The organism is Aquimarina penaris, from assembly GCF_040786285.1.
Lineage (GTDB): Bacteria > Bacteroidota > Bacteroidia > Flavobacteriales > Flavobacteriaceae > Aquimarina.
The window spans coordinates 692,059-1,614,804 of record NZ_JBFMKQ010000001.1 but is presented as its reverse complement, the minus strand read 5'-3'; the positions used below and the strand labels follow the sequence as shown (position 1 = coordinate 1,614,804).

Below are 922,746 nucleotides of genomic sequence, written 5' to 3'. Positions count from 1 at the left end.
CTTTTGAGCCTTGGTGATTGGAGTAATCATTATCATTATTATACATAGTACTGTTCTCATCTTTAATGTGTTTCTATTGTTGTTCTAGTAATCCGTCTGTGATCCATTTATCTACTAATTGTCTTATTTGGGGGGTAAGTAAACCATTAGGAGGCATGGGGTTGGTTGCATCATTCATACGCGCTACCAGCCCATTGTTTAATGCTGCATTTTTAGTATTACTATAGGTACTAAGATCTAACCCTGCATTAGGTGCAGGACCACCATGGCATGTAATACAGAAATTATTCATAATACTTTGGACATCGGATTCGTAGGTCACTATTCGTGTAACTGGTGGTAATTCTTCTGCTACACTCTCCTCTATGATAGCGGTAGTACAACTTTGGCCAATAAGAATTATAATGGCTAAAAATGTGGTTTTATACATATCCATATATTTAATTTTGAACAGTTATGTTGTTTATGGTTACTTCTGCTTGTTGCTCTGGTAGGATGGTGATCATTTGTCTGGGATGAGTTATGTCTCCTTCAGAAATAAATCCATCACCATTTATATCTGCAGTAACATTTATATAGTAAGTACCAGGATGTAAATAGGTCACAAAAAATTGATTCTCTCCCTGAGATAGTGATGGAAATAATAATACACTATTAAATGCATCTTGATCAGTAACAAAAATCCCACTCTCATCGGTAAGTGCCTGTTTTGATAATTGTATTAAAAGTGTTTGGTTTTCTATGGTAACATTTCTTTGGATATTAATAGTTAAATATCCTAAGTGAGAATGCTCATCTATTCTATATGGATCTCCAGATTCTTGTGCCAAACTAAACACGTCTCCATTATCTTCCGCTTGTGCCAAAAAGGTAGCAGACTTAGCTTTGCTATCTCCCGGATTTATATAAAGGTTTTCCTCTACAAATCCGTTAGAAAAATCTACTGCAGGAGTATTTTGAGGAAAACCTACAGTCGTTGCAGCCGTTTGTGCCAAATCCAGATTCATTTTCTTTCCTTTAAAAGTCATATGTCGTGATGGAGGCACTATGATTCCCAATCGGCTGGTATAGGCATTCCAGTAGAGGCTATCTTGCTTAAACCGCAACTCCATATACATCACACCTATACCGCCTTTTGCATCAACTAATCGAAAATATTTGCCGTTTTCATCATTTCGTATACTATCTAACACAAAATAGCTTGTCCTATATATACCATTAAGCAATCCACCATTACGAGCCATAATAGTTCGGGTATTTTTAAAGTCGGTGACAAAAAAAGAAGTAAGCAGATTTCCAGCAGATCCTCCTTCAAATATGCCATGGATTTGGGATGGTGCGTTGGCTCGATAGTCGAAAGCAAACCAATCATAATCATCGGCAATAACACGGTTTTTACCTACCCAATGTCCCTGCATTTTTTCCAGAAGATCAAAACCTTCAGTATTTATATCAATAGGTTTTACTTCAGAAGATATGGGAACAGTTGGGTCTGTAGGGCTTGTAGTTCCCGCTATATTTCTGATATCGTCTGGGGTACATCTTGTAAACACAAATACAAGAAGACCAAAGCCTATAATTTGATAGATTCTATTCATATATTTTTTTATTATTAATTTTTCTAATCCAGATTTCTTTTAAAGGTTTGTTGACGAGATAAGTAGTCACTTCCAAACTATCCTGACTTATAACTTTAATATTAGGATAGTTTGTTTCGGTATTAGTAGCACCAGAAACAGCATCTATGTATCTGTTTTCTTTTTCTTTCAAATCAGAAAATAAATACTGAGGTGTCTGTCCATCATATTGATATGCTGTTGTGTCGTCATTGTAATACAAAACCTTGGCTTTTATTTTTCCATCATCTTCAACAATTTCATACGTAGCTCTATAAAAATTGCTCTCTAAGCTCCAGGCACCTAGTAATTGATTTTTCTTACCAGAGCATGAGAAAAGTAGTATGATCACCATACAACTGGTTATATATTTTTGAATTTGATTTTTCATAACGGGACAAAACTATGAGGCTCATAGGGTATATTTTTTGACCTATATCAAAATCATCTTTTTTGAAATCTTATTTCATTTTGATATAGATCAAAGACAATTCTACTTGCTTCATATAAGTTTGTCTCATAAAAATTTAAACTATGAAAAAACTGATGCAACGTTGGGAACTAGAAAAACCTTTTGACCTGATTATTATACTTTTTGTATTTGCTATTACAGGATCTTCATCTATAGCAATTGTAAGGCCAGCACTAAAATTGATGGGGCTTACCCTTGATAATCTAAATACATTTGTATACTATCCCTTATCAATTATCCTCAGTTTTATTGGATACCAAGTGTTTTTGGTTTTTTACGGTTGGTTATTTGGGCAATTCAAATTTTTCTGGTCTATGGAAAAAAAGATGTTGACTCGATTTGGCATCAAAATTTAGTATCTTTTAGGATCGTTTTAGACAAAACCATTAACCATGAATAAGTCTCAAAGATTAAGGAACCCAAATACACCTTCTGCAAAAACTACAAGATCAAACAGCCCTACAAAATGGCGAACAATTATAGCATTAATCTTAATGTATGTTGCCATTATAATGGATTGGCAATGGGCGTGGGGAATTCTATTTCTACTATGGGTAATCCCGGATTTGGTATCAGGCACCACTTATTTTATTGAGCCCATTGATAGAACAACTAACCCGTTTTTATACTGGGTAATTATCATCAGTTGGATTCTCATGGCCTTGTATTCTATATCAGTACTTTTTATAGATTATGACCAATTCTATTATTAAGGTGAAGAAATGGAAAACCATATTTGCTCTTACCCTTATGGGACCAGCCATTTATTTTAACTGGGGATGGTTTTGGGCCCTTTTTATTTTTCTGGGGTTGATTCATGTGGTTAGAAGCGGGGAGATTCATTTTGTAGAATCTGTAACCAAAAAAGAAACTCCAAAACTCTATTGGTTTATGATTATCATCTGGTCATTGCTTGCTTTATATTCGATGGTACTATATCTCAATTTTTGATATAAGTCAAAAGAGAAGTGAAAAATGATATAGAAATTTGCATCAATACTATACTAAAAATGAGAGTATCAAATACAATACTAATATTTCTAATCGGATTTACACTACTTTCTTGTTCGAGTAAAGACAAGATTGTTGGTATTTGGGAAGTACATAACGAATACAATCAAGCCACTTATGAAATTGTGCATTCTCGAGGTAAATTTTATGGAAAAATGCATCAATATACCGATGGAAAAACCCAATACCACGGAAACAATAAAAAAGAGGACTATTTTATTTCGGATATTGAAAATAAAAACGGAGAATACAAAAACGGAAAGATGCACTTTCCTGATAATCGCACGAGCAACATTTCTTTTGTTTTAAAAGATGATAATACATTAGAAGTTAGCATGATGTATGAAGGAGAGCCTTATACAGAAATTTGGAAAAGAAAAGGAACAAAAGACGCTATAACTATAGATATGGTACAGACAGAAGATAACACTTCTATTTTCTCAAAAAAGGTTTCTAATAAAAACAATACTTCAGATTCTGTAATGACAGTAACCGAAGAAAAAAAATCATTCAAACCTCAACCCAAAACACAAAGTTTAGAGAACAATATTGTTGGCGTTTGGGATGTAAAAACCGATTACTATCAAGCTATTTATGAAATAGAAAAAAATAAAGAAAAATTTATCGGAAAAGTGCATTACTATAACGACGGTACTACCGAATATAAAGGTAAAAACAAAAAAGAAGATTACTTTTTATCTAATGTAACATTCAAAGATGGACAATATAGGGATGGTAAAATGTATTTACCCGACGGAAGCTATTATCAAGTCATCTTCACAGTAAAAGATGAAAACACTTTAGAGGCAAAAATGACCATCGAAGGGCAACAGTATACAGAAACTTGGACCCGAAATATAACTTATAAATAATGTATTATGAGTAAAAAAAATATGATGCATACACTACCTGTTGAAGCATACACTTCTCAAGAATGGCTAGATCTTGAAATGAAACATATATTCAGCAATACCTGGCAATTTGCAGGGCTTGCAGAAGATGTTCTTAATCCCGGAGACTACATTTCCGTACAAGCCGGGTTAAATAATATCTTTATTGTTAAAGGTCGAGATAACCGGCTTAGGGCTTTTCATAATATGTGTCGCCATAGAGGGACACAACTGCTTCGTGCGGTAGGGAAAGCCAAAAAGGCGATTACCTGCCCATATCATGATTGGACATACGATCTTGAAGGAAAACTAATTAGTCTTCCTAAAAAAGATGAGGAGTTTCCTCAACTTGACAAACCTTTACACGAATGTGGTTTAAACTTACACGAAGCATCTGTAGATATTTTTAAAGGAATGCTTTTTGTACATCCAGATAAAGATGCACCAAGTATTATGGAGTTTTTTGGGGAGGTTGAACCTTATTTAGGCCCACATGTTGTTGAAGAATTGGTAGAATTTCAGGAAAAAGAAGGAGAACCTTTTTATATAAAAGAAATAAAGGCAAACTGGAAAATTATCGTTGAAAATTATATTGATCATTATCATCTTGCACATCTACACGAAGGCACTTTAAATATGTATGATCATGCCAAAGCAGAATTTGGTTGGGCTGGCCCTCATTATTGGTTTTATGAACCATTGGTGCCCGATTATGCTAAAGACGTAAAAAATGCTGCACCTTATCCCTTGATTGATTCGGTACCCGAGGATAAAATTGGAGCCTATGTGCCCTGGCTATTTCCGAACATTGGTATTACCGAAGGAGAAAGTGCCTGGAATACTTTTCATGTAACTCCATTGGCACCAGACAGAACCTTAGTGGTCATCCGATCTAAAACAATGAATGTTAGTGAATGGGAATATACCAAACAATATACTAAATCTTCTATGCATAAAATCTGGCAACATTATGGCAATAAGGGGAAATATGAAGGAGATCCCAGTGACCCGATGGCATCTGGTGATTTTATGGCAGAAGATGTATATGCCTGTGAACAACAACAAAAGTCATTACAATCACCAATGTTTAGCGTTGGCGCTCAAGCACAAAGAGGTGAGTTTGCGGTGAGTAAATTTCAAAGTGTTGTAAAAGAATGGATCGAAAAACATAAGAATGATGAGTAAATTTTATCCTTTAAAAGTTATTAATGCTAAAAAAGAAACTTCAGACTCAACTTCGGTTACATTTGATGTCCCTTATGAGTTATATGAAACTTTTAATTATAAACCAGGGCAATATCTTACCTTAAAGTTTAATTTAAAAGGAGAAGAAGTTCGTCGTTCCTATTCTTTATGTAGTAGTCCTACTATAGAAGAACCTTTGCGAATTGGTGTAAAAAGAGTAAAAGATGGTTTGGTATCTAATCATATCAATGACGATCTTAAACCTGGAGATATTATTGAAGTAATGCCCCCAGATGGACGATTTTATGCCACAGTTGAACAAGACAATTACAAAACCTATTATCTTTTTGCTGCTGGTAGTGGAATCACTCCTATTATTTCCATTCTAAAAACAATTTTAACAACAGAGTCCCATAGTTTTGTTCATATGATTTTTGGAAACCGAAGCCAAGAAACTATTATGTTTAATGAAGAGCTTAATCAACTACAAGAAAGGTATAAAGACAGGTTTGTTTTGATTCACACACTGAGCAGACCAAAAAGCAGTTGGAGTGATTTATGGAAAAGCTCTAATGAAACATCATTTAGGAAAGGTCGAGTAGATACCCAAGCAGTATCATGGTTTATTAATGAATACCCCCCTTATGCTCAAAATACAGAGTATTATATCTGTGGACCAGGGACTATGATTGAAAATACTAAAAATGCTCTTAAATCTATTGATGTCCCTAACGAACGTATTTTCATAGAAAGCTTTGGAGGAGTTAACTCTAATGATACTACAGAAGGTGTTGAAAATGCAAAGCTAAAAGCTAAGCTTAATGGTCAAAATATACAGATAACCATTCCAAAAGGAAAAACGGTTTTACGCACGCTTATTGATGCCGGGAAAGAACCCCCTTATTCATGCGAAGGCGGGGTGTGTTCTACCTGCATGTGCAAGCTTACCAAGGGTAAAGTGCATATGAAAAATAATCTGGCTCTTGATGATGATGAGGTGAAACAAGGCTATATCTTAAGCTGTCAGAGTATACCTATTTCTGAAGAAATCGAAATAGTTTATAATTAAAATATATTATGATTTTATAAATCTATTAAAAACGATTAAGCTCAGAATACAAATAATAAACTATAATGTAATCTTTTTCATACGTAACTAATAAGTAATTTTTGATCTACAGAACCGCTAAATTATTGAATTTCAAATAATTAAATACACATCAGCACATTTTTAAAACTTATAAAAAATCCTTGTAAAAGACTCACTTACAGGGGTTAAAATTTAAAAGTAGCAGAAACAGGATTAACTCCCTATGGTCGTTGGACCTTAAAGGGAAGCTTGCACAAAGAAAACCAATGATGCTGTGCATCATCTCTTTTTATACCCTACAATCTTTGATGCAGAGCATCAGATTTTCGGGTATAAAAAAACCAGATACTTTCGTATCTGGTTTTCTTCGTAGCGGGAACAGGACTCCCTTCGACTCGTACCTCGCTCAGGATAAACTTCTCGTCCTGTCAAGTCTTATTAAAATATTAGCAATAAAAAAAGCTTCAGAAAATTTCTGAAGCTTTTACTTAGTAGCGGGAACAGGACTCGAACCTGTGACCTTCGGGTTATGAGCCCGACGAGCTGCCTACTGCTCTATCCCGCGATATATGATTTGTAACTTACTTGTCTTTTCAAACTTCGAGTTATGAGCTCGACAAATTACTTATCATTCCTTGCGGACGGCAAATATACAACCATTTTTATGTTATGCAATACTATTTTTATTAAAAAAATCAAAAATAACGCAATGAGTTAATACTGAATATTTTATACCTATTGTTCTATGCTAATCGCTTCAAAAGATAGTAATTCTTGCTCTTCAAACCTTGGGTGCAGCTCAATAGGGTTGCAGCATACCTCGCAATCTTCTACATATATCTGATACGTAACAGACGGATCTAAAAGCATAGATATTTCTTCCCAGCAATATGGGCATTGAAAAAAGTGTTCGAACATAACTTCTTAAAAATAACGAATAAAAAAGACACTTCGACAGGTACACCCTGAGTATGTTGAAGGGTTCAGTGTGTACAAAAAGTTACATTTAAAATTCTACATTAAGCAACTGTCCTGTAAGCTGTAAGAGCTGTAATTCGGCAATTTTTGCATCGTATTTTGCACCATTTTTATTGGTCTCTGCCAAAATTAAGTTAATCTGTGCTTGTCTAAACTCAATAGAAGTAATCTGCCCAAGCTTAAAACGTTCTTGAGAACGTTCAAAATTGTTTTGATTCGTAATTACATTCTGTTGCTGGATCTTATATACCTTCAGTCTATTTATATAATTCCCTAAGGCATTAGCAATATCTCTCTGCACTTCTTTTGCTACCTGGGCCTTTACAATTTCTTGATTATCTAAAGCTATTTTTGCATTTTTTACTCTTGTTATTGTATTTCCACCATCAAAAAGATTCCAGGTAAGACTTACTCCGGCACTTAACGTATAGGTATCGGCAACATTGCCAGGAAAAAAAGCTGAGGGTGGGTTTCGGTTTTCATTCCAGCCATAAGACCCCGTAAGCCCCACGCTTGGTAAATATCCAGATTTGCTCACTTTAATATCATATTCACTAATCTGTATATTACTTTCATTTTGTAGTAATGTTACATTATTCTCTATAGATTTTTCTACATATTCATCTAAGGCAAGTTTTGGAATAAACTTTACAATAGTATCTACTTCAAATTCATTCTCTAGCTCATTATCGAGAATTACATTAAGATCTCTTTTGGTATTTCTTAATTGCTGTTTTGCATTTAATAAATTAATACTATCATTGGCTACATCTACTTGTGCATTAAGCACATTCAATTTTGTATTTTGACCATATTCAAACTGATAATTAGACCTTGAAACACGTTCTTGAGAAATTTGTAACGTTTCTTCTAAAATTTCTATATTCTCTGATAACCTCGCCACTTCATAATACACAGAAAACAACTGCAATATTGTATTTTCTATTGTTTCTCGAGCTTGTAATTCGGTAAGGTTGTATTGTTCTTTGAGCCGCTTATAATTATAAAATCGCCCTAAACCATCAAATAACGTATAACTAAGGTTTAAGGATGCATTATATCGTTGTGTTTCGGCATCGATTATCTCTATATCTGGTCGCGGGCGAGTAATGGTATCTGTGGTTCCTTCAACTGGTACTCTTTCTGTAGCTCCCGGAAAAGAAGTATTACTATTTGCAGATTGGTAATTGGCTCCTGCATTAGCTACCAATGAGGGTAAATAGCCAGAGTTAAGGATTCCTTTATTATTTTTGGCAACCTCTATAGTATTCGTGGCAATAAGTACTCCAAAGTTTTTCTCCAAAGTTAACCGTATAGCCTCACTTTTTGTTAATTGCTGTGCAATTACATGATCAGAGATCAAAGGCAAAAATAACATCAATGTTATATATCTATACCTGCAGTTCTTCTGCTTGCTCTTCATATTCTGAATTTTGTTCTTTAATAGCCCGTTCTACTTCTTCTTTAGTAATTTTGTTTCCGGTAATTAACCATTTGGTGCCGACCTTAAAATTATTACTAAAAGATAAAAATAACGGTAGCATTAATAAAGTAAGTACAGTTGCAAAACCAATCCCATAGGCTATAGAAATTGCCATAGGCTTTAAAAACTGTGCTTGTCTGCTTTTTTCTAATAACAAAGGCGCTAATCCTGCAATAGTGGTTAATGAAGTAAGAAATATAGCTCTAAAACGTGATCGTCCTGCCTCGTATAATGCATCATTAAATGTAAGCCCTTGTCTAAGATAACTGTTGAATTTTTCTATCAATACCAATCCATCGTTAACCATAATACCAATAAGCGCAATAATTCCCAGGGCAGATAATATATTGATCGAAAAACCATGTATAAAATGCCCCCAAGCTACCGCAGTTAAGCTAAATGGTATTAATAATAACAGCAATAAAGGTTGACTATAACTTCTAAACGTAAATGCTATGGTGATATAGATCAAGAAAAATACAATGGGAAATACAACTCCTGCAGATTTTGATATTTTTGAAGCCTCACGATTTTGACCTTCAAAAGAAGCTGTTATTGTTGGGTATTTTGCCTGTAAATCTGGCATTACAATCGTTCTGATTTCATCTAAAATATCGGTAGCACTTTGACTAGGATCTTTTAAATCTGAAGATATCTGAATTTCTCTTTGTCCTTCTAGGTGATTAATCGCTTCATCTCCCCGTTCTATAGTATAGTTTGCGATCTCTTTTAACGGAATTTTATCCCCAGTCAAGGTAGCAATTCGCATCTCATCTAAATCATTAATTGAAGATCTATTCTCTCGGTCATAACGCACCCAAACCCTGATTTCATCCTGTCCTCTCTGAAATCGTTGTGCTTGTACTCCAAAAAAACCTGCCCGTACTTGATTCATTACGCTACGCAGATCTAATCCAAGTAAATAAGCATTTTCTTTAAGTTCTAAGCGAATTTCTTTAATCCCAGCCGGATCATTATCAGCCACATCTTTTAATCTTGGGTCGTCTTCTAAAATCTTTTTTAGTTCAGTTTTTGCGGCTTTCAACTCTTGGATATTATTACTCAATAAGGATACAGACACAGGGCTTCCTCCAAAATTACCTCCTGATCCAAAAATTAATCGCTCTGTACCGAAAACAGGCCCCACTTTTTCTCGTAAACGATTAGCAACCAAGGCAGAATTTATAGCATCGGGACGCTCTTCTCCTGGTAACATATTAATATTTAACGACGCACTAGAAGAAGCATTAATATTTTTTATAATATTCTCAAAAAGTTCCTTGCCTTCATATTCCTCATCTTTCAAAAATTCTTCAGTTAGTTCTTTATTTACAATCCATGCTTTTTCCTCAATCATTGAAATAATAGAGTCAGTAACTTTTTCATTAGTTCCGTTAGGCATGCCTAAATCAACTTGCACTCTATCACTTGCTATCCTTGGAAAAAGTGTAACTCCAATCACCCCACCTCCAATCGAACCGATAGTAAGTATAAGAGCTGCAGCAAAAAAAGCAAATGTTAATACCTTATTTTTTATAGTAAATAACAATGCCGGGCTGTACATTTTATCACGAAGCCATTTCATGATCTTGTCCCCAAACGCATTGATATATCGCATTTTTGAAAAAAAGTTAGCAATACTGCCTTTAGGAACATCATTTTTTCTTGCTCTTAATGCTTTAGAATGTGCTAAATGCGCAGGAAGAATAATCAAGGCTTCTACTAAAGAGACCACTAGCGTAAGAATCACAATGGTTGAAACTTCGCCAAAAAACTCTCCGATTCTTCCATCCAAAAATAAGAATGTCGAGAATGCAAGTATTGTTGTTACAATTGCCGAAACTATAGGTGGTATTACCTCCATAGTACCGTCAATTGCCGCTTGAACCGGGCTCTTACCTTTTTCGTAATGTTGATAAATATTCTCGGCAATTACAATACCATCATCGACCAAAATACCGATCACAATAATCATCCCAAATAACGACAACACATTAATGGTTACATCAAATTGACCAGCAAAAATAAACATCCCCAAAAAAGCTACGGGCAATCCAAAAGCTACCCAAAACGCTAATCGGGTATTAAGAAACAGGGATAAAAAGGTCAGTACCAGAATCATCCCAATAATAGCATTTTCGGTAAGCAAAGCTGTTCTTTGATTTAATGTAATAGACAAATCACGAACTACATTAAGCTGAACGTTGTTATACTTTTGATTAAACTCCTCTATATATACTTTCACCTTATCGGCAGACGATATTAAGTCTTCATTATTGGTACTGGTCACTGTAATATTAACAGAGAGATCTTCATTGAAATAAGAAGCATTTGGAGTTTCAGAAAACCGATCTCTTACTTTGGCTACATCTTTTAATCGTACTACCCTACCTGATGGGTCGGCTCTTACAATCAAATTTGATAGTTCATCTCCATAATACGATCTATTATTAGCTCTTATTAGGTATTCTTCTGCACTGGTTTTTATATTTCCACCGGTAACCAGAATATTTGCATTGCCCACTGCTTGGGCGACTTCATTAAAACTTAGATTATAAGCAAGTAAATTATTCTCATCGACAGCTATCTCTATTTCTTCTTCCGGATATCCCGAAATACTGATTTGAGAAATCCCATCAATAGCACGAAGATCATTCTCGATCTGTCTCCCTATTTGTTTCAAGGTTGCTAAGGGTATATCGTTTCCGCTCACAGCAAAACTAATCGTTTGCCTTATTTCTTCGCGCTTAGCCACAATCAAAGGCTCCATACCGATAGGAAATGAAGGTACGCGGTCTACAGCGTTTTTTACTTCTAAAAGCATGAAATCTATATCTTCATCTTTCGTAATTTCTACGGTAATGGTCCCACTATTTTCCTGTGAGGTAGATGTTACTCGATCTACCCCTTCGAGGCCTTTAAGATTATCTTCTATCTTAAGCACCACTCCTTCTTCAATTTCTTGAGGAGAAGCCCCGGGGTACGTAACATTTATATTTATGATTTTGGAATCTACAAGAGGAAAAAACGAAGATTTTAAGGACAATGCCCCTACAATCCCAAAAACGAAAAATGCAAGCACAATGACGTTAACTGCTACATGATACTTAATAAAATATGCGATTACCTTTCTCATTATTGTGCCGCATTTCGATTAGATTGATCTGCAGTTCCTGTTTTTTTTGAGCCATACACAGAAATTAACATTCCGGCATATGCCCCAGGAACACTTTTAGACAGGATTACGGTCTCGTTTGGCACTCCTTTTAGCACAACTTTTTTATCCGAAAAGTACACCGGGTTTACATCAACGACATCTAAAATACTATCCCTTACTACAAAAATTTTATTGCCTTCCTGAAGTAAACTACGATCAATTTCGATGGCATTTTCTTCTTTCTTGGCATCTAAATTCGCTTCAAGATACATTCCTTCTTTAAGTGAAGGTTCTGCCACTTCTATAAATGCAGTTATTGTTTGGGTCGCTTGATCTACCCTACTATTAATTCTGGTTACAATCCCTGTGTATGTTTTGGTTTTGTTAAGGTTCGTAAGTTCAACTGATTTACCTATACGCAAAAGATCCCCATACTCCTTACCAATTGCTACCTGCATTTCATACACATCGGTGTCAATATATTCACCCAATTTTTGTCCTTGACGAATTAAAGTACCTTCATTCACTAAGGCTTCTGTAAGTACACCTTCAAAAGGAGCCGAAATAGTATACTTTGCCAAACGTTGTTCTAGATTTTTTACATTGTAGTATGTCGTATAAATATTTCTTCCCGTAATGAAGTATTTTTCTTTTTCTGAAGTAGTTTCGGGTAACTTAGGAGTCACCTTGTTCATATCAAAATTATTAAGATAACTTTGCCATTTATCATAAATCTCTGGATAATCTAATCGCAGATCTGGCATGATCGAAGTAACAAGGTTATACAAATTGCTTTTGGCTGATTGTACACTTGCATAATACTCTGAAGCATCAATACGTATTAATGCTTGTCCTTTTTTATATTTCTGCCCTGTTTTAAACAATTTAGATCCGCCTTTAAAAATCCCTTGAACTTCGGCATATAACTCTAGCCTTCTTTTTGCAGTTAAATTACCATTCGCTGCGATTTGAATTGAGATAGTTTCATTCTTTATCGTATCTACAAAAACAGTTTTAATTACCTTGGTTGGCCTGGGCTTGGGCCTGGTTTTACTATCTATTATTTTTTTAGCAAAAAATACAGCTCCTGCAATTAGTAACAATCCCAGAATAGAAAGTATTATGTTTCTCATACAAGCAATTTTGTTTAGGCTTTTGTCAAAAAATACCTACACAAAACTATCAACAACAAGACTAGTTTGCCGTTAAAAAACTCATAAAAGTTAATCTGCACTTTTTACCAATCTACCAAAACAAAAAAAACATCTACCAGGTAGATGTTTTTTGCTATTAAAATATGTAATCAAATACTATTATTCTTCTGCAATTTCTACAATCTTAGCTTTTATTTTTTTCAAGGTACCGATTAGATTCTCGATCTCTTCCTCTGTGAGACTTTCCTGAACGGCAGGAACCAAATCATACATAATTGGTCTTACTTTCTCAATAACCTCTTTACCATGATCAGTTAGAAAAATACGATTAACTCTTCTATCGTTTTCATCACTTTTTCGTTCCACAAGATTTTTACTTTCCATTGTATTGACTAGTCGAGTCATAGAAGTTTTATCTCTATGGGTAATGAAGGCCAAGTCATTTTGAGGCTGTCCATCATTTACATGTAACCGTTTTAATACACTCCATTGCTCTTTAGAAAGGTCTAACCCGTTCTCACCAAATGCTTTTTGGACTAAAAATCCAAAATCATAGTGAATCTTACCTACCCAAGATAATGCGTGGGCATTTAGATCGATGGCTTTTGTATTATTCATAAACACTTATTATTTAGTTTTCTGACACAAAAATATCTATAAAATTTTAGTTGTACCTGCTGCTAACGATAAAAATATCACAAAAGTATCCTACGGTTTTTAACTTAACATTAAGGTAACAAATAGCCATTTCAGAAATCCTTAAAAAAAGAATTGATCAAATAACAATAGTATAATTTGAGCGTGAAATATTGATGAATTTTTCAAAAAACCTCCTTTTTGCTACCCATTTGTTATCGAATCAATTTCTTCCTGAATTTTTTCCCAATTACCCATTAACGTTTCTAATTCGTCCTTTTTTGCCTGGTATTTATCAAAAAAATCAGGTTGTGCTATTGTTTTATCATAATCAATAACCAATTCTGTATCTATTTCTTTAATTTCTCTTTCGAGTTTATTGATTTTAGATTCTATGTTACTTAATCTATTATTTAACGATTTAAGCTTCTTCTGATCTTCATACGATTGCTTTGCCGTCTCTTTAGTTTCTAAAACCGATGACTTGGTTTGCTTATCTTTCTTTTCGATTTCCCGAAGATCACTAACTCTTCTTTCTTCTAGATAGAAATTTATATCTCCCAGATATTCTTTAATTTTTTTATTTTTAAACTCATACACTGTATTGGTCAAGCCTTGTAAAAAATCCCTATCATGAGATACTAAAATTAGGGTTCCTTCAAAATTCCCTAAAGCCCCTTTAAGCACATTCTTTGATTTAATATCCAAATGATTTGTTGGCTCATCCATTATTAATACATTAAATGGCTGTAAGAGTAGCTTACAGAGTGCTAATCGATTTCGTTCTCCTCCAGAAAGTACTTTTACTTTTTTATCAACTTCGTCTCCTCTAAATAAGAACGACCCTAACATGTCGCGAACTCTACTTCGGGTTTTTTCATTTGCCGCATTGATCATCGTATCATGAACAGTTAATTCACCATCCAAATATTCTGACTGGTTCTGCGCAAAATAACCGATCTGTACATTATGACCTAACTTAAGCTCGCCTGTATAAGGCACTTCATTATTTATCATTTTTGCTAAAGTAGACTTACCTTGACCATTCTGACCTACAAATGCAATTTTTGAGCCTCGTTCAACTAATAAATTAATCCCACTTAAAATTTCTTTATCCCCATAGCTTTTACCCGTATTTTTTGCTTCGACAACCACCTTTCCTGGCTGTACGCTTATCGGGAAATTAATATTCATTACAGCATTATCATCCTCATCTACTTCTATTCTCTCGACCTTATCTAACTTCTTGATTAAAGATTGCGCCATAGAAGCCTTAGAGGCTTTAGCTCTAAATTTTTCAATAAGCTTTTCGGTTTGTTCGATTTGTTTAGATTGGTTTTTTTGTGTGGCCAGTTGCTGCTCTCGTAACTCTTTGCGAAGCACCAAATATTTAGAATATGGTTTATTATAATCATAGATACGCCCCAGAGAAATTTCTATAGTTCTATTGGTAACATTATCCAAAAACATCTTATCATGAGACACAATAACCACAATACCTGCATAATTTTTCAGGAAGTTTTCTAACCAAATAATAGATTCTATATCAAGGTGGTTTGTTGGCTCATCTAGTAATAGGATATCATTATTTTGCAATAATAATTTAGCCAGTTCAATTCGCATACGCCAACCTCCCGAAAATGTATCGGTTAGATTATTAAACACTTCTCTTTCGAATCCAAGTCCTTGTAAGACTCTTTCTGCTTCACCTTGATAGTTGTACCCTCCTAGAATCTCATAATGATGCGTAAGATCACTTAAATCGGTAATAAGTTGATTATATCCATCACTTTCATAATCTGTACGTTCTGCTAATTGAGCATTGATGGCGTCTATTTTGCGCTCGGTATCTTTAATTTCTATAAAAGCCTCGTAAGCTTCTTCAAGTACTGTACGGCCTTGTATAAAATCGATATCCTGTTTTAGAAAACCGATCTTTACTTCTTTATCCATGGCAATTTGCCCAGAATCTGGCTCTTGCTCTTTTGACAAAATTTTAAGCATCGTAGATTTCCCTGCTCCATTCTTTCCTACCAATCCTACGCGATCTCCTGGAGTTAACATAAAGGTTATCTCTTCAAAAAGATACTCCCCTCCAAACGAAATCGACAAGTTATGTATGTTTAACATCTGCTTTAGAATATTTTGTGCAAAGATGATTAATTTTGTGCTAGCAAAAAAGCCACTTATGAACTTCTTAAAAGGAACTAAAATTTATAGCATTTTTACAGGAAGTTGCCCTGTATGCCAACAAGAAAGTATGTATGAAGAATCTAATCCCTATAAATTAAGTCAGACCTTAAAAATGCAGGAACGTTGTAGCCATTGCAGCACCAAATATAAAATGGAACCTTCTTTTTTTTATGGTGCTATGTATGTGAGCTATCCAGTAGGGATTGCATTTGCCGTTGCTGCTTTTGTGATTAGTTATTTGCTGCTTAACTTAAACTTAGTAGTAACTTTTCTAGTCATCGCAGGAACAATGATTCTTTTTTTACCTGTTATTTTAAGGTTATCCAGAAATATCTGGATCAATTTCTTTTTGCATTACGATAAAAAGAGAAGTTTATCTTAATTTTTCAAACCGCTTAATATCAATTTCCTCATCCAAAGGAGTATCATTTTGGATGTGATAATATAAATTTTCACTAACCGACGGACCGATTAATATTCCGCGGCTACCCAATCCATTAAGAATATGAACATTTTGATAACTAGGATGTGTCCCTACCAATGGTCTTCGATCTCTTACTGTGGGTCTAATTCCCGCAACTTGATCTATAATTTCATATTCGACCTTTAAAAAACGTTCTAATTTTTCTTTTAACTCTACTTTTGCAGCACTGGTTGTTTGTGAAGATTTATCTTGGTTATTATAGGTTGCACCAACCTTATACAGGTCATTCCCTAACGGAATAATAAATATGGAAGATTTTACCGCTTCTTTTAACTTTAAATCAATAGATTTAATAATAATATATTCGCCCTTATTCCCCACTAGTGGCAAATAATTGAAAAACGGATTGTCTTTAAGCCCGAACCCTTCAGCAAAGACAATATTTTTAGCCTTTATCCCTTTATACTCAATATGAGTATTTTTTATACTTATTTTATCATGCTCAAAAGATTCATTGACCAGACCTTTCTTTTTGTCGATGTATTGTAAATAGGATGACAACATTTTTTCTATCGCAATCTTACCTGTCTTTTTTACCGCTCCGTATCGATAAGGAATTTCTAAAGCAGGGTTTCTATTTTCTATGAGTTCTGAAGAAAGAAACTGATCTAAAATAGGTTTATCACAAGCTTCAAACCAAGTATTTTGTTCTTCTATAGAATTAAATCTCCTATATATAGGAAGCTCAAAAACCAGCTGTTCCTGAAGCTTAGCTTCTATAGACTTATAAAAAGGCACTGCTTTATGTAGTTGTTCTAAAGATTGCCATGCAGCCGTAAAACGTTTTAATACAACTGGGTTATAAAGTCCTCCGGCCACCCTGGAGGATTTATGGGAATAATTCTCAAATACAATATAAGAGTTACTGTTATTATCTAGATGTTCAACAAACGACAATCCCGATAATCCAAACCCAACAATAATATAATCTAGCATGGTCCAAAAATAGCAAAACGCCCGGCGAATTGCCGGGCGTTTGTATATAATTATTTATCTACAGAGTTTAGTAACTCCACATATCCATCTCAAAATTTCGGATACTTTCTTTAATTCTTTCACTCTCCAGAAGCTGCATCAAAGCGTTGTCTACGATATAATCATTAATCGAACGGTCACCTTGTTCATTATCTTCTTTATAAATCACAGAATTAAAGCGTCTTGCATTAAGTATATGATCCAAAGTAAAAGGCATTGAAGTATTTCTTCTATTAAAAGCCGATGAATTATGAAGAATCTCTCTTACATCTGGATACCATACCCAGAATAAAGCAACCATATCCGGCTCATCGTCATCAATAAAGTTAACATCCGGAGCTACAGGAGCCAATCCAAGCATTCTGTATCTTAATTCTCCTTGACGCTTATCAAAATACCAATATCCTCTTATTTTATATTCTGCAATATCAGCAGAAGAAATATCTCTTCTGTTAATATACTGAGGATCTACAGTCTCTCCTGCGTTATACTGCTCATATCCTAAATCTGTAGTGTCAATTTTAGACATTGTAGACTCTAGGTCTTGAAATGTACGAGTTTCTGTAAAATATGAATCTGAATAAATATTCTTAATCTTTCCGCTTTTGATATTTGCCACCAACACATCATATAGTGATCGACGATTTACGCCAATATTATTAGTATCAATAGGGTAATACAGCGGGAAATTTATACGCTCATCAAGATCAATAGTCTCCCATGTAGTCTTTGCCCATAATACATCACGCTTATCAACATAACCATATTCTAAAGGATGGTCATTATCATATAGGATCTGCTCTGCCGTCTTCTTACCTATATCATCTGGCGTATCAGCATTTAAAACGTTGGTCTGACCATATGAAATAATCGAAACGAATAGACCTAAAACGGTTAATATAAAATTTCTCAAATTCATAACTAATTAATTTATTTTTAATTTGTTAACTCAACAATAACTGGAGATATTTTCTTCAACTTATATCCAGCATTAGTAGTTAACTGTGCTTTTATATCAATAATCTGTACAGACGAACCTCGTTTAGCCTTACGTAAAGCAGATTTCGCTTTAGAATCTAATCTACCTCTACGAACACTAACTGTTGGTTGTCCTTCAACTTTAAATTTAAATCCAGTTACCTTTAGTTTAATATCAAAATCAAAGTCAGGTAAAATAGCTCCAATAGATGAAATCTCTAATGCATTTCTAGCCATTTTGATAGATCCATCCTCACCACGTACAGTTCCTACTGGTCTTGGAATATCTTTGATTCTAAATTTCTTACTGTCACTTACTACAGTACCATTTGCAAGCTTACCACTTACTTTGATTGCTACTTCACGTGATTTAACGGTAGTAACATTCATCATGTATTTACCAGCACCTCCAACTTTTCTTAAACCAGGAGCTTTAGCATTTACATTAGGTACACCTGGAATAGAAATTGTCATTGGGTTATTAACACCACGATAAACCACATTCATTTTATCTGCAGATATTACAGCAGAATTTGGTCTAGGAATTACGGTATAAGAACTTTTGATTGGAATTTTTACAATAGAATCACCTTCTTTAAATTCAAGTTCACCGGCAACATCTCTTTCACCAACATTACCTGCAGGGAAATCAAGCATAATTTGTCCGTTTTGTACTTCTGTCTGCTCTTTACCGTTAACCATAACTTTAGTTGGCTTAAGTGTAGCGTCAAATCGTCCAAGAACAATTCTACCTTTAAACTTCTCTCCACTAAAGAAAGCTGTTTTATCGGCTACTACAATTGCCTCATAGTTACTAAATGAAAGTTCAGATGCTTGTTGTCCTGCTAATAAAGCAGAAAGCACTTTACTCTCTGTAGTTTTAACATCAGCTTGCATTTGAGTAAGCTTAGTTAACGTTGCAACTAATGGAAAACCTTCAAAGTTGTAGTTTAACCATTTTTTATTTACTCCTGATCTATCCTTTACATCATCAGTAGAGAAAGTTTTTATAACATCATTAGCAACTGATGCATCAACTTCTTTTACTTCTTTAATTGCTGCGGATACACCATCTCTATATTTTGAAACATTGTCAAGAAATTCCTGAGCTCCAGGGGTAACTTTACCTCCTGCAAAAAACTTTTGATCCAAAGTTGTAGACTTATCCATAGCCTCATAATCAGTAGGATCACTTAAATCTGCAATAATTTCAGATTTGACCTTATCAAGATAAGCGTTAAACTCGTTAGACAAAACACTGATTTGATCTGCCTTTTCTTTTAATGGTGTATATTTTTCTGGCTGTTCTGCAACTTTTTCTGCAAGACCAGTCATAAATGAATTATTACGTTCTGTAGAGATTACATTTGATTCTGCCAGCTTTTCGTTCATTAAACCGAATGCTGATAATACCTCTTTTGACATATTTAATGCCATCATCGCGATGAAAACCAGGTACATCAGGTTAATCATCTTCTGCCTTGGGGATAATTTTCCTCCTGCCATATTCTTCTTAGATTTTGGTAGTTATTATAAAATATTTACTTAAGAGTTAACTAGCTTCTATTCATTGCTGTTAACATACCACCATATACTCCATTAAGAGAAGAAAGGTTACTTGTAAGGCTTTCCATCTGCTGTTTAAGCTGTTGAGCATTGTTCGCTATAGCCTGATTAGCTTCTACTTGAGATGCAGAAGATTCTAGCTGTACCTTATAAAGACTATTCAAAGATTCTAATTGAGCAGCAGCTTTTGACATCTCTTCACTATATTTCTTTTGACCTTGAATAGAATCAATAGTTGGCGAAATACCTTTTGCAGCTCCTTCAAAATTACGAATACTCTCTCCAAGACTACTCATAAGTGATGAATCTACTCTAGCTTCTTTTAACATTTCATCTAATTTTTTAGACAATAATCCTTCTGGAGTAGCTTCTCTATCTTTTTTATCTTTTTTATTTCCTCCTGCTAATTCTGGGTAAACTAAAGACCAATCTACTTCATCATCTACTGGTTCGAATGCAGAAACTGTAAATACGAAAGCTTCTGTAATTAGACCAATAATAAGCATTTGATTACCAAATGGCCAGTGCATAATTTTAAAAAGTGCACCTAATATTACAACGGCCGCTCCTAGACCGTATACCATGTTCATTAATTTTTTGCTTGCTTTTGAATTTGCCATAATAAATTTGTTTTGTTTTGTTTTTTAAATCTAAATTTTAAAAAAAAGGGTTAGTAATTAAGTTGATAGAATTTTGGGACTTATTTTTGATTCTGAGTATTATCTTCACCAGTCACGTCAGTACCCATATAGTCCTGAACGGTTCTAAATCCAATATAACTCCTAGCAGAATCTGCATATTCGTAATCTCTGGTACTTACTTGTAGGAAATAAGCAACATCTTTCCAGGATCCACCACGCACAACTTTACGCTTATTATCATCATCATTAACATTTGGGTTCATTGATGAAACGTATTCATATGCTGAGGGATCATATGATGACTGTACCCACTCTGAAACATTACCTGCCATATTATATAAGTTATAATCATTTGGCTCAAATGTTTTGGCTTCTACAGTATATAAAAAGTTATCTGCTGCATAGTTTCCTCTAAGAGGTTTGAAGTTTGCCAAGAAACAACCTCGGTCGTTTAGTGCATAAGGACCACCCCATGGGTAAGTCGCTGATTCTAGACCTCCTCTAGCAGCATACTCCCATTCTGCTTCTGTAGGTAGTCTAAAATAGTTCACGAATTCTTTACCTTTTTTCTTTTGGAATGTGTTTTTTTCTATGGTTCTCCATCTGCAGAAAGCTTTAGCTTGTTCCCAAGAAACTCCAACTACAGGATAATCGTCGTATGCGCTATGCCAAAAATAGTCATTGTGCATAGGCTCATTATATGAATAATTAAAATCTTTAATCCAAACCGTAGTATCAGGATATACTTTAATCACTTCTTCTTTTACAAAATCTTTTCTTCCACCTTTTCTTGCTCTAGCTGCAGCTTGAATATCCATCCAAGTAAATCTAAACTCGAACTTACTAACATCTAAAGTACGTCTTCCATTATAGGATTCTTCTAATGGAATATACATGGTATCCATAACTTCAGCATAAAACTCATCAGGATAATCCTCGATATCCCACTCGATATCCATATCCTTATTAAGAGCTCTACCTTCGTAACCGGTTTCTCCTGTACCACTATAGTTGTCGTACATATATTTTTCGTAAACTGACATGTCTTCGGTATCTGCATCTAAGAATGCATATTCGCCGATACCATCATCACCAGGGGCCTTACCTAACTCATCAGCCATAATAGCAAGTCTCATTCGGATTACAGAATCACGAACCCAATTAACAAATTGTCTATACTCACTATTGGTGATTTCGGTTTCATCCATATAAAATGAACGAACGGTAACCATCTTGGTAGGTGCGTTTGCTAACGCTGCTTTGTCATCATCCGACTTACCCATAATGAACGATCCTCCGGGGATGAGGGCCATTCCATATGGCTTTTGTGGGTGCCATTTTTTTCCTTGTGCTCCGGTCAATTCTCCGCGGCTTCCGCCTCCACAACTGTAGAGCATTGCTAAAATAGCAAAGAGTGATACAAATTTCTTCATAACGTGTTTTAGGTTAAGATCTTCTAGATTTAAGGACGTAAACCTATTTATTTATTTCCAGAAAAACAATTTTTTTCTAAAAAAAACCTTAAATCTACCTAATAAAAATGTTAAACTTCGTTTTTTCGTTTTGCCTTATACCATCTTTCAGGTATTTCTTGATTACAAGCACGCTCATAATCGTTGTATGTGCAAGGTAATAACGTATGTCTTTGCAATTTATTATTGCCAGATGAAATAAATGGTATTTCTATCCACCATCTTCCTGTTTTGGCACTCTTATAAAAGGACAATATTTCATCTTCTACAGGAACATTATAATGTAATGTACTTTTTAAATTTTTTATATTAAGTTCATTAGACCTATAATTTACTCCTTCTATAAAATACCAAATGATTTGAGCAATCAACATGGACAAGGCTTCTTCATTTTTGAAATTTTTAAACTCATAAATCCCAAAACTCTTTACCTTATCACTTATTCCTGCATAACGCGATATGGCGCATATTTCTCTTCCATCAAAACCATTGGGAGAAGACACCAATCCATTCATACTGGTATAATCCATAACTCCCAGATCTATCGACACAATATCTGCATCTCGCATAATGGGCTCTACAATAGTCACATCTGAAATCACCTCCCCTAGACGATAGGCATCAAAATATAATTTCTCGATAAGATCTATTTCTTCTTGCGGGTTAAAATAAGTCTGATACCCTATATTACTATAATTAAACAAATTATAAGGTTGCTCTACAATAATTTTACCCACAAACGAAGTATTGGTTATCGGTTCTGAAGAATTCCCTAAATCAAATCTATGATCAACATTAGCCAGATTCACCATTTGTTCTAATATATCGAAAGACCTATATTGTGCATATACCAAATCCTGACTACCCCCTATAATTATCGGAATAATATTTCCTTGTAATAAAGTAGACAAAACTTCTTGAACCAAATAATAGGTATCACTAACTTCATTACCTGGAGTAACATCTCCCAAATCAATTATAGTACTCCCCCAATTTCCCGGATAAAGTTCATAGAGAGATTTTCGTACGGTGTCAAAATTCAATTTCTCACCTAGAAAATTAACATCATTCCTATTTTCCTGAATACCCAGAATAGCAATATCTACTTTTTCTAAGTCAGGAACCCCATTCTCTGCTGTGTGGATTTTGATTTGTTTTCCTAGCGAGTGATCAGAAAGTAACTTGGTATGCGCTGCTACTAAATCACTTACCGGTGCAAGAAATTCGAAAGACATGTATTATTTCTTTTTAGTAGTAGGTTTCTTTTTAGCAGTGGTTTTCTTTTTTGTTGCCTTTTTCTTAGGAGCATTCTTTTCGATAAGGTCTTTTACTTTTTCGAGTGTTAGCTTAGTAGCATCAACTGTTTTAGGCAATTCTATTTTAACCTTACCTTTTATGATATTACTTCTCCCCCATCTAGCTTTTTCTACACGAATACCTTCTTCTTCCCAATTATGAATAACCTTATCAATCTCTTTCTGTTTCTTTTCTTCTATTAAAGTAACAATATCATCATCTGACAAGTTATCAAAGTCATACTTCTTGTTTACATTAATGAACATGTTATTCCATTTAATAAAAGGCCCAAATCGCCCTTTACCTTTTTGAACAGGAAGATTTTCATACATATATATAGGAGCATCTGCTTTTTCTTTTGCATCTATTAGCTCAATCGCTCTATCTAAAGAGGTATTGAGCGGGTCTTCACCTTTCTCTAAAGAAACAAACTTATCACCAAACTTAACATAGGGTCCAAAACGACCATTATTAACGACAATAGTTTCTCCTTTATATGCTCCTAATTCTTTTGGCAATTGAAATAAATCCATTGCTTCTTCAAAAGTAATCCCACTTAATGTTTGTCCGGGTGGTAAACTAGCGAACTTTGGTTTATCCTCGTCATCGGCAGTACCTATCTGTACCATGGGTCCAAATTTACCTAAACGAACACTCACTGGTTTTCCCGATACTGGATCTTCCCCAAGAATACGCTCACCCACTTCTCGTTCTGCATTCTGCGATACATCTTCTACTCTAGGATGAAATTCATCATAGAACTCTTTCATTACATGTGTCCAATCTTCTTGGCCTTCGGCTATCTCATCAAAATCTTGCTCTACCTTAGCCGTAAAATTATAATCTAAAATTGAAGAAAAGTGATTTACAAGAAAATCATTAACTACCATTCCAACATCGGTAGGAATCAGTTTTCCTTTATCACTTCCAACTTTTTCTGATAATGTTTTTTCATTTACTGCATCTCCAGAAAGGATCATCTGCACGTATTTACGCATCTCACCTTCTTTAGCTCCTTTCTCTACATAATTTCTATTCTGGATTGTCGATATAGTAGGCGCATAAGTAGATGGTCTACCTATCCCCAATTCTTCTAGTTTTTTAACCAAGGCCGCTTCAGTATATCTACTTGGCGGTCTTGTAAATCGCTCTGTTGCCGAAATATATTTATTGAACAAACTTTCATGAACCTTCATTGCCGGAAGAATTCCTTCTTGTTCTTCATCTTCATCATCATTACCCTCTAAATACACTTTTAGAAACCCTTCAAACTTTATTACTTCTCCGTTTGCAGTGAACTGTTCTTTATGTGTATTCGCATCAATTTTTACATTCGTTCTTTCTAACCTGGCGTCACTCATTTGAGAAGCAATAGCTCGTTTCCAGATTAATTCATATAACCGTTGTTGGTCATAATCAACATTTACAGTATGTCTTGAAAAATCTGTTGGACGTATGGCTTCGTGAGCTTCTTGCGCTCCTTTTGATTTACCTTTATATTGTCTAGGGTTGCTATACTCATTCCCGTAGGCCGAATCAATCTCTGTCTTGGCACTGTTTTGAGCCTCGGTAGATAAATTTACACTATCTGTTCTCATGTAAGTAATCAATCCTGCTTCATACAATCGTTGCGCCATGGTCATGGTTTTACTTACAGAAAAATATAATTTCCTAGAAGCTTCTTGTTGTAATGTCGATGTTGTAAATGGCGGAGCTGGTGATTTTTTAGCTGGTTTTGTAGAAAGATCTGCCACTTTAAAAGAGGCCCCTACATTAGTATTTAAAAAAGCCTCTGCTTCTTTTTTTGTTTTGAAATTTTTTGGAAGTTTTGCTTTAAATGATTTTCCTGCTTCATTTGAAAACTCTGCATCAATTCTATAAGAACCTTCTGGCACAAACCCTAAAATATCACGTTCTCGCTCTACTATTAATCGTACCGAAACAGATTGAACTCTTCCTGCAGATAATCCTCCTTTTACTTTTCGCCAAAGTACAGGAGACAACTCATACCCAACCAAACGATCTAAAACACGTCTTGCCTGCTGAGCATTCACAAGATTATAATCTATAGAGCGCGGATTCTCTATAGCTTTAAGAATTGCATTTTTAGTGATCTCATGAAAAACGATTCTACGAGTCCTTTTTTCATCTAATTTAAGAGTCTCTGCAAGGTGCCAGGCAATAGCCTCCCCTTCTCGATCCTCATCACTAGCAAGCCATACCATCTCTGCTTTCTTAGAAAGATCTTTCAGTTTTTTTACTACATCCTTTTTATCTTTAGAGACAATATATTTAGGTTTAAAGTCTCCATCAACATCAACCCCCAGTTCTTTAGAAGGTAAATCTGCAATGTGCCCAAAACTGGATGCAACTGTGTAATCTTTTCCAAGAAATTTTTCTATCGTTTTTGCCTTAGCAGGTGACTCTACAATCACTAAATTCTTAGCCATAGTCCTATAATTTCTGACCACAAAAGTATATCAATTTTTTGATATCGAGATTCTTTATCAAAAAATTAGTTCAAAAAAAACCTGCAGAATAGCAGGCTTAAAAAAATTATTTTATAAATAATGTGTCTTTTTCTAATTCATTATCATCAAAACCTATTGATTCTTTATATAAATAATATATAGGTAGATAAACAAAAGCTGCGGTAAAAAACACCCCAATAAAGCACAACATCATACCAACTAACTGAGCTAGCATAGAAGAAACAAAAATTAACCCAAAAGCGATCAGCCATATTTTGTTCCCTAGTTTGAAACTCGCTTTTATTAAGTCAGAAGTACCAAGATCGGGATTAAAGGCAAATATGACTCCCAATAATTGCAAAGGAACCATTACATATAGAATCGGAAAGTAACACAATAATGTAGCTAACAATGCAATACCAAATGATGATATAGCTATAGCAAATAGTTTCCCTAGATACTTCCCTTTAAAAAACATAAAATAACCAGAACTTTCGGAAAACCCTAAATCAACCTGTCTGCATACTCTATAAAAATGTGCCATGATCCCTAATTGAAATGCAGTTGCAATCATCGACATGATTATAACCAATACTATAAACAATATCATTAAACCAACAGATAGACCTTCATACTGATTATTATAATCCTCAAAATCGCCTCCATAACTATTTTCAAGCCCCGATATTCCTGCAATAGCAAAAATTGGAATATACATCACAACAAACAACGGAATCATGATCACCATAGAAATAAGTAAGTGCACAAACCCCTGAACCCATACTTTTTTAAAAAGGGCTATACTTTTATTAAATATATCTCCAAAATCTACAGGAGAACTATTTTCAATCTTTTCAAAGAGGTTATCTGACATCGTATATATGTTTTTATGGGTTGGAAAAGTCAAATATAGATTTTTTCAGAAAATAAAACCCTGCCACTTTGTCATAAATCGTATTAAAAGGTATCTTTGCACATTATTTGCCCTCAATCATTAAGGAATTATTTTTTTATGGAGAAGATTATAGATGAGAACATGCAAGGACAACCTCTTGCACTTGATCAAAAGAAAGAAAATAAACGAAAACTTTTTATCGAGAGCTATGGTTGCCAAATGAATTTTAGTGATAGTGAAATTGTAGCTTCAATTTTAGCTAAAGAAGGTTTTAATACTACCCAAAATCTCGAGGACGCAGATTTAGTACTAGTCAACACATGTTCTATTAGAGAGAAAGCAGAACAAACGGTTAGAAAGCGATTAGAAAAATATAACGCTGTTAAAAAAATCAATCCAGGAATGAAGGTGGGTGTCCTAGGATGTATGGCAGAGCGATTAAAAAGTAAATTCCTTGAAGAAGAAAAGATTGTTGATCTTGTTGTCGGGCCAGATGCCTATAAAGACCTTCCTAATTTAATCGAAGAAGTAGATGCAGGTCATAATGCCGTTAATGTAATCCTGTCTAAAGAAGAAACGTATGGCGACATCTCCCCTGTGCGTTTGCAAAGCAATGGTGTATCTGCTTTTGTTTCTATAACGAGAGGTTGCGATAATATGTGCACATTTTGCGTAGTACCCTTTACCAGAGGTAGAGAACGTAGCCGGGATCCGCAAAGTATATTAAAAGAAATTGATGACCTGGTAAATCAAAATTATAAAGAAATTACATTACTGGGCCAAAATGTAGATAGTTATTTGTGGTATGGAGGTGGTCTAAAGAAGGATTTTGAAAAGGCCTCTGATTTCCAAAAAGCCACAGCAGTAGATTTTGCAAAACTGCTGGATATGACTGCAGAAAGACATCCAAAATTACGTATTCGTTTTTCTACATCTAATCCGCAAGATATGACATTAGATGTGATTGAAGTTATGGCAAAACATAAAAATATTTGTAAGCACATTCATCTACCTATACAAAGTGGAAGTGATAGAATTCTAAAGGAAATGAATCGTTTGCATACACGCCAAGAATATATTGATTTGGTGGATAATATTAAAAAGTTAATTCCGGACTGTTCAATTACCCAGGACATGATTATTGGTTTTCCTACAGAAACTGAGGAAGACCATCAGGACACATTATCTCTTTTAGAACATATAAAATATGAGCATGGCTATATGTATGCATATTCTGAAAGACCCGGCACGTTAGCAGAACGAAAATTAGAAGATGATGTTCCCGAGGAAGTCAAAAAAAGAAGACTGGCAGAAGTTATAGCATTACAAAGAAAGCACTGTGCCTATAGACACCAGAGTTATATCGGGCAAACTTTTGAAGTGCTCATCGAAAAAGAATCAAAAAAATCAGACCAACACTGGAGCGGAAGAACCACAAAGAACATTGTAGCTATATTCTCAAAAGGGGACTATAAAATAGGTGATTTCGTGATGGTTCGTATCAACGAATGTACCAGCGCAACTTTGCTTGGCGAAGTGGTTGGATATTCTGATAATAACTAACTCTATTGCATATTTATAAACAAAAACCTAACTATACGCATAAATAAATGGAATCAGTTCAAGCCACAAAACAACGATTTGGAATTATAGGAAACGACCTTAAGCTAAACCGTGCGGTAGAAAAAGCTATCCAGGTAGCCCCTACAGATATCTCGGTTTTAGTAACCGGAGAAAGTGGAGTTGGTAAAGAAAGTATTCCAAAAATTATACATTCATTATCTCATCGCAAACACGGTAAATATATCGCCGTAAACTGTGGCGCAATTCCCGAAGGAACTATAGATAGTGAGCTTTTTGGACATGAGAAAGGAGCTTTTACAGGAGCTACACAAACCCGAAGCGGTTATTTTGAAGTTGCCGATGGCGGAACCATATTTCTTGATGAAGTAGGAGAACTACCCCTAACCACGCAAGTGCGTCTATTAAGAGTCTTAGAAAATGGCGAATTTATTAAAGTAGGTTCTTCTAAAGTTCAAAAAACAGATGTTCGTATTGTAGCTGCAACCAATGTAAATATGTTTGAAGCTATCAAAAAAGAAAAATTTAGAGAAGACCTATATTATCGTTTAAGCACTGTAGAAATTCTTCTCCCTCCACTAAGAGACCGCAAAGATGACATTCATCTCTTGTTTAGAAAATTTGCATCTGATTTTGCTACCAAATATAAAATGCCCACTATTCGCCTAACAGATGATGCCATATCGCTATTAGAAAAATACCATTGGAGTGGTAATATCAGACAATTACGCAACATAGCAGAGCAAATCTCAGTCCTTGAACAAAACAGAACCATTACCGCTGTTACATTACACGGATATTTACCCAATATTGGAAGTAACTTACCTGCAGTAATTTCTTCTGATAAAAAAGAAAGTGATTTTGCGAATGAAAGAGAGATCTTATACAAAGTCCTTTTTGATATGAAAAGCGACCTTAATGATCTTAAAAAACTAACCATGGAGCTTATGCAAAGTGGTAATTCACAGCAAGTACAAAAAGATCATGAAGGATTGATTAGAAAGATCTATAAAGAAGATAAAGAAGAAGAGGAAATACCGTTTGAAGAAACCGTAAATTCAACCACCGAAGTATTACAAATATCACCACAAAGTACACTACCTAAAAAAGAGGATGATAAGTATTTTTTTGCTGAAGAAATTGAAGAAGAAGAGACATTGTCCTTACAGGATAAAGAACTAGAATTAATCAAAAAATCGCTAGAGCGACATAGAGGAAAACGAAAAGCTGCAGCAGAAGAGTTAGGAATTAGTGAGCGTACCTTGTATAGAAAAATCAAACAATACGACCTTTAGTCTGGTTTGAAATTTGAAAAAAAAGTACTTTATTAGTTAGCGTATCAAAAATTATATAGAAAATTGATGAATAAATTAAAGCATATTATAATTGGACTAATTACACTGGTATTACTTCAAGGATGTGGTGCATATTCTTTTAGCGGAATATCTATTTCTCCTGATACTAAAACATTTCAGGTAAACTTTTTTCAAAATCAATCCCCAAGAATTTTTCCTGGAGCAGATCAAACGTTTACAAATCAATTACAAGATTTAATACTTAACCAAACCAATCTTAGTTTAACCACATCTAGTGGAGATATTGTATATGAAGGTGAAATAGTACAAGACTATGTTTCTCCCAATACGGCTACCTCAGAAATTACTGCGGCTCAAAACCGATTAACCATAGCTGTTAACATGAGATTTTATGATGCTAAAGATTCTTCTCAGGATCTAGAGCAACGGTTTTCTTTTTTCTTTGATTACCCAGCTGATCGATCAGAAAATGCTATACGAGACGAAGCATTACAGGTTATTTTTGAACGAATTACTCAGGATATATTTAATGCCACTTTAGCTAGATGGTAATCTGGGCAAGCACAATAAATTAAAAGTATATTGAACACAAAAGAGCTAACATATTTACTTCAAAATCCAACAGGATTAAATAAGGACCAGACAAATTCTCTGGAAAAAATATCCCGTGAATTTCCTTATTTTCAATCCATTAAACCTTTGATCTTAAAAGGGTTAAAAGATCAAGACAGTTTTCGATACAATCAAGAACTAAAAACAACTGCAGCCTACACCGCAGACCGTAGTGTTTTATTCGACTTTATTACTTCGGATATTTTTAACAAAAAAAGTACTACTTCAAAAACGAAAAAGAAACTGAAATCCGATATACATGTCATTGATCCAGAGGAAATAAAAACACTCCCTAGAATGGCCATGGACGATGCAGTAAGAATGAAAATGAAAGAAGCCGAAGATGTTTTAGACCCTTCTTTATTTTTGGCTAGAAAAGAAGAAAGTACACTACGACAAGTAGAAATTGCCGAATCCACATCAAATCAACCCAAAAACCCTTCAGAAGACCCTAAAACCCCAGAAGAAGAATTGCGAATTGGCACTCCTTTGGATTTTAATAAAAAAGAAACGCATTCTTTTGCCGAATGGCTAAAATTAAGCTCGGTACAACCCTTAAATCCAGAACCAAAAACTTCAGTTTCCGAAACAGAAAAGAAAGAAGAAAGAGACCAAACAAATTCGCTACAACAAAAAGATAAGTTTGAGCTTATCGACGAATTTATTGCGAACAATCCTAAGATAAAACCTGCATCCAAAAATACTCCTGCTCGCAATCTTGCTAAAGAAAATCAGATCCCAGCAGATGAGTTAATGACCGAAACATTAGCTCGGGTATACCTGGCTCAAAAAAACTATAAAAAGGCAATTCAAGCTTATAACATATTAATTTTGAAAAATCCCGAAAAAAGTGGTTTCTTTGCAGACCAAATTCGAGCAATAAAAAAATTACAAGAAAATAAATAATATATATAATGACAACGTTTTCAATCTTTTTAATACTAATCGTTATCGTATCCTTTTTACTGGTAGTAGTAATTATGGTACAAAATCCTAAAGGAGGAGGATTATCTTCTTCTTTCGGTGGTGGCGGAACACAACAACTAGGTGGTGTAAAAAAGACAACAGACTTTTTAGATAAAAGTACCTGGACTCTGGCAACACTATTACTCGTATTGATCTTACTTTCTAACATTGATTTAATGAGCGGAGACTCTGTTCAGGAATCAAAAGTAAATACAGAAGATGTACAAGTTGAAGTTCCCGAAACTCCAGCTACAGATGATACCAATCAAGAGTAATATCTTTTGAAATGATAATAAAAAATGCCGACTTGTCATACAGTCGGCATTTTTTATTTCAATTTGTCAGGATCAAATCACTGGCACAATTTCTGAAATACACAGCATCATAATATTTCATTTTAATTTTATAATAAAAACTAATCATAATGGGAGTAAATATTAAACCTCTTTCGGATCGTGTGGTTGTTGAACCACTTCCCGCTGAAACACAAACAGCATCTGGATTATATATTCCTGATTCGGCTCAGGAAAAACAACAAAAAGGAAAAGTAGCTGCAGTTGGTAATGGTAAAAAAGATCACGATATGACTGTAAAAGTTGGTGACACTGTACTTTACGGTAAATATGCCGGAACTGAGTTAAAATTAGACGGAAAAGACTATTTAATCATGCGTGAGGATGATATCCTTGCTATTGTTTAAAGATCTGTTAAGTCGAAACGCAAATCAATTTAAACTTAAATTCAAAAACATTCTGCTTTTGCAGAAATGAAAAAAATAAAATTTATTATGGCAAAAGATATAAAATTTGACATAGAAGCCCGTGACGGAATTAAACGCGGTGTAGATGCATTAGCCAATGCAGTAAAAGTAACATTAGGACCTAAAGGACGTAATGTAATCATAAGCAAATCTTTTGGTGCTCCTACGGTAACTAAAGATGGTGTTTCTGTTGCAAAAGAAGTAGAGTTAGAAGATGCTCTTGAAAACATGGGAGCGCAAATGGTAAAAGAAGTTGCTTCTAAAACTAATGATCTTGCTGGTGACGGTACTACAACAGCTACCGTATTAGCGCAAGCTATCGTTAAAGAAGGACTAAAAAATGTAGCAGCTGGTGCTAACCCAATGGATCTTAAGCGTGGTATTGATAAGGCAGTAACTGCTATCACAGAAGACTTGGCAAAGCAAACTAAAGAAGTAGGAGATTCTTCTGATAAAATCAAACAAGTAGCGGCTATCTCTGCTAACAATGATGGAACTATTGGTGATCTTATTGCTCAGGCTTTTGAAAAAGTAGGAAAAGAAGGTGTAATCACGGTAGAGGAAGCAAAAGGAACTGATACGCATGTAGACATCGTAGAAGGAATGCAATTTGACAGAGGATACCTTTCTCCATATTTTGTGACCAATAGTGAAAAAATGACTGCAGATCTTGAGACTCCATATATATTATTATATGATAAAAAGATCTCTGCAATGAAAGATCTTCTTCCTGTTCTTGAGCCCGTTGCTCAAACTGGAAAACCTCTTTTGATCATTGCAGAAGATGTTGACGGAGAAGCTTTAGCTACACTAGTAGTTAACAAATTACGTGGTGCACTAAAAATTGCTGCTGTTAAAGCTCCTGGTTTTGGAGACAGACGTAAAGCAATGTTAGAAGATATCGCTATTTTAACGGGAGGTACAGTAATCTCTGAAGAGCGCGGATTTACTCTTGAAAACACTACAATAGAGCACTTAGGTACTGCAGAAAAAGTAGCAATTGATAAAGACAATACTACTGTAGTTAATGGTTCCGGAGAAGAGGAACTGATCAAAAATAGAGTAAACCAGATCAAAGCACAGATCGAAACTACTACTTCTGATTACGATAAAGAAAAATTACAGGAGCGTTTAGCTAAGTTAGCTGGAGGTGTTGCTGTACTTTATGTTGGTGCTGCTTCTGAGGTAGAAATGAAAGAAAAGAAAGATCGTGTAGATGATGCATTACATGCAACTCGTGCCGCTGTAGAAGAAGGTATCGTTGCTGGTGGTGGTGTTGCATTGGTTAGAGCTAAATCTGTTCTAGATAAAGTAAAAACAGAAAATGCGGACGAAGTAACAGGTGTACAAATTGTAAACCGTGCTATAGAGTCTCCTTTAAGAACGATTGTTGAAAATGCAGGTGGAGAAGGATCTGTTGTCATCGCTAAAGTTCTTGAAGGTAAAGGTGATTTTGGATATGATGCAAAATCTGAAACCTATGTAGATATGCTTAAAGCGGGGATCATCGATCCTAAAAAAGTAACACGTATCGCTCTTGAAAATGCTGCATCTGTATCGGGAATGATTTTAACTACAGAATGTTCTTTAACAGATATTAAAGAAGATACTCCTGCCGCAGGAGGTGGAATGCCACCAATGGGCGGAGGTATGCCAGGAATGATGTAATGGCGAATCGCCATAGATAAAATTTAGCAAGTTTACGAAACAACAATTTGCTAAGAATATAAAAACCTCATCTTGAAATTTCAAGATGGGGTTTTTTTTAAAATCATTTTTGATTAAGAATGTTGCTTTACAATATCCTCAACCAAAGTTGCAGTTCGTTTATATTTTTCTTTTGCAATCAATCGTTTAGGAGGAGCCATACGCACATCACAATCTTTCAACGAACAAGATTCACAGGTAACTCCTACCTTTACTTTTGGAATCTTTGAATCATTAACAAAACTGATCTTTTTTTCTAATGCAGGAGAGATTAAAAAACCAATCCCAATACTACGATAGTAATCTTTCCTAAACGGGTCTTTGGTTGCTGAAGTAAATACCAAATATTGTTGATCAGAATCTGTATAATCAGAGATCTGAATATTAAAAGCATATTCTAAATCTTCATTCGCTGTTCGCTGTAATGTTTTTATAGCCATCCAACGTCTACAGTAGTGTTCATTAATCTCATTAGCGTGGGGTTGTTGTTGATGAGTAATATGTAGTTCTTTAACTAAATTGAACCTATCAGCACCTTTTCTATGTGTAAATCTCAAGAAAAACACATTCTGCATCCCAAAATCCTTTGGTAAAACATTCGTCAAACGCTGATAAAAAGACTCGGGAGAAGCGTTATATAGATTCATAATCTTATGAAACGTTTTCTCAGAAAATCGTTTCATTGCAAAAAGTTCTTTTAGATGATCTCTAAGGTGATTTTTAGGTATAATTAGCGCTCCAGCAAAGTAAGAAGCATAAAAATTATGTAATACCTCTTCAAAATTATCATATCGTATCCAGGTAAACGTATAAGGCCTTTCGGTTATATTCATGAATTGATACCCCAATTCCTTGGCATAAATAAATGTTTTTTGTGCCTCACCTACCCTATCAGACAACAACAATGTTTTTGTTGAAGGAACAAATACCGACCTTAGATTATCAAGTTCTTCTTGTTTTGGGATTCCTTCTGTATTGATGGTATATCCGTATTCTTCTTTTAGAATCTCTTCTAATTCAACCGAAGATATTTTTCCGTTTAAATCCAACTGATAAGAATTAGCACATCGAATCACATGGTCTTCTAGATCCTTAAAAAAATTATTATGGGCTTCTTGATAAGATCGCAAAGAAGCGAGATAAAAACCTTCTCGGCTCATATTGTAATGTTGTGCAATCTCTATTATAGTACTTATAAATGCATTTACCTTAGAGGGAGCATTAGCGATGATATCAATTAAATCGCTCTGTTGTATCCCGAACAACTCTAATGGAATTTCGTCTAATATTCCTGATTGCAATATTTCACCTATCGGAGCCAGGTTTTTATCCAATTTCAAAGACACTAATTGGTCATAAGGAACCTCTAATGTCTCTGCCAGTTTAATTATTTTATCTGTTTTTGGATACTTTTTCCCTTTTTCTATTTCATTTAAATACGACTTAGATAACCCGCTTAGTTTAGATAGCCCAAAAAGCGACAATTCCTTTTCTGTTCGTATTTGTTTGATTTTCAGACCAAAAATTAGTCTTATATATTCTTCTGCTATTGCCATAATTTCAAAAGTAACCATTTTTGCGTAAATGACGAAAAAATAAAATATTCACATTTAGCGAACGTTCGCTTGTTTTATAAAAAACTTTTTTATAATATTGTTCACTCAAAACGATATAGTTATGGAAACACAGACAAACCTTAGCCAAAAAATCAGCTTCACAAAAGAAGTTAGAAACTACCATCCAGAAATTTTAACCGATGGAGCGCTTACTTTCTTAGAGGCTTTGCAAGATCGTTTTAATAAAAGACGATTAGCACTTTTAGAAAACCGCGAGTGCCAGCAACAATTGTTTGATTTGGGAACGTATCCTTCTTTTCCAGAAAACACAAAAGAAATTCGCAATAGCGAATGGTCTGCTGCTCCTATTCCCGAAGACCTACAAGATCGTAGAGTCGAGATTACAGGGCCTGTCGATAGAAAGATGGTCATTAACGCCTTAAACTCTGGAGCCAAAACTTTTATGGCCGATTTTGAGGATAGCAATGCCCCGCTTTGGGAAAACTGTTTACAAGGACAGAAAAACCTTAAAGATGCCGTCAACAAAACTATTTCGTTTTACAATCCAAAAAGAGACAAAACCTATCAGCTTAAAGAAAGAACTGCTACATTAATTGTTCGCCCTAGAGGTTTACATCTTAATGAAAAGCATCTTTTAATAAAAGAACAAGAAATGAGTGCGTCTCTATTTGATTTTGCATTGTACTTATTTCATAATAACGAACAATTAAAAGAAAATGGAACCGGAGCGTATTATTACCTTCCAAAACTAGAACACTTTACTGAAGCTATCTGGTGGAATGATGTAATTGATTTCTCTGAAGAATACCTTGGCATAGAGCCAGGAAGTGTTAAGGTTACCGTTTTAGTAGAAACCATAACTGCAAGTTTTCAACTAGATGAAATCATTTATGCCTTAAAAGATCATATCGTAGGATTAAACTGCGGGAGATGGGATTATATCTTTAGTTATATCAAAAAGCTAAGAAACCATACTGGTTTTGTTGTACCAGATCGTGCTCAGGTAACCATGACCAGCCCATTTATGGATGCTTATAGCAAACTAGTAATCCAAAGATGCCATAAAAGAAACATCTTAGCGATTGGTGGTATGGCAGCACAAATTCCTATCAAAGAAGATGAAGAGCGTAATGCAGTTGCCTTTGCAAAAGTAAAAGCAGACAAAGAGCGTGAAGTAAAAAATGGTCACGATGGTACATGGGTAGCACACCCGGGGTTAGTAAAATTGGCATTGCAGGTTTTTGACAAACACATGCCTACTCCTAATCAAATGAATGTAAAACGAAATGATATCACTATTACCGAAGAAAATCTTCTTGCGATTCCGGAAGGTACAATCACCCAAAAAGGAATTCAGGAAAATATCAATGTGGGAATTCATTATATCGCCAATTGGCTTAGCGGAAACGGTGCTGTGGCATTATACAACTTAATGGAGGATGCGGCTACCGCAGAGATTAGCCGTACTCAATTATGGCAATGGTTAAAAAATGAAGTAACCCTAGAGGATGGAAGAATTTTAGACCAATCACTTTTTGATTCTTTATTCGAAAATGAACTAAGAATTATTGAAGAACAAGTAGGAGGTCAACTTTTTGAAACAGACAATTATCAGAACGCAATTTCAATTTTCAAAGAGTTAGTGATTTCAGAAGAATTCGAAGAATTTTTAACCACCAGTGCATATCAATATTTATAACAAATAAAAAACAATTCTAATTTTTTCCGATTTTATAATTGTGCTCAAAAGCGGCACCTGCATTATGTAGGTGTCGTTTTTTTATTCCTCTAAAATCAAATAAACATAATCAAACATCTCTTTGGATTTAATGATTCTAAAACAATACTTTTGTACAACTCTAAAAAACCTCTAGCAAATCATCAATATCAATGAACGTCACACAAGACATTTCTAAAAAGACCAACTGGAATTTACTCACTCTTATAACATTTAGATTTTTTTTTATTTATCTTATTTTTAACGTTTTACAAAAAATCAGTTATTATATACCTGCCATTTTAGGGGCTGATGACATCTATTTCTTCATAAATAAACTAAATCAATTGTGTTTCTGGGTTGCAAAAAACATTCTTAACATAGATCAAGAACTACAAGTTACCTTTAATGGTAGTGGTGATACAACTGTTAATTATATTTTTCAACTTATCACCATAACGATAACAATACTGGCCACAGCTATTTGGAGTCTTTTAGATTTTAGAAGAAAAGAATACAATCAATTATTTATATCTCTAAGAGTATTGGTACGGTATTTTCTCGTATTAACTATGTTTCTCTATGGGTTTGCTAAAGTGCTTACCCTTCAATTCTCAGAATTAAGCAATTTTGATTTAATCAAAACCTTTGGAGATTCATCTCCTATGGGCTTACTATGGGGTTTCATGGAATACAGTAATACATATACCCGGTTCTCTGGTATTGTAGAAATTTTTGCCGGAATCTTATTACTTTTTAGAAAAACTGTTGTACTGGGAGCCTTACTTCTAATAGCCATAATGCTTAATGTTTTTATGATGAATATAAGCTATGATATCCCCGTGAAATTATATAGTATTATACTTTTCATCATGGGTATTTTTATACTAGTTCCAGACATAAAGCGCACGATGCAGTTCTTTGTTCTAAACAAAACGGTTCAACCAAAAGCTATAAAGCCCTATTTTTCAAAACAAAAATTCAAAACCGCTGCCGTGATAATTAAAAGTTTAGTGGCCTGTTTTTTATTATTCTCAAGCATTAACTTTTTTATAAAAAGACAGCAAAAAAGAGATCAAAAGGCTCCAAAACCTCTTTTGTATGGCATTTATGAAGTTGAAGAATTTATAAAAAACAAAGATACGCTTCTACCTTTAACTACAGACACCATTAGGTGGAAACGATTGATTATTGATAAACAACATAGTGGAGTACAAACTATGGACGAAAAAATAACCCATTTTAAAGAGGAAACAGATACTGTATCAAAAACACTATCCCTTATTTCTTTCAAAGACAGCACTAACATTCAAAATCTCTCATATAGACTAAAAGATGGTCTCTATGTTTTTGAAAGCATCTATAAATCTGATACCTTAAAAATAGAAGCAAAAAAGAAAGAACGAGAAGAATTTTTATTGATTAACAGAGGTTTTCATTGGATAACTGAACGTCCATTTAATAAATAAAATCAATCACAATCCCACTTAAAATCTGAAATCCTATATTTTTTTTCTGATTGATAATTATAATGCCACCATTCGGTTCGAATGGTTTTAAAACCATGTTTTTGCATAGTTTCACGTAGTAGTTTTCGGTTTGCAAGCACTATTTTAGAGTGCTTACTATAAGAATGATGAGCTTCTTTGCCAAAATGGTCAAAATTTGTACCCATATCCACTGCAGAGCCATCTAGTTTTACAAGGGTTAAATCCAAAGCAGCTCCTTTGTTATGTATAGATCCTCCTTTAGGGTCTGCTACATATCCTGGGTTTGGAAATATTTTCCACATTTTTTTCTGCACACTATGTGGGCGATAACAATCAAAAAACTTTATTCTATACCCCTTTGCCATAAAATCTTTATTCGCTTTTATAATTGCTTCTGCAACATTTTTACGTACGTAACATCTGGCACAAGAGTATACTTTTTCTTTCAGAAAATTATCTGAGGTTGCATATTTCATATCCAAAACAAAATCATTGGATACAGTCTCTATATTCACAAAATCATCTCCTTTTATTACACTTTGGGTAATTTTATTTCCAGAAGACATCTCGATAGAGTCTTTTTTTCTATATAATCTTTGTTCAACCTTATCTCCTTTTAATCGTAATGCCTTAGATTTTTCTATAAGCATTATGGTAGTACTGCCGGGGCTTGAAATTAACTTAGCGTCGCTACATGAAAAAAACAGCATAGAAAACACTAACACCGCCAATTTTTTCTCAATCATACTTTTCTTTGTTTTTATTTCAATATATTCTTTATGCTTCCACATTTAAGCATTTTATTTCCAAAATATGGATTTCTTATCTCCTTAGAATCCGACAACCAATACCCTCCTTCTCCATCAAATGCCATAGGGCAAAATTGCATATACACCACTCCCGATTTTATTTCAGTTTTGTTAATCAACTTTTCAACTTCACTTGTTAGAGTAACAAAGAAATCTCGTTGTTTCGCAATATCCTTAGTTAAAGAAATAAGCTTTAAGGTTGCTTTTAATTGCTCCTTTTCTTTAGAAGGATCGATTACAGCTTCTAGTTTTTTTGACTCGGCTTGCACAGTTTCACTATCAGAATTTACTAATGCATCTTTAATCGTTAGATAAAGATTATAAATCTCCTGAGTTTCTTCATCTAAAAATTCAACCTTTGCACTAGAATCTATTTGATTAAGATCAATATTTTCAGTATTGGTTTCGGCATCAATCTTTTTATTCTTATTACATGAAACAACTGTAATTGTGATTAATACGATCATCAATTTACAAAACTTTCTTATTCCTTTCAAAATCTACTATTTTTATTATTCAACCTCTATTTGGTCAACAAATTTAACCTATATACTAAACAATTACTAACTGTGCTTTCTTTTTAAAGGTCTTTTTTAACAAAACAATACCATTGTAAATAGAAGGTTGTTAGAATTATTTTAAATATTTTTGCCGGAAAAATTGTTGGAATGCCATTAGAAGAATTAAAACCAAAAGTAATTAACATACTCGAAAACAAAGAGCAATCTATAACAGATAGACTTTATGAGATATGTAAATTACTGAAGGACAATGTTAGTTATTATGATTGGGTAGGTTTTTATTTTAAGAATGAAGACAAGGAAGAATTAAAACTTCGTACATATGTAGGTGCAGCAACTGATCATGAAATAATTCCATTTGGAAAAGGTATTTGCGGTCAGGTAGCTATTTCTAATGAAAACTTTGTGGTTCCCGATGTACAAGCCCAGGATAATTACATTGCATGTAGCATTAATGTTAAATCTGAAATCGTGGTCCCTCTATTTAAAAATGGAGAAAATATTGGGCAAATTGATATTGACTCTGATACTGCAGATCCTTTTACTGAAAAAGACGAAAGATTTTTAGAATTTGTAAATCAAGAGGTTGCAAAAATTATTTAGAAAACTCAATTATAACCCCAAAGTATAATGATGATCACTTTGTGATTTTATAGTCGCAGCAGCTTGTTCTGCTGTGATATCTCTTTGTGGATTTGCAAACATTTCATACCCTACCATGAACTTTTTTATCGTAGAGGATCGTAAGAGCGGTGGATAAAAAGACATGTGCATATGCCACTCTTTATGCTCTAACCCATCTGTAGGAGCTTGATGAATTCCTGCCGAATAAGGAAATGAAGTTTTAAATATATTATCATACTTCGTTGTAAGTTTCTTAATTATATCGGCAAAGCTTTTTACTTCTTGGGTAGTTAATTGGTTAATATTTTGCACTTTTCTTCTCGGAATAATCATCGTTTCATACGGCCATATAGCCCAATAAGGTACCAGAGACACAAAATGTTTGTTTTCAATCAAAACCCTCTCATTTAACTCTAATTCTTGTTGAAGATACGATGCTAAAAGTGATGTATTGTGTTTATTCCAATACTCCTGCTGTTGCTTAGTTTTTTTTATAATCTCTTCAGGAATTGAACGTTGTGCCCATATTTGTCCGTGAGGGTGCGGATTGCTACACCCCATTATCTCACCTTTGTTTTCAAAAATCTGTACATAATTAATATCACGAATCATTCCTAAAGAAGCGAATTCTTCCTGCCAGAGATCTATTACTAAAACAATTTCTTCTGTTTTCATAACGGGCAACGTAAGAGCATGATTGGGCGAAAAGCAAATCACTTTGCATATTCCACTTTCAGATTCTGCTTTTAACAAACCATCTTCAAACTTAGTTTCGGGAACATCTCTTAATAAAGCAGAGAAATCGTTAACAAATGAAATTGGGATCGTATACTTTGGATTTACTTCTCCACTAGCCCTTGTGTTTCCTGGACATAAGTAACAATCTTGGTCATAATCTATCTTGGAAAACATAGCGGGTTTTTCATTTTTTCCTTGCCAAGGTCTTTTAGTTCTATGGGGAGAAACCAAAACCCATTCGCCGGTAAGGATATTAAATCTTCTATGTGGATCATTATTAAAATCTTTCATAATTTACTGTATTGAAGTTCCTTGGCTAGGAACTGTAATAAATGAAGTCAAATCGATATCAAATTGGTTTTTATAGGCTTTCTTTACAGTACGTAAATAATCATCAATGCTATCTTTGTGAATTAGATTTATAGTGCATCCACCAAATCCACCACCCATCATTCTTGAGCCAATAACCTGATCATTATTTTCTGAAAAATCCACCAGGAAATCTAATTCTTCGCAGCTTACCTCATACTGATTTTGCAACCCTCGATGAGATTGATACATGAGTTCTCCAAAACGTTTCAGGTCTCCGCTCTTAAGGGATTTTGAAGCCTGTAGCACTCTTTCATTTTCTTCAATAACATAAGACGCTCTTTCAAAAAGTGTAGTCGATATACTATCTTTAAATTCATTTAACATCTTCTTAGTTATATCTCTTAGAGAGTATACTTCTTTGTATTCTGACGCAATCACTTTAACCACCTCCTCACATTCGTTTCTACGTGTATTATATTCGCTTGACGCAAGGCTATGGGCTACATTGGTATTCAATAATACTATTTTAAAGGGTTCAAAATGAGCATCAATTAAGGTGTAAGATTGGTTTTCACAATCCAGAAGAATCACTTTTTGATCTTCACTCATTACTGAAGCGAATTGATCCATAATACCACACTTAGTCCCGACATAGGCATGCTCTGCCCTTTGAGATAATTCAACTAACTCAATCTTAGACAATTCTAGATTAAAAATTTCATTAAGCCCATAGGCTAAGCCACATTCTATAGCCGCAGAAGAACTAACACCAGCTCCAATAGGTAATTCACTTTTAATAATACAATGAAACCCTTTTAACCGATTGGTGATTTTTAACAATTCATTGATTACCCCAAGAATATAATTCTCCCATTCTACCTCGCTCACTTTTATTGTATTTAAATCAAAATGAAGCATTTTATCATAGGACATACTATATACACTACATTGTGTTTCAGTATTATTTTTCTCAAACGAAAAAACAATCTTTTTATCTATTGCCGTTGGTAACACAAAACCATTATTATAATCTGTATGTTCACCGATAAAATTGATTCTTCCTGGCGATAAAACAATCAGTTCTTCCTTAAAATTAGTAATAAAACTATTATGATTTTCACTATTCATTTTACCCTTCATCACACCTTAATTACTTATAAACAGATTATTAGTTCCCTTCTTATCCTACAAATATAATAAATGTAAAAAATACGTTTATTATGAAAAGACTACTTTTTTTTCCTTATTTTGTTACAAGAACCTTTTTTCTAAAAAACTCACGATATACAATACATGGATTCATATGGTAATAAGGATAAATTTTATGTAGCAGTGGACTGCATTATTTTTGGTTTTGATAACGGAAAATTAAAACTGCTTGTTTTTAATCGAAAAATAGAGCCCTTTAGAAATTCGTTATCATTAATCGGAAGTTTTGTAAAAATTGGTGAGAGTGTTTCTGAAGCTTCGGTAAGAATTTTGAAAGAATTCACAGGATTAGAAAATGTATATATGAAAGAACTAAAAACGTATGGTTCTGTGGATAGAGATCCCGGGTACAGGTGTCTATCTGTTGCCCAATATGCATTGATTCGAATAAATGATGATATTAATGCATTAATCGAAGAAAAGGGAGCTAAATGGATTGATATTGAAAAAACACCTCAGTTAATTTTAGATCATAATCAAATGGTCGAAGATGCATTAATTAGGATTAGAAAAATTGCTCGATACAAACCAGTGGGTTTTGAGTTGTTACCAATGAAATTTACCATTCCGAAACTGCAAACGTTATACGAAGCGATATACCAAAGAAAATTAGACTCTCGAAATTTTAGAAAAAAAATCCTTTCTTTTGACGTAATTATCAAACTGGAGGAAAAAGACAGGGTTAGCTCAAAAAAAGGAGCTTATTTATATCAATTTGATCATCATAAGTATAAAAAATTACAAAAATCCGGGTACAATTTCGAAGTATAGTATAATTGAAAGCTATATTTGTTTAAAAAGACATATACATTATGTTATCACTTTTAGAGAAAATCTATAACCTACAAGATATACATACCCTATCAAAACATGAACAAATAGTTCTTGGTATCATAGAAGCAATAGATTCTGATATCCTGAAAGTGGGTGACAAACTTCCGTCTATAAACGAAATGGTAGCAGAAATTGGGTATGCCAGAAAAACATTTGTAAAAGCATATACCGAGTTAAAAGAAAGAGGGTTAGTTGAGTCTAAAAACCTAAAAGGGTATTACATAATTAGTAAAGAAACCAAAGTTACCTTAAAAGTAGCTTTAATCTTATTTGCCTTTCATAGTTTTCAGGAAGATTTCTACAATACTTTCAGAAAAAAACTCGGAAAAAAGTATCATATTGATATTTTTTTTCATCACAATAATCTCACACTTTTTAAAACAATAATGGATAACATTTCACGAAGGTACGGCATGTATGTTATCGCACCAATACAAGAAAGTGAAGTAATCCCTCTTCTAAAAGAAATACCTTCAGATCGATTATTAGTGATTGATCGACACCTTAAAATGCCAAAAGATTATTCATATATAACACAAGAGTTTGAAGAGGTAACATACAGTAAGCTTGTAGAACTTTTACCCCAAATAAAAAAATACAATACTTTTGTATTATTCTACAAAGAAAATACAGATCTACCTATTGAAATATTATATGCATTTAATCGCTTTATAAAAGACTATGCTATTAATGGCAAAGTTGTAGGGGACTATGAATCTGATATACTGAAAAAAGGAACCGTTTATTTTTCGATCAGCGATACACATCTATGGCAAGTCTTAAAAGACGCTCGTAAAATGGAATATCGTATTGGTTCGGATATTGGCATCATTGCCCATGATGATAATATTGTAAAAGAGATAGCTTTTGGGGGTATCACTACCATTTCTACAGATTTTGAAATTATGGCCAAAGAAGCTGCAACTTTTGTTATAGAAAGAAATCCTGTGCAAGAAATTATTCCTACCTACCTAAGGCAAAGAAACTCACTATAATTATTTCGACTGTCGGTAAATTCACTTTAACGATACTACTAATACTTTCATCAAAAAGCAACCTATTTTTAGTTGATTTTTCCTACTCTCTACAAAGTGGATATGTTAAAATATCATAATTTTTTAACATTTATATCTCATTATTCTTATTTTAATAGAGATAATTGTAAATTTTTATGAAATAATACTTTACATTTGCAAAGTAGCATAGTGTATCATAGCATATATAGATTCTTTACAGGGCTTTATCTAAAGAATTAAAACTTTATCAATAAACACAAATCATATGGATCAAAAAACATTCACTGGCTTTATGATGTTTTTGTTTGGGCTTATCACAACGGTGTACTCCCAACAAACAATTTCTGGGACAGTTACCGAAACTCAAGGACCATTACCCGGAGTAAACATCATTGTAAAGGGAACTCAAAATGGTACAACAACAGATTTTGATGGTAAGTATACCTTATCTAATGTAGCCAACGATGCAATCTTGGTCTTTAGCTTTATTGGCTTTTTGACACAAGAAGTTTCAGTTAACTCGCAGTCTACTATCAATGTAGTCCTGCAAGAAGATGCAGCCGCGTTAGATGAAATAATCGTGGTTGGGTACGGTACTCAAACAAAACGCGAAGTAACAGGAGCAATTTCTCAGATTAAATCCAAAGATATAGCTCAAGTAGTAGTCGCTAATCCTACAGCCGCTTTACAAGGTAAACTCGCCGGGGTTCAGGTCGAAAGTGCAGGTGGTGCACCAGGTAGTGCGACCAATGTATTTGTGCGAGGAGTTAGTTCTTTAACGAATTCTTTCCCCTTATACGTAATAGATGGAACTGTTGTAGATGATATTGTTTTCCTTAATCCTAAAGATATTGTCGACTTGCAAGTACTAAAAGATGCTACTTCTGCAGCGATTTATGGATCGAGAGCAGCGAATGGTGTCATTATTGTTACTACTAATCGAGGTAAAAAAAATAGCTCCCCCACTGTCAATATTGATATTAGAGGCGGCATAAATACACAAGCGAAGAAATTAGACTTATTAAGTGGTCCAGAATATATTCGGTTTTTAAATCAAAGAAGAATTAACGATGGTCTAGCAGGTGATATTGCAGACCCCGGTATTGATACCGATTTTCAGGATTTAACGATCAATTCTGGTGCAATTCAGGATTATGGTTTCAATATTTCTGGAGGTAATGATGATTCTTCATATTTCTTTTCTTCAAATTACTATAACGAAGAAGGACTCCTAATTAGTGAAGATTTCCAGAGAATAAATGCACGTTTAAACAGTCAATTTCAAATTGGAAAATTTAAGATTCAGGAATCCTTTGCTTTTGCAGAAAATTCATTCACTCAAAACCAGGCTTTTGGAAACCAAGGACCAACTTTACCCATCTTAAACGCATTCAACCCAAATAATGAAGGTGGTTTTGAAGCCGTAGACGGAGATATTTATAGCGGCGTAGGGGGAACAAATAAATTTGCTCAGGCCAACTTATTAGATGACGAAAATACAGAGCTTAATCTATTAGGTAATATTAATATAGAATATGAAATTATTGATGGTTTAAAAGCAAAAGTAAATTTAGGGGTTGATTATAAAAATATTTACCGAAATACTTTTCTTCCAACCTTTTTCCAAAGCCTTACCGATGCCAGTAATAATCTAAATGAAGCAAATGATTTAACAGAAGTGCGCGCAGAAATTTTATCAACCAATGTAGAACCCACCCTTAATTATAAGAAAACTTTTGGTGAACATGGCGTGGATGTTCTTGTTGGGGGAGCTCGACAAGAAGTAGATAGCAATACATTAGCCATATACGCTCAAGGGTTGCCTAGCAATACGATTAGAAACATTGGGAATTTTACCGATCAGGTAGAAAATACAGGAGGTGGTAATTTTATCTCCCGTCTATTTTCTTATTACGCCAGAGTAAATTATAAATTTAAGGATCGGTATTTATTTACAGGAATTTATCGAAGGGATGCAACCTCTCGATTTTCATCAGAAAATGATTTAAATGTAATTAAGGTTCCTTCATTTTCTTTGGGATGGGTAGTGAGTGAAGAAGATTTCTGGCCACAAGACGGGTTAGTTAACACCCTAAAACTGAGAGGTGGTTATGGAGAATTAGGTTCTCAAAACATAGGGGATTATGTATATCAATCTGTTCTTAATCCAACTTCTAATGTTGCTTTCGCTGGCGGTCTTAACCAAGGTTTTTCGATTACCTCTTTGGTTGATGAAAATATAAGTTTCGAGACCTCTACAACGATAAATTTTGGTGCAGATCTTACCATGCTTGACAGATCGATAAAACTAAGTTTAGATTATTTTAGCAGAGACAATGACGACGTGTTATTAGCTGTTGATATTCCTTCTACTACCGGTTCAGGAGATCCGGTCGTTCAAAATGCAGCATCAATAAACAATAAAGGGTTTGAATTAGAAGCCAGCTATAGTTACGATACCGAAAGTGATTTTAAATTTGATATTGGGGTAAATTTTGCAGCAATAACAAACGAATTAACCTCGGCTCCTAACCCTATTCTCGGGCCAATTATTAATGAAGAGCAAACTAGAGTAAATCAATTTGAAGAAGGAGAACCTCTAGGCTTTTTCTTTGGATTTGAAACCGATGGTATTTATAATAGCCAAGCAGAGATTGATAATGATCCATTCTTAGCCAACGACCCAGACAGAAGAGCATTACTGCAACCTGGTGACTTTAGAAGAGTAGACACTAATGGAGATGGAAGAATTGATGAAACAGACAGAACCAATCTCGGGGATCCTACGCCAGATTTTACTTATGGGATCAACTTTACAGGTACCTATAAAAAATTTGACTTCGGTTTGTTTTTTAACGGGGTTCAGGGTAGTGAAATTTATAATGTAACCAAATTCTTTGGAGTGTTCTTTGCCGATGATAACAAATTTGGACTGGTACGAGATGCTTATACACCTGCTAATCCTAATACCGATATTCCAAGAGTATCAAATTTAGATCCAGCAGGGAATCAACTTCCTTCTGATTTCTTTGTAGAAGATGGTTCATTCTTTCGACTTAAAACACTAGAAATTGGCTATGATTTAACCGATGTTATAGGTTCAAACTGGGTTAAGAGTGGAAGAGTGTTCTTCAACATGCAAAATGTTTTTGTCATCACAAGTTATTCGGGATATGATCCAGAAATTGGTTCTACATCTGGTGCTCAAGCCGATGCAGATACTGGTTTCTTTGGTTTTAGAGGCGTAACTAACCCTATTTTGGGTAGAGGGTTAGATGTTAGGGCACAACCTAGACCAAGAACATTTATTATGGGAGTCCAGTTTTCTTTCTAAGAAAAGAAAAACACACAAACAATAAAGTATATAGTTATGAAAATAAAAAAATATTTTTTTGCGATCACAATCTTAATAGGCTTAGTGTTGACTATAAATGGTTGTAATGAAGATCAATTAGAACTAACAAATCCAAATACAGTTGCCGAGCCTGATTTTTTTCAGAATGCCGCTGATTTTAGATTGGCTGTAAACGGAATGTATCATCCTATAACAGCTGTATTCTTCTGGGGAAGAGTTATACACACTGGTCCATTATTGCGCTCCGATGCATTTAATATTGTTCCTTTTGGACAAAATACAACCATGTCCACCTTGCAGGGGCAACCTGGAGTTGCAAGATGGTCCTCAGATATGTTTCCGCAATTATACCAGACCATATTTAGGGCAAATACAATTATTGAAAAGATCAACAGCACTAATGTCCCTAACGAAGAAGACCGAAATGAAATTTTAGGGCAAGCTTATTTTATTAGAGCTTTTGCAAATTGGTATCTTGTAAATTTATGGGGTAATGTGCCTTTAGTCTTAAAAACTCCCGACCCGCAAAACAGTCAAGATTTTTTTCCTCCTCAGTCTAATCCTACAGAAATCAATGCTGCCATTATTAGTGATCTCACTAAAGCTTCAGAAATGCTTCCCGATTCATGGTCTGCAGAGGAAAAAGGAAGACCCACGGCAGGTTCGGCACTGGCATTACGTGGAAAAACCTATTTATATACAAAAGATTACCCAAAAGCTATAACAGATCTAACTGCCGTGACTACAAACTTTAGTTATCAATTATTAGCTGCAGGACAATATGAAGAAAATTTCAGTACCGTAAATGAGAATAATGCCGAGTCTGTTTTTGAGCTTCAATTCTTAGGACAAGCTAATTTTATTTGGGGTTCTGATATTCCAGGAACTGGTACTCAGGGCAATTATTTTATTGATTATGCTCCGCCAGAATTAAGCCCGGATAATGGTCATTTTATCAATCCACATATATTACAAGTTTTTGAAGATAATGGTGATACGGTAAGAAGAAATGCAACTATTGCTTTTGATTACCCAGGGGCTACAGGTTACGGTGGAATACCTTTTACAGAGGATTTTGCAAAAGATATTGAACTAGCCAATACTATCTCGCTACCCGATGGGTCTGTTGGGGTACCTGCATTATTTACAAAAAAATATGCAGGTTTTGATCAGGGTGTTAGAGATCAAATCCCGGTATTAGGTAACACAGTTGGCAATAACTGGAGAATTATACGATATGCAGATGTCCTATTAATGCTTGCAGAAGCGCTTAACGAAGATAACAAAACCGCACAGGCTATTCCTTTTATTAATCAGGTTAGAGAACGTGCCTTAATTGCTCCACTTGCATTAACTCTGGATAAAGCACAAGTAGAACAAGCCATTATTGATGAACGTATTATGGAGTTAACGGGAGAAGGACATCGTTTCTTTGATTTGGTTCGTTGGGGTATCGCCGGTGATATATTAGGATCTGGTTCAACCGTTGCCGCAGGTCGTCATCCAAAATCATTAGCAGGATCCACTGCGGTCTTTACTGTTGGACAAGATGAACTATTATGGATCCCGGTACCAGAGCTACAGGCAAATCCTGACAACCTAAGACAAAACCCCGGATACTAAGTAATAACATATAGAGAGAATTGTTTGATTGTTTGCAATTCTTTTTGTTTTAGCTACCAAGCAAATCTAAAGGTTTGCTTGGTGTTAAAATCACTTAATTATAAGATTATTGAAAAAATCATTCTACTATATCATCCTAATCATAGGATTATCTAATTGTAAACAAGAAGGTGAAAAAAATTATCTTTTCACATATGTCTCACCATCTATCTCTAATATAGATTTCAAAAATACTATCGAAGAAAACGATAAAATCAATGTAATTGATTTTCAATATTGTTATAATGGAGGTGGTGTAGGTATTGGTGATTTTAATAACGACGATTTGCCCGATATTGTTTTTACAGGTAACCAGGTTTCTAGTAAAATCTACCTTAATCAAGGTAACATGAAATTTAAAGACATTTCTCTGTTATCTAATTTCGAGACAAAAGCTTGGATTACAGGAATAAGTATAGTTGATATAAATGCTGATGGGCTTGATGACATCTACCTTAATGTCGGTGGATCGGATTGTAAAAATGACTGCAAAAATCTATTATTTATAAACCAAGGAGCTGATCTTAAGGGTATTCCGACTTTTACCGAAAAGGCTTCTGTCTATGGTTTAGATGATGGTAATTATAGCCAACAAACAGTCTTTTTTGATTATGACCAGGATGGAGACCTCGATGCGTATATAGTTCATAATGGTAATACCAATAGAGATAGAAACACCCCCATACCTAAAAAGTATTTTCCAGATCATTTAGGTGATTATTTACTTGAAAACAAAGCCGAAAAAAATTCAACTCACACCTATTTTACAAATGTATCTGATAGCTTAGGCATAATTCACAAAGGGTTTGGCTTAGGTGTTACTATAAATGACCTCAACAATGATAATCTACCAGACATCTATGTAAGTAACGATTTCATAACCAATGATTTAATATATATCAACAAGGGCAAAGACGCAACCAAAAAACATACAGGTTTTGATGAGATGAATCATCAGATTGTATCCAAACAAACATATAATGCAATGGGTGTGGATATGGCAGACATTAATAATGATCAGCTGCCCGATATTATAGTCGTAGATATGTTACCTAATGATTATGAACGTCAAAAGAAAATGCTAGGTTTCAACAATTATGACAAGTTTTTACTCTCTCAAAAAAATGGATATACTCCACAATATGTTCATAACACCCTACAGATCCATAATGGGTTTATCGAAGATAAAATCATACCAACCTCTGAAATTGGATATGCGGCTGGTATTGCAAGTACAGATTGGAGCTGGGCTCCATTGATTGCAGATTATGATAATGACGGCAATAAAGACCTCTATATCACCAATGGTTATGTAAAAGATATCACAGACCTGGATTTTATTAATTACTCGGATCAAAACAACACTTTTGGTACTCCAGAAACTCGAAAAGAGAAACTTAAAAGTTTTGTAAATGAACTCCCAGGAATACAACTTACCAATGTCATGTATCAAAACAAAGGAGAAAACACTTTTATGGATGTTTCTTCAACATGGTTTGAAGAGCTAACCTCCTATTCTAATGGTGCTGCCTACGCTGATCTTGATCTTGATGGTGATTTAGATTTAATTGTTAATAACATCAATAATCCTGCATTTATTCTGGAAAACCATACTTCAGAAAACAACAAAAACTACCTAAGAGTAAAATTAGAAGGAATACAAAAAAACAGAAAAGCCATTGGCGCAAAAGTGATCATCTGGGAAAGCAAACAAAAACAGATCCAATACCAGTCGGTCATTAAAGGATATTTGTCATCTGTAGAACCCATCTTACATTTTGGCGTTACTTCTAAGCGCATTGATTCTCTAAAAGTAATTTGGCCAGATGGAGCTATCACGGTAAAGAAAAACATTAATGCTAATCAAGTTGTATCTATACCCTACAAGCAATTCGAAATAGAAGATTTTATTATTGAAGCTCAAAAAACATTCGTAAAAGACCACAAAACCCTTCGTTATCTTCATCAGGAGAATTTTCATAATGAGTATACATACCAATCTTTATTACCTCATCAATTTAATTCGAATGGACCCTGCATAATTTCTGCTAATACAAATCATCAAACAGGTGACGAGATTTTTATCGGTGGGAGTAAGGGGAAACCTGGTCAACTTTTTTCGCAAGACGACAAAGGAACCTATGAGGTAATTCAGGAATTTGACACCCAATTTGAGGATACGGCAAGCTTGTTTTTTGATATAGAAAATGATGGTGACCTGGATTTATACATAGGAAGTGGAGGTACAGATTCTGGAAATCGTTCTGATTTCCTGCAAGACCGAATTTATATCAATGATGGAAATGGAAACTTTACTATTTCATCAGAAAATATTCTTTCAAAAAATCATATTAATACAACTTGTGTTGTACAGAATGATATAGATCTTGATGGATATACAGAACTTTTTATTGGTGGAGGCGTAATTCCTGGAAAATATCCATTGGCAATGCCCAGCTATATCCTAAATAATGATAATGGAAAGCTATCAATAAATACAGATATCAACTTTTCGCATCCCGGAATTTTAACCGATGCTACTTGGGCAGATGTTGTTAATAACGGAAAGAAAGAACTTATAGTGGTAGGCCACTGGATGCCCATAACTATTTACAATATTGAAAAAGATAATGCCACAAAAGTTCCAATTAAATGGCTAAACCAAGAGGGAGACATCATAAAAATTTCTGGTTGGTGGAACAGCATAAGTGCTCATGATTTTGACAACGATGGAGATATAGATCTTATCGCAGGAAATCAAGGTGTTAATGGTTTTATTAAGCCTGTTTTTGACCAACCAGTCTATGTTTACAAAGAAGATTATGATAACAATGGAAGCATCGATCCTATTCTTGCTCAATATTTTGATACTTCTACGGGAATTTCTTTAAAACCTGTACACACCCGCGATGACATTATGAAACAATTGGTTCTTTTAAAAAAGAAATACGGCACTTATAACGAATTTGCTCAAGCTTCTTTTAAGGAGTTATTAAATATTTCAGATCTCGATCAACAAACACTGAGTGCCGATCTTTTTGAATCAATATATGCAGAGAACATTGGTAATAACACCTTCGTTGTTCATTATTTACCTAATGCATGTCAGCTTTCACCTATCAATGATTTCCTGGTTAAAGATTTCGATCTTGATGGATTTAAAGATGTTTTGGCAGTTGGAAATAATTATACTGCAGAAGCTAATTACGGAAGACACGATGCGATGATTGGTATTTACCTTAAGGGATCCAACAATGGTTTTATTTCTATTAAAAATCAAGAAAGTGGGTTTATAGTCCCTAAACAATCTAATCATATTATTTCTATCCAAAATAAAGATAAAGAACCCCTGATCATGGCGACACAAAACAATGATAGTTTATGTGTTTTTAAAATTAGAAATTAAAAAAATACTGTTTTAGCAAATTAATAAACTAGCTGTAACAGAATGAATAAAACTTTGCTGAATGAAGAATATAATTACTCATAACATTGAAGTTATAGGTAAGACTGAAGCTTTTGATGTAGCCATCACTTTAAACTCAGAAAGTGATGGAGTATCGATTTATGATATTAAATTTTCTGCTGATCCTTATTTCAACCCTCATCCAATTACGTTACGATGGAAAATTCCTGCTGTTAACATAAAAGGAGTATGGAAACCCACTACAGATTTTTCAAAAAGAATTATGGATGACTGGGAATTAGATCATATGGAGTCTAGGATTTCGGTTGATTCTCCGGTTATTTCACTTTTTGGACATGATGATAGCAACATCCTTACTTTTGCATGTTCGGATCCTATAAATGCTACAAAACTCAATGCACTCTACCGCGAGGAGGATAATCATGTATATTGTCATATTTCTTTTTTTATTGAAAGACATCATAAAATAAATAACCATACAGTACAATTACGTATTGATCAAAACGAGCACCATTTTTCAAGATCTTTACATAATGTTAGTTGGTGGTGGAGTAATTTTAAAAATCTAGAACCCATAAAAACTCCTAATCTGGCTAAAGTTCCTGTATATTCTACATGGTATCAATTTCACCAAAAACTAGACCCAGAAGAACTAATTAAAGAATGTAAAATAGCTTCGAAACTAGGGTATGAATTAATTATTATAGATGATGGTTGGCAAACCATTGATGAAAACAGAGGGTATGATTTTACAGGAGACTGGTTTCCTGAAAGAATACCAGACATGAAAAATTTTGTAGATACAATTCACCAGACCGGTATGAAATTGGCCTTATGGTACTCGGTTCCTTTTTGTGGGAAAAAATCAGAGGCATACAAGAAATTTAAAGGTAAATTCCTTACAGAAGAACATCGCTGGGCTCCGGTATTTGACCCAAGATATCCCGAAGTAAGAGAACATCTTATAAATCTATACATACAAGCACTAAACTATTGGCAGATCGATGGTTTCAAACTCGATTTCATAGACGAATTTAAAGTATACCCTAATACCATACTAACCAAAGAAGATGGAAGAGATTTCTCATCGGTAAATTTAGCTGTAGATCGTTTAATGACAGACATTGTGGCGTCTCTACACACCATTAATCCGCAAGTCGTGATCGAGTTTAGACAAAAATACACTGGTCCGGCCATGCGCAAATACGGCAATATGTTTAGAGCTTTTGATTGTCCTGGCGATGCCACTATGAATAGAGTTCGCATTACCGACATTAAAATGTTATCCGGTAATACCGCAGTGCATAGTGATATGTTTACATATCATCATGATGAACCTATTGAAATTAAAGCTTTACAAATGGTGAACACTTTATTTGGTGTACCTCAACTTTCTGTCGTATTACAAAAGGCTACAAAAGATGAGTTGTCTATGATTCGCTTTTATACGAAATATTGGAAAACGAATGCTAATACTTTTTTAAACGGAAAGTTCATCCCACAAAGACCCTTAGCTAATTACCCAATACTTAAGTCATCTTCGGATAGTTTAACCATTATAGGATTGTTTGACAATTATATTATTGATTTCAAAGAAGAAACCGATCGAATTGATATTATTAATGGGCAGATGAGTCAAAAAGTAGTATTGAGCAGCACTAACAATTATGGCGCCTATCACTGCTCTATATATAACTGTATGGGAGAAAAAGTCAAAGAATCCGAAGTAATGATTCTTATTGGAGTCGTTCAAATCAAAGTACCAGTTTGTGGCTTGATAAGATTGAAAAAAAACACTAATACTTAGATATGGGACATGAAATAAGCACAATCGACATAAGTGTAATAGCAATTTACTTCATTGCAGTTATGGGCATTGGATTATATGTCGCTCGAGGAACAAAAACAGGTGAAGACCTATTCCTTGGTGGTAGATCATTTGGTTGGGGTTTAATAGGATTATCCCTTTTTGCTTCTAATATATCTACCTCCACAATTATTGGTTTATCAGGGGCGGCATATAGCTCTGGGATCGTTCAATCTGTATACGAATGGATGACAGGTATCCCTCTGATTATTGCAGCTCTGATATTCATACCCTTATATTTAAAATCCAAAATAACAACCATCCCAGAGTTTTTAGAACTTCGTTTTGACAGAAGATCCAGAACTTTCTTTTCGGCAATAACCATATTTACTAGTATTGTAGTTGACACTGCTGGAGGACTATATGCCGGGGCGATAGTTTTGCAAGCATTTTTTCCAAACCTTGTGATTTGGCAAACCTGCCTGGTTCTAGCAATTTTTGCAGGATTATACACCGCATTTGGAGGATTAAAAGCTGTGGTGTACACAGATGCCATTCAGGCTGTAATATTAATCCTGGGATGCTCTATTTTGTCCTATATGTTATTTGCAAAACTAGACTTTTCCTGGGACAATGTTTTAGCTGCAGCTCCAGAAGGGCACTTATCCATTATCAGACCTGCAAATGATGAATCCTTACCATGGCCTGGATTAATAATGGCTGTTCCTATACTTGGGTTTTGGTACTGGACCACAAATCAATACATTGTACAGCGTATCCTTGGAGCCAAAAATATTCAAAATGCCCGGTGGGGAGTAATTTTAGCTAGTTTTCTCAAAATAATACCTTTGTTTATAATGGTTATTCCCGGGACTATGGCAATAGGCCTCTTTCCAGGATTAGAAAATCCGGATCAGGTATTTCCTACTACTGTAATGAATGTACTGCCCGTTGGATTAATAGGTTTAGTACTGGCTGGATTAATCTCTGCAATTATGTCTAGTGTAGACTCAACATTAAATTCGGCTTCTACATTGGTTGTTATCGATTTTATAAAAGCCAAAAAACCTGAGCTTACTGAAAAAGAAATTGTAAAATATGGTAGAATAACCACTGTGGTATTAATGATAATTGCCGCTGTATGGGCTCCTATGATTGTTAACTTTGGAGGAATATGGGTGTACCTACAGCAGATGTTCTCAATTATTGTACCTCCCATCGCTGTTCTCTTTTTGGTAGGAGTCTTCTATAAGCGAGGAAATGGTAATGGTGCATTTTGGACTTTGATTTTGGGTACACTAGGAGGAGCTTTACTATTTGTTCTTGGTCAGGTAGAAATATGGCCTTTGCATTACACGTATAATGTAGGAATTATGGTGCTAATTAGCACTATACTTTTTATTGTCATCAGTAACTTAAGCCCAGCACCAGATATAGATAAGATCAAGGCATATACATTTAGAAAAGAATTACTAGATAATGAAAACAAAGTGGTTTGGTACAAGGATTACAGATACCATGTGGTTTTGTTACTTGTTGTTATAGGTGTTCTAATGATTAAATTCTGGTAAAATGGTAATTAAGTCTTTAGGATAACTTTTCTATTTCTCTATCAATTGTATACATTTGTGATAGATATTTATTTAGGGTCTTAATAGCATAATCTAGAAAACAAAAAACAATGAAAATACTGGTAACTGGAGGATTGGGGTTTATAGGTTCTCATACAGTAGTAGAACTACAAAATAAGGGTTATACGGTGGTTATAATTGACAACTGTTCTAATTCATCTCCTGATGTACTCAAAGGAATACATTCAATTACTGGAAAAAATCCCATTTTTGAGCAGTTTGACCTTAGAGAAAAAGAGAAGGTAAAAGATTTTTTTAAACGTCATCATGATATTGAAGGTGTAATTCATTTTGCAGCCTCTAAAGCAGTTGGTGAGAGTGTAGAAAACCCTCTACTTTATTATGAAAATAATCTATCTACATTAGTATACATTTTACAACAGTTATCTGATAAAAGATCTGCAAATTTTATTTTTAGTTCTTCATGTACAGTGTATGGACAAGCTGATGAATTACCAATCACAGAAAATGCACCTGTAAAGGCAGCAGAGTCTCCTTATGGAAACACAAAACAGATCGGTGAAGAAATTATTAGAGACACGTGTAAAGTAAATAAAAACCTAAAAGCTATATCCCTTCGATATTTTAACCCAACTGGTGCTCACCCATCTGCAGAAATTGGAGAATTGCCTATAGGAGTACCACAAAATCTTATCCCGTTCATCACACAAACTGCCATTGGGCTAAGAGAAAAACTATCTGTTTTTGGCAATGATTATCCAACTCCTGATGGTACATGTATTAGAGATTATATTCATGTGGTTGATCTTGCACAGGCTCATGTAGTTGCCCTGCAACGCTTACTCGAAGATAAAAATAGTTCGAATTATGAGGTATTTAATGTAGGTACTGGTACTGGTAGTACTGTTTTAGAAGTAATTCAATCCTTTGAAAAAGTGTCTGATCAAAAACTAAATTATCAAATTGTTGGAAGAAGAGAAGGTGATATTACTGCAGCCTATGCCGATACGACCAAAGCAAATGAAGAATTAGGGTGGAAAGCAAAAAGTAGCTTGGATGATTCTCTAAGCTCTGCATGGAAATGGGAGCAGAAAGTGAGGAGTTAAAAACATCGCTTAATTTTTAACATAAAAGGATGGATATTGAAAACGAAATCCTCTAAAAAAATCAAGTGAGTAATTGCTCAAAAAAGCCTCCGATCTGTTGTTTTGTATCCACAAAATGCATCTCTAAAATCCATTGTCTTTTATTTCCTTTGGCATCTGGTAAAAACATATCATTATGATTTTCGGGATGAACGTAAAGATCAAAGTTTCCTGGCTCTAGTTTTTCATGCGGAAATTCTCCTATAAGATGACCTGCTATTTCTCCTCCGAAAACCCATCCGTATTCTTCGGCCTTTTTAATCGAATATTGAAATAACCCGGCTGCTGTTAAGCTCGTATGCTTATGAAACCATTCTTTTGTTTCCTGCCAGGCTCGTTCGATATCGTTTTTCAGTTTATGTTTATAAGGGTCATTACCTATAACATAAGTTCTTCCTAAATCGGCTTCCCAGCCTTCAATAATAGGTCCAAAATCAAAAAACAAAATATCATCATCTTCTATCATTAAATTAGGAGGGTTTTCTTTATAGGGTGATAAAGTATTTCCTCCGCTTCGCACTATTCTTTTATGCCAATGCTTTTCTATTCCAAAGAGTTCTCTAGCTACATCATAAATTTCGGTGTTAAGTTGGCGTTCTGATTTTCCTGATGCAATTAAGTTTCGGTCTTCAACAATTTTAAATAATTGAAGTGCTATTTCTTCTGCCTCGATCAATTTTGCTTTATCTGCGGACATAGTTTTTTGTTTATTATTCTAAAAAGATACTTTAGAGGTAGTATATAAACAAAAAATCCTGAAGAATTATCTTCAGGATTTTCTGTTTTCTTATATATGCTAACTTCTAGTAAAACTTAGCTCTTTTATCTTCTATTTCTGCAGCCTCTTTAAGAGCCTCAAAAACTTTAGAATTAACTACGTTAGCTTGAGCTTTAGAAGCTTGAGCAGCATAGCTAATATAGGTATCTAATCCACTAGCTGGTGTTTTCTTAGTTACTTCTACAACATATACTCCATTATTACCTACAATCGGATTTGAAACACCTCCGACTTCGAGAGCAAAAGCAGTTCCTATCACTTTTGGCTCTGTACCAGCCCCACTAATTGTTGGCGTTTTCATATTTAATGCAGAAGCTGTTTTTACTACTTGAGCTTGATTCTTAGCAATATCTTCAACAGATTTTGCTGAAATCTTACTCTTTAGCATTTCTGCCTTCTTTTCATTGATTAAAATTGTCTTAACAGATGCACTTGCATCTTTAACAGACATGGTTCCTTTACTTGCTTTTGCAGTTAATTGTACTACAGCATATCCTTCTGGAACATCAAAACGTTTTACGTCACCAACTTCTGACTCTTCATTAAAAGCCCATTGTACTATTGCTCTTCTAGCACCTAATCCCGGAATATTCTCATCAAGTTCTTTGATTTTATTTACCGGACGAACTGTTAATTCATTTTCTTTAGATACTTCTTCAAAATCTTTGTCTTTTGCAGCAATCTGAAACTTCGTCGTCTCTGTAAAAATAGTATTAATGGTTTTTTCGCTAGGCTCTATTTTACGGGCTACTGTAGCTACTTTTATAGCCTTTTGTTCATTTTTCTGATCTTCAATATGTATTACATGATATCCAAATTGTGTTTCTACAACTCCCATATCACCTGTTTTATTTTCAAAACAGTAATCATTAAATGCAGGAACCATAGCACCAGGAACAAAATACCCTAAATCTCCACCTTTATCCTTATTAGAATTGTCTGCAGAAAATTCTGGTGCTAACACTGAAAATTTACTCTTATCGTTTTTAACAACATTTACAATACTATCAGCTAATGTTTTTGCTTCTTCTTTAGTTCTTTTTAAATCTCCTGCAGTTCTAAGACCTTCCCATGAGATTAAAATATGACTTGCTTTAACAGAATCCGGCAATTGCTTTTGTGCAACCACTCTAGAGATTTTAATGTATTCTCCATCTTTATATGGGCCAAATACTCCTCCTACTGCTATATTATATAATGTATCTGCAACTGCAGTTGGCAAATCTTTTTTAAATTTAAATCGATCATCGAATTTTATTCCAGAATTCTCATTTACAAATTCTTCTACGTTTTCTACATTTCTAAATCCAGAAACAGAATCTGTTGCGTTTGTTGATTTATTGAATTCTGCTCTGTCATTTAATAGAGAGGCAACTTCTGCTTTTATCTGATCTTCATCTTCCTGGCTTGGCGTTTCACTAAACATCACATAGCGAATACTCCTTGATGCTTCTCCTACATACTGGCTTGCATGCTTATCTATGTAAGATTGGATTTCGGCATCTGCTACTTTTATCTCTTCATCTTTAATACTAGAAAATGGTAACTGAACATATTTTATATCCACATTATCATTTTCTATTTTATATGCTAATTCACCTTCTTTTAAGGTAGATCCTACACCAGCTTTTATCATATTAAGGTAGGTCTCTTCTATAGCTCCTTTACTTATAGAAACTTCATAATCCAACCACTGTTGGTAAGCTTGTGGAGATGTAGCCTGTATATTTGCTACATATTCCTGCATCTTTGCTTTATCAAAAACTCCTGCTTCATTCTGAAATGTTGGATTATTTGCTAGAGATTCTTCTAATAATTGGTTTACTTGCTCTTCTCCAATCGTAATACCAAGTTCTTCAAATTGTTCTTCGAAAACAGCTTGGCGCACTTCTTGGTTCCATACATAATTCACTGCCTGAATACTAGACCCGCTTGTTCCAAAATTTCTTGAAGCTGCTTCTACTTTTCTTGCAAAATCTGTTCTATCAATATCTTTTCCATTTATCGTAGCTATTGTATTTTCTGCTTTTTGAGAAATAGCCCCTCCATTACGAATCAAATCCCCTATTACAAATGAGAAAAGTGCTAATGCAATAATCACAATTAAAAAAACGGAACGCTGTCTGATTTTATTTAAAACTGCCATGGTGTATTATAATTTATTCAAAATATAGTGGGCGAAAATACCATTTTATTGCAATAATACCAATTAAAAATCTCAAAGTCTTATGAAGTTTTTTTGCATTTGGTTTTTATTACAGAATAGAACTCTTTTTAAAACTCGATTTTTGTAGATTTTTGCAGTTCTTTTTGACTTACAACACCATATACAATCAAAAACTGAGCAATTGCATATGTACTCATAATCCATATATTCCCTAAAGGTAATGCTTCATAAAACTTATCTATCGCCAAGAGACTATCGGAAAGCATAAAAAACAGAGAACCCGCAAATACCAGAATATAACTTGTTCTTGATACATGTTTTGATCGTAGGTAAGATACATTAGACATTAATAAGATTACCACCATATATATTACAACAGGGATTAACATTTCTCCTAAACCTGGATAAAGTAGATAAAACAACCCTACCCCATATACTATAGTAAACAACAAGAACAATCGGTTCTTATACGCTCCTCGGTTTTTAAGGAAAGTTACTATATACATTATATGAGCAAGTAGAAACATTATCAATCCCATCATAAAAAAAAGCTGGGATATGTGTGTAAATAATAACAAAACATCCCCTGCTAACGAAAATAACAAAGCCAACCCTATGATTCGGAATGTAAAACGATTTAATCTCTTCTTAACTACTAAAAGAAAAATGATCAGTGAACCCAAAATCGCAGGTTTTGTAAAATATCTTAAATACAAATAAGAATCATGACTACTGCATATAAGATCACTAATCACGATGATTGTATATAACACTATAAAAACGATGATGTTTTGATCTAGTATGTTTTTACTCATCATTTAAAACATAAATTAATCCTCGGAAGTAATCATTAATTCGACAATCTCGATTTTGGTATTAGAAGTTTCAATAATGATAATTTTGAAAGTATCAATAATTACTTCATCTCCTTTTTGAGGAATCTCCTCTGTATGATTTACAATCATCCCACCAAGGGTTTCATAATTTTCGCCTTCTGGGAGATCTAACTTATATCCTTCGTTAATATAGTCTACTTCTAATCGTGCAGAAAAACGAAAGTGCTTTTCTGCTAATTGCTCTTCTATAAGAGCAACAGAATCATGTTCATCTTCAATTTCTCCAAAAAGTTCTTCTATAATATCCTCTACGGTAATAATCCCACTTGTCCCTCCATACTCATCGATAACCACCGCAATGCTTTTATGTTTTTTGGTCAAAAGATTAAGCACATCCTTTACAAACATAGTTTCGGGAATAAAAATAACTGGCAAAAGAATTGACCTAAGAGATTTAGGTTTTTTGAACAATTCAAAAGAATGCACATATCCTACAATATCATCAATAGTACCATTAAACACAATGACTTTGGATAGGCCGGTATCGATAAACAATGTACTTACTTCTTCAATAGATTGTGATTTTTCTACTGCAACTATTTCGGTTCTTGGTATCATTACCTCTCTGGACTTTACATCAGAAAAATCCAAGGCATTCTGAAAAATTTGAATCTCACTATCTACCTCATCATGCTCTTCTACGGTTTCCATTTGTTCACTTATATAATCCCCTAACTCTGTTTTACTAAAAGCAAGCTGCACCTCATCACCGTCTGTTTTAAAAAACTTTTTCAAAACAAAATCAGACACCCAAATTACAAATGTCGAAATTGGAGAAAATATCAGGTAAAAAACATAGGCCGGAAATGAAAATGCTTTTAAAAGTGTATTAGAATAAATCTGAAAAAAAACTTTAGGTAAAAATTCTGCTGTAATTAATATTATAATCGTTGAGATTAACGTCTGCACCAAAAGATTTAAATCTGTAAGAATATAGTCTAATAGCCAAAGCCCTGAAGGAACAGAGGAGAGAAATAAGTTCATTAATAATTCTCCCATAAAAAATCCATAGACTACTAAGGCAATATTATTACCCACTAGCATTGTGGCAATAAATTTAGATGGCTTTTTTGTTAGCCTGGTAAGAATATTCGCTAAAAATCCTCCTTGTTTTTTCTCAATTTCGATATGAATTTTATTGGAAGAAACGTAGGCTATCTCCATTCCAGAGAAAAAAGCAGAAAGAATAAGAGAAATTAAAATAACAAAGATTTGTAATTCCATGAATTATTTCTTGTTATTTGCTTCGAATTTTTTTCTAAAGTTTCTTTTAAAGAAGTACATAAAAACTGCTATTCCTGCGAAAAGAAGATAAAGAATACCTCTTCCTCCTTCTTGCCCCCATTCTGTATAAGCTTGGTAGATAAAAAAGAGCATAATAGCCAAATAGGCAAATTCAAAAAATTTAAATACTTTCATTTTTAGTATTAGATTATTCTTCAATAAAAATCAATCCATCATTACTTCGTGAATTCAAGATAGTAAAATCTTGATTAGCATCAAAACCATCAGCTTCGTTAATATTACCATCTGACATGTAACTTTTATACGGATAATCGGTAAACACCCAATTAATGATTTTATCCCAATATAATTGCTCTGCCTGTAAATGTGTACTATCGGCTGTTAGGATATCAACATTCCCTCTCATATCTATTAAGCCTGTTTGCTGGTAGGATATGGCATAATCTGAAGTCACTACACTTACTCTTCCCTCTTTGTCTATAATATCCAATACAATACCTTCTGGGAATTCATGATACCCAAATGATTTATTTGTGTAATCTAGTACTTTAGGAGTTTTAAGTACGGCAGTAAGTCTTCCAGAATCTGTGTATTTAAGATTTACTTCATAAGCCTCCGCAATTGGTGCTTCTTCAGAAATTAAATACCCTTGAGATTTCGATTTTTTTGATTGACAAGAAAAAAACATTGTCACGGCAAATACCGTGACAATGTTTAGTAATATATTATATTTTTTGCGTTGCATTATAGCTTTGGCACTCTAACCGTTTCACCAATCCAGCATGCAATACTTACAGAAGTAATCCCTGGATTGTTAAAAATATCTGTCTTTGATGGAGCTTTTGCTTTGTAATTTGCAGCAAATTTAGCGGCAGTAGATTTTAAACTTGGATCTACTTTTCCTGCTCTTCGAGCATAATTTTCTGCTAACCAATACACAGCTCTTTTGCTAAACACATCAGTTCCACAGTTATTAGCACTACCAGCAACCATGCTAGCAATTCTAAGATAACAAACTCCCATAGATGGCTTGTATTTTAACGCCTTTCTGTAATACGATCTTGCTTTTCCTTTGCTTCCTTGCTTTTTCATTACTTCACCAATCTTGAAGTACACTTTTGCTTTATCACTTCCCTTGGTTTCTAACTCTGCAGATTGATTGAAATACTTTAATGCAGTTGTTGTTTTTCTGTCTTTTAAAGCTAAAATACCTAAATAATATGCAGATTTTGCAGAAGGTTCAGCTTTGTGTAATGCCTCTACTAACTTGAAAAATAATGGATCATCTGTACAATCTTTAGACGACATTCTTCCTGCTGCACCTTTTAGCCAATTGATATCTGCTTTTTTAGCATCGAATTGACCAGTGTATAGAGGTATTAAGTTTTTACAATCTGCTAATTCTCCTAATTTTTGGTTTACTCCTGATTTCACTTTACTATAATTTGATAATATTATAGTAGATCTTTTAAGAGTTTTCTTTTCCTTATTTGATAATGCTGTACCAGACTCTTCTTTTACAGTAAGCTCTGATATAGTTTTTGCCTTATTACTTTCTTCATCTTCAATCTTTTCAATTACTTCATCATAAAGATCAAACACCCTTTGAAGCTCTTTTTTACCTTCTCCATGTAGGTCTACTAAAAGAGAGAAATATGTATACACATTTTTAGGATTTTTAACGTTAGCCTTATCCTCTGTCCATGCTTTTTTAAATTCTGCAAATTGGGTTTCTTTTGTACCTATTTTATTATCGTGCATTAACTGCCCAATATTAGCATGCATATCCCCTATTTTTGTTTTTCCAGGGAAATACTGAAACCTCTCCTTCCACAATGAAATTTTTTCATTGGCAAGCTTCGCTTTATCGGCAGCGGTTGCTTTCTTATACTTTGCTTCTAGTAGTTTTTGTCCAAATTGATAGGTCGCAACACTATATGTAGGGCATTCTTTCCTTACTTTCCATAAAGGTTCTTCTGCCGCGTCATAATTCTTTACCTTAGCATGCTCATAGGCAATTGAAGCCGTAGTAGCACAATCTGTAGCCTGAGCACTCATAGTTGTAGTACTCAAAACCAATCCTGTTGCTATAATAGTTAAAACTTTAGTATTCATAGCTGTAATTATTGTAGTTAATTAAATTTTATTTTTCTAAACCATTTATCATTTAATGATAAACCTATTGAGACATTAAAAAATTCTTCTTTAATCAATCCGAAATCCGTTGTCCCTCGCTGTCCATATTCAAAACCTATATTTAGATTAGAGAATAATCTACCAACAGGTAGTCCTACTCCAAAAGACATGCCAAACTCATCAATAGAGTTTCCATCGATAAGCAAACCGGTCTCTTCATATCTAAATCCTGCTCTATAAACTATTCGACTAACATAGCTAGTTAGCGAATTATATTTAGGGAGATAGTACCCTCCTAATTTAAATTTTGACGCACTTTTATACTCAATATTATCTTCGCTAAATAATGCGTTTGTAAATTTCCCCGAATCCATGTATACATACTCTGCTCCAACAAACCATTTTTTGTTTTCTCCAATCCCACTTCCAAATTTAAATTCGGAAGGTAGATCTATATCTTGATCCTCAACTAATACATCCTGTCGTTCTACAACACCTTCTTGACCATTGTCATTAATCACTACCGTAGCAAGCTCTCTAGTGTTTTCTGATGTTAATTCAAATGATGGTGTTGATACAATTGAAGCAGATAGTTCTAATTTTTCTGTTAGCATAGTTTTATACACTACTCCTAACGATAGACTAAATGCCGACAAATCCGAGTTGGTAATCTCTCTGGTATCAAATTGCACATTCGACCTCCTCAATATAGCCTTATTTTCAATATTTCCAAAGTTATAATTAAAATCTACACCTACGCTTAGATTCTTGTTAACTTTAACTCCTGCAGCTAAAAAAACCTTATTTAACCCTCCTTTACCGGTAAATTGTCGTTCTACATCAGCAACACTAGTATCATTAAGTTCATATCCAACCGATGTAAGGGGAACAATTCCAAATCCAAATCCAAATTTACCTGCAGGGATACCAACCGCTAAATAATCTAACGTAGCATTGTCTCCAGAAGACGATTCATTAGCATTCTTAATCTTATAATTGTTGTACGTTGCACCTACTGTATATGCGGTAAGCCTTAATTCTCCAAAAGATGCTGGGTTTTGAAGATTTAAATGAATACTATCAGTTAAAACACTCAATCCTCCCATCGACCTGTTTTCTACCGTTCCTTTGAACTTCTGAATTCCTATTCCATAAAAAGAATACGGTGAGGAAGTCCCTTCTTGAGCATTAGATGTTGTAGCAACAACTACCAATACGATTACTAAAATCTTCTTTATCATTTATTATTATTAAAAGCTAAAATGTGGTTTAAACCTTCCAATAAAAAATTGGAAGTGGCAAATATGCTATTTTTTAATCTTTTAGACAAAAAATGTGCATCTCCTCCGGTTAAAATAACTGTTAAATCAGGATAAATGTTGCAATAATCTTCAATTACTCCATTTATTTCATGTAAAATCCCTTGTATTACTCCAGAATGAATAGCTTCTTCTGTACTATTACCAATAAGATTTTTAGGTGCTTTTATCTCTAACAAAGGTAATTTTGCTGTAAAATCATTTAGACTACGATATCTTAATTTAATTCCTGGTGCTATAGATCCGCCCAGGTATTCTTCTTTTTTATTTTTAAAATCATATGTAATACAAGTTCCTGCATCAATAACAAGAGTATCTTTTCCAGGAAACTGACTAACAGCAGCGGTAACCAATGCCAATCTATCTATCCCAAGTGTTTGCGGAGTCTCGTAAAGATTTTTGAAGGGCAGTGCAACTAAATGATCAATAATGAGTGTATTAAAAGAGTTTTTAATATGTTCTATAGTATCCTCTTGTAAATTTGAAACAGAAGAGATTACAGCGTCGGTTACTGAAGGATATTCTGTTTTCACCTTCTGTATTACCTCTTTAAAATCAACCTGTTGAAAACTATTTTTATATAGAATTTTTGATTTATCAAAAACCCCAATCTTCGTATATGTATTCCCTACGTCTATGACAAGATTCATGTCTTTCTTTATAAGCTGCAAAAGTACAAAACGATTTTTTTAATTTTTTCTTTTGATCATTAAAAAAAGCGTTCTATATTTGCATCCGCTTACAGCAAGGTGCCTTAGCTCAGTTGGTAGAGCAAAGGACTGAAAATCCTTGTGTCCCTGGTTCGATTCCTGGAGGCACCACCTTGAAAACCCGAACAAATTGTTCGGGTTTTTTGTTTACTTATAGATTGCTCTGAATTACGAATCCATCTTTTTTAATTTAATAAAAAGTAAAGCCTGTCTGTACCATGTACAAACAGGCTTCAAGGTTAAAAAACCTAGATAGTAAACCATTCAGAAAGAGGGTTAATTTTAACTATACCTATTCTAAGAAACGAGTTTTACAAGCTATTGCCGCACTATACTTTAAGGTCATCGCGCGTTGCAATTTAGCATGTTTTACAAATTTCAAACCTTCTTCTGAGTTACCATCCTTTTCTAATAATACAGTTGCCTGAGCCTCTAACTGTTCAGCTTTTTGCAATTTCTTCTGGATAATCCAGTTTAATTCATCAATATCTGTCGTCATCTTATTTCTGGTAACTATTACATCTTCAGTAGTAATTGATGCTACTGATGTATTCGTCGTAAATCCAAATAATAGTATTGTTCCTAAGCATAAAATTGCATTTTTCATGGTATTTTTTTATATAATTAAACACTTGTTTTCTTTAACTTATCTGCATGCATTCCTCTTAATTTTGACAATTTTGGAGCAATCACAACTTTACAATATCCTTGACTCTGGTTATTTCTATAATATTCCTGATGTTCTTTTTCAGCTTCATAAAAAACATCCAGATGACTTATCTCTGTAACTATAGGATCATCATAATACGGAGCAATTTCTTTTACTACTACCTCTGCAATCCCTTTTTGCTGTTCGTTATGATAATAAATCACAGAACGGTATTGAGTTCCTTGATCCGCACCTTGACGGTTTAATGTTGTAGGATCATGATTAGTCATAAAAATCACAAGTATCTCTTCATATGAAATTATCATTGGGTCATAAGTAACCTGAACTACTTCTGCATGTCCTGTTAAACCAGAACAGACTTCTCTATATGTTGGTTTTCCAGGGGTATTTCCTCCAGTATACCCAGAAATAACCTTTGTTACTCCTTCTATTTCTTGAAAAACCGCCTCGATGCACCAAAAACATCCACCTCCTAATGTTGCTATATCTAATTTTTTATTGTTCATCATTTATCCTTTCTATTTGTATTGATACAGAGTTTATACAATATCGTAACCCACTAGGTTCCGGTCCATCAGGGAATACATGACCTAAATGGGCATCACAAGTATTACACAACACTTCGACTCTAGTCATCCCAAATGATGTATCCTTATTGTACTTAATAGCGTTTGTTTGTATTGGTTGTGTAAAACTTGGCCAACCACTACCAGAGCCAAACTTAATAGTAGAATCAAACAAAGGTTGATCACAACAAATACAGCTATAATGTCCTTTATCAAAAATACTACACAAAGCTCCGCTATGTGGCAACTCTGTTCCTTTGTTCCGAGTAATTCTAAATTGCTCTGGAGTCAATAAATCTCTCCACTCTTTGTCACTTTTTTCTACTCTTCTGCTGGGCTTTGGATTTCCATTTACAGAAAAACTAATTACATCTTTCCAGGTAATCATAACTTATCTCCTTTTAGTTTAGATTTAAATTTTATGCAAAGTTATGGTAGCAACTACCTTTTGACTATATACATAACACCTTAGAAATTGTATTTTTTCCTTTAATTATCCAAGCTTTAAAAACATCTATTACTGTACTGTTATACATTTAGAAATCATATCCCAAATGTATTCCCGAAAAAAATCTAAATTCTTCTCCAATAAGTGTTCCTACTAATGGTCCCGCATGAAACTCTCCTATTTTAAAATTAAACTCAGATTCAATATATCCAGTTACTTCAAGATCTTTTTCTGAATTAGGAATAGAAAAACTTGGTCCAAAATTAACCGTCAAAAAATGACTTGGTTTATAACTGGTTAATCCTGCTATTTCATGTCCAACAGTATCTTCTTCTTCAAATATTAATGTATATCCGACTCCAAATGCCCATTGATGAGATGTCCAATACGTCAAATGAATTTCTGTAGATGGGTCAAATAGTTCTTCTTTTGGAGTATACATCACCAACCCTGAAACTACTAGTTCTAATCCAGGTTCTTTTTCTTGAGCTCTTGTATTTAATATTAAAAAGAAGAAACATATCATTAAAAAAGAGGTAGATTTCTTTAAGATATAGATTCTTCTCATCATCTATTTGATTTTATTATTCCAATTCTGGAAAGCATCTTCTTTTCCATATTCCAAAAGAATTTATGCTGTCCTAACAGTGTGCCAATAACCACCAAAAGAATTTGATATAGCACAAACATTAATCCAATACGTACTGTCCAGAACACAAAAGGGTTTGTAGTATCGCTTGATACTCCAATATATTTTAGAATTGGTTTTGCCATCAATACTGACAGAGAACCATTTATCGTAAATACAAGAAGTATCATGATCAACTGAAAATTGGACTTTATATTCCATCGTTGTTTTAATTTTTTCATGGTTTTTTAGCATAAAACAACCCCTAAAAAAATAGTATGTCAACAAATTAATCATAGGGGTTGTCATTAGATGAGTTTATGTTCGTTATTAAAATCAAAAAGCACTGAATAATCATAATAATTCAGTAAAACAAACATTAGATTAGCGTTTCGCAGAATTTTCTGGAACCACCACTTTTCCTGCATTTTTTGCTGCTACTAATACAGGGTAATGTTGTGTAAACACAAAATCATCTTTCGCACTAGCAGCATGGCACGCATTACAATCCTTAGTTTTAAAAGGTATTGCTTTATCTTTTAGATTCTCTCCTTTAGGGTTGGTAAAGCTATAGTATGCCCAATTACCTGGTTCATTAGCAAAATGTTCGCTACTTTTAATAGTAGCTTCTAATCCTATGAATTCTCCCATAAAATAGCCATTACCGCTAACAGCAGCTTTTGTACCTACGCTTACAAGTTCCTTAACCAAGATGGTTCCATCTCTCCACGTTCCGTGCTCTTTCCAGTAATCATAACTTACTGGATCGATATACACATTATGAAATTCTGGGAAGGCTGCTTTTCCGTTGTTCATATCATTAGGTGTTAAGGGAGTACCTACATACACCCAACTTCTATAATCTGTTGGACGTACAAGTTCTCCTCCACTAATGGTGAAAAATGTAGCGTTTCCATACCCTTGATCCCCAGTATTACAGGAGGACAAAACACTTATTGCTATGAGTATTAAAAAAAAGTTACGTTTCATTTTTAGTATATTTTATAGTTAGTTATTTAGTTCTGAAAAGGAAAAGCTGTTCTCACCATATCTTTGTTCCCGCCAATATTATGACAGCTTATACAGCCTACAACTCCATTTCCCATCGCTGCAATTGCATTAGGATCTTTAGTACTGGTAACTTCATACCAGAACCAGCCTTTGCCGTCTTCTGTACCTTCTTGCGTTTTTGCCATAACGGCCCATCCCGAAAGTACCCCTTTGGCATCAAACATTTCTTTTACAATGACAGCACCCATAGGATGTTCATCTTTATTTTGTGCTAAAGAACTTGCTATCGCATCATTCATATATACTTTAACAGGAAGTCCAATTTGTGTATGTGGTCCTAATGATGAATGTTTCTCTTTCTCCTGAGTTTTAAATTCTTGATATTTTTTTGAAGATAAATACTCAAAAAGACCTTCTTTATCTAAAGGAATTCCGATATCTAAATTTTCTGGAGTAGGAGCTGTTGGGTCCCACTGACTGACTTCTTTCACGACGGGCTTATTACGTTTTGAACTATTCTCAGGAGTTTCTAAACCAACTCCTTTGGCTGCTCGTAATACAGGGTAATGCTGTGTAAAAACGAAATCATCCTTTGCACTGGCTGCATGACATCCATTACACTGATTAGTTTTAAACGCTGTAGCTTTGTCTTTTAAATCTCCTCCTTCTGGATTAGAAAAACTATAATAGGCCCAATTACCTGGTTCATCCGGGAAATGCTCGCTGCTCTTAATCGTAGCTTCAAGTCCTATAAATTTTCCCATAAAATACCCGCTCCCACTAACGGCAGCTTTGGTTCCTACACTTACTAATTCTTTTACCAAGATTGTCCCTTCTCTCCACGTTCCATTTTTTTTCCAGTATTTATAGCTTACAGGGTCTATGTACACATTATGAAATTCCGGAAAAGCAGCCTTTCCATTATTCATATCATTAGGTGTTGTTGGTGTTCCTACATAAATCCAACTTCTATAGTTTGTCGGCCGAACAAGCTCACCTCCTTTAATGGTAAAAAAAGTTGCATTCTCATATCCTTTATCCTCATTATTGCACGAGGAGAGAGTGACAATAACTATGCATGATAGTACTAAGATAAATTTGTATTTCATTTTCTAGATTTAGTTATGTTAGTGATTAGTTATTATATGATTGTGCCTATATATTAGGTCGTTTTTCCATGTATTCACAATATGATGTTTACTAAAATCGATTATGTTATTTTTGTTTTTGGTGACTAAAAAAATATTATAAGACAACCTATCTTCTGAATATTTAACATCAACAATCTTGAATTGCAAAATCTGCATATAATTCAACGTCTGTAAAAGCATATTCATCCCTATTATCTTTTTATTGGTTTTTATACTTTTATTTAAAATCACCTCTACACTCTCATCATAATATTTAGCCACCAGATCATGAATGTTTCTGGATAATAACAATGAAAGAAAATGATTTACTATATTTTGTGACATTTACTCAAAATTATCTATTGCTTTAACAATTTTATTGGACATTTTTCTTTTTCTCACACACTCTTTTATTGAATTCTCTATATTCTCTGGAAGTCATTCCGGTGTTTTTTTTAAAGAATCGTGCGAAGTAAGCCGGGTCATTAAAGCCTACATCAAAACAAATCGTTTTAGCTGTTTTATCTGTATATAAAAGTTGGCGCTTAACCTCTATGAGTATCCTGTTTTTAATAAATTCATGAGGAGGCATAATGCCAAGCCCATGAAATTTCTCTGAAATATATTTAGGTGTGGTAGTCAGGTTTTTTGAATAAAAAGACATTTCATGATACATCTTATAATACTTATGTACCAGGCTTATGAAACTATAAACAAGCATTAAATTATGATCATTTGGGTTACCTGTTAGAACTGGACACAAGCTCGAAATCTCTGATAGTATTTTCGGGAGTTTATCTGAGTTGTTATTACGATCTGTTACTTGCGCTAATTCTGCATATAATTCCCTGATTTTTTGAAATGTAACTTCATTTAGCTCAAAACAGTTCCTTACATTCCCAAAAGTGTGAATAAAATCACTACTTTCCACTATGTCAAAATCATTTGGCACTGTAACCACCTTACATACAGTATACTCATGAATTTCCAGAATTTCCTCTGGGCAAAGAAACATCAGATAATGACCGTTGAGTTTTTTATGCTCAAAATTGACAACTATATCTCCATAATGCTCAATCCAAACAATACTATATAATTCATCAAATGATATAGTTACAGGAGTATCCTTATATATGTGAAGGTTTATTCTTTGATATTTATTCCAATTAGATGTTGAGTTAGTTAGCATGGTACATCGTTATTGATTTGCGATGTAAACTTAGCCGAGGTGCCTTATTTAGGAAATGTAGATTGTTCTGTTTTGTTTGTATATTCTACCCATACTTCCTTTGAAGGCTTGATTTTTTAAATTCGATTGGACTGGATCCTACTTGATTTTTAAAAAACTTAGAAAAATGCGCTGGTTCCTTATATCCCAATTCATAAGCTATTTCTGTAGAAGTTTTATCCGAAAATAACAAGAGACGTTTGGCTTCTAAGAGGATACGTTCATTAATAAATGTAAGAGCCGTTTTATCACTATATTTTTTAAATAAATTAGAAAGAGTTTTTGGTGTTTTATTAAGCATATAAGCATAATCAGACACGAGATGTTTTTCTTTAAAGTGTTTTTCTACTAAAATATTGAAGTTTCTTATGATATCCATCTTCTCATTTTCTAGTGTTGGTTGCGGTATGTTTTTCCTAATCAATCTAGTAGATTTTATTAACAACCTCTTGAGCAGTACTCGTAACATCTCTCCTTGAATATGATCCCTTATTTCAAACTCTTCTCTAAAAAAATAATATAGCATTTTAAAACTTTCTTGTTCTTTTTTATCTAAAGAAACAACTGGAGGTAAAGAAGACCCAAAAAACAAAAAACCATTACATGAAACTTCTTTATCGTGATCTCTAACACAATAAAACTCTCTATTAAAAACGAAAGACATAATACCTCTTTGGCCTATCTCAATTTCGAGAATATTGAGTGGTGTACAAAAGATAACCTGATTATGCTTAAGTTCGATTTTATAGCCATCAACAACTATTAGAACATCATTATCTTTTGCCCAAATAATTTTATATAGATTGTCTTTTTTTAGTAATTTTTGAGAGGAAGCACAATTAAAATCAGTTAAATTAAAAATACTTTCTTCTAATTGACTTGTAAAATGAAAATTCATAATATTAGTTGTTTTACCTGAAACAAAAGTTTGTAAAAATAGTATTCATTGTTAACTACTGCCAAATCAAAAACGGTTTGATGCTTTTACGCAAAACACGATTTTTAAAATAACTACCTGATTCTGTTTTAATTACACCTGGACCTACATGAAAAACTAATTCTATTCTCATATTCTTACCATAAAAACAATTTATATTTATAACATCTCCAAAAAATAAAAATGCTTTTTTGTCAACAGTTTTGTCTTGCTTCATAGGGAAAGTACAATAAAGCATAATCAACTTTACATTTCTTCGAAGTATGAGCTAAATAATCTTTTTAAAAATATAGAAGCTAATGAAACAAGTTCAAAAAATATTGACCTTTTTATTTGCAAGTTTCCTAGTAAAAAAGAAGGATTAACACAGAAAATGTAAGAATCTCTATAATTGATAAAAACTTCAACTCAATATTCAAGCATTAAAATAGCAATTATTTTATAAGATATAAAAGTAACCGTTGTGCATTTAGGGTGATTATGATGAAAAAAGTGTCAAATACACAACAAGTTAAAAGTAATCTAATTTTTATTATCCAGTATAACTAAATGACTTGTAAATTCAACTTTTTAGATTTCATAACGACCCATTAAATTTCTGATGATTGAATTACAATCCTGCATCAAAAAGTTCGATTTGATTCTTAGAGACCCCACCTTGAAAGCCCGAATGGTTTGTTTGGGTTTTTTGTTCTTAAACTCAAAAAAATAACAGCAAAGTTATTACAGCAAAAATAATACTTCATCTTTCGCTTGACAATCAACTTCATTTGCTTGAAAAACAGGATCTTTTTATAATATTTTCTCAATTCTCGATTTTAAACCTGGCAGAACGTCTGTCTTGAACCATTCATTTTTTGCTTGCCAAATATTATTACGTGGAGAAGGGTGTGGTAACACAAAAAACTTTGGCAAATACTCTTTGTAGTTTTTAACAGTTTCTGTCAATGTTTTCTTAGATTTACTTCCCAAGTAATAGTCTTGAGCATACTTACCTATCAATACTATAAGCTCGGGCTTTTCAACAGTATTTAATAGCACATTATGCCATTTAGGAGCACATTCTTTGGTTGGAGGATTATCCCCAGATTTACCTCGCCCGGGATAACAAAAACCCATTGGGATGAGTCCTATTTTTTTAACGTTATAAAAGGTAGTAGTATCAATATCCATCCATTTTCTTAAATTCTCACCACTTTTATCATCCCAAGGAACTCCTGTTTTGTGAACAACAGCACCTGGTGCTTGACCAATTATTAGTATTTTACTTTTAGGATGTGCTGCAACAATAGGCCTTGGCCCAAGAGGTAAATTCTTTTCACATATTTTACAACTCTTTATCTCTAATAATAATTCATTCATATTTCTCTAAATTTTAGAAAGCCTAACCTACACAAATTACCATTAGTTTAATCTCGTTGTTGGTATCTATCACTTTCTGAATTGAATAAAGCGTTTGATTAAATTCTATATATTCTCCGTTTCGAGGTTTTGTCCTTACCATAAGTACTCCTATTTGCTCTTTGCTTTGATTTTCAATTATAATCACTTTCATTATTTATTTCAGTTTATAAACCGCACTCTACCTTGCTATAATATTGACTGAGGTCTAGTTTTTATTATAAAATTCTTTAAGTCAATCAAAGCATTTGGAGGAAGTAAAACCCCGGATCCTACCAGAATCAATTCCTGGGCTTTTTCATAAAGCTTGTATTCGATATTTGGTTTTTTTAAAATCTAACACCTTGGTTGTCAAAATATACGTTTACAACAACACTATACACAATAACAACCTATATCTAAAACACCTAAGCACATCAATCATAGGATTGATATGCCTGGCAACATAATCCCTAAAAATTCTACATATTTAGGTTTTAACTTTCGTATCATATAGCAGAAATTAAATTGCCATTTCTGGCTTATGCATACTAACTACCGATAGTACGGCAGCACCATTAACCCAATAGTAATACGCATCAATTCCTTCGAATGAAAAAATAAAAGGAGCGATAATAAACACTATCGCAACCAAAAAATCAACAATCAAGTGAATTCGATAAGACACCACACGAAATGCTCCTAGGTGATGATCAGTTAATAGTGTTAAAATAAATGCTGCGATTCCTGTAGCTACAGAAAGTTGTAATGCAAGTGGGTTAGAACTACCTAATCCCAGTAAAAAAGGGAGAACTATTAATGCAATAGCAACAGGGTAATCTAAAAAGGCGTGTATTCTTTTGGTTATGAATTTCATGATTTTAAAATTTTAAATTATTATTATTTTAGTGAATTATTATATGTCAAAAATGATGGATAATCACTACTTATACGCTACAAAAAAATTACTTCTTATTGTACTTTTTGTTTAAAAAGAAGAGGGTAATAAAAAGTGCAAACTATTAGGTTTGCACTTTTTTGTTACTTAATCTGCACAAATATTAATTATGTGTCTTACTTAATTTATTCCAGTTTTTATCTGCCACACTCTTTAGTTTACTATGATTATTTTCTGCCAACCATAATTGTTTTGCGTCCAATTCTACATTATTCAAATACAAATAGTATTTTCCATCTTTAACAATAAATTTAGTTGGATCTACTCTAAACTTTGCCCCTGCGTATGTACCAAATGCGCAGAAACCACCGTATTGAGGCAAGTATTTTGCAGGGTTTTTGTCAAAAGCTGCCTTTTGCTCTGCTGAAGTAAGGTAGTATACCACTTTTTGATATTCAGATTTGTATGCTTTATTTCCTCTTTGAGCTAGTCCTAAATCTAAATACGATACAGGACTATAACCAGCGAGTGCGATATTACTATTATCTATATTGTTAGCCATTTTATCTTGTGCAGATAAAGTCGTTGCTAATAAAAATGTTACTAATACTAAGGATGATTTTAAAATTTTCATTTTTGTTTTTTTTAATTATTATTTTAAGTTTTAATTTTTTTCTAATTACTCTGCGTTGAAATATTCTTCTTGAATTACTTTTCCTTCGCTATTCCAAATTCTACGAATGATTTCATGCCAGTAGATTTTACTACCATCTTTCATATCGAAATCAAATGTAAATTCTGAAGCAGAAACGTTTCCATCAACAATTGAGTGATGATGTGTTATGCCATTTACATTAGCAATAGCACCGGCAAAACCTTCCATTTTTGCAACCATTTCTGGTTTTCCATTTGTTGCGCCATTTCCGTAGTCTGAGGTGTTGGCGTCATCTGCAAAAAATTCTTTTACAGCATCTACAATAGCTCCTTGACTCACTATTGCATCCATTTTTGTTACTTGATCTTTAATATTCATCTTTTTATTTTTTTAGTGAATTAATACACTACAAAGATGAAGGATAAGAGAAGAGTAGATAGTACAAAAAAAGTACTATAAATTGTACTTTTTAAATTTGAAATCGGTTGGAGTTACACCAGAGTAGTGTTTAAAGAATCTTGAAAAATGATTAGGTTCTTCGAAACCAAGAGTTCTAGAAATGTGCGTAATGTTTTCGCCATTAATAAGCATAAGCTTAGCCGTATTAATAATTTCTAATCGAATTAACTGTCCAAGAGAAACATTCATTTTCGATTGTACTTTTTTTGCTAATGTTTTTATAGACATATTCATCTTATCAGCATAAAATCCTAGAGACCTCTCTTGTGTATGGTATTCTTTAAGAAGTGCTATAATGTCTTGGGTAAATAAGTCTCTATTTTTAAAATCAAAATTTTCACGAAATTGTTTAGGAGTATCACCCGTGGCATTTTTAAATACACGATTAAAATACGCATCGTCTTTATAACCTAATTGATAAGAAATTTCTTGAATACTTTTATCTGTAAATGCTATTTCTTTTTGACTTTCGATAAGTTTTTTGGCGCTCATTAAATTTTTAACCGACAACCCAATTTTATCTTTGATCAATGTTTGAGCATTATAACCTCTTTGATTAATAAGTTCCGCTAAATCACGATTAGTTAAGGAGTTTGAATATTCCTTGTCTATGATTTCTTTTGCGTCAAAGATTATTTGATATTCTTCTTTGTTGGCCTTAAAAGGGTTTTGCCAATACCATTGTTTTGAAGATATATCTATGATATTTGCAGAATTTTCGGCAAGTACAGATTCTGAAAGGAACTTTTTACAGTCATCACATTCCTCTAAATCAATGTATCCCAAAGAAATTAAATGCTTAAATAATACGCGAACTTCATCATTGTAAAATTTATTTTCGTCAGAAAACTCTATTTTTCTCACTAAAAAACTATCCGATAAGAATTTTATATATTGTCCTTTCTCTAAAAAAATCCCCTTTTGTTGCCAGTCATAATAAGTATTAAAATCAACTTGTATACTCCCTTCTCCTGATAGAATGTGAATAAGAGTATGCTTTTCTATCTGGTAGACTTTATTAATTTCTGGTGAGAATTTTTCGACGTGCAATGTTCTAAAAAAATTAAAAATTAATAGCTTTCTAAAGTAAGAAAATACAGTTAAAATTTCTAATGTTAATCGACTTATTTACTACTGATAGCGGTTCTATTTTTGATCTCTAATCTCTTATATATTCTGGTTTGTTTAATTCATTATCGCCAGTAATTATTTGCAGCAGAAATGGTTTGAAAATTAATAGCTATAACATGCGAAGCTGCTGTAAGATCAGAAGCGTTATTCGCATATTCTTGTCTTAATCGCTTTAAAACTTCCATATCGGGTTGCGTAGATTTAACTCCCATTCTAGAAAGTCTTATTGCTAATTCGAACCCTTCCTGAGGCGTTTCTGTAATTAAACTCGTTAACCATATTTCTTTTTGTTCCATGATTTCTGGGTTTTGTTTGTTCTATTTAAAAAAAACGTAAAGACTTGTATCAAATTAAGTTTAAAACTGTGATAACTATGCTAAACACTACACTAACGATAAGAAGATTAAAGCTTATTTTAGGCTTCTGTTGTGATAGAATTGCACCATTATAAAACATGCACATGATTGTTACTATAAATAGTTGGATCATTTGTAGCATCGAATTTCCATTCATTAATATAAACATTGCAGCTACAGACCCTATACAACTTTGTCCGATAATTGCCAGCGGTGAATATCCTATAATTCCTTTTTTATACTCCTCTAAATAATTTTGATAAATTTTCATATTACTTTTTTTTTAAAACTGAAGCCAAATAGCTCTAGTTGTTTAAATTGTTTAATTACTATATTGTATTATTGCTATGGCCTATGTCGCCAAATAGCCAAATATTGGCTTGTTGCCATTTTTCTTGCTGCATCTTTTGCTCTTTGCGCTAATTTCCCTTCATATAGAGCATCTATTGTACTAAACCACAGTTGTAACCATTTTCCAAAATGAACTTGATCCATAGTATGATTTAAATTTTTGTCTACATTTCGATGCGCTTGTACTGGGTTACCTTTAAAAGAGACAACTCCAAATAATGCAGTAACCCAAAAATCTGTAAGCTTCTCTAGATGTGCAGGCCATTGTTCTTCTAACAGATGATCGTTAAATATTGGACCCAGTAACTCATCTTTTCTAATTGCTCTGTAAAAAGTTGATACCAATACAAAAACATCATCCCTATTGCGTATTTCTTTCATTTTTTAGAATATTTTCTTCAGTTCCGAAGTCACGGTGTTCTGCGATGATTCAGAATTTAATTTGTCTTTTTTAAGGCAATAGATCGTTTCTTGTATAGCAAACCAGCAGAAATAAAATATCCCTATAGAAAATAGAATATCTCCTATCATTCTTAGCCATTTCAACGTTTGTACTGTGGGTGAATACAACAACTCAGCATCTCTGGCAAAAGAGTATCCTTTAGTAATAGAAGTGTAAGCTTGGATAATCCCTACAGGAAGTAAACTAAGTACTACCATGGTGATTAGTCCTATGTTTAAGAACCAAAAAGCTCGTTTTAGTTTTACGGTATCCCATACTCTATTAGAATAAAATCGCAAGCATATAATAATGAATCCCATACCTAGCATACCGTAGACTCCAAAAAGTGCTGTATGTGCATGAACTGCGGTGGTGTTTAACCCTTGGATATAGTATAATGCGATAGGAGGATTGATAAGAAATCCAAATACACCTGCTCCAACCATATTCCAAAATGCCACAGCGATAAAGAAAAATATAGGCCATTTGTATTTTTGCATCCATTGGTTAGATTTCAATAAATTCCAATTCTCTCTTATTTCAAATCCCATTAGAGTAAGCGGTACTACTTCTAAAGCGCTAAAAGTAGCTCCCAAAGCAATAGCTTGAACAGGAGTACCAGAATAGTATAAATGATGAAGTGTACCAATGATACCTCCTGCTAAAAATATAGTGGCAGATGCAATAGAAGCTTTGCCGGCAGTTTTAGCAGAAAGGATTTTCATTTTTAAGAATACAAATGCTATAATTACTGTTGCGAAAACTTCAAAGAAACCTTCTACCCATAAATGTACCAGCCACCATCTCCAATAATTAATTACGGGTAAACTACTATTCTCACCATACATTAATCCAGAGAAGAAAAACATACCTATAGCAATAACCGATATTAACAGTATGATCAATAAATGTTTAGCATCATCATTTTTTCTGATACCAAAAAGCACATGTCTACCTACCATAATCACCCATAAAACCAATCCAACAGCAAGAAAAAGCTGCCAGAATCTACCTAAATCCATATATTCATAGCCTTGATGACCAAAGAAAAAGTTGGTGGTTAGATCTAAAAACTGATGCACTCCTAACCACTCGCCAAGCATTGAGCCCAATACGATAATGAGCAATGCAATGAAGAGAAAATTGATTCCGAAAACCTGAAATTTCATTTCTTTACCACTAATCATTGGGGCTAAAAACAATCCTGTAGCCAACCAGGTTGCTGCTATCCAAAATACCGCTAGTTGTGTATGCCAAGTTCTGGTTATCGAGTAGGGTAAAATACTTGCCAGGTCAACCCCAAAAAAAGCTTGACCTTCTACTGTATAATGAACCGTTAAAATCCCCAGAACAATTTGTAATCCGATGAGTAGAGAGATGACAATAAAGTACTTTAATACTGATTTTTGAGACCTTGTTAATACGATTTTAGTAAGTGGATCTTTATCTGGATATACTAAAGCTTCTCCTTTTTCGTGATTTCTAACATAATAATAGACAAGTATGCCAATAAACAATAACAACAATACTACAGAAAATCCAGACCAAATTTGTGAATCTGGTGTAATGGTATTGTCAATTAATGGTTCATGAGGCCAATTAGAAGTATATGTATATTGCTTGTCTGGTCTGTTTGTACTTGCAGCCCAAGAAGTCCAAAATAGAAATGCATTTAACTGTGCTAGTTTTTTTGTATCGACCAATGCACCCTCTGGGATAGCATATTGTTCATGACCTTCAGAAAAGATAGTAGCATAATACGCCGAATTATTTTTTATGGCTTCAAATCGCGCAGCTGATACGGTAATACTCTGATCGGAAGCCTTATAGGTATTTGTTTTTACATTTTTAATTAGTCTAGCCTTTATTGCTGCCTTTTTTTCTACCTCTAAACTTTCATAACTAGTATTAAAATCTTTTTGTGCCCATGCATTTAGCATAAACACCGCTTCTTTATGTATCCAATCTGCGGTCCAATCGGGAGCTACATAACTACCATGCCCCCATATGGATCCTACTTCCATTCCTCCAATCGATTCCCAAACATTTTGACCTGTTTGAATATCATTTTTAGCAAATACAACTTCTTGGGTTTCTTCAACAATAACTAACTCTGGTATAGGTGGTTGGGTTTGGTAGATTTCTGTTCCGACCCATATTAATGCAATAAATGATAGTATTACTACACTGGAAAATCCAATCCAAATTTTCTTCATTTCTATATTTTTAAATGGTTAAGGTTGCTTAGATTAAATTTTTAACTCTGTCTGTAGTATCCATATTAGAAATCGATAATCTAACAATACAGTCATCTATACACCTTAGATCATGAGGTACATTCTCATCTAATGCGATTAAGTCTCCCTTTTTAAGAAGTTGTTTCTCACTATTAACACCAAAATCAATTGTTCCTTCGAATATTTCAATAACTATAGGAAAGGGAGCTTTGTGTTCTTTCATTACTTGCCCTTTTTTCATAACAATTCTTATTTCTTTTGAAGTTTTTGTTTTTAGCAAAACCGTTATAGCGGGTTTATCTTCTTTGTATATCAAGTTTTCTGTAAGAGATCCTATATTCATAATTTTAATTTTAAAAGTTATTCGATTGATTTTTCCTCATAGGAAAAAGTTTATTCCCGTAAATAAATAGGCTTATTATTTTTACTATCTCCAATACCACATACCACAGGTGTAGTCTGCTTTTAGGCACATCTATTCCTTTAATTATTAAATCTGCGCGATGATCTAATGCAGGCAGTAGCCATAATGTTTGTATACTTAAAATGAGTAGTGGGATTAAAAAGAACACAGAAATAAAAATTTTTCCTCTATTCTTTGAAAAAAATAGAAGTATCCCTACAAGTATGGCGCAAACGATTTCTACTTTATTAAGTGCATTAAAAACTAATTGCCCTATTCCCAAACCTAGATTGGTGGTAATCCCGGGTGCTTGAAACTTTAACCAAGCTTCCATAAAGCTTATAGCACAAACAAAACCTATCCAAATAAAAGTGACTGCTATCGCGTATTTATGTTGATTTATATTTTTCATAAAAGATTAAAAGATCTTTTTATCCTTTTTATAATTAAATTTTTTTATCGTTTTAGTATTGTTGATTCTAAATTCATATCATTAGCAATAGATTTTAGCGATGTACTCTCTAACATATCCCGAAGGCTGTCTCTTATTTCAATGAATTTGAAATGTAGCGGACACGGAGAACTGGCATCACACTGTTTTAACCCTAGTCCGCATCCTGTATAGATTGAATCTCCATCTAAGACACTAACGACTTCGCTTAGTTTTGTTTCCATTTTAGCTTCTTCTATTGTAAATCCTCCGTAGGGACCTTTTATTGATTTCACAATATCATTGCGTGTAAGCTGTTGCAAAATTTTAGCTGTAAAAGCTTGAGGAGAATTTATTTCTTCTGAAATAGTACTTAAACTCACTTTATTATCCTGAGTTGTTTGTTGAGCGATAAAAATCACCGCTCTAAGACCATATTCACAAGACTTTGAAAACATATATAAACTATTTATGCCACAAAGCTATGTAATTTTTTTATAACGGACAAATATATCCTTTATAAAAAATATTCCAAAACCCAATATTAAAAAGTTAGATACTATTCTTAGAAATCTTATCTAAAAAAACCCGAACAACATGTTCGGGTTTTTATTTTTTCACTTTAAACGCTAAAATCGTTAACTACTTGATGGGTTCGAAAAAATAATTAAGATTTAATGAGGAGGCTTTGTTGGACATCCTGAGGTACCCGAATTACCAAACCAATTATGATCTTTTCCTCCTTTTATCGCATTGTTGTTATTTAGTTTTGCAACCTGCCATTTTTCTAACGTTAGTGTATTAGAAGTCTGTGTATTTTTTTGGTTTTTCATTACGTCAAAATTATTAATAGGTTTTGTTTAAATATAACCAAAAAACTACTGTAAAAATGTAATTGTTCTCCGATTTTATAAATCATGACTCTAAGAAAAACTATGAATCCATTTAATCAACGCTAATCATTACGATTTTCGATTTGTTTAATAAAATAAGAAGGATAAATACCTGTTTTTTTGTAAAATGCCAATGAAAAAGATTGAGCGGTATTAAAACCTACCTCAGAGGCAATTGTTTTGATCGTATATGCTCTAAACTTTTTCTCATTAGTCAACCTATCTAAGGCAACTTCAATTTTTAGGTCATTCAAATAATTAGCAAAATTGATCTGCTTGGTTTCATTAATTATTTTTGATAAATAACTGCTATTTGTATTTAATTCTTTAGCCAAACTATTTAGGGTGTACTTTTCTTTCAAAAACTTTTTTGATTGTTCAAAAGCTTCTAATCTTTCCAAAACCTCCTTTACTAATTCTTCTGGCAAATTTGTGTTCTTGGTTGCTAGTTTTAGCTGTTCATCATGAGTGTTTTTAGAGCCATTATTTTTTTGATTTATTAGAGATTGAAATCTTTTTTTATAAATCAAATTTTTTCTAACAACAAAAAAAACTATCGCCATTAAGAGTAACGTAATCCCCGTAAAGACAATAATAAGTTTTTTTGAAGAAAATTTACTACGATTTAATTTATCAATTAATTGATTTTTTTCATCTAAAAGCTCTTTGGATTCATAATCTCTTATAATTTTATTTGATAAGGATTTATAATTATACTCTAATATACTATCAAACTTTAATAAGGAATTAATATATTTTAACTGGTTTTTGTCATCATTCTTAGATTTATAATATGCTACTAAAACATTATATGTGTCTATTAATTCGGGAGTAACATCTTCAATCTCGTTAAGAATAGTATCTACTTTTTTAAAATAATAAATGCCATTAATAGTATTATTTAATTCAATTAGGGATTTACCTATATAATAATTACAAATAGCAATTCCTTTTTTATCCTGTTCTTTAGAAGCTGTGAATTGTTTTTCTGCTTTTGATAAGCTATCAATGGCTGATCTATATTTTTTTTGGAAATAAAAATTAACACCTGATTGAAAAACAAACAGGTAATACATGTTTAAGTCATTCGTTTTTAAGGTTTCTTTAATTCCTTCATTAATATAAATTTCGGCAGAATCTAGCTTGCCATTATAAGTGTAAGCTTCTGAAAGGGCATACAAGCCTTTATTGTATCGTATATGATCATATTTTAATTTTTTTTCAGAAATATATTTAACGTAATCTCTAAACACTTCTAGAGCCTCTTCTCTTTCTCCCAATTGATTTTTTAATAACCCTATGTTAAATTTTAGCGTTAGATATTGCAACTCATTTCCACTCTTCTTTGCATACCCTGTAGCTATAAGATACTGCTCAAAAGCTTGTTTGTAGTTACTTTGTAAAAAAAAGATATTTCCCTTTAAGATATAAGCCGATCCCGGGTACTCCTTATCGCCAAGGTTTTTAGTGAGAGTCACGATACTGTCGATATAGCTCATTGCATACTTTTCAGATTGATTAGAGGCCAAAAGATAATATCCTTCAGCCATCTTTATAGTATCTGTTTTTTGTTTAGCCTGATGAAGAAAAGCTATCGCATAAATGTTAGCTAAATTGGGATTGTTTTCATTTTCTTGAAACTTATCTTTCAGTTCTTGATAAGTTTTCACTTTTAAAGAATCATGAGGTATTTCAGCATTATTATTTTGAGCAAGACATGTATAATAACTGCTCATTAATACTGTGATAATACAATACAATAAAATTTTATTCATACTATATTTTTAAATGGTTCTTAGGTGTTAACATAATGGTGATCTACCTAAGTATTACTAGTATAAGCAAGATATCAAAATAATACTTCCTTACTAAAAAAAATAGTAATAAACCTAACGTTTTTAGAGTATACAACTGGGAGCAATACTAAACATTAAGTCGATTATTGCCTTTTATAAAATTCATTCGCAATATTCTAAAACTAGGAATTTAATACTTCCTGATATTTATAAATCTATGCTACATATTTATAAATATCAAGAACAACACCTTGTTTTTGGTATGTTCTTCTCCCTAGATTTGAAACTGTTAAGCCAACTAACTTGATTTCTATATCAATTATAATCCGACATAAACACAACATCATAACTAAAAAATAGTATTGCGAAATAAACAGGCGGAAACCGAAAAGCCTTTGATAGAGTAAGTAACCTTTAAACCTAATAATTATGAAAAAAGTTTTCACATTAATCATTTTAAGTCTTGTAATGTTTTCTTGTAGTAAAGAAGACATTGCAATAGAAGAAGCCACTGCAGTAGAGTTAACAGAATCTAAAACAATTGTATATAAAGGTATTTCCTATACTGTTCAGATAAATCAACAGGGAGAAATTGATAAAACTGGTCTTAACGAAGATCTAATTAAAGCAATTTCATCTAGTCATGTTGTTGAATTAAGTGATGAAAATACTATGTATCTATATGATCAAATAGCCGAGGTTAATACATTAATTAAAGCAAAAACTTCTTCACTATCTAGCAAAAGCGGGGTGGTAAACGAAAAATCTGGAGTAGCTAAAAGTACAGGTTACCAACACGAAAATTATCGAGGATTTCCTTTGGGAGGTACAGGTAACTTTGCATACCCTAGCTTAAGACCACATGGATTTAATGATCTGATTTCTTCTGCAATTGTAACAAATTTTAGTGCTGGAGGATATCTAGCTCAGTATTTCGAACATGATAATTATCGAGGAAGAATATATACACTAATACTTGCTCCTGGAGAAGTTAAATACAACCCAAACCTGAGATCGGTTGGTATGCATGACAAAACTTCTAGCATGGTAGGTAGATATCTTTAATAAGGATAAGGATGTTTCTGGGGGTACTGAATCATCTATGTTATACTTATTTGAGAGCAATCTCCTTAAAATCCGAACAAATTTTGTTCGGATTTTTTGTTGTTAACACTTCTACATAATATTGGTAGTTATGAATAAGTTATTATTTTTACCGAGCAAATCTATACTATGACGTATTACAAAGCCCTATTGCTAGGTATATTAATAACACTAACTACTTATACTGTTTATTCGCAAGATACCGAAAACACTAGCGATTCTCAAGAAACCAAGGATAGTCTGAATATAAAGGATTCGCAAAACAAGATGACGATTTGGCAAATGATGAAATATGATGGTGCATCCGTATATGGCGGTGTAAAACATGTGTATACCAATCCTATACGATGGAAAGGAAAAGATTGGCTTACCTTTGGAGGGATCATGGCCGGAAATGCTATTTTACTGGCAGTTGATGAACCTGCAAATGATGTCTTTGCAAAACAAGGAGATGGCGTTCCTGATCTTATAAAAGAGGCTGGGTTTCGTTTTGGAAAACCTCTTTTAAACTATGGTTTAACAAGTAGTGTTTACACTCTAGGGTTGCTAACAAAAAATGAAAAAATAAGAAAAACTGGTGTGCTTCTTATTGCATCGGCCACCGCTGGTGGGCTACTTCAAACGGTAAGTAAAACTTTAGTAGGTCGTGCCCGACCTCTAACAGGTGAAGGTAATCTTAGTTTTAAATTTAACTCGAGTGAAGCGGGCTTCCATTCTTTTCCTTCAGGACATGCAATTCTATCATTTACCACCGCCCATGCATTTGCAAAACAGTTTGATAACTTGTTTGTAAAAGGAGGTATTTATGCCCTTGGAATGATTACTCCAGTATCTCGTCTTTGGGATGGTGCTCATTGGTTAACCGATGTAACCCTTGGTCTTGTGATGAGTGTTGTTATTGTAGATAGCGTTGACAATTATCTAAAAAAAGATAAGCGTTACGTTTATGGCAATAAAAAGAATAAAATCAGATGGAATCTACGTGTGGGTGCTAATCAAATTGGAGTAGTCGGCAGATTTTAAATCAAAATATTGTATACTTTATTCAATCTCTTTTTCATAATATGTAGTTGCATCCTCTAGTAAAAGATCCAAATAATCATTTTCAGCCTTAAGGCGTGTTTCATCCCAGTTTAAATATTTTATAAGGTCTTCCTGTACTAATGATCGGTATTTATGTACACTATCAATATCAAAATAAAGCCTACCTGTTCTTCTAACAAAGAAATCAGCTAAACCATTCGTCATTTCGTGATGCGCACTATACCAAAGTTCGGCTCGTATTAGCTTTTCTGCCATAGAATCATTTAGAAAATAATTTACTTTATCAATAATGATGTCGGCTTGTTTACCATAGGTCGAGGCTAAGTACCAGCCATAATATGGATCTTCAATTTGTAACTCTTTGAGCTGTTGAGTAATCTGATTTAAATATTCATTTACCTCTGTTGTATCTTTAAGTGGTGTACTGGTTAATGGTATCTGTTGCGTATATGATTTAGAAAAGGTATCTCTTCTTTTTGCACTCATTGTCTTGAGTACCGTATCAATTACTCGTTGTGCCATTTTGCGATATCCGGTAAGTTTACCCCCGGCAATTGATATTAATCCCGTTTTTGATACGAAAATTTCATCTTTTCTTGATAGCTCTGAAGGATCTTTTCCATCCTCATGAATCAATGGTCGTAAACCTGCCCAATTAGATTCTATATCCTCATTAGTAAGTTCTAAACTAGGAAACATATGATTTACTGCTTTAAGTAAATACGAAGCATCATCTTGTGTAGCCACCACTCGATTTAGGTTGGAATTATAGTTGGTATCGGTAGTACCAACATAAGTTGCTCTACCTCTTGGGATAGCAAAAATCATTCTCCCGTCTGGTACATCAAAATAAATGGATTGTGTTAGTGGAAATCGTTTTCTTGAAAACACCAAATGCACTCCTTTTGTTAAGTGAAGATGTTTACTGTTCATTGAATGATCCTTCTCCCGCAATAAATCTACCCAAGGTCCGGCTGCAGAAACATAATTTCTTGATTTTACAGTAAAGGCCTTTTTAGTATTATGATCTATACATTGTAAACTTTTAATCTTATCATCATCACCATAATTAAAAGTAGTCATCTCACAATAATTGATAATATTAGCTCCAAAAGAAGCAGCTTTCTTTAATAATTCTATAGTAAGCCGTGCATCATCTGTTCTATATTCTGCATAATACCCCCCTCCAGTTAATCCACTTTTATTAAGCAAGGGTTCTTTTGCCAGAGTCTCATTTACGCTAAGCATTTTTCGTTTATCATCACCTTCTACATTAGCCAGAAAATCATATACTTTTAATCCAATAGATGCCATAACTTTACCATATGTTCCTCCTTCGATTAACGGGAGTAACATTTTTTCAGGAACTACGAGATGCGGAGCAAGTTTATGCACAGTAGCTCGCTCGCTACCAGACTCTTTTACCAAACCAATTTCCATTTGTTTTAAGTATCGTAATCCCCCATGAATGAGTTTGGTAGATTTATTACTGGTTCCTGATGCAAAATCATTTTTCTCAATTAAACAAACTTTCAAACCTCTAGAGGCAGCGTCTAAAACTATTCCAGCACCAGTAACCCCTCCTCCTATAACAACTAGGTCATATTTTTCATTTCTTGCTCTATGAAGTTGCTCACGACGGTCTAAAACAGAGAAACGAACCGGCCCTTCCTCTTTTACCGATAGCATATTTTTATTTACTGTTTTGGTACGAGCTACAGCAAGCTGCCAGCCCACATATTTCCTGTTTCGCTCATATTCTGCAATTTTAGGTTTAAAAACAGTATCGATAGCTCTTATTTTCGAAATATCCTTTTTGGTCCATACTCCTGCTTTAATTCCTGCTAGAAAAGCTGCACCCATAGCAGTTACTTCTAACATTTTTGGACGATCCACATCTACATTAAGAATATCAGCCTGAAATTGCATCAAATAATTATTTGCAGATGCTCCTCCATCAACCTTAAGTTCTTTCATTTGTTTTCCACTATCCTCAACCATTGCTTCAAGCACATCACGTGTTTGGTATGCCAAAGCTTCTACAGTAGCTTTAATAATTTCATTTTTACCAGAATTTAACGTAAGCCCATAGATGGCCCCTTTGGCCTCCATATCCCAATGCGGTGCTCCTAATCCTGCAAATGCAGGTACTACATACAGGTCTTCTGAAGAATTTGTAGATGTACATATGGCCTCTGTTTCTGCTGCATTATCGATAACCTGAAGCTTATCGCGCAACCATTGTATCGATGCTCCACCAACAAAAATACTTCCTTCTAATGCATATTTTATGGTATCCTCTGGCAAACTACAGCACAATGTGGTTAGCAAACCATTTTTAGATCTATATGGTTTCTTTCCAGTATTCAGCAACATAAAACAACCTGTACCATATGTATTTTTGGCAATTCCCGATGTATACCCTCCTTGTCCAAACAAAGAGGCTTGTTGATCTCCTGCCACTCCATAAATTGGGATATCATGACCCTCATAATTAATGTTCCCAAAATCTGAAGAAGAACATTGCACCTCTGGAAGAACAGATTTAGGAATATCCAGAGCATTTAACAGTTTTTGATCCCAATCCAGGTCAATAATATTATAAAGTAGGGTTCTAGACACATTAGAATGATCTGTTACATGTTTTGCGCCATTAGTAAATTTCCAGATTAACCAGGTATCTATAGTACCAAATAAGAGCTCTCCTTTTGAAGCCTTTTCTCTCGCTCCTTCTACATGATCAAGAATCCATTTTAGCTTAGTTCCAGAAAAATAAGAATCGATCACCAATCCAGTATTTTTAGATACATACTCACTTAATCCTAAAGATTTAAGGTTCTCACAAATTTTGGTGGTTCGCTTATCCAACCAAACTATAGCATTATATATGGGTATACCCGTATTCTTATCCCAAACCACAGTAGTTTCACGCTGATTTGTTATACCTATACCGGCGATTTCTTTACTAGATATCCCTGATTTTGAAAGGACTTCATTAAAAACCTCCTCTTGATGTGTAAAAATCTCTTGCGGATCGTGTTCTACCCAACCAGGTTTTGGGTAATACTGTGTTAATTCTTTCTGGGCAACACCACAGATCTCACCAGAATTGTTAAAAATTATTGCCCTTGTACTTGTAGTCCCTTGATCGAATGCTATGATATATTTTTTAGCCATATCTTACTATTTTCAGGTAATGATCTTTATTGAAGTGAAATTCTTATTAAAACTCCTAAAAAAACAATGTAAAACTTAAATAAAACACTGATTACTTACAAATATCCAAAGTATTAACACAATAGAAAAACTAATCTTCATTTAAAAAAAATGTAATCGTTTGTATTATTGTTTATCTAAGTTATATCCAATTTTGAACGTTTTTTACTCAAACTTGAATGATTTATATTCAACGTCGAGTATTTTTTACTCAAGCTTGAGTGTTTTTTACTCAAGCTTGAGTGTTTTTCATTCAAACTTGAGTGTTTTTTACTCAAGATCGAGTGTATTTTGCTCAACGTTGAGTATTTTTTACTCTCGCTTGAGTCATTTACATTCAAAATCCAGTATTTTACACTCTCGACTATATCCCTAATGCTCAATAATAGGAAGAAAGACTTCTGCTTTCCATTCTAGTTCATTTCCTCCGTGCATTGGATCGTTATAAAAAATTTCTAAGGGTTTTATCTCTACCGAAATATTATTTGCAGTTGCATGTTCTAATAGCACAAACCAAGCTTCATCACTAGTTCTATAATTTCCGTAATAGGTTGCCTTTAACGCTTTTTTAGAAGCTATTTTGGTATGGTTTATCTTTGAGTCCACCGGAAGAGAATCATTATAGACTATCGGAAAACCAAAATCCAGATCTATTACATCCTCTTCCTGATTCCAATTCTTGATTTTCACATAAGGAAAACCACTTTTTCTCACATTTCTTTCTACTAATTTTGGGTACAGATAACTATTATGTGTCATCATTTCTTCGGCCTTTCTTTTCCGTGTAATTTTTGAAGAAACAGAAAGTGTTTCCATGGCTGGTATATCAGTTTCACCTTCTACAATTACTTTAAAAGTATTTGTATATCCCTTTAGTTTTTTTCTGAAATTTATTAAATCTTCTTTTACTAATTGCACCATAGCTGAAGATCCCACTAAGACCTGTAACCGGTTTCGAATAGAGTGCTCTTTTGATAGTATTCCTACCCTGATTTTAGTAATGGTATCCTGTATTCTTTTAAAATGCCAATCTAAAATAACTTTCTCATTATTAATACTAACTTCTTGAGTAAGATTAGAGGTATTGATTATATGATCTTTCTTTGCATTGTGCAAACCAGATCCTATTTTTTTTACCTGATGGTAAACTCCTTGTGGCGCAAAATTTGCTTTGAAAGTAATTTCATAATCATATTTTTTGATCAACAAATACCAAATAGTCAGACCCAAAATCATGACCAAAATTACAACTACTATTTTCTTCATTATAAGAACGTATTACTAACTGTGCTTTACTTGTTGGTATTCATTTGAAGTTTCTTGACAACAAAATTTCCTAATTCACGGCCTTGGTCTAATCCTAAATCTATGGCTGCACGATAATGAATCCCCCCATATAATCTACTAATTGCGGCTTCATTGGCCGCAGCATTAAATGATCTAAAAGAACGAATAGGTAACCCATATTGTAACTCTGTATCATCATTAAATGCAAAATTATCCCCAAAAATTTCTGTTAAAACTGTAGATGCAGCTCCCGATACTACAGAATGCCCGCTTGTATATTCTGGAAAAGGCGGAGTTTGTAAAACAGGTTCCCAATTTTCATCAATATGTTGATTGATTAATGTTTCTGGGCGAATTAAATTACTTCGATATTTTTCATCCCAACAACTAATAAAAGCATCTGCTATAGCAATAGATGTTTTTGTGTATGCATACACGGTTCTAGCAAAATCGGCTTCTGTTTTTTTACAGGCTATTTTGCAAATCCCAATCCAATGCGCTCCTGGTGTAATCTTTTTGGTAGCAAACATAAGATGTCCTTTATGTGTAGAAACATATGGATTGCAATCCCAAAATTGTGCTATTTCAAGTTTTTCTGAGGTTTCTCCCTCTTCCTTAATTTTAACACCTACTTCATAAGTCTCTACAAGTTCCTTATAAAATGCAGATTCCTTTTCTAACGAAAAATCCGGATGTTTTGAAGGTGTAAATTGCGATGCAGAATCTATAATAAAGGGCCTGATTTCTCTCCAATGGGGTTCGATACCATCCATATAATCTGGCGGGGTAGGCTGCCATCTCCCCGGATCATCTGTATTTACCGAAAATTTTGGCATCGTACGGGTTTGCGCATAATTATCCTTAGATAACCAATCTTTTATATGTTTTGCAACTAATAACCCATAGGTTTTAGAGCTATTAAAGCTACTTTCATTAATTTTTCCCCAAGAATTGTATAAACTATCTCTATAGGTCTCAATTTTGTCTTCAGAAAAAACAAGTTCTTTACCTACCTCTAAATAGGCCACTAAAGCCGCAACTTTAAAATTGACCGCCTGAGTTGTATCTGCCAAAGGCACCTGTTTCAACCCATGTAATTGACCCGATAGTGTTTTATATTGGTCGTTTTCTTGACAGATGATTTCATATGCTGCAATATTGGGATAATTATAAATTCTACTCGCAACTGGGGGAGAAAATATATCATGAACCATTACCCCTGTTAATATATCTAATGACCTGTGATAATCATCTTGAGTGATTTCAATTTCTTTTCCTTCCTTTCTGCAAGAAGAAATAGAAAAAACGAACCCTACAACTAGTATCGATAAACACGTTTTATTCATAAATCTCATAAATCTCAGCTTTTTCATTGTTTATGGTAACAAGTAAATACTCTTTATTGATAAAATTAATAATATTTAATCCTCTTATGGCCTTTTTAGTAAGGTTAATATGTAATTCATTAGCCTTAATCACAACATTGTCTTTCTGAAGCACTGCACCACCAAAGCCATCTAATCTTCCATGATAAGGAATGACTCCAAAATAATTTCCAGCCATTAATACTTCTTCTTGCCCATCTTTATTAAAATCATGCTTTAACATTTCGGTGATTGGTGCAACTTGAAGTGTTTCTTTAAAAGGAATAAAATTAAATCTTCCGTTTTCATTTTTGAGATACCCCGATGCCAATTGATGTACTTCGAACAACGTTGCTTGATGTAGCGCCTCTTTTCCTAAAATTTCTTCGATTGTTCTTCCTGCAAAAGAAGTATAATTGGTAAACTTTTTCTTTAGGAAATTTAACTGATTTGATAATTCATCTAATCCCAAAACGGTATAGTACTCACCATTTTTAGGAAGCGCAATAATAGTTTCGGTTTTTTGATTATCATCAAAATCTGCATAGTACATTTTAAGAGGAAAATCGTCTGAAGCTTTAAATTTAGTATTCAACCCAAAATTTCCTAACAAATAATCAAGATCTCCATCATTATCGATATCAAACTCCTGAACCGATTGCCATAATCCATTGAGTTTTTCGTTTACAACTGTACTTGTGATATCGATTAAATTTCCTTTATCGTTTTTGAAAAAATGAGGTGACATCCACTCACCTATAACTATCAAATCTTTTATAGCATCCCCATCAAAATCACTCCAAATCGCATCGGTTACCATTCCCACTTTCTGAAGTGCTGTATTCTCTTTTATGCTGAATTTACCTTTATCATTAATTAGGAGGTGCGAATTCGGGATTTTTCCGAAATCATTAGATACTGCATATGCCCCTATAAAAAGATCTAAATCTCCATCTTGATCTATATCATAAGGTTTAATCACTGATTCGTGCTCGAAAAGCTCTGGAAACTCGAGTTTTTTTAATTCCGAATCAGAAAAACTATATAACCTGTCTGTTAGCTCTTTTGAAGAACCATAATATTCTCCTCCAGAAGACGCTACCAATAAATCATTTTTGTTGTCATTATTAAAATCTTCAATAACTGCGGTAACGTCCTCCTTTAATCTATCGGCATAAAGAGCATCAATTTCTTGCTCTTCAAAACCTTTTGAAGTTTGATAAAATATTCTAGATGCTTCATTTTTTGAGCTTCCGAAGAAGATATCCTCTTTTTCATCTCCATTAAGGTCTCTCACCACAGTTGCAGGTCCTTTATCCGAAATTTTATACGGAATCAATTTTTGACGGTTAAAATCTGTATAATTATTCTCTTTATGAATAAAATCAAGACCCGGGAGGCTATCTAACTTAGTAAACCATCCTTTTGATTTAGGAAATAGTTTATTATAGTCTACAGGATCCCTTTTATGTAATACTTTAATAGTTAGCGTTTGATTCGTTTCGATATTTTCTGCGACCTGTATTGTATTATCCGGCCAGATAATTTTTAGAGAATCTATTACTTTCTCATCCCCATATCCAAAATGTAGTATGGCTTCTGAAGATGATTGAAACCCACGACTGGTAAATAATTGTTTGTATTGCTGCACTCCATTATGATAGGATATCGCTTTAGTACCGATTCCAAATGTATTTGGTTTCCTAAAATTAAACTTAAGTTTTAGGTAATTTGATTTTTCATTCGTTTGATTTCTGTATATGGCTGCCTTGTTATTTATAGTATTGGTTACTAGATCGAGATCTCCATCATTATCTAAATCTGCATAAGCACTCCCAGTGGCTATACTTATATCCTTTGGCAACCATGTAGCCGATCGATTAATGAATTGAATACCTTTGGTACCCTGAAAAATATAATTTTGAACTGCTCCTGATGGCATGATATCTAATGCATCATGATCTATCAACTTTGTTTTAGTCAATTTATCCTTGATCTTTTCATTAGAAATGTATTTGATAAAATCTAAATCATTGGGGCGTTTAGGAATCCCATTAGAGACAAAAACATCTTGCTCCCCGTCTTGGTTATAATCAGCAAATAAGGCACTCCAACTCCAATCTGTTGTAGCAACACCGCCAAGCAATGCTGTCTCTGTATAATAATGTCCTTCTTGATTTATCTGAAGCATATTTCGGGCATATTGATAATGATACCCCAATCGATTGATTCTCATATTCAGCATATCTAAGGTTTCATCACCAGCTGATGCTTTGAGTACTTTTTCATCCTCTGGAGTCATATCCAAAGTCAAAATATCGGGATACCCATCATGATTAATATCAGCAACATCACTCCCCATCGAAAAACGGCTTACATGTCCAAACTTTTCTTTAAGTTGCTCATCAAAGGTTCCATCACCATTATTGATGTAATAATAATCATCTTCATGAAAATCATTGCTCACATAGATATCTGTAAACCCATCATTATTAAAATCAGCGGTTGCAATCCCCAGGCCATATCCATTAGCTCCTCCAAAAATCCCAGCCTCTTCACTTACATCTTTAAATCGCTCTCCATCATTGCGAAGTAGTTTATCACCGCTCTCATTACTCCTATTAGTACGTAAGGATGCATTACCAAAAGAATTTTGTGTATGAATAGCATGATTGAGCAAATACATATCCAGATCTCCATCGTTATCATAATCAAAGAAACTAGCCGAAGTAGAAAAGTTCTGGAAATCTAAGCCATATGATTTTGCTTTTTCGGTAAAAGTACCATCACCATTATTGATAAATAACTCATTTTTCCCTTTAAGATTTTGAAGTCCAACAACCGCACAAACATAGATATCAAGAAAACCATCACCATTTACATCGGCCATTGTAGTACCAGTGTTCCAATCAGAGTTTCCAGATATCCCTGCTGCCATTGTAATATCCTCGAATTGAAAGTTTCCTTTATTGCGATACAATGTGTTTTTTCCCTGGTTTGATGTAAAAAAAACATCTACCAAATCATCATTATCGATATCACCAACAGCAACTCCTGCACCATTATAGAAATATAAATAATCAAGGATATTTAATTCTTCTGTCGGATTCAAAGTATTCTGAAAAGTAATACTCGTAATTTCTGAAGTGACTTTCTCAAACAATTCACCTTGATGTAGTTTTTGTTTACTACAACCCGATAAAAGGGCCAGCCCAATAATTACTACTATGATTGTGTTTTTAGTCATTATATTGTATTCTAAATAGAAGGTTATTTCTTCAATTTAAAAATCTTTGGCTCTTCGTTATTAATACCTGTAATCAAATACTTCTCTCCAGATTTATTTTTCATCCATTGCATTGCCCGCACCTCTTCGGTTACAGTGAACCCTGTTGCTTTCTGATCAGTATAATTTCCTTTTCCATCACTCAACAGAACATTACCCTTACTTGCATCCAATCTAGAAAATTGCGGTTTAAAATTGTAGTTATTCCCCGCTACAATAAGATCTAAAACCCCATCATTATTAAAGTCTTCGGTTTCTATATCACAAATACAAGATAGTTGTACTTCTTGTGGTAGTTCTTTAACATCAAAACTTCCTTTCCCATCATTATATGCGACCAAACTCGCAAAATTATTTACTGTTTTTACAGTTGTATTTTGCAACACCTCAGCAGAAAACAACTCATCCATGGATTTGGTAGCATATTCAGAAAATTTGAGGTTTTGTTTTTTCAAAGAATTGATCTGCCCCGTTAGTTCATTTCTTAAATGTATAGGAATATCTTTCTTATTCATTGTTTGGGTAATAATCTGTTCGACAGTTCCATTATCATCAAAATCATTGATAAACATTTTAATAGGAGATTCATCACTAGCCTGGTACATTGCATTTAATCCTCGATTGCCAAGTACTAAATCAATATCTCCATCCTGATCGAGATCTTTGGCTTCAGCGGTATTAAACCAACCCGATATATCCTCTAAATTAGTTGATAGTGGGGTTACTCCTGCACCAGTATTCTTAAATATCTTAGGAGACATCCATTCTCCAACTATAATCAAATCCCTTTTTTTATCCCCATCGATATCCTGCCACACAGCATCGGTTACCATGCCCACTGTTTTTATATCAGAAGCCTTCTCATTAGTAACATCTCTAAAATTACCCTTTCCATCATTTTCCATAAGATAACTTTGTGGTGAAACACCGTACATTCCCACTATACTTTGGCTACCAATGAAGAGATCTATATCTCCATCCTGATCATAATCGTATGGTGCAATTACGGCTATATTGGTATTTGTAGGAAGAATTATATTTCCTCGTGAAAAATCCCCTTTCCCATCATTAATATAATATCGCACCCCTGTTCTTGCTCCTTTAAAATTACCTCCAGAACCAATAACCAGATCAAGGTCCTGATCTCCATCAATATCTTCAAAAATAGCTGCCGTATCTTCGAAAAACTCTTCAGTTTCAAATGATGCGAGCTTTAATGCTCCATGTACACTTTGCAAATAAAGCTTTCCGGTTTGCTTAAATGCTCCCCCTATAAAAATGTCCTCATTTCCGTCATTATTAACATCGCCAATGGCTAAAGCTGGTCCTTCTCGAGATTGCATTTTGTAAATTAATCCTTCATAATCAAAATCTACATATGCATCTTCTTTATGCGAAGCTATTGGATGCATTATTGCTTCAAAATAGGGTTCTCTTTTAATATCTTTATTTATATAATCTCGAGTAGCATCCTTTTGATCCAATACTACCAAAGAATTTAGCGTAATATCTTTTATAATCCTGGTTTTACCAGTTGGAAATATTACTTGTAAAGAATCTACTATTTGATTTTTACCTAACCCTATTGTCATGGTGTACTCTATAGAAGATTGAAAACCTCTTGATGGAATTAGCTCTTGCCTTAGTATTTTATCTTTAGAAAATAGTTCAATACTACTACCTATACCAAATGTGTTTTTACCCGCCCCCTTAATCCTAACTTTTAAATAATTGTTTTGCTCGCGCTCACTATTATTTTGGTAAATAGAAACCGGCATATTAAAATTATTGACAATTAGATCTAGATCTCCATCATTATCCAGATCTCCATATGCAGATCCATTTGAAAATGTAGGTTCCTCAAATCCCCAATTTGTGGTAGTATCAGAAAATGTAAGGTCTCCATTATTTTTAAAGGCATAATTAGGAATAGGAGTAGATGGCATTTTATTAATAATCGAGTCAACTTCTTCTTTTTTACCTGTTAAGGTCATTTTCTGAATAATATCATTGGCAAAAAAGTTCATGAAATCCTGATTCGTAAGGTCATGATAAATCCCATTACTCACATAAATATCACGATACCCGTCATTATCCATATCAAATAGTAATGCTCCCCAACTCCAGTCTGTTTTTGCTACCCCGCTATAAAAAGCGATTTCAGAAAAGGTATTATCACCATTATTAAGTTGTAATGAATTCTGCATGTATTGATTATGGAAATCTCTACTTTTCTTCAATTTATACACATCATAACTCTCAAAAGAGCTTGTTTCTTTGAGGCGTTGATCGCTCTCTGGCAACATATCGGTAACAAAAATCTCGGGATATCCATCGTTATTCATATCTGCCATATCTGCTCCCATGGATGATATACTTAGATGCTGCATCCAATCTTTTATTTCTTCGGAAAACGTTCCGTCCCCTTTATTTATATAGAGGTAATCTCTTTCATAAAAATCATTAGACACATAAATATCCGGCAGCCTATCATTATTGATATCGCCAATAGTTACTCCTAGTCCAAATCCAATAAGACTACCATATATTCCTGCCGTTTCGCTAACATCATTAAAAACACCATCGTCATTTCTAAGTAACTTATCTCCTCCTCCTTTTAAAATCTCAGGAATATTCCAATCCTTAGCCCTAAGATTACGCTTATTTACATACCCCAAACTACTTACGGGGATAAAACTATTATTTAAAAGATAAACATCCAGATCACCATCACCATCATAGTCAAAAAAAGCAGCATGCGTTGTAAATCCACTATCGGCTAGATTATACTCGGCAGCTTTTTCGGTAAATGTTATGGTTCCTGAGCTTGTCGAAGGACCATTATTAATGAAAAGTTCATTTTTTTGATCATCTCCTTCGACATTACCAGCATTACACACATAGATATCTAATAACCCATCTGCATTAATATCGACCATAACCACTCCTGTAGACCATGCATTTTTACCTGTAGTTTTTGAAGAAGTAGAAATATCATCGAATTGGAAGTCTCCTTTATTAAGATATAATTTGTTTTCTTTTCGGTTGGCGGTAAGATATACATCCGGTAATCCATCATTATTAATATCGCCAATGGCTACACCTCCACCATTATAAAAATTACGATATTTAAATATATTGAAATCCTTTTCGTTATGTACCTGATTGATAAAATCAATATTTGTAATTGAAGGATCCAACTTGGTAAATAATGTACTTTTATTCTTGGCCTTATTGTTTTCGGATTGTTCTTCACCACAAGAAATAAGGGTGAATACTATAAAACAACAATAGATCAACTTATTCATCATTACTTTTTGTTTTTTTGACGACCTGAAGGCTATCATTATTAATCCCGAATAATAGATATTCTTCTTCTTTTATTTTAATCTTTTTAATAGATCGTACAGCTCCTTTTATACTAAAGTTAGATTGCCTACAATTTTGAAAACTACCCTTTTGATCATTTAATAAAACGACTCCAAATGATGCATCTAATCTACTTAACTGGGTATTGATTTCATAAGTGTTTCCACCCAGAATTATATCAGGATATTCATCATAATTTATATCATCGATCAAAATATCATGTACTGAAGAAATCTGAGCTTCCCATGGTAACTCATGTGCTACATAACTAAGATTGCCTGTATTCTCGAAATATAAGGTGCTTAATGTATAGACTTCTTTTTTTTCTGCCTGATTAATTTTTGATTTTGAAAAGTAATCATGAAAATCAGCCTTAGCAAAGGCAGTATATGACAAGTGTTTTTTATTTAATTGCGGGATTTGTTTTACTAATTCATCTTTGGTTGCTATTGGAGTTTCTGTTCCTTTATAAAAATAAGTTACTATAGGGTCGATTTTACCATTATCATCAAAATCATTGAGATATAATCGTATAGGCTCTTGTTCTGAAGCTGTCAGCCTACTATTTAATCCCCAATTACCTGCAATAATATCCAGATCGCCATCATTATCCATATCACTAACTTCTATAGCATTCCACCAACCATTAGTGCTGTTTAACGAAGAATTACTCTGTTTTTTAAAATTCCCCTTACCATCATTGATCATTATTGTAATAGGCATGTAATGCCCTGCCAAAACTAAGTCGTCGAATGTATCATTATTCACATCAATAAATTTTGCATCATACACCTGACCGATAGTATATAATTCATCTGCAGCAATTGAAGTAATCTCTTCAAATATGCCCTCTCCATTGTTTTTGAAAATATAGTTTTTCGAGTTGACCCCATATTTTCCAGCTTCACCATTACTTCCAATAAAAATATCCATATCCCCATCATGATCTATATCTGATGTTTTCACTGTAGACGCATTCATAACGATATCGGGAAAAGCATCCTGCTTTTTTACAAAAACACCTTTTTCATTAATAAATAACCCTGGAGCACTTTGATAATCCGAATGATTTTCATTCCCACCATATACCGCTAGTACATCCAAATCGGTATCACCATCTGCATCAAAAAAATATTGATCGACATCCTCAAAGCGTTTATCCAGTTCAAAACTTGGTTGCTTGCTATTGACAAAACTACCACTTGCTTGCTGTAAAAGTAGTGTTCCTGTTTTAAACCTTCCCCCTGGTATAAAAACATCTTCTAATCCGTCTTTATTTATATCTATAACGCTTACATGAGGCCCTTCATTAGAACTAGCATAGGGAGCTAAAGGTTCGGTATTAAAATCTTTGGTTTCATAATCCTGATGCTTAAATTTTAAATCAATAACATCATCCTTTAGCAGAGCCGAATCCTCTTCTTTAGTTTCCATATGTGCTATTTCTTTATCTCTTTCGAGATAAATCAATTGATTAGCTTCTACATTCTTATGAACGGATATAAATCCATCTGGCCAATCAATTTTTATGGAGTCAATTTTAGTTTCATCCCCCAATCCAAAATGTACTCTAGAAGAAACCGAGGACAAATACCCTTTGGTTGTATAAATCTCAGATACTTGGACATTTTTTTTAGTGTAAACGGACACTTTAGTACCGATTGCATTGCGGTTATCTTTACTTCCTTTACATTTTAGCTGCAAATAATTATTATGAACTGCCAGTTGATCTGACTTGTTTTCATATATAAAAGCGTTTTCATTAATGTTATTGGTTATAATATCCAAGTCTCCATCATTATCTAAATCTGCATATACCGCACCATTACTATAGGAAGTTATATTGTCTAACCAAGTATTGGATACATCTTCAAAAGTTAAATCTCCTTGATTTCGATAGAAATAATTCTCAGTCTTTTTGCTCGGTAATTCATTGATCAATGCCAGATCTTCTTTTGTCATACCTTGATCTATTCTTTTTTGAATATTATCATTAGCTATGAAACTTATAAAATCCATATCATTGGTAGCTCCTTTAATTCCATTGGAAATAAAAACATCTTTATAACCGTCATTGTCATAATCTGCTATAAGCGGTGCCCAACTCCATTCTGTAGCGGCGATTCCCGAATAAAATGCTATTTCACTAAAATTAGCATTACCCCGATTAAGCTGTAATGCATTTTGCATGTATTGTGGTTGATATCCGTTCTTTAGGTATTGATTATAAATTGAAAAACCATATTCTGTACCCGAGGATTTATAAGTAGCCAGATCTTCGGGAAGCATATCCAATGATAAAATGTCAGAGAGTCCATCGTTATTGAGATCTGCGATATCTACCCCCATAGAAAAATGCGATGTGTGTTGAATATTTCTCTGGTTGTTTGTAATTAATTCTTTGAAGGTCCCATCTTTTTGATTTATATATAAATAATCGTTTTCGAAAAAATCATTCCCTATATAAATATCTGGGTACCCATCATTATTAACATCACTTGTTGCGATTCCTAATCCATATCCTATTGCTCCTTGAAAAATCCCTGTTTCGGTAGAAACATTTTTATACGTACCCTTATCGTTGCGGTATAACCGATCTCCAGAAAGTGAGTCTACTTGATTTCGTTTTGTCCCCCTGCCATAGGTTCTATTAGGGTGTACCGAATGATTTAATAAATACATATCTAAATCTCCATCAAGATCGTAATCAAAAAAACTAGCTTGTGTAGAAAAGCTTGAAATATCCAAATGATATGCTGCCGCATTTTCTTTAAAAATAGGTATGCCTTTTTTATCTGCTCCTTGATTTATAAAAAGTTTATTTTTCCCAGTTATACCTCTATAATTAGAAACTTTACATACATAAATATCCTGTAATCCGTCATTATTAATATCGACTACGGTTACCCCTGTAGACCAACCCTTTGTATCTTTTAAAACTTCAGGTGTTACTTCTTTAAATTGAAGGTTTTCTTGATTTATATATAATTGATTTTCGCCTTGATTAGAAATGATATATATATCTTCAAACTTATCATTATTAAAATCTCCAACAGCCACTCCTGCTCCGTTATAATAATAGAGGTATCTAAGAATATTAAGCTCGGGAGTATCTTTTAATTCATTAGTAAATAAAACTCCCGAATAACTAGCTGGCACTATAGAAAATAGGTTTGGTCTTGTTTCTTTATTACAAGAAATAGAAAGTATCAAAGTTAGTATACAAATACTTATATCTCTGCAAGCTTTTCTCAACTCAAAGTATATTTTTCTTAAAGATAGTATTATAATAATTCAATTAATAGAGCCCTTCAAAAATAGAAGGGCTCCGCTCTAACACTTTAAATTTGGTTATATATTAATAACCAGGATTTTGAGTTAAATTAGTATTTGATAATAATGCTGTTTCGGGGATAGGAAATAATACTCTAAAATCGTCTGTACTATCTTTTAGCCCCCAGGTTTCAGCAAACTTACCAAAACGTATCTGGTCATTACGTCTCCAAAATTCACCATACAGCTCTCTACCTCTTTCGTTTAATAGATCTTGTTCTGATAATGATGTAAGAGGAGAAGCGTTTCTAATCATTCTAAGGTTATTTACTAAAGTTAAAGCATCCTCTCCAGAAGTACCACCTCTCAGAATTGCTTCGGCTTTCATTAAATGAGCATCTGCATATCGGAAAACGATTTGATGTCCTGCAAACTCTCCATTTACCGGGTGGTATTTTATCACTCTAACCCCTGTGCGTTCATTATTACCTACAAGGCCTGGAAAATCTTTAGTGAACACTAAAGGGTTTCCTGGTCTATCATTTAAAGGTGCTCCTGTCTCATCATATTGCTGACCGATCAAGAATCCAAAACCAATCCCAAGATTTGAACCATCTGTAGGTACAAAACCTCTTCTTTCTTCTTGTCCACTTCCTGGTACATTTATATTAGGATCCCCTTCAAAAAGATCATAAAATTCTGCCAGAGTAGACCACCCGTTCCAACCACCACCGGTATTGTCAGGTGCATTTTGGTTATAATGTAGAGTATTCCACATTCTATTACCAACGCTAGATGTCGTATAAAAAATTGTCTCGTTATCCACATCAGACGTAAAAATGTCAAAATACCCTGTTTCCAATCCAAAACCATCTACGGCTATTGCATCAACTAACTCAACTACTTTGGTCATATCGGCTGCAGCTGGCGCTCCTCCGATGTAAATATGTTTATTTAAATACAACTTTGCCAAAAGATGATTTACCGCTGCTTTAGAAGCAATAGAAGTAGTCACTCCAGGGCCTGTTGCAGGAAGATCAGCTAATGCCTCTGTAAGATCTGCAATAATAAAATCAAGTGCTTCCGCTCTGCTCATAACCATAGGATTAACATCAGGACCATCATCTGGGCTTCTAAAAGGAGCAACACCATACATATCCATAACCCAAAACATGCTGTATGCTCTTATAAACTTTGCTTCTGCAACCTCTTGATCTGTAGCATTACTTCTGTCATCTATAACCAGTGTAGAGTTAAACACTAACCTATTAAGGCTATTCCAGCTGTTTAAAACATAAGGATGTATAGAACTCCAAGTATGTGCATGAAGCTGTCTCCAGGTTCCATTATCTCCCCAATCTGTACCCCTGGTTGGTACTAAAAGTTCATCACTTGTAACTTCATTTAGCGCATATAAATCTTCTTGAGTTTCTACAATGCTTCTAAGCGATCCATACAACCCATTTAGTGAAGATTCTACATCGCTAACCCCCGTAAATTCGGTTTCTGAGTCAGAAATTTGGGAATCTGATTCCTCAATTTCTAAATCTGTACAAGAAATTACCAATACAATTGATAATATTCCTAACAGAAATGATTTTAATAGCTCTTTTTTCATGATCATTTTTTTTAAAATTTAGCATTTAATCCAAACGTATACGTTCTAGGTCTAGGAAAGGCTGTGTAATCTATTCCTGCGGTTGGTAAATTATTAAGTGAGTTAGTAGGACTTACACTTACCTCTGGATCTATACCGCTATAGTCGGTAATCACGAATAAGTTTTGTCCATTCACATACAATCTTAGTGATTTAAATACACCATCTCCTTTAAGCGGTACATTGTATCCTAAAGTAGCATTTTGCAAACGCAAAAAGTCTCCACTTTCTAAAAAACGAGTCGATACATCAGGAGCATTAGCCTGAGATTCACCATTACCAATTACATCGGTTGTTACATTTCGTCCTCCACCAATACTACCGGCAGTAAAAAATGCATTCGCAGTATTATTATAAATATAATGGCCAAATTGACCCGCCAAGAATACTGATAAATCCCAATTTTTATATTTAGCACTTGTCGAAAGCCCTACATTAATATCTGGTAATGCACTTTTGCCTACTAATTCTTGAATATCTCCATTAGGATAAATAGATTGTCCGTCTGCATCAAATCCTCCAAATTCACGTAAGAAATAAGAAAACAAAGGCTGATCATTAATTAAAATTTGCGAAAATGCTCTAGATAATCCTTGACCGAATATTTGACCTGCAGGAATCTGCCCTTCAAAATTCTGTAATTCATTTTTATTGTATGCAATGTTAAACCCAACATTCCAGTTTACCTCTTCTTGCTGAATAATATCATAATTAATAGCAAACTCGACACCTTCGTTTATTACATTACCATCTACATTGGTAAATGTAAAAGGCTGTGGAGCAGGTTGTGCAGATTGTACTCTTAATAATAGATCTTGTGTATCTTTTCTATATATATCCAAACTACCATTAAGACGATCTCCCATAAAACCAAAATCAATACCTACATTTATTTGACTAGTTTCCTCCCACTTAAGGTCATTATTAGCAAAAGATACTTGAGAAGTTCCTGGAACATTGATTTCACCTCCGTTACCTATAGTTATTGGATCTCCATTTCCATCTAAAGAGTCAAATCGCTCTCTGGTTACAAAATTCCCAAAACCAAGACCATCTTGATTACCTGTAATTCCAAATCCAACTCTAAATTTTAACGTTGAAAATGTTTCTGGAATAAAATCTTCTTGATCTAATTTCCAGGCAAATGCACCCGACGGGAAATAACCGTATTCATTATTGGATCCAAATCTAGAGGAACCATCAGCTCTCACTGTAGCTGTTAATAAATATTTATCATACAGAGAATAATTTGCTCTCAAAAAATAAGACTGTAACTCATCTGTAAAATCAAAAGTATCGGTAAAAATCGAACGCACAGCAATATTTGTAGGTGCAGAAAAACTTTCGGCACGAGATATTTCGGGTACAATTCTATTAACAACTGCACCTGCAAAGGGATCTCCTCCATCGATTATTTGATCTGAAACTGCATATTGCTGAAAAGGGCCTGATATTGAAGCTTCTATTCTATCTGCCGAAGTTTCAAGAGCTGCTACCATCTGATTTAGATCTGTTGTATTAAATCCAAAACCATTAACATTTCTTCCTTCTCTAGAAAAGTCTTGAAATGAATATCCTACAAGTACAGAAAAATTAGAGTTTTCAAATTCTTTCTCATAATTTACGGTAAAATCTAACAACCTATTAGTAACATCAACTTCATTATACGTTCCTCTACCGTTACCTGGAGTTCCGTTTTGAAGTCCCGTAATGTCACCAGAGATCGCACTTCCTCTTGATGATTCAGAATCATCATATCCTAAATTAACTTTTGCTCTTAATCCTTCTATTATAGTATACTCGGCAGAACCATTTAGTAAAACACGATTTGTATTGGTTATACTTTGACTAAATGCTAATAGCGCTGAAGGGTTTATATTAGCTCCTCCTGGCACAAAATTAGGGTCAGATGGCCAAGTTGGGTTTGCACTATAAGCTGCTCCTAATAAATCTCCCTGAAACCCTGCGTTATCACCAATCGGTGGTGCTTCATCATTTACTCGTGATAGGGTTCCTTGAATATTTATTTTCAATTTTTCATCAAGGAAGCGATGCGTTGCATTGATTCTTCCTGTTATTCTTTCTAGTGAACTTTTCTCCACTACACCAAATTGTTTTCCATAACCAAATGACGCTCTTACATTACCACCATTATAACTCTTGGAATAAGATAAGTTTTGTTGTTGTGATGCCGCTTTTCTGGTAATTATATCTTGCCAATCTGTATCACTACCAAAATCTTGTCCATCTGCATCACCTCCAAAGCTTTCTACTGCAGATAAATATTGAGATCTATTTAATAAATCAAACTCTTCTGCTGGTTTGGCTATACTTAGCGTTGAAGAAAATTCGAATACTCCTTTACCAGAACCTCTACCACTTTTTGTAGTAATAATTACAACTCCGTTCGCTCCTCTAGATCCATAAATTGCGGTGGCCGACGCATCTTTTAAGATACTCACACTTTCTATATCACTAGGATTAATAAAGTTTAATGGATTTCTGGCAGAGCTGGACCCCGCACCTATATTAGAACCTGCAGCGGCGGTATCATCACCTGCCAATGGTACTCCATCCACTACAAATAGCGGATTATTATTTGATCTCACAGAACTGGTACCTCTAATTCTGAGCGCCACACCTGCACCAGGTTCTCCACTTGCCTGCGTAATTTGCACACCAGCAGTTTTACCCTGAATTAATTCTTCTGGAGAGGCAATGACCCCTTGATTAAAATCCTCTGTACTTACCACTGCAACGGCACCCGTAGCATCTTTAACCGATTGTGTCCCGTACCCGATTACCACAACGGCTTCTAACTCTGCAGCATCTTCCTGCATAGTTACATTTATTGTGGTTTGTCCTCCTACCGAGATTTCTTGTGCCTTGAAGCCAACAAAGCTAAATACTAAAATAGCATCTTCGGCTACATTATCTAGCGTATAGTTTCCATCAAAGTCAGAAACTGCTCCATTACTTGTTCCCCTTACAAGAACATTTACTCCTGGAATTGGCCCTCCGGTGTCCGAAATCACCCCCGAAACCGTAATCTGGGCAGATATCATACTCCCTGATAAAAATACCAGTAAGAATATGATTTTTTTAAGTATTATACATTTCATAATATAGTGTTTGATTTTAATGTGAATTGTTTCGCTGTTTATCTGTTTATTATTTTTTACAATAAAAAAGTGTACTTTGTTTTTGTTAGTAACAATGGAGCATCTATGTCTTTTTACCACATTCGACTAATTCTGTAACTATAAACCAATATTTCAAAACAAAAAGTTACAAAAAAAATAGATGCCCCAACTGTTACACCTTAGGGAAGTTTTTATCACAAAAACTCCTCTGCTAACAAACAAAAACTATTTTCACTTTCTACAGTATTCATATTTGTCAATTATTTTTATTTCTCTAATTTTAGAACAACGCCTTGATACGGCTTAAGATGAACATATTTTTCATCTATATCCAGACTATCATAATTATTTATCAATATTTTTGTCTTGCTAATTTTTTTAGAAACATCGACCTCTTCCCTTACATTTTTAAAATTTAACAATACCATAATTTCTTCGCCTCCAAGCACTTTCTTGTACACATACAGGCTTGGATTATTAAATTCTAATTCTTCAAAATCCCCATACACAAAAACATCATTTTGTTTTCTTATTTTTAAAAGATTTCTATAAAAATTTAATATAGAATCTGAATCATTATCCTGTTTTGCTACATTAATTTTTTTATAATTCGGATTTACTTTTAGCCAAGGGTTCGAGTTAGAAAAACCGCCATTTATCTCATCATTCCATTGCACAGGAGTTCTGGCATTATCTCTACCTTCTTTATTAATCATTTCTAGTGCTAACTCATTTGAAAATCTTTTCGTTTCTAAATTTTCACTATAAAAATTTAAAGATTGGATATCTCTCACGTCTTCAACAGATTCAAGAGTTATATTTGTCATCCCTATTTCATCTCCTTGATAAATATTTAATGTGCCATTTTGAGTTGCTTGCATAACGAGTAACATTTTGGCTGATGCCGACCAATACTCTTTATCATCTCCAAACCTAGAGACCATTCGCGCGAAATCATGATTACCCATTGCATTGGCTAACCATCCTTTTTCATGTACTGCGTCTCTCCATCTTTTATATATTTGTTTTAGGTTTATCAAATCAAAAGGTGAAGATTCTTCAAACTTTCCATTAACAATAACACATTCTAGAATATCAAAATGATATAACATGTCTAGCTCTTTGCGATCATAATCAATATATAAGTTTGCATTTTCATGATTAATTCCTACTCCTTCTGCAAGAGAAAATGCATCATAGTGATTAATCACTTTTTCGTTCATCTCTTTTAAATATTCATGAAGCTTAGGTCCATTGGCATATACATCTTCAATGATTTTTCTAAACCCTACATCTGGTGCATCCGGATATCCATTTCGTTTTGAAATTAACGGAATAACATCCATTCTAAAACCATCAACACCTTTATCCAACCAAAACCTCATGGCATCATATATTTCTTCTCTTACCTTAGGATTCTCCCAATTAAGGTCTGGTTGTTTTTTTGTAAAAAGATGCAAATAATACTCTCCTGATATCGAGTCATATTCCCATGCACTTCCTCCAAAAAAAGATTTCCAATTATTTGGTGGCCCTCCGTCTGCAGAAGGTTTTCCCCAATGAAAATAATCTCTGTAAGGATTGTCCTTCGATTTTTTTGCTTCTTCGAACCACATATGCTCATCAGAACAATGATTTGCTACCAAATCTAAAACCAATCGCATTCCTTTATCATGCGTTTTTTGAAGTAACTCATCAAAATCCTTCATAGTTCCAAATTCTGGCATGATCGCACAATAATCACTTATATCATATCCATTATCGTCGTTTGGTGAGCTAAAAATTGGACTTAACCATAGTATATCTACGTTAAGACTTTGCAAATAATCTAGTTTCTCTATAATTCCTCTCAAATCCCCGATACCATCGCCATTACTATCATTAAAACTTCGCGGGTAGATTTGATAAATAGTTCCTTTCTTGAACCAAGACAGTTCCATGCAATTCAGATTTAAAAATTAGAATAACTTTATATTTAATCTCCTTACTGCATTTCAAATAATGTTTATATTTATAGCTAAACATTATTTATCCTAAATTAGCGTAATCATATAATATCTTGAACGAAGGTGTCTTTTGGGGAGGACATTACAAGAATATTAATTTTAAGTAGGTAATTTATTAATTGTTCAAAATTCAATTATATATATTACAAATTACTAAACTATTCACATAACTGTAAAGCAATACTCCCATTTAAAAAAATGCAAACGTTTGTATTATTATATTTTTAACAAAAATGATGTTTTAATAATAATTTTTTAACGTTATACTGAATGTCTTTAAAAAAAAGAAGGGTAAAACTTGAAGATATAGCTAGAAAACTTAACATTTCTATTGCAACTGTTTCAAGAGCTTTAGACGATAATCCTCGAGTAAAATTGAGTACTAGAGAAAAAGTTTTTAAAATGGCAAAAGTGATGGGGTATATGCCCAATCAAATTGCTAAGAGTTTAAGTTCGGGAAAAACTAACATTATTGGGGTCATAATTCCGAGATATGACGAACCTTTCTTTATAGAAGTTTGCAGAGGAATTGATGATTATGCACGAGAGCATAATTACAAAATACTTATTAGTTCTTCGAGAAACTCATTTGAGTTTGAGAGAGATAATCTTATTGCTTTTGAACGTGGTTTAGTAGATGGGATCATTCTATCTCCTACTCATGAAACCGAAATGTTTACCCATATTAGAAGTGTTATCGATAAAGGGATCCCTGTGGTTTTATTTGATAATATCAGAGAAGAAGTTCAAGGTGCAGATCATGTTCTTATAGATGATGATAAGGCGTCGTTTAAGGCTGTAGAATTTTTAATACAAAAAGGCCAAAAGAATATAGCATTTATTGGCGGTATTATAGAGAAGAAAGTTTTTCAAGATCGCTATAAAGGTTATATAAATGCAATGAAAAAATATAACATCCCTATCCAAAAAGAATTAATTCTTCATTGCAAATCATTAGATAGGGCATATGAAGATGTCGAAATACAAAATTTTTTTAACAACATCCCTATAAAACCAGATGCGGTTTTCGCATGTACAGATAATTATGGCTTACTCACTATGAAAACACTTCTTAAGTTAGATTATAAAATCCCAAAAGATATCTCTGTCATTGGTTTTGGAGATTTAGGCCTAGGAGAAGTATTTGTTCCTTCTATGACATGTATAGCTCAACCCACCTATGAAATGGGGCAAAAAGCAGCAGAATTATTAATAGAACAGCTTAATGAAGCTAACGATATAGATCATCCTAAAAAAGTAATAAAATTAAAAACCGAATTAGTCTTGAGGGATAGTACCTAAGTTACTAAACAACCTAAACATGTTTGATCGATGGTTCTAGTCTGTAGAATCTCTTATTATTAATGAGGTTTTAACTACCTCTGTTTTTGTTTTCTGATGCTCCTCAAAATTATCTAAATGATTTACTAAAATGCGAGCCGCTTTTGCGCCTAAGTCTTCGGCATGTTGAGAGACCGTAGTTAACTTAGGGTATGAATGTTGAGATAACAAACCATCTGTAAAGCCTATTACCGAAACTTCTTCTGGGATTTTATATCCTAGTTTATGTGACATATTAATAGTAATTGCAGCGGCTGTTTCGTCTAAACCTAAGACCGCATCTATGTCATTATTTTTAAGAAATTTTTCTATTTCATTTTCAAAAGTATTGGCATCTTTAATAGCTAATTCTATCAAAGACACGGTATCATTTTTATCTGTAACTTCTCTAGCTCCTTCTAATCTTAGCTTAGCAACACTTAAACCACTGATCGTTGTAATTATAGCAATCCGACTACACCCTGTATCGATAAGATATTGGATAGCATTTCTTGAGGCTACTTTATCATCTACAATAACTTTATCACAATCAATCTCATCACTAACTCTATCAAACATAACCACAGGAACATTGTCTCTTTTTAAATCTTGATAATGATCAAATTTATTAAGAACCTGAGTTTCTTGACTTAAAGCTACTATAAAACCATCTACGCTGCTATAATTAAGCATTTCTACATATTCAACTTCTTTTTTATAGGATTCATTAGTAATACAGGTAACGATTTTATATCCACTTTTTGAAGCTTCTTGCTCTATTCCAAATAAAGCTTTAGCAAAGAAATGATTTAGGATTTCGGGTAATATAACCCCAATGGTTTTGGTTTTATTACTCTTTAAACTTACTGCCAATGCATTGGGCTTATAGTTATAAAAACTAGCAAGTTCATGAACCCGATTGATCGTTTTTTGACTGATCTCAGGGTCATTTTTTAATGACTTTGACACTGTAGAAATTGATAAATTTAATTCCTTTGCAAGTTGTTTAAGGGTAACTTTTTTCCTCATAACCTCAATTTTGGCATTTCTTATTTAAGACTAAAAGAATATTAATCAAATCTTCTTTGGAGTCTAAAATAAGCTTTTTTCTTAATCTACACCTGCTAATGACTACACTTTACATACTTATATCGCTAAACAACCTATTTCTTTTGAGAACACATTCATTTTAAGACATTAGAATCCTATTTTTTAAAGGAAAAATTTGCTTCGAGTGATGTCTTAGAGCTTCCACCTATAAAAACTTTAAATTCTCCAGGTTCGGCTTCCCATTTTTTATTAACCGTATAAAACTGAATGATTTCCTCATTGATAGTAAAAGATATGGTTTTACTTTCTCGAGCTTCAAGTTCGATTAACTCAAATCCTTTCAATTCCTTTATGGGGCGGGTTATGCTTCCTACCAGATCTCGAATATACAATTGCACTACTTCTTTACCTTTTCTTTTGCCAGTATTAGTTACAGTCACCGAAATGGTAATCGCATTTCCTGTAGAAAAAGATGGGGCACTCACTTCTAAATTTTTATATTCGAAAGAAGTATAACTTAACCCGTGCCCAAACGGGAACAAAGCATCATTCTTTTCATCGGTATAATGAGACCAAAATACCATATCATTTACATTAGTAGGTCTTCCTGTATTCTTACTATTATAATAAAGAGGTACCTGACCTACACTACGTGGAAACGAAACCGGTAATTTACCTGAGGGGTTATAATCTCCAAATAAAACATCGGCAATAGCATTACCAGATTCTGATCCTAAATGCCAGGTTTCGAGTATGGCGGGGGCTTTTTTTGCAACATCGGTTATGACAAGGGGGCGACCATTCATTAAAACAACAACAATATTTTTATTTACGGCATGCACAGCTTCAAAAAGCTTTTGTTGTGGCATCGTAAGTGCTATATTTACCTGACTTCTACCTTCTCCCGACTGAAAAGCCTCTTCACCAAGGGCTAAAACAACCACTTCGGCTTCTTTTGCAATATGTACAGCCTTTTCAATTCCTGCTAAATCCTCTCGATTTATCTCTAATTCTAGCACAAAATTTCGTTCTCCAACTCCAATTGCAACTCCTTTTTCATATAAGATTTTTACCGTTTTATCAACCGTAGCTTTTACCCCTTCGAGAAGTGAAACCGCAGAGTTTGCGGTGGCCATAGCTCTCCAGCTACCAATGGGTGAGTCTTTATCATCTGCCAAAGCCCCAATAATGGCAATACTTTGTATATCTTTTTTAAGAGGTAGTACCTCATTATCATTCTTAAGCAATACAATAGATTTTTTGGCTACATCTCTAGAAGCTTCTAAATTCTCTTTAGTATAGATATCATTTTTTTCTCGAGCTACATCACAATATTTATAAGGATCGTCAAAAAGTCCCAATTTATATTTTATTCGCAATATTCGTCTGGCTGCGTCGTCAATTAATTTTTCATCTACCTTACCTTCTTGTACTAATTGTTCTAACCCTATCTCATAAGCCCTTCCTTCCATATCCATATCACAACCAGCCGTGATAGCTCGCTCGGCTGCATGAACATTATCTACCGCATATCCATGTGATATCATTTCTGTGATAGAGGCAAAATCAGAAACCATAAATCCATCCCAATCCCAAGATTTTTTTAGCATATCGCGTTGCAACTCTTTATGTCCGGTAGCGGGTATCCCATCAACTTCATTAAAAGCATTCATCATGGTTGCGACACCAGCTTTTACTGCAGCTTTAAACGGAGGCAGAACAGCATTATGAAGTTCATATTCTCCTATACTTACTGTATTATACTCTCTTCCTCCTTCTGCAAGCCCATACGCGGCAAAATGCTTAGCACAAGCTGCCAATGTTGTGTTTTTAGAAAGATCATCTCCTTGAAATCCCTGAACCCTTGCTACGGCTATTTTAGACCCTAAAAAAGGATCTTCGCCAGCACCTTCCATAATTCTACCCCAACGGGCATCTCTCGAAATATCAACCATTGGCCCATAGGCCCAATTAATTCCAGAAGCTGTTGCTTCTTTGGCCGCAATAGAAGATGATTTTTTTATAGCTTCGAGATCCCAACTTGCACTTTCTCCCAATGGAATAGGAAAAATTGTTTTAAATCCATGTATAACATCATAGCCAAAGAGTAAAGGTATTTTTAAGCGAGAATTCTTAATTACGGTCTCCTGTAGTTCTTTAGTTCCAGCTACAGAAGTAACATTAAGCATTCCGCCTACTTCACCATTCTTAAGTTTCTCATATTTTTCTTTATTTCCTATATCAGACGGTGGACCTGTAACATCCCAACTTCCACTGTACAAAACTAGCTGCCCTATTTTTTCCTTAAGAGTCATTAAAGACAATAGAGAATCTATCTTTTTTTCTATCATATCACTTTTTATAGTTACAGGTATTTGAAAAGTTACAGAATTCTGAGAAAATAGATTCACCGAATTAAACAAAAGTAGAGCTCAAAAAAATGCAAGCGTTTGTATTATTGAATTTTCATAAAAAATGATGTTTTGGTAACATTTTTCTTGTGTTTTCGTCAGAACAGTATCTCCAAAAATTCAGATACAACGTTCTAAAATCCCAATAGAAGTAATTTAATGAGTAAAAAAATGATAAAAAAAACCTAATAATTGCACTTTGTCTTTTATTTTACCCACATATTAAAGACTTTAGTCTTTTTTAATCAAAAAAACACTTTTTATTGTAAGCTTTACTACATTAAACACGACATATATAATTATGTCTGTAACTAAAAACAATACAGAAACATGTCTAAAACATATTATGACCCTGCTGACCTAAGAAAATTTGGAAAAATCACAGAATGGAGTGAAGAGTTGGGTACAAAATTTTTCGATTATTACGGAAAAGTATTTGAAGAAGGAGCGCTTACCGCCCGTGAAAAATCTTTAATTGCTCTAGCCGTAGCCCATACCGAACAATGTCCTTACTGTATAGATGCATATACAAAAGACACTTTACAAAGAGGTATTACTAAAGAAGAAATGATGGAAGCCATACATGTAGGTGCTGCAATCAAAAGCGGAGCTACTTTGGTACATGGTGTTATGATGATGAATAAGGTGAACAAACTGGAAATGTAAGCAAGCTGTTGGAAGGGTGAAAACCTTACAAATAGTTTATCCCAATGCATAAGATTCACATGATAAAACAAAGTACTAATCCCACAAAGTTTGGGATCTAATTGAACAAAGGAAGATGTCTGAAGCTAGAACAAAACAATCTCTACATAAACGCAATGACCAGTTAGCAGATGCCAACAGACAGTTGGAAATCTTAAATAACGGAATTTTTGCAAATGGTGAATTACCCAAATTTGCCGATAAAATTGCAGAAATAGGTCATTCCTCTTTACGTCCAAATAAACTAGAAATCCTACAGATCAATGTTGGATATATGTGTAACCAAGTTTGCGAGCATTGCCATGTAGATGCAGGTCCTGATAGAAAGGAAATCATGACTAAGGAAACCATGCAACAATGTTTAGAGGTTATCAAAAAAACAGGAGCTCATACCCTGGATCTAACAGGAGGTGCCCCAGAAATGAATCCGAATTTTAGATGGTTTGTAGAAGAGGCAAGTAAAGCAGGAATTAAAGATTTTATAGTTAGAAGTAACCTAACCATTATTAGAGCAAATAAAAAATATTACGACCTCCCTGATTTTTTCAAAAAACACAACGTGCATGTAGTTTCTTCTATGCCACATTGGACCAGAGGAAAAACCGACAAACAACGAGGTGATGGTGTTTTTGATAAATCTATAAAAGCTTTACAAGAACTTAACGACCGTGGATATGGTATGCCAGATAGTGACCTAAGGTTAGATTTGGTGTATAACCCATCGGGAGCCTTTCTTCCTGGTGATCAAGCCTCTATGGAAAAAGATTTCAAGAAGGCATTATTAGAGGACTTCAACATACAGTTTCATAACCTTTTTGCGATTACCAATTTACCTATTAGTAGATTTTTGGATTATCTAATCGCTTCAGAAAACTATGAAGATTATATGTATGCGCTTGTAGAAGCCTATAATCCTAGTGCTGTTGCTAATGTAATGTGTACCAATACTATTTCTATAAGTTGGGACGGATGGTTATATGACTGTGACTTCAATCAAATGCTTGGCCTTAAAGTTGCCAGCAAAGTGAAACATATTAGTGAGTATAATGAAGAATTACTTCAGAATAGAAATATAATAATTTCGCAACATTGTTATGGTTGTACGGCAGGAGCAGGAAGTAGTTGTCAAGGAACAGTAGCTTAATGAAGATTAAAATATGCTACATATTTTTAGTTATTACTCATTTTAGCGTTGCTCAAAACTCGCTAGATGAGCTATTGGATCATTACAATAATGAAAGTATCCCCTATATCTCGGTTACAGCATTAAAAGATATTCAGGATGAAGTACTCATACTTGATGCACGAGAAAAAGTCGAATTTAATGTAAGCCATCTTAAGGGCGCTCAATTTGTAGGGTATAATGATTTTCAAATCACGTCTGTCATCAAACAAAATATTTCCAAAAACGACACCATTGTGGTCTACTGTAGTCTAGGCGTTCGGTCTGAAGATATCTCCGAAAAACTTAAAGGCGAAGGATATATCAACGTTTACAATCTTTATGGTGGTATTTTTGAATGGAAAAATAAAAATTATACGGTGGTAAATTCTAAAGAAGAAATAACCGAAGAAGTACATGCTTGTTCTAAGCAATGGGCAAAATGGTTACGAAAAGGAAAAAAAGTATACTCAAATTGAAAGAAAAAAATTTACTTATGATCTTTACCCGAAATCCAGAATTGGGTAAATGCAAAACGCGTCTTGCCGCAACTGTTGGAGAACAAACAGCTCTGGATATTTATACCTTTTTACTAGAGCATACTGTAGCCATCACCAAAAACCTTAAAACAACCAAAGAAGTACATTACTCTGTAAAGGTAAGAGATAACGATTTATGGAGTTCTGAAATCTATGATAAGAAACAACAGTTTGGAGATGATCTGGGACAAAAAATGGAACATGCTTTTGACTCAGGTTTCAAAAAAGGGTATCAAAATATCATCATTATTGGTAGTGACATGTATGACTTAAATCAAAAAGATCTAGAAAATGCATTTTTGGCATTGCAATCCCATGACTATGTAATTGGACCTGCAGAAGACGGAGGATATTACTTATTTGGAATGAAATCCTTAAATTCACAAGTTTTTAAAAATAAAAACTGGGGTACAGAAACTGTACTGCAGAATACATTGAAAGATTTAAAAAAAGAAAATATAAAACTATTAGAAGAACGTAATGATGTTGATTATTATGAAGATATTAAAGACATCGACGCTTTTCAAAAATTTTTAAGCTAATAAAACAACATGATCAAATACATAGAAGAAACAACAGAATTTCTGCAAGAAAAAGGGTTTAACAAGCCCGAAATAGGAATTATACTAGGAACCGGATTGGGACAATTAATAAATGAGGTTGAAATTATTAAGGAAATAAGTTATAACCATATCCCAAATTTTCCAACGGCAACTGTAGAATTTCATAAAGGAAAGTTAATCTATGGTAAACTAGAAGGCAAAATCGTTGTGGTTATGCAAGGACGTTTTCATTTATATGAAGGATACTCGCTTCAGGATGTAACCTATCCTGTACGAATAATGCATAAACTAGGTATTAAAACATTATTGGTATCTAATGCATCTGGAGCGGTTAATTTAAACTTTAAAAAAGGGGAATTGATGCTTATTGATGACCATATTAATCTGCAAGGAGGGTCTCCCCTGGCTTTTAAAGGAGTAGAACAATTAGGAACTCGATTTACAGACATGAGCGCTCCATATGATCAAAAAATCAATGCTCAACTAGAAACCATTGCCAAAGAGAAAAACATTAACCTGCATAAGGGAGTTTATGCTTCGGTATTAGGGCCACAATTAGAAACAAGAGCAGAGTATCGCTATCTCAAAACTATCGGAGCAGATGCCGTTGGGATGAGCACAGTACCCGAGGTTATTGTGGCTAATCATCTTAATCTTCCGGTAGCAGCTGTATCGGTTCTTACAGACGAATGTGATCCCGAGAACTTAAAACCTATAGATATAGATGAAATCATTGCACTGGCAGGAAAAGCTGAGCCCGAAATGATTACGCTGTTCAAAGAAGTTATAAAATTACTTTAAAAACGAATTCTGAAAGTTATACCTTAACTTTTCGACTACATTATTTATAACCCAATAATACCTTATATTTCCACTTTAGAAGGAAAGAATAAAATCAATTTATGAGCTATTTAGATACTACTCACGATGTGTATAAAGAAGCAGCATTAACCCCAGATGTAGGGTTATGTTGTACTACGAATCCTATTTGGGAGCTACCAGGCCTTAAAATTCCTAAAATCATGCAGGAAATGAATTATGGCTGTGGTAGTACGGTAAATGCAAGAGATTTAACGAATAATCCAAAAGTCTTATACGTTGGTGTAGGTGGCGGAATGGAATTGCTACAGTTCTCATATTTCTCTCGTCAAAAAAGTGGCGTTATTGGCATCGATGTTGTACAAGAAATGCTGGATGCTTCTCATAAAAACTTTAAAGAAGCCGAAGCTCAAAACGATTGGTTTAAGAGTGAATATGTTGATCTTAGGTTTGGCGACGCACTTAATCTTCCTGTTGAAGACAATAGTATAGATGTTGCTGCGCAAAACTGTTTATTCAACATATTTAAAGCAGAAGATCTTAAAAAAGCCATCGAAGAAATGTATCGCGTACTAAAGCCTCACGGAAGACTAGTTATGAGTGATCCTACTTGTGAGCAACCTATGAACGACACCCTTCGAAACGATGAACGTTTAAGAGCATTATGCCTGAGCGGAAGTCTACCTATTGCCGAATATGTAAAAGCATTAACCGACGTAGGTTTCGGAACTATAGAAATTAGGGCGCGTAAACCATATCGAATTCTTGATCCAAAGAACTACGCTACCGATGAATTAATCTATATCGAATCTATCGAGGTTGCGGCTATCAAAGATCCAATGCCAAAGGATGGGCCATGTATCTTTACTGGTAAAGCAGCCATTTATTTTGGCGATGAGGACTATTTTGATGATAAAAAAGGGCATGTATTACTAAAAAATCAACCTATTGCGGTTTGTGATAAAACTGCCGGTGCTTTAGCCGATCTAGGTAGAGATGATATCTTTATTAGCGAATCTACGTATCACTATGACGGTGGTGGATGCTGTTAATAACAGTAATCAACAATATATAATTCTAAAGTCGAGAGCAACTATGTGTTCTCGACTTTTTTATTTCATTCTCTGATGATTCAATAATAAATACTGTAAGGTAACTTCATATACAACGTCGAATTATGAGTACTTAAATTTCAGAAAATATATGATTTTGGTTCTTCTTTTTATTGCTGCTTGTTTTTTAGCCTATAGTAATGGTGCAAATGATAACTTTAAAGGTGTTGCCACACTCTTCGGAAGCGGAACCACAAATTATAAAAAAGCGATAAATTGGGCTACTATAACCACATTCTCCGGTTCTATTGCTGCCATCTTTTTGGCAGAAGAACTGGTTAAAAACTTCTCAGGAAAAGGATTAGTCCCCAACGAATTAATTACCATGCCGGTTTTTGCCATCTCAATTGCTCTGGGAGCTGCTATCACTGTTTTTATCGCTACAAGGGTTGGTATGCCCATATCAACAACTCATAGTTTGGTGGGTTCACTTTTTGGAGCAGGAGTGATGGCCATTGGCGTAGAGTTTAACTTTATTAAGCTGGGCAAAACATTTTTAATGCCTCTTGTTGTAAGTCCGTTGATGGCTGCCATACTAAGTTTAATAGCTTATGTAATATTTAGGTACGTCCGGAAAAAACTAAAAATCACAAAAAATAGCGGTATTTATATTAATGAAGAACAGAAGACAGATTCACTAACTGTTTCTGCCCATACGATGACCGCAAATACAACCACCAAGGTATCAACTTCAATAAAACCTACCACAGTTGAAACATATAGTGGAGAACTATTTGGTATTACTTCTCAAAAAATATTAGACAGCTTGCATTTCTTAAGTGCCGGGGTAGTTAGTTTTGCCCGAGGCCTTAATGACACCCCTAAAATTGTGGGATTATTACTCATCATTAATACGCTGGATATACAATGGGGAATGATAGCCGTTGCTATTACTATGGCACTGGGTGGGCTTATGAATGCCACGAAAGTAGGAGTTATAATGAGTAAAAAAATAACACCCATGAATTCTGGACAAGGATTTACTGCAAATATGATCACAGGTTTATTAGTGACCACTGCAAGTATCCATGGGTTACCTGTTTCGACCACACACGTCTCTGTAGGTTCTATTTTTGGAATTGGTACCGTTACTAAAAAAGCAAACCCTAAAATGATTTCCAAAATATTGTTGTCCTGGGTGCTTACGCTTCCTATAGCAGCTGTTATAAGTGGTTTACTATTTCTGTTACTTAAAAATATAGTGTAATCGATCAACACAAATTTGAGACTCTCTTAATCAGAAAACCCATAACTCTATTAGAATCAATTAATTACTATCTTTAGAAAGCCAATCATTTTAAAGAATAGTAACATGAACAGAAGACAATGGTTAAAATCTACCTCCTTAGGAGGAAGTTTAGTAGTATTCGGAGGATTAGAACTTGCCAATGCCCTTACTGCAGAAGAAATCGAAAAATTTAATCCAAGACCTCTTTCAAAACTCATTCGATTAAGCTCTAATGAAAATCCTTATGGGCCTTCAGAAAAAGTAAGACAATCTATCATATCGGCTTTTGAGCATGGTTGTCGATACCCATATGCTTATGCAGATGAATTGGCAGAGGTTTTAGCCAAAAAAGAAGGGGTAACTAAAGATCATATTATTATTTGTGGTGGCTCAACAGAGGGTTTAAAAATTACCGGACTTACTTTTGCAGCAAACGGTGGCGAAATCATTGCAGGAAAACCTACATTTTTGGCAATGATGTCTTATGCACAACAATGGGGGGCAACTGTAAATTGGGTTCCTGTTGGAAACGACAAAGGATACGATATGGATGAAATCGAAAAACGAATTTCATCAAAAACTAAATTAGTCTTTCTTTGTAACCCCAATAACCCTACTTCTACGATACTACCTTCAGAAAAACTTCTGGATTTTTGTAATGCCATAAGTAATAAAACTATCTTATTTAGTGACGAAGCCTATTATGATTATATCGATGAACCTAATTACCCATCTATGGTTGAGCTTGTTAAACAAGAAAAAGATGTAATTGTTTCCCGAACATTTTCTAAAGTATATGGTATGGCTGGTTTGCGCATAGGGTATTTGGTTGCAAAACCAGCATTAACACAACAATTGCGAAAAAACATGGTAGCATATAGTAATGTTCTTGCCATTGCCGCTGCCAAAGAAGCATTAAATGACAAAGAATTCTATACGTTTAGCTTGCAAAAAACTCGAGAAGCAAAAGATTTGATCTATAAAACGCTAAACGCATTAAAGTTGTCTTATGTGAAATCTGATACTAACTTCATTTTCTTTAAATCAGGAAAAGATATAAGTATTCTTCATAAAGAAATGATGAATAAAGGAATCTTAATAGGACGCCCATTCCCTCCATTTTTTGATTGGTGTAGAATAAGTACCGGAACTATTGAAGAAGTAACTCTTTTTACGCAAGCGCTATCTTCTATTTATAATTAAGCTCCCAATTCATTAATGTTTTCAAAGCAAATTAGGATCAAAAAAAGCACTACAAAATATATTTATTCTTGTATATCCTACATTTTCACTCCTAAAAACGACTAATCTTTGGGAAATTTCACAAGTATCATATTGTTAAAGATTTTACATAATTATTGATTTTTTAAGAAGTATTTTCCTACTAAACTGCATAAAAAATGTATTACGTCTGTTTTTTTTGTATATTACGGATTCTTACCAACTTATTTTATTACTAACCTCAAAAAATTCTTAACAAAATGAAACCCCTTAAAACCCCTCATTTTATTTTAGCCTTTCTCCTATGCGCTACTTTTTACGCCCAGGAAAAAGTTGATCATTCTTCATGGGATCAAATTTTAATTCTTAATGTATTAGACAACGGAATGGTGGACTATGATGGTGTTACTAAAGATGTTGCCGTGTTTTATGACTATTTTAGACACCTCTGCAAAATAGCCCCAAAAGAAAACTGGACTAATGAAGAGAAATTAGCCTACTGGCTCAATGTTTACAATGCTACTGCAATGAAAATGATCATTGACGAATATCCTGTAGCATCAATAAATGATCTAGAAAACCCCTGGAAACGTAAAGTATTTAAAACTCAAGGTGTTCGCTACAGTTTAGATGATATAGAACATGGTATCTTAAGAAAATTTGGGGATCCCAGAATCCATTTTTTACTTAATTGCGGATCCATGTCATCTCCCAGATTATGGAATAGAGCATATACAAGCGAAAATATTAATGAAGCTCTTGAAGAAAGAACAAGAGAGTTTATTAACGACCCGCAAAGAAATCAGATTACTTCGAGTACCGTTAAAATTTCACAAGTATTTGAATGGTATAAAGAGGATTTTGAAAGTTATGATATAGATGTAGCCGATTTTATAAATCAATATGCTACTGTTAAGATAAATAAAATATCAAAAAATAGCTATATCACATATGATTGGAGCTTGAATAAAAAAAGTGAAACTACGCCTATTACAAGTAACCATTAAATCATATACTACAAGAATATAATTATAACTGATTACAATTAGAGTACAACTCATACCGAACTAACATTTAGAAAATAGACGGTAGTTCGGTACGAGTTTATCTATACTATCCTTATCTTCTAAAACTTTTTGGACATTGCCTTTCTAAACTCATACAATACTAAAAACATAGAGCACCATAACGGACTCATATTGGTTTTAAGTTTCTTTCCTTTAGAAAAACGAATTAATTGTCGGGCATAAAAACCTCCTTCGGCAGAGTCTTCAAATTGTTTCATTCCTGTGCGCAACACAAGATTCTCTAGATTGGGTATATCTCCATTTAGAAATGCAGGGATATCTTCTCGATTGGTAATAAATGGTCGTCCCATACCGATTAAATCTACTTCTCCGTTTTTTAAAACTTCATTACAGAAATCATAGGATCTAAAACCACCAGTAATCATTAAAGGTAATGTACTTATCGTTCTTACTTTTTTAGCAAAATCAATAAAATAGGCTTCTCTTCTTTTTGTACTTTCTTTTACCTCGGCTCCTTCTTCATTCAGAATAAAGAAAGCAAGTTTTTCGTAGGTCCCGCCAGAAATCTCTAATAGATCTATCTTTTCTTTATCGAGCATTTTTACCACCTCTAGTGATTCTTCTTCTGTAAATCCTCCTCTCTGAAAATCTGCAGAATTTAGTTTCACTGCTATTGGGAAATCTGCACCCACTTCTTTTCTAACTTCTTTAATAATAGTGAGCAGTAAACGACTACGATTTTCGATACTTCCTCCCCATTTATCGGTTCTGATATTAGTTCTTGGGGATAAAAACTGGCTTAACAAATACCCATGAGCAGAATGAATCTGTACTCCTGTAAATCCAGCATTTTTTGCCATCCTTGCAGCTTTTACAAAACCATGAATCACATTTTGGATATCGTCTTCGGTCATGGCCTTTGGTTTCCCAAAAAGCCCCATTTTTTGCAATTGTACTTCAGAAGGAGCCAATGGTCTATTGGTTCCAAATCTGTTGGTTTGCCTTCCCGAATGTGAAATCTGTACCCATACATGATTACCATTAGACTTTGATGACTGGGCCCAGGAGCTTAGTTTAGGCAACATATTTTCGTCATCAAAACATACATTCCCGGCAGATTCTAAATGCTTTCGATCAATAACAACATTTCCCGTTATTAATAAACCTGCTCCGGTATCAGACCAATCTTTATATAATCGTTCATGACCTTTTGTAGGTTCCAAATTTTTATTGCTAATACGTTCTGTCATAGCAGACTTAACGAGTCTGTTTTTTAACGTTACACCACACGGCAAGTTTAATTCTGTACTAATCATAGTTAAATAGTTCGATTGCAATGATACACAATCCTTATATATTGTACAATCAAAAGCCATTTCCCAATTGTTAAAAAAAGGAATACTCCTTTCCTCCTTTTGATTAAAAAATACGGTTTAACCGCAAAATTTGCGTTTTATCGGTTATTTTAACTATTTTACTCCTAAAAACACAAGGAAATTATTACTTTTAATGAATTTCAAAACACAAAATTTAGACGTCAAATGGTAACTACAAAAAAATACAAGTCAATACTGCCTCTGTTTTTACTTGCCCTATTTTGTTTTATAGGTACTGCCCAAAACACACTAGATCACTCTGTGTGGGATCAAATTCTTATCCTTAATGTGTCTGAAGATGGCAAGGTGAACTATGAAGGCGTTATGAAAGACAGTCCTTTATTTTATAAATATTTTAGATCTTTATCAGCAAATCCCCCTACCGACCAATGGTCTCAACAAGAAACATTAGCCTATTGGGTGAATGCTTATAATTCTATTGCTGTAAAAATGATTATCGATAATTACCCGGTAAAAAATATCAATGAACTGCATGATCCCTGGAATCAAAAATTCTTCAGAATTAAGGATAAACGCTATAGTCTTGATGATATAGAGCATAAGATTTTAAGAAAAATGGGGGATCCCAGAATTCATTTTTTAATCAACTGTGCTTCTACTTCTTCTCCGAAGCTTATGAACATGGCCTATACCGCTGCCAATATAGAACAAGCCCTGGAGAAATGTACAAGAGATTTTATTAATGATCCTACAAAAAATATAATTACCGAAGATAAAGTTAGTATCTCACAAATCTTTGAATGGTACAAAGATGACTTTAATAAAGGTGATGTTGCCGAATTTATAAATCGATATTCTAACGTTCAGATTAAAAAAGTGCCAAAAAAAGGGTACATGGTATACAATTGGGATCTTAACGAGCAGTAATGTACCTGGATTTCATAAATTGTAACGCTAAGAATAATCTTATCGTTATTTTTACGGTGTGGAGAACTATATAGAAATCATAAAAAACTCGTATTTGGGGTATTGGAATTACCTCAAAAATGAAATCTTTTTTCAAAATTCTTGGGACAACTTTTTCTATGGTCTAATTATCGTTTCTTTTGTAGTGTGGATACTCGAAATTGCGTTTCCGTGGAGAAAAAATCAACCCCGGTTTCGAAAAGATTTCTGGTTAGATACATTCTATATGTTTTTTAATTTCTTTCTGCTCAACCTCATCGTTTTAATAGCATTATCTAATATCGCAGCTGCTTTTTTTAATGATATTCTTGGTGTTTTAGGAATCTCAATCTCAACATTTCAACTTTTTGATGTAGATGCACTACCCAAAGTAGTAGGCCTTATGATTTTCTTCATTGTAAGTGATTTTACACAATGGAACACGCATCGCTTATTGCATCGAATTCCTTTTTTATGGAATTTTCATAAAGTACATCACTCGGTAAAAGAAATGGGATTTGCAGCACACCTTCGATATCACTGGATGGAGCCCGTAGTTTATAAATCGTTACTATATATTCCTATCGCCATTATCGGTGGATTTGATGCCCAGGATGTGGCCATTGTGCATTTCTTTGCTCTAATTATCGGGCACCTAAACCATGCAAATCTAGGTTGGGATTACGGAGTTTTAAAATACATATTCAATAATCCTAAAATGCATATCTGGCATCATGCTAAGGATTTACCCGATCACAAAAAATATGGCGCGAATTTTGGTCTTACCCTAAGTATATGGGATTATGTGTTTAAAACAAACCATATCCCGAAAGATGGAAGAGATATCGAACTTGGATTTGAAGGTGACGAAGATTTTCCGCAGGATTTTATACAACAGGAAATATATCCTGTTAAACTAAAGAAGTAATTACGTAGCATGAAGAACCTACTTATTATAGCATCTATTTGTTTATTTTTTGCCTGCGGCGGAAGTAAAAATGTAGTGCAGCATGCCCCAAAAACTACAACTACAGAGTATACTACCCCCGAGGAAAATACAGAGACTCCAAAAATTGTAGCTCCTATAGAAGAAAAGGCACCAGAACCTAAAACCGAAGAAGAGCCTCCTAAACCCAAAGCAGCAGCAGAAAAAGAAGAAGAAGAAGAAAAACCAAAAACGGTTTCAAAAGCATTAAGCCACCAACCCTGGAACACACTATTAGCAAAACATGTATCTGCCGATGGTATTGTAAACTATAAAGGTTTTAAACAAGATCGTGCACAATTTAGAACGTATCTCAAAGCATTAGAACAAAATGCACCCGGCAAGACTGCATCTAAAGCCGATAAACTTGCCTATTGGATGAATGTCTACAATGCCTTTACTATAAAATTAATCATCGATAAGTATCCTATAAAGAGTATTAAAGATATTGCAGATCCATGGGATTTGAGGTTTTTTAAAATAGGAACTACATGGTATACCCTAAATGATATAGAACACAGAATTCTTAGAAAAATGAACGATCCTAGAATTCACTTTGGTATTAATTGTGCTTCATTTTCTTGCCCTCCACTACTTAATAAAGCATTTACAGCACAAAATGTAGATCAAGAGCTCGAAAAACTCGCCATTGCTTTTATCAATGATCCCAAAAGGAATACAATTACTGCCGAGAAGATCGAAATCTCGAAAATATTCTCTTGGTTTGGTAAAGATTTTAAAAAAGAAGGATCCTTGATCGACTTTTTGAATAAGTATTCGAACATTGTAATTAATACCGATGCTAAAAAGAGTTTTAAAGCCTACGACTGGAGCTTAAATGAGTAGTTTATTCTTTATCATACCTTCAAAAATGACGTAAAAAACATAAGTCGATGTAAGAAAATTTACGTCAGTCTGAGTGATTTTCGATAGAAAATTGCACTTCGACAGGCTCAGCAGAACTATCGAAGACAAGTGAATTTTCAATCAAAAGCCTAATTTCGATACAATTTTTCTTCTGTCATCTCGAGCGTAGTCGAGAGGTCACTATGAAAAATCACTCAATTTGACGGCTTTTTTTAATCAATTCCTTAGATCGAACTCAGGTTTAAAAGAGAATTTTTTTCCTTAAAAATTAAGCTAATCATACTTTTTAAGTGTTAAAATTTCTGTAAAAATCGACAAGAAGTTATGGTGAAATATCTTCACGTATATTTTAATCAATTAGAACATAAATAGCTGTTTTTTAACATATTACAAACATGTGTTGAAAAATAATCACACCTTCATTTGTTGGTATGCCTTTTTTCTTTTAGAAAATTTATGTCATTGTATTTGTAAGGTCATTTCTCGATTGTCAACTAAATACCCAAATCAAGAATACAATCATAAATCAAATACTAACCGTTCAAAAAAATAATAATTATGAAAGCTCCAAAACTTATACTTCTTCTACTTGCTGTTCTATTCATAAATCAACTTCAATCACAAAGTAAATTTAATCATAGCGTTTGGGATCAAGCCCTACTTCTAAATGTATCTGAAGATGGAAAAGTAGATTATAATGGTTTTATGAGAGATAGTTCTCAACTCTATCAATATTTTAGACAACTTTCAGAAAATCCACCTCAAGAAGATTGGACCAGAGAAGAAAAACTAGCCTATTGGATTAATGCCTATAATGCCTATACGATAAAATTGGTTATTGATAGTTATCCTTTAAAGAGTATTAAAGATCTTAAAGATCCTTGGGATAAGAAATTCTTCAAAATTGATGGAGTATGGCATAGCCTGGGTGAGCTTGAGCACAAAATTATAAGAAAGTTTGGTGATCCAAGAATTCACTTTGCCGTTAACTGCGCTTCGATTTCTTGTCCTGTAGTATGGAACAGAGCCTACACTGCAGATAATCTACACGAGGCATTAGATCAACAAACCGAAAAATTTATTAATGATCCAGTTCGAAATACAATCACCAATACAGAAGTAAGTGTTTCTAAAATATTTACCTGGTACAAAAAAGATTTTAAGGTAAATGGCGGAGATGTAAAAGACTTTATCAACCGATATGCAAAAGTAAAAATTTCGAATCAGCCTAAAAAAGGGTATAAAGAATACAATTGGTTATTAAATGAGCAAGCTGTGGTAACTCCGGCCTTTGTACTCGACTAAATCATAAAAGGGTATGATTGAAGCTTAAATCTGTACATTTACAGCCAAATTATAATATCCCAAAATTGAAAATATCAATTATCATCCCGATACTTAACGAAGCAGCTACCATGGGTACGCTGCTTTCGCACTTAATTAATAATGCGATCACCCAGGATCATCTTGAAGAGATTATCGTAGTCGATGGGGGCAGTACCGATGGATCACGAGAGGTGGTGGAGACCTTATCCCGAAACGAAAAAACAACGATCAGATATATCACTTCAGAAAAAGGTAGGGCCGTACAACTTAATACAGGCGCTCAATGCGCGAAAGGAGAAATTCTATACTTCCTACATGCCGATTCTTTACCCCCCTTGCATTATGACCAATATATTATCGATGAAGTAAAAAAAGGCAATACTGCAGGTTGTTTTAGGATGAAATTTGATTCTAATCATCCCTGGTTACGTTTTCTGGGATGGTTAACACAGTTTGAAAGTAAGCGTTGTCGCGGCGGAGATCAAAGTCAGTTTATTACCAAACGGTTATTTGAAGAAATCAATGGGTATGACGAAGCGTATATTGTGTACGAAGATAATGATCTGGTAGATCGACTTTTTGCCATTGATCAATTTGTGATCATCCCTAAATATGTGATCACCTCGGCCAGAAAATATAGAGAAGTTGGGGTCTGGACCCTACAGTATCATTTTTTAAACATCCATATGCGCAGATGGATGGGAGCATCGTCTGAGGACTTGTATCGGTATTATAAAGAGAAGGTGGTTTCTTAAATCTTATTCTACCTATCTTTAACCTATGCAACTTCATATACATATAGATCGGGATATCTTAAAGGAATTTAGTGACCAATTAGGTGCCCAGATTGTTGAAAACAAATTTATTATTCCAGAAAAATGGGGAGTGGGTACTGCCGAAAAAATATCTTTTGACGGAGATATTGAACTCATATCCATGCAATTTGCATTACATCAACCAATACAAACACAATCCAAAAACCCCGACAACAGTCCTTATTTTTTATTAAACATCAATCTATCAGAAAAATCTGTAGATAAAACGGTAAATGGCGCGTATATAGAAATACAACGTAATCAACCCTCTGGAATGTTATTTTACAAACCAGGAACTTCTGTTTCTAGTATAAGCCCGGTTGGAGTTCCTTTTACTATTCTTTTGGTACGATTTCCTAAAATGATGATACAGCGGTATCTCGAAGAAAAAGAAGAATTTAGTCATATATCACATGTAATCTCTTCGAGTAGTTTAATCTATGAAGACCTTGATCTTGATTCTGAAAATTATCTTAGAAAGATACTATCATCAACCAATCGTTTTCAAAAACATGCCCATCTACTTAGTTTCTTAGGAATTTTTATTAAAAAACTTGGAAAGCGTTCTCCTCTTAAAAACTCTGAGAACATTAATTCAGAAGATCTAAAAACACTCTTCATGGTTGCCGGTAAACTTCGTGATCCTTTTATGTCTAACATGTCTACGAATGAAGATCTCGCAAAACTATCTGCAATGAGTTTAACCAAATTTAAAAATGTGTTTAAACAAGTTTTCGGGACTTCACCCTATCAATATCATTTACAAGCAAAAATGCAATATGCATACCGAGAGTTAATACAGGGATCACAAACGATCTCTGAGGTGAGTTATCAACTTGGGTATTCACATCCTTCCAAATTTACCATCGCTTTTAAGAAACAGTTTCATATGCTCCCTTCAGAAATTCGAGCATAATGCCCTTTAGGGATAAGAGATTGTCTTTTTGAGGTAATTACTTCGGTGTTTCCCATATTACTTTTGATCAAAAAAAGGACTATGACTATTTTTGTAACAGGAGGATCGGGCTTTGTAGGTCAAAACATAATTCCGATATTAATTGAAAAAGGACATACCATTTACGCATTGGCCAGAAGCGAAAAATCTGCTAAAAAAGTCGAAGAATTAGGTGCGATTTCGGTACTAGACAACTTGGTTTCCCTTTCAAAAAACACAGAAGAAGCCTTATCATATTGCGATTGCGTAGTACATTCGGCCGCATATATGAACTTTACATATGATACTAAAACTTTTTATGATATCAATGTAAAAGCTACCGAACATCTACTTTCTTTATCTAAAGAAAACGGAGTTCACAAGTTTATATATATCAGCGCTGCTCCGGTAATCGCGGGTTCGCCTATTATCAATGCAAAAGAGATTGATGCCGGTTTCGAACTACCAAAAGCACTTTATCCCAAAACAAAAGCCATTGCAGAAAGAAAAGTACTTGCCGAGAATTCAAAATCATTTACGACCATTTCATTACGCCCTCCGGCTATATGGGGGAATAATAATCACCATTATGAAGAAATTTTTGCCAGGGCAATAGAAGGAAAATGGAAATGGTTGGGCAAAGGAGACCAAATACTTTCTACAATTCATATAAAAAATCTGGGAAATGCAATTTTAGCATCCTTAGTTTCCGAAAAGGGCGGAGAGGCATACTTTGTGACCGATGGAGAACGAAGGCCCATGAGAGATTTCTTTACCGCAATCCTAAGATCACAGGGGATCAATCCCGGGGATAAAAGTATACCGTTGCCCGTTGCTTCTTTTTTGGCGAATACTATAGATATTATTTGGAAAACATTTCGATTAAAATCAAAACCACCCGTAGCGCCTATTATGATTCGATTAATGGGACGAGAATTTTCTGTAGATGATAGCAAAGCAAGAAGAGAGTTAGGCTATGTAAATGCCCTATCAATCAAAGAAGGAATCGATGAATTGTATAAAGACGCATGATTTAATTTTGTAAACATTCTGACCGAAAATCACTACTTTTAGTAAAAACCCGCATTTAAAATAATTATTTCTTTAGATTTTTGTGCCTTATGAAAGTAGTACCGCATGTATTCTACCAACATCCCAACATAGAGAAAGTCTTGGTTGATGGGCTTTCTTGTGTGGTCATAAAAAAGGTGAAACAAGTAGATTTACAGAATGAACGTTACCTGGCAGCTCACGCCTTGACTTTGGTTTTAAATGGGTCTTTACAGGTCGAAAAACCTAATGGAGAACTAACCATAGTTCACAAAAATCAAATGATCCTTTTACCAAAAGGATTGTATATGATCACTGATATTATCCCCAAAAATGAATCTTTTGAAGCCATAGTTTTCTTCTTTGATGAAGAAATCACCGATGAGTTTCTGATGAATTTTGAAACCACAAAACCAGAGATTGATGCAGAAACTATACTCATCGATTATGATCAAAACCTCAGGTTGTTTGTTGACACCCTCATTACGCTATATCGCGGAAAACATCAAAACCAGTTTACCAAACCTAAATTGCTAGAATTTCTTCATCTCATCAGTATTTCTGATCAAGGAAAAGCGTTTATAAACAGGCTTCAGTCTCTAAAACATAGAGAGCCTAAGAATATCAAAATGTTTATGACAGAACATTTTGATAAACCTCTTGACATAGAAGACTATGCCTATCTCACGGGTAGAAGTATTTCTACGTTTAGAAGAGATTTTAAATCTAAATTTAATATATCTCCTAAAAAATGGTTGATCGAAAAACGGTTAGAAAAAGCAACCCGCTTACTCAAAGAAAAAAATGATTCGGTGACCAGCATAGCATTACAGGTAGGTTATGAAAACTCTTCACATTTTAGTAAAGCTTTTCAGCAAAGGTTCGACATTTCTCCCAAAAAATTCCAGATTCATCATAGAAAGAATATGTTGATCTAATGTTTTGACCGAAAAACACACGTTTTTGCTTTTCTGAAAACTTCATATACTACTAAACATGGACATTTGTATATACTTTAAAATATACAAAAATGAAAACAATAGGATGTATCGGACTCGGAATTATGGGTAGCCGCATGGCGGCTAATCTTCAAAAAGCAGGGTATGCACTAATCGTACATAATAGAACAAAAGAAAAAGCACAGGAGCTTATCGATAATGGTGCTATTTGGGCCAACTCTGTCAAAGAAGTTGGAGAAAAATCAGACGTTGTGATTACCATGCTTTCTACCCCCGAAGTAGTTAAAGAAATAGCGCTGGGAGAAAACGGGTTGCTTAGCGGAATGAGAAAAAAATCTCTTTGGATCAACTGCAGCACCATAAACCCATCTTTTACAAAAGAGATGGAATTCTTATCAAAAGAATCTCAAGTACGTTATCTAGATGCTCCCGTAGCTGGTACCAAAGGGCCTGCAGAACAGGGTGAATTACTATTTCTGGTTGGTGGTGATCACAAAGATGTTGAAGAAGTTTCTCCTCTTTTTGATATCATGGGTAAAAAAACATTACATCTGGGCAATATAGGGCAAGGAGCCGCTATGAAGATGCTTATTAATCAGCTTTTGGGCCAATCTATGGTTGCCTTTGCTGAAGCATTAGTAATGGGTGAAGCCATGGGATTAGCAAAAGAAACGCTATTTAATGTACTGCTCAACACCCCTGTTGTAGCTCCGGTAATGACTGCTATACGACCCAAACTCGAGAATAATAATTACGAACCAAATTTTCCATTACAATGGATACAAAAAGACCTGCATCTATCGAGCATTTCGGCTTATGAAAATGGAGTGGCTACCCCTAACCTAAACGCTACTAAAGAAATTTTTGCACAAGCCAAACAACAAGGGTTTGGAGGACAAGATTTTACAGCAGTCTATGAGTTTTTGAAGGGTAGAACATAAGATACATACAAAAAGGGGTTCACTGCAATAGTGAACCCCCTTTTTTAAAATTGCTATTGTGGTTATTTAATGTTATTCTTTTTCAAGAATTTAAGAATATAGTTGGCAATTTCTTTTCCTTTTTCTTCCAAAGCAAAGTGCCCTGTATCCAATAAATGAAACTCTAAGTTTTTGAGATCTTTTTTATAAGGATGTGCTCCTGATGCTGGAAAGATATGATCGTTTTTACCCCAAACGATTAATGTTGGTGGTTGGTGCTCTCTTAAATAGTGTTGCCATTTTGGGTACAAAGTGATATTGGTTCTATAATCGTAAAACATGGCTAACTGGATTTCGTTATTTTCTTTGCGGTTGATATGTCGTAAGTCGATTTCCCAATTATCTGGGCTAATCTTGCTTACATCTTTTACGCCATGGGTATATTGCCATTTTAAACCATCTATACTATGAAAACCTTCTAGAGCTTTCCCATTTTCTAGAGAGGGGTTCTTCCAATATTTCTTAAGAGGGTTCCAAAAATCTGTAATCCCTTCTTCATAAGCATTTCCGTTTTGAACAATTAGCGATTCGATACGTTCTGGATATTTAGAGGCAATTCTAAATCCAACCGGAGCACCGTAATCCATAAGATATACACTAAACTTCTGTACCTCTAGTTTTGCCAAGAAACCTTCTATAATAGTGGCCATATTATCAAAGGTATACTCAAACTCAGACATAGGTGGTTGTTCAGATCTTCCGTATCCGGGGTAATCTGGCGCCAAAACATGATAATCATCAGCTAGATCTACTATCAAATTACGAAACATGTGAGATGATGTAGGATACCCATGTAATAACAAAATAGTAGGTTTACTCTTTGAACCCGCTTCTCTATAAAATATATCCAATCCGTTTACTTCGACTGTTTTATACGTCGTTGATATGTCTAATGATTCTGTTACGTTTCTATTTGTCTCCTTGGTTTCGGTAAACGAATAGGTGGTTAACGTTATCATTACTAATGCTACAGTACTTAATGTGATTTTTAATGTTCTCATGATTTCAAGTTTTAATTGCTTTATTTATTTAATTACCGAACGTTCGGTAAAATATTGTTTCAAAAAAATAGTTATGTGTTATATAGGTTTCTTATTTCGTTGATGGTGGATACAAAAATGGTATGATCAGACATTGCATTAGCGACCACCAAGCTTCCTTGTACTTTAATCAAAATGTCTTTTGCCTTTTTGGTAGCTTGTTCCTTATCAAATCCAAAATCTAATCCTAGCTTTGTAAAGTGCATAATCCATTGGCTCATTGTTTTTTTTATTTCTTCTCCAAAAATTTGCATTCCAGACTCCATGGATAGTGCTCTCAAAATACAGGTATCTTCTCCATCGTTATACAATTCGCTAATCATTGCTAAACTTTTATCTAAACGCTCGATAGGTGATACCTCTTTTTTATCTAGTATAGGATATAAATTCTCCTGTAGCCAATCTGAAGAATATGATAATACTGCTAATCCAATCTCTTTTTTACCTTCTGGAAAACGATGATACAGGCTTGCTTTTTTGAGACCTGCCCCTTCTGCTAATTCATTAAGGCTTGCCCCTTCATAGCCTTTGTCTCTAAACACCTTAAACAGGCCTTCTATTAATTGTTTATCTTCTACTTTAACTGGTCTCATAATGGCACAAATATAACATTAAATAGTTTTTTACCAAACGTTCGGTAATTAATTAACTTGATTTTAACTATTTCGTTTGTTTTTAGTATTTGCTCACTATAGATGTGGGTGCTATTTTATAGGGTTTTGTGTGTTGTAGTGGTGAGAAGGATCGTTTGCTATAGAAACTTCTGTATCGCCACTAGTCGTGAGACTAGTGGTAGCGAGGGATTTAGTTCTTACTAGCTATTTTTTATATACGTTATTATGTGCTTTTTAATATTTCAATGTTATTCTTTCTAATTATATCATCTATAGGGACTCCTAATGCTTTGTGAAGTTCCAACTCATCTATAAAAATTCCATCATAAAAATCTTGATCAATCGATTGAAAAAATGTCTTACTGAATTTATAGAGTAATAGATTAGAAATAAAATCAAAATAATTTCTTGGTTCTCTAATATTTTCTATGAATTTTTCGATATAGTTTTCCTCAATTATGCCATCTAAATTATCAAGTGTTTTTATATTTAAAGTGTTTAGATTAGCTATCATCTCTATTTCTTCATGTTTATCGCGACTATCCTCTATTGAACCATTTTCCAGATATTTACTTAATCTATTTTTAAGATATGAATTTAAAGTAGTTGAATTAATTTCAATGTTTAACTGACCTGTTTTATTGCCTTCTTCAACTTGACTAGAAATATTATCAATGGTATTTGCAATTGAATTGAATTCTCTATCAGCAAGTTCTAAAGCTCCAGCAAGTACAGTAAATCTTCTTTTGATTTCCTCAGGCAACTGACCTGAAAATTTATAATTTCTATCATGTTCTATTTCAGCCCATGCATGTTGAAGAATAGTCCTGATTTGTACTTCAAATTTCATATTCTTAAATTTCTTATACTCAGGAAGTTTTAATCTATCATTCTTTAATTCAGCAACAAAGTGTACAGATTGATATCCAACCCTATCAATTCCTAATTCCATTTTCTTATTGATACTGTTTTTTATGTCGATTTTGAATGATTTTTTTACAATGGAACTAATGATTTCGACATCAGATTCGACATAAGTAATAATTCTTATTCCTGTTAAATCATGAATTTCATTTTTTGGTTCTTTATAGGATTTCTTAGAAATTTTAGTGTCAAAAGAATCAATATCTTTGGTTCTTGAATAGATATTGTGAATGTTTATGTCACTTTCTTCAATTAATTCAATAAGTATGCTTTCTATTTTACTAGTAAGTTTTTTGAAAACAGGTCTTTTTTCAATGTACCAATTTCTTATTTCTTGTTTTTTAGTTGTATCCATTCTTTTTTAATTGCACATAACGTCTCTTATATGATGCGTTTGCATCCTGTAGGGTGCATATGCATTATACAAATTGTTAGGTGGCGGATTTTTTAATTATGTTAGTGGAATAATAATCAGCAGTATTCAAAATTTCATCAAAAGTCAAAATTTCAATATTGTTTAAGCTATTCCTTAATTTGGTAAAATCACGTTCAATATATTCCAATTGCTTTTTAGTTAATTTTTTATTCGTTTTTACGAGATTTTCCTTTGATGAAATTATGATAATTCCCCTTGGCCTATGAATATTCTTGCTGAGGATTGATTTCTTTAATTCATCTTGAATGTCAGTTTCAGTTTTAAATTTTTCCCTTATTAACGCATCAGAGTAATTCATTGTTTGAATGATTGCCTTGCTCAAATCACCAGAAAATGCATAGTTTTTATGTGATTTATCGTAAATCAATGCTGGGAGTAAATGATGTTTGATTTCAATAATATCAACTCCCCAATAATGGTTAATTCCTAAAAAGTCAGGATACTTTTTTTCAAGGTCAATCTCAAATTGAATTTTGGGATAAATCTTTCTATAAGAGAAAATAAGGTATAGTAGATATTTTTCAAAGTAAGTCTGCCATATATTTTCGAGTTGTTTTATTTCTTTTCCGTCTTTTCCAACAATCTTTTTAATTACTCTTTTGGCTTTTTCGGTTTTAATATCGTTTCTTCCAATGGTTAGAATTTCTCTTCCAATTTTAACAATATCCTGAAGTTTTTCTTTTATAAAATACTCATCTAACCCTCTTAAAAACTCATTATCAAACACTTCGTGTTTAATTAGCTTCTCTGTAAGTTGTTGAACGGATTGAATATCAGTCTCATTTAGATATTTTTTAAACTCTTCTGGTTTTTCTTTTTTGTCAATATTGAATCGATTAATTAGAAAGTTAAACTCTCCTTTGGCAATGGAAGTGGTTCTCTTAGTTGTTTTACCTTTGAAATCAGTTTTTCGTTCATTTACAAGGTATCTCAAAGCTGACGTACGATACGAATTTGCACGATTATTAATACTTTTTGCAACGGAGAGCATTTTTTGGTACTTCTCAATTGATATAGTATATGAACCTTTATACAGTCTAAACTTATCTTTGTCAGCAGTTAGTTTAATTTTCTTTACAGATTTGGTATCTATTTGCAAGAAATCTTTCAATATTGAATAATAGTTTATTTGAACTTTTCTAATAAAGAGTTCGGTAAAACCTTCAAAATCGACAGGAAATTCAATCTTCTTTAATTCATTATATCTGTCAATATATTTTTTCTCATTTTGGTCAAATCGTTTGAGAGCAACTATATACGTGTTTTTTGTCTTTGTCACTATTATCTCTTCTGAGGACTCGTGAATAAAATTGTCGTCTTTCAGTATTACTTCTTCAAGTTCAAGACTTTCTATGTATTCTTCAAATTTCATCTGGTTCTATTCTGACACCTAACAATTGTATACTAGTAATTGCTAGTATCTTATTTATAGTATACATCTCAAACCTATCACAACAAAAACAAGATTCTTTGTGTAAAACCACAGTAGTATAAGATTACTTATCCGCTTCAGGCGGATCGTAATGACATATCTTATTTATAATAGTGCTGTAGGTCTGCACGAGCTAAGCTAAAGAATAAAAGCGTGCGATGTTTACGGGTTTCCGTAGGGTAGTGTATTTTTTTGGTGCGTGGGTAGGAAGTTATAGTAAAGAAAACAGTAATTAACTTTAGAGAATTGGGCTAGGGGTTTTTATAGGAGCCATGGTTAGCTACTGCGGTATTGGTAATGATTTTCTTGAATTTGTGTAACATCCATAATCCAACTAGTGCTCTCATTATCGGTTGATAAATGATACTGAAGTATTCAATAAATTGTCCTACAGATTCAGATTTCCAAAATTCATTCCCAAAGGCAGCTAAGTTGCCAATACCCCAAATCAGCAATAAATAGGCAAGTGCGCGATCCATCCTATTGCTTCCGAGTAGACTAAGTCCATAACATATATTTCCCAAGGCAAATGCCACAATGAACAAACCAAAAAGAGCATACCCTATTAAACCTGCGTGGTCCATATTGAGTTGAATCATCTCTCGCATGGCAAGATCATCGGCTTCGAGGTAAGATCTGCGCAGATTGTTCAAGTAAAAGAAAACAAACATCTGCCGAAAGATTTCGGTAAATGAAAATACAGTAAAGAATACAAAACCTAAAATTGTAAATCCTCGACTCTTTTTAAACTGAATCAATAAGAAACCTAACATGGCAATTAATACAAATAGACAGTGTACCATTACCCAGAATTTACTCGCGATGTATTTTGAATTTTCGAATAGTCTAATCCGCTCATCAAAACTCAACTCGCCTAAATCGAATAGATTAGAGTGAATTCCGAGTGTCGTAATTACAGATAGGAAGCAGCAGGTAATTGCGAATATTAAGAATTTATGATATTGAGTACTACTCACCATGATTTGTTTAGTATTAGGCGTTATACAAAAATAAATATTTTGTTCAAGATAAGGTTGCTGCCAACAATTCTATACTAACAATTGCTATTATCTTATGTATAGTATACATCTCAAACCTATCACAACAACCACAAGCAAGCTTGTGTACAACCACAGTAGTATAAGATTACTTCTCCGCCTCAGGCGGATCGTAATGACAAACTCTGTTGTTTTTTAATGGCTAGTATAGGTATGCACTACTAAGGTAAAGAATTAAAGCGTGCGGTACTTAAGGCTTTTTATGGGACACGGTGATAGTTGCAGTTTTTATTTTTTCTTTAAATATATCTGTTTTTCATTCCAATCAGAAAGTACAAATGCGACAGTTATCCATAGTCCAATAGCTATTAAGAGATAATAATTGAAAAGAGCTGTTCCTTCTTGAGAAATATTGAAGATAAAAAATGTAAATGCAGTTAGAGTAGCATGCATAATCATTGGTGGTATTAAGCTGTTTGCTCTGTCATAAAGCCAAACCATTATTATGCGTGTTGGTATCAACCCAGCATAATGGAAAAAGAATCCAGGTAAAAATTTTCCCAAAACTAAATTCCCATAAGTATCGCCACATCCCCAAATAACTGGTAGAAAGTGCCATGCTCCCCATAAAAGACCTATAAAACAACCTGTTTTTAAAATCCCATATCTTTCTTTTAGGTTTGGGGCTGCAAAACCAGACCAACCCAGTTCTTCTAATAAACCACCACCAATAATTCCGTATATCAATCCACTTACAATTAAAGTGACTTTGTTTTCAGTAGAAAAAATATTTGGAATATATGCATCTGAAAACTGGTATAGTATGAATAGAGAAAGTCCTGAAAGAATTGGTATCGTTAAAATAGCAATTAAATACAATTTAGCGTCTAATCTCCAATTCGTTAATTTTTTAAACAGTTCTTTAAACCCCTTTTTTCCTTTTATTACAGCAAGTAGTAAAAAACTTGCGATCACAGGACCCAACAAATATGGAATCATTGCTATAGGTAATAATCTATCAAATTGTGTTGGCGTTGCCGGAATCCCAGTCTGATTAGTCACAATAAAAATTCCACTCCATGAAATAATAAATGTTAGGATAAAGAAGAGCTTAACTGGATTTCTTTTTATATAAGCTTTCATGATTTTGGTTTTTTCCAAATTGCCACTAACGTCTCTTGTATGGTGCGTTTGCTTCCCGAAGGGAGCAAATGAACTATACAAACTGTTAGCATTAGTTTTTTATTTGCATAACTTCATTTCCAGTTGTTTCCATTATCATATCCGAGTATTCTTTTTCGGCTGGTTTTAGTTTTGGTATTTCGAATGCTAAATCACTTATATTTTCTTTAGAATAATCAACTAATATCATTCTAAATTCTATCATTTTGTTTAAAGATTTATTTATCTGTGTAGGATATGATTTTGTTAAAGTCAAGATTTCATTCAGGTACTCGAAATTATGAGATTTAAATAAGTCAGGATCAATTTTTAAGAATTCATCATCATAAAAGTATGTTTCTTTTCCTAAACCATTCCAATCAAGAGTTATAGACTTACATTTTTTTTCCATAATTGTTACTAATGAATCATTTCGAATAATTTTAGGTCTTTCAAATTCCATTTTTGTAGAACTATAGTTTTTTGCGTCTGCAATTAACACATATTCAAAACCTTTGTCAAAAGTGTATATTTTATTCACATCCGATTTATATACAATCCTTTTAGAGTTACTCGAATTCACAAGCTTTTCGTAATTCCCATTTTTTATATTTATAACTATGGTATCATAATATTCTCCAGACTTTTTCATATGCTCAATCATATCATTTTCTGAAATTCCTTTCATTTTTATATTGAACTCAATTTTGTAGGTTAGTTTCCCTTCGAATGTTTGCCCGTAAGAATATGTAGTGAGGATTGATATTATTAAAATAAGTATTTTATTCATTTTGGTCTTATTAATGCTAACAATAAGATAATAGCAATTGCTATTATCTTATTTATATTTTAATAACGATACTTTATGATCTCATCACAATAATCTCATCTTCATAATGACGGCTTGCAAAATAAAATAAAATAGCGGATATGATGCTTGTCGCAAAAGTGACCGTAAAGGCCCATCTCAAAGCATCAGCCCCTAAAATAGGTGTTAAATAATCACTTAACATTCCAATTACAAGAGGGCCTAGTCCTAATCCAAGCGCATTAAGAATAAAAAATAAAACTGCAGAAGAAAACGCTCTCATTTTGGCAGGAACTAAACTATGTGTAATTGCAATAGCTGGCCCCAAATATACACCACTCAAAAAATAACTCACCGTTAGCAGTCCAATTACAAAATTTAGATTTTCTCCAAAGAATATATAAAAGTAAGTAAGGATACTTATCACTATAGCGATAGCAGGAATCCAACAATACCATTTAATACCCCGAGTTTGGAATTTGTCAGTTATATATCCACCTGAGAAGGTTCCTAGAGCACCAAAAAAAGCTGCAATTAAACCTAAGGTAATTCCAATTTTATCCAAGGGCATACCATGTGTTCGACTTAAGAATGGTGGCAACCAATTTCCGATCCCATAACTACCAAATGCGGTCAAGCCACTAGCCAATGCAACAAAAACAAAAGTTTTACTCTTGAAAAGAGTGCTAATTACTGTTCTGATGGGAATGTCCTCTTTTGAGGAAGTATTATTGTCAGTTAACCCTTTAATAGGCTCCTTGACCGTAAAATAAAGTAAGATAGCATATAAAATACCTGGAATACCCAAGGATAAGAGGGCTATTCTCCAACCATAATTTGCTGCCACTAACCCACCAATAATAAATCCTAGTCCTATTCCGATATAAACTCCAGTTGAGTAAATGGAAAGTGCAGTGGCTCGTTTTTCAGGTTCGTAATAATCAGAAATAATGGAATGTGCAGGAGGGCTTCCACCAGCTTCTCCTACTCCAACACCGATTCTTGCAAGTAAAAGGTGAGTAAAATTTTGTGCCATTCCTGACAATGCCGTCATAGCACTCCAAAATATCAATGAAAATGAAACTACATTTTTACGATTATTTTTATCTGCATATCTCGCAATTGGTAATCCAAGTATTACGTAAAGTGCTGCAAAAGCCAAACCGGTTAGAAGCCCAAGTTGTGTATCACTCAATCCTAAATCAGCTTTGATGGGTTCTTGTAAAATGACCAAAACTTGCCGATCAATAAAATTAAAGGCATAGACTCCGGTTAATGTAAAAAGTACATATCTCCGGTAGGCTGGAGTGAAATGTTTTGAGGTTGATGAGGACATATTTTATTTAAATAAATTTAGTGTTCTTCAAATCAAATTCTGTTTTACCGAAAGGCTTTACAGTTTTTATGGTTAAAAAATCATGTACTCCAATTTTCACCCATGCTAAAGTTACCATTTTTTTGTATTCATATTTCACTTTTTTTATCAGCTTGGTCAGATGTTTTTAAATAAAAGGAAAAATGGAAACGAAATTCATTGCATATTTTTATCACTTTAAAATACAGAATTTTTTATTTCTCCTTTTTAAATTGAACTTTCGATATATCAAACTTTTGTTTTTATTTCGAATTTTCATATAGATCAACCGTATGATATGCAATTGTAGTACTTATAATGGAGATCAATATGGCTACTAGTGAGGCTACGCCTTTTTATAGGAACCATGGTTAGGCACTAGCGTTTATTTATTATTATACAAAGTTTTATGTGGGTCGGTCGAAAATTTTTCAGTTAATAGATTCCATAGGTCAGTATACCCATCATCATATCCCAGAGCCCAAATCCCAACACCCGCTATGTTATTGTTTTTTATCCAATCGTATTTAATTGATAATGATTTTACATCTTCAAAAAATAGCTGTCTATATTGGTCCGTACTGTCTTTAAGAACGATATAACTTGAAGCACTTTTGGGGTCAAATTGTATTGGGATATGTAAAGAATCAATATACAATTTTCGTATTGATTTATAGGGTGGATGAGATTTGAATTTTGTTACTTCTGTGCCTATTTCAGCATTTTTGGTATACCATTCTGCTCCGTAATACGGTAATCCAATAATTAACTTGCTTAGATCAACGCCCTTATTCTTATAGTAATTCACCGAGGTTTCTAGACCATTTCCAAATTTCTTGCTGTTTTTAAAAGGGGTTACAGGCCCGGTAGTTTTGCTAAACCTTCCGTAATAATCATATCCCATTAAGGTGTAAAAATCTATATAGGGATTAATGGCATCGATATCAAAAATATCATTCCAGTCTGTAGCGTAAAGACACAACGAAATCATATAATTAGGATTATCTTGTTTTAAGCTTTTTGAAATCTGAAGGATAAATTTTGTGAAACTATCTTTATTTTTTTTAGATACTCCTTCAAAATCAATATTCACACCATCGGCAGATCTAAGAGCAAGTAAACTGGATAGGCTGTCTATTAGTGTCTTTTGAGCCTTTGGATTTTCCAGGAAGACAGCATTATTTTTTCTTCCAAAATTAGATACCGAAAAAAATATCTTACAACCTTTGGCTTTTGCACTATCAATTAAAGCAGTGGTTTTCCATTGATGAATACTTTTATAACTGCCAGTTTCTGGTTGGACAGCGTACGAAAAATATGAAAGGCCCCATAACATGGAAAAATTATAATTTTTATACGAAGAACCATTAGAATAAAGATGCCACCCAAATGTGCGGTAATCTGGATCAACTTTGCCTTTTTTATGACGTATTTGTTGATGAGAACTATGATTTAGGCTATCCCATTGCTGCTCGGTTGTAAAATTAAAATCTCCAAATGTTTTTTCATGTAAATGACGTTGACTTATAAATTCGCTGCTGTCTACCGGGACAATTGGACTTTTATCCTTAGTATCCTTGTGGCATCCTATGCATAAGAGTAACGAAACGGTCGTAATTAAGAATATTTTCATCTAATATTGTATAATGGTTTAGCTACACTGCATTTTAATGCAGTTTAAGTTTTGTTGGTATTCGTTTTTCTGAACACAAAAGATATAAGCCTTGGAATTTCTTTTTCAGATGTATCGTCAAACCATTCATTTATTTCTATTAATTGAAAGCCATTATTTTCGGCATTGTCAACATAATCAGAAATATGATGTCTAAAGACCTTTAACTCCTCAACTCCACTTTCAGTCTCGAATTTTGCTTTACTCCCTGCATATTGTTTGAAAGGATGTAATTCGCTTATAAAGAAAATCCCATTTTCGATAAGCTTTTGATTTGCCTGATTAAAAATAGGATTCAGATCATCAATGTGCTCAAGAGTAAGGCTTGAAGTTACCAGGTCTACATATTGATTTTCGATTTCCCACTCTTCGTTAAGATCTGCTCTTTTAAATTGAACTCTACTATCGATTATTTTCTCTTTGGCAACATTTAACATTGCCTCAGAGAAATCAAGCCCGATTACTTGCTCAGCTTTTTTCAATAACCAGCTAGTATTCTTTCCTGTTCCACATCCTAGTTCCAACACATGTTTAAACTTATATTTCGACAACGTCTCAATAGTCGCTTTTATGTCTAAATCACGAGTCTTATTTTCATTCGTATCGTATTGCTCAGCCCAAGAATTATATGCTTTTTCTATACTCATTCCTATTTCTTCTCAATTAATGCTAACGTTTTGTGTATGGCCTCGTTGCGAATCTCGATCAACTAATTTAGCAAAAGACTATATTTTTAGCTTAAAAAGCCTTTTGCAATATCGTCTACAACATTATAGTAAGTATCCCATTTACCATAAACTTCTAACGCCCATTTTCGTATTAAATCTTTGGATATTGCCTCATTAGTAGATTTTTCTTTAATATCCGTGGTTGTAATTTTCCCTCTTTCAAGGGTTTTTGGTGGAATTAAATACTCATCTTGTTTATCAGTCTTATATGTATTCAAATAATCGCTCAGTTTTGGCGACAATCTATACGTCCACTTAATATTATATTTAAAAATCAAATGTAATCTTGAAAGATGGAAATGATTATTCCATCTACCATGTATTTCTGGGTGTTGCAACGTGTGTGCATCAACAATCAGGAATCTGTATATATGGTTTTCGGTTTTTGAGAAATCAACGTTTTGAAATCCAAGATTGAAAATTTCTAAACATTCGTGAATTCCCCTTTTAGTATTAGCACCGCAAAACTGACACTTTCCAACATCTATAAGTGTAATTCCATTTTTCTCTGCGAAATCAATATAATCTTGCATGGTCTTTTTCGCTTGTTACTAACGGTCCCGTGCAAACGCTCGTTTTAATGCCGTTATATATTGTTACGCACAGGCTTTATAGCTCGTTCTCTTTTAAATCTTTAGCTAAACTTGCAATTTTCAGTCTTTTATTCCGCTTTACATATTCTAAATCCGATACATTGTCAATCATTAACTGACGGTTATAATAATTTATATGTTCAAAAACTGCGAAAAGATTGGCCAAAATCCCCCATAAAATTAAGTTTTCAGGTATAATTTGCCAGTCATTTTGATACAATTGAATTACAAATATTATTGGAATAAGACCAATTAATATCAAATTTAATTTTTTAGAATTCCTGAAAATATCTAAGTTTTTCTCTTGATTGAAGGGCTTGTTTATCAATCTGTATAACTTTAATTTCCAATAGTGTTGACCTTGAATTAATATTATTATACAGACTAAAATTCCATATAAAAGAAAAAATATATCTACAAATGAATTTTTAAGGATGAGATAAAATAATATCGCAGGGAAAGTCACAAAAGCGTGAAATCTTTCCATAGGATAATAACTCTTCAATCTTTTAATCAGTTTTTGTTTACTCATATTAATTTTCAGTTTGCACCTAACGTTTAATATATGTATCGTAGCGGAGCAAAATGTTACCTAACCATCGACATTTTCTGCGCGGATTTTATACATTATTCAGCTATAAAAGCACTGCACCATAATAAATAAGCTAGAATTAGCAATAAACTATATACGGTGCTAGCAATAGTATTATTCTATTGAATGTGCTTTTCTGAAATAATTAGATTAAAATTAAACACTTTAACAATCCGCTTATTAAATCACATTAGATTTCTAAAAGCTTTCGCATATATTTTATCCGAGTCCTTTTTATTTTTTTTAGGAATAAGGATATGTGTTTTTGTTATCACATTGGCATCATTTCCATCAACACCTGTACCTCTAGTTTCATCAGTAAAGCAAATATTTATTTCATTATCTACTTTTTCTATATGTATGTTTTTTATGTAATTAAAAGTTTTTAAAACGAAATAATTATTCGTCAAAATTAATCCATATTTAAAACATTGGACTTCCTTAATCTTACAGTTTATAGCATTCAAAAGAGGATAAATTATAAAAACATACACATTAAGCCCCCAAAAAAGTGAAATCATCAAGAGATTATATCCAACAGCCAAAGCGAATTTCCCATCATTTTTCAGGTTATAACCTAAAATTATTAAAGTAATTGAAAGTAATAAAATCACTATTGAAATAATAGAGTTTTTTTTAATCTTTTTCTTTAAAATCTTCTTTATAAAGTTATTCCATTCCTTTTGTTCATATTCAAACTTTAATATGGGTTCAAGTCTTTTTTCAATAATATCTGAAATAAAAATTCGCTTACTATGTTCGAAGATTAATTTTATAAATAAGATTGCTAATTGTCCATATATAAAAGCATATAAATAGTAATGTATCTCTAAATTCTGGATTGCTATGTAACCAATAGAAGCTAAAAGTGGAGTAAATAAAAAAATAAGTATAATAACTTTGATAAAAGAGAAAGTTACATTGTCTTGATATGTTTTATCCATTAATCTTTTATATTATTGCTAATGTTCGTACTAAATTCAGCCTTAGTGTCGTTGCTTAAGGAGTGTTGTCTGCTGTTTTATTTTAATTTTTTCTTTTCTACATCAAGATAAAGCTGTTCTACCTTATCTCTTGCCCATGGTGTTTTTCTTAAAAAGGTAAGACTAGATTTAATCGAAGGGTCATTTTTAAAGCAATTGATGTTAATTTTCATTGCTAATTTTTCCCAACCATAGTGTTCTACTAACAACTCTAGTATTGTGATCAATTTTACCCCGTGCATGGGGTTATTGGGTTGTTCTTTTTGGTGGTTATTTTCTTTATCCATTACTGCGCTAATTACTCTTGTTTATACTAGGTTTTAATGCCGGTTTATATATTTTGGCGATTGTTTTACAATATTTTTCTAGAATTCACCCCTGCTGCAGACAAGATTAATTTACAAGATTCTAAAAAACTTTGAATCCCTCTTTTTTTGGTTTTAAAACTGGGAGACCACACATTATAGGTTATAGAACTAGAATATCCACCAAACTCAATACTACACGAATAACCATCTACTGCATTTTCTGGGAATAATCTTGATATTTCTGTTGGTTGAATTTTTACAATCGAATTTACGATATTGTCAAATTCATTGAATGTCAATTCATAAATGTGAGAGGAATATTTTTCGGATGGTTTACGTTTGCTAATAATTAAGGAATCTTCTTTAGTTTTTGCATTCTCTAATGCTATTTCAACAGCTTTCTTCTCAGCATAATCTTTCATTGTCATTTTATCAATGTAAACCTGCATTATTACGTCATCTTGAGTTTTATTAATTATAATATCAAGTTTACTAATCTTTGGATTTACCAAAACACCAGGAGCTGTATAATTAAAAACGATTTTATTTATCCCTTCTTGACTTAGCAAGTGTTGCTGTATTAGAGATACTCCTAAAATCACTATAATTAATTTTAACTTTATTTTCATCGGATCAAAGTATTGTTAGTTTAGTATAAACGGTCGTTTTAATGCCGGTTATATATTGTTGGTGATAGAATTTTATTTTAAAAAAACGATTCTCGGTACAATTTTTCTTCTGTCATCTCGAGCGTAGTCGAGAGGTCACTATGAAAAATCACTCAAATTGACGTTTTTTTGATTGGTAACTTCCAAAATGCACAACAGAACAGGTGTTTTTATCTGATTCACTACCATCTTATATCATTTTAGCTAATATCTCTTTCATCATTTTTGCCGCTAAAAAGGCCGTCATATTTTGAAAATCTCTATTTGGATTATATTCTACAATATCTGCTCCTATAACCTCTGCATCTATATTCTGAATTAAATCAATAACTTGTCTTGAAGACAGGCCTCCGGGTTCGTGATGAGAAACTCCAGGTGCAAAAGCAGGATCAAATCCATCCATATCCAAAGAGATGTATAATGGGTTTTCGAATTCGAGCTTCATTGATGGATCAAAATCCTTCATTTGATATATATCTACATTAAATTTTTCTGCCTGCTTGGCCTGATGTGTATTGAGTGTTCTTATTCCTACCTGAACCAACGTAACTGCAAATCCATTTTCCATAATTCTTGCAAATGGACAAGCGTGAGAATATGGGTCTCCTTCAAAGTTATCGTATAGATCAGAATGTGCATCAATCTGAAGAATATCGAGTTTGGGATATTTATGATGATGGGCTTTAATAATTGGAAATGTAATGGAGTGGTCTCCTCCTAGTGTAAAGATTTTTCGGTTTAGATTAAGATGATTTGCTGTGATCTCTTCGATATCAAAATATTCCGAAATCTCAAAATCTCCCTTATCTTCAATAACATCGTTTTCTATAGAAACTCCATTTTCGGCAAACAGGTTTAATGAACCAGAATGTAACGCTTCTCTAATGAGTAGCGGAGCAAGTTTAGGGCCTTTTTGGTACGATGATTTTTCATCAAATTGTATTCCTTGGACAATTATTCCTTTCATTTGGTTTATGTATTATACTAGAGAATAGGTAAAGTATGACCATTTAAAGAGTCGTATCACATAAATAATGAACGATTCGTTTTCTTCTATGCATTTTGTTTTAACCACTCACTTCTTCGTTTATCCGGAAGGTGTTTAATCACAAAATCTTCAAATAATGCATCAAATCCATCCCCATCTGGAGAAGCAGCGGTCAATCCCACCATTACAGGTACGTTATCGGGAAAGTAGGCTAGCCTCATTACAGTGAAATCTGTATTGTCTAATGAGTATTTTATTTCTATAGCATCCAATCTTCGTGTAACCTTAAGCCAAACCGAAGCTGGTTTTTGTTTTAACTCAACCATACTCCAATCACTATTTTGATGAGTAACAACTGCACTTAAATTGATTCTTTGGTTTACATATTCTACACCAGTTTTAATCCAAGTTTTTTTGTCTATCCTTATCATTATTCCCATTTGGTCGAACCTACTTTTATACGCACCCGTTATTTTTACGTTCAATTCGAATTCTCCACCCATCATAGAATAATAAAAAGGACCATCGTCTACAGTAAAACCATAGTGGGTTTTTCTCCAGAAATCTGTATTAGGTGTTACATACATAGATAATGAAGTATCATTAATTATTTTCCATATATCTGGTTCATTAAACCATTGCATCTTTTTCATCATTTGCATTTTTGACTTCTCAAATTGTCGTAGGTTTACTTACCTAATACACATCTATATACCCACACTAAGGTAATTATATCTTAATTATTACCCCTGTGTATTTTGGTAAATATTGTAAAAAAGCGTTAGTTCGAGTGTTTCGTTGTAATGACCTCTCGACTTCGCTCGAGATGACAGAAGACAAAATGCCCGCCTGCCGGATGGGTAGGTATCGACCCTTCGACAAGCTCAGAATGACGATGTATTTTTTGTACAAACTCTGTCCTTGATAGCTCTGCTGAGCTTGTCGAAGTACACTTCTTTCTTCGGTCAAAGCACTCGAATTGACAAATTTTGGATAAAAAAAGACAAAATACACTATGAGTTAATTATGAGCTATTAACTAATCTCTAAAAATACTGCCCGATCCCGAACACGAAACCGTTGGTAGCGTCTTCGGTAACGCCATAGCCATAGTCTATTCTAAAAATGGCATTAAAGATCTTTTTGTGCATAAAGCGTAGCCCTACACCGGGATACAATCTAAAGTTTTGTGAATCGCCAAAGTCACCAAAGTCACCACCGGGATTCCTCCAACTCCCCCCATCTACAAAGACATTGCTTTGCAATACAAACCAATCTTTTTCGTACAAAGTATGGCGATATTCGGTATTAAGTACAATCACCCCCGTACCGCGGTCAATCACGTTACCCACACCTCTAATGTTTAGATTGTTATCTACTGCAAAGGGTGCAAAAGGAGATTCATCATTGCTTGCTAGCCCAAATCGCAGTCGCGAGGCCCAATTGCCTTTTTTACCTACCCTATGGTAGTACAAAAAGTCGTTCCACCAGATAAAAAAATCGGGTAAGACATCTTCAGTACTAATTACATACTGAGTGTTGAGGATGCTTTGAAATCCAGAGACATACTGGTAGTCATAATTTAAATTATTATACTCATAAATGAGTTTATATAGTAGTTTATTTACATCAAAGTCCTGTGGTACACTAGGGTCTGTTACTCCTTCTTTGTATTCATAATCTTCATTAAAATAATTGATCCCTAATTCGATTCGATTTTGCAAATTAAACTGGTACAGCCCCAAGATTTCGTAAGAGGTATTGTTATATTTGTAGTCTGCCGTTCCATTTTCAAGAAATACGGGTTCTTCGGTGGTGATATTGCTATAATTAAGAGCTAATCCCGCTCTTTTTCCAAACAAAAAAGGTGCCCGTATGTTTCCCATATACGAGGGATAAATATCATTTTGGTAGATCCCCCCAACTGTAATATTTCTTCCTAATAAATTAAACTCATATAGACCAAGTCTAAAAGCAAATTCATCATCGTTGGTGGTATATACATTAGCAGAGGGAATAATGGTAAAGTTTTCTTCGACTCCGTATACTACTTCATAGCCGTCTTCTTTTTCGTTCACCTGGTAATAGGCATGAGCAATCGATGGTAATCTTTTGAGTCTTTTAACATCCTTTTCAATCAGTAATGAGTCCAGTGCCTCACCTTTTTTAAGGCTAGTAAGCTTGATTAAAGCCGAAGTTTTGGTCTTGTTATTTCCTTGCACAAGGATATCGGTAATAACCATGTCTTGTGCTAAAGTAATGCCGGTTATAAGCAGGATAATAAGAGTAAGGGTTATTTTCATTATTGTGTTGAGTAAAATTCTTTTATTAATTTTTCTGAGGGTTTATTCTGAATAGTAAACCTATTGTTGTCCTTTCCTCCTACTTCATCATGATTATGAAACCATTTCCAAAGAAAACCACCAGCAAACCAAGGCTCCTGCCAAAATTCATGATATAAAGCGGTCAATGCATTCTCTTGTGCTTTTAGATCAACATTACCATTGGCTCTACCAGAATCCCAGGGCTCTTTTCCTGTATAATGAACACTGCGATACCCATACTCGGTAAACAACACAGGTTTCTTTACTTTGTTATGCAGAGCAATAATATCGCTCTTATGCTTTTGCCAACCTTGTTGTAACTCTTCTATGGTAGGGGTCTGGCTTTCTGATACCGGAAAATAAGCATCAATCCCTACATAGTCCAGTTGGTTCCAAAACGGTGCTTTATCAAACTGATCCCAATTTTCTGCATACGTCAAATTTCCTGTGTACACGGCTCTAACTTTCTGAATGAGCTGACTCCAATATAGAGGTCTAGTCTGCACGAACGTATGCAACTCGGTACCGATACAAAAAATCGGAACTTTCATTTCTTTTGCTAATTGGGCATATAGCATTATAAATTCTTCGTACGATTTTTCTAAAACTTTCCAATCCTCTTCAGAATTCATTTTAATGTTACCGGTAAACTCTCCTTGCCAAACCCAAATCTGAGGTTTTAGCATTACCTTTATGCCTCTTTCGTTTAGCAATTCGATGGTTCTTTTGGCTCCGTCTCTTCGTTCTCCCCACCATTGCCTTTCGATATTAAAAACCACCTTGGGAGCTTCTAGATTTCGTACAAATCCAAAAGGCATTACTGCAGCCCAATTGGCATTAACTTCTATCACCGGTTCTATGGCCTTTGCAGTAATTTCTTTAGGAGAACCTACAAAACTAACCCCATTTATCTTAGGTTGCTGTCCAGAACAATTGAAAAAAATGATACTAATACACAGTAGAAAAACCTTTTTCATTTTATTTTTTACTGCTGAAAATACAATTTTATTAGAATACCGCTCTTAATCCTATATTAAATGTTTCACCTAAACCGGTATTATCACCATCTACAAAGTTGGTATATAAGGCTTCTATATTAAGCTCATTGGTTAGTTGGTATTTAGCCCCTCCACCTAGTGCTGTGAAATTTTGGTCAAAATCATTTCCCAGATCTATTAACTCAGAATGCTGAGCCAAAGCTAACACTGTAAATTTAGAACTCGGAAAGTAGCTAAAAAATACTCCAGGAGTAAGTCTAAGGCTATTGTTTGCAAAGCTATCTTCTTCTTCACCAAAGTTTAATTCAGAATTAAGTTCTCCGAAGATTTGAAATTTATTACCAGGAAATGTATGATCGTAGAAAAATCTATTTTGCCAGATATATCCATCTTGATCCAGGAAAACCCCATTTTCAGATTCGTTATCCACTAACGGGATGAAAAAAGAACTTTGTACAGAAAAATTATTGACACTTTTAAGAGGTACAAACTTTACAGAAGGAGCAAATGATGTAAACCCAGAACGAGCAGTACCACTTTCACCATCAAACTTAAATACATCTAATGCATCACGATCTGCAACTACATTGGATCTAAACTCTAAAATAACTCCCAGATTCCATCGCTTATTATTTCCTATTCCTGTATATGCCTCGACAGTAGATGTAAAAAATGTTTGTCTAGGTTCGCCTCCTTCACTAAATGTGCTTTCGGTTTGTGTATACAAGTTATTAAACCACTTAATATCATATTGTCCTTTCCCAATTAATTTAGATGGTGTTAAGGTTTGGATTACTGATCCTTGATCCTCTTCCTGATCCTGTGCAAAGCCAACAACTAAAACAAAAAGACTAATTGCTGTTACTATTATTTTTTTGATTTCCATGTTTGTGATTTTTATTTGCATAAGCCACCCATAAAGTTTTCTTTTTGAGAACACTCTTGCAATATGAATTAATGTTTAAAAAATTATTTGATTTGATTTAGACTCCAGTCATAAGGATAATAAGACACTTTAGCATCTGAAGATATTTTCTCTTTTCTGAATTTATTTACGAAGTCTACTTCTGATCCGTTATGAGTAAAATCAACTTTATACCATTCAAAAATTTGCGATAGCTGCACCTTTTTTCCTTTAACCCTAATAAATTTAGGATTATTAAGTGCCTTTGTTGTCTGGCGTTGTAATTGACTTTCTAAACTTGAAGGTGTATATGCAGATGATATTATTGGCGGACATCCTAACCCTGCGCACACTAACACAAAGTGAAAGCGAGCTTCTTTAGGGAAATTTTTTCGAAGTATCTTATTTTCTAAATCATTAAGCGTCGTTACTTTTCCTCCTAAATCATAAGTGGTTTTATCAAAAAACCCTTTAATATTTAATGGTGATTTAATTGGATATTTGTTTACTACTCCTTTGATCACAGCCAGGTTATAAGCATTAATATAAAAAGCTTGAAACGTCTTAGGGTTGTTTTTTGAGACACGTATCTTCGAGGCCATATCTAACAACGTATTCAAAGATGATGGATCTTTCTTAATAGCGCTGTATTTTACTTTTCCGTTAGATACATAGGTATTAAAAAAAGCATCTGCCTGAGTAAAAAATTCTGCCGTACTCTGAGAAAAACCCATTTGGTTGGAGAGCATTATTAAGATGATTAGTACCTTTTTCATAATATATCTTTTACCAGCTCCAATCTAGAAACTGAATTCAATGTATTTTTTTAAAATTGTTAAAATTTACCTCGGTAATGGGCATTCAGTCGAACGGCAAATCGGCAACTTACAAACTATTTTATATTTTATTTACTCAAATCAAAAAGAACAATCTTGTTCGAAAAATATACTTATCCTTACAAAAAGTAATAGCTTTTAGACTGATTCTAAATTAATTCAAACATATAAGTTCTTATATTTATGTTCGACTTACTGACAGAGGTATTCACTTCTTAGTAAATAATTGACAATCAACAATCATCTTTTATGGAACACATTGTAATTATCGGAAATGGAATTTCAGGGGTTACCGCTGCAAGACATATCCGCAAAATGTCAGACAAAAAAATCACTATTGTTTCTGCAGAAACTGATTATTTCTTTTCCCGCACAGCATTGATGTATGTATATATGGGGCATATGAAATTTGAACATACACAACCCTACGAAAACTGGTTTTGGAAAAAGAACAATATCGAACTTAAGAGTGGTTATGTATCCAAAGTAAATCATGAAGCTAATGAATTGGTCTTCACCAATGGTGAAACCTTAGGGTATGATAAATTAATCATAGCCGTAGGTTCTAAACCTAATAAATTTGGATGGCCAGGCCAGGATTTAGACGGAGTGATGGGTATGTATCATAAACAAGACCTTGAAAATCTAGAAAAACACGCCCCTAATAATAAGGTATGTAAACGCGCTGTAGTTGTTGGCGGGGGATTAATTGGTATTGAATTAGTCGAAATGTTACATTCTAGAGATATCCCGGTAACCTTTCTTGTACGAGAAAAAAGTTTTTGGAACGTAGTTTTGCCTGCCGGCGAAAGTGGAATGATTAATAGACATATTAAAAATCACCACATCGATCTACGATTAGGAGTAAACCTAAAAGAAATAATTGCTGATGAAAATGGCAAAGCTAAAGGAGTTGTTATACAAGAAACAGGTGAAGTAATTGATTGTGATGTAGTAGGGCTAACACCAGGAGTGTCTCCTAATATAGATTTCTTAAAAGATTCTGGTATCGAATTAGGTCGAGGAGTAAAAGTGAATCGATTTCTCGAAACCAATATCCCAAACATATATGCCATCGGTGATTGTGCCGAGCAACATGAGGCTATCGGTCTTCGCCGTCCAATAGAAGCCGTTTGGTATACAGGACGTATGATGGGAGAAACTGTTGCCCAAACCATATGCGGCAATAAAATTGAATATAAACCCGGACATTGGTTTAATAGTGCAAAATTTATGGATATCGAATATCAGACCTATGGTTGGGTATTTGGTCAACCCAAAGAATACGAGCAACAGTTCCATTGGATACACGAAGACGATACCAAGTGCATCACAGTATCCTATCATAAAGAAACTCGAGATTTTTTAGGTATAAATACCTTCGGAATTAGAATGCGCCATGAAGTTTTTGATCGATGGTTGACCGAAAAAAGAGATGTAGATTTTGTTATACAACATCTGGCCGAAGCAAATTTTGATCCAGAATTCTATTCGGTGTATGAGTCTGATATACTTACAGCCTTTAAAAAATCACAACTTCAAACTGCATAAAAACAATACTAAAAACTTTGCAGGTTATAAAAATCTGTGAGGTCTGAAAAAAAGATAAAAAAATGAGTAATAAATTAAATCATAGCATGTCTCTTGCCAACCCCGAGGCCAAAGGGATTTCGACAAAGCAAAAAATAGCATTGGCAATCGGTTTAGTTGGGCTTTTTATTTTGGCCTTGGCCTTATTAAATACCAATCTCCCAAATCAAGGAGCATTTTTAACGGTGTCTTTAGGATTAATTACAGTGGGCACAATTTGGTATACCAATGATGCCTACCTGACTAAGTTAGAAGGAATCAAAAATGATCAAGTTTGGTTTAAGTCCATATCCTCTCGTGGGGTCTTAGGATGGCTTACCGGAGTTGGATTAACAACATTCTATATTGTCCTGTATTTTTATGCTGATCTATTGGGCTTGGGAACCAATGGTGAAGCAAATACAGGGTTAGTAGCATTATTTGATCCGTTAAGTAAGTTATTAAGTGGTAACCCCGCTAGCCAATGGTTTGTTTATGGAACTTTATATACCATTGCCATTATTGCTTTTGGATATAAATTTATCCTAAAATACAGACATAACCGATATCAACAAATTCGTACGGTTTCTGTTATGTTTTTTCAATTAGGGTTTGCTTTTCTGATCCCTGAATTTATGGCCAGACTAAATTCTGACACCTTTAAACTTCCGTATTACGATTTAAAAAATGTTTGGCCTCTTAATTACTATAACTTCGAGCAATACAGAATTGACGAATTTATTAATGCCGGCAACATTGGATTAGGGTTATTAATTTTTGGAGTCGCTTCAATTTTTATTATTACTCCGATTCTTACGTACAAGTTCGGAAAAAGATGGTATTGTTCCTGGGTTTGTGGTTGCGGGGGCTTAGCCGAAACTGCTGGGGATTCGTTTAGACAATTATCCAGTAAAAAATTGAGTGCCTGGAAACTTGAGCGTTGGTTGATCCATACCGTGCTAGTATTTGCTGTAGTAATGACCACAGCGGTCGTGTATACGTACCTGGGATATGATCCTAATAAGTATTGGCTTACCAAAGATGTATTTTTAATGAGTGTCGCCGGATTTCTTACATTCATTTTTGCTGGAGTAATGATCTTTAAAAGAAAAGAATTAGGTAAAGATGCTCGCTATGGAGCCATTGGATACTTTGTGGTAATCATGTTATTAATTGGTATTCATGTATTTGGTGATGCTGGTAAGATTTTCTTCCTTAAAGCTGAAACGCTTAGATCATCTTATGGATTTTTGATTGGATCCATATTCTCTGGAGTTATTGGTACTGGTTTTTATCCCATTTTAGGTAACAGAGCCTGGTGCCGTTTTGGTTGCCCTATGGCGGCAATTCTTGGTTTTCAACAACGATTATTCTCAAAATTTAGAATCACAACCAATGGTGGGCAATGTATCTCTTGTGGTAATTGTTCTACCTATTGTGAAATGGGAATCGATGTTCGCGCTTATGCCCAGAAAGGTGAAAACATTGTGAGATCAAGTTGTGTTGGATGCGGTATTTGTTCTGCTGTTTGCCCAAGAGGAGTTTTGAAATTAGAAAATGACAAACTAGATGGAAGAATAAGTTCTAATGAGATCTTATTAGGAAACGATGTAGATCTTATGGATTATGTAAATAAAAAATAGATTTTATTTTAAATATAAGATAGAGATTTTATGCTATCATAAAAGTGGCTGTTTATAACCATATAGACAGTCTCTTTTATTTTTGAACATACATCAGCTATTAATTCGCTTGTTATGAGAAATAAAAAATGTATTTAATTCCTTTAGATTAAGTATAAAGCAAAGTTTTAATTAAGAAGCTATGTCTATTGGAAAACTCATATATATGGTGGTTCCTTTATTGCATTCGCTTTGTATTTCAAAAGTTCCGTTTTGCTTTTCTACCAATTTTTTTGAAATACTCAACCCGAAACCACTTCCTTGTTCATTATCGGTGCCTACCGTAGATTCATTTTTATCATTTACAAGAAGTTTTTGAATCCTATTATCGCAAATACCTACACCTTTATCAACAATCGCAATCTTTACTTGTTGCTCTTCTTTTTGAGAATTTACTGTAATATGAGAACCTCTATGCGAAAACTTTATAGCATTGGCTATTAGATTTCTCATCACAGTTTCCATCATTGTAGGATTAATTGTAAGTTCAAGATCATCTGGTATCTCATTAATTAAGTTGACACCCTTTCTTTTTCCACTTAAATCAGAAAATTCAAAGACTCTCTCGACTATTGTACTTACGGATTGCTTTTCTAATGATACTTCATATTGATGTTGATAAGAATTTCCCCATTTCAGCAAATCTTCTAAAAGCTGATTTCCTTTATCTGCAGATTCTTTTAACAACTCTCTTATTTTCTTTCTTTCATATTCATCTTCTACTTCATCTATCATTTCGACCAAGGACTTAAGCTGAAAAAATGGTGTTCTTAAATCGTGACCAATAATTCTAAAAAGTTGATCCTTTGCACGATTCATTTTCTTAAGTTCTTCATTTTTCTCTTTGATGAGAATGTTAGCCTCCTTTAGTTTTTGAGCTAACTTTACAAAAGCACTTTGGCTGGCATATGACATAACTCCAGCCCCACATACAATCATACCATGATAAATAAATTTATCAATAGGATACTCACTACCCACGGTAAAAAAACAAAAAAGAACATAAAAGAAATTAAAAATCAATAAATTCTTTACTTGCTTATAGTGCATAAGCATTAGCAAGGATAAAATCATTTCTGATTGCAAAAATACTGGTTCAAACTTAAAACCGGGATCAAAACGTCCTATAATTACGGTAGCCATTATAGCTCCCACAATAGAATAAATTGGCACCGAGAATAAGTTTGACTTGCTCATTAAAGAATATCGATAACCTATATATCCTAATATCATAAGGCTAATAACGACAATGTCTCTTATAAAATAGTAACTAAATCCTCCTTCTAGATATTCGTTTAAAGCATGAATGCATGTACCTGGCATTATAATGAATAACACAGGGGTAAGTACTGTATCGAACTTAAAAAGCTTAGACTTTTTTTTCATGTATAACATTTACTATTTGTTGTAAGCTTTGTTCTATGAATACATTAAGCAATGAAAGTGTAAAAAGGAATGCAATTTAACAAAAATTAAATGAAAAGAAAGAAAAAGATTACTTTTTAATGCAAGAAACTAAATTAAATACGTTTTAATGCATAAATACATCGTTAAAATACGTTTTTTAAACATCAACTGTCTTCACTTCATATCAATGTACTCTTATTAATCATACATTGATTTCCTTAACCTAGAGTAATAAATAGAAGATTCTTTTTATCAGTTTATATATTCTACTTAAAAAATTAATTTTAGTGTTAGTTATAAATCATATCTTCGTCTAAAGCACTGTATAAACCCCACCATTATGATTCTAAAGGTATTCATTATATTCATCACATTTTCTTTTTCGGGATATCCAATCACTTCAGAAAAAGAATATCACTATGAATATTATACCAATGGAACTCTAAAGGCAGAAGGCTGGAAAATTGGAGAAACTAAAGTTGATTTTTGGCATTTCTATCATGATAACGGAAATATATCACACGAAGGTCATTTCAAAAACAATAAAAAAAGTGGTTATTGGTATTTTTATTCCACAAAAGGAAAATTACTAAAAGAAGGTCATTTTGTAAGCGATAAAGCCGAAAAATGGTGGATTATTTACGATATTGCCACCGGAATTACCAGAAAATATCAGTACAAAAACAATAAGAAAGAAGGATATTGCTTATTGTACAAAAACAATAAACTTTTTAAAGCTGAAAGATACATCAACAATCAAAAAACGGGTGAATGGACAGATATCTTTAGTTTTAAAAGGGACAACCCTAATGCCTCCCTATAAATGCCTCCCACAATAAACGTTATTATACCTGCTTTTAATGAAGAAGAGTCTATCGCTCATGTAATTAAAGACATCCCTGATATAGTGTCTGAGATAATTGTAGTAAGTAACAATTCTACAGATCATACCGAGGAGGTAGCAAAAAAAGCAGGAGCTACTGTTTTACAAGAAAAACAAAAAGGATATGGATATGCATGTTTGAAAGGGATGGAGTACATAGCAGCAAAAGATCATAAGCCCGATATTGTTGTTTTTCTGGATGGAGATTATAGTGATTATCCCGAAGAGCTTACCTCTATTGTTGCTCCGATAATAAATGATAATATTGATTTAGTAATAGGATCAAGAGTAAAAGAACGGCGTGAATTAGGCTCTATGACTTTTCCTCAAATATTTGGTAATTGGCTAGCAACCAACCTTATGAAGCTTTTTTTTAATGCAAAATTTACAGATCTCGGCCCTTTTAGAGCCATCAAATATACTACCTTATTGGCCTTAGAAATGACCGATAAAACGTATGGCTGGACTATAGAGATGCAATTAAAAGTAATACGAAGGAAATATACATATATCGAGGTCCCAGTATCTTACAAAAGGAGAATAGGTGTCTCAAAAGTTTCAGGAACCATAAAAGGTGCTATATTTGCAGGCGTTAAGATTTTAAGTTGGATTTTTAAATATAGCCTTAAATAATGGATGTTGCTATCATCATAACCTACACATTAGCCCTACTCATCATATTTATGTATAGTTTGGCTCAACTGAATCTGCTTGTTAATTACTTGAAATCCCGAAAGGAACCTGACAATTCACCTACTTTTGATTTTTCGAAACAAGAAGAGATTCCGTATGTAACAATTCAGTTACCCGTATATAATGAATTATATGTAATGGATCGTTTACTCGATAACATTGCTGAATTAGAGTACCCCAAAGATAAATTAGAGATACAAGTATTAGATGATTCTACAGATGAATCTGTGGTCACTACCGCTGCTCATATCAAAAAACTTCAAAAAACCGGTTTAGATATCCAGCACATATGCCGTGAGGACAGGACTGGATTTAAAGCTGGAGCTCTAAAAGAAGGATTAAAGATTGCCAAAGGACAATATGTTGCCATTTTTGATGCCGATTTCCTTCCAGGCAAAAAATGGTTGCTACAAACCATTCCTTATTTCAAAGATGAAAACATAGGTGTGGTACAAACCCGATGGGGGCATATTAACAGAGATTATTCTATGCTTACCAAAATCCAGGCATTTGCATTGGATTTCCACTTTACAATGGAGCAAGTAGGCCGTAATTATAAAGACCATTTCATTAATTTTAATGGTACTGCTGGTGTTTGGAGAAAAAAATGTATCGAGGATGCAGGAAACTGGCAAGGAGATACCCTTACCGAGGATCTTGATTTGAGCTACCGTGCACAGCTAAAAAAATGGAAGTTCAAGTACCTTGAAGAAGTCGAAACTCCCGCAGAATTGCCTGTTGTTATTAGCGCGGCAAGATCACAACAATTTAGGTGGAACAAAGGTGCTGCCGAAAATTTCCAAAAATTGTATTGGAAATTACTTAGAGACAAATCTGTCCCTTTTAAGACTAAATTTCATAGTTTCTTTCATTTATTGAATAGTAGTATGTTCCTATTAGTATTATTGGTGGCTGTATTAAGTGTACCCGTAATGTATATTAAGAACAGTAACCCAATGTTTAGTTGGTATTTTAACGTTATTGCCTTTTTTGCATTAAGTACCGTTATATTTTTCTTTTGTTATTGGCATACGTTTAAAAAAATACATGGAAAAGGATTCTGGAATTTTATGGAATACATAAAGATGTTCTTCACATTTTTCTCTATTGCAATGGGATTCTCTGTACACAACTCTATGGCGGTTTTAGAAGGACATTTTGGAAAGAAAAGCGAATTTGTTCGTACTCCAAAATTTAACGTTAGCACCTTAAAAGATTCCTGGAAAGGGAATAAATATGTAAGCAAAAATATTTCGGGAAACACCATTATAGAAGCCTTATTAATGGGGTATTTTGGTTTCGCATTATATAGTGCTTTTAAACTACAGGATTTTGGTCTGTTCTTGTTTCATATTATGTTGTTTTTAGGATTTGCGTTTGTATTCTTTAAATCGGTTACCTCTAAATTATAATGTTACAGCTGTGGAAATATCATAAATTTTCCATACTCCTTATTGTTATAGGTATACTCTTTTATTGGAGTTTCGCTTTTGAGCTAGAACGAACTGATTTTACTAAGATGATCGCCCTTTGGGTTGGATTATTTATCATCGCGTATAAAATTATACAGTCGAATCCAAATAATTGGAAACTCCTTGCTGCTGCGGCTTTATTATTTCGCATCGTATTTCTATTTGCTATTCCAAACCTTTCTCAAGACTTTTATCGATTTATTTGGGATGGGCGCATGCTCCTAGAAGGGTTTAACCCATACCTTTCTTTACCAGAAGTTTGGGTAGCCCAAGGTAATGCTCCTATTGCCCAAGCTCAGGAATTATATAATGGTATGGGGCAACTAAATGGAAGTCATTATACCAATTACCCTCCTATAAGTCAGTTTTGCTACTTTATTGCTGCAATATTTGCCAGTAAAAGTATTTTGGGATCTGCAATGGTATTTAGAGTGCTTATTATTTTGGCTGATGTGGGTACTTTTTTCTTCGGAAGAAAGCTATTACAAGCACTCAAGCTTCCTGAAAAAAACATCTTTTGGTATATCCTGAACCCTTTTATTATTATAGAACTTACCGGAAACCTTCATTTTGAAGCGGTAATGGTATTTTTTATCATTTGGTCATTATACCTACTACATAAAGGATATTGGTATTGGGCAGCCGTTATTTTAGCACTTTCGGTCTCTGTGAAGCTTATTCCTTTATTATTTTTACCTTTATTTTTCCAAAAGTTTGTTCTGGGTGAACAAAAAGGCTTGGACAAACATAGTCTTACGTTAAGATTACCAAAATTAATAGGGTTTTACAGCCTTGTTCTTATTACGGTTTTTCTAACCTTTGCACCTTTCCTTTCGGGAGAATTTTTTCATAATTTCAAAAGAACAATTACACTCTGGTTCCAGAATTTTGAATTTAACGCCAGTATTTTCTATATCATTCGATGGATAGGGTATCAAATCGTAGGATGGAACGTTATTGAAACCGCTGGTAAGATTCTACCCCTTGTAACCATGACCATTTTAATGGGGTTAACTTTCTTCAGAAAAAATAAAACTACACCACAACTAATCGCCGCAATGGTTTTGGGTATATGCGTCTATTACTTTTTGTCAACTACCATACATCCCTGGTATATTGCTGTGCCGTTATCGCTTTGTGTGTTTACCAATTATAAATTCCCTATTGCCTGGTCATTTATGGTGATCCTTAGCTACACAGCATACCTTCATCCCGATTTTAAAGAAAACCTGTGGATGGTGGGATTAGAATATGCAGTTGTATTTGTTATTTTTAGTAGAGAAATTTTAAAGAACGTTCAAAAGACAACCCCTCTATCAAGTGAAAAACTCTAGCCGTAAAATACGTTTTATTCTGCCTCTATTTTTTCTAATTCATTACTTCTCATTTTCTCAGAATGCACAAACGATCACTGGTGAATTACAAGGAAAATGGTTAATGTGTAAAAATGATCCTGTACTGGAACATTGCATTACTTGTCCTAATAGTCAAAGATGTGACTATCAAATCCAAATAAAAGGAGAAGAGTATATACTACATAAAGAAAACAAAAAAGTTGATGATGGTAAATTTGAAATAGAACATAATCACGATCAGATATACACCGCCTTTTTTTACTCTTCGCTAAGCGATGAAATCTTTGAAGTACTTGACGTTAATACCATCTTACTATATAGAAATCCTAATGGGGAATTTTTCTTTTACATGAAACATAAAGAACATGGTCAAAGACAGTGCTCTTTAAAAAGAATAACTCAAAACAAAAAAACTACATCATCTTCAAATTAATCACTTCTTGCTCGGTAAGTATGCGCCAATGGCCACGAGGCAAGTCTTTTTTAGTTAACCCACCAAATATAACTCGATCTAATTTGATCACATCATATTTAAGATGTTCAAAAAGTTTGGTGATAATATTATTCTTTGCAGATTGCAGTTGTACCCCAATTTCGTTTTTAGCAGCACCTTCTATATAACTAATTTCATCTACTTGGATAAACCCTTCCTGGAGTTTCATTCCTTTCTGAATTTTCTCAAGGTCTTCGAACTTTAAATTACGATCCAGTTCTACATGGAATATTTTACGAACTCCACTTTTATGGTGGGTTAGTTTTTTTTCTAAATCTACATCATTAGTAAACAATAATAATCCAGTAGTGTTACGCTCTAACCTACCTACGGGTTTAAGGGGGTGTTTTGAAGCATTAGACACTAAATCCATTACCGTTCTAGTTTTCTCAGGACTAGTGCTGGTTACAAAACCTTTGGGTTTATTAAGAAGTACATATTCTTTTTTGTGCGGAGTAATGAGTCTACCATCAAATTTTACCTCATCGGTTAATTTTACCTTATACCCCATCTCGGTAACTGGTTTCCCATTCACCCATACACTACCCGTTTGGATGTATAAATCTGCTTCTCTTCTAGAACAAACTCCAGAGTTAGCCACAAATTTATTGAGTCTTATCTCATCAGAATTGGAGATCTTTTTTGGTCCTTGATTAGTTTTTTTTGCAGGTGCAATACTTCGACCAAAAGATTTGCTTTTTGATTTTCCACTTCTTTTTCCTCCTTTGGAATTATCTTCGCGACTCATATCTAAAATTTTCCGCAAAGATAGTTGATTCCTGCATAGGTTCAACAACTATTATTCATCAAACCTAATAGTACTCTGTCGCCTCCTGTTTACGTGTAATTGTGTAACATCAGGTCTTGAATAATGTCCAACAGGATCAAAATTTTGACGCTCTTGCAATACCCGGTTAAAGTCTAGAGTTGCAACCAATAACTCTTCTTTATGCAAAACTGGCTCAAGGATCCATTCTCCATCAGGTCCTGCAATACAGGAGCCTCCATTTCCTAAAACATCTGGTGCTTTCTTTAAAATTTCATCTAGATGTGGTGTAGTGGTTGGAAAATCTTCTTTTCTCATCAAACTAGAAACCGAAATCACATACGAACGGGATTCTCTGGCAATAAAACGGGTAATATCTTTTGTGTTATAATCACTGCCAGGCCACACAGCAATATGCAAATTTTCTCCCTGACCATATAATGCAGCTCTAGGCAATGGCATCCAATTCTCCCAACAATTTAACCCCCCAACCGTAAATGCTTTTAGAGGATGCACAAGCAATCCATTGCCATCACCTGGTGACCAAGTTAGTCGCTCTTCGTAGGTAGGTTGTAACTTTCTATGTACTGATTTAATTTCGCCCATTTGATCAATATATACTAAGGATGCATACAAGCTATGTCCACCTCGATCCAATGGCCGCTCTATAATCCCTAAATACATAGCCATATTATACTTAGCGGCAAGATCACATATAGAATCAAGATCTCCTTTTTCGATTACAATAGCATTCTGAGCATAATGTGCATGAATTTCTTTTTGAACCGTACTATTAAACTTTGCTCCGTTAGTAAGTTCTATCCAGAAGGGATACCCAGGTAAGAGTGCTTCTCCAAAAACAATTAATTCAGCCTTTTTTAAAGCCGCTTCTTTGATTGAGTTTTCAATCTTTTTAAGTGTAGCATCTTTATCTAACCATACCGGTGAAATCTGTGCCAATGCTACTGTCAATAATTGATCTTTCATAAAAAAGTATTAATAATTAAGTTCTTAAAACTACAAAAGCATATGTATAGATGTAGCTGCTTTGTTTTTTACCACAGAATTCTATCTAAAATCAAATTTACATCGATTAATATGATACTGAAAGCTCCAAAAACTATGATTAGTTTTAGAATATTATGCAACCATACATAATGTATCTTTAGTTTAGAAATCCATAGTGCTATCAAGAATACAAAAAGCAATGCCAGACACACATAAAAATATAGGTACATAAATCCTATTTCATACCTGGTCAATAATAAATACACTGGTATTCCTGAAGCTAGAATCAATGCACTTATTATCTTTTTTGAAGATAGTTCTCCATAAACCACAGGAATAGTTTTATAGTTTTGAGCCATATCCCCTTTCAGATTTTCTAAATCCTTTGCCATTTCTCTTATCATCAACATTAAAAATAGAAATGTGGCATGCACAAAAATGACCTCATCAAAATTTTTATAATAAATAAAAACGGCAAAAAATGGTGTTATAGCTAGTATTGATGCTACTGTATTTCCAATAATTGGATATTTTTTCAATTTATGAGAATAGAACCAGATCGCAAAAATATACACTGAGAAAAAAAGCACAGCCCTAAAGGATACGTAACTAGCAAATACTACAGACAAAAAATTCAGGATAAAATACCCTGTAAGTTTGGTTTGCTGACTTACCAAACGGTCGAGCATTGTTTTTTGTGGCCGATTAATTAGATCTTTCTCCCTATCATAAAAATTATTAATAATATACCCGGCGGCAATAACTCCTGCAGATGCTAATACAATAACCAACAAATTTGGATCGAGAATTACATTACGCAATCTAATGTGTGGTGCTAAAATAAAGATAGAAGTAAAATATTGAGCCAGTACAATGATAAGAATATTATACCCTCGTACAACAGAAAATAAACTCAATAGCTTGAGTAGAATGAGCTTATTTTTTCTGGTAAGCATAGCCTGCTTATTAGAAATTATAGACTACTTCTAACTTATAGTCTTTAAGCGAAGCTTGTGCTTTATCAAAATCTTGTGTAAACCCTAAAATATAACCACCTCCTCCAGAGCCGCATAGTTTAAGATAATAGTCATTGGTTTCTATACCTTTCTTCCATAGCTTATGAAACTGCTTTGGAATCATCGGTTTAAAGTTATCTAAAACGACGTGAGAAAGCTCTTTTATATTTGAAAACAAAGATTTAACGTCTCCTTGTAAGAAATCATCAACACAGGCATCTGTATATTTTACAAATTGGGTTTTAAGCATATTTCGGAAACCTTCTTGCTTCATACTTTCCATAAAAATACTAACCATAGGAGCAGTTTCACCTACGATACCACTATCTAATAAAAAAACGGCACCTTTTTTATTTTCTACACTTTGAGAAGGAATACCTGCCGGTTCGATATTATCTTTAGAATGAATAAGAATCGGAAGACTTAGATAACTATTTAATGGATCCAAACCTGAACTACTACCATGGAAAAAAGACTCCATCAACCCAAAAATTTCTTTAAGCTTAATAAGTTTATCGCGGGTAAGATTTTCTAAAACAGTAATCTTGTCATCGGCATACTTATCATAAATTGCAGCTACCAAAGCACCACTACTTCCTACACCATATCCTTGAGGTATGCTACTGTCAAAATACATTCCTGAATGTATATCGGCATTTAGTTTTTCAAAGTCAAACTTCACCACTCCTTTATCTTGAATTTCTTCAAGGTACTTAGCAAAATTTCTAAGGTTGTTATTCGATTTTATAGCTTCCTGATCAGGAGTTTCGGATACTTTTAGTGCTCCTTTAAAAAAATTATAAGGTATAGAAAGACCTTTAGAATCTTTTATAATACCATATTCTCCAAACAAAAGTATTTTAGAATAAAATAGTGGTCCCTTCATTGTTTCTCTTGTGGTTATATCTAATTTGTATCCCTTATTAGGATAAAGTTACAATAATTCTGCACCCAATCCTATTTTGTCGCAAATATACTGCCCATTCTGACAATACGCAACTAACTCACTGGTAATGAAATCTAAAACCTGTTCTTTTTCAGAATCTGGATATAATAGATGCACATTAGCTCCTGCATCTAATGTAAAACATAATTTAGAACCTGTTTTTTTACGATATTCCCATACTTTATTTATTACCGATAAGGTATTTGGTTTCATTAAGATGAAGTAAGGTAATGATGTCATCATCATCGCATGTAATGTTAAAGCTTCACTTTCTACTACCTCGATAAAAGTATCCAAATCTCCCGAAATCAAAATATCTTTTAATTTAGTAAGATTGTCTGCCGCTTGCTTAAATCGCTCTTGAGCAAATGGATGCCCATGCATTAAGTCATGGCCAACAGTACTACTTACTTGCTTTTCTCCTTTATCTACTAATAAAATAGTATCCTGATAATTTTCAAAATGATGATGAATTGTATGTGGGAATTTAATTGCAAAAGCATCACTACTCCCTTCTATATTATGATGACCCCCCCAAACAGTAATTGGGCCTTCTAAACTTCTGCAAGCACTTCCTGATCCTAATCTAGCCAAGAATGATGTCTTTTTTAGAAGTTCTATATCCGAAATATCTGGATTAATTTTTCTCTCTAGTTGCATTAGGCAATATGCCAAAGCACTCATCCCACTAGCCGAAGATGCAATCCCGCTACTATGCGGAAATGTATTGCTGGTTTCTATAGTAAATGTATACCGCTTTAAAAAAGGTAGATATTCCTCGATTCTTTCAAAAAAACTTTGAATCTTAGGTTTAAAATCCGCTTTTGGTTTTCCTTCAAATAATAAGTCAAAATCAAAATCATTTGACACTACATTTCGCTTTTTGTACGATAAACTTGTAATCGTTTTGCACGTATCAAGCGTAAAACTAATTGAAGCATTTTCAGGAAGTTGCACTGGTCTTTTACCCCAGTATTTTACAAGTGCAATATTACTTGGAGCAGCGCAAGTTATTTTTCCTTCATTAGGTAAGCCCGAAATTTCGGGTGAGATAAACTGAGGATAATCCTTCATAAAACAAACAATTTTGAACAAAGATAAGTGCTGTATCATATTTAAAGCGTATTGTAGTAAAAATAAATTGCTATTTTAGTACTGCACTAAATCATTTTGATGAAAAAAAAGTTATTTCGCATAGGTATTGCGGTATTATTATGTCTATTAACTGGGTTTTTGAGCAGTATCGCTACTCAAACTTCTATAGATACATGGTATGTAACTTTAAATAAACCTTCTTTTACTCCTCCTAGTTGGATTTTTGCTCCAGTCTGGGTAATTTTATACATTATGATGGGAGTTGCTGCAGGAATTGTTTGGAGCAAAGGTTTTTATCATAAATGGGTGAAAACTGCGTTATATCATTTTGGGTTTCAATTGTTACTCAATGCTGCGTGGTCCATATTTTTCTTTGGATTGCAAAATCCATTAATCGCTTTGCTGGATATAATAGCCCTATTTATCCTATTGATGTTTACGATTAGATGGTTTAAAGTTGTAAACACTACTGCCGCTTACCTACTTATCCCTTATATTGTTTGGGTTGCTTTTGCGACTGCATTGAATTTTAGCATATGGCAACTAAATTAAACCAAGAATAAGGAATATCATTTTATGAGTAAAAAAGCCATAGTCTTACAGACTACTTTAGAATTAATAACTAAACAAGGTATCGGAGCCACTTCTCTTTCTCAGATTATCAAAGAATCAGGTGTAGCCAATGGTACCGTATATCATCATTTTAAAAATAAAGAAGAAATTATTACAGAATTGTACCTAATGCTTACTCAGGATTTTGGTACTGTGGTCATGCGAAATATCCCAGAGGATGACATCAAAAAACAATTCACAGTCATGTGGTTAAATCTGTTTTATTATTTTGTAAATAATCCAATTGCTTTTGTTTTTTCTGAACAAATTGCTCGTTCTCCAGAAATACCACAATCATTAAAAGATCAAGCCAGACAATATTATAATGATATCGAGCAATTTTTTAAAGAAGGGGTTCGACAAAAGATCTTTAAATCATACAATACTTTGGTTATGGAAGAACTATTCTTTGGCAATGTGGTATCTATTGTAAAAATTCATGAAAATGAAACCGTAAAACTGCAGGAAAAACACATTAATCAAGCTATTGAAATTTCGTGGAGAGGTTTTTTAAAGGATTCAACAATTATTTAGGTGAATGCCATTTACAAATTGAAATTACTACAATAAAACACTTAAAAGTACTATAAGAAAGTCCTGCTATGCAGTGAGGCGTATTGCACTTAAGTTGCTAGTTCCTTTTAATAAGCATTTTGAGTTCCTTCTCCCTGGAGGGCATTACACAGTAATGAGCCAGCTGGAGCAAAGGGCTTAGGATGATGGGATTTTTATATTGAAAACCCTCATCTTAATCCTCTCCCAAGGGGAGAGGAGACATAATTCTAATACTACCATACAACTAACAACTAACAACTAAATGTTAATTAAACACAATATTTACACAGGACTCCTTATAGAGATCCTTAAGAACAATCTCTATCGCTTTTCTGGCATTATCCCCTCTTCCTATTTCTCCTCCTTTAAATTTTATTTTTCCAGTACTTCTATCCCAATAAAACTCATTACTATTTGTTTTTATAATTCGTTTATTCCCTTTTGTAGTGACCTGAAAAGCATCAAACTCCTGGCTATATTCTAACCCAGAAGGAAAGTATACTTCGGTTACAAATTTCGTAGAACCTTTTTCATACACATAGCATACACATTCGCCAATATCTTTTGCTTCAGAAACTCGAATCATATTATTTTGTACAATCTTCCATTCTCCATTTACCACAATCGCAACTACATCCATCAACATAGTTCCTTTTTCAGCAAGCTTTTTGTCAATATAGGATTCAAAATTAATAACCGCCGAAATAATACCTGCTCTTTCTTTTTGTGTCTGAAAAACAACTTTATCCAGGCTAAGCTTAAATCTGTAATTATTATCATCAATAATATCGTCTAATTGTGAAGAAATATCTTTTTTATCATAATTCTTTCTCACTAAAGTTCCCGATAAGTTTACATACACCGTGTTTCCGCTATATTTTTCGTCAAACATCTCTAGTACATCTTCTTTTTTTGTTCCCTCGGTTAGTGCATTCATTTTATTGATATAATCCATCAATAGCTTTTTGATAGGATCCTTATCATTAAAGGCGTATGAGTGGTGCAATCCGCTAAATAAAAATGTAAAAACAAGAAGGAGAGTAATTTTTTTCATAGTTAATGAGGTATTAGTTAAACCCTATTAAGATACAAAAATTTCTGAAGAATAGCTAGACCAGCTATACTATTTATTATGTTAACTTACTTAATTCCAGTAATTTAATTACTGTTTTAAGGTTTCTGGTGGTAGCATTACACTTCAGCTTTTTTTCGAAGAAATTGTTAGTAAGCTTAGTCTTTCCGTAGCCTTTGGCAGCATAAAAGTATACTACTTTGTCGGTAATTTTAAATTTCTCTTCTTCATAATCTTTAGCCATAAGTTCTACCACCGCTTCTTGATCAGGAGATGCAGATAACAAAGTAAAGTACATCTTTTTATCCTCAATTTCTCCATTTAGAAGGCCTTCAGAAAATGTATTCTTCTGATAAATATCCTTTAATGTTTCTGGAGTGAGGAGCAGTACAGGAACATCAAACCCAAATTTTGTTGAAATCCCTTTCTTTATTTGATCTGATAGTATCTGTGTATTTGTATTTTTACTTTTAAAAACAATGTTTCCGCTTTGAATATAAGTAGTAACAGAAGTAAGGCCTAAATCTTCAAGCATCCCCTTAAGATCTATCATTTTAATCTTTTTTTGGCCGCTTACATTAATTCCTCGTAATAGTGCTATGTATGTTTTCATGTTTGAAATTTATCTTAAAAACATCTTTTGATAAGCTAAGACGTAATTGCTTGCGCTGCAATAAAGGCTCCGGTCCATGCATTCTGAAAATTGAAGCCTCCAGTAATTGCATCAATATTTAACACCTCTCCTGCAAAGTACAAATTCTGATATTTTTTACTTTCGAAAGTTTTGAAATTCACTTCTTTGAGATTAACTCCACCTGCAGTAACAAATTCTTCTTTAAAAGTGCTTTTTCCATGTACTTCAAAAACACCTTGAGTAAGTTGTTCTGACAAGGAATGAAGCTGAACTTTATTTGTATCTGCCCAACGTGTATCTTTTTTAATCCCCGAAGCTAGTACTAAACTTTGCCAAAGTCTTTTAGGAAGTTCGAACTGAGTGTATTTATAAACGTGCTGTTTGGGGTTCTTATTTTTTAACTCCTTAAGCGCTTCGAGAATCTCTTGTGTGGTATAATGTTGAAGCCAATTTACCTTAATTTTAAAAGTATATTCGAATGCGTTTAATTCTATTGCTCCCCAAGCAGAAAGTTTTAGGATTGCAGGGCCACTCATTCCCCAATGCGTAATTAGCAAAGGACCTTCGCTAAATAGCTTTGAGTTCATAACTCTTACCGAAGCATTTGTAACTACCCCTGGTAAGTCCCTAATTCTAGTATCTTTTATATTAAAGGTAAATAATGAAGGTACAGCAGCGATCGTATCATGCCCTTGTTCACTCAGTAATTTCCATACTTTAGGGTTGCTCCCTGTAGCTATCATTAATTTTGTGGTCGTAAAATCACCTTGACTGGTCTCTACCTTCCATTGACTGTTTTGAGTATAAAAGTTTTTAACAGAATGACTAGTTAATACATCTATCCCTAATCGACTCGTTTCTGATAAAAAGCAATCGATGATCGTTTCAGATGAATCTGATACAGGAAATATCCTGCCGTCATCTTCTATCTTCAACGCAACCCCACGACGATCAAACCACTCCATTGTGTCACCCGTCATGAAAGTATGAAAAGGGCCTTTAAGTTCTTTTTCTCCTCTAGGGTAATTTTTACTTAATTCATTAGGTATAAATTCTGCATGAGTCACATTACAGCGACCACCACCCGATACACGTACCTTAGACAAGACTTCTTTACCTCGTTCTAAAATTGCAATTTTTAAATTCGTGTCATTCTCGGCAACATTGATTGCTGTAAAAAACCCAGCGGCTCCTCCACCGATAACAATTAAATCATAATTCATTTTGCAAAATTCGGAAAATCTGTAATGATACCCTCAACATTATATGATTTTGATTGGTTAATCAACACTTCTTCATTTACGGTCCATACATAAACTTGATATCCTTGTTGATTAGCCAGATCAACCTCATCTTTGGTCAAAGAAATTATTGGTGGATGAATAGAAAATGCTTTGAGTTCTTTGGCAACCGGTAAGACCCGTGTAATATTTTCTTCAGTCAGCACACCTAACTTAAATTTCGAAGTCAGCTTTTTTATTTGAAATAGTTGCGAATGATCAAAGCTAGATATAATGAAATCATCATAATCCCATCCCGAATTTTTGATATATTTTTCTAAAAGTTTTATAGTCGGCAGCGCTGTACCAATTCCTTTTAATTCGATATTGAGCATGCATTTTGCATCTATCAGATCCAGAACGTGGTCTAATAAAGGAATCGTATACCCCTCTATAGTTCTAAACTTTTTTAAGGCCGACCAGGTATATTCTGATACTTTACCCTTCCCATTAGTGGTTCTTTGCAACGTGTCATCATGAATAACAACTAGCTCACCTGATTTACAGCGATGTATATCGATCTCGATGCCAGCAACACCATGTGCAAGAGCTTCTGCAATAGATTCTAATGTATTTTCTGCCACTAATCCAGCGGCTCCACGATGTCCAAATACTTTCATGGTTGTCGTTTTATAAGGTTCTTTACTCTTCTTAAGTGGTTTTACGCCCTTTCTGATATACTTTAGACTACCCAATGGGTGGTACATTACTGTTTTTAGATGGTCTTGAAGTATTTCTAACCTACTGTTAACTGTCTCGAAGGGTTATTAAACTGATTCGAATCGGTTCTGAACCCTTTATAATGGGTAACGAACCTCTTTTAGACAATAAATCACCTATACGAACCACTTACACAACCGGTTCGAACAGGTATAGAACCTCTTATAAACAGTATTGAATAGGTTCGAATAGATAAAAGACCACCCAGAAGGGGTTTCGAACCTGGTTAGGGGTGGTTCTGAACCACCCCCTATTTAGATTTATTTTTATGATTATAATTTATTTGAAGGCTGAAAAACCTGTGATATCCATTCCGGTAATCAATAGATGAATATCATGAGTACCTTCATAAGTGATTACACTCTCTAGGTTCATCATATGTCGCATGATACTATACTCACCGGTGATTCCCATACCGCCAAGAATTTGTCTTGCTTCTCTTGCAATTTTAATGGCCATATCTACATTATTACGTTTTGCCATAGAGATTTGGGCCGAGGTAGCTTTACCTTCGTTACGCAATACCCCTAATCGCCAAGCCATTAATTGTGCCTTGGTAATTTCGGTAATCATTTCTGCCAGTTTCTTTTGTTGCAATTGTGTGGCTCCTATTGGTTTATCAAATTGGATACGTTCTTTTGCATATCGTAAAGCTGTATCATAGCAATCCATCGCTGCACCAATCGCTCCCCAGGCAATACCATAACGTGCAGAATCCAAGCAACCTAATGGTGCTCCTAATCCACTTTTATTAGGTAGCAAGTTCTCTTTTGGCACTTTTACATTATCAAAAATTAGCTCTCCTGTAGCAGATGCGCGCAAGGACCATTTATTGTGTGTTTCTGGAGTAGAGAATCCTTCCATTCCTCGTTCTACTACAAGCCCATGAATTCTTCCTTCTTCATTTTTAGCCCAAACCACTGCCACATCTGCAAAGGGTGCATTTGATATCCAAAGTTTAGCACCATTAAGCAAATAATGGTCCCCTTTATCTTTAAAATTAGTAGTCATTCCTGCTGGATTAGACCCATGATCAGGTTCTGTAAGCCCAAAACATCCCATAAACTCACCAGATGCTAATTTTGGAAGGTATTTTTTTCGTTGTTCTTCGTTACCGTATTTCCAGATGGGATACATTACCAAAGAAGATTGTACCGATGATGTAGATCGCACACCTGAGTCACCTCGTTCAATCTCTTGCATAATCAATCCATAACTAATCTGATCAAGCCCCGCACCTCCATATTCTTCTGGAATATAAGGCCCAAACGCACCAATCTCTGCTAAACCTTTAATGATTTGATTTGGAAATTCTGCCCGTTGTGCATATTCTTCTATAATTGGAGAAACTTCGCGCTTAACCCAACTGCGGGCTGCGTCACGAACTAGTTTATGCTCGTCAGAAAGTAATTCATCTATATTATAATAATCGGGAGCTTCGAAAAGATCTGGCTTCATTTGGTATATGTCTTTAAAGTATTATCAAAATTATCGCACTTTTGCGCTTAACAAATGTAATTAATGGAAAAAGAGCAAGCAATTTTTTTCACATTTTTAAAAACATCGATCATTTATTGCAAATAAACTGAAGTAAGACGATCAAGAATATATTCTACCCCCATTACCTTAATAGAAACGAATAAATTCACTAAAATCTGTGTATAAATTCCGCATTTCAACCTTTTTTTCTACATAAGATCTTGTTAATAAAGTACATTCCTTTACACCGAAAATAGATTCAAAATACTGTAAATCAAGTTTTTATGTTCTATTTCAGCTCTTACTATCCTCTCTGGCATAATTATTCCAAAGTATGATATGTAACAAAATGTAAATCTTAAAAAGAAACACAAAATGAAAAATTTATTTGTATTACCAGTATTAGCTTTTGGATTATTAGTAGGAACTCAAGGGATCAACGCACAAGAAGTAGCCTCAACAGATAATACTGAAATCACTACACCAATTCAAGATAAATATATAGATCTGGCAGTAGAAAACTTGCCTCAAAAAGTTATTGACGCAGTTGCTAAAGATTTTGCTGGTGCAACAATAGAAAAAGCTGGTGCTAAAGAGGATGCTTCTGAGTTTATGTTAGTATTAAAGCAAGGAGAAAAAACGATGGAAGTTTATTGTGATGCAGATGGAAACTGGATCAAGAAGTAAATTTTGATTGATAACAAGTAAGAGTCTTAATTTATACTGTAATAAATTAAACTTTGTAGAGTGATTGAATTTCGAAAAGGAGGGTTTGATGATAACCTTCCTTTTCATTTTAGTAGTAAAAACCAACCATAAACCAAAGGTTTTCTATTTTCTTCCCTTGAATATTATTTTTTTTACTTTTATAGCCAGATAAATCTTCATCCCGTGGCTACTAAAAACTCAATTACTGCACATTTTTATTCAAGGTTAATTAGCAAAAAAAATGTCAAGACTTTAACACTATTACTACTTGTCTTAAATACGTTACATTTTTATGGCCAGAAAAAATCTCCTGCAGATTTTGGATACAAACATGTAACAACAGTATATAAAACAGATACTATTGATCTGATTATAAAATCCAAAAAAGGAGAGGAGTTACAAAAAAAACCTATTTTTATTTTCATTCAAGACACATTACCATCACCGCTAATTACGCATGATGGCAAGAGTCATTTTCCTCCCTATCCATTTTCTTCAAAAATTCTTGAAGAAGAGTATCATATCATTACGATAAACAAACCTGGACTACCCGTAATTAGTCTTTTTAAAGATTTAGGAAAACAGTACCGATATATAGACAAATCAACAGGCCAACTTCCTAAAGAGTACCTTCAAAACAATAATTTAGAATATTATGTAAATAGCCATAATGCTGTCATAAAATTTTTAAAAAAACAAGATTGGGTAGATTACTCGAGAATTATAGTAGTCGGTCATGGCCAACAAGGTAGCTCTATAGCCATCAAACTTGCAGTAACCAACTCTGATATATCACATGTAATTTATTCGGGAGGAATACCTTATTATTCTAAAATACTTTCTGAAATTCGAGAAGAAAGGCGCATTTTAAGTCATAGGGAATTGAAACCTCTTATAAAGGATAGTATTCATAAAACAGCTGTAACACACTTTGATGATTGGATTAACGCTACAGATCAGACAAAGCAGTCCAAAGATAATCGACAAAAAAATTTACTTTCTTTTTCTGAAAACCTGAATACTAGTTTTAAAAAACTACATATTCCGATTCTTGTGAGTTATGGTGCCAGGGATATTGTGAGTCCTTTTAATGATCTTCTTAGAACCGAAATGATCAAGGATCATAAAAACAATGTAGAGTTTAGAGCTTATGATGGGCTAGGAGCAAATTATTTTCCATTCGAAAAAGGCGAGTTTTATCCCATGCTTGAATACTGGGATTTAGTCGTTGAGGATTGGAAAAAATGGTTATCCAAGGAATAAAACAAGACTCGTCGTAAAAAAACTGCTAATCTATACAAAGTAAACCATCTAGAATACTGTTACATTTTTATATAAAAATCTTTGGTAAGATTTATATATTCTTGTGTATAAGCATGTCTTGAATTTTCTATAATCAGCTCATCTATTTCGCATGCTGTTTGATCAAAACCAAATAAAAGCAGGCTTCTCTTAATCTCTGAAGTTGAATTACCTCTAACTCTCGTGATTTTTTTAGGAAACAACCCTACTTGTTCTGCAATACCAACAACTCGTTTCTCTTCTTTATACGGAATAACAATTGCTAATTGCCCTGTATCAGACAACAATTTGGAAGCCCCGACCAGTAAATGTTCGAATGGCAGTGCATCTTCAAATCTTGCCATATCACGTTGGGCATCTTTACTCTTATAATCTTCAGAATAAAATGGAGGATTACTGATCAACACATCATATTGATCATCAATTTCTTCAAAAAATTCCTGAAACGAAGCATGATAACAAAACAATCGATCTCCCCAGGGTGATGTTTCAAAATTATCTACAGCTTCCTCATATGCTTCTGTATCTATCTCTAAAGCATCTATGATCTCTGCATTAGATCGTTGGGCTACCATTAAGGCAATTACTCCTGTTCCGGTACCTATATCCAGAATTGAATTTACATTCTCATCTATGGGCACCCATGCCCCTAACAATACTCCATCGGTACCAATTTTCATGGCGCAGCGGTCTTGTTCAACAGTAAATTGTTTGAATTTGAAAGGTTTGCTCATTATAAGTAAAGATCAATCAAACCTTCTGGAGTAGTTACGACAACTTGCTTTGTTTCTCGATCTATTTTTTCGATAAATTCGTCATTCATAGGGATAAGGATCTCAATACCTTTGCGATCAATTTCGAATAATGCCTGGGCAGTCGAGTCGTTAATAGATTTGATAATACCTACTTCTCCATAAGCAGTATCTATAATTGTAAAGCCAATTACTTCGTGGAAATAAAACTGATCCCCTTCTAATTTTGGCAATAATGTGAGTGGAAGATAAATTTCGGCCTTCATAAGATCATCTGCATCTTCCTCGGTATCTACATCTTCAAATTTTACTCTAAGTAAATCACTCTTGTGAAGCGAAGCTTTGTCAATAAAAAATGGAACCAGGTTATTGTTGTAGTCAACAAATACTGATTCCATTTTTACATAACTTTCGGGTTCATCGGTGTCCAATTTAATCAACACCTCGCCCTTAAAACTAAATTTACTTACGATTTTACCTAGATAGAAGCATTCTTCTTTCTTCATCGTCAATAATGCAACTATTCTTCCTCGTTGCTAGCTTCTGGAGTTACTTCTTCTGTTGCAGCTTCTGCTTCAGGTGCTTCTACCGCATCTGCCTCTTCGGTCGTTTCTGCCTCAGCTTCTACTTCTTCTGCATTTGCAGCAGCAGCATCAGCTTCACGTTTAGCATTCACTTCTTTTTCAGCTTCAAGAGCTTTTGCTTTAGCAGCTGCATCAGCTTTCGCTAATGCTTCTTTCTTAGCACCAACAGCTCCTTCTTTTTGAGATAACCAAGCTTCAAATTTTTCTTTAGCTTGCTCTTCTGTTAAAGCTCCTTTTCTTACTCCACCTTCAAGGTGATTTTTAAGCATAGCTCCTTTGTAAGATAAAATTGCTCTTGCAGTATCGGTAGGTTGTGCTCCATTCTGTAACCATTTTACAGCTCCATCAACATCAAGGTCAACGCTAGCCGGGTTTACATTAGGATTATAAGTACCTAATTTTTCAAGGTATCTACCATCTCTTTTTGATCTAGCATCTGCTGCTACGATCCAGTAAAAAGGTTTCCCTTTTTTACCGTGTCTCTGTAATCTAATTTTAACAGGCATAAAAATTAATTTTTGGGTACACGACCCTGTTTATAATTAAGGGCGCAAAGATACTTATTTTAAATTGAAATAGAATCAATAATTCTAAAAGTTTATTCCTGAAAATTAATAGGTTGCGTTTCTAAAAGTATGTATCGATCATATTTTGAAGAATATTTGAGGAAAAAACCATAGAATTCACCTACTAATCATAGAAAAAAACTACATTTTGTGTATTTCATCGATTAAATGTGCATTTTTTCGATGAAATAATTGTTTTCTTGAGATTTTCATTTTATGTTTGTAGTCATAAATAACCTACGGATTATCCGTAATTTTTTTATAAAGCCCCAAGCCTATGATTAAAACTACTACTCTATTAGCAGTTTTCTGCTTTATTTTTACTTCTTGTTCCACTGATATCGAAATCAATAATCCTGCACTTCAGGCAAAAATTGATGGAGAAGTTTTCACGTCTTCAATTAAAAGAGCTGTCATCTATGAAGATGGGACATTAGTAATCTCTGGATCTGCAGATGACAAATCAATAAGTTTCACTACTTCGGCAACAAAAGTTGGTACCTATAAAATGGCGCAACAATCTGTTAACACGGTAAGCTTCAAAAAAAATCAAGAAGAATTTACTGCCAAAGAAGGTGAAACTGATGGTACAGTAAATATTACAGAAATTCATAACAATGAGATTTCTGGGAATTTTTACTTTAATGACCTAAAAGATGACAATGGAAATAGCATGAACTTTAGTGATGGATGGTTTTACAGAATTCCTTTAGAAAACGGAGTTATCGAAGAGGAAGTAATTACTCCAGAAATCAACCCATGTCTATTAAATGCGTCTTTAACAGCACTTGTAAACGGCACCGAAATGATAACTGATAATCATTCTGCTGAAATATTTGGTGTAGAAAATGTATCTATACTCATCAAAGCCACTAATGAAGAAGGAGAAATCTCTATGGTGTTTCCGTCAAACATTACTACAGGAGGTTATTCTCTAACGGGATCAGGTGATTATAGTGCTACATACACATCGTCAAATAATAAATCCTCTGCATTATCAGGAACACTTACTATTACTAGTCACGATGCAGTAACAAAATGTATTAGCGGAAGCTTCGATTTTGAAACCAGAAGTGGCGTACAAATATCACAAGGTATATTTGAATTTGGCTATTAAAAAACCATAACTCAACTTAACCATGAAAAGTGCTCATTTATCTAAATGAGCACTTTTTAATTATTAAAAACGAAAGCTTTGAATATTTTTCTTTCGACGTAAAAGGATTTTTGCTTTTCGCCTAAATTTAGATAATCCCCATTTCTCAAATATGTTAGCTACCTAACATTTTCGCGTTTTCATCCTTCTTTGTAAATGCTTTCATTATGTTAATTAATTCCTAATAATTTAGTAAAACATTTGTTTATACCATAAAAATACTTGTTTCACTTTCATCATAAACCCCTATATATCAGTACTTTTATTGATTATTCTTCAAAAATCATTTATAAATTTTACTGATGCTACAAACTTTTATTTTGTAAGCACGAATTACTACTGTCGTCTGAACCTATATCAAAACTTAAATATTAGCTTTTGAAACCTAAAGATGATTGGCCGATTGTTTTTTTAAAGTCACAAAAATTTAAAAAATGAAAACATGAAAAATTTAAAAACAATACTCTTAGCCCTATTTGTAGCTTCAATATTTACAGCGTGTAGTAATGATGATGCTATAGTAACAGAAGATCAACCAGTAGCAGAAGAGGCAGACGCAAAATCTTTTCAGTCTTTTAGAGCCTTAAAAGAAGCTAAAATACTATTAAGCAGTATTCGAAGAGATGGAGGAACACCTTACAATGTATTTAACCCAGCACTTCGTTTTACAGCAGCACAGAATGTATTTTTACCCAGTGTATTAGGTATAGATTATCGAATAGATAGATCAGAAGTTCCCGCTGGACCTACAGCTAGATTTCCTATGTTTCAAGGATGGGAAACTTTGCCCGATGGAAACCGTAGAAAAGGTTATTATGTAATCACCGAAGCATCCAATAGAATAATGGCTAAAAAATTAGGGGTTATTTTTTCTCCCAGAATGGCGGCATCAATAGGCTCAGGAGGCGAGCAAAAGGGATATTTTACTCGTAGAGGAAGACTCGTTTTTGAAGGATCTGTAGATTTTTCACCAAAAAGATCTTTAGTCCCCGGAGCAACATCAGGTGATGGATTATTATTTGGTTTCCCACCGGCAGAGGTGAATCCCGGAGCTATAGCAAGTCCAGAATGGTCTTCTTATGTGGTATTACCTAGTGGAGTTGTAATTAATGCACAAATGGTAGCCAACAGTACGGGTATTCACGATAGAATTCCTAATCCGGATGGAAATGGACCTGCTCAGGAAGATGATTTAAACAATCCAAACCTTGCTATTGATCAAGCATCTGTGGTAATGCAGCTATTAGATGGGTGGCAAGATGGTAGACCATATTACTTTCATATTGTAACAGATACTTCCGATCCAGGGCCGGCTACTATCGAATTAGGAGTATTTGCACCAAGATTAGCTAATTTACCAACATTTGGATTATTCCCGGGAGGTTCTATGTTACCTTTTAGTCCGACTGCTAATGGTAGAACGACAGATACAGATGGTCTTGGAGTACAAGGTTTAAATTCGGCTTCCTTAAGTGATCGACAAGTACAGGATCCAACAAATACGTTTCCGATTGATCCAAGAGATACAAGGTATGCTCCTATGTGGGATGCACATATCACTGAATTTACTGTTCCTGAATCTGAGCGTCCAATCCTACAAAGCTTTGATCAAATAAATGAGCTTTTGGCAGATGGTATTTTAATTCCTTTTAGAGGGAATGCAAATCCGAGTCCTTTAGCAAATTCATTATCTGATTTGTTAACTGCAACAGGGGCAATTATTAACTGCCCAGTAATTACACAACCTTCAGCAAGTGTTATAGGCACTCAAATCGGATCACCTCGTAATAAGTAATAAGTACTTAAAAAAAGTAAATTAAAATAGAAAGCTTAGAAGCATTACATGTTTCTAAGCTTTTTTATTTCTAGACTATAAATACTATTACCACCTCAAAAAAGAATGCAATATCATATGTTAAAATAAAATGGTTAATAATTCTGGATAACTTTTGGGAAACAGAACCTATGATTTTCTGTATTTTTGAAAGTCTTTTGTAAGGGATAAATTTCTTGAAACACCTCTTTTTATGTACTTAATTTTTGATACCGAAACCACCGGATTACCTAAGCGTTGGGATGCTCCTATTAGCGATACCGATAATTGGCCCAGATGTATACAAATTGCATGGCAATTGCACGATGAGATGGGTAATTGTATTGAGCATCAGGATTACCTGGTAAAGCCTGATGGTTTTAATATCCCCTATGATGCAGAGAAGATTCATGGTATTTCTACCGAACTGGCAGATCACGATGGTATTACTCTAGAAGAGGTTCTTGAGAAATTTAATATTGCTTTATCAAAAACGAAGTTTGTTGTTGGTCAAAATGTAGGCTTTGACGTAAATATCATGGGAGCCGAGTTTTATCGTTTAGGATTAGAAAACAATTTACAAGAGTTACCTGTTCTTGATACCTGTACCGAGGTTACTGCAGAGCTTTGTAAAATTCCCGGAGGTCGAGGTGGTAAGTTTAAGCTTCCTACACTTACCGAATTGCATGAATATTTATTTGATAATGCCTTTGGCGAAGCGCACAACGCAACAGCCGATGTTGAAGCCACTACTCGTTGTTTCTTCGAGCTTATACGTAAGCAAATATTTACACTTGAAGAACTTGATGTACAGCCAGATTATTTTCAGAATTTTAAAGAGGTAAACCCCGAGCCAATACAGCTGATAGGATTAAAACATATTAATCTTAAGAAAGCTTCCGAAAAAATACAGCAAGAACTTACAAAAGGGCAAACTTCGGATTTATCTCAGCAAGAAATCGATCAAAATATTGCCGCTCTTGATGAAATAAGTTTTGCACATTTACATAATCATACTCAATTTTCGGTATTACAATCAACCACTAGTATCCCAGACCTGGTTAAAGTGGCTGCCCAACATAAAATGAAAGCAGTTGCCATGACCGATCATGCCAACATGATGGGAGCTTTTCATTTTGTGCAAGCTGTTTCTAATCACAATAAAAGTGTAGAAGCTGCAAATGCTGAAGCCATCGAAAACGGACAAGAACCAGAAGGTGTAGCAATGAAACCTATTGTAGGTTGTGAGTTCTTTGTTTGTGAAAATCATAAAGATAAATCCCGAAAAGACAACGGCTATCAAATTGTAATGCTTGCCAAAAACAAAAACGGATATCACAACCTGGCCAAAATGTCTTCTACTGCCTTTGTAGATGGTTTTTACTACCTCCCCAGAATAGATAAAGAAATTGTAAAGCAATATAAAGAAGATATTATAGTATTAACCGGTAATTTATACGGCGAAGTCCCGAGTAAAGTGCTAAATATTGGTGAAAAACAAGCAGAAGAAGCATTGCAATGGTGGCATCAAGAATTTGGAGACGATCTCTATATCGAGATTATGAGGCATAACCAGGAGGATGAAAATAGAGTAAACCCCGTATTGCTAAATTTAGCTAAGAAATACAACATTAAAACTGTTGCTACCAATAATACCTATTACTGCGAAAAGAAAGATGCTAATGCCCATGACATTTTATTATGTGTAAAAGATGGAGAAAAACAAGCTACCCCGATAGGTCGCGGAAGAGGGTATCGATATGGCTTGCCTAATCAAGAATATTATTTTAAGTCTCAAGAAGAGATGAAAAATCTTTTTAAAGATTTACCAGAAGCCATTATAAATGTTCAAGAAATTGTAGACAAAATCGAGCCCTTTGTTCTTGCAAGAGATGTATTATTACCAGCTTTTGATATCCCCGAAGAATTTCAGTTTGAAGAAGACACCGTTGATGGAGGAAAACGCGGGGAGAATAAATACCTAAGACATATCACCTATGAAGGTGCGAAAAAACGATATGGCGAAATCACTCCAGAGATTGATGAACGTCTCGATTTTGAATTGAAAGTTATCGAAAAAACAGGGTATCCGGGGTACTTTCTAATTGTTGAAGACTTTATTCGTGCCGCTCGTGATATGGATGTATCTGTAGGTCCTGGTCGGGGATCGGCTGCTGGATCGGCGGTAGCGTATTGTCTATGGATTACGAATCTAGATCCTATAAAGTATGACCTGCTTTTTGAGCGTTTCTTAAATCCAGACCGTGTGAGCATGCCTGATATCGATATTGACTTTGATGATGAAGGGCGTAGTCGTGTAATGGATTATGTAATCGAAAAATATGGATCCAACCAGGTAGCACAGATTATTACATACGGTACCATGGCCGCAAAATCATCAATACGTGATACTGCCCGAGTACTCGACCTACCTCTGGGTGATGCAGATCGCATTGCCAAACTGATACCCAATATGTCTAAACTTGGGAAAATTTTTGGTGTGGATGAAGCTACACTAAAGAAAAAATTTAGAAGCGATGAGTTAGAAAAAGTGAATGAGCTTCTAAACATTGCCGAAGGTAGTGATCTCGAAGCCGAAACTTTAAACCAGGCAAGAGTATTAGAAGGATCAGTTCGAAACACAGGTATTCATGCCTGTGGTGTAATTATCACACCAGATGATATTACAAAGTTTGTTCCTGTAGCCTTAGCAAAAGATTCAGACATGTACTGTACCCAGTTTGACAACTCGGTAGTAGAAAATGCAGGGCTGTTAAAAATGGATTTTCTGGGGCTTAAAACGTTGACCTTAATCAAGGATACCGTAAAAATTGTTAAAGCCAAGCATGGTGTAGAACTAGATCCCGAGAATTTTCCACTTGATGATGAAGAAACCTATGCACTCTTCCAGAGAGGTGAAACGGTTGGGGTGTTTCAATATGAATCTCCTGGGATGCAGAAATACATGAAAGAGCTTAAACCTACGGTTTTTGCCGATCTTATTGCTATGAATGCTCTGTATCGCCCCGGACCGTTAGAATACATACCGAGTTTCATTAACAGAAAACATGGTACCGAAGAAATCATCTATGACCTCGAAGCTTGTGAAGAATACTTGAAAGAAACCTACGGAATTACAGTATACCAAGAGCAAGTGATGCTACTCTCTCAAAAACTGGCCGATTTTACTAAAGGTGAAGCAGATGTATTGCGTAAAGCAATGGGTAAAAAACAAAAGGCAGTTCTTGATAAAATGAAACCTAAATTTATCTCTCAAGCCTCTGCAAAAGGACATGCCGAGGATAAATTAGAAAAAATCTGGAAAGACTGGGAAGCCTTTGCTGCTTATGCTTTTAATAAATCTCACTCTACTTGTTATGCATGGATAGCCTATCAAACGGCTTATTTAAAAGCTCATTATCCCGCAGAATATATGGCAGCCGTACTTTCTAATAACATGAATGATATTAAACAGGTTACTTTCTTTATGGAGGAATGTAAGCGCATGAAATTAGACGTATTGGGGCCCGACGTAAATGAATCCTATCGTAAATTCTCGGTGAATAAAGATGGGGCAGTACGTTTTGGAATGGGCGCCATTAAAGGTGTAGGTACCGGAGCCGTAGCCACTATTGTTGAAAACCGAAAAGAAGATGGGCCATATCGATCCATTTTTGACATGGCAAAGCGTATCGACCTAAGAGCAGCTAATAAAAAAGCTTTCGAAAGTCTTGCTTTGGCTGGGGGTTTTGATTCTTTTACAGAAACACACAGAGGTCAATATTTTCATAGAGAAGGAGATGATATTACTTTTCTTGAAAAAGCCATGAAATATGGTTCTAAATACCAGGAAAATGAAAACTCATCCCAGGTAAGTCTTTTTGGCGAGGCTAGTGATGTTCAAATTCCTGAGCCCGTAGTACCTCCTTGCGAGGAGTGGGGCACTATGGAAAAACTGGCAAGAGAAAAAGAAGTCGTTGGGATATACCTATCAGGACATCCTCTTGATGATTTTAAATATGAAATGAAATATTTTTGCAACGGGACTCTTTTAAATTTTGCAGATTTAGAAAACAATTTAAATCGTGAAATCTCTTTTGGTGGTGTAATTACGGGTGTTGAACATCGTACTTCTAAAAATGGAAAGGGATGGGCTACATTTACTATAGAAGACTACAACACTGCTCATGAATTTAGAATTTTTGGAGAAGAATATCTAAAACACAGACCGTTCTTGGTGCAAAGTACCTTTGTATATGCCAAAGCTTTTGTAAAAGAAGGGTGGGTAAACCGTGACACTGGTAAAAAAGGAGATCCAAGAATTCAATTCAATAGTTTTCAGCTATTACACGATGTGATGGAAACTTATGCCAAAAAATTGACCATTCAATTAGATATTAATAATCTTTCTGACTCAAGAATTGATGGTTTAAAAGAACTTTTGACAGAACACTCCGGAAATCACACTTTAAATTTTGTGATCTATGAAATGGCAGAACAATTAAAACTTCATATGCCAAGTAGAAAACAAAAAGTTAATATTTCTCAGGAACTGCTAGTAGCTCTAGAAAATGAATCTGTGTATTATAAATTGAATTAAAAAGAATATACCTTATCTAATTACATTATATTGGTACTAAGATTCATTTTCTATGCAAAAAAAAATAATCTATACAGTACTTCTATTAGTTGTTATCATTGGTTTTTTTAGCTATTTTTTATTTTCTTCAGAAGATACAAATAGTGATTATGTTGCTGTTACTCCAATAGCTGTACACAATAATGGTATGGAGTTTATAGATTCTTCGGCATGCGTAGAATGTCATAAGCAGATTGTTGAGGACCATTTGAAAACTGCACATTTTAATTCATTTCAACCTGCTAACGCAAACACGATCAAAGGGAATTTTGAAGATGGTAAAAATAGTTTTAAACTTAATGACAAAGTAGTCTTTAAAATGGTTGCCAAGGATAGTGGGTTTTATCAAGAACCTGTCATTAATAATCAAAACACCCCTTTTTATTCAGCCAAAATGGATATTGTGGTTGGCTCAGGAACCAAAGGGCAATCTTATTTAATGTGGAACAATAATAACCTTTTTCAATTACAGGCTTCTTTTTTTACACCTACCGATAGTTGGATCAACAGCCCAGGAGCTCCAGATCAACTTGCACCTGCAAGACCTGTGATTGAACGCTGTTTGGAATGCCACACGACCTATGCACAAAACCTATCAGGAAGCAAAAAAGGCAATCAATTTCACAAAAAGAATATTGTTTACGGTATCGATTGCCAACGTTGTCATGGCCCGGTCACCGATCATATAGCATATCATAAACAAAATCCCGAGGAGAAAACCGCTAAACACATTTTAAAATACAGTTCTTTATCCAGACAACAACGACTAGATGCCTGTGCATTATGCCACTCTGGTTTACGTATTAAAACTACAGAACGAGCTTTTACATTTATGACGGGTGATTCTTTAGGAAACTTTTCTTTTCCGGATTATGACAAAACTAGCCTTGCCGATTTAGATGTTCACGGAAATCAATACGGATTACTAAAAGCTAGCGAATGCTTCAAAAAAAGTACCCTTTTAGATTGTTCTTCATGCCATAATCCTCACAAAAAAGAGAGAGGAGAATTTTCTTCTTTTAATCAAAAATGTATGAACTGCCATAATTCATTAAGTAACCCCATAGTTTGTGCCGGGGACAAAGCCGAAATGCAGCAAATGAATAATAACTGTGTGCAATGCCATATGCCTTTGGTCAATAGCAAAGCGATGAAAATCCAAATCACTGAAGAGGAAGAAGTCGCTGTTAAAGTAAGAACACATTTTATCGGAATTTACAACCAACAAAATTCAAAAGAATCCGGTAATTAATCAAAGAAACTACGTGCCCAGTTTTCGGCTTCATCCAGAGAAGTAAAGAAGGTAAATGCTTCATTCCATAATGGTTGCTCTTGTAAAGCTCTTTTTATTTCGTCGGGATTACTAGAAACAATGGCAAACCCAATCATATTCTTCAAGATTTTCTCTTTATAGACATTTAAATCTATATCGTGTGGAAATTTCCTATGCGTAATGAATATAAAATTCTTTCCATTATAATAATCTTCCAGGTGTTTAGTGATTTCTCCAGCGGTTTCTATAGTAACAGCAGAACCATCATGCATTACCAAGATCGCATGAGATTCCTTAAAAGTAAGATTGCAGTATGGTAGTTGGATTTCTTTTATCATGGTTGATGTACTCCTACAAATATAATGTTAATTTTATTTCAACCACTTCATCTTATGTATAGAATTTATTACTATTATTGTTTTTTTCCGGGTTTGTATTAGATATGAGTTTCATTATATAATTTGATTTATTACATTGGTATCAGAAAATCAAATGATTCTATAACTAAAAGAAATATTAGGACTGTAAGCTTTCGAAGAATTATTGACTAATTTTGTGAATATTAAAATAAATAAGAATTTTAAATAGAATAACTATGGCACTAGAAATAACAGATGCTACCTTTGATGAAGTAGTACTTAAAAGTGACAAACCAGTATTAGTTGATTTTTGGGCAGCTTGGTGTGGTCCTTGTCGAATGGTAGGTCCTATCATCGAACAAATTAGCGAAGAATATAATGGAAAAGCTGTTGTTGGTAAAGTTGATGTTGATGCAAACCAGGAATTCGCTGCAAAATATGGAGTACGAAATATTCCAACTGTTTTGGTTTTCCAAAATGGAGAAGTTGTTGGGCGTCAGGTAGGAGTTTCTCCTAAAAATGTATATGCAGATGCTTTAGATTCTCTTTTATAAAAAACTGAAGATAAGAAATAAGGAAAAGGCTTGACATTAATGTTGAGCCTTTTTTTGTTGATACTATATTTTAATATGTATCTTTCACATTAAAAGTTCTCTTCTTTATTGAAGATATTTTGAGAAGGATTATGGATATTCAAAATGAAAAAAATAAAACCGGAGGGTTTACAAATTTAGAACTGTTAGCCAAACAAGTGGTAGAAGGTTTTATTTCTGGCATGCATAAAAGTCCATTTCATGGTTTTTCTGCAGAATTTGCCGAGCATAAAGTATATAATAACGGTGAGAGCACTAAGCATATCGACTGGAAACTCTATGCCAAAACGGATAAACTTTTTACTAAAAGATACGAAGAAGAAACAAATTTAAGGTGTCATATAATTATTGACAACTCTTCTTCTATGCATTACCCAAAAGCAAAAGAGCATCATTTAGGTTCTTTAAATAAAATTAGTTTTTCGGTACTTGCCACTGCTTGTTTAATGAATATCCTAAAAAAACAACGAGATGCTATTGGCCTGAGTATTTATAGTGATCAATATGATTATTATGCTCCAGAAAAAGGCAGTGAAAGACATCATCAAATGCTGTTAAGCAGGCTTAATGAGTCGATCACTAATACAGCAAGTACTAAAAATACGGATACCTTTAAATTTCTACATTTAATTGCAGAAAAGATACACCGTAGATCATTGATTTTTTTATTTACCGATATGTTTCAGGCCACTTCTAGCCCTGATAAATTGTTTGAGGCTCTAAGGCATCTTAAATACAATAAACACGAGGTTATCTTGTTTCATACCTTTGATAGCGAAAAAGAATTGAATTTTGATTTTAGTAACCGTCCAACTCGATTTGTTGATGTAGAAACGGGTGAGTATATTAATGTTTATGCAGATACTATTAAAGATAATTACCAAAAAGCAGTTTCTTCATATTTTTATGATTTAAAAATGAAATGTGCTCAATATGGAATTAAGTACGTAGAGGCCGATACTAGAAAAGATTTCGATAAAATTTTGACTACTTATCTGGTTGAAAGACAGAAATTTGCTTAATCTATGATATTTAAATTCAAAAAAAATAAAAAAAATATTTGCGGGTAATAAAATGAGGTGTATATTTGCATCCGCAATAAGGCCTTGGTCTGGTAGTTCAGTTGGTTAGAATACCTGCCTGTCACGCAGGGGGTCGCGGGTTCGAGTCCCGTCCAGACCGCAAGATTGCTAAAGCTTCAATACTCATTGAAGCTTTTTTTAGCAGTTAAAAATGTTGTGTTGTCTCACGCTTGTCGTGAGTGGTTTAGTAGTAAACCAATGAGAAGCTTTTCCATATAAATCTGGAGAGGCTTTTTTTAATTTAGGGAAATAAAAAAAGCCCTGTTTGTTTTAAACAGGGCTGTACAATATTATATTCCTTTAATTAATTCTTAAAAGAAGTTTTATCTTCTGGAGCAATATCAGACTTTAAATGCTTTGCAAAAAAGCCCATCATACTCTTATACAACTCTATTCGATTCTTTTCATGTCCAAACCCATGGCCCTCATCATACTTAACCATATATGGAACATCAAAACCTCTTTTTCTTAGATTAACAACAATCTGATCTGATTCATTAATATTTACACGCGGATCATTTGCGCCTTGAACAACAAAAAGTGGTTTTGTAATTTTATCGACATTAAGTGCCGGAGAAACTTCTTTCATGATTTTCTGATCTTCGGGATCATTTTCGTCATACCATTGCTCATATACTTGTGCCAGATATGGTTTCCAATATGGCGGAAAAGATTTGAAAAAAGTGAATAAATTAGATACTCCTACATAATCGACACCGCACTGATACAAATCAGGAGTTTTAACCAAGCTCCCCAAAGTTGCTAATCCACCATAACTACCCCCATAGATAGCAATATGATTTTCATCGATAAGCCCTAAAGATTTTACATGTTTTACTCCATCTTCGAGATCATCAAGCATCTTGCGGCCAATCTGTTTGCTACCGGCTAAATAAAATTTCTTTCCATACCCCCCAGATCCTCGATAATTGATTTGCAATGTTGCATACCCTCTACTAGCGAACAATTGTGTCTCGGGATTAAAACCCCAATAATCTCTTGGTCCATAAGGACCTCCATGAGGATTTACAATTAGAGGAACCTTTTTTCCTGTTGTTGCTTCTTTTGGGATGGTTAAATATCCATATAATGTAAGCCCATCTCTTGATTTAAATGTAATAGGCCTCATCTCTGCCATATTCTCTTCTTTAAGCCGAGGCATCAAGTTCATGATTTCTTTAAAGCTGTCTTTTTTTGTGTCATATAGATAATACACTCCATATAACTTGTCACTGTCTACATATAACAAATACTTATCTTCTTCATCTGTTTTATTGGCAATAGAAAAGTCTTTATCTCCAAATTGTTGCTTAAATTTTTGATGTAGTTTTTTATACGTCTCACTTACAGGAACGACAACACTTTTTTCTCCAGTGTAATCATAATAATCTGTTTCATATCCTCGTTTACGAGAACGACTCATACCATCTACATCAAATACAGGATTACTAAAAACTTTTTTTAGAGTTTCTTTTTTGGCCAGATCATAAAGAATAATCTCATCTGTATCATTGTTCAAATTACTCATCACAAAAGCATCATGAGGATACTCTGTAGTATAATCAAAACCAAGAATACTGAAATTATCTTTCCAGGTCGTGGTGAGAATTTTTTCAAAAGATTTATCCTTGGATATTCTATAGTAAAGGGAGTAGTTGGTTCCGTTTTCTTGCTGGCTATATGCTCGTAACACTCCTTCTTTATCAAAATTATACCCAGCAATTGGATTTTGAACATCTTTATTTTCATACAGCTTTTCTAACTCTCCGGTGTTAATATTTATCTTATAGGGCTCAAATATCTGTTGATTATCTTTATTCATGGTAATAATCATATATTGAGGTTGTTCTTTTAGCATTGATAAAATATCTACTCGAACACCATCAAAAGGGGTAAGATCTTTTGTATTGGCCCCATCTAAATCTACTGCAAACAGGTGATAATTCTCATCTCCTCCTTGGTCCATAACATAGATTAAGCGATTGTTATTTGCCCAACCATACCCCCGAATAAGCTCTTCTTTTTCGTCGATAACTCTTTTAATCTCTCCTGTCTCTGTGTTCTTAACATAGACATGACGTTTACTCTCACTATCCTTTTCACGATAAGAAAAATACATCCCGTTTGGTGAGAATTGAAAAGAAGACTGTTTTGGTCTTTCAAAATAATCTTGAACCGCATACGCAAAGCTCCCTTTTTCTTGATCTGCCAGCACTTTAAGTTCTTCTTTTGAAGATGCCAAGGAGGGATCTCCTGGTAAACTATCTTTTTTTGCTTGACCAGTAATACCTTGTGCGGTAATAGCCACTAAAATGGTTAAAAAATAAATTTTCATGATTTGATGATTTGATTGAATATATATGTTAAACTAATTTTAATTATATGTTTTACAATTACTTAGAAATCGTGCATGATACTTCGATTCTCTAAAACAACTTATCCCAATTGTCCCAAACCGTACTAACAAATAAAAATAAGAAAGCCACTGATACGATAAACTTTAGAAAAGTACCTGCTAAAAAACCAATAAATGATCCAAAGGCAGCTTTTAAAGCCTTAGATGAATCACTACTATTATTAATAATTTCGCCAATAAATGCTCCTGCAAATGGGCCAATAATAATCCCAAATGGCCCCATGAATATAAGTCCTAAGATAAGCCCTATTGAGCTGCCGACCATCCCATATGTTGTGCCTCCGAACTTTTTAGTTCCCAAAGCAGGAACTATATAATCCAATGCCCAAACCAGGATAGAAATACCTAAAGTAATTCCTAAAAAGGTCCAATCTTGCGGAATAGCATTGGTCAAATGAAGAATTAGTAATCCAATCCAGGCAGTAAATGGCCCTGGCAATACAGGCAGAAAACTCCCAATAATACCTAAAAGACAAAACAATAAACCAATTATTAATAAGGCAATATCCATGTTTTTTTATTTATATGACGATACTATTTCTGATTTGTTACGTACATATGGATTATTACTATGCCATAATTCTTAATATACAAACGCTGTTATAAGGCATAGTATATCTTTTCGATAGCAAACATACCATTTTTTTCAACTAAAAAATTAGTTTAAACTAAATATTTAGTTATATTTGCTTTCTCAAACTAAAAATTTAGTTCTTACATTCTATTCTATGAAACAACTTACTAAAGCCGAAGAAGAGGTTATGCAATTGTTATGGAAGCTCGATGAAGCAAATGTAGCTTCAATTATTGAAGAAATGCCTGACCCCAAACCAGCTTACAATACCATTTCAACAATTATTCGAATTTTAGAAAACAAAGAATTTGTGTCTCATCGCAAAGTTGGAAAAGGATACATCTACTTCCCTTTAGTAAAGAAAGAAGAATACAGCAGTCAATCTCTTAATAAGCTAATGAATAACTACTTTAATGGATCTTTTAGAAATATGGTTTCCTTTTTTGTGAAAAAGAACGATATGGATATCAAAGACCTTGAACAAATTTTAAAAGAACTAGATAACGAAAATTAATTATCATGCTCCACTACCTACTACAAACCCTGATATTTCAGGTGCTTTTTTTGGCACTTTATGATCTATTTCATAAAAAAGACACTTTTTTTTCATGGAATAGACTATACCTGCTTATCACTCCCATTTTAGCATTAATTCTTCCATTTATAAAAATAGAAGCTTTTAATACAGCTGCTTCGCAAATTTATGTTTCACGTGTAGAAGAGATCATATCAATATCCTCACAAAACCTTGCAGAAATTGGCACAACTGGGTCTGCAGACAACCCCACAAATTGGTGGTTAATACTATATCTTGTTGGAGCCGGAATAAGTCTTTTTATATTAATTCTTAAGTTTTACAAGCTTAACGTTATGAAGGCTTTTTCTTTTACATCTACTATAAAAAATAAAAAAATCGTTACGCTGCCAAATAGTACTCAAGCCTTTTCATTTTGGAATACTATTTACCTGGGTGATGGATTAAGTGAAGAAGAAAAAAAGCAAATTCTTATTCATGAAATAGTACATGTAGATCAAAAACACTCGCTAGATCAGTTATATTTTGAGCTTTTAAAAGTTATACTATGGTGGAATCCATTAATCTATATCAATCAATCCAGAGTAACCGTTTTACATGAGTATCTCGCCGATGCAGCGGTGATATCATCTATAAATAAGAAAAACTATATCCAACAATTATTGAATGCAACTTTTCAAACTCAGGAAGTTACATTCGTCAATCAATTTTTTAATCAATCCTTAATCAAAAAACGAATAATTATGTTACAAAAATCCAAATCTAAATCAATTTCAAAATTTAAGTATTTATTATTGATTCCGGCCATTACAGGAATACTAACCTATACTTCTTGTAGTAATGCATCAAATCAATCGGCTAATAATCAAACCGAAAGTTTAAAGAGTAATGAAAATATGGACATCTCTGAGCATTTAAAAAGCGGAGAACCCAAATGTCCTAATCAGAATTCTGAATACGACAGAAACCTTGACAATTATTTAAAAGTAAGCAACGGGAAAAATTCTGAAGTAATTCTTGATTTCATTTTGACAGAAACCTCTAAAAAAGTAAGAACAGTATTTATAGCTGCAAATACTACTCAATTTATTAGAAACATCCCAGAAGGCAAATACAAACTTCATATTGCTTACGGTAATGATTATGCAGAAAAAACTGTAGATGGACTATGTAAAGCTTACTTTAAAAATGAAAAACTTAAAGAAGTTGGTAACGACGTACTCGATTTTAACATAGTAAAAACAGATAGAGGTTTGAATGTACCTTCTTATAATATAACTCTTGATCTAACAGATGAAGATCTTAAAGATCATGATCATTCTTAATTTAATACATAGATATAGTTAAAATTAAAAGAGGGTTACCTGTGCTGGTAACCCTCTTTTTGGTTAATTAGTGATGATTAGATTATTCTTTGATCATTATGATTTTAGTGGTTTTTTGACCATCAAAAACATGTACTACATAATACCCAGATGGTAAATCGTTTACATCTACCAAGCTTCGATTGTCGTTTAATACCACTTCTTTTTGTAAGATTCCTATAGAATTAAAAATCCGAACTCTTGAACCTTTTGATACTCCTGATATTTTTATCCAATCAATTGCTGGGTTTGGATAGATACTAGTTTTATTAGCATCATCTTTTGTATCAATAACAGCATTATTACGCTGTACCGATGTACTGGTATACGTAATCACTAACTGAGGCGGAGTATTATTCCCATTTTCCTTAGACGCAAGAGCAAAGTCATTCCCAGAAGTCATGTTAAGTACAAGCGATAACTTATTACCTGATATTGACCCAACACCTAAATCCACTGTTTTTGTATTGCCGATGCCATAGGTAGTATTCATATTACCTAATAATACTCCTACAGAAGGCTTATTGCTGTTTGATAAGTTACTTTCTGTCCAGTTATTAGAAGTTCCTTTGTTTACATTAAGGTTACCATTGCCTGGATCAGAGTTAACTGTAAATTTCAGTTCTGCTTTGGATATTGTTCCATTTATTGAAGAAAGATCATACATTAAGTATCCAGTTCTTCTGTTCTGTTCTACTCTTACAATTTCACTATTGTAACGTGATGAACCTTGTAAATAAGCATCATGAATAGGAGATAAAACCACAGTTTGCACACTAGGTGTTGCCGATTTTATGGCAATTATTTTATCTATATTAAATAAATAACCAGATTGACCTTTATACACTAATCTTAGTGTTTTCTCTCCAGTTGTAAGTGAAACTTTTACGGTATATTTCTTATAATTATGCCACTGTCCTGTTACCGGAAGAGATACAGAACCTACCATTTTGCCTGCTTCGATAATTTCGACTTGTCCGCCTTTGCCGGCACTAGATGCATAAAACTCAAAAGTATACTCTCCGCTTGATTCTATAGTAACATTATACTCTGTATAATCTCCATTTTTAATATACCCTAGGTTTTTACCAGAAGTTCCAGGCGTATTTTCGATACGCACACTTCCTGATTTTGCCGTATAACTTTCTGCTTCAAAATTACCAGGAATATTAATAGCATCTGTTGGAGGAGGTGTATCTTCTTCTATTTTAACACTTACGCCTTGAGAAGTGGTAACTGCTCCATCGTTATCCGTTGCCTTTGCGGTTATCGTATAGTTTCCGGTAGTAGCAATAGTAGTCGTTGTTTCGTACGGAGCAACATTTTCGGTTGCTACTAAATTTCCGTTTACAAAAAATTCTACTTTGGCAATAGTACCATCACTATCTGATGCGGTAGCAGTCAATGGTATTGTGGCTCCTGGCTGGTATACTGCTCCATTGGCAGGAGAAGTCATCCCAACTTGTGGCACACTATTTTCATCCCCACAATCTACTAATACCTCAGCAGGACCTGCTCCGGTTGGTTTAGTATACGCCTTAGATAACACAAATTTATCCATCTCAAACCCATCTTCTCTCATAGAAAATGAAATGGTATGTACCCCTGCACTTGGCACATTTATGAATATCTTTTGTGCTTCACCGCAGTGATTGGCTCCAGTACGTTGTTTACTTTCCCAGGTCCATTGATTTTTACCTGCGCACCATTGCATTCTGTTTCCAGATGCTGGCCATGTTCCATCAATCCCTACATGTACTCCATTATCTTCAGATCCTGTAGAATACGCTCTTACCCAAACAAAATATTTACCTGGTGTAGTAAACTTTACTTTATAATTTACAATTGTCATTTGACCTGCAGTATTGCTAAAATTCTCTCCAGCAATTAATGGATCACCATGAGTGACTCTTGTATCGGGTAGTATTTCTAAATATCCATTGCCACTTGCGCCATTCGAATGATCTGGATCTGGATCTGGAGTGGGTGTTGATCCACTTCCATCAAGTACATACCATTTTCTTTTACCCGTTTTAGATTGACTTGCGAAATGCTCTGCTTCTACGGCAACAATACCATTTTGTTCTAAAGCAGCACATTGATCAGGTTCTCCTCCACCTCCATTATCTTTCTTCTTAATTAATGCAACCCAATCATTATTATCAGGAGCAGACAAATTACCTCCTAATGTCGTTTTAGCGGTTAAATTACCTCCAGAACGTGGATTATACCATTGCACATCATAGTTCCCATTACCTGAAGGTAAATTAAGTCCGGTTGAACCTCCATTAGGCCTGTATACCGCATATATTTCTCCTGCCTTGGCTAATACATAATCATTCCCATCAGAGGTAACCCCATCTGAAGATACCATATTGGTTACATTATTAAGTAAATAAGTATTGAAAAACTGCAGGGCCTTTGATGCATCAGAATATTTACGATCTCTTGATCTATGATTTTGAGCCGATAGATCGGTTTCACCAGTTTGGTAACCATAGTAATATTCTACACCGGTTCCACCAGCCATAAGCGTACCCCAAAGTACTTTATGTCTAACAAGCTTATCCTCCTTTCCGTCTTGATCCACACCGATATTAGCACTCCCTTGTTCATCATTGGCAACTACCCATTTCTTACCCGCATTACGAGATTTTTCTAACCACCTTTTTACATCATTGTGCACTTTATTCTTGTCTGTCTGAACAGAAGCACCTGTAAGCACCGAATTATTCCCTAAAAGTGGATTGTATCTTTGATCCTGCTGATTAGGATATGTGTGGATTACGATGTGATGATCATAAGGATCTACCTGTTTAATATAGCTTGCCGTGCTTTTAACTACATTATCTGGTAGAGTAGTTTCTTCTGAAAGGTTCCAGTTTAGGGCTAAATGATGCCCAAAACGAGCGATTAATTCACGATAATACAATTTTCTTTGTCTACCAAAACCATTGTTATCCATTATATTATCATTCTCGGTTTCCAGAGTTTTGAAATGCATAAACATTCCTTTCTTGTCTGCATATTCAAACACTTTTTCCCATTGGGCCAATTTAGACACATCAAATCTATCTTTATGCACTCCCTGGTTCCATTGTTGTCCGTCGTTATATCCATTATACGTACTTTCATTAACTTTCAATAGATGCGGAAATACATTCTCATCATCTCCATGTAAGCTTAATGTTAAGAAAGAAAAAGCATTTAATCCTTTATTAGAAAGGTATCGTACAACTCCCAATAGTTCAGTTCCTTTTCCTCCATTCCAGGTATAATTGCTTGCTTCTGAAGCCAAATAATCCTGCTGATGAGGATTCCAGGATTTACGACGATTCCCTCTATTTGGTGTAGCATCAAAATCTACATAAGCCAATGTGTTTTCAGGAGCATCTGCTCCAGCTTTTACAAACCAATTCCCATTTGGATTGTTTGGGTTAGTCCCGGTATATCGTAGGTAATGTTCTCCTACATATCGTAACATCCCTTTATTTTTGGCTCTATGATCTCTTCCTCCTTTATCAGATTCTGAGACAGAAAACGATCCTGATTTCCCATCCATAAATCCGGCACCAGATCCTCCGCCATTGATAGCCACATTAGATCCTTTTTTAAATGATGCTGTCCAACTCCAGGTTCCTGGTTGCTCTGGTGCAAAATGCACCCGCCATTTGTTACCAGAAGTACAGCTATTATTTTCTGCATTCCCACATGCAGCATAATACCCAGGGACTTTGTAACTTCTATTACTCCCTTGATGTGTAAATGTAACTTCTAGTCTAAAATCTGAAAACGGATTAGGGTTTGCCGTTTCAGAAGTACTGGGGCCATTAAAGGTCAAACTGACCTTATGCCATCTTTTTAATTCTCCTTCGGGGGTTTGGGCATTTGACACTAGCCCGAAAAGGAAAAATGCAATTAAAAAATTGAGTTTTGTAAGTTTCATAATTAAAAATTAATTCTAGTTAAACGTATATTTATGTGTTAGTAAATTCCCATTATGTATTAAATACAAGCCAACTAGGGGTAGAAAAAGAAGGTGCCGCCACCTCTTATTTATTATTTATCGGTTAATAACTATTTTTTCTGATTTAAGGCATGTCATGAATACCTTTATGATTGTTATTGCTTTCATTTTTGTGTATTTATTAGTTAGCAGGTTATACAAAACTGCTTTATTGCTATCTTTATTTATTTTTTAATATTCGTTTTATCGTAGTTTGCTCGCCTTGTTGAATTCTCAAGAAATAGATTCCAGATTCTATCTGATCCGTTGTAATTTCTAATTGCTTGATATCCTGGTACACTTCTTTCGAGAATATTATTCTACCATTGATATCAACAAGTGTAATGGTTCCATTCTTTAATGATTTAGGACTACTTACAGTTACATAACCGATAAAAGGATTAGGAAATGTTTCAATTCGAGATACACTTATGGCATCAAGAGCTTTGATATTATTCTCACATCGTGGAGGAGTAGTAATATTGCTAAAATAAATGGTAAAATCTCTATCTTTTGATACCAAAACAAAGCTATCTCCATCTTTTGCCGCAAAGTAAGAACCATCGAGATTCGCAAAACCACTTCCAGAAAATGTAACATCTGGTTGAGCCGAATTGAAACTCTGACTTGCAATACTTGCATTAAGATCTACCCACCAATTCGGTGTACCATTATTCGTATTCATTGAAAACTGCCACAATCCATTATTAGTGAGGTCCCAATTCATAGTAAAGTTGGTAACATTACTTAGATCAGGTCCTTCGGTTCCGATTACATGTATTTCCGAATATGGAACATTGGCAATTGTTGGTAGAGGATTTGCTAAAGGTGTTCCGAAATCACAACCATTTCCTCCAGGTATTGGATCATCAATTCTAATGTTCTGAGTTGTTGTATCCGAAATCCCATCAAGGTTTGACACAGTAAGGCTTACAATATATTCACCAGCAACTGTATATTCATGAGATACAACAGAACCTGAACTCATTGTAGTATCTCCAAAATCCCACGTATATGTTAATGTACTACCATCTGATATTGTTGAACCAGATCCATCAAAATTAACTATAGCTGGTGCAGTAGCAATAGTAACATCTGCTACAATATTGGCAGTAGCTACTGGCGCAGAAGGTTCTGTCACAGTTATCGTTACTATTTCTGAAATATCGGCAATTGATCCATCGCTTATCGTAAGAGTTGCCGCATAGGATCCCGCTTGAGTATACGTATGCGATGGGTTTTCTTCGTTGCTAGTTGTTCCATCACCAAAGTCCCAATTGTACGTTATAACTGCATTAGCTGGATAAATTGATGATGAAGCATCAAAACTAACCAGTAAAGGAGTATTTCCTGCAATTGGTGTAGCTATAAAGTTAGCTTCTAACACTGGTGTGGGGTTACTAACGGTAATAGTAACACTACTGGTATCTGTATTACCGTTACCATCGTTTACAGTTAGTACTGCTTCATAAGTACCTGCCCGTTGATAAGTTTGTAAAGTTGTTACTCCGGTGGCTATTTCACCATTTCCAAAGTCCCAACTGTAGGTTAACGCGTCTCCATCTGAGTCTGTAGAGCCAGAGGCATCAAAATTAACCTGAAGCGGAGCAAATCCTTGTGCAACATCAGTAGAAATACTAGCAGTTGGTTTTGCATTTGTATCAGGAATACTATCTGTAGGCTCAATTCCCCAAACTAAATTTCCTTTATAATAAAGGGTAATCAGCACATGAGGTGTTAATACTGTTTTTCCTGGATCATATGAAAAATCATTTGTTTGATTTTGAGTTTGATATCCCGAAAGATGTAACCTTGTTTGAATTATACCAGTTTTCCCGTTAGCTGATAAACTACCCGAAGCTGCTGTAAATCCAAGCTCGAGGTAATTATGCGTATTAATTGCATTGAAAGAAGTAGTAGTCCCTGATACAGCAGCGTAATCTATATTAGCAACCATAGGGATATCACTTTCGGGTGTAAACCAATATCTAATTTTAAAATCTGAAAGCGATACTGCTTGGCTAGCACCATTTACGATTTGAAAAATCGGTTTTAATTCTGCTGTTGAAGCCCCAGAACTATCATCTCTATATTCTACGCTATAAGGGCTATCTGGAAGATCGTTAAGTCGTTTATCAACGGTAAAGATTATCTCGGCAGGCTCTCCGAATAATGTACCATCAGCATTAGCCAATGCCATTTTAATAGTATGCTCACCTTCGGATAAATTAGTAACCGGAATTGGTTCTACTTTAAAAATTGATCCTGTTTCAACTCCATCTATAAAATACTTTACATGTTGACCTCCTAGAGAAATATCCCATTTTACGACTGAGAATTGGATATTAAAATCTGGTCCTACGAGCCCGCCGTTAGTAGGGGATTTAATCATTACCGTAGGATCCTGAGGTAAAGGATCATTTGTTACAATAACGGTAATGGTTTCTCCTAGGTCTGTTGGAGAATTATCACTACGCTCCATTTGCAATGTCAACTCATGAGGCCCTTCGGTTAAAGATGTAGGATCTGTAAGTACTCCACCACTAGTAACTAAACCTCTATCTTGCCCATCAATTCTAAATCTAAGCTTGTATTGTTGTGATGGTATTGACCATCCTTCAGTTTTAAATTTGATCTCTAACGGTGTGTTTACTAACTCTCCATCTAATGGGGACTCAAAAAATACATCCGGTAGAGATCCAATTGGTGTCGTTGCATCACCTCCATGGAGTGTCCATAATACAGCAGCATCAAACATCTTCAATCCTTCATCTGTTAGTAAATGCATAAACTGATCTCTGAGAGGAAAAGCAACCCTTCTTGACGGAATCGCTAGACTTGCTTCGTATCCAAATAAAATGGGTGATGTCCCAGCTTTGGCAATTACAATGGCTTCTGTTGTTGGATTTCCAAAAGGTAAACTTTGTGTTAGAGAATACAACACTGTACTTGCTCCTACGCCAGCTGCCATAGGATGGGTGGGATCTGAAACCGTGATAGTAGAAAATCCATCTTGCGTAAATCCAAATCCTGTATTTAATTCACCGACTGTTAGCCTTAATTTTCCATACATAAAAGGATTCCAGGTCATTAGAGGTACTCTGGCCGCTTCAAGATCATTTCCTAATTCTCTGGGATCTACTGTTGAGGACACCAAAACCATATCAAATGGATTTGCCGATTGCGGACTGGTTGCTTCTTCATCAGAAAACAAGGTAATCGCAAATCCTAACTTTTGTTCTAAACGTGATTTGATACGCTGATCTTCTGAAGTCAAATTATTCTTATCTCCAACTACAAACATCACCTTAATTGTATTCTTATATTTTATACTTATTTCTGGTGTAATAGATGCTGTTTTACCATTATTATAAAATACTTTAGCAGAAATGGTATATGTTTTCCAGATGATTGGTACCCATGAAGACTCGAAAGGTATAGCAGTTACTTCTTCAACTAAGGCATTATCCACATAATATTCAACCTTAGTAATACCCTCTATATTAGTTTCTACACTTAATTTTATAGGATCAGCTTTATCAATAGCTGTACCGTCTGCAGGTGATGCTATTTTTAGTATTTGCCCTGATATTGGTGCTTCTTCTGAACCATCAATTTGCTTAAGATATGCTTCTAACTGTTTCATCTGCATAGCACTTAATGTAGAAGTAACACCATGAGCATTATTGGCATTATGATTTGTAAAAACGTCTGCCAAAGTCTTAGCCGATCCATCATGCAAATAAGGTCCTGTTGCCCATACATCTTTTATTGTTGGGACATCTAGTGCAAGTAATTTTTTCCCTAAACGGCCACCACTATTTGATGTAATTGTTCCTACATCATGCATTTTTCCTGTTTGACTATCGGTAAAAGCCTCTCCACTATGACATGATGCACATTTTAAATCTGCAAATAACGATTTCCCCGCGGCACCATCTGCAGTTAAACTTCCATTTGCATTACGATATGGACTAGGATCAAATTTATTTAATGATTCGATATAGGCCGCTAAGGCATCCAAATCTGCTGATTTTCCTTTTTTAGGATCTCCCAGAGATAAGGCTGTAGTACCTTTATTAAAATCGGCATCACTCATAAATCCTTGCCCATTAAAATGGAAACGAATATCATTTTCGAAATCCTGAACCTCATCAAAATTAGCACTCCAATGTACTCTACCATGACCTGTACCTGCTCTACCTACTAAGGAAATCGTGTTTCGTAGTCCTTCTCCTCTATCTGTAAAATCCCATGTACGACCATCTTGGGTGCCATCACTATGACAACTTACACAACTAATATATCCATCGGTCCCCATTCTCAAATCTGAAGCATCATAGAATATTTGCTTTCCTTTAAGTACGACTGGACTTAATGTCTCTGTACTAACCGTCGTAATGGTTGCTATAGTTTTTAGTGTATTACTTCCTGTTTTGATCATATCTGAAGCATCAAAAACAGAGATACTACGATCCATGAAGTTTTTTACAAAAACACGATCAGTAGTTGGATCTATAGCCAAGCCTTGCGGTGCTTTACCTACATCTTTCTTTAATAGTTCTAATCCTCTTTTGGGATCGATCACAACGATTCTATTATTGCCTTGCATGGTCACAAAAAGGTAATTACCTGTTGGACTATACAATGCCGAAGATGGCTGCCCATGGTTATCTATATCTAATCTTTTGGTAAGTTCTTCTTGACTGGTTGTTAAGTTAATTGAAGAAATTGCTGTACGAACTGCATTATCAAAAGTTAATGGTTTCCCATCTCTTGCAAGTCCTCTAAGAATATTATCTTTTTTGGCTACTGACCAGGCTGATGTATTATCTGGATGAATCGTTATCCCGGCTACATAATTAGGTAACCCTCTACCTTCGTTCCCGTTATCCACCGTAAAGTCATCTAATGCAAGCAGAATTGTTGTATTAAGTGTGAACGTATTTAGATTTACTTCCCAAACTTGTCCAGCTGAATCAGGAGAAATAAATCGCGTAACCAGCAGTTTATTTCCATCACTCGTAATTGCCAATGCACGAGGTGTTGGACCAACATCCAGCGTTGTTTTTATGGTATTTGTTACCGGGGACACTTCCATTATTTGCCCTGATCCAAATGCAGATACAAATCCTCTACTCCCATCTGGTGTAAATACAATACCATATGGATTTGATCCTCTTGGTAGTACTATTTTGGTTGCTAATGAGCCATCTGTATTCAATATATATACCTCATCAGAATCCCGGCATGTTACCCATGCTTTTCCTATACTATCCAGAGCGATATTAACCGGATCTTTACCGACAGGAACTTCTTTAATAATATTTAGGTTATCTGCATTTACAAGAGTAACTGTATTGTTATCAGGGTTAACAGACCAAACGATTCTATTTGCAGAATCAACAGTTATTGGACCCGATTGAGTAGGTTTATCCGAAGGTAAAACTCCTACCACAACAATAGATTGAGAACCTACAATAAATCCTCCGTTATTATCTGAAACCTGAACTTGAACTAAGTAATTACCTGCTTCAGTATAAGTATGTGATGCTGTTTTTCCTATCCATGCGGTTTTTGGTGAACCGTCTCCAAAATCCCATCGATATGTAAGTGTATTTCCATCTGCATCAGTAGCATTTGCTGTAAAATCTATTGCAGTATTTATGGTTACAGGAGATGGAACACTTAGATCTATTCCTGTAACTTCTGGAGATTGGTTAGAAGCATCTCCTCCCGTAGTAAAATAAAAGATATATTCTTCCATTCCGTTACCTACGGCATCTTTAATTCCTCCTTCAACAAATTTAACTTCGTAAGTAGTATTAGGTAATAGTGCTTCTTTTGGAGCATAATTAATTACCTGGTATGAGGTCGTAGTTACATCTCCTTTAATAGGATTTCCTCCTAAAGGGCTAACTTGTATAGTTTTATCATTTAGCGTAAGATCGTTTAAGGTTTCGTTAATTACAAAACCTAGTGTAGTTGTTTGCGGTTGATTTATGGCTCCTGCAACAGGAAAATGATGCCCAACAGTTGGTGGTTTAGTATCCAATCCATCCTGATGTGCAAAGATTGAAGTTTTATCATCTCCACTTGCTACGAGAATATGCCCAATTGGCATCCATTGGTTATCTATAAATTGAAGTGTTTCATCACTCGATGGAGGAAAGAATTCTTGTTCGATCTCCATTTTTTCAAAATTAAATTTTACTCCTCTATCAAATCTTCCTGAGAAACCGTATTCATCCTGAAAAATCATATAACGCCCTAAAGTAATTTGATCAGAGTGTAAACTGAAGCCTCTTTTCACATGGGTAGGATCACTAATATCAAATCCAACCAAAGCATCTGGACCTTGATTACCACTCATAAATACGAGGTAATTTCTCCATAATTGGATCCCTGTACTGTATTGTTCATGTGGGATGTCGCCTCCAAAAGATCCTAGAAACTTAATATTATTAGGGTCTCCAAAATCAAAAACACTTATATCTCCTGTTTGTGGAGCATAAAAAACATAATTACCTACACGCACTACCACATCTGGTAAAGAAACCGTAGCAGGGATATCATCTACCTGTACTCCAGTTCTCATGTCAAAAACCCTGCTTCCATCTATAGTATGCGGGAATGTTTCGAGGTTATCAAAATTTGATTGACCGTCTTTTACTGTAAATAATATATCTGAAGAAGTTACCGGTTTTCTATCCAGCATATTAGAAAGATCAAGATATTTATACCCGGTTCCTTGTACTTCTGGTACAGAGTATTCTCTATAAAAGAGATCTCCTCCTAGTTTCCACCATCGGTGACCATTATTAGCAGCCTCACTAAACTGTACTCTTTTTGGTGCTGTAGGGTTTGAAAAATCCCAAACACTTGTTCCTGCCTGACCATTCATAAAAAAATAATTACGGTGGTAGGTACTAATTCTATCTCCTTCTGGGAAATTAGCCAGAAATGTTCCTGCGGGCCAGGTTTGTGTGGTCATTTGAGGGCCAGCGGTTCCATCATAAATTTGAGTAACTGATTTTACTACGAGTCCTAAAGAAATAAAAGTAGCAATTGCATATAATATCAAAAGATTATTTCTTTTAATATAAGCACGCCAACATTTCTTGTTATGTGTTGGTTCCATTATAAGTGATGAGTTTGTGTTTATGTTTACTTTTCTTTTTTTTAAAGAAAATGTGAGTTCATAAATTATGGGATGAAAAAGAAGGAAGCTAGTATACAAAAGCCATAGATTCCTTCATATATCAATATGTTTATAAGATTATTTTTTTATAATTTGTTTTGTTTCAGTTTTTTTATTTTGATATAATTTCACAAAATATAGCCCCGATATAAGATCCGAAGTATTAAGTTCTATTTGCTTTACTTTAGATTGAACATTAACGGTTCTTAGTACTCTTCCGGTTATATCAACTAAATTGATTCTTGCTCCGTTAAGAAGGTTTTTTCCACTAATCACTAATTTGTCTTGAACTGGATTTGGAAATGTTTTTACGCTCAAACCAGTTAACGATGACTGTCCTTGTGGTAATCCTTCGCAAGTAGGAGCTGTAGTATTATTACTGAAATAAATAGTAAAACCGCCAGTTACAGAAACTAACGCAAAATTACCTCCGTCTTGCGTAGCATAATAAGATCCATCTAGGTTAGGAAATCCTGTTCCTGAAAGTGTAATACCTGGTTGTGCCGTATTAAAGTTTTGACTAGTGATATTAGTTAGTAGATTATTCCACCAACTTGGAGTACCATTATTAGTATTCATAGAGAATTGCCATAATCCATTATTCTCTAAATCCCAATTAATTGTAAAGTTGGTTACATTACTTAAATCTGGTCCTCCTGTTCCTAAAACATGAATTTGAGTATAAGGAACATTAGCTATAGTTGGTAATGGAGTTGCCAAAGGCGCTCCAAAACTACAATCACCTCCTCCTGTAGTTGGCTCTGTAATTGTGATTATCTGCGTTGCAGTATCAGAAATTCCATCAGTATTTGAAGCCGTTAACGTAACTGTATAATCCCCTGCAATTGTATACTCATGCCCAATGGTAACTCCTTCTCCGGAAGAACCGTCTCCAAAACCCCATGTATATGTCAATGCACTTCCGTCTGATATTGTAGAACCTGAAGCATCAAAGTTTATTGTTGCCGGCGCGACAGCAGTCGTAACATCTGCATTAATATTTGCGGTGACTATTACTGTAGTATTAGGATCATTAACCGTTACACTTATTGTCTCTGAATCATTTAATTGACCGTCACTTACGGTTAGTGTTACCTGATATGTTCCTTGCTGGTTAAATAGGTGTGATATTGCACTTCCAGTGGCAGAGGTATTATCTCCAAAATCCCATGCATATGTTAATGTATCGCCATCTGGGTCAGAAGACATTGATGCATCAAACTGAACAGTTAGAGGAGCATCTCCAGTTGTTATATCTGTCCCAAATCTGGCTACCGGAGGAAGATTTGCAGTACCGCCAACAACATTAGGGATTAATGGAGCAAAATGTGGTTTTAACACATCCATTTTCCATTGATTTACAGATGACCAATCATCTTGTAAAATACCTCCTGTATCACCAGAATTAGGATTCATACTCCAAAATGTCCAGGAATAAATATCTCCCATGAACCCCGTAAATTCGGTAAACCATGTAAATGCTATACCTCCAAAGGCATCTTGGTTTTTGATTCCGAATTCTCCTATAAATAGTGGAGACGTTCCCTCTTCATATAAATAGTGAAAATTATCTTTCCATATTCCTGGCATATTTTGTGGAAAATTAGCAGCAGTAAACCAATCCTGTGGCGCCACTTCTGGTCCATACTCATGTGCAGAATACATCAATTTACTTGGGTCAGACAATTGAATAGGATATTTCTTTGCTCCCATGAGTTGTCCTCCCCACCAATATGAATTTCCTTCGAACTCTCCAACACCTTCTACAATAATCAAAACATTAGGATTTGCTTGTAGAACAGCATTACCACAACGTTCTGCAGCTTTGTTCCAATCGGTAGCAGGGTTACTATTACCCCAGGATGATCCGTGAGGTTCATTATTAAGATCCATACCTACTACAGCAGAAAAAGCTTTGTATCGATCGGCCATAAAAACCCAGTCATTAATCCATCTTTCTTCAGAATATTCTGCAGTGTACCAGAACTTTTCATTTAAAAAACCATCAGCGGCTCTAGAATGATTATCTAGAACTATTTTAATATCATTATCCTGGCACCATCGCACCAAAATATCCATTAATTCGATGGGTTTAGTAACTTTAGCTTCTTCTTCATTCATGGGAGACACTCCTGTGTATGAATCTGTACCGTAAGAGTTAATTTTAATTGTTTTACCTGGATCTAACATTTCATTACACCAAGGGACACGTATTGTATTAAATCCTAGATCTTTGATTTGTTGTAATACACTTTTCATATCACGAGACCATATCCCATGAGGAAAATATGTTTGTGTTTCGAACCCAAACCAGTTAACACCGGTTAGGCGTACTTCTTTTCCTTGAACATCGAATAATTTATTTCCTTGAACAGTTAAGAAATTCTGTTGTTGCGCAGATATTTTGGTAACAAAACTAAAAACCAATAGTGTCACTAATAACGTAAATGACCGCTTTATGTTTGTGATTGTATTTTTCATCTCATTCTTATAAGTTAAAAGAGAGAGGTAAAAAACCTCTCTCTTTTGTTTATTAAAAAACTATCTATTTACTATTACTTTTCTTCTCAATATTTCATTTGTAGTTGTATTCAGGATTTCCAAAACATAGATTCCTGAGGGTAAACCTTCTACAGAAACACGAGCTTGCATCTGCTGACTATTTCTTAAATTTTTAGATCTAACCACATTACCTGTTAAATCCATTAATCGCATTCTAATCTGAGTAATTTTAGTACTACTCTTTTTATTGTTCTTAGCAGATATATTAATAAAGCTTGTTGCAGGGTTAGGACTTACTAACGCATCAAATTGAGGTTGTGCTATAGCAGTAGTTGCAGTAGTATTTCCAAAGAAGAAACCATATTCTGCATTAGCTAAAGCTACTTCGATCTGTGCCCAACTTCTGTGGTAACGTTGTGTGAAATCCTGTCCAGAATTATACGCTGCCTCAAGTCTGGCAAAATCTGGGTCCTCTTTATACTTAGAGCGAATGTCTAAAAATGACACTCCCGGTTGTATTAGATCTCCATTAGACATTGTACCTGTAAAACCTTGTGGGATATGTACTTCTTCTTCAAAGATTCTTTTAAAATCTCCTCTAACTTCGGGAGATGACACCCCTTTTTCATCTCTGTATGTAACCCACATTCTGTCTAACACTTCTTTAGCTAAGTCACGTGCTGCAACATCTAGTGTAGCATGCTTCTCGGTTGCTGCTGCGTAGTAAATAAGTGCCTTTGCCATAGAAGCAGCAACACCCAAATCCTGACTATAATTCACAACTCTTACGCTAAGATCGTTATTACTTCCTGGGTTAGCAGGGTTCCAGGTATCTGGCTCACCAGACCATTCTAATGTGGCAGGAATTTCGAAATCATCAGCTCCTATAAGCCTTACTTCACTTTTTACCCAATCAGTCCATTTATCCATAAGATTTTTGGCCATTGGGTCATTGGTAATATAGTAGTATTCGGCTACCCTTTCCATAGACCAGGCTTGCCATCCAAACCATGTTCCACTTCCTGGATCGTGATATACAGGATCCGTATCAAATGCCATATCATAGAATGTAGATTTACCTGCAGGATATGCACTATAATCGCCATTCCAGCTATTGGTAGCACCACCAGCAATAGCCCCTTCTTTAGACTGTAGCCAAGTATAGAATTCCATTTGTCTTTTTAGACTTTCGGCCCAATCTCTTTCTCCATTTTGAGATTTTGGTTTTAATTCATTCACCTGTGTAAGGGCGTATGCTGCAACTGGATTTTGGTATCCAAAGTGACAGTGACTAGAACTTATTCTAAATGCCCACGGAGAAGCAGTATCTGCAGATCCACCCCAAGACATATACCATGACATTAAATAATGTGCACTGTCATATCCTGTTCCTGCTCCACTAGTCGAACTTTGTACTCCAAGTGGTTTAAAGTATTTATCAAACATTGAGAGTCTTAAGAAATCTCCCATTTTAGATGCTTTGTCTAGATCCAAGCTTCCTAAACTAGCGCCTTGTTCTTTTGCATATACTTGCGCCCAATACATTGCCTGTACTGCTCTTGCATCTGCATCAGGAGCACTAGTATACCTCCATTGTTTAGCATAACTCTGATCTTCAATAAAGATGGGTAAAAATCCATTTGTTCCTCCCCAGTTAAAGCTTTCCCATGATGGGTGTGGTACTGTTTCAAATACAGATTCTTGTTCTCCTCTTTGGAATGTATTAATATATGAAGGTGTACTTACACCATCTCCTCTATTTCCGTATCCGTAGAAATTATCATTATCTAACAGCCAGTGCATCTGATAGATATCAGGACCATACGTTGCTGTTAAATCCGGTGAAATTGGATCTGAACCTACCGGAGCACTAAAATTAAGAGGTGCCGGATAGTTACTTGGTAACGGAAACTCACTAGCATATGCTGCCGGCGAAGCTGGATTATACGCCGCATTTGTTGGTTGATCTGCTTTTGTAGGAATGATAAATTGTTCTATCTTATTCCATACATCATTTAATGGTTTCCAATCTTTGGTAATTCGACCATTCATTACTTCAAGCCATAACCAGTATGAATATAACTCACTTGTTGACTCGTGTCCATGATCTGGTGCTTCTACAATTAGCGATTCTATTGAATGGTGTGGAGATCCATCTGCACTAAAATACCCATTGGCAGGATCATAGAACTCATTTCTAATCTCAATAAAACGATCGATATATTCATTTTCTCCTGTTGGTGGATTAATTATAATGTCTCCATCTATTGCTTTAATTGTTACTTTAGCTTGATCTTCTCCTCCATTTCCGTCTGTTACAGTTAAAGTAACTTCATATTCACCAATAGCGGTATAGGTATTCTCTGGAGTAACGCCACTACCTGTAGTATTATCTCCAAAATCCCAACTATAAGTGAGTGTATCCCCGTCTGCATCTGTAGACGCAGAGGCATCAAAAGTTACTACTAATGGAGCTTCTCCAGAAGCTGGAGTTGCAGAAATATTTGCAACAGGATTTGTATTGGCTGGTCCTCCGCAATCAGGAGCATTGGTTAACGTACTAAAATAGATTGTAAACCCACCCGTCTTTGATACCAAAACAAAATTATCACTGTCGATAGTTACCCAATAAGAACCATCTAAACCTGTGAATCCTGATCCTGTGATTGTTATTTCGGGTTGAGTGCTATTAAAATTCTGAGTAATTTTTGGCAATAAATCAACATACCAATTAGGGGCACCGTTGTTTGTATTCATCGAGAACTGATATAATCCATTATTAGTCAGGTCCCAATTAATTGTAAATATCGTTACATTATCCAGGCTTGGTCCTCCGTTTCCTAAAACATGAATGTTTTCGAATGCTGAATTAATAGCAGGTAATGCTGTTGCTATTGGCGTATTAAAAGTACAATCTCCTCCGGTTGAAACAGGATTTCTTACTACTTCAATACTATTTGAAAGATCAAAATCTCCTGATAAGCCAGAAATACTTCCTTCGGCTACAAGACCAGTAATTGTTCCATTATAACTCACACTATAAATAAAACAGCTTCCTACTCCGGCTCCATCAAAATCAACTGCTTCTGGTGTAGTTGGTAATCCCAAAATTTTACCCTGAGCATCGGTGATGATCCACTGACTTGTTTCACCTATATTACCGGTAATTGTTACTCCTGAAACATTATCTGCAATACCATCACCTACGGTAAATACAAATGGGCCTCCTGCAATCACACCTCCATCAACAGTTGGAGTTGTTATAACAGGATTTCTTACTACTTCAATACTATTAGAAAGATCAAATGTTCCTGACAAACCAGAAATATTTTCATTAGCTGCAAGACCAGCAATTACTCCATCGTAACTTACATTATAAATAAAACAGCTTCCTACTCCGGCTCCATCAAAATCTACTGCTTCTGGTGTAGCTGGTAATCCCAGAATTTTACCCTGAGCATCGGTGATGATCCACTGACTTGTTTCACCTATATTACCGGTAATTGTTACTCCTGAAACATTATCTGCAATACCATCGCCTACGGTAAATACAAATGGACCTCCTGCAATTGTACCTCCATTTACAGAAGGAGTTGTTACACCACAATCAGGAGCTGTAGCAGTACTACTAAAATAGATGGTAAAACCTCCGGTTTGAGATACCAATACAAAATTACCGTTATCTACGGTCGCCCAATAAGTTCCATCTAAACCAGTAAATCCAGATCCTGTAATTGTAATTGCAGGTTCTGTGGCATTAAAGTTTTGTGTAACTTTAGGTAAGAAGTCATTCCACCAACTAGGAATACCATTATTAGTATTCATTGAGAATTGATACAGTCCATTATTGGTTAAATCCCAATTGATATTAAAATTGGTAACATTATCCAGGTTTGGACCACCATCTCCTAATACAAAAATATTGGTGAATTCTGAGTTTATTGACGGTAAGGCATCTGCTGTTGGAGTTCCGAAAGCACAACTTACGCTACCATCTGTAGCTGTTATAATCGTTGTTTCTGAACTACTTCCAACTGAATTGGTAACCGTAAGAGTAACAGTATATGTTCCTACTTGAGTGAAAGAAGTAGAAGCGGTAACTCCTGTAGCTGTTAATCCATTTCCGAAATCCCAAGAATAAGATAAAGTACCTCCTGTTGGGTCTGTAGAAGCTGACGCATCAAAAGAAACATCAAAAGGAATGATTCCAGAATCAGTACTAGCAGTAAAACTTGCCACTGGACTTCCATCGGTAACATTAATTATTGTTGTTTTTGTTCCTGTTTTACTTCCGTCACTAACTGTTAATGTTGCAGTAAATTCACCAACTGTAGCATATTGATGATCTACAGTTACTCCCACACCTGTTGTTCCGTCTCCGAAGTCCCAAGTATAAGTAAGTGTATCTCCGTTCTCATCTGAAGATGTTGATCCATCAAAACTAACTGTTACAGGAGCAATTCCGGTTGTTGGGGTAGCTGTAAAATTTGCAATAGGTGCAACATTTCCATCGATCACCGTAATAGTTTTGTTAACCTCGGTCGATAGGTTTTGTCCGTCACTTACAGTAAGAGTTACCAGATAAGATCCAATTGCAGAATATGTAATCACAGCATCGGCTGTTGATGCTGTTTCGCCATTTCCAAAATTCCAATTATAGGACAATGCATCTCCATTTGGATCTGAGGATGCCGATGCATCAAACTGCACATCTAATGGTGCAATTCCAGATTCTGGAGTCGCTGTAAATGAGGCTGTCGGAGTATTTCCTCCGTCTGGTTCTTTACCAAATACCAATACTCCATTATCATATACTGGAATGTTAATACTTTCTACAGCGCCATTACTTAATCCTTGTGCTGACCAATCATTAGTAGTATCATAAGGTACTCCATTAGCTACTCTAATATTGATCTGTGTCTCGGTTCTAAATGCAGGATCACCTATTGGCTCAATTGAAGGGAGGTTCGTAACTTCAGCATAGTATACACTTCCTCCTGCGGGTTTAATTGCCATTGTAGCACCACCTCCTATACCATTAAGTGAAATATCATAATCGGCAATAGTTTTTCCATCAGCAATACCCTCGGCTATATCAAAATAATATCGATAACTCAATTTATCGGTTACTCTAGCCGGCCAAGCAGTCCTGTTTTGTACATTTATGCTAATAGTAGTTCCGAAAGCATTATTACTATTAAATTTTGAGAACGAACGAATTTCGGCTCTTGAAGGAACTTCAGGGACTGGGAAATTAGCAAGTGGATTTCCTCCAAACTTACCATACATTCTAGCCAGAACTCCGGTAATACAAGCATTATAATCACAAGCTACTTCATTAGCAATAAACTCTCCTCGATCATCTTCAAAATTATCATTTCCAGGTTCCTTAGGACCTCCTACAACTGCTCCATACAGGATATGACTAGCTGCAGTTGGAGGACCACTATCACTGTTAGTCCAGTTACCACTATTACCTCTATGGTGTGGATCATTAGCAGGATTATTTCCAAAACCATTCATAAAACTTCTATTAATTGGATTATCTCCTAATGCATAGTCTACCATTCTTTTTGCAAAACCAGTATATCTAGCTTGTTTAACTGGATCTGTAGTCACTTTATCTGCATAAATAAGTGCTAATAAAGATTGATTTGAAGAATATCTAATGGTTCCCCATGGACGTAAATGCGGAAGACCTCCTGGTGTTGTAGGAACTGATTCTCCATTTACATTATGAGCAAAGTAATCCAGATTGCGCTCAATATCCTGTACATATCTATCTTTTCCTGTAATTTGCGCCAATAATAGATAACACCCATACGCTTTATCATCCCAGGAAAAAGCTTCTTTATATTTAGAAGTTGCACTCTGACCTTCTTTCTGCAAATTATCATATTCTGCTTCTGCCTTTGTTAGGTACTGCGGATCATTTGTTGCTTTATACATCCAAATCGCTCCCCAAACAATCTCATCATTATAGCTACTAAAAGATCTATAGAAACCAGCTGCATCGGTAATAGAATTAGAATATTCATCTCTAAATTGATCTGCAAAATCATATAATTCTTTTGCATGTGAAACCAAGATTGCGCTATATGCAGGATCATCATCTTTTAACAGAATACTAACCGCTGCCATGGCTGCTGCAGTTTCTGCAGCTAGGTCCGATCCAGGGTTTGCCTCATCTATTTTGTAAGAAGGACGTTCTCTGGGATATACCTCTGGAGAACCCCACCATCCATGATCTATTCCTCCATTACCAACTTGGCCCCATAATTCATTTGGTGCTGTATGGCATTTTATAAAGTAATCGGTGACAAATCGAAGGTTTCTTTTAAGAATCTCTAATTGCCCACTGTTTCGATAAGCATCTTCAAATTCAATACCCCCCCAAGCTAAGGCTGTTACACTGAACGCCATGGGGAAATTAAATTTAACGTGATCTCCGGCATCAAACCAACCTCCATTAAGGTCTAGCCCAACATCGGATCCATCTTCTGTGGTAGCATCTCCTCTCCAACTTACTCTATTCCAATCTGGCAACTTACCTGACTGCTGAACTTCGTAGAAAAAAAGCGATTTTTGTAGCGCTTCTCCATAATTAAACTGTGCACTTAGATTTGCCCAGCATAAATACAGTAATAGTACTGTGGTTAATTTCATAATGTTTTTCATGATATGCGTGGTTTTAATTTAGTTTCATTGAAATTATTTGGATTTTTTTGAATTTTAGGGTGTCTGTCAGGCACTAACAAACTCAATAACTATGATTGCCGTTCAGACACCCATCTCCATCCTTATTCTATTACAAACTTTGTTCTTATTCCTTTTTCGGTATGTAAAAAATAGATTCCACTTGGTAGTTCATCTATTTGTAAAGAATTACCGTTTAATTTTGCTGTGATTACTACCTTCCCATAAAAATCTAACACCTTCACTCTAGTATTTGATTGTACACCTTGAACACGAATTACTTCGGAGGCAGGATTTGGATATAGATCAATTTTGTTTTCTTTGGAAGCTTCAGTAGTTACACTTCGACTACCAGATGATAGTGTTATATTCCATTTTTGATTATTGTTATTAGTACTATATCCCCATGTATGCACATTGGCATTAATTGCCCCAGCTGCTCTATCCAAAGCTACATTCTGACAATGCACAGGTTTAAAGGAATATACATTCCCATTCTTTATAACTTTCCACTTTTGATGATTACCACCGGCACTTGTATAGGTCGCCACATTATTACCGTTACCGCATTGGGCATAAGGCACTTCTAAAAACCTATTAGTTCCTTTATTTTTTATAGTATACAGATTATCTCCTAGGTGGGTAAAAATCCAACGTTGATCATCATAACTTCCAGGATCATGCATTCTGGCACTATGATTCTCTAAACCTCTGGATAAAAGTCGTTGATCATTTTGACTAGAAGTAATAAAATAAGTGCCATTGGTAATTAATTGCTCTGTAGAAGGAGGAGTTATCACTTCTACAATAGTTACATTGGTAATCGCATCTGTATCCAAAGCTTGTTGCCAATTGGTTCCTATAGGACGAATATGGGATTTATAAGCATATCCATTTCCTGCAGTAGGAAGGGAAGGTAAACTTACAGTGATTGATTTAATACCAGAGCCTTCACTAACCCGTTCTACTTTGCTAGCTATCCATGTATTGTTTTTCCAAAAGCTTACTAGAATTTCACGATCAACAGATGCAGAATATTGCATATTAAAAGTGTACGATCTTGCTGGATTTATTGTAGTTGAAGGGTTTTTAAAAGTTATTTCATCATTGAATATCGTAGCATCTTCTACAACAACATTATCGATCTGATCTCTATCAATAGCTTCTCTCCAAGTCGTACCCATGGGTCTAATATGTGTCTTATACATATATCCAGGTCCTGTAGTAGGTAAAGCTGGTAAAGTAACTGTAATCGACTTTGTACCCTTTCCTTTGACCACTATTTCCTTTTGCTGTGCAATCCAACTGGTAGCAGACCAAAATTCTACAACTATTTCTCTATTATCTGATGCTTCATAATCAATATTGAAGGTATAACTGGTTTGAGGAGCAATAGTAGTTGGAGCATTTTTAAATCCTACTTTGTCTACTCCTCCATTTCCATTATCATCGACCAATTTATATGACCGTACCCAATCGTAATATGTGGTACGATTAGCAGCAGAATCGTTCATCCCGTCTTGTCCTGCTTTTGGTGGATTCCAATCATATGTTTCTACTACCATACGTAGATACATTGGCAAATCAAAATCTGCTGGAGGGGTAATTGTATTTACAAGTTTTCCGTCTAAATAAAATAGTACTTCGTTTTTATTTTTCCACCATACGCCATAGGTATGATAGCCCTGCCAGGATTGACGGCCAAGTTCTGCTTTGCCCCCTTTTTGTCCGACCGGTGTACTGTTACAATTGGTATTTCTACTATGTGTATTCGAATTCATACTTTTGATCATCGTATTAATCCAATTAGCATTACCAGAATTAACCCCAACGGTTTCAGTAATATCCAATTCTGTTGTTCTTATATCACAGCCAGAACCTTCATTTTTTTTATTAATAAGCCAAAAAGTTGAAGACATAAAAGTTTTATTAGCTTTCATTCGTGCTTCATAGTAACCATATAGATTTTTTATTTTTGATCTTACCAGTCCTCCATTATGAGTCCATCCATTGGATGGGTTTGATTTTTTAGAGGCTGAAATTTTAAGGTTCCCACCTGAAACAGATACCGATGATTCTTCAAACCTAGCGGGTCGTCTACCTTCCCATTGAGGAGAATTTATTGCCCATTTGGCAGTATTAAGAGAGGTTCCATTAAATTCATCTGAAAGTTCATTTATTTTTTCCCATTTTTTACCATTCGGAGGAGTTGGGGTTTGAGCATTTAAATAGGTTATTGCGACACAAAAAATCAGTATCGAAAATAGATTTTTCATACAATTCATGATAGGGTTATTTTTGATTTATTGGTAATTAATTTTACAACGGATTAAGATCCCCTGAGTTTTCAGGCAATCAAAATTGAGCATCCTTTAGTAACATAGAGTGACTATGTCAGATACACATACGATAAATACAAGACGATTGAAAATTTGTTAATCGAAGAGTTCTGGGCAATGAAGTATGCCTAAGTAGTAATGTTTTCATAATTGAGTTTGCGTTAGTTTGTGTAAAGCCGATTTTTGACGATCAAATCAAAAAATCATATATTTTATTTATTCATATAGATTATTATTAAAATTTTAGCGTTAACTATATCAATAAAGTTCATGTATTAAAACGAGTAAATCTGCTTTTATCAAGGGTACATTAGGTGTACATTGGATAAAAAAAGAATACAAACAGCGTACTATTTTTTATTTTAAACCTTAGCATAAAATAATACTAACTAACCCCATTTAATGTGAAATATTTAGCCTACTGGATTCTTGCATTTACACTACTGCAAAACCCCAATCCCTCATTTTGCCAAGGCTCACGGGATTCTAAAAATCAAATTAAATATATTGACAGCTTATTTGAAATTGCCAAAAAAGATCTTATAGGAAATGGAGATTTATTAAAGGAATTGATAACATTATCTCAAAACATAAATTATCCAAAGGGAGAATTACGAGGATATGTCAATCTGGGAATTTATTATACCAACAACTCTATGATCGACAGTGCCAATATTGTTTATGGTAGTGGTGAAAAACTTATAAAACAACATCCAGATTTAGAATATGCGCTGGCTTATATTTATAATAACAAGGCTTCTATTTTGAGTAACCAAGAGCTACATTATCAAGCTTTGAAATATTATCACAAAGCACATAAAATAAATATAAAACAGGAAGACAAAAAGTCAACTCTTATTACCAAAATGAATATGCTAATTTGTCATTTGGCCCTAGGTGAGCCGGATAAAGTTTTGGCCTATGCAAAAGAGTTATTAGATGACCCGACTGTTATTAATCAGGAAGACCTAAAATACCAGCTATACACTAATCTGGCTAGTGCATATTTTGATAAAAAAGAATATGGAAAAGCAATCAACTGGTGGAATGCTAATTTAGAAAGCATTCAAAACTCAGAAAAAAAAGGGGAAATAAGTTACTTGATCACCTCAATTGCCGAAGCATACAGAAACATTGGGGATTATGAAATTGCATTAGAAAAAGCGCTAGAAGCAAAGAAAATAATAAATAACAAACCCGAATTAAGCGCATATGCAGCAACAAATGCTTTGGTATTGGGTAAAATATACAACTCATTGGATAATCTAGAAGAATCCATTCTACATTTTAAGAATGTAATTCTTCAAAACCCAGACAATGCAATAGATATAGCCTTCTCGTATAAAAATCTTGGAGCAATATATCAAAAAATGGAATCCTGGGATAATTCGGTAGGTTATTACCAAAAATATGGTACTCTAATCGACAGTCTTTATCATCGTCGAAATGAAGATATTTCGAAAATATCTGAAGGAAAAATACAGTTGATTGAAGAAGAATATAAAAATGATCTTTTAACCAAAGACAACGACATTTTAATCTACAAAACCGAAAAACAAGAACTATATATCATTTCTCTTGCCATTGGGTTTTTAAGTCTTTCATTTGTACTATTGTCTATAATCCTTTATAGAAAATACAACAAAAGTGAACAGCAGATAGAGTTGTTAAAAGAAAACGAAAAAAAGATTCTAGAAAATCATTTACAAAGGAGAGAAGAAGAGTTTTTGGCAACAATGATATCGGTAAATGAAAGGTTAAATAAGCTTTCGTACATAAAAAAGAATTTATCTTCGGCTATAAAATATAATAATAGAGAAGAGATGATAGAGGTAGATAAAAGATTAGAACGCTTTATCTCTTCTACGTCTGATCTTACCGTTTTAAAAGATCGCATAGAATCACAATACCCAGGAATAACGGCTCAAATAAATACTTCTTTTCCCGAATTATCAACGAATGATATAAGACATTGCCTTTTAATGAAACTCAATTTGTCTATTAAAGAATCTGCTCAATTACTAAGCGTTTCTACGCATGCTATCAAAATGGCAAGAAAACGACTAAAGAAAAAAATGAATATCCCCGAAGATGTTTCTTTGAAAGATCATTTGCAAAACAAAATTGCATAATTTTCATTAGTTACTATTTGAAAATCAGTTTTCATGCTCTAAAAATTTTATGTAGCTTGGCAATCCGAAATTGTTTATGGATCATGAATCAGAGAAAATTGTATATCGGGTTATTAGCTTTTACCTTGCTTTCCTGTGATGGCTTTATTCTTAAGAAAGAGAACAAAGAGGAAATTGTAAAAGAAGGGTTAGACAAACTTAATTGGAATGAAGTTGAACAGCCCCCACTATTCGAAATCTGTAAAGAAAAACCCGAAGAAGAGCTGGAGCAATGTTTTCAAAACACAATAACAAAGCATATTCAAGATTATCTTGCGCAATATATCATTAAAATAAAACAACCTGTTAATGATACGATTTGGGTTCCTCTATTAATTACAAAAGACAGTAAAATCATTTTAGAAGATTTTGAACTGCCAAGTACTATCGAAATAGAGATCCCAAATTTAAAAGACACACTTGCAAAAGGAATCGAAACACTACCAAAAATAGAGCCTGCCCATACACGAAGCACCCCTGTAACTGCGCGTTATAAACTACCTATTGTAATTAGAATAGAGTAAGCCTATTGCTTAGTTTGATTTATGTAGCTTTGTAATACAAAAAATCCAATCTTGAGCGACGAAAAAATTATATTAGGTATCGACCCAGGTACAACTATTATGGGGTTTGGGCTTATCAAAGTTCAAAATAAAAAAATGTCTTTTTTACAGTTAAACGAACTTCAATTGGGTAAATATGATGATCATTATCTAAAATTGAAACTCATTTTTGAACGTACCATAGAACTTATCGACACCTATCATCCCGATGAAATTGCGATCGAAGCTCCTTTTTTTGGCAAGAATGTACAATCTATGCTAAAATTAGGTAGAGCCCAGGGGGTCGCAATGGCAGCTGGGTTAAGTCGAGAAGTACCAATTACCGAATACTCTCCGAAAAAAATCAAAATGGCAATAACAGGTAGTGGTAATGCCAGTAAGGAACAAGTTGCCAAAATGCTTCAAAGTTTGTTAAAAATCAAAACATTGCCTAAAAATCTGGATTCGACTGATGGATTGGCTGCTGCAGTTTGTCATTTTTATAATATGGGGCGAGCAGACATTGTGGGTAAGAGTTATAGCGGTTGGGCCGCTTTTGTAAAACAAAATGAGAAGAGAGTCAAAAAATAATGTTTAAAATCTAAGATCATCAGCGGTATTTATATTCATATCCCCTTCTGCAAGCAAGCATGTCATTATTGCGATTTTCATTTTTCGACTTCGATGAAGAAAAAAGATGAAATGGTTATCGCACTATGTAATGAAATTAAATTAAGATCTTCTGAAATAGCTAATCATAAAACTATTCATACGATTTATTTTGGCGGAGGAACACCATCTGTGTTATCTATTAACGAACTGTCATTTATTATTGAAACCGTTTATAAAAACTATACCGTATCCAAAGAGGTCGAAATAACCCTCGAAGCAAACCCCGATGATCTCACGAAAGAAAAAATTGAAGCACTGGCTGTAAGTCAAGTTAATCGCTTAAGCATTGGTATTCAGTCTTTTTTTGAAGAAGACCTTAAACTCATGAATAGAGCTCATAACGCCCAAGAGGCCATGAATTGCTTATCCCTTGTTACTCGATATTTTGATAATATTTCGATTGATTTGATTTACGGTATTCCCAACATGTCTATAGAACGCTGGAAACAAAACATTCAACTCGCTCTGGATTCTGGAGTTCCTCATATTTCGTGTTATGCGTTAACGGTTGAGCCTAACACTGCTTTGCCCAAGCTAATCGAAAAAGGAGAAATCGCTCCGGTGGATGATGTTCTGGCTCAAAAACATTTCGAAATTTTGGTAGAAACTTTAGAAAATGAAAGTTTTTCCCATTATGAATTGTCGAATTTTGGTAAAGAAGGATTCTTCAGTAAAAATAATACGGCATATTGGCAAGGTAAACACTACCTGGGGATTGGCCCTTCTGCGCATTCTTATAATGGAAAACAACGCAGTTGGAATATCAAAAATAATGCAAAGTACATTCAGGCATTAGCGCAAAATGAACTTCCGAAGGAAATTGAAAACTTAACCGTTACCGATCAATATAACGAATATGTTATGACTGGATTGCGAACAATTTGGGGAGTTTCTCTGCAAAAAATAGAACAAGATTTTGGAAAAAAATACAAGAAGTATCTTCTACAACAAGCACAAAAACATTTAGAAGAACATCTTTTATTTTTGGATGATAACACGATACAAGTGACCAAAAAAGGAAAATTTTTGAGCGATGGTATTGCAAGTGACCTTTTCTTAGTAAATTTAGAGTGATTTTGATATTAAAAAGGGGTTATGCAAGAAAAATATGACATTATTGGGGTTAATTATAATACCACCAGAAAAGCAGATCCTTATCTTTTTAATCGACTACGGTCTCTATTGAATCCAACTCCCAAAGAAATGTATCTTGATATTGGATGTGGAACGGGTAATTATACTTCAGAATTTGCCAAAAAAGGATATCAATTTATTGGCATTGATCCCTCGGATAAGATGCTTGAAAAGGCAAAAAATCAGCATGATGCTATAACCTGGAAAATTGGGAAAGCCGAAAAAATAGAACTGGCCTCAGATAGTGTTAACGGAATCATTGCAAGCCTGACACTTCATCATTGGCAAGATCTTAATCAAGGTTTCAAAGAATTAAACAGAATATTAAAACCTAATGGTACTACTGTAATTTTCACCTCAACTCCTACTCAAATGAGGGGGTACTGGCTTAATCACTACTTCCCAAAAATGATGACCGATTCCTTAATTCAAATGCCTGCATATAACGATATCAAATCGAGCCTAGAAAGAAATAATTTAAGAATAAAGGATACCGAAAAATACTTTATTCAGCCTGACTTACAAGACCTTTTTCTCTATTCTGGAAAACATAACCCTTCTCTATATCTACAACCCAAAGTGCGACAAGGAATATCATCTTTCTCATCTTTGGCCAATACAGAAGAAGTTGAACAAGGGTTAAAAGCATTACACAAAGATATTGCTTCGGGAAAGATTAAGACTATCATCAAAAAATATGAAAATACAGAGGGAGATTATCTTTTTATAACTGTCAAAAAAGCGTGATACTATTTTATGATTACCACTTTAGAATATAACAAGGCATCCTATACAATCGACCTATCCAAACCTTTAGATATATCTATCCCTTTAAGAGCTTCCGAAGAAAATGTAAACGCATGGTATATCGATGCTCCAAAAATAGAACCTGTAACGAATGGAGATTGGATAGGAAAAGTTTCTGAAGGTGCTTCGACAAATTTCAACAATATAACATTTAATCCACATGGTCATGGTACGCATACCGAATGTGTAGGACATATTACCAACGAGTTTTATAGCATCAATGATTGTTTGAAACAATTCTTTTTTATAGCCGAAGTCATTACTATTCGGCCCAAAAAACAGGGAGATGATTTTGTGATTACTAAAACACAAATAAAAGATGCGATTATTTCTAAAAACAACGAAGCTTTGGTGATAAGAACATTGCCAAATAAAGAAGATAAACTAAACACGCAGTATTCGCATTCTAATTGGGCATATCTAACCGAAGAAGCGGCTGCATATATCAGAGAATTAAACATCGATCATTTATTAATTGATCTGCCGTCTGTAGACAAAGAAAAAGACAATGGTAAATTATTAGCACATAAAGCATTCTGGAATTACCCTGAAGCAATACGTTATCAGGCCACTATTACAGAATTGATTTATGTTGAAAACAAAATCGAGGATGGCACTTATGTTTTGAATCTTCAAATCGCTTCCTTTGTAAACGATGCGACCCCTAGTAAGCCTATTTTATATGAAATAATGAAATAATGAAAATAACATTACAACTTGAAGAAATTGCAATGCTTGGACTGGGTATATATTTATTTAGTTTACTATCGTATCCCTGGTGGTTGTTTCTTGCTTTGTTTTTAGTTCCCGATATTGGAATGCTAGGTTACGTTTTCAACAATAAAACCGGAGCATTTATCTATAATATATTTCATCATAAAGGATTGGCAATTTTAGTGTATTTAATAGGTATGTATATATCCAATGAAATGCTTCAACTTTTTGGAATTATTCTTTTTGCACATTCATCCTTTGATAGACTTCTTGGATATGGCTTGAAATACGAAAAAGGTTTTAAATTTACACATCTTGGTGAAATAGGAAAAACGAATTAGAATGGAATTATTGTTTATAGGACTTTTGGGAGGTGCCCTTTTAGCTTACTTTATCTTTGCAAGATTTAGTGCCGTAAAAAACAAGTCTGCCATAAAAACTCAATCGACAGTTCTTATGGAAAAAATCAAAAGTGTTTGTAAACTGGTAACAGTTGAAGGAGATTTTGCCGAGATTTATCATTATGAAAGTGTAAAAGAAAAGTTTTTTAATCTACTTACAGGAACCAAAAAAGCATTGATTCTAATCGATGCTAAAGCCTATGTTGGCTTTGATTTATCTAAAGTGAAGTTAGAAAGTGATACTAAGAAAAAACGTATTATTCTTACTCATTTTCCGAAACCAAAACTCTTAACCATCGAAACCGATTTTAAGTATTACGATAAAAAAGAAGGCTGGCTTAATCCCTTTACATCTTCTGATCTTACAGAGCTTAACAAAGAAGCCAAACAATTTATCAAAGATAAAATCCCACAAAGCGGTTTAATGGAATCGGCCAAACATGAAGCATTAACAGCCATTTCTTTAATGGAAACCCTGGCAGCATCTATCGGATGGACATTAGACTATTCTGCATTGGAGCTCGACAACAATAACAAAGACACAAAAGAGTTAGAATACTAATGAATGTTGAAACGTATAGAGAATATTGTCTGGCAAAAAAAGGAGTTACAGAGGAGTTTCCTTTTGATGAGACCACATTGGTGTTTAAAGTAATGGGAAAAATGTTTGCCTTAACAGGACTTGACAGAATTCCTTTTAGTGTAAATCTAAAATGTGATCCTGATCGAGCTACAGAACTTCGTGAATACCATCCCGAAATTACTCCTGGATACCACATGAGTAAAATACATTGGAATACTGTTAACTTTTCTGGCACTTTGGCGACTGATATGTTATTAGAATTGATTGATCATTCTTATGACCTGGTAGTGAACAGTCTAACCAAAAAGCTAAAGCAAGAATTAGAAAATCTTTGATTTTTATATGAATAACCCTCATCAATATTATAGAGAACAAATATCTCTACATACTACATCTTTAAAAAAAGTAAAACGTCAGTTAGCTGTTTCAAGTACAGTACGATTATTAGTTTTCCTTGCCTCTATTATAATACTATACTTTGGCTACCCCAATACTCAAATCATAATGGGTAGTATCGTATTAGGTAGTATTGCTTTTATTTTTCTGGTAACTAGACACAGTAATCTGACCTATACTAAAGACAAGCTAACAAAACTTATACAAATTAATCAATTAGAGTTAGCTGTTTTTAAAGATGATATCAGTACTCTTAATGCCGGAAAAGAATTTATAGATCCATCACATACCTATAGTCATGATATAGATTTGTTTGGTCATAAGTCTTTCTTTCAGTATGCGAATCGCACAGCTACTCTGGCTGGAAAAAACAAATTAGCTTCAATTCTTACCGCTAATTCAATTCTAGATATTGAACAAAAGCAAGGTGCCATAAAAAACCTAACCAAGCTCCCCGAATGGCGACAAGAATTTAGCGCTGTTGCATCTTTGGTAACTGTATCGGTTTCTATTTCTGTAATCCAAAAATGGTTTCAAAATTATACATCATGGGTTCCCAAAATGATGAAGATTCTCCCTTTTGTTTTTTCAGGAATCTCAGTAGTTATGCTGATATTGCTATTTCTAAATAGCATTACATTTAATATGTCCCTAATCTGGCTTTTTATAGGCCTTGGTGTTACTGGGACGCAAATTAAAAAGATTAATGTACTATATCGCGAATCCAATCTGGTAAAAGATACCTTTGAACAATATTACAAGCTTGTAGACAAAATTGAGAATACCGATTTTGATTCTCCTTTTTTACAAGAAAAGCAGCAATTAGTCATTAACGAAAAAGAAAAAGCTTCAACTATTCTAAAACAATTCGCCAGTATTCTTAATGCTTTTGATCAGCGCAATAATATGCTGTTTGGTGTCTTTGCTAATGGATTAATGTTATGGGATATTCTTCAAAGTTACCGTATCGAACAATGGATTACAAAAAATCAAGATAAAGTAGAGCAATGGTTTGAAGTTATTGCTTTTTTTGATGCATACAATTCATTAGGAAATTTCGCTTTCAATCATCCGGATTACGTATATCCAAATATTTCATCAGAAAATATCATAATAAAAGCAGAAAAACTGGGGCATCCAATGCTTTCTAATCAAAAAAGAATAGATAATGATATTACTATTGCCCGAGAACAATTCTTTATCATAACCGGAGCTAATATGGCGGGTAAAAGTACTTTTTTACGTACTGTAGCACTCCAGATAGTTATGTCTAATATAGGATTACCTGTTTGCGCAAAATCCTGCGAATATCGCCCTATGAAGTTAATCTCTAGCATGCGTACTTCAGATTCGCTTAGCGATGAAGCTTCCTATTTCTTTTCAGAACTTACTCAACTCAAAAAGATTGTAGATAAACTCGAAGATGATGAGTATTTTATTATCCTGGATGAAATTCTAAAAGGCACTAATAGTAAGGACAAAGCTGCCGGTTCTCGTAAATTTGTAGAAAAATTAGTAGCCGCCAAAGCTACAGGAATTATTGCTACTCACGATCTAAGTCTATGCGAAATCGCATCAGACTTACCCCAGGTTAAGAATCGATTTTTTGATGCCCAAATTATTAATGATGAGCTTTATTTTGATTATAAATTTAAAGATGGTATTTGCCAGAATATGAATGCTTCTTTCTTACTGGAGAAGATGGGGATTGTATAAATCTTTTCTGAATTTAGATGGAGTAACTCCTTTTATCTTCTTAAATTTTCTATTAAAATTAGAGACATTCTTAAACCCACTAGAGTATGAAGCCTCGGCTATTGTTATATCCGGCTCTTTTGAGATAATTTGACATGCATTTTCAATCCGTACTTCGGTCAAAAACTGAAAAAAAGTTTTATTCGTACGTTGTTTAAAATATCTACAAAAAGCATTGGGAGTCATATTAGCAATGTTAGACACTTCTTGTAAGCTTATATCACCGTAAAAACCATTCATAACAAATTGAAAAACGTTTGCCATTCGTTTTCCTTCATTATCGGTATAATTATTCTTTGTAATTGAAGAAGATATAGTTTTGATCGTGGCCTTACTTAGCAATTTCAAAACCTGTAAAAAAATCATTAAACGATCTAATCTGTTTTTATGCTTTAATAGCATAAAAAATTGCTCTTTTAACTGGTTTTTTTCTGAAATAACCTTTACTCCATACGATAGGCTATTAAAAAAATTAGACAAATCATTAAACTCAGATAATTCAAAAAAGCCTTTGCCAAATGATTTTTCAGTAAAAAAAATTGAAACCATATAAGATCTTGTGGATGATGGAGCACTTTTTAAAACATGAGGAATCTGGCTTCCAAAAACTAAGATGTCATCTGTTGTATAATTGGTAATCGTATCCCCAACAATTAAACTCCCTTCCCCGGATACAATAAGAGATATTTGAACCTCTTCATGTTGATGAAATTTATCATAAAAAATAGCGCCCTTATCTTCCTGTACAATGAGAGTATCGGTAGACGATTTTGGTATTTTAAATGGTAAAGCTTTCATAAAACTATACCAATATTACTCAATTAATTAATATAATTATATCTTAAAGGTAAAATAGTATCACAATTAGGTAATTTACAGATATTTTACCCTTTTTATTCACAATATCTTTGACCAAAACATGAAATATGGTAATACATTGGGAAGGCGTAATGCCTGCAGTGACTACAAAATTCACTGATCAAGACACTTTAGACCTCAAAATGTTCGAGGTAAATATTAATGCACAATTAGAAGCTGGCGTACATGGTATTATATTAGGTGGAACCTTAGGTGAGGCCAGCACATTAAGTGATGAAGAAAAAAGAATTCTGGTAAGAACCACAGTCAAAATTGTTAAAAACAAAGTCCCTGTTATTATCAATATTGCAGAGCAAACTACCAAAGGAGCAATTGAAGCTGCAAAAAAAGCCAAAGAGGATGGAGCTAGTGGTTTAATGATGCTTCCACCTATGCGATACAAAGCTGGAGATAGAGAAACGGTAACCTACTTTAAGGAAGTTGCCAAAAGTACAGATCTGCCTATTATGATTTACAACAATCCTGTGGACTATAAAATTGAAGTAACTCTAGACATGTTCGAAGAGTTATTACAATTTGACAATATACAAGCAGTAAAGGAGTCCACCAGGGATATTTCTAATGTAACCCGAATTAAAAATAGATTCGGAGATCGATTAAAAATCTTATCCGGAGTAGATACTCTTGCTTTAGAGAGTTTACTAATGGGTGCCGATGGTTGGGTAGCTGGATTAGTAGATGCTTTCCCAGCAGAAACCGTAGCCATTTATGAACTTCAAAAAGCAGGAAGAATCAAAGAAGCTCTAGAAATTTATCGTTGGTTTTTACCGTTGCTAGAGTTAGACATAAATGCTAAATTAGTACAGAATATAAAATTGGCAGAGGTAGCTACAGGAATCGGTACCGAAAATGTTCGCGCACCAAGATTACCGTTGGTTGGAGAAGAACGCAAAAAGGTATTAGAGATTATCGAAAACGGGCTAAAAACCAGGCCAATTTTACCAGATTATAAAACCTTGAATTAATTCATTGACTTACTTTCACATTAAATCACTAAGACCATGATTACGGGTAAAAATTATATAGGAAATCAACTTTCTGCTAAAGGAAACAAGGCTTATAAAACGTTTAATCCTAAGTTGAATATTGAAAATGAACATATTTTTTATGAAGCTTCTGCAGAAGAAATAGAAAAAGCCGTTACATTGGCTTCTGAAGCTTTTAAAACGTTCAAAAATATTTCTGGAGCAAAAAAAGCAGCGTTTCTAAATGCTATCGCAGATGAAATTCTGGCATTAGACGACATTTTAATTAAAGCATATATTTCTGAGACTGGCCTACCCCAAGGAAGAGCAAAAGGAGAACGCGGTAGAACCATTGGTCAACTGCGAATGTTTGCAGAATTAGTAGCCGAAGGCTCTTGGGTTGAGGCGACTATAGATACTGCCGATTTAGAAAGAACCCCAATTCCTAAACAGGATATCAGAAAAATGTTGGTGCCATTAGGGCCCGTAGTTGTATTTGGCGCAAGTAATTTTCCTTTAGCATATTCTACTGCCGGTGGTGATACTGCTGCTGCATTTGCTGCAGGATGTCCTGTGATCGTAAAATCACACCCAATGCATGCTGGGACGGGAGAGCTAGTAGCTTCTGCAATTCATAGAGCTGCTCAAAAAACAGGAATGCCAGATGGAGTATTTTCTAATCTAAATAGCGCCGGAATTGATGTTGGTGTACAATTAGTAAAACATCCTAAAGTAAAAGCAGTAGGTTTTACAGGAAGTATTCGTGGAGGTAGAGCATTGTTTGACTTAGCATCTCAACGACCAGAACCGATACCCGTATTTGCAGAAATGGGAAGTGTAAACCCGGTGATTCTTTTACCCGAAGCAACCAAAAATCAAGGAGAGGCTTTGGCAAAAACTTATGCTAAATCTATCACACTAGGAACTGGGCAGTTTTGTACCAATCCAGGTTTAATTATAGGAATTAAAGGAGAAGCTTTAGATAATTTTATTGATATCCTTTCTTACGAAATTGTCAAAATCGAACCTTCTTGCATGTTGCATCCAAATATCATTGGTAATTATGAAAGAAACAGATCTACGGCATTACAACAAAGAGGCATCAGCATTACTGCCGAATATGATGGCGATATAATGATAAATCATGCCAGGCAAACGGTTACCAAAGTAGAAGGAAAAACGTTTTTAGAAAACACGACCTTACATCAAGAAATATTTGGACCATTTTCTATGGTAGTACAATGTTCAACTGCAAAGGAGTTAGAAACTATTATCTCGAACCTAGAAGGGCAGCTTACGGGTACTATCCTCGCAGAAAATGAAGAGGCTTCAACATATAATTCAGTAATTGAAGCACTACAAAATCGAGTAGGAAGAATCATTTTTAATGGTGTTCCTACGGGCGTAGAAGTCTGCCCTGCAATGTTACATGGCGGCCCTTATCCTGCTTCTACAGACAGTAGATTTACCGCGGTTGGGATTCATTCTATCAAACGTTGGGTGCGACCATTTAGCTATCAAAGCTGGCCTAATGATTTATTACCAGATGAGCTTAAAGATGAAAATCCATTAGGTATTTCGAGATTGGTAGATGGCAATCATAGTCAACGCAAAATCTAGATATAATCATACTAAATTCTAATAGCTACAAGAAATGAAAATCGTCAACATTATTGGGGTCATCATCTTACTCTTAAGTTTTAGTTGTACAGAAAAAAGTATAGAAAAAACTGCTGCAGATCGCCTTCAGGAAATCATTACTGAAACTGATGACCGTGAAGGATATGATGAAGACAAATACCCTTTAGGTCTTTTCACAAAAGAATACTACCAACAAGAAGCTGATTTTGCAAAAGAAAAAATAGAAGAACTAAAGAATATTGATGCAAACCAACTCAAAGAGACCGATAAAATATCTTTGGAGCTATTAGAATTCACTTTACAACAAACTATCGATTTTTATGTCTTCGAGCGCTATCTAAATCCTTTATTATCGGATTCTGGTTTTCATAGCAATCTCAACTATATGGTGAGACCATTTACCAATTATGATCAGGTTAAAAAGTACCTAAACAAGCTTAGTGCAATACCTGTATTTGTTGATCAGCATTTTGTAAACCTAAGAGAAGGGCTTAAAAAAGGAGTTTCGCAACCAAAAGTTATTTTTGAGGGATATGAATCTACTTATAATGATCATATTGTAGACAATATAGAGGAAAGTTACTTTTATACTCCTTTTAAAAATTTGCCAGAATCTATACATCAACCTCAAAAGGATTCAATAATTAGTGCTGCAAAAGAGATTATAGAAAGCAAAGTAGTCCCAGAATTTAAAAGAATAAAAACATTTTTTGAAACTGAATACTTACCAAAAACAAGAACAACTATAGGGGTGTCTCAAACTCCTAATGGAGAAGCTTACTATCAAAATAGAATCAACTTTTATACTACTAGTACAAGCTATACAGCAGATGATATTCACAATATAGGATTAAAAGAAGTTGCCAGGATAAAAGCGCAAATGGAGCAAATCATAAAGGAGCTTAACTTTAAAGGTAGTTTTGCTGATTTTTTAAAATTTCTTCGTACCGACGAGCAATTTTATGCTAAAACTCCGGAAGAATTACTAATGATCGCCCGAGATATGGCAAAACGAGCCGATGAGCAATTACCACGGTTCTTTAAGACATTACCCCGAAAACCATATGGCGTAGCTCCAGTTCCAGACGCTATTGCACCTAAATATACTGGTGGTCGATATGTAGGAACAGAAGCCGATAGCGATGAACCTGGTTATTATTGGGTAAATACCTATGATCTAAAAAGCAGAACATTGTATACGTTACCATCACTAACAGTACATGAAGCTGTTCCTGGTCATCACTTACAAGGCAGTTTAAATAACGAGTTAGGCGATAGTATTCCGCAGTTTAGAAAAGATTTATATTTATCGGCATACGGAGAAGGCTGGGGATTATACTCAGAGTTTTTGGCAGAAGAAATGGGAATGTATACCACACCATATGAGCACTTCGGAAAATTAACTTATGAAATGTGGCGAGCTTGTCGACTGGTAGTCGATACAGGAATTCATGCAAAAGGATGGACACGTGATCAGGTTGTTGATTTTATGGCTTCAAATACCGCTTTATCATTGCATGAGGTACATACAGAAACTGATCGATATATTTCTTGGCCAGGACAAGCATTATCCTATAAAATCGGAGAATTAAAAATCAGAGAACTTCGTAAAAAAGCCAAAGTAGAGTTAGGAAGCAAATTCGATATCCGAGAGTTTCACGAAATCATTCTGGAACAAGGAACAGTAACGCTTTCAATTTTAGAAAACAGAATCAACACCTATATCGAAGAGACAAAGAATGGCTAGTAACACCTATACATGTATTGATGCACATACCTGCGGAAACCCAGTGAGAGTAGTGACCACAGGCCGCCCAAATCTTATCGGAAAAACGATGAGTGAAAAACGTCAACATTTCATTAGAGAATATGATTGGATTAGAACAGGATTAATGTATGAACCTCGCGGACATGATATGATGAGTGGTAGTTTCTTGTTCGAACCACATGACCCCAAGAATGATTTTGCTATTTTATTTATAGAAACATCTGGTTGTTTACCCATGTGCGGTCATGGCACTATAGGTACTATCACCATTGCGGTTGAGGAAGGGTTAATACAACCCAAAATTCCGGGAAAAATCAAAATGGAAGCACCGGCTGGCTTAGTAGAAATCGAATATCAACAAACCGATAAAAAAGTAGATTGGGTAAAACTTAAAAATGTAAAATCTTACCTCGCTGCAGAAGGATTAACTATTGATTGTCCTGACCTAGGAGAAATCATTTTTGATGTTGCCTACGGCGGAAATTATTATGCTATTGTTGATCCACAAGAAAATTTTAGTGGGATACAGGATTTTACTGCCGGGAAATTAATTCAATATTCTCAAGTAGTTCGAGAACGTATCAACAAAAAATACCCCGATCTTTTTATCCATCCCGAAAACGAGACGATAAGAGATGTTAGCCATATATTATGGACAGGAGATCCGATTGATCCCACCTCATCGGGGAGAAATGCTGTTTTTTACGGAGAAAAAGCAATAGATCGGTCCCCTTGTGGAACAGGAACTTCTGCACGAATGGCTCAATTATATGCAAAAGAAAAATTGAAAAAAGGAGATGAATTTATTCATGAAAGTTTTATAGGAAGTAAATTTATAGGGAGAATTGAAAAAGAAACCAAATTAGGAGATAAAAAAGCTATTGTACCTAGTATCCAGGGATGGGCAAAAGTGTATGGGTATAACACGATCATTATTGATGACAAAGATGATCCATACGCTCATGGGTTTCAGGTGATATAGATGATGAATGTTTTAATGATGTAGTGAATGAATTAAAATAGTTTTAACAGCCAGAAAGAATACATCACTTAATTAAAAGTATTATTGCATAAAATCAACCAATATGTATTTAGAGCTTTTTTGCCAAAATCCGTCAATTCGAGTGATTCGACCTTGGGAGAAGTGTATCGAGAATAGGATTATTGGTAAAAAAAGCTATTCTCGATAGCTCTGCTGAGCCTGTCGAAGTACATTTTGTCTTCATTTCATTGCAACAAAATACTTGAATTGACGCTTTTATGTGGTAATTTTCTTAAATACACAACCGGTCAAACCATTGTTTCATTAAAACAGTAAGCAATTGAAAAAAGTAATCATCATCGGAGGAGGAATCATTGGGCTTTGCTCTGCATATTATTTACATAAAGAAGGGCATCAAGTAACTATAATCGATCAATCTACAATGGATTTTGGAGCTTCGTATGTTAACGCAGGATATCTAACACCAAGTCATATTATCCCTTTAGCTGCACCTGGTGTTATGAAAAAAGGTTTAAAATGGATGTTTAACCCATCTAGCCCTTTGTTTATTAAACCTCGTCTTAATGCAGATTTCTTGCGTTGGTCATGGGCATTTAACAAATCTTGCTCGGTAAACAATGTAGAACGTAGTATTACCGCCATTAAGGATATTAATATCATGGGAAGGGATTTGTATTCTGAAATCAAACAAGAGGAAGGGTTTAATTTTCAATTAGAACGAAAAGGGTTGTTAATGCTTTGCCAGACCGAAAAAATGCTTGAAGAAGAAGTGAGTGTGGCTAAAATTGCCCAAAAAGAAGGATTACCAGTACGAGAACTTTCATTAGATGAGTTAAAAGAAATAGAACCTAATGTGCAATGTAACGCCAAAGGAGCTGTACATTATGAATGTGATGGCCATACTACTCCCCAGCTATTTATGGAGGAAATGAAAGCATATTTGAAAGCTTCCGGAGTTATCTTTCAAATAAATGAAAAGGTACATGATATCACAGTTGAAAGTAAAAAAATAATAGCTGTTCAAACCAAAAACAAAATATACAAAGCTGATGAGTTTGTGCTAGCTGCTGGATCCTGGTCTAATCTATTAAGTAAAAAATTAGGAATTAAACTATTGCTGGAAGCTGGAAAAGGGTATCGGATTAATTCTGAAAGGAATTTAGGGATAACCATGCCTACCATATTAGCCGAAGCTAAAGTTGCTATCACGCCTATGCAAGGGTTTACAAGATTTGCAGGCACTATGGAAATTGCAGGAATTAATCATAAGGTTAATAAAGTACGTGTTGAAGCTATTGCCAATGCAACACATAAATACTATCCAGATATTGAACTCTCTAAACAAGAAAAAGACGATGCTGCTTGTGGTTTAAGACCCGTTTCTCCAGATGGAATGGCATATATTGGTAAATCAGGCACATGTAAAAACCTGACTATCGCAACGGGACATGCCATGATGGGATGGAGTATGGGGCCATCTACTGGGAAACTAGTATCAGAAATTATCTCGGATAAAAAAACATCTCTAAACCTCGATGCCTTTCATCCCGATCGAAGGTTTTAGACACTAGCTGTGCTGTCATTCCGGCGTAGGCCGGAATCCACAACACATAAAATTAAATATTTTAGATCCCAGCCAGCAGCTGGGATAATAATCGTTACAATATTCCGGTTTGTCTTTTATAAAAAGCATCTTGCTGTTTTTTCATCATCTCTCGTGCAATTTTCTTCTTGTAGGCGTATAACTCTTCTTCCTCGGTAAGATCACCATAAACTCTATCATTAATAGTATGATCGGTATCTAATAGCACTCTACGTTGCCCTTCTTTTTGAGCAACCCAGGTTTTTACCTCACCTTCTATATCGTCTAGTTTAAAATCATATTCCCCTTTTGGAGCTAATAGTTTTGCAAAAATCGGAGACGTTTCAATAGCCAAAAACAATAAAAAGATAAAGAATGAAGGCAACCATGGTAATTCATTTAATGCCGTTACTCTAGCCATTAATCCATCAAAATTATCAATTATGGGTTGCGAAGTGACTACTTGGTTTTCATATTCGGCTGTTAATTGTACTTTTTGGGTTTCTAATGCTGCAATCTTATCTGCATTTGTCTTTTTTAAGCCAACCAGCTCTGTCAAAGAAGCATCATGCTTTTCCCGTTTTTCTTTATATACAGGTCCTTTTCCGAGGATTTCTGTTCCTTTACGGCCTTCGGCTTCTGCAATATAGGTATCGTACAAAGTATTAACCTCTGTTTCTTTAGCCGTCACTTCTTGTTTTAATGAAGTAATTTCAGAATCTATTCCAGTAATTACAGGGGTATATTGTGTAGCGATCTGTTCCTTATTGGCAAGCGTAAAATCATTCTTTTGTTCGAGTAATACGCGATCAATTTCTTTCTCAAAAATCTTTAACTCTAAAGGTTTTGAAATCACCACAGCAATAATTATTGCCAGTATTATCCTTGGAGAAGCTTGTAAAAGTTCATCGATAAAGCTATCCTTTTTCTTAATGGTAGATACAATAAATCGGTCTAAATTGAAGATTAACACTCCCCAAATCATTCCAAAAAATACGGCACTAAAATAATTATCAAATACGGTATACAAAGCATAACTTGCCGCAATAAAGGCCATCACTGCAGTAAAGAATACTGTGGCTCCTATACCTACATATTTGTTCTGTTCTCCATTAGAACTATCTACCAAAATATCGGCATCTGCTCCGGAGCATAAAATAAAAAAACGTTTTAACATGATCTAAGGGTTTTGATTGACAATAGATTTATAACGCTGATTTACAGCGAAATGTTGTATAAAAAAACTCCCCGAAGGGAGTTTTGGCTATTATAAATTATCAAATAATCGATTGTGTATCAATTTCTTTCTTTTTCAGCTTTCTTTCTTGCTTTTTCTCTTTTTTTTCTGGCTTTTTCCATTTCCTTGCGTGCTTCTTTTCTAGCCGCTTCGGCAGCTTTACGAGCTTCTTTTCTAATTTTTTGAGTGTCTTCTAAAACCTCTCGACGCACTTTCTCTGCCTGTTTTCGCGCTTCCTCGGCAGCAGCTCTTGCCTCTTCTCTTATTTTATCTCTATGCAGCATTACTTCTTCTCTGGCAATTCTGGCTTCATGGATTGCCATTTCTCTTACTTTCTCGGCCTCTAGTCTAGACATTTCTGCATGTCTCATAGCTAAATCTCTTTGCCTATGAGATTTGTCATGTGCTCTATGTGCAGTTTCCATTGCAAGTGCTCTGGCGTGCTCGGCGGCCTCTCTAGCGTGTTCTGCTTGTTCTCTTGCCATATACACATGTCGCATTGTCTCTTCTTGTCTTCTCTGTGCTTCTTCTCTAGCCATAGCTCCTGCTTGTACTGCCACTTCTCTAGCTTGATCTGCTTCAATTCGTGCTTCTTCTATATATTCTTCTATTTCATCAATTTCTACATCAGGATATACAGGTGGAGAAGGTGTTTTTGGCGGTGCAGGGGATATAATAACATCCTTTTCTACTTTTACATTAGGTGCTGGAGGTGGAGAAGGGATAACATCCATTTCTATATTTGGAATCTCGGGTATTGGCGGCGCAGGCGGAATTAAATCATGGCCATCTGGGTTGGCATTATATAATCGTGTTTTTCTATATTCATCGTTAAGTTTTTCGACAAATCCATCGTCTGATTCTAAAATCTGAATATCAAACTGAAATTCGGTAAGCTCATTGTCTTTCCATTGTTTTGTCTTCTCGTCAATAACACTTGCAAAATTTGCTAAGGTTGTAGCTGTACCATTTAGGGTAATTTGCTCATTTTTAACTCGAATTTTAATTTTTTTATCAGGGTGCGTATCCTGAATCGTTTTAGTATAATTTATACTTTTTTGCTGTGCCACTATTTCATTATTAAATAATAGCATACAGCCTAATAAAATAGGTAAGAGCAGCAGCAGTCTTGCTGCTGCTCTTGTTTTAGAAAATTGTTTTGACATCATAACGATTCGTTTTTTAGTTAATGAATAATTAATAGGACTCGATAACTCAACTTGATTAGAGTTGTTTGGATAGGTAACGAGCAGGTTCATGTAGTTTTGTAAAGAAAATTGACGCTTAAGAACAGTTTGGTCTGCTAAAAACTCATGATTTAATTTAATGGATTTCTTAATCCAGAATAATAAAGGATTAAACCAAAACAGTATTTGCAACATTTCAACAAATAATATATCTAATGTATGTTTTTGTATAACATGTGTTTTCTCATGAAGCAATACCTCTTTGGGTATGTTTTTTTCTTGGTATTCTTTTTTAGGCAAGAAAATGTATTTCAAAAAGGTGTGAGGAACGAATGTATCACTGACTAAGACATTAATATGTGAAGATTCTTTCAATCGTTCATTAGTATTAATTTTTTGAGTTAAGTTTTTAATATTTTTAATAAATCGAAAGCCAAAAATCAAGACACCAATACCATATATACTCCACAATAGTAGAGAAAGATAATCTATTGATGGTGTAACCACAGGAACCTGCTCAGACATAATCACAGGCACAGCTAACGGTGCTTCTATTATTTCTGGTTCTACCGAGATATTAGTGGTATATGTAAAGGTAATTAACGGAATAGTACATGCAAAAACCAAGCTAAAGAGCAGATAAAATCTTTTTGTGTAATGCATATTCTCTCGCTCTAAAAAAAGTATATAGAACCCCCATAGGAGTAACATGCAGAGAGACGATTTTACTAAATACGCTATCATTGTTTTTGCTTTTTAATTTGTTGATCTACTATCTTTTTGAGTTCTTCTAATTCTGATGTTGACATATTAGTTTCAGAAGTGAAAAACGAAGCAAATTGCGATGTTGAGTCGTTAAAAAAGTTCTTGATTATACCATTTACATGTTTAGAAAAATAGTCTGTCTTTTTTACCAAAGGATAGTACTCTCTTGATTTACCATAAAGCTTATAATCAATAAAACCTTTATCCTTCATTCTTTTGAGCAATGTAGCCACAGTAGTGGTAGCAGGTTTGGGTTCTGGGAACGCATCAAGGAGGTCTTTCATAAATCCTTTCTCTAGTTTCCAGAGATATTTCATGAGTTGTTCTTCGGCTTTTGATAACTGCATTGCTCTACTTAATTAGAATTAACTCTACAAATGTAGAATAAAAATTTATATTTTCAAATAATTACTAAAAAAATAACCTCAAAAGCTGTATAAAGCCCTTGAGGTTAACATACCTGATTTTAATTTAAAATCTACATAACTTACTGAAATACAGTTATTGTATTTCCTTCTCCACTTTGAATTATTGTTGTAGAAAGCATGTCTCCATTTTGAGAAATTATAAAACTATTGTTTTCTCCAAGCTGCGTATTATTTATCATATTGGTATTTCCTATTTGGGTAGTTTCGCTATAATTACCCATCCCATTTTGTATAGTTAGTACGTTATTTTCGTTACCGGTTTGGGTTTGAGATATCGTACTCCCCTGGCTAACAAAACCATCATTACCTTGTATTGCTTGAGCAATATTGGACTCTCCCGAAGACTGGGTTTGTCTTGAAACATTGGTAAACCCATCTTGAGTACTTATAGCAATATTTCCTACACCTCCTGATTGTGTTGTTTCTACTATATTTTCTGCTCCATTTTGGGTTTGTTCTATAACATTGCTCCCAAATTGGGTTGCTGTTGCTTGATTTTCAATACCCGATTGAGATTGTAGTATTGAAGAGAAAAAACCAGATTGATTGGCAACTACATTATTACGACCTCCGTCTTGACTTTGTTCTATAGTATTAGATGTACCATTTTCTTGGTTAATAAAAGCAAAATTACTAAGTCCATTTTGAGTTTGTCTAATTCTTGAATTAGAATCTGTAGTTCTTGCAGAAACTACATTTCTTTCTCCTGTTTGAGTTTGAAAACCATCGGTCTCACTTCCAAAAACAATAAAAGAAGCAGAGTTTTCGAAACCATCTTGTTGTTGTGAAATATTACCTCCAAAAATATTTGTTTCTGCATAAGCAGAGTTATCAAAACCATCTTGTTCTTGAAAGATTGAAGCAATTCCTGCTTGACCATTTTGTACTGCTCTTACCATATTATTGGTCCCTTTTTGAGTTTGACCAATTAAAGCATATTCACCTGTTTGCTGTGCAACGGCATCATTAAACTCTCCTAACTGAGTTTGGGTAATACTACCTCCAAAATCCTGAATGGCATTAGCTGTATTAAAGAATCCTTCTTGTTCTTGTTCTATACTATTAAAGGTAAGTGCAAATTGATTTGCATTTGCTTGATTGCTTATCCCCGATTGAATTTGAATTATACTATTCTCAAAATCTGCCGTTTGAAGCGCATCTGCGTTATTAGACTCTCCTGTTTGAGTTTGAACAATACTATTACTAATAGCATCAATATCGGCGAGAGAACTTTGTATTGCGATAGCACGATTTAGATCTCCTGTTTGAGTTTGAATAATACGATATGATCCGCCAAATTTTTGACTTGCCGTTGCTTCATTAGCATTACCGTTTTGCATCTGTACGATTTCGTTACCGAATTTAATAGTGTTAGACGGATCAGAATCAGAATTAGGATTTGTGCCTTGACTCGCAATTGCAGTATTACCCGACCCATTTTGGTTTTGTTCTATAGTATTTTCAGAAACATCAATATTCTGAATCGCTTGCGCAGCATTAAACTCACCGCTTTGCACAGTACTTATGCTATTCTTATTCCCTTCTTGTACTTGAGATATACTATTACTATCATTATTAAAAACATCATTGATTTGCAAAGCTTCTACTCTATTTTCTATTCCTGTTTGGGTTTGTACAATAGTATTTAAGATCCCTTCCTGAGTACTGACCGCTGTATTTACAAATCCAGATTGAATAGTCTCTACTGTATTCTCTGTTCCGTTTTGGGTTTGTTCTATCACACCATTTCCTGACTGTGTAGCTATTGCATTATTTAATACACCTATTTGGGTTTGTAGTAGTGTAGAAAAGGTACTGTTTTGATTAGCCGTAGCGGTATTAAGGTCTCCTTGTTGTGTTTGTTCAACATTATTAGATCCTCCAAAATTTTGATTGATTAGAACTATATTCCCTGCTCCATTTTGGTTTTGTCGTATTCTAGAATTAGAATCTGAACTTGCCGCGGTTGCTTGATTAGAATCTCCTATTTGTACTTGAGAACCATCAGTTTCGCCGCCAAAAACGATAAAATTTGCTGAATTACCTATCCCGTCTTGTTGTTGTGATAAATTACCTCCAAAACCTGCTGATTCTGCTGTTGCAACATTTAAATCTCCTATTTGAGTTTGAAAAATAGCGGCAATCCCTTGTTCACCATTCTGCATTGCGTTTGCAGTATTACCCATTCCATTTTGGGTTTGCCCAATTTGCGCATTTTCTCCTGACTGAGTAGCAAAAGCACTATTAGAATCTCCTATTTGATTTTGTATTAAATCATTGAGAGATCCTCCTGTTTGAGATGCGTCTACGGTATTTAAAATCCCTTCTTGATTCTGCCTAATTATATTACCATTTACTGTATTCCCTTGATCTGCCCTTGCACTATTTCGATCCCCTGTTTGATTCTGAAAAGCTTGATTAAATTCTCCTTTTTGTTGTACAAATGCACTATTCTCATTCCCCAATTGGATTTGAGTGATAAAACCATCACCAATAATATCTCCTTCGGTGCCTTGTATGACTTCTATCGTGTTATCATCTCCATCTTGATTGATCACTAAAGAATTTCGCACCCCTTCCTGGGAAATTTCTATAACATTATCAATACCAGACTGATTAACATCTGTAACATTAGTTTGGGCATACGTACATGCCACACTGATTAGCGCTAAAACGCTTAGCATTGTTTTTTTCATTGTAGAGTTTTTATGGTTAAAAATTTGATTTTCATTAATTCGAATTCATCAAATCAATGTTTAACATGAAATTTTTGAGATAAGTATAAAAGGGGGTAACCTCAATAAAACTACAATTTTAAAAAAGTAATATGTAGGTGTAATTTTACATTTTCGATAAAAGAAGCTGTGCGTCTATCTTAATGTAGGATGTTTCATTCAGTATCATCGTACAATGATATGAATGAGAAGAAAATACCCTGATCTACGATCAGGGTACTATTAATTAACTATTTGTTCAGTTCTGTAAAATATTTATAAAAAAGAGGGATGGTTTCTATGCCTTTTAGATAATTCCATATTCCAAAATGTTCATTTGGTGAGTGTATTGCATCACTATCTAATCCAAACCCCATAAGGATCGTTTTACTTTTCAATTCCTTTTCGAATAAAGAAACTATAGGAATACTACCACCACTACGCTGTGGGATAGGAGTTTTACCAAAACTATCCTGATATGCTTTACTAGCAGCCTGATATCCAATATTATCTATTGGAGTTACATATCCTTGTCCGCCATGATGTGGTGTTACTTTTACTGTAACTGCGTCTGGGGCCATGTTTTCAAAATGTGTTTTGAACAATTCTGTAATTTCTTCCCAGTCTTGGTTGGGCACTAGGCGCATCGATATTTTTGCATAGGCTTTACTGGCAATAACGGTCTTTGCTCCTTCTCCTGTGTACCCACCCCATATTCCGTTTACATCTAATGTTGGTCGAATAGAATTACGTTCATTCGTAGTATATCCTTCTTCTCCATATACCGCGTTAATATCTAATGATTTTTTATATGCATCAAGAGAAAATGGTGCTTTTGCCATTTGCGTTCGCTCATCGTTTGATAAATTCTCAACTTTATCATAAAAACCAGGAATCGTAATATGATTGTTCTCGTCATGCAAAGATGCAATCATTTTGGTGAGAATATTGATCGGGTTTGCAACTGCGCCTCCATAAAGTCCACTATGCAGATCTCTGTTTGGTCCGGTGACTTCGACCTCTACATAACTTAAACCACGCAATCCTGTTGTAATCGAAGGAACATCCTTGGCAATCATCCCGGTATCACTAATCAAAATTACATCATTAGCCAGCTTCTCCTGATTGCGTTCTAAAAACCAGCCGAGGCTTTTACTTCCAACCTCTTCTTCGCCTTCGATCATAAATTTTACATTGCATGGCAATTGCCCAGTTTTTGTCATAATCTCCAAGGCTTTGACGTGCATATACATTTGTCCTTTATCATCACATGATCCACGTGCAAAAATTGCCCCTTCGGGATGAATTTCTGTGTTTTTGATTACAGGTTCAAACGGTGGACTATCCCAAAGATCTATTGGATCTGGCGGTTGCACATCATAGTGCCCGTATACTAAGACCGTAGGAAGGTTCTTATCAATAATTTTCTCTCCGTAAACAATAGGATACCCAGGAGTCTCGCATATTTCGACCTGATCACAACCCGCATCTTTAAGGCTTTTAAGTACTTCGTTAGCCGTTTTTATAACATCATCTTTATAGGCAGTATCTGCACTAACCGATGGAATTTTAAGTAGTTCAATAAGCTCGTTTATAAATCGATCTTTGTGCTCTTGAACATAAGTATTTATATTTTGCATGAATCTGAGTTAATTTAGGCTTAAAAGTACTAAAAGTTTATATTTTTTAAGAAGGTTGTTTTTATTTTAAAACTATTGTTTATATTTGCACCCGCTTACTAATAAAAGTGAGTGTTTTTGTACTAAGTCCTAAGTGGTACAAAATTCAAAATGCGGGCGTGGTGGAATTGGTAGACACGCTAGACTTAGGATCTAGTGCCGCGAGGTGTGAGAGTTCGAGTCTCTCCGCCCGCACCGAACTAAAAAGCTTCTCTTAATCGAGAGGCTTTTTTTGTATGCAAAATCTTGATGTTATTTGGGAGAAACGAGAAGTTTATCCTGAGCCACGTAGGAGTCGAAGGGAATCTCTTCGCTCGCACAGTAAAACAAAAAGCCGAATCACGCGATTCGGCTTTTTTATTTGAATTAAATCATTGATACGGTTTTCTATTCATGATGGTCCTCACCTCCAAAAGGTTTTAAAATAATCCCTATACTAAATATAAATCCATCGGTTGGAGCATAAATCTCGGAAAATGTAGGGTTATTGTGGGGCGGTAACACCAATGGCGAAAATCTGCTTTGCCTTCTATCGGTAAAGTTTTCAAAATTTACAAAAGTGCTTCCCCATTTAAAATTGCGCATGGCCAATAACCCCATAGTCACAAAATCTGTTGTTTTTATCCCATTTGATAGTAGCTGTGTTCCTGTATAATAGGTTTCATACCCTATTCTCCATTTTGAAGTTTCATACATTACTACACTACCGCCATTGTGCTTTGCTGTAAGTGGTTTTTGAGGATTACCTGGTAAATAATTTAATCTGGTATCGATAAGCGCATAATTTAAAAACCATCTAAAATCTTTATAGGTAAACTTGATATTGGTTTCTGCACCTTTACTTATGATATCTCCCTCTGCATTTTCAAACTGAAATAAACCTGCACTATTATTAGTATTTAATAATAAGCCATCGCGAATTGCGGTAACATAAAATAACTGATTTATAGAGAATCCTATTTCATCTGTTAATTGGGTTTGGTAATTAAAATCCAAATTAACACCATAGGAACGTTCTGCTTCTAAAGCATCTTTATCGATTGGCTGTACATCTCTAAAATTAACAAACTCTGCTTCTTCGGTAAAAATATCGGGGATTTTATATCCTAAACCACCCCCTATTCTACTTGTAAAAGAGCTATTGGATTTGTATAGTAATGAAACTCTTGGTAAAGCAAAGAATCCCCAATCCTGAGCATAATCTGTTCTTAGCCCAGTTTCTAAAATCCAATGCTCTGAAAAATCATATATATTATTGACAAATAATCCATAGGTAATATCGTTTTGATCTCTCTCAATAGATTGAGAATCTTCATCAAATGATACAGAATATAGGTTGGCACCCAATACCCAATCGGCTTTCTCTCCACGCTTTTGATATGTAGCTTCGGTAAATGTATTCCATTGGCTCCCCTCAAACGTAAGATCAGGTATCGTTAGATTTCTATCAAAATAGGCTACACTATTTTTAACAGTAACAGATTGTTGATCATCTATTTTAGTTTCAAATACTGCCTGAGAACTTAACCGTTTCGAAATGTTCTCTTCGGTATACTGATGAATACCATTTTCCCCATCTTCTATCTTTGAAACATCCCCTCCTTTTCTATCATCATAGGTACCGTTAAGACCAAACCATAATGTGGTATTTTTTGATGGGTAATAAAAGAGTTTAGGGTTAATAGTAACCGATTTCGTTTCTGGTAAATTACTAAAACCATCATCTTCTGGATCATATACTTTTTGGTAATGTCCAGAGCCATATAATGCCCAGCCCCATTTATTTTTACGCTCTGCATAAAAAGTATTAAAAGTACTTCCTAAGGCTTGCGTTTGGGTAAACATAATATCTAACTGTGGATCTTCTTTTGGTGTTTTTGAAACCATATTTACCAATCCTGCAATAGCGCCCCCACCATAAAGTGTAGAAGAACTTCCTTTTATAATTTCAAATTGTTTAAGATCTACAGGTGGAATTTGTAATATGCTTAATCCACTAGAAAAACCACCATATAATGGAAAACCGTCTCTTAATAACTGAGTGTATCTACCGTCTAATCCCTGGATCCTGATATTGGTATTACCACTACTCAATGATGTTTGTTGCATTTGTATACCTGTACTCTCTCTTAACACCATGGCAATGTTTGATGCATTCATTGCTACTTTTTCGCCTAATTCTTCTGCGCCAATGAACTCAATCCGTGTTGGAATTCTTTTTATGGTTCTTGTACTTCGGGTAGATTGTAAAACAATAGCATCCAAAGTATTTGCACTTTCTTTAAGATAAAAAACCAACGGATCTTTTAGGGGTACTTGTATCGATTGTTCTACTTCCTCATATCCAACAAAAGAAATCATTACACTATATTCTCCTTTGGATATACCTTCTATTCGGGCTATCCCATCAATATCTGTAATCGCACCTTTTTCTAAAGATTTGATATATACAGATGCACCTGGTAATGCTTCTTTTTCTGTTAAGACTTTAATTTCTATAGTATTTGTTTCGATTGAATCCTGTGCAACGCTCTGTTGAGATAGTAAAACACAAAGTAATGCGATACCCCACAGGCTTACATTTTGTATATTCATTTAATGAGTAATTTAATTGATAAAAAATAATTGAAACACAGTATGTTTCTTTATGTATTAACCAATTAATTGAGGTGGTTGTAATATAGGGAGTGCTATATCTTTAATAATTCCTTCGTTATGAGAGAAAATCTTAGAAGAAATATAAGCTAATTGTGTTTCAAATTGTACAATATTAAAATTAATCACATGCACATGGCAACAATGACATTGACAAAACGGGGAACATTGATCAGATCCATTATGATCATAGTCAATATCCAAATTTTGAGAAATTTCAGCTTGAACATCATCAATATCGGAATATGCATCTTCGCACGGAACAAAATTAAGTGCAAAAAAATATAATGATAATATGATAGTTAAGAATTTCATGGTGCAAAGATAAAAGAAATACACCTTATGACGTCTTATTTTTTAATATCCTGCAAAAGTTTAGTGGCATTTTGCTTATGGCTTTTTTTATTTGTCATACTTCAAAAAACGTAATTGGTGGGTAAGATTTTGCTATTTCCAGAACACTATGTAGATCAACATCAATTAAATACTATAGGCGAAAACCGAAAAGCCTTTAACAGAGTAGGCATTATAAAAAAGTATATATCATGAAAAAATCTGAAAATTCAAAACTGTCATTAGACAAAGTTTCAATTACAAAACTAGACAACATGAACACTATTAAAGGTGGAAATTTAATCCCTGAAACAGGTACCCATTTCCAACAACAATATAGCTTAACAATACTTACCAACCCTTCCCGCTACTAAACAAGGAACGCATATATTACTTATACATAATAACCAGATAACTCTAAGCTTACAAATCCCAGGGTATCATAAATACAAAAACGGCTACAGGTTTATATCTGTAGCTGTTTTTTTAGCATAACATTTCTTCTGGATAACATAATAGAACCAAATCTTAACATACCTTAAGATTATTATCATGATTAGGGAATAAATATTGATGCAAGTATAGTAATAAAAATGCCCAACTACTTAACAACTCCCTAAATTGAACTACCATGTTCTCATTTAAAAAAAACTCCAAAAAAACATTGATCGAGATCGATGATTTGTATAAAAAGGTCATTTCTAAACTCCCTAATCCAAATCGTATAAATTATTGTGAATCCTTAATATATAGATCTAAAAAGGATTTGTTGACTACAAAATGTAGAATTAAAAAAAGGAAACTAAAAAAACTCTTAAAAGTGACCAAAAATGAAATAAAAAGATTGGAAAACGATTTTACTATTTTCTTGTAATTGATGAAGGCTAACTTTCAAATATTCTAAAAAAGAATGAATTTCTATCCTAAATTCATTTTATCTTTACATGCACAACGAAAATTAGCTCATGACATCTGTAGAACAAGCCATTCGACTCGTAAATAAGTACACAAAAACCACAGAAAAAACTACTACTATTGCTGTATCAGCATCTATAGGATCTGTGTTAGCAAAAGACATCGTATCTCCTATCAATATGCCTCCATTTAGACAATCGGCTATGGATGGCTATGCTTTGGGTTCTGTAGAAGAGAAATCGTTTTCCCTGGTTGGCGAAGTACAAGCTGGTGATAATACCGATCCAAATATTGCAAAAGGAGAAGCCATTCGAATTTTTACAGGGGCTCCTGTACCTTCTGGTGCAAAAGCCGTTGTAATGCAAGAAAAAGTCATTATCGATAATAACACAGTTGTTTTGCAAGAGGCAGCTTCGCTAGACTCAAATATCCGCCCCGAAGGTGAACAAATAAAAAAAGGTGAAATCGCACTAGCTAAAGGAACTGTAATCACACCTGCTGGGATAGGGTATTTGGCAACTTTGGGGATTACTCATGTCGAAGTGTACCAAAAACCCTCTATTGCCATTATTGCAACAGGAAATGAATTAATCCCCCCTGGGCAATCCTTACAACACGGTCAGATTTATGAAAGTAATTCTGTGATGCTATCCACAGCACTTAATGCTTCTGGGTTTTCTAACATTGAATTTTATAAAGTTGAAGACGAATATAACGCTACCAAAACCATCCTAGAAAAAGCACTACAAGAGTATGACGTAGTTTTGATTTCTGGTGGGATATCGGTAGGAGATTATGATTTTGCTGGTAAGGCACTTCGTGATATAGGAGTTGAAGAAATCTTTTACAAAGTGAAACAAAAACCAGGAAAACCACTCTTCTTTGCCGAAAAAGATAACACTACCATATTCGCATTACCCGGTAATCCTGCTTCATCACTAAGTTGTTTTTATATTTATGTAATTCCGGCATTGCTCAAAATCTCGGGATACGCAGAGAATAGTTTACCACGAAGTACAGCTATTTCAGATGGTACCTACATTAAAAAAGGAGAACGAGCAGAGTTCTTAAAAGCAACTGTAAAAGATCAAAAAGTTACTATTTTAGATGGCCAGGCGTCTTCAATGCTTCGGTCTTTTGCACTAGCAAATGTTATTGTATATCTCCCAGAAGAAGTTACCGAGGTTGGCCCTGGTGATGCTTTACAGATCATTAATTTGCCATAAAAAAGGTGAAAGATGATAATTATCATCAAATAATCTAGTTTCAAAATCTTTATTTGCTAAAATTTAGATAAAGAAAATCTAACCTAAGAAAATCGTTGTATCTTTAAAAACCAAACGGTAATCATGGGCTATAAAATTAAGAGTAGAATCTGGATAGAATCTGAAGACGGAGTATTCCTGGGTGAAGGAAGAGTTCGTTTGTTAAAAGCAATAGCAAAAACAGGTTCTTTGAGCAAAGCAGCAAGTACTTTAGAAATGTCTTATAAAAAAGCATGGAATCTACTCGATAGCATGAACAAAACTGCCCAAGAGCCTTTGGTAATTACATCTACCGGTGGAAAAGGCGGTGGCGGTGCCTCTCTTACGATTTATGGAGAGAAGGTAATAAAAACCTTTGATACTATTAATCAAAAATGTTGGGAATTTTTAGACCATGAGTTACAACAAATTTCTCTTTAAGCTCCTTTATTTTTAAAATGAATGAAGAAAAAAATATAACCGGAATTATACTGGCTGGAGGCAAAAGCTCCAGAATGAAAAGTGAAAAAGGACTTGTACTACTTGATGATAAGCCTTTTATTCAACATATCATCGAAGCGATTCGACCATTAGTATCACAACTTGTTATAGTCAGCGGTAATTCGGATTATGATGTATTTGGAATCAAAAGAGTTGAAGATATTATACCAGAATCTGGCCCGATAGCGGGATTGCATTCGGGATTAACCTATTCAACCACAGAAAATAATTTGGTAGTAAGTTGCGATGTCCCATTGGTTACTACTTCATTTTTAAAACAGTTATTGCAAAATGAAAAAGAAGATCATGATATCATTCAGTTTGAGGTCGAAGGAAAAACAATGCCGTTAATCGCTGTCTATAAAAAAAGGTGTACAGAAAAATGCCTGGAACTGCTTACTAAGGGCGAGAGGCGTTTACGTATGCTCATGCATGAACTACAGGTAAAAACAATTCCTGTTTCAGAAAAAGAACAATACCTGACTACAAATATTAATACCATTGAAGATTTAAAAGCAATTAGGGATGCAATTGACCATTAAATATTTTGGAATGTTGGCCGAAGCCACAACAATTACCGAAGAACAATTCTATACTGAAAGCTGTTCTGTGTCTGAGTTACTGAAAAAATTGAGAACCCAATACCCAGAATTAGGCAAAAAAGATTTTAAAGTGGCTATTAATCAACAATTGGTAGATCATAGCTATGTTATTAATACCGAAGCAGAAATTGCATTATTACCTCCTTTTGCAGGAGGATAATTAAAAATAAAATGAAATCAAGCAATCGATATAACAGACAAATTATACTGCCAGAGATAGGTGAATCTGGTCAGGAAAAACTTAATGCATCCAAAGTATTGGTTATAGGAGCAGGTGGATTGGGGTGCCCAGTTTTGCAATACCTTACTGCAGCTGGTATTGGCACTCTTGGCATTATTGATTTTGATGTAGTAGAGGCTTCTAACCTGCATCGCCAGGTGTTGTACGGTGATAATTCTTTGGGGAAAAACAAATCTTTGGCAGCCAAAGCCAGGCTTACAGACCTCAACCCTTCAATAATGATCAATGCATATCCAGAGAAACTAACCACAAAGAATGCATTGACTCTTTTTTCTGAATATGACATTATTGTTGACGGGACTGATAATTTTTCTACTCGATATTTGGTGAATGATGCTTGTGTAATTACAGACAAACCTCTGGTATATGCTGCTATTTTTAAGTATCAAGGTCAAGTATCTGTATTTAATTATCAAAATGGTCCTTCTTATCGGTGCCTTTTCCCCGATCCTCCAAAAGCAGGAAGCGTTCCTTCTTGTGCCGAGATCGGAGTTTTAGGCGTATTGCCCGGCATTATAGGGAGCATGCAGGCTAATGAAGTATTAAAAATAATTTTAAATCTAGGTAATGTCCTTAACGGGAAACTCTTGATGTATGATAGTCTAACAGCGCAATCTTCGTCATTTTCTATTAACCGCGTTTCCTCTGAAATATCAAAAGTGCTTGCTTCTGCAAAAAACTTTGAAACTATAGATTATGATCTTTTTTGTGGTATCAAACAAGTTTCTGAAATTACGGCAAAAGATGTATTCCTGTTAGAAGAGGTCCAGTTTATTGATGTTCGAGAAGCTTATGAACAACCAAAAATCGAAAACCTGAACCCTAGTGGTATTCCTTTGGGTAATCTTCAACAGCAAATAAATGATCTAGATAAAGAAAAAGAAACCATAGTGTTTTGTCAATCAGGTATTCGAAGTAAAAAAGCGGTAGAAATTCTTTTAGCCAATGGGTTTGAAAATGTATCACATGTAAAAGGAGGAGCTGTTGCAATTTCTGAATACCAAATGTTAAAAGAAGTTTAGAATTTATATATGGAAAAAAAGAAACCAAAAAACGTATTTAAACAAGGTGCCATTTCATCAGAATTTATTGGTGAATCTATTGCAAAGCATCAAACTAAAACTAGTATTGGAGCTCATAATATCTTTTTAGGTCAAGTACGTGCCGATGAGATTGATGGTAAAATTATTACCGCAATCGATTATACCGCTTATGAAGAAATGGCGAATCAAAAGTTTCATGAAATCAGAGAAGCTACATTCGATAAATTTGACCTTACTTGTATGCATATTTATCATAGTTTAGGAAGAGTAAATGCTGGAGAAATTTGCCTGTTTGTTTTTGTGTCATCCCCAAGAAGAAAGGTAGTTTTTGAAGCATTAGAATATGTTGTAGAAGCGATCAAAGCAGACGTTCCTGTTTTTGGAAAAGAAGTTTTCGAAGATCAAACGCATCAATGGAAACAAAATAGTTAAGAAAATACCAATTTGTCATTCCGGCGTAGGCTGGAATCCAAAACGAATATGATATATGTACTATGGATCCCAGTCTTCACTGGGATGACAACATAGAAATATAAATAAATGTTATTTAAAATACATGGTAGACATCACACATAAAGCATCTACACTAAGAGTAGCCACTGCACAAGCAGTGGTAAAAGTAAGCAAACCCGAAACTATCGATGCCATACAAAAAGGAACTGTACCCAAAGGAGATGTATTTGCAATGAGTAAAGCAGCCGGACTACTTGGTGTAAAAAAAACACCCGACTTGTTACCAGATTGCCACCCTTTACCTATCGAATATACAGGTATTGATTATAAAATTGAAGGTTTAGATATTACAGTATTGGTGACCATAAAAACGATATATAAAACCGGTGTAGAAGTCGAAGCTATGCATGGTGCAAGTGTAGTGGCCTTAAATATGTATGATATGCTTAAACCCATTGACAAAGGGGTAGAGATTCATCATATTAAATTACTTGAGAAAAAAGGGGGGAAATCAGACTATAAAGATAAATTTAGAAGAGACCTTCAGGCAGCTGTTATTGTATGTTCTGATACTATTTCTGAAGGGAAAAAAGAAGATAAAGCAGGAAAAGCCATTATTGCAAAATTAGAAAACTGCGAAGTAGGCATTTTGGATTACATCATTATTCCTGATGAAGTAGAAATCATTCAGGAAAAAGCGAAGCAGTATCAAGAACAAGGAGCCGATTTGATCATTTACACCGGAGGTACAGGCTTATCAAAACGTGATGTAACTCCGGAAGCTATAAAACCTCTTTTAGACAGAACAATACCCGGTATCGAAGAAGCAATTCGCAAATATGGCCAGGATCGTATGCCCTATGCCATGTTATCCAGAAGTGTAGTGGGAACGATCAAAAATACTTTAGTAATGGCACTCCCCGGATCTACCAACGGAGCCAAAGAATCGATGGAAGCTATTTTTCCTGAAGTACTGCATGTATTTAGAATTTTAAAAGGAGCGAGACATGACTAAATCCAACATACTTACAGATACATTTGGCAGAAAACACAATTATCTTCGTATTTCGCTTACAGAACGTTGTAATCTTCGCTGCACGTATTGCATGCCGGCAGATGGGATTCAGCTATCTCCCAAGGCACATATCATGACCTATGAAGAGATCTACACTATCGCCAAAGAATTTGTGGATCATGGTGTTACAAAAATTCGCTTAACAGGCGGCGAACCATTAATCCGTAAAGATGCCGCTCAGATTATAGAAAAACTCGCTTCGCTACCGATACAACTTACCTTAACCACTAATGGTGTTATCGTAGATAAGTTTATCGATCTTTTTAAGAAATGTGGCATCAAAACCCTGAATGTAAGCCTAGATTCCCTGGATGCTACGAAAAATAAAGAAATCACAAGAAGAAATTATTTTGATAAAGTGTACCAAAACATTCTGCTGCTGGTGAAAGAAGGGTTTCATGTAAAGGTAAATTGTGTTTTAATGAAGGGCTTCAATGATAATGAGATTATTGATTTTATTAATTTAAGTAAAAACCTACCCTTGCATGTAAGGTTTATAGAATTTATGCCTTTTGATGGTAACCAATGGAATATGGATAAACTGGTTTCGCTAAAAGAAATCCTTTCCGAAGTGAATTCAAACTTCAAAAAAAATGAAATCATAAAACTAAAAGATGCTCCTAATGATACTACCAAAAGTTATCAAATAAAAGGATATCAAGGTACATTTGCCATCATAAGCTCGGTGACTAATCCTTTTTGCGATGGCTGTAATAGAATTCGTCTTACTGCAAATGGGCAAATCAAAAATTGTTTATTTTCTTCAAAAGAATCAGATTTACTAACACCACTTAGAGAAGGAAAACCCATATCCCCTATCATTCAAAAAACTATTCAGTCTAAATTTAAAATTCGTAGTGGGATGGATACTATAGACAAATTCAAAAAAATAGATGGTCATAATAATCGAAGTATGATTACAATAGGAGGGTAAATTACACTATTTCACAATACAAACAGAATTCACATTTCCTTTGCCGTCATACTCTTTTACGGTATTATCGGGATCCAGTATCCATTTGTTATCTACGATGTACTTATAATGATATTTCCCTCCAGAAAGCATAAGGGTATCTACCCAGCCGCTTTTGGTTTTGGTCATTTTACACTCATTCTCTGACCAATTATTAAATGACCCCGTTAGAATTACTTCTTGTGCCTCTAAATTACCATTAAGTATAAACTCTTTAGGAGCTTTAATATCTATAAAGGAGTTATATTCGTTAAATTCGTTTCTCTTTTTTAAAGGGTTATCAGGATCTTCAATCCAATCCCCATCGACAATAAATTTATATTCGTATTCTCCCGGTTTTATCTTTAGAGTTATTGTCCAACAATCTTCGGCCTTGGTCATTCTAAATAGATTTTCATTCCATTTATTAAAACTACCACTTAGCACTACTTTTCTTGCCTTAGTATGGCCATTAAGTGTAAAAGTAATATTGCCTTCTTTGTCGGGATAAGCCATATACATTTTTAGATTATAGGCGGGTAATGCATGTCCGTTCTTAAAAGCTCTAACAGCATTACTATATTCTTTGGCAGGTTCTGCCCAATAGGCATTGTTGATCACAAATTTAAATTCCCAGGAGAACTCATCGGTAAAATCACTTAGTTTTTTTCTCAATTCATATCGGTTCTCATCAATCTTGGTCATATTCCAGTTATTCTTTGACCAATTATTAAACTCCCCGGCAACTACCACTCTTTTTATATCCAGATCCTCAAAATCAAATACATTCCTAAACTTATCTGCAGTGGCAATTTTATAGTCTCTCTTATCAAAGGTAAAGATTAGCTCATCGCCTTCTATTCTATATCCTTTAAAAGGTTCGGTTTGAGCAAAAGAATGACTGCTTGCAAAAGCAAGTACAAAAATAAAGCTATATAGTATTGTTCTACTCAATTTCGTAATATTGGGTAATCTACAAAGTAAAGCTTTTCTTTTTGATAATTGATAATTGTTCTTTTTTGTCGAAAAAATTCGTATCCCAAAACACCATCCAAATCAGTCCCAAAAGCTTCATTCATCTTATTTAAATTGGTCAATATTGTATTCATAGGTCCAAAATAAACTGTTTCACTTAGTCTTACACGATACAATTTTCCTGCCATAACTTCGATCTTGTTATTACTAGCTCCTAATAATACCAATCGTTTCTTTGGATAAAAGTATTTGAGTGTTTTTTTTCTTAGTTTTTTATTTATTTGATTAAACTCGGCGGCAGTATCTAATCCAAATTTTACGTGTTGATCTCCAATATACCCTTCTATAACAATCGTGTGGGTTTTCAATCTAAAATCAACACTATCTATAATTTTTTCAGCATAGACATTCTGGTCTAACTTAACTCCAAATCTATCAACCTTGGTTAAAGTAATTTGATTTAGATGCATATCTACAAATACTTCATAGTCTCTTAAAACACTATATCCTATAATTCCCAACAAGTGCATTTTTTTTGCCTTCTCGATATGGGATAAATCAACGATATCTGAAATTTGATTTTTCAGATTAAAATTTCGTAATATAAATTCTTTTACATGTTGCTCAAATGTATCGTCCATCACGGCTATAACACCCGAGGTTTGCTTTCTTTTGGTAAAAAAATGATCTCTTTGCGGAAAATGCACTTCGTTTAACATCAATGTTTCTGATCCCGTATCAATTATGAAACTCCCTTTTTTATCATGCAGTTCGGCCTCTACAACAATTAAGTGATCGACAAGTTTAAAAGGAATTCGAGCAGTATATTCATTAAGAATCTCGGCTTTGGGAAATATAATACTAGTTTCTGAAGAGAAAATCCAAGACACATTATCACTTGCTATAGCTGCAGTATTACAAATCAAATACAGTACTATGAATGATAGAATCTTCCCCATGTTGAATAAGACCTTCTCCCATACAGTATGTTACACTTTTTGTATGTTTTATCGCTAATTTTAATATAAGATTAAGAAAGTGCACCTCCTATGCAGTATGATAAATATCATTGTTATCCTATTGGATCTGGGCTAATTTTAAGGATATAAAAACAGTACAAAATGAAAAATATCCTGCTTCCAACCGATTTTTCTGATAATGCGAAGAATGCTATATACTTTGCCATGGAGTTTTTTAAGAACGAACTCTGCACTTTTCATCTTCTTAATGTTCAGAAAGCATCCAATTATACTACAGATGATCTCATGGTGGCTCCGGCAAATACGTCGATCCATCAATCGGTAATTAGCGAAGCAAAAAAGAAACTTACTCTTATTATTGAAGATTTAAAATCGGAATATTCAGATCAAAACTATACGTTTCATTCAATAACAGATTATGACCTCTTTACAGATGCTATAAGACAAGCCGTAAAATCCAAAAGTATTGATCTCATTGTTATGGGAACCAATGGTGCTACCGGTGCTTCTGAGGTAGTGTTTGGAAGCAATACATTAAATGTTATTCGAAAAATAGATTGTCCAACAATCGCAATACCCCAAGGATATTCCTATAAAAACCCAAAAATTGTCTTATTTGCTATTGATTATAGAGATCACTTTACCACAGAAGGTATAGAACCCTTAATGGATACCATAACAAAACATAAGTCTTCATTACGTATACTTAAAATTAAAGAAGATGAAACCGTTACTGTTGCAGAATTTGATGATAAAAAACATATGAAAGAATTCTTTAAAGAAATCAATCATACTTTTCATTCTATAATTAATGTACCTACAGCTTTGGCCATTAACAGTTTTGTACAGATCATGGATGTAGATATGACCGCAATGTTTATCAAAAGAGAAACATTTATGGAGCGTTTTTTTAAGGGATCCGAGACTTCAAAAATTAGTTATGGAACCCGAGTCCCCTTATTGATCATGCATAATTAATGTGATCAAAAACCTTTTAGGGCTTATGATACTTTTTGTTTTCCTTACTCTTTACATCCTAATTGGAATTTTTATTATTTTCAGGTTGCTATTAAATGGCATGCGCCCTACAAAAACCCTGGCATGGGTACTTGCAGTGTTTACAATACCAGTTGGTGGGATATTATTATACTTGATGTTAGGTCGAAATAGAAGAAAAAATAAGCTATATAGGCTTAAACGTACTCCCAAAATCATCAATTACATTGAAAAAACTTTAGATCAATACCCATCAATTACCGAAGAGGAATATACAGAACATCATAAAATTATTTCTCTAATTACCAGAAACTCATACTTTGCCCCAAGCACAGGAAATGATTTAAAACTACTTAAAAATGGTGAAGTTACTTTTCAAGCGATATTCAATGCTTTAGAACAAGCTAAACATTTCATCCATTTAGAATATTACATTTTTGAAGAAGGTGAGCTATCAAAAAGCCTTTTTGAGCTTTTTCAAAAAAAGGTAAAAACCGGTGTGAAAATACGTATTCTTTATGATGGTATTGGGAGTATATCATTAAGCAAAAGGTATATTAAAAAACTTAAGCAAATAGGTGTAGAAATTCATAAGTTTCTGCCCATACGATTTGGTAAGTTTTTATCATCAATAAACTACAGAAACCATCGTAAAATTATTGTAATCGATGATAAAATTGCCTTTACAGGAGGTATAAACGTATCTGATAAATATGTTAAAGGTGATCTTAATCTAGGAACCTGGCATGACATGCATCTACAACTTAAAGGTCCTATTGTGCATAGTCTACAAGCTATTTTCGCAATGGATTGGTATTTGGTAAGTACCGATGATAAAATTTTAGAAACTTCATACTTTCATCCTCATCAAAAAGCAGAGGGATCTACAGCTCAAATTGTACATAGTGGTCCAGATTCAGATTTTTCTGCCACTCAGCAGATGTATTTCTCTATCATTAATGAAGCCAAAGACTATGTATATATTACGAATCCTTATATTATTCCAGGAGAATCTATTCTCGATGCCTTAAAGGTAGCATCATTAAGTGGAGTCGATGTGAGATTATTACTTTCAGACAATTCAGATAGTAAAATTGTGCGATGGTGTGTTCGCTCTTATTTTGAAAGATTGCTGCAGGCCGGAGTAAAAATTTACTTATTCTCTGAAGGGTTTTTGCACAGTAAAACTATTGTAGCCGATGATACCGTATCCTCTGTTGGGACTACCAATCTGGATATTCGAAGTTTTGAACAAAACTATGAAGTGAATGCCGTGGTATATGATGATTCTTTTGCAATAGCTTTAAAAAATGATTTTTTAAATGATTGTAATCAAAGTATTCGGTTAAACTATAATACTTTTGTACAACGACCGTGGCAGGATAAACTAAAAGAAGGTATCGCCAAGATATTTAGCCCGGTTTTATAATATGTAAGCGATGGAAAAATCAAAGAACATTGGGTTAGTTTTGTCGGGAGGGGGTTTTAAAGGTGTTGCACATATTGGCGCAATACAGGCTTTTGAAGAAGCCAAAATAATCCCTAAGTATGTTTCTGGCACTAGCGCCGGGGCTATTGTAGGCTCTTTATATGCAGGTGGGTATTCTCCCGAAGAGATTAAGAGTTTTTTCAAAAAAACTCCAATATTCAAATTCAATCGATTCACCAGAAAAAAAGCTGGTTTTTTAGATTCAGAAAAGTTTCAGGACGATCTTGAAACCTTTTTTCCTGATAATTCATTCGAAGCCTTACAGAAAAAACTATGCATAACAGCCACAAATCTAGTCGAAGGCACCACAAAAGTATTTAGTACGGGAGAGCTTATTAAACCGATATTAGCTTCAGCAGCATTTCCTGGTGTTTTTACTCCTGTATTGATCGGCGGAGAATTATATGCAGACGGTGGAATCCTAGATAACTTTCCATTAGAACCATTAAAGAAAAAATGTGACTTCATTATTGGCATTGACGTATCTCCTATAAAAAAACCAAAGATTACAGATTTTAAGCACTCATATAATGTAATGCAACGTGCCTACTATCTTAGAGCAATGCCCAATGCCGAAGTAAAATTTAAACAATGTGATATTGTAGTACAGCCAAAAAAGTTGGTTAATTATGGTATCTTCAATAGTAGCAGTTTAGAAAAAGTATATGACCTGGGTTATCAAGAAGCAAAAACGCAAATTGAACTGTTTCTAAAAAATGAAGAAAAATGATCGAAGAGATAAAAAAAAACTACGGCAGCCTTTTTGAAAACGAACTACTCGAAGAAATTAATCAAGTAGGTACTTTTAAAGAAGTTCCTGAAGGTTTTGAGCTAATCAAAACAGGAAGTTATATAAAATCAATGCCTTTAATTATTAGTGGTGCGATAAAAATACTACGGGAAGATAATGATGGTGATGAGTTATTGTTATACTTTTTAGAACGAGGAGATACTTGTGCAATGACATTATCTTGTTGCTTGGGAAATCATAAAAGTGAGATTAAAGCAATTGCCGAAACTGATGCTAAGCTGATCATGGTGCCTATTGAAAAAATGGAGGAATGGACCACAAAATATAAATCCTGGAGAAACTTTGTGTTTGATAGTTATCACAAACGATTAATAGAGGCCATAGAAACTATAGATAGTATCGCTTTTCTAAAAATGGACGATCGATTACTAAAATATCTTACAGAGAAGACAAAGGTTAACCAAGATACGATTATCAATAACACACATCAAGAAATAGCCTATGACCTTCATACTTCTAGAGTCGTAATTTCTAGATTACTTAAAAAACTTGAGCAAGATGGTAGAGTTAAACTAAATAGAAATAATATCGAGGTCATTCATATGTAGTCTTATGTAACAAATGTTACTGCAATACCTGTTTCCCAAAGTTATTTTTGGCAAAAAAGTAATTGATGGAAATAACAGAAATTCTAGGATACTCTGGAGCACTATGTATAGGAGTTGTACTAGGTTTAATTGGTGGTGGTGGCTCTATACTTACGGTTCCCGTATTTGTTTACCTTATGCATATCAATCCAATAACTGCAACAGCATACTCATTGTTTGTGGTAGGAGTTTCGGCTCTTGTGGGTACAGTTAATAATGTAAGAAAAGAGTTGGTGGATCTACGCACTGCATTTGTTTTTGCTATACCTGCATTTATATCGGTGTACACCACCAGAAAATACCTTGTTCCTGCTATTCCAGATACGCTTTTTAGTATTCAGGGATTTATAATTACCAAGAGCATCGGGATAATGATCTTTTTTGCAATCATTATGCTCCTGGCTTCAATTTCTATGATAAAAAACAACAAAAAAGATATTGAAATAGAGACCAAAGTAGTATATAACTATCCTTTGATCGTGATCGAAGGTTTTGTTGTTGGTGTTTTAACTGGGATCGTTGGTGCCGGTGGAGGGTTTCTAATCATTCCTGCATTGGTTTTGATGGCAAAATTACCTATGAAAAAAGCGGTGGCTACTTCATTGTTAATCATCGCGATTAAATCTCTTATTGGGTTTATAGGTGATATAGAAAACCTGGAAATAGAATGGAACTTTCTATTGATTTTTACTACCATTTCTGTAATCGGAATTTTTATAGGAATGTATTTATCAAACTACATCGAAGGTAAAAAGTTAGAAAAGGGTTTTGGATGGTTTGTTTTGGCCATGGGTATTTATATAATTATTAAAGAAGTAACTTAAATCAAGGTTTGTAACAATTGTTACTGTATTGAAATAATAATTGCCTTATTTTTGGCAAATAAATAATAAACAAATAGTATTTCTTCTCAAAAATAGAAAATACGTAAAGAATAGAATAAATGAAAATAGAACAAATATATACAGGATGCCTTGCACAAGGAGCATATTATATAGAAAGTAAAGGTGAAGTTGCTATTATAGACCCCTTGAGAGAAGTAAAGCCATACATAGAAAAGGCACAAGAAGATCATGCCAAAATCAAATATATTTTTGAAACGCATTTTCATGCCGATTTTGTGAGTGGTCATGTGACTTTGGCAAAAGAAACTGGTGCCGATATAATATTTGGCCCACAAGCGAATCCTTCTTTTGAAGCTGTTATTGCAAACGATGGTCAAGAATTCAGGCTCGGAGACATAACCATCATAGCTATGCATACTCCTGGCCATACCATGGAAAGTACAACGTATCTTCTTAGAGATACAGACGGAAAAGATCATGCGATCTTTAGTGGTGATACCCTATTTTTAGGAGATGTGGGACGCCCTGATCTTGCTCAGAAAGCAGCTCATATGACACAAGAACAACTAGCCGAAACACTCTTTGATAGCTTACGTGATAAAATTATGCCTTTGGCTGATGATGTAATTGTATATCCCGCTCATGGAGCTGGTTCTGCATGTGGTAAAAACATGATGAAGGAAACGGTAGATACCTTGGGAAATCAGAAGAAAATGAATTATGCACTTCGCGCAGATATGACTAAGGCAGAATTTGTAAAAGAAGTTACCGATGGATTGCTACCTCCTCCATTATATTTTCCGCTTAATGTGAAAATGAACAAAGAAGGATACGCCGATATTGATGAAATTCTTGAACGTGGAGGAAAACCTTTATCTCCAGAAGATTTTGAAGCAATAGCCAATGAAACCGGTGCTGTAGTATTAGATGTAAGACATCAAAATGAGTATGTAAAAGAACATATTCCCAGATCTATATTTATAGGAATTGGAGGAGATTTTGCTCCTTGGGTAGGAGCACTGATTGCCGATGTAAAGCAACCAATTCTTTTAGTAGCACCAGAAGGACGTGTCGAAGAAACCATTACACGGTTATCACGTGTAGGATTTGACAACACTTTGGGATACTTAGAAGGAGGATTCGAAGCCTGGAAAAAAGCAAGTAAAGACTACGATAGTTTAACATCTATATCGGCTTCAGAATTTAAAAATGTTCTCGACAAAGAAGAAGTTCCCGTTTTTGATGTACGTAAGGAAAGTGAATTCGTTGCAGAACACCTCGACAAAGCAATCAATTCTCCTTTAAGTTTTATTAATGATTACTTATCAGAATTTCCAGAAGATAAAACCTTTTATGTGCATTGTGCAGGTGGATACCGTTCTGTAATCGCCGCATCTATTTTAAAAAATCGTGGTATTCACAACTTAATCGATGTTGCTGGTGGTTTTAAGGATATTAAAGAAGTAGGTGTCCAAACCACAGATTATGTGTGCCCTTCTACCCTAAAATAAGTTCAATCAAGGATACAATGGAAGATTTTAATCACAAAACTCATTGGGAAACAGTATATAAAAATAAAGATCTCAAAGACGTTAGTTGGTATCAGAAAATACCTAAAACGTCTTTGAGTTTTATAAAGTATTTCGAACTTCCTAAAACTGCAAAAATAATTGATATTGGAGGTGGTGATAGTTTTTTGGTAGATCATTTACTTGATTTAGGATATAAAGATATTACTGTACTTGATATTTCTGAAACAGCCTTGAATAAAGCTAAAAAAAGATTAGGAAGCGATGCGAAAAATATAAAATGGATCGTAGCCAATATTGCCCATTTTAAACCTACCGAAAAGTATGATATCTGGCATGATCGCGCAACATTTCATTTTTTGAATAAAAAAGAAGAAATCAATAGTTATTTAGATACGATACAGCATAGTATAACTGCAGGAGGAGCTTTGATCATCGGAGCTTTTTCTGAAGATGGCCCTACAAAATGTAGTGGGATTGACATCACTCAATATTCTAAAAAATCTATGAATGATATTATGAAAAATCATTTTGAAAAAGAAAAATGTACCTATGTAGATCATAATACTCCTTTTGATACTACTCAAAAATTTGTCTTCTGCGGATTTAGAAAAAAATAGTTATGTAACATATGTTACTGACTAGCATTTATAAATTTAATTACTTCGCCCCAAAATATTATTTATGAATTGGATTTATGACCCCTGGCCTTGGTATGTTTCTGGACCATTAATAACACTAGTGATGTTTTTATTACTAATGATTGGCAAAAGATTTGGCATGTCGTCTAATCTAAAAACCATGTGTACGATTTGTGGTGCTGGTAAAACGTCTAACTTTTTCAGGTTTGACTGGAAAGCACAACGTTGGAATCTAATTGTAGTTTTGGGGGTAATCATTGGCGGATATATTGCTACTAATTTTTTATCAACAGACACCACGGTAGCTCTAAACACAACTGTAATTACTGATCTACAATCCAAAGGTTTCGAAAGTGCAGGAAATGCATATATGCCAGACTTGTTGTTCTCTAATGAAGTCTTTACCAATCCTAAAGGTTTACTTCTGTTAATAATTGGAGGTGTACTAGTAGGTTTTGGAGCAAGATATGCAGGTGGATGTACATCCGGACATGCAATATCCGGATTAAGTGATCTACAATTACAGTCACTTATAGCAGTGATTGGTTTTTTTATTGGTGGTTTAGTTATGATCCATCTTATTTTTCCCTTAATTTTTTAAAAGTATGCGCTCAATTATATATTTAGGTATTGGTATTTTCTTCGGAATTGTTTTATTCAAATCTGAAGCTGCTTCCTGGTTTAGAATTTATGAAATGTTTCAGTTTGCATCTTTTCACATGTATGGAATCATTGGTTCTGCGGTGGGATTGGGTATTATTGTAATCCAACTCATCAAAAAATATAAAATGAAATCTTTTTATGGCGAACATATTACAATTGATCCTAAGAATAAGGGGCTTAGCCGATATATACTAGGCGGAATCATTTTTGGGTTAGGCTGGGCTCTTGCTGGCGCCTGTCCAGGACCTATGTTTGTTTTACTAGGATCTGGATATATGCCAATTATCATCGTAATCTTAGCCTCTGTTCTGGGTACGTTCCTGTATGGATTGGTAAAAGATAAACTACCCCACTAATTCTTTTTGTGTAAGTTCATTTGTACCGGATCCTTGTTGTTGCCAGCAGTTGATATTGTAAAAAGTAGTTTCTGCAATATTAGTAAGAGCTTCTTTGGTTGCAAAGGCCTGATGTGGAGTAAGTAATACATTTGGCAAATTGATCAAGCTTTGCAAGAAAGTATCCTTTGGTTTATTTTTAGAATGATCATAGAAAAAGACTCCACTTTCATGCTCATATACATCTGTACCATATCCAACAATTCTTTTTAATTCTAATGCCTGTATGATATCTTCGGTACATACAACTCCTCCTCTGGCCACATTAATAAGTATGGCATCTTTTTTCATATGTTGAATCACATCTTTATTTATCATATGATGTGTTTGGGTAGTAAGTGGGATACTCAAAAAGATGATATCAGATTGCTTACATAAATTTTTTAGATTTACATAAGAGGCATCATAGTTCTCCTTTATCTTATGGTCTTCACAAATATCATAAACAATGATCTTGCAACCAAAACCGTGCATTATCCTGGTGATTACCTTTCCTATTCTGCCTGTTCCGATAATCCCTACTGTTTTTTTATTGAGATCAAAGCCAACAAGATTACTCAATGAAAAATTGTAATTGCTTACTTGTTCATTAGATTGAATTAATTTACGATTTAAAGCCAATAAAAGAGCCACTGCATGCTCGGCTATAGCATGTGGTGAATACCCTGCAACGTTGGCCACTTTAATTCCTAGTTTTTTTGCCATTACAAGATTTACATTATCATATCCTGTGGAGCGAAGTGTAATATATCTGATTCCAAAGTCCTTCAACCTCTCTAAAACTACCGATGATGCATCATCTGCAGAAAAAATAGAAATTATATCAAAACCTAATGCCAATCTAGCAGTTTTTAAAGTTAACCTCTCTGGTATATACTTGATTTGATGCCCTGCACTATTTGCTTTTTCAAGAAAAGGAATTTCAAAATCCTTAGCACTATATATCAAGATCTTCATCTGTAAGTTCTTCTATGATTAATAATTGTTGCCCCTTTAGTGCCCAAATCACTACTTTCACATAGTCATTCACGGCTTTTTTGGTATTTTCTGGTTCAGTGATATCAATAGATCCTTTCCAAATTAATTCCTTCTCTTTTTCTGGGCAAATACAGTATAATGATGATTCTGCATGAAAAACCTGATACTCTTCATAGTAATCTTCATCATGATATATTTCCTGGTTTTCATAATAATCTTCCTTAAAACTCTTAAACGTTTTATCAAGATTTCTATACGCTTTTACCACGGTCACCTTATCCTCAACTCCCACTACTTTTGAAAGTAAAATAGCATCAAAACCTTGTTCAATCAATTGTTCTTCCAGTGCCATCAATTCTTCTTCAGTTCTGGGTGAAGTAGTGAATTTTTCCTGAAAGAAACCAAGACTTTTTATCGCATTAACCCCGCTTTTTTTTAATTCTCCTGCCAATTTCTTCTCAAATATTTTTCGATTACCTTCATCAGGAGTAATACCAATAACCAAAACTTTTTGAGCTTCAAAAGTGTCAATATCAGGATTCTTCCAATTTTCAACCAATTCGCTAGAGGTACAGCTATAAAATAGCCCTGCAATAAATAACAAAAACAGATAGGGTTTGTTCATGATTTCTAGGTTTATTTAATTATTTTATCTAATCGTTTTACCAAAACATTAGTGTAATGAGATGTTTTTTCTATAATTGATTCTCCGGATATCACATCTACATCTTCCAAAGCAATATTACTGCTTCCTACTGTAGAGAGAATGATAAGTTTATCCAATTGATCCGGATAGTTTTTAATAAACTTCTTTACATTACGCGGTGGGCTGCCATACTCCCAGGAATTAATAATAAGTAAGGCATCCCATTTATCTATATTTACTGTAAACAGGGTGTATACATCTATTACTTTAAAATAAATAGTGTCTTTTTCATAATGCCGTAAAACTCCTTGCACCAATGAATCTTTGAATTTACTGCCTTGTGAAGCTATCAATACTTTGGTTTCTAAATTAGGATTATTAACCTCGAAAGGGATTACGGTATCCATAGAGTAGGTATACTCATACCACCCCCAAAATACTGCAAAGAGTACAATGGCAGAACCCACAACTAGTATAAGAATACGTTTCATGGGAATGTCTTAATTGAGTAATCGTTTTTGTTTACCTTGTTTCATTATGGTTTTGATCAACTCAAAAATCTTTCTTTTTGTATCCTTATAGTTATTAAGATATTGACTAACTTTTATTACCAACGCACGGTGATCTTCTTTATATTGTTTTTCTTCGACCGGTTGATCTTTTCCATCCACTAATATGGTGAGTGCATTATGATGATTGATTATTTCTTTTAGTAATGGTTCTAAACCTTTTCTCTCTTCTGCTAAATCATTAACCACCTTTTTACTTTTTTCAAAAATTTTTTCCGAAATAAGTTGTAGTGCGTAATTCTCCATAAGGTCATCCAAAAAATGCTGTTCATCTTTGATGAATTTGAGTTCAGAAACCCAGGTTAGTGCGGCCTCATGTAACTCGTCGGGACTTTGCCACTCTACATACTTTACGTTTGGTTCTTTTGCTTTCATAACTTTTAATTTTAAAAGAAAAGGCAGAAAAAATTACCCCCATTTTTCTGCCCTTCCTTATGGTTTAAGCTATATCAATCACTCTCTTTGGTGGTTCTTTAGAATCTTCTCTTTTTAGAAGATTAAGTGTAAGAATTCCGTCTTTGTACGTAGCTTTAACCTTTTCGTTTTGATCTACACTGCTTGGCAATTGTAGCTTTCTGTCAAACGAGCTATAATTGAATTCTCTGCGCATATAATTCTCCTCTTCTTCTACCTCTTCTTTGCTGCTTTTTGCGCAAATGTGCAGAATGTCATCCTCTATCGTTACTTCGATATCTTTTTTTGAAAAACCAGGAACCGCAAGTTCTATGTCGAAATCATCCTTGTTTTCTTTGACATTCATTGCCGGAAGATTTTTATCTCTTATAAAAAAATCATCTGCAAAAAAATCATCGGTATCCAACCAGCTAGGAACCCTATCATTGATCCAGGGAAATCTGTTTTTATTAAATTTAATTATTGACATAATGTTATGGTTTATTAGAGTTATTAATTCATTTATACTTCTAAAATTAAGGTGTCTAAAGGCTGATAAAAATGATAATTATCAGTTTAGCTGTATTTTAACTTTACTCGATTATCCAGATTTAAATGCTCCGAGACTTGCCCCGAGGTAGTTTACTTCTTTTTCTTTTTCAGGATGTTACCTGTATAATTGAAAATGTTGGCTTTTAGTTTCCTGAAGTTTTTAAAGAAATCATCGAATGTTATTTTCATCAACTCATGCTCCTGATAGTAGGAATGATCATAAGAAATAAAATCAAATTCTAACATTCCACCCAGTACACTTTCATGTTTTCTGATACTTTGGTTAATGTTCTGTATTTCTTTTTCTGCTATTGTGATTTGTTCTTTATACTCTTGTAATCGTTCAAAGAGATTAGGTGTATTTGGTTCAAACACATAAGCATTAAGTAGTTGATTAATAAAGTGAATTTCTCCCTTAATAAATTGAAGACTGGATTTCCAGTCTAAGGTTTCTAGATGAATTTCTTTGAGTTCTTTTTCTAACGAAGGTTTTGCTGCAGTTTTCATTTTTATTGGCTTTAAGGCTGAAGAGTAATATACCTTAATACAAGGACTAAAAAAATGATAATTATCAGGTTATACGTGTTTTTTTAAGCCAATCTGGATCTAAAATTTATCCTCCTTATTACACTATAGCCTCTCCCGGGAGATATTTTTGTATTCTCCACATAAAAAAGTGAATACGAAGCACTTTTTTGACTGTCCCGGACTATAATAAACTCTTCCCGCCGATCATAATACTGCTCCCGGCAATGGCATACCCTTTCCTGGGAGTTATTTTATACTCCCCGGAAGGGGCTTAATAGCTCCCAGGACATTATTTTCCTGTCCCGGGAGCTCAATTACCTTTCCTGGCATAAAAATTCCTGTCCCGGTCATCAGGACAGGAATTTTTACTTCTAAAACTGTTTCTTCTCTACAAGGAAATCTTTTCTAGGAGCAAGGACGATAATCTATACTCCTAGGATATCAAAAAAGTCAAACCAGGATTTCAACGACTTCATACAATTTTGGAATATGAACCCTCCAACGATATGTATCTTGTATTTTTACCCGTAATGTGTCGGCGGCAGTAGCTTCGCCATGAATTAAAAAGACTTTTTCTGGTATGTTTTTGATCTCACTCATCCAGTCTAACAATTCTTGTTGATCTGCATGGGCAGATAAGCTTTCAATCTGATGAATTTTTGCGTTAACGGGATAATATTTTCCGAATAACTTAATCTCATGAGCGCCTTCTTGCAATAATCTTCCTCGGGTTCCTTCGGCCTGAAACCCTACCAACACTACATCTGTTGAATTATTGTCTATAAGCTGTTTTAGATAGGTAAGCACTCTGCCTCCTGTAACCATACCACTACCTGCAATCACAATCTTAGGACGTGGATTATCAATTACCTCCCAGGTTTCTCTATATGAGGTAACGATGTTAATGTGATTGCAAATCGCATGATATTCATTCATGGGTACCTTATGCCATCCCGGAAAGTGTTCAAAAACGGATAATACATTATTGCCCATTGGACTGTCGACATAAATCGGAATATTGGGGATGCGGTTTTTTTGATATAATTTCCACAATAAATACATTAGCATTTGTAATCTCTCTACGGCAAAAGAAGGGATTATCAAAGTACCTTTTTGATAGAGAGTATGGTTGATGAGTTCAATCAATTTTTCTTCGACATTTTCATTGGGGTGTAGTTTGTTACCATACGTACTTTCAACAAAAAGGTAATCTGCCCATTTTGGCTTTTCGGGAGGATTAAGAAGTACATCATCATTGCGACCTAAATCTCCAGAAAACACAAAAATTTTACCATACAATTCTAATTCTATAAATGTAGACCCTATAATATGCCCATTATATCTGTACCTGTATTGGATGTCCTTAGATAGAGAAATCCAGGTATCCTTTTCTTGACTTTTAAAATACCGTATTGTCTTTTCGGCATCTTTTTCGGTATAAAACGGTAACGCAGGATTATGTTTTGAGTATCCTTCTTTATTGGCTCTTTCTGCTTCTTCTTCATGTATTTTTGCACTATCGCTTAGAATAATTTCGGTGATGGCCAAAGTTGGTGCTGTTCCTACAATATCTCCTATAAAACCTTGCTTGATCAACCTTGGTAAGTATCCCGTATGATCTAAATGTCCATGTGTGAGTAATACTACATCAATTGCAGATACATCTATAGGTAAATCCTTCCAGTTTAATTGTCGAAGTTCTTTAACACCCTGAAACATTCCGCAATCGATCAGTATATTTTTCTGGGGCGTTTCTATATAAAATTTTGACCCGGTAACGGTATGCGATGCCCCTAGAAAATGAATTTTAATCGTTGGCATAAGAATTTGATTTATGCGTTACACAACATTTCAATTTCATGTAGAATCTTTTGCTTTCGTTGCTCTGAAATTCCTAAATGATCCAGATAAAATACATCGTCTATTAACTGCATACATAACACAACATCTCGGCTTAACAAAAACTGTTTTTCACGATTGGTTAATAGTGTTGACACAGTAATCGGATATAATCCCAAACGATCTATTCTGTCTTTAAGCCCATCACCCCTTGGGTGGTCCCAACTTAGTAAATACAACCCTGCACATTCTCCGTATCGAATTGCATCTTTGGTAAAACGTGTATTGGTTACCACCCATCCTTCATCAGGAGTCATATCCCCATCGTTTTGTTCTCGATTAAGAGTAATTATATCTTGATATCTAGAATGAATGTACAGCGGAACTTTTACATTACAATTTCGCCCCTCTTCACTATGAAACTTACATTCTATCACCAGGTATTGACCATTTTTTCTAGCTACAACATCTACTTCATGAGAAACACATTTTCCTTTAATAATTTGTCCAACCTGTACAGCGTACCCAGAATATTGAAATATTGCCGCCACAAAGCGTTCGAATGGAAAACCAGTTGGTCCTAGCTCATAAATTGATTTTTTAAGTTTATACTTTGAAGCAAAAATCGATTTATTCTTTTTTAATAAAGCAAAAGCTCGATTGTAAATTTCTTTGGTAGAAATCCCCTGATACAATTCATCACGAACTATGTTTAAAATTTGTTCAATTAGGGTGTTCTCTGCACCGCTTCGTTTTAAAGAATTACGAAGTTTATGGAGTGAAAACTTAACCTTTTCTCCAGAAGATTTTATGACCTCAAAACTCTGGTTTTGCATGAGATTATATTTATAACGAAACAACTCCACCTGCTGGAGGCAGAGCTGTTTGCACATAACTTAACTTAGAACTATTAAAATATCATCAAACCACATATCTAAAGGATACCCTGCTTGTGCTTTTTAAAATATTCTCTTACCAAAGCTTTTGTTTGGTTTTCTGTCATACTATCTGCTTTAAAGACACCTGCTATTTTATTACTAATATCTCTATGCTTCTCATTTACTTCTTTATTAAACTTCTCTCCGGTTTCTGCTGGTCCAAAAATCGCAACTTTATCTGCGCTTTTTATATATGAAACAACCTCTGCAAAATAAACTCTAAACTGGTTTTTTTCACGTTCTAGATATTTACTATCCTGCACTACATCTTGTGGTCCTCCCTTAAACCGAGTCCCAGATCCACCATGAATACGAAAGTCTTCAATATTTGATAAAACCGTAATTATATCTTCCCCATCTTCTTTTACCGTAATAATATGGGCTTTTTCTTTGTCCATCCAAATTCCTATATTCTTATTCATCTTTTTTATTTTTAATTTCTCAAATCGTGTAATGCTAATACCGGCACCTTAGAATATCGCCCTAAACTCTTAACCATGGGTCTAGAAAATATACTACCAAAGAAACTATGCTTTCTATTAAAAAAAGTGATCATATCACTTTCTCTGCTTTCTACAAAACAGCGTACTGCAGATTGCGGATCAACATTGCTTAGTGTATGAAATGTATGTGGTAATCCACCAAAAATTTCACTAAGCAATTTTTTATTATTCTCTTGTTCTTTATCCAGAGGATCTCCATCTGATGCATATAAAACTCGAATTGCTGCATCACTCATTTTAGAAGCTTCAATGATATCCTGAAGCTCACGATGTTTAAAATTCATTCTATAATTGGTAGGAAACACAATCTCTTTAAGTTCATTATAACTAGCTTCTTCTGGTATAGCCATAACCGGACAGTTTCTGGATTTTTCCATAACCATAACGGTATTACTTCCAAAGATCACATCTCTCGCGTCTGTAGATCCTTTTGTTCCCATAATAATCATCTGAATATCTTCTTTGTCTACAAAATCTTTGATAGCGTCTAATAAGCTATTAAACCGAGACACCATAAAGAATTTATGATTAGGATTATCATCTCTAAAAGCTAATCGTTCAAGAATTTTGCCCAGGCCTTTTTCGGATTTTTCTTTGGCTTCTTCGTAAATCTTTTCTCCCGGTTCTGGCACCATCATACTTTCTAAAGCATAACCCGTTGCATTAAATGTATTAAGCACATAAAAATCACAGATTTCATTTTTATAAAGTTCTAAGGCATATTGAATAGCATTCCATGAATTTCTTGAGAAATCAGTGGGTAATAAAATCTTCTTTTTCATGAGTCAAATTTTAAAAGTTTATGTTTGATAAATGTACAAGTATGTTCGAGCCATAACAATGATAATTATCAGCTCGCCGTAGGGATTACCAAAAATGGTATCGTAGCCCTAAAGCCTACTTTTTTTACCACTGATGCATGGGTCATGCTTTCTATTAAACTATATCTATAGCGCAACATAGTTAGCATGTTAATGTTCATTTTGTCGATAAACGTATTGATTACTTCGGCTTTACCATTAGACTTTGATACCCAGTGCATACTATATTCAAAATCCTTAAAATGCTCTTTAATTTTCTTGAAATTATGTTCTTGTACTTCGTCCAGTTTTTCATCTTCATGGATATGCATAATTCTGATTTTTGATCCAAATAATGACGCTATTTCTAAAAGTGGCCCTAATTCTTCTTTACTATAAAAACGTCTGAAATCTGTTGCGAAAGCAATTTCGACAGGTTTTTCAAAATCGAACTCATTAGGAACAGAGAGCACCGAGCAATTTCTGATTTTCTGAATTACTTTTACGGTATTGCTTCCTATAAAGATTTCTTTGATTCCGCTTGCTCCTTTTGTTCCCATAACCACAAGGTCAATATTTTTATTCTTTATGGTCTTATTAATTGTATCTGGCAGATCTTTAGAAACCGAGACGGTCTCAAATGTATGATTAAAGTCCTCTGTTTCTCTTACAATAGCATGCAGAGTTTCGGTTAGTTTGTCTTGCGACTCATTTCTCATTCGCTGATACAGAAGATCTCCTTTACTTGTATCAACCCTACTGGTCAAAACCGGGGTGTTTACATCAAAAGTGTTTAAGATATAAAACTGGCAATCCTGATTTTGGAATAAACGGGTTGCATAGAAAAGTGCACTATACGCATTATTTGAAAAATCGGTGGGGACAAGTATTCGTTTCATCACTTTTGACTTTTATAAGTTAGTACAAATGGTTTTTATATTGAATGTTCCTTAGTAATAGCGGTCTTAAGAGTTTCTTCGAAATTAAATTCATCAGGGACAGCAAGTACTGGACAACATTTAATTTTTTGAATTACATTAGAGGTGGTGCTCCCTATAAAAAACCCTTTGGCTCCTGTAGCGCCTTTGGTACCCATCACAATAAGATCTATACCTTTATTCTTCACTGTTTTTTCTATAGTTTCCAGTAGTTTTTCAGTAGTTGATATAATCTCGAAAGAATGATCATAATCTTCGGTATCTCTAACTATAGTATGAAGCACCTCTGTTAACTTTTCTTTAGATTCATTGATTACTTGTTGATCTCCTTTACCACCTATAATTGCTGAATCTGGATCTAGAGTATTCAAAATATGAAATCGACATGGTTCATTCTTAAACAAACGAGTAGCATAGTAAAGAGCACTATAAGCATTGTCCGAAAAATCGGTAGGAACTAGTATATTTTTCATGATTTTGGTTTTATGAATTATATAAACAAAACTATTTCCAAAACATGACTAATACTATGACAATTCTCAGTTATCAGAAGGAATAACTAAAAAAGGAATAGAGGTATGAAATGTAAGTTTTTTGATAACTGCCTCTCTGGTTAATCGCTCAATAAAACTATGCTCATAATTAATCATTGCCAGAATATCTATATCCAGTTCTTCTATAAATGCCTGGATGGCTTTTTCTAAAGTAGAGAACTCCTGAATCACATGAAAGTCATACTTAACCGTTTTAAAACACTGTTCTAATGTAGTAGAGTTATGGTGCTGAATTTTATTTAACTGAGGTTTATCATACACATGCACCATTCTTACAGTTGCATTCTGACTCTTGGCTAGACTAACTATGGGTCTTATTTCGGATTTATAATACACTCTTTCGAAGTCTGTAGCAAAGGCAATTGCCGAAATTTCTTCAAAAAATGATTCATCTGGCACGACCAAAATCGGACAATCATCTATATGTCTTATAACTTTTTGTGTATTGCTTCCTAAAAAAATTTCTTTGGCTCCGGTGGCACCTTTCGTGCCTATAATAATCATATCAAAATGATCATTTTCTACAACTTCTTCCATTACTTTTATAAAAGTCCCTGATTTTGAAATAGTCTTGAAAACATGAGCAGAATCTGGTGCAGAATTACCAATATCGTCTAGTATCATTTTTAACCCTTCTTTTGACTCTTTTTTAAAGATATCATATAAATGTCCTACCTTTTGAGAACTCTGAGTGGTTAACAACTGCATCGGTTTTAACTCATGGGTATTCAAAATATGAAACTCACAAGGAATATCCTTGTACAACTCCATGGCATATAATATCGTATTCCATGCATTATCAGAAAAATCAGTGGGAATCAGAATTCGTTTCATTTGCTTTGTGTTTTTTAAGTCTAATGCATTTTCTTTTCTGAAGGAATGACTAGAAATGGGATGTTAGTATGATATGCTATTTGATTGATTACTGGCTTAAAAAGAAGGTTTTCAAAAAATGAATGTTTATTATGGATCATGATCAATAAGTTAATTTTATATTTTTTCTGAAAATCCTCTACAGCTTCTAGTACATCTACCCCTTCTGCTATATGAAACACATGAGCATTTCCTTTAAAGTATTCATCCAAAAAGTTCTTTACTTTTTCTTGTTCATCATTTAACGGAACTCCGTAGTAAGCATTTAAAATATTAAGCCGACATACATGCTTATCGCAGATCTCCTTCACAAAAGGTAAAAAAGGATTATTAGTACTAAGGTTATAATCTGTAGGAAATAATATATCCTTTGGCTCTTCATATTCGAACCCAGAAGGGACTGCAATAACAGGGCATTTCACCTTTTTAATTGTATACATTGTATGTGTTCCTATAAAAACTTCTTTAGCACCTGTAGCGCCTTTGGTTCCCATCACCAGCAGATCAATATTATACTTTTCTATTACTTCGTGTATCTCACCTATTAAAGTATTAAAAGCCGATATTCGCACAAAGTCATGTTTTGAGTTATTAAACTCTTTTTTGATCTTTTCTTCTGTGCGTTCTATATCCCTTTTTGAATTTATCATACCTACATCCTCCATTCCATACAACGTGGGGTTTTCGATAAGATATCCCGCATGATATGATACCGGAGTGAATGTATTAAGTAAATAAAAAGTCGTTTGATCATTCTTAAAAAATTGCACTGCATATCTAATTGCATTGTATGCATTATCTGAAAAATCGGTGGGTAACAATATGCGTTTCATAGCTACATAATTTTAGTATCGTTGTAAATTTTGCATGACTAAAAAAGGAATCTTAATATGTAATCCAATTTTGTCAATTGTAGATTGATATAATATATTTTCAAGATAAGAATGCCTGGAGTTTATCATGACCAGAAAATCTATTTCATGTTTCTTTATAAATTCATTTATAGCACTTGTAAGATCTTCTGCATCAACAGTATGAAACATTAACTCTGACTCTGATAAGGCTGCAGATAGAAAATTCTTATTATCCTCCTGTCTAATAGAAAGTGTATCATATTTTGAAATATATAACAAGTTAATCCTGGATCTAAAACTCTTAGTCACGGTGTATAATAATTTTAGCTCTCTTCGTTTAAAAGGCAATAGATAATCTGTAGGAAATAAAACATTTTTGGGTTGTTGAGTGTAAGAATAACCACTTGGGATAGCTAAAACCGGGCATTTTACATATTTAAGTACCTGCAGCGTGTTACTCCCAAAACTTAAGCTTCGATCATTCCTCTTACCTTTGGTACCCATAACCACAATATCTATGTTTTCCATATCAACCAAGTCATTGACCTCATCTACCAAAGTTCCAAATGCAGCTTGTATTTTATATGTATGCCTGGGGTTAGGTGATATCTGATGTATTTCTTCTAATATTGTAGTTAATTGATCATCAGAATTTTTATGTACTGTTTCTTTTAATTCATCAAAAACCTCACGAGAAACTAAGGTATTATGATCGTATACTTCATCTGCATACGCGTGTATGATAAAAAACTCACTTTGCTCATATTTAAAAAATTCAACAGCATAACGTATAGCATTCATTGCATTTTCTGAAAAATCTGTAGGGATTACTATTTTTCTCATCACTTAACCATTATTATGTGTACACTCAAAACTATAACATGACCACAGGAGAAACTATGATTTTTGTCAGCTAAACATTAGATTTTGGGTAATCATTAGGAGTATTTAATGCAAAAAATATTTACCTTGAAAATAAAAAAGATGAAGATTTCTGCTATATCAATGGTTTTTATAACCTCTGTAATATTACTACTAATTACTATCATGGCGGTAATGAATATCGAGTTCGGCATTGTGTTTTATCTTACTTGTTTCGGTCAAATCACGGTAGTCATAATGATATATAAAGTACTTAAAGACAAGTACACTACTGATAAAACATTTGAAGATTTCTATGAAGATCACCCTGTAAGAAAGGAAGATTTCTAAAAAATAAAAGACTCATCATCAGATTATTGAATAATGAGCCTTTTTTTAGAATTAAATAATCAGGATGTATTTAATTACCGCTATATTTTTGAAAATTGAGTCTCGTTTTTAGTATTTCTAATAGTTGAATTCATCACCAACTCGGGTATAACCAAAAATGGAACTTGTGTATGAAAAGCCACCCTTTTTACAATAGGTTCTTTTGTCAATTTTTCGATAAAACTATGTTTATACTGCAACATAGCTAATAGATATATATCCAATTCTTCGATAAAAAGTTTAAGCGATTTTGAAACAGAATTACTTTTTGTTAATGTATGTTGATAATACTTAACTCCATCAAAGTATTTTTGTAACATGTTTAAGTTAAACCTTTGTTCTTGTGTTAAAGGCCCGTCTTCCTGTTGTACATATGCTATTCGTATAGTTGCGTTAAATGATTTGGCTAAATCTATCAAAGGCAACAATTCATTCTTGCTATAAAATCGTTTAAAATCAGTAGCAAAAGCAATTTCAGAAGGAGTTACAAAATCCGAACCTTCAGGTATTGCCAGAACAGGACAATCCTTTGCCGATTTTATAACACGAACTGTATTACTTCCTAAAAAAACTTCTTGAGCTCCCGTAGCTCCTTTTGTGCCCATTATAATGAGGCTAATAGCTTCTTTTTCTACAATATTTTTAACCTCTGTGGCCAATAAATTAAATGAAGTAATACTACTGTATTGATGTTTTGGATTCGGAATTTCTTCTTGAATTCTAGACTCCAGCCGATTAAGTTCGCTTAAAGAATGAGCTCTTGAAGCATCTTCAAAACCTACATCTACCGGGATGCCTTCGACTGGCGAAAAAAATACCGGAGTATATACATTTAATAAAAAAAAGGTGCATTCAAAATCCTTAAAAAGCCTAGTGGCATATAGAATTGCATTCCATGCATTTTCAGAAAAGTCCGTTGGTATTAAAATTTTTTTCATCGCACCTATGGTATTGAAGTGATGTGCCAAACTAAATCGTCAGCCTTAAGATAACTATGATATTTATCATATTATATGATCTTACACTTTTTCATTTTTGTATCAAATGAATTAGCGTTATGACGAAATCGACTTGTTTCCACTGTGGAAACGATTGCGGTAAAACAATAATTAATTTTGATCAAAAAACATTCTGCTGTAATGGGTGTAAAACTGTATATGATATTTTTTCGTCTCACGATTTATCCTGCTATTATGATCTACAGTCTGCTCCTGGAGCCATTCCTGAAGAAATTAAGGGAAAGTACGATTATCTCGATACTACTGCTATTGCTGAAAAACTGATCGAATTTGACGATGGTAATACCCAAATCGTTACGTTATATATTCCTCATATACATTGTAGTTCGTGCATTTGGATCTTAGAAAATTTGCATAAGCTTCTACCAGCAATACGTATTTCTCAAGTTAATTTTCCTAAAAAGACAGTGCGTATTACTTTTAATACTGAAGAAACCTCCCTAAAGGAAATAGTTACATTGTTAAGCGCAATAGGGTATGAACCTTATATCAGTCTTGAAGATTATTCAACAGGAAAAAAAGAGATTAATCGAAGCCTCATCTATAAGCTTGGTATTGCGGGTTTTGCTTTTGGTAATGTGATGTTTTTATCCTTTCCAGAATATTTTGAAGTATCAGAATACTGGTTAGAGCAATACAAACATGTTTTTCGATGGTTGATGTTTGCCTTTTCACTACCCGTTGTATGTTATGCCGCTCAGGACTATTTTATTTCGGCATATAAGGGATTACGATCAAAAATATTGAATATTGATGTCCCAATCGCTTTAGGAATCTTGGTGCTTTTTTTAAGAAGTACTACAGAAATTATTTTTGACTGGGGAACTGGTTTTTTTGATAGTCTTACGGGATTGGTATTCTTTTTATTATTAGGAAAGTTTTTTCAGCAAAAAACCTATTCATTTTTGTCTTTCGAGAGAGATTATAAATCGTACTTTCCAATTGCAGTAACCAAAATTTCAGATCCAAAATATAAAAAAGAAGAAGCCATTCAGGTTTATGATATCAAAAAAGGTGATCGATTGCTCATTAGAAATGAAGAGTTAATTCCCGTGGATGCTATTCTTATAGAAGGCAACGCTCAAATTGATTATAGCTTTGTTACCGGCGAAAGTGAATCTGTTTTCAAAACATCTGGTGATAAACTTTTTGCCGGTGGACGACAACAGTACGGGGCAATTGAGATCGAAGCTCTAAAATCAGTAGAACAAAGTTACCTTACCCAATTATGGAGTAATGATGTATTTAACAAAGACAAGTCAACATCCTTTACAAACCTAACAGATACGATTAGTAAATATTTTACCATTGTCATTTTGTGCATTGCAATATTGGCGACCTCTTTTTGGTTATTAGTAGATGCCACAAAGGCTATTAATGTATTTACTGCTGTTCTCATTATAGCTTGCCCTTGTGCATTAGCATTAGCCAGACCCTTTGCCCTAGGCAATATCCTTAGAATTTTTGGAAAAAATAAATTCTATCTTAAAAATGCCGATGTAATTGAAAAATTGGCCCAAACCGATACTATAATTTTCGACAAAACAGGTACCATAACGACTAACAACAAAAGTAAGATCGAATATCAAGGCTTAGCACTTACTCATGAAGAAGAGTCTCTATTAAAAAATACACTTCGTTCTTCAAACCACCCTTTAAGTAGAGCTCTTTATGATGTACTAACCGAATACAATATCCAAACATTAGATGAGTATAAGGAGTATGTCGGAAAAGGGATTGAGGCCAAATCGGCAAAAAATGCCATCAAAATTGGGTCATCAAGTTTCGCAGGAAACGGAAAAACTTTAGGAGCATTAAATACAACTGTACATATTACTACCAATAATGAATATAAAGGCCAATACATTTTTTATAACCAATATCGAAACGGAGTAAAGAAAGTATTTGATAGCTTATCAAAGCTATATAGCCTGTCTATTCTATCTGGTGACAACGAAGGTGAAAAAGCCTATCTAGAAAAAATACTCCCCAAAAATACTTCTTTTCAGTTCAATCAAAAACCTGAGAATAAGTTAGAATACATTAAATCAATACAACAAAAAAATCAAAAAGTAGTCATGATCGGTGATGGGCTTAATGATGCGGGTGCCCTGGCTCAAAGTGATGTTGGTATTGCTATTTCAGAAAATGTAAATGTATTTTCTCCCGCATGTGATGCAATATTAGATGCCACAAAGTTTGATGCCATATCGGCATATCTTAAGGCATCAAAAAATGCTATAAAAATCATAAAATCAAGTTTTGCCTTATCCTTTTTATATAATCTTATAGGGTTATATTTCGCAGTTACCGGTCAATTATCGCCAATTATTGCAGCGATACTTATGCCTTTAAGTTCTATATCGATTGTTGCATACGTTACCATATTAACAAACTGGTCAAGTAGAAAGTTAATCCTTTGAACATGAGCTCCCCAAACGATCATAACCCAATACAGCATTTCCAAAGGTGGTTTCAAGAAGTCGATATTGCACATCCCGAGGATGAAGCTAATGCAATGCTTCTATCGACAATAGGGATAGATGGTTTTCCGAAAAGTAGAATTGTACTATTAAAACGTTTCACCTGGGAAGGATTTATTTTTTTTACCAATTATAATAGCGAAAAAGGTAGAGCAATAGCAGTAAACAATAATGCCTCTATCTCTTTTAATTGGGTAGCATCAAAACGAGAAATTCTTATTTCAGGAAAGGTAGAAAAAATTGCAAAAAACTTATCTGAAGGATACTTTAAGTCTCGCCCCGAAGGAAGTAAATTAAGCACTTGGATATCTAAACAAAGTGAAGTAATTTCTTCTAGAAAAATTCTTGAAGATCGTCTCAAGTATTACGAAACTAAATTCAAAAACAAAAACATTCCAAAACCAGAATATTGGGGTGGGTACATTATAAAACCCAATCTCATGGAATTTATAAAGCATGATCCTTTGGTGGGCTTGAGTCAAATTACAAAATATGTACTCCAACCAGATTATAGTTGGTCAAAACAAATCTACTTTCGGTAGCGTTAGCTCTCTGGGTAAGGAGAAAACAAATCCAATACCATTTGCACTATTTCAGTATTATAGAATAAATAGGCAAGAATGACCCCTAAGCATATGATGATCATTGCTACAAGTATCTTCTTTCTCAAATTAATTTTATTTGAGTTGGCTTTCATAGTTTAAAACTTTAAGAGGTTAAAACATCTGTAAAACTCTTAAAGAAATACTAAATAAAAACTGATAAATATCATATTATTCGTAATTTAATAAGGTAACATTTGTATTCACTAATTCATATTATAACTTCTATGAAAGTATTCAAATATTTACCTGTTCTATTTTTAATTCTTTTTACTACAGACTTATTTGCTCAATTAACTGTTGACGCCGATCTACGATCGAGATTTGAATATCGACATGGGTTTAACAACCTATTTCCTGATGATGCAGATCCTGCAGCATTTGTTACCCAGCGTTCACGACTCAATTTTGGGTACAAACAAGAAAGACTGAAGCTCTTTATTAGTGTTCAGGATGTGAGTACTTGGGGTGATACGCGCCAGATATTAATTAATGATGGCAATGATTCTTTTTCGTTGTTTCAAGCTTGGGGGCAAATATTTCTTGATCAAAACTGGTCCCTCAAAGCAGGGCGGCAAGTCATTTCATACGACGACCAACGTATTTTTGGTGGGCTCGACTGGGCTATGCAAGGCCGTTTTCATGACGCAGCATTGATTAAGTATGAAAAAGATACATTCAAGGCAGATATAGGAGCTGCTTTCAGTCAGGAAGGACAACCCAATGAAGGAACATCATTTAATATACAGGGATTCTTTACTTACAAAGCCATGCAGTATGGATATCTCAAAAAGAACTGGGAAAAAAGCTCAGCAAGCTTTTTATTTCTTAATACAGGGTTTCAAAAATTTACAGGGGTTAACAATGATGAACCCGATGGAGTTTTCTACAGACAAACTACCGGTTCTTATTTTACATTCCCGGTAAGCGACGTTAATTTTGCTGGTAGCGCCTATTATCAATTCGGAAAAGCAGATGCTGATACAGATCTAAGCGCATATCAGGTTTCATTGGAAGCTACATACAAGCCGGGAAAAATTCTATACGGTTTAGGAATTGAACTTCTAAGCGGTACAGATCAAGATGGTGATGACAAAAACAAATCTTTCTTCCCATTATATGGTACTAATCATAAATTTAATGGATATATGGATTACTTCTATGTAGGTAATCATGCAAATAATGTAGGTTTAAATGATGTATATGCAAAACTGGTTTTTACTACCGGAGAGAAATCTAATTTGCTTCTTAAAGGACATTACTTTATGGCCAATGCAGATCTAACTGCCGATGAAGATAAATATCTAGGAACAGAAGTAGATGTTGTATTTACTCAAAAAATAATAAAAAACGTAAAATTGAATCTAGGGTATTCGCACATGTTTGCTTCAGAAAGCATGAGCCTGGTTAAAGGAGGTAGACCTCACGACAATACCAACAACTGGGGGTGGGCTCGGTTGATTATTAACCCAAATCTTTTTACCACAGATTTCAAAAAAAATGAAGAAAAATCCATACCTTAAGTACATGGATTTGAAGCAATTATCTTTGAACAAGTACACTGTATTTGTTTTTCAAAGAAGGAAACAAAATACCTATTCAAAATTAGATCATAAGAAGCTTTAAACAGAGAAAATATGCCAATCAAAAGTTACCTAGCTCATCCACACAACGGCAAAAAAAATGAACTCATTCAGGCATTATCGGCAATAGATCAATGTGAGGTCGTGGCTGCTCAGAATAAAGAGGTTCTTGTTTTAGTTACCGAAACTGAAAATACGACTGAAGAGGATATCCTAAAAGAAAAACTTGAAACTATAGACAGTCTAAAACTACTGGCCCTTGTTTCTGGATTTAACACACCAAAAAACAACTAACACCATGTATACCTCGCAAACCAATAGAAGAAGTTTTATTAAAAAAATGGCAATGTTGTCTGCAATGACGGCAGCTGCAACTATGTTTCCAGGAATACTATTTGCAGATGAGCAGGAAAAAGGAATACCAAATAGTGCAAACTTAGATTGGAAAAAAGGTCCATGTAGATTTTGTGGTGTTGGGTGTGGTATTTTGGTAGGTACCGAAAATGGAAAAGCAGTCGCTGTAAAAGGAGATCCTAACAGCTCTGTAAACAAAGGATTACTTTGTGTAAAAGGATATCATCAAACCATGTGTATTCAATCAAAAGATAGACTAACTCATGCTCTGGTAAAGAAAAATGGTCAATATGTTAAAACCCCAATTAATGAGGCTTTGGACATTGTTGCCAATAAGATGAAAGAAACTATTGAGAAACATGGTAAAGATGCGGTAGCCATGTATACCTCTGGACAATCAACAATACCCGAAGGGTATGTTGCGTCTAAATTAATGAAAGGTGCTATTGGTACAAACAATCTGGATTGTAATGCTCGGTTATGCATGGCTAGTGCCGTAGCTGGTTTTTTAACCTCTTTTGGGGCCGATGAACCTATGGGTTGTTATGATGATATCGACCATGCGGATTATTTTATAACCTGGGGAAATAATATGGCAGAAATGCACCCTGTATTATTCTCTAGAATGTTAGAACAAAAAAGTAGAAGAGGTGCTAAAATTATTGATTTTGCCACGCGTACAACACGTTCTAGTACGGCCTCTGATAAATCTATATTATTCGAACCTCAAACTGACTTGGCTGTTGCTAATGCCATTTGCTATGAAATCATTCATAATGGATGGGTAAATACATCCTTTGTAGAAAAACATTGCAACTTCAGTAAAGGGTTAACCAATATGGGATATGGTCTTGAAGATAATTACAAATTTAAGGACAAGCCCTCAACAATAGATTTTAAAGCGTATAAAAAATTCTTAGAAGAGTATACTCCAGAAAAGGTTGCCAAATACTCCAAAGTATCTGTAAAAGATATCAAATATTTGGCCGCTATATACGGAAACCCAAATAAAAAAGTAGTTTCCTACTGGTGCATGGGTATGAATCAACATACCCGAGGAACATGGATGAACAATTTAGTGTATAATATTCATCTACTTACAGGGAAAATTTCACAACCGGGAAACGGACCATTTTCATTAACAGGTCAACCCTCTGCATGTGGTACAGCAAGAGAAGTAGGTACTTTTACACATAAGTTGCCCAAAGGAGTGGTTATGAATGAAAAGCATAGACGCTTGGCAGCAAAAATATGGAAAGTACCTTACGAACGTATTCCTGCTAAACCAACATATCATGCTACAGAAATGTTTAGAGCAGTCGATCGTGGAGATATTAAATTTATTTGGACACAAGTAACAAATCCACTGGTTTCATTGCCTAAAACAAGTCGTTATCGTCCTGGTATGGAAAAAGACTCTTGTTTTGTGGTTGTTTCAGACGTTTTTCCAACACCAACATCTGATGTTGCTGATGTAATTTTACCAGCATCATGGCACATAGAAAAAAGTGGATTATACGGAAACTCGGAGCGAAGAACGCAACATTGGGATAAAATGGTAGAGGGTCCAGGAGAAACAACTCCAGACGCATGGATGACCATCGAAGTTGCAAAACGAATGGGTTATGGTGATTTATTTCCTTACAGTGAAGAAAATCATGTTGAAGAAATTTATAACGAATACAGACAGTTTCATGAAGGAGCAAAACATGGGATGGCTCCATTAGAAGTTCTAAAGAAGGAATCCGGAGTAATCTGGCCCTATGTAGATGGAAAATCCACGCAATGGCGCTTTAATGCAAAATATGACCCTGCATGTTCTAATGGTGAAGATTTTCATTTCTATGGAAAACCTGACGGTAAAGCCGTGATTTGGCAACGCCCATATGAACCCGCTCCTGAAATCCCAGATGCAACATACCCTTTTTGGCTCAATACAGGAAGAGTTATCGAACATTGGCATACAGGTTCTATGACACGTAGGATTCCTGTATTGCATAAAGCGATGCCAAGTGCCTATGCAGAGTTTCATCCCGAAGATGCAAAAGCATTAGGGATTAGAAATGGAGAAAATATAAAAATAACTTCACGTAGAGGGTCATGCACATTACCTGCATCCATAAATGAAAGAGGTTTACCTACCAAAGGTCAGGTTTTTGTCCCCTTCTTTGATGAAAACATGATGATTAATGACGTTACTCTAGATGCTTTTTGTCCGATTTCTAAAGAACCAGACTATAAAAAATGTGCTGTTAAAGTCGAAAAAGTGTAGGTTATGAAAAAGAGACTAGGTATCATATCATTGTTCACACTTTTATTCATTGCATTTATAGCGATCTGGAATTATAGCTATAAAAAAGGATTAGAAGAAGCATATATCCCAATTGAAGCTACAGTTCCCGTTTCTGTGATTCCTTCAGAAAAAGGAGTGTTTACGCGTTCAGAATTTGCTATAGAATATCTTAATATGCCTGTTGATGAAGCTCATCAACGCAGTCTAGACACATATTATAATAATAGAGCATACCCAGGAGCCCCACCCAGTATTCCTCATCCTTTGCTTAAAGGTGAAAGAGGTGTAGGAGGAACTGCTTGTTTACAATGCCATCAAAATGGAGGGTTTGTAGAAAAATTTAATGCTTATACTCCTGTAACTCCACATCCCGAGTTAATTAATTGTCGGCAATGTCACGTAGCTCAAAAAGTCGAAACCCTTTTTACCGCTGCAAATTTTGCAAAACTAAACGCTCCCAAAGTAGGTGTAAATAACGCTTTACCTGGTAGCCCCCCGATGATGCCACATGATATTCAAATGAGAGAGAACTGTTTGTCCTGTCATGCAGGTCCAGCTGCACCAAAAGAGATTAGAGTTACACATCCCGAAAGAATAAACTGTCGTCAATGTCACGTACCCGATACTCGTGAATATGTAGATGTAGAAATTTTTACAAGAACTAATAGCCGTCAAAATGACTAAAAAAAATTATATATATATACTAGGCTGTACTTTCATGGTTACACTTTTTTCCTGTAAGCATGGCGAAGGCGAATATCATAACATCACCGACAAAATAGAGGCTGAAAGTAAAAATTATCATGGTACGTCGATGTCTTCAGAACAACTTCTGGAAGGAATCGAAACCATAGAAATCACCGAAGGCGAACATAGTTTTTTAATCCCAGAAAGGAAAGGCCAAATAACGTCATATGCCTGTACCGAATGTCACACAAAACCATTACATGAATTACAAAATAAAGAAGATGCAAAAAAAGCACATTGGGATATTAAATTGGCACATGCAAATTTAAATACAATGAACTGCATAACATGTCATAATGGGGACGACATGGATAATTTAAAAAGCCTAACAGGTAAGACAATCGATTTCAACAGAAGCTATAAATTATGTAGTCAATGCCATAGCAAACAGTTTGAAGATTGGAAAGGCGGAGCGCATGGTAAAAAAGTAGCAGGTTGGGCACCACCTAGAGCCTCAATGACCTGCGTAAATTGTCATAACCCACATCAACCTGGTTTTGAAACCAGATGGCCGGCAAGGTTTAATAGTCAAAAAGTTAAAGAAAGAGAATAGTTAATATCATCTATAGTACTTATGAGCGATCAAAATAATAAAAAATGGTTTTCACTAAACCTCGGAAATTTTAAAAGTGAATCTTCTGGTACTTGTGGCTGCGGAAAAACTTCTGGAGGATGTGGTTCTCATACTAATGATCAACTTAGTGATGAGGATTTTGATGCTGCTGTAGATACTGCTATTGGTGAAGAACGAAAAAAAGATGGTTTTGATCAAGTTTTTGATGTACAAATGGATCGTCGTACTGCATTTAGGAAATTAACTGCAAGTTTACTGATCGGTGCCGGAGCTGTAAGTACATCATGCAGTGTTACCACTGGAGAAGACACTAAAGAAAAAGCACAAATAGACTGGGAAGAACAATTCAAGGGCAACTATAAATTAATGACTGATGAGGAACGAAATGCTACTGTAGAACGATTGGTTCGCTCCTATCAACTTCGGAAGAAGAAAAATATTAAAATGTCTTCTAAAGATGCCGAAAAAGATGTGCTCTTTGGTTATGCATTTAATATTTCAAAATGTCAAGGATATATGGATTGTGTAAGTGCTTGTGTCGAAGAAAATAATCAAGACCGAAATTCACAAATGGAATATATCCGTATCCATGAAATGAAAGATGGAAAAGGTTTTAAGTTTGATGAAGCCGATGATAACTACTACCACGAAGTTCCTGCTGAAGGACACTTTTATATGGGAACCCAGTGTTTTCATTGCGATAACCCTCCATGTGTAGATGTTTGTCCTGTGCAAGCTACCTGGAGAGAAGATGATGGATTAGTAGTCATCGATTATGATTGGTGCGTAGGTTGCAGATACTGTATGGCCGCTTGCCCTTATGATGGGAGGCGATTTAACTGGAGTACCCCAGAGGTTCCCGAAGAAGAAATAAATAAAAACCAGCATTACCTGGGAAATCGTATGCGCAAAAAGGGTGTAATGGAAAAATGTACATTTTGTGTACAGCGATCCAGGGCTGGTAAAAACCCAGCCTGCGTCGATGCTTGTCCGACCGGAGCAAGAATTTTTGGAAATTTGTTAGATCCCAATAGTACCATACGCTGGGTACTGGAGAATAAAAAAGTGTTTAGACTAAAAGAAGATCTGGGTACAGAACCAAAGTTCTGGTATTTCATGGATTAATCTAATTGAGTTTAAATTAAAATATTGAAAAAACGTCAATTCGAGTATTTTTTAGTAATGAAATGGAGAAAAAATGTATCGAGAATAGTTTTCGAGCAAAAATCACTATTCTCGATACAATCCTCCTACCGTCGGATCACTCGAATTGACGTGATTTTATTAGCACCCAGAAGTTAACAGAATAAGTGCACCGATGAATGATATATTTATAACGTAATCAAGATGAGAAGACTTAAAGTTTTTAGAAGTTTAGTAATAGATAGTTTAGATACTATTACTCAAGGATCAAAAAAATATCACATCTGGATGGCTTTTTTGACATTTGTGATGCTGGTAGGAATGTATTGCTATTCTGTTCAGTTAGAATATGGTTTAAGTGCCACCGGAATGACCGATAGGGTAAGTTGGGGGTTATATATTTCTAATTTCACTTTTTTGGTTGGCGTGGCCGCTGCTGCGGTGATGTTGGTAATGCCTACTTATGTTCTAAAAGATATCGATTTTAAGCAAGCCGTACTCATTGGTGAAGGACTAGCAGTTGCAGCGCTTATTATGTGTTTAGCATTTGTTGTAGCCGATATGGGTGGACCATCGGTACTTTGGCATATGATACCAGGAATCGGAGTATTTAACTTTCCTGCTTCTATGCTTACATGGGATGTTCTTGTTCTTAACGGATATTTGTTTTTAAACATTTCCATTCCGTTTTATATTCTTTTTAGACGTTACCAAGGAAAAGTTCCAAATCCCAAAATATATGTTCCCGGAGCAATTTTGTCAGTTTTCTGGGCAGTAGCGATCCATTTGGTCACTGCATTTTTATATCAGGGATTACAAGCCAGACCTTTCTGGAATAATGCCCTGTTAGGACCACGTTTTTTGGCATCAGCATTTGCTGCAGGTCCTGCATTAATTATTTTGGTTTTAGCAGTTATCAGAACATTTACAGAATTTAGAATTGAAGACAAAACGATTAAAAAAATAGGCATGATCGTTACGGTAGCTGCACAGATCAACCTTATTATGTTAGTTTCTGAACTATTCAAAGAATTTTATGCTCCTACACATCATAGTGAAAGTGCCTATTACCTGTTTTTTGGATTACACGGTAAAACTGCATTATTGCCATGGATCTGGACCGCAATTCCGTTAAACGTCTTGGCAACTGTCCTACTTACTTTTGGTAAATTACGCAACAACCTTAAAGTACTTTATTTTTGTTGTTTCATTTTATTTATAGCCATTTGGATAGAAAAGGGATTTGGTTTAATTGTACCCGGTTTTATTCCAGGGCCTTATGGAAAAATTGCTGAATATACTCCAACAGGTATCGAGATAGGTGTAACCCTGGGGATTTGGGCACTAGGTGCATTTGTATTTACTATACTGGCAAAAACTGCAATCAAAATTGAAACCGGGAAACTTCGTTTCAAAACCAAATAGATTCTTTCTACGAATAGTATTCCTAAACAAAACCTGACAAAAGTCATTTTTTAAGAAATCGTTGTCTCATACTTTTGGCTCTTAATCAAAGTAAGTATGGGTGTAATATATGTACTCTTAACGATTAGCATTATTGTCGCAATTATCTTTTTTGTAGCGTTTATCTTTTCTGTTAGAAATGGTCAATATGATGATGTCTACACTCCTTCTATACGAATGCTTTTTGATGATGAACTCGTAAAAAAAAGCAAAGAAAAATCTTCAGTATCTACTAAAACTAAACAATCATAAATATGGAAATGGAACAATTCTATTACGATAATAAAATCGTAAAAAAATTCTTATACGCCACTATGCTCTGGGGTATTGTGGGAATGTCGGTAGGTCTTCTATTGGCTTTTATGTTTTTATTTCCTAATCTAACTGATGGAATTTCCTGGTTAAGTTTTGGCCGACTAAGACCATTGCATACCAATGCAGTTATTTTTGCTTTCGTTGGTAACGCCATTTTTGCCGGTGTATATTATTCTACACAGCGATTATTAAAAACGCGTATGTTTAGCGACAAACTTAGTAACATTAATTTCTGGGTATGGCAATTGATTATTGTGGGGGCGGCGATAACACTTCCTTTAGGGTATACCACTTCAAAAGAGTATGCAGAATTAGAATGGCCTTTTGATATTGCAATTGCTATTATTTGGGTAGTTTTTGGATGGAACCTCATTGGTACAATCTTAAAACGAAGACAACGTCATCTCTATGTAGCCATTTGGTTTTATCTCGCAACTTTTGTTACGGTAGCTGTACTTCACATATTTAATAGCCTTGAACTTCCAGTTAGTGCTTTAAAAAGTTATTCTGTGTATGCAGGAGTTCAAGATGCACTGGTGCAATGGTGGTATGGGCATAATGCAGTGGCTTTTTTCCTTACTACTCCTTTCTTAGGATTAATGTATTACTTTATTCCGAAGGCAGCCAACAGACCGGTGTATTCTTATCGATTATCTATTGTTCACTTCTGGTCATTAATTTTTATTTACATCTGGGCTGGACCTCACCACCTGCTATATTCTACTCTACCTGATTGGGCACAGAATCTTGGGGTGGCATTTTCGATTATGTTAATTGCTCCTTCATGGGGAGGGATGATCAATGGTCTGCTAACCCTACGAGGCGCATGGGATAAAGTTCGTACTGATCCTGTGTTAAAATTCATGGTTGTAGCTATCACCGGTTATGGTATGGCAACTTTTGAAGGACCAATGCTATCCTTAAAAAATGTAAATGCTATTGCACACTTTAGTGATTGGATCATCGCCCATGTTCATGTGGGTGCCCTGGCCTGGAATGGGTTTCTAACCTTCGGAATGGTCTATTGGCTAGTACCAAGGCTTACCAAAACAAAATTATGGTCAACAGGACTTGCAAACGTGCATTTCTGGATTGGTACCCTAGGTATTATTATGTATGCATTACCCATGTATGTTGCTGGTTTTGTACAAGCATCAATGTGGAAACAATTTAATCCCGATGGAAGTCTGGTATACGGTAATTTCTTAGAAACCGTAAATGAAATCATCCCAATGTACTGGATGCGGGCTATTGGAGGAAGCATGTATATCCTGGGAGCTTTTGTGATGTTATATAACATTATTAAAACTATACGAAGTGGTAGTACGGTAACTGATGAACTAGCAGAAGCAGCTTCACTTCAAAAAGTAACGAAATTTCGAACGGCAAAAGAAGGATACCACACCTGGTTAGAAAGAAGACCTGTTAAACTTACGATTTTCGCTACTATTGCTATTCTTATTGGTGGTGCAGTACAGATTATTCCAACATTAATGATCGATTCTAACATCCCTACAATTACTAGTGTAAAACCATATACACCTCTTGAGTTGGAAGGAAGAGATTTGTATATAAGAGAAAGTTGCGTGTCATGTCACTCGCAAATGATACGTCCTTTCCGTAGTGAGGTAGAGCGTTATGGAGAATACTCTAAAGCAGGAGAATACGTGTATGATCATCCTTTCTTATGGGGAAGTAAACGTACTGGGCCAGATCTAATGCGAATCGGTGGTAAATACTCTGATAACTGGCATCTCAATCACTTTTATGACCCACAAAGCACCTCATCTGGATCCATAATGCCTAGTTATAAATGGTTAATTCAAAATGAGCTAGATCGATCACTAACAGAAACCAAAATGGAGGCTATGGTATCACTTGGAGTACCTTATACTCCCGAAGAAATAGCCAAAGCGCAACAATGGATGGATGAACAAGCCACGGAAATTGAGAAAAATCTGTACGATGATCCTGATTTTGCAAAAACCTATGAAGCAGACAAAAAGTATGCAAAAGATAATGGGTTAGATTTTGTTGAAATGCGGAACAGAGAAGTAGTGGCTTTAATAGCCTATATCCAAAGATTAGGAACCGATATTAAGGTTAAAAACGAAGAAACTTTAGTTGAAAATAAAGAATAAAAGTTATGCTAAAATTTGTTAAAGGCCATATGGAAAGTATTGAAGGCGTAGAGATTTATCCTATGATCTCTCTACTCATTTTTTTCATCTTCTTTGCAGTCCTGTTTTGGTGGGTATTTACTGCAAAAAAAGAACATATAAAAGAAGTGAGCCAAATTCCATTAGAAAACGAAAACGAAACTGACTTATGAGAAGTACTGCATCATACTTAAGAGTGCTTGCCTTTTTGGGTATTGCCTATATTTTATTAGAAGTAACTGTAGCATCAGGAGAACAATCTGCATTTATAACTCAACCCATAACCTGGTTGGTTTTGGGAATGGTTTTATTATTTGCAATAACCTTAGAAATCAGTTTTGAAGCCTTTCGCAACATACTATTTCGTTCATTAAAACCTGATGCTCAGGAACGGTATCTTTTGGCAGAAAAAACCAGAAAAAAGAACCAGTTCAAATGGTTCTGGGATATCTATCTAAAATTATTGGATAGTAAACCTGTTGGCGAAGAAGAAGAGATCATTCTTGATCATAATTATGATGGTATCAAAGAGCTGGATAACAATCTTCCGCCTTGGTGGGTATATGGCTTTTATGCAACCATCATATTCGGAGTAATATACTTAGCTCGTTTTCATGTTTTCAACGATTATACTCAGGCAGAGGAATATGAAACCGAAGTAGCTGAAGCTAAAATTGCCATTGAGGAATACAAAAAAACAGCTAAAGATCTGGTAGATATAAATACGGTTACGCTATTAACCGAATCATCTGATATTAGCGCAGGAAAAGGAATTTTTACAACCAATTGTGTTGCATGTCATAAAGCAGATGGTGGCGGTGGTATTGGACCTAACCTAACCGATAAATATTGGATTCTTGGAGGTGGAATAAAAAATGTGTTCCGTACAATTTCTGAAGGAGGACGAGATGGAAAAGGGATGGTAGCCTGGAAACAAACCCTGAAACCAGCCGAAATGGCTCAAGTAGCAAGTTATGTAATCACTTTGGGTGGTACTACTCCTGCAGAACCTAAAGAAGCCCAGGGTGAGATCTGGGTGGATCCAGATGCACCAAAGAAAGAAACCCCTGCAGAAGAAGTTCCAGAAACGGTTACTGATTCGACAGCTGTGGTTATGAATGAATAACAAAAAACGAAGCCTAATTGGAAACACCAACAAACGAAAAATTCAGAGATTCTATTGGCACCATAAATGAAGAAGGAAAACGTGCCTGGGTGTATCCAAAAAAACCTAATGGTAAGTTGTACACCTATCGTAAATGGGTAAGTTATGCATTATTACTATTTCTATTTTCGGCACCTTTTATAAAAATCAACGGAAATCAGTTCTTACTATTCAATGTACTAGAAAGGCGTTTCAATATTTTCGGAGCTCCATTTTGGCCGCAGGATTTTCATCTGTTTGTGATTTCCATGATTATTGGAGTAGTGTTTGTGATTTTATTTACTGTTGCATTCGGAAGAATCTTTTGTGGTTGGATATGCCCACAAACGATTTTTATGGAAATGGTTTTCCGAAGAATAGAATATTGGATAGAAGGTGATCGTGGAAAACAAATACGCCTTGACAAACAATCCTGGAATACCGAAAAGATAAGAAAACGAGTTACCAAATGGATTATATTCTTTATCATATCTTTCCTTATCGCCAACGTATTTCTTGCCTACCTAATTGGCAGTGATCAACTGGTTAGATATATATTTGACGGACCATTTAAGCATGTGAGCACGTTAATCTCACTCTTCATATTTACGGCTGTTTTTTATTTTGTCTTTGCCTGGTTCAGAGAACAGGTGTGTATTATTGCATGTCCCTATGGACGTTTACAAGGAGTACTACTGGATTCAAAATCAATCGTGGTGGCTTATGATTATAAACGTGGAGAAAAAGAAGCCGGAAGAGCCAAATTTAAGAAAAATGAGGATCGCCCATCTACAGGAAAAGGAGATTGCATTGACTGCTTTCAATGTGTGCATGTCTGCCCTACAGGGATTGATATTCGTAATGGTACACAGTTAGAGTGTGTAAACTGTACAGCATGTATTGATGCATGTGATCATATGATGGAAAGTGTACATCTTCCTAAAGGATTAATACGATATGCAAGTGAAGAGAATATTGCCAAGAAAGCAAAATTCAAGTTTTCACCCAGATTAAAAGGATATAGTGCTGTTTTAGTGATCTTAACTGGTATTTTTCTGGGAATGTCATTTTTAAGAAATGATGTCGAAGCTAATATTCTAAGATTACCCGGGCAACTATATGAACGAAAAGCTGATAACATCATTAGCAACGTATATACCTATAAACTGGTAAACAAAACTACTGATACCATTGAAGATATTCATTTTGAATTATTATCACACAAAGGAAAAATTGAATTAGTAACTCATAAAAACTTTGCTGTCCCAAAACAAGGACTTGCCGAGGGAACATTATTTATAGAGATTAATGGCGCCGCTCTTAAAGGAGATAAAGATCGATTAAAAATAGGAGTGTATAGTAATGATAAATTAATTGAAACTACTACTACAGCCTTTCTTGGACCAAGAACGTATAGATAAACACGTCAGTCCAAGTGATCTTACTGTAGGAAGATTGTATCGAGAACAGTGATTTTTGATCCATAAAATAGAACTAAAAACTTTATTATGAAAATAAACTGGGGAACAGCTATTGTACTGGTATTTATAGGATTTATCTCCTTCATAATGTACTTTGTTATAAAAATGAATCTAAATGAACAATTCTCTCACGATTTAGTAACAGAGGAATATTATAAAGAAGAACTCGCATTTCAGAAAGAAATCGATGCCGAGAAAAATGCAAAAGCTTTAAAAAACAATATCGTTGTTAAAAGCACCGAGAATGGACTATTGATTACGTTTCCACAAGATAAAAATTACACCTCTATTTCCGGAACAATATCGTTATACAGACCATCAAACAAAAAACTGGATTTCGAGATTCCTATTGCTCTTGACAGCTCAACGTTAATCATATCCAGCGATCGTCTATTAGAAGGTCGTTGGGACATCAAAATTGATTGGAAGTATGAAAATACAGCATATTTATTTAAAAAATCATTCGTCTATTAAATGTTGGTATCTGCAATCATATTAGGACTGCTGGGCAGTTTTCACTGCATAGGAATGTGTGGGCCTATTGCATTTATGCTGCCCGTTGGGCGTTCTAATAGCACCCAGAAATTCTTTCAGATATTCTTATATCATTTTGGTCGTTTATTGGCCTACTGTATCATTGGTTTATTCTTCGGGATGATAGGAAAAAGCCTTAACATTTTTGGGTTACAGCAAACCTTATCTATTGTAGTCGGAATAGTAATGATTATTCTAATTTTAATTCCGCATCAGACTCTTAATAGATACAACTTTTCAAAACCGATATATAAAATAATCTCTAAAGTGAAAAATGCTTTAGGTATAGCACTAAAAAAGAAAACACCGGATACTTTTCTTACCATTGGTTTCTTAAACGGATTTTTACCCTGTGGTTTGGTATATATGGCCGTTTTTGGAGCCATCGCATCTAGTCATATTCTCGAAGGTGGTCTATATATGCTTTTTTTCGGGTTAGGAACTATACCCCTAATGACGACGGCAGTATATGCAGGAAACTTTTTGACTGTAAAAACTAGAAAGCACATCCAGAAAGCAATCCCAGTATTTATAGTTATAATTGGTGTATTATTTATTGTACGTGGTATGGGGTTAGGTATTCCATATCTCTCTCCAAAACCTGTTACCGAGCTGGTTTCGGCAGATTTTGAGTGTCATTAATTAAATTTCACTAAATTAAACTGACTAAACAGTCATAGAAAACAAAGTAGTTTCGGGTTTGTTACGCTGTAACCTTAAATCAAAAGCCATACAGATATTACGAACAAATGGCCGTCCTTTTTCTGTAACTTGTATATCGTGGTCATGTATAATCAACAGTTCATCTGCTTGTAGTTCTCTCAAATTCTGTAAAACCTCTGGTAACTCCTTAAAATATAATTCATTATCCTTCCAGTCGGTTTTAAAATGACACATTAGATTTAAGATATGTTTTCTAATAATCTCGTCCTCTTTGGTTAACATATGGCCTCTATACACTGGGATAATATTTTCATGAACCAGGTGTTGGTACTCTTCTATATTTTTGACATTTTGAGCAAAACCATACCAACTATCGCTAATCGCAGATACTCCCAAGCCAATCATCATTTGAGTTTTGGATGCCGTATATCCCATAAAATTACGATGCAGGGTTTGGTTTTGCATAGAAGTATACAAGGAGTCGTTTTGTAAACTAAAATGATCCATTCCAATCTCGACGTAACCTACTTCAAATAATAACTTCTTGCCCGTCTCATATTGTTTTCGTTTTTGCTCTGCGGTTGGCAAATCTGAATCATTGAATCCTCGTTGTCCATTACCTTTTTGCCACGGCACATGTGCATAACTATAAAATGCCAATCGATCGGGCATTAATTCTTTTGTTTTCAAAATAGTTTCAATAACGGCTTCTTGGGTTTGAAAGGGTAATCCAAAAATGATATCGTGTCCGATCGAAGTAAAACCAATCTCTCGTGCAGTTTCGGTTACATATTTTACATTTTCAAAAGGTTGTATACGATGAATTGCTTTTTGAACCGTTGCATTATAGTCTTGTACTCCAAAACTTACTCGTCTAAAACCAACATCGTACAATGCTTGCAAATGCTCCCTAGTTGTATTATTAGGATGCCCTTCAAAACTAAGTTCATAATTCTCTGCTTTTTCAGAAAATCTAAAAATCCCATTAATCAAATAATGTAAATTCTCTGGAGAAAAAAAAGTGGGTGTCCCTCCTCCTAAATGCAACTCTTTTATTTTGGGTTTAGTTTCGAATAGATCTAGATATAACTGCCATTCTTTTAAAACTGTATTTAGGTATGGGATTTCAACCTCATGTCGTTTGGTAATACGCTTGTTGCATCCACAAAAGGTGCACATGCTTTCACAAAACGGAAGATGAATATATATGCTTATACCTTCAGAATCATTACTTTCTATACATGATCGTTGAACAGACTTTGTCCAATCTTTTAGTGAAAAAGTATTGATATCCCAATAGGGAACAGTTGGGTAACTGGTGTATCGTGGTCCGGGAATGTTGTATTTATGAACTAGGCTTGTGCACATTTAATTTGTTTTTAAGTCATTTGTTTATAGTCTAACTCTTTCGTCAGGTCGAGTATCTCCAACTTGCTTGGGGATGTATCGAGACCAACTATAGAACTCTAAACTGTATCTCGATACGCTACGCACTCGATGTGACGCTTATGAGAATCACTCATGCAATACCAAAAAAGGAATATCTGTATGATAGCTTATTTTTTCAACGGTAGGATGAAACAAAATACGTTGAAAAAAATTGAGATTCTTAGCAACCATCATGATCATATCTATATCTCTGCTTTCTACAAAACATTGCACAGCTTCTTCGATATTAGGGTTAGACAGGAAATGAAAACTATGTTCTATATCATCTTCGAGATAGTCGTTCAAGTAATCTTTGTTCTTTTTTTGTAAATCAGTAAGTTCTTGATCTTTTTTAGCAATATGTAGTACCCTTAAAGCTGCATCATTCTTGGTGAGAATATTGGTAATGGTATCTAATACTCTACTCCTGTAATAAATATTATAGTCTGTTGGAAATGCAATTTCCTTAGGTGTCGAATACGCAGCTTTTTCAGGAATTACCAACACCGGGCACTTTACTTTGGTAATGACATCGCCGGTATTACTCCCTATGGTTTTCTCTTTAAGACCAGAAGCTCCTTTGGTGCCCATTACAATAAAATCAATATGTTTCTCTTCTATTTGTTTTCTAATTGCATCTACAAAGAAGATATATTCGTTAATTGTAAAAAACTGGTGCTTAGTATTTAATGGTAATTTCTCAATTCTCTTGAGCAATATTTGCATTTGTTCCTTCCCGCTATGAGTAATTTTTTCTAAAATGGTATCTTTTGATCCATAAAAAGAGTTTCCTCCTATCATTTCGTCAATATGAGAAACGTGCAAAAGATAAAAAGTACATTCTGTATTTTTTAAAAATGATAGTGCATATGATATGGCATTCCACGAATTTTCAGAAAAATCTGTCGGAATCAGGATGTTTTTCATCTTAAATACTTTCTAATATAACAAATGTATTAGGATGCTAAGATGTAAAGAATGACAAAAATCAGTTTATCTATTTTATTCTATCAATTGAAGACCTGATAGATTCAAAATTTTAATATTACGTCCTTCGATTTCTATGAGTCCGTCTTTTTTAAAACTGGATAATGTACGTATTAAACTTTCTGTTGCAATACCCGCAACACTAGCTAAATCATTTCGAGATATTTTAATACTTTCTTCGGGTTTTTTGTTTAGTACTTCGGCAAATTGAAGGATTGTCTGTGCAGTTTTCTTGCGTACAGAACTATACGCCATTTGCAATAATTGCTCTTTAATTTCTGACAAATTATCGGTAAGTAATTCCATTAATTCCAGAGAGATGTTTTTGCTTTTTTCAAGAATATCTTTCAAATTATTTTTTGACATTCCAGCGATCTCAATATTTTCAACTGCAGTTGCCGATTCTTGATAAGGTGTATTGTCGACAAACGAGGTAAAACCTAAAAAATCATCGGCCTTATACAGTGCGGTAATTAATTCTTTACCACTCTCATCCATCTTATGAGTCTTTACAACTCCTTTTAAAATCAAATATACCTTGTTAGAATGTTCTCCTTCCTTATAAATCAATTCTCCCTTCTGATATTCAGAAATCTCACCATGATCATCAAAGAAGTTCTTAAGTTCGTTAAGGTTTCTAAGTGTATCTTCATGTTGATTTTCTTCTGATTGTTCAATTTTCTCCTGGAAAATTTTAGAAATTAATTGTGCTTTAGCCAAACGACTCTCTATAGCGCTTAATAAATCATCTTCTTCAAATGGTTTGGTGAGATAATCATCTGCTCCCAGATCCATTCCTTTTCTTATTTCTTTATGTTCTGTCTTAGCTGATAAAAAAATGAAAGGTATTTGACTTGTGACTTTATCATAGGATAACGCTTCCAAAACACCATAACCATCTACTTCGGGCATCATGATATCACAAATGATGATGTCGGGCTTTTCTTCTTTGGCTTTAGTAATGCCTGTTTTTCCGTTTGGCGATGTAATTACTCTGTAATCAGAAAGTTCTAAAAGTTCGGCAGTATTTTCTCTTAACGCTACATCGTCTTCAATTAATAAAACAGTCTTCATTATTATTGGTGATTATTGGCTATTGGTATTTGAACTTCGAAAGTTGAACCTTCGTTTTCTTCACTTGTAAAAGTAATAGTCCCGCCCAGATTTTCCAAATGACTTTTCACAATGTTTAACCCAATCCCCGTTCCTTGATCCAACAACGCATTTTCTGCTCTAAAATAACGCTTAAAAATAAATTCCTGTTCTTTTTCTGGGATACCAATCCCCTTGTCAATAATTCTAAAAGTAAGGGCATCATTTTTAAAACTAACATACAAATCTATAGTGGTGTTCTCTCCAGAATATTTTATAGCATTATGAATAAGGTTTGACAACACTAGTTCTAAGATTTTTTCATCAAATTCTATTGTATAATCATCTATATCGCTTGGATAATTTATTCTCTGTCCATCTTTAAGCAACATATTAGCATTGTATACGACTTCATTAATAACCTTACTAAGCGGAAAAGTAGTAAACTTATAAGTTGCCTTACCTGTTTCTAAACGTTCGATAGATAAGAAATCATTAAGAATATTGTCTAAATATTTTACTTTATTCTTAATAGTATCAAGATGTTTAACTCTTTTATCCTGTTGTTGTTCCTTAGCATATTTACCTACAAGTGTTGCTGAAGTAAGAATACCGCTTAGCGGAGTTTTAAACTCATGTGAAACCAGAGACAAGAACTTTGTTTTTAACTCATTAAGATCTCGTTCCTTTTTTAAAGATTCTTTTGTTTTGGCTTCGGCTTCCTTACGTCGTTCTACTTCCTTCTCTAATGTATTGACAGTTTTTTTAAGTTCTTTGGTACGGTTTTCAACCGTTTTTTCAAGCTTTTCTGTATAATTTTTTCTATCAGTAATATCAAGAATAATCGCCACAAATACAGGAGCATCACCCAGATGCGATAACTGAAGATGGACCTCGACCGGGTAGATGGTGCCATCTTTGCGTTGATGCACAGTCTCAAACTCTAGTTTTTCTACTTTTTTCTGGAGTAAATCCTCAAGAAGTTTCCTGAATTGGGCCTCTGTATACTGCGGTTTTATGTCAACAGGAGTTATTTGCTTAAGTTCTTCTAGAGTATATCCTATATTTCTCAAAGCGCCACGATTAACATCAATAAAATTTAAGGATGTAGTATCGAATATAAAGATTTCATTAAGGGATTCATCAAAAATTGTTGCCCAGTGCCTTAGCTCTTGCTCTGCTTTTTTGCGTTCTGTGATATCCATAACCAATGCCATTACAAAGGTCTTTCCATATATTTCAAAAGGACTTAACCCTGCTTCTACCGGAAAAGCTTTACCGCATTTCCGAACTCCACTAATATCTCTTCCCCTGCCCATCTGACGCTTCTCACTATGCTTTAAAAAACTTTTGAAATGGCCTCCGTGATTTCCACGATATTGTTGTGGAATTAAAACATTTAATGGCTGTCCTTTTAATTCGCCTCTTTCATAACCAAACATTGTTTCTGCACCACTATTCGTGGCTACAATGGTCTGATTTTCATCTACAATAACAACCCCTTCCGAAATTGCTTCGGCAAGAATGTCAAATGTATTTTCGTTGGTAAATGGCATAAATACAGGTTCGTCTATATTAAATTTATGGTCATAATACTAGAGTATAATCTTATGTGGTTGAAGACTCAGCATATTCCTACAAATGTACAAGAAAAACCTACAAATAATGATATTGGTCATTTATTATTAGTACCTCTTTGGATACTTTAACCAAAAATTATGAATCATGAAAGGAGTCTTAAATTTAGGGAAGCTTTTTAAAGTAACTATTGAAATTCACTGGACATTTGTTTTCATTTTAGCCTGGGTAATATTTTTGGAATTAAAGGCCGGTGGAACCCTACAAAATGCCTTAATGAGTACTATTTTTATTCTCTTATTATTTGTTTGTGTGGTGTTTCATGAATTTGGTCATATCCTAACTGCCAGAAAATTTGGAGTAACTACCAAAAAAATAACATTACTACCTATTGGCGGTGTTGCTTCTATGGATACTATCCCCGAAAACCCAAGACAAGAGTTATTGATTGCCTTAGCAGGGCCGGCAGTAAATATTGCTATAGCGATGTTTCTGCTTTTATTTGTTCGAGTATCATTTTTCTTTGACCAGGATCCCAATCAATTAGAAAGCACGTTAAGTCATGTTACCGCTCAAAACCTAATAATTTACCTTTTCTTTGCCAACATAGCACTTGCTATATTTAATTTTATCCCAGCATTTCCTATGGATGGTGGTCGTGTGCTTAGAGCTATCCTTGCTATGAAAATGGATCGGGTTACCGCCACTAATATCGCCTCAGGAATCGGTCAGTTTCTTGCTTTAGTTTTTGTAATTATCGGGATTCTTTATAATCCTTTTTTAGTAATCATAGGCTTGTTCATTTATTTTGGTGCCTACGGCGAAAGTAAAATGGTACGACAATTAGCATTACTAAAAGGCCATAAAATAAGTGAAGCCATGCTTACTAATATTTCTGTCCTAAAACCAGATAATACTATCGAGGATGTTATCGAATTATTACTATCAGGAACCGAAAAAAACTTTATAGTCGTACAAGAATCAAAAACTGCAGGTATACTATATCATAGAGATATTATAAAAAACTCTAAGAACAAAAACTTACGTATAAAAGATGTAATGTCTACATCGTTTAAATCAATTGACCAACATGCAGATTTAAAGGATATTTTTAAATTAATCAATACAGAAAAAAACGATTTTTTTGCTGTCACCAATAATGACAAATTAGTAGGAGCAATAGATCTCACCAATTTAACCGAATTTATGCTAATCCAGGCGAGCCTGATTGCCAAATAATACTGTGTTTATATCAATTCAACTGATTTATGTCATAAAAATCCTCGACATAGCTTAGTACATTTATCTTACGAATCGATAATTTAATATCATGAATACAACTCAAAACATAGGAATTACATTTTATCAAAATCTAGGAAAGTTATTCTATGCGATTGCTGCTTCTGATAAAGTTGTTCGCCCATCAGAATATGAATCATTGCGAAAAATTGTAAAGTCAGAATGGATGAAATTAGATGATGTAGAAGATGATTTTGGTGTTGATGCAGCTTTTCAGATCGAGATCGTTTTTGATTGGCTCGACCACGAAGAGCTAAATGCCGAAGAGTCCTTTAGTCAATTTGAATCTTACTTCAAAGAAAATAAATTTCGCTTTACAGATAAACTAAAACAACTGGTTTGGAGTACTTGCAACGCAATTGCTGGAGCTTTTTCTGGTAAAAACAAATCAGAATTGATGATGCTAGGTCGGTTGAAATTGATTTTTGAAAAATAACACCTAATTCTCAATAAAAACATGGAGTTTATTGATTACTATAAAATACTAGGTGTTTCTAAAAATGCTTCGGAAGCTGATATCAAAAAAGCATATCGAAAATTAGCCCGAAAATATCATCCGGACCTCAATCCTAATGATAAGAAAGCAGAACAAAAGTTTAAAGAAATCAATGAAGCCAATGAAGTATTAAGCGATCCCGAAAATCGTAAAAAATACGATCAGTATGGTAAAGACTGGAAACATGCCGAGGAGTTTGAAAAAGCACGACAATCACAAGGGCAATATAGCGGTTCGGGTAGACAACAGCAGTCTTATGAAGACTTTTCTCAAGGGGATTTCTCTGATTTCTTCGAATCTATGTTTGGTGGTGCAGGAAGAAGTTATAGTCGAGGTCAAGTAAAATATCGAGGCCAAGATTTTAATGCAGAGTTACACCTTGACTTAATGGATGTTTATTCGTCTCATAAAAGAACACTCACTGTTAACGGGAAAAATATTAGAATTACTATTCCCGCAGGAGTAGAAAATGGGCAAACCATCAAAATCAAAGGTCATGGTGGACCAGGAATCGGCGGTGGCCCAAAAGGTGATCTGTATATCACCTTTGTTATAGAAAACAGAACACAATTTAGACGAGATAAAAGCGACCTGTATTTAAATAAAGAAATTGAACTATATACTGCAGTTTTAGGTGGAGAAATAACGATTGATACACTTGACGGAAAAGTGAAACTAAATGTAAAACCCGAAACTCAGAATGGCACAAAAGTAAAGCTAAAAGGAAAAGGGTTCCCAGTGTATAAAAAGGAAGGTCTCTTTGGAGATTTATACATCACCTACACCATAAAAATGCCCAAAAACCTTTCTCAAAAACAAAAGGAATTATTTAGAGAATTATCCAAACTTTAAATATCGTGTAATGACCAAAGAACATCTCATACCTGCTAAAGAATTTTGTGTAAATCACCAAATAGAATTATCTTTCATCAACTCCTTACATGATTTTGGATTAATTGAAATTATTAGTATTCAACAAACTGCATTTTTAAATCCAGAAGAACTTCCTAAACTAGAGCAAATTTTACTTTTCCATCAGGAGTTAGAGATTAATCTTGAAGGAGTCGAAGTAATTATACACTTGCTAGAGCGAGTTCATAAAATTCAACATGAAGTGAATACCCTAAGAAACAGATTGGACTTATATGAAAATCTTTAATTTAAAATTTCATCTCAACTGATTCTTATCATATTTTCATGTCAAAATCTCTATTACATTTAGTATGTAAAACATATAAAGACATGCCTCGACCAAAAACCAAGGATGAATTAGTTAACCTAAGCAACAAGAACTACAATACGTTATTAGATTTGGTTACTTCTTTTCCCGAAGAACAATTAAATCAGGAGTTTCCCAATGGTTACCTCAATAGAAATATTAGAGATGTATTAGCACATCTTCACCATTGGCACTTAATGATGCTAGACTGGTATAACATAGGCATGACCGGAAATAAACCCGACATGCCTGCAAAAGGACATACCTGGAAAACAACTCCGGATCTTAATAGAGAAATTCAAAAGAAATATAGTCAAACAGAAGTAAGTGTAGTAAAAAAAGCACTTCAAAACTCATTTGATGAATTGCAAAAAATAATTAACCATCATACTGAAGAAGAGCTGTTTGAAAAGCGAAGATTTAAATGGACAGGAACAACTTCATTGGCCTCGTATCTTATTTCTGCGACTTCAAGCCACTATGATTGGGCAAATAAATTAATAAAGAAATGTATGAAAACAGTTCACAAAACAAAGTAATTATTCATTTCTATCGATATATAATATCAAAAAAAACACCATGAAAACACTAATAATCAGTTGTCTTATTTTCTTAAGTTGTATTGCTTGTAAAAACGAGACATCACCTCAAAAAGTTTCTGATTCGAAAGAGGTAGAAACAGAACAACAAATAGATCAACCCGTACAAGATACCGTAGTCGTTTTCTCTGAAGAAAGCCTGGAACTTAATCAAGAGAAAACAAAATCTATTAAGCGAGAAAAGTTAATTAAAACTGAAGATGATAAGGTTCAATTACAGAAATTAGTAGTATCAAAAGAGTTTTACAAAGAAGAAGATCTCTACGTATTAGACTATAAATATCCTTATCTCAATGAGAAAATCGATCAAGGATATTCTGTATTCAATACTTTTATTAAAGAGAACTATTTAAATATTGAAAAAACTGAAAATCAAATTCTAGAAGACAAAGAACTACTTTGTGACACACTAAAAATCAATAGATTTAGAGACAAGAGAACTATTGACTACAAGATTTATAATGTAAAAAATGATCTAATTAGTGTAGTACTATATAAAGAGAATTATTACTCTGGTATGTTGTATTCTACTTACTTATTTGATTGTGTTAATTTTGATCTTCAGAAACACGATTTTATCTATTTTAATGATCTTTTTGAAAAAGGGGCAGAGCAAGAAATATTCAAAACTATAAATACTATTATAAAGGAAAATATCCAATCTGGTGAATTATATTATGAATGCTGGGAACTATCTGAAGGAGATTTTAAAGCTTATAAAAACAATTTTGTTGTAAATGATGATGTTATCGAATTCTATTTTGATGATTGTGTAATCTGTCCTTCTTACACGGGAACATATTCTATAGAAATTCCGATAAAGAAAATTATGCATTTGCTTAAGAAATATAATAACTCGCCTATAATAAGTTAAACCTAAAACAGTGCTTTCTAAATCCATTGTTTTAATTTAGTGATATCGAAATTATAGAACTCTAAACGAACTTATGAAAGATAGCTTTAATAATATTATAAATTCAGAAACACCTGTGTTGGTTGATTTTTTTGCCGATTGGTGTGGCCCTTGTAAAGTGCTTGCTCCAATTCTAAAACAGGTTAAAGATGAATTGCATGAAAGTATCAAGATTGTAAAAATTGATGTGGATAAAAACCAACCCTTAGCCGCAAAATATCAGGTTAGAGGTGTCCCTACCATGATATTGTTTAAAGAAGGGAAACAGCTCTGGCGACAATCTGGAGTATTACAGAAAAATGATATTATTGAAGTAATTAATTCATACCAGTAGTTATGTTACTAAATACATATATAGACCATACCCTACTAAAAGCCGATGCTACTGTTGATGATATCAAAAAACTTTGCACAGAAGCTAAAGAACATGATTTTTATGCGGTTTGTGTAAATGGTTATTATGTTGCATTGGCAGATAGTGAATTAATGCATACTGATATAAAAGTTGCTGCCGTGGTAGGGTTTCCGCTTGGGGCTATGTTAGCTCGAGCCAAAGTATTCGAAGCTCAACAATGTATTGATCAGGGAGCCGATGAAATTGACATGGTTATTAATATAGGTTTATTAAAATCGGGATATTACAAAATTGTAGAAGACGAAATTAGAGCCCTTAAAAAAGCAATCGGAGATAACGTGCTAAAAGTGATTTTCGAAAATTGTTATCTCACCGATGAAGAGAAAAGAATTGCCTGTACATTATCTTTAAACGCCGGAGCAGATTTTATAAAAACCTCTACCGGATTTGGTACGGGTGGTGCTACTCTTGAAGACGTAAAACTAATGAAAAACGAAGTAAAAGATCATGTAAAAATAAAAGCTTCAGGAGGTATTAGAGATGTAGAAACAGCAAAACAATACATTAATCTGGGGGTTTCAAGAATAGGTACCTCATCTGGGATTCCCATAGTAACTTCATACTAGACCGTTATAAATTGAATGTGTAAAATTTAGATATGAATGAAATTACTTTTTCAGAGCATGATACAAAAGTAAGCAGTATTATAAGTAGGCAGTGACTGCATACTAAAAACTGCTTATTGTTAGTAAACTACCTCGGGGCAAACCCGCGAGGCATTGGTTGGAAAATAATTTTGATTTCGAGGCAAGCCTCGGAGCATTTAAATCTCGATTATCGAGTAAAATTTTTAGAACCTTAAAATTAAGTATCTAGTTTTTTAACTTCAATTGAAATCAATAAAAAATGAGTGTACACATCGCTGCAAAACAAGGAGAAATTGCTGAAACCGTTTTATTACCAGGGGATCCGCTACGTGCCAAATGGATCGCAGAAACTTTTTTAAAAAACCCATTTTGCTATAATGAAATCAGAGGAATGTTTGGCTATACCGGAACGTATAACGGCAAACGTGTTTCGGTGCAAGGAACTGGGATGGGAATCCCATCTGCGCTCATTTATTGTCATGAACTCATTAATGATTATGGAGTAAAAAACCTGATTCGCGTGGGTTCTGCAGGGTCCTATCAAAAAGATGTACACATTAGGGATATCGTCATTGCCATGGCAGCTTCGGCTACTTCGGGGATTAATAACTCTAGGTTTATTAATGCTGATTATTCTCCTACAGCTAATTTTGAGTTATTTATGAAAGCTACTCGATATGCAGAGGATAATAACATTACGATAAAAGCCGGAAACGTTTTATCCTCTGATGAATTCTATGAAGATGATCCTGATTCTTATAAGCACTGGGCAGATTTTGGTATATTATGTGTAGAAATGGAAGCCGCGGGATTATATACCATTGCGGCAAAGTTTAATGTAAAAGCTTTAGCGATTTTAACCATTTCTGATTCTTTAGTAACTGGAGAAAGAACATCTTCAGAAGAACGAGAAACTACCTTTAGCAATATGATTAAAATAGCATTATCTACATTATAACCTGAGTTCAACATAAGTTTATACTTGACCAAAAGCCGTCAAATTGAGTGATTTTTCATAATGAAATGGAGAAAAATTGTATCGAAATTAGGCTTTTAAGCCAAAATTAATTGTTTTCGATACATTTTTGCCATCGCAAAACACTCTGACATAATTTTGTTATCTCAAACTCAGGTTTATAGAGTTCTTATATTTTAAACGTCATCACAGGTTTATTGGCATGATTTGCGATATCCTCGCCTATACTTCCACTAAAGAAATGCGCCAATCCACGACGTCCATGCGTAGGGATTGCAATAATATCGGCATCTATTTTTTTACTATAATTAAACACTCCGCTTTCTACGGTATAATCACTATAGTAAACTACCTTATCATGCATCTCAAGGTTACCAGAATCTGCTTTAAAAAGAAAATCTTTTACTCTTTCTTCCATTTGATCAGAATTTTTAAACCTCTCTCCTGGTAGATTTACATACAATAAATGAATATTAGCTCCTAGCGATTCGAATAATTTCATGGCATTGTGATAAGATCGCAGGTTCTCAATTTTAAAATCACAAGCAAATACAACTTCTTTCATCTTGAAATCTTCTCCCGGGTTTTTTATCACTAATACCGGAATATCTGAAGTACGAACAACTTTTTCTGTATTCGAGCCTATAAATACTTCTTCTCTCAAACCAGTCGTTCCGTGAGATCCCATTATAATCAGGTCTGCATCATTTTCATGTGCTACTTCATTAACTTCACTAAAAATTTTATAATTCTGTACAGTTTCGCTAAGCTTAATTCCTTTTAGATAATCTCTATCTAAAAAAGTTTCAAACCTCTTTTCTGCAAGTTTCATATAATATAGTGCTTCTGCAACTTCCTGGCCTTCATTTTTGGTTAATACGGCCTCAGACAATCCAAGCATATGCAAGACTATAATCTCAGCATCTTGTTGTTTTGCAATAATGGCTGCTACTTGCAATGCGTATTCTGAATATTCTGAAAAGTCTACAGGGACAAGAATTTTTTTCATGGTTTCTTCGATTTTATGATATCAAAATTAGAAGATGTTGTCACCAATTAATATGATAATTATCATAACAATCCTAAAGTAAAGCCTATAACTTTATATATCAATTTTTTAAATCAAATTAAAAACCTATCGATCATGGCACTTAATTTTAATAAATATGCAAAAGAAGCTAATACCTTTTTAAAGGAATATGCCGAAGAAATGAACCTTGAGAATAATCATGGAAAAGCTGGACGTATTTTATCTGCCATTTTACATGGATTAAGAGAAATTATTTCTGTGGAAGAGTCTTTACAATTGGTTGCTCAACTCCCTATGTTTTTAAAAGCTGTGTATGTTAATGGATGGACAATCAAAACAAAAAAAAATAAAATAAAACATATAGAGCAATTTATTGATTTAGTTCGATCCTATGATGGGGTTACCTCTATCTATGATTTCGAATCTAATGAAATTGCCGAACATTATATTCAAACCACATTTTTTGTGTTGCGAAAATATATTTCTCCAGGAGAGATGCAGGATATCAGAGATGAATTACCAAAAAACCTGAAACACATTATTTTTGATAAGTTGTTTTTCTAGAATGTTCTTGAGATTCCTAAACCAATAGCAATATAATTTAGATCTAAATCGATGCTTACACTCTCAGTTTCGAGGTTTCTGGCTACTGAGCGAAATCTTAACTCTGGTCTTAGACTCCATTTGTCATCTAATCTCATTTCTATGCCTATACCTAGTTGCCACCCAAAACCATACCCTGTATCGGCAATACTATTTTCGTCATTATTTTCTACTTCGATATGATTATAGACAACACCCACTCTTACCAGATATGAAAGAGAAGGTTCTGCCAAAGGATATATGAATTGTAAACCCAAAGTATATCCTGTTTCTTCAAAATCAACATTTGTACTGGTAAAAGAATCTTCTTCTTGAAATTGATTCCATCCTAAGCCGACATATCCCGAAAGATGTGGCATGAAACGATACGCTGCAGTACCTTCAAATCCGAAACCGACAGCTATATCGATATTTCCCAAATCCTGAGTCGCGAAGTTAAGCCCTGGCCTGAATTCTACAGACCATCGATCTTGACCAAAAGAAATCATTGGAAACAGCAATAAAATCAAATATAAAACAGGAGTCTTTATTATTTTCACAGCTTTTTTTTACCTATTTTTATCTAGTATTGGTTCTAACCTTGCCACAATCTTATGCACAAAATCAGGAGCTTCTTCGAGATTAGACTCTCCTGTGATTGCATCAACTTCGCTCATCATATAGGTGCCATTTCCAGAAGTTGTCATTACTATCATTTTATTTTTATGATCTAATGATCGTTCTACAAATTGCCTCACAACATAAGGTGGTTTCCAATTTTCCCAGGTGTGTATTAGTACAATCGCGGTATAATTTTCGGGTTGCACTTCGGTCAAAGAAGAAACATCAATTACTTTAATAAATATAGAATCTGGCTTGTAATGATTCACTATTGAATTGGTGATTGTATCTTTAAATTCACTTCCCTGGGTAGCAATTAGAAGTTTTTGTGTCAACTCCTTTGAGTTTACCTCAAATTGCTGGGCTTCTTCCATAGAATATTCGTATTTGTACCATGTTGCCCAAAGAAATAATATGATAACAACAGATACAATGATTAGCATTACTTTTCCGAATCGTTTCATTTTAATACGTTTTACTAATTTTTTACTAAAAATATTGAACAATAATTCAGAAAAATATGATAATTATCACGTGCTCAACAAGGTCTATTTTCTTTTAATCAATTGGTAATGAAGAGCTCTTGTGTTGTATTACGAACTGGCAATATTTGCTCATATTGCATTTGAAAAATAATGGCATCTACATAGTCTTCTATTTGCAGTTCTACGAGCTGGTAGTCATAGATATCCAAACACATCCCCCAGGATAATGAAATTTCTTTTTTATTAATCGTATAGATATCAGTTTCTAAATGATACACCTTATAAACACCGAAATATCCTTCGGTATCTTCTCTCTTCTCTTCTACCCCTGTTACTGCTGTAATCATAAAGCCATCATACCCTTTTTTTGATATGATTGTGATTAATGAATTCAATTCCTCTTCAGCTTTTTCTATTGTAGTAAAAATAACAGGAGAAATAATAGCACTTTGATATGCATTAATTTGGTAGGCCATTAGTCTTTCTTTCATTTCTTTTTCAAAAGTATTACGAGCTTTTATATTATCTGTTAACCCAATTATGACCATCTTTTTAGGTAAAAAATCCATGATTTTTTCATCTTTCTCTTTATAAATATTTGTTGTTTTGATTGGCGCATAAGCAATCCCGACAATATTAAATAAAAGAAATAGGCTAATTAATCTTCTCATAAATCAACATTTGAGAGTTAATGTAGCAGGATGTCATACGATTTGCTATGATCTTTATCATACTCTTTGGATTAGATAAATCCCCGACGTTTAGATGAAGTTTTTTAAATTGAAAAACCAGTGCTGGAAGATAATACACGTTTTAATTCATTAGTTGTGGTTGGGTCTATAAGATTTAAAGCTCTAACATTACATAATTCTTCAACCATTTTTCTTCCTGCAAGTGTATTCGTAGAAACCCCGGTGACAATATCCGGCACAATATCAAAAGCTTTCATTAGTCCATATACTGCATAAGGATCTGAGGCACTCAAAACAACACATTTAATCTGTTCTCGTATAGCATTAATAGCAATGTCCCCATTATAAGGTTCTAAAGGTGATGCCCCTATTTCGATAATTGCTACATCTGCTTTTTGTAATGCTATTTTACTTAACAATTGACGGAGTTTAAGTTGATATTCTTCTCTGGGATAAATAGAGGAAGGTAATCCTACATCTACAAAATCCATAACAGCATCTGCTCCCACGTCTTTAACAGCTAATATGTCCTTAAAGCGGCCAGCTCCCGTAAGTTTTGCTCCCACTACTTTTAATCCGGCTAGTTTAAAAAGGTTAGTAACAATTCTAGCAGACGTTGTCTTACCAGCAGACATTGAAGTCCCCACAAATAGAACTACAGGGGTTTCAAAAGGAACCTCTTCGACATGTTCTATACAGCTATTCATTGTTAGTTTTTCTTCCCCTCTAAAGGCATGAGCCGTATAGATGACCTTCATCATATTAGGAATAAACGCAGATTTAGAAGTCATCTTACCCAACAATCCAGCTCCTGTTAATACATCCATTTTAAGATCCTTTTCTACTTTTTTCCAAGTTCCTGTGGCTTCCAGTGTTGCAAAACGTTCCCCTAGAGCTCCGACAATAGATTCTCCTCCTATTACACCGCGCATTCTTCCATTAGGAAGCTCAAGACTTAATCTATTACTGCCTGCATCCAGAATTTTACAGATTATATAATCTCCCGTTTCCCATTGATCTTTTGGTAACTGTTTTAACTCAAAACCTTTTTCTTGAAGATCGGAAATTCGTGTAAGGGAAGTATAAATATATCTATGCTTCATGACTTAATGATTTAAAGGTTTTGTCAACAATAATAAGGTTAGCAATGCTGTTCTCTCTATCAATTTATCTCGTAAAATATATTCATGTAAAGCATGCGCCCCATCACCAGGTGTGCCCAATCCATCAAGTGTGGCTGTAAACTGGCTGGTTGTATTTGCATCAGAACCACCTCCCGCCGTGGCTTCATCTAACTCAAGCCCTAAAAGTTTTCCTTTTTGTTCCGCTATCTTCCATAATGCTTGATTACGACTTGTTTTCTGCATAGGGGGTCTGCCTATCCTTCCTTCGATGTATAGCTCTATATCCTGAAGATTTGGTTTTAAGGCTTTAATCTTACTGGTTATGTATTCTCCATCAGTTTTATTTAATACTCTAACATCTACTATTGCCTTACTTTCGGGGGCAATCATGTTGGGTGATATCCCTCCTTCAATCATTCCTACATTTACTGTAATTCCCTTTTCAATATTGTTCATTGCATAGAGTTTCTGTACTTGATGAGATAACTCTACGATAGCATTGATTCCCTTAGTAGGGTCTAAACCTGCATGGGCAGCTTTTCCTTTTACGGTAATAGTAAAACGCCCTATACCTTTTCTTGCAGTTTTTAATTTTCCGTCTAAACCAAGTGGAGGTTCCAACACATAGGCTCTTGATGAAATCTTGGCCAACCTTTTGATCATATTTGTAGATTCTTTGCTGCCTATCTCCTCATCAGAATTGATTAAAACAACCGGAGTTACAGATATATCTAAAGACAATTCTTTAATGGCCCGTAATGCAAAAACAATTTGTGTTAAACCAACTTTCATATCATAGATTCCCGGACCTTTAATTGTTTTGTTTTTATACGATATAGGCATTTCGGCCAGTGTATCTATTGGCCAAACTGTATCACAATGTCCTATTAAAAGTTGTAATGGAAGTTGCTTCACTCTATTTGCTGGTTTTATATAAAGATACCCTCCAGTTTTCTTTCCCAAAACATGTACCGAATGGTAGCCAATCTTTTCAAACTCTTCTTTTAAAAAATCAATAATTTTATGTTGTGATGTAACAGAATAGGAAGGGGATTCTATAGTTACTAAATTTTCTAGGAAAATCAACATTTCATCCTCGCAACGAGTAAGGTAACTTTGTATCATATTTGCTATGTCTACATCACTTTTCATCGCGAGAAATCCTTTGGAAACGGAAAATTGAATGTTTCTGCCACTTTTGCAAAACGGCCATCTGCCAAGTACGCCAGTAACGGATGTTTGACAAGCTGCTCCCGCTCATCTTTTTCAGAAACTTTTAAATAATCCGGATGCACAGATGCTGCTCGAATCTTACCCGTAATAATACTATTGCTATCAAATCCATCAATAATTTTAAACAATTCGCACTCTAGATGAAGATACGAATCGGTTACCAACAATGCATCTATGGTCTGAGCCCTTATCGTGGGTAACACACCTACTATTTGATCTGATTTCGAAATACTTTCAATTCTGGGCGAAGCACTTATAGAAGCTAAGAGTATCTGGTTTGGTAAAGGAAAACTTACCGAGAACTCCCTACTTTGTATTACATTTTGATAGGTACCATGTCTTGGAGTGCACACAAAACCGAAGTAATTGTCAAAGCCAATTGGCATTACCATATGCTTTGGAGCCATATCATACCCTTCTTTCTCTTTGGTTCCTACAATTACCAAAGGTGCTATGGTGAAAAAATGATCCCAAATAGGATCTAAAACATCTAATGGTATATGTTCTTTTTGCTCCGACATCTTATAATATCTCGTATCTCATCAAGGTACAAAAGGGTAATGTTTTAAGAACTGATTTTTATCAGCTTATAACAGTTTGAAAGCGAACAAAGAACAACAACTATTAGCTGACCAATATCATTTTATAATGACATAGTTATTAATACATTGACTAGTACAACCAAAACCTTAAACAAAATGAAAACACTAGTACTATTGCTTTTACTTCTGTTACCTGTGTTCAGCTTTGCTCAATTTGAAGCAGAAGAAGAAGTTACAATCTCAGAAGAACAAAATGATGATGTATATCTTACTGGAGGGAAAGTAAAAATAAATGCCAAAGTAGATGGAGATTTAGTTACCGCCGGAGGGAATATTATGTCTACAGATTCTATACAACAAGATTTGATAGCTGCCGGAGGGGAAATTATGATCAAAGGATATATAGCAGACGATATCCGTACAGCGGGTGGCCGTCTCACCATTGATGCTGAAGTTGGTGATGATCTTGTTGCCGCAGGAGGAGAAATTAGTATAACCGATCAAACAGTAATCCATGGCAATCTTATTTCTTGTGGAGGTGATTTGGATATTGATGGCGAAATAAAAGGTTTAGCTAAAGTTTGTGGAGGTAATTTGACCCTAAATGGAAAAATTGCTAAGGAAGCTACATTTTATGGAGGAAAAGTAATCATTAATGGCGAATTACGAGGCCCCACCAAAATCGTGGCAGAAACCATTGAAATTGGAGATAATGCAAAATTCTATGCAGATGTTGAATATTGGGTTGAAAATCGTGAGGTTGATTTTAAAAATTCGCTTATAAAAACTTCGGCAACATTCAATAAAGATTTAGCAATGGACGATCATCAAGCTTCTTGGAAATTTTTGGGAATAACCGCATTAGGATTCTGGATATTCTATATTTTCTCTGCCCTTTTAATCCTTTTATTATTTAATCTATTGTTTAAAAATTGGTTTGCTAAAGCGATTGTTAATTTAGATGAAAATATCCTCAAAAGCCTCGGATATGGTATCGCTTATCTAATTGGTATACCATTATTGATATTAATAACACTTATAATTATCATCGGAATTCCGATTGGACTCTTCTTAACCACTCTATATGCATTCAGCATATTATTTGGGCATTTGGTAGTAGCATTACTAATCGCTCATTATCTAAATAGAAGAAACGAGAAAAGCTGGAATTTATGGACCATCGTTTTTTTGGCACTGGCTATTGCCATAGTGATTCGATTATTCACTTTTATACCCATACTGGGAGGGATTATTTCTTTCTTAATCATTGCCATTGCCTATGGCGCAATAATAATGACAGTAATACAGCACAAAGCCTATTTAAAACTAAGCACTTAAAAACATAGAAGATGATACTAAAAGATAACCCTAAACCAGTTGCAATTCGAATTGGCAATATTGTCTTGCAAGGTAATCTTACTGTGCCCAAAAACGCTATTGGAATTGTAATTTTCTCTCACGGCAGTGGTAGTAGTAGATTGAGTCCAAGGAACAACTATGTAGCAACGATATTACAACAAAAAGGACTGGCTACGTTGTTGTTTGACCTTTTAACTGAACAAGAGGATTCTGTTTATCAAAACAGATTTAATATCGGTTTATTAACCGAGCGATTAATTGATGTTACCACTTGGATTAAAAATTATTCTGAAACCAAAGGACTTTCTATCGGATATTTTGGAGCAAGTACCGGAGCCGCATCAGCTTTAAGAGCAGCTGCCTTTTTTGGTAACGATATTAGCGCTGTCGTATCTAGAGGTGGCCGACCGGATTTGGCCATAAAAGAACTACACAAAGTAACCGCCTCAACCTTATTGATTGTGGGGGGCTGGGATGATATCGTGATTCAATTAAATGAAAAAGCTTATCAAAAATTAAACTGTAATCGAGAATTAAAAATTATACCAGAGGCTTCACATCTTTTTGAAGAACCAGGAAAACTTGAAGAAGCAGCTAATATGGCTGCCGGTTGGTTTGAAAAAGAACTATCCCATAAGTATGAATAATATGTTTAAAAATAGAACAGAAGCAGGTTTTCAATTAGCAGAAAAATTACTGCACTTTAAAGATAAAGATGTCGTAGTGTTGGCCATACCAAGAGGAGGCTTACCTCTTGGCACGGTTGTCGCAAAAGCATTGAATGCACCTTTAGACGTTGCGCTAACCAAAAAAATTGGACATCCATATAATAAAGAGTACGCTATAGGAGCCATAAGTTTGGATAGTAGAGTTTTAAGTACCCCAATCGAAGCGCCTAAGGAGTACATTGAAGAAGAAACAAAACGAATACGAGAAGTTTTACGGCGCAGAAGAGATCAATATTATAAAAATACACAGCCACAAGATGTAAAAAATAAAATAGTCGTTATTGTTGATGATGGAATCGCAACTGGGAATACGATTCTGGCTACTATTGCACTGGTATCCAAGATGAGTCCGGCTCATATTGTTGTAGCAATTCCGGTAGCACCACAATCCGCAATTGAGAAACTAAAAAACTCTCCTTATGTAAATGAGATGATTTGTCTACAAACACCTCATAACTTTAAAGCGGTGGGACAGTTTTATGACGAATTTTATACAGTTAGCGATGAAAAAGCCATTCGAATACTTGAAGAATGTAATCAAAATGCTGCATAATGTAGTAACAAAAAGCACAAGACCATTTTTATTTTTTATAATTTTAGCATTCCAATTAAATAGAGATGCTGAAGCATTATAACATTACTGCAAAAGGAAAAGTTCAAGGCGTTTGGTACAGAAAAAGTACTCAGGAAAAGGCCAACGAGATTGGAATAAAGGGTTTTGTAAAAAACCAATCCGATGGCAGCGTTTATATCGAAGCCGAAGGAAATGAAGATCAGCTCAAATCCTTATTAGAATGGTGCGCTCAAGGTCCTCAATTCGCGATAGTCGAAGATGTTTCTTTTACAAGGGGAGACATTCGATCTTTTGAACAATTTGACATTTTGCATTAAACCAAAAACCTCAGAGACTTTTTATAATTTTAAAATGCTTTAATACGCGTAAAGCTCTTAATGTATTCCAACGACTCCGTTTTCCCGCTTTTTCCATGTCGAAATGAGTTTTCCCCGGGTGTTTTGCTTGCACGTTCCAAGTTCCATCTATATTCCTCTTTTTCATCAAGATATCAAGAGCTGGCTGCATTCTTTCATCCCATTTTGTGTTCGAATATTGAAAATAATCTAAAGCACTCAGAATATCATATCGCCATCTTCTTGGGTAACTCAATTTCAGAAAATCCTTATTAATTATCTTTCCGGTTTTATCTGAAATATAAAGCTGATGAAGTAATAAAAACTCTTTGGATGATTGTATTGAATCCTTCACTTCTTGTAATCTATATAAATATCTATTGCGTTCATATTCTGTAAAACCTTCTAAAACAGATAGCGTGGTATGTAATGAACTATGTCTTGCTCCAGAGCGATTTGATCTACAATTAAAACCGCCATCGATCATCAACTCTTGTAATAAACTATCAACAACAGACTTTAATAGGTTCTTATCTGCCTTAAAATAGCTGGCATAATTTAAAAACATTCCATTAACACAAACATCACTTCTTTTCGCTTTTGGAAGAATTCCCCCATCATCGGCTTTACATTCTTTCAATATCTTATCGATAGCTTCTTTTATAAGCTTATTATTTGGCGAAATACATAGGTTTCGAAGATCGAGAATAGTATAATGTGAAGACATCCATTTTGGTTGATAAAAAGCCTTCCCCCAATGACCTTCTGGATTCCTTTTTGACAAGAATTTTGCTCCCCAACCTTCATGAGCAATACGCCTTTGTAAGTCAGTGGATTCTAAAGATAATAAATCTCTAAATACTTGGTATTGTATTGAAATATCTCCTTTTAGTAACCATTGTATGATCTCTTCATCACTCATTTATTCACTATTCTATTTTTTAAAACCGATAAAATGTAAAAGAATATCAATCAATATACCATGACTGTTATCATACTTCTTAAAATACTTCTATCATGACATTAATCATTTTATTCCCCTCAAACAGGTAGTATTTTTAAGACTATAATTCTTAAAATAACCTAACAATGAAAAGCATTCTTATTGTAACAACAATGTTAATGATGCTCCCTTTTATGGGATCGTCACAAAGTATAGAAGATATAGATGAAGTGACTTCTTTTCATGAAGAGCTGGCGGCCATAAGAAAAGCTGAAAAATGGGCTTTTATCAATACAAAAGGTGATATCGTAATCGATTATAGAGAGGATTTGGTAAAACCCAAAACAGATGCCTCAATACCCTATCCTTATTTTAGTGATGGAAGATGCCTTATCAAAAAAATGAAAGATGGCATTCTTTATTACGGATATATGGATACCACCGGTAAAACGGTAATTGAACCCCAATACCTGAGTGCCATTCCTTTTCATAAAGGACATGCTATCGTATTAAAAATTGTAAAAGAAGAACTAGGAAAAAATGACTTACTCGATAAAAATGTGGTCTCGTATAGCTACGACGAAGTGGTTATAGACCCTAAAGGAGCTATTAAAGCACATTTAGCAGGGCCAGAGCATTTGATTTTTACTAAAGAAAAGTTGAAAAAACGCCCCACGATTCAATCTTACTTCTTATCCCCTAATCTGATAGTTGCCAAAACCAAAAGTAAACATTGGAAAATATATGCATTAGATACATCTTCTAATTAATCTAAAAACGACAAAAAATGGAACGATTAAAAGACAAAGTAGCTATTATTACCGGTGGAGCTCAAGGCATAGGAAAAACCACAGCCAAATTATTTCTGGATCACGGTGCAAAAGTGATGCTTGTTGATATTGCAGAAAACGAATTGAAAACTACTGTGCAAGAGTTTGATACACCAAATGTAGCCTATTGTGTTGCAGATGTATCCAAAACCAAAGATGTACAGCATTATGTTGCTGAAACACTTTCGAATTTTGGTACGATTGATATCTTTTTTAATAATGCCGGTATCGAAGGTAAAGTATCTCCCATTAGCGAGTACCCCGAGGCTATTTTTGATCAAATTATTGCCGTAAATCTAAAGGGTGTGTGGATGGGATGCCAGTATGTTATTCCGAAAATGACCGATGGCGGAAGTGTAATCATCACATCCTCGGTCGCAGGATTAAAAGGATATAAAGGTTTAGGTGCTTATGTAGCCAGTAAACATGCCGAGGTTGGTATTATGCGAACCGCTGCATTAGAATTTGCAGATCGACATATAAGAGTAAATTCTATACATCCCGGGCCGGTACATACCCGGATGATGCGATCTATTGAAAAAGATATTTCTAGAGAAAACCCCATCGAAGCCCAAAAAGGTTTTGAAGCCATTATTCCTTTTGAAAGATATGCCGAACCCAAAGAAATTGGAGAACTCGTGCTATTTCTTGCTTCTGATGAAAGCCAATATATTACAGGAACCACACAAGTAATTGATGGAGGAATGATTGCAGTGTAAACACATTAAAAACATCTTATAAAATTAAAAATTATGGAAACAACAGAAATAGAAATGAATATCATGCCTCGAATAGGAGATGATGCCCCAGATTTTGAAACTATTACTACTCATGGAAATCTTAAATTCTCTGAATTTGCAGAAGGCAAATGGGTAGTTCTATTTTCGCATCCTGCAGATTTTACACCCGTTTGTACTACAGAGTTAAGTGGTTTTGCAAAAAGAAAGCAAGAGTTTGAAGCCTTAAACACCAAACTCATTGGGTTAAGCATTGATAGTATACACTCACATCTGGCCTGGGTAAATAATGTACATGAAAAAACCGGAGTCTATCTCGACTTTCCGATCATTGCAGATATCGATATGAAGGTTGCCAAATTATATGGGATGCTACAACCTAACGAAAGCGAAACTGCGGCAGTACGAGCTGTGTTTTTTATTGATCCATACCTGAAGATCCGACTTATTATGTACTATCCCTTAAACGTAGGACGTAATATGAATGAAATCCTGAGAGTCCTTGAGGCACTGCAGGTTTCTGATAAACATAAAGTAGCCATGCCTTTGGATTGGAAAAAAGGAGATAAAGTAATCGTCCCGCCTCCAAAGACTTTAGAAGAAATGGAGGATAGAATCCAGGATGATTCTTGTGAAAAAGTTGACTTCTATCTTGCCCGAAAGGATTTACAATTAAACTAATGAAAATTAATAAGTTTTTTATCGTATTACTTCTAATCGTTAGTACTTGGACTCTAGAAAGCTGCGGCCCCGTAGTTATTTCTTCAAGACCCGATACCCCACCACCTGCCTGGTTCTATCCTAATAGAGTCGAGGTGGTGAGATATGTATACTTTCCTGATTACAATATCTACTATGATATCTCTTTACGGAATTACATTTATTTTGAGAATAATGTCTGGATTACGATAGATGTGCTTCCTGTTCGTTATCGACATGTCAACCTAAACAGGTCCCGGTATGTAAGAATACGAGATTTTAGAGGAGATAATATTAGTAGTTACCATAGTACCAATAGATATTATAACCCTAGCAGAAGTACACGCAGTAGATATGACAATAGAAGCAGGTCTGATAGAAACAGAAGTACAAGAAATAATACATCTACTAGAGACAGAAATACCAGCACCAGAAATAGAAGTACTACAACAAGAAGTAGAAGTACACGATCAAGAGATAGTATAAACTAATACTTGATGCTTTACCAAAATTTCATTGTCCTCGATAATCTGAATTTTGAATTAAAAAAGTAATTTATCTTTAAACCTGAGTTCGATCTAAGGAATTGATTAAAAAAAGCCGTCAAATTGAGTGATTTTTCATAGTGAAACGAAGAAAAATTGTATCGAAATTAGGCTTTTGATTGAAAATTCACTTGTCTTCGATACAATTTTCTATCGAAAATCACTCTGACTGACGTAAATTTTCTTAAGTCGAACTCAAGTTTTAAGTTTCATGCCTCATCAATTTCATAATCTCTTTTTGTATGTGGTACATGTGTTATAATTATAATCGCAACACCTAGCATAGAATAGACAAAGTGTGCTATATCAAAGCTTTTTATAAAGAAAAGTTGCATGTTTATCCACAATATTAGTAATAAACCAACGTAGTAAGAAAAGGTCCAGGCCCAATGGTAATTTTTATACAGATTGATTTTCTCTACCATCGAGAAGTGCTTCTTTTTTATTAATCCATATAATACAATCCCGGGAAATACTCCTAAAACAAGAAATAAAAACAGCCCTGGGATTAAAAAATCAGAAAAGGGAGAATACTGAAGCAACTTGATGGGTAATCCAAGCTTTTCTCCAGAAGGGTCTATAATCATTAACGCTCCTGCAGGAACGGCACTAATTACCTGAAATAATATTAACAACATTAAGATATAGGTAGAGATTGACCGTTTCATTTTTTTATAATTTTGATGCCATTATAGCTTTTAATATTTAATATCAAGAGGTAACATTTTTGCACATTCTACCAACATTTTCATATCATTTAATCCAATATGAGCTGGATAAAATTTTCTTTCCGCATTCAATTGTTTTATTTCTTTATACAACAAATCAGGATTGGCATTTGCTGTTTTTTCAAGGGTGTTATAACCCGCTTCGTAAAGAACGTAGGCAAAGGTGTGATTTACCCATCGGATTCTGGAGAGATCGGTTAACTTCGTAAGTCTTAGAATTTCTGTATTGCTAATTCCCGTTTGTTTAGAAAGTTGTGCTCTATCCTCTTGAGTGATTACTTTTTCAAATAGATGACGCGTATTTTTAATCCCCTTTTTTTCTAATTTCGATATAATTTCTTCTGAAGTTTCAGGAAAATCTTTGATCCTATTGGGTTTTCTAATATATCCGTTAATCATTCTTCGTACTACGTTAAGGTACGGTTCTGGCAAACCACTATGTTTAGAGAACTCTAGAAGTTGATCTTTGCGCTTCAGTATTTTTTGTAGCTCCTGGAGGTTATGAATCCCTTGTTTTTTTATAGTACCCAGATGCTCTATATTTTCTTTCAACATCGTCCAGCTAGGTATAAGATGAGAAGATTCTATGATATCCTTATACTCTTCGATACTAATTTTTGATACATCTATATCATACCCCATGGTTTATCTGGTTTGTTTATCATTGCAAAGCGTAGAAACCTCATTCAGTTAAATTCACAACAACTCGTTTCAATTTATATCTTACCTTTTCGGCAATTTCAATCAAATATTCATTTTCTACGGCAACCATAGAAGCTGCAGGATCTACTACTGACACTTCTATTTTTCCTTTTTCCTTTTCCTGAATGATCACATTACATGGAAGCATCGTTCCTATTTTGTCTTCGACTTGCAGAGCTTCATAAGCAAAAGGTGGATTGCAAGCACCTAAAATGGTATAGTTGCAAAAATCTACATCCAATTTTTTCTTTAACGTGGCTTTCATATCTATCTCTGTCAATACTCCGAAACCCTCATTTTTAAGTTCATGAATTACCTTTTCTGTAGCTTCGCTAAATGATACTCCTTTTAGGGTGGTGTTAAAATAATAGCTCATTTTTTTCAGTTTATATCATTGTAATATTTCCTTTTTAATAGCATAGGTCTCAAGAATTTTTTGATAAGTTTCATGCAGTTTGAAGGTTTTTAAATCATCGGGAGTCACCTTATATATCGAACTCTTTTGCTCCTCGTATGTTGGTAGTTTCAGGATCTCAAATTCTATGATTGCTTGCGGCTCATACGTTGCCAATTTTTTTAACTGCTTTGCAATTTTTTCATTTTGTGTCTCTCGCCCACTACAAAGTGTGATAAACGAATAGTTTTTTAAGTAGGTTTTATTTTTCCTGACAAATGTTTTCATGGGGTTAGCAATTAGATAGTTCCATATAGGGGCCATCAACAGGATATGATCATACTGCCCCCAAGGTATTGAGAGTTCGTTAATCCTAGGAAAACGATTAAAAAGCATGTCTAACATAATCTTAAACATCCCGCGTTTTTTGGGTTCTGTAATCTGTAATACATCTGCGCCCAGATCCTTGCCTAAAGTGTCGGCCAACGCTTTATTATTGCCCGTAAACGAAAAATAAACGATTAGTGTTTTCATAGTCTTCTTGTTTTGCCAGTACACCATTAAAAGTCAGGCTAAATTTCGTTAAGTATTAGGGTAAAAAAAATGATATCGATCAGTCTGAGATAGTTATTCTGTATGAAGTAATCGGGTTTCTTTAATAATATGACTATGATCATATTATTACTAATCATTGAAATGTACTTTAGTTCTACCTCGAAAATCAAGCTATGATTCCAGAATTGTTAATGTCTTGTAGATGTTCGAGGTTTGGGAGCCATTAAATAATTCTTCAACATTAAAAATTAGATGTCATGAAAGCATTAAAGTTTAAAAAATCGAAAATCGCAATTGCACTATTAAGTTTTGTGTTGTCTCTAACGATGAGTGCCCAAATAGGAGGATGGAATCCCGAACTAGAAAATGAGGCTAAAGAAGCGCTGCAAACAATGATCAAAAAAACACCTAAACTCCAGTCTTTTTGTGATCAATCTTATGGATATGCTGTATTTCCGAGAGTTACAAAAGCTGCCATAACCGTTGGTGGTGCAATTGGCAACGGCATTGTGTATAAAAACCACAAGGTTGTTGGGACTTCAAAATTGAAACAAGCATCATTTGGTTTGCAATTTGGAGGACAACAATACAGTGAGGTTATTTTCTTTGAAAATCAGGAATACTTTGAACGTTTTACGAATGGAAAATTAAAGTTTGACGCTCAGGCATCGGCTGTAATTTTAAAAGAAGGAGCTTCAGTTGATGTTGCGTATCAAGAGGGTGTAGCAGTATTTACATCGACTAAAGGCGGGGTAATGATTGAGGCCTCTATCGGTGGCCAACATTTTAAGTACAAGCCAAAAACTAATCAATGAAAAATTAAAAACTGATGAAAAAATTAATACTAGTGGGTCTATGTGCCATCGTAACCATACTCAATGCAAACGCACAAGAGGAATTGGAAAGAACAACACCTGAGTTTGAGGTTAAAGTGATAACAAGTGTAGAGTCTATAGTCCCGCTTGGTTTAGGTCGTTCACGACTCATTTCTGCAAATGTAGAAAGGGATTACAAAGAATTCTCATCAGAACAAACCGAAGAAGATAATACTCGAAATAAATCAAAACGAAAAGATATTCGTGTCAAGGATTTTGAAGAAACTAAATTACTTAATTTCTATAATGTTGGAGGTATACGCTTTCAGAATATTGCTGCCAATGATGCAGTAATATCATCAAAGTTAACCTCGATGTTAGCAGATGGCTGGGATTTGATATTTGTTACCAGTGCCGTAGAAAGTGATGCCGGCGAAACCGATGAACAAGGAATATTTATAACACGATATATTTTTAAAAGGCAATTATAAGCGTTTGCTATTTATCATCATATTGTGCGGATTTGAACCTTAAGTCCGTGAACCTGATGACGCGGAATTATAACCCGATGACACGGATTTGTAATCCGTGAATCTAGTCTGCCGTTACCCCACCCGGAAAATTATTTTAAAAAAATTAGGCAAATGTGGAAAGCCGTAATAAAATGCGGGTTGGATTGTTGATCTTTATGGGTATAAAAAATATATAGTTACTTTTTGTCATTATATTTCGAATATTTGGGATATATAATTACCATGGTAACTATATCCAATTGTTAGCGAAAATAGAAATTAAAATATGCGTATCAGAAAAATAGAGTTAGAAAATCATCCAATACTAAATAATTTAAAATTAGATTTTACGGATAAAGATGGTAATTCAATAGATACAATTATTTTAGCTGGAGAAAATGGTACTGGAAAAACTTCTATTCTTGATCTTTTGTATGAGTTTTCTATGTTCAAGCTAAATGGAGAGAAACGAAATGAAAAAAGAACATTTGAGATAGAATTATCTAAAGAAGAGCTAGAAGCCATATCTTACTTTGAGAATATAAAATACAATTTTAAAGATGGTTTTTTAGACAATATTCTCACCTTTGTCTTTGATTTTAATATCTCAGGAACTTGGAATCATATAAAAGTTGAATTTACAGACTCTAAAAACCAAAGAAAAACAATAACAGGAAATTTTCTTCACGAACCTGAAATTAGATCAAAATTACGATGCATATATTCAGACGTAGAAATAAACTATACTCCAAAAGAAATAAGGTCAGTAACTGCAAAAGATTTAGATCAAGACAAAGGAACAAGTTATAAGTCTGATGGTAACCTAGCGACAGAAATAACACAACTTCTCGTTGACATACAAGCTGTAGATTCGCAAGAGTTTTCTCAATGGGCAAAACAAAATATAGGTTCGAAAATTGACGATTCGAAAATTGACAAAAGAATTAAAAGGTTTACCAAAGCTTTTGAAACTATTTTTCCTTCAAAACAGTTTTTAGGAATTCAAAATATAAATAACCAAAAGCAAGTTTTATTCCAAGAAGATGAGAAAATTATGTCAATCGATCAATTAAGTTCGGGAGAAAAACAAATAGTATTTCGAGGTGGTTTCCTTCTAAAGGATAAAGAAACAAATGTTGGCTCCATATTTTTAATTGATGAACCAGAAATTAGTTTACACCCGAAATGGCAAATTGAAATACTAAACTTTTATAAAAATATAATTAATTCTGGACAAGAAGATGATCCTCAGCTTTTTGTTGCAACCCATTCTCCTTTCATAATTCATAATCCAAACAGAAGAAACGATAAGGTAATTATATTAACTAAAACTGGAAAAGGCATAATTTCCACTCTTAAAAAGCCCGAATTTTATTCGTGGACAAATAGCAAAATTGTTAAAGAAGCTTTTCAAATTGACTTCAACTATGTCAATGAGAGAAATAAACTTTTTGTAGAAGGAGAAACGGATGAAAAGTATCTGAATAAAACAATTGAAATATTTAAACTACAAAAGAAATTAAGCTTTGATATTTCTTGGATAGGTAGAATTAATGAAAAAGGTAATGTAGAATTTACTGGTGATACGGCATTGAATCACGCTAAATCCTTTTTTGTAGCAAACTCAGATATCATTAAATCCAAAATAGTTCTTTATTATGATAGTGATACAAATAAACCAGAAGAAAACTACAATAATCTTTTCATAAGAAAAATGCCTAAGAATGATCTCAATAAAACATTTAAAATAGGAATAGAAAATTTATTAACACTTCCTAAGGATATTAAAATTTCGGATTTTTATTCAGATACAATAAAAACAGATGACTATGGTGCCGAAAGTATTATTAGAAAGCTAAACAAAACTAAGCTATGTAAATGGATTTGTGATGAATGCGATGAGTCGACACAAAAACAAATCTTAATGAAATTAGAACCTTTATTACTTAAATTAAATAAAGAAATTAAATAAAAACTTTCGCTAACATTTTGTATAGTGCATATGCACCCTTTGGGATGCAAACACACCATACAAGAGACGTTGTAAGTAATACTGAAAAACATAAAACTTATGGAATCAAAATCTTGGAAATCACTTGGAATTATTAGTACACTTCTTCTAATTGCAATTTCGGTTTTCCAAATTGTAGATTGGATAAATGATAATCAGGAAAAAGTAAAAGCAAATTATAGCACATCGGATTATTATATTCCAAAATATCTTGAAGATAAATATGATTGGTCCAAAATCTATGGATTAGAAGATAGAATAAATAAAATAATTCTTAACGAAATAGATGAAAATGAAACTTCGAATTTGACAGATACAATTCTTAAAATTATTAATTCGGAATTCTATGATTCTTTTTTGGACCAAGTATATGGCCTAAATGTTACTGAGTTAAACATAGAAAGTAATTCAAAAAAAACGGTTAAAGAACTAAGTATAGATGTTGATTCAAAAGGCTATTATCAAATTTATACTCAAGATGAAAAAGTGAATTTCTCTTCTTTTAACCATATTGTAGAACTGGAAGATTTAAGACCTAATAATTCGATAAAGGTAATTTTATGGACTACTGATGGGTACTATTTTGACGATGATATAATCATCAATTATAAAGATGGTCATACTTCAGCAAATAAATTAGTGAAAATGTCTGGAACTATTGTATTCATTGACAGATTTAAGGTTCCTATAAGTTTTTTTTTAGTGAGTGTTCTTATGATTATTGTTGCATTTCCTTTTGAAAAAAACAATAAAAAACCAAGGGTTAAGAAAAAGAATCGAACTGAAAAAGACTAAAAAGAACTACTTACAACATTATATATGAAATCAGAGCAAAATTTAATGTTGGATCAAAAGGTAATTTCCCTTTTGCGATAGCGCCAAATTTTTGTAAATTGAATAAGAAATAAAATTGCGCACCTGCCTGCCATTCGCCAGGTAGGCAGGGATAGATCAATTGGTTCAGGCTCATTTGCCTTGCTCCGATTCATGTATTTGGCGTTTAGCGGTAATTTCCCTCATAAAAAACTCTATTGATTTCTTAAGATAACGGATAAAACTTCTTTATTCTTACTCATAATTAATTACCTGTGTTTAGTTTATGTTAAGGACTAAAAGACCCCCTTCTTTATCAAGAATTATTTTTCCGTAGGAGTTATTTCTAACTCTTTAACCAAATACCGCATAGCACTACCTTCAATTGAACTATTTTTTTTAATTACTTCTAAAGGGTAATATTTTTCTAAAACTTCTGGTATACTAAAAGTAGGGTGATATTTACACTTGATTTTATCAGTTACAAATATTTCATATATGGTTTTATACCTTAAGCTATCGCCATATTTACTCAATAAACTTTCCGATCTAGGAAAAATTTCAAGAGGATCGATAAGGGTATTCATATAATTACTTTCGAATTCTACTACTACTTTGAAACAATCATACCCATGAATAATCTTTTTGTGTTCCCTATATTCTTTTACATCTAAGGTTTCATAATTTTCCTTTGGTCTATAGCTAAAAGCGATAGAGGCATCTCTAACCAGAGAAGAATCTTTTAAAATGTAGTATGTTTGCTCTCCATCTTTTCTATTAATAACAGTAACTTTATTATTGCTTAATTCCAAAGAGTTTTGGCTTTGATATTTTATTATCGAGTCTTGAAAAGTATAAGTATGTTTTAATTGTATGCCTTTAGTTTTTCTAGGGTCAAGAGCTAATTGTATGGAAGAAATTATTTTTGTTTTTATAGAATCATTCTTTTTAATGGAATCAGATAATTTACCCCCGCTAAACTCTACTAAATAATCTTTAACAGCTCTTATTAGTGTTGGGGTCCTTGCTTGCAAAGAAGAATCTAACTTTTGTTTATTGGTAGTTATTCGATCTTGTATAACAACCATTTTTCCGTTAAGAGGAATTATTTGTTCAGATTGTGCTCTTGCTTTTATAAAAAAAACTAAGCAACTTAAAAGAAATAAATGTTTCATAATTAAATATTAATATACCAGGCTATTCTTACATAGCCTGGTATTTAGAACTACTTGATAATTTTGCTTATTGTGGTCTCCTTATAACCTTCCGAAAACTATCTTGATTTTGGACTGTAAAAGGTTTTCAATATCCTTAATAAACTCTTCTTTAAATTTCGGCCAATTCCAGAAAATGAGGCCTAGATTTCCAAAACCCCAGTTTGGTTCGAAAACGTATTCAGTGATTGACGTTGTATTATTACAATTAGTGCATGTAAACTGACCTTTATTGGGATCGGAATACCATAAGTCAACAGCATCAATCCAATTGTTATCAATGATGTTAAAAGAACACTCTGGACATTTGATTCGTTCTAATTCATTTCCGCCATTATCAAAGACCTGTCTTTTTGTAACAATATTTAATTTATTGTTTTCCAGATTCAAAAAGACGCTTTCATTTTCTACAACTACAGATGGAGCATTTTCTCCAGGAGAATCATCACTAGTTATTATCTTTCTTTTAATTAATTCCTCATGAATAATTTTTGAAAACTGATCTACTTCGTTTTGATCAATTTTAATTGGAACTAATGTAATAAAGGTGTCACTCATTTTTTTTTATTTTGGCGTATGTATCAAAATTATATTAATATCATTCAAATCTTCAAACAAAAATTCAACAGCCCTTTTCACTTCTTCAAATTCAAAATGCCATTCGATTGGATTACCTCCAGCTGCATTAATTTGCCTTCTTGCTTGTTCTATAAGTGCCTGTCCACCGGTTGCACTGTTTGCAAAAAAAGGCTTAAACCTTCCTGTAGCAGAATCGACAAAATTTCGCATCTGTGACTTGGCATCACCTAAAACACCATCTTTTAATGCATCAAATTTAACATTATTTAATTTAAAACTCTCATTCCATTTTCTGCCACTTATAAACTCTTGATAAGCTTTCGCAGCATCACTCATGGATTCATTGGTTACTATCCATTCCCCTTTTGCTATAGTTCTCAAATATTGTGCTAAAATCTCCTTTGTTACAATTCCTCCTCCTCTTGCAGCCAGAAAAGCGCCACCACCCCGACTAGGTGCAAGAATTGCCATGATATCAAGGATACCTATTCCTGTATTTAAAAGGTCCGCCCCAATGCCTTGTTCATAAGTAATTTTGAATTCTCCATTCACCATTATTACCTGGAAAAGGTTACCAAGTTCTGAAGTGCTTATGTTGTCGGGAACCTGTATTCCTCGGAGCTTCGTTAAAATGCTTCGAATAGCTGCTCCTTCGACTATATCGGGGTTTTGATATTCAAAGACTCTTGAGAGAATTGTGTAAAGTTGATCCGATGCAACTGAGAAAAGCCCAGGACCATACGCATACATCAATTCAACATCGGGCGATATATTACAAGGTGGATCAGGACAAAGTCCAGAAGTAGGGCCTACCTCGGATGGTAAGGCATTTGAATTTAGATAAGGATTAAAATCGAAAGAAGAATTTGTGTTTAACGATGTCAATACATCGTTAGTGAACTGTTGTGCTAAGTTGTTATTTGCATTTGAAGTTGCAAAAGATGCTAATTCCCTTGCCAAATCACGTACATTCACTGGAATTTGTCCATTAACTTCAGTATTGCTCACAAAAGTGTTTAATGATTGGGCTAAGTTCACATTCGTGATCAACAAATTTTCCTGTGCATCATTAAGTTGTAAACTTTGCGAAAGATTATAAACTCTAGCTAAATGCTCAAAATCAAATAGGTCAATAGCAGGGCCGATAAGTGCTTCTATAGCCGATACACCTGATGGAGAAGAATATACTTCAGGTATCCTCATGTTATTATTCCATAGTGCAGCACCCATGTTCCAAGCAAACTCAATATCTACACGCTGAACAAAAAAGTCAGATGCTCCGGGTGTTGGTTTTACTTGCCAGGGCAATTTTCTAAAATTAAACATACGCCCGACAAGTTCATCAGGAAGTGTCGTTGGAAAAAGCATGTTATTGTCTCCAAACATTCTTCGGATTATAGCCCCTTTTAATTTTAAGTCTGCGACTTTGGAGTCATCAAACAATTCTGCTAAAATATTTCCAATCCCTTTAAATCCTAATGCTGACCCTGTGCCAAACGATACTCCTAATTCTTTATCTGTACTATTCTGAAATCTTGCTTCCCGACCTATCGAAGCAAAAGCCCCTTGAGCGGGATTAAAAGCTTGATTATCTAAATGCCTGTCTGTAATCTGCTTGACTATATTAAAAGCATCTTCTTTAAAACGACTATTTGAAAAATAATCTTCTATTTCTTTTTCTAACTCTGGCTTTGTATTAATAAAAGAATATCTCTCTTCTCCAAGTGAAACCAGTGAATATGGTTTTAATGCCTCGGCATTGGTTTCAGATGGATAGCTAATAGGATTAGAAGTCCCTAATTGTGTTGCCCAAACATCAATAAATGTTGCATATTGATCTGAGTTGACAGGCCACCTATTAGGGCCTATAGACCAAAATAAAGATAGATCTGTCGGGCCGGGTAAAGTACTTGATATTAAATACTTCGCCATTAATTTTACCTTATCAAGATGATTTAAGCTGTTGTAATGAGCCACATAGTCTTTAATAATCTGCTCTCTTACGAAAGAAGGTGTTTTTCTTAGTTCCTCAATTCCATTAATAATCTTTGTTTGTGTGTTTAGCCCTTGTTCTATCGTGAACAAGTTAACACCAATAGAATTTAAGTGTTGTTGTGCGGCAGTACTGGATAAATCTGTAAATTTAATTCCTTGCCCGACATTGGTTTTTAAGTCTCCAAAAACAGAAGGGGACGGTGTTGTAAAATCTAGGCTATATTGTGTAACCTCTCTTTCATAATGCAAGTCTCTTTTAGCACTATTAAATTGACTGTTTAAGCCTTGATACGTGCTTTTTCGAGATTTCAACATTAGGTCAATCCTTTGGTCTGTGGTTATATGATTAAACCACGCAATTTGTGCAAATGCAAAATTCGGAAAAGTTTCGTTTAATCGTTCTTCAATCTGTTGTTTGAAAATTACTTCACGAGTGGATAACCAAACAGCAAACTGTTCGGCTTGTATTTGCTCTAGTATAGCATGGTGCCTGTCATAGTCCGCAGGAAATGTACAACTACAATCAAAAAGCAAATTTCCTGTATCTTTAGTTATGTCGTCGCTTTTGGCGATTTGAAATTGTGCAAAAGTATTGTTTGATAATAAGCATACCAATGCTATTATCCATATTTTATATATTGATTTCATTATATCTATATTAAAAGATTAGGCTATATTTTTACGATCGTTTTGTTGTAGATTTCCCCGTTAATAGTGATGCGTACAACATAAACACCGCTAGACAAAGAAGAGGAGTTGATTTTGTAATTTTGATCACCTTCTTGTTGGTATTGCTCTTTGGCAACATCAATTCTTTGATTAGCGTATAAGTCATACACTTCAACTCTAACGGTTGCAGCCTTTTTTAAGGTATATGTTAATGTAAATTGATTGCTAACGGGGTTAGGGTATACTGTAGCAAAGTTATCATCATACTTTACAGGGGAAATTGGATCTAAACGACTTACATCAGATTCCTCTTGTAGTAGAAATATAAAATTTGTGGTTTTTTCATTCCAATCGGTTACGGTTGATTTTGTCGTGGCTAAAATATATGGCACTTCTGACGCATTTTTCTTCCATAACTTAATTTCTTCAAATTGAATGGTTATATTTTCGTTTTCTGGGTGGCTAGGATATAGTGCTTTTACAGGAACGTTAATTTCTCCTCCATGCACTCTATTTTGACCAGAACGATGATACAACGTATCTTCTGCATACAAGCCATTTTCTCCTTCTATTAAAACCCCTGCTGTGCCAGAGTAGGTCTTTTTTAACGTTAAAGTAATAGGCAAGGTTCTTCTAATTCGTTGCTTTTCCCAATCATACTCTATTAATTTACCAACTAAAGGAATATTTGGTGTCACCCAAAGGTTAAAGCCAAAAGGAGTATGACCGGACTGGTTTATTGCTTCTAATTCTTGACTAGTTAGTATAGGATCATCTTTTGGTACTGTAGATAATAAATGTTCTAATAATACCTTACTGTTTGGGATATCGTTCTGCTGTAAAATGTCTATTGCCTTGTTTTTGTCTATTTCAACTCCAAAACCAAAATAATAACAAATAGCCAACCAATGTTTTGCCATTGGATAGCTACTTTCATTAAAGTAGTTAATGGCTTGCGCGTAGTTTGCAACACCGTTTAAGGCTTTCATTTTATAGTAGCCAACGGCAAATTTACCCACAGAGTCAACGCTTTGAATCCTATTATACCAATAGTGTGACATTTGATAGTCTGTTACGCCAGTATTACCTAACCAATCTATACCGCGCCCGATTTTCCATAAAAGTCCCAATCTACGCGCAGCGTTTATACTGCCTTGATTTGCTGCTTGATCTATTAAGGTAAAACCGTCAAAATCTGTGTTTTCTGGTTTTTCGCTATCCATTGTTAGTAACCCTTTCATGTATTTTAATTCGATGTCTAGAGGGTCATTACAAGAGCTTAACGACTCTAAGATTTGGTCTTTTAATTTAACATCTAAGTCATCGACAAACTTAAAATAAATTTTGGCAATCGCGATTTTTTCTTCGCAAGTGCGCTCTGTGATCTGAAATGCATATCCATGATGCATCGTGAATAAGGCAAACAAGAGCAGCCTAAAAAGATTTGATTTGTTCATTTTTATTTGTTTTAAAAGTTAAAATATGTGAATAAGAATCTCTGTACAGCAAAGTTTGATAGTCTAAGCTATATACTAATGGCATAGGCTAAAAAGCCCTACAAAGCCATTTTTATTAAAAAATTATAGAGTATGGCGCCCTACTCAATAACTATAATGATAGGTGTCGTTTATGAAATGCTAGCCTATATGAATTAGGCAGTTTGAATTTTGGTTGATCATACTATTTGGTTTAAGGTTTATTAGACATTTGATATACAATATTAAAACATGCCAGTTTCATTTTTCGGGACTGAGAGTTTCGTTTATGTTAAACTATTGTTAATCAATAAAAAAGCATAAGTAGGTATTGATCGATTTGGGGAGGGGTTAGGGGGCACTCAAAAAATTAATACTTAATTCATGTTTACATCACAGTACTGTTTATTTTCTTGGTAGAGCATATATATTCTAGCATATATCATTATTTCTTGTGGTTTATCATTTAAGAGGCGATACATAAATTCTCCAATTTCAATATTCAAAACTTTTAGTATGCCATATAACACATGTGGAGGTATATTGTTTATATCATCTGGTAGCATAGTATTATTTATAAGACATCTCTTTACTACTTATATAATGATATAATAGTGCCTAAAGCATTTCTAATTAGTGGTGATCTTTACGCCCAACATAAAGGCTTTCCCATATTTATTCGCTCTACTAATAATTTTGAATTTCTAATTGTTCTTACTACATCATGAACAGGTGTACCTCTTAGGTAAGATTCCTCTATCCAATTGCGTAATAAAAGTGCATAACCCTTGTATTTATAAACGCATAAGTCGAAAAGTTTAGGATCAATTAGCAAATAGCTACATACTTTTTTTTCAAAAATTTCTATTCGGCTTTTTTTTGAAGTTGATTTTACAATGGCTTTCATATTTCACATTTTTAGAAACTGATATGTTTTTGATCCAAATGTAACCATGATCAAACCTGAAAAGCAACATGTATTTGTTCGCTTTCCATGAAACCGAAGTAATAAATTTAGTTTTCTAGTTCCTTAATAAAATCTGAGGGATACTTACCGGTCTTTTTGTAAAAAGCTTTAGAAAATGCATTGGCTGTATTAAAACCTACTTCTTCGGCGATAGCTTTGATTGTGTAATTAGAATATTTTTTATCTTTCTGAAATTGATCTATAAAGTAGTCAATTCTAAGATCATTTATATATTGCGTAAAGGTTTTTTCTTTGTGCAGATTAACTACTTTGGAAAGATATTTACTATTAGTATTTAGTTCTAAAGCAACATGGTTTAAATTAATTTCCCTATTAACAAATTTTTTAGATTCTTCAAAACTCTTCAAATTGGAAAGGATTTTGTCTATAATATCATCAGAGATTTTATTTTGAGTGATATTTGTTTTTATACTTGATATTGTCTTTTTAATAAAATCTAGTTGATCCTTATAATCTGATTTCAATAAGTTAATATACTTTGAAATCCTATAAAAAATAATTACCGATATTGCACAGATAAATAGGGTTAAAAATATATATGCCAATAAATTGTAATTGACATCTGGAATAAAAACCCAGGTAAAGTAAAAGATAGCCGAAACAAAAGGTGATATCAAAGAATACTGCAAATAACGCTGTATGACTCTATATTTACTAGAGTCATTAGCAACCGATACGGTCATTAAAATTCCTATCACTAAAAACAGCACGGACAAATGAACACCAAGAGAATATAAAAAGGTGTGAACACTTGTGAAACCAAAAATCTTTTCTTCTAAAACCTCATGTTTAACAAAAGAATGTACAAAAGGCAAAACCCCACTCGTAAGAATAAATAAGAACCCTAATTTTTCAATAAGAAGTAATGATAAGGTAGAATTCTTGACTTTTAAGTTCAGATTAGTTTCCTGATTGCCCTCCAAGGGCTTCAACATCTTCTTTTTCGATTGACTTAAATTCGATTCCTGTTTCATTTTCTAATTCGCTTTTTTCACAGCTAACAAGAAACGCAATAAAACACACACTCAAGATTAATAATACAAACCTTCTCATTTCTCTAAACATTTTAAAAGTTAGTATTATAAATCTATATATAATTTATAATTAATCTATCAGAAAAAATGTGTTTGTGGGGTGTATGAGTGTAAAGTGTAGAGTTTATCTACCTTTCATAATTAATTGCTTAGTTACCAAACAAAGTAAAGCAATTTTGTTAAGATTTATTTACGGCTTTTCCTCATATTTTTTTCTAAACACAAAACACACATTTCTAAACATTTTGTTTGCATAAAAAATTAGTCGCTACACTTTTTTAAATCACATAAGCCATAATGATGGTTTTCGATTTGTTGATTAGCAGGATACATTCCATAAACGCCTTGCTTCTCTTAGGTATACTGTTGCGCTTTGTCTAGCCCCTATCGCCTACAATAGATTGCACTCTGCGCTTGACTACCATACCCATGCGCGGATATAAAAAAGCAACGCGCGTAGCCAGGTAGACTACGCGCGTTTAGGGTTGTACCATGCGCGGGTATAGGATGCTAGTGCGCGCCACGCGCGCCACCAAACCTATCGCGCGCGCCAATAGCCACAAGCCTTGTATTATCGTTTATATCGGCTGATATATCCTTTATATCGTTCGGGGTTTTTTCTAAACACATATTTACCTGTGTCTTTAACCTCGTCTATTACTTCTTTTAGATGGATATAGGCCCTATCTCGCAATTCTTTGGCTTTAGAGTTGTCTAACGTAGCCCCGTTTGCTTTGGCTAATAAGTCGGCAAGCTCGTCTGATTGTTGCTCTGCCAAGTCAAGACGGGTGACGTCATATTTTATCGCTATAAGCTCTGGGGTGTTGGCTTTACCCAGTACACTAATATCCATAAGATCCTGGATCATATCGGCATCTCCCTCGCCATTCGCAATAGCACGTACACGGGCTAATAGATCAGGACGTTTACGAAATGCAAATCGTAGATCTGCTAACAAGTCATTCCTAAATTCATAAGCCTTTGGGGATTTTTCTTTCCAGGCTTTAGCGGCTTCTTCTTGATTATACCGCTCTTTCATCCACAGGGCTTGTGCGTATCGACAGGCTCCCGTGCGAATGGGTAGATCCAGTACATTTTTGTTCCAGTCTAACCCCGTACCTACAAGAGCCTTTTTATCCTCTTGAACCCAAACAAACAAGTTCTCGGCTTCTTGCAGATAGTTATCTATAGGGTTTTTGGGAGGTTTTACCAATTCTTGTGATAGGTTTTCTAATACGGTTAACTTTAGGTCATAATTTTCTTTAGACATTTTACTATGTTTTTTGTAATTGAGAGCTGTTTGCTTTCTTATATACAGGCTCGCCAATATGTTGTTAATAATGTGCAAGAATAATACATCCCAGTTTCATTTTTCGGGACTGGGTGGTTGCAAAATGTTAAAGTTTACGAATGGCTTCTCTTTTGGTAATGAATGTTTTTTTACTTACAAAAACTAACCCAAATCATTGTATTTTCTTAGAAGCCCCCAGTTGGTGACAAAATGTTAATTTCACCCCCTTGTATGTGGTTTAGACTATGCTTATTAACACCAAATAATATAATCTGGCTTTTTTATAGAATAGTATTACATTTATATAAGAAATAATAGCAATTGCTATTATATAATTGTTATAGTCCATTCTATGAAGATACTACAACTAACAATATTATTCATCTTGATAGGTCTAATTCCGCTAAGTTCTCAGGAATTAGGATACATCAATGATTCTGATGGATATACTAACTTAAGGCTAGAACCATCTGGAAAATCAAATATTATTGGAGTAATTTTATCTGGACAAGAATTTAAGTATTATGCTGACGATAACTCTGATTGGTGGAAAGTTGATTTTAAATTCCGAACCGGTTTTATGCATAAATCAAGAATTAAAGACTTTAACAAAGTAAAAACAGAGATTGGACAATTCTTCCAAGATTTTCATTCAACTAATAAAAATAATGCTGAATATGGGGAAGTGAATAATGAAAAATTGTTTTTACTTACGCAAAAATACCCCTTAGCTACATTAAAAGCATTTTGTGAACAGCCAAAGGGAATTCAAGTATTCCTTATTTCGAAATATGAATCGCCGATTCATGATGGGATTGATTTACAATTGATTTATTCTAGACTAATTAGTATAAATTCAACTTGTTCGGATACTTTTAAAATCAAAGATGCATTAAAAATTGCGGCAAAGAATATTGGATTAACAATAATTGAATCTGATATAAACTTTACTAAAATTCCAGAATATAATAAGCCAAAAAAGAAACTTTGGAGTGTTAATAAGATTTTCGCAGGAAAGATAAACGGAAAATCAATTATTTACTACCTTAATCATCCAGAAATAGATAGATTTTCAAAAATGTATTATCAAGGGCAGTTTAAACTCTCTGATAATAAAGAGACTTTTAAATTTCTTGACTCTGTGATGACCCAAAACGATGACACAAGACCATTTTATTTTTATATTTTTAACAATGTTTTGAGTGTATCTGATGGAGCATTATCGGAATATGTAGCAGAAACTTGCTTGGATTACTTCAAAAAAAATACCTGTGAATTTATGGCGTATGACCAAAATCCAGAAATTAAAATTCACATAGATATATGGACTGATTTTATAGGGTGGCAATTATACACTAAATCTGAATTTGATAAATTTATAGTTCTTATTGATGAAAAAATTAATAAAAGATGTCTTGATCATATAAGTGACTGGAAAAATTTAAAAGAATTGATAAGAAGTAAACTGGATGAATAAAAACGGACTATAACAACACCTATGCGATAATGCGGAGTTTAGGTTTAATCGAAAAGTCATTGCTTATTTAGTAGATCGCCAAAGTATTAAATTTAGTATTTTTAAAAAAGATAAAAACAAAACATAAACTTTGGCTAAGTGCTAGATCGAAAACCAGTGATTTTCTCCTTCCGCACTACGCATAGCTAAACGTTACCTGCAATTAGAAAATAATGAATCCAGAAGAATTTATTAAATCATATGAAAGAGCTTTAGGAACTCAAGATTGGAACGTAGTTGAGCATTTAGTTTCCGAAAATGTAAGTGTTACCTTTTCTAATGGAACGATTCACATTGGAAAAGAAAATGTTCAAAAAGCATTTGAGAAAAATTTTTCTTTAATTAAGAATGAAAAATACACTGTTGAAAATATTAAATGGTTAGTAAAAGATAAAAAATATGCTGTCTATTTATTCGAATTTAATTGGACTGGAATTATAGATGGAAAATCTGTATCAGGAAATGGAATTGGGACATCTGTTTTAATAAAAGAAAATACTAGATGGAAATTATTGACTGAACATTTGGGAAGAAAACCAGATTGAATTTGAATAGAAAAAGCAGATAACAAAGACGTGTATAGCTCATTGCAGCTGAATTCCTTAAACAGAATTTCTTGTAATTTGCTATCTTTCGGATACAGCGGAAAAGTCCATTGGACATTTTCCACAACGAGCCATAGCCTAACCGTTATGAGCAAGGAAAAAACCATATTTACCCCTTCTCTAACCTGGCAAAACCAACTGATTTTCGATAAATATCAGGCGACACTCCAACTTTCTTTTTAAATAGACGACTAAAATAGAATTCGTCCTGATACCCTAATGAGGCAGCAATTATTTGTACTGATTTTGATGTTAGATAGAGTTCCCTTTTTGCTTCAACAATAATTCGATTAACGATTAAGTTTGATGTTGTCTGATTGAGGTATTTCTTTACAACTCCTCCTAGTGTTTTCGAACTAACACATAATTTTTCAGCATATTCCTTTGGGGAATGCATAGTACAAAAATTGCCATTTATCAAATCCACTAAATCTTGTAATAATTCAGTTTGTCTATTTCCATGTTTGTTTAAGCTCTCTAGATCAAACGATTTTTTTTGTCGTACAGATTCTATCAGAAACACTTTCAAGAAAGCGACCAAGACTTCATGCTGAGCCAAAAAATTTCTCTCCATTTCTTTGGAAATATGATTTATAAGGCTTGAAAAAATTTCTCCTTCAATGACTTTTAAAAATGGTAATCCACTAAAATTATGAAACAGTATCCCTTCTGTTTCAATTTCATTCTGATGCCTGTAGGTACAGAAAAAATCAGGATGAAAATTTAGGAGTATACCTGAACAATTTGATTCGGAGGTTAGCATAAATGGCTGATATGGAGAAATGAAAACCATATATTCTCCTTCAAGTTGATGCCGTGAAAAGTCTGTCTGAAGCGTTAGTTTCTCACCATTAATTAAAATAATCGAATAGTAGTTTTTTCTTTGAATGTGATCAAACTGTGAAAGATCATTAAACCGCTCAAGCCGAAATGCCAATTCACTATTTTGTTTATTTATAATTATTTGTGCCATAAATCTTGTAACTATTTTATTGGTATTTTGAGCGAAAACCAAAATTGGTAGAAGTTGAACTCAACTCCTACCAAGATACTTGAATTATTTTGAAGCTAAAATATCTATCATTTGGATAGAAGATGCTTCGAAACCTTCTAAAATTAAAGGAGCATTTTGCATAAGTGCTTCTGCGACTTTGCCATTAAGATGTGCATCTCGTCCTTTGTCATCTGCAAAAGTATCAAATATAGCATAAGTGTCTTCCGCAATTTGAAAAGCATACCAAGATACTGTTTCTGGCTCATTCTTAACCAGTTGCTGACCTGCAAGAAGAAAACTTTCAACATCTGCTGATTTACCGGCATTAGCCTTCATAATAACCAGTAGTCCTTTGTTCTCCTGTCCTTTCTTGAATTCAGAAGCAGTCAAATCGACAGCTTGAATATGGACATTTACATCGAAGTCCACTAAAAGGTCTCCTGCATTTGCTAAAAGAGCTTTCGCTACCTCACCAGATAAATGGGCTTGTCTGCCTTCTTCAGCTTCGAAAGTATCATAAATTCCGAAAGTATTTTCATTAATTTGAAAGGCATACCATGATTGAGTTAATGGTTCTTGATTGACCAATGACAACCCACCTAATAAGAAGTCTTTTACAGCTTGCTCTTTTCCTGATTGAGCTTTCATTGTTACTAATAATCCGATTATTTCTTTAGTTGATTCTTTCATGTTGTTTGTTTTTATTTGTGAAATTGATTGAAATGAAATTCCTAGAATACATACTAGGAACATTAATGTTAAAGGAACTTTCTTTGTCATGATTAATTGTCTTTTTTATTACACTACAAAGTTGCGAACTATAGAAAGGTTGTGGAATGGATATTAATCCATTTAGCATGGACAATTTTCCCTTGATTAAGAAAGACATAGACAACCATGCTCATAGCAACGTATATAAAGAATTGCATTTTGAATGAAGCAATAAACAGTAGAAAAGAGGTTAGGTTATAGCCTTATAAGAGGTATTGCGGCATACAAAATGCTATAAAATATCACCCACACCCCTGCAGGAGCTATTTGTATAGTATATAACGAGCTCTCGCACCCCTGCGAGAGCTATTTACATATCTGATAATTAGCGTTTTATGTAAAAAAGAGAGGTAATCCCCCAAGAACCTATTTCTAGTACCCAGATGACGCAGGTTTGTAACCTCTATACCTAGTCTGCCGTTACCTCTACCGGATTTGCAAATATGAACGATCAACAAATTGTTGATTTTTGAAAGTATATCTATGTTACTATACACTATATTTATACTTATAATTATAAACGAGTATAAACGGTAGTATACGTAATACGTATACACAGTTGTTGTCATTAATTTGAAGGTAAATAAATGATTAAAGAAAATTCGGGAAAAATATTCAGATTTAAACTTGACCATAATTTAGGATTCGGATTTGCCGAAATCTATGACTTTACGGATATTTCAGAATTTGATGGAAGATTAATCTATGTTTTCAACTTAATTGATAAAGAGGAAAAGTCCAAATACGATTTAAAAGAGATAATAGAATCTGGAATCTCATTAGGTCCAATAAGGAGTGTTAGTTTTCCAGGAACAAGAGGTAAATATGCTTCAAAATATATAGGACAAAGAACCGATTTACTGATTAATAAAATTCCTAAAACGAAAGAATTCCAAGGCATCCTAATAAATGAAACTAATTGGAATAATTTAACAAAATGGTACCGCTCAGATAAATTTGAACAGCTTGATTCTAGATTTATGAATTATAGTGAATTGAGAAATTTGGAAACTCGAACTTTAAGTTCAATTTCTGGAATTTCAACAAAATTTACCATGAAAAAAATCATAGATGAGAACAAAAAGGTCTCGGACTTTTACGATTTAAGTCAAAGAGGAAATTTGAATTTATTTGTACAACTAATAAACACTTACTATCCGATTGAGATAACTGAAAAACTATTGTCATCGGAAATAAAAAACTAATGACAACATCATATATGTGATCATAGCAGCTAAGTGATGAATCGAATGGTTGTTCTATTTTTGGTAAAGCGCAATGCTTGCAAAAAAGGAAAAAGTAGCAACCAATGCGCAGAAAAAGTCGATGGCTTGGTAACATTTTGCCTTGCTACGACACATATATTAAACGTTATGCACAAGCAGAAAAAATGAAAAAATTAATCTTCTTATCATTACTTATCGTTAATATTTCTTTCGCTCAATCGAATGAAAAGTTTTTGATGGACTTTCTACTAGAGGATAAACTCAAACCTGACAATGTTCTATCAAACTATAATCAATTTGATTATACCAATTTATGGTCCCAAACTAAAAATCATAAGGTTTTAGGAATTATTGGATCTGACCATCAACGAATTAAAGTAAAGTTAATATCTATTAAGAAAGACTCTACGAATCCAAATAAATATTTAGTTTCAGGTAAATCTATAGTTAAAGGAACTATATGTGATTTTACAGGAATAATAACTTTGGAAGAAATAAAAGAAGTTGAGAAATTACATTTCGGAGTTGATAATAAATATCAAAATAAAGGAATTAAATCACAAGGAATTCTTATCGCGAATTACGAGTTCAAAGAAAATAAAAATCAGAAACATAGTGGGATTTTTAAAGGTCAATTCTACTCTAAATGGTATTTGAGTTCTGAAGACCAAATTGAATATGACAAAATTCAATCAATCGCGGACGGATATTCCAACAATGCATTTATTGGAATTTGGAAAAGTTATAAAACAGGAAAGAAAAAAATATGTAATTGGGCGGACTACAGAGTCCCGAAAGCAAATCAAGATTTTGATGTAGGAGCGGGTGAATTCTCGCCAAGCAAAAAATATCACGAAAAAGGTTGGGAAAATTATCAAAAGGCTTGGTTATACGGAAATCAACAAGCTAAAAATGTTGAACTCAAAGAATGGTGGAAGTAAAGCCTATGCATAATATCATATATAAAATCAGAGCAAAGTTTAGTGCTAGATCCAAAGATAATTTCCTTTTTGCGATGGCGCTAGATTTTTATAAATTAATAAAGAAATAAAAATGCGCAAATAGATCAATTGGTTTAGGCTTGCTTGCCTTGCTCCGATTCATATATTTGGCGTTGCCAGTAATATGACCGATCACATTCTAAATATAATAATTTCATTTTTGTTCGTTGGATTAGTTTCCTGTTCACCAATAAAGAAAACATATTCAGTTAAAGAAGTGAAACATGAACCTTATTTTTGGGGAGAGATTAAAGAAAATAATTTAACAGGAATTGCTGATACTACAATTGTCTCTATACATGGGAATGTAAGTGACTTTGGGTCCGCTGCTGAAAATATTGAATTGAACTTTATTAATAAGAATCAAAACAAAACGTATAAAACAATAACTAACTTTTATGGAGACTTTCAATTAAATATACCTAATGGAATATATAAAATACAGATAGAAAAATCTGAATTTAAAACATTAGAATTTGACGATTTGAGTTTTAAACCTGGAGAATTACGCGAATTGAAAGTTTATACAGAATCAGGTGCAGAATACGTAGGATATGAAACAATCTTTAAGAACAAAAGAGCGTATAAAAAATATAAAAAAGAGTACGAAAAAAATAATACTACCGGCAACAAAGTGTATAATTAATTGCTTGTTGTTAGCCTACTTACAAAAACCCTCGCAACTAGTCATACACAAACACGTTAGCGATTATGAAAATAACAATTATAATTACATCTCTTTTCTTTATCCTTACTAGCTGTAGTAATCAAAAAAGAAAGATTGATTCTAATGAATTCGATAAGGTAGCTTCATTGAGTAATTGGCAAATTTCTTCAGCGAAGAATTTGGTGAACAATAAAGGCTTGTTAAATGTTGAAAGTATTTTGTATGATAAGGCTAATCAGGTTTTTTATGCCACCAATGGAATACATTATAAAGTAGGAGAAAATGGATTTATTTCTAAAATATCCAAAAACGGGGATCTCTTAGAATTAAAATGGATAACAGGCCTTAATAGGCCCACTGGAATGGCAATTCACAATTCTATTTTATATGTTGCCGACGTTAACTCCCTGGTCTTAATCAACACTAAAACCGGAAAAATCATTGAGCGGTTTTTAGAACCAACAGCCAATTCTGGTTTAAATGATGTTGCAATAAATAAAAAAGGAGAAATATATGTTTCTGCTTCATTTATTCATTCTATTTTAAAATTGAATAAGGGAAGACTGGAAATATGGTTAAAAGAGGAGGAAAAACTCAAATGGGCCAATGGACTGATTGCTGAAGATAAGCAAATAGTTGTGGCAGGCTTAGACCTTAGCTCGATTAACATCGATTCTAAACAGGTCACCAGGATTGCATTGAATTCTTCAGTTAAAGATTTTGATGGAATAGCACCCGATGGATTGGGAGGATATTTTTTGACAACTGTTGAAAACAGTAGCCTCTTCTATTTTGACGGGCAAAATAGCATCTACAAGTTGATGGAAGATTCTGCTTATTTCGGAGATATAACATTCAATTCTAATCTCAAAAAATTATACGCCCCAAGAGGAGAAAAAACAACTTCCGAATTTTTCATAACCGAGTTTAAAATGGAACAGCGATCACTAACAAAAAATAAACCTCATTAAAATGAGCGTTTATTCAACCCGTTACCCAAAATATGAAAAAACTAACGTATAAAATAAAGAGGATATTAGATTTCGTAGGCTATTTTTTATTACACTAATGATTGGGGTATTAATTGGATTGATCCAGATGGTAAAATAACCCAATTGAAATTAAAAAAATAAAACGTTTTACAAGAATATACCCAGTGTTTATAGCCCTCCGAGATTCTACGACATCATACACGAACATGTTACTACTATTATCATAAAAAAACAGAAACAGGTAGACCTTCACCTACCTGTTTCCTTCCGAAGAAATTAATTTTATTCTATAGTTTTATAATCTTAAATATTCAATTTATTGCTAAATATGGAAGTCAGACTATTTCACTAAAAAACATATTCAATTTCTTCGATTCGGTTTTTACCACATTGCTATAACAAAAACCTATTTTTTAATTAATAATACAAAGAATCATTTTTTAACTATAAGCGCTAAAGTAGCTTGTTTATAATTCAAAAAATATGACGAATATCAGTTTTTGAAGTAGTGTATGTTAAAATTTCAATTACTATCAATAATCACTCTTTTACATATAAGGTTTCATTTCCCTTTTTCGTTTTTTGAGCTGTCTTTCTACATCACTAAGCGTTTCTTTAAATGCTAACTCAAAATTTTTCTCGTTTGATGTAGCATATATCTTGGGCCCTGGTATGCTCAACTCGAGATCACATATTTTTCCATTTCCTTTAGGGTCGTTTTCTTTTTTAAAAAATACATCGGTTTTGATGATCCAATCATATTTTTTGTAAAATTTTTCTAGTTTTTCATGTACATAATCTTCCATAGTCTCGCTCGTAGGCATTTGTACAAATTGAATATTGGTTTTCATACTTAAAATTTAATGTTTAGTTCGCAATAGCAGTCCTTAAGGATTCTGCTTTATTAATATTATCTATTCCTTTGAGTAGTGCGTCTGGATTAAACGAAATACTATCAATCCCTGCTTTTACCAAAAAAGAAGCGTACTCCGGAAAATCACTAGGTGCCTGACCACATAGCCCTATTTTTTTACCTGTATAATTAGCTTTTTCAATGGCCAGACCAATCATCTTTTTTGTAGCCGGGTCATTCTCATCAAAAATAGAAGCCATTAACTCTGAATCTCTATCTATTCCCAGTGTTAATTGAGTAAGATCATTAGAACCTATTGAAAATCCATCAAAAATTTTAGCAAATTCTTCGGCCAATATTACATTACTTGGGATTTCTGACATTACATAAATTTCCAGACCGTTCTCTCCTCTTTTTAATCCATTGTTTGCCATAATTTCGATCACTTTCTTACCTTCATTTACAGTTCTGCAGAATGGGATCATTATTTTCACATTGGTAAGCCCCATTTCTTGTCTTACTTTTTTGATTGCTTCACACTCTAATCTAAAACCATCTTTATATAAATCGCTATAATATCTTGAAGCTCCCCTGAAACCAAGCATTGGGTTTTCTTCTTTAGGCTCAAATTGATCTCCCCCTATGAGATTAGCATACTCATTGGTTTTAAAATCACTCATCCTAACAATTACTTCTTTTGGATAAAACGCTGCTGCCATAGTAGCAATTCCATAGGCAAGCTGATCTACAAAATAGTCTTCCTTATTTGAATAATTCTCGGTTAATTCTTCTATACGAGTTCTAATCTGATTGTCTTTAATCTGATCAAATTTAACCAAAGCCATAGGATGTACTTTTATGGTGCGAGCAATAATAAATTCCATTCGCAATAATCCAATACCATCATTGGGATAAAATGAAAGTTGAAATGCTCTTTCGGGATCCGAAAGGATTAACTTAGCTTCTATATGCGGGAGCTTAATACGGCTGAAATCAATTTTCTCTTCTATAAAAGACAATGCTCCAATATACACGTAACCCGTTTTACCTTCTGCACAAGAAATCGTAATGGTTTCTCCTTCTTTGATGCCTTGTGTGGCACAATTGGTTCCAACAATAGCGGGAACTCCTAGTTCTCTTGCAACAATAGCTGCATGACTTGTCCTCCCGCCTCGATTGGTAACTATGGCCCCGGCTTTTTTTAATAAAGGATCCCAATCCGGACTGGTCACATCGGTTATGATTATATCTCCTTCTTGTAATTTATAAGATTCTTTTGGAGATTTTAGTATTCTGGCGGTTCCTATGGCAATACCATTTCCTATTGCATTTCCTACAGCAAGCACTTCACTTTTTTCTTTTAATCGATACTCTATGTGAATATTTTTTCTTTTTGAATGATGCACCGTTTCCGGTCTTGCCTGAGTGATAAAAAGTTCATTAGTGATTCCGTCCTTTGCCCATTCAATATCCATAGGTTTTTGATAATGTTTCTCAATTTCTAATGACCATTTAGCCAAAGTAGTAACTTCGATATCGGATAATACAAATTGTTTCTGTTTAGTCAAATCTGTATCTATGTTCACCGTAGACGAGTGTCCTTCAGACTCTGAGTAGATCATTGTTTTCTCTTTATCTCCCAATTTCTTTTGTACAATCGCCTTTTTACCTTGTTCAAGAGTTGGTTTAAACACATAAAATTCATCGGGGTTAATAGTTCCTTGTACAATATTTTCTCCTAATCCCCATACTCCAGAAATGTGAATTATATCTTTAAACCCCGATTCTGGTTCGATGGTAAATCCAACACCAGAACATGCCATGTCTGATCGTACCATTTTCTGTACTCCAACAGACAATGCAATCTCATGATGTAAAAACTCTTTGTCTTCTCGATATTTGATTACTCGATTTGTATATAAAGACGCGAAGCATTCTTTAACAGCATGAAGTAGTTTTTCCCTTCCTTTTACATTTAGAAATGTATCATGTTGGCCCGCAAAACTAGCATTAGGTAAATCTTCTGCGGTTGCACTGCTTCTTACAGCTACAGCAATCTCATCATTATCACCTAACTCAGAATAAGCATTAATTAAAGCCTTCGAAAAATCTTCAGAAAAACTTCCTCCCAAAATAAGTTCTCGAGCCATTAGACCAATTTCACTAAGGTTTGAAAAATTCTTTCTATCGAGTCCTTTCAAAAGATTCTTCAACGGTTCTTCGAGGCAGTTCTCTTTCAGAAACAACCAAAAAGCATTTGCAGTAGTTGCAAATCCATTGGGGACAAGAACTCCTTTTGACGATAATTCGGTATACATTTCACCTAATGAAGCATTTTTACCTCCAACCAATGCTATATCATTGATCGTAATTTCTTCAAACTTCATGATAAATTTGCCCATTGTTAAACATTTTTAAAATTAATATGGTACTAAGCCATAGGCCATATTTAATAAGAATACACCTATTAGAAACAAGAGAACATATATTAGTTGCACCAATTTTACATTACTAACCTCAAGCAATTTTGTCGTGGGCACAGGAAAAGTAAAAAGAGCCAATCCTATACCTAATGCTATCCACCCAATTGCTGTGATGATAAATTTCCAGTTGGGTTCCCAAACGTTGTGAAAAAGAATCGTAAGCAATCCAATAATGATCCCTACAAAGGAGGTAATAATCAGAAATTTTTGATCCTTTAAGTCATCAAAAATCTGTTTAATACGAGTGGGGTTAAAACTTAGTATAAAGAAAAATATAATAAGGTACCACCCCCAAAACTTTGCTAAAAAAATAGAGACATCCATATCTTTTCATTTTTTAAAACTTACTCAAAAATAACCGCTATCATTCATTTTAAATATGATAAATATCATTCCGAAAATCAGTGCTTTCATAGAAATTTGAAGAAAAAGAACACCGATGTATAAGCAAGTATTAAGGATGCTTTTTTTGATCATTTTTGTATCCTGTTCGAATAATCAACAAAAAATTCTCCCTGCAATTACTGATATTACAGAATCAGTATATTCTTCGGTTACTATCCAACCAGATAGCTTGTATCAAGTATATGCGGCCGTAAATGGAATTTTGGATGAAAACCTTGTAGAGGAAGGTGATATTATCAAAAAAGAGAAACCCATCCTTCAGATCATTAATAGTAACCCTAAGTTAAATACCGAAAATGCAAAGTTATCGCTTGATTTGGCAGAAAAAAATTATACCGGTAGCGCGGCAATCTTAAGTAGTATTGAAGAAGAGATAAAAGCAGCCACATTAAAGATGACCAATGACTCTATCAATTATTGCCGACAAAAAAATCTTTGGGATCAACAAATTGGTTCGAAAGTAGAATATGATACCAAAAAACTGGCTTTCGAGCTTTCTGCCAATGCCATGGATCTCCTTAAAAACAAATATGACAGAACTAAAGAAGAACTACAAACACAACTGAAACAAGCAGAAAATAATTATAAAACTTCGCTTATCACTACAAAAGATTTTACAGTTAATAGCAAAATTAACGGCAAGATCTACGCACTGTATAAGAATCCCGGCGAGATTGTTAATACTATGGAGCCTTTGGCTGCTATAGGAAGTGCAACCGTTTTTGTAATCGAAATGTTAGTAGATGAAGTTGATATCGTACAATTAAAAAAAGGTCAAAAAGCAATCATCACTTTGGATGCATATAATGGTGAGGTATTTACTGCAAGAGTGAATAAAATTTATCCTAAAAAAGATGAACGCAATCAAACATTTATGGTCGAAGCTCTTTTTGATCAAAGCCCCAAAGTTTTGTATCCCGGATTATCAGGAGAAGCCAATATTATGATTGATAACAAAAAGAAGGTGCTTACCATTCCCAAGCAATATCTTATTGATGATAACAAGGTAAAAACGGACAACGGAATTGTCACAATAGTGATTGGGTTACAAAGTATGGACACTGTAGAAGTGGTATCTGGAATCACAAAAGAAACCTGGATTTATAAACCCGACTGAATACATCCATTAACTAAAAATAAACAAGTTTAAAAAAAGTATACTGATTTTTTAATAAAAATATACAGGTCGGCAGTTTGCAGTACACAGTATAAAAAACTATACACTGTCTACTGAAAACCGTTTACTGAATAAAAACTTCTATAAGTACTGATACATGATCAACTGGAAAGTCATATTAAACATTGCGAAAACCCATTTGCTTACCAAAATCAAGCAGACGGCTACCGCTGCGCTGGGAGTAACATTTGGCATTGGTGCCTATATTACCTTGGTATGTTTTATGACAGGTCTTAATGCCATGTTGGATGATTTAATCCTTAATGTGACTCCCCATATTCATATTTTTAATGAAATTGAACCTTCGAAAAAACAACCTGTTGATTTGTATGCCGAGCTTCAAAATACATTTAATGTTGTACACTCTATAAAGCCTAAGCAAAGCCAGAAAAGGATTCATAATGCACTTCCTATAATTAAATATTTAAATAAAGATCCCCAGGTTCGAGGTGCTATCCCTCAAATAAAAGAGCAAATTTTTTATATCGCTGGTTCTATCGAGCTGGGAGGCAATTTAACCGGTATTGATGTAATGCAGGAGGTCGAGCTTTTTAATTTCAAAGATTATATTGTTAAAGGAACTCCACAAGCTTTAAAAAATAACGATAATGGTATTTTACTGGGCGCTGGTGTTGCAGAAAAGATGTCATTAGATATCGGTGATCGTGTACAAGTAAGTACGATTAAAGGAGATATTTTCCCACTAAAAATAGTTGGAATATATCAAAGCGGAATTGCAGATATAGATAATATTCAAAGTTTTGCTAATGTAAAGACCGTACAACGTATTCTGGGTCAAGCCGAAAATTATATTACAGATATAAACGTGAAATTACATGATATTGAATATGCTATTCCTTTATCCAAAAAAATTGAACAGCAATTTAAACTAAAAGCTATAGATATTAAGACTGCAAATGCCCAGTTTGAAACCGGAACAACCATTAGAAATCTAATCACCTATTCTGTTTCGATTACGTTACTCATTGTGGCAGGTTTTGGGATTTATAATATCTTAAACATGCTTATTTATGAAAAGATGAATGATATTGCCATCCTTAAGGCTACAGGGTTTTCTGGTAAAGATGTTCAGCTTATTTTTATGAGTCAGGCTATGATTATAGGCATAGTTGGTGGAGTTTTAGGATTATTGATTGGTCTTATGCTATCTCATTTTATTGGTAGCTTACCTTTTGAGACTGAAGCACTACCCACAATCACAACGTACCCAATCAATCATAATCCTAATTTTTATATGATTGGTATTTCGTTTGCCATGATTTCTACATTTTTGGCGGGGTATTTACCTTCTCGAAAAGCAAAAAAAATAGATCCCGTTAAAATCATCAGAGGTCAATAAACAATACTATGAAAACAGTTCTTGAGGCAAAAAACATCAACAAATACTTTAAAAAACCGGTACTTTTTCATGTGCTTAAAGACATTAGTTTTAAAGTAAATCAAGGAGAATTTGCATCGATAATGGGTAAATCAGGTTGTGGTAAATCTACTTTGCTATACATTTTATCTACTATGGATACTGATTATGAAGGTGACTTATATCTGAACAATGAACTTGTTACCGGACAAGAAAGAGAGAAGCTTTCATACATCCGTAATAAACATATTGGTTTTGTATTTCAGTTTCATTATTTATTGTCTGAATTCTCTGTACTGGAAAATGTAATGCTTCCGGCAAAAAAACTTGGTGAAAAATCGCTAGATGAAATTGAACATCATGCTATGGAAAGACTTCAGGTTTTGGAAATAGATCATTTAGCAAAAAAGCGAGCTTCGAGAATATCGGGGGGAGAAAAACAACGCGTTGCTATTGCCAGAGCATTAATTAATGATCCTGCAATTATTATGGGAGATGAACCTACAGGAAATTTGGATAGCTACAATTCTGATAATGTTTTTAATATTTTCAAGCAACTAAGTGACGAACAAGGGCTATCTCTACTCGTGGTTACTCATGATATTGATTTTGCAGAAAAAACAGATCGAATTATCGAAATGGGAGATGGTCGAATCATAAGCTAACTCTTCAAAAAAAATAAGGAATTAACAACAACTAAGTAATAGCATATGAATTTGACTTATTAAAACTTAATAAAGGGATGTCGGTATGTGATTCTATCTGTTTTACCAAATCCCGATGAAATAGTTTTTTAAATATTCCTTGATCTTCTCTTTCAAGCATCACTACAAGATCGGCTTTAATATCATGTACATACGCATTTAACTTTTCGTAAATATTGTCGGAAATCACCAGCTTAAACTCTATATTTTTATAGTTCACCTTTTGTAAAACCATTTCTTTAAACCAGGCCATTTTACTTTTTTCATCATCATTATCTTTTGCCGAAATATGCAGAACGCTAATCTTTGATTCAAAAGGTTGAGCCACTTCTATTAACCTGTCAATAGCACGAATATCACTTTCTTCAAAATCTGTAGCATATACGATCGTTTTTATTTGTTCGGTATTGAAATTATTTGGCACCACCAGAAGCGGACATATACTCTTTGTAATAAGTTCTTTGGCAATATCACCGGTCAAAACACCACGATTGCTATGTTTATCCTTCATACCGATAATAAGCATATCCACCTGTAACTCTTTTGTTTTTGCAAGAATTCCATCGGTAATCGATAAATTTTTAACAACTTCTATTCGTACATTGGTTTCACTTGATGTAGTACCCAAGTGTTTCTTACAATATGCTTTTAAGATATCATGTTGCTCTTCAAAAGCATTTCTTTCTATTTGCTGTAAAGAACGTATCATACTTGTGCCGGGAAATGAAGGAATATCAAACACATGTAATACAATCAAATCTGCTTGTAATTTAGTACTAAGATTGTAAGCATACTGCAAAGCAGCTATTGAATGCTCAGAACAATCGGTGGGATAAAGAATAGTTTTCATGACTTCTGAATATTTAGAATCAATACAAGAAAGGATATCATTTTAAACACGGACAAAGCATGACATAAGTCATTTATTATCAATAGGTCATAACATAAATTTAAAAATCATAAAGCACCTAAAAGTTACGAATAAAGAAGTAAAAAATCAATTAAAATGACACTAACAATACTAGGAGGAATTATAATATTACTATTGATTATCGTCATCGCTGGAATAACATCTTTTAATAGTAGTGTTGAAAAAGAAAAAACTGCCCTTTTCTCTTCAAACAAAATTATAGACGAAAAGATCACAGAAAAAGATCTTGAAGCATTTCCAGATGTAATGAAAAACTATCTGATCAAAGTCAGAGTAGTTGGAAAACCAAAATACTGCAATATAGTTTTCAAACAAAAGGGGAAAATTAAGACAGATCCAAAAAAGAACTGGTTACCGTTTACTGCTACGCAATATATGTCGTCTAAAAACCCTGGTTTTATCTGGAAAGCCACAAGCCTACCCATGTTAATTAGAGATAAATATGCTAATCATAAAGGAGAAGTAAAGGTCAGTTTATTGGGATTGAGAAATTTGATAGTATTCTCTGGGTCTAAAGTTGATCAAAGCTCTTTAGGGCGATATCTTGGAGAACTCATCTGGTTTCCCATGGGTTTTTTGGATCCGGATATCTCCTGGGAGGTAATAAATTCGAAAACTATTAAAGCCAATATAACGAAAGATAATTTAACGTTGATCGGGTATTTTTATCTTGATGAAAATGGAATGATCAATTCGTTTAAAACAAAAAGATATCGAGATACATTATTAGAGGATTTTATAGGAGAATTGGGAGAATATAAGGACTACAACGGTCTATTAGTCCCCAATACAATGACCGCAATTTGGGATCTTAAAGAAGGAAAACTGGAATATTTTAAAGCTGATATTATCGATTACAGATTAGAGAACATTATCCATTGAATATATGAATGTTAGCAGTGTTTTAACTAAGACTAATCCTCTTTTATCGTATCTTCTAAAGCATAATTAGTTGGCAATACTGCTACTAAGAATCTTAAATATATCGGTTATGGGTACTTCAGAAAAATTGATTGCTAAAATTAATGAGTTAACGACTAATATAGAAACCAATTATCCCGAAATTTATCATTTCATTGAAGAACAACCTATCACAATTCCGTCGAGTGATCATTTCGAAACTAATGAGAAAGCTTTGCAGGATTATCTAAATAGCCTTAGTCAATTGCTGAGTCATCATAAAAAAACACATAAGAAAAATTGATCTATTACTAATAACATGGGAGAGATAGCCACATCCGACAGACAAATTACATTGTTCTATAGTTCTAAATCTGTAAGAGCAAAGCAGACCTTGGCCTATGCTAAAGCTGAAGGCTGGCCAATCCAAGAAATTGATATCCTAAAAACACCCTTAACCGGAACACAAATTGCCGAACTTGCTGGTAGATTAAATCTAGAAATTAAAGATTTGGTCAATCAAGATCATCCTGCTTATAAATCTCATTTCGAACCTCATGATTTTTCTTCTAACGACTGGATAAAAATGATACAACACAATCCAGAGATCATGAAACAACCTATAGCTCTAAGAGGAGATATCACCATCCTAGTTGAAACTCCCACGGATATCATCAAAATTTGAATACCCTAAATTCCTAAACCATAAGTAATCAAAAATCTTTCTTTCTTGATTTTCTATATATATTGAATACAGGTAAAATAACCCAAATACAAAGTACAAATATGGATAGTACTATTCCTAAATTGGTGCCGAAGAACTTTTGAAAAACAGCACCTGTATAACCTAGTAGAGCAGAAATATCTAACTTCAATAAGATGAGGATCCTAGATAAATCTATAGGGTTTATCATCGTAGCAGCTAATGAAAATTTATCAAGAGGATAGGATTCAAACACAATCAATGACATTAAAAATAAACCGTCATAGATTACTGCTAGAAACAACCAAAGAAGAATTGCATAGCCGAACCCTTTGATTTTGTTTTCGTTATACAAAGCAATATTAAATGCTAAAGCAGTAAATATGAGTGTTAAAAAAGCACCTGTTACCAGAAGTAATGAGAAATCCCATATCGCATTAGATTGAAAGAGCCCATAAAATACAAATGGGAGTCCTAAACCAACAATTAGACTCATAGACAGCGAAAATGCCACACCAAGATACTGACCCAAAAAGATCGAAGATCGCTTTACCGGTTGAGCCAACAGAAGTTCTGTAAATTCTTTGGAATTATAATAATACATGACTCCAAAAATTGTACTGATTAGCGGTACCAATATAATAATAACGTTCATTAATGTAATCACCGCCTTGGATAAGCTATTATTGAGGAAAAGTAAGATTAATCCCAATAACAGATAAAAGAAAAAGTATACATAACTCCATCGGCTGCGTATAAGATCATAAAAACTGTATTTTAATATTTTAAACATTGTTTTGAGTTAAAATAGTGGCGATGGCGTGTTCTAAATTTTGTTGCATAGTTTGTTCTTTCAAAGTATTTATGTTTCCTTTAAAATAGACTTTCCCTTCGAGTAAGAAAACGATCTCATCTGCCATTTCTTCAACAAAACTCATGATATGTGAGGTAATTACTATAGTCTTACCATTCGCTTTTTCTTCTCTAATAAGTTTCTTAAGATTGATCAATGCTATTGGATCTAAGCCCGATGTAGGTTCATCTAGAATGATTAAGGGGCTATCGACCATAAATGCCAACAACAGATTCACCTTTTGTTTAGTGCCTCCAGAAAGGTTCCCCAATTTCTTATCTAAAAAAGATTCTAGCTGAAAGCTCTTAATTAATCGTTGATCATTACAAGAGACATTGCGTAAATCTTTAATCATACTTATAAGCTCCTTAACTGATAGATTACCTGGAAAATTGGCTATTTGTGGTAAATAATCTATGTCTTTACGATATGCCCAATTGTTTTTGATAGATACTCCCTGTACAGAAATATTTCCTTTATTAGGTATAACCATTCCCAGTACACATTTTATTAAAGTTGTCTTTCCAGATCCATTGGGTCCTAGCACTGCAAAAACACCTCCTTCAGAAATGTTTAAATCCACCCCATTAAGCACCTGATTCTTGCCAAAATGTTTATATAAATTTTCAATTATAATCATTATATTTTCTTCATTAGAGGAGTAGTATCCATTAGATTATCTGGTGTAAAGACTGGCGAAACCTTTTCAGAAAAATCAATAATATCGATGAATAAGCTTCTCAGTAAAATAATAGTCTCGGGAGTACGGTTTACGATATATGAAAATAATTTTACTGGGCGATAAGGTATATCCCCAATACCATCTTTATTTAAATCATATCCAGTATAATTACTCCAATAATTATTACTGAATTGGTTATCGTTAAGTTTGCTATTATAGGAAACATCAAAGGAATTATACAGAAAATTATTATTGAAAAATTTGTTGGCATAGCATGCTCCACGAACTTTGATCGCCCAACCATTACTTATAAAATTGTTATTGCTATACTGAATTCGATTGGCGCCTTCTATATTAATTCCGGTGGTATTTTCTTCAAAAGTATTTCCAATGATCTTAGCATCATTTATTTCTTTCAATAGTAGTCCATAGGATGTTGTTCCCCAATTTTTTTTAAACACATTATTAGACATCTGTATATGTTTTGAAAACATTACTGCCACTCCCGCTCCATTGTTCTCAAAAGTATTTTTTTCATATATATCGTTATTCGAAAACATGAAGTGTAATCCGTAACGTAAATTGTTTGTACTACTATTATTTTTTATAATGCAATGATTTGCAAATTCAAGGTAAATACCATCTCGTACATGGGTAATAATGTTATTTTCTATAACCACATTTTTGGAGTACCAAAGTTGAATCCCATTGCCAGAGTTATATTCTTCTTTGGCATCACCAACAATCTTGTTATGGAAGACCTTACCATAGCTAGATTTTTCGAGGTAAATCCCAAAGAATAGCTTTTCTAGTACTAAATTTTTGATTACGAAATTTTTACTTTTAACTACTCTAACTGCTGCATAATCTTCAGTATAGCTGGTTCCTACGTTAATAATAAACAAACCATCTACGACGACACTATCTGAAGTAATTCGTATAATCTCTCCTTTTGATTCTCCATCAATTATAGGATAGTCCTCACCAACTAGTGTGACAGGTTTATTGATCACCAGATTATGTTCTTTGTATGTCCCTTTTTTTACCAAAATCGTGTCATTTTCTTTTGCAGCATTGATCCCCTGTTTAATTGTTGAAAATTCACAAGATTTACACACTATGATTTGTGATGCATTCACAAAACTTGAAAACAACGAAAAAACTGTCACTACTATTTTAAAGATGATTTTAATCATATCTATTTCATCTAATGATTAAAAGTTTAGAATTTATTTTTGCGATTACTCGCAAAGAAAAAGTAGCAGAGCAATCGATATGTTTTTATTGATTTAATCGGTTTAAAATTTCTTCCCATGAATATATTTCCCCTTCTTTTTCAACTCGAACCCTTTCGGCTTCGGTTTTGGCCTTAAATGCGGTTAAAAATTCTCCCATGGGACTAGGAACACTCTCAGAGACAAAAAAACTAGCCTTGGTAGCATCAATAAGCTCTTCGGGATTTTCGTAATGGTTGGTAAGGTATTTGGCAACGGTTTCGTCGTTAATTTCTTTGTTGTAATTAATCATACACTCTACAGCATCAAACTTAAAAACTTTTCCTTTTTTTGTGACAATTTCTGCTGCATGAATCTTATCAACGATTGTCATTCTACAGAAATGACAACTATCAAAACCATATTTTATCGCTTGTGGTTTAGTACTACAAGCCAGGAACAGTAATACAACCATTATTAACTTTATATAGCAGCCTCTTTCCATTTTTTACTGGTTTTTGAATGTTTACCATATTCTTTTCTCCCTATAAAAAATGCTATAAAAGAAAGAAACATCCCCATCGCTAAAAAATAGGCTCCTAACCTTGGATAGGAATTCGCTCTAAAGTTTAAGATATCTTTTGATCCAAATAATGGAGGTTGAAATCCCATTGCGGTACCATCTGGATTAGTAAATTTCATGATCGCCTTTGGGTCAAGGTTATGACCATAATCGTGTTCCCAAAGGTAAAAATCATATAAGCCGGCACCACTTAAAATCACCATTAGTATAAACCACCCTAAAAACCATTTATAATTTGCTTTAATGCCTATTATTAGACCTATTACGGTCGTTATCAATATTCCTATCGGAAATATTTTAAATTCAGGAATAGCTTCAGGAATATATTTCATACCCACATAATGGTTCATCAAGTTAATATTCTTAATATCATGAGGGTTAGCATCTGCAAAATCGTTAATATAGATATCCATCCCTAACGGAGTTGGATATTGCGGTGCTTCTAATGTTATGTTCCAAAGAGGAAAGGCAAAAAGTAATAGGGGTAATAGTGCACCCGTTATCATCAATATTCGTGATTTTTTTTTCATAATCAAAAGTTTATTTCTTAACTAAAGAGGGAGAAAATTCTCCCTCTTTTTTTATAGAAAACACTATTAATCTTCACCTAAAGACCAAGACAATTTAATATCAGATGATGCTGGAGATACTCTAACATATCCTTGCATCTCCTGATGTAAGGCCGAACAGAAATCTGTACAATAAAATGGCCAAACACCTACTTGTTTAGGTTGCCATACAAAGGTTTCTGTTTGTCCGGGCATAATTAGTAATTCTGAAGTATTTGCCCCTATCATACTAATACCATGAGGTACATCGTAGTCTTGTTCTAAATTAGTAACATGAAAGTAGACTTTATCTCCCACCTTAATTCCTTCAATGTTATCCGGGTTAAAGTGGCTGCGGATCATGGTCATATAGACATGTACTTCATTCCCATTTCGAACAATTTTAATATCGGCATCAGATTTAGTTACATGCTTATGCTTATTTTCTTCGAGTTTAAAGATTTTTTTGGAGCGTTTTTTTACAATATCTGCTGCAATTCCTGCGGCATAATGTGGTTCTCCGATAGTTGGAAAATCCAATAATAACTCCATTTTTTCACCTGTAATGTCATACAGTTGTGCTGATTGCGTAACTTCTGGCCCAGTGGGGAGGTAGCGATCTTTGGTTATTTTGTTCATCGCTACGGCATATTTTCCAAAGGGTTTTCTTGAATTTCCCCCAGGAATCATAATATGTCCAACAGAATAATACGTTGGTTTTCGGTCAATAACTTCCCAAGTCCCTAACTTCCATTTAACTACTTCAGAAGAGATAAAGAAAGTAGTATATCCATTTCCTTGACCATCGAACTCTGTATGTAATGGCCCCAAGCCGGCTTGTGAAACTGTTCCTGCCAATACATCTTCGAACTTCAGGATTGGAATCCCATATACTTCACCATCAAACTTTTTATTTTCAATAGCATCTAGCATTTTACTGAATGAATGCACCGTTAAATCCGCAGAAAGTTTTCCGTTTCCAACAATATATTCCCCAGAAGGGTCTACATCACAACCATGAGGAGACTTTGGTGTTGGTAATAAATATACCAATCCTGGTAATTCTGAAGCATCTAGGATACGAACTTCTTTTTTCATTGTTGAAGTCGCTGTATGTGTATTATCATCATACACATTATGAGCATAATTGGCTGGCATGGTTTTAAATTTACCTTCTTTGATATACTCCTCAGCTTTTTTCCAGTTTATTGCGGCGATAAAATCTTTATCATTTTGTGAGGCATTCACCTCCATCAACGTATGTGATTCTTCAGAATTATAGGTAGAAAAGAAAAACCAACCATGAGAGGCACCTCTACCAGGGTGTGCCAAATCATAATCAAATCCTGGCATTAAAATTTGAAACGACAAATCCATATGTCCTTCTTTTGGATCTACGCTGATAAAAGATAAAGAACCTTTAAAGTTACCTTTGTACTCTTTAATAGGGATGTCCTTTTGAGGGATGGGTACAGAAAATCGTGTTCCGGCAACTACATATTCAGTGTTTTCTGTTACAAAAGCTGAACTATGGTTACCCCCGCTATTTGGAATTTCTATGATTTCGGTAGTTTCAAAAGTGGTTAAATCAATCTTAGCGATACGCGGTGTATTATTACCATTGATAAATACCCAGCGACCGTCTAATTCACCATTTGTTTGTGAAATATCGGGATGGTGAGAGTCATCCCAAGGAATAAATCCATGAGACGTATTAAGCATTGGTTTGGTCTCTTCGTTATATCCCCATGCTTTCTCAGGATCCTGAGAAAATACGGGAATTACCTTAAACAAGCGCCCCGAAGGAAGCCCGTATACTGATAGTTGTCCACTAAACCCTCCCGAAACAAAGGCATAATACTCATCGTGCTCTCCTGGAGCCACATATACCTTTTCGGCAACATTGGAGGCTAGCGCTCCATTTTTACCCTCTTGATCTCTGTTACAACTGCTAAATGCAATGACAACGATCAAAGAGGCACATACTATTTTATATATATGTTTCATCTGTTTATATTTTTTGATTATTTAATTTGTTGGAGGTAATAATACCTTGTCAATAACATGTACAATACCGTTACCAGCAGGAATACTTGCAATTATCTTTGCTTCACCTATAAAAACATCTTCACCTTTTACAGATATCACGGCATCATTTCCGTTAGATTGTCCTAACTTTTTGAACTTTTTTAAAAAATCTTTAGAATAATTCCCTGGAGTAACGTGATACTTTAGAATATTGGCCAGGGTTTCTTTATTTTCTGGTTTCAATAAATCTTCTACTGTACCTTCGGGTAATGCTTCAAATGCGGCATTGGTCGGGGCAAAAACCATCAATGGTCCTGCATTTACCAGGGCATTCTCTAAATCGGCAGCTTGAACAGCTGTTACCAATGTGGTATGATCTTTAGACCCAATCGCAATATTTAAAACATTGGGTCTCGACTCGTCATCTTTTATAAAGGCCTGACCTTGTTTTTCTGTCTTTTCAGATGTTACTTCAGTAGTTTCCGAATTTGACTTGTCTTTTTTGCCTTCAGTTTTACATCCTGCTAGGGAAACAAAGAACAGTAAGGTCAAAAAAATATGTGTTATTGTTTTCATTGTGTGACAATTTAGTTTTCTTCTTTTAAGGTTCTGAAATATTCCAGGATAGCTCTTGCCTCATCTTCTACCAGACTTTGATTTGCCATTGGTGAACCGTTGTGCTCTACTAATAACTCCTTAGCAAGTGGGTCTTCTTTAACCATTTCTTCAGGGTTAAGAATCATATTCATTATCCATTCGGGGGTTCTTCTTTCAAGAATTCCGGTAGGAGCCGGGCCTATAAATTTTTTGTGAGGCTTATGACAAGCTCCACATTTTACTTTAAAAAGTTCCTGTCCCTTTTTGACCATATTTTGATCAATGTTTTCTGATAATACAAGCGTTTTGATTGGTCCAACACCCTTATTTACAAGATCCACCCGTTTTGATGGTGGAATAGCATTACTGGTGGTAGTTTTTTTGGTTTCTGTAGTGGTGGTTTTTTTAGTTTGAATAGTAATTTTCTCTTTTTTCTCTTCTTCTTTACCTCCACAGCTTACGAGGAATAGCAAAGAAAATACACTAACTAACTTTATTATGACATTCATTGGATGTGTTGTTTACAAATTTGCTTAAATGTAGACACCAACAATGAAGTAAAATATGATATATATCAGTGTTTTTATACTCGCTGAGCGACAGGAAAACCATCGTTAAAACTATCATAGTTGAAGAAATTATAAATCATCTTCACAGGTATTCCGTAAAAAATATGGTTTGAAAAATTCCCTTCAAAAGAAAATAGTAGTTATTTGGATAAAATCACAATAGTTTTTCTAATCATTAATACCCCACTTTTTTCTTTAATGAAGGCACTTCCCATTTGATCATTTCTTTCAAGAATTCATCTACTTTCTCCACAATCAATTTTTCGGTAATAGATTCTGGAGTATACTGACCAAATTCTACTACATTATTTTCATGAGTTACATTTTCAATCTCCGGATACATCATAAAAACATATATGTCTCCATTATATGCTTGTGAGAAAATCAGAGCCCCTCCTGGTAAAAACTGATATGCCGGAATCAAATTGGTGCAATCTATCATTTCTGGAGGAAAAGAGTCAAAAGTAATATTGACCGCTTCATTATTATGTATCCAACTTAATTCCTGAACCTTCCACCCAATATCATATTGTTTTACAGCAGCTTGCAATGTTTTTATAAGTAGGTTTTTGGTTTTATTTTTCCAAAGTACCCGCTTATCTACTACAGTCTTTATAGAGTTTGTATAATCGATTATACGCTCTTCTAAATGTTCAATTTTCATGATCTGATATTTTAGATTTTTCTTTTTTCTTCTCCATTTTCTTAAAATATCCTCTGAACAGGAAATTATGTTTCAGAGCTTCCATATTTTGATTAAATCGATCGGTCCCTTCTTTAATACTATTCATCGTAGAGTCTATATTTTTAACCAAGACAGGATTGTTTGCTAAATAATTTAGAGCTCCTTTACCTTCTTTAATATCTTTTACCACTATATTGAGATCTTCACTTACTGCAGTAATCTCGACACTTGATTGTTCTAGGTTACCTATTATAGCTTTCATTTTTTGTCCTGATATACTATCATTTAAGAGCACTCCCGCTACACTTTCATTTTGATTGATTGATGAAATGATAGTAGTAAGCTCTGTAATTGCTTGTGATGCTCCTGCACTGGCTTTTCTTAATTCATAAATGGTTAATTTAAGATCTCTGGCCATTATAGAATCATTAATTAGTAACCCAAGAGTCCCTTTACCCTCGATAATTTCGGTTGTGATTTTTAATAAGTCAGCTGTTAACAACGCTGCATTTTCATTGGTTACATTTAAGGTAGTTAGCATGTCATCGGTACCTATTTTACTAAATGATTGGATCGTATCTCCCGAAAGTACAGGAGGTTTTTTACCATCTCTTGGGATAATATTGACAATCATATTACCTACCAAACCGTCAGAACTAATGGTAGCAACCGCATCTTTTTTAATATGTTTTCCTACACTTTCTCGTATAAGCATTTCTACTATGATTTGAGTATCATTGATCATCTTAATTTTGCTTACAGTCCCTACATTTATCCCTGAATATCTTACATTATTACCTAACTCTAACCCATTGACATTGGTAAATTGGGTCATAATCCTAACATTACTCCCAAAAAGATTCTGGCGGTTTCCGATAGAATACAATGCTGCAATAAGAAGCATAGTTCCCAACACAACAAAAACCCCTAGTTTTAGTTTTTGTGAAGCTGATTTTTTTATAGTAACCATAGTCTATGTTTTTCTAATGTTTAAAAAAAGCCTTTACCTGAGGATCATTTGATCTAATTAACTCTTCATACGTACCTTGTGCATAATTAATCCCATCCACCAGTAAAATAATCCTGTTAGAAATCACCCGTGCACAATCCACATCATGAGTAATGATTAAAGATGATGTTCCGTATTTTTTCTGTATGCTTCGCATAAGCTGTATAATTTCTTTGGCAGTAATTGGGTCTAATCCTGTTGTTGGCTCATCATACAAGATGATTTTAGGTTTAAGAATTAGTGCTCTGGCCAATGCCACTCGTCGTTGCATACCCCCAGAGAGTTCTGCAGGCATTAGATCAATCGCATCTGTCAACCCTACATTTTCTAGTGCCTCTACAACCAATGTTTCTGTATGTTCTGTCATCTTCAATTTTTTCTTATGCCGACGCAGTGGAAACTCCAGGTTTTCTCGAACAGTCATAGAATCGTATAATGCACTTCCTTGAAATAAAAATCCTATTTCGGTGCGTAAAAGATCTAATTCGGTCTGTCCTAAAACTGTAATATCTTGACTTCTTATTCTAATGCTGCCACTATCTGCCTGCATTAAACCCACTAGACATTTAATCATTACCGATTTTCCAGAACCTGACTTACCCATCACAACCAGGTTTTCTCCTTCAAATAATTGTAAACTAAAGCCATTGAGCACATGATTATCGCCAAAACTTTTCTGAAGATCTTTGATCTCTAATACTGGTGCTATTTTGTTTTTAGTTTCCATTACATTTCATTCTCATTTATAAAAAAGTACTAGTTATATTTCAAAAAATATATCTGCTAGAAACACGGCTATAAAGTCGATAACAAATAATAACATCGAGGTATACACCACTGCCGAATTAGAAGCTTCTCCCACTCCTGCAGTTCCCTTCTTACAGTGATATCCTTTATAACACCCTACTAATCCAATAGCAAACCCGAAAAAAAATGATTTAATCGTGGCAGGAATGATATCGCTATACTCTATAGCATCAAAAACCTGATTAAAATATAGTTGAAAGGATACTGCGCCTTTCAAATTCTCAACGATGGCAGAACCAAACAGTGCAATTGCATCTCCAAAAATGATTAATATTGGCAGCATTAATGTAGTGGCTACAATGCGAGTAATCACGAGATATTTAAAAGGGTTTGTTCCTGATACCTCCATGGCATCAATTTGTTCTGTAACTCTCATCGAACCGAGTTCGGCTCCGATTCCCGATCCAATTCTTCCTGCACAAATCAAAGCTGTAATTACCGGGCCAATTTCTCTTACTATTGAGATCCCCACCATTGAGGGCATCCAGGATTCGGCACCAAATTCCATTAAGGTAGGACGAGATTGAAGTGTAAATACTAATCCTAAGATAAATCCGGTAACTCCTACCAAAAGTAATGATCGATTACCCATGTGGTAGCACTGTCTAAGTAATTCCTGAAACTCGAATGGTCTAATAAACACCTCTCTCAAAAAACGTCCTGCAAAAAATGACAAGTCGCCAACCTCTGTAAAAAAAGCCTTTGTTCTTTCTACTATTCGAAGTGATTGAGTCATAGCTAGTATACTTCTTAAGTTATTCAAATATAGAAGTAGCTTTTTCTAATAAAAATGACATTAATCAGGTGTATCAACTGTCTATACTGATATTTATCATAGTATGATCAATGAAACTTTGATAGATTTAGCTGTTAAAATCCAAACCATGAAAACAACGGTAGCAATACAAAACTTAAAATGCAGTGGTTGCGAGAGCACCATTGCCAAGAAACTACATACTCTAGAAGGTATAAAGGATATATCTGTAAATACTGATGATTGCACAATTTCTTTTAGTTACGAGACCCAAGACGGTATTGAAACTGTAGAAAAAGAGCTTACGAAATTAGGATACCCCATTGAAGGGGATAAAAACAACCTAAGCAGAAAAGCCAAATCCTATATCAGTTGTGCTATTGGGAGGCTTAATAAATAATAGTATTTAGCATCTTAATAGCGTAACCATGCAAGAAACAGCAAAAAAAGGAGCTTCGTCTAACGCAGTTTACGGTTTGGGATTTGTAGGAGCCGTAATCTATTTTATTAGCCATGCTACAGGATTTTGGATAGGAGTTCTAGGTGTTTTAAAAGCCATAGTCTGGCCCGCAATACTGGTATATGAAGTGTTCAAATTTATAAAAGCCTAAATAATGACTCCCGAAACAACCATAAAAAGTAGCACGAATTATTTTCAGCAATTCCCATCAATAGAAATTGATAATCACATTTGGTTTATTGCCAACGATGTTATCAATATTTTAGAATTAAAAGAAGACACTATAGAGATTATGAAGACATTGGATGATGAAGAATGTTTTTCTAAAAGGTTGACTAGAAATGGGCAGCGTCAATTTGTAGATCTTATTTCAGAAAGTGGATTATATGCCTTACTCTTTAGAAGTAATACTAAAATTGCTAGAAAATTCAGGAAATGGGTTACCAATCAAGTACTTCCACTAATTAGGGTTAGGGGGTATTATTCTACTAAACGGTTTGAGATTCCTAATTATGTTCTTAGATTTAATGATAATTGGAATCGCGTGGAACCTGGCTACTTCTCTGTGCTAAGTGAACTTTTTATTCGATTGTATGGACGTTTTGAGCAAATAGGTTATATTTTACCTGACAAAGCTTTAGACGGAAAAGAAATGAGACCAGATATTAGTGTATCGCTTCATTTTGACAAGTATATTGAGGAAAAATTCCCTCAGTACAATCGAGAATTTAAAACATACCTTCATGTACTACCCCATGGAAGAGAAATAGAAGTAAAACAATATAGCAATCATCTACTCCCAATATTTATTGAATATATAGATACGTATTGGCTCCCACAACATGCATATGATTATTTTGAAAAAAGAGATAAAACTGCTTTAAAATATTTGCCAAAACTAATAAAATTATGAGTTCGATTCCAATTCCTAAAATAAAAAACATTAAAAAAGGCCACTCTAAAAAAGAGTGGCCTTTATATTTTACGTTGGTAATTTTTAATACCAACCTCTTACATTATATGTAACTGATTTTGGTTGGTTTTTACCATAAGCAACACCTACATCTCTAGCAGCTTTGATAGCACTTTTCTTCAGATCAAGTACTTTTAACTGATATTTCCAATCTCTATCACTTAGATCTTTTACTCTTGCTGCTATTTTAGCATACAACGATTTAACCTGACCATAACAAGCTCCTTGAGGTTCTACCGATGATAAGATAATTCCAGCTTCGTTAGCTGCATTTATATCTTGATTTGCAGCCCAGATAGCAGATGCTTCTGCTAATTTCTGCTTACAATCTCTATCGATACTTTTCTTATAAAGAACCCCGATTTTTGACTTCACTTTATTAAAACATGTACTTGCTTCGGGTACATTCGTTAATAGAACCAAAGCTTCTTCAAACTCGTTCTGAGCTTCTAATGCAGCAGCTTGCTTAAGGATGTTACTACAGTTATTATTATAGTATTCTATAATTTTTTCCTTTCCTTTTTCAACAAACTCTAAAACTTCAGGGTTTTTAGGACTCAGTCTTTTTATCGCAGAAATATAGGCCTTGTTTTCGTTAGTCCCTACTCCTTTTAATTCTATAGATTGGCTTGCAAACAACGTTCCTGACACACCATCTCCTATATATAATGTTACATTTAGATTTAATGCTGTCTTGGGTGGAGCAGTAGGAGTAATATCCTTACTTACTACACTAATATTTGGTGCCAATACAAATCTAGAATTATACACATTATTACTAATTCCATTTTTAGTAATTATCTGTGTTAATCGATTAAGTAACATTTTTTTGGCAGAAGCTGGGATACCCTCAACTTGCTGTGGCACATATGCCGCTAATGTAATACCGTCACTACTTTTCTTTTCTTGTGCAACCAAAGACGTTACCACAAAAAATAATGCTATATATATTATTTTTTTCATAATTGTATTTTTTATTTCCCTCCTAATATGATAGTTGCTCTACCTAAACCTTTCATAACAAGCTTGTTCGGAATTGCATACGGTTCAGATTTAAGCATTTTGCTCAGACCTTTAACAAATCGTCGTGCATCTATTGCTCTACCTTTATCATTAAAAAGAGGAATTCTTACCTGCTCAAACAATGCCATATCTTCTGTCATATCAGTAGTATTAAATCTACCTTTAACAGCATTATCTGCCAACCAATCTTCAATAATCACGCCTAATTCTTCATCATCATCACCATATTCAGACTCTAGATCACCATCCCAATCATCCCATTTCTGGATTCTTACGATGATTTCACGTCCATTTTCAAACATATCATCAAAATGTGTTTGTAATGATCCTGTAAAGGTATCCATGTGTGATAATACTGCTTCAGATAATAATACCGGTACTTCTGCAGAAAAAGAAGGAGCTCCTGTACCTGTAGCTGTTGCAATTTGCTTATCGGTATACGCATCTAACCCTTGTAAGTTAAAAGTAACCGATTTTTTTGGCCCTGTTCTGTTTATAGTCCAGGTTAATTGCATAATAATATCGGCCTTTGCTACTTTTTTAAGTGCATCTATTGGGCTTTCGCTTACACCACTTCCTGTTTCTTTTGAAGAACGCATGTTATCCTCTGCAGCATTAGACTCTAATGTTTTTATTGCAGACTCCATATTCTTAAGAGGAAAACCTCTATCGGCCATCATACCGTTGATCTGACTGATTACTTGAAGTACTTCAGCATTTTCTTGAAAAGCTCTTTTATAATCAGGTACTTTTACAGTGGTTCCTTGATTATCAAAATTAAGCATATATCCATTTTGATTACACCAAACATCACTTGGTACAACCATAAGTGTAGGTTTTTTTGCTTGACTGTATCCAAATGATAGGGTAAGCATAAAAATTCCTATAAGTAGTATGTTTTTTTTCATTTTTTGTGTCTTTTATAAATTAAAATCCAGAGCTTAATGATCTAATTATTCCTTCAGACTCTAATCTTTTTCTTAGTTGATCTGTCGCTACGTTTACAACAACTCCAATTTTATATTCTCTTTTACTTACTTTTAAGCGATCACCAGGTGCAATATTACCATCTGCAGCGGCGGTTACATATTTCCTAAATTCGCCTTCATCGCTAAAAAAGGTTTCAAAAAAGTCTGCGTGATCGTTTTCTACTCCAGGGTTTTTTACTAATGGTTTAAAAGGAGTACAACCGTTTCCTCCACCAGCATATCCTTTAAAAACGATACCGTGTACAGCATTTTTCATTGCCTGAGCTATAGCAAATTTTGGGTTTTTTGAATAGGACCACACCTTTACAAGTTTAGAACCTTGTTTAGCAATACCTTCGCACTCTACATCATATCTCCATGCTTTGGTATCCTCATTTGCTAATCTCTTTTTTCTTTGCGCGTTGGCATTAAAACTAAAACATAAAAGTAATAGCATTACCAATCCAATCTTTGTGATGAATTTATTCATAATATAACGTTTGATTTTTTTAGTTAATTTGTCTGATCAACATTCCTGAGTAAAAGTTTTTACCTCCTTTAAACAATGTATATTCTTTAACTTCTTCTGTAGATTCTTTTTCTTCTCCCGCCATAAAACGGTTATCCCAAATTTGCTTTTTATCAACCTTGATAACACCTTGTCTTTTGTAAAAAGTTTTACCATTTTTGTCGATCGTCTGCTCTAAAACTTCATACTTATCACCACCTTCTAATCCTTCTTTAAGTCCGATCTTTGCAGATAGCGGATCACCACTTATTAATGGAGTTTTGGTTCTAAATACTTCATATTTTCTTTGCAGTTTTGCAATTACAGCATCTACTGCTTTTACTGTTGCAATAGCTACTAGTTCTTCTTCACTCTTTTTAGTAAACACAGTACTTTGCAAATCTGCCCAAGCTACTTCTGTTCCAACTAGTTCTATTTTGAAAATATTTGAATCATCAAACGCTTTCTTTCTTGCTTCATCAAAATTAGCATCATCTGTCCAATAATCGTTATAAAAAATTGCTGCCATTTCCTCATTCCAAACTAGCTTATATAGATGAGAAGTTGTTTTGATTACATATCCTTTTCCTGCAACATCAAGAGCGTTACCTGCTAATTTAGATCCAAGGCCAGATTTTCCCATTAAACCACCAGCTAATGCTAATCCTTGTTTTGCTTTTTGTGCAACTTCTTCTTTGCTTATGTATTTAAAATCGTTAACAACCACGAATGTGTTGTTTATTAATTCTTCTCCTGCATCTGCTAATAGAGACAAACCTCTCTCGCTACTCTTAGCGATCTTTACATCTAGTTCTGTAGCATTATAGGATCCTCTTTCTGAAATTAAATCCATATTAAAGCCTCCTTTTTCACTTCTATTAAACCATTTTGCAACTACGGCTTTAGCAACACTATTTTCTGTAAAATACTTTTCTATTGCAACTTTTTGGGCTTCTTTTTGCTCAGCTTTTGATAATGATTCATCATATACTTTCTCAACAGTTCTTCCGTCGATATTGTGATCATTAAATTTTTCGGGAATCTGTGCATCAGTAAATGCTTGTTGAATAACGTCTGCAAATTTTCTGTTCTCGTCTGTCACCATAAGGGTAAATAATGAACTTCTTCTGTAGACAGCATCTGTAGGTTTTTCTTGACCATAGCTGTTCAATGTGCTAACTGATACTAGTAAGCATAGTAATAATTTTTTCATAGGTTAAATTAAAGGGTTAAAAGATTATTATTGATTGTATTAATAATGAATATGTGCCTCATTTTTAGACACAAAGACTGCAAAAGTAAGTAAAAAGATGTTAACATTCTTGATTTGTATTAACAAATTTTTAAACGATGAAGTACAATTATAAACGATGAATGGATTTTATTGAAGGTTTTTTCTTACTTTTACATTACTTTACTTCAAAAGCATTATGACTACAAAACACATACAATACTGATAATCAGATTGGTATAAAACTTATTGTTAAATCAGTATTACACCCTACTTATATTAAGGTTTTACCATAGTTGTAAAACAATTCATACAACAATTTCCATTAAAAATCCTGTAAAATAGTAGTTCGTTATTTTTTTGAAACAAAACTTTAAATATTTGGCTGAACTAACTATAGAGAATAAAATATATCATGTAGTATTGTATATTTACTAAAAACTTGGTGTATGTCTTCTCAATCCCGGCTGGATCGTGCTTATAAAAATGCAAAAGTAATTCCGTTTGATGATAGTTCTAAGTTTATACTTTTTAGTGACTGCCATCGTGGCGATAATAGTTTTGCAGATGAATTTGCTAATAATAGGAATATTTATTTTCATGCGCTACAACATTATTATAAAGAAGGATTTACCTATTGTGAATTAGGAGATGGAGACGAGTTATGGGAGAACCTTAGTTTTAATATGATTCTAAGAGCACATAAAAACATATATGAATTACTTCAGTTATTTTATAATGAGGACAGGTTAGAAATGATCTGGGGAAATCATGATATGGTATATAGAAATCCAAAATATGTAAAAAAACACCTTAGTCATTATCTAGATCATAAAACGGGTAAAGAAGTTCCTCTTTTTCCTAACATAAAATATGAAGAGGCTATCCTCTTAAAGCATAAAAACACAAAACAAGAGCTTTTTCTTTTGCATGGGCATCAAGCAGATTTTATGAATTATAACGGATGGAGAATCCATAGATTTTTGGTTCGTGTCTTATGGAAACCTTTGCAGGTTATTGGCATCTCTGACCCCACTAGTCCTGCACAAAATTTTAAAGAAACCATTCGAATAGAGCGTAGAATCAAAAAATGGATTGCAAACAATAAGAATCTATTCACTATAATGGGGCATACACATCGCCCTAGATTTCCTGAAGCAGGAGGGTTAAACCTCTTTAATGATGGTAGCTGTGTACACCCAAGATGTATTACCGGGATTGAGATAGAAAATGGAAATATTACCCTTATTAAATGGCAAATTTCGACTACTGAAGATGGTACACTTAAGATTGTTAAAATTCCTTTGGAAGGACCTACAAAATTAACTGATTTTATTTCTAAAGAATAAATAGAACTACTCTACATTCAACACTTCTTCAATCTGAGGTGCATACTTTTTGATGGTCATTTCTACACCGGATTTTAATGTCATCTGGTTCACACTGCACCCTACACAAGCTCCTTCTAACTGAACCTTTACTCTTTTGTCATCTTCAATAGAAACTAAAGAAATATTACCTCCGTCACTTTCTAAAAAAGGTCTAATCTCATCTAACGCCTTTTCAACGTTTACTCTTAATTCTTCAGAAGTCATATTCTATTTTTTTACTGCAGAACACCCTGCCATTGTTGTTATTTTAATTGCTTCGGTAGGTGGTAAATTTTCGTTTCTATTTACTACTTCCTGTACTACATTTCTAGTTAATTCCTCGAACGCTTTTTCGGTAGGAGTTGCGGTTTGCAAAGCTGCCGGTCTACCCACATCACCAGCTTCACGAATACTTTGTACTAAAGGAATTTCTCCTAAAAATGGAACTTCGATATCCTCTGCAAGGTTCTTGGCTCCTTCTTTACCAAAGATATAATATCTATTATTAGGAAGCTCATCTGGAGTAAAATACGCCATGTTTTCTACAATCCCCAGCACTGGCACATTAATACTATCCTGCTGAAACATTGCCACACCTTTTCTAGCATCTGCCAATGCCACATTTTGCGGAGTACTAACAACCACAGCTCCAGTTATTGGTAATGACTGCATAATCGATAAATGAATATCTCCTGTTCCCGGAGGTAGGTCAATTAACATAAAATCAAGTTCTCCCCAAGCGGCATCAAAGATCATTTGATTTAATGCTTTTGCAGCCATTGGTCCTCTCCAAACCACAGCTTGGTTAGGTTGTGTAAAAAACCCTATCGATAAAATCTTTACTCCATAATTTTCTATAGGTTTCATTTTAGATTTATCTCCAACCTTAACAGAAAGTGGTCTTTCTCGTTCTACATCAAACATAATCGGAGCCGATGGGCCATAAATATCTGCATCCAAAAGCCCTACCTTAAAGCCCATTTTGGCTAATGTAACAGCTAAATTGGATGTTACCGTAGATTTACCCACGCCTCCTTTACCAGAAGCAACGGCAATAATATTAGATATCCCCGGAATAGCTTTTCCTTTGATTTCATTTTTCTGGGGTTGAGCTGCTGGTGCTTCAACCTTGATATTTACTTTTATTTTTGCTTTCTCATATACTTTTTCATGAATCACTTTCATCACATCTACTTCTGCTCGTTTACGTATATGTAATGCTGGTGTAGATAACACCAAATCTACAACGACCTCATCTCCAAAAGTAATTACATTTTTTACAGCACCACTCTCTACCATATTCTTTCCTTCTCCGGCAACAGTAATCTCTTCTAGTGCTTTAAGTATCTCAGATTTTTCTAGCTTCATGCGTATTTTTTCTTTTTCTAACTAATCAATAATCTAGATTGATTCTAAATGCAAAGATAGGTCGAAAAGTTAAGATTATAAAGCTCTAAAATCGAAATGATTTATAACAGTATCGCTATTTGTAATATGTGAGTATTTGTAAATTTTTCAAAAATTAGGAAATAATGGGATATCTAAAGATTTCTATAACTCCTGCATAGGATCCCAAAACACTTTTTCAAAATTTTGTATTTGATTATCTACTACTTCTATCCCTTCACTTTCTAGAAGTTGTTGCATTAAATTGGTTCCTTGAAAATGGTGTTTCCCGGTTAAAATTCCTTTACGATTAACCACACGATGTGCAGGTACATCCTCGCGACCATCACAAGCATTCATTGCCCAGCCTACCATGCGGGCACTACGAGCAGCTCCTAGATATTTGGCTATTGACCCATAAGAGGTTACTCTGCCATGCGGTATCTGTCTGGCAACTTTATAGACTCTATCGAAGAAATTTGCGTCATCTTTTTTTACTCCCATGTATAAATTATTCTTGCTAAAGTAATGATTACCAAAATCAGCATTAATATGCCCATAAAATAATTAGTATACTTGGTGATCGATGTCGTCTTTTTTTCAATCTTCAGAAAGGAGAACACATAAAAATAGAGCGTTACAAATGTTCCGGCTCCTGCTGCTATGGCAAAGACAGTAATTCGTATGGCATCATATTCTATTTTACCGCTAACACTCATCCCCGCAGCTATGGCTACAAAATAGGGGATAGGTAATACATTAATCGCTGATATGATCATCCCCTTAAAAAAACTTCGGGTACCTCTGTTTCTATATACTTTAATCTTTGTTCCTCTTTGTTTTGCTTTAGTAAAAAAATAAATTGCCATGAGAAAAAAGATGACTGCTCCCGTACGAAGTAGAATATTTTTCACAAATGGGTTAAAGAAAATATATTTAGCCAAAAGAATGGCAACAAGTGCCTGACATAAGACAACTATTGAAGCTCCTATCGCCACTAGAATTCCGTTTTTTTTACCTCTTTCGAGACAAGTTCTAGCAACTGTCATATTTACCAATCCAGGAGGGATCACCCCTACTAGTGATGCAAAAAAAGTGACTAAAAACAGTTTGGTAGTTTCCAAAATAACGACTCCGATTACACGATCCTAAACTGGATGTAAGTTATTGGTTTATTTTTTTCTAAATATTGTTTTTCATAAAAAGTTTGAATTGCAGTCACCACCTCTGGGGATCCTTCATTATGATAGACATTATGATTGGCATATAACACTTCATGACCTTCTCCATGTAATAATCCTAAGGTGTATCCATGCATAAATTCACTATCTGTTTTGAGGTGTATAATTCCGTCTGATTTAAGGATCTTTTTGTAGCGTTGTAAGAACGTTGTATTGGTCATTCTATGCTTTGTACGTTTATATTTTATTTGTGGATCAGGAAATGTAATCCAAATCTCATCAACCTCTTCTGCTTCAAAAATATGATCCACCAACTCTATTTGCGTTCTGATAAAACCTACATTATTCATTTTTTCCTCGATCGCGGTTTTAGCACCACGCCAAAAACGTGCTCCTTTAATATCAATTCCTATAAAGTTTTTATCTGGATATTTTTCGGCAAGACCCACCGTATATTCTCCTTTTCCACAACCTAATTCGAGTACTATTGGGTTTTGATTTTTGAAGAATTTATCATTCCATTTTCCTTTATACCCATGAGTATTATTAAGTACTTCCTCACGAGTAGGTTCTACTACGTTATCAAAGGTTTTATTCTCGTTAAATCGTTTTAACTTATTCTTACTTCCCACTAATTCTCGATATTTCTTATTTACTAGTCTTAAGGATTACTATTGTGTTACATGAATTCTATATTTCTTTATTAGAAAAACGACTATTACAACACTATACTTAAAGATAATTTTTTGGTAAAATTAAGGAAATATACGGACACAGAAATAGGATTAACTTTATTATTATGATGAAATAGCTAATCACTTTAACAACCTAAAAACTAGAACATTTGGATAGAAAAGTACTTGTAGCCCCTCTTAATTGGGGATTAGGACACGCAACTCGTTGTATACCTATCATTAATGCGTTAATAAGTAAAGGGATTACACCTGTTATTGCTTCAGATGGAGCTGCGCTTTCATTACTAAAAAAGGAGTACCCAGAATTACAAACCAAAGTACTTCCTTCCTATAACATTGAATATTCGAAAAAAGCCAGCAATTTTAAAATAAAAATGCTATTAAACAGTCCAAAGATTGCACATGCCATTAGTGCAGAAAAAAAGGCTATAAAAAAACTTATTGAAGAGGAGGACTACTGTGGTATTATCTCGGATAATAGAATGGGCGTACGACACAAAAGTATTCCTTCGGTCTTTATTACCCATCAACTTACTATTCTTAGTGGTAAAACAACTTCGTTTAGCACAAAACTGCATAACAAATACATCAAGAAATTTGATGTATGTTGGGTACCTGATATGGCAGATGACCCTAATCTAAGTGGTGAGTTAGGTCACCCTAAAAAAAGTAATATTCCTGTTACGTATTTAGGCCCCTTGAGTAGGTTTGAACATCAAATTATACCTAAGCGATATGATATCATGGTATTACTTTCTGGACCAGAACCACAACGCACCTTATTAGAACAAAAATTGTTTCAGGAATTTGAACAAAGTGATAAAAAAATAGTGTTTGTAAGAGGTGTTATTGAGGATACACACAAAACATATGTAAAGAACAATATTACAATCCATAATTATTTAACGGGGAAGGATTTAGAAAACACTATAAACAGTAGTAATCTTATTATTTCAAGATCTGGTTACACCACTGTAATGGATCTTGCTAAGTTGAAGAAAAAAGCATTTTTTATCCCTACGCCGGGGCAATTTGAGCAGGAATATCTTGCGCAACGCTTAACGACAAATAAATTAGTGCCGAGCTGTACTCAAAATGAATTCACTTTAAAAAAACTTAGAGACTTAAATGCATATCGAGGATTAAGTAGTTTTAGTACTGATGTCGACTACGGGAAACTTTTTCACTTTTTCCAGCGTAAATGAAAATTCACTCCCAACACGATAATCACTTTCAACATATATACGTTCATGATGCGCTTCGATGATATGTTTCACAATTGCTAACCCAAGACCTGAGCCTCCTTCTTTACGAGATCCGCTTTTGTCTACGCGATAAAAACGTTCGAATAATCTTGGAATATGAGCTTGCGCAATACCTTCTCCGTTATCGGTTACTCTAACGATTGTTTTATTACGAATTAGATCTTCGATACTTACCTCTGTAGTACCGTCTTCTTTTCCGTATTTAATAGAGTTTACAATCAGATTCGAGAGCACTTGTTGTATGCGTTCTTTATCGGCATGCACTAGTATGGGTTCTGCATAATTCATATCAAACGTAAGTGCAATATTTTTCTTAGCTGCTTTCATTTCAAAAAGATCAAATACACTTTGCACCAATTCTACAATGTCAAAATTCGTATAGTTAAGGTTAAGGTCACCGACCTCTAATTTGGTGATCATATCAAGATCATTTACAATATAAATCAATCGCTCTACCCCTTTATTGGCACGATTAAGGTATTTGTCCAAAATTACCGGGTCGTTCATTGCGCCATCCAAAAGGGTAAGAATATACCCTTGCACGGTAAATAGAGGGGTTTTTAGCTCATGAGACACATTACCCATAAACTCTTTACGATAATCTTCTCTGATTTTTAAGGTTTCTATCTCTGTTTTTCGTTGTTGCGCGAATTTCTCAACTTCTTTGATCAGAGTTCTCATATCTGTGGTTACAGGTGTATCTTCGACGGTATTTACATCCAACATTTCGATATCATCATAGATTTTACGTACTCTGCGATAAATAAACCGCTCTACTCTATACTGAATGATGAAAAAACAAATTGTATAGCACACCAACACAAAACCAATTATGAATACTGGGTTGAGTATTGATTGAGCATATAAAAAAACGCTCAATGCGAGCGTTAATACTATGGTTATGTATAGAGACGACAGGTATGCAAACCTATACGACTTCTTAAAGTTTTCTGCCATTTATACCACAAACTTATATCCTACTCCTTTGATCGTTTTAAAGCTATTGTCACCTATCTTTTCTCTTAATTTTCTGATATGAACATCGATAGTACGACCACCTACAATAACCTCGTTACCCCAAACCTTATCAAGAATATCTTCTCGCTTAAACACCTTTCCTGGCTTGGAGGCCAATAAAGATAATAATTCGAACTCTTTTCTAGGTAATACGATCTCTTTTTTGTCTTTTACGATCTTATATTCATCTCGATTAATCACCAAGCTTCCAATCTTTACCACGTTATCCGAAGAATCCTCTTCTTTTAATCTGCGGAGCAAGGCCTTTACTTTGCTTACCAAGACTTTTGGGCGAATTGGTTTAGTAATATAATCATCTGCTCCTGCATCAAATCCTGCTACCTGAGAATAATCTTCTCCCCTTGCAGTAAGAAACGTAATGATGGTATTTTGTAAATCAGGTAGTTTACGAATTTGTTCGCAAGCTTCAATACCATCCATCTCTGGCATCATCACATCCAGAATGATCAAATGTGGTTTTTTCTTTTTAGCAATTTTTACTGCTTCGACCCCGTTTTCTGCCGTAAGAACATGATATCCTTCTGCAGTAAGATTATAGCCTACTATTTCTAGAATATCCGGTTCATCGTCTACCAATAATATAGTAATATCTTTTTTGTTCATTTTCTTTTGAATTATATCACTTGTGTAAATATACTATGTTACTATGAAAGTTTTCGCAACTATAAAGCTAGGAAACAATAAACTAACATAAAAATCTTATAAGGATAACGTTCTCTTAACGTAGACTCTATTTTTCAAAATCAAAAAAAGGCCAAATAGTTTCCTATCTGGCCTTCAATAATTATGCACTATTGAGATCTTTATTGATTATCTCTATATGTGGTTAACAAGTTCATAGTTGCGGTAATCAGATCTTTGGTCTCTAACAGCAACCCAAAATATAAGGTAGTATTTTTAGGGCTGCTTTCTTCTGTTCTAGTTCTTGCAACTTGTTTGTCAATTTTCTGATTTACTCTATTGAATAATTCTTGTTTTTCATCGATAATTGCATCAATACGGTCAAATTCTCTATCGCTAAAAGCTTTCTTAATTTTTCCAAACAACTCATTCAATTGCTCTTCAATTTCTTTTAGATCTTTGATCTGGTTAAATCGAAGTTTTTTATGATTATTATTTACGTGTTTATGACTTGCCTTTGTAATGTACTCGAGTGATTGTGACATGTCCTGTAGGTATCCTAAAATATTGATATAAAAATTACTTGCTCCTACACTAGATTCATCTAAATTTTTAATGAAATAGAAGATATTATCTCTAAGATCTTCAACTTCGGCATCTAATTTGGCAATACCCTTTTTACCTTTCTTTAAGGCAGGCAAATCGTATTTTACTAAACTATCTACGGCGTTTGCATAAATTTTGTTTCCTCTATTTACGAAAGATTTGATATTATCTGCACTTTCTTCAATAACGCCTTGAATAGAACTGCTCTCAGAACTTTTAAGACTATCTTCTGCTTTATCTGCCTTTACTCTTTTTCTGTAGTTTATAGTATTTCTTGCTAAAAGTAATATAGCTACAAGTAATAATACTGCAACCATTGCAGGTCCACCAAGATTAATCAAAAATGCTACAGCAGCAGCGGCGATAAATGCACTGATTGCGGTCATAAACCATCCAGCAATCACATTTAACACTCCAGCTACACGATATACAGCACTTTCTGTTCCCCATGCTCTATCTGCCAACGAGGTACCCATTGCCACCATAAAGGTCACATAGGTTGTAGAAAGTGGTAATTTCATAGAAGTTGCTATAGAAATCAAAATTCCTGCAACTACAAGATTCACTGCCGCTCGTACCATATCAAAAGCTGGCATCTGATATGTCTTATCCTTTGGTAAATCTATAACTGGCTTGGTAAATTGTTTTTCTATAAATTCCATTGCAGGCTTTGGAGTAATCGCAGCAAGTCCCTGAGATATCAACACTGTACCTCTTACAACCCCTCTTGATAAGAAATTAGGTTTAAAACGTTCTTTAGCTTCTCCTTCTCTGGAAAGGTTAATTTCTGTATCGGCAACATATCGTGCTTTTTTTGAAAGCCATAATGTCAATACCATAATTCCTCCTGCGAGGAACAATAACAATACTGGTGTTTCGCTTTTTTTAGCCAGAACATCCATCGAAAACTCTGCGGCCGGAACACCAGAAACTGCCCAAGCTTCATATGATTGCCATCCAGCAATAGGAACACCAATAAAGTTTACCAAATCATTACCTGAAAAGGCCAATGCTAATCCAAAAGTACCTACAATAATGATCAGCTTATATATATTGACTTTAAGGAAGTTCACCAACACATATGATAATGCTGACCATACTACGAAACCTACTGCTACAATCTGTAGTACATTTGTTTCAAGAAATCCTCTCAATGTCAATTTCATTGTACCGGCATTAGCATCTATTTTATAAAAATCTTTTTGTGCTTTTGCTAGTTCTTTAACACTTTCATATGCAGTCCCCAAATATTCATTTGCCCAATTCAACAATCCTTCTGCACCTCCACTATATACAACATCAACTACAGCTTTTGCATAATTGGTTCCTTTGATTCCCTTCATGAAAATAAAGTATAGTAAAGCGGTTAATGCTATACCTCCGAACAAAGCACCTACCCACTTGGCTTTCTTTTCAAAATTATAGGACAATAACAGACGAGTAACAAATTGTACTATGGCTCCTACAGAAAAGGCAATAACTACAGATAGCAATATTCCACTAATAATTTCTCCTGCTTTTTTGGTATTGATATAATTCCCTAAGTCAGTAAAAGACAATCCTTGATCTGCTCCAATTTTGATCAGGGCTATACATACTGCCGCTCCCAAAAGGTTAAATACAATGGATACCGTTGTTGAAGTTGGCATACCTAACGTATTAAAAAAGTCGAGGAGTAATATATCAGTGATCATCACCGCCATAAAGATGATCATGATCTCATCAAAATAGAATTCTCCAGGGTTAAATATACCTTTTCGTGCTACTTCCATCAATCCACTAGAAAAAATGGCTCCAGCTGCAATACCAACACTGGCAACAATCATAATAGTCCTAAAAGACACTGCTTTAGAACCGATAGCAGAATTCAAGAAGTTAACTGCATCATTACTAACTCCGACTACAAGGTCTGCAATTGCAAGTACTGCAAGTGCAACAACCATTAATAAATAAATATTATCCATTACATTTTTTGTTTAAAGTGCAAATATTATAATCAATTCCCAGCTTAATGTTATCAAACTGTTATGTATTTATCTAATGTTTAGAAATGTATATCAAATTGTAACCTATATGCTAACCCGCTACCATCACCATCTTGTGTAGTATAGCTTATATCTGACTGAACTTTTAAATTATGCCCAGCAATATATTTTGAAACCCCTAGAGTATATTGTTCTTCAAGACTTCTTCCTACAACCTCGTCAAAATTAAGGTTAGTATAACGTCCTGCTACTTCCCAGTTGGTTTTAAACAAATATCCAGCCTGTAGATTTATAGCATTACCTACCTGAACAATATCACCTGTTGGTGTACCATCTTCTTCTACTGCGATTGCTTCTTCTGCATCTCTATCGGCAAATTCTCCCATAAATGAAAAACCTTTGTATTTGAATACAGCATCAACAAATATTGTAGAGATATTAGTTTCATAAAAACCTGTACTGGTTTCCATGTATGATCCCTGGTTACTTCTATCCTTAACTGCATCTGCATTAAAATCATAAGTAGCCGCCAACATTAATTTAGGGGTTTGCTCTCTCTTTAGATCTCCTCCTTTGTAATCTCCTTTACTCTTAAATTTTCCAAAAGGTAATAACTCTATTCTTCCTGTATACTCATGACCACCTAAGTTTCCGGTAGTAATATTTCTACCTTCACCTTGTGAAACCGCTAGTACTTCTCTAACCAGAAATTTATCTGTTAGTTTAAAATGGTGTCTTAATTGCACACCAAGATCACGATCAATATTAAATCTACTGTTTAATCTTGATCGATCCACTAATTGTAAGTTTGCTGAAGAAACTACACGCTCTACGTTACCTGGTAATTTTGTTTGACCAGCCCAAAGGGTGAAATTTTTATAGAAATTCCATTTGATAACCGCGTCAAGGATATAACGAGGTGCATTATTTGTAAATTCTGAAGCTCCTGAAATATCTCTATTAGATAATCCCAGTTCAATTTTATATTTAAGTTTTGGACTATAAGCAAAACCATCAAATTTTAAACGTGCTCTTCTTACCAGAAAATTAGATTCAGGTCGGCTGTAATCACCATCATTGATGTCCCAACCCGTTGTAGAAAGGAATTGCATTCTCGTTGCAAATTTCATGCTCCATGAGCTGTCTTTAGCAACAACGTTTAGAATTCCTTTTCCAAATTTGGTCTCAGTAGTTTCCTGAGCATTTACAAAGCAAAGCGTAAATAAGACTAACGCCGTAAGTGTAATCTTTAATTTCATAACCGATACTAGTTTTTGTCGCTGCAAAGAACCAATACCTATGTTAAGTTAATGTTATCTTAATGTTTTTTAATAATTATTTTAAAACGACCTTTTTTTTAACTATTTATGCAATACCAAATCGATTTCTAAATTACCAAAATCGATTCGTTCTTTTTTCATTTTACTGCCTTAGTCATACTTTCCATAGCTAAGGCTATGCAAAGTATTCCTAGCGTTGTAAAACATAAAAAATAACTTTGTCTTTATTAGGCAATTTAGAAATCGATTTGGTATAAAAGCAAAAAAGGCTGACCAAAATTGGTCAGCCCAGTATTTCAAAAATCTAAGTCGACAAAAACTAATACGATTTTTTGAAATTACTATTTGTCATACGACTCGTCAAAAATATTTCTTTTGACGAGTTTTTATGTTATGAGAACTTTAAGCAATCGTTAAAAATAGTTCTATATAAGAGCTAACAAATACCCCAGGATTGATCCTCCAAGTACAACCCACATAGCATTTACCTTTTTTATACCGAATATTATGACCACGCTTAACAAAGCAATCATTATAGATTTCCAATCGGTTAATGTATCTAAAGACATCACATATAGTACTGATAACATTATCCCTACTGCAGCAATATTTACAGAATCCAAAAAGTAGCTTAGCACTTTAGATGTTCTCATTTTAGGCACCAAAGGATTAAGAAGTAGGACAAAAAGAAAAGAGGGAAGAAAAATTCCTATAGTAGCAGCCACTGCCCCCCAAAAACCAGCTAATTGATAACCTATGAAGGTGGCGGTAGACAAAACAGGCCCAGGTGTGAATTGGCCCACTGCAATTGCATCTATCAATTCTGGTCTTGTTAACCAACCCTTAGTCACCAGCTCTGCATCAAGATAAGCAAACAATACATAACCACTACCATATAAAATAGCACCTACTTTTATAAAGGTCCAAAACACTTTAAGTGACGATAGTTTCATCAGGGTGGCTGTCGAAATATTGAATAGAAAAAAAGGTGCAATAGATTTAGGAGTAGTAGTGATTAATCTAGATTTAGAATAGAAATATACTGTTCCCAAAAGACCACCACTTAATAATGCGGTAATTTCGTTTATACCCAAAAGACTAGTAATCAAAACTAGAACCCCAATAACACCAATCTCCCAGCTTTTTAAAGCTTTCTTTCCTAATTTCATAATTGCTGAAGCAATGATTGCTAATACAGCTGGTTTGATACCAAAAATAAAAGGAGTAACTTCTGGTAATTGGCCATACGAGGTATAAAACCATGCCAATATCCCAGTAATAACTACTGCGGGAAAAACAAAACATACCCCTGCAACAAATAAACCAGGAACTCCAGCTCGCTCATGACCACAATGCATAACCATCTCTGTCGAGTTAGGCCCTGGGATTAAGTTTGTTGCTCCGATAAGGTCCAAAAAATGTTGTCTATTCATCCATTTTCTTTTCTGAACGATCTCATCTTCCATCATAGCAATATGAGCAGCAGGCCCACCAAAAGCAATACAACCAAGTCTAAAGAAAACAGTTGCAACCTCTATTAGTTTATTATTCTTATTCATTCAAGTATTACCTTTCTTATTAGAATTAAGTTGATCAAAAATATAAATATAATAGGAACACATACATCTCGAAAGAGTAAACAAACGAACAAATCAAAATCTGCTTAATAAATTGATAATCAAGGTAATGTGTTTTTAATGTTAATTTAATGTTACGTAAACGTTGTTTGAATGTAAAATAAATAGTATTTTTATACTATAAGTCGACATCCTCAAATAACATTAAACATTTAGAAAACATGAAAAAGATACTATTAGCAATGGCCATTTTATTTTCGGCGACTTTAATGGCACAGGATGTAAAACCTACTTTCGAAAAACAAGGAGACGCAATAAAAGGAACTTTCTTTCATGAAAATGGAGAAGTTCGCCAACAGGGATTCTATAACAAAGAAGGTAAGCTTCACGGTGTATGGAAATCCTATGACGTAACAGGAAAGAAAATTGCCATGGGTCGATACAACAATGGAGTAAAAACTGGAAAATGGTTTTTTTGGGCTGCAGATAAATTATCTGAAGTGAATTATTCAGATAATCAAATTGCAGATGTAACTACATGGTCTAATAAAGACAATGTCGTAGTTAATTACGAGAATTAGATTATAATCAACACATATAAACGGGAACACCTCAACATTTTGAGGTGTTTTTTGTTTTTAAAAAGCGCCCTTCTTTTCTGTAATTCGATTTTTGCAAATTAAAAAGTCTTAATATTCCTTTTACACTACCACTTCAGAAACATTTTCTTAACATTCGATTCTTCAACTTTGATAAACACAGCAAAACACATCTCTATTCATTTTCAGCATTTTAAGGCTTCTCCTTAAATAAAAATACGTTATTAATTATACTAGCATGAGACAAATACGGATAACATTTAGCTAACATTATAATCATCAATACTTAATTTTTGAATAACACTCATTTAACACTTCTCTTCGTTCTTTGCCTCGGAATTTGAGAACAAACTAAATGAGAAAAATTGTTATACTAGTTGCGTTATTTGTTGTTGGGATACTTAGCGCACAAGAAACCGGATCAATAACAGGTACTTTGCTTGACAAAGAAGCTGGAGATCAACCTTTACCTTTTGCTAATGTAATCATTAAAGGCACTACCAAGGGAACCACTACAGATTTTGATGGATTATACACTCTAGACAATGTAGAGCCAGGTACATATACAATAGAGTTTAGCTTTGTAGGATACGAAACTATTGACGTTAAAGATGTAGTTGTTACCCCTAATCAAGCAACAACAGTTAATTCTTCTATTGGTGCTAGCGCTGCTGCATTAGATGAAGTAGTTATTAAAACCACTACAAAAAAAGAATCTGAAGCTGCTATTTTATTAGAACAAAAAAATGCAGTGACTATTCAACAAAAGATCGGCGCACAAGAACTTGCAAAAAAAGGAGTAAGTGATGTTGCAACAGGGCTTACTAAAGCAACTGGTATTTCTAGACAAAGCGACAAATTATATGTTCGTGGTTTAGGAGATCGTTATAATAATGCATATTTAAATGGCTTACCAATCCCCTCATTAAATCCTAAATTAAAGCTTATTGATCTTGGGATTTTTCCAACCGATATTGTAGAGAATCTTGGGATTTTTAAAACGTATTCCCCAGATATTTATGGAGATTTTGCAGGAGCAAGTGTAAACATTGATACCAAAGACCGCCCAGGGAAAGGATTTCTAGAGCTTGGTTTTAATTCTGGTGTAAACTCCAACGCAGTTGGCAATGATTTCTTCTTATTAAATGGAGGAAGGTATGATGACTGGGGACTGGATGATGGATCCAGAAGAGTGCCAATCTTCTTAGATATCCCCAATTATAACTATGTAAGTACCGATATTGATCATTACCCATTTGATACTTCTTTTAATCCTGAAAAAAGATTTAACGCTCCTGATGGAGGTGCAAGTATTACAGGAGGAAAAACTTTTGTAATAGCCGACGAGAAAAAACTAGATGTATTGTTTACAGGATCTTTTAGCCAAAATCACAGAACCGCTCTGGATGGTAATCAAGCTGCTTTCAACTCTCAGGGAGAAAGTATTACAGGCTTAGGAAACTTTAAAAAAGTAGATCGTTACCAATATAATACGAATACTACCTTATTAGGAAGTATAGGATATCGTTGGAATAGTAAGAACAAAATCCTTGCGACCTCATTATTTGTAAACGATACTCAGGATGAACTCAGAGAATTTACCGATGGGGTAAGTAGTGAAGATACTGATGTAGGTATTCGATTAAGAAGAGGTACTTACGAGCAAAACAATCTTTTTACTCAGCAACTTATTGGTGAACATAAATTTAAAGAAGGCACTTACCAACTTGATTGGGGAGTAGCCTATAACAAAGCTCAAGGTTTAATCCCAGATAGACGTCAATTAGTATTTACCGAATTACAAAACGGAAACTTAGTTTTAGGAAACCGTACAAGTCCTGATCTGGCAAACAACCAACGTTTCTATCAGGAATTAAATGAAAACGATTATTCAGGAAAGTTAGATTTCGACATTAATTTTGGTAAAGATGAGGACGATATCTTCAAAAACAAACTTACCGTTGGTTTGGCCGCTAGATCAAAGGATCGAGATTTCGAATCTAACCAGTTAAACTATAATTTAAACAATTTTAGAAATACTAATGTTGATTTTAACGACCCAGATGCTTTATTAAATGAAGCCAATTTCCTAAGCGGTGAATATGTTGTTTTAGAAAACCTGAATACCACCAGAATCTATGAAGCGGATTTATTAACCCTTGCAGGGTATGCAAATTTACAATATGCTTTATCCAATAAATTAACCTTTAACGGAGGTATTCGTACAGAGCTGTTTGAGCAAAATGTATTTTATAGAGAGCAGCAGGATTTGGAAACTTCTCCTTTTCGAACACAAAAGATTGAAGAAACATTCATTCTGCCTAGTATTAGTTTGAAGTATGTAGTAAACCCAAAATCAAACCTTCGTTTTGCAGCAAGTAAAACAGTTACATTACCCAAGTTTACCGAAGTTGCTCCTTTCCTAGATGAAGATGTGACTGAATCAACATTGGGTAATCCAATCCTTAAAAACTCTGACAACTATAATGTAGATCTTAAATGGGAATATTTCCCAGAGCAAGCTGGCGAGCTACTTGCGGCGACTTTGTTTGGTAAATATATAGATAAGCCTATAGAAAAAGTATTTGTTGCATCGGCATCCAACGTAAATACTTTCGTTAATTCTGATAATGCCATAATTTTTGGAGTCGAATTAGAATTTAGAAAAAATCTTGGTAATCTTTTCAAACTAGAAGAAACCGTTTGGAATAATCTTAATTTTGGTGTGAATGCTACTTTGATGCATACACAAGTAGAAATTGACCCTACAATTACTACGTTTAACGGGTCTAATATTGCTCCTACCAATACAGAAAGACAATTACAAGGTGCTTCTCCTTTCCTAATAAATGCAGATTTAGCCTATTCTAAAGAATTCGAAAAACACAAAATCACTTCGGCTGTAGACTTCAACATTTTTGGAGATCGAGTATACTCCGCAGGAGGTAATGGTGTAGGTGACATCTTTGAAAGAGGATTTGGCGTATTAAACTTCAATTTTAAAGATGAAATAGGGGATCATGTAGAAATAAGCTTCAAAGCAAAAAATTTATTAAACCCATCAATTGAGAGATACCAGGATCAAGAAGATCTAAATCAGGAATTTACCACCTATAAATTCGATAATGGTATCAATTTTAGTCTTGGGGTAACATTTAAATTATAAAAAAGTAAACAACACAATTAATTATTTATAGCGATGAAAACTAAAAATTTATTTACCGGAATAATCATGGGTGCTGCAATACTGTTTAACGCATGTACCGTTCAAGAAGATAATATCGGAGATGTTATTATAAATCCGAATGGTGGAGGAAGTACTAACGGAACTATTATTCTTGAAGGCCAAATAACCGAAGATCTTAACTTAACTCCAGATGAAGTCTACGAATTAAGAGGAGGTGTATCTGTTGTTGACGGTGTAACTCTAACTATTGAAGCTGGTACACGAATTATTGCCGGTGACGTAGGTGGGGTATTCTCTTACTTGGCTATCGAACAAGGAGCAAAAATCATTGCAGAAGGTACATCAGCCCAACCCATCGTATTTACTTCAAATAAATCTACACCAAACCCCGGTGATTGGGGAGGACTTTTGCTGGCAGGTAGAGCACCTATCAATAGAGGCACTACAGCTACTACAGAGGTAGCTAACCTTACCTATGGCGGAACTGACGCTACGGACAATTCTGGTATATTACGTTATGTACGTTTGGAATATACTGGTGGAAAAATTAATGATGATGCAGAATATAATGGACTTTCATTATACGGTGTTGGTAATGGAACCACGTTAGAATACATCCAAGCTTTTAATGGAAATGATGATGGAATTGAATTCTTTGGTGGAACGGTAGATTTAAAATACGCTATCGTAACCGGTGCTGGTGATGATTCTTTTGACTGGACAGATGGATGGGTAGGAAATGGTCAGTTCTGGATTGCACAACAAACTTCTGCTGCAGGTGATAAAGGAATCGAAGCAGACAACTTATCTTCTGCTCCCGATGCAGCACCATTCTCTAACCCAACGCTTTCTAACATTACATTAATTGGTGCGGAAGATGGAGATGGTGAAAACAAAGGAATCGAGTTTAGAGCAGGAACCAAAGTAACCATGTACAACACCATCATCAAAGCATTTCCAGGAAAAGGAATCGAAGTTGATGATGATCAAACATTAATCAACTTGAATAATAACGAGGTAATTGTTAGAAATTCGATTATCGATAATGTAAATTCATTTGACTTAGATCATGGTGGTGCCACTGTAGACCTTGCAAATTTTGCAACATTCAATAACTTCACTTTAGATGGTTCTAAAGCTCCTTTTAACAACACTGGCGCTTCAATTCCTGTAGATTTTGAAATCAATGGTTTAACGGGAACTTATGAGTTTACAATTGCCGTTGATGGTGTAGATAACTTTGATCCTTCTACCTTAGGAACATTTTTTGAAGCCGCTAATTATGTGGGTGCTTTACGAGATGGAGACACTTGGACATCTGGTTGGACTCGTTTATAAGTCAACCAAAATCTTACAAAAAAAAGGCTGCCAGTTGGCAGCCTTTAATTATTATTAACAACTATAAAACAATAAATAATATGTCTAAATTGAGGTGTCATTTACAACAAAACCCCAACTAATTTGTGTACAATAATAATTAGTATCAGTTTCATTTTTCGAAACTCAGAAAAAACTTCTTTTATCCTTTCTATTTAATGAACATATAATTGTTGGTTATACCTTCATCTCTTTCCATGTTCCTTTTCTAAACCAGATGATCCCAATTATGGCAATCAGAATTTCGGCAAAAGTAATGGCCAGAAATACACCCATGGCACCCCAATCAAAAACTAAGGCCGCCAGATAAGCAAATGGTAATTGAAACATCCAAAAGCAAAAGAAATTAATAATAGTTGGTGTTAGAGTATCTCCTGCACCATTAAAAGATTGTATAATGACCATGCCATAGGCATAAAAAACATATCCAGCTGCAATTACCCTTAAACTTAGAGCTCCATATTCTATCACCATAGCCTCATCGCTAAAAATTTTAATGATCATTTCGGCAAAAAATAAATAGAAAATTGATACTGCAACCATAAACCAGGCATTGTACTTACCTGTTTTCCAGACTGATTGCTCAGCACGTTCTGGTTTTTGTGCTCCCAAATTTTGACCAACCAATGTAGCAGCAGCATTACTCATCCCCCAAGAAGGCATTAAAGTGAACATTAATACTCTAATCGCTATGGTATATCCTGCCAACACTTCGCTACCAAATTCTGCCATGATTCGCATTAAAAATACCCAGCTTGATGTACCTATGATAAATTGGCCAATTCCTCCAAGTGAAACTTTAATAAGATTAAACATGGTCCCAGCACGAAAAACAATATCCCTGAAAGCGATTTTAATTTTACTCCAGCCATAAAAAAGAATCAATAACTGAAAAATAACAGCACTTCCTCTTCCTATAGTTGTAGCAATAGCCGCTCCCTGAACACCAAAGGCAGGAATTGGGCCGAATCCAAATATAAACATGGGATCCAGGATTATGTTTAATACATTCGAAAAGATCAATACTCGCATAGCGACCGAAGCATCTCCTGCTCCTCGAAAAATAGCGTTGATCAAAAACAAAAGCATAATGGTAACATTACCTCCCAACAACACTTGTGTATACCCATAACCATCGGCAATTAGATCAGGTTCGGCACCCATAAGCCCTAGAATTTCTTTAGGAAATAATATCCCTATAACACTGATTATTGCGGCTACTGCAATACCCAAGAGAATAGATTGTACAGCCGTTTGAGAAGCTCCCTCGATATCCTGTTCGCCTACTCTGCGAGCAACAATTGCAGTCACCCCCATACTAAGACCAATGGCAACAGCATATACCAAAGTAAGAACAGATTCTGTTAAACCAACAGTGGCAATGGCGTTAGCGCCCAAACTAGAAACGTAATATGCATCTACAAGAAAGAATACCGACTCCATCATCATTTCAAGTACCATAGGAACAGAAAGCATAAAAATTGCTCTGCGAATACTACCAGATGTAAATTCTTGTTCTTTTCCTGAAATTGCAATTTTAAAATAAGAAAATAAACGAGTAAGTGTAAGTTTATTTTGAGTCATGATGTAAAAATTATGAAATTAAATAAAAGAAACGAGATAACTAAAGAAGGTATCCTTAGCTTCTAAATCGCGGGGTAAGTGTGTGCACAATTATGTACATAATTCTTTATAATTTCATAATGAAACAAATATGCGGCATTATTTTTGAATTTCAAAACTATTTAAGGAATAAAAAACCGTACCTTGGCTACGGAAACAACCTTAAAATCAATATTTAACACAAAAGCACTTCGATTTCTGATACTGTTTTAATTAAATATTGTATCTTTAACGTCCCAAAATAATGATATATGAAAAAAATCTACTTGCTGTTTATATTTATTGGTTTAGTCTGCTTGTCCTTTTCTTCGGGTATCCAAGCACAATCAAATACAGTTCAAAAACAGGATTCTAAAGACATAAAGATAGAACAACTTCGTATTTTCCCTAACCCAATGTCAGAGGGAAGTGTTTTATATATTACTTCTAAATTAGGGCTAACAAAACAAGTTTCTATTTATTCGGTTTTAGGTAAAAGGATACATTTTAAAGTTTTAGTTGGCAAAAAATTAGATATTAGCCACCTGAAATCTGGAGTTTATATTGTTAAGGTAAAAGAAGGCGATAAGGAAGCTACGAAAAAACTTATTATCAAAAATTAATATAAGTTTTTCTTAGATCACCTTTTCCTTTTCACTTCGCAGTACTTCATTTTCAAAATAGCTACTGTTTTTTATACCTTTGTTCAACTAATTTGTTGAACTAATTTTATGCTGTCAGATACTATATTCTCCATTCAAAACGATTCTGATTTTGAGAAGGCAGCGATACGAGTATTTAACCACCAGTACATTAATAACAATTTTTATCAAAGATTCTGTAATCTTCTTGGGGTTACAAAAGCTTCAATAAAATCTAGCAAAGACATTCCCTATCTTCCTATTGAGTTTTTTAAACAAGAAAAAATAGTAAGCACCCCTTATTCAATAGATAAAGTTTTTACCAGTAGCGGTACAACTGGCAACATAACCAGTAAGCACTATGTTAAAGATCTAACTATTTATGAAAAAAGCTTTAGAAAAGGGTTTGAGTATTTTTATGGAGATATTAGCGAGTATATTGTACTGGCATTACTTCCGTCTTATTTAGAGAGAGATGGGTCTTCTTTGGTTTACATGGCAGAAAAATTGATTAAAGACAGTAATCATCCTGACAGTGGGTTTTACCTATATGATATAGAAAAATTGGTCGAAACACTTCGAAAAAACGCTATTAAGGATAAAAAAATATTGCTTCTTGGGGTTTCTTTTGCTTTATTAGATCTTGTTGAAAATTATGACATACAGCTAAATGACACAACCATCATCATGGAAACTGGCGGCATGAAAGGACGAAGAAAAGAAATGATCCGTGAAGAATTACATCAAATACTTAAAAATGGATTTGGTGTTACGCAAATACATAGCGAATATGGTATGACCGAACTATTATCGCAAGCATATTCTAAAGGAAATGGTCTTTTTTATTGTCCTCCGTGGATGAGAATATCAATTAGAAACCCAGAAGATCCTCTTTCGTATTTGGGTAATAATAAAACAGGAGGGGTTACTATTATTGACCTGGCTAATATAAATTCTTGTTCATTTATAGCCACACAAGATTTGGGTAAAATTCATGAGAATGGAAGTTTTGAAATTTTAGGAAGATTTGATCATAGTGATATAAGAGGATGTAATTTAATGGCTTTATAAGTATGGCAAAGAAAAAAGGGGCAGGTTGTTTTTCATTTCTGGCTATTGTATTAGTTTCTGTCATAGGCGGCAGTTTTATAAAAGGTTTTTTACCTGTTTCTACATTTACATCTTTTGCTATAACACTACTTACCCTTTCTTTTATAATGGGGAGGTCAAAAAACACAGAAAACAGCAAATTCTCATGGAGCTATATACTATATAGCACTTTTTTCTTAGTAGTACTTTCAGGGTTACGTTATATGATTTCAAATATCCCTACATCAGAAGAGGTTATAAAATCTGATATTTCTGAAAACATTTATCAGGAAACTATTTTTGAAAAAGGCGATTCTATACGATTATTAAGTCAAAACAGACGTTGGAACGACAACTATGGAAACTCGTTTGAAGGTAATTTTTCGGTACGTGAAAAAGATTATGTATCCTCGAAAAAAGAGTATTTTAATAGTGCGCAATCATACCGTCGATTACCCTGGGGAGACCTTTATCAACATCTAGCTACAACAGATACCCCCAGACTTGATCTAATCCTCAAAAAACTTAAAGAAATAAAAAGCACCAATACTCTTAATCAATTTGAGTTTGCCGATATGGTGGTTACATTTATACAGGATATTCCGTACTCTTTTGTTTTTGAAAACCCTTGCCAATCTGCAGATCAATACGAAGAATCTATTCGAGTTATATTAGAATCTTGCCCGGATTGCTGTATTGGTAATATTCCTCATGGGATACAAAACCCTGTTGGATTTATGGGTAATTTAAAAGGTGATTGTGACACTAGAACGGTTATTATTTACGCTATTCTAAGTTATTTTGGATATGATGTGGCAATCCTGAATAGCGACTATTACAGACATTCTATCTTAGGGCTTAATATCCCAAGTAAAGGAATTTACAAACTACATAATGGTAAACGATATTACATCTGGGAAACCACTAATAAATACTTTACATTAGGTACTATGCCAAACAACTTTAAGAATATTAATCATTGGTATATAGTACTAACAAATACTTAAAAATATGCAAACCAAACTATTAACCCTCGCTTTTATAGAAATAGCACTAGCTATTTTTGTTTCTGTATTAATATTATTTATATCCTTTAAGATTCTTCAGAAAGTATTCTTTAAGAATATTTCTATTAGGGAAGATAATATAGCGTTCTCAATTTTTTCGGCAGGAATAATTTTATCCATTGGGATTATCCTTAGCGAAATTATTCCTTCTATTACCAATATGGTTAGGTTATCTATGTCCGACGGAAATGAAATTACATTAGCTACCATTATTCAATATTCTGGACTATATCTTTTTATTGGATTTGTTTTCGCGATACTAATTAATACATGTGTTTTCTTACTTTTTTCGGCGCTTACAAAGGGCGTAAACGAGTTTAAAGATATTCAACAAAATAACATTGCCACGGCTATAGTGGTCACGGCTACTCTACTATCCATTACGTTAATTGCCAAAGACAGTATTAGTTTGTTAATCAGTGCATTGATCCCATATCCTGAAACCACAAATTTTCTTCTGTAACCTACTAAATATCTTATATTTATGTTAAAATTGTAATGATCGGAAGTTTTTCACGTCTTAATAGAAAACACTGGTATACAAAACATAAATATGAGAGAAAAACTGACAGTATTATTTCTTGTTTTTGTAGCAACATTAAGTGCTCAACAGCATGATTATAATACCAAGAAAAGTTTTGTTGCAGAGGGATATGATGTTACCGAATATTTTGGTAATAAAGCAGTGAAGGGTGATAGTAGATTTGTAGCTACATATGATAATGTAAACTATAAATTTGCCAGCCAGAAAAACTTAGAAAAGTTTAATAGCAATCCCAAGAAATTTATCCCACAATATGGTGGATACTGTGCATATGCTGTGGCAGTTAATAGTGAAAAAGTAGATATTAACCCTAAAACTTTTGAAGTAAGAGATGGTAAATTATATTTATTTTATAATTCCTGGGGGGTTAATACATTAGATAAATGGATAGAAGAGGATGCAGAACAATTGCAAACAAAAGCAGATACGAATTGGGAAAAAATTAAAATAAAACGATAATACAGTTGCATCGAACTGTATTGAATGCTAAGTTTTTTCAATAATTGATTGGTTAGTTGACAAAGCCTACTAAGAGTAATTTCTGGTAGGCTTTGTTTTTTTGGTTAAGAATTTGTTTTGCTTTAAATCAGCCAGCTCATTTCTGTCATTCCGGCGTAGGCCGGAATGACAAGTTGTACGAATAAATATGATCAAATGACTCTAATCACGAAATAATTCTTCTTCCCACGTTGCAATAAGACAAACTGCTTATTAATTAAATCTTTATCTGATATCGAAAAACTGTCCGTAACTTTTTCTTTATTTACCGAAATAGAATTCTCTTTTAGAGCACGTCTTGCCTCACCATTAGATTTTAGAAAACCTGTTTGTTCTGCCAGTGCTCCTATAATATCTAAACCATTTGCAATTGCATCTTTTGACACCTCGGCTTGTGGTACGCCATCGAAAACATCTAAGAACGTTGCTTCATCCAGATCCTTAAGATCCGCAGATGTAGATTTCCCAAACAGAATTGCCGATGCTTTAATGGCATTATCCAAATCCTCTTGAGAATGCACAATAACAGTGACCTCATCTGCCAGTCTTTTTTGTAGGATTCGCAAATGCGGAGCTTCTTTATGTTCGACAACCAGACCTTCTATCTCTTCTTTGCTTAAAAATGTAAAAATCTTTATGTATTTCTCTGCATCTTCATCACTGGTATTTAACCAATACTGATAGAATTTGTATGGCGACGTTCGTTTAGCATCGAGCCACACATTTCCACCTTCAGATTTTCCGAATTTAGATCCGTCAGATTTTGTAATTAATGGGCATGTTAATGCATATCCTTTACCACCACCTATTCTTCTAATCAGTTCGGTTCCTGTGGTAATATTTCCCCATTGATCACTACCACCCATTTGTAGCGTACAACCATGCTCTCTATACAAATGCAAGAAATCATATCCTTGCACTAATTGATATGTAAACTCTGTAAACGACATCCCATCTGTTGATTCTGAAGAAATACGATTCTTTACAGAGTCTTTGGCCATCATATAATTTACCGTAATATGTTTCCCTACATCTCTAATAAACTCGAGGAATGAAAAATCTTTCATCCAATCATAGTTATTTACCAATACCGCAGCGTTAGATGCATCACTTTCAAAATCTAAAAATCTCGATAATTGAGCTTTTATCGCTTCCTGATTATGTCTGAGGGTTTTCTCATCCAAAAGGTTACGCTCTGCAGATTTCCCAGACGGGTCCCCAATCATCCCGGTAGCTCCTCCTACTAACGCAAAAGGCTTATGACCTGCTCTTTGGTAATGTGCTAATAACATAATCGGCACCAGGTTACCTATGTGTAATGAATCTGCAGTAGGATCAAACCCTACATAAGCTGCTCTCATTTGTTCTAGTAGGTATTCTTCGGTCCCTGGCATTGCATCATGCAACATACCTCTCCACTGTAGCTCTTCTATAAAATTCTTGGTCATTTTTATTGGCATTGAATTAAGACGCGACAAAGATAAAAATCTGGTTAATATGGAACTATCAATACAGCAGAAATCCTAAATATGTTTACTTTAGTACTACAGAACACACATTATGATATTAGTTACAGGAGCAACAGGTTTAGTAGGGACTCATTTGCTGGTTAAGCTTACGCAAGAAAAACAAGCGATACGAGCCTTATATCGATCAGAATCTAAAAAAGAACACGCCAAAAAAATGTTTTCTTATTATTTGCCTGAAAAAGAAAATCTGTTCGAAACTATAGAATGGGTTAAAACTACAATTAATGATGTCCCAGAGTTATCTGAAGCTTTTAAAGGAGTAACACATGTATATCATTGCGCCGCAAAAATTAGCTTTAATCCATCTCATTATAAAAAATTACGAAAAGTGAATATCGAAGGCACTGCTAATATCGTAAACCTTTGTTTGATTCATAAAGTAAAGAAACTGTGTCATGTAAGCTCTATTGCTACTTTAGAAGAAGATCCTTCTGTATCTTATATTGACGAAACTGCAGAATGGAATCCCGAAACTCAAAAATCGGTATATGCCATTACAAAATATGGAGCCGAAATGGAAGTCTGGAGAGGTTCTCAAGAAGGTCTTACCACAGTGATTGTTAATCCAGGGATTATTATCGGCCCTGGTTTTTATGGTGGTGGTAGCGGATTTCTATTTAAAAGAATCTATGCAGGAATGAAATACTATACTACCGGAGCTACTGGATATATAGCCATAGATGATGTAATCAATATCATGCATCAGCTCATGATCGGTAATTATAGTAATGAAAGATATATCCTGGTTAGTGAAAATTTAAGTTATAAAGAAGCCTTTGATATGATTGCAACCGCCTTAAAAAAGCCGATTCCTACAAAGAAAGCTTCTTCTTTTTTATTAAAATTCGCTTATCATATCCAAAGAATAAGTCACTATATCTTTAGAACCAAACGCTCAATATTTAAATCCTCTATACGAAGCGCTCTTTCTACTTCATATTATAAAAATGATAAAATCAAAAACGAATTGAAGTACGAATTCACTAAGGTAGATGGCGCCATAAAAAAAACTGCTACTGCTTTTTTAAACGAGGTTTAAGTCTTTTCTGTTTTGCCGTTTCTATATTCTTATCTATAGCTTCTAACTCGGAAATGATGAGTTTATCTTTCGTTTGTAGCGTGTCTTTACTTTTCACAATAGAATCTTCTATCTTTTTAATAGAGTCTTCTTCTTTTTTTAATTTTTCAAATGCATCTCGGGACTTTTCCAAATTACCTTTTACACGCTTAAAAATTTCTTCATACGTTTCTAGTTGATCTGCATACCATCTATTATTCTCTGCAAAAATAACGCTGTCGATTCCATGTTTTTTAAGAATGTACGCTTCGGGGTTGATTTTTTTCTGCTCAAACACTTTTCTATGAGAAGATTTGGCTGCCTTTACAAAAGCAATATCTGTAAGAATTTCAACCATGCGATCTTCCTCTATCAAAACCTTTGGCTCAGAAGCTTTTTCAATGCTTTGACAAGCAAATAAAAACAGAACTAATATACTGTATTTTATATTTTTAATCATCTATCAAAAGTTAATCGTTGCGCATGCTTCGTATCATTAAAGGTAAAGTTTTCATATGCCAAACTTCCGTTAACAAAAGTATGTGTTATTCTTGATTTAAAGGTAGTATCTTCAAAAGGAGACCAACCACATTTATACGCTATATTATCTTTAGTTACTGTCCAGGGAGCATTTAGATCTACCAAAACAGCATCGGCAAAATATCCTTCTTTTATATACCCTCTTTTTTCAACCTGAAATAAGATTGCTGGATTATGGCACATTTTCTCAACAATCTTTTCTAGACTAATTTTACCCTGGTGATAAAACTCTAACATCGCAGGAAGCGCATGTTGCACCAATGGCCCTCCAGAAGGTGCTTTGGTATACACATTGTCTTTTTCTTCGATTGTATGTGGTGCATGATCTGTAGCTATCACATCTAATTTATCCTCTAATAATGCCTGAAACAAAGCTTCACGATCGTTAGCGGTTTTTACCGCAGGATTCCATTTAATCAAGGTTCCTTTACGCTTATAATCTGCATCAGAAAACCATAAATGATGAATACAAACTTCGGCAGTTATTTTCTTTTCTTTTAAAGGTATATCATTCCTGAATAAATCTAACTCCTTTGCCGTAGAGAGGTGAAAAACATGCAATCTAGCTCCAGTTTTTTTAGCGAGTTCAACAGCTTTTGATGATGACAAATAACATGCTTCTTCACTCCTAATAATTGGGTGAAGCTCTATGGGGATATCTTCTCCATATTGAGCCTTATATTTTGCCGTATTGTCCCTAACCGTCCGTTCATCTTCACAATGTACCGAAATCAAAAGGTCTGTAGATGCAAATATTTTCTCTAAAACCTCAGGCTTATCAACAAGCATATCTCCGGTAGAAGATCCAAGAAACAGCTTTAAACCTGCTACATTTTTCTTATCTACTTTACTTATTTCCTCTAGATTATCATTGGTCCCTCCAAACATAAAGGAATAGTTAGCATAACTGGTTTTTGCTGCTATTTCAAATTTTTCTTCTAACTTTTCTATCGTAGTTGTTTGGGGTACCGTATTAGGCATTTCTATAAATGAGGTAATCCCTCCGGCAATAGCTGCTCTAGATTCTGTTGCAATGTTCGCTTTGTGGGTTAAGCCAGGTTCTCTAAAATGCACCTGATCATCGATTACCCCAGGGATTAGGTATTTACCTTCTGCATCAATGATCTGTACATTCGCAGATTTTGCACTTATATGCGATGCTATTTCTTTAAAGATGCCATTTTCTATATAAATGTCACCATTAAAAATTGTTCCTTCATTAACAATGTTTGCGTTTTTAATAAGTACATTATTCATATCTCATAACTTTTAAATAAGCTCTTAAACTTCATTTTTATAACCCCAAAAACTGCTTCAGAAATAATTCCTTTGCTCATTTTTGAAGTGCCACGGGTTCTGTCTGTAAAGACTACCGGTATTTCTTTTATTTTAAATTTCAATAAATAGGCTTTAAATTTCATTTCGATCTGAAAAGCATATCCGACAAATCGAATTTTTTCAAGATTTATACTTTCTAACACCTCTCTTTTATAACAGATAAATCCTGCAGTTGTGTCATGAATATCCATTCCGGTTATAAAACGAACATATTTTGAGGCTAACCATGATAATAAAACTCTACTCATTGGCCAGTTAACAACATTTACTCCTGTAACATATCTCGATCCTATAGCAACGTGCGAAGAGCCTTTAGCACAAGCATTATATAATCGTATTAGATCATTGGGATTATGCGAAAAATCTGCATCCATCTCAAAAATATACTCGTAAGAACGTTCTAAAGCCCATCTAAAACCGGCAATATATGCCGTACCCAGGCCCAATTTACCTTCTCGGCGAAGCAAAAAAAGGCTTTCGGTATATTCTAATTGTAATTCTTCTACCTTAGAGGCGGTAGCATCTGGAGAATTATCATCTACTATCAAAATGTGGAAATTACGTTGCAGCGAAAATACATTCTTAATGATACGCTCAACATTTTCAATTTCATTATAGGTAGGAATGATAACTAAGGCATCTGCCATCTATACTATTTTTCAAGCAAATATAACCAAATAATCATTCCTACCTATAATGAAAAACCTGTGGTTCTCTCTATAGATTATAAATGAGTGGTTTAAAATGTATTCCTGTTAATAATATCCAGATCCACACATTTTTTTTGCTTTTATTCGTTAATAGATTGTAATTTTATCATCAATAACTCATGGAATTCATTACGCGCGAAATAACATCGACCAATTGGCTCACAATTTTGATTGTGTTTTGCCTTGTCTTATTAGCCATAGCTAAAGGCATTAACGCTTTACGATTTTATGATTTCGTAGCACTTTTTAGTAATAACAAGTATATTATTTCTTATCAGAAACCAAATAAGCTTTCCTCTTTGTTTAATGTTGTTTTACTGCTTTTACAAATTACCTCGGTATCTTTATTTATATATATATGTTTTGATGTTTTCGAATGGCGGGCAACACCCATTGAGATTACTTTATATTTTAAAATTTCAATACTCTACACGGTAATTATTATCTGTAAATTATTAATTGAAAAAATTGTAGCTACTATTTTTTCAATTGATGCTATAATAGATGAATACCTATTTTATAAAGTATCCTATCGCAATTTTATAGGACTACTACTATTGCCAATAAATATTATATTTATATATTCTATACAACCCTCAAAAATTGCTTTTATAATATTGTTTGCAGCGATTGTGGTTCTTAACATTATTGTACTTATTTCTTTCTACCGAAAAAATGAAAATACTATTTTGAACCATATGTTTTATTTTATTTTGTATCTTTGCGCACTTGAAATCGCGCCTTATCTTATATTGTACAAGCTCGTTTAGTACTAAGATAGGAACGTAAGAAAAGAATATATATGAAAGTGAAAACAATTTTGGTCTCTCAACCAGAGCCTAAAGTAGAAAATTCACCTTATTTTGATCTAGAGGAAAGGGAAAAAGTAAAAATTGACTTTATTCCATTTATTCATGTGGAGGGGGTTGATGCAAAGGAAGTAAGATTACAAAAAGTGGATTTATCACAATACACCGCTATTATTCTTACTAGCCGCAATTCTGTTGATCATTTTTTTAGAATCGCAGAAGAAATGCGTTTCAAAGTTCCTGATACACTGAAGTATTTTTGTCAAAGTGAGGCGGTAGCATATTATTTGCAAAAATATGTGGTATACCGAAAAAGAAAAATATATGTAGGAAAGCGTACTTTTCAGGAGTTATCACCACTTATTAAGAAGTATAAAAACGAAAAGTTTTTATTACCATCATCAGATAAACTAAAACCTTTAATTCCTGATACTTTGGATAGTCTTAAAGTAGATTGGAAACAAGGTGTTTTTTATAAAACTGTAGTGAGTGATCTTTCTAACTTAAGAGATGTGTTTTACGATATATTGGTTTTCTTTAGCCCATCAGGAATACAGTCTCTTTTTGAAAACTTTCCTGATTTTAAGCAAAACGATACTAGAATAGCTGTTTTTGGTAATTCTACGGTTAAAGCGGCCGAGGAGCATGATCTAACTGTTGATATACAGGCACCAACTCCAGAAACGCCATCAATGACTATGGCACTTCAGAAGTATATTAAAGAAGCAAATAAAAAGTAAATAGCATTACTTTTATTTATATAAAACAACAAGGCCAGAAATTTAAATTTCTGGCCTTGTTGTTTTATAAAGAATACTCTTCTTAAAAAGAATATCGCTGAGGTCCTCCTCGTCTGATTTCTTCGTTTGCATACGCTTCGAATTTCTTAAAATTCTCTCTAAACGCGTTTGTTAACTTAAATGCTGTTGTATAGTATTTCTCATCATCATTCCAGGTAGCTCTAGGACTTAAAACACTATCAGGAACCCCTGGACATGTTCTAGGTTGTGCTACTCCAAATACAGAATGAATATGATAATCATCATAAGAATATAATCCTAAATCACCATTAAGCACGGCCTGGATCATAGCTCTTGTATACTTTAGCTTAATTCGGGTTCCTACGCCATAAGGCCCACCAGTCCAACCGGTATTAACCAACCACACATTTACTCCTGTGTCTTTCATTTTTTTGATCAGCATCTCTGCATATTCTGCAGGATGTAAAGGCATAAATGGCGCTCCAAAACAAGCCGAAAAAGAAGGCTGAGGCTCTACAACTCCCGCTTCGGTACCAGCCACTTTTGCTGTATATCCTGATATAAAATGATATGCCGCCTGACTAGGTGTTAGTTTAGAGATCGGTGGTATTACACCAAATGCATCTGCCGTTAAAAAGAATATATTTTTCGGGTTTTTACCAATCGAAGATTCCTGGATATTTGCAATGTGATTAATTGGATAACTTACTCTTGTATTTTGAGTAATTGATGTATCTGCAAAATCTACCTCATCATTATCTTTGATGATTACATTTTCTAGAATTGCACCTTTTTTGATGGCCCCATATATTTCTGGCTCTTTTTCTTGAGCGAGGTCAATTACTTTTGCGTAGCATCCCCCTTCAAAATTAAATATGGTATTTTCTTTGGTCCAACCATGTTCGTCATCACCAATTAATCTACGATTAGGATCTGTAGACAGGGTGGTTTTACCAGTTCCCGAAAGTCCGAAGAATATTGCAGTATCACCCTCTTCTCCCACATTAGCAGAACAGTGCATAGGAAAACAATCTCGTTCTACAGGAAGAATGAAATTTAATGCCGAAAAGATTCCTTTTTTAATCTCTCCAGTATATCCCGTACCTCCAATAAGAGCAATTTTTCTATCAAAGTTTAAAATCGCAAAATTATGTTGTCGCGTGCCATCAGTTTTGGCATCAGCCATAAAACCAGGAGCATTGATAACTGTCCATTCTGGATCAAAACCCTTCAATTCTTCATCTGTAGGTCTCAAAAACATGTTATAAGCAAACATATTAGACCAAGGATATTCATTGATAACTCTTATATTCAGTCTATATTCAGGATCAGAACAGGCATAGCTATCCCTTACAAATATTTCTTTCCCAGATAAGTATTTTGTTACTTTATCATATAATGCATCAAATTTTTGGGAGTCAAAAGGTAGATTAATGTCGCCCCACCACACCTTATCTTTTGTGATATGATCTTTCACAATAAAGCGATCCATAGGAGATCGACCAGTAAATTCACCTGTATTAATTGCTAGGGCACCAGATTTAGTAATTTTTCCTTGGCCTTTTTGCACTGCCTCTTTCTCTAGATCTTCTGGAGATAATTGGTAGCGCAGTGTAGCATTTTCAATACCGTAATGCTTTAACGAAAACGTTTTCGTAGTTGGATACAGTGGTTCCATAAAAATATGTTGTGTTTTGTTATGTACGTGCAAAATTATAAATAATAATTACACTAACCGTCAAAAAATCACTTAATCTTAACCAACGAAATAATAAAGAAAATCCATCCGAAAATTAACAAAAAACCTCCCAAAGGCGTAACAAAACCAATACTTGACAAAGAAATCCCTAACGCATCATCAATTGTCAAAAGGTATATTGACCCAGAAAAAAGGGGTATTCCCCCCATAAAGAAATAAAAAATTCGCTTCTTGGATTTGGGGCTTATACCATTCATATTCCCCAAAATAATGCAAACAATTGCATGGTACATTTGATATCGCACTCCCGTTTTAAATGAATCTATACTTTTGGCATCTACTAACTTCTCTAATCCATGCGCACCAAAGGCTCCTAAAAGTACAGCCAACAGCGCCAAAACAGCACCAGTAATCAAAATTGTTTTATTAATCCCTGTATTCTCCATAATTGATTATATCTTATTGTAGATTTTATGTTTTAGACACATTTTTTAAAAAAAGATAATTAATCCCATAAATTTGAGAGCTTACTTTTTACTGTATTTACTACATTCGTATCAAAGTTATCAAAATATCAGGAGGTATGCGAAAGATTCTAGTTATTGGTGCAGGTAAATCTACTGCTGTCTTAATTAAATATTTTCAGGATAAATCTATTTCTGAAAATCTTCATATAACCATTGGGGATATCTCTATTGAAAATGCCATGACACTTGCTAACAAGCATCCAAACACCGAAGCCCTGGTATTGGATGTTTTTGATAAAGATTCCAGGGAAAAAGCGATTCAAAAAGCAGATATCGTAGTATCAATGCTTCCAGCTCGATTTCATATTGAGGTAGCCAAAGATTGTTTACAGTTTAATAAGTGCATGGTTACCGCTTCTTATGTAAGCCCAGAAATGCAAGAACTTGACAAAAAAGTTCGTGAGAAAGGGCTGGTTTTTATGAATGAAATAGGAGTAGATCCCGGGATTGATCATATGAGTGCCATGCAGGTTATAGATCGTATACGAGACAAGGGAGGTAAAATAATATTATTTGAATCTTTTACAGGGGGTCTGGTAGCACCCGAAAGTGACACTAACCTATGGAATTATAAGTTTACATGGAATCCTCGTAATGTTGTAGTTGCCGGGCAAGGAGGAGCCGCAGAGTTTCTTCAGGAAGGAACCTATAAATATATTCCGTATCATAAACTATTTAGAAGAACAGAGTTTCTAGAGGTTGAAGGATATGGACGTTTTGAGGCATACGCCAATCGTAATTCTTTAAAATATCAAAATATTTATGGCTTAGACGATATTTTAACCCTATATCGAGGAACCATTAGAAGGGTTGGGTTTTCAAGGGCATGGAACACCTTTGTACAGCTGGGTATGACCGCTGATGATTACACCATGGTAAATTCTGAAAACATGAGTTATCGTGATTTCATAAATTCGTTTTTAGCATATTCACCTACAGATTCGGCAGAGTTAAAACTTAGACATTACCTCAAAATCGATCAGGATGATATTATGTGGGATAAACTTTTAGAATTGGATCTTTTTAATCCCAATAAAAAAGTAGGGATCCCTAATGCAACACCTGCGCAAATCCTTCAGAAAATCTTAATGGATAAATGGACTCTCGACCATGGTGATAAAGATATGATTGTGATGTATCATAAATTTGGTTATGAACTTGATGGAAAACGTAAACAGATCGACGCCACTATGGTAAGCACTGGAGAAGATCAAACCTATACAGCAATGGCAAGAACTGTAGGCTTACCTGTAGCAATGGCCGCACTAGGCATTCTTAATAAAAAAATTACTACTACTGGTGTTCAGATCCCTATTCAAAAAGAAGTATACGAACCTATACTTAAAGAATTAGAAGAGTATGGTATCATTTTTAATGAAAAAGAACGCGAATACCTAGGATATAATCCCGACGGCGTAAAAGGGTAAAGTGAATTACGAATGTTGATCTAAGAAGTACAATTTTTAACAGGTTATAACTTGTTGTTATACTCATATAGACTAGACTAGAATCTATTTCATTAGTAGCAGTAATGCCGGGTTGATTTTTTTTAACGCTAAGGCTCTATACTTCAAAAGTAATATTATAGTACCCATCCAAGCACAACCCTTCGTAGAATTCATTTGGTCGTTTCTGGTGGCATTTCACCTCCAAAACCATACGGTTTTCATAATTATTAGTATTTTTATATTTCAATTATAAAGCATAAGCTTTATTTTTGTTGACATATGTAATCTTATAAGGAATGAAAGGCGAAAACAATAACTTAAAAATAGATGGTATTGATAAAGAGATTCTGCGTAATCTTATGGAAGATGCCAGAAGACCAATTCTGGAGATTGCAAGAAAGGTGGGCATATCTGGTGCTGCTATTCATCAACGACTTCGTAAGCTTGAAGCATCTGGACTTATTGCCGGGTCAAAGTTTATAATTGACCCTAAAGTACTTGGATATAAAACCATGGCCTTTGTAGGTGTTTTTTTAGATAAAGCGGTAAGTAATCCAAAAGCAGTAAAACAGCTTAAAGATATTCCTGAAGTGATTGAATGCCATTACACTACAGGAAATTGGTCTATTTTTATTAAAATACTATGTAGAGATAACGAGCATTTAATGAATGTTCTAAACAAGGATATTCAAGCTATAGAAGGAGTTTCCAGAACCGAAACTTTTATATCACTGGATCAGCAAATAGATCGACAGATTAAGATTTAAACAAATAAACCTCACAGGTTTTGTACTTTGATAAGCTCAGTAACCAACTCGTGAGGTGTGTCCTATTCTTTTGACAAAAATTAATCTCTTCTTCCTAAGAAAATTGAAATAAAATACAGTAATGTAGCCAATGATCCTAAAGCTGCAACTAAATAGGTGCGTGCTGCCCATTTTAAAGCATCTTTTGCTCCAGCATGCTCCTCACCGGTAACCATATTATTATTTTCTAACCAGGCCAATGCTCTATTACTAGCATCATATTCTACAGGTAACGTAATCATACTAAAAAATGTAGTTACTGCAAATAGTAAGATCCCAACCAAGAAAACCGTATTACCAAATACCATCCCTGATGCAGACAAAACTAAACCAGCCATAATTACTATATTAGAAAGTTTGCTCGAAATCCCTACCGCAGGTACAATCTTAGATCGCATCGTTAACCAACTATAGGCTTTAGCATGTTGTACGGCATGACCGCACTCATGTGCAGCAACGGCCGCCGCTGCAGCATTACGCTGACTGTATACACCTTCACTAAGGTTTACTGTTTTTTTAATTGGATTATAATGATCTGTAAGCATTCCTGCTACAGAAATCACTTCAACATCATGGATTCCATTATCCCGCAACATCTTAGTTGCAATCTCTGCTCCACTCATTCCATTTTGCAGATGTAGATTCGAATATTTCTTAAACTTACTTTTAAGTTTATTACTCACATACGAGCTTACCAAAAATATGACCCCTGCAATGATATAATATCCCATCATAACTATATACTTTTTATGCTTGTTAAATTTACAATATAAAATACAAAAACCTCGCCATAATGACGAGGTCTTTGATTAAATAAACTTGAGTTAGCCTTTAAATCGAGTTTATTTTAAATATGTATTAACATCTTCTAACGGAAGGCCGAAAGCCTCTGATATTGCAGGATACACAACATCTCCATTAATGACATTTAATCCTTTTTTAAGCGGCTCATTCTCTGCACAAGCAGTTCTCCAACCTTTATTTGCCAGTTGTACTGCATATGGCAAAGTGACATTAGTTAATGCCAAAGTTGACGTATAAGGTACAGCTCCTGGCATATTAGCCACAGAGTAATGCACTACATCATCTATAATATACACCGGATCCTGATGGGTTGTGGGTTTTGTAGTTTCAAAACAACCTCCTTGATCTACAGCTACATCCACCAACACAGTTCCTGGACGCATATCGGTAAGCATATCGCGAGTGATTAATTTTGGCGCCTTAGCACCCGGTATCAATACTCCTCCAACAATAAGATCTGATGTTTTGATATGTTTACGAATTGTATATTCATTTGAATACTCAGTATTTACATTGGCTGGCATTACATCATCAAGATAACGCATACGCTTTACACTAATATCAAGGATAGTAACATCTGCACCCATACCAGCAGCCATTTTTGCAGCTTGCGTACCTACAACTCCTCCTCCAAGTACAAGTACTTTAGCCGGAGCTACACCGGGAACACCTCCAAGAAGAATTCCTCTTCCTTTTAAAGGTTTTTCTAAATATTTTGCTCCTTGTTGTATAGACATTCTACCCGCTACTTCGCTCATTGGCGTTAATAATGGTAAACTACGATCAGGATCCTCTACCGTTTCATAAGAAACACATACAGAACCACTATTGATCATTGCTTTTGTTAACACCTCGCTAGAAGCAAAGTGAAAATATGTAAACAGTAATTGATCTTTTTTGATCAAAGCATATTCTGGTTCAATAGGTTCCTTAACCTTAATAATCATTTCTGCGGTTTGGTACACCTCTTCGATGGTAGGTAAAATTTTACCTCCAGCAGAGATATACTCATCATCATTAAAACCACTCTGCAGACCAGCATTTTGCTGAATGAAAACAGTGTGACCATGTCTAACGAGTTCCATAGTACCGGCAGGGGTTACACCTACTCGGTTCTCGTTATTTTTGATTTCCTTAGGAACACCAATTATCATATTCTTATTTTTTTGTCGAAAATAGCTGTTTTTATGAAATAAACCAATAAATCGTATTCAAAAAATATTGTATCGATAATTTTAAGGGATTATAATAGAAATTGTTAAAAAACGATAAACCTGAAGAGTTTATGTTAGTTTTTATATCGATACTTAAAATACAACAGCAGAAAACCTGAAATTGCTGTTATAAAATTAGCTAAAATAATTGGAAAACTGCTTATCAAAAACCCATAAATCAACCAACATAGCACTCCTGAAACAAAAATTAACAACATACTTAAGGATAAACTATCTGTAGATTTTGTTTTCCAGGTTTTATAGACTTGGGGTAGAAATGCAGCAGTGGTTAAAACAGCTGCTATAAGTCCAAGGATTTCTGTTGGGTTGATCATATTACTATCTTTAAGAAGAATAGAACTTAAATTGCATCAGTTTGATTGTTTTTGCAGTAGCAAAAATGTATCGAAAACAAGCTATTTTTACTTAAAAGCCTAATCTCGATACAATTTTTCTTCTGTCACCTCGAGTGTAGTCGAGAGGTCATTTCGAAAAACCACTCGATTTGACGGTTTTATTTTTTAATACATCTCCTCTACGCTTTACCCTACCACATTCACAATCTTACCAGGTACTACGATTACCTTTTTAGGTGCTCGACCATCAAGTTGTTGTTTTGTTTTTTCATGAGCCATCACCGCAGCTTCAATTTCTTCTTTGCTTAAATCCAAAGACAACTCTAACATAAAACGCATTTTGCCATTAAACGAAATCGGATATTGCTTGGTACTTTCTACCAAGTGTTTCTCGTCAAACACAGGAAAAGTGGCAGTAGCGACAGACTCATTATGCCCAAGTTTTTGCCAAAGTTCTTCAGCAATATGTGGTGCATATGGCGAAATTAATACCAATAACGGCTCAAGGATTGCTCTAGCGTTACATTTTTGAGCCGTCAACTCATTTACCGCAATCATAAAGGTACTTACCGATGTATTGAATGAGAAATTCTCGATATCCTCTTCTACCTTTTTAATGGTTTTATGTAATGTCTTGAGATCATCTTTTGTGGGTTCGGTTTCGCTTACGCTGAAAACACCCTCCTTACCTCCCTCAAGGGAGGAATGATATAGTTTCCATAATTTTTTAAGAAACGAATGCACCCCCGTAATCCCAGCTGTGTTCCAGGGTTTTGCTTGTTCTAATGGACCCAGAAACATCTCATACAAACGTAAGCTATCTGCCCCATACTGCTCACAAATACCATCTGGGTTGACAACATTGTATTTGGATTTGGACATTTTTTCTACTTCGCGATTAGTGACATACTCACCGTCTTCATTAAGAATGAAGGTTGCATCCTTAACAAAACTAAATATCGGGTCCTTAATTAACGCTTCGATATCTAAGTTATCTGTAAGACCTTTTAAATAATCAATATTGACTCTAAAAGGAGTAAATGTACCATCAAAATCTTCCCCAACATACTTAACATTAAAACCCTTTTCTTTATACTCTTGAACAATTTTATCTACAATTTCACTTGTAATCTCATCTAACTCGTGTTTCTTACCTTTTTCGTATGAGTCTTTCGGGATTACAAACTTTTTATTTGGTATTATTCCTTTCTTAACTGAATCCGCCATGTCAGATACTTTTTCATAAGAAAAAGCTGGTCCAAAACCATATGCAAAAGCACTTGTACCCAAAATCATCCCTTGGTTAATCAGCTTTTTAAAAGGTTCTTCTACCGGAAGAAATCCTCTATCATATAAAAACTTCACCCAAAAACGAGAATATAGCAAGTGCCCAGTAGCATGCTCGCTTCCTCCTATATATAAGTCTACATTTTGCCAGTATTGCATTGCTTCCGCGGAAGCGAATTCGTTCTCATTACTCGCATCCATATATCTAAACAAGTACCATGAGCTCCCTGCCCAACCCGGCATCGTATTTAATTCTAGTGGGTGAATATTAACGTTATCAATATCCTCATTTTTTGCCAACTCACCCTTGAGGGTGTCCCATGCCCAAACATCGGCACGTCCTAATGGCGGCTCCCCGGTTTCGGTTGGTAAATATTTTTCAACTTCTGGTAATGCAATAGGTAAATGTGCTACATCGATCATCTGCGGCATTCCATCAACATAATATACCGGGAAAGGCTCCCCCCAATAGCGCTGACGGCTAAAAACCGCATCGCGTAATCTATAGTTTATTTTACCTTCTCCCTGACCTAGTTGTTCTAATTCATAAATAGCTCTTTTTGTCGCTTTCTTATAATTTAAACCATTTAAGAAATCAGAATTTCCGATCACGGTATTTTCCTTATCGGCAAAAGCTTCTTCAGAAATATCGATTCCTTCAAAAATATTGGTAATCGGGATATTAAAATGCTTTGCAAAATCGTAATCACGTTGATCTCCGCATGGCACAGCCATTACAGCTCCAGTGCCATATCCAGCCAACACATAGTCACCAATCCATATCGGCACAGGCTCTTTGGTAAACGGGTGCTCGGCATATGCCCCGGTAAATATCCCACTTATGGTTTTTACATCGGCCATACGTTCGCGCTCACTGCGCTTTGCTGTGGCCTCTATATAAGCATCTATCTCGGCTTTTTGTTCTGGTGTGGTAATTTTTTGAACTAATTCGTGCTCTGGAGCCAAAGTCATAAATGTTGCTCCAAAGATTGTATCTGGTCGGGTTGTAAATACCTCAATTGTTTCATTATGCTCTTTAACCTTAAAAGTGACGCTTGCTCCCTCAGAACGTCCTATCCAATTAGTTTGTGAATCTTTTAAAGGTTGTGGCCAATCGATTGTATTGAGTCCATCAAGTAAACGCTGTGCATAGGCAGAGATACGCATACTCCATTGAGTCATCTTTTTACGAATCACAGGATATCCACCACGTTCTGAAACTCCGTTTACAATCTCATCATTAGCTAATACGGTTCCCAGTTGTGGGCACCAATTTACTTCGGTTTCTGCTAAATAGGTTAGCCTGTATTTTAGTAATACTTCTTGTTTTTCTTTAGATGAAAAGTTATTCCAATTCTCTGCTGTAAATTCGGTGATGTCTTCATCGCAAACAGCACTTACTTTTGTATTTCCTTCTAAAGCAAAAACTGCCTCTAGCTCATCAATAGTTCTTGCTTTATTAGCTTGGTTGTCATACCACGAATTGAAAAGCTCAATAAAGATCCACTGGGTCCATTTATAAAACTTAGGATCGCTGGTTCTTACCTCACGACTCCAATCAAAAGAGAATCCTATTTTATCTAATTGCTCACGATAACGAGCAATGTTTTCTTTGGTAGTAATAGCAGGATGCTGTCCTGTTTGGATAGCATATTGCTCTGCCGGTAACCCAAAAGAGTCATACCCTTGTGGATGCAGTACATTAAATCCTTTATGGCGTTTATAACGTGCATAAATATCACTGGCAATATATCCTAGCGGATGACCTACATGTAATCCCGCACCCGATGGGTAAGGAAACATATCCAATACATAATACTTTGGTTTATCACTTTCGTTTTGCGCTTTAAACGTCTCGTTTTCTGCCCAATATTTTTGCCATCTGGCTTCAATGGTATTAAAATCGTAGCTCATTCATCTAAAATTAAGACCGCAAATTTACTAAAACCTTCAGGATAGTACAGCAACATCTTAGGTTAATTGTTTGCTATGATTGTAAAAAGTAAAGTTCTGCTGTCTTTTAATCTAAAAGGTTCGGAAGTACCTTTTTTAGTCTTCGAAGAACCAAAAAGCATCTTCGAAGATGCTTTTTGGTTAAAATTTTAACCTTTGAGGTTCTTTTTATACCCTTTCTACTTATAATTTTAACCTTTGAAGTGCTTTTTATATGCAATTAGGTTCTTAATAGAAGTTAAATGGTTATAATTTGAAGTTATTTCATTTGAATAACAAAGACTTATTTTCGCGCTTTAACTTCCATAGGTTGTAAACAACTGTAAACAAAAGTATTTGCAGGAGTGGGAATTCCCAGTTTTTTACCTTCTTTGACTATAAAACCGTTCAAATTATCTAATTCTGAAGCTCTGCCCTCTATAATATCTCGCTGTGTTGATGCGGTAGAATCATAAGGTTGTTTGCCAATAAAAAACATAATGCTATTGACAAGGTCTTTTGGTAATGCAACTCCTTTTGCTTTACCCACCTCATAAATCTCGGTTGCCGTTTGTTCTAATATCTTTTTGATTCGTGGATTTTCATACATTTCGCCGATAGTGGCTCTGGTTAACGCACCTAGACCACTTACCGTAGCAATAAACATAAACTTGCTCCAGATATCTACATAAATATCTTTTGAAATGACATTGCTAAATCCGGCTTTATCAAATACCTCTTTTACCTTCTGTAAGCGATCGGTGATACTCTTATCTGTTTCCCCAAAAACCACTTCGGGAGGGTGGCCAAAATGAGAAATTACTCCCGGAGCCTCTATTTTACTATAAATTTTACATAGCCCTCCCAACACATGCTTTGCATCTAAAACAGAAAGCAATTTTTCTGCATTATCAGCACCATTCTGTAAAGGAATCACGATAGTTTCATCTTTTAGAATAGGTTTGATCAATGCTGCTGCTTCGGGAACTTGCCAAGACTTTGTACAAATTAAAATCAGATCTGCTTTTTCTACCTCATCAATAGTATTGGTTGCCAGAAACGGACGTGTAACAAAATCCCCATCTATACTTCGTACTTGTAATCCGTTTTGTATAATAGCTTCTAGATGTTTTCCTCTGGCGACCAGAGTAACTTTTTGACCTGAATAAGAAATTTTTCCTCCAAAATACCCTCCAACACCTCCTACACCAATAATGACTGTATGCATATTTTAAACTATTTTATAAACAAGAATCTCTTCAAGTATACGTTATTCCTATAGAAACAAAAGTTAATGAAAACACAAAATAAAGAGATCCCGTTCTACAATGGGATGTATTAAGCTTTACTTATTTCAAAATGCTAAAGCATTTAAAATAGGAGTCTCATTAAACTTTATTATTTTTACGCAAAAATCAAATTATCTATGAGCTCATCTTTCGAAAAATATCAAAAACGACGACTAATTTCTTCTTATTTCTCTGTAGTTATTAGTATTTCGTTAGTGTTATTTTTATTGGGCTTATTAGGCTTATTGGTTTTAAACACTAAAAAAGTTGCAGATCATTTTAAGGAAAAAATTGCGCTCACCATTTACTTAAAAGATACCGCTAAAGATGTAGAGATAAAACAGCTCGAAAAAACATTAGCACTTGCAGAATATACAAAATCAACCACTTTTATCTCTAAGGACGAAGCTGCCGAAGAGCATAGTAAGGATATTGGGGAAAATTTTATGGATTTTCTAGGATATAACCCACTCCAAAACTCAATTGATGTCTATCTAAAAGCTGATTATGTTGCCCCAGATAAAATAGAAGAAATTTCTACTTCGATCACAAAAAAGAATTTTGTAGACGAAGTAATTTATGATAAACCTTTGATTTCTTTGTTAAATGATAATATTAAAAGAATTAGCTTTTGGGTATTATTAATTAGCGGAGTTTTTACATTTATTGCAGTCTTACTTATCAATAGTTCAATACGATTATCTGTATACTCTAAAAGGTTTATAATAAAAACCATGCAAATGGTAGGTGCCACCAAGAAGTTTATTCGTAAGCCTTTTGTATGGAAAAGTGTCCGCCTGGGCATGATTGGTGCTATTGTAGCTTTAATTGGAGTAGCAATTGTATTATACTATCTCAACAAGACATTTCCAGAATTGGCTCTGCTTGAAGACGAAATCCTACTTATTATCTTGTTTTTAGGTGTTTTTGGAATTGGAGTATTAATTACCTGGATAAGCACATTTTTTGCTACACAACGATTTTTAAATCTTAGAACAGACGAACTGTATTATTAATAAATTTTATGGGGCCAATAGAATGGAATGTCGATCCTGAGATTGCAAAGTTATTTGGAACTTTTCCTTTAAAATACTACGGAATACTTTTTGTTTTGGGCTTGTTACTTGGCTACGAGGTGGTAAAACGCATCTATAAATCAGAAAACATCTCTGTTGAAAATCTCGAAAAATTATCTACCTATCTATTTATTGGTATACTAGTAGGCGCACGTTTAGGGCATTGCCTCTTTTATGATTTCGCTTATTTTTCTGAGCATCCTCTGGAAATATTTTTACCATTTCAGATTGTTGATGGAAATTGGCATTTTACTGGCTTTGCAGGGTTAGCAAGTCATGGAGGAAGTATTGGAGCAATATTAGCAATCATAATCTACAGTTTACGCAGTAAAACATCTTTGCTTTGGATACTAGACCGCGTAGCAATAGGAGCACCTGTAACAGGAGCATTTATACGATTTGGAAACTTTATGAATTCTGAGATCTACGGAAAACCAACCCAAGGAAACTACGGTGTTATCTTTATGAAAGACGATTTGATCCCAAGACATCCCACACAACTATATGAAGCTTTTTCATACCTGATGATTTTTGGATTGTTATGGTATCTCTACAAAAAGACTAATGTAAAAAATAATCAAGGTGTTATCTTTGGAGTATTATTAGCTACCCTTTTTTCGGCAAGGTTACTATTAGAGGTTTTCAAAGAAAATCAAGTTGCTTTTGAAGATGGTATGACACTAAATATGGGGCAATTATTAAGTATTCCTTTTATCCTTATCGGAATAGCATTAATAATAATCGGTACGAAGAAAATTAAATTTACAAATTGATCCTATGGGTAAAATTGGGAAAATATGGTTTTTGATCGTTTTTATACTATTTATAGTATTTATATCTGTTGTTATTCAGACTTTTCGCCCAGTACGTAATGTGCAGCCAGATGATGTGATAGAAATTACTGGTAGAGTAATTGATATTAAAGAAGCTCCAGGTTTTGATATCGTAATCAGTCTAGAAAATGATGATCATTATTACTATATCAATCGGGGATTACAATATGATTTAACTATAGAACAACTAAGCACCGACATTCTAAACAAACGGGTTACTTTGTATGCTATTAAAAGATGGACTATCTTTACCCGCGATGGCAATATGGGACATGTGTCCAAACTAATGATCAGCAATGATGTCATCTATAATGAAATAAATAACGATACCCATGAAAAAACAAACGAATAAAAACGTTTCACATACCCCTGATTTTGTTTTCGGAAAAAAGAACTATATAGTCATGGTTATAGGGATTGCTGTAATTGCTTTAGGTTTTATTCTTATGGCAGGTGGAGGAAGTGATGATCCCAATGTTTTTAATCCAGATATCTATAGCTTTAGAAGGATACGACTTGCGCCAACTATAGTTTTGATTGGATTTGGGATTGAAGTTTATGCTATCCTACTTAATCCAAACAAGAAGAAAAAGCAGTAATTCAACAATTTATCTTTCGGTAGTTTTATATTTGCATCAATTTTAAGAAAATCCTGCATACTACATGGAAATTATTGATGCTATCATTTTAGGTATTGTACAAGGCCTCACAGAATTCTTGCCAGTTTCTTCTAGTGGACATCTAGAATTAGGCAAGGCTATTTTAGGAGATAAAAGTGTCCCTGAAGAGTCTTTGCTCTTTACCGTAGTTTTACATTTTGCTACAGCATTAAGTACCATTGTAGTCTTTAGGAAGGATATTTTTAGAATTCTAACGGGTTTGTTGAAATTTAAAAAGAATGAAGAAAGCCTTTTTTCTCTAAAAATCATCATCTCTATGATCCCTGCGGTAGTTGTAGGTTTATTCTTTGAAGAGCAGCTAGAACAACTTTTTGGAGGCAATATCATGTTTGTTGGTTTTATGTTACTAATCACCGCAGCATTACTATGGTTTGCCGATAAAGCTAAAAGCACCCGAAAACCTGTTAGTTGTACTAATGCACTTGTAATTGGTATTGCACAAGCCATTGCAATGTTACCAGGTATTTCTAGAAGTGGTGCCACGATCTCTACCTCTGTTTTATTAGGGAATGACAAAACCAAAGCCGCTCGATTTTCATTTTTAATGGTTATCCCTTTAATATTCGGAAAAATAGCCAAAGACATTCTTAGCGGCGAACTCTCCTTTTCATCAGAAAACAGTATTCCTATAGCAATTGGTTTTGTCGCAGCATTTATTTCTGGCCTTTTCGCATGCACATGGATGATTTCTTTGGTGAAAAAGAGTAAGTTAACTTATTTTGCCGTATATTGTATTGTTGTTGGCTTATTAGCCATCAGCTTTGGTTTTATTAAATAGTAGCCCCATATTATGCTAACCGAACAAGACTATAAAGACGGTCAAATTCTTTTGATCGATAAGCCACTGCAATGGACATCTTTCCAGGTTGTAAACAAACTTCGTTGGCTTATTCGTAAAAATTTTGGTATCAAAAAAATTAAAGTAGGACATGCTGGCACCTTAGATCCGTTGGCATCAGGTTTACTTATTATTTGTACAGGAAAATTTACAAAACGCATTCAGGAGTTTCAAGGACAACTCAAAGAATATACTGGAACCATAACACTGGGAGCTACTACGCCTTCTTATGATCTTGAGACCGAAATCGATCAAACATTTTCAATCGATCATATTTCAAATGACACTATTAAAGCTGCGACTTCTCATTTTATTGGAGAAATAGAACAATACCCTCCCGTTTTTTCTGCATTAAAGAAAGATGGTAAGCGCTTATATGAATATGCCCGAGAAGGAGAAGAAGTAACAATCGAAGCGCGCAAAATAACAATTAACGAATTTGAAATTACGCGAATACAATTACCCGAAGTAGATTTTAGGGTCGTTTGTAGCAAAGGAACATATATCCGATCTCTAGCACATGATTTTGGTAAAATTTTAAAAAGTGGGGCTCATTTAACTGCGTTAAGAAGAACAAAAATAGGAACGTTTATGGTTGACGATGCTATTTCTATTCAATCTTTTGAAAGTCAGTTGCAAACAAAAATTGAAACTGCATAAAATAATGTAGAATAAAAGTAGTTATAGAAACCTATGGAATTTATAGAAAAGCATAAAGCCCTGATTATCACGTCAATGTTGATGGGAATCTTTGTTCTAAGCTTATACAACATCAATATGATGAATAAAAAGCAAGAACAAGCAGAAATTTTAATGGAAATCCCTGAAGAATTTCTAATGGATGAAGAAGAGGAGCAACCCGAAGAAGAAATTGCTCAAGAAGATCGACAACTGGATAATGCCAGAAGAACACACTCGGCATTTAATGAAGATTTTGAAGATCACAAAGAGTTCGAAGAACGAATCAAATCCTTAACCGAGACTGAAGAGCTTGCTAAAAATGAAGAAACTCCAGAGGAGGAAATTGCTATAGAAGAAGATATTAAGAAAGAAGAAACTAAGCCAGAACCAGAAGAAAGCAACAACAGAAACAGTTCTCTTACCTTTAGTTTAAAAGACCGAAAATCTATTGATTTACCCAATCCTGTTTATACTTGTAATGGAAGCGGTAAAGTCGTTGTAAAAATCAAGGTAAACAAGAACGGCTATGTAATCGGCACAAAAGTTGACAAAAAGAGTTCAACTACACGAAATGAATGTCTTTTTGACAATGCTATGGATTACGCTAGACAAGCCTTGTTTTCTCGTTCAACTACTGAAGAACAAGAAGGATCAATAACATATTACTTTAATTATGGAGGGTAATATATTGCTACAGAATCTCTAACAGATCTTCGGCTATATTTACTCCTTTATCCTTATTGTACCACAGCTGCAAGTCCTCTTTGAATTGTGCATCAAGGCCACCATGTTGCTCTTTATATTCAGCTACCATTTGCGTAGCAACAGATGGTCTGGGGCCCCAAGAGTTTACTACTTTTTTATTTTGAGTATCATATACAAGTAATTTAGGAATCGCCTTCCCCCCATTAGTAAGGAAATTATTCATTAACTCATCATGATCATCTCTAGAAATAATCTTTAAATCAATACCTTGATTAAGTTCTGCAAGCTTATTAATCATAGGTAAGGATTGTGCTGCATCGCCACACCATCCCTCGGTCAATACCAACCAAGTTACTTTTGTGCTTGCATTTGCAAAAGCTTCTTTAACAGATTCATTAATTTTTAGGGTTTTATCCAAACGTTTCATTCTGCGATCATTGAGCATGCTATAATTTGTTAATGCTTCAGATTGCTCATGCCCGGTAGATTTGTTTTCTGTTAATAAACTACTTACTAATCCTTTATACTCCTGATATGTATAAGCATCCGAGATGCCTTGTTCGATTAATTCGGTTACTGTGATTGTAGTACTTTCCATATTTCCTTTCATAAATGTTATGATATAAGACGTTAATTATTTTTAAAACTTACGAACTTCTGTTTTCATCTCAGAATAAGCATAGTATAACGATTCAATCCCGATTGTGGGTATTACATGCTACGCGAATTCAATAGTATTGCCAAAAAACAATAAAAATAAACAGATGAATGTAATATATTTATATCTCAAAACTCAGACTATGACAAAAATCAGATGCGGATGGTGCGTAGGAGATTCTTTATACGAATCTTATCACGATACCGAATGGGGTACGCCCTTACATGATGAGCAACTTTTATTTGAATTCTTGGTTTTAGAAACTTTTCAGGCGGGATTAAGTTGGATTACCATTCTGCGGAAAAGAGATAATTTCAGAGTAGCCTTTGATAATTTCGATTATAAAGTAGTTGCTAAATATACCGAAGCTAAAAAAGAAGAATTATTACAAAATGCGGGTATTATTCGTAATAAACTAAAGGTGAATTCTGCTATATCCAATGCCCAAAACTTTATGAAAATTCAGGAAGAGTTCGGTAGTTTTGATACCTATATCTGGAGTTTTGTTGATGGAAAGCCTATCAAAAATAGTTGGAAACATCATAAAGATTGTCCCGCCACAACAGAGATTTCGGATTTAATAAGTAAAGATTTAAAAAAGCGAGGTTTTAAGTTTGTTGGTTCTACCGTAATCTATGCTTTTATGCAAGCCATTGGGATGGTAAATGATCATACAGTAGATTGTTTTAGGTATACTCAGGTTTAATTTCTACAACTTTACTCCAAAAGATAAATCTCCCGCATCTCCCAACCCTGGAACTATATAACTCTTACTGCTTAATTCGTCATCAATTGCAGCGATCCATAGATGTGTGTCTTCAGGAAATACTTCTTTTGCATAGGCTACTCCTTGTTTTGAACCAATAACCGAAACGATATGTATTTGCTTAGGAGTACCGTGTTCTTTCATCGCTCTAAAGGTATTTTCAAGAGTTTTACCCGTTGCTAACATGGGATCAGCCAATACTAATGTTTTATCCTGTAATGACGGGGCTGCCAAATAATTTACAACAACCTCAAAATCATCATTATCATTTTTATGATCTCTGTACGCTGATATAAATGCGTTTTCGGCATTATCAAAATAATTTAAAAGACCTTGATGCAATGGAAGACCCGCTCTAAGAATCGAACATAAAACAAGTTCTTTTTTAGGAACTAGAATCTTTTTACTTCCCAAAGGAGTTTGAACCGTTTTGGTTTCATGTTCTAAAGTTTTACTTAATTCGTAGCTTATAATTTCACCAATACGTTCAATATTTTTTCTAAATCGCATGGCGTCTTTCTGTATCTCGATATCTCTAAGTTCTAGAACAAATTGATTTAAAATTGAATTTCCTAACTCTAGGTTATGAACGGTCATAAAAAGTATGTTTTACATCACCTAAACATGATGCTGATTATTTTTTCAAAAATTCTAAAAATGTTGCTCTTGGTATTTCTTTAGCGCCCAAACTAGCCAAATGATCAGTATACACTTGACAATCTATTAATTTGACTTCTTTTTCTTCTAACCACTGCACTAATTTAATAAAACCAAATTTAGATGCATTACTCACTTTAGTAAACATACTTTCGCCACAAAATACTTTTTTATCTTCTAACCATACTCCATACAGCCCCCCTACCAAATTAGAATTTTCCCAAACTTCTACAGAAACAGCATAACCTAATGTATGTAATTTTTTATAGGCATTCTTCATGTCATTAGTAATCCAGGTACCATATTGCTCTGGTCGTTTGATCTCTGCACAATGCTCTATAACACTTTCAAAATCCTGATTAAACGTAACTTCAAATTTATTTTTTCGAAGTATCTGCCGCATGCTTTTGCTTACTTTGAGTTCTTGCGGAAATAACACCATTCTAGGATCTGGACTAAACCACAGGATTACCTCACCCTCATTATACCAGGGGAAAATCCCATTATAATAGGCTACTAAAAGCCTATCTTGAGATAAGTCTCCTCCTATTGCTAATAGCCCATCAGCATCAGCATAGGTAACCGGAGGGAATTGTATGGAATCTGTAAGAATGAACAAAATATGTTTAATACTATTTCTACAACGTTAAATATCAATCAGTTGTTTGAATTCACCAAAAAAATCGCAATCTTTGTTAAGACCTTTTAAGATAAATTTTGTTCATCATTGCTTTTTTGAATTTTATTAAAAGGTTAATCTAAAACCACAATATGAAAAGTCCGATAGTTTAGTATCGGACTTTTTACTTTTACACTTAGACAAGCTCAGTGTCACATCTATAGTTCTTGATTTACTTAAAAAGGTAAATCGTCGTGCTCTTCTTTAGAGAAATCCGTTGCGGGTTCAAAAGCGTCTGCTGGTGGAGTTGGAGGAGGAGTAGAACCTCCTGTAGCTGCAGGCTGTAAACTTTCAATTCTCCATCCTTGGATAGAATTAAAATATTTTGTCTCTCCTTGTGGATTTACCCACTCACGGCCTCTTAAATTAATACTAATTTTTACGTCCTGCCCTACCTGAAAAGTGTTTAATAAATCACATTTATCCTGAACAAACTCTACCATAATATGTTGCGGATATTGTTCCTCTGTAGTGACAACAATTTCTCTCTTTCTAAAACCATTGTTTCCAAAAGTTTGTGTCTCACCGACCATCTTTACTTTACCTTGTACTTCCATTGTATTATTATTTTGCTGCTAATATGTTCCATGCTGTATTTATATCATCCTGATCTAAATACTGCTTTGCAAATTTATGAATTTCTATCTGGTTAGCCTGCTGAATTTTATCCTTAATATCATCATGTTTATTAACAAACGCCAAAGCATCTCCATTTTCGGGTATTCCTTCAACATTAGCCAACTTACCTAAATCATTTCCGGTAAAAATAGTGCTATTTTTTATATCTTCTGGTAAAGAATCTACACCAATCCCTATTGTACTTAATGGTTTAGGAACCTCAAATAGTCCTTTATTAGCTCTGCTATACCAATTACCCCCCATACGAGCCACCTGATCTATTTTATACTGGTCGATTCTATCATTTTCATCTAAAACATCTTCATTGATATGCATTAGAAGCACCTCACAAATGATAAGATTTCCGGCGCCTCCTTCATTTCCCATCGGGATAATTTCATTTACCTTACACTCAAACTGTACTGGTGATTCTCCTACCCGATACGCCTTCACTTTTTCTGAAGGTACCATACTAAGTCCAGATTTTTCAAATTCATTAATTCCATCGGGATATTCGGTACTCGATAATGACATTTGCTGTACAATATCATAATTCACAATATTGATCACAACTTCCTTGGTTGATCGAGCATTCTCTAGTGTATGCTTCGTAGTATTATCTCTAACTCTTCTTGCTGGAGAAAAAATAAGAATTGGTGGATTAGCGCTAAATACATTAAAAAAACTAAATGGCGACAAATTAGGATTGCCATTTATATCTATGGTACTTGCAAAAGCAATAGGTCTCGGACCAATAGCCCCAAGCAAAAAACCATGCAATTTTCCTGTAGAAACCTCTGAAGGGTCGATTGTAATCATAATTTGTTTTATATTGAACAAAGATAACTAAACTTTGGCCTCTTGATCATCGCTAAATTTCGATTTAGTAATCTATTTTATAAACAATAAAATCGTTTTAAAACGTTTATATTTAAGTTTTAGTTAACAGATCTATATGAATTTTTCTGATGAGCGTAATTTTCCGAGCTATTTCATTGTCCTAGCTGTTATAGTGATCACTCTTCTTGCTTTGTGGAATACTTCATTATTCCTGCAGCGATTAAAAGATGATGAACGTACCAAAATTGAAATATGGGCTCAATCTCAAAAAGCGTTAAATAGTGAACAATCTGATGATTACCTAGAGTTATCTATAATTATAGGTTCTACCAACAGGTCTATCCCTATTATTATTACTGATTCTAAAGGTGATTTTGTTCGTGATTCTAATGGAAAGCCAGACCCTAGTTATTTTCAAAATCTATCAGAAAGTGTTATTAATGATGAAGAAAAGTTAAGGTCGTATCTTAATAAACTAAAGTCTGATAACAAACCTATAGAGTTGGATTTAAAAGATACTTCTCAGTATATCTATTACGGAAATTCGGATATTTTGAACAAATTAAAATATTACCCTATCGCCATAGCGTTACTTATTTTTTTATTAATTGGTGTTATTTATTTCTTTTTTACTACCTCTAAAGCCAGCGAACAAAACAAGCTCTGGGCTGGTATGGCTAAAGAAACTGCCCATCAAATCGGAACTCCGTTATCTTCTTTAGTAGGCTGGAATGAAATCCTAAAATCCGAAAATGTAAATCCCGAATATATTACTGAAATAGAAAAGGATATCGAAAGACTAAAGGTAATTACAGAGCGTTTTTCTAAAATAGGATCGATCCCTAATCTTGAAGAAGTAGACATTGTAGAGGAAACAAGAAATGCATATACCTACCTGCAATCCAGGAGCTCTAAATTGATTCATTTTTCTCTTGATTTACCCGAAAGACCAATATATGTATCTATAAACCCACAATTATATAGCTGGACCATAGAAAATCTTGTAAAAAATGCTATTGATGCTATGCGTGGTAAAGGAGATGTCAAAATTGACCTTACAGATGATGCAAAACGAGTATTTATTAGAATTAAAGATACAGGAAAGGGTATTCCGAAAAGTAGGTTTACTAAAATCTTCGAACCTGGCTACACTTCTAAAAGTCGTGGTTGGGGATTGGGATTATCATTAGCCAAAAGAATTATAGAGGAATATCATCTCGGAAAGATTAAAGTACTACGATCAGAAATTGATAAAGGCACTACTTTTCAAATCACATTTCGTAAATCTGGCGCTACCGTATAACAATATTTTTTTCGACACGTTATACTACATATCAAATCTCAAAAAGTGAAAACCGAATACATCACCCTAAAGGAAGCCCCACTAAATAATAATTGTCCAGAATGCTATTCTACAAATGGTATGATCCTTTCTTTTAAGCAAAAGAGGCTAAAATCTAAGCTTCTGATCAAAACCAAAGGAAATGTTATTGAAAGTATTAACTGCAATACGTGTGAAAATCAAATTTTTCCGGGACAATGGACCCAGGATATAGAGCGGGTATACGAATATCACAGAAAAACTATAACTTCTGCTCCATCTTCAATTCGGTTTACTGGATTGACCTATTTACTAATTATAGTAATGTTATTAATGGCTGGTGCTGGATATATTTATTTAAATTACCCCGACCTTTTGGGGCTAAATGCTTAGTATTAATATCGTGACATGATTTGGCGTAGTTCGTCTGTAACCAGAAAAGTTTTATCGGTATTAAAATCAAAGCATACGGCAATATCGTGACCTTCGGCACATAGAGTACCTTCATCATTATATAATTTATGATATAATCCGAAACTCGAATTTTTAACAAAGGCTACTTTTGTTTTTATCAGCACATTTCCGGGGAAAAATAATGGATGTTTAAAATCACATTTTGTAGAAACTAACATAGGTCCTTTTTTTGTTTCGGCATATAGCTTTGCCAATCCGGTAACCTCCCAGAACTGAACCCGAGCACTTTGCATGTATTTCATAAAATTTACGTTATTTACATGCTGATACGTATCCATTTCACTCCAATCAATCCGAAGGGTTAAGGATAATTTGAAATCTGAATCCTCCTTCATATATTATAAATTCGATCGAATATCGGATGCTAAAGCTTCAAACTCTTCATTAGACATAGAAATTTTATGCTGAAAAGTCATTTCTTTCATGTTATTTAACGGAATCAGGTGAACATGGACATGAGGAACCTCGAGCCCAATAACAGCTATTCCGACACGTTTACAAGAAATTGTTTTTTCTAAAGCCTTGGCAACTTTACGAGAAAATCGCATTAATTCTAGGTATGTGTTTTCTTCTAAATCAAACACTTTATCTTCTTCTTTTTTAGGAATACAAAGTGTATGCCCTTTTGCATTTGGGTTAATATCCAAAAAGGCAAAGAAATTCTCATCCTCGGCAATTTTATACGATGGAATTTCACCATTAATAATTTTAGTGAACAGGGTAGACATTCTTTAAATTTTAGTTGGTGTATATATCCTCGAAATATAATCTATTTATCTGTAAGTGAAAACCATAAAAAGCCTTTTTTGAAAATTCAAAAAAGGCTTTTACTATACTTTAAAAATTACTTTACTTATTCTCGGGTAATTTCTACAATATCAAACTTCATAATACCATTAGGAACTTGGATTTCGGCTATTTCGCCAACACTTTTACCCAAAAGGCCTTTTCCAATTGGAGAATCCACAGATATTTTTCCAGTTTTAAGATCAGCCTCACTTTGGGCTACCAATTTATATGTCATCTCGGCCCCATTGGTTTGATTCTTGATTTTTACCATAGAATGAATTAACACTTTAGATGTATCCAATTGAGATTCATCAATTAATCGGGCATTTGCCAGGGTTTCTTCTAGTTTAGAAATTCTCATCTCCAACAATCCCTGGGCTTCTTTTGCAGCATCATACTCTGCATTTTCACTTAAATCCCCTTTGTCACGTGCTTCAGCTATTGCTTGAGAAGCCTTAGGACGCTCTATATCTTTTAGTTGATTTAGCTCGTCTCGTAATTTTTTTAGCCCCTCTGCAGTGTAATAAGATACTTTGCTCATAACTTCATCGTTTATATAAATACAAAAAATCCCATAGGTATGGGATTCGTTATCCAAAGATAACAAAAATTTTACGGAAGACCACAAATTTACGTAATTTGGTCGCACATATTTATGTTATGAAAAAGGCAATTTTTTTACTACTTATTCTATTGATTTCATCTTGTAAAGATGATGATACCATTCAGGCTAACCCATTCTTACCTAATGTAGGTGTTAATTTTAGTCTTAATCTTAATTTACCACAGTATAATAGTCTCAAATTTCCAGGGGGTGTTTTTGTAGATCGAACAGATGGCCGGGGTATACGAGGAGTAATTATTTATAATCTAAATGATGACCAGTTTTTTGCTTATGAGTTAAGTGACCCTAATATTGTTCCCAGTGATTGTTCTGCGCTTGGGGTAGTAGGAACCATCGCTTCTTCAGAATGTGGTAATGATAATACCTATGACATTGCCTCATTTGGGCAGCAAATTAAAGGAGAAGGAGGTTTGCCTCTTTTTCCCTATAGAGCTGTAAAAACCGGTAATACAATATCTGTTTCGAATTAAACAATTCTGTACTTATCGTTTTAAGTTAATTTGTAAATTGCCAGTTATGGGCCCAATCCTTCCATACTACATCTAGGCCTTTATTTTTTAACATTTCTACCACATCTTCTGTTGATCGCTCATCAGAAATTTCGAACTGTTCTAAAGATTGCGGTTCTACTACATATCCTCCCGGGTTTGTCTTTGATGCTGCACTTATAGATGTAATCCCTAAGTTGACTATATTTTCTCTAAACATTTCACTCTCTCGTGTGGACATAGATAATTCTACATCTTCATCTAATAACCTGTAGGCACATATTAGCTGCACTAAATCAGAATCTGTCATGGCTACTTTTGGTTCTAAACCACCACTATGTGGTCTTAATCTCGGAAAAGAGATCGAATATTTTGTTTTCCAGTATGTTTTCTGCAGATATTGTAAGTGTAATGCCGTAAAGAAACTATCTGCTCTCCAATCTTCTAAACCAAAAAGAGCTCCTAGCCCTATTTTGTGTATTCCTGCACGGCCCAATCGATCCGGAGTTTCTAATCGATAATCAAAATTAGATTTTTTCCCTTTAGGGTGATGTTTTTTATATTCCTCTCGATGATATGTTTCTTGATATACCAATACTGCATATAAGCCACTTTCTTTTAGTACTTCATAGTCTGGCAGATCTAGTGGTTGTACTTCTATGGTGATATTGGCAAATTTTGATTGTATGAGTTGTATGGCATTATTAATATAATCCACTCCAACAATTTTATTGGCTTCTCCAGTCACCAGAAGAATATGATCGTAACCCTTAGATTTTAGAAAATCAACCTCTTTCAAAATCTCTCTATCGGTTAATGTCCTTCTCGGAATTTTATTCGTCATACTAAATCCGCAATAGGTACATATATTCTGACACTCATTGCTCAAGTACATGGGTGCATACATCTGTATCGTATTCCCAAAACGTTTTTTAGTAATCTGGCTACTCATTTGTGCCATTTGTTCTAAAAATGGTTGCGCAGCAGGAGAAATTAATGCTTTAAAATCTTCGATATCTCTTTTGGATTTGGACATCGCGTGAATCACATCAATCTCTGTTTTTGAAAGAATGTCAGACAATGTTTCATTCCAATCGTATTGTTCGAATATGTTTTTGAAGGATTTATTTTGGGTATTAGGTATCGGGTATTGGGTATCAGCCATTATGCAATTGCTTTAATCAAATTAAACAACATCTTTCTTATCACTACTACTTGATTCAATAAATCATTTGCTTGCTTTTCACTTAAATAATTCAAATCTTTAAAATTCCTCATAGTTATGGGTCTTAGTTTTACGATAGTATCTGATACCTGATAGCAGAAACCATTTTTAACTTTTAGTTAAAAATGATGTTAACGGGCTACTAGCCTCTGCATGTTGATTAATCGGAGCTAATTTTGCATTATACGCCATACGACCTGCTTCTACAGCCATTTTAAATGCTTCTGCCATCTTAATAGGTTGCTGAGATACTGCAATAGCCGTATTTACTAATACCGCATCTGCGCCAATCTCCATGGCATGGGCGGCATGAGATGGGCTTCCAATACCGGCATCTACTATAACAGGAACATTACTTTGATCTATAATGATTTCTAAAAACTCTAATGTTTTTAATCCTTTATTACTTCCTATTGGTGCGCCTAATGGCATCACACATTGTGCTCCAACTTCCTCTAACCGCTTACATAAAACAGGATCTGCGTGAATATAAGGCATTACCACAAAGCCAAGTTTTACCAATTGCTCTGCAGCTTTTAATGTTTCTATAGGATCCGGCAATAAATATTTAGGATCTGGGTGAATCTCCAATTTTATCCAATTAGTTTCTAGAGCTTCTCTAGCCAATTGAGCGGCAAAAATGGCTTCATTAGCATCCCGAACTCCAGAGGTATTTGGCAATAAATTGATTCTTGGATGCTCTAAATGGTTTAAAACATCATCATTCTCATTAGTAACATCGACTCGTTTTAACGCGACAGTAATCAATTCACTCTCTGAAGTGAGTAAGGTATCTCTCATTACTTGAGATGAACTAAATTTTCCTGTGCCTGTAAATAATCGTGACGAAAATTCTTTATCTGCAATTTTTAATGTATCCATTTGTTTGAGCTTTTGATTTAAGACTGACTAGCCATATGCTTTTTAATATTTTGAATTTTTTCTTCTAAATCTTCCTGATTAGTGAGCATTCCTGAGATTGCAACTCCTGAAACCCCTATTTGTATAAGATCTTTTATATCTGATTCGATAATTCCTCCAATAGCTATAATTGGTATTTCTGAATTTTGTGTTCTGAATTCTGAAACTATATTTTGACACCCATCAACACCTAATATTGGACTTAGTTTTTTTTTAGTTTTTGTATACCTAAATGGGCCAAGACCTATATAATCAACACCATCTTCGCTATGTTGTATACAATCTTCTATGGTATTTGCTGTACCACCAATGATAAAATTATCCCCCAGAATCCTGCGAGCTTCATTAGGGTTCATATCATTTAATCCTAAATGAATACCATCTGCCATAGCGGCTTTAGCTACCCCTACATTATCATTAATAATCATAATCGTATTATATTGATCGCAAATCTCTCTACATTGCATAGCACTATTTAAATACGTCGCCATATCTGTATCTTTAAGACGTAATTGAATCCATCGACCTCCTGCTTCACAAACTTCTCTAATATTCTTGAGATGTTCCTTTGGAGTTGCTCCCTGAGAAATATATTGTAAACTAATATCCTTCATATCTTACATTTCTAAATTCTATGATACCCTAATAAACTTGTATTAGAGCTCAATACTTTTTCGGTATATCTTTTCCCTCTATAACAAGCTTTTAATAAAGGAAACCCTAATGCTAAATATGCTGTGATTGCTGAGGAAAGTACACAACCGCTTCCGTGTTTTTCTGAATTCTTTTGACCTTTTGGGTTCAGAACAAAATATCCTCCATTTTTGGTAAACAATTCATCTTTTCCGACAGCTTCTTTTCGATGTCCTCCTTTTAGAAATACATTGGTTTTAGCACTTATAAATTTTATCGTCTCCTCTATAGTTTTATCCGGATATAACTTTTCTATTTCTTGATAGTTTGGTGTAAGCAGGTAGATTTTATTTAAAACTTCATCAAACTGGTTCTCAATACAATCCCGATTAAAATCGGGAGCACTCGAACTGACGTTTGAATTACAAAAGTTGAAATCAGAGCTTGATTTTAGTATTGGATCTAGAACAATCTTTATTTTAGCATTCTTTTTTAATAAAAGATCAATGATCTCATTCAATACTTTCCAATTTTGTACAATTCCGATTTTTACAAAATTTATGTCGAAACGGTCAAACAGTATTTCAATTTGGTTTTTGATCACCTCAACATCTGTCCAATGACACGCTTTGAATTCAATATCATTCTGAATCGTATTTGCCATAGACACTGCCAGCCCATAACATTTTAGGGCTTCAAAAGTTTTAATATCCGCTGTGAATCCGGCACCACTCGAAGGATCAAACCCTGCTATTGTAAGTATATTTGGGCGAATTTTCATAAATTATTTGGCTTTTAGTACCTTACTATGAGCTTCTTTTATTTTTAAAAAACTTTTTAATGAATCCTCTATATTCCATATTCCGCCTAATACGCCCACTCCTTTAAATCCAAGATCAAATGTTGCTTGTAATGTGTTTTCATTGATTCCACCCATTCCGATTACCACCTCATCGAGATCGTTGACATCAAACCCTTTTCCTGTATAACCAGCTTTAGAAATTGAACCAAAAACAGGGCTTAATAACACATATTCAAAATCGGCACCACAAGTGACAATATCTTCCTTAGAGTGAAATGAACTGGTGACCGAAAAACCTTTGTTTTTATATACTTTCACGGTTACATCGAGTGCATCTTCTAAATCTAGTCGAGCTTGTTCTTGTAAATGTATACCTCGCAGTTTATATTCCATTGTCAACTCAGGAAACTGATGCGTCATAATTCGATTATGATATTTTCGATCTATTTGATCTAATAATGCACGATATCCATCAATAGTAAAACCAGGTTTGCGCAAGTGTACTATTTCTAAACCGGCATCGAACAAATCATTGATCTGTTGCGCTTCATTTTCTAATGCTTTTTCTGAAGTAAGTACAATGATCATAGTGTATATTTTAGCAGTTCGCTCCTGCCAATTAGTCTTTATTTTTAGCCCCGATTGAAGCGGCATCCTTTTTTGTAGTCATCCTGAGCTTGTCAAAGGACTACAAAAAAGATATAGCGGAAAGCGGGAAACAGCTCCAATTAATACAGCGTACATTATTAGAACAGATTCCAGCCTTCGCTGGAATGACAATTTATAAATAAACTTCGCTTCCTTTTTCTTTAAACTCTTCTGCTTTTTCCTGCATTCCTGTTTCCAGTGCTTTCTGATCGTCTAACTCTTTTTTAGCAGCATACTCTCGTACTTCTTGAGATATTTTCATAGAACAAAATTTTGGGCCACACATGCTACAAAAATGCGCAATTTTAGCACCTTCGGCCGGTAGCGTTTCATCATGATATTCTCTAGCTCTTTCGGGATCCAAAGCCAGGTTAAATTGATCTTCCCAACGAAACTCAAAACGTGCTTTACTTAATGCATCGTCTCTATGCTGTGCTCCTGGGTGTCCTTTTGCTAAATCTGCTGCATGTGCCGCAAGCTTATAAGTAATTACGCCTACACGCACATCTTCTTTATTAGGTAATCCTAGGTGTTCTTTTGGTGTTACATAACACAACATAGCTGTACCATACCATCCGATCATTGCTGCCCCAATCCCCGAAGTTATATGATCATATCCTGGTGCTATGTCTGTGGTTAGAGGTCCCAAGGTATAAAAAGGAGCTTCGCCACAAGCCTCTAATTGTTTATCCATATTAGCTTTGATCATATGCATAGGCACATGCCCAGGGCCTTCGATAAAGGTTTGCACATCGTGTTTCCATGCTATTTTGGTTAACTCTCCCAACGTTTCTAATTCTGCAAACTGTGCCTCATCATTTGCATCTGCAATACACCCAGGTCGTAGTCCATCACCAAGTGAAAAGGCTACATCATAAGCTTTCATAATTTCACAAATCTCTTCAAAATGGGTGTATAAAAAACTTTCTTTATGATGAGCAAGACACCATTTAGCCATAATTGATCCTCCGCGAGATACAATACCTGTGATACGTTTAGCTGTCATAGGCACATACGCTAATCGTACCCCTGCATGGATCGTAAAATAATCTACCCCTTGCTCTGCTTGCTCGATTAATGTATCTCTAAATATCTCCCAGGTAAGGTCTTCGGCTTTACCATTTACTTTTTCTAATGCTTGATAGATGGGTACTGTCCCAATAGGTACTGGTGAGTTGCGTATGATCCACTCTCGGGTTTCATGAATATTATTTCCTGTAGAAAGATCCATAATATTATCGGCTCCCCATCGACAGGCCCAAACTGCTTTTTCTACCTCTTCTTCTATACTTGATGTTGTAGCCGAATTCCCAATATTAGCATTAATCTTTACCAAGAAATTACGCCCTAAGATCATAGGTTCTGCTTCTGGGTGATTAATATTAGATGGGATTACTGCTCTACCTCTGGCTACTTCATCCCTTACAAACTCTGGTGTGATCACATCGGGAATACTAGCGCCAAAATCTTGCCCTGGATGCTGCTTAGACAAACGTTTTGTTTCTTGTAGTTTTTGATTTTCTCGAATAGCTACATATTCCATTTCGGGAGTGATGACCCCTTTTTTGGCATAATACATTTGCGAAACATTCTTTCCTGCTTTAGCACGTTTTGGCTTGTGCAAGTGATTAAAACGCAAATGATCTAAATTAGCATCGCTTAATCTCTGGTTACAATATTCTGAAGAAAAACCATCCAGCTCTTCAACATCTCCACGATCTAAAACCCATTGCTCACGAATTCGCTCTATCCCATCATGCACATTAATCTCTTTTAAAGGATCTGTATATGGCCCACTGGTATCGTATACCGTTACGGGTTCATTAGGTGTTTTTTTACTTGTGAAGCTATCTGTGGTATCCTCTAAAGTAATCTCACGCATGGCCACATTAATTTGTGGATTTAGCTTTCCTGGTACATAGATTTTTTTTGAGTTTGGAAATGGCGTAGTAGAAATTACATTTTCTTGTGGTGCGGTATCTTTTTTCTTCATGGTATTATATTTGAGTTTTTAGCGATTTGTTTGTTGCTTTGATTCTTATGTTAATCATCCTCCTTGTGTAGCCTGAATAATGGTTACTCGATCTTCTTTTTGCAAAAATATCGTGCTCCATTTCTCTTTAGAAACGACTTCATTATTAATAGCAATAGCAATCCCATTGGATACAATATTTAATTGCTCTAACAAGCCTTCTATCGAACTGTGATCTGAAATTGATTGTAATTGATTGTTAACGTTTATGGTCATCTTTTTTCGAATTAAATCCATAAACTTTAGGTAGTAATTACCTATTTGAAGAAGAAAAACCACATACGGTATACGATGTGATATTAACTTTTCCCTTCGTCGGTACTAACCGTATCAGGTTCAAAGGGTATTTCTCAGATTCCGCTTTTGCGGAAACACCCCTAAAGTTTATGATATAAAAGTAATGAAACTTATATATAAAAAGAGGCTAAAATTAATTTTAACCTCTTTTTATTACTTAAAATTTAAGTGTTGCTCCTAGTAAGAAATTAATTCCTGCCTGTGGATAGAATCCTGCTCCCTCGACAGTAGTAACCGTACCAGGATTAGAAAAATCATCATCGAATGTGAAAAAGTATCCGTTAGACACGTATTCCTCATCAAAAATATTATTTACTAAACCCGTAAGCACAATAGACTTAAACACCGGGATGTTCTTGATTTCATATACTATATTAAAATCGTTGATAAAGAAACTATCTAATTTTGAAGTTTCACTATCGATATTACCCATATACTGCTCTCCTACAAACTTAGAAAGAAATCCAAGCTGAAGATCCTTAACAGGTTGATAGACGAACATATTACCTGCAACAATATTAGGTGAATATGAGATGTTTGTATCTCCTAGGTTTACTAAACTTCCATCTCTTGAGGTAACAAAATCTTTATTTTTATTGGTGCTTAATGATACATTAGGCTTTACTATAAATTTATCTGAGAGCGTAATATCTGCATCAATTTCGATACCTAAGCGATAGCTTTCTCCACTGGTAGCTCGTATGGGTGCTCCTACATCATCCAGCGCACCGGTTAATACTAATTGATCTCTATACCACATATAATATAGGTTGGCATTAACCACTGTTTTTTTCTTAGCAAATCTCCATCCTAACTCTATATCATTCAGTCTTTCTGCGGTATTAATACCGTTCTCAAAATCACTTCTTCTAGGTTCTCTATTAGCTCTGGCATAAGATGCATATAATTGATTTGCGGTGTTAACCTGATACGTTGCTCCTAATTTTGGATTAAAGAAATCATAGTTTTCATCAACTTCAAGTAGCACCCGGTCTGAGGTATCTCCTGTAGTTTCATATCCTACAAATCGTCCCTGAAGGTCTAAAAATGCACTCCACTTATCATTAACTCTATAGGTAGTCTTCCCAAAAATGGTAACTTCATTTTTTGTACCATTCCCAAAATAATAGTTATCTCTAATTTCAGAACCACCTGCATTTTGAGCCCAAATCACCTCGCCAAAATGATCTCCATCATAATGACTGTAGAACGCACCAAAATCTACATCCAAATTTGTGTTTTTATAATTAGCCGAAGCATTAACTACATAAAAATCATTGTCTAACCATCTACGACGAATCAAATCTGTGGTATTAATTGTTTCTCCACCAAGTACTATAGGAGTAAAATCGTAATCTGCAAAATCTTCATCTTCTTTATATTGTTCGAAAAATCCTCTTCCATAAGTATAATTTAAACCTAAATTTGTTGACCAATTGTTGTTATATTTTTGGTTCCAATGTAATTGATAATGATCTTGCTTATAATCATCTACCTCATTATCATAGAAACGAGTATTTCCATTTTCATCGGTATATTGCCCAGCAGGATTAAAAGTGCGGTCAGTTTCTAGTGTCTCCTGATCAATCCCAAACCAAGATTGATACGTAACCTCGTGCCCTCCAAAAGTAACCGCCTTTATCAAGGTGTTGTCATCAACATAAGATCCTTGCAAAAAGTATGATTTAAGATCTGAAGATGCACGATCGACATAACCATCTGAGGCAATAGCAGATAAACGACCCGCAATCTCAATATTCTCATTAATTAATCCAGTACTAAATTTCACATTATGTCTTCTGGTACCAAAAGAACCAAATGAGTTTGAAATTTCTGCATTAGCGATTTCAGAAACGGCATCTGTTAATAGGTTTAAGCTAGCGCCAAACGCTCCAGAACCATTTGTTGAAGTTCCAACGCCGCGTTGTAATTGTAAATTTTCTATTGAAGAGGCAAAATCAGGTAAATTTACCCAAAACGTACCCTGGCTTTCTGCATCATTGAATGGGATACCATTTAAGGTTACATTTACTCTTGAAGCATCACTACCTCTTACTCTAATATAGGTATATCCAATCCCCGTTCCTGCGTCGGTGGTAGTCACCACACCGGGTAGATAATTTAATAAAATAGGGATATCCTGACCAAGATTACGCTCTGCCAACTCTTCTTTGGATAGATTAGAGTGTGTAATAGGTGAATCGGCATCAACTCGAACAGATTTTACCAAAACCTCATCAAGTTTTTCAATACTTCCGGGTATCGCATCTTTTTGTTCTTGCTGAGCCAACATGTTTATACTCAGCAGAAAAAGTAAAAGATAAAATAATACATTTTTCATTCGTAAATGATTTATTACGAATAAAAGGGGTAATTACTCTACTATTAAAATTAATTTGATTTAAAGTTTGTACCAATTTAACGGTACATTTTTTGTTTTCCCTTAATTAATAACATCTACAAGGATATTATCAACTTTGGCTGTCCCTTGGCAGCATTACCTGCCCAGGTTCATCGGGTATGATCTCAGCCTTTTGAAGTTACACGTGATAAGTCTTAAATTTTGAGCTATACAACTCAACATTTTGAACTTAAAACTCAAAACTGCAAAAAAGCACCCCTTTGAGATTTCGAGGCAAAAGTAACATGTTTTATTGATTTATTGTAACTTTATTATACATAAAACAATGCTTCCTCGGTTTTTAAGTTATAGCATTAGGTGAATAAGGAAATGAAGAATACAAAAAGATCCGTTACATATAAAATCATTGCTGGTTATCTTTTAGCCGGTGTACTAGCTGTGACGGCTTTTTGGGTAATTTACCGACAACTAAACAACTACACTCAAATCACCGAAATCAAAAACGAAAATAACGAAAAACTCTTCCTTGTTGGTGAGACCATAACCGGATTATATGAAGCAGAGAGTTTAACGAGAAATATCATTCAAACCTCGGATGTAAGCAAGTTCAGTATCTACAAAGCAAAAATAGATACCATACTAAAAACAATCAATAAGGTTTCTGAAATATCTGATGACACCTTGCAAACCAGAAAAATTGATAGTATTAAATATCTTATTGATAGTAAAAACAAAAACCTTGAAGAACTCGTAAAAATTTATGAGCAGCGCAAGCAAAAAGGATTGTATGAAACGGCTATAAATGAATTAAAAAAGGTAAATAAAAGTTTTGGAGGGTATGAAAACTATGATCAAAGATTCAAAAACTATGATCCCCGCACCAAAAGAGCACTTGTTGATATCTTAGAATATACTAAGAAAGACAACGCCAAGCGCTTAACAAATCAAACTGTAGATTCTTTAGCCAGTTCAGTAAAACAAGTGCTTGCCGAGCTTGAACAAAAAGACAAACGATATAAGCGAGAAATCTCTATCAAAGAGGATAATCTTCTTAAAAATGATCAAATTATCACAAAACAGCTAAGAGATTTACTTGCTTCTATAGATTTAAATGAAAGAAATCAATACTACAAGAGATTACAGGCCTCTAATCAAGTACTAAACAAAACATCTAATATTATTGTCGTTATTGCTGCCATTAGCTTGTTGATCGCTATTATTTTTCTTTATCTAATTACAAAAGATATTTCTAAAAGTCAGAAATATCGTAATGAACTCGAAACAGAAAAAACCTATACAGAATCTCTTTTAAAAACTCGTGAGTCTATAATTAATACAGTTACTCATGATTTACGCTCTCCATTAAACACCGTAATAGGATATTCGGATTTATTAGAAAGAACAGGGTTAAATAGCAAACAAAAACATTACTTGGGACATCTAAAAAAATCTTCGGATTACATCCTTCATTTAGTAAATGATCTTCTGGATCTATCAAAATTAGAGGCAGGTAGAATGGTTATTGAAAATCTTCCGTTTTCTCCTAAAAAGCTCATAGAAAACACTATTTCTAGTGTAATCCCTATAAATGATAAAAAAAATCTTGATATACAAATTATCACAGATGAGCAATTAAAGAAGCAATATTTAAGTGACCCCTTCAGAATTAAACAGATATTGACCAATCTGGTTAATAATGCATATAAATTTACTGATGAGGGGTCAATAACCATCGAAAGTGAAATTATCGAGAATGGCTTATCAGAAAAGCAATTAGTAATATCTGTAAGCGATACAGGCATTGGGATAACCAAAGAGCAGCAACGTCATATATTTGAGGAATTTTCTCAGGGTGATGATGATACCGAAAAACGATATGGTGGTTTTGGCCTTGGATTAGCAATTACCAAAAGAATAATTAAACTTCTGGATGGAAAAATCGAGTTGCAAAGTGAGCTTAATGAGGGGAGTAAATTTACTTTTTATATTCCTATTCAACTTTCTCATTTATCAGCTCCCGAAGAGGAAAATGAAATTTTAGAAATACAGAGTTTTTTTAATAAAAAGATCTTGATTGTAGATGATGACCCTAGTCAATTATCATTAACCAGTGAAGTTGCCTCGTTAGCCGGTTTATCATATGATGTTTGTAAAAATGGCTTGGATGCCTTTTCTCGTTTACAAACGAATACCTATGATCTTGTTCTAACCGATATTCAAATGCCAAAGATGGATGGTTTTGAACTTTTAGAAGCTATAAAAAGCAAAACTAATCAGACAGATTTACCTGTAATTGCATTATCAGGTCGAACTGATATTTCGTTTTTAGAATACCAGCAAGCCGGATTTGCAGGTAGTTTACGCAAACCATATGCTCCAAAGGAATTAATAGATCTTATTGCCGAAATTCTTCGCGTTGATTTAATTGATTATGAAAATGTAACTATAAATGATAATGCAAATGAAGAATATTCGCTAAATGATCTAATGCTTTTTGCACATGGCGATTCTGATTCTCTATATGCTATCTTAGACACCTTCTATGAAAGTACTATCGAAAATTTAGATGAGTTAAAAAAGAAGGTCGAAAAAAAAGAAATACCCCATATAAAAAGGATTGCACATAAAATGCTACCCATGTTTAAGCAGATAAAAGCAAAAGAAGTAATACCAATACTCCAAAAATTGGAACATCCTGATCAATATAATCTTAATAAAAAATCAATACTAAAATTAACCGAGGATGGAATTATTAAAATAGAAACCCTTATAAGTAAACTCAAAGTAGAAAATTAAAGACTAATATCATATTGCTTTAATTTATTATACAAAGTCTTTCGATCTATTGAAAGCATCCTGGCCGCTTTTGCTTTGTTTCCATTTGCTTTTTCTAAGGCATCCAAAATTAACTCCTGCTCGTTTTGGTTTTTAAACAGCCCATATGTTTGTTTAGCATTGTGAGATGCATATGCAACATCATTTGGTAACACTTCTAATGTAATCATTTCACTTTGAGAAAGAAGAACAGAGCGTTTTACTATATTTTTTAACTCTCTTAAGTTACCAGGCCAATCATACTTTTTAAATGCCTCTAACACTTCATCGGTAAATCCAACTACATGTTTTTCTAATTCTACATTCGATTCTTCAAGAAAATGATTGGCAAAAAGCATTAAATCTTCTATTCTATCTCTTAAAGGAGGCACCTTAATCGAAAACTCATTTAGTCTGTGGTATAAGTCTTCTCTAAACTCTCCTTCTTTCACGGCATGACTAAGATCTTCATTGGTAGCAACAATTACCCTAATATCCACTTCTATTTCTTTATTGCTTCCTACAGGTTTAATTTTTCTTTCCTGAAGTGCGCGTAATAACTGAACTTGCAGTTCGTAACTTAGGTTCCCGATTTCATCCAGAAATAATGTTCCTCCATTTGCAGCTTCAAAATGGCCCACTTTATCATTTACTGCACCTGTAAAAGATCCTTTTATGTGACCAAAAAATTCGCTAGAAGCTATTTCCTTAGGGATTGCCCCACAATCTACTGCAACAAAAGGCTTATCTGCCCTTTTACTTGCTTTATGTATACTGCTTGCTACGTATTCTTTCCCTGTTCCACTATCTCCAATAACCAATACCGACATACGTGTTGGAGCTACTAATGCAACATATTCGTTTAGTTTTTTGGAAGCATCACTTACACCTTTTACAAAAGAATCACTAGTATCATGTACATTTGAAACAGTTGTAACCTTCTTTTTAGTAGTTATATCAGAAACACTGCCTTTAAGCGCTTTTTCTATAGTATGTAATATAGTATCCGGATTAAATGGTTTAGAAACATAATCAAATGCACCTTGCTTAATAGCATTTACAGCCATATTAATCTCGGCATAGCCTGTCATAATTATTACCTGTGTATTTGGATTGTTTTTAAGAATCTCATCTAACAAAGTAATACCATCTGTATCTGGCAACCTTACATCTGCAAGTACGACATCAAATGTACTCTCTTTAATATGAGGAATAGCTTCATTACCAGAAAATGCAGTAAAAACCTCATAGTCCTTCTTTTGCAAAAAGGTCTTTAGCATTGTACAAAAAGCCACATCATCTTCAACAATAAGTATTTTAGACATATCTAATAATTAATTACCTAAAAAGAGCTATGCTATAAAATTACAATTTTAAACCACTTAGGTCGAATAAAAACATAAAAAAAGAGACCCTTGGGAGTGAGTCTCTTTTTTAGCACTAAACAACTTTATATCGTTCTTGGTTGCAAAACGATATCCTTTTTCTACCCCTAGATTTAAGATTTATTGTCGTTTGGCTTTATCCATTTGCCATTAGCGCTTGCAAATACAACTTTTATGTTATTGTTTTTATCGTTTAAGATAATCTTATATGAATTATCTTTAGAAATATATGCTTTAACAATCCTAAACTCCTCATAATCTTTGGCAGCAATCTCTTGGACAGTTATAGGCAATTCTACAATATTGATTTCAGTATACTCTTGTAACTCATACTCGTAATCTCCATATTCAAAATTATCATTATATGCTAATTCGTTTTGAGCTACTACACCCTGAGCCGAAAAGATACTTACTACAATCATTATTATCATTTGTAACTTTTTCATTGGGTTACTGGTAAAATTATTTCTACATATAGTTAATAGTAATAATTGTTCCAAAGGAAGTAAGCTGCTAATATAATATGTAAATATCTGATTATCAAATGTTTGAATTTTTTATGTTATAAATTAAAAGCTTGAAAAAACGTGGAATACCCACAAAAGTGTAGAAATACTACACGTTTTTGTAAGCAAATTATGACTTATAAGAGAGGTTTTCTGCGGTTTACCTTCTTTGTTGCTTGCTTTTGTTTATTTTCTAACCGTTTTTTTATGGTCGCTTTAGAAGGTTTTGTTGCTTTCCTTTTTTTAGGTACGTAGAGGTTAGCTTTTAGGATATCTAAAAGTCTTTTGATGACTAATTCTTTATTTCTATGTTGGCTTCTACTGTCTCCACATTGTAATAATAAAGCACCAGATTTAGTAATCCTGGAAGATAACTTTTGAGTAATAATTAATTTTTCATCATCTGTAAGTCCAACAGAGTTCATAACATCAAAACTAAGCTCAATTTTTGATGATACTTTATTGACATGTTGTCCACCAGCTCCAGAACTTCGAACTGCTTTAAATTTTAACTCATTTAAGATAACAGAAGTATTCACGAAAAAAGAGTTACCTGGTGAGCCGATTTCAATAAATCATTAACTGTTTTTACCGGATTAAAAGTAGTGAGTGGTACTTCTACAAAAACACTGATCCAATTTGCCATTGCTCCGTTCCATAAACCTGGGAGCTCTAAGGCTTTTAATACATCACCATTCATGGTTTTTTTGGTAATAAATCCTGCTTCGGGATCAACAAACTCGAGTAAGTTAAATTTGTTCCCGTGGTAATCACGTACTCCACACACTAAATCCACCGGATTAAAATGTGTTGCACTTTCGAGAATCTCTTGTTGCCTTCGATCTCTTTTATTAATTTGTGGTGTTTCTATAATTTGAAGTACTAATCTTCCGTTCTCTCTTTTTATCCAGAAAGGACCTCCTCCTGGTTCACCTTCGTTAATAACCATTCCACAAACACGGATTGGTCTATTTAAAGATTGTCGCAAAAATTGCAGTTTATATTTATCCGAGAATTTATCAAAATCTAATGGCAACCTTACATTAAGCTGTTGAACCAAGAACTTTTTAATATCTTTTAGTTCGGCTTCGGTTGGGTTTTTTTGATCTATTGCATTCAATATTCTAAATACCTCATCCTGTATTTCTATTAATTTACCTGCCAATACTTTCTTATATCCTGAAACTTCATCTTGATATTTGCGAACTACCACATTATCTATATTTTTTATATATACAATATCTGCATCGAGATCATCCAGGTTTTCTATTAAAGCACCATGTCCTCCAGGTCGAAATACTAATGATCCGTCTTCTTTTCTAAAAGGTTCATTATCTTCGGTTACTGCAATGGTATCTGTCTCTGGTTTTTGAAAAGAATACGTTATACTAAAATTGGTATTCGTTTTTTGTTCTACTTTTTTCTTAATTCTTTCAAACTCTTCCTTAAAACCCTCTAAATGTTCTTTAGAAATCGTGAAATGTAATTCAGACTCTCCTTTGTCATTTGTATTATAACCAGCAGCTTCGTATAGGTGTTCTTCAAAAGAGGTAGCTATGCTATTCGTATATTTATGAAAAGGAAGTAAACCTTTAGGGAAATCCCCATAATTCAATCCTTTTTCTTTTAGCATCATTTCAACAAAAATGTAGAGTTGTCTCCCTTCTGATAAGGACTCAAATTTAGGGTAGACAAGCTTTACTTTTTCCATCACTATATCGTAGAACGGAAATTTTTCTAACCCAATTAAAAATAGACGTATTGCATTTGCTTTTTCATGATTGGTATAAGAATTTAGGCTTTCTTTCTCGCAATCATAATTGTCTAAAAACCTAAATAAGTCTTTAAACATACGCGTTGCTGCACCAGAAGCTGGAACAAATTTTATAGTTGTAAGGTCAGATAATTTTGAATCATACAACTTAGTGAGTTCAGATTGATAATGCTCAGAGAACTTAAGAATTCCATTATCAAAGGTTGCCGCACTCCTTAAAGCAACAAAAGGAATCTCATTTTTAAAAGTTTCTATTTGCGAGAGCACTTTATCGACAGTTAATCCTTTGGATTTGATCAACTTAATATCTTTATCGGTTATATTCACTTTTTTGTTTTATTAATTGGTCAATAATGGTGATCGTTTTTTTTAAACGAGACACTTTATCTCCTTTTATAACTACATAGGGAAGATTATGTTTTTCGAGTGATTCTTTAAATCGTAAAAATACTCTCTCTCGCTCTGTAGGTTTATCTCTTAAATCATCAGGGATCCAAGGAGTATCAATATAGGTTAAAAGATACAAATCATAAACGTTTTCTAATGAAAATTTATTCAAGACTTCAGGAACCGTTTCATTATAATATATTTCTGAATATACTTTTAACTCTAAAAGATTTGTATCGCTAAACAAGATCTTATTCGCCTTTTTAGACATTTCATTTTCTAGTTTCATTTGCCCTTGAGCAATAGGAAGCAGGTCATCATACGAACAAGTTTCTTTGGTTTTATCCCACTTGTCCTGAAGGTACTCTCGCATATACTCTGGGACCCATTGCGTATCATAATGTGCGGCCAATTGTTTAGACAACGTAGTTTTGCCTGTAGATTCTGGACCAAACAATACAACTTTTATACAGTCGCCAGGTTTTTGTCTAAGCTTTTCTTCCATGCTAAATATCCAAAAATTGCCATAATGGTAAACAAGATATATTGAAAACTTGTAAATGTAAATCCTTTATAAAAATATAAGGGTACAGAAATTATATCCCCAACAATCCAAAAAATCCAATTTTCAATTTTTCTTCTTGCCATCAGCCACATTCCAACAAAAAATATCGCTGTAGTTAAGGTATCTACATAGGCAGTCCAATCGTTCCATTTATCAAAAGTAATATAAACTACATAAACAAAAATCAGGGTTGCTATAAAGATCGAAACTTCAATTATTTTTTCAATTGAAGTCGTTCTAGAAATTGGAGTAACACGAGTTTCATCGATCTTTCGAGTCCATACGTACCAGCCGTAAATACTCATAATAAAATAATATGCATTAATCATCATATCCCCCAATAATGCCCATTTTAAAAGTAAGTATACATAGATTGCTGTACTTACAATCCCTGTTGGATATACCCAAATCTTATTAAACCAAGCAAAAAATACACTGGCAATACCAAATAAAACTGCAATAACCTCTAATGTTATATGCAACGTTGAGTATTCTGCATATTGTCCAAAGAAAAAATCAAAAATTTGGCTCATAATCGCTTCTGTTGCTTTTTACCATTTTCATATGCACCAAAACATGCTCCATATCATTAAACGCTTTTTTAATTTCTTTAGTTAGAAAAGGCATCACCTTATCATAATCTCCATAAACCTGTGTACTTAATGGGTTCTCTAAAACGGTAAATTCTGAAACTCTTAATCGTTTTATAAATCGAATAATATGATCTTCAAAATCACTTTGAAGCGGGGTAAGGGTGAGTTCTATGGATACTTGCATGAATGTAAAATTATGGTTTTTGAAATACGAAATTAAATATATTACAAAGAAGGTAAAGCATATACACAAGTAAAACCTTCAAACTCAATAAAAGCCAAATCGTAGTGAGTAATTTCATCTTCATAATTAATCGCTCCAAAAAGAAATGGATACTCTAATGAAAAAGCAGGGACATAAACATGCTGCTTAAAACTTAACCCTGCAGTTGCATATAACTTGTATAAAGATTCTTTGGCTCCCCAAATCACAGTTAACGCTCTAGTTTTGTCAAGTTTTTGTTCTTCTAAATAGCCGTTTTCTCCTTCATTTACGAACTTATGAGCGATTCTATGAATCTTATCACGCTGTTTTTCGATATCTATCCCTACAGGATGATCACTGATTATTATTGCCGCAAACACATAAGAATGTGAAATAGAAATCTGTTTTCCATCCTTAAGATGTGGTTTTCCAAACTCATCGTAATATAAATCATGATCGGTATACCCTTGTATTGCCAAAAGATGTCTTACACTCATAAAACCTCTGCGATGCATATCGGATTTCATACCAGAGACTCTATCTTTGCAATGCTCGGTTAATTCTACTCCTTCACAAAGTAATTTATAAGACTCTTCGATCTTCCAAATCAACACATTAGTATTTTCGTCTACTGCTATAGTTTTGTATAGAGGCATTTATTTTCTTAAAGTTATTACGTATCTTTGCAAACTGAAAATCGAGGGATATTACCTTATTTTCATAAAACGAATTTAGAACAATTTAGTGCCAAATACCAGAACGCACTTCATAAACATAAAATAAATCTTATGAGTACAAAAACAGTACCTTATGTTCCTTTCAAGGTAAAAGACATTTCATTAGCTGCCTGGGGAAGAAAAGAAATCGAATTAGCTGAAGCAGAAATGCCTGGACTAATGTCTCTTCGAGAAGAATATAAAGATGAGCAACCTCTTAAAGGTGCGCGTATTGCTGGTTGTTTGCATATGACGATTCAAACCGCAGTATTAATTGAAACATTACAAGCTCTTGGAGCAGAAGTTACCTGGAGTTCTTGTAATATTTTCTCTACTCAGGATCAGGCAGCTGCAGCAATCGCGCAAGCAGGTACTCCGGTATACGCATGGAAAGATATGACAGAGGAAGAATTTGATTGGTGTATCGAGCAAACTTTATTCTTTGGCGAAGATCGTAAGCCATTAAACATGATTCTTGATGATGGTGGAGATCTTACCAATATGGTACTAGATAGATATCCAGAATTATCTGCCGGAATTAAAGGATTATCTGAGGAAACAACAACAGGTGTTCACCGTTTATACGAACGTGTAAAAAACGAAACATTAACAATGCCTGCTATTAACGTTAACGATTCTGTGACTAAATCCAAATTTGATAACAAATATGGATGTAAGGAAAGTGCCGTAGATGCTATTCGTCGTGCAACAGATATTATGCTAGCAGGAAAACGAGTAACAGTTTGTGGTTATGGTGATGTTGGTAAAGGTACTGCAGCCTCTTTTAAAGGTGCAGGAAGTATTGTTACTGTAACTGAAATTGATCCTATTTGTGCTTTACAAGCAGCCATGGACGGTTTTGAAGTGAAAAAATTAGAAACTGTTATCGGAAATACTGATATCGTTATTACTACAACCGGTAATAAAGACATTGTTCAAAGTCATCATTTTGAAGCTTTAAAAGACAAATCAATTGTATGTAATATTGGGCATTTTGATAATGAAATCGATATGGCGTGGTTAAACAAAAATCACGGACATACTAAAGACACTATTAAACCTCAAGTGGATAAATACAACGTAAACGGAAATGATATTATCATTCTTGCCGAAGGTCGTTTAGTAAACTTAGGTTGTGCAACAGGTCACCCAAGTTTTGTAATGAGTAATTCATTTACAAATCAAACTTTAGCACAAATTGAACTTTGGAAAAACAGCGAGAAATACAATAATGACGTATATATGCTACCAAAACATCTTGATGAAAAAGTAGCAAAATTGCACTTAGCAAAAATTGGAGTTGAGTTAACTGAACTTCGCAACGATCAAGCAGAATATATTGGTGTAACTGTTGAAGGGCCATTTAAACCTGAACATTACAGATATTAAATCAGACAGCTGGCGTTCTTAGATTTTGGGTCGCTTCGCTTTTTAGAATATATAATAAACCCTTTGCAAAATGCAAGGGGTTTATTTTTGATATCGCAATTATTATTTCTTTTTCTTAAAAATATAACTCATCCAAACAGGGTCATTTTCTTCAGAAACTACAGACTGTCTATCAACAAACTCCCAATTGGCAGTATTCATAAAATTTAATAAATCTGAAGTGTTTTCTAATTTTTCTAACTGTTTGATTGTTATTTGCTTCCCTTCCAGAGATTGTTGCTCTTCAACTTTTATTCGTTTTACTTTACCGCTATTATTTACTTTTTGAATTACTATAATCTCCAGATAATCATATTTTGGTATATCCTGCGAAACAGCTTCGACAGTTATAAACAATAAAAAGAGAGTACACCATAGGGTATTAATCATTGAAATTTTCATAGTTTTTATTCGATTTATGATTTTGGTATAGTAAATTTAGACAATTGGTTTAATCTAATTTAAAATGAAGTTACTTTTTATATTGTTGTGTTTACTGCTTTCTTTGAACAATTATGGGCAAAATAATACTCAGATACTTAAAGACATAAGACAGAAATATAACATGATTACAGAATTACTTGAACAAGACAATCTTGAAGAAGTAGCTGTAAGAAGTGATTGCAATGATAGTGGACAGATTAATGCATCTTTACATTTTTACTATAATGAAAGCAAGCTGGTATATATGAATTATGAATATCGTGAAGGACATAGCAATAATATCTATCATTATTATCTATGGGATAACAAATTAATTTTTTATTTAGCAGAATACGCATCTTGGACATGGGATTATGAATGTACACCAAGTGAACAAGGCTTTACTAATGAGATATGGACCTATGAGGAACACCGTGTATATTTTAATGATCGAACTGCGACAAAGTGCTTATACAAAACGTATGAAGAAAAATCGGTTGATCAACCTTATGAAGGGCCGCACGGATTATCTGATACTATAAAAAATGAAGAGATAGATTGCAACAGAGATTCAATAAAAGAAATTATTAAAACATATCTTCAATTAGCAAGCTCTAAAGATGGTACTACTGTAGATATTTGTAATATCCTTAATTAATTGATAAGATAGCTTAAAAAGAAAAGCCTTTCCTATAATAGAAAGGCTTTTCATTGCTTGTATATTTTTAAAATATTTAGTTAGCTTCGGCTAATAAACAATTTTCATATAACGCTATTTTATTTTGAATTAATGCCAAACCTTCGCTTCTTGATGCCATAGGATCAATTTTTATTTTTCCTCCATCTGGCATGTGCATAACATAAAATCCATTTTCAAAAGATGATAACTTTAGTACTTCTCCATTAGGTTTTATAGCACTCCATGATTTTTGAGATGGGCTATATACCAGGTCTAATTTTTCACCTTTTCTGTCGCCTTCGATTACTTTAATTTGTAATCTATTTTTAGTGGCAATCATTTCAAAAGTGTTTCCTTCTTTTTCTATAATCTGCGTTTCAATATCTCCTTCATTCATCGCTATAGGATTAGAGCCACTCCAGAATTCTATTACATTAAAAATGAGTACATCACCAACAAAAAACAATCCATAAACAGGTATAATATTAAATACCCAAAAAATGAGGTTGTCTAAAAATTTGCTACTGGTTAATCCATCATTCCAATCTCTTAATCCATTAAATGCAGAAAAAGATCCCAGGCAACTAGAAAATAAGACCGATGCCGATAATAAAGTACATACTGTTAGTTTTTTCATAATTGTAAATTTTAAGATTCCCTTAAATTTATAATTACTTTTTTTAACATTTGAATTTTTATAATTTAATTATGAAGAAATGAGTATTACTTTGAAAGAAAAGTAAAAAACCCTTTTCAATATTGAAAAGGGTTTTTATATATTACAAAGGAAAGATCCTGCTATGCTTCAAAAGGAACTATTGAAACATAAGACTTATTGTCTTTCTTTTTAGTAAACTTTACCATACCATCCACTTTAGCGTGTAATGTATGATCTTTACCAGCGTATACGTTTTCACCTGGTTTGTGTGCTGTACCTCTTTGTCTAACAATGATGTTACCAGCCACGGCAGCTTGTCCACCAAATATCTTTACACCTAAGCGTTTCGATTCTGATTCTCTACCGTTTTTCGAACTACCAACTCCTTTTTTATGAGCCATTTTCTTTCGGTTTTATGCCTGTCTGCCGACAGGTAGATTATTAAATAACAGGGAAATCCCTGCTGACTTTTTTATTTTCCTTGTAAAGCTTCGATTAATTCTGCTTTCTTCATTGAAGAAATTCCAGAAATTCCTTTTGCTTTCGCCATTTCTTTCAACTCAGCAACTGTTTTAGCACTTAAGTCTTCAGTTTTTGCTTTTGGCTTAGCAGTTTCTTTAGCTTTAGTTTCTGCTTTTGGAGCAGAAGCTTTCACTTCTTTTTCTGCTTTTGGAGCTGCTTTCTTAGCGGCTGCCTTTGGAGCGGCTTTTTTAGCTCCAGAAGTTACAATGCTTTCAATTACGATTTCTGTAAGAGATTGACGGTGACCATTTTTAACACGGTATCCTTTACGTCTCTTTTTCTTGAAAACAATAACTTTATCACCTTTTAGGTGTCTCGTGATTTTTGCTCCTACTTGAGCTCCATCTATAGCTGGGGCGCCTAAAGTAACATTATCTCCATCTGCTGCAAGAAGAACTTTATCAAAAGAAACTTTATCTCCTTCTTCTCCTGCTAAACGATGAACAAATACTTTTTGGTCTTTTGCAACCTTAAATTGCTGCCCTGCTATCTCTACAATTGCGTACATAGCGTAACGTTTAATTAATTAGTTTTTAAATAAAAGAACTACACCTAGTTTTTCGATAGGCGGGTGCAAATATACTGCTAATTAATTAAAAGACAAATATTTTAAGCCTCTACAGGGGGAGAATTATGATTTTTTTTTGGATTCCAACTTTCTTTGAATAATTGCATGAAAGATAAGGTAAGTACAAATGTGGTTGCAAAACCCATAATTGCAGCAATAAATACAACAATACCTACACCTACATGATAATGAGAGCTCCAATTAGCTAACATTTCTGGCAAAAAGTTAGTATTAATATTGGTTACATAAATGGCAAAGAAAATTGTAAAAATGATAGTTGCATTAAATCCTGTGAAAAGACCCGCCATAAATCCTTTTTGATAATTAAAGTCGCCTCCTTTCTCTTTTTTATAATTTTTCATCGCACTATATAACCCAAGAGCTACAATAACACCATTACCTAAACTAAAAACGGGATTTGTTTGCACGCCTATTAAAGAAAGAATTAAAAAATATGCAATAAGACCTATGGCGATTAATACTCCATACTTAATAGGAATAGCAAAATTTTTCATAATTTTCTCTTTAAGATTCTTACTTAAAAGTATGAAAATTAAGGATTTATTAACCTTAAAAGGTTGTTAATTTATCGCTAAGAGAGTTTTTATCCTTTATCTATTTTTATTGGTAAGAGACACTCCAAAAATGATAACGCCAGACGCCAACAACTGGTATAATGAAAATTTTTCTCCATCCCATAAGCCCCAAATCAATGCAATAATAGGCATAGTATAGGTAACAGAACTTGCAAATACTGGTGTGCTTATCTGTACGAGCTTGTTAAACATTATCTTAGCAATACCTGTACCAACAACGGCCAATATTGCCATATATATGATGCTAATTTGTACAATTTCATCCGAGGTTATCTGCAATGCGAAAAAATCAGAAAAATAAAGCACAATCAATGCCGGAATAATGAGCACTATAAAATTACCATTGGCAATCGCCATTGGCGAGATATGCTGCAAATATCGTTTAATGATATTTACATTAATCCCATAACCAAAGGTGGCAATAATAACTAAAAAAGCATATCCATAATTTTGGTCTGGGTTGATAATTGATCCTTCCCAAATTAATCCTACGCTTCCAATCAATCCAACAATTACACCTGTTAGTTGATTCTTATTAAAGCGAATTGAAAACAGTATAATCCCCAAAACAAACGTAATCAAAGGAGTCAATGAATTAAGTATCGATGTAATCCCACTATCGATTTCTGTTTCGGCAAAGGCAAATAAAAAAGCCGGAATAAAGGTTCCTACAAAAGCAGAAATAGTAATCCATTTCCATTCATTTCCCTTAATCGTTTTTATACTTCTAAATCCTATTGAAAACAAGAATATAGCAGCAAATGTTGTTCTTAATGCTCCCAATTGCATTGGAGTTAGGCCAATAAGTGATTTTTTGATTAGAATAAATGAACTACCCCATACCAATGATAGTATCACCAGATATATCCATTTTAGCTTCGTATTTTGCATTTCCCTTTATTAAAGTGCAAAAGTGATAAAATTATAAATGTGCAAGACAATTTTAGAAGAAAATTAACTACTTAGCAAAAAGCTATTCTTTCCAATGAAGTGTTTCTATAAGGTGCTTTATATCATTGCGCAAATAATTTGCTGCTGGCAATATAGAATCATAGTTAGGTTTTACCTTAAAATATATAGAACCCACCAAAAAATGATCAAGACTATCTGTAGCATAAAACTGAGAAGGAGAAGCAGCATCACCAGATACCTTATAAATCATCCCGTACACCTTTTTTTCAGCATTGACATATTCTTCTGGTTTAATTGCGTCTGCCTTGATAAAATGCTCCTGGGTGAGGTTTTGGGCATCCCTTAAAAGTGAATCAAGGTTATTATGCACCCTATAGTAAGAAAGATATAAGGTTGCCTTCATATTACTATATTCTAGATTGTACCAACACGCTCTGTTTCTTTTGGCTTTTTGAAGCTTTGAGAGTTCGTTTTTCTCAAAAGAATAAGGACAAGGTAGCGACACCTCTTTGTAATCTGGAGTTGGATAACTTAACCTTAGCATTCCTTCAGGCTTAGGAAGAATCTCTCCCTTGCACGAAAAGAATAATGCAGTGCTAACTAATAAAAGGAGTCTAAGTATTTTTTTCATTAATGGTTAATTTGACTTGCTTTATTCTTTTATTATCTAATGATTCGACCTTAAACAAATATTTGTCTAATGTAATCGTTTCTCCTCGTTTTGGAAAACTTCCTGAAATTTCTAACAAAAGACCAGCTATAGTTTCTGCTTCTCCTTTGTGGTTTTCAAAAATATCATTGTTTTCGAGTTGTAAGACTTTATAAAAATCTTTTAAGGCCGTTCTTCCTTCAAAAACATAATTATTATCATCTAATTTTGAAAAAATCAGATCTTCATCATCAAACTCATCACTAATGTCACCAACAATTTCTTCGATAATATCCTCAAGAGAAATTAACCCACTCGTACCTCCATATTCATCTACTACAATGGCTAAGTGGTTCTTTTTGTCTTTAAAATCATTTAATAAATCATCTAACTTTTTATTCTCTGGCACAAAATACGGTGCTCTAAGCAAGCTCATCCAGTCAAAATCAGTCTTATTAACATATGGTAAAAGGTCTTTTACATACAAAATACCTGTTACCTTGTCAATACTTTCTTCATAAACCGGAATTCGAGAATATCCATTGGTTATGATTTCGGGAAGAATTTCTGTATACGATGATTCACAGTTAAGGGCAAAAATGTCAATTCGAGGCCTCATCACTTGTTTGGTGTCTGTATTTCCGAAAGACACAATACCTTCGAGTATTTTTTTCTCTTCTACAGTAGTATCCTTATCTGATGTTAATTCTAATGCTTGTGATAATTGATCAACACTTAGGTTAGATTTCTGTTTTCCCAGTCGATTATGAATTCCTATCGTTACTTTTCGCATAGGTAGGCTAATTGGTGTGATCATCCAATCTAATACACCAAGAGGTCTGGCCATGAACTTAGCAAATTTCACCTTGTTTCTACTTGCATATATTTTAGGTAAAATTTCTCCAAAAAGCAAGATCAAAAATGCTGCAACCCCTACTTCTACGACAAATCTTACATTAATCCAGCCTAACCAAACATAATCAAGATTTCTAAAATAGACTTCCCCAAGAGCATCAAAAAGCAAAACTATAGCAATATTGATAAAATTATTAGCTACTAATATTGTGGCTAGCAATTTTTTAGGGTTGCTTAGTAGTTTTGTAACAATTCTAAGGTTTTTAGATGAATTTTCTTCATCCTTAAGATCTGTTGGAGTTAATGAAAATAAAGCCACTTCGCTACCGGATATAAGTGCTGAAAAAATTAGCAATACGATGAGCAACACTAAATTAATCGTTTGTGCAATATCAAATACTAATAACGAAATAAATAAAGGTTCAGGATCAGGGTCCAAATTGTATTGGTTTAGTTAAACATATCAGAACGGAAGATCATCTTCTTCTGTGTCTGGTGATACCGGGGTAACCGGCTTTGGATTATCCTCTGGAGTACTTGCCTGTGGCTTGTCTTGAGGAATAGTCCCAGAGGATTGCGGCTCATTTTTAGGAGTAAGAAAAGTAAAATCTGTACATTGTATCTCTGTGCTGTACCTATCCTTACCTTGCTCATCTTGCCATTTTCTGGTTTTAAGACGACCTTCGATATAAATTTTATCTCCTTTATTAAGGTACTTTTCGCAAATTTCTGCGGCCTTATTTCTTACTACAATATTATGCCACTCTGTAGTGGTTACTCTCTCATTCGTGCTCTTATTAACGTAAGAGTCATTAGTTGCCAAGGGGAACCTTCCAATGCACCCACCACCTTCAAACCAATGCATCTTTACCTCATCACCCGTGTGCCCTATAAGCATTACTTTATTTAGTGTTCCAGACATAATTATTCTTAATTTAAAGTTGCAAAGAAATAATAAATCATAGAGAATAACGCTATCTCTAGTATCTTATTTCTTATCGACTTTGTTTATAGTAAATGTAATAAAAAAATGACAAAGATATCATTCTAAACCTACCCTTAACGCATACATTAAACAATTAAAATTAATTTAGTTCTCGCTTCCTCTACAAGAAGATCACCTTTAATTAATCTGTTTGGATGCGAATTTTGAAATTAGCGTCTCACCGAAAAAAATCATCTATAAAATTACCTAATAAAATAGGTACTGGATACTTGTGCGCATCTGTAAAATCAATAACTTTTTGGGGAACCACAAGCTTAGGAGGCGTATCCACTTTCACAATATAAAACCTGGTATACAAATGCTGATGAGATAACTTATGAACTATTGGTTCTTTTTTATAGGGCGTAATCTCATACTCAGAACCATTTAACATTTCTTGAAATACAGTGTTAGAAGCTATTGTATCTGTATCATTTTTTTCTCCTTCTATTAACGGAAATTCATACAACCCTTTCCAGATTCCATTCCCCATTCGCTGTTGTAGTATGGTTTGATTACCATTAATAGAGTATACTAAATAATTAAAATATCTTATTTTAACTTTCAGTTTTTTGGTTTTTACAGGCAAATCTTCAATCCATCCATTTTTTAGACTTTCACAACCATCATTAAGAGGACATACTATACAATAAGGAGTCTTCGGCTTGCATTGCAATGCTCCGAACTCCATAATTGCCTGATTATAATCGGCAGGTTCTTCATGATCCATCAATTCTACAGCCAATTCTTTAAACTCTCGTATTCCTTTTGTACTATTAATTGGAGTTTTAATCCCAAAATACCTAGATAACACTCGATATACATTTCCATCTACCACAGGAACCGCTTCACTGTAACAGATAGACGCTATTGCACTGGCTGTATAATCCCCAACCCCTTTCAATTTTAATAAATCCTTATAAGTAGAAGGAAAAACACCGTCTAACTCATTAGCCACATACTTCGCTGTTGTATGTAGGTTTCTCGCCCTTGAATAATACCCTAATCCCTGCCACAATTTTAGAACTTCATCCTCAGTAGCATTAGCCAAATCAAATACTGAAGGAAAAGCATTAATAAATGACAAATAATAGGGCAATCCTTGCGCCACTCTGGTCTGTTGAAGTATAATTTCACTCAGCCAAATGTGGTAAGGATTTTTAGTTTCTCTCCATGGCATCATTCTTTTGTTTTGTAAGTACCACGTAATGAGTTTTTTAGAAAATTTCATAACAAAATTATAAGTTTTGTAAAATTAAATGTTTAAAGATGATAATTTCATCTTAAGTATTGATATTTTGGATTTTAAATTCTTATATTTGCCCCCTTGAAAATTTAAAAACCCCTAAATAGGAATTATAATGACTAAAGCAGATATTGTAGCAAGAATTTCAGAAAAGCTAGGAATTGAAAAAGGAGATGTTCAGGCAACTGTTGAAACATTTATGGAAGAAGTAAAAAACTCTCTAGAGAGTGGAGATAATGTTTACCTAAGAGGATTTGGTAGCTTTATCATCAAAACTAGAGCAGAGAAAACTGGACGTAATATTTCTAAAAATACTACGATAAAGATCCCTGCACATAACATACCGGCATTTAAGCCTGCAAAAGTTTTTGTAGAAGGTGTAAAAACTAATGTAGAAGTAAAATAATATAATAACAATAAATAAACAATTACACTATGCCAAGTGGTAAAAAACGTAAAAGACACAAGGTAGCTACGCACAAGCGTAAAAAGAGAAGAAGAGCCAACCGCCACAAGAAAAAGTAGTTTTCTAACTACTTTTTTTGGTTAAAAAGTTAAGTTCTTTGAAATCGAAATATGGCCTAATATACTACCTATATCGAGGCTTTATTTCAATGGAATTACATAAATTCCTGTGAAAAAATTGTATAATCCATCTGTCTCGATAAGTTATCGAGGTGGATAAAAATCTTATCAGAGTGAACAAAGAATTGATCATTAGATCTGGTTCCTCTACAGATTTTGCCTTATTAAAAGATGGAAAACTAATTGAATTACATAAGGAAGAAGATGATAGTAATTTTTCGGTAGGTGATATTTTTATCGCTAAAATCAGAAAATCTGTCCCAGGTTTAAACGCTGCATTTGTTAATGTAGGATATGAAAAAGATGCATTTTTGCATTATCATGACCTCGGCCCTCAAGTATCTTCTTTACTTAAATTCATTAAACGTGTAAGCACAGGTAAATTAAAAAATTATTCTCTTAAGGATTTTCCTATAGAGAACGATATTGATAAACACGGTACTATTACCAATGTGTTAAAATCAAATCAATCACTACTTGTACAGATAGTGAAGGAACCCATATCTACCAAAGGCCCTCGAATTAGCTCTGAGCTTTCGATTGCAGGAAGATATATTGTTTTAGTCCCTTTTTCTAACCGAATTTCTATTTCTCAAAAAATAGAATCTTCTGAAGAAAAGGAACGTTTAAAAAGACTTGTAAAAAGTATAAAACCTAAAGGTTTCGGAATTATTGTACGTACAGTAGCAGAAGGCAAAAAAGTAGCAGAACTAGACAAAGATTTGCAAAATCTAATCGGAAGATGGCAAAGCATGTGCAAAAAATTGTACAAAGCACATCATCCGTCAAAAGTATTAGGCGAAATGAATAGAGCATCCTCTATATTAAGAGATGTTTTTAATGACTCCTTTACTTCTATCGTCGTTGATGACGAAGATTTACGCAACAGAATTAAAGAGTATCTGCAAGAAATTGCACCCAAAAAAGAATCAATTGTAAAACTTCATGATCCTAAAGTACCAATTTTTGAAAAACATGGTATTGAACGGCAAATCAAAACGAGTTTTGGCAAGACGGTATCAATGAGTAAGGGCGCTTATTTAGTTATTGAGCATACAGAAGCTATGCACGTAATTGATGTAAATAGCGGTAACCGGTCTAACAAAGCCAAAAACCAGGAAGATACTGCACTCGAAGTTAATTTAATCAGTGCATCTGAAGTAGCACGCCAACTACGTCTTAGAGATATGGGTGGTATTATCGTAGTCGACTTTATAGACATGAATAATGCCGATAACCGTAGAACGCTCTTCAATCATTTACGAGAAGAGATGAAAGACGATAGGGCGAAACATAAAATTTTACCGCCAAGTAAATTTGGCTTGATTCAAATCACGCGACAACGCGTACGACCTGAAATGAATATCAAAACCCGTGAGGAAGATCCTAACGGAATAAATGGCGAAGTTGAGGCGCCTATAGTTTTGGTAGAAAAAATAAAGGTCGAATTAGAAAAATTAATTAAAAAAGACCATAAAAAGATAACGCTTAGTGCGCATCCTTTTATTGCAGCTTTTTTAACAAAAGGATTTCCATCCACCCGATCCAAGTGGTTTTTTGACCACAAAAGATGGGTTAAGATTGTACCTAGAGACGCTTACACGTATTTAGAATATCATTTTCACGATAAAAATGGTGAATTGATAAAGTAAAAGATAAAAACCCGGTTCTTAATAGAACCGGGTTTTTTGTTTTTATACATCTCCTCTATATTCTATCCGGTCAAAAATTATCAAAAAAATCCCCCAGTCTCAAAAAATGAAACTGGTATAACTTATCCTTGTATTGTAAATGACCAATTCATTTATATGTGTAGTTAACCATTACGGTAGCAAAAGAACCAATTTATTATAGAAAACCTAGGGGTAGGCGAAATCAAAATTGGATCCTGATGCAGTAATGATATCCATTAATTTGGTTAGTTGAGTTTACGAATTCCCCTACCTCTTGCGTAGGGGAGTTTTTAATACGCTTTGCTAAAATTGATATGCCAAAGTAGTCACACACAACAAAAAGGTTTCTATCTTTGTTTACAACATGTATACATCACCCAAGCAATCTATAACTCTTACAGAAGCGATCAAGAAAATGGAGCGCTACTGTGCCTATCAAGAAAGATGTCACAAGGATATAGAAGACAAGTTGAATACAATGAAGTTGATCCCAGAAGCCAAAGAGAAAATTATCTTACACCTTTTAGACTATAATTTTCTTAATGAAGAACGATTCGCAAAAAGCTTTGCCCGAGGAAAATTTAATATAAAAAAATGGGGGAAACAGCGAATCATAAGAGAGTTAAAATATAGAGGGATCTCGGAGTACAATTTAAAGACAGCATTAAAAGAAATTTCAGAAAAAGACTACCTGGATACCTTTCACCAACTTGCTGAGAAAAAGTATAATACAATTAAAGAAACAAATAAAAACAAAAAGCGAAAGAAACTAGCGGACTATCTTTTATATAGAGGCTGGGAAACTAATTTAGTGTATGAAAAAGTGAATGAACTTATTTCTTTTTAATTAAAAACCATTTATTTTATTGGTTTTAGAAATTGCTTTTGCATTTCTGTACTCCATCCATTTTTGCCCTCCTACTTTTCGCATAGCATTATCCAAATATCGCATTATAAAGACATTATAAGTCGCTTCAGTAAAATTACTCATCTTTTTAGCCACAGAACGTATACTCATAGAGAATCCGGGTGTTAAATATGTCATCTGGTGCCAATATCCTTCTGGCATATATAATGTTTCTCCATGCTTTAAATTTGCAATATACCCTTTAGCTTTTTTTAAAGCTGGCCATTTCTCAAAATCAGGATTTGTATAGTCTATTTCTTCATGGGAAATCAATGTATGTGGTACTTTGTATAGGTATTTAGTTTCAGAAGGAGGAAATAAAATACATTGTTTTTCTCCCTGAAAGTGAAAATGAAGAATATTTGCCAAATCTATATCATAATGCATATATACTTTAGCACCAATCCCTCCAAAAAACAAAAATGGAAATTTCTTCATGAATTTTAATCCTAAATCCGGATATCCGAAATCAACCTGAAGCTCTGGTACTTCTTTAAGCAAATTATATAGGAAAATTCGGTAATTGGTAGGTTCATTATTAAGTAAGTCTATATATTCCCCCATTCTCATACTGGTATGAGCCTCGTTAAACTTACGTGATGATGAAAAGCGCCTATCATCGTATAGAGGTACCGTTTTATCTCCGGCAAGCTTATTAATATAACACAAACTCCATTTATGATAAGCCGGCCAATCTTCTATCAAGCGTTCAATTACCGCCGGTTTTTGCAATGCAACATATTTCCTTAGAAATTCTTCTTTGGTAATAGTTTCTACTCTTGGTATTTGCTCTAAATTTAATTTCATAGACCATGAAAATAATTTTAAAACCTTATCGTATCAAAAAAGCCAGTCGTTATGCTTTTATTTATCTGCAACAACTCCTTTAGCCTTTTGCTTAGCACTTTCATTTCTCTCGATAGTATGGTCGGGTCTTGACCATTTTGGTTTTTCTCCCAGAGGTTCAAATTTCGAATCTTTGGCTTCAATAGTATCTGGTTGTGCCTTTTTAACGAATGGTTTTTGTGGCTGAAGACCCAACATCTTAAACATCTCCATATCTTCACTCACATCTGGATTAGGAGTAGTAAGTAATTTATCTCCGGCAAAAATAGAATTTGCACCAGCAAAGAAACACATTGCTTGTCCTTCTCTACTCATTTCTGTTCTTCCAGCCGATAAACGTACTTGAGTTTTTGGCATGATGATTCTGGTCGTAGCCACCATTCTGATCATATCCCATATAGCCACAGGTTTTTCCTCTTCCATAGGTGTACCTTCTACTGCAACTAATGCATTTATAGGCACAGATTCTGGTTGTGGGTTTAATTTTGATAGCGCTACCAACATTCCGGCACGATCTTCAACGTTTTCTCCCATACCAATAATACCACCACTACAAACAGTTACATTAGTTTTACGAACATTATCAATAGTTTGTAAACGATCTTCATATCCTCGGGTAGAGATTACTTCTTTATAATATTCTTCTGAAGTGTCTAAATTATGGTTATAGGCATATAATCCAGCTTCGGCAAGACGTTGTGCTTGGTTTTCGGTAATCATCCCAAGTGTACAACATACCTCCATATCTAATTTATTGATGGTACGAACCATCTCTAAAACATTGTCAAATTCTTGTCCGTCTTTAACATTACGCCATGCTGCTCCCATACATACTCTAGAACTTCCTGAGGCTTTAGCACGCAATGCCTGAGCTTTTACTTGTTGCACACTCATTAGATCATTTCCTTCAATATCTGTATGATAACGGGCTGCCTGAGGGCAATATCCGCAATCCTCTGGACATCCTCCTGTTTTTATTGATAACAGGGTAGATACTTGCACTGTATTAGGATCATGATACTCGCGATGAATGGTAGCTGCTTCATAAAGCAAATCCATTAAGGGTTTATTATAGATATCTAAAATCTCTTGCTTTGTCCAATCGTGTCTAATAACGCTCATAAAATAAGGTATGTGAATCATCAAAAGTAATTGTTTCCATTTAAAAAACACAAATTACAAAGATCAAATTCACCTATTTTTAGTTACAATTTATACTTAATTATGTTAATTTACGTGTTTGATTCTAGCAAAATACTAACCGCATTTCCACCAAAACCCACAGCATTTATAATAATCTTATTTAATTTTTGAGGAATCGTTTTATATTCTACAAATGGAACCGGTACGAATTCTTGATGTTGTAACATTAAAATCGCCAGTTCGAGACTCAAAATTCCGCTAGCGCCAAAGGTATGACCTATTTTCCATTTATTAGTAGTTAAAGCAGGGATAGCGTTCCCAAAAACTGCTTTTATAGCATTGTATTCTGCCAAATCGCCTTTTACTGTTCCTGGAGCATGCATTACAATCGCATCTATTTCATCTATTGAAATTTCTCCTAATGCCATTTTCATAGATTTTTGAAAACAATCAGCATCTGTAGATATAGAAATATTATGTTTCAAAGGTTCTGTTGCATACCCTATTCCTTTTATTATAGCTAATGCATTTTCTTGATACCCTTTTTCTAAACAGGCAATTGCGGCTCCTTCTCCGAGAAACATAGAATTTCTATTTTTCTCTAAATTCATTGCCTGGCAAGGGTATTTTGATTCGCTATCTGAAGCATAAATCTTTAATGCCTTCATTTGTGCTATCGTAAATGGTGTTAATGGAGCCTCACTTCCGCCTACCAAAAATTTATCAGCTAAACCAGATTGCAACCAAGCAACACCGTTAAGCACGGCATGCAATGCTGTCGAACAAGTAATCGAATGGCTAATCACAGGACCATTAGTTTGTAAATCATGGGCAATCCATGATGAAATATTTCCTAGAGTAGTGGTAGGCGAACTTAGTGTTGATGATTTACCATGTTCAAGAAATTCTTCATGGTATTTTTCAAAAAGTCCCGTGGCTCCTCGTGAGGAACCAATATTAATCCCAAAATCATTGTCATTACCCCATTTGGCTATATCAATAGCTTTCCTTGCGGCATACATTCCAAAAAGCACAGAATCATCCAAAGATTCATATTGATGAGTCTCTGCTCTCAATTTGGCAATGATTTGCTTTACCTCTGGGCTAAGCGTAGCTATTGGTGTTTGCTCCCCACCAAAATCTTTAAAAGAAATACAATGATGTTGATCTTTGTACCTTTTCCATATCTCTTCAGATGAAATTCCTAATGAGGAAATAGAAGAAATCCCTGTTATTGATATAGTTTGCTGCAATTTTTAAGTTTTGGCAAATGTACTAGTTTGTTGAATAAATATTATGTTTTTTGCAATACTTTAAAAATATATTCTTCGTAACAAAAAACAAATTTTGGATACCTATCTTTAAAGCAAACTATTTCAACAACTATGAATAATCATACACAACATAAAAGTTGGTTTAGCCGAAATTGGGGTTGGGCAGTCCCTCTTGGAGGTTGCCTTACCATCATTGTCTTATTTTTTGTATTTCTCGGCTCTGTTATATTTGGAGTTAACGAATTAATAACACAGTCTGTTCCTCATCAAGATGCTCTAGTAAAGGTAAATGAAGATGAATATATAGTAGATATATTAGGCGAACCTATAGAAACAAATGGTATCATGAATGGTAATCTGTCTTATAAAAACAATGTGGGTTCTGCAGATATTTCTATCCCTATAAAAGGACCAAATGGAGAAGCACAATTGTATGTAGTGGGAACCAAACAAAATGATCAGTGGTCATATACAGAAATGTATGTTATTATTTCTGAAACCGATGAACAGATTGATTTGTTGGGGTATGAACAGAACGATCAATAACTTATATTGTTTCTAGCAAATCTACAATCACATCATAAATAGTGTTCAATTGCCCTTCTGTAATTACATAAGGAGCTAAAATATAAATCGTACTCCCTAATGGTCTTAAAAAGATCCCATGCTCTATAAAATGATTAAAAATCTCATACCTTTTTTTACCATATCGATCCATATCGATGTTAAGATCTAAAGCATATATAATCCCTTTTTGCCGAGTCGATTTTACCTTAGGATGATCTTTGATTTTATTATTAAACTGCTCATGCGATTTAATTATCCTCTGAATGTTGTTTTGGATTTCTTCAGAATGTAATAATTCTATCCCTGCAATGGCTACAGCACATGCAATTGGGTTAGCAGAGTAGGTGTGTGCATGAAAAAAGGCTTTGCCTACAGAATCATCCAGAAATGCATCATAAACCTCTTGTGTACAACTGGTGACTGCCATGGGTACAAATCCTGCTGTAAGCGCCTTGGACATAGAAATAATATCGGGTTTTGTTTCTATATAATCAGATGCAAAGTTTTTACCCGTTTTACCAAAACCAGTCATCACCTCATCGGCGATAGTAATAACAGTATTCTTTTTGCAAATATTTAGGATTTGATCCAGGTATTTTGCTTCAAACATGTGCATTGCATTAGCTCCTTGCACTAAGGGTTCATAAATAAACGCAGCTACATTATCGGTTTCTATAATTGAATGTAACCCCTGTAGAACACTTTCAATATTTTCTGAATTAGGAGTCGGAATTCGTTTTACATCAATAAAAAAATCTTCAAAAGGGCCATTATAGACCGAAAGACCAGAGGCAGACATGGCACCAAAAGTATCACCATGAAAACCATCCTCAAATGCTATAATCGTATTTCTTTTCTCCCCTTTATTAAAATGGTACTGCAATGCCATTTTGATTCCTACCTCATTTGCTGTAGATCCATTATCAGAAAAAAATATTTTTTCCTGATTACTAGGGAGCATTTTAATTAACTCTTCGGATAACCGAATGGCCGGTTCATGTGTAAACCCTGAAAACACAATTTGATCCAATTGCTGCATCTGTTGTTGTGCCTTAGTAAGAATATGATCATTACAATGTCCATACATAGCCGTATACCACGAAGAAATACCATCGATATACGCTGTACCATCTTCTCCATATAAATAGACTCCCTTTGCTTTAATAATTGGTAATGCCTCTGGATGAATTTTATGCTGCGTTAATGGATGCCAAAGGTGTTTTTTATCTCTTTCTTTTAAAGTCATAATTATATTCATTCGCGAGGGCAAAAATCTTATTAAGTTTAACCCTGTGTATCATATGGATTCCGGCCTACATTTCTACGAGCTCAATGTGGCACACCGGAATTACAAATTAAAACGATTCTAACGTATCTTTAAACAATTCTGCATACTCTTTAACTACGACTTTATCAAAATAAGGTTCATTATTAATTCTACCTATCACTTGAATTCCTGTCATTTTTTTGATAATGTCTTCGGTAGTTTTGTGCTCTTCTCCATTAAAAATGATCGCAGGATTGTATCCTTTATTTTTCAAAATCTCTAAGGTCATCAAAGTATGGTTAATACTTCCTAAATAATGTCTAGATACTACAATAACCTTATACTCTGACTTTATAATATCTACTATAGTTTCGGTATTATTTAGAGGCACCAACAAGCCTCCTGCGCCTTCAATTACTAAATTATTATCCGTTTCCGGAAGAATAATTTTATCGATGTTAATAGTTATTTCATCAATTTCTGCAGCGGCGTGCGGACTCATCGGAGTATGTAATGCATAACTATTGTTATGAAAATGTGATTTTGGATTAGATACTAGTCGCTTAACTTTGTCGGTGTCAGAAAATTCTAAATCTCCTGCTTGTATAGGTTTAAAATAATCTGCTTGCAATGCTTCGACCACGATTGCTGAAGCAATTGTTTTTCCAACTTCGGTTCCTATTCCTGTAATGAATATTTTTTTCATAAGCCTCTTAGCAATGCTTCGTTTTTTTATTTTGAAACAAAGGTAGCCAACAACTCTAAAACTTCGCTAATTTCCTCTTTAGAATTAAAACTATGAAGGCAAAAACGCAATCGTTCTTTACCTTTTGGCACTGTAGGTGATAAAATAGGTTTTACATCGAATCCTAGTTCTTTAATTTTGGTAGCAATATTTTTTACATTTTCATTACCAGAAACAATACAACAATGTATTGCAGAATTACTTTCAATAAATCTAGATTTTAGATTTGTAGTTTCTATTTTTTTATTGAAAAACTGTATATTTTGGTGTAGTTTTTCAATTTCAGTTGTACTTTGTAATTCTTGGTAAGCCGATTGGATTGTGGCCAATGAATGTGGTGGCAATCCGGTAGTGTAGATAAAACTTCTGGCAAAATTTACCAAAAAGCCTTTTAATTTTTCTGATCCTAAAATCACTGCTCCGTGACACCCTAACGCCTTACCAAAGGTATTGATCCTTGCAAATACTTGATTTTCTAACCCAAGTTGCTGAAGCAGCCCCACACCTTTCTCTCCCAAGATTCCGGTAGCATGGGCTTCGTCTACAACTAGGTAATACCCATTGGATTCGCAAAAATCAACAAAACCTTTAAGATCAGGCGAATCTCCATCCATAGAGAAAACTGATTCGGTTACAACATATATTTCTTTGTCATTGTTGTTTATATTTCGACTACGCTCAATGTGCCAGCGAAGATTTTCTAAATCATTATGTGCAAATTTATACGCTTTTGCATTACTCATTTGGATTCCGTCCCGAATCGAGGCATGGATCAATTCATCATAAAAAATCAAATCCCCTCTTTGAGGCACCGAAGAAAAAAAGCCAACATTAGCATCATATCCAGAATTAAAGATCAATGACGCTTCGGTATTATGAAAATCAGCGAGTATTTTCTCTGTTTTTGTATATAATTTATGATTGCCAGACAATAGACGAGAACCTGTTGCTCCATTTTGATATATTTTTTTTTCAATCAATAATTGATGTGACCTATCGAAAATTATGCTTGATGACGCAAAGCCCAGGTAATCATTAGATGAAAAATCGACCAGGTTGTTTTGCTCTGAAAGTTTTCGCAAAGCACTACTTTCTTTACGTTGATCTACTTTTTTTGTCAGTTTGTTAGGAAATGTTTTCAATCCTTTTGCTTTATTTATCTTTACAAAGATAGACAATGCATTAACTTTATTGAGGCATCTTTAAGTATCCATATCAGAATGAAAAAGATTGACTACACCTGCACATCTACTATTGATGAATTAGAGCAAATTATCCAGCTTCAACATCATAACTTACCTTCTTCAATTTCTATCACCGAAAAACAAAAAGAAGGCTTTGTAACCGTACAACATGACCTGGATATTTTAAAAAGAATGAATGACCTACAGCCTCATATCATAGCAAAAGATGACGACAATGTTGTTGGGTACGCCTTATCAATGGTTAAAGATTTTAAAAATGACATCGAGGTTTTAAAGCCCATGTTTGACAAAATAGACAGGCAAATAGGTGATAAAATATCGTATGTTGTTATGGGCCAAATATGCATTGACAAAGCCTATCGAAAACAAGGAATATTTAAGGGGCTATATCATAAAATGAGAGATGAATTAAAGTCGAAGTACAACCTACTCATTACAGAAGTCGCTGCAAACAATAATCGTTCATTACAAGCACACTATACTGTAGGATTTACAGATTTGCTTGTATATGATGCTAAAGGTATTACCTGGCACATAGTGCAATGGGATTGGAAATAATATACGTAATCAAAATTCTGCAAAACGCTGATCATTAAGAAAATCATCATCTGTTAACGTTTTTAGAAACGCTATGATTTGTTGTTTTTCTATATCTGTCATTGGTATCCCAACAACACTACCACTTTCATCCTTAAACATTGGATCTAAGGTTTCTGAATCTACCATACCGTCGCTGTAGTGATTTAAAACATCGTCTAATGTTGTAAATCTACCGTCATGCATGTACGGAAACGTAAGTTCAATATTTCTTAGGCTTGGTACCTTGAATTTTTGCATATCTGCTTCAAATCCTGTTACGCGTTTTCTTCCAATATCGTTATACTGCGGGTCTACAGCAAGTCCATTGTTACGATATGACTGATCTGTAAAAAGTGTTCCAGAGTGACAAGAAGCACATTTTGCATTAAAAAGATCGAAACCTGCTTTTTCATCATCGGTAAAAACAGAACCTTCATTTCTTTCTATCTTATCATATTTAGAATTAGCAGAAACCATCATGATCATAAATTGAGAAAGGGCTTTGAGCATATTCTCAGAATTAATTTTTTGATCTTCGAATGCTTCGGCAAATAGTTTTACGTATTCTGGTTCATCTTCTAATTTTTTAAGAATACTGTTAAAGGTTTCATTCATTTCTACCTCTGCAGTAATAGGTACAATAGGTTGCAAATCTAAATGCATTACGGCACCATCCCATGTAAATTCTTTCATAAATGCCATGTTATGTAATGGCTGCGCATTACGTGTACCTAAAGCACCGTCTACACCATGACTAACAATATGAGTATGATGAGTAAACGCAAAATCTTGTATATGACAAAACCCACAGGATATTACACCATCGGATGCTAGTTTACCTTCATAAAACAGTTTTTTCCCTAATTCGAATCCTTTTTCGGTAGGGGGATTGAGTGAAACGTTATAACTAGGTTCGGGAAAATTTGCCGGAACCGTAAATTCTAACTTAGCATTTTCAATCTCTTCTTCTGGAGGTGTAATAGAAACATAATCATCCTTTTCGGAGCTGCATGAAGCTCCAAAAAGGATAACTATTATGTAGTATGCGATTAATTTCAACGTTATTTTAATTAGTAACACCAGTTACGCTAAACATGGTGCTTATGTTTTTAGCAATTATTGGAGCATTTATAGGATCTACCTGTACATTACTTGCTTTATCTAAAGAGTGTGTGTTTGTGCTATCAAAAATCTTTGCTACATCAACATTTATTGCCACCTCTGGTGATGATGATTCTGCTATGGTTAATGCTTCAGGCAACTCTACTGTTATTTCTTGATAATTATCTAATGTAGCTCCATGACTCCCCACATGAATTATAAAAGGTTCATCGATTTTTGGACCAAATGTAAATGTTCCTTCAAATTTAAGGAATTTATATCCAGCCGACCAAGACCATAACATCCCATTATCTTCTGCAGTAGGAATAAAATCAGCCATACCCGACTCAAATGGGTATTTAGATGCCTCTACTCCAAAACCAAATCTAATTTTAGTATATTCTCCAGCGTTTATGTCCGAAAGACTAATTTTTTGACTTGCTACTACTTCTTGATTAATTACAAAGTAGCTTCGATCTACTGGATATATAAACTCTTCGCCATTGGCTTTAATTAAAACAATATTACTTATGATATATTTTAATTCAGAAATGGTATACTCTTCATTACTTTGATTGGTATATGAATCTGTACCTAATTCGATACCGGTATTATTAATTGTGTTTTTAAAATCAAGTGCAACAGTACCAAATGTTTCTGGTGGTGTAATAGCATTATCATCATCATCTTTACATGATATTACACTTATTACGATTGCTAAAAAGATATATATTATTTTTTTCATTGTGTGTTTATTATTTGTATTTAATAATTAATGCGTCTTTGGATCCTTTATTGTTTGGGATATCAAAGTCACTACTTTCAGAGTTACCTACAATCACTATTTTTTGGTCACTAGTTTCTATACAACCTTCTCCAAATTCTGCGAGGCTACCTCCACTAACCGTTTTCCATTGTATTTCTCCATTACTGTTGATGATCACGCTCAAAGCATCACTTTGCCCTCTGTTTTGTGTTATATCAACATTACTACTTCTTGAATTACCGGTAATGATATAATTTCCATTTTGCATTTTAGAGATACTTCTACCTGTGTCAAATTCGGTGCCTCCTATAGATTTTTCCCAAATTAGATTACCATTTCCATCTATTTGGATTACCCAAAGATCTGCATTTCCTTTAGCTTTAGAAATATCACCATCTTGGCTTCTTGAATCTCCTACGATAAGAAATTTTCCGTCTCCACTATCAGCAATGGCATAACCTACATCAATCTCGGATCCGCCAAATGATTTTTGCCATAGCTTAGTGCCTTCGGCATTAATTTTTACTGCCCAAAAGTCATAACTTCCTTTACTATCGGTAATATCAAAATCGACACTCTCTGAAGAGCCTATCATTAAAAAGCCTCCATCTTGAGTTTGAACAGCATCATAGCTTCGATCATTATTGGTTCCACCATAATAGCGTCGCCATTCTTTTTCTCCCATGGCATCAAGTTTAATCCCCCAGAATTCTCCTACTCCATGTCTTTGTGAACTACTTCGATTATCATTACCATCACCGCCACTTGCTGTTACATCAAGAAATCCGGTTATAAAATATCCACCATCTTGTGTTTGCACAACAGAAAATGCTCTATCAATACCAGAGAATCCAAAACTCTTTTCCCAAAGTATATTTCCTTCGGAATCCAGTTTTACAATCCAATAGTCTTGCAGGCCGGCATTTGCCGCCACATCTTCGTCTAAACTTCGGCTATATCCTACTAGTGCGTATCCTCCATCGGTAGTGTTGATAATTTTTTCGGCTCTATCATCTGCAGAGCCTCCATAGGTTTTACTCCATAAAACACTTCCGCTTTTCGAGATTTTTAACACCCAATAATCACTATCGGTAGCAGTTTTATCGGTAATCTCTCCATCAATACTTTGTGTATATCCAGCAAGAACATAAGCCCCATCACTAGCCTCAACTAGTGATAAAGCATTATCTTCATTAGTTCCTCCGAAGGTTTTAACCCAGTCAATCTGGTCATCGACTTCCTGAACAGGATCTGGATCTGGCTCGCTAACTGGATTTTGTGCTTCATTATCATCACTGCTACATCCCGTAACTAGCATTGAAGAAACAAATAACCAAAGTAAAGCGTACTTAGAAAATTTCATTTTTTTAAATCTTTATTTGTTTTATCCTTATTTCTTGACAAAACGACTTGATAAAACTTTATTATCGGTAACAATTCTTAAGAAATATGCACCCGATTTTAAACTATTTACATCTATAGTATTAATAACGGTACCTTCTTTTATCAATTGCCCTAAGAAGTTTCTAATTTCAAAATTTGCAGATTTATTAATCGAAGGGGATATATTAATAGCTTCAGTAACCGGATTAGGGTAAATAATTAATTTCACCTTATTCTGCACAGCCGCTGTACTATTTACTGTACTATCACTAGTAATCGAAATATCATCAATTGCTATATCGGCTTGCCAGGTAGATCCTGTTACTCTATTGAATCTTAATTTTAATGCACCACCCGTATATTGAGAGATATTAAGATTAATCGTGTTCCACGAATTTCCTTGATTACCTGTCTGACTCCATATGCTTGTCCAGGAAGCTCCATCATCTGATGATGCTTCAACCGCTATACTTCCCATATCGGTAGCACCAAACATGTGGTAAGCAAATGAGAATGTTGCAGAAGATGCACTACTAAGATCAAAACAAGGTGATATTAATATTGCTTGCTTATTGGGATATCCTGTTCCGTTTCCTGAGGCTTCTACATAAACATAATAGGTGCCTTGATCTGCACTTGCTGGTCCCGTATTTCTGGAAGGAGTTCCATTAGAATCTACTGTCCAATCTATATCATCTGCCAATGACTGTGTCCATGAGCCTAAGGTATTTTCAAATCCTTGGTTGTAAGGAAAGGAAGATATACCACCTGTACATGCGTTTCCTCCTGGGCCTCCATCATCGGTTATATTAACTATATAATCTTCAACTTCTCCATATTGAAATGATTCGCATGATGTTGGGATCCCGTTATATTTCATTGAAACCCTCATCCTGGTTGATCCAAGCGCTGCATTTGAAGGGATGGTAAATGTTCCTGCTACAGGAGTATTTCTGGTGGCACTTTGCGACCATACTTGCTCTCCGGAATCTGCAAAATCTCCATCTTGATTGTAATCAATCCACACGCTATACCCTTCGCTATATATTGTACCAGTCCATGTTGGAGTAATAGTAATTGTATTTGCACTTGCTTTTGCCAGATTGGTCGTTATGTTACTATAAAAAACATATCCTCCAGAAGAAGCTCCTGTACTATTATTTATGGAACCTAATGATACGTTACTAATGTATTCATCAGAAACATTGTTTCCATTAGAATCACAATAATTTAATTGTACGGCTATGGTTGTGAAATTGATAGAGCTACTATATTGAGAAGTACTACCTCCTGAGCATTTACTTCTTACCTGAGCCTCATACTGAGTCGTTGGTGAAAGTCCAGAAATGGTATATGAAGTTCCTGAAACCTGGGCAGTAGTCCATGAAGAAGTGCCTGCAACACGATATCTAACATCATACGTTGCTCCAGCAACCGGGTTCCAACTTATAGTAGCATCTGTTGACCCTACATTAGAAGCTGAAACCGATGTTGGTGTAGTAGCTTGACATACAACGGGAGTACTTTGTTTCACTAAGAAAAACCCGCCTTCGATATCACTGATCACTATATTTCCACTATTAAAATAAGGATAAACATTCCAAACACCATTAAATGCTGCTCCATTACTAGATGGATAGGTGTCAAAAGAACCTATCTCTGTAATATTTTTATTACCTATATCAGAAATGTCTATCACTCTAATACCTGCTCTATAATTAGCCAGGTAGAATTTATCTCCTTTTACATATCCATTATGATCTATGGCAGCTGTAGGACCTGTATAAGTCATATGCTCTTTAGGGTTATTTAAATCCAGAAAATCAAAGATTACTGTCCTGGTATTAAAACCTACTCCTTGTTCATCGGTTTCGTCGCCCAGTATAAAATATCTCATATCTTCGGTAAACCATCCCTGGTGTGTATATCCTACATCAGAATATTTTATAGTGGATAGTGTAACCGGGTTAGCTTTATCAGTAATATCGGCTATTACGACTTCGATCTCGTTACTACCAATTAGTATTTCTCTACCCGAATACGTAGCATCAGGACCCGTATAGGTTACTACCTGGGCATCATGAGTATATGCTCTTTGTCCGCCAGATAGAAATCCACCGGCATTAATTGGGTTTTTAGGATCTTGAATATTAATAAAAAGAGGACCTCCTCTGTATGGTCCAGAATTTCTTTGTGCACCAACAACATATGCATAGCCGGTGTCTTCGTTAATTACAATATTATGGGCATTCCCAAATTCTGTATATCGAGTATCGGCGGTAAATGTTTGAGGTGGGTTTGATACATTACGTAGTCGAGTAAGATCAAAAACCTGCATTCCATGACCAGAAGCTTCACTTACAATAAAAGCATGATCTTTATATACTTTTACATCTCGCCAGGAGCTATTACTCGTAGCTGTCGGTAATTTACCCAGATAAACCGGATTAGTTGGATTAGATATGTCTATAAATGCGGTTCCGTTATTAAGACCAATAAGTGCGTATTCATTTCCGTTAGTAGGATCTGTCCATCCCCAGCTATCATTACCAGCGCCTGCGCTCATCTGAGATAGCGTAATTTGAGACATTAAATCGTAATCATTACAGGGAAAAGAACCAGCCAATCCATTTTGACATGGGGTCTGGGAATAGGAAAACACTGCTATAAATAGCAGTATAAGAGTAGTAGTTAGATTTTTCATTGAGTTTGTGTTTTAAGAGTTAGCTAAGAAACTAGTTTTATGTCATACTTTAACAGTTTAAAATTCAAATAATTAACTAATTTATCGATTTTATTTTTGGTATTTAATAAATATTTGGTGGGGTAGTCAATTTTTTAACGTTTTTTAACAATTTTAACGTTTTTTAGCATATGAACCACCCTTTACAAAAGGTGATCTTTGTTAAAAATAGAATGAGGTGATGAATGAGGTTGAGCTGTATTTCGATTCAACCTAATAAGAATAGAAAATTTAGTTGCATTTACGGAGCACTAGCATGAATTAACAAGAGTCCTTTTTGGATATCACTAATCACGATATTACCACTTTCAAAATAAGGATATACATTCCATACACCATCAAAACTTGCACTGTCGCTAGTGGGGTATGTATCAAAAAAGCCTATTTCAGTAATATTTTTGTTTTCGATATCAGAAATATCTATTACTCGCACACCGGCTCTGTAATTAGCGAGATAAAATGTACTTCCTTTTACATATCCATTATGATCTATGGCAGGTGTTGGACCAGTATACGTAAAATGCTCTTTAGGGTTATCAAGATCTGTAAGGTCGAAAATAATGGTTCGGGTATTAAAACCTATTCCTTGCTCATCGGTTTCGTCTCCTAGTATAAAATACTTCATGTCTTCGGTAAACCATCCTTGATGTGTATATCCTACATCAGAATATTTGATAGTAGATATCGTTGTAGGATTATCTTTATCTGTAACATCAGCAATTACTATTTCTATTTCATTACTACCGATAAGAATTTCTTTATCTGTATAATCGACGTCGGGTCCCTGGTAGTTTATAACTTGTGCATCATGACTATACGCTCTTTGTCCTCCCGATAAAAATCCTCCTGCTGCGGTAGGGTTTTTAGGATCCTGTATATTAATAAACACTGGCCCTCCTTGATACATTCCCAATCTATCCGTTCCTACGGCATATGCAAAACCAGAATCTTCATTAATCACAATATTGTGTGCACTTCCAAAATCAGTGAAACGGAAATCTGCATCAAATGTTAATGGTGGATTAGCAACATCACGAAGTCTTGTGAGGTCAAAAACCTGCATCCCATGCCCTGGGGCTTCACTTACAATAAAAGCGTGATTTAAGTAGACTTTAACATCCCTCCAAGGGCTATTTACAGTTGCTGTAGGCAGTTTTCCTAGATATATAGGGGTGTCTGGAGTAGAAATATCAATAAATGCTGTACCATTATCCAGCCCCATAATGGCATATTCTTTTCCATCAACCGGGTCTGTCCATCCCCAACTATCATTTCCTTCTCCAGCACTCATAGTGCTTAAAGGAATTCTAGAAACCAAATCAAATCCACTACAAGGATAAATTCCTCCTGCTATACCATTCTCACAAAGATTAGAAGCAGGATTAGTGGGATCTATAGGGTTAGAACCTGTATCAGTAGGGTCAAAATTACTATCATCATCGCTACTACAACCTAATAGCCCTATTAGTAATAAAAACAAACATGCGGTATTTAAATACTTTTTCATGATAATGGGATATCTATCAAAAATACCAAACTTTTTGGGGTTTTGTTATGAAAAACAAAATTTTATAGGATATTTCTTACCTTATTAAGGAATTTAAACCCTAACTTAAGTAAGTTGATACCATAAAAAAAGGCCAAAAATTGGCCTTTAAAATATTAGTATAGCTTATACTTTGTAGTTACTCGATCTCTAAATAAGGGTTGTATATATAGGTTTTGCTAAAATCACCAAGCCCATTAAAGTATTCATCAACCAGATGTGCAGGGTAATAGGCCATTCCACCTTTTAGCAGGCCTTGACTATCTCCGCCATCTTTATCGTCCTAGTTCCATGGAGCATTGGCAGAACCGTTACTAACAAAAAACACCTTCAAAATTGAAGGTGTTTTTTGTTTTTATAAAAGAATAATTGTTTAGTCTGCTAAAACAATCACTTTATTATCTTTCATTTCAATAGTTCCAGAGTTTATTGGAAGTAATGTTGTTCCATTTTCTCCTTTGGCAAATTTATCTGCAACTTCTTCATCTAAATTCATATCTCCATACACTTTTACATTTCCTTTTGCCAGCAAAGAAATAATAGGTGCGTGATTATCTAACATCTGAAACTCTCCATCGACTCCTGGCACTGCAACCGAAGTTACCTCACCACTAAATAATACTGCTTCTGGAGTTACTATTTCTAAATACATACTTTTAATAGTTTGCAGTATTCAGTATCAGTTTGCAGTACTGATTACTGCTACTGCTTACTGGATACTAATTTACGCTTCAGCTAACATTTTCTCACCAGCCTCGATAGCTTCTTCGATTGTTCCTTTAAGGTTAAATGCTGCTTCTGGCAAGTGATCTAATTCACCATCCATAATCATAGTAAAGGCTTTGATCGTATCTTTGATATCTACTAAACATCCCGGGATACCCGTAAATTGCTCTGCTACGTGGAATGGCTGAGATAAGAAACGTTGTACACGACGTGCACGTCCTACCGCTAATTTATCTTCTTCAGATAATTCTTCCATACCAAGGATAGCAATAATATCTTGTAATTCTTTATAACGTTGTAATAACTCTTTTACTCGTTGTGCACAATTATAGTGCTCATCTCCCAGAATATCTGCTGTAAGAATTCTTGAAGTAGAATCTAATGGATCCACTGCTGGGTAAATACCAAGCTCTGCAATTTTACGAGATAATACGGTTGTTGCATCCAAGTGAGCAAATGTTGTTGCTGGTGCTGGATCCGTTAAATCATCTGCAGGTACATAAACTGCTTGTACAGATGTAATAGATCCTTTCTTTGTAGAAGTAATACGTTCTTGCATCACACCCATTTCTGTTGCTAATGTAGGTTGGTACCCTACCGCAGATGGCATACGACCAAGTAGTGCTGATACCTCAGAACCTGCTTGTGTAAAACGGAAGATATTATCTACGAAGAAAAGTACGTCTTTTCCTTGTCCGTCTCCAGCTCCATCACGGAAATATTCTGCAATCGTAAGACCAGAAAGTGCAACACGAGCACGTGCTCCTGGTGGCTCATTCATTTGTCCGAATACGAATGTAGCTTTAGATTCTTTCATTACGTTTTTATCAACCTTAGAAAGATCCCATCCTCCTTCTTCCATAGAATGCATAAAATCATCACCATATTTGATAATTCCAGACTCTAACATCTCACGAAGAAGGTCATTTCCTTCACGAGTTCTTTCTCCTACTCCTGCAAATACAGAAAGACCACCGTGACCTTTTGCAATATTATTAATTAACTCCTGAATTAATACTGTTTTACCTACTCCGGCACCACCAAATAATCCAATTTTACCTCCTTTTGCGTAAGGCTCGATAAGGTCGATTACTTTAATCCCTGTAAATAAAACTTCTGTAGAAGTTGATAAATCTTCAAATTTAGGTGCTTGACGGTGAATAGGAAGACCATCTTTTCCTTCTTTCGGAAGATCTCCAAGACCATCAATTGCATCTCCAATTACATTAAATAGACGTCCGTACACATCCCCACCAATTGGCATTTGGATTGGAGCTCCAGTTCCAACAACTTCCATTCCTCTGCTTAATCCATCACTGGAATCCATTGCGATAGTACGCACAGTATCTTCACCAATGTGAGACTGAACCTCTAACACTATTTTACTACCGTCTGTTTTGTTAATTTCTAACGAATCATAAATTTTTGGTAATTCGGTACCCGCTACGAATTCTACATCGATAACCGGACCTACAATTTGAGATACTTTACCTGTAACTTTAGACATTATATAACTATTTAATGTTTAGTATTTAACTATATTAAAAAGAGATGTATTCTATGATATTGAATACGACCTTTTTTCAGGCTGCAAATATAGTCTTTTAAAATGAAAAAAATAACTCATTTTCTTTTGTTTTTTTTTAGACAAGAAATACATGTTTTTGCAGTCTCTTTTTATAGTCAAAATACTGTAATACAATATAACAGAAGTTACTTTTTGATTTAGTAGGTAACAGGAATGCATTTCTTTTTGTTTACACTCTTATGAAATCTAAAGATGCACTTATATCCTGCCACATAGGTTGAAATTGAAAATATCCAGCAATAGGGAAGCCAAGTTCTGCTCGTGTTTTCATTGCTGTTTCATGATCTATCTCAATTAATTTATCGCCTGTTTGCATTGCAAGTAACTGTGCCTGACAGCTACGTTCCATAGTAATAAACCACCAAGCGGCCTCATCTATTGAGTGCCCAACAGTAATTAAACCATGATTTTGAAGTATTGCAGCTTTGTTATCATCAAGAGCTTTGGCAATTCTTTTACCTTCTTCAAGCTCGTTTACAATCCCAGAATAGTCATTAAATAAGGCGTGATCCTTATAAAAAGCGCATGCGTCTTGAGTAATTGGTGAAAGTTCTCTTCCAAGTGTCGAAAATGTTTTGCCGTATACTGAGTGTGCATGAGCAGCAGCTACCACATCTGGTCTTGCCTCATGCACCTGAGAGTGAATTGCAAAGGCAGCCCTATTCAATGGAAGTTTTCCTTCTACAACATTGCCATTATGATCAACAAGCAATAGGTCTGATGGCTTAATTAGATTGAATGAGAGTCCGAAAGGATTTACCCAAAAATGGTCTTTATACTCTGGGTCTCGAACAGTAATGTGCCCAGCTACACCTTCAGAAAAGCCAAATTTACCAAATATTCTAAAAGCTCCTGTGAGCTTCTTTTTTAGATATTCTCTTTCTTGTTTTACATCTTCAAATTTTGGGGGTAACGGAATATTTTCAGGAAACATCTCTAAAGGAGGGTTAGGTACTGCCATGATTTTATTTTTTAAAAATTGTATTTGTTTTTCTATTTTTAAAATGAACTATCTCTTGATATTCATCATATCCTTTTTTAGTAAGGTACGGGGACAAAATCCCCCATAAAGCCTCAATAGGGGAGTCCTTTAATAAAGCACTGTTTTTTTTATCAATTAGTGCAGTACTTGTGGTCCAAAAGGTACTTACCATCCAAAGATTATGAATAACAATGTTATAATCTATTCGATCACTCTCTGCTAGCAATCTACCTGATGCAATAAAGTGATCTACCAGTTTTCTTGCATCTGCAAATCTCTCTTTTGTAGCGGTTTTATACCCATCCATAATAGAAGGATACTCTACTATAAGGTATGATATGTCTAGAAAAAAAAAGCTGTACCGCTGCTGGATAGCATAGAATTTTCTGAACATTTCTTCAAAATGATCTAAAGTAACATATTGCCCTTTAGGCATGATATCAACAGAGTTATTTATAATTTCTTTCTGAATAGCAGATAGCAAAATCTCCTTCTTTTTAAAATGATACGTAAAATTACCAGGGCTTATACCTATAGCATTTGCTATATCCATAATGCTCACATTAAAAAATCCTTTTTTGTTAAAAAGAATAACTGCATGTTTAATGATTTCTGACTTTGTATCTGCCATAATAATAGAATGTACAGTATATACGTACTAATTAATTTTATATTTTAGTATAAATATACTAATTTTTAGAAATTGTCCAAATAAAAGAATCATTAATTTTTGTATTTTTACTCAAAAGGAAAGTAATGGAAACGTACGCAACTGCATTAAGTTATGCGATTCCTGGATTTATACTTCTTATCTTGATAGAGTATTTTGTTAGCCGATTTAAAGGAATACCGGTTAATGAAGCCATGGATACGATATCAAGCTTAAGTTCTGGTATAACAGACTCATTAAGAAGTCTTACAGGTCTCGCTATAATTATTATAAGTTATGATTGGCTAGTAGATAAAATGGCCTTAATTGAAATTAAATCATCTGTTTTGGTGTATTTTTTAACTTTTATAGGCTTAGATTTTGTAGGCTATTGGTCACACCGTTTTAATCATACCATAAATTTATTCTGGAACCGGCATATCATACATCATAGTAGTGAAGAGTTTAATTTAGCTTGTGCTCTACGACAAAGTGTTTCGGCTATAATTTCTATTTATTTCTTTTTATATATCCCATTAGCTTTATTGGGTATTCCTGCAGAGGTTGTAGCATTAATTGCTCCTATTCATTTGTTTGCTCAGTTTTGGTATCATACTCGGTTGGTAAATAAAATGGGGATTTTAGAACACATCCTCGTTACGCCGTCTCATCACAGGGTACATCATGCCATTAACAATGAGTATTTGGATAAAAACTACTCCCAGATATTTATTTTTTGGGATAAACTTTTTGGAACCTTTCAGGAAGAAATTCCAGAAAAACCTCCTGTATATGGTGTAAAAAAACCCGTAAACACCTGGAATCCTTTTTTGATCAATTTTATGCATGCATGGGGAATACTAAAAGATGCATGGAGGACAAAAAACTGGTGGGACAAGATAAGAATATGGTACATGCCAACAGGATGGAGGCCAGATGATGTAAAAGAAAAATACCCTATTCATATTATCACAGATCCCTATACCAGAGAGAAATATAAAACTGAGAGTTCGTTATTCCTAAAACTATGGTCATGGATACAATTAACAGCCACTCTGGTTTTAATGTACTATTTATTGATCAGTTTTGGTGATCTCGAATTTATTCAAATTATTAAATACGCTATTTTTTTAGCTATTTCAATTTTTGCATACACCTCTTTAATGGATCGCCATATTATTTCGATATATGCCGAGGTTATTAAGGTAGGGATCGGATTGTTTCTCATTACTACAGAGAATGGTTGGTTCGGGATAGACTCCTTATTAAATGGAGCGTCTTATACAATTATTGCGTATCTGATTGTTTCACTCGCATTCACTATCTATTTTCAATTTATAGAAAGGAAATATATACCTCAAACTACTCAAGAAATTGTATAAAAAAGCCCATTTGATATATCAAATGGGCTTTTAGAATGTTTTATTTTCTACCGAAGTAACGGCGAATAAAAAGTTGGGTAATCAGCCGCTTTTACCATTGGTAAGGTAGAACCATAAGTGGTATTAATTGCTTCAGAGGCAGCATTAGCCAAAAATGAATAACCTCTAGCTGTTGGATGTACTCCATCTAAAGAAAATAAGCCACCAAACACTAAATTGCCCTGTATTAAGAATTCATCATATTGAATTCCTCCTTCAGAAACCTCATTTAAGAATCCATTAGCATCTACAAAGGCTAAACCTTCTTGTTGTACAGCAGCATCTATAACTGCATTAAATGCTGTTGTAGCTGTAGCTATTTCTTCTTGTTCTTCTGGGGTTAAGACCCACTTATCAGCTAAAGGAATTGCAACTCCATTTGTAGTTAATGGGTTTCCTGGGACAACCTGAGTTCCGATAAAACTACTTGCAGGCAGTACTAAAAGGTCATCGGCAGTAGCTTGTCTGATTGGCACCAAGGCCATATTTATACCTGTCAAATCTGTTAAATCTTCATCTAAGATAACCACAGCGTTTCCTTCTCCTGCTACGAACGTGATCGTTCTTTTTGCAATTTCGAGATCTGCTTCTTCTTGTGTTATCGCACCATTACCTACCAAAAAGGCAAAAGCCCCTACAATACCTGCATTATAAGCAGCATAGGCTCCATTTACCCCAGCAGCAGTTGCTGCATCTAACGGAATAGGATTATGAGGAACTGTTGTAAAATGTGCTATAGATGTTACATCTGGAATATTAAAAACTACCCCTTTTGCTCCGCCTGAAGTCAAGGTGGAGACTAATGTATTATATACGTTAGTAAAGGTTCCTATATCGGTAATAGGATCTGCCATGCCCGGATCTGATTCTCCACCGGATAGCGCATACCCTAACACATCATTATTACCAATCCACAACGAGAAAAATGTTGGGTTTTGTGCCATCGCATCTTCTAACACAGTAGATGTAGCACTAGAAGCTATTCTTGCATAATATGGATTTGCTGTTCCCACTGGTACTCCAGCCACATCTCCATATCCCGGAGCTACGAGGTGAAAACTTTTAGCTCCTGGTATACCCATATTATTAAAAGAACCAGTTAACGGACTTGTAATATCTGTAGTGGGGTTTTCTGCTTCGAAATCTGTTGGCGGAACAATTCCTAACGGTGTTGGACCAGATAAATTTGGTGGCTCAGGGTCTGGATCACTATAAAAATAGAGTCTTGGCCCTTGAATTTGAGTTCCTCCTAACAACACCCCTCCTATATTATCATTCATTAAAGGTTGTGTGAACTCTCCACCTCCTGCTTTAGCAAATTGTTGAGCTAAAATCTTGGGATAAGAATCTTCTTGTCCTGCTATAAACAAGGCTCCATCTGTAAAACCTGCAGTTAAAGAGTTTCCTAAAGCAACAAATTTTGAGAAATCTGCAGTTCCTGAGGTAATTGCCACTTCTGCCTCTGTTACAGGAGCATCATCGTCTGATTCGCAACCTATAAACCCAAAAACCAGTAGGATTAGCAGCCATTTATATTGAGTATTCATTTGTTTTATTTTTATTTATTTTTTAATTGTCAAATGGAATTCGCATAATGATCATTTTCTACTACTACACTCAAGAATTTTAATTATGCTCATCTCATATCTTAATTTCTTTGTTATAATCTTTATTATAAATTATTAATTGATAAACCTATGTAATATTGAGATCCTATGAATCCAGTACCAAATGCTGTAAAATATTCATCACCGCCAATATTAGTTGCCCCTGCTTTTAGGGTAGTTTTCAATTTTGGAATTTTATAATTTACCTGTGCATCAAAGACAGAAAAAGAAGGAACATCTCCATTTCCAAATGAAGCTTCCCAGAAATAATCATCACTCCATCTAAAGCTTGTATTAAATCCAAAGTTTTTAAACAAGTCTGTATGACCAAAAGTTGCTTTCACTTTATGCTCTGGTGTATTAAAACTAGCCATAAAATCAGGATCATCTTCTTCATCAAAATCTTGTTTTGCATACGTGTAATTCGCCCCAAGGTCAAAATCCATAGGCAACTTAACATTAACTCCTATAGTGGCTCCATAGGATTTTATATCGACATTAGAATTCGTGTATGCCTGGTAAATTCTAAAATCATCGTTTTGTAACGCCAATAATGATAAACTTTGATCTCCCACCTGACCATAGTATGGAACGATAACGTTTTGTTGAGAAATGAAATCACTATATTGATTAAAATAACCACTTACATCAATAATAAATTTATCTACCTTACCACGATATCCAAGTTCAAAGGCAAGAATTTTTTCTGGATCAACAGTACTTGCAGTAGAGGCTTGTGGAGCTCCATTTTGTACCGAACTGGCTGAAAAAGAATTTTCGTAAGCAGATCTACCTACTATAGTAACTGTATTGGAGCCCAGAATACTTCGGCCTTCACCACTAACGTCATCAAATGTTCTAACATCTCTATCTAAATTATCTTCTGCAGAACCTACTAATACAGCTCTACCTACATCTAATCCAATATAAAGATCCTGGGTAGTCGGGTTTCGGAATCCTGTTTGCACAGAAGCACGAATATTATGATTTCTATCCTGACCTACTGTATATCCTAATGATAATCTAGGTGAAAAATTACCATCAAACAGTTCTGATTTATCGTAACGTACCGAAGCAGTTACTTTTGCTCTATCGTCTGCAAATTTCTTTTGAACCTGGGTGTATATCCCAAATTCTGAATAGCGAATTGGGCCATCAATATCTGTAAATATAGTACCCGAAGAATTTAATTTATACTCTCTAAAAGATCCTCCGACTTGAATATCAGCAAAATCACCAGTAATATGACTAAAATTGTAGTTTACATCTGCGTGCTTTAGCTGGGTAGCATCCTGAAATTTGGATCCCGTAGCTAAATCAGGGTCAGAAATAACTTGATTAAATGCATTGGTAAATCCAACTGTACCAGGAAGCAAACGCCCGGTATCGGCTACTTGTCTGGCTTGTGCATGAGCAGCTTCTGGTAATAGCCCTGCTAAAGTAGCTTGAACAAATGTTCCTGCATATTCTCCAAACCAAGTTTGATCATCTTTCCATGATCTATTAATGTTAATTCCCGTAAATCTAGAATCATAAGAATCTCCAGCACTTTCGGCTGTAATATAACCTCTTACAAAAAAGTTGTCATTCTTAACCTCTAATTTATGTTGCTGTAAAAAGAAATTACGAATAGAATATCTATTTGCACCTTGATAAATAGTTGTTCCACTACCTGCTTTTCCTAGATATATAATTTCAAAGTCATTAGCAAAAGGTCTATAATGTAGTGCAGCATCAAACTTGATACTTTTTGCCTCGTAATTATTTAAATCACTTTCTAAATATCCTGTTCTACTTACGTTTGAGTCTGGTAATAAGTTTTCAGCACCAGCAGGAAGTATCCCTCTATCTACTAATACTTCACCGACTCCTCTAATATTAGTACTTACTTCATCTCCATAAACATTAAGCCCATCATAATCAGGGTCTAGTCTAGTACCAGTAACCTGATTATCAGAAACATCTACTGTACTCGTTGCAAACCAATCTGTACCTCTTAGATAAGCGAAGTTGGCTTTGGCTGCAAATTTATCAGAAAATGCATGTGCTACTCTTATACCATAATCATAATATTCGTTGTCTCCAGCCGCTTCTTGCGAGGTAATACCTCCTTTGGCATATGCACTAATACCTTGATGATCAAAAGGGCTTTTACTGGTCATAAACAAAATACCATTAAAAGCGTTGGCACCATATAGAGCAGATGATGCTCCAGGTAATAGTTCTATACTATTAACATCTAATTCTGTCATACCGATAAGGTTACCAATAACAAAATTAAGAGCAGGAGAGGTATTATCCATCCCATCTATTAATTGTACAAAACGTGTATTAGCAAATGTTGCGAAACCTCTGGTATTTACAGATTTAAAGGTTAAACTGTTCGTATTAATATCTACTCCCTTTAAAGCTTCAAGTCCTCCATAAAAATCAGCGGCAGGAGTTGCTTTGATCTTTTTAATATCAAAACGCTCCACACTTACAGGAGATTCAAAAATACGTTCTGGTGTTCTTGAGGCAGATACAATTACCTCATCAAGTTCTGTCCCTTCTTTTAATACAATGTTTAAATCGCTTGTATCAGAAGAAATCACAACCGAGGTGGCCTCAAAACCTATACTAGTAACATTAATAGTAAAAGGTGGTGATTGTTCGACAGTCAAAGAAAAAAGACCATCAAAATCTGTGACAGTACCTACTCCAGCATTCTTTAGTGCTATGTTTGCCCCGGGGATAGGTTGATCACTGTCGTCTACCACCTTACCCTTAATTGTTGTTTGCGCAGTAGCGATAACACCTACTAACAGCATTACCACTAATGTAATTTTTCTCATGCCCCAATATTTTATAGTTATGAGAACAATATACGTTTTTTTATGAATTTTTTAATAAATATGTTAAACCTTTGTTTTTTTACAAGCCAAAAAACTTTAAAATAGCGGTATTGATAATTTAGGCTACGAGTAACTTTATAGTGTTTTAAAAACAAAAAACCTGTCTGATAAATCAGACAGGTTTAAAACATGTGTTAAAAGATTAACGTATTGTCTTATAGATTATTAAAAATCAATCCTACATAATATTGAGAACCTATGAATCCTGAACCAATTGCAGTAAAGTATTCATCTCCTACTAAGTTATTTGCACCAACTTTTAATTTCGCCTTAAGAGAAGGAATTCTATAATTGATCTGAGCATTAATTACGGTATATGAAGGAATTTCTCCACTACCAAAATCAGCATCCCAGAAATAATCATCACTCCAAATACCATCAACACTAAAACCAAAGTTTTCAAATAAATCATCTTTACCTATAGATGCTTTTGCTTTGTGCTTTGGTGTGTTAAACGCACTTCTAAAATTCGGATCATCATTTTGATCAAAATCTTGGTCTGCAAACGTATAGTTTACTCCTAAATCAAAACCATTAACCTGAGTAGTAACTCCTGCTATAAAACCATAAGAATTGATATCAACATCAGAATTCGTAGAAGCAACAAATACTTTTCTAGTTTGAATATCTGAAATTGCAAGTAAAGCCGCTTGTTGTTCTGCAGGTGTACCATTAACATTACCAACTCCAGGAACAACAACGTTCTCGTTAGCAATAAAATCCTGATACTGGTTATAATACACACTACCGTCTAAGATTACTGATCCAAACTGTGCTCTATATCCTACCTCGTATGCTGTAATCTTTTCTGGCTGTACAATATCAATATTAGCAGGAGTTGGAGCACCTGCTTGCACAGAACTTAACGAGTATGAGTTTTCGTAAGCATCTCTACCAGTTATTGTATTACCTGAAGGGTCGGTTATCACATATCTGTCTAAGTTATCAGGAGCAGAACCTACTAAAGAATTTGCACCAATATCTAAACCAATATATAAATCCTGTGTTGTAGGATTTCTAAATCCTGTTTGGAATGAAGCACGAAGGTTACGCGTTTTATTAGGACCAAAAGTATAACTTACAGATACCCTTGGTGAAAAATTACCATCAAATAACTGAGATTTATCGTAACGTACAGATCCCGTAAGTTTTAATCTTTCTTCATTTAATAGTTTCTTCTGAATCTGTGTATATACACCATATTCTGAATATTTGATTGGCCCATCAACATCTGTAAATACAGTACCAAAAGAGTTTAGCTTATATTCTCTAAAAGATCCTCCGACCTGAATATCAGCAAAATCTCCGGTAACATGACTAAAATTATAGTTTGCATCTGCATGTCTAAAATTAGATTCATCCTGAAATCTAGAACCTTCGGTTAGATCTGGATTTGAAGTTACTTTATTAAAAGCTTGTTCAAACTCTGGCGTACCAGGGATTAAACGCCCAGTATCTGCAACTCCTCTTGCAACTAAATGAGATTGTTCTTCTGATCCTGTTGCTGCCAATGCCTGAAGGTAAGCTCCTGCATATTCGCCAAACCATTGGTTATCACTCTTCCATACTCTGTTAAGGTTAATACCTGTAAATCTTATATCATAAGAGTCTCCAGCATCTGAATCTGTAATATATCCTCTTACAAAGAAGTTATCATTTTTTATCTCTAATTTATGCTGCTGTAAAAAGAAATTACGTAATGAAGTTCTGTTTGCATCTTGAGTTACTGTAGTACCTCTACCTAATTTACCATTATAGATAATCTCAAAATCATCTGCAAATGGACGGTAGTGTAATGATGTATCAAACTTTAAACTTTCTGCCGTGTTATCACTAAGGTCTGCTTCTGTATATCCTGTTCTACTTACAAGTGTATTTGGTAAAAAACTTGCTGAAGTTGCGTCTAAAGCTCCAACAGCCACTAATTGTTGACCAACTCTATCTAAAGTTTGAGCAACAACATCTCCATATACATTCAATCCATCATATCCTGGATCTAATCTGGTTGCACCAGGATTGTTTAAGTCTTGTAAATCAGCCGCTAGCCAATCTGTACCATTTAAAAAGGTGAAATTTACTTTAGCTGCAAACTTATCTGAAAAAGCGTGTGCCATTCTGATACCAACATCATAAAACTCATTATCACCAGCCGCTTCCTGAGAAGTAATTCCTCCTTTAGCATAGGCACTTATACCTTGGTGATCAAAAGGGTTTTTACTATTCATGAAAAGTATACCGTTAAATGCATTCGCACCATATAATGCAGAAGATGCACCAGGTAATAATTCTATATTGTTAACATCAAGCTCACTCATACCTACTAAGTTTCCTAAAACGAAATTTAATATAGGAGCTGTATTTTCCATACCATCGACTAGCTGTACAAAACGTGTATTTGCAAATGTTGCAAAACCTCTAGTATTAACAGATTTAAGTACTAAACTATTCGTATTAATATCTACACCTTTTATGGTTTCTAAACCTCCATAAAAATCTGCAGCTGTAGAATTCTTGATTTGCTTAATACCAAAACGCTCAATACTTACAGGTGATTCGAATAATCTTTCTGGTGCTCTAGAAGCAGAAATTACTAACTCATCTAAGAAAGTAATATCCTCTAAAACAATTGTAATATCTTTTGTGTCTGATGTAACAACAGTTGTAGTAGGGTCAAAACCAATACTTGTTGCTTCTAATGTAAATGGATAATCCTTATCTGTTGTTAAAGAAAAATTTCCGTCAAAATCAGAAATCGTAGTAACATCGGTCCCCTTTACTGTAATACTAACGCCAGGGATTGGTTCATCAAAACCATCTATAACCCTACCGTTTACTACATTTTGCGAAACACCGATAGCGCCAACAAAAAGCATTAAAACTAGTGTAATTGTTTTCATAAGTAGATTAATTTTTAAAATTAAAATTAGTGAATTATTATGCAAGCATAATTAAATTTTAACATTTGGGAAGCAAAATTAAACCTTTTTAGCTAAAAACAAAGAAAAAGTGCGTTTTATCGTAAAAAAATGTTCTTTACCGAATCTTTTTTGTTTAGAATTAAAAAAAAAGCTTCAAATTCCCTAACATTATTTTTAAGCAAAAACCTGATTTTTACATACTTACACATAAAGCTAAGCAAAATAATCTAGATTTAACCAATTAATCTACATCACGTACTAATATAGTGTGAAAACCGTAAATGTCATTAAACCCTACTATTTACGCAGAACAACACATCATATGTATATAGAAAAAATCGCCAATTAAAACATCTATTACTATTGTTACCACAAAAAAAGAGTGCCTTTCACAAGCACTCTTTTTTGATTCCTTTAATAAATAAATAATTATTCTACTGTTACAGATTTAGCTAGATTTCTTGGTTGATCTACATTTTTATCAAGCATTACAGCTATATGATAGGATAACAACTGTAATGGTATTGTGGTAAGCAGCGGTGTCAAAAACTCTTCGATTTCAGGTATTTCAATTACATGATCCGCAAGACCTTTTACAGTAACATCTCCTTCAGTGACAATTCCTATAATCTTTCCTTTCCTCGACTTGATTTCCTGTATATTACTTACTACTTTCTCGTAATGTCCTTTTTTAGTAGCGATTACTACCACTGGCATATGCTCATCAATAAGTGCAATAGGCCCGTGTTTCATCTCAGCCGCAGGATATCCTTCGGCGTGGATATAAGATATTTCTTTAAGTTTTAATGCTCCTTCTAACGCAACAGGGAAATTATAACCTCTACCTAAATACAAGAAATTTTTTGCATTTTTATAAGTCTCCGCTATAAATTTTATGTGTTCATTAGATTCTAATGCCTGTTTTACTTTTTCAGGAACTCTTTCTAATTCCTGCAAATAATAATGAAAATCACTATTAGTTATGGTTCCTTTTCTTTCTGCTAGTTTTAAAGCAATTAAGGACAGTACTGTTATCTGAGTAGTAAATGCCTTGGTCGAAGCAACTCCAATTTCTGGCCCTGCATGAGTGTAGGCTCCGGCATGTGTCTCTCTTGAAATAGAAGACCCTACCACATTGCATACTCCAAATACAAAAGCACCTCTTTCTTTAGCAAGTTTAATCGCGGCCATAGTATCTGCAGTTTCACCACTTTGCGATATTGCAATTACAACATCATCCTGGTGTATTACAGGGTTTCGGTATCTGAACTCTGAAGCATACTCTACCTCGACAGGAATACGCACTAATTCTTCAAAAATATATTCTGCAACCAAACCGGCATGCCAAGAAGTACCGCAAGCAATGATTAAAATACGTTTTGCATTAAGAAGTTTTGCCAAATTATCATCAATCCCAGCCATTTTTATGATCCCCTCTGCAACTCTCATCCTACCTCTATACGTATCGCTAATAGCATTAGGTTGTTCATAGATCTCCTTTAACATAAAGTGATCATAACCCCCTTTTTCTATTTGCTCTAAATTAATTTGTAACTCTTGCAAGTATGGATCTACCGAACTATCATCTTTAATCTTTCTTACCTTAACTTCCTTATTTCTTCTAATAATGGCCATCTCACCATCTTCAAGATATATTGCATTATTAGTATATTCAATGAAGGGTGAAGCGTCAGAAGCTATAAAAAATTCATCTTCTCCCACTCCAATAGCTAAAGGGCTACCTAATCTCGCAACTACAATCTCATCAGGTTTTTGTTTATCAAAAACGGCAATTGCATATGCTCCTACTGTTTGATTTAAAGCTATTTGCACCGCCTTACCTAGCTTTACATTCTCTTTAGTTTTTACATCTTCAATTAAATTAACCAATACTTCTGTATCTGTTTCTGATGTAAAATTATACCCTCTTTTTAGTAATTCTTTGCGAAGTGATTCATAATTTTCTATAATTCCATTATGAATAATAACCAGATTTCCTGAATTGGAGTAATGTGGGTGCGAATTCACATCGTTAGGCACACCGTGCGTTGCCCATCTGGTGTGTCCTATACCTATTGTTCCTTCGGTACTTATTTCTTTTGTTAATCTTTCTTCAAGATCTGCTACCTTACCTTTGGTTTTTGACAGCTTGATGTCCTTGCCATCATAAAGAGCAATTCCTGCTGAGTCATACCCCCGATACTCTAATCTTTTTAATCCTTTTAACACAATTGGATAAGCTTCTCTATATCCTATGTACCCTACTATCCCGCACATAATTTTAAGTTTTAAGTGTTGTTTGTTAGTTGTCCTTTGATGCTGTATATAAAATCTCCAGTTTCAATTGTTTTGCCTCTGGAACATTGTTCGTGTTTCCATAAAGGATTGTTCCTTCATGAGAAATTATTGACGAGGTGGGGATGATCTCATCATTTTTTAAAGGGGTATCTCCGAATGTGCTTACTGTACTATTTACGTTTTGAGAAACAGATAATCCAAGTTTTACATTATCTACTTCTTCTTCATCCAATAAGGTGATCATATATTGTGTTAGTCTTATTTTATAAAACTCTCCTTTTTCATCAGAATCGCGACTAATTCTTCCTAAATGATTTGTAATTGAATTTACTGGATCATCATCACTACGTGTTGCATCAGAACCATAATCAATAAGAGGTTGCCCAGTCTCTACATTAAAGATATAAATTCTTTCTGGTTCGGCATCCCCCGATGCTACATTACCTTGGTCAACATATACCTTGATACTAGCCTCGTTAACCAACCAATCTTGTGCTCTAATAAAATCTAATTCAGTTTTATCATTAGCAGTAATGGTTGCAGGAGTATCTTTAAAAATTGGGTTGCCATTCTCATCTAACACAAAATTTCCGTTTCCATCGGTTTCTACATATCTGTTAAATAAATCAAGTACGGCAAATGAACCATCTCCTCCTTTTAAAAACAAATTAGGCTCTCCATTAATCGAATCTTGATCTTTTAAGTAGTCGGCTGCAATAGATGCATTAATATCTGTTGTTATCGAATTTATAATATTACTTGCAAATCCTAGGTCACGAGTTCCCTTTTCTCTAATGGTTTCGGTAGTATCACCATCTTCATCTTCATCTTGTGTATCTACTTTATCAAAAGTATAATGAAGGGTTATAGTACCGCCTCGCATATTAAAATACGCTAAACTTCCATTACCACTTGTTGGGGCTTCTACTTTAAAATAGATTCCTCTAAAATAATTTAGAAAATTATTAAGATTACTTAATTCTGTACTACCACTTTTATCTAAAAATTGTGCCTTGAACTTATCTCTAATTTCGTCTGAAAACTTCACTCTTAGTCTTGGCGTAACTCTAGTAGAATCTATTACAGCTCCATTATTATTTTCATCCTTAACATCCAAAACGATTTCTGAAGCCGATGGTACATATGAGTCCGTAGTATATAACAGATTTTCTACTTTCTCTATTGCCGATCCAAAACTCTGGATATCATTAGAATAATACCTCTGACTTTCTGTAGAGAGCGGATCAACATTTCTTAAAAAATAATCAGATTGAAATATGGATAGTTTAATAGGTTGATTTCCATAAATCGAATCCAATGTATATGTATTTCTAGTGACCTGATTTTGATCGTTAGTTTGAGTATCTGTAAGTGTACTGAAATATGGTAAATTAAGAACCACACTGTCTAAAACTGCATTGCTTTCAAAAGCTATAGGAAATATAAGCGGCTGCACTTGAGATAATATAGAATAAACAGATTCACCATACACCGGATCATTATACACCCCCAATATATTAGCATGAAAATTAACTTGGGTACCCTGTACAGAGCTGATCAAGCTATTTGTTTGTACTCTTTCAAACTTTTTATTGAAAGCAATTGGTTTAGAAAGGTATTGCTTATCCTCAAAATTAACATCTCCTAAAATTTCACTTCCAACCGAATTAAAATCATCATCACAGGATACAATTGTAAAAACAATAGCTACTATAGCTAATATTTTTGTTACTACGTTTATCAATTTCATCAATTTTTGTCTATTCTTTTTTAATAGTCATACTTAGGTATCTCTAAGTACGAGAACGGAATTCGCATACTAATTATTTCTAAGCACATCTAAATTTTTAGACATACTCATTTCATAAATAATTAACTTTGCTTACACCAAAACCTCTGTCTCATAGAAGGCTTCATAGGCATCTGCAAATTCATCTGGTTTTTTATATTCTAAAACGGGTTGGTCTATACTTTTAAGATGTTTTGTAAGCTCATCTGGAATTTCTTCAGAACCTACAATGATTGCATCAGAATTATCTACAGCTACCTTCATAAGATTAACATATGTTGGTTTGGCTAGATCACTGATTTTTCCTTCTTCAATTCCATCAAATTTCACTTTCCCCATCATATTCTTATCCAGTGTACCTTCATAACCGCCACCATATACCGAAGTTACAATCTTACTATGGCCAAAAAGTGGCTCGTTAGCATAATAGTGTTTCAAATATAAAGGCAAAAGAGAAGCTAACCATCCATGCACGTGAATCACATCTGGAGACCAGTTTAACTTTTTAACTGTTTCGATAACACCTTTAGCAAAAAAAATTGCTCGTTCATCGTTATCTGGGAACAAATTACCCTCTTCATCAGTTAATGTTGCCTTCCTTTTAAAATAATCCTCATTATCAATAAAGTAAACTTGCATCCTTTCTTTAGGAATAGAAGCTACCTTTATAATAAGGGGCATATCTAAATCATTAATCACTAAATTCATACCCGAAAGACGAATCACTTCATGCAACTGGTGTCTTCTTTCATTAATATTGCCATATCTAGGCATGAAAATTCTTATTTGACCGCCTTTATTATTTACCATTCTTGGTGCTTCAAAAGACATGGATGAAATTTCGGTCTCTGGCAGGTAGGGTATTACTTCTGATGATACATACAATATCCTCTTATCTTTCATATAGTCGATACTTTTGTCGTCCTCCTTTTGGAATTAATTTTGCAAAATTACGAAAATTTATGCAGTCTGCCAGTAATATCTTATTTTTGCACCCCTTTAAGTTTCATAGTGATGCAAGTACATGACAAAAGACTAGACATAACAACAAGTGTTGCAACTTTCAAAAAACAAAAAAAAACCATTGGTTTTGTGCCTACTATGGGCGCTTTACACAAAGGACACCTTGCATTAGTAGAACGTGCATTTAAAGAAAATGAAGTGGTTATCGTGAGTATTTTTGTTAATCCAACTCAATTTAATGCCACAGAAGATTTAGTAAATTATCCCAGAACTTTAGATTCTGATGTTAAACTTTTGTCAGAATTATCAAAAGAGATTATTGTATTTGCTCCAACAGCCAATGAGGTTTATGGTGATCGAACCGAATCTATTAATTATAACTTTAAAGGCCTTGAAAATGAAATGGAAGGGAAATTTAGGCCAGGGCATTTTGATGGAGTAGGAACAGTGTTAAAGCATTTATTTACGATAGTATCCCCGACAAGAGCATATTTTGGAGAAAAAGATTTTCAGCAGCTGCAGATTGTTAAAAAGTTAGTTGAAATTGAAAAGATGTCAGTACAAATAATCGGTTGTCCGATATACAGAAAAGAAAGCGGTTTAGCGTTAAGTTCCAGAAATAAAAGACTTAGCGAGAACCAACGTGCTGCTTCGCCTCTAATTTATAAAACATTAAAACAGGTAAGAAAAGACTTTGGCACAAAAAGTGCTAATGTCTTAAGTGAATGGGTATCAGAGCAGTTTGCAAACAATACCGAGCTAGAGCTGGAATATTTTGAAATTGCAAAGGTTTCTGATTTAAAATCCATAAAAAGAAAACAAAAAGATACTAAATATCGAGCATTTATTGCCGTATTTGCAGGAAAAATAAGACTTATAGATAACATTGCCCTAAACTAAAAATAACTAACTTTGTAACATGCTTGTACACGTAGTAAAATCAAAAATTCATCGCGTTAAAGTCACCGGTGCCGACCTAAACTATATAGGCAGCATAACCATTGATCAAGATCTAATGGATGCCGCTAATATTATTGAAGGCGAAAAAGTACAGATTGTAAATAATAATAATGGTGAGCGACTAGAGACCTATGCTATTCCTGGACCTAGAAATAGCGGAGAAATCACTTTAAATGGAGCTGCTGCAAGAAAAGTAGCAAAAGGAGATGTGCTAATATTAATTACATATGCTATGATGGATATTGAAGTTGCAAAAAACTTCAAACCAAAACTTCTTTTCCCAAATGAGGAAAACAATCTATTAAAATAAAAAGTGAACGCTAAACTTGTAAAGTTTCTAAAAATTATACTCCCACTAGCCCTGGGAGTTTTTTTAATTTGGTATTCTATTGCTTCTGCTACACCCGAAGAACGACAAAAAACACTTCAATATGTTTCTGAAGCTGATCCAAAATGGATTATTATCTCTGTTTTAATGGGTATTGCGTCTCATCTTTCGAGAGCATATCGTTGGAAATTTTTGCTAGAACCCTTGGGATATTCGATCAAATTATCCAATAGTTACATGGCTGTTATGGCGGGATATCTATGCAATATGGGTATTCCCAGATCGGGAGAAATTCTTAGAGGGGGTACAATTTCGACTTACGAAAGAATACCATTTAAAAAAGCTTTTGGAACCATTATTTCTGAACGGGTTATTGATTCTGTAATGCTTTTATCAATCATTGCTATTACATTATTATTTCAGTCAGAACTTCTATTGTCTTACTTACAAGAAAAAATAGCAAGCCCGATTATTACCCTTATTCTTCTGGTGGGATTGATAATTTTTGGAGTTTTATTTCTAAGAGTTCTAAAAAATTCAAGTAACCCAATACTAGTCAAAATTCGTAATTTCGGGAATGGGATTTTAGAAGGAATTAAAAGTATTTCAAAAATAAAACAAAGAAGCGCCTTTATTTTCCATACTTTTCTTATTTGGATATTATATGTTGCCATGTTTTATGTTATCAAATTTACTGTTCCTGAAACTGCACATTTATCTATAGGGCCTATGCTTGCAACTTTTGTAGCCGGATCTATTGCTATGTCTACAACTAATGGTGGGATTGGAGCTTTCCCAATAGCTACAGCAGCAATATTATTGCTTTTTAATATAGACAAGCCAGCAGGAGAAGCTTTTGGCTGGATCTTATGGGGATCTCAAACCGCAATAAATATAGTTGTTGGTGCGTTATCGTTTTTATTCCTTCCTATTTTAAACAGAGAGAAATAATTTATATATTGTTCGGTGCTTAACCATAATCACATACTTATGAAAAAAATTGGAATATTTATAATAGCATTCGTATTTTCTACTACAGGATATGCTCAAGTTATTTATGAGTCCTTCAGATCTATAAAATTAGATCAGAACAGAGAGTTAAAAATTCAGCTTCCTCGTAATTACAAGAAAAATGTTAAAAAAACATATCCGCTAATCGTTGTTCTTGATGGAGACTACTTATTCGAACCTGTGGTCGGAAATGTTGATTACTTTTCTTACTGGGAAGATATGCCCGAATCCATTGTCGTTGGAATCAACCAACGAAAAACCAGAGAGGATGATTGTAGATATGATGTAGCAGAGTATCTTCCGTCACAAAAAGGCGCAGAATTTTTTGAATTTATAGGCCAGGAACTCGTTCCTTATCTTAATAACACATATCGTACTGCTCAGTTAAAAATTATTGTTGGGCATGATTATACCGCCAACTTCATCAATTACTTTTTATTTAAAGACAATCCGATTTTTCAAGGATATATCTGTCTAAGCCCAGAATTTGGACCACCTATGGGAGAACGTATTGAAAATGTATTAAGTACATCGGCGGATATTTGGTACTATCTTGCCACGGCAACAAATGATGCCGATAACATTAAAAAAAATCTTGTGGCATTAGACGAAAAGCTGCAAGCTATAGAGAACCCAGAAACGCATTATTTCTTTGATAATTTTGAAGAATCATCACATTATACACTTGTAGGAAGAGGAATTCCAAAAGCACTAGAGGCTATTTTTGAAATGTATCGTCCTATAAGCAAAAAAACGTATAAAGAAGTGCTTCTTACCTTAGAAGATTCTTCTCCATACGATTACCTAGTTGATATGTACAGAACTACAGAGCAACTTTATGGGATAAAACGCCAGATACGCGTCAATGACTTTATCGCAGTATCTACAGCTATCGAAAAAAATGAAAACTGGTCAGAGCTGGAACCCTTAGGTAAGCTAGCCATAAAAGAACATCCCGATACGATGTTAGGACATTATTATCTGGGGATGTTTTATGAGCAAACAGGAGAACCTAAAAAAGCAATGAGATCCTACGAAAATGGTTTTCAGCTTTCAGAAGTTGCTTTTCTAACAAAAGACTATATGCTTGATAAAGTAAATAAGATCAAAGAAGATTTTGGTTGGTAAGCTATCCAGTAACCATGAATATAAAAGACCCTTTTTTAGGGTCTTTTTTTATGCAAACTGTTTTAGTTTTGCATCTAAATAATAGTATTTTTACACTTCAACTTTTTTTATGGCTAAAACCAAAACTGTTTTTTTCTGTCAGAACTGCGGAGCGCAATATGCCAAATGGCAAGGACAATGCACATCATGTAAAGAATGGAATACCATTGCCGAAGAAGTCGTTCAAAAAGCAGAGAAGAGCGATTGGAAAAGTACTTCGTCTTCGCCTGCATCAAGTAAAGTTGCTAAACCCCTGCGAATTTCAGAAATTGATACAAGTCAGGAAGCCAGATACAATACAGATGATGTAGAACTTAATCGTGTTCTTGGTGGTGGGTTAGTCCCGGGTTCATTAACATTGTTAGGAGGAGAACCTGGTATAGGAAAAAGTACACTTTTACTACAAATCAGCCTTAAATTACCCTATAAAACACTGTATGTTTCTGGAGAAGAGAGCCAGAAGCAAATTAAAATGCGTGCAGAACGTATACAATCTAAAACAGATAATTGTCTAATTCTTACTGAAACCAAAACTCAGAATATTTTTAGACAAATTGAAGCTACAGAACCCGATATTGTGATCATAGATTCAATCCAGACCTTGCACAGTGATTATATAGAAAGTAGTGCAGGGAGTATTTCGCAAATCAGAGAATGTACCACAGAATTAATCAAATTTGCTAAAGAAACCGCAACTCCGGTACTTCTTATTGGCCATATCACCAAAGATGGTAACATTGCCGGCCCGAAAATCCTGGAGCATATGGTAGATACTGTATTGCAGTTTGAAGGTGATCGCAACCATGTATATCGAATTTTACGAGCTTTAAAAAATCGTTTTGGTTCTACTTCAGAACTTGGGATCTATGAGATGCAAGGAAGCGGCTTACGCGAAGTAAATAATCCCAGCGAAATTCTAATTTCTAAAAAAGATGAAGAGTTAAGTGGTACTGCTATCGCTTCTACTCTAGAAGGCATGCGCCCATTAATGATAGAAATACAAGCCTTAGTAAGTACGGCAGTATACGGAACACCGCAGCGCAGCGCAACTGGATACAACCTAAAACGTCTCAATATGGTTCTCGCTGTTTTAGAAAAACGAGCAGGTTTTAGGCTAGGAGCTAAGGATGTTTTTTTAAATATCACAGGTGGAATATCAGTCGATGATCCTGCTATTGATCTTGCCGTAGTTACCGCCATATTATCTTCTAGTGAAGATATTCCTATCCCTAAAGATTATTGTTTTGCTGCCGAAGTTGGTCTGGCAGGAGAAATACGGCCTGTAACCAAAGTAGAACAACGAATACAAGAAGCAGAGAAACTAGGTTTCTCTACTATCTTTGTATCTAAGTACAATAAGATCTCTTTACAAAACACTCAAATTAAGGTACAATTAGTAGCCAAAATCGAAGATGTTGTAGAATATTTGTTTGGGTAAATAATATAATGTGAATTAAAAAGAATATTTGCGTCAGTCAGAGTGATTTTCGATAGAAAATAGTATCGAAGACAAGTAAATATTCTTTGTAACTCCTACTAATTTACGGTGCAGGATTCGGAATATTTTCATGAACGGCTTCGATCTCTTTTAAAATTTCACTAGAAAGTGTAACATGAATACTGCCAATATTTTCTTTTAATTGATCCAAAGATGTTGCTCCAATAATTGTACTCGTTACAAAAGGGCGATCATTAACAAATGCTAACGCCATTTGAGTTAAACTAAGCCCATGTTTTTTAGCAATGTCATTATAAGCTCTAGTTGCTTTATAACTATTCTCTTTCATATAACGATTGTAATTTGGAAACAGATCTACTCTAGAGTTTTTAGGAATTTCTTCTAAATATTTACCCGTTAACATGCCAAAACCAAGAGGAGAGTATGGTAAATGCCCTATATTTTCACGATGAAGCACCTCTGTTAACCCTATTTCATCTTTTCGGTTTAACAAATTATATGGATTCTGAATCGTGATCATTTTTGCTGCTCCCTTCCGGGCTTCTTCAGCATAACGCATTACCCCATAAGCCGTTTCATTAGATACTCCTATTTGTCTTATTTTACCTTCTTTTATAAAACCCTCTAAATGATGAAGCACTTCAGCAAAATTATCTGTCCAGGCATCATTCTCGTCATGAGTATAACCTAGCTTACCAAAATAGTTGGTTTGTCGTTCTGGCCAATGCAATTGGTATAAGTCAATATAATCTGTCTGTAACCGTTGCAGGCTTTTATGTATAGCGTCTTCGATTTCAGTTTTAGTAAACTTACCACTTCTAATATGTGCAGTAAATGGAGCCGGTCCAACAATCTTAGATGCAACCACCACTTCATTTCTTTTTCCAGTTTTTTTAAGCCAGGTACCTATAATTTTTTCTGTACTCCCTTGTGTTTCTTTTTTTGAAGGAACAGAATACAACTCTGCGGTATCAATAAAATTAATCCCTTGTTCTATAGCATATTCTATTTGCTCGTGCCCTTCAGCCTCGGTGTTTTGCTCGCCCCAAGTCATACTTCCAAGGCATATTTTACTTACTTTAATATCTGTATTAGGTAATGTAGTATACTTCATATTGTAGTACTCTAGTTGTTTAGTCGATTAATGTCGTCAAAAGTAGAAACTCTTCGATTAAACTAATGTAAAAATTATCATAATAAATTAAATCAAACCATCCTGTATTGTACCCAAAATTGTGGAATATATCTACAATTGGTCATATTATATCTACAATTCCCAAAAAAGAAGTATTCAAAACAAATATTGTAAGCAAATGATAATCAAGACTTTATGCTGTTTTTGATTGTACTTCATCATTTGGAATAATTATTTCTATATACACTCTAGGTATTCAAACCAGATAAAGTACTAGGGGTATGGTATGGTTTGATCCTAATAAAAGGGTAATGACTGACTACCCTTATTTTAACCTTAAAAAGAGCTTCTATGTGATGAGAAGCTCTTTTTTATTACTATTATAGTGATCTTTTAAAATGAAATGAAGAAAAATTGTATCATCCCTTCATCAAACTCGGTATGAAAATTTTCGTCAGTCAGAGTGATTTTCGATAGAAAATTGTATCGAAGACAAGAAAATTTTCTTAGCTCGATTTCACTTTTTTTAGTATTACCCTATAATTTACTTTTAGAAATACGTAGTACATAAAAACGGACACGACTACCCCATTGCCGTATCCGTTTCTCACAACTAACCAACCTAAAAAATTAATTCCTCCAACATCCAACAATTTAATTTTAATAGGTATATACCCAAAAGTAAAATGTTATTACGTTTTATAGAAGGAAGAATGAGTAAACGGTAATTTTGAGTTAGGGAAACCTTATTTTAAAATATTATTCGGCATAAATGATATTTGCATCTTTGATATAATGATCTAACAGATATGTAACAAGGTTGAAGTTTTTCTGCGCCCGATCCAATATCCAAGCATCAGAACTTATCACAACTTGATTGCATGCTGCCAGTACTTTATCTGGATTATTCACCAAATCGATCGCCCAGGGGAAGTTATTTTGTTCTGCCATCTCACGAAGTATCGTTTTTAGCCTGCCACTATTAGAAACCGGGGCATCAAAATACCAGTGTACCGATGGTACTTCTAATGTAGTAAGAACATTTCCTATCATTAAAATCACTTCTTCTGTTTTGCGAACCCGTTTATACGTGCCGTGCACCCCCGATACATCTCGATAATACCCATCCAGGCCTTTAAAGATGTAGGCACCCGATAAAGCACTCTCGAGAATAATTAGCAAATTAAACCCATCTATCGCTACATCCCGACCTTTTAATTGCTCGGGGAATAGGGTTGTTTTTTTTCGCAATGTGATCTGTTGCTCGCTAGCACTCATGCCTTGCAATGCTTTTTGTTGTCTGGCATTAAGTTTATAACGATTACCCACTGATTGTATTGATGATTTTTCGGCAAAACCACGAGAAAGTAAGTAGCACATATCTTTGGCTGCTTCTTTTATTTTTTGCTGCATTTTTGGATCCCCAAATAGGCGATCATCACTAGCTTCTTTTCCTCGGTTGCGTGTGGGCATTTTGATTTGATAAAAAATGGATTGAGCATTAAAAAATTACTTGTCACCCAGGCTTGTCGAAGGGGCGATACATTTTTTCTAATGTCATCTCGAGCACAGTCGAGAGGTCATTTTGAAAAATCACTCAATTTAACGGCTTTTACTAAATATACTATGAAATGTAACTATTTATAAACAAAAAAAGCGCTTATCGCGCTACTCTTATGACATGGGCAGTATTTCTACCACTCTACAATAAACTTTTTTGGTCCACCCATTTAGATGGCCTCGGTTGTTACCGATTAGTAATCCTCTTTTCACATTTTTGCCTTTGACAATATGTGTAAAACAGCTACCTCTTACTTTACAAAAAACAATATCTCCTGTTTTACAATCTTCCCAACTAATGGGTTCTAATATCACAGGTTGTTTTGATTTAAGAATAGGCAACATAGAATTACCGGGTTCTTTGGAGACGATTGTCTCACCATTCAATAGTTTTTGAATTTTCCAATTCATAATCATAGTTTTTAATTAAACATAAATTCAAAAACTATGGAGTATGGTTCTACCAAAGAACGTGCGCATAACGCGTGGTAAAGATATACATTTTATAAGAACTTAAGCTATACTCGGATTGGAATAGTAGGAGAGGTTGCGTTTTTAGCCGATATATTTGTGCAACACCACTTGTGACTCGAATTTACTCGATAATCGAGATTTAAGCGCCCCAAGGCTTTCCTCGAAATCTAAATTATTTTCCAATCGAATACCTCAAGGGCTTGCCCCAAGGTAGTTTACCAGAATATGGAAACAGTCTGTGCTATTCCTCCTTATTCACTTTTTTGGTGATCCCGCATTTTCTCCGCACAGTTCTTTCGGCGAGGGCTGCGGCATTTCTGGCATGATCCTCGGCGCCTCCGTCTTTAACGATCCCATTATATACTGTTTGGTTTTCTATAAGACCACCTAGGACACAAACAAACCCCGGGCTGTCTTTACCCTTGTAAGGATGCTTTTTTTTGGGTTTTGCGATCAACTCCCCGAATAAGCGATCTTTTAATACTTTATCTTTTTGGACTTCTAGCACCAATTTATTCAGGATATTTTGATCTTCTGGATACATATCATTCACTTTATCCATGGCATTGGCATACTCATCATTAGTGAAACTAAAATAGTTATAGATATCAAAGTAGTTGTTATCTCCTTGCTCATCCTCCTGCACCTCTTCTTCACTTTGTGTTTCTTCTTCGTTCTGGTACTCTTCTTCGCTTTCCTGGCTCACTCCTTTGAACACGGTTACTAGTACTAGTATAAAAATGGATAGCCTTTTCATTTGTTCTATTGTTTTAGATTAATGGGGTATTATAAACGTCTAGCAACGTACTTTTGTTATCTGTTTTTCTATTATTATGTTTTTTTAACCAAAAATCCGTCAATTCGAGTGCTTCGACTCAAGGAGAAGAGTATCGAGCCCTTCGTCAAGCTCAGGATGACAAGGGTTATTTGTTAAAAAAAGCTATTCTCGATACATTTTGACTCCATTTCATTACGACAAAACACTCGAATTGACGCTTTTTTGTGGTATTTTTCTTAAATACATAACGGATCCTTATATAAAAACAGTATATTTTTTCGCTATATGCATAATTAAGAATTTTATTTTTGTTTACTACATTCTTGGCATACTTTTATTTGTTTCTCTACTCCTATAGCTTCACTGGGATTAGTAAATGCTTCAAACCATTTTAAAACCACAGGTCTTCTATAATAGGTATATAGCTATTAATTTTATTACCCTTCGACAGGCATTCTATAATATTATCAATATTAACCCTATCACTTGTCATCCCGCACTTGATCCGGGATCCAGATTAGAATACGTAATTTCGAATTCTTGCCAAAGTTTATAGTGAGCTAAGACGCAGTACAGGAATGACAAGGTTTTTGTAAGAAAGTTTACTTGTCTTCGATACAATTTTCTGTCGAAAATCAGACTGACGTAAATTTTCTTACATCGAACTGACATTATTTTATGAATTACGTTTCCTTTTTCTATACCTAAACACAATCAAGCACAAAATCCCTAACCCTAACACCCAATACCACCATGTATGATCACTAAACGGTATAGCAGCGGCATCTCCTACCAGATAAAATCCTCCCCAATAAAAAGGATGAGTACGATTAATATCGGCGGTTTTTAAATATTGAAGTTTGGCTTGTTGTAAGGCTTTGGCTTTGTTCATGCCTTCTTTTAGATTGGTATAGAAGTATTTCATGAGCTCGGGTGTGGTTTGATCCGATACCTCCCAGCTTGTGAGTAGTAAACTTTTTGTCCCGGCGTATTGAAACGCAGTACCCAAACTCATAATCCCTTCCCCTTTGGCGATTTTACCAGATCCCGTGTTACAGGCACTCAGTACTGTAAGTTCGGCAGGGATATCTAGAGCAAACAGCTCATGACCGTATAGTAGATTGTCTTCTATAGTGTCTTTGCTTTTGGTAAAATAAAGTTTAGAATTCTCTGGTCGCTCATTATCCACCTCGCCATGCAATGCCAGGTGAAGAATATTATATTGACTGGCATTTTTCTTAAAATTGGCCTCTATCGCCTCAGACCCGAAGTAGTATTGCCCATCGATAATCTCGGCAATGGCTTTGATTTCTTTTCGGGTTCCTGGCAAGTCATCTCCGGCATCACGCAATGTTGCCAAACTCATGGTTTTGGTATCAACAACACTAGTGCTGTCTGTAAACGAAAACGCTAGACATTCTTCTTGTTTTTTAGATTTTTGAGTGTCTTTATTATTGGTAAACAAGAGGTTTGCAGAGTTGGCATAACTAATGGCATAGTTATTTAGCAAATACGGCAAATCTTTGGGGTTATTAGAGTCTTTATTTTGAGTAAGCAAAAGCTCAACATTAAGATGCCAAAGTGGTCCATCGGGGATGATGATGAGTTCATCTCCCACCAATTGATCGGCTATAGGATCGATAAGCTCGTTATACAATTGATGAGATGATGCTTTAAAATTACCTACATGTTTTGAGGTGATGGCCTCTCTAAAAGTTTCTACTTTTTTAGTAAGATCAGTGGTTGCTAATTCTTGTACGGCAATCTTGTTTTTAGAGATCGTAAATGCATAGGTGATGCTGTCGGATGTAAAAAACTCAAGCAAGGTAGTACGCTCATTAAGTTGTTGTTGGAGTTTACTTACCGATACAATATCATTTTTATGCTTTAATTGATAGTATTTAGGGTAGTTTTTTTCTAAGATATCGGTTAAAGAATCCTGTTTACGATTAATATCAAAGAGTTTGTTTTCGTATTGGGTGATCTTCGATGAGTCAGTATCTTTTTCTGAAAGCTCCTCTGTGACCTTAGATTGATAGAATGCTTTATTGAGTCGTAGTTCTTTCTCTGATGTCACAAGATTGGTAGGTAATCCTGTAAAGTTTTTAGCATTAGCATCATTTAAGAGTTCTTTTAACGTATTAGCTTTACTTTTCTCGGCATAATAAAAGGCTTTTTCTAAAGCGTGTTGATCATTTTCTGTATCGTATACTAACAGTTGCGCTTCAATTGCCCCTTGATAGACTTCTTTGGCTTGTTTGGCAAAGGTTACTTTATCTTGATAATTGGTAAACGTTTGTCGAATATGGTTGATTAGTATATCTGATCTCTTATATATTTCAATACTCTTATTAAGATCGCCTATTGAATCATCTTTTACATATTTCGATTTTAGCACCATAGCTTTTCCTTGGAATGTTTCTAGCAGTAATTTAAGGTCATAATATTGATTGGGATCAAAATTCTGATTAACTCCTAAGTGGTTAGTATTTTTTGTATTAGCCATTATTGCTTTATCAAAAAAAACAATCGATTTTTGATAATTTTTTTGTTTATCATAAGCCGTTGCCACTTGATTTAATGCTTGTAAAGCAAGAGGGTTTTGTTTTTCTGAGTTTTGTAAAACACCTAAAGCTTTCTGATAATAAAATAAGGCATCAACATACATTTTCTTTTCAAAGTAGAGATTACCTATGCTTATATATGATCTTGAAATTTCAGGATTATCTTTTTCAAAGATGCTATTATTTATTTCTAAAGCTTTTTGATGATATATTAATGCTTTATCAAAATCTTTTGTACTTATATAAATACTACCAATATTACCATATAAGATTGCAATATCTGCATGATTTTCATCATATACTGCTTCTAAAATATCTAAAGCTTTGCTATAATACTCTAATGCTTTTTCGTATTTCTCTTTGCCTTCATAAGCAAAGCCAAAGTTCCAGTAACATGCAGCAATATTTGGATGTCTCTCCTCAAACATTTTTAATGCTAGGTCCAAACTTTTTCCACAATATTGCAATGCTTCATCATATCTTCCTATTCTCGATAAAAGAGGGGTCAGGTTATTATATGACACAAATAGTGGATATGTACTTTCTTTTTCAATAAAAATCAGTGATGCTCTTTCGAAATAATCCAAAGCCTTATCATTATGATTTAAACGGTCATAAGTAATTCCAATGTTAACATAGCTATAACCCACATATATATCATTTCTTCCTGATTTTTTGATCGTTATATCTAAATCTTTTTTAAGATATTCTAAAGCTTTGTCGCATTCCCCCAGATAATTATAAGTATTTCCTATATTGTTATAATCATTACTTGTTTTTGGATGTTCTGGTCCAAAAATTTTCAAATTAATAGCTAATGATTTTTTTAGAAAATATAGTGCTTTCTCATATTTCGCAATATTTCTATGAAATATCCCTAAGTTACTATATGATACTGCAATATCGTAATGTATTTCTGGAAGAATCTTTCTTTTGATCTTAAGGGATTTCTCATAATTTGTTAAAGCTTTGTCATACTTAGACATCCATAAATAATAAGCTCCAATATTATCATAAGCAGCTGCTCTTTCTCTAGTATTCTTTGCCAAGTTACTAGTACTTATCTCCAAAACCTTTTTAGCACTATAGAATGACTCTTTAAGTTTTCTATTTCGGTATTGATTCATAGAAATACTATTATAACAACTAGCAACCTTTTCCCAAGCTTCAGCTTTTTCATAAATAGCTAATGCCTTTTGAAAAAATTCAATAGACTCCTTATGTTTTTTATCTGTTTGTAAAGAATCTGCAGTCTTAAAATATTGCGAAGCCAACAGGGTATCATTTTCAACCTGTGCATGAATAACATTCGATGAGATCATAAAAAGGATAATCCAGAAAGAAGGGGTTAGAAAAAGTGATGGTAATGGTTTCATAAAAGAGCTTTAATTAAAAAAACAATATAGTTGTTACTTTATCACGCACAAAGTTGTATCTCTTTAAGGAGAAGTGTACCGCGCTAAAAAATTAGATCATCTAAAAAGCATGTTTTTTTTAGATGATTCTTGGGTAGGATTAATATCAAAGATACAGGTTTATATCATTTTATTACTTATTTTTTTCCCTTTACCCTTGCATATGTATTACAGGTTTGATACTGAGTCTGTCTAAGCAAATTCTGAATAAAATGACCTTCGATAGGCCTGTGCTGAGCTAAGTCGAGGTACTCAGGTTGATACGTATTTTCATTACTATCAATCATAAAAAATTTAATCTTGCCGTTTCCAGGGCAAGACAAGTACTATGAAAGTGTAATTAGAATTGACGAGAGATCCACTTTGGAATGCGTTATTATGGATTCCAGCTTACATTTCGACAAGCTCAATGTGACACGCTGGAATGACAATATAAAAAAGTCAACTTAAGTTGACTTTTTTATATATCAGATATAGCTTCTTCTAATTCAACTGTCCTTCTTTAAGATCGGTAATGTCTTTTTGCATTAACCTGTCAATCAGGGTTTGATACATCTCCTTAGGTAATCCACATGCAATTAAATAATCTTTCATCAAATCTTCTTCTTCCTTTTCAATAGATCCATCAGCCAGTAATACTACGGCTGCTTGCGCTAAAATATTGATTAAGGTTTCAGAAGAAAGTTCGTTTCTTGCTTCATTTAAATAATTAAATACTTGATTATCCTTATTTGCATGTTCTTTTATGGTGTTGTGTACTGCCATGAGATCCTCTTTCATTTCAGGAAACCCTTCGATTGCATCCATAATCTCACGCTCTTCTTCGGGAGCAAAATCTCCGTCGATAATCGACATATGAGTCATCGATGCCACCAATGCCTTGGCAAAAACCGATTGCGCTCGTTTCTGGTTTTCGTTAATCTCGTCTTGAGATTGCTGTAAAATCGTTTTTATACTTTCGTTATAGGCACTTTTACAACTATCGCATTCATAAAAGCGATCTACCACATCCAGAGGGATTGTTGGAATAAAAAATAGGGTAAACCATCGGCGATACAGTTTATTGACCAGGTTTCCATTATTGCAATTAGGGCATGCGTTTGATAATACAGGACTTTCTTTTACGGTGTGTTTTAGTCCTCTTGTTCCGAAGATAATAAACATAATAGGTTAATTTTTATAGATTTAGGTGGTTTAAAGATAGAATAATAATCTAAAATTCCTAATAATATGAATAATCAGGGCCGTTACGTCGACTTTTTCTTATTGTTAGCCAGAATACTTCCACTTCGCTTAGCATGTGCCTATCTATGACTACTACATCTTTCGTTTTCAATTTCACTTCGACAAGCTCAGTGTGACAAATGCTAATGTTCCTTCTCCTTGGAGGGCATTGCATTGCAATGAGCCAGCCGAAGAATTGAGTTAAGATGAGGAGGTTTTCACAACAAAAACCCTCGCCTTAATCCTCTCCCAGAGGGAGAGGAGACATCATTAAGATAAATGGAGATGTACTGAAACTGAGATTACAAAATAAAACCATAATAACTCAACGGATTACTTCGTCGCTCGCTCCTCGTAATGACTTTCCGGTTTGTCATTGCGAATGAAATGAAGTAATGTATTTATGAAAAAAATAAACTTTAAATTATCTTCTATATATATCATTTTTTTCAGAACTTTATAGTACCCAAAAGTTTAGCCTAAAATTCTTGGCACACTTTTTGGTTTTTATCAAATAAATTGAGTATTTTGACTCGATTTTTAAGGTTATTTTAACAATAAAATACATTTTATCACGTTAGCTAACCGGTGTAATTAACCTATAAACTTTTAATACATTATTTAACACCCAAACATTATGAAAAAATTATTTCTACTTCTATTCGTGCTAGGCGCAGGATTATCTACTCAGGCTCAAGCTACAGACAATTTAGGTCAAGATTGGGCTGAAAGCATTGAACAGTATACGGAATTATATAGTTTAGCCACTGAGATAAGTAAAAGAACAGATAAAGTAATTGCTAATGGAAATATAATTTCGATCATTAAGGACAATGGAACTACCTCTTTCCAAAGAAAAAGAGATCAATCTGTTCCTGTTGAATTCTATGATTTTATTCTTCTTACTTCCACCGGTAGAAAGATTCCTTTAAACAAAGGACAAACCGAGAAAGTAATTGAAAAGTTTGATGTTGTTTTGAAAAAAGTAAAAGCTAGTATTGATGTAGATAATACTAAAGCTATTGATGACATCTTAAATACTTTATAAAAAGTATATAACTATATCAAAATATAAAAAATAGCGGCCAAATGGCCGCTATTTTTTTAACTACTACTTCTTAGTTATATATCGTTTAGCAACTTAGAAATCTCATCCAACTTAGGCGTTAAGATCACCTCAATACGTCGGTTTTTGCTTTTCCCTCCGTTTGTTTCATTACTGGCTACAGGAGCAAACTCTCCTCTACCGGCAGCAGTTAGATTCTGCGGGTCGATTTGTTTATTCTGTAACAAGATGTTTACAATAGCCGTTGCTCTTTTGGTCGATAAATCCCAGTTCCCCGATAATTGCGCATTGCCCGTATAAGGATCATCATCGGTATGGCCTTCGATCAATACCGCGATATCTGTATTTTGCCCTAGTACTTTTCCTAATTGTTTTACTGCCTTTTGTCCTTGTACTCCTACGGCCCAGCTACCCGATTCGAATAAGAGCTTATTTTCCATAGAGATATACACTTTGCCATTGCGCTCTTCTACGGTAAGGCCTTTCCCTTCAAAATTACGCAGAGCTTTGGATATGGCCGTTTTAAGTGCTCTCATTTTGGCATCCTTTGCGGCAATCAATCCTTCTAGCTCATTTACTCGTTGCGATCTAGAATCGAGATCTCTTTGTAGTTTATCTAAACGGGTACGTTCTGCAGCCAAGGCTCGTTCTTTTTCTTCGAGCTTGCCTAACAACTCTCTGTTTTTTTTGCTATTGGCAGCAATGGCAGCAGAGCTGTTTTTCTCTAATGCATCATACGAATCTTTTATGTTTTCGTAATTAGCCTGAGCAGCATTATATTTTCCTTCCAGATTATCTCTTTCGGCTTTGAGTTTTTGATATTCGGCTTCTAATTGCGCCAATGCTTTTTTATCGGCATCGTTAGCTTTTTTTAACGCAGCAAATTTATCGTTGGTCTTACGATATTTGCGTTTAAGGCTAGCATATTTTCCTTCTAATTCTTTATGCACTTTAGAAGATACGCATGAGGTCATTAATGTTCCTGCAAGTGCAAGTAATGCGATTTTTTTAATCATTTTATGGGGTTTTTATATGAAATTGAAGTTCCTTCTCCTTGGAGGGCATTGCATTGCAATGAGCCAGCCGAAGAATTGGGTTAGGATGAGGGTGTTTTTACATTAAAAACCCTCACCTTAATCCTCTCCCAGAGGGAGAGGAAACTGGAATTAAATTATTTATATTTTTTATTCTATTCTTCTTTTTTATTGGCACCCTGAGCGGAGCCGAAGGGTATCAATGAAAAAGAAATTTAGGTTGTTACATCTCCAATTCTACAACAATCGGACAATGATCACTATGTTTTGCATCTGATAAGATAACGGCTCTTTTTAATTTATCGTGTAAGGGTTGGGCAACCATCCCATAATCCAAACGCCATCCTTTATTATTGGCTCTGGCATTGGCCCTGTAACTCCACCACGAATAATTATGGGGTTCTTTATTAAAATGTCTGAAAGAATCTATAAACCCACTCTTCATAAAATTACCGATCCACTCGCGTTCTACAGGCAAAAATCCAGATACATTTTTATTACGAACGGGATCATGAATATCTATCGCTTCATGGCAGATATTATAATCTCCTAAGATCACCAGGTTGGGGTGTTTTTGCTTCAGTGTATTAACATACTCCTGAAAATCGGCCATATACTTCAGCTTGTGTTCTAATCGATCTATATTGGTTCCGCTAGGTAAATACATACTCATTACAGAAACCCCGTTAAAATCGGCTCTTAGATTACGCCCTTCAAAATCCATGTAATCTATCCCGGTTCCGTACTCGACATGATCAGGGGCTGTTTTAGACAAAATTGCTACCCCGCTATACCCTTTTTTCTGGGCACTAAACCAATAATTATGAGAATAACCAGCCTCGGCAAACACATTAAGATCTAATTGGTCTTGGTTTGCTTTTATTTCCTGAAGACAAATTACATCTGGATCTGCTTGTTGTAACCATTCTATAAACCCTTTGTTTAAGGCTGCTCTAATTCCGTTTACGTTATAGGAAATGATTTTCATTGAAGTATAGATTTTTAATTTTTAGTAAAAATAAAATATCCTGCTATTCTTTCGTTATTAAATACAAGATAAACGTTATGATGTTGCAAAAATATTCTGAATATGAAGGCAACAAACACCATGTATTTCAATTAATTTTTATGATCTTTAATGTAAACAATCACAAATCATGAAAACAATGCTTCTTAAAACCGCTTGCTTTATTCTTATACTTAGCACTCTCAATTGCTCCTCTTCGCAAAAAGCAGGCGCCAAAGACACCTCTGAAACTACGAATGTTCAAGACATATCTTCAAAAGAAATGAAAGAAAAAGGGTTTAGTAAAGGCACAATAGTAGCACATAAATCTGAAGGCTGCCCTTTTATTTTAAACGTCGAAGCGTATAAAGACAATTTAGACCCTATCAATCTAAATGATTTTTTTAAAAGTGATGAAGTCCCTAAACTAGTATGGGTAAAATATGCTAATCTTAGAATGCCCAGTCGATGCAACGACGCAAGACCTGTTTCTATACTAGAAATCAATACTCGTAACGAATAAGTTATACCATTTACAATAAAAGAAAATCAGCATAGTCATAGCTATGGTTAAATTTTATTCTGAAACAGATGCGAAAAAGAGTGTTTTATTACTGTAAATTCAAAGTGTAAATGGTATTACTGAACAATAAATTTAGTAGACGCATTCTTGCTATTCTTATCCCCTATACGAACAAAATAAATTCCTGTACTGGCATAGGACATATCTAATTCGTATACAAATCTACCGTCGGCATTCTTTTCTACAAAATTAGAAACAATGACCTGACCAGTCATCGTAAAAACTCTAAGTCTTTCTCGTTGTTGTGCATTAGGATCACTCATAGTAATCAAAAACTGCTTATTTGGTCGATTAACCACAATCAAATCTAAAACTGCAGGTAGATTATCACCAATATTTACGGTATAATCATGGGTGGTACCAAACTGCATAGGTACACAAGGGTCGTTAAGGTCGTCTTTGGTATTTTCTTGCGTATCTCCGGCACGTATTCTAAGAAGGTGAGTTCCTGTTGTAGCATTCTCGCCAAGAGAAAAAACGAAACTCTGATCTGTATTTTCTTTTCTAATTACCTCATTGCTTAATACTCGTTCTGCATCTTCAAAGATTCCGTTGTCATTAAAATCAATCCATAACGACATTTGTTCTATATCATCTCTGGCAAATCCTGATTGAACCGTTATGCTATATAATCCAATAGGGCCATCGAGATTAATGACCAAATTTGTAAAATCTTCGTATCCAGAATTACATGATATTAATGTATTAGAGATATTAGATAGCGTAAATGAAGTAATCCCATCGCCTTGCAGGATACAGTTTGAAACAGGAAAACACGACTGGTGTTCTATTTCTCTAACAATAACATCATTTTCGGTATTTTCATCATTTGCTAAAGCCGTACCTATCTGAAAAGTATAGTTGCTAAAAGCTAATAAATCGGCTGTAGTAGTAAATGTATACTCCGCAGATTCTCCTGGTTCAATTGTTCCTGTAAAAACTTCATTTATTGTTGCTTCATTATCAAGAATATAAAATACAGGAATATTAGATTGAGGTAATACCCCAAAATTCTGAATCGTAATACTGATGGATTCATTAGAAGAAATTCCTGATCCCGTTACAGGAGAAACCAATGCCACCACCCCTACATCATTTTGAAATAAACCAGACACTTCTATGGTAACACAATCATTTTCGGGTACACTATCTGTGGTTAAGTTAGTTTCTGCAGTGATCAAGAAACGACTTTCTAAGGTAAGATCTGCCGGAGTACTAAATATATAAGATATCGTTTCTCCTGCATTTATGGGCCCAGGAAAAATTTCATTTACAATAGGGCCTCCGTTTATCGAATAACTAATCGGAATATTGCTCTGACTCGACGTTCCAAAATTTTGAATAGTAACTTCAATTTCTTCAGTAGTGGTAAAAATTTTATTCAGAGGATTATCAATACTTACTACTCCAACATCATTAGTTACATCTTCGGCAACTTTAAAAACTCCGACAATATCTCTGGCATTATCGCCCGACGCTTCAAAATATTCTGCAATATGCCAGAATGTGGCATCATCTAAAGGATCTATAGTAAGGTGTGCATAGTCTCCATATCGTTTACCATTATTGCGTTGTGCATCGGTTCCTATTTGGATTGTTTGTTCGGTAATAGTCATGGTCCCAAGAGGGTCATTGGCTAGTCTACCTGTATATCGAATTGAAGCAAAACTATCTGCGGTTGCCCCATCGGCAATTGTACCCATAGTGGTATATCCCATACCAATGTTTCCGAAAACATCCATAGCCATACTAGCACACCATGCACTTTTCCCATCGGGAGAAATGTAAGTGCCTTCTTGATGAATTGCCCATGGCTGGCCATCTCCATTTTGTCGTAGTTCGTACCATCGTATCCCGGCAACGTTATCTATATCACCCCCTGATCCATCGGTTCTATCATCAATATCAATCACAAAATTAAGCACCACAGCATTGTAACTACAGAATCTTCGGTAATTAGTGGCATACATAACAGCACCTTGTAGTGCATCGATATCTTGTCCACCCGTACCGGGTTGGGGCAGGTTCCCAAAATCACCTCCATCAAAAGTTGAATCAAATGGGGTTACCGCCAATTCTTCGGCTTCGGCAATTGTCGAATTATCAGGATTGATCCAATCTACATTAATGGTCCATAGTTTTAATTCATCTCCTCCTACAGGAACATCTGCCCATCCATCATCTTGATAATATATAATTTTTGCATCTCCGGTTGGAGGCAATACTTTTCCTGTAGCATTAAATGAAGCCGGGCTATAAAAATTGTCAATTTTTGCTCCTGGTAAAGGAAAACCAACCATTTGTGCACTTTCTTCGCCTGCTAACATTTTTTCTCTTTCGATAACATATACCACCTCACTCGTTTCTTGTGAGAATTGATCTTTATTCGCGGTAATGTAATATCCGTCTGACCAGATAGAAAACTTGGTGTAATCAGGAAAAGTCCCGGTATTAAATCGATAGGTAAACCAACCATCATTTACAGGGTCTGGACCTTGGGATACAGCCACAAGGAATCCATTTGGAGTACTACTAAACTCTGTAATTACAAATCTATCTGCAAAATTATCGTAAAACACAATGGGATCGCCTTCGGTTTCTCCCGGAAAAATATTGGCTAAAGATGTCGAAGGCACTAACACAACACCATTTCTATCATGAATGGCAAAAGCAGAGTTTTTGGCACTAACATAATGATTAGGCCCAATTGCTCCTGTGGGATCTGAAGGAGCTTCGATTCTCGAATTTACTTCAAATACTTGAGAAGGTGCTTTACCCACTCTAAAATTCTGAGCACTTTTTTGTTTTGCTAATAAAGGGTCTTTACCTCTAGGCAGGCCTTTGCCGGGCACATGCTTATTACCATCGGTTCTTCTGTATTCTTTACCACCAGCACGAGGCGTTTCTGGAATTAGTTTTTTACCTCTTATCGAAGTCACTTCTCTCATATATGCAGCCGAAGTAATAAGGGTGGCTTTATTGATTTCCTTTTTTTGGGAAAAACCAACCGTACCAGAAAATAAAACGACAACAACTAAAATCTTTTTCAGCATCATGTATGAAGAATTATAATGAGTATGTAGCCCGTACTTTTTCACTAAAGTACAATTAAACTTCAAAATACAAATAACAATCAAATAGTTATTCTTATATATGAATATAAAAAGCTGCACAATACTTATCATGCAGCTTTTTATTCTCTCTATTACAAGTAGAGCCTATTCTTATAACAGAATACGTTCTATTATTATTTTAACCAATATTCTGCGTCAGTTTTTTCTGAAATCAACGATTTTAATTCGGTAATAGGAACTCGTTTTTGCTCCATAGTATCTCTATCTCGAATAGTAACCGTTTGATCATTTATAGTATCGTGATCTATGGTAATACAAAATGGGGTTCCATTAGCATCTTGTCTTCTATAACGTCGCCCGATAGCATCTTTTTCATCGTAGATCACATTAAATTTCCATTTTAGGTCTTCTACAATTTTCTGAGCAATTTCTGGCAAACCATCTTTTTTAACTAACGGAAGTATTGCCGCTTTTACAGGAGCTACTACTGCAGGCAATTTTAGTACAACTCTGCTTGTTCCGTCTTCTAATTCTTCATCTTGTAGTGCAGTAGAAAATACAGCTAAGAACATTCGATCCAACCCAACTGAAGTCTCTACGACATATGGCACATAGCTTTCTTGTAGTTCGGGATCAAAGAATTGTAGTTTTTTACCCGAAAATTCTTCATGTGCCTTAAGATCAAAATCTGTTCTGGAATGAATCCCTTCTAGTTCTTTAAATCCAAAAGGAAAATTAAACTCTATATCTGCTGCTGCATTTGCATAATGCGCTAATTTATCATGATCATGAAAACGGTAATTTTCCTTTCCTAATCCCAGGGATGTATGCCAATTTAATCGAGTTTCTTTCCAATACTCGTACCATTTCATTTCTTCTCCAGGACGAACAAAAAATTGCATCTCCATTTGCTCAAACTCACGCATTCTAAAAATAAACTGGCGTGCTACGATTTCATTTCTAAATGCTTTACCTGTTTGAGCTATCCCAAATGGGATTTTCATACGTCCCGTCTTCTGAACGTTAAGGAAGTTTACAAATATTCCTTGTGCAGTTTCGGGCCTTAAATAAAGATCCATGGCAGATTCTGCCGAAGCCCCTAGTTTTGTCCCAAACATAAGATTAAACTGGCGTACATCGGTCCAGTTTTTGGATCCTGTTTCGGGATCTGCAATTCCTAATTCTTCGATTAGTGCTTTTACATCTGCAAGATCTTCGTTTTCTAATGATTTACCCATTCGCTTAAGTACCTCATCCCTTTGACCAAGGTATTTTATCACTCTTGGGTTGGTAGATACAAACTGGGCTTCATCGAAATCATCCCCAAAGCGTTTTTTAGCTTTGGCTACTTCTTTTTGAGCCTTTAGGTTTAATTTCTCGGCATAATCTTCGATAAGCACATCGGCTCTATATCTTTTTTTAGAATCCTTATTATCGATAAGAGGGTCATTAAAGGCATCAACATGTCCAGAAGCTTTCCAGGTGGTAGGGTGCATAAAAATTGCCGAGTCTAGCCCCACTATATTTTGGTGCATATTGACCATGCTTTTCCACCAATACTCTCGTATATTTTTTTTAAGTTCTACTCCATTTTGACCATAATCATACACTGCACTTAGTCCGTCATAAATTTCACTAGAACCAAAAATGTACCCATACTCTTTAGCATGGGCTATAACTTTCTTAAATTTATCTTCTTGTTTTGCCATTCTATTTATTCTCTTTCTAAAAATGTTGTGTCATTTTTTTAATTGGACACCTATTTTTTAAAATTGGTTTCGCAAAAATAGTTGAATTAAAATGAATTGGAAATGAATTTACTCAATTAATAGCACTAGCATGTAATTTCTGATAAAAGCATAAAAAAACCGCCATACTAATTAAAGATATGGCGGTTCTATTGTATTATAAAAGAATTATTTCAATTCAAACTGTGTATTAGAAACCATTCTAGGTCCAGAGAAAACGTTTACTACATAATTTCCTTTCACTAATTCTCCTTCGGCTGTATCAACAAGAACACAAACGTCTAAAGCTTCATTCTCATAAAATACTTTGTTACGACCACTATACGTAAGTATAGCATCATCAAAGTTTACAGAAACTTTATCTCCGATAAGATTATTTTCTGGGTTAATTACCTGAACAAAAAGTTCTTTATCTCCTTTTTCGGTAAGCTTGTTTGGCGAAAGAGTAAAACATACTCTTACCTTTTGTGCCTTACTTGCCTTTGAAGAAGTTGAGATTTTACCACTATTACGTACACGCACACCTTCTGCTTTTATATTAGATGCTGTTAGTGCAGAACCTCTTTCTACGATTTCGGCTAGTTGTGCATTTTGTGTTTGTAAAGAATCAGAAAAAATAATTCTCTGATTTAATGCTACAGAAGTACTATCTAAATCTGTTGCTAATTGCGTGTTTGCTGTAGTTAAACTATCAGCAAGTTTAAATAATCTTTCGCGTTCTTTTTTAAGTTTTCCTACCTCTCTTCTGTATCGAGATATTAAAGCCAAATTAGCGTCATTGTCTTTTACACTATCCAATAACACTACGATACGTTCTTTTGCTTTAAGCAAATGATCGTCCATTACTTCGTTTAAAGCAATAGCATTGTCATACTTTGTGATCAATTCTCCTAATTCGCTTTCAATAAGATCCTTTTCTTGTTGCAAAATTGCTTTATTTTGCTTCTCTTCGTTGTAAAACTTATACGTAAATATCCCTAAGATAAGTAATAGTGCTCCTAGAACACCAATCAGGATTTTAAGGGTTAAGTTATTGTTTTGAGTCGTCATAATATTTAATTTCTAATTTTTGATGGTTATTTTCAATAGCTAAATATAATAATTAATGTTAATCCGCCTAATAAAATGCTAAGAGACTTAGCTTACTTATTTTTTCCTACATACTGTGCTGCCTGTGACAGCCCATTATATAAGAACGAAAGGTTACTATGTACCTCATGTAGACACGAGCTCCCTTTGGGCAATTTTCATAACGTAAACGCAAAAAAAATTGAAAAAGTATTTTATGGTCGTATCAAAATTGAAAATGCAACCTCTTTATTTGTCTTTCAGAAAGATGGGCTGGTGCAAAATTTAATCCATAATCTAAAATACAGAGGAAGACAAGAAATAGGAGAGGAACTTGGTAAATGGCTAGGGGAAGAATTAGTTCAAGTATCTGATTATCAATTAATTGACTATGTTTTACCTGTGCCTTTACATAGAAAAAGGCTTTTAGAAAGAGGGTATAACCAGGTAGAAAAATTTGGAATTGAAATCGCAAAAAAGCTAAATGCCAAGTATATTGATTATATATTAAAAAAAATTTCTTACAATCAAAAACAATCCAAACGAGGAAGAGGTACGAGATGGGTAAACACCTCTGAAACATATGGCATACAAGATGAGTCTTTACTTGTAAATGCCCATATTTTATTGGTAGACGATATTGTTACTACCGGGGCTACTTTAGAAGCTTGTGTACAAGCATTACAATCTATTCCCGGCATTAAAATAAGCATTGCAACGATGGCCATAACAGAATAGATTGAAATTTTTAATAGGATTTTGTTAAAAAGCAGAATTAACCTATCTGCCGACATAGGTAGGTTCAACAGAGGATATCAAGAATCTACTTTAGGTAGACTTTTATATAGAGTTTCGTTAAGTTTTTTTGTTTTTTAATATAGTTGTTTCTTTGTGTCTTAAAATTGTTTGAAGAAATATGAACAAAAAATTAAATATGCTATTGGTTACTCTAATGCTACTAGTTCTGGTAATTGGTTGTGCAAAAAAAGGATCAATAAGCGGTGGACCTAAGGATGAAACACCTCCTGAGTTTATAAAAGCTACACCTCCTGATTTCTCTACAAATTTTAATAGTGATGAAATACGAATTTATTTTGATGAATATATTACACTAAAAGATCCTCAAAAACAGATTATCATCTCTCCCCCTATGGATCCAAAGCCAACCATTACACCTCTAGGAGGGGCAAGTAAATTTATAAAGATTAAATTTTTAGATACATTATTAGAGAACACAACCTATAGTATCAATTTTGGTGAAAGTGTTGTAGATAACAACGAGGGCAATCCTAATGCTTTTTATAGATATGTATTCTCTACCGGAAATTTTCTTGATTCTTTAAGTATAAAAGGGACTGTAGCCGATGCCATACAAAAAGAAGTGGATCCAAATATTACAGTTGCTTTGTACGAGATTAACGAAGACTATAATGATTCTCTGATCTATACTACAGTGCCAAGATACATTACTAACACACTAGACACGACAGTTTTTAGCTTGCATAATTTAAAAGAAGGGAAATACAAACTTATTGCATTAAAAGATGCTTCAAATAATTACACATATGAACCCAAGCTTGATAAAATTGGGTTTTATGAAGAAATTGTGACACTTCCTGCAGATACTGCCAAAGTTTTTAATATCAATATATCTAAGGAGGTTTTGGATTTTAAAGCGATTAAACCGAAACAAGTTTCGAAAAATGAATTTGTCTTTCCGTTTGAAGGAGATGCAGAAAATATGAAAATAAAATTGCTTAGCCAGGCACCCGATGGTTTTGAAACCACTACGTTGCCTGATAAAGAAAAAGACACATTGCATTATTGGTTCAGACCTTTTTTTAAAGCAGATTCGCTAATTTTTGAAGTAACGAATTCAAAAAATTATCAAGATACTTTGATTACCCGATTTAAAGATCAGTATAAAGACTCTTTACAACTTACATCAGAATATAGGTCCACTTTACCGTTAAATAAACAGTTTACCTTTTCAGCTGGTACTCCATTAGATAGTATTAATGAAAAGCATATTACACTTATAGATAAAGATACTATTGCCGTTCCTTTCTCGGTGGCGTTAGATCAAACTAAAAATGAAGCACAAATTATTTTCGAAAAGACTGAAAATAATGCCTATAACTTAACATTTTTACCCGAAGCAATTACCGATTTTATAGGTAATGTTAATGACACCATATCATTTAATTTCAGAACAAGAAAATTAGCAGACTATGGCACCATCTTTCTTACGCTACAAAATGTTGAAAATTATCCTGTTTTGGTTCAGGTTACCAATGAAAAAGAAGAAGTTATCTTAGAAAAAATCTCTAAAAACCAAGAAACATTAGTATTTGATTATCTTGAACCAGCCAAATATCTTATTAGAGTTATTGATGATACTAATAATAATGGCAAATGGGATCCTGGTAATTTCTTGCAAAACATACAACCCGAAGTCGTGCGCTATTTTCCAGAATCTGTTGATGTAAGAGCGAATTGGGAGATAAAACAGACTTTTATTTTAGAGTAGTCTACATCGTATACTTCCTCTCCTTGGGGAGAAGGAACTTTATATTGAAATATCTATTTAAACACAAATTTATCTCTATCATCTAAGAAAGGTAATTTCCTTCTTATTTCTTCAATATGGGATTTATCCAGAGTGGCATACAAAATTGCTTCTTTTTCGATAGGGTTTTCTTTTATCATAGAATCACCCAAGACATTATACACGGCAGAATGGCCATTATATTCGTATCCTTTGCCATCTAATCCAACGCGATTTACACCAATACAGTAGCACATATTTTCGATAGCTCTGGCTTTTAGTAATGTATCCCAAGCATTAATTCTGGGTTTAGGCCAACTGGCTACATATAATAAAACATCATATTCTGACGTATTTCTTGCCCAAACCGGAAATCTAAGATCGTAGCATACCTGTAGTTTAATTTTCCAACCCTTGTATTCAATAATTACCTCATTAACCCCGGCGGTAAATACCTCTTGTTCTTTTGCCAAAGTAAACAACTGATGTTTATCATATGTATGATATTTACCGTTAGGTAGCATAAAAATTAAACGGTTGTAATAGTTGCCGTTTTCCTGTATGATAATGCTTCCGGTAATGGCACAATCTTTTTCTTTTGCCATTTCTTTCAACCATTGCACAGTATCTCCATCCATAGTTTCGGCTACCTCGGGGGCATTCATAGTGAATCCTGTATTGAACATTTCTGGCAACACAATAAGGCTTACTTTTTTAGAAATGGCTCTTATTTTTTCAGTAAATGCAGTACGATTCTCTTTAGGATTTTCCCAAACCAAATCAGGTTGAACCAGTGCTATGTCTAAAGTCGAATTCATAGGTTAAAAATAGTAAAATCTATGCATTGAGAACAACTTAATATTACAAAGAATATTTTTCGATAATTGCATCTAAATCTCTTTCTTCTTTAAGATAAATAGGCAAATGAAACGCATCTAATTTTTTTAAGGTTCTCAATAATGCAACTTGCTCATCGGTGGTTAGGCAACCACTAACCATTTTTGCCGCTTTATGGGCTTCAGAATAAGCCTTTATCACATTTTCTTCACCTTTTTTGGTTAATCGCAAAAGTCTACCTCTCTTGTCATCTGGATTTTGGAATTGTTCAATTATCTCATTTTTTAGTAAACGCTTAATAACTTCCATTCCCGAAGACTTGTCATAAGCCATTTTTCTAATTAAATCCGTCTTTCCTATCGAACTTGATCTGTGAAGAATAGCAGTAAAGGCAAAATCCATATCAGTAGCAAATGGTAAATCAACCAGCGCCGATTTAATATATGTGTTAGAATATCTACTCATTCTACCAATATATGCAGCCAATTCTGCTTCGATACTATGACCTGTTAGCTCATACTCCTCAGTTACAACTTTATCATCTAAATGTTTAGATAGCCAATTTGCAAATGATTTTATAGTGATATCCTTATCTAGCCTACCTTTTATAAACTCCCCTGTAAGATCAATTACTTCTTTTATTAATCCATAAATCTTCATTAAAACTACTTTTTAACACTAAATTAAAATAATTTATTATTATATAATACTTTTTTGTTTAATATTTGCACAATTATTTTAAACAAAACGCTTTAAATCATTAAAAACCTATAATTATGAATATCAAAAATACTGTTTTCGTACTTTTCTTGATACTTGTTTCTAATATGTACGCACAAGTCTACGGAGAATTATCCGGAAATGTTACCGACCAAACTGGCCAACCTGTATTAGGTGCTTCTGTTTTTCTTGAAGATGAAGAAAAAGGAGCACAAACTGATTTTGATGGCAACTATCGCATCGAAAACATCACACCTGGATCCTATAATTTAATTGTTAGCTATGTAGGGTTTGAAACACAAACCAAATTCAATGTAATTGTAAAATCAAAAGGAACATTACCTAGTAATTTTGTATTAAAGGAATCTACAGAGGCCCTAGATGAAGTAGTTATTAGTAATGCAAACAAAATAAGTAGACCCAAAGAAACTCCTTTATCTACACAATCCTTATCGGCGGTAGAAATTGCTACGTACCCAGGAAGTAATAATGATGTGGTACAAGTTGCACAAACACTCCCTGGCGTTTCTCCATCTATTGGAGGTTTTCGCAACGATTTGATCATACGTGGTGGTGCACCCAACGAAACTGTTTATTATTTAGACGGAATGGAAGTGCCAAATATTAATCATTTTAGCACTCAAGGAAGTGCAGGTGGTCCCGTAGGACTTATTAACGTATCATTTATTGATAATGTTACCTTATCTACCTCGGCTTTTGGGGCACAGTATGACAATCCTCTTTCGGGAGTATTGCAATTTAGTCAGCGTACAGGGAATAGCAGAGATCTTAGCGGTAATTTTCGCGTAAGTGCAAGTGAAGCCGCTATTACATTAGAGGGGCCTCTTTTTAAAGGTACGAACGAAGAAGCAAAAACTACTTTTTTAGTATCTGCCAGACGTAGTTATCTTCAATTTTTATTTGAAGCGATAGGACTTCCTTTCCGACCAAATTATTGGGATTATCAGTACAAAGTAAACCATAAAATCAATGCCTATAACGAGATAAACTTTATTGGTTTAGGATCTATCGATGATTTCTCTGTAGAAGCACCTGAAGACTTTGATGCAGAGCAGCAAGCCCAATTAGAACAAGCTCCTTTCATAAATCAGCGCACTAATGCCATTGGTTTATCTTGGAAAAATCGTTTTAAAGACGGATCAGGATTTATGGAAACAACAATAAGCAATAATATATTGATTAATGAATTTACAAGATATGAAGACCCAGAAAATGAAGCAGGAGTAATTTTTAGCAATGATGCTACCGAATCTGAAACTAAATTGCGATACCAATTAACAAAATTCTTTGGTGATTGGAAACTGACTACGGGTTTTAATACACAATACTCTGATTATAGCAATGAAACTGTAAATCTTACAGATAACAACATATTTAATACTGAAATTGATTTTTTTAAGTACGGAGTGTTCGCCAATATGACTAATTCATTTTTTAATGATAAACTAGACTTATCTTTCGGTTTTAGAGTGGATGATGATAGCTTTACAGAAGATAACAATATCCTATCTACATTTTCTCCCAGATTATCTTTATCCTATGAATTTAAAGAAAATTGGAGGTTAAATGGATCTATAGGAAGATACTATAAATTACCACCCTATACGATTTTAGGATTTAGAAACAACAGCAATGTCCTTGTCAATCAGGATGCAGATTATACCATAAGTGATCATTACGTCTTAGGGCTACAGCATTATTTTGGTCCTTCATCAAGTATTTCTTTAGAAGGTTTTTACAAGCAATATGATGATTATCCGGTTTCTGTCTTAGATGGTGTATCTCTTGCAAATAAAGGTGGTGGTTTTGAAGTATTAGGAAGTGAAGATGTCGCCACAGTAGGTCAAGGTAGAAGCTATGGTGCAGAACTTCAATTTCAACAAAAGCTTTCTAATAATTTCTATGGGATCTTTGCCTATACTTGGTTTTATAGTGAGTTTACAGGCTTTGACCGTGATAATTATTTGCCTTCTGTATGGGATAGTCGTCATCTCATCTCATTCACAGGCGGATATAAATTAAAGAAAAACTGGGAAATAAGTGCGCGATACCGTTTTGCAGGAAACACACCTTTTGTACCTACTGATCTAGACGCTACTCTTGCAAATTATCCAGAAATTATTTTAGATTATGACCGTTTAGGTGAAGAAAAGTTAGATATATTTAGTCAACTTGATTTGCGTATTGACAAAAAATGGAACTTTGAAAAGTTATCGTTAAATGTATTTGTAGAAGCTCAAAATATCTTAGGACAAGCAACCCCCGAGCCCACTCAATATGGACTTAACAGGAGCACAAACGGGCAGGTTATAGAACCCAGAAGTCTAACTGCAATCGAAACAGAAACAGGGCAAATTATACCAAGTATCGGAATTGTAATAGATTTTTAGGAGGGTAAGTACTATATAGTTTCATTATATCTGCTGTCTAGCAGAATGTATCTGGTCGATTTTGGATGCATTTTCAATACTTTTTTGCGAAAAAATCAAAGACTTTGTTAAAAATCCCGATTCAACAAACATTTATTTTATATCACGCTTCAATTTGGTCTCTCTTTTTCAATAAAATCCTTATTTTCGCAGACCTAATAGAAAGAATGATCAAATGAGCACGAAGTTTCCTGAATATAAAGGACTTGACTTACCCAAAGTAGCCGATGAAATCTTAGGTTTCTGGCAAGAAAATAACATTTTTGAAAAAAGTGTTAGTGACCGTGACGGAGCAGAACCTTATGTGTTTTTTGAAGGACCTCCTTCAGCAAATGGATTACCTGGTATTCACCATGTAATGGCTCGTGCTATTAAAGATATTTTTTGCCGATACAAAACTCAAAAAGGGTTTCAGGTAAAACGTAAAGCCGGATGGGATACCCATGGGCTTCCTGTAGAACTTGGTGTAGAGAAAGAGCTAGGAATTACCAAAGAAGATATCGGGAAAAAAATTACTGTAGAAGAATATAACGAAGCCTGTAAAAAGGCTGTAATGCGTTATACAGATATCTGGAATGATCTTACCCAAAAAATAGGATACTGGGTAGATATGGAGGATCCATACATTACGTACAAGTCCAAATATATGGAGAGTGTATGGTGGTTACTTTCAGAAATCTACAAAAAAGGATTACTGTATAAAGGGTATACCATCCAGCCGTATTCTCCTAAAGCGGGTACGGGCTTAAGTTCTCATGAGCTTAATCAACCAGGAACGTATCAGGATGTTACAGATACCACAGTTGTGGCACAATTTAAAGCTAAACAAGATACCTTACCTTCATTTCTAAAAGAGGTAGCAGGAGAAATTTATTTCTTAGCCTGGACAACAACACCATGGACCTTACCCTCGAATACAGCATTAACTGTTGGATCCAAAATTGATTATGTTGTTGTTAAAACATTTAACCAATATACTTTTGAGCCAATTAATGTAATTCTTGCTAAAAATTTGGTTGGAAAACAATTCGCAGGAAAGTTTACTCAAGTTGAAACGGAAGCAGAATTAGATACTTTCAAAGAAGGAGACAAAAAAGTACCATATTTCATCTTAAAGGAATGTAAAGGAGCTGATTTAGTAGAGATTCGTTATGAGCAGTTAATGAATTTTGCTCAACCCTATCATCATCCCGAAAATGCATTTAGAATTATCACAGGGGATTTTGTAACTACCGAAGATGGTACCGGTATTGTACATACGGCCCCAACTTTTGGTGCAGATGATGCCATGGTTGCAAAACAAGCTACACCAGAAGTTCCGGCACTATTAGTAAAAGACGACAATGATAACCTGGTTCCATTAGTTGATCTTCAAGGAAGATTTACAAAGCATATGGGTGAATTTGCAGGGAAATATGTTAAGAATGAGTACTACGATGATGGTGCAGCTCCCGAAAAATCTGTAGATGTAGAAATTGCTATACAACTCAAAATAGAAAATAAAGCTTTTAAGGTTGAAAAATATGTGCACAGTTATCCAAACTGTTGGCGAACTGATAAGCCCGTACTTTATTACCCGCTTGATTCCTGGTTTATAAAAGTGACCGATTTTAAAGATCGCATGCACGAACTTAATCTGGGTATTAACTGGAAACCAAAAGCTACCGGTGAAGGACGCTTCGGGAATTGGCTAGCAAATGCTAACGATTGGAATTTATCCCGATCTCGTTTTTGGGGTATTCCACTACCGATCTGGAGAACCGAAGACGGTAAAGAAGAATTGATTATTGGTTCTGTAAAAGAACTAAAATCAGAGATGACTAAGGCAGTTGAAGCTGGAGTACTCGAAGCCGATATTTTTGCCGATTTTGAGATTGGTAATATGACCGAGGAAAACTATGATAAGATTGATCTTCATAAAAATGTGGTTGATAAAATTACGCTAGTCTCTTCATCAGGAAAACCAATGAAACGAGAAAGTGATCTTATCGATGTATGGTTTGACTCTGGGTCTATGCCGTATGCGCAATGGCATTATCCTTTCGAGAATAAAGAAAAGGTAGAGTCTGGAGCTGGTAAAGCAGATTTTATTGCAGAGGGTGTAGATCAAACACGTGGTTGGTTCTATACGTTGCATGCTATAGCTACCATGATTTTTGATGATGTAGCCTATAAAAATGTAGTTTCTAACGGGCTTGTGTTAGATAAAAACGGGCTAAAAATGTCTAAAAGGCTTGGTAATGCCGTAGATCCATTCGAGACCCTAAAAGCATATGGCCCAGATGCAACAAGGTGGTATATGATCAGTAATGCCAATCCGTGGGATAACTTAAAATTTGATTCTGACGGAATTGCCGAAGTGCGACGTAAGTTTTTTGGTACGTTATACAACACATATTCGTTCTTTACTTTATATTCTAATATCGATAATTTCACCTATTCTGAAGCCGATATCCCACTGGCAAAACGCCCAGAGATAGATCGTTGGATTCTGAGTGAGCTGCATACATTGATAAAAAATGTAGACGAATATTATAATGATTATGAACCTACCAAAGCAACCCGGGCTATTTCAGATTTTGTACAAGAAAATCTAAGTAACTGGTTCGTACGTTTAAGTAGAAGAAGATTCTGGAAAGGTGATTATCAAGAGGATAAAATATCTGCATATCAGACCTTATATACCTGTATGCTTACCGTTGCTAAATTAGGAGCTCCTGTAGCACCATTCTTTATGGATCGACTATATAAAGACTTGATAGCAGGAACAGAAAAAGAGATTTTTGAAAGTGTTCATCTGGCACATTTCCCAGAGTATAACGAAGCCTTTGTAGATAAAGCTTTAGAACACAAGATGCAAAAAGCACAAACCATCTCTTCGTTAGTACTGTCTTTACGTCAAAAAGAGAAGATTAAAGTTCGTCAACCATTGCAGCGCATTATGATCCCAGTGCTTAATGATGCAGATAAAAACGAAATAAATGATATTGCAGAGCTTGTAAAAAGTGAAGTAAATGTTAAAGAAATAGAGCTTATTGACGATGCTTCGGGCATATTAGTGAAACAGATTAAGCCTAATTTTAAAGCATTAGGACCTCGTTTCGGGAAAGATATGAAATTGATTGCCAATAAGATACAAGAGTTTGACCAGGAAACTATAAAAATTCTTGAACAAACAGGTCGTTTTGATTTAGAAATTAATAATAAAATTATTACATTAGAAACCGGAGATGTAGAGATCAGCTCTCAAGATATAGAGGGTTGGTTAGTTGCTAATTCAGGTTCATTAACAGTAGCATTAGATGTTACAATAACTCCAGAGCTAAAAAAAGAGGGAATAGCCAGAGAACTTGTAAATCGAATTCAGAATATTCGTAAGGATAGTGGATTTGAAGTGACAGATAAAATACAGATTGTTTTTCAGAAAAATGAAACTGTTCAAGAAGCGGTTGCAACTAACGAAACATACATCAAAAACGAAACCTTAACCGAGACAATTGAATTTGCAAAGGACATAATAAACGGCACAGAAATTGCGTTTGATGACATTGCAACCCAATTGATAATAAAAAAACATTAAGAATATGGCAGAAGATGTAAAAGTAAGGTATAGCGATGCTGATTTGGAAAAATTCAGAGAGATTATCGTTGATAAAATGGAAAAAGCGCAAAAAGATTTGGAATTACTTCAGAGTTCGTATAAGAACGATGGAAATAACGGTACAGATGATACTTCTCCAACCTTTAAAGCCTTTGAAGAAGGAAGTGAAACCATGTCTAAAGAAGCAAACACGCAATTAGCTATTCGACAGGAGAAATTTGTACGTGATTTAAAGAATGCATTACTGCGCATTGAAAACAAAACGTATGGTATTTGTCGTGTAACAGGTAAACTAATTAACCCAGAACGTTTAAAATTGGTTCCCCATGCAACACTAAGCATAGAAGCTAAAAACATGCAGAGCTAAAAAGTAAAGTAAACAATCGTCTATAAATTATACTAGACCTTACAGATGTTAACATCTGTAAGGTCTTTTTTTATATTTCTTTAAAGACTCTAAATACCATCCCCCCTATATAAAATTCTATAAGCAAGTCACATAAGTGTTTATAAAACAAAATAAAATACTATTTTTGTCCGTCGTTGCTTTTATTACCTATGCAAACCAATAATTTATGTCCTTAAAAAAATCCATTATAGTTATAATTTTAGTCTTATTGATTGATCAAATCACTAAAATTTATATCAAAACTCATTTCACATTACATGAAGAAGCTCCTGTTTTTAGTTGGTTTAGAATTGTATTTGTAGAAAACAAAGGAATGGCATGGGGTTTTGAGCTTCCTGGGAGCTATGGGAAATTAGTACTTACGCTGTTTAGATTGGTAGCTATAACAGGAATTGGTTATTGGCTTTATGATTCGGTTCGTAAAAACAGTCCAATGATACTTACCTTTTGCATTGCATTAATCTTTGCAGGTGCATTTGGAAACATTATTGATTCGATATTATATGGAGTTCTTTTTGACGCCAGTACTAATATCAATGTAGCAAGTTTTTTACCTGATAATGGAGGATACGAAAGCTTATTCTATGGTAAGGTGGTCGATATGATTCAATTTACGTTTTATGATGATATTTTACCAGAATGGATACCCTTTTTTGGAGGAAAACATTTTTCTTTCTTTGACCCTGTGTTTAATATTGCCGACTCTGCAATTAGTGTAGGTGTATTTTTACTTATCATTTTTAACAAGAAAGCATTTCCTAAAAAGGAATTGACAGATTTAGCTTAGTACTCGTACAAAATCATTTAACTTAATTGGTTTCGCAAGATAATCCGATACTACATCGATCGATTTTGCCCGTTCAATATCTTTTGAATTAATAGAAGAACTTACCACATAGAGATCTATAGTATCACGTACTTCATTCCTGATTTTTGAAAATTCACTTAGAAATTCCCACCCGTCCATTATAGGCATATTAATATCGAGAAAAATTACCTGGGGGACCTCTACTTGTGTATCATTGTGTATAGATTCCTGAAAAAAATCTAAAGCTTCTTTGCCATTATTGAAGACTAATATGGATTCTGATAATCTTTTTAGTTCAATAATTTTGCTAACTAAATTGATGTAGATGTTATCATCATCAATAATACAAACACTCTCTATATTTTGGGGCATTTTTTAGGGGTAAAGAATTATAAGTACCTAATATAGGATAAACTATTCTTGAATGCAAGAAATGTTAATTAATTCTTAAAATGATACGTTTCTAGTGGCGTGACACAAAGGTCGAGACGTATATCTGTGGGTAAAACTTCTTCGATCTTCTCTTCTCCAGAGAAAAGAGAAAGTCCAACTTTTATGGTTTCTGAACTACATTTGCTTAGGAATTTGTCATAAAATCCTTTTCCGTAACCCACACGATGCCCATGCAAATCAAATGCCAAAAGAGGTACAAAGACCACCTCGATTTTATCTTCGGGAATAGGTATTCCTTCTGTTGGCTCAGGAATTCCCCATGCATTTATTTCTAATTTTGTGGTATCGGTAAGCAAAATATGCTCTAAAGAATTCTCTTTGAAATCACTCTTTGGCACAATGACATTCTTATCTTTTCCTTGTAGTATGTGTAGAATAAACTCGGTGTTGATCTCTTTTTGTTTTTGTATTGGTAAAAAAATATGGTAATATGATTTTTCCCAAATCGGTAATTGAAGCGATTGATTCGCAATATCCATACTTAAATTATCGATTTCAATTTCACTTAAATCAGATCTGAGGTTCTTATATTTTTCTCGAAGTTCTTTCTTATTCATTTACCAGTTCTTTAGTAATCCTAAAAATAGCATCACCTTTATACACTATTGGAGACTCATTTACATTAATAATATACCCCTCGTTATTCGCTTTAACCACATGCCTCATCTTACCATAAGGATCTGTTATTGTAGCTAAGATTTCACCTTTTTTTACATGCTTCCCAACAGGAATTTTAATGTGTAATAGTCCACTAAATCGAGCACGCATCCACATACTTTTTTTAATAACAATACTATTACTATCCGGAATCGGTGTTACAAAATCAGAGTGTAGCATATTCAAATAATTAAGGATACGCATCGTGCCCTGCACTCCCTCTACTGCAATTTCTTTACTACTATTTTGCGATTTTCCTCCTTCGAACAACAAGATGTCGATTTCTTTCTTTGCACAAGCTGCACGATAGGAACCATCTAGATTTTTAGACAAAAGCATAAAAGGTGCATTAAAAATCTTGGCTAACCCCACAAGTCTTTCGTTCTTAGGATCAACTCTTATATGAGGAGCATTAAACCTACTCGCTCCACCAGTATGAAAATCTAAACAAAAATCAGCTACAGGAAGAATTTCATTTATAAATTGATGGGCAAAACGGCTCGCCAGGGAACCATTTTTAGTCCCGGGAAAAACCCTGTTCAAATCTCTACCATCCGGAAAAAAGCGATCCATACTCAAAAAACCAAACACATTTAGAACAGGAATACAAATAATACTGCCTTTTTCAGGTTTATTTATGTTTTTGGCAATGATTTGTCGTACTACCTCGACTCCATTGATTTCATCTCCATGAATACCTGCGGTAATAAGTACGGTGGGTCCGGGAATTTTGGATCTTTCTATAATTATTGGTATTTCTACCTTTGTTGAAGTATATAACTTTGCAATATTAAAATTAATCGTTGTACTTGTCCCTGGTAAAACTTCTTTACCTAGAATATTAAGGATATTATCTTCGTTGATTTTTGTCATATGTATTACAAACTCCGTTCTATATAACGTATGATGGTTTTAGCGATATCTTTTCCAGTAGCACTTTCTATTCCTTCTAATCCTGGAGAAGAATTCACTTCCAAAATAAGAGGCCCTCTATCACTTTGTAATAAATCCACTCCAGCGACTCCCATTTTTAAAGCTTTAGCAGCCAGTATAGCTGCCTGTTCTTCATGCCTACTAAGGCGGATCACTTTGGCCGTGCCTCCTCTATGCAAGTTAGATCTAAACTCTCCTTCTTTTCCTTGTCTTTTCATAGCTCCCACTACTTCACCATCTACAACCAAAGCCCTTATATCCGACCCTTTAGCTTCACGAATAAACTCTTGTACAATTACCCTGGCTTGTAATCCGTTAAAAGCTTCTAATACAGATTCTGCGGCGGTTTTGGTCTCTGCCAATACTACACCTAATCCTTGAGTTCCTTCTAGAAGTTTAATAATTAATGGAGCTCCCCCGACATGCGATATCACCTCAGAGACATCTTTAGAGTAATTCGTAAAAACCGTTTTTGGAAGCCCTAACCCTGCCTTAGACAGTATTTGTAAACTTCTTAACTTATCCCTGGATTGTATGAGTGCTTGCGACTTAAGTGTTGTAAATACATTCATCATTTCAAATTGCCTTACAACAGCGGTTCCATAAAAGGTTGTTGAGGCACCAATCCTGGGAATCACAGCATCTACATGATCTAGTTTTTTACCACGGTAGTATATCTCTGGTTTTTGTCTTTCGATTACAATATCACAATTCAATGGATCAATTACCTGTACATTATGTTTGCGTTTTACAGCGGCTTGAACCAACGCATTAGTAGAATACAAACTCGCACTTCGCGACAATATTTTTATATTCATTCTGGCTTTTGATTATACGACTGGTTTTCTGATTGAGGGTCGACTAAAAATTTTCCACTTAAAAATTTACGCCCAAGTAATACGGGAAAACGCATATCATCGCGAGGAGATAATGTAAGGGTTATTGGATACGTTTGATCAAATAATATAATTTGAGTTTTTATGGCATATCTTACTTCTACTTTTCCTGAATTACTTTTTACAGCAGAAATATCATAATTCTTGAATGTAAACTTTTTACCATTGTATTCTGGATGGGTAGCATCCAGAAAACTACACTGCAAGGTTTGATCCGTTTCTCTAATATCAACACAATGGATTGATGACGCATAAACTCCTGTATCCATCTTGGTGTCGATATCCTTTAATTCTAAAACAGGAAAATCTGCTTTATCAGTTCTGCCAATTATTTTCTTTTCTTTTTCCAAAAAATATATTGATATTCGAACTACTAAAGTAAGAAAAATCATAATGCCTTGTATGTTATACCCTCTTTTTAACCAAACAACAGCATAACATTAAGATTTAACAAAATTTAAACCTCCTATATATATACCCAAATTAAGGTAAACCCTTAACTTTACCTTTGGAATATGGAACAAGCCTCTTTAGACATACAAATTAAAACATTGCCAACAAGCCCCGGAGTTTATCAGTACTATGACAAAGATGATAAATTACTATATATAGGTAAGGCCAAAAATCTAAAGAAAAGAGTCGCTTCTTATTTTACCAAAAGTCACGACAACTATAAGACTAAGGTTTTGGTAAAAAAAATCTGTGCAGTACGACATATTGTTGTTGAAACTGAAACCGATGCTTTATTATTAGAAAATAATCTTATTAAAAAGCATCAACCCAGATTTAACGTAATGCTAAAGGATGATAAAACGTATCCCTGGATTTGCATCAAAAAAGAGCGTTTTCCTAGAGTTTTTCCTACTCGAAACTTAATTAAAGATGGATCAGAATATTATGGCCCTTATACAAATTTCAAGACGGTACATACTCTATTAGATTTAATCAAGGGGTTATATCAACTTAGAACGTGCACTTATGATTTGTCTCAAGAAAAAATAAACAATGGCAAATATAAGGTCTGTCTCGAATACCATTTAGGTAATTGCAAAGGCCCTTGTGAAGGATTGCAAGAAGAAAATGAATACAACGAAAACCTAGAAGCCATTCGGCAAATTGTAAAGGGTAATTTTAAAGATTCTTTGAATCGTTTTAGAAAACAAATGTCTGATCATGCAGAAAAAATGGAGTTTGAAGATGCACAGCGTATTAAAGAAAAAATTGAAATTCTAGAAAATTATCAGGCTAAATCCACCGTTGTTAACCCCAAAATAAGCAACGTCGATGTATTTTCAATCATATCCGATGAATCGTATGGCTACGTCAATTTTTTACAACTATCCTATGGCGCTATTATAAGATCTCATACTACAGAAATTAAAAAGAAATTAGAAGAATCTGATAAAGAGCTTCTTGAGCTGGCTATTATTGACCTACGTCAGCGTTTCGGATCTAAATCAAAGGAAATATTCGTTCCTTTTAAAGTAAATGTAGGCGAAGGACTAAAGATTACAATTCCGCAACTAGGTGATAAAAAGAAAATCGTAGACTTATCCCTGAGAAATGCAAAATATTATAGACAAGAACGCTTCAAACAGATCAAGATTATTGATCCTGATCGACATGTAAAACGTTTGATGGCGCAAATGAAAAAAGATCTTCGATTACCAGAAGAACCCAGACATATTGAGTGTTTTGATAACTCTAATATCCAGGGAACTAATCCCGTAGCAGCATGTGTAGTTTTTAAAAATGCGAAACCCAGCAAGAAAGAATATAGAAAATTTAATATAAAAACAGTTGAAGGTGCAAATGACTTTGCTTCTATGGAAGAGGTAGTCTATAGAAGATATAAACGTTTATTGGATGAAGAACAACCGCTACCCCAACTTATTATTGTTGATGGTGGAAAAGGGCAACTCTCATCAGGATTAAAAGCCTTGGATGATCTTAAATTAAGAGGCAAGATTACAATTATCGGTATTGCAAAAAGGTTAGAAGAAATTTATTATCCTGGAGACTCTATACCATTATATTTGGATAAAAAATCCGAAACCTTAAAAGTAGTACAACATCTGCGAAATGAAGCTCATAGATTTGGGATTACTTTTCATAGGCAAAAAAGAAGTAAATCGGCATTGGATACAGAGCTTGACTCTATCCCAGGAATTGGTGAAAAAACCGTAATAGAGTTATTAAAAAATTTCAGATCTGTAAGAAGAATTCGTGAAGCATCAAAAGAGGAGTTAGCTCAAGTAGTGGGCGATTCGCGCGCAACCAAAGTATTTAATTATTATCTTTCTAAAAAAGATTAATTGTAGCTATGAATTACATCATAAAGACTTTTTTGATCAAGGTATTACTTATGATTATATTCTTTGCGCCACAACTACTATCATCACAAGAAAAAGAACATACAGAAACACATGACGATCCGCCGGCTACAGAAGATGTTAAAGTAGGGCTAGTATTAAGTGGCGGTGGCGCAAAAGGATTAGCACATATCGGTGCTTTAAAAGTAATAGAAGAAGCGGGTATACGAATTGATTATATTGGCGGAACAAGTATGGGAGCAATTATAGGAGCGTTGTATGCTTCGGGGTATAGAGCCCAAGAACTTGATTCTATTTTTAGATCTGTAGATTTTGATACATTTATACAAGATCAGATACCAAGGGATGCCAAAACTTTTTATGAACGTGATGATTCTGAAAAATATGCGGTAAGCCTACCTTTTGATAAGTTTAAAATTGGACTACCCAAAGGATTATCAAAAGGGCAAAATTTTTATAATCAATTTTCGAGATATACTGATCATGTAAATCACATTCATGATTTTGACAAACTGCCCATACCATTCTTCTGTATGTCTACAAATATTGAAACGGGCAAACAAGTCCTGTTGGACAAAGGGTATCTTCCTGAAGCTGTTTCTGCTAGTGGAGCACTACCCTCGATATTTAGCCCTGTAGAGCTAAATGGAGTTTTGATGACAGATGGCGGGGTTTCTAATAATTTTCCGGTAAAAGAAATTAAAGATAAAGGTGCCGAAATTGTAATCGGAATCGATGTGCAGGATAGCCTAATGTCTGGAGATCAATTAAATTCTGTAGATAATATTCTCCTACAGATTAGCAACTTTAGAACATATAATGCGATGAAGGATAAGATTCCTGAAACCGATATCCATATCAAACCTCAAATAATGGAGTTTTCGGTAATGTCATTTGATCAGGCTGATAAAATTATTGCTAGTGGAGAAAAAGCAGCTTCAGTAAATTACGAAAAACTAAAAAAAGTGGCTAGCCGTCAAAAACCATCAAAACCAAAATCTATACTCGTCAAAAATGCCGAAACTCTATTCATCAATAGTTTAGTTATTACTGGTAATAATAGATATACCAGGGCGTATATCAGAGGTAAATTAAAGCTTAAAGTTCCAAGAGTCACCACCTATGAAAAATTAAATGAGGGTATTAATAACCTATCTGCAACAGGAAATTTTGATAGGGTAAGTCATCGATTAGTAGATAAAAAAGAAGGAGGAAAAGAGTTACTACTTAATGTAAAAGAAAGTGACAACAAAATGTTATTGCGTTTTGCATTACATTATGACAATTTGTATCAAACCGCTGCTTTGGTAAATGTTACAAGAAAAAGTTTGTTCTTTAATAATGATGTTCTTTCGGCAGAGGCAGCTCTTGGAGATAATATTCGCTATAATGTGGATTATTATATAGATAAGGGTTTTTATTGGAGTACTGGATTAAAATATAGCTACACCAACTTTACAAAAGCTATCGATTTTGATTTTATTGGACAATTTGGAGAAATCCCAGACCTTGATATTAATACCATTGATGTCGATTATACCGACTTAAACGCCCAAGTATATGCAGAAACACTCTTAAGTCAAACCTTTTCTGTTGGATTAGGAGCCGAATATAAAAGACTTAGAATTATCTCTGAGACTTTTGGACAAGATGAAAATGCGGTTCCCGGTACTGTTTTTGATGATAGTGATTATTGGAGTGCCTATGGATATTTTAAATTGGACACCTATGATAATAAATATTTCCCCAAGAAGGGGTTATTATTCGAGGGAGATATTCATTCTTATCTTTTTTCGTCTAATTTTACAGAAACATTTAATGAATTTTCTATCGCCAAAGCCCAATTAGGCTATGCAATGCCACTATCACATAAACTATCGTTAAATCTTAGTGCACAAGCAGGAACCAAAATCGGAAACGCTTCTCTTAATTCTCTGGATTTTCTTCTTGGGGGGTTTGGAGCCAGAACTATTAATAATTTTATCCCATTTTATGGATATGATTTTTTAGGAATTACCGGAAGAAGCTTTGCAAAAGCATTAGTGACTTTTGATTATGAGATATTTAAAAAAAATCACATTAATGCATCAGCAAATTTTGCGAATGTGGGTAATAAGTTATTTAGTACCGGAAGATGGTTCGAAAGCCCCGAGTTTTCGGGATATGCAATTGGATATGGTCTGGAGACTTTTGCCGGCCCTGTACAGGTTAAATATTCATTCTCACCCGAGTTAGATCAAGGTATCTGGTACTTTAGTGTTGGTTTTTGGTTTTAAATTTCTTTATGTAAGCCGAATATAAAACGACAAAGATTCTTGTTTTTTAAACTCCTGAATCAATGTTCTTTATTCTTTTTCTCTCCCAACTTTTCTCTTTTTTAATAGAAATATTTCCGATATTTGTAGTATTATGAGCTTGTTTTGGCACGATTTATTATTACTATTACATTACCTTATCAAACGTAATCCCGAATAAGGCAGATTATCTTTCATAATAGTTTTGAAGAAATAATCATTTATTATCAAATTTTACAACATCATGCCTTTTTATCACACTCTGGGGAAAATACCACCTAAACGCCATACCATCTTTAAAAAACCAGATGGCAGTCTTTACTATGAACAATTATTTGGCACTATTGGCTTTGATGGTATGTCTACTAACATGTATCATTGCCAAAGGCCTACACAGGTAAAAGAAATCAAAGGAAACTACAATGTAGCTCCAAAAATTGCAATAGAAAATAACATTAAGTCCTATCGCTTTCATGGTTTTAAAGTTGCTCCCGAAAAAGACTACTTAGAAAGTAGAAAAAATGTACTTACCAATAGTGATGTAAGTATTATTTTATCTTCTCCACAAGAATCAACATCCGATTATTTTTATAAAAACACCGATGCCGATGAATTAATTTTTGTTCATCGTGGTAGCGGAAAATTTAGAAGCCATTTAGGAAATCTGGATTTTAAATACGGTGATTATATCTTAATCCCAAGAGGAACCATCTACAAGCTTGATTTTGATACTAAAGATAATCGTTTATTTATTGTAGAATCAAGAAGACCAATATATACACCCAAAAGATATCGTAATTGGTTTGGGCAACTCTTAGAGCATTCTCCATTTTGTGAACGCGATCTTAGAGCCCCATATGAACTAGAAACCAATGATGAAAAAGGAGATTTCTTGATTAAGGTGAAAAAGCAAGGCGAAATATTCGATATGATCTATGCCACTCATCCATTTGATGTGGTAGGTTACGATGGATTTAATTTTCCATATGCATTTTCGATACATGATTTTGAACCTATAACCGGAAGAGTACACCAACCCCCTCCAGTACATCAAACTTTTGAGACCGATGCTTTTGTGGTTTGTTCATTTGTACCCAGATTGTATGACTATCATCCCGAGGCTATTCCGGCACCTTATAATCATAGCAATATTGATAGCGACGAAGTGCTGTACTATGTTGATGGGGATTTTATGAGTAGAAATGATATTGATGCAGGTCATATTTCATTGCATCCCGCAGGAATACCCCACGGGCCGCATCCTGGAGCGACAGAAAGAAGTATTGGTAAAACCAAAACCGATGAACTCGCTGTTATGGTGGATACTTTTAAACCTCTTATGGTTACCGAAGAAGCTATGAAAATAGCCGATGACGATTATCATAAATCTTGGTTAGAATAGTCAATTGCAAAATGTGCGAACGAGAAGATTAGAAATTAATTTATAGATAATGCTTAATTACAGAAAAGATATTACCGCACATCTAAGAGCTATGTGGTAACGCCGATACGTAATGATCATTCTTTTAGCAATACACTAAAAGCAGTTTTTATTTTCTCATTTTCTAATTAATACATTAACTAATTTAAAAAAATATGTCAGCCAATATAACACCTCAGGATTTAGAAAAAGTAGTTCCACAAGCAGAAGATTTTTTACCTCTGTTAGGAACCGATTATGTAGAACTCTATGTAGGCAATGCCAAACAAGCAGCGTATTATTATCAAACCGCATGGGGATTTCAACCTATTGCTTATGCAGGGTTAGAAACAGGCCGTAAGGATAGTGTTTCTTATGTACTTCAACAAGATAAAATCAGACTAGTACTTACCTCTCCTCTTCAACCCGACGGTGACATTAATAAACATATCAATGCTCACGGAGATGGTGTAAAAGTAGTTGCATTATGGGTGGATGATGCCACCAAAAGTTACGAAGAAACCATAAAACGTGGTGCAGAATCATATATGAAACCAAAAACCGAAGAAGATAAAGACGGAAGTGTCGTATTTTCTGGAATCCACACTTATGGAGAAACGGTCCACATTTTTGTTGAACGAAAAAATTATAACGGAGTATTCTTACCAGGTTATATGCCTTGGAATAAACCCTACAAAACAGAAGATACAGGTTTAAAGTTTATAGACCATATGGTAGGGAATGTAGGGTGGAATGAAATGAACAAATGGTGTGAGTTTTACGCCAAAGTTATGGGGTTTGCACAATTAGTATCTTTTGACGATAAAGACATTTCGACAGAATATACAGCTTTGATGAGTAAGGTAATGAGTAATGGTAATGGTCGTATTAAATTTCCTATAAACGAGCCGGCCGAAGGAAGAAAAAAATCCCAGATTGAAGAATATATTGATTTCTATAATGGTGCCGGAGTACAACATATGGCATTATCAACAGATAATATAATCGAAACCGTTTCTCAACTTCAAAATCGAGGAGTAGATTTTCTTACCGTTCCTGCTAGTTATTATGAGACCGTTTTGGACCGCGTTGGAGAAATTGATGAAGATCTTGCTCCGCTTAAAGAATTAGGAATCTTAATTGATCGTGATGACGAAGGGTATCTTCTTCAGATTTTTACTAAACCCGTTCTGGATCGCCCAACCATGTTTTTTGAAATCATACAACGTAAAGGAGCACAATCCTTCGGAAAAGGTAATTTTAAAGCATTATTTGAAGCTATCGAACGAGAACAAGAACAGCGAGGAACCCTTTAAAAAGAAAATAATTTCGACTTTTAAAGATTCTGAACCAGAATGTTAATATCTTATATAAATTGAAATATTATGATTATTTACACAAGTTTTTGTTAAAATTCATAATAAAAAAACGTTTTCGGTTGATAATTATTCAAAAAAAGTTGATATTTGCCCGTATAAGCGGAGTGGTTACTGCTTATATCTAAAACAATAATTATTCTCATAATTTAAGTTTTTAGTTGGTTAATAAAAGTAAAAAAGAGAGCTGTGGTGGCTCTCTTTTTTGTTTATATTTTAATATTTTGATAACACTTTCATTTTTATCTCTTTACATTAAATAGTACTTTTGGAATAGAAATTGTAATTATATAGAAAATTATATGTTTATCTATTATAAGCAAAGCCCTAAATTATGAGAAAGTTTATTTCAATATTGCTTTTATCAATCATATCGATTACTGTTTCTGCTCAAGAAAATCACAAAGCATTTGATGCTGGAGAGTGGTTTAGATTTAGAATACACTACGGCATGTTTACAGCAAGCTATGCAACATTAGAAGTTAAAGACGATACCATAAATGATATCCCTGTTCATCATGTAATTGGAACAGGAAAATCCTCTGGGATTTTAAGTTTGTTTTTTAAGGTTGAAGATTACTATGAAACCTATATAGATAAAAATGAAGTAAGGCCTTATCGATTTATTCGTAAAATAAATGAAGGAGGTCATACCAAAGACATAGAAATTAACTTTGATCATCAAAAAAGTGAAGCTTTAGTCTTCAATAAAAAATACAATACAAAAAATAAATTTCAAATCAAGCCTGGTGTACAAGACATGATGTCTTCTTTCTACTACCTGCGTAATAGCATTGAAACATCTTCATTAAAGAAAGGAGATGAACAATTTGTAAATATGTTTTTTGACAATGAAAATTATCCTTTTAAGTTAAAATTTCTAGGTCGAGAGGTTATTAGAACTAAAATGGGTAAAATTGCATGTTTAAAATTTAGGCCATATGTGATGGCAGATAGAATCTTTAAAGAAGAAGAAAGTATGACGGTTTGGGTTAGTGATGACGACAACCGTATGCCAGTACGAATAAAAGCCGATATATTAGTAGGCTCTATTAAAGCAGATTTAGATGCATTTAAGGGCCTTAAGCATCCTTTTAAAATTCTAGTAGATTAAATGAACCAACCTATTAAACCTGAAATTGCTGAAAAAATACAGCAATTAGAAAGAAAATTCAAAAATTCGGGCCAAGATCTAGGATCATACTTAGATGGTCTACTTCATGATAAATATCTCACGTATTGGGATTATATTCACTTAGATACCTTACTTAGTTTACAAATACCAAGAACTCATTTTCCTGATGAAGAGATTTTTATAACCTATCATCAGATCACAGAGTTGTATTTTAAACTCATCATACATGAGCTAAAGCAAATTATTGATGATAAACTACAAACAGCCAAATTTTTTACTGCAAAACTAGATCGTGTTAATCGTTATTTTAGGGTGTTGATTAATTCTTTTGATGTCATGATCAAAGGAATGGATAGAGACCAATTCTTAAAATACAGGATGTCTCTTCTTCCTGCAAGTGGATTTCAATCCGTGCAATTTCGGCTTATAGAAATTTATGCTACTCCTTTGGCACACCTTGTTAATCCTAAAGAAAAGGGGCAGTTTTCTGAACAGGATTCCCTTGAAGAAGTATTTGAGCATTTATATTGGAAATCTGGTGCTACCGATCGAGAAACCGGAGAAAAAACACTTACCCTCAAACAATTCGAGTATCGCTATACACCAAGGATGATGCGTATTGCGAATCAAGTCAAGAATAGTACAATTTTCCATAAATATCTTGAGTTACCAGAAAAAGAGCAAAATAATGTGCACCTTATCGAAGCATTACGTACTTTTGACACCAATGTGAATATTAATTGGTTATTAATGCATATGGGTGCTGCCTATAGGTATCTCAATAAAGAAAAGGGTGAAGTTTTAGCCACTGGAGGTACGAATTGGAAAAAATTTCTACCCCCTAGTTTTCAAAGGATTATGTTTTTTCCTAATCTTTGGAGTGAAGAAGAAAAAGAAAACTGGGGTCAGCAATGGGTTACTCATCAATTTAATGCCAGAAAATAAAATAGTCGTCAGTTGAAGCAAATAAGTTACATGCTACTTATAGCAGTAGTAGCATTTTCATGTCAAAAGGAAAAAAAAGAAGCAAAGGTAATTATTCCCGAAAATATTAAGGAAGAAAAAGCACCTCCTGTAGTTAAAGAATTTGGGTACATTCTCGATCATTTTAATGTAGTCAAAGACACCATAAAACCAGGAGACAGTTTTGGCGCCATTATGGATACTCATGGGATAAGCAGATCTCGAGTCTTTGAGATCACTACTAAAATTAAAGACACCTTTAATGTTGCCAGGATTATGGCAGGTAAGCCATACATGCTTCTTAAATCCAAAGATACTACAGAAAAAGCGCAGGTATTCGTATATCAAAATAACAAGATAGACTATACCGTAATTGATTTTAGAGATAGTATTATTGCGCAAAAAAGAAAAAAACCAGTAAAATTAGTTGAAAAAACTGCTTCTGGAATCATCAATAGCAGTTTAATGCAAACATTTGATGATTTAGATCTTAATTTTCTGGTCGCCTACAACATGGCAGATATTTACGCCTGGACTATAGATTTTACAAGACTTCAGGCAGGAGATCGATTTAAAGTAGTCTATACCGAAAAGTTTATCGATGACACTATTCCGGCAGGAATTGATCAGATTAAAGCAACCTATTTTGAGCATGTAGGCAAACCTATTTATGCATTTAGATTTGTTGATGATTCTATACATGGGTCTATAGACTATTTTGATGAAGAAGCCAATAACTTGCGTAGAGCATTTCTTACGGCTCCTGTCAAATTCAGTAGGATTTCTTCGAGATATAATCTTAGACGTAGAATCAAATATTATGGCAACAAAATAAGACCGCATAGAGGAACCGACTTCGCTGCACCCATAGGCACTCCTATTTTAGCTACTGCAGATGGTATTGTAACAAAATCAGAACGTAGAGGAGGTAATGGTAAATATGTAAAAATACGACATAATGCGACCTATGACACCCAATACCTGCACATGAGCAGACAGGCTGTAAAAGTAGGGCAGTTTGTAAAACAAGGAGATGTCATTGGCTACATCGGTATGACCGGTAATACCGCGGGCCCCCATGTGTGCTATAGATTCTGGAAAAACGGAAGAGAAGTTGATCCATTTAAACAAGATCTTCCAGCCTCAAAACCTCTGTCGGATAGTCTTAGACCCAAGTTTTATAAATATATAGAACCTATAAAAACCGAATTAGACAGTATCCCATTTAAACCACAAGAAACTATTTTATAACCATGACATTACCAGCTATTAACCCCACCACCACAAAAGCCTGGGAAGCATTAAAATCCCACTTTGAGAATATTAAAGACGTACATCTCAAAGACCTATTTACAAAACATACCAATAGAGCAAATACACTGTCCATTTCATGGAACGATTTTTATGTGGATTATTCTAAAAATAGAATAGATGAAACCACTAAGAAATTGTTAGTTGATCTTGCTAAAGAAGTAAAACTAGACGAAGCTATACAACAGTATTTTGGTGGAAGCATAATTAATGAAACCGAAGAGCGAGCTGTATTACACTCTGCCCTTAGGGCTCCATCAAACCATACCGTTACTGTAGATGGTAAAAATGTAATTCCTGAAGTTACTGCTGTAAAAGAAAAAATAAAAAGGTTTAGCGACCAGATTATCTCTGGTAGCCTAACAGGACATACCGGTAAAGCGTTTACCGATATTGTAAATATAGGTATTGGTGGATCAGACCTTGGTCCAGCAATGATTACTGAATCCTTAGAATTCTATAAAAATCATCTTAATGTGCATTTTATCTCTAACGTAGATGGAGATCACGTACATCAAAACTTAAAAGGTTTAGACCCAGAAACTACATTGTTTGTTGTAGTTTCTAAAACATTTTCTACCCAAGAAACACTATCTAATGCTACCACAGCCAGAAATTGGTTTGTACAGCATGCCCCAAAAGAAGCTGTAAGTAAACATTTTGTGGCGGTATCGAGTAACATCCCTAATGTCACCAATTTTGGTATTGCCGAAGATAACATATTCCCACTATGGGATTGGGTCGGTGGTCGTTTCTCGTTATGGAGTGCCGTAGGATTGTCTATTAGCCTTTCTGTAGGGTATGAAAACTTCGAAACCTTACTAGAAGGAGCACACGAAATGGATGAGCATTTCAAAAACACTGCTTTTGAAGAAAACATACCCGTCATTTTAGGAATGCTAAGCATATGGTATAACAATTTCTTTAATGCCGAAAGCGAAGCTATTATACCCTACTCTCAGTATCTACATAGATTACCTGCGTATTTGCAACAGGGAATTATGGAAAGTAATGGAAAAAGCGTAGATCGTAATGGCGATCCTGTAGACTATCAAACCGGTACTATTATATGGGGAGAACCTGGTACGAATGCACAACATGCTTTCTTTCAGTTAATTCATCAGGGAACCAAACTGATTCCGGCAGAATTTATTGGTTTTAAACATTCTTTATTCGAAGATCAAGATCATCAGGATAAGTTAATGGCTAATTTCTTTGCGCAAACAGAAGCATTAATGAACGGAAAGACAGAAGCTGAAGTTCTTGATGAACTAAAATCAAAAAACCTTTCAGAAGAAAAATTAAAGCAACTTACTCCTTTTAAAATCTTTGATGGTAACAAACCCACAACAACGCTTCTTATTGATAAACTTACCCCTAAGAGTTTGGGAGCATTAGTATCAATGTATGAACAGCGTATTTTTGTACAAGGTATAGTTTGGAATATCTTTAGTTATGATCAATGGGGAGTAGAATTAGGCAAACAATTGGCCACAAAAATTTTATCAGAAATTAATACGACTCAAGTGTCTGATCACGATTCTTCGACTCAAGCACTTTTAAAACGATATTTAAATTAATCCAAATTACATAAAACTTCCCTCGATTTTCTATAATCGAGGGAAACATTTGTAGTATTAATCAGAGGTTTGATCCTGCAATCTTGAAATCAATTCTCCCACCTTTATAGTACATATTGTTAATCTTTTGACTACTTTTTTTTCTTCTTGTTACGCTGTTTGAAGTATTCAAAAAATCTTCAATTTTTTTATCAACAACGTCAAAACCTTCTAATTAACTCAATATTAACATATTAAAGGGTTAATAGGTATTTTCCTCATAATTTTTTGTTAAAACTCTTAACGTTAATTTAATGTTAGATCCTTTAAAGTGTCGTTCTTTTGCACGGATTTTTAATTAACTCAATTAGCTTAGAATGAAAAACATCAAACTTTTGTTTGTTGCTATACTTTTGATCTTGGTAGGGAAAACCCATGGTCAAGAGGCGGCAACGAACTCAATTAAGGGAAAAGTAGTTGATAATCAAGGTGTACCTTTACCGGGAGCCAATGTTATCGAAAAAGGAACATCAAACGGGTCTTTAACAGATTTTGATGGGATGTTCGAAGTAGCAACAACAAGTGATAATGGAATACTTGTCATTTCTTATGTTGGTTTTGGAAATAAGGAAATAACATACTCTGCTTCGACGAAAGATTTAGGAACTATTATGTTAGGTTCTGGTTCTGTAGGATTAGAAGAAGTTATGATCGTAGCTTCTGTAGCAGTAGACAGAAAAACACCTGTAGCTGTTTCTACAATTAAAGCAGATGATATTGAATTGAAATTAGGAACACAAGAATTTCCTGAGGTTCTAAAATCTACACCGGGTGTATATGCTACCAAAGCGGGTGGTGGATTTGGAGATGCCGAAACAAGAATAAGAGGTTTTGATTCGCAGAATGTTGCTGTAATGATAAACGGTATTCCTGTAAATGATATGGAAAACGGAAGAGTGTTCTGGAGTAACTGGGCAGGACTATCTGATGTTACAAGTTCTATGCAGGTACAAAGAGGTCTTGGAGCTTCAAAAGTAGCAGTGCCGTCTATTGGAGGTACTATCAACGTTATTACTAAAACAACTGACGTTGAAAAAGGTGGAAACGTAAGAATGTCTATCGCTAATGACGGATATCAAAAATATGGTTTCAAATTATCAACCGGATTAATGGATAATGGATTTGCAGCTACAGTATTAGCATCACGAACTTTTGGTAATGGGTATGTAGATGGGACTGAATTTAATTCTGTTTCATATTTTGCAAACATTTCTAAAGAAATTAACGACAGACATACTTTGGCTTTTACTGTTTTTGGTGCTAAACAAAGACATGGACAAAGACAATCAAGAAGTGCTATCCAGGATTATAGAGATAGTGAAAGCGGTAGAAAGTATAACCCGGATTGGGGATACAAGAATGGAGAAGTTACACATATCGAGGATAACTTTTATCATAAACCACAAATGTCATTGAACCACTATTGGGATATTTCTGACAAAACCTCATTATCTAATGTAGCCTACTTTTCTACTGGTACCGGTGGTGGTGGTGGAACTGCTGGTGACGACAGAGATAAACTAACCGGTAATTTTAATGGTGTTAGTTATAGAAGAGGAAGCTTTGGCCCAGTAGATATAGACAGAATTGTTGATGAAAATATTGCCAATGGCGCTAATGGATCTTCGGCTATATTAAGAGCATCAAGAAATGACCATACATGGTACGGATTGTTATCTACCTTAAAAACAGACCTAACAGAGAGTTTAACATTATTAGGTGGTGTAGATTTAAGACACTATAGAGGAAGACACTTTCAGGAAGTTACAGATCTATTAGGAGGACAATTTTTCTTAAGTGATGATGATGTAAACAATCCAAACAATGCGGCCCAAGTAGGTGATAAAATTAATTTCAACAACGATGGTATCGTAGATTGGGCTGGATTATTTACTCAATTAGAATATTCTAAAGATAACTTATCTGCTTTCTTATCTCTAGCAGGATCAAATACTTCGTACAAGAGAGTAGACTTTTTTAATAAATTAGACAGTGACCCAACACAAGAAACAGATCGTGTTGATTTTACGGGGTACAGTGTAAAAGGAGGAGTTAATTATAATTTTGATAGTTATCAAAATGTTTTTGCTAACATAGGATACTTCGAGCGTGCTCCTGATTTCAGATCTGTATGGCCAACATTTGACAATGATGAAGTTAATGATGATGCAGAAAATCAAAAGATTTTTAGTGCAGAACTAGGATATGGTGTTAGAACCGAAAAATTCTCTGCAAACATTAATGTATATAGAACCGAGTGGAATGATAGAACAGAGGTAGTTAGGTTCCAACAGCCTGATGGCTCACAAGCTTTTGCAAACTTATTAGGAGTAAATGCATTGCACCAAGGTGTAGAATTTGATTTTAAATACAAACCATTTGATTTTCTAACCTTTACAGGAATGGTTTCTGTTGGAGATTGGAAATGGCAAGAAAACATTACTGATGTTGATATTATCAACGAAGATCAGGATGTTGTATCGACCGTAGATATTTTTATCGAAAAAATTCCTGTTGCTGATGCTGCACAAACCACATCTGCTCTGGGCGTTCAATACAAATTCTTATCTAAAACAACACTTACTTTAGATTATAACTACTACGACAGATTATATGCAGATTTCGATCCTAGTGATAGAAATGAGGCAGATGCATTAGACCCATGGGAACTTCCAAGTTATAGCCTATTTGATGCTGCGTTAAGACACAGCTTTAAAATTGGTTCGCTTGATGCTACTATTACCGGAAGAGTAAATAATGTATTCGATACCGAATATATTTCTGATGCTCAGGATAGCGATGGTACAGCAGCAGGAGCTAGTGTTTGGTTTGGTTATGGTAGAACCTTTAGTGTTGGGACTAAGATCAATTTTTAAGAACAGTAAATACCTAGAAAAAATGAAAAAATTAATATATATATTAGCATTTGTAGGAATAGCTACTATTTCTTGTGAACCCTTAGAAGAAACGTATGAAGAGCTGGATCAAGCCGTAAATAATGCTATTGTAGGTGAAGCAGATTATACGCTTACCACCGAAGATTACGAAGCATTAGAATTGTCCTTTGAAAACTTTAGCTCTATCGAGGAAGCTAAAGCCTTAATCCCTGCATTACTAGCTCAAAAATATCCAGTATGGGGAGATAAATCATCTGCAAATGTTGCTTTTAATTTAAATGCTCCAATAGTAGTAGAAGACTACACAGTGGCTAAAAGTGACTATGATGCATTAATTGCTTCTGAAGATCTTAAAGGCGCATATTTAGCAGGTAATTCTGATATCAATGCCCTACTTGCATACAAATACCCGCAAAGTGAAGCAGGTTCTTATGTTAGGTTATCGTACAAAACAATTTCAGAGCAAATAGCTTATACATTAACAGATGATGATTATGATCTGGTAGGAAATGGGCGATTTAATAATTTTGATATCCGACCAGGAAGAGGTGAAGAAGATATTGCCGTTAGAATTGATAAAATTTCTCAGATATTACTTAATAATTTTTCTGAAACTGTATCGAATCAGAAATATTTGGTGACTTATGCCGCTTTTAATGGTTCTAATGTAGATTTAGAAATATTGGTAACCTATAATGGGACCGCTTATGAAGCTGCAGCCACAGACTATACTTTAGTAGATAGTGATTACGCAGCAATCGTTACTGGGCTTGGTTCTACATATCCTGATGCAACATCTAGTATGGATCGGTTTGGTAATTTTGAAAGAAGATCTGGGGAAGCAGCATATTGGTCTGATGCCATGATAACTGAAGCTATAACTGTTGTGTTAAACAACAACTATCCCGCTGCAGAAGAAGGAAGCCAATACAGTATTACATATTCAATTTATGATGGTGAATCTGGTGAGGAAACTGTTTTCTTTGAATACGCTGGTGGTGCTTTTAATGCGCTTACAGAATTAAAAGTTGAGCTTGCCATTAAAGACGAAACTAAAATATATACGTTAACTACAGAGTGGGACATTCCTTTTACATTAGCAGAAGAGGATTACACTGCTATGGAGCAAAGATTCTCGAACTTTTCTGACGAAGACGTTGCGTTTTACAACATTGCCATCTTCTTAAAATCTAAATTTCAATTTGCGAGAGAAAATGACATGATCGCAGTGGCTTATAATTTTTATGACGGTTCAACGAATGAGCGATATACTAATTTTGTTTTTGATGGAAATGCGTTTAACGCAATCCCTAGCGTAATTGTAGAAACTATCAAATTTGGAGTTAAAAATGGTGTCTGGGTGCCAGACAACACTATTAAATATGCCTTAACTGGAGATGACTATGCCGTAGTAGTAGCAGAACTTACCGGAGTTGCAGGATTCGAAGAACAAGTATCAAACTTAGATCGATTTGGTAATTTTAATCGCAATGGCGGAAGTACCAACTGGGATGATGACCAAATATTAGCGGCTATTAATGCCGTTTTACTTAAGAACTATCCAGGTGCCGAAGAAGATCAACAATTTGTAGTTACATATAGTATATATAATGGTAGTACAACAACTGAAGAAATCAGTGTTATACTTAAAAATGGTGAATACGTTTTAAATAACGATAACTAGTTTGTTGTTTTCTACCTATAAAGGTAAAACCCATTCCTCTTTTTTAGAGCGGAATGGGTTTTTACATAATTTTTTCCTGTGAGATTACCCACCTCTATAACGGTGGTAATAACCAACATGATTATGGGTAAATCTCACTTGAATATTAAAAAAACCAAATGAAAAAGATAATATATTTTTTGAGTTTTAGTTTGATCCTTTTAGGATGTAGCGAGGATGAAATTGCTAATCAAACTAATGAAAATGCAGAGCAAGACCTTCCCATTGCTATTGATGATGAAGTAATGACAATCCTGGATACCGAAATTATCCTGGCTGATTTATTAGCAAATGATACCATATTTGAGTTCGGAAGAATTACTTCTTTTGATGCTCTCACAGAAAAAGAAGGAAAGATTGTAGACAATAGAAACAAAACATTAACCTATACACCGCCTTCAGGTTTTACGGGTATTGATACCTTTACGTATACGTTATGTGACAATAAACTTCCTGCAAATTGCTCAACAGCAACGGTAACCATAGAAGTTCGAAAATCAGCTACGCCAGTATTAGTAGACGATGTTATTGATGTAGAAGAAAATACTGAAATTATAATCAATACTCTTTTAGAAAATGATGTAGATGTGGTTGAAGGGATTCTTATTTCTTCAATAGATGGTTTAACAACCACAGGTACTATAGTCTTAAACAACGATGGTACAATAACCTATACTCCAGCCGATTCATTTACAGGTGATGATACCTTTACCTATACAGTTTGTAATGATGAAGAAAAGCTTTTTTGTGATACCGCAACAGTGACCTTAAGAGTATCAGATCAGGGATCTCCTAGCGCTATGGATGATACCGTAAACGGAGTGCAAAATACAGCTGTTGTGTTTAGTAATCTCTTAGACAACGATACGGTAATTGATAATGCAGCTATTTCATCAGTTGATGATACTGCAGCTTCCGGAAGTGTTGTGCTTAATAATGATGGAACCGTAACCTATACTCCGCAAGCAAATTTTACGGGTAGCGATACCTTTAGGTATACGCTTTGCGATAACGATACTCCGGATCCTTCTTGTGCAACAGCCACTGTTACAGTTACGATATTAGAGAAAGTATCCTTTAGTATTCCTATGGCATTAGCTACATATTATCAAGACGTTCTTTTTACAACAGATGCAGATTTTACATTACAGGAAATTAAGGATATCACTACCGAGTCGCACACTACGATACTTTCGTATGGTCAACGACATAATTATCTCTATAATGCCGATGAAGATGAAAGCAATGCAGATAACGTAGTATTAATGTATAGCGGAGAAAGTAGATATTGGGAAGAATATACCTCGGGTAGTAATTCGTACTCTCCTCAAACCTTTAATACAGAGCATATATTCCCTCAATCGAGGTTAGACAATTCTACAGCTGTGGGTGACTTACATCACCTTAGAGCTTGTGATGCTAGTGTTAACTCGCAAAGAAGTAATTTCCCTTTTGCAAATGGATCAGGGGCATATCAATTAATCAACGGTGATTCGTGGTATCCTGGTGATGACTGGAGAGGTGATGTAGCCAGAATGATTATGTATGTACATGTTCGCTATGGCGATTCTTTTGATAAAGTTGGTAATCTTGCTTTATTCCTTGAATGGAATGCAGCCGACCCCGTTTCATCTTTCGAAAGACAACGTAATAACATTTTTGAAAGCGCTCAGGGAAATAGAAATCCATTTATCGATAATCCATATTTGGCAACACTTATATGGGGTGGTGCCGCAGCAGAAAACACCTGGAGTGTCCCATAATATATAAATACTTAAAAAAAGCTGTTTAAAATTTTAAACAGCTTTTTTTATTTAAATAGAGATTCTCTCTAAATTTACACAATACCTTTCCGGTTTTTCTTGTCCCACCCATCATATCTTAGAACAGTCATACCATTTTATTAACAGCTTAAGGTGTATAAGAATTAGAAGTCGTAGTTTTTTTTCTAATTGCTAATTCTTCAAAATCCTAATAAAGTGTGTTGTTCACAGAATTTACTTTCAAAAAGGATCTTTCCTAATCATCATGTAAAATCAAAATTTGTTAATAAGTCAGGTACCAAGAGTACAAATTCAGCCTCTTAAACGTTAATTTTTTAACATTTAATTTTCACATAATTCTTACCTTTACTTAACTTTAAGATAAGCTTAAGTTGCAACAGGATTAGTTCTTTTGTACGAATCAATTAACACAAATTATATTATAATGAAAAAGATTACATTTTTATTTGTTGTAATCCTTATAGCAGTCGTTGGGGAAACGCATGCTCAAGGGGTAGTAACAGGAACAGTATTCGATAGTGAGTCAAACGCTCCATTACCAGGAGCAAACGTAATTCAATTACGAACCTCTAACGGAGCAACTACAGATTTTGATGGTAAATTTTCTCTTAAGGTAGATAGTCCTACTGGAACCATCAACGTGTCTTATGTAGGATTTGGATCTAAAAACATCGATTATGATGTGACTAATGGAGATCAAGACCTAGGTACTATTACATTAAATTTAGATAACTCTCTTGAAGAGATTATCATTGTAGGTACAGGTGTTATCGATTTAGCAGATGATAGAAAAACACCTATTGCCGTTTCTACTATTAGAGCACAAGAAATTCAGGAAAAAGCCGCAGGTAATGTAGAAGTTGCAGAAATAATCAAAAGTACGCCTTCAGTTTTCATAGCTAACCAAACTGGTTTTGGTGATGGTGCTTTATTCGTAAGAGGTTTTGATGATACGAATACTGCTATCCTATTAAACGGTCAACCGATCAACTCTCAAGAAGATGGACGTGTATTTTGGTCAAACTGGGCAGGAATTACTGATATTGCTAATGCCGTACAGGTACAGCGTGGTTTAGGATCTTCTAAGTTAGCCATATCTTCTGTTGGTGGTACGGTAAATATCGTAATGAAAGCTGCAGACAGAAAAAAAGGTGGGTCTGCTAGATTTTTAGGAGGTAACGATAGTTATATGAAGGGTACTTTATCTTACGATACTGGAATGAACGAAAAAGGTTGGGCATTCTCAGTATTAGTGGATCATTGGCAAGCGCATAGAAAATGGGCTGAAGGTACTTTTGGACAAGGACAAAACTACTTCTTTGCTGTTGGATATAAACCAAATGAAGAGCATAACTTTAACTTCTTAATTACGGGAGCTCCTCAAGTTCATGGTAACAGATGGTCTCAAAATGATGAAATCATTGCCGCCAACCCAAGGTTTAACCAACATTGGGGATATACTGAAGATTTTAGCGCTAATGTAGGAAGCAATGGACAATTTACTTCAGGAATAGAAACAGAGGTAGGAAACTATTATCATAAACCGGTCACCAACCTTAACTGGGATTGGACGATCAATGATAAATCTAGCCTTTCTTCTGTATTGTATGCATCTTGGGGTCGCGGTGGGTCGATCGGGCAAAGAGGGCAAAGAGCTCTTAGAACTGAAGATCCTGATGGAGATGAGGGCCCATTAAGAGGACAAGTCGATTTTTACAACATTGAACAACGTAACCTTGCTGTACCTGGAGGAATAGGTGTTAATGCACCTAGTTCAAGAGATGCAATAGGATATATAAGAAGAAATTCTGTGAATAACCACCAATGGTATGGGTTGATTTCTAACTTTAATACAGAATTAACTGAAAAATTATCATGGAATGTCGGAGTTGATTTTAGATTATACCGTGGAGATCACTTTAGACAAATTACAGATTTTCATGGCCTTCAGGGTTGGTCTAATGATAGACCTGATGGAGGTATCGTAACTGAAACTTATGACTCTAACCCATGGGCTGCTTTGTTTAATTTTGCCGATGAGGATCAACGTATTGATTTTGATTATTCTGAAAACATCAACTATCAAGGTTTATTTTCTCAGATAGAATATGCCGGTGATAAGTTTAGTGCTTTCTTTCAAGGGGCAGTTTCTAATCAATCTTTTAAAAGAGAAGAAAGATTTTTTGATCCAGGAGATTCTGATTTAGTAAATAAAATTGGATATAACCTTAAAGGTGGTTTTGGGTATACTATTGAAAATGCACACACTTTATATCTTAATGCCGGATTTTATTCAAGACAACCATTCCTTGATAATCTTTTCCAAAACAGAAGAGTATCAAATGCTTTTGTTCAGCCCGAATTAGATAATGAAGACATTACCGGTGTTGAATTAGGGTATCGTTTTAAGATGAATGCCTTACAAATTAATTTTAACGCCTACTATACGAATTGGGATAACCGTGTAATTTTATCAAGTGGAACTTTAGATCTTAATCCGGTTCCTACCGATACACCAGACGATGATACTAATATAAATATCTTCGATAGAGGTGTTAATCAAGTTCATACCGGTGCCGAGGTAGAATTTGTATATAATGCAACTAGCTGGATGGATCTAAAAGGATATCTTTCTGGTGGTTCTTGGAAATTTAATGGTGAAATAACCAAAGAAGAATATAATGATGACACCAATCAGTTGATTTCATCGGAAGCGGGTCTTGACTTAAATGGGGTAAAGGTGGATACCGCTCCTCAATTTACTGCTGGCCTTGGTACTAAAGTGAATGTGATGAAAGGGCTTGTTGTTGATGCCAATATTAATTATTATGCAAACCACTACTTAGATGATCCAGACAGTAGAGGTTTACAAACAAAAAATGTTGGGAAAATTAAGCCTTATTCACTTACTGATGTAGGTTTAACATATAACTTCAAATTTGACACAAGTAAACTTGTATTCAGGGCTAATGTATTTAATGTTTTTGATGAAGTAAGACAGCAGTCTACTGATGATTTCGGATTCTTATATACCAACGGTGTGACTTTTAATGGATCGTTGAGCTATAAGTTCTAAACTTTATTAGCGTTAAAATATCAAAACCCTCTCATTCAATTGAATGAGAGGGTTTTCTTTTTTCGAATCTGTAGTACTGAATTTGATTTTAAAAACTAATCTACAATCGTTCTGGATTGTTGGTATTCGTTATAAAACTCAACGTTGGTAAATTTATAACGTAACAGTAATGGATCGATAATCTCTCGTAATAAACGATTGGCCTCATTTACATGACCTTTCAACGTTTTCTTAGTAGCATTGATCTTTGCCTGGCGTTGCCGTGTAACCCCCACCAAAGGAGCATATTCATCTAATGTGGTCTGAAAATCTTCTACTTCAGATTCGGTAACCCCATAATCAGAAGTAAAGGTGTGTTGTAATGGCACAATTGTGTCGGCCATTATACTGGCATAGGTAACCAATTCGGTTTCTTTAAGGCGTTCTAAACCAGACTTACTGGTGATCAGAGTCCCCTTTAATGTTTCATTTTTAGTAAGTGATGCATGAGCGGTAAGTGCTCCTGATAACATCAATGTTTTTTGTTCTACAGCAGAACGAATTTGATTTTTGTCCCGGGTTTGTCCCTTGGTATTTAGAGAAGCTTCTTTATCTAAAAGGCTAATGGCCTTTACTTCGCTATCGAAATTGGTTTTAGTTTCAGCAAATTTTGGATTTCCACTCCATATCGAAGTGTTGTTTTCCAAAGTATTTTTTACTGCAATAAACATCCGGTAATACTTTACTTCTTCTTGGTTCATTTGTGTGAATTTATAAGTTTTAAAAGTTTGAAGTCACAAACCTACATCAAATAACAATATGATTTTCTGGGGATTAAACCCCTTTTTGATGCAGAGGTTTCCGACAATTTGGGTTTGAGGTTATTATGTGAATAATGGATAACATTAAATACGTCTCTTCAAGTTTTTTGTGAAAAATTTCTGTCGAGAAGTAAATTCTAATCGAAATTTTCTTGTTTTCGATACACCAAATCATAGATTTGGCACTCAAACTGACGAAAATTTCTTATCCAGCATTCACACTAACTATATTTTAACGTGAGTTCTATATAACTTAAAGTATAATTAAAAGCCGTCAGATTGAGTGATTTTTCGTAGTGAAGCGCAGAAAAATTGTATCGAAATCAGGCTTTTAGACGAAAATCACGCCAGCCCTAGTACTTCAACAAGTCTTGTCATCTTGTAAGACACCCGATTTGTATTGCTATGCCCTCTAAGTACATTGTGGCCCACTCGATCTTCATTGTTACGAACGTCGAGCGTATTGTTATCTTCCTGAAACGCATTGTAACACGTCTGAATGACATTGTTACAGACCGGAAGTGCATTGTAAGGCACTTAACTGACATTGTTACAAACCACAAGTGTATTGTTGTATACCTGTTGGTTATTGATACGTACCGATAGGATATTGTTAGATCCTTGATCCTTATTGTACGTCTATTACTTTTAATATTCACGCCAACTTTTGTCATCCCCGCGTGCCACATTGAGCTCTTCGATAAACTCAGGACAGGCTTGTCGAAATGCAGGAATGACAGTATTTGTGTATGACACCCTCACCCCAGCCCTCTCCCTCAATGGAGAGGGAGCATAAAAATTACTCTACTACAATCTTTCTCAATGCTCTTCCGTAAGGGGTTTCTAATACGATAGCATAGATCCTGTGGATAATCCTGAAAGATCAAAGGGGATACTATACTATTGCATCTTAAAATATCATCCTATCATCAAACACTCATCCCAGGTAGTTTCAAAATCAGAGAGATAAAACAAGATGGCTAAACCAATTCCAGCAATACCCGTTAGAAAATTAATTTCATTTTCCCATTTGTTATCCTTTCCCTGCCATTGCTTATACCCTGCATATCCATCTTCAAAAGTACCCATTGCTATACCCTGTTCTATCCAATGAGTTGCAGCTTCTTTAAAAGTACTATCATTAGTTTCTCGGTATAGTCTGCCAAAAATTTGTGCATTACCATATGATCCGTGACATAATCCTGCATCTTTAACTGAAGATTGCACCATCGTTTTTCTATTAGCAGCGTGTTTTAAAATTCGTATGGCCGTTTCATGTAATTGATCATCTTTTAAGGTTTTTGCAGCACGCCTTAAAGTAAGTCCTACTCCCAAATCACCATAACACCAGGCTAATCTGCTATCCCTGCCTCTATGCGCATCGATAACATTATTTGGAAATAATGAGAAAGCATCCTTATCGGAGTTCTCAAAACTTTTTACATAAGAGACTCCCCCTTTGAGTAACGACTCTACAGAATTTCGAAATTCTTCAAATTCATGCAAACGAGAAAGAAAATTTATAATACTGGGTATCCCATGAGATAAGCTAAAGTTATATTCTGGCTCTTCCGTCTTTTTATGTAACACAAGAGGCCATTTAAGGCCGTGCTTGTCTTTTTCTGATAATTCTTCAAGCTCAGAGACTAATGCTAATAAATAATCTGTATATCGTTCTTTAAGCGTATCCGATTTTGTATTTTTAAATCTTTTCAGAAAATAAAACCCATACCCAATCGCTCCGTGTAAAAAATCATAATTGCCATTCTTTATATCGGCAATCATAATACCATAAAGATATTCATCTAAATCAGCTAGTAACTCATCTGTATTAAGTTCAATAAAGTCTTCTTCTACCAAATGATCGAGCACCCATCCTGCACCCGCCATCCCGGTGCAATATGTTGGTACATTGTATCCACTATTAATACGATGTACAGATTCGTTAAGTATTTCTACTCCGGCATCAAAATAAGTATCTGTTCCTTTATATTTTGAATAGTAAAAATGGAAAAGAGACATCCCCGAAATCCCGGACAAAACTCCCACTTGTACATTTTCTTGATAGTGATCTTTAAGGAGACCATGTATCGTTTCTAACTGTTTTTCTAACCTCTCTTTGTAATCTGAATTTATTTGCACGTCTTTTGGTTTCAAAATAATTTTAAATTTAATCAGATAAATACGTACAACAAGAAATCCTGGTTGTTTTTTTATTCATTATACTTACCTTTGAGAAAAACAAACACATCATTATGTACGAAGCTATTCAAATCGTTCACTCATACTGGGCTTATCTGGTATTGCTTGTTGTAACACTAGCCACAATTAACGCTCTTGCAGGTTTTTTTAGCAAGCGAGAATATGCCCCAAAAGACTTTAGAGTTTCTTTATTTGCACTTATCGTTTCGCATATTCAATTGTTAATTGGTATTATTATCTTCTTTGTGTCTCCTCTTGTGGTTTGGTTCTCTGGAACTCATAAAATGGGAGAGATCATGAAAGATGCCACATTGCGACTCTATAATGTAGAGCACCCGATGATGATGATCCTAATGATCGTATTTATCACTATGGGATACTCTAAACATAAAAAGAAACTGACTTCTACTCCAAAATTTAAGATGTTGGCTATTTTTTATACTATAGCATGGATCCTTATGTTATCTAGAATTCCTTGGGCTCAATGGTTTTAAAGAAATAACTGTAGAGCACTATGTCTATGCCACACTCAGCTTGTCTAAGTGCCATACACCGTTAACACCAATTTTCTAGCACCACCATAATCTCTGTGTTCACAAAGATAGATGCCTTGCCAGGTGCCAAGATTTGGTTTCCCATTGGTAATAGGGATGTGTACCGATGCTCCCATTAAAGAGGCTTTAATATGAGCGGGCATATCATCAGGTCCTTCGTAGGTATGAATATAGTATGGTGCATTTTCAGGAACCATAACATTCATATGGCTTTCAAAATCTTGGCGCACTGTAGGATCTGCATTTTCGTTGATCGTAAGACTAGCCGAAGTGTGTTTGATAAACACCTGTAGTTGACCCACCTTAACCTCTTTGATTTCGGGTAGGGCAGATAACACCTCATCGGTAATCAAATGAAATCCTCTTTTCTGAGGAGCTAGTTGTATTTCTTTTTGGAAGAATTTCATACACCTTGTCATTCCAGCGTAGGCTGGAATCTATTTTTTTTTACAACTAAGATAACCTTACAATTTTATTAATCACTGTAATTAACAGTTTGGATTCCAGCCTACGCTGGAATGACAATAAATTTCTCTAATTTAATACAAATTTCACAGTCTTAACATATCTAGTTCTGGTGAACTATATACCTTTGTTTACAAATTAATACTTACTATGGATTTATCTCAAATAAAACTTGTCGCAACAGATATGGATGGTACACTTCTTAATTCTAGAGGAGAGGTAAGTCAATCCTTCTATTACCTATTCGACGAACTAAGAGAATTAGGAGTTACTTTTGTTGCCGCAAGCGGAAGGCAGTATTACAGCATTATAGATAAATTAAAACCCATAAAAGATGATATTTTTGTTATTGCAGAGAACGGAGCATTGACCATGCGGCAAGACAAAGAACTACAAACTACCGTAATTGACCGTGAAACGTACCTCGAATTGTTGGAGATTACTAAAACACTAAAAGGATCACAAATTATTCTTTGTGGTCGCAAAAAAGGATATATCGAAGATTACGGACAAGATTTTATCAATATGTTTACCGAGTTCTATGATCGCTATGAAATTGTAGAAGATCTTGCCGAGGTAACCGATGATTTATATTTAAAAATTGCTATTTGCAATCAAAAAGGATCAGAGAAATATTTATATCCTGCATTAAAACATCTAGAAAATCGCCTAAAAGTGAAAGTATCGGGAGAGGTTTGGCTAGACTTATCTCACAATCTTGCCAATAAAGGGTATGCGTTACAGCAATTGCAAAATACTCATAATATACTACCGGAAGAAACTATGGTTTTTGGAGATTATAATAACGATCTCGAAATGATGAGTAGGGCTACCTATAGTTTTGCTATGCAAAATGCGCATCCTAATGTAAAAGCAGTTGCCAATTACACCACCAAAAGTAATAATGAAAATGGTGTAGAATATATGTTACGAAAAATGATCGAAGCAAAGAAATCAGTAAACAGTTAATAGTATGTAGTTTGCAGTTACTGCAGACGTGACTGCCTACTGCAAACATAAGACTTAATCATTCAGCTTCAGTACAGCCATAAATGCTTCCTGAGGAATCTCTACATTACCTACCTGACGCATACGTTTTTTACCCTTTTTCTGTTTCTCCAATAATTTCCGTTTACGAGAAATATCACCTCCATAACATTTGGCCGTCACATCCTTACGCAATGCTTTTACGGTCTCACGAGCAATAAATTTAGCTCCAATGGCTGCCTGAATCGGAATATCAAATTGCTGACGCGGAATCAATTCTTTTAACTTTTCACAGATCTTTTTACCAATATCATAGGCATTGTCTTTATGTAGTAATGCAGATAATGCATCTACAATATTGCCATTTAGTAATATATCTACCTTTACTAGTTTAGAAGAACGTAAACCAATCGGAGTATAATCAAAAGAAGCATATCCTTTAGATACCGTTTTAAGACGATCATAAAAATCAAAAACAATCTCGGCCAATGGCATATCAAAAGTAAGCTCTACACGTTCGGTAGTAAGATAGGTTTGATTCGTGATCTCACCACGTTTCTCGATACATAATGACATTACAGATCCTACAAAGTCGGATTTGGTAATAATAGTTGCCTTAATATAGGGTTCTTCTACACGGTTCATAGAAGAAGGATCCGGTAAGTCAGACGGATTGTTTACAATAATAATATCATCTGGATTCTTGTGGGTAAATGCATGATACGATACGTTAGGTACCGTAGTAATCACCGTCATATTAAATTCTCGCTCTAATCGTTCCTGGATGATTTCCATGTGTAACATTCCTAAGAATCCACATCGAAACCCAAACCCTAATGCCGCAGAACTCTCTGGCACAAAAACCAAAGAAGCATCATTAAGCTGAAGTTTTTCCATAGAGCTTCGAAGTTCTTCGTAATCCTCGGTATCTACAGGATAAATACCAGCAAATACCATCGGTTTTACATCTTCAAAACCTGCAATCGCATTTTGAGTTGGTGTCTTGGCATCGGTAATTGTATCCCCCACTTTTACTTCGCGAGCATCTTTAATACCAGTGATCAAATATCCAACATCACCCGTTTTTATTTCTTTTTTAGGTTCCTGATTTAATTTTAATGTCCCCACCTCATCAGCAGAATAGCTCTTGCCGGTGGCTACAAACTTGATTTGTTGTCCTTTTTTGATCTCACCATTCACCACTTTAAAATAGGTTTCTACTCCTCGAAACGAATTATAAACCGAATCAAAAATCAGTGCTTGTAAAGGTTCATCAGGATTACCACTAGGAGCAGGAATACGTTCTATTATTGCCGTTAGAATTTCTTCAATCCCTATTCCCGTTTTAGCACTAGCCGGGATTACTTCTTCTGCATCACATCCTAAAAGATCAACGATATCATCGGTCACTTCTTCGGGGTTTGCACTTGGTAAATCCACCTTGTTCAATACCGGGATAATCTCCAGATCATTCTCCAGCGCCAGGTATAAGTTAGAAATTGTTTGTGCTTGTATACTTTGTGCTGCATCAACAATTAACAAAGCTCCCTCACATGCCGCAATAGAACGAGAAACTTCATAAGAAAAATCTACATGGCCTGGGGTATCAATAAGATTAAGGATATAGTCTTCACCTTTGTAGGTATATTCCATCTGGATTGCATGACTCTTGATGGTAATCCCACGTTCACGCTCCAGATCCATACTATCTAATAGTTGTGCCTGTGCTTCACGAGCGGTTACCGATCCTGTAAAATCCAACAATCGATCTGCCAGGGTACTTTTACCGTGATCAATATGTGCAATGATGCAAAAATTTCTAATGTTCTTCATTCTATTTTTTTTGGCGGGCTTAATCGGGCTATTCGCTGTATCTTTTTTCTTTGGCAAAAACCCTTCGACTACGCTTTGGGTGCCAAAGAAAAAAGGATGTCGCTTCTATCCCTGCCCGAATATATTCTTCAGGCTGGCCAATCCGTTACATTCGACTCAACTGAGTCAAAATCATTTAGTCTGCAAATATAATCGATTTTAGAAGGTTTATATCATTACTTTCTTATTATTTAAATCAATATGGTTTTACAAAAATTAGACCTCACAGGTCTTAGAGACCTGTGAGGTCTAAAAGAATTCGTATTTTTGACAAAAAAATACTGCTTTGGCTAAGATAGGAGACATAGATGTAGGAGAATTTCCGTTACTACTTGCACCCATGGAGGATGTGAGTGATCCACCATTTAGAGCATTGTGTAAAGAACAAGGTGCCGATGTGGTGTATACCGAGTTTATTTCGAGCGAAGGATTGATTCGTGATGCTGCTAAAAGCGTAATGAAACTAGATATTTACGAAAAAGAACGCCCTGTTGGGATCCAGATCTTTGGAGCCAACCTGGATTCTATGCTAAAATCTGTAGAGATCGTAGAAGCGTCCGGACCTGATATTATAGATATCAATTTTGGTTGCCCGGTGAAGAAAGTGGTGAGTAAAGGTGCCGGAGCTGGTATTCTTAAAGATATCGATCTTATGGTGTCGCTTACCAAAGCGATGGTAGAGCATACTAAATTACCGGTTACCGTAAAAACCCGATTGGGTTGGGATCATGATTCTATAAAAATTGTAGAAGTTGCCGAGCGAATACAAGATGTAGGCGCCAAAGCCATTTCGATACATGGCCGCACCCGAGCACAAATGTATAAAGGTAATGCCGATTGGAGACCTATTGCCGAGGTTAAGAACAACCCCAGAATGCATATTCCTGTATTTGGCAATGGGGATGTAGACACTCCCGAACGTGCCAAAGAAATGCGTGATCAATATGGATTGGATGGTGCTATGATTGGTCGCGCCAGTATTGGATATCCGTGGTTTTTTAACGAGGTAAAACATTATTTTAAAACGGGTGAGCATTTGCCTCCTCCCACCATAGAAGAACGAGTAATCGCAGCCCGAAGACACTTACAAATGGCTATTGATTGGAAAGGCGAAAAACTTGGCGTATTCGAAACACGTAGGCATTATACGAACTATTTTAAAGGCATCCCACATTTTAAGGAATACCGAATGAAAATGGTGACCAGCGATCATCCCGAGGATGTTTTTGCTGCCTTCGACGAAGTACAGTCTACATTCTCGGGCTTTGAGTTTGTGTGATTAGTTGATAACATCTCGTTTTATATCTCTTTTGAATGAATATTAAAAAAATAATACATTCTGTTGAGCATAGACCTTGGAAAATACCAGATAGAAACTGGAAATTTTATCAGGAATGGAATAATGCAGTATTCTTACACTGGCAAGTTGACTATCATGAATTAAGAAAGTTTGTTCCTGATGTTCTAGAAATAGATACTTTTGAAGGAAACCCTTGGGTTTCTGTAGTTGCATTTTCTATGGAAAAAATAAGACCCCATTACCTGCCTTATTTTCCTCCTATATCAAACTTTGATGAGATTAATATTAGAACATATATTAAATCAAAACATAAAACAGGGGTATACTTTTTGAGTATTGAAGGTGGAAATAAAATTTCGTGTAAAATAGCAAAAGGGATGTCTGGACTTCCTTACCGATATTCTAAAATGAATCGCACTCAGCAGATTTATACGTCAAAAAATTCAGGATTTGGGGACTCTCTTAAAATTGAATATACGTGTAAAGAAAAAGTAAACGCCACAACTCATCTCGACAAATGGTTAACAGAAAGATATGCTCTTTTTCAGGATTATAAAGATGTAATACATGAATTTGAAATACACCATATCGAATGGCCAATACAAGCACTCGAAATTAAAAAGTTATCGATTGACTATTCCAGATTTGGCACTCTGATTTCTGAAGTCCCGGACAAAACTCATTATTCTAAAGGAGTTCAGGTTATTGCCTGGGGAAAAGAAATACTGCATCCTTGAAATATAGGAGAAGTATAAGGGATTTGAGTTTACGTAAAGTTAGTGTGTAGTCTTTAACGGGTAATTGATCGTATCTAATTTTCGTGTATAGTCATCTATATATTCCCTCCTCGAGGAGGGTTAGGGAGGTGTCGCGTGAGGGATAGGAACTAGCTACCGTGTAGCGTGTATAGCCCGACCCGAAGTGTAACGTAGGGGCACGCCCAAATCTCATAAAAAATTCTAATGCAGGGCTAGTTCCAAAAAAATTGTACCTCCCTGTTGCAAATTATCTCATCACTATAATAATCCATCTTAAAATCATGCTTCCATTGGTATCGCCAATCTACAATACTTAATGTACTAAACACGATACAGAATCCGAAAAGCAACAAAAAGCCTCCCCATATCTTAGAAGCGAATTTATTTATCGGGATTTTTAAGCGTTTAATCCCGGCTTGAAGAACATATAGGATTACAGTCCAAAAAAGCATATTTCCTATACAACCCAATATGTATAACTCACCAGATAAAGAGTTTACCCAGGCATTATTTGTTCTATAAATAAAAGGGAAACCATAAAAATCGGGGCCTCCATCCTCGTATTGACATGTATATCTAAAAGAAACAAGGTCTAAAAAAACTAAAGCCGGGCTAAAAAACAAACTCCACAATACTTGTCTCATAGCGGCTTCATTTACTCAACTAATTTCTGATTAATTCTGCTGGATGCCAATAGTGAAGCTATAAAACCAATGATAGTGATCGTTAAAAAAACAACAACAAAACTTACTGCTGTAATGCGAGTAGGGTATGGCAATGATGGTGTAATCATCAACAGCCCAAATTGTTGTTGCAACACGATTAGGATAAACCCTAATAGCAATCCTAATAGCGTTCCTATTATGGTCATTAATGAACCTTGAAACAAAAATATCTTTCTAATATTTGGCAAAGAAGCTCCTACATTGTAGAGTGTCTTTACATTGTTTTTCTTATCAATTATCATCATGATAATCGCTCCGGCAACATTAAACAGGGCGATAATGGCAATCAACGTAATCACCAGGTAAGAAACCAGGTTTTCTGTATTGAGCATCTTGTATAAGGTATCATTGAGCTGCACTCTGTTTTTTATAATTACCTGTTGGTCAAAAATAGATTGAAGCTCCTGCACAATTACTTCTTCAGTCGCCTGAGGAGATAATTTAAGTTCTATGTGTGTTACCTTATCTTGTGGTAATTCGAGCAAAGTACGCGCTAGACCAATGGTAGAAAAAATATATTTTTGATCCAGTTCTTCATTTACACTATAGATACCAATATTAACGGCCTTTTCGGATCTAAATCCTTTAGAAGGATCGTTCGGAATGCCTTTTCCGGGTTTTACAACATAGATACTAAGAAGATTGGTATAGGCTTGTTCTACACCCATGCTTAGCTCTCTGCAGATTCCATTACCGGCAACTACCTGAAAATCATTATTTTTTATCCAATCTCCATAGGCTAAAATACTATCTGTCTGGATCACTTTATGGTAATTAACATCTACTCCTTTGATGTAGGCTGTTTTTTGTTTATCTCTAAACTCTAAGAAAACACGCTCTTCAACAATTTCAGAAAAATGGGCAACTCCTTCTAATTGACCCAGTTTTTTCTTTTGTGTATCATCGAAGGTAAATGTTTTTCCGCTTGACGGAAAAATTTTAAGATCCGGATCAAAATATGAAGAAAACTGAAGGCTAAAATCCTTAAGTCCTGCAAATCCAGATAACACTAAAAATAATGCCATTGCACCTATCACCACTCCCGAAGCTGCTATACCCGTAATGATATTAATTGCATTGCTGCTTCCCGGAGAAAACAAGTACCGCTTGGCGATGTATAAAGAGAAGTTCAAATTTTTATTTTGTGATAAAGATAAAAGAAATTGCTTGTATCCTTCACTACTTTACCAAAGTAAACCCATGGCGCCTATTTCTTTTTACGCTTTTCGAGAAGATCTGGGTTCTGGAGGGGGTTTTCTTCTCCTTTTACTGCTTTTTCGATATTCGAAATATACTCTAGAGAGTCATCAATAAAATAGGATATTTCTGGCATACGACGCAGTTGATTTTTGGTACGCTGCGCGACTTGGTGCTTGATTTGTGATTTTACAGCATTGACCTCTTTTAATACATTCTCTCCCTCTTCATGCGGGAATACGCTCATATATACTTTGGCAATCGATAAATCTGTAGTTACGCTCACTTTGGTCACAGAAACTAAAATCCCATGTACTCCAGCTTCACGTAATGCATGCTGTATTACATCGGCAACATCGCGCTGTAATACTCCTGCAATTTTTTTCTGTCTATTTGTTTCCATGGTGCAAAAATACATATTAATTGTACTTTTACGACATAGAGACAAAAGTATATTATGAAATGAGCCATAACAACTAAGTTGTAGTCAACTGAAATGTTCTATGGCAAATTTCATGCTTGTGCTGAGCATAGTCGAAGTATGACAGCTAAAAACAATTAAATAAAACGAACAGATGAATCATATTAATAAAATAGAACATCTGGGTATTGCGGTAAAAGATATTGATCGTGCCAATGCCTTATATGAAAAACTTTTGGGTGTACCCCCTTACAAGCAAGAAAAAGTAGAGAGCGAAGCAGTGATCACATCTTTTTTTAAGGTTGGCGAAAGCAAAATAGAATTGCTCGCCAGCACTAAAGAAGACGGACCTATCGGGAAATTTATTGCTAAAAAGGGTGAAGGTATACACCATATTGCTTTTGATGTAGATGATATCGAAAAGGAATTGGACCGATTAGAAAAAGAAGGATTTCAGCTTATTAATAAAACTCCAAAACCAGGTGCCGATAATAAATTAGTTGCTTTTATACATCCTAAAAGCACCAATGGCGTCTTGGTAGAATTGTGCCAGGAAAAACCAAAATAAGAGTATCAAATAAAACATAGGTTTTACATGCCCCTCACCCTCTTCAAAATGGGATTAAAGTACTTCTGGTTGTAAAGAATTTTGGATAATTAAAATTATAAAGAAAATGTTTGGCGTGTTTATATCAAATCCTTAAATTTGCCCTCCGTTTTAGGCTCCATAGCTCAGCTGGTTACCTACCTACCTGGCGGTAACGGCAGGCAGGGAGCACCAACATAACATAGTAATTATGTATGTTTACGTTCTTAGGAGTTTAAAAGATGACCGTTTTTATGTAGGTATGTCTCAAGATGTTGACAAACGTTTAAAAGAACATAACTTAGGAAAAACGCAAAGTACAAAAGGGTATCGTCCTTGGGAAATTATCCTAATCGAAGAATACCCAGATAGAATCACTGCTCGAAAAAGAGAAAAGTATCTGAAAAGTGGATATGGAAAACAGTGGTTAAAAAATAAATACAAACAGGTCCCATAGCTCAGCTGGTTAGAGCACCTGACTCATAATCAGGGGGTCCTTGGTTCGAGCCCAAGTGGGACCACTTTGTAAATCAAAGAGTTACGATAACAAAATTTCGTAACTCTTTTTGTTTTTAGACAATTCTTGAAAAATTTGCTCGGTTTAATACATGCTAACTTGCGTAGTTTGCCGAAATGTGGTTATGATTTGCTAGGATCATGTATCGTCTGTTGCTTTTTTATTTATGAAAATGTAAGTAATTAATGAAATGCTTATAACACTCATAATAATTATTCCGAGCTTTATAGAAAATAATGGGTTGCTATACAAGTTATCATTAAATAACCCTGCTATATAAGAGAAAAATCGAGTAGGAATAAATGCTAAACTGGTAACTATTGCTAGATACTTAGGGTTGGTATATTGAGTTAATATTGAATAAATTATTGGCGCAATATGAATTTCTGAAATACTTAATAATAGTAATGATATTAGATAGAGTATTAGATGTTGTTCTGAAGGGGTTTCAGGAATAAAAAAGAGTACTCCAAAAGAAATCGCGCCAAATAGAAATCCAATTGTCAGTTTAATAAATTGGTTATTATAAAAAAAGGACCAAACAATGATCCCAATAATGCTTATTGGAATAAGAAAAACTGAGTTTAAGGATGACCAAAGACTTTTTGAGATATTTAAAGTTGAAACTTCCCGAAACTTTATCTCTAGGTCATAAAACCTAATACCAGATATTTCGTAAACCGTCCAAAACAAAGCAACCAGAACAAATGCAGTTAAAACTTTTAATATTTTTTGAGTAATATGAGTGTCTTTTTCTACTATTTGTATGTTATCGGTTTCCTTGGAGATTAGTAGAAAAATTATTGAAATCAACATTAGTATTCCAGCTACTATAAATCCGTAGTTCCACCAATATTTTTCGCCCAAATATCCAATTAGAATAGTGCCTATAAAGGCTCCAATATTTACAGCTAAATAAAATATTGTAAATCCTGAATCCAAAAGTTTGGTCTTGCTTAAATAGAGTTGTCCAAAAAGAGAAATCATATTAGGCGTATAAAACCCTCCACCTATTACAACAAGAACAATTCCAATATACAATCCTGTCATTGAAGGTATACAAAAACTAAAAGCACCCATGGCCTGTAAAATACCACCTAGAATTATTGATTTTTTATTTCCAATAATTAAATCCCCAAACAAAGCTCCTAGTATCTGTGAAAAAACAATTGAAGCCGTAAGCCAGCCATAAACACTTAAAGCTTCTTCTGTTGGCATTTTTAAGCTTTCTCCGATCATATAAAGGACCAGTAATGAGCGTAATCCGTAATACGAAGCTCTCTCAAATAGTCTTGAACATGCGTATATAAAAGTGTATTGGTTATGTGTTTGATTTAATATTCTTTCCATTTAATTTTGTTTGCAATTACTTACAGCCCTAGTGGCATGTGTTGTGGCAGGGCAAATTGTTGTCAAAAATTGACATACCTATTTTGATTTTACATTTTTTGATCTTGATTGGTTATAATTCCATGTTTAGAATCAATTGTTTCCTTGAAGTCTACTATATCTGATTTGGGATCTCGTAAAGTACTTCATTACTAAAATATAGAGTTAATCTCCTAAATAGGGCCTTTCATGAGCTAGTAATAAATCTTTAGCAAGATTTCTCCATTTTAGAGGAGCCTTTGATCCCGAAATGATATAACCCACGGCATACATATGACCTTTAAAATAAAGTTGTTGCCTCTTAATAATACTTTCTGCGGTTTTATAATTATCTGATGTAACAGCTTTAATAAAATCATTAAGATCTTTTAAAGTTACTCCCATAGTTTCTATGTCGCTTTCATATCTTGAATAATTCTTATTCTCCAAAATATCAAAAGCTAATGAATACCAAATGGTAGAATCATTAATTCCATCTTCAGTTTTCATATCTCTAGCTTTCTCCTTAAGTTCTTCAGAAACACCTTCTGATACCGCTAAAAAACGAAGTATATATGACGTATTAGCCTGATAATCTTTTAGAAAGTCATATGATTCTGTTAATTTCCCTTGTGTTTTCAGTACATGTGCATAACCAAGATCACCACTTACTTTACCTATTAAACCATTATCTATTTGCAAATAATAATCCAGGTCACTTGAAGTAAATTTTAGTTCTTTTTCTATCAATTCAGTACTCGCCATTCTTCGAACCTTTTCTGCATGAATAGCTAATGTTCCTTTTAATCCATTAATCGTTCCTGCAGTATTAAAAGCATTTAAACTTTTTTCCCATTCTTCATTTCGAGCATAAATAAATGCTGAGGCATATGCCAGCCAAGGGTGTTTATGCCACTTTTCATGGCCTTTAACAAATGTATTGTCTTGATATTCGGAATCTCCTAAACATCTAGTGTTCAAATAATATAGATCAGCATCCTCAGAATTCTGGGCAAAAGATTCACTTATTTGTTTACATATTTTATCTCTTTCTTCATCGGTGCTAATATCCATCTTTGCCCTTTTTGACACCATATCATTTCCAGTTCTAGAAATTCGCTGATCAAGAACAACTCGAGGATTGTCTGAGTAGGTCAATAAATTTATCCAAGTCAATATATTATCGCTTTCTGATGAATCCCATCTAACATGAGTTTCAATTAAGTTTTTCATTTCAATTGAATCTTTCACCACCGAAAGCATATCATATGGCGCAATATCGCTATAAGCAACAAGAACATCTTTTTTAGATCCTTCAGAAGCTCTATCTGGTGGGGTTGTTAGAACATAATCCGCACTACTACTTAACCATTTACCTGCACCAATATTTCTATTGTTTGGAACACCACCAAAACTATTTCCATAATAAACAGTGTATTCTAAGAAAACTCCTGCGCTTGCAATATTATAAATAAACTCTTGCCCTGGGGAGCCTGTGGTTCCTCTGAAATTTTCAATTTCTTCTCCGGTAGAACTTTTGGTGATAATATTATAATCTGTGTTATAATCTATTGAAATAGATTTATTCGAATTCGATAGTATTTTCAACTTACCCACTCCAACCACATCTACAACAACATCAGTTCCTAAACCATTATAAACCGTTAAATTTCCAGACTGCGTAAAGCTACCTAAAAATAATGCTCCCCCTACCAATAGGATAGATACAGCAAACTTTGTTGTAGCTCCAAACAAACCTTCTCCCATCATAAATCGATCCCAGAATTTTAACTTTCTTTGGATAGGTCTTTCTGTTCCAGGCGTCAGTAATTTATAGGATTCAGGTGTTTTAATCTCTGTAGAGAAGTGCCTAGAAATTGGTGTCTTATTCAAAAAAGATTCTCTTATATACTCCTCAACATCTAACAAGTGTTCTAGCGACGAATTTCTCAAAAAATTGAGGCCTTTTAATGCTACATTAGCCCAACCTTCAATAACTTTAGACCATTCATTAATGTTTTCTTTCGTAGGAGATTCTAATTTGAATTCTTCAAAGAAATCCGAATAACTGTCCTTATCTGAATTTCCTAAAAGCTCTTTATTTAATTGAATGTTTTTACTTTCTTGAAACGCAGATCGAATTGATTTGAAATAGTCACGACCCACATCTAAAATATTAACAAGCTCATCTGAACTCACATTACCATCTGCCAATGATATTGAAAGGACATTATTGTACTTAGTAGAAGCGTCGTTAATATCTGCTATTGAGTGCTCCGAATAATGCACAAGGGCACTTAGAGATTTTAAATACTGTGCCAAACTATCGTTATGCATTAATGCTACTTTATGATGAACCGAACGGCAGAGTGTATCGTGTGCTTTTAAGTCATCTATGATTGCTGTTTCCTCTTGCTCTAGTTTCTTAATAACTTCACTTACATCTTTTCTTTTAATTTTCTCTCCTCTATGCCATATTTCTCTTTTTTCAATAGTTATAACTTCATTGAATATCGCTTCTAACGAAGCGATTTCTTCATTGATCTCTTTAAAGGTTTCTAATTTTTCTGCAAGTTGCTTTCCATATATTAAATCAAACTTTGAAACTAGATTACTCTCTTTTATATCTTGAGAATACATTTCTTCGATATTCTTGAAATTAATGGTAACGAAGCGATTCAAAAAGTTCGAATTATATTTTGGATTCAGGAAAGTCCAATCAAAGAATCTCGTATTCTGAAATTCTAACGACGCCTCATCAGTTATCATTTCCGTTTTCGCTCCACTTGTCGCAATAAGCTTTGCAGTCATTTCTAACTCATACTTTCTAGAATCTGATAACAGGTCCTCTGCTGGTCTGTCATCTATTTCGGCAGAAATGTATGTTTTTTTTGCATTCGCTTCTCTATCCTTATCAGCGGGATGTGTAGACCACATCTTTGGAGGATTATATGCTCTATTACCAAATACTCTATTTGACCCAGGGCTGTTAGTAACAACTTCTGGCGATTTGCCATAAGAAGGTTCATTTAGTACCCAGGACATTTTTTTTATATAATTGGTTTGTAATTCATATAAATTATAGATTGCTTTTCCGTCATTTAACTTCTCGTCAACAGCAGCTATAGCCTGATCATATGCTTCATCAGCGGCTTGTAATCTGGATAATGCATGAATCAAAGCATCACTACCCGTTAAAGAAACTGCGACTAAGTCTGCCTGAAATTCCATTTCTCTTGACAATGCTCTTTGAGCTATGGTTACAATACTAAAACAAGTTTCGATTAACGAACGTACAGCCCAAACCAATATAGATAAAATCCATCCTATCCAAGATATACGAATATCAATGCTCGATATACCAGCCAAAAATTTATCAAATATATCTCTCTTATTAATAATTTGAACGGCTATTTGCTGTGCTACATAAACGTATCGGCCTAACAACATAGATCGCTGTGCAAAATGACCAAATTCATGTGCCAGTACCGCTTTTAATTCTCCTAAGCTTAAAACATTCATAAGACCTAATCCTATCTCTAAGTTTTTTTTAGAAGGTATTATCAAATTGATGATAGAAAGATCATAGGATACACTTGCATTTACTCTTGGTGAAAGAAAAACTTTATGAGGCCTTGGTGCACCAGCTTCATCTGCTAATTTGTGTAAATAATCAAAAAGTAATGGTTCTTCCTTTTGTGTGACATATTTTTCTAAAGGATTCTTTTCTTTCTTATTAAAAATAAAAAGAGACTTAATCATAAATAAACAAAGAAAAGCATATCCTCCCGCCAATACATAGTGCCAAAATGTATCTCCATCTAGAAATGAGTAGTATGCTAATCGACCAAACCAGATTATCAAAACAACGTAAACAATAACAAAAAATAATAATCCTAAAATAGACAACCAAACATGTTTTTTAAACGAAGAAGTTGGGTTAGTAAAGCCTTCAGGAATATTTTGAGGGCCTTTTGAATATAAACTTGTCATATTAATCTTGTTTATTGATCAGCAAATAGAAATTTCAAATTAAGCGAAAAATTGCGAATTGAAAACAATTAGCACTAGCTCTATTAAATACTATAAACTATTTATCAATTATTTTTAATAAAAAATTAAGGCAAATGTAAAGCATCTCAGTTTCAAAAAATGACACTGAGATGTTTTTTAAAAAAACATAAATTCAATATCTCCTAATACTCTCTTGATATTTAGCAATTTCTCTACCATCGGGTTGGCCTTTCTACAACTTTTATCTATGCTCAACTTCTCTTTTATCATTACCCCTTCTCATTCTTTTCTACTTTTTATTTTATATTTGAAATTTAAAATCCTCCTATACCGAAGTATAGAAGGATTTAGGGAATTGCAAAAAATCAGCTAATTGCCGAAAAAAATTAAGGGGTAATGTACCGCCTTGTAATCCGTTTTTCTTCCTTGCCATAGTCCTACCCACGCTCGAATAGAAAAACGGATCTTCCCATAATATAACCATGTCTAAAGTTATACTACGCTTTACGTATTATAGGGCAATATTAGAGTATCCTAGTTTCATTTTTCGGGACTGAGAATTTTTTTTTCAAAAAAAATTATAGCTGTCATCAGCATTAACTTTATGCCTTTCTTATTAGCAGCTCATTAGAGGGCAACTCTCTTGTAAAAAAACCAATCGTAAACCCTACTGCTTGTTCATATACAAAGCTTTGGATGCTAAAATCGTATTCTATGGGAGCATCCAATTGTTTCATTACTTTGATAATACGGTAAAGCTTGGTTTTTGAGATCCCTAGTCTGTAGGCTAATTCATCTGGCGATCCTGTAGCCTGCATTCGAATCAATTGATCGATTCGCTCTATAAGCTTAATCTGTTTAATAATAACATTCATAATTCTTTCCTTTACTTAATACTTCTATTAATCAATATTTACTTGTGGGGTACATAGGTGTATGTCAGGAAAAAAATAGTTGTTACCTTGATTGTTACTTTTTTTTGAAAATGCTTAAAAAATTGTCCTTTGCAAGCTATTAGTCATTCTGTTTTTATAGAATGAGATTTAAAAATGTTCTGTGCTACTTGAAATTATAAGCTCGAAGTCTCCTCTCCCTCTGGGAGAGGATTAAGGTGAGGGGGTATTACGTTAAATCCCCTCATTACTGAAACAAGTTCAGCACTGGCTCTAACCTTCTCCCCAAGGAGAAGGAACTGTAATCACTTAAACTTATGTTGGTATAAAACCTTACTCTGTTAATGCGTTTAGCAATCGAACCGCATTATCTTTATACACCCCTTTATATTCGATAATTTCTTCGAGGATTTCTTTGGTTTTTTGGGTGTTTTTTAATTTCAAATAGGCCAGAGACAGATACCATCTCGAAGCTTCGTAGTATTTACTTGTGTTCAGGATATTTTCGAATTGAAGTATAGCGCTTTGTTCTTGATCGGTATTTAGGTAACTAGTACCAAGGTATACGCCAAGTTCTTTTTGACCTACAAGATTGGTGTCTTTTTCGAGCGCTTTAACTACTTTACCATACGCTCCTTTATTGTAGTTGTTCATAACACTTTGTAAAGCAGTATTCTGCTCTCCCCGAGTGATGTCTTCTGCCGGAAAAGGAACGTAGTGGGCCGCATATAAATTACGTAGTTCATCTGTGGTATCGATCGTATTCCATAATAATGTCCCCACACCTAATAACACAACAATGGTAGCTGCAATTCGTAATGGTGAGGAAAATAGGGTTTTAGTGAAAGAAGATTCTTCTTTTTTAACCTCTTTACTCACTTTTATCAGTTTTTCTTTAATCTCTAAAGTCTCTTGATCACTTAGCGTATGGTGTATGGCTTTATGTTTTGCAACTTCTTTTTGTAGCTCAGAATCATCAGCCATTTCGTTCTCAAAGATGACGACCTCATCAGCAGATAATCTGTTTGTAAGATACCTTTCTATTTTTTCAAATATTTCTGGTGTTCTTTCCATAAGCCCTATTTGTTTTCAGAAGTTAGTTGCAACTCCTTGTATATTGGATCCTGCTCGATCATTTCGATCAGGTGTTTTTTACATTCAAACTTCTTCTTTCGGGTATACCCTTCGGCATATCCTGTGATTTCTGCAATCTCTTTCATGCTTTTGCCCTCAAAAAGTAACTGCAATACTTCGCGACACGTATCGCTTAGGTTAACAAAATGTTTACGATACACATGTTCACGTTCTTTATCTTCTATTTCTTTTAAGATAGAAGCTTCTATTATTTGGGTATCCTCTGGTATCTCTTCTGTAACCACTAGTTTTCTGTTTTTGCGCAATCTGTTTCTCCAAATATTTTTAGACACTCCATAAAAATAGGTAGACAAAGGTGATCGAAGCTCTAACGAACCTGTTTTTAATTTTTGATATATAAACACAAATGCATCCTGAAAAACATCCTCGACATCATCCTCGTTACCCGAGTTTTTTAGGATATACTGTCGTATATACTTGCGATTTTTTTTATAAAACGCTCTAAACACAGCCTCATCGCCGGCAACAATACCTTCTATAATGTTTTGATCATCGGTGTTACTCATAAGTGTATGTAGGCTCTTAAAAGATTGTTACCTTGTATAAGTGTTAATGTAACCATAAAAGTAACATTTTTAGTTTCTTTGCTATACACATTAAAGGAGAACTGTTAAAAAAGATATCTACAACTCTATAAGCCTATGAAAACACGAAAAATTATAATACTGCTAGTAATTATTGTTGGGTTTTTTACCTATTCAACAAATGCCCAGGTTGCGACTGATACGTTGTTGGCTTCTCAATATTATAAAAAGGCAGATTCATTTTTAGAAGATAGAAAGTTGGACAGTTCTATCGTATATTTTAAAAAAGCATTACCTGTTTACCAAAAGGCTAAAGCTTGGGACAGAGTGGCTGGTTGTTACAACAAAATTGCGTCGAGCCAAAGATATAATAGTAAGTATAAAGAAGTCCTGTTGAATACAGAAAAGGCTTTAAAAATTAGCTCTCAGTATTTAAAAAATAATAATAGAGAAGAAGCATATGCTTATGATAATCTAGCATTATATCATGAACATAGCACCTCTGATTTTAACAATGCATCTATTTATTTTAAAAAAGCATTACAAGTTCGTAACAAGATGTCACCTAAAAATCACGAAGATATTGCTTTATCTTTCATTAGAATGGGAGATTTAGATCTTAGACAAGGATTTATGGAAAATGCGTTAGAAAATTTTAATAAATCTTTGACAACATTAATAGACGCTTTTGGCGAACATAATGCTATCACGTGGGATTCATATGAAAGAATTGGTAAGGTATATAGAGAGTTGGGTAAGTTTAATGAAGCTTTAACTAATTATGAAAAGGCATTAGAAGTCACAAGAAAGAATTTCGGAGAAAATCACCCCAAAACTGCCTATATGTATTCTACCTTAGGTGTTACCTATCGTGCAATAGCGGATTATATAAAATCAGAATTTTATCTAAAAAAAGCATTAGAATCTAGGGTTAAATTCTATGGAGAAAAAAATAGAAGTGTAGCGTTCTCTTATTACTCTTTAGGAATATTAAATAAAAATATTGGCAAATACGAATTGTCAATTAATTATTTTTCAAAGGCGCTCAAATTATTTATAGAATTACTTGGGGAAAATAGCACTCAAGTTGCCAACACTTATTATGGTTTAGGCTTGTTCTTTCTTGAAAAAGATTCAAATAATATTGCTTTAGAATATTTTCAAAAAAGCGTTTCGATATTTAAACAAAAAAACAAAAATCATCCAAGCCTTTGCGTTGCTTACAATGCTATTGGAAACTGTTTTAAAAATACTGGATCTTATGAGCAATCTTTAGAATATTTTAACATGTCTCTCACTCTTGCTACCTTAATTTATGGAAAAGAAAATTTTAGAGTTGGTTCGGCTTATCAAAATATTGGATTCGTTTATAAAGAATTGGAGAACTACGATGAAGCTCTTACTTTTTTAGAGAAAGGAACACTTATTATGAAAAATAGTTTTGAAACAAACCATCATAAAATTACAATGGGATATCGTAATATTGGTAATATTCTAAAAATAAAAGGAAAATATCAGGAGTCCTTACAGTATTTTCAAAAAGCTTTAAATACTCAGATTAATAAAAATGATGATACTGCATATACTTTTGATCAAATTGCCTTATTAAACCAAGAAATTGGCGAATATGGTGAAGCTTTGGAATTCTTTGAAAATTCTTTGAAAATACGTCAAAAACTATTTGGTATTAATAATTCATTAGTTGCCAAATCATATAATCTAATAGCTAACTTTTTTTTAGAGCGGAAATTATATCAAAAAGCATTAATAAATTATGACAAAGCTATAATATCTAATACTAAACTTGATACTCTTAAAAATAACTTAACCAACCTAAATCAATATTATAATAATATAGTCTTATTGACTACACTTCAAGGTCAAGCCAAAACCAATAAAAAAATATACCTAAAAAGTAATGATTTAGCCTATCTTAAAAATGCGATCAGCATCTACCAAAAAGAAGATGCCCTAATCAATACTATAAGACAAAGTTTTACCAACTATCAAGATAAAGTAACCTTTGCTAAACAAGCTAAAGAAGTATATCAAAGAGCGATTGAGGCACAATTACTATGGTATGAGGCAGAAAATGATCAACAGGCTCTAGAAAAAGCCTTTTATTATGCTGAGAGAAGTAAAGCCAATGCCTTAAAAGAAATGCTAGCCGCATCAAATGCCAAAAACTTTACAGGCCTCTCTACCGATCTTATCACTTTAGAAAAAGAACTTAGAATTAATAAAGCCTTTTATCAATCTAAAGTCACAGAGGAACATTCAGAAAAAGATGCGGATTCATCGAAGATCACCCAATACGAAAACAAACTCTTTGAGATCAATCGAAGACAGGATTCGTTAACCGAGGTGTTAGAAAAAAACTACCCTAAATACTACCAATTAAAATATCAAAATGATATTGTATCGGTAGGTAAGCTTCAGCAACAACTTAATGAGCGTACTACCGTAGTAGAATTTTTTACGTCCGATAGTATCACCTATGCCTTTACTATTACTAAAAACACAATTGCTATAAAAGAATTAGCAACTCCTAGCTTAGAAAAAAAAGTAGAACAGTTTAGAGATGCTATCACCTCAAAACATGTGGGCGATTTTAAAGCATCGGCTCATCAATTGTATCAACAACTCATTGCTCCTATAGCCGATCAATTTGTGGGAGATGAGTTAATCATCATCCCTGATGGACCACTATGGCATCTTAATGTTGAGCTATTGCTTACTCAAAATAAAGACTCTAATAATCCTAAAGATTTGCCGTATTTGCTTCATGATTATGCGATTAGTTATGCCAACTCAGCAAACCTGTTGTTTACCAATCATAAAGACGCTCAAAAATCTAAAAAACAAGAAGAATGTTTGGCCTTTTCATTTACAGATAGCACTAGCGTTGTTGATACCAAAACCATGAGTTTGGCAACATTGCGTGATGCCGGAGATGACTTGCCAGGAACCCGAAAAGAAATCAAAGCTATTGCCGAGATTATCAATGGACAATATTACTTCGGGTCTGAAGCCATAGAGGTCAATTTTAAGAAAAATGCAGGTCAATATAATATTCTACACCTGGCATTGCATGGCGAGGTAGATAACGAACGACCAGAGAATTCTAGGCTCTATTTTACCAAAAGCAAAGATACTATAGAAGACAATTTGCTATATGGTCATGAGCTGTTTGCTCTAGATATCCCTGCAGAGCTTACGGTACTGAGTGCCTGTAACACGGGATCAGGTAAAATCGCCAAAGGAGAAGGGATTATGAGTTTGGGTACTGCGTTTCAGTATGCTGGGACAAAAAGTTTACTCTTAACCAGTTGGGAGGTATCGGATCAAACCACACCAGAACTCATGAAATACTTCTATACCAACCTTAAAGCAGGGATGAATAAGGCGAAAGCGTTACAGCAAGCTAAACTACAATATTTAAAAACCGCCGATATTAATCGTACTCATCCTTTTTATTGGGGTGGATTTTATCTGGTGGGGGATGCTGCTGCTATACCGTTTAGTGATTATACTTGGTGGTATTGGGTATTAGGATTGGTGCTATTTGGGATTTTGTTTCTGGCTATGTTTTGGTTTAGGAAGAGAAAACACGATTCATAAATACGTCTTACAAAATGGATCCCAGATCAAGTCTGGGATGACAGTTTAGATTTCTGATTTTATTTAAAAAAGCGTCACTTCGAGTGATTTTTCGCAATAAAATGGAGAAAAATTGTATCGAGAAGAGCTTTTGAATATAAAAATTTACTAGTCTTCGATAGTCCTGCTGAGCGTGTCGAAGTACAATTCCGATTACCATCGGAATCACTCAGACCGACGTAAATTTTCTTTAAACACCAAACTACACCAACTTAATATCTTCCTTGAACAACATATGAATATACTCGGCATGTAAATTCGCATTTTCTTTACTCTCTAAACAATGAAACAATAAATGAATCAGTCCATAATCGCCAAGGCTATCTCTATACTCGTGTCTTTCTTTATTTTTTACCCACATGATAAAAGAGCATAAATGACCTATCTCTCCTATTTTTTGAGGATCCTTTAAACATTCGCGAAACGCATCTAACTCCATCAAAGCATACTCATTATACTTTCGTTTACAAAAATTATAATCAAAGCTATGCTTATAGGATTGCAGCTTTCGGTTTTGTATTTCATAGTTAATACCACTCATAACATTAAGATTCATTTGCATTAGGTACTTTATCATCATAGTCATCTACTTGAGGCTAGCATATATTTTGCAAAACACATGCCAAGACTTTAAAAAACTTCCTTAATAAAAAGCTAAAAACTCTTAAATTTTAAAGAAACTATGAAGTATACTGATTTGGAATAATTCCATAACAAAAATACAAAATTTGGAATAATTCCAAAAATTTATTTTGTACTTAGTGTCATAATTTTCAACTGCATATTAGATATCCATATGCCTTTCGGCTTATCAAAACGCCCTTAAAACCTGGGTTCGATATAACGTTCAAATTAATCAAAATCCTTGTCATCCTGAGCTTGTCGAAGGGTCGATACAGTTTTTCTCCATTTCATTATGAAAAATCACTCAATTTAACGGCTTTTGTACTAAAATTACTTGTTTTCGATACATTTTTGCTATCACAAAAACACTCAAACCGACGTAATTTTCTTATGTCAAACTCAGGTTTCGAGGCTTTATCCAGCGAAAACACAAAAGCATTTAATACGTTGACCTACAAATAAGTAACTTATGTTTTTCTTTACTCTTGTTAATAAAACCTAATAAGTTTATTTTCAAAAAAAGAGTTTGCCTATTACATTTACTTCAGAATTTGATACAATCTGGTATGTTTTTTGGGGAAAGAACTATCGGAATGAAAAATTGGGAAATACAAATCAAATTATAAATTATGCAGTATAAAGTAATTGATGCAAAAAGCCAGTATTTTGGCAAAGTATTGGATTTCGAATCCTGCTCTACATTGAGTGATTTAGGAGGAGTACTCTTAAAAATAGGAAGAAACAGAGTTTCACTGTTTAAATTTAATGAAGTAGAAATGGTATAACTACCTTTCTGCTTCTTTCTCTACCCCACTCTTAGTACTTTCTACTTATTTTAAGATTAGAATACAATACATATCGTTAACAACATGAAACGATTATCCATATATGTAGTATGCCTATTCTGGATGAGCAGTAGTTGCCAGAACCAGGTAGCTATTGAGGATATTAATGTGATTCCTGTTACGTCTATAAAAGATCAGAAATATGCAGATGTATTTTCAATATTGGATGGAGTCTGGAAGGGACAATTCTTAATCTTTGAAGATCAAAAGCGCGTACCAAAAAACGAAATTGATCTAAAAAACATTGCTTCTACCAGCCTACAAAAAGAAGGGTTGCAACAAGTAAACAGCATCAATGTAGAGCAGATATATACTTCAGAAAATCCTTTTTTTCAAAGAGTGACTATTACCGATAGCTATCCAGATACCGGGCAAAAAATTGTAAGTAAAGGCGTAAATAAAATTCAAGAGGGTCGCATGTGGTGTGTCGTACAAAAACCCGATGAAATGGTTATTCATAAAGGTAATACCGAAGGAGAAAATACGATTATATGGTGGAGAAATGAAAAATCTCCTCAGAGAATAGAATATTTTAAAGAAACGGTTTCGAAAGACTTTTACGAAATCATTGGATGGGGATATTATCAAGGCGACGACACAAAACTATCTCCCAAACTTTGGTTTTATGCCAAGTATGAACGGCAAAACAAAGACTAATTAAACCATATCTCTCAACCCTATAAAGATCTAATACTAAAAAAACGGTGTCACTTCGAGTGATTTTTGAAGAAAATTGTATCGAGAAGGTTTCAAAAACGAAAATTTACTTGTCTTCAATAGTCCTGCTGAGCATATCGAAGTACAATCCCAACTATCATTGGGATCACTCAGACTGACGTAAATTTTCTTATCTGTTATTCAGATTTCTTCTACCCCAACTCCGTAATACGTTTCACATACTTACCAATTACATCAAATTCTAAGTTAACCACGGTACCTTCTCTAAAGGTGTTAAAATTAGTATGCTCATATGTAAAAGGAATAATTGCTACACTAAATTCATTTTTTTTAGAATTTACTACCGTTAAACTTACCCCATTAACAGTAATCGATCCTTTTTCTATAGTGATATTACTTAATCCCGGATCATAGTTAAAGGTAAAATACCAACTGCCATCGGCTTCAGAAACAGCCGTACACACCGCCGTTTGATCTACATGACCCTGTACAATATGCCCATCTAACCGAGCTCCTAGTTTCATCCCGCGCTCAAGATTTACCATGCTCCCTTCTACGAGATCCTTAAGATTGGTCTTATCTAATGTCTCCTTAATCGCTGTTACGGTATACGTATCATCTTCAATAGAAACTACGGTAAGGCATACTCCATTATGTGCTACGCTTTGATCAATTTTTAATTCTGAAGTAAAATTTGAACGCACTGTAATATCCAGATTTTCCTGATCTGTTTTTAAAGATGCAATTGTTCCTAATTCTTCGATGATTCCTGTGAACATAAATGCGAATTATTTAGTTAAATTTGTGGTCTTAAAGTTTGAGATCTTTTTAATTCCTTCGGAATTAGGTTTCAAAAATACTGATAAAGGAATTTATATAATGAAGAAAGAAGAAAAAATAAGAATAGGAATTTCTATAGGAGATCTTAATGGCATAGGAAGCGAAGTAGTGCTCAAAACGTTTGAAGATTCTCGAATGCTGGATTTTTGCACTCCTGTGATTTTTGCATCTGTAAAAATTCTTTCTTTTCTCAAAAAACAATACAACATCAAAAGTAGTCTGCACGGTATTGATAAAACCTCCCAGATTTTAGATGGTAAAATTAACGTGCTTAATGTGTGGAAAGAAGCAGTAGAGCTTAATTTTGGCAAAGAAGATGAGAAAATTGGCAACTATGCTATTAAATCACTTAAAGCGGCAACACAAGCACTCAAAAATAATGAAATAGATATCTTAGTTACTGCGCCTATAAATAAGCGTAGCATACAGTCTGATGAATTTAAATTTCCTGGTCATACCGATTATCTGAATCAGGAATTAGAAGGCAACAGTCTTATGTTCATGATTACCGATGACCTCAAAGTAGGCTTACTTACAGATCACGTAGCTGTAAAAGATATTGCCGATAGTATTACACCAGAATTAATAGAAGAAAAAGTAAACACCATATATGATTCTTTAAAACAAGATTTCGGAATATCGAAACCAAAAATTGCTGTATTAGGAATTAATCCGCATAGTGGAGATCATGGTGTCATTGGCAAAGAAGACGAAGACGTATTAAAACCAACGATCAAAAAAATTAATGAATCCGGTAAATTGGTGTATGGCCCCTATGCGGCAGATAGTTTCTTTGGATCGAATACCTACAAAGCTTTTGATGCTATTGTGGCCTCGTATCATGATCAGGGACTAATCCCGTTCAAAACCTTGTCTTTTGGCAAAGGTGTGAATTATACCGCAGGACTTGCTAAAGTACGTACGTCTCCAGATCATGGGACAGCGTTCGAAATAGCGGGAAAAAATCAAGCAGATCCTAGCTCTTTTAAGGAAGCCATTTTTTCGGCATTAAAGATTTATAAAAACAGAAATCAATATGCCGAGATTACCAAAAATCCATTAAAAAAACAACCCCGTAAACCTCAGAAAAAGGCATGAGGTGTGGGGTATGAGGTATTAAGATCATTACTCAAACCTGAAGCCTCAAACCTCAAACCAAATAAAACACTAACAATCTGATATAATTTTGTTTACAAAAAGGGTTTGATAATGATTTTTTTTTATCTTTGCACCCGCCTTTACCAAATTGGTAGGCACTTGAAACTGATGATGAAATGAAACAACTTAAAGAGTATACCATTCCTTTTGTTGGGCTGAAGCAAGGATTACACCAGTTTGAGTATGATGTTGATAATACGTTCTTTGAACATTTTGAGTATGACGAATTTAATGCATCTGCAGTAAGAGTAGATCTGGAGTTTAACAAAAAAACAACGATGTTCGAACTTCAGTTTAAAGCTTCTGGAACTGTAAATGTAAATTGTGATCTCACTAACGAACCTTTTGACTTGCCTATCGAAAATGAAATTTTTCTGGTAGTAAAGTTTGGTGATGAATATAATGATGAGAACGAAGAGCTTTTAATATTACCACACGGTGATTACGAAGTGAACGTTCAGCAATATATTTATGAGCTTATTGTTTTAGCTATACCTTCAAAAAGAGTTCATCCTGGTGTAGAAGACGGAACGTTAGAATCAGACATACTCGAAAGATTAGACGAACTAAGTCCAAGAGAAAAAACAATAGAAAATACCAATGAGGAAACAGATCCGCGTTGGGACAAATTAAAAAATTTATTAAACGATAAATAATAGCTAAGCAATGGCACATCCTAAGAGAAAAATATCGAAAACCAGAAGAGACAAAAGAAGAACTCATTATAAAGCTACTGTACCACAAATTGCTACAGATCCTACTACAGGAGAAGCACATTTGTATCACAGAGCACACTGGCACGAAGGTAAACTATACTATCGTGGTCAAATCGTGATCGATAATACAGAAGAAGTGGCATAAGCCCACTGTTAAAATTTCATATAAAACTCTCACAAAAGTGAGAGTTTTTTTGTTTTTAGTTGAATATGTGTCAAAATCCCGTTATTTTGCGCCATATTTGTATATAATTTAGTAATTTCGACGACATTTTTGCACAATAGTTCGCGACACTAAAACTAAGACATGAGTAAAATCACAGCCGCTATCACAGCTGTTGGCGCATACGTGCCAGACTATGTGTTAACCAATAAGATTTTAGAAACTATGGTTGACACAAACGACGAATGGATTACCACTCGTACAGGTATAAAAGAACGCAGAATACTAAAAGAAGAGGGCAAAGGAAGTTCTTTCTTAGGTATTAAGGCGGCAGAAGATTTAATCGCTAAAAAAAATCTTGATCCAAAAGAGATTGATATGGTGATTTTTGCTACTGCAACTCCTGACCTTCCTGTTGCTGCAAACGCAGCATTTGCAGCTTCAAAAATAGGTGCCGTTAATGCATTTTCTTATGACTTACAAGCTGCTTGTTCCAGTTTTTTATACGGGATGTCTACGGCAGCTAGTTATATAGAATCTGGGAGATACAAGAAAATATTACTTATAGGAGCAGATAAAATGTCTTCTATTATTGATTATACCGATCGTGCTACCTGTATCATTTTTGGAGATGGTGGTGGAGCCGTACTTTTTGAACCTAACGAAGATGGTTATGGATTACAAGATGAGTATCTACGTACAGACGGTATAGGAAGAGAATTCTTAAAAATCGAAGCTGGTGGTTCTATACTGCCTCCTTCAGAAGAAACTGTAGCGAAAAAACAACATTTTGTGCAACAAGACGGAAAAACTGTATTTAAGTATGCCGTTTCTAATATGGCAGATGCCAGCACAAAAATTCTGGAACGTAATAATATGACCGGAAATGACGTAAATTGGCTCATTGCACATCAAGCCAACAAACGTATTATTGACGCTACAGCAAATAGAATGGGGTTAGACGAGGATAAAGTTCTTATGAATATCCAAAGATATGGTAACACAACTTCTGCTACGATACCTCTATTATTACACGATTACGAAAAACAACTCAAAAAAGGAGATAACATTGTATTTGCCTCATTTGGAGGAGGCTTTACATGGGGTTCTATTTATTTAAAATGGGCCTATAATTCCTAAACAACTAAACACACAATACCCAATATTATGGATTTAAAAGAAATTCAGAATTTGATTAAATTCGTAGCCAAATCAGGGGCTAGCGAAGTAAAGTTAGAGATGGATGACGTTAAAATCACCATCAAAACCGGAGGAGAAGACAGTAAAGAAACAACTTTTGTGCAACAGATACCTGTAGGCACAGCAGTTCCTCCTCAACCTGTTGCACCAGCACCAGTTGCACCGACTACACCGGCTGCTCCTGTAGCTGCAGCCGAGAGTTCATCATCAGATGACAACTCAAAATACATAACGATCAAATCTCCTATAATAGGAACTCTATACAGGAAACCATCACCAGATAAACCTACTTTTGTAGAGGTAGGCGATTCTATAAAAGAAGGAGATGTACTTTGTATTATAGAAGCAATGAAACTTTTTAACGAAATCGAGAGTGAAGTTTCTGGTAAGATTGTAAAAGTATTGGTGGATGAGGCCTCTCCAGTAGAGTTTGATCAACCATTATTCTTAGTAGACCCATCATAATTAATCTCAAAATTTCAAATCCCAAATTCCAGAGATCTTAGAAAATTGGAATTTGTTTTTTGGATATTGTAATTTTTAAAAAGTTATGTTTAAAAAAATTCTAATTGCAAATAGAGGTGAGATTGCGATGCGAGTAATCAGAACCTGCAAAGAAATGGGCATAAAGACTGTGGCTGTATACTCTACTGCAGATGCAGAGAGTTTACATGTTCGTTTTGCAGACGAAGCCGTTTGTATAGGACCAGCGCCTAGTAACGAATCCTACCTGAAAATGTCTAATATTATTGCTGCTGCAGAAATTACAAACGCAGATGCAATACATCCAGGATATGGTTTCTTATCAGAAAATGCAAAATTCTCGAAGATCTGCGAAGAACACGAAATAAAGTTCATCGGTGCGAGTGCAGAAATGATAGACAGGATGGGAGATAAAGCCTCTGCTAAATCCACTATGATCGAAGCTGGTGTACCTTGTGTACCAGGAAGTGAAGGTGTAATTCCGGATTTTGAAACGTGTAAAAAAGTGGCTATAGAAACTGGTTACCCGGTAATGCTTAAGGCCAGTGCCGGTGGTGGTGGAAAAGGTATGCGTGCAGTTTGGAAAGAAGAAGACCTGCAAAATGCCTGGGAATCTGCCAGACAAGAAAGTAAAGCTGCCTTTGGGAATGATGATATGTACATGGAAAAACTCATCGAAGAACCTCGTCATATCGAAATCCAAGTTGTTGGCGATAGCAACGGTAGAGCCTGTCACTTATCAGAGAGAGATTGTTCTGTACAGCGTAGACACCAAAAATTAACAGAAGAAACCCCTTCTCCGTTCATGACCGATGAGTTGAGAGAAAAAATGGGTGCAGCAGCAGTAAAAGCTGCCGAATATATCAAATATGAAGGAGCAGGTACGGTAGAGTTCTTAGTAGATAAACACCGTAACTTCTACTTTATGGAAATGAATACCCGTATACAAGTAGAACACCCTATTACAGAACAGGTTGTAGACTATGATTTGATCAGAGAGCAAATTCTGGTCGCTGCGGGAGTGCCAATTTCTGGTAAAAACTATGTTCCGCAACTACATTCTATAGAGTGTAGAATCAATGCCGAGGATCCTTATAAGGATTTTAGACCTTCACCAGGTAAAATTACCAATTTACATATCCCGGGAGGTCATGGTGTACGAGTAGACACTCATGTATACAGTGGATATACCATTCCTCCAAATTATGACTCGATGATTGCTAAATTGATTACTACTGCACAAACACGTGAAGAAGCAATCAACAAGATGAAAAGAGCATTAGATGAGTTTGTAGTAGAAGGAATAAAAACTACGGTTCCTTTTCATAGACAATTAATGGATCATCCAGATTATGTTTCAGGTAATTATACTACCAAGTTTATGGAAGATTTCGAAATGAAAGAACCCGAAGACTAAACCACAAAAAATATAAGCCTCAGTAATGAGGCTTTTTTGTATATATCACTTAGATTTGAGGTAAGCATCTTTTTAAACAAAAAATGAATTTAAGTTATTGGGAACATAAATCCTGGCTATCAAATATCGATTTTACCATTGTTGGTAGTGGTATTGTTGGGCTTTCGTGTGCTCTACGATTAAAAGAAAAACTCCCTACGGCCAGCATCCTTGTTCTAGAACGTGGAATACTTCCCAACGGAGCGAGTACCAAAAATGCTGGATTTGCTTGCTTTGGAAGTTTGTCTGAAATACTGGAAGACCTCAACACTCATACAGAAGAAGAAGTTGTGCAACTTGTTCAAAAAAGACATCAGGGACTTCAGCAACTACGAAAAAATCTCGGGGACCATAGCATTGATTATTTGCAATTGGGAGGGTATGAACTTTTTACACAAGAGGATGAAGAGCTATATGCTACATGTCTTTCAAAAAAAGAAGAAATCAATCAGTTATTAAAACCGGTATTTAATGATGATGTCTTCATTCTAAATAAAAACACCTTCAACTTTAAAAATATTCAACCTCAATATATTGTAAATCAGTTTGAAGGACAGATTGATACCGGTAAAATGATGCAAGCTTTATTACACAAGGCACAGGAGCTCGGTATTAAGATATTAAATAATTGCACCGTTCAGGAAATTAATGATCTTAACAATACAGTCGAAATAAAAACAGATCATTTTACGTTTTCTTCTCATAAAGTAATGATCGCTACTAATGGTTTTGCTTCGCAATTAGGTATTAACCAGGTACAACCCGCCAGAGCGCAGGTGTTAATAACCAAGCCTATTAACAATTTGCATATTAAGGGTACTTTTCACCTGGATAAAGGCTATTATTATTTTAGGAATATAGATCAAAGAATCCTTTTCGGTGGAGGTAGAAATCTTGACTTTAAGGCCGAAGAAACTACAGAATTAGCACAAACCGAATTGGTGCAACAAAAATTAAATGAAATTTTGCATGATGTAATTTTACCTGATACTAATTTCGAAATTGAACATCGATGGAGTGGAATTATGGGTGTAGGAAATCAGAAAAAACCCGTGGTTAAGCAAATATCAAACAACGTCTTTTGTGGTGTACGCCTAGGCGGAATGGGTGTTGCGATAGGAAGCCTTGTTGGCACGGAATTAGCAGATCTATTATAGATAAATCTGTATAGAGGTATGATAAAAATTCTTCGCATTTTATTGAAAAGTTGGATTGCTTTTATGATACTTGCTCCTATTTGGGTGATGAGTTATACATGGATAGATGTGCCCGCTACACCCCTAATGGGAATTCGTAAACTTCAATCCAAACAAAAACATACCCTTCAACATCATTGGGTGCCATTGTCACAGATTTCTAAGAATTTACAATTAGCCGTGATTTGTAGTGAAGATCAGCGATTCTTAGAACATGAAGGTTTTGATAAAAAAGCGATTGAAAAAGCACTAGCAGAACATAAAGCTGGGAAACGACTTCGCGGAGCCAGCACCATCTCACAACAAACCGCTAAAAATGTTTTTTTATGGCCACATCGCAGCTGGATACGTAAAGGACTCGAAAGTTATTTTACCTTTCTAATAGAATCTTTTTGGAGTAAAGAACGCATTCTCGAAATCTATTTGAATAGTATCGAAATGGGTAATGGGATTTATGGGGCAGAAGCTGCAGCACAATTTTGGTTTAATAAATCGGCATTAGATCTCAATCGGGATGAAGCTGCTGCACTCGCTTCAATTTTACCCAATCCAAGAAAGTTTTTGGCTACTCCCGCTTCTGATTATACTCAAAAAAGAAAAGAATGGATCTTTATACAAATGCATAATTATGGTACTTTAGTATTCGATAAGGAACAACAAAATGAATACAACGAATAGTAAACAAGAATTACTTAACCAATGCAAAAGTTATGTGAACCAACGACTACAACGTATTCAAGACACAATTTCAGATATTCAAGAATCTCTAACCTCAGAAACCAAGAGTACTGCTGGTGATAAACACGAAACAGGCAGAGCAATGCTACAATTAGAACGAGAAAAAGCAGGGCAACAATTGGCCGAAGTGCAAAAGTTACAGGAAATTTTAGCCAAAATTGATATCTCATCTTGTTCAGAACATGTTCGGTTGGGGAGTTTAGTTGCTACCTCGCGAGGCAATTATTTTCTTAGTATTTCGGCAGGTAAGATTCTTGTTAAAAATGAGTGGTATTATGCCATTGCCACTAATTCACCCATTGGTAAACTAATGTTAGGAAAAACTATAGGAAGTGAATTTAGTTTTAATGGGGGAAAAATTAAAATAGTAAAAATAATATAGTCTAAAACAGTAAACCTTTTGGCATACAAAAATGATTTTAAGTAAATTGCCAATTCATAAATCATCATTACCATGCAGAAGTTTTTTGTACTCACCCTTATAGGAATATTGTTTTTTTCGTGTAAACCGTATGAGAATACTAAAATCAGAAAAAACCAGATCACCTATGAAGATTTTAGGGCAGATCAAAGACTATATCCTACCGATGATGGTCTTATAAAGTATATTGACAAAGGAAAAGGACCTGCTATTTTGCTGCTTCATGGCGTACCTACATCGGGTTGGTTGTACCGCAAAATGATCGATCCATTGGTTGCTAAAGGATATCGAGTGATCGTTCCGGATATGTTGGGTTATGGATCTAGTGATTCACCAGAGGGTTTTGAGATTTACAATGCAGAAAATCACGCCAAACGCATATTGCAACTTATGGAAGCTCTGGGTATCGAAAACTGGTCTCATGTAATGCATGACGCTGGTGGATTATGGACCTGGGAATTGATGAAACAGGCTCCTGATAAAATTGAAAAACTAATCGTACTTAATACCATTATTTATGAAGATGGGTTTTATCCACCAGTAAGAATGAAACCAGGAGGACTGGCCAAAACTGCTATGTGGGCGTATCGAAATGGAGTTACAACCAATACCTTATTAAAAAAACTATTCGAAGAAGGGCTTAAAGAAAATACGCTTAACGTATTAGATGTAGAAGGCTATAAAACCCCTTTGCTTGAGGGTAAAACATATGCCATGTACTACTTTTTTAGTCAAACGTGTAATGAGTTGCCCGACTACTCAGACGTTTTTGAAAATGTAAATATTCCGGTTTCGGTAATATGGGGTATTCATGACACAATGTTACAATGGCCTCCACAAGAAAATAGAGTGGCAAGAGCCTTAAAAGTAAACTCTGAAGATATACATTTTGTAGATGAAAAACATTTTATCCAGGAAACAAAAGCAAAAGAAATCACGTATAAAATCTTGGATTTTTTAAATAGGTAGTGGTTTTATTGAGAATTGTAAGCATTACTATTGAACTTAATTTAGGCATAGACCTTTAATCCAGTTTTGTAATTCTACTTTTAAGATCGTTTCATTAATTAATTCCTGAATTTGATCTAGCTCATCCTTACTTACTGCAAGATCTATTTTATCTGAAGGAGTTCTTAATAACAATGATCTGCAGTTTTTAGGATCTTTACAATCTGCACAACATTGAGACTGCATGGTGATCGCACAAAAGTCTGAAAAATCCTTGAGTTCACTTAGATTGAGTAAAAATCCAATATCTCTAAAAACCAATTGAACTTTGGGTATAGCGTCTCGCATTTCTCTTTTCCAAAAGAAAGATATCCCCACTTTATTACTGTATATTTTATCAATAGCGTTCATTCTGAGTCTATTTTAACATCAAAAATAACAACTATTTATAATAAATCTAAATAAAAATAAGTTAAATAATATCTTTTAGTTTTAATTGAAGAGATAGAGTACCATTCCATTCGTTTTCATCTATGGTATACGCAGCTTTAAATTGTTTATTTTTCCCGATTAGATCATGTTTAGAGCCTAGCCCAAACCCTATTGCCCCAATAGTAGTATTATTTTTTTGTACTGCACATTTTAAATGTTTTTCATCTGCTCCTACACACTTACCATATCCCGTATCTGTTAGACCTTCGGTCATAAAAATTGGTGTCATATTTCCTGGTCCAAAAGGAGCAAATTGTTTAAGAATACGATAGAACTTTGGTGTGATCTGTTCTAATTCTATAGCAAAATCGACAGATATTTCAGGAATTAGTAGTTGCTTATCAATTGTCGCAGAGACTACTTCTTCAAATTTTTGTTTAAATGGTTCATATTGCTCCTCTTGCAAGGTTAATCCTGCCGCATATTTATGTCCTCCAAATTGTTCTATATGATCCGAGCAGGCTTCTAAAGCATTATACACATCAAAACCTTTAACAGATCTAGCAGAAGCAGCCAATTTTTTGCCACTTTTAGTAAAAACCAATGTTGGGCGATAATACGTTTCGGTTAATCTTGAAGCTACAATACCTATAACTCCTTTATGCCAATTTTCTTGATACACTACCGTAGTATGTCTTTCCTCTTCCTTATTATCTTGTATTTGTCCTAAGGCTTCTAGGGTAATACTTTTATCAGCGTCTTTTCGGTCACTATTATAGAGTTCAATTTCTGAAGCATAGTGTAATGCCGTTTCAAAATTTTCTTCGGTTAAAAGATTAACGGCATGTAGGCCATGTTTCATTCTTCCGGCGGCATTAATCCTAGGCGCAATAATAAATACCAAATCTGTAATAGTAAGTACTTCTTTTTTTACTTGCGACAGCATCGCTTTAAACCCAATTCTTGGGTTTGCATTTATCACCTGAAGCCCAAAATATGCTAGTGTTCGGTTTTCTCCTGTAATTGGTACAATATCTGCTCCTATTGCGGTAGCCACCAAATCTAAATAGGGTAACAAATCATCTATAGTTTGGTTTTGATGATGAGCCAACCCTTGAATCAATTTAAATCCTACCCCACACCCGCATAATTCTTTATAAGGATATTCGCAATCTTCTCGTTTTGGATCCAAGACGGCAACAGCATCTGGGATCTCATCTCCTGGGCGGTGGTGATCACAAATGATAAAATCAATTCCTTTTGATTTAGCATAGGCAACTTTTTCGACGGCTTTAATTCCACAATCTAAAGCAATAATTAGACTGATATCATTATCATGAGCATAATCAATACCCATATACGAAACACCATATCCCTCATCATACCGATCGGGAATATACGTAGCAACTTGTGGAGATAATGTTTTTAGATATGAAGACATCAATGCTACCGACGTAGTCCCATCTACATCATAATCACCATATACCATGATATTTTCGCCATTAGCAATTGCTTTTTTAATTCGAGATACTGCTTTATCCATATCTCTCATTAAAAAAGGATCATGTAAGTCTTCTAGAGAAGGTCTGAAGAATTTTTTGGCCTGATCATACGTCTCAATACCTCTTTGGACCAAAAGCTCAGCGATTAAATGATCTACATTAAGGGATTTTGCCAACTCATGTGTTATTGTGCTGTTTACTTTAGGTTTTAGTGTCCACCTCATTCTTATGATATATTCCAATATTAAAAAATCCAAAGTACAAAAAACATCTTGACCTCTCTAGATTTGATATTAGTTTTGTATTTTGCTTTGCCAAAAATTTTACATTTAAACTCAAAAAATCACATACACATGCCATTAGTTACTCCATTGTCTGCTGATCATGATCCAAAGACCAGAGAATTAGCAGAATTTTTTAATGAAACCTTAGGTTTTTGTCCAAATTCGGTGCTTACTATGCAACGAAGACCAGCTATTTCTAAAGCCTTTATTAATCTTAATAAGGCTGTTATGGCTAATGAGGGTCGAGTAACTTCGGCTTTAAAACGCATGATTGCATGGGTAAGCAGTAATGCAACCGGATGTAGATATTGCCAGGCACATGCCATTCGTGCCGCAGAACGATATGGTGCAGAACAAGAGCAATTAGATAACATATGGGAATATAAAACACACCCTGCTTTTAGTGATGCAGAACGAGCGGCATTGGATTTTTCGTTAGCCGCATCGGTAATTCCTAATGCAGTAGACAATACCATTAAAGAGGAATTATATAAATACTGGAATGAAGGTGAAATTGTAGAAATGCTAGGTGTAATTTCTTTATTTGGATACCTTAACCGATGGAATGACTCTATGGGTACAACAGTAGAAGAAGGTGCCATAGAATCTGGTGAGCAATACCTTGGTAAACATGGTTGGGAGAAAGGGAAACATGTTTAGTATTTATAGAATATAAAATATAGACTTCACAGGTTTTATGCTTCGATAAACACGGCAACCAGCCTGTGAGGTTGTTTTAATTATAATTTGATAAACTTAAACAGCAATAATCTTTTCTTTAACGGCTTTAATGATTAATCCCGCTGTATTTTTTACCCCTAATTTGCTCATTAAATTTTTTCGATGCCCCTCGATAGTTCTTACACTTAGAAAAAGTTTTTCTGCGATTTCTGCCGTGGTCAATTCTTGCGTTACGAGTTCTAGTACTTCTAATTCTCTAGAGGTAAGATGGTAATTTTTACCTATTGTAGGAGGTTTGGTAACCTTATGCTTAAGTCCTTTTAATAGAGCTTCAGAAACAAAAGGATTAAAATAAAACCCTTTCTCATATACCGATCTAATGGCCTCCTCTAATTCAACCTGATTGGTGTCTTTTAATAGATAACCATTCGCTCCTACTTCCATCAAATAAGAAATCATTCTTTCTTCTTTATGCATTGTTAAAATTATAATTTTGAGGTCTGGATACATTTCTTGTAATTTTAAAGTCGTATCGACCCCATTCATGTCTTCCATCTCTAAATCCAACAAAATCACATCTGGCACTTCATTATTAAGTTTTGTTAAAAGGTCTCTGCCACTAATTGCTTCTAAAACCAATGAGATATCCGGCATTTTATTTAATAAAGATTTTATCCCTTCGCGAAACAAATTATGATCATCAATTAACCCTAGTTTTATAGTTTCCATAATGGATATGTTTTTAGTTTTTAGTGTCTTTTTTAAGGAATTTCGAGTTGAATTTTCATTCCTGAAGCTTTTTCAAGAAAGAATATATTTCCTGACAGCACTGATAATCTACTTTCTATATTCTTAAGACCTATTCCTTTTTGATACGGTAGTTTTTCTTGATCCAATCCTTTTCCATCATCTTCATATAGTATAATCAACACATCCTTCTTGTTTTTTAATTCAATTTTTATTGTTGACGCTTCTGCGTGCTTTAATGTATTGGTAATTAATTCCTGAATGATACGATATAGGTTAAGTTCTTTTGATTTAGCCGTTGTTTTTGTGGTATTATTTTTAAAATAAACTTTAATTTTTCTTGAATCATTTATGGTTTGTGCCAAACTATGTATGGCTTCAATCAACCCCAATTTCTCTAAAACTACCGGTCTTAAATCCTGCGAAATACTTCGTACATTTTGAATCATGTCATCTAAAAAAGCACTCATTTTTTCGGTGATGCCTTTTAATTCATCAGGAGGAATTTCGGGTGTTATTTGTCCGAAATACAATTTAGTTGTGGTTAACATGGCTCCCACATCATCATGTAGTTCTTTTGCTATTCTGTTTCTTTCTTCCTCTTGACTAGTAATTGATGTTTTTAAGAGTTCTTTTTGATAATCAGATTCAACTTTTTGATGTTTCTTTTGTTGTGCCAGTAACCTTCTTTGGTATATGATAAAGAATATAATCACCGATAGGGATAGTAGAAAAATAACCACCATACCAATGATTACAATCTTTAATGTAATAGCTTCTTCGGATTCACCCATATAGCAACGATATAAAAAATAATAAGTACTATGTTTACAATGGCATGAAGCCCCCATACCATATGACTTGCTTCATTATTTCCTTTGAACAGATTATTATTAATAAAAAACAGGATTAAATTACTAGAAAAATAAATCAAAAACCCAGAATTGATCCAAAACATGGGATTGGTTTCTAGCGATGTATACTTTATTTCTTTAAGCAAGGTATAGAAGTAACTTAAAGCAAAAAATATAACAAGTAACCCTAAAAGGGTAGTCACATTAGAATTGAAGGCATATAGATCTTGAAAAAACAAGGTGTTGATGATTGCAAAAAATGTGAAACCTATGCCTAAAAAAACAAAAAAATACTTCGAAAACGTCTTTGATAATTCTGCCTTATAAATATTAACAATCAACAAAAATTCGACAACAGCATAAAAATGATACAGTGGTAAATTATTTAATTTTTGATACCAAAAAATATTAGCAACAAATTCTACTATAAAAACTGCTATAAGTAGGTATAGCAGTTTTATCTGTACTTTATTTAATGACTTCAATTTAAATACAGCTAATACTAATGGAATTACCACTATAAAAGATGAAATCAATCGTAAGCTATAAAATAGGTCTTTACTCATCTGTATCTAAAATATGTATTATTGCACACACGTAGGTGGACACGGACTAGAATATTCTGCGTAAGTCTCACCATTATTAGACTCTAATATTCCTCTTAGATTTATCGTATTTTCGGACAGTAAGGGTCTAACACCTAATACCGGAGTAAAAGAAATCATATCTCTCTTACCAAATTTGTTCATATCAATACCTGGGTAGAGTGTAATGGCTTCAATATCTTTTTCTGAATCTTTGATGGTTTTAGCAATATCATCAAATTCAAAATATTCTACCCGCACAATTGATTCTGGATCACTCTCATATTTTTTACCCCAGCAATGGAAAAGATCGTCTATTAAATGCACCTCAGACTCGCTCCAATTTTTCCAGACCATATCTTTAAAAATTTTAGGGACAGGAGAATCTCCAAAACGCGGTTCTTCTTCAGAGACAGGAGATAATTCAAAAACCATATCAGTATCATCGTTAATTTGTATATATGGACAACACGTGATCTTATTTTTATTCTTTTTTTCTACGGCTAAGTAAATCTTAATGCTTTCAATTTCCTTTCTAATTTCATTAAAACCAACTATATCTAACAATTCAAAATGAATAACCCGGTCGTATTGTGCTGTCTTCTTATTAAAGCAATGAAAATGATTTGCTAATTTTAGAACATCTTCTTTGCACCATCGTTCTCTGTTATCTTTAAAATCGCTTACCGTAACTTTTTTCTTTTTTTTTGTGATTGTGTTTCCCATTTGTGTGTATTTAAAGGTTTATTAATGACTATTAAAGGTAACCAAAAAACACTTTTATAGCTAACAATGAAGCAATTAACAGGTAATAACCTCTATCAAACACGTATTTACCACATCTCTCTATTTTGAGCTAAATCTTGTCTTCTGAAAACTTATCTACATAGTGATAGGATAGTAATACAGTTGAAAAACTGTAAAAAAGTTAATCGTTATTTTTTTAAGTAATACTTATAACTTTTATACAGTAGTATAATAGTTATAATAAGAATTAATATCGCCCACATCCAATAAGTACCTGGTAGATGGGCAGCGATCATTTGCGTATCTGAGTATTGAATTCTTCCATCTCGTTCAAATTGTTTTGTAAACAGATATCCTATTTGTAGATATGTACTTAATACACACTGGGTGCCTAAAAATAAGAGCGTAAAGGCCTCTAACCTTCTTACTCTAAGAATAGCAATAAAAAACAAAATGGCTGCAAATACGCTTAAGATGACCAAGGCTAACAACTCATGAATCCATATGCATAATGATAGTACGATAATAACTAATAGTAACCATAAAGTAATTTTAGAAGTAATGCGATTTCTTGCAGAAGCAATAAGTATCGCTCCAGAGATAGCTGGACCCAATAATCCTCCTGCAGAAGTGATCGCTCTGGCGATATGGTAATCAAGATAGCTAAAAGAAACGTTGGAATACGCTACTCCTCCACCATTATCATAAATCTCTAAATAGTAAAATTTTCCTCCTAGAAGTAATGCCGTAAGTCCATGACCCATTTCATGAAACCAAGTACCCAGTAGTAACAACGGATACTGTATAATTCCAAAATACGGTAATTGCCAAAGCAAAAAAACAAGAAGACTGGTTCCTATAATGGCAAGTAATGGTTTCTTTTTCAAATGATTTAAATTTATAAGCTTGCTTAACGTTTCAATAACAGCATTTAAACCAAATTATTATTGAAGGTAGAGATATCTTATTCGTAATCAATACATTATTTTACACTAAAATCTCCCTCATTTTTTGTTGAAGAACAGGTACTACTTCAATATCAAACCAAGGATTTTTGGTTAGCCAAAAACGATTCCTGGGAGAAGGGTGTGGTAATGGTAAATATTTTGGCAGATACTCATGATATGTTTTCACGGTTTCTGTCAAAGAACTTTTTACCAATTGTTTTAGGTAGTATTTTTGAGCATATTGCCCTATTAAAATAATCAGTTCGAGCGAGAGCATATGATCAAATAATGGTTGGTGCCATAAAGGAGCACATTCTGGTCTTGGTGGTAAATCTCCGCTTTTTCCTTTTCCCGGATAACAAAAGCCCATAGGCACAATAGCTATTTTGGTTTCATCATAAAATAAATCATCAGTAATATCCAGCCATTTTCTTAATTGTTTTCCACTAGCATCATCCCAAGGAACCCCAGAATTATGAACTTTCGTACCCGGAGCCTGCCCGATAATAACAATTTTGGCATTTGGATGTGCAGAAACTACTGGTCTTGGACCTAATAGTAAATGTGCCTTGCATACATCACATGCTCTAATGTCTGAAAGTAGTTTATCCATTACTTCTTTTTACCTTCAACAATAATCACAATCTCACCTTTGGGTGGTTTATTTTCAAAATGTTGTACAACTTCTTCTGCAGTTCCTCGTATAGTTTCTTCGTAGAGTTTGCTTAATTCTCTTGATACCGAAACCTGACGGTCAGCTCCAAAATACGTTACAAAACTTCCTAACGTCTTTACAAGTTTATGCGGAGATTCATAAAAAATCATTGTTCTGGTTTCTTCTGCCAACAATTTTAGACGAGTTTGCCTTCCTTTTTTTACCGGTAAAAATCCTTCGAAAACAAACTTATCATTAGGCAACCCACTATTGACCAAGGCTGGCACAAAAGCTGTAGCTCCAGGAAGACATTCTACAGTTATATTTTGTTCTACACAGGCTCTGGTAAGCAAAAATCCCGGATCGCTAATGGCGGGAGTTCCTGCATCACTTATTAGGGCGATTGTTTCTCCACTTTGTAGACGCTGAACTATACGATCAACCATTTTATGTTCATTATGCATATGATGACTTTGCATAGAAGTAGCAATTTCAAAATGTTTTAATAATTTCCCACTGGTACGGGTATCTTCAGCAAGGATCAGATCAACCTCTTTTAAAACTTTGATGGCTCTAAAGGTCATATCTTCAAGGTTTCCAATTGGTGTGGGAACAAGGTATAATTTAGACATATTTGATATTAAAAACCGAAAGTATGACTTTCGGCAAAAGAAACGATAATAAGGGTTTATAAAACTATTAAGGCCTTACTTTTTTACCTACAAAGTATGATGTCAATAGAAAAACTAATCCGATGAAAGCTCCTCCCCATTCTCCATCGCCAGCCTGCTGGTGTGCAAAAAAAGCCATTACAAAATTAAAGAAAAAACCTGCATATGCCCACTCTTTTAATTTCTTCCATTTGTTTAATAAAATAACGGTAATCCCAGATAATTTTAAAACGGCTAATGGGTAAACAACATAACCAGGATAATTGAATGACGTGAATGTTTGTACAATTTCTTCATGATTAAAAAAATACATCCCTGATGAGAATAACATTAACAATGTTAACAATCCTGTAGCAATCCAATAAATAATTTTCATATGCTTGATTTTTAATATTTAGTTCTCAAATTTACTACTCACTATATCCATAAATCGCTCTTCATATTCTTCTTTACCTTGCCAATCATTATAATCGGGCTTTACCATAGTTAAGATAAACTCTTGTACTTCATTTTTACTTCTTAATGTACTCAATTGAGATAGTACGCGATTATAATCTGGTGCACTCCCTTCAAAAAGATATTTTATAAACGCTAATCTGTCGTTTAATCCAATATGGATATCTTTTCGTAACTGATCGTTAAGAGATTTAGGCTTTTCATCATCCGTTTTGTCAAATATTTCTGGGCTTGAAGAAGCGGGAACAAAAAGATCCTCGGTAACTCTGGCATTGATCCCTTCAATAATAAGTTCTGGTTTATTTTCAACATCGGGAACATGCTCTTCTTTTTGTTCTTTATTTATAACTGGTTCTGCTGGTTTCTCAATTTCAGGTTTTTCTTCAACAACGATAGGTGCTTTAGGCTCAATAATCTCTTTAATTCTTTGTTCTAACTCTTTTAATTGATTTGATTCCTGATTTTCTAGAGCAGTTCTTACCTGCCCAATGGTAGGTTGTGGTCCTGCAAAATGAGATTCTGAAAAATTAAGTATTGTTAACTTTTCATAAAGTTGTCTGGATTCTTCTTGCAATTGAGCCAGTGAAGATTTATCTATGCCTTGTAATATTCGATGAGCAATACTTATAAGTTCGGCTTCTAATTTCTTCTTCATAACTTTCTTATTCGTTTATAATACTGCTTTTTGTTTTTTAATAAATTTACCCATCCTAATGTGAGGATAAGGGATTTCTTTTAATTTATTCTGAAAAATACAAAATGTTTCTCGAAAATACGGTAAATCATAAAGAGCAATTTGGGTGGATAGAGGTAATCTGTGGTTCTATGTTTTCGGGTAAAACTGAAGAATTAATACGCAGATTAAAGCGTGCACAATTTGCAAAACAAAAGGTCGAAATATTTAAACCCGCTGTCGATGTTAGATATGATGATGAGATGGTAGTTTCTCATGATGCTAATGAAATTCGTTCTACTCCTGTTCCAGCAGCAGCAAATATTAGAATTCTTGCAGACACATGTGATGTGGTAGGAATTGATGAAGCTCAATTTTTTGATGATGAGATTGTATCTGTTTGCAACGATTTGGCCAACAAAGGGATTCGTGTGATCGTAGCTGGATTGGATATGGATTTTAAAGGCAACCCATTCGGACCAATGCCTGCGCTAATGGCCACCGCAGAATATGTGACCAAAGTACATGCGGTGTGTACCAGAACTGGTAACCTGGCACAATTTAGCTACAGAAAATCAGAAAAAGACGACCTTGTTTTACTCGGAGAAACTGAAGAGTATGAACCTCTAAGTCGAGCTGCATACTATAAAGCAACACTAAAAGAAAAAGTTAGAGAGATAGAAGTCAAAGATCCTAAAGAGGTTTCCAAAAATTCTGATACACAAAATGAGTAAAGCAAAAGAGACCATCCTAGAAATTAACCTTGCTCACCTTACTCATAACTTTAATTATTTAAAAAGTAAGCTGCAACCTGGTGTTAAAATATTATCTGTAGTAAAAGCTTCGGGTTATGGTAGTGATGCTACAGTTATTGCAAAACATTTGGAAAAAATAGGAGTAGATTATTTTGCCGTAGCTTATGCTTCTGAAGGTATCGTACTTAGAGAGGCAGGGATAAAAACACCTATTTTGGTCTTGCACCCGCAACCTGTGAGCTTTCAAAATATAATTGAATATCGATTAGAGCCAAGTTTATATAGCTCTAGAACGCTTAGAAAATTTATTGCCACACTTACTTCGAATAATCAAAAAGATTATCCTGTACATATTAAATTTAATAGCGGTCTAAACCGTATTGGTTTTGATGAAATTGATGTAGATCATATCACAGATCAACTATCTAAAACAGATACTGTACATGTGGTTTCACTGCTTTCTCATCTTGCTGCCAGCGAAGATCATACCGAAAGAGAATTTACAATTGAACAAATTAATACTTTTAAAAAAACTGCAGAAAGTTTAATTCGTACCTTAGGGTATGCCCCGATACTTCATCAATCCAATACTTCTGGTATTCTTAACTACCCTGAAGCACATTTTGATATGGTGCGTACCGGTATTGGCTTGTACGGTTATGGCAACGAAGCAAAATATGATGCTCAATTGCGACCCGTGGCTTCATTAAAGTCGGTAATCTCACAAATTCATAGTTTAGAACCCGGCGAATCCTTAGGATATAACAGAGCATTTATTGCTTCGAGTTTTACTAAGACTGCTACTATTCCTATTGGTCATGCAGACGGTATTAGTAGACAATATGGTAACAAAAATGGGTTTGTTATTATCAATCATAAACGCGCTTATATTCTTGGTAATGTTTGTATGGATATGATCATGGTAGATGTTACAGATATTGATTGCAATGAAGGAGATGAAGTAATTATTTTTGATGCAAAATCAAATGCTGCAAAAGTAGCAGAACGTTCTGGAACGATTTCTTACGAATTACTTACCGCAATATCACCAAGAGTAAAACGTCTCGTTATCGATGATAATTGATTTTTATCGAAAATCCTCATGCAATATACATTGCATCTTTAATGAATTCTTTAATTTTTGTTAAATTAGAGGTATACTAATCATCAAAATTTAAAAATTGTATGGGATTTTTTAAAGATTTTAAATCCTTCCTGTTAAAGGGAGATATCATAAACCTTGCTACTGCGGTTATTGTAGGTGGAGCATTCGGAAAAATTGTAGCATCATTTACTAATGATGTTTTAATGCCACCTATTGGTCTGCTGCTAGGAAAGGTAAATTTTACAGATCTTAAATTTCAGCTTACTGAGGCTTCTGTTACTGAAGCAGGAGAAGCCATTGCTCCAGTAACTATAAACTACGGATCTTTTGTACAAACAGTGATCGATTTTGTAATTATTGGGTTCTGTATCTTTATGGTGTTAAAAGCTTATGAAAGAAGTCAGAAAAAAGAGGAAGAAGCTCCTGCTGCTCCAGCCGGACCTACTCAAGAAGAGTTACTTATTGAGATTCGAGATGAATTGAAAAAACAAAATAAATAGAACATTTATCTATAGCTACCGCTATACTACATATTCTAACTAAACCGCCCAATTAAGGGCGGTTCTCTTTTATGTTTTGTTTATTATTTAACAATTTATACTAATTTCTATATTTTTTGTGTAAAATTTGTCACACTGAAAATATTCCTCACTTTTGCTGGAATTTAAAAGAGTTTATCCGATTTTTGCAGTACGCAAAAGTATCAAACAAGTAAAAACGATGAAAGTAGCTGTTGTAGGTGCTACCGGCCTGGTAGGAACCGTAATGTTAAAAGTATTAGAAGAAAGAAATTTTCCTGTAACCGAATTAATTCCTGTTGCATCAGAAAGATCAATTGGTAAAAAAATTACATATAAAGATAAAGAATTTTCTGTGGTTGGACTTTCTACTGCTATAAAGATGAAACCTGATGTAGCGCTATTTTCTGCTGGCGGGAGTACATCGCTAGAATGGGCTCCAAAATTTGCAGAAGCAGGGATAACAGTTATTGATAATTCATCTGCTTGGAGAATGGATCCAACGAAGAAACTAGTGGTTCCAGAGATTAATGCAAAAGCTTTATCTGCAGATGATAAAATTATTGCCAACCCAAACTGTTCGACCATACAATTAGTTATGGCTTTAGGACCATTACATGATTCATATAAAATCAAACGCGCCGTAATTTCAACATACCAATCAATAACGGGTACTGGTGTAAAAGCAGTACAGCAATTAGAAAACGAGTATGCTGGAGAAAAAGGTGAAATGGCGTATCCTTATCCAATACACCGCAATGCTATACCTCATTGTGATGTGTTTCAGGAAAATGGATATACCAAAGAAGAGATGAAACTGGTCAATGAAACACAAAAGATTCTTGATGATCGTACTATAGCCGTTACAGCTACAGCAATACGAATTCCTGTAGTCGGTGGGCATAGTGAAAGTGTAAATCTTGAATTCGAACATGAATATAATGAGAATGACGTAAGAAAAGTTCTAAATGAAACTCCAGGGGTTACTGTACAAGATAATCCAGATACAAATACCTACCCAATGCCTATCTATGCAGAAGGTAAAAATGACGTTTTTGTAGGACGTATTCGAAGAGATCACTCTAGAGAAAATGCCTTAAATATGTGGATCGTTGCCGATAATCTACGTAAAGGAGCCGCAACAAATGCTGTTCAAATAGGCGAATATCTGGTAGAAAACCAACTAATCGGCTAAAATAACCAACCAAAAATGACACCCTTGTTATCCTAGTGATAGCAGGGGTATTTTTGTTTTATATACCTAGTATTATAAAAGATACGCTGTAAGGTTTTTAACATTTTCCCCTCTAATACATCAAAATAATCGCAAAAAAATATAAAAAATGAACAAATTAATTGTAGTACTAAGAATATTGCTGGGAGTGATGTTAATCGTTTTCGGACTTAATAAATTTATTGAATTTTTACCAGCAATCGAGTTTGCTAATCCAGATGCAGGAGTTTTGTTTGGTGCTTTGGCAGGTAGTTACATTATGAAAACCGTTGCCCTTGTCGAAATAATTGCAGGACTACTATTAGTAATTAACAAATCTGTACCTTTTGCTTTGGTATTACTAGCTCCTATTTCTGTAAACATTGTGCTATTCCATGCTACTCTGGACCCTGCAGGAATAGCCCCCGGAGCCTTTGTATTCCTTGTCAACTCTTTCTTAATATTTAAAAACTGGGGCAATTATAAAACTCTTTTTTAAGTCCAAAATTTTTCGTTTCTTAGAGAAAATTCTGACTGCTCTTGTATATTAATCCTACATGTTGCTAAACCCCAAAGCAACATTCAAGAAACCCATTTTTCTTGATCAGATTATATAGAGCAGTCTTTTTTTATATTTTCTTTAGCATTTAGAGTGGCTTCTTTTGATAGATTTGTGAAATATTCTAATGAGTTATATTATGAAAAATACACTCTTTGTGCTATCTGCACTATTACTAGTGGTAGCTTGCAAAAATGAACCTAAAGAAGTCACCAACAAAATTAGCATTGAATTGAATTATCCCGAAACTAAAAAAGTAGATACAACCAACACTTATTTTGGCAACAAAGTAAAAGACCCATATCGTTGGCTAGAAGATGATCGAAGTGAAGAGACAGAAAACTGGGTAACTTCTCAAAACAAAACTACTTTTGGGTATTTAGAAAAGATCCCTTTTAGAAAAGATCTAAAAAAACGCTTATCAACCCTTTGGAATTATGAAAAAGTAGGTTCTCCCTTTAAAGAAGGAGATTATACCTACTTCTACAAGAATGATGGACTTCAAAACCAATATGTGATCTATCGCTTTAAAAATGAAGGAGATGAACCCGAAGTATTTCTTGACCCAAATACATTTAGCAAAGACGGAACTACATCTCTGGGTAGTGTAAATTTTTCTAAAGATGGAAAGCTAGTAGCATACTCTATTTCTGAAGGCGGTAGTGACTGGCGTAAAGTAATTGTTAAAAATACAGAAACCAAAGAAAGTGTAGGTGACACCATAGTAGATTTAAAGTTCTCAGGCATGTCATGGAGAGGTAATGAAGGGTTTTACTATTCTAGCTATGATAAACCTGAAGGTAGTGAGCTTTCTGCTAAAACCGATCAACACAAAGTATATTTTCATAAACTAGGAACTTCGCAAAAAGATGATGAGTTAGTTTTTGGCGGCACTCCAGAAGAAAAACATAGATATGTTTTTGGAAACGTAACAGAAGATGGTCGATATCTAACTATTAGCGCCAGCACATCTACCTCTGGAAACAAACTATTTATTAAAGATCTTACACAACCTGATAGTAAACTCCTTACCATTTTAAATCACACAGATAGCGATAGTTATGTTATAGACAATATAGACTCTAAATTGTATATTGTTACTAACCTTAATGCTCCTAATCAAAAAATAGTAACTGTAGATGCGGCAAACCCAGCTCCAGAAAACTGGAAAGATCTTATCCCAGAGACAGAAAATGTTCTCAGTCCGAATAAAGGTGGAGGATATTTCTTTGCAGAATATATGGTGGATGCTGTTTCTAAAGTTTTACAATATGATTATAGTGGGAAACTAATTCGAGAGATTGAATTACCTGGTGTAGGAAGCGCTAACGGATTTGGGGCCAAAAAAGATGAAAAAGAACTGTATTATTCATTTACAAATTACAAAACTCCAACCAGTATTTATAAGTATACGATGGCTGACGGAACATCTGAATTGTATCGTAAGCCAAAAATAGATTTCGATCCAGAGAATTACGAAAGCAAACAAGTATTTTATACCTCAAAAGACGGTACTAAGATACCTATGATCATTACTCACAAAAAAGGAGTTGAATTAAATGGAAAAAACCCAACTATATTATATGGTTATGGAGGGTTTAATATCAGTTTAACCCCAAATTTTGGTATCGCTAATGCTGTATGGATGGAACAAGGCGGAGTATACGCTGTACCCAACCTAAGAGGAGGCGGAGAATATGGTAAAAAATGGCATGATGCTGGTACCAAAATGCAGAAACAAAATGTATTTGATGATTTTATTGCTGCGGCAGAATATCTAATAGAAAACAAATATACTTCTAGCGATTACCTTGCAATACGTGGTGGGTCTAACGGAGGCTTACTGGTTGGAGCAACAATGACTCAACGACCAGATCTGATAAAAGTGGCCTTACCGGCAGTTGGTGTACTAGACATGTTACGATATCACACTTTTACTGCTGGTGCAGGATGGGCATATGATTATGGAACAGCAGAAGAAAGTAAAGAAATGTTTGAATACCTAAAAGGATATTCTCCCGTGCATAATGTAAAAGAAGATGTAGCATATCCGGCTACTTTAGTAACAACGGGAGATCATGATGACAGAGTAGTTCCGGCTCATTCTTTTAAGTTTGCAGCAGAGCTTCAGGATAAACAATCAGGTAACAATCCTACTCTAATAAGAATAGAAACTAAAGCTGGTCATGGTGCAGGAACACCAGTTAGCAAAACCATAGAACAGTATGCCGATATTTTTGGTTTTACGCTATTTAATATGGGATATGAAGTATTGCCAGAAAAAGTTACTGAAGAGGTAAAAGGATAAGTTAGGTTTTCTCTTTACAAACAATATTCAAGTACCTAAGAATATAAAAAGATCGCAAACCTTAGGTTTGCGATCTTTTTATATTTAATTAATGCTTTTTACCTGTTTAAAACCCATAGTTTACTCCAAGTCCAAATACTTCTCTGATCTGAAAAGCTCCAATAGCATTATCATCATAAATAGCTTGAAAAGTTAAATTTGTAGACAAATATTTGTTGATAGTCATTACAATATTTGCTGTATAATCTATATCCACATTTTGAGGATCTTCTAAGTAATTAGCATATAGATTTAAAATATTTTCCATAGATACATTTTTCATAATCTCAAACTTGGCATATGCATTAAGAGCAGCACCAAATTCAAAACGAGTCGTCTCATTAGCTTCAACTCCAAAATATCCACCAGCATCATTAAAAGCCATAATAGCAGCTTGACTGTTTCCAACATCTGTAAAATCTCCATCAACAAATATTAGTCTGGCAGTAGCTGGAGCAACATTCACTTTTAAATTATCACTTTTTTTCCATAATATTCCTGGCCCCGCTTGTAAATATGCAGGAGAAAAAATATGTGTTGTTTCTTCTCTTGTTTCTCTTGATCCTATTACATCTCCTGTTGCTGGGTTTACAATTGATTCTTCCCCAAATACATATCCAGGAGCAAATTGTGTTCTAAAATTTAAAAAGAATGAGTAGTACCAAAGAGATTCTTTGATTTGCTTACCCACCAAAGAATTAAATTCAAAACGATCATTGGTTTTTCGTGTAAACTCTTGATCTTTAAGTTTGGTTAAACCATAATCTGCTAGAATTTTATTATCCCAGGTGATATCGCCTTTACGATAATTAAAGTCATACGATATAGACAAGTTTCCTGCAATGTTAGAGGTTCCTCCTCCTAGCCATTCGGCATTAAAAGCAGATTGGTTAAACAAAAAACTTATGTTTCCTGCTCTAGTCCATCCCTCTTTTGGGGCTTCTTCTTTTTTTTCTTCTTCTTGGGCGAATGTAATAGTAGCCACAAATAGTAGCACTACAGTTAGAAGTGTTTTTTTCATGTGATAGATAGTTTTAAGTAATTTAATCAGATAATTATCTTAGTCAAGAGAGGGGTAGCACCATTGTATTTTAAAATTCAATAGTATAACTTAACCAAAATAAATATTCTTTTAATCATTTATATATTTATGATGGCAAATATATTTTAAGTAACGTTTTTTATGTTAAAAAGAGGGCCTGTTACCGGTTTTTTTCGATAAAAAACAACATTTATAGACTAAGAACTTATTTTCGTTTGTATAGAGGAACAGAAGAACACGCTTCTCCATACATAATACTTTTGGCAACTGGTTGTAATTTTTGAAGTAAAGAGATATAAGCTCCTTCGGGAACAGGTTTGTTAGCACAGCCTTTGATAATAAGAAGTTTGTCTTGATATACAGAAACATCAAGATCATTTATGATTTCGTTAAAGACAATAGTTTCAAGGGTATCTAAAGACCCTACAGCCACTTTTTTAGCAAATGGGGATAAGGCACTAGTAATTAAAAGGTATGCCCAACCCGGGATAATAGCATCTGTAGAACAGCTTAGCGCCACATATTTATCCTGATATTGGCTCCAATCATGATCTGCAACATACTTTCTAAAGTCTTTTTCACGCAGAAGTAATCCTTCAAAAAGCCAATCTTTGATATCAAAGAGTATACGACTCCCTTCTGGGTAATACTCTTCTAAATCAAAAGTAATCAGGTTTTTATTATTAGCAACTCTATTTACTATCTCTTCGGCCATTACTTATATCCTATTTTTTCTGATAATTCTATTTTGCTTTTGGCAAAATTTCCGGTTCCAAAACCAATCTCCTTGCCATCTTCATTATACAAAGTAGACTCTGCTACGAAAATGTTTTTGGACTTAAATTTTACTTTCCCTACAGACGTAATAATTCCTTTATCTGCAGGTCTCAACAGGTTGATATTAAACGATGTTGTAAGTACAAAAACATCTTCAACTATAGAGTTTACTGCGAAAAAGGCAGCATCATCTAACAATTTAAAATATACAGAACCATGAATTGCTCCCAGAGCATGAAAGTACTTTTCTGATATTTCAAGTCCGATTTGAGCTATTCCTTCAGAGATTTTGACGGTAGTTGTATCAAATATCTCAGTATTGATATTCGCTTGCAAATACATTCTTTCTAATTTATCAAAATGCTCCTTGTTCATTTTTCTACACAACGAATTTTAATATTACAACATTCCCAGCTCTAATTTTGCTTCTTCACTCATTAAATCTTGAGACCAAGGTGGGTCAAAAGTAAGTTCCATTTCTACATCATTTACGGCATTCAGAGATTTTACTTTCTCCTGGATCTCTTGTGGTAATGATTCTGCAACAGGGCAATTAGGAGAAGTAAGTGTCATTAAGATCTTTACATCATAATCCTCATTGACAAATACGTCATAAATTAGACCTAGTTCGTATATATCTACAGGGATCTCTGGATCATATATAGTCTTAAGCACTCCTACAATCTTTTCTCCCAGCTCGTTTGTATCTATAACAGTTTCACTCATATTTATATTTTAGTCTACTTCGACAGGCTTAACCTGACAAAAATGATTAATTTAATTGTGTTTGATAAGCAATAGCATACATTTTTAGTTGCTTAATCATGCTTACTAAACCATTAGCTCGTGTTGGAGACAAATGCTCTTTTAAGCCAATTTGATCAATAAAATCAGTATTGGCATCAATAATGTCTTTGGGGTGTTGTGCAGAAAAAACTCGAATCAAAATAGCAATGATACCTTTAGTGATAATAGCATCACTATCTGCTGTAAAGTCTATTTTGTCATCTTTCATTTCTGCGTGTACCCACACCTTACTTTGACAACCTTTGATAATATTATCGTCTGTCTTATACTTTTCTTCTATAAGTGGAAGGGATTTTCCTAACTCGATCATATATTCATATCGCTGCATCCAATCATCAAACATGCTAAATTCATCAACAATCTCTTCCTGAATTTCTTGTATAGTCATTACTTACAAATTTTGGACAAAAGTACAACAACAAATGAGCATAATCAAGGTTTTAAGAACGAACCTAAATCCATACTACGCCAATGCTATTGTACTATAAAAAAACAATAAATAACGCAGATCAATTGATGCTATTCAATACTTTCTGCCAATGATAGTATAGTAGTAACTAATTGTTCTATTTCTTTTGGAGGATTACCATGATCAAAACCGACCGAAGTGTAGATACTATCTCCCGAAGTAATTTTTAGCTGAGCATGCAAGGCACGGTCTGAAGCCCTTTTGTCGGTTGGAGCAGCAAGATTCTTGATTTTTTCAAGTTGAATATTTTCGAGAAGTGAAAGAACCGTATCCCAATCTTTTTTTGAGCATTTTCTGGAGTTTATTTCGTTTAGACTTCTGTCTTTTGTTTTTTCAATAACATCTTTATTAATTTTAACTTGAAAAAAAGAACCCCTTGTACTGGCTTCATACACTATACTCTGTACATTCTCTTGTTGTGATTGTATTGAATGAGCAATACTTCGGCTTACCATTTGATCTTTTTCTTTAGATAGTATTTTAACCAACGTATAGTGTAAAGAAGAACCGTCTTCAGGTGGGTTTTCAATTTGATTTACTACTATTTCTAATTCGTAGGTATACCCTTCTTCATAATCAAAACCTTCAATAGTATCATAGAAATAGGTCCAATCATTAGCTATATTTTCTTTATATAACATACATTTTTGAGGAGCTACCCCTTCACAATCCACAAGATGACCCCCAATAAAGACTCGTTTTGTTTCTTGACATGCGGAAAACAAAACCATCACACTTAGTACTAAAATCAACTTGCTCATGGGTTTTCTCTTTTGTTTAAAAATATCGAAAAAATAAAATCAGACGACATAACTATTGGATTTGTTTTACAAAACTTGCTCTAGGGCCTCCATCTGCAAAAACAGCTCTCATCCTATCTTTTTGACCCAGAGTAAACATATACATGCAGTTATCATCCACATAATCCATATAATTCATGGTCATATCATTAGAATTACAACGAACTGTTGGATATGTTGGACAACCATAATTAGGTCCATCTGATACAGGAGTATCTTCAACAAAGTCGTCTCTCGAGCAGTTGCCATCGCCCCAAATATGTCTTAGGTTTAACCAATGTCCGACTTCATGAGTAGTAGTTCTACCATGATCAAAAGGAGCAGAAACTGATCCTTCTGTTCCAAAAAACTGAGGAGAAATAACAATTCCATCGGTTGAAGGTTCATCACCAGGAAACTGAGCGTATCCCAGAACTCCACCACCAATATTACAAACCCAGATATTTAAATTCTTTGACGGGTCTATGATATTCGAACCTCCATTAGAAGAAAATTTCATTAAATCGTTGGTTCCCCATTCGGTTCGGGTAGAAGCAACTCTTATTATGGTATCTAGTTTGAAACGCACACTGATATCTGCAGCTAAATCGGAAAATTCTTCAGGAATTTGGGAAATATCGGTATTAGCTTTTGTAAAGTCCTGGTTTAAAACCTTAATCTGCGAAAGAATCTGTTCATTACAAATATTTTCTTCTTTTTTGCTATAAATCACATGCACAACTGTTGGAATAACAATAGTATCTAAATCAGCTATTTTTTCACTTTTTCTAAGCTCGATGAAAGCCTTACATTGCTTTTCTATAGCCTCCATTCTAGATTTTAGTTTTGGTCTTTGAGCTATATGTTTTTCCAAAACTTCCATGGTACCACACCTTTTATTAGCATCATTATTTGTAGGTTTATATAAAGTTTTAGCCGTTTCGGCATCCATACATTCTGGATTGTTATCTGTACTTTTCTTAGCAGGGCAACCTAAAAACAAAAATATCGAGAGAATTATGCCCGGAATTACAAACTTTTTCATTTTTATGAGTATTAGAATATATACGAAAAAACACCTTATTTTTATATTCAACAGAAATAAAAACATTATTTAACAGTTTGATTAACAAACTATTAACGCATCTGCATTGATAATACAATTTAGTGATTTATGGGCTGTAATCAAATAAAATGAGGGAGTAAAAACTCCCTCACCTTAATAACACTTTAATACAAACGCAACTAGTATTGATACTACTTTTTAATCACTACTTTTTTAGTGACAATCGTACCATCAACATAGATTTTTATCAAATAATGACCTCTTTTTACTCCCGAAACATCAACTTGAGATGTACTTGAGGTAGAGATAAGTTTTCCGAATTGACTGTAAAGCTCAACTTTATGCACTTTTTGATTGTTAGACGTTTTAACACTCAATGTCTTATTGGCAGGGTTTGGAAACACAGTTAAATTAATCTCTGTAGTTTCTTGTACCCAGGCATTACCGCAATTATTTTCAAAAGTAATATCATCTGAGTTTGTGATATCAGATACAAATTGTTGTTGTGCAGCAACATCTCCTTTTAGTTTGTAATCAAGCCAAGGGTTTAAGAATTGAAATGTAATAGCTTGTTGTTGAGTTCGTGATATTTGAATACCGCTTGATGCACTATTTTCTCCAAAGTCACAAAAAAAGTTACTATTTGCATAGTAACAATGAGCACCACCTTCTATATTTATAAAGTATTTACAATCTGACCCCAAATTATCATAAATTGGTATATGATTCTCTTCAGGAGGGGTTACTCCATCACTGCTTCCAGAAAATACAATAGACTCTGCAGTAACATTAGTAGCTGGTGTTAAGGTGTCAAATCGTAATAATGCCGGTGCAAAAGTAACCAGCGTTTCCACATCTGTTAGAGAAGCGGCAACAACTGCTGCACCTCCACCCATAGAATGGCCTATTAGAGCGCTTTTATCATCTACTAGCCCGAATAGAACAGAGTTCGAATTGTTGTTTTCATTCTGGATTGCTTCTACCATAAAAGCAAGATCCCTAGAAAACGCTTCGTGATTAGCGAAGAATGAACCTTCTGTATTCACAAAAACTACAATATAACCTCGAGGAACCAAAGTGTCATAAAAGTTCTGATAGGCACTAGAACCCATTACAAAACCATGCCCTAGAACAACTACAGGAAAAGATTCCTGCACTGCTTGTGCTTGGCTTGTTCTATTCACTTTAGGGTAATAAATTCTTGCATTTACTCTTCGATTACGTCGGTCTGCATCTCTGAAGGTTTTAGAGCTTGAACTAACATCATAGTCTTGAGCAATACCGCTGCAAACTAGAAAAAAAATTGACAGAATACTTAATAGTACTGTTTTCATAATATATTTATTTTTGGTTAACATGAATGTGTTAAAGTTATCCTGAAAAAAGGTTTTTTGCAAGAATAATCTAATATATTTTACTATTATGCCAATTGATTTAGTCATTATTGACTTGTTTTCAAAATACTGATAATTAGATATTTATTGTCGATTTGCTGATTATTGTTGGGATGAGATAGGATTAAGGGTGAATTTTTTCATGTAAAAAAACATGATTCTCAAATACGCGATTTCTTACCCACTTTGGCACACAAAAACTCCATCAAATCTGTTAAGAAAGGATACTTATCAAAGCAGCTATTTCAAGTTAAGAAAAAATTAAGTGTTTACTATTTATTCTGTAATCGTAGAATTTAATACACTTATATCGGTATCTGCATGCCCAGAAATCCCTGGATAGGAAGGATACCATGAGCCCCCCACATTATTTTGAATGGTAGAATCATTAATGATAACATTTCCGGTATGGTCATTAGTAACAAAGAAGATAGCTGCACCAAAATCATTTACCTCATTCGCTTCTATTTTAGACCCTAAAAGAGTAAGTGTCATCGTATTTCCATCATTATAAATAGCTCCACCGCTTCCTCCTCCCAAAGTTCCTGGTTGGCTTGGGTTGCCACCGCTACCAATAGCACGATTATGCGAAAAAAGGCTATTTATAATTGTCCACGAGACTCCTATACTACTAATGGCTCCGCCATTTGACCCAGAGTTTCCTAAGTTTTCTCTGCCTCCAAAAGTACTATTGACTACAAATACAGGTTGGTTATTATATTGACTAAATACTCGTATAGCTCCCCCGCCCACATCTGGACCAACGCTAGCACATGTGTTATTAAAAAAACGACAATTTACTACTTTAAAACGCCCCCCGCGAACCCAAATGGCACCTCCACCGTCATATTCTGTTTCATTAGTAGAGTTCCCATTGGCAAATGTAATGTTCTGCACTGTAAGCCTTGGGTTATCTTGATTTTGACAATGATCTGTGGTCCATACCTGATTTGGATCACAGGTATTCATATAGAGAATCCTTGTTTGATTATTGCCGCTCAAGGTTATCAATCCACCACCATCAATAACCACATTTGTATTGGCATCATTAAATATTTTGGCGGGTTCGTTAAGTACTATTGTTATTGGATCTGATCCGCAATTAAATACAATTTTACCCCCTTTAGCGACAGCATCAATAAAAACCTGACCAGTACAACTCTCGGGAGTACCATCACCAACTACTGTATCCGGATTAGAAACATCTTCGAGTGATGCTTCTATAGGTACCGGAAAACTCCCATCTGGGTTTCCTGCCGGGATACCATCAAATGGATTTTCAAGGGGATTATCGATAGTTACCGTACCGTTATCATTATCATCGCTACTACAGGATACTAAAAGAATTATTGAAAATAGAAATGTATAATATTTTGGAAAAAGACGTTGTATTTTCATATTTGGGGAATCTGGTTACGTTGTAAAATCAAGAACGAAGTTTAATAACAGTTATTGTTTTTTAACTTGTTCTTATTCAATGCAATATACTCACCGATGCAACTTTACTACACTTCTGTTTTTTTCAAATCCATAATACACCTAAAAACCTTCAGCTTTTGAGTACTTCACTTGCCTAAGAAAGCATCATTTTAGCCCTTTTAACAGCTTCAACTAAGGCATCTATCTCTTCTTTGGTGTTGTAAAATGAAAAAGAAGCTCTTATGGTCCCAGGTATTTTATAAAAATCCATAATGGGTTGGGCACAATGATGCCCCGTACGCACTGCAATTCCTAATTTGTCTACAATGGTTCCTACATCATAAGGGTGTATATTTTCTAAGTTGAAAGAAATTACCGAAGTCTTATTTTTAGATGTTCCATAGATTTTTAATCCTTCGATCTCTAATAACTTTTTTGTGCCATACTCGAGTAGTTCATTCTCATAACTGGCGATGTTATCAAAACCAATACTGTTCATATAATCCAAAGCAGCACCAAAGGCGATACCACCACAGATATTAGGGGTCCCTGCTTCAAATTTATGAGGAAGTCCTGCATAGGTAGTTTTTTCGAAAGTTACTTGATCAATCATCTCGCCACCCCCTTGGTATGGTGGAAGCTTATTAAGCCATTCTTCTTTTCCGTAAAGTAAACCTACTCCTGTAGGACCACAAAGTTTGTGTGCAGATGCAACATAAAAATCCACATCTAAAGCCTGAACATCTGGCTTTACATGAGGGCAGGATTGTGCACCATCAATCAATACAGCGGCTCCCACTTTGTGAGCTTTTTCAATAATTTCTTCAATCGGGTTTATAGTTCCCAAGGCGTTAGAAATATGATTTACAAAAACAAGCTTGGTTTTGTCTGAAAGTAAAGTATCATACACATCCATCAACAATTCTCCGTCCTCATTCATTGGGATCACTTTAAGTACCGCCCCTGTGCGATCACAAAGCATTTGCCATGGAACAATATTAGAGTGATGCTCTAAAGCAGAAACTATAATCTCATCACCTTTAGAAAGAAAGTTCGTAAAGCCTGTGGCAACAATATTGATGCTGTGAGTGGTTCCCGATGTGAGAATAATCTCGTGAGTATATTGGGCATTAAAGTGTTCTTGTACTTTCTTTCTGGCAATCTCATAGGCATCTGTAGCCTCTTGTGATAAGGTATGAACACCGCGATGAATATTAGCATTATAATTACTATAGTAATCTACAATAGCATTAATTACCACTTGTGGGGTTTGAGATGTGGCAGCGTTATCAAAATATACCAGAGTCTTTCCGTTTACTTCTCTTTTAAGAATCGGAAAATCTTCTCTAATTTTATGTACATCGAGCATAGTAATTTCTTTCTGCAAAAGTACTAAGTATTTCTAATTAGGATTGTTTATTTTTAGATTGGTTTAACCTTTTTTCTTATGAAGCGATTTAAAAAAACTATAGGTATTACATTCATTGTTCTATTTGTTGCAATTTGTATTGCCGTTCCTCTAAATTATCCAAAACTTGCCATAATAACAGGCTATTCTGCAAAGAACATGAACTCATCTGTTTTTGTTGGGAATAGAAGTATGGAATTTACAGATACCTATGACAATAATTTTGCTCCGGTTCATTTAGCAGATGATGTGGTAAGTGTGAAAGAAAAAACATCTGTTGCCTCTGTTTTTGGGTTAAAAGAAAGAAAAGCGATTTATCGCGAAGGATTAGGAAGTGTTCTAATTAATGAAGATTTTGATGAAAACTCTCCTGTTTTAGTTCCTAATAGAATTAAAATAGAAACCGGATTATCGTATCCTTATGGAGAATTACCACAAAAAGATACCGTTTTTAATACTATTGATTATGATAAAGTAAATAGAACCGTTGCCTCCATTTTTGATGCTAATGAAGAAAATAAAAAGAAAACAAGGGCTGTTCTAGTCCTATACAAAGATCAGATTATTGCAGAGAAATATATAAACCCGTTGGATAAAAACTCTAGATTATTAGGGTGGTCAATGACTAAAAGTGTTCTAGGAACTATTTATGGAGTGTTACAGAAACAAGGTGCTATTGATATTTACAATCATGCACCTATTTCGGCATGGAAAAATGATGAAAGAAAGGAAATTACAATCAACAATTTGTTACAAATGAATTGTGGTTTGGCCTGGGATGAGGATTATGGTTCTATTTCAGACGCTACAAAAATGTTATATATAGATAAGGATATGACTACTGCCCAAATTCATAAAAAAGCAATTCATAAGCCTAATGAGTATTGGTATTATTCATCTGGCGTTTCTAATTTGTTGTCGGGAATACTGAGAAAGCAGTTTTCTACCTATCAAGAATATCTGGATTATCCTTATCGTGAGTTTATTGATAAGATCGGAATGAACTCTATGCTTCTAGAAACAGACATGGCTGGTAATTATGTAGGGTCTTCATATGCGTGGGCAACAGTACGAGATTGGGGTAAGTTTGGTTTGCTGTATTTGCATAAGGGAAACTGGAATGGAACACAGATTTTTGATCCTCAATGGGTAGATTATGTAACCACGCCAAGCCCCACATCAGAGGGTGATTATGGTGGCCATTTTTGGTTAAATGCAGGAGGATTTTATCCCGATGCACCCAGGGATATGTTTTCTGCAAATGGTTTTCAGGGGCAACGGGTGTTCATTATCCCTTCAAAAGATGTAGTTATTGTACGTTTTGGATTGATTGGAGATGCAGGTGTGGATTTTAATACTTTTCTGAAAGATATTGTTAGTGCTGTGGAATAAAAAAAGGCCTCACAGTTTTTTACAACTTGTGAGGCCTTCGCTTTTATATTCTCTTATATATTACAAATCAAAACCAATATTTACATTAAGTTTATTGGCTATAAGTTTGTTAATTCTACTTTTTAATTGAGGTATTTTTACACTTTCTAATACATTATTTGCAAAAGCATACATTAATAGTGCCTTGGCTTCTTTCTCACCAATACCACGGGATCTCATATAAAATAAAGCATTATCATCTAACTGCCCTATAGTACAACCATGAGAACATTTTACATCATCTGCAAAAATTTCTAATTGTGGTTTTGAGTTAATCGTTGCTTTGTCACTTAATAAAATATTATTATTAGACTGAAAAGCATTTGTTTTCTGAGCTTCTTTATTTACGATAATTTTTCCATTAAAAACACCTGTTGCTTTTTCATCAAAAATACCTTTATAGTCCTGATGGCTCTCACAATTGGGTTCTGTATGATGTACTAATGTATTATGATCGACATGTTGTTTGCCTTCTAAAATGGTTATCCCATTAAGAATAGAGTCAATTCCTTCTCCTTTTTGATAAAAATTCAGGTTGTTTCTGGTGATATTGCCTCCAAAAGCAAAAGTATGTACAGATGCTACACTTTGTGCTTGTTGCTCTATATAAGTATTATCTACCAGTGAAGCATTCTCGTTATCATTCTGGATCTTATAATAATCAACGATAGCTCTTTTATCTACAAAAATTTCGGTAACAGAATTCGTTAATACTGGATTATCCGTAAGACTTTGATGACGCTCAATAATCTGAACATGTGAGTTTTCTTCAACAACAATCAAATTACGAGGCTGTAGCATCTGGGCCGATTCTTTCCCTGTAGAAAAATGGATAATCTGTATGGGCTTATCTGCCAATTTATTTTTTGAAATATAGATATATGCTCCTTCTCTAGAAAACGCCGTATTTAAAGAAGTAAGACCATCTTGTTTTGCTATTTTATTGAAATAATTATCAATAACAGCTTTATATTTATCATGAGTTAATGCAGAAGACATTAAACATACGTCTATCTTATCATGGGTAGTTTCTGATAGGTGCGAAGAATACTTTCCGTCTATAAACACGATCTTATAGGTATCAAGATCATGAATAAAGTACTTTTTAATATCCTTAAACTCTAATGCATTTTCCTCATCAGGAAAAATACTATAATCGTGTTTTAGTATCGCATTAAGAGAAGTATATTTCCAGGCTTCTTCTTTTTTGGTTGGGAACCCTTTTTCTTCAAATACCTTAATGGCTTGACTTCGGATATCATGAACAGGAGCATCAATATCTACTGTGTTCTCAAAAGCCAAAAAAGAAGATACTAATTTATCTTTCAATTCCATAACTATGCGTTTATCTCTTCCTTAATCCAGTCATATCCTTTTTCCTCTAACTCAAGAGCTAGTTCTTTGTTGCCAGATTTCACAATTTTACCGTCATACAATACGTGTACAAAATCAGGAACAATATGCTCTAGCAGTCTCTGATAATGTGTAATTACAACAATGGCATTATCTTGACTTTTAAGTTTGTTTACTCCATTAGCAACAATTCTCAAAGCATCAATGTCTAGACCAGAATCTGTTTCATCTAGAATAGCCAATTTGGGTTCCATCATAGCCATCTGAAAGATTTCATTTCGTTTTTTCTCACCTCCAGAAAACCCTTCGTTTAGGGAGCGGGATAAAAATTTACGATCAATTTCTAGCAGTTCAGATTTTTCGCGAATTTTTTTCAACATATCCTTAGCGGGCATTTCTTCTAGGCCCTGTGCTTTTCGGGTTTCGTTGATCGCGGTTTTCATGAAATTTGTTACGGTAACACCTGGGATTTCTACTGGATATTGAAATGAAAGAAAAACACCTTTGTGAGCACGCTCTTCGGCTGCTAATTCTTCAATATCTTCTCCTTCTAAAAGAATTCCTCCTCCACTAACTTCATAATCCTCTTTACCTGCAATAATATTAGCCAAGGTACTTTTTCCTGCACCGTTTGGACCCATTATAGCATGGATTTCTCCTGCTTTTACATTTAAGTTAAGACCTTTTAGAATTTCTTTTCCTTCTACACTAGCGTGTAAATCCTTTATTTCTAACATGCTGCACAATTCTTTTATCTCTACGCTAAGTGAGATATATTTATGTATTATTTTTCTTTATTTTCACCTTCATTTGAGCTTTCTTCTGTGTCAGAAGATTTTATTTTTGTTGGCAGCTCTGATGTTGGTGCACTTACTCCTATAATTTCTTTTATCTCTATGATTTCTTCCCAACCTTGTTCGGGGTTTGGTTTAATAACTCCTTTTATAACTACAGGAACCATATCATATTCCTCTCTTTGAAGAGGCGCTACTTTCTGGGCTAATTCGCGAGTAATTTCGTCAATTACTACTCCATAAATAAAATCTTTTCCTTTTATAACTGCTGCATCATCAATAAGAATAAATTCACCTCGAATTAGGTCTGGGTCCTCATTTTTGTTTTCGGTTTTACAACAAAAAAGTATAAGGCTTAGGGCAATGAGAAGAAATGGTTGTTTCATTAATGTCGATTTGATGTTTATTAGTTATCCAACAGAACCTTCAAGAGAAATTTCTAAAAGTTTTTGGGCTTCTACAGCAAACTCCATAGGTAATTTATTCAACACTTCTTTACTAAATCCATTAACAATCAAAGCAATAGCCTTTTCGGTATCAATACCGCGTTGATTACAGTAAAAAATTTGATCTTCACCTATTTTACTTGTAGTAGCTTCATGTTCTATTTGAGCTGTTTTGTTTTTTGCTTCTATATAAGGAAACGTATGCGCGCCACATTCATTGCCCATCAATAGCGAATCACACTGTGAAAAATTACGTGCATTTGTAGCTCTGCTGTTTATTTGTACCAATCCTCGATAGCTATTTTGTGATTGTCCAGCAGAAATACCTTTAGAAATGATCGTACTTTTGGTGTTTTTACCCAAGTGAATCATTTTTGTACCGGTATCTGCCTGTTGAAAATTATTAGTCACCGCTATAGAATAAAATTCTCCTACAGAGTTATCTCCTTTAAGCACGCAAGATGGATATTTCCAGGTTACTGCCGATCCGGTTTCAACCTGAGTCCAAGAAATTTTAGCATTAGTTTCACAAATTCCTCGTTTAGTTACAAAATTATAAACACCACCTTTACCTTCGGCATTACCAGGATACCAGTTTTGTACGGTAGAATATTTTATTTCGGCATCATCTAATGCAATTAATTCGACAACAGCCGCATGCAATTGGTTTTCGTCACGAGAAGGAGCTGTACACCCTTCGAGATAACTTACATAACTACCTTGATCCGCAATAACCAATGTGCGTTCGAACTGACCAGTACCTGCCTGATTAATTCTAAAATATGTCGATAATTCCATTGGGCAACGAACTCCCTTTGGAATATAACAGAAAGAACCATCACTAAAAACAGCAGAATTTAATGCGGCATAAAAATTATCTTTCCGAGGAACAACGCTTCCGATATACTTTTTAACCAATTCGGGATGTTCTTGAATGGCTTCAGAAATTGAACAAAATATAATGCCTTTTTCTGCAAGTGTTTCTTTAAAAGTAGTGGCCACAGATACAGAATCCATTACAATATCAACAGCAACTCCAGCCAATTTCTTTTGCTCATCTAAAGAAATTCCGAGCTTTTTAAAAGTCTCTAACAACTCGGGATCAACCTCATCAATACTATTGTATTTTGGTTTCTTATTTGGAGCAGAATAGTAAGAAATATTCTGAAAATTAGGTTTTTCATATCTTACATTTGCCCATTCGGGCTCTTCCATCTGTTCCCAGGCTCGAAAAGCCTCTAATCTCCATTCTGTCATCCATTCGGGCTCTTCTTTTTTCTTAGAAATTGCACGAACTATATCTTCATTAAGACCCACAGGAAAAGTATCAGATTCTATATCAGTATAAAATCCGTACTCATATTCTTTGGTTTCTAATTCTTTCTTTAAGTCGTCTTCAGTATATGCCATCTTCTTTATCCCAAAAAAGTTAATTTGGGACCTCTTTTTTTATCAATTAAAGTGAAAAACTTTCTCCGCAACCGCAAGTTCTGCTTGCATTGGGGTTATTAAATACAAAACCAGTACCATTTAAACCTCCCGAATATTCTAAGGTTGTCCCGATGAGGTATAGGAAACTTTTCTTATCAATAATGATTTTTACACCATTATCTTCAAAGACTTTGTCTCCTTCTTCTTGCGTTTTGTCAAACTTTAAATCATAAGATAAACCAGAGCATCCGCCGCTTTTTACCCCTACCCGAACATAATCGGTAGTGGCATTATATCCATCTTCACTCATCAATTCAATGACCTTATTTTTTGCTATGTCTGATACCTTAATCATACTTCTTTATAAATAGATTAATTCTAAATGAAATGCAAATATACTACATAAGTAGATTTTATACACAAAACCTAACATTAATCTAACATATATATAAATAGATAAAAGCTATAAAACATATAATGACCTCTTGAAACAAGGTCAATTAATTATGATCAACTACCTTTGCAAAATGATTGAAGATAAAAATACATCGAAGACACAGATATCCGAATTGGGAGAATTTGGACTTATTACTCATTTGACTAAAAATTTTGAGATAAAACAAAAAACCACCAACTTAGGAATCGGAGATGATGCAGCAGTTTTAGATTTTGAAAATAAAAAGTGTATTCTAACCACCGATTTACTAATTGAAGGAGTACATTTTGACCTTGCTTATGTTCCTTTAAAACATTTAGGATATAAAGCAGTTATGGTAAACTTATCTGATGTATATGCTATGAATGCAACAGCGAGTCAGATTACCATTTCTATTGCAGTATCAAACAGGTTTCCTTTGGAGGCCTTAGAAGAATTATATGCAGGAATTGAAACCGCGGCCAAGATTTATAATGTAGATGTGGTAGGAGGAGATACAACATCATCAACCACCGGGTTAATTATTAGTATTACTGCTGTTGGCTATGCAGATAAAGAAGACCTAGTGTATCGTAACGGTGCCAAAGAAAATGACCTTTTAGTGGTTACTGGTGATCTTGGTGCGGCATATATGGGGTTACAGATTCTCGAAAGAGAAAAGCAAGTATTTGAAGTAAATCCTAATTCGCAACCAGACCTGGATCAATACTCCTATCTTATTGAAAGACAACTTAAGCCCGAAGCAAGAAAAGACATATCAGGGCTCCTTAAAGCACTAGAAGTACAACCAACAAGTATGATTGATATAAGCGATGGATTGTCGTCTGAAGTAATACATCTTTGTACGCAATCTAAAGTTGGAGTAAATTTATATGAAGAAAAAATACCTTTGGATCCTGCGGTGATCTCTGTTTGCGAAGAGTTTAAATTGAATAGCACCACGGTAGCTCTAAATGGTGGAGAAGACTACGAGTTGTTATTTACAATCAGACAAGAAGACTATCCTAAAATTAAAGCGAATCCGAACCTTACCGTTATTGGACATATAACTGATAAGAAAAGTGGGATAGGATTAGTTACAAGAGCAAATGAAAAAATAGAATTACAGGCTCAAGGTTGGAATCCGATCAAAGAATAACTAAGAGGCAGCTTGAAATTGAGTTTTAGCTTTACTTCTTTCTATCTTTTTAGCATGTACTGAAGCCAAAGCATTATTAATTTCCTTTAATTTAGGGGTCATTACTTCTAATCTCCCTCTGCTATTCGTTGTAGCTTGTTCACCACAATGTGCACATGTATATTCTTTTATATGATGAGTAACATCTTTAGAAAGAAGATAATCGTGACCAAATAAGGAGCAGTAAATTTTTGAGAAAGAAAAGGTGGAGTTTGGGGTAGATTTTTTCATTTTTTTCGGGGGTATTAGTTCATAGACGAGCGTTATAAGTTCATTATCAACACAATAATAATGTTTTTTTTGCAATCGACAATCTTTTTGTAAGAAAAATTTGTCTTTTTGCATCGATTTTTAACTAAAAAAGGGCTTTTTATAGCTTCTTAAGCCAATAAAAGTGTATTTCATCTATAATATTCTAGGTTTTTTCTCTTTAGTTTGCCTTAAAAATATTTGTAATTCTGATAGAAATTCTTCTTTATTTTCTATGTAAGACATATGTCCCCCGTCTAGGGTAATTAGATTTGTTTTACATTGCTCTGCTTCTTTGATGTTTTGAGCATAATCCAGTACCGGATCTAATTGTCCGGCAAAGATTATTTTAGGCACTTTAAGGTTTTTTAAAATAGCCGTTCTGTCTTTTCGAGTTTTCATACCTTCTAAAGCTGAGATAATTCCTTGTAAAGGGGTTTTTGAAGCTTGATTTTTAATCTGCTTTATTTCATTAACAAACTTAGACTGGTTCTTTTCTGCAAATAGATTTGCTATTGCCATACTCGTATATGCATTGGGGTTTTTCTTTACAATATCTATAGCTCGAGTACGATTTATTTTTCGTTCTTCACTATCCGGAAAAGATGTAGAATTAAGCAACGCTAATCCCAAAACTATATTAGGAAAAAGATCTGCAAAAGCCAATGCTGCATACCCTCCCATTGAATGACCGATTAAAGTTGTTTTAGAAATTTTTAAATGATCTAAAACGGCTTTTACAGCAAGAGCCATATCTTCCATAGAGTGAATATATCCTAAACATTCGGTATCACCATGACCTAGCAAATCAATAGAAATACAATGATAATACTTCGAAGAAAGGAGAATAGTTTCTTCCCACATGGTAGAATTCTCTAAAAACCCATGTAGAAAAACCACTGGAACCCCTTTTCCTACTGTATTATAATTTATTTTGACCCCTTTGTATGATAATATCATTTTGAAATTTTATTTTTAGGCACATAAACCTAACTAAATGAGATTTAATAAAGAAACTTTCGTTGCGGGATTTGCATTATTTTCTATGTTTTTTGGAGCAGGTAATCTCATGTTACCACCGCTTCTTGGTTTTAAAGCAGGAGATGTATGGTTTCAGGTTACAATAGGTTTTGCTGTTTCTGCTGTGATTATCCCATTGTTAGGGATCGTTGCACATGCTAGATTACAAGGTACGATGTTGGATTTTGCGAAAAAAGTATCGCCTACCTTCAGTCTCATTTATTGCCTGTTAGTATATATCATTTCAATTACATTACCATCACCCAGAACGGCTTCTGTGACACATGAGATGGCAATACAACCTTTTTTCGGCACAAGTGCCTGGTTGACAAGTAGTATTTATTTTGCACTGGTCTTACTTTTTGTAATTAATCGATCCAGGATTCTAGGGTTATTGGGTAAATTTCTTTCTCCTATTATATTTATTGTGGTTATTAGTATTATTTGTATCGGAATTTTCTCAACGCAAGCTCCGATAAGCCCTACAGATTTTCAAACTCCGGTTATTCATGGATTGCTCGAAGGATACCAAACTTTTGATGCCATAGGTGCCGTTGTAGTAGGTGGTGTAATTATAATCTCTCTAAAGATTAAGGGAAAAGATAATTTTCAGGAAAATAGAAAATTGATTATAAAATCCGGCATTGTAGCGGGGATAGGTCTATTAATGATTTATACGGGAATGATTTATACAGGTGCTATGTATAATACACAATTTGATAGTGGCATTGCTCGTACAGAATTACTTTCGGGAATAAGTTTAAAAACGTTGGGAAATATCGGGAATGTGTTTTTGAGCGTATTGGTTGGATTGGCTTGTTTTACAACGGCGGTGGGTATTGTAACTGGTACTGCCGATTTTATGAAAGGAGTATTTGGGAATTCTCAAAAAGTATATCTATTTACGGCAATTATTGGTTGTATCTTAGGTGTTTTAATGGGGCAATTTGATGTGCATTATATTATTGATGTAGCAGTCCCGGCTTTAATGTTAATTTACCCTATTACCATTGTTTTAATACTTCTAAATGTTTTACCGGATACGTTTACTTCGCCTTTGGTTTTTAGAGCTGTTGTTATTGCTACAGTTATATTTAGTATCCCTGATTTTTTAGGTTCATTAGGGATGCAAGAAACCGTTGCTCCTGTTTTAGAAGTTCTTCCTTTTGGAAATTACAGCCTTGCCTGGTTGTTACCAGCAATTATAGTTTTTATAGTAATGAATATTTATTTATTGATGAAGTCAGGTGCGAAACAAAATTGACAACATTTTACAATCTATTGCCTTGATTTTTGTCCTAATCGATAATACTGCCGCCATCCTTTAAAGACTTCCTTGACTTGCAGCCCCTTCTTCCCTGCTTCTATGGTTCTTTTTATTAATGCTCTTCCTTGAGGGGATTTTAAATCTATGGAGTGGGAAGGCAAATTTTGGTATGCCGGAGGTTTTAAGGCTTTACCTAGTTTTTTAGTGTCAGTATCTGAAAATGCTTTATTTTGATCATAAAAATCTTTACCATCTGCAACTATTCTTTCCTGATTATATGCTTTGGTTTCATCTGTTATATCATATAAAACACCATATCTAGAATTGTCCTTCATAAAAGATACTTGGCCTTTCTCAAATTGTACAGCATGTTCTAGCTCATGAGTAATAAGGTTGGTAGACCCTACATTAACTATGATCTTATCTGAAGTAGCATCATAATGAACGCCTCCTTCCTGATTTTTTCCAGATCTTGACACTACATAAATTTGATCAGCTTTTTCAAGCCTTTCTATGTCTTTAAGCATAGATTTATAATCGTTTATTAACTGATTCCCCGTTTTTTTATTGATATAGTCCTTTTTAATAAAGTTTTTAAGGTTACTGATTCTTTGGCTAAGTTCGTTTTTATACTGTGTAACCATTTTGTGAGGATCTTCAATAAGGGCTCCTGTAGGATCAATAAAGTTTAAGGGATTATTGGCCACATAAGAATAAGGTGAGATTGAATAATAAGTTTCACTTGCAGGATCAATATTAACAAATCGAGCCATCGAGGAGTCATATTGTCTGAGCATATAGTCATACCAATTCAAATCAAAAGTCTCATTGTGTTCTTTTCCGTTATATCCGTAATGATGTTTTCTTCCTCTGATAATTGTATTGGGTTGTTGCAATTGAAGTCCGAAAGGATAATAATCTTTTACTTCTTTTATTTCTTCGAAAGGACTGACCTGTCCATTAGCATCATAGTCTATAAATGATAACCTTATATTTCCTAAATGATCTTTATATTGATAAGTATACAAAAAAGATTCACTGTTTTTGGGCTCAGCATATCCTTCCTGAAAAACCAAAAATTGAAGGTTTTCCTGGTCATAGACCACATCTGTTATATAATTTCTATTTTGTATGAGTTGACCGCTTGCATCATAGACTTTTTGAGCAAGCTTTTCTCCGACAGAGGTATACATAAATACTATTTCTCTGCCATCACTATAAGTAATGGTCTCAGGAAGGTTTAGGATATTAAATTCAATAGATCTAATGTTTTTGTTATCGTCACTAATTATATTTCCATTAGTATCATAATGGTGAGGTTTAGAAACTTGGCACCACACATTAGTTTTTTGAAAAAAAATGCTGAACAAAAATATAAGAACAAAAATTTTCACGTATCCCTCTGATTATTGTTTATATTTAATATCTGTCAATTTTTTTAATGGTTCATTTTCTGGAAGGTTTTTTAGCTCTTTGGCAGCACCGGGAAATAGTCTCTTCAATGTACTTTTTGATGTACGTATGTTGACCCTAACTTTTAGATAATTTTTATAGAGATATCTTGACTCTTTGTCGTTGGGGCCTTTTACTTCCATTCTTCCCACCCAAGGAGCCGTAATGTGTTTGATATCTCTACCTGGGAAGGTTTTTTTAAAGGACTCAGGAGAGAAGGCATATTGAGCTCTATATGCATCTGCTTCATCATGAAGATCACTTAGTAAAGAGTTTCCTTTTTCTTTGTCGAAGAAAATTTCTCCAGTTTCATACTGTCCACCATGAGTTAATTCATGAACAAAATTCTCGGTATCTTCATATGAAATGACTATCTCATCAGAATCCTTATCATAACGGGTGGTCCCTACTTGACCTTTGGTTTCATCTATTCTATAAACCTGACTACTTTGTTCTAACAGATCCATAGTAGCAAGAGAGGTGCTTAGTGCAGCATTACGGTACTCCAATTCAGCAATCTTTTTTTTATTCGCCTTAGTTGGTTTGGTGTTTTTGAGTGTTTTTTGCACTTCTGTTCTTTCTGCTAGAATTGCATTTTTTTGTGTATTCCAATCTTTCAAACTTCCTTCTGCTATTTGCATTCCATCGGGGTCTATAAATCTAATTGGATTGTTGGCAACATAGCTATAAGTAGAAAGGTCTATATAATTTTCGGCTAACGGATCTATTCCATTCCATCTTGCCAGTGTAGCATCATACATTCGAGCTCCGAAATCATGCCAATCTAAATCAAAAACCGGCTGTTCTTCTTTTCCATTAAAACCATATGGATGGGCACGTCCACTTATAAGATTATTTTCTTTTTGATGTCTTAATCCAAAAGGATAGTAGTCTTTTGTTTCCTTTATTTCAGCATTATTGTGACCCTGCCCAAAAGACAATCGAATATTACCCAGATGATCCAGGTGGTGGTATGTATACTCAAATTCTCCTAAAGGATTCTGTTCTGTATACCCCTGAGAGTGGTTAAAGAATTCCAATTGATTGTTAATATATACAATGTTCTTTAGATAGTTTTTGTTTTGCTCTAAACTACTATCTGCCCGATGTGCTTTTTGCGAAAGTTTTATTCCTGCAGCAGAATACGTATATTCAATTTTTCGACCATCTTCAAAAATTATAGTTTTAGGAAGATTAAGTATATTATATGTAATTGATGATATAGCTTTGTTTGAATCAGACATCATATTTCCGTTAGCATCGTAGTTATAACTTCTAGAATGTTGTGCTTCAGCCAAGAAAACACTTGAATATAATATAAGAAAGATACTGGTTAGATAGATCTTTTTACTCGTCATAGCACTTATAAATTGAATTTTGAAAAACATTACTCTATCCCATTAATGATTGCTTTTTTTGATTTGCCCTTTACCGTTCCTTTAATATTTTTAATTGGTGTCTTTGATCTTTTCTGGGTTTCGCTCCAAGCTTTAAAAATAGGAGAGACAATCTCATCAACATGACGTTGTTCTACATTACCATCTGGTTCTGCCATAATACTATTTTCAGAACCGGGATTTACCGTTCTGGTTTTTACTTTTTTTGTTATTTGTTCTCCATTTTCAATAATCTTGACTTCCGATTTAACTACTTTATACTCATCTTCCAAACCTAATGTATGGCCAAACTCATGGGCCGCTGGATTTGTGTCTGAATTAAGTAGGTATTTAAGATTTAGAACCATACTTTTTCCTTTAATTGTATATCCTTTCATTTCTGGGTCATGTAGTTGATGTGCTTCCAGGACCTCTATAAAGTTTGCAGCATTTTCATCAAAAGTGGGTGTGTTTATTTTTACATTAACAGATTTGCCCGTTCTGGGGTTGGTCGTTTTTAAATTGCCACCATATTTTTTGGAAATCTGGTTAGAAATTAACTGTTGAATTTGTTTTTTTGAAACACCATATTTTTTTTGAATTTTCTTAAAATTGCCTTTTAGCGAAAAACTACTTTGCAAGGTGATTGTATTACTATTCATAGCAAACTCGCTATCCCTACCATCGGGGTCAACCATATTAATGGGATTGTTAAGAACATAGTTATAAGGCGAATACAAAACGTACTTTTCTGAGAGAGGATCCAAATTCATCCAGCGCCCAATCGTTGGGTCATAATTTCTGGCTCCAAAATCTGACCAATTCAATCCAAAAACATGTAACTCTTCTTTGCCTCCAAAACCGTAATTATGATCCCGGCCTCTTATAATAGTATTCGCTATTTGATGTTTTAGACCAAATGGATAATATGAGTTTTGTTCTCTGATCTCATTATGAGTAATTATACCATTCTCGTTATCATCGGCATACGATATTTGGATATTTCCTAAATGATCTTTGTGTTGATATACATATTGATATGCTCCCAAAGTTTTAGGTTCTAGATAGCCTGCTAGCTGGTCTATGAACTCAATGGCATTATTGGTATATGTAATGTCAATTAGGTAATCTTTGTTTTGTACTAAGTCGTTATCAACCTGATACGTTTGCTGAGAAAGTTTTTTGCCATTTGCAGCGTAGGTTGTTACAATTTTTCTTCCATCAGAAAAAAGGATTTCTTCTGGTAGGTTGAGGACATTATAAATTATGGATGTGATGTCTTTATCATCATCTTTGGTAAGGTTTCCGTTCTGGTCATACTGATATTGAGACTGACTGAAACCAATTAGAACGAAAATGAAATAGAAAAGAAAAAAAAGTTTCATAGACTGTCAGAGTTTTTGATCTTCGTTAGTATCATTATTATTTCGAATGTTTTGCATTATTTGCTCCAAAATCTCAAAACTTGGAGGTAATGTAGAGGTAGGTCCATTGGTTCTAATTCTTTTACCTCTATGGCTTTTTCTGGTAGGCTGTCCTTTTTTCACTTCTTTATTAGCTTCTGCAGTTTTTTGTTCTCCAGAATTAACGATTATTTGTTCATATATGTAGCTGTAATCTCCTCCTTTTTTTTGGAGAATATTCTGATATATTTCAGGGAAAAACATTCGCAAAACCCAATGACCTGCTTCATGCTCTAGTACTGTTGCAGGAGAAAGAACAGCACCAGTTTCTGTAAGAAGGCCTCCATTGGGATCCCAGTAGATAGTTCTTGCTTCCTTCATAACTTCACCGCGATAAAATTCTCGATGATGACTATACTTACTGCCATGTTCGTATGTAGAGCTCAAATAGTTTGTTTGATCAATTGATTCCCCACCTACTTCTCTAATATTTACTGTCTCCTTGGCATGGGCAGCCGTTTTAAGAAAATTTCCACCTCCATTCTTTACATTATATTGATAGGCACTTATTACTTGTTGTACATACTGGTCATTGGGGATATCTTTAGGTTGTCCTCCCTTGTATATATAAAATTTTTCCTGTCCATTTTCTTGATAAAATATTCTTAGATCCTTACCATCGGGGTCATTAAATAATAAAGGGTTATTGGTAACATAATTATAAGGGGACTGGCCATAATATTTTTCAGAGAGTTGATCGATCCCATTCCATCTTGCTATGGCCGGATCATACATTCTAGCACCGTGATCATTCCAGTCTAAACCAAAAGCTTTGATTTCTTCTTTACCTCCAAATCCGTAATTATGTTGTCGCCCTCTAATAACAATACCAGATTGTTGCCATTGCAAACCAAAGGGATAGTAGTTTTTTTCTTCTTTTACTAAATCTGCACTCCCATCACCATTGCTGTCTGAAAAAGAAGTTCTTATATTACCTACCTGATCTTTGTGTTGATAAGTGTAAGAAAATTGATTGTTTTGTGGTTCTACATACCCTTCTGAAGTATTAATATATTCTAATTGATCAGAGGTATATACAATGTTGTTGATGTAGTCTTTTTTAGCCTGTATACTTCCACCAGATTGGATAGTTTTTTGGCTTATTTTTTTACCATCAGTACTATAAGTATTGATGATTTTTCTTCCATCGGAAAAAATAATTTCTTTGGGTAAATTCAAGACGTTATATGCTATGGATACAATATTTTTATTGTCATCCTCTATTAGATTTCCATTTGGGTCATATTGATATTCAGATTGACAATATCCTTTGATGAATAGCATCTGGAAACAAATAAGTACTGCAAAAAATAATTTATTGTTTTTTTCCATTCAAGTATTTTTCTCTTCCTCCTCGGTCATGCCATTCATGCATTAATTGCAAATGAAATCTCATCAACTTTTCTAGTCCTTTAGACATATTTGGATCATTAGATGTTGCGCTTTGAGTTCGCATACCGTACCCTCTATGATTTTTTCGTGATACCTTGCCATTGGTTATTTCTCCATTTGCTTTGGCAGTAAGTTGTTCAGCAAATAAAATAGTTAACATTTCCATTAGGTTACTATATTCTGCGCTAAATTTTATGCTTTTCAAAAATTGGTACAGATCAAAATAATTCATGGCTAGCCAAACATGAAAAGCCTCATGTTCTAATATGGTTGCTGGTGAAAGCACATTTCCATTCGTTGTCAAAAATCCTTTATTTGGATCCCAGTCTATAATCCCTTCAAGAAATATTTGAGTACCTTGTATTCTAGCCTTCTTTATCCTTGCAAAGCTTTTATTACCTAAAAAACTAGAGGAAACCTGACGGATATCAACCGATTCATCAGATTTGGCCAAACTCTTTAAAAATTCTCCCCCTCCGTTTTTAATATTATGTTGATGTACGGTAAGTACTTGTTTAACAAATTTGTTGTTTGGCACATCTTTTGGCTTTCCACCTTTATAAGAATAGAATTTTTCTACTCCATTTTCTACATAATATATCCTCAGTTCTTTACCGTTAGGATCATTAAATGTAATTGGGTTATCTGCAACATAATTGTAAGGTGACCAACGATAATATTTTTCGGAGAGTTGATCAATCCCATTCCATCTTGCTATAGCAGGATCATACATCCTGGCACCATGATCGTTCCAGTCTAAACCAAAGGCATTGATCTCTTCCTTGCCACCATACCCATATGCATGTTTTCGGCCTCTAATAACAGTACCTGATTGCTGCCATTGCAATCCAAAGGGATAGTAGTTTTTTTCTTCTTTTACTAAATCTGCACTCCCATCACCATTGCCGTCTGAAAAAGAAGTTCTTATATTACCTACCTGATCTTTGTGTTGATAAGTGTAAGAAAATTGATTGTTTTGTGGTTCTACATACCCTTCTGAAGTATTAATATATTCTAATTGATCAGAGGCATACACAATATTCTCTAAGAAATCTTTTTTAGCTTGTGTACTTCCATCAGATTGGATGATTTTTTGGCTTATTTTTTTACCATCTGCACTATAAGTATTGATGATTTTTCTTCCATCGGAAAAAATAACTTCTTCAGGTAAATTCAAGACGTTGTATGTTATGGATACAATGTTTTTATTGTCATCCTCTATTAGATTTCCATTTGAATCATAGGTATATTGATCATTCTGAGAAAACCCATAATACCAAAACAAGGTAAAAAATAAGGCCACTATGCTTGTTTTTTTAATCATTGTCTTTTATCAAGATCTAGTTGTTTTTCTCGGGCTTTTTGGATTTGCATGCGAACATTCGGATCACTTGGTTTTCTAGAGGTTGGTCCTTGGGTTCTTACGTCTTTTACTGTAGCCGATGGATTTGCCCTTATTTTATCAGTATCACCACGTTTTAGCTCACCATTATGTTCTGCTGCTCTCAATTTATCAGGATCTTTAACGTCTTTATTCTTTTCTTTGGCATAAATGGTTACTACTTCTCCGGCTAAATGTTCCAGGTTTGTTGCTGGGGATATGACAGTATTATCCAGTTGATCGTCAGAAGAAGAGATCAGGGTACCGCCATTGGGATCCCACTCAATCGAATGTTCTTTGCTATTTGTGCTTCGTACTACCTTGCTTTTGTTTTTGTATGTTTTATCTTTACCTGAGCTTGGGTCATTAACCTGGTTAGCGTTGAATATATGTACATTAAGATTTCTGGATCCTACGAGGTGATCCAATATTTGCCCTCCACCATTTTTACGATTATATTCTATAGCACTCAAAGTTTGACGTACAAATTTATTATTAGGCACATTTTTGGGTTTACCGCCTTTATATATAAAAACCTCTTCCAATCCATTTTCCATGTAATGAATTATACCGTCTTTTCCATCAGGATCAGTAAATAGTATTGGATTCCCTGCTACATAATTATAGGGTGACCAGCCATAATATTTTTCGGCTAGCTGGTCGATACCGTTCCATTTGGCTATTGCCGGATCATACATTCTGGCACCATGATCATTCCAATCGAGCCCAAAGGCTTTGATCTCTTCTTTTCCGCCATATCCATAATTATGTTTTCGACCCCGAATAACCGAATTGAGCTGTTGCCATTGCAATCCAAAAGGATAGTAGTTTTTCTCTTGTTTTACTACATCTACATGACCATCTCTATTAGAATCTGAAAAAGAAGTTCTTATGTTGCCTACCTGATCTTTGTGTTGATAAGTGTAAGAAAATTGATTGTTTTGTGGTTCTACATACCCTTCAGAAGTATTAATATATTCTAATTGACCTGAAGAATAAACAACATTATCCAGATAGTCTTTCTTATTATCTGGGTTACCATCTTGCAGAATAGTTTCCTGGGTAAGTTTTTTGCCATCGGCAGCATACCTATACACTATTTTCCTTCCATCGTCAAATAAGATCTTTTCAGGAAGGTTGAGGACGTTATATTCTATATTTGTAATCTCTTTATACTGATCCATGATCAAGTTTCCATTAGGGTCATATTGATAATCGTCTGACCCACTTTGTGCGAAAATTAATGTTGGAAAAACTACAACTACTATTAATATCTTGATACTTATGTTTTGCATATACTGGTTTTATTATTAATTAGTGATCGTTACCCCCTCCAGGGATTATTGGAGGTCCTTCATTAGGATCAGGGGGCAGAGAACCACCATCATTTGAGTTCCCAATAACCTTAAAGCCAATAGACGCATCACCTAAATCGTTAACCGAGATTAATTGATTTCCAGAATATTCATACTGAAGATCATCAATTACCCCAACACTGTTATTGATCAGTCCTTTTCTAAGCAGATGTAGAATATTTCCGTTTTTGTCATAGTTAATTCCAGTGTCACCTGCAATACCCACATATCCTCCTACATTATATAATCCATTTTTGCTTGGGTTTGTGATGTTTCTATAATGTGCAGTTTTTAAACGATTCATGGGGTCATAGGTATAGGTATATGATTGTTCTTCGTTTTGCTCTGCACTACGCCACTTTATCGCAGAAATATTTCGATTATAACTAGGCGTATTTCCTAACTCAGTATTACTTTGATTATATAAAAGTTCCATTCCGAAAAGGTCATTATCATCGTCATTGTTTTCTGGGTTTATAGCTAATTGCGGGTTGTTTATAGATTTGAGCCAACCTCTAATATTATATCGGTAATCTATACTTTGTAAGAAATTCTGTCCGTTATTAGTAGAGTGTAGATTTTTCTCAATGAGTTGGCCTATTTCATTATACTTGTTTTCAGATAACAATATTCTGTCGCCATTATTTATAGTATGATAAGTGCGAAGCTCTAGACCCTGATGATCATAGGTATACTCTTTATGAATTGTTAATTGATTATCTAATGCTATATGCGTTCTAAAATCTTCAAGAACATTGCCTATAAAATCAAATTGGGTTGTATATCTGTCTGAACCCCCTAAATGATTGGTTGAAGTCGTTTGTACTAATCGATACTTTGAATCGTAAAAGTTGACATTGTACAAATACTCATCTGTCCCTAATATGTTAATCTTAGTTCCTGTTATTTGACCTCTGGGAGATTCAAGAGGATCATCTACATCAATTTCGGGTACAAAAACACTAATAATTGCCGAACCTCCCCAGACAGGATTGGTTTTGAAATTATAGTTATCATAATACGTAACCGACAACACTTTGTCATTAGAATTCAGTCTAGGATATGACATATTGGTATACCCGTGAGACAATGAATGTGATCCTAGGTTTTCAAATCTAATGTGGGGAGCAAAAGTAGCAGCATTAAAAAAGTTATCTACTTGCTCCTGAACGGTATTTCGGTCCCCATTAATCGTGGTAATACCACTTAATACAGGCCGATCAAAAATATCATATTTTGTAAAACTCCATTGATTATTAGTTCGTTGATTTCCGTCTTGAGAAAAGGTCAATCTATCCCATCGATCATATACCATGACCATCATATCGGCTCCTGGAAGTTTTTTAACAATATTCCTGCCTCGATAGTCAAACTCATATTGATAACATTCTCGGTTTAACACTTCCTGGGTTATTATTTTTGGGTATGTATTACTTAATGCTTCTGAAGTTAGAGGAGGGATTACATTTGTTATTCTTCCGAAAGAATCATACACATAATAAGTACGGGCCCATCTTGTGGTTCCATCTTCCATTTCGTCCATGATTTTTCTTCCGAGTTTATCAATGTATGTAATTTTAGTATTGCCACTTTCGTCTTTAATTTGATTTACAGTTAAGGAGTTTTCGGAGTAAGGTTGATTACTAATTAAACCTTCAGGACCTTTTTTCCATAAGGCAATATCATCTGAGGCTGTATTACTTCGATATAAATAACGAATGGTATGATCAGTACCTAATTGCCAATCTTCTCCTTGCGCTCCTTGCTCTATAGTTCGATTTAGTGGCGAGGGTTCAAATTTTGTGTCGGCCCATGGGGTGGAAGTATTTGCAACTTTATCATTGACGTTTTGATAAAACTGAAATTGAGGGCTCGAAGAGGTATTTTGTATGTCAATATCTTTATAAGAACCGCTTCCGTAATTACTTACGTAGGGTAAATATTTCTTATACTGTCTTCCAAACTGATCATATATTGTGTGATTGACCAGATCCTTTTTTTGTTGAGAGTTTTGTTTGCTAACCGATTGAAGATTACGCCCCATAGCATCCAAATAGTTGGTATTCACTCTTACATCATCAACAGGAGCAGAAATTACAGATTGAGTAGATGTAAAACCTTCTTTTTGTGTAGTATATGCCCTTACATAATTTATGAGATCACTATTTCTAAATATTTGAACGGGTCTAGTTAATCTAGATATCCCTCCTTCTAAAATAATTCTAACACTGTAGACTCCGGGAGATGTTACAGAATACGTTCTAAGATTAGCCCCTGGGATTGGCGAATTATCTTTATACCACGTATAATTTGGGTATACATTATGGACTGTCAAATCAACTACATTATGCCCATCTGATAAAATAAAATCTCCATCCTGTAGGATCGCAGGTGGTTGATATACAAAAATTACTCTGCTATCAGAATTATTACAGTTACTATCAGAGTAATTATATACAATTGCGTTACTAGAGCCTGCATCAGATGGGTTAAACATAGGTCCATTACCTATTACTCCAGGGCCACTCCAAGATTTATTAATGACACTAGGGTTAGTGTTATCATTCGAGAGATCATACAAACCACTATCGCTAAACAAACCTATGTTAGGTCCTGCATCATCTACCGGTAAGCTTTTTACCGTTATTTTACGAGTGTCAGATTTTGAACATCCATATTCATTAGTATATCGATAGGTCAAGGTATGGGCTCCAGATCCGGCTGAATTTGGGTTAAATCTATACCCTGAAGATGTATTTATAATACCATTTCCGCTCCAAGCACCTCCATCTGGAATCCCAGAAAGGGATAGTCGCGGAGTGTTTAAGCACATGGCGAGGTCACTACCAGCATTTACTACTTGTGGAATAGGAAAAGAACGTGTGACTACCAATCTTTTAGTGCTTTCTCTTCCGTTTTTTACATAGCTTACTCTATATCGCTTTTCAAGAATAGGATTAATACCATTAGTAAACGTTACGTTATAAGTAGCACCATTTTTTATAAAGGTGTTATTTTCACGATACCATTTGTAGGTGCTCCCAGATGGTGCTCCATAGGCCTCGACTGTTATGGTTCCAAAACCACAAATAGTAGTGTTACGTACAGATGGTGGCGGTGGCGGTGGTTCTGGAGCCACAATATTTATTGCTAGCTGGGCAGTACCACTATTAGGTGAAGAAAATTTTACCAGACCAGACCTAGGGGAGTTTGACCAATTTACTCGTACTCTATTTCCGGATAAAAGATTATAAGATATATCTCCGTCAATTTGCCAATTACCCCCAAAAGGAGTTGTCCCAGGTATAGGGGTAAAAGTATATATGTGGGAACTACCTGTTGTTACAGTTGAGTTTCCAGACATACTTTGCGCACTTAGAGAGACTATGGATACTAAAAAAAGTATCAAAGCGATACCCAAAGTAAAGGTATGAGATATAGTTGCTTGTTTAATATTTTTCATGTCTAACCAGTTAGTTTTGTTTAAAATTGTATTCGTAGTACTCAATGATATTTTTATCCAGATCTCTAATCGTCTTAAGTCTTTCTTGATCGTCGTAAGAAAAGTAAGAGGTAATATTATTAGGATCAGTAATTGATGTAATCCCTACCAATGGATCATGAGTGTATGATGTCATTTGAGCTCCTTTGGGGTATACTCTTATTTCATCTAATCCATTAGCGCCATTATGAGTTATTTCGGGATTGTATGGCTTTTCTTCCTGAATCTGCCATTTTCCGCTTTTATAAAACCAGTATGTCATGACTAAATCACTTCCTTGTGGCCTTAGCTCTTGAGGAATGGTATACGATGATCCATTATGATATTTAACACCTGTTCCCCCAGAGCCAAGCACTCCATTTTCCTCAAAACTGGTGTAATAAACCTGACTGGGTTGTGCACCTATTACTTGTGCAACAGGAAGAGTACCTTTATTATTCCAGATATAGGCTATTGACGAGCCATACAGTTGAGATTGTTGTAACAGATTGCCAAACTGATCATATTTACCGAAGATAAAACGAGACTCATATACACTATTGGCTATAGCGTAGGGGTCTGTAGTAACCAGTATTGGTTCAGCTATTTTTGTAGTATATATTTGATGCGGCTGGATATGATTCTCAAAAAGATCATATTCTGTTTTTTGAGCAGATAACAAATATAGTGCTCCACCCCCAGGTTCTTCTAGCGTTAATTTTTCTAAAGGAGAACCTATAAGGTGCCTGTCTTTCATCTCATCAATTACGGTTGTTGTTCCTGTGGCATAGTCTAATGGGTATTTGTATTGGGTAATGATTTTCTTTCCCTCACTTTCGGTAGTGGATTCCTGTATGAGCTGTTTATGATAATAGTCCGGATTAGGTTTTGAATAATAATCAAGAGGGTTAGGTTCTGTTTTATACACATACTCCGTTAGCTTTTTAAGGGGTTGATTATACGTATCTCCAAAATATGTGATTTCTTCGGTTCTAATAAGTTTACTAAAACCCAATACAGTATAATATAGTCCCAAAATAAGTCGTTCTGGATCCTTGGGGCCTTCTAACTCGGGATTAGCAGAAGGTCTTTTCCATCCTATTTTTAATCCTCTGTTTCGTTTTTCACGATACTGATAAGTATGATTGAGTTCATGAACCAGATTGCCCAGATGGTTATAGTCTTCTTGTTTTTTTAGTAATCCTCTTTTGTAATCGTTACTTACCGCAGGAGGAAAAGGTGTTTTATCAGATCGAATGTCCTGTATGGTATATGGGGAAGAAAAATAATGAATAGATTTCCAATTTTCACCGGATTCTCCGTGTATTACCGAGACTTGTCTATACCCAACCTGACTTCCCTGGGTAGTTCCCAGTGCTGTTCGATTTTGGGCAGATCTAATAAGCTTTGTATTACACTCTGGGGCGGCATAATCGCAAAACATCTGTTCTGTTTGGTATTTTTTTATTGTTTCTAGTAAAGAACCTGTAGACTTTATTCTTCCGTCTTCTACCATTCTATATTCATATTGAATGACTTTATTAGGATTTCCAAATCCGTATGACCGCTCTATCTTTGCTATACGAGAACCTCCACCTACTGCAATGACAGGGGCATCTACAGTATTGGGTACTTTCCAGGCGACATTCATTGTGATTTTCTCCCATAAGTCGTCAATGGTACCATTTGGAACTCTAGTAGTGGCCACCAAAGTAAGTTTACCTACAGCCGAATCGGGAATGTTGACCTCAAATTTACTTATAACATACGGAGCTCCGCTATTATCTTTTCCCGGAAAACTGGGTTGCGAAACAAAAATCTCTGTACCTTCTTCATCTATTATACTTACTCTTGGATGTTGTCGCACACCTCCAAAATTATTATTAATAAATCGGGTAGTAATTTCTGCTCTAAGAGGAATCCAGTGTTCAGGAATATCTATACGTTCTTCTTTTCTGTTATTGGATCCGGGGTCCGGTTGAGAATTTGGAACACTGACCGCTTTGGTTGTTTCACTCCAATCGGTTTCTGTATCAAAAACTTCGTTATTTTGAATAAAACTATAGTCATGTGGTTCAAAAGTAAATTCATCAATTCCTCCTGTTGGGTAGATTATCCTTTTAATCATTCCATTGGTTATTTTAGAGGGATTTGGTGAACGGTTTGCTCCAGATAAGGTTTGACCCCTATACTTTGTTTCGGGCACAAGAGTTTGTGCATTTCTGTCATTATAGAACCCCCAATGATCCTGTTTATAAGAGTTCGTATGTGGCAATCTTCCTTCATACTCAAATTTGTAAGGAGGAATTGAGTTATTTGCCGATTTTTTTTGAAGTGATGATAGAGTTAATCGGTTAATAGAATCATCATTATTATAATAAGACAATTTCCATTGATCTACTTCCTTATTGTTGTTGTTTGTTACCATTATAGTGCCCAGAGGATAAAGTGGTGAGCTTTGGCCATTCTCAATACCAGGATCCGTACGTCTTCGAGTAGTATCTTCTAAAAAATCTATTGTAGTTTGCCCAGAAGATGTAGTAATTTTTCGTAGGTATTTCCCATTGATTTCTGTAGTTATCTCCTGATCACCTTGTGTTGATCCAGCCTGTAATGAGCCATCTGCATTAAGATTATGTGTTATGGTAGCCATAGCTTTTATGGTAGTCTTTTGTACATAGGGGCCATATTCAAAAAAAATATGACCCTCTGTATTGGGGTTGTACATTTCTGTAAGAAACCAACTTTGAGGAACCTCCAAATCATTTAAAATCGAATTACAAAGATCACTTAGACTAAATGGCTGCCTATTTATTTGAGTTTCTTGTGTATTAAAGATGTATTTAACACCATTAGGCATCGTTAATTCCCAGCCCGATATATAATTTGCTTCTTTCGGTTCTAATCCAACAGGCTTCACTTTTATGTTATGTTCTGAAGAAATGATAATAGTACCATGCCAGTCAAATTGAAAACTTCCTGTAAACCCGGAAACATTGAAGTAAAAGAGATCTGGCTCTGCATCCCAACAACCATCAGCCAATTTTTTAAACACCTCATATCTATCTTGCAAAGGTGTAGTACGCCAATATGTTTCAATACAATCTTCCGTACTGTCCTCACATTGGGGTTTTAAGAATTCTGCCCGTGCTAAAAAACCTTGTAAGGTACCATTATAGAATTCATCTGGCAATCCCCTAAGACTTCGTGTGACGACTCCACCAGCGTTTAGACTCCATCCCATACCTGTTCTGGGAGCTACTGTTTGAACTTTATGTGCAGAAGCGTGATGGTTTAGCGATATAGGTAATGCTAGCCCCCGTTCATTAATAGTATATATTGGAATACTGATATTTGGGGTTCCCGAGTATAAGCCTACAGGAGTGTCTTCATATTTTGCCAATTGTGCTGCCTCTGGAGAGGGTGGTATTACCGTTACTTTAAAAGGTTCTTGTTTCTGTGCAATTGCCAAACAAAAAAATAATTGTAAAGCCACTATGCAATAGTTGATTTTTTTCATTTGAATAAAATGATATATGTTATAAAATTAGTTTTAGGGTTTAATAATGGATTATCAAACCTTTGAATAGAGTAATGTTTAATAAGAAATCAGTGTTCATCTCTTTTTTGAAAAACATGGATATAGAAAGACATGAAGTAGTATTAATTTGTTTAATTGAAGATTTCATTGTGATCGGTCATTTATAGGTTTTAATTCTCAAATTTAAATTGACAACAACGTATCGAGGTATCGGTTTCTTGAATATTCAAAAAAATGGGACTAGTATACTAGGTGTGAATATTTGTTTGTGATTTTCAGAATGAGACATTTATGAATTTGTTTACCGCTAAACATAAAAACCCAAAACAGCGTAACAATTTTTATTCATTAGTAGTTTTTCCCTATCTCTTTTCAAGAATATAGAAGAGGAGGTTTTACCCATAAATCAAGACACAATTATAAAACTAATGGAGTACCATGGAAAGATTAGCCAGACAGTTTGGAAACATAAGAGCATTAACAGAAAACCAGTTAAACAACCTTACTTTGTTTACTAAGAATGGGTTGAGAAATCCTAATCTGGTAAGATATGCCCCCGTTACAATAAATTCTGGATTTTGTTTCCCCAATAATGATCCGATATCCAGAGTAGATTTGGGATATGATTAATTCAAAGTAGCAATCCACCAAGTATTCCCAAAAGGGTCTTGAAAACCAGCTCCTCGAGAGCCATGATCCTCTTGCATGGGTTCCATTAATGATTTTGCTCCAGCTTCTATAGCCTGGTAGTATGTATGATCGGTATCTTGCACATACACATACATGGATCCTGGATGAGCTGGATAGTTTTTAGTAGCCTCTGCAAGAAGAATTGTACTATCTCCAATCTTAATTTCAGAATGTTGTATTCTTTGATCGGTATCGAGTTTACGAATCATTTCTTGAGCATTAAAGATTTTACGGATGAAATCAATAAAGTCTTCGGCTTCTTTGACTACTAAATATGGCATGGCTTGTTGATGCCCGGCGGTAATTTTCATTCGTTGCATAGCCCCTAAAAAGAATTTTAGTTTGTAACGCAATATTTTATAAAAATATTCTATGAATTCGTAGAAATAAAATAAAAAGATCTCACGGGTTTTGAAAACCTGTGAGATCCATTATCTTAACATATTACAAGTCAGACTTATGCCTGATTCATGAGTTCTTCAATTTCTTCGGCTTCAATAGGGATATTGGCCATCAAATTAAATGGTTCTCCCTTTTCTTGTATCACCACATCATCTTCTAATCGAACACCAAACCCTTCATCCGGGATATAGATTCCTGGTTCTACAGTAAAAATCATATTGGCTTGCATAGGTTCTGTTAGAATACCATAGTCATGGGTGTCTAATCCTATATGATGAGAGGTACCGTGCATAAAGTATTTTTTATATGCTGGCCATTCTGGATCTTCATTTTGCACATCGACTTTATCGATAAGTCCTAACCCTATCAATTCTGAAGTCATAATTTTTCCAACCTCAACATGATAATCTTCCCAGATCGTTCCCGGAACTAACATTTTGGTAGCTTCATTTTTAACTCGCAACACTGCATCATATACCTCTCGTTGTCTTTTGGTATATTGTCCAGAAACAGGAATAGTACGAGATAAATCACTCGAATAATTTGCATATTCTGCTGCAATATCCATTAAAATTAAATCCCCAGCTTTGCATTGTTGATTGTTTTCAATATAGTGTAGTACGTTGGCATTGTTACCACTAGCAATAATAGGTGTATAGGCAAACCCTTTAGACCTGTTATTGATAAATTCATGTAATAATTCGGCTTCAATATTATACTCCCAAACCCCAGGTTTTACAAAACCTAAGAGCCTGCGAAACCCTTTTTCGGTAATAGTACAAGCGGTCTGCATAAGATCTATTTCTATTTGATCTTTTACAGAGCGTAATCGTTGTAAAATAGGGTTGCTTTTGGCTACAGAGTGAGCAGGATATTTATGTTTCCACCATTTGGTAAAACGGTCCTCTCGAGTTTCGGTCTCTACATTTGATCTGTAATGCTCATTGGTATTTACATATACCGTATCACATTGAGTCATGATTTCGAAGAAAACCTTTTCTAAATCCTGAAGCCAATACACTGTTTTAATTCCTGATACTTCAAAAGCCCGTTCTTTAGTTAATTTTTCGCCTTCCCAAATGGCAATTAGCTCGCTTGTTTCTTTTAAAAACAGAATTTCACGATGTTTTTCTTTGGGAGCATCTGGAAAAAGTAACAAAATACTCTCTTCCTGATCTACACCACTTAAATAAAAAATATCCCGATGTTGCTCAAAAGGCATCGTACTATCTGCACTAACCGGATAAATATCATTGCTGTTAAACACAGCAATACTATTAGGTTTCATTTGTGCAATAAAGTTTTTTCGGTTTTTGATAAAAAGATTGCTATCTATTTGGTGGTATTTCATCGGTTTAGATTTATTGTTGTAAAGTAGTTATATGAAATATGTACTATTATTAAAACACCTAATTATAGGGTTTTTCAAAAATACTAAAGCCAAAAGGATGTATTGTTAAACAATATCTAAAAATTTTGAGGTTGGTATTACAATATATACTTTGAGCCCACTAAAGATCATCAAAAATGAAAATATTCACTTCGACTTTATTTCTTTTATTTTTTTATTCACTTGTTTTTTCTCAACAGCCCGCTACTAATGCCGAAGCAATTCAAAAAGGATTGCTAAAAAAACAGCAAATGGTAACAACTTCATTGGTAAAAAATGTTTCTTTCGAAAACATCGGGCCTTCGGTAATGAGTGGTCGTGTAGTCGATATTGATGTAAATCCAAAAAACACTACAGAGTTTTATGTGGCCTATGCTTCTGGAGGGTTATGGCACACAGTAAATAACGGAACCACATTTGAACCCATATTAGATTCGGCTACAACAATTAATGTAGGTGATATTGCTGTAGATTGGAAAAACAATATCATTTGGGTTGGAACCGGAGAAAATAATTCGTCGAGATCATCGTATGCAGGGATTGGTATTCTAAAATCTACCGATAACGGGAAAACATGGGAAAACGTTGGATTACCTGATTCTCATCATATTGGTCGTATTATAATTAATCCCGATAACCCAAATGAAGTAGTTGTGGGGGTTGTTGGGCATTTATACTCTTTTAATGAGGAACGTGGAATATACAAAACCACAGATGGAGGCGCCACTTGGAAAAAAACATTGTTTATTAATAATCAGACCGGAATTATTGATCTGTCTTATACTCCAGGTAATTTTAATACCATGTATGCTGCTGCATGGGATAAAGATCGCAAAGCATGGAATTTTAAAGGAAACGGAACCGGGTCAGGGATTTATAAAAGTGTTGATGCAGGAAACACCTGGGAAAAGATTACCATTGAAGGAAATGGTTTTCCTACGGGAGAAGGTATTGGAAGAATTGGTTTGGCGGTTTTTGATGAAAATACGATCTATGCCGTGCACGATAATCAATTTAGAAGAAAGAAAAGTGACAATGAAAAAGATAAGGATAGACTAACCAAAGAAGATTTTAAAACAATGTCTGCTCAATCTTTTTTGAATATTGACGACAAAAAATTAAATGCATTTCTTAAAACCCATGATTTTCAAGAAAAATATAGAGCAGATAATGTTAAGAATCTTGTTAGAGGAGGTACAGTAAGACCAGAAGACCTAGCCAAGTATCTTGAAAATGTAAATTCAGTGTTTTTTGACACTCCTGTAATTGGTGCCGAAGTATATAGAAGCGATAATGGAGGTACCTCATGGACAAAAACACATATGGAGTATTTGGATGATATATTTTTTAGCTACGGATATTATTTTGCCCAAATACAGGTAAATCCTAATAATAAGGATCACATCTATATCTCGGGAGTGCCCATTTTAAAATCTAAAGATGGAGGTAAAACTTTTGTAAGCATTAATGGAAAAAATGTTCACGCAGATCATCATGCACTGTGGATCAATGCTCAAAACCCTAATCATCTGGTAAATGGTAATGATGGAGGTGTAAATATTTCATACGATGATGGGGAGAATTGGATAAAAGCCAATCAACCTAATGTAGGGCAATTTTATGCTATCAATGTCGATAACGAAGACCCATATAATGTATATGGTGGATTACAGGATAATGGTGTTTGGGTAGGGTCACATAATGCTAAAGAAGATAATGCATGGCACCAAAGTGGACATTATCCCTGGAAAAATATTATGGGTGGAGACGGAATGCAAATTATGATCGATAATCGCAACACAAATATCGTATATACCGGATATCAGTTTGGAAATTATTATAGATTAAATCGTGCTATAAACGAGCGAACCTATATACAGCCCAAACATGAACTAGGAGAATCTCCTTATCGATTTAACTGGCAAACACCTATACTGCTCTCTTCTCACAATCAAGATATCCTATATATGGGCGGAAACAAGCTAATGCGATCTATGAATCAAGGGGAGGATTGGACAGTAATCTCTAAAGATTTAACCTTGGGAGGTAAAAAAGGAAATGTAGCATATGGAACGCTAACCAACATTTCAGAGTCTCCATTTCAGTTTGGATTGCTATATACCGGTAGTGATGATGGATTGGTGTATGTAACTAAAAACTCCGGAGGAAGTTGGACCAAAATCTCAGATTCTTTCCCTAAAGATTTATGGGTGTCTAGAGTGATTGCTTCTTCTCATAAAAAAGAAAGAGTTTATGTTACTTTAAATGGCTATCGCTGGGACGATTTTACACCATATGTGTATGTAAGCGAGGATAATGGACAAAGCTGGGCATCTATCGCAAATAACCTACCTCTATCACCAGTAAATGTTATTAAAGAGGATCCTAAAAATGAAAAAGTAGTGTACCTGGGAACAGATAATGGTACCTATGTTTCATTAGATAGAGGAAAGACCTGGCAAGCATTTTCTAAAGGTTTGCCCAATGTAGCGATACATGATATCGTAATTCAGCCAGAAGCCAATGATTTATTACTAGGTACACATGGCAGAAGCATCTATAAAACTAATATTGAAACGCTACAAGTACTCGATGATGAAATCATGAACAAAAATCTTCATGTTTTTAACACAAAGGCTATTCAATGGTCTGATAAATGGGGTGATACCTGGAGTAAATGGATTATACCAGATATGCTACCATCAACAACGCTTAAATTCTATAGCAAAACTGCGGGAGAGTTTTCTATAAAAATTACAACAAAGAATGATAAAACGCTTCAGGAATTTTCTGTTCAAGGAGATCAAGGACTTAATTATGTAGACTATGATCTTACCATTACCGAAAACGGAAAAACTATTTTAGAAAAAGAATATGAGGAAGAAGAAATTTCAAAACGGAAAAACGGAAAATATTATCTTCCGGTTGGAGAATATTATATACAAGTTTCGACAAGAAAACTCATTGAAAAAACTTCTTTTGAAGTAAAGTAATTTTTCTATTTATAGAAAACACAAAGGAGTCCCGGTTTTTTGAATATTCAAAAAACCGGGACTCCTGTTGTAATATAGCTCTTTATGTTTGTCATGATTAATTTATAAACATAAAACAATGAAAGTAATGACAATTGTAATGAGGAGTATGGTAATACTATTGTTATCGGCATTTATTTTTTCTTGCTCTGATGGTGAAGATGGTGCTATAGGACCCGTTGGTCCACAAGGAGAACAAGGTGCAGATGGCCAAGAAGGTACAGATGGTCAAAATGGAGCCGATGGAGCTACTGGTGAAACAGGGTCTGCTAATGTGATTTATTCGGATTGGTTTAATTCTAATTTCCCTAATAATAATAATGTTACTGGTACAACCGCTACATTTAGCATTACTGTACCAGAGATAGATAATACAGCAATACCTAGTACTGGTGTAATTTTAGTATATGGTAGAAACACAAGTCCCGGAGGGTCAAACATATACATGCTTCCAGCAGAGGTAGCTCTAGGTCGTAATGAGAGATATTCTTTTTTTGTTACAATTTCTATAAGTATTCCAACAAACTTAACAATTCAAGTAGATGGTATTAATGGAGACACAGACCCAATAGGTATTCCTCTTTTAGACCAATATAGGTACATTATGATCCCGGGAGGAGTACCCGGAGAAAAAAGCAGATCAATATCAGAGTATAAAAATATGTCCTACCAAGAAATCACGACATTATTTAATATACCAGAGTAAGAATTCATAAAAAGTTGTTTTTACAACAAGTCCCATTTTATTGAATATTCAATAAAATGGGACTTGTTATTTGTAAGATGTCCTAGGTTTACAGGTCAATTTTTAAACACAGATTATGCAATGGTGGTATCACAAACTCATGAAATATTATCATATAACACTTTTCATCTTTATCGGTCTTACCGCGCAAAGCCAGCAAACAAAAGATGCGTTTGATATTAAATCCATAAAGGAGGCAGGTATTCCTCCTACACAACATTATGAATGGGATAGAGACCTAGGGCTTTCTAAACCAAAAGGAATGCAACAACACCCAAATGGATTATTATATATTGCTTGTGAAGAAGGAATTGCAGAATTTGACGGATCCAGATGGGAATTAATATATAGAGAAGACAAAATTTCTAACTTCAGAATTTCAGATGATGGTTTAATATATATAATCACTTCTAAGGATTTTGGGGTTCTAAAAAAAAATACATCCGGAAAATATCTGTTTACATCTCTTTTTCCAAATTCGAATGATAAAAGAGAAAATCTAGGGTATGCCAGAGCCTGTTTTATTATAAAAAATAGCGTTTATTTTATATATTCTAAGTTTATTTTTCAGTTGAAGAACCAACAGGTTTTCTCATATGAAACCGATGGATTCATTATGAGTAGTTTCAAAATAGATGATACGATATATATTCATGATGCATCTTCCAAGGTTTTTACATTCAAAAATGGAGCGTATACATTGGTAGAAGGAACAGAGCAACTGTCAAAAAAAGTATTTGTTATAGGCACAAAAATAGGCAGTAAACTTCTAATCGGAGACAATTTGGGGCAATTTTATATGTATAGTAATAATAAATTGACCCCACAATTCAAGGTTCCTGAAGACATAGGTTTTAAGCCTATGTTATTTTTGCCATTAGATAACCACCGAATTGCAATAGCCACAAAAAGTAAAGGGCTACTTATATATAGTGTTGAAGGAGAGTTACTTTGTGTTTTGAATAGATCAAAGGGTTTATTGTCTAATAAGATCAAGAATTTTTTTCTCGATAAGGATAAGAATTTATGGGTGTTATACAAGGAGGGGGTTAGTAAAGTTGAAATCTTTTCTCCCTTTTCTTTTTATAATGACAAGAACGGTGTTAATGAGCAAATCGAATTTATTACAGAACATCATGAAAAGATTTATTTTGCTTCTGGTAATAATGTATATGAAATCAATGAGAAACAAGAAAACATACTTAAAAATCAAAAAATTAAAAACATACTTACCGCACAAAATGTTTATGTTTTCTCATATAATGATGTCCTCTTATTAACTTCTGCAGAAGGGTTGTATGCCTATAAAAACAATACGCTAAGTAAGCTTACAGACTCTTCATGTGTTTTTATAATTAAATCAGATGTACACGAAAATATACTTTATGTTTCGGGAGACAAAGGCATAGACGTATATACCGACTTGGGTAGCGACGTACCTCTAACTCGAAGATTTAGAAAATTTTCAGAAATCGTATTTTCAAAACCCCCAATGCCAGGGCTGAATACTGATTTTATGGAAAGTAAAAATGGAGATCTATTGGTTAATCTCAATTTTAGAGAGATTATTAAGATAAAAATTAAATCTATATTTCCTTTTCAATACACTCAGGAGTTTATGGATCTTCCTGTAAATGGTATTATCATTTTATACTCCTTAAGTGGTGAACCGGTTTTACTAATAGATGGTTCGCTATATAAATACAATATTGATACAGGTAAATTAGAAGAGCACTGTATAAACAGGGAGATAAAAAAATTAGACCTCAAACCTTATTTTATTGTTCAGAAAGATAGTCTATCAGACATTGTAATTAGTAGAGGGGTTAGGGGCAAAACAGTTTTGTTGAAAGAGAATTCTAAAGGTGATTACATCACCAAAAGGCCTTTTAAAAGATTTCCTGAATTCATTTCCTCTTATATTTTTCAAGATTCTAAAGGGATTCTATGGTTCGGAGGAGAACAAGGGGTAACCAGGTTTAATCCAAAATTAGCAAAGCAGACCAGGATTACCAATAAAGTTTTTGTGCGAGATTTTGGAATTTCAAACAAGGACTCTCTAATTTTTAAAGGAATAATAACAAATCATGATCATGTCCCCAAACTTGCTTATTCTGATAATTCTATAAAGTTAAAATATGCCTTTCCGGATTATAGCAATACTGAAAACAATCGCTTTAAGTTCATGTTAGAAGGGTTTAATAAGAAATGGTCGAATTGGACCTTTAACTCTGAAAAAGAATTTAATAATCTATCTGAAGGGACATATCGATTAAAAATAAAAGCCAAAAATGCATATGATCAAGAAAGCGCTACATCTTTTTTCACCTTTACTATATTGCCTCCCTGGTATAGGACCTGGTGGGTTTATCTGCTATATCTAATTGGGTTTGTCGGTTTTGTGACTATTGTTGTTATTTGGCGTTCTTCAAAACTTAAAAAAGAAAAAGAAAAACTTGAAACTACTATAAAAGAACGTACACAAGAAATTATAGAAAAAAATAAGCAGTTAGAAATTCAGGCAACAAAACTTAAAGAAATGGATAAGGTAAAATCTCGTTTCTTTGCCAATATTTCTCACGAATTCAGAACTCCCATTACCTTGATAAAAGGACCCGTTCAAGAATTCATTGATAATCATAACAAAGAGTTTGAGCTTACCAAAGCAAAAATGGTGAGCCGTAATGCAGATCGATTATTACAATTAGTAAATCAACTTCTAGATCTCTCAAAACTAGATGCAGGAAATCTGAAGTTAGAGGCCGAAGAAGCCGATCTTAATCACTTTTTAAGATCCTTAGGTTCTGCCTTTAATTCTTATGCAGACCAGAGAAATATCTCTTATGATATCGCTATTAGTCAAAATACATTAATAACGAGTTTTGATAAAGATAAAGTAGAAAAGATTGTGAGTAACCTCCTTTCAAATGCTTTTAAGTATACTCCAGATAACGGAGAAGTTAAATTCTCCTGTTCGAATGAAAATAATAAAATCAAAATTATAGTCTCTGATACAGGAATAGGAATCTCTAAAGAAAAACTATCCTATATTTTTGATCGGTTTTATCAGGTAGATGCTTCAGAAACAAGAGATCAGGAAGGAACAGGTATTGGGCTAGCTTTGGTTAAAGAACTTGTTGAACTTAACAAAGGAGTTATACATGTAACTAGTACTCCAGAACAAGGAACGGCTTTTACAGTACTACTACCATTGCCTTATATAAAACAAAATATAAAAACCCACCGCTACAATACAATTGGATTTACTATAAAGGATGATAATACTTTATTAAAGAACAATAATGATCAATCTAGTATTAAAGATGTTCCTATTATTCTTGTGGTAGAAGATAACAATGATATGAGAAAGTATATCATTGACTACTTAAAGAGTGAATTTCGAATTTTAGAAGCAGCTGATGGTCGTATAGGATTAGAAATTTCACAAAATGAAGTTCCTGATTTAATTATCAGTGATGTGATGATGCCAAAACTGGATGGTATATCCATGTGTAAACAATTAAAAGAAGATGAAAGAACAAGCCATATACCCATTGTAATGTTAACCGCAAAAGCAGAGCAACAAGACAAGCTTTTAGGTTTGGATATTGGTGTTGATGATTATTTAGTAAAACCATTTGATAACAATGAACTAAAGGCAAGAGTAAATAACCTGATAGAGCAGCGAAACCAATTACGAAAATTATATAGTCGACAGGTTATTTTAGAACCCAAACAAGTAATTATTAAACCTAAAGAAGAAGTTTTTTTAGAAAAAGTAATTGAATGTATAGAATTAAACCTATCAGACGATGGATTTGGGGTTCCGCAAATGCAAGAAATGTTATTGCTAAGCAAAACACAACTTCATCGAAAAATGAAAGCATTAACCGATATGGCTCCAGGTGAGTTTTTGCGTAATTATAGATTAAAAATAGCGGCACAGCTTCTAGCTCAGCAAAGCGACAATATAAGTCAAGTGGCCTATTCGGTAGGGTTTAATAGTGTGTCTTATTTTGCTAAATGTTTTAAGGTTTTTTATAGAGTTTCTCCATCAGAATATATAAAACTACAGATCCAAAATAAATCAAATTAGATATAAATAAACTTTTCTAAAATCAATGATAAAATCTTTTAGTTTTTGAAAAAGTAATATAACCACATGACAAACAAACTCATTATCCAATCTTATTTTTAGGTTACTTTTTAATAGTTTTTATATATTAATACTGCTTAACTAAGCTTATGAAATATTATACACTTATATTTTTTGTTTTAATAAGCCTCTTTTTGCACGCCCAGAAGATAAATCAAGAATTTGATTTAAATGAAGAAAGACAAGTTGGGGTTCCTCCTATACAAAACTACTCCTCTCAGGATTATATCGCAGGATCACAAAATTTTGCCGTTACCAAAAGTAATAATGGCTTAATGTATTTTGGCAACAGTAATGGATTATTAGAGTATGACGGCGTGTCCTGGAGAATTTTTCGTATGCAAAATACTGGGGCTGTTAGAGCTTTAGCAAAAACTGAAAATAATGAAATCTATGTAGGAGGATATAATGAATTGGGATATTTGAAATCAGATACCAAGGGCCAATTACAATTTGTTTCATTAAAAAAGTATCTTGATATAGATGACCAAGATTTTCAGAGTGTAATTAATATAAGTATTCTTGATGGTACTATCTTCTTTCAATGTAAAGAGAAACTACTGCTTTGGAAGAATAATAAATTTAGAGTCATTAGCACCAAAACTAAATTCAATCTATCCAAAGTGATTAATAATGAATTATACATTGTTGAATCAAACTGGGTGATCAAGAAATGGGTAAATGATACTTTTGAGACCTTAACCAGTGTATCACACCTTATAGATAAACAGATAACAGATCTATTACCCTATAAAACAGATGAATTGCTGGTACTTTCTCAATACAAAGGTTTATTTATTCTTAAAGAAAACAATTTGTATCCCTTTGGAGGTAGCGTTGATAAATACCTTAAAGAAAACGTTGGGATTAAAGGAATAAAATTAAATAACGGACTATACTCCTTCGCTACAAGGACAGGTGGGATTATAGTAATGGATAATTACGGGAGAGTAATACAGGTTTTGGATAAATCTGATGGTTTATTGGATAATACCATTCATGCCCAATTAGAAGGTCAAAAAGGAAGCTTATGGCTGGCTGCTAATAATGGGATTTCAAGAGTAGAATTACTATCTCCATATTCAATTTATGATAATAGACATGGGTTAGATGGATTTGTAAATAGAATATACCGGCATAAAGGTCAATTGTATGTCGCCAATTATAATGGTGTATTCTTTTTGGAAAAGAATACAAAGAAGAAAAAAAATGTATTTAAACCTATAAGAGGTATAAATTCTCAGGCATTTTATTTCCTACCCTTAGGAGATACTTTGATAGCCGCCTCACGAAATGGAGTGGATTTTATTGTTGATCATAAAGTTGTGAAGCGATTTGATTATCTGGGTTCTGCTCTGCTAAGATCAAAATTAGACAACCATCGCATATACCTTGGACTCAACAACGGATTAGCATCGATAAAATATGAAGATGGCAAATGGAAAGATGATGGTAGAATAAATGGTATCAAAGGTGATATTCGAAAAATAGTAGAAGATGATAATGGAGATTTATGGTTAGAATCCCAAGATGATGGTTTTTTGAAAGTAGATATGTCTATGGCGCATAGCAACAAAAATTTTCATAACCCAGTAGTGAAACTTTTTACAACAAATAAAGAGTTGCCTAAAGGAATATGGTTTTTACACGAAGTAAGAGGAGAACCTTTGTTTTCTATCGGCAGAAAACCATACAAATATGATAGTCTAATAGATAGTATTATCCCAAATCCTGCTTTGGGTCGATTATTTGGGCTAAAAAGGCAAATATCTGTTAAGAAGGAAGATGAAAAAGGAAATATATGGATGTGGGCTCAATTGGGAGATGATGAATTCAGGTCTCGAGTTGTCGCGATCAAGCAACATGACGATAGCTATATAATTAAAAAAATACACGATGAGCATACTCCTAAACCATTGGGGATATCTCTTTTGCCAGAAGACAATGGGATTGTTTGGTATGGTGGTAATGCAGGAATCGTTCGTCACGATATCAATAGCGATAACTATTATAAAAAGGATTTTAATTCGCATATTCGCAGGATAACCACCAATAAGGATTCTTTAATATTTGGAGGCACAAAAGTTGCAGGTTCTGATGTTTTTCTTCCCTTTCGATCAAATCAATTTCGAATTGAATTTTCGGCTACAAGTTTTGATGATGAATCCAAAAATATGTATCAATTTTATTTGGACGGTTTTGATAAAGATTGGTCACAATGGACTCATGAAACAAAAAAAGATTATACTAATATTCCTGAAGGCAATTATACTTTTAAGGTTCGTGCAAAAAATATTTATGGGCATCTAGGCAAAGAAGATAGTTATTACTTTACTATTCTTCCTCCTTGGTATCGAACCTGGTGGGCCTATCTATTATATGTAATCGGTGCAATTGTTTTTGTATCGATGGTCGTAAAATGGTATTCATCAAAATTACAAAAGGAGAAAGAAAAACTTGAAACTACTATAAAAGAACGTACACAAGAAATTATAGAAAAAAATAAGCAGTTAGAAATTCAGGCAACAAAACTTAAAGAAATGGATAAGGTAAAATCTCGTTTCTTTGCCAATATTTCTCACGAATTCAGAACTCCCATTACCTTGATAAAAGGACCAATAAAAGAGTTTATAGATAGTAACTCGGATAGATTAGATTTGAGTAAATTAACAATAGTTGAACGTAGTGCAGATCGATTACTAGAATTAGTAAATCAACTTCTAGATCTCTCAAAACTAGATGCAGGAAATCTGAAGTTAGAGACCGAAGAAGCCGATCTTAATCACTTTTTAAGATCCTTGGGTTCTGCCTTTAATTCTTATGCAGACCAGAGAAATATATCTTATACTGTCGCTATTAGTCAAAATGCATTAATAACGAGTTTTGATAAAGATAAAGTAGAAAAGATTGTGAGTAACCTCCTTTCTAATGCTTTTAAGTATACCCCAGATAACGGAGAAGTTAAATTCTCCTGTTCGAATGAAAATAATAAAATCAAAATTATAGTCTCTGATACAGGAATAGGAATCTCTAAAGAAAAATTACCCTATATCTTTGATCGGTTTTATCAGGTGGATGCATCAGAAACAAGAGATCAAGAAGGAACAGGTATTGGGCTAGCTTTGGTAAAAGAACTTGTAAAGCTTAATAAAGGAATTATACATGTGGCTAGCGCAACAAAACAAGGAACAGCTTTTACAGTACTATTACCGTTGCCTTATATAAAAGAAGGTATAGAAAATCTTGATCATGATACTATTGGATCGACAACCGAGAGCATTAAGACTTTATTAGAGCACAATGATGATCAATCTTTTGTTAAAGATGCGCCTATTATTCTTGTGGTTGAAGATAATAATGATATGAGAAAGTATATCATTGACTACTTAAAGAGTGAATTTCGAATTTTAGAAGCAGCTGATGGTCGTATAGGATTAGAAATTTCACAAAATGAAGTCCCTGATTTAATTATCAGTGATGTGATGATGCCAAAACTAGATGGTATATCCATGTGTAAACAATTAAAAGAAGATGAAAGAACAAGCCATATACCCATTGTAATGTTAACCGCAAAAGCAGAGCAACAAGACAAGCTTTTAGGTTTGGATATTGGTGTTGATGATTATTTGGTAAAACCATTTGATAACAATGAACTAAAGGCAAGAGTAAATAACCTGATAGAGCAGCGAAACCAATTACGAAAATTATATAGTCGACAGGTTACTTTAGAACCCAAACAAGTAATTATTAAACCTAAAGAAGAAGTTTTTTTAGAAAAAGTAATTGAATGTATAGAATTAAACCTATCAGACGATGGATTTGGGGTTCCGCAAATGCAAGAAATGTTATTGCTAAGCAAAACACAACTTCATCGAAAAATGAAAGCATTAACTGATATGGCTCCAGGTGAGTTTTTGCGTAATTATAGATTAAAAATAGCGGCACAGTTAATTTGCAAAAACAAAGACAGTATAAGTCAAATAGCATATTCAGTTGGGTTTAATAGTGTGTCGTATTTTACTAGATGTTTTAAATCACTTTTTGGAGCTACACCCACCGAATTTGTAAAAGAACAATCCCAAAAAGAATAAGAGAACAGAAGTAACTATTCCAAATTATTTCTTCTAAGGCACTTTAGGAACTATAATTATAGTTTTTGGAACTATCCTGATACTGCCTAAAACTATTCGGTAATACTTTTATACTATACGTTTTTCTAGGTGCCCGAGTATGCATGAAACCTTTATTAACCTATACACTCTATTATTCACAAAGGATTTTTTATTACTCACTATTATGCGCCTTGGTTTAACAAATAAAAGGAAGTTTTTTTCTGATGTTGAATATTAAAATAATAATGCTATGTACACACATAATGCTCATTTTAATAATTTTATTACGCTACTTAAGACTGAAAAAATTCATTTAAATCCAGCATTGAATCTTGATATTGTTGCAGACAAGCTTAATATAAGTGCCAATTATTTATCTCAAATCATTAACAAGAATACCGGAAAAACATTTTGCGAAATAATTGGCAAGCTTAGAGTTGATGAAATCAAGCAAATGCTGGATAATAATCAATATGAAAAATATACCTTACTTTCTATTGGTCTTGAAGCTGGGTTTAATTCTAAATCAGTATTCTACAGAACATTCAAAAAGTTTACCAGAATGACACCTTCAGAATATAAAGAAAAACTGGTGTATAGTATGTGATTGGGCAATAGAAAAAGATTCTTTTTTTGCTATATCCAAAAGAAACCCGAACAGAAAATAATAAGGACTGCACTTATAATTTAAACCCTGTGACAATTAATTATCACAGGGTTTAAAGTAATTAAAAACATAGGGCAACAAAGGGGTAATTTTCGTATTCCGTTTAAAAAATGCCTTACCTACTTATTGTCCACAACATATTTTTACAAAAAATCAAGGAGATGTCTGCGTATTATCTAACCTCATAAACAAATTGATCTGTTTATGAGTAAATAGGTTTCCTGTTGTAGAAGTACCTATACCTCCCCCAATAATTTTTGCTAATGCCTTTTTTTCAATTGTTTTAAGAGTTGATTTCATAAAAAAAAGATTTTTGTGTTTATTTATGTATTGAAAGTATAAAAAACGTAGAACTTCAAAAAATTATACATGTCCCATCTTTTTGAATTAAACTACTTACAGCTAAAGCATTAAGCCTTGATGCATTAACGGATTGAATAGATACTTGTCCCTACAAATTGACATTTGTGTTGTCTTTTAATTTATATTAGAGGCAATTAAAAAACTCGTATTATGACCCTTACCATGAGCATTCCGGCATTGCTGTTTCCTGCAATATCTCTAACTATGTTAGCATATAACGCAAGATATTTGGCTATTGCCGCATTGATCAGGCAATTGCACAAAGAATATTTAGATTCAAAATCTAAAAACATAAGACTACAAATCACAAATCTTCGAAAAAGACTATGGTTGATTAGAAATATGCAGGCCATAGCAATTATTAGCTTTCTTACCAGCGTGATCACCATGTTTTTGTTATATGTAGAGCAAAACAATTGGGCTAATATTGTATTTGGGATTAGTTTATTTTGCCTTATGATTTCGCTTTTTTTATCATTTATCGAAGTTCAGATTTCTACCAAAGCCTTGTCAATCAGACTAGATAGAATTGAAGAGAATACCTAAGAAATTCTTATCTTGTTTGTTTAATTATTCTTTAATGCTTCAGAATGAACTTTTTAACAATGTAATACAGGATTTCAATGCAGGATATTGGGAGTTATATGGTGATCCCGATAGAGAAGTTTGGTCAGAAAAATTCTATGATACCATAGGGTATTCAAAAGAAGAATTATCCTCAACTCTTGACTATTTTTTGGGACATTTACTTCATAAAGAAGATGTAGATGTATTTAGAGACAATTTTCTCAACTATAGAAAGAATAGTATAAATTTTAAACAGCATATTAGAATTCTTTCAAAACAAGGAGAGTACAAACTGTTTAGATGTGCTACGAATGATGAATTACCTGTAAACATAAAATCTGAAGTTAATCTTATCTTTTTTTTCGAAATAAAGTTAGAGCCAGAGCAAAATATTACGAAAGACAATTTCTACTATAAAGAAACTGCCCAAATGACCGCCACAGGTAGCTGGTATGTAGACTTTCATAAAAGGAAAAGTTATTGGGATTTTGAAACCAGAAGAATTCTAGAATACCCAGATGATTACATCCCTTCTCTTAAAGATTCTGCCATTTATTATGCAGAAGACTCCAGACAACAAGCGGCAGACTTGTTTTTTAATTGTGCAATGGTGGGCACACCTTTTAATACCGAAATCAAAATGGTTACGGCTAACAAAAGAGTATTTTGGGTAAGAGCAATAGGAAAACCGGTATACAATGAAAACAAAGAGATTATAGGAATACGAGGTGTTTTTCAAGACATAGATGATATAAAAACTAAAGAATTAAGGCTTCAAAAATCTATAGATATAATAGCTTCTCAGAATTCTAGGTTATTTAACTTTGCGCATATCGTATCGCATAACTTAAGATCCCATACCAGCAATTTATCGTTACTGGTTCAACTCATAGAAGGCATCGATAACCCAGAAGAAAAAATTGCGCTAATAGATGAAATCAAACAAATATCCTCTAGTCTAAATACAACTATCGAACACCTTAATGAGATCGTTACTATCCATACCAATAGACATGAGGAAAGAAAGCTGGTTAAATTTCAGAATGCTTTAAATCTAGTTATTAATGGTATAGGCCGAATGGTTTCTAAAAGCAAGGCTAAAATCGAAGCTAATTTTAAAGAATTTGAAGAAATTAAATACATTCCTGCATATTTAGAGAGTATTCTATTAAACCTCATAACGAATGCTATTAAATATAAACACCCAGATAGAGATCCAGTTATACACATTACTACATATATCGAAGGAAATAATCGATATTTAAAGGTTTCGGATAATGGAAAAGGAATAGACATGAAGCTATTTGGAGATAAAATATTCGGAATGTATAAGACCTTTCATTACAATAAGGATGCCGTTGGAATAGGATTGTTTTTAACCAAAAACCAGATAGAGTCATTAAATGGTAAAATTACCGTAGAAAGTGAAGTTGATACAGGAACTACATTTATAGTTGAATTTTAAAAAACTAACATCCCCGCAAAATGAGTCACAAAATTGGATTAGCATGCATCATTGATGACGATAGTATGTATGTGAATCTTGTAAAAAAGATTATCGAAGCAAAAAATCTTTGCCAAAATTTAATGGTATTTCAAAACGGAAAAGATGCCCTTAATTATTTTGAAGCAATTCTTACCAACTTAGATCAAACTGCAATACCCGAGATTATCTTTTTAGATTTAAACATGCCAGTCATGGACGGATGGGAATTTCTAGAGAATTTTATTAAAATCAAAAATAATTTCGGAAAAACAATTACCCTTTATATAGTAAGTTCATCTATCAATCCCGTTGATGTAGAAAGAGCAAAAAACATTAACTCTGTTAAGGATTATCTTATAAAACCAGTTACAATAAAAGACTTAGAGTCTATATTTTTAAATGAATCAACATAAAAAAAGACCTCACAAAATGAGGTCTTTTTTATTTTTTTGTGACACTATTAGATTTGCGACACACGAAGCGTGTTTACCATCCCTTTGGCAGTAATAGGCATAGCAGCAAGGTTAATTAGCATATCTCCTTGTTCTACGAATCCACGATCCATTGCAATTTTATTGATATCCTCTACAGTTTCATCAGTACTTACAAATTTATCATAGAAAAGAGCCTTTACACCCCACAACAAACTTAATTGAGAAAGTATTCTTTTATTACTCGTAAATACTAAAATATGTGCATCCGGTCTCCATGCAGAGATCTGAAATGCAGTATATCCACTATTGGTTAATGTACATATGGCTTTAGCATTAATATCATTAGCCATATGAGCCGCGTGATAACAAATAGATTTTGTAATAAATCTGTTTGTTCTTATGTGCGGAGGGTTTTGAGGCACGTTTATGAGCTCAGAATTTTCTACACTACTAATAATCTTAGTCATAGTTTCGATTACCTGTACTGGATATTTTCCAACAGAAGTTTCTCCAGATAGCATCACTGCATCTGCCCCATCCATTACAGAATTAGCCACGTCATTTACCTCTGCACGTGTTGGCGTAAGGCTATCGATCATGGTCTCCATCATTTGCGTAGCAATAATAACCGGTATTCTGGCCGTTTTAGCTCTAAGAACCAGTTTTTTCTGGATAAGAGGAACTTCTTGCGCCGGGATCTCTACTCCCAAATCTCCTCTCGCCACCATTAGCCCATCACAATAGGCTACAATTTTATCAATATTTTCTACCCCTTCAGGTTTTTCAATCTTAGCAATAATAGGAATTTTATGCTCGCTATGCTCTTTGATCAAGTCTTGAAGTTGCATTAAATCCTGAGCGTGGCGCACAAAAGATAATGCTATCCAATCCACTTCCTGTTGGCACGCAAAAATGGCATCGTTTACATCCTTTTCTGTTAGTGCAGGTAAAGAAATATTAGTATTAGGTAGATTCACTCCTTTTTTAGACTTTAGAGGGCCTCCTTGTATTACTTTGGCTTTAACGGTGTCTTTGTTATTTGAAGAAACTACTTCAAAAATCAATTTACCATCATCTAATAATATTCTTTCTCCCGCTTTTACATCTTTCGGAAAGCTTTCATAATTCATATATACCTTTTCCTTCGTCCCTTCAAAAGGTTCTCCGGTAACAAAGTTGATAGAATCACCATCATTTACAATGACATCACCTTTCATAACACCTACCCTAAGTTTAGGTCCTTGTAAATCACCTAATATTGCAGCATTATATCCATGTTTTTCGCTAAGTTCTCTAATGATTTTTACTCGCTCTTTTACATCATCATAATCAGCATGCGAGAAATTTATTCTAAACACATTTACACCTGCTTCGAGCATTTTTTTTAACACTTCTTTGCTACTTGTTGCAGGTCCTAGTGTGGCAACTATTTTGGTTCTTTTACGTTTTGGCATTATTCGAATATTAAGTTGTTCTTTGATTTTAATACTGCATATTCTACAGGATATGCAGTAATAATTTGTGAAACAGAAAGCATTTGGGTTAGTAATACTTTACTTGAAAAATTTGACGCTTCGGTTTCTATTTTTAAGAAATAATCTACTTTTTTTAGTTCTGGGATTAAATATTTTATAGCATACGTATTTTCTGTACTCATAAATAATCCTTCAGGAACAGGTTTTTTAGGCTCTGTTTTTGCACTAAACTTGTTTCCTAAAAGACTATATGTATTGTATTGAAAATGATCGTTATATTGATACAGCGGAAAACTTGCCTTGAGATCATCATATTCAAAATTAATATCTTCTTTTTTTCTGAAAAGCTGCAAATTCAAATTCTTATTTAGCAAAAATGCCAATCTGTATGAAGCTATCGAACTGTGAATGGCAATTAGTTCATAATTATCATCATCTAGGGTATCTAAAACTAATTTCTGAATAGTCACGTTACGATTTTTTTTTTCAGAATTAACCCGAAATATACAAATAAAATCATCTAACGACTTTAATTAAATCTAAAGATATTTCACGAAAACGATTGAGTTAGTATCTTTTAGCTATAAAAAATCCTGGTTTTCTATTGAAGTAAATATTTTGACCTTTTTTACAGAAAAAAATCTAATCTTTTGGAGTATTTATTTTGGATTGAAAAGCAAAATAAGCTCTTTTCGAAGCTTTTTCTTCGGCCTTTTTCTTAGAAGTTGCTCTTGCTTTTGCCACTACTTTATCATCTATCCATAGTTTTACAGCAAAATGTTTCATTTCATCTTTACCTGTATCCTCATAGATTTCATAGCTAAAGACTTTCTTTACTTTTTGGCACCACTCTATCAATAAACTCTTATAACTAATCACCTGTCCTTCGAGACTCTCTATATCAACATAAGGGTCAATTACAGCTTCATGAATGAATCGCTCGCAATAAACAAAACCTCGATCCAGGTATATCGCACCTATTAAGGCCTCAAAAAGGTTTCCGTGTATATTGATACCAAATTGGGATTTAGGAATATTGGTTCTTACCAATTCAATTAGTTTAAGATCTTTTCCCAACTCATTTAAATGCTTACGACTTACTACTTTAGCTCGCATTTTTGTAAGATATCCTTCATTACCATCGGGCACTTTTTTGAATAAATGTGCTGCAATAACGCTACTTAACATAGCGTCTCCTAAAAATTCTAATCTTTCGTAGTTAAGAGCATTTCCTTTTTTGTCTTTTAGATTTAGTGACCTGTGTGTAAATGCTTTTTCGTAGGGCTTGATGTTTTTTGGTTTAAATCCTAAAATTTTTTGAATTTTAGAAAAAAAATTCCCGTCCTTTTCAGAGCGGGAATTTAATATGTTTCGAATAACATTCATTATTCGTCTAATTTTTTAAATAATACACAAGCATTATGACCTCCGAAACCAAAAGTATTACTCATTGCATAAGTAATATCACGCTTTTGGGCTTTGTTTAAGGTTAAATTCAACGAAGAATCTATGTTCTCATCCACAGTAGTGTGGTTGATTGTTGGGGGCACTGTATTGTGTCGCATAGCCAAAATCGAAGCGATTGCCTCTATAGCTCCTGCAGCACCAAGTAAGTGACCTGTCATAGATTTTGTTGAATTAATATTGATGTTGGGTGTATGATTTCCAAAAACTTTGGTAATTGCTTTCAATTCTGCTACATCTCCCAAAGGTGTGGAGGTGCCGTGAGTGTTTATAGCATCTACTTGTTCTGGTTCTACGCCTGCATCTCTCAAACAATTAAGCATTACACGCTCTACACCTATTCCGTCTGGATGAGGAGCTGTCATGTGATATGCATCACTAGACATCCCACCGCCAACAACTTCGGCATAGATTTTTGCACCACGCGCTTTAGCATGTTCATATTCTTCAAGAATAAGTGCTCCACCACCTTCACCCAATACAAAACCATCTCTGGTCGCATCAAAGGGTCTAGAAGCAGTTTCTGGACTTTCATTTCTTGTAGATAAAGCATGCATAGCATTAAATCCTCCCATACCTGCAATAGTAACTGCAGCTTCACTTCCTCCTGTAATAATGATATCACAATGTCCTAAACGAATATAGTTTAGAGCATCAATCATTGCATTTGCAGAGGACGCACAAGCAGAAACAGTAGTATAGTTAGGACCCATAAAACCATTTCGAATAGAAATATGTCCAGGAGCAATGTCGGCGATCATTTTCGGGATAAAGAAAGGATTGAAACGTGGTGTTCCATTCCCATTGGCATAACCAATTACTTCTTCCTGAAAAGTTTCTATTCCTCCGATGCCTGCTCCCCAGATCACACCAACTCTAAACTTATCAACCTTCTCAAGGTCAATAGCAGCATCTTTTATTGCTTCTTCAGAAGAAACAATGGCGTACTGCGCAAATTTATCGAGCTTACGTGCTTCCTTTCTATCAAAATAGTCTGTGGAAATGTAATTCTTGATTTCGCAAGCAAATTTAGTCTTGAAATTTTCGGTATCGAAATAGGTAATGGGAGCGCAACCGCTCTTACCACTTACCAGTCCATCCCAATATTCATCAATATTGTTACCGATAGGTGTTAACGCACCTAATCCGGTGACTACAACTCGCTTAAGATTCATACTTTGTTGTGAAGTTATTACTTTGCGTCTTCAATATAAGATATTGCTTGACCCACTGTTGCAATGTTCTCAGCTTGGTCATCTGGAATCTGAATATCGAATTCCTTTTCGAATTCCATAATCAATTCTACGGTGTCTAGCGAATCTGCTCCCAGGTCATTTGTGAAGCTTGCTTCGTTTACAACCTCGTTTTCGTCTACACCTAATTTGTCAACGATTATCGCTTTTACTCTTGATGCAATGTCTGACATAATTTTTAATTTTAATTTTTAATTTAGGAGGCAAAAATAAAAAACTTTATTTTAAAACCCCATAATCCCGCAAAAATGTATTTGTGTTTTTATCAAATATAGGGAAGAAATGGCTTTTTTGCTGCCTAAAACTGAATAATAATTATTTTTTTTGTGCTCTCTAATTAACAACTTTATCATATTATGAAGCGTATCGTAATTTTTGCTTCCGGCTCTGGTACCAATGCCGAAAACATTATTAAATACTTCCATGAACGAAAAATTGCCGAGGTAACACATGTGTTCTCTAACAACCTGCGTGCCAAAGTCTTAAAACGTGCTCATGACCTGAAAGTAAAGGCATTACACTTTGACAAAGAGTCATTTTATGTCACTAATGACGTATTAAATGTTTTAAAAGATGCCCAACCAGACTTAATTGTACTCGCTGGATTTCTATGGATTTTTCCGAAAAAAATTATTGATGTCTTTCCGAATAAGGTCATAAACATTCACCCCGCATTATTGCCAAAATATGGCGGAAAAGGAATGTATGGGCATCATGTACACGAAGCCGTTGTTAGAAATAAAGAAAAAGAAAGTGGGATTACTATTCATTATGTAAATGAACATTATGATGAAGGAGCCATTATTTTTCAGGCCAAAACGGCAGTACAAGAAGAAGATTCTGCCGAAGATGTTGCCAAAGCAATTCATCAACTAGAATATAAAAATTTTCCGATCGTTATAGAAAAGCTTCTGTTTTCTGAAGAAAAAAGTAATGAGTAGAGAGAAGTATTAAGAAATTCAAAACCTAAACGTTTAATTCAAAGATAAATTTCAGTTTCTCCCCCTTTGGGAGAGATGTCCACAGAACAGAGAGGGTTAACACAACAACAAACTTTGAACTAGAAACTAAAAGATGGCAAAAAAAGAAAAATTTTATGTAGTTTGGGAAGGTCACCGACCTGGAATTTATACCAAATGGGATGATTGCAAGGCTGCTGTAAAAGGATATGCAAGTGCAAAATATAAATCTTTCGACTCTTTTGATGTCGCTAAAAAGGCATATAATGGAGATTATGAAGATTATAAAGGCAAAAGCAAACCCAAAAAAACACTTACTGCAGAGCAATTATCTAAAATAGGTGAACCTAACCTATATTCTATTGCTGTAGATGCAGCATCTAGTGGCAACCCTGGTAAAATGGAATATCGTGGCGTGGATACACAAACCGAAAAACAATTATTTCATCAAGGCCCTTTTGCACAAGGAACGAATAACATAGGAGAATTTTTGGCATTGGTTCATGGTTTGGCCCATCTAAAAAAGAAAAACAGCGATCGTATCATTTACTCCGATTCTAAAATTGCTATAGGATGGGTAAAACAAAAAACGTGTAGAACCAAGCTAAAAAGAAGTGCAAAAAATGCAGCAATGTTCGAATTAGTCGACCGAGCCATACAATGGTTAAAGACAAATACATACACTACAAAAATTGTAAAATGGGAAACTAAAGCCTGGGGAGAAATTCCTGCAGATTTTGGAAGGAAATAAGTGTTGTAATAATCCTCTTACTACTTAAAAGTAAAACGTATATTTGCAAAAAAATTATTACGCTATTTTATGAGTAAATTACTTATTGTAGGCACTGTAGCCTTTGATGCTATTGAAACTCCTTTCGGAAAAACAGACAAGATATTAGGTGGAGCAGCAACGTATATTGGTCTTTCTGCAGCAAATTTTAATATTTCTTCGGCAATTGTTTCTGTAGTTGGAGACGATTTTCCTGAAGCTGACCTTAAAATGCTTCAACAAAAAAATATTGATACAACTGCTGTTGAAATTGTAAAAGGAGGAAAAACTTTTTTCTGGAGTGGTAAATATCATAATGATCTTAACTCAAGAGATACTTTAGATACGCAACTCAATGTATTAGCAGATTTCAACCCTGTAGTTCCCGAGAGTTATAAGGATGCCGAGATTGTGATGCTTGGTAACCTTCATCCATTGGTACAACTTAGTGTTCTTGAACAAATGTCTACTACACCAAAACTAGCGATATTAGATACTATGAATTTTTGGATGGAAGATGCATTTATTGAAGATCTTCGTAAGGTGATTACAAAAGTAGATGTAATTACTATTAATGATGAAGAAGCTCGACAATTAAGTGGGGAATATTCATTAGTAAAAGCAGCTAGAGTTATCGAAAAGATGGGACCAAAATATGTGGTCATTAAAAAGGGAGAGCACGGAGCGTTATTATTTCATGAAGATCAAATTTTCTTTGCCCCTGCGTTACCATTAGAAGAAGTATTTGATCCAACAGGTGCGGGAGATACTTTTGCAGGTGGATTTGCAGGTTATTTAACAAAGACAGAAGACATTTCTTTTGAGAACATGAAAAACGCCATTATCCATGGTTCAAATTTAGCCTCTTTTTGCGTAGAAAAGTTTGGAACGGAACGAATGGAGAACCTTAACAGGGACGAAGTGCAAAAAAGGCTTCAACAATTTAAAGAATTAACACAATTTGAAATAGAATTGTCTTGATATAAAATTTAGCCTTGAAACTTTATGTTTTGAGGCTTTTTTAATTATGGTTTACCCGAATACAACACGAACTTAGAATTTTGGAATACAATGAGTGATGCGTTAAAACATGAATGCGGTATCGCATTTATTAGACTATTAAAACCATTAGAATACTACAAAGAGAAGTATGGAAGTGCATTTTATGGAGTAAATAAAATGTATTTAATGATGGAAAAACAACACAATCGCGGGCAAGATGGTGCGGGTTTTGCTAGTATAAAACTAGACACCCCCCCAGGAGAACGATATATTAGCAGAGTTCGCTCTAGCGAGTCGCAACCCATACAAGATATTTTTTCTCAAATTAACGATAGGATTAATAAAGAATTAGTTGATCATCCAGAATATGCCGATGATGTCGAGCTACAAAAAAAGAACATACCCTATATCGGAGAAGTGCTTCTAGGTCATGTGCGCTATGGAACTTTTGGCAAAAATAGTGTAGAGAGTGTTCACCCATTCTTGAGACAGAATAACTGGATGCATCGTAACCTAATTGTTGCGGGGAATTTTAATATGACCAATAATGATGTTTTGTTTGATAATCTGGTTCGCCTTGGTCAGCATCCTAAAGATAAGGTTGATACGGTTACCGTAATGGAAAAGATTGGTCATTTTCTTGACTCTGAAGTGGCAAAACTTTATAAACAACTTAAAAAAGAAGGATTTAATAAAATTGACGCCTCGCCTAAAATTGTAGAACGATTAAATGTGGCTAAAATCTTAAGAAAGTCATCAAGAGACTGGGATGGAGGCTATGCAATGGCAGGTATGCTGGGACACGGAGATGCATTTGTACTAAGAGACCCTGCAGGAATAAGACCTACATACTACTACAAGGATGATGAGGTTGTCGTTGTTGCATCAGAAAGACCAGTCATACAGACAGTGTTTAATGTTCCTTTTGATGAGGTTAAGGAGTTAAATCCCGGAAAAGCGATTATAGTTAAAAAGAACGGAGAAACTTCTATAAAGAAAATTATTGAGCCCTTAGAACGAAAAGCGTGCTCTTTTGAGAGAATTTATTTTTCTAGAGGAAGTGATGCAGAAATTTATGAAGAAAGAAAAAACCTTGGACGATTGCTCATGCCTCAGGTTTTAGAAGAAATTAATCATGATACCGTAAATACCGTTTTTTCTTTTATCCCTAATACTGCCGAAACCTCTTTCTACGGAATGGTTGAAGCAGCCCAGGATGAGCTTAATAAACAAAAAAACGAAAAAATACTTTCTGAAAAAGAAACATTAACAGACGAGCGTCTTTCAGAAATCCTTTCTTCTAGATTAAGAACCGAAAAAATCGCAATAAAAGATGCGAAGCTTCGTACCTTTATAACAGAAGATAGCAGTAGAGATGATTTAGTTGCTCACGTTTATGATGTAACATATGGCGTTGTGAGACAAGAAGATAGTCTTGTTATTATTGATGATAGTATTGTAAGAGGAACAACCCTAAAAAAGAGTATTATCAAAATGATGGATCGACTTAACCCAAAGAAGATCGTTGTTGTCTCCTCTGCTCCACAAATTCGATATCCCGATTGTTATGGAATAGATATGGCCAGGCTAGAAGGTCTAGTTGCTTTTAAAGCAACATTAGAACTCTTAAAAGAAAACGGAAACTACGATTTGGTAGAGCAGGTATATGAAAAATGTAAAGCACAAGAAAATTTAGCAGATGTCGATGTGCAAAATTTTGTAAAAGAGCTTTATGATGGGTTTACTGATCAAGAAATAAGTGATAAAATAGCTGAATTATTAAGCGATAAAACAGTAAATGCCGAAGTAAAAATCATATATCAAACGGTAGAAAACCTACATCTGGCCTGCCCTAAGAACCTTGGAGACTGGTATTTTACAGGGGATTACCCCACAGCAGGAGGAAACAGAGTAGTGAATAAAGCTTTTATAAACTTCTATGAAGGCAAAAATGAAAGAGCCTATTAAAAAGTAAAAATAAATTGCTGTTAAAAATGGTTAATTTGTGTAGTTCAACAATTATTTTGACCTTTCATCTAAAACATTTTTTCACAATGAAATAACGCTTTATATTAGCAAAGCCATAGCATAAGTAGGTTAAGTTCATGGTAGATTTGGGGCAAAAAAAGGTGGTTTTTCCACCTTTTTTTATTTTATGACATTTCGTAATTTATCTATATAAAAAGAGTCGCAAAATTGCGACTCTTTTATTTTTATTAGAGAAAATTATTTGTTTTTATTTTCCTTGTGCATATCTACTTGATACCTCGTTCCAATCGATTACATTAAAAAATGCTGTAATATAATCCGGACGACGGTTTTGATAATTTAGATAGTATGCATGCTCCCATACATCCAATGCAAGAATAGGAGTGCCACCACAACCAGTACCTGGCATTAATGGATTATCTTGATTAGGTGTAGAGCAAATCTCTACTTTCCCTCCTTGATGTACACATAACCAAGCCCATCCCGAACCAAATCTTGTACCGGCAGCACTAGAGTAAGCATCTTTAAAAGCATCAAAAGAACCATAAGCAGCATTAATAGCATCTGCAAGCTCGCCTGTTGGCTTTCCGCCTCCATTAGGAGACATAACTTCCCAAAATAAATTGTGGTTGTAATACCCTCCACCATTATTTCTTACTGCCGTATTCGTTTTATCAAGATTAATTAGGATGTTCTCTATAGTTTTACCTTCAAGATCAGTTCCTTCTATGGCAGCATTTAGCTTATTCGTATAACCAGCATGATGTTTATCATGATGAATTTCCATGGTACGAGCATCTATATGGGGTTCTAACGCATCAAATGCGTAGTTTAACTTTGGTAATTCGAATGACATATGTTATTTATTTGATTAATAAAAAATGAAAATGACACCAAATTTAACAATTAGAACGGTGAATAAAAATTAATAATTGTTATAAATTAATTAAAACAAGTGTGGGCGTTGAATGGGCTTTCCATTGGTTTTATTTATATCTCTAAATGCCATAAAAATGACAGCTTTTAGTATTTTAGTAAAAAAATAATTTGAATTCTCATACCGCTTTTACCATATATAGTGCTGCTGCAGGGGCAGGAAAAACATATACCCTGGTAAAAGCATACTTAATTACTTTATTAGAAGGAGAGTTTAAAGATGCCTACAAAAATATTTTGGCAATTACCTTTACGAATAAGGCGGTTGCCGAAATGAAAACTAGAGTTATAGAGAACTTAGTTGCTATTAGCAAACCCAGTACGCCTTCAAAATATCAGGACTTATTAAACGAACTGGTCATAGAGACTAAAATACCCGAGCCAAAATTAAAGCAAAAAGCGCTTAGGGTTCTAAGAAGTATTCTACACAACTATGCTTCTTTTGATATCGTTACTATCGACACCTTTACACATAGAGTGATTAGAACCTTTGCGCACGATTTAGGAATTCCTATGAATTTTGAAATCGAAATGGATACCGAGGTACTCATCGAAGAGGCAGTTGATGCCCTGGTGGCAAAAATTGGTTTAGATCAGGAAATTACTAAACTAATCGTTGATTTTGCAATTAGCAAGCTTGAAGAAGATAAAAGCTGGGACATAACTATAGAATTAAATAAAGTTGCAAAGCTTTTATTTAGCGAAAACGACAGAGAACATGTTAATAAACTTTCAAGCAAGAGTATAAAGGATTTTGAACAGTTACATCTTACTATTTCTCAAAAAATCACCGAAAGCAAGATATTCATTATGTCAAGGTCAAACACGATACTTGAATTGATTGATAGCAAAGGGCTTACCGAGACTGATTTTAAAGGTGGGTATATTACTAAACACTTTCAAAAATTAATAAACGGAGAAACTCAGATCAATTTCAAAAGAGCTAAATGGACTCAAGAAATAGAAACTACGGCTTTTTATAATAAAACGTTGGAGGATTACAAAAAAGAACTAATAGATACAATTAGGCCATTAATAGAAGAGACATTTCTAGCTACTAAAAATGAAATAACCCAAATACAGTTCTTTCAGAATATTATAAAAAACCTAACACCTCTTTCTGTACTCAACGCGATTAACAAAGAATTGGTCGAAATCAAAAAAGAAAGAAGAATTTTATTGATTTCTGAGTTTAATACCATTATAAGTAATGCCGTTCAGGATCAACCTGCACCTTTTATTTATGAAAGATTAGGAGAACGATACAGAGATTACTTTATTGATGAGTTTCAGGATACTTCAGAATTGCAATGGAATAACTTAGTACCACTTATTGACAATGCGATGGCTACAGAAACCTTAACTGGAAAAAAAGGTCAACTCACCATTGTTGGTGATGCAAAACAAGCAATTTATAGATGGCGAGGAGGAAAAGCCGAACAATTTATCAACTTATCTTTGGATAAAAATCCTTTTTCTGTGAAGCAGAAGCAAGTGCTAAATCTACCGCGAAATTATCGCAGTCATGAGGAAATAGTTGCATTTAATAATAATCTGTTTACTTTTTTATCTCATGATTTTAGTAACCAAAAGCATCAGGAACTCTATCGTGCCGGTAATCAACAAGAAGTGAATTCCAAAAAGGGTGGATATATTAATCTATCATTCATCAATGCAAAAAATGTAGCCGAAGAACATGAAATTTATCCACATAAAGTTTATGAAACCATCATAGAGCTTACAGAAAAAGGATATCATTTAAACGAAATTTGTATTCTGGTAAGAAAGCAAAGAGAAGGGGCCGTGATTGCTGATTTTCTTAGCGAGAAAGGACTTTCTATAATTTCATCAGAAACTCTGTTGATTAAAAATGCTCCAGAGGTAGCATTTATTATAGACTTAATCACTTGGTATGCACAACCAGAAGACCTACTAGCAAAAACCAATATGTTGCATTTTCTGGCAGATCGGTTCTCTATCCATGAGCAACATTCATTTCTACAAAAAATGATTTTTGCCGATCAGAAAACATTTTCATTAGCATTGAAAGACTTTAGCATTGATTTTAGTCTTACTACATTAGCAACAAAACCACTCTATGATGCTATAGAATATATTATTAGTAGCTTTAAACTTGCCCATACCACTCCGGCATATATACAGTTTTTTTTAGATGAAGTATTTGGGTACACACAAAAACATACAGGAAATATCCTAGGTTTTCTTTCCTATTGGAATACCAAAAAAGAAAAGTTAAGCATTGTTGCTCCTAATACCGAAGGAGCTATTCAGATCATTACAATTCACAAAGCCAAAGGGTTAGAGTATACTTGTGTGATTTATCCATATGCTAATATCGACATATACGAAGAGATAGATCCTAAGACATGGTTATCCATTGATAAAGAGAATTATAATGGTTTTGAAGAAGTTTTTATTAACTATAATAAGACGATATCAGAATATAATAATGATGCCGAAAGTATTGTTATAAACAAGCAAGCGCAATTAGAACTAGATAAATTTAATCTTTTATATGTAGCATTAACGAGAGCCATAGAACAGCTATACATCATCTCTAAATTAGAATTAAATTCGAAAGGTGAAAGTAATCCAAATAAGTTTTCAGGGAAATTAATCAATTACCTAAAGCATTTAGATCAATGGAATCCCGAAAAAACCGAATATACATTTGGCTCCTCGGCAAGACCCGAAATCACAAGATCTGATACATCACTCAAAGAAAATGTTATAAAGCTTTCACAATTTGATGATTCATCAAAAAAATATAGTGTGCATATTATAACCCATTCGGGTAAATTATGGGATACTGCTCAAAAAAGTGCTATAGAAAAAGGAAACATAATGCATGATCTTATGGCTTCAATATATACGCATAACGATGTACAGATAGTACTTGATGAAGCTCTTATATCTGGAGAAATTACGGTTTCAGAAAAAGAAATACTTGCTAACGAAATAAAAAGTGTGGTTGAACATCCACAACTTTTTCAATATTATTCTATGGGTAATACGGTCTATAATGAAAGAGATATTATGTCTAACGGAAGGTTATTTAGACCCGATAGAGTGGTCATTGACAAAAACAGTAACATCACTATAATAGACTATAAAACTGGCAGTAATAGTGCTTTACACACAAAACAGATACAAGAATATGCCGATATTCTTAACGATATGGGACACACCATACAGGATAAAATCCTGATTTATTTTAACGAAAATATTACGTTAAAATATATATGAATAATTAATCATTTTCACAATTACTAAAAGAATTTTAAGGATAAAAGGTATTTTTATCTTATAATTGTACCATAATTGTTGAGATAAATACTATAATTTTTCTCTGAAGCAGTCACAATCATCTATTTTTTTGGGTTTAAAAAGCTACATGAAAAAACTTTAAGACCCCTGAAAACAGCGATATTTACTGGCCTGTTAAGAAAATTTTATTAGATTTGTCTTTGACAGTTATGTTTAACATATTACATTTGCTCTAATTAACACTTAAAAATTAAATTATTGAATATGAAACATCTTAGCAGATTTTTAGCGGCTTCGTTATTTGTACTGGGACTTAGTACAGCGAATGCACAAGATGAGAACAATCCTTGGGCGGTTTCTATAGGCATTAATGCCGTTGACATCTTTCCTACTGGGGGAGACCTTATTACTCAGGGAGAAATTTTCGACGAATTTTTTAATGCTAATGACCACTGGAATATCCTTCCATCTGTTTCCAAATTATCTGTAGGTAGATATATTGGTGATGGTTTTACTTTTACAGTTTCTGGGTCGGTTAACAAAATAGAGAATGCAGGAGAGCTTCCTGACGGAACTCAAGTTGCCGCAGATGACTTATCGTATTATGCTGCAGATGGTACAATTGGGTATAGCCTTAAAAACGTGCTTAAAACAGGTTGGTTTGACCCTTACTTAGGTATTGGTGGTGGATATACTTGGGTTGACGAAGTAGGTACTGGAACATTAAACGGTTCTTTAGGAATTAACCTTTGGATGACCGAAAATCTTGCATTTAACCTTCAAACAACATACAAGCATGTGTTCGAAGACTACGAAGTAAACAACTATCCTCCTACTCATTTCCAACACTCTGCTGGACTTACTTTCGCATTCGGAGGTAAAGATACTGATGGTGATGGTATATATGACAAAGATGATGAATGTCCAGATGTTCCTGGTTTAAAGGAATTCAACGGATGTCCTGATACTGACGGTGACGGAATCACTGATGCTAAAGATGACTGTCCTGATACTGCAGGTACTGCAGAATTTAACGGATGTCCTGATACTGATGGTGACGGTGTTGCTGATCCTAAAGATGAGTGTCCTACTGTAGCTGGATTGCCAGCACTTAATGGATGTCCTGATGCTGATGGTGACGGAATCACTGACGCTAAAGATGAGTGTCCTAATGAAGCTGGACCTGCTGCTAACAACGGATGTCCTTACCAAGATAAAGATGGTGACGGTGTATTAGATAAAGACGATAACTGTCCTGATGTTGCCGGAACTGTTGCTAACAATGGTTGTCCAGAAGTAACTGAAGAAGTACAAAAAACTCTTAATGAGTATGCTGCACAAGTATTATTTGATTCTGGTAAATCTAGTATCAAAGAAGCATCTAGCAAGGTACTTGGTGATATCATCGCAATCTTAAAAGAGTACCCTACTGCTAAGTTTACTGTAGAAGGTCATACTGATAGTGCTGGTAGTGCAAAACTTAACCAGAGATTATCTGACTCTAGAGCTAATGCTGTTAAGACGTACTTAACTGAAAACGGTGTAGATCAGTTTAGATTATCTGCTGTTGGTTACGGAGAAGATAGACCAATCGCTACTAACAAAAATAGAGCTGGTAGAGCTAAAAACAGACGTGTAGAGATTAACTTAGTGAAAGAATAAGTTAACCCTCAACAATAAATACTAAAAACGTCCCGATAATATCGGGACGTTTTTTATTTTTAGAAAGTAGAACAATCATTAAACATTAATGATTATTAGATTTTAAACGCTTGAAAAGTTTTCTAAAAGAAGTATTAATAGAGTTAGATGATAAGGCAGAAAATATTAGTGATCTAATTTTTCTGGTTCCTAGTAAAAGAGCGGGCCTTTTTCTTAAGAAAGAGCTTTTAGAGCTATATCCCAATCAAACGCTTTTTGCCCCAGTAATACTTAGTATAGAAGAATTTATCACTCAAATATCGGGATTACAACAAGTAGACAATGTTCAGACATTGTTCGAATTTTATGAAACCTACCTAAATACATATCCTCATCTAGAAAAAGAAGATTTCGAAACGTTTAGTAATTGGGCTCAAACTCTAATCTATGATTTTAATGAAATCGATAGATATTGTATAGATCATAAACCCTTTTTTGCATATCTATCGGGCATACAAGATTTAAATCATTGGTATTTACAAAAAGAGAAGACAGATCTCGTCAAAAATTATATTACATTTTGGGAAAGCTTACTAGAGTATTATACAAATTTTAAAAATAGACTTCTAAGCAAAAAAATAGGGTATCAGGGGCTGTTATACAGAAAAGCAGCAGAGGATATACAATCCTACATAAAAAGCGAAAAGCGAAAACATGTCTTAGTAGGGTTTAATGCCTTAAATAATGCCGAACAATTAATTTTTCAATCACTTTTAGAGGCTGGAATAGGTATTGCTTTTTGGGATTCAGATCAGTTTTTTATAGACAACCCTTATCATGAGGCTTCTCTGTTCTTAAGAACCTATAAAAATCAGTGGGAGTATTATAAAACAAAACCATTTCAATGGATTAAAGACAATTTTTCTAAGCAAAAAAACATAAAGCTTATTGGGGTTCCTAAAAATATCGGACAAGCAAAATTTATTGGTAAAATCCTAACATCTATTCCACAGAAAGAAATGCAGAAAACGGCTTTAGTGTTAGCAGATGAAACATTATTGCAACCCATACTTCATTCTTTACCCAATACAGTAGAATCGCTAAATATAACTATGGGACTTCCTCTAAAAGAAGTTCCTTTAGCATCCTTTTTCGAACAACTATTTAGCCTTCATAAAAATCCCAACCCTAAAGGATTATATTATAAATCAGTACTAGAGGTATTACATAGTCTTCCTGCGCATCGATTACTTGGTGTTACATCAACTACGTTAATTACTACAATATCTAGAGAAAACAGAGTCTTTTTAACGTTAGAAAAACTACAAGAACATGCGACAGAAAAAGAAAAAGAAGTACTTAGGTTAGTCTTTGAAGCTTGGAAAAATACAACTACGGCATTAAACAACTGTAGTAAGATAATACACCTGCTTAAGCAAAGTATTGACAAAGAGAAAAACGCATTAGAACTAGAGTATGTATATCATTTTCATGTGATTTTTAATAAACTTTTCACACTGCACAGTACTTATCAATATCTAAATAGTTTAGCAACCCTACATAGGTTGTATAAAGATATTTTAATGACCGAAACTTTAGATTTTTCTGGTCAGCCTTTTAGTGGATTACAACTCATGGGAATGTTGGAGTCCCGTTGTTTAGATTTTGAAACAGTTATTATATCATCTGTAAACGAAGGCGTTTTACCAGCTGGCAAAAGTATAAATTCTTTTATACCCTATGATTTAAAAAGAGCCTACAACCTACCCACTTATAAAGAAAAAGATGCTATCTATACGTATCATTTTTATCGTCTAATACAAAGAGCAAAAAATGTATATTTAATTTACAACACCGAAAATGAAGGAGTAGGCGGAGGAGAAAAAAGTAGATTTCTACTACAATTAGATATCGATAAGAGACCCAATCATATCTTAGAAAAATATACGGTTTCCTCAGAGGTACCACAATTAAAAAGTAAGCTCTTACACATTAAGAAAAATAAAGATGTTGTATCAAAACTAAAAGAACTAGGTGCTCACGGATTATCACCATCGGCTTTAACCACCTATATTAGGAATCCAATTGATTTCTATTACAAATATGTATTAGGAATCAAAGAAACGGATACGGTTGAAGAAACTATTGCCGCTAACACCTTAGGAACAGTAATCCATAATACCCTAGAAACATTCTATAAACCCTTAGAAAATACTTTTCTAACTATCGATGTACTTAAGAAAATGAGTACTCAGATAGATTCTGAAATTCGATATCAGTTCAAAAAAGAATATTCAACATTAGATATCACACAAGGCAAGAATCTTTTGATTTTTGAAGTTGCCAAACGTTATATTCAAAATTTTCTAAAATCTGAAGAAAAATTAGTGAGAAGTGGAGCTCAGCTAAAAATTTTAGCTATAGAAAGTAACCTTAAAACTCAAATACATATCCCTGAGCTTGATTTTCCCATACATATCAAAGGAAAAGTAGATCGCATAGATGAGCTAAATGGTCAATTAAGAGTCGTAGATTACAAAACAGGAAGAGTATCCCGTAGCGATGTCGTTATTATGGATTGGGATGTAATTACCCAAGATTATAAATACAGTAAAGTAATTCAAGTCTTGGCTTATGCCTATATGCAGTATAATGAAAACCCAAATTCAACATCTCTCCTTGCAGGTATAATTTCATTTAAAAACCTTAAAGAAGGGTTTCTTCAATTCGGAACAAAAGAGTCTGTTAGAGGTAAAGCTAAACATGAAATTACCCATGAAGTGTTTGAGCAATATATATTACAATTAAAACAATTAATCCTTGAAATTTATAGTATTCAAACTCCGTTTATAGAAAAAGAAGTATAATCATGATCACCATCAATAAAAATATAATCCTCAAAGGACGGCACCAAAAACCCATTCTAACAGATGTTTTTTATTCTAAAAATCAGAAACGAAAACCCATTGTAATTTTTTGTCATGGTTATAAAGGGTTTAAAGATTGGGGTGCCTGGGACCTGGTGGCAGAAGCCTTTGCTAATGCAGGGTTTTTCTTTATGAAATTTAATTTTTCGCATAACGGAGGAACCGCAGAGCGACCTATAGATTTTCCAGATCTTGAAGCTTTTGGGAACAATAATTTTATCAAAGAATTAGACGATCTCGAAACGGTTTTGGATTGGATTACTTCCAGTGATTTTCAATTTAAAGATCAAATTGACAGCAACAAAATCGTATTGATTGGTCATTCTCGTGGGGGTGGTATTGCAACCATTAAAGCTGCAGAAGACAGTAGAATAACCAAACTGATCACCTGGGCTGGGGTTTCAGATTACAAAAACCGATTCCCAATAGGAGAGGATTTCAAAACATGGAAAAAAGATGGCGTTTATTTCATTGAAAATGGAAGAACTAAGCAACAAATGCCACATTATTTCCAGTTTTATACTTCATTTATCGAAAATGAAGAACGGTTAACGATTTCTAAAGCAGTAAAACATGTCGATATCCCCCATTTGATCATTCATGGCACAGACGATCCAACAGTTAATCTAAAAGAAGCAGAAAATCTTCATCAGTGGAATCTCGAAAGTGAATTATTTTTAATAGAAGGTGCAAATCATGTATTTGGGGCAAAACATCCTTGGGAGGACATAAATTTATCCGAAGATCTTAATGCAATAACACAAAAATCTATCGAATTTGCAATACTTTAACACTAAAGAATAGGTCATAACATAATTTTTCTCCTTTTTTTTTGTTTATTTGTTATCATGAAGTCAAACAGACATATCATAGCTTCTATATTTCTTGCCATGTTTTGTATATTACAATTGGCAGATATACATATGCTGAGCCATGATTCTGGTGATGCAGATTGCCAGATATGTTTACTTTCTTCTGAGAAACAAGATGATGGATTTTTAGGTACAGAGATCGTAAAAACTCCCTGTATAATTTCAATTCCTGCAGATATTGTTCGAAGCAATTATGAACAAAACTATTTTGATTCTCAGATAAACTACTCACTTCAAAATAAAGCCCCTCCTACGGCTTAATTACAATTTGTTTTTTTATAACCAGTCCCTACACTAGTATTATTACATTATACTAGATTATTCTATTTTTCAATGAAAAGATTCGCTTTAATTACAGTGTATCTTTTAGGAGTAACTTTTTCATTAGCACAAGAGTGCAATAAGACACTTACCGGAAAGGTAATTGATTTTCATGATGGAGTCCCTCTAAAAGGCGCTAAAATTACATTCAACGATCAAATGATTGTTACAGATACAGAAGGTAACTATACCATTACTAATTTATGTGCAATATCATATGCATTTACAATCTCACACGAAGATTGTAATTCGCAGGTGGTTACTATTGATGTCTCTAAAGTAAATACACAAGATTTTTACTTAGAACATCATTATACGGATTTAGATCAGGTGGATGTGGCATCTTCTTCTCAACGTAAAACAACCAACAGTCAAACTGAAGAAAAACTGAATCGCAAACAATTAGAACTGTACAGTAGTTTATCTATTGGGGATGCATTAAAAGAAATTTCTGGGGTCAATACCCTAACATCTGGGAATACCATTGTTAAACCAGTGATCCAGGGATTACATAGTAGTAGGATCGTAATTTTAAATAACGGTGTTCGGCAAGAGGATCAGGAGTGGGGCGAAGAACATGCTCCAAATATAGATATTAACGCGTTTAATGAGCTTAGAGTCATTAAAGGTGCAGGCGCGCTTCAATATGGAGGAAATGCAATTGGTGGAGTAATTATTGCCGAAAACAAATTAACAAGCTTACGAGATACCATTTTTGGAAATACCCAATTGGCCGGTAGCACTAATGGCAGAGGAGGTAGTGCAAACACTGCTCTTAATATTGGGTTTAAAAATGGATGGGGAGCCAAAGTACAAGGAACGGTCAAATACTTTGGAGATAGTGAAGCACCTGATTATATACTAAGTAATACTGGCCATAGAGAACAAAGTTTCTCAACGACATATGGATATAACAACTTTTTATATGGCTTTGAAGGGTATTATAGTTTTTATAATGCTACTCAAGGTATATTGCGATCATCACACATTGGTAATGTTGGTGATTTAGTTAGAGCTATTAATAATGATCAGCCTTTAATTATTAATGATTTTACCTACGATATTAATGCTCCTAAACAAGAAACACAACATCATTTAGCAAAGCTGAAATTTTATAATCGTTTCAAAAACCTTGGAAAATTAAATCTTCAATATTCTTTTCAATATAACAACAGGAAAGAATTTGATATTAGAAGAGGGGATGATCGGGATAAACCAAGCCTGGATTTAGAACTGTTAACCCATGGTTTAGAAGGATCTTTTTTATTTGATGCCAACGATAGTTTTAAAAAGAACATTGGCTTTCAACTCGCATATCAAACTAACACACCAAATGCAGATACAGGAGTAAGACGATTAATCCCGGATTATAAAAAAACAAGTGCAGGAATTTTTGCTATTACAGAATTTGACATTAGTACTACTATTACTGCTGATGCAGGTATTCGATATGATTTTGTAAATATAGATGCTAAAAAATTCTATGAAAAAGAATTTTGGAATGATCGAGGGTATACTATAGAGTTCGCAGACCTTATCATTGCCGATGAAGGAGATCAATGGCTAACCAATCCTAATTTTGATTATAATGCACTATCAGCATCTGCAGGAATTAATTATACCTATGGTAACAAAAACTCGATTTTATTTAATGTATCATATGCCAATCGCGCTCCTAATCCGGTAGAATTATTTAGTGATGGTCTACACCACAGTGCAGCAATAATTGAATTAGGTGATCTTCGGTTTGATCAAGAAAGTGCGTTGAAATTTTCTTTAACCAGCGAGCATGAAAACATGTTTGACTTAGGAAACTTAAAAGTATCTCCTTACCTAAGTCTTATCGATAATTTTATATTACTAGAACCTACAGGAGTAGATTTTACGATACGGGGGTCTTTTCCGATTTGGGAGTACAGACAGACCAATGCAATACTTTATGGTATTGATATAGATTATGGTCTGGATATTACTAAAACATTAAAATTTAGCACTGGATTTTCTTATATCTATGGTCAGGATACCAATGCCAATGAAGCATTAATCAACATGCCTGCACCTAATTTTAGATCTCAACTTGTATACGATAAAGAAAATTGGAATATACGATTAACTAATACTTCTGTATTGAAACAAAATAGGTTTCCTGATAATGACTTTGAAACAAGTTTTATTCGAAATAATGTAGAAGTAACAGAGCAAGTACTTATTTCAGAGCCTCCGTCTGGATATAGCCTTTTTGACCTTTCTGGATCCTATGCATTTGAAATATGGAATCCCAAAGACCTTGTTGTAGGAGCAAGCATAACAAACCTACTTGACGTCTCATATAGAGATTATCTAAACCGACAGCGTTTTTACGCAGACAACATTGGAAGAAACTTTACACTTAATATAAATTTTAAATTTTAATGCAATGAAAAAAGGAATTCTTAAACTATTAAGCATCATTTTTGTCGTTTCTATGTTAACTTCATGTAGTGATGATGATGACAATCCTATAGTAATTAATGAAGAAGAAACCATCACAACCGTAAAATTAAGCGTTACTGAATCGGGTACTACTACAGTACAAGAGTACGAGTGGACCGAATCCAGTCAAGATGATGTAACCTTAAAAGCTAATACTTCTTATAATATCAAAATACAATTTTTAGATGAATCAAATCCGAATGATGTAGAAGATATAACAGAAGAAGTAATCGCCGAAAAAGATGAGCATTTCGTTTTTTATCAAACCACAGTAAGTGGATTGACATTTGATAATGCTTCAGATGACACCATAGATACTAATAATATAGCTATTAATATCTCGACAGATTGGTCGGCAGGTGATGCAGCCACCGGAGTTATAAAAACTTTTTTAATTCATGAACCTACTTCAAAAACCGGAAACACAAGAGATGATTTTGGAGGAGAAACCGATATCGAAGTAGATTTTAATGTAACAGTACAATAAGAAAACCTTACAATTGAAACATCATCGTTATTTTGTATTTATGTTGAGTTTAGATAACGTGTAGTTTATTTCAATTTTATTCCCCCGGGGAAATATTTTCTCGGGGGATATTAAAGGGATATTTTATTTCAATAATAAAGACGAGTTAATCATTATTTGGTATAAATTTTGATGAGTTTACAATAAAATAACACCTCTGTTGCCAATTTTGGCGTAAAAGCGCTGAGAATATGGTGTTAAAAAACCAAAAATTCCCCGAAAAATGAAGTGTAAATTGATTTTCAATGAGTTAAACACAGTGATTTTACTAGGGCGTTATGGGATTATTAAATATGAATTAACATCTAAAAAACACTAAAATATTAGAGAGATACCGCTTATATTCGCGACATACAATCTGATCGCAATAAACAATAAAATTGAAACAATCATAATTAGTATAAGTTGAGTTTGTGTTAAATACTACTACTAAGTTTCAATTAAGACCCCCGGGAGTAGTTACCCGGGGGTTGTTTTTTTAAAACTGATCGTCAATATCTTACAATCTCAAAAAGTGGTGTTTTTACCACTTCTGTATTCGGTATAGTATTCGTTACAACCGATAAAAAATCAACAAAAATGCTTGTTAAATAATACATCAAAACTAGTTTATTTTTATCTTTTTCTTTGAAAACTGATTTAATATTTCACTTTTTAATTAGTATTCTTAATTCATTAATTGTATTTCAAACAGATTTATTTTTTTAATTTTGTATCTAACTTATTTAATCTTATTTACTTATCCATTCCCTTTGAATTCTTTTTAAGTTAGAATTTGCTTCTTTCATTTTTATAAATATATTTGTAACCACTGCACAAGGTTGAACAATATGGTTATAGATAATTATTTTACATTGTCCGAAGCATCTGATTTAATAGGGAAAAGTAAGGAAACCCTAAGAAGATGGGATAAAGAGGGTAAGCTGAAAGCTGATAGAGAACCCGTAAGCGGTTATAGGATTTACAAGAAAGAAAGAATTCAAGAATTACTTAAAGGCTTCTTAGATAAAGATATTGATGAAGAAATTTCAAATCGCGTAGAACCTCAAAAAGACTACAGTGTTTTAGAATTATTTGCAGGAGCTGGAGGTTTGGCCATTGGTCTTGAAAAATCCGGCTTAAAATGTGTTGCCCTAAACGAAATAGATAAATGGGCTTGTCAAACATTACGTAAAAACAGACCTAATTGGAAAGTACTTGAAGGGGATATTAAATCTTTTGATTTTTCAGAGTATAATGGGAAAGTGGATGTTGTAACAGGGGGGTTCCCTTGTCAAGCATTTAGTTATGCAGGAAAAAAACTAGGGTTTAAAGATGCAAGAGGAACTTTATTTTACGAGTTCGCAAAAGCTGTAAAACAAGTTAACCCTCCTATTTGTATTGGAGAAAATGTTAGAGGATTATTGAGTCATGATAATGGCAAGACCTTAGAAGGAATGATTTCAATTTTGGATGAAATAGGTTATAGAGCAATGCCTGTACAAGTTCTTAAAGCTATTAACTACAAAGTACCCCAAAAAAGAGAAAGGTTAATATTAGTTGGTATAAGAAAAGATATTGGTATTGATTATGAATATCCAAAACCCTCTAAAAAAATATACAACCTAAAAGATGCCTTAAAGAAAGGAGAATTATTTAATACTAAAGTACCTAAGTCTGATGGGGCAAAATATCCCCAAAGAAAGAAAGAAATACTGGATTTAGTACCTCCAAAAGGATATTGGAGAGATTTACCAGTTGAAATTCAAAAGGAATATATGGGAGGTAGCTTCTATTTAGGAGGTGGCAAAACTGGAATGGCAAGAAGAATAGGGTGGGATGAACCCTCCTTAACACTTACATGTAGCCCAGCACAAAAGCAAACTGAACGTTGTCACCCGGAAGAAACACGTCCTTTTACAGTTAGGGAATATGCTAGAATTCAAACTTTTCCTGATAAATGGAAGTTCGAAGGCTCTATTGCACAACAATATAAACAAATAGGAAATGCCGTTCCTGTGAATTTAGGAAGAGAGATAGGTTACTCTATTATAAAATTCCTTAATCAATATTATAAATTCTCAAAACCTAAGTAGTAACTATAGTTTTCAAATGTGATTTGGTCTAAAATACTCCTTTCTGTTTCTTCGGTCTTTTGTTTTATTTCAGAGAGAGCAGATTTATTTGACGCAATATTTTCTTCATTTTCTTTAAGAAAATCCGAAATAGCTTTAGGTAAACACTTATAAAGTTCGAAAAGAGCATCATCTTCTCCCGTAAGAAGTGCATAAAATTGATCTCCAGAAACCTTATATACTCGACTATGACTATACTCTTTTCCGTTAATTTCTGAAAACCATTTTTCATTAAAGCTACTTTTTGCTAAAACTTGTACCCAATAGCATTTGGCTTCTTTATAATTATCTGCATATTTGGCCAGTTTTTGAAATAAGCTTTCCGCAGAACTACTATTCATTGTATTATGCTTATTTTTAATATCAGCAAACAACGTATCGTCTTCAGCCTTAATATCGAAACCACTTAAATTTCCTATTTCATAACCATCAATTCCTCCTAAAACTTCTTCATGAAACGTACCAATAGAATTATTAATTGATTTATCTATTTGTCTCATGATTTCAGTTTTTATAATAGTCTCTTCATCCGTTCCATTGAACTTAGAATCAAAAGTAAGTTTAATTGTGTCAATTTTATTTTTGTAAAACTTGGTTTTATTAATATTCTGCTTAGCCCTTACATAAGAGCTGTATAAATTAGAAATACATCTTATTAAATGTTCATCAGATACAAAGTTTACATATTTATTTGCCATGTTATTGTTGTTGGTTAATTATTGCTAAATTAAAATATTCTTATCTTTTAGAGGAATACTTAGTCAAATACTTAAATTCCAATGACAGATTAATTTCCGCACTATGAATTATAAACAATATGACAAAGACGGTAATGAGATAAACCATCAAGATCTACAGGCTAAAAAACAATGGTGCAAGGACGGAGAAGCTATAGAAGAAGTCTTTGTAAAAAAATTTGGACGTCAATTATCCCTTAAAATCAATCCTGATAAGGTTTCTAATCCTTATGCCCCTGACTTAATTCTTTCTGGTGGGGGGTTGGCAGATTTAAAAACCCAAAACACTCCTTTTTTTAAAGCCAGTACTAAATACAGTATTGATTCAACTTTTGCAGTAGTTTTCAACAGGAAAGATGCTATAAGATATTACCGAAAATATAGGGACATTGTCATATATTTTTGGATAGAATGGCATTCCATAAAATTTGTCATGGAAAATTATACTAAAGAAGTTAAATATATTAATGGTGTGTGGAGAATTGAGTTTAAAAACTTAATACCATTACTTAAAAAAGCACCTTTACATGAATATATACAAAGAAAAAATGATACTAAAGGTAATGCAAAGTCTAGCTTTGTTTTGGATATAAGAAGCCCAGAATTCGAAAGATTAATTTAAGTTTTGGATATATTCAACAACTTCAGAAACACATTTTTCTATATCTTTTTTGATTTCATGCTCCCAAAATCGAAAAACCTTAAATCCCATTTTTTTAAGTCTAAAATTGTTTTCTTTATCCCTTTGCATATTTCTTTCAATTTTAGGTATCCAGAAATTTCTATTAGACTTTATTTTCTTTTTTTTCTCTTCCCAATTATGACCATGCCAGAACTCACCATCAATAAACACTACAAACTTTTTTGATTTATTTGAAATATCTGGTTTTCCCGGCAACCCTTTATAATCTATTCTAAATCTTACTCCCTGTCTAAAAAGCTCCTTCCTAAGTGACAACTCGGGTTTTGTGTTTTTACTTTTAATTTTTGACATATGGGCACTTCTCTGCGCAGTAGTATAAAATCCTTCGGATTCTTTAAAACGCGGTACTTTGATTTTATCTTCATTACTTTCCATAAACCATGGATTTGATAACTAAATCTATAAAATATATACTTCTTATGGCCTCTCTTTTATACAAAACACACTACCTCCTATTCCTATGCCTCCTAACATCAACCACATTAAAAATCTTAGCCACATCTTTTAAGTGTACTTCAAAATCCTCATAATAATCATTTAAAGAGTGGAGGGTAAGTTTTCCTTTCTCTACATCATGATTTACAATTCTCTTTAAAAGAATGCCTTCAGTTTTGTGAACAATCACAAAATCCCATTTGTCAATATGTAATTTACTACTCCAAAAGTCTTGTCGTACCTCACGGCAAAGAATAAGATCACTTTCAAGGTAGCTTTCATAACTCGCATTATCCATGGAGTCACCTTTTACCTCAAAGAATAAATAGTTGCCCTTATATTCTCTATCGGCCAAATACGGCATTTTGGGTAACTCACCTATATAAATATCATCCTCAAATCCATTTAAATACCCTGCATAGGCATATTGATTCACCAAAGGAATCATCATTACATTAGCATTTATAGGGTTGATGGGTGTAGCATCACTTTTGGATTCGATATTCTGGATCATTTGAGCAGCATCATTGTCAAGTTCAATATTTTGAACTAATGCTAATAATTCCAAAGGAGGCACTTCCAAAACGTTTGATATATTTAAGAATGCCTCTAGCGTTATAGGGGTTTTGCCTTTCATGTAATTGAAAAGAGTTCCCTTCTTAATTCCTGTTTCTTCTATTAAATCCTTGATTAGCTTACCTTTTTGATCGGCTATCTCTTTGATTTTCTGTAAGTCCATTCTATAAAAGTTAAAATTTCGAACTCAACTATTTAAAGTTCAAAATATTGTGTTTTTAGATTCGAGTTATCATCAAAATTATTTTAAAAGTTCAATATTTTAAACTATTTTTGCAATCAAATCTGATCAAAGATACAAAAAAATGAACTTAAAAAGATTTTAAAGCCTTTTAAATTCAATAAAATTGCATTTCTATACCCCGTTTGCTAGAAATGTTGAAAATTTTGAACTAAACAACCAAAAAAGCAAAATCAACTATTGGTAGCCGAAGCAATATTTCCCATTGTAGAATCTCTGTCTAAAGACGAGCAATTAAAACTTTTTCAAAAGCTTGAAAAGGATTTAAAATCTATGGAGATTCGTAGAGCACCAAAAAAAATGACGGCAAAACAACAACGCAAAGCCGAGCGTATAAAATGGCTAAAACAAAATATCTTTTATCCACCTAAATAGTAATCCTTTAATACAAGAAGCCAATGAAGTACAAATCAACATCCAAAAAGACACTTGCCCAAGCCTACAGCGTAACAGACAAAACTTTTGCAAACTGGATCAAACCTTTTGAAAAACAAATAGGAGAATATCGCTCACGATGCTACACCCCAAAACAAATAGAAACTATCACCTCTCTGTTAGGAATGCCAGAACATTCTAATTTAATCTGCTCATAAAAGCTTATATCTCCTTCTTACTTTTCTAAAAATCCTTTAAAAAATCAAAAACCGATAGCTGTGCTATCGGTTTTTTTATACCCCATCGTTTCTTTTTATGTCTAATGATGCTCAAAACTCTACTGGTTTGATACTACATCAACCTCTATATAGATTAAATGTTGACTAAAATAGGCTTTGAACAAACAAAGTTAGGTCAATAATCATGCAATCATTCCTTTTCAAATATAATTTTGGATTTATTGAGCTCAAACATCTCATCAAGGATTTCCTTTTCTGTAATAGAAGTTACTTCTTGAATTGTTTTAAAGATGGGGTAAAATTCTGTTTCGTTCCTAATACTAATAGATTTAGACTCATTTACATAAAGATTCCAAAATCCATCAGTATAGTTTTCATATAATTTGTCATTTAGTTTATACTTAGGGTTGAAATAATATTTCCCTCTGAATATTTGAAAAAAAGAATCTGAATCGGTTGGTTGATAATTAATAGTTATAGATTCACACATTTCATTCAGAATCTCTCTCTTATCATCTGAATTTCTTTTGAATTCAATAAGTTTATCTTTTTCATTAGCAAACTTAACTTTAGTAATGGTGTCGGAATTTTCAAATTCGGTATATGTATATCCTTCATTTAGCATAACCATTATTTTCATCCATCCAAGTTCACCAGTAGCATGATAAATCATTATATATCGATCTTCTTGCACATACGCAGAAAACGATTTTCCCATTTCTTTTTCCAAATAGCTTACAGGAATATTTTTGTTAAGAGGTTCATATTCTATTTTATATTGTAATTCCCCTTCAAAATACTCTTGTCCAAAAATATTGGAGATAAATAGAAGGACTAGGGCAGTTTGAAATTTTAAAATTTTATGCATATTAATTTAGATAATTATTCATTCTATTTAAGGGTTGTAATGTTTATTTTAACTCCTACCGTACTTTACTTATTTTCTTTTAGCCTTCGTTTAGTTATAGTAAGATAAATTTTTGCCAAATTTGTCAAAGGGTTTTGATTTTGGTTCTGATCTATTATTTCTTCATAAAGTGGAATTGCAGATTTATAATCCTCTTCTAACTCATGAGCCATAGCTAAAAAAAACATCGCATGGATATGTATTGGATTTTTTTCAAGACAGGAGACTAAATCTGATTTCGCCTTGCTAACATTTCCAAGCCCAAGCTCATAAGCCCCTCTTTGAAATAATAAGTTAGTTTTCCAGTAACTTTTTTCGATTAAATTTGTAAGAGAATCAACTTTTTGTTCAGTAATACCTTTTCCAAGATTGATTAACATAATCTCGCGAGCTTTAGAAAAATAAGTATAATAAGCATCACAGTTATTAATCATTGGTTCTAGAATTTTATTAAACATCCTTTTTCCAAGTTCATAACCAAGTTTATTAACATGCTCATATGTGTATTCAGATGAAGTAGAATCAACGTCCTTATATAATAATAATTCTAATTCAGGTTTATACTTTTTCATTGAAAGATCGTGACAAATATCGAAAAATTTTATATCGAAGTTTTTTCTATTAAGATCTTCATTTTCTTCAAAACAATTGCATATATCTACTGAAATCTTATCGAAAAGTTCTTGTCCAGTACTAAAATTATAAACAAGAAAAATAAAATATAAAAATCTTTTCATGTACTTTAAATTACTAACCATAATTATTCTTCGCTCCAAATGTATTTAAAACTGACAAAAGTATTATAAAACCAGACAATTATCTTTCAAACCATTCTAAATAGCTTAAACCTCTCCTTTATATTACAACAATCTCCTTCCCCTTTTAATCCTCCCTAATACTCCCTAACCCGAAAGCACCCTCTCTCATAGGCGCATCTTTGCCCTATGAAAAATACACGACTACTTATCTCTATATTGATTCTTGCTCCTCTAGGTGTAACAGGGTGGCATATTTATAAAAAGATACGCCATGCTAAACGCCTAACTATCGGAGTAGAAAAATTTAAGCTTTTAAACCTATCTCTAGCCCCTGCAAGTAATATTGTTCTGTCACTTGATAACTTCAGTCCATCCACCTTTACCATCTCCCAAATCAAAGTGGATGCTTATACCGAGGACGGACAACTACTGGCAGAACAAGCAGCACCGCTAGCACAGCCCCTGGCCTTGCAACCTAACCAAAATAGTATCCTGCCTTTGTCCTATACTATTACTCCACAAGTGGTCATCTCTGCTTTACAAAGCATTGGCGGGCTGTCTAGTGTCGCTGCTAATTTTTTAACCACCGGAAAATACGGGCTTCCTATAGTCCTAAGAGGCTTTGTCGAAGCCGAATCTATACAAATACCTATTGAAAAAACCTTAATTATTTAACCTATGAATACACTGTATAACATTATGATTCCCATTCTTTTTAGTGGCCTTATTGGTATCCTCGGATACTTTTTAAAGACCATCCATGCCGAAGTAAAACAACTGATTAAAGAACTCACAGAGTACACTAACGAACTACGTGCCTTGATTCGTGGAATACAAGTGCAGATCGATAAAGGTATCGAAGCCGATATCCGTGAGATCAAAAGCGACATCAAGCACCTGTATCGCAAATCGAACGCTAACGCGGAAGACCTTGTAAAGTATGCCGCTGATAAACCGAAAGAAAACAACTATGATGCAACAACTCAAAAACACTCTTGAAGATATTATAACTCCCGAAGATTACAAAGGGTTTAGAAAAACTATCAAGGACAACGCAAACCTAAACGATACCCTTGAAACTATGCAAAGAATTGCATTTCGGGATTTTACGCAGGTGGAAGCCTTAGCGGTAAAGCTGGAAGGAGCTTCGGTAGCAGAAACTTCTGAAAACATCTGGAACTATCTACGGGAGAATACCCGATACAAATTAGATCAAGAAGGTATTGAAGAATTACGCACCCCTGCCCGAAGCCTGGTTGATGGCCAAAAAGGAATTACCAATCCTAGTTTCGGAATTGACTGTGATGATTACACTATACTCATCAGTGCGTTGCTTTTAAACCTAGGAATTACTCATGATTATAGAGTTGTCGCATATAAGGAGCCAGGTAAATTCCAGCATATCTATCCGGTAGCCTTTGATGAAAGCGGAAAAGCTTTTGTAATCGATGTCGTACCCGAAATCCCACATTTTAATTATGAAGAACAACCCATTATAGACTTAAAAACAATTTCTATGGAATTACATGAACTCTCGGGGGTCGACCCCGATGTTATGGAGGAAAGCGAATTTCCCGTAACCGAGGAAGAAATCCAACAAGATTTCTTTGAAGAAATGAATGATCCCTTCCCGTTAGAAGGTATCGAAGATGATTATGAAGACCTGCTTTTGGAAAGCAATTTCCTTTCCGGTTTTGAAGAAGTCCACGTTGAAGAAGAAGCTGACATTGTGCTACAAGGAGCTTCAGACACCGTTGCACTTTTAGAACGTGGCATCCTTGCAGAAGTCAACAAGGCGCGACAAGCTCTACTTGATGAACGACAACAACCTACTGTATTAAGCCAACTCGTGAATGTGACTAAAGAATTGCAGCTTGTAGATGATGTCATGCAATCCTGGGAAGATTCAGAAGATCGAAATACAGCACTCCTATCTGCTATTCGGTCTGGTAGCCAATATGCCAACTTCTTTCGTGCCATCAAAGAAAGTCTTGATCGATTGGATAATGAATCCTTAAGTGGTTTTGATGATGAACTAGATCAACCTTTGTATCTGGCCAGAGTACCCAATAACGAAGATTTACTATTGGATGTTTTGGAAGATGAAGACGATGAAGATTTGGAAGGTTTGGGTAATATGGATTATGATGACTTTGACGACTTCGATGATATGGATATCGAACCTAACCTGAGTGGTTTCTTTAAAAAGGTATTCCGTAAGATTGGAAAAGGCATCAAAAAAGTGGTCAAGGCTGTAGTGCGTTTCAATCCTGCTACCCTTGTCATGCGAGGAGCAATCATTTTAGTACTTAAACTTAACTTATTTAAATTTTCCCAAAAACTAATCTATGGTTACTTGACCGAGGCCCAAGCTAAGCAACAAGGCTTAGACCTTAATGAATGGCGTAAGCTGGTAGACAAAAAGAACAAAGCCGAACGTTTCTTTAAAAAGATCGGAGGCCGTGGGAGCAAATTCAGAAAAGCGATTGTACGTGGTAAAGCAGCCAAGAAAACAGGTTTGCGCCTAAATGGGCTTGGAGCCGTTGCTACAGGTAGTACAGCAGCAGCAAGTGGGTTTATTGTCTTTGTCAAAAAGCTATTGAAAAACATTAACCCTGCTAAACTTTTTAAAAAAGTAAAAGATAAAATCTTGGCCAAACGCAAGCCTGCCAGACCTGTTTCTGTGCCTGCCACAGTGAGAAGGCCTTCTTTTCCTTCTAGACAACCATCACCTAAGCCCGCAAGGTTTACTCCATCCAGAAGAGATTTTGTTCCTACATCACAAACAGCAAGTACTACTACCCTTAGCTCTAAAGAAGGGTTTATAAATAAGGTAAAGCACTTTCTAGGTACTCATAAAAAGAAGGTGGTCTTTTTCGGAATCGGGTTATCTGTAATTGCAGTGATCTTTTATAACAAGCGAAAAAAGAAGAAAAAACGATCATTGGCAGGAATCAAAGCTGCCAAAACCAGAGCACGAAACCGTAGAAAATTAGCAAGTTCTTCTGCTACAAAAAGAAGACGTACTACGCCTGTAAGGAGAAAAACCACTGTGACAAGGAAACGTAGTACAACTCCAAGATTAACTGCTAAAACACCTGTACGTCGCGTTCGCAAAGTAGCTGCAAAAGCTGTAAGTGGAACACGAGGGCGAAAAAAGTCAAATGCTTCACGGTTAAGAGCCATGCACACCAAAGCCAAACAATTACAAAAAACACATCCTAAAACCAAATACAGTACCCTTTTAAAACGGGCTGCCAAACAGATATAACAACACTAATTTTTAAACCTGAATACAATGAACGATTTAACAAACGATGAAATTATTTTAGCCGGACTTGGAGAAGTTGGACGAGGGCGAAACGGAAGATTAAGCCGTGTACGTCATGCTGTAAAAAATGAGATCGGGGCTTCCCGATTTAGAAGGCATTTTCTAGACCGCGTACACAAACTACCTCGTCAGCTACAACAGGATTTGATCCGTGGAAAAGCACAAATATCTGATGCGCCTTACTATGCAACCAATGAACTGAAAGGAACACGCTCTGAACTAATTAAACTTTCTACTTCAGAAAAATTAGGAATGACCAATATTGATAACGGAAAGCTCAACAAAGATCGATACCTGACCTTGTCTGGTATTCGATTACTTTTTGATAAAGATAGTATCGAAGGGTGTTTTACTGATCCTTTTCCGGCTGATCTCTTAAATGGAGAATGGGAACTAGAACTAAACGGACAAAAGGTATTTGAAAAGCAACCAATTCGTAAATTCTTTGATGGTTTTTATGGATATAACACCATCAAACCTTTTGGGTTGTATATGCTGAATAACCCTAAGATTATTAACCCACAAACACCGATTGAATTTAATGTCAATCTTCCTAATGAAGTTAAAGGCTTTTTAAAAGTCTTCCTTGAAGGAACATCGGTATATAACTTCTAACCATTTCTTAACCTCAAAGTTACTGTCTCAAGTTTTCCCCAAGACAGGAGACAGTAGCTTTTAAAATTTCACTCTATGAAAGATTACAACAACCTATTAAAAGCAGAGCTAATAGAACTTCTACAAAAAAGGGATACAGAAATTGTTACACTCGAAAACCAAAAGTTAGCATTAGAACAAGATAAAAACACCTATGCTACCAAGATTCAGAACTTAGAAAAGGAGCTTCAACAATGCCAGGATACTACAGGTGATATCAATACGGCAGATCAATTAATTGAGGCCGTATTGTGTTTGCCTGAAGATGAAGTACATGCATTACCCGCTTTATTAAGAACTACCAATAAAGGTATAGAAGCCTTCACTGCTTTTACTTATGGATCATTATCATGTATTTCGGATGGACCAGATACAGGAAATCCGGACAACCCATTCCCTTGTGAAGGCCAAATTCCAACGATATTAAGCTAACATCTTATGAAATCAAAAATCCAATTAATAGAAGTGATCGTCCCTGAAGCCGGAAGTCAGCTTCGTATATCCGAAGATTTGGATATAGGATACAAACATCTTAAAGGTCTCGCTATTTTGAGCAGTATTGGTACAGGTCATGTACTTCGTTCTTTTACGCTTTCTGGTGCCGAATTATTTCCTAAAAACTTTGAAGTGGAGTTTTTGCAAAGCAGTGCACATGTAGCTCCTAAAGAACGCTTTTTTCCTCTTATGGAAATTGCTGATGGTAAAAAGATAGAACTGGAATATACAGACAGCGGCAAAGCTGAATCCTACCCTTATACTTTCAAACTCTATATGCTACTTGCCAATGAATAACAGCAAATTAAAAATAACTCGAATTGTAGGGGAAGTTCTTGGGCCTTTAGAGCGTAAAACCTTCAGGTATGTTTTAGGTAATAACAGTAAACAAATGGCCGGGATATTGTCCACCAATAACACTGTATTATCCATAAGTTTTTGTAATGGATCAGATGTCGAGATCAATAGCCTTGAAACCCTTAGAACAGATCCGATACAGCTACCACCATTTAAACGAATACTGAAATGGGAACAAGATCTAACCGAATGTAGAGTACTCACTGGAAGCATTGAGAATGCACTATCCAAATCACAAACCGTAAGCCTATACCTAATCACTTTTAATACCCAAAACGATGAAAAGTAACGACACCCTACTAAATAGAATAATTGAAGCAGACGAAAAACAGAATCATAGACTTCCCAAACTGATCACCGATGAGCGAATATCAAACCCTACCTCTATCAAAGTAGGTATTAATGAAGTGGTGTATTTACATTATTTCCGATCCAATTATTACAACTTTTCTGTGGAAATTACCACACTTACTGAAGCCTTGAAACTGGATCGTAAAAACACCCAATACAATGCCAGTAATACAATACTTCGAGCAGTATCGGATATCAAGTTCAACACGAATACTAAACACGATTTCTATGTTCAACTTTTAAGAATTCAGTACTAATATGAAGAAAGTGAAAAACTACATCCCCCCAGAACTGGCTAAAAAGAAAATTGCCCGTTACAAGTACTGGAATATCAAAGATGAAAGCGGAATAAGCATTACTTCTTCAGAAGATAGCGAAGACGGACGAAGTTTTGCAGAAATTCTAGATCGGATCATTAGTGATAATGTAGATGCTGAAGTTCAGGTAAAGTTTGGAGTAAACGAACAATCTTCAAGACAGAACGCTCCTATTTTTATCAGAATCAATGAAACTATAGAGTGGGTAGAACCTGAAGATGATGAATCCATAAAGATCAATGGCATACCTCATAAAGTGGATAAAAATGGCAACGTGAATATTAATCTAAGTACCCCTGCACCTGAGGCGCAAATTTTAGAACCGCAGACCGATGTGATCCGTCAGGAAATGGAAATGCAATTGGAAGGGTTACGTAAAGAGAGTGAACTTAAAGAACAACGCTTTCAGGCTGAGCTACACAACCAACTGGCAGAACAGACCTTGAAATTTAAGGAAATGATGCTTGCTGATCGGGAAGCAAGGATTACAGAACGTGAACAAAATTTAGCACAACAAGAAGCCGTACTCGAAGAAAAAAGTACCGAAATGAGTGATGAATTAAAGGGATATGTAAAACTAATTCCTTCTACTCTGGGAACTGTGGTCTCCGAGTGGATCAAAAGTAATCCTTTTGCAAAAACCAGTACTGGATTAGGAGCCACAGATACACCCAAAAAAGAACCCAAATCACGTAACAAAGTACAGTTTTCTATCACGCCTGAGCCTGAAAATGAAATTGCAGATGACTTTACTGAAGACATAGCAGGTATGAAAGAGCACTTAGAATCAGATGATCTTGATATTGAAAATCAAGATGAGCAAGCTATTGAAGAAAATGACAAACCCTTAGAAAATGACACCTATGAAAACATTTAATATCAACCTAAATATAGAAGCAACAGACCAGCATGAACTGGAAGCCAAACTTCAAGCTTTTCAGGATTTACAAGATCATTTAGATCACGAAGATTTTATAGCAGCTACCGAGATCATCGTAGAACACCCTGAGATTGTAGAATTCATAAAAGAAGTCATCCCTGAGGACGGAGAAGAACTAGGCATGACTGATTATATCGGAATTGCCAGAAAAGCATTTCAACGCTTTGCAGCTGCATAAAGTATCTCGTGGTATTTAGCATAAAAAACGAAACAATGAACCCATTAGTAATAGCACAGGCAGCAAATGCCACAAAATCATTTTTAATCAACCGGAAAGTCCAGATTGCCATACTGATTATCATTCTGTACTTCATCTTTAAAAAAAAGATTAAGCGGCTAATCCATACTATCCGTCAGCGCAAATTCGACAAAAATGAAGCACGAGATGTAAATCAACTCGCACAACAATATCGTTCTGCATCTAACCCTTCCGGTATTTCCTGGATGATTAATATGGATGGAACCAATGAAGAAGAGATTGAACGCTTGGGATACCAAACCAAAGGACAATTACAACCCATTGCGGATGCCTATCGCCTAAAATTTGATGAGTCATTAAGCGATAGGCTACGCAAAGAACTAAGCCCAGAAGACTTTCAAGATTGGAGAAACATTGTTGATTAGGGAGTCAATGACTCCCTTTATTTAGGATTATATGACTATTAAATACACCTCTAATAAAAATGCTAACATCATATTACTGATCATGTTTGTCTTGCTTATTGTGATCGCCTATAAAAAACGGAAAAACCTAAAATCCCTAACAATGGATACTATACATTTTATAAAAGAAAAAACTTGGGATATCATATCCGATCGAAGAATCAACACCCTGCACCCTCTTATCAGGTCAAAGGCAAAAGAATTTATCATTCGAGCCGAGAAGGAATTAGGGATAAAACTACGGGTAACATCTGCCCTTAGAACTTGGCAAGAACAAACCCGATTATATAATCAAGGAAGATCTGTTCCAGGTAGTAAGGTGACCAACGCGAAAGCTGGTGAAAGTTATCATAATTATGGATTAGCTTTTGACGTAGTAGAAATCAAAAACGGTAAAGCCATCTGGAATAATCCAAACTGGGAAAAGATAGGAGTACTTGGAAAATCATTAGGTTTTGAATGGGGTGGAGATTGGGTAAGCTTAGTAGATAAACCTCATTTTCAAATGAGATTTAGGAAACATCATACTGAACTCGCCCAATTATATCATTCAGGACAAAGAAATGGAGTGTATATACTATTAACCTAAATAAGCTTTAAGATGAAATTAAAAAATATTAGAAAATTTTTCCCAGTAACGAAAAATGAAACTGGGATTTTCTAACATTGCATAAGAAAACTAAAAAACCATAAGGAAACTATGAGGAAAACCGTAACATTTGAAAAAAAACATCACTTTTTTGTGTTGTTGATCCGATTTACAAAACGTCATAACGAAAAGTTGAAAACACAGGGGGTTTTTCCCCCCATGCGTTTTAAAAATTAGCATTAGTTTTGCCGCTTTGTTTTAAAGAAACCTCAAAATAAATCACATATATGAACCATTCAGTATTACGCTATGTATATCTAGTACTTAGCTTTCTATTCATTCAAACTACCATCGCCCAATCGGGTTTTTACGGAGGCTACGGCACTGCCATAACGGCTGCTCCCACAGCTGCCAAAGCTACTAAAGCCAGTGGTGCCAGTGTAGATCTTACCACTGGTGCTGTACAACATGCAGTACCGATCTATACCATCAAACAAAATGGAGTAAGCTGGCCTGTAGGTCTTCAATACCGTTATACCGGTCTAAAGGTGATGGAAGAACCTTCACCTATTGGACTAGGTTGGAGTATGATCGCTACCGGGATGATCTCTCGTGAGGTACGAGGATTGCCCGATGACCATCCTAAAGGATACCATGGGGCAGAACGACTAAAAGATAGTATACTGGATCCCTATTATCATTTTGATCCTAACAATAGCCCGGGTACTGGTGGTAAACAAGTCATGAAAGAGCATCACGCGTACTTATTAGCCAATGGTATGGTAGATGGTGAACCAGATCTTTTTAAAGTAAATGCCGGAGCCTTAAATTTCTCGTTTAAGATCGGGATTAATGGGCAACCCGTACTCTTATCCCACCATAATGTACAGGTCAACTTTGGTTGGGATCAAATCGAAGTGATCGATGCCGAAGGGGTGAAATACATTTTTGCTGCCAAAGAGATCTTTGATCCGTATGAACCTACTATGCTCTTCCTTCCTTTAGGGGGAGTAAATCCTGTAGCAAATGCAGATTATAAAACCTACCCACGTAGTTGGTACTTAACCAATATACAACCCGCCAACACTACCCAGCAGATTACTTTTGAGTACCAAAACCAAACCGATAGGGTTAAGGCTTTTGTCTCTAAAGCCTATTCGCTTAAATCAAGAGCATCTGAGTTTTTGTTTGATCAGGATTTTGAAGGAGATGATCCTAAGACAGATCCTTATATCTATCCTCATATACGTATGGATGTGGATATTACCACACCGATACTCACCAAAATCAACTTTGCCGAAGGGTCTTTAAATTTTACCATTAAACCCGGTACTTCAGGAGCATATCAACAATATAATCGTATTACACTTACCGATTTTCATAACAATACGATTAACAAATACGATTTGTTCACGCAGCGATCAAGACGTTTACTTACCGAGATCAAAAAGAATGATCAGTTAGAGGTTCGGTTTGACTATTATGATCAGAATGATCCATATGACATTCCTGATTTTGATTTTGATAAAGAAGAAATTACTTCGGGGATGGATAAATGGGGATATTATGCAGGAAGACAATTATTTTCGAATGAAAGTGATCCCGTAATAGTTGACAATCCAATTTTTAGAGGAACCGTGCAAGGTGCTTTAAAAACCATTACGGGTAAAGGTGGAGGACAAACTCAAATTGAATATGAATTGAATTCGTATTATGAAGGATATGGAGGTATTCGGGTGCATAGCATTGAAAATTGTGGAGGAGTCACTAGTGCATGTACCAAAAAAGAGTATGACTATAGCAAAGATGAGCTAGGCTCTAGTGCCCAAATCAATTCAGTGGTTCGCAATGCAAACAGTGGAGATTATGTGGGCCCTGCCAAACCTATTTATTATGCACAGGTGAGTGAGCGAATCGTATCCTCAGATCCTACTAAAGAGATCCACAACGGACGAACGGTCTATACCTTTGAAGCTCCAGAGGTGTTTGAGAATATCGAGGACTTTAGCGATTCGGTGGGCCATAATGCGATCCCAAAAGGAGAAGTAGAAGGTGATATCCGAATCAAATCAGTCCGCACCTATAAACATATCGATGGTAATCCACAACCCACAGAACAATTGCTTACCGAACAGCGCTATGAGTATGTACCGGTGCAGATGGATAGAGATGCATTCGGACATTCATTAGATCCTAATTATCCCTATGGGCTTAGAGTACGTTCTGGTACAGGGATTAAAAGCGATATGCCATTGAATGAATATTTTCAAAGACGACTCGATGAAGGTTCAATACCCTACCTTGGGCTTCCTTATTTAATGTATGATTTCCGAGAGTATTACCTTAACCGTACTCAATCAGAGTATCAGGAATATACCGTAGAATTGATTCGTAGAAGTGGAGTGCTGGAGGGAACTTATTTACACCGAGTTTTAACAGAATTTACCAAAGGCGTAGGTACGTTTGCAGATGATGAAAATAAACGGTACTACATACAAACCTATAAAGAAACTAATATACAACCGCTACAAAAGCGAGTGATCAGCCGAACCTACTCGGATATCGATCCTACGCAATATTCAGAAAGTACTACAGAATATCTGTATGATGATTATCACCAAATGATCGGACAAACCCAAACTAATTCTAAAGGGGAAATACAGAAATCGAACTATTACTATCCGTATCATCCCGATATTAATGATACCCAATTGGTAAGTGCACATCGTATGGCCTCGCCAGTAAAGACGGAAACCTTTATCGGGCCTAAAAAACAAGCGACGGCCGTGGTGAATTTTAATACAACAGACACAGGATATTATTTACCATCAGTGATACAAGGTGCTAAAGAAGGTGCCCCACTCAAGGACCAAACCATATATCACCAGTATGATGCCAAAGGAAATCCATTAGAAGTCTCCCAAGGTAAAGGCCCACACACGGTCTATATCTGGGGCTATAACGATCTATACCCGATTGCTAAGATCGGTAATGCCACCTATGACCAGGTATCGGGATATGTTGCCGACCTTAAAGCAAAATCCAATGCTGATACCGATCGTACTTTAGAGTATACCGGGACAGAAGGTGCCCTGCGACAAGCCTTGGATGCCTTGCGCGATGCCTTGCCTAATGCCATTATAACCACCTATACCTATGATCCGCTGATTGGGCTCACCAGTACAACCGATCCTAGGGGGTACACGACCTATACCGAATATGATGGGTTGTATCGTTTACTACATACACGAGACGCCGAGCATAATATTATTAACAAATATTATTATAACGATAGCGGGATACAATATGATCCTATAGTTTCTAGTATCACATCAGATAAAAACTGGATGTATACCAATACCAGTATGCAAATACAGTCTACTTCTACTGGAGGATCAGGGCGTTATGCATATCAATGGGAGGTTGCCAAACCTGGTAGTGCCACACAGTATTTTACTACCAAGGATATTACCCTGAGTGCAGGAAGTGCAGAAGGTATGGCTACTGTAAAATTTACGGTAACCGATATCATTACCAGTAAAACCAAGGTGGTGAACAAGTCGATTAGTATTTATCCACCGCTTTCGGGATCGGCTGGTCAAATTTCAAGACCTGCGAATCTTGCGGTTAAGAATACGGCTTCGTTTAACATCACCCCAAGTGGTGGCTCAGGAAGCTTTACCTATAGTTGGACCATTAGTGGGCGTGCGGCTACTTATACCAGTAGTCAAAAATCGTTTGGTCTCTATATGAATTACAACTATTACGGTAATGTAAACATACAATGTGTGGTACGGGATACTAAGACTGGTGATGCTAAAACGATCTCTACAACAATGAATGTACATGATAGTTTTTGGACAGCTTCTATTGCCACCAGGCGCCATAGCTCACCAAGCGGAACCAAAAAATTAGAACTATTGGCCAAAGCAGGAGGTGGCTCCGGTAGTTATAACTATAAATGGTATGTCAACGGAAGTTATAAAGGAAACTCGTCTAGCTTGTTTACTACGCTGAGATGTAGCGGTCCGAGATCGGAAACTGTAAAATGTATTATCACCGATAACATCACTGGCAATAATCCCTCTACGACCAGAACTTTTAGTATAGGAGACTCAGAATGTAGTAGCTCTGGCGGAGGTGGCGGCAATGGAGGTGGAATCGGGATTTCACAACCTGATAACAACCAATAACCTAAGCCTACAAAGAGATGAAACAAAGACATAAAACATATACCTTGATGAATACCATAATCAAAAACACACTATATATCATAGGGCTGCTGTTTACGATAAGCACTACCTATGCCCAGGGATTAGTCCCGTCTGAGGATCAAAACTATGTCATGGCAGTACAGGCACAAGCGCCTTTTACTACGGCCAATGCCTTAGAGACGGCACCCGAAGATCAAAAAATACAAACCATCACCTATTACGATGGATTGGGTAGACCCATACAGCAAAATGCCATCAATGCCTCGACAGGTAATAAGGATATCATTTCTCATATCGAGTATGACGGCTTGGGTAGACAAACCAAACAGTATTTACCTTTTGAAGCTACAGGAGTACCCGGTAGCTATAGAACTGTAGATATTCATCAGGATATCAACGCCTATTACCAAAACAAGTATCCCGATGATTTTGCTGGAGTACCGGTAGAAGAGGTGAACGCTTATAGCGAGACCATTCTGGAAGCCTCTCCGCTTAATCGGGTAGAAGAACAAGCGGCACCGGGTAGGGCTTGGGAATATAAACGCCATAGAGACCCAGTATATGCCAGTTTTCCAACAGACATGGTCTATACTAAGGCTTGGCCGGCTACAGAGTTTTTTAATATCCCAGGGCCAGTGTCAACCACAGGGCTAATTGATTTAGAGGATCATGTTGGAGTTACGGTAAACAATGCAGAACTTAAGTTATGGATGTGGGCCAAACCTGAACTAGGGTTCGAGGCATTGCCGATAGGGAAGCTTAGAAAACTGGATATCTACCCTGAAATCGAATTTGCAGATTTAGGACAGTTGACCGATGTAAACGATATCCTTGTCGATTACAAAGTGAGTATCGAAAACAATTATCTTACCGTTACACCAATAAGTGGTACTCCAAGACCTTTAACGAATGGAGTAAAGATCAGAAGTACTTATGACCTTAGTCATATACAATATATCAAAGAGTATAACGAATATGTGACCAACGAACATACCGTAAAATCAGCATATGGTCTTAACAAAGCCGCTGAAGTATTACGTTTTGATGTGGTGATGACGGGTGGTGTTCCTACATTGGTATCTAATGGTACTTATGCAGCAGGACAGCTAAGCAAAAGTATCGTTAAAAACGAAAACTGGACCGCTACCGATGGCAAGAACAAAACCGCAGAGAGCTTTACTGATAAAAATGGTAGAGTAGTTTTAACTAGAAGTTACAATAGTTCCTCCCCCTCTTCAGGGGGAGGTGCCGCAGGCGGAGGGGGTATAGACACCTATAATGTCTACGACGACTACGGCAATCTTACTTTTGTGATCCCAACGAAGGTAAATACTACCGATGGGATCTCTGCCGAAGAACTTAGCGAACTCATCTACCAATACCGATATGATGAGCGTAACCGCTTGATCGAAAAGAAAGACCCAGGCAAAGGGCGGGAGTATATCGTGTATAACGAGCTTGACCAACCCGTATTGACCCAAGATGAGATCATGAATGCAAAGGGCCAATGGTTGTTTACGAAGTATGATGGCTTAGGTAGAGGTGCTTATAGCGGGATGTATACCGATACTAGCGAAAGAATAGACTTGCAGCAGAAAGTGGATACATTGACTACTCCTCTATGGGAGCAACGAGGTGCTGCAACCGATATAGCGGGAACTATAGTGTACTATACGAATACAGCATTCCCAACCGCTAATATCGAGCTGCATAGCATTAGTTATTATGATGATTATAACTTTGATATCCCAACCGAGCTTGCTAATCCGGGCACAGTCTATGGTGAACCTATAACTAACCGTACTAAAACTTTACCCACCGGGGACAAAATACGCGTGCTAGACACTAATGATTGGACCACTACGGTTACCTATTATGATAAAAAAGCACGACCGGTATATGCAGCCAGCAAAAATGAGTATCTTAGTACTCTAGATATTGCAAAAACTCAATTAGACTTTGCAGGCAAAGTGATCCAAAGTACTAGCACTCATACCAAAGGCAATAATATGACCATAGTAACCATCGATAGGTTTACCTATGATCATATGGGGAGAGTGCTCATGCAAACCCAAAAGATCAATGATCAAGCCGAAGAAGTAATCGCTAGTAACGAGTATGATAATCTTGGGCAATTGGTTGCCAAAAATGTTGGAGGTGGGTTACAACATGTAGATTACAAAACAAACATACGCGGTTGGTTAACCGCGATTAATGATGGCGATACCGCTAATGGGGATTTGTTTGGTTATAAAATTGACTACAATACCGTTGCAAACTCATTGTATAATGGAAATATCTCCAAAACTTCATGGAAATCTGCTAACGATAATGTAACCAGAAGTTATGCGTATAGTTATGATGCCCTCAACCGACTCACCAGTGCGATTAGTAATGACGGCAAGTACGACTTAAGCAGTATTACCTACGATACTATGGGTAATATCCAATCATTACGTAGAAAAGGACATATAGATGCTAATGCCACGACTTTTGGGGAGATGGATAAATTATCCTATACCTATGAGGCTACAGGGCATAAATTACTAAGTGTAACTGATGCTGGTAATACTACTTTTGGATTTAAAGATGGTAATACTGTAGGCAATGATTATGAATATAATGATAATGGTAGTATCACCGTAGATAAAAATAAAGGGATTATTGATATTACATATAATCACTTAGACCTGCCGGTAGAAATCGTTTTTGATAGCATTACGCCCAAAAAGATCAATTATATTTATGATGCTGCAGGAAGCAAACTAAAAAAGATCCTTAACGATAGCGGTACCATTACGACTACCGAATATGCTGCAGCACAGTATAAAAATGGGCAGCTAGAGTTTATGGGGCAACCTGAAGGGTATGTAGAACTTGTTGGTAGTACCTCGAGCGGAGCTGAAAGGTATCAATACATATACCAGTTTGCAGACCATTTAGGGAATATCAGACTCTCGTATTCTGATAAGAATAACGATGGTAGCATTACAACAGAGGAGATTATAGAAGAAAACAACTATTATCCTTTTGGGCTGCAACAAAAAAGACCCAATATCCCTGTCAATGGTAGATCACATGCATACCGATATAACAATACTGAATTAGAAGAAGGTTTAGGACTTGACTGGTATGAGATGCCGCTGAGATCGTTTGATCCGACGATTGCTCGTTGGAATCGTGTTGATCCCATAACTCACCATACACTATCTACCTATAATACCTTTGCTAACAATCCTATATACTATAATGATCCTAGTGGAGGAAGTCATAGTACTATAAAAGAAGGACGATGGATGAGTGCCAGAGAATACACTTTAGATAGTAGTGGTACTATAAGTTATAATTGGAATAGTGGTCAATATGAAGATGGTAATGGAAATGCTGTTGGTTTTGGAACTGCTTTAGCTTCTGTGGGAATCTCTATTGATACAAATAAAAATAGTGGATTATCTGGACTTGCTATGTTAAATAGTGCTTTATCAGAGTTTGGGCTTTCTGCTACAAGTGCTAGAAAAAGAAAAGTAACAATGGCAACCAGAGATATAGAAGATCTTGGTTTTCTAGCCGACTGCCCAAAATGCCCTAAAGTAAGTAATTATGATTTAGAAGGTTATTGGGAACTAGGGTGGACTAGGGTAACGACCACAGATGGTAATGGTAATTATAGACACTATTATAAAGATGGGTCTATTGAAGAAACTACCACTTCGGGTTGGCAAAAAGAGTTACAAGATGTAACTGGGCTACTTTTGATTAATTCTGTCGGAAATGTTTTTAAACTTTTTTCTAGGGCAGATGATGCTATAAATGTAACCAAAGGTGGTGTGAAATTTAGTAATTCAGCTAAAGCTGCAGCTAGTAGGTTAGGTTTTGATCCTTCTGATATTGCTATTGTAAATGGACAAGCCGATATACCTATAATTTGGAGTGAAAAATTCAATTCTGTAGATATTGATTTAGTAGCTAAAACTTTACGATCTGCTGGAGCTAATACCATAAGAGTAAATTCTGGACCAATTACAAATACAAACCTTCGGGTTTTCTTAAATAAATTATTTGTAGCTGGAAGAACTTATAAAGGATTTAGAATAATACGAACTAATAATTTAAACAATATGTTTATATTAGAAAAAGGTTTATAAGATGAGAATGCAAATATTGGAAGCCAGAATTAAGCGTAATAATTTTATTGGGTTAGCTGGTAAATTTTATAGAGATAATAAATCATCTTTTATTGAAAAGTTGAATAAAGGTGATAATAATGCTCTTATAGCAATAGAAAGAGAGGATGGCGTACATACCGCTTTAGGAAAGGAATATGTTTATTATTTAACCGAGCAAGGTGTTAAAGGTAAACTTTGTTATGATGATTTTTTAAAAATTTTAAGATCAAGAACATTAAATTCCGGTAAAAAAGGTTCATATGAGTTTATTAAAGTAAATGAACAAGATTCTATATGGGTAATTGATGCTCCAACTATGAATGCAATTTGGAATACGGCTATGTTAATACATGGTAGTAAGTAGCCGGCTTTTTTTGGAGCTGCAAAGGCTAACTTTCATGTGTATGTTGTAATAACCTGAAATTTCAGAAATAGCAATTTGGAATATATATATATTTGAATGTAGGTAATAATTAAATTATAGAACTTAAGTCAATTATGATGGAAATCAAGCATGCTATAATAGGATTTTTGGTAACATTAATTTCTTTATTTGGACTCTACAAGTTATCTTATGGATACCTCTATAAAAATGTACAATTAAAAGAAAATGTTGAAGTTTCATTAGGTCGTACACCTGATATTATTGATACAATTATTTTTTTCTTTTTGGTAGCTTTATGTTTAATCGGATTTATTTTGTTTATAATAAGTTTAATAAAAGCAATTAAAAACAATACTTCCCCCCCTGCTGGGTCCTAGTATGTGCTACTGCTAGTTTTCAACTAGTAGCGGTATGAGTAAATAAAAGAGAGAGCCAGTTACATTTATGTAGCTGGTTTTTTTATTATGCTAGTTTTTGTATTGCTACTTCTACAACTATTTTATAAAAAAGAATTAAACAAAAAAGAAATTTATACTGTATTTTATATATCATAAATCAATTAAAAATGGAATCAGTTAAACAAATGTTGGCAGATATATTTTCTATTATGCCACAAGTCATAGACTTCTACAAGAATGATGACAAATACAAAATACTATTAGAAATCTTAAATAAAAAAGACTATTGGAATAGTGATATCCCTTACCCCACTCTCAAAGAATTAGAAATTAAAACCGGTATGTCTACTTATAAATTAAGAAGGGAAATAAAAGAAATTTATGAAGGTCTTTTTCATTATGAAACTGGTTGTATATTTGATTTCCCGAATACAGAAATATTATTCTATGTTGAGTTTTTAAAAAAATCCACCCATTTTAGATGTAATAACCTAACTTATTTACCTAGAGTTGGTGAAAACATTTCATTATATTTCTTGAGAGCTAAACTTGAATTAAGTCATTTTTATGTAAACGACGTAGAGCATTCCTTTAAAAATAACAAGCATACCATTGATATTTGGCTCATTGGAGGAACTTCTAACTCTTGCTGACATTATAACTCGATAGCTCGTATTTGCAATCCGAGATGTATTAAATAGCACTATAACCACAATATTTTAAAAAATGTTGTGGTTATATCATATTTCACCTATTACACTCTAAATTTTACATTATTTCTATTTTAATTTAAATGAAATGGAGCGAGCGAACTCTGAAATAAGATCGATCCATTTATAATCCAATTTTCGGTCATATTTATAAAATTTTTGAAGAGTCCCTTTTGGGATTCCTAATTCTCTTTCTATGGCAGATAGGTTCAGAAAATGATAATTACTCATTATCCATCGTTCAATTTGATTTCTTTTGTCCTTATTTTCCCTTTTAGTGGTATCGCCTGTTTTACTTAAAATTTCCCAAGAATCTTTTAATACTTCCTGAAGATGATACATCTTAGCTAATTCATCCTCAGAAATATTCAGATGATGTTGTATTTTAAAACGATAGGCTTGGGAATGTATCCACTGTTTTTGAGGTTCTTTCAGTGAAATTCCTTGGGAAATCGTATTAATAACATCCAGATAATTTTGATCAAATATTGTTCGTGTTTTACCAATCCTCCAATCATAATTTAATTTTACTGTAGCGTCATCCAATTTTTTGATTTGCCATTTCGTTAATCTGGAAGTTGTAGTATGGCTTAGTTTTTTACGTTGCTCTAAAAACCACACACTATGAGCAGGAGTAAGTTTCCTCTTCTCTTGTAGAAGATTATAAATGGTATCTGTAACAGTTACAAACTTTAGTGCATTCCTACATTCAAGCCCTCTAAAATCATTAGTAATTTGGTCTAATAAGCTTGTGATTTCAGAAGATTTTTCTGGAATACGTTCAGACCGAGAATATCCTAAAGTCTCCATGAAAATTTGAATCGACCATTTCTGTTGATTAGTTAGTTTATGTCCTTCTTTTATATATCTTCTAATAGGTTGTATATAATCGATGAATTTGCGTGTTGTTTTGGATTGTTTCCAATCATAGCCTAAAAAAGGAATGAGACTATCTACCAATTGAATATTTTGTTTGGAAATGGCGGAAGGGTTTCTTTGATACTTTCTTTTTATCATTATAAGCCATTCATTATAGGTGTTAGGGATTGGCTTTTTCTCTGAAAGAAGCTGTTTAATTTTGAATACTTGATGACGCGTATATGCTGTAGAAGTTCTAGATTCATACCAAGGATATCCAAGCAAAGGAGTCAAAGCATCTAATTTTTTAAGGCTCTTATCCGATAATAATTTTGTGATATGTCGTTTATTATATCTATATCGCTGCTCACGAATCCATCCTAATTGTTTTTGGGTTAAGTCATGGTTATTCTCCAATACTCTTAGAACGGATTGAAGTTTTTTGTCAAAATTTGTTTGTCGCTTTGTTTTGTTTTGGGCCATATCCGAGTACATGTTATTTCAATAATTCAGACCAATCATCAATCTTATAATACCCTATTTCTCGTAAGTAATCTCTGGTAATTTTATTGTTTTTATGTAAGGTGATACTTCTTACAAAATCCAATGCTTTTTCTTCAAAGTTGGGTTCTTTCTTTTCCTTAAGCTCATTCACTTTTTCAACAAATAACTTTCCTATTGCCGCATGTCGAAAAGAGTATACTGTATAATCATTTGAAAACTTATACTTATCCTTTATTTTCTTTTTGAATAATTCCCCAAAATAGCTTCTCTTATAAATTGTTTGTATATTCCAAATACCAGGCTTTTCAAATCTGGTAAAGACGTCAAACTCTTCATCCACATTTTCAAGATCAAGTTTAGCATAAAACTCATTATAGAGGACATCTGGTATTTGTTTGTAATACTCTCCTGTTTTAGTATTAGATTCTATAAGGCGATCTTTTAGGTTTACATTTCTAACTTTAATTCGCATTACCTCAATAGGCCTGAACAAACCATGATATACATGAGAACAATAATAATATAACCATTTATCCTCTTTTTTTAAGTGTTCAAAAATAGTAGTGATCTCCTCCATAGTAAAGGCTTTGTTCTTTTTTGGAGTAGTTCTTTCTTTGCTAATGTTCTTTATAAAATTTCGTATAACAAGTTCATTATCTTCTAAAACAGTAAATAAAGCACTAAGAATAGTTTTGACATTATTTCTATTGCGAGCACTTGTTTTAGTAAGGATGCCATTCAAGAATTCAACCACATGTTTCTTTTCAATGTTTTTAATCTCTACAGATGCCAGTCCCTTCTTTTCAAGAAATTGGATAAAATGTGATGCTCGATTTTCATAATCTGCATAAGTGGTAGGGGAAATAATATTTTTTTTAATGGATAATGCAAATTCAATAGCTTCTTTTGCCGTGACTTTTTTGGAATGTTCTTTATCTTGATATGGAGAGTATCCTTGTTTTAAAAGTTCTAAAACATCATCTCGTAGTTCATTTAAAACAAGTAATCGCTCACGCTTAGTTTTATAATCTTTATTAATGTTATAGTATATAGGAGGTTGTCTTTTCATTTCTCCAGTATGCGGATTCCTGAAATTGTAGTACACATACCATCGTTTAGACAGGTCGTAATCCTTGCCTCCATGATAGATTTTTGGGTCTGTGTAGTTTTTCACTCTGTATTCGGTAGCGTATTCGCTACGCAATTTACCTAAAATTGATGCCATAAAAAAATCCTTCTTATAGTGCATCTTTGCTGGCTTTTTATCAAGTAACGAGAGGTGAAATCAGATAGTAACCTTCGGGGTAGTTACCCGGGGGTTGTTTTTTAATAATAATCTGCAATTCTTCTAAAAATCCTGATTGCTTTTTAATATCAGAGTACAGTCCTCACTACTTTTTGCAACCTAAAGCTTGTTTATACTAAATTTATCATCCTTTTAGGTTGTATATACGTCGAGCAGCTACAATAAAAAAGTACTTTATAATGGCTAAAAGTTTGTTTGTATTCTAGAGTTTATGTAGAATAAAATTTATGAGCATATTCGGTTGGAGTTCTATTAAAGTGCTTCTTAAAGTTTTTTGAAAAGTACTTTGGATCTTTAAAACCTACTTTATAACTTATTTCAGAAACACTCAACTCCCCTAGCTCTAAAAGTTCTGATGCTCTTTGCATTCTAATAGAATTAATAAACTCTTTTGGTGTTAAATTGGTCCATTCTTTTATTTTAACAAAGAGCATTGTTCTACTTAACCCAAGTTCTGTACTAAAATAAGGTATATCAAATGATGGATTATCAATATTATCTTCGATAATATTGATTGCTTTTTGCCTAAGATTCTCCTCTACAGAGCTAATAGTATCATTTTCTGATTTTGAATTCTCTTTTGAAAACTTATTCTTAAGTCTATTTGTGGCATTATAAAGGTTCTTTACTACCAATAAGAACTCTTTTACATTAAAAGGTTTTTCGATATAGGCATCGGCACCAGATTCTAATCCTTGGTGTTTATGCGGTAATGATGACTTGGAGGTAAGTAGAATGATAGGGATATGGCTTGTACGACTATCATTTTTTAGTTTTGAACAAAGAACTGTTCCTTCCATGATAGGCATAATTACATCACTCACAATCATATCGGGCAGGATTCTACGTGCCTTTTTTAATCCGTCTCTCCCATTGTTCGCTTGTATTACAGTATAATCTTTTTTCAGAAATTCTACTACAAAATCTCTAAACTCATCATTATCCTCTACAACGAGAATAGTCGGCTTATCTTCTTTTTTTGGTGCACTATCAAATTCAGTTCTTTCAAAACGTCCCAATTGATTAAGCTGGTCTTGATAAGAAAAAAGCTCTTCGTGTAGAGAATGTTCCTTAACAATTTCGCGATCATTTAAATGATCTCTACCAACTTTTAGCACTATGGTAAATTTAGTTCCTTCACCTTCTTTACTTTCTACCAAAATTTCACCTTTATGAAGCTCTATAGCCTTTTTTGCAATAAACAATCCAATCCCGCTTCCTTGGTTAAAATGCTTTTGATATTCTATTTCACTAGCAGTTTCATAATATTTTTCGAAGATTTTATCCATAAAATCAGAATCAATTCCCTTACCGTTATCAGATATTTCGATAAGTGCATTTTCATTTTTTTGATAAATCTCAACCTTTATTTTACCTCCTTTTGGTGTGTATTTAAATGCATTTGATAAGATATTAAAAAATACTTTCTCTAATTTATTTTGATCGAAATACACTTGTATTTCTTCTGTACTGTTTTCGAAAGAATAACAGTAGTTTCCAATATTAGCATACTCTTTAAAAGAATAGAATACTTCTTTTAAAAAGGGAACTAGATTTTCTTTTTTGGCTTGTAGCTTATAATGTTTGTTTTCAAATGTTCTAAAATCCAATAACTGATTGGTAAGCTTTAGTAATTGACTGGCATTACGCTCTATAATAAGTAAACTTTTATACATTTCTCTATTTCCAGAGTAGTTTTCAATTAGTTGTTGAAGTGGAGCAAGTATAAGCGTTAATGGAGTTCTAAAATCATGTGAGATGTTTGTGAAAAAATCCAGTTTTGATTTATTTATTTCTTCCTGTTTATTTTTTGCTATACGCTCGGATTTTAGTTTTCCTGCAAGGACAATTTTTGCTTTTATGTTTGCAAATATCTGGTATAGTATTAATGAAATGATCAAAAAATAAATAAGAAAAGCAAGAGGTGTTTTCCATAGTGCGGCTTTTACTACTATAGTAAGTGTTGTTGGTTTTTCGCTCCATGCTTCACTATTATTGGCGTTTTTTACTTCAAATGTATATGAACCTGGTTTTTGTATGGTATAACTCGCTTCATGGTTTTTGGTAAATTTCCAATCATTATTTAATCCAACTAATCGATAGGCGTATCGATTATTAGTACCGTTTATATAATTAGGGATTGCAAAATTCAAAGAGAATGTGGATTCATTGTGTTTTAGTACAATTTTATCCATAAACGAGATACTTTTGTCAAGATTTTCGCCATTAATTTTTAATCCTGTCAAAATAACATTAGACTCGTAATCGCTTTTTTGAAGTTCTAAAGGATTAAAAAAAGAAACTCCTTTTACCCCTCCAAAATATAGATTTGCATTACGCCCTTTTAAATAAGAATTATTGATAAACTCATTTCCTAAAAATCCTTCGGTTTGATTGTAGATGATCGATTTTTCGGTTTTAGGGTTATATCTCACCATCCCCAGGTTACTACTTATCCATACATTATTTTGGTTATCTTCGACAATGCTATAGGCAGTGATAAGATTTGTGTTTAGCAGGTTTAGGTTGACCTGTTCAAAAATGCTATTATTTAGTTTAAGAATTCCGCGCTCTTTGGTGCCAACAAAAATCTGATCTTTACTGTCTTGATAAATGCATATGATATTTTGTCCGTATGCCTTTTCATTTTCGAAAAGAAATCTTTCCACAATAGGATATTCGGCATTGATTTGTTCGGTTGTAACCTTATTTAGTCCCTTGTCGGTACCAATCCATAGATTATAATTGCTATCTGTAAAAATACATCGAACCCTATTATTACTTAAAGAGTTATTGTCAGAAGCACGATGCCTAATAAAATTAATTTTTTTTGACAAAAGATTGTATACTATTACCCCTTTGCCAAAAGTTCCTATGATAAGATTATTATCGATTTTTGTAATAGAATATACCCCAAGATCGAGTAATAAAGTATTTAATTTTTTATGAGCAGATGAATCGAAAGATTTAGTAGTAATATTGAAACATTTGATACCATTTTTTAGAGTTCCAACCCATAAGTCTTGCCCATCTAATAATAAAGATTTGACATTGGTGTCTGATAATTTAGTATTTAACGCTTCCGTTAATTCATGACAGGTTTTACCATTATTATGAACAACGGTAACTCCATTACCTTCTGTTCCAATATAAAGTGTTCCTTTTACATCTTCAACTAACGAACTTACCACTCCTAATTGATATGCTTGATCTCCTTTGGTTTTATATAATGTGTGGAAATTATTATTGTAAATGTCCCACAAATTTACACCTCCATAATACGTGCCGATCCATACCGATCCATTATCATCTGTGAAGATTTCTTTAATACTGTTTTTACTTAAACTTTTTGGGTTACCAGGTTGATGGACTATCTTAATTATTCTATCATCTTTCTTTTTTATGTAAAGCCCGTTATAGGTTCCTATCCATAAATTGGTATTGTGATCATATTCTAATCTTCGTATATCAGAACTAAGAATTGTGGTATTATCATTATATTTCTTTATCCTTTTATTCTTTTTATTAAAAAGAAGAAGGCCTTGATGCTTTGTTCCAATCCATAAATTACCTTTTAGATCTTCATTAATCGCTTGTACAAATAATGTAGAAGAAGTTGTAATATTTTCAAATTTCAAGTTAAAAATATCTTTACCAATAACTTTATGAATCCCCATAGACGTACCTATCCAGATAACCTCATTTTCATCTTGAAAAATTTCAATGATAAAATTAGTAGTTAATCCAATTGGATCGATGTCATTTTTTCTATACCCTATTAATTTTTCTTTCTGTTGATCATAAATAAATAACCCTTCAGAAGTAGCAAACCATATTGTTTTGTCTTTCATTTGCCTTATTCTGCGAACAGAACGATGCGATATAGTGCTTTTTTCTGAAGAGTGTAAATATCTTTTAAAACTTTCTGTTCTGGGATCAAAACGATTTAAACCATTATGCGTCCCTACCCAAACAAAACCTTCGCTATCTTCTTGTATTGATAAAATATCATTGTTACTTAAAGAAGTAGAGTCTGTCGAGATATTTCGGTAGACTATGATTTCTTCACCATCATACTTATTAAGTCCGTCACGAGTACCAATCCACATTTGACCAAACTGATCTTGTTCTATGGCTACCGTAGTACTTTGTGATAATCCTTCGGAGACTGAGAAATGAATAAAATTATTGAAATTAGATTCTTGAGCAAAAGCAAAAAGATGTATCAAAAATACAAATAGTGTTATTGCTCTTTTCATATTTGGGGTGCAGGTATGATTAGTTAATTATAAATATAACGCTAATTTGACAGATTATTATGACATCATGAAGTATGATTATCTCATTTTTTGTTTAAAAATGGATATAATCAAATAAACAAAAGTGTTAAAAAACATTAATTAAACTATTTGATATTCAAATACTTGAACAAAAACACTCCATGAATCGGACTTTTATAACCTCTTTAATCCTTAACATTGTTTCGAAAATTAATTACAGCTACCCCTTGTAATTAACTTTTAAATTGATAGTATAATCAGAACAGTTGGGAGAAATAAGTAATAACGTAAAAACACAAACCTTATGAAAACTATGAAAACCCCAAAGTCTGTAAAAATTCATTTATAGCACAAATTTATTTGTTGCACGCCTAGAAGATCCAGTTTCCTCTTTCATGATCTATAAGGTGATTGCTTTATTTTATTTTTTGCGTATTCGGTAATTAGCATCATATCGCTTTCTACTAATACCTATTATTTAGAATCAAAACGATAATATTTCAAGAGTTGGAATATATTATTGGATCAGATCTATTATTATAATTTATAACAAATCACAAACTCAAAACATCATGAAAATGAAAGTACACTACTTTTATAGCCTAAAGCCTGCTGTTAAAGCATTATTATTTGTTTTTTTAATATCCTGTTTTACTATGTCTGCACAATCAGTCGTACAAAAACATGGTAGATTAAGAGTAAATGGCAACAAAATTGTAAATAAAAACAATGTCCCTACAAGTCTTGCAGGGAATAGTTTGTTTTGGAGTAATGCCGGTGATACATCAGACTTTTATAATGCCGAAACGGTTAGTCATTTAGCTAGCGACTGGAATAGCTCGATTATAAGAGTAGCTATGGGGGTTAAAGAAACTTGGGACGGAGGAACCGGTTATATTGATAGCCCCGTGGCTCAAAAAAATAAGATTAGAAAAGTAATAGACGCTGCTATTGCTAACGGAATCTATGTAATAATAGATTGGCACACTCACGAAGCAGAGCGCTATGAGGCAGAAGCTGTAGATTTCTTCACAGAAATGGCAGATCTGTATGGAGATAAAGACAATATCATTTATGAAATTTATAATGAACCTATCGGACAGTCTTGGTCTGAAATCAAGTCGTATGCAAACGCTGTAATTGCAGGGATACGATCAAAAGATCCTGATAACTTGATTATTGTTGGGTCATCTACATGGTCTCAAGATGTGGATATTGCTTCAAACGATCCTATAAATGATAGTAATACAGCATACACATTACATTTTTATGCGGGTACGCATAGTCAAGGTTTAAGAAATAAAGCAATCACTGCAATGAATAATGGGGTAGCTATATTTGCTACAGAATGGGGGTCTGTTAATGCCGATGGTAATGGTTCATCAAATGTTGCTGAAACCGAAAAATGGATGGAATTCTTCAAAGAGCATAGCATAAGCCATGTTAATTGGGCCATTAGTGATAAAAATGAAGGAGCTTCGTCGGTACAAAGTGGAGCTGGAGTTTCAGGTCTGCAAAGTAACCAACTTACCGACACCGGTGAGTTCATCAAAAACATTATTAAAAATTGGTCAGAGGGAGACACAAATCCTCCTAATCCCGGTGGAACAATCAATTGTAGCACTGTAGAATGTATTCTAAACGCAATGAGAAACGCAAAACCCGGAGATGAAATTATTGTAGCATCAGGGACGTATGTGGCACCAGAGAAGGTATCAATCGGTGGAAGAGCCGCTCGTTTTCTATCTCAAAAAGATGGAACTTCTTCTAAGCCAATTATCATTCGCGGAAAAAACCCATCGAACCCACCAATTCTTAAAGGACCTGATAACCGGTATGATGGATATGTCATGAGAATTATGGGTGATTATTGGAAAATTGAAGATCTAATCCTAGAGGAAGGGTCTAAAGGGTTGGTATTCGATAATGCTAATCACGGAATCATTGAAAATGTTGTAGTTCGTGAACTAGGAGAAGAAGGAATTCACCTAAGAGATGGGTCAAGTAATAACCTGGTAAAAAACTGTAAAGTGTACAATACAGGAATTAAAAAACCAGGTATTGGCGAAGGATTATATGTAGGATCTGATAAAGGGCAACATGATGAATATGACAGAGACTGTAACAATAACACAATAGATGGTTGTATCGTTGGACCCAATGTTACTGCCGAAGGTGTAGATGTTAAAGAAGGAACTAAAAATACAATCATTAGAAATTGTACCTTTTCTGCCAAAGGAATATCAGGAGAAAATAGCGCAGATGCATTTATAGATCTAAAAGGTGCCTATGGTTTTGTATACAACAATACTTTTAATCTAGATGGCTCTAATGTCATAAATGCAGGGGTAGATTTCCTGGATAGAGGAACTGGGTATAATACAGGATACCGAAATGCAATTTTTAATAACACCTTTAATCTTGAAGGTAGAGGATCAGAAATTCAGACCGCTAGAAAGAAACAAGGCAGTCCTTCAGAAATTCATGTTTGGGATAATACCAGAAATCCTAATACACCAGATTTCCCTATTAGTGATGGTACTACAGGTTTTGTAACACTATCTTGCCCTAGTTGGAATATTATTCCTTGTGAAGGAGGAGGAAATAATCAAGCACCAAGTGTTTCAATCACCTCTCCTTCAAATGAAGACGAATTTACTGCAGGTTCTTCTATTGTTATAAAGGCTAATGCTTCAGATACCGACGGAACTGTAGTCAAGGTAGAGTTCTTCAGCAATACTAATAAAATAGGTGAAGATACCTCGTCACCCTACCAATATACAATTGCAAATGCTGTAGCAGGAACTTATAGATTAACAACAAAAGCTATCGATGATGATGGGGCCGATACATCTTCTCAAGAAATACGTATCACCGTACAAGAAGAACCGGCAGGGGGTTGCACCGGTAACGGAAGTCCCATCACATCACGTATTCAGGCAGAAGATTATTGCGATATGCAAGGAATCAGAACTCAAAACACATCAGATGTCGGTGGTGGACTTAATGTAGGATGGATTGATACCGGAGATTTTATGGAATATAGAATTAATATCCCAGAAACTTCTGAATATGAAATCGCCTATAGAGTGGCCAGTAGGTATAGCAGTGGTGAAGTAGATATAAGAGTAAATAATTCATCATTAGGCAAGACGGCAATTCCGAATACGGGAGGTTGGCAAAACTGGAGAACTATAAAAACCAAAGTAAATCTTTCTACCGGTAGTCAAACAGTACAATTGTATGCCTCTGGCCCTAGATGGAACATCAACTGGTTTACACTTACCAAAGTAGATGGACCAGGTAATCCAAATCCCGATGGTTGTAGTTTTGGTACCCCAATACAAAATGCTTTACCAGCTTTTGATAAAGCCTCTTTCAATAATGTGCATATCCTTGGAAATAATGGTCCTGATTTTTCTAACTTCAGAAGGTTTAGAATCAACTGGAATCCAAGTCAAAATGGATTATATCAGTTCGCTATTAATACTAATAATGGTGTGCCTGGCTACTATGTAGACTTAAGAAACTTTATGGATTATAGGTTCAACACTAGCAACCCCGATATCTCTATTTCTAATTCTGGATTTACAGGATTAGATGGAGAATATTGGGTAGCAAAAGACAATGATAATTTTGTAATGGTCTCTAAAGATAAAGGGTTTACAATTTACTTTAGTAATGCTACTACTGCACCAAATTGTAACAACCGACAGCCTAATTCAACATTAGACATGAAAACTACTAGTGCAAAAATATATCCTAATCCTGTTGAAGGTAACAAACTTACAATTTCAAATATTTCTCAACCAAACACCACAATTGAAATCAAGGATATTCAAGGAAAAACTGTTATACGTCAATCAATTCTTGGTACTAGTGCTACTGTTGATATTTCGGTTTTAGAAGCCGGTTTATATGTCGTTATTCTAAGAGGATATAAATTCAAAGAAACATCTCAACTTATAAAGAAGTAATATCAATTAAACATCTTTAAAAAACCGGGCAAATGTATTTTGCCCGGTTACTATAACTAAACTCCCAAAATATGAAACTTTTCACACAAAGAAACCTGATTTCAGTGGTTTCGCTATTCGTAACAATTACTTTTTTTGCCCAAAATCCTATATATCAAAATGATTTTGATCATTTATCTACAGGGCAATACAATGAAGAAGAAATGAAAGAAGCCCTTGGTGCACATTTTTGCAAAGGTGCCGATGAAGGAAGGATATCCATTTCTGAATATCAAGGCAGAGGAAATGTGCTAAAAGTAAAATATCCCAAGGGAAAAGTAAAAACCAATGATAGCGGTATGCACACCAAAGTATATTGGGATAACTATGCATCTTTTGATGAATTATATTTTAGTTATCAAGTCTATATCCCTCAAGATTTTGAATTTCGAGCAGGTGCTAAATTGCCGGGATTAGCATACCAAACCCGAGACCAAAATATGTCTCTACGGTTAATGTGGAGAAAAGATGGACTTTTAGAATTTTATAATCATTTTGAAACCAGACCAACATGGGACGGTTGGACTGCTTCTGTAAACTGGAGTTTATTAGATCCTTATGACGAACGAGGAGGACCTCAACCCGATCAGGTTAAACTTAAAAAAGGGGCCTGGAATCACATCGAAGTATTTCATAAACTAAATACTCCGGGTAAAAATAACGGTATCATGCGCGGTTGGTTTAATGGCCAACTTGCAATTGACATCACTGATAATGGCGATTATCGTCAAAACGGCGAAGGTAATATCGGTATAAATAACATTTATTTATCTACCTTTTTTGGAGGAAGTAGTAACGATTATAAGCCTACCAAAGATCTATATGCATATTTTGATGATTTTATAGTCTCAAAGACAAGAATAGGAGATAATACCGGAGACGGTACAGATCAATCATTCAAAGTTTCTTTCAAAACTCCAGCAGAAGATCTTACCGTACAAGAAGGATACGACCTCGAAATAGAAGTTGATGCAAAAGATAACAATGGATCTATAAAAGAAGTAAAGTTATATATCAATAATTCTTTTGTTAGAAGAGAACGTAGATTTCCTTACACCTGGGGGCATCAAGGATCGCCAAACCCTAATGAGTTAAATGGTCTTTCATCGGGTGTGTATACCATCAAAGCGGTAGCTACTAATAGTAAGGGTAAGACTAAAGAAACATCGTTCAAACTAACCGTTAAAACCAATAGCACTTGCTCATTTGTACTTCCAGATACCAAAGGACTCGAACCCTTAGACAATGTTCTCTATAACTATGTACATATTACAGGAGCCGAGAGTCCAGGTTTTATGAGAAATTTTGTGAACTTTTCTGCTAAATGGAATCCCAAATACGATGCGTTATTCAAGTTTGCCCTTCAAACTAATAATGGTACTCCCGATTGGTATGTAGATTTTAGTAAAACTGCAACATTTCAACTTAAAGAAACCAATCCAGAAATTACATTGAGAAACACCGGTTTTGAAGGACTTGATGGAAGTTATTGGGTAACCATGCAAAATGAAGAATTGGTTTTAAAATCTAAGCATAGCCAAAAACTTCTTTGTTTTAGTAATTCGGCAAAGCCTCCTGCTTGTATGAGAGGAAAAAGTCAACAGGTAATCACTGTGCATAATTCTCAAAGACTCGTATTAGATCAAAATCCTATAAAAGATATTCTTTCTATAAAAGATTTACCAACATCAGCATATCGAGTAGATGTATATTCCCTTAACGGAAATATTATTCATTCTGAATCCATTTCAGCAAAACAATCTCACCTCGATGTGAACGTGAATGAATTACCTAATGGTATTTATTTCTTACAGGTTCATGCTCGTCATCAGGAAGCACTTAAGACAAAATTTGTGAAAAACGAATAATTTCCGAAGGTTATTAAAATGACTTACATAATCGATAAAACTGTCTTGTCGTCAACTCGATAATTAAAACAAGATTTATTAAGCAATAATAAAAATTTCAAAAATATTAACTAACACAAACGAACAATGAAAGCTACAATGAAAATCCCAAAATTAATCTTGAAAGAAAAGATTATTTATAAGCAGGATAGAAATAAGAATGTTTTTATACTATCACTAATAATAATAAGTATTTTACTTCTTTTTAACCATCAACGTACTTTTGCTCAATGTAATACGATCATTGATGTCGATTTTAATAATTGGAATAACAGGCGATACTCTATTGCAGATATAAAAAGTGACTTTAACAATAAAGTAAAGCCTTGGACTGCATCTACCTATAGAGGAGTAAAAGGTCCCGGTGCTTCGAGTAATTTGATAGAAAACACTCCGCAGGAGACTAGAATTGTCAATAAAACTTTGCGAGCACAGTACTTAAAGAATGATGCCTCGGGTAGATCAGGTGGTTTTCTGTTTGATCCCTATTTTGATAGTGTAGAAGAAGCTTATCTAGAATATAAAGTAAAATTTGATGATAATTTCTTCTGGGCTACAGGAGGTAAATTGCCAGGCTTGGGAGGTTCGACAAGTGGTGTTAATAATGAAAGTACAGGTCGTGGATCCATTCCATCCGGATGTAAATACAATACAAATGGATGGTCTGCACGTTTGATGTGGCGAAGAAATAGAGCGCAAACTAATGCGCCTTACCTTATTTTGTATAGCTACTTTGCCGAGAAGCAAAATGGGCAACCAAGAAAGGATGGAGATTGTGGAGATGGTAAAAGAATTTATTCTAACCTGAAGGACAACAAGTGGTATACCATCCGTCAATATATCAAAATGAACACGCCAGGGCAAAGAAACGGTAAGGTGATTATGTGGATCGATGGAGTAGAAACGTATCGCGATAATAATGCCAAAATTCGGAACTCTGGAAAAGGCAACTTAAAGATCAATGCCTTGATTATGAATACATATCGAGGAGGGAAAAGAACAGACCCAGTTTGGCATTCACCAAGAACGGAATATACTTTTTTCGACGATTTTAAAGTATGGACAGGATGCGGTAATCCATCTGGAGGAGCTAATAAACCTCCTACAGTTTCTATTACAAGCCCTAATCAAGCAAGTTACACTGTCGGAAGTGATGTCTCGGTAAAAATCAATGCTAACGACCCAGATGGTAGCATCACAAAACACGAAGTTTTTGTAAATGGAAATTTGGTTGATACCGACGGGGCTAATTATACACCACACCCAATAGCTAATCTGCAAGAAGGTAATTACACTGTTAAAGTTGTAGTAACGGATAATGATGGCGCTAAAAGTGAAGCTACCAAAAGTTTTACTGTGGGTAACTCTAATGGCGGAGGAGATACTGGTGGAGAAGGAGAAAATTGTGTAGCCGTAGAAAGAAATGGTGTGGTAGCCGTAGAGGCAGAAGATTTTACAAGTCAATCAAAAACTTCTAAAAGAAAATGGTACGTACAAAACGGAAGTACTAATACTCCGAACCCAGATCCTGATGGTCCACATGCGGGTTCTTCTAGTAAAAGGAAATATATAGAAATACTACCAGATACTCGAGTAACTCATGATGATCAGTTAATTAGAGGAGAAAATTTTTCAGAAAACCCTGGCGAGTTAGGTGTCCTTGATTATAAAATCAAATTTACCACCCCTGGTAGATATTATGTTTGGGTAAGAGCATATTCTACGGGTAGCGAAGATAATGGTGTTCATGTAGGTCTTAATGGTAATTGGCCAGCGTCTGGTAAAAAGATGCAATGGTGCCAGGGGAAGAATCAGTGGACCTGGGAGAGTAAGCAAAGAACCGATGCAAATCATTGTGGAGAGGAAAGAAAGATATATTTAGACATTCCATCTGCTGGGGTTCATACAGTATCATTTTCTATGAGAGAAGATGGTTTTGAATTCGATAAGTTTGTGTTATCAAAAGCGTACACCAAACCATCGGGAGATGGCCCAGCTACAGAACTAGCAGATTGTTCAGATGGTGGTGGAGACAATAATACTGGTGCTTCTATTACAGGCGAACGAAAAAAATGGCACAAAGTTACCTTAACTTTTAATGGACCAAATTCTTCTGAAACTGCGAATGACAATCCGTTTCTGAACTATCGTTTAAATGTAACGTTTACGCATCAAAGTGGTTCACCATCTTACGTTGTACCTGGGTATTATGCTGCCGATGGAAATGCAGCTCAGACATCTGCAACTAGCGGTAACAAATGGAGAGCTCATTTTGCTCCAGATAAAACAGGAACTTGGAATTATAAAGTTTCATTTAGAAAAGGAAATAACGTTGCAGTCAATGATGGAGTCAATGCGGGGAATGTTGCAGGATTTATGAATGGAGAGACCGGATCATTTAATATTGCCGCTTCAAATAAAACCGGTAGAGACTTCAGAGCAAAAGGACGTTTACAATATGTAGGTGAACATTATTTACGTTTTGCTGAGACTGGTGAATATATGATCAAACAAGGACCTGATTCTCCAGAGAATTTATTTGCGTATGATGATTTTGACAATACTCCTAATTCGGGTAATCGAAGAAAAAACTTTAATCCTCATAAAGGAGATTGGAATAGTGGAGACCCTACTTGGAAAAGTGGCAAAGGAAAAGGATTAATCGGAGCCGTAAATTATATCGCTAGCGAAGGATTAAACTCGATGTCTTTCCTTACCATGAATATCAATGGAGATGATAAAAATGTATACCCATATACAACCAGTAATCAACGTACACGGATAGATGTTTCAAAACTAGCACAATGGGCGATTGTTATTGAGCACATGCAGAATAATGGGGTTTTTGCACATTTCAAAACGCAAGAAACAGAAAATGAAACATTACTGGATAACGGCAATACAGGCACACAACGTAAATTATATTATCGCGAGCTAATTGCAAGATTTGGTCATAATCTGGCACTAAACTGGAACTTAGGAGAAGAAAATGGTGGCGGACCGCAAGCAGTAGATCAATCACCTGCTCAGGAAAGAGCAATGGCAGAATATTTTTATAAAAATGACCCCTATCGTCACCACGTGGTTATCCATAAACATCCCAATGATTTTCCTGAATATTTGCTGGGGAATCAATCAAAACTTACCGGTTTTTCATTACAAACTAATCAAACAAATTTTAGTAGTGTTTTTGGGAAGGTAAAAGAAGGGATTGATAAATCCAGAAATGAAGGAAAAAAATGGGCAATCGCTTGTGATGAACCAGGTGATGCCCGTCAGGCACTTCGCCCTGATAATAATGCTGGAAATTCACACACCGACGGAAGAAAAAATGCACTGTGGGGTACGTTACTTGCCGGTGGATGGGGTAATGAGTGGTATTTTGGATATGAGCAAGCACATTCAGATCTTTCACTACAGGATTTTAGAAGTCGTGATAAATGGTGGGACTATGCACGTTATGCGATCCGATTCTTTGATATAGCAGATCTTCCATTAACACAAATGCGAAATAATAATTCATTGTCTTCTAACAATAACGACTATTGCTATGCAAAACAAGGAGAAGCCTATGTAGTGTACCTGAAGAATGGAGGTTCTACCAATCTAAATCTAAATGGACAAAGCGAAAGGTTTACCGTAAAATGGTATGATCCTCGCAATGGTGGTAACCTAAGAAATGGTTCTGTAACCAGTATTAGTGGCGGCGGAAACAGATCTATAGGGAATGCTCCCAATAATGGTGGTAAAGATTGGGTAATACTAATTACTAAAGAAGGTTCTAATCCAGGCGGAAATACGCCTCCTTCTGTTTCATTAACTAATCCTTCTCAAAACAATCAGGAATATCAATTAGGCGAAACGATCTCCTTAAGTGCTAATGCATCAGATTCTGAAGGAAGTATAGAAAAAGTAAACTTCAAGATTAACGGTTCGTATTTTAAACAAGATAGAACTGCTCCTTATACTGTATCTTGGACACCAACAGTAGCGGGAACGTATACAATTGGAGCCAGAGCCTTCGAAGCGTCACAGCAAGGACTTGCTACAGAAGTATCAAGAACAGTAGTTATAAAAGATATGACTGCTGGTCAGTCACCAGAGGTCTCTTTTATAACACCTTCTGGAAATATAACAGTACAAGAAGGTTATGATATAGAGATTGAAGCCAATGCCACAGATGCAGACGGAACGATAAACAATATCAAATTGTATATCAACAATACGCTGGTACGACAAGAAAGTATAGCTCCATATACCTGGGGACATGAAGGATCACCTAATCCACAAGAAGTTAACGGGCTTTCTGCAGGAGTATATACTTTCAAAGCAGTAGCAACCGATAATGATGGTAATACAGGTGAAAACACCTTTATGCTAACCGTACAAAGTACTGATGGAGGTGGTGATACTGGGAATTGTTCTTTCGGAACGCCGATTGAAAATGGTATTCCTGCGATGGATAATGTGTCCTATAGCGATGTTCATGTTTTAGGACAAGGAGGTCCAAGTCTTAGCAATTTTAGAGAATTTTCAATCAATTGGAATCCTACCTATAACGGGCTTTACAAATTCGCAATCAACACCGATAATGGAGTTCCAAATTGGTATGTAGATTTCTCGGATACTATGAGTTTTCAGTTAAAAAATGCTCAACCCGAAGTGACATTATCGAATACTGGCTTTAATGGATTAGATGGAGCTTACTGGGTGGCTAAAGATGGAGATAATTTTGTGTTAGTATCTAAAGATCGAGGATTTACACTTTACTTTAGTAACTCTTCTCAAGCCCCTTTGTGTGCGAATCGACAAAGCAAGATTTCTTTTTCAAAAGAAAACGCTCAAAATATAGTGCTGCACCCTAACCCGGTTAAGAGTGATGTTTTATCTATTGGAGGACTCGAAAATCAGGAAGTATCCATACAAGTATTTAGTTTAATCGGTAGAAGAGTTTTGCTTAAAAATGCAAAAGGAGTAGCCGTTTATCAATTACCTGTACAAGGATTAGAAGCCGGGAGTTATATTTTAAATATAAGAGGAAATGGTATTAATACATCATTGCACTTTATTAAAGAATAGCCTTCAGAATTAATCAAAAAGATGTAAAGCTAGCCTCTCAATTTTTCATGCGAGGGGTTGGTTAACCATGTAGTTTTAAACCAATAAAAAAGTCTCGTTGGGGAGCGAGACTTTTTCTATATTTAAGTTAAGGGACACTTTAATTCTAAGGGTAAAAAACCTCTAATGCAATCAACGCTTTTACAAAGAGGTTTTTTAACAAAATGTATTAAGGGCAAATAAAATCTTTGGTATTACTAAACACCAAGAGTTAAAAACTCTCGAATCAAGAAGTATGTTAAAAACATACAATACGATATAATAAAGGCTCCACCTAGTAACATTTTATCTTTCAACATATTTTTAGTTTTATACATTGTTTTGTTTTTAACAACTACTTGTATTAATAGAACAACTAACTATTAAAAACTCCTTTTTTATTTTTTGCTTTTTTTTATTTCAACCAATAAAAGTCGTTTGTTTCTACAATTTACAGGAATAAAATATATTTGTACTAAATGGAAAATATAGAGTATTGTATTTTAGTTTTGCACGTTGTTCTTCAATAAAAATCCACCTGTATTCAATGGAATTATACAAAACCCTTCTTGAAATTATCTCTGCTGTATTAATCCTCATTGCTTTTGAATTGTTGAATAGGAAGAAACTTAAAGGATATTCGATAATGGCAATCGGTCAGTTTTTAGCTATGGTCATTTGTTTATTTGCAAACCTATGGTTTCTAGGTTTTATGCATTTTATAAACTTCCTTTTAATGCTTAGAGGTTACTTTAAGTGGAGAAAACAAGAAATATAAACACTTTTTAGTTTAAAAAGACAGATATACTTGTGGTTCTGAAAAAGCAAAAAGCCTACAAGTAGCATGTAGGCCTATTTCTATTTGTGGAGAAGATGGGACTCGAACCCACGACCTCTTGACTGCCAGTCAAACGCTCTAGCCAGCTGAGCTACATCCCCATTACAGTGATGTCAAAAATACTCTTTTTTCTTAAAGTTTATTTAAAAATCTAGTAGAATACTAGCTGTGGGTATTAACTGCAGCATAAAGTTAGTATTTTTGGCCTTTACCTAAAAATATGATTCGTAAAGCTTTACCTTCTGATCTAGATGCTATTCATAAACTAACACAAACCTGTGCAAAAGCAATGATAGCTAATGGTATTTATCAATGGAACGAGCACTACCCAACCCTAGAACGTTTTCAAAAGGATATCGAATTAGAAGAGTTATATGTTTTCGAAGAAATAAGTATTAGAGGGATCATCGTTTTAACCAAACAAATAGACGAAGAATATATTCCCATACAATGGCTAACAGAAAACAAAAATAATATATATGTTCATCGTTTGGCTGTTGATCCAACCTATTGGGGACAAGGATATGCGCAACGGTTAATGGATTTTGCTGAAGATTTTGCCAAAAAGAATTTATATCAATCGGTAAGATTGGATACTTTTAGTCAAAATAAACGCAATCAAAAGTTTTATGAAACCCGTGGATATCAAAGATTAGGAGAAATTTTTTTTCCAAAACAAAGTGACCACTCTTTTTATTGCTATGAGCTGCTAATATGAGTACAATTATAAGTTTTAAAAATATAAACAAATTAGCGGTACCTGCTATTATCTCTGGTATTGCAGAACCTATTTTATCAGCCACCGATACAGCGGTAGTGGGTAATATACCGGTGAACGGAACAGAATCTTTAGCAGCTGTGGGGATAGTGGGTACATTTCTTTCGATGTTGATTTGGATTTTAGCTCAAACACGAAGCGCTATTTCTGCTATTATATCACAATATTTAGGAGCAGGAAAATTAGAAGAAGTACAGGCCTTGCCCGCTCAGGCAATCCTATTTAACCTAGGTTTGAGTTTTGTTATTTTATTGACTACAGTTCCATTTATTGAACCAATATTTAAGTTGCTTAATGCAGAGGGCACTGTACTGGAATATTGTATTTCGTATTACCAAATCAGAGTTTGGGGATTTCCGTTGTCCCTTTTTGTGTTTGCTGTTTTCGGCATCTTTAGAGGGTTACAAAATACATTTTGGCCCATGGTAGTAGCATTAATTGGTGTAGGAATCAACGTTGGGCTTGATTTTGCGCTGGTCTATGGTATTAAAGGAATTATTGACCCTATGAATCTAGAAGGAGCTGCCTGGGCTAGTCTTATTTCGCAAGTTGTAATGGCAATTTTGGCATTTGTATTCTTACTAAAAAAGACAAATGTATCCTTAAAATTAAGAAAACCATGGCACCCAGAAATGAACCGTTTTTTGATAATGAGTGGTAATCTTTTTATTCGATCATTAGCTCTTAATATTACTATAATTTTAGCGGTTCGTGAAGCTGCTGCAATAGGAACAAATTATGTCGCCGCGCATACCATTGCTATGCAGCTGTGGTTATTCTCGGCGTTTTTTATCGATGGTTATGGTAGTGCTGGCAATATTTTGGGAGGAAAACTGTTGGGGGCCAAAGATTTTACCAACTTAGTAAGACTAGCAAAAAAAGTAACTTTATATGGAGTTGTTGTAGCTGTTATTTTAGGTATGGCAGCATTAATAAAACCTGAAATCCTTGGTCGAATATTTACAAAAGATCAAAGCGTGTTGATGATTTTTTCAGGTTTTTTCTATTTAGTAGTCATCACTCTTCCTGTTAATGCTGTTGCTTTTGTTGGTGATGGTTTGTTTAAAGGACTTGGCGAAACAGGGTATTTACGAAATGTATTATTAGGATCAACTTTTTTAGGGTTTCTTCCTGCATTGTTTATTTCGCGTTACTTTGATTTGGGATTACATGGTATCTGGATTGCAATCACAGTTTGGATGCTTGTGCGCAGTGGATCTTTGGTAATAAAATTCAGGAACAAGTATATTCCTTTATCTTCCTAAGGTTAAAATTTTTATAACCACTATAAGCGTTAATAAATACATTGACCCAATCAAAATCTCTAATCTATATTTTGTTATATACTTCTTCATCATATTTCAAAGGTACATATACTTGATTTACAATAAAATACGTATGGGTACGTATTTATGAATGTTATTTCTTTAAAAATATACCGGGCAACTATACCCCCCATGTTACCCGGCATCCCAACTACATTTATTAATAAGATTTCGATGTAAGAATAAACAAGTCAATGAATACTTTATATTACATCAAACTAACTCGTTTTTGATTGACGTAAACACATCTCTTTAGATGTACCGTATAGTTATTCTGTGAAATATTTATAAAACTCTGCCAATGCTGCAAGTAAAAAAATTACAGCAATGATTTTTGCGGTAATAATATACCCCTTAACTCCAAATATAGCTTTAAAGATTTTTATAAACCCAGTAGCTGACTCATCAGATGCGCTTTTAGCCATTCCGAACCATGCTATTAATGCTATTATTAGTAGAATAATTCCTCCTATCATATTTACTTGTTTTTTAATTTAAAATCGATCAACTTATATAAAGAAAGAATTAAAAACACCTGATCTAGCTAGTAAGATCCCTGCAACTCCTAAACCAACCCAAATCGCTTTATAGGTCATTTTGGTTTTTGACATAATTAGTTTTAATCGTTGTTCTTTTACCTTCCATTCTTCGGGAGTAAGGGTGTATCCTGGTACTATAATCATACCTATACTTGCACCTACAATAAAAGGCCCTATTGCCAAAATTCGAAATGTTGTCCCAATTTCATTTAATGTTGATAAATAAAACCAGCTTATACTTACTCCAATAATTAAGAATATGATTCCAAATAATCTTGCGTTTCTCATAATTAGTGTTATTGTTTAATTGTTTGTTTTATTAGCAAATTTCTTATCCTAAGGTTTTTAAGAAAACAAAAATACTCGGCAAACCAACAGCTTATGTTGTCAAAAACTTATAATTTTCTATATCATCAGGTTTATGCAATTATTTTATTTCAAAAAAATACCGGATAACTCCTAACCCCTTTGTTATCCGGTATTTTATCAAACTTCACTCAATCATTGCTTACTTTACGTTCTCACAAGCAATTTTTCCATTTCCTGCTACTCCTCTTGTCAGTCTAGTTGCCTTATAGTATTTCAAGTTCTTTTGATACCCAGATCCAGTATATTCCTGAATGAATTTTGTGGTATCATATCTGCAAACTCCATCTGTTCCTTTTCTTACCGCACGAGCAGTAACGGTTCTACCTATAATAGCACCAGTATAACTATGATGTTCGATATTCCAATCGTTAGAAAGAACTACAGCATGGTAATAATCGTTGTTATATCCTTCTCGATTATTTAATACTGATATAACTTCTTTAGCGCGAACAGAGGTTTGCATTTTACCAGGTTTGGGTAAGAATACTTTCTTAAGTTCTTCATTATTTTCATCGGCCCAAGCTTTTCTTACTTTAGTTTCAAAGAATTCTTTTACCCACTTTTTCTTTTCTTCTACTTCTTTTTTCGAAGATTTCCCTTTTACTTTTTTAAATATAATTAGTGATTCTACCTCGGGAGTTTCTCGTGATCCTGATTTGTAATTAAATGCCAAAATATCTCCATCATCTTCGATGACAACAAATTCAAATTCTGTCACGTTGCCCTCTGCTTCATAATAGTTTGGCAATTCGGGATAGTTTCTTATTAATTTGTCTAGCTCTTTATAACGTCCAGAAAGCACATCACCTACATTATAATTTATGGTAAACTCATCAGTATTACAACAGCCCGTAACTACTGCCGAACCTATTTTATGCTCTCTCCATTTGGGATCTTTATCGTGCGGGTTGCCTGCAAAATATTTTTCTTGTGCAGTACTTGATTGTATAAATAACACTATTGTAATAATTGCGATTGAGGTTAGTAATTTTCTTGTTTTCATTTTTAATTTATTTTTGGGTTATTTTTTTAGATTATCCTAGTTACTATCGACAAATAGCTTTATCATCCTTTCTAATTGTAGTTCCCGTGTTTTCGAGATCACAAACTTCTTGGGGTATCGTTGTAAGTGGATTAAATCGTATTTCTAAGAAGTTAAGACTTGTAATATTTCCCAATTCCGCAGGAATTGAGGTCAAGCGATTATTTGATACGTTTAAGGTAAAAAGACTATTTAAGTTGCCAATTTCTGCTGGAAGTGTTGGTAAACTATTTTGAGATAATAACAAAACTTCCAAATTTATTAAACTACCAATTTCTGAAGGAATTGAGGTTAGTAGGTTTCTAGATAAGGATAAACTCTTCAATTTGATTAGTTTAAAAACAAAAGCTGGTATAGCGCTTAGTTTTTGTTTGTTTGAGCTTCCTATTAGGCTAAGGCTCGTCAAATTTGTAAGATTTTCCATCTCCGAGGGTAGCGAAGTGAACTGGTTTTGACCAAGCACTAAAGAAGTTAGGTTTTTCAAGTTTCCTATTTCTTTTGGAACAGAAGTTATTAGGTTATCACCTAAGAATAAGTCGTTTAAAGCTATAAGTTCGCCAATTTCTGAAGGAATTGTAGTAATCTGGTTTTGTTGCATCCATAGGGTTTCCAACAATGTAAGATTACCAATTTCTGAAGGTAAATTAGTGATGCGGTTGTCAAATGCTAAAAAGCTTGTTAATTTTGTTAAATTACCAATAGTTACAGGAAGGCTTGTTATTTTATTTCGAGATACCCACAACCTTTCTAATAGTACAAGGTTGCCAATTTCTGAAGGCATTTCTTCAAAATTATTCCCATCAACAATCAATGCTTTTACTGCCGTTAATTCACCTATTTCTTTAGGTAGTTTAATAAGTTGCTTATCACGAAGAATCAATTCGACTACCTTTCTTTCGAGATTAAAGCGTACACCCTCCCAACCATTCATATCCTGATCCTGAATATTCCATGAAAGTAGACCCGGATTTGCCTCGTAAAAAGCTTTTAGGGCTAAATAGTCTTTTGAAGGGGTTTTGCAGATAGCTGTGTCATCTTTTTTAATCTCTGTTCCTGAGTTTTCTAGATCACAAACCTTTTGAGGAACTATTTTTAATTCTGAATTGTCATAAAAATGAAGAAATCTTAATGACGTTAGGTTTCCTATTTCACTCGGTAAGCTAACTAGTTTATTGTCATAAACATATAACTCCTCAAGATTGGTTAGGTTTCCTATTTCTGTGGGAATAACGCGTAATGAATTCTCTTCGATATAAAGCTCTGTAAGTGTACTTAGGTTTCCTATTTCTACAGGAATTTCGGTAAGTAAATTATTTCTTAAGACAAGCAGTCTAATTTTAGAAAGCTCTTGTATTTCTGTGGGTATTGATTCAATAAGATTATTATTTAAAAAGAAATCTTCCAAATTAATAAGCTTTCCTATCTCTACAGGGATCGAAGATAATTTGTTGAAATGTATATATAACTTACTAAGGTTGGTCAAATTTCCTATCTCTAATGGTATAAGTTCGATAGTATTAAAACTTAAGTTTAAAGATGTAAGCGAAGAGAGGTTACCTATCTCTGAAGGGATATTTGTCAAATCGTTATTTTCTAGCCTTAGCGTTTCAAGTTGATTTAGTCTTTTAATTTCAACAGGTATAGAAGAAATCTGATTGTTTGGTAGTACTAAAGCCTTAAGATGAATTAAAATTCCTATTTCTTGTGGCAAGGTTTCTATTCCCTTGTCTACCATAGCTAAAATTACAACTCTATCATCCTCTACGGTAACTCCTTCCCAGTTGGATATATCATTTTGCGAGACATCCCAATCTAATGTATTGTTTGGATTTGCATTGTAAATGGCTATCAAAGCATCACGCTCTGTCATTTGCAAAACTGTTACTACCACTTCATATTCCTGAGTGGTGCCATCTTCGGCCATAACCGTATAGATAACTGGACCTGAAAAATCTTGTTCTTCATCAATATTAGGTGTAATACCCGCTTTTTCTGAAACTGTTATATTTGGTTTTAAATTTTTAACCGAGCTTCCAAAAGGAAAAGTAGCTTCGATTTTTTTTGTTTCTTCGTTAATGGTAGCAATAATGTCAATGTCTAAGTCTTCATTTTCTGATGTCAAAAAATTAAACTCTGTAATCTGTTTTTGATTGCTTAGGGTAACTCCTCCTGCATCATCATCTTTACTACACGAAGTAAATGCTAATGCTAGTACTACAAGTAATTTTAAATAATTTTTCATGGGTTCTTACTTATTTTGGGTTTACGTTTACTACTATGTTCTCTTCTATTGAGTTTCTTACCCCTAAAACATTTAATTTTTTTGTGAGAATTTTGAAAGCGCAAAACTATAAGACATTCCTAAACAGTAGGTTGTCAAAAACCGATGACTTTTATGTTACATGGGTAATTAATCACAATTGGCTTCTTTATACCCTAAAGTGTTGAAGAATGAATTGTTAGTATCTTGAAAAGACGGAATAGCACTATTTTGACTAAAGTTGGTAGAGCTCACCTGGTCTGTGTTTAACCCATTTTGGATATAATGCTCATTAATTGTATTGCTCACAGAATTATTATTAAGCATTATTGGCATCTCATCGGTAGCCACCTCAACCAAAGCTGTATTTCCATTTTGGATCGTTACATTAGAGATTTCTACAGGATTATCGGGAATGGTAGAATCGGGGTATCGTATTGCGAATTTACCCAGAAAGATGCTACTTTTTTGGGCATTATAAATAGCTCCATTTTTTATTTTGAAGTCTTTAGTAAAAGCAATAATTGGATATTCTCCTGCATTAACAAACACAAAATTTTCTAATGATCCGCTAGAGTTCCCCACCTGAAACATATTCATCTGTGCCCCGGTTTCATTATTAAGACCAGAACCAATAAGGGTTAGGTTAGCGGCTTTATATTGTAATGCATTAGATACCTGTATACATTCTCTCCCCGAATCTTTAACATATACGTTGGTAATTTCTACCTTTTTGGTAAGGTGATAAATGTTGTAGGTATTACCAATATAGATGGCCTCATTCGAGGGTTCATCGAAATAGCAGTTTTTTACAATAGCATATTCTTGCACAAAATTAGCATACCGATCGGGATCCTTTTCGCCCACTCCCAGGTAAGGTACTTTAATGCTCACACTGGCTACACCATTGCCATTAGAGGCTCTAGAGCCCTTAATAAACCTACAATTGGCCACCAGCATACTATTGGTCCACTCATGTGTATGGATTTGCATTTCTCTAAATTCGATCCCGTGGCATTTGGCAGAATTATTATTTCCTTGGATGTGAATAAATGCACTTTCCATAAATCGCCATGAAAAACTTACATTATTTCCTTGGTCTCTATAATATCTCGGGTTGACCACTACATCTCCTGTGGGTGCATTCTTAATCGTTATAGGACGATCTATGGTACCTTTACAATTTTTAAATACCACTTCTCCGTGAATACCAGGTTGCAAGATTAAGTTGCTCCCAGGTTCTATATTTTCTATACGTTGAAATGCCTTGGGATAAATCAAAATTTCTTTACCTGCAACAATAACCTTTACCACATAAGATTCTGTAGAACCATCGAGTGCAGTAACCGAATAATTAACTGTATTGGTAAAATCTTGTGTGGTATCACTGCCAGGACTTACTGAAGCGCCCACTATAGTCGAAATTTTGGGTGTTAGGGCATCTATAGCGGTGCCATAAGGTACTATAGCGGTAATCGTTTTTTCGGATTCATTAATATCTGCATGAATATCGTCTTGTAACCCATCATTTTGATTGGCCATAAAAACAAAAGAAATGATTTGTTTATCAGATTCTTGAGCCTCAGCAATCATCACTTCATATTCTTGTGTAGAACCATCTTCTGCTATAACTTTATAAAATACCGGAGTTGTAAAATCTTGTGCAACTCCAGTATCAGGGGTAACCTTGGATTTTTCAGAAACAGTAATATTGGGTTGCAATGAAGTGCGTTTTGTTCCGAAAGGAACTGTTACAGCAATTTGTTTTGCCGCTTCATTAATATTGGCCACCAAATCCTCATCTAATGCATCATTTTCTGACGATGAAAAAATAAACTCGGTGATTTGCTTAGCATTGCTTTTAATAACCTGCTTCTCGATGTCATCTTTGACGCAAGAACATATACATAGCGTAAAGACTAACAATAGCTGTATGTAGTTTTTCATGATCATTTTGATTTAGGGTTGATGTATTATATATCTAAAATGAACAAATAAAGGTTAGAATTGAGGTTTTGATTTCTGGAACCCTTATATCAATTTCTGAATCAGAGCGTTGGGTTTCTAAATCATAATGCAACCAATAAAAAAGACTGCCCTTTTAGGCAGCCTTCTATTGCATCATTTATTCTAATCATCTGTACCAACGATACGTATTTACGCGCAAGGAGAATTTCTTGATAATGCACATAACCCTCCTGGTCCAAAAGCAAAAGCTCCCCATTCACCACCACATTGCAGGCATTCTTCTTCGGTTCTTGGGTAATAATTACCAAACCCTCCTTGAATAGCCTTTTGGTCTTTTCTGTTTATGGTTTTCGCTCCTTCTAAATTTAAAATGTTTTTTAGCATGTTTTTGTTTTTTAAATATTTATCAATGATTCATTGTCAAAGTACGTATTGTTTCTAATCATAACCCATCTCAACTTCTGAATCATGATTCTTACTTTCTAAACTTCTTTTTTCTATTTCTAAAGCGAATCAAAACTTTGTTTCTATATAAATAAAGAATAATTGCAAATTACTCAACAATGACATTTTTGTTTTAATTAATTTGTGATTTCCTGAGAGGATAGCCCATAGTATATTTTAAAGGATATTTTAGTTTAAAATCTGGGGCTTTTTCTAACCCCAACAATCCTTTTACAAAATCAGATTACAAATCCGGCTTATGGAATTATAATCTTGAGATATATCAAGATTTGGTTTATGCGTTATCCTGAATAAATAACACAAAAAAACAACTGTAGGTTTGTATCTACAGTTGTTTCCTTATTTAGAATACGCTCAGATATACAAATGTGAGTTGTCTTATTTAAAAATCAATTTGTTCTGTTTATTGCTTTGTTGAATCTACCCATATCCCTTTGTAATCTTAACTGTCCCTGCCTTCCTAAGTATTCTCTATTGTCTGAAGCAAAAAAGCTAGATATATAATCTCCAACTATTTGACCTGCATAGGGTGCAATGGCATTATTATAAATATCAACCGTGTCATCAGGATCCGTTAAATCAAAATTTTGTAAATATAGATCTAGAGCGTTGTATATGATACCAACAGCTCTTTGTGCCTCTTTTACATCTTTGAATAAGCCTTCGGTATGTAATATTGACTCATGTGTAATATTAGATGTTGCTCTGCCGTCAGAAAAGCCTTTTACTAATTCTACTGTATATTTTGCCAGTGTTTCTTGTCTTGTTGGATTACTATCCAATGCTTCCATAACAGCAGCTGAATACCCTAAACCTTTAGTAAGAGGTTTTAAAAAGAACCTATTGGCATTGCCATAATTTAATGTTCCTGTAGGACGATAACCATCATTATAATAACCCTTTTCAAACCAATTAAAAGCTTTAGATGTTGCTTTCGAAACAGGTGGTCTTATAACTTTGGCTGTGGTTTCAAGAGCAGACTGATTACGCCAGTTTGAAGTCGCATCAATAACAGAAAGCCCTACACCAACCCAACCCAATGCACTTGTTGCGATTTCTTTATAAACATTAGCGGCTATTCTTTCTGCAGTAGTAAAGTATTTAATGTTAATCTGCCCATGACTTCCTCTATATACATAAATAGGATTAGTTGATGGTTTAGGCTTTTTCCCATCGGGATCACTAAAAAATATTGGATTATTAAATGTATAATTATACGGCGAATATCTGCGCATTTGTTCTGCCAGAGGATCCAAGTTCATCCATCGACCTAATGCAGGATCATAATTTCGTGCTGTAATGTCGATCCAATCCAGGCCTAACTCATTTTGTTCTTCTTTGCCTCCAAAACCATATTGATGATCTTGCCCTGTTACAACATTGTTATATCCTTTATGCTTTAGACCAAAGGGGTAATAGTTATTTTCTTCGCGAATTTCTTGTTGGGTAACTGCTCCATCTTTATTATCATCACTATAACTTAGGCGAATGTTATCTAAATGGTCTTTGTATTGATAAATGTAATCAAACCCACCTGTAGTATTGGGCTCAATATATCCTTCGGGGTGGTTAAAGAATTTTAATTCATTGTTTTTATATATATAATTACCAGCATATGCTGTAGTACTAGTAGTATTCTGGTCAATAACCCTTTTAGACACCTTTATTCCAGATGCAGTATACATATATTCTATGTATTTATTTACCTCTGCAAAAGTAACTTTTGTGGGTAAATTAAGATGATTATATTGAATATTGGTAATACGTTTATTTCTGTCTTTTATCATATTGCCATTCTCATCGTAGACATAATCGTTATCGGGGTTGGCACCCTCTTTAAATCCATAATTATCATTACCGGTATCAACAACTTTAGACAATTTGTTACCTTGATCATACGAATAATATAAACGATCCATATTAGCAAAACTTACTCCATTTTGCCAACCTGTACGAGTAAGTCTTAAAATGTTGCCGTTCTTGTCGTAATTTACATCGGTAAGATTATATTTTCCGGAATTATGAATTCCTTTTGTAATCCTGTTTAAAGCATCATATGTATATGAATATTGCATCTTTACATTATCATTAGCCGTTTTCCATTCAGTTTGTGAAATATTGCCATTATATAGAGGAGTTGTTGTACCTGTGGGATCATTATAATTGATTTTATATGCAAAAAGATCTTCGCCCAGGGTATCGGGATCATTAATTTGGGTTAACCAACCCCTGATATTATATTTGTAGCTTACATCTTGAAGGTTGTTACCCACTTTTTTTGCAATTAATTTTCCTAATTCGTCATATTCATTCTGTACAATAAACTCCTCTGGTTGATTATTGATTTTTTGAGTTTGTGAAATCAACCTCCTCATATGATCATAAGTAAACTTATCCTTAGTAATTAAAGCAGGATTTGTATGTAGTTTATGAGAGGTTTTGGCCTCCAATATTTTGCCAGCAAAATCTACTTTATAACTAGTATGATCTATAGTTTTGAGGTAGTCATTTTTTTGATAACTATAAATTAATCTTGCCTTATTATCATAATAATTTACAGTTGTAATCCACTCATTGGTCCCCAAAACACGTACTTTACTTCCGGTAGGTAATGTTTTAGGATTATTACTTACGGCCTGATTATATATAGTGTTTGGATTATCTCCTCCAGATAAATCAAAATTATAATCATCATAATAATTGATGGTATGGATCTCAAGAAAATCTTGAGGAAAAGCCACTAAAGTATAATACATCAATGTACCTTTTCTTTCTTCTCCCGGATAAATTCTACTTTCATGTTGTATGTTGTAATCCTCTGAAAAGTCTTGCCAAAATTCTCTTCCGGGTATCTGATGATGAAATATACCTGTGTAAGCAACTCTACCAAAGGCATCGTATTTGGTAAATAACCACTTGTTTTCGGCCCTTAGATTGGAGTCCTGAAACATGATGGGCTTATCGAGTTTGTTATAAATAATGTATTCCCACCCTTTTCCGGGTATCTTTTTTTCGACTAATCTATTTTTAATGTCATACTTATATTGATAACATAATTCGGCAAGCTCACCGTTTGATACCCCATCTGAGATTATTGCTTTTGGAGGAATGACATAGATTAAATTTCCGTATTTATCATAAACATAGTAGGTATCATGGGTAATATTATTATTGTAAGTACGAGTTAAAATGACCTGCCCTTGCTTATCTGTAAATTCCTCTATAGTATTATTTTTAGGATATTGCTGCCCTGGTTGCCAGTTTTCATTTTTGGTGATTGTCTTATATAACTCGCTAGTAGCATAAAACCCGTTTTTTTCTAGAGTTGGACTAAACGAAGTATCTCCACTTTGATACGTAACTTTAAAATTTACTACACTATTGGCACTATTTGTTGCATAAACAATTTTGGTGGTATGATCAGTGTCTTTAATTCTGTTGACTTTCCATGGTGTTCCTGGAGCTCCTTTTTCAAATACTCGGTTTAATGGAGAAGATTCATAAACGGTTTCAGTATATGGATTGGTAGTGTTTTCATACTTCGACGTGTTGTAAAACGAATTAATTCGATCCACAGAGTTAGAATAGAAGGCTCCATTTCGAGAAGATGAAGAAGCAAATGGTAAATATTGTTTATTTTGCCTTCCAAACTGATCATAGGCTTTGTGTAATATAATGTCTTCTTTATTTCCTCCCGATCTAACTGCGATAGATTGTTTGGCACTTCCTAAACCATTAGCATAATCAACGGTAATTATTTTATCATCATCTTTGATTCCAACTTTCACGTTAAAGTTTCCATTTGCATTAGTTGGGGGGTCCGGGATGATTGGCTTTTTATAAAACACCAAATACTTGTTTTCGATTTTAGCACCATAGGGTGTGCTATTTCCGTCTCTGTCAGTAATGTCACCTAGCACAGTATTGGGTATTGGATATTGTGTACCGCTTAACTGTTTAATCTGTCCCAGTTTTAAACTGCATGTAGAAGACCAGCCTCCACTGAATCTAAGTTTAATACGATTGTGTTGTATGGTTAGTTCACCACTTGCACCACCGCCACCGCCATTAGAACAGTCAATAATGTCTGACCCACTAAGTTCTAGGTTGTAAATAATTGGTGCAGATATATTTGTTTCAATAAGAGTGTTAACACCAGTAATATTAATACTGTTTGAACCTGGATTTCCTGTATAATAAAAAATCAGATAATTATTTTCGATTTTAGCGCGGTACGCTGTTTTTAAGTCATCATAAGTTTTGATCACGCCCAGCTCCATATCCTCAATAGGCCTTGTGTTTATATAGGTAATTTCTCCTAGTTTTAGATCGCAATTCGACCAGGATCCTGAGAACACTATACTTAATTTGTTCTTTTTTATAGATATTCTTCCACTACTGCCTCCTCCTCCTCCTGGTACACATTTGTGAATATCGCTTCCAAAATAAGTCTCATAATTATTTATGGTTGTTCCTTCAAGCTGAGTCGTAAATACGTTACTAACACTATTGACATAAATCGGAGAATAGAATACTAAATAACCATCTTCTATCTTAGCGAAATACCCCGTATCTTCTTGATTACTGTTTTTAATTGCACCTAATTCTGTATCAGGAAGAGATTCGGGAGTGGTGTTTAGTTTCTTAATTCTACCAACTCTTAGTCTACTGGATGAAGACCAGGATCCACTAAAATTAAAGGTTAAAACTCCATCTTTTATTTTAATCGATCCACTTGCACCACCCTGAGTACCGGATGGACTCCAAAAAATATCCGAACTATCTAAATATATGGTATAATCATTTATATATCTTTTATTAGAGGTTTCTGTTTGATAGCTTATTGTTTTAATATAGTTTTCTGTTTGTGTTTGCCCAATACACAGTAATGGAAGAACAAAGGATAACATAGTTATTATTTTTTTCATAATGATGGCATTAATTTTTAGATGTGTTTTGAGTAAAAGAAGATTTATTGTGCACTAATATGCCATTAGCAAAGAAATTATGATTCTTACTCACTTTATCCAGGTTATAAGTAGTGATCTCTTTCTCTATTTCTTTGTGATCTACTAATTTGATTTCTTTGAGTGTTTTATTATCAGATTGATATAACAACACCGTGTCACCAGTTTCAATCTGTTGTACATCAAGATCATAGTTCTTTTTGGTTAATTTTGGTTGGTATGAAGCCCACCCTTTGCCTTTTACATAATAAGGGTGATCATAGGTATTGGTGTTTTTAACACCGTTCTCAAATTCAAAAATCACCATTTTATGATGAATAGGCGAGACCACATTCTCTACCTCTCCAATCTCTTGTTTTTTAGTTTTAAGATTATAGGTAAGTACTTTGTCTCCAATCTTCACCTCCTCAATGTTTTTGGTTGTTTTGTCTGCCATTTGAATTTTGGTACCTGCGATAAAACAGGAAGGGATGTCAAAGTCATCGCCACCACCTCCACTACATGGCAAGGCTTGTGTGTGATTAAAATCAAAGATTTTTTCTATGAAATCTCCATTTGCATCGGTTACTTTAAGTGTTACTCTGGCAATATCACAACCTGTTCTGGTAATAAAATTGATGTCGCTTCCGGTGATATATTTTGTCGAAGCAAAATTTGGATCTAACCCTGTCCATTCATACTTATATTTTCCCACACCTCCCTTTGCTGCAGCAGTAAGCGACATAATAAATATACTTCGTGCTGCATTTTGAGGTACTTCCCATTCCTCTCCTTTCACAGCATTAAGCTGTAACGGCTCATTATTAATACTAATGTTTAGTTTTCTTTTATAATTATATTCCTGCTCCGATATTAAATTTCCATAATCATCTTTTACATTAATCAATCGATTAAATCCATCATATTCATACCTAGTAGTGATTTCTTTTTCGTTGGTAGCTTTTTCGATTCCTACTAAAGGTTGGTATAAATAGGTGTGTATTTGGGCATTTGGGAGTTGATTCCTCAGTTTTTTAAGCTCCAGTTCTAAATCGCTATTAGACATTGATTGTAAATAGTCTAAATTCTCAACATTTAATGCCGTCAAAATCTCTGAATATGTTACGCCTAAAACTTCAGCAATTTTACGCTCATAGTTGTACCCCCAGAGCGCTGAAATTGGTGTCCCATTTGGTCGTGAATGCTCTACTAAATTTCCTTTTTTGTCATACTTGTGTAATATCTTTTTTACTTCTAAGGGCCCCGTTCCTTTTGACATTGATGTATGTGCGGGTAAAAGTTTACCATCTCCAAAGTCACCATATGTTGTATGCTCCTGAGTTAACAACTCATCGTTTTCAAAATGCTTTATTCCTATCGGTGTAAGGATATTATATTCTGATAATTTGCCTGTAGGGGATGAAGGGTCTACGTCGCTATCAAAAGGATATATATATTTTTCTTTAATTGTGTTTACATTATTGATAACGGTCTTTTTTTCTTTTAGCAACGGACGTTCTGTATCATATATAAATGAATTCATATTTGTTACATTTCCTCCCTCAAGATGCTCTGTGATTTTTGTACTGCTAAGCGTATAACTTTCAGATAAGAGATCAGAAGTAAATTTGGTATAAGGGTGACCTTCGCCAATATCAAAACGACTTCGGATATCGGCTTTACCAATTATTGATGAAACCGATTTTTCTTGATAAGCATTATGATTATATTGATTAATGGTTTGTTTTATAAGATTGTGATTATCGTCGTAAACAAAAGAGTTTAATAGCTTTCCTCTTTTAATATCCATATCTTGATAAATTAGCGGATAAAATCCATCATTTATCTTTTTTTGGATATCCTCAGGTTTTGGAGCGCAACATCTAATCCCTTGACTAATGGTAAAATTTTCATCATATATATTAGGATGACTGCTCGCGCTGGAATATTCATTGTATATAAAGCCATTACCTTCTTCTTCAATTTTTACACTTAAATATCCGACCAGGGATCCGTTTGTTGTTGGCATAGATAAAGATTCTTGGTTTACAACTACATTTTTTCCTTCGTCTGTAACATAATCTCTATCTACTATATACCATGGTAGACCGGCAATTCGTCCGGAGGTAGTTGTTGCATGTTCATACGTATAGTTTATTTTTTGTTCTTTTTGCCCATTGCTGTCAAACATGGTTTGAGACTTAATTCTAAGCCCACCTCCTTTAACCTGAGTATTTTTGAATCTGAATGAGTTTAGTTCGTAGTCTAATGTCATAGCTCCTCCTGTGGGGTAGGTAATTTTTTTCAGAATACCCGCTTTAGCATAGGTTTCATTAGCCACTAGGGTCGCTGTACCGTTTAGAACACTATAGCCAGAAAGCGGAAATGGGAGGTATGAATCTTTTTTTTGACCCGCTTTATAGTATATACGTGGAATATAGTTGGTTAGAGGTACATTATGATTGCCATTATAATACCCTGTAAAATCTTGATTGTTAGAATAGCGTTTAGGCAGTGTAGTAGTGTTATATGAAAATCTATAGCCCGGGAGTACGTTTCCGTCCTGGTCAAAAAAATTAATCTCTTGAAGTTTTAGGCGTAAACATTGGGGCTCATTGCAATTGCTTGCCCCTCTAAAATAATCGTGTTCAAAAACAACGCCTTTGATGAGATTACCGTTATTGTTTTTTACTTCGATTTTTTTCAATCTACGTGCACTGGGTATATCTTGTCTTAGATCATTGCAATAGTAAAATAAGACCTCCCCTTCTGGAAAGACAATTTTATCAATAACCTTTTGTTTATGATAACTATGCGGTATGTTGGTTTGCGATACCCTGTTTCCGTTTTTGTATTGTCGAACAATTCGCCTTTCGCTATCAACAATAAAATCATCTGCATAATAAAACTTAACAGACCTTTTGCTTATTGGGCTGGTAATAGAAGAAGTGTGTACAGCTGAATAAGAGTCTAGTTTCATATATTTTTTCCATGAGGTATAAAAAGGAGCGCTTTCAAAATAACCTTTCAACTCTTCTTCGGTAAGGTATGGGTACCATTGGACATTAACCAGGTCATTGGTCATATCACCGTCTTTTAACGGAATAGAAAAAATTGCATCATACTCTCGGTCTTTAAAATCATACACAAAACCTTGTGGCGAGGTTATTTTAAAGTTTATGATATTGTTTTCTATTTGTTCTCGCCCAGCTTCATCCTGAAAAGGGCTATAGATAATAGACCCCGTTTTGGTTAACTCAAGAGCTTTACCACCACCACCTGCATGGTTAAACTTGGTCGTTAAGCCCGGAACAGCTACATAAAATAAATCTGCTTCTGTATCTAAGTTTTGGATAGGAACATTGTATTCGTCCCAGTGTAATGTCTGAAACAACCCTCTTAAGTAACCATACTCCAGGTAGACTCTCATTTGTTTTTCCTGATTATATTTAGATGTGGATGCCAGATCCGGTAAACCAAGGATTTGTTTTGATATTAGGCCGCCGGTATTTAGAGACCAGTTGAGCCCCACTCGTGAGGAGGCGGTGTTTATTTTTACACCTCTAGTATCATATGAAAGAGAAATGGGAATTTCTAATCCATCAAGATTAATGGTATATATAGGTATAGTAATGTTTGCACTACCGGTGTATTCATTCATTGGAAAGTAGTTAGCATTCATAAATGCAGTAACATCGGGAGACTTAAGAGGTTGTATATCTTGTGATTTTGCGCCTAAAAAAACAAAAAGTAGTAAGAAGTTAATTATTAATTGCTTCATGTTGGATTGATTTCTGTGAAAATTGAGCATAAATCTCTCTATATCAATCCTTATAAGGGCAGGGTAGTTTTTGAAACCACGCTATAGGTTTCTGAAATTAAGTTTTGGACTTCTAAACATGAGTAGACTATCGACTGATAACTTAAAAGAAAGAGCAGGTTTAGTTTGAACAAAAGAATTGTTGATCAAATTTTCTTGAGGAACTATGAATAATTATCGTGATACTCCTATAGCATAAGCCAAAGACATTGATCCATTAGAAGATGAGGATCCATATATCTTTTTTAAGCACTTTAGGCCCTGCCAAACCATGTTATGAATACTAATACGAGTACAATAACTCTGCTTGTCATTTTTTATGCTGCTCTATAATTAGCTGGCGAGCAACCATATGTTTTCTTAAATAATTTACTAAACGATGCTAGGTCGGGAAAATCCAAAATATCGGCAATTTCTGAAATATTGATATGGCCTATATCAATATAATCTTTGGCCTTTCTCATTTTTAGACTAATTGCATATTGATGAGGGGTTTTACCAAAAACCTTTTTGAATGAGTTATACAAATGATACTCAGACAAAGCTGCAGCTTGCGAGAGGTCTTCAATAGTTATTTTACGTTCAGCATTATCATGAATATATTCATAAGCAACCAAAAGCCTTTTTAAAACTTCAATTTTTGTAGAAGCTTTGGTGGCCACGATTTGATCTGCCATGCGGTATGCCCTAAACTGATCTTGATAAATAGCCTGTAATACCTCTATAGTAAGTTCTTGAGGGTTGAGGTACTCGTAGTTGCTCGTAAGACTCTGTTGGTGGATTTGTTTTAATAACCTTCCGGAAGGATAGTGATCAGCATTGTATATCTTTTCTATAAAAAAAGATTTTTGCTCTATTTTCTCTAGGGGTACACTAAGCAATTGTTCTTCTGAAGCAAAAGCAAAGAAGTTAAATTTTGCAATAAGATCATCAGAAATAGCAAAACTAAGTACATCAATATAATCTTCACTTTTATTGAAATATTCCCAACCATAACTTGGATTGGAAACGATGAACTTATTTCCATCAACTTTTACCTTTTTGTCTTTTACAACAAGATCTCCAACACCTTCTTTGAAATAGATGATTGTTAAACTGTTTTCATTGTATCCATAATATGGTAATTGCGTTTTAAAACGCATCATGAAGTTATCATTCCTATTAAACTGAGGAGGTAAAGGGCCTCGTTTTTTAGAAAAATGATTGTAATATATGTCTTTGTATTCCTGCATTACTGGGGCGAATTAATGAGAAACTTTTGAATCAGCAAATTGCTAACTCACTGATTTAAAGCAGCAAATATACTATTTTTTAACAAAATTTAACATTTTGAGCTTAAAAAATTGTAAAAATGTATTTCTAAGATCAATATGGCTGGTCTTAATCAAGATCTATAGATGTATTTTAGTATTAATAATACATGAGTTCAAGAAACTCTTCACGTTTTTCTTTTGAAATAGAAACAGCAAGTTCATTTTCCATAACGATATATGCTCCATCTTTTTTTATGAATTGTTTTATATGATTTAAGTTGATTAAAAAAGAGCGATGAGGGCGAAAAAACAGGGGTTTGTTCTTCATTAAATTGTCAAAATGCTTAAGAGGCTTGCTTATTAGAATTACTCCTTTTGATTTTGAATGTACTTTTGTGTACATCCCATCCGCTTCAAAGCAAATAATGTCGTCTACCGTGAGAAAAAGAATACCATCACGTACCGGAAGGGCTATTTTATTAATAAAATTTGAAGCGTGGTTTAATTGATCATTACGTTCTTTTCTTTCATTTTTGCTTGCAACTAACTGTACTACCATTGTATACTTCTTTTTTTAAGATATAGTTCTACTATTTACGAGGTATTATTAATACAGTTATATAATTGCCTATTTTCTTACCCCTATTTATATTATTTAGAAGGTGTTTAGAGAAAGTAAACTACCTCGGAACAAGCCCGCAAGGCATTGGTTGGAAAATAATTTTGATTTCGAGGCAAGCCTCGGAGCATTTAAATCTCGATTATCGAGTAAACATTTCAGAAACTTAGGGTTTCTGATGTTATAAAAAAAGGCGGATAGATTAATTAGTAAGGATATGGGTCTATTTTTCAAATACTAACAAATAGAATTATTATGGTATACAAAACCATTAAAAGCACCCCTATTTTTAATCTGTGTTTTTCGAAGAATTGTTCTAACATATGTTAAATATAAATCAAGTTGATTAGTTACTATTCAAAATCCACTCTGTAGTTATTATTAGTTTTTAACACAAAATCAACACATTAGCTCCCAGAGATAAATAGTTAATAAGATATTAACTATTTTTATGCGAAAAAAGCAATCATAATGACATCAAGAACTAGCGGAAGTTTATATACTCATATCGAAAATAACATTGCAACCGTAGAGTTTGGGCATCCAGCCAGTAATTCGTTTCCATCAGAATTATTGGCAAGATTGACTAAAGCCCTCGATCAATTATCTGTTGATAACTCTGTACATGTTATTATTTTGAAGTCTGAAGGTGATCGCGCATTTTGTGCTGGTGCCTCTTTTGATGAATTGGTAGCAATAACTAATCTTCAACAGGGTAAATATTTCTTCTCTGGGTTTGCTAATGTGATTAATGCAATGCGCAAATGCAAAAAACCTATTATAGGTAGAATACAAGGAAAAACTGTAGGAGGTGGTGTAGGGTTGGCATCAGCATGTGATTATTGTTTAGCTACAGAAGCCGCATCGGTAAAATTAAGTGAACTTACTATTGGTATTGGTCCTTTTGTTATCGAACCTGCTGTGTCTCGAAAAATAGGACTCGCCGCATTTGAAGCCTTGGCTTGGGATGCATCACAATGGAAAAACGCTTATTGGGCCAAAGAGAAAGGATTGTTTTCTCGAGTTTTTCCTAATATCCCAGAATTAGACAAAGAAATACAACTATTTGCAGAAAATTTATCAAGTTATAACCCAACAGCGTTGCAACAAATGAAAAAAGCTACATGGCAAGGAACTGATCATTGGGATGAGTTGCTAATAGAACGGGCAGCAATTTCTGGAGAATTGGTGCTTTCAGAATTTACTAAACAAGCATTAGAAAAATTTAAGAAATAGAACGTAATCTTCCGTAACTTTGCAAAAATTACAACGTAAAGTATGAGTAATATACGAATCACCAAACAGTTCTCTTTTGAAACGGGCCATGCCTTATATGGTTATGATGGTAAGTGTAGAAATGTACACGGGCATAGCTATAAATTAAGCGTTACGGTCATTGGTAGCCCTATCACAGATACATCACATGTAAAATTGGGTATGGTTATCGATTTTGGTGACCTCAAAAAAATCGTTAAAGAAGATATAGAAGATGTGTTTGATCATGCTACAGTATTTAATAAAAACACGCCGCACATCGAATTAGCCAAAGAGCTTCAAGAAAGAGGGCATAATGTGATTTTAGTAGATTATCAACCCACTAGCGAAAATATGGTCATCGACTTTGCGAAGAAAATCAAAGCTAGACTACCAGAAAATATCAAACTACACTCTTTAAAACTTCAGGAAACTGAAACATCTTACGCAGAGTGGTATGCCTCAGATAACAAATAAATCTCATAGATCAGATAGACTTATGAGGTGCTATTGTTTTATTATCTTTACTTCCAAATTAGCACTATGAATCTTCCGGAAGGGAAAAAAATATACTTTGCCAGCGATAACCACCTGGGTGCTCCTACTTCAGAAAAGAGTTTTCCCAGAGAGCAAAAATTTGTACGATGGTTAGATGAGGTTAAAAAAGATGCCGCAGCCATTTTTTTGCTTGGTGATCTTTTTGATTTTTGGTTTGAGTATAAAACTGTAGTACCTAAAGGATTTACAAGAACTTTGGGTAAATTGGCAGAGATTACAGATTCTGGAATCCCTGTATATTATTTTGTAGGCAATCATGATCTGTGGATGAATGGATATTTTGAAGAAGAGCTTAATATCCCTGTATATCACACCCCTCAGGAATTTACCTTTAATACAACTACTTTTTTTATAGGTCATGGAGATGGATTAGGCCCTGGTGATAAAGGCTATAAACGAATGAAAAAAGTCTTTACTAATCCATTTGCCAAATGGTTATATAGATGGTTGCATCCGGATTTAGGAGTAAAATTGGCACAATATCTTTCGGTAAAAAACAAGTTAATCTCTGGTGATGAAGATGTTACTTTTCTTGGTGAGGACAATGAATGGCTAGTACAATATTGCAAAAAAAAGCTTGAAGATAAACATAGGGATCATTTTGTATTTGGACACCGCCATTTACCCATGGAAATTGAATTAAATGAAAAATCTCGATATACCAATTTAGGAGATTGGATTATACATTACACCTATGCCGTTTTTGATGGAAAGGAGATGAAATTAAATAAATACGAATAGAGCAGCGCTATCAAACAAAAAGTAAAGCAGAAACACAAAGGTGTTTCTGCTTTACTTTTTATGAATATTACAATTGGATTACTCAATCATAATTTGTTTAACAATCGTGTTTTTTCCTAATGTGATTTTTACTAAATACAGCCCATTTGTTTTAACAGAACTTCTTAAACTGTCTAAAGGAATTGATATGGTACCCGCTCTTAAAACACCTAAACTACGTTGGACAATACTTTTTCCATTTAAATCCATAATTTCTATCGAAGAAAGAACGTCTTGAGGTAGTGTAACTTGAACACTAACATCATTTCCTTTAATAACTGGATTGGGATATACGCTAACATGTTGCACCGCAAAAGATGTACCGTTTAGTGTGTTAAGATTACCCACATTAAGATCTTTAATGATAAATTTTTCCCAGGATCCAATCGCATTTCTATTACAGAAAACCCCCATATCTCTACCATTTTCATGACTTACATACTTGCCATTATTCCCTTTGATAGCATACAAATCACCTCCCAGAGGTTCTAATATGAATTTTTCCCAGGATCCTACAGCATTACGATTACAGTTCATCGCTTTATTTCCATTTTCTGAACTCACATATTTACCATTATTCCCTTTAAAGCTAACCGTTCCGTTACCGGCAGATTGTACTGTAAATTGTTCTCCTGTTCCTACTGTATTACGATTGGCTCGCATGGATCTGGATCCTCCTTCAGAGCTTACATATTTATTAATGCTTTGTCCTTTGATTGTAACACCTTCACCATTGTTTCCTCCTCCATTATCATCTACAATAATAGTTATGGTTTTGGTAGTTATATTTCCCTTTTTATCAGTCGCTTCTGCTTTGAGAGTATAAGTGCCTATACTTAAATTCTTAAGCTTTTCATCTTGATTGTTCTGGTTCCACTCATATGGGTTTACGTTTTCTTGTCTAATGAAAGAATTATTGATATATAGCTTTACGTTACTTACTCCATCATTATCTGTAGCTTTAACATCAACTGTAATCGTTGCAGGAGCTTGATAAGAAGCGTTATTTAATGGACTATTAAAAGATGTGTTGGGACCATTATTGTCACCTCCTCCTGTATCTCCTCCAAATCTTGGCCTGCCTTCTAACCAATTCATATCCCATTTTGGCCCAATCTGATTACATCCCGATGGTCCCAAATCTGTACGCCCCGGACATCCGGTTTCATCTGGAGCATCATTAGCAGGTCCATTTCCACATTGTATATCATTATACGGAGCATCACCATTTTGAAACGCTCTAAACAAAGGGTGCTTTTTTAATTCATCACAGATGTCAATAATCTTAAAAGGGGCGCCATTAATGGCTACAGTTTTAGTGCCAATCCCATGATCAAAGTTGCTAGAATTACACCAACAAAAACCATTGGCTGCGAAACTATCGGTCCATCCTGGATGTCGTGGGTTCCATTGTTGTGAAAAAATACTGTTAACAGAAAATAGGGTAACCAAGAGGGTTAACACAATCAGTTTACGTTTCATAATACTACTTTTGATGATTAGTGAATTAGTTAAAAGTTATGGTATTACGATAACGTAGATTATATGGCTAACTAAGGGTACATTAAGCATACATTATGCAATAAAAGAATACATAAAGCATACTTTTAAGTAATCATAAAAATAAATCGTACTGCTTAATTCTTATCGTTTATTCTGGATAGTGCTTCAGGGGTAACCTGAACTCCGATCATTTCTGGAGATTTTAGTTTAGCAGGGTGCTCAAAAAAGATAATTGTATTGTTAAAAACAGCTTCAATCAAATAATGACTTCCTTTAAAATACGCGTTTTTAACCCTGGCTTTTAGCTTTGACTCTGCATCTACTTTTAGTTCATGAGGATAGATAAGTATTGTAGAGTCATCATTTGAATTAGTAAACAAAGAAATTTGTATTTCATTTACTTCACCAAAAAGAGAAGCCACATAATAATTTGATGGGTTTTTATACAATTTAATGGTGTCTTCTTTGGTCATAATTTCGCCTTGTTTGATCACAATTGTTTCGTTTGTAAAAGATAAAACATCTGTTTTGTCATGGGTAGCGGTTATGCTCGTAATGTTGTTTCGGTTTAAATATCTAAACAGGTTTCTTCGTAACGAATTTCTTCTAAAGTTGTCAATGTTATGAAAAGGTTCATCAAGCAATAATAATTCGGGCCTTTTGGCAAGCGCTTTGGCCAAAGCAACTCTTTGTTTTTGACCTCCACTTAGGTTTTCTACTTTGGTATTGGCAAACTCTATCATCTCTACGATTTCAAGCAATTCTTGTACGCGACCTTGCTTTAATTCTAGTTCAAAATTAGAGAGATATTGACCAATGTTTTCGGCCACACTACGATAGGGTTGTAACTCAAAACCTTGAGAAATATATTTCATATGCTCATGACCAGGAACGAGGTTATAATCTGGTCCCAAAAGTTCTTCTTTTTCCCAAAACAATGCTCCTTCTTTACTTTGTAAAAGCCCGTAAATGACCTTAAGCAAGGTACTTTTTCCGCAACCACTAGCTCCAATTAGCGCAACATGTTGCCCTCTTTTAATAGAGAAACTTATATTTTTTAATACTGGTTGTGTATCGTAAGCAAAAGAAACATTCTGGATTGTAAGCATACTCAAATATATTGAACTTTCTTATAAAAAAAGCTATCTAGAAAATTTGATTTTTCAGCCTCCTAAATTAACGTGTAAGATGCTCTAGAAACCAAGGTAATTAACCTAATTATTAAGATGTTCCCGACCATTCTTTTTTCATGTGAAACTCATATTGATCTTCTCCGGTTATTTTAAAACCGATTCGCTCATAAAGATATCGTGCCGGATTTTCTTTTAGCACCTTCAAAGTCACACTTTTATTTTTCGATTGTGCCTTAGAAATTACATCATTTGCTATGCCTTTTCCTATGTCCATCCCTTGATACTGTGGTAAAATCTGGAGCTGCACTATTTCTATACTGTTTTGTGTCTCTAAACACTTTAAAACTCCTATTCTTTCTGAAGAATTTATTAGTATCTGAGTCGCTTCAAAAAAATCGTGAGCCCTAGCAACATGTTCTTCATCAGATAAATAAATTCCTGCTTTTTCTAGATGTTTAACCATGGTTAATTTTCTTAGATCGAGTAAAAAATTCTTATCTGTTTCTTTTGCTTTTACTAATTCTATTTTCATTTTTTCACAATCAAAATTATTAGCGATTTACGAATATAATCTAATTCATTGAAATCTGTTGTTTCATCATTTGATAAAGCAAAAAGCATCTCTTATCTTTGTGCCCTACCTCTGCAATAAAGATCAAATGAGCAGGTTTTTTTTAACCGTATTTCTATTTTCTTTTGTAATAAATCTTTCTGGGCAAGAAGAGAAAAGTAAGGCTATGTCTGCTGAAGATTCTATAAAAAAAGCCGTAACAGATTCTTTAAAGTTATCACTTAAAAACCTCATCAAAAATAAGCCTGTAGATATTAGCATAAAAGTATTAGAAGAAACCCTTAATGAGATAAAACCAAAACCAAAAGAGAAAAAAGAAGAAGAAAAGGATGGTTGGAGGACTAAAGGCCAGTTTTCTTTACTATTCAACCAATCCGCCTTTAATTTTGATTGGCAAGGGGGTGGAACCTCTAATGTATCTGGTAATAGTTCTGTAAAATATAATTTCAATTATAAAAGAAAAAGCTTTTCCTGGGAAAACAAAATCAATGCAGATTATGGTTTATCGTTTTTGAAAGACGAGGATTTTGCCAGAAAAACAGATGATCGAATCGAAATTAATAGCCGAATTGGGCAACGTATTGGAGAAAGTAATTGGAACTATTCATTTTTTGCGAATTTTTTATCCCAGTTTGATAAAGGGTTTCGTTTTGAAACTGACCCAGACACTGATGAAACCATACGTATCGAAGAAACTCATTTTTTCTCTCCTGCATTTATACAAGCTGGTCCAGGGTTGCTTTGGAAAAAAAGCGATGATCTTACTATTAACATTGCACCAGTTACCTCTCGTATGATCTTTGTTGACAAAGAGTTTACGAATGTCGAAGGGTATATAGATGGGGATTACTTTGGGGTTGATGCTGGAGAAAGTACTCGATTTGAATTTGGTGGGGCAATTGCTGCAAATATTAAATTTTCTGTAAGTGAAAACTTTACCATAGAAAATATCCTGAATTTATATTCAAACTATATTGAAGACCCGGCTAATATCGATTTAGATTATACACTCAACATAAATCTTCAGGTAAACCGCTATATTTCCAGCAGCTTTATATTTCAGAGCATTTATGATGATAATGCTACTGCGGCGTTTCAAATACGACAAGTTTTAGGTATTGGCCTTGATTATAAATTTTAATCTTACTCTTCTACAATTTCGGGATATAAAAAGTTGTTATACGGAAACCGCGTTACATGGATATCTCTTACCTCTTTATATACTCTTTTTCTAAACTCTTCGATATTTTCTTTATTTATTGCCGAAATAAACAAGGCACTATCCCCTATTCTGTTCATCCAGGTATGTTTCCATTCTTCGAGTGTATAATGTGCCTTGGTTTTTTCTGTGGTCAAATCATCAGCTTCAATCACTTCATGGGTATAGGCATCAATTTTATTAAAAACCATGATCGATCGCTTATCTGTGCAATCAATCTCTCCAAGTATTTTGTTTACTGATGCTATATGATCCTCGAATTGAGGGTGAGAAATATCTACTACATGCAATAGCAGATCAGCCTCTCTTACCTCATCTAGTGTGCTTTTAAAGCTTTCTACCAATTGTGTTGGAAGTTTTCTTATAAAACCTACGGTATCACTAAGTAAAAACGGAAGGTTGCCAATAACCACTTTTCGTACTGTGGTATCCAACGTTGCAAAAAGTTTATTCTCGGCAAATACCTTACTCTTAGCAACGACATTCATCAATGTAGATTTTCCCACATTAGTATATCCCACTAGTGCAACGCGAACCAATTTACCTCGATTGCCTCGCTGTGTTGCCATTTGCTTGTCAATGGTTAGTAGTTTCTTTTTCAACAAAGAAATTCGATCTCTTACAATACGGCGGTCAGTTTCAATTTCGGTTTCACCCGGACCACGCATTCCTATACCTCCTCGTTGTCTTTCTAAGTGAGTCCATAAACCCGTAAGACGTGGTAATAAATATTGATATTGTGCTAGTTCTACTTGTGTTCTGGCATAGCTTGTTTGTGCACGTTGCGCAAAAATATCTAGAATTAGATTGGTTCTATCGATGATTTTTGCTTTTAGGGTTCGCTCTATATTACGAAGCTGTCCTGGAGATAATTCATCATCAAAAACAACGGTTCCGATTTCATTTTCTTCAACATATATCCTAACCTCTTCTAGCTTACCTGTTCCTATAAATGTCTTAGAATTAGGGATGTCCATTCTTTGAGTAAATCTCTTCACCACTTCACCTCCTGCAGTGTAAGTAAGAAACTCTAACTCATCCAAAAACTCATTTAACTTCTCTTCGTCCTGGGTTTTGGTTATGATTCCTATTAGTACTGTTTTCTCGTATGCTATTTCCTTCTGTTCTAACATTAAATAAGATTATCTTCTATGCCTTAATTTACTATATTGTGCCTTTAATCAGGTGTACAAAAGTACAATAATTATACACTCAGAATTGAATAGCATTAAGGGTTTATTATAAAATTATATACTATGGCTAACAAATTTTATTTCCGTAAAAAAAATACTAATCATTTTACGGTAGCATTTTACAACCTCGAAAACCTATTTGACACCACAGACGATCCTTATACACTGGATAATGACTTCTTACCTGATTCTGAAAAACGATGGAACCGCAAAAGATATGAGAAAAAAATCTTCAAATTAGGCACAGCAATTTCTAATATTGGTTTCTCTAAAACCGGTAAAGCTCCTGTATTGGTTGGTGTAGCAGAAGTAGAAAACAAGAGAGTTCTCGAAAACCTGATTGACTCTAAACATTTAAAAAATAAAAACTACGGTATTGTTCATTATGATTCTCCGGATGAAAGAGGTATTGATGTTGGATTACTTTATCAAAAAGAATATTTTGAAGTTACGCATTCAGAAAACATTCCGGTTTTGGTGGATAGCCAAAAAGGAGATCGGGATTATACCCGCGATATTTTATGGGTTACTGGTAATTTAAACAAAGAAGAGATTCACATCTTAGTAAATCACTGGCCATCAAGACGAGATGGAGCAGAACTTACCTCATATAAGCGTGTAGTAGCTGCAGAAAAAAATCGTGAAATAATTAGCAGAATTACCTCACATAACGCAGATGCAAAAATTATCATCATGGGTGATTTTAATGATGATCCTTCTAGCCAAAGTATTAAAGAGTTGGTTCAAAATGATCTTTTTAATCCTATGGAACGATTGCTTACTCGATATAGTGGTAGTACCAATTATAGAAGTCAGTGGAACTTGTTTGACCAAATTATCTTTAGCCATAATTTCCATAAATATGAAAAGGGGAAGCATTGTTTTTCTGACGCATCAATCTTTGATGATGATTTTCTTAAAATATACAAAGGACGCTACAAAGGAAATCCATTTAGAACCTACGTCGGAAAAAAATACACCGGAGGATACAGTGATCACTTTCCGGTGTATATGCGATTGCAGTTACATTAAAAAAGAATACTACCTTTTTTAATTTGATCCCACGTCTCCAGGAGGGTTGCTTGGTTGCTTTAGGGCAATTCTACCCACCCCATAACCGTTGTTTGCAGAGTCGTATCTAGAGTCCCATGTATCCCATCCATTGGTAGAGTTGTTATCTAATGACCCGGCAGGATTAATAACAGGTTCTAAAAGTGAACCCCCCGAATAACTACTTTCATTTCCCGGCTGCATCAGTTTGGTCATATCTACTTTAAACTTATTAAACACCCATTTGTCTTTTCCCTTTAGGCTAATTGATGCTGAACTTAATTCAACCCAACGCAAAGATTGATCAAATGTAATGTCAATACCATAATAATCGGTTTTTCCTTTTTCTCGATCATTACCTGGATTGTTTAAATATACCGTCCAGTGATGCCAACCCGTATTTGTGCGAAAACGAACTGTAGACTTTACAGCTCCGTCTGTGCCATCATATTTACCGTTTCCGGTTCTGGTTGTTATTCTATATACCCAATTTTTTGTAGATCTTTTACTAAAGTCGTTTTCTTTAAGGTAATATTCTTCAACTGCTTTATTAAATAGTGCAGAAGCTTCTTCCTCGCTTACATCAGCGTCAAAACTCATGTGTAAAAAAGGTTTCACGGTTTTTGTAACTACTTCTTCTGTGGTTTCGATGGTATTAATCTCCGTATCTACTTCAGATTTTTCACATGATGTAATGACTATAGTACATGCCGCTATTAATACATACTTTTTAAAATTGTTTAGTGTTTTCATTTAGTTGTAAGAGTTTATTTAAATTATTTAATATGTGTGAACTATTAAATAAATATAACCCAACCTCTTTCGGTTTCTTAACACCAATTGACAGAACACCTTTTTGAATTGATAAAAAATAGATTTCAATTGATAGCATAATAATTCGAGAAAACCTATCGGTTATATATAGACGAAATGAATACAAAAAAGGGCTGAATTTCAATTAAAATTCAGCCCTCTACATAAGTGTTTATTGATTAATGAGTGCGCTTCAAAATTTTAATTTGCCATATCCCCCTCTTTTTCGGTAGCTGTCCCAACAACTAGCACAAGTATTGTCCAACCAAACATTAGGAAAAGTATATATGTTTGTTGCACCAGTTGCAGCTACAGTTTGATCTTCTGTGATCATGTAGGTGTGAAATTGTTTTAGAAACCAGTCGTCGGTTCCTTGTAATTGAATTGTTGACGAACTTATATGTACCCAGCTAACCGCTTTGCCTGGCAAAAAGGTTTTAAAAAGATAATAATCCCACTTACCCAATTCTCGTTCATCAATCGATGGATAATCCAAAATAATATTTTTAGCAGCATGCGCTCCTTTGTTGGTACTAAAATATACAGAAGCTCGTACTGGGCCATCGGTACCGTTGTTAGATTGAGTACCCGTAAGCGTTGCTATTCGATAAAACCACTCTGTACTTAACCCCTTGTTTTGATTTTTGTTTTTTAGTTTGTATTCTGCTATCGCCTTATTAAATCTAGCTGAGGCCTCTTCTTCGGTTAAATTGCCATCAAAACTTAGGTGCAACAATGGTTTTACTGATTCTTCTTCTATAAAAATATCATCTTTAACAAAAGCTTCTCTGTCATTAGTGTTTATAAATTCTGCTTCTCCGTCTGGTTGTTCACATGATGTTATTAACAAAACACATACAATAACCCACAAAAAAACTCCAAAATCCCCCAATTTTTTCATTTTCCCTCTAATTAAATTAATTCTATTATTTAAAAATGGCCAGAATTATAATTCTGTTGTCATTTCTAATAAAACAAATTTAATCTCTTGATAATCAGAATAAAAGAGTCTAAAATCCCAATTTAGTGGGGGTTGTTTTACCCTTTTTAGCCAGGGGTTGTTTTCAGAATCTTAGATTCTTTGAAGTTTTTAGTCCTATAAACCCCTGATTTATAAAGGCCTCTGAGGAAAAATGTTAATTTGTTGATGTTTTTTTAACATAAGTAGGGTGCAAGAATGGTTCTAATGCCATACCTTGAGCTACGCAAAAAATCACACAAACAAACTAATTGTCATGAAATTAAAATTACTTTTAATTCCATTTGTCATTTCATGTTTTATGGGGGCTCAAAATGGAATTGCGCAGTCAGTGTTTATCAACGAAATACACTATGATAATGCAAGTGCAGACGTAGATGAAGCTGTCGAAATCGCTGGATCGGCAGGAACGGATCTTACCAACTGGAGTATTGTTTTGTATAACGGATCAAACGGTTCGGTATATAATACCATTGCTCTTTCAGGAAATATTCCTGATCAACAAAACGGTTTTGGAACTGTTGTAGACACTCTTGCTACAAACGGTTTGCAAAATGGTGCACCAGACGGAATCGCTCTGGTGGATAACAATAATGCTGTTATTCAATTTTTAAGTTACGAAGGTTCTTTTACTGCAACAGATGGGCCTGCATCGGGATTAACTAGTACAGACATTGGGGTCTCTGAGTCTAGTAGTACTCCTGTTGGTGCCTCTTTACAATTATCTGGAGCAGGCACTACAGCTGCAGAATTTACCTGGGAAGTTGCAACAGCTAATACGTATAGTCAGGTAAACACCAATCAATTTTTCGGAACACCAGTAATTTTTCCGGTAATCAACGAATTTGTATTTAACCACACGGGGTCAGACACAGATGAGTTTGTAGAAATAAAAGCTGGTATAGAAGCAGATCTAAGCGAGTATTGGATAATAGAAATCGATGGAGATAGCAACTCTGCTGGTACTATCGACGAAGTAATTCAACTAGGTACAACAGATGTTAACGGGTATTTTACAACGCCTTTTGGTAGCAATGTTTACGAAAATGGTACCGTAACCTTACTTTTAGTTAAGAATTTTACGGGTGCTCTTGGGCAAGACCTCGATGCAGATGATAATGGTACTTTTGATACAACACCATGGGAAGCAATTACCGATGATATAGGAGTAAATGATGGTGGCGCTACAGATCAAAACTATGCTACAGTTACTTTACTACAGTCTTTTGACGGAAGCACATTTACCGTGGGCGGAGCTTCAAGGTTTCCTAACGGACAAGATACAGATGCTGTAACAGATTGGACAAGAAATGACTTTGATGGAAGTGGATTGCCAAGTTTTCCTGTAGCAGTTGCAGAACCTGGAGAAGCAGTAAACACGCCTAACAGAGAAAATGTGGTTGTTGAGGATACAGGCGGAGAAGATGCTGTATTGCTTATCAATGAAATTGATGCCGATACAGAAGGATCAGATGTTTTAGAGTTTGTAGAGCTATTTGACGGCGGAGTAGGAAATACTGCTCTTGACGGACATATCCTTGTGTTTTATAACGGATCCAACAATCAAAGTTATGCGACTTACGACCTTACCGGATTTACCACAAATGCTAATGGATATTTTGTAGCAGGTAATGCAGACGTACCTAATGTTTCTATCACCTTCCCAGGAAATGGATTACAGAACGGAGCAGATGCTGTTGCATTATATAAGACAGATGCTGCTAGTTTCCCTAACGGAACGGCAGTAACCACAGATAATCTTATAGATGCTATCGTGTATGACACAAATGATAGCGATGATGTAGAATTATTAGTATTGTTAAATGAAGGAGAACCACAAGTTAACGAAGATGATAAAGGTGATAAGAATTTCCACTCTGTACAGCGTTTCCCAAATGGATCTGGGGGGTTAAGAAATACATCAACCTATACACAAGCAATTGCTACTCCAGGAGCTGCTAATACAAATGCTACAGAAATCGTAAACCTTATTATTAATGAGTTAGATGCCGACACCCAAGGATCTGATGCTTTAGAGTTTGTAGAACTATATGACGGTGGAACCGGAAATACATCGCTAAACGGATACGTATTGGTAAACTATAACGGAAACAATAACACTAGCTATAATGCTTTCGATTTAGATGGTTTTTCTACCAATGCCGAAGGATACTTCGTAATCGGTAATGCAGACGTTGCTAATGTTGATCTTGTAGTACCTGGAAACTCTTTTCAGAATGGAGCAGATGCAGTAGTATTGTATTTTGGAGATGCTACAAGTTTTCCTAACGGAACGGCTATTACTACTGATAACATAATTGATGCTATTGTATATGATACTAACGATGCTGATGATCTGGAGTTATTGGTATTATTAAATGCAGATCAACCACAGCTAAACGAAGATGCAAACGGAAGTAAAGACAGTGAATCTTTGCAACGTGTTCCTAACGGACAAGGTGGTGCTCGTAACACAAGTACTTATGTAGCCAAAGCTCCTACTCCGGGTGCTGATAATGATGGAGTGATTGTAACTCCGGGTGAGCCAATCACCATCGCCGAAGCTAGAGCTGCTGCAGAGGGTACTCCTGTAACTATTGCAGGAGTATTAACAGTAACCGACGCCTTTAATGGTCCTGCATTTATTCAGGATGCAACAGGTGGGATTGCTGTTTTTGATGAGCAAGTACAAGCTAATGCCGCTCTAAAAGTTGGAGATTCTATTACTGTAACGGGTGTTAGAGCTGCTTTTAATGATCAGGTTCAGCTTAACGGTGTAGTTGAGGTGGTAAACAATGGGCTTCCTCAGAACCCCATTACTCCTTTAGAAATTACTCTTACAGAACTTGCTAATCACCCTGGTGAATTGGTTCGTGTGCTTAATACTACATTCCCTAATCCAGGAGATCTTTTATTCGGAAACTCGAATTTTACACTTACCGATGCAAGCGGAAATGGAGAGTTGCGTGTTGATAACGATGTAGCTTCTGTCGTAGGAAAGGCACAGCCTGTTACTTGTCCAGAAGTTACTGGTGTAGTGGGTCGTTTTAGAGAATTCTTCCAATTATTACCCAGAGCATCTGAAGATATTCCTTGTGCAGTAGAGTTTATTCCTCCTGGGGATACCGTAGGTTTCCCTAAAGAAGATACTTTTGATGTAGTAGCCTGGAATATTGAGTGGTTTGGAGATGAAAATAACTCTCCTGTAGGGCAAAACCCAATGTCTGATGCTATCCAAAGAGATAGTACAGCAACAGTACTTCAAAAATTAAAAGCAGATGTGTATGCTGTAGAAGAAATTGCAGATGATGTATTATTTGCCGAATTGGTGGCGCAACTACCAGGGTATGATTATATCTTATCTGATGCAACCTCTAATCCTGGCGGAACTCCACCTTTCCAAAAGTTAGGATTTATCTATAATACAGAAACCGTTTCTGTAGTAAATACAAGAGCAATGTTTACTTCTATTCACCCATTATACAATGGTGGTGATGACTCTGCTATTTTGGATTATCCAAATGCGACGTCTCGTTTTTTCGCTAGCGGAAGATTACCATTTTTAATGACCGCAGACGTAACTATAAATGGGGTAACAGAGCGTATCGATCTTGTTGCTTTACATGCACGAGCTAATAGTGGTAATGACGCCCAAGGTCGTTATGACATGCGTAAGTATGATGTAGAGGTACTTAAGGATTCGTTAGACGTTAATTTTGCGAATAACAAAGTTATTTTACTGGGAGATTATAATGATGATGTTGATGAAACTGTGGCAGATATTCCTTCAACTATTTCTAGTTTCCAGGAGTATGTAAATGATTCACTTAATTATAATATCGTATCATCTGCATTAAGTGAAGCAGGACTGCGTTCTTTTGTGTTTAGAGAAAATATGATTGATCACATTGCTGTTACTAATGAGCTTAATGAGGCCTATATCGAAAACTCTGTGACTGTTCACTACGAGGTATACGATGCGGATTATGCATTTACCACATCGGATCACTTCCCGGTTTCTGCACGATTTTTATTAGAGCCAGAATTTGTTGATAACGAATGTATGGGAGGATCTGTTGTTTCTTTTGATCAAGGAAAAAGAAGAGACGGAAGATTAATACCAAGATATAGAAGTAATCCTGAACGTGCTATAGGTACACCTAGAGAAAGGAGGTTCCTTAATTTTGTGAGTCTAGGTTTTGGAGGATCAATAACAATAGAGCTTAACAATGAGATTTTTGACAATGCAGACACCAATGAATTTGCCATATTCGAATCTACAGGGTTCTTTGATAATGTTTCTTGTGATTATTTCCCAGAATCTGCCGAAGTATTTGCTTCACAAGATGGGGTAGAGTTTGTTTCTTTAGGAACGACTTGCCAAGATGGCGAATTTGATCTTGCAGCGGGTAACTTACGTTCTGCTAAATATATTAAAGTTGTTGATATTAGTGATAAAAACGTTTTTCCTTGGTTTGCAGATGGATATGATTTAGATGCTATTGTATGTCTAGAAAATGGAGAATCTATTGTAGCCAAAGAAGCTGCAGTATATGCAGAAAACCCAACAGGTCTAGAAAGTGAATTAATGGACGAAAAACTGGGTTCAGAAGAGATAAACGTATCCGTTTCTCCTAACCCTGTTACAAGTTATCTTTCTGTTGATTTTAATGCATTCTCTGGAAATGATGTAGATATTTCTGTGACCAATGTAACCGGTCAAACGGTTTATGCGCAAACCATTCGACTAAATGTTGGTCAATCAAAATTATCCATCGATATGAGTCGTTATGCAAGAGGTTTTTATGTGGTTCGTGTAACTGATACAAAAGGAGCTTTTAGCACACAACAAAAAATTATTAAACAGTAATTCTTGTTTAAGCAAGAATACAACATAAAAAAAGGCTGGATAATTAAATCCAGCCTTTTTTCTTTTTTACTTCTTGTTATTTTCGAGTTCGCGTTGTTTTCTTTTCTGTTCGCGTTCTCGTTTTCTTAGTTCTCTTTTTATTTTTCTAACTTCTTTTTTCGACAATGGTTTAGTCACTGTCTTCTTTTTAGTCTTTTTTGTGACTACAGCGGTATTTTTTGTTTCCGCTTTTTTGGTTGTGGTTTCAGTTTCTTTCTTCTTTTCGCCACATGCGACTATTGCTATTAAAAAAAGCCCTAGCAATACCCACTTTTTTAACGTTTGCATAATACAACATTTTTGATTTGTACTATCTATTAAACGTAATATCGCAATAATTGTTTTATGTCATTGGTAGACCCCAGTTTTATTGGGTGTTTGGACCTCAAGGGTTTTATTTTAAACTTATTTCCCTGTAATCTTAACATTATCAATATGATATCGAGTAGTAGCTCTGGGGTCACCACCTACATATCTAAAACCTATTCTTGCGTTACCTTCTATACAAGATATACCCATAGGTCCTGAACTGATGAAATCACCAAAAGCATTTAATGGTGCTCTGGGGATAATTGCATCAAGTTTTTCCCAAGATGTTGATCCTACATCACCAGTAAAATTATTGGTAATAAAAACTTCTAGAATATTACCGTTATCATAGCCTGCCTGTAGATCAAAATTTAGAGTTTCGCCTGTTGTCATACTTAAGTCAATTTCTGGAGTTATTAACCAAACTTCATACAGGCTTTCTTTTGATCTAAAGCCTGTGATCTGCGCATATTGATTTCCCGCAAAGTCCCCTATTTTGTAAATAAGCTTACCGCTTGTGGTATTCGTATTAACCCACCCTTTTTCTTCAAGATCTTTAGTTTTTAAGTCTGTAAAACTTTCTTCAAACAATACCGTTGATCCATTTTCTGTTGATGGGCATTCTAAAACAATGGGGTCACAGCGGGTTTCTGTATCAAATACTAACCCAGTTGGGTCATTAAGCACTAGATTATATGTATCTCCTTCAAAATTTTTAGTTAAAATACCCTCGAAACTTCCTTGTTGTACTGGTAATTTGAGACCTCTAAAATCAGAAAAGGTGCTTGTACTAAGTAATATTGATCTCCCTGTTTCGCAGCTTTCTAAGATACGTTCTCCATCAAATTCATCATTCGATTCTGCGGCAAACGTAAATGTGTTACTCTCTTGTACAATGTTTTTATTAAACTGAATGTTGTTTACTCTAATATATAGGTTTAAAAGTGTATCGGTAAAATCTTCAAAAGACAATACTAGTGGAGTAATAGTGGCTATCTCTGTAGATCGAATAACCACCTCATCTATAGAAAATGAAGGAACTGCTCCAACATCATTTCCTTCAGAAACACCTAATGTGGCAACACCGTTTTGCATACCTAAAGACAATCCATCTAACTTTATATATACTTTCCGGCCAAACTCATATTTTGTAAATAGCGGACTATTATCTATTAATACTCGTATTCCTGATTGTGGGTTTTCGCTCTTATCCTGAAGTATTAATTCTTTAAAAAAATTACCTGCTTTATCACTAGATATTACATAACCTAGTATAAAATTATCTGTGTTTTCAAAAACCACTTTTGCGTTTTCGCCTTCCTTTTCTAGCTCTTGTCCTAAAATCCCAAGTAGGGCATCAATTGATATTACTGTACCTTCAACCTCTTGTTCTTGAACAATTACTTCTGGTGTTTCGAAATCTTCTTCTGGAGCACAGCTAAAAATTACACTCACTATGGTTAGAAGAAATAAACCCTTTTTTATCTTATTTTTAGTCTTCATATTTTAGTTCTTTATTGAATAGTAAACCTGTCAGGTCTTATTAAGATTTGTGTTTTGATTAAAATCGTACATAAACATTTACGTAGTAAGAAGTACCAAGCCCATAAAAATATTTCGATCCAAAAACTGGGGTTTCTCGTCGTGATTCTTCTAGAGTTCTTCTGTAATTTGCATTTCTGGTTTGTTCAAAACCTCCCGTTCTATATTTTTGATTAAAAATATTGCTTATTGAAGCAAAAAAACCAACATAATAGCTGCCAACTCTCCAGGATTTACCTCCAATAGCATTCACTATAAAATAATCGTCAAACTGTTCTTGTTTTAAAAGATCCTTCGCAATATTTTCATCATAATCATTAAAAGGAAGCCCATCACTGTCTTGGTAAAAATTCGATGTTCTGGCAAAAGGACTGATGTTGATATACCCATTAGAAAAATAATTTGTAGTTGTCCCAAACCACCAAAAATCTGGATCACGATATTCGAAACCTAGTTGTGCAGCATTTTGTGGTCCTCCAGAAAGATGATATCCCTCTAATGCAGATTTTCCGAAGTTTCGTATGCCTTCGAAATTTGTAAAAGCCTCACTAGTGCTCGTTAAAGTTAGGTCGGGGTTGTTGTTATAAATAAAGTTACCGAATCCTGCGGCGGCTTTTAGTTTGATTGTTGGGGTGATTTGGTATTCGATTCCTAATTCTCCTCCAACGTATAGCTTATCTATATCGGTAAGTATTTCCTGAACAAATCCTGTGTCTGATCCAGAGATGGCTTGGGTAAAGAAGAATGAAATGTTGGTAGCATCCTCGATTTTGGTATAATATCCCGTTGCCCTGGCCTTTATTGTCGAAGAACGAAATACATAACTAACATCTGCAGATTGGATTTTTTCACTTTCTTGATTTCCCTCCAATATCTCTGCTACTGTGATGTTGTTTTGTCTTGCATTTACAAAAGCATTGCGAATTGTTGGTGCCTTAGTAAAATATGTTCCCTGTATCCCAATAGAATTACGTCCATTGATTTTAAGGGTTGCTCCCCCTTTTGCACCATAATTTGTAAAATCAATTGGTGTACTCTTTCCAAAAGATTCTTTTCCGGGAAAATATCCATTTTCAAAAAGTCCGTTTCTTTGATATGAGATTTGAGAAACATTTGCCCCTAGGAAAAAATCAATTGTGTTAAACGTAAACTGCCCTTGAACAAACCCATCTAATGTATTTGCTTCAATTTCATAATTATAATCATACCGATCACCCTCCCCCACAATACGATTTGGGTGTTGCAGATCGCTTTGTGCTCTATTTGCCGCCTCTTCTGGTGTCTGTTCATTACCCGATAAAGCAAATAAATCGACATCCAAAAAACCTGTGCCTCCCAGAAGATCTTTTACCTCTGCAAAATTTTCACTTTTTAACCGCCTATAGTTGATGGTTGAATTTAATGAAACGTGTTTGCTTATTTGGCTATTTAGAATCACATTCCCGACCAATTGAGTGTCGTCTGTTCTATCTTCATATAAAATATAAGTGGCATTATTGCCCTGCTGCCTGTTTTGTTGATTGGTCTGCACTAATTCGTCCCAGGAGATCTGACCATCATCGATAAGTGTCTGCTGAGCTAAAAAAGCATTTTGATAGTCAAGTGGAGTTGGATTAGGGTCGGCTAAAAAGGAGCTCGGTAAATTATCAGGATGTGCCGGATTGGTGGCTACACTCCTACCACCACCAACATAAATTTGTTGGTTATTAGGCCCTAATATCTGATCACCCCCTCCAGTATCGATTCTACTGTTTCCAGTTTTTCCGGTTTGTAATGCGATATTAGTATTTAAGCTTGTGTTTTTTGTTATATCCCAGTAATGATTGAGCATTATAACAGGTTCTTCGATACTCCTTTCCCTAGAATTTCTTTTTTTGCCGTCTTGATACCCCCAATTAGGGTTATAGGTGTTTCCTTTGATGTTATAAACCTCCTCTGTTATTGCGGTAGACTTACCACGTCTGTTTGGGGTATAAAATCCCGTTAGATTGAGGCTATGCTTTTTGTTCAATTTCTTTTCAACAGAAACAAAAAAAGAGTTTGAATCATATAATGTACCCTCAATAAACCCTTCGTTTCCATATCTACGAGATAGTGATAATGAAAAAGCCCAACCTTTTAATGTTTGGCCAGAGTTATACGTTCCCATTACCCTTCCTTGATAACTTCTGTTTGAAGTAGCATAAGACACTCTACCTCCTTTTCGATACTTTGAGGCTCTCATAATGATGTTTGACGTGCCTAAAAGATCCCCAAATGTATAATCGTTTTGTGAAATTCCCTGAGAAAATTCCTGGTTGCGTTGCACATCATTTAATCCTCCCCAATTACTCCATTGTGGCCTTCCATTAAAAAACTTATTCATTTCAACTCCATTAATTAGCACTTTTCCATTTTCATTTCCGAGGCCACGTGGACGAAAAAAGGTGGCGCTAAAATCAAATGCTGCAGCATTAAGAAACACATCTCGGTTTGCATAAAGTAATGCGGCCATATTGTAAGACACATCGCTATTTTCATCTAGTTCGGTGTCAGAAAGGCTAATAACCCCAATCTGTTTTTGCTCTGTATTGAAGTCGAATTTTAAGTCAATCTTATTGAGATCTAATAGTTTTCCTTCATTAATTACGACGGGAAATTGTTTTGTAACATATCCTTGCCCTGATATAATAAGAATCTGCTCCCCTAGAGGTAAGGTTGTATTTTTAAAATCAAATTCACCTTTATTATTGGTTATGGTAACTACGTTTGATCTTTTAACCTGTATTTTGATATCCTGAAGCCCTTGACTAGTGATTATATCTACGATTTTTCCTTTTAGTTTCGTTTGTTGGGCATTTAGCATAAGTGTACTACAAAAGAAAATCAGGATCACATATTTTGGGTTAAAATCATAATAAGTCATATTAATTGTTGCATGAAAGTTTATAGAGGACAAGAATAGAAAATCCCAGTTTCATTTTTCGGAACTAGGATTTTTTATCATTGTAATTGATTTTAATAGGCACGAAATCAATTAAGTTTTTGAGTTTTTTCTCCCTGGATTATTGTGTTACATAAATAAATGATGATGAGCCGACAGAAACATCCCCCTAACCCCCTTCAAAGGGGGAATTATTATCCCCTTGAGGGGATTATAGGGGTGTTTTTGACTCTTATTAATATTTGTATGCCCTTACGAAAAAGAACCATTAAAAATTTAAAAAATTGGTTGCTAATAAATTGATATTAAAAAGAATAATCTTATGACCTTAAAACATTCCTGTATCCTTTCTTTCTTTTTACTTTCTTCTTTTGTTTTTTCTCAAGAAAAGAAGGAATATCAGGTGAATACTATTGCATTTTATAATCTCGAAAACCTTTTTGACCCCGAAGATGATCCTATAACTTTTGATGATGACAGAACCCCTAAAGGTAAAGATCATTGGACTTATGAAGTGTATAGAGATAAAATTAAAAACATGGCCCAGGTTATTTCTAAAATAGGAACCGATGTGGCTAAAAATCCGCCAGCTATCTTAGGGGTTGCAGAGATAGAAAACCGAAAAGTATTAGAAGATCTTGTTAATGAAGAAGTGCTCTTGCCAAAAGATTATGGTATTGTTCAATTTGATTCACCAGACAGAAGAGGAATTGATGTAGGGTTGCTCTATCAAAAATCTTTATTTAAACCTAAAAACAAAAGTGTACACGAATTGGTCATTTATGATCACAATAGTGCTAAGCGCGTATATACCCGAGACCAATTGTTGGTGAGTGGTTATTTAGACGGAGATCTTATTCATATTATTGTTAATCACTGGCCTTCGCGAAGAGGTGGAGAAGCACGGAGCCGATATAAAAGAAATAAGGCAGCCTCGCTTACTAAAAAAATTATGGATTCTCTTTTTGCTATTGATCCATATGCAAAAATCATTGCAATGGGCGATTTTAATGACAATCCACAAAATACAAGTATAAAAAAGATATTGGCTGCAAAGTCTAATAGACAAAAGGTGATGTTAAAAGAACTCTATAATCCCATGGCAAAACTTGCCAAAAAAGGAATTGGCTCTTTGGCCTGGGCAGATCGCTGGAGTTTATTTGATCAGATCATTGTGTCTAAAGCATTTCTTCGAAACGATTACACTACATACCAATATTATAAAGCGGGTGTGTTTAATGCACATTATTTAACGACTTCAAAAGGTAAATATAAAGGCTATCCTTTTCGTAGTTTTTCTAACGGTTCTTACACGGGAGGATACAGTGATCATTATCCAGTATATTTATACGTGATCAAAGAAAAAAGGTGACCAATACAATGATCACCTTTATGTTTTTATTGTTTGAGTATAAACTATTCTAGATACAACTAGAAAGTTCTACATATCGCTCAAAAGGAATTTCTAAATCTCTTTCGCCGATAAAAGCGTTTCCGTTTTCGCCTCTGCACACTTCTTCATTTACACCGCTATTGGTACAGATTAAACAGACTCTACCTGCAAAAGTACAGTCTCCTAATACATTTAATTCTGATCTTAATCCTTTTATAACATCCGCATCTAAATAACAACTATTGTTTAAGTTGTTTTCTATTGCTGTCTTATAGGCTTCACAAGTAGCTGTGGTGCTGTTTTCTGTATATTTAAGCAACGCATCTGCCAGAACTAAGTCTCCTGCACTACAATCAAAACTATCCTCATCGCTTTTGCAGCCAGTAAATCCCAGGGTTAGGACACATACGGCCACACACATAAGTTTTTTCATAGTCATTTTATTTTGGGTTAAGTAGGGTCAAAAATAAGAAAATTAAGGTCTTATGCCTCATTCGATGCTAAAAAAACGTATGATATGACTTAAAACCGACCTTTTTATCAACGTTATTTAATGTCTTCGATATCAATAGGTTTACCAATATAAGCCAAAAAACTATTCTCTTCTATCTGTTCTATTTCTTCACTAAACGAAGAAATTATTCGAATATTTTTATTAGGGTCTTTTATAAACAAAGGGATAATGTCTTTATCTTCTTTAGTGAGCTCTATAAGGTTTTTGTAATGTTTTTTATTTTTTATTTTTATTTCCTGAATTCCAGGGTATCGCTCAGCTAATTCAATAAGTTTAAAATAATCGTCGGTATGAGAAAACAACCCTTCTTGTGGGTTGTTTTTGGGATTTTTCATTTCCTCAGAAGTTATCAACCTAAATGAGCCGTTTTCTCCAAATTGATTTTTAAATTTTTCTATAGCGTATTTATTAATATCACTATTAGCCGTTAGTGCCATTAGATATCCCATGTCACTTAGCTCAATGTTGTCTTTGAGTTGGTCTCCGTATATATTGCCTACAATTGCTTCTAATCCCAGGTCTTTGGCTTTATTGATATTGCTTCTATTATTATCTACAAGCACCACATGCCTGTTATTGTTTTTTAGGTATGCAGCTATTAACCTTGAAACCTTTGAAGAGCCAATAATTAAAATTCCTTCTGATTTGTTAAGAAATACACCCACTAGTTTGGCAAAATATCGTGCAGTTGTAGCATTTAGTAAAACGGTTCCCAGCACAATCATAAATACTAATGGCGTAATATATTCTGCTCCTGGTTCTCCGGTCTTATACAATTTTAATCCAAAAAGAGAAGCGATCCCTGCGGCTACAATACCTCTTGGACCGACCCAGCTAATGAATAATTTTTCAGTGGTTTTAAGTTCTGATCCCATTGCGCTCAAAAATACTCCTAACGGTCTAATGATAAGTACTACTATTGCAAAGAGCAGTACAGCCTGCCAATTATATACCAATTTTAGGTCTTCGATGTTGATGTTTGCAGCCAGAAGAATAAATAATATTGAGATCAAAAGCACGCTCAAAGATTCTTTAAAATATAAGATCTCACTAAGGTTGGGAAGGTTAATATTTCCTAAAACCATCCCCATAATAACCACAGAGAGTAATCCAGATTCATGCGCAAAAACATCTGATAACACAAAAACGCCTAATACTGCAGCCAATGTAACCACATTAAGCAGATAGTGCGGAACAATTTTTCTTTTGATCACAAACGCCAAACCATGAGCAAAGGTGAATCCAAAGGTGAATCCAAAAAGTATAATCTTAGTAAACTCGATTAAAGCTGTTCCTGTAAATTGACCACCATCTCCCGCTTGAATAAATTCAAAAACCAAAACCGCAACCAGTGCTCCAATCGGGTCAATTAAAATCCCCTCCCATTTTAAAACAGCCGAAACATCTTTTTTAAGAGGTATGTTTCTTAAAATTGGTGTAATCACTGTTGGACCCGTTACTATAATCAATGAAGAAAATAGGAAAGAAATAGGCCAGCTTAAGTCAAAAATAAAATGAGCGGCCAAACCTGCTCCAAAAAACGTAACAACCACAGCCACAGTAATTAATTTTATAATCACAGGCCCTACATTAAGGATTTCACTTCTCCTTAAGGTTAGTCCACCTTCAAAAAGAATAATGCCAATCGCCAGAGATACAAAATAGAAAAGACTTTCGCCAGGGAAAAGGCCCTCTACTCCATTCCAGATGGGTTGTATGAGCTTGGTGCCATCACTTGTAAACAATGTTGCAAATGGACCCACCAAAAGTCCTATTAAAATTAAAGGTAATATCGCAGGGATTTTAAATTTCCATGCAACCCACTGAGCTAAGATTCCTAGTATAATAATTCCTGCTAGTTCTAACATACTTCATTATAATCAAAATTACAGTTAAGAAAGATCGTAATTTTTTTTTAACATAATCAAAATAACATCTATTTCTTAAAGAAGCTAGTTCACTTTTTTTAATATACAAAGCTACCTTTAACCGTAAGTAGATGATATTATAATTAGTATAACAATCCGTATTAAATTGATTATTGTGGTTTATTTCAAAAAATTAAGTTTATCTTCTGCCTCTTAAATTATAAGAAAACAAAGGTCTTGAGCGAATTATTCAATCATAAATTTAGTACAATCCTTATTGGTGTTGCTTTTTCCCCTAATCTAAAAAACAATATTTTTGAAGCCATGAGAATGGTGGATTTTTTTGATTCTAAATTAATTCTTGTTCATGTTGGAGAAAAAACACATGACAAGGAAAATCAAATAAAGAAGTTGATTGCTGGGTTTTCTGAAGACGATGACGACAAGGTAAAATTGATATGGAAACAAGGAGACCCTGTAGAGGTGATCATCAATACTGCCAAAGACAATAATGCCGACCTTATTATACTAGGTGCTATACCTAGAGAGGATTTTCTCAAGTTTTATATTGGGTCGATAGCCCGAAAAATTACTCGAAACGCCCATTGTTCTGTTTTACTTCTTATTAAGCCTTCAGAAGATTTGCGCCCTTGCAATCATATCGTGGTCAATGGCCTTGAGGATGAAAAGACCAAACAAACCATTTTTGATTCTCTGGAAGTAGCACAAAACTTAGGCGCACATAAAATTACAATCGTAGACGAAATTTCTCAGCAAGAAGTACATGTAGTTGTTGAGGACGATCAATCTCTCTTAAAAGACACATTGATAAAAGAACAGTTAACAAAAAGTAAAGAACAAAGGGTTTATGATATCCTTAAAGAGGTTCCCGAAACACTCAAAAAAGGCGTTTTGGTAAAAACACAATCCATTTTTGGAAAAAGAGGGTATTCTATTGGACATTATGCTAAAGTTGTTGGAGCCGATTTATTAATCATGAGCGCTCCTGAAAAAACCACATTCTGGGATCGTATTTTTCCTCATGACCTCGAACACATATTATCAGAATTACCTACAGATGTTTTAATTATGCGATAAATGGAAGAGACAAAGAACAAAACATCCAATTTTATTTCTCAATTACCGAAGAATGTGTTTTCGGGCTTTGTGGTATCACTAATTGCTTTACCACTAGGACTTGGGCTTGCACTAGCATCTGAAGCCCCTCCTATTTCCGGAATCATTGCTGCAGTGGTTGGTGGGATAATTGTATCTATCTTTGGTGGGTCTAATGTAACCATAACAGGTCCCGGAAATGGATTGGTGGTTGTTTTGCTGGGTGCTATTACCACACTTGCCAATGGTGATTTATATCAAGGTTATATTTTTACCTTAGCCGCAATTATATGCTCTGGTGCCTTAATGATTGTTATTGGACAGTTACGCTTAGGGATTCTTAGTGACTTTTTCCCATCTTCTGCAATCCAAGGAATGCTGGCGGCAATTGGAATAAGTATTTTTGCAAAGCAGTTTCATGTAATGCTGGCCAACACGGGCATCAAGGGGGATACACTTTCTTTACTAGCAGATATACCAGGTAGTGTTTCATCATTATTTACTTCGGGGCAAAACCATATTGTTATCGCCGCAATTGTGGGTGTGTTAAGCCTTTTTATTATGGTTTTTTATGGCAAAATTCGCAATAAATATTTTCAATTAGTTCCGGCCCCTATGTGGATTGTTCTTTTGGTCATAGGGCTAAGTTATTATTACGAGTTTTTCTCGAAGGACCAATATCCTATTAGCGCAGAACTTTTAGTTAAGATACCTAATGATGTGTTTTCAAATATTCCAGCTCCTGATTTTGCATTAGTACTGGATCCAAAATTTATTGGGGTTGTTATTGCTATTACATTAATTTCTAGTATCGAATCTTTATTAAGTATTAAGGCCGTAGACAAGCTGGATCCGTTTAAAAGAAGGTCTAATGTAAACAAAGATCTAACGGCTCTTGGTCTTGCTTCAATTGCCAGTGGTTTTGTAGGTGGGCTTAATGTGGTTACCGTTATTGCCAGAAGTTCTGTAAATGTAAATAATGGGGGTATGAACAGATCTGCTAACTTTTTTCATTCTGTATTCCTAATCTTATTTGTTCTATTGTTTCAGGATCAACTTAGACGAATACCGCTTACCGCTTTAGCAGCAATCTTGGTGTACACTGGTTATAAGCTGGCCGCTCCAAAAAATTTAAAGGATATTGCAAAAATCGGTAAAGAACAGGTGCTTATTTTTTTTGCTACTATTGTCGCGACCATTACTACCAATTTAATAACCGGAATTCTTATAGGAATCCTTGCCACCATAGTTATACACTTTATACTCAATAAAAGTGTGATGTTTTTTATACGAAACATTTTTAAACCCAACGTACTTATGTTTAAAGAGGGTGGTAATGGCACTTATTTTATAAGCGTAAAGGGGTTTTCGAGCTTTATGAATTACACACACTTAAAAAGGAAGTTAGACACTATTCCCGAAAGTAAGGACGCTATTATAGATTTTTCTCTTTGCAGTTTTGTAGATTATACCGTACAAGAAAGTCTTTTAGGATATCAAGACGCCTTTACCCGAAAAGGTGGGTCTTTTGAAATCACAGGCTTAGATATCCATGGTGCTTCGTCAGAACACCCTCTGGCAGTACGAAGTTTAATTCCGTTTTCAAAAAAAATCAAAACAGGATCTAAGTCAAACCTTACCAAAAGACAAAAAGATTTACAGACTATTGCAACTGATTTTTCATGGAATTATGATTCGAAAAAGGAGTATAATACGTCATATTTAACCGACTTTGTTTTCTTTAAAACCAAAAGAGTTAATTATATAAGCAATTCTATTTTTGATCCTAAGTCGATTTTTAAAATTTCGGATGTAGAATTTTCTGAAGGTGAGTTTATTGCCAGATCTTTAGTAAGAACAACAATCCTGACTATAAAACTAAAAAAAGAAGTTCCTAAATTTACACTAGACCGAGAGGGTTTATTAGAGTTTGTATATAAATTTGCTGGTTTTAAAGATATTCAGGTCGAAGGACACTCTGATTTTTCTAAACGATTTTTTCTTTTGGGCGAAAATCCCGAAAAAATTCGACTGTTTTTTATCGATGAATTGGTGTTGTTTTTTGAGAGTAACCCTTACTATCATATAGAATGTAATGGCAACTCTTTATTGTTACTAAGAAAAGAGCGTTTGGCAAGTGTAAAAGAAGTAAAAGCACTTTTAGATTATGGAACTCGTCTTGAAAAGATTGTGTCTGATATTCAATATGGTGAAATAGTGTTAAAAAGTCCAAAAATTAAATCTTGATCCTTCTCTTTTTTTCTATTTTGCAAAGATTTTGATAAATTATGAACTTATATCCTGTAAAGGCCGGAAATTTTAAACTAGATGGTGGTGCCATGTTTGGTGTCGTGCCTAAGGTTTTATGGAATAAAACAAATCCTGCAGACGAAAAAAACTTGATTGATATCGCGGCAAGATGTCTGCTTATTGAAGACGGCGATAAACTTATTCTTATCGACTCTGGGATGGGAGACAAACAATCTGAAAAATTCTTTAGCTATTATTCTCTCTGGGGAAATGATAGCTTAGATAAGTCGCTGAAGGAAATAGGGTTTCATCGAAATGATATAACCGATGTTTTTATCACCCATCTTCACTTTGATCATTGTGGCGGTGTGGTGCAATGGAATGATGCCAAAACAGGTTACGAATTGGCGTTTAAAAATGCCAGAATATGGAGTAATGAAGAACACTGGCAATGGGCAGTAACCCCTAATGCCAGAGAAAAGGCTTCTTTTCTAAAGGAAAATATTATTCCGATTCAGGAAAGTGGGCAATTAAACTTTGTTTCCAGAACAGAGAATGCGTTCCAAAAAAATTCAGAATTGGGGTTTGGCGTACTCTTTGCAGATGGACATACAGAAAAACAAATGATTCCGCATATAGAATATAAAAACAAGACTATAGTTTTTATGGCAGATTTATTACCAACTGCCGGTCATATACCCTTGCCCTATGTAATGGGGTATGATACAAGGCCTCTATTGACCTTAGATGAAAAAAAACTGTTTCTGGATAATGCGGCAACGAATGGTTGGTATTTATTCTTAGAACACGATGCTCATAATGAAATAATAACAGTACAACATACAGAAAAAGGCGTTAGACTTAAAGAAGTTTTTACATGCCATGAAATATTTAATTAAAATTAAACCCGAAAATGAATTTCTCATCAAATAAAATCCTTATCACTGTTGCTTCGTCAATGATTCTTGCAAGTTGCGGAGCTCCAGTAATTGTTTCTACTCCGATAGAAAATATAGATTCTATTCCATTAAAAAATATAGATTTAACAGATTCTCAGCTAAAAAACTGGGGTTCGAGTGACTTAGTTTCTGATACAATCCCCGGAATGAGTGTAGATAAGGCGTATAATGAACTTATAAAAAACAGGAAAGGACAAACCATAATCGTTGGGGTAATTGATAGTGGTGTGGATATAGAACATGAAGATCTTGATGGAGTCGTTTGGACCAACCCTAAAGAAATTAAAGGCAATGGTAAAGACGATGACAATAATGGATATGTAGACGATATTCATGGGTGGAATTTTCTAGGAGACTCTGATGATGAAAACCTGGAGTATGTTAGAATTATTAAAAAATTAAAACCGAAGTACGTTGGCAAAAACCTTGCTTCTGTAGCAGAGGGGGATCGAGATGAATACCAGCAGTATATAGAAGCTAAGGCAGAATTTGAAAAAGAATATCAAGAAGCGGCAGGAAACAAAATGCAATATGAACAAATCCTGCAACAATCTAAAGTTTCTCATAAGGCTATTGTTGATGCTATAGGAAAAGAAGATTACACAAGCCAGGAGCTTTTAACGGTAGAAGCAAAAACTCCAGAAATGCAACAACATATTGCATTTCTTTCTCAGATGTTTGGATTTTTAGATCCAGGTGATACAATTCCTGATTTTATTAAAAACCTGAAAGAAGGAGTTGAGCATTTTACAGAACAACTTAATTATAATCTTAATCCAGATTTTGACGGAAGAACGGCTGTTGGGGACAATGTTGATGATATCACAAATACAAAATACGGCGATAACAAAGTGATGGGTCCTGATCCTAAGAAAAAAGGTATAAAACACGGAACCCATGTTGCGGGAATTATAGCGGCAGAGAGAAATAATGGAAAAGGAATGAATGGTGTGGCCCAAAATGTAAAAATAATGGCAATACGCGCAGTTCCTAATGGTGATGAATACGATAAGGATATTGCACTCGCCATACGATATGCTGTAAACAATGGGGCCAAAGTAATTAACACTAGTTTCGGAAAATATTATAGCACCCATCCAGAATGGGTTAGAGAGGCTATTCAATACGCTGCATCAAAAGATGTGCTTATTGTTAATGCAGCAGGAAATGAAGGTATAGATCTTGATCAAAAACCAGTGTACCCAAATGATCAAACCGATAATGGTACAGAAATAGCAAACAATTTCATCACTATTGGTGCATTGAATTATAAATATGGGTCTGATTTGGTAGCTGATTTTTCTAATTATGGAAAAAGTAATGTAGACGCCTTTGCTCCTGGGGTTAAAATATGGGCAACAACTCCGAACAACTCGTATGAGTATTTACAGGGTACTTCGATGGCGTCGCCTGCGGTTGCGGGAGTAGCTGCACTAATACGATCATACTATCCAAAACTAAAAGCTTCTCAAGTAAAGCAAATTCTTATGGATAGTGGATTAAGTACCAAAGCCACGGTAAACATAGGTACCGATATGCCAAGTATATCTTCTTTTTCTGAATTATCTAAATCAGGAAAAATGGTGAACCTTTACAACGCCCTTATTATGGCAGATAAATTATCTAAGTAACTTATAGTATTATGTTTAAAAAAATTGCTTTAGCGCTTTTCTTTGTTGGGACCAGTATGGTTGCACAAAACAACACGCCATATTGGCAACAACATGTAGATTACAAGATGAATGTTGACATGAATGTTGAAAATTTTCAATACACAGGAACACAAGAATTAATCTATACAAACAACTCACCAGACACCTTAACTCAGGTTTTTTATCATCTATATTTTAACGCATTTCAACCAGGAAGTGAGATGGACGTTCGTTCTCAAAACCTCCCGGATCCAGACCCAAGGGTATTAAGTAGAATTAGTGTATTAACTCCTGAAGAAATCGGATATTTAAAAGTTTCTTCTTTAACACAAAACGGAGCACCTTTGACATATGATGTATCGGGTACTGTTCTAGAAGTAAATCTAAGCAAACCCATTGCTCCGAAGGAAAAGGTGACTTTTTCGATGAAATTTAATGGTCAAGTACCTAAACAAATACGTCGTTCTGGGCGTAATAGCAAAGAAGGTGTGGCACTATCAATGACACAATGGTACCCAAAGATGGCAGAATATGATTTTGAAGGATGGCATGCTCATCCGTATATCGCCAGAGAGTTTCACGGCGTTTGGGGTAATTTTGATGTTACGATCAATATCGACAAAAATTACATTTTAGGTGGTACCGGATACCTTCAAAACCCTGATGAAATTGGCTATGGTTATCAAAAATCTAATACTGAAGTGAAAAAGAAAGGAAAAACTCTTTCATGGCACTTTAAAGCCCCTAACGTTCATGATTTTACATGGGCGGCAGATCCAGATTATATTCATGATGTGCTAAAAATGCCTAATGGTCCCACTTTACATTTTTTATATAAAAACAATGAAGAGATCATTGATAATTGGAAAGACCTGCAGTCAAAAACCGCAGAACTGATGAGCTATTTTAGTGAAAAAATAGGCAAATACCCGTATGATCAATACTCTGTAATCCAAGGTGGAGATGGAGGTATGGAATATGCTATGTGTACCTTGATTACTGGTGAACGAAGTTTTGAAAGCCTCGTTGGAGTTACAGCCCATGAAATGGCTCACGCCTGGTTTCAGCACATACTTGCAAATAACGAATCTAAGCATGAATGGATGGATGAAGGTTTTACCAGCTATATTTCTACACTTGCCATGAATGAAGTAATGAAACAAAACAACCCAAACTCCTTAAAAGGAATGTATCAGGGGTATTTTCAATTGGCTACTTCGGGTATAGAGCAGCCACAAACTACTCAAGCCGATCGCTATAGCCATAATGCTGCATACGGTGCTTCTGCATATGCTAAAGGAGCCGTTTTTCTATCACAATTAGGATATGTCATTGGAGAAGACAATCTAGCTAAAACTATACGAAAATATTTTGATGAATGGAAGTTTAAGCATCCTACACCCAACAGTATAAAAAGGGTTGCAGAAAAGGTTTCGGGTATACAATTGGATTGGTATTTAACCGATTGGACCCAAACAACAAACACTATTGATTACGGAATTAAAGAGGTTACAGCAAGTAGTAATAAAACAAAAATAACCTTAGAACGCATTGGATTAATGCCTATGCCTATAGATCTTTATGTAGAATATAGCGATGGCTCGATAGAGTCTTTTTACATGCCCTTGAGAATGATGAGAGGAGTAAAAGAAAATCCTATTCCTTCAATAAAAAGAACCGTTTTACCAGATTGGTCGTGGACCAACCCCACCTATGTTTTTGATCTCGATAAACCAAAATCTGAAATAAAATCTATCAAAATTGATATTACCAATGTAATGGCCGACATCAACCCAAGTAATAATAGTTACACCATGTAATTTCAAGTTTTGAAAACGTAATCGCCGGCTTTAAAAAAATTTTAAGGCCGGTTTTTTTATAATTTGTTGTATAATACATCTTATTACTACATTTAATGCTGAATGAAGGCAACTTTTAATAAAAAAGAAAGACTAAAAAGTAAAAAAGAAATAGAACTACTCTTTTCAGAAGGAAAATCTATTTCAAAGTATCCTGTACGCCTGGTATATAGAAAATCTACTTTGGAAGAAGGAGTTACAGTTAAAGCTGGAGTTTCTGTGAGTAAACGCAATTTTAAAAATGCAACGGATCGCAATCGTATAAAACGTTTATTGCGTGAAAGTTATAGAAAAAATAAGTATATTGTATCCAACACTACTCATCCATTCACTTTTATGTTTTTATATTCGGGTAAAGAAATGCCAGAGTATTCTTTAATCGAATCTAAAATAAAAGTAATATTACAAACCTTTGTTAAACAAGAGGTGGCATCAAAATAATGCCAGGTTTTTGATCGTATTTTAAATAGTTACCCATGAAGAAGAGAATTGTCTATCCCGTTATTGCCGTTGTTATACTCTTATCAACCGTAAGTTTTAAATCTGACTTTTTTGAGATTGCTAAACAGATTGAAATTTTTACCACGATGTTTAAAGAATTAAACATGAATTATGTGGATGAAACCAATCCTGCAGAACTAATGGATACAGCCATTAAAGCCATGTTAGATGATTTGGATCCCTATACAAAATATTGGAACGAACAAGATGTAGAAGCTTCAAAAATACGCAATGCCGGAGAGTATACCGGTATTGGGGCGTCTGTAAAAACGATAAAAGATAAGATCATTATCATGGAGCCTTACAAAGATTATCCTGCCGATAAGGCTGGTCTAAAGGCTGGTGATGAAATTATTCAAATTGGTGATATAAAGGTTGTTGATTTCAAAGAAGATGCGGGAGAGCTTCTTAAGGGGGCTAGTGGGACTAAAGTGGATATTATATACAAAAGACAAGGAGAAACTAAAACCACTGTGCTTACAAGGGAAGAAATTGAGGTTGATGCTGTACCTTTTTATACATTACTCGACGACAATACTGGATATATTGTTTTATCAAAATTTAATAGTAAAGCCTCTACCGAAACTATTGATGCGCTAAAAGACTTAAAGGCCAAAGGTGCCGACAAGTTAATTCTTGATTTAAGAGGTAATCCGGGAGGTTTATTAAGCGAAGCTATAAATGTTACAAACATCTTTGTTCCTAAAGGAGAATTGATCACTACTACGAAATCAGTCGTAAAAAAATACAACAAAGAATATTTTACAAAAAAAGATCCCGTAGACATGCAAATTCCTTTAGTGGTATTGGTAAATGGAAGAAGTGCATCTGCAAGTGAAATTGTAGCCGGAGGTATCCAGGACTTAGACAGGGGTGTTGTTATAGGTGCCAGAAGTTTTGGTAAAGGGCTCGTACAACGGCCTAAAAAACTAACGTATGGTACTCAATTAAAAATTACAATTTCTAGATATTATACCCCTAGTGGTCGTTGTATCCAGGCTTTGGATTATTGGAACCGTGATCAAAATAACAAAGCAGTTAGAATTAACGAAAAAGATTTTAAAGCCTATAAAACAAAAAACGGAAGAACTGTTTATGATGGCGGGGGAATACAGCCTGATATTGAATTAGAGACTTCAAAATTTAGTAAAATTACTACCGCCTTGTTAAAATCTGATGCCATTTTTGGATATGGAACCCAATATTATTATTCTCATCAATTAAAAGACCCAGAAGATTTTAAATTCACAGACAGTGATTATGAAGATTTTAAATCTTTTGTAAAACAAAGTGATTTTAGTTTTGAAACTGAAACCGAAAAATCATTCAAGAAATCTTTAGAAATTGCCAAAAAGGAAAAGCTAGATTCGGATATTTCGTCAAATTATAATGCTCTTCTTGCTTCAATAAAGACTTCTAAAGAAAAAGCATTGGACACGCATAGAAAAGAGATCGTTAATCAACTTACCGATGAAATTATTAAGCGATATTTCTATAAAGAAGGACTGTACAACTACTATGTAAAAAACAATCCAGAAGTAAATAAAGCACAAGAAATTCTTAATAACAAAAACAAGTATCAAGAGGTTTTAAAATAAAAGCAATCAATTAAGATATCTTGTAAAGTCTAAGATGATTAATATTGCACCGAAAATTATCGTGATTATTGGGAAAACCAAAATAATATAAGCTATTTTTTTTGTTGTTGCTGATTTCGTTAAAAACCCGGTAATAAGCATAACCACTCCTGTAATCAGGCTTCCTGAAAACAAAATAATGAATATTGCTATTCCAAGAAAAATCAAAAAATTACCTAACATGTTTATGCTGTTTTTCTAAGCTCGGTTTTTATTTTGTTTACTATAAACAACCCTATTGAAAATGTCGTCATACTTCCAAACACTACTATGGCGAACATGGTAAAAAACATCCCTATGATATAGTGCTCTCTAAAAAAATCCTCTTCTACATTAATACTGTTACCACTTAGACTTGGCGCGTCATTTCCAAACACACAAAGCGCAATAAAAGTTACTATCCACAAAACAATATTTACTCCAAATGAGAAATTTGCTGATAATGACAGTATGTTCTTCTTTCCTGCATTAATTTCTTTTTCTATATTATTTCCAAAATAATACAGAACGCCAACAAAAGCTATGTTCATAATAATGAATGGGATCGTAAATACATCTAAAACAAAAATAATCACTATTGAGAAATAAAGAAGCGGCGTAAAAAACGGTACAACAATTAGTATTAAATAAAAGATTGTAAAAATCCCAAAACCATATTTTACTGCTAGTTTACCACCTAGGCTTAATTTTTCTATAAACTCATCAAACATGCCGATGTATAGTTATCGGGTTAATACTTCTTTTATCATAGCAATATGTGGTATACCATCTTCGAGGTACTCCTCTCCTGTTTGTGTAAACCCATGAGATTCATAAAACCTTTTTAAATAGGTTTGCGCAGATATTTTTATAGTATTTGTTTTATATAGATCCTTAATAGCCTTAATACTTTCTTTTATAAGGTCATGGCCATAACCATATTGTCTTTCTGGTTTAGAAACCACTACTCTACCGATGCTTGCGTTTTCGAAATAATCACCGGCATTAAACAGTCTCGTGTATGCTATTACCTCATTGTTTTTATATCCTATGACGTGTATTGCTTTTTGGTCTTTATCGTCTATATCCTGATACACACAATCTTGCTCTACGACAAATACCTCTGCGCGTAAGCGCAAAATTTTATATAGTTCTAATGCAGAAATGTCTTTAAAACGCTTTACTTCAAACCTAACACTCATCTTGTTTAATCTTGTACTATTATATCTTTGTTGTCCTTTTTTCCGAATTCTGGTTGCAAAGTAACGTGGTTTATTCCAAATTTTTCATGCAACAGGTCTTCAATGTCATGCAATATTTCTCCAAATTCTGACACCTGAATGTTACTGTTAAAATCGATATGGGCTTCTAAATGTGTTTCTTCTTCATTAAGTTGCCACACATGCACATGGTGTATACTTTTTACCTTTGGTAAAGCATTTATACTCTGTACTATATTTTTTACTTCGATAGTGTCGGGAGTATATAACATTAGTATTTTAAATGATCTTTTTAATAAATCATAACCCACTATGATTAAATAAACAGCTATAGCAAAGGTTAATACACTATCTACCCAAAAAATTTCATAAAACTTCATTAATAATCCACCAACCAAAACGGCCACAGAAGCCATTAAATCTGTAATCAAATGCAAATATGCCGATCGCATATTCATATTTACTTTACTATCTCTTCTTAACAACAAAACACTTAACCCATTACCTAAAATGGCAATTCCTGAAAGAATAATCACAATTTTTGCACTTATCTCTTGTGGGTCTTGTAACCGCTCTATAGCTTCAATGATTAAAATAATTGCAATAACCATTAACGAAGCGGCGTTTATAAACGCTGCCATAATCTCTGCTCGTTTAAACCCAAAAGTTCTTTTGATTGATGCTTCTCTTTTTGCTAATCGATTAGCAAAATAACTAACAATTAAAGAAAGTACATCGCTAAAGTTATGTAGTGCATCAGATAATAAAGAAAGACTACCTGATACCAAACCCCCTATTACCTGGGCTACGGTAATTCCAATATTTAAAAATATAGAAAACAACAAATTACGCCCCGTAAGTTTTTGGTGACTATGTGAGTGATTATGGGCGTGATTATGAGCCATAAATTATACGCACATTGGTATTTTGTTTACTCTGTTTTGATGACGACCACCTTCAAATTCGGTATTTAAAAATGTTTTAACCATTTCTAATGCTTGAGGAGACGATGTAAATCTTGCGGGGATACATATAATATTAGCATTATTATGTAGTCTTGTTAATTCTGTAATCTCTTTTGTCCAGCATAGTCCTGCACGAACAGTTTTGTATTTGTTTGCGGTCATAGCAACACCGTTACCGCTTCCGCAAATTAAAATCCCAAAATCTACATTTTGCGTATCTACATCTTTTGCAACCGGATGTACAAAATCTGGATAATCTACACTGCTTTCTTCGTTGGTTCCATAATTATTAACCTCTATTCCTTCAGATTTTAAGTACTCCACAATAGCAAACTTATAAGCTGTTCCTGCGTGATCATTTCCTATGGCTATTCTCATTGTTTTTGTTGATTTTGTTATTTAAACAAAGATACTTTAATCTAAAAAAGTAAACTCCAAAATATCAATAATTTAACCCAGTATTGCGCGAATGTTAATAACTACTAGCCTTCTGTTAACAGACTCTGTGAATAAATAGTTCTTAAAATTCAGAAAGTTTTTTTGGTCGTCTTACATTTTATTAGAATACAAATGTTCGTAGAACAAATCAAAATTTAAACGTCTCAATTTTTGGCTAAGTTTTCAAGTGTTAGACTTATGTTATAAACTACGGTTTTACCGTAAAAATATTAATATTTTTATGTGTTTATTAGCTATTAACAACTGTTAATTAAACTTTACTTTTAGAACATTTTCAAGCGATTACCTCTTTAATATCCTGTTCATATTTTTCTGAAAATTCAATCTAACTACAAAACAAAACAAAATCTAAAAAAGTTATACCGCTATGAACACTACATCATAATCACTATTATTAATTTTAAATTTAAAAAAAGAAAAAAGATATATTTAATATATGTTGAAAACTGTATTTAATAAGAAAAAGAATTTATACAATTCTTAGATGAGGATTTGTATTTAAATTATCTATAATCTGAAGTACCTTTTGTTTATCTCTTTGATGAACTTTTAGATTAATACCTCCTAGCGCATTTGAGTAAAAAGGAAAAACACCAACCATAGTTTCATTTTCGAAAAAATAGGAAATACCTTCTTGATCTAGAAGAAGTTTTAATATAGTATACTCGTGGGGATAGGTGTATGTTTTTATGACAATAAAATCTTTCATTATATTATTTCCTAATAGTATAGTTACCTAAATATACAAAATAAGAAGTAATGATTAGAATGATTAGTGGTATCAACAAAATAAACTAATTAATTTGTGTAGCTTCACGATCAAATTTTCCAGAACCTTGTACCTCAGATTCTTCTATACTCTCTTTCTTATTATCTATAGTATTATTTATATATAGGGTAAAAGAATATATACCAAATAAAAATATAAGGATAAAGAATATGATGATTTTGTGTATTTTTTTGACTTTCTCCATATCGTAAACTAAATATGTAACGATTAAAAGCTAATCCTAGTGCATTAAAATTAAGTAAATTTTAAGAAAAACAATCCATTTTGTTATGAATTATAGATTGTAATTGATTGATTTACAGATAATGTATTTTTAAGCTATTAAACAGATATACTTTTTTAATATTAATAAAAGTTTAAACTATAAATTACAAATGTTAAAAGATAAACTGTACTTTTATCAGATATTATATAATTGATATTAATGAAAAGAAAGAGTAGAAGAGGAAAAAAGTCCCCAAAAATTGAGAATATCACCCAAGGAATACTTAAAATATTAAAATCCGAACCCAATACAACTTTTAATTATAAACAAATAGCTGCTAAATTTGGAGTAAACGATGCAAGTAGCAGAAATCAAATTATTAAAAAGCTATCTCAACTAGCTGCTAAAAAGCAAATTGAAGAAGTTGGAAGAGGAAAATTTAAGATCGTACCTAATATAAATACGTATACTGGTATTCTGGATATAACATCGAAAGGATCTGGATATGTGATTGTACAAGATCTTGATGATGATATTTTTGTTCCTAATAATAATTTAAATAAAGCGTTGCATGGAGATGAGGTAGAGGTTTATATATACCGCAGAAAACGACGAGGTAAAAGTGAAGGGGAAATCACAAGAGTTATTACTCGAAAAAGAGAAGAATTTGTTGGTGTTATAGAGATTCAGAAGAATTACGCTTTTGTAAGTATACAGGATCCTAAAATGTATACCGATGTGTTTGTGCCTAAAAATAAAATTGGAAAAGCAGAAGATGGAGACAAAGTACTGGTAAAATTAGAAGATTGGCCAGAAAAAGCAGATTCTCCTTTTGGTAAAGTAGTTAAAGTTTTAGGTAAACCAGGGGAACACAATACCGAAATTCATTCGATTTTAGCACAATATGGCTTACCTTATGAGTTTCCTGAAGAGGTAGAAGAATATGCTAATACATTAGATACATCTATCCAAGAATCCGAAATCAAGAATCGTAGAGATATGAGAAAAACGCTCACGTTTACGATTGATCCCAAGGATGCTAAGGATTTTGATGATGCATTATCATTTCAAGTTTTAGAAAATGGAAATTATGAAATAGGGATTCATATTGCAGATGTGTCTCATTATGTAAAGCCAGGTACAATACTGGACGATGAAGCCTATGAAAGAGCCACATCGGTATATCTTGTTGATAGAGTAGTACCTATGTTACCCGAAGTTTTATCGAATAATGCATGTTCGTTACGACCGCACGAAGAAAAATATACATTTTCTGCAGTTTTCGAATTAAATGATAAAGCCGAGATCAAAGATCAATGGTTTGGTAGAACGGTTACCTATTCTGATGCTCGTTTTGCATATGAAGAAGCACAACACATCATAGAAACTAAAGAAAATGTAATTCCTGCCGAGATTTCGCTTACCGGAAAAACATATAAAGCCGATCAAAAAATAGCCGATGCAACTTTAAAATTAGATGAATTAGCTAAGATTATGCGCAGAAAAAGGATGGGAGAAGGTGCTATTTCTTTTGATAAAGTTGAAGTAAAATTTAGTTTAAACGAAAAAAGCGAGCCTGTAGGAGTGTTTTTTAAGACGTCTAAGGACGCAAACAAACTTATTGAGGAGTTTATGTTACTTGCTAATAAAAAGGTTGCAGAATTCATCGGAAAACAAAATCCAAAGAAAACGTTTATTTATAGAGTGCATGACGAACCAAATGATGAGAAATTAGCAGCATTGCAAAATATAATCGGACGTTTTGGTTATAAACTTGATTTAAGAGATCGTAAAACCACAACCCAATCACTTAATGGATTGTTAAAAGATGTTCAAGGTAAGAAAGAACAAAATTTAGTAGATACATTAGCGATACGCAGTATGAGCAAAGCAGAATATACAACTCATAATATTGGACATTATGGATTAGCTTTTGATTATTATTCGCATTTTACTTCACCAATTAGACGATATCCAGATGTTATGGCACATCGTTTGTTACAACATTATCTGGATAAAGGAAAATCGGTTGCAGAAGAAGAATATGAAGAAAAATGCAACCATAGTAGTAGTATGGAAAACCTTGCCGCCAGTGCAGAACGTGATTCGATTAAATTTATGCAGATTAAATTTATGAAAGATCATGAAGATGAACAATTTCTAGGAGTAATTTCTGGAGTTACAGAATGGGGGGTTTATGTAGAAATAATAAGCAATAAATGCGAAGGTATGATTCGTCTAAAAGATATGAGTGATGATCACTATGTTTTTGACCAGGATGAATATGCAGTAATAGGTCAGAATTCAAAAAAAGTATATCAATTAGGGGATGAGGTTTATGTAAAAGTAAAGAATGCAGATCTTGTAAAACGACATTTAGATTTTACGTTGCTCGGAAGTAAAAAAGACATGGAATAATCTTAAGAAAGCAGCGTTTTATACTATAGAACATAGCTCTTAATTTAAAAAGATTAAACACATGAAAAATATAATTATAATAGTATTTCTTTTTGCATTTTCTATTTCACATTCACAGCAAAAACTTAGTAAAGAACTTAGTGGATTTGATGTGGTTAAGGTGTTTGATAGAATTCAGGTAAAATTAGTAAAAGCTCCATGGAGCAGAGTCGATATTTCAGGTATAAATAGAGATAAAGTGGTTATTGTTGAAAGCAATAATGTATTGAAAATAAAAATGTCTTTAGATAATATTTGGGATAACGACAACAATACTAAGGTCATCGTTTATTATAAAAATCTTAGAAGTATTGATGCAAATGAAGGATCAAAAGTTATTGTTGAAGATACTCTTGAAGAAGAATTTCTAGATGTAAGAGCTCAAGAAGGAGCTATAATTGAAGCATCAATAGCCACAAAAAAACTGTTCAGTAAATCAGTAACAGGAGGAGAGGTATACCTTACAGGAACAGCCACAGAACAGGAAGTTATTATTAATTCTGGAGGTAAATATCTATCTCAAGATCTTAAAACAAAATATACACAGGTTAAAATAAGTGCAGGAGGTATTGCCGAAGTTAATGCACAAGAGTACATAAAAGCTAACACCAATGCAGGAGGAACCATAAAAATTTATGGGAATCCTAAAACGATGGATACCCAAAAACTTTTAGGTGGAAAAATTATAGAGGTTAACTAAGTGTTTTTTTTAACTTTGTAACAAACATGCTTAGATCAAATGCTTCAAGACGCCCAGGCTGCCATACCCTTAGGATTTTTATTAGCCTTTTTAATTGGTCCTGTTTTTTTTGTACTTCTAGAAACGGCTGCAATTAAAGGTTTTAGAGCAGCTTTAGCTGTGGATTTAGGTGTAATTTTAGCAGATGTTGTATTTATTCTAATCGCTTACTTTAGTACCAACAAAATTTTAGAAAAAATAAAAGATGATCCTGCATTGTTCATCTTTGGTGGAATGTTATTATCAACCTACGGTATGATTTCTTTTATTCAAGAAAGAAAAAATTACAATAAAGTACGAGATACTTCAGTAGAAATCATCAATAAACACAACTACTTAATGCTCTTTATTAAAGGGTTTTTACTTAATTTCATAAATATCGGGGTATTAGGATTTTGGTTAAGTATTATTATAGTTATAGGACCACAATTAGACATGAATACCAATAGGATTATGTATTTCTTTTCGGTGGTTTTAGGAACCTATTTGTTTATCGATGTTTTTAAAATGTTATTAGCAAAGCGACTTAAAAAGAATCTTACACCTAAAAGAACATATATGACAAAGAGAGTAATCAGTATAATGATGATCGTTTTTGGTGTGTTTCTTATTCTAAAAGGAGTGCTGCCAGATGCTATGGAGCAAAGAATACAAGATAAAATCGAAAAAATAACTCCAGAATCTAAGTTTAAATAAAAAATCCTGTAATTAATTACAGGATTTTTTGAGGTGTCGAGCGGATTCGAACCGCTGTAGATGGTGTTGCAGACCACTGCCTAGCCACTCGGCCACGACACCAGTTTTTTGGTTGGAAGGCAAATGTAAAAAAATTTATGAGTATATCTCAAATGATTTTACATTAAAACCAAATTCATTTACTTTTAAGAGTACAAATTAACGTTTCTTACTCCTTGTAATGGTTACCATCTCTACATTACCACCAATTGGTGGATTAATTTTAGAAACATCGATGATTGCCTTATCAACTAACGGTAATTCATCGAATATTCGAACTAAAATACGCTCTGCAGCATGTTCAAGTAGTTTAGAGCGAATAGCCATTTCTTCTTTTACAATATGATTAAGATGAACATAATCTACAGTATCTGCTAAACGATCAGATAATGCAGAGGTAGATAAATCAGCCTTAATTTTAAGATCTACCCTATAATCAGAACCTATTTTCTTTTCTTCTACAAGGCATCCATGATAGGCATAAACCTTAATATTCTTTAGTTTAATTAAACCCACAGAATTTTTTAACAAAGGTATGAAGAATCTTTGTTATAGATATAAGGGATAAACCCCCTTTTTTAATCAATATAGGCTATGAATGCATAGAGGTATAAAAAGAACTGTTCATTGTTTCTCAAGATTAGAATTTTAGTAGTTTTGTAGTTCATTTAATTTATGATGTCAGAAGAAAAAAAATCACTCAATTTTATTGAGAACATTGTTGAAGAAGACCTTGCAAAAGGAATGAATAAAGAAGACTTGCGTTTTCGTTTTCCTCCAGAACCTAATGGATATTTACACATAGGGCATACAAAGGCGATAGGCATAAGTTTTGGTTTAGGACTTAGATATAATGCTCCTGTAAATTTACGTTTTGATGATACTAATCCAGCCAAAGAAGAGCAGGAGTATGTAGACGCTATTAAAGAAGATATTACCTGGTTGGGATATCAATGGGATAGAGAATGTTATTCTTCTGATTATTTTCAACAACTTTATGATTGGACGGTTCAATTAATTAAAGATGGAAAAGCGTATGTAGATTCTCAATCGGCAGAGGCCATTGCAGAGCAAAAAGGAACAACAACAGAACCAGGAACAAATAGCCCATACAGAGATCGATCTATCCAAGAAAACCTGGATTTATTTCAAAGAATGAAAGACGGAGAGTTTAATGAGGGTGAACATGTTGTTAGGGCTAAGATAGATATGGCAGATCCAAACATGTTAATGCGTGATCCATTAATGTATAGGATTCTTAAAAAAACGCATCATAGAACTGGCGATACCTGGTGTATTTACCCAATGTATGATTGGACACATGGCGAGAGTGATTATATTGAAAGCATTTCTCATTCATTATGTTCATTAGAATTTAAACCACATAGAAAACTCTATGATTGGTTTTTAGATCAAATATATAGCGCTAACACACGCCCTAAGCAAAGAGAATTTGCACGTCTTAATCTAAGTTACACCATAATGAGTAAACGTAAATTACTCAAGTTGGTAGAAGAGAGGATTGTATCTGGATGGGATGATCCCAGAATGCCTACAATTTCGGGATTAAGAAGAAGAGGATATACACCAGCATCTCTAAGAAAATTTGTTGAAACTGTAGGAGTGGCAAAGCGAGAAAATGTTATTGATGTATCTTTATTAGAGTTCTGTGTTCGTGAGGATCTTAATAAAACAGCACCAAGAGTAATGGCGGTTTTAGAACCTGTTAAGCTCGTAATTACAAATTATCCCAAGGGAGAAGAAGAGTGGTTAGATGCCGAAAACAATCCGGAAGATGAAGAGGCGGGATCAAGAAAAGTACCTTTCTCGGGTGAATTGTACATAGAAAGAGAAGATTTTAAAGAAGAAGCCGGACGAAAGTTCTTCAGGTTAACTTTGGGGAAAGAAGTTCGTCTTAAAAACGCTTATATTATTAAAGGTGAAGAGGTAATAAAAGATGCAGAAGGAAACATCACCGAAATTCGCTGTACATATGATCCAAAAAGTAGATCGGGTAGCGGTACTTCAGAATCTAAACGAAATGTAAAAGGCACATTACATTGGGTTTCTATGTCACAGGCTATTCCTGTAGAAGTTAGAATCTATGATCGATTATTTAAAGATGAAGCACCAGACGGCCATAAGGATAAAGACTTTATGGAGTTTATAAATCCCGATTCTTTAAAAGTGATTACGGGTTATGTAGAACCTAGTCTTAAAAACGTTACACCTTTAGAACAATTTCAGTTTCAAAGACTTGGGTATTTTAATGTAGATTTGGATAGTAAGGAAGATAAGTTGGTCTTTAATAAAACAGTGGGTTTACGAGACACCTGGGCTAAGCAAAAACCTGCACCCGCACAACAAGGCGGAAGTAAACCACAGCAAAATCAACAAAAAAAGGCGCCTGCAATCGAAGAAATCAAAAGAGCGGGTAAGAAGTATACAAATTTACCAGAAGAGAAGAGAGCGGCGCTTAAAAAGAAAATTCAGGAAGCTGCTAAGAGTGTTGATATCGAAGAATTAATACCATTGTTTGGAACAGCGATTAAAAAGGCTGGGACCCGAATCTCTACCATGATCGCTTTAGATATTGTTTTAGAAAATAAAGGATTACAACCAGATGACTCTGCTCAAGACTTTATTAAGATAGCCCTTGATGATAAAAATGAATTGTTAAGAGAAGAAGCCGCTGTATTAAAGTCTAAGTATAACTTATAATTATTTTACATAAAATCGGTATATAAAAAACCTCGTAAACATTAGTCTACGAGGTTTTTTTGGTATAATTAAATACTATATATTTTAATTATCTGCTATATGCTCATCTAACGGAATTTCAATTTCTGTATCGAACTTAGGAAATATTTGCTTCGTCTGTGGATCATCTAAAAGTTTATTAGATTCTACAAAATACCATTGTTCTTTTCTTTTGTCATAAAATCCAAATAAAGAACTTTTTAGAGTAACAGGCCTGCCACTAAAGCTCATTTTAATGGTATTTTTAACCAAACAGCGGTATTCTTTACTTTCTTTTTTAATATCAGTAACCTCGTCTACTTCAGAGCTGATAATTTTTATATTTTGAGCATCCATGGTTCTGAAAATTTCATCCATGGTATCCATTAATTCTTTCTCTCCATATTCTTTAAAAATACTTGGGTGCGTATATTTTAATATGGTGCTTAAATTTCTGTCGATTGATGCTTGAGAAGTTGCTTTTGCATCTCTAAGAGCAAATTCTTTTAGTGTGTCTATGTTTTGCGAAAAAACACTTCCCGAAATAAACAGGAGGAGTAATAAGTAATTTTTCATGGGACTGACTTTTTTGTAAAGATAGCTATTTTAATTATAAATGTTCTTTATATGTACAGGGCGAGCATAAATTTTAACTATAATAAACGGCTTTTTTGGGTGTTTTTTAAGAGCTTTAAAAAAAACAGCAATATAATTTGATGTTAATTCAAATTACATATCGTTAGAGGGGTTAATTTTACGTTTTTTGAAAAAAACAGCTGTTTTTGATTTTTTGTAGTACTAAAAATTCGAAAAAGAAAAACCTGATCAAGTTTAATGATCAGGTTTTTTCTAAATATCAATTTTTCTTATTTATTGTCTGGTTTTTTTCCAAGCCCCTTTTTAAGATTTTGTCTTTTCATTTCTTCTCCAATTTGGTTTGAAGCTGTAAAGGATGCAATCATGTTATTTAACATATCACTTCCTGCTTGTGGAGAGTTAGGTAAAAGTATTAAATTACTATTTGTTTCTTCTCCAATAGATTGTAAAGTATCATAATGTTGTGTTACTACAATTAATGCAGAAGCCTCTTGAGAATTGATACCTACATTGTTTAGCACATCAACACTTTCTTCAAGTCCACGAGCAATTTCTCTACGTTGATCGGCGATCCCTTGTCCTTGTAATCTTTTACTTTCGGCTTCGGCACGTGCCTTGGCAACGATTTTAATTCGTTCAGCTTCAGCTTCATATTCTGCTGCTACTTTTTCTCTTTCAGCTGCATTAATACGATTCATAGCTTCTTTTACCTGCAAATCTGGATCGATATCGGTAACCAATGTTTTAATGATATCATATCCATAATTTACCATAGCCTCATTAAGTTCTTGTTTTACTGCAATGGCTATATCATCTTTACGCTCAAAAACATCATCCAATTTCATTTTTGGCACTTCGGCACGAACAACATCGAATACATAAGAAGTAATTTGATCATGTGGATTTTCTAGTTTGTAGAAAGCATCATAAACCTTTTGTTTTATTACCTGAAATTGAACAGAAATTTTAAGACGAACAAAAACATCATCTTTAGTTTTGGTTTCTACAAGTACATCGAGTTGTTGAATTTTGAGATTAATACGCCCAACAATACGATCAAAGACAGGGATTTTAAAATGTAATCCAGAGTTACGTGTACTCAAAAATTTACCAAACCGTTCTACGATAGCAGAAGTTTGTTGCCTCACAGTAAATATTCCCGATAATAGGATAAAAAACCCAAATATAAATAGTGGTATTAAATAAAAGCCCATTGTTTTTTGTTTATAAGTTAATAATATGAAATGAATGTACTAATTAATTGTAAATGATCCGCTTTATTTTGAAAGAGTTATCATAGCTGTATATGTGTTGGCTAAAATTGATACAGAAACCACCTCCCAACCAGCTTTCGAAAATTTATTTAATGTTTCCTCCATTTTTATTCTTAACTTTTCTGAAGACCAATTTTCTGTTATCCTGATAACTTTATATTCTTTAGGCATAGCTGATAACTTTAGTTTGTATTTTATCAGTACCGTTTTTTGAATAAACGTTACAATGTTCAGAAACTAAAATACCATTATTCTCTACTGAATAATGGTATTTTATTAATGATATGGTAATGGTGATTAATTTTTTTCAATTGCATTTTCGATTCTTCGTATGGTTTCTTCTTTACCAACCAATGAAGCAATTTCGAACAAATCCGGCCCCTGTAAAGAACCTACTAAAGCGATACGCAATGGCATCATAATTTTACCAAAGCCTATTTCTTTTCCGGTGATCCAACCCTTTACAATATTAGAAACGTTATCTGCAGAAAAATCGGTAATGTCTAAAAGTATTCTTGTGAGTTCATACATTAAATTTGATGTGTCTGCTTTCCATGCTTTTTTCACAGATTTTTCATCATATTCGCTAGGTGACATAAAATAGAAGTGACTAAGATTCCATAAATCATGAACAAAAGTTGCGCGTTCTTTTACAGAATCAACAATAGTCTTAATGGGTAGAGTAGTCGATATTTTTTTCTCAGATAGTATTATTTCAAATTGTTTTGACAACAACTCGGTATCAGTTTTTTGCAAATGCTGTTGCTGAAACCATTTTGTTTTTTCTGGATCAAATTTTGCGCCAGCCTTATTTACACGTTTTAGATCAAACTCATTGATAAGCTCTTCTAAAGAAAACAATTCTTGTTCAGTTCCTGGGTTCCAACCTAAAAAGGCTAGCATGTTAATAACCGCTTCAGGCATGTAACCATCTTCTTTATATCCAGAAGAGATGTCACTGGTTTTGGGATCAACCCACTGCAAAGGAAATACCGGAAAACCCATTTTATCACCATCTCTTTTGCTTAATTTTCCTTTACCTACCGGTTTCAAAATTAAAGGTAAATGTGCAAAACTTGGAGAATCCCAACCTAAGGCGCGATATAATAATACATGTAAAGCAAGAGAAGGCAACCACTCTTCGCCACGAATGACATGAGTAATTTCCATAAGATGATCATCAACTATATTGGCAAGGTGATAGGTTGGCATCCCATCACTCTTAAATAGTATTTTGTCGTCTAGTACGTTGGTGTCAATTTTTACCTCACCTCGAATTTCATCAACAAGGTTTAGGGTTTCATCTTTGGGTGATTTAAATCGAATAACGAATGGATCACCAGAGCTTAACTTATCGTCAACTTCCTTTGGAGTAAGAGATAAAGAGTTGGTGAGTTTTTCTCTGTTGTGCCAATTATAAATAAATGTTTTTCCTTTGGCCTCATGATCTTTTCTATGAAAATCTAAATTCTCGGGAGTATCAAACGCATAATATGCGAAACCGGTTTTAATTAATTGGTCTGCATATTCTTTATACAAATGTTTACGCTCACTTTGTCGATAGGGTCCAAAACCACCATCTTTTCCTGGTCCCTCATCATATGGAATGTTACACCAATCCAGTGCGTTTTTGATATAGTCTTCAGCACCTTCTACATATCTATTTTGGTCGGTGTCTTCAATCCTTAGCACAAACGTACCATTGTTTTTTTTCGCAAAAAGATAATTAAATAAAGCTGTTCTTACTCCTCCTATATGCAGAGGTCCGGTTGGACTGGGAGCAAAGCGTACCCTAATGTTTTTGGCCATGATGATGTGTTTGACTTTTAAAAAGTTTTAAAAATAGATGGCAAAGATACAATCTTAAATATGCTATTAAAATGATTATTAGGCTTAAGCTGTTAATTTTTAATAAGCAATTGAGGAGCAATGCCTTGAATTATAATAAATATAACAATTCTATTGAAAATAAAATTGTAGTTTTAGAGGTTGATGAAAAATAAAGGTTGGTTATGGATAATTTTGAGTTTATAAAAAATGAGCTTCAAAAGTTTATTAAGAAATATTATATCAATGAATTAATCAAAGGGGGAATTCTATTCTTTGCAATTGGTGTATTGTATTTTTTAATTACACTTCTAATAGAAAATTTTTTATGGCTTAATAGTGTAGGAAGAACCATTTTGTTTTGGTTGTTCATTGTTGTTGAAACAGGATTATTTATTCGATTTATCGCTATACCCATTGCAAGACTTTTACAGTTAGCAGAAGGAATTGATTACAAAAGAGCATCGAGAATAATTGGAGATCATTTTACTGAAGTTAACGACAAATTATTAAACCTTTTGCAGCTAAGTGAAAATGAAAACTCCTCTTCTTTACTTTTAGCAAGTATAGAGCAAAAATCAAGAGAATTAAAACCTGTACCATTTAGACTTGCGATCAATTTTAAGAAAAACGCAAAGTATTTAAAGTATGCTGCGTTACCAGTAGGAATATTTATTATACTTTTTGTTTTCAATAAGACGAGTTGGATTTCTGATAGCTATAATAGGGTGGTTAATTATCAAGTGGCCTATGAACCACCAGCACCATTTCAATTTTTTATAGTTAACAAGGATTTGAATGCCTATGAGAATAAAGACTTCATTCTTAAAGTACGAACCGCGGGAGATGTATTGCCCGATAATGCAACAATAACCTATAATAACGAAGTTTATTTTTTGCAAAACACGGGTGTAGGAGAGTTTGAATATGTATTTAACCAACCCAAAGAGTCATTAGAATTTGTCATAGATGCTAATGAGGTTCGTTCGATTCCTTATGAACTTTCGGTCGTACCTATTCCGGCATTATTAGATTTTGAAATGCAATTGGATTATCCTGCATATACAAGAAAAAAAGATGAAACTATAAAAAGCTCTGGTAATGCGACCATACCCGAAGGAACAAAAGTTACTTGGTTGGTAAATACTAGAAATACGGATATGGTAGAACTAAAAACGAAAGACTCTATTATTTCTTTGAAACAAAAAAATACAGAATTTTCTTACAAAACAAACATATATTCTAATTGGGATTATGAGATTACAACATCGAATAAGAACGTTAAGGATTATGACAATCTATCATTTAATCTAAATGTGATCAAAGATCAATATCCCGAATTGAATTTAAAATCTGAAAAGGATTCAATAGACAATCAAACGGTTTATTTTTTTGGAAGAATTAGTGACGACTATGGATTAAGTAAATTAAGATTGGTGTATTACCCTGTCAGTAATTCTGAAGACAAAAGAATAAAAAAATTACCATTAAATCAAGCAACTTTTGATGAATTTATTTATGCATTTCCGGATCGCCTCGAACTTCAAAACGGTATTGATTATGAGTTCTATTTTGAGGTTTTTGATAATGATGTTATTCATAATTATAAGAGTACAAAAAGCCAAGTTTTCAATTTTAGAAAATTAACCCAAGACGAACGAGAGGATAAACTTTTACAAAAACAGAACGAAACCATTTCCGGTTTAAATAAATCGCTTGATAAGTTTAAGGAACAAGAGGACGAATTAAAAAGCCTAAGTAAACTTCAAAAAGAAAAGAAGCAACTTGATTTTAATGATAAGAAAAAACTTGAAGATTTTCTAAAACGCCAAAAACAACAAGAAAAAATGATGCAAGATTTTTCTAAAAAACTAAAGGAGAACCTCAATCAATTTGAAGAGAAAGAAGAGGAACCATTTAAAGATGCCCTTAAAGAAAGATTAGAAAGAAATGAAGAGCGCCTTAAAAAAAACGAAAAACTTTTAGATGAAATTCAGAAGCTAGCAGATAAGATTCAAAAAGAGGAGTTGACCAAAAAACTCGATGAACTTGGAAAAGAAAATAAAAACCTAAAGAAGAACTTAGAACAACTTTTGGAACTCACAAAGAGGTTTTATGTAATTGAAAAGCATGAAAAACTTGTTGAAAAATTAGATGATTTATCGGAAAAACAAGAAGAATTGTCTGAAAAAAACGAAGAAGAAAACAGCAAAGAGAAACAAGAAGAATTGAATAAGGAGTTTGAGGATTTTCAAAAAGAGATGGATGAACTTAGAAAGCAAAATGAAGATCTTAAGAAGCCAATGAGTCTTGATCAAAAAAAGGAAGACGAACAAGAGATAAAAAAAGAACAAGAAAAGGCTAGCGATAATTTAGAGAAGCAAAACAAACAAGAAGCGAAAAAGAACCAGAAGAGTGCTGCTCAAAAAATGAAGCAAATGAGCAAGGGGATGCAAATGCAAATGCAGATGGCAGGTGGAGAACAACAACAAGAAGACATGAAAATGTTAAGGCAGATCCTGGACAACCTGGTTGATTTTTCTATAGAACAAGAAGGTCTAATGAAAGAGTTTAAGAAGATTGATATTGATAACCCAACGTATTCTTTTAAGCTCAAGGATCAAAGTGTGCTCAGAGAAAACTTTATCCACATAGATGACAGTCTTTATGCTCTTGCAATGCGCACACCACAAATATCTGAGGATGTCACTAAGAAGCTAACAGATATAGAATTCAATATTAATAAGTCATTAGAAAGGCTGGCCGAAAATCAAATTGTACAGGGGTCGGCGAACCAACAATATACAATTACAGGATCAAATGATTTGGCCTATTTGTTAAGCAGAACATTAGATCAAATGCAAAACAGCATGTCTGCATCGGGGAAAGGAAAAGGCGGATCAAACGAGTTTCAGCTGCCGGACATAATTAAGAAGCAAGAGGAGTTAAATGACAAAATGGAAAAGGGAATGGAGAAAGGAAATAAAGAAGGTCAGAAAAAAGGGGAGCAGAATGAAGGAAAAAAGGGCGAAGGAAAAGATGGTAATGAAGGCGAACAAAAAGGAGAAAAAGGCGAAAAGAGAAATGGAGAAGGGCAGGGACAACAAGGGGAATCAGAACAACAAAACGAAGACATAAACGGGGAGTTGTATGAAATATATAAGCAACAACAAGAACTTAGAAATGCGTTAGCCGACAAAATAAAAAAGGAAGGAAAGGATAAAGGAACAGGAAGTGATTTGCTTAAAAGAATGGAACAAGTGGAAGATGAATTATTAGAGAAAGGCTTCAATCAAAGAACACTTGGTAGAATGTTAGAGCTAAAGCACGAGCTGCTAAAATTAGAAGACGCAACATTACAACAAGGAGAGGAAGAGCGTCGAGAAAGCAAAACAAACCAAACACAGTTTGAGAACGAAAACAAAGAGAGATTAGACAAGGCAAAACAATATTTCAATACTACTGAAATATTAAACAGACAAGTATTACCTTTGCGGCAAAATTATAAGAGAAAAGTACAAGAGTATTTTAAAAAGAACAATGATTAATTTCTTTTACGAAACAAAGGTTGAGGCGTTAGATGAGGCTAGTCTTATTTCATGGATCGGCGTGGTGATTTTGTCTGAAAACAAGACAGAGGGTGAGATCAATTTTATCATGTGTGATGATGATTACTTACTTCAGATTAACCAAGTTTTTTTGGATCATGACACCTATACAGACATTATAAGTTTTGATAACACGATCGGAAATCAACTACATGGTGATATATTTATTTCAGTAGAAAGGGTGGTAGACAACGCAAAGATTTATGGTGTTTCTGTTGATGAAGAAATGCGACGAGTTTTGATTCATGGTGTTTTGCACTTGTGTGGATACAAAGACAAAACAGATGAAGAGGAAAAGCTTATGAGACAAAAAGAAAACGAAAAATTAGAATTGTTCCACGTGGAACAATGATGAGCAAGAAATGATTTTGTTCCACGTGGAACAAAATTTTATCCCAAAAAGTTTAATGTTCCACGTGGAACAATGGAGTAGAAATTATGTTTGAAAATGAGTATGATGTAATTGTGGTAGGTGCAGGACATGCAGGAAGTGAAGCTGCCGCTTCGGCCGCAAACTTAGGATGCAGCACTTTGCTGATCACAATGAACTTGCAAAACATTGCACAAATGAGTTGTAATCCTGCCATGGGCGGAATTGCAAAAGGACAGATTGTTCGTGAGATTGATGCGCTTGGTGGTTATAGTGGTATTGTAAGCGATCGAACGGCAATTCAATTTAAGATGTTGAACAAATCAAAGGGTCCTGCAATGTGGAGTCCAAGAGTGCAGAGTGATCGAATGCGCTTTGCCGAGGAGTGGAGATTGCTGTTAGAACAAACCCCTAATCTTGATTTTTATCAAGAAATGGTGAGTGGTCTTTTAGTTGAAAATGGAGAAGTAAAGGGTGTAAGAACGTCACTGGGAATTGAAATAAAATCAAAGACGGTAGTGTTAACCAACGGAACTTTTTTGAATGGATTAATACACATTGGAGACAAACAATTTGGAGGAGGTAGAGCAGGAGAAAAAGCCGCCACCGGAATCACAGAGCAACTAATGGGTTTTGGTTTTGATGCAGGAAGAATGAAAACCGGAACACCTCCTAGGGTTGACGGAAGGTCGTTGGATTTTTCTAAAATGATAGAACAACCAGGAGATGATAACCCTGAAAAATTTAGTTATACAGATTTAACAAAACCACTTAAAGAACAAAGATCATGTTACATGACGTATACTTCTTTAGAGGTACATGATTTGTTACGCGAAGGCTTTGATCGTTCGCCAATGTTTAACGGAAGAATAAAAAGTATAGGTCCAAGATATTGCCCTTCTATAGAAGATAAGATTAATAGATTTGCAGACAAGGATAGACATCAACTTTTTGTGGAACCCGAGGGTTGGAACACAGTAGAGGTATATGTAAATGGATTCTCTACTTCGTTACCAGAAGATGTTCAATTCAAAGCATTAAAATCTGTAGTAGGTTTTGAAAATGTAAAATTCTTTAGACCTGGTTATGCAATCGAGTATGATTATTTTCCGCCAACACAATTAACACACACCTTAGAAACGAAATTAGTTTCTGGTTTGTTTTTTGCGGGACAAATTAATGGAACAACAGGATATGAAGAGGCAGCTTCTCAAGGTTTAATGGCAGGCATAAATGCTGCACAAAAAGTTAAAGAAGAGGAAGAATTTATTCTTAAAAGAAGCGAAGCTTATATTGGGGTATTGATTGACGACTTAATTACAAAAGGAACTGAAGAGCCTTATCGAATGTTTACCTCTAGAGCAGAATACAGAACATTATTAAGACAGGATAATGCAGACTTTAGATTAACACCTCAGTCGCATAAAATTGGTTTGGCTTCTGATGAAAGATTGAGAAGAATGGAAAAGAAAGAAAAACAAGCAAATGCTTTTGTTCAGTTTTTTAAAGACACCAGCGTTTCACCAGAGGAGGCAAATCCTGTTTTAGAGTCTAAGAATTCTTCACGAGTTAATCAAAGTGGTAAAATGTTTAAGTTGTTTTCAAGACCTCAAATTGCTCTTGAGGATGTTAGACGTTTTGAAAAAGTTAAATCTTATATCGAAGAACATAATCTAGATAAAGAAGTTTTAGAACAAACCGAAATTCAAGTTAAATATTCTGGATACATTGAAAAAGAAAGAAACAATGCTGATAAGCTTAATCGATTAGAGAACATAAAAATCCCGAAAGATTTTGATTACACAAAGTTAAAATCATTGTCATTTGAAGCTTGCGAAAAGATGTCCAAAATTCGACCAGCAACAATTTCTCAGGCATCAAGAATTAGTGGTGTATCACCAAGTGATATTTCTGTGCTTTTAGTTTATATGGGAAGGTAATGGATAGTGTAGTTTGTAAACAAGAACGAGCTCTTAAAGGCAAAATTCTTTCGGTGTTTATTTTGGTATTTTCTGTTTTCTTTTTGTTTACCACTTCAGAACCTCTTTTTTCTAGAATAATTTTATTGGGCGTTTCTTTATTTGTTTTTGGTTTTTCGGTATCCTATAAAATTAATATGGACTTTAATAATCAAAAACTTTTTTCTGTTTTTGGAATTACCATTTTCAAAACAAAACTAAAATTAGAATACCCAGAGTATATTTCAGTTTTTTCTGCCTCTTATAGTTTGAATAATGAATGGGGTTCTGTTGCCGCAATCGGAACCAAAGAAAGACATGATAAAGTTGTTGTTCGTTTTTTTACAGGAAACAAAAACTTTACACTATATACAACAGAGAATTATCAAGTAGCATTAGATAAAGCAAATGCACTAAGCGAACTATTAGGAATAGAAATTTACAATACAGTTGAAAAATAGTTCCACGTGGAACATTTTGAAGTTTTCTGTTTTTTTATATAAAGACAATAGTAAAAAAGAAGATTGTTTTAAGTCACCTATTAAAGAGTAATGAACAAAACACAAGATTTAGATTTTTTTATCGAATGTAAAGATTTCACAGTTTCCGGAAAAAAATTTCAATTACTTCATGATGATCAATTAGAAATGTTGATTACGACTCCAAAACCAAATGATTCGGATTTGGGCATGTATTATCAAAGTGAAGATTACATTTCTCATACCGATTCAAAACGATCTCTTTTTGAAAAACTCTACCATATTGTAAAAACCTATTCGCTAAACAAAAAGATTACGCTAATTACAAAACTTAACAGGAACACCGGAGAATTGTTAGATATTGGAGCAGGCACTGGAGACTTTTTAGCTTTAGCCCAAAAAAAGGGTTGGAGGACTAAAGGAATAGAACCAAATGATCATGCAAAAAAATTAGCCAAACAAAAAGGAGTTGATTTAGAATCTGAATCTAATAAATTTGATTCAGAGCAATTTGATATAATTACCATGTGGCATGTTTTAGAACACATATCAGGTTTAGAAAATCAAATAAAAGAATTAAATCGACTTTTAAAGCCCGGCGGCCATATTGTTGTTGCGGTTCCTAATTTTAAATCTTATGATGCGCAATATTATAAATCGTTTTGGGCAGCATATGATGTACCCAGACACCTTTGGCATTTTTCTAAAAAAGCAATTCGCATACTTTTTGAGAATGAAGGTTTGTATTTAGAAAAAACTCTTCCGATGAGATTTGATTCATTTTATGTGTCTCTTTTATCTGAAAAGTACAAAACAGGAAAAATGAATTTTTTTAAGGCTTTTTGGATTGGACTACGCTCTAATATAAAAGGAAGACAAACCCAAGAGTTCTCTTCACACATTTATATACTTAAAAAGTAGTATTTCGTTTTTTAAACACACTTTCTTGTGTTTTGTAAATAATCCTATCCCAATACCAGCCCTTTTAGCCGAAAAGGGCTTAAAAGGCTTTATTTTGGCTTGTTTTTAATAGTTTTTTCATATAACAACACGAAAAACTATTGTTTTTTATTATAGTCTGTTATTTTGATAAAATATATTGAATAACATCAAGTGAACTTTGATATTTTTGCCCAGAACTAAATTTTTGAAAAATGAGAAAATTTTTATGGATTGCAATTTCAGGTTTAATTCTGATGTCATGTAATCAACAAACTGAAAAAACCGGTTTTGTAAATAACACCAAAGTTGTTTCTGATTATAAAGAAATGAAAGTGGCACAAGAAAAATGGACTAAGCGTAACAATGAAGTAAGAGCAGAGCTAGAAGAAAAAGCAAAGCAATTTCAGATTGAAGTGCAAGGATATCAGAACATCATGAAATCTATGTCTAAGACAAATAGAGAGAAGAAAGAGCAAGAATTAATGGGTAAGCAGCAATCATTGCAAAGAGAACAGCAAGCTAAAATGCAAGAAATCCAACAAGGAAGCCAAGTCGAAATAGACTCTATTATTAATAAAGTAAAAAGTTATATAGAAGATTACGGTAAGAAAAATGGATATACATATATCTATGGAGATACAGAAGCCAGTAATATACTTTATGGTAAAGAAGAACTTGACCTTACAGATAAGATTCTTAAAGAGCTAAACGGAGGAGAAGATACTACTGCTACAGAAGCTAAAGAATAGATCTTTTTCTTTTAAATTTTAAACCCCCAACAGACTTCCTGTTGGGGGTTGTTTTTTTGGAATAGTAATGAGTTGAAAAAAGCATAATTTTAACATTTTGAAAGCTTTTTTCTTACAGAAAAAAATAAACGCATTTTAACACTTTGTCGGGAAAAGTTGCTTTTTTTAGGTGATTTAATTCTTGTAAAAAGTGCCAAAATATGCACTAATCGTCTCTTTTTTTTCTGTTTTTTCTGTTTTTTCTATAAAAAATTGGGGAGATATACACCTTATATGGGAACTCTACTTAATTTTTTAAACCAGTCCAACAGTCTGATTAACAAAATTTTATGTATATTGAAATGTTTTTTGAAAATGTTTTCGTTTCAATTTAAATTAGATAACATCAAGAGAGTCAGAAAATTATTACAAAAAAAACTTAAATTTTAGTTTGATATATATATTTAATTTATAATTTTATGTCTTGGTAAAAAATATATTAACAACATTATTAACAAGCGCCCCAAATCGCAGAGTTAATATCGAATATTCACCTTGATTTTAAGCGTGATTTATGAAGAATAAACTTAACCTCATATCGTCATTTGCTATCGTTGCAACGCTCTTGTTTTTTTCTTCAAAGAGCGCTGCTCAAGAAATTTCTGCGCCATTGTTTTCTCTTAATGGGTCTACCACAGCAATACCAAGACTTTGTGTAAATCAAAACACGCCAAATAGAGAGGCTGAAGCGACTTATGAAACTGGAGCTGTTTTAGTTACAGGAACAGAATTCGTCTTAGAATTATCAGATTCAGATGGTGTTTTTGCTGATCCAGCTTTAGAATTATCACGTTTTACTACTAGCGTTGCTATCCCTCCGGGTGGTGATATCGTCTTCCCTTCTTTTGAAGTTCCTAAGGATCTTGCGGGCGAAAATTATGGATTAAGAGTTAGAGCAATATTGACAGATGGAGGAGCTGATATTTTAAGTGCGGTTAACGAAGGAAACGCAATTTACTTTTTTGATTTTTCTCAAGGAGTTACTTTAACCGGATCAAACATTGAAGCAAACACAGTTGCTTTATGTGAAGGAGAATCAGCCACTTTAACGGCTTTGCCTGATAATTTTCCAGAATATGTATGGACCCGTAATGGTTCAGTAATTTCTGGAGAATCTGGACCAATCTTAGAAAATGTAGATCAAACAGGAACCTATGTGGTTCAGGTTAATTTTGGAAGCTGTAATGGTGATTTTAATTTTGATACAGCACAAGTAGAGGTGATCGACTTCAATACAAGCACGGTAAGAATCAACGAATCTTCTCCTCAACAATTTTGTCCTAGTGATGTTAAAATATTGACTACAAGTGTAACCGATCCAGGGTTTACTTATGAGTGGTTTAGAGATGGAGAATTGGTGCCTGAACTTACGGGTCCTACAGCAATTTTACCCGAAAGTAATTTTGGAGGAATTTATACGGTAACCGTAACAGGAACACCAACATGCGCAATAACAACAGATCCGGTAGAGGTCATTAATCTGGGGTCGGATATTCTCACACAACCCCCTCCTCAAATAATGATATTGCCTACACAGCCCACACTCACCCTGGCAATAACGACCAACGCCCCGCCCTCCGGTAGTACGGTTCAATGGTTTAGAAATGGCATAAGTTTTCAAGCGCAGCTCCCGATCACAGATTCGAGAGCTTTGTCTATTGAAGTATCTGACCCAGGTGTGTATGTAGCCAGTGTGTTTGCGAATGACTCGTGTATGGATACTCTTACAGCGACAACCGAAGTGTTTGAGCCTGTTGGCTTTAGAGCGGTCATCACAACACTTTTAAGCTGTGAGGATGATGCGGGTAATCTGGGATTAGAAAATTTATTCGGAATAACATCCACAGGAGTAGAAGTGCCAATTACTTTAGAACAATATTCTTTCTTTGATTTCGAATGGTTTTTAGAAGGCCAATCTACAGGTGTTACAGAGAATGTTTTTCCAGTTACAGGTGCCAATGTAGGTGAAACCTATGTCTTAGAGGTAACCCTTAGGGGAGATTCTACTTTTGCCACAGCCGTATCTAATGAGTTAACAGTCGAATTACTATCCGCGGGCGTACAAATTGTGCCTTCGTTATCATTCCTTCCGGTAGGCAGCACAATTACACTAAGCGCCCCGCAAAGCTCAACATATACCTATGAGTGGTTTATTGTGGTGGATGGCCAAAATCAACTAGCGCAAAACGGAGTAAATATTGTTACCGGACAAGGCACTGATACCATAGAAATTAATGCTACCGGACAATATTTTGTAAGAATAACGTTGTTGGATTGTGTGATTGATTCAGAACTTATTACAATTACAAATAGCCCACCGGGTGTGTCTGAAATAATCCCTAATGTGGTAACACCATTTAGTAGTAGTGGACAAAATGATTCTTGGGTGTTGCCTGATTCTCTATCAAGGCAGCAAGATGTAGAGGTTACAATATATGATTTAAATGGTGGAGTCGATTTTAAGACCGTTAACTACCAGGATGACTGGCCGTTAACGACCTCAAAATCTGGTGGAAGAAGCCCCATATATTATTATATAATAACAAAAAATAATTCCGTAGTCAGAAAAGGTTCGATAACGGTAATGAGATAAATTTATGGTAAGAAGATTACTTTTATTAATGATATGTTTGTCCTTTAACCTTGCCAAAGGACAAGAGGAAAGTACTACTGTGTTTGGAGTACTTCCTACAGATATCCCTACCCATAATTTGGTAAAATATAACCGTTTTTACTTTAACCCTACTTTTTCTCTGGTACGCGAAAACAAAAAATCCATTAACGTATATAGTAAAATACAGTGGGCTGGATTTAATGATAATCCACAAACATATCTTATTAACTACACCTCTAATTTTGATGAAAGAATGGGGGTTTCTATAGGTTTACATCAACAAAACGAAGGAATTTATAGATATTTTGGAGGTACAGCAAACTACTCTTATAATGTAGAATTAGATCGAGATATGAACCTTACTTTTGGGATGAACCTGTCATATTCTCAAAGCGGAATTAAATCTAATATAGATGCTGCAGAAAACACTTTGAATAATGGGCAGATCATCCTTTCTGATGATGTAATTCTTAACTACCAAAACAGCTCTGTTTTTGTATTAACTCCTGGAATTAACTTTAACTATGCCGAATTCGACGTTGGGGTTTCAGTGGTAAATTTGGCCGCATATAATTTAACCGCTAGTGAATTGTTAACAGATAACATGGCCTTTAATGGTCATGTAATGTACACTAGACCTTTAGAAAGACGATCAGATAAAACAATCCGAGGTATGGCTTATGCTACAATGCTGCCGGATTCGGGTTCAGAAGTAGAATTAGAATCAAACTCCAATCTTAGATATGGGGGTAATGTAATACTTGAACTTCCTGAACTAGGGTGGGCACAAGCAGGATATAATAGTTTCTATGGAGCTTCTGTTGGTATTGGAGGAAATATTAATTCAAATGTTTCGATTGGATATACCTATGAAATGGGATTAGGAAATACAGGCGACTTTGGTTCAACACACGAAGTGGGGTTAGCATATAATTTTGAAACTGAAAAACCAAGAAGACGAAGTAAAGGAACAAAATCAAGTACCCAAAAAGCATACGAAGCCAGAGATTCAGAAATTAGAAGATTGAAGAAAGAAATTCTGGAACAAAACAAAATAATAAGAGAATTACAAGACGATCAAGGAGAATCTAAGAGTGATGCCCAAAGAGCGATGAGTGAATTAGAGAGATCTATCGCCGAGGCTAAAGAAAGAGAATCTAAAGCGGCAAGTGAACTCGAATTAAAACGAGAAGAAGAGGTTAAATTATTAAATAAACAAGCCGAAGAAGAAGAGCGATTAAGAGCTCAAATGAAGTTAGAGGCTGAAATGGCTGAAAAGCAAGCAGAGGAAGAGCGATTAGCGGCAGAAAAGAAACTGCAACAGGAAATCGCTGAGCAAGAAGCTGCCGGACAGAAAACAGAAGAGGAACAAATTGCTGCAGAAGAAGCAATAAGAGAAGCCGAGGCCGCTAAAGAGCAAGCCGAAGAAGAAGCAAAATTAGCTGCACAAAAGCAATTGGAAATAGAGATAGCCGAGAAGAAAGCTGAAGAAGAACGATTGGCTGCACAAAAAGAAATAGAGCGTGTTGAAGCTGAGAAAAAGGCTGAGGAAGAGCGATTAGCTGCACAAAAAGAAATAGAGCGTGTAGAAACACAAAAGATAGATGAAGCTGCAGAGGCTGCACGATTAGCAGAAGAACAAAGACTGGCTGCTGAAGCTGCAGAGGCTGCACGATTAGCCGAAGAGCAAAGATTGGCTGCTGAAGCTGCAGAGGCTGCACGATTAGCCGAAGAGCAAAGATTGGCTGCTGAAGCTGCCGAGGCCGCACGATTAGCTGAAGAGCAAAGATTGGCTGCTGAAGCTGCCGAGGCTGCACGATTAGCCGAAGAGCAAAGATTAGCTGCTGAAGCTGCAGAGGCCGCACGATTAGCCGAAGAGCAAAGATTAGCTGCTGAAGCTGCCGAGGCCGCACGATTAGCAGAGGAACAAAGGTTGGCTGCTGAAGCTGCAGAGGCTGCACGATTAGCTGAAGAGCAAAGATTGGCTGCTGAAGCTGCCGAGGCCGCACGATTAGCTGAAGAGCAAAGATTGGCTGCTGAAGCTGCAGAGGCTGCACGATTAGCTGAAGAGCAAAGGTTGGCTGCTGAAGCTGCAGAGGCTGCACGATTAGCAGAGGAACAAAGATTGGCTGCTGAAGCTGCAGAGGCTGCACGATTAGCAGAGGAACAAAGATTGGCTGCTGAAGCTGCAGAGGCTGCACGATTAGCCGAAGAAGAAAGAAAGAGACAAGAAGCGGCCGCTGCTGCTAGTCAAGAAAAAGAAGAAGGGCTTGATGAAATCAAAAAAGAACTAGACAACAACAGTCGAGTTTCTAATAAAATATTTGCCCGTAGAGATTCCTTATTAACCACTAGTCTAAATGTAGATAAGCGTGAATTTAGTAAGTTACTAGAATCTCTTGTTAATATGAATGATGATGCCGAAGAAGCCAAAGGTTCTGATCCTACAAGTTCTAAAAAGCTTAGTGCAAGCAATAGGTTTGTAAAGTTTGCTGATGCAACGAGACCAGAGGCTCAAATAGCAACCAAGTTTATACCAGGTTATCCAGAAGGATATTACCTCATTGGTAATGTGTTTAAGGGTGGAGAGTATGCTAACAAGTTTACTACCACACTAAAAGATTTAGGATTTAATGATTCTAAAATTATCCTTAATCCTGAGAATCAGTTCCAATATGTTTCTGTAGAAAGCTATACGAACAAAGAAGAAGCTGTGCAGAAATACCTAAGTAGTATTGATAATAGGTATTATGGAGATATGTGGATACTACATATTGCCAAGAGTAGAGTAGAATCTTATAAAAAGCTATTACAGGAAACGAAGTTAATAACAGATACAGTTAAAGACGACACGGTATTAACAGAAAGCCTGTCTTATATCGGTGGACATAATATTGAAAATGGATATTACTTAATTACAAATATTTTCAAAAGAGAAAATTATTTCGAAAGAGGAATGGAGAAGCTTAAATCTCAAGGATTACAGCCTCAATATTTTAGAAATCCGAAAGACAACTATATATATGTATACCTGAAGAAATTTGATAGCCTTGATGATGCTAAACAGAGTTTATTCTCTAATGTGAATAATTCCTATGGTGGAGATCTATATATATTGAAGATACAGTAACTAGAATGACCCAAAATAAAACACTAAATACTCAGCTTATGAAAACCAAAATACACATCAAAATTGTATTGGCGATGTTGGTTTTAATCGCCAGTAACATAAGCAACACATATGCTCAGGTAGCTTTTGATACAGTACCTAATAGTACTTTAAGAATTAATGGAGAGCTTAAAATCATTGCTAACAGTATAGTTGGTTTAAATCAAAACATAACAAATGGTTGTAGAACCGGAGGCGGTACAGACTTTGTACCTAATGATGATTACGATGGCGGTTGTTGGAATAACAGTTATAATGACACTAATTTTAGGAGGACATTTGGATATATAGATGTTGATGGTGATGCATTTGGAACCACCTTTAGTTCTAGTAGTGCAACTTTAGATATTAGGCCACCTGCTGCAGCACAATGTGAAAGGATTGCCTATGCAGGTTTATATTGGGCGGCGTCCTATTTTGGAGATTTAGACGGTGATGATGATGCTATATATACAGGATTGCCTTTACCAGATAATAGGCCAGATTATAGAACCATAAAATTGAGGCACGAAAGTCAGGCTGGTTATACAACCATTACTGCAGCACAAACCCAGGTTCTTTATGATGGATACCGTAACACCGCAACCAACGCCAGCGATGTGGCTGCGATTGATATGCCTTATGTGTGTTACGCCGATGTAACTACTATTTTACAGGGCTTAGCAGATCCACAGGGTGAGTATACCGTTGCAGATATGCGTGCTTCTATAGGTAAGGCCCCATTAAACTCTAATGGTATCTCAGGGGGTTGGGTATTGGTAGTGGCTTATGAAGACCCTCAATTGTCGGCAAAATATATTAGTACAACGAATGGATATTTGGTAATTGCTCCAGGAGATCCGGCAAGAACATTTGATTATTCAAATTTTGAGACTTTACCAGCACCGCTTCCTGTTCGTGCAAGGTACGCAATCGCAACCTTAGAAGGAGATCAACCGTTTACGGGTGATGTCTTTCAGGTACAAAATACTGGGGGTACTCAAACCGATATTTTTACTACACCAGCGAATCCAGCCGGGAACTTTTTCGATAGTTCTATTACTGTAGATGGAAATTATGTAACAAACAGAAATCCAGCTTCAGAAAACACACTTGGTTTTGATGCTGATATTTTTGATATTCCAAATCCGGGAAATACGGTTATTGGAAACAATCAAACCTCTGCACAGTTTACTACCACTTCTGCAGGTGATGCATATAGTGTGTTTTTTAGTTCTTTTCAAATAGAAGTTATTGAACCAGAATTAACGGTAACTAAAAGAGTATTAGATATAAATGGTATAGATATTACTGGAGATCCGGTAAATTTTGCCGATCAACTGTTTTATGAACTCACCATAGAAAACCAAGGAAACGAAGACATAACAACAGCCACGATTCGAGATGTGTTGCCTGCTAATGTAGATTTTACATTAGGTAGTATAACTACAAGTAATCCAGGAATAACGGCAATTCCTACACCAGACAACAGACAGATAGATATCACGATTAACGACAACTTAGTTGTTCGTAGCGGAGGAGTGCATACTGTTCGTTTTGGAGTAAGCGTGGTGGCTACTTGTGCAGACTTAAGAGATGCATGTTCTAATCAAATTAATAACGTAGCAATTTCTACATATACAGGAGTTGAATCTGGTATCACTAAATCGGGAGAAGAAAGTATTTTAGAACAGGATGCTTGTCGATTTGATGTCGCAGGATCATCAAATGTATTAGTAAATGATGGGATCTGTTTTACCGAGTCGCAGCCTGCGTTTATTTGTACAGGATCCTTAACATTAACAGCCGGTGCAGGATTTACCAATTATTCTTGGGAAAACACGGCTAATCCTGGTGTTGTAATAGGCACCAATCAAACATTAGATGTTACCGTTGCAGGAACGTATCAAGTGACTAAAACTGGAGCGGCAGGTTGTCAAGACGGTATCGAAACTTTTGTGGTAGATGCGTTTAATACTGTTGACAACCCACTAGTGAATATTGTTAATGTTGATCTTGCTACTAACCCTAGTGTTAATGGTAATATAAGAACTTGTCCAGTAACAGGAGATGATTTACCTGAAGTATTTTTATGTGGAGCTGGTACAACATTAGATATAGATTCTGGATTTACTACGGCTACGGCCATCGAGTGGCAAAGACTCGATCCGGCAGCTTGTCCTACAGTTATAAGAGATGAAAACTGTCCTACAACAGACGCCGGTTGTGATGGTGATTGGGTAACTGTTGGTACTGGAATTAATTTCACACTTGCTCAAGCAGGAGAATATAGAATTAATGCTACTTTTGATAGTAATTGTACAATACCATTTTATTTTAATGCTTTTCAAAACAACTTTGACCCTGATCTGGTTGTTGTGGAGCAAATTATTTGTGGTAATCCTGGTACTTTACGAGTTCAAAACTCATCAAATCAATACGAATATCAACTAATTTCACCATCAGGGGCTACAACGGCATATCAACTTTCAGCTGAGTTTAATGGATTAACAGAAGTTGGAACGTATTTTGTTAATGTTCGTCAAACGGGTGGACTTCCAACGGCATGTACTTTCCAGGACAGTGTATTCTTAGACGAATTAGACGCTAATGAGATTGTGACACCTTTTTCACCACTATGTCCAGGTGATAGGGGTCGAATAGAGATTACAGTTACAGATTCTCAAATTAATTATACCTATATAATAAACAATACAGCAGGAACATATAATGATACCGAAGGTCCAACAACGCTTCCTAATCATATATTTAATGGTCTTAATCCGGATACATATGATGTACAAGTAATTTCTGCAGACGGTAGTTGTTCTGAAGTATACCAGGTAACGATTGATCCCGCAGCTACATTTTCGGCAACAATTGCCTTAATAGAAGACTTGCATTGTAACCCGGATTATCAACCTAATCCAAACCTTAACGATCCAACACATCCTGATTTTGATCCAACGGCACCGCCATTCGATCCAGATCGCGATATAGCAATTTATGAAGTAACGGTTACAGGAGGTACAGGAACTCCACCAAGCTTTGCGTTTAATAACCAAATGGATTTTCTGGGAACTAACCTTTTACCAGAACCAGGAACAACATATCGATTTAGAGCAACTACAGCAGGTAGTTACCCCGTGTATGTATCTGATAATGCTACCAATTGTGTAGTATTTGCAGGCTCTGTGGATGTTACAGATTATGTGCCTGTGGAGGCTACTGCAACTCCTACAAACCCTACGTGTAACTCAGATCTTGGAGCAATAGTAGTTACTATTACTGCAGGTTTTGCTGAAGGTCCATTTACATATATTTTAAACCTAGGGACTCCTTCAGAAGTAAGAATTGGCCCAAGTAATAATACGACAGAAACGTTTAACAATGTTGATCCTACAGTATCCCATACGGTTACTGTAGAAGATCAATTTGGTTGTGATTTTACAGTGACACCAGATGTAACTTTTACCACTCCAGGTGAAATAGTTGCCACAATAGATGATAATTTTAGATTATTGAGTTGTACAGCTACTCCAGATGCACAAGTACAAGTAACAGCAATTGCTGGTGGTTCTGGTAGTTATGAGTGGAGCTTAAATCCGGCGGGTCCGTTTACTGCAGTTGGAGCAATTCCTTTCACCATAGATTTTCCAAGTGCTGGTTCTTTCACTTTATATGTTAGAGATCAAGCAGGGACTTGTGTTGAGAGCTTCCCAATTACGATAGATCCACTTTTAGAAGTTGATAGCGTTACCATTACACCAGGTGATCAAGATTGTTCTAATCAAACAGTAGACGTTGTGGTTTCGGCCTTACCGGTACTTACAGCACCTACAGTTTATGAATTTAGTATTACACCAGACCCTGCCACAGGAGCAGCGGCCACTGGTAGCACGGTATTTAGTACTACAACCAACTATACATTTACTAATGGAGTATCGTATACGGTAACTGCCAGACGAAGTGATAGTGAATGTACAAATACAGGTAATTTTACAGGAACAGCTGTTCCTGAAATAGATATCACAAGTGCTGTACAAGACAGGCCAGTAACTTGTGTAGGCGATAATGATGGAGCCTTTACCTTTACTGTGGGTAATAGTGCTTCTTTTGATTATACAATTCAGGGGCCAGCACCTAGCACAACAGTAATAGCAAGTGCAACTGGGGTTGTTACCACCTCTGTTACAATTCAGAGCCCAGCAACACCTTTAGTAGCCGGTACGTATACGATTACCGTTACAGATACTAGCTTAGCTTCAGGAAATTGTACTGATACAGCAACCGTAGATATCACAGAACCAGCAACACCATTGAGCTTTACAACAGATGTTGATTCTGCAGATTGTGGTAACCCTACAGGTATCATAACCGTTAATGCTGTCGGTGGACGAGGAGGATATCAATATGAATTAAGAGACGCTGCAGGTGTTGCAGTTTTAGTTGCTTACCAGGCAAGTAATGTGTTTAACAACTTGACTCCTGCGACCTATACAGTTTTTGTACGAGATAATAGCGATCCTACGCTAGCCTGTGAGGTTGATCAACAGGTAGTGATGCCAGTGACAGGCCCACCTACTTTAGCGCTAGATACAGGTGGAGACGAATGTTATACTCCGGCAGATCCTGCTACGCAGTGGATCGTCATTTCACCAACAGAAACACCGGTAGGGCCATTTACATATAGTCTTAATGGAGGAGCACCGGTTGCGGTTGCATTTTTAGCATCACCACCAGCACCAAACGCTACTACTTTTGAGATTCCTAATTTAGCACCTGGAGCTTATACGGTTACAGTTACCAATACAGCAAGCACATGTGCATCTGCTCCAATTAATTTTACGATTAATCCAGAATTAACAATAACTGCTAATTTAACCAAAGACTTAACATGTGCACCAACTCCAGATGCAACAATAGAGTTTACTGCAACAGGTGGAGATGGAGCTTATACTTTTGATGTTATTGATGTAGGTACTGGAGGAGTTTTTAGTGCTAATGTTACATCGCCTGTTTCTATAAACACTGGAGGAACATATCAAATTAGAGTTACTGATGGCGAGGGTTGTATTGCCTTATCAAACGAAATTATAGTAACTCCTTATATACCATTAGCTGCTACTGCAGTCCCAACAGATCCAGACTGTCCAGGAGATGGCGGTTCTATTTTGGTGACTGTTACCGCAGGAGATGGGCCATTTACCTATATTCTTGATGGAACCACGACAGTAGGTCCAACAGGAGTAACGACAAATAACTTTACTAATGTAGGCGTAGGACCGCATACTATTACCATTACCGATGGTGATGGGTGCGATATAACACCTGTTTTAAATGCCACAATTACAGCACCGACACCTATATCTGCAGATATTGCTGTTTCAGATTATCGTTGTGATGCCAGTGGATCAAGCACAACACCTCAATTAGCAGTAATAACTATTTCAAATCCCGCAAACGGTAATGGTAGTTATGAATATAGTATAGATGGGGTTGATTTTACGAATACGACAGGAGTATTTAATAACTTAACTGATGGGACATATACCTTATTCATTCAAGATACAGACACAAGAGCTTGTCCTGTAAATTTAGGATCGCGAACAATAGACCCTTTACAGGAAGTTACAGACTTAACTTTTGTTCAGACACAGGTGCAGTGTCCTGCACTTACATCTGATGTTACACTAACAGCTACAGGAAGTAACGGCGCTGTTAGTTTTGAATTTAGAATAGCTGCTCCGGCAGCAAATGTAACAGCATTTGGCCCAGGAAGCACATTTCCTAACTTACCAGCCGGAACCACATATACCTTTGAAGCAATAACAACTACAGATGGATGTATATATTCTGAAGATTATACAGTACCTAATGTGGCTCCTATAGCAGTTTCGGGAACAGTAACTGCAGAGCCTACTTGTAATGGAGATACTGATGCAGCATTATCTTTTAATGTTACTGGGATAGATTTAACATCGACTACCTATAGCTATACTGTTACAGGTGGTACAATAGTAGGATCTATTACTGGTGGTCCGATTAATACTACTCCTACGCCAATACCTGGCTTAGGTGCAGGAACATACGATATTGTTGTTACCGATGATACTACAAATTGTCCTGCAACGACACAAGTGGTTATAACAGAACCTGCAGTTTTATCATTTACAGCAACGCCTTCAATTGCTGATTGTAATGCACTAAATGGAACAATTACAGTTACTGCTTCTGGCGGTAGAGGTGGATATCAATATGAGCTAAGAGACAATCTTGGTGCTGTATTGGTTGCATATCAAAATAATAATGTGTTTACAGGTTTAGCTGGGGGAACTCCTCCAACACCTATTACATATATAGTTGCAGTTAGAGATACAAATGATCCAACAACAGCTTGTGAGGCACCTACTCAAAATGTAGATCTTTTCCAGGCACCGCCAATAACTCTTGCATTAACTGAAGGAGGAGATCAGTGTTATACCAATGCTGATCCGGCTACACAATGGGTAACCATTACAGGTGGAGTAGCTCCATATACATACAGCTTGGATGGTGGAGTACCAGTTGCAGTTGATTTTACAATACCCGTCGGATTACCTGCTAATACTTTCGAAATACCAAACCTTACTCCAAGAAATTCGGGAAGTAATTATAGTGTAGTGGTATCAGATGATAATGGTTGTACTTCAGGAGCGATTACTTTTGAGATCCAAGATGAGCTTATTGTTACAGCTACGAGATTAAAGAACATTGATTGTTCTGCTACACCAGATGCACAAATAGACATAGTAGTTACAGGAGGAAATGGAGCCACTTCGTTAGAGGTTAGTTTCAACGGAGGTGCTTTTGCAGCTTACGCCGGCCCTATTCCTTTTACCACAACAACGCCTGGTGACTACCAATTTAGAGTTACGGATACCGCAACTCCACCAACGGTTGCTTGTACTGATCTTTCAGATGTGATCACTATTGATCCTGCTCCGAATCCAGCAGTATTAGCCCCAACAGTAACAGATGCTACTTGTCCGGGCTTGGCAGACGGATCGGTAACAGTTAATATAGACAATACGATAGGTACGCCTCCATATATGATCAATTTTAATGGTTTAGGATTTTCACCTCAAACTACCTATGGTGGTTTAGTAGGTGACGCTCCTTCAGTGGATCCATTAGGTAGAGAGTATATCTATGTTGTAATGGATGGTAAAGGCTGTACAACAACATTTAGTGCATTTGTTTTCGAACCAGAACCTTTTACCTTTACAAGAGTTGAAACCGATATTACATGTGGTGTTGGAGGAAATGTTCTTGGTAATGTTGTATATAGTGCCATTGCCGGTGGAACACCAGATTATACATATACCTTATTAAATATCGATGATACACCTGCAACCACAACTTCTCCTAATCCAGTAGGACCTACTTCTGCAACGACAGTTACTTTTGCAGATCTTGATTTTGGAGATTATAAACTAAGAATTGTAGACGATAATGGTTGTGTTACTGAAGATCCTTTTAATATAGCAACTCCTGCAATTTTTTCTATTGCTGCATCAACCACAGGATCGTGTCTTGATGGAGTTACTGCTTCTATCTCCGTATCTGGAGGTACAGGGCCTTTTGAAATTAGAGAATACCCAAGTGGTGTCTTTGGAGCATTGAATGCTTTACCTGTGACAAGTGGAACCCCTTTTGAACGTAATCATCAATTTCTTAACTTACCGTTTGGTACACCATTTAGTTTTGAAGTAAGAGATACATCAACGGGATGTACCGATATAAGAACATTGGCCCCACCACCAAACCCGGTAGGAACAGTTAGTATTACAGGAACAGAAACCAATGTAACCTGTAATGGCGCAGATGATGGCTTATTTACTTTTGATGTTAATGATTATCAAGGAACCGAGCTAACGTATAATGTGTTTAGAACCACTGATTTAGCTACAGATATTATTGTTAGTGAAGGACTTACATTTGATGCTCCAGGTGGAAATCCTCAAACAGTTGTACCACCAGGACCAGATAGTGGAGTGGTAAGAGGTTTTGGACCAGGAGAATATTTGTTAAGAGTAACTGAAACAGACGGAGGTGTAGTTACACCATGTAACTCATCGGTGATATTTACAATTACAGAACCCACAATACTTGATTTAAGTTTAGGAACACCTACAGTTGCAAACTGTAATACGGTGGCACAGGTTGTTGCTAATGGTATCGGTGGCGTGCCACCATATCAATATGCTGCAGTACCGGCAGGCGATCCTGCTCCAAATCCTGCAACCGACTATTCAACAAATAATGTATTAGATCTAAATCCAGGTGCGGTAGCTCCTTTCCAATTAGACTGGGATATTTATGTGATAGACGATCGTTGTAGTACTCCTGTTACAAGACCTGTAATGATTACTCGTACGGCAGATCCACAATTTACAGTAGTACCAGCATTTGTAGATAATGCCTGTATTTTTAATAATAACTATACATTTACAGTACAAGCCACAGGAGAAAGCCAGTTAGAATTTGGTATAGACGATGGTGATACTGGAACTGCAGACAGTCCCATATTTGTTGCCGGGGCTTCGTTAGGTGGTAATTTGTATGAATATACATATACGGTTACTGGTCCAAGTATAGACGAATATACATTAACAGTAAGAGATATAAATGGTTGTGAGGATGCAGATAGAATGATTGTATACCCAGAACTTATTGTTGATGCCAACTTTATAGCGCCTGATCCAACATGTTTAGCAGATGATGGAACTATTGAAGTTACGGTAACCGGAGGGTCTGGTTTTGCTACTAATTTTGCAAACTTTACATTTACCCTTACGGGTACAGATAGTAGTGGTACTCCAATCGTACCTATAGTACAAACGGGTGCCATATTAGGTATTCCTGCTGCTACATTTAATAATGTTACTGCAGGTACATATACAGTAGAAGTTAGAGACCTTACCATAGGCCCTGCAGCACCTGCTCCAGGAGGATGTGCCGTGACCGATGATGTGTCAAGACCAATACCAACAGAACCAGTATTAGACCCACCAACGATTACAGATGTAAGTTGTAATGGAGGTAGTGATGGTTCTATATTAGTTAACATACAGGCCGGTACAGATACCGATGGACCATTTACCTATGAATTATGGCAAGGACCTACTGGAACGGGTATATTATTACTTACACAACCTAGCGATCCATTATTTGATAATCTTGCAGATATTTCTTTAAACCCAGCGCCAGGGAATGTTTATGGTATTCGTATCATATCAGATTCTGGGTGTGAGGATGCCATTGAAAACATTACTGTACCAAGTCCTTTAGCATTAACAGCAAGTGCAACAGCAAGTGCTTACGGGTGTGATGCTTCTAATAATGATATATTGCCTAATATTACCGTTGATATTTTAAATGGTACGCCACCATATAGAATAACGTATACAGGACCATTATCTGGAACAAACATAGCGGTTACGGGTGCTCAATATGTAATTGATGCCGATGTAGCAGGAACCTATGTGATCACTGTGTTAGACTCAAATAATTGTTCATTTACTATTGTTCCGGATACGGTGATTCCGGTTTTCCCAATCATGACGGATCCGACAGTAACCAGAGATGCTCTCGGTCCTAATGGAGGAGTAATTTCTTGTACAAATGATGAAACGGTCACTGTATCAATTACAGGAGGAACGGGCCCATTTGATTTTGTAGAAATAAATGGTAATACTACTACACCTGTGTCTCAGCTAGGAATAGCTGCAGGAACAGATGACAATCCAGGTACAGTTGCTGTTGAAGCAAACGCTACCAATGTGACATTCGCATTACCAGATCCTGGGTCTTATATATTTAGAATTACAGATACAGGAACGGGATGTTTTATTGATACACCTCCTTACGAAATTGCTCCTTTTGACACTATAGAAGCTACTATAGTTCTAGGTAATAATGCTTCTTGTAATACCACTCCACCAACAACAGATGGATCAGTAGACTTAACAGTTACTGGGTATACGGGAACATATGATTATGTGGCTACCAATACCACTACTGGCGCAACGGTTAATAGTGTAGGTGAGAATACTGCCTCAGGAACAATTAATATTCCTGGATTAGGAGCGGGTAATATCGTAGTTACAGTAACAGCTACACAAACACCGTTCTGTGATGACGATTCTAATGCGATAACTATTACCCAACCAGCTCCATTAACACTAGATCTTGTAAGTGCCATAGCACCGGATTGTAATAATCCATTATCAGTAGTTACAATGGATGCAAATGGAGGAGTAGGCCCTTATGAGTATGCTGCGGTTGCAGGAACACTTGTTCCTGGTCCACCACCAGCTACACCAGGGGTATTCCCATTATCGGATACATTTAGTTTAGATCCAGGTCCAGGACCGGTGTTTGTATTAGATTGGGTGATTTTTGTACGAGATGCTAATGGGTGTATAACTCCTAGGCAAATCGTTATACCGCCACCAACTCCAGCACCAACTATAGACACTATAGATCCGTTTGTAGATGACGCGTGTGTTTTTGATAATGTTTATGAATTTACGGTAACGGCAACGAGTAATGTTACGATTCCACCGGGAACAGGAACATTGACATTCTCTTTAGATGGAGGAGCTCAAGTAGCAGGTACATCTACAGGGGTTAATACTGCCACTGTAGACTTTACAGTAAGTGGTCCAGGAACCTATTCTGTAGTTGCTTTTGATGAGAATGGATGTCCATCATTACCAAGAACGATTACAGTTTTCCCAGAGTTATCAGTAACGGCTACCATTACAGATCCGACGTGTAGAGATAATGATGCTACGATAATAGCGACAGTAACAGGAGGTTCTGATTTTGTTGCTAACCCTGGTAATTTCACTTTCGATTTGGTTGATGCCGGCACCGGTATTTCTATTGTTGGAGTGACACAAACACCAGGTCCAGGAGCAAATCAGCTTACGTTTAGCAGTACTGTTGTCGGAACAAACGGTATATTCCCAGGAGACTATAGAGTAGAAGTAACTGATAGTGCAATTAACACTGCACCAGGGTGTACGGCTACCGACGAGGTTACCGTACCGACGTTTGTTGATCCAATACCTTCAGCAACTGTTACAGATGTATTATGTTTTGGAGGAGATGATGGTACCATTTTAATTGAATTAGATCCTACGGCAGATGATAATCCGCCTTATACATACGAGTTATTTGTTTATGATCCATCGCCTACGGCGACAGGAGCTTCAGTAGCTGGCCCTCAGGCAAGTCCGTTATTCAATAATACAATAGCGCCAATACCAGCAGGTCAGTATGAGGTTGTTGTTACTTCTGGTACAGGATGTACAGCCACAGTAGAGCCAATAGATGTTGGTCAGCCATTAGCAGCACTCAATGTTGTCCCTTCACAGACACCATATAGTTGTGATGGTTCTAATGATTCTGTATTCCCAGTGATTACCTTAACCATTAGTGGCGGTACATCACCTTATGATGTTTCTTATATAGGACCATCTACTTCGGGTACAGAAACCGATGTAGCTGATGCAAATGCAGGATTACCAGATGTTCAGTATGAGATTGACGCTCCGGTTGATGGTACATACACCATTACAGTTACCGATAATAATAATTGTGTGTTTACGACTTTTGATGTTATTGTACCACCATTTGCGATCATGACAGATCCTACAATAACCAGAGATACCTTAGGTCCTAATGGAGGGGTGATTTCTTGTAATAATGATGAAACGGTTATTGTTTCGATTACTGGAGGAACAGGACCATTTGATTTTGTAGAAATCAGTGGAAGCGGTACCACACCGGTACCTTCTCAGTTAAATGTAGCTGCAGGAACAGATGATAATCCTGGTACAGTTGCTGTTGAAGCGAATGCTACCAATGTAGTATTTAGTTTACCAAGTGTAGGATCGTATGTGTTTAGAATTACCGATACAGGAACAGGGTGTTTTATAGATACTCCTTCGTATGATATTGTAGAGTTTGATACCATTGAAGCTGAGATCACTTTAGGAAATGATGTGAGTTGCTTTAATACGATCCCACCAGATGGATCCGTAAACTTAATTGTTACAGGATACACAGGAGCGTATACGTATGTGGTTACAAACACTACTACAGGTACTGTAAGTTTACCTGCACCAGGTGACACCACAACCGATCCACCAACAGGACTAAATATCCCAGGATTAGAAGCAGGTAACATAGTCGTTACCGTAACAGCTACACTAACCCCATTCTGTACTGATGATTCTAATGTAGTTGCGATTACCTTACCAGCAGAACTTCGAGTTACTGCGAATCAAATACGAGAAGAAAGTTGTAACCCACCAATCCCTGGAGGAGATGATGCCTTAATAGAAGCGGTAGGAGAAGGTGGAGTTCCAGCTCCAGGAGGTTTAGAATACCAGTTAGAAACTGCAGGAGGAGTAATATTAGCACCATTTAGTACTGATCCAAGATTTGGAGATTTAGGATTAGATGGTGGCATTGCACCTGCAGGTATAGATTATGTGGTAAGAGTTAGAGATAGCAGAGGTTGTGATGCAACAGATACGATCAATATCCAACCACCAGCTCAATTAGTGCTAGATCCAATTGCTAATATTACATTGGATTGTGCTGATAGTGAGGATGGAATAATTACAGCAAGAGTGACAGGTGGTCAAGGTGTAGGCACATATTTCTTTGCCTTAACGTTACCAGATGGTACGCAAAATACGGCTGTCAATAATGGTACAGATACATTCATGTGGGATGATCTAAAACCAGGGACTTATGTTGTTACGGTTTCTGATAATTTAACGTGTGAGGACACAGCAACAGTTATTATTGATACACCGCCAGCAGTAACAATAGATGTTAATGCTACCGGAATAAGCTGTTTGACTGCTAATCCAAATAACATCCAAGTAATCCCAGGTGGTGGAATTGGAGCACCATATGAATTTGGAGTTAGTAATAATGGAGGTCCAATTACATGGCAAGCTAGTGATACATTTGCTGGTTTACCAGCAGGAAATTACGATTTCTATGTTAGAGATGGTAACATGTGTGAGTCTCCGGCTTCAAATACGATACAGGTTAGAAACCCTGATCCATTTGTAGTAACCTTAGACCTTAGTAATGACTTTATTGTGTGTTTCAGCGAACCAACAGGTTCTATTGATGCAACAGCGACAGGGGGTCTAGGTAATTATGGATATCGTGTAGAAGGTACTGACTACCTAGGTAATGTGGTTGAACTTCCTGGTCCAGTTGGTTCTGGAAATACGCAAACTACAAGTTTCTTTGGTGACTTATTAGCGGGAAGCTATACCTATACTACAACGAGTGGAGATTGTGTAGATGATGTTCAAAACTTTGTTATAGATCAACCAATAGAATTCCAAATAGATGTAGATGAGACACCGATCTCTTGTAATGGAGAAACAGATGGTAGTATTCGTGTATCTATAAGAGTAATTACTCCTCCTGGTACTCCTGGAGGAACTGCACCATATTTCTATTCATTATATGATAGTGCAGGAAATGCTGTATTTACGTTCTTAGAAGATGATATAGATGGTCTACCGGCAGAACACACGTTCACAGACTTACCGGCTGACATTTATCGTGTAGAAGTAGAAGATTTTAACGGTTGTCCTAGAGAAGAGTTGAATGTTGAAATTATCGAACCAGCTCCTATTGATGCAATAGTAACAGCGACAACACCAGAAGATTGTGCTGGAGATATGAATGGTACAGCAACAATATCAATTTCTGGAGGATTGCAACCACTACCACCAGCTAGTCCAGAATATTACTGGAGTATTGATGGAGTAAATTATCAATTGGTTGCCGACCCAGCAAACTTGTTTATCGATAATCTTCCAGGAGGAACGACCACCTTGTTTATTAGAGATTCTCAGAATAGCGCAAACTGTCAAGGTGCATTTAACATAGATATTACACCTGGTGTAGTACTTGAAGCTGAGCTAGAACCAAGCTTAGTATGTCCTGAGTTTGATTATAGCGACCCTATGAATCCTGTAATGACAAGCGAAGAGCAATACTTTGTGACATTCAATGTAGGTGAGCTGTCTGAGGAATCAGGTGTTATTTATACTCTTAATGGTATCAACGGAACACCGAACCCAGCTAACAATACAGGGGTTGATCAAACTTTTGAGGTTACTCCTGGTGAGTATGAAGGATTTATGGAATTCCAGATGTGTAGAAGAAGTATTGGAACTGTTGAGGTCTTAAATTATGATCCTTTAACGACCCCGGTTGCACAAATGACTAATAATCCGCAAGATCCTAATGAGTATCAAATTATTGTAAGCGGAGGAAGACAGTTTGATAGAGAACCAAACTATGCATACTATTTTGTGAGATTAGAAGATGGTATGACAATTAATGATTTAGATCCATTAGACTACACAGAATTAGCAGGAAACATTTTTGTAATACGAGAGACTGGAGATTATGTATTACGAGTGGTAGATGCAGCAGGATGTGAAACCCTGGTTGTTCAAACCCTTACGTATATTAATATTCGTATCCCGAACTACTTTACACCTGATAATCCAAATGGTAATCCAGATGAGCGATTCTGGTATCCAAGACAGATTACACCTAATGCAGATGATCCATTCTTCTTTGAAAACATGGAAGTAATGATATTTGATCGATACGGTAGAATGTTGGCAGAGTTTAAAGGAGATCAACAAGGATGGGCCGGTCTTTACCAAGGAAAAGAACTTCCTTCTGGAGATTACTGGTATACAATAATCCTTAATGATGTTGATAATAGAGAGTTTACAGGCCACTTTACATTATATAGATAATATATAGGCACTAAGTGAGTTATAAAACTGTATGGTTAAGGACACAGAAAGAGAAAAGTTAATGATCTGTAATTTTAAATGTTAGATGAAGAAATATATTATCATATTTAGTCTATTTGCAAGCTATTGCACTTTTGCACAAGAGTTTTTTGCTCCTGTACAAAACCAGTATATTGCAGATAACCCATATTTAATATCCTCTGCATATGCAGGTGTAGGAGATTGTTGGCAGGTTAGAGCTTCTGGTTTTGAGCAATGGGTAAGTATTGAAGATTCACCAGGTACTCAATCATTATCTATAGATGGTAGAATATCTGACCGCTCTGGAGTAGGAGCTATATTATTTAATGACCAGAATGGATTTACTACCCAAAGAGGAATACAGTTGTCTTTTGCTCACCATTTAACATTGAGCGAATATAACAATCAGTATTTATCATTTGGTATTAGTTATAAATTTACCCAATTTGGTATTGATACTTCAGAGTTTAATAATGGTGATCCTGATAATCCATTTAACCCTGGATTAGCAGACATAAGTGTTAATGATTCTAACTTTGATATTGCACTTCTATATCGTATCGGAAGATTCTTTTTAAGTGCTAATGCTGTAAACTTATTACAGAAGCAGATAGATGACTTTAACCCTACAGAACCATCTCAGATACAAAATTATTATTTATATACTGGGTATACTTTTTATCACAGATTTAGTGATATTGAAGTAGAACCTTCTATTTTGTATCAAAACTTTGCAGGAGATGGGCGTTCAACTACAGATATTAACCTAAAAGTGCGAAAAATGCACCGAGGGGATTATTATTGGGCAGGAATAAGCGTAAGATCGTTGGTGGATCAAGACTTTAAACCTCTTTCTGTATCTCCTATGATAGGAATTAAAAAATCTAACTTTTATGTAGCGTATGGGTACCAGGTTAATGTAAACGAGGTATTAGAACCAAGTACAGCGGCAGGGTCTCATATGATTACTTTAGGATTAGACTTTGGTTGTCGACAGAGTAAATGTGGATGTACATACTAAGAGTAAGTATAGAATATATAAAACAAAAAGAGCTTCTAATACAGAAGCTCTTTTTGTTTTTACCTTTCCCTTCGGCTATAAGGTAATCACGTACAATCCAAATATAGCCACAATAAAGTAACAGGTGATCGTTAAAGCACCTTGATAGTCTTTAGCCACTCTTTGTCCAAAAAGAAGCATTAAGAGCGTTAAACATGCTAAAAACATCCCTATAATTGCGTAATAGGTTGTACCATCTATAATCAATTGATAAATACCCATAATACAGCAAATAGCCGTTACGATCTCTATAATTAAAATAATAGAAAGAAGAAGAGGAACCATTTTACCCATAAACGTTGTAGCAAAATGTTCTTTTAACCAACCAAGATTTCCTTCCCAATCTACTATTTTATCAATACCGGATTGTAAAAAAGTAATCAGTAAAAATAACAGAATAGTTATTGATACTATATGAGGCATAAAATTATCCATGTGCAATGGTTTTTAGTTTAGTGTATTAAATTAAATATAGTTAAGGCTTAAGAATCGACAAACTCTAAATTACTGACTTTTTTTATGAAGTAAGCGAGTAAGCTTTATAGAAAGGTCAGTAAGAATGATTTTGGCATTACCATTTCGTTCGATATGATAAGCCGCTTCCTGAAGCTCGTTGCAGATATCCATAATATTCGCACCATGAACAAAGGGAGCAAATTTTTCTAATTTAAAACCTGCAGTATTAGGTTCCAAAAACACCAAATCCTGTGCACCATAATTAAGCAACATAGCTTGTCTAAAAAAATCCAGGCAATATTTTAAGAATTTTTTTTGTGTTTCTCTTCCGGTACCTGCAATAGATTCGCTCCAGGTGATTAAGTCGTTTACGGCAGATTTGTTTCCTTTTGCCTTAAAAGCAGTACGAACCCATTGTATAAACCAATCTTCGAACTGATCATCTCCACCATCATGATGTAATAAATGTAGTGCTTTGCTATAATCACCATTGGCTTGGTGTGCTATTTTTAAAGCCTCACTTTCCAATACGTTTTCATTTTTTAGAAGAGCATCTTTAATGACTTGTTCTCCTAAAGAAGGAAAATGTAAAGCCTGGCACCTCGACCTAATGGTTTGTATAAGACGCTCTTCATCTTCGGTAATGAGAATAAATATAGTTTTATCGGGTGGTTCTTCAATTAGTTTTAGAAGCTTATTAGAGGCTGCAATATTCATTTTATCTGCCATCCAGATAAGCATTACCTTATACCCGCCTTCATAACTTTTCAGCGAAAGCTTTTTTACAATTTCTAAGGCCTCATCTACGCCAATCTGCCCTTGCTTTTTTTCAATCCCCAAAGAAAGATACCAATCAAAAATACTTCCGTAAGGGTTTTCTTTTACAAAAGCCCTCCATTCTTCAGCAAACTGATCCGAAGTAGGATGTTTTTTTACCTTATCATTTACAGCCACGGGATACACAAAATGAAGATCAGGGTGGGCAAGATGATCAAACTTAACATTACAAGCAGAATTACCCGCGACATTCTCTCCATTTTGATTTTGACACAAAATATATTGCGCATAAGCAATCGCCATCGGCAACGTTCCACTTCCGTTAGGACCCACAAAAAGTTGTGCATGAGGTATTCTATTACGATCAGCACTAGTGGTTAAATAACTCTTAATATGTTTAAGGCCTAAAATTTCTGAAAAAAGCATGAACAAATATAAAAAGAAGTATGAGGTATGTGGTAGGATTTATAATTAACTTAAATTTCTAGTTATTCATTTATATCAGAATAATTGTTTCCTCTCCTCTTAGGAGAGGATTAAGGTGAGGGTTTTTCACATCAAAAACCCCTCATCCTAACCTTCTCCTCAAGGAGAAGGAACTTTCAAATATCAAATTAAACGAAACTAGAAATTTAAGTTGATTTGCACTATCATTTTTTTATCAAAAAAGTACTTTTTCTAAAAAATCAATAAAAGTGAAAAATTACTATCGTTTTCGTAGATTTTTTCTGCGCTTTCTCAATGTTTTTAACGAAATAGGATTATTTTCGTTTGCTCAATATCAATACAGCAACATGAAATTAGCCATTGTAATTAAATAAAGCCTTATTGGGCATTATTTTGGCGAATTCCATCTGACAATTGAAAAAAATAATAAGACCAGATGAAAACAATCAATGATTTTAATTTTGAAAATAAAAAAGCACTAATTCGAGTAGATTTTAATGTGCCCTTAAATGAAAAGTTTGAGGTAACAGATGATACAAGAATTCAAGCTGCAAAACCTACTATTATTAAAATTTTAGAAGACGGCGGAAGCGCAGTTTTAATGTCTCACCTTGGTCGACCAAAAGGTGTACAGGATGAGTTTTCTTTAAGGCATATCGAAAATGCAGTTGCTAATGTTCTAGGGGTTGAGGTAAAGTATGTAGCTAATTGTGTTGGGCAAGAAGCCGAAGATGCGGTTGCTGCTTTACAACCAGGAGAAGTTATTTTGTTAGAAAACTTAAGATTTCATCCTGCTGAGACAGCAGGAGATGTTGGTTTTGCAGAACAGTTATCCAAATTGGGAGATATTTATGTAAACGATGCTTTTGGTACGGCTCATAGAGCACATGCATCAACTACAATTGTTGCTCAGTTTTTTTCAGAGAAAAAATGCTTTGGTAGCTTGTTAGCAAAAGAAATAGAGAGTATTGATAAAGTTTTGCGTAGTGGAGAGAAACCTATTACCGCTGTTTTAGGAGGATCAAAAGTATCTTCAAAAATCACGATCATTGAAAACATTTTAGATAAAATAGACCATCTAATTGTCGGGGGAGGTATGACCTATACTTTTATTAAGGCTCAAGGTGGGCAAATAGGGGATTCTATCTGCGAGGATGACAAACAAGAATTGGCATTAGAGATTCTTAAAAAAGCTTCAGAAAAAGGAGTGCAAGTACATCTTCCGGTTGATGTGTTGGGAGCAGATGCTTTTGATAATAATGCAAATACTAAGGTAGTGCCCGTTAATGCCATTCCGGATGGATGGCAAGGATTAGATGCTGGCCCAGAAACCTTAACGAACTTTCATGAGGTGATTTTAAAATCAAAAACTATATTATGGAATGGACCTTTGGGTGTATTTGAAATGGAAAATTTTGCTAAAGGAACAATAGCTCTAGGACATTCTATTGCCGAGGCAACCGAAAATGGAGCCTTTTCTCTTGTGGGAGGTGGAGATTCGGTGGCTGCAGTTAAGCAGTTTGGTTTTGGAGATAAAGTAAGCTATGTTTCGACAGGAGGAGGAGCTATGTTAGAAAGCCTGGAAGGTAAAACACTACCAGGAATTGCAGCAATAGAAAAATAAAAGCAAACAAAGTTGTAAGAAAACCAACATTTTTTGTAAGAATTTTAAAAAACCGGTTCGTTTGACCGGTTTTTTTACGTTTTTAACACATTGATCTTTTGCATTTTAGAAAAAAAATGCGATTTTCGCTGCTGTACTGTTGATAACCTGTTAAAAACCGTGCAAATAGCCCCAAAATTTTCTTAGAATTAAAAAGTAAACGCATTTGTAACATGAACAAGTATTGCACATTATTTCTTTCTTTTCTGTTGGCTTCATTTTCATTGATGGGACAGAAAGCATACAACCCAAGTGAGACTAAAGAAAATTTAAGTAACAAAACACCAGAATTAACCCAAAATACTGTTCAGGTAGTCGACACCACAACAGTCATTAAAACCACGGGCGAATTGCAAGAAACCACAATAACATCTACAAGTGTAAAAGACACCACCCTTTATCTGGCGAATGATTATCCAAAGATGTCAAAATTAGATTCTCTTTGGAAACAAGAATTATACAACTCTTCGCTTTTTGATACGATACAAAAATCGATAGCAGAGTTAACCTATGAACCAGTAGAGTATATAGATTTACCTACCGATACCCTAAAAGCAAGGCTAAAAGAACTAAATGCCAGAACCCCTTTTAATGTAGAGTACAATCCGTCTTTAGAGAGTGTAATAAAAAATTATTTAAAAAACCGTCATGAGCATTTAGAGCGGTTAATGGCGCTTAGTAAATTTTATTTTCCATTGTTTGAGCAAGAATTAGACAATCAAAATATTCCGTTAGAGATAAAATACCTCGCCATCGTCGAATCGGCTTTAAAGCCAAGAGCAAAATCCAGAGTTGGAGCTACAGGATTATGGCAATTTATGTTCGGTACTGGTAAAATGTTCGGATTAGAGGTAAGTTCATATGTAGATGAGCGCATGGATCCGATTATGGCGACCAAAGCTGCTTGTCAATATCTATCTAATCTATATAAAGTATTTGGAGATTGGGATCTAGCTTTGGCATCCTATAATTCGGGACCCGGTAATGTGACTAAAGCGATTAGGCGTAGTGGTGGGCAAACAAATTATTGGAATATAAGACACAATCTTCCTAGAGAGACAGCGGGATACTTGCCAGCCTTTTTGGCTACAATGTATATTTTTGAATATGCAGATAAGCACAATTTTAAACCAAGAACACCAGAGTTTGCATACTTTGAAACCGATACCATACGAGTAAAGCAAATGATTACGCTCGATCAGGTTTCTGAATATATGAATATTGATATTGAAGAATTACAGTTCTTAAATCCTTCATATAAATTAGATATTATTCCATTTATCAAAGACGAAGACTATGTTTTGCGATTACCTCTCGATAAGATAGGACCTTTTGTAGCTAATGAAGACAAAGTGTATACTCTGGCTAAAGCCGAATTTGATAAACGAGAAAAACCACTTCCTAAGTATTTTGAAGCCAACGACAGAATTCGATATCGAGTACGTAGTGGTGATTTTTTAGGAAAAATTGCAAGAAGATATGGTGTTAGGGTGAGCAGTATAAAAAAATGGAATGGTTTACGAAGTAATAATCTTAGAATTGGGCAGCGCCTTACCATTTATCCTCGTAGACCTGTAGTGAATAAGCCACAAAGCACAAAACCGAAGGTATCAAAGGCAGTGGCAAGTACTTCAGAAATGTATACAGTGAAATCTGGGGACACGTTGTGGAGTATTTCACAAAAATTTAAAGGCGTTTCTGTCGAAAATCTTAAAATTTGGAACGATATTAGCGGTAGCGGTATAAAACCAGGTATGAAACTGAAGCTTTCTAAGTCATAACCGCAAATATTCGTTGTATGAAAAAACTATCACTAGCTATTATTGGCCTGTTTTGTATTCTTAGTTGTACAGAAACAAAAAAAGATAAGAGTCAAAAATTTCAGGGAGCCATGGCTCATTCTGTAGGTAAAATTAATGAGTTATCTGTTGTTATTGATAATGAAGTATGGAAAGGAAGTTTGGGAGATACGATTCGCAAATATTTTGGAGCCGAAGTGCCAGGATTACCCCAAGAAGAACCTTTGTTCTCAATGCGCCAGATGCCGGTAGCAGCATTTTCTGGTTTGGCACGAAAAAACAGAACCTTCCTTTGGATCAATAAAGGGAAAAACAACAACTTTACTCTTTTAGAGAACAAGTATGCCACACCACAATTGGGGGCAGTCTTTTCAGGAACCGAAAATGAGATCATTGCTTTCATAAAAGAAAATCATGAAACAATCGTTTCAAAATTTAAGCGTATAGAAACGAGGGAAAAACAAGCTCGAATAAAAAAATCTCTTGAGAAAATTCCGCAGTTAAAAGAAAAATTGGGTGTTAACATAAATATACCTTCGGCATATCGTGTAGCTATAGAAGAAGATAAGTTTTTTTGGATCCGAAAAGATATTCCTCACGGAAGCATGAATCTAATGGTCTATGAATTACCATTAGGCACTGTTTCAAAAGATTCTAATACTATTGGTAGTATTATTAAAATGAGAGATTCTATAGGTAAATTAAAGATTCCGGCTTCAGAAACAGGAACGGGTAAATTTATTACAGAAGAAGCCTATGCCCCCTATCTTTATGAAACAAAGTTAGATGGTAGATTTACCTTTGAGACTAAAGGAACCTGGGAGATAAAAGATAGATTTATGGCAGGACCTTTTGTAAATTATGTAATTGAGGACACTCCAAATAACAGATTGATGGTGTTAGAAGGTTTTGTGTTTGCCCCTTCGGTATATAAAAGAGATAACATGTTTGAACTCGAAGCAATTATCAAGACCATTAGGTTCGAATAATAGTATATTACTCGTTGTGAATTATGAAAGAAATGTTAAGAAAAAGCGTCAATTCGAGTAATTTTTCAGAATGAAATGGAGAAAAATTGTATCGAGAATAGCTTTTTGGATCCAAAATCCTATTCTTGATAGCTCTGCTGAGCCAGTCGAAGTACACATCTTCCTTCGGTCGAAGCACTCGAATTGACGAATTTTGAATGAAAAAAATCAAGATACAAACAGATCGTATATTACTCTTGCGATAGAAACAAATACCAAGTCTTATTTTTACCATTCTTGTATTTTGAGCTCTTATTTCAGAACAAACTTTGACCAGAATACATTCTTAATGAAGCTTGTAAGGTTATATGATGCAGAATTGTAGAAAACTTTTTGGTCTGGTATAAAATAATCTTTTCAAATTGGCATTATATTTAGCGATTCTAAAAGTAAATTTATGAATACCGTTTCCTATATCGCTAAACATCTTCCGATTTCAGAAAAACAAATAACCAAAACTGTTTCTTTGTTGGATGATGGGGCTACTATTCCATTTATTTCGAGATACCGTAAAGAGATGACAGGTGATCTCGACGAGGTAGCTATTGGTGAAATCGTAAAGTACAAATTGGCTTTTGAAGCCCTTCAAAAAAGAAAAGAAAGTGTTCTTTCGGCAATCAAAGAACAGGAAGCCTTAACCCCAGAACTGCAAAAGAAGATAGAAACTGCAGAAACTCTTACTCAGGTAGAGGATCTTTATTTACCATATAAGAAAAAGAGAAAAACAAAAGCTACTGCTGCAAGAGAGCAAGGTCTTGAGCCCCTGGCAAAGATCATCATACAGCAAAGAGAAGAAGAGGTACTTTTTGTGGCTTCGCAATACCTAAATGATACGATCCTAAACGAAGAGTTGGCGCTGCAAGGAGCCAGAGACATTATTGCAGAGTGGATTAATGAAGATGAAAAAATTAGAAAGAGATTGCGAAGATTATACGAGCGAAAAGCAACGATAGCTTCGGCAGTAATCAAAACCAAAAAAGACGATGACGAAGCCCAGAAATACCAACAGTATTTTGATTGGGATGAACCATTACACAAATGCCCTTCGCATCGATTATTAGCAATTTTAAGAGCAGAGAATGAAAAAATTGTAAGGGTTAAGATCACAGTTCCAGAAGGAGATGCGTTAGATATTATAGATGATGTAATGATCAAAACAAATATCGAAGCGTGTACAGATCATATGTTTTTAGCGATTTCTGATGCCTATAAACGATTACTATCGCCAGCAATTTCAACCGAAATATTAAATCAGGCAAAAGAAAAAGCCGATGACAATGCGATCAAAGTATTTGCGCAAAACTTAAAACAGCTTTTATTAGCTTCTCCTCTGGGTCAAAAAAGAGTACTGGCATTAGATCCTGGATTTAAATCGGGTTGTAAAGTGGTTTGTTTGGACAAACAAGGAGATCTTTTGCATAATGAGAATATATATCCACATCCACCACAACGAGAAACTACAGTAGCTATAAAAAAGATACGTTCTCTTGTAAATGCATATAAAATAGAAGCAATAGCCATAGGAAACGGAACCGCTGCCAGGGAAACTGAAGCTTTTATAAAGAAAATACCTTTTGAAAACCCTATCCAGGTGTTTATGGTAAACGAAAGTGGGGCGTCTGTATATTCGGCCTCTAAAATAGCTAGAGCCGAGTTTCCGAACTATGATGTAACAGTGCGCGGCGCAGTTTCTATTGGTAGACGATTGGCCGACCCCTTAGCCGAACTGGTGAAAATCGACCCAAAGTCGATAGGAGTAGGGCAATATCAACACGATGTAGATCAGTCCAAGCTTAGAAATGAATTAGATACAGTAGTGATGAGTTGTGTAAATAGTGTGGGGATTAACGTAAATACAGCAAGTGTACCTTTGTTAAGTTATGTTTCTGGTATTGGAGAAAAGCTAGCCGAAAACATTGTAGCATACAGATCAGAAAATGGAGCGTTACAATCTCGTGAAGAACTTAAAAAAGTACCAAGACTAGGAGGTAAAGCATATGAACAAGCGGCAGCATTTCTTAGAATTACTAGCCCTAAAAACCCATTAGATAATTCGGCAGTACATCCAGAACGATATACGTTGGTTTCTGCGATGGCAAAAGATGCAGGTGTTCCTCTTCATGAATTGATAGGAAACAAAGAGGCCATAAAAAAGATCAAACTACAAAGCTATATTACAGATGAGGTTGGACTTCCTACGTTAACCGATATTGTTAAGGAATTAGAAAAACCAGGAGTGGATCCAAGAAAAAAAGTTACTGTTTTCGAATTCGACCCTAATGTGAAAACTATAGCAGATATAAAATCTGGTATGAAACTACCAGGAATCGTAAACAACATTACAAATTTTGGTTGTTTTGTGGATATAGGAGTGAAAGAAAGCGGACTGATCCATATCTCAAAACTGGCAAATGAATATATAAGTGATGTAAATGCCGTGGTTCAATTACATCAACATCTCATGGTTACAGTACTAGATGTTGATCTAAACAGAAAGAGAATCCAACTATCACTTATAGATTAGATATTTCATAATCTTTATAAACTCCTCGCCTTTTTTAGGCGGGGAGATACTAAAGATGTAAGTAGAAATAAAAATGAGTAGCAGATCAGCAATGTTATTGCTGAGAATGGTAGTCATACATAGCTTTTTAATTAAAAGGGATTAACTTTTGCATGATGATACATTAGATTTAACACCTAAAATGGCATTAAACTGCTTGACTTCACGTTTATGAAATTGAAAGAATTTACGTAGAAAAAAAACGAATCTATTTTTCGGCTGTTTCATGGCTATATGATTTTAGTTATACTGTATAAGTATAGCTAAGTATCAAAATATCACACCTATTTATGATTTTTTTATTTTAAAGAAGTAGTGACCTATGTTTTAGATGTAGATGTAACAAAAAACCCAACTCATACGAGTTGGGTTTGATTTATACATTTGATTACAAAAATTACTTTTTCTCATCAATTTTAGGATCCTCTTCTTCTTTCGATGCATCCTTAAATTCTTTTATACCGCTACCAAGGCCTCTCATTAATTCGGGGATTTTCTTTCCTCCAAATAAAAGCAATACAATGGCTACAATTAAGGCAATTTGCCATGGGCCAATCATTCCTAAAAATATACTTAATGACATCATGATCTAAACTATTAGAGTGCAAAGTTAGTAAGAATAATGTTAATACCATTTTTAAACTGTTAAAAACAAGTGTGGGCAATGTTATTTTTTGATTATTCAAACGATTTATTAATCGTTTGCGTTATATTCTTTAATTACAAGAATATGTATATTTGCGATTAATATACTTTTTTTGATATCATTTATGGTATACGATGTAATCTATGGCTAAAAAGAAAAAAGAACAAAAGAGAATTGCCAGAAAGCTGCTTAATAAGTATCGTTTGGTTATCCTTAATGAAGATACTTTTGAAGAGAGAATATCCTTTAAGCTAAACAGGCTTAATGTTTTCGTATTGGTTACAATCACTTCGATAGTTTTGGTAGCAGGAACCACCTTTTTAATTGCTTTTACCCCATTAAGGGAATATATCCCGGGATACTCTTCGACATCACTAAATCTGAAAGCAACTCAATTAGTTGCGACTACGGATTCGTTAGAGTCCAGAATTACCATAAATCAAGAATATTATAAGTCGATTAAAAAAGTACTTACGGGAGATGTTAAAACAGTAGAATTTGATATTGATTCTGCCGTACAGGCCCAAAAAATCAATCCCGAAGAGATAGATTTGGCGCCTTCTGAGCAGGACATTCAACTTAGAGAAGAAGTATCCAAAGAAGACAAGTACAGTTTGTTCGAAAGCGAAAAATCAAGTACAGATTTCTCACTATTTCCACCCGTAAAAGGAAGCATTACTTCTGGATATAGTGTAAATGAGAAACACTACGGTATAGATGTTGCCGTTCCTAAAGATACACCAGTAAAGGCCGCTTCTTCGGGCACGGTAATTTTTGCCGAATGGACTGCAGAAACCGGCCACGTAATCATAGTTAAGCACAATAACAACCTTCTTACAGTGTATAAACATAATGCATCTCTTGCAAAACAGCAGGGAGAACAGGTAAAATCTGGAGAAGTAATTGCCACTGCTGGTTCTACAGGAGAACTATCTACAGGGCCCCATTTACATTTTGAGTTATGGAGAGATGGATATCCTACAGACCCATCTAACTTTATTGATTTTGAACAATAATTATCTATGTCTATAAAAGCATTCGGTGCTAAGATTTTTGCCAAACGCATTCGCAAAAGAATTAATAAATGGGCATCACATCCGGTAAAAACGCAAGAACGTGTTTTTAAAAACCTCATAGAGAGTGCCAGAGATACAGCATTCGGTATAGATCATAATTTTAAAGAGGTAAAAACCTTTTCAGATTTTGCTAAGAATGTTCCCATACGAGATTATGAAGAATTAAAACCATATGTGAACCGAGTGGTTGACGGAGAGAAAGATATATTATGGCCAGGAAAACCATTATATTTTGCCAAAACTTCAGGAACCACAAGTGGAGCAAAATATATACCACTCACCAAGGATTCTATACCCACCCATATCAGAGCCGCTCGCAATGCAATATTATGCTATATTGAAGAATCGGGAAAAACTGATTTTGTAGATGGTAGTATGATATTCCTACAAGGGAGCCCAGAACTTAGTGAGCAAAATGGTGTAAAATTGGGTAGACTATCAGGAATAGTGGCACACTACGTACCAAAGTATCTACAAAAAAACCGGATGCCAAGCTTGGAGACCAATTGTATAGAAGACTGGGAACAAAAAGTAGATGCCATTGTTGAAGAGACGGTAGATAAAAACATGACGGTGATTAGTGGTATTCCACCATGGGTACAGATGTATTTTGAAAAACTTCAGCAAAAAACAAATAAAACCATAGGAGAACTCTTCAAAGGATTTGAGTTGTTTATTTATGGAGGTGTGAACTTTGAACCCTACAAAAGTACTTTCGAAAAACTTATTGGAAGAAAAGTGGCGAGTATAGAATTATATCCTGCTTCTGAAGGTTTCTTTGCTTTTCAGGATAAACAGAATGAAAAAGGGATGTTGCTGCAATTGGATTCGGGTATGTTTTATGAATTTGTAAAGGCAGATGAGTTTTTTGAAGAAACCCCCAAGCGATTAACTATCGGCGAAGTAGAAAAAGGAGTTAATTATGTGATGTTGGTTTCTACTACCGCAGGATTGTGGGCGTATAATGTAGGCGATACCGTAATGTTTACTAGTACTTCTCCATACAGAGTTGTAGTATCAGGAAGGATAAAGCACTTTATTTCGGCTTTTGGAGAACATGTCATCGGAAAAGAAGTCGAAGTAGCACTTAAAAACGGGGCAGAAGCAAATGGAGTATTAATTAACGATTTTACAGTAGCACCACAGGTGAATCCAGATGATTCAGAATTGCCTTATCACGAGTGGTTTATAGAATTTAGTGAAACGCCCAAGGACATCGAAACACTAGCATTAGCAATAGACAATTCGCTTCGAAAACAGAATTCTTATTATGATGATTTGATAGAAGGAAAGATTCTGAGAACCCTAAAAATAAAGGCTGTTCCAAAAGATGGATTTAAGAATTATATGAAATCTATAGGTAAGTTAGGAGGGCAAAATAAACTACCAAGACTTTCTAATGACAGAAATATTGCAGATGCACTTTCTGCAATGATCAACAAATAATAGGAATTGAATTTAAATCTTCGGTTAGTATACTTATATTTGCTAGGAAAAATTTATGGCAAATCGTATACTACAAGGAAGAACAAGGGCTCAAGAGAGTTCGAGCGCAATAGAACGCATGTACATCACTATGCGTCATCTTTTCAATAGAGGTTTTTATAAACCCATGGGTGTCTCTGGCGAAACTCTTAGAGAAGCTTTGCTTACGCTACGCCCCGAAATTTATGGTTCTGTTGCAGAAGAAAAAGTAGAACTTAATGGTTTACTTTATGTTATAGATCGTTTACCTTTTGGTATAGAAGAGTGCAGATATATAAATCTCACAAGTGAAGAAGGATATAAAAACTCTCATTTTAAAGCGATAGTTCCGCCTAAGAGACGTAGAAACTGTTATCGTATCGACGAAGAACAGATGAATATAGAGATCACTCGTGGACGCTCTGAAATTTATGACATCCTTACGCACCTCACATTTCTGTTTATAGAATCGCATAAGATTATGAATCGTGTGGTGATTAATGAGCAAGGTAATGTAACTCGTGATTGGCAAAAACTTGAAAAAGCGGTGTTAACCACCAAGAAAGAGTTGACCAAGGCCGAAAGAGAAGTGGCATTAACGCATACTGCAAATATATTGGGACGCACTTTTGAAGAAGTATCTTCAATTTACAGCGATTTCTCATGCCCAGAAAATAAAGAGCGGTTTTTACACATTATTTATTGGTTAGGTAAGTTAGCGATAGACGAATCAATAGAGGACCAAAAACGTATAGTAACCTTTAGTCCCGTCTTAAGAGAAAGGTTAGGGCACCATATTCATGGTGAAATATGGGCAAACGCGATCAAGAACAGATTAGAAGAACTAAACTTGTTTGATAGGCCAATTCACATTATCAGTGCAAACATGCATAGCGTAATGAATGCTTTATATGCGCCTATTGCATTAAAAACAGAACTAAAGAATAAGGACACTTTTGATATTTATGAGTCATTAAGTGATAACAAAAATGACAAGCTAAGAGCAAGAGTTGAGAAGTTAGCGTTGCAAAAAGGAATGACATATATAGAAGATCAAAGTGGCGCAAATATTAATGTTCAACTGTTTGATACTGCTAAATATACAGAAGGGGAGTATGCTAGTTTAATTGCCGATTTAGAAGATAAGGATAAACCGGTTATCATTGTAATGGATTATGCATTTGGTGAACAAGCATATGAAACTATGGATGAACTATTGAAACCTTACTCAGTGGTTCAGGGAAGTAAAACTCATATGGATGTTAAATCAGTCTCTATTATGGGAAAAGCAGGTATTCTCGAAGGAGGAAAAGGAGATATTATGATTCCTTCTGCTCATGTTTTTGAGGGCACAGCCGATAATTACCCGTTTAAAAACCAATTAAAAAAGAGAGATCTAGAAGGCAGTGGGATCGACATCTACGATGGAGCTATGATCACCGTTTTAGGTACTTCTCTACAAAACAGAGATATTTTAAAGTTCTTTCATGATTCTACATGGAATGTGATTGGGCTAGAAATGGAAGGCGCTCATTACCAAAAAGCAATACAATCTGCATCAAAACTAAGAGGAAGTATAAGTCCTAAGGTCAAAGTACGCTATGCATACTATGCATCAGATAACCCGCTAGAGACAGGAAGCACACTGGCCTCGGGAGGATTAGGTACTACAGGAGTAAAACCTACATACCTTATTACCGAAAAAATAATCGAACAAATATTTAAAGAAAGATAATATTATGAGTAATGAAAATTACAACAATGAGATAAATCTTATGGAGATTTTTAAGATGATTAAAGAATCATTTAGAAAACTTCTTAAGCATATTATTTCTGTAATACTATTTTATAAGAAAAAGGCTGTTTTATTTATCGTTTTATTAGTTATAGGGACTGGGATCGGTTATTTCCTGGACAACTACCGGGGTTCATCTATGAGTTATGCTCAAGAAATTATTATTGAACCAAAATATAATAGTACCAAGTACATATATGATCTTATAAATGAGTTAGAGGATAATTTCGAGGATAATGCTTTACTAAATAAGATCGGAATCAGTGAAGAAAACATAAAGAATATTAAAAAAATAACCATAGAGCCTATAATAAAAGGAACCGATGTGCTTGATAATTTACAGCACCGCTATGAGGATAGGGAGTTCTTTAAGGACGTAATGAATGCATATGATGAAAACCAGGTAGAAGAAGAAAAGTTTAGAGATTTTTATAAACATCACAGACTAGTTTTCGACTATAAAAATAAAAGTGATGCAAACGATAAGATAACCGAGTCGATTTTAAAATACATTAGATCAAACATCTATTATAACGAAATAATAACGGTTACTCTAAAGCAGAAACAAGCTAACTTAGAGCAAAATAAAAAGACCTTACAGTTTATAGAGGAATATTTAACCAATCTAAGTAATAATCCACTCAAAGCCGAAAAAGGAACAATGATAATTTCTAATAATAATAAAGAAGAATTACCAACAGTTTCGGTAGCTTCTTTATTACAAAAAAAAGAACTTTTGCTGGAGTTAATTAATGAGCAAGAAAGAACTATACTTCTTGATAAAGATTTGTTTTCTTTTGTGCATTACGGAGATATTATTAAAACCAAAAAGAAAATCGTAAATCGTAAATTGTTCAGTATACCATTGCTTCTTTTTGGATTGGTTTCTTTATTTTTCTTTTTTAATTACCTACTTAAACAGATGAATGAATTTGCAAATAATGCATAAAAAGAATTTGTGATCCGAAAAAGCATCTCAAAATTGGGTGGAGAAAAATTTATGATAAAAAACCAACTTAATACATTGTAAAAGCTATCAATTACAGTAATTACAAAATTATAATTGATTTAGATCCTTGATGGGTTCAATTGTTAGAAAAAATAGTTGTCTGTGTTAAAAAATCTTAAAATCACAAAGGTCCAAAACTTCTCGAGTTTATAGAATTGTTAAGTTTTTACAAATAAACAATACATCTTCATTTTTTGAGTTTTTTTTCGTTAATTTACACCCAATTCTTTTAAAGATTAAAAGAAAATCCTAAATCATTTTTAGGAGAAATACAAATATTTGTATTTCGTAATTGACGTTTTTCCTACCCTATCGTCAAAAAAACATGTTTCATAGATTCTCGAAGAATACGATACAGTTTATAGCATTATATGCTTTCTGAATCTATTGCATTCTTGTATATCTATTTTTTTTATAAAATTCATTTTAAATCCTCGGTAACAGAGTTCTTTAAAATGAAATGAACCTACACAGATGAAAGAAAATAACCCTGAAGAAATCGACTTAGGACAGTTGTTTACATTGATTGGAGATGCTTTTAATACATTTCTTAAGCGTATAAGTATCGCCTTTAAATACATCTTGCACCTTTTTATCCTGTTTCTAAAATTTCTAAGACTTCACTTTTTAAAATTTTCAATTGCAGTACTTATAGGTTTAGCCATAGGTGGTTATTGGGACTATAAATCTCAGCCCGTATTCAGATCTTCAATGATTATAGAACCTAATTTTAACAGTGCCCAACAATTGTATAATAATATTGAGTTTTATAATCAATTAGCACAGCAGAAAGATCATGAAACCCTTGCTGATGCGCTACATATTAATGAAATAGAAGCGCTCACTATTAAAAGAATGAGCATAGAATCATTTTCAGATCAAACACAAAGAATAAAACAATTTAGTGCGTTTATAAGTGAATTGGATTCGATATCTCAAAAGCAAGTAGATTACAACGATTTTTTGCAAAATTTCAATAACATAAATGCAAAATTTCATAAAATTAAAATTGAAGCAACATCACCCGAAATTGCAAAAAAATGCCAAAAAGCTATTGTTACATCTATAGAAAATAATGAATACTTCACACTACAGAAAAAGATAAACGATCGTAATATTGCTCTTAAGGATTCGGTTATAGTAATGCAACAGGGAGAAATTAATGAATTACAAGCGTTTTATAAAAAAGTAAAAATACTCGAGGCCCAAAAACCGCAAGGGAGTACAAGTATTAATCTAGCCGACAACCAACAAGATCAAATGTCGGAGATCGAATTATTAAATCAAGCAAGCAAATTGAAAGATGAAAAAATTGAACTTAATAATGAAAAAGCGAATACAAAAAATACGATTAATATTATTTCTGAATTTCCGAATAAAGGAGTTTTAGTAGATGATTTTTTAAATAAAAAATTGGTGTTATTGCCCATTGTATTTTCTGCTATTTTATTTTTGATCTTAATACTTCTTCGATTAAATTCATATTTGAAGAATTATGAAAAGGAAAGAATATAAATAACACATTAAAATGATATGCCATCAATTTATACATTATTTGCACAGAAAAAACAATGTATAGCTTAAAAGCAAGGGATTATCTTTATCATATAATTAAACGGAGTATACAAAACACTTTGATTTTAAAAAACATAATTTAGCTTGCTAATATTACTTTTCGATTAAAGTGTATGAAGAATTATTGTCTAATACTTTAAATTAAACTAAAAAAAACAGATAATTAGCCTATTTTTGCAGGAAACACAAGTAGTTTCTGAAAACTAAACAATAAACTGTAATATTTTTCTTAGTACGTTAAAAAAGAGCCAGAAGAGAATATGAAAAACATCTTAATTACGGGTGGTGCAGGATTCATAGGGTCAAATTACATAAACTTTAAATCAAAAGATTATGATTTGAAGCTTATTAACCTTGATAAATTGACTTATGCGGCAGATCTGGATAATATTGAAGAAAACAATAACATCAATTATTTTTTTATCAAAGGAGATATCTGCGATTGGAATTTAGTTAAAAATATTTTTGCTGAACACAAAATTAATACCGTTGTTCATTTTGCTGCAGAATCTCATGTTGATAATTCTATCTCTGGTCCAAAAGAATTTGTAGACACTAATATTGTGGGGACATTTAATTTACTTCAGGCAGCTTATCAAACATGGATGGATGGTCCAAATCAAATCAAATCAGAATTTGAGTACGCTCGTTTTCTGCATATTTCTACAGATGAAGTATATGGTACTTTAGGGAAAACAGGGCTTTTTACAGAGGAAACCCCTTATGCTCCCAATAGTCCATATAGTGCTTCCAAAGCATCTTCAGATATGTTAGTTCGAAGTTATTTTCACACCTATGGATTACCAGTATTAACAACAAACTGTTCTAATAACTACGGACCAAGACAGCATGATGAAAAACTAATCCCTACGATTATTAGAAAGGCATTAAAAGAAGAAGAAATACCCATTTATGGTGATGGCAAAAACATAAGAGATTGGTTATATGTTTTAGACCATTGCAAAGGAATAGATTTGGTGCTTAAGAATGGGCGATTAGGAGAAACCTATAACATTGGGGGCAAAAATGAAAGAGAAAATATTTATATTGCTACTAAAATATGCGAAATTTTAGACGCTATTAACCCAAGAACCAACCGTAACTCATACAAAGATCTTATAACTTATGTTACCGATAGACCAGGCCATGATTTCAGGTATGCAATTGATGCTTCTAAAATCGAAAATGAGTTAGACTGGAAAGCTGAAGAAAATTTTGAAACAGGAATTGAAAAAACAATTCATTGGTATCTAAAAAAATATAACAACTAACTATTATTTTCCCGTTAAAGGAAATAAGAGGGTGTCTCTCTCAATAATTCATTTAAAGAATGAAAGGTATAATTTTAGCAGGAGGTTCTGGAACAAGATTGCATCCCCTAACATTGGCCGTTAGTAAACAGTTAATGCCGGTCTATGATAAACCAATGATCTATTATCCCCTCTCTAGTTTAATGTGGTCAGGGATAAGAGAAATTATGATAATTTCCACACCACATGATTTGCCATTGTTTGAAAAACTATTAGGTGACGGAAAGAAATTTGGTTGCAGATTTGAATACGCTGTGCAAGAAAACCCAAACGGGCTTGCAGAAGCATTTATAATAGGTGCAGATTTTATAGGTGATGATAAAGTAGCATTGATCTTAGGAGATAATATTTTTTATGGAACAGGCTTAGCAAAGCTTTTACAAGCTAATAATGATCCAGATGGAGGAATAATATATGCCTATCATGTTCATGATCCAGAACGTTATGGAGTAGTTGAATTTGACGATAAAGGAAAAGCCATATCTATTGAAGAAAAACCTCAACAGCCTAAATCAAACTATGCAGTACCCGGAATATATTTTTATGATAATAATGTGGTAGATATAGCCAAAAATATAAAGCCTAGTCATAGAGGAGAATTAGAAATTACAGATGTAAACAAGGTATATCTCGAAAAAAACAAACTAAATGTGAGTATTTTGGATAGAGGAACAGCGTGGTTAGATACAGGTACGTTTAATTCTTTAATGCAAGCATCTCAATTTGTACAAGTAATAGAAGAGCGTCAAGGACTAAAGATTGGAGCAATAGAAGAGGTAGCATTTAGAATGGGTTATATTTCTAAAGACAAATTAAAAGAATTAGCAAAACCTCTTATCAAGAGTGGATATGGTAAACACCTGATGAGCATTTTAGAGGACTAAATATGATAGCAAAAGAAACAAAGCTTAAAGGATGTTTTATTGTAGAGCCAACAATTTTTAAAGATGAAAGAGGCTACTTTTTTGAAAGCTTTAATCAAAATAAGTTTAATGAACTCATAGCTCAAGAAGTTAACTTTGTACAAGACAACCAGTCTTTTTCAACAAAAGGGGTGATAAGGGCATTGCATTACCAATTGGGAGAACATGCACAAGCTAAATTGGTAAGAGTGCTGCAAGGAAGAGTATTAGATGTTGCTGTTGATTTACGTAAAGATTCTCCTACTTATAAAGAACATATAGCTATAGAATTATCAGAAGACAATAAAAAACAACTATATATCCCTAGAGGTTTCGCACATGGTTTTGTAGTATTAAGTGATACGGCCAATTTTTTCTATAAGTGTGATAATTTTTACAATAAAGAAGCTGAAGGAGGAATAATATACAGTGATGAAGACTTAAAAATCGATTGGAAATTGAGTAATAAAGAACTCATTGTTTCAGAAAAGGATGCAATATTGCCAACGTTAAGAAATGCAAAATTATGATTTCGATACTAGTAACGGGAGCAAATGGGCAAATGGGTAAATGCCTTCAGGATGTGGCAAAAAATAATCAAAACATTGAATGGGTTTTTAAAACATCTAGAGAATTTGATATAACCAACAAGTCCAGTATTCAAAGCCTTTTTAAACAAAAAAAGTTTGACTATTTGATCAATTGTGCGGCTTATACAGCTGTAGATAAAGCAGAAACCGAAACTGAAAAAGCATTCCGAATAAATGCGGAAGCAGTAAAATATTTAGCAGAAGCATGTAAGCTAACAAACACCAAATTAATACATATTTCTACAGATTTTGTTTTCGACGGAACAAAAAACACACCATATACAGAGAAAGATGAACCTAATCCAATAAACGTGTATGGAGCGTCTAAGTTAAAGGGAGAGCAGTATGTCCAGGAGATTTTAGAACGGTTTTATATCATAAGAACTTCTTGGTTATATTCAGAGCATGGTCATAATTTTTTTAAAACAATTGTAAGAAAATCAGAAACCGAAAAAGAACTTACGATTACAACTTCTGAAACAGGAACTCCTACAAATGCTAATGATTTAGCTAAATTTATATTCGAAATAATACTTGATGATAATCATAACTACGGGGTTTATCACTATAGCAATCAAGGGGAAGCAACATGGTATGATTTTACAAAAGAGATTCTAAGATTTCTTGGAAAACTTAAAACTATAACTCTTAAAAAAACCGATAATTACCCTACTTTTGCAAAGAGGCCTAAATACAGCGTTTTAAGTAAAGAAAAAACAATCAAAATTTTTCAAACCAATATTTTAGATTGGAACTCTTCCCTATTCCTAATTGATGAACCCAAGGAATAAAAAGATTAAAAAATAAGCAAAACTTTAGAAACCAGATGAACATATTAAAGCTAATAGGAAGAAAACAGGAGTTATTTTCTACAGATATCGCAGAAAAAGAGTCTGAATTAAAAAACATAGTTTCTTCTTCATCTTTTTTAGTTATTGGTGGTTCGGGATCCATAGGCCAAGCCGTCACAAAAGAGATCTTTAAAAGAAACCCAAGAAAACTACATGTGATCGATATTAGTGAAAACAACTTGGTCGAGTTAGTAAGAGATATTAGAAGTTCTTTTGGGTATATAGATGGAGATTTTAGAACTTTTGCCTTAGACATCGGGTCCCTGGAGTATGATGCTTTTATAGAAGCAGATGGAAAATACGATTATGTTCTTAACTTATCTGCACTAAAGCATGTGAGAAGTGAAAAAGACCCTTATACTTTGATGAGGATGATCGACGTGAATATTTTCAATACCGAGAAAACATTACTTCAATCTATTAAGAAAGGGACCAAAAAATATTTTTGTGTATCTACAGATAAAGCGGCTAATCCTGTTAACATGATGGGAGCCTCAAAGCGAATCATGGAAATGTATTTGATGAGAAGAAGCAAGGATATAAAGATTTCTACCGCACGCTTCGCTAACGTAGCATTCTCAGACGGATCATTACTTCATGGATTTGATCAAAGAATAAAGAAAAAACAACCAATTGTAGCTCCTAATGATATTAAAAGATACTTTGTAATACCAAAAGAATCCGGAGAGCTTTGTTTGATGTCTTGTATTTTTGGTAATAATAGGGATATATTTTTTCCTAAACTAAGTGAGAACCTTGATCTAATTTCCTTTGCTGATATTGCAGTAAAATATCTCGAAGAACTTGGGTATGAACCCTATTTATGTAAAGATGAAGAAGAGGCCAGAAAACTTGTAGAAGTATTACCTCAACAAAAAAAGTGGCCGTGTTTGTTTGCTTCAAGCGATACCACAGGAGAAAAGGATTTTGAGGAATTTTTTACCGATAAAGAAACATTAGACATGGATAGGTTTCAAAACCTTGGAATCATAAAAAATGATCTAGATTTTGACAATGAACGATTAGATTTCTTTACAAATAAAATCCAGACTTTGAAGAATAATAAAAAGTGGGACAAGAAAGATATAGTTGATCTTTTTTTCAAAATGATACCTGATTTTGGACATAAAGAAACGGGTAAATATTTAGATAGTAAAATGTAAATATATGTATCAAGAGTTTATATCCTTTACTCAAAAAACCTTTAATACCAAAGAATTTATTCCGCTTCATGCGCCAATATTTATGGGCAATGAGAAAAAATATTTGAATGAATGTATTGATTCTACATTTGTTTCGAGTGTAGGAAAGTTTGTTGATCAATTTGAATTAGAAGTGGCCAAATTTACAGGAGCAAAACATGCTATTGCAACCTCAAATGGTACAGCTGCCCTTCATATAGCATTGTTAATGTCTGGAGTTGAACGAAATGATGAGGTAATTACCCAACCATTAACCTTTATCGCTACGGTTAATGCAATGAGTTATATAGGAGCGTGCCCGATTTTTGTAGATGTAGACAAAGAAACCCTTGGTTTATCTCCAGAAAAACTGGAACACTTCTTAGTACAGAATACAGAAATAGTAAATGGAGAATGTATAAATAAGACCACAAAGAGAAGGATAAAAGCTGTAGTTCCTATGCACACCTTCGGGTTAGCGACAAGAATTGACGAAATTATATCGGTTTGTAATAGGTATAATATAGCTGTAGTTGAAGACGCAGCCGAATCATTAGGGAGCTATTATAAAGGACAACATACAGGTACCTTTGGTTTGCTTGGAGCATTCAGTTTTAATGGAAACAAAACGATTACCACCGGGGGGGGAGGAATGTTAATCACCAATGATGATGATATTGCTAAAAAAGCTAAACATATAACCACTACAGCAAAAATACCTCATCCTTGGGATTATGAGCATGATATGATAGCTTATAATTATCGCCTACCCAATATTAATGCTGCGTTAGGGTGTGCCCAGATGGAAGAACTTCCTCTTATTTTAGAAAAGAAAAGAGAATTATCAAACCAATACGAGGCATTTTTTAGTGACAAATCATTATATTATATCGTAGAGCCAGAAAATTCTGTTTCTAACTATTGGTTAAATGCCATTCTATTAGAAAATCTAGAAGAAAGAAATAGCTTTCTTAAGGAAACTAATGATAATGGTGTGATGACAAGACCTATTTGGAAATTAATGAATAGCTTGTCAATGTTTAAAAGTGAACAAACCGGAAATCTAGAAAATGCTGAATGGTTTGAAGAACGTGTAGTAAATATACCTAGTAGCGTCATATTATGAAACCACTATACATTGTAGGAGCAGGCGGAGCCGCAAAAGAGGTTTTTTTGTTGATTAAAGAAATTAATCAAGTAAACAAAGTTTATGATTTTAAAGGTTTTATTGATGTTGAAGTTCAGAAATCTTTGAAAATAGGAAATGTAGAACATAATACCATTATAGAATCTGATTTTTTAAGGGAGACCCATGACGAAGTTTTAATTGTTTTTGGTTTAGGAGATGCAAGCAGAATAAAAAAAATAGTTGAGTTATATCAACGAAATCCGAATTTTGAATTCCCAAACCTAATTCATCCCAATGTAATATTAGACGAAAGTATATCTTTGGGAATTGGCAATATAATAACCACTAAATGTGTTTTTACGGTAGACATTTCACTTGCATCTTTTAACTATATTAATAGAGGAGTGCATATAGGGCATGATACTAAAATAGGTTCATATAATGTTGTAAACCCGTGTGCAGTAATTTCTGGGGGAGTAGTAATTAATAACGAAAATTTGATAGGTACCAATGCAACTATTTTACAATACCTAAGCATTGGGTCTAAAAATAAAATAGGTGCTGGTGCTGTGGTTACCAAAGATGTAATCGATAACAGTTGTATGATTGGAGTACCAGCAAAGGAAAAAAGATAATGAGAAAAACACTAATCATAGCTGAAGCCGGGGTAAACCATAATGGTAATATTGATTTGGCGAAGCAATTAATAGATGCAGCAGCGGCGGCAGGCGTAGATTATGTTAAATTTCAGACGTTTAACTCTAAAAAACTAGTGAGTAAAAATGCCGAAAAAGCTTCATATCAAAAAGAAAATACTGGCAACACTTCAGAATCACAGCTTGCAATGCTCAAAAAGCTTGAACTTAGTCAAGAAATGCACCATGAGTTGATAGCATATTGTAAGTCTAAAAACATCAAATTTTTATCAACTGGCTTTGATTTAGAAAGTATTGATTTTTTAAATGAATTAAATATAGATTTATTTAAAATACCATCAGGAGAAATCACTAATTTACCCTACTTAAGAAAAATAGGTGGTCTTGGTAAACCGATCATAATTTCTACAGGTATGGCCGACACAAATGAAATCGAGGAGGCCATTAATGTTTTGGTACAAGAGGGAGCAGATATGGCAAGTATTACTGTATTACATTGTAATACTGAATACCCTACACCAATGGGAGACGTTAACCTTAAAGCTATGAATACTATAGCAGAGACCTTTAATGTACCGATTGGTTATTCTGATCACACATTGGGAATTGAAATACCTATAGCAGCGGTTGCACTTGGTGCTACTGTTATTGAAAAACACTTCACTTTAGATAAAACAATGGAAGGCCCGGATCATAAAGCTTCTTTAGAGCCAGCTGAGTTAAAAGCAATGGTAACAGGTATTAGAAATATCGAAGAAGCATTAGGTCACGGCAGAAAAGAACCAAGTAGTAGTGAGAAAAAAAATAAAGAGGTAGCCAGAAAAAGTATCGTTGCAAAAACATCAATAAAACAAGGTGATGTTTTTAATACTGAAAATATAACTGTTAAACGACCAGGCACAGGAATTTCTCCTATGCTTTGGGACACCATTATTGGTAAACGCGCGACAAAGAATTACGAAGAAGATGATCTAATATGAGAATAGCCATATTAACCAGCTCAAGAGCTGATTACGGGATTTATTTACCTCTTTTAGATACAATAAAAGAGGATCCCTTTTTTGAATTAGAAATTATAGCATTTGGAACTCATTTATCCAAGTTTCATGGCCATACTATTGATAATATTGTAAAAGATAAGTATAGAAAAATCCATAAAATAAGTTCATTACTTACTAATGATGATGAGTTGGCTATTGCAACGTCATATGGCTTAACAGTTTTGAAGTTTTCAGATTTTTGGGATAAAAACAAGTATGATTTGGTCATGTGCCTGGGAGATCGTTTTGAAATGAGTGCTGCTGTTCAGGCCGGAATTCCTTTTGGTGTAAAATTTGCCCATATTCATGGTGGCGAAACAACATTGGGTGCAATAGACAATACATATAGACATCAAATTACATTAGCTTCTTCTCTTCATTTTGTTGCTACAGAAGAGTACAAGGATAAAATTACCCAGTTAACCGGATCAAATCAAGATATTTATGTCACAGGTGCGCTAAGTTTAGATGAGGTCATGAATTATAAACCCATAGAAAGAGAAACTTTTTATAAAAAATTCGACCTAAAACAAGAGCCTTATGCATTAGTTACGTTTCACCCAGAAACAGTTTCTGTATCTAAGAATAGCGATTATGCAGCCGAAATGAAAGAAGCATTGGAGGAAGCATTAAAATTAGTAAACCTTGTAATTACTATGCCTAATGCCGATACGCAGGGCACAATGTATCGAGAACGCATATATGAACTGAAGGATAAATACCCGGAAAGAGTAGTATTAATTGAAAACTTTGGAAAAATTAATTACTTTTCTGCTATGTGGTATGCAGAATTGTTATTGGGAAATACTTCCAGTGGTATTATAGAGGCAGCTTCTTTTAAAAAATATGTTATCAATGTAGGAGATCGACAAAAAGGGCGTTCGCAAAGCAAGAATGTATTAAATGTTACATTTGATTCAAAAGACATAGTACACCAAATACGACAATGCCTCAAAAACGGCAAGTATTTGGGAGATAATAGATACTATAAAGGAGGAGCTTCTGAAAGTATTATTAGTAGAATTAAAGAATTGAATCAGAATACATAAAATAGCCAAAAACACACTATAAAATATAAAAAATAAATGCCAAAAAGTAACTACATTATCTCTAATACACTGACAATTAAAGAGACTCTTAAAAAGTTGAATGAGTCTGAAGGTAGAACACTTTTTGTGTTAGATCAGAATAAAAAATTGATAGGAAGCGTGTCTGATGGAGATGTACGAAGAGCTTTATTGCGAGGAATAAACATAGAAGATACTGTTGTAGAGGTTGCCAATAAAAATGTTAGATTTATTAAGCAAAATGAAATTGATAAGGACAAAATAAACTCGCTCAAAGAAGAACTGATCTCATTAATTCCTATTGTAAATACCGAAGGCAAAGTAATTTCTATCGTAGATCTATCTAAGAAGAGAACCTTACTTCCAATTGATGCAGTAATTATGGCTGGAGGAAAAGGAACCAGACTTAAGCCCTTGACGTTAAAAACTCCAAAACCACTCTTAAAAGTTGGAGACAAACCCATTATAGAATACAATATTGATAGATTATCTGTTTTTGGAATCAACCATCTTAATATTTCAATAAATTATCTAGGAGAACAATTGGTGAATTATTTTGGAGATGGGAAAAACAAAGAGATTTCGATCAAATATATCGAAGAGGAAAAACCATTAGGAACAATAGGCTCTTTAAAACTAATTGATACTTTTCATAATGATTATATCCTTGTCATGAACTCGGATCTTTTGACGAATATTGATTTTGAAGACATGTATAACGAATTCATGAATAAAGAGGGCGATATGATTGTGGCTACAGTTCCGTATAAGATAAACATTCCTTATGGAGTTGTGGAGACAAAAGATAATTACGTGGTTGACCTTAAAGAAAAACCAACGTATACCTATTATTCGAATGCCGGAATTTACATATTTAAAAAAGAATGCCTTACTCATGTTCCAGAAGGAGAGTTTTTTAATGCCACAGATTTAATAGATAAATTATTAGAGACCAACCAAAAGGTGATTAATTACCCAATATTAGGATATTGGCTGGATATTGGTAAGCACGAAGATTTTGAAAAAGCACAAAATGATATTAAACATATTAAATTTTAATTTAAGGAATCTATGAGACCATTGGTTGTCATACCAGCTCGAGGAGGAAGTAAAGGTATACCTAAAAAAAATATTAAATTATTAAATGGTAAACCATTAATCGCTTATGCGATAGAAATGGCTTTAGAAGTGTTCCCTAAAGACGATATTTGTGTAAGTACTGATAATGATGAAATAGCACTAGAAGCCGAAAAAGCAGGACTTGAAATTCTATTCAAAAGACCAAAGGAATTAGCAACCGATACCGCAGGAACACAAGAAGTTTTGCTTCATGCAATCGATTTTTATGAAAAAAAGGATAACACCTATGATACTTTGGTTTTGCTGCAACCCACTTCTCCTTTTCGTAAATCAAAGCACCTTAAAGAAGCATTAGAATTATATTCTTCAGATCTTGATATGGTAGTTTCGGTAAAAGAATCTAAAGGTAATCCTTATTATAATCTATTTGAAGAAGAAAATGGGCTGTTAAAAAAATCCAAGAAAGGTCAATATGTTAGAAGGCAAGATGTGCCAAAAGTATACGAATATAATGGAGCAATCTATATTATTAATATTAAGTCATTGAAAAACAATACTATTTCATCTTTTAGTAAAGTAAAAAAGTATGTAATGGATGAAATATCCTCGATGGACCTAGACAATCATTTGGATTGGAAAATATGTGAATTATTAATTAAAGAAGAATCAATTAAAATATGAATACAGTTAGATGTATCGCACGTTTAGATGTTAAAGGCCCAAATTTGGTTAAGGGAATTCATCTGGAAGGATTAAGAGTTTTGGGTAGACCAGAAGTCTTTAGCGAATATTATTATAAACAAGGGGCAGATGAATTATTCTATCAAGATGTAGTAGCGAGTTTATACGAAAGAAATGGCCTTCATGACTTGATTTCTAAAGTGGCTAAATTTAGTTTTATACCCTTAACAGTAGGTGGTGGTATACGAAGTATTGAAGACATAAAACAAATGTTAAAAGCAGGAGCAGATAAGGTGGCAATTAATACCGCTGCCATCAAAAACCCAGATTTGATTTCTGAAGCCGCTACCGTATTTGGTTCATCAACCATTGTAGTTGCCATTGAAGCATCAAAACAAAGTGATGGTTCGTATTTGGCGTATACAGATAATGGAAGAGAACACACAGGTGTCGACGCAATACAATGGGCAGAACAAGTGGCAGAGCTCGGGGCTGGTGAAATAGTGGTAACATCAATTGATAATGAAGGAACAGGAGTTGGGTTTGATAATGAATTAACTAAAAAAATATCTACAAAAGTTTCGGTACCGGTAATTGCCCATGGAGGAGCTGGAAAATTAAATCATATAAATGAAACTATAGAGGCTAAGGCTAACGCGTTGGCTTTTGCCTCGGTATTACATTATGACTATTTGGCTAATAACAAATCTTCGGCTTCTGAAGAAGAAGGAAACACCGAGTTTTTGAAAAAGAACATGTCTTTCAATAAAATTAGCCCATTTAGTATCAAAGACATCAAAAATCATATGCATATTAATAATATTCCCTGTAGAACGTTATGAAAAAGAAGGACGATTTTAAGTTAACAATTATTGATTACGGGTCAAGCAATTTATACAGTGTAATCAACGCCTGCAAAACTTTTGGGATAGACCCCGTGGTTTCAAACGACCATGCTATAATTAAAAGTTCTGATGCCGTTATTTTACCAGGAGTTGGAGCATTTAATGAAGCTATGTCTAGTCTTGAGAAATTAGATTTAATAGAACCAATTAAGGAATTTGTTCATTCAGGCAAACCATTCATGGGGATATGTCTTGGTTTACACCTTTTGTTTGAACGTAGCGAAGAGTTTGGAGATACAAAAGGATTAGGTTTAGTAAAAGGAAGTATCAAAAAGTTCCCTTCAGATAAAGAACAAAACCTTAAAGTTCCGCAAATAGCCTGGAACAAAATAAATAGTGTAAATAACAACAATTGGGAGAAGTCCCCCTTTGCTACAATTCAAGAGGGTACCTTCATGTATTTTGTACATTCATTTTATGCCGATGCAGAGGATCCTGAGGTTATACTTTCAGAAACCGAATATAATAATGTTACTTATTGCTCATCAATTCTAAAAAACAATATCTTTGCCACTCAATTTCATCCTGAAAAAAGTGGTGATTTAGGATTAGAAATCTATAAAAACTGGTTTAGTAATATAATACAATAAGATATGAATAGTTTTGATGTTCCTATGGAAGAACGTATAAAAAGAGGTTGGTATGATGCAGATAAATCAAATTTAAAAGAAGAATTACCAGCTTTTTACGGATTACCATCAGAAGTTAAATTCTGTACCAAGTGTGCAATGTCTAATCAAAGACCCACATCTGCTGTAGAATTTAAACATACAAAAGACAGTAAGAAAACCACTATGAACTTTGATGAACAAGGAGTTTGTGATGCATGTAGAACTGCCGAGAAGAAAGAAAATATTGATTGGGATAAAAGAGAGCAGGAACTAGTTAAATTATTAGATAAATACAGAAGAACAGACGGAGGATATGATTGCCTTGTTCCCGGAAGTGGAGGAAAAGACAGTGCATATCAGGCACACGTTCTAAAGTATAAATACGGAATGAACCCTTTAACTATAACCTGGCCACCAATATTGTATACCGAATACGGATATGAGAACTGGAAAAACTGGATAGATAAAGGAGGATTTGATAATTACTCTTTTCGAAGAAATGGTAGTGTGATGAAATTATTGACTAAACTGTCTATAGAAAATTTATTCCACCCATTTCAAACCTTTATTCTAGGGCAAAAGAATTTAGCACCTAAATTTGCTGCAAAATTTGATATTCCGTTAATTTTTTATGGAGAAAATGAAGCAGAGTATGGTAACCCAATTGCAGATAATAGTACTTCTTTAAGAGATAAGTCGTATTATAGTTTTAATAATATTGATGAAATCTATCTTGGTGGATTATCAGTTAAAGACATTCAAGATAAGCATGATGTACGACTGTCTGATTTAATGTCTTTTTTCCCACCCACAGAAAAAGAACTGGAAAACAAAGATATTGAAGTACATTACCTTGGATATTATTTAAAATGGACCCCACAAGAGGTGTATTATTATGCTACCGAGAATACAGGGTTTAAAGCAAGACCTTTTAGAACTCAAGGTACATACAGTAAGTATAACAGTATCGATGATAAAATAGATGATTTACATTATTATACTACATATATAAAGTTTGGTATTGGTAGAGCTACATATGATGCCTCTCAAGAAATAAGAAATAAGCATATCACTCGTGAAGAAGGACAAGCACTGGTGAGACGTTTTGATGGAGAATTTCCAGATAAGTATTTTAGTAATATTATGGAATATATTGATCTTGGAGAAGATGAGTTTTTTGAACTGTCTGATAAGTTTAGATCACCACATTTATGGGCTAATGTAGACGGAGAGTGGAAATTGAGGCATAATATTAATAAAACAGGGGTTAATGATTAAATTATAAGCCCAAGTAATACTGGTGATATTATTAATAAGCTATAACTCGAGCATGTTTACTTTTAAAAACATGCTTGTGTTTTTTAAAAAAGGTGGTCGAATTACTAGAATGAAGCCCTTATTACCTGGTATAATTAATATTGGAAATATTGAATAATTTTAAACTTCAATTATTAAATCGTAAAGATTGGAACTTCAGAGAAGTTGTAGAGGTAATCTTAAAAAACTTACCTATTGCTTTTGCTTTTCTTTTACCAATAAGTCAAAATCTTTCTACAATTTGTTTACCGATTTGGGTTGCTTTCTCTTTATTCAACATCAAGTTTAAAAAGCTAACTATAAATAAAGCACACTTTATACCTATATTGTATTATGCTTTGTTGATGCTTTCTTTTCTCTATTCAGATAAAATTATACCTAGATATTTCGAATATCGAATGTCTTTAATAGTCATTCCTATACTATGTATTATTAATAAAGATATCATCTTTGAACAACGAAAAAAAATCCTATCCTTTTTTGTTTATGGATGTTTAGCAGCCGTTTTGATTTGTTTTATTAATGCGTTTTACAACGCTATCCATTTTACCGAAGAGGGTGTACGTTTTTCGTCTAAAATCTTAGAAGAATTCTCCTTATCCAATTCGATTCTGTATGGAGGAAATCATTTTTTTGCAACCAACTTCTCAATATTACATCAAACGGTTTATTTTTCAATGTATCTAACGTTTGCTGCACTTATTGTTATAGAGGTTCCTTTTACGAAGCGAATTGTTAATTGGGGTTTAATAAGCGTTTTTGTGATAGCTGTTATTTGTGTGCTAAATAGAGCTTCGTATTTGGTCTTTTTCATTTTAGGATTTTTTCTAATCATCAGAAAAATAAAATCAACACACTTTAAGCTTTTATCAATAGTATTAGTAATGGCAAGCGCAACGATTGTTTATAATTATAATCCTAGAATTAAAAGAAACATAAACAATATTAAAACGTTTCTAAACAATGAAGATCAGAGTTTATCAAAAAGAAACGAGCTTATTAATAATATTGACCAAAGAGTATTATTATGGAACGAGTCGATAGAGCTTATCAAAACTAATCTTTTTTTTGGTTTAGGCTTAGGAGATGTTGAAGATGAATTAAATGCTCGTTTTAAGGAGAAAAAACTTGACCTTTTAATAGGTTTAAACTCACATAATCAATATTTACAAACTTTAATCGAATTTGGATTAATAGGGTTTTCTTTATTACTGCTATTATTTTATTATGTATATCGAAATTCGCCAGAGGTGTACACGAACATCATTGGAATTAGTTTTATTATTATAGTTGGAATAAATTTTATGTTTGAATCTATGCTTAGTCGATATTCGGGACTTTCATTTATAGTGTTTTTTTATTGTGTTCTAACAAATTTTAAAAAAAGAAGTATATCCTAAATATACACTAAACTTAATAAACATTGTGCTAAAAAAAATTCTCACATTTTCATCTTCCTACGTTGCGATAGAAGCATTGCAAAAAGGAGTCATGTTTTTTTTGATGTCTCTTTTTACGCATCACATGACAACCGAAGAGTATGGGATTATTTCTTCTGCCTTGATGATTATACAAGTTTTGGCTATTGTTTTTTCACTTTCAACTACTGCATCGATATCAAGGTATTATTTTAAGTTTTACGAGAATAAGGATGACCTCAAGGATTTTTTAGGAACCAGTTTCTTATTCATCTTAGTAATAGGTTTATTTTTTCTATTGCTTTTTCTGATTTTTGGAAAGTTTATTTTTCAATGGATATTTCCAGAGATACCCTATTACCCAATAATGATATGGGTTTTTTTACTGTGTGTTTTGCAGCCATTTAACATGGCATATTTAGGCTTATTAAAGTCTCAATTAAAATTAAAAAAATATTCTATACTCTATTCAGTCTATTATGTTTTACAATTTGCCTTAATGGCAATTACAATTCTTGTAGAGAACATGAAGCACGAAGGCTATATTTTATCATTACTGCTTTCTAATATTGTTTTTATGTTAATTGTAAGCGTGTTTTTGATAAAAGAAATTAACTTTTGTATAAAAAAGGAATACCTGAAGTTATCACTACAGTATTCACTATCCTTTATTCCTGCAGAGATATTTGCCGTTGTAAATGCATTAATTGATCGGTTTTTTATTCTTAGTTTACTTACTTTATCTGCACTAGGGATATATCATATAGCCATTCAGATAGGTGCAATTATAGTATTAATAACAAGAGCTTTAAATTATGCATATTTGCCACATTTCATGAAAATTTATGAAAGTGGAAAAAAGGATTTTTCTGAAATATATAAATTTGCAGACCTTTCTGTGCTTATAACAGTACTTATTACTGGATACCTTTCTATTGTTAGCCCTTATTTCATTGAGTATTTTTTAGATAAAAGCTATATAGACGCAAAGAACGTTGTAGTATATATTAACTTCCTGTACGCCCTTAATAGTGTGTTTTTTATTAATGTAAATGTGTTATCCTTAACTCCTAAATTGGTACGATCAAAAACGATAGTATTAATTTTTGGCGGGATAATTAATTTTTTATTGAATTATATATTAATTAAGCAATATGACTTGATAGGAGCGGCAATTGCAACACTTGCAGGTTTTATTATTACGAATCTTTTATTAGGATATTGGGTTAAATTGAAAACGACATTTACCTTTAAAAGCTTTAAAAACTTGTTTTTCATTGTACTGTCTATGTTATGTACGGTTTTTATACTTCGTTTTTCTAGTGGCTATATAATCCTTGATTTGGTATTAATGCTTGCATCATTTACAATATTTAGTGTACTAATATTTGGTTATATTCATCGGTTAAACCCGTTAAACCTAATTAAAATCAAATTTTAAAAATGCATATTAATGAAATAGAAGATGTAATTTTCAAGATCGAAAAAGAGAATGAAGTCGCTTTAGGAAATTATAAAGAATGGGCTCTTATCAGGAATAGGTTATATATGAACTTGCTCAAACCTCTTGATTTAGGTATAAAAACTAAAAAAGAAAGAATACTAAGCACATTTTTTTTTCAAAATTTATTTTATGGTCTTCGCAAATGGTTTAAGCGTTATGACGTTTTAGTATTTACACATAATGAAAACAGAAGACTTGTTGAAGAAAAATATTTTGATAGAGTATTAGATGGGCTTATCGATAAAGCAGAAAGAAAAAGCACATTGTTTATTACACTTACAGACAAATCCTTTATTAAGCAAAAAGAATTATACTCTGCAAATGTAGTTTCTCAACTGATTTTAGACATTTTTGCATATATCTTATTTATAGTTAGCCCTAAAAGAACAAATAGAGGTACCGAAATTCAGGAAATAGTAAAAAAATATGGGATAACCATTGATCAACAAAAAGAACTTAGGCTTTTTAAAGCATATTATAGGTTTTATAAGTTGTTTTTAAAGGTGTACCGACCCAAAAAGATTTTTGTGAGTACATATTATTCCGCTACAAGAAATTATATGATTAAAGCGGCAAATGATCTGGGTATTCCAACCATAGAAGGACAACATGGATATATAGGTAATGCACACCCATCATATAATTGTGATATAGCACTTGATACATCTTATATTCCGTCTCAGTTATGGGTATTTTCAGAGTTTGATAAAAATGTTCTCGAACGAAGAGGTGTATATACTCAAGATCAAATAAAAGTAAAAGGAAATGCCTATTTAGATTATATTAAATCTGAAGGCAAAAAACAAAAGCCCGAAATAATAGAGCGTATTGCAAAGTATAAAAAAGTGGTCGGAGTTTCATTACAAATACCAATGGAAGGTCAACTTATACCATTTGTAATAGAGGCTGCTAATTTGGATCCATCGATTTTATATATTCTTATTCCAAGAAAATGGAATGAAAGATATGAGGAGATCGACCTGCCAGCTAATGTTGTTTTTTCTAAAAAAAATGGATTTTATGATGTTGTTGTATGGTGTACTCATCATTCTACAGTATTCTCTTCTACAGCTTTCGAGGCTAATTATTTCGGAATTCCTAACATATTAATCGATATCGATGGATTGGCAACGAGATATTTTGGAGTATTTTTTGAAAAACAAAATATAGTGAATGATAAAAGAGAATTTATTAATCTAATTTTGCCTCATAATAAAAGTTAATCGTATTGAGATATTTAAGTAAAAATATAGTAAGTACATCTATAACATTGTTTTTGCTTTTGTTTTTGTTTTTTCCATTGGGGATACCAAAAATGGAGTTTGTAAAGACATATATGCTTCTTACCGTGTTTTTGGGCCTTATTTTCATATCCTTTATTAAAATCCAAAAATTATATGAATACGAAATTATTTGGCTATTATTATTATTCTATCTAGCGCTTACTATTGTCTATTCTGATGATTATACCGTGGCAATTAAAGCAATTATTGGTGAGGTCATTCTCATAGTATTCTATTTTTTGTATAGATTCTTTTTGAATGAAATAGGAATTGACAGATATACTAAGATATTGACCTCGTTAGGAAAATGGTATTTAATTGTAGCACTCCTTTTGTATTTTTTAGGGTTTTATTTTTATTACCTAAAAGGGATTCGTACAATGCCGCTGTTTTATACAGATCAAGAATACAGGGTGCTAGGAGCAATGTTTAATAAATGGACAGGCATGCCAAGATTGGTAGGTCCGGGATTTGGTGTAGATTCGTTTAATTGGATGAGCTCCTTTTTTATTATAGTTTTTTGGATAAACAAAAATTATAAATGGCTCATTATTGGAGTTATTTGTTCTTTATTAACTTTTTCTATAACCTTTTTATTAGTGTTAGCCTTGGTTATAGTTTATTTCATAATTAAAAAAGGGAAACTATTTTCAATGCTCATGGCACTGGCACCAGTAGTAGGAATTGTATTTTATTATTACAAAACAAACGACTGGTTTAATAATATAATCGAATCCAGGATTACCTCTGCTCAATCCGGAACAGGAAGATTTGATATATGGAGTTTTATATTTGAAAAAATTTGGGAAAGACCTTTTTTCGGGCACGGCATCAATCAATTAAAAGTGCATTTAGAGACCTATTCGGATAAATCTATTCGTTCTGCTCATAATACACTAATAGAAATCTTTTTTAACTCGGGTATTATAGGTGTTTTCTTATATGTAATTTTTATTCTTGGTTTTTATTTGGCATGCTATAATGTCGATAGAAAAAACGGAAGCATTTATTTTAGAGTTCTTTTTTTGTGCTACTTTGTTTTTTCTATGGCAAATACGAGTATTTATAATTTTTCAACCTTATTATTCTTTAGTTTTGTATTCCTTTATACACACACCAATCATTTAAAAAAAGCAGAGCAAAATGAAAACTAGAATATATACATATCGAAAGATAAATTTTTTATTTAAAGTTCTTTTGTTGAGTACTATTACATTATTAGTGTGGAATTGTAGTAGTGATGATGATAACCAAAAACCATTACTTAATATTATTAGCCCGGAGAATAATCTTACTGTAATCGAAGGTGATATTATAGAGATCCAAGTACAGGCAAACGACCCTGATGGTTTAATAGAAAATGTTTCGATAAGTTATAATGGAGAGACTATCTCCGAAGCTTTAGTACCTCCATATAATTTTACCTTTGATACTTCAGGGCTAACTGCAGGTGAACACGAAATTATTGCAATTGTACAAGATAATAATAACTTAACCAATGTAGCCTCTTTACTAATAACAGTTATAGCTAATCAACAACCAACTCTTAAAATTCTTTCACCAGAAAATAACTTTACTGTAAATAGAAAAGAGAAGATTGAAATAAAAACCGAAGCAAATGACGCCGACGGTTCGATAGAAAAAGTTTCGTTACAAGTTGATGGTAATTTAGTAGATGAGGTATTCGCGGCCCCCTATACATTTGTATACGATACGTCTGATTTGTCTGAGGGTGTGCATACAATTGAAGTAATTGCAACGGACAATAAGGAGTTGAGTAATTCAGAATCTATAAATATTATGATCATAACAGATCCACCTTCTTTTATGTCAAATGTTTCTTTTATTGGTACAACGCTTGTTAGAATTGATGGTTTAGTAGAATCTTACGGAAATCCTGAATTAGAAAAACGCTATTTTGGAATTTGTTGGAATGAAACCGGATCCCCTACAATTAACGACAATTTAGGTGAGATAGGGTTTGAAATTTATAATGTTATTGATAATAGCGGTAATGAAGATGTTTTTCATTCAAAAATCAAAGGGCTTAAGTTAGGAACAAAATATTATGTAAGATGTTATGCCGAATCACCATACACAAATGAAATATATTATGGTGAAGAAATGAGTTTTACTACTGCAAATTCTTACGTTTCTGATTCAGGGACTTTCGTAGATAGTAGAGACTCTAATATATATAAGTGGATAAAAGTTGGTGATAAAATATGGATGGCAGAAAATCTGAAATATTTAGAAGCTGCTACTGCAATTATAAATTATAATGACCCAGATCCAGGGGATTCATGTAATATCATTTTTGATCATAATGCGGCAGCACAAAATGAAAATTACCAAAATTATGGGTGTTTGTATAAAGGGAACGGCACTACTACTAGTAATTATTTACCTCCTTCGGGATGGCACGTGGCTAACAGTAGTGAGTGGAATGATTTATTAGATTATGTAGGAGGTGCTGAGATTGCAGGCACTATTTTAAAGAGTGAAGACGGATGGGACCCTCCTGGCTCACCAAGCACTAATCTTTCAGGTTTTTCTGTTCTTCCAGGAGGATACAGATCTTTTTTGTATTGTTCTTATACCGATAATGCTGGCAGTTTAGGAAAAACAGCTTCGTTTTACACTTCATCAAATAGACTTGTAGGTCGGGAAAGCGAAAGAGTATATTATACTTTTAATCATGATTCTGAATCAGTTGTTTTAGGATCTTCGGATGTATATGACGAATTAGTCCATAAAGAACTATATTATATTAGATGTGTCAAAGATGCTAATTAATATATTTTGTAAAACCTCATGAAGATTAATATTTAAGAAAAAGAATGGCAAAAATACTATTGACCACTAAGAATGACATTTGTGACGAAATTAAAAACAATGTTTTTAAATACAATGAAATTATAGAGGATAATTTTTTGTTACTATCATTTAAAAAATTAAATGTAGATAACGAGAATTTTGCGGCTTTTGCTAATGGGGATTTTATTGTTTCTGCAGGCACATTGATCTATGATGAGGTCATAGGTAATAAAGCATTAGAAAACATATATCAGGACTATAATGGAAAACCAGATAGCGTAAGAAAAAAAATTATAGGTAACTATACACTTGTAATAAAAAAGAAAAACAAAATTCATGTATTTGTAGATGAAAACTCAATACATGATCTTTATTATAAAGTTGATGAATCCAAATACACTCTTGGTACGTCCTTATATGATGTCGCTATAACCGAATTAGAGACGATTTCGGTTAGTAAAAATAAACTAGCAGAACTTTGTGCTCAATATTCAATAATAGGCCAAGAAACGTTTTATAATGAGATTAACAGGTTGCAGGCTAACCAAATAGTGGTTATTGATTGCCAAACCAATGTAGTAGAAATAAAAGAGGTAACTAATCATGTAGAAGCTCTTGATTTGAGTACTATTGAGGAATATCTCGATTATACGGTGAATCAAATGGATATATGCGGTAAGGCTCTTGCAAAAAACTTCAGGAAATTTGGTATTTCAATGACCGGAGGGCTAGATTCCCGAATTATATTATCTATCTTTTTAAAACATAATATTAGCCCCAAACTATATTACGGCGTAGGAAATAATTCTATAACCAATACCAAAAGTGGTGACCTTGTTGTTAATCAAAAGCTTTCAGAAAAATATGACCTGACTCTAAAAGTAATGGATTGGGATCATCCAGATCCTATAGATGCTAATTGGAATGCACTATTAAAAAAGTATGGGTTTTTGTCTGAAGTATATGCTGGAGCTAATATTTTTTCTGAATTCGAGAATATCGATGTAGATTTTATTGAATATGGATATTTCGGAGAACCTTTTAGGAATGTAGATTGGATAGAGAATAAGAAAAAAGGTAGCTTTAGTTTAGACCATTTTTTAGATGATTTTTATATCAATACATCAGCCAGATGCCTTGTCGATGATTTTGATGCGTATAAAGATGGAATCCGAAAAAGTTTTATCAAAGTTTGCCAACAAAATAACCTGGATTACAATAAATTAACCTTAGAGAATTTTCAGGTTTTACATAATGAATATCGCAAGAATGCAGATAAGATTATGCTAAACTTATCGAACCTTTTTTGCTATTCTGCAAGTGTTTTATCACAGAAAAGGTTTACCAATATATCAGAATCTTTACCCAAAAATTATAAGAACAATGCCAGTTTTATACTAAGACTTCTGGATAAACTACACCCTGATATTTTAGAAACAGAATTTTTCTCACACACTAAATCCTGGATATTTAAAAGAGAAAATTTCGAACTAAAAAGAAAAGATGTAATAAAACTGGATAAGATTGTGGGGGTCATTAGAAAATTGAATATTAACACCACATTTCTTGAAAAAATATACGGATCCCTGCGTAAAAACAAGGAATCTGAAGAGGTTAAAAACAGAGAAGCGCTAAGAAATTTTTTAAAAGAAAAAACTCCTCAGGTCAATTTAGATGAAATTACACAAATAGGCCTACTGGCTAAATACACGCATAATAGTTATATGATTTCAAAAACTATTAAAAAGTAAGAATTTTTATAACTAGCTACAGGTCATTTTTCTCAATAAGCGCAAATTAATTTTTAGTACATTTGTGCAATACAAAGTTTGATCCTACCCATTAAATTAAACTCTTTATTTATGAATAGTAGATTAAAATATGTATTCCTTTTTGCCATTATTCTAACCTTGTTTAATTGTGCAGATGATGATGGAAATCAAAAACCTATAGTTAAGATTCTCTCCCCTGAAAATGGAGAAACTTTCAATGTCAAAGAATTAGTTGATATAGAAGTTGAAGCAGATGATTTAGATGGATCAATAGAAAAAGTTTCATTTTATGTTAATGACCAATTGGTAAAGGAACTTATAAAGAAGCCTTATGCTATAAACGTTGATACATCTAGGTTTCTTGCAGGGACTATTGAAATTACAGTTATTGCTGCAGATAACAACGGACAAACATCTGCTCAGGTGATAGATATAAATACCAAAGTAGACCCACCTACTGTGAAAATGTCTATGTCTCTTGTTGGAACTTCATTTGCTAGCGTTGAGGGGGTAGTAGAGTCCTTTGGAACACCCGAATTACGTCCTGAATTTAATACGTACTATGGAATTTGCTGGAATGAAAGTGGAGCTCCTACAATAAATGATAATGCGACCCATTTATCTTTTAAAGTTACTTCATTTCCCACTACTATTACTAATGATTTTTCTGCAAGTATGAAGGGTCTTAAACTAGGAACAAAATATTTTGTTAGGAGTTATACTACCTCTCCTTGGACAACGGAAGTGTTTTATGGTGAAGAAATGAGTTTTACTACCAAAGATTCCTATGTTTCCGATTCTGGGACTTTTACGGATTCCAGGGACGGAAATCAGTATAAATGGGTAAAAATTGGTAATCAAACATGGATGGCAGAAAATGTAAGATATCTAGAAAGTGCAGCGGCCATTATAGATTATGATGATCCAGATCCAACCGATCCTTGTAATAATATTTTTGATAAAGAAGCAGCTATTCGTAATGAGAATTATATAAAATATGGTTGTTTATATAGACCAGACCTCCGTAATGTAGCTCCTCCAGGATGGCACGTTGCAAGTATGGATGAATGGAGTGAGTTGATAAATTATGTAGGAGGTGGTCAAGTTGCTGGAGCTATTTTGAAAAGTAGGGATGGTTGGGGAGCTTCTGATACTCCAGGAACAGATCTTGCCAATTTTTCTGTCCAGCCAGGTGGTCAAAGGTGGTATTTATTTTGTTCTTTTGGAGAGGGAACTAGTCCGGGCAATACTACTTCATTTTGGACTACATCCAATGTTACCGTGGGGCGTGACCAAGAAAGAGTTTATTATAGATTTGATCATGATTCGGAATCCGCTTTTGTTGGCAGTCAATATATTGATGAATCGGGACAAAAAGGTCTTTACTATATTCGATGCGTAAAAAATACTAATTAATAATCTTGGCTAGAAACAGGAGTAATTAAGCAGTCACGCTATATAAAGTTTAAATCAACAATAATATCTTTCCCAAAATAAAAAGTATCTTTGCACTTTTAATTACATATGAAGAAAGAATTAAAATTTGCCATCGTAGGTTGTGGTAGAATAGGTAACAGACATGCAGGTCATATCAACAATAATGGCACGCTAAAAGCAGTTTGTGATATAGAGTTTGATAAAGCAGAAATATTGGCAAAAGAATATGATGCTACACCATACGCTTCTGTAGAAGAAATGTTATCTAATGAACAAGATATTGATTTAGTGGCAATTTGTACTCCAAATGGCCTGCATGCAGAGCATTCAATTCAATCTTTAAAAGCTGGTTTTCATGTCCTTTGTGAAAAACCTATGGCTATAAACGTGTATGACTGCGGAGAGATGATAAAAATTGCAGAACGAGCCAATAAACGATTAATGATTGTAAAACAGAATCGATTTAATCCACCGGTCGAAGCTGTTAAAAAAATAATTGACGAAGGTAAACTGGGCAAAATATATTCGGCACAATTAAATTGTTTCTGGAACAGAAACCCAGATTATTATAAAAATTCCTGGAAAGGAACTTTAGACCTCGATGGAGGAACACTATATACACAATTTAGTCATTTTATAGATTTGTTATATTGGATTGTAGGAGATGTAAAAAATGTTGAAGCCTTTGGAGGAAATTTTCATCACCAGGGGATAACAGAATTTGATGATAATGGTGCCATTGCATTAGAATTCTATAATGGTGCAATAGGTACTATAAACTATACTGTAAACAGTCATGGTAAAAACATGGAAGGATCTCTAACTATTTTTGGAGAAAAAGGAACAGTAAAGATAGGGGGGCAGTATCTTAATGAGCTAGAATATCAAAATATCGAAGGCTACAAGGTAGAGAATTTACCCGAAGGAAATACGGCTAATAATTATGGACAATACCAAGGATCAATGTCTAACCACGACAAGGTGTATGAAAATGTAGTAGAAGTATTAACCAACGATGGGGTAATTTCTGCAAATGGTTTCGAAGGGTTAAAAACTGTGGAGATCATTGATAAAATATATCAAAAAATCACAGACCGAAACAAAAGTGTATAAGCATCTTAAAATAGGAATAGTCGATTGCAAATTCGGTGAAAACGTAAAAGTAGTTGAACCCGTAAATATGTACGGGTGCACAATAGGAAGTAATTGCTTTATAGGACCCTTTGTAGAGATACAAAAAAAAGTGAATATAGGATCAAACACCAAAGTTCAGTCACATTCTTTCATTTGTGAACTCGTTGATATTGGCGATAATTGTTTTATAGGTCATGGTGTAATGTTTATAAATGACTTGTTTAGCGAAGGAGGACCGGCAGGAGGAGATCAATCCAAATGGAAATCAACGCTAATCGGCAATAATGTTTCTATAGGATCAAACGCCACCATACTGCCCATTAAAATTTGTGACAATGTAGTAATAGGAGCGGGATCAGTAGTTACAAAAAATATAGAAGAGCCAGGTGTTTATGCCGGAAATCCAGCAAAAAAAATTAGATAAGAGCATGATAAAATTTCTTGATTTACAACATCAGTATAAAACCATAAAAAATGATATAGATGCTGCCATCCAAAATATCATTTCAAGTTCTGCTTTTATTGGTGGAGAAGAAATAAAAAAGCTTGAAAAAAACTTTGCTTCTTTTCAAAATTCAAAATACTGCATAGGAGTCGCTAATGGAACAGATGCAATAGAAATCGCGATCGAAGCACTTGATCTTCCTCCTAATTCAGAAATTATTGTTCCGGCTAATAGTTTTATCGCGAGTTCAGAAGCAGTAACAAGATCTGGGCATAAAGTGGTTTTCTGTGATTGCAATCTTGAGAACTACACCATTTCTATCCAAAGCTTGAAGGAAGTAATTACCGAAAAAACAAAAGCAATTATTGCCGTTCATCTGTATGGTCATCCATGTGATATGGGTGCGCTTATAGAAATTGCCAAAGAACATGATCTAAAAATATTAGAAGATTGTGCACAAGCCCACGGAGCAGAATACAACGGAAAAAGAATAGGTGCAATTGGAGATATCGGAACCTTTAGTTTTTATCCAGGAAAGAATCTTGGTGCTTACGGAGATGCGGGTGCAATTGTGACGAATAATGAAGAACTAGCAATCAAATGTAAAATGATTGCTAATCATGGAAGAATAGAAAAGTATAATCATATTTTTGAAGGTAGAAATAGTCGATTAGACAATCTACAGGCAGCCATATTAAATGTAAAACTGAAACATTTAGAAGAGTGGACAAATCAACGCATAAAAATAGCAGATTTTTATCTCGAAAACTTAAAAGAAGTTAAGCAGATTATACTCCCTAAACGATCAGAATGGGCAAGACAGGTATATCATTTATTTGTGATCAGGACGGATAGAAGAGAAGAACTAAAATCATATTTATCAGAACAAAATATCCAAACCGGAATCCATTACCCAATTGCTTTGCCAAAGTTAAAAGCATATGATTATATAGGGAAAGCGCAAGCAGACTTTAATGCCAATAATACAGACCATCTGCTTTTGAGTTTGCCAATTGGCGAACATCTTACTATAGAGGATGCTAAAAAAGTAGTTGAAGCTATCAAAAACTTTTTTTCATAGAGATGAAATATGATGTTACCATTGTTGGTTCGGGTATTGTAGGGCTTTCAGTAGCTTATAATTTGTCCAAAGAGTCACCAGGACTTAAAATAGCCGTTTTAGAAAAAGAAGGCACAATCGCATCACACCAAACAGGACATAATAGTGGTGTAATTCATTCTGGTATTTATTATAAACCGGGAAGTGAAAAATCAATAAACTGTAAAAAAGGATATGATCTCCTTCTAGCGTTTTGTAAAGCACAAGATATTTATCATGAAATTTGTGGGAAAATTATTGTTGCAACAGACAGCAATGAAGAAAAAAAACTACAAGACATTTATGATAGAGGAACCCAAAATGGCCTCAAAGGCTTAAAGATTTTAAACGAAAAGGAACTTAAAGAAAAAGAACCCCATGTGCAGGGAACAAAAGGTATTTTTGTTCCTCAAGCGGGAATAGTGGATTATAAAAAAGTATCCAAAAGGCTTTTCGAAATAAGTAAAGAAAATGGAGTAGACTTTTTTTTTAATAAAAAAGTGACGGCCATAAAAAAAGAAAACAACGGTTCTAGTCTGGTGACTACGAATAAGACTATTTCTACAAAGTTTTTGGTGAATTGTGCGGGGCTATATTCGGACAAAATTGCAAAAATGGATGGTGTTGATTTAAATGCCAAAATCATTCCTTTTAGAGGAGAATATTATTTGTTAAAAGACGAAAAAGCTAAATTGGTGAACAATTTAATTTATCCCGTTCCTGATCCTAATTTTCCTTTTTTGGGAGTTCATTTCACAAGAAGAATCAATGGAAAAGTAGACGCTGGACCTAATGCAGTGCTTGCTTTTAAAAGGGAAGGGTATACTAAATCTGATATCGATTTAATGGAGTTTCTAGAGAGTATTTCTTACCTTGGTTTCATTAAAGTAGCATTAAAATACTGGAAAGTAGGTGCCTATGAAATGTATCGATCGTTTTCGAAAAAAGCTTTTGTTAAATCCCTGCAAAAATTAATTCCCAATATACAAGAAGACGATTTGATTGTTGGTGAGGCTGGAGTTAGAGCACAATTATGTGATGGAAAAGGTAATTTGGTGGATGATTTTTTAATTAAGCCTACTAAAAATGGAGTGCATGTAGTTAATGCACCTTCACCCGCTGCAACTTCATCACTTAATATAGGCAAAGAAATAACTAAAAGAGTATTAGAATCATTGTAGATGAAAAATATTTGGATCATAAATCAATACATTACAAGCCCAGATATTGAAGGAGAGGGATATAGACACTATTATATTGCTAAGCATTTAAAAAAGACAGAGAAGTATAATACACTTTTGATCACATCTTCTTTTTCGCATGCTCCTTATAGACACAACAAAATTAAAGGCTTATATAAGTTTGTAAACAAAGATATTAGGACCCTAATTTTAAAAGGAAGTACATATAAAAAATCACATGGAATTGGAAGAATTTTGAGCTGGATCATATTTTCTATAAACTTGTGTTTAGTTCCTTTTATTTCTAAAAAGAAGGTTCCTAAACCAGATATAATTGTATTGTCATCTCTTCCTTTGTTACCAGTGTTAAATATCGTGATTTTCAGAAAGTTGTTTTATTCAAAAACTAAATTTGTTTTTGAGGTCAGAGATTTGTGGCCTCTTTCAGCAATAGAATTAGGTAATTATTCTGATAAGAATATTTTCATGAAGTTTTTGGCTTATTTAGAGAAGCTTTCGTATTCAAAAGCCGATAGTATAATCTCAGTTATTCCAAGAGCAGATCTACACATTAAGAACGTTTTAGGTCATCAAAACTTTAATTATCGTTGGATCACTAATGGATTTGAACTTCCGAATGAGAAAGAAGATAAAATAGAGGATATATTTGAAGAAAAAATCGATAGTGCTACTTTTAATATTGGCTATGCAGGAACTTTAGTGATTGCAAACCCTTTGGATACTATAATAAAAGTAGTATCACGACTTAAAGACGAGAATATTCATTTTTATGTTTTAGGGGGTGGGCCAGAAAAAGAAAGACTTTTGGAAGAAACTAAGAATTTTGATAATATTCATTTTCTAGATAGAGTTCCCAAGCAATTTGTAAGGCTGTTTTTATCCAAAATGGATGTTTTGTTTATGGGCAAAGGAACAAAAGACACAAAGATTTATGATTTTGGAACATCGCAATTAAAAACATTCGATTATTTCTATGCCAAAAAACCGATAATCCAAATGTTAGCATCGAATGAAAATCCTGTTACGTACTCTAATTCGGGTTATGTTGTGCCTCCAGAAGACGAAGAGGCTTTAAAAAATAAAATCCTTTATTTTAAGAGCTTATCTCATGAAAACCGACTACAGTATGGTGAGAGAGGATACGAATATTTGATAGAAAATTGCACATATGACAAAATTAGTAATACTTTTGATAAGGTATTTGATGATTTATAAGTAATTCTTAATATGTAATTAGCGCGCATTTTTTTGAAAACAACTCTAATTTATTCTTAAATTATGGTTTTATCTTATGTCCATAAGGAGTTGTGACTTTAAAAGATTATTTTTGAACAATTTTAGAACAAAAATGGCATAACTCTAAATAAATCCAGTATTTAAATATGGATATAGGCGGTGTTGTGAAAACATTTAATTAATGAATAGAGTATTTACACTCAATGTAATAGAAAGAAAGTTATTTCTATTTATAGGGGACTTAGCAATCGTTTTTTTTTATTTGTACTTGCTTATAAATAGAACTTTGAAAGGCACTTTTGATCAAGAAAAGCACGGTCTTACTATTTATATTATTGGTGTAATTCTTTTTTCGATAATTGCCTATGTAATTGATATATATAATTTAGAAAGAGCATCAAAACCTATTACCATTTTTAGACTATCACTTGTAGTTGGGGTATTGTATTCTTTCTCCGTTTTCTTTCTTACTATTCTATTGATTAATACAACGGTAAGCAGGCCTTATTTGGTAGTTTTCTTAGCACTAATGCCATTTTCACTTACAGCATGGCGAATTATATGCTCTAATTTTTTTATTTCTCAGCCGTTTTTAAAGAACACAATTTTTATTTACGAAGAAACTTTTGAAGAATTCAAAGAAAACAACATCGCTAATGTCGAAGGAATTAAAAACTCCAATGGGTATAAGGTTAAGTTAAGTGTTTCTACCAATCACGAAACGTTTACCAAAAACCCAGAGCGTCTAAATAAAGTAATGGATAAAATTGATACTGTAATTATAAGGATTAAAGATTATCAAAATATGCCAGTAGAAGTGGAGAAGTTTTTAACCAGAGCAATGTATTTTGGTAAAGAGGTTTTTACATTCACTTCTTTTTATGAGTCTACTTATGAGGCATTACCCTTAAATTTATTGGGAAACAATTTTTACGAAGTATTACATTTAAAAAACAAAAGATCTCACTACATCCAAAAATTATTTACAAAACTTGTAGATATTATCTTATGTCTTTTTGTAGGGCTAATTTTCGTTATAGTGGTTCCTTTTGTATCCTTTTTCAACTTTTTTTTAAATAAAGGCCCCCTATTTTATATTCAAAAAAGAATAGGAAGAAAAGGAAAAGAATTTAATATATATAAATTCAGATCCATGGTAGTAGATGCCGAAAAATCAGGAGCTAAAATGGCAACAAATAATGATGCCAGAGTAACTCCTTTCGGAAAGATTCTAAGAAAGTTTAGAATAGATGAATTACCTCAAATTATCTCTGTAATTAATGGAGATATGAGCTTTATAGGACCTCGCCCAGAAAGAAAGATTTTTGTTGATCAATTAGACAAAATGAATCCATTCTATTCTGTTAGACATGTTGTTAAACCAGGAATAACAGGTTGGGCCCAGGTTAAATATAAGTACGGAGAAAACCTTGAGGATTCTATAAAGAAATTAGAGTACGATCTTTATTACATAAAAAATAGATCTGTAACGCTCGATATAAGAATTTTATTTAAAACAATAACAACTATCTTGTTTTCAAGAGGTGTATAAAAAATAAATGTTAAATGAAAATATCTGTAATAGGGACTGGATATGTTGGTCTAGTAACAGGAACATGTTTAGCCGAAACCGGTAATGAAGTTATTTGCGTAGATATAGATGAAGAAAAAGTGAAGAAAATGCGTAATGGAGAGGTTCCGATATATGAGCCTCATCTGGATGTACTTTTCGAAAGAAATATCAATGCTGGCAGATTAAATTTTACAACTTCACTTGAAGAAGGTCTACAGCATGGTCAAATTATATTTTTGGCATTACCAACCCCAGAAGATGAGGATGGATCAGCCGATTTATCATATGTTCTTGGAGTTGCAGATGATATAGGGAAGTTAATGCAGGAATATAAGGTGATTGTAGATAAAAGTACAGTGCCAGTAGGAACTGCCGAAAAAGTTAATGAAGTAATTTTAAAAAATGCTAAATGTGATTTTGATGTAGTCTCTAATCCAGAATTTCTGCGAGAAGGTTTTGCCGTAGACGATTTCCTTAAACCAGAACGAATAGTGGTGGGGTCGAGTTCCGAAAGGGCAACAGAGCTTATGAAAAAATTATATAAACCATATGTAAGATCGGGTAACCCGATAATTATTATGGATGAAAAGTCTGCCGAACTTACCAAGTACGCTGCAAACTCTTTTCTGGCGACCAAAATTACTTTTATGAATGAAATTGCAAATTATTGTGAAAAAGTGGGGGCCGATGTAAGCAAAGTGAGAATTGGTATGGGAACAGATTCAAGAATTGGTAAACGTTTCTTGTTTCCAGGGATTGGATATGGAGGATCATGTTTTCCCAAAGATGTAAAGGCGCTTCATAAGTCAGGGAAAGATGATAATTATGATTTTAAAATTTTGGAATCTGTTATTGATGTTAATGCAACTCAAAAATTAGCGCTACTACCAAAAATTAAAAAACACTTTAAGGATAATCTTAAAGGAAAAACTTTTGCAATTTGGGGGCTAGCCTTTAAACCAGAAACTGACGATATTAGAGAAGCACCTGCGTTAGACATAATAAATGAACTGTTAAATGAGGGAGCAAAAATTAAAGCATTTGATCCAGAAGCAATGGATAATGTAGCTCGTAAATATGGAGATAAAATAGAGTTTTCGAAAACTATGTATGATGCTTTACATGGCACCGATGCATTAATTATTTGTACCGAGTGGAGTATCTTTAGAACACCTGACTTTGATAAAATCAAAGATAGTTTAACCAATAACGTTATCTTTGACGGTAGAAATCTCTATGATATTCAGGATATAGAAAATGAAAGAATTTCATATTTCTCTATCGGAAGAAAAGATGTAAAAATATAAGATGCAGAAAGTTCTAATTACAGGAGCAGCAGGGTTTTTGGGATCACATCTTTGTGATCGATTTATTAAAGATGGATTTGAGGTAATAGGAATGGATAATCTTATTACTGGAGATCTTAAAAACATTGAACATTTATTCAAACATAAACATTTTGAATTCTACAATCACGATGTAACCAAATTTGTTCATGTTCCGGGGAAATTAGATTATATTCTTCATTTCGCATCACCGGCTAGTCCAATTGATTATCTTAAGATTCCCATTCAAACCTTAAAAGTAGGATCACTTGGAACTCATAATTTATTGGGTCTGGCAAAAGAAAAAAAAGCAAGAATCTTAATTGCCTCTACAAGTGAAGTATATGGTGACCCTTTAGTACATCCACAGACAGAAGACTATTATGGCAATGTAAATACCATAGGACCGCGAGGAGTATATGACGAAGCAAAACGATTTCAAGAATCAATCACTATGGCATATCACACCTATCATGGGGTCGAAACAAGAATAGTACGCATTTTTAATACCTATGGTCCAAGAATGAGATTAAACGATGGAAGAGTTGTGCCAGCTTTTATTGGACAGGCATTGCGTGGCGAAGATCTTACTATTTTTGGAGATGGGTTGCAAACTCGCTCTTTTTGTTTTGTAGATGACCAAGTCGAAGGGATTTGTAAATTACTTTTTAGTGATTATATATATCCCGTAAATATTGGCAACCCAGACGAAATTACGATCAAAGATTTTGCAGAAGAAATTATAAAACTTACCGGAACCGAACAAAAGGTGATTTACAAAGATTTACCTGTTAACGACCCTCTTCAAAGACAACCAGATATTTCTAGAGCAAAAGAAATTTTAGATTGGGAGCCTAGAGTTGATAGAACAGAAGGAATGAAAAAAACACTGGAGTATTTTAAAGGGTTTTCTCAGGAAGAACTTCAAAAAAGTGAACATAGAGATTTTTCTTAAAAAGAAGGTTGTATTAGAATTTTTCATGCATACTTATACGGTTTTGATAGATTCTTCTGTAAAATATTTGACAATAAAAAGTATTATAATATTTTAAAAGGTAATAGAACTTAATGTTTTAGGTATTGATATAAAAAAGATGAATAAGTCTAAACTAAATCTGTGATATCAAGCAAAATAACATCCAGAATTACCAGAATGCTTTATATAGAGGAAAGCGACATGGTGTTAACTATTTTTTGGAATAGTCTTTATGCCGCCTTTTTTCTATTACCATTGGGAATTAATCTTTCTACCCCTTTTTTTATCATCTCAATTATCCTTGGTATAGTTAATATTGTTCGATCTAATAAGAAACAAGTTTTAGACAACAAAGCATTACTATTATTCCCGATATACTTTATGGTAATGTTGATTAGCTTAACCTATACTGATAATATATCAGACGGAATAAATTTAATACAACGATCATTATCATTATTCTTCTTTCCATTAATTTTTTTATATGTCAAAGAAGATGCTGCAGCGGTAAAAAAATTATTTGAATTTTTGCTTCTTGGATTACTTATATCTTTTTTCATAAACTTTTTTATTGCCTTATATAACTGCATACAAATTATAAAAGATGCAATTATTTTTGAAAGCTCTTTAGAAACTATTTCTTTAATTTTAAGTGCTTTTTCTCATGGTTGGAATTATTTTATAGGAGCAGAGTTTTCTACATTAGTAAACCCCAATTATGTTTCGCTTTATATTCTTCTGGTTTTAAGCTATTATCTAAAAAAGAAACTTCAATCCAGAAAACAAGTACTTGTTGTAATTATCCTGTTTTTATACCTTTTTTTATTGGCTTCTATAGCTGCATATTTAATTTTAGCTATCATGTGTTTATTGCTAATTTTTAGTATTTCAGACAAGAGTAAGAAATATACAATGGCAATAGTATTTCTTCTAGGGATCATCGTGTTTTTAAAGAATCCTCGTGTTTTTGATTTTTATTCAAATGTGACAAAACTTGAAGCAAGCCCAAAAATTGATAATACAGCAGTAGAAAAATCAAGATTACTTACTTGGCATGCTAGTATCAAATTAATACAAGAAGCTCCTCTGTTTGGATATGGGATAGGAGATACCAATGAAGTCTTAATGGAAAAATATAAACAATTGAATTATTTTCATAATTATAACAACCAATATAATGCTCATAACCAATTTCTTCAAACATTTTTGCAAACAGGCATTGTAGGGTTTGGGGTCTTAATAAATATCTTTATTTTATTAGCAATTAGAATGAATAGAAGTAAAAACGAATTTTCTGTTTTTCTGATCCTATTTATCTCTCTTTTTTTCGAATCTATGCTGGTGAGATTTAATGGTATTGTGTTTTTGTCTATCATAATTCCGTTGTTACTAAAAAAGAGAAGTATATTAAGCAGTAGAATTATTCGTAATGAATCTGTTGCTAATGAAAATCTTTAAGCAGAGAGATAAGAATATACTCGGCCGTTGACAGATAGAACTGCTAACAATCCTCAGTTTTTGTTAAAACCATATAAAACCCTCCCATAACTACCCAAATCATCTCTATGATGGGTTTGTCTATTTATAGTATTATACTATCGATTCCGAAAATGTTACGTTAGAACTCAAGTTTTTATTATAAACCATTAGCTATACAAAGACGAATGAACTATTTTTGAGCGCATAAAATTCAAGCTATATTAAATCATGAATATTTTAGTACTGGGATCCGGAGGTAGAGAGCATACATTTGCCTATAAAATTGCACAAAGTGAATTGTGTAGCACATTATTCGTAGCACCTGGTAATGCAGGTACAGCTAACATCGCTACCAATGTGCCCATATCTGTTACAGATTTCTCTGCAATTAAAAGTCTTGTAGTAAAAGAAAACATCAAGATGGTTGTCGTAGGACCAGAAGATCCGCTCGTACAAGGAATCTCAGATTACTTTGCCAAAGATGATCAACTAAAAAATGTTGTGGTTATAGGGCCGTCTAAAGAAGGAGCTCAACTAGAAGGAAGCAAAGAGTATGCTAAGGAGTTTTTGTTTAGACATAATATTCCTACCGCGGCATATCAAAGCTTTACTGCAGCAACTGTAGATGACGGCAAGCAGTTTTTAGAAACGCTTAATGCGCCATACGTGCTTAAAGCAGATGGTCTGGCTGCTGGAAAAGGAGTTTTGATACTTCAGGATATAGAAGAAGCCAAAAGTGAGCTTGAAAATATGCTAACGAATAAAAAATTTGGCGCTGCCAGTGAAAAAGTAGTAATCGAAGAATTTCTTGACGGTATAGAACTTAGTGTTTTTGTTCTTACCGATGGTAAAAACTATGTGACCTTGCCAACTGCCAAAGATTATAAACGAATAGGAGAAGGAGATACCGGTCTTAATACAGGAGGTATGGGGGCGATCTCACCAGTACCTTTTGCCGATGAGGTATTTATGAGAAAGATCGAAGAGCAGATTGTTAAACCAACAGTAGAAGGATTGATACAAGAAAATATCGACTACAAAGGCTTCATTTTTATTGGTCTGATCAAAGTAGGTGATGACCCCAAAGTAATCGAATATAATGTGCGTATGGGTGATCCCGAGACTGAAGCGGTATTACCAAGAGTAAAAACAGATTTAGTTACATTGTTTCAGCACGTTGGAGATCAATCACTAGATAAAGTTGATTTAGAAATTGATCAAAGGAGTGCGACAACTGTAATGACAGTTTCTGGAGGGTACCCCGAAGCTTATGAAAAGGGAAAAGAAATTACAGGCATTGATTCGATCTCAGACGCTATAGTTTTTCATGCAGGAACAAAACTCGAAGGAGACAAAGTAGTTACAAATGGAGGTAGAGTAATAGCAATAACGTCGTTTGATGAAGATTTCAAGAAGGCGTTAAAAAACTCGTATGAAAATATAGAAAAATTACATTTTGATAAGATGTATTATAGAAAAGATCTTGGATTCGATTTATAATCTTTAACCCAAATAAGAAAACAAAAAACTCGCATACTGATAAAGTGTGCGAGTTTTTTGTTTAATATATGGAAATAGAAAGACCTATTCTAAAAACGAATGTGCTTTAGGGTCTCTATCTTCCTCATTGTTATCATTAAATTTCTTTAACTCTTTCATCCAATAGAAAAAAGCAACAAAACCAATAGCCATAAATAACCAATTTACAATATTAGCAGCAGTCCAGCTTTCTAACTCTAATGCTCTTAGCGCATCTAACGGAGCAAACAATACATCTACAAAAAGTGATTCGATAGCTTCAAAAAATTCTTTCATAATTCAAAAAATATGATTGGCAATAAAAAGTTTAAAAATGAGTCTAAAAACTTTTTATACATTAGTTTAATAATTATCCAAAACAATATCATAATATTGTTTGACGCAAAAATATAAAAAATAGTAGTGTTATCAAGCTTTTTTAGTAAATCAAAACCCATTAATTACATTATCGTGGCATTGTACATGCTTATCCTTATCGGGTTGGCGTATTACAAAAAAGGGTTTGTTGTAGAAATTAGTTCTGTATTGCTGTTTATAGGAGCGGTTTTGCTATACATTTTACCCATGTTAATGCTACATTTCATTGCCCAAAGAAATGATCTTACTAATAAAGGTACACATACCATACTTATGTATGCTTTTCTAACAGGAATGTTACCTTATTCGTTAGTTAGTTTTCCTATTTTAATAGCTAATGCTTTTTTAATATTAGCATTATGGAATTTGTTGCTCTTAAGAAATGAAAAGCATATAAAGGCTAAAATTTTGAATACTTCTATATATATTGGGATAGCGTCGTTAGCATATTTTTGGAGTATTGGGTTTTTAGTGCTTGTTTTTTCGGCCATATTTTATTTTGAGCCTAAAAACTATAGAAATTGGATTATTCCGATTATTGGTCTATTGATAGTGTATCTATTTGCAAATTGTTTTACATTGTTATTTTATGATTCGTTTTTTAGTTTTTATGAGTATATAGCTCCTGTTTCGTTTTCATTTCAAGATTATTTTATAGAAGATCAACTGTTTTCGGTAGGCATTTTGTCGATTTGCATTTTGTTTTTTCTATCTATTTTCTTACTTAAATTTAGCCGAAAGGCGGCAAACATAAAACCTATACTAAGGCTCATCATTGTGTGTTTAATACTTGCTATTGGTATCGTTATTATATCACCTCAAAAGAATACATCCGAATTGTTTTTTATTGCAACACCTCTTGCAATTATTGGCACTACGTATCTCGAAATGGAATATCACCAATTGGCTAAAGAGATCAATATTTGGATATTTCTTTTACTTCCGTTTACGATTTTATTATTTTAATTTATGGTTGATTCGTGTAAATAATAACCCTGTTTTTTACAAATATGGATCTTACAAGGATATGCTAAATACTATTGCAAAATATAATACCTTTGTACCTCTTAGAAAATAAGGTTATCTCTTCATAGGGTAAAACTATAAAGTCTTATGAAACATAGAAAAGTTAAAAAAAATAGAAAAAACAATAGCATATATGTTTACCAATAAAGCAAACACCATTTTTAAAGAAGTTATAGATAAATACCACATCATCGATAGTGTAGATCAAGAATTCTCAAACCCATATGATAGTACGTCACAAGCGATAGAACATTTATTATATCGCAAATGTTGGATAGATACTGTACAATGGCATTATGAGGACATCATTCGCGATCCACAAATCGACCCTGTAGGGGCATTGAAGTTAAAGAGGCAAATAGATGCTTCTAACCAGGATCGAACAGATATGGTAGAGTATATAGATAGTTATTTTTTAGAAGAATATAAAAATGTAACACCAAAAGCTAATGCTACTATCAATACAGAAAGCCCCGCTTGGGGAGTAGATAGGCTATCGATTTTAGCGCTAAAAGTGTACCATATGCATCAGGAAACTGTTCGAGAAGGAGCAACAGATACCCATAAAGCTGCATGCCAGAAAAAACTAGATGTGTTATTAGAACAAAGAGTAGATTTATCCACTGCTATTGATACGTTGTTAAGTGATATCGAAAAAGGAGATAAATACATGAAAGTCTACAAGCAGATGAAAATGTATAATGACGATGAATTAAATCCAGTACTACGTGGCGAAAAATAACATCGATGGACTCAAACAACCAGAAAAAAATATTCTGGTTGTTCGTCTTTCGGCAATGGGAGATGTTGCTATGACAGTCCCCGTATTAAGAACATTTAGAGCCGCCTATCCAGATGTAAAGCTTACGGTACTTACAAGAAAATTTTTTGAACCCATGTTTTCTGGGATTGATAATCTAGAGGTATACCATGCAGATGTTGATAGAAAACATAAGGGAATATTAGGACTTACCCGATTGGCTAATGAACTCTATAAATTGGGAGTTAATGCTATTGCAGATTTGCATAATGTGCTAAGATCGAATGTTTTAAAAAGCCTTTTGTCTTTAAAAGGAATTAAAGCGGTACAGATAGACAAAGGAAGAACAGAAAAGAAAGCGCTTACACGATCACAAAACAAGGTGTTTACACAACTTAAAACTACACACCAACGATACGCAGATGTTTTTGATGCTTTAGGATATCCAATAGACCTCAGTACCCATGTATTTCCTAAAAAACTACCGCTTACACCTAATATCCTTTCTCTAACTCAAAATTCTACTAAGAAATGGTTAGGGATCGCTCCTTTTGCACAATATGAAAGTAAAACCTATCCCTTAGAATTAATGGTTGAGGTTATCGAAGAACTTGATAAAGGTGATCAGTTCGAGATTTTTCTTTTCGGAGGTGGAAAACGAGAAACCGATATTCTTAATAACATCAGCAGTAAGTATAATAATGTAACTAATGTAGCAGGTAAATTACCTTTTGTAGATGAACTAAAATTAATTGGCAATCTTGATGCTATGCTATCTATGGATAGTGGTAATTCGCACCTTGCTGCAATGTATGGAGTGCCAACCATCACATTATGGGGAGTAACGCATCCCTTTGCTGGCTTTATGCCGTTTAGACAACCTATAGAGAATGCTATTTTACCTAATCTGGCTAAATATGATCAAATCCCAACTTCGATTTACGGAAATAAGTTTCCATCAGGATATGAGAAAGTGATGTATACCATCAAACCAGAAACTGTAGTACAGGCACTACTTAAACTATAATTTATAACTGTAGGGCATCCTGAGCGAAGTCGAAGGGTGTTTATTAACTTATTACCCTATTATTAAACATCATCAAAATCAATCTTGATCGATGTAGATGTAGGATGTGCTTGGCACGCCAGGATTAACCCTTCTGCCAGTTCGCCATCGGTTAGAATACTGTTTTTTTCCATTACTGCCGTACCTTCAGTGATTTTGCAAATACAAGAACTACATACTCCGCCCTGACAAGAATACGGTGCGTCTATATCTTCATCAAGAGCAGCATCAAGAATAGTCTTCTTTTGATCCATAGAGAAGTTAAACTCCTCGTCATCAACAAGAATAGTAATCTGTGTTTTTCCTTCTAGATTAGCATCAATTTCAACCTCTTCTGTACTACTGGTAAACAGCTCAAAATGAATAGTATTTTTGGCAACACCATTTTCTATCAGAATATCAGTTACTGTGTTGATCATGTCCTCGGGACCGCACAGATAAAAATCACTAAAAGCAGTCTCCTTAAACTTGTTCTTCAACACATAATTTACCGTAGATTTTTCGATCCTACCAAAATGTGCATTATCTTCCTGACTTCTGCTGTACACAAATTCTATAAACAAACGATCCGAGTAGGTTGACTGAAGCTCTAAAAGCTCTTCGCGAAATATGGTTTCATCAGAAGTTTTATTTCCATAAACTAAAACAAAACGGCTATTAGGTTCTTCTTCTAGTGTGGCTTTAATCATACTCATTATGGGAGTAATACCACTTCCTGCTGCAAAAGCTGCATATGTATTACTAGCTCCAGCATTAGTTTTGAGAAGAAAGTTTCCTTCTGGAGGATGAACTTCTAAAACATCACCATTAGAAAGGGTATTATTGGCAATCACAGAGAATGTTCCGTTTTCTACTTCTTTTACAGCAACTTTTAGGGTATTACTTTTAGGAGAACTACAGATAGAGTACGCTCTACGAAGTTCTTTTCCATTAATCTCAGTCTTAATAGTGATATATTGACCGGGAATAAAAGAGTAGGTATGTTCTAGTTCTGAAGGTACTTCAAACTCTATTGAAACAGCCTTAGATGTTTCTCTGTTTATATGCTTTATAGCTAGTTTATGAAAATCAGGCATTACTGTATTTTTGGCAAAAATAATAAATGCTGAAAGAGCAAAAAGGTTTTAAGATAAATTTATTGTAGAGAACTTAAAAGAACATTGAGAAAGTCATGTTTGTGGAGAAAAAAGGGTTAACCGCCTGTTTTTTAATGAAAGAAATGTATTTTTACGACGTACATCATATTTTTGTGTACAAAAAATACACTAAAAAGCTTTTTTTTTAGTTATCACACTTATAAATTATCAGGTTTGGGAAGAAAAATATCACAAATTACGTTGGTATTATTTTTGGCTATTTTAGGATTTTCTTGTTCTCGTAAAAAAGACAAATTCGTAAATCGTGCCTGGCACGATGTGACTACAAAAAATAATACGCTGTATAATGGCCGATTAGCTTATGATCAAGGCCAGGAGGATATTATACAATCCTATAAAGACAATTTCTGGGAACTACTTCCGATCGAGAGAATGATTGTAAGTGAAGATGTAAGACTGCCTAACGAAGTATTAAACCAGAATTTTGATAAAGCCGAAGAAAAAGCTGTAAAAGCAATACAAAAACACACGATGCTTATTGATGGTAGGGAGCGAAACCCTAAAATTGATGAAGCTTTTTTATTACTTGGTAAATCAAGATATTTCGAACAACGATTTATTCCCGCACTAGAAGCATTTAATTATATCTTATATAAATATCCTACCAGTAACACAATTAACCATGCTAAAGTATGGAGAGCTAAAGCCAATCTTAGGCTGGATAATAATGAAAAAGCTATTGAGGATTTAACAAGAATGATTGAGCAGGAGTATATGAAACCTCAGGATTATGCCGATGCAGTTGCCATGATGGCTCAAGCCTATGTAAATCTCAAAAGAAAAGATTCTGCGGTTACGTATATTAATAAAGCAGCGGTGCATACCAAGAAATTTGAGGAAAAAGGAAGATATCTCTACATAAAAGGGCAATTGTTAAATCAATTAGGGTATAAAGACAGTGCTAATTATGCTTTTGATCAGGTCATAGATTTGAATAGAAGAACTCCCAGAAGATATCTAATGAATGCGTATATGGCCAAAGCGCGAAATTTTGATTATGAAAGAGGAAATAAAGAAGAGTTTCTTGAACTTTTGTCAAAGCTTGAAAAAAATCGAGAAAACAGACCTTTTCTTGATAAAATATACAATCAAAAGGCGGTTTATTTTAAAACATTAGATTCTATTGATATAGCTGTAGAATTTTATAATAAATCGTTACGCACAAAATCTGAGGATAAGTATTTAGAATCTCTTAATTACTATACTCTCGGGGATATTAATTTTGACAGAAAAGAATATGCTACATCAGGAGCTTATTATGATAGTACGCTTCAGCGAATGGTGGTTGATTCTAAACGATATAGAGTCTTAAAGAAAAAGCGAGACAACCTCGATGATGTAATTTTGTATGAAGGGATAGCTAATGTAAACGACAGTATACTTAATGTTGTTGCAATGTCGCCAGAAGAGAGGTTAGCGTATTATTCTGAATATACAGAAAAAATAAAAGCCAAGGCCATAGCGGTAGAGAAAGCGGCAGAAATTGCCAGAATAAAAGAGCAGCTACCTATTGAGCAACGATTTAAACAACCAGGTAGTCCTGGTGCTAATACAGACAAAGGCCCAAATACTGGAGCGGTATTTTATTTCTATAACCAAACCACAGTGGCTTACGGTAAGACAGCTTTTAAAAGAACATATGGTAACAGGGAGCTACAGGATAACTGGAGAGTTTCAAGTATTTCTAACCCAAAAGCTTTTTCGTCAGAAGTTGTAGAAGAAAAAGAAGAATATTCTATTGATACCGATCCTACTTTTGATCCACAAACTTATATTGCTCAGCTTCCTACCGATGAGGCGGTTATAGATAGCTTAAAAACCGACCGTAACTTTGCATATTATCAACTAGGTGTGATTTATAAAGAAAAGTTTCAAGAGTATGGTTTAGCGGTAGATAAATTTGAGAATTTACTACAAAGTAATCCCGAAGAGCGTTTGATTATTCCGTCTAAATATAATTTATACAAGATTTACCTAGCTCAAGGAGATGTTACAAACTCTAGTACATACAAGCAAAGTATCATTAACAATCATCCCGAATCAAGATATGCTAAAATTCTTCAAAACCCTGATGAAGCGTTAAAAGATGATGAAAATAGCCCTAAGGCAATGTACAATAGATTGTATAAGGACTTTCAGGATCAGAAATATGCGTCTGTTATTGAAGAAAGTGATGAGTTAATTACAAAATTTGGAGGTGAAGACGATTTTCTACCCAAATTTGAGCTTTTAAAAGCACAGGCAATAGGTCGTTATCGAGGATTCGAAGCCTATCAAGAAGCACTTAATTACGTTTCGCTTAATTACCCTCAAAGCCCAGAAGGTAAGAAAGCACAAGTTATGTATCAGGTTACCATTCCGCAGATAAGAAATAGCGCTTTCATAGAAAATATGGATGAAGAAGAAAACCATAAACTGATTTATACTTTTTCTACATTTGGTAATAATCAAGCTCAAGATCTTAAAGAACATATAGAGAATGTAGCTAAAGAATTACGATATGAGAAAATGAAAGTTTCTTTGGATGTGTATACTAAAGATCAACAGTTTGTAGTTGTACATACTAAGAGAAGCAGGTTAGGAGCAGAAGGTTTTGGTGAGTTATTATCATTAGGTAAGACCGAAGATACCCGAGGAGTAGACCTAACGCGATGGAACAGAAAGAAAAAATATTATAAAAAAATAGAAGCAGCTTATTTTACAATAGCATCTCCTAACTATAGAATTATTCAGATTCATAAAAATCTGGAGAACTATAAAGAATATAAACAACCAAAAGAAGAATCAGGACAATAAATAATTAACTTAAACCCCCTTATATATTATGTTTTCAGACAACAAAAAAGGAAGAGACCAAGGCATGACCGACTTCTCTCGTAATCAAAACAAAATCTCCGAAGGAACCAAAATCGTTGGTGATATTATTTCTGAGGGAGGTTTTAGAATAGAAGGTACTATCGAAGGAACATTTAAAACTAGCGGTAAGGTAGTTGTAGGGTCTTCAGGATTTATTAAAGGCACGCTAGAGTGCTCTGATGCAGATTTCGAAGGAAAGTTCTCAGGAACTCTTAATGTATCAAATACACTATCGCTAAAGCCAACAGCACATATCGAAGGCGAAGTTACCGTAGGTAAATTAGCAGTTGAGCCCGGGGCAAACTTTAACGCATCATGTAACATGAAAGGTGGAGTAAAATCTTTAGGCAAGCCAAGTGAGCAAAAGCCAGGACAACAACCACAATCAGGATCAACAGCACAAGGACAAGGGAAATCGGCTTAAAAACTTGATTTTTATTTTAGTAAGGCTTTTTATTAACTTAGATAGTCGATATATTTATATACATAAATAAGTGTATTATGAAAATACTTAACAAAAATCAGTTAAAGACTATTAATGGTGGTTCTGGTCACGGTGTCGGAGGTGGAACGGGAGAAACAAGAAGAAGAGAAATTTCATCTTGGTGGATTAACCTTGATGAGGTAAGGGCTGCACATTCTGGCCATGGTATTGGAGATGGAACAGGACAAAGACCCAGGTAAAAATAAAAATCACCTTAGAAAATACGCTGCCCTTACAGGAATAGCATTTCAGATGGGAGCTACCATTTTTCTATGTGCTTACGCCGGAAAAAAACTAGATGAGTATTATGAGTTGGAAAAACAATGGTTCACTATGGGCCTTGTTCTTTTCGGAGTAACTGCTTCTATATATCTGGTCATTAAACAATTAAATCGCATTAACAAGTCTGATCATTAAATTATATTCGTACAATTTAGTGTGAATTTATACTTGATTTGTTTTGTATAAGTAAAAGGTTTTTCTAAATAATGGGCAAAAGCTTATTTCGTTTTTTATTTCTCTTCTCTATTGTCATTGTTAGTAGTTATTTGATCCATACAGGTGTAATAAATACTTTTGCTATTAACAGGAATATCAATATAATTAACCTGTCATATATCTTCAATGGGATATTTACTCTGGTGTTTACATCAGCGATAATATTGGTTAGCAAAAAGTACAAAGATCAGCTTGGTTTTATTTTTATGGCAGGAAGTCTTGTAAAAATCGGACTTTTTATTGCCATAAGTAAACTTAGCGGATTTGAAATCAGTAAAAGTGTTTTTGCAGATTTCTTTATCGCCTACTCAATCTGTTTAATCTTAGAGGTATACTTCGTTTCGAGAATATTGAATTCTCTTAAATAATTGATTTTCAGTAAATTAAATATTTAAAAATAATCTCGAACTTATTTAACTAAAATAGTTTAAGAATCTAACATAATTATGTACATTTGCACCCAAATTTAGGAACCGAAATTTTACGTGTAATGCAAAAACGTACTGTAGTTAAAATTTTATTGATTTTTACTTTGGTTTTCACCACTTCAAATCTATTCGCAAAAGAATCAGGAAAAGAAGTGGAAGGAGACTTAAAAACAGAGATTAAAGAGTTTATTGATCATCACCTTCAAGATTCACACGATTTTACATTATTTTCTGATGAGGAGACTGGGAAGCATTATGGGTTTCCGTTACCTGTTATCCTTTGGGATGGTGGGTTAAAGGTTTTTTCTTCTTCTAAATTTCACCACGGCGAAACAGTTGCCCAGGTAGATGGTAACTACTATAAGCTATACCACAGCAAGATTTACAAAACTGATGCCGAGGGGACTATTACATATGACGAAGATCATCATGCTACAAACGCCAAACCTTTGGATTTTTCGATTACCAAAAATGTAGTGAGCATGCTATTAATAGGTTTGCTAATGTTCTTCATGTTTAGTAACCTTGCCAAGTCATATAAAAAGAACAATGGTATTCCAACAGGAGTTGGTCGTTTCTTAGAGCCATTGGTGCTTTTTGTTAGAGACGAGATTGCGATACCAAATATTGGAGAAAAGAAGTATAAAAAATACATGAGCTTTTTGTTGACTATCTTTTTCTTCATCTGGTTCTTGAATCTTTTAGGAATGACTCCTTTGGCAGTTAATGTTACCGGAAATATTGCTGTAACATTTGCTTTGGCACTGCTTACTTTTTTAATCACGAATTTGACAGCTAACAAAAACTATTGGGGCCACATCTTTTGGATGCCTGGTGTACCAACATTTATGAAAGTGGTTTTAGCACCGATAGAATTATTGGGTGTTTTTATTAAGCCATTTTCACTAATGATTCGTTTATATGCCAACATGACTGCAGGTCACGTGGTATTAATGAGTATCGTTGGGATGATGTTCTTATTTAAGAGCTGGATTGGTAGCCCATTATCTTTTGGTTTAGCATTTGCACTATCATTATTAGAATTATTGGTAGCGGCATTACAAGCATATATATTTACGATGTTGTCTGCACTATACTTTGGTATGGCAAACGAAGAGGCACATCATTAACGATAATTGTTTAATTTTTTTAATACTTTATTATGGAAGGTTTAAATTATGTAGGAGCTGGTTTGATTGTTATCGGTGCTGGTTTAGGTATTGGTAGAATCGGTGGTCAGGCAATGGAAGCTATTGCTCGTCAACCAGAAGCTTCAGGAAAAATCCAAACTGCTATGCTTATTGCAGCAGCACTTATTGAAGGTATTGGATTTGCTGCCTTATTCGCAGCTTAATTTACAAGTAATAGCTGCAACGGTTGGTTGCAGCTATTACTAAGTTTTAAAATTAGACAACAAAGAAAATAACATAATTAGTTATGGATAAGTTAATAAATGATTTTTCGTTCGGTCTGTTTTTCTGGCAGATATTACTTTTTGTAGGATTGTTATTGGTACTAAGAAAGTTTGCATGGAAACCTATCCTTGATGCCGTGAATAATCGTGAAGAAGGGATCAAAAATGCATTAGAATCTGCAGAAGCAGCTAAGAAAGAAATGCAAAACCTTCAGGCTGATAATGAGCGAATCTTAAATGAAGCAAGGGCAGAACGCGATGGAATGCTTAAAGAAGCAAAACAGCTTAAAGAAAACATGATCGCTGATGCAAAATCTGAAGCTCAAGCTGAAGCTGATAAGATTGTAGCACAAGCACAAGCAACTATCGCTAGCGAAAAGAAAGCTGCCATAGCAGATCTTAAGAGCCAGGTGGCTGGTCTTTCTGTAGAGATTGCAGAAAAAGTAGTAAGAAAAGAATTAGATAACAAAGGCAAGCAACTAGAGTTGGTAGAGTCTATGTTAGGAGATGTTACTTTAAAATAATCATACATGAGTAGAGCAGCAATACGTTATGCTAAGGCAGTTTTGAGTTTAGCTCAAGACAAAAAAGCCACTGAAGATGTTCAGAAAGACATGCAAAGTATTATCGCTACCACAGAGGGTAGCGCTGAGCTCAGAATGGTATTAAATAGCCCGTTGATTAAAAGTGAGGTAAAACTCGCTTCATTACGCGAGATTTTCAAAAATACAGGGGATATTACTCAAAAGCTTTTTGATACCCTGATAGAGAATAAAAGAGTAGAGCTATTACCTAATGTTGCTAAACAATACATTGTTTTGTTTGATCAGTTAAACAACATTCAGGTAGCAAAAGTGACCACGGCTGTTCCATTGGATAAGGCGTTAAGTGCAAAAGTGTCGACGAAGATTAAAGAGCTTACAGGAAACGAAGCGACGATAGAGAATATTATCGATGAAAATATCATCGGTGGATTTATTCTTAGAGTAGGTGATTTACAATACAACGCAAGTATTGCCAATAAGCTTACCAATTTAAAAAGAGAATTAAGTAATTAAAATTACTTTATTATAATAAATATTAATAATAAGAGAATGAGTAGTAAAGCTTATTCTTCTAAATTACTATAAAATGGCAGAAGTGAACCCTGCTGAAGTATCAGCAATATTAAAACAACAATTATCTGGGTTTGAAGCAACAGCTTCATTAGAAGAGGTAGGTACCGTATTACAGGTGGGTGATGGTATCGCTCGTGTATACGGATTATCTAATGCTCAATATGGAGAATTAGTACAGTTCGATTCTGGATTAGAAGGTATCGTACTTAACCTTGAAGAGGATAATGTTGGGGTAGTACTTTTAGGATCTTCTATAGATGTAAAAGAAGGTGCAACAGTAAAACGTACTCAGCGTATCGCATCTATCAATGTTGGAGAAGGAATCGTAGGTCGAGTAGTGGATACCTTAGGTAACCCTATCGATGGAAAAGGTCCTATTGAAGGCGAAACTTTCGAAATGCCATTAGAGCGTAAAGCTCCTGGTGTAGTTTTCCGTCAACCGGTAAATGAGCCATTACAAACAGGGATCAAGTCTATCGATGCCATGGTACCAATTGGGCGTGGACAGCGTGAGTTGGTAATTGGTGACCGTCAGACTGGTAAAACAACAGTTTGTATCGATACAATCCTTAACCAAAAAGAATTTTATGATGCTGGCGAGCCGGTATACTGTATTTATGTTGCCATTGGGCAAAAAGCATCTACAGTAGCCTTGATCGCTAAAGTATTAGAAGATAAAGGAGCAATGGCATATACGACTATCGTAGCAGCTAACGCTTCTGATCCTGCTCCAATGCAGGTATATGCTCCATTTGCTGGTGCAGCGATCGGAGAGTATTTTAGAGATACAGGTCGTCCTGCTTTGATCATTTATGATGATTTATCTAAGCAAGCGGTAGCATATCGTGAGGTATCATTATTATTACGTCGTCCACCGGGTCGTGAGGCATACCCTGGAGATGTATTTTACCTTCACTCAAGATTATTAGAGCGTTCTGCAAAAGTTATTGCAGATGATAAGATTGCTAAGGATATGAATGATCTTCCTGATTCTTTGAAAGATAAAGTAAAAGGAGGAGGTTCTTTAACAGCACTTCCAATAATCGAAACACAAGCAGGAGACGTTTCTGCATATATCCCAACCAACGTAATTTCGATTACAGATGGTCAGATATTCTTAACTTCAGATTTATTTAACTCTGGTGTTCGTCCGGCAATTAACGTAGGTATTTCGGTATCACGTGTGGGTGGATCTGCACAGATTAAATCAATGAAGAAGGTGGCAGGTACATTAAAACTTGATCAGGCGCAGTTCCGTGAATTAGAAGCATTTGCTAAGTTTGGTTCTGATCTTGATGCAGCTACCTTAAATGTAATCGAAAAAGGGAAACGTAACGTTGAAATCCTTAAACAAGCACAAAATGATCCTTATACCGTAGAAGATCAAATCGCGATCATCTATGCAGGTTCTAAAAACTTGTTAAGAGACGTTCCTGTAAACAAAATAAAAGAATTCGAAAGCGACTTCATAGAATATCTTAATGCTAAGCATAGAGATACACTAGATACGCTTAAGGCTGGAAAACTAACAGACGAGGTAACCGATGTGTTACTATCTGCTTGTAAAGAGATTTCAGCAAAATATAAAAATTAGTATTGAGTACAGTGTGTAGCATATGCTACACACTGTACTTCATAAAGTTTAATATTAGAAAGGTATTGACCAAGAAAGTACTCACTACTAACTACTCAATACTCAATACTAAGAAAAATGGCAAACTTAAAAGAATTACGTAGTAGAATTACCTCTGTATCCTCAACGATGCAAATCACCAGTGCCATGAAAATGGTATCGGCCGCAAAGTTGAATAAGGCACAACAGGCAATTACTGCAATGCGTCCTTATGCAGATAAACTTACCGAGTTATTGCAAAGCCTTAGTGCTTCTCTTGAAGGAGATAGTGCAAGTGCCTATGCAGAACAACGCGAGGTAAATAAAGTATTGGTTGTTGCGATTGCTTCTAATCGTGGTTTGGCCGGAGCTTTTAACAATAATATTGTTAAAGGGGTTAGAGCATTATACGAAGACGAATATGCAGGAAAACAAGTAGATTTTGTTACCATTGGTAAAAAAGTTAATGATGTAGTTGCTAAAACGCATACCGTTGTTGCTAATAAAAGTGAAGTATTTGATGACCTTACTTTTGCTAATGTTGCTGCTATCGCCGAAGAATTGATGCAGTTATTTACAAACGGATCTTATGATAAGATTGTGATTGTATATAACAAATTTAAAAATGCAGCTACACAAGATGTTACCACAGAGCAGTTTTTACCAATCGTTCCGGTAGAAAATGCTACAGCAACTAATGTAGATTATATTTTTGAGCCAGCTAAAGAAGAAATTGTAGAGCAATTAATTCCTAAGTCACTTAAGACGCAATTATATAAGGCAATTCGTGATTCATTTGCATCAGAGCACGGTGCACGTATGACTGCAATGCATAAAGCAACCGATAATGCTACCGAACTTAGAGATGCACTTAAGTTGTCATATAACAAAGCAAGACAAGCTGCAATTACCAATGAAATCCTTGAGATTGTTGGTGGTGCAGAAGCTTTGAATAACTAGAGAATTATTTTTAAATATATAAAGCCTCATAAGGAAACTTATGAGGCTTTCCTTTTGTCTAAAAAGGGTTATACCGGATATATTTATAGAAGAAGATAATGTAACTATTATTTAACTCAATTAAGGATGATTTATATCTAACTTTAAGATTAATATTAACCTTAATAAATATATTATGAACTCAATTTTCAAGTTTTTAGGAGTACTCTTGTGCTCTTTGTTGCTCGTTTCCTGTGAAACTAATGAAGAAGAGCTATTACAAAACAGATCAGAACAAATTGTTGACTTAAAAAGTAAACCAATTATTGTTGCTCGTCAAAATGATTGTACCATTTCAGTAAACAATGCAAACCCTATTGCATCTGCAGGTGAGACCCGTACGTTTACAGTTTCGCATACCATTTTGGGTAACCCATCAATACAATGGTCAATATTGAATGGTGCATATACTCAAATCTTAGGTTCGACCACTTCCAGTACCTTTACAGTGCGGTTTAATGCGGGTTTTGAAGAAGCTACCATTAGAGTGGTTGTGGATGGTAATTCGAATGATTGTGATCTTAGAATGACAGTTACTTCAATTGGGGGTGATCCTTGTCCTAACCCACCAACACCAGCACCAATATATTCTGAATTCGGAACTCCTGTTCCTGCAGGATATATTCAAGGAAACCTGGGTAGTAATCAGATATGTACAACTACAATCAATAATACATTATCTGTTCCTTTCGATTCTTGTGATTCCTACTCATGGTCTATAAGTCCGGGAGGCAATCAAGGAGGTATTTTTCCAAGTGGAAATTCTGCAGTAGTTATCATAAATACCCCTGGAACCTATAGAGTAACTCTGGTAACTTCTAATGATAAAGGTTCAAGAACAGAGCTATTTCTCTTATATGCCCAAAACTGTAATGGTTTAGGTGGAGGAGGATTCTAAATATCTAGCATCATTAACGTATAAAGCCCCGTAAGTTTTCTTATGGGGCTTTTTCTTTTCTATCTTTATGACCGTTGAAAAATAATAGGAGTATTACCTTTGGCATTAGTTTTGAACGCTAATAGAAGAGAAAAGCTTTAAAATATGATGAATTTTAAAATGATGATTACTAAAATAGCGATACTACTAGTGATACTTGCTTCATTTACACAATGCGCTACTAGTCAAAACGTAGATAAAAAAGCACCAATAGTTATTAAAGATCCATATTTTCAGAAATGGGTAGCGGGACTAGAAGGAGCAGGTTCAGGTTTTACGTTATTTATTCCGGTTGAAGAAGACGCTAATATAGTATTAAACTATGCTTATTTTAGAGGTAAAAAGGTCGATTTGAAGCTTAATAATGAATCTATTTATGTAGGTCGTTATACTAACCCCAACACAAACAGAAGTTTGATTATGAGTGATGATCCAAAAGAAGAATTTAAAAACAAAGCACCTATAATCGAAGAAAAAATTCCTTTTCAGTTAACGGTTAACGAATGTATTATTGCATTTACAAAAAATAATAAAGAAGGCTTTTTTAAAACAGAGGATGTATCAGAAAAAAAAGTTAAGGCAATGCCCATGCGAAGAAGACAATAAAAATTGTATTTTTAGCACCACAATTATATCTTGAGTTGAGCGTATTTCAGAAACTCTTTAAGCAAACTTTTATCTACGGACTAGCGACTGTACTTCCCAGAATGCTGTCTTTTTTGCTTGTTTTAATACATACGAAGTATCTCGATGGTCCAGTAGCATATGGTCGAGTATCTATTTTATTTGCCTGGATCATAGTATTCAATGTTATTTTAGCGTATGGGATGGAAACCTCTTTTTTTAGGTTTTTAAACCTCGATCAATACAAAAATAAAGTAACAAGCACTTCGGCAATATCCATAGTCATTTCTACATTGATTTTTGGAATCTTTGCCTTTATGGGGCAAAGTCAAGTTGCTTCAATTATTGCAATAGACGCAGAGTTTTTAACTTATGTAATCTGGATTTTAATTTTAGATGCTTTGGTCATTATTCCTTTTGCAAATTTAAGAGCCCAGGAAAGGCCAATACGATATTCTGTTGTAAAGATCATTAATGTCATCATATTCGCTTCTCTAAATGTATTTTTTCTGGTATTTCTTGGTGATTTTTCAAAGAAGATAGAATGGTTACAGGCACTATATATCGAAGATTTTAAAATTCAATATATTTTTATATCTAACGTAGTTGCCAGTGCAGTGACATTGTTATTGATGCTTCCTTTTTATTTTAAAATTAATTATCAATTTGATAAGGGGCTATGGCAAAAAATGATGGTCTATGGTACTCCAATCTTAATTGCAGGTCTGGCGTTTGCGATTAATGAACATTTTGATAAGATATTATTAGAATGGGTCATAGGAGGTAAAGAAGGTCTTTTTGATTCTGGAGCCTATGCGGCATGTTACAAATTAGCCCTATTCATGACATTGTTTGCAACGGCTTTTCGAATGGGGGTAGAACCCTTCTTTTTTAGTCATGCCAAAGAAAAAGATGCGCCCAAAACCTATGCGATTATAACAAAGTATTTTGTGATTTTTGGATCCTTCATACTCATTGTCGTTATTACTTTCTCAGAGTTTTTAAAGGAATTCATGATTAAAAACCCAGAGTATTGGGAGGCCATGGTTGTGGTGCCTATAATTTTGTTAGCTAATCTATGTTTAGGAATATATCATAATCTTTCGGTTTGGTATAAGGTTACAGATAGAACTAAGTTTGGGGCATATATTTCTATAATAGGAGCGATGATTACATTAGTAGTCAATCTTGTATTGATTCCGAAATATAGTTATGTTGGATCGGCAATTGCGACATTAGCTGCTTATGGTTCGATGATGCTTATATCATGGTATTTTGGAAGAAAGTATTACCCCATTCCGTATAACCTGAAGAAGATAGGAGGGTACCTTGCATTATCAATTGGTTTTTCGATATTGTCTTTTTATGTCTTCGACAGCAATTATTTGATTTCTATCCCGTTGTTACTGGTGTTTTTAGTAATTTTGTATGCTTCAGAAAAAAGGGAGTTAAAACAAATTTTAAAAAAATAAACACTCATATAGCTTGAGTATTATAGTTAAATATGCAAATTAAAATCATTAACAGATCATCACATGATCTTCCTCATTACGAAACAATTGCTTCTGCAGGAATGGACCTTAGAGCAAATATTACAGAACCGGTAACATTGAAACCTTTAGAAAGAGCAATTATCAAAACAGGGTTATTCATGGAGTTACCTGTTGGATATGAAGCACAAGTTAGACCACGTAGTGGGTTGGCTGCTAAAAAAGGAATCACAGTACTTAATGCGCCAGGAACCATAGATGCAGATTATCGAGGAGAAGTAGGAGTGATTTTAGTCAATCTGTCTACCCAGGATTTTGTAGTCGAAAATGGAGAGCGTGTAGCGCAAATGGTCATTGCAAAGCATGAACGTGCCGAGTGGAAAGAAGTAACCGAATTATCCGAGACCTCTAGAGGCGAAGGAGGATTTGGTAGTACTGGAGTTAAATAATCAAAAATAAAAACCAACTAAATTATATGAAAATCATTGTACCCATGGCAGGAAGAGGTTCTAGACTAAGACCTCATACACTCACAGTCCCTAAACCCTTAATTCCGGTAGCCGGAAAACCAATTGTACATCGATTAGTGTCTGATATTGCAAAGGTGTTGGGAGAGCCTGTAGAAGAGATTGCATTTATACTAGGTGATCCTGCTTTTTTTGGTGATGATGTAGTATCTAGTTTAACCGAATTAGCAGAAGGTTTAGGAGCTAAAGCGTCTATTTATAGACAAGATCAACCATTGGGTACGGGTCATGCTATTATGTGCGCCAAAGAGTCATTATCAGGACCTGCAGTAATTGCTTATGCAGATACCTTGATTAGAGCAGATTTTAATTTAGATAAAGAAGCAGATGCTGTAATTTGGGTAAAACAAGTAGATCAACCAGAAGCATATGGTGTAGTAAAACTGAATGATAAAAGTGAAATTGTAGAATTAGTAGAGAAACCGCAAGAATTTGTATCTGATTTAGCAGTGATAGGAATCTATTATTTTAAAGATGTTGCTGTACTAAAGAATGAACTACAAGTGGTGCTAGATAACAATATCATAAATGGAGGAGAGTACCAAATCAACGATGGTATTAAAAGAATGATGGCCGATGGAAAAGTTTTTGTAACCGGAAAAGTTGATGAATGGATGGACTGCGGAAACAAAAACGTTACTGTTGAAACCAATTCTAGGATGCTAGGTTTTTTACAAAAAGATGGAGCAAATTTAATTAGTAAAACCCTTATCCAGGAAAATGCTACTATAATCCCTCCTTGTTATATTGGAGAAGAAGTAACGTTACGAAATGCAACAGTAGGGCCTAATGTTTCAATTGGCAATGGGTGTACTATAGAAGACTCTAGCATTAAAAATAGCTTAATTCAGACCCAAACTGTCGTAAAAAATGCTAACTTAGACAATGCTATGATTGGAAATAATGCCATCTACGACGGAAATTTTACAACAGTGAGTATAGGAGACTATTCGGTTTTAGAATAATTCGTGATGAGGGAACAACTTCGTAGAGTTTTATGATTAAATATTGGAAACATACAAGCCTTTTATGTCTATTTCTTGTAATGGGAAACTATATGTCTATTTCTCAAGAAATAGAACCCAAGCAGGAAGTAAATATTGATGATTTGGGCAATGTTTCAGATGAGTTTCAGGAAAACTTTTTTGAGGCACTAAAACAAAAGGCAATTACCAATCATGATAAAGCAATTGAAGCCTTGCAAAAGTGTATAGCAATTGATCCTACACCTAATTATTTGTATTTAGAGTTAGGAAAAAATTACCTTGAACTTAAATTATACAAGCAGGCAGAAGATAATTTTAATAAAGTACGCAGCAAAGAGAAACCTAACAACAGGTATGTTTTAGAATTATTGTTCGAATCCTATTTTAAGCAAAGTAAATACAAAGAATCAATAGAAATCGTCGAGAAACTAGTGGATTATAATCCTATGTTTAAGGAGCAATTGGCGAATCTATATTTTCATGAGAAACGATATGATGATGCTTTAACCGCTATCGATGAATTAAACGAAGAGTTTGGTAGAGATCAATACCGTGATAGTTTACGAAAAAGGATCTCCTCAAAAATTACCAATCCTAATAATCAGATTGCCAGGTTAGAAAATACTATTAATGAGAAACCTAAGGTAGAGCAAAATTACTTGAACCTAATTTATCTTTATAGTCAGGGTAATCAAAAGGATAAAGCATATAAAACAGCGAAACTACTCCTAAAGGAAAAGCCAAAGTCAGAACTCGTTCATCTTGCTCTATATAAATTTTATTTAGAGGATAATAAGACGGATGAGGCAATTAGGTCTATGAAGATTACTCTAAAAAGCAATGAGATAGAGATCGAATCTAAGTATAAAGTAGTCAATGATTTTTTACTCTTTCTAGATAAAAACCCGCAATATGAATCTCAATTATCAGAAATTGTAACCTTACTTTCTGCTGGTGAGAATAATGCAAAAGTACTTACCGAACTAGGGCATTACTATTATAAAAAAGATCAAAAGGAACAAGCCCTCAATTTTTACGAAAGAGGCATCAAAAGTAATGCTAACGACTTTGGGTTGCTCAAAAGAATTTTACTCTTACAATTGGATTTAAAACGATATGAGAAAGCCGAGATTGGAAGTAAATTAGCGTTAGAAATGTATCCCGCACAACCTATCTTCTATTTAATAAATGGCGTGTCATTAATTAATATAGAAAAATCAAAAGAAGCTATAGAAACACTTACACTTGGGATAGACTATATCATAGATGATCTAAAAATGGAATCTGATTTTTATACACAAATCAGTGAAGCATATCAAAAACTTGGGAATATCGAAAAAGCTTCAGAATATAAACAAAAAGTAATTCAACTTCAGAAAAAATCATAACGATTAATGAATAAAATATTATATCTACTATGCTTTTCTTTGATGGTACTAAACTCCTGTAAAGGTACTAAAGCTGTTAGCGAATCCGGAATCAAAAAACTGAGTGCAGAAAAGGTTATTGCCAATCACTACAATCGATCCTTTAATTTTGAAACACTTAATACCAAAGTAAAGGTAAAATATGATGATGGTAAACAATCATTTAGTCCTAATGCTACGCTTCGGTTTGAGAAAGATAAAATCATTTGGATAAGTGTTAAGATGTTAGGGATTACCTTGGCTAAAGCATTGATTACCCCAGAAAAAGTGAGTTATTACGAAAAAATCAACAATACATACTTTGATGGCGATTTTAAAGTGTTAAGTGAGTGGTTAGGCACAGAGGATCTCGATTTTGATAAAGTTCAGCAAATGCTTCTGGGTCAGGCGTTGTTTAATTTAAGAGAAGATAAATATAAATCGTCGATTACAGATAAGGTATATCAACTTCGACCTAAGGCAGAAATTGCTCTGTTCGAGCGCTTGTTTTTAATACATCCTGATAGTTTTAAAATGGCTTCTCAGCAATTAAAACAGCCCATAGAAAATAGAAACCTAGCAATCAATTATCAAAGTTATCAAAAAGTAGGAAATCAAGAGTTTCCCAAAGAAATTTACATAGAAGCATTGCAAGGAAAAGATAAAACATCAATCGGTATAGAATATAGACAGGTTGATTACAATGCTAAGGTAAGTTTTCCGTTTAAGATACCATCAGGATATAAGGAGGTCACCATTCAATGAAAGTAGTACAGCTTACATATTTAATTAGTTTATTGTTGATTTGTACTTCTTCTTTTGCTCAAAGTTCAAAACAACAACAATTAGAAGAAGAAAGACAACGTCTTAGGAACGAAATTGAGCAAATGAAACAATTACGAGCAGATAACAAGCTTAAAGAGCGTTCTGTTCTGGATGAAGTAGAAGCAATTAATGCACAAATTAACACCCGTCAAAACCTTATAAAAATTACTAATCAACAAGCTAATTTGTTGACCAGAGAAATCAATACAAATCACAAGAAAATAGACGTATATCGCAAAGAGCTAAAAGTGCTTAGAGAAGACTATGCCAGAATGATTAAAAAATCATACAAAAGCAACTCTCACCAGAGCAGGATAATGTTCTTACTTTCATCTTCTGATTTTGCACAGGCCTATAAGCGATTGCAATACATGAAACAGTACAATGAACATCGCAAAGAGCAGGCTATTCGAATAGAAAGTAATACACAACAACTCCAGCAACTAAATAGAGATTTATCTACACAAAAAGAAGATAAGCAAACCCTTATTGCCGAAAATCGTGAAGCACAACAAAAGCTTCAGGAAGAGAAGAAAGAGCAGAGGGTTTTAATGGCTTCTATTCGTAAGAAACAAGGAACATACACCAAACAAATTAAGCAAAAAGAAAAGCAAGCCAATGCGATTGATAAGGCGATCGAGAAGTTAATTAGAGAAGCCATTGCTAAAGCCAATAAGAAAGCCGGTAAAAAAGTAACAAAAAAAGGTTCTGCCACTACATTTGCATTAACGGCCGAAGCAAAAGTATTAGCAGATAATTTTACATCTAACAAAGGAAAATTACCCTGGCCCGTTGGTACTGGTAGAATAACCAAGAAATTTGGCCGTCAGCCGCACCCTACGCTCCCTAATATTCAAATCAACAGTAGTGGTGTAGAAATCGAAACCAGGGCAGGAGAGAAGGCCAGAGCAATTTTTGAGGGAGAAGTGATCGCTATCCAAAAGCTAAAAGGGGCCAGTCGTTTGGTGCAAATACGACATGGTAACTTTATCACTACCTATTATAATATTGAGAATATTTTGGTAAAAGAGGGCCAGAAAGTAACCACAAAACAATCCATTGGGCAGGTGCGTACTAATCCAACTACGGGTAGGGCGATTATGAAGTTTCTAATCTATCAAAATGCCAAACGATTAAATCCACAAACATGGATTTATAGGATGTAGTAATAAGATCAATTGTATGCGCAGAAAGAAAATTCTGAAAGTTATAGGCTATATAATTCTTATCCCAGTACTGGTTATTGCTGCTATGGCGGGTTATATTTATTATCAATATCAAGGTAAATACCCGGTTGATAAAAATAAACACCCTTTCAACATTGGGCACGTAAACCTTGAAAAAGCATTATTTACAGAAGGTTTTGAAATGTGTGACGATAAACACTTGCTAGGATATTACCATAGTTCTGCTCCTAGAATATATAGAGAAAACAAATTAGCCTTTGTACAAAAGATTAGGGGTAGTTATAAGAACAAGAACTACCAAGATACGGGATATCTTAATCTTAGGTTTCATATCAATTGCGAAGGTAAGGTGGGTAATGTCGAAGTTAATGAATTGGATACAGATATGAGGATTTCTAACCTTACCGATAGCTTGGTTAATCAATTGGTAGAATTAAGTATCAAAGAAGATAACTGGCAAGTAGAAAAGGAAAAGTATGAGACTACTCATAACCATTACATGTATTTACTATTTAAAATTGAAAATGGAAACATTGCTGAGATACTTCCTTAGTTTTTTTATGGGTCTGATTCTGATTTCATGTAGTAAAAATCATGATGACTTATCTGTAGCTCAAAGAAGAGAGCTTTCAAAAGAGATGTATCAAGAAGAAGTGTCAAAACACGGATTTGATGGTCCTTTTCAGGGAACTCCCATTGGGATGACATTATTAGATGATATTCTGGCATTAGATTCTACAAATTGTGAGGCGTTAAGAGCCTATTCTGTACCTTATCTCAAAAGAGGAATACCACACAAGTGGAAACGGTGGTTTGATAAGGCCGTGGAGTGTGATCCTAAAATGTGGCAGCCATGGAGAGGGTACTTATACCTATGGTTTTATAGAGATTATAAAAGGGCAATAGATGACTTTAATGCAAGTGATACACTCACTCCAAACTTTATAGACTCTCCCCAGGGACATAGTGTTGATTATTGGAGAGGTATCGCATATTTAGGACTAAAGGATTACACTAATTCGATACGTTATTTTGATACTCATATAGCCACGGTGACTAAAGATTCTGGAGAAGATTGGGTAGAGCCTAGCGCATTCTTATATTTGGGTATAGTACACTTTGAAAATTCGAACCTGGAGAAAGCAAATTTAAATATTGATAAGGCACTTCAATACTATCAAAATGTATCGGCCGATAGTCATTATTATAAGGCTTTGTTACAGGCACGCAATAAAGCCCATGCTGAGGCATTGATTTCAGTAAATAAAGCTATTGAAAATTACAACCAGGGATATTATAGTAAAAGAGATTATGTAGAAGAAATTCGGCAAATATACCCTCAACAACTAGAAAGCTTGAGGAATGCTATATCGGATAGTATCTCCAGGAATAAATAAGAAATTATTAAAGCTGATTCAAATTAAATCAGCCTTCTTAAATGTATACATATGAATTGTAAGAATTGTAAAAAGAATTTACCAACGAAAACTAAGTTTTGCGATGAATGTGGAGCAAAAGTAATCGAGAAACGAATAACATTTAAGAACATGGTGTCCGATCTTTTTATCAATGCTCTTGGTTGGGATAATAGGTATTTTGTTACGATCAGAAATCTTATTGGTGCTCCTCATATCCTTTTTAAAGAATACATTAACGGAACAAGAAAAAAATACGTAAACCCATTTGGTTTCTTTGCTATAGGTGCCGCAATCTCGTTATTAGTTTTCAATCAGTTTTCTGAAGATTACCTTAGTCTGACTAGAGAGATAAATAAGAAGCAAATGGAAGCGATGAACGATGTTATACAACCTGATACGAAGAATGATGAAAGCTTGTCTGATAGTGTAAAAGTAGTAGACCAAAATGAGTTATTAAAGGAACAGCTAGAACGAGGAGGGAAAATTCAGAAAGCAATATTGAAGTACTATAATTTGTTTTCTTTCATGCTTTTACCTTTTTATACTATAATTGCCTATCTAACATTCTGGAAACCCTATAATTATGGTGAACACCTTATTATTAACGCCTATATTCAAGGGGTAACTTTTCTTTCTACCACTATTTTCTTTTTACTTAGCTTAGTTACTACACCGAGTGTTTTCTCTTTGGGAATTTTAACGGTCGTAGGGTATTATACCTATGCTTATTCCAGGTTTTATAATTTATCTGTAGGAAAAGCCCTTTTAAAAGTACTCCGATTTTTTGCGATTTTGCTTTTAATGTTTATCGTTTTAATGATTTTATCAGTCATCATTGGGATAATAATCGGTCTGTTCAAATAAGGATTAAACTAATAATTCTTATTTATTTGAATCAAGCCCTTTAAACCTGTATATGTAATAAGGAGCATGCTTGGCAATGTGCTTTTTGCTCTGGAGCATCTGGTTTGGGATATCACTATCTGCAAGGTAAAAAGTACCGTCATTGGTCATTGATAATCCATCTGCCCAACGTATTCTTTCATCTTTAATTAATGTGAAACCTTTTCTCTCTGGAGTAACAACATAAACTCCTTGATGTTCTATATCGGTGATGTAAACATTACCATTAAAATCTGTTCGAATACCGTCACTTAATGGTTTGTCGGCTACACGTTCTACTGCGGTTGAAATTTCTTCATCCGACCTGGTAAAGTCTGTGATGATTTCAGTTGAAACTCTAAATAGACCACTGTGTCCCATCGGAGCGTAGTAAATGTATTTTCCATCACGGCTAAAATCAATACCATCAATACCGGTTAATAAATCGATGACACCTCCAAAAAAGCGCATTTTTTTAGCCGGTGTAACCGGAACATAACCTTCATGCTGTACACTTGGATGATTTTCTAATTGATTTTTGCTTTCTCCGGTTTCGAGATTGTACATAGCTATACTTGGTTTCTTGCCAAAAAAACTCACATTGGCAACCGCGAGATATTTTCCATCAGCAGAAACAGAAAGATCATTAAAAAAGGATAATTTTTTAGCAATATCATTAGGAAAAGTATAGTCATGAACAATTTGATTTGTCGCCAAATCAAAAGCGACCACTTTTACAGGATCAAATCCATGATTACCATGATCGATAACCCATAATCGATGCTGTTGATCAGTAAAAACGCCTAAAATAGTATTGAATTTTTCCTGAAATGCTTCATTGGGATACGGAACTGCCTTACCATCAATAATTTCCATAAGCTTGTTAGTTTCTGGGCGGCTTTCGGGATGAATGGTAAAGAATACCCTGGTAGTCTGAGTAGTATCTTTACTTGCTGCTACATTACCAATGGGCTCTTCAAAGGCGATAACTTGCTCTAATTGAGAGCTGTTATAATGAGCCTGGGTAGAGATATTTTGATATTCTTGTCCGCCACCATAGCGCAGGCGAAAAAAAAGAGCCAACAATAGAACTAAACCTACTATGGTTACAATAAGGGATATGAGAATTTTTTTTCTTTTCATTACGTATAATGAATTTTTATTCACTATAAATATAACAAAAATTGAGAAAGCTTTTTTACGCTTGCTTTAATTTATGACAGTTTTAAGGAATTATGATGATGTAAAAAGAGCTTTTAATTCTGTTGCATCATCTGGTTTCATCTTACCAGCGAGTACTAAACTAAGTTGTTTACGACGCAATGCAGCATCATAACGTTCTTTTTCCAGAGCGGTTTCTGGTTTAATAGGGGGCACGCTAACGGGGTTTCCACTTTCATTAACGGCAACAAAGGTATAAATGGCCTCATTAGCTTTGGTTTTGTCTCCGCTTTGTCGGTCTTCTACCCAAACATCAATATAAACTTCCATAGAGGATCTAAACGCTCTTGAAACTTTTGCTTCAACGGTCACGACACTACCTAATGGGATAGCTTTATTAAATGCCACATGATTAACCGAAGCCGTCACTACGATTCTTCGAGAATGTCTACCTGCTGCAATTCCTGCAGCGCGATCCATACGAGCCAAAAGCTCTCCTCCGAATAAATTATTAAGAGGATTGGTTTCTCCTGTTAGGACTAAATCTGTTAAAGTGGTACAAGATTCTGAAGGATGTCTGGCTTCCATGTGATACTAAATTTTGGCAAAGATAATCACGTAAAAACAACTTACACTATACAGTTGGATAAAAGTGTTTTAGGCTAAAAAGCTTTGCATTGCAGATTTGCACATATTTTCTTTCAAAAAATGTGAATGCCTAACTTAAATCATAAGAAACGTTAGTAAAAATAGAATGTAATGTGATTTTCTTTGAAAGAAAAATTTTAATAGATTATAGTTCCTCTACCAGTAACCAAGCTTTCGAGCTTTGTTCTTTCTTAATTTTTCGCAATGCTCTTAATGCCTCTAATCGATCATTATAGCTTTCGTAAACTACTTGATGCAATCCATATTTGTTGATCCCAACAAGTCGGGCATCAAAACCTTTATCTTTAAGTCTTCTTACTTTTTTATCAGCGTTAGATGCAATTCTAAAAGCGCCTGCTACGATATGATATTTTCCTGTTACAGTTTCTGTTTCAGTATAAGAATCTGTATTAGTTTCTTCCTCTTCTTTTATAAGATTTAGGCTAATAGCTGGTAGCGGATTAGAGATCTCAAATGTGGCCTCCTGTATTTTGTTTTCGATTTCCTGATTTGCTTGTTGCCATTCCTTGTGGTTATAACTAATCGTATTGTCGCTAATTTGTTTCAATCCAAAAAAGCCACCAATTCCTATAACAATAGCTGCGGCTGCTGCGTATTGTAAATAAGGGCGTTCTCTACGTTTTTCGGGAGTAAATGTTAAAGGGATCGTCTCTTCAATGGCTTCGACCTCTTCTTTATATACCTCACGCTTTATTTCGACTTGGCGGTTGATTGCCGGAGAAACAAAAGAAGATAAACCAAAAGACTCTGTAAGGTAATTTACTTCTTGCAATGGTTCAAATTGCAATGTGTTTTCTACTGAAGTATAAAATGCACCTATACGATCTAATTCTATACGTTTACCTTGTGATATCTTCTCATTAAGAGATAAGACATAACGTTGAATTTTGGCTACAGCATCAGTGTATGATATATCTTCTGCTACAGCAAGATAATTTGCTAACAGGCCATCGTTATTTTTCAATTGGCTATTAAAAGATATCAGCTTCTTGGGAGGGTAAAACGAATTAGTAGTTTCTTGTATGATTGCAGGTTGACGCCTTGTTAAAAACGCACCAAAACCTGGTAGGATTACACATTCGTATCTATATAATAATTCGCTTATGTATTTGGCTGTAGTATTCATTTCCCCTTCTAAAATATGCTGCGTGTACAGTGTGTGGTTATTAACTCAAAGGTATAAAAAAATGAAGGTCATCAAAACTATGAGCACCGAATTTATCAACAGTTTCTATTTTTTTTGTTTCTTGTACTGACTTATAAAGCATTACATGACCATCGAAAAACTAATTGCATTACTTACGCTTAAAAAAGTACCTAATTTAGGGGATAACTCTATCAAAAAACTAATCCGAGAAGTAGGCTCTGCAGAAGAAGTTCTTAAAGAAAAAGTTAGTAACTTATTAAAAATCGATGGTATCGGAACCGTAAAAATTAAAGATCTACACAATCCCGAACATCGAAAAGCAGCAGAAAACGAACTGCGTTTTATCGAAGAGAATCATATAAAGTATTGGGCGTATGATCAACCAGATTATCCCGAAAAATTAAAACATTGTATTGACAGCCCAGTAGTATTATTTAGCTCCGGAAATATTGATTTGCAACACAAAAAAATACTAAGCATTGTAGGGACACGACAAGTAACTAGTTATGGCGTGCAATTTTGTGAAGAACTCATCGAAACCCTGGCTCCAATCAATCCTGTTATTGTATCCGGTTTTGCTTATGGGGTAGATATCACTGCTCAGCGCGCCGCTGTAAAACATAATCTACAAACGGTAGGTTGTTTGGCGCATGGTTTAAATCAAATATATCCCAAGGCACATAAAAAATATGTTGCTCAGATCGAAGAAAACGGTGGGTTTTTTACTGATTTTTGGAGCACAGATACCTTTGATCGCAAAAATTTCCTGGGGCGTAATCGTATTATTGCCGGACTTAGTGAAGCTACCGTGGTGATCGAAAGTGCCGATAAGGGTGGATCACTGGTGACTGCAGATATTGCTAATTCATATAATCGTGATGTGTTTGCAGTGCCTGGTAGAGCCCATGACCCTTTGAGCAAAGGGTGTAATATGCTCATCAAAACACAGCGTGCTCATATGCTAACCAGTGCTGCCGATTTGATTTATATGCTTAATTGGGAGCTAGAAGAAAAAGAACAACCGACGGTGCAGAAAAAACTATTTGTAGAACTGGAAGGAGACGAGAAAAAAATCTACAATTTTTTGAATACTAACGGAAAAGAATTGCTCGATGTGATTGCTTTGCAATGCAAAATCCCAACATTTAAAGTGGCTTCAGTTTTATTGAATATGGAATTGAAAGGCGTAATAAAACCTTTACCAGGAAAGTTATTTGAAGTGGTTTAAGAAGTTTATTTATAAAAAAACTGCTCCTTGATGATTTTATCATCCACTACTTCATAAACTATAATTTCGTCAATAGATACATTCTGATTGTTTGCCAGAGTTACATCGGTAATCATGTGCACACTAAAGTGATTCTTACTCACCAAAGGTTCTGAGATTTCAAAACGATTCCATTTTTTGATGTTTGACAAAAATTGCTTTTCTTTTTGAATCATGGCCTCTAAGCCTGATACCGATCGCTCTTTAAACATTTCAGGTTCCTGGTTTATTGCATCTTTAGAAAAGAGTTGTTCCTGAGCTTCTAGAAACTTTTTTTGCCTCAATAAATTGACAAGTGTATGGGCTATTTTTTTAACTTCTACCATTTCATTATTATTTATACTTACACGATTCTTTTTAAATAAAGTTCTCTTTCCAATAATTGGGATAGTCGTTTTACAACGATATTTCGGGTACGATTATTTAACTTGCCATGTTCATCAATTTGGTTACTTACGTTAGATATAGGAAGATTTTTGGTCATAATAAAAAGACCCATATGCTGTAGAATGGCAGCAAAATGATTTAGTCCCATCAAATTGCCTGCTCTGCCTTCTGCCGTACCTATAAGTGCGGCTTTTTTGTTTGAAAAAGTCATTTCGAGATTCTGTGTAGAAACAAGATCAATGAACAATTTTAAAACTCCGGGAAAACTTCCATTATACTCTGGTATAACAAATATAAATAGTCGCGCTGGCATCAAATAAGAAACACTTATTTTTTGAATAGAGAAAGGTTGTTGTTCATAAGAATTTGAAGTAATCGAAGAAAAGTCTATGTCACTTAAAGAAAGTATTTTCACTTCTTCCTCAGTAAGTTTCATGAGTTCTGAATGAATATTATTTGCGATTTTTGATGTTTTACTATCTACTCTATTGGTTCCTGCAATTATTGTAATCATGTGTTGTTTTTTTGTTTGAAATACTTTGGCTTCCATATTAAGTTCCCGAAGATGATCTTAAATCGATCTTTCCAGGTTTGGCATCGTTTTACATCCTTCCAAATGTTTTTGTATTCAATAAAATTGATGGTAATCGGGTTGTTCGAATTAATATTTTTTGTTAAACCGTACACTACTTTTTCTTCTTCTCTTTGAAAGGTTCCGAATACCTTATCCCAAAGTATAAGAATACCACCGTAGTTTTTATCAAGATATTTGCGGTTGGATCCATGATGAACTCTATGTACCGACGGGGTATTAAAAATCTCATCGAGCCAACCTAGTTTAACAATATGTTCGGTATGGATCCAGGTTTGGTATTGGGCTACAAAAACTAAAGATATGATGGCTTGGAAAGGATTAAACCCAATAATAATCATAGGAATCAGAAAAACCCACTCTATAGCGCTTTCAATAATACTTAAACGCATAGAAATTGTAAGGTTGTAATCTTCAGAAGAGTGATGTACACTGTGGTTTGCCCATAAAATTCGATGCTCATGCTCGATACGATGCATCCAATAATAGGTGAAGTCAGCGGCCAATAAACTTAGTGCCCAGGTCCACCCACTCATTGGGATTTCTAACGGAGTCATGTGATAAAATGGTAAGAGACAAATAAGCCCAATAGAACCAAAAATAGTTTTCTCTAACAATTGCCCGAGAAAGAAGATAATGATATTGGCTCCGGTATCTTTCCATCGCCTTTCTTTTGAGGTAAAAAGATCAAGTAAAAGCTCGAAAGTTATTAGAGAAATGTTGATGATAAAGAAATATCCAACATACGTTAATATATTCGAGGTTTCAAAAAGTACAATAATTTCGTTTACGTTCATTCTAGTGTTATTTTTTATTTGGGAAAAAGTATAAAAACCAGAAGAACCATAATAGATTCAGGAGATCCCATAAAGATCCCTGATTTTGAAAATAATCAATTACATATTGAAATTTATAGAAACCTACGAATCCTAAAATCCCTAAGTACCAATGTTTTTGAAATGTAATATTGCTCATGTTTCTGGTTTATGAGGCAAAAATAATCTCAATACAGGTTGCATTGTTTGTCCATTTTGGACATTCTACTATTGAATAGGAATATATATTTCGGTAAGTAATTCTTCTGGGGGAGTATCTTCGTCATCGTTTAGAAAAAACTCTAAAGTTGGCTTATCTTCTAGTTCTAGGGGTATATCGGTTAACCAATTAGAGTAGATATAATCATAGGTTACTAACGAATCTTCGTGACTACCTTTGTGAAGAAACTTGGCATATTTCTGTGGGGGTATAGTCTTGGTTCTAAAGAGCCCTTTTACTTCGAATTTTAGCGGTGTTTCTAGTACAATGCCCGCATTATATCTGCAATGTACATTATCTGTAATTTCATCGTCATCCAATATCTCTGCAAGGAATATGCTATCATCATTTATCAATTTGTTTTTGAATGCATATTTCATAAGCTGATCCCAGACTTGTTTTATGGCTTTAATATCTTCAAAAGAACCTTGATAGGTTAGGTATAAAATGTCGAGGTTAGGTAACTCTTCGATTTCAAATGTTGGAGAAGGTTTTTGAGTACTTAGATTTGGAGCTATTGTTTTTTGAAATAGTTGTTGCTTCAGTTCTTGTGTTTCTCTAAATTGAGAAGGAGAACAATTAAACTGGTTTTTAAAAGCTTTACTAAAGGCAGCAATATCACTATACCCAACTTCAAAAGCAATATCCGATATAGTGTTTTCAGAATATTTAAGGTACTGCGCGGCTTTCTCCAATTTTACTCTTTTAATATATTTTCCTATGGTTTCATGATGCAATGCAAGAAATATGCGATTGATGTTTCTGTAGGAATAAAAAGAAACCTCTTCGATATCTTTGATGGTAATATCCTCTTTGAATTTTTGATCTAAAAATCCTAATAACGACTTATACCTATCTAATTGTGTAGGATTACCCATGAATTTATCTTTTATGAAAGATACAAATCAAATAACAGAACTGTATTGTTCATTTTGGACAATTTTATATGAATACAACCTGTTTTTAAGCCCAAAGCAGATATTCTAAAGATACTTAGACTTGATGCTGTACTATACTATCATTTTTTAAAATTGAATATTATAACGAGAATCTGTATCAACTACTTTTTCATTTGCTCCAAAAACTCACCCATTTTTTGGTGAACTACCTGGATCGCTTTTAATGGACGAATCATCACTTTGATGTCTTTCAGTTTTCCATCTTGATCAAAAGTAAGCATATCAACACCTTCAACCGTAACGCCATTAATCTCTGTGGTAAACTCTAAAATGCTATGTTCATTACTGCTCACTTCTCTCATGTATTTAAAATGCTCATTAGCAATAATACTGGCTGCTGCGGTAAGGTATATACCCACAATTTTCTTTCCTTTTTGAGGTGTCCATACTACTGGAGAATGTAAGACCGCATCATCTGCAATAAGTTCGCCTAGCCTGGATACATCTCTATTCGACACAAATTGATGCCATAAGGCAAGCCCTTTTTGATTATTCATGATTTGTTGTTTTTATTTTATAGAAATGTATAAATCTACAATAAATATCTTTCTGTAAAAGAAACCCACTTCGTTTTCAAAACGAAGTGGGTTTTTATAGGATGGTTGGATAAAATTAGTGCAGATCAAAACGATCTAATTGCATTACCTTGCTCCAGGCATCTACAAAATCTTTTACAAACTTCTCTTTTGTATCATGGCTTGCATACACCTCGGCCAATGCTCTTAACTCAGAGTTAGAACCAAAAATAAGATCTGCGCGTGTTGCGGTCCATTTCACCTCATTGGTTGTTCTATCTCTTCCTTCAAACTCTTCTTGTTTTTCTGAAGTAGCTTTCCAGACAGTATTCATGTCTAAGAGATTAACAAAAAAATCATTCGTTAAAGTTTCTGGGCTTTTTGTGAGAGCTCCACGTTTAGAATTATCATAATTGGTATTCAAAACACGCATCCCTCCAAGAAGAACTGTCATTTCTGGTATTGTTAATGTGAGTAATTGCGCTTTGTCTACCAACAGCTCTTCTGTTGTTAAGGTGTATTTTGTTTTAAGATAATTTCTAAACCCATCTGCCATAGGCTCGAGTACTGCCATTGAACTTGTATCTGTTTGTTCTTGCAAAGCATCCATACGGCCGGGAGTAAAAGGAACTTTAATAGGATACCCTGCTTTTTTAGCGGCTTCTTCTACAGCCGCAGATCCTCCTAATACAATCAGATCCGCCATAGATATTTTTTTGCCTTTGGCACTAAAATCACTTTGAATTTTTTCTAAAACAGTCAATACTTTATTCAATTGTTTAGGGTTATTGACTTCCCAGTTTTTTTGAGGTTCTAATCGAATACGAGACCCATTGGCACCACCTCTTCTATCAGAGTCACGAAAGGTGGATGCAGAAGCCCATGCGGTAGATACTAATTCACCAATGGTAAGATTCGAATTTAAGATGTTTGATTTCAAATCTGCAATATCTTGTGCTGATGCTAATTCGTGATCGACTGTCGGAATTGGGTCTTGCCAAAGAAATTCTTCTTTTGGAATTTCGGGCCCTATATATGTAGTTCGCGGTCCCATATCTCTATGCGTTAGTTTAAACCATGCACGGGCAAATGCCTTATTGAAAGCTTCAGGATTTTCTAAAAAATTTCTTGAAATTTTTTCATAAGCAGGATCAAATCGTAACGAAAGATCGGTAGTTAACATTGTTGGTTTATGTCTCTTTTCTGAATCAAAAGCATCCGGAAATATTTCTCCAGAATCTTTAGCGACCCATTGATGAGCTCCACCAGGACTTTTTGTTAACTCCCACTCAAAATTAAATAAATTAGCAAAGAAGGTGTTATTCCATTGGGTAGGTGTTGCAGTCCAGATTACTTCTAAACCAGAGGTAATTGCATCTTTACCTTTTCCTGAGCCATAATCACTTTTCCAACCTAAACCTTGTTCTTCAATACTCGCAGCTTCTGGCGAAGCACCCAGGTGAGAACCAGGAGCAGCGCCATGCGTTTTACCCAGCGTATGCCCTCCCGCGATAAGCGCTACGGTTTCTTCGTCGTTCATTCCCATTCGTCCAAACGTTTCTCGTATATCTATGGCCGCAGCAACGGGATCTGGATTGCCATTCGGACCTTCTGGATTAACATATATAAGTCCCATTTGCACAGCGGCAAGGGGTTTTTCGAGCTCACGCTCTCCTGTATATCGTTCATCATCTAGCATCTTCGATTCTGAACCCCAATATACATTACTGGCTGGTTCCCAAACGTCTTCTCTACCACCGGCAAAACCAATAGTTTTGAAACCCATGGATTCGAAAGCAACATTGCCGGCAAGGATCATTAAATCTGCCCATGAGATTTTGCTTCCATATTTTTGTTTGATGGGCCAAAGAAGTCTTCTGGCTTTATCCAAATTGCCATTATCTGGCCAGCTATTGAGCGGTGCAAAACGTTGTTGCCCCTCACGGGAGCCACCACGACCATCACCTGTTCTATAGGTACCGGCACTGTGCCATGCCATACGAATAAATAATCCACCATAATGTCCATAATCTGCAGGCCACCAGTCTTGTGAATCTGTCATTAACTTAGTCAAGTCTTCTTTTAAAGCCTCGTAATCCAGGCTATTAAATTTTTGTGCGTAATTAAAATCCTCGTCCATTGGATTGGACTTAGAAGAATGCTGCCGAAGCACACTTAAATCGAGTTGATTAGGCCACCAATCTCTGTTGGTTTTACCATCATTACTTACATTAAGACCGCCAGAGGGCCCTTCTGAAGAGAAACCGAAAGGACATTTCCCTTTTTTGGTCGTATCGCCAGTTACTTCATTTTGATTGCAACCTGTTAAGAGAATCAGAGCAAAAGCTAAGGGAATTAAGAGTTTGTTTTTCATTTGTGTAATTTTTAGGTTTAATAAGCAATTTTATTGTTGGTCCTTAAAGTTAACTGTATTTTTTTGCAGATAAAAATGGATAGTATTTATAAAATTATAGTTGAATAGATGATATCTATTCATTGTTATATAAGGCATCTAAGAAAATTATATTGCGAGTAAAGATTTTGTAAACGCTATACTTGTCTAAATCACTTTATTAATAAGTAGACAAGAAAAAAATAGTAGTTGTTATGAAGCTGGAAGGTTTACTTAGGTTTTTCATAGTACATACGTATTTAAGTTAGTATCTCAAATCTAATACTATAAGTACATGTAATTTGTTAGTTATCTAACATCTCGCGCTGAGGTAATCGTGTTATGTTTATATGTGATTTACTACTTTGATAGGTTTTTAGGAGATAACCATTTAATTCAGTCAAAATTATGGGACTCACGACTACTATTTCACGGCTACAAAACCAACAAAGAAAAATCACAAAGTTGCTTTTATACATTGCTGTAAGCCTTTTTTTACTCATTAAGCGGGGACTTAGAATTTAAAACTCAATGTTGGAGCTATGTAGAAAGTGTTTTCTGAATTGCCTGATGCTTTAATAAATTGGCCCGCGATGAAATAAGAGCTCCTTAAATCAAAAGAGATAGTACGATTGATCTCATAAGATACTTGTAAACCAAATACATCTCCAATATGTTTTGTGCGAATGCCATTTGCTTCACGAGTTAAAAAGCGGGGTGGAGTGTAAAGACCATCATTTGATTGGGTTCTATAAAAGAAGGCGTAGTCCATGTAAATTGTTAAACCTTCTAAAGGATAAAAAGTGAAGTTCGGATGTAGGCTTGTGATATTTGCAGGCGTATTTACTGCAGCGAGACTGTAAATCGCAGGATTAACGAATATTGGATTAAATGTTCCTATTTTTCCATCTTCAACACGTTGATCACCGCTCGACCAGTCTGCTTTGATTCCTAGTTTAGGTTTCCAGCCATTTTTGACAATCGTGTATTTCCAGTCAGTTTCTATGTTATAAGCAAAAATATCGCTATTGTCAAGTTTACCCAATTGTATGATTATTTCGGTATTGTAGGATAATCGACCTTTAGTGCTAAATGATCTAGCTCCAAAGGAATGTCTAGTTTCTTCACCTAAAACATCATTGAAGCGCGAGGAGTTAGCATGAAAGCCAAAGTAGTACAGGTCTAGTTTACCTCTGTCTCCTAGAAAAGGTCGTCTATAGTACACTCCCCAAAAAATAGGATTTGATGTATCACTTTTAAAAATATTGGATGTATTGTCAAAACTGAAAGGAGCAATAGTGACTTCTTTTCCATAAAGTAGGTCGATAGACGAGTTGTTTTTTTGAATTATAATTCTTGCCATATCAAAAGACCTTCTCATATTAGGTCCTTCTCTTATACCTACAATCCGAGAAGCTCCATATCCAATTTCTTGTCTTCCAAGCCTAACGGTTGCCGTAAAGCCAGAAGAATTGATAGGTTTCCACTCCAAAAAACCTTGATGGAGATCAATTTCATCAGATTCGAGAATTATATCTTCATTACCTGTCACATAACCACTGTATAGTTCACCAAAAAGACGAAACTTAGTACTTAGCGTTAAAGAGGTATGTAAATTAACTCTTTGAGAATAATAGGTCAGGTCCCTGTCAGTATAATTCTCGTTCGTGTAATGTTCGGCTCTTGCACGGTATTCACCACCCAATGTAAGAAAAACATTATTTTCTCTATTGATGGTGATTAGTTTAAGAGGTTGGAGAAAAATCATGTTTTTCTCTATTGAGTCTAAGTATAAGTAAGACTCTTCAGCTCTTAAAGTGCCAATGGGAGGAAAGCTCTGGATTTCCTTTTCTTCCTCTTGTCCGAGTGCGTTCCAAGGCAAACAAAACACAAGAATGATCAATATGCCAAAAAATTTAGTCACAATAATATACTGGTTTAGAATAACGAAGAAGAAGTTAATACGGTGTAGGATCATAAGATCAGTACTATGCGAAAACCAAAATACTGATCTCATCATCCATATTAATACCCTTTTTTACAGGTTAGAAGCCACTGAATTTTTAGTTTTAAAATGCGCTACAAAACTCAAAATGATAGCTGCTGAAGAGACCAAGGTCATGACCGTTCCTGGAACGAAATGCACAAAGCCTCCTAAATCTAGAAAAATGAAGTATCCTAAATCAGTTAAACCACCAGCAATAGCTGCCAGGAAGATGGCATTTTTATTACCCTTCCAGATATAAAATGCGCAAATAAGCGTTACAGTACCTACCCAAAGAAGATTAAAGCCGTGTTGGCCAATTACTGCTCCCGCAGCATCGGGATAAGTCATTTGCAGAGTCTCAGGGTCAACAGCATCCGCTATTCCACCTATTGCTCCGCTTATATCACCAGATGTAATAAAATAGATGGTCATGATACCTGCAAACATATGTACTAAACCCCAAATGATCCATAATACTGTTGATATTTTAAAAAAAGTCTTGTAATTCATAGTAAATTATATTTGATTAATATGTTCTTGAAATTTGTGTAACTCTGACTCAAAATTCCGAGCATGATTTTCTTCTATTATTTTATTGTCTTTGAAATAATGATTGAATGAGGGTAAGACATAGCTCGCAAGGATATTAGCTCCAAAAGCTGGAAATAAGTATAGTGAAACTTTCATCACGTAGTTTCTTTCTTTTTTTGAAGGAGAGGTAGAAAGAAGAAACATAGGCTTGCCGCTCCAGATATTCATGCCATCAATCCTTGAAATCCAGTCCCATAAATTTTTAAATGCACTGGTATAAAGGCCATTATACTCTGCTAGTGAAATGATTATGGCATCGGATTCTTTGATGAATTTCGAAAATCTAATTGCATTGTCGGGAATGCCTGATTTTTTTTCTAAATCAATTGAATAAATAGGTAATTCAAAATCATTTAGATCAAGAATAATTACTTCTGTATTTATTAATTTGTTAGCTGCAAATTGAGCAAATTGCTTATTGATGGATTGTTTGCTATTTGAAGCCCCAAAGGCAATAACATTTTTAGTCATTACTCTATATTTTGTTTAAGAGCAAATGTCTAGCTTACAAAAATGCTTTGCATTATGATTTCATAAGAAATAAAAAAAGCTAATCTTTTTGTAGATGCTTTGATTTAGCAGCGCTCAAAGTTTCAGGGTTAACACCAATATATGAAGCGATCATTCGCTGAGGTACCCGCTGAGTTATATCGGGATATGTTTGAACAAAATATTCGTAACGTTCAATAGCATTTGTACTGATTAGCATTAAAACTCGTTTTTGTAGTGAGTTTAATCTTTTTGTAAAAGCAACTACATTCTGTCTTTCTCTTTCAATGTCTTTTTGTAGAACAATTACTTTTGAATCTTCTAAAGCGTCTATAAATAGATCTGCAGGTGAGTCTGGGTTACAGTTGTCTGCTATTACCCAAGATTCTGGAGCAAACATGAATATATTTTCTTTACCATTTTTATCGATAGAATAACTTCTTAGTAAACCAGATTTGACATGGTAAACTTTTGTGTTTAGTTCACCACTTCGTTGCAATATCTCTCCTTTTTTTATTGATAACTCTTTCAAAATTTTAATTTTTCGATGGCATAAAGCGGTTTGTGTATGGTTAGTTACGGAAAATCAGTTGTAATTTTCCGACGTAGGACGAAGTTAATTAATTCAAGTGAATTTTCGGCGAGGAAATTTCATTGCAATTACTTATAGCATCGATGAAAAAGCAGTAAGTCTTTTAGTATGTCTTCGGATCCAGAACAATATTACAAAATAACGCAGGTGGTCTACCCTTAGGTAGAATCATATTAATAGCAAGTGAGCCGTTCTATTATAATTTATAATCATACAGATGCCCATAGCGACTCTTCAAATAGTTGATCATATATAGGATGCGGAGCAAGTTATATTAAAAGAAAAAAGTGGTTTAAGTAAAAAAGAAAATATTAATTAACTTTAGAGAACTGGACTAGTACTTTTAATAGGATACCTTATTGAACACCGTTCACAGCTTTATTAACCTTTTCAACAAACCAACAACTATTCTTCTGTGAAACGCTCTTATAATAAAAAAATAGAAGCGTCCTAAGGCATTATGGTATTTTACTAAGGTCGTTAGGTGAATTCTTCTATTATGTCCTTCTTCGTTTTCAAATACAGAAATCCTAAAATCTAAATGTTTATCATTCTCTGCAGTGATAATTTCATTATCACTTCTGTCTATAACAGTAAAGTAAACTGCTCTAGAGCCTACAGGATAATGATTCGCAATGTGTCTACGATCCTTATAACCACCTTTGTCTAAACCAAAAAGACTAAATATTGTGTTTCTTATACCCATTAATAGGTTAGCCCATTCAGGTGTTTGAAAAATGATAGTTGTTATGCTATCTAAGCTATCATTTGTTTGTGTAACTACAGAAAAAGAATCACAATAATGGTAATTGTTAAAACCCTTTGATATGATTGAATTTTTTGGGACTACATGTGTCCTGGTGATCTTTTTCATGTGATCTTTTTCTAATTGCAATTCACTTACATGTTGGCGCAGGACTAAATAATCACCTGATTTACAGGACGTCTAAGAGATTTCGGAAGTTCTGTTCCATATCCAAACCGAATTAATAGATCGGTTCTTCGATTTCCGATATTCAAGTAATTTGCCAATTGATCCCGTACTTTTGGGACTTCAACAGCTTGATTAACAAACGAATGTTTTAATCCTAATGCAGTAGCTTGTAATGCAAAGCGTTGGTAACACCTTCCTACCTTTATCCAATGGTCAATATCATCTTGTTCAGAAACAAAAGCGATGACACCCGCCGAACTTCTTATCTGGTCTCTGTATTTATCATTTTCGGTTTTTTCTTTAAAGGCTAAGTCAAAAAATAGTCTACCAACAAAACTTGGAAAAGTAGGATTCCCCGAAGTAGCAGTATAAAGCCCATCACCATGTTTCATGGCTGAATATGGATTAAATCGTAACCAATCCTTAAGCTCTTTTACAAAAGCTTGATCTCGCATTTGATCTGTATTTCCTTCTACGACAAACTCAAGAATTGCCTCTAAATCGGTTTTATTTGTAAATATCTGACTAGAGATGCCAGTCTCTTGTCCGATAGCTTCTAATACCTTGAGTTGTTCGGGTGATGCTTTCGTGCTATCATAGGTGGCTCTTGTACACTGTCTTTTAGGAATAGCGAAGAATAAGTTAGATTGGTCTGAAGAAGTAGGCTCAAAATCTATTTGAATTACTTCATCTGAGCCACTATGAATTGAAATATTAGCCTCTAAACCAAATGCTCTAGCGGCATGTACAATATTTTCTGCAGCACACCCTAGGCTTGCATAAAGATGATGGTCATCTGGATCTACGGCTGAACACCGTCTAGTAAAATCGGGAGAGATAGTAATTTTCTTATTACCAATTTTGAAATGCCAGGGTTGTGTATTATGGCTGTTAGCTGCTAATGTCGCATATCTAACTAGTTCAAACATTAGTGAAGTATTAGAGTTATTTAAATTACTAGAATGCCTCCAAGTATCAATAATTCTCTCTTCATATTTCAGATTTTGGTAACTATCGTTTAAAAAATAGGTTAATCCGCCTACAGCTATAGTTCCCATTCCAGCTATGGTTATGAATTTTCGCCTTTTCATCGTTAATAGAATCTCTAATAAAAATACTCTTAGAGACTTCACTAAACAATGATTTAAATCAGCAAAAAAGTTGAATTATGGTTTTTAGTTCAGGATGTAAATTGTAATGGCATGCAACAACTGTGTATATAAGGTTACACTGGATACACCTTTTTTTGCTTCAAACCCATACTATGCAGTACGGCATTTAGTTTAAGAGAAGAAGATATGCCAGTAATAGTATAATATTACTAATAAAGAACCTATGCTTAGACTTAACTATGGGCAAGTAGGATTAAATCACTCCTGCACAAACCTTTAATCGTAGTATCTTTTTTACCGACTGGATAACTTGTTTGTTATAATCTTTATCAGTTTCAATTTCTACCAGGATAGATTTCATGGTTTCTTCTTCGTCTTTTGGCATTAAGATCATATCACAACCGGCTTTGGAGGCAAGTAGAGGTGCATTATCCAAAATGGTAACGGCTTTCATGATATTTAAAGCATCAGAAACTATAATGCCCTCAAAACACATCCCGTCTTTTAATAAATCGGTAATAATTCTTCTTGAACAGCTCGAAGGCAACCCATTGGTTCCGAATGTATTATTATTCACTACAGTAATATGAGCAATCATAATGGATAATACACCATCTGCAATAATGGGTTTATAATTATCAACTTCTTGCAATGGACCATCAATATATACGCTTTGTTTATGGGTATCTCCTTTAACCAAGCCATGGCCGGGAAAATGCTTAGCTGTGGCAATAATCCCACCTTCTTGTGTACATTTTATAAAGCGATTTGCCAGATTGATTACAGAGTCTTTATTATTGCCATAGCTTCGAGATTTAATGGCTTCGTTACCGGGACTAATATCCAGAACAGGTGCAAAATTATGATGTACACCAATATCTTTGAGTTCCTTGTTAATGATATTGACTACCGCATCTGATTGAGCAGTGGTTTTAATATCAATCGTTTTCCCTACATCTTGTGCCCCTTTAATTCTGCTGGCAAATAGACTAGGTTCTGCATCCATACTAAAAATGAGCGGTAGTGTTTTATTTTTTTCTGAAATCGTATTGAGATCATCAATCGTTTCGGTATGCGTTTTTTTACTTCCCTTTAAAAAAACAACTCCACCAATAATATCGTCTTCTGCGAGTTTTTTTACGACGGCCTCAGGTTTCCCTAATTCCCCAGTACAGCTAATGATCATTTGGGCAATTCTCTGTTTTTGTGATAAGCTGTTATAAATAGAGTCTACAGTATGATCTAATGCAGGATTATCGGTATAAAAATCATCTAGACTGAATTTTTTGTCTTGGGCTTGAACAAATAGACTGAGGAATAAAGATACTATAAGTGCTAAAGGTAATTTTTGTTGGGATAAAAACTTAAAATATAACATGTACGTTCTAGATTTTTTTAAAATTCCCTCTCCTTGGGGAGAGGGCTAGGGTGAGGGGAATTGGAAAAACACCCTCACCTTAATCCTCTCCCTCAAGGGAGAGGAGACTTATTACTATTTTTTTTAACAATTTAACATGCAATAGGCACACCATCTAGTTGTCCCCATTCACTCCAGGAACCATCATAAACTGATACATTATCATATCCAGCCAGGTTGGCCGCTAACATAATAATACATGCCGTGATCCCGGATCCGCAGGTAAAGATCAGTTTTTTATTTTCAATATTAAAATCGTCAAGAACTTCTTTTAATTCACCTACCGGAAGTAGATGACCATCTCGTACTATTTTGGTATAATGTAAATTCATAGAATTTGGAATATGCCCTCCTTTAAGACTTGCTCTGGGTTCGGGTTCCTGAGCAGTAAATCTTCCGGGTGATCGTGCATCGAGAATTAAAGTGTTTTTATTGTTCATCTCTGCAAGGATAGATTTTGAATCTGTAGTAAGATCTTGATCAAACATAGCTTTAAAATCCCCTCGTTCTGTTGGATTAGAGCTATTATCCATGGTTTCACAAGGCATATTAGCACCTTTCCAGGCAGGTAATCCACCATCGAGTACAGCAATATTTTCATGCCCCATGGTTTTAAACATCCACCATACTCTGGGACTAGAGTATATTCCTAATTGATCATAGACTACGATTTTATGGTGATTGCTAATCCCTATATTTCTGCAGGCTTCAGAAAAAGCCTCAGGAGTAGGTAACATATTTGGGATATCTGTAGTGGTATCAGAAAATGCCTTTTTAATATCAAAAAACCGAGCATTTTTTATCTGAAGGTTAGCGCTTTTTGCTTCTTTAGTTGAGGTCACTTTCTTAATTGTGGCGTCTAAAACGATCAAATCCGGATGATCCAGATGTTCTGAAAGCCATGATACAGAGACCAGAGGTTGTGTGAATTTTAATGGTTTCATCGATGAGCTTTAAAGAATTAAGAAGCCATAAATTTATCGAGCATTCTGTTGGTTTGTTGAATCAGTTTTTTCTTAAAAAACCCAGTACCACCAAGTAACTTACCTTTCCATCCCATGGCTTGAGAAGCCCATCGATGTAGATTAAAATGATCAATATGTTTTATGATTTTACCATCTTTAAATTCAAACTTGGCATCAATGATATTATGAACAGAATTTCCTGTTTTACTAAAATTATACCAGGCCTCCCAGTGTGCAGATCCGGTATGCTCATTGGCTTCAACTTGTGAAAATTCGACTTTAAAATTAGTCGCATTTTTACAAAGCATTCGCCACATGCTTTTCGCTCGTTCTCCTTTTAGTTTTCCAAACCCCGGATCTTCAAAAACAATGTCATCATGATAACACGATACCATTTTATCAGGGTTTAGTTCACTCAAACCAGTATAGAATGTTTCGATAAGTTGCTTCATAGAATTAATATAAAATAAGAGCTATGAAGATAAGGATAATTAATCTAGCTTATCGGCTAGTTTCTTAAATACTTCTTTTGGGTTTTTATTTTCATATAAAACATCATGCACAGCATCTATAATTGGTGTTCTGGTAGTTGTGGTAGCATCAAGTTCGTAGGCAGTTTTTGCGGCATAATATCCCTCGGCAACCATGTTCATTTCCATCTGGGCGCTTTTTACGGTATATCCTTTTCCGATCATATTACCAAACATTCGATTACGGGAAAAAATAGAATATCCGGTTACCAATAAATCTCCTAAATAGGCAGAGTTATTAATGTTTCGTTTCATTTTATGCACTTTTTTAATGAAACGCTTCATTTCACGAATGGCATTACTCATTAAAACACTCTGGAAATTATCACCATATCCAAGACCGTGAGCAATACCGGCAGCAACAGAATATATGTTCTTAAGAACAGCTGCATACTCGGTACCAATAATGTCATCACTGGTTTTGCATTTGATATAGTAACTGCTTAAACGATCAGCCATAATTTTGGCTTTTTCTTCATCATTAGAAGCAATGGTAAGATAAGAAAGACGTTCCAGTGCAACTTCTTCTGCATGGCAAGGCCCCGTAATTACACCTATGTTATTAAATGGAATCTTATATTCGTCGTGAAAATGCTCTCCTACAATAAGGCCGGTTTCGGGAACAATACCTTTTATTGCCGAAAAAATTACTTTATCTTGTAATGAAGCCGTAAGTTTTTCTAGTTCACTGTGCAAAAAAGCAGAAGGAATGGCAAAAATCAAATAATCGGCATACTCGACTGCCTCATTAATATCATTAGTAAGCTTTAGTTGTTCTAGCTTAAACTCAACCGAACTTAGATAATTAGGATTGTGTTGTTGCCTTTTTAGATGCTCAAGAGCATATACACTTCGCATATACCAACCCACTTCATCAAGGTTTTCGGTAAGCATTTTTACAATAGCTGTAGCCCAACTACCTCCACCCAGAACTGCAAATTTTAGTTTTTTTTCCATAAAAAAGATTGTGGCTTCAAAAATAAGTAAAATCCGACTCAAAATAAAAATCTGATAATCAGTTTATTATAAGTTTGGCACGTGTTTTGGTTTCAGGTATTTGAAATTGAAAAGACACAGCTTATGAAGACTTTAAAATTACTTTCGATCATTTTTTTAGGTTCAATCGTATTAACCTCTTGTGTAGCAGAGGTTGTTATCGAAGAAGATGTATATATCGAAGAACCTGTTGTTACATTAAATGAAGTATTAAATACGTATGAAATCTGGTATGTAGATATCGAGCGTACAAAAGGAAGTGGAGAGGTTCCCTTTTTACAAAAAGCGTTCACGGTTTCTTTCAAAAATGGAGCGTTTTATGCCAATAATAATTTGGTAGGAATGGGGAGTAATGGTAGTGGTTTTGGATTAGATGTTGGTTATTATGATACCTACCGAACAGAAGTAGATATCAATCATGATATTGATGGGATATATAGACTTGCAGTAACACAACTTTCTAGTAATGAAATAGAATTGTATGATGGAGTTACCAACACGAGTTATTATTTGATTGGATATCAGAGAAGCACTTTTGATTATGACAGAGTGTTTTATGACAATATTCATTACTTTCTTCAGGAATATGAAACATGGGAAAAAGTATATACCAGTGAGTATGGAGTGCTAAATGAGTTTGATAATGAAAACTATTTGAAGTTTCTGTACTACGGTTCTGGAGATAATTTTAATAGCTCTGAGGATCAAAACGGAATTCCTATTGATGATATTATTTATGATTATGTTGGTCATTATGAGGTCTATGACATTGCAGATAATTTTTATAGGAAAACTTTAACACTTGATTATAGCTTTTTGGACAATGAATTCTTTGAGTTATCCGTTATTAATGACAGTGAAATAGAATTATTCCATCCAACATCTGGCACAGTATATCAGTTTAAGGGAAGAGGACACTTATTATTCAAGAGTTCTAAAAACGGTAAAACAGTCCAGAATGAAACAAAAAGAATTAAAAAAGCTGATCTTAAATTAAGAAAGCTTTCAAAATAAAAAGTAAGGTAGCACTTTACAACACAAATTTTTTGGTTGGTTATTTAGTTGGGAATCGCTCTACAAGAGAAATCTTGTTTGAGCGATTTCTTTTTTAGGCGACCTCTTTACAATGTAGAGAAAACAATCTTGACTACATTTTTAGTAAGTATTTGATATTCAGATGTTAATTTTCGAAAAATTAAGAGTTAGGGTATAATATTTCTTAACTTTAAGTACTCTAACAAATCCAATCTATATTATGCTGAAAAAAATTTTAAACATCGACAATGCCAAAGAACTAAGTAAGAATGAGCAAAAATTGGTAAAAGGAGGATTTATTCCGATTTTTGATGATTGTTGCACTTGTATTTTTAGACCTGGCAATAGCCCTTTTCCTATCTTAATTACACAATCGTGCTCTATTCCTTGTCCAACAGATGGGAGTTTAGAATATGAAGACACGGGTTGTTAATTTTTTATACAAGCGAACGTAGGTTCGCTTTCTTTCATCAGTTTAACAGTTTGGCTTAACTTAAAGTATAGTCAAAAGCCGTCGGATTGAGTGATTTTTAATAGAGAAACAAAGAAAAATTGTATCGAAATTAGGCTTTTGAGTGAAAACCCCTTGTTTTTCTATAGTGCTGCTGAGGGTGTCGAAGTACATTTTTACTACCGCTAATTTAAAATCAAGATTACTTCAGTTTTTAGAAAGTTTTCTTTGCAATTTCTTACTTTTATATTCCTTAAAAAGTAATATATGGCAATTAGAAAACCATTCAATCTTAATCAATGGATTGAAGAAAATAGGGATACACTCAAACCACCAGTAGGAAATAAAAATTTATATAAAGAAGCCGGAGATTATATTGTGATGATTGTGGCAGGGCCGAATGCCAGAAAGGATTACCACTATAATGAAACCGAAGAACTTTTTTATCAATTAGAGGGTACTATCGAAGTACATATACAAGAAGATGGAGAAAAGAAAACCATGGCTCTTGGCCCAGGAGATATGTACTTGCATCCTGCCAAAGTACCACATTCTCCTGTTCGGCATGAAGGATCCATTGGTTTGGTGATCGAAAGAAAAAGAGTAGACCTCGAAGCCGAAGATGGATTACTTTGGTTTTGTGACAATTGCAATCATAAGTTACACGAAGTATATTTTAAATTACATGATATTGAAAAAGATTTCTTAGGACATTTCAAAACCTTCTATGGTAATAAAGATCTAAGAACTTGTAATAATTGTGGCACCGAGATGTCAACAGACCAACGATTTGTATCTGAAAAATAATACGAAATTGATTTTAGTGTTCAAAATTAAATAAGTAGCCCATGTCTAGTTTAGTGCGAATTCATATTCTTTCAAAAAAAGAAAATACACTTGAAGTTGAAATAGAAATTATACATCCGGATGAACATCCTATACGAGATGATTTTAGTTATGCTTTTCAAATCATTTTAGAACAGTTTACAAATATCGAGGATGAGTATATCTATAATGCTGGCTGGCAACATTATCCTATCTCACAAGAAGAGGCTAATAGTTTAATCACTGAAGAGCTAAGGGCAGAACTTAACCCATTAAAAGAATTTTGTTATGGTCAATCTATAGATATTACAGAGGAAGAATATAAAAGTGTTGAAAATCAGGGAGATTGGAATTATAAAGGAGAGGATATTACATCCATGGGTATCGAAGATGAAACCAGATATCACATTACATTAAAACCAAAGTATTCGGATTTTTGTAAAGAGATAGAAAAATATATTGAATCGGTAGAAGTTTTGGATCACACAAATTACCCGCACTGGTTTGATCGCCTGGATGCCTGGCTGGAATATAAAGAAACATGGGATTTTCCTGAAGAAGCATACGAAATTCATAAAGACGAACCCAATCCCATTTATACTTTGAAAATTGCATTTAAACAACCACATATCATTTCTCACATTATTGAAGGCTCGCAATGGGAATCTGCAGCCTTTTCTTTTGAAGGGTATTATGCAAAAGACCATATTCCGAAGTATACAAAAAACAGAAAATTACTGATAGAATCTTTAGAGATCAAAGCAGAACCTCTAGAGCAAGAGTTAACAAATTGGTGGAATGCGTTATCCGATACTTGGAAACATATATTACAAATAAACCTTCATATACAAAGACATGAACTTTTTAATAGTTTGGTTACTCGATGTTTGGGGATGGTTACTTCAGCATATTTTAAGAATAACTACGCTGATGTAGTTTTCGGATCACCAACCATACATGATTTACAAGAAATGACCCAAATGAAAGCTCTTTTTGCTTCAAGTGTGGGTTTGAATACTTTAGAGCCTATCAAAATGCTTAAAGGATTACATCTTGTTGAGTTAGAATCAAATGATTTTGAAGATGTTACACCTTTAAGAGAATTGAAAAATCTTCAATACTTAAATTTGTACTCATGCTATAAAATGTCTAGAGTTAATGTAGCTTTATCAAATTTAAAAGAACTAAAATATCTTTATGTTGATCCAAAAACGCAAGAAGATATTAATGTAATTACAGATTTGGATAAGTTAAGAGAGTTACATTTTTTTGCAGAATTTGAAATGGATGCTAAAGCATTTGTCAACCTTAAAAACCTGCAGAAAATAAGTGGTTATTCTGAAGGAGTAACCGACGATAGCATGCCAATTCTAAAAGAAATGCTTGGTAGAGAAATAGATATTAAATGGGAGTTAGGAGAGACCGGAGAAATGTTACAACCAGACTAAGTCAAATCTGTTTACAAAAATTAGATTTATTGCTAAATTGATTTTTTAACCCCATAATTTTTAAAAATTCGTTCAAAATTAACTTTAGAATCGTTCAAAATTTAATTTATCTGCAAAACACTGTATCTTTACCTTTTTAAAAAGTAATAAACATCATGGCAACAACAATAGTAGATTTCGGAATTCAGGAAGCGCTTAAACAGTTAGGGGTTTCTGATCACAATAAAGGAACTTCAACGGGTGCAAATTGGTTTTCTTCTCAAGAAACAATTTCATCATACTCACCAGTAGATGGTGAATTAATTGGTAAAGTAGAAACCACTTCGGCAGCAGATTATGAAAAAGTAATTCAGACCGCATCAGAAGCGTTCAAGTCATGGAGAGTAATGCCTGCTCCTTTGCGTGGAGAAATTGTAAGACAATTTGGTGAGGAATTAAGAAAATTAAAAGAGCCACTTGGTAAATTAGTTTCTTACGAAATGGGTAAATCGTATCAAGAAGGTTTAGGAGAAGTACAAGAGATGATCGATATCTGTGATTTTGCTGTTGGATTATCAAGACAATTACATGGGTTAACCATGCACTCAGAGCGCCCGGGTCATAGAATGTACGAACAGTATCATCCACTAGGGATTGTAGGGATTATTTCGGCATTTAATTTTCCCGTAGCCGTTTGGGCATGGAACACTGCATTAGCATGGATTTGTGGAGATGTTTGTGTTTGGAAACCAAGTGAAAAAACGCCACTTTGTGGAGTTGCTTGTCAGAACATTATTGCCAAAGTATTAAAAGAAAATAATCTTCCCGAAGGAATTTCTTGTCTAATTAACGGAGATTACAAAGTAGGAGAGATGATGACCATAGATAAACGTGTTCCTTTAGTTTCGGCAACAGGATCGACTCGCATGGGTAAAATTGTAGCCGCTACCGTAGGGCAGCGTCTTGGTAAATCACTTCTAGAATTAGGAGGAAATAATGCCATTATTGTGACTCCTGATGCAGATATTAAAATGACCGTAATCGGAGCCGTTTTTGGAGCCGTAGGAACAGCAGGACAACGTTGTACATCGACACGTAGGTTGATTATTCATGAATCTATTTATGATAAAGTGAAGAAAGCAGTAGTAGATGCTTATGGGCAGTTAAGAATAGGTAATCCGTTAGATGAGAACAATCATGTAGGACCACTTATTGATACCGATGCTGTAAAAGGATATCAAAATGCATTAGAAAAAGTAGTAGAAGAAGGTGGAAATATAGTAGTGGAAGGTGCAGTACTATCAGGTGAAGGTTATGAAAGCGGCTGCTATGTAAAACCGGCTATTGCTGAAGCTGATAATTCTTTTAAAATCGTACAGCATGAAACCTTTGCGCCTGTATTATATCTTTTAAAGTATAGTGGTGATGTAGAAAATGCGATCGATACTCAAAATGGTGTTGCACAGGGATTATCTTCTGCAATTATGACGAACAACTTAAGAGAAGCAGAACGTTTCTTATCTCATGCAGGATCTGATTGTGGTATTGCCAATGTGAATATTGGTACTTCTGGTGCCGAGATTGGCGGTGCTTTTGGAGGTGAAAAAGAAACCGGCGGGGGTCGAGAATCTGGATCAGATGCCTGGAAAGTGTATATGAGACGCCAAACCAATACGATAAATTATACCACAGAATTACCATTGGCCCAAGGAATCAAATTTGATTTGTAGACCAGTAGTTTTCTTATAAAATAGTTAAAAGCATCCCATCTTGGGGTGCTTTTTTTGTTGAATAGGTTCTATTATGTAACTTTCTGAAAACTAATAGGCTTATTATGAAAAGAAGAGATTTTGCAAAGAAATTGGGGGTTAGCGCAGGAGTATTAAGTGTTTCCGGAATGTATGCATGTACTAATGAAACAAAAAAAGATACACCTAATGTCAAAGAAGAATGTCCATCTGTATTTAAAGTAACTTCAGAACTATCAAAACGAATGTATGATAAAGCTCTAGAAATTACTAAAGCAAAGGTCCGGGGAGGAGATACCGAGGTGTTTTTTAAAAAACCATTTATTGATGCCGCGTTTTCTCAGAATATCTTTCTTTGGGATACCTGTTTTATGGTTTGCTTTGCAAAATATCACTTAGATGAACTGCCAGTATACCAAGCACTTGATAATTTTTATGATCAGATAGAAGAAGATGGGTATATCTGCAGAGAATATCGTGAAGATGGATCACCACTTTGGTCAAAAGATCACCCTGTTTCTATAAACCCTCCACTATTAGCATTTGCCGAGCTAGAGATGTATTCGGTTACAAAAGACAAAGAACGGCTAAAGAAAGTATACCCTATTCTAAAAAAGAACTTCGAGTTTTTAGTAAACACTTATCAGATGGATGATCATCTATTTTATGCCGATACTCTAGGCATGGGGATGGATAATATCCAGCGTTATCCAGAGGGATGGGATAATGATGGTAATGGTATGACCCATCATGAATTAGGTGAAAAATTAGAACAAATGAGTGCTCCCGGAGCGGTAAAGCTGAACACATTTATCGCTGAATACCCTACAACCTTACAAGGCGTTTGGAACAAGCAAGGCAGGTTAGTAGACTTCTCTTGCCAGATGGCAATGCTTGCCGATCAACTCAAAACAATGGCTCAAGCTATAGATGAATCTAAGGATGTAAAGGGGTATTCTAAGGTTCATGAGAATATCGCCAAGGCAATTAATGAATTATGTTGGAATGAAGAAGATCAGATTTACTATGATTTAGGCTTCGGAAAACAAATTCCTCGAAAACATATTGGGATGTATTGGGCCTTATTAGGAAAGGTGGTTCCCGACGAAAGAATGGAATCATTTTTAGCGCATCTTGAAAACCCAAAGGAGTTCGGAAGACGTACACCATTACCGGCACTATCGGCTGACGATATAGATTATAGAGGTTGGGGAGATTATTGGCGAGGTGGAGTATGGGCACCTACCTCATATATGGTTCTAAAAGGGTTAACAGTTTGCGGGCAACATGATTTGGCAAAACGATTAGCAAAAAAGACATATAATTCTATCGCCGAGGTTTTTGAAGCTACAGGTACTTTTTGGGAGAACTATTCCCCGGATTTGGTTGCTTATGGTATGCCCGCTAAGAAAGATTTTTGTGGATGGACAGCCTTAATTCCTATTGCGGTGTATAAAGAATACATTGCCTAAAAAGTTAAAAAAACGCAACCTTATCGTATAAAATGCATCGTTTATACAAGTAGTAATGCATTATTTATAGATAGATGAAGAAATTTATTTTTGTTAGTTTAGTACTTATTTGTTGGGCTTGTAATAATGATGATGATAAGACCGAAGACCCTGTTTTTTGTACACAAGAAGCGCGTCCCGGGTTAGAAATCACGGTAAAAGATGCATCAGATGGGATGTTTTTGGTCGAGGGTGTTGAGGTGGTTATTACCGATGGAGACTATAAAGAAACGTTAGAAGGTTTTACAGGATCAAACACCTTTTTTGGAGCTTACGAGCGTACAGGAACATATATTGTAGTGGTAAGTAAAAATAATTATCAAACCAAAACAAGTGGCCCTATAGTGGTGGATAAGGATATCTGCCATGTGATCACCCAAAATATTGAGGTTTTGTTGGAGAAAAACTAATTTTTAACATTAAATAAAAGGGAAGGAAATTAATTTCCTTCCCTTTTTCTATTTCGCAATATTATTGCTTATAGTTATACTCTATTTTTTCAAGAAGTTTGTTGTTTAGATCAGAGGTTTCAATCAATCTATTGAAATTATCATATTTGTAGTTCATCTCTTCTTGTCGTTGATCAATTTTTGTAATCAGTTTTCCTTGCACATCATAAATACTAACCTCGATCATTGCCTCTGGAAGCTTATCGTATAATTTTAATAACTCTGATTTCAAACTCAAATCATCAAGGTTTTGAAGAGAGCTCATAGTAATATCAAGATTATTAATAACGTTATCATATCTTACATTAGATAGTGTAGCAATAGGGTATTTATAATTAGATCCAAATAAGATAGAATTATATTGACCTTTGCCATTTGATGTTTCTATTATCTGTCCATAGTCATTCATTTTAGATACATTATGTGTTTTTCTTAATGATGAAGAGGAATTACCTGACCACGTTTCTGAAGCATATATTTTATTGTTTGAATCTTTAACCCAAATTGTTTTATTGACCAAGGTTTCTTTTCCATCTACTTTATTAATAATTTCATAAGGTTGGTTTATGAAGTTCTCATCTTTCATAAAAGGATATTCCTCATATGCATATTTAGTGATTGTTTCTTCAATTTCTCCCATACTGTTAGTATGTTTGACACTAACAGGTAAAACATAGGGTTTAAGAGCATATGTAGTTTCGATTTCATCTAATAATATTCCTCCTTCAAAATAGAGTCTACTATATTGTCTTTCTAATTTAATGGTATAACTTTTTGAAAATTCATCAAATTTTCGCCAATTATTAATCTTTAAGCTTACTGTACTCCCGTCTTGGTCTAGAATCTTTTCTTGAGTTAATAAACCTGCCATTTGAAGATCATTTACTCCATTATTATACTTTTTCTCTATTTTACCTATAGGAGAAGGAGTACCATAGTATCCTATATTATTTATGGCAACATCTCCGTAATAGGTTATATCATTATTTGGAGTACTGTTTGGAGTGTCATAAGAATAAGTAGTTGCTCTTATTTCTCCACGACCATCATTTATTTCAACAATATTAACAACAATATCTCTTACGTCATTATTAACTTTATCATCTATAAAACGATATAAATTAGGAGAATTTGAAGTTTTTGATCTTATAAATAAGGATTTCGAACTCATTATAGGAGTTCTGCCAGCAAATTTACTTGGGCCACTGAATAAATAATGGGATTTATTACCTAGATTAATATTGGTCATTTGATCTGTTGTTTTATCAACATAATATAATAATCCCTGATTGTCAGAAATATCGGATTCCGAGGCACCTTCTAGCTCAACAAATGCATGTTGATTACCATTGGTATGTGTAAAAATATTATCAGTTGGTAATGTACTATTTAAGGTAGGCCAGATAGTAGTATTTGAGAGTTTATAAATTTTATTACGTAATACTAAAAAATCTTTTGTAGCACCTGATTTACCTCCTCCATCAGAGCTAAAAAAGTTATTGACTTCCCATAAGTCTAAATTGGCATTATAAGCTGCAAAACCAGAATATCTGCTGCCATTATCACTAATACTATAGGTCATAAAATCTTCTCCATATGATGGATAACTACCATTGGGATGTAAAAAATCTTTAACATTCCAGCCAACGCCATTAAATCGTGCAAACTTTATAGGTTTTTGATATAGCCAACTTTGAAGTATAAACATTCCGCTATAGGTAGGAACAATTGGATTGGCATCGTTATGTCTGCCTAAAACATCATCAGGAGTCAATACATTATAATTTTTATCCCATCGAATAAAAAACTCTGAATTATGATCTGCTACAAAACCACTCATAGCATTATCAGGATAGAAATAACTATCTTTTTCAATTTTAGAAAGAATAGGGTTTGCTATGGCTGACCATGATTTACTTTCCCATCTATTTTCTAGATTTAAATAATGAATATAATAGCGATCCTTATATCGAACTCCGGTAATGTAATCTTCTCTGGTCAAAGAAGGAATCCCTGTTCCTAATCCTCCTCTATCTAAGACCAAAATGTAATTATTAGCTGCTGAATAATGAAAATAAGACAGAGAACCATCGTTTGGCGTTCTCTGATCAATTACATTATGTGCCCAAATGTTTTTGTTGCTATTCCACGTAAATGTGTGCAATGCTGAGCTAACTCCATCGGCCAACGCAACAAAATTGTCTCCTGATATAAATGCAGTATCAGATTCTTCAACCGTATTTAATGAAAAAATATCTGTGCTATCATACGAACTACGGACCCAGGAAGTTCCTGTTGATTTTAGGTGAAACAAATCTACTTTAGTATTATCACCATTACCATCCATATATAAAAATCCATAAAAATCTTTACCAAATACAGCATGAAAATTTTGTAACCATGTATTCCCGTTTGGATAATCATCACGTATTAAATAAGGTAAAGTAAATGCACTCTGTTCCCAACCTTGACCATTCCACCATTGTCTGATTACCTTAAATTGATGTTTGCCATTACTTACTGGGTTTTGTGATTTTAATAATGTTAGCGTATAATTTTCTTTGGTAGCAATAGCATAAAAGTTGAACCCCACATTAGTAGGAGAAGTGCCTACATAATTATTGGGAGTATTGTTAAATAAAAGTTTGTTTTTATATTTATAAGTAACCGACCCGCCTGTTGGATAGGTTATTGTTTTAATGCCTCCCTTAAATGTTCCAGAAGTGTAATACTCAAATTTTTGACTTGGTAAAAATTCTCCGTTGGCATTTTCTTGTGCGATATTAGCAAGGTATCTTTTTTTATCAGTTGATGAATTGTTATTAATCAAAGAATATGTGAAATTGTAGTTGTATATCAGATTATTATCACTGTTATAGCTTGCTATGCTCTGTAAAAATCTTTTTTCATAACGTTCCTGATAAGCATCTGGCTCTATTTTTTCTTGATGAGGCTCATAAAATTCGCTAGGATCTTTATCTCCATAGGTGAGAACAACGTTTTCTCCTGTTGAAGAAATAATTTTCTTTAAATAAGCAGCTTCAGTTTGTGATACTCCACCTACGGTACTCTCTTGTTTTTCATATTCAAAACGTATATTATTGTTCCATTGGTCTCTTATCGTAGATAAATTCCATACAATGGTCTCTCTACTACGTCCAGGCTGATTAGAGTTACCTATCCAATTGCCCCAACCAACTAAATTTTCTCTTGCATTAGCGTTTACACCGTACAAATAATCTGCACCTTCATCATTAGTTATTATCCAAAAATCAAGAGGGATTTCAGTAAGAAGACCGTTTACAAAATCTTTTGAAGCTTTATAGTATTTAATTTTCCATGGAACAAAGTTTTCTGCTTGAAACTCCCATATAATATTTCCAGTTTCAAAAACCCCAAGTTCATTTCTGCGTATACAATGTAGTTTGGTGCTTTTATCTGTGCTTTGTAGATAAAATTCATCATCTTCTCTGGTTGTTGTGTTTTTATTGTCAACCACTACTCTAGGTACATTAAGCCCAAATCCAACTCCTACTTCACTTGTAGAGTTATATTTATTAGTATTAGACCCTTCATCAAAAGCCAGATTTCCATTATAGTTTAATGAAAGGTCATAATATACTGTTCTAGATGTTATTTTTGTAATTGGCACAGGGAAATTAACTTTTCCTGTTGGTTCATTGATAGAACTTTGTACAAACCCCTCTATGTTTTGTCCAGAATTAAATGATGATTTTTGAGGAGTTACAATATCTATAGTTTCTTGAGCAACAACAAATGATGATGCTAATATGAGGAATGATATAAGGATTTTTTTCATTATTATCTTATTATATAAAAATGTGATTTGTTCTAATTTGTAGTACTATCAATATAGTACATCGTATCTCTAGAGATTTTCGGTTCAATTTGATTAATAGGAATAGTTATGTTTTTTACTTGTAAAGAAAAATAGCTGTGTTCGGGATATTTTAAAAAACTTTCAAAATAATCAGGTGCCAAAGCCCCCCTTTTTATGCTAATTAAACAAAGACTATCTTTATTAACCGATGAATTGCATTTTTTAGTTATTGTAGAAATAGAGTCTAGTATACTTTTAATTGTTTTTCTATTTCTTGATACTCCCTCTAATTTTGCAATATATCTTCCTACTTTTTCTTTCCTTTCTCCGGATTTATAAGCTTCTTTAATCATTGTTGAATCCATGATTACGGATAAAGATTTTGAGTAGAAGTCGTCAAAATTTTTCAGCATATAATTTTTGTCTTCAATTTTTTGTCCAAATGAAGATATATTGCAAATAAAAATTATGATTAGAGTCAGTTTTTTCCTTAGCATAATAAATGGCTATTTTAGAACGGCTTAAAAAGATGATTTTCGAAAGTCCTTCTTATATTAGTCTTAAATCCCTCTAATACTGGAGCTTCTCGAGCAAAAGGAGATTGACTTTCGGGTCTCATATTATACTCAAACTGGCCCATACTCATTTTAAGAAATAAAGCTTTATCATCTGAATCTGCAAAATAATGCTCGCCTTTCCAATTAATGATGTGTGAGTTGCGAGCACTAAAAGGAGTAAGCTCAAAATCATCTGGATGTGTTGGGAATGCTAAATATTTTTTGTTGACATGAAAATGAAAGTCCGCAACGACATTGTCTGGGGCAAGAGGAAATTGTACTTTATTTACTTCTCCGAATGTAATATAGCCAACATCAAGTCCACCTTTCTTATTTGCTACAAAATATCCACCACCTTCTCTATTTCTTGAAAAACTCCTTTGACCTGTGGCCATAAATTTTTGATAACCACTTCTACTCACATTACCATACTCTCTTGGACCATTTAAGTAGTCTTGGTAATAAATTTCTTGCATAACATGATAGCTAGCTAATGATAGAGCGCCCGATGTACCAGCAGAGGTTAAAATCTCTCCAAAGTTACCTCCATCTATCCCTTCTTGTATTCCTCCAGAAATTGCACCCCCAGAAAAAGCTCCAATACCACCACCAATATAGGCTCCGGCTAAGCTTCCAATTGCATCACTGGCTACACCCTCAAAAACTCCATTGCCTTGTATCAAATTAGTAGAAGCAGTAGAAGCAACAGAACTGCTAACTGCAGCCAAAGTACCTGCATAGGCAATACCTGTAGTAGAAATTAATCCACCAGTTACAAAGGCAGCTCCGGCCGCAAAACCGGCAGTACCTGCACCTTGTGTAAATGCTCCTACAGATTGAAAAAAGTCACCTCCATTTTTTGCTGTAGAAATAGAAGAATATAAACCACCGATAACTGCAACTGCGGCTACGATAATAGCTCCAATAGTAATAGCTTCCTCTCCATTAGGATCTACCAAAAGAATAGGATTATTACCCATTGCCAAATATGGACTACTAAATTGATTTTGTGGATCCGGAGTGAACCATCTACCAATATTAGAATCATACATACGTGATCCAAAATCATATAATCCGATATTGTTATCTAACTGTAATTCTTTTCCTTGAAATTTATAATTATAATTTGAAGCTATAGAGGCATTAAATTCACCTTCCAGGATACTTCCCATAGGGTAGTAGTTGCTATTTGATAAAATCTCATCTGAAGTAATGATTCCATCTGCATTAGCATCATTATATGTTACTCTATTATTGCCTAAATGATCTGAATATATGTATGTGTATTTAAAATCATTATTATCTTTAAAGACATATCCTTCTGACGAAGGGAAAAATTGTAATTGCCCTTGCTGATACTGAAAACTACCTATATATTCGGTTTCTGTAGTACTATTGCCTTCTACATATACTTTTGATAGTTTTCTTCCTGAAGCATCATAGATAAAACGAATACTTTTGTTATTCAAAAAAGTAACCTTTTCTACAAGATTCATATGGTTATATTCTATAAGGCTTATTCCTTTGTTAAGGTCCTTAATTAGATTACCATTATCGTCATATTCATAATCATCACCAGAGGTGTTACCATCTATAAAACCAGCTGTTTTATCTCCGGTATCTGTTATTGCCATTAATTGATTACTTCTTTCTCCGTAAGTATAGGTTAAGTAATCTAATTGCTTAAAGTCTGGGTCAGCAGGGTTTCCAGCACCACTAAGTCCTTTACGATTTAGATAAGTGATATTACCATTTTTATCATATTTAATGTTATGAACCTCATATTTATAAGTGGATACCCTACCCAATATATCGCCAGATAGGTAACTAGCATCAGTTAATTGATCAAGTGCATTAAAATTATAAGCATAAGATTGTTTTAGATTATCATACTTAGACCTCCATATTGTTTGAGAAATGTTGCCATTGAATAATGATTTTGCATCTACTACATCACCTCCTTCTATGGGTTCGTTATAATTAAGTTTATAGGCAAATAAATTATTACCAATATTATCAACATCATTAATTTCTTTTAACCAACTTCTTATATTGTATTTGTATGCGATATTTTGAAGTGAATTATTAGAATTACCAGAAACTTTTCCTCCAACATTTTTAGTATCTATAAGACCTAACTCCGTATAATTATTAGTAAACAAATGCTCTACTGCCTGATCATTGATTTTTTGATATTGTGATTTTACACGTTCTGATTTATCATATTCATGTGTGTCAACAATAGTAATCAAATCAGAATTAGTCACTCTTTTGTGTTTAGTTAAACTTCTTTCTAATTTTCCTCTAAAATCTAGTTTACTATCAGTAGAAGTATACCCTCCTAAATGATTTTTTTCATATAATCTAACTCTTCTTCCTTTCTCATCATAATAGCTATATGTTTTAGACCAGGAGTTTTCCCCAATCGTTTTAGACCAATTAGCAGTAAGTAAGCTTTTAGTTTTATTTGTAACTGCTTGTCCATCTATTATAGATGGAGTTACTGGTTTATCTGAATCAGTAAAACTATAATCATCATAATAATTAATAGATAGTAACTCGGCAAAACCAGTGATTGGAAAAGCAGTATTACTATAGCTAATGGCCGTGCCTAATATCAAAGTTGTTTCAATACTTCTATTTTCAATATTTGATTTGTTAGATGAGGTATTAATAAAAGTATCTACTTCAGCTTGTAAATCATTTCTTGATTTAGTACTAGAATATTTACCGCTGTAGGTAACTCTTCCAAATGCATCATATTTTGTAAATAACCAGAGGTTATCTTTTCTAATATTAGCATCTTGAACCAGAATCTGACGATCTAATTGGTCATATATTATATACTCCCAGCCTTTACCTGGAGATTTTTGTTCTATTTTACGATTGTACTGATCATATTTATACTGATAACATAATTGATCTAATACATCGGGATCGAATTTAACATAGTTTGCCTCTAGATCTACTGTAAGTGTCTTGATTAATTCATAAACGCCGTCACTGCCTTCAATATAGAGATAGCCATTTTTGATAGACACATCATAGTTGGGAGAACTGCCGTTACCTGTATTGCCGATATACATATCAGGTAAATTGGTACGTGTTCCATATCTGCCGTTTCTCATTTTTTGGCCAGGATCTAGTACCAAATCAAACGCAACGGTTAATCTATTACCAACCAAAGAGAACTGTGCTCCACCTCTACTGTTAGGGCCTCGAGTACCTTTGATGGTTAAAAAACTGCCATTTGTGATGAACTGATCAAATTCTGTATACGAAAAAGGAACAGGATCAATAGGAACTGCTTTGGGTGTAATTATATAGGTTAACCTCCCTAGATCATCATAGACATAGTTTGTAGTTAGTTTTTCAAAGCCTGAACTTCCAGAATTATTATATGTGATTTCTGAAACTTTCCTTCCATTTTTATCGGTAAATACCTTAATCGTATTTAACCCTCCATCGGTTGTAGGGTTCCAATTTTCATTCTTGACCGTGTTTTTTGTCAATTCATTTGCACTATAATATGAATTTACAAAAGCACCATCTTCATTAATGTCATATTTTTTAACATCAAATGCATTATTGGTTTCATACTCATACTTAGTGGTATGATCAGAATCGCTAGTTGCAGATAATTGCCAGTCATTACCCGGTGCTGCAGATTCTAAGACTCTGCTTATAAGAGAATTCTCAAATCGCTGTTGTGCAAATGGATTGTTGTCACCATATTTATCCTGATAGTAAGCGTTGATTTGTAATACAGGATTAGTAACTAAACTACCAGTATTTTGAGTAGTTGGTAATGGTAAATATGTCTTTTCAGTTCTTCCGAATTGATCATATTCATAATGATGTACAACATCATTTCCCATAGGGTTATCTTTTATTGAAATATCTTGGATAGGTCTTCCTAATCCATCGTAATAAATAACGTGTTCTTTTACATCTTTATCGTCAGAAACCATAGAATCATCAGTCAGTTCTTTTAAATATACCTTGGTATAAATGTAATTCTCGTTACTTAGTTGGACAGGAGTATATGGGCAATTGTTTTCAGGGCTTGCAAAATCTGGGCAGCTATCCTGGTTGTTTGATACATATCCATTAGGTTGAGTACAACTTGATCTGCTAGTATTTGGATCGCCAAGGCCATCACCATCAGTATCGGCATACCATGTTGGAGATATGTTTACAGAGGGGTCATTGTCATCACAATCAAAAACAGGTTGTAATCTTGGATCATTAGCGTTAATATAATTAGACCCTGGCGATGAACATGATTTTATAAGGACAGCTGGACCAGTAGGACCTCCAGGAAATGGAGGAAACGTTGGCGTTTGAGTTAAATTAGGTCGTGCTTTATAAAAATCTCCATCGGCATCCAGATGCCAAGTATCTGGTTCGCCTATAGAAGCATTTGTGTCATCACAATCAGAGGAGTCTTCAACTATTGATAATGTAGGGTCAAATACACATAGAAATATTGAATTATTAGGGTTTCCTAAACCATCTCCATCTAGATCATAATAGTAGGCCTGACCTCCTAAGTTGACATTAGGGTTAGTGTCATCACAATCAAGATTGTTAGTTACCAATTGAGTGATTCCATCAGGTATTTCAATACAATTAGCACTGGCATCACCGTAGCCATCGCCATCTAAATCGGGATAATAGCAAGTAGATGGGGGTGGTGGCAAGGGGACTAGAAGCCCTTGGCTAAAGGAAGCAGTGAAACTTAAAAAAAACATTACAATCATTAATTTTTTCATGCGAGAGAGTTTTAAGAATGATTAGAAAAATTAAGATCAATAACTATTTACTAAGCTTCTATGAGGCTTGAATTGTTATTGTTCCTTTTAAGCAATAGTAAAGAATAGTAGTCTCATTTTATGAGACTACTATTTTCAAACGAACAATTTTTAATGAGTAAGTGTAGTAAGAGAAGTTACTTGCTTTTTAATTTATGGTCGTTAAATAATTAATAGAAAGATATGATGTGAGTGGTGTGTACCCCATAACAAACTACATATTAGATAACCAAAGCAATGCCAAAGTTATCGTTATAATAAACAGAACAAAAAAGAAGATTTTTCAGAAAGAATAAGATCTTTTACCGGATATGGTTCTAGTTTGGCCATGGATAAAGAAATTATACTTCTTTCCCGAATAAGCATATAGCACTCATCAAAATATGCTTAAACGTTTGTTTACTTAGACTCATATCTTATATCATGAACCCGTTGTGTATCTCCATCAATATCACGCTTGGCCCATGAGGATGCAATTTTTTCGGCTTCTCTAGAGATAAATAAAAGTACTTAACACACTACCTCAACAAATCATAAAACATCTACTAACATGCTGTGTTTATTATACTAGCCGAATAAGGGAACTCAACTACCAGGATTTGGAACTCCTGTTATAATCCTTCTAATCAATTTATGATACCATTGTGTTTTTATTAGTAATCTAAAAACACAAGCAATGAAAAATTTACTTTTATCATTTATTTTATTAGGAG

General features: G+C 34.4%; 795 protein-coding genes, 7 tRNA genes and 1 riboswitch (2 of these 803 cut by a window edge). Of the genes, 393 read left to right on the top strand and 409 right to left on the bottom strand.

Features of this window, described 5'->3' with window-relative positions:
• The 4 genes in view from ABW637_RS06790 to ABW637_RS06775 are tightly spaced (at most 13 nt apart) and all read right to left on the bottom strand, a layout consistent with a single transcriptional unit that may run on beyond the window.
• Positions 1 to 60, bottom strand: partial view of a YceI family protein gene (locus tag ABW637_RS06790; RefSeq protein WP_367583888.1) — the 5' end (the start) only. It extends 486 nt beyond the left edge of the window; the window shows 60 of its 546 coding nt (coding positions 1-60); it begins with the start codon at positions 58 to 60; the stop codon falls past the left edge of the window.
• A gap of 13 nt (positions 61 to 73) precedes the next feature.
• On the bottom strand, positions 74 to 436 hold the full coding sequence (locus ABW637_RS06785; protein ID WP_367583887.1) for a cytochrome c family protein: 363 nt from the start codon (positions 434 to 436) through the stop codon (positions 74 to 76).
• 4 nt (positions 437 to 440) lie between these two features.
• Complete coding sequence (locus ABW637_RS06780) at positions 441 to 1,598, bottom strand: hypothetical protein (RefSeq protein ID WP_367583886.1); 1,158 nt, start codon at positions 1,596 to 1,598, stop codon at positions 441 to 443.
• Positions 1,591 to 2,007: a hypothetical protein gene (locus tag ABW637_RS06775; RefSeq protein WP_367583885.1), complete on the bottom strand. Its 417-nt coding sequence runs from the start codon at positions 2,005 to 2,007 to the stop codon at positions 1,591 to 1,593. Before ABW637_RS06775 ends, ABW637_RS06780 begins: the two co-directional genes overlap by 8 nt.
• A gap of 143 nt (positions 2,008 to 2,150) precedes the next feature.
• Between ABW637_RS06775 and ABW637_RS06770 the strand changes: the two genes are divergently transcribed.
• Genes ABW637_RS06770 through ABW637_RS06745 form a run of 6 tightly spaced genes read left to right on the top strand, consistent with a single transcriptional unit; the run spans position 2,151 to position 6,243 of the window.
• Positions 2,151 to 2,444: a DUF6787 family protein gene (locus ABW637_RS06770; protein ID WP_367583884.1), complete on the top strand. Its 294-nt coding sequence runs from the start codon at positions 2,151 to 2,153 to the stop codon at positions 2,442 to 2,444.
• Between the two features lie 36 nt (positions 2,445 to 2,480).
• Positions 2,481 to 2,801 carry a hypothetical protein gene (locus ABW637_RS06765; RefSeq protein WP_367583883.1) on the top strand — a complete coding sequence of 107 codons (321 nt, stop codon included), beginning with the start codon at positions 2,481 to 2,483 and terminating at the stop codon, positions 2,799 to 2,801.
• Positions 2,782 to 3,039, top strand: coding sequence for a hypothetical protein (locus ABW637_RS06760; protein WP_367583882.1), 258 nt, complete (start codon positions 2,782 to 2,784; stop codon positions 3,037 to 3,039). The genes ABW637_RS06765 and ABW637_RS06760 overlap by 20 nt, the downstream gene beginning before the upstream one ends.
• A 59-nt stretch (positions 3,040 to 3,098) precedes the next feature.
• Complete coding sequence (locus tag ABW637_RS06755; RefSeq protein WP_367583881.1) at positions 3,099 to 3,971, top strand: DUF2147 domain-containing protein; 873 nt, start codon at positions 3,099 to 3,101, stop codon at positions 3,969 to 3,971.
• A gap of 6 nt (positions 3,972 to 3,977) precedes the next feature.
• The gene (locus ABW637_RS06750) at positions 3,978 to 5,174 is read left to right on the top strand and encodes an aromatic ring-hydroxylating oxygenase subunit alpha (RefSeq protein ID WP_367583880.1); all 1,197 of its coding nucleotides are present in this window, start codon (positions 3,978 to 3,980) and stop codon (positions 5,172 to 5,174) included.
• The gene (locus ABW637_RS06745; protein WP_367583879.1) at positions 5,164 to 6,243 is read left to right on the top strand and encodes a 2Fe-2S iron-sulfur cluster-binding protein; all 1,080 of its coding nucleotides are present in this window, start codon (positions 5,164 to 5,166) and stop codon (positions 6,241 to 6,243) included. Before ABW637_RS06750 ends, ABW637_RS06745 begins: the two co-directional genes overlap by 11 nt.
• A gap of 513 nt (positions 6,244 to 6,756) precedes the next feature.
• On the opposite strand, the gene ABW637_RS06740 is transcribed toward ABW637_RS06745, so the two are convergent.
• From ABW637_RS06740 to ABW637_RS06710, 7 genes are all read right to left on the bottom strand, one after another.
• Positions 6,757 to 6,829: transfer RNA gene (locus tag ABW637_RS06740), tRNA-Met, on the bottom strand.
• A gap of 170 nt (positions 6,830 to 6,999) precedes the next feature.
• Entirely contained in the window at positions 7,000 to 7,182 is a 183-nt protein-coding gene (locus tag ABW637_RS06735; RefSeq protein ID WP_367583878.1) for a CPXCG motif-containing cysteine-rich protein, read from the bottom strand.
• A gap of 88 nt (positions 7,183 to 7,270) precedes the next feature.
• On the bottom strand, positions 7,271 to 8,665 hold the full coding sequence (locus tag ABW637_RS06730; RefSeq protein ID WP_445012714.1) for a TolC family protein: 1,395 nt from the start codon (positions 8,663 to 8,665) through the stop codon (positions 7,271 to 7,273).
• Entirely contained in the window at positions 8,634 to 11,861 is a 3,228-nt protein-coding gene (locus ABW637_RS06725; protein ID WP_367583877.1) for an efflux RND transporter permease subunit, read from the bottom strand. Before ABW637_RS06725 ends, ABW637_RS06730 begins: the two co-directional genes overlap by 32 nt.
• Entirely contained in the window at positions 11,861 to 13,015 is a 1,155-nt protein-coding gene (locus tag ABW637_RS06720; RefSeq protein WP_367583876.1) for an efflux RND transporter periplasmic adaptor subunit, read from the bottom strand. The genes ABW637_RS06725 and ABW637_RS06720 overlap by 1 nt, the downstream gene beginning before the upstream one ends.
• Before the next feature lie 180 nt (positions 13,016 to 13,195).
• Entirely contained in the window at positions 13,196 to 13,654 is a 459-nt protein-coding gene (locus tag ABW637_RS06715; RefSeq protein WP_367583875.1) for a MarR family winged helix-turn-helix transcriptional regulator, read from the bottom strand.
• A 222-nt stretch (positions 13,655 to 13,876) separates the two neighbouring features.
• A complete protein-coding gene (locus ABW637_RS06710; protein WP_367583874.1) occupies positions 13,877 to 15,802 on the bottom strand; it encodes an ABC-F family ATP-binding cassette domain-containing protein in 1,926 nt (641 codons plus the stop codon).
• A gap of 58 nt (positions 15,803 to 15,860) precedes the next feature.
• Here ABW637_RS06710 and ABW637_RS06705 point away from each other — a divergent pair, with 58 nt between their 5' ends.
• A complete protein-coding gene (locus ABW637_RS06705; protein WP_367583873.1) occupies positions 15,861 to 16,247 on the top strand; it encodes a DUF983 domain-containing protein in 387 nt (128 codons plus the stop codon).
• Here ABW637_RS06705 and ABW637_RS06700 read toward each other — a convergent pair.
• The 8 genes from ABW637_RS06700 to ABW637_RS06665 form a co-directional block, all read right to left on the bottom strand.
• Positions 16,239 to 17,285, bottom strand: a complete 1,047-nt coding sequence (locus ABW637_RS06700; RefSeq protein ID WP_367583872.1) for an NAD(P)/FAD-dependent oxidoreductase — start codon at positions 17,283 to 17,285, stop codon at positions 16,239 to 16,241. The genes ABW637_RS06705 and ABW637_RS06700 overlap by 9 nt on opposite strands.
• A gap of 67 nt (positions 17,286 to 17,352) precedes the next feature.
• Positions 17,353 to 18,243, bottom strand: a complete 891-nt coding sequence (gene porN, locus ABW637_RS06695) for a type IX secretion system ring subunit PorN/GldN (protein WP_367583871.1) — start codon at positions 18,241 to 18,243, stop codon at positions 17,353 to 17,355.
• 17 nt (positions 18,244 to 18,260) lie between these two features.
• The gene (gene porM, locus ABW637_RS06690) at positions 18,261 to 19,808 is read right to left on the bottom strand and encodes a type IX secretion system motor protein PorM/GldM (protein WP_367583870.1); all 1,548 of its coding nucleotides are present in this window, start codon (positions 19,806 to 19,808) and stop codon (positions 18,261 to 18,263) included.
• Positions 19,809 to 19,858: 50 nt separating this feature from the next.
• Positions 19,859 to 20,488 (bottom strand): type IX secretion system motor protein PorL/GldL, encoded by a 630-nt coding sequence (gene porL, locus ABW637_RS06685; RefSeq protein ID WP_367583869.1) that lies wholly within the window; start codon positions 20,486 to 20,488, stop codon positions 19,859 to 19,861.
• A gap of 80 nt (positions 20,489 to 20,568) precedes the next feature.
• The gene (porK, locus tag ABW637_RS06680; RefSeq protein WP_367583868.1) at positions 20,569 to 21,942 is read right to left on the bottom strand and encodes a T9SS ring complex lipoprotein PorK/GldK; all 1,374 of its coding nucleotides are present in this window, start codon (positions 21,940 to 21,942) and stop codon (positions 20,569 to 20,571) included.
• Between the two features lie 110 nt (positions 21,943 to 22,052).
• Complete coding sequence (locus tag ABW637_RS06675; RefSeq protein WP_367583867.1) at positions 22,053 to 23,216, bottom strand: formimidoylglutamase; 1,164 nt, start codon at positions 23,214 to 23,216, stop codon at positions 22,053 to 22,055.
• Between the two features lie 3 nt (positions 23,217 to 23,219).
• A complete protein-coding gene (gene topA, locus ABW637_RS06670; RefSeq protein ID WP_367583866.1) occupies positions 23,220 to 25,727 on the bottom strand; it encodes a type I DNA topoisomerase in 2,508 nt (835 codons plus the stop codon).
• Between the two features lie 106 nt (positions 25,728 to 25,833).
• Positions 25,834 to 26,622 carry a hypothetical protein gene (locus ABW637_RS06665; protein WP_367583865.1) on the bottom strand — a complete coding sequence of 263 codons (789 nt, stop codon included), beginning with the start codon at positions 26,620 to 26,622 and terminating at the stop codon, positions 25,834 to 25,836.
• Between the two features lie 138 nt (positions 26,623 to 26,760).
• Between ABW637_RS06665 and miaB the strand changes: the two genes are divergently transcribed.
• From miaB to groL, 7 genes are all read left to right on the top strand, one after another.
• Entirely contained in the window at positions 26,761 to 28,206 is a 1,446-nt protein-coding gene (gene miaB / locus ABW637_RS06660; protein ID WP_367583864.1) for a tRNA (N6-isopentenyl adenosine(37)-C2)-methylthiotransferase MiaB, read from the top strand.
• Between the two features lie 47 nt (positions 28,207 to 28,253).
• Positions 28,254 to 29,519, top strand: coding sequence for a sigma-54 interaction domain-containing protein (locus ABW637_RS06655; protein ID WP_367583863.1), 1,266 nt, complete (start codon positions 28,254 to 28,256; stop codon positions 29,517 to 29,519).
• Positions 29,520 to 29,585: 66 nt separating this feature from the next.
• Positions 29,586 to 30,092, top strand: a complete 507-nt coding sequence (locus tag ABW637_RS06650) for an LptE family protein (protein ID WP_367583862.1) — start codon at positions 29,586 to 29,588, stop codon at positions 30,090 to 30,092.
• A gap of 30 nt (positions 30,093 to 30,122) precedes the next feature.
• Positions 30,123 to 31,058: a DUF8458 domain-containing protein gene (locus tag ABW637_RS06645; protein WP_367583861.1), complete on the top strand. Its 936-nt coding sequence runs from the start codon at positions 30,123 to 30,125 to the stop codon at positions 31,056 to 31,058.
• A gap of 8 nt (positions 31,059 to 31,066) precedes the next feature.
• Positions 31,067 to 31,393 carry a preprotein translocase subunit SecG gene (secG, locus tag ABW637_RS06640; RefSeq protein ID WP_367583860.1) on the top strand — a complete coding sequence of 109 codons (327 nt, stop codon included), beginning with the start codon at positions 31,067 to 31,069 and terminating at the stop codon, positions 31,391 to 31,393.
• 149 nt (positions 31,394 to 31,542) lie between these two features.
• A complete protein-coding gene (locus tag ABW637_RS06635) occupies positions 31,543 to 31,818 on the top strand; it encodes a co-chaperone GroES (RefSeq protein ID WP_367583859.1) in 276 nt (91 codons plus the stop codon).
• 87 nt (positions 31,819 to 31,905) lie between these two features.
• Entirely contained in the window at positions 31,906 to 33,546 is a 1,641-nt protein-coding gene (gene groL / locus ABW637_RS06630; protein ID WP_367583858.1) for a chaperonin GroEL, read from the top strand.
• Between the two features lie 113 nt (positions 33,547 to 33,659).
• Here the strand turns inward: groL and ABW637_RS06625 are convergent, their stop codons facing one another.
• Positions 33,660 to 35,135, bottom strand: a complete 1,476-nt coding sequence (locus tag ABW637_RS06625; RefSeq protein ID WP_367584458.1) for a helix-turn-helix domain-containing protein — start codon at positions 35,133 to 35,135, stop codon at positions 33,660 to 33,662.
• Between the two features lie 127 nt (positions 35,136 to 35,262).
• On the opposite strand from ABW637_RS06625, the gene aceB reads away from it, so the two are divergent.
• Positions 35,263 to 36,861 carry a malate synthase A gene (gene aceB / locus ABW637_RS06620; RefSeq protein WP_367583857.1) on the top strand — a complete coding sequence of 533 codons (1,599 nt, stop codon included), beginning with the start codon at positions 35,263 to 35,265 and terminating at the stop codon, positions 36,859 to 36,861.
• A 191-nt stretch (positions 36,862 to 37,052) separates the two neighbouring features.
• On the top strand, positions 37,053 to 38,348 hold the full coding sequence (locus tag ABW637_RS06615; protein WP_367583856.1) for a hypothetical protein: 1,296 nt from the start codon (positions 37,053 to 37,055) through the stop codon (positions 38,346 to 38,348).
• Positions 38,349 to 38,350: 2 nt separating this feature from the next.
• Here ABW637_RS06615 and ABW637_RS06610 read toward each other — a convergent pair whose 3' ends face one another.
• Both ABW637_RS06610 and ABW637_RS06605 read right to left on the bottom strand, forming a co-directional pair.
• A complete protein-coding gene (locus ABW637_RS06610; protein WP_367583855.1) occupies positions 38,351 to 39,115 on the bottom strand; it encodes a M15 family metallopeptidase in 765 nt (254 codons plus the stop codon).
• A 14-nt stretch (positions 39,116 to 39,129) separates the two neighbouring features.
• Positions 39,130 to 39,675 carry a DUF3347 domain-containing protein gene (locus ABW637_RS06605; protein ID WP_367583854.1) on the bottom strand — a complete coding sequence of 182 codons (546 nt, stop codon included), beginning with the start codon at positions 39,673 to 39,675 and terminating at the stop codon, positions 39,130 to 39,132.
• Between the two features lie 171 nt (positions 39,676 to 39,846).
• On the opposite strand from ABW637_RS06605, the gene ABW637_RS06600 reads away from it, so the two are divergent.
• Positions 39,847 to 40,302 (top strand): XrtF-associated fRMsr-like GAF protein, encoded by a 456-nt coding sequence (locus ABW637_RS06600; protein WP_367583853.1) that lies wholly within the window; start codon positions 39,847 to 39,849, stop codon positions 40,300 to 40,302.
• Positions 40,303 to 40,311: 9 nt separating this feature from the next.
• Here ABW637_RS06600 and ABW637_RS06595 read toward each other — a convergent pair whose 3' ends face one another.
• Both ABW637_RS06595 and galK read right to left on the bottom strand, forming a co-directional pair.
• Positions 40,312 to 41,352, bottom strand: a complete 1,041-nt coding sequence (locus ABW637_RS06595) for a UDP-glucose--hexose-1-phosphate uridylyltransferase (RefSeq protein WP_367583852.1) — start codon at positions 41,350 to 41,352, stop codon at positions 40,312 to 40,314.
• A 3-nt stretch (positions 41,353 to 41,355) separates the two neighbouring features.
• Positions 41,356 to 42,501, bottom strand: coding sequence for a galactokinase (gene galK, locus ABW637_RS06590; protein WP_367583851.1), 1,146 nt, complete (start codon positions 42,499 to 42,501; stop codon positions 41,356 to 41,358).
• Between the two features lie 165 nt (positions 42,502 to 42,666).
• On the opposite strand from galK, the gene ABW637_RS06585 reads away from it, so the two are divergent.
• From ABW637_RS06585 to galE, 8 genes are all read left to right on the top strand, one after another.
• Entirely contained in the window at positions 42,667 to 43,353 is a 687-nt protein-coding gene (locus tag ABW637_RS06585) for an NUDIX hydrolase (protein WP_367583850.1), read from the top strand.
• A 41-nt stretch (positions 43,354 to 43,394) separates the two neighbouring features.
• Positions 43,395 to 44,411 carry a GntR family transcriptional regulator gene (locus ABW637_RS06580; protein WP_367583849.1) on the top strand — a complete coding sequence of 339 codons (1,017 nt, stop codon included), beginning with the start codon at positions 43,395 to 43,397 and terminating at the stop codon, positions 44,409 to 44,411.
• Positions 44,412 to 44,697: 286 nt separating this feature from the next.
• A complete protein-coding gene (locus ABW637_RS06575) occupies positions 44,698 to 47,766 on the top strand; it encodes a SusC/RagA family TonB-linked outer membrane protein (protein ID WP_367583848.1) in 3,069 nt (1,022 codons plus the stop codon).
• A 36-nt stretch (positions 47,767 to 47,802) separates the two neighbouring features.
• Positions 47,803 to 49,410: a RagB/SusD family nutrient uptake outer membrane protein gene (locus ABW637_RS06570; RefSeq protein ID WP_367583847.1), complete on the top strand. Its 1,608-nt coding sequence runs from the start codon at positions 47,803 to 47,805 to the stop codon at positions 49,408 to 49,410.
• A 109-nt stretch (positions 49,411 to 49,519) separates the two neighbouring features.
• Positions 49,520 to 52,855, top strand: a complete 3,336-nt coding sequence (locus ABW637_RS06565; RefSeq protein WP_367583846.1) for a CRTAC1 family protein — start codon at positions 49,520 to 49,522, stop codon at positions 52,853 to 52,855.
• Between the two features lie 61 nt (positions 52,856 to 52,916).
• On the top strand, positions 52,917 to 54,683 hold the full coding sequence (locus tag ABW637_RS06560; protein ID WP_367583845.1) for a glycoside hydrolase family 36 protein: 1,767 nt from the start codon (positions 52,917 to 52,919) through the stop codon (positions 54,681 to 54,683).
• A gap of 2 nt (positions 54,684 to 54,685) precedes the next feature.
• Positions 54,686 to 56,254 (top strand): sodium:solute symporter, encoded by a 1,569-nt coding sequence (locus tag ABW637_RS06555; RefSeq protein ID WP_367583844.1) that lies wholly within the window; start codon positions 54,686 to 54,688, stop codon positions 56,252 to 56,254.
• Positions 56,255 to 56,364: 110 nt separating this feature from the next.
• Positions 56,365 to 57,381, top strand: a complete 1,017-nt coding sequence (gene galE, locus ABW637_RS06550; RefSeq protein ID WP_367583843.1) for a UDP-glucose 4-epimerase GalE — start codon at positions 56,365 to 56,367, stop codon at positions 57,379 to 57,381.
• Positions 57,382 to 57,442: 61 nt separating this feature from the next.
• Here the strand turns inward: galE and ABW637_RS06545 are convergent, their stop codons facing one another.
• From ABW637_RS06545 to ABW637_RS06505, 9 genes are all read right to left on the bottom strand, one after another.
• Positions 57,443 to 58,117 (bottom strand): M24 family metallopeptidase, encoded by a 675-nt coding sequence (locus tag ABW637_RS06545; protein ID WP_367583842.1) that lies wholly within the window; start codon positions 58,115 to 58,117, stop codon positions 57,443 to 57,445.
• Between the two features lie 106 nt (positions 58,118 to 58,223).
• Positions 58,224 to 60,344, bottom strand: coding sequence for a peptidylprolyl isomerase (locus tag ABW637_RS06540; protein WP_367583841.1), 2,121 nt, complete (start codon positions 60,342 to 60,344; stop codon positions 58,224 to 58,226).
• A gap of 128 nt (positions 60,345 to 60,472) precedes the next feature.
• Complete coding sequence (locus ABW637_RS06535; protein WP_367584457.1) at positions 60,473 to 61,180, bottom strand: lysoplasmalogenase; 708 nt, start codon at positions 61,178 to 61,180, stop codon at positions 60,473 to 60,475.
• A 15-nt stretch (positions 61,181 to 61,195) separates the two neighbouring features.
• Positions 61,196 to 62,485 (bottom strand): hemolysin family protein, encoded by a 1,290-nt coding sequence (locus tag ABW637_RS06530; RefSeq protein ID WP_367583840.1) that lies wholly within the window; start codon positions 62,483 to 62,485, stop codon positions 61,196 to 61,198.
• A gap of 3 nt (positions 62,486 to 62,488) precedes the next feature.
• The gene (locus ABW637_RS06525; RefSeq protein WP_367583839.1) at positions 62,489 to 62,680 is read right to left on the bottom strand and encodes a hypothetical protein; all 192 of its coding nucleotides are present in this window, start codon (positions 62,678 to 62,680) and stop codon (positions 62,489 to 62,491) included.
• A gap of 13 nt (positions 62,681 to 62,693) precedes the next feature.
• Positions 62,694 to 63,251, bottom strand: coding sequence for an LPS export ABC transporter periplasmic protein LptC (lptC, locus tag ABW637_RS06520; protein WP_367583838.1), 558 nt, complete (start codon positions 63,249 to 63,251; stop codon positions 62,694 to 62,696).
• Complete coding sequence (locus ABW637_RS06515) at positions 63,251 to 64,621, bottom strand: tetratricopeptide repeat protein (RefSeq protein WP_367583837.1); 1,371 nt, start codon at positions 64,619 to 64,621, stop codon at positions 63,251 to 63,253. Before ABW637_RS06515 ends, lptC begins: the two co-directional genes overlap by 1 nt.
• Before the next feature lie 17 nt (positions 64,622 to 64,638).
• A complete protein-coding gene (gene bamG / locus ABW637_RS06510; protein ID WP_367583836.1) occupies positions 64,639 to 65,883 on the bottom strand; it encodes a BamG family beta-barrel-assembly machinery protein in 1,245 nt (414 codons plus the stop codon).
• Complete coding sequence (locus ABW637_RS06505; protein WP_367583835.1) at positions 65,880 to 66,611, bottom strand: type III pantothenate kinase; 732 nt, start codon at positions 66,609 to 66,611, stop codon at positions 65,880 to 65,882. The genes bamG and ABW637_RS06505 overlap by 4 nt, the downstream gene beginning before the upstream one ends.
• Positions 66,612 to 66,709: 98 nt before the next feature.
• On the opposite strand from ABW637_RS06505, the gene ABW637_RS06500 reads away from it, so the two are divergent.
• Positions 66,710 to 66,782 (top strand) — tRNA-Phe (locus tag ABW637_RS06500).
• Between the two features lie 181 nt (positions 66,783 to 66,963).
• Here ABW637_RS06500 and ABW637_RS06495 read toward each other — a convergent pair.
• The 26 genes from ABW637_RS06495 to ABW637_RS06370 form a co-directional block, all read right to left on the bottom strand.
• Entirely contained in the window at positions 66,964 to 67,278 is a 315-nt protein-coding gene (locus ABW637_RS06495; RefSeq protein WP_367583834.1) for a hypothetical protein, read from the bottom strand.
• 17 nt (positions 67,279 to 67,295) lie between these two features.
• The gene (gene msrA / locus ABW637_RS06490; RefSeq protein ID WP_367584456.1) at positions 67,296 to 67,847 is read right to left on the bottom strand and encodes a peptide-methionine (S)-S-oxide reductase MsrA; all 552 of its coding nucleotides are present in this window, start codon (positions 67,845 to 67,847) and stop codon (positions 67,296 to 67,298) included.
• Positions 67,837 to 68,295, bottom strand: coding sequence for a peptide-methionine (R)-S-oxide reductase MsrB (gene msrB, locus ABW637_RS06485; RefSeq protein WP_367583833.1), 459 nt, complete (start codon positions 68,293 to 68,295; stop codon positions 67,837 to 67,839). The genes msrA and msrB overlap by 11 nt, the downstream gene beginning before the upstream one ends.
• A 148-nt stretch (positions 68,296 to 68,443) precedes the next feature.
• Positions 68,444 to 68,926 (bottom strand): hypothetical protein, encoded by a 483-nt coding sequence (locus tag ABW637_RS06480; protein ID WP_367583832.1) that lies wholly within the window; start codon positions 68,924 to 68,926, stop codon positions 68,444 to 68,446.
• A complete protein-coding gene (locus ABW637_RS06475; RefSeq protein WP_367583830.1) occupies positions 68,923 to 69,225 on the bottom strand; it encodes a DUF6787 family protein in 303 nt (100 codons plus the stop codon). Before ABW637_RS06475 ends, ABW637_RS06480 begins: the two co-directional genes overlap by 4 nt.
• A 142-nt stretch (positions 69,226 to 69,367) precedes the next feature.
• On the bottom strand, positions 69,368 to 69,973 hold the full coding sequence (locus ABW637_RS06470) for a cytochrome P460 family protein (RefSeq protein WP_367583829.1): 606 nt from the start codon (positions 69,971 to 69,973) through the stop codon (positions 69,368 to 69,370).
• 26 nt (positions 69,974 to 69,999) lie between these two features.
• Positions 70,000 to 71,103: a cytochrome P460 family protein gene (locus tag ABW637_RS06465; RefSeq protein WP_367583828.1), complete on the bottom strand. Its 1,104-nt coding sequence runs from the start codon at positions 71,101 to 71,103 to the stop codon at positions 70,000 to 70,002.
• Between the two features lie 18 nt (positions 71,104 to 71,121).
• Entirely contained in the window at positions 71,122 to 71,469 is a 348-nt protein-coding gene (locus ABW637_RS06460) for a hypothetical protein (protein WP_367583827.1), read from the bottom strand.
• A 31-nt stretch (positions 71,470 to 71,500) separates the two neighbouring features.
• Positions 71,501 to 72,313, bottom strand: coding sequence for a helix-turn-helix domain-containing protein (locus ABW637_RS06455; protein WP_367583826.1), 813 nt, complete (start codon positions 72,311 to 72,313; stop codon positions 71,501 to 71,503).
• Positions 72,314 to 72,398: 85 nt separating this feature from the next.
• Positions 72,399 to 73,250: a helix-turn-helix domain-containing protein gene (locus ABW637_RS06450; protein ID WP_367583825.1), complete on the bottom strand. Its 852-nt coding sequence runs from the start codon at positions 73,248 to 73,250 to the stop codon at positions 72,399 to 72,401.
• Between the two features lie 55 nt (positions 73,251 to 73,305).
• The gene (locus ABW637_RS06445) at positions 73,306 to 73,506 is read right to left on the bottom strand and encodes a hypothetical protein (RefSeq protein ID WP_367583824.1); all 201 of its coding nucleotides are present in this window, start codon (positions 73,504 to 73,506) and stop codon (positions 73,306 to 73,308) included.
• Positions 73,507 to 74,081: 575 nt separating this feature from the next.
• Positions 74,082 to 74,651 (bottom strand): uracil-DNA glycosylase family protein, encoded by a 570-nt coding sequence (locus tag ABW637_RS06440; protein WP_367583823.1) that lies wholly within the window; start codon positions 74,649 to 74,651, stop codon positions 74,082 to 74,084.
• 22 nt (positions 74,652 to 74,673) lie between these two features.
• Positions 74,674 to 74,844 carry a hypothetical protein gene (locus ABW637_RS06435; RefSeq protein WP_367583822.1) on the bottom strand — a complete coding sequence of 57 codons (171 nt, stop codon included), beginning with the start codon at positions 74,842 to 74,844 and terminating at the stop codon, positions 74,674 to 74,676.
• A gap of 348 nt (positions 74,845 to 75,192) precedes the next feature.
• Positions 75,193 to 75,546, bottom strand: coding sequence for a hypothetical protein (locus ABW637_RS06430; protein ID WP_367583821.1), 354 nt, complete (start codon positions 75,544 to 75,546; stop codon positions 75,193 to 75,195).
• A 184-nt stretch (positions 75,547 to 75,730) separates the two neighbouring features.
• The gene (locus ABW637_RS06425; RefSeq protein WP_367583820.1) at positions 75,731 to 76,201 is read right to left on the bottom strand and encodes a YHS domain-containing (seleno)protein; all 471 of its coding nucleotides are present in this window, start codon (positions 76,199 to 76,201) and stop codon (positions 75,731 to 75,733) included.
• A gap of 45 nt (positions 76,202 to 76,246) precedes the next feature.
• Positions 76,247 to 76,600, bottom strand: coding sequence for a nuclear transport factor 2 family protein (locus ABW637_RS06420; RefSeq protein WP_367583819.1), 354 nt, complete (start codon positions 76,598 to 76,600; stop codon positions 76,247 to 76,249).
• A gap of 75 nt (positions 76,601 to 76,675) precedes the next feature.
• Entirely contained in the window at positions 76,676 to 77,731 is a 1,056-nt protein-coding gene (locus tag ABW637_RS06415) for a helix-turn-helix domain-containing protein (protein ID WP_367583818.1), read from the bottom strand.
• Between the two features lie 143 nt (positions 77,732 to 77,874).
• Complete coding sequence (locus ABW637_RS06410; RefSeq protein WP_367583817.1) at positions 77,875 to 78,108, bottom strand: hexameric tyrosine-coordinated heme protein; 234 nt, start codon at positions 78,106 to 78,108, stop codon at positions 77,875 to 77,877.
• A 49-nt stretch (positions 78,109 to 78,157) separates the two neighbouring features.
• Entirely contained in the window at positions 78,158 to 78,439 is a 282-nt protein-coding gene (locus ABW637_RS06405; protein ID WP_367583816.1) for a hypothetical protein, read from the bottom strand.
• 74 nt (positions 78,440 to 78,513) lie between these two features.
• Entirely contained in the window at positions 78,514 to 78,900 is a 387-nt protein-coding gene (locus tag ABW637_RS06400; protein ID WP_367583815.1) for a group III truncated hemoglobin, read from the bottom strand.
• Between the two features lie 3 nt (positions 78,901 to 78,903).
• On the bottom strand, positions 78,904 to 81,177 hold the full coding sequence (locus tag ABW637_RS06395; protein WP_367583814.1) for a nitric-oxide reductase large subunit: 2,274 nt from the start codon (positions 81,175 to 81,177) through the stop codon (positions 78,904 to 78,906).
• A gap of 28 nt (positions 81,178 to 81,205) precedes the next feature.
• Positions 81,206 to 81,541 carry a cupin domain-containing protein gene (locus tag ABW637_RS06390; RefSeq protein ID WP_367583813.1) on the bottom strand — a complete coding sequence of 112 codons (336 nt, stop codon included), beginning with the start codon at positions 81,539 to 81,541 and terminating at the stop codon, positions 81,206 to 81,208.
• 10 nt (positions 81,542 to 81,551) lie between these two features.
• Positions 81,552 to 82,013: a hypothetical protein gene (locus tag ABW637_RS06385; protein WP_367583812.1), complete on the bottom strand. Its 462-nt coding sequence runs from the start codon at positions 82,011 to 82,013 to the stop codon at positions 81,552 to 81,554.
• Positions 82,014 to 82,057: 44 nt separating this feature from the next.
• Positions 82,058 to 82,489 (bottom strand): RrF2 family transcriptional regulator, encoded by a 432-nt coding sequence (locus ABW637_RS06380; protein WP_367583811.1) that lies wholly within the window; start codon positions 82,487 to 82,489, stop codon positions 82,058 to 82,060.
• A gap of 216 nt (positions 82,490 to 82,705) precedes the next feature.
• On the bottom strand, positions 82,706 to 82,864 hold the full coding sequence (locus ABW637_RS06375; RefSeq protein WP_367583810.1) for a hypothetical protein: 159 nt from the start codon (positions 82,862 to 82,864) through the stop codon (positions 82,706 to 82,708).
• Positions 82,865 to 82,986: 122 nt separating this feature from the next.
• Positions 82,987 to 84,699, bottom strand: coding sequence for a helix-turn-helix domain-containing protein (locus tag ABW637_RS06370; RefSeq protein WP_367583809.1), 1,713 nt, complete (start codon positions 84,697 to 84,699; stop codon positions 82,987 to 82,989).
• Positions 84,700 to 85,149: 450 nt separating this feature from the next.
• Here ABW637_RS06370 and ABW637_RS06365 point away from each other — a divergent pair, with 450 nt between their 5' ends.
• Positions 85,150 to 85,785 (top strand): beta/gamma crystallin family protein, encoded by a 636-nt coding sequence (locus tag ABW637_RS06365; protein WP_367583808.1) that lies wholly within the window; start codon positions 85,150 to 85,152, stop codon positions 85,783 to 85,785.
• A gap of 168 nt (positions 85,786 to 85,953) precedes the next feature.
• The gene (locus tag ABW637_RS06360) at positions 85,954 to 86,847 is read left to right on the top strand and encodes a phosphatase PAP2 family protein (protein ID WP_367583807.1); all 894 of its coding nucleotides are present in this window, start codon (positions 85,954 to 85,956) and stop codon (positions 86,845 to 86,847) included.
• Between the two features lie 18 nt (positions 86,848 to 86,865).
• On the opposite strand, the gene glpK is transcribed toward ABW637_RS06360, so the two are convergent.
• From glpK to ABW637_RS06315, 9 genes are all read right to left on the bottom strand, one after another.
• Positions 86,866 to 90,045: a glycerol kinase GlpK gene (gene glpK / locus ABW637_RS06355; protein ID WP_367583806.1), complete on the bottom strand. Its 3,180-nt coding sequence runs from the start codon at positions 90,043 to 90,045 to the stop codon at positions 86,866 to 86,868.
• A gap of 411 nt (positions 90,046 to 90,456) precedes the next feature.
• Positions 90,457 to 91,350 (bottom strand): GyrI-like domain-containing protein, encoded by an 894-nt coding sequence (locus ABW637_RS06350; RefSeq protein WP_367583805.1) that lies wholly within the window; start codon positions 91,348 to 91,350, stop codon positions 90,457 to 90,459.
• 26 nt (positions 91,351 to 91,376) lie between these two features.
• Positions 91,377 to 92,744 (bottom strand): vanadium-dependent haloperoxidase, encoded by a 1,368-nt coding sequence (locus ABW637_RS06345; protein WP_445012713.1) that lies wholly within the window; start codon positions 92,742 to 92,744, stop codon positions 91,377 to 91,379.
• On the bottom strand, positions 92,710 to 95,982 hold the full coding sequence (locus ABW637_RS06340; RefSeq protein WP_367583804.1) for a VCBS repeat-containing protein: 3,273 nt from the start codon (positions 95,980 to 95,982) through the stop codon (positions 92,710 to 92,712). The genes ABW637_RS06345 and ABW637_RS06340 overlap by 35 nt, the downstream gene beginning before the upstream one ends.
• A 23-nt stretch (positions 95,983 to 96,005) precedes the next feature.
• Complete coding sequence (locus ABW637_RS06335) at positions 96,006 to 99,332, bottom strand: VCBS repeat-containing protein (protein WP_367583802.1); 3,327 nt, start codon at positions 99,330 to 99,332, stop codon at positions 96,006 to 96,008.
• A complete protein-coding gene (locus tag ABW637_RS06330; RefSeq protein ID WP_367583801.1) occupies positions 99,322 to 102,645 on the bottom strand; it encodes a VCBS repeat-containing protein in 3,324 nt (1,107 codons plus the stop codon). The genes ABW637_RS06335 and ABW637_RS06330 overlap by 11 nt, the downstream gene beginning before the upstream one ends.
• Before the next feature lie 103 nt (positions 102,646 to 102,748).
• Positions 102,749 to 104,281, bottom strand: coding sequence for a RagB/SusD family nutrient uptake outer membrane protein (locus ABW637_RS06325; protein ID WP_367583800.1), 1,533 nt, complete (start codon positions 104,279 to 104,281; stop codon positions 102,749 to 102,751).
• 11 nt (positions 104,282 to 104,292) lie between these two features.
• Complete coding sequence (locus tag ABW637_RS06320) at positions 104,293 to 107,442, bottom strand: SusC/RagA family TonB-linked outer membrane protein (protein WP_367583799.1); 3,150 nt, start codon at positions 107,440 to 107,442, stop codon at positions 104,293 to 104,295.
• Between the two features lie 287 nt (positions 107,443 to 107,729).
• Positions 107,730 to 109,403 carry a glycoside hydrolase family 13 protein gene (locus ABW637_RS06315; protein ID WP_367583798.1) on the bottom strand — a complete coding sequence of 558 codons (1,674 nt, stop codon included), beginning with the start codon at positions 109,401 to 109,403 and terminating at the stop codon, positions 107,730 to 107,732.
• Positions 109,404 to 109,739: 336 nt separating this feature from the next.
• On the opposite strand from ABW637_RS06315, the gene ABW637_RS06310 reads away from it, so the two are divergent.
• Positions 109,740 to 110,771: a LacI family DNA-binding transcriptional regulator gene (locus ABW637_RS06310; RefSeq protein WP_367583797.1), complete on the top strand. Its 1,032-nt coding sequence runs from the start codon at positions 109,740 to 109,742 to the stop codon at positions 110,769 to 110,771.
• Positions 110,772 to 110,807: 36 nt separating this feature from the next.
• Here ABW637_RS06310 and ABW637_RS06305 read toward each other — a convergent pair whose 3' ends face one another.
• Complete coding sequence (locus ABW637_RS06305; protein ID WP_367583796.1) at positions 110,808 to 111,818, bottom strand: LacI family DNA-binding transcriptional regulator; 1,011 nt, start codon at positions 111,816 to 111,818, stop codon at positions 110,808 to 110,810.
• Between the two features lie 176 nt (positions 111,819 to 111,994).
• Positions 111,995 to 114,190 (bottom strand): beta-glucosidase BglX, encoded by a 2,196-nt coding sequence (gene bglX / locus ABW637_RS06300; RefSeq protein ID WP_367583795.1) that lies wholly within the window; start codon positions 114,188 to 114,190, stop codon positions 111,995 to 111,997.
• A 390-nt stretch (positions 114,191 to 114,580) separates the two neighbouring features.
• Here bglX and ABW637_RS06295 point away from each other — a divergent pair, with 390 nt between their 5' ends.
• The 9 genes from ABW637_RS06295 to ABW637_RS06255 all read left to right on the top strand — a co-directional run bounded on the left by ABW637_RS06295 (position 114,581) and on the right by ABW637_RS06255 (position 122,606).
• Positions 114,581 to 114,916, top strand: coding sequence for an arsenosugar biosynthesis-associated peroxidase-like protein (locus ABW637_RS06295; RefSeq protein ID WP_367583794.1), 336 nt, complete (start codon positions 114,581 to 114,583; stop codon positions 114,914 to 114,916).
• Positions 114,917 to 115,031: 115 nt separating this feature from the next.
• Positions 115,032 to 116,099, top strand: a complete 1,068-nt coding sequence (gene arsS, locus ABW637_RS06290) for an arsenosugar biosynthesis radical SAM (seleno)protein ArsS (protein WP_367583793.1) — start codon at positions 115,032 to 115,034, stop codon at positions 116,097 to 116,099.
• Entirely contained in the window at positions 116,099 to 116,596 is a 498-nt protein-coding gene (locus ABW637_RS06285) for a rhodanese-like domain-containing protein (protein WP_367583792.1), read from the top strand. Before arsS ends, ABW637_RS06285 begins: the two co-directional genes overlap by 1 nt.
• Positions 116,560 to 117,198 (top strand): TIGR04282 family arsenosugar biosynthesis glycosyltransferase, encoded by a 639-nt coding sequence (locus ABW637_RS06280; protein ID WP_367583791.1) that lies wholly within the window; start codon positions 116,560 to 116,562, stop codon positions 117,196 to 117,198. Before ABW637_RS06285 ends, ABW637_RS06280 begins: the two co-directional genes overlap by 37 nt.
• 9 nt (positions 117,199 to 117,207) lie before the next feature.
• Positions 117,208 to 118,020 carry a purine-nucleoside phosphorylase gene (locus ABW637_RS06275; protein ID WP_367583790.1) on the top strand — a complete coding sequence of 271 codons (813 nt, stop codon included), beginning with the start codon at positions 117,208 to 117,210 and terminating at the stop codon, positions 118,018 to 118,020.
• 101 nt (positions 118,021 to 118,121) lie between these two features.
• Positions 118,122 to 119,090: an arsenosugar biosynthesis arsenite methyltransferase ArsM gene (arsM, locus tag ABW637_RS06270; protein ID WP_367583789.1), complete on the top strand. Its 969-nt coding sequence runs from the start codon at positions 118,122 to 118,124 to the stop codon at positions 119,088 to 119,090.
• 151 nt (positions 119,091 to 119,241) lie between these two features.
• A complete protein-coding gene (locus tag ABW637_RS06265) occupies positions 119,242 to 120,357 on the top strand; it encodes an inorganic phosphate transporter (protein WP_367583788.1) in 1,116 nt (371 codons plus the stop codon).
• A 105-nt stretch (positions 120,358 to 120,462) separates the two neighbouring features.
• The gene (locus tag ABW637_RS06260) at positions 120,463 to 121,581 is read left to right on the top strand and encodes a pyridoxal phosphate-dependent aminotransferase (protein WP_367583787.1); all 1,119 of its coding nucleotides are present in this window, start codon (positions 120,463 to 120,465) and stop codon (positions 121,579 to 121,581) included.
• Between the two features lie 278 nt (positions 121,582 to 121,859).
• Positions 121,860 to 122,606, top strand: coding sequence for a DUF547 domain-containing protein (locus tag ABW637_RS06255; RefSeq protein WP_367583786.1), 747 nt, complete (start codon positions 121,860 to 121,862; stop codon positions 122,604 to 122,606).
• 119 nt (positions 122,607 to 122,725) lie between these two features.
• Here ABW637_RS06255 and ABW637_RS06250 read toward each other — a convergent pair whose 3' ends face one another.
• Complete coding sequence (locus ABW637_RS06250) at positions 122,726 to 123,943, bottom strand: NADH:flavin oxidoreductase/NADH oxidase family protein (RefSeq protein ID WP_367583785.1); 1,218 nt, start codon at positions 123,941 to 123,943, stop codon at positions 122,726 to 122,728.
• Between the two features lie 225 nt (positions 123,944 to 124,168).
• Between ABW637_RS06250 and ABW637_RS06245 the strand changes: the two genes are divergently transcribed.
• The 9 genes from ABW637_RS06245 to ABW637_RS06205 all read left to right on the top strand — a co-directional run bounded on the left by ABW637_RS06245 (position 124,169) and on the right by ABW637_RS06205 (position 132,786).
• Complete coding sequence (locus tag ABW637_RS06245) at positions 124,169 to 124,891, top strand: DUF547 domain-containing protein (protein WP_367583784.1); 723 nt, start codon at positions 124,169 to 124,171, stop codon at positions 124,889 to 124,891.
• Positions 124,892 to 124,949: 58 nt separating this feature from the next.
• The gene (locus ABW637_RS06240; protein WP_367583783.1) at positions 124,950 to 125,837 is read left to right on the top strand and encodes a sterol desaturase family protein; all 888 of its coding nucleotides are present in this window, start codon (positions 124,950 to 124,952) and stop codon (positions 125,835 to 125,837) included.
• Positions 125,838 to 125,846: 9 nt separating this feature from the next.
• Positions 125,847 to 126,740: a DUF547 domain-containing protein gene (locus tag ABW637_RS06235; RefSeq protein WP_367583782.1), complete on the top strand. Its 894-nt coding sequence runs from the start codon at positions 125,847 to 125,849 to the stop codon at positions 126,738 to 126,740.
• A 579-nt stretch (positions 126,741 to 127,319) separates the two neighbouring features.
• A complete protein-coding gene (locus ABW637_RS06230; protein WP_367583781.1) occupies positions 127,320 to 128,066 on the top strand; it encodes a DUF547 domain-containing protein in 747 nt (248 codons plus the stop codon).
• Between the two features lie 65 nt (positions 128,067 to 128,131).
• Positions 128,132 to 128,842, top strand: a complete 711-nt coding sequence (locus ABW637_RS06225) for a TIGR04283 family arsenosugar biosynthesis glycosyltransferase (RefSeq protein ID WP_367583780.1) — start codon at positions 128,132 to 128,134, stop codon at positions 128,840 to 128,842.
• A gap of 25 nt (positions 128,843 to 128,867) precedes the next feature.
• Complete coding sequence (locus ABW637_RS06220; RefSeq protein ID WP_367583779.1) at positions 128,868 to 129,818, top strand: helix-turn-helix domain-containing protein; 951 nt, start codon at positions 128,868 to 128,870, stop codon at positions 129,816 to 129,818.
• 81 nt (positions 129,819 to 129,899) lie between these two features.
• Complete coding sequence (locus tag ABW637_RS06215; RefSeq protein WP_367583778.1) at positions 129,900 to 130,868, top strand: NAD-dependent epimerase/dehydratase family protein; 969 nt, start codon at positions 129,900 to 129,902, stop codon at positions 130,866 to 130,868.
• Between the two features lie 89 nt (positions 130,869 to 130,957).
• Positions 130,958 to 131,824 carry a helix-turn-helix transcriptional regulator gene (locus tag ABW637_RS06210; RefSeq protein ID WP_367583777.1) on the top strand — a complete coding sequence of 289 codons (867 nt, stop codon included), beginning with the start codon at positions 130,958 to 130,960 and terminating at the stop codon, positions 131,822 to 131,824.
• A 92-nt stretch (positions 131,825 to 131,916) separates the two neighbouring features.
• Entirely contained in the window at positions 131,917 to 132,786 is an 870-nt protein-coding gene (locus ABW637_RS06205; protein ID WP_367583776.1) for an NAD(P)-dependent oxidoreductase, read from the top strand.
• 62 nt (positions 132,787 to 132,848) lie between these two features.
• On the opposite strand, the gene ABW637_RS06200 is transcribed toward ABW637_RS06205, so the two are convergent.
• The 21 genes from ABW637_RS06200 to ABW637_RS06100 form a co-directional block, all read right to left on the bottom strand.
• Positions 132,849 to 133,826: an alpha/beta fold hydrolase gene (locus ABW637_RS06200; RefSeq protein WP_367583775.1), complete on the bottom strand. Its 978-nt coding sequence runs from the start codon at positions 133,824 to 133,826 to the stop codon at positions 132,849 to 132,851.
• 71 nt (positions 133,827 to 133,897) lie between these two features.
• Positions 133,898 to 134,458 carry a TetR/AcrR family transcriptional regulator gene (locus ABW637_RS06195; protein WP_367583774.1) on the bottom strand — a complete coding sequence of 187 codons (561 nt, stop codon included), beginning with the start codon at positions 134,456 to 134,458 and terminating at the stop codon, positions 133,898 to 133,900.
• Positions 134,459 to 134,702: 244 nt separating this feature from the next.
• Positions 134,703 to 135,758 carry a GTP pyrophosphokinase gene (locus tag ABW637_RS06190; RefSeq protein WP_367583773.1) on the bottom strand — a complete coding sequence of 352 codons (1,056 nt, stop codon included), beginning with the start codon at positions 135,756 to 135,758 and terminating at the stop codon, positions 134,703 to 134,705.
• 76 nt (positions 135,759 to 135,834) lie between these two features.
• Entirely contained in the window at positions 135,835 to 137,211 is a 1,377-nt protein-coding gene (locus tag ABW637_RS06185) for a Shedu anti-phage system protein SduA domain-containing protein (RefSeq protein WP_367583772.1), read from the bottom strand.
• 311 nt (positions 137,212 to 137,522) lie between these two features.
• Complete coding sequence (locus tag ABW637_RS06180; RefSeq protein WP_367583771.1) at positions 137,523 to 138,074, bottom strand: hypothetical protein; 552 nt, start codon at positions 138,072 to 138,074, stop codon at positions 137,523 to 137,525.
• A 483-nt stretch (positions 138,075 to 138,557) separates the two neighbouring features.
• Positions 138,558 to 139,412: a CPBP family intramembrane glutamic endopeptidase gene (locus ABW637_RS06175; protein ID WP_367583770.1), complete on the bottom strand. Its 855-nt coding sequence runs from the start codon at positions 139,410 to 139,412 to the stop codon at positions 138,558 to 138,560.
• A gap of 91 nt (positions 139,413 to 139,503) precedes the next feature.
• Complete coding sequence (locus ABW637_RS06170) at positions 139,504 to 140,220, bottom strand: hypothetical protein (RefSeq protein ID WP_367583769.1); 717 nt, start codon at positions 140,218 to 140,220, stop codon at positions 139,504 to 139,506.
• Between the two features lie 73 nt (positions 140,221 to 140,293).
• Positions 140,294 to 141,574, bottom strand: coding sequence for a spinster family MFS transporter (locus ABW637_RS06165; protein ID WP_367583768.1), 1,281 nt, complete (start codon positions 141,572 to 141,574; stop codon positions 140,294 to 140,296).
• A 403-nt stretch (positions 141,575 to 141,977) separates the two neighbouring features.
• The gene (locus ABW637_RS06160; RefSeq protein ID WP_367583767.1) at positions 141,978 to 143,225 is read right to left on the bottom strand and encodes a glycosyl hydrolase family 18 protein; all 1,248 of its coding nucleotides are present in this window, start codon (positions 143,223 to 143,225) and stop codon (positions 141,978 to 141,980) included.
• A 44-nt stretch (positions 143,226 to 143,269) separates the two neighbouring features.
• Positions 143,270 to 143,911, bottom strand: a complete 642-nt coding sequence (locus tag ABW637_RS06155; RefSeq protein WP_367583766.1) for a class I SAM-dependent DNA methyltransferase — start codon at positions 143,909 to 143,911, stop codon at positions 143,270 to 143,272.
• An 86-nt stretch (positions 143,912 to 143,997) separates the two neighbouring features.
• A complete protein-coding gene (locus ABW637_RS06150) occupies positions 143,998 to 144,525 on the bottom strand; it encodes a DUF5946 family protein (protein WP_367583765.1) in 528 nt (175 codons plus the stop codon).
• A gap of 76 nt (positions 144,526 to 144,601) precedes the next feature.
• The gene (locus ABW637_RS06145; RefSeq protein WP_367583764.1) at positions 144,602 to 145,117 is read right to left on the bottom strand and encodes a hypothetical protein; all 516 of its coding nucleotides are present in this window, start codon (positions 145,115 to 145,117) and stop codon (positions 144,602 to 144,604) included.
• 245 nt (positions 145,118 to 145,362) lie between these two features.
• Entirely contained in the window at positions 145,363 to 146,121 is a 759-nt protein-coding gene (locus ABW637_RS06140) for a hypothetical protein (RefSeq protein ID WP_367583763.1), read from the bottom strand.
• 77 nt (positions 146,122 to 146,198) lie between these two features.
• Positions 146,199 to 146,447, bottom strand: a complete 249-nt coding sequence (locus ABW637_RS06135) for a VF530 family protein (RefSeq protein ID WP_367583762.1) — start codon at positions 146,445 to 146,447, stop codon at positions 146,199 to 146,201.
• Positions 146,448 to 146,512: 65 nt separating this feature from the next.
• Entirely contained in the window at positions 146,513 to 147,097 is a 585-nt protein-coding gene (locus ABW637_RS06130; protein WP_367583761.1) for a hypothetical protein, read from the bottom strand.
• 229 nt (positions 147,098 to 147,326) lie between these two features.
• Complete coding sequence (gene speB / locus ABW637_RS06125; RefSeq protein ID WP_367583760.1) at positions 147,327 to 148,103, bottom strand: agmatinase; 777 nt, start codon at positions 148,101 to 148,103, stop codon at positions 147,327 to 147,329.
• An 86-nt stretch (positions 148,104 to 148,189) separates the two neighbouring features.
• The gene (locus ABW637_RS06120) at positions 148,190 to 148,780 is read right to left on the bottom strand and encodes a DUF1349 domain-containing protein (protein WP_367583759.1); all 591 of its coding nucleotides are present in this window, start codon (positions 148,778 to 148,780) and stop codon (positions 148,190 to 148,192) included.
• A 389-nt stretch (positions 148,781 to 149,169) separates the two neighbouring features.
• Positions 149,170 to 150,426: a POTRA domain-containing protein gene (locus ABW637_RS06115; RefSeq protein WP_367583758.1), complete on the bottom strand. Its 1,257-nt coding sequence runs from the start codon at positions 150,424 to 150,426 to the stop codon at positions 149,170 to 149,172.
• A complete protein-coding gene (locus tag ABW637_RS06110) occupies positions 150,426 to 151,424 on the bottom strand; it encodes a glycoside hydrolase family 113 (protein ID WP_367583757.1) in 999 nt (332 codons plus the stop codon). The genes ABW637_RS06115 and ABW637_RS06110 overlap by 1 nt, the downstream gene beginning before the upstream one ends.
• 31 nt (positions 151,425 to 151,455) lie before the next feature.
• On the bottom strand, positions 151,456 to 152,331 hold the full coding sequence (locus ABW637_RS06105) for a hypothetical protein (RefSeq protein ID WP_367583756.1): 876 nt from the start codon (positions 152,329 to 152,331) through the stop codon (positions 151,456 to 151,458).
• Positions 152,332 to 152,414: 83 nt separating this feature from the next.
• On the bottom strand, positions 152,415 to 153,125 hold the full coding sequence (locus ABW637_RS06100) for a DUF547 domain-containing protein (RefSeq protein WP_367583755.1): 711 nt from the start codon (positions 153,123 to 153,125) through the stop codon (positions 152,415 to 152,417).
• 309 nt (positions 153,126 to 153,434) lie between these two features.
• Between ABW637_RS06100 and ABW637_RS06095 the strand changes: the two genes are divergently transcribed.
• Together ABW637_RS06095 and ABW637_RS06090 are read left to right on the top strand one after the other, a co-directional pair.
• The gene (locus ABW637_RS06095; RefSeq protein WP_367583754.1) at positions 153,435 to 154,736 is read left to right on the top strand and encodes an NAD(P)/FAD-dependent oxidoreductase; all 1,302 of its coding nucleotides are present in this window, start codon (positions 153,435 to 153,437) and stop codon (positions 154,734 to 154,736) included.
• A gap of 62 nt (positions 154,737 to 154,798) precedes the next feature.
• Entirely contained in the window at positions 154,799 to 156,397 is a 1,599-nt protein-coding gene (locus tag ABW637_RS06090) for a 4Fe-4S binding protein (RefSeq protein ID WP_367583753.1), read from the top strand.
• Positions 156,398 to 156,568: 171 nt separating this feature from the next.
• Here the strand turns inward: ABW637_RS06090 and ABW637_RS06085 are convergent, their stop codons facing one another.
• The gene (locus tag ABW637_RS06085; protein ID WP_367583752.1) at positions 156,569 to 157,822 is read right to left on the bottom strand and encodes a sensor histidine kinase; all 1,254 of its coding nucleotides are present in this window, start codon (positions 157,820 to 157,822) and stop codon (positions 156,569 to 156,571) included.
• A gap of 361 nt (positions 157,823 to 158,183) precedes the next feature.
• Between ABW637_RS06085 and ABW637_RS06080 the strand changes: the two genes are divergently transcribed.
• The 5 genes from ABW637_RS06080 (at position 158,184) to ABW637_RS06060 (ending at position 162,679) form a co-directional block, all read left to right on the top strand.
• The gene (locus tag ABW637_RS06080) at positions 158,184 to 158,666 is read left to right on the top strand and encodes a toxin-antitoxin system YwqK family antitoxin (RefSeq protein ID WP_367583751.1); all 483 of its coding nucleotides are present in this window, start codon (positions 158,184 to 158,186) and stop codon (positions 158,664 to 158,666) included.
• Entirely contained in the window at positions 158,667 to 159,359 is a 693-nt protein-coding gene (locus tag ABW637_RS06075) for a glycosyltransferase family 2 protein (protein WP_367583750.1), read from the top strand. It begins immediately after the preceding gene.
• Positions 159,359 to 160,831 carry a cellulose synthase family protein gene (locus ABW637_RS06070; RefSeq protein ID WP_367583749.1) on the top strand — a complete coding sequence of 491 codons (1,473 nt, stop codon included), beginning with the start codon at positions 159,359 to 159,361 and terminating at the stop codon, positions 160,829 to 160,831. The genes ABW637_RS06075 and ABW637_RS06070 overlap by 1 nt, the downstream gene beginning before the upstream one ends.
• 107 nt (positions 160,832 to 160,938) lie before the next feature.
• Complete coding sequence (locus ABW637_RS06065) at positions 160,939 to 162,225, top strand: MptA/MptB family glycosyltransferase (RefSeq protein WP_367583748.1); 1,287 nt, start codon at positions 160,939 to 160,941, stop codon at positions 162,223 to 162,225.
• Positions 162,212 to 162,679 (top strand): hypothetical protein, encoded by a 468-nt coding sequence (locus tag ABW637_RS06060; protein WP_367583747.1) that lies wholly within the window; start codon positions 162,212 to 162,214, stop codon positions 162,677 to 162,679. The genes ABW637_RS06065 and ABW637_RS06060 overlap by 14 nt, the downstream gene beginning before the upstream one ends.
• On the opposite strand, the gene ABW637_RS06055 is transcribed toward ABW637_RS06060, so the two are convergent.
• The 5 genes from ABW637_RS06055 to ABW637_RS06035 all read right to left on the bottom strand — a co-directional run bounded on the left by ABW637_RS06055 (position 162,660) and on the right by ABW637_RS06035 (position 167,549).
• On the bottom strand, positions 162,660 to 163,487 hold the full coding sequence (locus tag ABW637_RS06055; RefSeq protein WP_367583746.1) for a pseudouridine synthase: 828 nt from the start codon (positions 163,485 to 163,487) through the stop codon (positions 162,660 to 162,662). The genes ABW637_RS06060 and ABW637_RS06055 overlap by 20 nt on opposite strands.
• Positions 163,488 to 163,538: 51 nt before the next feature.
• Positions 163,539 to 164,492 carry a carbon-nitrogen hydrolase family protein gene (locus ABW637_RS06050; protein ID WP_367583745.1) on the bottom strand — a complete coding sequence of 318 codons (954 nt, stop codon included), beginning with the start codon at positions 164,490 to 164,492 and terminating at the stop codon, positions 163,539 to 163,541.
• 68 nt (positions 164,493 to 164,560) lie between these two features.
• Complete coding sequence (locus ABW637_RS06045; RefSeq protein ID WP_367583744.1) at positions 164,561 to 165,469, bottom strand: geranylgeranylglycerol-phosphate geranylgeranyltransferase; 909 nt, start codon at positions 165,467 to 165,469, stop codon at positions 164,561 to 164,563.
• Positions 165,470 to 165,479: 10 nt separating this feature from the next.
• Entirely contained in the window at positions 165,480 to 166,415 is a 936-nt protein-coding gene (locus ABW637_RS06040) for a mevalonate kinase family protein (protein WP_367583743.1), read from the bottom strand.
• 48 nt (positions 166,416 to 166,463) lie between these two features.
• Positions 166,464 to 167,549, bottom strand: coding sequence for a diphosphomevalonate decarboxylase (locus tag ABW637_RS06035; protein ID WP_367583742.1), 1,086 nt, complete (start codon positions 167,547 to 167,549; stop codon positions 166,464 to 166,466).
• A 99-nt stretch (positions 167,550 to 167,648) separates the two neighbouring features.
• Here ABW637_RS06035 and ABW637_RS06030 point away from each other — a divergent pair, with 99 nt between their 5' ends.
• Both ABW637_RS06030 and ABW637_RS06025 read left to right on the top strand, forming a co-directional pair.
• On the top strand, positions 167,649 to 168,122 hold the full coding sequence (locus ABW637_RS06030) for a TspO/MBR family protein (protein WP_367583741.1): 474 nt from the start codon (positions 167,649 to 167,651) through the stop codon (positions 168,120 to 168,122).
• 24 nt (positions 168,123 to 168,146) lie between these two features.
• Complete coding sequence (locus ABW637_RS06025) at positions 168,147 to 168,716, top strand: TetR/AcrR family transcriptional regulator (protein WP_367583740.1); 570 nt, start codon at positions 168,147 to 168,149, stop codon at positions 168,714 to 168,716.
• A 286-nt stretch (positions 168,717 to 169,002) separates the two neighbouring features.
• Here ABW637_RS06025 and ABW637_RS06020 read toward each other — a convergent pair whose 3' ends face one another.
• From ABW637_RS06020 to ABW637_RS06000, 5 genes are all read right to left on the bottom strand, one after another.
• The gene (locus ABW637_RS06020) at positions 169,003 to 169,791 is read right to left on the bottom strand and encodes a hypothetical protein (RefSeq protein ID WP_367583739.1); all 789 of its coding nucleotides are present in this window, start codon (positions 169,789 to 169,791) and stop codon (positions 169,003 to 169,005) included.
• A 76-nt stretch (positions 169,792 to 169,867) separates the two neighbouring features.
• Positions 169,868 to 170,422 (bottom strand): DUF1697 domain-containing protein, encoded by a 555-nt coding sequence (locus ABW637_RS06015; protein WP_367583738.1) that lies wholly within the window; start codon positions 170,420 to 170,422, stop codon positions 169,868 to 169,870.
• Positions 170,423 to 170,457: 35 nt separating this feature from the next.
• Positions 170,458 to 171,666: a BaiN/RdsA family NAD(P)/FAD-dependent oxidoreductase gene (locus ABW637_RS06010; protein ID WP_367583737.1), complete on the bottom strand. Its 1,209-nt coding sequence runs from the start codon at positions 171,664 to 171,666 to the stop codon at positions 170,458 to 170,460.
• The gene (locus tag ABW637_RS06005) at positions 171,663 to 172,343 is read right to left on the bottom strand and encodes a glycerophosphodiester phosphodiesterase (protein ID WP_367583736.1); all 681 of its coding nucleotides are present in this window, start codon (positions 172,341 to 172,343) and stop codon (positions 171,663 to 171,665) included. Before ABW637_RS06005 ends, ABW637_RS06010 begins: the two co-directional genes overlap by 4 nt.
• A gap of 379 nt (positions 172,344 to 172,722) precedes the next feature.
• Complete coding sequence (locus ABW637_RS06000; RefSeq protein ID WP_367583735.1) at positions 172,723 to 173,901, bottom strand: acyl-CoA dehydrogenase family protein; 1,179 nt, start codon at positions 173,899 to 173,901, stop codon at positions 172,723 to 172,725.
• 396 nt (positions 173,902 to 174,297) lie between these two features.
• Here ABW637_RS06000 and ABW637_RS05995 point away from each other — a divergent pair, with 396 nt between their 5' ends.
• Both ABW637_RS05995 and ABW637_RS05990 read left to right on the top strand, forming a co-directional pair.
• Entirely contained in the window at positions 174,298 to 174,609 is a 312-nt protein-coding gene (locus ABW637_RS05995) for a hypothetical protein (protein WP_367583734.1), read from the top strand.
• 204 nt (positions 174,610 to 174,813) lie between these two features.
• Complete coding sequence (locus ABW637_RS05990; protein ID WP_367583733.1) at positions 174,814 to 175,893, top strand: alpha/beta hydrolase family protein; 1,080 nt, start codon at positions 174,814 to 174,816, stop codon at positions 175,891 to 175,893.
• 59 nt (positions 175,894 to 175,952) lie between these two features.
• On the opposite strand, the gene ABW637_RS05985 is transcribed toward ABW637_RS05990, so the two are convergent.
• Genes ABW637_RS05985 through ABW637_RS05975 form a run of 3 tightly spaced genes read right to left on the bottom strand, consistent with a single transcriptional unit; the run spans position 175,953 to position 177,774 of the window.
• Entirely contained in the window at positions 175,953 to 176,666 is a 714-nt protein-coding gene (locus ABW637_RS05985) for a tRNA1(Val) (adenine(37)-N6)-methyltransferase (protein ID WP_367583732.1), read from the bottom strand.
• Positions 176,666 to 177,190, bottom strand: a complete 525-nt coding sequence (rimM, locus tag ABW637_RS05980) for a ribosome maturation factor RimM (protein WP_367583731.1) — start codon at positions 177,188 to 177,190, stop codon at positions 176,666 to 176,668. The genes ABW637_RS05985 and rimM overlap by 1 nt, the downstream gene beginning before the upstream one ends.
• Before the next feature lie 14 nt (positions 177,191 to 177,204).
• Positions 177,205 to 177,774 carry a 30S ribosomal protein S16 gene (locus tag ABW637_RS05975; RefSeq protein ID WP_367583730.1) on the bottom strand — a complete coding sequence of 190 codons (570 nt, stop codon included), beginning with the start codon at positions 177,772 to 177,774 and terminating at the stop codon, positions 177,205 to 177,207.
• Between the two features lie 337 nt (positions 177,775 to 178,111).
• On the opposite strand from ABW637_RS05975, the gene ABW637_RS05970 reads away from it, so the two are divergent.
• The 4 genes from ABW637_RS05970 (at position 178,112) to ABW637_RS05955 (ending at position 186,694) form a co-directional block, all read left to right on the top strand.
• Positions 178,112 to 178,951, top strand: a complete 840-nt coding sequence (locus tag ABW637_RS05970; protein ID WP_367583729.1) for a DUF6252 domain-containing protein — start codon at positions 178,112 to 178,114, stop codon at positions 178,949 to 178,951.
• A gap of 481 nt (positions 178,952 to 179,432) precedes the next feature.
• Positions 179,433 to 180,785, top strand: coding sequence for a hypothetical protein (locus tag ABW637_RS05965; RefSeq protein ID WP_367583728.1), 1,353 nt, complete (start codon positions 179,433 to 179,435; stop codon positions 180,783 to 180,785).
• A gap of 232 nt (positions 180,786 to 181,017) precedes the next feature.
• Positions 181,018 to 185,403, top strand: a complete 4,386-nt coding sequence (gene dnaE, locus ABW637_RS05960; RefSeq protein ID WP_367583727.1) for a DNA polymerase III subunit alpha — start codon at positions 181,018 to 181,020, stop codon at positions 185,401 to 185,403.
• A gap of 52 nt (positions 185,404 to 185,455) precedes the next feature.
• The gene (locus ABW637_RS05955; RefSeq protein ID WP_367583726.1) at positions 185,456 to 186,694 is read left to right on the top strand and encodes a cytochrome c3 family protein; all 1,239 of its coding nucleotides are present in this window, start codon (positions 185,456 to 185,458) and stop codon (positions 186,692 to 186,694) included.
• Here ABW637_RS05955 and ABW637_RS05950 read toward each other — a convergent pair.
• Positions 186,691 to 187,053 (bottom strand): hypothetical protein, encoded by a 363-nt coding sequence (locus ABW637_RS05950; RefSeq protein ID WP_367583725.1) that lies wholly within the window; start codon positions 187,051 to 187,053, stop codon positions 186,691 to 186,693. The genes ABW637_RS05955 and ABW637_RS05950 overlap by 4 nt on opposite strands.
• 251 nt (positions 187,054 to 187,304) lie before the next feature.
• Here ABW637_RS05950 and trxA (ABW637_RS05945) point away from each other — a divergent pair, with 251 nt between their 5' ends.
• The 3 genes from trxA (ABW637_RS05945) to ABW637_RS05935 all read left to right on the top strand — a co-directional run bounded on the left by trxA (ABW637_RS05945) (position 187,305) and on the right by ABW637_RS05935 (position 188,849).
• Positions 187,305 to 187,628 carry a thioredoxin gene (trxA, locus tag ABW637_RS05945; RefSeq protein ID WP_445012719.1) on the top strand — a complete coding sequence of 108 codons (324 nt, stop codon included), beginning with the start codon at positions 187,305 to 187,307 and terminating at the stop codon, positions 187,626 to 187,628.
• A gap of 131 nt (positions 187,629 to 187,759) precedes the next feature.
• A complete protein-coding gene (locus tag ABW637_RS05940; RefSeq protein ID WP_367583723.1) occupies positions 187,760 to 188,689 on the top strand; it encodes a DUF58 domain-containing protein in 930 nt (309 codons plus the stop codon).
• Between the two features lie 86 nt (positions 188,690 to 188,775).
• Positions 188,776 to 188,849 (top strand) — tRNA-Asp (locus tag ABW637_RS05935).
• Between the two features lie 204 nt (positions 188,850 to 189,053).
• Here ABW637_RS05935 and ABW637_RS05930 read toward each other — a convergent pair.
• Together ABW637_RS05930 and ABW637_RS05925 are read right to left on the bottom strand one after the other, a co-directional pair.
• Positions 189,054 to 191,084 (bottom strand): S9 family peptidase, encoded by a 2,031-nt coding sequence (locus ABW637_RS05930; protein WP_367583722.1) that lies wholly within the window; start codon positions 191,082 to 191,084, stop codon positions 189,054 to 189,056.
• 91 nt (positions 191,085 to 191,175) lie between these two features.
• Positions 191,176 to 191,676 (bottom strand): DUF456 domain-containing protein, encoded by a 501-nt coding sequence (locus tag ABW637_RS05925; protein ID WP_367583721.1) that lies wholly within the window; start codon positions 191,674 to 191,676, stop codon positions 191,176 to 191,178.
• A gap of 217 nt (positions 191,677 to 191,893) precedes the next feature.
• Between ABW637_RS05925 and ABW637_RS05920 the strand changes: the two genes are divergently transcribed.
• Both ABW637_RS05920 and ABW637_RS05915 read left to right on the top strand, forming a co-directional pair.
• Positions 191,894 to 192,253, top strand: coding sequence for a BlaI/MecI/CopY family transcriptional regulator (locus ABW637_RS05920; protein WP_367583720.1), 360 nt, complete (start codon positions 191,894 to 191,896; stop codon positions 192,251 to 192,253).
• A 5-nt stretch (positions 192,254 to 192,258) separates the two neighbouring features.
• Positions 192,259 to 193,599 carry a M56 family metallopeptidase gene (locus ABW637_RS05915; RefSeq protein ID WP_367583719.1) on the top strand — a complete coding sequence of 447 codons (1,341 nt, stop codon included), beginning with the start codon at positions 192,259 to 192,261 and terminating at the stop codon, positions 193,597 to 193,599.
• 82 nt (positions 193,600 to 193,681) lie between these two features.
• Here the strand turns inward: ABW637_RS05915 and ABW637_RS05910 are convergent, their stop codons facing one another.
• The 5 genes from ABW637_RS05910 to ABW637_RS05890 form a co-directional block, all read right to left on the bottom strand.
• A complete protein-coding gene (locus ABW637_RS05910; protein WP_367583718.1) occupies positions 193,682 to 197,584 on the bottom strand; it encodes a carbohydrate-binding protein in 3,903 nt (1,300 codons plus the stop codon).
• Between the two features lie 241 nt (positions 197,585 to 197,825).
• Positions 197,826 to 204,785 carry a PKD domain-containing protein gene (locus ABW637_RS05905; RefSeq protein WP_367583717.1) on the bottom strand — a complete coding sequence of 2,320 codons (6,960 nt, stop codon included), beginning with the start codon at positions 204,783 to 204,785 and terminating at the stop codon, positions 197,826 to 197,828.
• A gap of 138 nt (positions 204,786 to 204,923) precedes the next feature.
• The gene (locus ABW637_RS05900; protein ID WP_367583716.1) at positions 204,924 to 207,326 is read right to left on the bottom strand and encodes a cellulase family glycosylhydrolase; all 2,403 of its coding nucleotides are present in this window, start codon (positions 207,324 to 207,326) and stop codon (positions 204,924 to 204,926) included.
• A 60-nt stretch (positions 207,327 to 207,386) separates the two neighbouring features.
• Positions 207,387 to 214,025, bottom strand: a complete 6,639-nt coding sequence (locus tag ABW637_RS05895) for a glycoside hydrolase family 48 protein (RefSeq protein WP_367583715.1) — start codon at positions 214,023 to 214,025, stop codon at positions 207,387 to 207,389.
• Between the two features lie 122 nt (positions 214,026 to 214,147).
• Positions 214,148 to 216,328 carry a family 16 glycosylhydrolase gene (locus ABW637_RS05890; protein ID WP_367583714.1) on the bottom strand — a complete coding sequence of 727 codons (2,181 nt, stop codon included), beginning with the start codon at positions 216,326 to 216,328 and terminating at the stop codon, positions 214,148 to 214,150.
• Between the two features lie 458 nt (positions 216,329 to 216,786).
• On the opposite strand from ABW637_RS05890, the gene ABW637_RS05885 reads away from it, so the two are divergent.
• From ABW637_RS05885 to ABW637_RS05840, 10 genes are all read left to right on the top strand, one after another.
• The gene (locus ABW637_RS05885; protein ID WP_367583713.1) at positions 216,787 to 218,514 is read left to right on the top strand and encodes a tetratricopeptide repeat protein; all 1,728 of its coding nucleotides are present in this window, start codon (positions 216,787 to 216,789) and stop codon (positions 218,512 to 218,514) included.
• A gap of 83 nt (positions 218,515 to 218,597) precedes the next feature.
• A complete protein-coding gene (locus ABW637_RS05880) occupies positions 218,598 to 219,077 on the top strand; it encodes a hypothetical protein (RefSeq protein WP_367583712.1) in 480 nt (159 codons plus the stop codon).
• A 51-nt stretch (positions 219,078 to 219,128) separates the two neighbouring features.
• Complete coding sequence (gene ruvC / locus ABW637_RS05875; protein WP_367583711.1) at positions 219,129 to 219,686, top strand: crossover junction endodeoxyribonuclease RuvC; 558 nt, start codon at positions 219,129 to 219,131, stop codon at positions 219,684 to 219,686.
• 18 nt (positions 219,687 to 219,704) lie between these two features.
• Positions 219,705 to 220,841 carry a radical SAM family heme chaperone HemW gene (gene hemW, locus ABW637_RS05870; RefSeq protein WP_367584454.1) on the top strand — a complete coding sequence of 379 codons (1,137 nt, stop codon included), beginning with the start codon at positions 219,705 to 219,707 and terminating at the stop codon, positions 220,839 to 220,841.
• Between the two features lie 21 nt (positions 220,842 to 220,862).
• Positions 220,863 to 221,648, top strand: coding sequence for a class I SAM-dependent methyltransferase (locus ABW637_RS05865; RefSeq protein ID WP_367583710.1), 786 nt, complete (start codon positions 220,863 to 220,865; stop codon positions 221,646 to 221,648).
• A gap of 9 nt (positions 221,649 to 221,657) precedes the next feature.
• Positions 221,658 to 222,407: a cyclase family protein gene (locus ABW637_RS05860; protein WP_367583708.1), complete on the top strand. Its 750-nt coding sequence runs from the start codon at positions 221,658 to 221,660 to the stop codon at positions 222,405 to 222,407.
• Positions 222,407 to 222,763 (top strand): DUF4260 domain-containing protein, encoded by a 357-nt coding sequence (locus ABW637_RS05855; protein ID WP_367583707.1) that lies wholly within the window; start codon positions 222,407 to 222,409, stop codon positions 222,761 to 222,763. The genes ABW637_RS05860 and ABW637_RS05855 overlap by 1 nt, the downstream gene beginning before the upstream one ends.
• A 1-nt stretch (position 222,764) precedes the next feature.
• On the top strand, positions 222,765 to 223,385 hold the full coding sequence (locus ABW637_RS05850; protein ID WP_367583706.1) for a DUF4230 domain-containing protein: 621 nt from the start codon (positions 222,765 to 222,767) through the stop codon (positions 223,383 to 223,385).
• A complete protein-coding gene (locus ABW637_RS05845) occupies positions 223,385 to 223,741 on the top strand; it encodes an MmcQ/YjbR family DNA-binding protein (RefSeq protein ID WP_367583705.1) in 357 nt (118 codons plus the stop codon). The genes ABW637_RS05850 and ABW637_RS05845 overlap by 1 nt, the downstream gene beginning before the upstream one ends.
• A 7-nt stretch (positions 223,742 to 223,748) precedes the next feature.
• Positions 223,749 to 225,518, top strand: a complete 1,770-nt coding sequence (locus ABW637_RS05840) for a MutS-related protein (protein WP_367583704.1) — start codon at positions 223,749 to 223,751, stop codon at positions 225,516 to 225,518.
• On the opposite strand, the gene ABW637_RS05835 is transcribed toward ABW637_RS05840, so the two are convergent.
• Positions 225,492 to 226,355, bottom strand: coding sequence for an AraC family transcriptional regulator (locus ABW637_RS05835; RefSeq protein ID WP_367583703.1), 864 nt, complete (start codon positions 226,353 to 226,355; stop codon positions 225,492 to 225,494). The genes ABW637_RS05840 and ABW637_RS05835 overlap by 27 nt on opposite strands.
• A 128-nt stretch (positions 226,356 to 226,483) precedes the next feature.
• Here ABW637_RS05835 and ABW637_RS05830 point away from each other — a divergent pair, with 128 nt between their 5' ends.
• The 5 genes from ABW637_RS05830 (at position 226,484) to ABW637_RS05810 (ending at position 233,377) form a co-directional block, all read left to right on the top strand.
• On the top strand, positions 226,484 to 227,401 hold the full coding sequence (locus ABW637_RS05830; RefSeq protein WP_367583702.1) for a dihydrodipicolinate synthase family protein: 918 nt from the start codon (positions 226,484 to 226,486) through the stop codon (positions 227,399 to 227,401).
• A gap of 36 nt (positions 227,402 to 227,437) precedes the next feature.
• The gene (locus ABW637_RS05825; RefSeq protein WP_367583701.1) at positions 227,438 to 229,021 is read left to right on the top strand and encodes an aldehyde dehydrogenase (NADP(+)); all 1,584 of its coding nucleotides are present in this window, start codon (positions 227,438 to 227,440) and stop codon (positions 229,019 to 229,021) included.
• A gap of 34 nt (positions 229,022 to 229,055) precedes the next feature.
• The gene (locus ABW637_RS05820) at positions 229,056 to 230,789 is read left to right on the top strand and encodes a DUF885 domain-containing protein (protein WP_367583700.1); all 1,734 of its coding nucleotides are present in this window, start codon (positions 229,056 to 229,058) and stop codon (positions 230,787 to 230,789) included.
• Positions 230,782 to 231,792 (top strand): 4-hydroxyproline epimerase, encoded by a 1,011-nt coding sequence (locus ABW637_RS05815; RefSeq protein WP_367583699.1) that lies wholly within the window; start codon positions 230,782 to 230,784, stop codon positions 231,790 to 231,792. Before ABW637_RS05820 ends, ABW637_RS05815 begins: the two co-directional genes overlap by 8 nt.
• Positions 231,793 to 232,132: 340 nt before the next feature.
• Positions 232,133 to 233,377 (top strand): NAD(P)/FAD-dependent oxidoreductase, encoded by a 1,245-nt coding sequence (locus ABW637_RS05810; protein WP_367583698.1) that lies wholly within the window; start codon positions 232,133 to 232,135, stop codon positions 233,375 to 233,377.
• Between the two features lie 94 nt (positions 233,378 to 233,471).
• Here ABW637_RS05810 and ABW637_RS05805 read toward each other — a convergent pair whose 3' ends face one another.
• From ABW637_RS05805 to ABW637_RS05785, 5 genes are all read right to left on the bottom strand, one after another.
• Positions 233,472 to 234,572 carry a DUF4407 domain-containing protein gene (locus tag ABW637_RS05805; protein ID WP_367583697.1) on the bottom strand — a complete coding sequence of 367 codons (1,101 nt, stop codon included), beginning with the start codon at positions 234,570 to 234,572 and terminating at the stop codon, positions 233,472 to 233,474.
• Between the two features lie 119 nt (positions 234,573 to 234,691).
• Positions 234,692 to 236,530 carry a M56 family metallopeptidase gene (locus tag ABW637_RS05800; protein ID WP_367584453.1) on the bottom strand — a complete coding sequence of 613 codons (1,839 nt, stop codon included), beginning with the start codon at positions 236,528 to 236,530 and terminating at the stop codon, positions 234,692 to 234,694.
• A 29-nt stretch (positions 236,531 to 236,559) separates the two neighbouring features.
• Entirely contained in the window at positions 236,560 to 236,931 is a 372-nt protein-coding gene (locus tag ABW637_RS05795) for a BlaI/MecI/CopY family transcriptional regulator (protein WP_367583696.1), read from the bottom strand.
• Positions 236,932 to 237,071: 140 nt separating this feature from the next.
• Positions 237,072 to 239,708: a beta strand repeat-containing protein gene (locus ABW637_RS05790; RefSeq protein ID WP_367583695.1), complete on the bottom strand. Its 2,637-nt coding sequence runs from the start codon at positions 239,706 to 239,708 to the stop codon at positions 237,072 to 237,074.
• 269 nt (positions 239,709 to 239,977) lie between these two features.
• Positions 239,978 to 241,366 carry a dipeptidase gene (locus ABW637_RS05785; protein WP_367583694.1) on the bottom strand — a complete coding sequence of 463 codons (1,389 nt, stop codon included), beginning with the start codon at positions 241,364 to 241,366 and terminating at the stop codon, positions 239,978 to 239,980.
• Between the two features lie 152 nt (positions 241,367 to 241,518).
• Here ABW637_RS05785 and ABW637_RS05780 point away from each other — a divergent pair.
• Positions 241,519 to 241,600: transfer RNA gene (locus ABW637_RS05780), tRNA-Leu, on the top strand.
• A 192-nt stretch (positions 241,601 to 241,792) separates the two neighbouring features.
• Here ABW637_RS05780 and ABW637_RS05775 read toward each other — a convergent pair.
• Entirely contained in the window at positions 241,793 to 244,000 is a 2,208-nt protein-coding gene (locus tag ABW637_RS05775) for a TonB-dependent receptor (protein ID WP_367583693.1), read from the bottom strand.
• 57 nt (positions 244,001 to 244,057) lie between these two features.
• Positions 244,058 to 244,375 carry a DUF6660 family protein gene (locus tag ABW637_RS05770; protein ID WP_367583692.1) on the bottom strand — a complete coding sequence of 106 codons (318 nt, stop codon included), beginning with the start codon at positions 244,373 to 244,375 and terminating at the stop codon, positions 244,058 to 244,060.
• A gap of 230 nt (positions 244,376 to 244,605) precedes the next feature.
• Here ABW637_RS05770 and ABW637_RS05765 point away from each other — a divergent pair, with 230 nt between their 5' ends.
• The 9 genes from ABW637_RS05765 to moaA all read left to right on the top strand — a co-directional run bounded on the left by ABW637_RS05765 (position 244,606) and on the right by moaA (position 251,401).
• Positions 244,606 to 244,767, top strand: coding sequence for a hypothetical protein (locus tag ABW637_RS05765; protein WP_367583691.1), 162 nt, complete (start codon positions 244,606 to 244,608; stop codon positions 244,765 to 244,767).
• A gap of 591 nt (positions 244,768 to 245,358) precedes the next feature.
• Positions 245,359 to 246,534, top strand: coding sequence for a molybdopterin molybdotransferase MoeA (locus ABW637_RS05760; RefSeq protein ID WP_367583690.1), 1,176 nt, complete (start codon positions 245,359 to 245,361; stop codon positions 246,532 to 246,534).
• Between the two features lie 123 nt (positions 246,535 to 246,657).
• Positions 246,658 to 246,993 (top strand): winged helix-turn-helix domain-containing protein, encoded by a 336-nt coding sequence (locus ABW637_RS05755; RefSeq protein WP_367583689.1) that lies wholly within the window; start codon positions 246,658 to 246,660, stop codon positions 246,991 to 246,993.
• 17 nt (positions 246,994 to 247,010) lie between these two features.
• Positions 247,011 to 247,595 (top strand): molybdenum cofactor guanylyltransferase, encoded by a 585-nt coding sequence (gene mobA / locus ABW637_RS05750; protein WP_367583688.1) that lies wholly within the window; start codon positions 247,011 to 247,013, stop codon positions 247,593 to 247,595.
• The gene (locus ABW637_RS05745) at positions 247,579 to 247,815 is read left to right on the top strand and encodes a MoaD/ThiS family protein (protein ID WP_367583687.1); all 237 of its coding nucleotides are present in this window, start codon (positions 247,579 to 247,581) and stop codon (positions 247,813 to 247,815) included. The genes mobA and ABW637_RS05745 overlap by 17 nt, the downstream gene beginning before the upstream one ends.
• Positions 247,816 to 247,826: 11 nt before the next feature.
• Entirely contained in the window at positions 247,827 to 248,918 is a 1,092-nt protein-coding gene (gene moeB / locus ABW637_RS05740) for a molybdopterin-synthase adenylyltransferase MoeB (protein ID WP_367583686.1), read from the top strand.
• Between the two features lie 9 nt (positions 248,919 to 248,927).
• Complete coding sequence (locus ABW637_RS05735; RefSeq protein WP_367583685.1) at positions 248,928 to 249,371, top strand: molybdenum cofactor biosynthesis protein MoaE; 444 nt, start codon at positions 248,928 to 248,930, stop codon at positions 249,369 to 249,371.
• A gap of 124 nt (positions 249,372 to 249,495) precedes the next feature.
• Positions 249,496 to 250,407, top strand: a complete 912-nt coding sequence (moaCB, locus tag ABW637_RS05730) for a bifunctional molybdenum cofactor biosynthesis protein MoaC/MoaB (RefSeq protein WP_367583684.1) — start codon at positions 249,496 to 249,498, stop codon at positions 250,405 to 250,407.
• Positions 250,400 to 251,401: a GTP 3',8-cyclase MoaA gene (moaA, locus tag ABW637_RS05725; RefSeq protein WP_367583683.1), complete on the top strand. Its 1,002-nt coding sequence runs from the start codon at positions 250,400 to 250,402 to the stop codon at positions 251,399 to 251,401. The genes moaCB and moaA overlap by 8 nt, the downstream gene beginning before the upstream one ends.
• 6 nt (positions 251,402 to 251,407) lie before the next feature.
• Here the strand turns inward: moaA and ABW637_RS05720 are convergent, their stop codons facing one another.
• Together ABW637_RS05720 and ABW637_RS05715 are read right to left on the bottom strand one after the other, a co-directional pair.
• Positions 251,408 to 252,373, bottom strand: a complete 966-nt coding sequence (locus ABW637_RS05720) for a glycogen-binding domain-containing protein (RefSeq protein WP_367583682.1) — start codon at positions 252,371 to 252,373, stop codon at positions 251,408 to 251,410.
• Positions 252,370 to 253,353, bottom strand: coding sequence for a hypothetical protein (locus ABW637_RS05715; RefSeq protein WP_367583681.1), 984 nt, complete (start codon positions 253,351 to 253,353; stop codon positions 252,370 to 252,372). The genes ABW637_RS05720 and ABW637_RS05715 overlap by 4 nt, the downstream gene beginning before the upstream one ends.
• A gap of 162 nt (positions 253,354 to 253,515) precedes the next feature.
• Here ABW637_RS05715 and ABW637_RS05710 point away from each other — a divergent pair, with 162 nt between their 5' ends.
• The 9 genes from ABW637_RS05710 to ABW637_RS05670 all read left to right on the top strand — a co-directional run bounded on the left by ABW637_RS05710 (position 253,516) and on the right by ABW637_RS05670 (position 261,291).
• On the top strand, positions 253,516 to 254,352 hold the full coding sequence (locus tag ABW637_RS05710; protein WP_367583680.1) for a universal stress protein: 837 nt from the start codon (positions 253,516 to 253,518) through the stop codon (positions 254,350 to 254,352).
• 25 nt (positions 254,353 to 254,377) lie between these two features.
• Complete coding sequence (gene cls, locus ABW637_RS05705; protein ID WP_367583679.1) at positions 254,378 to 255,799, top strand: cardiolipin synthase; 1,422 nt, start codon at positions 254,378 to 254,380, stop codon at positions 255,797 to 255,799.
• Positions 255,800 to 255,809: 10 nt separating this feature from the next.
• Positions 255,810 to 256,589 (top strand): patatin-like phospholipase family protein, encoded by a 780-nt coding sequence (locus ABW637_RS05700; RefSeq protein ID WP_367583678.1) that lies wholly within the window; start codon positions 255,810 to 255,812, stop codon positions 256,587 to 256,589.
• A complete protein-coding gene (locus tag ABW637_RS05695; RefSeq protein ID WP_367583677.1) occupies positions 256,586 to 257,218 on the top strand; it encodes a Crp/Fnr family transcriptional regulator in 633 nt (210 codons plus the stop codon). Before ABW637_RS05700 ends, ABW637_RS05695 begins: the two co-directional genes overlap by 4 nt.
• 65 nt (positions 257,219 to 257,283) lie before the next feature.
• A complete protein-coding gene (locus ABW637_RS05690) occupies positions 257,284 to 258,081 on the top strand; it encodes a sulfite exporter TauE/SafE family protein (protein ID WP_367583676.1) in 798 nt (265 codons plus the stop codon).
• Positions 258,082 to 258,200: 119 nt separating this feature from the next.
• The gene (locus ABW637_RS05685; RefSeq protein WP_367583675.1) at positions 258,201 to 259,613 is read left to right on the top strand and encodes an MBL fold metallo-hydrolase; all 1,413 of its coding nucleotides are present in this window, start codon (positions 258,201 to 258,203) and stop codon (positions 259,611 to 259,613) included.
• Between the two features lie 17 nt (positions 259,614 to 259,630).
• Complete coding sequence (locus tag ABW637_RS05680) at positions 259,631 to 260,251, top strand: class I SAM-dependent methyltransferase (protein WP_367583674.1); 621 nt, start codon at positions 259,631 to 259,633, stop codon at positions 260,249 to 260,251.
• A 64-nt stretch (positions 260,252 to 260,315) separates the two neighbouring features.
• Positions 260,316 to 260,873: a YeeE/YedE family protein gene (locus ABW637_RS05675; protein ID WP_367583673.1), complete on the top strand. Its 558-nt coding sequence runs from the start codon at positions 260,316 to 260,318 to the stop codon at positions 260,871 to 260,873.
• A 4-nt stretch (positions 260,874 to 260,877) separates the two neighbouring features.
• Complete coding sequence (locus tag ABW637_RS05670; RefSeq protein ID WP_367583672.1) at positions 260,878 to 261,291, top strand: YeeE/YedE family protein; 414 nt, start codon at positions 260,878 to 260,880, stop codon at positions 261,289 to 261,291.
• Here the strand turns inward: ABW637_RS05670 and ABW637_RS05665 are convergent.
• From ABW637_RS05665 to ABW637_RS05595, 15 genes are all read right to left on the bottom strand, one after another.
• Positions 261,280 to 262,287, bottom strand: a complete 1,008-nt coding sequence (locus tag ABW637_RS05665; protein ID WP_367583671.1) for a 2-hydroxyacid dehydrogenase — start codon at positions 262,285 to 262,287, stop codon at positions 261,280 to 261,282. The genes ABW637_RS05670 and ABW637_RS05665 overlap by 12 nt on opposite strands.
• On the bottom strand, positions 262,268 to 262,933 hold the full coding sequence (locus ABW637_RS05660; protein ID WP_367583670.1) for a hypothetical protein: 666 nt from the start codon (positions 262,931 to 262,933) through the stop codon (positions 262,268 to 262,270). The genes ABW637_RS05665 and ABW637_RS05660 overlap by 20 nt, the downstream gene beginning before the upstream one ends.
• A gap of 11 nt (positions 262,934 to 262,944) precedes the next feature.
• A complete protein-coding gene (locus tag ABW637_RS05655; protein ID WP_367583669.1) occupies positions 262,945 to 263,445 on the bottom strand; it encodes a hypothetical protein in 501 nt (166 codons plus the stop codon).
• A gap of 9 nt (positions 263,446 to 263,454) precedes the next feature.
• Positions 263,455 to 263,898, bottom strand: coding sequence for a hypothetical protein (locus ABW637_RS05650; RefSeq protein WP_367583668.1), 444 nt, complete (start codon positions 263,896 to 263,898; stop codon positions 263,455 to 263,457).
• A gap of 64 nt (positions 263,899 to 263,962) precedes the next feature.
• Complete coding sequence (locus ABW637_RS05645; protein ID WP_367583667.1) at positions 263,963 to 264,406, bottom strand: Hsp20/alpha crystallin family protein; 444 nt, start codon at positions 264,404 to 264,406, stop codon at positions 263,963 to 263,965.
• 152 nt (positions 264,407 to 264,558) lie between these two features.
• Positions 264,559 to 264,975, bottom strand: a complete 417-nt coding sequence (locus tag ABW637_RS05640; RefSeq protein ID WP_367583666.1) for a hypothetical protein — start codon at positions 264,973 to 264,975, stop codon at positions 264,559 to 264,561.
• Between the two features lie 471 nt (positions 264,976 to 265,446).
• The gene (locus ABW637_RS05635) at positions 265,447 to 266,817 is read right to left on the bottom strand and encodes an MBL fold metallo-hydrolase RNA specificity domain-containing protein (RefSeq protein WP_367583665.1); all 1,371 of its coding nucleotides are present in this window, start codon (positions 266,815 to 266,817) and stop codon (positions 265,447 to 265,449) included.
• An 11-nt stretch (positions 266,818 to 266,828) separates the two neighbouring features.
• A complete protein-coding gene (locus ABW637_RS05630; RefSeq protein WP_367583664.1) occupies positions 266,829 to 267,671 on the bottom strand; it encodes an ATP cone domain-containing protein in 843 nt (280 codons plus the stop codon).
• Between the two features lie 98 nt (positions 267,672 to 267,769).
• On the bottom strand, positions 267,770 to 268,195 hold the full coding sequence (locus ABW637_RS05625) for a hypothetical protein (protein WP_367583663.1): 426 nt from the start codon (positions 268,193 to 268,195) through the stop codon (positions 267,770 to 267,772).
• An 11-nt stretch (positions 268,196 to 268,206) separates the two neighbouring features.
• Positions 268,207 to 269,058 (bottom strand): universal stress protein, encoded by an 852-nt coding sequence (locus ABW637_RS05620; RefSeq protein ID WP_367583662.1) that lies wholly within the window; start codon positions 269,056 to 269,058, stop codon positions 268,207 to 268,209.
• A 68-nt stretch (positions 269,059 to 269,126) separates the two neighbouring features.
• Entirely contained in the window at positions 269,127 to 269,975 is an 849-nt protein-coding gene (locus ABW637_RS05615; RefSeq protein ID WP_367583661.1) for a universal stress protein, read from the bottom strand.
• Positions 269,976 to 270,010: 35 nt separating this feature from the next.
• Positions 270,011 to 270,487 carry a universal stress protein gene (locus ABW637_RS05610; protein ID WP_367583660.1) on the bottom strand — a complete coding sequence of 159 codons (477 nt, stop codon included), beginning with the start codon at positions 270,485 to 270,487 and terminating at the stop codon, positions 270,011 to 270,013.
• A 66-nt stretch (positions 270,488 to 270,553) separates the two neighbouring features.
• Positions 270,554 to 271,402 carry a universal stress protein gene (locus tag ABW637_RS05605; protein WP_367583659.1) on the bottom strand — a complete coding sequence of 283 codons (849 nt, stop codon included), beginning with the start codon at positions 271,400 to 271,402 and terminating at the stop codon, positions 270,554 to 270,556.
• Positions 271,403 to 271,422: 20 nt separating this feature from the next.
• Positions 271,423 to 272,274: a universal stress protein gene (locus tag ABW637_RS05600; RefSeq protein ID WP_367583658.1), complete on the bottom strand. Its 852-nt coding sequence runs from the start codon at positions 272,272 to 272,274 to the stop codon at positions 271,423 to 271,425.
• A 12-nt stretch (positions 272,275 to 272,286) separates the two neighbouring features.
• Positions 272,287 to 273,138, bottom strand: a complete 852-nt coding sequence (locus ABW637_RS05595; protein ID WP_367583657.1) for a universal stress protein — start codon at positions 273,136 to 273,138, stop codon at positions 272,287 to 272,289.
• 126 nt (positions 273,139 to 273,264) lie between these two features.
• Between ABW637_RS05595 and ABW637_RS05590 the strand changes: the two genes are divergently transcribed.
• The gene (locus ABW637_RS05590; RefSeq protein ID WP_367583656.1) at positions 273,265 to 273,507 is read left to right on the top strand and encodes a hypothetical protein; all 243 of its coding nucleotides are present in this window, start codon (positions 273,265 to 273,267) and stop codon (positions 273,505 to 273,507) included.
• 80 nt (positions 273,508 to 273,587) lie between these two features.
• On the opposite strand, the gene ABW637_RS05585 is transcribed toward ABW637_RS05590, so the two are convergent.
• On the bottom strand, positions 273,588 to 274,484 hold the full coding sequence (locus tag ABW637_RS05585) for a universal stress protein (protein WP_367583655.1): 897 nt from the start codon (positions 274,482 to 274,484) through the stop codon (positions 273,588 to 273,590).
• A 119-nt stretch (positions 274,485 to 274,603) separates the two neighbouring features.
• On the opposite strand from ABW637_RS05585, the gene ABW637_RS05580 reads away from it, so the two are divergent.
• From ABW637_RS05580 to ABW637_RS05505, 16 genes are all read left to right on the top strand, one after another.
• Positions 274,604 to 276,988, top strand: a complete 2,385-nt coding sequence (locus ABW637_RS05580; RefSeq protein ID WP_367583654.1) for a heavy metal translocating P-type ATPase — start codon at positions 274,604 to 274,606, stop codon at positions 276,986 to 276,988.
• 2 nt (positions 276,989 to 276,990) lie between these two features.
• On the top strand, positions 276,991 to 277,590 hold the full coding sequence (pdxH, locus tag ABW637_RS05575) for a pyridoxamine 5'-phosphate oxidase (RefSeq protein ID WP_367583653.1): 600 nt from the start codon (positions 276,991 to 276,993) through the stop codon (positions 277,588 to 277,590).
• 287 nt (positions 277,591 to 277,877) lie between these two features.
• Positions 277,878 to 279,173 carry an alginate export family protein gene (locus ABW637_RS05570; RefSeq protein WP_367583652.1) on the top strand — a complete coding sequence of 432 codons (1,296 nt, stop codon included), beginning with the start codon at positions 277,878 to 277,880 and terminating at the stop codon, positions 279,171 to 279,173.
• A gap of 114 nt (positions 279,174 to 279,287) precedes the next feature.
• Positions 279,288 to 279,527: a chaperone NapD gene (locus ABW637_RS05565; RefSeq protein WP_367583651.1), complete on the top strand. Its 240-nt coding sequence runs from the start codon at positions 279,288 to 279,290 to the stop codon at positions 279,525 to 279,527.
• A gap of 4 nt (positions 279,528 to 279,531) precedes the next feature.
• Positions 279,532 to 281,859 (top strand): molybdopterin-dependent oxidoreductase, encoded by a 2,328-nt coding sequence (locus tag ABW637_RS05560; protein ID WP_367583650.1) that lies wholly within the window; start codon positions 279,532 to 279,534, stop codon positions 281,857 to 281,859.
• 3 nt (positions 281,860 to 281,862) lie between these two features.
• A complete protein-coding gene (locus tag ABW637_RS05555) occupies positions 281,863 to 282,564 on the top strand; it encodes a cytochrome C (RefSeq protein WP_367583648.1) in 702 nt (233 codons plus the stop codon).
• A gap of 34 nt (positions 282,565 to 282,598) precedes the next feature.
• The gene (locus ABW637_RS05550; protein ID WP_367583647.1) at positions 282,599 to 283,180 is read left to right on the top strand and encodes a cytochrome c3 family protein; all 582 of its coding nucleotides are present in this window, start codon (positions 282,599 to 282,601) and stop codon (positions 283,178 to 283,180) included.
• Between the two features lie 21 nt (positions 283,181 to 283,201).
• Entirely contained in the window at positions 283,202 to 284,326 is a 1,125-nt protein-coding gene (locus ABW637_RS05545; protein ID WP_367583646.1) for a 4Fe-4S dicluster domain-containing protein, read from the top strand.
• A gap of 222 nt (positions 284,327 to 284,548) precedes the next feature.
• Complete coding sequence (gene dsrP, locus ABW637_RS05540) at positions 284,549 to 285,769, top strand: sulfate reduction electron transfer complex DsrMKJOP subunit DsrP (RefSeq protein WP_367583645.1); 1,221 nt, start codon at positions 284,549 to 284,551, stop codon at positions 285,767 to 285,769.
• Positions 285,770 to 285,865: 96 nt separating this feature from the next.
• Entirely contained in the window at positions 285,866 to 286,060 is a 195-nt protein-coding gene (gene ccoS, locus ABW637_RS05535; protein WP_367583644.1) for a cbb3-type cytochrome oxidase assembly protein CcoS, read from the top strand.
• Positions 286,061 to 286,062: 2 nt separating this feature from the next.
• Complete coding sequence (ccoN, locus tag ABW637_RS05530) at positions 286,063 to 288,264, top strand: cytochrome-c oxidase, cbb3-type subunit I (RefSeq protein ID WP_367583643.1); 2,202 nt, start codon at positions 286,063 to 286,065, stop codon at positions 288,262 to 288,264.
• A 5-nt stretch (positions 288,265 to 288,269) separates the two neighbouring features.
• Positions 288,270 to 288,455 (top strand): CcoQ/FixQ family Cbb3-type cytochrome c oxidase assembly chaperone, encoded by a 186-nt coding sequence (locus ABW637_RS05525; RefSeq protein ID WP_367583642.1) that lies wholly within the window; start codon positions 288,270 to 288,272, stop codon positions 288,453 to 288,455.
• On the top strand, positions 288,452 to 289,408 hold the full coding sequence (locus tag ABW637_RS05520; RefSeq protein WP_367583641.1) for a cbb3-type cytochrome c oxidase N-terminal domain-containing protein: 957 nt from the start codon (positions 288,452 to 288,454) through the stop codon (positions 289,406 to 289,408). The genes ABW637_RS05525 and ABW637_RS05520 overlap by 4 nt, the downstream gene beginning before the upstream one ends.
• A gap of 17 nt (positions 289,409 to 289,425) precedes the next feature.
• Positions 289,426 to 290,847, top strand: a complete 1,422-nt coding sequence (gene ccoG, locus ABW637_RS05515; RefSeq protein ID WP_367583640.1) for a cytochrome c oxidase accessory protein CcoG — start codon at positions 289,426 to 289,428, stop codon at positions 290,845 to 290,847.
• 87 nt (positions 290,848 to 290,934) lie between these two features.
• Positions 290,935 to 291,381, top strand: a complete 447-nt coding sequence (locus ABW637_RS05510) for a FixH family protein (RefSeq protein WP_367583639.1) — start codon at positions 290,935 to 290,937, stop codon at positions 291,379 to 291,381.
• Positions 291,382 to 292,083, top strand: coding sequence for a sulfite exporter TauE/SafE family protein (locus ABW637_RS05505; protein WP_367583638.1), 702 nt, complete (start codon positions 291,382 to 291,384; stop codon positions 292,081 to 292,083).
• A gap of 24 nt (positions 292,084 to 292,107) precedes the next feature.
• Here the strand turns inward: ABW637_RS05505 and hemN are convergent, their stop codons facing one another.
• The 4 genes from hemN to ABW637_RS05485 all read right to left on the bottom strand — a co-directional run bounded on the left by hemN (position 292,108) and on the right by ABW637_RS05485 (position 297,167).
• On the bottom strand, positions 292,108 to 293,472 hold the full coding sequence (gene hemN, locus ABW637_RS05500) for an oxygen-independent coproporphyrinogen III oxidase (RefSeq protein WP_367583637.1): 1,365 nt from the start codon (positions 293,470 to 293,472) through the stop codon (positions 292,108 to 292,110).
• A gap of 147 nt (positions 293,473 to 293,619) precedes the next feature.
• Positions 293,620 to 294,459: a universal stress protein gene (locus ABW637_RS05495; protein ID WP_367583636.1), complete on the bottom strand. Its 840-nt coding sequence runs from the start codon at positions 294,457 to 294,459 to the stop codon at positions 293,620 to 293,622.
• 75 nt (positions 294,460 to 294,534) lie between these two features.
• Entirely contained in the window at positions 294,535 to 295,593 is a 1,059-nt protein-coding gene (locus tag ABW637_RS05490; RefSeq protein WP_367583635.1) for a response regulator, read from the bottom strand.
• A gap of 2 nt (positions 295,594 to 295,595) precedes the next feature.
• Positions 295,596 to 297,167: a sensor histidine kinase gene (locus tag ABW637_RS05485; RefSeq protein ID WP_367583634.1), complete on the bottom strand. Its 1,572-nt coding sequence runs from the start codon at positions 297,165 to 297,167 to the stop codon at positions 295,596 to 295,598.
• Positions 297,168 to 297,336: 169 nt separating this feature from the next.
• On the opposite strand from ABW637_RS05485, the gene ABW637_RS05480 reads away from it, so the two are divergent.
• From ABW637_RS05480 to deoD, 9 genes are all read left to right on the top strand, one after another.
• Positions 297,337 to 298,428, top strand: coding sequence for a site-2 protease family protein (locus ABW637_RS05480; RefSeq protein WP_367583633.1), 1,092 nt, complete (start codon positions 297,337 to 297,339; stop codon positions 298,426 to 298,428).
• A 91-nt stretch (positions 298,429 to 298,519) separates the two neighbouring features.
• On the top strand, positions 298,520 to 298,924 hold the full coding sequence (locus ABW637_RS05475; RefSeq protein ID WP_367583632.1) for a hypothetical protein: 405 nt from the start codon (positions 298,520 to 298,522) through the stop codon (positions 298,922 to 298,924).
• 21 nt (positions 298,925 to 298,945) lie between these two features.
• Positions 298,946 to 299,836, top strand: coding sequence for a DnaJ C-terminal domain-containing protein (locus ABW637_RS05470; protein ID WP_367583631.1), 891 nt, complete (start codon positions 298,946 to 298,948; stop codon positions 299,834 to 299,836).
• Between the two features lie 10 nt (positions 299,837 to 299,846).
• A complete protein-coding gene (locus ABW637_RS05465) occupies positions 299,847 to 300,143 on the top strand; it encodes a chaperone modulator CbpM (RefSeq protein ID WP_367583630.1) in 297 nt (98 codons plus the stop codon).
• A gap of 83 nt (positions 300,144 to 300,226) precedes the next feature.
• Positions 300,227 to 300,742, top strand: coding sequence for a ClbS/DfsB family four-helix bundle protein (locus ABW637_RS05460; RefSeq protein ID WP_367583629.1), 516 nt, complete (start codon positions 300,227 to 300,229; stop codon positions 300,740 to 300,742).
• A gap of 40 nt (positions 300,743 to 300,782) precedes the next feature.
• Entirely contained in the window at positions 300,783 to 301,676 is an 894-nt protein-coding gene (locus ABW637_RS05455) for an RsiV family protein (RefSeq protein ID WP_367583628.1), read from the top strand.
• A gap of 73 nt (positions 301,677 to 301,749) precedes the next feature.
• Positions 301,750 to 302,049 (top strand): thioredoxin, encoded by a 300-nt coding sequence (gene trxA, locus ABW637_RS05450; protein ID WP_367583627.1) that lies wholly within the window; start codon positions 301,750 to 301,752, stop codon positions 302,047 to 302,049.
• A gap of 2 nt (positions 302,050 to 302,051) precedes the next feature.
• On the top strand, positions 302,052 to 302,696 hold the full coding sequence (gene deoC, locus ABW637_RS05445) for a deoxyribose-phosphate aldolase (protein ID WP_367583626.1): 645 nt from the start codon (positions 302,052 to 302,054) through the stop codon (positions 302,694 to 302,696).
• 280 nt (positions 302,697 to 302,976) lie between these two features.
• Entirely contained in the window at positions 302,977 to 303,675 is a 699-nt protein-coding gene (gene deoD, locus ABW637_RS05440) for a purine-nucleoside phosphorylase (RefSeq protein ID WP_367583625.1), read from the top strand.
• Positions 303,676 to 303,862: 187 nt separating this feature from the next.
• Here deoD and ABW637_RS05435 read toward each other — a convergent pair whose 3' ends face one another.
• Positions 303,863 to 304,702 (bottom strand): universal stress protein, encoded by an 840-nt coding sequence (locus ABW637_RS05435; RefSeq protein WP_367583624.1) that lies wholly within the window; start codon positions 304,700 to 304,702, stop codon positions 303,863 to 303,865.
• 135 nt (positions 304,703 to 304,837) lie between these two features.
• On the opposite strand from ABW637_RS05435, the gene ABW637_RS05430 reads away from it, so the two are divergent.
• Entirely contained in the window at positions 304,838 to 305,287 is a 450-nt protein-coding gene (locus tag ABW637_RS05430) for a DUF2267 domain-containing protein (RefSeq protein ID WP_367583623.1), read from the top strand.
• On the opposite strand, the gene ABW637_RS05425 is transcribed toward ABW637_RS05430, so the two are convergent.
• The 6 genes from ABW637_RS05425 to ABW637_RS05400 all read right to left on the bottom strand — a co-directional run bounded on the left by ABW637_RS05425 (position 305,284) and on the right by ABW637_RS05400 (position 309,981).
• Positions 305,284 to 305,865: a porin family protein gene (locus ABW637_RS05425; protein WP_367583622.1), complete on the bottom strand. Its 582-nt coding sequence runs from the start codon at positions 305,863 to 305,865 to the stop codon at positions 305,284 to 305,286. The genes ABW637_RS05430 and ABW637_RS05425 overlap by 4 nt on opposite strands.
• A gap of 9 nt (positions 305,866 to 305,874) precedes the next feature.
• Entirely contained in the window at positions 305,875 to 306,390 is a 516-nt protein-coding gene (locus ABW637_RS05420; RefSeq protein ID WP_367583621.1) for a hypothetical protein, read from the bottom strand.
• A 98-nt stretch (positions 306,391 to 306,488) separates the two neighbouring features.
• On the bottom strand, positions 306,489 to 307,082 hold the full coding sequence (locus ABW637_RS05415) for a hypothetical protein (RefSeq protein ID WP_367583620.1): 594 nt from the start codon (positions 307,080 to 307,082) through the stop codon (positions 306,489 to 306,491).
• 104 nt (positions 307,083 to 307,186) lie between these two features.
• Entirely contained in the window at positions 307,187 to 308,206 is a 1,020-nt protein-coding gene (locus tag ABW637_RS05410; RefSeq protein ID WP_367583619.1) for a hypothetical protein, read from the bottom strand.
• 3 nt (positions 308,207 to 308,209) lie between these two features.
• A complete protein-coding gene (locus ABW637_RS05405; RefSeq protein ID WP_367583618.1) occupies positions 308,210 to 309,379 on the bottom strand; it encodes a M20 family metallopeptidase in 1,170 nt (389 codons plus the stop codon).
• On the bottom strand, positions 309,376 to 309,981 hold the full coding sequence (locus ABW637_RS05400; RefSeq protein ID WP_367583617.1) for a flavin reductase: 606 nt from the start codon (positions 309,979 to 309,981) through the stop codon (positions 309,376 to 309,378). The genes ABW637_RS05405 and ABW637_RS05400 overlap by 4 nt, the downstream gene beginning before the upstream one ends.
• Positions 309,982 to 310,158: 177 nt before the next feature.
• Between ABW637_RS05400 and ABW637_RS05395 the strand changes: the two genes are divergently transcribed.
• From ABW637_RS05395 to ABW637_RS05380, 4 genes are all read left to right on the top strand, one after another.
• Complete coding sequence (locus tag ABW637_RS05395; protein WP_367583616.1) at positions 310,159 to 311,340, top strand: bactofilin family protein; 1,182 nt, start codon at positions 310,159 to 310,161, stop codon at positions 311,338 to 311,340.
• Between the two features lie 11 nt (positions 311,341 to 311,351).
• Positions 311,352 to 312,008, top strand: a complete 657-nt coding sequence (locus ABW637_RS05390) for a dienelactone hydrolase family protein (protein WP_367583615.1) — start codon at positions 311,352 to 311,354, stop codon at positions 312,006 to 312,008.
• 1 nt (position 312,009) lies between these two features.
• Positions 312,010 to 312,642 carry a phosphoribosyltransferase gene (locus ABW637_RS05385; protein ID WP_367583614.1) on the top strand — a complete coding sequence of 211 codons (633 nt, stop codon included), beginning with the start codon at positions 312,010 to 312,012 and terminating at the stop codon, positions 312,640 to 312,642.
• A 65-nt stretch (positions 312,643 to 312,707) separates the two neighbouring features.
• Entirely contained in the window at positions 312,708 to 312,980 is a 273-nt protein-coding gene (locus ABW637_RS05380; RefSeq protein WP_367583613.1) for an acylphosphatase, read from the top strand.
• A 10-nt stretch (positions 312,981 to 312,990) separates the two neighbouring features.
• On the opposite strand, the gene ABW637_RS05375 is transcribed toward ABW637_RS05380, so the two are convergent.
• On the bottom strand, positions 312,991 to 313,920 hold the full coding sequence (locus ABW637_RS05375; protein ID WP_367583612.1) for a hypothetical protein: 930 nt from the start codon (positions 313,918 to 313,920) through the stop codon (positions 312,991 to 312,993).
• Between the two features lie 167 nt (positions 313,921 to 314,087).
• Between ABW637_RS05375 and ABW637_RS05370 the strand changes: the two genes are divergently transcribed.
• The 4 genes from ABW637_RS05370 to ABW637_RS05355 are packed head-to-tail and all read left to right on the top strand — an operon-like array spanning position 314,088 to position 316,698.
• Positions 314,088 to 314,711 carry a WG repeat-containing protein gene (locus tag ABW637_RS05370; RefSeq protein WP_367583611.1) on the top strand — a complete coding sequence of 208 codons (624 nt, stop codon included), beginning with the start codon at positions 314,088 to 314,090 and terminating at the stop codon, positions 314,709 to 314,711.
• A gap of 17 nt (positions 314,712 to 314,728) precedes the next feature.
• Complete coding sequence (locus tag ABW637_RS05365; protein WP_367583610.1) at positions 314,729 to 315,490, top strand: SDR family NAD(P)-dependent oxidoreductase; 762 nt, start codon at positions 314,729 to 314,731, stop codon at positions 315,488 to 315,490.
• 33 nt (positions 315,491 to 315,523) lie between these two features.
• A complete protein-coding gene (locus ABW637_RS05360; RefSeq protein WP_367583609.1) occupies positions 315,524 to 316,189 on the top strand; it encodes a peroxiredoxin in 666 nt (221 codons plus the stop codon).
• Positions 316,189 to 316,698, top strand: a complete 510-nt coding sequence (locus tag ABW637_RS05355) for a hypothetical protein (protein WP_367583608.1) — start codon at positions 316,189 to 316,191, stop codon at positions 316,696 to 316,698. The genes ABW637_RS05360 and ABW637_RS05355 overlap by 1 nt, the downstream gene beginning before the upstream one ends.
• Positions 316,699 to 316,961: 263 nt before the next feature.
• Here ABW637_RS05355 and ABW637_RS05350 read toward each other — a convergent pair whose 3' ends face one another.
• From ABW637_RS05350 to ABW637_RS05335, 4 genes are read right to left on the bottom strand one after another with little or no spacing between them, the layout of a single operon-like run.
• Positions 316,962 to 317,420 (bottom strand): hypothetical protein, encoded by a 459-nt coding sequence (locus ABW637_RS05350; RefSeq protein ID WP_367583607.1) that lies wholly within the window; start codon positions 317,418 to 317,420, stop codon positions 316,962 to 316,964.
• A 30-nt stretch (positions 317,421 to 317,450) separates the two neighbouring features.
• Positions 317,451 to 318,122, bottom strand: a complete 672-nt coding sequence (locus tag ABW637_RS05345) for a DUF4332 domain-containing protein (RefSeq protein ID WP_367583606.1) — start codon at positions 318,120 to 318,122, stop codon at positions 317,451 to 317,453.
• Positions 318,123 to 318,162: 40 nt separating this feature from the next.
• Positions 318,163 to 318,558 carry a DUF302 domain-containing protein gene (locus tag ABW637_RS05340; RefSeq protein ID WP_367583605.1) on the bottom strand — a complete coding sequence of 132 codons (396 nt, stop codon included), beginning with the start codon at positions 318,556 to 318,558 and terminating at the stop codon, positions 318,163 to 318,165.
• Between the two features lie 15 nt (positions 318,559 to 318,573).
• A complete protein-coding gene (locus ABW637_RS05335) occupies positions 318,574 to 319,110 on the bottom strand; it encodes a flavodoxin family protein (protein ID WP_367583604.1) in 537 nt (178 codons plus the stop codon).
• A 278-nt stretch (positions 319,111 to 319,388) separates the two neighbouring features.
• Here ABW637_RS05335 and ABW637_RS05330 point away from each other — a divergent pair, with 278 nt between their 5' ends.
• The 4 genes from ABW637_RS05330 to ABW637_RS05315 all read left to right on the top strand — a co-directional run bounded on the left by ABW637_RS05330 (position 319,389) and on the right by ABW637_RS05315 (position 323,264).
• Positions 319,389 to 319,946 (top strand): lipid-binding SYLF domain-containing protein, encoded by a 558-nt coding sequence (locus ABW637_RS05330; RefSeq protein ID WP_367583603.1) that lies wholly within the window; start codon positions 319,389 to 319,391, stop codon positions 319,944 to 319,946.
• A gap of 14 nt (positions 319,947 to 319,960) precedes the next feature.
• Positions 319,961 to 320,437, top strand: a complete 477-nt coding sequence (locus tag ABW637_RS05325; RefSeq protein WP_367583602.1) for a hypothetical protein — start codon at positions 319,961 to 319,963, stop codon at positions 320,435 to 320,437.
• Positions 320,438 to 320,744: 307 nt separating this feature from the next.
• The gene (locus ABW637_RS05320) at positions 320,745 to 322,430 is read left to right on the top strand and encodes an AAA family ATPase (RefSeq protein WP_367583601.1); all 1,686 of its coding nucleotides are present in this window, start codon (positions 320,745 to 320,747) and stop codon (positions 322,428 to 322,430) included.
• Between the two features lie 99 nt (positions 322,431 to 322,529).
• On the top strand, positions 322,530 to 323,264 hold the full coding sequence (locus ABW637_RS05315; protein WP_367583600.1) for a hypothetical protein: 735 nt from the start codon (positions 322,530 to 322,532) through the stop codon (positions 323,262 to 323,264).
• 341 nt (positions 323,265 to 323,605) lie between these two features.
• Here ABW637_RS05315 and ABW637_RS05310 read toward each other — a convergent pair whose 3' ends face one another.
• From ABW637_RS05310 to ABW637_RS05275, 8 genes are all read right to left on the bottom strand, one after another.
• Positions 323,606 to 324,457 carry a hypothetical protein gene (locus tag ABW637_RS05310; protein ID WP_367583599.1) on the bottom strand — a complete coding sequence of 284 codons (852 nt, stop codon included), beginning with the start codon at positions 324,455 to 324,457 and terminating at the stop codon, positions 323,606 to 323,608.
• A gap of 81 nt (positions 324,458 to 324,538) precedes the next feature.
• Entirely contained in the window at positions 324,539 to 325,054 is a 516-nt protein-coding gene (locus ABW637_RS05305; protein WP_367583598.1) for a hypothetical protein, read from the bottom strand.
• A gap of 6 nt (positions 325,055 to 325,060) precedes the next feature.
• Complete coding sequence (locus tag ABW637_RS05300; RefSeq protein WP_367583597.1) at positions 325,061 to 327,718, bottom strand: Tox-REase-5 domain-containing protein; 2,658 nt, start codon at positions 327,716 to 327,718, stop codon at positions 325,061 to 325,063.
• Between the two features lie 23 nt (positions 327,719 to 327,741).
• Positions 327,742 to 329,196: a T9SS type A sorting domain-containing protein gene (locus ABW637_RS05295; protein ID WP_367583596.1), complete on the bottom strand. Its 1,455-nt coding sequence runs from the start codon at positions 329,194 to 329,196 to the stop codon at positions 327,742 to 327,744.
• 664 nt (positions 329,197 to 329,860) lie between these two features.
• Entirely contained in the window at positions 329,861 to 330,121 is a 261-nt protein-coding gene (locus tag ABW637_RS05290; protein ID WP_367583595.1) for a hypothetical protein, read from the bottom strand.
• Between the two features lie 107 nt (positions 330,122 to 330,228).
• Positions 330,229 to 331,137 carry a helix-turn-helix domain-containing protein gene (locus ABW637_RS05285; protein WP_367583594.1) on the bottom strand — a complete coding sequence of 303 codons (909 nt, stop codon included), beginning with the start codon at positions 331,135 to 331,137 and terminating at the stop codon, positions 330,229 to 330,231.
• A complete protein-coding gene (locus ABW637_RS05280) occupies positions 331,103 to 331,255 on the bottom strand; it encodes a hypothetical protein (protein WP_367583593.1) in 153 nt (50 codons plus the stop codon). The genes ABW637_RS05285 and ABW637_RS05280 overlap by 35 nt, the downstream gene beginning before the upstream one ends.
• Positions 331,256 to 331,807: 552 nt before the next feature.
• Positions 331,808 to 332,506, bottom strand: a complete 699-nt coding sequence (locus ABW637_RS05275) for a hypothetical protein (RefSeq protein WP_367583592.1) — start codon at positions 332,504 to 332,506, stop codon at positions 331,808 to 331,810.
• A 373-nt stretch (positions 332,507 to 332,879) separates the two neighbouring features.
• Here ABW637_RS05275 and ABW637_RS05270 point away from each other — a divergent pair, with 373 nt between their 5' ends.
• Together ABW637_RS05270 and ABW637_RS05265 are read left to right on the top strand one after the other, a co-directional pair.
• Entirely contained in the window at positions 332,880 to 334,004 is a 1,125-nt protein-coding gene (locus ABW637_RS05270; protein WP_367583591.1) for an SH3 domain-containing protein, read from the top strand.
• A gap of 212 nt (positions 334,005 to 334,216) precedes the next feature.
• Positions 334,217 to 334,588: a YybH family protein gene (locus tag ABW637_RS05265; RefSeq protein ID WP_367583590.1), complete on the top strand. Its 372-nt coding sequence runs from the start codon at positions 334,217 to 334,219 to the stop codon at positions 334,586 to 334,588.
• Positions 334,589 to 334,757: 169 nt separating this feature from the next.
• On the opposite strand, the gene ABW637_RS05260 is transcribed toward ABW637_RS05265, so the two are convergent.
• Positions 334,758 to 335,621 (bottom strand): helix-turn-helix domain-containing protein, encoded by an 864-nt coding sequence (locus ABW637_RS05260; RefSeq protein ID WP_367583589.1) that lies wholly within the window; start codon positions 335,619 to 335,621, stop codon positions 334,758 to 334,760.
• Positions 335,622 to 335,705: 84 nt separating this feature from the next.
• Positions 335,706 to 336,422 (bottom strand): putative quinol monooxygenase, encoded by a 717-nt coding sequence (locus ABW637_RS05255; protein WP_367583588.1) that lies wholly within the window; start codon positions 336,420 to 336,422, stop codon positions 335,706 to 335,708.
• Between the two features lie 578 nt (positions 336,423 to 337,000).
• Here ABW637_RS05255 and ABW637_RS05250 point away from each other — a divergent pair.
• From ABW637_RS05250 to ABW637_RS05235, 4 genes are all read left to right on the top strand, one after another.
• On the top strand, positions 337,001 to 337,618 hold the full coding sequence (locus ABW637_RS05250) for a hypothetical protein (RefSeq protein ID WP_367583587.1): 618 nt from the start codon (positions 337,001 to 337,003) through the stop codon (positions 337,616 to 337,618).
• A gap of 185 nt (positions 337,619 to 337,803) precedes the next feature.
• Positions 337,804 to 338,580, top strand: coding sequence for a hypothetical protein (locus ABW637_RS05245; protein WP_367583586.1), 777 nt, complete (start codon positions 337,804 to 337,806; stop codon positions 338,578 to 338,580).
• Positions 338,581 to 338,764: 184 nt separating this feature from the next.
• Positions 338,765 to 339,286, top strand: coding sequence for a carboxypeptidase-like regulatory domain-containing protein (locus ABW637_RS05240; RefSeq protein WP_367583585.1), 522 nt, complete (start codon positions 338,765 to 338,767; stop codon positions 339,284 to 339,286).
• Positions 339,287 to 339,351: 65 nt separating this feature from the next.
• Complete coding sequence (locus ABW637_RS05235; protein WP_367583584.1) at positions 339,352 to 340,278, top strand: NHL repeat-containing protein; 927 nt, start codon at positions 339,352 to 339,354, stop codon at positions 340,276 to 340,278.
• A gap of 569 nt (positions 340,279 to 340,847) precedes the next feature.
• Here ABW637_RS05235 and hpf read toward each other — a convergent pair.
• The 3 genes from hpf to ABW637_RS05220 are packed head-to-tail and all read right to left on the bottom strand — an operon-like array spanning position 340,848 to position 343,959.
• Complete coding sequence (gene hpf / locus ABW637_RS05230) at positions 340,848 to 341,150, bottom strand: ribosome hibernation-promoting factor, HPF/YfiA family (protein WP_367583583.1); 303 nt, start codon at positions 341,148 to 341,150, stop codon at positions 340,848 to 340,850.
• A gap of 16 nt (positions 341,151 to 341,166) precedes the next feature.
• Positions 341,167 to 343,554, bottom strand: coding sequence for a phosphoenolpyruvate synthase (gene ppsA / locus ABW637_RS05225; protein ID WP_367583582.1), 2,388 nt, complete (start codon positions 343,552 to 343,554; stop codon positions 341,167 to 341,169).
• 18 nt (positions 343,555 to 343,572) lie between these two features.
• Positions 343,573 to 343,959 (bottom strand): hypothetical protein, encoded by a 387-nt coding sequence (locus tag ABW637_RS05220; RefSeq protein WP_367583581.1) that lies wholly within the window; start codon positions 343,957 to 343,959, stop codon positions 343,573 to 343,575.
• A gap of 115 nt (positions 343,960 to 344,074) precedes the next feature.
• On the opposite strand from ABW637_RS05220, the gene ABW637_RS05215 reads away from it, so the two are divergent.
• The 3 genes from ABW637_RS05215 to ABW637_RS05205 all read left to right on the top strand — a co-directional run bounded on the left by ABW637_RS05215 (position 344,075) and on the right by ABW637_RS05205 (position 347,260).
• On the top strand, positions 344,075 to 345,157 hold the full coding sequence (locus tag ABW637_RS05215) for an efflux RND transporter periplasmic adaptor subunit (protein ID WP_367583580.1): 1,083 nt from the start codon (positions 344,075 to 344,077) through the stop codon (positions 345,155 to 345,157).
• Between the two features lie 157 nt (positions 345,158 to 345,314).
• Entirely contained in the window at positions 345,315 to 346,577 is a 1,263-nt protein-coding gene (locus tag ABW637_RS05210) for an ABC transporter permease (protein WP_367583579.1), read from the top strand.
• A gap of 8 nt (positions 346,578 to 346,585) precedes the next feature.
• Entirely contained in the window at positions 346,586 to 347,260 is a 675-nt protein-coding gene (locus ABW637_RS05205) for an ABC transporter ATP-binding protein (RefSeq protein ID WP_367583578.1), read from the top strand.
• 31 nt (positions 347,261 to 347,291) lie between these two features.
• Here ABW637_RS05205 and ABW637_RS05200 read toward each other — a convergent pair whose 3' ends face one another.
• Positions 347,292 to 348,149, bottom strand: a complete 858-nt coding sequence (locus ABW637_RS05200; RefSeq protein WP_367583577.1) for a universal stress protein — start codon at positions 348,147 to 348,149, stop codon at positions 347,292 to 347,294.
• Positions 348,150 to 348,305: 156 nt separating this feature from the next.
• Here ABW637_RS05200 and ABW637_RS05195 point away from each other — a divergent pair, with 156 nt between their 5' ends.
• The 3 genes from ABW637_RS05195 (at position 348,306) to ABW637_RS05185 (ending at position 349,815) form a co-directional block, all read left to right on the top strand.
• Positions 348,306 to 349,112, top strand: coding sequence for a DUF6544 family protein (locus tag ABW637_RS05195; protein ID WP_367583576.1), 807 nt, complete (start codon positions 348,306 to 348,308; stop codon positions 349,110 to 349,112).
• 70 nt (positions 349,113 to 349,182) lie between these two features.
• Entirely contained in the window at positions 349,183 to 349,434 is a 252-nt protein-coding gene (locus ABW637_RS05190; RefSeq protein WP_367583575.1) for a hypothetical protein, read from the top strand.
• Positions 349,435 to 349,449: 15 nt separating this feature from the next.
• Positions 349,450 to 349,815, top strand: a complete 366-nt coding sequence (locus ABW637_RS05185) for an arsenate reductase family protein (RefSeq protein ID WP_367583574.1) — start codon at positions 349,450 to 349,452, stop codon at positions 349,813 to 349,815.
• A 28-nt stretch (positions 349,816 to 349,843) separates the two neighbouring features.
• Here the strand turns inward: ABW637_RS05185 and ABW637_RS05180 are convergent, their stop codons facing one another.
• The 12 genes from ABW637_RS05180 to ABW637_RS05125 form a co-directional block, all read right to left on the bottom strand.
• On the bottom strand, positions 349,844 to 350,626 hold the full coding sequence (locus ABW637_RS05180; RefSeq protein ID WP_367583573.1) for an ABC transporter permease: 783 nt from the start codon (positions 350,624 to 350,626) through the stop codon (positions 349,844 to 349,846).
• Entirely contained in the window at positions 350,619 to 351,326 is a 708-nt protein-coding gene (locus ABW637_RS05175) for an ABC transporter ATP-binding protein (protein WP_367583572.1), read from the bottom strand. Before ABW637_RS05175 ends, ABW637_RS05180 begins: the two co-directional genes overlap by 8 nt.
• On the bottom strand, positions 351,326 to 352,564 hold the full coding sequence (locus ABW637_RS05170; protein ID WP_367583571.1) for a nitrous oxide reductase family maturation protein NosD: 1,239 nt from the start codon (positions 352,562 to 352,564) through the stop codon (positions 351,326 to 351,328). The genes ABW637_RS05175 and ABW637_RS05170 overlap by 1 nt, the downstream gene beginning before the upstream one ends.
• Positions 352,565 to 352,649: 85 nt before the next feature.
• Positions 352,650 to 353,057 (bottom strand): nitrous oxide reductase accessory protein NosL, encoded by a 408-nt coding sequence (locus ABW637_RS05165; RefSeq protein WP_367583570.1) that lies wholly within the window; start codon positions 353,055 to 353,057, stop codon positions 352,650 to 352,652.
• Between the two features lie 8 nt (positions 353,058 to 353,065).
• Positions 353,066 to 353,695 (bottom strand): hypothetical protein, encoded by a 630-nt coding sequence (locus ABW637_RS05160; protein ID WP_367583569.1) that lies wholly within the window; start codon positions 353,693 to 353,695, stop codon positions 353,066 to 353,068.
• Positions 353,696 to 353,761: 66 nt separating this feature from the next.
• A complete protein-coding gene (nosZ, locus tag ABW637_RS05155; protein WP_367583568.1) occupies positions 353,762 to 355,720 on the bottom strand; it encodes a Sec-dependent nitrous-oxide reductase in 1,959 nt (652 codons plus the stop codon).
• Between the two features lie 21 nt (positions 355,721 to 355,741).
• A complete protein-coding gene (locus tag ABW637_RS05150) occupies positions 355,742 to 356,317 on the bottom strand; it encodes a fasciclin domain-containing protein (protein WP_367583567.1) in 576 nt (191 codons plus the stop codon).
• A gap of 11 nt (positions 356,318 to 356,328) precedes the next feature.
• Complete coding sequence (locus ABW637_RS05145; RefSeq protein ID WP_367583566.1) at positions 356,329 to 356,847, bottom strand: c-type cytochrome; 519 nt, start codon at positions 356,845 to 356,847, stop codon at positions 356,329 to 356,331.
• 235 nt (positions 356,848 to 357,082) lie between these two features.
• On the bottom strand, positions 357,083 to 357,571 hold the full coding sequence (locus ABW637_RS05140; RefSeq protein ID WP_367583565.1) for a hypothetical protein: 489 nt from the start codon (positions 357,569 to 357,571) through the stop codon (positions 357,083 to 357,085).
• Positions 357,561 to 358,562, bottom strand: a complete 1,002-nt coding sequence (locus ABW637_RS05135; RefSeq protein WP_367583564.1) for an MlaD family protein — start codon at positions 358,560 to 358,562, stop codon at positions 357,561 to 357,563. The genes ABW637_RS05140 and ABW637_RS05135 overlap by 11 nt, the downstream gene beginning before the upstream one ends.
• 13 nt (positions 358,563 to 358,575) lie before the next feature.
• Positions 358,576 to 359,328, bottom strand: coding sequence for an ABC transporter ATP-binding protein (locus ABW637_RS05130; protein WP_367583563.1), 753 nt, complete (start codon positions 359,326 to 359,328; stop codon positions 358,576 to 358,578).
• A gap of 33 nt (positions 359,329 to 359,361) precedes the next feature.
• Positions 359,362 to 360,144: an MlaE family ABC transporter permease gene (locus ABW637_RS05125; RefSeq protein WP_367583562.1), complete on the bottom strand. Its 783-nt coding sequence runs from the start codon at positions 360,142 to 360,144 to the stop codon at positions 359,362 to 359,364.
• A gap of 148 nt (positions 360,145 to 360,292) precedes the next feature.
• Between ABW637_RS05125 and ABW637_RS05120 the strand changes: the two genes are divergently transcribed.
• The 3 genes from ABW637_RS05120 to ABW637_RS05110 are packed head-to-tail and all read left to right on the top strand — an operon-like array spanning position 360,293 to position 361,535.
• On the top strand, positions 360,293 to 360,562 hold the full coding sequence (locus tag ABW637_RS05120; RefSeq protein WP_367583561.1) for a heavy-metal-associated domain-containing protein: 270 nt from the start codon (positions 360,293 to 360,295) through the stop codon (positions 360,560 to 360,562).
• Positions 360,563 to 360,590: 28 nt separating this feature from the next.
• Entirely contained in the window at positions 360,591 to 360,773 is a 183-nt protein-coding gene (locus tag ABW637_RS05115) for a hypothetical protein (protein WP_367583560.1), read from the top strand.
• A 3-nt stretch (positions 360,774 to 360,776) separates the two neighbouring features.
• The gene (locus tag ABW637_RS05110) at positions 360,777 to 361,535 is read left to right on the top strand and encodes a BRO-N domain-containing protein (RefSeq protein WP_367583559.1); all 759 of its coding nucleotides are present in this window, start codon (positions 360,777 to 360,779) and stop codon (positions 361,533 to 361,535) included.
• Positions 361,536 to 361,619: 84 nt separating this feature from the next.
• Here ABW637_RS05110 and ABW637_RS05105 read toward each other — a convergent pair whose 3' ends face one another.
• Genes ABW637_RS05105 through ABW637_RS05090 form a run of 4 tightly spaced genes read right to left on the bottom strand, consistent with a single transcriptional unit; the run spans position 361,620 to position 365,307 of the window.
• Complete coding sequence (locus ABW637_RS05105; protein ID WP_367583558.1) at positions 361,620 to 362,558, bottom strand: hypothetical protein; 939 nt, start codon at positions 362,556 to 362,558, stop codon at positions 361,620 to 361,622.
• Between the two features lie 11 nt (positions 362,559 to 362,569).
• Positions 362,570 to 363,526 (bottom strand): DUF6175 family protein, encoded by a 957-nt coding sequence (locus ABW637_RS05100; RefSeq protein WP_367583557.1) that lies wholly within the window; start codon positions 363,524 to 363,526, stop codon positions 362,570 to 362,572.
• A 19-nt stretch (positions 363,527 to 363,545) separates the two neighbouring features.
• Positions 363,546 to 364,076 (bottom strand): hypothetical protein, encoded by a 531-nt coding sequence (locus tag ABW637_RS05095; RefSeq protein WP_367583556.1) that lies wholly within the window; start codon positions 364,074 to 364,076, stop codon positions 363,546 to 363,548.
• A 19-nt stretch (positions 364,077 to 364,095) separates the two neighbouring features.
• Entirely contained in the window at positions 364,096 to 365,307 is a 1,212-nt protein-coding gene (locus ABW637_RS05090) for a hypothetical protein (RefSeq protein WP_367583555.1), read from the bottom strand.
• Positions 365,308 to 365,774: 467 nt separating this feature from the next.
• Between ABW637_RS05090 and ABW637_RS05085 the strand changes: the two genes are divergently transcribed.
• Entirely contained in the window at positions 365,775 to 366,674 is a 900-nt protein-coding gene (locus tag ABW637_RS05085; protein ID WP_367583554.1) for a serine/threonine protein phosphatase, read from the top strand.
• 6 nt (positions 366,675 to 366,680) lie between these two features.
• On the opposite strand, the gene ABW637_RS05080 is transcribed toward ABW637_RS05085, so the two are convergent.
• The 5 genes from ABW637_RS05080 to trmB all read right to left on the bottom strand — a co-directional run bounded on the left by ABW637_RS05080 (position 366,681) and on the right by trmB (position 369,894).
• The gene (locus ABW637_RS05080; protein ID WP_367583553.1) at positions 366,681 to 366,920 is read right to left on the bottom strand and encodes a NifU family protein; all 240 of its coding nucleotides are present in this window, start codon (positions 366,918 to 366,920) and stop codon (positions 366,681 to 366,683) included.
• 3 nt (positions 366,921 to 366,923) lie between these two features.
• Complete coding sequence (locus tag ABW637_RS05075) at positions 366,924 to 368,063, bottom strand: Mrp/NBP35 family ATP-binding protein (protein ID WP_367583552.1); 1,140 nt, start codon at positions 368,061 to 368,063, stop codon at positions 366,924 to 366,926.
• A gap of 183 nt (positions 368,064 to 368,246) precedes the next feature.
• Positions 368,247 to 368,585, bottom strand: a complete 339-nt coding sequence (locus ABW637_RS05070; RefSeq protein WP_367583551.1) for an MGMT family protein — start codon at positions 368,583 to 368,585, stop codon at positions 368,247 to 368,249.
• Positions 368,576 to 369,205: a LysE family translocator gene (locus tag ABW637_RS05065; protein ID WP_367583550.1), complete on the bottom strand. Its 630-nt coding sequence runs from the start codon at positions 369,203 to 369,205 to the stop codon at positions 368,576 to 368,578. Before ABW637_RS05065 ends, ABW637_RS05070 begins: the two co-directional genes overlap by 10 nt.
• A 14-nt stretch (positions 369,206 to 369,219) precedes the next feature.
• The gene (gene trmB / locus ABW637_RS05060) at positions 369,220 to 369,894 is read right to left on the bottom strand and encodes a tRNA (guanosine(46)-N7)-methyltransferase TrmB (protein ID WP_367583549.1); all 675 of its coding nucleotides are present in this window, start codon (positions 369,892 to 369,894) and stop codon (positions 369,220 to 369,222) included.
• Positions 369,895 to 370,106: 212 nt separating this feature from the next.
• Between trmB and ABW637_RS05055 the strand changes: the two genes are divergently transcribed.
• A complete protein-coding gene (locus ABW637_RS05055; protein ID WP_367583548.1) occupies positions 370,107 to 371,162 on the top strand; it encodes a glycosyltransferase in 1,056 nt (351 codons plus the stop codon).
• Here the strand turns inward: ABW637_RS05055 and ABW637_RS05050 are convergent.
• The 5 genes from ABW637_RS05050 to chrA form a co-directional block, all read right to left on the bottom strand.
• The gene (locus tag ABW637_RS05050; protein ID WP_367583547.1) at positions 371,100 to 372,179 is read right to left on the bottom strand and encodes a sensor histidine kinase; all 1,080 of its coding nucleotides are present in this window, start codon (positions 372,177 to 372,179) and stop codon (positions 371,100 to 371,102) included. The genes ABW637_RS05055 and ABW637_RS05050 overlap by 63 nt on opposite strands.
• Complete coding sequence (locus ABW637_RS05045) at positions 372,180 to 372,863, bottom strand: response regulator transcription factor (protein WP_367583546.1); 684 nt, start codon at positions 372,861 to 372,863, stop codon at positions 372,180 to 372,182.
• A 200-nt stretch (positions 372,864 to 373,063) separates the two neighbouring features.
• Positions 373,064 to 375,451, bottom strand: a complete 2,388-nt coding sequence (locus tag ABW637_RS05040) for an inorganic phosphate transporter (RefSeq protein WP_367583545.1) — start codon at positions 375,449 to 375,451, stop codon at positions 373,064 to 373,066.
• An 80-nt stretch (positions 375,452 to 375,531) separates the two neighbouring features.
• Positions 375,532 to 376,731 carry a porin gene (locus ABW637_RS05035; RefSeq protein WP_367583544.1) on the bottom strand — a complete coding sequence of 400 codons (1,200 nt, stop codon included), beginning with the start codon at positions 376,729 to 376,731 and terminating at the stop codon, positions 375,532 to 375,534.
• Between the two features lie 446 nt (positions 376,732 to 377,177).
• Entirely contained in the window at positions 377,178 to 378,311 is a 1,134-nt protein-coding gene (gene chrA, locus ABW637_RS05030) for a chromate efflux transporter (RefSeq protein WP_367583543.1), read from the bottom strand.
• A 239-nt stretch (positions 378,312 to 378,550) separates the two neighbouring features.
• Here chrA and ABW637_RS05025 point away from each other — a divergent pair, with 239 nt between their 5' ends.
• The 3 genes from ABW637_RS05025 (at position 378,551) to ABW637_RS05015 (ending at position 383,453) form a co-directional block, all read left to right on the top strand.
• Complete coding sequence (locus ABW637_RS05025) at positions 378,551 to 378,910, top strand: toxin-antitoxin system YwqK family antitoxin (protein WP_367583542.1); 360 nt, start codon at positions 378,551 to 378,553, stop codon at positions 378,908 to 378,910.
• Positions 378,911 to 379,283: 373 nt separating this feature from the next.
• Positions 379,284 to 382,094 (top strand): TonB-dependent receptor, encoded by a 2,811-nt coding sequence (locus ABW637_RS05020; RefSeq protein ID WP_367583541.1) that lies wholly within the window; start codon positions 379,284 to 379,286, stop codon positions 382,092 to 382,094.
• 33 nt (positions 382,095 to 382,127) lie between these two features.
• Positions 382,128 to 383,453, top strand: coding sequence for a beta-helix domain-containing protein (locus ABW637_RS05015; protein WP_367583540.1), 1,326 nt, complete (start codon positions 382,128 to 382,130; stop codon positions 383,451 to 383,453).
• Between the two features lie 216 nt (positions 383,454 to 383,669).
• Here the strand turns inward: ABW637_RS05015 and ABW637_RS05010 are convergent, their stop codons facing one another.
• On the bottom strand, positions 383,670 to 385,076 hold the full coding sequence (locus tag ABW637_RS05010; protein ID WP_367583539.1) for an MATE family efflux transporter: 1,407 nt from the start codon (positions 385,074 to 385,076) through the stop codon (positions 383,670 to 383,672).
• A gap of 290 nt (positions 385,077 to 385,366) precedes the next feature.
• On the opposite strand from ABW637_RS05010, the gene ABW637_RS05005 reads away from it, so the two are divergent.
• The 5 genes from ABW637_RS05005 (at position 385,367) to ABW637_RS04985 (ending at position 388,894) form a co-directional block, all read left to right on the top strand.
• Positions 385,367 to 385,717 (top strand): T9SS type A sorting domain-containing protein, encoded by a 351-nt coding sequence (locus tag ABW637_RS05005; RefSeq protein WP_367583538.1) that lies wholly within the window; start codon positions 385,367 to 385,369, stop codon positions 385,715 to 385,717.
• A 108-nt stretch (positions 385,718 to 385,825) separates the two neighbouring features.
• Positions 385,826 to 386,806: a LuxE/PaaK family acyltransferase gene (locus ABW637_RS05000; RefSeq protein ID WP_367583537.1), complete on the top strand. Its 981-nt coding sequence runs from the start codon at positions 385,826 to 385,828 to the stop codon at positions 386,804 to 386,806.
• 2 nt (positions 386,807 to 386,808) lie between these two features.
• The gene (locus ABW637_RS04995) at positions 386,809 to 387,831 is read left to right on the top strand and encodes a hypothetical protein (protein ID WP_367583536.1); all 1,023 of its coding nucleotides are present in this window, start codon (positions 386,809 to 386,811) and stop codon (positions 387,829 to 387,831) included.
• Between the two features lie 4 nt (positions 387,832 to 387,835).
• Entirely contained in the window at positions 387,836 to 388,354 is a 519-nt protein-coding gene (locus ABW637_RS04990) for a DUF350 domain-containing protein (protein ID WP_367583535.1), read from the top strand.
• A 90-nt stretch (positions 388,355 to 388,444) separates the two neighbouring features.
• Entirely contained in the window at positions 388,445 to 388,894 is a 450-nt protein-coding gene (locus ABW637_RS04985; protein ID WP_367583534.1) for a YHS domain-containing (seleno)protein, read from the top strand.
• A 191-nt stretch (positions 388,895 to 389,085) separates the two neighbouring features.
• Here the strand turns inward: ABW637_RS04985 and tyrS are convergent, their stop codons facing one another.
• The gene (tyrS, locus tag ABW637_RS04980; protein ID WP_367583533.1) at positions 389,086 to 390,381 is read right to left on the bottom strand and encodes a tyrosine--tRNA ligase; all 1,296 of its coding nucleotides are present in this window, start codon (positions 390,379 to 390,381) and stop codon (positions 389,086 to 389,088) included.
• A gap of 112 nt (positions 390,382 to 390,493) precedes the next feature.
• Between tyrS and ABW637_RS04975 the strand changes: the two genes are divergently transcribed.
• Positions 390,494 to 391,501 carry an SDR family oxidoreductase gene (locus ABW637_RS04975; protein WP_367583532.1) on the top strand — a complete coding sequence of 336 codons (1,008 nt, stop codon included), beginning with the start codon at positions 390,494 to 390,496 and terminating at the stop codon, positions 391,499 to 391,501.
• Here ABW637_RS04975 and ABW637_RS04970 read toward each other — a convergent pair.
• The 3 genes from ABW637_RS04970 to ABW637_RS04960 are packed head-to-tail and all read right to left on the bottom strand — an operon-like array spanning position 391,476 to position 394,044.
• Positions 391,476 to 391,979 (bottom strand): DUF4296 domain-containing protein, encoded by a 504-nt coding sequence (locus tag ABW637_RS04970; protein WP_367583531.1) that lies wholly within the window; start codon positions 391,977 to 391,979, stop codon positions 391,476 to 391,478. The genes ABW637_RS04975 and ABW637_RS04970 overlap by 26 nt on opposite strands.
• A complete protein-coding gene (locus ABW637_RS04965; protein ID WP_367583530.1) occupies positions 391,976 to 393,316 on the bottom strand; it encodes a dihydroorotase in 1,341 nt (446 codons plus the stop codon). Before ABW637_RS04965 ends, ABW637_RS04970 begins: the two co-directional genes overlap by 4 nt.
• Positions 393,313 to 394,044 carry a polyprenol monophosphomannose synthase gene (locus ABW637_RS04960; RefSeq protein ID WP_367583529.1) on the bottom strand — a complete coding sequence of 244 codons (732 nt, stop codon included), beginning with the start codon at positions 394,042 to 394,044 and terminating at the stop codon, positions 393,313 to 393,315. Before ABW637_RS04960 ends, ABW637_RS04965 begins: the two co-directional genes overlap by 4 nt.
• A 182-nt stretch (positions 394,045 to 394,226) precedes the next feature.
• On the opposite strand from ABW637_RS04960, the gene ABW637_RS04955 reads away from it, so the two are divergent.
• Positions 394,227 to 394,877 carry a DUF4271 domain-containing protein gene (locus tag ABW637_RS04955; protein WP_367583528.1) on the top strand — a complete coding sequence of 217 codons (651 nt, stop codon included), beginning with the start codon at positions 394,227 to 394,229 and terminating at the stop codon, positions 394,875 to 394,877.
• A gap of 32 nt (positions 394,878 to 394,909) precedes the next feature.
• Complete coding sequence (locus tag ABW637_RS04950; RefSeq protein WP_367583527.1) at positions 394,910 to 395,656, top strand: uroporphyrinogen-III synthase; 747 nt, start codon at positions 394,910 to 394,912, stop codon at positions 395,654 to 395,656.
• Between the two features lie 82 nt (positions 395,657 to 395,738).
• Here ABW637_RS04950 and pckA read toward each other — a convergent pair whose 3' ends face one another.
• Together pckA and ABW637_RS04940 are read right to left on the bottom strand one after the other, a co-directional pair.
• Positions 395,739 to 397,355 (bottom strand): phosphoenolpyruvate carboxykinase (ATP), encoded by a 1,617-nt coding sequence (gene pckA, locus ABW637_RS04945; RefSeq protein ID WP_367583526.1) that lies wholly within the window; start codon positions 397,353 to 397,355, stop codon positions 395,739 to 395,741.
• A gap of 68 nt (positions 397,356 to 397,423) precedes the next feature.
• Entirely contained in the window at positions 397,424 to 397,822 is a 399-nt protein-coding gene (locus ABW637_RS04940; protein ID WP_367583525.1) for a DUF423 domain-containing protein, read from the bottom strand.
• 137 nt (positions 397,823 to 397,959) lie between these two features.
• On the opposite strand from ABW637_RS04940, the gene ABW637_RS04935 reads away from it, so the two are divergent.
• Together ABW637_RS04935 and ABW637_RS04930 are read left to right on the top strand one after the other, a co-directional pair.
• Positions 397,960 to 399,330 carry a saccharopine dehydrogenase family protein gene (locus ABW637_RS04935; protein WP_367583524.1) on the top strand — a complete coding sequence of 457 codons (1,371 nt, stop codon included), beginning with the start codon at positions 397,960 to 397,962 and terminating at the stop codon, positions 399,328 to 399,330.
• Positions 399,331 to 399,647: 317 nt separating this feature from the next.
• Positions 399,648 to 400,118, top strand: a complete 471-nt coding sequence (locus ABW637_RS04930; RefSeq protein ID WP_367583523.1) for an Lrp/AsnC ligand binding domain-containing protein — start codon at positions 399,648 to 399,650, stop codon at positions 400,116 to 400,118.
• Positions 400,119 to 400,198: 80 nt separating this feature from the next.
• On the opposite strand, the gene ABW637_RS04925 is transcribed toward ABW637_RS04930, so the two are convergent.
• The 5 genes from ABW637_RS04925 to ABW637_RS04905 all read right to left on the bottom strand — a co-directional run bounded on the left by ABW637_RS04925 (position 400,199) and on the right by ABW637_RS04905 (position 406,978).
• A complete protein-coding gene (locus ABW637_RS04925) occupies positions 400,199 to 400,891 on the bottom strand; it encodes a zinc metallopeptidase (RefSeq protein ID WP_367583522.1) in 693 nt (230 codons plus the stop codon).
• Between the two features lie 108 nt (positions 400,892 to 400,999).
• The gene (ald, locus tag ABW637_RS04920; RefSeq protein WP_367583521.1) at positions 401,000 to 402,115 is read right to left on the bottom strand and encodes an alanine dehydrogenase; all 1,116 of its coding nucleotides are present in this window, start codon (positions 402,113 to 402,115) and stop codon (positions 401,000 to 401,002) included.
• A gap of 134 nt (positions 402,116 to 402,249) precedes the next feature.
• Positions 402,250 to 402,510 carry a SemiSWEET transporter gene (locus ABW637_RS04915; protein WP_367583520.1) on the bottom strand — a complete coding sequence of 87 codons (261 nt, stop codon included), beginning with the start codon at positions 402,508 to 402,510 and terminating at the stop codon, positions 402,250 to 402,252.
• Between the two features lie 207 nt (positions 402,511 to 402,717).
• Positions 402,718 to 405,732 (bottom strand): leucine--tRNA ligase, encoded by a 3,015-nt coding sequence (locus ABW637_RS04910; protein ID WP_367583519.1) that lies wholly within the window; start codon positions 405,730 to 405,732, stop codon positions 402,718 to 402,720.
• Positions 405,733 to 406,054: 322 nt separating this feature from the next.
• Positions 406,055 to 406,978 carry a ketopantoate reductase family protein gene (locus ABW637_RS04905; protein ID WP_367583518.1) on the bottom strand — a complete coding sequence of 308 codons (924 nt, stop codon included), beginning with the start codon at positions 406,976 to 406,978 and terminating at the stop codon, positions 406,055 to 406,057.
• Between the two features lie 198 nt (positions 406,979 to 407,176).
• Between ABW637_RS04905 and ABW637_RS04900 the strand changes: the two genes are divergently transcribed.
• The 7 genes from ABW637_RS04900 (at position 407,177) to ABW637_RS04870 (ending at position 411,831) form a co-directional block, all read left to right on the top strand.
• Entirely contained in the window at positions 407,177 to 408,055 is an 879-nt protein-coding gene (locus ABW637_RS04900) for a cell division protein FtsX (protein WP_367583517.1), read from the top strand.
• Between the two features lie 8 nt (positions 408,056 to 408,063).
• On the top strand, positions 408,064 to 408,888 hold the full coding sequence (lgt, locus tag ABW637_RS04895) for a prolipoprotein diacylglyceryl transferase (RefSeq protein WP_367583516.1): 825 nt from the start codon (positions 408,064 to 408,066) through the stop codon (positions 408,886 to 408,888).
• Positions 408,889 to 408,892: 4 nt separating this feature from the next.
• A complete protein-coding gene (locus ABW637_RS04890; protein WP_367583515.1) occupies positions 408,893 to 409,300 on the top strand; it encodes a hypothetical protein in 408 nt (135 codons plus the stop codon).
• A complete protein-coding gene (locus tag ABW637_RS04885; RefSeq protein WP_367583514.1) occupies positions 409,281 to 409,547 on the top strand; it encodes a DUF3098 domain-containing protein in 267 nt (88 codons plus the stop codon). The genes ABW637_RS04890 and ABW637_RS04885 overlap by 20 nt, the downstream gene beginning before the upstream one ends.
• Positions 409,548 to 409,611: 64 nt before the next feature.
• Positions 409,612 to 410,406 (top strand): undecaprenyl-diphosphate phosphatase, encoded by a 795-nt coding sequence (locus ABW637_RS04880; RefSeq protein ID WP_367583513.1) that lies wholly within the window; start codon positions 409,612 to 409,614, stop codon positions 410,404 to 410,406.
• Between the two features lie 12 nt (positions 410,407 to 410,418).
• Positions 410,419 to 411,126: a tRNA pseudouridine(55) synthase TruB gene (gene truB / locus ABW637_RS04875; protein WP_367583512.1), complete on the top strand. Its 708-nt coding sequence runs from the start codon at positions 410,419 to 410,421 to the stop codon at positions 411,124 to 411,126.
• A 33-nt stretch (positions 411,127 to 411,159) separates the two neighbouring features.
• Complete coding sequence (locus ABW637_RS04870; protein WP_367583511.1) at positions 411,160 to 411,831, top strand: hypothetical protein; 672 nt, start codon at positions 411,160 to 411,162, stop codon at positions 411,829 to 411,831.
• 7 nt (positions 411,832 to 411,838) lie between these two features.
• On the opposite strand, the gene ABW637_RS04865 is transcribed toward ABW637_RS04870, so the two are convergent.
• Positions 411,839 to 412,462, bottom strand: coding sequence for a thioredoxin family protein (locus tag ABW637_RS04865; protein ID WP_367583510.1), 624 nt, complete (start codon positions 412,460 to 412,462; stop codon positions 411,839 to 411,841).
• A gap of 190 nt (positions 412,463 to 412,652) precedes the next feature.
• Here ABW637_RS04865 and ABW637_RS04860 point away from each other — a divergent pair, with 190 nt between their 5' ends.
• Positions 412,653 to 413,216: a DNA-3-methyladenine glycosylase I gene (locus ABW637_RS04860; RefSeq protein ID WP_367583509.1), complete on the top strand. Its 564-nt coding sequence runs from the start codon at positions 412,653 to 412,655 to the stop codon at positions 413,214 to 413,216.
• Positions 413,217 to 413,219: 3 nt separating this feature from the next.
• Here the strand turns inward: ABW637_RS04860 and upp are convergent, their stop codons facing one another.
• From upp to ABW637_RS04840, 4 genes are all read right to left on the bottom strand, one after another.
• Complete coding sequence (upp, locus tag ABW637_RS04855; RefSeq protein WP_367583508.1) at positions 413,220 to 413,873, bottom strand: uracil phosphoribosyltransferase; 654 nt, start codon at positions 413,871 to 413,873, stop codon at positions 413,220 to 413,222.
• Positions 413,874 to 413,910: 37 nt separating this feature from the next.
• Positions 413,911 to 414,552, bottom strand: coding sequence for a leucyl/phenylalanyl-tRNA--protein transferase (gene aat, locus ABW637_RS04850; RefSeq protein WP_367583507.1), 642 nt, complete (start codon positions 414,550 to 414,552; stop codon positions 413,911 to 413,913).
• Positions 414,553 to 414,788: 236 nt separating this feature from the next.
• A complete protein-coding gene (locus tag ABW637_RS04845; RefSeq protein ID WP_367583506.1) occupies positions 414,789 to 415,169 on the bottom strand; it encodes a DUF3127 domain-containing protein in 381 nt (126 codons plus the stop codon).
• 7 nt (positions 415,170 to 415,176) lie between these two features.
• Positions 415,177 to 416,049 carry a flavin reductase family protein gene (locus ABW637_RS04840; RefSeq protein WP_367583505.1) on the bottom strand — a complete coding sequence of 291 codons (873 nt, stop codon included), beginning with the start codon at positions 416,047 to 416,049 and terminating at the stop codon, positions 415,177 to 415,179.
• Positions 416,050 to 416,185: 136 nt separating this feature from the next.
• Here ABW637_RS04840 and ABW637_RS04835 point away from each other — a divergent pair, with 136 nt between their 5' ends.
• Positions 416,186 to 417,373, top strand: coding sequence for a sensor histidine kinase (locus ABW637_RS04835; protein WP_367583504.1), 1,188 nt, complete (start codon positions 416,186 to 416,188; stop codon positions 417,371 to 417,373).
• A gap of 45 nt (positions 417,374 to 417,418) precedes the next feature.
• On the top strand, positions 417,419 to 417,784 hold the full coding sequence (locus ABW637_RS04830; RefSeq protein WP_367583503.1) for a hypothetical protein: 366 nt from the start codon (positions 417,419 to 417,421) through the stop codon (positions 417,782 to 417,784).
• 2 nt (positions 417,785 to 417,786) lie between these two features.
• Here the strand turns inward: ABW637_RS04830 and ABW637_RS04825 are convergent, their stop codons facing one another.
• The 3 genes from ABW637_RS04825 to greA all read right to left on the bottom strand — a co-directional run bounded on the left by ABW637_RS04825 (position 417,787) and on the right by greA (position 419,195).
• The gene (locus tag ABW637_RS04825) at positions 417,787 to 418,200 is read right to left on the bottom strand and encodes an acyl-CoA thioesterase (protein WP_367583502.1); all 414 of its coding nucleotides are present in this window, start codon (positions 418,198 to 418,200) and stop codon (positions 417,787 to 417,789) included.
• 3 nt (positions 418,201 to 418,203) lie between these two features.
• Positions 418,204 to 418,593 (bottom strand): HIT family protein, encoded by a 390-nt coding sequence (locus ABW637_RS04820; protein ID WP_367583501.1) that lies wholly within the window; start codon positions 418,591 to 418,593, stop codon positions 418,204 to 418,206.
• A 125-nt stretch (positions 418,594 to 418,718) separates the two neighbouring features.
• Positions 418,719 to 419,195, bottom strand: coding sequence for a transcription elongation factor GreA (gene greA, locus ABW637_RS04815; protein ID WP_367583500.1), 477 nt, complete (start codon positions 419,193 to 419,195; stop codon positions 418,719 to 418,721).
• Positions 419,196 to 419,314: 119 nt separating this feature from the next.
• Here greA and ABW637_RS04810 point away from each other — a divergent pair, with 119 nt between their 5' ends.
• Positions 419,315 to 419,749 (top strand): hypothetical protein, encoded by a 435-nt coding sequence (locus tag ABW637_RS04810; protein ID WP_367583499.1) that lies wholly within the window; start codon positions 419,315 to 419,317, stop codon positions 419,747 to 419,749.
• A 25-nt stretch (positions 419,750 to 419,774) separates the two neighbouring features.
• Here the strand turns inward: ABW637_RS04810 and thiH are convergent, their stop codons facing one another.
• From thiH to ABW637_RS04770, 8 genes are all read right to left on the bottom strand, one after another.
• A complete protein-coding gene (thiH, locus tag ABW637_RS04805; RefSeq protein WP_367583498.1) occupies positions 419,775 to 420,932 on the bottom strand; it encodes a 2-iminoacetate synthase ThiH in 1,158 nt (385 codons plus the stop codon).
• A 168-nt stretch (positions 420,933 to 421,100) separates the two neighbouring features.
• Entirely contained in the window at positions 421,101 to 421,874 is a 774-nt protein-coding gene (locus ABW637_RS04800) for a thiazole synthase (RefSeq protein ID WP_367583497.1), read from the bottom strand.
• A 17-nt stretch (positions 421,875 to 421,891) separates the two neighbouring features.
• The gene (locus ABW637_RS04795) at positions 421,892 to 422,527 is read right to left on the bottom strand and encodes a thiamine phosphate synthase (protein WP_367583496.1); all 636 of its coding nucleotides are present in this window, start codon (positions 422,525 to 422,527) and stop codon (positions 421,892 to 421,894) included.
• A gap of 11 nt (positions 422,528 to 422,538) precedes the next feature.
• Entirely contained in the window at positions 422,539 to 423,327 is a 789-nt protein-coding gene (locus tag ABW637_RS04790; RefSeq protein ID WP_367583495.1) for a hydroxymethylpyrimidine/phosphomethylpyrimidine kinase, read from the bottom strand.
• A gap of 3 nt (positions 423,328 to 423,330) precedes the next feature.
• Positions 423,331 to 423,936 (bottom strand): thiamine phosphate synthase, encoded by a 606-nt coding sequence (locus ABW637_RS04785; protein WP_367583494.1) that lies wholly within the window; start codon positions 423,934 to 423,936, stop codon positions 423,331 to 423,333.
• Between the two features lie 193 nt (positions 423,937 to 424,129).
• Entirely contained in the window at positions 424,130 to 425,989 is a 1,860-nt protein-coding gene (gene thiC / locus ABW637_RS04780; RefSeq protein ID WP_367583493.1) for a phosphomethylpyrimidine synthase ThiC, read from the bottom strand.
• A 54-nt stretch (positions 425,990 to 426,043) separates the two neighbouring features.
• Entirely contained in the window at positions 426,044 to 426,265 is a 222-nt protein-coding gene (gene thiS / locus ABW637_RS04775) for a sulfur carrier protein ThiS (protein ID WP_367583492.1), read from the bottom strand.
• Positions 426,266 to 426,318: 53 nt separating this feature from the next.
• Positions 426,319 to 426,417: riboswitch (TPP riboswitch) on the bottom strand.
• Positions 426,418 to 426,482: 65 nt separating this feature from the next.
• Positions 426,483 to 428,666, bottom strand: a complete 2,184-nt coding sequence (locus ABW637_RS04770) for a TonB-dependent receptor (RefSeq protein ID WP_367583491.1) — start codon at positions 428,664 to 428,666, stop codon at positions 426,483 to 426,485.
• 390 nt (positions 428,667 to 429,056) lie between these two features.
• Here ABW637_RS04770 and ABW637_RS04765 point away from each other — a divergent pair, with 390 nt between their 5' ends.
• Complete coding sequence (locus ABW637_RS04765) at positions 429,057 to 431,483, top strand: ATP-binding protein (protein WP_367583490.1); 2,427 nt, start codon at positions 429,057 to 429,059, stop codon at positions 431,481 to 431,483.
• On the opposite strand, the gene ABW637_RS04760 is transcribed toward ABW637_RS04765, so the two are convergent.
• The 8 genes from ABW637_RS04760 to ABW637_RS04725 form a co-directional block, all read right to left on the bottom strand.
• Positions 431,480 to 432,826 (bottom strand): sigma-54-dependent transcriptional regulator, encoded by a 1,347-nt coding sequence (locus ABW637_RS04760; protein WP_367583489.1) that lies wholly within the window; start codon positions 432,824 to 432,826, stop codon positions 431,480 to 431,482. The genes ABW637_RS04765 and ABW637_RS04760 overlap by 4 nt on opposite strands.
• Before the next feature lie 173 nt (positions 432,827 to 432,999).
• A complete protein-coding gene (locus tag ABW637_RS04755) occupies positions 433,000 to 433,332 on the bottom strand; it encodes a hypothetical protein (protein ID WP_367583488.1) in 333 nt (110 codons plus the stop codon).
• A 197-nt stretch (positions 433,333 to 433,529) separates the two neighbouring features.
• Complete coding sequence (gene arfB, locus ABW637_RS04750) at positions 433,530 to 433,931, bottom strand: alternative ribosome rescue aminoacyl-tRNA hydrolase ArfB (protein WP_367583487.1); 402 nt, start codon at positions 433,929 to 433,931, stop codon at positions 433,530 to 433,532.
• Positions 433,928 to 435,493, bottom strand: coding sequence for a DUF4301 family protein (locus ABW637_RS04745; RefSeq protein ID WP_367583486.1), 1,566 nt, complete (start codon positions 435,491 to 435,493; stop codon positions 433,928 to 433,930). Before ABW637_RS04745 ends, arfB begins: the two co-directional genes overlap by 4 nt.
• Positions 435,477 to 436,058: an AAA family ATPase gene (locus ABW637_RS04740; RefSeq protein ID WP_367583485.1), complete on the bottom strand. Its 582-nt coding sequence runs from the start codon at positions 436,056 to 436,058 to the stop codon at positions 435,477 to 435,479. The genes ABW637_RS04745 and ABW637_RS04740 overlap by 17 nt, the downstream gene beginning before the upstream one ends.
• Positions 436,019 to 436,651 (bottom strand): nicotinamide riboside transporter PnuC, encoded by a 633-nt coding sequence (pnuC, locus tag ABW637_RS04735; protein WP_367583484.1) that lies wholly within the window; start codon positions 436,649 to 436,651, stop codon positions 436,019 to 436,021. Before pnuC ends, ABW637_RS04740 begins: the two co-directional genes overlap by 40 nt.
• Positions 436,635 to 436,895 (bottom strand): YkoF family thiamine/hydroxymethylpyrimidine-binding protein, encoded by a 261-nt coding sequence (locus tag ABW637_RS04730; RefSeq protein WP_367583483.1) that lies wholly within the window; start codon positions 436,893 to 436,895, stop codon positions 436,635 to 436,637. The genes pnuC and ABW637_RS04730 overlap by 17 nt, the downstream gene beginning before the upstream one ends.
• Before the next feature lie 41 nt (positions 436,896 to 436,936).
• Complete coding sequence (locus ABW637_RS04725) at positions 436,937 to 437,572, bottom strand: 4'-phosphopantetheinyl transferase family protein (RefSeq protein WP_367583482.1); 636 nt, start codon at positions 437,570 to 437,572, stop codon at positions 436,937 to 436,939.
• Positions 437,573 to 437,704: 132 nt separating this feature from the next.
• On the opposite strand from ABW637_RS04725, the gene ahcY reads away from it, so the two are divergent.
• Positions 437,705 to 439,021: an adenosylhomocysteinase gene (gene ahcY / locus ABW637_RS04720; RefSeq protein ID WP_367583481.1), complete on the top strand. Its 1,317-nt coding sequence runs from the start codon at positions 437,705 to 437,707 to the stop codon at positions 439,019 to 439,021.
• A 102-nt stretch (positions 439,022 to 439,123) separates the two neighbouring features.
• On the opposite strand, the gene ABW637_RS04715 is transcribed toward ahcY, so the two are convergent.
• Positions 439,124 to 439,462, bottom strand: a complete 339-nt coding sequence (locus ABW637_RS04715) for a hypothetical protein (protein ID WP_367583480.1) — start codon at positions 439,460 to 439,462, stop codon at positions 439,124 to 439,126.
• A gap of 64 nt (positions 439,463 to 439,526) precedes the next feature.
• Between ABW637_RS04715 and ABW637_RS04710 the strand changes: the two genes are divergently transcribed.
• Positions 439,527 to 440,141 carry a hypothetical protein gene (locus tag ABW637_RS04710; protein WP_367583479.1) on the top strand — a complete coding sequence of 205 codons (615 nt, stop codon included), beginning with the start codon at positions 439,527 to 439,529 and terminating at the stop codon, positions 440,139 to 440,141.
• Between the two features lie 76 nt (positions 440,142 to 440,217).
• Here ABW637_RS04710 and ABW637_RS04705 read toward each other — a convergent pair whose 3' ends face one another.
• The 9 genes from ABW637_RS04705 to mutY form a co-directional block, all read right to left on the bottom strand.
• Positions 440,218 to 440,799, bottom strand: coding sequence for a DUF3332 domain-containing protein (locus ABW637_RS04705; protein ID WP_367583478.1), 582 nt, complete (start codon positions 440,797 to 440,799; stop codon positions 440,218 to 440,220).
• A gap of 161 nt (positions 440,800 to 440,960) precedes the next feature.
• The gene (gene rpmA / locus ABW637_RS04700) at positions 440,961 to 441,221 is read right to left on the bottom strand and encodes a 50S ribosomal protein L27 (protein WP_066315824.1); all 261 of its coding nucleotides are present in this window, start codon (positions 441,219 to 441,221) and stop codon (positions 440,961 to 440,963) included.
• Positions 441,222 to 441,292: 71 nt separating this feature from the next.
• Entirely contained in the window at positions 441,293 to 441,850 is a 558-nt protein-coding gene (gene rplU, locus ABW637_RS04695; RefSeq protein ID WP_367583477.1) for a 50S ribosomal protein L21, read from the bottom strand.
• A gap of 101 nt (positions 441,851 to 441,951) precedes the next feature.
• Positions 441,952 to 442,425, bottom strand: coding sequence for a DUF4199 domain-containing protein (locus tag ABW637_RS04690; protein ID WP_367583476.1), 474 nt, complete (start codon positions 442,423 to 442,425; stop codon positions 441,952 to 441,954).
• A 96-nt stretch (positions 442,426 to 442,521) separates the two neighbouring features.
• Positions 442,522 to 443,397, bottom strand: a complete 876-nt coding sequence (locus ABW637_RS04685) for a DMT family transporter (protein WP_367583475.1) — start codon at positions 443,395 to 443,397, stop codon at positions 442,522 to 442,524.
• Between the two features lie 82 nt (positions 443,398 to 443,479).
• Positions 443,480 to 444,049 carry a gliding motility lipoprotein GldD gene (gene gldD, locus ABW637_RS04680; protein WP_367583474.1) on the bottom strand — a complete coding sequence of 190 codons (570 nt, stop codon included), beginning with the start codon at positions 444,047 to 444,049 and terminating at the stop codon, positions 443,480 to 443,482.
• Positions 444,033 to 445,361, bottom strand: coding sequence for a gliding motility-associated protein GldE (locus ABW637_RS04675; protein ID WP_367583473.1), 1,329 nt, complete (start codon positions 445,359 to 445,361; stop codon positions 444,033 to 444,035). Before ABW637_RS04675 ends, gldD begins: the two co-directional genes overlap by 17 nt.
• Before the next feature lie 24 nt (positions 445,362 to 445,385).
• Positions 445,386 to 445,844 (bottom strand): single-stranded DNA-binding protein, encoded by a 459-nt coding sequence (locus tag ABW637_RS04670; protein WP_367583472.1) that lies wholly within the window; start codon positions 445,842 to 445,844, stop codon positions 445,386 to 445,388.
• A 241-nt stretch (positions 445,845 to 446,085) separates the two neighbouring features.
• Positions 446,086 to 447,138 (bottom strand): A/G-specific adenine glycosylase, encoded by a 1,053-nt coding sequence (gene mutY, locus ABW637_RS04665; RefSeq protein ID WP_367583471.1) that lies wholly within the window; start codon positions 447,136 to 447,138, stop codon positions 446,086 to 446,088.
• Positions 447,139 to 447,268: 130 nt separating this feature from the next.
• On the opposite strand from mutY, the gene ABW637_RS04660 reads away from it, so the two are divergent.
• The 3 genes from ABW637_RS04660 to ABW637_RS04650 all read left to right on the top strand — a co-directional run bounded on the left by ABW637_RS04660 (position 447,269) and on the right by ABW637_RS04650 (position 450,258).
• Positions 447,269 to 447,559: an HU family DNA-binding protein gene (locus ABW637_RS04660; RefSeq protein WP_130285404.1), complete on the top strand. Its 291-nt coding sequence runs from the start codon at positions 447,269 to 447,271 to the stop codon at positions 447,557 to 447,559.
• 292 nt (positions 447,560 to 447,851) lie between these two features.
• Positions 447,852 to 449,390: an Rne/Rng family ribonuclease gene (locus tag ABW637_RS04655; RefSeq protein ID WP_367583470.1), complete on the top strand. Its 1,539-nt coding sequence runs from the start codon at positions 447,852 to 447,854 to the stop codon at positions 449,388 to 449,390.
• 385 nt (positions 449,391 to 449,775) lie between these two features.
• Positions 449,776 to 450,258: a regulatory protein RecX gene (locus ABW637_RS04650; RefSeq protein WP_367583469.1), complete on the top strand. Its 483-nt coding sequence runs from the start codon at positions 449,776 to 449,778 to the stop codon at positions 450,256 to 450,258.
• Here the strand turns inward: ABW637_RS04650 and ABW637_RS04645 are convergent, their stop codons facing one another.
• From ABW637_RS04645 to ABW637_RS04635, 3 genes are all read right to left on the bottom strand, one after another.
• Positions 450,259 to 451,125, bottom strand: coding sequence for a cupin-like domain-containing protein (locus ABW637_RS04645; RefSeq protein WP_367583468.1), 867 nt, complete (start codon positions 451,123 to 451,125; stop codon positions 450,259 to 450,261).
• Positions 451,126 to 451,182: 57 nt separating this feature from the next.
• Positions 451,183 to 452,286 carry a biotin synthase BioB gene (gene bioB / locus ABW637_RS04640; protein WP_367583467.1) on the bottom strand — a complete coding sequence of 368 codons (1,104 nt, stop codon included), beginning with the start codon at positions 452,284 to 452,286 and terminating at the stop codon, positions 451,183 to 451,185.
• Positions 452,287 to 452,396: 110 nt separating this feature from the next.
• Complete coding sequence (locus tag ABW637_RS04635) at positions 452,397 to 453,560, bottom strand: beta-ketoacyl synthase N-terminal-like domain-containing protein (protein WP_367583466.1); 1,164 nt, start codon at positions 453,558 to 453,560, stop codon at positions 452,397 to 452,399.
• A gap of 132 nt (positions 453,561 to 453,692) precedes the next feature.
• Here ABW637_RS04635 and ABW637_RS04630 point away from each other — a divergent pair, with 132 nt between their 5' ends.
• Complete coding sequence (locus ABW637_RS04630) at positions 453,693 to 454,127, top strand: cytochrome c oxidase assembly factor Coa1 family protein (RefSeq protein WP_367583465.1); 435 nt, start codon at positions 453,693 to 453,695, stop codon at positions 454,125 to 454,127.
• 1 nt (position 454,128) lies between these two features.
• Here ABW637_RS04630 and bioA read toward each other — a convergent pair whose 3' ends face one another.
• From bioA to ABW637_RS04615, 3 genes are all read right to left on the bottom strand, one after another.
• Complete coding sequence (gene bioA / locus ABW637_RS04625) at positions 454,129 to 455,394, bottom strand: adenosylmethionine--8-amino-7-oxononanoate transaminase (protein ID WP_367583464.1); 1,266 nt, start codon at positions 455,392 to 455,394, stop codon at positions 454,129 to 454,131.
• Between the two features lie 109 nt (positions 455,395 to 455,503).
• Entirely contained in the window at positions 455,504 to 456,121 is a 618-nt protein-coding gene (gene bioD, locus ABW637_RS04620) for a dethiobiotin synthase (RefSeq protein WP_367583463.1), read from the bottom strand.
• Positions 456,122 to 456,147: 26 nt separating this feature from the next.
• A complete protein-coding gene (locus tag ABW637_RS04615) occupies positions 456,148 to 457,302 on the bottom strand; it encodes an aminotransferase class I/II-fold pyridoxal phosphate-dependent enzyme (protein WP_367583462.1) in 1,155 nt (384 codons plus the stop codon).
• A 78-nt stretch (positions 457,303 to 457,380) separates the two neighbouring features.
• On the opposite strand from ABW637_RS04615, the gene ABW637_RS04610 reads away from it, so the two are divergent.
• A complete protein-coding gene (locus ABW637_RS04610; protein WP_367583461.1) occupies positions 457,381 to 457,923 on the top strand; it encodes a GNAT family N-acetyltransferase in 543 nt (180 codons plus the stop codon).
• A gap of 9 nt (positions 457,924 to 457,932) precedes the next feature.
• On the opposite strand, the gene ABW637_RS04605 is transcribed toward ABW637_RS04610, so the two are convergent.
• The 9 genes from ABW637_RS04605 to ABW637_RS04565 form a co-directional block, all read right to left on the bottom strand.
• The gene (locus ABW637_RS04605) at positions 457,933 to 459,003 is read right to left on the bottom strand and encodes a cytochrome-c peroxidase (protein ID WP_367583460.1); all 1,071 of its coding nucleotides are present in this window, start codon (positions 459,001 to 459,003) and stop codon (positions 457,933 to 457,935) included.
• A gap of 7 nt (positions 459,004 to 459,010) precedes the next feature.
• A complete protein-coding gene (locus ABW637_RS04600) occupies positions 459,011 to 459,790 on the bottom strand; it encodes an MbnP family protein (RefSeq protein WP_367583459.1) in 780 nt (259 codons plus the stop codon).
• Between the two features lie 10 nt (positions 459,791 to 459,800).
• Entirely contained in the window at positions 459,801 to 461,174 is a 1,374-nt protein-coding gene (locus ABW637_RS04595) for a hypothetical protein (RefSeq protein WP_367583458.1), read from the bottom strand.
• A 27-nt stretch (positions 461,175 to 461,201) separates the two neighbouring features.
• The gene (locus ABW637_RS04590; protein WP_367583457.1) at positions 461,202 to 463,898 is read right to left on the bottom strand and encodes a choice-of-anchor B family protein; all 2,697 of its coding nucleotides are present in this window, start codon (positions 463,896 to 463,898) and stop codon (positions 461,202 to 461,204) included.
• A gap of 280 nt (positions 463,899 to 464,178) precedes the next feature.
• Positions 464,179 to 465,444: a choice-of-anchor B family protein gene (locus ABW637_RS04585; RefSeq protein ID WP_367583456.1), complete on the bottom strand. Its 1,266-nt coding sequence runs from the start codon at positions 465,442 to 465,444 to the stop codon at positions 464,179 to 464,181.
• Between the two features lie 412 nt (positions 465,445 to 465,856).
• A complete protein-coding gene (locus ABW637_RS04580; protein ID WP_367583455.1) occupies positions 465,857 to 466,135 on the bottom strand; it encodes a F0F1 ATP synthase subunit delta/epsilon in 279 nt (92 codons plus the stop codon).
• Between the two features lie 72 nt (positions 466,136 to 466,207).
• Positions 466,208 to 467,716 carry a F0F1 ATP synthase subunit beta gene (gene atpD / locus ABW637_RS04575; RefSeq protein ID WP_367583454.1) on the bottom strand — a complete coding sequence of 503 codons (1,509 nt, stop codon included), beginning with the start codon at positions 467,714 to 467,716 and terminating at the stop codon, positions 466,208 to 466,210.
• A gap of 250 nt (positions 467,717 to 467,966) precedes the next feature.
• Positions 467,967 to 468,758 carry a class II aldolase/adducin family protein gene (locus ABW637_RS04570; protein ID WP_367583453.1) on the bottom strand — a complete coding sequence of 264 codons (792 nt, stop codon included), beginning with the start codon at positions 468,756 to 468,758 and terminating at the stop codon, positions 467,967 to 467,969.
• Between the two features lie 4 nt (positions 468,759 to 468,762).
• Entirely contained in the window at positions 468,763 to 469,410 is a 648-nt protein-coding gene (locus tag ABW637_RS04565) for a TetR/AcrR family transcriptional regulator (RefSeq protein WP_367583452.1), read from the bottom strand.
• Between the two features lie 125 nt (positions 469,411 to 469,535).
• Here ABW637_RS04565 and ABW637_RS04560 point away from each other — a divergent pair, with 125 nt between their 5' ends.
• Positions 469,536 to 470,810, top strand: coding sequence for a sterol desaturase family protein (locus ABW637_RS04560; RefSeq protein ID WP_367583451.1), 1,275 nt, complete (start codon positions 469,536 to 469,538; stop codon positions 470,808 to 470,810).
• 47 nt (positions 470,811 to 470,857) lie between these two features.
• On the opposite strand, the gene ABW637_RS04555 is transcribed toward ABW637_RS04560, so the two are convergent.
• From ABW637_RS04555 to ABW637_RS04530, 6 genes are all read right to left on the bottom strand, one after another.
• Entirely contained in the window at positions 470,858 to 472,396 is a 1,539-nt protein-coding gene (locus tag ABW637_RS04555; protein ID WP_367583450.1) for a G-D-S-L family lipolytic protein, read from the bottom strand.
• Between the two features lie 125 nt (positions 472,397 to 472,521).
• Positions 472,522 to 475,290, bottom strand: coding sequence for a TonB-dependent receptor (locus tag ABW637_RS04550; protein WP_367583449.1), 2,769 nt, complete (start codon positions 475,288 to 475,290; stop codon positions 472,522 to 472,524).
• 215 nt (positions 475,291 to 475,505) lie between these two features.
• Entirely contained in the window at positions 475,506 to 478,247 is a 2,742-nt protein-coding gene (locus ABW637_RS04545; protein WP_367583448.1) for a TonB-dependent receptor, read from the bottom strand.
• Positions 478,248 to 478,697: 450 nt separating this feature from the next.
• Positions 478,698 to 480,545: a glutamine--fructose-6-phosphate transaminase (isomerizing) gene (glmS, locus tag ABW637_RS04540; protein ID WP_367583447.1), complete on the bottom strand. Its 1,848-nt coding sequence runs from the start codon at positions 480,543 to 480,545 to the stop codon at positions 478,698 to 478,700.
• 25 nt (positions 480,546 to 480,570) lie between these two features.
• On the bottom strand, positions 480,571 to 482,316 hold the full coding sequence (gene bamH / locus ABW637_RS04535; RefSeq protein ID WP_367583446.1) for a BamH family beta-barrel-assembly machinery protein: 1,746 nt from the start codon (positions 482,314 to 482,316) through the stop codon (positions 480,571 to 480,573).
• A 132-nt stretch (positions 482,317 to 482,448) separates the two neighbouring features.
• Positions 482,449 to 483,258: a glycogen/starch synthase gene (locus ABW637_RS04530; RefSeq protein WP_367583445.1), complete on the bottom strand. Its 810-nt coding sequence runs from the start codon at positions 483,256 to 483,258 to the stop codon at positions 482,449 to 482,451.
• A gap of 111 nt (positions 483,259 to 483,369) precedes the next feature.
• On the opposite strand from ABW637_RS04530, the gene panC reads away from it, so the two are divergent.
• The 5 genes from panC to radA all read left to right on the top strand — a co-directional run bounded on the left by panC (position 483,370) and on the right by radA (position 488,222).
• Complete coding sequence (gene panC, locus ABW637_RS04525; protein ID WP_367583444.1) at positions 483,370 to 484,218, top strand: pantoate--beta-alanine ligase; 849 nt, start codon at positions 483,370 to 483,372, stop codon at positions 484,216 to 484,218.
• 19 nt (positions 484,219 to 484,237) lie between these two features.
• Positions 484,238 to 484,588: an aspartate 1-decarboxylase gene (gene panD / locus ABW637_RS04520; RefSeq protein WP_367583443.1), complete on the top strand. Its 351-nt coding sequence runs from the start codon at positions 484,238 to 484,240 to the stop codon at positions 484,586 to 484,588.
• 3 nt (positions 484,589 to 484,591) lie between these two features.
• Positions 484,592 to 485,557 (top strand): lysylphosphatidylglycerol synthase transmembrane domain-containing protein, encoded by a 966-nt coding sequence (locus ABW637_RS04515; protein WP_367583442.1) that lies wholly within the window; start codon positions 484,592 to 484,594, stop codon positions 485,555 to 485,557.
• A gap of 39 nt (positions 485,558 to 485,596) precedes the next feature.
• Complete coding sequence (locus tag ABW637_RS04510) at positions 485,597 to 486,745, top strand: alpha/beta hydrolase (RefSeq protein WP_367583441.1); 1,149 nt, start codon at positions 485,597 to 485,599, stop codon at positions 486,743 to 486,745.
• Positions 486,746 to 486,854: 109 nt separating this feature from the next.
• Positions 486,855 to 488,222: a DNA repair protein RadA gene (radA, locus tag ABW637_RS04505; protein WP_367583440.1), complete on the top strand. Its 1,368-nt coding sequence runs from the start codon at positions 486,855 to 486,857 to the stop codon at positions 488,220 to 488,222.
• Positions 488,223 to 488,325: 103 nt separating this feature from the next.
• On the opposite strand, the gene ABW637_RS04500 is transcribed toward radA, so the two are convergent.
• The 6 genes from ABW637_RS04500 to ABW637_RS04475 form a co-directional block, all read right to left on the bottom strand.
• Positions 488,326 to 489,357: an aldo/keto reductase gene (locus ABW637_RS04500; RefSeq protein ID WP_367583439.1), complete on the bottom strand. Its 1,032-nt coding sequence runs from the start codon at positions 489,355 to 489,357 to the stop codon at positions 488,326 to 488,328.
• Positions 489,358 to 490,137: 780 nt separating this feature from the next.
• Complete coding sequence (locus ABW637_RS04495; RefSeq protein ID WP_367583438.1) at positions 490,138 to 490,851, bottom strand: DUF434 domain-containing protein; 714 nt, start codon at positions 490,849 to 490,851, stop codon at positions 490,138 to 490,140.
• 201 nt (positions 490,852 to 491,052) lie between these two features.
• Positions 491,053 to 491,349, bottom strand: a complete 297-nt coding sequence (locus ABW637_RS04490; RefSeq protein ID WP_367583437.1) for a hypothetical protein — start codon at positions 491,347 to 491,349, stop codon at positions 491,053 to 491,055.
• 304 nt (positions 491,350 to 491,653) lie between these two features.
• Positions 491,654 to 492,169 (bottom strand): hypothetical protein, encoded by a 516-nt coding sequence (locus tag ABW637_RS04485; protein ID WP_367583436.1) that lies wholly within the window; start codon positions 492,167 to 492,169, stop codon positions 491,654 to 491,656.
• A 697-nt stretch (positions 492,170 to 492,866) separates the two neighbouring features.
• A complete protein-coding gene (locus ABW637_RS04480) occupies positions 492,867 to 496,130 on the bottom strand; it encodes a CHAT domain-containing protein (RefSeq protein WP_367583435.1) in 3,264 nt (1,087 codons plus the stop codon).
• 522 nt (positions 496,131 to 496,652) lie between these two features.
• A complete protein-coding gene (locus ABW637_RS04475; RefSeq protein WP_367583434.1) occupies positions 496,653 to 497,333 on the bottom strand; it encodes a tellurite resistance TerB family protein in 681 nt (226 codons plus the stop codon).
• 697 nt (positions 497,334 to 498,030) lie between these two features.
• On the opposite strand from ABW637_RS04475, the gene ABW637_RS04470 reads away from it, so the two are divergent.
• Entirely contained in the window at positions 498,031 to 498,441 is a 411-nt protein-coding gene (locus tag ABW637_RS04470; RefSeq protein ID WP_367583433.1) for a hypothetical protein, read from the top strand.
• Positions 498,442 to 498,515: 74 nt separating this feature from the next.
• On the opposite strand, the gene ABW637_RS04465 is transcribed toward ABW637_RS04470, so the two are convergent.
• A complete protein-coding gene (locus ABW637_RS04465) occupies positions 498,516 to 499,475 on the bottom strand; it encodes an OmpA/MotB family protein (RefSeq protein WP_367583432.1) in 960 nt (319 codons plus the stop codon).
• 241 nt (positions 499,476 to 499,716) lie between these two features.
• On the bottom strand, positions 499,717 to 500,481 hold the full coding sequence (locus ABW637_RS04460) for an exodeoxyribonuclease III (protein ID WP_367583431.1): 765 nt from the start codon (positions 500,479 to 500,481) through the stop codon (positions 499,717 to 499,719).
• A gap of 169 nt (positions 500,482 to 500,650) precedes the next feature.
• Here ABW637_RS04460 and ABW637_RS04455 point away from each other — a divergent pair, with 169 nt between their 5' ends.
• Positions 500,651 to 501,022 (top strand): hypothetical protein, encoded by a 372-nt coding sequence (locus tag ABW637_RS04455; RefSeq protein WP_367583430.1) that lies wholly within the window; start codon positions 500,651 to 500,653, stop codon positions 501,020 to 501,022.
• 116 nt (positions 501,023 to 501,138) lie between these two features.
• Here the strand turns inward: ABW637_RS04455 and ABW637_RS04450 are convergent, their stop codons facing one another.
• The 3 genes from ABW637_RS04450 to ABW637_RS04440 form a co-directional block, all read right to left on the bottom strand.
• Positions 501,139 to 504,180 carry a GEVED domain-containing protein gene (locus ABW637_RS04450; RefSeq protein ID WP_367583429.1) on the bottom strand — a complete coding sequence of 1,014 codons (3,042 nt, stop codon included), beginning with the start codon at positions 504,178 to 504,180 and terminating at the stop codon, positions 501,139 to 501,141.
• A 149-nt stretch (positions 504,181 to 504,329) separates the two neighbouring features.
• Positions 504,330 to 505,865: a glycine--tRNA ligase gene (locus ABW637_RS04445; RefSeq protein ID WP_367583428.1), complete on the bottom strand. Its 1,536-nt coding sequence runs from the start codon at positions 505,863 to 505,865 to the stop codon at positions 504,330 to 504,332.
• Positions 505,866 to 506,072: 207 nt separating this feature from the next.
• The gene (locus tag ABW637_RS04440; RefSeq protein ID WP_367583427.1) at positions 506,073 to 506,954 is read right to left on the bottom strand and encodes a DUF8428 domain-containing protein; all 882 of its coding nucleotides are present in this window, start codon (positions 506,952 to 506,954) and stop codon (positions 506,073 to 506,075) included.
• A gap of 186 nt (positions 506,955 to 507,140) precedes the next feature.
• Here ABW637_RS04440 and ABW637_RS04435 point away from each other — a divergent pair, with 186 nt between their 5' ends.
• Together ABW637_RS04435 and ABW637_RS04430 are read left to right on the top strand one after the other, a co-directional pair.
• The gene (locus tag ABW637_RS04435) at positions 507,141 to 507,710 is read left to right on the top strand and encodes a ComF family protein (RefSeq protein WP_367583426.1); all 570 of its coding nucleotides are present in this window, start codon (positions 507,141 to 507,143) and stop codon (positions 507,708 to 507,710) included.
• A 178-nt stretch (positions 507,711 to 507,888) separates the two neighbouring features.
• Positions 507,889 to 509,502: an Ig-like domain-containing protein gene (locus ABW637_RS04430; RefSeq protein WP_367583425.1), complete on the top strand. Its 1,614-nt coding sequence runs from the start codon at positions 507,889 to 507,891 to the stop codon at positions 509,500 to 509,502.
• Between the two features lie 53 nt (positions 509,503 to 509,555).
• On the opposite strand, the gene ABW637_RS04425 is transcribed toward ABW637_RS04430, so the two are convergent.
• A complete protein-coding gene (locus tag ABW637_RS04425) occupies positions 509,556 to 510,338 on the bottom strand; it encodes a nitrilase family protein (RefSeq protein ID WP_367583424.1) in 783 nt (260 codons plus the stop codon).
• A 43-nt stretch (positions 510,339 to 510,381) separates the two neighbouring features.
• The gene (locus ABW637_RS04420; protein WP_367583423.1) at positions 510,382 to 511,017 is read right to left on the bottom strand and encodes a MarR family winged helix-turn-helix transcriptional regulator; all 636 of its coding nucleotides are present in this window, start codon (positions 511,015 to 511,017) and stop codon (positions 510,382 to 510,384) included.
• A 116-nt stretch (positions 511,018 to 511,133) separates the two neighbouring features.
• Here ABW637_RS04420 and ABW637_RS04415 point away from each other — a divergent pair, with 116 nt between their 5' ends.
• The 4 genes from ABW637_RS04415 (at position 511,134) to ABW637_RS04400 (ending at position 518,324) form a co-directional block, all read left to right on the top strand.
• A complete protein-coding gene (locus tag ABW637_RS04415) occupies positions 511,134 to 513,488 on the top strand; it encodes a TonB-dependent receptor (RefSeq protein ID WP_367583422.1) in 2,355 nt (784 codons plus the stop codon).
• Between the two features lie 214 nt (positions 513,489 to 513,702).
• A complete protein-coding gene (gene ileS, locus ABW637_RS04410; RefSeq protein ID WP_367583421.1) occupies positions 513,703 to 517,107 on the top strand; it encodes an isoleucine--tRNA ligase in 3,405 nt (1,134 codons plus the stop codon).
• Positions 517,108 to 517,111: 4 nt separating this feature from the next.
• Entirely contained in the window at positions 517,112 to 517,495 is a 384-nt protein-coding gene (locus ABW637_RS04405) for a TraR/DksA family transcriptional regulator (RefSeq protein ID WP_367583420.1), read from the top strand.
• Between the two features lie 208 nt (positions 517,496 to 517,703).
• Entirely contained in the window at positions 517,704 to 518,324 is a 621-nt protein-coding gene (locus ABW637_RS04400; RefSeq protein ID WP_367583419.1) for a lipoprotein signal peptidase, read from the top strand.
• Here the strand turns inward: ABW637_RS04400 and ABW637_RS04395 are convergent.
• The 5 genes from ABW637_RS04395 to ABW637_RS04375 all read right to left on the bottom strand — a co-directional run bounded on the left by ABW637_RS04395 (position 518,316) and on the right by ABW637_RS04375 (position 521,634).
• Positions 518,316 to 518,717, bottom strand: coding sequence for a response regulator (locus tag ABW637_RS04395; protein WP_367583418.1), 402 nt, complete (start codon positions 518,715 to 518,717; stop codon positions 518,316 to 518,318). The genes ABW637_RS04400 and ABW637_RS04395 overlap by 9 nt on opposite strands.
• Before the next feature lie 68 nt (positions 518,718 to 518,785).
• Complete coding sequence (locus tag ABW637_RS04390) at positions 518,786 to 519,355, bottom strand: 5-formyltetrahydrofolate cyclo-ligase (RefSeq protein ID WP_367583417.1); 570 nt, start codon at positions 519,353 to 519,355, stop codon at positions 518,786 to 518,788.
• Positions 519,348 to 520,328: a succinylglutamate desuccinylase/aspartoacylase family protein gene (locus ABW637_RS04385; RefSeq protein WP_367583416.1), complete on the bottom strand. Its 981-nt coding sequence runs from the start codon at positions 520,326 to 520,328 to the stop codon at positions 519,348 to 519,350. Before ABW637_RS04385 ends, ABW637_RS04390 begins: the two co-directional genes overlap by 8 nt.
• A gap of 5 nt (positions 520,329 to 520,333) precedes the next feature.
• On the bottom strand, positions 520,334 to 521,206 hold the full coding sequence (rimK, locus tag ABW637_RS04380) for a 30S ribosomal protein S6--L-glutamate ligase (protein ID WP_367583415.1): 873 nt from the start codon (positions 521,204 to 521,206) through the stop codon (positions 520,334 to 520,336).
• Positions 521,203 to 521,634 carry an ATP-dependent zinc protease family protein gene (locus ABW637_RS04375; RefSeq protein WP_367583414.1) on the bottom strand — a complete coding sequence of 144 codons (432 nt, stop codon included), beginning with the start codon at positions 521,632 to 521,634 and terminating at the stop codon, positions 521,203 to 521,205. The genes rimK and ABW637_RS04375 overlap by 4 nt, the downstream gene beginning before the upstream one ends.
• A 165-nt stretch (positions 521,635 to 521,799) precedes the next feature.
• On the opposite strand from ABW637_RS04375, the gene uvrC reads away from it, so the two are divergent.
• The 12 genes from uvrC to ABW637_RS04315 all read left to right on the top strand — a co-directional run bounded on the left by uvrC (position 521,800) and on the right by ABW637_RS04315 (position 543,215).
• Positions 521,800 to 523,599 carry an excinuclease ABC subunit UvrC gene (gene uvrC, locus ABW637_RS04370; protein WP_367583413.1) on the top strand — a complete coding sequence of 600 codons (1,800 nt, stop codon included), beginning with the start codon at positions 521,800 to 521,802 and terminating at the stop codon, positions 523,597 to 523,599.
• 8 nt (positions 523,600 to 523,607) lie between these two features.
• Positions 523,608 to 525,893, top strand: coding sequence for a patatin-like phospholipase family protein (locus tag ABW637_RS04365; protein WP_367583412.1), 2,286 nt, complete (start codon positions 523,608 to 523,610; stop codon positions 525,891 to 525,893).
• A 262-nt stretch (positions 525,894 to 526,155) separates the two neighbouring features.
• Positions 526,156 to 527,313: a homogentisate 1,2-dioxygenase gene (locus ABW637_RS04360; protein WP_367583411.1), complete on the top strand. Its 1,158-nt coding sequence runs from the start codon at positions 526,156 to 526,158 to the stop codon at positions 527,311 to 527,313.
• Positions 527,314 to 527,507: 194 nt separating this feature from the next.
• Positions 527,508 to 528,647 carry a 4-hydroxyphenylpyruvate dioxygenase gene (hppD, locus tag ABW637_RS04355; protein WP_367583410.1) on the top strand — a complete coding sequence of 380 codons (1,140 nt, stop codon included), beginning with the start codon at positions 527,508 to 527,510 and terminating at the stop codon, positions 528,645 to 528,647.
• Between the two features lie 394 nt (positions 528,648 to 529,041).
• Positions 529,042 to 529,821 carry a DUF3108 domain-containing protein gene (locus ABW637_RS04350; protein WP_367583409.1) on the top strand — a complete coding sequence of 260 codons (780 nt, stop codon included), beginning with the start codon at positions 529,042 to 529,044 and terminating at the stop codon, positions 529,819 to 529,821.
• Entirely contained in the window at positions 529,822 to 530,787 is a 966-nt protein-coding gene (locus ABW637_RS04345; RefSeq protein ID WP_367583408.1) for a tryptophan 2,3-dioxygenase family protein, read from the top strand.
• 30 nt (positions 530,788 to 530,817) lie between these two features.
• Positions 530,818 to 532,056, top strand: a complete 1,239-nt coding sequence (locus ABW637_RS04340; RefSeq protein WP_367583407.1) for a peptidoglycan DD-metalloendopeptidase family protein — start codon at positions 530,818 to 530,820, stop codon at positions 532,054 to 532,056.
• Positions 532,057 to 532,058: 2 nt separating this feature from the next.
• Positions 532,059 to 533,696 carry a glucose-6-phosphate isomerase gene (pgi, locus tag ABW637_RS04335; protein ID WP_367583406.1) on the top strand — a complete coding sequence of 546 codons (1,638 nt, stop codon included), beginning with the start codon at positions 532,059 to 532,061 and terminating at the stop codon, positions 533,694 to 533,696.
• 356 nt (positions 533,697 to 534,052) lie between these two features.
• On the top strand, positions 534,053 to 536,611 hold the full coding sequence (locus ABW637_RS04330) for a TonB-dependent receptor (protein WP_367583405.1): 2,559 nt from the start codon (positions 534,053 to 534,055) through the stop codon (positions 536,609 to 536,611).
• A gap of 22 nt (positions 536,612 to 536,633) precedes the next feature.
• Positions 536,634 to 538,316, top strand: coding sequence for a hypothetical protein (locus ABW637_RS04325; RefSeq protein WP_367583404.1), 1,683 nt, complete (start codon positions 536,634 to 536,636; stop codon positions 538,314 to 538,316).
• Between the two features lie 158 nt (positions 538,317 to 538,474).
• Positions 538,475 to 540,118 (top strand): Ig-like domain-containing protein, encoded by a 1,644-nt coding sequence (locus tag ABW637_RS04320; protein ID WP_367583403.1) that lies wholly within the window; start codon positions 538,475 to 538,477, stop codon positions 540,116 to 540,118.
• Between the two features lie 445 nt (positions 540,119 to 540,563).
• Entirely contained in the window at positions 540,564 to 543,215 is a 2,652-nt protein-coding gene (locus ABW637_RS04315; RefSeq protein ID WP_367583402.1) for a TonB-dependent receptor, read from the top strand.
• 95 nt (positions 543,216 to 543,310) lie between these two features.
• Here the strand turns inward: ABW637_RS04315 and ABW637_RS04310 are convergent, their stop codons facing one another.
• Together ABW637_RS04310 and ABW637_RS04305 are read right to left on the bottom strand one after the other, a co-directional pair.
• On the bottom strand, positions 543,311 to 543,955 hold the full coding sequence (locus ABW637_RS04310; protein ID WP_367583401.1) for a hypothetical protein: 645 nt from the start codon (positions 543,953 to 543,955) through the stop codon (positions 543,311 to 543,313).
• Positions 543,956 to 544,933: 978 nt separating this feature from the next.
• A complete protein-coding gene (locus tag ABW637_RS04305) occupies positions 544,934 to 546,172 on the bottom strand; it encodes a lanthionine synthetase C family protein (protein ID WP_367583400.1) in 1,239 nt (412 codons plus the stop codon).
• A 98-nt stretch (positions 546,173 to 546,270) separates the two neighbouring features.
• Between ABW637_RS04305 and ABW637_RS04300 the strand changes: the two genes are divergently transcribed.
• On the top strand, positions 546,271 to 546,711 hold the full coding sequence (locus tag ABW637_RS04300) for a hypothetical protein (RefSeq protein ID WP_367583399.1): 441 nt from the start codon (positions 546,271 to 546,273) through the stop codon (positions 546,709 to 546,711).
• Between the two features lie 44 nt (positions 546,712 to 546,755).
• On the opposite strand, the gene ABW637_RS04295 is transcribed toward ABW637_RS04300, so the two are convergent.
• A complete protein-coding gene (locus tag ABW637_RS04295; RefSeq protein WP_367583398.1) occupies positions 546,756 to 547,178 on the bottom strand; it encodes a secondary thiamine-phosphate synthase enzyme YjbQ in 423 nt (140 codons plus the stop codon).
• Positions 547,179 to 547,386: 208 nt separating this feature from the next.
• Here ABW637_RS04295 and ABW637_RS04290 point away from each other — a divergent pair, with 208 nt between their 5' ends.
• Positions 547,387 to 548,205 (top strand): HAD family hydrolase, encoded by an 819-nt coding sequence (locus tag ABW637_RS04290; RefSeq protein WP_367583397.1) that lies wholly within the window; start codon positions 547,387 to 547,389, stop codon positions 548,203 to 548,205.
• A gap of 54 nt (positions 548,206 to 548,259) precedes the next feature.
• Here the strand turns inward: ABW637_RS04290 and lepA are convergent, their stop codons facing one another.
• On the bottom strand, positions 548,260 to 550,056 hold the full coding sequence (gene lepA, locus ABW637_RS04285) for a translation elongation factor 4 (protein ID WP_367583396.1): 1,797 nt from the start codon (positions 550,054 to 550,056) through the stop codon (positions 548,260 to 548,262).
• 325 nt (positions 550,057 to 550,381) lie between these two features.
• Here lepA and dusB point away from each other — a divergent pair, with 325 nt between their 5' ends.
• Entirely contained in the window at positions 550,382 to 551,374 is a 993-nt protein-coding gene (dusB, locus tag ABW637_RS04280; protein WP_367583395.1) for a tRNA dihydrouridine synthase DusB, read from the top strand.
• Positions 551,375 to 551,409: 35 nt separating this feature from the next.
• Positions 551,410 to 552,132: a YqjF family protein gene (locus ABW637_RS04275; RefSeq protein ID WP_367583394.1), complete on the top strand. Its 723-nt coding sequence runs from the start codon at positions 551,410 to 551,412 to the stop codon at positions 552,130 to 552,132.
• Between the two features lie 233 nt (positions 552,133 to 552,365).
• Here ABW637_RS04275 and ABW637_RS04270 read toward each other — a convergent pair whose 3' ends face one another.
• The 3 genes from ABW637_RS04270 to rbfA form a co-directional block, all read right to left on the bottom strand.
• A complete protein-coding gene (locus ABW637_RS04270) occupies positions 552,366 to 552,797 on the bottom strand; it encodes a hypothetical protein (protein WP_367583393.1) in 432 nt (143 codons plus the stop codon).
• Positions 552,798 to 552,808: 11 nt separating this feature from the next.
• Positions 552,809 to 554,011 (bottom strand): FtsX-like permease family protein, encoded by a 1,203-nt coding sequence (locus ABW637_RS04265; protein ID WP_367583392.1) that lies wholly within the window; start codon positions 554,009 to 554,011, stop codon positions 552,809 to 552,811.
• Between the two features lie 74 nt (positions 554,012 to 554,085).
• Positions 554,086 to 554,478, bottom strand: a complete 393-nt coding sequence (gene rbfA / locus ABW637_RS04260; RefSeq protein WP_367583391.1) for a 30S ribosome-binding factor RbfA — start codon at positions 554,476 to 554,478, stop codon at positions 554,086 to 554,088.
• Between the two features lie 172 nt (positions 554,479 to 554,650).
• Here rbfA and mce point away from each other — a divergent pair, with 172 nt between their 5' ends.
• From mce to ABW637_RS04245, 3 genes are all read left to right on the top strand, one after another.
• Positions 554,651 to 555,064 (top strand): methylmalonyl-CoA epimerase, encoded by a 414-nt coding sequence (gene mce, locus ABW637_RS04255; RefSeq protein ID WP_367583390.1) that lies wholly within the window; start codon positions 554,651 to 554,653, stop codon positions 555,062 to 555,064.
• A 229-nt stretch (positions 555,065 to 555,293) separates the two neighbouring features.
• Positions 555,294 to 555,539, top strand: a complete 246-nt coding sequence (locus ABW637_RS04250; protein ID WP_367583389.1) for a GIY-YIG nuclease family protein — start codon at positions 555,294 to 555,296, stop codon at positions 555,537 to 555,539.
• Positions 555,530 to 555,603: transfer RNA gene (locus tag ABW637_RS04245), tRNA-Ile, on the top strand. Before ABW637_RS04250 ends, ABW637_RS04245 begins: the two co-directional genes overlap by 10 nt.
• 134 nt (positions 555,604 to 555,737) lie before the next feature.
• Here the strand turns inward: ABW637_RS04245 and ABW637_RS04240 are convergent.
• The 5 genes from ABW637_RS04240 to ABW637_RS04220 form a co-directional block, all read right to left on the bottom strand.
• On the bottom strand, positions 555,738 to 556,949 hold the full coding sequence (locus ABW637_RS04240) for an MFS transporter (RefSeq protein WP_367583388.1): 1,212 nt from the start codon (positions 556,947 to 556,949) through the stop codon (positions 555,738 to 555,740).
• Positions 556,950 to 557,153: 204 nt separating this feature from the next.
• A complete protein-coding gene (locus tag ABW637_RS04235) occupies positions 557,154 to 560,960 on the bottom strand; it encodes a M48 family metalloprotease (protein ID WP_367583387.1) in 3,807 nt (1,268 codons plus the stop codon).
• Between the two features lie 623 nt (positions 560,961 to 561,583).
• Positions 561,584 to 561,856 (bottom strand): hypothetical protein, encoded by a 273-nt coding sequence (locus tag ABW637_RS04230; protein ID WP_367583386.1) that lies wholly within the window; start codon positions 561,854 to 561,856, stop codon positions 561,584 to 561,586.
• Between the two features lie 351 nt (positions 561,857 to 562,207).
• On the bottom strand, positions 562,208 to 562,948 hold the full coding sequence (locus ABW637_RS04225) for a tetratricopeptide repeat protein (RefSeq protein WP_367583385.1): 741 nt from the start codon (positions 562,946 to 562,948) through the stop codon (positions 562,208 to 562,210).
• Between the two features lie 5 nt (positions 562,949 to 562,953).
• Positions 562,954 to 563,535, bottom strand: coding sequence for an RNA polymerase sigma factor (locus ABW637_RS04220; RefSeq protein ID WP_367583384.1), 582 nt, complete (start codon positions 563,533 to 563,535; stop codon positions 562,954 to 562,956).
• A 135-nt stretch (positions 563,536 to 563,670) separates the two neighbouring features.
• Between ABW637_RS04220 and ABW637_RS04215 the strand changes: the two genes are divergently transcribed.
• On the top strand, positions 563,671 to 567,174 hold the full coding sequence (locus tag ABW637_RS04215; protein WP_367583383.1) for a CHAT domain-containing protein: 3,504 nt from the start codon (positions 563,671 to 563,673) through the stop codon (positions 567,172 to 567,174).
• Positions 567,175 to 567,415: 241 nt separating this feature from the next.
• Here ABW637_RS04215 and ABW637_RS04210 read toward each other — a convergent pair whose 3' ends face one another.
• A complete protein-coding gene (locus ABW637_RS04210; protein ID WP_367583382.1) occupies positions 567,416 to 567,793 on the bottom strand; it encodes a hypothetical protein in 378 nt (125 codons plus the stop codon).
• 673 nt (positions 567,794 to 568,466) lie between these two features.
• Between ABW637_RS04210 and ABW637_RS04205 the strand changes: the two genes are divergently transcribed.
• Together ABW637_RS04205 and ABW637_RS04200 are read left to right on the top strand one after the other, a co-directional pair.
• Positions 568,467 to 568,622, top strand: coding sequence for a hypothetical protein (locus ABW637_RS04205; RefSeq protein WP_367583381.1), 156 nt, complete (start codon positions 568,467 to 568,469; stop codon positions 568,620 to 568,622).
• A gap of 84 nt (positions 568,623 to 568,706) precedes the next feature.
• Positions 568,707 to 569,339 (top strand): hypothetical protein, encoded by a 633-nt coding sequence (locus ABW637_RS04200; protein WP_367583380.1) that lies wholly within the window; start codon positions 568,707 to 568,709, stop codon positions 569,337 to 569,339.
• A 212-nt stretch (positions 569,340 to 569,551) separates the two neighbouring features.
• On the opposite strand, the gene ABW637_RS04195 is transcribed toward ABW637_RS04200, so the two are convergent.
• Positions 569,552 to 570,139 (bottom strand): riboflavin synthase, encoded by a 588-nt coding sequence (locus ABW637_RS04195; protein ID WP_367583379.1) that lies wholly within the window; start codon positions 570,137 to 570,139, stop codon positions 569,552 to 569,554.
• 100 nt (positions 570,140 to 570,239) lie between these two features.
• Between ABW637_RS04195 and pdxA the strand changes: the two genes are divergently transcribed.
• The 10 genes from pdxA to ABW637_RS04145 all read left to right on the top strand — a co-directional run bounded on the left by pdxA (position 570,240) and on the right by ABW637_RS04145 (position 578,700).
• Positions 570,240 to 571,298, top strand: coding sequence for a 4-hydroxythreonine-4-phosphate dehydrogenase PdxA (gene pdxA / locus ABW637_RS04190; RefSeq protein WP_367583378.1), 1,059 nt, complete (start codon positions 570,240 to 570,242; stop codon positions 571,296 to 571,298).
• 176 nt (positions 571,299 to 571,474) lie between these two features.
• Positions 571,475 to 572,014: a YceD family protein gene (locus ABW637_RS04185; protein WP_367583377.1), complete on the top strand. Its 540-nt coding sequence runs from the start codon at positions 571,475 to 571,477 to the stop codon at positions 572,012 to 572,014.
• Between the two features lie 10 nt (positions 572,015 to 572,024).
• Entirely contained in the window at positions 572,025 to 572,219 is a 195-nt protein-coding gene (gene rpmF, locus ABW637_RS04180; protein ID WP_201923405.1) for a 50S ribosomal protein L32, read from the top strand.
• A gap of 162 nt (positions 572,220 to 572,381) precedes the next feature.
• Positions 572,382 to 573,377 (top strand): beta-ketoacyl-ACP synthase III, encoded by a 996-nt coding sequence (locus tag ABW637_RS04175; protein ID WP_367583376.1) that lies wholly within the window; start codon positions 572,382 to 572,384, stop codon positions 573,375 to 573,377.
• Positions 573,378 to 573,404: 27 nt separating this feature from the next.
• Complete coding sequence (gene accB, locus ABW637_RS04170; RefSeq protein WP_367583375.1) at positions 573,405 to 573,902, top strand: acetyl-CoA carboxylase biotin carboxyl carrier protein; 498 nt, start codon at positions 573,405 to 573,407, stop codon at positions 573,900 to 573,902.
• An 85-nt stretch (positions 573,903 to 573,987) separates the two neighbouring features.
• Positions 573,988 to 575,337: an acetyl-CoA carboxylase biotin carboxylase subunit gene (gene accC / locus ABW637_RS04165; RefSeq protein ID WP_367583374.1), complete on the top strand. Its 1,350-nt coding sequence runs from the start codon at positions 573,988 to 573,990 to the stop codon at positions 575,335 to 575,337.
• A gap of 83 nt (positions 575,338 to 575,420) precedes the next feature.
• Entirely contained in the window at positions 575,421 to 576,533 is a 1,113-nt protein-coding gene (locus tag ABW637_RS04160) for an NAD(P)/FAD-dependent oxidoreductase (protein ID WP_367583373.1), read from the top strand.
• 18 nt (positions 576,534 to 576,551) lie between these two features.
• Positions 576,552 to 577,250 carry a monofunctional biosynthetic peptidoglycan transglycosylase gene (gene mtgA, locus ABW637_RS04155; protein ID WP_367583372.1) on the top strand — a complete coding sequence of 233 codons (699 nt, stop codon included), beginning with the start codon at positions 576,552 to 576,554 and terminating at the stop codon, positions 577,248 to 577,250.
• Complete coding sequence (locus ABW637_RS04150; protein ID WP_367583371.1) at positions 577,234 to 577,692, top strand: 3-oxoacyl-ACP synthase; 459 nt, start codon at positions 577,234 to 577,236, stop codon at positions 577,690 to 577,692. Before mtgA ends, ABW637_RS04150 begins: the two co-directional genes overlap by 17 nt.
• A 72-nt stretch (positions 577,693 to 577,764) precedes the next feature.
• A complete protein-coding gene (locus ABW637_RS04145; RefSeq protein ID WP_367583370.1) occupies positions 577,765 to 578,700 on the top strand; it encodes an alpha/beta fold hydrolase in 936 nt (311 codons plus the stop codon).
• A gap of 36 nt (positions 578,701 to 578,736) precedes the next feature.
• Here ABW637_RS04145 and ABW637_RS04140 read toward each other — a convergent pair whose 3' ends face one another.
• Together ABW637_RS04140 and recJ are read right to left on the bottom strand one after the other, a co-directional pair.
• Positions 578,737 to 579,090 carry a hypothetical protein gene (locus ABW637_RS04140; RefSeq protein ID WP_367583369.1) on the bottom strand — a complete coding sequence of 118 codons (354 nt, stop codon included), beginning with the start codon at positions 579,088 to 579,090 and terminating at the stop codon, positions 578,737 to 578,739.
• A 61-nt stretch (positions 579,091 to 579,151) separates the two neighbouring features.
• A complete protein-coding gene (gene recJ / locus ABW637_RS04135; RefSeq protein ID WP_367583368.1) occupies positions 579,152 to 580,837 on the bottom strand; it encodes a single-stranded-DNA-specific exonuclease RecJ in 1,686 nt (561 codons plus the stop codon).
• A 129-nt stretch (positions 580,838 to 580,966) separates the two neighbouring features.
• Between recJ and ABW637_RS04130 the strand changes: the two genes are divergently transcribed.
• Positions 580,967 to 581,557 carry a carboxymuconolactone decarboxylase family protein gene (locus ABW637_RS04130; RefSeq protein WP_367583367.1) on the top strand — a complete coding sequence of 197 codons (591 nt, stop codon included), beginning with the start codon at positions 580,967 to 580,969 and terminating at the stop codon, positions 581,555 to 581,557.
• Between the two features lie 96 nt (positions 581,558 to 581,653).
• On the opposite strand, the gene ABW637_RS04125 is transcribed toward ABW637_RS04130, so the two are convergent.
• From ABW637_RS04125 to ABW637_RS04085, 9 genes are all read right to left on the bottom strand, one after another.
• Positions 581,654 to 582,307, bottom strand: coding sequence for a response regulator (locus ABW637_RS04125; RefSeq protein ID WP_367583366.1), 654 nt, complete (start codon positions 582,305 to 582,307; stop codon positions 581,654 to 581,656).
• Positions 582,308 to 582,339: 32 nt separating this feature from the next.
• Positions 582,340 to 583,119: a sensor histidine kinase gene (locus tag ABW637_RS04120; RefSeq protein WP_367583365.1), complete on the bottom strand. Its 780-nt coding sequence runs from the start codon at positions 583,117 to 583,119 to the stop codon at positions 582,340 to 582,342.
• A complete protein-coding gene (locus tag ABW637_RS04115) occupies positions 583,089 to 583,745 on the bottom strand; it encodes a hypothetical protein (protein WP_367583364.1) in 657 nt (218 codons plus the stop codon). Before ABW637_RS04115 ends, ABW637_RS04120 begins: the two co-directional genes overlap by 31 nt.
• 18 nt (positions 583,746 to 583,763) lie before the next feature.
• Entirely contained in the window at positions 583,764 to 584,489 is a 726-nt protein-coding gene (locus tag ABW637_RS04110) for a hypothetical protein (protein ID WP_367583363.1), read from the bottom strand.
• 209 nt (positions 584,490 to 584,698) lie between these two features.
• Positions 584,699 to 585,397: a M50 family metallopeptidase gene (locus ABW637_RS04105; protein ID WP_367583362.1), complete on the bottom strand. Its 699-nt coding sequence runs from the start codon at positions 585,395 to 585,397 to the stop codon at positions 584,699 to 584,701.
• A gap of 100 nt (positions 585,398 to 585,497) precedes the next feature.
• Positions 585,498 to 586,070: a uracil-DNA glycosylase family protein gene (locus tag ABW637_RS04100; protein ID WP_367583361.1), complete on the bottom strand. Its 573-nt coding sequence runs from the start codon at positions 586,068 to 586,070 to the stop codon at positions 585,498 to 585,500.
• Positions 586,070 to 586,744, bottom strand: coding sequence for a 16S rRNA (cytidine(1402)-2'-O)-methyltransferase (rsmI, locus tag ABW637_RS04095; protein ID WP_367583360.1), 675 nt, complete (start codon positions 586,742 to 586,744; stop codon positions 586,070 to 586,072). The genes ABW637_RS04100 and rsmI overlap by 1 nt, the downstream gene beginning before the upstream one ends.
• Positions 586,745 to 586,811: 67 nt before the next feature.
• The gene (locus ABW637_RS04090; RefSeq protein ID WP_367583359.1) at positions 586,812 to 587,159 is read right to left on the bottom strand and encodes a DoxX family protein; all 348 of its coding nucleotides are present in this window, start codon (positions 587,157 to 587,159) and stop codon (positions 586,812 to 586,814) included.
• An 18-nt stretch (positions 587,160 to 587,177) separates the two neighbouring features.
• The gene (locus tag ABW637_RS04085; protein WP_367583358.1) at positions 587,178 to 587,894 is read right to left on the bottom strand and encodes a DUF8457 domain-containing protein; all 717 of its coding nucleotides are present in this window, start codon (positions 587,892 to 587,894) and stop codon (positions 587,178 to 587,180) included.
• A 104-nt stretch (positions 587,895 to 587,998) separates the two neighbouring features.
• On the opposite strand from ABW637_RS04085, the gene ABW637_RS04080 reads away from it, so the two are divergent.
• From ABW637_RS04080 to ABW637_RS04055, 6 genes are all read left to right on the top strand, one after another.
• Positions 587,999 to 588,646, top strand: coding sequence for a thymidine kinase (locus tag ABW637_RS04080; RefSeq protein WP_367583357.1), 648 nt, complete (start codon positions 587,999 to 588,001; stop codon positions 588,644 to 588,646).
• Complete coding sequence (gene alr, locus ABW637_RS04075; protein WP_367583356.1) at positions 588,639 to 589,751, top strand: alanine racemase; 1,113 nt, start codon at positions 588,639 to 588,641, stop codon at positions 589,749 to 589,751. The genes ABW637_RS04080 and alr overlap by 8 nt, the downstream gene beginning before the upstream one ends.
• A 101-nt stretch (positions 589,752 to 589,852) precedes the next feature.
• Complete coding sequence (mscL, locus tag ABW637_RS04070) at positions 589,853 to 590,272, top strand: large-conductance mechanosensitive channel protein MscL (RefSeq protein WP_367583355.1); 420 nt, start codon at positions 589,853 to 589,855, stop codon at positions 590,270 to 590,272.
• 220 nt (positions 590,273 to 590,492) lie between these two features.
• The gene (locus ABW637_RS04065) at positions 590,493 to 591,485 is read left to right on the top strand and encodes an aspartate-semialdehyde dehydrogenase (RefSeq protein ID WP_367583354.1); all 993 of its coding nucleotides are present in this window, start codon (positions 590,493 to 590,495) and stop codon (positions 591,483 to 591,485) included.
• A gap of 148 nt (positions 591,486 to 591,633) precedes the next feature.
• Positions 591,634 to 592,002, top strand: coding sequence for a DoxX family membrane protein (locus tag ABW637_RS04060; RefSeq protein WP_367583353.1), 369 nt, complete (start codon positions 591,634 to 591,636; stop codon positions 592,000 to 592,002).
• Between the two features lie 199 nt (positions 592,003 to 592,201).
• Positions 592,202 to 594,370 (top strand): prolyl oligopeptidase family serine peptidase, encoded by a 2,169-nt coding sequence (locus ABW637_RS04055; protein ID WP_367583352.1) that lies wholly within the window; start codon positions 592,202 to 592,204, stop codon positions 594,368 to 594,370.
• A 106-nt stretch (positions 594,371 to 594,476) separates the two neighbouring features.
• On the opposite strand, the gene ABW637_RS04050 is transcribed toward ABW637_RS04055, so the two are convergent.
• From ABW637_RS04050 to ABW637_RS04005, 10 genes are all read right to left on the bottom strand, one after another.
• Entirely contained in the window at positions 594,477 to 595,430 is a 954-nt protein-coding gene (locus ABW637_RS04050) for a DUF3078 domain-containing protein (protein ID WP_367583351.1), read from the bottom strand.
• A 226-nt stretch (positions 595,431 to 595,656) separates the two neighbouring features.
• Positions 595,657 to 596,166 (bottom strand): DUF2480 family protein, encoded by a 510-nt coding sequence (locus ABW637_RS04045; protein ID WP_367583350.1) that lies wholly within the window; start codon positions 596,164 to 596,166, stop codon positions 595,657 to 595,659.
• On the bottom strand, positions 596,166 to 596,603 hold the full coding sequence (locus tag ABW637_RS04040; RefSeq protein WP_367583349.1) for a PaaI family thioesterase: 438 nt from the start codon (positions 596,601 to 596,603) through the stop codon (positions 596,166 to 596,168). The genes ABW637_RS04045 and ABW637_RS04040 overlap by 1 nt, the downstream gene beginning before the upstream one ends.
• A gap of 24 nt (positions 596,604 to 596,627) precedes the next feature.
• Positions 596,628 to 596,954 carry a DUF59 domain-containing protein gene (locus ABW637_RS04035; RefSeq protein WP_367583348.1) on the bottom strand — a complete coding sequence of 109 codons (327 nt, stop codon included), beginning with the start codon at positions 596,952 to 596,954 and terminating at the stop codon, positions 596,628 to 596,630.
• A 46-nt stretch (positions 596,955 to 597,000) separates the two neighbouring features.
• Complete coding sequence (locus ABW637_RS04030) at positions 597,001 to 597,423, bottom strand: SufE family protein (RefSeq protein WP_367583347.1); 423 nt, start codon at positions 597,421 to 597,423, stop codon at positions 597,001 to 597,003.
• A gap of 131 nt (positions 597,424 to 597,554) precedes the next feature.
• Positions 597,555 to 598,265: a DUF4377 domain-containing protein gene (locus tag ABW637_RS04025; RefSeq protein WP_367583346.1), complete on the bottom strand. Its 711-nt coding sequence runs from the start codon at positions 598,263 to 598,265 to the stop codon at positions 597,555 to 597,557.
• A gap of 52 nt (positions 598,266 to 598,317) precedes the next feature.
• Positions 598,318 to 599,328, bottom strand: a complete 1,011-nt coding sequence (locus ABW637_RS04020; protein WP_367583345.1) for a zinc metalloprotease — start codon at positions 599,326 to 599,328, stop codon at positions 598,318 to 598,320.
• Between the two features lie 212 nt (positions 599,329 to 599,540).
• A complete protein-coding gene (locus tag ABW637_RS04015) occupies positions 599,541 to 600,683 on the bottom strand; it encodes a poly(ethylene terephthalate) hydrolase family protein (RefSeq protein ID WP_367583344.1) in 1,143 nt (380 codons plus the stop codon).
• Positions 600,684 to 601,019: 336 nt separating this feature from the next.
• A complete protein-coding gene (locus ABW637_RS04010) occupies positions 601,020 to 602,141 on the bottom strand; it encodes a hypothetical protein (protein ID WP_367583343.1) in 1,122 nt (373 codons plus the stop codon).
• Between the two features lie 175 nt (positions 602,142 to 602,316).
• Entirely contained in the window at positions 602,317 to 603,531 is a 1,215-nt protein-coding gene (locus tag ABW637_RS04005; RefSeq protein WP_367584452.1) for an aminotransferase class V-fold PLP-dependent enzyme, read from the bottom strand.
• A gap of 78 nt (positions 603,532 to 603,609) precedes the next feature.
• Here ABW637_RS04005 and ABW637_RS04000 point away from each other — a divergent pair, with 78 nt between their 5' ends.
• Positions 603,610 to 604,962, top strand: coding sequence for a serine hydrolase domain-containing protein (locus tag ABW637_RS04000; RefSeq protein ID WP_367583342.1), 1,353 nt, complete (start codon positions 603,610 to 603,612; stop codon positions 604,960 to 604,962).
• Positions 604,963 to 605,022: 60 nt separating this feature from the next.
• On the opposite strand, the gene sufD is transcribed toward ABW637_RS04000, so the two are convergent.
• The 5 genes from sufD to ABW637_RS03975 are packed head-to-tail and all read right to left on the bottom strand — an operon-like array spanning position 605,023 to position 609,380.
• Positions 605,023 to 606,336, bottom strand: coding sequence for a Fe-S cluster assembly protein SufD (sufD, locus tag ABW637_RS03995; RefSeq protein ID WP_367583341.1), 1,314 nt, complete (start codon positions 606,334 to 606,336; stop codon positions 605,023 to 605,025).
• A gap of 2 nt (positions 606,337 to 606,338) precedes the next feature.
• Positions 606,339 to 607,091, bottom strand: a complete 753-nt coding sequence (sufC, locus tag ABW637_RS03990; RefSeq protein WP_367583340.1) for a Fe-S cluster assembly ATPase SufC — start codon at positions 607,089 to 607,091, stop codon at positions 606,339 to 606,341.
• Positions 607,092 to 607,138: 47 nt separating this feature from the next.
• Positions 607,139 to 607,534 (bottom strand): hypothetical protein, encoded by a 396-nt coding sequence (locus tag ABW637_RS03985; RefSeq protein ID WP_367583339.1) that lies wholly within the window; start codon positions 607,532 to 607,534, stop codon positions 607,139 to 607,141.
• A 24-nt stretch (positions 607,535 to 607,558) separates the two neighbouring features.
• A complete protein-coding gene (sufB, locus tag ABW637_RS03980; RefSeq protein ID WP_367583338.1) occupies positions 607,559 to 609,004 on the bottom strand; it encodes a Fe-S cluster assembly protein SufB in 1,446 nt (481 codons plus the stop codon).
• 46 nt (positions 609,005 to 609,050) lie between these two features.
• Positions 609,051 to 609,380 (bottom strand): HesB/IscA family protein, encoded by a 330-nt coding sequence (locus tag ABW637_RS03975; protein WP_367583337.1) that lies wholly within the window; start codon positions 609,378 to 609,380, stop codon positions 609,051 to 609,053.
• A 172-nt stretch (positions 609,381 to 609,552) separates the two neighbouring features.
• Between ABW637_RS03975 and thiL the strand changes: the two genes are divergently transcribed.
• Positions 609,553 to 610,599: a thiamine-phosphate kinase gene (gene thiL, locus ABW637_RS03970; protein WP_367583336.1), complete on the top strand. Its 1,047-nt coding sequence runs from the start codon at positions 609,553 to 609,555 to the stop codon at positions 610,597 to 610,599.
• On the opposite strand, the gene ABW637_RS03965 is transcribed toward thiL, so the two are convergent.
• Complete coding sequence (locus ABW637_RS03965) at positions 610,600 to 610,869, bottom strand: DUF1660 family phage protein (RefSeq protein WP_367583335.1); 270 nt, start codon at positions 610,867 to 610,869, stop codon at positions 610,600 to 610,602.
• Between the two features lie 174 nt (positions 610,870 to 611,043).
• The gene (locus ABW637_RS03960) at positions 611,044 to 611,847 is read right to left on the bottom strand and encodes an alpha/beta fold hydrolase (RefSeq protein WP_367583334.1); all 804 of its coding nucleotides are present in this window, start codon (positions 611,845 to 611,847) and stop codon (positions 611,044 to 611,046) included.
• A gap of 37 nt (positions 611,848 to 611,884) precedes the next feature.
• On the opposite strand from ABW637_RS03960, the gene brnQ reads away from it, so the two are divergent.
• Positions 611,885 to 613,171 (top strand): branched-chain amino acid transport system II carrier protein, encoded by a 1,287-nt coding sequence (gene brnQ, locus ABW637_RS03955; protein ID WP_367583333.1) that lies wholly within the window; start codon positions 611,885 to 611,887, stop codon positions 613,169 to 613,171.
• Between the two features lie 14 nt (positions 613,172 to 613,185).
• Here brnQ and ABW637_RS03950 read toward each other — a convergent pair whose 3' ends face one another.
• The 8 genes from ABW637_RS03950 to ABW637_RS03915 form a co-directional block, all read right to left on the bottom strand.
• Complete coding sequence (locus tag ABW637_RS03950) at positions 613,186 to 614,514, bottom strand: RHS repeat domain-containing protein (protein WP_367583332.1); 1,329 nt, start codon at positions 614,512 to 614,514, stop codon at positions 613,186 to 613,188.
• A gap of 66 nt (positions 614,515 to 614,580) precedes the next feature.
• Positions 614,581 to 615,984, bottom strand: coding sequence for an RHS repeat domain-containing protein (locus ABW637_RS03945; protein ID WP_367583331.1), 1,404 nt, complete (start codon positions 615,982 to 615,984; stop codon positions 614,581 to 614,583).
• A gap of 29 nt (positions 615,985 to 616,013) precedes the next feature.
• Positions 616,014 to 617,387, bottom strand: coding sequence for an RHS repeat-associated core domain-containing protein (locus ABW637_RS03940; RefSeq protein WP_367583330.1), 1,374 nt, complete (start codon positions 617,385 to 617,387; stop codon positions 616,014 to 616,016).
• Positions 617,388 to 617,393: 6 nt separating this feature from the next.
• Positions 617,394 to 618,797, bottom strand: coding sequence for an RHS repeat domain-containing protein (locus tag ABW637_RS03935; protein ID WP_367583329.1), 1,404 nt, complete (start codon positions 618,795 to 618,797; stop codon positions 617,394 to 617,396).
• Positions 618,781 to 620,181, bottom strand: coding sequence for an RHS repeat domain-containing protein (locus ABW637_RS03930; protein WP_367583328.1), 1,401 nt, complete (start codon positions 620,179 to 620,181; stop codon positions 618,781 to 618,783). The genes ABW637_RS03935 and ABW637_RS03930 overlap by 17 nt, the downstream gene beginning before the upstream one ends.
• Positions 620,178 to 621,533, bottom strand: a complete 1,356-nt coding sequence (locus tag ABW637_RS03925; protein ID WP_367583327.1) for an RHS repeat domain-containing protein — start codon at positions 621,531 to 621,533, stop codon at positions 620,178 to 620,180. The genes ABW637_RS03930 and ABW637_RS03925 overlap by 4 nt, the downstream gene beginning before the upstream one ends.
• 19 nt (positions 621,534 to 621,552) lie before the next feature.
• On the bottom strand, positions 621,553 to 625,056 hold the full coding sequence (locus ABW637_RS03920; RefSeq protein WP_367583326.1) for a DUF6443 domain-containing protein: 3,504 nt from the start codon (positions 625,054 to 625,056) through the stop codon (positions 621,553 to 621,555).
• Positions 625,057 to 625,066: 10 nt separating this feature from the next.
• Complete coding sequence (locus ABW637_RS03915; protein WP_367583325.1) at positions 625,067 to 628,594, bottom strand: DUF4467 domain-containing protein; 3,528 nt, start codon at positions 628,592 to 628,594, stop codon at positions 625,067 to 625,069.
• Positions 628,595 to 629,053: 459 nt separating this feature from the next.
• Here ABW637_RS03915 and ABW637_RS03910 point away from each other — a divergent pair, with 459 nt between their 5' ends.
• Positions 629,054 to 629,245 (top strand): hypothetical protein, encoded by a 192-nt coding sequence (locus tag ABW637_RS03910; RefSeq protein ID WP_367583324.1) that lies wholly within the window; start codon positions 629,054 to 629,056, stop codon positions 629,243 to 629,245.
• On the opposite strand, the gene ABW637_RS03905 is transcribed toward ABW637_RS03910, so the two are convergent.
• Together ABW637_RS03905 and ABW637_RS03900 are read right to left on the bottom strand one after the other, a co-directional pair.
• The gene (locus ABW637_RS03905; protein WP_367583323.1) at positions 629,242 to 629,625 is read right to left on the bottom strand and encodes a VOC family protein; all 384 of its coding nucleotides are present in this window, start codon (positions 629,623 to 629,625) and stop codon (positions 629,242 to 629,244) included. The genes ABW637_RS03910 and ABW637_RS03905 overlap by 4 nt on opposite strands.
• Positions 629,626 to 629,762: 137 nt before the next feature.
• Positions 629,763 to 631,058: an aminopeptidase P family protein gene (locus ABW637_RS03900; RefSeq protein ID WP_367583322.1), complete on the bottom strand. Its 1,296-nt coding sequence runs from the start codon at positions 631,056 to 631,058 to the stop codon at positions 629,763 to 629,765.
• Between the two features lie 176 nt (positions 631,059 to 631,234).
• On the opposite strand from ABW637_RS03900, the gene ABW637_RS03895 reads away from it, so the two are divergent.
• From ABW637_RS03895 to ABW637_RS03875, 5 genes are all read left to right on the top strand, one after another.
• The gene (locus ABW637_RS03895; protein ID WP_367583321.1) at positions 631,235 to 634,090 is read left to right on the top strand and encodes a VPS10 domain-containing protein; all 2,856 of its coding nucleotides are present in this window, start codon (positions 631,235 to 631,237) and stop codon (positions 634,088 to 634,090) included.
• Between the two features lie 118 nt (positions 634,091 to 634,208).
• Positions 634,209 to 634,835 (top strand): hypothetical protein, encoded by a 627-nt coding sequence (locus ABW637_RS03890; protein ID WP_367583320.1) that lies wholly within the window; start codon positions 634,209 to 634,211, stop codon positions 634,833 to 634,835.
• Between the two features lie 139 nt (positions 634,836 to 634,974).
• Positions 634,975 to 638,970, top strand: a complete 3,996-nt coding sequence (locus ABW637_RS03885; RefSeq protein ID WP_367583319.1) for an ATP-binding protein — start codon at positions 634,975 to 634,977, stop codon at positions 638,968 to 638,970.
• Between the two features lie 149 nt (positions 638,971 to 639,119).
• Positions 639,120 to 643,121, top strand: a complete 4,002-nt coding sequence (locus ABW637_RS03880) for a hybrid sensor histidine kinase/response regulator transcription factor (RefSeq protein WP_367583318.1) — start codon at positions 639,120 to 639,122, stop codon at positions 643,119 to 643,121.
• A 271-nt stretch (positions 643,122 to 643,392) separates the two neighbouring features.
• Positions 643,393 to 643,749: a helix-turn-helix domain-containing protein gene (locus ABW637_RS03875; RefSeq protein ID WP_367583317.1), complete on the top strand. Its 357-nt coding sequence runs from the start codon at positions 643,393 to 643,395 to the stop codon at positions 643,747 to 643,749.
• A gap of 213 nt (positions 643,750 to 643,962) precedes the next feature.
• On the opposite strand, the gene ABW637_RS03870 is transcribed toward ABW637_RS03875, so the two are convergent.
• Entirely contained in the window at positions 643,963 to 644,109 is a 147-nt protein-coding gene (locus ABW637_RS03870) for a bacteriocin (RefSeq protein WP_367583316.1), read from the bottom strand.
• A 213-nt stretch (positions 644,110 to 644,322) separates the two neighbouring features.
• On the opposite strand from ABW637_RS03870, the gene ABW637_RS03865 reads away from it, so the two are divergent.
• Genes ABW637_RS03865 through ABW637_RS03855 form a run of 3 tightly spaced genes read left to right on the top strand, consistent with a single transcriptional unit; the run spans position 644,323 to position 646,638 of the window.
• The gene (locus ABW637_RS03865) at positions 644,323 to 644,718 is read left to right on the top strand and encodes a DUF2721 domain-containing protein (protein WP_367583315.1); all 396 of its coding nucleotides are present in this window, start codon (positions 644,323 to 644,325) and stop codon (positions 644,716 to 644,718) included.
• Positions 644,702 to 646,204, top strand: a complete 1,503-nt coding sequence (locus ABW637_RS03860) for a PAS domain-containing sensor histidine kinase (RefSeq protein ID WP_367583314.1) — start codon at positions 644,702 to 644,704, stop codon at positions 646,202 to 646,204. Before ABW637_RS03865 ends, ABW637_RS03860 begins: the two co-directional genes overlap by 17 nt.
• Positions 646,205 to 646,224: 20 nt before the next feature.
• On the top strand, positions 646,225 to 646,638 hold the full coding sequence (locus ABW637_RS03855; RefSeq protein ID WP_367583313.1) for a response regulator: 414 nt from the start codon (positions 646,225 to 646,227) through the stop codon (positions 646,636 to 646,638).
• Positions 646,639 to 646,685: 47 nt separating this feature from the next.
• Here the strand turns inward: ABW637_RS03855 and pyk are convergent, their stop codons facing one another.
• The 5 genes from pyk to ABW637_RS03830 all read right to left on the bottom strand — a co-directional run bounded on the left by pyk (position 646,686) and on the right by ABW637_RS03830 (position 651,024).
• A complete protein-coding gene (gene pyk, locus ABW637_RS03850; RefSeq protein WP_367583312.1) occupies positions 646,686 to 648,113 on the bottom strand; it encodes a pyruvate kinase in 1,428 nt (475 codons plus the stop codon).
• On the bottom strand, positions 648,113 to 648,604 hold the full coding sequence (locus tag ABW637_RS03845; protein ID WP_367583311.1) for an IPExxxVDY family protein: 492 nt from the start codon (positions 648,602 to 648,604) through the stop codon (positions 648,113 to 648,115). The genes pyk and ABW637_RS03845 overlap by 1 nt, the downstream gene beginning before the upstream one ends.
• A 172-nt stretch (positions 648,605 to 648,776) precedes the next feature.
• A complete protein-coding gene (rnc, locus tag ABW637_RS03840; protein ID WP_367583310.1) occupies positions 648,777 to 649,520 on the bottom strand; it encodes a ribonuclease III in 744 nt (247 codons plus the stop codon).
• Positions 649,520 to 650,773, bottom strand: a complete 1,254-nt coding sequence (fabF, locus tag ABW637_RS03835) for a beta-ketoacyl-ACP synthase II (RefSeq protein ID WP_367583309.1) — start codon at positions 650,771 to 650,773, stop codon at positions 649,520 to 649,522. Before fabF ends, rnc begins: the two co-directional genes overlap by 1 nt.
• Positions 650,774 to 650,790: 17 nt before the next feature.
• Positions 650,791 to 651,024: an acyl carrier protein gene (locus ABW637_RS03830; protein WP_024768509.1), complete on the bottom strand. Its 234-nt coding sequence runs from the start codon at positions 651,022 to 651,024 to the stop codon at positions 650,791 to 650,793.
• Positions 651,025 to 651,207: 183 nt separating this feature from the next.
• Here ABW637_RS03830 and purN point away from each other — a divergent pair, with 183 nt between their 5' ends.
• The 4 genes from purN to ABW637_RS03810 all read left to right on the top strand — a co-directional run bounded on the left by purN (position 651,208) and on the right by ABW637_RS03810 (position 655,549).
• Positions 651,208 to 651,792, top strand: a complete 585-nt coding sequence (gene purN, locus ABW637_RS03825) for a phosphoribosylglycinamide formyltransferase (protein ID WP_367583308.1) — start codon at positions 651,208 to 651,210, stop codon at positions 651,790 to 651,792.
• Positions 651,793 to 651,925: 133 nt separating this feature from the next.
• Positions 651,926 to 652,561 carry a ribonuclease H1 domain-containing protein gene (locus tag ABW637_RS03820; protein ID WP_367583307.1) on the top strand — a complete coding sequence of 212 codons (636 nt, stop codon included), beginning with the start codon at positions 651,926 to 651,928 and terminating at the stop codon, positions 652,559 to 652,561.
• 69 nt (positions 652,562 to 652,630) lie between these two features.
• Complete coding sequence (locus tag ABW637_RS03815) at positions 652,631 to 653,560, top strand: PfkB family carbohydrate kinase (protein WP_367583306.1); 930 nt, start codon at positions 652,631 to 652,633, stop codon at positions 653,558 to 653,560.
• A 90-nt stretch (positions 653,561 to 653,650) separates the two neighbouring features.
• Positions 653,651 to 655,549 carry an amidophosphoribosyltransferase gene (locus ABW637_RS03810; RefSeq protein WP_367583305.1) on the top strand — a complete coding sequence of 633 codons (1,899 nt, stop codon included), beginning with the start codon at positions 653,651 to 653,653 and terminating at the stop codon, positions 655,547 to 655,549.
• Between the two features lie 268 nt (positions 655,550 to 655,817).
• Here ABW637_RS03810 and ABW637_RS03805 read toward each other — a convergent pair whose 3' ends face one another.
• On the bottom strand, positions 655,818 to 656,426 hold the full coding sequence (locus ABW637_RS03805) for a superoxide dismutase (protein WP_367583304.1): 609 nt from the start codon (positions 656,424 to 656,426) through the stop codon (positions 655,818 to 655,820).
• Between the two features lie 191 nt (positions 656,427 to 656,617).
• On the opposite strand from ABW637_RS03805, the gene ABW637_RS03800 reads away from it, so the two are divergent.
• The 8 genes from ABW637_RS03800 to dcm all read left to right on the top strand — a co-directional run bounded on the left by ABW637_RS03800 (position 656,618) and on the right by dcm (position 670,628).
• A complete protein-coding gene (locus tag ABW637_RS03800; RefSeq protein ID WP_367583303.1) occupies positions 656,618 to 659,773 on the top strand; it encodes a UvrD-helicase domain-containing protein in 3,156 nt (1,051 codons plus the stop codon).
• A 285-nt stretch (positions 659,774 to 660,058) separates the two neighbouring features.
• Complete coding sequence (locus ABW637_RS03795) at positions 660,059 to 661,456, top strand: OmpA family protein (RefSeq protein ID WP_367583302.1); 1,398 nt, start codon at positions 660,059 to 660,061, stop codon at positions 661,454 to 661,456.
• A 110-nt stretch (positions 661,457 to 661,566) separates the two neighbouring features.
• Positions 661,567 to 664,302, top strand: a complete 2,736-nt coding sequence (locus ABW637_RS03790) for a PD-(D/E)XK nuclease family protein (RefSeq protein WP_367583301.1) — start codon at positions 661,567 to 661,569, stop codon at positions 664,300 to 664,302.
• A gap of 5 nt (positions 664,303 to 664,307) precedes the next feature.
• On the top strand, positions 664,308 to 665,153 hold the full coding sequence (locus ABW637_RS03785) for an alpha/beta hydrolase family protein (protein ID WP_367584451.1): 846 nt from the start codon (positions 664,308 to 664,310) through the stop codon (positions 665,151 to 665,153).
• 57 nt (positions 665,154 to 665,210) lie between these two features.
• Positions 665,211 to 665,495: a hypothetical protein gene (locus ABW637_RS03780; protein ID WP_367583300.1), complete on the top strand. Its 285-nt coding sequence runs from the start codon at positions 665,211 to 665,213 to the stop codon at positions 665,493 to 665,495.
• Between the two features lie 72 nt (positions 665,496 to 665,567).
• A complete protein-coding gene (locus tag ABW637_RS03775; RefSeq protein WP_367583299.1) occupies positions 665,568 to 667,967 on the top strand; it encodes a TonB-dependent receptor in 2,400 nt (799 codons plus the stop codon).
• Positions 667,968 to 667,971: 4 nt separating this feature from the next.
• Positions 667,972 to 668,514 (top strand): type 1 periplasmic binding fold superfamily protein, encoded by a 543-nt coding sequence (locus tag ABW637_RS03770; RefSeq protein WP_367583298.1) that lies wholly within the window; start codon positions 667,972 to 667,974, stop codon positions 668,512 to 668,514.
• An 869-nt stretch (positions 668,515 to 669,383) separates the two neighbouring features.
• A complete protein-coding gene (gene dcm / locus ABW637_RS03765; RefSeq protein WP_367583297.1) occupies positions 669,384 to 670,628 on the top strand; it encodes a DNA (cytosine-5-)-methyltransferase in 1,245 nt (414 codons plus the stop codon).
• Here dcm and ABW637_RS03760 read toward each other — a convergent pair.
• On the bottom strand, positions 670,604 to 671,365 hold the full coding sequence (locus ABW637_RS03760) for an Eco47II family restriction endonuclease (RefSeq protein WP_367583296.1): 762 nt from the start codon (positions 671,363 to 671,365) through the stop codon (positions 670,604 to 670,606). The two genes, dcm and ABW637_RS03760, sit on opposite strands and share 25 nt — an antisense overlap.
• Positions 671,366 to 671,468: 103 nt before the next feature.
• Between ABW637_RS03760 and ABW637_RS03755 the strand changes: the two genes are divergently transcribed.
• Positions 671,469 to 672,026, top strand: a complete 558-nt coding sequence (locus ABW637_RS03755; RefSeq protein ID WP_367583295.1) for a hypothetical protein — start codon at positions 671,469 to 671,471, stop codon at positions 672,024 to 672,026.
• Here ABW637_RS03755 and ABW637_RS03750 read toward each other — a convergent pair.
• Together ABW637_RS03750 and ABW637_RS03745 are read right to left on the bottom strand one after the other, a co-directional pair.
• On the bottom strand, positions 672,018 to 672,482 hold the full coding sequence (locus ABW637_RS03750; RefSeq protein ID WP_367583294.1) for a very short patch repair endonuclease: 465 nt from the start codon (positions 672,480 to 672,482) through the stop codon (positions 672,018 to 672,020). The genes ABW637_RS03755 and ABW637_RS03750 overlap by 9 nt on opposite strands.
• A gap of 70 nt (positions 672,483 to 672,552) precedes the next feature.
• The gene (locus tag ABW637_RS03745) at positions 672,553 to 673,281 is read right to left on the bottom strand and encodes a LexA family transcriptional regulator (RefSeq protein WP_367583293.1); all 729 of its coding nucleotides are present in this window, start codon (positions 673,279 to 673,281) and stop codon (positions 672,553 to 672,555) included.
• Between the two features lie 258 nt (positions 673,282 to 673,539).
• Here ABW637_RS03745 and ABW637_RS03740 point away from each other — a divergent pair, with 258 nt between their 5' ends.
• The gene (locus ABW637_RS03740; protein WP_367583292.1) at positions 673,540 to 673,734 is read left to right on the top strand and encodes a hypothetical protein; all 195 of its coding nucleotides are present in this window, start codon (positions 673,540 to 673,542) and stop codon (positions 673,732 to 673,734) included.
• A gap of 23 nt (positions 673,735 to 673,757) precedes the next feature.
• A complete protein-coding gene (locus ABW637_RS03735; RefSeq protein ID WP_367583291.1) occupies positions 673,758 to 673,952 on the top strand; it encodes a hypothetical protein in 195 nt (64 codons plus the stop codon).
• 211 nt (positions 673,953 to 674,163) lie between these two features.
• Here ABW637_RS03735 and ABW637_RS03730 read toward each other — a convergent pair whose 3' ends face one another.
• Both ABW637_RS03730 and ABW637_RS03725 read right to left on the bottom strand, forming a co-directional pair.
• Positions 674,164 to 674,841 carry a hypothetical protein gene (locus tag ABW637_RS03730; protein ID WP_367583290.1) on the bottom strand — a complete coding sequence of 226 codons (678 nt, stop codon included), beginning with the start codon at positions 674,839 to 674,841 and terminating at the stop codon, positions 674,164 to 674,166.
• Positions 674,842 to 674,906: 65 nt separating this feature from the next.
• A complete protein-coding gene (locus ABW637_RS03725; protein ID WP_367583289.1) occupies positions 674,907 to 675,617 on the bottom strand; it encodes a hypothetical protein in 711 nt (236 codons plus the stop codon).
• Positions 675,618 to 675,824: 207 nt separating this feature from the next.
• Between ABW637_RS03725 and ABW637_RS03720 the strand changes: the two genes are divergently transcribed.
• From ABW637_RS03720 to ABW637_RS03640, 17 genes are all read left to right on the top strand, one after another.
• Positions 675,825 to 676,313 carry a hypothetical protein gene (locus tag ABW637_RS03720; protein ID WP_367583288.1) on the top strand — a complete coding sequence of 163 codons (489 nt, stop codon included), beginning with the start codon at positions 675,825 to 675,827 and terminating at the stop codon, positions 676,311 to 676,313.
• A 24-nt stretch (positions 676,314 to 676,337) separates the two neighbouring features.
• Positions 676,338 to 676,637, top strand: a complete 300-nt coding sequence (locus tag ABW637_RS03715) for a hypothetical protein (RefSeq protein ID WP_367583287.1) — start codon at positions 676,338 to 676,340, stop codon at positions 676,635 to 676,637.
• Positions 676,609 to 678,909, top strand: a complete 2,301-nt coding sequence (locus ABW637_RS03710; RefSeq protein WP_367583286.1) for a transglutaminase-like domain-containing protein — start codon at positions 676,609 to 676,611, stop codon at positions 678,907 to 678,909. Before ABW637_RS03715 ends, ABW637_RS03710 begins: the two co-directional genes overlap by 29 nt.
• Before the next feature lie 27 nt (positions 678,910 to 678,936).
• A complete protein-coding gene (locus tag ABW637_RS03705) occupies positions 678,937 to 679,584 on the top strand; it encodes a hypothetical protein (RefSeq protein WP_367583285.1) in 648 nt (215 codons plus the stop codon).
• Between the two features lie 75 nt (positions 679,585 to 679,659).
• Entirely contained in the window at positions 679,660 to 680,055 is a 396-nt protein-coding gene (locus ABW637_RS03700; protein ID WP_367583284.1) for a hypothetical protein, read from the top strand.
• Between the two features lie 6 nt (positions 680,056 to 680,061).
• Complete coding sequence (locus tag ABW637_RS03695) at positions 680,062 to 680,415, top strand: hypothetical protein (protein WP_367583283.1); 354 nt, start codon at positions 680,062 to 680,064, stop codon at positions 680,413 to 680,415.
• Entirely contained in the window at positions 680,408 to 680,764 is a 357-nt protein-coding gene (locus ABW637_RS03690; RefSeq protein WP_367583282.1) for a hypothetical protein, read from the top strand. Before ABW637_RS03695 ends, ABW637_RS03690 begins: the two co-directional genes overlap by 8 nt.
• Positions 680,754 to 681,083 (top strand): hypothetical protein, encoded by a 330-nt coding sequence (locus ABW637_RS03685; RefSeq protein WP_367583281.1) that lies wholly within the window; start codon positions 680,754 to 680,756, stop codon positions 681,081 to 681,083. Before ABW637_RS03690 ends, ABW637_RS03685 begins: the two co-directional genes overlap by 11 nt.
• A 1-nt stretch (position 681,084) precedes the next feature.
• Positions 681,085 to 682,020, top strand: coding sequence for a hypothetical protein (locus ABW637_RS03680; RefSeq protein ID WP_367583280.1), 936 nt, complete (start codon positions 681,085 to 681,087; stop codon positions 682,018 to 682,020).
• The gene (locus ABW637_RS03675) at positions 682,007 to 682,261 is read left to right on the top strand and encodes a hypothetical protein (protein WP_367583279.1); all 255 of its coding nucleotides are present in this window, start codon (positions 682,007 to 682,009) and stop codon (positions 682,259 to 682,261) included. The genes ABW637_RS03680 and ABW637_RS03675 overlap by 14 nt, the downstream gene beginning before the upstream one ends.
• A gap of 35 nt (positions 682,262 to 682,296) precedes the next feature.
• The gene (locus tag ABW637_RS03670) at positions 682,297 to 682,707 is read left to right on the top strand and encodes a hypothetical protein (RefSeq protein WP_367583278.1); all 411 of its coding nucleotides are present in this window, start codon (positions 682,297 to 682,299) and stop codon (positions 682,705 to 682,707) included.
• Between the two features lie 142 nt (positions 682,708 to 682,849).
• On the top strand, positions 682,850 to 683,335 hold the full coding sequence (locus tag ABW637_RS03665) for a M15 family metallopeptidase (protein ID WP_367583277.1): 486 nt from the start codon (positions 682,850 to 682,852) through the stop codon (positions 683,333 to 683,335).
• Positions 683,336 to 683,622: 287 nt separating this feature from the next.
• Positions 683,623 to 687,528: an RHS repeat domain-containing protein gene (locus ABW637_RS03660; RefSeq protein ID WP_367583276.1), complete on the top strand. Its 3,906-nt coding sequence runs from the start codon at positions 683,623 to 683,625 to the stop codon at positions 687,526 to 687,528.
• Positions 687,529 to 687,575: 47 nt separating this feature from the next.
• The gene (locus ABW637_RS03655; RefSeq protein WP_367583275.1) at positions 687,576 to 691,694 is read left to right on the top strand and encodes a DUF6443 domain-containing protein; all 4,119 of its coding nucleotides are present in this window, start codon (positions 687,576 to 687,578) and stop codon (positions 691,692 to 691,694) included.
• A gap of 1 nt (position 691,695) precedes the next feature.
• On the top strand, positions 691,696 to 692,079 hold the full coding sequence (locus tag ABW637_RS03650; protein ID WP_367583274.1) for a hypothetical protein: 384 nt from the start codon (positions 691,696 to 691,698) through the stop codon (positions 692,077 to 692,079).
• A 134-nt stretch (positions 692,080 to 692,213) separates the two neighbouring features.
• The gene (locus tag ABW637_RS03645; protein WP_367583273.1) at positions 692,214 to 692,477 is read left to right on the top strand and encodes a hypothetical protein; all 264 of its coding nucleotides are present in this window, start codon (positions 692,214 to 692,216) and stop codon (positions 692,475 to 692,477) included.
• A 188-nt stretch (positions 692,478 to 692,665) separates the two neighbouring features.
• The gene (locus ABW637_RS03640) at positions 692,666 to 693,151 is read left to right on the top strand and encodes a hypothetical protein (RefSeq protein WP_367583272.1); all 486 of its coding nucleotides are present in this window, start codon (positions 692,666 to 692,668) and stop codon (positions 693,149 to 693,151) included.
• A gap of 126 nt (positions 693,152 to 693,277) precedes the next feature.
• On the opposite strand, the gene ABW637_RS03635 is transcribed toward ABW637_RS03640, so the two are convergent.
• The 3 genes from ABW637_RS03635 to ABW637_RS03625 all read right to left on the bottom strand — a co-directional run bounded on the left by ABW637_RS03635 (position 693,278) and on the right by ABW637_RS03625 (position 700,135).
• Positions 693,278 to 694,549: a hypothetical protein gene (locus ABW637_RS03635; RefSeq protein WP_367583271.1), complete on the bottom strand. Its 1,272-nt coding sequence runs from the start codon at positions 694,547 to 694,549 to the stop codon at positions 693,278 to 693,280.
• Between the two features lie 13 nt (positions 694,550 to 694,562).
• Positions 694,563 to 695,795, bottom strand: coding sequence for a site-specific integrase (locus ABW637_RS03630; protein WP_367583270.1), 1,233 nt, complete (start codon positions 695,793 to 695,795; stop codon positions 694,563 to 694,565).
• A gap of 290 nt (positions 695,796 to 696,085) precedes the next feature.
• Positions 696,086 to 700,135: a hybrid sensor histidine kinase/response regulator transcription factor gene (locus tag ABW637_RS03625; protein ID WP_367583269.1), complete on the bottom strand. Its 4,050-nt coding sequence runs from the start codon at positions 700,133 to 700,135 to the stop codon at positions 696,086 to 696,088.
• A 599-nt stretch (positions 700,136 to 700,734) separates the two neighbouring features.
• Here ABW637_RS03625 and ABW637_RS03620 point away from each other — a divergent pair.
• The 3 genes from ABW637_RS03620 to ABW637_RS03610 all read left to right on the top strand — a co-directional run bounded on the left by ABW637_RS03620 (position 700,735) and on the right by ABW637_RS03610 (position 711,158).
• Positions 700,735 to 704,133 (top strand): cellulase family glycosylhydrolase, encoded by a 3,399-nt coding sequence (locus tag ABW637_RS03620; protein ID WP_367583268.1) that lies wholly within the window; start codon positions 700,735 to 700,737, stop codon positions 704,131 to 704,133.
• Between the two features lie 71 nt (positions 704,134 to 704,204).
• Entirely contained in the window at positions 704,205 to 706,040 is a 1,836-nt protein-coding gene (locus tag ABW637_RS03615; RefSeq protein WP_367583267.1) for a polysaccharide lyase, read from the top strand.
• 126 nt (positions 706,041 to 706,166) lie between these two features.
• Positions 706,167 to 711,158, top strand: a complete 4,992-nt coding sequence (locus ABW637_RS03610) for an Ig-like domain-containing protein (RefSeq protein ID WP_367583266.1) — start codon at positions 706,167 to 706,169, stop codon at positions 711,156 to 711,158.
• An 883-nt stretch (positions 711,159 to 712,041) separates the two neighbouring features.
• Here the strand turns inward: ABW637_RS03610 and ABW637_RS03605 are convergent.
• Positions 712,042 to 712,115 (bottom strand) — tRNA-Ala (locus ABW637_RS03605).
• 119 nt (positions 712,116 to 712,234) lie between these two features.
• On the opposite strand from ABW637_RS03605, the gene ABW637_RS03600 reads away from it, so the two are divergent.
• The gene (locus tag ABW637_RS03600; RefSeq protein ID WP_367583265.1) at positions 712,235 to 712,732 is read left to right on the top strand and encodes a GNAT family N-acetyltransferase; all 498 of its coding nucleotides are present in this window, start codon (positions 712,235 to 712,237) and stop codon (positions 712,730 to 712,732) included.
• The gene (locus tag ABW637_RS03595; protein WP_367583264.1) at positions 712,729 to 714,057 is read left to right on the top strand and encodes an MATE family efflux transporter; all 1,329 of its coding nucleotides are present in this window, start codon (positions 712,729 to 712,731) and stop codon (positions 714,055 to 714,057) included. The genes ABW637_RS03600 and ABW637_RS03595 overlap by 4 nt, the downstream gene beginning before the upstream one ends.
• Before the next feature lie 329 nt (positions 714,058 to 714,386).
• Here ABW637_RS03595 and ABW637_RS03590 read toward each other — a convergent pair whose 3' ends face one another.
• The 10 genes from ABW637_RS03590 to ABW637_RS03545 form a co-directional block, all read right to left on the bottom strand.
• Complete coding sequence (locus ABW637_RS03590) at positions 714,387 to 714,593, bottom strand: hypothetical protein (protein WP_367583263.1); 207 nt, start codon at positions 714,591 to 714,593, stop codon at positions 714,387 to 714,389.
• A gap of 33 nt (positions 714,594 to 714,626) precedes the next feature.
• Positions 714,627 to 714,944 carry a hypothetical protein gene (locus tag ABW637_RS03585; RefSeq protein ID WP_367583262.1) on the bottom strand — a complete coding sequence of 106 codons (318 nt, stop codon included), beginning with the start codon at positions 714,942 to 714,944 and terminating at the stop codon, positions 714,627 to 714,629.
• A gap of 220 nt (positions 714,945 to 715,164) precedes the next feature.
• On the bottom strand, positions 715,165 to 716,028 hold the full coding sequence (locus ABW637_RS03580) for a hypothetical protein (RefSeq protein WP_367583261.1): 864 nt from the start codon (positions 716,026 to 716,028) through the stop codon (positions 715,165 to 715,167).
• Positions 716,029 to 716,071: 43 nt separating this feature from the next.
• Positions 716,072 to 718,309 (bottom strand): leucine-rich repeat domain-containing protein, encoded by a 2,238-nt coding sequence (locus ABW637_RS03575; protein WP_367583260.1) that lies wholly within the window; start codon positions 718,307 to 718,309, stop codon positions 716,072 to 716,074.
• A gap of 168 nt (positions 718,310 to 718,477) precedes the next feature.
• Positions 718,478 to 720,274: an SGBP N-terminal domain-containing protein gene (locus tag ABW637_RS03570; protein ID WP_367583259.1), complete on the bottom strand. Its 1,797-nt coding sequence runs from the start codon at positions 720,272 to 720,274 to the stop codon at positions 718,478 to 718,480.
• Positions 720,275 to 720,484: 210 nt separating this feature from the next.
• Complete coding sequence (locus ABW637_RS03565) at positions 720,485 to 720,679, bottom strand: hypothetical protein (RefSeq protein WP_367583258.1); 195 nt, start codon at positions 720,677 to 720,679, stop codon at positions 720,485 to 720,487.
• Positions 720,680 to 721,149: 470 nt separating this feature from the next.
• Complete coding sequence (locus tag ABW637_RS03560) at positions 721,150 to 725,688, bottom strand: DUF6443 domain-containing protein (protein ID WP_367583257.1); 4,539 nt, start codon at positions 725,686 to 725,688, stop codon at positions 721,150 to 721,152.
• A gap of 10 nt (positions 725,689 to 725,698) precedes the next feature.
• The gene (locus tag ABW637_RS03555; protein ID WP_367583256.1) at positions 725,699 to 729,487 is read right to left on the bottom strand and encodes a hypothetical protein; all 3,789 of its coding nucleotides are present in this window, start codon (positions 729,485 to 729,487) and stop codon (positions 725,699 to 725,701) included.
• Between the two features lie 356 nt (positions 729,488 to 729,843).
• Complete coding sequence (locus ABW637_RS03550; protein ID WP_367583255.1) at positions 729,844 to 730,758, bottom strand: helix-turn-helix transcriptional regulator; 915 nt, start codon at positions 730,756 to 730,758, stop codon at positions 729,844 to 729,846.
• A gap of 178 nt (positions 730,759 to 730,936) precedes the next feature.
• Entirely contained in the window at positions 730,937 to 731,338 is a 402-nt protein-coding gene (locus tag ABW637_RS03545; protein ID WP_367583254.1) for a LytR/AlgR family response regulator transcription factor, read from the bottom strand.
• A gap of 531 nt (positions 731,339 to 731,869) precedes the next feature.
• On the opposite strand from ABW637_RS03545, the gene ABW637_RS03540 reads away from it, so the two are divergent.
• The 3 genes from ABW637_RS03540 (at position 731,870) to ABW637_RS03530 (ending at position 733,951) form a co-directional block, all read left to right on the top strand.
• Positions 731,870 to 732,634 (top strand): enoyl-CoA hydratase/isomerase family protein, encoded by a 765-nt coding sequence (locus ABW637_RS03540; protein ID WP_445012712.1) that lies wholly within the window; start codon positions 731,870 to 731,872, stop codon positions 732,632 to 732,634.
• 42 nt (positions 732,635 to 732,676) lie between these two features.
• Positions 732,677 to 733,129, top strand: coding sequence for a 6-pyruvoyl trahydropterin synthase family protein (locus ABW637_RS03535; protein WP_367583253.1), 453 nt, complete (start codon positions 732,677 to 732,679; stop codon positions 733,127 to 733,129).
• 66 nt (positions 733,130 to 733,195) lie between these two features.
• Complete coding sequence (locus ABW637_RS03530; protein WP_367583252.1) at positions 733,196 to 733,951, top strand: UDP-2,3-diacylglucosamine diphosphatase; 756 nt, start codon at positions 733,196 to 733,198, stop codon at positions 733,949 to 733,951.
• 78 nt (positions 733,952 to 734,029) lie between these two features.
• On the opposite strand, the gene ABW637_RS03525 is transcribed toward ABW637_RS03530, so the two are convergent.
• The 3 genes from ABW637_RS03525 to ABW637_RS03515 form a co-directional block, all read right to left on the bottom strand.
• Positions 734,030 to 735,472 (bottom strand): Ig-like domain-containing protein, encoded by a 1,443-nt coding sequence (locus ABW637_RS03525; RefSeq protein ID WP_367583251.1) that lies wholly within the window; start codon positions 735,470 to 735,472, stop codon positions 734,030 to 734,032.
• 155 nt (positions 735,473 to 735,627) lie between these two features.
• Positions 735,628 to 736,602, bottom strand: a complete 975-nt coding sequence (locus ABW637_RS03520) for an ABC transporter ATP-binding protein (protein WP_367583250.1) — start codon at positions 736,600 to 736,602, stop codon at positions 735,628 to 735,630.
• Between the two features lie 112 nt (positions 736,603 to 736,714).
• A complete protein-coding gene (locus tag ABW637_RS03515; RefSeq protein ID WP_367583249.1) occupies positions 736,715 to 737,158 on the bottom strand; it encodes a GNAT family N-acetyltransferase in 444 nt (147 codons plus the stop codon).
• Positions 737,159 to 737,285: 127 nt separating this feature from the next.
• On the opposite strand from ABW637_RS03515, the gene ABW637_RS03510 reads away from it, so the two are divergent.
• The gene (locus ABW637_RS03510; protein WP_367583248.1) at positions 737,286 to 738,338 is read left to right on the top strand and encodes a DUF3078 domain-containing protein; all 1,053 of its coding nucleotides are present in this window, start codon (positions 737,286 to 737,288) and stop codon (positions 738,336 to 738,338) included.
• A 2-nt stretch (positions 738,339 to 738,340) separates the two neighbouring features.
• Here the strand turns inward: ABW637_RS03510 and hflX are convergent, their stop codons facing one another.
• Positions 738,341 to 739,549 (bottom strand): GTPase HflX, encoded by a 1,209-nt coding sequence (hflX, locus tag ABW637_RS03505; RefSeq protein WP_367583247.1) that lies wholly within the window; start codon positions 739,547 to 739,549, stop codon positions 738,341 to 738,343.
• Positions 739,550 to 739,672: 123 nt separating this feature from the next.
• Between hflX and ABW637_RS03500 the strand changes: the two genes are divergently transcribed.
• A complete protein-coding gene (locus ABW637_RS03500; protein ID WP_367583246.1) occupies positions 739,673 to 740,641 on the top strand; it encodes an endonuclease/exonuclease/phosphatase family protein in 969 nt (322 codons plus the stop codon).
• A gap of 18 nt (positions 740,642 to 740,659) precedes the next feature.
• Here the strand turns inward: ABW637_RS03500 and ABW637_RS03495 are convergent, their stop codons facing one another.
• Positions 740,660 to 741,412: a hypothetical protein gene (locus ABW637_RS03495; protein ID WP_367583245.1), complete on the bottom strand. Its 753-nt coding sequence runs from the start codon at positions 741,410 to 741,412 to the stop codon at positions 740,660 to 740,662.
• A gap of 253 nt (positions 741,413 to 741,665) precedes the next feature.
• Positions 741,666 to 742,373, bottom strand: coding sequence for a hypothetical protein (locus ABW637_RS03490; protein ID WP_367583244.1), 708 nt, complete (start codon positions 742,371 to 742,373; stop codon positions 741,666 to 741,668).
• 334 nt (positions 742,374 to 742,707) lie between these two features.
• On the opposite strand from ABW637_RS03490, the gene ABW637_RS03485 reads away from it, so the two are divergent.
• Positions 742,708 to 747,321, top strand: coding sequence for a T9SS type A sorting domain-containing protein (locus ABW637_RS03485; RefSeq protein ID WP_367583243.1), 4,614 nt, complete (start codon positions 742,708 to 742,710; stop codon positions 747,319 to 747,321).
• A gap of 66 nt (positions 747,322 to 747,387) precedes the next feature.
• Here the strand turns inward: ABW637_RS03485 and ABW637_RS03480 are convergent, their stop codons facing one another.
• The 3 genes from ABW637_RS03480 to ABW637_RS03470 form a co-directional block, all read right to left on the bottom strand.
• Positions 747,388 to 747,648, bottom strand: coding sequence for a hypothetical protein (locus tag ABW637_RS03480; RefSeq protein WP_367583242.1), 261 nt, complete (start codon positions 747,646 to 747,648; stop codon positions 747,388 to 747,390).
• 117 nt (positions 747,649 to 747,765) lie between these two features.
• The gene (locus tag ABW637_RS03475; RefSeq protein WP_367583241.1) at positions 747,766 to 749,172 is read right to left on the bottom strand and encodes a DUF5689 domain-containing protein; all 1,407 of its coding nucleotides are present in this window, start codon (positions 749,170 to 749,172) and stop codon (positions 747,766 to 747,768) included.
• A 58-nt stretch (positions 749,173 to 749,230) separates the two neighbouring features.
• A complete protein-coding gene (locus tag ABW637_RS03470) occupies positions 749,231 to 752,116 on the bottom strand; it encodes a carboxypeptidase-like regulatory domain-containing protein (protein ID WP_367583240.1) in 2,886 nt (961 codons plus the stop codon).
• A gap of 340 nt (positions 752,117 to 752,456) precedes the next feature.
• Here ABW637_RS03470 and ABW637_RS03465 point away from each other — a divergent pair, with 340 nt between their 5' ends.
• Positions 752,457 to 753,506: an endonuclease/exonuclease/phosphatase family protein gene (locus ABW637_RS03465; RefSeq protein WP_367583239.1), complete on the top strand. Its 1,050-nt coding sequence runs from the start codon at positions 752,457 to 752,459 to the stop codon at positions 753,504 to 753,506.
• A 49-nt stretch (positions 753,507 to 753,555) separates the two neighbouring features.
• On the opposite strand, the gene ABW637_RS03460 is transcribed toward ABW637_RS03465, so the two are convergent.
• Both ABW637_RS03460 and ABW637_RS03455 read right to left on the bottom strand, forming a co-directional pair.
• Positions 753,556 to 753,960, bottom strand: coding sequence for a hypothetical protein (locus tag ABW637_RS03460; RefSeq protein WP_367583238.1), 405 nt, complete (start codon positions 753,958 to 753,960; stop codon positions 753,556 to 753,558).
• Between the two features lie 113 nt (positions 753,961 to 754,073).
• Positions 754,074 to 755,909 carry a cation:proton antiporter gene (locus ABW637_RS03455; protein ID WP_367583237.1) on the bottom strand — a complete coding sequence of 612 codons (1,836 nt, stop codon included), beginning with the start codon at positions 755,907 to 755,909 and terminating at the stop codon, positions 754,074 to 754,076.
• Positions 755,910 to 756,146: 237 nt separating this feature from the next.
• Between ABW637_RS03455 and ABW637_RS03450 the strand changes: the two genes are divergently transcribed.
• From ABW637_RS03450 to ABW637_RS03420, 7 genes are all read left to right on the top strand, one after another.
• Positions 756,147 to 757,007, top strand: coding sequence for a universal stress protein (locus ABW637_RS03450; protein ID WP_367583236.1), 861 nt, complete (start codon positions 756,147 to 756,149; stop codon positions 757,005 to 757,007).
• A complete protein-coding gene (locus ABW637_RS03445) occupies positions 757,008 to 759,272 on the top strand; it encodes a SulP family inorganic anion transporter (RefSeq protein WP_367583235.1) in 2,265 nt (754 codons plus the stop codon).
• 41 nt (positions 759,273 to 759,313) lie between these two features.
• Positions 759,314 to 760,174, top strand: coding sequence for an MBL fold metallo-hydrolase (locus ABW637_RS03440; RefSeq protein WP_367583234.1), 861 nt, complete (start codon positions 759,314 to 759,316; stop codon positions 760,172 to 760,174).
• A gap of 14 nt (positions 760,175 to 760,188) precedes the next feature.
• Positions 760,189 to 761,865, top strand: a complete 1,677-nt coding sequence (locus ABW637_RS03435; RefSeq protein WP_367583233.1) for a S8 family serine peptidase — start codon at positions 760,189 to 760,191, stop codon at positions 761,863 to 761,865.
• Between the two features lie 11 nt (positions 761,866 to 761,876).
• Positions 761,877 to 763,706, top strand: coding sequence for a M1 family metallopeptidase (locus ABW637_RS03430; protein WP_367583232.1), 1,830 nt, complete (start codon positions 761,877 to 761,879; stop codon positions 763,704 to 763,706).
• 102 nt (positions 763,707 to 763,808) lie between these two features.
• Positions 763,809 to 764,186, top strand: coding sequence for a ribonuclease P protein component (rnpA, locus tag ABW637_RS03425; RefSeq protein ID WP_367583231.1), 378 nt, complete (start codon positions 763,809 to 763,811; stop codon positions 764,184 to 764,186).
• Between the two features lie 35 nt (positions 764,187 to 764,221).
• Complete coding sequence (locus tag ABW637_RS03420) at positions 764,222 to 765,844, top strand: S41 family peptidase (RefSeq protein WP_367583230.1); 1,623 nt, start codon at positions 764,222 to 764,224, stop codon at positions 765,842 to 765,844.
• A gap of 224 nt (positions 765,845 to 766,068) precedes the next feature.
• Here ABW637_RS03420 and ABW637_RS03415 read toward each other — a convergent pair whose 3' ends face one another.
• The 6 genes from ABW637_RS03415 to ABW637_RS03390 all read right to left on the bottom strand — a co-directional run bounded on the left by ABW637_RS03415 (position 766,069) and on the right by ABW637_RS03390 (position 769,480).
• Entirely contained in the window at positions 766,069 to 766,593 is a 525-nt protein-coding gene (locus ABW637_RS03415) for a hypothetical protein (protein ID WP_367583229.1), read from the bottom strand.
• A gap of 12 nt (positions 766,594 to 766,605) precedes the next feature.
• Positions 766,606 to 767,064 carry a GNAT family N-acetyltransferase gene (locus tag ABW637_RS03410; RefSeq protein ID WP_367583228.1) on the bottom strand — a complete coding sequence of 153 codons (459 nt, stop codon included), beginning with the start codon at positions 767,062 to 767,064 and terminating at the stop codon, positions 766,606 to 766,608.
• Positions 767,065 to 767,069: 5 nt separating this feature from the next.
• The gene (locus ABW637_RS03405) at positions 767,070 to 767,987 is read right to left on the bottom strand and encodes a cation diffusion facilitator family transporter (RefSeq protein WP_367583227.1); all 918 of its coding nucleotides are present in this window, start codon (positions 767,985 to 767,987) and stop codon (positions 767,070 to 767,072) included.
• 3 nt (positions 767,988 to 767,990) lie between these two features.
• On the bottom strand, positions 767,991 to 768,425 hold the full coding sequence (gene rpiB, locus ABW637_RS03400) for a ribose 5-phosphate isomerase B (protein ID WP_367583226.1): 435 nt from the start codon (positions 768,423 to 768,425) through the stop codon (positions 767,991 to 767,993).
• Positions 768,426 to 768,975: 550 nt separating this feature from the next.
• Positions 768,976 to 769,215 (bottom strand): DUF2007 domain-containing protein, encoded by a 240-nt coding sequence (locus ABW637_RS03395; RefSeq protein ID WP_367583225.1) that lies wholly within the window; start codon positions 769,213 to 769,215, stop codon positions 768,976 to 768,978.
• Between the two features lie 85 nt (positions 769,216 to 769,300).
• Complete coding sequence (locus ABW637_RS03390; protein ID WP_367583224.1) at positions 769,301 to 769,480, bottom strand: hypothetical protein; 180 nt, start codon at positions 769,478 to 769,480, stop codon at positions 769,301 to 769,303.
• A gap of 240 nt (positions 769,481 to 769,720) precedes the next feature.
• Here ABW637_RS03390 and rnr point away from each other — a divergent pair, with 240 nt between their 5' ends.
• The 3 genes from rnr (at position 769,721) to ABW637_RS03375 (ending at position 773,393) form a co-directional block, all read left to right on the top strand.
• The gene (rnr, locus tag ABW637_RS03385) at positions 769,721 to 771,919 is read left to right on the top strand and encodes a ribonuclease R (RefSeq protein WP_367583223.1); all 2,199 of its coding nucleotides are present in this window, start codon (positions 769,721 to 769,723) and stop codon (positions 771,917 to 771,919) included.
• A gap of 61 nt (positions 771,920 to 771,980) precedes the next feature.
• Positions 771,981 to 772,658: a head GIN domain-containing protein gene (locus ABW637_RS03380; protein ID WP_367583222.1), complete on the top strand. Its 678-nt coding sequence runs from the start codon at positions 771,981 to 771,983 to the stop codon at positions 772,656 to 772,658.
• Positions 772,659 to 772,697: 39 nt separating this feature from the next.
• Positions 772,698 to 773,393, top strand: coding sequence for a LysE family translocator (locus ABW637_RS03375; RefSeq protein WP_367583221.1), 696 nt, complete (start codon positions 772,698 to 772,700; stop codon positions 773,391 to 773,393).
• Between the two features lie 31 nt (positions 773,394 to 773,424).
• Here the strand turns inward: ABW637_RS03375 and ABW637_RS03370 are convergent.
• Together ABW637_RS03370 and folB are read right to left on the bottom strand one after the other, a co-directional pair.
• Positions 773,425 to 773,495 (bottom strand) — tRNA-Cys (locus tag ABW637_RS03370).
• A gap of 96 nt (positions 773,496 to 773,591) precedes the next feature.
• Positions 773,592 to 773,948, bottom strand: coding sequence for a dihydroneopterin aldolase (gene folB / locus ABW637_RS03365; protein ID WP_367583220.1), 357 nt, complete (start codon positions 773,946 to 773,948; stop codon positions 773,592 to 773,594).
• Positions 773,949 to 774,110: 162 nt separating this feature from the next.
• Between folB and ABW637_RS03360 the strand changes: the two genes are divergently transcribed.
• Positions 774,111 to 776,153, top strand: coding sequence for a glutamine--tRNA ligase/YqeY domain fusion protein (locus ABW637_RS03360; protein WP_367584449.1), 2,043 nt, complete (start codon positions 774,111 to 774,113; stop codon positions 776,151 to 776,153).
• Between the two features lie 84 nt (positions 776,154 to 776,237).
• Here the strand turns inward: ABW637_RS03360 and ABW637_RS03355 are convergent, their stop codons facing one another.
• The 4 genes from ABW637_RS03355 to gltX all read right to left on the bottom strand — a co-directional run bounded on the left by ABW637_RS03355 (position 776,238) and on the right by gltX (position 779,851).
• Entirely contained in the window at positions 776,238 to 776,747 is a 510-nt protein-coding gene (locus tag ABW637_RS03355; protein WP_367583219.1) for a hypothetical protein, read from the bottom strand.
• Positions 776,748 to 777,037: 290 nt separating this feature from the next.
• On the bottom strand, positions 777,038 to 777,982 hold the full coding sequence (locus ABW637_RS03350) for an SPFH domain-containing protein (protein ID WP_367583218.1): 945 nt from the start codon (positions 777,980 to 777,982) through the stop codon (positions 777,038 to 777,040).
• A gap of 63 nt (positions 777,983 to 778,045) precedes the next feature.
• The gene (locus tag ABW637_RS03345; protein ID WP_367583217.1) at positions 778,046 to 778,213 is read right to left on the bottom strand and encodes a DUF4177 domain-containing protein; all 168 of its coding nucleotides are present in this window, start codon (positions 778,211 to 778,213) and stop codon (positions 778,046 to 778,048) included.
• 126 nt (positions 778,214 to 778,339) lie between these two features.
• Positions 778,340 to 779,851, bottom strand: a complete 1,512-nt coding sequence (gltX, locus tag ABW637_RS03340) for a glutamate--tRNA ligase (protein ID WP_367583216.1) — start codon at positions 779,849 to 779,851, stop codon at positions 778,340 to 778,342.
• Positions 779,852 to 780,054: 203 nt separating this feature from the next.
• On the opposite strand from gltX, the gene ABW637_RS03335 reads away from it, so the two are divergent.
• From ABW637_RS03335 to ABW637_RS03290, 10 genes are all read left to right on the top strand, one after another.
• The gene (locus ABW637_RS03335; protein WP_367583215.1) at positions 780,055 to 783,417 is read left to right on the top strand and encodes a DUF4175 family protein; all 3,363 of its coding nucleotides are present in this window, start codon (positions 780,055 to 780,057) and stop codon (positions 783,415 to 783,417) included.
• Complete coding sequence (gene ybeY / locus ABW637_RS03330; protein WP_367583214.1) at positions 783,410 to 783,829, top strand: rRNA maturation RNase YbeY; 420 nt, start codon at positions 783,410 to 783,412, stop codon at positions 783,827 to 783,829. The genes ABW637_RS03335 and ybeY overlap by 8 nt, the downstream gene beginning before the upstream one ends.
• An 86-nt stretch (positions 783,830 to 783,915) precedes the next feature.
• Positions 783,916 to 785,787 (top strand): tRNA uridine-5-carboxymethylaminomethyl(34) synthesis enzyme MnmG, encoded by a 1,872-nt coding sequence (gene mnmG / locus ABW637_RS03325; protein ID WP_367583213.1) that lies wholly within the window; start codon positions 783,916 to 783,918, stop codon positions 785,785 to 785,787.
• The gene (locus tag ABW637_RS03320; protein ID WP_367583212.1) at positions 785,787 to 786,266 is read left to right on the top strand and encodes a hypothetical protein; all 480 of its coding nucleotides are present in this window, start codon (positions 785,787 to 785,789) and stop codon (positions 786,264 to 786,266) included. Before mnmG ends, ABW637_RS03320 begins: the two co-directional genes overlap by 1 nt.
• 90 nt (positions 786,267 to 786,356) lie before the next feature.
• A complete protein-coding gene (locus tag ABW637_RS03315; protein WP_367583211.1) occupies positions 786,357 to 787,205 on the top strand; it encodes a class I SAM-dependent methyltransferase in 849 nt (282 codons plus the stop codon).
• Positions 787,206 to 787,438: 233 nt separating this feature from the next.
• Entirely contained in the window at positions 787,439 to 787,975 is a 537-nt protein-coding gene (locus ABW637_RS03310) for an OmpH/Skp family outer membrane protein (RefSeq protein WP_367583210.1), read from the top strand.
• Positions 787,976 to 788,528: 553 nt separating this feature from the next.
• On the top strand, positions 788,529 to 790,607 hold the full coding sequence (locus tag ABW637_RS03305) for a T9SS type B sorting domain-containing protein (RefSeq protein WP_367583209.1): 2,079 nt from the start codon (positions 788,529 to 788,531) through the stop codon (positions 790,605 to 790,607).
• 4 nt (positions 790,608 to 790,611) lie between these two features.
• Positions 790,612 to 793,758, top strand: a complete 3,147-nt coding sequence (locus ABW637_RS03300; protein WP_367583208.1) for a PorP/SprF family type IX secretion system membrane protein — start codon at positions 790,612 to 790,614, stop codon at positions 793,756 to 793,758.
• Between the two features lie 38 nt (positions 793,759 to 793,796).
• Positions 793,797 to 808,643 (top strand): T9SS type B sorting domain-containing protein, encoded by a 14,847-nt coding sequence (locus ABW637_RS03295; protein WP_367583207.1) that lies wholly within the window; start codon positions 793,797 to 793,799, stop codon positions 808,641 to 808,643.
• Positions 808,644 to 808,728: 85 nt separating this feature from the next.
• On the top strand, positions 808,729 to 809,685 hold the full coding sequence (locus ABW637_RS03290; RefSeq protein ID WP_367583206.1) for a PorP/SprF family type IX secretion system membrane protein: 957 nt from the start codon (positions 808,729 to 808,731) through the stop codon (positions 809,683 to 809,685).
• A gap of 75 nt (positions 809,686 to 809,760) precedes the next feature.
• On the opposite strand, the gene ABW637_RS03285 is transcribed toward ABW637_RS03290, so the two are convergent.
• On the bottom strand, positions 809,761 to 810,159 hold the full coding sequence (locus ABW637_RS03285; protein ID WP_367583205.1) for a DoxX family protein: 399 nt from the start codon (positions 810,157 to 810,159) through the stop codon (positions 809,761 to 809,763).
• Positions 810,160 to 810,228: 69 nt separating this feature from the next.
• The gene (locus ABW637_RS03280; RefSeq protein ID WP_367583204.1) at positions 810,229 to 811,383 is read right to left on the bottom strand and encodes a DNA polymerase III subunit; all 1,155 of its coding nucleotides are present in this window, start codon (positions 811,381 to 811,383) and stop codon (positions 810,229 to 810,231) included.
• A 457-nt stretch (positions 811,384 to 811,840) separates the two neighbouring features.
• Between ABW637_RS03280 and ABW637_RS03275 the strand changes: the two genes are divergently transcribed.
• The 4 genes from ABW637_RS03275 (at position 811,841) to ABW637_RS03260 (ending at position 818,418) form a co-directional block, all read left to right on the top strand.
• Positions 811,841 to 813,028, top strand: a complete 1,188-nt coding sequence (locus ABW637_RS03275; protein WP_367583203.1) for a phosphoglycerate kinase — start codon at positions 811,841 to 811,843, stop codon at positions 813,026 to 813,028.
• Positions 813,029 to 813,240: 212 nt separating this feature from the next.
• Positions 813,241 to 814,848: a lytic transglycosylase domain-containing protein gene (locus ABW637_RS03270; RefSeq protein WP_367583202.1), complete on the top strand. Its 1,608-nt coding sequence runs from the start codon at positions 813,241 to 813,243 to the stop codon at positions 814,846 to 814,848.
• A 17-nt stretch (positions 814,849 to 814,865) separates the two neighbouring features.
• Positions 814,866 to 815,855, top strand: coding sequence for a DUF4837 family protein (locus tag ABW637_RS03265; RefSeq protein WP_367583201.1), 990 nt, complete (start codon positions 814,866 to 814,868; stop codon positions 815,853 to 815,855).
• Between the two features lie 436 nt (positions 815,856 to 816,291).
• Positions 816,292 to 818,418: a Tex family protein gene (locus tag ABW637_RS03260; protein WP_367583200.1), complete on the top strand. Its 2,127-nt coding sequence runs from the start codon at positions 816,292 to 816,294 to the stop codon at positions 818,416 to 818,418.
• A 436-nt stretch (positions 818,419 to 818,854) separates the two neighbouring features.
• Here the strand turns inward: ABW637_RS03260 and ABW637_RS03255 are convergent, their stop codons facing one another.
• A complete protein-coding gene (locus ABW637_RS03255; protein ID WP_367583199.1) occupies positions 818,855 to 819,043 on the bottom strand; it encodes a twin-arginine translocase TatA/TatE family subunit in 189 nt (62 codons plus the stop codon).
• A 203-nt stretch (positions 819,044 to 819,246) separates the two neighbouring features.
• On the opposite strand from ABW637_RS03255, the gene ABW637_RS03250 reads away from it, so the two are divergent.
• The 36 genes from ABW637_RS03250 to purD all read left to right on the top strand — a co-directional run bounded on the left by ABW637_RS03250 (position 819,247) and on the right by purD (position 861,542).
• Positions 819,247 to 820,119, top strand: coding sequence for a M23 family metallopeptidase (locus ABW637_RS03250; RefSeq protein WP_367583198.1), 873 nt, complete (start codon positions 819,247 to 819,249; stop codon positions 820,117 to 820,119).
• A 6-nt stretch (positions 820,120 to 820,125) separates the two neighbouring features.
• On the top strand, positions 820,126 to 821,625 hold the full coding sequence (locus ABW637_RS03245) for a GH3 auxin-responsive promoter family protein (RefSeq protein ID WP_367583197.1): 1,500 nt from the start codon (positions 820,126 to 820,128) through the stop codon (positions 821,623 to 821,625).
• Between the two features lie 55 nt (positions 821,626 to 821,680).
• Positions 821,681 to 823,378 (top strand): DUF6909 family protein, encoded by a 1,698-nt coding sequence (locus ABW637_RS03240; protein WP_367583196.1) that lies wholly within the window; start codon positions 821,681 to 821,683, stop codon positions 823,376 to 823,378.
• Positions 823,379 to 823,382: 4 nt separating this feature from the next.
• Entirely contained in the window at positions 823,383 to 824,387 is a 1,005-nt protein-coding gene (locus ABW637_RS03235) for a hypothetical protein (protein ID WP_367583195.1), read from the top strand.
• 534 nt (positions 824,388 to 824,921) lie between these two features.
• On the top strand, positions 824,922 to 825,962 hold the full coding sequence (locus ABW637_RS03230) for a hypothetical protein (protein ID WP_367583194.1): 1,041 nt from the start codon (positions 824,922 to 824,924) through the stop codon (positions 825,960 to 825,962).
• A gap of 320 nt (positions 825,963 to 826,282) precedes the next feature.
• A complete protein-coding gene (gene rfbB, locus ABW637_RS03225) occupies positions 826,283 to 827,293 on the top strand; it encodes a dTDP-glucose 4,6-dehydratase (RefSeq protein ID WP_367583193.1) in 1,011 nt (336 codons plus the stop codon).
• Positions 827,294 to 827,352: 59 nt separating this feature from the next.
• A complete protein-coding gene (gene rfbA, locus ABW637_RS03220) occupies positions 827,353 to 828,216 on the top strand; it encodes a glucose-1-phosphate thymidylyltransferase RfbA (RefSeq protein ID WP_367583192.1) in 864 nt (287 codons plus the stop codon).
• Positions 828,217 to 828,218: 2 nt separating this feature from the next.
• Complete coding sequence (gene rfbC / locus ABW637_RS03215) at positions 828,219 to 828,764, top strand: dTDP-4-dehydrorhamnose 3,5-epimerase (protein ID WP_367583191.1); 546 nt, start codon at positions 828,219 to 828,221, stop codon at positions 828,762 to 828,764.
• Positions 828,761 to 829,615 carry a dTDP-4-dehydrorhamnose reductase gene (rfbD, locus tag ABW637_RS03210; RefSeq protein WP_367583190.1) on the top strand — a complete coding sequence of 285 codons (855 nt, stop codon included), beginning with the start codon at positions 828,761 to 828,763 and terminating at the stop codon, positions 829,613 to 829,615. The genes rfbC and rfbD overlap by 4 nt, the downstream gene beginning before the upstream one ends.
• Before the next feature lie 35 nt (positions 829,616 to 829,650).
• Positions 829,651 to 830,838, top strand: a complete 1,188-nt coding sequence (locus ABW637_RS03205) for a UDP-N-acetylglucosamine 4,6-dehydratase (RefSeq protein ID WP_367583189.1) — start codon at positions 829,651 to 829,653, stop codon at positions 830,836 to 830,838.
• Positions 830,839 to 830,842: 4 nt separating this feature from the next.
• Positions 830,843 to 831,982, top strand: coding sequence for a LegC family aminotransferase (locus ABW637_RS03200; RefSeq protein WP_367583188.1), 1,140 nt, complete (start codon positions 830,843 to 830,845; stop codon positions 831,980 to 831,982).
• Positions 831,979 to 832,620, top strand: coding sequence for a PglD-related sugar-binding protein (locus tag ABW637_RS03195; RefSeq protein WP_367583187.1), 642 nt, complete (start codon positions 831,979 to 831,981; stop codon positions 832,618 to 832,620). Before ABW637_RS03200 ends, ABW637_RS03195 begins: the two co-directional genes overlap by 4 nt.
• Complete coding sequence (gene neuB, locus ABW637_RS03190; protein WP_367583186.1) at positions 832,620 to 833,621, top strand: N-acetylneuraminate synthase; 1,002 nt, start codon at positions 832,620 to 832,622, stop codon at positions 833,619 to 833,621. Before ABW637_RS03195 ends, neuB begins: the two co-directional genes overlap by 1 nt.
• The gene (gene neuC, locus ABW637_RS03185) at positions 833,618 to 834,730 is read left to right on the top strand and encodes a UDP-N-acetylglucosamine 2-epimerase (RefSeq protein WP_367583185.1); all 1,113 of its coding nucleotides are present in this window, start codon (positions 833,618 to 833,620) and stop codon (positions 834,728 to 834,730) included. The genes neuB and neuC overlap by 4 nt, the downstream gene beginning before the upstream one ends.
• A gap of 36 nt (positions 834,731 to 834,766) precedes the next feature.
• On the top strand, positions 834,767 to 835,807 hold the full coding sequence (locus tag ABW637_RS03180) for a nucleotidyltransferase family protein (RefSeq protein WP_367583184.1): 1,041 nt from the start codon (positions 834,767 to 834,769) through the stop codon (positions 835,805 to 835,807).
• A gap of 12 nt (positions 835,808 to 835,819) precedes the next feature.
• A complete protein-coding gene (locus ABW637_RS03175; RefSeq protein ID WP_367583183.1) occupies positions 835,820 to 836,509 on the top strand; it encodes an acylneuraminate cytidylyltransferase family protein in 690 nt (229 codons plus the stop codon).
• A complete protein-coding gene (hisF, locus tag ABW637_RS03170; protein WP_367583182.1) occupies positions 836,506 to 837,351 on the top strand; it encodes an imidazole glycerol phosphate synthase subunit HisF in 846 nt (281 codons plus the stop codon). The genes ABW637_RS03175 and hisF overlap by 4 nt, the downstream gene beginning before the upstream one ends.
• Complete coding sequence (hisH, locus tag ABW637_RS03165; RefSeq protein WP_367583181.1) at positions 837,348 to 838,004, top strand: imidazole glycerol phosphate synthase subunit HisH; 657 nt, start codon at positions 837,348 to 837,350, stop codon at positions 838,002 to 838,004. The genes hisF and hisH overlap by 4 nt, the downstream gene beginning before the upstream one ends.
• A 3-nt stretch (positions 838,005 to 838,007) precedes the next feature.
• Positions 838,008 to 839,303 carry an N-acetyl sugar amidotransferase gene (locus tag ABW637_RS03160; protein ID WP_367583180.1) on the top strand — a complete coding sequence of 432 codons (1,296 nt, stop codon included), beginning with the start codon at positions 838,008 to 838,010 and terminating at the stop codon, positions 839,301 to 839,303.
• Positions 839,304 to 839,452: 149 nt separating this feature from the next.
• A complete protein-coding gene (locus ABW637_RS03155) occupies positions 839,453 to 840,742 on the top strand; it encodes an O-antigen ligase family protein (RefSeq protein WP_367583179.1) in 1,290 nt (429 codons plus the stop codon).
• Between the two features lie 25 nt (positions 840,743 to 840,767).
• Complete coding sequence (locus ABW637_RS03150; protein ID WP_367583178.1) at positions 840,768 to 842,201, top strand: lipopolysaccharide biosynthesis protein; 1,434 nt, start codon at positions 840,768 to 840,770, stop codon at positions 842,199 to 842,201.
• A gap of 2 nt (positions 842,202 to 842,203) precedes the next feature.
• Positions 842,204 to 843,487 carry a hypothetical protein gene (locus tag ABW637_RS03145; RefSeq protein ID WP_367583177.1) on the top strand — a complete coding sequence of 428 codons (1,284 nt, stop codon included), beginning with the start codon at positions 842,204 to 842,206 and terminating at the stop codon, positions 843,485 to 843,487.
• A gap of 92 nt (positions 843,488 to 843,579) precedes the next feature.
• Positions 843,580 to 844,701, top strand: coding sequence for an O-antigen ligase family protein (locus ABW637_RS03140; protein WP_367583176.1), 1,122 nt, complete (start codon positions 843,580 to 843,582; stop codon positions 844,699 to 844,701).
• Positions 844,691 to 846,343, top strand: a complete 1,653-nt coding sequence (locus ABW637_RS03135; protein ID WP_367583175.1) for an Ig-like domain-containing protein — start codon at positions 844,691 to 844,693, stop codon at positions 846,341 to 846,343. Before ABW637_RS03140 ends, ABW637_RS03135 begins: the two co-directional genes overlap by 11 nt.
• Before the next feature lie 44 nt (positions 846,344 to 846,387).
• Positions 846,388 to 848,115, top strand: a complete 1,728-nt coding sequence (locus tag ABW637_RS03130; protein ID WP_367583174.1) for a hypothetical protein — start codon at positions 846,388 to 846,390, stop codon at positions 848,113 to 848,115.
• Positions 848,116 to 848,226: 111 nt separating this feature from the next.
• Positions 848,227 to 849,552 (top strand): FISUMP domain-containing protein, encoded by a 1,326-nt coding sequence (locus ABW637_RS03125; RefSeq protein ID WP_367583173.1) that lies wholly within the window; start codon positions 848,227 to 848,229, stop codon positions 849,550 to 849,552.
• A gap of 108 nt (positions 849,553 to 849,660) precedes the next feature.
• Positions 849,661 to 850,686, top strand: coding sequence for a Gfo/Idh/MocA family protein (locus tag ABW637_RS03120; RefSeq protein WP_367583172.1), 1,026 nt, complete (start codon positions 849,661 to 849,663; stop codon positions 850,684 to 850,686).
• Between the two features lie 67 nt (positions 850,687 to 850,753).
• Positions 850,754 to 851,131, top strand: a complete 378-nt coding sequence (locus ABW637_RS03115; RefSeq protein WP_367583171.1) for an acyltransferase — start codon at positions 850,754 to 850,756, stop codon at positions 851,129 to 851,131.
• A 4-nt stretch (positions 851,132 to 851,135) separates the two neighbouring features.
• Positions 851,136 to 852,233, top strand: coding sequence for a DegT/DnrJ/EryC1/StrS family aminotransferase (locus tag ABW637_RS03110; protein WP_367583170.1), 1,098 nt, complete (start codon positions 851,136 to 851,138; stop codon positions 852,231 to 852,233).
• A 2-nt stretch (positions 852,234 to 852,235) separates the two neighbouring features.
• Positions 852,236 to 853,432, top strand: a complete 1,197-nt coding sequence (gene lhgD / locus ABW637_RS03105) for an L-2-hydroxyglutarate dehydrogenase (protein WP_367583169.1) — start codon at positions 852,236 to 852,238, stop codon at positions 853,430 to 853,432.
• Complete coding sequence (locus tag ABW637_RS03100; protein WP_367583168.1) at positions 853,433 to 854,668, top strand: glycosyltransferase family 4 protein; 1,236 nt, start codon at positions 853,433 to 853,435, stop codon at positions 854,666 to 854,668.
• Between the two features lie 202 nt (positions 854,669 to 854,870).
• Positions 854,871 to 856,241, top strand: coding sequence for an exopolysaccharide biosynthesis polyprenyl glycosylphosphotransferase (locus ABW637_RS03095; RefSeq protein WP_367583167.1), 1,371 nt, complete (start codon positions 854,871 to 854,873; stop codon positions 856,239 to 856,241).
• A gap of 14 nt (positions 856,242 to 856,255) precedes the next feature.
• A complete protein-coding gene (locus ABW637_RS03090; protein WP_367583166.1) occupies positions 856,256 to 857,569 on the top strand; it encodes a UDP-glucose dehydrogenase family protein in 1,314 nt (437 codons plus the stop codon).
• Between the two features lies 1 nt (position 857,570).
• A complete protein-coding gene (locus ABW637_RS03085) occupies positions 857,571 to 858,542 on the top strand; it encodes a UDP-glucuronic acid decarboxylase family protein (RefSeq protein ID WP_367583165.1) in 972 nt (323 codons plus the stop codon).
• A 162-nt stretch (positions 858,543 to 858,704) separates the two neighbouring features.
• The gene (locus ABW637_RS03080) at positions 858,705 to 860,021 is read left to right on the top strand and encodes an O-antigen ligase family protein (protein ID WP_367583164.1); all 1,317 of its coding nucleotides are present in this window, start codon (positions 858,705 to 858,707) and stop codon (positions 860,019 to 860,021) included.
• A 249-nt stretch (positions 860,022 to 860,270) separates the two neighbouring features.
• On the top strand, positions 860,271 to 861,542 hold the full coding sequence (gene purD / locus ABW637_RS03075; protein ID WP_367583163.1) for a phosphoribosylamine--glycine ligase: 1,272 nt from the start codon (positions 860,271 to 860,273) through the stop codon (positions 861,540 to 861,542).
• Positions 861,543 to 861,626: 84 nt separating this feature from the next.
• On the opposite strand, the gene ABW637_RS03070 is transcribed toward purD, so the two are convergent.
• Complete coding sequence (locus ABW637_RS03070; protein ID WP_367583162.1) at positions 861,627 to 861,857, bottom strand: DUF6341 family protein; 231 nt, start codon at positions 861,855 to 861,857, stop codon at positions 861,627 to 861,629.
• A 174-nt stretch (positions 861,858 to 862,031) separates the two neighbouring features.
• Here ABW637_RS03070 and ABW637_RS03065 point away from each other — a divergent pair, with 174 nt between their 5' ends.
• The 3 genes from ABW637_RS03065 to ABW637_RS03055 all read left to right on the top strand — a co-directional run bounded on the left by ABW637_RS03065 (position 862,032) and on the right by ABW637_RS03055 (position 864,751).
• A complete protein-coding gene (locus ABW637_RS03065; protein WP_445012711.1) occupies positions 862,032 to 862,904 on the top strand; it encodes a hypothetical protein in 873 nt (290 codons plus the stop codon).
• A 193-nt stretch (positions 862,905 to 863,097) separates the two neighbouring features.
• A complete protein-coding gene (locus ABW637_RS03060) occupies positions 863,098 to 863,706 on the top strand; it encodes a DUF4254 domain-containing protein (protein WP_367583160.1) in 609 nt (202 codons plus the stop codon).
• Positions 863,693 to 864,751, top strand: a complete 1,059-nt coding sequence (locus ABW637_RS03055; protein ID WP_367583159.1) for a glycosyltransferase family 9 protein — start codon at positions 863,693 to 863,695, stop codon at positions 864,749 to 864,751. Before ABW637_RS03060 ends, ABW637_RS03055 begins: the two co-directional genes overlap by 14 nt.
• 62 nt (positions 864,752 to 864,813) lie before the next feature.
• On the opposite strand, the gene ABW637_RS03050 is transcribed toward ABW637_RS03055, so the two are convergent.
• Positions 864,814 to 865,866, bottom strand: a complete 1,053-nt coding sequence (locus ABW637_RS03050; protein ID WP_367583158.1) for a 2Fe-2S iron-sulfur cluster-binding protein — start codon at positions 865,864 to 865,866, stop codon at positions 864,814 to 864,816.
• A 234-nt stretch (positions 865,867 to 866,100) separates the two neighbouring features.
• On the opposite strand from ABW637_RS03050, the gene porW reads away from it, so the two are divergent.
• From porW to ABW637_RS02940, 22 genes are all read left to right on the top strand, one after another.
• Entirely contained in the window at positions 866,101 to 868,743 is a 2,643-nt protein-coding gene (gene porW / locus ABW637_RS03045; RefSeq protein ID WP_367583157.1) for a type IX secretion system periplasmic lipoprotein PorW/SprE, read from the top strand.
• Positions 868,744 to 868,771: 28 nt separating this feature from the next.
• A complete protein-coding gene (locus tag ABW637_RS03040; RefSeq protein ID WP_367583156.1) occupies positions 868,772 to 869,227 on the top strand; it encodes a bactofilin family protein in 456 nt (151 codons plus the stop codon).
• A gap of 77 nt (positions 869,228 to 869,304) precedes the next feature.
• Entirely contained in the window at positions 869,305 to 869,487 is a 183-nt protein-coding gene (locus tag ABW637_RS03035) for a bacteriocin (protein WP_367583155.1), read from the top strand.
• The gene (locus tag ABW637_RS03030; RefSeq protein WP_367583154.1) at positions 869,462 to 869,704 is read left to right on the top strand and encodes an AtpZ/AtpI family protein; all 243 of its coding nucleotides are present in this window, start codon (positions 869,462 to 869,464) and stop codon (positions 869,702 to 869,704) included. Before ABW637_RS03035 ends, ABW637_RS03030 begins: the two co-directional genes overlap by 26 nt.
• A 71-nt stretch (positions 869,705 to 869,775) precedes the next feature.
• Entirely contained in the window at positions 869,776 to 870,153 is a 378-nt protein-coding gene (locus ABW637_RS03025; protein WP_367583153.1) for a hypothetical protein, read from the top strand.
• Between the two features lie 122 nt (positions 870,154 to 870,275).
• Entirely contained in the window at positions 870,276 to 871,343 is a 1,068-nt protein-coding gene (gene atpB, locus ABW637_RS03020; RefSeq protein ID WP_367583152.1) for a F0F1 ATP synthase subunit A, read from the top strand.
• Between the two features lie 32 nt (positions 871,344 to 871,375).
• Positions 871,376 to 871,567, top strand: coding sequence for an ATP synthase F0 subunit C (atpE, locus tag ABW637_RS03015; RefSeq protein WP_027394417.1), 192 nt, complete (start codon positions 871,376 to 871,378; stop codon positions 871,565 to 871,567).
• Positions 871,568 to 871,650: 83 nt separating this feature from the next.
• Positions 871,651 to 872,151 carry a F0F1 ATP synthase subunit B gene (locus ABW637_RS03010; RefSeq protein ID WP_367583151.1) on the top strand — a complete coding sequence of 167 codons (501 nt, stop codon included), beginning with the start codon at positions 871,651 to 871,653 and terminating at the stop codon, positions 872,149 to 872,151.
• A 6-nt stretch (positions 872,152 to 872,157) separates the two neighbouring features.
• The gene (gene atpH / locus ABW637_RS03005) at positions 872,158 to 872,685 is read left to right on the top strand and encodes an ATP synthase F1 subunit delta (RefSeq protein ID WP_367583150.1); all 528 of its coding nucleotides are present in this window, start codon (positions 872,158 to 872,160) and stop codon (positions 872,683 to 872,685) included.
• Between the two features lie 73 nt (positions 872,686 to 872,758).
• A complete protein-coding gene (atpA, locus tag ABW637_RS03000) occupies positions 872,759 to 874,339 on the top strand; it encodes a F0F1 ATP synthase subunit alpha (RefSeq protein ID WP_367583149.1) in 1,581 nt (526 codons plus the stop codon).
• A gap of 117 nt (positions 874,340 to 874,456) precedes the next feature.
• Positions 874,457 to 875,317 (top strand): ATP synthase F1 subunit gamma, encoded by an 861-nt coding sequence (gene atpG, locus ABW637_RS02995; protein WP_367583148.1) that lies wholly within the window; start codon positions 874,457 to 874,459, stop codon positions 875,315 to 875,317.
• A gap of 175 nt (positions 875,318 to 875,492) precedes the next feature.
• A complete protein-coding gene (locus ABW637_RS02990) occupies positions 875,493 to 876,254 on the top strand; it encodes a hypothetical protein (RefSeq protein WP_367583147.1) in 762 nt (253 codons plus the stop codon).
• Between the two features lie 144 nt (positions 876,255 to 876,398).
• Complete coding sequence (locus ABW637_RS02985) at positions 876,399 to 876,899, top strand: hypothetical protein (RefSeq protein ID WP_367583146.1); 501 nt, start codon at positions 876,399 to 876,401, stop codon at positions 876,897 to 876,899.
• Positions 876,900 to 876,934: 35 nt separating this feature from the next.
• Positions 876,935 to 878,389, top strand: coding sequence for an oligosaccharide flippase family protein (locus ABW637_RS02980; protein WP_367583145.1), 1,455 nt, complete (start codon positions 876,935 to 876,937; stop codon positions 878,387 to 878,389).
• Positions 878,390 to 878,421: 32 nt separating this feature from the next.
• On the top strand, positions 878,422 to 878,856 hold the full coding sequence (gene dut, locus ABW637_RS02975; protein WP_367583144.1) for a dUTP diphosphatase: 435 nt from the start codon (positions 878,422 to 878,424) through the stop codon (positions 878,854 to 878,856).
• A 26-nt stretch (positions 878,857 to 878,882) separates the two neighbouring features.
• Entirely contained in the window at positions 878,883 to 879,899 is a 1,017-nt protein-coding gene (locus ABW637_RS02970; RefSeq protein WP_367583143.1) for a sugar nucleotidyltransferase, read from the top strand.
• Between the two features lie 80 nt (positions 879,900 to 879,979).
• Positions 879,980 to 881,308, top strand: coding sequence for a tetratricopeptide repeat protein (locus ABW637_RS02965; protein WP_367583142.1), 1,329 nt, complete (start codon positions 879,980 to 879,982; stop codon positions 881,306 to 881,308).
• Between the two features lie 6 nt (positions 881,309 to 881,314).
• Positions 881,315 to 882,091 (top strand): lipoprotein insertase outer membrane protein LolB1, encoded by a 777-nt coding sequence (gene lolB1 / locus ABW637_RS02960; protein ID WP_367583141.1) that lies wholly within the window; start codon positions 881,315 to 881,317, stop codon positions 882,089 to 882,091.
• Positions 882,088 to 883,317 carry a murein hydrolase activator EnvC family protein gene (locus tag ABW637_RS02955; protein WP_367583140.1) on the top strand — a complete coding sequence of 410 codons (1,230 nt, stop codon included), beginning with the start codon at positions 882,088 to 882,090 and terminating at the stop codon, positions 883,315 to 883,317. The genes lolB1 and ABW637_RS02955 overlap by 4 nt, the downstream gene beginning before the upstream one ends.
• A 16-nt stretch (positions 883,318 to 883,333) precedes the next feature.
• A complete protein-coding gene (locus tag ABW637_RS02950; RefSeq protein WP_367583139.1) occupies positions 883,334 to 883,891 on the top strand; it encodes a hypothetical protein in 558 nt (185 codons plus the stop codon).
• The gene (locus tag ABW637_RS02945) at positions 883,863 to 884,735 is read left to right on the top strand and encodes a tetratricopeptide repeat protein (protein WP_367583138.1); all 873 of its coding nucleotides are present in this window, start codon (positions 883,863 to 883,865) and stop codon (positions 884,733 to 884,735) included. The genes ABW637_RS02950 and ABW637_RS02945 overlap by 29 nt, the downstream gene beginning before the upstream one ends.
• 51 nt (positions 884,736 to 884,786) lie before the next feature.
• Positions 884,787 to 885,620: a DUF3667 domain-containing protein gene (locus ABW637_RS02940; protein WP_367583137.1), complete on the top strand. Its 834-nt coding sequence runs from the start codon at positions 884,787 to 884,789 to the stop codon at positions 885,618 to 885,620.
• 18 nt (positions 885,621 to 885,638) lie between these two features.
• On the opposite strand, the gene ABW637_RS02935 is transcribed toward ABW637_RS02940, so the two are convergent.
• From ABW637_RS02935 to ABW637_RS02925, 3 genes are all read right to left on the bottom strand, one after another.
• Entirely contained in the window at positions 885,639 to 886,781 is a 1,143-nt protein-coding gene (locus ABW637_RS02935; RefSeq protein ID WP_367583136.1) for an L-dopachrome tautomerase-related protein, read from the bottom strand.
• Between the two features lie 90 nt (positions 886,782 to 886,871).
• Positions 886,872 to 887,387 carry an acyl-CoA thioesterase gene (locus tag ABW637_RS02930; RefSeq protein WP_367583135.1) on the bottom strand — a complete coding sequence of 172 codons (516 nt, stop codon included), beginning with the start codon at positions 887,385 to 887,387 and terminating at the stop codon, positions 886,872 to 886,874.
• A gap of 205 nt (positions 887,388 to 887,592) precedes the next feature.
• Positions 887,593 to 888,594: an HU domain-containing protein gene (locus ABW637_RS02925; protein ID WP_367583134.1), complete on the bottom strand. Its 1,002-nt coding sequence runs from the start codon at positions 888,592 to 888,594 to the stop codon at positions 887,593 to 887,595.
• 145 nt (positions 888,595 to 888,739) lie between these two features.
• Here ABW637_RS02925 and dprA point away from each other — a divergent pair, with 145 nt between their 5' ends.
• Positions 888,740 to 889,843, top strand: coding sequence for a DNA-processing protein DprA (gene dprA / locus ABW637_RS02920; RefSeq protein WP_367583133.1), 1,104 nt, complete (start codon positions 888,740 to 888,742; stop codon positions 889,841 to 889,843).
• Positions 889,844 to 889,848: 5 nt separating this feature from the next.
• On the opposite strand, the gene ABW637_RS02915 is transcribed toward dprA, so the two are convergent.
• The 16 genes from ABW637_RS02915 to ABW637_RS02840 form a co-directional block, all read right to left on the bottom strand.
• Entirely contained in the window at positions 889,849 to 890,208 is a 360-nt protein-coding gene (locus ABW637_RS02915) for a SnoaL-like domain-containing protein (protein WP_367583132.1), read from the bottom strand.
• Positions 890,209 to 890,225: 17 nt separating this feature from the next.
• Positions 890,226 to 890,783, bottom strand: coding sequence for an NADPH-dependent FMN reductase (locus ABW637_RS02910; RefSeq protein WP_367583131.1), 558 nt, complete (start codon positions 890,781 to 890,783; stop codon positions 890,226 to 890,228).
• Complete coding sequence (locus ABW637_RS02905; protein WP_367583130.1) at positions 890,780 to 891,658, bottom strand: sterol desaturase family protein; 879 nt, start codon at positions 891,656 to 891,658, stop codon at positions 890,780 to 890,782. The genes ABW637_RS02910 and ABW637_RS02905 overlap by 4 nt, the downstream gene beginning before the upstream one ends.
• A gap of 246 nt (positions 891,659 to 891,904) precedes the next feature.
• Complete coding sequence (locus ABW637_RS02900; RefSeq protein WP_367583129.1) at positions 891,905 to 892,774, bottom strand: AraC family transcriptional regulator; 870 nt, start codon at positions 892,772 to 892,774, stop codon at positions 891,905 to 891,907.
• 182 nt (positions 892,775 to 892,956) lie between these two features.
• On the bottom strand, positions 892,957 to 893,352 hold the full coding sequence (locus tag ABW637_RS02895) for a nuclear transport factor 2 family protein (protein WP_367583128.1): 396 nt from the start codon (positions 893,350 to 893,352) through the stop codon (positions 892,957 to 892,959).
• 115 nt (positions 893,353 to 893,467) lie between these two features.
• On the bottom strand, positions 893,468 to 895,744 hold the full coding sequence (gene katG, locus ABW637_RS02890; RefSeq protein WP_367583127.1) for a catalase/peroxidase HPI: 2,277 nt from the start codon (positions 895,742 to 895,744) through the stop codon (positions 893,468 to 893,470).
• Positions 895,745 to 896,276: 532 nt separating this feature from the next.
• Entirely contained in the window at positions 896,277 to 897,782 is a 1,506-nt protein-coding gene (locus tag ABW637_RS02885; protein WP_367583126.1) for an alginate export family protein, read from the bottom strand.
• 18 nt (positions 897,783 to 897,800) lie between these two features.
• The gene (locus ABW637_RS02880) at positions 897,801 to 898,259 is read right to left on the bottom strand and encodes a hypothetical protein (protein ID WP_367583125.1); all 459 of its coding nucleotides are present in this window, start codon (positions 898,257 to 898,259) and stop codon (positions 897,801 to 897,803) included.
• A gap of 6 nt (positions 898,260 to 898,265) precedes the next feature.
• The gene (locus tag ABW637_RS02875; protein ID WP_367583124.1) at positions 898,266 to 898,811 is read right to left on the bottom strand and encodes an NADPH-dependent FMN reductase; all 546 of its coding nucleotides are present in this window, start codon (positions 898,809 to 898,811) and stop codon (positions 898,266 to 898,268) included.
• A gap of 79 nt (positions 898,812 to 898,890) precedes the next feature.
• Complete coding sequence (locus ABW637_RS02870) at positions 898,891 to 899,361, bottom strand: Crp/Fnr family transcriptional regulator (protein WP_367583123.1); 471 nt, start codon at positions 899,359 to 899,361, stop codon at positions 898,891 to 898,893.
• A gap of 430 nt (positions 899,362 to 899,791) precedes the next feature.
• A complete protein-coding gene (locus tag ABW637_RS02865) occupies positions 899,792 to 900,295 on the bottom strand; it encodes a DUF2867 domain-containing protein (protein WP_367583122.1) in 504 nt (167 codons plus the stop codon).
• Between the two features lie 44 nt (positions 900,296 to 900,339).
• Entirely contained in the window at positions 900,340 to 901,413 is a 1,074-nt protein-coding gene (locus ABW637_RS02860; protein ID WP_367583121.1) for an Acg family FMN-binding oxidoreductase, read from the bottom strand.
• Between the two features lie 307 nt (positions 901,414 to 901,720).
• Positions 901,721 to 902,845 (bottom strand): glycoside hydrolase family 3 N-terminal domain-containing protein, encoded by a 1,125-nt coding sequence (locus ABW637_RS02855; RefSeq protein ID WP_367583120.1) that lies wholly within the window; start codon positions 902,843 to 902,845, stop codon positions 901,721 to 901,723.
• A 131-nt stretch (positions 902,846 to 902,976) separates the two neighbouring features.
• Positions 902,977 to 903,828 (bottom strand): sulfurtransferase, encoded by an 852-nt coding sequence (locus ABW637_RS02850; RefSeq protein ID WP_367583119.1) that lies wholly within the window; start codon positions 903,826 to 903,828, stop codon positions 902,977 to 902,979.
• Between the two features lie 17 nt (positions 903,829 to 903,845).
• A complete protein-coding gene (locus tag ABW637_RS02845; protein WP_367583118.1) occupies positions 903,846 to 904,301 on the bottom strand; it encodes a nuclear transport factor 2 family protein in 456 nt (151 codons plus the stop codon).
• Between the two features lie 39 nt (positions 904,302 to 904,340).
• Positions 904,341 to 905,336 carry an NAD(P)H-dependent glycerol-3-phosphate dehydrogenase gene (locus ABW637_RS02840; RefSeq protein WP_367583117.1) on the bottom strand — a complete coding sequence of 332 codons (996 nt, stop codon included), beginning with the start codon at positions 905,334 to 905,336 and terminating at the stop codon, positions 904,341 to 904,343.
• A gap of 123 nt (positions 905,337 to 905,459) precedes the next feature.
• On the opposite strand from ABW637_RS02840, the gene ABW637_RS02835 reads away from it, so the two are divergent.
• The 7 genes from ABW637_RS02835 to ABW637_RS02805 all read left to right on the top strand — a co-directional run bounded on the left by ABW637_RS02835 (position 905,460) and on the right by ABW637_RS02805 (position 912,782).
• Entirely contained in the window at positions 905,460 to 906,389 is a 930-nt protein-coding gene (locus ABW637_RS02835; protein ID WP_367583116.1) for a nicotinic acid mononucleotide adenyltransferase, read from the top strand.
• A 241-nt stretch (positions 906,390 to 906,630) separates the two neighbouring features.
• A complete protein-coding gene (locus tag ABW637_RS02830; RefSeq protein ID WP_367583115.1) occupies positions 906,631 to 906,843 on the top strand; it encodes a hypothetical protein in 213 nt (70 codons plus the stop codon).
• A 285-nt stretch (positions 906,844 to 907,128) separates the two neighbouring features.
• Positions 907,129 to 907,668: a 3-hydroxyanthranilate 3,4-dioxygenase gene (locus tag ABW637_RS02825; RefSeq protein WP_367583114.1), complete on the top strand. Its 540-nt coding sequence runs from the start codon at positions 907,129 to 907,131 to the stop codon at positions 907,666 to 907,668.
• A gap of 41 nt (positions 907,669 to 907,709) precedes the next feature.
• Entirely contained in the window at positions 907,710 to 909,134 is a 1,425-nt protein-coding gene (locus ABW637_RS02820; protein ID WP_367583113.1) for a leucine-rich repeat domain-containing protein, read from the top strand.
• Between the two features lie 155 nt (positions 909,135 to 909,289).
• The gene (gene amaB, locus ABW637_RS02815; protein WP_367583112.1) at positions 909,290 to 910,843 is read left to right on the top strand and encodes an L-piperidine-6-carboxylate dehydrogenase; all 1,554 of its coding nucleotides are present in this window, start codon (positions 909,290 to 909,292) and stop codon (positions 910,841 to 910,843) included.
• Positions 910,844 to 910,947: 104 nt separating this feature from the next.
• Complete coding sequence (locus ABW637_RS02810) at positions 910,948 to 912,333, top strand: MGH1-like glycoside hydrolase domain-containing protein (RefSeq protein ID WP_367583111.1); 1,386 nt, start codon at positions 910,948 to 910,950, stop codon at positions 912,331 to 912,333.
• Positions 912,334 to 912,407: 74 nt separating this feature from the next.
• Entirely contained in the window at positions 912,408 to 912,782 is a 375-nt protein-coding gene (locus ABW637_RS02805) for a carboxypeptidase-like regulatory domain-containing protein (RefSeq protein ID WP_367583110.1), read from the top strand.
• A gap of 61 nt (positions 912,783 to 912,843) precedes the next feature.
• On the opposite strand, the gene ABW637_RS02800 is transcribed toward ABW637_RS02805, so the two are convergent.
• From ABW637_RS02800 to ABW637_RS02790, 3 genes are all read right to left on the bottom strand, one after another.
• Positions 912,844 to 916,641 (bottom strand): hypothetical protein, encoded by a 3,798-nt coding sequence (locus tag ABW637_RS02800; RefSeq protein ID WP_367583109.1) that lies wholly within the window; start codon positions 916,639 to 916,641, stop codon positions 912,844 to 912,846.
• 32 nt (positions 916,642 to 916,673) lie between these two features.
• Complete coding sequence (locus ABW637_RS02795; protein ID WP_367583108.1) at positions 916,674 to 917,015, bottom strand: hypothetical protein; 342 nt, start codon at positions 917,013 to 917,015, stop codon at positions 916,674 to 916,676.
• Between the two features lie 158 nt (positions 917,016 to 917,173).
• A complete protein-coding gene (locus ABW637_RS02790; protein ID WP_367583107.1) occupies positions 917,174 to 921,994 on the bottom strand; it encodes a DUF6443 domain-containing protein in 4,821 nt (1,606 codons plus the stop codon).
• Positions 921,995 to 922,709: 715 nt separating this feature from the next.
• On the opposite strand from ABW637_RS02790, the gene ABW637_RS02785 reads away from it, so the two are divergent.
• Positions 922,710 to 922,746, top strand: the beginning of a protein-coding gene (locus ABW637_RS02785; protein ID WP_367583106.1) for a T9SS type A sorting domain-containing protein. 3,140 nt of this gene lie beyond the right edge of the window; only the first 37 of its 3,177 coding nucleotides appear in the window; the start codon lies at positions 922,710 to 922,712; its stop codon lies beyond the right edge, outside the window.

Excerpts from the sequence above, each read along its gene's own strand:
- ABW637_RS04725 (WP_367583482.1), bottom strand. The coding sequence starts at position 437,572 with ATGCCTCTATACAAAACTATAGCAGTAGACGAAAATACTAATGTGTTG.
- ABW637_RS06065 (WP_367583748.1), top strand. The coding sequence starts at position 160,939 with ATGATCGCCCTTTGGGTTGGATTATTTATCATCGCGTATAAAATTATA.
- ABW637_RS03760 (WP_367583296.1), bottom strand. The coding sequence starts at position 671,365 with ATGGCAAATAAATATGTAAACTTTGTATCTGATGAACATTTAATAAGA.
- rnpA (WP_367583231.1), top strand. The coding sequence starts at position 763,809 with ATGAAGGCAACTTTTAATAAAAAAGAAAGACTAAAAAGTAAAAAAGAA.
- ABW637_RS03460 (WP_367583238.1), bottom strand. The coding sequence starts at position 753,960 with ATGAAAAAACTTATGTGTGTGGCCGTATGTGTCCTAACCCTGGGATTT.
- secG (WP_367583860.1), top strand. The coding sequence starts at position 31,067 with ATGACAACGTTTTCAATCTTTTTAATACTAATCGTTATCGTATCCTTT.
- ABW637_RS03480 (WP_367583242.1), bottom strand. The coding sequence starts at position 747,648 with ATGCAAACGTTAAAAAAGTGGGTATTGCTAGGGCTTTTTTTAATAGCA.
- ABW637_RS05480 (WP_367583633.1), top strand. The coding sequence starts at position 297,337 with ATGAAAGGAGTCTTAAATTTAGGGAAGCTTTTTAAAGTAACTATTGAA.
- ABW637_RS06760 (WP_367583882.1), top strand. The coding sequence starts at position 2,782 with ATGACCAATTCTATTATTAAGGTGAAGAAATGGAAAACCATATTTGCT.
- ABW637_RS06285 (WP_367583792.1), top strand. The coding sequence starts at position 116,099 with ATGAAGATTAAAATATGCTACATATTTTTAGTTATTACTCATTTTAGC.
- ABW637_RS06650 (WP_367583862.1), top strand. The coding sequence starts at position 29,586 with ATGAATAAATTAAAGCATATTATAATTGGACTAATTACACTGGTATTA.
- ABW637_RS03355 (WP_367583219.1), bottom strand. The coding sequence starts at position 776,747 with ATGAAAAATTACTTATTACTCCTCCTGTTTATTTCGGGAAGTGTTTTT.
- ABW637_RS05010 (WP_367583539.1), bottom strand. The coding sequence starts at position 385,076 with ATGACTCAAAATAAACTTACACTTACTCGTTTATTTTCTTATTTTAAA.
- ABW637_RS06365 (WP_367583808.1), top strand. The coding sequence starts at position 85,150 with ATGAAAAAAGTTTTCACATTAATCATTTTAAGTCTTGTAATGTTTTCT.
- ABW637_RS03795 (WP_367583302.1), top strand. The coding sequence starts at position 660,059 with ATGAAACATCTTAGCAGATTTTTAGCGGCTTCGTTATTTGTACTGGGA.
- ABW637_RS05525 (WP_367583642.1), top strand. The coding sequence starts at position 288,270 with ATGCTAAAATTTGTTAAAGGCCATATGGAAAGTATTGAAGGCGTAGAG.
- bglX (WP_367583795.1), bottom strand. The coding sequence starts at position 114,190 with ATGATAGAAAAAAAGATAGATTCTCTATTGTCTTTAATGACTCTTAAG.
- ABW637_RS06025 (WP_367583740.1), top strand. The coding sequence starts at position 168,147 with ATGAGTAAAAAAGCCATAGTCTTACAGACTACTTTAGAATTAATAACT.
- ABW637_RS04550 (WP_367583449.1), bottom strand. The coding sequence starts at position 475,290 with ATGAGAAAAATTACATTAGTGGTAATGCTGTTAGTAGGTGTTATCGCT.
- ABW637_RS05795 (WP_367583696.1), bottom strand. The coding sequence starts at position 236,931 with ATGCAGTTATCAAAAGCCGAAGAACAACTCATGAAATATCTCTGGAAA.
- ABW637_RS05260 (WP_367583589.1), bottom strand. The coding sequence starts at position 335,621 with ATGGCACAAATAATTATAAATAAACAAAATAGTGAATTGGCATTTCGG.
- ABW637_RS06340 (WP_367583804.1), bottom strand. The coding sequence starts at position 95,982 with ATGACTAAAAACACAATCATAGTAGTAATTATTGGGCTGGCCCTTTTA.
- ABW637_RS06700 (WP_367583872.1), bottom strand. The coding sequence starts at position 17,285 with ATGCTAGATTATATTATTGTTGGGTTTGGATTATCGGGATTGTCGTTT.
- ABW637_RS03050 (WP_367583158.1), bottom strand. The coding sequence starts at position 865,866 with ATGCCTGATTTTCATAAACTAGCTATAAAGCATATAAACAGAGAAACA.
- atpE (WP_027394417.1), top strand. The coding sequence starts at position 871,376 with ATGGAAGGTTTAAATTATGTAGGAGCTGGTTTGATTGTTATCGGTGCT.
- ABW637_RS04470 (WP_367583433.1), top strand. The coding sequence starts at position 498,031 with ATGAAAAAATTATTTCTACTTCTATTCGTGCTAGGCGCAGGATTATCT.
- ABW637_RS06575 (WP_367583848.1), top strand. The coding sequence starts at position 44,698 with ATGGATCAAAAAACATTCACTGGCTTTATGATGTTTTTGTTTGGGCTT.
- ABW637_RS05595 (WP_367583657.1), bottom strand. The coding sequence starts at position 273,138 with ATGAGAAAAATAGTAATCCCTACAGATTTTTCAGAAAATGCAATGAAT.
- ABW637_RS03280 (WP_367583204.1), bottom strand. The coding sequence starts at position 811,383 with ATGCTTTTTTCAGAAATTTTAGGCCTTAAACATATTAAGAGTTATTTA.
- ABW637_RS06635 (WP_367583859.1), top strand. The coding sequence starts at position 31,543 with ATGGGAGTAAATATTAAACCTCTTTCGGATCGTGTGGTTGTTGAACCA.
- ABW637_RS03725 (WP_367583289.1), bottom strand. The coding sequence starts at position 675,617 with ATGAAAAGATTTTTATATTTTATTTTTCTTGTTTATAATTTTAGTACT.
- ABW637_RS04825 (WP_367583502.1), bottom strand. The coding sequence starts at position 418,200 with ATGAAGGAGGATTCAGATTTCAAATTATCCTTAACCCTTCGGATTGAT.
- ABW637_RS04445 (WP_367583428.1), bottom strand. The coding sequence starts at position 505,865 with ATGGCAAAACAAGAAGATAAATTTAAGAAAGTTATAGCCCATGCTAAA.
- ABW637_RS02840 (WP_367583117.1), bottom strand. The coding sequence starts at position 905,336 with ATGGAAAAAAAACTAAAATTTGCAGTTCTGGGTGGAGGTAGTTGGGCT.
- nosZ (WP_367583568.1), bottom strand. The coding sequence starts at position 355,720 with ATGAAACATATATATAAAATAGTATGTGCCTCTTTGATCGTTGTCATT.
- ABW637_RS06770 (WP_367583884.1), top strand. The coding sequence starts at position 2,151 with ATGAAAAAACTGATGCAACGTTGGGAACTAGAAAAACCTTTTGACCTG.
- ABW637_RS05325 (WP_367583602.1), top strand. The coding sequence starts at position 319,961 with ATGAAAAAATTAATACTAGTGGGTCTATGTGCCATCGTAACCATACTC.
- ABW637_RS05970 (WP_367583729.1), top strand. The coding sequence starts at position 178,112 with ATGATTAAAACTACTACTCTATTAGCAGTTTTCTGCTTTATTTTTACT.
- ABW637_RS06160 (WP_367583767.1), bottom strand. The coding sequence starts at position 143,225 with ATGAAAATATTCTTAATTACGACCGTTTCGTTACTCTTATGCATAGGA.
- ABW637_RS03465 (WP_367583239.1), top strand. The coding sequence starts at position 752,457 with ATGACCTTAAAACATTCCTGTATCCTTTCTTTCTTTTTACTTTCTTCT.
- ABW637_RS05715 (WP_367583681.1), bottom strand. The coding sequence starts at position 253,353 with ATGGGGAAGATTCTATCATTCATAGTACTGTATTTGATTTGTAATACT.
- ABW637_RS06385 (WP_367583812.1), bottom strand. The coding sequence starts at position 82,013 with ATGAAAAATATAAATCAACATAAATACGCGATAGCAGTCACTTTTATT.
- ABW637_RS06775 (WP_367583885.1), bottom strand. The coding sequence starts at position 2,007 with ATGAAAAATCAAATTCAAAAATATATAACCAGTTGTATGGTGATCATA.
- ABW637_RS04340 (WP_367583407.1), top strand. The coding sequence starts at position 530,818 with ATGCTACTTATAGCAGTAGTAGCATTTTCATGTCAAAAGGAAAAAAAA.
- ABW637_RS04175 (WP_367583376.1), top strand. The coding sequence starts at position 572,382 with ATGAGTAAAATCACAGCCGCTATCACAGCTGTTGGCGCATACGTGCCA.
- ABW637_RS03245 (WP_367583197.1), top strand. The coding sequence starts at position 820,126 with ATGTCTATAAAAGCATTCGGTGCTAAGATTTTTGCCAAACGCATTCGC.
- rfbD (WP_367583190.1), top strand. The coding sequence starts at position 828,761 with ATGATTTCGATACTAGTAACGGGAGCAAATGGGCAAATGGGTAAATGC.
- ABW637_RS03615 (WP_367583267.1), top strand. The coding sequence starts at position 704,205 with ATGAAACTTTTCACACAAAGAAACCTGATTTCAGTGGTTTCGCTATTC.
- ABW637_RS03445 (WP_367583235.1), top strand. The coding sequence starts at position 757,008 with ATGGAAGAGACAAAGAACAAAACATCCAATTTTATTTCTCAATTACCG.
- ABW637_RS03300 (WP_367583208.1), top strand. The coding sequence starts at position 790,612 with ATGGTAAGAAGATTACTTTTATTAATGATATGTTTGTCCTTTAACCTT.
- ABW637_RS03510 (WP_367583248.1), top strand. The coding sequence starts at position 737,286 with ATGAGCAGGTTTTTTTTAACCGTATTTCTATTTTCTTTTGTAATAAAT.
- ABW637_RS05635 (WP_367583665.1), bottom strand. The coding sequence starts at position 266,817 with ATGCCAACGATTAAAATTCATTTTCTAGGGGCATCGCATACCGTTACC.
- ABW637_RS06095 (WP_367583754.1), top strand. The coding sequence starts at position 153,435 with ATGGAACACATTGTAATTATCGGAAATGGAATTTCAGGGGTTACCGCT.
- ABW637_RS06265 (WP_367583788.1), top strand. The coding sequence starts at position 119,242 with ATGATTTTGGTTCTTCTTTTTATTGCTGCTTGTTTTTTAGCCTATAGT.
- ABW637_RS05965 (WP_367583728.1), top strand. The coding sequence starts at position 179,433 with ATGAAAAATTTAAAAACAATACTCTTAGCCCTATTTGTAGCTTCAATA.
- atpB (WP_367583152.1), top strand. The coding sequence starts at position 870,276 with ATGCAAAAACGTACTGTAGTTAAAATTTTATTGATTTTTACTTTGGTT.
- ABW637_RS06220 (WP_367583779.1), top strand. The coding sequence starts at position 128,868 with ATGCAACTTCATATACATATAGATCGGGATATCTTAAAGGAATTTAGT.
- ABW637_RS06305 (WP_367583796.1), bottom strand. The coding sequence starts at position 111,818 with ATGAGGAAAAAAGTTACCCTTAAACAACTTGCAAAGGAATTAAATTTA.
- katG (WP_367583127.1), bottom strand. The coding sequence starts at position 895,744 with ATGAAAAACAAACTCTTAATTCCCTTAGCTTTTGCTCTGATTCTCTTA.
- ABW637_RS05255 (WP_367583588.1), bottom strand. The coding sequence starts at position 336,422 with ATGACAAAGAAAGTTCCTTTAACATTAATGTTCCTAGTATGTATTCTA.
- ABW637_RS02825 (WP_367583114.1), top strand. The coding sequence starts at position 907,129 with ATGGCAATTAGAAAACCATTCAATCTTAATCAATGGATTGAAGAAAAT.
- ABW637_RS05115 (WP_367583560.1), top strand. The coding sequence starts at position 360,591 with ATGCAAGAAACAGCAAAAAAAGGAGCTTCGTCTAACGCAGTTTACGGT.
- ABW637_RS04275 (WP_367583394.1), top strand. The coding sequence starts at position 551,410 with ATGAATATTAAAAAAATAATACATTCTGTTGAGCATAGACCTTGGAAA.
- ABW637_RS03320 (WP_367583212.1), top strand. The coding sequence starts at position 785,787 with ATGGATAGTGTAGTTTGTAAACAAGAACGAGCTCTTAAAGGCAAAATT.
- ABW637_RS05640 (WP_367583666.1), bottom strand. The coding sequence starts at position 264,975 with ATGAAAACTGCAGCAAAACCTTCGTTAGAAAAAGAACTCAAAGAAATT.
- pckA (WP_367583526.1), bottom strand. The coding sequence starts at position 397,355 with ATGGAACCACTGTATCCAACTACGAAAACGTTTTCGTTAAAGCATTAC.
- ABW637_RS06655 (WP_367583863.1), top strand. The coding sequence starts at position 28,254 with ATGGAATCAGTTCAAGCCACAAAACAACGATTTGGAATTATAGGAAAC.
- lepA (WP_367583396.1), bottom strand. The coding sequence starts at position 550,056 with ATGAAGAACATTAGAAATTTTTGCATCATTGCACATATTGATCACGGT.
- rplU (WP_367583477.1), bottom strand. The coding sequence starts at position 441,850 with ATGTACGCAATTGTAGAGATAGCAGGGCAGCAATTTAAGGTTGCAAAA.
- ABW637_RS03115 (WP_367583171.1), top strand. The coding sequence starts at position 850,754 with ATGTACGGGTGCACAATAGGAAGTAATTGCTTTATAGGACCCTTTGTA.
- ABW637_RS06045 (WP_367583744.1), bottom strand. The coding sequence starts at position 165,469 with ATGCTTACCAGAAAAAATAAGCTCATTCTACTCAAGCTATTGAGTTTA.
- ABW637_RS02835 (WP_367583116.1), top strand. The coding sequence starts at position 905,460 with ATGAAGACTTTAAAATTACTTTCGATCATTTTTTTAGGTTCAATCGTA.
- ABW637_RS06165 (WP_367583768.1), bottom strand. The coding sequence starts at position 141,574 with ATGTCCTCATCAACCTCAAAACATTTCACTCCAGCCTACCGGAGATAT.
- ABW637_RS05545 (WP_367583646.1), top strand. The coding sequence starts at position 283,202 with ATGAGCGATCAAAATAATAAAAAATGGTTTTCACTAAACCTCGGAAAT.
- ABW637_RS05150 (WP_367583567.1), bottom strand. The coding sequence starts at position 356,317 with ATGAAAACAATAACACATATTTTTTTGACCTTACTGTTCTTTGTTTCC.
- ABW637_RS06475 (WP_367583830.1), bottom strand. The coding sequence starts at position 69,225 with ATGAAAAAATTAAAACAACGATGGAATATAAAGTCCAATTTTCAGTTG.
- ABW637_RS06275 (WP_367583790.1), top strand. The coding sequence starts at position 117,208 with ATGATCAAATACATAGAAGAAACAACAGAATTTCTGCAAGAAAAAGGG.
- ABW637_RS02805 (WP_367583110.1), top strand. The coding sequence starts at position 912,408 with ATGAAGAAATTTATTTTTGTTAGTTTAGTACTTATTTGTTGGGCTTGT.
- gltX (WP_367583216.1), bottom strand. The coding sequence starts at position 779,851 with ATGGCCAAAAACATTAGGGTACGCTTTGCTCCCAGTCCAACCGGACCT.
- ABW637_RS05910 (WP_367583718.1), bottom strand. The coding sequence starts at position 197,584 with ATGAAACTTACAAAACTCAATTTTTTAATTGCATTTTTCCTTTTCGGG.
- ABW637_RS03545 (WP_367583254.1), bottom strand. The coding sequence starts at position 731,338 with ATGGTAGTACAGTTAGTTGCAAGCAAAAATGAAAGAAAAGAACGTAAT.
- ABW637_RS05240 (WP_367583585.1), top strand. The coding sequence starts at position 338,765 with ATGACCGATCACATTCTAAATATAATAATTTCATTTTTGTTCGTTGGA.
- ABW637_RS03295 (WP_367583207.1), top strand. The coding sequence starts at position 793,797 with ATGAAAACCAAAATACACATCAAAATTGTATTGGCGATGTTGGTTTTA.
- ABW637_RS05275 (WP_367583592.1), bottom strand. The coding sequence starts at position 332,506 with ATGTCTAAAGAAAATTATGACCTAAAGTTAACCGTATTAGAAAACCTA.
- ABW637_RS04600 (WP_367583459.1), bottom strand. The coding sequence starts at position 459,790 with ATGAAAAAAATAATATATATCTTTTTAGCAATCGTAATAAGTGTAATA.
- ABW637_RS04365 (WP_367583412.1), top strand. The coding sequence starts at position 523,608 with ATGAATTACATCATAAAGACTTTTTTGATCAAGGTATTACTTATGATT.
- ABW637_RS05785 (WP_367583694.1), bottom strand. The coding sequence starts at position 241,366 with ATGCAAAATATAAATACTTATGTTCAAGAGCACAAAGATCGATTTATA.
- ABW637_RS02875 (WP_367583124.1), bottom strand. The coding sequence starts at position 898,811 with ATGACTAAAAATGTTATTGCCTTTGGGGCTTCAAATAGCAAACAATCC.
- ABW637_RS05930 (WP_367583722.1), bottom strand. The coding sequence starts at position 191,084 with ATGAAAATTTATTTTTTAACCATTTTAGTGGCTATTACCGCACAAGGT.
- ABW637_RS03815 (WP_367583306.1), top strand. The coding sequence starts at position 652,631 with ATGAGTAAATTACTTATTGTAGGCACTGTAGCCTTTGATGCTATTGAA.
- dsrP (WP_367583645.1), top strand. The coding sequence starts at position 284,549 with ATGAGAAGACTTAAAGTTTTTAGAAGTTTAGTAATAGATAGTTTAGAT.
- ABW637_RS03500 (WP_367583246.1), top strand. The coding sequence starts at position 739,673 with ATGGCTAACAAATTTTATTTCCGTAAAAAAAATACTAATCATTTTACG.
- dcm (WP_367583297.1), top strand. The coding sequence starts at position 669,384 with ATGGTTATAGATAATTATTTTACATTGTCCGAAGCATCTGATTTAATA.
- ABW637_RS04140 (WP_367583369.1), bottom strand. The coding sequence starts at position 579,090 with ATGAACGCTATTGATAAAATATACAGTAATAAAGTGGGGATATCTTTC.
- galK (WP_367583851.1), bottom strand. The coding sequence starts at position 42,501 with ATGAATAGTGAAAATCATAATAGTTTTATTACTAATTTTAAGGAAGAA.
- ABW637_RS05340 (WP_367583605.1), bottom strand. The coding sequence starts at position 318,558 with ATGAGCTATTATTTTAACACCACCCTAAAAGGAGTATCATTTAGCGAA.
- ABW637_RS03890 (WP_367583320.1), top strand. The coding sequence starts at position 634,209 with ATGAAAGTAATGACAATTGTAATGAGGAGTATGGTAATACTATTGTTA.
- ABW637_RS04215 (WP_367583383.1), top strand. The coding sequence starts at position 563,671 with ATGAAAACACGAAAAATTATAATACTGCTAGTAATTATTGTTGGGTTT.
- ABW637_RS06310 (WP_367583797.1), top strand. The coding sequence starts at position 109,740 with ATGTCTTTAAAAAAAAGAAGGGTAAAACTTGAAGATATAGCTAGAAAA.
- ABW637_RS06405 (WP_367583816.1), bottom strand. The coding sequence starts at position 78,439 with ATGAAAATTTATCAAAATTATTTAGAGGAGTATAAAAAAGGAATTATA.
- ald (WP_367583521.1), bottom strand. The coding sequence starts at position 402,115 with ATGATAATTGGTGTTCCTAAGGAAATCAAAAATAACGAGAACCGAGTA.
- ABW637_RS03590 (WP_367583263.1), bottom strand. The coding sequence starts at position 714,593 with ATGATAGGAGGAATTATTCTACTAATAATAGCATTAATAGCATGGTTC.
- ABW637_RS03475 (WP_367583241.1), bottom strand. The coding sequence starts at position 749,172 with ATGAAGACTAAAAATAAGATAAAAAAGGGTTTATTTCTTCTAACCATA.
- ABW637_RS05360 (WP_367583609.1), top strand. The coding sequence starts at position 315,524 with ATGGAAACAACAGAAATAGAAATGAATATCATGCCTCGAATAGGAGAT.
- ABW637_RS04500 (WP_367583439.1), bottom strand. The coding sequence starts at position 489,357 with ATGAAGTATACTACATTACCTAATACAGATATTAAAGTAAGTAAAATA.
- ABW637_RS03270 (WP_367583202.1), top strand. The coding sequence starts at position 813,241 with ATGAACAAGTATTGCACATTATTTCTTTCTTTTCTGTTGGCTTCATTT.
- ABW637_RS05995 (WP_367583734.1), top strand. The coding sequence starts at position 174,298 with ATGAAAAATTTATTTGTATTACCAGTATTAGCTTTTGGATTATTAGTA.
- bioD (WP_367583463.1), bottom strand. The coding sequence starts at position 456,121 with ATGAAAAAAATATTCATTACAGGAATAGGAACCGAAGTTGGAAAAACA.
- ABW637_RS03620 (WP_367583268.1), top strand. The coding sequence starts at position 700,735 with ATGAAAGTACACTACTTTTATAGCCTAAAGCCTGCTGTTAAAGCATTA.
- ABW637_RS04330 (WP_367583405.1), top strand. The coding sequence starts at position 534,053 with ATGAAAAACATCAAACTTTTGTTTGTTGCTATACTTTTGATCTTGGTA.
- ABW637_RS05120 (WP_367583561.1), top strand. The coding sequence starts at position 360,293 with ATGAAAACAACGGTAGCAATACAAAACTTAAAATGCAGTGGTTGCGAG.
- thiC (WP_367583493.1), bottom strand. The coding sequence starts at position 425,989 with ATGAAGAAAAAAGATACCGCACCACAAGAAAATGTAATTTCTACTACG.
- ABW637_RS05615 (WP_367583661.1), bottom strand. The coding sequence starts at position 269,975 with ATGAAACGAATACTTGTCCCCACCGATTTTTCAAATAATGCGTATAGT.
- ABW637_RS04440 (WP_367583427.1), bottom strand. The coding sequence starts at position 506,954 with ATGACGACTCAAAACAATAACTTAACCCTTAAAATCCTGATTGGTGTT.
- ABW637_RS05775 (WP_367583693.1), bottom strand. The coding sequence starts at position 244,000 with ATGAATATACAAAATGTAAGCCTGTGGGGTATCGCATTACTTTGTGTT.
- ABW637_RS06525 (WP_367583839.1), bottom strand. The coding sequence starts at position 62,680 with ATGAAAGTATTTAAATTTTTTGAATTTGCCTATTTGGCTATTATGCTC.
- pdxA (WP_367583378.1), top strand. The coding sequence starts at position 570,240 with ATGAAGAAAGAAGAAAAAATAAGAATAGGAATTTCTATAGGAGATCTT.
- ABW637_RS05075 (WP_367583552.1), bottom strand. The coding sequence starts at position 368,063 with ATGAAGCTAGAAAAATCTGAGATACTTAAAGCACTAGAAGAGATTACT.
- ABW637_RS03390 (WP_367583224.1), bottom strand. The coding sequence starts at position 769,480 with ATGGAGAAAGTCAAAAAAATACACAAAATCATCATATTCTTTATCCTT.
- bioA (WP_367583464.1), bottom strand. The coding sequence starts at position 455,394 with ATGACTTTAAAAGAAAGAGATAAAAAACACCTTTGGCATCCATTAACG.
- ABW637_RS03205 (WP_367583189.1), top strand. The coding sequence starts at position 829,651 with ATGAACATATTAAAGCTAATAGGAAGAAAACAGGAGTTATTTTCTACA.
- ABW637_RS06390 (WP_367583813.1), bottom strand. The coding sequence starts at position 81,541 with ATGAATATAGGATCTCTTACAGAAAACTTGATATACAAAGAAGATAAA.
- ABW637_RS05570 (WP_367583652.1), top strand. The coding sequence starts at position 277,878 with ATGAAAGTATTCAAATATTTACCTGTTCTATTTTTAATTCTTTTTACT.
- hpf (WP_367583583.1), bottom strand. The coding sequence starts at position 341,150 with ATGAAAACCAATATTCAATTTGTACAAATGCCTACGAGCGAGACTATG.
- hemN (WP_367583637.1), bottom strand. The coding sequence starts at position 293,472 with ATGTGCACAAGCCTAGTTCATAAATACAACATTCCCGGACCACGATAC.
- ABW637_RS06515 (WP_367583837.1), bottom strand. The coding sequence starts at position 64,621 with ATGAATACTAAAGTTTTAACTATTATAGCAACAGGATTGGTTTTGAGT.
- glpK (WP_367583806.1), bottom strand. The coding sequence starts at position 90,045 with ATGGCTAAAAAATATATCATAGCATTCGATCAAGGGACTACAAGTACA.
- ABW637_RS03595 (WP_367583264.1), top strand. The coding sequence starts at position 712,729 with ATGAGTACAATTATAAGTTTTAAAAATATAAACAAATTAGCGGTACCT.
- ABW637_RS03660 (WP_367583276.1), top strand. The coding sequence starts at position 683,623 with ATGAACCATTCAGTATTACGCTATGTATATCTAGTACTTAGCTTTCTA.
- rsmI (WP_367583360.1), bottom strand. The coding sequence starts at position 586,744 with ATGTCTAAATTATACCTTGTTCCCACACCAATTGGAAACCTTGAAGAT.
- ABW637_RS06400 (WP_367583815.1), bottom strand. The coding sequence starts at position 78,900 with ATGAAAGAAATACGCAATAGGGATGATGTTTTTGTATTGGTATCAACT.
- dnaE (WP_367583727.1), top strand. The coding sequence starts at position 181,018 with ATGTACTTAATTTTTGATACCGAAACCACCGGATTACCTAAGCGTTGG.
- ABW637_RS04595 (WP_367583458.1), bottom strand. The coding sequence starts at position 461,174 with ATGAAATTTTCTAAGTACGCTTTACTTTGGTTATTTGTTTCTTCAATG.
- ABW637_RS05620 (WP_367583662.1), bottom strand. The coding sequence starts at position 269,058 with ATGAAAAAGAAGATTTTATTACCCACTGATTTCTCAAGAAATTCATGG.
- ABW637_RS04110 (WP_367583363.1), bottom strand. The coding sequence starts at position 584,489 with ATGGGAAACACAATCACAAAAAAAAAGAAAAAAGTTACGGTAAGCGAT.
- galE (WP_367583843.1), top strand. The coding sequence starts at position 56,365 with ATGAAAATACTGGTAACTGGAGGATTGGGGTTTATAGGTTCTCATACA.
- ABW637_RS06535 (WP_367584457.1), bottom strand. The coding sequence starts at position 61,180 with ATGAGTAAAAACATACTAGATCAAAACATCATCGTTTTTATAGTGTTA.
- ABW637_RS06755 (WP_367583881.1), top strand. The coding sequence starts at position 3,099 with ATGAGAGTATCAAATACAATACTAATATTTCTAATCGGATTTACACTA.
- ABW637_RS06135 (WP_367583762.1), bottom strand. The coding sequence starts at position 146,447 with ATGGATAAAGAAAATAACCACCAAAAAGAACAACCCAATAACCCCATG.
- sufD (WP_367583341.1), bottom strand. The coding sequence starts at position 606,336 with ATGGAATTGAAAGATAAATTAGTATCTTCTTTTTTGGCTTTTGAGAAC.
- panD (WP_367583443.1), top strand. The coding sequence starts at position 484,238 with ATGCTTGTACACGTAGTAAAATCAAAAATTCATCGCGTTAAAGTCACC.
- ABW637_RS05610 (WP_367583660.1), bottom strand. The coding sequence starts at position 270,487 with ATGAAAAATATACTAGTTCCTACCGATTTTTCGGACAATGCTTATAGT.
- lhgD (WP_367583169.1), top strand. The coding sequence starts at position 852,236 with ATGAAATATGATGTTACCATTGTTGGTTCGGGTATTGTAGGGCTTTCA.
- ABW637_RS03855 (WP_367583313.1), top strand. The coding sequence starts at position 646,225 with ATGAGTCACAAAATTGGATTAGCATGCATCATTGATGACGATAGTATG.
- ABW637_RS03925 (WP_367583327.1), bottom strand. The coding sequence starts at position 621,533 with ATGCAAAACATAAGTATCAAGATATTAATAGTAGTTGTAGTTTTTCCA.
- ABW637_RS05050 (WP_367583547.1), bottom strand. The coding sequence starts at position 372,179 with ATGGCAGAAAACTTTAAGAAGTCGTATAGGTTTGCATACCTGTCGTCT.
- ABW637_RS04790 (WP_367583495.1), bottom strand. The coding sequence starts at position 423,327 with ATGAAAATTCGCCCAAATATACTTACAATAGCAGGGTTTGATCCTTCG.
- ABW637_RS06280 (WP_367583791.1), top strand. The coding sequence starts at position 116,560 with ATGGTTACGAAAAGGAAAAAAAGTATACTCAAATTGAAAGAAAAAAAT.
- ABW637_RS04425 (WP_367583424.1), bottom strand. The coding sequence starts at position 510,338 with ATGAATTCGACTTTAGACATAGCACTGGTTCAACCTGATTTGGTTTGG.
- ABW637_RS04085 (WP_367583358.1), bottom strand. The coding sequence starts at position 587,894 with ATGAAGAAGAAATTAGAAGCCGAACTTATAAGTATTGCTCATCGAATA.
- msrB (WP_367583833.1), bottom strand. The coding sequence starts at position 68,295 with ATGATTACCTGGAAAGATGTAATTAGTTTTTCTGTAAATGGAAATCCA.
- ABW637_RS05110 (WP_367583559.1), top strand. The coding sequence starts at position 360,777 with ATGACTCCCGAAACAACCATAAAAAGTAGCACGAATTATTTTCAGCAA.
- ABW637_RS02885 (WP_367583126.1), bottom strand. The coding sequence starts at position 897,782 with ATGATGAGATCAGTATTTTGGTTTTCGCATAGTACTGATCTTATGATC.
- ABW637_RS04995 (WP_367583536.1), top strand. The coding sequence starts at position 386,809 with ATGGCAAAGAAAAAAGGGGCAGGTTGTTTTTCATTTCTGGCTATTGTA.
- ABW637_RS03230 (WP_367583194.1), top strand. The coding sequence starts at position 824,922 with ATGAAAGAAAATAACCCTGAAGAAATCGACTTAGGACAGTTGTTTACA.
- ABW637_RS04865 (WP_367583510.1), bottom strand. The coding sequence starts at position 412,462 with ATGAAAGGAAATATGGAAAGTACTACAATCACAGTAACCGAATTAATC.
- ABW637_RS03025 (WP_367583153.1), top strand. The coding sequence starts at position 869,776 with ATGGGCAAAAGCTTATTTCGTTTTTTATTTCTCTTCTCTATTGTCATT.
- ahcY (WP_367583481.1), top strand. The coding sequence starts at position 437,705 with ATGAGTACAAAAACAGTACCTTATGTTCCTTTCAAGGTAAAAGACATT.
- ABW637_RS05565 (WP_367583651.1), top strand. The coding sequence starts at position 279,288 with ATGCCAATCAAAAGTTACCTAGCTCATCCACACAACGGCAAAAAAAAT.
- ABW637_RS06320 (WP_367583799.1), bottom strand. The coding sequence starts at position 107,442 with ATGAAATGTATAATACTTAAAAAAATCATATTCTTACTGGTATTTTTA.
- ABW637_RS05135 (WP_367583564.1), bottom strand. The coding sequence starts at position 358,562 with ATGGTTACTATAAAAAAATCAGCTTCACAAAAACTAAAACTAGGGGTT.
- ABW637_RS06130 (WP_367583761.1), bottom strand. The coding sequence starts at position 147,097 with ATGAAAATAAAGTTAAAATTAATTATAGTGATTTTAGGAGTATCTCTA.
- ABW637_RS03240 (WP_367583196.1), top strand. The coding sequence starts at position 821,681 with ATGGCAAATCGTATACTACAAGGAAGAACAAGGGCTCAAGAGAGTTCG.
- ABW637_RS05095 (WP_367583556.1), bottom strand. The coding sequence starts at position 364,076 with ATGAATAAATTCATCACAAAGATTGGATTGGTAATGCTATTACTTTTA.
- ABW637_RS04320 (WP_367583403.1), top strand. The coding sequence starts at position 538,475 with ATGAAAAAGATAATATATTTTTTGAGTTTTAGTTTGATCCTTTTAGGA.
- ABW637_RS04080 (WP_367583357.1), top strand. The coding sequence starts at position 587,999 with ATGTTTCTCGAAAATACGGTAAATCATAAAGAGCAATTTGGGTGGATA.
- ABW637_RS03635 (WP_367583271.1), bottom strand. The coding sequence starts at position 694,549 with ATGGCCCAAAACAAAACAAAGCGACAAACAAATTTTGACAAAAAACTT.
- ABW637_RS05170 (WP_367583571.1), bottom strand. The coding sequence starts at position 352,564 with ATGATTAAAATCATCTTTAAAATAGTAGTGACAGTTTTTTCGTTGTTT.
- ABW637_RS06460 (WP_367583827.1), bottom strand. The coding sequence starts at position 71,469 with ATGTCACAAAATATAGTAAATCATTTTCTTTCATTGTTATTATCCAGA.
- ABW637_RS06505 (WP_367583835.1), bottom strand. The coding sequence starts at position 66,611 with ATGAATCTTGTCATAGACGTAGGGAATACATATACGAAGATTGGGGTT.
- ABW637_RS06420 (WP_367583819.1), bottom strand. The coding sequence starts at position 76,600 with ATGAATATTAAAGATCAAGTAACAAAAATGGATGCAATAGTGAGTCAA.
- ABW637_RS04705 (WP_367583478.1), bottom strand. The coding sequence starts at position 440,799 with ATGAAAAAACTAACAGTATGTACTTTATTATCGGCATCGGTCTTATTT.
- ABW637_RS05685 (WP_367583675.1), top strand. The coding sequence starts at position 258,201 with ATGAAAATAGAACAAATATATACAGGATGCCTTGCACAAGGAGCATAT.
- ABW637_RS06115 (WP_367583758.1), bottom strand. The coding sequence starts at position 150,426 with ATGAAAATAACCCTTACTCTTATTATCCTGCTTATAACCGGCATTACT.
- ABW637_RS03550 (WP_367583255.1), bottom strand. The coding sequence starts at position 730,758 with ATGCAGGAATACAAAGACATATATTACAATCATTTTTCTAAAAAACGA.
- ABW637_RS04455 (WP_367583430.1), top strand. The coding sequence starts at position 500,651 with ATGAAAACAATGCTTCTTAAAACCGCTTGCTTTATTCTTATACTTAGC.
- ABW637_RS04785 (WP_367583494.1), bottom strand. The coding sequence starts at position 423,936 with ATGATCATTGTACTTACTTCAGAAAAAGCATTAGAAAATGAAGCGCAA.
- ABW637_RS04475 (WP_367583434.1), bottom strand. The coding sequence starts at position 497,333 with ATGTTTATTATCTTCGGAACAAGAGGACTAAAACACACCGTAAAAGAA.
- ABW637_RS04020 (WP_367583345.1), bottom strand. The coding sequence starts at position 599,328 with ATGAAAAAGTTTGTAATTCCGGGCATAATTCTCTCGATATTTTTGTTT.
- ABW637_RS05105 (WP_367583558.1), bottom strand. The coding sequence starts at position 362,558 with ATGAAAAAAATAATATATATAGCATTATTTTTTGTGGTAACGTCTTTG.
- ABW637_RS04060 (WP_367583353.1), top strand. The coding sequence starts at position 591,634 with ATGAACAAATTAATTGTAGTACTAAGAATATTGCTGGGAGTGATGTTA.
- ABW637_RS04950 (WP_367583527.1), top strand. The coding sequence starts at position 394,910 with ATGAAAGTGAAAACAATTTTGGTCTCTCAACCAGAGCCTAAAGTAGAA.
- ABW637_RS03830 (WP_024768509.1), bottom strand. The coding sequence starts at position 651,024 with ATGTCAGACATTGCATCAAGAGTAAAAGCGATAATCGTTGACAAATTA.
- aceB (WP_367583857.1), top strand. The coding sequence starts at position 35,263 with ATGGAAACACAGACAAACCTTAGCCAAAAAATCAGCTTCACAAAAGAA.
- ABW637_RS03730 (WP_367583290.1), bottom strand. The coding sequence starts at position 674,841 with ATGCATAAAATTTTAAAATTTCAAACTGCCCTAGTCCTTCTATTTATC.
- ABW637_RS05915 (WP_367583719.1), top strand. The coding sequence starts at position 192,259 with ATGCTCCACTACCTACTACAAACCCTGATATTTCAGGTGCTTTTTTTG.
- panC (WP_367583444.1), top strand. The coding sequence starts at position 483,370 with ATGCAAGTACATGACAAAAGACTAGACATAACAACAAGTGTTGCAACT.
- ABW637_RS03700 (WP_367583284.1), top strand. The coding sequence starts at position 679,660 with ATGAAAGATTACAACAACCTATTAAAAGCAGAGCTAATAGAACTTCTA.
- ABW637_RS03260 (WP_367583200.1), top strand. The coding sequence starts at position 816,292 with ATGAATACCGTTTCCTATATCGCTAAACATCTTCCGATTTCAGAAAAA.
- ABW637_RS06080 (WP_367583751.1), top strand. The coding sequence starts at position 158,184 with ATGATTCTAAAGGTATTCATTATATTCATCACATTTTCTTTTTCGGGA.
- rfbC (WP_367583191.1), top strand. The coding sequence starts at position 828,219 with ATGATAGCAAAAGAAACAAAGCTTAAAGGATGTTTTATTGTAGAGCCA.
- mnmG (WP_367583213.1), top strand. The coding sequence starts at position 783,916 with ATGTTTGAAAATGAGTATGATGTAATTGTGGTAGGTGCAGGACATGCA.
- ABW637_RS03420 (WP_367583230.1), top strand. The coding sequence starts at position 764,222 with ATGAAGAAGAGAATTGTCTATCCCGTTATTGCCGTTGTTATACTCTTA.
- ABW637_RS02830 (WP_367583115.1), top strand. The coding sequence starts at position 906,631 with ATGCTGAAAAAAATTTTAAACATCGACAATGCCAAAGAACTAAGTAAG.
- ABW637_RS03255 (WP_367583199.1), bottom strand. The coding sequence starts at position 819,043 with ATGATGTCATTAAGTATATTTTTAGGAATGATTGGCCCATGGCAAATT.
- ABW637_RS03200 (WP_367583188.1), top strand. The coding sequence starts at position 830,843 with ATGTATCAAGAGTTTATATCCTTTACTCAAAAAACCTTTAATACCAAA.
- ABW637_RS04100 (WP_367583361.1), bottom strand. The coding sequence starts at position 586,070 with ATGGATAAACTACTTTCAGACATTAGAGCATGTGATGTATGCAAGGCA.
- ABW637_RS04360 (WP_367583411.1), top strand. The coding sequence starts at position 526,156 with ATGCCTTTTTATCACACTCTGGGGAAAATACCACCTAAACGCCATACC.
- ABW637_RS06445 (WP_367583824.1), bottom strand. The coding sequence starts at position 73,506 with ATGAAGCAAGACAAAACTGTTGACAAAAAAGCATTTTTATTTTTTGGA.
- ABW637_RS04590 (WP_367583457.1), bottom strand. The coding sequence starts at position 463,898 with ATGAAAAATCTAACTACTACTCTTATACTGCTATTTATAGCAGTGTTT.
- ABW637_RS05410 (WP_367583619.1), bottom strand. The coding sequence starts at position 308,206 with ATGAAGCATAGATATATTTATACTTCCCTTACACGAATTTCCGATCTT.
- ABW637_RS04670 (WP_367583472.1), bottom strand. The coding sequence starts at position 445,844 with ATGTCTGGAACACTAAATAAAGTAATGCTTATAGGGCACACGGGTGAT.
- ABW637_RS04740 (WP_367583485.1), bottom strand. The coding sequence starts at position 436,058 with ATGGAAGAAAAGCTTAGACAAAAACCTGGCGACTGTATAAAAGTTGTA.
- ABW637_RS05645 (WP_367583667.1), bottom strand. The coding sequence starts at position 264,406 with ATGTCAATAATTAAATTTAATAAAAACAGATTTCCCTGGATCAATGAT.
- ABW637_RS04810 (WP_367583499.1), top strand. The coding sequence starts at position 419,315 with ATGAAAAAGGCAATTTTTTTACTACTTATTCTATTGATTTCATCTTGT.
- pyk (WP_367583312.1), bottom strand. The coding sequence starts at position 648,113 with ATGCCAAAACGTAAAAGAACCAAAATAGTTGCCACACTAGGACCTGCA.
- neuC (WP_367583185.1), top strand. The coding sequence starts at position 833,618 with ATGAGAATAGCCATATTAACCAGCTCAAGAGCTGATTACGGGATTTAT.
- ABW637_RS03310 (WP_367583210.1), top strand. The coding sequence starts at position 787,439 with ATGAGAAAATTTTTATGGATTGCAATTTCAGGTTTAATTCTGATGTCA.
- ABW637_RS06015 (WP_367583738.1), bottom strand. The coding sequence starts at position 170,422 with ATGAAAACATACATAGCACTATTACGAGGAATTAATGTAAGCGGCCAA.
- ABW637_RS03775 (WP_367583299.1), top strand. The coding sequence starts at position 665,568 with ATGAAAAGATTCGCTTTAATTACAGTGTATCTTTTAGGAGTAACTTTT.
- ABW637_RS05090 (WP_367583555.1), bottom strand. The coding sequence starts at position 365,307 with ATGAAAAAATTATTACTATGCTTACTAGTATCAGTTAGCACATTGAAC.
- ABW637_RS06560 (WP_367583845.1), top strand. The coding sequence starts at position 52,917 with ATGAAGAATATAATTACTCATAACATTGAAGTTATAGGTAAGACTGAA.
- ABW637_RS04345 (WP_367583408.1), top strand. The coding sequence starts at position 529,822 with ATGAACCAACCTATTAAACCTGAAATTGCTGAAAAAATACAGCAATTA.
- alr (WP_367583356.1), top strand. The coding sequence starts at position 588,639 with ATGAGTAAAGCAAAAGAGACCATCCTAGAAATTAACCTTGCTCACCTT.
- mce (WP_367583390.1), top strand. The coding sequence starts at position 554,651 with ATGAATCATATTAATAAAATAGAACATCTGGGTATTGCGGTAAAAGAT.
- ABW637_RS03145 (WP_367583177.1), top strand. The coding sequence starts at position 842,204 with ATGCATATTAATGAAATAGAAGATGTAATTTTCAAGATCGAAAAAGAG.
- ABW637_RS03085 (WP_367583165.1), top strand. The coding sequence starts at position 857,571 with ATGCAGAAAGTTCTAATTACAGGAGCAGCAGGGTTTTTGGGATCACAT.
- ABW637_RS04045 (WP_367583350.1), bottom strand. The coding sequence starts at position 596,166 with ATGGCCGAAGAGATAGTAAATAGAGTTGCTAATAATAAAAACCTGATT.
- ABW637_RS06230 (WP_367583781.1), top strand. The coding sequence starts at position 127,320 with ATGAAAGCTCCAAAACTTATACTTCTTCTACTTGCTGTTCTATTCATA.
- ABW637_RS05085 (WP_367583554.1), top strand. The coding sequence starts at position 365,775 with ATGTCTTCTCAATCCCGGCTGGATCGTGCTTATAAAAATGCAAAAGTA.
- ABW637_RS03930 (WP_367583328.1), bottom strand. The coding sequence starts at position 620,181 with ATGATTAAAAAAACAAGCATAGTGGCCTTATTTTTTACCTTGTTTTGG.
- ABW637_RS02880 (WP_367583125.1), bottom strand. The coding sequence starts at position 898,259 with ATGAATTACAAGACTTTTTTTAAAATATCAACAGTATTATGGATCATT.
- ABW637_RS02865 (WP_367583122.1), bottom strand. The coding sequence starts at position 900,295 with ATGAAAAAGATCACCAGGACACATGTAGTCCCAAAAAATTCAATCATA.
- ABW637_RS06085 (WP_367583752.1), bottom strand. The coding sequence starts at position 157,822 with ATGAAAAAAAAGTCTAAGCTTTTTAAGTTCGATACAGTACTTACCCCT.
- ABW637_RS06615 (WP_367583856.1), top strand. The coding sequence starts at position 37,053 with ATGAACGTCACACAAGACATTTCTAAAAAGACCAACTGGAATTTACTC.
- ABW637_RS04390 (WP_367583417.1), bottom strand. The coding sequence starts at position 519,355 with ATGAATAAGAAAGAACTTCGAGAAAAATATAAGAACCTCAGATCTGAT.
- ABW637_RS05495 (WP_367583636.1), bottom strand. The coding sequence starts at position 294,459 with ATGAAAAACATCCTGATTCCGACAGATTTTTCTGAAAATTCGTGGAAT.
- topA (WP_367583866.1), bottom strand. The coding sequence starts at position 25,727 with ATGGCTAAGAATTTAGTGATTGTAGAGTCACCTGCTAAGGCAAAAACG.
- ABW637_RS04610 (WP_367583461.1), top strand. The coding sequence starts at position 457,381 with ATGAAAAAGATTGACTACACCTGCACATCTACTATTGATGAATTAGAG.
- ABW637_RS05330 (WP_367583603.1), top strand. The coding sequence starts at position 319,389 with ATGAAAGCATTAAAGTTTAAAAAATCGAAAATCGCAATTGCACTATTA.
- ABW637_RS02860 (WP_367583121.1), bottom strand. The coding sequence starts at position 901,413 with ATGGGAACTATAGCTGTAGGCGGATTAACCTATTTTTTAAACGATAGT.
- hisH (WP_367583181.1), top strand. The coding sequence starts at position 837,348 with ATGAAAAAGAAGGACGATTTTAAGTTAACAATTATTGATTACGGGTCA.
- ABW637_RS04650 (WP_367583469.1), top strand. The coding sequence starts at position 449,776 with ATGTATACATCACCCAAGCAATCTATAACTCTTACAGAAGCGATCAAG.
- ABW637_RS05380 (WP_367583613.1), top strand. The coding sequence starts at position 312,708 with ATGCTGAAGCATTATAACATTACTGCAAAAGGAAAAGTTCAAGGCGTT.
- ABW637_RS06020 (WP_367583739.1), bottom strand. The coding sequence starts at position 169,791 with ATGAAAAAAATTACTCTCCTTCTTGTTTTTACATTTTTATTTAGCGGA.
- ABW637_RS03655 (WP_367583275.1), top strand. The coding sequence starts at position 687,576 with ATGAATACCATAATCAAAAACACACTATATATCATAGGGCTGCTGTTT.
- hisF (WP_367583182.1), top strand. The coding sequence starts at position 836,506 with ATGAATACAGTTAGATGTATCGCACGTTTAGATGTTAAAGGCCCAAAT.
- ABW637_RS04350 (WP_367583409.1), top strand. The coding sequence starts at position 529,042 with ATGAGAAAGTTTATTTCAATATTGCTTTTATCAATCATATCGATTACT.
- ABW637_RS04880 (WP_367583513.1), top strand. The coding sequence starts at position 409,612 with ATGGAAATTATTGATGCTATCATTTTAGGTATTGTACAAGGCCTCACA.
- ABW637_RS06030 (WP_367583741.1), top strand. The coding sequence starts at position 167,649 with ATGAAAAAAAAGTTATTTCGCATAGGTATTGCGGTATTATTATGTCTA.
- gldD (WP_367583474.1), bottom strand. The coding sequence starts at position 444,049 with ATGAAAAAAATACTTAGACTCCTTTTATTAGTTAGCACTGCATTATTC.
- ABW637_RS03030 (WP_367583154.1), top strand. The coding sequence starts at position 869,462 with ATGGAACAGGACAAAGACCCAGGTAAAAATAAAAATCACCTTAGAAAA.
- ABW637_RS02795 (WP_367583108.1), bottom strand. The coding sequence starts at position 917,015 with ATGATTAAAGAAGCTTATAAATCCGGAGAAAGGAAAGAAAAAGTAGGA.
- ABW637_RS04555 (WP_367583450.1), bottom strand. The coding sequence starts at position 472,396 with ATGAATACTCAATATAAATGGCTGCTAATCCTACTGGTTTTTGGGTTT.
- ABW637_RS05585 (WP_367583655.1), bottom strand. The coding sequence starts at position 274,484 with ATGAAAAAAATTTTAATACCAACGGACTTTTCTGAAAATGCATGGAAT.
- ABW637_RS06370 (WP_367583809.1), bottom strand. The coding sequence starts at position 84,699 with ATGAATAAAATTTTATTGTATTGTATTATCACAGTATTAATGAGCAGT.
- ABW637_RS06070 (WP_367583749.1), top strand. The coding sequence starts at position 159,359 with ATGGATGTTGCTATCATCATAACCTACACATTAGCCCTACTCATCATA.
- ABW637_RS03670 (WP_367583278.1), top strand. The coding sequence starts at position 682,297 with ATGAACCCATTAGTAATAGCACAGGCAGCAAATGCCACAAAATCATTT.
- ABW637_RS06580 (WP_367583849.1), top strand. The coding sequence starts at position 43,395 with ATGTTATCACTTTTAGAGAAAATCTATAACCTACAAGATATACATACC.
- speB (WP_367583760.1), bottom strand. The coding sequence starts at position 148,103 with ATGAAAGGAATAATTGTCCAAGGAATACAATTTGATGAAAAATCATCG.
- ABW637_RS05130 (WP_367583563.1), bottom strand. The coding sequence starts at position 359,328 with ATGGAAACTAAAAACAAAATAGCACCAGTATTAGAGATCAAAGATCTT.
- ABW637_RS04125 (WP_367583366.1), bottom strand. The coding sequence starts at position 582,307 with ATGGAAACTATAAAACTAGGGTTAATTGATGATCATAATTTGTTTCGC.
- ABW637_RS04645 (WP_367583468.1), bottom strand. The coding sequence starts at position 451,125 with ATGAAATTAAATTTAGAGCAAATACCAAGAGTAGAAACTATTACCAAA.
- ABW637_RS04975 (WP_367583532.1), top strand. The coding sequence starts at position 390,494 with ATGATATTAGTTACAGGAGCAACAGGTTTAGTAGGGACTCATTTGCTG.
- ABW637_RS03905 (WP_367583323.1), bottom strand. The coding sequence starts at position 629,625 with ATGCAACGAATGAAAATTACCGCCGGGCATCAACAAGCCATGCCATAT.
- ABW637_RS03985 (WP_367583339.1), bottom strand. The coding sequence starts at position 607,534 with ATGAAACAACCATTTCTTCTCATTGCCCTAAGCCTTATACTTTTTTGT.
- ABW637_RS03490 (WP_367583244.1), bottom strand. The coding sequence starts at position 742,373 with ATGAAAAAATTGGGGGATTTTGGAGTTTTTTTGTGGGTTATTGTATGT.
- ABW637_RS03530 (WP_367583252.1), top strand. The coding sequence starts at position 733,196 with ATGAATCTTCCGGAAGGGAAAAAAATATACTTTGCCAGCGATAACCAC.
- ABW637_RS06055 (WP_367583746.1), bottom strand. The coding sequence starts at position 163,487 with ATGAGTCGCGAAGATAATTCCAAAGGAGGAAAAAGAAGTGGAAAATCA.
- recJ (WP_367583368.1), bottom strand. The coding sequence starts at position 580,837 with ATGAGGTGGACACTAAAACCTAAAGTAAACAGCACAATAACACATGAG.
- ABW637_RS04480 (WP_367583435.1), bottom strand. The coding sequence starts at position 496,130 with ATGAAACCATTACCATCACTTTTTCTAACCCCTTCTTTCTGGATTATC.
- ABW637_RS06360 (WP_367583807.1), top strand. The coding sequence starts at position 85,954 with ATGACGTATTACAAAGCCCTATTGCTAGGTATATTAATAACACTAACT.
- ABW637_RS03125 (WP_367583173.1), top strand. The coding sequence starts at position 848,227 with ATGAATAGTAGATTAAAATATGTATTCCTTTTTGCCATTATTCTAACC.
- ABW637_RS04985 (WP_367583534.1), top strand. The coding sequence starts at position 388,445 with ATGAGAGAAAAACTGACAGTATTATTTCTTGTTTTTGTAGCAACATTA.
- ABW637_RS06375 (WP_367583810.1), bottom strand. The coding sequence starts at position 82,864 with ATGAAAAACCAAAAAAATACACAGACTTCTAATACACTAACGTTAGAA.
- ABW637_RS05600 (WP_367583658.1), bottom strand. The coding sequence starts at position 272,274 with ATGAAACGCATATTGTTACCCACCGATTTTTCAGATAATGCATACAAT.
- ABW637_RS03900 (WP_367583322.1), bottom strand. The coding sequence starts at position 631,058 with ATGAAATACCACCAAATAGATAGCAATCTTTTTATCAAAAACCGAAAA.
- ABW637_RS02945 (WP_367583138.1), top strand. The coding sequence starts at position 883,863 with ATGGAAACATTGCTGAGATACTTCCTTAGTTTTTTTATGGGTCTGATT.
- ABW637_RS03485 (WP_367583243.1), top strand. The coding sequence starts at position 742,708 with ATGAAATTAAAATTACTTTTAATTCCATTTGTCATTTCATGTTTTATG.
- lptC (WP_367583838.1), bottom strand. The coding sequence starts at position 63,251 with ATGCAACGCAAAAAATATAATATATTACTAAACATTGTCACGGTATTT.
- ABW637_RS03040 (WP_367583156.1), top strand. The coding sequence starts at position 868,772 with ATGTTTTCAGACAACAAAAAAGGAAGAGACCAAGGCATGACCGACTTC.
- neuB (WP_367583186.1), top strand. The coding sequence starts at position 832,620 with ATGAGAAAAACACTAATCATAGCTGAAGCCGGGGTAAACCATAATGGT.
- ABW637_RS03750 (WP_367583294.1), bottom strand. The coding sequence starts at position 672,482 with ATGGAAAGTAATGAAGATAAAATCAAAGTACCGCGTTTTAAAGAATCC.
- ABW637_RS03945 (WP_367583331.1), bottom strand. The coding sequence starts at position 615,984 with ATGACGAGTAAAAAGATCTATCTAACCAGTATCTTTCTTATATTATAT.
- rnr (WP_367583223.1), top strand. The coding sequence starts at position 769,721 with ATGAAAAGAAAGAGTAGAAGAGGAAAAAAGTCCCCAAAAATTGAGAAT.
- ABW637_RS04835 (WP_367583504.1), top strand. The coding sequence starts at position 416,186 with ATGAATTTTTCTGATGAGCGTAATTTTCCGAGCTATTTCATTGTCCTA.
- ABW637_RS03865 (WP_367583315.1), top strand. The coding sequence starts at position 644,323 with ATGACCCTTACCATGAGCATTCCGGCATTGCTGTTTCCTGCAATATCT.
- ABW637_RS04420 (WP_367583423.1), bottom strand. The coding sequence starts at position 511,017 with ATGAAGATTTATGGATTAATAAAAGAAGTAATTGATCTTACAGGGGAG.
- porL (WP_367583869.1), bottom strand. The coding sequence starts at position 20,488 with ATGGCAAATTCAAAAGCAAGCAAAAAATTAATGAACATGGTATACGGT.
- ABW637_RS05205 (WP_367583578.1), top strand. The coding sequence starts at position 346,586 with ATGAAAACAGTTCTTGAGGCAAAAAACATCAACAAATACTTTAAAAAA.
- truB (WP_367583512.1), top strand. The coding sequence starts at position 410,419 with ATGCTAACCGAACAAGACTATAAAGACGGTCAAATTCTTTTGATCGAT.
- ABW637_RS04925 (WP_367583522.1), bottom strand. The coding sequence starts at position 400,891 with ATGATGGGATATTATATCATTGCAGGGGTCATATTTTTGGTAAGCTCG.
- ABW637_RS05250 (WP_367583587.1), top strand. The coding sequence starts at position 337,001 with ATGATTAAAGAAAATTCGGGAAAAATATTCAGATTTAAACTTGACCAT.
- ABW637_RS03915 (WP_367583325.1), bottom strand. The coding sequence starts at position 628,594 with ATGAAAAAAATCAACTATTGCATAGTGGCTTTACAATTATTTTTTTGT.
- ABW637_RS02900 (WP_367583129.1), bottom strand. The coding sequence starts at position 892,774 with ATGGGTAATCCTACACAATTAGATAGGTATAAGTCGTTATTAGGATTT.
- ABW637_RS03570 (WP_367583259.1), bottom strand. The coding sequence starts at position 720,274 with ATGAAAAACTACATACAGCTATTGTTAGTCTTTACGCTATGTATATGT.
- ABW637_RS03525 (WP_367583251.1), bottom strand. The coding sequence starts at position 735,472 with ATGAAACGTAAACTGATTGTGTTAACCCTCTTGGTTACCCTATTTTCT.
- ccoS (WP_367583644.1), top strand. The coding sequence starts at position 285,866 with ATGGGTGTAATATATGTACTCTTAACGATTAGCATTATTGTCGCAATT.
- ABW637_RS04870 (WP_367583511.1), top strand. The coding sequence starts at position 411,160 with ATGGAATTTATAGAAAAGCATAAAGCCCTGATTATCACGTCAATGTTG.
- rpmF (WP_201923405.1), top strand. The coding sequence starts at position 572,025 with ATGGCACATCCTAAGAGAAAAATATCGAAAACCAGAAGAGACAAAAGA.
- ABW637_RS03360 (WP_367584449.1), top strand. The coding sequence starts at position 774,111 with ATGTCAGAAGAAAAAAAATCACTCAATTTTATTGAGAACATTGTTGAA.
- tyrS (WP_367583533.1), bottom strand. The coding sequence starts at position 390,381 with ATGACCAAGAATTTTATAGAAGAGCTACAGTGGAGAGGTATGTTGCAT.
- ABW637_RS04235 (WP_367583387.1), bottom strand. The coding sequence starts at position 560,960 with ATGACAAGTTTATATTCAAAAGGCCCTCAAAATATTCCTGAAGGCTTT.
- ABW637_RS04405 (WP_367583420.1), top strand. The coding sequence starts at position 517,112 with ATGGCAGAAGATGTAAAAGTAAGGTATAGCGATGCTGATTTGGAAAAA.
- ABW637_RS03625 (WP_367583269.1), bottom strand. The coding sequence starts at position 700,135 with ATGAAAAGAGCAATAACACTATTTGTATTTTTGATACATCTTTTTGCT.
- moaA (WP_367583683.1), top strand. The coding sequence starts at position 250,400 with ATGACTAAATCCAACATACTTACAGATACATTTGGCAGAAAACACAAT.
- ABW637_RS03960 (WP_367583334.1), bottom strand. The coding sequence starts at position 611,847 with ATGATATTATCATACAAAGGGGTCAAAATAAATTATAATACAGTAGGA.
- ABW637_RS03110 (WP_367583170.1), top strand. The coding sequence starts at position 851,136 with ATGATAAAATTTCTTGATTTACAACATCAGTATAAAACCATAAAAAAT.
- purN (WP_367583308.1), top strand. The coding sequence starts at position 651,208 with ATGAAGCGTATCGTAATTTTTGCTTCCGGCTCTGGTACCAATGCCGAA.
- ABW637_RS03585 (WP_367583262.1), bottom strand. The coding sequence starts at position 714,944 with ATGAGAAACGCAAGATTATTTGGAATCATATTCTTAATTATTGGAGTA.
- ABW637_RS05420 (WP_367583621.1), bottom strand. The coding sequence starts at position 306,390 with ATGAAACGATTCGGAAAAGTAATGCTAATCATTGTATCTGTTGTTATC.
- ABW637_RS03875 (WP_367583317.1), top strand. The coding sequence starts at position 643,393 with ATGTACACACATAATGCTCATTTTAATAATTTTATTACGCTACTTAAG.
- ABW637_RS05020 (WP_367583541.1), top strand. The coding sequence starts at position 379,284 with ATGAGAAAAATTGTTATACTAGTTGCGTTATTTGTTGTTGGGATACTT.
- ABW637_RS06120 (WP_367583759.1), bottom strand. The coding sequence starts at position 148,780 with ATGATGAAAAAGATGCAATGGTTTAATGAACCAGATATATGGAAAATA.
- accC (WP_367583374.1), top strand. The coding sequence starts at position 573,988 with ATGTTTAAAAAAATTCTAATTGCAAATAGAGGTGAGATTGCGATGCGA.
- ABW637_RS03680 (WP_367583280.1), top strand. The coding sequence starts at position 681,085 with ATGAAGAAAGTGAAAAACTACATCCCCCCAGAACTGGCTAAAAAGAAA.
- ABW637_RS02820 (WP_367583113.1), top strand. The coding sequence starts at position 907,710 with ATGTCTAGTTTAGTGCGAATTCATATTCTTTCAAAAAAAGAAAATACA.
- ppsA (WP_367583582.1), bottom strand. The coding sequence starts at position 343,554 with ATGGGCAAATTTATCATGAAGTTTGAAGAAATTACGATCAATGATATA.
- ABW637_RS04025 (WP_367583346.1), bottom strand. The coding sequence starts at position 598,265 with ATGAGCAAGTTGATTTTAGTACTAAGTGTGATGGTTTTGTTTTCCGCA.
- ABW637_RS04195 (WP_367583379.1), bottom strand. The coding sequence starts at position 570,139 with ATGTTCACAGGAATCATCGAAGAATTAGGAACAATTGCATCTTTAAAA.
- mscL (WP_367583355.1), top strand. The coding sequence starts at position 589,853 with ATGGGATTTTTTAAAGATTTTAAATCCTTCCTGTTAAAGGGAGATATC.
- ABW637_RS04860 (WP_367583509.1), top strand. The coding sequence starts at position 412,653 with ATGACAAAAATCAGATGCGGATGGTGCGTAGGAGATTCTTTATACGAA.
- ABW637_RS03405 (WP_367583227.1), bottom strand. The coding sequence starts at position 767,987 with ATGGCTCATAATCACGCCCATAATCACTCACATAGTCACCAAAAACTT.
- ABW637_RS06710 (WP_367583874.1), bottom strand. The coding sequence starts at position 15,802 with ATGTTAAACATACATAACTTGTCGATTTCGTTTGGAGGGGAGTATCTT.
- ABW637_RS05175 (WP_367583572.1), bottom strand. The coding sequence starts at position 351,326 with ATGATTATAATTGAAAATTTATATAAACATTTTGGCAAGAATCAGGTG.
- ABW637_RS05800 (WP_367584453.1), bottom strand. The coding sequence starts at position 236,530 with ATGTTACTCCTATGGGGGTTCTATATACTTTTTTTAGAGCGAGAGAAT.
- ABW637_RS05840 (WP_367583704.1), top strand. The coding sequence starts at position 223,749 with ATGAATAACCCTCATCAATATTATAGAGAACAAATATCTCTACATACT.
- lgt (WP_367583516.1), top strand. The coding sequence starts at position 408,064 with ATGGGGCCAATAGAATGGAATGTCGATCCTGAGATTGCAAAGTTATTT.
- ABW637_RS03820 (WP_367583307.1), top strand. The coding sequence starts at position 651,926 with ATGGCAAAAAAAGAAAAATTTTATGTAGTTTGGGAAGGTCACCGACCT.
- ABW637_RS05405 (WP_367583618.1), bottom strand. The coding sequence starts at position 309,379 with ATGAAAAGTGATGTAGACATAGCAAATATGATACAAAGTTACCTTACT.
- ABW637_RS05355 (WP_367583608.1), top strand. The coding sequence starts at position 316,189 with ATGAAAATTAATAAGTTTTTTATCGTATTACTTCTAATCGTTAGTACT.
- rpmA (WP_066315824.1), bottom strand. The coding sequence starts at position 441,221 with ATGGCTCATAAAAAAGGAGTTGGTAGTTCGAAAAACGGTAGAGAATCA.
- ABW637_RS04915 (WP_367583520.1), bottom strand. The coding sequence starts at position 402,510 with ATGATCAACCCAACAGAAATCCTTGGACTTATAGCAGCTGTTTTAACC.
- ABW637_RS03555 (WP_367583256.1), bottom strand. The coding sequence starts at position 729,487 with ATGAAGCAATTAATAATTAACTTCTTACTACTTTTTGTTTTTTTAGGC.
- ABW637_RS03630 (WP_367583270.1), bottom strand. The coding sequence starts at position 695,795 with ATGGCATCAATTTTAGGTAAATTGCGTAGCGAATACGCTACCGAATAC.
- ABW637_RS05880 (WP_367583712.1), top strand. The coding sequence starts at position 218,598 with ATGAATCAGAGAAAATTGTATATCGGGTTATTAGCTTTTACCTTGCTT.
- ABW637_RS03690 (WP_367583282.1), top strand. The coding sequence starts at position 680,408 with ATGAATAACAGCAAATTAAAAATAACTCGAATTGTAGGGGAAGTTCTT.
- ABW637_RS05005 (WP_367583538.1), top strand. The coding sequence starts at position 385,367 with ATGAAAAAAATCTACTTGCTGTTTATATTTATTGGTTTAGTCTGCTTG.
- ABW637_RS05385 (WP_367583614.1), top strand. The coding sequence starts at position 312,010 with ATGTTTAAAAATAGAACAGAAGCAGGTTTTCAATTAGCAGAAAAATTA.
- ABW637_RS03640 (WP_367583272.1), top strand. The coding sequence starts at position 692,666 with ATGGAATCAGTTAAACAAATGTTGGCAGATATATTTTCTATTATGCCA.
- ABW637_RS02855 (WP_367583120.1), bottom strand. The coding sequence starts at position 902,845 with ATGTTATATTTTAAGTTTTTATCCCAACAAAAATTACCTTTAGCACTT.
- ABW637_RS05210 (WP_367583579.1), top strand. The coding sequence starts at position 345,315 with ATGATCAACTGGAAAGTCATATTAAACATTGCGAAAACCCATTTGCTT.
- amaB (WP_367583112.1), top strand. The coding sequence starts at position 909,290 with ATGGCAACAACAATAGTAGATTTCGGAATTCAGGAAGCGCTTAAACAG.
- ABW637_RS05025 (WP_367583542.1), top strand. The coding sequence starts at position 378,551 with ATGAAAAAGATACTATTAGCAATGGCCATTTTATTTTCGGCGACTTTA.
- ABW637_RS06255 (WP_367583786.1), top strand. The coding sequence starts at position 121,860 with ATGAAACCCCTTAAAACCCCTCATTTTATTTTAGCCTTTCTCCTATGC.
- arsS (WP_367583793.1), top strand. The coding sequence starts at position 115,032 with ATGTCTGAAGCTAGAACAAAACAATCTCTACATAAACGCAATGACCAG.
- ABW637_RS03535 (WP_367583253.1), top strand. The coding sequence starts at position 732,677 with ATGAGTAATATACGAATCACCAAACAGTTCTCTTTTGAAACGGGCCAT.
- ABW637_RS03610 (WP_367583266.1), top strand. The coding sequence starts at position 706,167 with ATGAAAGCTACAATGAAAATCCCAAAATTAATCTTGAAAGAAAAGATT.
- ABW637_RS03975 (WP_367583337.1), bottom strand. The coding sequence starts at position 609,380 with ATGATTAAGGTATCAGACATAGCAAAAAATAAGGTCATTGAATTGATG.
- ABW637_RS06555 (WP_367583844.1), top strand. The coding sequence starts at position 54,686 with ATGGGACATGAAATAAGCACAATCGACATAAGTGTAATAGCAATTTAC.
- ABW637_RS06455 (WP_367583826.1), bottom strand. The coding sequence starts at position 72,313 with ATGCTAACTAACTCAACATCTAATTGGAATAAATATCAAAGAATAAAC.
- ABW637_RS05465 (WP_367583630.1), top strand. The coding sequence starts at position 299,847 with ATGACCAAAGAACATCTCATACCTGCTAAAGAATTTTGTGTAAATCAC.
- ABW637_RS05670 (WP_367583672.1), top strand. The coding sequence starts at position 260,878 with ATGCGCTCAATTATATATTTAGGTATTGGTATTTTCTTCGGAATTGTT.
- ABW637_RS06260 (WP_367583787.1), top strand. The coding sequence starts at position 120,463 with ATGAACAGAAGACAATGGTTAAAATCTACCTCCTTAGGAGGAAGTTTA.
- ABW637_RS04990 (WP_367583535.1), top strand. The coding sequence starts at position 387,836 with ATGCAAACCAAACTATTAACCCTCGCTTTTATAGAAATAGCACTAGCT.
- ABW637_RS03770 (WP_367583298.1), top strand. The coding sequence starts at position 667,972 with ATGAAAAAAGGAATTCTTAAACTATTAAGCATCATTTTTGTCGTTTCT.
- cls (WP_367583679.1), top strand. The coding sequence starts at position 254,378 with ATGATACTTTTTGTTTTCCTTACTCTTTACATCCTAATTGGAATTTTT.
- ABW637_RS04035 (WP_367583348.1), bottom strand. The coding sequence starts at position 596,954 with ATGAGTGAAACTGTTATAGATACAAACGAGCTGGGAGAAAAGATTGTA.
- ABW637_RS05195 (WP_367583576.1), top strand. The coding sequence starts at position 348,306 with ATGACACTAACAATACTAGGAGGAATTATAATATTACTATTGATTATC.
- ABW637_RS04385 (WP_367583416.1), bottom strand. The coding sequence starts at position 520,328 with ATGACAAAAATCAACGAAGATAATATCCTTAATATTCTAGGTAAAGAA.
- ABW637_RS05040 (WP_367583545.1), bottom strand. The coding sequence starts at position 375,451 with ATGGATAATATTTATTTATTAATGGTTGTTGCACTTGCAGTACTTGCA.
- ABW637_RS06585 (WP_367583850.1), top strand. The coding sequence starts at position 42,667 with ATGGATTCATATGGTAATAAGGATAAATTTTATGTAGCAGTGGACTGC.
- ABW637_RS05895 (WP_367583715.1), bottom strand. The coding sequence starts at position 214,025 with ATGAAAAACATTATGAAATTAACCACAGTACTATTACTGTATTTATGC.
- ABW637_RS03120 (WP_367583172.1), top strand. The coding sequence starts at position 849,661 with ATGAAGAAAGAATTAAAATTTGCCATCGTAGGTTGTGGTAGAATAGGT.
- atpG (WP_367583148.1), top strand. The coding sequence starts at position 874,457 with ATGGCAAACTTAAAAGAATTACGTAGTAGAATTACCTCTGTATCCTCA.
- ABW637_RS04000 (WP_367583342.1), top strand. The coding sequence starts at position 603,610 with ATGAAGCGATTTAAAAAAACTATAGGTATTACATTCATTGTTCTATTT.
- ABW637_RS05700 (WP_367583678.1), top strand. The coding sequence starts at position 255,810 with ATGGAAAAATCAAAGAACATTGGGTTAGTTTTGTCGGGAGGGGGTTTT.
- ABW637_RS03540 (WP_445012712.1), top strand. The coding sequence starts at position 731,870 with ATGACATCAAGAACTAGCGGAAGTTTATATACTCATATCGAAAATAAC.
- ABW637_RS02915 (WP_367583132.1), bottom strand. The coding sequence starts at position 890,208 with ATGGTAGAAGTTAAAAAAATAGCCCATACACTTGTCAATTTATTGAGG.
- ABW637_RS05950 (WP_367583725.1), bottom strand. The coding sequence starts at position 187,053 with ATGATAAAAGAAATCCAACTACCATACTGCAATCTTACTTTTAAGGAA.
- ABW637_RS05690 (WP_367583676.1), top strand. The coding sequence starts at position 257,284 with ATGGAAATAACAGAAATTCTAGGATACTCTGGAGCACTATGTATAGGA.
- ABW637_RS06480 (WP_367583832.1), bottom strand. The coding sequence starts at position 68,926 with ATGATGAGAAGAATCTATATCTTAAAGAAATCTACCTCTTTTTTAATG.
- ABW637_RS04490 (WP_367583437.1), bottom strand. The coding sequence starts at position 491,349 with ATGAATTGGAAAATTCAAAAACTATTGAATGGTGAGACAATCGTCTCC.
- ABW637_RS05460 (WP_367583629.1), top strand. The coding sequence starts at position 300,227 with ATGCCTCGACCAAAAACCAAGGATGAATTAGTTAACCTAAGCAACAAG.
- ABW637_RS05735 (WP_367583685.1), top strand. The coding sequence starts at position 248,928 with ATGGAAAAAAAGAAACCAAAAAACGTATTTAAACAAGGTGCCATTTCA.
- msrA (WP_367584456.1), bottom strand. The coding sequence starts at position 67,847 with ATGAACAATAAAAAATTAGATATAGCAACATTAGGAGGTGGATGTTTT.
- ABW637_RS03560 (WP_367583257.1), bottom strand. The coding sequence starts at position 725,688 with ATGAAAAAAATAATAACTATGTTATCCTTTGTTCTTCCATTACTGTGT.
- ABW637_RS05165 (WP_367583570.1), bottom strand. The coding sequence starts at position 353,057 with ATGGTTGTATTACTGTTCCTGGCTTGTAGTACTAAACCACAAGCGATA.
- deoC (WP_367583626.1), top strand. The coding sequence starts at position 302,052 with ATGTTACTAAATACATATATAGACCATACCCTACTAAAAGCCGATGCT.
- mutY (WP_367583471.1), bottom strand. The coding sequence starts at position 447,138 with ATGAAATTTTCTAAAAAACTCATTACGTGGTACTTACAAAACAAAAGA.
- ABW637_RS02895 (WP_367583128.1), bottom strand. The coding sequence starts at position 893,352 with ATGAATAATCAAAAAGGGCTTGCCTTATGGCATCAATTTGTGTCGAAT.
- ABW637_RS04840 (WP_367583505.1), bottom strand. The coding sequence starts at position 416,049 with ATGATTACAATCGACCCTTCAGAGGTTTCTACAGGAAAATTGCATGGT.
- hflX (WP_367583247.1), bottom strand. The coding sequence starts at position 739,549 with ATGTTAGAACAGAAGGAAATAGCATACGAGAAAACAGTACTAATAGGA.
- accB (WP_367583375.1), top strand. The coding sequence starts at position 573,405 with ATGGATTTAAAAGAAATTCAGAATTTGATTAAATTCGTAGCCAAATCA.
- ABW637_RS06250 (WP_367583785.1), bottom strand. The coding sequence starts at position 123,943 with ATGATTAGTACAGAATTAAACTTGCCGTGTGGTGTAACGTTAAAAAAC.
- ABW637_RS04290 (WP_367583397.1), top strand. The coding sequence starts at position 547,387 with ATGGATTTATCTCAAATAAAACTTGTCGCAACAGATATGGATGGTACA.
- ABW637_RS05815 (WP_367583699.1), top strand. The coding sequence starts at position 230,782 with ATGGCTAGTAACACCTATACATGTATTGATGCACATACCTGCGGAAAC.
- ABW637_RS03035 (WP_367583155.1), top strand. The coding sequence starts at position 869,305 with ATGAAAATACTTAACAAAAATCAGTTAAAGACTATTAATGGTGGTTCT.
- ABW637_RS04960 (WP_367583529.1), bottom strand. The coding sequence starts at position 394,044 with ATGGCAGATGCCTTAGTTATCATTCCTACCTATAATGAAATTGAAAAT.
- ABW637_RS05485 (WP_367583634.1), bottom strand. The coding sequence starts at position 297,167 with ATGCCATTTACCAACGAAAATACATTTGACATTCTTGCCGAAGCAATT.
- ABW637_RS03415 (WP_367583229.1), bottom strand. The coding sequence starts at position 766,593 with ATGTTTGATGAGTTTATAGAAAAATTAAGCCTAGGTGGTAAACTAGCA.
- ABW637_RS04685 (WP_367583475.1), bottom strand. The coding sequence starts at position 443,397 with ATGCAAAATACGAAGCTAAAATGGATATATCTGGTGATACTATCATTG.
- ABW637_RS03430 (WP_367583232.1), top strand. The coding sequence starts at position 761,877 with ATGTTTAAAAAAATTGCTTTAGCGCTTTTCTTTGTTGGGACCAGTATG.
- radA (WP_367583440.1), top strand. The coding sequence starts at position 486,855 with ATGGCTAAAACCAAAACTGTTTTTTTCTGTCAGAACTGCGGAGCGCAA.
- ABW637_RS02985 (WP_367583146.1), top strand. The coding sequence starts at position 876,399 with ATGATGAATTTTAAAATGATGATTACTAAAATAGCGATACTACTAGTG.
- arsM (WP_367583789.1), top strand. The coding sequence starts at position 118,122 with ATGAGCTATTTAGATACTACTCACGATGTGTATAAAGAAGCAGCATTA.
- ABW637_RS02965 (WP_367583142.1), top strand. The coding sequence starts at position 879,980 with ATGGGAAACTATATGTCTATTTCTCAAGAAATAGAACCCAAGCAGGAA.
- bioB (WP_367583467.1), bottom strand. The coding sequence starts at position 452,286 with ATGAGCGTTATTAGACACGATTGGACAAAGCAAGAGATTTTAGATATC.
- ABW637_RS04145 (WP_367583370.1), top strand. The coding sequence starts at position 577,765 with ATGCAGAAGTTTTTTGTACTCACCCTTATAGGAATATTGTTTTTTTCG.
- ABW637_RS04970 (WP_367583531.1), bottom strand. The coding sequence starts at position 391,979 with ATGATTAAAAATATAAAATACAGTATATTAGTTCTGTTTTTATTTGCT.
- ABW637_RS05505 (WP_367583638.1), top strand. The coding sequence starts at position 291,382 with ATGTTGGTATCTGCAATCATATTAGGACTGCTGGGCAGTTTTCACTGC.
- rfbA (WP_367583192.1), top strand. The coding sequence starts at position 827,353 with ATGAAAGGTATAATTTTAGCAGGAGGTTCTGGAACAAGATTGCATCCC.
- ABW637_RS03250 (WP_367583198.1), top strand. The coding sequence starts at position 819,247 with ATGGCTAAAAAGAAAAAAGAACAAAAGAGAATTGCCAGAAAGCTGCTT.
- ABW637_RS03380 (WP_367583222.1), top strand. The coding sequence starts at position 771,981 with ATGAAAAATATAATTATAATAGTATTTCTTTTTGCATTTTCTATTTCA.
- ABW637_RS05045 (WP_367583546.1), bottom strand. The coding sequence starts at position 372,863 with ATGAACAAAAAAGATATTACTATATTATTGGTAGACGATGAACCGGAT.
- ABW637_RS06180 (WP_367583771.1), bottom strand. The coding sequence starts at position 138,074 with ATGGTACACTGTCTATTTGTATTAATTGCCATGTTAGGTTTCTTATTG.
- ABW637_RS04770 (WP_367583491.1), bottom strand. The coding sequence starts at position 428,666 with ATGAAAAATGTATTATTTTATCTTTTACTTTTTCTGCTGAGTATAAAC.
- lolB1 (WP_367583141.1), top strand. The coding sequence starts at position 881,315 with ATGAATAAAATATTATATCTACTATGCTTTTCTTTGATGGTACTAAAC.
- ABW637_RS05375 (WP_367583612.1), bottom strand. The coding sequence starts at position 313,920 with ATGAGTGATGAAGAGATCATACAATGGTTACTAAAAGGAGATATTTCA.
- ABW637_RS04560 (WP_367583451.1), top strand. The coding sequence starts at position 469,536 with ATGGAAACGTACGCAACTGCATTAAGTTATGCGATTCCTGGATTTATA.
- ABW637_RS04185 (WP_367583377.1), top strand. The coding sequence starts at position 571,475 with ATGAAACAACTTAAAGAGTATACCATTCCTTTTGTTGGGCTGAAGCAA.
- ABW637_RS06075 (WP_367583750.1), top strand. The coding sequence starts at position 158,667 with ATGCCTCCCACAATAAACGTTATTATACCTGCTTTTAATGAAGAAGAG.
- ABW637_RS02950 (WP_367583139.1), top strand. The coding sequence starts at position 883,334 with ATGCGCAGAAAGAAAATTCTGAAAGTTATAGGCTATATAATTCTTATC.
- ABW637_RS06410 (WP_367583817.1), bottom strand. The coding sequence starts at position 78,108 with ATGGAACAAAAAGAAATATGGTTAACGAGTTTAATTACAGAAACGCCT.
- ABW637_RS05660 (WP_367583670.1), bottom strand. The coding sequence starts at position 262,933 with ATGAACAAACCCTATCTGTTTTTGTTATTTATTGCAGGGCTATTTTAT.
- ABW637_RS04465 (WP_367583432.1), bottom strand. The coding sequence starts at position 499,475 with ATGATTAAAAAAATCGCATTACTTGCACTTGCAGGAACATTAATGACC.
- bamH (WP_367583446.1), bottom strand. The coding sequence starts at position 482,316 with ATGAAATTGATAAACGTAGTAACAAAAATATTAGCTATAGTAGCTATT.
- ABW637_RS03060 (WP_367583160.1), top strand. The coding sequence starts at position 863,098 with ATGTTTACCAATAAAGCAAACACCATTTTTAAAGAAGTTATAGATAAA.
- ABW637_RS05270 (WP_367583591.1), top strand. The coding sequence starts at position 332,880 with ATGAAGATACTACAACTAACAATATTATTCATCTTGATAGGTCTAATT.
- ABW637_RS05395 (WP_367583616.1), top strand. The coding sequence starts at position 310,159 with ATGAAAACACTAGTACTATTGCTTTTACTTCTGTTACCTGTGTTCAGC.
- ABW637_RS02905 (WP_367583130.1), bottom strand. The coding sequence starts at position 891,658 with ATGAACGTAAACGAAATTATTGTACTTTTTGAAACCTCGAATATATTA.
- ABW637_RS05760 (WP_367583690.1), top strand. The coding sequence starts at position 245,359 with ATGACATCTGTAGAACAAGCCATTCGACTCGTAAATAAGTACACAAAA.
- mobA (WP_367583688.1), top strand. The coding sequence starts at position 247,011 with ATGAATGAAGAAAAAAATATAACCGGAATTATACTGGCTGGAGGCAAA.
- sufB (WP_367583338.1), bottom strand. The coding sequence starts at position 609,004 with ATGGCATATACTGAAGACGACTTAAAGAAAGAATTAGAAACCAAAGAA.
- ABW637_RS05285 (WP_367583594.1), bottom strand. The coding sequence starts at position 331,137 with ATGTTGAAGCCCTTGGAGGGCAATCAGGAAACTAATCTGAACTTAAAA.
- ABW637_RS02800 (WP_367583109.1), bottom strand. The coding sequence starts at position 916,641 with ATGAAAAAAATCCTTATATCATTCCTCATATTAGCATCATCATTTGTT.
- ABW637_RS06545 (WP_367583842.1), bottom strand. The coding sequence starts at position 58,117 with ATGTCCGCAGATAAAGCAAAATTGATCGAGGCAGAAGAAATAGCACTT.
- ABW637_RS06720 (WP_367583876.1), bottom strand. The coding sequence starts at position 13,015 with ATGAGAAACATAATACTTTCTATTCTGGGATTGTTACTAATTGCAGGA.
- ABW637_RS04115 (WP_367583364.1), bottom strand. The coding sequence starts at position 583,745 with ATGAGTAAAGACCTATTTTATAGCTTACGATTGATTTCATCTTTTATA.
- ABW637_RS04160 (WP_367583373.1), top strand. The coding sequence starts at position 575,421 with ATGAATTTAAGTTATTGGGAACATAAATCCTGGCTATCAAATATCGAT.
- ABW637_RS04935 (WP_367583524.1), top strand. The coding sequence starts at position 397,960 with ATGCGAAAGATTCTAGTTATTGGTGCAGGTAAATCTACTGCTGTCTTA.
- ABW637_RS04200 (WP_367583380.1), top strand. The coding sequence starts at position 568,707 with ATGAAACGATTATCCATATATGTAGTATGCCTATTCTGGATGAGCAGT.
- ABW637_RS04940 (WP_367583525.1), bottom strand. The coding sequence starts at position 397,822 with ATGGAGAATACAGGGATTAATAAAACAATTTTGATTACTGGTGCTGTT.
- thiL (WP_367583336.1), top strand. The coding sequence starts at position 609,553 with ATGATTGAAGATAAAAATACATCGAAGACACAGATATCCGAATTGGGA.
- ABW637_RS03290 (WP_367583206.1), top strand. The coding sequence starts at position 808,729 with ATGAAGAAATATATTATCATATTTAGTCTATTTGCAAGCTATTGCACT.
- ABW637_RS06050 (WP_367583745.1), bottom strand. The coding sequence starts at position 164,492 with ATGAAAGATCAATTATTGACAGTAGCATTGGCACAGATTTCACCGGTA.
- ABW637_RS05745 (WP_367583687.1), top strand. The coding sequence starts at position 247,579 with ATGCAATTGACCATTAAATATTTTGGAATGTTGGCCGAAGCCACAACA.
- rnc (WP_367583310.1), bottom strand. The coding sequence starts at position 649,520 with ATGAATGTTATTCGAAACATATTAAATTCCCGCTCTGAAAAGGACGGG.
- ABW637_RS05860 (WP_367583708.1), top strand. The coding sequence starts at position 221,658 with ATGATTACCACTTTAGAATATAACAAGGCATCCTATACAATCGACCTA.
- ABW637_RS06440 (WP_367583823.1), bottom strand. The coding sequence starts at position 74,651 with ATGAATGAATTATTATTAGAGATAAAGAGTTGTAAAATATGTGAAAAG.
- ABW637_RS06200 (WP_367583775.1), bottom strand. The coding sequence starts at position 133,826 with ATGAGAACATTAAAAATCACATTAAGTACTGTAGCATTAGTAATGATA.
- ABW637_RS06465 (WP_367583828.1), bottom strand. The coding sequence starts at position 71,103 with ATGAAATACAAATTTATCTTAGTACTATCATGCATAGTTATTGTCACT.
- ABW637_RS05435 (WP_367583624.1), bottom strand. The coding sequence starts at position 304,702 with ATGAAAAAAATTCTTGTCCCTGTAGACTTTTCAGAATATTCAGAATAC.
- dut (WP_367583144.1), top strand. The coding sequence starts at position 878,422 with ATGCAAATTAAAATCATTAACAGATCATCACATGATCTTCCTCATTAC.
- ABW637_RS02910 (WP_367583131.1), bottom strand. The coding sequence starts at position 890,783 with ATGATTACAATAATTGCAGGAACCAATAGAGTAGATAGTAAAACATCA.
- ABW637_RS03470 (WP_367583240.1), bottom strand. The coding sequence starts at position 752,116 with ATGACTTATTATGATTTTAACCCAAAATATGTGATCCTGATTTTCTTT.
- ABW637_RS06470 (WP_367583829.1), bottom strand. The coding sequence starts at position 69,973 with ATGAAACGTAACTTTTTTTTAATACTCATAGCAATAAGTGTTTTGTCC.
- ABW637_RS04120 (WP_367583365.1), bottom strand. The coding sequence starts at position 583,119 with ATGGGTGAATCCGAAGAAGCTATTACATTAAAGATTGTAATCATTGGT.
- ABW637_RS04460 (WP_367583431.1), bottom strand. The coding sequence starts at position 500,481 with ATGAAAATCATTTCCTATAACGTAAACGGAATTAGAGCAGCCTTAAAC.
- ABW637_RS05400 (WP_367583617.1), bottom strand. The coding sequence starts at position 309,981 with ATGTCGGAGCAAAAAGAACATATACCATTAGATGTTTTAGATCCTATT.
- ABW637_RS03180 (WP_367583184.1), top strand. The coding sequence starts at position 834,767 with ATGCCAAAAAGTAACTACATTATCTCTAATACACTGACAATTAAAGAG.
- ABW637_RS06010 (WP_367583737.1), bottom strand. The coding sequence starts at position 171,666 with ATGAATTATGATTTAATTGTTATCGGTGGAGGAGCCGCTGGGTTTTTT.
- ABW637_RS04905 (WP_367583518.1), bottom strand. The coding sequence starts at position 406,978 with ATGCATACAGTCATTATTGGTGTAGGAGGTGTTGGAGGGTATTTTGGA.
- ABW637_RS04205 (WP_367583381.1), top strand. The coding sequence starts at position 568,467 with ATGCAGTATAAAGTAATTGATGCAAAAAGCCAGTATTTTGGCAAAGTA.
- mtgA (WP_367583372.1), top strand. The coding sequence starts at position 576,552 with ATGATAAAAATTCTTCGCATTTTATTGAAAAGTTGGATTGCTTTTATG.
- ABW637_RS06665 (WP_367583865.1), bottom strand. The coding sequence starts at position 26,622 with ATGTCAGATAACCTCTTTGAAAAGATTGAAAATAGTTCTCCTGTAGAT.
- ABW637_RS03435 (WP_367583233.1), top strand. The coding sequence starts at position 760,189 with ATGAATTTCTCATCAAATAAAATCCTTATCACTGTTGCTTCGTCAATG.
- ABW637_RS05630 (WP_367583664.1), bottom strand. The coding sequence starts at position 267,671 with ATGCAAAACCAGAGTTTTGAGGTCATAAAATCTTCTGGAGAAAAGGTT.
- ABW637_RS03515 (WP_367583249.1), bottom strand. The coding sequence starts at position 737,158 with ATGAAAATAGAATTAGTAAAAGCAAAAGAAACAGATAAGAATTTTTTA.
- ABW637_RS03520 (WP_367583250.1), bottom strand. The coding sequence starts at position 736,602 with ATGCTTACAATCCAGAATGTTTCTTTTGCTTACGATACACAACCAGTA.
- ABW637_RS05335 (WP_367583604.1), bottom strand. The coding sequence starts at position 319,110 with ATGAAAACACTAATCGTTTATTTTTCGTTTACGGGCAATAATAAAGCG.
- ileS (WP_367583421.1), top strand. The coding sequence starts at position 513,703 with ATGAGCACGAAGTTTCCTGAATATAAAGGACTTGACTTACCCAAAGTA.
- ABW637_RS02850 (WP_367583119.1), bottom strand. The coding sequence starts at position 903,828 with ATGAAACCATTAAAATTCACACAACCTCTGGTCTCTGTATCATGGCTT.
- ABW637_RS06175 (WP_367583770.1), bottom strand. The coding sequence starts at position 139,412 with ATGAAAGCTTATATAAAAAGAAATCCAGTTAAGCTCTTCTTTATCCTA.
- ABW637_RS04755 (WP_367583488.1), bottom strand. The coding sequence starts at position 433,332 with ATGAAAAAGTTACAAATGATAATAATGATTGTAGTAAGTATCTTTTCG.
- ABW637_RS03885 (WP_367583319.1), top strand. The coding sequence starts at position 634,975 with ATGAAATATTATCATATAACACTTTTCATCTTTATCGGTCTTACCGCG.
- ABW637_RS05925 (WP_367583721.1), bottom strand. The coding sequence starts at position 191,676 with ATGGATATTGCCTTATTAATAATTGGTTTATTGTTTTGTCTTTTAGGT.
- ABW637_RS04150 (WP_367583371.1), top strand. The coding sequence starts at position 577,234 with ATGAATACAACGAATAGTAAACAAGAATTACTTAACCAATGCAAAAGT.
- ABW637_RS03195 (WP_367583187.1), top strand. The coding sequence starts at position 831,979 with ATGAAACCACTATACATTGTAGGAGCAGGCGGAGCCGCAAAAGAGGTT.
- rimM (WP_367583731.1), bottom strand. The coding sequence starts at position 177,190 with ATGAAGAAAGAAGAATGCTTCTATCTAGGTAAAATCGTAAGTAAATTT.
- ABW637_RS03285 (WP_367583205.1), bottom strand. The coding sequence starts at position 810,159 with ATGGATAATTTTATGCCTCATATAGTATCAATAACTATTCTGTTATTT.
- ABW637_RS06425 (WP_367583820.1), bottom strand. The coding sequence starts at position 76,201 with ATGAAAATTTTAAAATCATCCTTAGTATTAGTAACATTTTTATTAGCA.
- ABW637_RS02970 (WP_367583143.1), top strand. The coding sequence starts at position 878,883 with ATGAAAATCATTGTACCCATGGCAGGAAGAGGTTCTAGACTAAGACCT.
- ABW637_RS06335 (WP_367583802.1), bottom strand. The coding sequence starts at position 99,332 with ATGATGAATAAGTTGATCTATTGTTGTTTTATAGTATTCACCCTTATT.
- ABW637_RS04395 (WP_367583418.1), bottom strand. The coding sequence starts at position 518,717 with ATGCCCCAAAATATAGAGAGTGTTTGTATTATTGATGATGATAACATC.
- ABW637_RS03895 (WP_367583321.1), top strand. The coding sequence starts at position 631,235 with ATGAAAATATTCACTTCGACTTTATTTCTTTTATTTTTTTATTCACTT.
- ABW637_RS06105 (WP_367583756.1), bottom strand. The coding sequence starts at position 152,331 with ATGGAAATCAAAAAAATAATAGTAACAGCAATTAGTCTTTTTGTTTTA.
- ABW637_RS05370 (WP_367583611.1), top strand. The coding sequence starts at position 314,088 with ATGAAAAGCATTCTTATTGTAACAACAATGTTAATGATGCTCCCTTTT.
- ABW637_RS06345 (WP_445012713.1), bottom strand. The coding sequence starts at position 92,744 with ATGAAAAAGCTGAGATTTATGAGATTTATGAATAAAACGTGTTTATCG.
- ABW637_RS03265 (WP_367583201.1), top strand. The coding sequence starts at position 814,866 with ATGAAAAAACTATCACTAGCTATTATTGGCCTGTTTTGTATTCTTAGT.
- ABW637_RS02940 (WP_367583137.1), top strand. The coding sequence starts at position 884,787 with ATGAATTGTAAGAATTGTAAAAAGAATTTACCAACGAAAACTAAGTTT.
- ABW637_RS05390 (WP_367583615.1), top strand. The coding sequence starts at position 311,352 with ATGATACTAAAAGATAACCCTAAACCAGTTGCAATTCGAATTGGCAAT.
- ABW637_RS03440 (WP_367583234.1), top strand. The coding sequence starts at position 759,314 with ATGAACTTATATCCTGTAAAGGCCGGAAATTTTAAACTAGATGGTGGT.
- ABW637_RS04040 (WP_367583349.1), bottom strand. The coding sequence starts at position 596,603 with ATGAACAAGGAGCATTTTGATAAATTAGAAAGAATGTATTTGCAAGCG.
- ABW637_RS05755 (WP_367583689.1), top strand. The coding sequence starts at position 246,658 with ATGGGCTATAAAATTAAGAGTAGAATCTGGATAGAATCTGAAGACGGA.
- ABW637_RS03685 (WP_367583281.1), top strand. The coding sequence starts at position 680,754 with ATGAAAAGTAACGACACCCTACTAAATAGAATAATTGAAGCAGACGAA.
- ABW637_RS05855 (WP_367583707.1), top strand. The coding sequence starts at position 222,407 with ATGAAAATAACATTACAACTTGAAGAAATTGCAATGCTTGGACTGGGT.
- ABW637_RS05805 (WP_367583697.1), bottom strand. The coding sequence starts at position 234,572 with ATGTTAAAACGTTTTTTTATTTTATGCTCCGGAGCAGATGCCGATATT.
- greA (WP_367583500.1), bottom strand. The coding sequence starts at position 419,195 with ATGAGCAAAGTATCTTATTACACTGCAGAGGGGCTAAAAAAATTACGA.
- ABW637_RS06430 (WP_367583821.1), bottom strand. The coding sequence starts at position 75,546 with ATGAAATTCATAACCAAAAGAATACACGCCTTTTTAGATTACCCTGTT.
- ABW637_RS06155 (WP_367583766.1), bottom strand. The coding sequence starts at position 143,911 with ATGAGTATAGAAAAAGCATATAATTCTTGGGCTGAGCAATACGATACG.
- ABW637_RS02925 (WP_367583134.1), bottom strand. The coding sequence starts at position 888,594 with ATGAATACTACAGCCAAATACATAAGCGAATTATTATATAGATACGAA.
- ABW637_RS04715 (WP_367583480.1), bottom strand. The coding sequence starts at position 439,462 with ATGAAAATTTCAATGATTAATACCCTATGGTGTACTCTCTTTTTATTG.
- ABW637_RS04900 (WP_367583517.1), top strand. The coding sequence starts at position 407,177 with ATGAGCTCATCTTTCGAAAAATATCAAAAACGACGACTAATTTCTTCT.
- ABW637_RS06035 (WP_367583742.1), bottom strand. The coding sequence starts at position 167,549 with ATGAAGGATTATCCTCAGTTTATCTCACCCGAAATTTCGGGCTTACCT.
- ABW637_RS04230 (WP_367583386.1), bottom strand. The coding sequence starts at position 561,856 with ATGAATGTTATTATTAAACAGATTAAGCTTATAGAGCGAATCGATCAA.
- ABW637_RS05520 (WP_367583641.1), top strand. The coding sequence starts at position 288,452 with ATGAGAAGTACTGCATCATACTTAAGAGTGCTTGCCTTTTTGGGTATT.
- ABW637_RS03455 (WP_367583237.1), bottom strand. The coding sequence starts at position 755,909 with ATGTTAGAACTAGCAGGAATTATTATACTAGGAATCTTAGCTCAGTGG.
- ABW637_RS04090 (WP_367583359.1), bottom strand. The coding sequence starts at position 587,159 with ATGAAAATTATTTATTGGATTGCTACAGGATTGTTAACATTGTTAATG.
- ABW637_RS02845 (WP_367583118.1), bottom strand. The coding sequence starts at position 904,301 with ATGAAGCAACTTATCGAAACATTCTATACTGGTTTGAGTGAACTAAAC.
- ABW637_RS04250 (WP_367583389.1), top strand. The coding sequence starts at position 555,294 with ATGTATGTTTACGTTCTTAGGAGTTTAAAAGATGACCGTTTTTATGTA.
- ABW637_RS02935 (WP_367583136.1), bottom strand. The coding sequence starts at position 886,781 with ATGAAAAGAAAAAAAATTCTCATATCCCTTATTGTAACCATAGTAGGT.
- ABW637_RS04130 (WP_367583367.1), top strand. The coding sequence starts at position 580,967 with ATGCCATTAGTTACTCCATTGTCTGCTGATCATGATCCAAAGACCAGA.
- ABW637_RS05365 (WP_367583610.1), top strand. The coding sequence starts at position 314,729 with ATGGAACGATTAAAAGACAAAGTAGCTATTATTACCGGTGGAGCTCAA.
- ABW637_RS03395 (WP_367583225.1), bottom strand. The coding sequence starts at position 769,215 with ATGAAAGATTTTATTGTCATAAAAACATACACCTATCCCCACGAGTAT.
- trxA (WP_367583627.1), top strand. The coding sequence starts at position 301,750 with ATGAAAGATAGCTTTAATAATATTATAAATTCAGAAACACCTGTGTTG.
- ABW637_RS04530 (WP_367583445.1), bottom strand. The coding sequence starts at position 483,258 with ATGAAAGATAAGAGGATATTGTATGTATCATCAGAAGTAATACCCTAC.
- fabF (WP_367583309.1), bottom strand. The coding sequence starts at position 650,773 with ATGAATCTTAAGCGAGTTGTAGTCACCGGATTAGGTGCGTTAACACCT.
- rbfA (WP_367583391.1), bottom strand. The coding sequence starts at position 554,478 with ATGGAAACAAATAGACAGAAAAAAATTGCAGGAGTATTACAGCGCGAT.
- ABW637_RS06195 (WP_367583774.1), bottom strand. The coding sequence starts at position 134,458 with ATGAGACCAGTTAAAGTAGAAGATAAACAATTAATAGAAGGCCTGTTT.
- ABW637_RS05675 (WP_367583673.1), top strand. The coding sequence starts at position 260,316 with ATGAATTGGATTTATGACCCCTGGCCTTGGTATGTTTCTGGACCATTA.
- ABW637_RS05300 (WP_367583597.1), bottom strand. The coding sequence starts at position 327,718 with ATGAAATCAATATATAAAATATGGATAATAGCATTGGTATGCTTATTA.
- ABW637_RS06570 (WP_367583847.1), top strand. The coding sequence starts at position 47,803 with ATGAAAATAAAAAAATATTTTTTTGCGATCACAATCTTAATAGGCTTA.
- ABW637_RS04030 (WP_367583347.1), bottom strand. The coding sequence starts at position 597,423 with ATGACTATACAAGAAATTCAGGAAGAGATTGTTGATGAATTTAGCATG.
- ABW637_RS04510 (WP_367583441.1), top strand. The coding sequence starts at position 485,597 with ATGAAAAAAATTGGAATATTTATAATAGCATTCGTATTTTCTACTACA.
- ABW637_RS06595 (WP_367583852.1), bottom strand. The coding sequence starts at position 41,352 with ATGAAAGATTTTAATAATGATCCACATAGAAGATTTAATATCCTTACC.
- ABW637_RS04910 (WP_367583519.1), bottom strand. The coding sequence starts at position 405,732 with ATGAGCTACGATTTTAATACCATTGAAGCCAGATGGCAAAAATATTGG.
- ABW637_RS04315 (WP_367583402.1), top strand. The coding sequence starts at position 540,564 with ATGAAAAAGATTACATTTTTATTTGTTGTAATCCTTATAGCAGTCGTT.
- ABW637_RS05280 (WP_367583593.1), bottom strand. The coding sequence starts at position 331,255 with ATGAGAAGGTTTGTATTATTAATCTTGAGTGTGTGTTTTATTGCGTTT.
- ABW637_RS05100 (WP_367583557.1), bottom strand. The coding sequence starts at position 363,526 with ATGAAAAAAAACATACTACTTATAGGAATTTTTATGCTTACCCTATCA.
- ABW637_RS05850 (WP_367583706.1), top strand. The coding sequence starts at position 222,765 with ATGGAATTATTGTTTATAGGACTTTTGGGAGGTGCCCTTTTAGCTTAC.
- ABW637_RS04300 (WP_367583399.1), top strand. The coding sequence starts at position 546,271 with ATGTACGAAGCTATTCAAATCGTTCACTCATACTGGGCTTATCTGGTA.
- ABW637_RS04845 (WP_367583506.1), bottom strand. The coding sequence starts at position 415,169 with ATGGAAGTACAAGGTAAAGTAAAGATGGTCGGTGAGACACAAACTTTT.
- ABW637_RS04050 (WP_367583351.1), bottom strand. The coding sequence starts at position 595,430 with ATGAAAAAAACACTTCTAACTGTAGTGCTACTATTTGTGGCTACTATT.
- ABW637_RS04065 (WP_367583354.1), top strand. The coding sequence starts at position 590,493 with ATGAAAGTAGCTGTTGTAGGTGCTACCGGCCTGGTAGGAACCGTAATG.
- ABW637_RS06000 (WP_367583735.1), bottom strand. The coding sequence starts at position 173,901 with ATGAAGCCAGATCTTTTCGAAGCTCCCGATTATTATAATATAGATGAA.
- ABW637_RS03870 (WP_367583316.1), bottom strand. The coding sequence starts at position 644,109 with ATGAAATCAACTCTTAAAACAATTGAAAAAAAGGCATTAGCAAAAATT.
- ABW637_RS03335 (WP_367583215.1), top strand. The coding sequence starts at position 780,055 with ATGGATAATTTTGAGTTTATAAAAAATGAGCTTCAAAAGTTTATTAAG.
- ABW637_RS05295 (WP_367583596.1), bottom strand. The coding sequence starts at position 329,196 with ATGAACAAATCAAATCTTTTTAGGCTGCTCTTGTTTGCCTTATTCACG.
- ABW637_RS03410 (WP_367583228.1), bottom strand. The coding sequence starts at position 767,064 with ATGAGTGTTAGGTTTGAAGTAAAGCGTTTTAAAGACATTTCTGCATTA.
- ABW637_RS03735 (WP_367583291.1), top strand. The coding sequence starts at position 673,758 with ATGAAGTACAAATCAACATCCAAAAAGACACTTGCCCAAGCCTACAGC.
- ABW637_RS06140 (WP_367583763.1), bottom strand. The coding sequence starts at position 146,121 with ATGGATAAAACATATCAAGACAATGTAACTTTCTCTTTTATCAAAGTT.
- ABW637_RS05235 (WP_367583584.1), top strand. The coding sequence starts at position 339,352 with ATGAAAATAACAATTATAATTACATCTCTTTTCTTTATCCTTACTAGC.
- ABW637_RS04220 (WP_367583384.1), bottom strand. The coding sequence starts at position 563,535 with ATGAGTAACACCGATGATCAAAACATTATAGAAGGTATTGTTGCCGGC.
- ABW637_RS06540 (WP_367583841.1), bottom strand. The coding sequence starts at position 60,344 with ATGGCAGTTTTAAATAAAATCAGACAGCGTTCCGTTTTTTTAATTGTG.
- ABW637_RS04005 (WP_367584452.1), bottom strand. The coding sequence starts at position 603,531 with ATGCTCGATGTACATAAAATTAGAGAAGATTTTCCGATTCTTAAAAGA.
- ABW637_RS04930 (WP_367583523.1), top strand. The coding sequence starts at position 399,648 with ATGAAAGGCGAAAACAATAACTTAAAAATAGATGGTATTGATAAAGAG.
- ABW637_RS06395 (WP_367583814.1), bottom strand. The coding sequence starts at position 81,177 with ATGAAGAAAATTTGGATTGGATTTTCCAGTGTAGTAATACTATCATTT.
- ABW637_RS05625 (WP_367583663.1), bottom strand. The coding sequence starts at position 268,195 with ATGAATAAGAATATAGGAATTTGGATGGACAAAGAAAAAGCCCATATT.
- ABW637_RS04295 (WP_367583398.1), bottom strand. The coding sequence starts at position 547,178 with ATGAAATTCTTCCAAAAAGAAATACAACTAGCTCCTCAGAAAAGAGGA.
- moeB (WP_367583686.1), top strand. The coding sequence starts at position 247,827 with ATGAAATCAAGCAATCGATATAACAGACAAATTATACTGCCAGAGATA.
- ABW637_RS03575 (WP_367583260.1), bottom strand. The coding sequence starts at position 718,309 with ATGAAAAATTATTTAAAATTACTTGTAGTACTAGCATTAGCATTTACT.
- ABW637_RS05580 (WP_367583654.1), top strand. The coding sequence starts at position 274,604 with ATGACGAAATCGACTTGTTTCCACTGTGGAAACGATTGCGGTAAAACA.
- chrA (WP_367583543.1), bottom strand. The coding sequence starts at position 378,311 with ATGAATAAGAATAATAAACTAATAGAGGTTGCAACTGTTTTCTTTAGA.
- purD (WP_367583163.1), top strand. The coding sequence starts at position 860,271 with ATGAATATTTTAGTACTGGGATCCGGAGGTAGAGAGCATACATTTGCC.
- ABW637_RS05665 (WP_367583671.1), bottom strand. The coding sequence starts at position 262,287 with ATGAAGATCTTGATATATAGTGCTAAGGATTTTGAAATTCCTTTTCTT.
- groL (WP_367583858.1), top strand. The coding sequence starts at position 31,906 with ATGGCAAAAGATATAAAATTTGACATAGAAGCCCGTGACGGAATTAAA.
- ABW637_RS04710 (WP_367583479.1), top strand. The coding sequence starts at position 439,527 with ATGAAGTTACTTTTTATATTGTTGTGTTTACTGCTTTCTTTGAACAAT.
- ABW637_RS05320 (WP_367583601.1), top strand. The coding sequence starts at position 320,745 with ATGCGTATCAGAAAAATAGAGTTAGAAAATCATCCAATACTAAATAAT.
- ABW637_RS05035 (WP_367583544.1), bottom strand. The coding sequence starts at position 376,731 with ATGAAATTAAAGATTACACTTACGGCGTTAGTCTTATTTACGCTTTGC.
- ABW637_RS03910 (WP_367583324.1), top strand. The coding sequence starts at position 629,054 with ATGGAAAGATTAGCCAGACAGTTTGGAAACATAAGAGCATTAACAGAA.
- ABW637_RS05000 (WP_367583537.1), top strand. The coding sequence starts at position 385,826 with ATGCTGTCAGATACTATATTCTCCATTCAAAACGATTCTGATTTTGAG.
- ABW637_RS05650 (WP_367583668.1), bottom strand. The coding sequence starts at position 263,898 with ATGAAAGCAAAAGAACCAAACGTAAAGTATGTAGAGTGGCAAAGTCCC.
- ABW637_RS03645 (WP_367583273.1), top strand. The coding sequence starts at position 692,214 with ATGATGGAAATCAAGCATGCTATAATAGGATTTTTGGTAACATTAATT.
- miaB (WP_367583864.1), top strand. The coding sequence starts at position 26,761 with ATGGAGAAGATTATAGATGAGAACATGCAAGGACAACCTCTTGCACTT.
- ABW637_RS05905 (WP_367583717.1), bottom strand. The coding sequence starts at position 204,785 with ATGGAACCAACACATAACAAGAAATGTTGGCGTGCTTATATTAAAAGA.
- ABW637_RS04965 (WP_367583530.1), bottom strand. The coding sequence starts at position 393,316 with ATGAATAATGTACTTATTAAAAACGCAAACATTGTTAATGAAGGAACA.
- ccoN (WP_367583643.1), top strand. The coding sequence starts at position 286,063 with ATGGAAATGGAACAATTCTATTACGATAATAAAATCGTAAAAAAATTC.
- ABW637_RS05555 (WP_367583648.1), top strand. The coding sequence starts at position 281,863 with ATGAAAAAGAGACTAGGTATCATATCATTGTTCACACTTTTATTCATT.
- ABW637_RS06190 (WP_367583773.1), bottom strand. The coding sequence starts at position 135,758 with ATGGATACAACTAAAAAACAAGAAATAAGAAATTGGTACATTGAAAAA.
- ABW637_RS05430 (WP_367583623.1), top strand. The coding sequence starts at position 304,838 with ATGGCACTTAATTTTAATAAATATGCAAAAGAAGCTAATACCTTTTTA.
- ABW637_RS03805 (WP_367583304.1), bottom strand. The coding sequence starts at position 656,426 with ATGTCATTCGAATTACCAAAGTTAAACTACGCATTTGATGCGTTAGAA.
- ABW637_RS05200 (WP_367583577.1), bottom strand. The coding sequence starts at position 348,149 with ATGAAAACTATTCTTTATCCCACCGATTGTTCTGAGCATTCAATAGCT.
- ABW637_RS05160 (WP_367583569.1), bottom strand. The coding sequence starts at position 353,695 with ATGAAAAAAAAATCACGAATATTGATGATAACGGGTGCACTATTACCC.
- ABW637_RS03345 (WP_367583217.1), bottom strand. The coding sequence starts at position 778,213 with ATGCCTAAAGAATATAAAGTTATCAGGATAACAGAAAATTGGTCTTCA.
- ABW637_RS05820 (WP_367583700.1), top strand. The coding sequence starts at position 229,056 with ATGAAAATCGTCAACATTATTGGGGTCATCATCTTACTCTTAAGTTTT.
- ABW637_RS06745 (WP_367583879.1), top strand. The coding sequence starts at position 5,164 with ATGATGAGTAAATTTTATCCTTTAAAAGTTATTAATGCTAAAAAAGAA.
- ABW637_RS05350 (WP_367583607.1), bottom strand. The coding sequence starts at position 317,420 with ATGAAACGGTCAATCTCTACCTATATCTTAATGTTGTTAATATTATTT.
- ABW637_RS06350 (WP_367583805.1), bottom strand. The coding sequence starts at position 91,350 with ATGAAGAAAATAGTAGTTGTAATTTTGGTCATGATTTTGGGTCTGACT.
- ABW637_RS05215 (WP_367583580.1), top strand. The coding sequence starts at position 344,075 with ATGTATAAGCAAGTATTAAGGATGCTTTTTTTGATCATTTTTGTATCC.
- ABW637_RS03715 (WP_367583287.1), top strand. The coding sequence starts at position 676,338 with ATGATTCCCATTCTTTTTAGTGGCCTTATTGGTATCCTCGGATACTTT.
- ABW637_RS04800 (WP_367583497.1), bottom strand. The coding sequence starts at position 421,874 with ATGGATACATTAAAAATTGCAGATAAAGAATTTTCGTCACGATTATTT.
- ABW637_RS03130 (WP_367583174.1), top strand. The coding sequence starts at position 846,388 with ATGGCAAAAATACTATTGACCACTAAGAATGACATTTGTGACGAAATT.
- bamG (WP_367583836.1), bottom strand. The coding sequence starts at position 65,883 with ATGATAAAGAAGATTTTAGTAATCGTATTGGTAGTTGTTGCTACAACA.
- ABW637_RS06675 (WP_367583867.1), bottom strand. The coding sequence starts at position 23,216 with ATGTCTTTCGAATTTCTTGCACCGGTAAGTGATTTAGTAGCAGCGCAT.
- ABW637_RS03780 (WP_367583300.1), top strand. The coding sequence starts at position 665,211 with ATGAAGTCAAACAGACATATCATAGCTTCTATATTTCTTGCCATGTTT.
- ABW637_RS06450 (WP_367583825.1), bottom strand. The coding sequence starts at position 73,250 with ATGAATTTTCATTTTACAAGTCAATTAGAAGAAAGTATTTTTAATTTA.
- ABW637_RS06205 (WP_367583776.1), top strand. The coding sequence starts at position 131,917 with ATGAAAACAATAGGATGTATCGGACTCGGAATTATGGGTAGCCGCATG.
- ABW637_RS05835 (WP_367583703.1), bottom strand. The coding sequence starts at position 226,355 with ATGAAAGCTTTACCATTTAAAATACCAAAATCGTCTACCGATACTCTC.
- ABW637_RS04225 (WP_367583385.1), bottom strand. The coding sequence starts at position 562,948 with ATGGAAAGAACACCAGAAATATTTGAAAAAATAGAAAGGTATCTTACA.
- ABW637_RS04565 (WP_367583452.1), bottom strand. The coding sequence starts at position 469,410 with ATGGCAGATACAAAGTCAGAAATCATTAAACATGCAGTTATTCTTTTT.
- ABW637_RS04430 (WP_367583425.1), top strand. The coding sequence starts at position 507,889 with ATGAACAAAAAATTAAATATGCTATTGGTTACTCTAATGCTACTAGTT.
- rpiB (WP_367583226.1), bottom strand. The coding sequence starts at position 768,425 with ATGAGAATAGCCATAGGAAATGATCACGCAGGAACAGCTTATAAGTTT.
- ABW637_RS05070 (WP_367583551.1), bottom strand. The coding sequence starts at position 368,585 with ATGGGAGTAAAAAAAGATGACGCAAATTTCTTCGATAGAGTCTATAAA.
- ABW637_RS06765 (WP_367583883.1), top strand. The coding sequence starts at position 2,481 with ATGAATAAGTCTCAAAGATTAAGGAACCCAAATACACCTTCTGCAAAA.
- ABW637_RS03565 (WP_367583258.1), bottom strand. The coding sequence starts at position 720,679 with ATGCTAAAAAACATTTTAAATTTAGAAGGAGCGAAAACCATAAACAGA.
- ABW637_RS02930 (WP_367583135.1), bottom strand. The coding sequence starts at position 887,387 with ATGGAAGCCAGACATCCTTCAGAATCTTGTACCACTTTAACAGATTTA.
- ABW637_RS06735 (WP_367583878.1), bottom strand. The coding sequence starts at position 7,182 with ATGTTCGAACACTTTTTTCAATGCCCATATTGCTGGGAAGAAATATCT.
- ABW637_RS06600 (WP_367583853.1), top strand. The coding sequence starts at position 39,847 with ATGCCATTAGAAGAATTAAAACCAAAAGTAATTAACATACTCGAAAAC.
- ABW637_RS03375 (WP_367583221.1), top strand. The coding sequence starts at position 772,698 with ATGCTTCAAGACGCCCAGGCTGCCATACCCTTAGGATTTTTATTAGCC.
- ABW637_RS03705 (WP_367583285.1), top strand. The coding sequence starts at position 678,937 with ATGAACGATTTAACAAACGATGAAATTATTTTAGCCGGACTTGGAGAA.
- ABW637_RS05265 (WP_367583590.1), top strand. The coding sequence starts at position 334,217 with ATGAATCCAGAAGAATTTATTAAATCATATGAAAGAGCTTTAGGAACT.
- ABW637_RS03755 (WP_367583295.1), top strand. The coding sequence starts at position 671,469 with ATGAATTATAAACAATATGACAAAGACGGTAATGAGATAAACCATCAA.
- upp (WP_367583508.1), bottom strand. The coding sequence starts at position 413,873 with ATGACCGTTCATAACCTAGAGTTAGGAAATTCAATTTTAAATCAATTT.
- ABW637_RS05080 (WP_367583553.1), bottom strand. The coding sequence starts at position 366,920 with ATGACTTCTGAAGAATTAAGAGTAAACGTTGAAAAGGCGTTAGATGAG.
- ABW637_RS06245 (WP_367583784.1), top strand. The coding sequence starts at position 124,169 with ATGGTAACTACAAAAAAATACAAGTCAATACTGCCTCTGTTTTTACTT.
- ABW637_RS03695 (WP_367583283.1), top strand. The coding sequence starts at position 680,062 with ATGAAATCAAAAATCCAATTAATAGAAGTGATCGTCCCTGAAGCCGGA.
- ABW637_RS04325 (WP_367583404.1), top strand. The coding sequence starts at position 536,634 with ATGAAAAAATTAATATATATATTAGCATTTGTAGGAATAGCTACTATT.
- ABW637_RS06380 (WP_367583811.1), bottom strand. The coding sequence starts at position 82,489 with ATGTTTTCAAAGTCTTGTGAATATGGTCTTAGAGCGGTGATTTTTATC.
- rimK (WP_367583415.1), bottom strand. The coding sequence starts at position 521,206 with ATGAATATAAAAATATTGTCGCGAAGTGCGAGTTTGTATTCTACTAAT.
- ABW637_RS03965 (WP_367583335.1), bottom strand. The coding sequence starts at position 610,869 with ATGAAAAAATCTACCCCAAACTCCACCTTTTCTTTCTCAAAAATTTAC.
- ABW637_RS04495 (WP_367583438.1), bottom strand. The coding sequence starts at position 490,851 with ATGCCCACACGCAACCGAGGAAAAGAAGCTAGTGATGATCGCCTATTT.
- ABW637_RS05470 (WP_367583631.1), top strand. The coding sequence starts at position 298,946 with ATGGAGTTTATTGATTACTATAAAATACTAGGTGTTTCTAAAAATGCT.
- ABW637_RS06185 (WP_367583772.1), bottom strand. The coding sequence starts at position 137,211 with ATGAAATTTGAAGAATACATAGAAAGTCTTGAACTTGAAGAAGTAATA.
- porN (WP_367583871.1), bottom strand. The coding sequence starts at position 18,243 with ATGAATTTGAGAAATTTTATATTAACCGTTTTAGGTCTATTCGTTTCG.
- atpD (WP_367583454.1), bottom strand. The coding sequence starts at position 467,716 with ATGTCTAAAGTTACAGGTAAAGTATCTCAAATTGTAGGTCCGGTTATC.
- ABW637_RS05920 (WP_367583720.1), top strand. The coding sequence starts at position 191,894 with ATGAAACAACTTACTAAAGCCGAAGAAGAGGTTATGCAATTGTTATGG.
- brnQ (WP_367583333.1), top strand. The coding sequence starts at position 611,885 with ATGAGATTTAATAAAGAAACTTTCGTTGCGGGATTTGCATTATTTTCT.
- ABW637_RS06150 (WP_367583765.1), bottom strand. The coding sequence starts at position 144,525 with ATGCAAGATTATATTGATTTCGCAGAGAAAAATGGAATTACACTTATA.
- ABW637_RS06435 (WP_367583822.1), bottom strand. The coding sequence starts at position 74,844 with ATGAAAGTGATTATAATTGAAAATCAAAGCAAAGAGCAAATAGGAGTA.
- ABW637_RS06495 (WP_367583834.1), bottom strand. The coding sequence starts at position 67,278 with ATGAAAAATGCAATTTTATGCTTAGGAACAATACTATTATTTGGATTT.
- ABW637_RS04545 (WP_367583448.1), bottom strand. The coding sequence starts at position 478,247 with ATGAAAACAATTACACTAGTTTTAATGCTTTTTGTTGGCGCTATCGGT.
- ABW637_RS05940 (WP_367583723.1), top strand. The coding sequence starts at position 187,760 with ATGGATATTCAAAATGAAAAAAATAAAACCGGAGGGTTTACAAATTTA.
- ABW637_RS05560 (WP_367583650.1), top strand. The coding sequence starts at position 279,532 with ATGTATACCTCGCAAACCAATAGAAGAAGTTTTATTAAAAAAATGGCA.
- ABW637_RS04690 (WP_367583476.1), bottom strand. The coding sequence starts at position 442,425 with ATGAAAAATTTTGCTATTCCTATTAAGTATGGAGTATTAATCGCCATA.
- ABW637_RS03090 (WP_367583166.1), top strand. The coding sequence starts at position 856,256 with ATGAAAATATCTGTAATAGGGACTGGATATGTTGGTCTAGTAACAGGA.
- ABW637_RS04660 (WP_130285404.1), top strand. The coding sequence starts at position 447,269 with ATGACTAAAGCAGATATTGTAGCAAGAATTTCAGAAAAGCTAGGAATT.
- ABW637_RS06215 (WP_367583778.1), top strand. The coding sequence starts at position 129,900 with ATGACTATTTTTGTAACAGGAGGATCGGGCTTTGTAGGTCAAAACATA.
- ABW637_RS04015 (WP_367583344.1), bottom strand. The coding sequence starts at position 600,683 with ATGAAAACAGTACTATTAAGTATTCTGTCAATTTTTTTTCTAGTTTGC.
- ABW637_RS03095 (WP_367583167.1), top strand. The coding sequence starts at position 854,871 with ATGAATAGAGTATTTACACTCAATGTAATAGAAAGAAAGTTATTTCTA.
- ABW637_RS06705 (WP_367583873.1), top strand. The coding sequence starts at position 15,861 with ATGAACTTCTTAAAAGGAACTAAAATTTATAGCATTTTTACAGGAAGT.
- ABW637_RS06530 (WP_367583840.1), bottom strand. The coding sequence starts at position 62,485 with ATGGAATTACAAATCTTTGTTATTTTAATTTCTCTTATTCTTTCTGCT.
- pnuC (WP_367583484.1), bottom strand. The coding sequence starts at position 436,651 with ATGAGCCAAATTTTTGATTTTTTCTTTGGACAATATGCAGAATACTCA.
- ABW637_RS04760 (WP_367583489.1), bottom strand. The coding sequence starts at position 432,826 with ATGTCTAAAATACTTATTGTTGAAGATGATGTGGCTTTTTGTACAATG.
- ABW637_RS05900 (WP_367583716.1), bottom strand. The coding sequence starts at position 207,326 with ATGAAAAATACAATCACAAACATAAAGCGGTCATTTACGTTATTAGTG.
- porM (WP_367583870.1), bottom strand. The coding sequence starts at position 19,808 with ATGGCAGGAGGAAAATTATCCCCAAGGCAGAAGATGATTAACCTGATG.
- ABW637_RS05770 (WP_367583692.1), bottom strand. The coding sequence starts at position 244,375 with ATGAAATTCTTAACTATCATATTATCATTATATTTTTTTGCACTTAAT.
- ABW637_RS05975 (WP_367583730.1), bottom strand. The coding sequence starts at position 177,774 with ATGCCTGTTAAAATTAGATTACAGAGACACGGTAAAAAAGGGAAACCT.
- ABW637_RS04570 (WP_367583453.1), bottom strand. The coding sequence starts at position 468,758 with ATGGCAGTACCTAACCCTCCTTTAGAGATGTTTCCTGAAAATATTCCG.
- ABW637_RS05605 (WP_367583659.1), bottom strand. The coding sequence starts at position 271,402 with ATGAAACGAATTCTGATTCCCACTGATTTTTCTGATAATGCATGGAAT.
- ABW637_RS06785 (WP_367583887.1), bottom strand. The coding sequence starts at position 436 with ATGGATATGTATAAAACCACATTTTTAGCCATTATAATTCTTATTGGC.
- ABW637_RS05315 (WP_367583600.1), top strand. The coding sequence starts at position 322,530 with ATGGAATCAAAATCTTGGAAATCACTTGGAATTATTAGTACACTTCTT.
- ABW637_RS06210 (WP_367583777.1), top strand. The coding sequence starts at position 130,958 with ATGAAAGTAGTACCGCATGTATTCTACCAACATCCCAACATAGAGAAA.
- ABW637_RS03160 (WP_367583180.1), top strand. The coding sequence starts at position 838,008 with ATGAATAGTTTTGATGTTCCTATGGAAGAACGTATAAAAAGAGGTTGG.
- ABW637_RS04010 (WP_367583343.1), bottom strand. The coding sequence starts at position 602,141 with ATGAAAATACAACGTCTTTTTCCAAAATATTATACATTTCTATTTTCA.
- ABW637_RS06040 (WP_367583743.1), bottom strand. The coding sequence starts at position 166,415 with ATGAAGGGACCACTATTTTATTCTAAAATACTTTTGTTTGGAGAATAT.
- ABW637_RS04730 (WP_367583483.1), bottom strand. The coding sequence starts at position 436,895 with ATGCAAGTATCCATAGAACTCACCCTTACCCCGCTTCAAAGTGATTTT.
- ABW637_RS06610 (WP_367583855.1), bottom strand. The coding sequence starts at position 39,115 with ATGATTGAGAAAAAATTGGCGGTGTTAGTGTTTTCTATGCTGTTTTTT.
- ABW637_RS06780 (WP_367583886.1), bottom strand. The coding sequence starts at position 1,598 with ATGAATAGAATCTATCAAATTATAGGCTTTGGTCTTCTTGTATTTGTG.
- ABW637_RS05790 (WP_367583695.1), bottom strand. The coding sequence starts at position 239,708 with ATGAAAAAAACAATGCTAAGCGTTTTAGCGCTAATCAGTGTGGCATGT.
- ABW637_RS05510 (WP_367583639.1), top strand. The coding sequence starts at position 290,935 with ATGAAAATAAACTGGGGAACAGCTATTGTACTGGTATTTATAGGATTT.
- ABW637_RS04955 (WP_367583528.1), top strand. The coding sequence starts at position 394,227 with ATGGAATTCATTACGCGCGAAATAACATCGACCAATTGGCTCACAATT.
- ABW637_RS05220 (WP_367583581.1), bottom strand. The coding sequence starts at position 343,959 with ATGGATGTCTCTATTTTTTTAGCAAAGTTTTGGGGGTGGTACCTTATT.
- ABW637_RS05655 (WP_367583669.1), bottom strand. The coding sequence starts at position 263,445 with ATGAAACGTATTCTTATACTAGTTGTGGGTTCTGCCATTGTACTCTTT.
- ABW637_RS03650 (WP_367583274.1), top strand. The coding sequence starts at position 691,696 with ATGAGAATGCAAATATTGGAAGCCAGAATTAAGCGTAATAATTTTATT.
- ABW637_RS06295 (WP_367583794.1), top strand. The coding sequence starts at position 114,581 with ATGTCTAAAACATATTATGACCCTGCTGACCTAAGAAAATTTGGAAAA.
- rfbB (WP_367583193.1), top strand. The coding sequence starts at position 826,283 with ATGAAAAACATCTTAATTACGGGTGGTGCAGGATTCATAGGGTCAAAT.
- ABW637_RS06725 (WP_367583877.1), bottom strand. The coding sequence starts at position 11,861 with ATGAGAAAGGTAATCGCATATTTTATTAAGTATCATGTAGCAGTTAAC.
- ABW637_RS03675 (WP_367583279.1), top strand. The coding sequence starts at position 682,007 with ATGAAAACATTTAATATCAACCTAAATATAGAAGCAACAGACCAGCAT.
- ABW637_RS03940 (WP_367583330.1), bottom strand. The coding sequence starts at position 617,387 with ATGAAACTTTTTTTTCTTTTCTATTTCATTTTCGTTCTAATTGGTTTC.
- ABW637_RS03100 (WP_367583168.1), top strand. The coding sequence starts at position 853,433 with ATGAAAAATATTTGGATCATAAATCAATACATTACAAGCCCAGATATT.
- ABW637_RS03140 (WP_367583176.1), top strand. The coding sequence starts at position 843,580 with ATGGAGTTTGTAAAGACATATATGCTTCTTACCGTGTTTTTGGGCCTT.
- ABW637_RS05475 (WP_367583632.1), top strand. The coding sequence starts at position 298,520 with ATGAATACAACTCAAAACATAGGAATTACATTTTATCAAAATCTAGGA.
- ABW637_RS06235 (WP_367583782.1), top strand. The coding sequence starts at position 125,847 with ATGAAGAACCTACTTATTATAGCATCTATTTGTTTATTTTTTGCCTGC.
- pgi (WP_367583406.1), top strand. The coding sequence starts at position 532,059 with ATGACATTACCAGCTATTAACCCCACCACCACAAAAGCCTGGGAAGCA.
- uvrC (WP_367583413.1), top strand. The coding sequence starts at position 521,800 with ATGGAACAAGCCTCTTTAGACATACAAATTAAAACATTGCCAACAAGC.
- ABW637_RS03315 (WP_367583211.1), top strand. The coding sequence starts at position 786,357 with ATGAACAAAACACAAGATTTAGATTTTTTTATCGAATGTAAAGATTTC.
- ABW637_RS05455 (WP_367583628.1), top strand. The coding sequence starts at position 300,783 with ATGAAAACACTAATAATCAGTTGTCTTATTTTCTTAAGTTGTATTGCT.
- ABW637_RS04580 (WP_367583455.1), bottom strand. The coding sequence starts at position 466,135 with ATGTATTTAGAAATAGTAACTCCAGAAGCAGTATTATTTAGTGGTGAG.
- hppD (WP_367583410.1), top strand. The coding sequence starts at position 527,508 with ATGTCAGCCAATATAACACCTCAGGATTTAGAAAAAGTAGTTCCACAA.
- deoD (WP_367583625.1), top strand. The coding sequence starts at position 302,977 with ATGAGTGTACACATCGCTGCAAAACAAGGAGAAATTGCTGAAACCGTT.
- ABW637_RS04820 (WP_367583501.1), bottom strand. The coding sequence starts at position 418,593 with ATGTCTACCCTGTTCACTAAAATTATTAATGGTGAAATTCCATCGTAT.
- ABW637_RS02990 (WP_367583147.1), top strand. The coding sequence starts at position 875,493 with ATGAACTCAATTTTCAAGTTTTTAGGAGTACTCTTGTGCTCTTTGTTG.
- ABW637_RS03710 (WP_367583286.1), top strand. The coding sequence starts at position 676,609 with ATGATGCAACAACTCAAAAACACTCTTGAAGATATTATAACTCCCGAA.
- ABW637_RS03920 (WP_367583326.1), bottom strand. The coding sequence starts at position 625,056 with ATGAAAAATATTAAACAAGCAACTATATCTCATACCTTTACTTTGGGT.
- ABW637_RS05180 (WP_367583573.1), bottom strand. The coding sequence starts at position 350,626 with ATGTTTAAAATATTAAAATACAGTTTTTATGATCTTATACGCAGCCGA.
- ABW637_RS03935 (WP_367583329.1), bottom strand. The coding sequence starts at position 618,797 with ATGGAAAAAAACAATAAATTATTTTTTGCAGTACTTATTTGTTTCCAG.
- ABW637_RS05830 (WP_367583702.1), top strand. The coding sequence starts at position 226,484 with ATGGTAATACATTGGGAAGGCGTAATGCCTGCAGTGACTACAAAATTC.
- ABW637_RS05845 (WP_367583705.1), top strand. The coding sequence starts at position 223,385 with ATGAATGTTGAAACGTATAGAGAATATTGTCTGGCAAAAAAAGGAGTT.
- atpH (WP_367583150.1), top strand. The coding sequence starts at position 872,158 with ATGAGTAGAGCAGCAATACGTTATGCTAAGGCAGTTTTGAGTTTAGCT.
- ABW637_RS05245 (WP_367583586.1), top strand. The coding sequence starts at position 337,804 with ATGAAAAAATTAATCTTCTTATCATTACTTATCGTTAATATTTCTTTC.
- ABW637_RS03135 (WP_367583175.1), top strand. The coding sequence starts at position 844,691 with ATGAAAACTAGAATATATACATATCGAAAGATAAATTTTTTATTTAAA.
- ABW637_RS03070 (WP_367583162.1), bottom strand. The coding sequence starts at position 861,857 with ATGAAAGAATTTTTTGAAGCTATCGAATCACTTTTTGTAGATGTATTG.
- ABW637_RS05825 (WP_367583701.1), top strand. The coding sequence starts at position 227,438 with ATGATTACGGGTAAAAATTATATAGGAAATCAACTTTCTGCTAAAGGA.
- thiH (WP_367583498.1), bottom strand. The coding sequence starts at position 420,932 with ATGGCTGATACCCAATACCCGATACCTAATACCCAAAATAAATCCTTC.
- ABW637_RS04585 (WP_367583456.1), bottom strand. The coding sequence starts at position 465,444 with ATGAAAAAGTATTTAAATACCGCATGTTTGTTTTTATTACTAATAGGG.
- ABW637_RS05550 (WP_367583647.1), top strand. The coding sequence starts at position 282,599 with ATGGTTACACTTTTTTCCTGTAAGCATGGCGAAGGCGAATATCATAAC.
- ABW637_RS05305 (WP_367583598.1), bottom strand. The coding sequence starts at position 325,054 with ATGAGTGACACCTTTATTACATTAGTTCCAATTAAAATTGATCAAAAC.
- atpA (WP_367583149.1), top strand. The coding sequence starts at position 872,759 with ATGGCAGAAGTGAACCCTGCTGAAGTATCAGCAATATTAAAACAACAA.
- ABW637_RS04795 (WP_367583496.1), bottom strand. The coding sequence starts at position 422,527 with ATGAAGGATATTAGTTTACAATATATTTCTCAGGGAGCAACTCCAAAG.
- ABW637_RS05140 (WP_367583565.1), bottom strand. The coding sequence starts at position 357,571 with ATGAAAATTGAACATTTAGAAGAGCGTATAATCGATTATACAAACTCT.
- ABW637_RS02810 (WP_367583111.1), top strand. The coding sequence starts at position 910,948 with ATGAAAAGAAGAGATTTTGCAAAGAAATTGGGGGTTAGCGCAGGAGTA.
- ABW637_RS03010 (WP_367583151.1), top strand. The coding sequence starts at position 871,651 with ATGGATAAGTTAATAAATGATTTTTCGTTCGGTCTGTTTTTCTGGCAG.
- porK (WP_367583868.1), bottom strand. The coding sequence starts at position 21,942 with ATGAAGAAATTTGTATCACTCTTTGCTATTTTAGCAATGCTCTACAGT.
- ABW637_RS03305 (WP_367583209.1), top strand. The coding sequence starts at position 788,529 with ATGAAGAATAAACTTAACCTCATATCGTCATTTGCTATCGTTGCAACG.
- ABW637_RS03175 (WP_367583183.1), top strand. The coding sequence starts at position 835,820 with ATGAGACCATTGGTTGTCATACCAGCTCGAGGAGGAAGTAAAGGTATA.
- ABW637_RS05890 (WP_367583714.1), bottom strand. The coding sequence starts at position 216,328 with ATGAATTGTATGAAAAATCTATTTTCGATACTGATTTTTTGTGTCGCA.
- ABW637_RS05985 (WP_367583732.1), bottom strand. The coding sequence starts at position 176,666 with ATGAGCAAACCTTTCAAATTCAAACAATTTACTGTTGAACAAGACCGC.
- ABW637_RS05695 (WP_367583677.1), top strand. The coding sequence starts at position 256,586 with ATGATCGAAGAGATAAAAAAAAACTACGGCAGCCTTTTTGAAAACGAA.
- ABW637_RS03810 (WP_367583305.1), top strand. The coding sequence starts at position 653,651 with ATGAGTGATGCGTTAAAACATGAATGCGGTATCGCATTTATTAGACTA.
- ABW637_RS03720 (WP_367583288.1), top strand. The coding sequence starts at position 675,825 with ATGAAAAATACACGACTACTTATCTCTATATTGATTCTTGCTCCTCTA.
- ABW637_RS05290 (WP_367583595.1), bottom strand. The coding sequence starts at position 330,121 with ATGAAAGCCATTGTAAAATCAACTTCAAAAAAAAGCCGAATAGAAATT.
- ybeY (WP_367583214.1), top strand. The coding sequence starts at position 783,410 with ATGATTAATTTCTTTTACGAAACAAAGGTTGAGGCGTTAGATGAGGCT.
- ABW637_RS05680 (WP_367583674.1), top strand. The coding sequence starts at position 259,631 with ATGGAAGATTTTAATCACAAAACTCATTGGGAAACAGTATATAAAAAT.
- ABW637_RS03350 (WP_367583218.1), bottom strand. The coding sequence starts at position 777,982 with ATGGGCTTTTATTTAATACCACTATTTATATTTGGGTTTTTTATCCTA.
- ABW637_RS03600 (WP_367583265.1), top strand. The coding sequence starts at position 712,235 with ATGATTCGTAAAGCTTTACCTTCTGATCTAGATGCTATTCATAAACTA.
- ABW637_RS05185 (WP_367583574.1), top strand. The coding sequence starts at position 349,450 with ATGGGAGAGATAGCCACATCCGACAGACAAATTACATTGTTCTATAGT.
- ABW637_RS03880 (WP_367583318.1), top strand. The coding sequence starts at position 639,120 with ATGAAATATTATACACTTATATTTTTTGTTTTAATAAGCCTCTTTTTG.
- ABW637_RS05125 (WP_367583562.1), bottom strand. The coding sequence starts at position 360,144 with ATGACTCAATCACTTCGAATAGTAGAAAGAACAAAGGCTTTTTTTACA.
- ABW637_RS02790 (WP_367583107.1), bottom strand. The coding sequence starts at position 921,994 with ATGAAAAAATTAATGATTGTAATGTTTTTTTTAAGTTTCACTGCTTCC.
- ABW637_RS06325 (WP_367583800.1), bottom strand. The coding sequence starts at position 104,281 with ATGAAAAAAGAGCTATTAAAATCATTTCTGTTAGGAATATTATCAATT.
- ABW637_RS06750 (WP_367583880.1), top strand. The coding sequence starts at position 3,978 with ATGAGTAAAAAAAATATGATGCATACACTACCTGTTGAAGCATACACT.
- ABW637_RS06090 (WP_367583753.1), top strand. The coding sequence starts at position 154,799 with ATGAGTAATAAATTAAATCATAGCATGTCTCTTGCCAACCCCGAGGCC.
- ABW637_RS04485 (WP_367583436.1), bottom strand. The coding sequence starts at position 492,169 with ATGAAAAGGCTATCCATTTTTATACTAGTACTAGTAACCGTGTTCAAA.
- ABW637_RS05015 (WP_367583540.1), top strand. The coding sequence starts at position 382,128 with ATGAAAACTAAAAATTTATTTACCGGAATAATCATGGGTGCTGCAATA.
- ABW637_RS05865 (WP_367583710.1), top strand. The coding sequence starts at position 220,863 with ATGCAAGAAAAATATGACATTATTGGGGTTAATTATAATACCACCAGA.
- ABW637_RS06715 (WP_367583875.1), bottom strand. The coding sequence starts at position 13,654 with ATGAATAATACAAAAGCCATCGATCTAAATGCCCACGCATTATCTTGG.
- ABW637_RS03275 (WP_367583203.1), top strand. The coding sequence starts at position 811,841 with ATGAAAACAATCAATGATTTTAATTTTGAAAATAAAAAAGCACTAATT.
- sufC (WP_367583340.1), bottom strand. The coding sequence starts at position 607,091 with ATGTTAGAAATAAAGGATTTACACGCTAGTGTAGAAGGAAAAGAAATT.
- ABW637_RS04415 (WP_367583422.1), top strand. The coding sequence starts at position 511,134 with ATGAATATCAAAAATACTGTTTTCGTACTTTTCTTGATACTTGTTTCT.
- ABW637_RS03745 (WP_367583293.1), bottom strand. The coding sequence starts at position 673,281 with ATGGACTTACAGAAAATCAAAGAGATAGCCGATCAAAAAGGTAAGCTA.
- ABW637_RS04890 (WP_367583515.1), top strand. The coding sequence starts at position 408,893 with ATGGGTAAAATTGGGAAAATATGGTTTTTGATCGTTTTTATACTATTT.
- ABW637_RS04310 (WP_367583401.1), bottom strand. The coding sequence starts at position 543,955 with ATGAACCAAGAAGAAGTAAAGTATTACCGGATGTTTATTGCAGTAAAA.
- ABW637_RS03665 (WP_367583277.1), top strand. The coding sequence starts at position 682,850 with ATGGATACTATACATTTTATAAAAGAAAAAACTTGGGATATCATATCC.
- ABW637_RS03235 (WP_367583195.1), top strand. The coding sequence starts at position 823,383 with ATGAGTAATGAAAATTACAACAATGAGATAAATCTTATGGAGATTTTT.
- ABW637_RS04055 (WP_367583352.1), top strand. The coding sequence starts at position 592,202 with ATGAAAAATACACTCTTTGTGCTATCTGCACTATTACTAGTGGTAGCT.
- ABW637_RS03495 (WP_367583245.1), bottom strand. The coding sequence starts at position 741,412 with ATGAAAACACTAAACAATTTTAAAAAGTATGTATTAATAGCGGCATGT.
- ABW637_RS05490 (WP_367583635.1), bottom strand. The coding sequence starts at position 295,593 with ATGAAGACTGTTTTATTAATTGAAGACGATGTAGCGTTAAGAGAAAAT.
- ABW637_RS04630 (WP_367583465.1), top strand. The coding sequence starts at position 453,693 with ATGAATAATCATACACAACATAAAAGTTGGTTTAGCCGAAATTGGGGT.
- ABW637_RS06315 (WP_367583798.1), bottom strand. The coding sequence starts at position 109,403 with ATGGAACTGTCTTGGTTCAAGAAAGGAACTATTTATCAAATCTACCCG.
- ABW637_RS05310 (WP_367583599.1), bottom strand. The coding sequence starts at position 324,457 with ATGAAACATTTATTTCTTTTAAGTTGCTTAGTTTTTTTTATAAAAGCA.
- dprA (WP_367583133.1), top strand. The coding sequence starts at position 888,740 with ATGACCATCGAAAAACTAATTGCATTACTTACGCTTAAAAAAGTACCT.
- ABW637_RS02955 (WP_367583140.1), top strand. The coding sequence starts at position 882,088 with ATGAAAGTAGTACAGCTTACATATTTAATTAGTTTATTGTTGATTTGT.
- ABW637_RS06170 (WP_367583769.1), bottom strand. The coding sequence starts at position 140,220 with ATGAATAAAATACTTATTTTAATAATATCAATCCTCACTACATATTCT.
- ABW637_RS06100 (WP_367583755.1), bottom strand. The coding sequence starts at position 153,125 with ATGAAAAAGGTACTAATCATCTTAATAATGCTCTCCAACCAAATGGGT.
- ABW637_RS05415 (WP_367583620.1), bottom strand. The coding sequence starts at position 307,082 with ATGAGAAGATTAATTAGCCTATTTCTTTTATTTAATATTGTCGGGATT.
- pdxH (WP_367583653.1), top strand. The coding sequence starts at position 276,991 with ATGAGCTCCCCAAACGATCATAACCCAATACAGCATTTCCAAAGGTGG.
- moaCB (WP_367583684.1), top strand. The coding sequence starts at position 249,496 with ATGGTAGACATCACACATAAAGCATCTACACTAAGAGTAGCCACTGCA.
- ABW637_RS05710 (WP_367583680.1), top strand. The coding sequence starts at position 253,516 with ATGAAAAATATCCTGCTTCCAACCGATTTTTCTGATAATGCGAAGAAT.
- ABW637_RS06005 (WP_367583736.1), bottom strand. The coding sequence starts at position 172,343 with ATGAAAGTATTTGGACATCGTGGAGCCGCTGGATTAGTGGCAGAAAAT.
- ABW637_RS04210 (WP_367583382.1), bottom strand. The coding sequence starts at position 567,793 with ATGATGATAAAGTACCTAATGCAAATGAATCTTAATGTTATGAGTGGT.
- glmS (WP_367583447.1), bottom strand. The coding sequence starts at position 480,545 with ATGTGCGGGATAGTAGGGTACATAGGATATAGAGAAGCTTATCCAATT.
- ABW637_RS04270 (WP_367583393.1), bottom strand. The coding sequence starts at position 552,797 with ATGAGACAAGTATTGTGGAGTTTGTTTTTTAGCCCGGCTTTAGTTTTT.
- ABW637_RS06145 (WP_367583764.1), bottom strand. The coding sequence starts at position 145,117 with ATGAGTAAACAAAAACTGATTAAAAGATTGAAGAGTTATTATCCTATG.
- ABW637_RS05345 (WP_367583606.1), bottom strand. The coding sequence starts at position 318,122 with ATGGGGTATGATATAGATGTATCAAAAATTAGTATCGAAGAGTATAAG.
- ABW637_RS04240 (WP_367583388.1), bottom strand. The coding sequence starts at position 556,949 with ATGGAAAGAATATTAAATCAAACACATAACCAATACACTTTTATATAC.
- ABW637_RS05765 (WP_367583691.1), top strand. The coding sequence starts at position 244,606 with ATGAAAAAATCTGAAAATTCAAAACTGTCATTAGACAAAGTTTCAATT.
- ABW637_RS03580 (WP_367583261.1), bottom strand. The coding sequence starts at position 716,028 with ATGAAAACAAGAAAATTACTAACCTCAATCGCAATTATTACAATAGTG.
- ABW637_RS04765 (WP_367583490.1), top strand. The coding sequence starts at position 429,057 with ATGAAGAATACAAAAAGATCCGTTACATATAAAATCATTGCTGGTTAT.
- ABW637_RS04400 (WP_367583419.1), top strand. The coding sequence starts at position 517,704 with ATGTCCTTAAAAAAATCCATTATAGTTATAATTTTAGTCTTATTGATT.
- ABW637_RS05145 (WP_367583566.1), bottom strand. The coding sequence starts at position 356,847 with ATGAATGTCATAATAAAGTTAGTTAGTGTATTTTCTTTGCTATTCCTC.
- ABW637_RS06110 (WP_367583757.1), bottom strand. The coding sequence starts at position 151,424 with ATGAAAAAGGTTTTTCTACTGTGTATTAGTATCATTTTTTTCAATTGT.
- ABW637_RS05955 (WP_367583726.1), top strand. The coding sequence starts at position 185,456 with ATGCAAAAAAAAATAATCTATACAGTACTTCTATTAGTTGTTATCATT.
- thiS (WP_367583492.1), bottom strand. The coding sequence starts at position 426,265 with ATGGATTTAATTCGAAAAAAGATGACCATAAACGTTAACAATCAATTA.
- ABW637_RS06730 (WP_445012714.1), bottom strand. The coding sequence starts at position 8,665 with ATGAAGAGCAAGCAGAAGAACTGCAGGTATAGATATATAACATTGATG.
- ABW637_RS04885 (WP_367583514.1), top strand. The coding sequence starts at position 409,281 with ATGAAAAAACAAACGAATAAAAACGTTTCACATACCCCTGATTTTGTT.